Here is a 922,746-nt window from a genome sequence, read left to right as displayed (position 1 = left end):
GTCGGTCAACGCGTACGGGACGGAGGAGCAGAAGCGGCACTGGCTGCCCCTGCTCACCTCCGGCGAGGCGCTCGCCTGCTTCGCCCTCACCGAGCCGGGCACCGGCTCGGACGCCGCCAACCTGACCACCCGGGCGGTGCGGGACGGCGACGACTGGCTGATCACCGGCGCCAAGATGTTCATCACCAACGGGACCTGGGCCCAGGTCGCCCTGGTCTTCGCCCGCACGGGAGAGGCCGGGCACAAGGGTGTGACCGCCTTCCTCGTCCCCACCGACCTGCCGGGCTTCGAGCGCCGCGAGATCCACGGCAAGCTCGGCCTGCGCGGCCAGGCGACGGCGGAGCTCGTCCTGGACGGCGTACGGGTGCCGGACAGCGCCCGGCTCGGCGCCGAGGGCAAGGGCTTCACGGTGGCGATGGCCGCGCTGGCCAAGGGCCGGATGTCGGTCGCGGCCGGCTGTGTCGGCATCGCCCGCGCCTGCCTGGAGGCGGCCGTCGGGTACGCCAAGGAGCGCGAGCAGTTCGGAAAGCCGATCGCCTCGTACCAGCTGGTGCAGGAGCTGATCTCGGACATCTCGGTCGACGTCGAGGCGGCCCGCCTGCTGACCTGGCGGGTGGCCGACCACATCGAGCGCGGGCTGCCGTTCGCCACCGAGTCGTCGGTGGCGAAGCTGTTCGCGAGCGAGGCGGCCGTGCGCGCCGCCAACAACGCGCTGCAGGTCTTCGGCGGGTACGGCTTCATCGACGAGTACCCCGTCGGCAAGTACCTGCGCGACGCCCGGGTGATGACCCTGTACGAGGGCACCAGCCAGATCCACAAGCTGCTGATCGGGCGATCCCTGACCGGCATCAACGCATTCTGAGACCCAGAAACGCTCTCCGAGCATCCGAGTAGAGGAGCCCAACGAAGTGCGTCCCGTCTACTTCGCCGCCGCCCGCCGCACCCCGATCGGGCGGCTGCGCGGCGCGCTGTCCACCGTACGGCCCGACGATCTGTCGGCAGCCGTACTGCGAGGCCTGCTCGACGACGTGCCCGGGCTGGACCCGGCCCGGATCGACGACGTCTACTGGGGCGCCGCCAACCAGGCGGGCGAGGACAACCGCAATGCCGCCCGGATGGCCGTCCTGCTCGCCGGACTGCCGGAGAGCGTCCCGGGGGCCACCGTCAACCGGCTCTGCGCCTCCGGCATGGAGGCCGTCACCACGGCCGCGCGGGCGATCGGCTCCGGCGAGGCCGAGATCGTGGTCGCCGGCGGCTGCGAGTCGATGACCCGGGCGCCGTTCGTCCTCCCCAGGCCCGACGAGGCGCTGCCGCACAAGATCGAGACCTATGACACCCGGCTCGGCTGGCGGCTGACCAACCCCCGCATGAAGGACCTGCACGGCGTGCTCAGCATGGGCGAGACCGCCGAGGAGGTGGCGGCCCGGTACGGGATCACCCGCGAGCAGCAGGACGAGTTCGCCCTGCGCAGCCACCAGCGGGCCGCGGCGGCCCGCAAGGACGGGCACTTCGACGCGGAGCTGCTGCCGGTGGTCCGGCCGGACGGCGTGACGGTCGGCCGGGACGAGTCGATCCGCGAGGACACCACGCTGGAGCGCCTCGCCCGGCTCAAGCCGGTCTTCCGGGCCGGCGGCACGGTGACGGCCGGCAACGCCTCGCCCATGAACGACGGCGCTGCGGCCCTGCTGCTGGTGAGCGAGGAGGCGCTGCGCGACCTGGAGCTGGAGCCGTTCGGCCGCTACGCCGCCGGGGCCTCGGCCGGGGTGCACCCGGACGTGATGGGCATCGGCCCGGTGCCCGCCACCCGCAAGGTGCTCGACCGGCTCGGCTGGCGCGTGGAGGACATCGAGGAGGCCGAGTTCAACGAGGCCTTCGCCGCTCAGGCCCTCGCCTGTGTGGGTGAGCTCGGCTTCGACCCGGACCTGGTCAACCCGTCCGGCGGCGCCATCGCCCTGGGCCACCCCCTGGGCGGCTCGGGTGCCCGGATCCTGACCACCCTGCTGCACCGGATGCGCCGGACCGGCGCGCGGCGCGGCCTGGCCACCATGTGCGTGGGTGTCGGCCAGGGCACCGCCGTACTCGTCGAAAACGTCTGACAGTCCGAAGGTTTCGAGGGTTCGCATGTTCGAAGGTTCGAGGGAGACAGCTGTGACTCGTTTTTCAGGCAAGGTCGCCGTCGTCACCGGCGCCGCACAGGGCATCGGGGCGGCAACCGCGCTGCGGCTCGCGGAGGAGGGCGCGACCGTCGCCGTGGTCGACCTCACCGCCGAGCGGGCGCAGGCCACCGTCGACGCGATCACCGCCAAGGGCGGCACGGCGAAGGCGTACGGCTGCGACGTGGCCGACTACGACGCCGTGGACGCGGTCTTCGCGGCGGTGGTCGCGGAGCTCGGTGCGCTGCACATCCTGGTGAACAACGCCGGGATCACCCGGGACAACCTCTTCTTCAAGATGCCGAAGGCCGACTGGGACACCGTCCTGACCGTCAACCTGACCAGCGCCTACAACTGCAGCCATGTGGCGCAGAAGTACATGGTGAAGCAGAAGTACGGCAAGATCGTCTCGCTCAGCTCGCGCTCGGCACTAGGCAACCGGGGCCAGGCCAACTACGCCGCCGCCAAGGCCGGCATCCAGGGGCTGACCGCCACCCTGGCGATCGAGCTCGGGCCGTACAACATCAACGTCAACGCCGTCGCCCCCGGCTACATCGCCACCTCGATGACCGCCGCGACCGCCGAGCGGGTCGGCGCCACGCCCGAGGACCACCAGGCCCAGGTGGCCGAGCGCACCCCGCTGCGCCGGGTCGGGCAGCCGGAGGAGATCGCCTCGGTGGTGGCCTTCCTGGCCAGCGAGGACTCCAGCTACGTGAGCGGCCAGACGCTGTACGTCAACGGCGGGGCGCGCTGACATCTGATGACACGTCAGTAGGCTGACCCGGGACCGGACTTACCAAATCCCGGGTCGGCCTTTACCTGTTCCGGTGGCCGGTAGGGGCCATGCCAACAGCCTCCGATCTGACTATGGAACGATCACGCTCGGGCCGATGGGATTACGGGGCCGACCGCCATGGTCGGCTCCTCCATTCCGAAGGAGTTCCATGGGCACCAATCCCGCCACCGCGGGTCCCCGACGCTCCACGGCCGCACGGACGCTGGCACTGCTCGCCGTCGGGGCCACCGCCCTGACCGGCGCCACCGTCACCGTCCAGACGACGACCCTGGCCGGTCACCGGGCCGGTGTGCCGACCGTGCACGTGCGTCCGGCCTCCAGCGGGCACATCGACGCCACCGGGCGAGTGGCCCCGATATCGACCTCCGACTGCGTCTCGCAGATCGGCATCCACTGCTACTCGCCGCTGCAGTACCGCACCGCGTACAACCTCGGCCCCCTCTACAAGGAGGGCGTCACGGGCAAGGGCCGCACGATCGTGATCGTCGACTCCTTCGGCTCGCCGACCATCCAGCACGACCTGGAGGTCTTCGACAAGCAGTGGGGCATCCCGGACACCCAGGTCGAGGTGGTCAAGTGGGGCAACGTCCCGCCCTTCGACCCCACCAACGAGGACCACACCGGCTGGGCCGGTGAGACCACCCTGGACGTCGAGTACGCCCACGCGATCGCCCCGGACGCGCACATCGTCCTGGTCGAGACCGGCGTCGCCGAGACCGAGGGCGTCACCGGCCTGCCCGAGATGATGGACGCCGAGAAGGCCCTCATCAAGTCGGGCCGGGCGGACGTGATCTCGCAGAGCTTCGGCGCCACCGAGAACACCTTCCCGGGCTTCGACAAGGGCGACTTCAAGTCCATCAAGGACCTGCGGTACGCCTTCCAGTTCGCGGCGGCCCACAACGTCACCGTGCTCGCCGCCTCCGGCGACAACGGCGCGACGGACGCCATGGAGAACGGCAGCGACCTGTACCCGTACAAGGTCAACTCCTGGCCGTCCTCCGACCCGCTGGTCACCTCCATCGGCGGCACCCAGATGACGCTGGACAACGACGGCAAGCGCACCGCCGCCGACAAGGTCTGGCACGACGACTACGGCGCGGCGGGCGGTGGCGTCTCCGGCGTCTTCGAGCGCCCGTGGTACCAGGCGTCCGTCGCCAACGTCACCGGCAACCACCGTGGCACGCCCGACATCAGCATGAGCGCGGCGGTCGACGGCGCGGCCTGGACGTACGAGTCGTACGACCCCACCCGCGTCGGCTGGCACCTGACCGGCGGCACCAGCGAGGCCACCCCGATCTTCTCGGGTGTCGTCGCACTCGCCGACCAGCTGGCCGGGTACCGGCTCGGGCAGCTCAACTGGCGCCTCTACGGCCTGGGCCTGCTGCCCTCGCAGTGGAGCGGCATCACCGATGTGACCACCGGCGACAACTCCTGGAACGCCGTCACCGGCTACCAGGCCGCGAAGGGGTACGACCTGGCGTCGGGCCTCGGCACGATCGACGCGGCGCGGTTCGTGCACGCGATCGCCGGGCGGTAAGCGGGGTCGTTCTCTCGGGTGCCCGGTCCCGTGGGTGGGGCCGGGCACCTCATTTTCAGCTCTCGGGCTGGGGGGTGGCCGCGAGCTGCTTGAGGTAGCGCTCGGCAGCGCGGAGCTTTCGGCCCTCCGGGCCCGGGAGGTAGGCGCGGAGTTCGATGATCTCCGGTGCGACGCGAATCGCCTCGACCCGGTCCGGGATCGCGCGCCAGCAGGCCTCGGCGTTGGTCGCGGCCTGCTGGGTCTCCGGGTGGTCGGGGCCCTGCGAGCGGAGCAGGGTGAGCGCGACCTCACGGTAGATCTCGGCCGCGAGCGGCAGCAGGCCGGCGAGCCGGGAGACGTGGGCGCGGACCTGACGTACCTGCAGGACCGCCGGGGCCACCGGGCCGTGTGCGGCCACCGCCTGCCGCTCGAGCTCGAGGGCGAGTTCGGCGGCGGTGGCGTGCTCGCCCGCGTCGGCGCTGCGGACGATCCGGCCGATCGCCTCCCGGTAGTCGGCTGCGGGCGTCTCGGGTGCTGCGGCCGCCTTCGCGAGCCTCACCGGGGCGGTCACCGGGGGGCTCGCCGGGGCCGGGTCCTGGACGGGCTCCGGTCTCGGCTCCGGCTCGGGCTGCGGCTGCGGCTGCGGCTTCGTGAGGGTCACCGGGCCGGCGATCGGCTCCGCGAGCATGGGCGCCGGCTCCGGCAGGTCGCTCACCTTCAGCAGCGACACCGGCCGTGGCGGGCGCGGCGGCGTCGGGGGCACGCCCGCCTTGAGCAGCGTCACCCCACGGCGGGGTGGCGCAACCGGGGCCGGGGTTGGGGCCGGGGCCGGGGCCTTGGCGAGGATCACCGGGTTCGCCGAGGCCGGGCGCGGCTGTGCCGCCCGTCCCTGCGGCTTCGGCAGAACGGCGGAGGGCCGCGGGCCCTCGTACGGACGGTTCTCCGCCGGGCCCTCGCCCAGTCGGCGGGCGGTGTTGCGGAAGATCGGCCGGTCGGCGGGGTGCGAGGACAGGATGATCACGTCGGGGCGCAGCACCGAGTGCACCTGCTGCCGCAGCTGTTCGGGTGCGAGGACGGCCTCCGCTCCCGGGCGGCCGCCGTGCAGGGCCTCGATCAGGGCGCGCGTGAAGGTGCCGATCTGCTCCGGGTCCGGGCTGACCACCGCCCACAGCGGGAGGCCGTCCGCGAGCGGGGTGATGGCGCTCTGCAGCTGCGGCCAGGCGGCCTGGTCCGCACTGAGGTCGGCGATCACCAGGGTGTCCCACTCCGCCGGGCGGTGCCGCAGCTCCGCGGCGATGGCCTGCCAGGGGAGGCCGTCCTGACGTACCGTACCGGCCTTGGAGTCACGCAGCGTCAGGTACAGGTGCCCACCGCGCCGGTCGGCGACCAGGTGCCCGCCAAGGTGGACGAGCAGCGGCCCGGGGTGCCTGGCGGCCGCCCGCAGATGGGCCAGGACGCTCTGCGGATCGGCGGCGCCGGGCAGGTGGACGGCGTCCACCGAGTCCACGGCGAGCAGGATCTGCGGCGAGACCGCGGCGAGCATCGCCGACAGTACGGGCGCCTGGGCCGATCCGTTGCGCCCCCAGTGGCGTCGGCCTGATGCGCCGTAACCGCCCTCGACCACGAGGATCCGGCCGCGTGGGCCGGCACCGACGCCCAGCGGCGCCGGGGTCGCTGCCGGAACCGGAGCCGGGGCCGGAGCCTGGGGCGCAGCCGGGGCCGGATTGGCGGCGGGCGCCACGGCGGCCTGCTGCGGTCTGATCACCGGAATGGTCGCGGTCCAGCCGGTCGACGGCACCGTCTCCTCGAAGTCGGTGATCGGCGGCAGCACGGCGGTGCGCTCGCTCGGCGGCACCGCATCGCTCAACGTGACAGTGACGTCGAACGGGGGCAGCTCGGTCGTCTCCTCGGTGACGGAGGGCCACCCGTCACTCCCGGAGGTCGATGTCACGTCAGCCACCGCCGGTCACCGCCCCGCCCCGCCGCCTGAGCGACGCCTGTCCAGTGGTGCCCGCCACCACGCCCGATCTCGCCACCATACGGTGTGATCCCTCGGCCGATCCAGGCCGGGGGCACGATCATGCCGGCCACCGACCTGCGAAGCCCCGGGCGGCGGGCGGAGCGATTGACGGCCGCTCAGCCGATGGCGTGCGAACGGGCCCGGGGCGGTGCGGTGACCGCCGGTCAGTATGTGACGGTGATCCGGCGCGCCGGGCCGTCGACGCGGATCCGGCCGCCGTACGGGATCACCAGCTGCGGGTCGGTGTGGCCCAGGTCGACGTCGAAGACCGCGACGGTCGCGGGGGCGTACTCGCCGAGCGCCCGCAGGACGGCGGCCCGCTGGTCTGCGCGGTGGCGACTGCGCTCCTCCGGGCCGAGGGGCCGCTCGAACGACCAGGCCCTGGCCCGCCCCATCAGGAGCGCCGGGAACTGCTGCAGCAGGCCGCGCTCCCCCATGCCCCGCAGGATCCGGTAGACGTCCCCCGCCGACGGGAGTTCCTCGGAGGTCTCCAGAAAGAGCACCCCGCCCGCGTACTCCTGCGCGGGCCGGATCTCCCGGTCGGCCATCAGCATCCCGGCCAGAACCTCCACGCAGCCGCCCCAGCTCGGGCCCTCGACGACGCGGTCCGGGTTGTGCCAGGTCCAGCCCTCGGCCGGCTCCATCACGGGTTCCGAGTCGAAGGTGCGCGGGTCCTCCCAGCGCCGCTCCACGTCGTTGGTGTCCGGCGAGGGCGTCAGCTCGTACTCACCGGAGGTGAACAGCGCTGCTCGGACGGAGTCGGCCGTCAGCGGGTGCATGGCGCCGGCCCGGCCGAACTGGATCATCACGCTTGCGCCGTGGTAGCCGACGATGCCGAGGTTGCGCAGGAACACCAGCAGGTTGGTGTTGTCGCTGAAGCCGAAGAAGGGCTTGGGGTTCGCCCGGATCAACTCCTTGTCCAGGTAGGGCAGGACGGTGATCTGGTCATCGCCGCCGATGCTGGCGATCACCGCCTTGATCTCAGGGTCGGCGAAGGCCGCGTGGATGTCCGCCGCCCTCGCCTGCGGGCTCGCACCGAGCTGACGGGTGGTCGGGTACTCCACCGGCTTCAGCCCGAACTCCTCCACCAGCCTGCGCAGTCCGAGTTCATGCGGGAGCGGCAACACGGCGGGCAGACCGGAAGCAGGCGAGAGGATGGCAACCCGGTCACCCGGGCGGGGCTTGGCGGGGTAACTGAGCTCTGTCATGTCCGGATCGTAGACTCGGCCGGGCCCTGAGCTGGAGTGATTTTCGGCTGGGATCAGTCACGGCGGCGAGCCGTACAGACCACGTACCCCTTCGGATCGCGCCAGGGGCCGGAGTTCCGCGCGAACCAGGCACGGACCGCCTGCTCGATACCTGCGGCCACCGCCTCCTGCTCGGGTGAGTCGTCACCCACGCCGTAGAAGTTCATCAACGCCTGCCCGAACGCGACGACCGGTTCCGGCGTATCGAAGACGAGGCTGTTGTCGTGCGCGACCACGTCCACAGGACCGAATACCTCGGCCATCTGCGCGGGCAGGGAGGCGGAGTTCACCTCCGCATTGGGAGAGACCGACGGTGTCGCGCCGTGACGGGCCGCCTGCTCCCGCACCACGGACGCGATCCGCGGAGTCACGTCGGCATGGTTCACGACGGCGACGAACCGTCCCCCGGCACGGAGCACGCGGCTGGTTTCGCGCAGCGCTGCCGGCACGTCGGAGACGTGGTACAGCATGTGCCGCGCGGTCACGGCATCGAACTCGGCATTCGGGAAAGGTAGTTGCACCGCATCCCCGACCACGGCCCGGACTCCCCGGATCTCCGCGCAGGCCAGGGAAGCTGCAGGTGAGGAGTCGAGACCACTCAGCGGACCGCTGTGGCCCGAGTCACGCAGCCGTGCGAGGAACGATCCCGTGCCGCACCCGACGTCCAGCAGTGACTCCCGGGGCTGAAGCCACAGTTGGGCCATCACGGCGGCCTCGACGTCGTCGACGTGCTCGCTGTACCGCCGGTGGGTCTTGATGCGGGTCTGCAGCGGGCCCAGCCTCAGGTACTCACCGGAGTGGACGGGCACGGTCAGTTCCCGTTCCACTCGGTGGCGAGCAGGCCGAGGACGACCTCGTCGGCGAAGGCGCCGGTGACCCAGGCCGCGCGGCGGAGGGTGCCCTCGTGGGTGAAGCCGGCACGGGTGGCGGCTCGGATCATGGCGGTGTTGTCGGCGAGCGTCTCCAGTTGGAGCCGGTTCAGGCCGCGGACCGTGAAGCCGTAGTGACAGAGGACGCGGACGACATCGGCGCCCAACCCTCGGCCTCGAAAGGCCGGGCGCAGCGACATGCCCAGGTGGGCCGTCCTGTTGTGCACGTCGATGCCCCACAGCAGGGCCTCGCCCGCCAGTTCGCCGTCGGCGAGATCCACGACCGAGAAGAAGGCCGCGTCGTCGGCGGGATCGCGGATCCCGTACGGCGCTGCGGCGGAGCCGGGCGAGACGGGCCGCCACGGGCGGGAGTCGGCCCGCGACCGGGTGGCGACGTCGTCGTAGAGCTCGGCGTGCAGGATCGGACCGTCCACCTCGTGCCGGGCCCGGAGCCCGATCTTCTCGCCACGCAGCATGTAACGCGTTCTATCCGACACGCCACCTCACGGGCAAGCGGATTACGAGCGGGTGCTAGGCGCCGACGCGCAGAAGGAGCTTGCCGGTGCTGGTGCGGCTGCCGATCAGGCGGTGTGCCTCTGCTGCGTCTGCGAGGGGGAACTCTGCCGTGACGGGGAGTTCGGCCGTACCGTCGGCGACCTTGCGGAAAGCGCGCTCGGCGAGCTCGCGCAGTGAGCCGGGCGCCGTCTGGGCCAGGGAGAGGATGGAGAACCCGGAGACCGAGCGGCCCGTCGGGTACAGCTCGGGCTGACCCACCTGCCAGGGCTCCGCAGAGCTCGCGTTGCCGAAGGAGACGAGGCGGCCGAAGACGGCGAGCGCGTCCAGGCTGCGGCGGAGCGTGTCGCCGCCGACCGGATCCAGGGCGAGGTCGACGCCTCGTCCGCCGGTGGCACGCTGCACGTCGTCGACGAAGCCCGGGCCGACGAAGACCTCGTCGTAGCCGTACTTGAGTGCGTGTTCGGCCTTCGCAGCCTCGGACACGACGCCGTACACGGCGCCCGCACCCGCCGCCTTCGCCAACTGGCCTGCGACCGTGCCGACAGCGCCCGCCGCGCCCTGCACGAGCACGGTCTCGCCCGCCCGCAGACGGCCCACCTCGTGCAGCAGGGCGTGCGCGGTCGGCAGCACCGTCGGCAGCGTGGCTCCGGTGCGCAGGCTCACGGCCTCCGGGAGTGCGAAGACGGTCGCCGCGGCGGTGACGACGACCTCCGCGTACCCGCCGCCTCCCGTGAGCGCGGCGACCTCCTGCCCCGGCCGGATCCCCTCGACACCCGCGCCGACCGCGCGAACACGTCCGGAGACCTCCAGGCCCGGACGGAAGGGCAGCGACGGGACCCGGTAGCCCTCGGCGCGCGCCTTGAGGTCGGCGAAGTTCACGCCGGCGTACGCGACGTCGATGCTCACCTCGCCGGGGCCCGGTTCGGGGGCCTCGGCCTGCACCACCTTGAGGACCTCCGGACCGCCGTACTCCTGGAACTCGATCGCACGCATGGCAGCAGGCACCCTTCGACAAGTGTTCAAAGAAAAGCGAACACTCGGAGCGTATGATTCAGATCGAACACTCGGCAAGGGGATCGAGACGTGGGAGACATGGCAGACCGCAGCAGCCACCGCGCCGCGCCGGTGCACACCCACCCCGCGGACGTCCCCCTACTCACCGCGCTCGCCGCCCTCGCCGACCCCGTACGGCTGCAGCTCGTCCGCGAGTTGGCGGGAGCCGCCGAGTGGTCGCGCGGCTGCGGCAGCTTCGACGTACCCGTCGGCAAGGCAGCCCTCAGCCACCACTTCGCGGTGCTGCGCGCCGCAGGCCTGGTCGAGCAACGTGATCAGGGCCCCAAGCGCCTCAACCGGCTCAGGCGCGAGGAGTTCGACGCCTGCTTCCCGGGCCTGCTCGACCTGGTCCTGCGCGAGGAGCACTAGCAGCCCGGCACATGGCCTGCCGGACCGCGGACTGCGGTGGCGCCCCATTCTCCGGACTCAACGTGTCCGGGTCGACGGCTGACCAGCCGTGTACCTGACTGAGCACGTTCGGGTGTATGCCGACGCGCGGACATTGCGGTCGGCCGCAGGGTGCGGATGATTGACCTCATGGCGGTTCAGGTCAACGTCGAGCGCGGCTGCGTCACCGGCCCGGCCGAGTTGCCGACCGCCTGCCTGTCACAGTCACCGAATGCCCCGACAGGCCCGAGGTGAGCAGGAGGAGCTCGACATGCCCGTAGCCAGCGCCAGGACGGACGTATTGATCGTCGGTGGCGGGCCGGTCGGGCTCACCGCCCGGGCGCTACTGGAACGCTGGGGCGTGAGGGTATTGCTGGTCGAGAAACACGGCGAGCTGTCACCGTTTCCACGGTCCCGGCTGGTCAACGTGCGCTCGATGGAGATCTATCGTCAGCTCGGGCTTGCTGCCGAGATCACGGCCGGCGCGTTCGCACCGGAGTACGGCCGCATCCGCTTCCGCGACACCCTGTACGACCGCGACTTCGCCACAGCGGCGATGGTCGGGGTCAACGCGCCGGTACCCGAGAGTCCCGTGATCGGCGCGGTCACCTCGCAGGATCGGCTGGAACCCATCCTGCTCGCCGGAGCAGACACACAAGTGCGGTTCGGGGTTGAGCTCATCGACCTGGCCGAAGAAACCGACAGCGTCGTGGCCTTGCTCGTCGACCACCAACGCGGTGACGAGATCCGCGTCCATGCCCGTTATGTACTCGCTGCCGACGGCGCGAACTCCACCGTCCGGCAACTGCTGGGGGTCGACTCCACCGGCCCCGGGGTGATGGGGGGCTTCACCACTGTCGTGTTCGACGCCGACCTCAACCGCTGGTGCGCCCAACAGCCTGCCGGGGTCTACCTCACCGCGCACGGATCATTCGCCCCGCTCTACCCCGAAGGAGGCTGGGCCTGGTTCGGTCCCACACCCGAAGACGCTGCGCGGGCCGACTGGCCCGGCCTCGTCTCGCGCGCCCTCGGTCCCAGCGCCGACGTGCAGGCCGACGTGTTGCGGGTTCAGCACTGGGCCATGAACGCGTTCGTCGCCGAACGCTTCCTCCACGGCCGGATCGTGCTGGCCGGCGATGCCGCGCACGCGGTCCCCATCATCGGGGGCCTGGGCATGAACGCCGGCGTCGCCGATGTGCACAACCTGTGCTGGAAACTGGCGGGCGTTCTCCAAGGGTGGGCCGAACCAAGCCTGTTGGAAACCTACGAGACGGAACGGCGACCCGTCGCCCACCAGACACTCCGCCAAGCGGTGGCCAACACCCAGCTCATGCTCCAAGTCCAGAACCGGCGCCGAGACCAGCTCCAAACCGGCGAGAAAACGGCGGCCCAGATCGAACTGCCGTGGTCGGAACGGTATTTCGCCCAGCTCGGTCTCGTGCTCGGCGTCACCTACGACTCTGACGCCGTCCTTACCGACAACGGCACCCCACCCGAACTGGGCGAAAGGGGCACGGACTACGTCCCCACCCCCGAGCCAGGCCATCGCATGCCACATCTCTGGCTCGGGTACAACCGCTCCACGCTCGACGCCTTCGGTGAATGGTTCACCCTGCTCACCCCGGACCCCACCCGCTGGGAGCAACACACCGCAGCACCATGGCCACTGCGCATCGAGACTCTTCCCAACGAGCACACCGACCTCTGCGGCCTCCGCCCGCACGGTGCGCTGCTCATCCGACCTGACGGCCACATCGGCGCCCGCTGGCGCGACCGCCCACCGAGCGACGCCACCCTCCACCGCGCCCTCACCGCAATCACCGGGTCGGCAACCCCCTGACAGCCCAGCACCCGATGACGCTGACCATTGCCGATTTGGTGACACCGTCGTTCTGCCGCGTTCTGCTACTGAACGTAACCAGTGCTCATGATCCACCGACATTGCTCACCGAATCGCGGTTCCTACGACAGTCGTTCCTGCTCAGGCTCCGGAGAGGAGGTCGCGGAGGAGGGCGACGGTGTCGGGGTCGAGGTCGCGGCCGGTTCGGCGGCTGAGGGCGTCCAGGCGGTTGACGGCGCGGACGAGTTGGTCGCGGGCTCCGGCGGAGGCGTAGGCGTAGAACAGGTCGCGGTGGAGGAGTTCGACGTCCGGGGCGACGGCGAGGCCGCGGAAGATGGCGGCCTCGGCGCTGCGGTGGTCGCCGTACTGGAGGCGGCGGGCGGCGAGTTCGTGGGCGGTGTCGACGATGGCGGCTAGCATGTCCTGGCGTTCGGGCTCGGCCCAGCCGTACGCGGCTGCCGGGGCCTCGGCGAACGGCGCGCCGCGGACCAGGGCGAGAGCGTGGGCGAGGGCGGCGTCGGCAGTGCTGCTGGTGCTGCGCATGCCGCGCCGGTAGAGGCTGCGGAACTCGTCCCAGTCGCAGGTGACGGTGGGGGCGAAGGAGTAGCCGTCCGCGGCATCGGTGTGCAGGAAGGCGCGGCCGTCGGCGGAGTTGCCGAACCAGGTGGCCAGTTCGGCGAGTTTGGCCGGCAGCGGTGGCACGGGGTGGTCGGTGGTCGGGTACGGCTCGAGGTGGGCGGCCCCGGGGTGAAGGGCGTGGTCGAGGGCGGAGTGTTCGACGCCGGGCCGCAGGGCCAGGAAGGCCGCGAGCTCGGTGAGCCGGGGCAGGGCCTCCGGGTCTGCGGCGCCTGCGGCGCCCAGGACGTCGACCGGGCCGAGCAGGCGGATCCGGGGCGCGGTTCGGGCGGCGTGGGCCTCCGGTGAGCGCAGGATGGCGAGCAGGTCGTCGCTGTCGCTGCGGGGCGAGGCGGTGGTGCCGGAGGCCGCGCGGGTGTGGGCAGCGGCGTCGGGTGCGGGCGCCGGGTCGTGGGTCGGGACCGGCTCAGGGGCAGGGGCCGGCGCGGGGGGAGGAGTGGGGGCAGCGGGAGCGACCGGCTGGACGCCCGGCGGCGGCGGCACGGGTGAAGGGGCCTCGGGAACGCTCCCGGGGTCCGGGACTCCGGCGTGCAGGCCGAGGCCGTTGGCACTGTGGCGGGCAGGCCGAGGCGCCGGGGTCGCCGCCGGGCTGATGCCCGCGAAGGGGCTGGCGCCGGTGCCGATCACGCGGGCGATCAGCTGCGGGCCGGCCGAGTCCGAGGCCTTCTCGAAGGAGACCGCAGGCGCCCCGACAGCGGCCAGGACCGGTGCGAGGGAGGGGAGTTCGGTGGGATCGAGGTCGGTCCCGGGGCCGTCCAGGGTCCAGTCCGGCGCGGGGTACTGAGTGCTGTCGACGGAGGTGCGCAGCAGCTCGCCGACGTGGCCGTACTGCTCCTCCGAGAGTCGCTGGAGCTGGACGTTGAGGTGCAGGCCGGGGATGGTGGCGGTGCCGGTGCTGGGGAGGGTCCACCGGGCCACCGGGCCGCTGCCGCGCTCGGGCGCCCGGGTGATCACGGCCAGGCAGGTGCGCGGGGTGCCGTCGAGCAGCCGTCCGAGCTCGGCGGGCAGGTTGCCGCTCGGCGGTTCGGCCGACAGGACGATCTCCGGCACCCAGGACTCGTCAGCGTGCCCACGGCTGCGGGCGTCCCGGGGGCTGTTCGCCTCGGCCGCCACCAGGGTGGCCCTGGCCTTGGCGGTGCGCGGGCCGAGGGCGGCCAGGGCGGCGCCCAGCGACTCGTGCCGGTGCACACGGTCGACGGCCGGTCCGGCGATGGGCAGATCCCCGGCGAGCCCGACCAGATGAAGGTTGAGGCGGTCCGCGAGCGGGCTGTGCGCCAACTCGACGGCCAGCGTGCGCAGGACGTCATGCGCGTCGTCCGGGTGCCCGGAGAGGTGCATCAGCCGTACGGTCTCGAGGTCGGCGAGCACCACCGAGCCGTCGGGCGCACTGCCCAAGGTGACCAGTGCCGGGTACGGGGCCGAACTCTTGGCCGCCTGGGAGACGGAGAGCAGTTCGGACGAGTCCTCCGGGCACCACCACACGTTGGGCGCGTGCGCGGCGCGGAACGGCGCGATCGGGGCGGCGGGCGCGGACAGGTGGAGTTCGACGGTACGGCCGGGGGTGACCCGGACCGCGACCAGGGCGGGCAGCCGCTTGCCGGTACGGATGGTGTTGCGCGCCAGCGTACGCAGGGAACGGTCCAGGAGGTCAAGCCCCGCAGTGTTCTGACGGACCTTCAGTTCGGCCTCGAAGGCGGCGGCGGGCGGCGCGGGGAGCGCGATGCGGTGCCGGGGGCGGCGGGCACGCTGCTGGTCCCCCCGGCGGTGGGCCACCGTGCCGATCATCATGGCCGCCAGCAGCACGCCGACCGTGGAGGCGGCGAGGGCGACGGTGTAGTCGTCGCTCGGCGCGGTCGCCTTGGCGGGAGTCGAGGCCTTGACGGGGGTCTGCTTCGGAGCGGGGGCGGTGGGCGCCTTGGTGGAGGGCGCCTTGGTGGTGGGCGGCGCAACGGGGCCCTGGCTCGGGGCTGGCGTGGAAGGAGCGGGTGTGGAAGGAGCCGGCGTCGTAGGGGCAGGGGCCGTAGGGGCGGGGGTCGTCGGAGCAGGGGTCACGGGAGCGGGAGCCGGGGCGGGAGCCGGGGCGGGAGCGGCCGGCGCGCCGGGGACGGCCAGGACCATCCCCGGGATCACCACGTCGGGGTCCGTCAGCCGCTCGCCGTCCGGCGCCTGGACGCCCTTGTTGGCCTCGAACAGCTCCGGCCAGTCCTCCGCGCTCCCCAACTCCCGCTGCGCGATGGCGGACAAGGTGTCCCCCGAGCGTACGGTGACCGTCGCGTGCCGACCGGTCGAAGGGCTCTCGGCCGCAGGCCGCTCGGCGGGCGTGGCGGCCTGCGGCTGGGCCTGGGCCTCGTCCGGCTTGGCGTCGGACGGCATCAGCAGCTTCCAGCCCGGCTGGATGGGCCGGTCGGCGTCGAAGCGCAGGCCAGAATCCTCCATCACCCGGCCGTCGTTGAGCTTGGCGATCTCCACCCACCGCTCCCCCGCACCGAGTTGGCGATCGGCGATGGACCAGAGGCTGTCGGCCGGCCGTGAGTCGCGCACGGTGTAGCTCGGGCGCTGGTCGGCGGCCGGCGCCAGGGCGGGGGCGGCCTGGGCGGCGGGCAGCGCGGCGTACTGCGGGCTCGCGGTCAACTGGGCCGGTGCCACAGCGGCCTGGGCCTTCTCCGGTACGGCTGCGAAGGCAGAACCCGCTACCGGCAGCAGGGCGATGACCGACCCGACCAGCCCGGCGGCGAGCCGTTGGCTCCAGCCGAAGGCGGGGATGCGGCGCGCGATGCGGCCCCGCAGCTGGGCGGGGATCTCCAGCAGTACGGAGAGCGCGAAGCAGCCCCAGGCCACCCAGCCGACCGCGACCAACGCCCAGAGGAACAGCCGCCCGTCGTCCGGGCTGGTGAGCAGCTCGACCAGGCCGCCACTGGTGGTGTCGTCCATCCCGGCGACGGCGGCGGTCCCGTAGAGCAACAGGGCCGGGAGGCCGACCAGCAGTCCGGCCAGCGCGATCAGGGCGGCCAGCGCGGTGGCGAGCGAACCGGCGGTGTGCCGGCGGCGCTGCGGCCTCATGGGGACGGGTCGGCGACCGGCCGGGGCGGGCGAGCCCGTCCGGCGGGTGCGGGCATGGTCCTTGGCTCGTGGCGCGGCCATCAGCCGTTCTCCGCTTCCGTGACTCCGTGCACCAGGGTGGCCGTGCCTTGCCCGTGCACCTCGAGGGTGGTGAGGTTGACCACGCTCAGCAGCGCGGTGTCGTAGGTGGTCCTGATGTCCACGACGACGGTGTGGTCGTCCTTGAAGGAGACCTCGCCGTGCAGCTTGTACCGGTCCAGGTAGGCGTTGGCGGCCTGCGAGGCGAGCACCGGATCCGGCCGGACGACGTACCCGTCGCCGCGCAGCACCGCCGCCTCGTCGAGTTGCTGGCCGACCACCCTGGCGGCTTCCTGGGCGCGGGCGTCGGTGTTCTCGATGGCCCGCAGGCGGCCGCCGCAGTCGAGCACGATCCCGACGACGATGACCAGGCCCGCGGCGGAGACCGCGACGAAGGTCGAGACGGCACCGGCGTCCGGCGCCGCCCGCATGACGCCTCGGCGTAGCTGTAGCATCAGTTCCCCTCCCCCACCAGGTGGTTCACCCGGTCCCCCGGTAGCGGTCGACCACCGAGGTGAACGTGCTGGTCATGGTCTTCGTGCCCGGCGTCCCGGCCACCAGCAGGTAGTCCAGCGACACCGTGCAGCTCACCTTGACCGTGACCGTCCGGAGTGGCCCGGTCGGTGTCTCCAGCGTGCCGAACTCCACCGGCGAAGCCGCGGCGTCCGCGCACCGTACGCCCCGGTCCTTGAACACCTCCTGCACCGCCTCGGCGGCCGCCTGCTGAGCACCGTCCGCGCTGCGCGCCAACGAGGCGGCGCGGGCGCCGGAACGCGCTGCCGCATCAACTACCCCGCCGGTGGTCTGGATACGCCCCGCCACCACAGCGATCAGTACGAAGGTCAGCAGGACCGGGGCCAGGATGGCCGCCTCGATCGCGACGCTTCCGGAGTCCGGCCCCCGCTTCACGGCTTGCCTCCCTGCGGGACGAACTTCTCGCGGGGGGCGCTGACGTGCTGGGTCACCGTCAGGTTCTCCAGGCCCGGCACCACACTCTGCGGCCTGACGGTGATCGTCATACGGAAGGTGGTGTCGTCCGTGTCCCCCGAATTCACCTCGACCGGCTCGGCGAGGCTGCCGAGCCGGCGCAGGAAGTCGGTCGCCCGCCGGTCCCCCGCCTCCCGTGTCCCGCCCTGGATCCGCCCCGCGTCGGCGCCCTCGCGGGCCGCGGTGAGGGCCGCCTGGTTGGCGTACCACCACAGGGAGGCCTGCACCACGAGCATCACCATGAACAGCACGACCGGGAAGATGATGGCCAGGCTGAGGGTCATCGAGCCCCGGTCACGGCACCGGCGCAGGACGGAGCCGGGTGGCACGGAGTCGCGTGGGGCGCTGAGGGGGCGAGGGAGTCGGATCACTGGGCGGCGGTCGGGACGTCCGGGATCTTCTGCTCGACATTGCTGGCCAAGGTCGAGAGCAGCGCGAGGATCGTGCCCGCGATTCCGACCAACACGATGATGGCCAGGGCGAGTTCGATGCTGATGGCGCCCCGGTCGCCGGACGCGCGGGCGGCTCGGACCCGGCCCATCCGGTGGTGGAGGGCGAGCACGCCGAGCTGGACCGGCAGCAGCAGGGGCAGGAGCAAGGCCGCGAACAGGTTCCGCGATCGGGTCATGGTGTGGTCTCCAGACGAAGGTGGCGGGGGCTAGGTGGCATGCAACATCTGGTACAGCGCGGGGAAGACGATCAGCACCGTCATCAGGAGGGTGAGCGCCGATCCGGGCGCGACCATCCGCTCGCTGTCGGTGTTGGCCCGGGCGAGCTCCTCCGCGAGGAGCTCGCCGCGCAGGCTCTTGGCCCTCGCCCGCAGGGTGTCGTACACGGCCGCGCCGTCGGTGCCGGAGATCCGCATGATGTCGGCGACGTCCTGAAGGGCCGTCAGGCCGAGCTCGGCGGAGAGCGCGTCGAGACCGTCCCAGGGTGGCAGGCGGTCGGTCGCGGCCCGCTCCAGGGCGTCGCGGATCCGCCGGAAGACGGTGCCCCGGCCGACGGCCGCCGCGCGGCGCAGTGCCTCGGCGGGGCCGCAGTCGGCGGCCCGTTCCAGGGCGACCAGTTCGAGGTACGCGGCCACGCCGTGCAGGTACTCCGTCCTGGCCTCCTTGGCCTCGCCGCTGACGATCGCGTCGGGGACCAGCCAGCCGAGCGCAGCCAGGGCCGGCCCCGCCAGCAGCGGTACGGCCACCGGCAGGTCGAAGCCGCCGAGCACGGCCATCGCCGAGAGGTAGCCCGGCAGCAGCAGGCCGACCAGTGCGAAGAGCAGTTTGTGCGCCATGAAGCGGGCCGGGGTGCGGCCGATCAACGCCAGCTGCTGGTGCGGGATCCGGGCGCCGGGCAGGCTCAGCGAGCCTGCGCCGAGCCGGTCGTACCAGGGCAGCCGGGACTCGCCGTCCTCGGGCCGGTCCGCCGGGTTGCGGTGCAGGCGGTCGAGCGCCTGGCCCAGGTCGGGTGGGGAGGGCCGGAGTTCGGCGGCGAGCATGGCCAGGCCGCCGGCCGCGACGGCACCGGCCAGCACGGCCCACGGGGAGATCATCGAGGCTCCTTGACCAACGGGTCGCCCACCGGGGGCTCGCCCTTCACCGACGGGTCGGCCTCGGCCGGCCGCGCGTTCGGCAGCGGCCCGGCCTTGCTCCGGCGGTCGGGCTCCAGGAGGCGCGGCAGCGGCGTGTGGCTCGCCAGCGAGCGCATCCAGGCGATCACCAGGACGAAGGCCGCGGCCAGCACGCCGAGCACCACCTGGCCCACGAAGGTGCCGTACGGCGCGGTGTAGCGCGAGTTGAACGAACCCGCCACGATCACGAACAGGATGATGCCGACCAGCCAGCGGATGGTCGTCCGGTGCTTCGCCCGGTCGGCCTCGATGGCGCGGCGCTGGCGGACCTCCTCGCGCACCGACTCGGCGAGGTCCGCGAGTGCCCTGGCCAGACCGGGGCCGCTGTCACCGGCCCGCAGCAGCAGGGCGGCCAGTACCTTGTCGGCGGTCGCGTCGGCGAGCCCGTCGGCGAAGGCGCGGAGCGCGTCCTCGGGCCGCCAGCGTGACTGCAACCTGGCTGCGAGCTCGGCGACTTCGCTCTCCAGAGCGGGCGGCGCGGTGCGCCTGCTGGTCAGGATCGCCTGGTTGAGACCGACGCCGAGCAGCAGGACGTCGGCGAGCCGCTGCGTCCACTCGGCGAGCGCCTCCAGCCGCTCGATCCGGCGGGTGTCGGAGCGGGTGCTGTCGAAGAGCCAGGGCAGGCCGAACACGGCGAGCGGGACGAGGGCGGCGACCAGCGGCACCCCGGTGAACAGCCAGCCGAGCGGGGCACCGATGAGCGCCAACGCGGTCTGGACCCGCCGTAGTCGGGCGATCTGCGGGGACGCGGTGCCGGGCGCGCCGTACCAGAAGGTGTGGGCGCGGCCTGCCAGCGGGTTGCGCTCGGTCTCGGCCGGGCGGCCTCCGATCAGCCCGACCACCAGCGCGACGGCGCCGCCCGCCACCAGCAGGCCGCACAGGACGAAGAGGAGCATCAGCGGCCACCGCCGATCCGCAGCGCCAGCGGCGCGCCCCAACTCCCGTACGGGGACTGGAGCAGCCCGGCATCGAAGCCGGCCCGGCGCAGGTCGTCGAGGCAGTGCGGCGGGGTGTGCGGGACGGCCCGGGGCTCGCCCTGATCGGGCCGCGGGCCGAAGACGGTGTTCATGGCGGGCCGGCCGCTCTCGCCGAGGCCGGTGACCTCCAGGACGTGGGAGACGAAGCGGTGACGGCGGCCGCCGACCTGTGTCTCGTCGACCATGGCGACGTGCACGATGAGGTCGACGGCGTTGGCGGTGAGCCGGTACGCGAGGCTGTCGGTCATATGGGCGCCGTACTCGAGGCAGAGTTCGGCGATGCGGTCGACCACCATGTGCGGCGCCCGGGCGTGCAGGGTGCACATCGAGCCGCCCTCGCCGTTGGTCATCACCCGCAGCATCGGGACGACCTCGCTGGAGCGGACCTCGCCGACGATGATCCGGGAGAGGGTCATCCGCAGCGCGGCCGGGATGAGCTCGCCGATCGTCAACTCGCCTGCCACCCTGCCGTCGACGCGCTCGCCGTTGCCCTCGCGGGCCTCCATCGGGACGACCTGCTTCAGATGGCCGAGGGTGTGCAGCCAGAGCTCGAACTCGGACTCCAGGGTGCCGATCCGCTCGTTCGGCGGGATCTCGGCGGCCATCGCGCGCAGCAGGCTGGTCTTGCCGACGCCCTGGGTCCCGGTGATCATCACGTTCTTCCTGGCCCGGATCGCCGAGGCCAGGAAGGCGGCCAGGGTCGAGTCCACCGTGCCGAGCGCGACCAGGTCCGAGAGCGTCGCCGAAGCGACCCGGTGGCGGCGGATCGCCACGTACGGGCGGGGGGTGACCTCGGTGAGCGCCTGAAGGCGCATGCCACCCTCCAGGCGCAGCGCGAGCGTCGGGCTGGCGGTGGAGAGGCTGCGCTCGCCGCCGCCGTGCTGGCGGGCCAGGTCCTGCAGCAGCTCGACGAGTTCCTCGTCGCTGTCGGCCACCGGCGGTACCTGGCGCAGCGGTTGGTTGACGCGGGAGATCCAGACGTCGTCACAGCCGTTGATCAGGATGTTCTCGGTCTCCGGGTCGTCCAGGTAGGGCTGCAGGCGGCCGGCCCGGAACAGCAGGTCGTAGACGGCCTCGGCGAGCGCGCGGTCCTGCTCGCGGGTGGGCGGGATGCCGTGGGTCTGGGCGTACGCGTCGGACCAGCGGGCCACGGCCTCCTCGATCAGCGCGCGGCCGCGCTGGCGGCGGGTCGCGCGGTCGGCCTCCAGGCCGGAGCCGTCGGCCAACCGGGAGAGCTGCTGGTGGAGTTCGGCCGCCACCTGGCGCTTGAGCTCCCGGGCGACCTGCTGGTCGATGACCGGCTTGAGGGCGACCGGCTGCAGTGCGGGCACCGCGTGGACCGGCCCGGGGGTGAACTGGCCGTTCGCCATCGGTGGAGGGACGGGCTGAGCGGTGGGCCAGGGCAGTGCCGCCGGGTCGGCCATCGGGCCCGGGCCCTGGTGCAGGGGGCTACCGCGCACGGAGCACCTCCCCGTAGGCGACCTGCTGCTGCGGCGGGGCCGGGAACGGCGCGGGCGCGGGCGGCTGGGGGACGTACGGCTGCGGCACGGGTCCCGGCTGCGGCTGGGGCGGCGCGTACGGCTGCGTCGAGGGGTCCTGCGGGTAGTGGGGGTGCTGGGGGTGCTGGGGGTACTGCGGGTAGGCCAGCGGGTGCGACTGCGGGGTCACCGGGCCGAGTTGCTGCACAGGTATCGGGGCCGGCGGCGGGACGGCCGGGGCCAGGCGCTGGCGGCGGCGCCGGATCAGCAGCTGGATCTGGTCCGCCGCCGTCCGTGTGGTGCGCATCAGCTCCGAGCGGATGAACCGGCGGTCCGTGGTGTCCCCACCGTCCGAGAGCACCCGCGCCGTGCGCGGTGCGTACGGGAGCAGGCCGAGCGGCGGGACCCCGAACTGCTGGGACACCTCCGTCGCCGGGTACGGTCCCTCGGCGATCAGCAGCAGCCCCAGCGCGTCCGAGCCGGTGCCCGCCGTGTCCAGGTCCTCGCGCAGCGCGGCCAGCCGGGGCCGGGCGGCGCTCAGTCCGCGCAGGGTGCTGCGCAGCGCGACCGCGACCACGTCGGCCCGCCGGGCCAGCACGGCGCCGGCGCCGGTGGCTCCGGAGCGGCCGAGGTCGAGGATCACGTCGTAGCCCTGCGGTTCGAGGGCGTGCAGGGTCTCCATCAGCGGCTCCCAGGTGTACGCGAGCCCGGGCGCCTGGGTCGGGTCGGTCAGGCCGGGCAGCAGCAGCCGCTCGCCGTCGCCGGCCGGGGAGAGGTCGATCAGCTGCTCCCAGAGGGTCTGGGCGAGCAGCCCCCGTCGGTCGGCGACGGCCAGGTTGCGCAGCCCGTACACCGCCTCGACGCGGCCTTCGAGCGCGCCGGCCAGGACGGCCCCGCCGTCCGGGTCGCACTCGACCAGCAGGATCTTGCGGCCCGGCTGCAGCGGCCAGGCCAGCAGCAGGGCGAGGGCCGTGGTGGTGGCGCCGGGGGCGCCGGGGCCGCCGACGACGGCGATGACCGCCATCAGGCGCCACCCCCGGCCGAGGCGCTCGGCGAGGCGGCCGCCTCGGGGCGCGGCGCCAGGATGACCTGGAACTTCCCGGTGGCGACCCAGGCGGCCAGCCGTGGACCGTCGGCGGCCGGGACGGCGACGTCGACCACCTGGCTGCCGTCGGTGTCGACCTTGCCCACCGTGACGACGGTGGCGGCCAGCGTCTCGGGCGTACGGACGGTGCCGGCGGCCTGGCCGGACGGTGCCTCGGGCGTGGAGACCACCAGCACCCGCAGCCCCTGCTGCAGCCGGGCGGCGGGGAGTTGGGAGCGCTTGGCGGCGACGCCGACGACCTGCTGGCCGGGCTGGAGGGCCGGGTCGGCGGTCACGTCGGCCTTGAGCAGCAGTGCCCCGCGGCGCAGGTCGGTGGTGGCGCGCAGGCCGATGGTGCGGGCCCGGTCCTTGGCGTCCAGCGGGCGCAGCGCCGGGTCCCCCGCGATCCGCGCCACGACCAGGTCGTCGGCGGTCAGCGTCTGCCCCATCGGTACGTCACGGGCCAGGGCCAGCACGGCGATCCGCTGCCCGGTGCTGTTGTAGAGCACGGCGCCGCCGAGCCCGCCGGCCGCGATCAGCGCCACCGCCATCGCCAGTACGGCGGGCCTTCGACGGCGGGCGCGCAGCGTCCGCGGCGGCGTGCGCGGCGCCACTCGGGCCTGCTCGGGGACGAGGGTGGCGGTGCCGGGGCTCGGCGACGGGAAGGTTCGGTTCTCCACCGGGCTTCGGCCTTTCGTTCTGCTCGGTCTGCGGTTGCGGGGGGGCTGACGGTCAGTTGAGGACCTGGACCTCGCCGACCCTCAGCGGCAGCGTGTCACTGGCCACCTGGTAGTCGAAGCCGAGCACCTGGGCACCGGTGTCGCTCCGTACGGCCGTGACCCGCCAGGTGAGCGTCGCCGTCAGGAAGAACTGGCCGTCCTTCTGCTGGGCCGAGCTGGTGTCGTAGACGTAGCCGCAGTCCGGCGAGCGGCTGCTGCCCGCCTCGGGCCGGTACGCGGTCCCGGGGGTCGTGCAGTCCACGCCGGCGCCCACGCCGGTGTCCCAGTGCACGTTCACCAGCGTCGCGGTGGCCGTGACACTGAGCGTCCGCCCCGGTGCGGTGGCGCTCAGCGGGCCGACCGTGGCAGGCGTGCGGTCGTACCAGAGCCAGACCGGGAGGCCGACCACGGCGGTGCCGGTCGGCGCGGTGCGCAGCTGCGGCGCGGCAAGCTGGATCTTCCGGATGGCTCGCCAGCCGAGGTCGACCGGCCGGTCCGGCGGGGGCGCGCCGCCGGGCGGCTGGGCGAAGAACATCGGCGGCTTCGGGGTCAACTGACCGCCGACACCACGGCAGTTGACCTCGTACACGGCGCCGGACGACGGGTCGTGACCGTCCCAGGCGGGGTCGTCGGCCGGGGGCTGCGGCTCGGAGCGGTGGTAGTAGCAGCCGTCCGAGGCGTTGAACCAGCCGAGGCTGTCGTCCCAGCAGGGCCACTGCTGGCCGTTCCAGCTGCACATCTGGACGCCACCGTCATCACCGCCGGATCCCCCGGGGTTGGTGCTCCCGGGGCTGGGGGTGCCACCGGGCTCGGTGACAATGACGCAAATGTAGAGGTTCTTGCACGGCGTGACTCCGCCGCCCGGCCCACCGCTCGGGTCGGCAACCGCCGACGGATTCAGGGCAACTGTCAGACCGAGGAGCATGACTGCGGCAATCAGCAAGCGCCAGACGGACTTCAGCATGTCTGCCCCACCTCACGAGTGACTTCCACAATGATCCAGCCGACACCGGCTTTTCGGAGTCTGGTCGTCGACAGATAGCGAGACAGCCGCTGCGGCGGATCCTTGACAACCTGCGTGACAGCATCGGCCTGATGCCATTCGGACACGTCCAGGCAGTCCTCGATCTCTGCCGTCTGCGGATTTGCTTTCAGATCAAGTTTCTTCACCACAGCAGAAGTTCGCGGCGTTCCGACCATCACCAGTTTGGCCTCGTGCAGCTGATGAAGGCTCGCCAGGGAGTCACTGAGCGCCTGACCGCTGGAGTACGCACTCAGCTGACTTCCATCGGAGTCCGCGTCGGCGAAGGCCTTGATCTTCGCATCCCACCAGCTCTGATACGCCCTCAGTGCCACCCGGCCGACGGCCCCTTCCGGGCCCTCCGTCGGGGCGATCGCACCCGTACCCGAACCACCCGAAGGAGTTACCGGAGCCACACTGGCAACACCAGGCTCAGGCGTCGCAAGACGATCGGTGGAACCGGCCGAACCACCGCCGCTGCACGCGGTCATCAGCACCAGCAGAACCAACCCACCAGCCCCAACCGCCCCAGGGCGCAACACAATTCCGCGCTGCCGCATCGCCCCACCTCGTCGCGACCGACCCCGTCCGTGGCCGTGGTCGCAGAAGAAATCCGCCGTCCCGCAGTGCTGCTCCGGGGCATCGATTCTTCGCCAACCCGCCCCATCCCGGCAACACCTCGGGCCCCCTGACCTTACGCGGAAGGTGGATCCGTTGGGGCACTTTCGCGCCACAGAACAGCCAACAGTTCTTCAGAAAGCGACAATCCGGCCAATGCACCCCGCACCGAGGCCCGATTCCGCATCAGCAACCGTCCGTTCTCCCCCGGGACGAGCAGCCGGGCCCCGCCCGCACCCGAGGCGAGCTCACCCCACGTCAGCTCCGCCTCCACGGCCGGCTGCAGCTCCAGCGGTCCGACGGCGGCGGGCGCCCCCGGCACCCCGTGCTCCAGCACCCGCCCCAGCGCCCAGCTGAACGAGCCCTCACCGCCCGGCAGGACGGCGTCCCGCCCCCGTCTGCCGCTCGCGTACCGGCCCACCCGGCCCCACAGCGGCACCCGCGAGTGCGCCAGCAGCTCCCCCACCCCGTCCTCACCACCCCGCTCCAGGGCCGCCCACCCGTCCCGGTCGGCCACTGCGTCCACCACCAGAAGCGTCTCCTCCTGGTCCCCGTGCACCATCGTGCTGACCACCCAGTCCCAGGCCAGCCCGCGCCGGTACGCGTTGTCGGGGGTGCTCCCGCCCGTCACGAGCGCCAGCCGGCGGCCGCGAGGGTCGACCGCGAGCTGGCCGAGCAGGCAGACCACCAGCCAGCGGGCCGGCCGCTGGGCCGCTGCGCGCAGCGCGGTGAGCATGGCGTTGGCGTCCGCGTCCGGCGGCACGAGGGTGACCCGGCAGCCCTGGGTGCCCGCGTCGAAGCACCGGCCCGGCAGCGTCTCGGCGAGCAACCGTGCGCCGTCCGCCGCCCGGGCGGACCCGGCGTGGCTGCGCTCGGGCCCGCCGTCCGCACCGATCACCACCAGCTCGATGCCGCCGCTCATCCGCACCGCCCCCTCCCTAGCCGTCACAGGGTCGGTGTGCCCCGTACGCCGGACAAGCTACCGCTGCCGTGCGGCGCCGCGGATCCGCCCAGCTCAGGGACCATGGGCCCTGTTGACGTCCGGCCCGGCGCGGCAGCATCGGAGGCATGGACCGTGACGAGCGCATGGACCCTGAGGACCGGGTGGAGACCCTGAGCGAGGCCCAGTGCCTGAGCCTGCTCGGCTCCGTGCCCGTCGGCCGCGTGGTGTACGTCGAGCACGCCCTGCCGGCCGTGCTGCCGGTGGCCTTCGAGGTCGCGTCCGACGGACGGCTGGTGCTGGCCCTGCGCGCAAGGAGCGACGGGAGCGGCGTGACCCGGGCCCTGGACGGCACGGTGGCCGCCTTCCAGGCGGACGAGCTCGACCCGGCCACCCGGACCGGCTGGAGCGTCCTGGTGCACGGCCGGGCCGAGGTGGTCCGCGACCCCGACCTGCACGAGCGGCTGCTGCGCACCGGGCCGCGCCCGTGGGTGTCCGACCGGGAACAGCTCTTCGTGCTGATCACCCCTGAGCTCGTCACCGGCCGACGGCTGCTGCCCACCCGCCTGCCCAACGCCAGGACGGCCCAGGCACCCTGACCGGGCACCCCGCTGACATGTGACCGCCCGGTAGGCATACTCTCCCGGAGTCCAGTCAGGAGCACCCCCACAGGAGCACGTTGTGACGACCTTCGCCTCGCTCGCCGACCTGACCGCCGCCGTCGGCACGGAGCTCGGCACCAGCGAGTGGCACACCATCGACCAGCAGCGGGTGAACCTGTTCGCCGAGGCCACCGGCGACCACCAGTGGATCCACGTGGACCCGGAGCGCGCCAAGGACAGCCCCTTCGGCACCACCATCGCGCACGGCTACCTCACGCTCTCGCTGATTCCCGTCCTGGCGAAGGAGTGCTACAGCGTGGAGGGCATCCGGATGGCCCTCAACTACGGCTCCGAGAAGGTCCGCTTCCCGGCGCCGGTGCCGGTCGGCACGGCCGTTCGCGCGACCGCCGAGCTGGTCTCGGTGGGCGAGGTCCCGGGCGGCGTGCAGGCCCTGGTCCGGTACACGATCAGCAGCGAGACCAGCGCCAAGCCGCACTGTGTCGCGGAGACCATCACCCGCTTCTACGCCGCCTGACGGGGCGACCGCCCCACGGACGGCCCCACCAACCGCCTGACACGCCCTCACTCGGCCCCCGGCACCGTGTAGGCCGAACGGCGCGCCGTGCCCCGTTCCACCGGGTCCGGGCGCCCCCGGAACGGTAGGGTCCGTTCAGATGGTTGTCGTACCGCAGCGGGCACCTGACGCGGCCGTACGAGTCGTTGTGTACCCGTGTCTCCGGGTACCGGTGTTCACACACCGCGCTCGCTGGGCAGGAGTGGCCCGTCGGACGCGGCGACCGCCGCCGTACGGACAGTCTCGACCATGGAGGTGCCGTGCCCAGCCCCGTCCCCTGGATCTCCCGGGTCGCCACTCTCACCAGCCAGTTCAGCACCGGTGCGGGCCCGATCCGCGACCTGCGGCGCAGCACGTGGCACCGGGTCCGCACGGACGCCTTCGGCGCCGAGCCCAAGGGCGAGCGGCTGGCCCGCATCCTGAGCTCGCCGAACTTCGCGGACGGCGCGTTCCAGAACCCCGTCCCGACCCGCAGGCTGGTCTACGAGCGTTCCCCGCTGGAGATCACCCGGACCCAGCTGACCGCCAACCGTCAGCGCCGGCTCCCCACCGCCGCCGTCCCGCTGCACCGGACGGCGGCGGTGGAGCTGGCCGAGCCGCCCGCGTCCGGGCTGCGACTCACCTGGCTGGGCCATGCCACGGTGCTCGCCGAGCTGGACGGGCGCCGGGTGCTTTTCGACCCGGTCTGGGGCGAGCGCTGCTCACCGTTCGGCTGGACCGGGCCCAAGCGGCTGCACCCGGTGCCGATCCCCCTCGCCGACGTGGGCCCGGTGGACGTGGTGGTCATCTCGCACGACCACTACGACCACCTGGACATGGGCACCGTGCGGGCGCTGACCGGTTCGGGTGCGGTGTTCGCCGTGCCACTGGGCGTCGGTGCCCACCTCGAGCACTGGGGAGTGCCGGTCGAGCGGATCGTCGAGCTGGACTGGTGGGAGTCGGCCGAGGTCGCCGGGCTCACCCTGACCGCCACGCCCGCCCGCCACTACTGCAGCCGGGGCCCGCGCACCAGCACGCACTTCCTTTGGGCCTCCTGGGTGGTGGCCGGCGCCGAGCACCGGGTCTTCCACAGCGGGGACACCGGCTACTTCCCCGGCTTCGCCGAGATCGGACGGCGGCTGGGGCCCTTCGACGCGACGATGATGCAGATCGGTGCCTACAGCGACTTCTGGCCCGAGGTCCACATGACGCCCGAGGAAGGGGTCCGCGCCCACCTCGACCTCGGCGGACAGCTGCTGCTGCCCATCCACTGGTGCACCTTCAACCTCGCCCCGCACCCCTGGGAGGAGCCCGCCGAGCGGACGGTCGCGGCCACCCAGGCGCTCGGCGCCGAGCTGGCCGTACCGCAGCCCGGCAAGCCCTTCGAGCCCGCCGATCCGCCCGCGCTCCAGCTGTGGTGGCGGGCGGTCGCGGCGATGCCCAAGGGCGCCGAACTTCTCGTACCCGACGGCCTCGCCGTCCCCACGGACGAGCGCCGCGTGGAGGACGACGGCGTGACGGTCTGAACCCGGCAGGCGCTGAGCCCCTCACGTGGGGGAGCTCAACGCCGGCCGAGGACGAGGCGCCATGCGCCCTGCTGCACCAGCAGGGTCAGGACGCCCGCGAGGACGATGCCGGCCAGGTTGAGCGCCAGCTGGACCGCCGAGCCCCAGGCCTGGTGGAAGTCGCCGTAGCCGAGGGCCACCGCCGCGTTGGCGGCGGCCGGCACGGTGGTCACCGAGATCGCCACGCCCACGAGCGCGCCCGCCTTGGACGAGGTGAGCGAGAGCAGACCGGCGATTCCGGCCAGGAAGGCCACCACGAAGGACATCGCGTCGGGCTGCCAGATGAACGCGGTGTTCGGGCGCGCGGAGTCGAACTTGAACTGGCTGAACAGGCCCAGCGCGTCCATCAGCAGCGAGAACCCGACGGTGAGCAGCATCGCCACCGCGAATCCCGCCACCAGCGCGTTCAGCGACCGCAGGGCGGGCCTGGCCCTGCGCTGCACGACGGCCACGCAGAGCCCCGCGAGCGGCCCGAACTCCGGCCCGACCGCCATCGCGCCGACGATCAGGATCGCGCTGTCCAGGACGGCGCCGCAGGCCGCCAGCATGGTGGCGACGGTGAGGAAGGCCAGGTAGACGGCGGTGAGGGTGGACTCCTCGTGGGTGATCTCGGAGACCGCCTCCCAGACCAGGGCGTCGGCGCCCTCGCCGGGCGCCAGCCGCTCGGCCTCGTCGGCGGCCTTCGAGATGGTCAGCTCGACCTCCTCGACCCCGATCGCGCCCCGTTCGGCCAGGCCGAGCCCCCGGAGTACCCCGAGCACCTCGTCGGCCGCCTCCCGTGCCACGTCGCAGAGCACCACGTCGCCGGCGGGCCGGACGGCCGAATCCGGCAGCAGGATCACATGGGTGACTCCCACACAGTCGTCGAGGCAGTTCATCACCGTGTCGCGGAGGTCGGTGGGGACGATCAGACGCAGGTGCAGCACGGGGGCTCCGGGCGGGGAGTGCGGGCACGGGACCCGCCCACCCTAAGACCCCCCGGCACCGCCCCCCTCACGCGCCCGCCAGGACCTCCCGCAGGGCCTTGGCCTCCTTGACCAGCCGGCTCGCCGTGCCGCGCCCGGCCACCTCCGCCACCTCGGCGATCGCGCCCCGGGCCGAGCTGCGCCGCGCGCAGTCCGCGGCCACCGCCAGCAGGTCGGCGCCGCCGCGCACCGGCTCGCCGGTCAGCAGCCCTGGCAGGGCGCCCGCCAGCACCGACCAGACCGTGCCGTACGCGCCCGTGTCGGCGGCCGCCCGACGCTGAAGAAGCGCGGGTTGGCGACCGCCCCGGACGGGGTGGCGCCGCCGGAGGTCTCCAGGGCGAGGCTGCGGCCGGCGGTGCTCTCGTGCACGGCCGACGAGCGGAGATAGGCGTACGTCTGCACGGCTTGCGTCATGGCGAGGACGCTAGGGGGCCGCACTGACAGCTCGGATTACTGAAACTTGTTCCACCCGAAAAGGAACGGTGAGAGTAACCCAGCTCACACCGTTGATCGCGCACCATCTGTCACTATGTGCACGTGAACAGACAGGAAGCACCGGGCGAAGCGATCGTCGGCTCGTTCATCGACCTGCTCCGGATCGAGGAGCTGGACGAGAACCTGTTCCGTGGCCGGTGCCACGCCGGGGCGCCGATGCGCGCGTTCGGCGGACAGGTCGCCGCGCAGGCACTCACCGCGGCCGGGCGGACCCTGGCCCCGGGCCGCCTGGTGCACTCGCTGCACGGGTACTTCCTCCGTCCGGGTGATCCGCAGCGCCCGATCACGTACGAGGTGGACCGCGTCCGCGACGGCGCGTCCTACGCCACCCGGCGGGTGACGGCGGTTCAGCGGGACGAGGCCATCTTCACGCTCTCCGCCTCGTTCAAGCGGCCCGAGGAGTCCAGCGCGCGCCAGCGCACCATGCCGCCGGTGCCCGGACCGGAGGAACTGCCGGACCCGTTCCCCGTCTGGGAGCAGAGCGACCCGGAGGACTACGAGCGCGCGGCCGGTTTCCGCACCCTCGACATGCGCTTCATACCGGCCGACTCCCCCGGCATGCCACCGGAACTCCCCGGCGTCCCCCAGCAGTTCGTCTGGCTGCGGACCGGCACCCCGCTGCCCCAGGACGACCCGCTGCTGCAGGTCTGCGCGCTGACGTACCTCTCCGACCTGACGCTGGCCTCGACCACCGCGCTGCACCTGCAGCCGCACCGGATCCAGCGCACCGAACCGCCCCGGATCATCCTGGCCTCGCTCGACCACGCCATGTGGTTCCACCGGCCGTTCCGCGCCGACGAGTGGCTGCTCTTCGCGCAGCGGAGCCCGTCCGCCGCCGACGGGCGAGGGCTGGCACTCGGTGAGTTCTACAACCAGGAAGGCGAGTTGGTCGCCTCGGCGGTGCAGGAGACCCTGGTCAGGGAACGGCGGCGGACGGAGCGCGGGTAGGCTCGTGCCGTGACGCAGACGGCAGTTCCAGGCTGGTACCAGGACCCCTACGGTGCACCCGTCCTGCGCTGGTGGGACGGCGCGCGCTGGACGGAGCACTCGCAGCCGGCGCCCGTGCCGGCGCCCCAGGCCGCCGTTCCGGTGCCGCAGGCGCCCGTGCCCGCGCCCGTGCCGGCTCAGCCCCAGTACCAGCACGCGCAGCAGCCGCAGTACCCCCAGGGTCAGCAGGCCCAGCAGCCGCAGTACCCCCAGGGTCAGCAGGCCCAGCAGCCGCAGTACCCCCAGCCGGTCGGCTGCGGCCCCGAGGCGCTGCTGTCCGCCCAGGCACTTGCGGTCGACCAGAACTTCAAGTGGGTGGACATCTCCACCACCTACGACATCCTCGACCGCAACGGCGTCACCGTCGGCACCGTCGCGGAGACCGGGCAGAACGGCGCCCGCAAGGCGCTGCGGTTCATGAGCCAGATGGACAAGTTCCTGTCCCGCCAGTTCGAGATCCGGGACGCCGCCGGGGTGCCCTTCCTGGTGCTCAGCCGAGGGACGAAGGTGGTCAAGGCCAAGGTCACGGTGGCCCGGCCGGACGGGACGCCGGTCGGCGAGATCATCCAGCAGCAGGTGATCGGCCACATCAGCTTCGACCTGGTCGCGGGCGGCTACCCGGTCGGCCATCTCACGGCCGAGGGCTGGTACGCCTTCACCTTCAAGATCACCGACCACACGGGCGCCGAAGTTGGCCGGATCGCCCGCGACGGGCTGGGGCTGACGCTCAGTGTGCTCGGCGGCAGCGACCACTACTACGTGGAGTTCTTCCGCCCGCTGCCCGAACCGCTCCGCTCGCTGGCGGTGTCCGCCGCGCTGACCGCCAACACCCTGCTCAACCCGGACTCCCACGGGGACCAGTAGCCACGGGCCCCCTGCTCAGGCACCGTTCGCTCGCGGGTGGCCGCCACGTATCATGGTGCGGGTGACGACCAGGGTTGATTTGTCACCAAGGCCGGTCGAGGCGATGTCGCCCCGTCAGCTCGAACGCCGCGGGAACCTGATCGCGGCCGCCCTCGCGCTGGTGAACGAAATCGGTGTCGAGAGACTGCAGATGAGACAGGTCTGCGAGCGCTCGGGGGTCGCACTCGGGACGGCGTACCGGTACTTCTCCTCCAAGGACCACCTGCTGGCCGCGGCGATCGCCGACTGGCACCGGCTGCTGCTCGCCGACCTGGTGGCGGAGTTGCGCAGTCCGCGGGCCGGGATGCTCCCGACGGACCGGGTGGTCCGGTTCGTGCGGCACGGGATGCGGGCCTACCAGCGGCAGCCGCAGCTGGCCAGGCTGCGGGTGGCGGTCGCGGCGTCCACCGACCCTTTCGCCAGCGAAGCCCTGCAGGGCATGGCCCGGGCCGACAGCGCTGCGCTGAACGCCGTGATGGCGCAGGTCCCGCCCGCCGCCGGTGACCTGGTGCGGCACATCGTCGGCCACGCCTGGCAGGGCGAGTTGACGGCCTGGGTCACCGGCCGCACGACGCTGGACGACGCCCGGCGGCGCCTGGAGGACGTGGTGCGGCTGGTGCTGACGCCGTACGAGGCCGCGTAGGGCTCCGCCATTAGGCAATCGGGTCACCTCAGGGGGTGCGGGGAACTGCGCGAGATCGGAAGGCAACGGCCCCCAGCCTCCCGCTTCGCGCAGTTCCCCGCGCCCCTGTTGTGACCCGCTGCGTCCAGTGCCCGGAGGCCTCGCCATCCCCCGTCCGGGTGAAACCGGCCAGGTGCCGACTGACCGTTCGGACACGACGACTGCCCTTGCACGGCCTGGCCGAAGCGCCCCTGCTGCACCTCGGCCCGGCGACGTCACCGAACGCAACCATGCATTACAGACAGTCAGATCAGTGGCATGCTGGCGGACGCACCACCCGTCTGACCAGTCGAGAAGGCCCGCACCGATGTCCTTACGAGCGTCCTGCCCGCTGCGCTCAGCGCGTCCGTGGTGCCCGACGACCGCCGTCGAGTACGCCGCCGACGCCACGGACCGGACGGTCAGGGCGCACCTGGCCGTGGCCACCCTGCTGGTGTGCGCACTCGGCTGTGCGCTGCCCGGCCCCGGAGCGCTGGTACGGCACTGCCACCCGGTGCCCGGGGTGACCCCGCCGATGCTGATGCTGCTCGCGGCGATGTTCATCGGCGGCTTCGAGGTCCGCGCGGCGGACGTGGCCCGGGCCCTGCTGCGACCCGGACTGCTGCTGGCCGGGCTCGCGGTGGCACTGGTGCTGCGGATGGTCGTGCTGCTCGGCGCCGAGCGGGCGGCCGGCTGCTGGCCGGACCAGCGGGAGGCGCTCTGGCTGGTGGTCGGTCTCTCGCTGACCGCCACCATGCCGGTGGCCGGGGCCGCCCAGACCTGGGGCGCAAAGGCCCACGCGGACGCACCGCTCGGCCTCGGGCTGGTGCTCGCCACGACGCTGCTCAGCCCGCTGACCGTACCGCTGGGCCTGGTACTGGCCGAGGAGCCCGAGAGCGGCGGACCGCGCGAGGTGCTCGACGGACTCGCCCGGGCCGACGCCACCAGTGGCTTCATGGCGTTCTGGGTGGCGGCGCCCCTGCTCGCCGGGCTGGGCGCCCGCCGCCTCACCCGGCGGCTCGCGGGCGGCCGGGCGCGCGCCGCCGTCCTGCCCTGGCTACGGCTGCTCGGCCTGCTCAACGCGCTCGGGCTGACCTACCTCAACGCCGCCGGGGTCTTCGGCGAGATCGCCCAGCGGCCCGAACCCCGGCTGGTCGGGCTCGCCCTGACGGCCGGCGCAGCGGTCTGCGCGGCACCGTTCGCGGCCGGCTGGCTGACGGCCCGCCAGGCCCGTACCGGGCAGAGCGAGACGGCCACCCTGACGCTGGCCACCGGTATGAACAACACCAGTGCGGCGGCAGCCCTGGCGGGGAGCCAGTTCAGCGGGCACCCGGCCGTGTTGCTGCCGATCTTCTTCTACGGCATGGCGCAGCAGCTGCTCGCGGCCTGCGTCCCCCGCCTGCTCCGGCCGCGTGCGCCTGCCACCACCTGCGCAGATGTCCCGATGCCGAGCCCCCGCCCAGACTTCACCCACGCGTAGTCACCGTTTAACACCACCCTGGAATGCTCTCTGACATGAACGCTCAACCGACCCCGGCCGCGCAGGCCCCGCTCCCGAACCGCTTCCCGCTCCCCCAGCGGCACCGCCGCTACCTCGCCTGCGCCGCCGTCGCCGCCTCCGTCGCTCTCGGCAGCCTGGGGGTCGCCGCCACGGTCGAGACCGTCCGGCAGGACACCGTCGCGGCGAGCGCGGCCTCTCACTGAGCCGCCGAAGCCCCGCCGGTCAGGCCATCAGCTCCGTCCGGGAGCGGCCCGGCGCCGGGATCAGCGGGGCCGGGCGCGAGTGGCGCCCGGAGCCGGGGGCGGGGTGCAGCTCGGCCCGCGGGGCGTACCGCGCGGCCGGGGCCCGCAGCAGCCAGGCGCGGCCGGCCGGGGCTATCAGATCCATCCGGTGGAGCAGGTCCAGTGCATCCCGGCGGAAGGCCGTCAGGTCGGCCAGGTAGTCCCGGCTCCAGCCCGCCTTGAGCCCGTACTCGTCGGTGATGTCGCCCAGCGCACCGTCTATCAGGGCGTCAGGCACCAGCACCGCCGGGGGCGCCGCCTCCTCGGGAAGCGGGCGCAGCTCCTCGACCAGCCGTTCGACCAGCAGCAAGGCCGCCTGCGGGAGCGTTCCGGCGCCGGGCAGGGCCAGGTCGGTGAGTTCGTCGGCGGGGTCGAGCAGGGCGATGCCCTCGGCCCTGATCTCGGCCTCCAGGCCCAGGAAGTCCGCGAAGAGTTCGGCCTCGGCCTGCCGGTGGTCGAGCAGTCGGCTGCGCTCGGGGGCGGTGAGCTCGTCCAGCAGGACCACCGGCGTCTCGGCGAGGCGCCGCCGGACGGACAGTTCCGGGGTGGCGGCGGGCGGCGCGGCGAGCGGGCCGAGCGCCCGGGCCAGCTCGCGATCCACCGTCAGCCGGCCCTGCTCACCTGGCACCAGCACCTGCCAGTCCTGCAGCACCTGCCGGACGCCCGGCTCGTCGAGCTCCGCCTCCCGGCCGTCGGCCAGCGCCGCCAGGGCGAGCACCAGGGACGCGTACCCGGCCGGGCCGAAACCCGGCAGCCCACGGCCGGGCAGGCCTGCCTTGTGCAGCCTGGCGTACGAGTCGCCGATGGTGAGGGGGTAGCCGAGCACCGTCAGGAAACGTTCCGCCAGCCAGTCGGCGTGACGGCGGATCAGCGGGAAGCCTGCGCCGTGCGGCCCGGCGGCGGTGACCAGCGGGTGGGCGACCAGCAGCCGGGCGGCCGTACGGCGCTCGACGGCGATCTCGTGCGGGGTGCTGCCCGGCGAGCGTTCGGGCTTGCGGTGCCTGCCCCGAGTGCCCGCGGCCGAGCCCGGCCCGAGGCCGACGGCGGTACGGCGGGCCCGGCGCAGCCCGCGGACGGGCCGGCCCTCGCGCGAGCGCAGCAGGGCGGGCAGGTCCACGGTCGGCCCGTGCCACCAGCTCGTCCCGGCGGAGACCGTGCCGCCTGCGTCGACCGTCCCGCCGAAGTGGCGGGCACCGTACAGGCCGAAAGCGGCCGTGAAGAGGTCATGGGCGGCGGCCGGATCGGCCTCGGCGAGCCGCTGCGCCAGGGCCTGCAGCTCGGAGTCGGCGCCGTGCACGCCGACACACGCGTAGGCGGTGAGCTGCCCCGCCCCCGCCCCGCGCCCGCCTGTCACGCCGACCGGCACCTCCCCGGGGCCGGTCGCGTACTCGTGCTGCTCCATGTCGCCCACCAGACTAGACGGTGGGTGAGCCGGGCCGTGGCACCATCCGGGTCCCCGGCCATTTCACCCCGCGCCGCCGGGAGAATGCCTACGCGTCGGTAACAACCTCTTCCGCAGCCCGCCCGGGGTCCCCTATCGTCCTGGGCATGCCGAACCTGCCCAACGTGGTGCTGTGGTCGATACCGGCCTTTGTGCTGCTCACCGTCCTCGAGATCGTCTCGTACCGGTTCCATCCGGACGAGGAGGAGCAGGGCTACACCGCCAAGGACACCGCGACCAGCCTCACCATGGGCCTCGGCAGCCTGCTGTTCGATGCCGGGTGGAAGATCCCGATCCTGGCGATCTACTCGTTCCTGTACGAGCTGACGCCGCTCCGGGTGCCGGTGCTGTGGTGGACGGTCCCGCTGATGCTGCTGGCACAGGACTTCTTCTACTACTGGTCACACCGGGGCCACCACGTGATCCGCATCCTGTGGGCCTGCCACGTGGTGCACCACTCCAGCCGCAACTACAACCTCTCGACGGCCCTGCGCCAGCCGTGGACCAGCGCCACCTCCTGGGTCTTCTACGTTCCGATGATCCTGGCGGGCGTGCACCCGGCCGCGCTGGCCTTCTGCTCCTCGGCCAACCTGGTCTACCAGTTCTGGATCCACACCGAGCGGATCGACCGGCTGCCCCGGCCCGTCGAGTACGTCTTCAACACCCCGTCCCACCACCGGGTGCACCACGCCTCCCAGGGCGGCTACCTGGACCGCAACTTCGGTGGCATCCTGATCGTCTTCGACCGCCTCTTCGGCTCCTTCACCCCGGAGACCACCCGGCCGGTGTACGGGCTGACGAAGAATCTGGCCACCTTCAACCCGCTGCGGGTGGCCACCCACGAGTACGCCTCGATCGCCCGGGACGTGGCCGCGGCCGGCAGCTGGCGCGACCGCGTCCGCCACCTCACCAAGGGCCCGGGCTGGCAGCCGGGCACCACCGACCGCCCGGAGGGCAACGCCGCATGACCATCTCCCGACGCCTGCGCGCCGCCCGCGGCCTGCTCTCCACCTTCGCCGCGACCTCGGCCGCCCACCTCGGGGCGATCGTCACGGGTACGACGGCCCTGCAGCACGCCACCAAGCCGGCGCTGATGCCGCTGCTGGCCGCGCACAGCCTGGCCACCGCCGAGCGGGCCCCCAAACTGCTGACCCCCGCGCTGCTGCTCAGCGCAGGCGGCGACCTGCTGCTGCAGATCGGCGGCGACACCGCCTTCCTGGCCGGCATGGGCTCCTTCGCCGCGGCGCACGTCTGCTACGTGACGATGTTCGTCAAGCGCGGCGCGCTCGAGGACCGGCGGCGCAGCGCCGTGGTGGCCGCGGCCTACGCGGCGGCCTGGGCGGCGATGGTGAGTCAGCTCTGGCCGGGCCTCGGCGACCTGAAGATCCCGGTCGCGGTCTACAGCCTGCTGCTCGCCTCGACGGCCGTGACGTCGGCGGGCCTCGGCCGACGGACCGGCCTGGGCGGGGCTCTGTTCCTGCTCTCGGACACCCTGATCGCCACTCAGCTGGCCGGCTGGCGCGAGCTGCCCGGCCACGAGTTCTGGATCATGTCGACGTACATCGTGGCCCAGTACCTGCTGGCCAGCGGCACCCTGAAGGCCCACCAGACCCAGGAGGAGGACAGCGTCGCGGACGAGCCCGTGACGCGACTCAGCGCCCCGGTGCAACCCACGGGGCGCTGAGCGGAACGCGAGGCGTTCAGAGCTGCGCTTCGTCGCCTCCGGTGCGGCGGCGCAGCAGCCAGAAGCCGCCGATGCCGGCCACCACCAGGGCGCCGCCGGTGACGAGCTCGCGCGTGCCGGTGCCGACCGAGCCGCCGAGGCCGGTCTTCATACTGCCGTGCGGCGTCTGGGCGGCCTGGCCGGTCTTTCCGGCCTCAGCCGTGTGCCCGCTCTGGCCGGCTTGGCCGCTCTGGCCGACCAGCAGGACGGCCACGGCCCCGGTGAAGGTGTCGCCGTTGGGGCAGCTGCCGTCGATGCCCCAGCTGGAGTCCTTGGCGGCCTTCGTGGGCCCCTTGGCGGTGAACTCCTCCTTCGAGGCGAGCCGGGCCGGGCCGCTGTACTTGCCGTCCGGGCCGACCGTGAGGGTGGCCGAGCCGGTGGAGAAGGCCTGCGAGTTGGCAGTGATGGTCCTGACCGAGCTGGTGTCGCAGGTGACGCTGACGGTCACGGTCCTACCCGGCGCCGCCTCGGCGGGGCTGACCCAGGCCGGTTCGACATCCTTGGCCAGCGCGGCCGGCGCGGTGACCCCGAGCAGGGTGGTCGCGCCCAGCAGAGCGGTGGCGGCCGTACGCATGGAGCGCATGCCGTACCTCCAGGTTCTCGGGCGCAGCCGCGGGCTCCATCGCCCGTACGATTCGAACAACTACACCCTGTTACCCACGACGCTAGGCAGCGCCACGCCGAGCGGCCACCCCACTGGCCCAATCGAGGGTCACGCCGTCACACTGCGTGACCGCTCACAGCTCGAGATCCACCACCACGGGCGCGTGGTCCGAGGTGCCCTTGCCCTTCCGGGCCTCACGGTCGACGTAACTGTCCGTGACGGCGTCGGCGAAGGGCTTGTTGCCGAAGGTGAGGTCGATCCGCATGCCCCGGTTCTTCGGGAAGGCCAGCTGCCGGTAGTCCCAGTAGGTGTAGGGGTGGTCGTACTTCAGCGGGCGCGGGACGACGTCCTGCAGACCGGACTCCTGCAGGGCGGCGAGGGCGGCGCGCTCGACCGGGGTGACGTGCGTCATCCCGACGAAGGCGGCGGGGTCGAAGACGTCGTCGTCCGTGGGGGCGATGTTGAAGTCACCGAGGACGGCGAAGGGGCGGGCACCCGCCGCGTCCTCCAGCACGGCCTGGCGCAGGGTCTCGAGCCACTCCAGCTTGTACCGGTAGTGCGCGTGGTCGACCTCGCGGCCGTTGGGCACGTAGACCGACCAGACCCTGACCGGGCCGCAGGTCGCCCCGATGGCGCGGGGCTCGACGTCGGGGAGCATGGCGTCGTCGGCCAGGTAGCCGGGCTGCTCGGGGAGGCCGCGGACGACGTCGTCCAGGCCCAGCTTGGAGAGGATGGCGACGCCGTTCCACCGGCCGGTGCCGTGGGCCGCCGTCTCGTAGCCGAGCTCCCTGACCTCCTCGTACGGGAAGTTGTCCGCGGCGCACTTGAGCTCCTGCAGGCAGAGCACGTCGGGCTTGGCGCTCTCCAGCCACTCCAGGAGCTTGGGCAGCCGGGCGGTGACGGAGTTGATGTTCCAGGTGGCGATGCGGACGGTCACGGCAGGCGGCCTTCCCGGGTGGTGCGGACGAGGGGTGCGTGCGAGGGGTGGGGGCCCCGAGGAGCCTGCCCACCCCGAACATACCGCCCTGCACCGACAGGCCCTCGCTCAGCGCGAGGGGTGGACGACCGCCGCCGATCCGCCGCCGCGCCGGACGGGCTCGGCCGCGGCGACCCACCGGCCGTCCGGCAGCCGCTCGACGCCGGTGGCCGCACCGATCTCGGGGTTCGCCGCGAAGGCCTGTCCGAGCGCCTCCAGCCTCGCCCGCTCCGGCAGCGCGAGGAAGCCGGGCTCGGCGGCGGTGGTGGCGGCGTTGCGCTGGCTGGCCCGGGGGGCGGCGATGGCCTGCTCCAGGGTCAGGCCGCGGTCGATCCGGCCGAGCAGCACCTGCAGCACGGTGGTGATGATGGTCGCGCCGCCGGGCGAGCCGGCCGCGATGAAGGGCTTGCCGTCGTGCAGCACGATGGTCGGCGAGATCGAGGAGCGCGGCCGCTTCCCGGGCCCCGGCAGGTTGGGGTCGGGCACGCCGGGCGTGTTGGGGGTGAACGAGAAGTCGGTCAGCTCGTTGTTGAGCAGGAAGCCGCGCCCGGGGACGGTGATGCCGCTGCCGCCGGTCTGCTCGATGGTGAGGGTGTACGCGACCACGTTGCCCCAGCGGTCGGCGACGGTCAGGTGCGTGGTGCTGGGGCCCTCGTACGTCTCGGTTACGGCCGGCCCGCTGCTCGCGCACGGAGCCGGATGGTACGGGTCGCCGGGGGCGAGCGGGCTGGTCAGGGCGTGCTCGGGGCTGATCAGGCAGGCCCGGGAGGCGGCGTACTCGGGCGAGAGCAGCTGCCGGGTGGGGACGGTCGAGAAGCGCGGGTCGCCCACCCATCGGTTGCGGTCGGCGAAGGCGATCCGGCTCGCCTCCAGGAAGCGGTGGTAGTACTGCGTGCTGTCCAGGGCTCCCAGGTCGCTGTGGCCGAGGATGCCGAGGGCCTCGCCGACGGTGGTACCGCCGGAGGAGGACGGCGCGATGCCGTAGACGTCGTAGCCCCGGTAGTCGACGTGGGTCGGCTGCTGGTGGCGGACCTGGTACGCCGCCAGGTCGGCGGTGTCCACCTTTCCGGGGCGGGCCACCCGGCCTGACGCCGGGTCGACGGGCGGCTGCTGGACGGTACGGGCGACGTCTGCGCCGAGTGCGCCGCCGTAGAGGGTCTGCACACCCTTGCGGCCGAGCTCGCGGTAGGTGGCCGCGAGGTCCCGGTTGCGCAGGGTGCTGCCGACGACCGGCAGTTGGCCGCCGGGCAGGAAGAGCTCGCGGGTGGCCGGGAAGTCCTTGAAGCGGGCCTGGTTGAGCGCGGTCTGGTCCCGAAAGGTCTGGTCGACGGTGAAGCCGTGGTCCGCGATCCGCTCGGCGGGCTTGAGCACCTCGGCGAGCGAGCGGCTGCCCCAGAGCTGCAGCGCCTTGTCCCAGGTGGCTGCGGTGCCGGGGACGCCGACCGAGAGGCCGCTGGTGACGGCGTCCGCGAAGGGCAGCGGCTTGCCGTTCTCCAGGAAGAGCGTCTCGTCTGCCGTGCGGGAGGCCGTCTCCCGGCCGTCCAGGGTGGAGACCCGGCCGGTGCGGGCGTCGTAGTGGACGAAGTAACCGCCGCCGCCGATGCCGGCCGAGTACGGCTCGGTGACGCCGAGGGCGGCCGCCGTGGCCACCGCCGCGTCCACCGCGTTGCCGCCGCGGCGCAGCACCTCGATCCCGGCGGCCGTGGCGTCGGCGTCCACGCTGGCCACCGCACCTCCGTAGCCGACCGCCTCGGGTGCCTTCGGTGGCGCGCCGCCTGCCTGGGCGGGGGTGACGACGGCACAGACGAGGGCGGTGGCGAGCGCGAGCGAGGGGGCGAGGCGGGCCAGTGGTCTCATCGGATTCTTCCTGAGGCGGCGTCAACTCCCTGTTCTTTCACAGGTGCAGCTGACGCCACAACAGCGCCTCAGGGCGGCTTCACGCCACTACTCGCGAGTAATTCTGTTATCGCTCCGCAACCTGCCGACGAGTTACTGACACAGCGTCCAACAAGCTACCGTCCAGTAGACCGAGCTCGGATCTGCTCCCCCACCCCGCAGAGCCGCCCCCAGGAGTTCCCCCATGCCCGCACGCACTCGCGCCGCCGCCTTGGCGCTGGCCACCACGCTGCTCGTCGTCACGCCCCTGTCGGTCGCGCACGCCGCCACGACCGCTCAAGCCGCCGCCTCCACCCTGCGGTTCACCGACATCCCCGGCTCCGACGGCGTCGTCCTGAAGGGCAACGTGCACGAGCCCGGCGACGGCGCCGCCCGCCACCCGCTGGTCGTCCTGCCGAGCAGTTGGGGTCTCAACGATCTCGAGTACCTCGCCCAGGCCAGGCAGTTCGCCGACGCCGGCTACGTGGTGGTCAGCTACACCCCGCGCGGCTTCTGGGGCTCCGGCGGGCGGATCGAGGTGGCCGGGCCCCCCGACATCGCCGACCTCTCCCGGGTGATCGACTGGGCCCTCGCCCACACCACCGCCGACCCGGGCCGGATCGGCGCGGCCGGCATCTCCTACGGCGCCGGGATCAGCCTGCTCGGCGCCGCCTTCGACCCCCGGATCACGACCGTCGCCGCCCTGAGCGGCTGGGCGGACCTGGCCGACTCGCTGTTCAGCGACGAGACCCAGCACCTCCAGTCGGCCGGGCTGCTCGCCCTCGCCGGGTACCTGACCGGCCGTCCGGGCTCGGAACTCCAGGCCGAGCTCACCGACTTCTTCGGCAGCGACTACGAGAACGAGGCCAAGCTGCGCGCCTGGGCGGCGAAGCGCTCGGTCGCCACCTACGTCGACCGGGTGAACGCCAACGGCACGGCCGTGATGCTCGCCAACGCGTGGGGCGACAGCATCTTCCCGCCCAACCAGCTCACCGACTTCTACGAGAAGCTGACCGGCCCCAGGCGCCTCGAACTGCGCCCGGGCGACCACGCCACCGCCGAGGCCACCGGCCTGGCCGGGCTGCCCAACGACGTCTGGACGGACACCCGCGCCTGGCTGGACCACTACCTCAAGGGCGTCGACAACGGCATCGACCGCGCTCTGCCCGTCCACCTCAAGCCCCAGCTCCAGGACGGCTACGAGGACTACCCGAGCTGGCGGGCCGTCACCTCCTCGACCAGCCGCCTGGGCCTCGGCGAGCGCAACTGGCTGGGCACCGGCTCACTCCGGCCCGGCACCGACACCGGCTGGCGCACCACCATCGCCACCGGCCTCGACTCCGGAGCGGACGGCGGCGTGATCTTCCTCAGCAACCTGGCCGAGCAGTTCCTCAAGGTGCCACCGATCGTCTCCGTCCCGCTGCTCCCCCGCCCGGTCGCGGCGGTCTGGCAGTCCGGGTCGTACGGCACGGCGCAGCGCGTACGGGGAGCCGTCCGGATCCACCTCGGGGTGACGCCGTCGGCCTCGCAGGGCAGCCTGATCGCCTACCTGTACGACGTGGACGCGCTGGGCCTCGGCAAGCTGGTCAGCCACGCGCCGTACACCTTCCTGAACCGCACCCCCGGGCAGTCCTTCACCGCCGACTTCCCCCTCCAGGCCACGGCCTATGACGTCCCGGCGGGCCACCGGCTGGCCCTGGTCGTGGACAGCGTCGACCCGCTGTACATCACCCACAACCCGGCCTGGTCCACCCTCGGCTTCGGCTCTCCCTCGGCCGATCCGTCCTGGATCTCCGTCCCGCTGAAGTAGCGGCCGCTGCGGCCTGGGCCCCCTCCGGAGGGGAGGGGCCCAGGCCGGAAGCAGTCGGTCGATCGGGGCGGGAGTCCCGCAGGGCACCTCGACGGTGCAGCGGCGTATTCGGGCCAGCGCGAGCCGGGTGCCGGCGGGGGCGCCGTACGGCGACCGCCAGCGCGACCGTGCCGCTCACCAGCCACCACGGCCCACGGGGTCTCCTGGGCTCGGTCACACCGGGACTCCAACCGCCCTTCCGTCCATGCCGACCCTCCGCCCGTCAGCCGAGATCGACTCCATCACGCATTGCGTTCACCGGACCACTCCTGGTAGTTATTAGTTGGCATGACCCGGACGAGAGGCTGACATGATGATCAGAAGACTCTGGGAACGACTCCGACGAACAGCGGCACGACAGCCGACCGGCCAAGGCCACGTACCCGACATGTGGCGGCCGGTGCGGTAGACCGGGATGACAGGGCGCCCGGCCGGGCTGTCGGTCAGGCCGGGACGACCCGCTCCACCCGGTGCCGCTTGATGGTCCTGAACCTGCGGGCCACCTGGCGGGCCAGATCCGCAGCACCCACCAGGCCGGCCTCGTTGCCGAGCGCCGCGTGCACGATCGGCGCCTCGGGGCGGAAGCCGCGGCCGGTGAGGGTCCGCTTGAAGGCCTCCTGGGCCGGGCCGATCAGCAGGTCCCCCGCCTCGGAGACGCCGCCCCCGATGACGAAGCGTCCGGGGTCCAGGGCTGCGGCCAGATTGGCGATGCCGACGCCCAGCCAGGTGCCCACCTCGTAGAGCAGCTCGGTGGCGACCGGATCCCCGGCCCGGGCCGCCTCGGTGACCAGCGGCCCGGTGATCCCCTCGGCCGTCCCGCCCGCGAGCGCCAGCAGCGGCTGCACCACCGGCGACTCCTCCTCGATCAGCTCGCGGGCGTCCCGGACGAGGGCGTTGCCGGAGGAGTACTGCTCCCAGCAGCCCCGGTTCCCGCACGGGCAGCGGTGGCCTCCGGGGACGACCTGCATATGGCCGAACTCGCCCGCCAGGCCGTACTTGCCCCGGTCCACGTACCCGTCACGGACGACGGCGCCGCCGATGCCGGTGCCGAGGGTGAGCATCACCATGTGGTCCTCGCCGCGCCCGGCGCCGAAGCGCCACTCGGCCCAGGCGGCGGCGTTGGCGTCGTTCTCCACGATCACCGGGAAGCGCAGCCGCGTGCTCAGTGCCTCCTGCAGCGGCTCGTTGCGCCAGTTCAGGTGCGGGGCGAACAGGACGCGCGAGCGGTCGGCGTCCACCCAGCCCGCGGCGCCGATGCCGACGGCGTGCACGTCGTACCTGTCGGCGAGCTGCAGCACCAGGTCCACGATGATGTCCTCGATGACCTGCGGGCTCTTGCTCTTGTGCGGGGTGTCGGTCCGGAGCTTCTCCAGGACCTTCCCCTCGCCGTCCACCACGCCGGCGACCACCTTGGTGCCGCCGATGTCGATCCCGATCGTGGGCAGCCGCAGGATGCTCGCGGGCAGCGCGCGCCGACGGCGTTCCGCGCGAGGGCCGATGCCCAGCAGGGTGGGCAGGACCGCGGGCCTGGAGGTACCGGTGGGGCTGGTCACTGGCTCGGACGCTCCTTCGGGTCGGTGCGGGCCGGCTCGTGGGAGAGCTCGGCCAGGTCCGAGCCGCCCGCCCTCTCGGTGGTGAGCTTCTCGAGAGTGATCTCGCTGCGCGGGTGGCTCCCTGCCATCCTCCCTCGTTCGAGCGGGGTGAAGGGGTCTCCGACCAGGTACGCGTGGTGCGGGTTGCGGGTGATCGGCACCACGCCGGGCCCGGCGGCCCGGTGAGGAGCAGAAGCGCGGCCAGGAGGACCATGACCGTACACGGACAGCGGGCTGACACTCCGACAGTCTGCCCACGGGGGGAGCCGATCGAGTCGGCGGACTCGCCTGGAAGATCCCTGGACCCGTTCGACGCAAGCCCCCAGGCGGGTGGCAGACTGGACCAGGCCGTTCAGCCGTTTCTCACGGAAACGTGATGTTCCTCTCAGGTTCCATCCAGATTCGAGAGCAACTGATCCCCCGTTCGAGATCGTCTGATCCCATCGAAGCGCGTACCGGGCAAGCGGGGCCCGGACGGCGGGCGACCCGGATACGAGAACTTGATGCAACTGACAGGCACCCCATTCCTCATCTGCACGGTGATCTTCGTGCCGGTCTCCATCGCGGTGGCGCTGCTGCTGTGGGGACGGGTCCGAGGGCCGAAACCCATGCAGTTCCTGGCCAGACTCGTCATGCTTCTCTTCTGCCAGGTCACGGCCGTGACGATGGTCTTCGTCCTGGTCAACAACGCCAACCTGATCTACGGCAACTGGGACGACCTGCTGGGCACCGGCGACCACGTCCGGGCCGTACCGCAGGTGCCGTCCGAGAACCCCTCCGGCGGCCCCGGCAACGACGCCAAGGGCGAGCCGAAGGTCATCCAGTCGTTCAAGAGCGTGGACGACCCGCTGGTGCCCAAGGACGTCCAGCGGACCGACCTCAAGGGCCGGCTCTCCGGGGTCGACGGCGAGGTGCTGGTCTGGCTGCCGCCGCAGTACAACGACCCGGCGTACAAGGACAAGAAGTTCCCGGTGGTCGAGCTGCTCCCGGGCTGGCCGGGCTCGTCCAGCACCTGGTACGGCACCCTGAAGGTGTCCGAGAAGCTCAAGCCGCTGATGCAGAACGGGCAGGTCACGCCGTTCATCCTGATCTCGCCGCGCACCCTGCTGCTCGGCAACACCGTGGACACCGGCTGCGCGGACGTCCCGGGCAAGGTCAACGCGGACACCTGGCTGTCGCGGGACGTGCCGCAGATGATGTTCGACAACTTCCGGGTCGACAGCTCCCCCGACCGCTGGGCGGTGGCCGGCTACTCGGCCGGCGGCCACTGCGCGGCCAAGCTCGCCGTCGAGCACCCGAACCGGTACCGCGCCGGGATCAGCCTCTCCGGCTACAACGACCCCGCGCAGGAGCCCGCCTCGCTGACCGCGAAGGACCCGCACCTCAGGGACATCTCCAACCCGCTGAACATCCTGAAGAGCGCCGCGCAGCCGCCGAAGGTCGCGCTCTTCATGAGCGGTAACAAGGGCGACGGCTACGAGGGCGCGCTCGCCATGAAGGCCGCCGCCAAGCTGCCGACCACGGTCACCGTCCAGGAGACGGTGGGGGCCCACGACAAGACTGTCTGGGGCCCGATGGTCCCGGAGATCTTCAAGTGGCTGAGCACCGTCATTCCGGTCCAGCACTGACTCCAGCAGTACGCGAGAGGGCCCCGCCGTTGTCGGCGGGGCCCTCTCGCGCGTGTCACGCCCGGCGGTGCACCCGGGTCGGCCTGACCACGCGCGGCCAGGGGAAGAGCCGGGGGCGGCGTTTGGCGGCGACGTCCTCCATCCACCCGAAGAGCAGCACCACCAGCGCGATCAGCGGCAGCGACAGCCCGAGGGCCAGCCAGCGGCTGTTGAGCAGCCAGGGCATGTTGTCGCCCAGCCAGTCGATCCGCCAGCCCTGCTCGCGCAGTGCGATCGCCGCGATCAGGGCCGGGATGTGCCAGAGGTAGACCGTCACGGCGCGCGCGTTGAGCAGCGAGATCAGGCCGTTCCAGCGCTCCAGCTTCGGCGGCCAGGAGGTCCAGGACGGGCTGAGCTGCAGCAGCATCAGCACGAAGCCGAACGACCAGACCGCCTGCGCGAACGGGATGCTGTCCAGGTCGTACCCGTCCTCGGTCGGGTGGCTGGTCGCCCACCAGAAGCCGAAGCCCAGGATGAACGGCGCGATGGACGGCGCGAGGTAGCCCGGCAGCCGCTTCAGCACGCCCTCGTTGTGCGCGAAGCCGAGCAGCCAGCAGGCGGCGAAGGTGGTGAAGTCCCGCAGCGCCTCCCCGGCCCGGCCCTCCAGGTACGGCACCAGCCCGGAGGAGAGGAACCAGGAGACGGCCAGCGGGGCCAGCACGGTCGGCCAGGGGAAGCGCCGGACGGCCCGCAGCAGCAGCGGCGAGGCCAGCACGAACCACAGGTAGGCGCGCAGGTACCAGAGTGGCACGGCCATCTGCATGGCCCAGGTGGTGTCCAGCAGGCCGGGGATCTCCGGCATGTCGGCCGCGTACGGCGGCTCGCTGAACGGGACGATCCAGAACAGCATCCGCAGCCACCAGCGGGCCGGGTTCCCGTCCGCCGAGGGCGACCAGCCCTGCGACACCATGCCGGCGATCAGCAGGACGCCGAACAGCCACATCGGCGGCAGCAGACGCCGCAGGCGGCCCCGGATCACCTGGAGGGCCGGCCGGCTGAGCGAGCGCGCCATCAGCGAGCCGGCCAGCGCGAACATGACCCCCATCGAGGGGAACAGGAAGGGCAGCCAGGCCCAGCCGAACAGGTGGTAGGTGATCACTCGGCCGAGCGCCAGGGCGCGCAGCATGTCCAGGTACCGGTCCCGGCCGGGCCGGGCGGCCGGGACGGAGGCCGGCGGCTCGACCGGGAGGACCGGTTCCACCGGTCCGGCCGGTGCGGCTGCCGAGGGGGCGAACGCCTCCCAGGCGGGAGCGGGCGAGGCCATCTCGGGGCCCTTCCAGGAGAGCTGGCTCATGACGTCACCGGTGCCTCTACCTCGCCGGTGCGGCGGAGCTTCTGCCAGCGCAGCCGTCCGCCGGTGAGCGCGGTGATCCAGGACTGCAGCAGGACGAGGTACATCAGCTGGCGGTAGACGACCTGCTGCAGCGGCAGCGAGATCAGGTGCGAGAGCTTCTCCTTGTCCAGCCAGAAGGCGTAGGCGGCGAACGCCACCTGGATCACCAGCGCACCCAGCGCGGCCGTCAGAGTCTTCGGGGCGTCCACGAAGAGCACCCCGTAGACGAGGAAGACGTCGAAGAGCGGGGCCAGCAACGGGGCGATCACCATGAACATCGCCACCAGCGGCAGGCCGATCCGGCCGAAGCGGCCGGCGGGCCCCGAGGCGAAGACCGCCCGGCGGTGCTTCCACATCGCCTGCATGGTGCCGTAGCTCCAGCGGTAGCGCTGCGACCAGAGCTGGCTCATGCTGCCGGGTGCCTCGGTCCAGGCGCGGGCGTTCTCGGCGTAGACGACCTTCCAGCCCTCGATGTGCAGGGCCATGGTCAGGTCGGTGTCCTCGGCGAGGGTGTCCTCGCTCATGCCGCCGGCCTGGTCCAGGGCCTCCCGGCGGTACGCGCCGACCGCGCCCGGGATGGTGGGCATGCAGCCGAGCTCGTCGTACATCCGGCGGTCGAGGTTGAAGCCCATCACGTACTCGATGTGCTGCCAGGCGCCGATCAGGCTGTCCCGGTTGCCGACCTTGGCGTTGCCCGCGACCGCGCCCACCCGGGGGTCGGCGAAGGGCTGGACCAGCTCGCGGACGGTGGAGGGCTCGAAGACGGTGTCGCCGTCCATCATCACGATCAGGTCGTGGGTGGCGTGCGCGATGCCGGTGTTGAGGGCGGTGGCCTTGCCGGAGTTGGGCTGGCTGATCACCCGGACGCCGGGCAGGGCCAGCTCCTCGACGATCTTGACGGTGTCGTCGCTGGAGCCGTCGTCGATCACGATCACCTCGATCGGGTGATCGCTCTCGGCGAGCGAGCGCACGGTGTTGGCGATGCACTCCTGCTCGTTGTAGGCCGGGACGAGGACGGTGGCGGGCTCGGTGACCGGCGGGCCCCAGGTGAAGTCCGCCCGGCGGGTGCGCCTGGTGTGCTTGATCGACAGGAAGAGCATCAGCGCGAAGCGGCCGAAGACCAGGGCGCCGACCACCGCGAGCAGCGCGACCAGGCCGGGCAGGGCGAGCACCGACCACTGGGCGAAGGTGATGAAGGCCTTGCCCTCCCACAGCTGGAAGCCGGTGACCCTGGCCATCGAGCTCTCGGCGCCGAGCGACTGGCTGACGGTGGTGAAGCGGTAGCCCTCGCCCTGCAGCTTGGGCATCAGGATCTGCAGCGCCGCGATGGTCTGCGAGCGCTCACCGCCGGCGTCGTGCATCAGCTCGATCTGGCCCTCGCCGGGGTGCTTGGGCAGGCAGGCCCGGACGATGGCGTCCACCCCGGGGCGCTTCCAGTCCTCCGCGTCCACGTCGATGAAGGCGGTGAGGTAGCCGCGGGCACCGAGCTTCTTGACGACGGGCCAGGTCAGGTCGTCCAGCGCGGTGACGTCCGAGGAGTACGGCGGGCGGAACAGCGAGCTGTGCACGCCTGCGACACCGGCGAGGGCGAGCTGCGTCTGGGCCATCTCCCAGGTGAGCCGGCGGTCGGACTGGAAGGTCAGGTCGGGGTGGGTGAAGGTGTGCAGCCCGATCTCGTGGCCCTCGGCGATGATCCGGCGGATCAGCGCGGGATTGCGGGCCACCATGGAGCCGGTCACGAAGAAGGTCGCGTGTGCGTGGTACTCGGCGAGGATGTCGAGCACCTTGGGCGTCCACACCGGGTCGGGGCCGTCGTCGAAGGTCAGGGCCATGGTGTGGTCCTGGGCGCGGTAGCTGACGGGCTTTCCCTTGCCCCGGGCGTCGATGACCGGGCCGCCGGTCAGCAGCGCCGGCGGCACGGTGTCCTTGTCGACGGAGATGTTGATCCGCTCGTCGTGGAACACCTCGTTGGTCACCAGCCCCCGGAGGACCAGGGTGGCGAGCAGGGTGACCAGCAGCAGGGAGGGGAGCAGGAACCGCAGCGGTGGAACGGCGCGGCGGCGCGGGCGGGTGGCCGCTCGCCTGCCTCGGGGGCGGGGCATGGGCAGGGTGGTCCTCTGGAGCAGGGGTCTAGCGGGGCTTTGCGGCGGTGCCGCCGTGGGTGCTGCCGTGGGTGCTTCCGGGGGTGGCGGCCCGCCCGGCGGGGGTGCTCGCCCGGCCGGTGGGAGTGCCGGCTCGGCCGGTGGGCGTCGTGGTGGCCGCCTTGCCCCGGGTCGCGGAGGCGGAGGGGCTCGCTGTGGGCGTCACCGTCGGCGGCGGTGTCGACGGCGGGGCGGAGGCCGAGGCGCTCGGCGCGGCCGAGACCGAGGACGCGGGCTGGTCGGGGATCACGAGGTCGGGGGCCTGTGCGTTGGCCCCGGCGACGGTGGTCACGGCGGTCGCGGCGAAGCCGCCGACCAGCACCCCGGCCAGCCAGCCGAAGCGGCGCAGGGCCCGCCCGCGGCGGCCGCTCTGGTCCACGAAGACCGCGATGCTGGCCTGGTCGGGCTGCGCGGTGACGCGCTCCACCACCGGCGCGGGCGGTGCGGCCTGACGGGAGGTCCGGGCATCGGGGACGCCCGCCCACGGTGACCGCAGCTGCACGGTGTCCTCGTGGCGGGCGTCGTACCCGTGGGCCTCGCGGCCGGATGTCTCGTACACGGACGGGCGCTGCTCCGGTATGGGGGGTCGCAGACTCGGCATACCGTGCAGCCGCCTTTCGGTATCCGTGCGCAGGGCCGACCGCAGAGCCGCACGCACGCATGACAGGAGAGCCACCCCCGGGGCTGCTCAGCCCCCCGGTGGAGGTGGGAGGCGAGCCACCTCTCTGTGGTGAGGGGGTGTGGCTACCGATCCGCGTGCGAAAGCTATCGCACGGATCCGACAGAGAACCGGCTGAATGTGCGATATGTCAGATACGGAGTTCTTTTGTCACCAAGACGTGATCGAGCCGGGGAACTCTTCACCTGTCCCTGTCAAGAGCTTGCCGGTCGGCCTTATGCCAGTTCAAGCGCCAGATAGAAGTCCACCCGGTCCTCCAGCCGGGAGAGGTCACGACCGGTCAGCTCCTCGATCCGCCCGATCCGGTAGCGCAGGGTGTTCACATGGACGTGCAGCTGGGCGGCGCAGCGCGTCCAGGAGCCGTCCGAGCGCAGGAAGGCCTCCAGCGTCCGGACCAGGTCGGCCTGGTGCTCGATGTCGTACGCGATCACCCGGTCGAGCAGGCGGCTGCGGAAGGCCCGGCGGACCTCGTCCGGGACGGCGGCCAGCAGCAGGACGTGCGAGGCCAGCTCCTCCGGGCCCGCGACGCAGACCCGGCCGACCCGGGCGGCGGCGATCCGGCGGGCGTGCCGGGCCTCCTCCAGGGCGCCGCGCAGGCCGCCGGCCTCCAGGGCGGGGGCGGAGACGCCGAGGGTGATCCGGCCCTCGGAGCCGAGGCCGGCCTCCAGCGGGGCGAGCAGGTCGCGCAGCGCGTCGGCGGGGACGGCGGTGTCCGGTGCGGGCAGCACCACCACCGCGCCCGTCCCGGCGTCGGCGACCAGGGCGCGGTCGGAGGCGTCGGTGAGAGCTTCCTCCAGGATCGAACGCACCGCCCCTTCGGGCAGCCCCGTCCCTTCGGCACTGAGCACCAGCCAGGAGCCGTCCTTCACCTGCGGCTTGGGCTCGGTGCCCTCGTAGCGGGCGGCCATCGCCGAGGAGGCGTACAGGGTGCGGCTGATCTCGGCGGGGTCGGCGTCGCGCTGAAGCAGCGTCAGGACCTCGTCGGCGAGCCGGCGGCGCAGCCGGCGGCCCTCGTCCCGGCGGGTGCGCTCGGCGGCGACCAGGCGGGCGAGGTTCTCGGCGAGCTGCTGGCGCTTGGTGGTCCACTCGGTGACGTCACCGGCCACCGCGAGCACCCAGTCGGCCAGCGAGGCCTCGGCCTCGGTCGAGGCGGGGGCGGGCAGCAGCGAGTACGAGCCGGAGACCAGCCGGGCCCGGTGCGGGGGCCTGCGGCGCTGGCGCTGGGCGGCGAGGTGGGCGCGGACCAGCTGGTCGCGGTCCTCCGCCGAGAGCCGGTCGGCGGGGCCCGCGATCACCCGGCCGGTCGGGGTGAGGACCCAGCAGTCCAGGTCGAGGTCGCCGCCGAGCAGGTCCAACACGGCGTCAAGCCCGCCGCCGCCCGCGGCGGAGACCAGCAGCCGGTGCCGGTCCACCAGGGCGGCCAGGTCGGCGGCCCGGTCGGCGGAGATCTGACGGCCGATGAACTCGGTGAGGGTGCTGAAGGCGATGTCGTCGGGTACCGCCAACAGGGGCATCCGATGGCGTCGACAGGCGTCGACGAGGTCGTCGGGCACCGGCCCGACCTCGGCCTCGCCCGCCGCCAGTGCGACGGCCCCGCCGGCCACGATGGTCCGGACGAAGCGCTCGGAGTCCTCCGGCCCGGTCCGCCAGAGCATGCCGGTGAGCACCAGCTCACCGCCGTGCAGGTAGCGGCCGGGGTCGTGCAGGTCCGTGGTCATGACACCGCTGACCTGCCGGTCGAGCTCGTCCTCGGCGGCGAGCAGCCGCAACCGCGGAGCTCCGGGGGCGAGCAGGTCACGGACGCGCATCCGCAGACTCCTTCGTCTTGTCGGGTGGTTTGGGGGGTCACAGTGTGCACGAGATGTGCAGCTCGGTGTTACGTATCAACAGGCTCCCGGGTCACGGGCCCATAGCTTCGGAATCACGGCCGGATTACGGTCGTAGGTAGCGGCTCAGTAACCGCTGTACAGGGCAATTGTCCGCCTTAGAGGAACGTACAGGATGCCGGGCGGGACCACGGTAAGGGCTTCATGCCATCGGTGACTGCCAGTGGGCCGGGTCACAGAGGTTCACTGGCCACACGCCGCCGGACACACCCCGGTGACCAGGACTCAACGGCCAGGCAAAGAAGTGGCAGCAGAGTCCGATACACCGAGGTTTGGAATCTAGCGCTGACGCTCCCCGTGGGCGGGCCCCGCAGGTTCCGGGCGACAAACGACGACTTGAGGAGACACCCGCATGGAGTTCCTTCGGCCCGCTACGTGGGACGAGGCACTCGCGGCGAAGGCTGAGTACCCGACCGCGCTGCCCATCTCGGGCGGCACGGACGTCATGGTCGAGATGAACTTCGACGTGCACCGGCCATCCGCGATTCTCGACCTGAACCGCATCACTGAGCTGACCGAGTGGTCGATCGCCGACGACATCGTCCAGCTCGGTGCCTCGGTGCCGTACACCCGGATCATCAACGAGCTCTCCGGACCGCTCCCCGGCCTCGCGCTGGCGGCCCACACCGTCGGCTCCCCGCAGATCCGCAACCGCGGCGGCGTGGGCGGCAACCTCGGCGGGGCCTCCCCCGCCGGTGACGCGCACCCGGCGCTGCTGGCGGCCGGCCGTGACGTGTTCGTCGAGGTCGCCTCGCAGGCCCGCGGCACCCGGATGATCGCGATCGACGACTTCTACGTCGGCGTGAAGCGGAACTCCATGGAGCAGGACGAGCTGATCCGCCGGGTCCACATCCCCGTGGCGGACGGCCCGCAGCAGTTCTCGAAGATCGGCACCCGCAACGCGATGGTCATCGCGGTCTGCGCCTTCGGCTTCGCGCTGCACCCGAAGAACGGCACCGTCGGCACGGGCATCGGTTCGGCCGCCCCCACGCCGCGCCGGGCCGTCGAGGCGGAGGAGTACCTGCAGGGCGTCCTCGCCGAGCGCGGCCTGTGGGAGTCCGGCGACCTGCTGGGCACCGAGGTGATCCAGAAGTTCGGCGAGCTGGTGAAGGCCGCGGCCTCCCCGATCGACGACGTCCGCGGCACCGCCGACTACCGCCGGCACTCGCTGGCCGTGATGGCCCGCCGCACGCTCACCTGGACCTGGAACGACTACAGCAAGCAGATCAGGAGCGCGGCATGAGGGTCACATTCACCGCCAACGGCAAGCCGGTGGAGGCGGACGACGTCTGGGAGGGCGAGAGCCTCCTCTACGTGCTGCGCGAGCGCGTTGGCCTGCCGGGCTCCAAGAACGCCTGCGAGCAGGGCGAGTGCGGTTCCTGCACCGTCTACCTCGACGGCACCCCGGTCTGTAGCTGTCTGGTCGCGGCCGGCCAGGTGCAGGGCCGCGAGGTCCGCACCGTCGAGGGCCTGACCGACGAGAACGGCGAGCTCGGCCTGGTCCAGCAGGCGTTCATCGACGCCGGCGCCGTGCAGTGCGGTTTCTGCACCCCGGGCCTGCTGGTGCAGACCGATGCCCTCCTTGAGCAGGAGGCCCAGCCGAGCGACAACGACATCCGCGAGGCGCTGTCGGGCAACCTGTGCCGCTGCACCGGCTACGAGAAGATCATGGACGCGGTGCGGCTGGCTTCCGCCCGCAAGTGCGCGAAGGGTTCTGGAGAATGAGCACTCGCACCATCCAGGGTCAGAAGAACCTGCAGGACATCCGGCAGAGCAGCCCGGACGGCATCGGCGGCTCGCCGCTGCGCCCGGACGGCAACCTGAAGGTCAAGGGCGAGTTCGCGTACTCGTCCGACATGTGGCACGAGGACATGCTCTGGGGCATGGCGCTGCGCTCGCCGCACCCCCGCGCCAACATCCTCTCGGTCGACATCTCCGAGGCCCTCAAGGTGCCCGGCGTGTACGCCGTCCTCACCCACGACGACATCCCCGGCTCGAAGTTCTACGGCCTGGAGATCCAGGACCAGCCGGCCCTGGCCATCGACAAGGTCCGGTACCACGGTGAGGCGATCGCGCTGGTCGCGGCCGACCACCCGGAGACGGCCCGCCGCGCGGTGAAGAAGATCAAGGTCGAGTACGAGGTGCTCACCCCGATCGTCACCGAGGAGCAGTGCCTCAACCCCGAGGTGCACGGCTACGTCCACGAGCCGCACGAGTACAAGTCCCACGGGTACGGCAACATCTGCCACGAGCAGAAGCTGGTCTCCGGCCTCGGCGTCACCGACGAGGTCCGGGCGATGGCGGACGTCATCGTCAGCGGCACCTACGAGGTCGGCATGCAGGACCAGGCCTTCCTCGGCCCCGAGTCCGGCCTGGCCGTGCCCGCCGAGGACGGCGGCATCGACCTCTACATCGCCACCCAGTGGCTGCACGTGGACCGCCAGCAGATGGCCCCCGTGCTGGCCCTGCCGGAGGAGAAGGTCCGCCTCACCCTGGCGGGCGTCGGCGGCGCCTTCGGCGGCCGCGAGGACCTGTCGATGCAGATCCACGCCTGCCTGCTGGCGCAGCGCACCGGCAAGCCCGTCAAGATCGTCTACGCCCGCGACGAGTCCTTCTTCGGCCACGTGCACCGCCACCCGGCCAAGATGTTCTACGAGCACGGCGCCACCCGCGACGGCAAGCTGGTCTTCGCCGACTGCCGGATCGTCCTTGACGGCGGCGCCTACGCCTCCGCTTCTCCGGCGGTCGTCGGCAACGCGGCCTCGCTCGGCCACGGCCCGTACGTGATCCCGAACGTGAAGATGCACGCCATCGCGCTCTACAGCAACAACCCGAGCTGCGGCGCCATGCGCGGCTTCGGCGCGGTGCAGGCCGCCTTCGGCTACGAGTCGCAGATGGACAAGCTGGCCGCCGAGCTGGGCATGGACCCGGTCGAGCTCCGTCAGCTGAACGCGATGTCCGAGGGCGACTACATGCCCACCGGCCAGCAGATCGACTCGCCGGCCCCGGTCGCCGAGCTGCTCCAGCGGGTCAAGGACATGCCGCTCCCCCCGCCGCTGGACCTGGACAACCTGGACATCCGTACCGTCCCGGGCGCGCTGTCCAACACCTCGCACGGCGAGGGCATCGTCCGCGGCATCGGCTACTCGGTCGGCATCAAGAACGTCGGCTTCTCCGAGGGCTTCGACGACTACTCGACCGCCCGGGTCCGCCTCGAGGTCATCGGCGGCGAGCCGGTCGCCATGGTGCACACCGCGATGGCCGAGGTCGGCCAGGGCGGCGTCACCGTGCACGCCCAGATCGCCCGCACCGAGCTCGGCGTCGAGCAGGTCACCATCCACCCGGCGAACACCGAGGTCGGCTCGGCCGGCTCCACCTCCGCCTCGCGTCAGACCTACATGACCGGTGGCGCGGTGAAGCTCGCCGCCGAGGCGGTCAAGCAGGCGCTGATCGAGAAGGGCCGCCGCCGCTACGGCTGGACCGAGAAGGACATCACGCTGGTCGGCGGCAAGGTCGTCTCCGAGTCCGCCGGTGTGCTGGTCCCGATGGTCGACCTGCTGGGCGACGAGGCCATCGACCTCACCCGTGAGCACCACCACCGCCCGACCGTCCCGTTCGACAAGGAGACCGGGCAGGGCTTCGGCCACGTCCAGTACACCTTCTGCGCCAACCGCGCGGTCGTCGACGTGGACATCGAGCTCGGCCTGGTCAAGGTGGTCGAGCTGACCGCCGCCCAGGACGTCGGCAAGGCGCTGAACCCGCTCTCGGTCGTCGGCCAGATCCAGGGCGGCTGCACCCAGGCCCTCGGCCTGGCCGTGATGGAGGAGATCATCGTCAAGGACGGGAAGGTGCGCAACGCGTCCTTCACCGACTACCTGATCCCCACCATCCTGGACACCCCGCCGATCCCGGTGGACGTCCTCGAGCTGCCCGACCCGAACGCCCCGTACGGGCTTCGCGGGGTCGGCGAGGCCCCCACCGTCTCCGCCACCCCGTCCATCGTGGCCGCCATCCGGCAGGCCACCGGGATCGCGCTCAACCGCATTCCCGTCCGGCCGGAGCACCTCACCGGGACGCTCTAGCCACCGAAAGACCTCCCCGGGGCGGCGACAGTCTTCCCCGCCGCCCCGGGGTAGCACCAAAGAGAACAAATGGAACAAGTGCACCGACCCGCTGCCTCTCCCACGCCGGGGCAATGCAGCGGTGCGCACCACCCCGCACCGCAGGCACCGCTTGAGTGCACCTCGTGAGTCGAACAGTCCCCCTGTGCCGCTCCCTCAGTTGGCAATCAGGTCGGCTCGCCCACCCCAACCCCCTTTGAACCTTGGGAGTGGACATGACCCGGATCTCCACGGAGCCCGGCACCACTGAAGAAAGACCCGCCACGGACGGCGCCCTCACGCCGGACGCGGCCACACCGCCGAAGAACGCGCTGGACGCCTACTTCAAGATCTCCGCCCGAGGCTCCACCTTCGGCAACGAGCTCCGCGGTGGCCTCACCACCTTCATGGCCATGGCCTACATCATGCTGCTCAACCCGATCCTGCTGGGCGGTGCCGACAAGAACGGCCTCCACCTGGATCACGCGCAGCTGACCACCGCGACCGCTCTGGCTGCGGCCGTCACCACGATCCTGCTCGGCGTCGTCGGCAACGTGCCGCTCGCCGCCGCAGCCGGTCTGTCCGTCTCGGGCGCGATCTCCGCGATCGTCGTCCCGCACACGACCTGGCCTCAGGCCATGGGTCTCTGTGTGATCTACGGCCTTCTGATCGTGCTCCTGGTCGTCTCCGGCCTCCGCGAGAAGATCATGAACGGCATCCCACTGCCGATCAAGCACGCGATCACCATCGGCATCGGCCTCTTCATCGCCCTGATCGGCCTCGCGAAGGCCGGCTTCGTCACCCAGGGCAAGGGCCCGCTGCTGCAGCTCGGCCCCACCGGCGAACTGGCCGGCTGGCCGGTCCTGATCTTCGCGGTCACGCTGCTCACGATCTTCGTCCTGCTGACCCGTAACACCCGCGGCGCGATCCTGATCGGCCTCGGGGCCGGCACGGCACTCGCCTTCATCGTCAACGCGGCGGTCGGGCTGGACGACAAGGTCTGGGGTCTCCAGGTGCCCAAGTGGCCCGGCAGCCCCGTGGACGCGCCCAACTTCGGGCTCTTCGGTGACGTCGACGTGTTCGGCGCCTTCGGCGGCCAGGGCATGGGCGCGATCAGCGCCTCGGTCGCGGTCTTCACCCTGGTGCTGGCCGGCTTCTTCGACGCGATGGCCACCATCATCGGTGTCGGCACCGAGGCCGGACTGGCCGACAAGCAGGGCCGGATGCCCGGTCTGAGCAAGGCCCTCTTCGTGGACGGCGCCGGCGGTGCCATCGGCGGTCTCTCGGGTGCCTCGGGCCAGACCGTCTTCGTGGAGTCCGCCACCGGCGTCGGCGAGGGTTCCCGTACCGGCCTCGCCTCGGTGGTCACCGGCGGCCTCTTCGCCCTGATGCTCTTCTTCACGCCGCTGGCCAGCATCGTGCCGGTGCAGGTGGCCTCCGCCGCCCTCGTCGTCATCGGCTCGATGATGATGAGCCAGGCCCGGCACATCGACTGGTCGGACCGTGAGGTGGCCATCCCGGCCTTCCTGACCTGCGTCCTGATGCCGTTCACCTACAGCATCACCGCGGGTGTCGCGGCCGGTGTCCTGACCTACTGCGTGATCAAGGCAGGCCGCGGCAAGTGGCGCGAGCCCGGCCCGCTGATGTGGGTCCTGAGCGGGGTCTTCCTGATCTACTTCGCTCTCACTCCCGTGAAGGCCTGGCTGGGCGTTCACTAGTACCAACGCCGCTGTGCGGGGGCCCCGGCCCCTGCACAGCGGCTCCCCCCGTCGACCCTCTGCACTCTGTAAGGAGCCCCCCGACATGCAGGACATCGCCGAGCAGCTGCAGGCCTGGCACGCGTCCGGGCGCTCCTTCGCCGTGGCCACGGTCGTCGGGGTCTCGGGCAGCGCGCCTCGCGACCCGGGGGCCGCACTCGCCGTGGACTCCGCCGGCGAGGCCATCGGCTCAGTGTCGGGCGGCTGTGTCGAGGGAGCCGTGTACGAGCTGTGCCAGGAGGCCATCGCCACCGGCGAGCCGGTGCTGGAGCGGTTCGGATACAGCGACGAGGACGCCTTCGCGGTGGGTCTGACCTGCGGCGGCATCCTCGACGTGTTCATCCAGCCGATCACCCCGGGCGCCGATGCCGCCCTGGACGCCGGCATCACCTACATCGCCTCCGGTACGCCCGTCGCCCTCGCCCGGGTCATCGAGGGCCCGACCGGACTGCTGGGCGCCACCGTCGCCGTCACCGCCGACAGCCACCACGGCTCGCTCTCCCCCGCCCCCTCCACGACCGGCGCCCTCGAGCGCGCCGCCGTCGCCGAGGCCCGGGCCATGCTGGACGCCGGCCGCACCGGCAAGGTCGTCCTCGGCCTGGACGGCCGCCCCTGCACTCCGTCTGATTCAGAAGAGGGCTCGGACCAGGCCACCATCACCTTCTTCGTCGAGTCGTACGTCCCCGCGCCCCGGATGCTGGTCTTCGGCGCGATCGACTTCGCGGCCGCCGTGGTCAAGATCGGCAAGTTCCTCGGCTACCGCGTGACCGTCTGCGACGCCCGCCCGGTCTTCGCCACCGAGCGCCGCTTCCCGGACGCCGACGAGGTCGTGGTCGACTGGCCGCACCGCTACCTCGACTCGCAGCTGGACTCCCTGGACGGCCGCAGCGTGCTCTGCGTCCTCACCCACGACGCCAAGTTCGACATCCCGCTGCTCGAGCGCGCACTGCGCCTGCCGGTCGGTTACGTCGGAGCGATGGGCTCGCGCAAGACCCACCTCGACCGCAACGCACGCCTGCGCGAGGTCGGCCTGACCGACGCCGAGATCGCCCGGCTGCGCTCCCCTATCGGCCTGGACCTCGGTGCCCGTACGCCGGAGGAGACCGCCGTCTCGGTCGCCGCCGAGATCGTCGCCAACCGCCGCGGCGGCAGCTGCCTGCCCCTCTCGGCCGGCCAGGGCCCGATCCACCACGACCTGGCCCGCGCGGACGAGCCGGCGGAGGCGAAGCCGCACGCGGCGTGAACCCCAGGGGCGCGGGGAACTGCGCGAGGCGGGAGGCGACAGGCCGTTGCCTTCCGGTTTCGCGCAGTTCCCCGCGCCCCTTGTGGTTGGCCCGACGCCTCACCCAGGGGTCGGCGTCATGACCTTCAGTCGGAGACCGCGAGCTTCAGTCCGAAGCCGACGATCACCGCACCGGTCACCCGGTCGAGCATCCGCCGTGCGGTCGGCCGCTGCAGCCAGCCGCGCACCGTGCGGGCGAACCCGACCAGGACGGCCGACCAGAGCAAGCCCTCCACCACGTGAACGCAGGTCAGCAGCACTCCCGTGGCGAGGTGCGGTGCGCCCGCCGGGATGAACTGCGGCAGCACGGCCACGTAGAAGACGCCCACCTTGGGGTTGAGCAGGTTGGTCAGAGCGCCACGACGCCAGCCCGCGAGCAGTCCGCCCGAGGCTGGCAGGCCGTCCGCCTCGGGGGCCGCGTCGCCGCTCCTGCGCAGCATCTGCCAGCCCATCCAGAGCAGGTACACCACCCCGGCCCAGCGCAGCGTCTCGTACGCCAGGCGGGAGGCTGTGAGCAGCGCGCTCACGCCCAGGGAGCTGAGGGTGCCCCAGATCAGCGTGCCGGTCTGGATTCCCAGCACGACTCCCCATGCCCGCCGCCGCTCACCGAGCGCGGCAGTCCGCAGGATCAGGGCGGTGTCGAGGCCGGGAGTCAGCGTGAGCAGCCCCACGACCAGGGCGAAGGACCAGAGTGCCGTCGATATCTCCATGGGCCTGCATCCTATTCGCGCCTCTACAGCCTCCGCACGTGCTCGGCGACGGGCCGGTCCTCCTGGACGGTGGGGTCGTACTCAACCTTCTCGCCCTCCTGCAGCTCGCGGTCGGCCGCGCCGACGATGGAGTCGAAGTAGACCTTGAGCTCCGGCCCGCCGTCGTCGGGCGTGATCACGCCGTAGCCGTGGTGAATGTTGAACATCTTCACGGTGCCGGTGGCCATGGGATTCTCCTTCGAGCGCGGGGCTGCTTCACAGGAGTACCAAACCACCGGCCTTCCGGCGGGCCGTGACACGCGCTCACCCCACGTCGAGGCGGGCGGCGCGGCGGAGCAGTCCCGGGGAGAGGCGGCCCAGCAGGCGGGCCGCCTTCGCTTCGAAGGTGACCGGGACGACCGCCTTGCCGGTGCGGACGGCACGGACGATCTCGGCGGCCACCTTCTCGGGCGGGAAGCCCCGGCGGGCGTACATCTTGGAGACCTTCTCCTGCTTCGCGGCCTGCTGGTCGGCGGTGAGGCCGGAGAAGGTGGAGGTCCGGGTGATGTTGGTGTTGACGATGCCCGGGCAGATGGCCGAGACGCCGATGCCGGCGGGCGCCAGCTCGGCCCGCAGACAGTCGGAGAGCATCAGGACGGCGGCCTTGCTGGTCGCGTACGCGGCGAGCACCTTGGACGGCAGATAGGCGGCCGCCGAGGCGAGATTGACGATGTGTCCGCCCTCGCCGCGCTCCGTCATCAGGGTGCCGAAGGCGCGGCAGCCGTGGATGACGCCCCAGAGGTTGACGTCCAGGACGCGCTGCCACTCCTTCTCGGTGGTCTGCAGGAACGTCCCGGAGTGGCCGATGCCGGCGTTGTTGACCAGGACGTCCGGCACACCGTGCTCGGCGGCGACCTGCTGGGCGAAGGCGTCCATCGCGGCGCCGTCACTGACGTCGAGCGGGTAGGCGTGGCCCCGGCCGCCCACCAGGGCGCACAGGTGGGCCGTCCGTTCGGCGGAGGCGAGGTCGAGGTCGCCGACCACGACCCGGGATCCCTGCTCGGCGAAGGCGAGTGCGGTGGCCCGGCCGATGCCGCTGCCGCCGCCGGTGATGACCACCAGCTGCCCGGACTCCGGCGGGGCGTGGTCCTGCCCGGCCTCGACGCGGGCGGTGAAGTCCCGTACCAGATCGGCCACCACGGGCCCCTTCTCGAGCAGTGCGGACCAGTGGGTGGCGTTGACGGTACGCCGGGTGAGGCGGGGCACCCAGCGCTCCAGGCCCTCCGAGAGGAACTCGCTGACGTAGTGGTCCCGGGCCAGTGTGACCAACTGGACGGGCACCTCGGTGGGCCGCTCGCGCGGGCGGCGCAGCGTCGGCCGCATGTTGGCCCGGTACAGCTCGATACCGCGCACCGCGTCCTGACGGAGCGTCGGCTGCGGGTGGCCCGGGCGCGGGGTGACGGCCTCCAGGTCGCGCAGCACCCTGGGCCAGGCGCGCGCCAGCCAGAGCCGCCAGGTGGCGGGCGCCAGGAAGGGCAGGTGGAAGGCGGTGATGTACCAGGAGTGCACCCCCTGGACCAGCAGCTGGCGCAGGTGGCGCGGGGTCGGGCGGCGGAAGCGCTCGCGCATCCAGAAACCCAGGTGGTCGAGGGAGGGGCCGGACATGGTGGTGTACGAGGCGATGCGCCGCTCGGCGGCGGGCGCCGTGACGGCCTCCCAGGACTGCACCGAGCCCCAGTCGTGGGCCACCACGTGCACCGGCCGGTCCGGGCTCACGGCGTCCGCGACGGCGAACAGGTCGGCGCCCAGCAGCTCCAGCCGGTAGCCGCTGCGGTCGGCCGGCACCCCTGATTCACCGGCTCCCCGGACGTCGTAGCGCACCACATGGTGGTCGACGGCCAGGTCGGCGGCGATGTCGTCCCAGACCACATGGGTGTCCGGGTAGCCGTGCACGAGCAGGACGGTCTGGTTGGCCGGGTCACCCTCCTCGAACACGGCCAGCGGCAGGCCGCCCGAGTGGACGGTGCGGCGACGGATCGTCATGCGGTCGTCTCCTTCTGCTGGGTCCAGCGGCGTACGTGCGGCAGGTCGTCGTCGAGCCAGTAGGCGTCGTCCTCGGTGACCACCAGCAGCTCCTCGAACTTGATGCCCACGTCCCGGAACCCGATGTGCGGCTCCACCGCCCACAGGCCGGGCGTGGGCGCGTGACGCGAGGACCGGCCGTCCGCCCAGAGCGGCGAGCGGCCGTGCAGCCGTTCACTGATCAGCTCCCGGCCGAGGGTCTGCAGCGTACGTACCCCGAAGCCGAAGAGGTTCACCCCTGCCGGGCCGCGGGCGGTCATCCTGGTCACCTGGTGGCCGATCACCCGGCCCGGGTAGACCTTGTGCCGGTTGTCGTAGCCGTGCGCGGCGATCTGGGCGTCCACCGCGGCGTACACCTCGTTCAGCGGCTTGCGGGCGCGCACCTCGCGGAGGATCAGCTCACGGTAGACCTGGAGGTCGGCGGCGAGGCGGTCCCAGGCGGGGTTGTCGCCGACCTTGCCGCCGTAGCCGATGTCGGCCGTGTAGCCGTCGACGACGGGCGCGCAGTCCAGGACGTACGGCATGCCCTCCTGGAGCTTGCGGCCGCCGGCGAAGAACTGCAGCGGGGTGTGGAAGTGCCGGAAGGCGGTCCGGTCGCCGAACCAGGCGAAGGGGACGTGGAAGAAGTCCTGAACGCCCGCCGCGACCAGGCAGCGGCGCAGCTCCGCGGTGGCCTGACGCTCCGTCACGCCAGGCTCGATCCACGCGGCCACCTGCTCGGCGCAGTGGTAGGCGAGCTGCTGGGTCTCCCGGAAGCGGTCGAGGTCGTGCTCGGTGAAGGGGAAGGCGGGGAGGGTCTTTGCGGTGGCCATGGCGGTGCTCCTCACAGGTCCAGGACGAGCGTCTCGCCCTCGGCGGCCCGCGAGACGCAGGGCAGCAGGGCTCCGGCGGCGCGTTCCTCCTCGGTGAGGCGGCGGTCGCGGTGTTCGGGGGTGCCGGAGCGCAGCTGCACCCGGCAGGTGCCACAGAAGCCCTGGTGGCAGGAGTACGGCAGTTCGGGGCGCAGCTCGCGCAGCACGTCCAGCGCGGAGCGGTCGGCGGGGACGGCGAGCTCGGGCCCGTCCTTGCCGAGCCGGACTGTGAAGGGCTTGCCGTCCAGGATCGGTGCGGCGCCGAAGCGCTCGAAGTGCAGGGCGCCGCTCGTGCGGGCCGCCTGTACGGCGGCGAGCATCGGCGCCGGGCCGCAGCAGTACACGGCCGCACCCTTGGAGGCCCGGGCAAGGAGTTCGGCGCCGGTGGGGATGCCGTGCTTCTCGTCCGTCAGGAAGGTGACCCGCTCGGGGTCCAAGGCGCGCAGCTCGTCCGCGAAGGGCATGGTGTCGGCGCTGCGGCCGGTGTGGACGAGCCGCCAGTCGAGACCGCGGCGCTGCGCCTCGCGCGCCATCGGGAGCAGCGGGGTGACGCCGATGCCGCCGGCCAGCAGGAGCACGGCGGGCTCGCCGCAGAAGGCGAAGCCGTTGCGCGGGCGGCGGGCCGTCAGCCGGGCGCCGACGTGCAGCTCGTCGTGGATCTCCACCGAGCCGCCTCCGCCGCCTTCGATCCGCCGTACCGCGATCCGGTACGAGCCGAGGTCGGCCGGGTCGCCGCAGAGCGAGTAGTGGCGCTCCAGGCCGGAGGGGAGGGTGAGCAGCAGTCGGGCGCCGGGCTGCCAGGCGGGCAGCCGGTCTCCCGACGGGTCGGCGAGGCGCAGCTCCACGACGTCGGTGGCGATCTTCTCGTGGCCGGTGACGGCGAGTTGGAGCGGCGGGGTGGGGCGGGGCGCCGGGCGGCGCGGGCTGCGGCGCAGCAGGGGGCGGCCCATGGCGGGGGTGTACCACTCGCTGAACGCGGTGATCCGCTGCATGAAGCGGTCGGGCCTCGGGCGGCCGTACAGGTCGGGGGGCGGGGCGGCGAGATCCATCCGTACGGGCTCCTGTCCCTGGATAGTGCAACTGGGAGGCTTCGTCAGTGGGTGGGCTACCGATCGGGATCGGGTTACCGCAGGGGCGCGTGGGGGCACCTCCCGGCCGAAGGCTGGGGGAGAACTGCGCGAGGGGGCAGGGCACAGGTCGTCGCCTTCCTATCTCGCGCAGTTCCCCGCGCCCCTGGTCGTGCGTGGCTGGGCGATGTGCCTAACTGGCCGCGGCGCGGGCCGCCGGGGAGGTGGCGAGGTAGCTGAGGGCCTGGCTGGACGAGCCCTCCTGGGTGGGGTGGTAGCCGGGCCGGAAGTAGCGCAGGGCGGAGCGGGCCATCCGGCCGGGCTGCGGGAGCAGGCCGCGGCGGCCGTTCACCTGGGCCTCGCGCCAGGTGGGCTTGATCCTGCCCTCCAGGGTGGGGTCGGCGGCGAGCAGGAAGCGGGCTCCGCGTGCCCAGAGGTGGACCAGCAGCGGCCCCGAGATCAGCATGCCGCGGACCCTGCGCAGGTAGCCCGGGTCGAGGTGGACCATCAGGTCGAACGCGACGCTGCGGTGCTCGACCTCCTCGGCGCCGTGCCAGCGCAGCAGGTCGAGCATGGTCGGGTCGGCCTTCGCGCGGTCCAGGCCCGGCGAGTTGAGGGCCCAGTTGCCCAGGAAGGCGGTGAAGTGCTCGATGGCGGCGACGAAGGCCACCCGTTCGATGATGTTCTCGCGGCGCTGAGCGGGTGTCAGGCCGGGCTTGTCCCCGAGGATCCGCCGGAAGAGCCAGGTGACCTGGCGGACGTACGGGCGCGGGTCGAGCCCCTGGCCGAGCAGGTGGTCGAGGACCTCCTGGTGCGCCTCGGCGTGGATGGCCTCCTGGCCGATGAAGCCGAGCACCTCCTCGCGCAGTTGGTCGTCCCTGATCATCGGCAGGGCGTCCTTGAAGACCTTGACGAACCACCGCTCCCCCTCAGGCAGCAGCAGGTGGAGCACGTTGATGGTGTGGGTGGCCATCGGCTCGTCCGGGATCCAGTGCAACGGCAGCTGCGACCAGTCGAAGCGGACGTCCCGGGGCTCCAGGACGAGGCTGTCGTGAACCGTGGTCGGTGCGGTGGGGCGGGGCATGGGGGGCCTCCTGACCTGCGGGTGGCGGCTCGACTCTGGGCAACTTACTCGCGGGTAGAGCGGCCCACAAGGGTTTCGACCGCTCTTATCGACATTGAGTCTAATAAGAATCCCCTGCCGGTGGACAGGCACCCCATCAGCCACGGACAGGGGCGCGGGGTACTGCGCGAGATCGGAAGGCGTCGGCCTGCAGCCTCCCGATTCGCGCAGTTCCCCGCGCCCCTGAGATACCCCTACCTGCCGGCGAGGTCAGCCCGCGTGCGCGGCGGCGACCAGGTCGGGCAGCAGCTTCGCCGCGTTGGGCGTGCCGAGCCCGGTGACCGGGTCCCATCCGGTCGTGGCGGGGTAGCCGGGCACGGCGGGATCGGCGGTGTTGTTCCCGGTCGTCACGTCGTAGAAGTCCGCCGCGTACTTCACCGGGTCGGCGCCGATCCGGTACAGCGCCGGGTTGATCAGCCCGAGACCGCCGCCGTTCAGCTGGTCGGCGATCGCGACCATGCCCGCCCACTCCGGGCAGGCAAGCGACGTGCCGCCGATGTCGTACCAGCCCGTGCTGCAGGGGGCGTCCCCGCAGCTGAGGCCGCCCTGACCGTCCGGCGGCAGCGAGAGGTAGACCAGCGCGCCCGTACCGGCGCTGGCCTGCAGCGCCACGTCGGGGACGCCGCGCTTGCCGGCGACCGCGGTGCTGCCGGCCGACAGGGTCGACTGGTAGTCCGGCCGGTCGAAGATGTGGCTGTAGCCGCCACCGGAGAAGGTCCAGCCCACCTCGGCCACACCCGGGTTGGAGCGGCACTTGGCGGGTTGGTCGCTGCTGTCGGCCACCCGGCCGGTGGTGGCCGCCGGGTCGGTGCCCAGGTACGTGCCACCGACGCCGGTCACCAGCGGGTCCGAGGCGGGCCAGCCGGCCTCCGGGGTGGGAAGCGTGGTGCCTCCCTGCTTGACCGGAGTCTTCTTGCTGCCCGAACTGCCGTCGTCACCGGAGGAGGCGAGCACCGTGGCACCGTTCTGGGCCGCACGTCGCGGCGGAGGCCGCCACCCGGAGCGGCGCGCGCACCGGAGGCGACGAGCGCGAGGCTGCTGACACCGGCGAGTAGCCAGCGACGAGCAGCAGAAGCAGTGGAAACCGTCAAGAGAGTCCTCCTCAGGGGTCGTAAGGGGACTTGCGACGCCCGGCACCGGTATCTCGCCGGCCCGGGCGGTACAGCCTTCGGGCACGACACGGCCCAGGTCGGGGCGCGCGTCGGACCACGACCGCAGACCACGGAACGGCTGCGGGCGGGGCGAGTCCGGGTGCGGTCGTCCGGTCGATCAACGGTCGGCACCGGATTGGGTCCGACCGCCCAGGTGACCCCGGACGGGGGTACGAGATGGCTCAGACGGCGATCGCCAGCATCAGCGGCGCCGCCCGCTCCGCCAGGAGTTCGGCCGCGGCGCGGAGGCGGTGGATGTTGTCGACCGGCATCGAGGTGGCGAGGCAGCCGACGGTACTGCCTGCGGTGACCGGGACGGCGGCGCAGACGGTGCCGAGGGCGTACTCCTGGATGTCCAGGACCGGGACGGTGGCGGGCTGGCGCTCCAGACGGTGCATCAGCTGCTCGGCGTCGGTGATGGTCCGGGAGGTGAGGCGGGCGATCGGGTGGCGGGCGAGGTGGTCCCGGCGGCCGTCGTGGTCGAGCTGGCTCAGCAGGCACTTGCCGATGGCGCTGGCGTGCGCCGTGGCCTTGAAGTCGACCCACTCCTCCACGGCCGGGGCGTACTCCGCCGCCGCGACCGCCTCCACCGTCAGCTCGCCGTCGTGGTAGCGGCTGAAGTAGACGGCGGCGCCGAGCTCGTCGCGGAGTTCGGCGAGCTTGTGGTCGAGCCGGGTCCGGACCAACTGCTCGCGGTTGGACTGGCCGAGCAGTGCGAAGGTGCCGCCGAGCACCCAGCCGCCCTCCTGGCAGATCAGGTACCCCTCGATCTCCAGGACCTCGGCCAGCTCCTGGACCGCGGGCACCGGGAGCGACAGCTCACGGGCGAGCACCGCGAGCGGGGCGCCGTTGGGGTGACGGTCCACCGCCTCCAGCAGCCGGAGCGCGCGCTGCAGTGTGCCGAACGGGCCCGGGCCGCCCTCGGCGAGGATGGCCTGGCGGCCTCGGCTCTGTGCCGACATGGCGACCCCTTCCGTTCGTCCCGGCGCGCGGAAGGACCGCGGCATCTCCAGCCTATCCACAGGACGTTCCCAGGCACGTCGAAGTGGTGAAGACAGCTCAGTTGGCATATGCCAGCGGAGAGTTGGAGCGCTGCGGGAAAGAGAACGGGCCCCTCCCCCACTGCCCAGGGGGGAGAGGCCCGCGTTCGGTCACCCGACCCAGCTCACTGAGAGCGTGGGCCCGGGTGGCCCGGGAGGGTTGGTCGGGTTCAGCTCTCGTCGCCCGCGCGGAGCTTGGCGACGGCGGCCTCCAGGCGGGCGCCGTACTCCTCGTCGGCCGCGTGGAAGTGGGCGAGGTTCTTCTCGACGATGTCGTCGCGGGTGACCTGCGCGAGGAAGCCCGCGATGTTGTTGATCAGGCGGGTCTTCTCACCGGCCGACATCAGGCGGTAGAGCTCACCGGCCTGGAAGAAGTCGTCGTCCTTGGTGTGGGCCGGCGTGGTGTAGGTGCCGGTGTAGCCGTTGAGGGCCACCGGCGCCGCCAGCGCGCTGTCCGTCTGGGCCGGGCCGTCGTACGAGTTGGGCTCGTAGTTCTTGCCGCGGCCGGACTTGTTGATCGCCGACAGGCCGTCACGGCCGTAGTTGTTCGCCTCGGTCGCCTTGGGGGCGTTGACGGCGAGCAGGGTGTGGTTGACACCGAGGCGGTAGCGCTGGGCGTCCGCGTAGGCGAAGAGGCGGCCCTGGAGCATCTTGTCCGGGGACGGGCCGATGCCGGGAACGAAGTTGTTCGGCGAGAAGGCGGACTGCTCCACCTCGGCGAAGACGTTCTCGGGGTTCTTGTTCAGAACCAGGCGGCCGACCTTCTGCAGCGGGTAGTCCGCGTGCGGCCACACCTTGGTGAGGTCGAAGGGGTTGAAGCGGTAGTCCGCCGCCTCGGCGACCGGCATCAGCTGGACGTACAGGGTCCAGGACGGGAACACGCCGCGCTCGATGGCCTGGTGCAGGTCACGCTGGTGGCTGTCGGCGTCGGCGCCGAGCACCTCGGCGGACTGGTCGCCGTCCAGCGAGCGGATGCCCTGGTTGGTCTTGAAGTGGTACTTCACCCAGAACGCGTCGCCCGACTCGTTGACCCACTGGTAGGTGTGGGAGCCGTAGCCGTTCATGTGGCGGTACGAGGCCGGGATGCCGCGGTCACCGAAGAGCCAGGTGATCTGGTGGGTCGAGGCCGGCGAGTGCGCCCAGAAGTCCCAGACGTTGTCGGCTTCCTGCACGCCGGTGAACGGGTCGCGCTTCTGCGAGTGGATGAAGTCGGGGAACTTGATCGGGTCCTTGATGAAGAACACCGGGGTGTTGTTCCCGACGAGGTCGTAGTTGCCCTCCTCGGTGTAGAACTTCAGCGCGAAGCCGCGGGGGTCACGCACCGCGTCGCTGGAGCCCAGGTTGCCCGCGACGGTCGAGAAGCGCAGGAAGACCTCGGTCCGCTTGCCGACCTCGGAGAGGAAGTTCGCCCGGGTGAACTGCGAGACCTCGTCGGTCACCTCGAAGTAGCCGTACGCGCCGGAGCCACGGGCGTGCACCACGCGCTCCGGGATGCGCTCACGGTTGAAGCGGGCGAGCTTCTCGAGCAGCTGCTGGTCCTGGATGAGCAGCGGGCCGTACTCGCCGGCCGAGGCCGAGTTCTGGTTGTCGGCGATCGGGGCGCCGGACTCCGTGGTCAAGATCTTGGACATGGAGGGTCCTTCTGAGGTGAGGCGGTGCGTGGAGAAAGGTTCGGACTCAGACGCCGAGAAGGCGCCAGATCGCCGAGCGGCGGCGGGAGGACTGCTCGCCGTCGGGGCCGTCGGTCGGCTGCAGGGCAGCGACGGCGGCGGTGGTCGCGGCGGCGTCCGCGAGCGGGCGGGCGGCGGTCAGCGCGGTGGCTTCCTCCGCGTTCAGGCCGGCCTCGGTGAGCGCGGCCTCGGCCTCGGCGACCGGCAGGGCGTTGAACCAGCGGAGCGCGAGGGCGGCGCGGCCGGCCTCGGTGAGCTTGCCGGTCAGCCGCAGGCGGGCCAGGCCGCCGTCCGGGTAGACGTTGATCCGGACGTGGGTGACCGGGCGGCCGACGTTGAGGCGGAACTTGTGCCGGGTGTCGGGCTGCAGCCGCGTACGGGGCAGGATCTCGAACCAGCCGTCCGCGTCGTCCGAGGGGTTGCCGCCGTTCGAGGCGTCGTAGCCGACCAGGTCGGCCCAGCCGGGGGCGTTGGCGACGAAGTGGGTGGTGTCCACCTCGGCGGCAAGGACCTCGCCGCCCCCGGCCAGGGCGATCTGTACCCAGTCGTTGGCCTTGTCGCGCCGACGCCGGGTCTCCCAGCCCTCGCCCATGACGGAGGCTCGGCCGGGAGCGTTCAGGTTGTGCGGGGAGGAGAAGTAGCGGTCCGAGGCGGCCTCGGCGACGCCGCCGAACTCCTGCGCGGCGAGGTCGAAGGTCAGGCCGTCCAGCTCACGCGGGTCGGGCAGCACCTCGCCGTGCACGCGGAGGCGGGCCACGCCGCCGTCCGGCCAGATGTTGAGGCGCACGTGGGTGTAGCGGGTCTCGTCCGCAACCTCGAACTCGTGGGCGGTGTCGCCCTGGAGCGCCGTGCGGGGTACCAGGTCGACCCACTCGGCCTGCTCCAGCTCCTCGACCGAGGGAATGCCCGGGATCGAGGCGCCCTGGACGGAGCCGGACTCCGGGTAGTTGCCGGTGAAGTGGGCGGTGTCCACGATCACGCCGCGGATCACGCCGCCGACGCCCAGGCGGACGATCGTCCAGTCGTGGTCCTCGTCGGTCGGGTGCGGCTGCTCGGCGGAGACGCCGCGGCGGCGCTTGCTCTCCCAGCCGTCCATGATCTGGCCCTTGTGGCCGAAGGTGTGGGCGCGGAACTCGGCGGGCTTGGCGACCAGCAGGTTCTCCGCGTCGGCGAAGGTGTCCTCGTTGGTGGCGACCACGCCGGCGCCCAGCAGGCGGGAGGCCAGGTTGACCAGCTCGGTGAACGGAGCGCTCGGGGTGTTGACGGTGCTCATCTGAGTCTCCTAGTGACGAGTGATCTGGCGGCCGAACGGCTCGGCGTCCACGTCCACGACCCGACCGCGAAGCCAGGTCGTCCGGACGGAGCCGGTCAGCGTCTTGCCCGCATACGGGGTGACGGGGTTGCGGTGGTGCAGCTCTTCGGCATTGACGGCGAACTCGCCGTCGGGGTCGAAGGCGACCAGGTCGGCGTCGTGGCCGACGGCGATGGCGCCCTTGGTACCGGTCAGACCGACCAGCGAGGCCGGGCCGGCGGACATCCATCGGATGACGTCGCTCAGTGTGTGGCCCCGGCGGCGGGCCTCGGTCCAGATGGCCGGAAGGCCCAGCTGCAGGGAGGCGATGCCGCCCCAGGCGGCGGCGAAGTCGCCGCTGCCGCCGTACTTCTGCAGCAGCTTCAGATCCGGCGTGGACGGCGAGTGGTCCGAGACGACGGCGATGAACTCGCCGTTCGCCAGTGCGGCCCAGAGCTGGTCGCGGTTGGACTCGTCGCGGATCGGCGGGCAGCACTTGAAGGCGGTGTCGCCGTCCGGCACCTCCTCGGCTGCGAGGGTGAGGTAGTGCGGACAGGTCTCGGCGGTCACCTGGACGCCGTCCTCGCGGGCCTGGCGGAGCAGGGGCAGGACGGCCGCGGAGGAGACGTGCAGGATGTGGACGCGGGCGCCGGTGCGACGGGCGGTGTCCAGCAGACGGGCGACCGCGGCGGCCTCGGCGTCATCGGGGCGCGAGGCGAGGAAGTCGCGGTAGTGCACGCCGGGCTGCTGCGGGGCGGCCTCCAGGACGGCCGGGTCCTCGGCGTGGATGATCGCCAGCGCGCCGATCCGGGCCTGCTCGGCGAGGGCGGTCTCCAGGTCGGCCTGCTCGACGTGCGGGAACTCGTCCACGCCGGAGGGGGCCAGGAAGCTCTTGAAGCCGAACACGCCCGCGTTGTGGAGCGGCTCGAGGTCGGCGGCGTTGCCCGGGATCGCGCCGCCCCAGAAGCCCAGGTCGACCCAGGCCTGGCCCTCGGCGATCTTCCGCTTGGCCTCCAGGCCGTCCACCGTCGTGGTGGGCGGGATGGAGTTGAGCGGCATGTCGATGATGGTGGTGACCCCACCGGCGGCGGCGGCACAGGTCGCGGTGGCGAAGCCCTCCCACTCCGTGCGGCCGGGCTCGTTCACGTGCACGTGGGTGTCGACCAGGCCCGGCAGCAGGGCGACGTCGCCGAGATCGGTGAGGTGCTGGTCGCCGGCCAGGAGGGAGCCGTGGGCGGCGATCTGCTCGATCTTCCCGTCCCGGATCAGTACGTCAGCGGGACGCTCGCCGTCCGGCAGGACCACACGGCGGGAGCGGATCACCACGGTGGTGGGTGGCGTCTCGCTGAGGGACATCTGGACCTCCGGACTGGGGATGGTACGAGTGGGGGTCGCTGAAGGCGGGTGGGCAGCGCCATGGGGGCAGTTGAGGTCTTTTCATCAGACTGACAGCTGCGATGGCTCGGAGCCTAGGGCCGCCTTCAACAAAACGTCAATGTAGGAAAGTACGAGGGCTCAGCGGACCAGGAGCTCGGCCGCGAGTCGCTCCCCCGCGACCTCTGCCAGCTCCGCCGCCTTGGTCATGCTGTCCCCGGGCTGCTCGGCCAGATCGGTGAGCGCGTACGCGGCCACGAAGCCCGCCGCCCGCCACTCGTCCTCCGACAACTCGAGCCGCCCTGCCACAGCGGCCACCCGAACCCCCGCCCGAGTGGCCGCCGCGGCAACGCCGGCGGGTGCCTTGCCATGGAGCGTCTGCGCGTCCAGGCAACCCTCGCCGGTCACGACGAGGCGTGCCCCACGCACGGCCTCGTCGAAGCCCAGCAGCTCGAGCAGAAGCTCGATGCCGGGCCGCATGGTGGCGCCGAGCAGAGCGAGGGCGGCGAAGCCCACCCCGCCTGCGGCCCCGGCGCCGGGGGCGTCGCGGAAGTCCTGGCCGGTCGCGTCGCGGACGGTGTCCGCCCAGCGGGTCAGGCCTTCCTCGAGGATCTGGAGGTCGTCGAAGTCGGCGCCCTTCTGCGGGCCGTACACGGCGGTGGCGCCGCGCGGCCCGAGCAGCGGGTTGTCGACGTCGCAGGCCACGACGATCTCGACACCGGTGAGCATGTCCGCGATGGACCCCGGGTCGAGACGGGCCAGCTTGCGGAGCGCCGCGCCACCGGGCGGGAGCTCCGTACCGTCGGAGTCGAAGAGGCCCACGCCGAGTGCCTGGACCATGCCCGCACCGCCGTCGGTGCAGGCGCTGCCGCCGAGGCCGAGCACGATGCGCTTGGCGCCCAGGCTGACGGCGCGTCCGATCAGCTGGCCCACGCCGTACGAGCCTGCGGCGAGCGGGGCGGTACGGCCGCCGGGGAGCCGGGCGAGTCCGGAGGACTGGGCCAGCTCGACCACGGCAGTGTCGCCCTTGACGGCGATCGCGGCGTCCACCGGGAGGCCGGTCGGGCCGGCCACCTTGGCGGGGATGCGGGTGAAGCCTGCGGCCAGGGCGGCGGCCAGGGTGCCCTCGCCGCCGTCGGCGACGGGGAGCTCGCGGATCTCGGTGCCGGGTGCGGCGCGGCGGATGCCGGCGGCGATCCGGGCGGCGACCTCGGCGCCCTCCAGCGTGCCCTTGAACTTGTCGGGGGCTACGACGACATGGCCCTGAGTGGGGGTGGCGGGCATGGCGTGGGCCTCACTTCCGGAACGGGCTGACTACTGAGTTGGGCTGACCACTGGGGGCGCGCGGCGAACTGCGTGCGCAACCGTGCACCTTCGTAGGGGGCTGGTCGCGCAGTTCCCCGCGCCCCTGTAGGTAAACCCGATTCTGTACAGAGTTGGGGGGTGCGACCCCCTCCCCGCCGTTCCTCTCGTCCCGCTTCCGACGTACGAGAGGCTCCCCTCGGCGAAGGAGGGGGCCGGGCGGGGCGCGCAGGCACGACCGAAGTGCCCCCGGGAGGGTGACGCGCGCCGCCGGCTTGGACCGATCGGCAGGAGGGCGGTGAGCACCGAGCCCGCCTGCCGACCGAATCTGGCCTCCTGGTGACGCGGGCACGACCGGACAGGTACACGCCACCAGGAGGAGCTATGGGGTTACTTGACCTCGCGGCCGGAGAGGCGCTCGACGCCACGCAGCAGCGCGGAGTGGTCGAGCGAGCCGTCACCGTTGGCGCGGGCCGAGGCGACCAGCTGGGCGACGACCGCGCCCACCGGGAGGGCGGCACCGACGGCGCGGGCGGCGTCGGTGACGATGCCCATGTCCTTGTGGTGCAGGTCGATCCGGAAGCCCGGGGCGAACTGGCGGTCGATCATGTTGGCCTTCTTGCGGTTCAGCACGGTCGAACCGGCCAGACCGCCGCCGAGCACGTCGAGCGCGGCACCGAGGTCGACGCCCGCGTTCTCCAGGAAGACCACGGCCTCGGCCAGGACCTGGATGTTGACGGCGACGATCAGCTGGTTGGCGGCCTTCACGGTCTGGCCGGCACCGGCCGGGCCGACGTGGATGACCGTGGTGCCCAGCGCGTCGAAGAGCGGCTTGGCCTCGGCGAAGTCCTCGGCGGCACCGCCGACCATGATGGAGAGCACGGCCTCGATGGCGCCGGCCTCGCCGCCGGAGACCGGGGCGTCCAGGGTGCGGACGCCCTTCTCCTTGGCGGCGGCCTCGACCTTGATCGAGGTCTGCGGGGTGATCGAGGACATGTCGATCACGAGCGTGCCGGCCTTGACGTTCTCCAGCACACCGCCCTCACCGAGGATGACCTGCTCGACGTGCGGGTCGGCGGGGACCATCGTGATGACGACCTCGGCGTCCTTGACCGCCTCGGCGATGCTGGTGGCACCGTGGCCGCCGGCCGCCACCAGGGCGTCGATCGGGGGCTGGGTCAGGTTGAAGCCGGTGACGGTGTGGCCGGCCTTGACGAGGTTCTGGGCCATCGGGCTGCCCATGATGCCGAGGCCGATGAAAGCGATCTTGCGGCTCATCGCGTCGTTCCTTTGTACGTGGTGAGGTGGTTTGGGTGACTACTTGGCGGCACGGTGCTCGCGCGGGAGCCACTCGAAGCTGTCGGCGCTGACGCCGGTCGACGGCCTGTACTCCAGGCCGATGCGGCCCGTGTAACCGGCGGCGGTCAGGCGGGCGAGGAGGTCCTCGTAGTCGATCTCGCCGGTGCCGGGCTCGTTGCGGCCCGGGTTGTCGGCGATCTGCACGTGGCCGAACCTGTCGGCGTAGTTGTCGATGACCGCGACCAGGTCCTCGCCGTTGCGGGCCAGGTGGTAGAAGTCGCAGAGGAACTTGGCGTTGCCGAGGCCGGTGGCCTCGTTCACCTTGTCCACGACCTCGACGGCGGCAGCGGCCGAGACCAGCGGGTAGGCGGGAGCCTCGGGCTTGTTGAGGGCCTCGATCAGGAGGATCGCGCCGATCTCGTGCGCGGCCTTGGCGGCGAGCACGAGGTTCTCGAGCGCGAGCTCGTCCTGCTCGGCCGGGTCCACGCCCTCGATGCGGTTGCCGTAGAGGGCGTTGAGCGCCTTGGTGCCGAGGGAGTCGGCGAGGCCCGCCGCGACCGGGATGTTCGCACGGAAGCGCTCGCTGTCGGCCGGCACCGAGAGGGTGCCCTTGGCGACGCCGGTGGAGATGTCGTCAAGGAAGTTGAGACCGGTCAGCTGGACGCCCGCGTCGGTGAAAGCCTTGCGGAGCTCGTCCTGCTCGGCCTGCGACGGCGTGGCGTCGAGGCCGAAGGGCCACCACAGCTCGGCGGCGGTGAAGCCGGCGGCCGCGGCGGCGGCGGGACGCTCAAGGAGCGGAAGCTCGCTGAACAGGATCGACAGGTTGACCGTGTAGCTGTGCTTGGAAGCGGCAGTCACGTCAATCACCTTCACTCTCTTCCTCATCCGCAACTTCCACGATCCGGAAGAGCGATTCTGCTTGGTGGAAGCATGTCCGGGAATCCGAGGGAGTGTCAAGACCGCCACAACATTTTGTTGAAGCGCCCGAAACCCTGCGGTCACGTCGGTGCTCGACTGTTTGATCGACCAGCCCCTCCCATCCGCAGAGCCGCTCGCTACAGTGAGCAGGTGCGATTGATGGTGGAGTTCACGACAGAACCGTTCGAGCTGGACACGTTCCCCGAGCACGCGGTGGCCGCCCGGCGCGTGGTCGACGAGGCCGGCCTGGCCGTGGCCGTCGGCCCGTTCGGCACCGGCGCGGAAGGCGAGGCCGATCAGGTCCTGGCCGCCGTGTCCAGGCTGCTGCGCGAGACCCTGGACGCCGGCGCGACCCGGATCTCGGTCCAGGTCAGCGTCCTGGATGAGGACAAGAGCCCGGAAGGAGTGGGTACGCAGTGAGCAACGCCCTGGAACACCCGCTCGCCGCAGCGATAAAGCCGCTGCTGGAAGCGGTCGGCGCCACTCAGGTGGCGGTGACCGAAGCCCGCCCCGACGACGTCCTGCTGGAGTGGGAGGGCGTCCCGGCGGTCGCCGTACGTCTCCCGCACCTCAGCAGTGCCCTGGATCGCCTGCTGGCGGAGATGACCCGCCAGTTCGACGGCCGCCCGCTCGCCGAGCTCGACCGCTGGGAGAAGCAGCGCGTCGTGGCCCTGCTGGAGGAGCGCGGCGCCTTCACCGTCCGCCACGGAGTGGAGACGGTGGCTTCGGCGCTCGGTGTCAGCCGGTTCACGGTGTACAACTATCTGAACCGGCAGGACGGCTCCAAGACGGGCTGACCCCCGGCTGACCTGCAAGCCCCGCCGGTTTGCCCAGTCTGTCCCACTCGACACACCGGGCACACTTGGCGAATCGCACACGAAACGGGCCGGTTACCGGCCCCGTCTCAAAACGTAACCACCAACCGTTCAACAAAGTGTTGACGCCCGGGGGTGGTGGATCTAGCTTTTGCGGGTGGCACCACTCTTCAGGAGGTCCACCCGTGACCAACCACCCCCGTACGTCCCCTGACGCGGCCGGCGCACTCAAGGCGCTGGAGGCGGCTCCCGCCGCCGAGCTGACGGAGACCCTGCTGGAGATCTGCTCCAGCCCCAGCTGGGCCGAGGCCGTCGCGGCCGCCCGACCCTGGGCCGACCGCGACGCGCTGCTGGCCGCCAACGCGGCCGCCATGGCGGCGCTCACGGTCGACGACCTGAACGACGCGATGGCCGGCCACGCCCGGATTGGCAAGCCCAAGACGGGCGACGCCACCTCCGAGCGCGAGCAGGCCGGCATCCAGGGAGTGGACTCCGCTCTCCTCGATGAACTGCACGAGGCCAACGCCGCCTACGAGGCGAAGTTCGGCCATGTGTTCCTGATCTGCGCGACCGGCCGCACCGCGGCCACCATGCTCGCCTCCCTCCGCGAGCGCTTCCCCAACGATGCCGCCACCGAGGCGGAGATCGTCCGGGGCGAGCTGCGCAAGATCAACGACATCCGTATCAACCGCCTGCTCGACGAGTCCTGACGACTCCGACGCGGCGCCCACCCGTCGCCCGCCGCCACCCTTCCAAGGACGCGCTGCGCGCGGCACCCGATATCTGCCATCAGTAAGGTCACTTCACCCATGACTGGCATCTCCACGCACGTGCTCGACACCAGCCTCGGCCGCCCGGCCGAGGGTGTCCCGGTCGAGCTCGCACTGAACACCGAGGGTGGCTGGAAGGTGCTCGGCACCTCCGCCACGGACTCCGACGGCCGGGCCAAGGACCTGCCGGCCGTGGAGGCGGGCTCGGTCGTCCGGCTGCTCTTCGACACCGCGGCTTACTACGCCAAGAAGTCGGACGAGACGCCGTTCTTCCCCGAGGTCTCGATCGTCTTCACGGTCGCGCCTGCGCAGCACCACTACCACGTGCCCCTGCTGCTCAACCCGTTCGGCTACTCGGTCTACCGCGGAAGCTAGACCGCTCGATTGTTTTAGGAGCCAGCCATGGCCCACGTGCTCGGTCAGAACCAGTACGGCAAGGCGGAGAACCGCATTGTGCGTGTCTACCGTGACTCCACCCGCCACGAGATCAAGGACCTGAACGTCTCGGTCTCGCTCCAGGGTGACTTCGAGGACGTTCACCTCACCGGCTCGAACGCCAACTGCCTGCCCACGGACACGACGAAGAACACCGTCTACGCCTTCGCGAAGGAGTACGGCATCGAGTCGGCGGAGGCCTTCGGCATCACGCTGGCCCGTCACTTCGTCGACAACACCGAGCGGGGCGTCGTGCGCAGCGCTCGGATCCGGATCGAGGAGTACGTCTGGGACCGGATCAAGACCCCGGACAACTCGGCCCGCTTCATCGGCGCGGACGAGGTCGGCCACTCCTTCGTCCGCAACGGCCAGGAGACCCGGACCACCGAGGTCGTCTACGACGGTGAGACCGTCCAGGTGATCTCCGGTCTCAAGGACCTGATCGTCATGAACTCCACCAACTCGGAGTTCTGGGGCTACATCAAGGACCGCTACACCACCCTGCAGGAGGCGTACGACCGCATCCTGGCCACCCAGGTGACGGCCCGTTGGAAGTACGGCTTCAGCGGCAAGGACGGCGAGGCCCAGCCGAACTGGAACCGCTCGTACCAGCACGTGCGCCGCCACATGCTGGAGGCGTTCGCGGAGACCTACTCCTACTCGCTGCAGCAGACCCTGCACGCGATGGGCACCCGCGTCCTCAACAACCGCGCCGAGGTGGACGAGGTCCGCCTGGAGCTGCCCAACAAGCACCACTTCCTCGTCGACCTGGAGCCCTTCGGCCTCAAGAACGAGAACGAGGTGTACTACGCGGCCGACCGCATGTACGGCCTGATCGAGGGCACCGTGCACCGCGAGGGCGTCGTCCCGGTCATCCCGGTCGCCTGAGCAGGACCCATGAACGTCGTCCCGTACCGCAGCACCCTCCGGCCCTCGCGGGCCGGCCGGTCCGGGACGTCATGCACCACCGCTTTCTCCACCCCCAACATCCGGAGATCGTGCCCGCCTCACGGCGGCCGGCCCGGGGAGCTGGAGAAGCATCCCGAGGGACCCTTGCACCGCCGTCCCGCCCTCGGGACGTCTCCAGCGCCACGGGCGCGCCGAGAGCCATGGGCACAAGAGGGGCTCGACATGGCACTCCGCTCCACCCGTACCACCGACGGCGGTTCCACCCCTGACGGGCCATCACGGCCGGTCGAGGTGTCGACCGACACCCTGGCCGGCCGTGAGGTCCACCCCGTGGACGAGCTGCTGCCCCCGGTGAAGCTGATCACCACCGGTCTGCAGCACGTGGCCGCGATGTACGCGGGCGTCGTGGCGCCCCCGCTCATCGTCGGCGCCGGCGTGGGACTCTCCCCCGCCGAGCTCGCCCTGCTGATCTCGGCCAGCCTGTTCACCGCGGGACTGGCCACCCTGCTCCAGACGCTCGGAGTCTGGCGCATCGGCGCACGGCTGCCGTTCGTGAACGGCGTCTCGTTCGCCGGCGTCGCGCCCATGATCGCGATCGCCAAGGAGCACGGCCCGAAGGACGCCCTTCCGGTGATCTTCGGTGCGGTGATCGTCGCGGGGGTCCTGTGCTTCCTCGCGGCACCCTACTTCTGCAAGCTCATCCGGTTCTTCCCAGCGGTCGTCCAGGGCACCGTGATCACCCTCATCGGGGTGTCCCTGCTTCCGGTGGCGGTCAACTGGGCGCGCGGCGGCTCACCGGCCGCGCCCGGTTACGGCTCCATGCGGGCCATCGGGCTCGCCGCGTTCACCCTTGCCGCGGTGGTCCTCTGCAACAAGCTGCTCCGAGGCTTCTGGCAGCAGCTCTCGCTGCTCATCGGACTGGCGATCGGCACCCTGCTCGCCTTCCCGCTGGGCCTCGCCGACTTCGGCGCGGTCCAGGACGCGAAGGTCTTCGCGCTCCCCTCCCCGTTCCACTTCGGCGCGCCGATGTTCGACGCCGCCGCGATCGTCTCGCTCTGCATCGTCATGGTGGTCTCGATGACCGAGTCCACCGCCGACATGCTGGCGCTCGGTCAGATCGTGGACCGGCAGGCCGACGAGAAGACCCTGGCCGCCGGCCTCCGGGCGGACGGCCTGGCCACCGCGATCAGCCCGGTCTTCAACGGATTCGCGGCCAGCGCCTTCGCCCAGAACATCGGGCTGGTGGCGCTGACCAAGATCCGCAGCCGCTTCGTGGTCGCGGCCGGCGGAGGCATCCTGATCCTGCTGGGCCTCTTCCCGGTCCTCGGGTCGCTGGTCTCGCTGGTGCCGCAGCCCGTCCTCGGCGGAGCCGGGATCGTGCTCTTCGGCACGGTGGCGGCAAGCGGCATCCGCACCCTCGCGGAGGCGGGCATGGAGTCCAGCGCCAACACCATCCTGGTGTCCGTGTCCCTCGGGGTAGGCATCATCCCGATCGCCGCCCCCACGTTCTATGACGCCTTCCCGGAGGCCGTCCGCACGCTGATGCACTCCGGAATCTCGGCCGGCTGTGTGATGGCCGTCCTGCTCAACCTGCTCTTCCACCACGTCGGCGTCGGCCGCCGGTCCCCAACCGGCGAGACGCCCGGCGCGGCGGTGTCAACGGCGACACCGTCCTGACCGGCTGGGGGGCGTGCACCGCTCAAGCACGCCCCCTGCCCTCCCCCCATAGGAGTCACACCATGGCAGTCCAGCCCCCGCCCGCCGACCAGCGGATCGTGATCGAGAACGTCGCCATCGCGACGGTCGACGCCAACGACACCGAGTACGCCCGCGGCCACGTCGTAGTCCTCGGCAACAAGATCGAGTCGGTCGGCAACGGCCCCGCCCCTCAGTGGCTGGACAACGTGGTGCGCCGTATCAACGGCGAGGGCCACCTGGTCACGCCGGGCCTGGTCAACACCCACCACCACTTCTACCAGTGGATCACCCGCGGCCTCGCCCAGGACAACATCCTCTTCGACTGGCTGGTCGCGCTCTACCCGACCTGGGCCCGCATCGACGACAAGCTCGTCCACGCCGCCGCCCAGGGCTCGACGGCCGCGCTGCTCAAGTCCGGTTGTACGACCGCGAGCGACCACCACTACGTCTTCCCGAAGGACGGCGGCGACATCCTCGGCGCCGAGATCGAGGCCGTCCAGGAGCTCGGCATGCGCTTCACCGCGCTGCGCGGCTCGATGGACCGCAGCAAGAAGGACGGCGGCCTGCCGCCGGACCACGCGGTCGAGAAGACCGAGGACATCCTGATCGCGTCCGAGGCCGCCGTGGACAAGTACCACGACGCCTCCTTCGACTCGATGCTGCAGATCGCCATCGCGCCGTGCTCGCCCTTCTCGGTCTCCACCGAGCTGATGCGCGAGGCCGCCGTCCTGGCCCGCCGCAAGGGCGTCCGCCTGCACACCCACGGCTCGGAGACGGCCGAGGAGGAGCAGTTCTGCAAGGAGCTGTTCGGCATGGGCCCGACCGACTACTTCGAGTCGACCGGCTGGCTGGGCGAGGACGTCTGGATGGCGCACTGCGTCCACATGAACGACTCGGACATCGCCAAGTTCGCCGAGACCGGCACCGGTGTCGCGCACTGCCCGTCCTCCAACGCCCGCCTCGCGGCCGGCATCGCCCGCGTCCCGGACATGCTCCGCGCGGGCGTCCCGGTCGGCCTCGGCGTGGACGGCACCGCCTCCAACGAGTCGGGTGAGCTCGGCACCGAGCTGCGCAACGCGCTGCTGATCAACCGTCTGCACGGCCGCCCGGACGCGCTGACCGCCCGCAGCTCGCTGCGCCTGGGCACCATGGGCGGCGCCCGGGTGCTCGGCCGTCAGAACGAGATCGGCTCGATCGAGGTCGGCAAGCTCGCCGACCTGGCGCTCTGGAAGATCGACGGCATCATGCACTCCTCGATCGCCGACCCGGTCGCCGCCCTCACCCTGGGCGCCCTGCCGCCGCTGGCCCTGCTGCTCGTCAACGGCAACGCCGTCGTCGAGAAGGGCAACCTGACCACGGTCAACGAGGACAAGATCGCCCAGGCATGCGCCCGTGCGGCCAAGGAGCTCGCCTCCCGCGAGGTCTGATTCCCACATACTCCGGGCCGCGCCAGGGACGGCGCGTCACCCGGACTCCACCCCCTCGCGGGGAACGGAGAGCAGCCCCGGACCCACGGCGAGGGTCCGGGGCTGTCACCTTTTCTCCATATATTCGGAAAACGCGCGAGTAACCCTCAGGTAATGCTCAAATATAGCGGGAGAAATTCCGTTTGGGGTTACGTAAATCCGAATTCCAGGGTTACCGTCCCCCAATGAGTACGGACACCAAGCCCACGACCGCCCACGAAGCGGCCACCGGCGGACACCTGCAGGCCGGTCTGAAGAACCGCCATCTCTCCATGATCGCCATCGGCGGCGTTATCGGCGCCGGCCTTTTCGTCGGATCGGGCGCCGGAATCGCTTCGACCGGCCCCGGAATTCTGCTCTCGTACACCCTGGCCGGCGTGCTGGTAGTGATGGTGATGCGGATGCTCGGCGAGATGGCCGCGGCGGACCCGCAGAGCGGATCGTTCTCCGCGTACGCGGACCGCGCGCTCGGCCGGTGGGCGGGCTTCACCATCGGCTGGCTGTACTGGTTCTTCTGGGTGGTGGTGCTCGCCGTCGAGGCTACCGCCGGTGCGAAGATCCTCAACCACTGGGTGCCGGGCGTGCCGCAGTGGGCGTTCGCGCTGCTGGTGATGGCCGTGCTGACCGCGACCAACCTCTTCTCCGTCTCCTCCTACGGGGAGTTCGAGTTCTGGTTCGCCGGCATCAAGGTGGTGGCGATCGCCGCCTTCATCGTGATCGGTGTCCTGGCGGTGCTCGGGCTGCTGCCGGGCACCCACGCGGTCGGGGCGGAGAACCTGACCGGCCACGGCGGCTTCCTCCCGCACGGCGTCGGCGCGGTGTTCACCGGCATGCTGACCGTGGTCTTCGCCTTCATGGGCAGCGAGATCGTGACCCTCGCCGCCGGCGAGTCGGCCGACCCCGAGAAGGCCGTCAGCAAGGCCACCAACAGCGTGATCTGGCGGATCGGCGTCTTCTACCTGGGCTCGATCGCCATCGTGGTGACCCTGCTCCCCTGGGACTCCGCTTCAGTGAAGGGCAGCCCGTACGTCGCCGTGCTGGAGCACGTCGGCATCCCCGGCGCGGCCGGTGTCATGGACGTGATCGTACTGACGGCCGTGCTGTCCTGTCTGAACTCGGGTCTCTACACGGCCTCGCGGATGGCGTTCTCGCTCGGGCAGCGCGGCGACGCACCGCGCGCCTTCGCGCAGGTGAGCGGGCGCGGCGTGCCGCGCACGGCGATCCTGTCGTCCGTGGTGTTCGGCTTCGTCGCGGTCTTCTTCAACTACACCTCGCCCGACACCGTGTTCCAGTTCCTGCTCAACTCCTCGGGTGCGGTGGCGCTCTTCGTCTGGCTGGTGATCTGCTTCTCGCAGCTGCGCATGCGCAAGATCATCGAGCGGGAGGCCCCGGAGCGGCTGACCGTACGGATGTGGCTCTACCCGTACCTCACCTGGGCGACCATCGGCCTGATCGGCTTCGTCGTCGCCTATATGTTCACCGACCACGACGGACGCATCCAGATGATCCTGTCCCTGGTGGCGGCGGCCGTCGTGCTCACGGCGGCGGCCGTCGTGGACCGCAGGCGCAAGGCGGCCGCGGCCCTGCAGTGACCGTCGGCGGATGACGGCAAGCGGCCCGTGCCGTGCCTCGGCCCGCTCCCCCTGCCGGGGAGCGGGCCGAGTGCGTTTCAGGAGGTGCGGCCCAGGGTCGCGAGGTAGGCGCGCCAGCCGCCGAACTCGGTGATCTCCTTGTGGACCCCGCGCTCGAGCTCGCCGCGCGCGAGGACCATGGAGAGGCACGGCGTGCCGTCCTCCAGCGTGATGACGCCGAGTTCGAGCTCGCGCGGCTCGCCGGGGAGGATCACGTCGCGCAGGTGCTCCAGCGGGACGTCGTACAGCTCGCCCTCGATGGCGGTGTCCACCGAGGGGTCGGGGAGCAGGCCCGGGCAGACGTCGTCGATGGAGAAGAAGCGGTGGCCGGGCGCGGTGCGGACCGGGCCGATCAGCGCGTCGGCGACCGAGGCGTGGAAGGGGCCGCCGACCATGGCCTGGCCGTTGAAGAAGATGCGTGCCACGGGGGGCCTCCGGGTGTGACGGTTCCGTACGGCCGCCGGGGACGGATGATGGGCGGCCGTACGGAACGGAGAAATCGGTGCCGCGGATTCGCCAGCCTGGCAGGAGGACGGACCCGTGGCGGATGGATAGATTCGGTTCAGCCGAGCAGGGCGTAGCCGGGCAGCGTGAGGAAGTCGACGAACTCCTCTGCCAGGGCGACCTGTTCGAAGAGCTTGGCGGCCTCGGCCCAGCGCCCACCGGCGTAGGCCTCGTCGCCCAACTCGGTACGAAGTTCGGCGAGCTCCGCGGCCACGAGCCGACGGACCAGCTCGGCGGTGGCCTTCTCACCGGTGTCCGCGAGCACGACGCCGTTGTGGATCCACTGCCAGATCTGCGAGCGCGAGATCTCGGCGGTCGCGGCGTCCTCCATCATGTTGAAGATGCCGACGGCACCGAGACCGCGAAGCCATGCCTCGATGTAACGGACGCCGACCTGAACGGCGTTGTGGAGGCCGGCCTCGGTGCAGCTGCCACCGGCGCCGGCGATGTCGAGCAGCTGGGCGGCCGTCACGACCTCGTCTGAGCCGGGGTTGTCCTTCTGGTTCGGACGGTCGCCCAGCACGGCGTCGAAGGAGGCACGGGCGACGGGGACCAGGTCGGGGTGTGCGACCCAGGAGCCGTCGAAGCCGTTGCCCGCCTCGCGGTCCTTGTCGGCCTTGACCTTCTCGAGCGCGGCGGCGTTGACCTCGGGGTCGCGGCGGGACGGGATGAAGGCGGCCATGCCGCCGATCGCGTGGGCGCCGCGCTTGTGGCAGGTCTGCACCAGCAGGCGGGTGTACGCGGCCATGAACGGCGAGGTCATGCCGACGCTGTTGCGGTCCGGCAGGATGTAGTGCTCGCCCGCGTCACGGAAGTTCTTGACGATCGAGAAGAGGTAGTCCCAGCGGCCCGCGTTGAGCCCGGCGGCGTGGTCGCGCAGCTCGTAGAGGATCTCGTCCATCTCGAAGGCGGCGGTGATGGTCTCGATCAGCACCGTGGCGCGGATGGTGCCGTACGGGATGCCGAGGGCTTCCTGGGCGTGCGTGAAGACGTCGTTCCAGAGCCGGGCCTCGAGGTGGCTCTCGGTCTTCGGAAGGTAGAAGTACGGGCCCGAGTTCGGGTCCTCGGCGCCACGCGCGAGCAGCCGGGCGGCGTTGTGGAAGAAGTAGAGGCCGAAGTCGAGGAAGGCGCCGGCGATCGGGGCGCCGTCGACCAGCACATGGCTCTCGTCGAGGTGCCAGCCACGCGGGCGGACCACGACGGTGGCAAGCTCCGGGGCCGGCTTGAGGGTGTACGCCTTGCCGGTGGAGGAGGTGAAGTCGATCCGGCCCTCGAAGGCGTCGATCAGGTTGACCTGACCGCTGACCACGTTCTCCCAGGTGGGGGCGGTGGCGTCCTCGAAGTCGGCGAGCCAGATCCTCGCACCCGAGTTCAGCGCGTTGATGACCATCTTGCGGTCGGTGGGGCCGGTGATCTCGACCCGGCGGTCCTGCAGTGCGCGGGGGGCCTCGGCGACCTTCCAGTCACCCTCGCGGACGGCGGCCGTTTCGGGGAGGAAGTCGAGCGTGCCCGCCTTGGCGATCTCGGCGCGGCGCGTCTTTCGTCGGGTCAGGAGCTCCTGCCGGCGACCTTCGAAGGCGCGGTGGAGGCCGACGACGAAGGCGACCGCCTCCGGGGTGAGCACCTCCTCGGCGCGGGGGACGCGCGGACCGGCGACAGTGACGACCGGAGCGGCGGGAGAAGCGCCGACGGGTCCCTGATCTGCAGCCATGGGCAGGACACTCCTTGGACGGTTGAGCCTTCAAAGGGAGCTCCGGTGGGAACTTCCTTGATCTGAACCCGCCTACTGACGGGTTCGGTTCTGTAAGGTGGAGACTAGTTTCCGCGATACAGAATTTCAACGCTTTGTTGAGGTAGATCGCTGGGACTCTACTCCTCCTCCGACAGCGAAGGGAACGCCGGTGTCCAGCACCCCCGCCGCAGCACCCACAGGGACCGAGCGCGCCACCGGCGGCGTACAGTCCGTCGAGCGCGCCTTTCAGCTGCTGGAGGCCTTGGCCGACTCGGGCGGCGTGGCCACCCTGAGCGAGCTGTCGACCACCTCCGGCCTGCCGATGCCCACCATCCACCGCCTGATTCGTACCCTCGTCCAGCAGGGGTATGTGCGGCAGGACACAGCCCGGCGCTACACCCTGGGCCCCCGGCTGATCCGGCTCGGCGAGACCTCGGGCCGGCTGCTCGGCAGCTGGGCCCGGCCGTACCTGGCCGAGCTGATGGAGGCCACCGGCGAGACCGCCAACCTGGCCGTCCTGGAGGGCGGCGAGGTGGTCTACGTCGGCCAGGTCCAGTCGCGGCGCTCGATGCGGATGTTCACCGAGGTGGGGCGGCGGGTCCAGCCGCACTGCACCGGTGTCGGCAAGGCGCTGCTCGCCCAGCTGCCCGAGGACGAGGCGCGTGCCGTGCTCGGCAACCAGCCGCTCCAGGCCCACACGCCGTACACCGTGACCGACACGCAGCAGCTCTTCGCCCAGCTGGCCCGCGCCCGCGAGTCCGGGTACGTGGTCGACGACCAGGAGCAGGAGATCGGCGTACGCTGCATCGCCGTGGCCGTGCCGGGCGCGCCGACGCCGACCGCCCTGTCGGTGTCCGGTCCGGAGGCCCGTATCCGGGCACTGGAGGCGCAGGCGGGCAGTGCCGGTCTGGTGCCGGTGATGCGTCATATCGCGGCGCGGCTCGGCCAGGTCCTCGCACCCTGAGCGGCAGGCTCCGCCACAGGTAGGCACCGCAGCCAGTTGCACTGTCCAGGGGCGCGGGGAACTGCGCGAATCGGGAGGGTTCAGGCCGTCACCTTCCGATCTCGCACAGTTCTCCCCCAGCCTTCGGCCGGGACGTGCCCCCACGCGCCCCTGCTGTGGTTACTCAGGTGCCCACCGTTCAGCTCCCTGCCTGCCGGTGGAGCCTCTCAGTCCAGGGCCAGCGAGCCGATCTGGGACGCCGTCACCTGAAAGACCGTCAGCTCCGGCTCGGCGCCCACGTCGGCGAAGAGCCGGGGCGCTGCGGCCAGCTTCGGATTCGACCGGACGGCCTCCAGGGCGGCCCGGTCACGCCACAGACTCTGCACCCGCCAGCGGTGGCCCGGGCCGCGCAGCAGCTCGGTGCGGATCAGCCCGTCCGGCAGCGGGCCCGCCACCAGTTCCCGATAGGACGTGACCAGCTCGGCCTCCCGCTCGGGGGCCACCAGCGCACTGACCTCGCTCAACACCTGTCCCGACATCGTCCTCACCTCCGGAGATCCAGGCTACCTCGCTACAGTGGGTAGCCAGATGATGACCACACGTGGACAGGTGAGGACCTTGACCCGAGGCTCGACCCGGCTCGCCGCCGCCACGGCGGCACTGGTGGCATGCGTCACGGTGACGGCGATGGCGGCGCCGTCCGACTCCGACCTGCGGGTGGTCCGACTGGACCCGGACCCGGCCGCACCCGGCGGCACCACCACCGTGCACGGCTTCGTCGCCAACGGCGGCCCCGACCGGACCGCCTCGCCGTTCACCGTGCTGATCGACCTCCCGCCGGGGTTCACCGCCGAGGGCCCGTACTTCCCCACCTCCTGCGCCGCGTCCATCGGCGGGCACGTGCTGAGCTGTGCCTTCCCGGCCGGACTGCCCTCACTGCGGACGGCCACCGTGCTGGCCCCGGTCCGGGTGGGACGCGACGTGCCCCCCGGCACGGTGGCCGAGGGGCACGTCAGGGTGGTCGGCGTCGACGACCGTCATCCGGCGGACAACGGCACGGCGTTCACGATCACCGTCCGGTGAGGGTCAGCGGTAGACCCGCACGTAGTCGGCGGCGAAGCTGAGCGGGGCGGTGCCGGAGGGCGCGGGGTGGTACTGGCCGGCACCCACCGACAGGTTGAGGATCAGGTACGCCGACCAGTCGGCGCCCACGCCGGTGCCGTCCGAGAACACCTTGGTGCCGTTGACGTACCAGTCGACCGAGGTGGCGCCGTAGTACGTGCCGATGGTCACCCACTGGTCCTTGGCGACGGCGTTGGCGTCGGTGTAGTACTTCGAGCCGGACTTGACGTGGTTGGTCAGCTCCAGCAGGTTCGGGTTGTCGGGGTGGTACTCGAAGGAGTCGATCTCCCCGTTGCCGTTCTTCCAGGTCCACAGCGCGGGCCAGGCGCCCGAGCCGGTGGGCAGCTTCACCCGGGTCTCGGCGTAGTCGCCGGTCTTGACCTGGAAGCCCTGGGAGGAGCCCTCGGTGGTGAGCAGCCCGGTGTCCCAGGCCTGCTTGCCGTTCTCCAGGGTGTGGCTGGACGGCTTGGCGGTGAAGGTGGCGACACCGTCGGCGACGCTCACGCCGCTGGTGGTCAGCCAGTCCAGCTTGTTGTCGTCCGGGTTGTGGTTGCCGTAGCGGTAGGCGGTGCTCTTGTCGCCGACCCAGGTGGAGCCCCAGGCGATGCTGCTGTTGAACTCGTCGGACCAGGTCAGCGACTTGCCGGGGACCGGCGAGGCGGTGCCCGTGGTCGGCGGGGCCGGAGCGGGAGTCGGCGTGGGAGCCGGGGCCGGAGCGGGGGCCGGAGCCGGGGCAGGGGCCGGGGCAGGGGCCGGGGCCGGGGCAGGGGCCGGGGCCGGGGCAGGGGCCGGGGCCGGAGCGGAGGCCGTACCGGAGACCGTCAGCGTCTTCTTGGCGAGGTTGTGCCAGCCGCCGTTGTAGTCCTGCCAGGCGCCGAACTCGGTGTAGGAGCCGGCCGGCAGGGTGCGGCTGCCGGTGGTGATCGAGACACCGCTCGGGCAGATCCGGATGTCGTGTGCCGAGCCGGGGAAGTCCAGGTTGTGGCCGGCCGCGTCACGGACGGCGACGCCGAGCGTCTTGGCCGTGAAGCAGGTGGTGGAGTGGACCGTGAGCCCGGCCCGGGCGGCCGTACCGGCGGCCATCGAGGTGGGTGTGAGGCGGTCCTGGGTGACGCCGGTGGCGGCGCTCGCCTGGCCGACCAGCGGCACGGTGACCAGCGCGGCGGCGCCGGCTATCGCGCCGAGGCGCGCAGGGGTGGCAGAAATGCGCATGTCGGGAGTCCTCTGCGACGCCTGCGAGGTGAGCTGTCGGGTTCGGGCCCTGAGGAAGCCCGGCCGCCCGCAGGACGGCTTCACCCCGAGCCGCATCCCCACGCCTGGACAGGCGCGGGGGCACGGCAGACTGACCTGGTTCCCCCGCTCCTGTCCGTGTTCGGTGCTCGAGTGCCCGCCGTCGGGTGGACAGGACTCGGCGTCCCGACGGGCAGGGTCCGCGCAAAGCGGACATCCCGTGCAGGCTAGGCAGATCGACCGTACTCGGACAATGAGACGTCCCTCACAGGCCGTGGGCGCGAACTCTTTACGCCGGATTTACGGACTAGTACCCTCCTGAAACATCTTGCAGATCCTTGCGCAAGACAGAGCGTCAGCTCTGGCCGCCCTGCCCGTCGGAAATCCCGGCAAACCGGGGCGTGGCAAGCCTCATGGAGCACGCCCGACGGCCGTATGCGCCGCAGGATCTGCAAGTGGTTGCAGTGACTTGTGCTGCCGTCGGGACCTCGCTCCTCACCCCCACCCGACAGGCCGCTCCCCCGCGCGGCCCGCTCCGAGGAGTCCCCCCGTGGACCACGCACCACGTCGCAGGGCCCGGCACAGGCGCCGCCACCCGCTGCTGGCGGTGCTGACCGCCGTGGCCGGGCTGGTGGCCACCCTGCTGCACACCGTCGCCGCGCACGCGGCCACCAGCGCGACCGTCTACTACAAGCCCGCCACGAGCTGGACCACCGTCGACATCCACTACGCGCCCACCGGCGGCAGCTGGACCACCGCCCCCGGCGTGGCGATGGAGGCGGCCTGTACGGGCTGGTACAAGAAGACGATCGACCTGGGTACGGCCACCTCGCTCGCCGTCACCTTCAACAACGGCTCCGGCACCTGGGACAACAACGGCGGCGCCAACTACCAGCTCGGCAGCGGCATCAGCGCCGTCTCGGGCGGCGTCGTGAGCACGACCGACCCCTGCGCGGCGGCCACCCCCGCCTCGGCCACCGTCTTCTACTGGACGGCGACCGGGAACTGGCCGGCGTACTACCTGCACTGGGCTCCCACCGGCGGCAGTTGGACCACCGCGCCCGGCACCCTGATGACCGCAGCCTGCACCAACTGGGTCAAGCTGACCGTCAGTCTCGGCACCGCCACGAGCTGGCAGGCCACCTTCAACAACGGCTCCGGCACCTGGGACAACAACAGCGGTGCCAACTACCAGCTCGGCACCGACCTGATCAGCGTCAAGGACGGGGTGGTCGCCCACAGCGACCCGTGCGGTACCACCACTCCGCCGACCGGCACCGCCGCCACCGTCTGGTACTCCACCGCCACCGTCGGCTGGTCCACCGTCAATCTCCACTGGGCTCCCACCGGCGGCAGTTGGACCACCGCGCCCGGTGTCGGGATGGACGCCGCCTGCACCGGCTGGGTGAGGAGGACCGTCGACCTGGGCACCGCCACCACCTGGCAGGCCACCTTCAACAACGGCAACGGCGTCTGGGACAACAACAACAGCGCCAACTACCGGCTCGGCAGCGGCAACAACACCGTCAAGGACAAGGTGGTCACGGCGAACGCCACCGACCCCTGTGCAGCCGTCGTCCCCGACACCACCGCGCCGACCGCCCCCACCGCCGTCGCCGCGAGCGCCACCAACACCTCCGTGGTGCTGACCTGGAACGCCGCCACCGACAACGTCGGCGTGACCGGCTACCAGATCACCCGCACCGGCGGCACCAAGGGCACCTCGGTGGTCAACACCGCCTCCACCGTCCACTCGGAGAGCGGCCTGGAGGCGACCACCTTCTACTGCTACACCGTCAAGGCCCTGGACGCGGCGGGCAACCTCTCCGCGGCGAGCGCAGCGGGCTGCGCCACCACCGGGACGGCTCCCCCGGCCGCCCCGGGCGGCACACCGCTGGGCGGCGACCCGCGCAAGGACCCGATCTACTTCGTCCTCACCGCCCGCTTCAACGACGGTGACAGCAGCAACAACCGCGGCGGCAGCCAGGACGTCAAGTCCGGCAACGCGGCCAACAACGACCCGATGTTCCGCGGCGACTTCAAGGGCCTGGTCCAGAAGCTGGACTACGTCAAGGGCCTCGGTTTCTCCGCCATCTGGATCACCCCGGTCGTCCTCAACCGCTCGGACTACGACTACCACGGTTACCACGGCTACGACTTCTACCGGGTGGACCCGCGGCTGGAGTCGGCCGGCGCCTCGTACCAGGACCTGATCAACGCGGCCCACGCCAAGGGCATCAAGATCTACCAGGACGTGGTCTACAACCACAGCTCCCGCTGGGGTGCCAAGGGCCTCTTCACACCCACCGTGTACGGCGTCCGCGACGCGCAGTGGAGCTGGTACTACGACGCGCCGAACGCCGGCTTCGAGTACGACGGCCTGACCGTCGACCCGGTCTCCGGCAAGTCCTACTACAACGGTGACCTCTGGTCGACGGCCGAGCCGGCCGGGAACACCTGCGTCAACTGGGGTGTGCCGACCGGCGGCAAGAGCGCCGAGGGCTACACCGTCTACAACTGCCAGTGGCCCAACCCGACCTCGGGAATGTTCCCGAAGGCGCTCTACCACCAGTGCTGGATCGGCAACTGGGAGGGCGAGGACGCGCGGAGCTGCTGGATCCACGAGGACCTGGCGGACTTCAACACCGAGAACCCGGTCGTCCAGAACTACCTGATCGGCGCCTACAACAAGTACATCGACATGGGCGTGGACGGCTTCCGGATCGACACTGCCGTGCACATCCCCCGGGTCACCTGGAACCGGCACTTCCTGCCGGCCATCTACAGCGAGGTCAGCGCGAAGTTCGGCGCGGCGAAGGCGGCGGACTTCTTCGTCTTCGGCGAGGTCGGCGCCTTCGTCAACGACAAGTGGAACCGCGGCTCGGCCAACCAGTCCGCCCAGTACTACACCTGGAAGGAGCGGTTCACGTACAGCACGGACGACGCCACCGCCGCCGTCCAGCAGTACACCACCGACAACGACCCCGGCACCCAGCCGACGTCCACCAACGCCTTCCTGAACGGGAACCTCTACCACGCCCCCGACCACAGCATGTACTCCGGCATGAGCGTCATTGACATGCGGATGCACATGAACTTCGGGGACGCCTCCAACGCGTACAACAACGGCAAGGACTCGGACGACAGCTACAACGACGCCACCTACAACGTGGTGTACGTCGACAGCCATGACTTCGGCCCCGGCAAGTCGAGCACCCGGTACGCCGGCGGCACCGACGCCTGGGCCGAGAACATGGCGCTGATGTGGACCTTCCGCGGCATCCCGACGCTGTACTACGGCTCGGAGATCGAGTTCCAGGCCGGGAAGCAGATCGACTGCGGCCCGACCTGCCCGCTCGCCAGCACCGGCCGGGCGTACTACGGCGACAAGGTCGCCGGCGAGGTGACGGCCGGTGACTTCTCGGTGGTCTCCGGTGCCTCGGGTGCGGTGGCGACCACGCTGGCCCAGCCGCTGGTCAAGCAGCTGCAGCGGCTGAACCAGATCCGCCGGGCCGTCCCCGCCCTGCAGATGGGGCAGTACTCGACGGAGGGCGTCTCCGGGAACATGGCCTTCAAGCGCCGCTACACCGACACCGCGAGCGGCGTGGACAGCTTCGCACTGGTCGCGGTGACCGGCGGGGCGACGTACGGCGGGATCCCCAACGGCACCTACAAGGACGTCGTCACGGGCGACGTGAAGACGGTCTCCGGCGGCAGCCTGACGGTGGCCGCGCCCGGCAAGGGCAACCTGCGGGTGTACGTGCTCGACCTGGGCGGCGCCAACGCCGCACCGGGCAAGATCGGCACGGATGGCCCCTACCTGAAGTAACCGGTGAAGCGTCACCTGGTCGGATAGGTTGGTGGGTACGGCCGGAGGCCTCCGGCCGTACCCACCGTTCTCCCAGACGAGGAACGCCCGAAGATGACCGCGCCCCTGCCAGGCTTCGCCGGACACACGTACCTGTTCCAGGTCGACAACGGCGCGGCCTTCCGAAACGCCTACTCCGCCGACGGGACGCGGCTGCGCTGGGAGGGCCTCGGCGAGTCGGCCGGCCAGTGGGAGGACGTCACCCTGCACGTCGCCCAGGTCGGCCCGGAGCTCTACTTCGTGAGCTGGACGGAGGCGAGCGGCATCACCGTCAGCCATGTGATGGACCTGGCCAAGCTGACCGTCCGGGCCTTCTGGACGTACGAGGGAGAGGGCGGCCGGGTCGGCGAACTCCACACCGGCACCCTGGAGCAGGTCGCCTGAGTTCCATCCCGGACAACAGTTCGGCTAGCCTCTTGACGGATAATCAGCCGGAGTACGGGGAGTGGCTGCGGACTCCGAGAACATGGGGGAGAGCCGTATGGGTGGCGACAGGTTCGGTGTGTCATTGGCGGAGCTGGCCAGGATCCAGAAGGACTGGCAGTCCATCAACGAGCGCATGACGGAGATGACCAAGAAGGTCGGCCGGATCAAGGAGGCCGTCGCCAAGGCGGCCGCCACCGATCTGATGGCGAGCCAGCTGGCGGGTGTCGTCGGCTTCGGCGTGGTGGCGGTCCAGGTGGCGAGGGACGTCGAGGACATCCTGAAGCGGACCGAGCACCTCCAGCAGACCAAGGAGCGCCTCACCAAGGAGATCGGTGAGGACGCGCAGAAGATCAAGCAGGTCATCAAGGAGTACCAGGAGATCGAGCGCAGGATCCAGGAGGAGCTGCACAAGAAGGAGAAGCAGCACCAGCCGCCGAAGTCGCCCGGGGGCGGCGACCGCACCGGGATCGACAGCACCGGCCCCGGACACCACAAGGACCACGGCGGCGGCGGGCACCACCAGCCGCCCAAGTCACCGAACGAGCACGGTGGCGACGGCGGTGGCGACGGGCACCACTCGGCACCTTCCTCGGAAGGCAAGATCAGCATCTCGCAGGTGAACTACGGCGGCGCCGGTTCCTGGAAGAGCGGCAAGGAAGCCTGCACCGACTACATCAACAAGGTGCTGGACATGAAGGGCATCACCGATCCCAAGGCGCGCGCCAACTGGATGCGCGGGATGCTCACCATCGCCGAGCGCGAGTCCTCGTTCAACTCCTCGCGGTGGCTGGTCAACAAGAACGACAGCAACGCCTGGGGGCCCGTCCAGTCGGACGGCGCGCCGCTGCACTCCTCGCGTGGGCCGTGGCAGTGCATCCCGGACACCTTCGCGAGCTACCACGAGAAGGGGACGTCGACCGACATCTACGACCCGGTGGCGAGCTGCGCGGCCTCGATGAACTACCTGATGGGCCACTACCACGTGTCGCCCGACGGCTCGAACCTCGCCGCCAAGGTCCCGCAGGCCAACCCCGCCAGCGGACCGCACGGCTACTGAGCAGGTCCGTCCGGACAGATCACTCGTACTCGTCAACCAAGGAAGAGCCACCATCTTGTCCCGCGCCACCACGCTGATCGCGGCGACCGCCGCCGTGCTCGTCTCGCTCGGCTCGCTGACCGCCTGTGAGCCCGACGACGCCTCCACGGCCGCTGCCCCGCCGAGCACCGCGTCCACACCGGCCTCGGCTCCGGCCCAGGACTCGGCCTCGCCGAGCGGTCAGGCGCCCACGGCCACCTCGTCCGCCGGCGGCCAGGGGGTCAAGGGCCTGCCGAACCCGGTGTGGATCTCGGCGAACAACATCCCGCTGTACTCGGCCTACCACTGGGCGTCCCCGGCCGAGGCGGCGAAGACCGCCAAGGACCCGAAGTTCGAGTTCGAGTCGCTGTGCAGGTCCAAGCGCTCGACCGACCTCGACGGGGTCACCTCGCGGGCGACGGCCGGTCAGGCTCTGCTCGGATCGGGCGGCGGCCAGGACTGGCAGGCGAAGGAGACCATCGTCAACTGGCCCGGGAAGAGCAGCGGCGCGGTCCAGACCGCCGCTGCGCTCTTCCGCGGACTGGTGGACGAGCTCAAGGCGTGCGGCACCTCCGCCCCCGGCGCGACGGTGAAGGTGACCACCGAGGACTCCACGTACCTGGTCGCGACCATCACCGTCCCTCAGGCGGGCGGCGCCACGGCCACCCTGCACCAGTACCTGTCCAACACCTCCGCCACGGTCTCCGAGCTCGCCCTCTGGTCCGCCCCGCCCGCCGGGGGCCGGCCCAAGGTCGCCTGGTCCGCGCCGTCGGACGCCGGTGTGCTCAAGACCCTCGAAGGCCCGCTCTGCTCGACCTTCCAGGACTGCTGACACAACTGCTGACACACACCAGGGGGCCGTATCCGAGACTTCGGATACGGCCCCCTGGTGTGTGTCCGCTCAGGGCCTAGGCTCCGGCGGCCGGCACCTTGAGGTGCTGGGAGAGCCACTCCAGGGAGGGCGGCAGCAGCCGGCTCCAGGTCTGGAAGTTGTGGCCGCCGGTCTGCACCACGGCCGTGGAGACGGTCATCGGGCTCTTGACGGCCGCCTGGAAGGCATCGCTCTCGCGCTTGTAGTTGCCGTCGCCCTCCTCGCTGCCGGCGAGCATCACCGCGACCGGGGGCTGCGGCAGGTTCTTCAGCCGCCACATCAGGTCGGCCTCGTCGCGCCGCTGCTGACTGCCCTTGAAGAGGTCACCGGTGGTGGCGTCCTCGGCGGCCTTGTAGTAGCCGGCCATCGAGACGGCGCTCGGGAAGACCTCGGGGTGACGCATCGCCAGTTTCAGCGCGCAGTAGCCGCCGGTCGAGTTGCCCGCCACGCCCCAGGCGTGCGGGTCGGCGGAGACCCGGTAGGAGGCCTCGACCACCTGGGGGACGTCCTTGGTGAAGTAGGTCTCGGACTGCGCTCCGCCGGGGATGTCCTCGCACTCCGTGTCGGCCGGCATCGCCGGGGAGGGGCGCATCAGGATCAGTACGGTCGGCTGCATCTTCCCGGCGTGCATCAGCTGCAGGGCGGCTCCCGGGTAGTTCAGCCTGGTCAGCAGGTTCTTGGCGTCGCCGGGGAAGCCGGTCATCACGACGACGGCCGGGAACTTCCGGTTCGCGTACTCCGGCTGGAAGTACTGCGGCGGCAGGTAGACGTAGCCGTCCGTGCTCAGCCCGGTGGCCGGGCCGCCGATCCGTACCGCCTGGATCTCGCCCGCCTGCCTGGGCTCGCGGCCGACAGCGCCGCCGCCCTGGACGGCCTCCCTGCCCAGGGTCTGCACGGTGACCGGGGCCTTCTGGCCGCCTGTCGCGGTCTGCGCCCCCGGCTTGCTCTGCACCGTCACCGCACCGGCGTCCCCGGTGCCCAGCAGGTCGTCCCAACTGCTGTAGAAGGCGAAGTAGTTGTTGGCCACCAGCCCCAGCGCCGCGAGCATTGCCAGCTGGGTCGCCAGCAGGGTGCCGATCCGGCCGAGCACCGCCCGCCAGCTCTTCCGCGCCAGCCGCGGCCACACCCAGACCGCGGCCGCCATCGCCAGCACAGCGGCGGTCACCGCCAACGCCAGCACCTTGTGGCTTGTCAGCCCCATCTGCCCCGTTACTCCTACGTTCCGCCGGGCCGCGGGCCCGTCCCTCCGACCGGTGGGACTCCCTCTTGGCCGCTCTCACTGTGAACGAACGCCGAGAACGGCCCCTCCGGTTGCACCGGAGCCCGGACAACTGTTCAGCAAGCTCCCAGCACATTCCCACCGCTGGTCAAGTATGCCTTCCCGGATCACCCTCGCCGTGCCGGGCACTCACGGCTGCGAGACCTCGGCGCGCGCGGCCGGCGCCGCACGTTCCTGGCGGCGCCGCAGGGCGTTGCCCGCCCGCACCAGCGCCGCCGCCACCAGGACGAAGGCCACCGTCATCAGCGTGCAGGCACCCGCGATCCGGCCGTAGCCGCCGGAGCGGGCGGGGTCGAGGAAGGGGTACGCGTACCAGTGCACGATCGGGCCGCGGATCAGGCTGTACGCCAGGTAGAGGAACGGGAAGGCCAGCCAGGTCAGCGCCGTGCGGTAGGCGATCCGACGGCGCGGCGGGGCGGCCAGCCAGTCGACCAGGTAGACCAGCGGCATGATCTTGTGCACCACGGTGTTGACCCAGATGATCTCCAGCGGCAGGTGGTAGCCGGAGAGCAGCACGGCGTACACCAGCCCGGTGATGGTCATGTAGAGCACGACGGCACCCCGGACCCCGTCCGGTACGCCGGGCCGCCCGAGCAGCCCCAGCACTCCGCCGGTGAGCAGGACCACGACCCCGGCCATGTTGCTGAGGATGGTGAAGTAGCTGAAGAAGTTGGACATCGACGCGCCCTGGGTGGACACGTGGTAGCCCTGGATCCCCAGTGCGACCGCCGCGAGCAGGCCGAAGACGAGCCTCAGGACGTTCACCGCGCGCTCCTGCATGGGCCGAGCCTCCGTACCGTCGGATGACCATTCGCCGTGGTCATCATCCGGCGGCCCGCCGTCCGAGCCCCGCGGGCCGCCGCGGTGGCAGCGGAGCGCTACCCGTTCGGCCCAGACGCTCAGACCGGTACGACCGCCACCGGGCAGTGGGCGTGGTGCAGCACGGCGTGCACCGCCGTACCGAGGCGCAGCCCGAAGTGCGCGGCGGGCTGGTGGCGGGCGATCACCAGCAGGGCGGCCCGCTGGGAGGCCTCGACCAGGGTCGCGGCCGTGGCGCCGCTGAGCTCGCGGGCGTCCACCTCGACCTCCGGGTACTCCTCGCGGACCGGGTCGACGGTACGGCTCAGCAGCTGCTCGTGCAGCTTGGCCTCCTCCCCCAGTTCGTCCATCATCGGCGCCATGTGCCCGACGTCGGCGACCACCGGGGACCAGATGTGCAGGGCCCGTACCGGCAGGCCGAAGCCGATCGCCTCGCGGATCGCGAAGCGCAGGGTCTTGGAGTCCCGCTCGTCGCGGATGGCGACCAGGACGTGCTCGCCGGCCTGCTGGGTCACCCGGACCACGACGGTCGGGCACGTGGCGTGGGCGGTGACCCGCAGGCTGACCGAGCCGAGCAGCAGCGAGGCGAAGCCGCCGTGCCCGCGCGTCCCGACCACCGCGAGTTCGGCGTGCTCGGCCGCGGTGAGGATCGCTGCGGCGGCGTCCCGGGGGACGACGTCACCGGTCAGGCGCAGGTCCGGGTGGGCGGCCTGCAGCTTGCCGAGCGCCTCGTCCAGCACGGCTTGCGCGTTCTGCAGGACCAGGTCGGTGACGGCGGCTCCGGCCCGTGGCGAGAGGGTGATGGTGCCGGTGTTGACCGCGTGGACCAGATGCAGCGCGCAGTCACGGCGTTCCGCCTCCTGGGCGGCCCACTCGGCGGCGGCCGCAGCGTGCGACGAACCGTCCACCCCGGCCACCACGCCTGCGGGGGATCTGCTGTTCATGGTCGGCTCCCGGAGCGCTCCACGCCTTCCGCCCGGCCCGGTCCGAGCCGTCACGCAAGGCCCTGGTACCAGGATGCCCCCGCCGCCGCGCCTTGGGGACGTCGGGCGGGTCAGCCCTGGCCCAGGGCGGTCAGCTCGGGGTGGGAGAGGTGGAGCACCTCGTAGCGGGTCTCGTCGTCGGGAGCTCCGTGCTCCCACAGAGCGAAGCGCAGCAGCTCCCAGCGGCGCGGGTCGAGGGCGACGGCGGCCGAGTGCAGTCCGGGCCCGTCGGGCAGCTCGGCCAGAGCGCGGGAGACGGCCTGCGCCGGGTCGGCGTCCGCGGGGAGGGGCTCGGTCCGGCGGGTCGCCGTACGGGGTGTCAGGTCCCGGGCCGGGCCCGGGCGGAAGCCGACGCCCAGCCAGTGCTGGACGGGCGGGCGGCCGAAGTCTGCCGCCAGGCCGGCGAAGCCGGGGCTCCGGAGGAAGGCGGCCATCCCCTCGGCGGTGCGCCAGAGGTAGAACGGCGCGTACTGGTTGACGGGCGAGGCGTGCACGCCGCGCTCGCGGATCAGGAAGGCCTTGAGCCCGAGGCCGGGGAAGTCGTCCATCAGGTGGCCCTTGGTGGCGACCCGCTGCCGGATGATCTGCATGTCGTAGTCGGCGGGCAGGCTGATCTCGTACTGCATCGCTTGCACTGTGGGTACCCCTACCGGTTGCGGAGCAGCGCGAGGGCGCCGCGGACGGCCTGGTGGAACGGTTCGGGCGAGTCGGCCGCACGGGCCAGCACATAGCCGCCCTGCAGGACGGCCACGACGGCCGCCGCGATGTCGGCCGGGTCCGGGCCGGTGGCGAACTCGCCGTCCGCCTGGCCCTCGGCGACGATCTCGGCGATCCGGCCGCACAGCCAGTCGAAGGTCTCCTCGACGGGCCGCCGCAGCTCGGCTTCGGCGATGACGTCGGGGTCCTGGGCCATCCGCCCGATCCGGCACCCGCGCAGGACCTCGCGGTCGCGCAGCAGGTACGCCGCGATGCGCTCGTACGCCGTGCCGGGGCCGGCCAGCTGCTGCTCGGCCTGGGCACGGAGTTGCTGGGCGCTGCGGCTCAGGGCCGCGGCGGCCAGATCGGACTTGCCGGTGAAGTGGTGGTACATGCTGCCCTGCCCGACACCGGCGCGCTGCTGGATCGCCTTGGGGCTGGTGCCGACGTACCCGCGCTCCCAGAGGAGCTCCTGGGTGGTCTCGATCAGACGGTCCTGGGTGGCCATGGCCTCACTGTACATACCAGTAGGTACAGAATGCCACGGAGAAGGGCCGTCCGAATCCGGACGGCCCCTTCCGGCCTCTGACGGTCAGACCGGGATGCGCTCGGGCTCCGCCGGGGCCTTCACCGGCTCCGTGCCGTGCTCGACCTTGAGCTCGGGCAGGAGTCGGTCCAGCCAGGCCGGCAGCCACCAGTTCGCCCGGCCGAGCAGGGTCATGGTGGCCGGGACGAGCACCAGGCGGACGACCGTGGCGTCGACCAGGACGGCCGCCGCCATGCCGACGCCCATCATCTTGACGGTGATGTCCGGATCGATCGCGAAGCCGGTGAAGACCGCCACCATGATCGCGGCCGCGCTGGTGATGACCCGCCCGGTGGCGGACAGACCACGCACCACGCTGCCTCGCGCGTCGCGGGTGACCAGCCAGTCCTCGCGGACCCGGGCGAGCAGGAAGACCTCGTAGTCCATGGAGAGGCCGAAGAGCACGGTGAACATCAGGATCGGCACCCAGCTGGAGACCGGCACCGAGTGCGGCAGGCCGAGCAGCCTGGCGCCCGTCTCGGACTGGAACACCGCCGTGGTCACGCCGTAGGCGGCCGCCACCGAGAGCAGGTTCATCGCGGCGGCCTTCAGTGCGAGCACGGGGGCCCGGAAGAGCAGGGTCAGCAGGACCAGCGAGAGCGCGACGACGAACGGGACCACCACCCAGAGGCGGGCGGAGAGGCGGTCGGAGATGTCGGAGAAGACCGCGACCACACCGGTCACCTCGGCACCCGCCGGGAGCAGGTCGGCCCGCATGCGCTGCAGCAGCTGGGCGGTGTGCCGGTCCTGCGGGCCGGTCCTCGGCTGGACGGAGACCACGGCCGCGTCCCCGGCCTGGTTGAGGATCGGCGGAGCGACGGCAGCGACCCCCTGGTCCGCCCTCAACCTGTCGGCGATGGCGGGCAGTTCGGCGGCCTGGACCTTGTGCAGGTCGACGGCGACCAGCAGCGGGCCGTTGGCGCCCGGGCCGTACGCGTCGGCCACCAGGTCGTACGCCTTGCGGGTGGTGCTGGTGGCGGACTGGCTGCCCGCGTCCTGCGGCCAGGTACGCATGCCGAGCATCGGCGCGGCCAGTGCGAGCAGCACCACCAGCGAGGCGAGTGCGCCGGCGAGCGGGCGCCGCCCGATCAGGCGGGCCCAGCGCTCCGTCCGGGTCGGGCCCTCGGCCTCGGCGCGGGCGGGGTTGCTGCGCTCGGCGCGGCGCAGCAGGCGCGGCCCGGCCAGCGAGCAGAGGGCGGGCACCAGGGTGAGCGAGGCGAGCATCACCGCGCCGACCACGGCGAAGGTGGCGTAGCCGAAGGAGGAGTAGGTGGAGAGCCCGGCCAGCCGCAGTCCGAAGAGCGACACCAGCACGGTGGAGCCCGCCACCACGACCGAGGAGCCAGCCGTGGCGGTCGCCTCGGCGGCGGCCTGCTCCTTGGTCAACCCCTTGCGCAGGCCCTCGACATGGCGGCTCACCAGCAGCAGCGCGTAGTCGATGCCCACGCCCAGGCCGACCATGGTCGCGACGGTGGGGGCGGTGGCGCTGATGTCGGTGACGGCGGCCAGCAGGGTGGTCAGCGCGGTGCCGAGGCCGAGCCCCGCGATTGCCACCAGCAGCGGGAGACCGGCCGAGACCACGGTGCCCAGGGCCACCACCAGGATCACCAGCGCGGCGACCACGCCGATGATCTCGGCGGTGCCGTCCGGGGCGGAGAAGTTCTCCGGCACCTGTCCGCCGAACTCCACCTGCAGCCCCGCCTGCCGGGCCGGACCGGCGGCGTCACGCAGTGCGTCCAGGCCCTCCGAGCCCTTGAACTCGGTGACGGGTATCCGGTAGCTGACGGCGAGCAGGGCGGTGTCGCCCTGGGCCGAGAGGGCCGGCGGCGCCACGGTGGCGGCACCGCGGACCTGGGTGAGGCGGGTGCGCAGCTCGTCCAGGACGCCCGCGGGCAGGCGCTCGCCGTGCAGGTCGTGGACGATCACCCGGGCGCTCGCGCCCGACATCTCGGGGAAGCGCTCGGCGAGGAGGTCACTGCCGGCGGTCGAACGGGTGCCGGGCACACGGTAGTTGTCGTGCGGCTCACCGCCGAACGCGGCCGACAGGCCGAAGACGGCGGCCAGCAGCAGGAGCCAACCGAGCAGGGTCCGCCAGGGTCTGGCGGCTGCGGCGCCGCCGAGGCGGCCGAGGAGGGAGGACATGACGGGCCTTTCGGCGGTCCGGTGACAGTGTCCCGCTCAGCGTGGCCGGTCCTGCTTGGAACCGACTTGGCATCCACCAGTAGCCGGGCAACTCCAAGGGCGACCCGAAGGACTTGGAGCGACCGCCAGTAGCCGGGGCAACCCCAGGGGCGCGAGGAACTGCGCGCAGCGGCAGGGCACAGGCCGATGCCTTCCGATCTCGCGCAGTTCCCCGCGCCCCTGAAAAGCCTGGCCTACTCTGCAGAAGAAAAGTGGGCCCGCCCTGCGGAGAGCCTGGCGGAGCCGCTCAGCGGTCGGCGGGGGTGAGCTCCGCGAGGGAGCGGAGGGCATCGGCCTCCCAATGGGGGGCCTCCCAGCCGCGGGCCACCTCGGCGGCGTGCCGGAAGTGCTGCGCGGCCTCCTCGTACCGGCCCAGGTGGCGGGCCAGCTCGCCGAGGGCCTGGGCGACCGGCCGCAGCGCGATCGAGGTACTCGCCGTGCCCGCGATCATGTCCCGCAGCGGCAGCAGCTCCACCAGCAGGTCCGCCGCCTCCTCCCGCTCGTCCAGCGCGATCACCGCCATCGCCCGCAGGACCAGGAAGAAGGACCGGTAGTAGTCCGGCGGGATGGTGCGCCGCGCCGCCCTGGCCGCCCGGGCCTCCTCGACCCGGCCGTTCCCGAGCAGAGCCAGCGCGAGCAGGTCGTCGGCCAGCGGCCCGTACTCCGCTCCGATCGCCTGAATGAGCGTCAGTTCATCGGCGATCCGGCCCTGTTGGAGCGCCAGGGTGAGCCGGTAGAGCGCGCTGAAGCCCGCGGCGTGCAGGGAGTTGCGGGCTCGCAGCCCGTCGATGGCCCGGCCGTAGAGGCGCTCGGCCTCCTGGGTGCGGTCGGCGATCAGGGCGACCATGCCCTGCTGGCAGAGGCCGACGTCGACCAGCTCGGGCAGCCCGTAGCTCTCGGCGATCTGCATCGCGGCCCGCATGTGCGCCCGCAGGGCGGGCAGGTCCCCCCGGACGGCGGCCGCGGTGCAGAACAGGTGCTCGGCGTGCCAGCGATAGGCGGGGAGATCGTGCTCGACGGCCAGCGCGGCGAGTTCGGCGGCGATCTCGGTGCGCAGGCTGGTCTCCAACTCGTAGTCGTGGACCCGGGCCTGGGCCGCCAGGGCGAGCGCGAGCAGGCGCGGGTCACGTTCGGCGCGGGCGATCGCCACCGCCTCGGCGGCGGCCGTCCAACCGGCCTCGTCGCCGGAGCAGTCGAGCTCGTAGGTCAGCGCGTCGAGCAGTCGGCAGCGGGTGGCCGGCGGCAGGTCCGTGCGGCGCAGCAGGGCGGTGAGGGCGTCTACGGCGGCCCGGTCGATGGTCCCGTACGGGTGCGCCACCCACGGGGTCGGCTCCGTCCAGGCCGTCCACGCCTCGATCAGCAGGTCCTCGCGCCCGCTCTCGCGGGCCAGCGCCACGGCTGCCACCCGGGTGTCCAGGGCCGCCGCGACGGCCCCGCTTCGGACCTGGGCGCGCAGCAGGGCCCCGAGCAGGGCGATCCGCCGGGCCGGGCGGTCGTCGCCGTCCTGGACCAGCGCGAGGTTGTCCAGCGCCTGCCGCAGCAGGGCCGCACAGGTCTCGTGGGCGTACCGCCGCTCGGCGGCCTCGGCCGCCCGGACGCAGAAGTCCACGGCGAGGTCGGCGGTACCGGCGGCGGCAGCCTGGGTGAAGTGGTGGGCCAGCGCGGAGAGTTGGTCGGGGTGCAGGACCCTGAGGGCCTCGGCCACCCGCCCGTGCAGGCGGGCCCGCCGCAGCCGGCTGAGGTCGGCGTACAGGGTGTCGCGGACGAGGGCATGCGCGAAGCGGACCACCCCGGGCCCGGGCTCGGTGAGCAGACCGCCGGCCAGCGCGGCCTCCAGGGCGTCGAGCAGCCGGTCCTCCCCGCTGCCGGACGCCCGGAGCAGCAGCTCCACCTCGGCCTCACGCCCGACCACGGCGGCGAGCCGCAGCGCCTCGACGGTGGCGGAGGGCAGCCGGGTGAAGCGGCGCCGCAGCACGTCCCTCACTCCCTGCGGGACCTCCTGAACGGCCACCAAGGCGCCCTCACTGGCCAGCAGTTGGGCACTCTCGACCAGGTAGAACGGGTTGCCGCCGGTGCGTTCGGCAAGCGCCCGGACGGTCGGCATGTCGACGGCGGCGGCGCAGACTGACTCGATCAGCTGTCCGGCCTCGGCCTCGTCGAGCCCCTGGAGCGGCAGCCGGTACGGCGAGCGGCGGGCCAGCACGGCCAGGGTGTCGGTGAGCTCGCCCTCGCCCGGCCGGTGGGCCGGTACCAGCAGCAGGCCGGGGGTGGCCGGGCCGCCCGCCAGCTCGGCGAGCAGCGCGAGGGTCTCCCGGTCGGCCGCGTGCAGGTCGTCGAGCACCATGGCGACCGGTTGCGCGGCGGCGGCTCTCCTGAGCCAGTCGCCGACGGCGCGGTGCAGCCGGAAGCGTCCGGCCAGTGCATCGCTGTCGTGACGATCCGTCAGCTCCTGGTGCTCGCCGTCCAACAGGGGGGCCAGCGCTGCGGCCGACTCCGGAGCGGGGCGAGCATGCTCGGCGAGCTCCCGGAGGGCCTCCGTCCAGGCCCAGGCCGGCGGTGCACCCTCGGTCTCCGGGCAGCGGCCGGACGCGACCAGCCAGCCGCTGCGCCGCAGTTCGTCGCGCAGCCAGCCCAGCAGGGTGGACTTGCCCGCCCCGGCCTCGCCGCTGACCAGGACCACCGCGTGCCCGCCGGCGGCAACCTCGGCGGCGGCCTCGCGCAGGGTGCGCAGCTCGTCGGCACGTCCGACGAACACCGCCTCGGGCGGCCGGGTGCCACGCGCGGCCGGGGCCGGGGCCGAGGCCGGAACGCGTACCGGGACGGCGGCGGCCACGGGCGGGAGGAGCTCGGTGCGCTGCTGGAGGATCGCCGACTCCAGCTCGGTCAGGGCCGGGCCTGGATCGAGCCCGAGCTCCTCCGCCAGGACGTGCCGGGCGCGGCGCAGCGCGTCCAGCGCCTCGGCCTGGCGCCCGTCGGCCCAGAGCGCGAGCGCCAGCAGCCGCCAGCCCTCCTCACGCAGCGGGTGCTCCTCGGCCAGTGCGCGGGCGTCCGGTACGGCCTCGCCCGGCCGGCCTTCCCCGAGTGTCAGGGTGACGGCCAACTCCCGTGCGGAGAGCCGGAGTTCGGTCAGCCGCGCGATCTCGGCGGCGGCCCACGGCTCGTCGGCGAACTCCGCGTACGCATCCCCCGCCCAGAGCGCCAGCGCGTCCCGGACCAGCCCGGAGGCCTGGCCGTCCCCCGCGGCGGGGCCCGCGGCGGCGCGAGCGCACCGGAGCAGCCGCTCGAAGTCCCAGGCGTCCACCGACCCCGCCGCAGGCAGGCGCAGCCCGTACCCCGGAGCCTCGCTCACCAGCAGGCGGGCGGGCTCACGCGGGCCGCGCTCGGGTTCGAGCAGCCGGCGCAGGTTGGACACGTACGCCTGCAGCGAGGCCGCGGCCTTGGCGGGGGGCCGGCCGCGCCAGAGGTCGTCGATCAGCCGGTCGGCCGGGACGACCTCGCCTCGGGCCACCAGCAGCTGGGCGAGCACTCCGCGCTGACGCGGCCCGCCGAGGCCCACCGGGCGCCCGGCGACCACCGCCGAGAGCGAGCCGAGGACCTTGATACCGACCGGTGCGGGGTCGGCGACGCCGGAGGACACCTGGTTCGCTGCTGCTCCGCCCTGCCGCACCTGCCCTCCCCCGCCTGCCGTCCGCCCTGGTCCGGCCGAGCCTATGCGATGGGCGGGCAGCCGTTCCAAGCGGACTCCAAGTGCGTCCTCGGCCCGGCAGCCGGAATCCCGCGACGGCGTCCTGCGAGCGCCGTCCGGCTCAACTGCGGAGCAGGACGGCGGCGAGTGGCACGAAGCCCCCGGCCCCGCCGTCCGTGGCCTCCCCGGAGGTCCGGCGCAGCATCGCGAGCGCGATCCGCTCGCCCTGGGCCTTGGCCCGGTCGGCCACCGGCCCGCGGTGCAGGCCGTCCACGGTGGCCGTCCAGAGCTGGACCCAGCGGCCGAAGTGCTCGGCGGTCATCGGCTCCCGTTCGTGCAGCGCGGTGTGGGGCGCGAAGGCGTTGCGGCGGTAGTCGGCGCTCCGCAGCAGCGCGCTCTCCCAGAAGTCCGTGATGTGCGGCAGATGGGCCTCGAGGTCGAGGCCGGCGATCTCGGTGAAGTACGGGCCGATCAGCGGATCGGCGAAGGCCGCCCCGTAGAAGCGGCGCAGCAACCGTTCGAGGTCCGCCCGGTCGGCGATGTCGGGGTGCGGCTGCATCGGGCGGCTCCTCACGTACGGCTCGTCGCCAGCGTACGCGGCGCGTGGCCGGAACCGGCAGGGCCAATGGTCCCTGACCTGGGGCCGGAGCTGGCAGGATGCAGGGCATGACGTACCTCGCCGCCGATGACCGCTACTCCTCGATGACCTACCGCCGCGCCGGCCGCAGCGGCGTGCTGCTGCCCGCCGTCTCGCTCGGCCTGTGGCACAACTTCGGTGACACCCAGCCGCTCGAGGTGCAGCGTGCGGTGCTGCGCCGCGCCTTCGACCGCGGGATCACCCACTTCGACCTGGCCAACAACTACGGCCCGCCGTACGGCAGCGCGGAGAAGAACTTCGGCACCCTGTTCGCGCAGGACTTCCGCCCGTACCGGGACGAGCTGTTCATCGCCTCCAAGGCCGGGTACGACATGTGGCCGGGCCCGTACGGCGACGGCGGCAGCCGAAAGTACCTGCTGGCCAGCCTGGACCAGTCCCTGGGCCGGATGGGCCTCGACTACGTCGACGTCTTCTACTCGCACCGCTTCGACCCGGAGACCCCGCTCGAGGAGACCATGGGCGCCCTGGACGCGGCCGTCCGGGCCGGCAAGGCGCTCTACGCGGGCATCTCCAACTACCCGGCGGAGCAGCACCGGGAGGCCGTGGCCATCCTGCGCGAGCTGGGCACACCGGTCCTGATGAACCAGGCTCGGTACTCGATCCTGGACCGGGGCGTCGAGGAGGGCGTGCTGGACGCCGTCGGCGACACCCAGACCAGCCTGATCGCCTATTCGCCGCTCGCCCAGGGCCTGCTGACGGACCGTTATCTCAGCGGTGAGGTCCCGGCGGGCTCGCGGATGTCGGTGGGTCACTTCCTGCGGGAGGAGGCGCTCAGCGCGGCCAAGCTCGACCAGCTGCGCGCGCTGAACAAGGTCGCCGAGCAGCGCGGCCAGACCCTCGCGCAGCTCGCGCTCTCCTGGGTGCTGCGCGACCCGCGGGTGGTCTCGGTGATCATCGGTGCCAGCAGCGTCGCCCAGCTCGACCAGAACATCGACGCGCTGAACGGCGCGCCGCTGAACGCCGCGGAGCTGGCGGAGATCGACCGCCTCAGCCGCTGACCCTCGGACGAGGCCCAGGTGCACCGATCAGGATTGGGCATCCCAGCGGCGCGGGGAACTGCGCGAAGCGGAAGGCTGCGGGGCCGGCACCTTCCCATCTCGCGCAGTTCCCCGCGCCGCTGTGGTTACCCCTCTGCCTCAGCTGCCACCGCAGCCGCTAGGCCACCGGCGTGTACTTGTAGCCCACCCGACGGACCGTCACGATGCTGTCCCGGTAGGCCGCGCCCAGCTTGCGGCGCAGCCGGGCGACGTGCACGTCCACCGTGCGGCCGTCGCCGACGTGGCCGTAGCCCCAGACCGCGGAGACCAGGTGGTCGCGGGTGTGCACCCGCTGCGGGTGCTCGGTGAGGTGGGCGAGCAGCTCGAACTCCAGGTAGGTGAGGTCGAGCGGCTTGCCGTCCACATGGGCGCTGCGCCGCTCCAGGTCGACGCTGATGCCGCGGGCGGCGGGCTGCTGCTGTGCCGGGCGGGGTGCCGGGACGGAGGCCGGAGCGGGAGCCGCCGACTCGGCCGGCACCAGCACCAGGTAGCCGACCAGCGGGTGGCCGGACCCGGCCGTCGCGCCGAGCTGGGCGCCGTACTGCGCCAACAGGCTCTGCGGGAGCGCCGATTGCGGCAACGCCGCGACGACGGTGGCACCCTCGGGGAGGGCGGTGAGCAGTGCCTGCGCGGGCTGCGGGGCGGGAAGGTGGTGGCCGGCAGCCGGGTGCTGGGCGGAGGCGGGGTGCCATCGCTCGGCGGTCGAAGGGACGGACCGGACCGCGCGCAGGTGCGGGGTCGCGGACGGGAAGGGAAGGGTGGCCGTGGAGGAGGAAGACATGGTGCCGCTCTTTCGCGCGTGACGGGTGAAGGGAGTCGTCTGCGCGTCGACCGGGCCGTGCTGCCCTGGCTGACCTCGGGTCAGCGGGCGGAGAGCCGGGACGCGCGAAGCGAGCCCGGACACGTCTGGTCGAAGAGGTGCGGCTGCCGGGACGGCCAGAAAGGCTCAAGGTCGAAACGACCTTCAGCGCTGTCCTCGACACGGTTCATGCGGCTATTCAACCAGATGAACGGCGTGCTGCATCCCATCGCGCGATGTGACGTTCGATGGCGGCTCACTTCGCCCGCTCCGGAAGGGTGTCGACGTTCAGCAGGTGCGCCCGGACGTCGACCGGGCCGTCGGTGAGCCGCTGCTCGGCGAAGAGCCGGGCGACCTGCTCGAGCCGTACGGCGTCGGCGTCGGTGATCGGCTGCACCGGCGCGGCCCCCTTGCCGAAGTCGACCAGCAGTCCGCGCTGGTCGGCCGCCACGGCCTGCGGGCCGCTGTCGGTGAAGACGTTGAGGTACGCGGCCGGCTCGCCCTGGGCCTTGGTGCTGGCCTCGTGCAGGTACCCGTAGAGGGCCTTGACCACCTCGGGGTGCTGCTCGGCGAAGGCGCTCCGGACGGCCCAGATCCGGTAGTTGTCGGAGCTCACCCCGCGCCCGCTGGCGACGAAGTGCGCGTTGGCGTGGGTGAGCGCCGGGGCCACGGGTGGCCCGTACACGGCCCAGCCGTCCACCTCACCGGACTTGAAGGCCAGGGAGGCGTGCTCCGCGTCCAGGTACACCCGCTCGACCGCGCCCACGGGGACAGCGTTCTTGGCCAGCGCCTTCAGCAGCAGGTACTCGCCCGTGCCGCCGTGGTCGACGGCGACCTTCCGGCCGGCCAGGTCCTTGACCGTCCTGAGCCTGGAGTTGTTCTTGACCAGCACTCCCTCGCCCATCAGGTCGGGCTGCGAGACCCCGAACAGGGTGAAGCCCGGCCGCTTGCCGAGCGCACCGAGGCCGTCGGCGATGGTGCCCTGCGCCACGTCCAACTGCCCCGAGTCGATGGCCTGGGCGGAGTCGGCGAAGGCCACCGGGACGTTTGTCCAGGCCACCTGGGCGTGGACGGCGGCGAGCGCCCGGTCCAGCGAGCCGTCCTTCTTGGCGACGGCGAGCACCCCGGAGTTCCCCGGGTCGGGGAGGCGCACCTGGACCGTCTCGGCAGGCTTTGCGGCGCCCGCCGAGGCGGTGGGGCCGATGGTGGTGCCGCATGCCGTCGCGGCGAGCAGGGCCGGAGCGGTCAGGGCGAGACGGGTGAGCTTCACGAGAGGTTCTCCGCAGAACGTGGGCAGGCACGGCTGCGCACCGGCGCACTGGGGCCGGGACGCGGAAGATGACGGAACGTCAGAACGGAAGGCGGGCAGGCAGCCGGGCAGGAAGAGCCGGCCGAGCCGAAGGGATGTCTACCGACAACAGGCGCTGCAGATCAGCGCGAGGTCGATGTACCGGCGGATCGTCAACGCCGGGGTGGCCGGGGCACAGGGGCAGGCGATACGGGACCGGCGTACGGTCATGGCACTACCCTCCCCCCGGACGGTGCGGGCACGGAGCCCGATGGTCTGTCGCGGGAAGCCTTCCACGGCCGGGACGCCGGAGGCAACCGGAACCGGCCCGTAGTCCCGCTATCCGGACGCCCGTCCCGTCAGGTGGACGGGAATCCCGCGATCCGGACGATTCGCCGTCAGACGGCCGCCCGGCGGCCGGCCGCGTGCTCGACCAGCCGGATCAGCAGCTCCTTGCCGTCCTCCCGGCGCCGCGCGTCGCAGAGCAGCACGGGCACGCCCGCGTCCAGGTCGAGTGCGGCCCGGACGTCCTCGGGGGCGAACACCTCGGTGCCCTCGAAGCAGTTGACCGCCACCACGAACGGGATCCCGCGCTGCTCGAAGAAGTCCACCGAGGGGAAGCAGTCGGCCAGCCGCCGGGTGTCGGCCAGCACCACGGCGCCCAGCGAGCCCTGCGCCAGCTCGTCCCAGACGAACCAGAAGCGGTCCTGCCCCGGCGTGCCGAAGAGGTAGAGCGCCAGGCCCGGGCGCAGGTCGATCCGGCCGAAGTCCATCGCCACCGTGGTGGTCCGCTTCGCCTCGACCCCCGCGGTGTCGTCCAGGGGGCGGCCGAGCTCGCTCAGCTGCTCCTCGGTGCGCAGCGGGCGGATCTCGCTGACGGCGCCGACCAGCGTGGTCTTGCCCGCGCCGAAGCCGCCGGCCACCAGGATCTTGAGGGCGACGGCACTCCACGGGGAGGGTGGGGCGTCAGAGTGCACGGAGGCCATTGATCACGTCTCGCAGCAGGCGCTCGTCGGGGAGTTGGGCGAGCGGAACGGGTCGGGTGACGCTGATCAGCTCGGCGTCGTGAAGGTCTCCGAGGAGCACCCGGACCACACTGACCGGCAGGTCGGTGTAAGAGCCGAGCTCGGCGACGCTCAGCGGCGCGTCGCCGCAGAGCGCCAGGATCGCGTGGTGCTCCGGGTCCAGGGCGGGCTCCGGCGCGTCCTGTTCGCTCCGATCGACCGCCGTGACCAGCGAGATCAGGTCGAACAGGCCCTCGTCGGCGGGCCTGGTACGGCCGCGGGTCATCGAGAACAGCCGCACCACCGGGCCCGCGTCGTCGTCGAACCAGCGGTCGTCCACGGGCGTACGCGGGACGAACAGGTCGACCTCGGGCGGCTCGACGACGGGGTCGGGCGCGGCGTCCTCGATGCTCATCGGCTCACTCATCTCCCCGGCGGCGGAGCGGGCTCGGTACGGGGCTCGGCGGACAGGTGCTCACCGACCCGCTTGACCAACAGCGCCATCTCGTACGCGATCTGGCCGACATCCGACTCGGCCTCGCTCAGGACGGCGAGGCAGCTGCCGTCGCCGGCGGCCGTGATGAAGAGGAAGGCCTCGTCCAGCTCGACCATGGTCTGCCGGACGCCGCCGACCTGGAAGTGCCGCCCCGCGCCCTTGGCCAGGCTGTGGAAGCCGGCCGCGACCGCCGCCAGGTGCTCGGCGTCCTCCCGGCCGAGGCCGCCCGAGGCACCGGTGGCCAGTCCGTCACTGGAGAGGATCACCGCATGCCTCAGGGCCGCGACCCGTCCCACGAGGTCGTCCAGGAGCCAGTTGAGGTCTCCTGACGGCTGTGCCGTTGCGGTCATGATTCGGTTCCTTCCGCTGGTGCAGGCTGAGCTTGTGGTGCGGGTGTTGCGGGTCCACCGGGTCGACCGGGTCCACCAGGTGCCGGCCGAACGGGCGCTGCGGGCAACGCCGGTGGTACGGGTACGGAGGGGAGCGCGGCACGGGGCCGGAGCACCACGGGTGCGGGCGACGCCGGTGCGGGCGGCGCGGGCGGGTCCGGGACCACGGTCAGGGAGGCGGGCTGGAGTCGGTCGCCGCGGCCGCGCTTGTAGCCGCGCTGGAAGGACGCGAAGGTCGACCTGGCCTCCTCGGGCGACCGCTCCCGAGCGGCGTCCGCCGCCGCGTCCGGTGCGGCCTCCGCGGCTGCCGCGGCCTTGAGCTGGGGGGCGAGGCTCGCCTGGCGCACCCGCCGGGGCAGCAGCCCGCCGGCCGGGGCCGGCGCCACGTGCGCGGGGGGCGGCGTCGGGGCCGGTGCGGCGGCCGCCTCCTCGGCGGGGCTGTCCGCCCGGCGGTGGCGCCCGGTGCCGGCCGCGTCGGCGGGCACCAGGGCGGGCCCACCGGTGGCGGCCCGTCGGCGGGGCAGGCCGCCGGGCGTCCGGGCGGGTTCGGCCGCCGAGGGGCGCGGCCCGCCGGTCGGGCGGGGGACGGAGCGTACGGGCTCGTCGCCGGCGACGGGCGCGCCCTCGCTGCGCCGGTGCCCGCCGTCCTCGGCGAGCGCGGGGACGGCGACCAGTTCGCGCTGGCCGCGTCGTCCGGCCGGCGGTGTCGCGGGCGGGGCGGCCACCGGCGGGGCGGGCTCGCCCGCCTGGTCGGGTGCCTCGGCGAGGAGTTCGCGGGGGATCAGGACGACGGCCGCCGTACCGCCGTACGGGGAGGGCCTCAGGTGCACCCGGATGCCGTGCCGGCGGGCCAGCCGGCTGACCACGAAGAGGCCGAGCCGGTCGGTGTCCGCGAGGTCGAACTCCTGCTCCACGGCGAGCCGCTGGTTGATCTCGGCGAGCGCCTGCTCGCTCAGCCCGAGGCCGCGGTCGTCGATCTCCAGACAGAACCCGTGGGCGACCACCTCGCCCTGCACGGTGACCTGGGTCTGCGGCGGGGAGTAGACGGCGGCGTTCTCGACCAGCTCGGCGATCAGGTGGGTCACGTCGGCCACCGCGCTGCCGAGCAGCCCGGTGCCGGGGAACGGCCGGACGATGACCCGGGCGTAGTCCTCGACCTCGCCGACGGCGGCCCGGACCACGTCGACCATCCGGACCGGCTTGCGCCAGGCCCGGCCCGGCGAACCGCCGGAGAGGATGATCAGACCCTCGGCGTGCCGGCGCATACGGGTCGTCAGGTGGTCGAGCTTGAAGAGGTCCTCCAGCTCGGCCGGGTCCTCGGTGCGCCGCTCCATGGTGTCCAGCAGGGTCAGCTGGCGGTGCAGCAGCACCTGGCTGCGGCGGGCCAGGTTGACGAAGACCGCCGAGACGCCGCGGCGCAGCTCCGCCTGCTCGACGGCCGCCTCGACGGCGACCCGCTGCACCTCGTTGAAGGCCCGGCCGACCTGGCCGATCTCGGCGGGGCCGAAGTCCAGGGCGGGTGCCTCGGCCGCGATGTCCACCAACTCACCCCGGCGCAGCCGGAGCATCATCGACGGCAGCCGGGTGCCGGAGAGCTCCAGCGCCGCGTTGCGCAGCCCGATCAGCTCCCGGGCGAGCCCGCGGCCGATCCGGTACGAGATCACGATGGAGAGCACCACCGCGACCAGGCCGATCAGGCCGGCGATGCCGCCGCGCACCAGCTGGTTGACGGCGTAGGACTTGGCGCGGGCGCCGATGGTCTCGGCCAGCCGGGTGTTCAGGTCGGCGAGGTCGTTCAGGGCCCGGTCGGCGGCGTCGCGCCAGGTGTTCTCGGAGATGTTCTTGACGGCCTGGACCCGGTCGGGCGAGTCCTCGAAGAAGGCCTCGGCGCTGACCAGCGCCATCCAGTTGTTGCCGGTCCGCAGGTTCCGGTAGTCGGTCTGGTCCTGGGGGCCCAGCTCGGAGACGTAGACGTTGAACAGCGCCCGCTGGTTGTGGAGGCCGTCGAGCGCCGCCTGGAGCATCGCGCTGTCGGGCTTCGGCGTCAGCCGGAGGCCCTCCATCGCGGCGTCCTCCTGGGAGAGGTACTCGCGGGCGCGGGCCAGCTCGATCAGGATAGTGCCCTGCCTGGGCAGCTGTCCGCTCTGCTTGCTGACGAAGGCGGAGCGGAAGGCGAAGACCGGCTGGACCAGGTCGCTGTACTGGTCGAGCACGTACGCCCAGCTGTTGGCCTCGCGGTTGACCTGGCCCCGGATCGCGGCCAGCTGGTCGGCGGAGGTGAGCACATCCTGGAACTTGACCCGCTGGTCGGCGTCGAGCTTGCCCGCGTCCGAGCCGTCCGCCTTGTAGCGCAGCAGCTGCAGGTCCCGGTCGGTGACGGTCTGGGCCTGCTGGTACGCCTCCTTGGCCGCCTTGGAGTCGGAGTCGGCCAGCCGCAGGACGGCGGCACGGCGCTCGGCCTGGACGTCCTGCGCGTACTGGTCGGTCGGGCTGCCGAACGCGCGGTAGCCGGCGCTGACGTCCAACTGGTCCCAGACGTCGCCCGTGGTCACCAGGGTCGCGTAGACCCACAGGCTGGTGAGCGCGACGATGGGCACCATGAGCAGCGCGATGATCTTCGCGCGGATCGAGCTGCTGCGCAGACGCATGGAGTCCTCGGTCGGGAAGGGCCAGGCGCGGACGGGTGTGGGGTCGTAGGGCTGCAGGTCGGGCGGGGTGCTGCCGAGGGCAGCCGGAACCGGCCCGGCGACTCGGCCGGGCCGTTCGATCTGCGCGAGCTTACTACTCCCTGACCACTCGTTCGAAGGGTCGAAATCATTGTTCGGGGCAAGCTGTCGCGATCATCCCGATTTGCCGCGAAAACGAGGTCTGTCCGCCACCCGGCGGAGGCGTCGATGCGCTTGGCACGTGCCGATCTCGCGCAGGCGGGCGCCAGCCCTGGGCAGCGCTCCGACGATCCGGTAGCTTCGCAGCCATCCGTCCGACCGGCTCGTCTCCGGCCGGCCGACAGCTCGGGAACCACGGGATCGGGGGCAGCGTGCGCGAGTTCAGCAGCCCCGCCGCGCCCGTTCCGGCGGTGGGCGGGCTGGCCGACTCGGTGTACGACGCCGCCGAACGCACCCCGGGCCTGGTGCAGCTCTCCCGACGGCACGGCGAGCGCTGGCAGGACGTGACCGCGCTTCAGTTCCGGGACGAGGTGATGGCCCTCGCCAAGGGCCTGCTGATCCGCGGCGTGCGGTACGGCGACCGGGTCGCGGTGATGTCCTCCACCTGTTACGAGTGGACGCTGTTCGACTACGCCCTCTGGTCCATCGGCGCCATCTCCGTCCCGGTCTACCCGACCTCGGCCGCGGAGCAGGTGCGCTGGATCCTGGCCGAGACCCAGGCGGTGGCCTGCGTGGTGGAGCACGAGGACCATGCGATGACCGTCGGCGCGGTCTGCGACGCGCTCCCGGAACTGACCGGCATCTGGCAGCTCGACCGGGACTGCGTCACCGCGCTGGTCGAGGACGGGCAGGGCGTGCCCGACAGCCTGGTGCACCGCCAGCGGCTCGGCGTCACGCCGGACTCCGTGGCGACGGTCATCTACACCTCCGGCACCACCGGGCGCCCCAAGGGCTGTCTGCTGACCCACGGCAACTTCGCCGCCGAGGCGGACGCGCTGCTGGACGGCTGGGGCGAGGTCTTCCGGGACACCGGCGGCGCGGCACCCGCCACCCTGCTCTTCCTGCCGCTGGCCCATGTCTACGGGCGGGTCGTCCAGGTCGCCGCGGTGCGCGGCGGCATCCGGATCGGCCACCACGGGCAGCTGACCACCGACTCCCTGCTGCCCGCTCTGGCCTCCTACCGGCCCACCTTCCTGCACGCCGTGCCGTACATCTTCGAGAAGATCTACCAGCGGGCCAGGGAGGCCGCCGAGGAGGCCGGGCGGGGCGAACTCTTCGCACAGGCGGCCGAGGTGGCCGTGGAGTGGGCCGCCGCGCGCGAGCAGCGCGCCTTCGGGCGCGGCTCCGGGCCGAGCCCGGCGCTCCGGCTGCGCCACGCCGCGTACGACCGGATGGTGTACCAGCGGCTGCGGGGCGTGCTCGGCGGCCGGGTGCGCAACGTCATGTGCGGCGGCTCCACGCTCAGCCGGGAGCTCGGCCTGTTCTTCGCCGGCGCGGGCATGACGGTGTACGAGGGCTACGGCCTCACCGAGACCACCGCCGCGGTCACCGCCAATCCGCCCGGGAAGGCCAGGTTCGGCACCGTCGGCCGGCCCATTCCCGGGGCCTCGGTGGCGATCGGCGAGGACGGTGAGGTCTGGGTGCGCGGCGGTACCGTCTTCAGCGGCTACCTCAACCACCCGCGCTGCACCGAAGAGGCCCTGTACGACGGCTGGTTGGCCACCGGGGACCTGGGCTCGCTGGACGAGGACGGCTACCTCACCATCACCGGCCGCAAGAAGGAACTGATCGTCACCAGCAGCGGCAAGAACCTCGCACCGGCCGCGCTGGAGGAAAGGGTCCGGGCCCACCCGCTGGTCGGCCAGTGCGTGGTGGTCGGGGACGACCGGCCGTACGTCGCCGCGCTGATCACGCTGGACGCCGAGGCGCTCGCCCACTGGCTCAAGATCCGGGGGCGGGAACAGCTGGACGCCTGGGCCGCACTGGCGGACGAGGAGCTGCACGCCGAGATCCAACGGGCGGTGGCGGCGGCCAACACCGCGGTCTCGCGGGCCGAGTCGATCCGTGCCTTCCGGCTGCTGCCACGGGAGTTCAGCGCGGAACAGGGTCTGCTGACGCCCTCCCTCAAGCTGCGCCGGCAGGCCATCGTCCAGCTCTACGCGGACGACATCGAGGAGCTCTACTCGGCCTAGAGGCTCCGCCGGTACGCAATCGGGTCACCACAAGGGGCGCGGGGAACTGCGCGAGATCGGAAGGCACCGGCCTGTAGCCTCCCGCTGCGCGCGGTTCCCCGCGCCCCTGTGGTGACCCATTGCCTCCGCGATCGCCTTCGGCCCGGGCCTCTTGACGGGGCGTGTGGTCCAGTCCATTGTGTGGCACGGCCTGTGTGCGGCATGCCGCCCCCTCCCCTCCCTCGGGGAGCACTCCGCCGTTCCCCCACACAGGAGTTGCTTTCGTGCCAACGCCTCTCCGCCGCCTTGTCGTGTGCGCCGCAAGCGCGGCTCTCACGCTCCTCGGCGTCGCCGCGCCAGCCGGCGCGGCCGAGCCCGTGGCCAACCTGGCCACCAACCCCGGCTTCGAGATCCCCACGCTGCCGCTGGCCGACTGGGGATCCGTCCCCGGCTGGAACTGCGGCACGGGCGAGGCCGTGCTCAGCAGCTCGGCGCACAGCGGGAGTTCGGCACTGTCGGTGACCCCGGCCGGCGCCGACAGCACGGGCGAGTGCGGCCAGACCGTCTCGGTGCGCCCGTCCACCAGCTACACCGTCTCGGCCTGGGTCCGCGGCTCGTACGTCTTCCTCGGCGCCACCGGCACCGGGCACGACGTCGCACCGTCCTGGACCGCGGGCACCGGCGACGGCTGGCAGCTGCTCACCACCGGCTTCACCACCGGGGCGCAGAACGACTCCGTCCGTCTCTACCTGCACGGCTGGTACGGGCAGGGGGCGTTCTCCGTGGACGACGTCCGGCTGAACGGCCCGGCGCCGGCGCCCGCACGCGCCACCTGGAACGTACCGACCGGCGAGAAGCTCGTCTTCCTCACCATCGACGACGGCTGGCAGCGCACCCCGGAGGCGGCGCAGTTCATCGCCGACCACCGGCTGCCGATCACGGCCTTCCCGCTGCCGATGCCCTCGGGCTTCGAGCCGGACTACTTCCGGCGCGTCACCGCCGTGCCCGGGTCCTCCGTCCAGGACCACAGCGTCTCCCACCGCGACCTGACCACCCTCTCGCCCACCGAGCAGCAGGCCGAGATCTGCAGCGCCAGGGACACCGACCTGAAGCTGTACGGCACCGCCCCGACCGTCTTCCGCCCGCCGTACCTGGCCTGGAACGCCGACACCCTGCAGGCCGCCGCCAACTGCGGCATCCGGACCGTCCTGACCGCCACCGCGGACTTCAGCTGGGGGCAGTCGACCATCTACCACGGCGGCGCCCTGCAGCCGGGCGACGTCGTGCTCCTCCACTTCACCGACACCCTGGCGAGCGACCTGCAGCGGGCCCTTACGGCCGCCGAGGAGGCCGGCCTCGAGCCGGCCGGGCTGGTCGACCACCTGAAGCCCTAGAGGAACGGCGCCATCCGCCCTGCGCACCCCCACTCGCACGGGGCGGCTCCTCCCCCACTCCCCAGGAGGTTCCACCATGGAACGTGCCCGGATCCACCCGCCCACCCACCGAAGGCGCCGCCTGCGCGGCCGCGCGCCGGCCGCCGTCCTGCTCGGCCTCGGTCTGCTGGCCGGCGGTGTCGGCGCTCTGACGGCCGGTGCGTCGGCCGCCACCACCACCGCGCTCGGCAGCAACTGGTACGCCAGCGCCCCGTACCTGATGCCCGAGGACAACAGCCCGCCGGACGCCGCCGCGGTGATGGACGCGACCGGCCAGAAGGCCTTCCAGCTCGCCTTCATCCTGGACGGCGGCAGCTGCCGCCCGGCCTGGGGCGGCACCTCGTCCATCGACACCGACACCACCATGCCCGCCGTGATCAAGAAGATCCGGGACAAGGGCGGCGACGTCTCGGTCTCGATCGGCGGGTACGGCGGCACCAAGCTCGGCCAGACCTGCGGCAGCCCGGAGGCCACGGCCGCCGGGTACCAGAAGGTCGTCGACAAGTACCAGCTCAAGGCACTCGACTTCGACCTCGAGGAGCCCGAGTACGAGAACGCCGCCGCCATCCACAACGAGATCGGCGCGGCGCGGATCCTCCAGCAGAACAACCCCGGGATCTACATCTCGATCACCACGGCCGGCACCGGCGACGGCACCGGCTGGTTCGGCAAGCAGCTGCTGAACGAGGCCAAGTCGCAGGGCTTCACGCCCAACAACTACTCGATCATGCCGTTCGACGGCGGCTTCAACGGGGCGGCGGCGCAGACCGACGCTCTGGTGAAGTTCAACGCCCTGCTGCAGTCCACCTTCGGATGGAGCGAGGCCACCGCCTACGCCCACGAGGGCGTCTCGCTGATGAACGGGCGGACCGACGCCGCCGAGTACTTCCGGCAGGCGGACTTCCAGACGGTGCTGGACTTCGCCACCGCGCACAAGCTGGCCAGGTACACCTACTGGTCGGTCAACCGGGACCGGCAGTGCGCGGGCACGGTGGACCCGGGGCTCTCCGGCTCCTGCTCCAGCGTGGTGCAGAACGACTGGGACTTCACCAAGTACACCGTCCGCTTCGCCGGCGCCACCCCGCCCACCACCACGCCGCCCACCTCGTCCTCGCCCTCGCCGTCCTCGCCCGGCTCCTGCACCGCGCCGGCCTGGGACAGCACCAAGGTCTACACGGCGGGCAACGTGGTCTCGTACGGCGGGCACAAGTGGCACGCCAAGTGGTGGACCCAGAACGAGAACCCGAGCGTCAGCGGCCAGTGGGGCCCCTGGGCCGACGACGGCCCCTGCTGACGGCCGACCCTGCTGACGACGCGTCGGCCGCACCCCTTCGAAACGGGGTGCGGCCGACCGGTGGTACGTCAGACCCCTGCGGTGAAGGCGGGCAGGTAGCCGCCCGACTGGCCGGAGGCCTTGGGGTGGTAGCTCTCGTCGACCGGCAAGGTGGTGCTGTTCAGCCACACCGTGCCACTTGCGCAGATCTCGTGTCCTGTGAACAGGCCTCTGACGTCCTCGTAGGTGAAGCCCGCGTTTGCTGCTCTCTTGGCGATGACGTCGTCGAGGACGTCCGCCGCGCTGTTGATGGCGCTGCGCTTGGTGTCACCGATGCCGAAGATGCAGCTGCCGCCGATCTTGTACAGGTGCGGGTAGCCGAGCACCACGACGTGCGCGTTGGGTGCCTTGCCGTGGATGGCCGAGTACACCTGGTCGAGCTGGCCGGGCAGGGTGTTGGTGGCGTAGGCCTTGGCGTTCGCCACGGCGGTGAGGCAGGCGCTCTCGCTGTTCAGCACGCAGGTCTGCATGGTGCTCGCGAAGCCCGCGTCGTTGCCGCCGATCGTGATGCTCACCAGCGTGGTGCCGGAGTTGAGCACCGAGAGCTGGTTGTTGAGCACGTCCCCGGTCCGCGCGCCCGAACAGGCGGCGAAGGCGAAGGCCGACGGGCCGTGGGCGTTCTTCCAGAGGTAGGGGTAGGCGTTGGTGCTGCGCTTGCAGCTACCGCTCTCGCTGGTGTAGCTGCCGGCTCCGACGCCGGCGGAGTACGAGTCCCCCAGTGCGGCGTAGTTGACGGTGGCGGCGTTCGCGGTGGTGGCGGCGGCGAGGGTGGTCAGGGAGAGAAGGATCGCCAGGCTGGCGACGGACACGGCACGGGCAGGGCGCATGAGCACCTCCACGGGAGTGACGCGGGTCACACTTTTGATACCAGGCAGTAGCTTGGCCGGATAGTGCCCATGCCAAAGTTGTTGAGAAGAAGACGAGTTGGGGCACTGCGCGCCAGACGGAGTGTCAGCTGACGTGGCGCCGGATCACCGGGGGAAGACCGACCCGCCGGGCGGGAGCTCCTCGATCGTCTCGTTGGCCGCAGCCGGGACGCCGAGCCTGACCACGGCGGTCGTGACGGCGGCACGGGCCTGCCGCAGGCCGGGCGCGCCCCAGCCGAGCAGCTCGACCGCCAGGCCGGGGGCCACCAGGAGGCGCCGGTAGTGACGGCCGGAGGCCGGGTCGGGCGCGGTCGGCCCGACGGCGTGCAGGGCGGCCGCCATCCGGACTCGGGCGCACTCGTGACCGCCGTTGGCCGAGCCGACCCGGTCGTAGAGGTAGCCGAGGTAGTAGGGCGGGCCGATCACCGCCTGGGCCTCCTCGCCCGCCTCGCGGGCCAGGGCCGCCCCCGGGTCGCCCTCGTCCTCCGGCTCCAGCGAGCCGCCGGGCAGGCTGACCACGCCGTCCTTGGGGTTGACCAGGGTCAGCACCCGCCCGTCCGGCACGAAGAGCCAGCCCCAGGACTGCTTGACCGGCAGCCCCTCGGGCACCGGCTCACCCGGCCGCCAGGGCCAGCCGGCGGTGGGGCGGCGCCGCACGCGGCCGAGCAGCTCGGCGATCTCCGCGCTGTACTCGATGCGGCTCATTCGTCCCCCTCCGGCGTCGGGCCCCTAGGGCGTGCGGTACGTGGTCTGTCCTGGTCGGCCGTGCGGGCGGCGCCCGCACCGCGCTCCGACTGTTGATCTTCCCCGAACATGCGGTCGATGAACAGTCCTGGCCGCCGCTCGGGGCATGGCGTGCCGGTACGGCCCGGGGCGAGGGCGAGGCCTCGCCCCGGGGCGCGAATCCAGGTGGGGCGGTCAGCGGCCGGCCTCACCCACCCCTCCTGCCTGCGGGGACGGCCCCTCGGCCGACCCGGCCTGCGCGGAGCCCTCCCACGGCGCGGGGGCCTGGATCGGCAGGGGGAACCCGGGGCACGGCGCGACCGCCTCGGCCGGGCCGTCGGCCGCCCCGTCGCCGGTCGCGGCGGCCAGCACCGCCGCGACCTCCACCGCCGACATCGGACGCAGCCACCCGTCCACCAGCGCCCAGCCGTACACCTTGCGACCACCGCCCGCGCCGGCCGGGCCGTGCAGCAGGAGCTCCCCCGCCCCGTACCCGGCCACCGCCGCCGCCAGCGTGACGCAGAAGGCCTCCACCCCGCGCCCGGCGGCGGACAGCTCGCCGGCCTCGACGCGGAGCTCCCCCGAGGCGGCGAGCTCGTCCCCGTCGACCAGACCCACCGAGCGCAGCGTCAGCCGGTGGCAGCCCTCGCCGGCACCGGCCGCGAGCGCCAGGTAGACCTCGGAGACGTACTGCAGCACGGCGGCCAGCCGCTCCTCCGGCTCCTCGTCCCAGCCGATCGCGGTGAGCAGTGCCGCGCAGCCGATGGAGATCCGGACCCTGGCCAGGTGGTCCTCCAGCAGGGCGGGGATCAGCCCGGCCAGCCGCTCGCCGGTGTAGAGGAAGGGCTCCCCGGCGAGCTCCGGGTCGGCCGCGTAGGCGACCCGGGCGACCGGGTCCTGCGGGTCGAGGAGGTGCTCCTCGCAGAAGTCCTCGAAGTCGGCCGGCTCGAGGACCCGCAGGTGCACGTCCACCCCCTGGCCGCGCAGGGCGCGGAGCTGCACCTCGGTGCGCCGCAGGTAGGAGGCGTAGTCGGCCTCGCCGAACATCCCGTGGCGGCGCAGGCAGTCGTAGTCGGCCGGATCGGCGGCCACGGCGAGCGCCACCGGCTGACGCAGCGGCGCGCCCCGGGAGCGGCCTCGCCGGCCGGGCCGGTACGGACGGGTGGAGTGGTCGGCGTGCTGGTTCCTGGGGGTGTGCTTCTTCGACATGGACCCTCCCTCGGGGAACGACCGTCGGAGTGCCCGCTGCAGTCGGGCCACCGACGCCGGAAACATACACAGCGTCACTGACAAGTCACTCCGGGCGATCGTCCGGGCGCCGGTGTGAGAGCGGAACGGTCACGCGTTGTCAGTGGCTCCCGTTAGGGTCGTGCACCATGCGACTGCTGCATACCTCCGACTGGCATCTGGGCCGCTCCTTCCACCGGGAGAGCCTGCACGATGCCCAACGCGCCTTCCTCGACCACCTGGTGGCGGTGGTCGAGGAGCAGCGCGTCGAAGCCGTGCTGGTCGCCGGGGACGTCTACGACCGGGCACTGCCCGGGCTGGAGGCGGTCGCACTCTTCGACGAGGTGCTGCACCGGCTCGCCGCCCTCGGCGTGCCCACGGTCTTCATCAGCGGGAACCACGACTCGGCCCGCCGGCTCGGCGTCGGCGCCGGCCTGATCGACCGGGCCGGCATCCACCTGCGGACGGACCCGGGCGGCTGCGCCGTCCCCGTCATGCTCGCCGACGAGCACGGCCCGGTCGCCGTCTACGGCCTGCCCTACCTGGAGCCCGCGCTCACCCGCGAGCGCTTCGGCCTCGACAAGGGCGGCCACGACCGGGTGCTCGGCGCCGCGATGGAGCAGGTCCGGGAGGATCTGGCGTCCCGTCCGCCCGGCACCAGGGCGGTGGTGCTGGCACACGCCTTCGTGACCGGCGGCGAGGAGAGCGACAGCGAGCGGGACATCACGGTCGGTGGCGTGGCGAGCGTCCCGGCCGCGGTGTTCGACGGGGTGCACTACGCCGCCCTCGGCCATCTGCACGGCTGCCAGACGCTCGCCCCGCACCTGCGCTACAGCGGCTCCCCGCTCGCCTACTCCTTCTCCGAGGTGCACCAGCGCAAGACGATGTGGCTGGTCGACCTCGCCGCCGACGGCTCGGTGTCCGCCGAGCGCCTCGACTGCCCGGTGCCCCGCCCGCTGGCCCGCCTGCGCGGGCGGCTCGCCGAGCTGCTGGCCGCCCCGGAGCTCGCGGCCCACGAGGATTCCTGGGTGCAGGTCACCCTCACCGACGCGGCGCGGCCCGCCAACCCGATGGACGAGCTGCGCAGGCGCTTCCCGCACACCCTCCAGCTGCTGTTCGAGCCCGAGCACGCACCGGGCGAGGAGCATCCCTCGTACGCGGCCCGGGTCAGCGGCCGGCCCGACCTGGAGGTCGCCGAGGGCTTCGTCCGGCACGTCCGCCCCGGCAGCGAGATCGACGAGCTGGAGCGCGGCTGGCTCCGCGAGGCCTTCGAGAGCGTCCGGCAGAGCACCGACCGCGCGCAGGAGCTGCCCCGATGAGACTGCACCAGCTGACGCTCACGGCCTTCGGCCCCTTCGCCGGCACCGAGCAGGTCGACTTCGACCTGCTCTCCTCCGCCGGCCTCTTCCTGCTGCGCGGCGCCACCGGGGCCGGCAAGAGCAGCGTGCTGGACGCGGTCTGCTTCGCGCTCTACGGCGAGGTGCCGGGCGCCCGTAAGGGCAACCCGCTGCGCAGCGACCACGCCGACCCGCTGGTGCTCACCGAGGTCCGTCTGGAGCTCACCCTCGGCGGGCGCCGGCTGGAGATCACCCGCAGCCCCGAGCAGCAGCGCCCCAAGCGCCGGGGCTCGGGCATGACGACGGAGAAGCCGCAGACCCTGCTGCGCGAGTGGTGCGCCGGCCTCGGTGACGGCACGTCCGGCTGGCGGCCCCTCAGCCGCTCCCACCAGGAGGCCGGCGAGGAGATCCGCCGGCTGATCGGGATGAGCCGCGAGCAGTTCTGCCAGGTCGTCCTGCTCCCCCAGGGCGACTTCGCCCGCTTCCTGCGGGCCGACGCGAACGACCGGGCCGCACTGCTGCGCCAGCTCTTCGACACCGGCCGCTTCGAGCTGGTCGAGCGGTGGCTGGGCGAGCAGCGGCGCAGGCACGAGGCCGCCGTCCAGGACGGGCGGCTGCGGCTGCGCGACCTCGCGGGCCGGGCGGAGGAGGCGGCCGGCCCGGCGGCGGAGCCCTCGGAGGCCTGGGTGCCCGCCGAGGACGGCTCCGCGAGCAGCTCGGCGAGCGGACAGGCTGCCGGGGTGCTGGCATGGGCCGCGATCCTGCGCGGCGGGGCGGCCGAGCAGCTCGCGGCGGCCCGCTCTGCGGTCGACCTGGCCGAGACCACGTACGCGGCGGCCCAGCAGCGCCAGGAGCGCGCCCACGAACTGTCGGACCGCCAGCGCCGTCACCGGGCGGCCGTTCTGGAGGCGGCCAGGCTGGCCGAGTCCGCCGAAGAACGGGCCGATGACCAGCGACGGCTGACGCAGGCTCAGGCCGCGGCCGTGGTCGAGTCGGTGCTGCGCCTGCGGGACGGCGCGGCCGGCGCGCACCTGGCCGCCGAGCGGTCGGAGCAGGCCCGCCGGGCCGGGGTCACCGAGCCCTCGCTGGCCCGGGCGGACGCCGAGGCGCTCGCCGAGGCCGAGCGGCAGCTGCGGGCGGAGCTCGGCAGGCTGGAGGCCGCCCGGGCCGACGAACGACGCCATGCCGCGCTCGGCCGCGAGCAGGAGCAGGCGGCCGCCGAGCGCGGCCGGGCCGAGGAGCTCGCCGAGGACGCCCAGGACTGGCTGGTCGACTTCGACGCCCGGCTGGAGGCCGTGCAGGAGGAGCAGACGGCCGCTCGCGCCGCCGAGGCCAAGGTCGAGCAGCTCGACGCCCAGCGGGCCGAGCTGAGCGGCCGGCTCACCGCTGCCCGGCACCGGGACGAGCTGCGCGGCCGGATCACCGACGCCGAGCGCGAGCTGCTCACCCTGCGCGGCCGGGCACAGGACGCCCGTGGTCACAGCCTGGATCTGCGCGAGCGGCGGCTCACCGGCATGGCCGCCGAGCTGGCCGGGCAACTGCACGGCGGCGAGCCCTGCCGGGTCTGCGGCTCCGCCGTCCACCCCTCCCCCGCACAGCCCGCCGACACCCAGGTACGCGCCGAGGACGAGGAGCTGGCCCGTACCGCCCAGATCCGGGCCGAGCAGGCGCTGGCCGGGGCCGAGGCCGCCCTGACGGCCCTGCGGGTCGACGAGGCCTCGGCGGCGGGCGCGGCCGGCGCACAGAGCGTCGCGGAGCTCGGCCAGGCCCTCGACGCGGCCGAGCAGAGCCGACGCGAGGCCCTGCTGGCGGCCGACGGTCTGGGGCTGATCAGCCAGCGGATCGCCCAGCTGACGCAGGAGCAGAGCAAGCAGCAGTCCCAGCTCCGCCAGGCCGCGGCGGACAGTGCGGCCCTGAGCGCCAAGCTGCAGACCCTCGCGGCCGAGCAGCAGGAGCTCGGCCGGCGGGTCTCGGCCGCGCGCGGTGACGCTCCGTCGGTCGCCGCCCGGGCGGCGTCGCTCGGCGCGCTCGCCGACGCGGTGGCCGCGGCGCTGGCCGCTGTACGGAGCCGCTCCGAGGCGGCGGCCCGGCTCGGGGCGGCGGAGCAGGAGCTGGCCCAGGTCAGCGTGGCGGCGGGCTTCGCCGACCCGGAGGCGGCGCGCGCCGCACTGCTGCCCGCCGCCGAGCGTTCGGCCCTGCAGGAGCGTCTGGAGCGCATCCGCGCCGAGCGGGATGCCGCCGAGGCCCGGCTGGCCGAGCCGGAGCTGGTCGCCGCGGCAGCGCTTCCCGCCGTGGACCTGACGGCCGTGCAGGAGGAGCTGAGGGACGCGACGGCCCGGCTGCGCGCCGCCTCGGCCGAGGAGACGGCGGCGCGGGAGCGCTGTGCCGCCCTTGCCAGGATCGGCCGGCAGCTCGCCGAGCTGGCCGCCGGGCTGGCGCCGGCCCTGGAGCGCTACGGCCGGATCAGCCGCCTGGCCGGGCTCGCCGCAGGCACCTCCACCGAGAACGTGCTGCGGATGCGCCTGGAGTCGTACGTCCTGGCGGCCCGCCTCGAACAGGTCGCGGCCGCCGCCAGCGACCGCCTGGTACGGATGTCCGGCGGCCGCTACACCCTGGTCCACAGCGACGACCGGGTGGCCGGGAACAGGCGGTCCGGCCTCGCGCTGCGGGTGGTCGACGCCTGGACGGGCATCGACCGGGACACGGCGACGCTCTCCGGCGGCGAGAGCTTCTTCGCCTCCCTCGCGCTGGCGCTCGGCCTGGCCGACGTGGTCACGGACGAGGCCGGCGGCATGCCACTGGACACGCTCTTCATCGACGAAGGCTTCGGCAGCCTGGACGAGCAGGCCCTGGAAGAGGTGATGGACGTCCTGGACGGCCTGCGCGAGCGGGACCGCGCCGTCGGCATCGTCAGCCATGTCGCCGACCTGCGCTCGCGCATCCCCGCCCAGCTCCTGGTCAGGAAGAGCCGCCACGGCTCGACCCTGCGCCTGGCCGCCCGCGAGGACGGCTGACCCCGGCTGCTCGGGCGGCGGGTCAGCCCGAGCAGGCGATCCGCTGGGCCTGCTGCCAGGTGCAGAGCGGGCAGAGGGTGAGGCCCGGGTGGTCGGCGGGCAGCTCGGTGGGCTCACCGCACTGGACGCAGTCGGCCCGCGGCCCGGTGAGCCCGGGGTCGGCTGTCAGCGCCAGCACGGCGTCGGTGGCCGGTGCCAGGGCACAGTGCCGGGTGTCATCCGTCATGCGGCCTTCCTACCCCGACGGTCCGGCGGCCCGCAAGCAGCGCCCGGCCCTCGGGCACGCGGTCAGCCGTTCACGACCTCAGGAGCGCTGAGCCTCCTAGTGCGCGTATCGAGTCGTGATCATCGGGTGGTCCTGGTGAGGTCTTTGATCCAGATCATCGAGGCGTGCAGGCGGAGACTGGCGAGGTAGCTGTCGGGAGTCTTGTCGTATCGGGTGTCTCACCGTCCCAGTTCCGGCCTCCTGGTACATCACGCTCTGGGGCGGGTGAGGCACGTGGAGCCGACGTGAGCCGACCGGTGCACCTGATGTCCGGGCGGGGACTCATGGGACATGGCCCGGCACCCGGCTCAGGTTCCGGGGAGGACACGGCGCGTTTCGTAGGCCCACATCGCGATCTCGACCCGGTTACGGGCACCGAGTTTGGCCATCAGGCTGGCCAGATGCGTCTTCACCGTGCTGAGGCTGATGTGCAGTGCATCGGCGATCTCGGTGTTGGTCAGCCCGCGAGCGACGGCGAGGAGCACCTGCTCCTCGCGGGCGGTGACGGGTGAGACCGGCTGGGCCGCGGGCCGGCCGGCGGGCAGGTCCGCGAATGCCTGGAGCAGACGGACGGTGACGCTGGGCGCGATGAGCGCCTCCCCGTCGGACGCCGACCGCACGGCCTGGGCCAGAAGGTCTGGTCCCGTGTCCTTGAGGAGGAATCCGCGGGCGCCGGCACGCAGCGAGCCGTAGACGTACTCGTCGAGGTCGAACGTGGTGATGACGACCACGGCCAGCGGGTCGGCGACGCCCGGGCCGGCGACCAGACGGGTGGCCTCGAGCCCGTCGAGTACGGGCATGCGGATGTCGAACAGGCAGACGTCGGGGCGCAGTTCGCGGGCCAGACGTACCGCTTCCCGTCCGTCGGCGGCCTCGCCGACCACCTCGATGCCGGGCTGGGCGTTCAGCATGATCCGCAGCCCGGTGCGGATGATCGTCTGGTCGTCAGCGACGAGGACGCGTATGGACACCGCTCTCGCTCCTCGCTCTCGGCAGCTCGGCTTCGACATGCCAGCCCCGGTCGGTGCCCGGGCCGGCTCGTAGTGTGCCGCCGATCAGGGTCGCGCGCTCGCGCAGTCCGGTAAGTCCGTATCCGTCGCGACCCCGGCCGGTGCGCCGGCCGTTGTCCCGCACGCTCACCCGTACCGTGTGCCGTTCCGCGGCGACCCGGACGACGACCTCGGTCGCGTCGACCGCGTGGCGCAGCGCGTTGGTCACCGACTCCTGCACGATCCGGTAGACGGCGGCGTCCACGGCCGGGGGCAGCGTGTCCAGCTCGCCGTCGAGCCCCAGGTCGACCCTGATGCGACCGCCGGGGGTGCGCACCAGGCGCTCCAGATCCGCGACGCCGGCAGGGGGCGCCAGCTCGGCGCCGACCCCGCGGTCGCGCAGCGCGGCGACCATGGCGCGCATTTCCTCCAGCGTGCGCGCCCCTTCCTCCTCGATCCCCTCCAGCGCCTCGACCGCGGCGGACGGGTCGGTGCCCGCAAGCACCCGGCCCGCCTGGGCGATGATCACCATGGCCGACACGTGGTGGGCCACCGTGTCGTGCAGTTCCCGGGCGAGCTGCTCGCGCTCGCGGGAGCGCACCTGCTCCAACTGCCGCTCGCGAGCGGTCACCCGGAACCGCACCGCAGCCCCGACCACGCCGGGCAGCAGCCCGAAGAGGAAGCCCACGACCTTTTCGACGACCGGGGTCTCGTCCGTGAAGGCACACAGCGCGCACGCCGCGACGATCATCGCGCCGCCCAGCACGATCTCCCGTCCCGATCCCCACCGGGGCAGCGCGTACACCAGCACGAGCACGACCGCGCCGGTGTACAGGCCGACGGGCTCGCGCGGTGCGGCGACGAGCGAGGCCACCTGAAGCAGGATCACCGAGCCGAACCCCAGCGTGGCCATCGCCAGCGGGCGGGTCCGGCGCCACAGGGGCAGCAGGCACAGCCATACGGCGAACACCACCGCCACCGGACGCCACACGACGTTCTCGCGCAGAGTGGCCTCCAGCGCCACACCGGCAAGGCCTGCGGCGAGCAGCGCCCAATCCTGCCGCAGCCGGGCGGGCGCGTCGGGCGGCCGGGGTTCGGTCCACAGGGTTCGCAGGTCGTCTCGGAGCACGGTTCTCAGCCTAGGGACCGCGGCGTGCCGCGCATCGGCCGAAAGGACGGGTCGTCACTCCGCCCCGGGGCCGACGGATCCGCGGCCCGCGGGCCGATGCCGCGGAGCGCCGTGGCGACGAGCCTCGGCATCGGCGGCCGTACAAGGACGGCCGACGAGGTGGTTGGAGGACCCGATGCTCTCGAAAGCCCTGTTGCGCCTGGGCGCAAGCGCCGCCCGCCATCCCTGGCGGGTGATCGCGGCATGGCTGGTCGCCGCCACGCTCGTGGTCCTCGCCGCCGTCGCCTTCGGCGGGCGGAATGCGGATTCGATGACCGCTCCGGGACTGGACTCCCAGCGGGCCGCGGAACTGATCGAGCGGGCCGGCACCGGCCAGGAGGGGATGACCGCCCAAGTGGTCGTCACCCCCCTCGACGGCGCTGCGACGTTCTTCGACCACGACAGTGCGCGCACCGCTCTCACGCGGCTGCAGACCGAGGTGCAGCGGCTGCCGCACGTGCTCGGCACGAGCGACCCGGCGGGGGCACTCGATGCAGGCGGGGACACCGCCGTGCGCGGCGGCCTCGTCTCGGTCGACGGGCGGATCGCGGTCGTCCGGGTGCAGTACCCCGACCAGAGCCGGCTGTCGGCCGAAGACCTCGACGCCCTCGTCGATCTCGGCGACCGGCTGCGCGCCGAACTGCCCCTGCGTATCGAGATGGGCGGGAGCCTCTTCTACGCCTTCTCCGACCCCGACGGCGGCGCGAGCGAGTTGATCGGCCTCCTCGCCGCGGCCGCGATCCTGTTCCTGGCGTTCGGTTCGCTCGTCGCCGCCGCGCTCCCGATCGGCATGGCGGTCTTCGGACTGACCGTCGGGGTCGCCACGATGACAGTACTGGCGGGGGTGACGGACGTCCCCACCTTCGCACCGGTCCTGGGCAGCATGGTCGGGCTCGGAGTGGGCATCGACTACGCGCTGTTCGTGCTCGCCAGGCACCGGGAGTACCTCGCGCGCGGGCTTGATCCCCGCGAGGCGGCGGGGCGAGCGGTGGCCACGGCGGGGAGGCCCGTGGTCTTCGCCGGCGGCACCGTCGTCGTATCGATCCTCGGCCTGGCTGTCGCGAACGTACCGTTCATGACGGTGGGCGGGCTCGCCGTCTCGATCGTCGTTCTGACCATGGTGGTCGCGTCGGTGACGCTGCTGCCGGCCTTCCTCGGCGCCGCCGGCCCACGCCTGGCCCGGGCCGGCCGGATCGGCCGGGCTCTGCAGACCAGGAAGCCGGGCCGACTCGCACGGCGGCGGACCCCGGCGGCAGGCGCCGCCCACGCCGCCGGGTGGCGTCGCTGGATCGGGCACGTCAGCCGGCACCCGGTGCCGTACGCGGTCGGCGCGGCGGGGCTGCTGCTGACTGCGACGCTGCCCGTGCTCGGCCTGCGCGTCGGCCTGCCCGACGACGGCTCACTGCCCCCCAGCCGTACCGAGCGCCGGGCCTACGACCTCGTCGCCGAGGGGTTCGGCCCGGGCACCAACGGTCCCCTCGTCATCGCCGCGGACCCCACCGGTGATCCGGGAGTGCTGGACCGACTCGTCGCAACGGTCGCGGCGGATCCGGGCATCGCATCCGTCTCGCCGACGCACATCGATCGGGCCACCGGCATCGCGACCCTCGTGGTGTTCCCGACCACCAGCCCTCAGGACAAGGCCACGGCCGACACCATCGCCCGGCTGCGCACCGACGTGCTGCCCACGGCGATCGGGCACGGCCCGGCCAGGGCCCACGTCGGCGGCGCCGCCGCGAGCCTGTCCGATGTGGGCCAACGCACCAGCCAACGCCTGCCGGTGCTCGTCGCCGCCGTGCTGGCGATGTCGTTCCTGCTGCTGATGCTGGTCTTCCGCTCGGTACTCGTACCGCTCAAGGCGGTACTGCTGAATCTGCTGAGCATCGGCGCGGCCTACGGCATCATGGTCGCGGTCTTCCAGTGGGGCTGGGGAGGCGCACTCATCGGGCTGGAAGCGACGGTTCCGATCGTGTCGTTCATCCCGATGTTCCTCTTCGCCATCCTGTTCGGCCTGTCGATGGACTACGAGGTGTTCCTCCTCTCCCGCGTACGCGAGGAGTACCTGCGCACCGGCGACAACGGCACGGCGATCGTTGAGGGCGTCTCGCGCACCGCCCGGATCATCACCTCGGCCGCCCTCATCATGGTGGCGGTCTTCCTGTCCTTCGCCGTCGCCGAGGACCCCTCCACCAAAATGTTCGGGCTCGGCCTGGCCACCGCGATCTTCATCGACGCCACGGTCGTACGCATGGTGCTGGTACCGGCGACCATGACACTCCTCGGCCGGACCAACTGGTGGCTGCCGAAGTGGCTGGACCGGGTGCTTCCCCGCGGCCCGGTCGGCACCGACGACACCGACGCGGAATCCACGGGTGAGGCCCCGCGTCCACGGCTGGTTGACCGTTGACTCAACTCCTGCCCGCCCTTGGCGTCCGGCACCTCAGCGCGTCACCCAGGGGCATATCGAGTCGTGATCAGCAGGTGGTCCTGGTGAGGTCCTTGATCCAGATCATCGAGGCGCGCAGGTGGAGACCGGCGAGGTAGCTGCCGGGAGTCTTGTCGTATCGGGTGGCGATGCCTCGCCATGCTTTGAGCTTGTTGATCAGGCGTTCGACGGTGTTCCGCGCCTTGTAGAGATCGGCGTCGTGGCTGACGGGTCGGCCACCTCTGGAGCCCTTCTTCTTCCGGTTGGCGGCCTGGTCCTTCTTCTCCGGGATGACCACCTTGATACGGCGTTTGCGCAGGTGGGCGCGGTTTCCGCGGGACGAGTACGCCTTGTCCCCGGCGACCGCGTCCGGCCGGATGCGGGGTCGGCCGACGGGCCCGCGTACCCGTACCTTCTTCAGGACGGGGATGAACTGCGGGCTGTCCGCTGCCTGGCCTGTGGTCAGGATGAACGCCAGCGGGCGGCACTTGCGGTCGGCGGCGAGGTGGACCTTGCTGGTCTGCCCGCCTCTGGAACGTCCGAGGAGGGCGGCCTTCAGCCGGAGTTTCCGCCGACGCCGGATGCGTCGTCGTTCTTCCAGCGCGGGATCACTTTCGGTCTCTTGCCCGTTTTGCTCTTCGAGGCCGCCCCCTTTGACCGGGCCTTCTTCCTCCCCGGCCGCGGCTTTCTCCAGGGCGGTGACGACGTCCTCGTCGAGGTGCATCCCGGCCACGTCGTGGTGGGCTCGGGCGATGGTGGAGTCGATGCTGACCAGGGACAGGTCCACCTCACCCCGCTTCGCGGCTTCCGTGATCAGGCCCTCCAGCAGGGCCTCGAAGACGCCGGCGTCACGCCACTGCCGGAAGCGGTTGTGGACGGTCGACCAGGCGCCGAACTCCGTCGGCATCTCCCGCCACTGCCCGCCCGTCTTGAACCGCCAGATCACGCCCTCGAACTGCTGCCGCAGTCGCTCGGGGTACGGGCCGTACTCGCCGATCGGCAGGTACCTCTCGATGAACTCCCAATCCGGATCGGTCAGTTGCACTCGCGTCACGTAAGACCGTCTATCGGACCGGACCGTACCACGAAGGCACATCCCGCAAATTGATCACGACTCGATACGCGCCCTAGCCGAGGAAGGTGAGCCGCACCGTCCGCCGCGGGTTGTCACCGTTGGTGTCCACCAGGACCACCGACTGCCAGACGCCCAGCGCCAGCTGTCCGCCGATCACCGGCAGGGTGGCGTGCGGGGCGACCAGTCCCGGGAGGACGTGGTCGCGGCCGTGCCCGGGGCTGCCGTGCCGGTGCCGCCAGCGGTTGTCGGCCGGCAGCAGCTCGCGCAGGATGGCCAGCAGGTCGTCGTCGCTGCCGGCGCCGGTCTCGATCACGGCGATCCCTGCCGTGGCGTGCGGGACGAAGACGTTGAGCAGGCCGTCCCGCCCGGCGGCCGCCGTGTTCAGGAAGGCCGTGCAGCGGTCGGTGATGTCGAGGGCGACCTCGGCCGTGCCGGTGGTGAGGTCGAAGGTGATGGAGTGAAACGTGTCCGCCATGGTGCCATCCTGGCCCACCGTCGACCGGACAGTGCCGCCCAGCACGCCGGACGGACTGAGGAAAACAGCTCGCCGGGAACGCCAGAGACCCGATGGACCGTCGAGTCCATCGGGTCGCCTCGCCGGGCGCGGGGCCGGAATTCCTAGCCGCGCCCGCCGAACAGGCTCCGCCGCAGCCGACGCAGGGGCGCCAGCAGCGACACCCGCGCGGTACGGCGCGGGGCGGCCGGAGTGCTGACGCCGCGTGGCGTCAGCTCTCTTATCAGGCCGAGCGCCTCGGCGGTGTCCACCGTCGAGAGCGCCGGTGCACCGAGCACCGACAGATGACGGTCGATCCGACGGCCGGTCGCGCCGACACCGCACTGGATCGCCGGCACCCGGGGCCGACTCCGCACTTGCATGTGTTCCATCAGTTTTTCCCACCCCTACGAGGCGCCAGGGCCGTGAGGCGAAGACTATCCGTGTGAGACGGCCTTCGCGCAACCGTCCTGGTGTTCTGCCACCGTATCGTGCGAAGCGAACTGACGCTTCACCAGATGGCCGTGGTATCGGTCACGACTGCGCATCAACGGTGGTGAGATGGTGGTGAACTGCGCCCGGCCATGCGTGCTGATCAGGCGGTACGCGCCCGTCGCACGACCGGCGGCTCGGGTGCTCCCGGAGCTCCGGGCACCTCCGGCGGGTCCAGTAGTACGGACACCCCGACACCCGACAGTCCGAGCCCGGTGAAGGTGAGCAGCACCAGCACCACAGCCCAGGCTCCGGGCGAGCTCCAGCTCACCTCGTCCGCGAACCGGACCAGGCCGGCCAGCCCGAGGACGCCCGTACCGACCAGGGCCGCCATGCCGTTCCGTACCCGGCGCAGCTCGGCCTCGCGCCAACTGAGCAGCAGGGCCGCCCCGAAGGCCAGGCACCAGGCGCCGATCACTCGAACGTCCAGGGCGCTCACCTCCCACGGCCAGTGCCGTACGGCCGGCCCGGGCAGCGCGTACAGGACCAGGCCGACCGCCGTGACGACCGATCCGTTGCCGATGACCGGGGCCGCGACCCACCAGGGCAGGCGCGGCGGCCGAGGCGGCTCCCCTCCCTTCACCCGCCACTGCGCGGCGAGCGCCACGAGCCCGATGAGCGGTGCCGCGGCGTGCACGGCCAGCCAGACCCAGGCCGCCAGCACGGCGAATGCCGCACCCCCGGTCAGCTGCAGCGTGCCGCGCCCGAGCAGGCAGGCGCCGAGCATCAGCAGCATGAAGAGCGAGCTCGCCGTGACGGCCACCCGCACCCTGACCCACTGCCGCGCGCGTACGGCCAGGGCGAGCATCGCGCAGCTGCCGCCGTACGCGGCGCCGACGAGGGCCGCGGTCACGGGCGACATCCGCCAGGCGAAGAAGCTCGCGGTGCTGTCACTGAGGAAGGTGAGAGTGAGGAAGACGTAACCGGCGGCCAGTGCGAGCGGCACCAGCATCAGCGCCTTGAGGGCCGGGCTGACCTGGCGCGGGAGGTTCGGCTGCCGGCTCACTGGCGCTCCTGAGGGAAGGACGGCGATCCTTATGAGACTGCATGTCAATATAGGAGCCTCCAGCCGCCTCGGCAATGACCTGGACGCGACTTCAGGAATTGAACACATCCGGGGGATTGACGCGGCCGAAACCTACAAGCAATATCTGTATCGACACGGAAGCCCGGGCCACCCACCGGGTTCACTCGGTCGAATGATTTCGACAGATGAAAAGAACTTCCGACACCAGCAGTGAGTCACTGCCCGGCCGTCTCGACGCTGCGTCGGCCCGACTCCTCATGGTGTACGGATCGGCGGCCGACCGTTGAGGGTCGGTCCGGCCGCCACCGGACTGCCGGTGCCGCCGCTCGCACGGCGCGGCACCGGCGGTCGCATTTTCCGCCGCCTCCAGGCCACCTGCGCGCCACTTCGACTCCACCGCGAGCGAACCCCCGGGTCACCCCCGCTCGGTACAGTGTCGGTACCGGGCGGCATGCCGACAGCCAAGCACCCATCGCGGAGTGAACGAGCGTGAGTCCCCTCCTCAGCATTGTGCTGCCAGTCCATGGGGTGGAGCGCTTCCTGCCGCGCTGCCTCGACTCACTCGGGCTCGGCGCCACCCCGCTCGACTCCAGCGCCGCCGTGGAGATCATCGCGGTGGACGACCGCTCCCCCGACGGCTGCGGCGCCGTCCTGGACGAGTACGCGGCCCTCGACCCCCGCCTGCACGTCCTGCACCTCACCGAGAACCAGGGCCTCGGCGGCGCCCGCACGGTCGGCCTGGCCGAGGCGAGCGGCAGCTACGTCTGGTTCGTCGACAGCGACGACTGGATCCCCGAGGCCACCCTGCCGGCCCTGCTCGCCGAGCTGGAACGCGAGCAGGCGGCCGACACCCCGTCGGACGTCCTGCTGACGGACTTCACCCACGTCTACCCCGACGGCAGCACCGAGCCCAACCCCTGGCGCCACCTGCTGCGCGGCTCGCCGCTGGTCGAGGGCTGCACGGCGCGCGAGCACCCGGCCCTGCTGCAGACCGTGATGGCGGTCTGGAACAAGATCTTCCGCCGCGAGTTCCTGCTCGGCCTCGGCGTCTCCTTCGGGCGCGGCTACTACGAGGACATTTCGGTCACCTACCCGGCACTGCTCGCCGCCCGCCGCCTGCGCTACCTCGACCGCCCCTGCTACAACTACCGCCGGGGCCGCCCCGGGGCGATCACCAACACCGCCTCGCCGAAGCACGCGGACGCCTTCGCGCAGTACGACGCCATCTTCACCTTCCTGAACGAGCACACCGCCTTCGCGGACGAGCACGGCCCCGACCAGCACCTGCGCAGCCTGGTCTTCGACCGCACCGTCAAGCAGGCCCTCACCGTCTACGACACGCCCGGTCTCGTCCCGACCGAGCTGCGGGCGGAGTTCTTCCGGCGGATCGCCGACCACTTCGCCCGCCACCGCCCGCCCGGCTACCACTTCCCCTCCGGGCTGCGCGGCTTCCAGTACCGCCTGGCGGCCCGGGGCGCCCAGCGTGCGTACGGCGAGCTGCGGCGCACCGGCCGCCTACCGCGCGGCCTGCGGCGCCGGGCGAGGGCCGTCGCCCCGGCCGTCCGGCGGGGCGTGCGGGGCGGGGCCCGCTTCACCGCGTACAACGCCTTCCGGCGGCTGCCGCTGGACGAGCACCTCGCCGTCTACGCGGCCTACTGGCACCGGGGTTACGGCTGCAACCCGGCCGCGATCTACGAGAAGGCCCGCGAACTGGCGCCGCAGGTGCGCGGCGTCTGGGTACTGGAGACCCGGGAACAGGCGGCGACGCTGCCGGCCGGCGTGCCGTACGTGATCGTCAACAGCCCGGCGTACCTGCGCGCGATGGCCACCGCCAAGTACTTCGTCAACAACGTCAACTTCCCGCACACCATGGCCAAACGGCCGGGCACCGTGCACGTCCAGACGCAGCACGGCACCCCGCTCAAGGCCATGGGCATGGACCTGATGGACCATCCGGTGGCCGCCGACGGGATGGACTTCGACCGGCTGCGCGAGGCCGTCTCCCGCTGGGACTACCTGGTCTCCCCCAACCCGCACACCAGCGAGCACTTCAGCCGGGCCTACCCCGGCCGCTACGAGCTGCTGGAGACCGGCTACCCGCGCAACGACCGGCTCGCCGTCGCCACCCCGGCCGAGGTCGCGGCCATGCGCGAGCGCTTCGGCCTGGCCGAGGGGCAGCGGGCGGTGCTGTACGCCCCCACCCACCGCGAGGGCCAGGGCGGGTACGTACCGCTGCTGGACCTCCGCGAGCTGGCCGAGCGGCTCGGCCCCGGGTACACCCTGCTGGTGCGCACCCACTACTTCGACAGCGGCGGGCCCGGGGAGCTGACGACCGGTGAGCAGGCTGCCGCCGTACTGGACGTCTCCGGGCATCCCACGGTCGAGGACCTCTACCTGGCGGCCGACGTGCTGGTCACGGACTACTCCTCGATGATGTTCGACTACGCCGTGCTGGACCGGCCCGTGGTCGTCTTCGCCCCGGACTGGGCGGAGTACCGCCGGGTGCGCGGCGTCTACTTCGACCTGATGGCCGAGCCCCCCGGCGCGCTGGCCACCGACGCCGCGCAGCTGGCCGAGGCACTGCTCGCGGGCGACCCGGCGCCGGAGGCGCGGGCGGCCTTCCGCAAGCGCTTCTGCCCGTGGGACGACGGCGGGGCCGCCGAGCGCGTGGTCCGCCGGGTCTTCCCGGTCGGCGGGCCGCGCAGCCCCCTCACGGGGACGGCGGAGCTGACGGCCTGAGGACGGCCTGAGGGCCGAGGCGTCAGAACTCCCCCAGGCCCGCTTCCTCGAGGTCCAGCGCGCGCTGGAGAGTGCCGCGGACCGGGTCGCTCACCTTGTGCTCGGCGTACAGGCGCTGGAGCGTGGCGCTCTCGACCGCGATCAGGTCGCGGCGCAGCCGGCGGTAGGCCGTGAGGGTCTCGGTGTCGGCCTCGGCCTCCTGGTCGGACAGGGCCAGCTGCGCCTGGTCGATCCTGGCCTGCAGATCCCGGCGCATCCGGTCGGCGACCACGGGTGACACCGCGTCGGCCTCGGTCATCTCCTCCAGCCGGTCCAGTGCGGCGACCAGGATGCGGTTGACGGCCTGGGCCTCCTCCCGCGCGGTGTCCTCGGGCTCCAGCGCGATGCCGGAGGCCCGTACCACCGGGGCCAGCGTGAAGCCCTGCACGACCAGGGTGAAGGCGACCACCGAGGTGGTGAGCACCAGCACCAGCTCCCGGCCCGGCAGCGGCGCGCCGTCGTCCGCGGTCAACGGGATGGTGAGCGCGGCGGCCAGCGGCATCACCCCCCGGGTGCCGGCCCAGGTCATCACCGCCGGCACCCGCCAGCTGAGCTTGGCGGGCACTCCGACGGCCTGCGTCCGGTGCCGCTGCATGAACCAGGCGGTCGGCCCGATCCAGAGCACCCGGATCACGATCAGCGCCAGCGCGATGAGCAGCGCCTGCCAGGCCCACGACCACTCCTCGCCCTCCAGGTCGCGGATCCTGCCGGGTAGTTCGAGGCCGATGATCGCGAAGACCACGCTCTCCAGCATGAACACGACCGTCCGGTAGACCGCGTGCACCTGGAGCCGGATGTGGGCGTTGGTCAGCCGGTGGCTCTGCGCGCCCAGCGCGACCCCGGCCACCACGACGGCCGTGACACCCGAGGTGTGCAGGTCCTCGCCCAGCACGTACGCCGCGTACGGGGTGACCAGGGAGGTGACCGTCTCCAGCACCGGGTCCTCGGTCCGGCTGCGGATGAACGCCACCACGACCGCCACCGCGCCGCCGACCAGCGCACCGCCCCCGGCCAGCAGGAAGAAGTCCCCGACGGCGGACGCGGCCGAGACCGAGCCCGCCATGACGGCCATCGAGACCGCGACCTTGAACAGCACCAGGCTGGTGGCGTCGTTGAAGAGGCTCTCGGCCTGCACCAGGGTCTGGATCCGCGGCGGCAGGGCAAGCCGGCGGCCCAGGGCGGTGACCGCGACCGGATCGGTGCTGGCCAGCACGGCGCCCAGGACGAAGGCCATCGACGGGGAGAGCGGAGTGATGGCGCTCGCGATCGCCCCGACGCTGAAGGCCGAGGCCAGGACCAGGCCGAGCGCCAGCACGGTGACGGGCCGCCAGACCGCGCGCAGCTCCCGCCAGGAGATCTCCTCCGCCGAGGCGTAGAGCAGCGGCGGCAGGACCGCCACGCTGATCACCTCGGGCGGCACCTCGATGCCGGGCACGAACGGCAGCGCCCCGACCAGCACACCCGCCACCACGAGCAGCGACGGGGCGGGAACGCTCCACCGCCGCGCGCCGGTGGCGACCAGGGTCGCCAGCACCACCAGCAGCAGGACGGTCGTGACACCAGTCACCGCGACACGCCTCCATTCGGGTCCACGGGTGCCGATGCGGCGTCACCCGGTTGATCGATTTCGCGCACAACCATACGCAGGGCGTGACGAGGATCGCAGCCGTCCACGGACCGGTTCGGTGGACGGACGGCGGGGGGCATGTCGTACTCTGCGGACTGACCTCGGCCCCGTCGTGAGCCGGGGACGTCAGCCGGCCAGGGAGGGTCCATGATCAACCTCATCACGAAGCTCGTGCTCAAGCCGGTGGCGAAGGCGGTCTACCGCCCCGTCATCGAGGGCCTGGAGAACGTGCCGCGTGATGGTGGGGTGATCCTCGCCAGCAACCACCTCTCGTTCATCGACAGCGTGGTGATCCCGCTGACGGCGCCGCGTCAGGTGTTCTTCCTGGCCAAGGCCGAGTACTTCACCGGTACCGGGGTCAAGGGCGCGCTCTCCCGCGCGTTCTTCGGCGCGATCAACGCGGTGCCGGTCGAGCGCGGTACGTACCGCTCCGCGCAGGCCTCGCTGGAGTCGGCCCTGGAGATCCTGCGCGACGGCAAGGCCTTCGGCATCTACCCGGAGGGCACCCGCTCGCTCGACGGGCGCCTGTACCGGGGCAAGACCGGCGTGGCGTGGCTGGCGCTGACCGCAGGGGTGCCCGTGGTGCCGGTGGCCCTGGAGGGGCCGGAGCAGATCCTGCCGGTCGGCAAGCGCATCCCCCGCCTGCGCAAGGTGACGGTCCGTTTCGGCGAGCCGCTGCACTTCTCCGAACTGCACGGCCAGGCGCGCACGGCCAAGGCCCGCCGCCAGGTGACCGACGAGGTCATGGCCGCCATCCAGGCCCTCTCCGGCCAGGAAACGGCCGAGGTCTACAACGAGCGCCCCATGGCCGCCTGACGGGACAACTCACCCAGGGGCACGGCCAACCTTCGCTCAGGGGCATGCCCGAGGGGCGGGGGGAACCTTCGCTCAGGGGCATGCCCAAAAGGGGCGCGGGGAACTGCGCGACCAGGCCCCCACGTCGCCGCACGCACGCTCACACCTGCGCCATGCACCACCCAGGGGCGCGGGGCTCTGTTTGATCAACTGCGTGCGCGATCAGGGCCCTACGGAGGTGCCTGGCTGGCAGCGCAGTTCCCCGCGCCCCTCCTTGGTTGCCCCGACGCGTTGCAGCTCCCCGCTGCCAGGATGTCCCTACACGATCGCGAACTCCGCCGCGCCCGAAGGCAGCTCCCGCCGCAGCAGCGCCGCATAGCGGCCCCCCAGCGCGAGCAACTCCTCGTGCGTACCCAGTTCGGCCACCTCCCCCGCATCGAGCACAGCGATCTGGTCCGCGCCCCGGACCGTGGAGAGCCGGTGGGCGATGGTGATGGTGGTACGGCCGACGGCCAGCGCGTCGATCGCCTGCTGGACGGCTCGCTCGGTCTGGTTGTCCAGGGCGCTGGTGGCCTCGTCCAGGATCAGGACGGGCGGGTTGCGCAGGATCGTCCGGGCGATGGCCAGCCGCTGCTTCTCGCCACCGGAGAAGCGGTAGCCCCGCTCGCCGACCACGGTGTCGTAGCCGTCCGGCAGCCCCGCGATCATCTGGTGGATCTGCGCCGCCTCGGCCGCGGCGACCAGTTCGGCGTCGGTGGCGTCCGGCTTGGCGAAGCGCAGGTTGTCGGCTACCGAGGCGTGGAAGAGGTACGTCTCCTGGGAGACCACGCCGACCGCGTCGGCCAGGGTCTCGAAGGAGAGTTCCCGCACGTCCGTCCCGTCGATGGCGACCCGGCCGCCGGTGACGTCGTACAGCCTCGGGACGAGGTAGCTGAGCGTGGTCTTGCCCGAGCCGGTCTCGCCGACCACGGCGAGGGAGGTGCCCGCGGGCACCCTGAGGTCGACGCCGGCCAGGGTGGGGCGCGGCTGGTCGGGGTTGTAGCGGAACTCGACGCCCTCGAAGGTGACGTCCCCTCGGACCTGCTCGAGGCGGACCGGCCTGGCCGGCTCGGCGATCTCGACGGGCAGGTCGAGGTACTCGAAGATCCGCTGGAACAGCGCCAGCGAGGTCTGCACCTGGACGCCGGTGGAGAGCAGGCTGACGGTGGGCCGGAACAGGCCCTGCTGGAGCGAGACGAAGGCGACCAGGGTGCCGATGGAGACGATCGGCGCACCGCCGGCCGCGGCCAGCCCGGCCGCCCAGTAGATGGCGGCGGGCATCGCGGCCATCACGATCCCGATGGTCGACATCCGCCAGCGCCCGGCCATGCTGGACCGGACCTCCAGGTCAGCCAGCTCGTCCGACTGCTCGGTGAACTCCTTCGACAGCGAGTCCGAGCGGCCCATGGTGCGGCCGAGCAGGACACCGCTGACCGAGAGCGACTCCTGGACGGCCGAGCTCATCGCGGCGAGCTGCTTCTGCCGCTCGCCGGTGATCTTCTTACGCTCGCTGCCGACCCGCCGGCTGATCCAGACGAAGACCGGGAGCAGCAGCAGCGAGACGACGGTGAGCCGCCAGTCCAGGGCGAGCATCGCGACCACCGAGGCGATCACGCTGGTTACGTTGGAGACCAGCGAGGTCGCGGTGGAGGTGACGGTGGACTGCATGCCGCCGATGTCGTTGGCGATCCGGGACTGCACCTCGCCGGTGCGGGTGCGGGTGAAGAAGGCCAGCGACATCCGCTGCAGGTGCGTGTAGACCGCGGTGCGCAGGTCGTGCATCACGCGCTGGCCGACGGTGGTGGAGATCAGCGTCTGCAGCACGTTGAAGATGCTGTTGACCACCGCCGCCGCGATCATGCCGAGCGCGAGCAGGCTGAGCAGCCCGGTACGGCCCTGCGGGATTGCGGTGTCGAGCACGGCGCGCAGAAGGAACGGCGTGGCCACCGAGACGACCGCCGAGGCGGCCACGAGCAGCCCGACCACGGCGAGCCGGCCCGCGTACGGGCGGAACAGCGCCAGGATCCGCCGCAGCTGCGCAGGCGGCTTCGGCTCGCCCTCCGCGCGGGCGGGCGGGGTCCAGTTGATGCCGTCGGGCCTCAAGGGCGACCTCCTGGGGGTACGGGTGCCGGCAGGCTGCCAGCATACAGAGAATAGCTCATAGTTAGCCAAGCTAATAATGAGGTACCGTCTATTCCTGCCAGCCTGCCACGGCCGCCCCTCAGTCGGTGCGGTAGGTCAGTCGGTGCGGTAGGTGCGCGCCGCCTTGGAGGAGACCCCGCCGAGCTTGCCGGAGGGCAGCAGCCGGCTGACCGCCACGATCGCCTTGTAGCGCTTGCCCGGGACGGACAGCGAGCGGCCGCGCGCCAGGTCGCGCAGTGCCTCGTCCACCACGCGCTCGGCCGAGAGCCAGCTCCAGGCCGGGATGTTGGAGGTGCCCATGCCCGCGCGCTGGTGGAACTCGGTGCGGGTGAAGCCCGGGCAGAGGGCGAGCAGGCGCACCCCGCTGCCGCCGACGTCCCGGGCGATGCCCTGGGTGAAGCTGACCACCCAGGCCTTGGTCGCCCCATAGGTACCGCGCGGCAGGAAGGCCGCGACGGAAGCGACGTTGATGATGCCGCCCCTGCCCCGCTCCTGCATGCCCGGCAGAGCGGCGGTGGTGGTCCGCAGGACGGCCTCGACATGCACCTTGAGCATGTCCAGCTCGGCCTCCAGCGGGACGGTCAGGAAGGCGCCCTTGTTTCCGAAGCCGGCGTTGTTGATCAGGATGTCGACCGGGCGCCCGGCGTCCCGCAGGCGCTCCTCGACTGCGGTGATCCCGGTGTCGGTGGCCAGGTCGGCGGCGAGGGTCTCCACCTCGACGCCGTACGTCTTGCTCAGCTCGGCGGCCGAGGCCGCCAGCCGCCCGGTGTCACGCGCGACCAGGACGAGGTTGCGGCCGTCCTTGGCGAGGCGGCGTGCGAAGGCGGCGCCGATTCCGGCGGTTGCGCCGGTGATGAGGGCAGTGGTCATGAACCGACCGTACTGGGTGGTAATCCCGATGCGCACCACGGCACCCGCGCGCCGCCCGCACGTTCCACCGGTGCGGGCGGCGCGTTCATCGGCGCCGGGTCAGGCGCGGTACGCGGCCCAGGAGTTGGTCATCCTGGCGACCTGGCCCGCGGTGAACTGGGTCATGCAGGAGTCGTAGGTGTAGTCCATGAAGTTCTTGATCGGGTCGACACCCGGCTTGCTCGCGCACGAGTCGCGGCCCACCGGGCACTGGAAGGCGGCGCTCTTCTCGGCCGGGGTGTCGGAGACGTAGTCGCCGTTGCCGTTACAGCCGCCCTGGAAGGTGTGGTAGAGCCCGAGCCAGTGGCCGATCTCGTGGGTGGCCGTGTCGCCCTCGTTGTAGTTGGCCGCCGAGCCGCCCGGCAGCGAGCTGTCGAGGATCACGACTCCGTCGTCGCTCGGGTTCGACTTGTAGGAGCTCGGGAAGGTCGCCCAGCCGAGCAGGTCCTGGCCGAGCTTGGCCGTGTAGACGTTGAGCGTGCCCGCGCCGCCCTTGCGCAGGGTGCTCTTCATCTGCTTCTCGGCGGTCGAGCCGGGCGAGATTCCGTTGTACCAGGAGGAGTTGTCGGTGTAGTCGGTGGCGACCAGCTGGAACTGGAACGGGCTGGCGGTGTTGCCGGAACCCTGGCCGCCGTATGCCGCGTTGAGGACGGATATCTGCTTGGCGATGTCGGTCGAGGTGAGCTTTCCGGTGGTGCCGTCGTGGACCACGTGGACGTAGACGGGGATCGTGGTGGCGGCGAGCGCGCCGGAGAGGAGCCTGCCGCCCTCGGGCGACTTGCGGAGGTGGTCGACCTTGGCCTGGAGGTCGGCGTCCATCGCCTTGGCCTGGGCGTCGGTGACGGCGTTCGGCTCGTGCGAGGTGCTCCCGGCCGCGCGGCGCGCGGACGCGTCCTGCTCGCCGCCGTCCACGCACTGGGCGGCCGCACCGGGTGCCGCCGACACCGAGAAGGCGGTCGGGGCCGCGAATTGGGCGAGGCTGAGGGTGCCGGCGAGGACGGCGACGCTGAGAAGTCTGCTGGGGACGCGGACAGATCGACGCATCTGCTCTCCTGGGGGAGTGTGGGGGTGGCGGCCGACGGCCGCCGAGCAGAGGCTACGCATCGGCCACGTGTACGCGTCAGATGCGATCCGGTCGTGAATTCCTTGCGACAAATCGCCCCAAATACCGGATGTTTACCGGGACTTGGCCGCTTGAGGTGGAGTCTTTACGGCCGGGTGACATTGCCCGGCCGTCCGAAACCGGCCCCTGAGCGTCACCCGCCGGGCAGGGGCACCCCACGAGGGGTGCGTGGGGGCACCTCCCGGCCGAAGGCTGGGGGAGAACTGCGCGAGAACGGAAGGTGACACCATTCACCCTCCGCCTCGCGCAGTTCCTCACGCCCTGGGGTCGCCGTACGGTCCGGCCTCAGTCGACCTGTGAGCCCTGGGCCGCCGAGTCCGCCTCGCCGCCCGCGCCGACGGGACGCAGCCGACTGGCCGCGGTGGCCTTCAACTCCGGTGCCAGCCGGGCCACATCGCGCGAGCCGACGGCGGCGATCAGCCCGGGGAGCAGCCAGCGGACCGGCTGCATGCCCCGCAGCCAGGCCTGGGCATAGACGTGCGGCGAGCGCCGGGCGATGCCCGCGACCAGCCGGTCGACCGCCGGGCCGAGCGGGTAGGTCTTGTTGGCCGGCCAGGGCAGCCGGGCTCGCATCTGCCGCAGCACGGTGTCCTGGTCGGCGCCGCGCACCATGTCGGTGTCGGTCCAACTCAGGTACCCCACAGCGACCTTGACGCCCTGGTAGGCGACCTCCGCACGCAGCGCGTGGGCGAAGGACTCGACCCCCGCCTTGCTGGCGCAGTACGCGGCCATCAGCGGCGCCGGGGTGATCGCGGCCAGCGAGGCGATCTGCAGCAGGTAGCCGCCGCTCTCCACCAGGGCGGGCAGGAAGGCCCTGGCGGTGGCCACACTGCCGAGCAGGTTGACCTCGATCACCCGGCTGAAGGCGCGGTGGTCGCTGTCGAGCAGCGGCCCGCCGATCGCGATCCCGGCGTTGGCGACCACGGTGTCGATCCGCCCGTAACGGTCCTTGATCGCCCGCGCCGTAGCGCTCAGCGCCTCGATGTCGGTGACGTCCGCCTCCCAGTACGAGGCCTCGGGCCCGCACTGCGCGGCGACCTCCTTGAGCTCCTCGGGCTCCAGGCCGACCAGGGCGACCTTGGCGCCGCGCTGGGCGAGCTTACGCGCCGTCAGGGCGCCGACGCCGCGGGCGGCTCCGGTGACGACCACGACCTGGGCGGAGAGCGGCGGGGTCCCACTCATTCGATCACGCTCTTCTCGCTGAGGGCACCGGAGTTGACGAAGCGCCGGATCTCGGCGGCCACCTCGGCCGGCCGCTCGACGGGGGACATGTGGCCGACGCCGGGGAGTTCCAGTACGCCCTGCGGGTCGGGCAGCGCGCCGACCATCCGGCTGACGTGCACGGGCGGGGTCAGCTTGTCGTGGGTACCGACGATCACGCCGGTGGGCGCGGCCAGTTTGGCGAGCTGCGAGTGGAGGTCGAGCTCGCCGAGCACCTTGGACCAGCGGTGGCGGACGACGGTCGGGCAGGCGTGCACGACACGCGCCGCCGCCTCGACCCGTCCGGCGGGCGTGTCAGGCCCCATCGTGGCGTACTTCAGCAGGGCCCTGCTGACGCTGTTGACCGGGCCGAGCGGCAGCCGGGACTCCAGGATCAGCCGGTGCAGCAGGCGCCGCAGCCCCGTGCCGCGCACGGCGGGCGGGACCACCTTGAGCTCGGCGACCAGGTCGCCGGGCCCGGTGCTGATCAGCACGGCGGCCGCCGTACGCGCCGCCACCTCGCCGCGGTCGGCGGCGGCCATGATGGTCATGCCGCCCATGCTGTGGCCCGCGAGCACGGCCCGCTCCCCCGCCGGGACGAGCTCGGTGAGGACCGCCTCGAGGTCGTCCGCCAGCTTGGCGGTGGAGTAACCGGCGGCGGTCGGCGGGATGTCGCTGCGGCCGTGGCCGCGCTGGTCGTAGGCCAGCACCCGGTGGTCGGCGGCGAGTTGGTTGATCACCGGCGCCCAGAAGGCGGTCGAGCAGGTCCAGCCGTGGGCCAGCACCACGATCGGTGCCCCGGCCGGGCCGTACGCCTCGGCGTGGATCCAGTGGCCGTCGGCCGAGCGGATGCGGAACTCCTCGGCGGGGGCGGGCAGTACACAGTCGAGAGGTATCACGCGGGGATCTCCTCGGCCACGGGGGCGGTGCGCTTGATGAGTTCGTACTCGCCGAGGTCCACCTTGCGGGTGGCGCGGCGGAAGCTGCTGGTGGAGCCCGGCCAGAGCACGGTGTTCTTGCCCTCGGCGTCCAGGTACCAGCTCGTGCAGCCACCGGTGTTCCAGACGGTCCTGGTCATCTTGTGCTGGAGCTCGAGGTTCCAGTGCCGCTGGGCCTGGGCGGTGGGCTGCATCGCGGTGGCGCCGACCGCCGAGAGGGTGGTCAACGCGTCGATCAGGTAGTTCAGTTGGGACTCGATCATCAGGATCATCGAGCTGTTGCCGAGACCGGTGTTGGGGCCGATCACGAAGAACAGGTTGGGGAAGCCCCGTACGGTCGAGCCGCGCAGCGCCTCCATACCGCCCTTCCACTCCTCGGCCAGGCTCCGGCCCTCGACGCCGAACACCCGCTCGGCGATGGGCATGTCGGTGACGTGGAAGCCGGTACCGAAGACGATCGCGTCCACCTCGTGCTCGCTGCCGTCGGCGGCGACCAGCGTCGAGCCGCGCACCTCGGCGAGGCCGGAGGAGACCACGTCGGCGTTGGGGGCGGCCAGCGCCGGGTAGTAGGTGTTGCTGAGCAGGATGCGCTTGCAGCCGATCCGGTAGTCCGGGGTGAGCTTGGCCCGCAGCGCCGGGTCCCCGACGCCGCGTTCGATGTTGCGCACCGCTATCTGCTGGACCAGCCTGAGCGCTCCGGGGCGGCGGACGAAGGCGTCCACCTGCAGCTCGCGCAGCGCGAACAGAGTGGCGCGGCGCAGCTTCCCGGTCGGCGGGAGCTTGCTGTGCAGCCACTTCTCAGCGGCGGAGATCTCCCGGTCGGCACGCGGCATGACCCAGGCCGGCGTCCGCTGGAAGACCGTCAGCCTGCCGACCAGGGGCTGGATCGAGGGGATGATCTGGGCCGCCGAGGCGCCGGTGCCGACCATGGCGACGCGCTTGCCCGCGAGGTCGTAGTCGTGGTCCCAGCGCGAGGAGTGGAAGACCTTGCCGGGGAACTCCGCCAGGCCCGGGATGTCGGGGATCTGCGGGTCGGCGAGCGGCCCGGCGGCGGAGACCACGGCGTCGGCCGTCCAGGTCCCGACCGTGGTGGTGACCCGCCAGCGGGTCTGCTCCTGCTCCCAGCGCAGCTCGGTGACCTCGGCGTTGAACCGCAGGTGCGGGCGTAGGCCGAAGGTGTCGGTGACGCGCTCCAGGTAGGCGCGGATGTCCGGCTGGTGGGAGAAGCTTCGCGGCCACTCCGGGTTGGGGGCGAAGGAGAAGGAGTACAGGTGCGAGGGGACGTCGCAGGCGCAGCCCGGGTAGCTGTTGTCGCGCCAGGTGCCGCCGACCGAGGCGGCGCGCTCCAGGATCACGAAGTCGGTGATCCCGGCACGGCGCAGCCGGACGCCGGCCCCGAGGCCGCCGAAGCCCGAGCCGACGACCGCCACGCGAACGTGCGGGGTCGCCGGGGGCGACTGTTTGGTGCGCTTGGGGCTGGGTGGCATGCGGCGGCCTCCTGGGGGGTGGGGGCGAGGGTGTCCACGTCAATTAAAACCGCGCCAGCAATCACTGGCACGATTGGCAGGGTAGCTCTTGCTGACAGTTCGCGGAAGAAGCCCGACAGCATCGGTTTCCCGGGGCCTCGGGCCGGACCCTCCGTCGCTTGGGGGGCGGGTGAAGGAGCGGCGTTGGGGTGCGCGCATCGCAAGGCGGAGGAGGGAGGAGCAGCGGAGCAGCGGCGACCGACGACAACGCGGCGGTGGGCCCCTCCTGCCCGTTGGCGGGCAAGGAGGGAGCGTGCCCCGGCGTCGCGACGCCGCCCCCGCAAGCGACGGAGGGTCCTATGCTGGCCGCGTGGCGGAGATCAAGAAGACGGCGGGCGAGCCGCGCGAGTACCGGGTCGAGGAGCTCGCGCAGGCTGCCAGTATCACCACGCGTACGCTGCGCTTCTACCGCGAGCGCAAGCTGCTCCAGCCGCCGCGCAAGGAGGGCCGGATCGCCTGGTACGGCGAGGAGCACCTGGCCCGGCTGCGGGTGATCGCCGAGCTGCTCGACCGGGGACACACCCTCGGCGGCATCGCCGAGCTGATCGGCGCCGGCGAGAGCGGACGGGACGTCGCCGAGCTGATCGGCCTGCAGGCCGCGATCACCGCCCCCTGGTCGGACGAGACGCCCGTACGCCTGAGCTGGGCCGAGCTCACCGAGGCGTTCGGCGAGCAGCTGACGGAGGCCAACACCGCCGAGTCGATCGACCAGGGCTACATCACCGTCCACGAGGACGGCATCACCCACATCAGCCGCCGCCTGATGGACGCCACCGTCTCACTGGTCTCCGAGGGCGTTCCGCTGTCGGCCGTGCTGGCCGCCAGCCGTAAGGCCCAGGAGTACGCGGATGCCGTCGCGGAGGTCTTCACCACCCTGATCCGCGATCAGCTCCTCGGCGCCCTCACCCACGTCGAGACCCTCACCCCCGGCGAGGCCGCCCGGCTGACCGAGCAGATCCGCCGCCTCCGCCCGCTGGCCCGCACCGTCGCGGACGCCCAGTTCGCCCTCGCCATGGACCGCCGCGTCCACGCGGAGTACGAGGCCCTGCCGCACCACCGCGAGGAGCACTAGCTGGCCGCGATCTGGTCTCTCCTCCAAAGCCCGGCCCCCGCCCGAGGACCGCGAACTGGGTGATCCCACCCTTCCGCCCGCGCCGTCCGCGCCCGTACGGTCGAGGCTCACCCGCAGGCCGATCACCTGTCAGGGCCGGCGAACGGGAGGCGGGCGCCCCGAGCCGGTCCGTGTGGGGGCACGCCTGTATGGCCGTGATCACGACGTTCCGGACGGCCGTACGCCTGACGGGGGGTCGGGTGCTGCTCTGGTCGCTGCTGGGGCGGCTGCCGAACGCGATGTGCCCGATCGGGACGCTGCTCCTGGTCACCCACAACTCAGGGAGCGTGTGGCGCGGTTCGGCGGTGGCCGGTGCGCTCGCGGTGAGTCAGGCCCTGGGCGGGCCACTGGTCGGACGGCTCGCCGACCGGCGCGGGCAGCGCCCGGTCGGGCTGGCTGCCGCCGCCGTCAACGCCCTGGCCATCGTCGCCCTGGTGCTCGCCTCCGAGAACCGGCTGCCCCTGACACCGCAGATCGTGGCGGCCGCCCTGATCGGCCTCTCGATGCCGCTGATCGGACCGCTCTCCCGCAGCCGCTGGGTCCGACTGGCCGGGGGCGACCCGGAGTTGACCTCGGCCACGCTGTCGCTCGACGGCACCGTGGACGAGGTCAGCTTCACCGCGGGCCCGGCCGTGATCGGCCTGCTCGCCACCCTGCTGGACCCGGCCGCGGGCCTCCTGCTGGCCGCCGGACTGGTCGGCGTCTGCGGGACGCTGTTCGCCCTGCATCCCACCGCTCCGCCCGGAGCCGTAACCGAACGCCGCACCGGCGGACGGCTGTTGAGCACCCCGTACGCACTACTGCTGGCCGGTATGGCGCTGCTCGGGGCCTGCTTCGGCTCCATCCAGGTCGGGGTGACCGCCACCACCGAGCACCTCGGCCACCCGGGCGCGGCCGGGCTGATCTACGGATTCCTGGGCGGCACCAGCGCGTTCGCCGGTGTGGCCACCGCCGCCCTGCCGAGCCGCTGGGACCTGCCGGTCCGGCTGCGGGTGGCGACGGCGCTGCTGCTCGGCGCGTCACTCCCACTGCTGGCCGTGCAGAGCGTGACCGGGCTCGCGCTGGCGATCGGCTGCCTGGGAGTGGCCATCGCCCCTCAGATGATCACCATGTTCGGCCTGGTCGAGCGCACCGTCCCGGCGGCCCGGCTGGGCGAGGCCATGGCCGCCCTGGTCAGCAGCATCACTCTCGCGCAGTCGGCCGGGACCCTGGCCGCCGGCTGGGTCGCGGACCGGTACGGCCCGACCTCCCCCTTCCGCGTCACCTGCGCCGCCGCGGCGGCCGCCCTGCTGCTCGCCGCCCTGACGGCGACCTCTCGCCGCTACCGGCGGCCGGTGTCCAGTGAAGAGCGCGCTCCGGCGGCCGAGTTGATGGCCCGCTGAGCCGACGAGGCTGGTCAACGAGGGTGGCCGGAATCGTCCGTGGTGAGGGACTGGGTGTTGAACTTGATCTGCCACACGACGACGCGGCCGTCCGCGCGCTCGCACATCACCGCGCCGTCCTGCCAGATGCCGTCGGTCGCATACCACTGGCTGCCGAGCGGGTCACCCTGGTTCAGGTGGACGTCGTGGACTCCGAGGCCGGTCGTGAAGCGCTGCCCGAAGACGTAGATCCTGGTGGACGCCTGGAGGTACGGGACCAGGACGTCGAGCGCGTTGTCGCCGTTGCTGGAGACCCAGGGGAAGAAGCGCAGGTGGGGGTGGAGTCCGCCGAACCACCTGTCGCCCTCGATCTTCCTGCGCAGTTGCAGCAACCGCTCGGCCAGGCTGTCGGCCAGGTCCGGCCCGTAGGACGGGCTGCCCGGGGGCGGCTTGCTGACCGTCCGGTACACCGTCCCGGTGAGCGAGGAGAGCCACTCGAACCACAGGCGGTTGCGCAGCAGCGGACTGCGCACGTAGTCGAGGGCCCCGGAGGACAGCACGGAGGCGAGCGGGTGGAACCCGTTGGCTAGGGCGCGGACGGTGGCAATGTCCGCCACCCGCAGGTCGTCCACCAGGCGGTAGCTGACGCCGACGCTGGCGGGCGCGTCCACGTCGAGGGCCGCCTGGTAGACGCCCTCGGGCGTGTCCAGGGACAGATGGCCGTGGTACCAGTGGCCGAAGTCGTGGGTGGGGTCGCGGGAGAAGTCGTGGAAGGTGCCGATCGCGACGCCGTAATGGGCAAGCGGCATGGTGCTCCCCTCGGAACGGGCCCACGCACAGGCCACCACCAGGTCGTCTCCACTCTCCGCTCGCCCTGAGAGACAGGCAACAGGACCGCAGCGGGCCGACCACAGGGGGCGCGGGGAACTGCGCGAAATCGGAAGGCAACGGCGCCGCACCTTCCGCCTCGCGCAGTTCCCCGCGCCCCCGGTGTGCTCACACCTACTGGCGGACGCCCTCCGGTGCGGCGAGGAGTTGACCGACGAGGAGGGCCAGCCGCTGGTCCCGGTGGTCCTCGCGCAGTCTGCCGCCCCTGGTCAGCGTGACCAGCCCGTGCAGGGCGCTCCAGCCGACCTCGGTGAGGGTCTCCGCGTCCCGGCCGTCGGCCAGCGGAGCGAACACGCCGAGCAGCTCGCCGAAGGCCGCCTTCAGGGCGTCGGGCGCATCGGGGCCGCCGAACCGGAGGTCGCTGGCGAGGGTGAACATGGCGTCGTACAGCGCCGGGTTGGCCTGGGCGAAGTCGGCGTAGGCGCCGGCGACGGCCTCGAGCGCCTCGGCGGGACCGGCGGCCGCCGAGCGGGCCCGGTGCAGCGCACCGGCCAGCTCCTCGAAGCCCTCCAGCGCGACCGCGCCGACGATGGCGTCCTTGCCGGCGAAGTGGCTGTAGAGGACGGGCTGGCTGTACTCGATCCGCTCGGCCAGGCGCCGCGTGGTGACCGCGTCCCAGCCCTCGGACTCGGCCAGCTCACGGGCGACCTTGACGATCAGTTGGTGGCGGTGGGCTCGCTCGCGCTCTCGACGCTGCTGGATGGACATGCCTTGATTCTAGCAGTGCTAGAAATCCGGACAGCGGCATGCTACGTTCGCTACGTCATCTAGCAGTGCTAGAGATCCGAGCGTGGGAGAGAGAACATGTCCAGGAACCGACTGCTCGACGGCCTGGCCGCACTCGGCGGCATCGGCATCATCCTCATCGGGACGAGGTTCCTCCTCGACCCGGACGGCGCCGCCTCGGGCTTCGGCATCCCGTCCTGGCCGCACGGCGAGGCCGCCGGCTACCTCGACGTGAAGGGCCTCCGTGACATCGTGTCAGGCCTGGTGATCCTCGCACTCCTGGCGACGGGTCAACGCCGCGCACTGGGCTGGGCACTGATCATCGAAGCCGTCACCCCGACCGGCGACATGCTCATCGTGCTGAGCCACGGCGGAACGGCCGCGGCGGCCTTCGGCATCCACGGCGCAACCGCCGCCGCGGTGGCAACGCTCGGAGTCCTCACCCTTCGCGGCACCCGGGAAGCCCACACCCACGCGGTGGCGGCGGCCAACCCCTAGGCCTCCAGCCGGCGCACCCGCTCGGCGTCGCCGGTGCGCGGGCAGGTGAGGCAGGTGTCCGCCGGGCGGATCGCGTAGTACAGGCAGCAGCCGAGCCGGGTGCGGGTGAGGTGGGTGCGGCCGTCGGTACCGGGCAGGCGGCGGAAGTCCGCGGCGCCGAGGAAGGGCGGGGTGTCGCCGGGCAGGACCGCCGCGGCGACCTCGGCTGCACGTTCCTCCTCATCGAGCATCCGGCCCAGGTACCAGATGCCGGAGACCAGATCGTCCGTCACCATCCCCCAGAGGGCGCGCGGCCCGCGCTTCACGTACGGCTGGAATGCGTCCAGCGCCGGCTCGACATACCCCGCGACGGCCTCGCGCAGCTCGCGCTCACCGCCGGGCTCGGCCACACCCGGGCGGACCGCGAGGTCGCCGGTGGAGACCTCGATCGCGAGGTCCTCGGGCCGCAGCCGGGGCACCTGCCCGGTCAGGTACCAGGGCCCGCTCAGGAGGAGGCAGGCGGACCAGAGGTAGTGGTGCAGCAGCCGGGAGGCCGCGACGTGCATACGAGGCGCGCACCCGTGCTCGGCCTCGATACGGGCGGCCTCCGCGGCGATCAGGGCGTCGACTCCCCCGGCCAGCGCGGAGGCCCGGACCCAGCCGTCCTCACGCTTCGGAAAAGGCTGACCCGATGTCATCAGGTCGACGCGGAGCCCCCCGCCGATCCCGGCCAGTTGCCGATAGGTTTCGGCCAATCGATCGGCGGCATGCGGTGGCACGGCCGTCATCTGGAGCATCATGACTCCCGAGATCAACTAAGGTGAGCCTCACCTTATAGGCATCTGACGCCATATCGCGACAGTGCCGCTCGGACTTGACGAAGTTAGGTATGCCTAACCTAATCTGGTCTCGTGCTTACCACCGATCTGCCGGCGTCCACAGCCTCGGCTCAACGGTCCCGGACGGTACGGCGGCCCCTGCTGCTGGCCCTCGGGATCGGCGTGCTCGTGCTGTGCTCCGCCTTGAGCCTCGCCCTGGGATCGCGACCGATCCCGCTCGCCACCGTTCTTGACGCACTGTCGGGATCGGGCCACGGGAGCGACGCGGACGTGGTCACCGGCCTGCGCGTTCCGCGCACCGTGATCGGTCTGGTGATCGGTGCGGCTCTCGGCGCGGCCGGTGCGGTGGCCCAGGGCGTGACGCGCAACCCGCTCGCCTCGCCGACCACGCTCGGCATCAACGCGGGTGCCGGCCTGGCCGTGGTCACGGCGATCTTCGCGCTGCACCTCACCCAGCCCCTGCAGTACGTCTGGTTCGCCGTCCTCGGGGCAGCCGCTGCCGCCGTCCTCGCCTATGCGATGGCCCGCCGTTCGGGAGACCTCGACCCCGTACGGCTCGCGCTCGGCGGCACCGTCCTCACCGCCGTGCTCACCTCCTGGACCTCCGCGTTGATGCTCGCGAGCCGCCGCACCCTCGACGAGGCCCGCTTCTGGCTGGCCGGCTCACTGAGCGGGCGCAGCCTGGAAGTCCTCACCCCCGTCCTGCCGTTGATCGCGGTCGGTGTGGTGCTGGCGCTCCTGGTCTCCCCCGCGCTCAACGCGCTGGCGCTCGGCGACGAGGCGGCCCAGTCACTGGGCGTGCCCGTGGTCCGGATCCGGCTGCTCGGCGGGCTGGCGGTCGTCCTGCTCGCCGCGAGCGCGGTGGCCGTCGCCGGGCCGATCGCCTTCATCGGGCTGGCCGCGCCGCACCTGGTCCGACCGCTGCTCGGCAACGACCACCGCTGGCTGGTACCCGGCTGCCTGGTCGCCGGCCCGATCCTGCTGCTCGCCGCCGATGTGCTCGGACGGCTGGTGACCCGGCCGTCCGAGATCGAGGTCGGCATCGTGACCGCCTTCCTGGGCGCGCCGCTGCTCGCCGTACTCGCCCGGAAGGTGGCCCGGTGAACGCCGTCCACACCCGGCGCCGCCGTACGCTGCTGCTCTGCGCCGCGCTCGCGGCCGGCCTGGTGCTGCTCACCGGCCTCGCGCTGAGCACCGGTCAGGTGGAGATGCCGTTCACGGACGCGCTGCGCGCCCTGGTCGGCCTCGGCGACGCCGGGGACGTGCTGGTGGTGCAGGAGTTCCGGGCGCCCCGGGTGATCTCGGCGCTGATCGCGGGCGCCGGCCTGGCCGTCGCCGGCTCCGTGCTGCAGCGGCTGTTCCGCAACCCGCTCGCCTCGCCGGACGTCATCGGCGTAACCGGCGGCGCCTCGTTCGGTGCGGTGGTACTGCTGGCCACCGGCGCCAGTCAGGCTCTGATCCCGCTCGCCGCGCTCGGCGGCGGGGTGCTGGCCGCGGCGCTGCTGGGCGGCTTCGCCTGGCGCTCCCGGATGGCCGTCAGCCGGCTGGTGCTGGTCGGTCTCGCGGTGCAGGCCGGGCTTGCGGCTGCGGTCAATCTGATGATCGTGCGGTTCCCGGCCGAGCTGGCCACCTCCGCCCTGCAGTGGACCACCGGATCGCTGTACGGGCGGACCTGGACCGAGGTCCGGGTCGGTGGGACGGCGATCGCCCTCACCGTCGCGGCCGTGTTCCTGCTGCACCGTCAGGTCTCGGTGCTGGACCTGGGCGACGACTCGGCGGGCGGACTCGGGCTCGACCCGAACCGCGCCCGGCTGGGTCTGCTGCTGCTCGCCGTCGTGCTGGCCTCGCTGGCCGCCGGACTCACCGGCCCGGTCGCCTTCGTGGCGCTGGCCGTGCCGCACCTGGTGCGCTTCCTGGCCGGGCCGCCGACCCCGGCGACGCTGGCGCTCACCGCGCTGACCGGAGCGGTGCTGCTGCTCGGCGCCGACCACGTCGTCCTGCACCTGCTGCCCGTCCACGGCCTGCCGGTCGGCGCCGTCACCGCGACGCTCGGCGCGCCCTGGCTGCTCGTCCTGATGATCCGCCGGAGCGGGCTGCCCCAGAGGAGAGAATCGTGACCGTCAATCAGCTGGCCACTCAGGGGCTCGACCTGCGCTACGGCAACCGGGTCATCGTGCAGGGCCTCGATCTCACCCTCCCCGGCGGCGCGGTGACCGCAATCGTCGGGCCGAACGCCTGCGGCAAGTCCACCCTGCTGCGGGGCCTGGTCCGCCTGCTCGGCCCGGCCGCCGGCACGGTCACCCTGGACGGCTCCGACATCCACCGGATGCCCGCCCGGGCGCTCGCCAAGCGGATGGGCCTGCTGCCACAGCAGCCGGTCACCCCCGAGGCGATCACCGTCGAGTCGCTGGTACGGCTCGGCCGTTACCCGCACCAGCGGATGCTCAGCCCCTGGTCGGCGGCCGACCAGGCGGCGGTCGAGGACGCGCTGGCCCGTACCGGCACCGCCGAGCTCCGCGACCAGCCGGTGGACCGGCTCTCCGGCGGGCAGCGCCAGCGCGCCTGGATCGCGCTCGCCCTGGCCCAGGACACCGAACTGCTGCTGCTGGACGAGCCGACCACCTTCCTCGACCTGCGCCACCAGCTCGACGTGCTCGACCTGGTCGCCGACCTGCACGCCGAGTCGGGCCGCACCGTGGTCATGGTGCTGCACGACCTGGGCCAGGCCGCCCGGTACGCGGACCACCTGGTCGTCCTCGAGGGCGGAAAGCTTGCCGCCGCCGGGCCGCCCGCCGAGGTGCTGACGGCCGAGTTGGTCGAGACCGTCTTCCAGGTCCCGTGTCAGGTCATCCCCGACCCGGAGACCGGTACCCCGCTGGTCGTCCCCCGATCCAGGACGCACCGCCCCGCGGCCGTCTGACTCCCTCTCGAACCCTCGAATCTCCGGCACCGCCGCCGGTCCCTGCACCCTGCCCGAAAACACCCCAGCAAGGAATGATCATGAATCAGCGCAGACTGCCCGCCGCCGTGCTCGCCGTCGCCCTCTCCACCACCCTGCTGGCCGCCTGCGGCAGCAGCGGCTCCTCCGGCGAGGCGAAGTCCGCCGGTCAGAGCCAGAACGCGGACGCGACGTTCCCGCGCAGCGTCCAGCACGCCATGGGTACCGCCGAGATCAAGGCCCAGCCCAAGCGAGTGGTCGTGCTCGACAGCGGTGAGCTGGACGACGTCACACTGCTCGGCATCACCCCGGTCGGCGCGGTGGCCCCGCACCTCAAGACCGAGGGCGGCTTCCCGGCCTACCTCAAGGGCAAGATCGACGGCACCAAGGACGTCGGCCCGATGGCCGAGCCCAACCTGGAGCTGATCGCCTCGCTCAAGCCCGACCTGATCCTCTCCTCGAAGGTCCGGCACCAGAAGGTCTACGACAAGCTCAACGCGATCGCGCCGACCGTGCTCGCCGAGACCACGGGCTTCCCGTGGAAGGACAACCTGGCGCTGTACGCGAAGGCGCTCGGCAAGGAGGCCGAGGCCAGGAAGGCCCTGGAGGACTACCAGGCGCGGGCCGCCAAGCTCGGCCAGGCGATCAAGGAGAAGAACGGCGGCAAGGCTCCCACCGCCTCCGTGGTCCGCTTCGTGGCCGGCCCCACCCGGCTGTACCAGAAGGCCTCGTTCAGCGGCACCGTGCTCAGCGACGTGGGCCTCGGCCGCCCGGCCTCCCAGGACGTCGACAAGTCGATGCTGGAGGTCAGTCCCGAGCAGATCAACCAGGCCGACGCCGACCTGGTCTTCGTCACCGTCTCCGACGACCCGACCAAGACCAAGCAGAGCGAGGTCCAGGGGACGGCGGTCTGGAAGGGCCTGAACGCCGTCAGGAACAGCAAGGTCTTCAACGTGCCGGACGAGACCTGGATGTCGGGTATCGGCGTCCAGGCCGCCGACGCCATGCTCGCCGACATCGCCAAGGCCGCCGGCGTCGACGCCCCCAAGTAGCCCCTCAGGGGCGGGCCGTGAAGGCCCGCCCTTCCGCTCCCCACAGCCCAGAGAGGACTCACCGTGCGGCTGTACCTGCTCGCCCTCAACCCCACCGACTCCGTCACCCAGGGCTTCCTGCCCGCCGCGGCGAGACTCGGGCTGGCGGTCACCGTCCTCACCGACTCCGTCGACGCCCACCGACACGCCTACGCCGGGCTGGACTTCGCGCCCGAGGTCCTGGAGTGCGAGGTCCGCGACCACCGCGAGGTGATCGGGCTGATCTCCCGGCACCACTCCCCCGACGCGGTGTTCAGCAACAGCGACCACCTCCAGAGCCAGACCGCCCTGGCCGCCGAGTACTTCGGCCTCCCCGCCAAGGACTGGAAGGCCGCACTGCGGGCCAAGAACAAGGCCGAGTTCCGCCGGCACCTCACCGCCGCGGGTCTGGACGCCGTCTGGTCGGCCGAGCTCGCCCCCGAGCAGGACGCCGCCGTACTCGACGCGCCCTTCCCGTGCGTGGTCAAGCCCCGCGAGGGCGTGGCCAGCGAGGACGTCGCCCTGGTCTCGGACGCGGCCGAACTCGCGCTGCGCTGCAAGGAGATCCAGCACCGCCGCCCCGACGCGGCACTGGTGGTCGAGGAGTTCCTCGCGGGCGAGCTGTACACCCTGGAGACGCTCGGGGACGGCCGGATCCGGCATGTGCTCGGGGGCTTCCACACCCGGCTCTCACCGCCGCCGCACTTCATCGAGGAGGTGCTGGAGTTCGTCCCGGCCCACCCGGAGCCCGTCGTCGACCAGGTGCTCGCGCAGCTGGACGCGATCGGCGTCGGCCTCGGCGCCTGCCACACCGAGTTCGTCGTCCAGCCCGACGGCCGGGCCAGGATCATCGAGGTCAACTACCGTGCCATCGGCGACCAGTGCGACCTGATGCTGGCCGAGATCCTGGAGATCCCGTACTTCGAGCACGTCCTCCGTGCCCACCTCGGGCAGCCACTGCCCGCCGACCTCGGCGCGCGCAGCGACCTGCGAGCCCGCAACGAGGCGGTCTGCGCCGACCGGGCCGGCATCCTCACGGCGGCTCCCGGCCCGTACGACCAGGACGCCGACGGCGTACGGCTGGCGTACCGGCCGGTGCGGGCGATCGGCGAGCGGCACGAGCTGTACCGCACCAACCGCGACTACCTCGGCGTGATCTGGGCGGTCGGCCAGGACCAGCAGGCCGTGGACCGGGCCGTGGCGGAGTTCATCGCGTCCAACACCTGGGAGATCACACCGTGAACGTGGCAGAGGAGTTGACCCTCCGGGTGCTGGGCGCGCTGCTGCGCGAGGACGTGCTCGGACTGCGCACCACGAGCGTGCCCGCGCAGCGCTCGGACGGCACCTGGCTGCGCACCGGGACTCTGGCCGTGCCGGTGACCGCGGACGGCTTCCAGAGCGAGTACACCGCCCGGTTGCCCCTGCTGGAGGTGGAGGGCACCCAGGTCACCGAACTCTCCGAGATCCTGGGCAGGTTGGGAGAGCTTGCCGACCCCGAGGACCGCGCCGGGTACGCCGCGTTCGCCGAGGAGTGCCACCAGACCCTGACCACCATGAGGCTGCACGCCGCCGCACAGGACGAGGTGCACAGCGCGCTCGCCAAGTGCTACGGCGACGACCCGGCCGACTGGACCGGCCTCGGCGGCAGCCTCGCCTTCGACGCGCTCGCGGCCTACCTGGACCACCCCGTGTACCCGACGGCGCGCGGCCGGTCCGGGCTCGACGACGGGCAGCTGCGGGCGTACGCACCGGAGTTCCACCCCTCCTTCGAGCTCCGCTGGCTCGCCGTACCGGAGGATGCGCTCACCGTTCACGGCATCGCGCCGCTGCCCACCTGGTGGCCGACGGTGGACCAGCTCGGGCTCGGCGGGCTGAAGGGGCCGCGTCTCACCATCCCGGTGCACCCGCTGACGGCCCGGGCGGCGCTGGACGCACTGCCGGGCGCGGTCCTGGCCGAGCGGCCGTACCTGGAGGTGGTGCCGACGCTGTCGATGCGTACCGTCGCCGTCGTCCAGGACCCGTCCTGCCACCTGAAACTGCCGCTGGCCACCGCCACGCTCGGCCTGCGCAACCGCCGCACCATCAAGCCCGGCACACTCGTGGACGGCGCCGCCGGCCAGCGTCTGCTGGAGGCCGTGATCGCCCGCGAACCGCGCTTCGCCGAGCGCGTGCTGCTCGCCGACGAGCAGTGCTACGCCCATGCCGGCCACGAGCTGCTGGCCGTCCTGGCCCGCCGCTACCCCGCCGGTCTCCAGGACGCCGTGACGGTACCGCTGGCCGCCCTGCCGGCCACCGCACCCGGCGGGCGCCTGGTGATCGACCACCTCGCGGACCGCTTCTACGACGGCTCCCCCGTGCGGCTGTACGAGGAGCTCCTCGACCTGCTGCTCGACTGGCAGACCACGCTCTTCGGGTACGGGATCGCGCTGGAGTCGCACCAGCAGAACACCTCGCTGGTGCTGGACCGGGTCGCGGGCCGGACCAGGCTGCGCCTGCTGTACAAGGACAACGACGGGCCCCGGATCAACCCCGCCCGGCTCAAGGAACTCTCGTGTTTCCAGGGCGAGTTCGACGACCCGCGGACGTTCGGGGAGGGCGACCGCGCCCTCACCGACCTCTTCACGACCATCACCGGCCATCTCTGCACGGCCTCGCTCGCCTTCGCCCTGGCCGCGCACGGCCGCGCGCCGCTGGCCGAGACCCTGGGGCTGCTGCGTACCAGGCTCGGCACGGCCATCGACCGGCTCGGCCCGGACGGCGACCCGCTGCGCAGAGCGCTGCTGGACGCCGACCGACTCCCCGTGAAGGCCATGGTCACCGCCGGGTCCCTGCTCAGCAAGGAGCGCTCCGGCGCCGCCGACATCAACAAGCACTACACCACCGGACCGAACTATCTACGGCAGCCCGGGGTGCCGCGGTGAGCGCCGAGGCCCCGGAGCGGCCGCTGACTGCCCCCGCACCGGGCGGGCTCGCCCGGCGCCAGGTGCACGCCGTCGCCGCCTGCTACTTCGTGGCCTCGTTCGCTGCCCTGGGGCTCCCGCCCTATCTGACCGCGATCCTGCCCGGCCTGGGCGACGCGAACGGGGACTGGGCCGGGGTGCTCTACATCGTGCCCACCGTGTTCAGCGCACTCGGCGCACCGCTGTGGGGCCGGCTCGCCGACCGCTTCGGCCGTAAACGGCTGCTGCTGCGAGCCCAACTCGGCCTGACCGTCTCCTTCCTGCTCGCCGGGGCGGCCGAGAGCCTGGCCGCCTTCACCGTCGCACTGATGCTGCAGGGCTTCCTCGGCGGCACCTTCGCCGCCACCAACGGCTACCTTGCGGCCGCCCTGGAAGGCCCGCAGCTGTCGAAGGCGCTCACCCTGATGCAGGGCGGCGCCCGCGCCTCGCTGGTCGCCGCGCCGATCCTGGTCGGCTCGCTGTCCCCGTGGATCCCGCCGCACCGGCAGTACCTGCTGATGGCCGTCCTGCCGCTGGCCGCCGCCGGCCTGCTGGCCCTGCTGCCCGAGCCCGACCGTCCACCGGTCCGCGCCCCCGAGAGTGCCGATAGCGCACCCGCACCCGGCTCGCTCCGGCTGCTCTACGCCTTCGAGTTCGCGTTCGTCTTCTCCACCATCATCTCCTTCCCCTATCTGATCGCCCTGGTCGAGCAGCGACTGCCGGGCATCTCCGGCACCGCCTCGGGCGTGCTCTTCGCCCTCCCCCACCTGTGCTACCTGCTGTTCGCCGGCCGCGTGCACACCGTCTTCCTGGCCAGGCCCAGGACGGGCATCGCACTCGGCTTCGGCTTCGTCGCTCTCGGCCTCGCCGGGCACGGTCTCGCCCACTCCCTGGCCGCCTTCACGCTGGCCCGGCTGCTGCTCGGCGCCGGCCTCACCCTCGGCCTGGTCTGCCTCTCCGTGCTGGCCGCCGAGGCCGCCCGCGGCCGGGCCCCCGGCCGGATGTTCGGCGCTCTCGAATTCGTCTCCAAGAGCGGTGCCGTCGCCGCCGGAGCGGTGGCCGCGCTGGTGAACAGTGCCTTCGGCCCCACCGCTCCCGTGCTCACCGGCACCGTCACCGCGCTGGCCGCAGCCGCGCTCGTACTCCTCTCCCGTTGGAGCAACTGATGCCCTCTCGTCTCGACGCCCGCCATCCGATGAGCTCCGCGCCCACCGAGCTCCCCACCGCCGACCACGCCGTCGCCCACACCCTGCTCAACTGCCTGCTGCGCGAGGTCTCCGGCCCCGAGCACCAGACCGCCGTCGCGGACGGCAGGCTGCACCTGCGTCTGCCCAGGCGCGGCGTCGTCCTGCGGATCGCCCTGCGCCGCACCTCGCTGACCGGAGCGCACCGCTTCACCGGCCCGGTCTTCGAGGAACGGGCCACCGGATGGGAGGAGTTGAGCTGGCGCGAGCTGGCCGAGCACGTCCAGGCCGAGCTGACCCTGCGCAGCGGTCTGGGCAACGAGGAGTTCCTGACCCAGCTGGCGTCCAGTCACGACGGCGTCGCGGCCGCTCTCGCCGACCGCCCGGAGGCCGGCCGGGACCGGTACCTGGAGTCGGAGCAGGCCCTGCTCTTCGGCCACCGCTTCCATCCGGCCCCCAAGGCCCGTTCGGCCGGCCGGGACGCGTGGACGGCGTACGCGCCGGAGGCCCGCGCGGCGTTCCGGCTGCGCCACCTCGCCGTACGCAGCGAACTGATCGCCGAGGACACCACCGATCCGGCCGCCCTCGCCCTCCTCGACGGGCTCGCCGCCGTGCCGGACGGGTACCGGTTGCTGCCCGCTCACCCCTGGCAGTACGAACTGCTACGTGACAACCCGCTGTTGCAGGCCGCGCTGGAGCGTGGGGACGTGCTGGACCTGGGGCTCGGCGGCGTCCCGTTCACGCCGACCGCCTCCGTGCGCACGCTGTACGGCGCCGGCGCGTTCCTGAAGTTCAGCCTGAACGTCCGGATCACCAACTGCCTGCGCAAGAACGCCGCGTACGAGCTGACCGGGGCCGTCACACTGACCCGCCTGCTGGCCGAACCGCTGGCCGAGCTGGCCGGACGCTTCCCCGACGCGGCGATGCTGCGCGAGCCGGCCTTCCGCACGCTGGCGCTGCCCGGAGCCGACGGCCTTCCGGACACGTCTCTCTTCGAGGGCTTCGGCCTGATCGTCCGCGAGGGGCTGGACGGGGTGCTGAAGCCCGGGGTGACCCCGCTGCTGGCGGCGGCGGTCGCCGACGAGTACCCGACCAGCTCCGCGCACATCTCCGCACTGCTGGACGGTGCGGGTCCGCAGGAGGCCCGCGCGTGGTGGGCGGCGTACCTGCGGCTGCTGGTGCCACCGGTGCTGGCCGCCTACTTCGACCACGGGGTGGTGCTGGAGCCGCACCTGCAGAACGTGGTGCTCGCGGTGGACTCCGCCGGCCGGCCCGCACAGGTGCTCTTCCGCGACCTGGAGGGCACCAAGCTCCTCCCCGAGCGGAACGCCGCGCTGCTGGACCGCCTGCCGCCCGAGGTGGCCGCCCCGATGGCCTACGACGCGCAGCGCGGCTGGGACCGGGTGGTCTACTGCCTGCTGGTCAACCACGTCTCGGAGCTGCTGGCGGCGCTGGCCGACCAGCACCCCTCGCTGGAGGCCGCGCTGTGGGAGGAGGTGCGGTCGGTGCTGGAGGAGCACGCGGACGCGTACGGCCGGGCACCGCGACTGAACGCCCTGCTGGCCGGAGTCCCGCTGCCCGCCAAGGCCAACCTGCTCACCCGGTGGGAGCGCAAGGCCGACCGCGCGGCCGGCTACGTCCGGCTGCCGTCCCCGCTCGCCGCGGACGTCCTGGCCGAGGCCGGGCGCAGCTGGGGTGCCCGATGAGCCTCTCCCGTCACGTCGAATCGCTGACGTCCGATCATCTGCCGTCCTACATCTACGATCTCGCCGCCCTGCGGGAACACGTGGCGGCCGTCCGGGCCGCGCTGCCCGAGCGGGTCGAGCTGTACTACGCGGCGAAGGCCAACCCGGAGTCACGGATCCTGGCTGCGCTTCGCGGCTCCGTGGACGGCTACGAGGTGTCCTCCGGTGGCGAGTTGGCGCATGTCCGGGCAGGCGTCCCAGATGCCCCGCTGGCGTTCGGCGGGCCGGGCAAGACGCCCGCCGAGATCGCCGACGCGCTCCGCCTCGGTGTCCACCGCTGGCATGTCGAGAGCGAGCACGAGCTTCGGATGCTCGCGGAACTGGCCAATGGACCGGTGGACGTGCTGCTCCGGGCCAACCTGCCGGTCGCCTCCGGCTCCCTGGACTCCGTCGCGCTGGCGATGGGCGGGCGGCCGACCCCGTTCGGCCTCGACCCCGCCAGGGTGGCGGACTGCCTGCGGCTGCTCGCCGAGCCCGGGTACGAGCGGCTGCGGCTGCGCGGCATCCACGCCCATCTGGCCAGCGGGCTGGCCGCGAGCGCTCAGCTGGCGGTGGCCGAGCAGGTGGTCGAGTGGTCGATGGAGCTGGCCGCCGCGCACGGCGTCGAGTTCACCGAGGTCAACGTGGGCGGCGGGATGGCCGTCGACTACCGGGACCCGGACGCCCGCTTCGACTGGACGGCCTTCGGCACCGGCCTCCGGGCGCTGCTGGACCGCCACCCCGGCCTCACCCTGCGGATCGAGCCGGGGCGTGCCCTGACCGCGTACTGCGGCTGGTACGCGACCGAAGTGCTGGACGTGAAGCAGAGCCACGGTGAGGACTTCGCCGTGCTCCGCGGCGGCACCCACCATCTGCGCACACCGGCCACCCGGGGACACGACCAGCCCTTCGCCGTCACCCCCGTCGCCGACTGGCCGCACCCCTGGCCGCGGCCTGCCGTCACCACCGGCCGGGTGACGCTGTCCGGGCAGCTGTGCACCCCGAAGGACGTGCTCGCGCACCAGGCCCCGGTGGACCGGCTGCGGGCCGCGGACCGGGTGGTCTTCGCGATGGCGGGGGCCTACGCGTGGAACATCTCGCACCACGAGTTCCTGATGCATCCTCGTCCTGCCTTCCACTTCCTGGACGCGGACGAGGGCTGAGCGCCGGGCCCGCCGCAGGTCGCGACCGCACCGGCGTGCGAGAGTGGTACCAGCGAAGGGAGCGCGCACGTGCTGATGGAGAAGGTGGCGGAGATCCTCGCCGAGGCCTCGGCCGAGGTGGTCGAGCCGCGCTTCCGGGCACTGGCCGCCGGTGAGGTGATGGAGAAGGCGCCCGGCGAGGTGGTCACCATCGCCGACCGGGAGGCCGAGGTGATCATCACCCGCCGGCTGCGCGAGCTGCTCCCCGTGCCCGTGGTGGGCGAGGAGGCGGTGGCCGCCGACCCGGCCCTCGCCCTGGCCCTGCACTCCGAACCGGCCTGCTGGCTGGTCGACCCGGTGGACGGCACCTCGAACTTCATCGCGGGCCGTCCCGACTTCGCCGTGATGGCCTCACTGGTCCGCGCCGGGCAGACCGTCGCCGCGTGGATCTGGCAGCCGGTCACCGGGACGGCGTACGCGGCCGAGCTGGGCTCCGGCGCCTGGCGCGACGGGCGCCGACTGCTCCGGACGCCCGCCGACGACGCGCCGGAGAAGTGGCGCGGCTCCCTGAAGAGCCGCTTCCTCGACCCGGCCGAGCACCACCGCCTGCAGACCAATGCGCGGGCCTTCGGCCACCTCACCGAAGGCCTGCGCTCGGCCGGCATGGAGTACCCGCAGATCGCCGACGGCGACCAGGAGTTCATCTTCTACTGGCGCACCCTGCCGTGGGACCACGCCCCGGGCTCTCTCCTGATCACCGAGTCCGGCGGCGTCTCCGCCCGTCTCGACGGCTCCGCCTACCGACCCGACCCGCCGGGCTGTGAGGACGGCCTGCTGGTCGCCTGCGACCCGGAGACCTGGGAACGGACCAGGGACATCCTGGCCGGACGGCTCCACCAGTAGGTGCACCGATCAGGATTGGGTATCCCAGGGGGCTGGCCGGCTGCCTGGCCTACCGGCGGAGCCTCCAAGCGGGCACCGGGACCAGTTGCACTGCCCAGGGGGCGCGAGGAACTGCGCGAAGCGGGAGGCTGCGGGCCCGTTGCCTTCCGATCCCGCGCAGTTCCCCGCGCCCCTGTTGTGGCTGATCAGCCGGCTACCAGATGACCGGCAGGCGCTCCGGGAGGCGCTTGATGAAGCCGGGGCGCCAGGCCAGCTGCTCGACCGGCAGGGCGAGCCGCAGGGCGGGGAGCCGCTCGACGAGAGCCTGGAGGGCGATCTCGGCGTGGGTGCGGCCGAGCGCGGAGGCCGGGCAGAAGTGCTGGCCCGCGCCGAAGGCGAGGTGCGGGTTGGACGTCCGGTCGAAGTCGATCTTCTCGGGGTGCGGGAAGACCTCCGGGTCGTAGTTGGCCCCTTCGATCAGCACCAGCACCAGCTCGCCTTCCTTGACCAGCACCTCGCCGACCTGGACGTCGGCCAGGGCCAGCCGGGGCAGCGCGTCGCCGATCGAGAGGTTGACCCGCAGCAGCTCGTCCACGGCCCGGCCGATGATCGCGGGCTCCTGCCGCAGCCGCTCGCCCAGCTCGGGCTGCTGGACCAGCGCGATGATCGCGTGCAGCAGGAAGGCCGAGGTGGAGACGGCGCCCGCACCGAAGAGCGAGAGCGCGACGGTGGCCAGCAGGTCGTCGCTGACCTGGTCGGAGACGTCCGGCGAGCGGCGCAGTTCGGCGAAGCGGCCGAGCAGGCCCTCGGTGGGCTCCGGGTCGGAGTTGAGCTTCTCCACCATGTAGGCGAGGTCCTTGTACCAGTTCGGCGCGGACCCCTCGAAGGTCGCCGGGCTGGTGATGAAGGCGATGTCGATGCCGGACATCAGCCGCCGCCAGTCGTCGGTGGGGATGCCGAGCAGCTTGCAGTGCAGTGCGGCCGAGTACGGCTCGGTGAAGCCGTCCCGCAGCTCGCCGGGCGCGCCCTGCTCGACCAGTCCGTCGATCAGCCGGTGCGCCTCGGCCTCCAGCCAGCCGCCCAACTCCTTGTCCGCGCGCGGCGACAGGGTCTTCATCACGGCGTTGCGCAGCCCGGCGCTGTTGATGTTCCCCATGTTGTTGACCACCTCCGGCGGGATGGTCAGCGCGTACTGGCGCGGCACCCCGGGGTTGGCGGTGTCCTTGAGGCTGAAGCGCTCGTCCTCCAGCACCTGCTTGGCCAGCTCGTAGCTGCTGACCAGCCAGGCGTCGTCGCCCGTCAGGGTGCGGACCTTCGCCACCGGCTGCTTCTCCCGCAGCAGGTTGGCCTCCTCCGGCAGCACGTCACCGCGCCGGGAGAGCGGGAAGGTGAACTCGCGCTGTGCACTCGTGGTCATCTGGCTGGTGCTCCTCTTGGTGGTTGATACGGGGTCAGGCTGCGGTGGCCTGCGGCACCGGCAGCGGACGCACCACGGCGTACGCCTGCCCGGGGACCGCGCGCAGGCCCTCGTCACGCCCGAACAGGACGGGGGTGAGCGGGAGTTGGATGTGGTAGCAGGAGACCGAGGTGGGCACACCGAGCAGGCTCGGGGTGTCCAGGAAGAACGGCAGCTCGGCCGCGATGTATGCGACCCCGGCGGCCAGCTGCGCCGGTGAGGCGGACCTGCCCTCGGTCAGGCGGGCCGCCAGGAAGGCGCGGGCCATGCCCTCGGTCGCGTCCCGGAACACGGGATCGGTGTCCAGCGCGTCCAGCACGGCCCGGTGCAGGCGCTGGTACGCCGGGTCGGGCAGGAAGTCCGAGAGCGCTCGGACGCGTACACCGCTGCGGCCGGACTCCTCCACCCCGCGCTGGATGCGCCGGTGGGTGGCCTTGATCTCCTTGGTGGCGCGCCGCTGCGCGTGCTCGGGCGTGTAGCCGAAGGAGGCGAACTGGGTGTCCACGTGCATATCCGCGTAGACGATGTCCACCGAGTCGAAGAACTGCGTTCCCCAGCGGACGAGTTCGGATATCCGCTGATGGCTGAAGTAGCTGTTGCCGGGGCTGACCCCGATCAGCAGATGGTCGCCTCGTTCCCATATCTCGTGGCAACGGCCGGAGAACGGCAGGGCTTCGAAGAGTGGCAGTGCATCAAGGGTACGGGTGGGTGTGGTGCTCAGGAGCGTCTCGCTCATACCGCTGCCTCCGCGTAGCAGGACCGGGTGCACTGAAGTGGGTTGGTACGCAAGTGATGTGGTGCAGGGCGCAGCCGACCGCAGCGGGTCACCCGGGATGGGAGTGGATTCCGCGCAGGCGGCGGTGCAGGGCGCGCCGGGGCAGGGTGCCGCGCCGGACGGGCCCGGTGGAACGGGGTGAACTAGCTGCGAGGTTGCGAGCGGACCGGTGAATCGGGTGCGACCGACCCAGGCGTCTCGAGACGACATGCCGCAGTAACCGCGAGATCGCGGTCGCGCATGGCGGATCCCCCTCGCGCCGCAAGTCCCGAGGAGCCGTGTGCTCCTGGTGTGGCGGCGGCTACTAGAAGTTACCGCTGATCTTCGGGCGGTCCGCAAGCCCGCACCGGGGGTTGGCGAAATGCAATCCGTCTACGGCTGAAACCAGCTGGACAGAGCGAGGGAAAGTATGTCTACGGAGGCTTTTCGCAGCAGCCCGAACCGGGGCTTTTCTCATCCGGCGACATTCCCGGCCAGTGTACATTCCTCCAATCCCGGAGGCCGGAAATCGCCGATAGTTTGTCAGCTCACGTGCCGTCAGAAAGAGACCGCGCGGCACGCACCACGGCGGCCGGCACGGCGGCCACCTCGGCCGCCGTGGCATGCGGGTTGAGCAGGGTCAGCTTGAGCCGGACCCGCCCCGGGCCCTCACCGGGAAGCTCGGTACGCCCCACCACCGCACGGCCCTCGCGCAGCAGCACCCGGCGCAGCTCCGCGTTGATCCGGTCCGCCTCGGCGGGATCACCGGAGGCGGGCAGGTAGCGGAAGACCACCGTGGTGAGGATCGGCTCGCAGTGCAGTTCCAGGGCCGGGTCGGCGCGGACCACCTCGGCTGCGCCGAGGGCGAGTTCATGGCAGGAGTCGACCAGTCGGCCGAGCCCGGCACGGCCGAGAGTCCGCAGGGTCACCGCGATCTTGAAGGCGTCGGCGCGGCGGGTGGTACGAAGCGACAGTCCGAGCAGGCTCGGGTAGCCGGCCTGCTCGTCGTCGGCCGGGTTGAGGTACACGGCCCGGCGGGCGAGCGAGGCGTACGTCTGCGCCTGGCGGACCAGGAAGACCCCGGCGGCGACCGGTTGCCAGCCCAGCTTGTGCCAGTCCAGCGAGACGGAGTCGGCCCGGCCGATGCCGTCGAGGAGCGGGGCGAGCCGGTCCGAGAGCAGGGCCCCGCCACCGTAGGCGGCGTCCACGTGCAGCCAGGCGCCGTACCGCGCGGCCAGCTCGGCCGCCTCGTGCAGCGGGTCGACGGCGCCGGTGTCGGTCGTGCCTGCGGTGGCCACCACGGCGATCGGCGTTTCCCCTGCGCGCACCGCCTCGGCCAGGGCGGCGGCGAGCTGCCCGGCATCCATGCGGAGTTCGCGGTCGACGGGGACGGCCCGCACCGCGTTCTCGCCGAGGCCGAGCAGGGCGGCGGCGCGCTGGACGGAGAAGTGTGCGGCCCGGGAGGCGAAGATCCGGGGTCGCCGGCCGGCGGGCAGGCCGTCCAACTCGACGGTGCCCCCCAGGATCTGGTCGCGGGCCAGCATCAGGCCCATCAGGTTGGACTCCGTCCCGCCCGAGGTCAGCACCCCGGCGGCCCGGCCGCGCTGGAAGCCCACCAGCTCGGCGAGTTCGGCCAGCAGCGCGGTCTCCAGGGCGGTGGCGGCGGGCGCCTGGTCCCAGGAGTCCTGGGAGGGGTTGAGGGCACTCACGGCGAGGTCGGCGGCGACCGCCACCGCCAGTGGCGGGCAGTGCAGATGCGCGGCGCAGGCCGGGTCGGCAGGGTCGGCGCTCCCGTAGGCGAGGAACTCGGTGAGGCGCAGCAGGGCGTCCTCGTCCTCGGTGATGCCCAGGGCGGCCGCGGTCTGCTCGGCGATCAGCGCCGGGGAACCGGCCGGGATCGGGCCGCCGCGGCGCTCGGCGCCGGCCCGTAGGCCGGCCAGTACCAGCTCGAGCAGCGGCCGCAGGGCGTCCGGTCCTGCCGTACCGCCCGAGAGCTCGGTGCTCACTCCGCGCTCGCCGCCTCGATGGCGTCGGCGAGGCGGTCCAGTACGGCGTCTGCCTGCTCGTCGGTGATGGTGAGCGGGGGCAGGAGCCTGAGCACGGCGTCGTGACGGCCGCCGAGTTCGACAATCAGCCCGCGCTGGAGGCAGGCGGCCCGGACGCGTACCGCGAGCCGCGGGTCGGCGGGGTGGGCACTGCAGCCGTCGGGCTCGCCGCCGGGGTCGACCAGCTCGACACCGAGCATCAGACCGCGGCCCCGGACGTCGCCGATCACCGGCAGCCTGCCCTTGAGCGCGGTCAGCCGGGCGGCCATCCGGGCACCGGCCTGCGCAGCCCGCTCGACCAGTCCGTTGGCGGCGACGAAGCGCAGCGTCGCGGCGCCGGCCGCCATGGCGAGGGTGTTGCCCCGGAAGGTGCCGGTGTGGGCGCCGGGCTGCCAGCTGTCGTACTCCTCGCGGTAGACGACCACGGCGAGGGGCAGACTGCCGCCGATCGCCTTGGAGAGCACCATCGCGTCCGGGACGATGCCGCTGTGCTCGACGGCCCACATGGCGCCGGTACGGCCCACGCCCGTCTGCACCTCGTCCACAATCAGCGGGATGCCCCGCTCGGCGGTGATCCGGCGCATCTCGCGCAGCCAGTCGTCCGGCGCGGGGACGACGCCGCCTTCGCCCTGCACGGCCTCCAGGATCATCGCCGCGGGCGGCACCACGCCCCCTGACGGGTCGTCGAGGAGCCGCTCGACGTACGTCGCCGACAGCGCGGCGCCCTCGGCGCCCACCCCGAACGGGCAGCGGTAGGCGTACGGGTACGGGAGCCTGGTCACCTCTCCCCCGCCGGGCAGCGGGGACTTGACGCCCACGTTGCCGGTGACCGCGAGGGCGCCGGCCGTCATACCGTGGTACGCGCCGGTGAAGGCGAGTGCGCCCCGCCGCCCGGTCGCCGTCTGCATCAGCTTGAGCGCGGCCTCGACGGCGTCCGTCCCGGCCGGGCCGCAGAAGTGCACCCTCGACCGCTCGGCGAACTCGCGCGGGAGACTGGCGAAGAGGGTGCTGGTGAAGTCGTCCTTCTCCGCGGTGGCGAGGTCGAGCAGGTGCAGCGGGGCGCCGCTGTCGAGGGTGCGGCGGATCGCCTCCAGGACGACGGGGTGGTTGTGGCCCAGCGCCAGGGTGCCCGCGCCGGACAGGCAGTCGAGGTAGCGGCGCCCGTCCGCGCCCTCCACGGTCATCCCGTGGGCGCGCACCGGCACGATGGGGAAGGAGCGGGCGTAGGTACGGGCGGCCGACTCGCGGATGCGCTGACGGCGCAGGATCGCGTCGCCCGCTGCGGGGGCGGCGGCGGTGTCGACGGTGAGGGTCAAGGCTGGGCTCCCTTAATTTAGGTAAGCCTAACTTAACTCGCCGGGGCCGCTCGGTCGGCCAGGCGCCCCGGAAGTCCACCCGACCGAGTGACGCCGCCTCACCCTTCCAACGACCACCCCACTCCGAGGTCACGTACGCTGCCCGCATGTCCTACGAAGCAGAGCCGGCCCGCACCCGGGAGTTCTTCGCCGCCCGCGCGGCCGACTGGGACACCCGCTTCCCGGACGACGGCCCGCGCTACGCCGCCGCCATCGCCGAACTCGGTCTCCGGCCGGGTCAGTTCGTGCTGGATGCGGGCTGCGGGACGGGGCGTGCGCTGCCCCTCCTGCGGGCCGCCGTCGGGCCGGACGGGACGGTGCTCGGGCTGGACCTGACCCCGGAGATGCTCCGGCAGGCCGCCGCCCACCACTCCGAGGCCCACCTGGTGACCGCCGACGTCGGCCGGCTCCCGCTGCGCGACGGCGTCCTGGACGCGGTCTTCGGCGCCGGCCTGATCTCCCACCTCCCCGACCCGCCGGCCAACCTCCGCGAACTCGCCCGTGCCACCCGCCCCGGCGGCCTGCTCGCGCTCTTCCACCCCATCGGCCGAGCCGCCCTGGCCGCCCGCCACGGGCGCGAGATCACCCCGGACGACCTGCGGGCCGAGCCCAACCTCCGGCCGCTGCTCACGGCAGGTGGATGGGAGCTCACCAGCTACGTCGACACCGACGACCGCTTCCTGGCGCTGGCCACCCGCCGGGCGTGACCGGGTGAAGCTCCGCGCCCGGTTGGCGTGTCGGGAGGCGCGCGGCGGAGAACACCGGCAAGGCTTCGTGGGACGGACTGCGAAGGGAGGACACGGTGTCCATCGAGGACAACAAGAAGCTGGTGCGCCGCTTCTACCAGGAGATCGACGCGGGCAACCTGGATGCCATGGACGAGCTGGTGGCCGAGGACTATGTCGACCACAACCCGCCGCCGTCGTTCCCGCTCCCGCCCGGACGCGAGGGGCTCAAACAGGCCTTCCGCATGTTCTGGGACGCGACGCCCGGCACCCATGACATCGAGGACCAGATCGCCGAGGGCGACAAGGTGGTGACCAGGCTGACCGCCCGCGGCACCCACCGCGGCGACCTGCCGGGCATCCCCGCCACGGGGAACGCGCTGACCATGACCGCGACGGTGATCCACCGCATCGAGAACGGCAGACTCGCCGAGAAGTGGTCCGACAAGGACGTCCTCGGGTTCCTCCAACAGGTCGGGGTCATTCCCCCGCTCAACGAGGTTTCGGACTAGGCCCTGTCTGACAATTCGCGTCGGATCAGCGCGCGGCGTTGGGCGCCCGGCTGGGCGTGCCGGCGGACCGGCCTCGTACTGGGTCGTACTTGGCCGATCCGCCGGTGCGCCCAGGCGGGATGCCCAGCGTCGGGCGCCCGGCGGGAATTGTCAGACAGGGCCTGGCTCAGCGGGAGCTTGCGACGCGCCAGCGGTAGCAGAGCTCGGGCCGGCCGACCTGGCCGTACTGCGGCTCGCGGACGGCCAGGCCGGTGTCGACCAGGTGCTCCAGGTAGCGGCGGGCCGTGATCCTGGAGACGCCCGCCGCGGCACCGGCCGCCGCCGAGGAGAGCCCCTCGGAGGCTTCCCGGAGCACGGTGGCGACCGCCTCCAGGGTGGGCGCGCTGAGGCCCTTGGGGAGCGCGGAGCGATCGGGGGTGCGCAGGACGGCGAAGGCCTGGTCGACCTCGTCCTGGCCGGTGGCCTCGCCGGTACGGGCCAGCGTGTCGCGGTAGCGGGCGTAGCGCTCCAGGCGGTCGTTCAGCGCGGCACTGCTGAACGGCTTGAGCAGGTACTGGACCACGCCCGCCGACACCGCCTGCCGGACCATCGCCAGATCCCGCGCCGAGGTGACCGCGATGATGTCGGTGCCGTGGCCGGCCGCGCGCAGGGTGCGGCAGAGGCTCAGCCCGTGCCCGTCCGGGAGGTAGAGGTCCAGCAGGGCCAGGTCGACCGGGGTGCCGGCCGCCCGGGCGCGGTCCAGCAGCCGCAGCGCGTCGGCGCAGGTGTGCACCGTGCCGGCCACCCGGAAGCCGGGGACCCGCTGCACGTACAGGGTGTGGGCGGCGGCCGCGACCGGGTCGTCCTCGACCACCAGGACGTCGATCATGCGGTGACCTCCCGCTGCAGCGGCAGCCGTACGGTCAGCACCGCGCCGCGATCACGGCCGACCTCGACCGTGCCGCCGTTGCGGCGGGCGGTCTGGGCGACCAGTGCGAGGCCGAGGCCCCGGCCGCTGCTCTTGGTCGTCCAGCCCCGGACGAAGACCTCGTCGGCGGCCTGGGGGTCGATACCGGGCCCGGTGTCGGCGACCCGGAGCAGTAGTTCGCCGCCGTCGACCCGGGCGGTGACGGTGACCTCGGGCGGGCCCGGGTGGGTGGCGGCGCCCTCGATGGCGGCGTCGACGGCGTTGTCGACCAGGTTGCCCAGCACGGTCACCAGGTCCCGCGCGGTGAGGCCGGGCGGCAGCACGCCGTCGTCGATCCGGCTGTCCTCGGTGAGGGTCAGGTCGACGCCGCGTTCGGCCGCCTGGGCGGCCTTGCCGAGCAGCAGCGCGGCGAGCACCGGCTCGCTGACGGCCGCGACGACGCGGTCGGTGAGCTGCTGGGCCAGCGCGAGTTCGGCGGTGGCGAACTCCACCGCCTCACGGTGGCGGTCGAGTTCGATCAGCGAGACCACCGCGTGCAGCCGGTTGGCGGCCTCGTGCGCCTGGGCGCCGAGCGCGTCGGCGAAGCCGCGTACGGAGTCCAACTCACCGGTCAGTGCCTGGAGTTCGGTGTGGTCGCGGAGGGTCACCACGGTGCCGAGGCCGGGGCCGACGGCCGAGGTGTTGAGCACCACCACTCGCTCGGCCGTCAGGTGAACCTCGTCGCGGACCGGAGACGAGGAGAGCATGGCCCGGGTGAGCGACTCCGGCAGACCGAGCTCGGCGACCGGGAGCCCGTCCAACTCACCGGACAGGCCCAGCAGTTCGCGTGCCGCGTCGTTGCAGAGCACCACCCGCTGCGCGCGGTCGAGGAGCACCAGCCCCTCGCGTACCGAGTGCAGTGTCGCCTGGTGGTAGTCGTACAGGTGGCTCAGCTCGGCGGCGCCCATCCCGTGGGTGTGCCGCCGCAGCCGGGCGCCCACCAGGTACGTGCCGAGCCCGCCGAGCACCAGCGCGCCGAGCGCCACGCCGGCCAGTGCGAGCAGCGGCCGGCGCAGCTGGGCACTGATCGAGTCCACCGTGATGCCCGCGCTGACCAGTGCAACCACGTGCTGCTGCCCGTCCAGCACGGGCGTGACCACCCGGACGGAGGGGCCGAGGGTGCCGGTGTAGGTCTCGGGGAAGGTCTCACCGGCGAGGGCCCGGTCGATGTGCCCCAGGAAGGGCTTGCCGATCTGCGCCGGGTCGCGGTGGGTCCAGCGGATGCCGTGGGTGTCCATCACGGTCACGAAGTCCACGCCGGTGTGCTGCCGGACCTGCTCCGCGTACGGCTGCAGCACCGCCGAGGGATCGGGCCGGACGGCCGCCTCCCGCACGGTCGGCGAGTCGGCGACGGAGCGGGCGACCGCCGTGACCTGGCGGCGGGCCGCGTCCTCGGTACGGTCGGCGGTGAACAGGTACGCGAGCACGGCCCCGCCCGCCACCACGGCCGCCACGATCACGATCTGGACCGCGAACAGCTGCCCCGCCAGACTGCGCAGGCGGCGGCGCGGCGGGAGATGCGGGCGCGGGGTCATGTCAGACAGTGTGCCTTGCCGCCCGCGGTTCGTGGTCCGGCCCGGCACGTGAACTCTATGAACGTAAACGTGACCGCCGTCACTCCGAGAGCCCATAGTCGGATCCCGGCCCACCACCCGGGGCCGCCAGGGACTGCAGGGCGAAGGAGCCGCACGATGACGATCACAGGAGCAGACCGGAAGAGACCGGGCGACCGCACCCACTACCTCTATCTCGCCGTCATCGTGGCGGTCGTCGCGGGCATCACGCTCGGCCTGGCCGCGCCGGACGTGGCCGTCGAGCTGAAGCCGGTCGGGACGGGCTTCGTCAACCTGATCAAGATGATGATCAGCCCGGTGATCTTCTGCACGATCGTGCTGGGCATCGGTTCGGTGACCAAGGCGGCGAAGGTCGGCCGGGTCGGCGGCCTGGCGCTCGGCTACTTCCTGGTGATGTCCACCGTCGCGCTGGGCATCGGCCTTGTCGTCGGCAACCTGCTCGACCCCGGTTCCGGCCTGCACCTCACCCAGGCGCTCGCCAAGTCCGGCCACGCCCAGGCGACCGCCGGCCACGCCCAGGGCACGGCGGACTTCCTGCTCGGCATCATCCCGACCACCATGGTCTCGGCCCTCACCGAGGGCAAGGTGCTGCAGACCCTGCTGGTCGCGCTGCTCGCAGGCTTCGCGCTGCAGGCGATGGGCCCGGCCGGGGCGCCCGTGCTTCGCGGTGTCGAGCATCTGCAGCGGCTGGTCTTCCGGATCATGTCGATGATCATGTGGGCCGCACCGATCGGCGCCTTCGGCGCCATGGCGGCGGTGGTCGGGGCGACCGGGACGGCCGCGCTCAAGAGCCTGGCCGTCATCATGGTCGGCTTCTACCTGACCTGCGGGCTGTTCGTGATCGTCGTGCTCGGGCTGCTGCTGCGCCTCGTCGCCGGCGTGAACGTGTTCTCCCTGCTGCGCTACCTCGGCCGCGAGTTCCTGCTGATCCTGTCGACCTCGTCCTCGGAGAGCGCGCTGCCGCGGCTGATCGCCAAGATGGAGCACCTGGGCGTCAGCCGCCCGGTGGTCGGCATCACCGTCCCGACCGGCTACAGCTTCAACCTCGACGGCACCGCGATCTACCTCACGATGGCCTCGATCTTCATCTCCGAGGCGATGGACAAGCCGATGTCGCTCGGGCAGCAGCTCTCGCTGCTCGTCTTCATGGTGATCGCCAGCAAGGGCGCGGCCGGGGTCACCGGCGCGGGCCTGGCCACGCTGGCCGGCGGGCTGCAGTCGCACAAGCCCGAGCTGGTGGACGGGGTCGGCCTGATCGTCGGCATCGACCGCTTCATGTCGGAGGCCCGCGCGCTGACCAACTTCGCGGGCAACGCGGTGGCCACCGTCCTGATCGGCCACTGGACCAAGGAGCTGGACCACGACCGGCTCCACCAGGTGCTGGCCGGCCGGGCGCCCTTCGACGAGACCACCCTGGTGGATGCCGGGCACAGCGAGACCGTTCCGGCTCAGCCGGACGCTCCCAGCCTGGAGAAGACCCCCGCCTGACCTCCCCCGAACTCCCCGCCGGACGCCCCCAACCCCCGGAACGGCGTCCGGCCGGGGCCTACTGGTAGGCCGACCACAGGGGCGCGGGGAACTGCGCGACATCGGAAGGTACGGACCGTTGCCTCCCCGCCTCGCGCAGTTCCCCGCGTCCCTGTGGTCGGCCCTCAACCGCCAAATGCCGGATACCCCTACTCGTACGCACCCCCGCTGACCACCCAGGCCAGCCCCGTCGCCGGATCCTCCAGCGCGAGGTGCAGGTAGCGGAGCTCGTCCGCCGGATCGCACCAGGTGAAGCAGCGCAGCCGGGAGACCAGGGCGTTCACCTCGCGCAGCGAGAGCCGCGGCTCCCCCGTCATCGCCACCAGCACCCGCCAGACCGCGAGCCGCCCCTGCGCCGTGCCGTACGCGGCACCGTCCGAGGCCGCCTGGACCAGCGCGGGGTAGCTCGCCCCGAAGGGCAGGAACCCGCCCGTCACCTGGCGGCCCGAGGCCAGCTGGGCCGCGGCGTCCGGGGCGGTGCCGCGTACGCAGCCGGCCTCGGCCCACGGCGCCAGCCCCGCCAGCAGCCGGGTCGCCGCCAGACCGGGCACCTGGTCCCCGGCCGCGGGCAGCTCCACAGGCCCGAGCCCCTCCCGCCCGGCCGGAAGGGCCAGCAGGGCACGCCGGGCGCCGCCGGTCCGCAGGTACTCGCGGATCCGGCTGCGCTCGTCCCAGCCCGCCATCTCCCACGGCTCCAGCACGGGCGGCACACCCTCCTCGTCGGGCTCCGCGCCGTACCCGAGGTCCTCACCGAGCAGCACCCGGGTGTGCGCGACCAGCCGCCGGACCGGTGCCGGGCCCAGCAGCGGGGCGAGCCGGCGCCAGGAGTGACGCGTGGCCAGCACCTCCCACAGCGGCCCGGCATCGTGGTCGGCCGTACCGGCGGTAGAGCCGGGGCCGCCGTCCGGGTCGAACAGCCGGGCGGCGACCTCGGGCGGCGCGCCGAACGCGATGAGGTGGCCGAGTGGTGCGGCCTCGGCGGCCGCCTGCTCCTCTCCGCGCAGGGCCGCCCCGGCCGCCCGGGTCTGCCGGTAGGCGGCGAGCAGCTCCGGCCAGCGCTCCTCCTCGGCCAGGGTGCGCAGCCTGCGGTCCTCGTGGGTGATCACATTTTCAGCGTACGACTTCTGATCCCCCGTCAGCCGACGCCACGTCCGTCACGCCCGCGAGCGGGCGGGCGGGCGGGCGGCTACTGCGGCGGACGGCCGCCGGTCAGCGCCCAGCGGACGTCCACGAAGCCGCTCTGCTGACCCGTCAGCCGGCCGCCCTTGACCTGCTGGAAGGTCACCCAGGTGTTGACCAGCCGTGGTGACTCGGCGCTGGGCAGCATGTCGGTCATTCCCCAGTTGAGCGGGGGTGTGACGCCGCCGGTGTCGAGCGAGTCCCCGCTGTCCAGCTGCCCGCGCAGGTTCCTGGCGGTGAGCGGCCGCCCGGCCGAGCCGAGCCGGTCGGCGGCCTGGAGGAGCACCTGGTAGGCGACCCAGGTGGTCTGCACCGCGAGGTCCGAGGTGGCGATCCTGCTGTCGCCGGCCGCCGCGGCGCGCAGCCCGTCCCATACCCCCGAGGACTCGGGCGGGTACCAGCCGGTCGCGTACGCGCCGTCCAGCGGGCCGTTCTCGCCGCCGGTGGAGTCGACGACCGACTGCTGGATGCTGCCGATCACCGAGGCCAGCACGGTACGCCGGGGGCTCAGCTGCTTGTAGGAGTCGAGCAGCTTCAGGGTCTGCTCGGGGCCGAGCGCGTCGATCACGCAGTTGCCCTGCCGGTCGTCGCCGACCGCCTTCTGTGCCGCCGTGGCGTAGTCGGCGGACTTCTCCACGACCCGGACGTCGGCCAGCTTGACCCCGGCGGGGTTCAGCGCTCCGGAGAGATATCTGGTGAGGGTGTCCCCGGCCCTGGTGTCCGGGCGGACCACGGCGACCGTCCGGCAGCCGGCCGCCACCAGCTGGCGGCCGCTGCCCGCGATCAGCGTGGGCGTACCGCCCGCCACGGGATAGGAGAGCGGGCTGCTGAACTCGGGCCCCGAGAGGCCGTAGCCGCCGATGTACGGGATGCCGGCGGACTCCAGGGCCGGCATGAAGCTGTCGCCGTACTGGCTGTAGGAGCCGATCACCGCGATCACCTTGGCGTCCACCGCCTGCCGTACGCAGGCGGTGGCCCCCTCCACGGAGTTGTGCTCGTTGCAGGTGAGCACCCGCAGCTTCCGGCCGTTCAGCCCGCCCTTGGCGTTCACGTCGCGGCCGATCGCCTCGGCGAGCGCCGTCACGCCGGGCCGGTCGGCGCTGCCGGTGCCGGACGGGGACCAGGTCATGACCGCGTAGTCGCCGTCACCGCCTGCGGCGTCCGCCGAGCCGCCGCAGGCGGAGGCCGCGAGCAGCGCCGGGAGCAGGGCGAACGCCATGGCCACCGCCCCGGCCCGACGGCTCGGCACCCGTCTCCGGGACAGTCCGGCGCGCCTGTTCATGCTGAATGCCCTCCAAGTTGGTCACGCAACTTGCGCGGCGCTCAGCAAATCGGCCCCAGGGCAAGGACAGAGGGACGACATGCGAACGGCAGGAGGACGTCGGGGTAACACCGGATGGGCAGGCCAAGTGGTCTGACGAAGCGTCAGCTCTTGACCTCGGCCAGCAGTCGGGCCGCGTGCACCCGCCCGGCGTGCTCGACCAGGGTGATCAGGACCTCCTTGCCCGAGGTGCGCTGCCGGGCGTCGCAGATCACCACCGGGGTGTCCCCGTCCAGGTCGAGGGCGCGGGAGACCTCCTCGGGCCGGAAGTCCCTGGTCCCCGCAAAGCGGTTGACGGCCACCACGAAGGGGATGCCCCGGTGCTCGAAGAAGTCCACCGCCGGGAAGCAGTCGGTCAGCCGCCGGGTGTCGGCCAGCACCACGGCTCCCAGCGCGCCCTGGGCCAGCTCGTCCCAGAGGAACCAGAAGCGGTCCTGGCCCGGTGTGCCGAACAGGTAGACCGAGAGGCCGTCGCGGATGGTGATCCGGCCGAAGTCCATGGCGACGGTGGTCGTGGTCTTCTGCTCGACCCCGCCGGTGTCGTCGACCCCCCGGCTCGCCACCGTGAGCTGCTCCTCGGTGCGCAGCGGGCGGATCTCGCTGACCGAGCCGACCAGCGTGGTCTTGCCCACGCCGAAGCCGCCGGCCACCAGGATCTTCAGGGCGAGCACGGGCGTGTCAGAGAGCGCGGAGTCCATCGATGACCTCACGGAGGATGTGCTCGTCGGGGAGCATGGCGGGCGGTACGGGCCGGCTGACCCGGATGTACTCGGCGTCCAGCAGATCGCCGAGCAGCACACGCACCACACCGAGCGGCAGGTCCGTCTCGGCGGCGATCTCGGCGACGGAGAGCGCGTTGTTCTGGCAGAGGTCGAGGATCAGGCCCTGCTCGGGCCCCACGGCCAGATCGGCGGTGTCCGGGGGGACGTTGCTGACCACCAGGGCGATCAGGTCGAACTCCCGCCCGGTGGGCCTGGTGCGGCCCTTGGTCATCGCGTACGGCCTGACCATCGGCCCGGCCGCGTCGTCGTACCAGCGGGTGTGCTGCGGGGGTTCGGACGGGTAGCCGAACGGTGAGTCGGCGACGTACCGGCGCGGCGGGTACGACATCGCCGTCACCCACCGACCGCGCTGCGCGGCGGTGTGTACAGGTGCTCGCCGACGCGGCGGACCAGGCGGGCCATCTCGTAGGCGATCAGACCGAGATCGGCCTCGGCGGTGGAGAAGACGGCCAGGCAGGTGCCCTCCCCGGCGGCGGCGACGAAGAGGAAGCCGTGCTCCAGCTCGACCATGGTCTGCCGGACCTCGCCCGCGTCGAAGTGGCGGCCGGCGCCCTTGGCCAGACTGTGGAAGCCGGAGGCGACTGCGGCCAGATGCTCGCCGTCCTCCCGCCCGAGCCCGGCCGAGGTGCCCATGGCCAGGCCGTCGGCGGAGAGCATCACGGCGAACCTGACCTGGGCGACCCGGGAGACCAGCTCGTCGAGCAGCCAGTTGAGCTCTCCGGCGTGGTGCGTGGTGCCGATCATCGAACCTCTCCTTCGGTGGTGGTGGGACGCTGGGCCTTTCCGCGCGCCCACCCCTGCTGGTAGGCGGACATCGCGGCCCTGGCCTCCTCGGGGTTGCGGCCGGTCCGGACCGGGCCGTCCGGCCTGGGCTTCGGCTGCGGCCGGGGCGGTGCCTCGCGCAGCTGCGGGGCGAGGCTGGCCTGCCGGACGCGGCGCGGGAGTTCGGCCTCGTCGACCGGCTCGACCGGCGAGGCCGGCGCAACCGGTGCGGCGACCGGGCGGACCGCCGTCCGGCGGGTGGGCTCGACCTGCGCGGGCAGCCGGGGAGGACGGGCGCCGTTGGAGCCGAAGGGCGTCGGCCGCAGCACACCCGGGTTGCTGCCCCGGACGCCGAACGGCTGGACCGGACCGGGCGGCACCCTCGGCGGGACGGACGGGGCAGGTGGAACGGGTGGCGCTTCCGCCGGAAGGAAATCGGCGATGTCCAGTTCGGGCGCGACCCCGCGCCTGGGCTGCTGCACGCCCGCCATCTCCAGTGCGGGCGGCTCGCTCTCCTGCCGGGCCTCCAGCAGCGTGGTGGGCAGCAGCACCACGGCGGTGGTCCCGCCGTACGCCGACGGCCGCAGCGAGACCTTGACGTCCTGGCGCTTCGCCAGCCGGCTGACCACGAAGAGCCCGAGCCGGTCGCTGTCGAAGAGGTCGACCTGCTGCGCGGCCTCGATCCGCCGGTTGGCGTCGGCCAGCGCCTCGGCTCCCATGCCCAGACCCCGGTCCTCGATCTCCAGCGCGTACCCGTTGCCGACCTGCTCGCCCCGGATGTGCACCTTGGTGTGCGGCGGCGAGAACCCGGTGGCGTTCTCGACCAGTTCGGCCACCAGGTGGGTCAGGTCGGCGACGGCCGGGCCGATGACGGCGGCGTAGGGGAGGCGGTGCACCTCCACCCGGGCGTACTCCTCGACCTCGGCGACGGCCGCCCGGACCACGTCCATCAGCGGTACGGGCTTGCGCCAGGCACGGCCGGGAGCGGCGCCGGAGAGGATGATCAGGCCCTCGGCGTGCCGACGCATACGGGTCGTCAGGTGGTCGAGGCGGAACAGGTCCTCCAGCTCGGACGGGTCCTCGGTGCGCCGCTCCATGGCGTCCAGCAGGGTGAGCTGGCGGTGCACCAGGACCTGGCTGCGCCTGGCCAGGTTGACGAAGACGCCCGAGACCCCGGAGAGCACCTCGGCACGCTCGACGGCCGCCGTGACGGCCGCCCGCTGCACGCTGCCGAGAGCACCGTGCACCTGGCCGATCTCGTCGTCGCCGTGGGCCGTGAGCGGCACCTCGGCATCCACGTCGATCTCCTCCCCGGCCCGCAACCGCCGCATGGTGGCGGGGAGTTTGCGCCCGGCGAGCTCCAGGGCCGAGTTGCGCAGCCCGATCAGCTCGGTGACCAGGCCGCGCCCGATCTGCACCGAGATCAGCAGCGAGGCGATCACCGCGGCCAGGCCGAGCACCACCGCGGCCCCCGAGGTGGTGAACAGGCCGAGCGCGTAGGGGTCGGCCTGTGCGGCGGCCGCGGCACCCGCGTTGACCTCGACGGTGCGCAGCGAGCGGCTCACGTTGTCGGCGGCGACCGCCCACTGGTCCTGGCCGACGGAGCCGGCGGCGGAGCGCCCGTCGCCGGCGAAGCCGACGGCGTCCTCGTAGCGGGTGAGGTCGCGGTAGTCGGCGCCGCCGGTGACGGCGAGCAGGGCGGAGCGGTCGGCCGGCCGCAGGTCGCGGGCGGCGGTCTGGGCGAAGAGGCGGCGGGCGAAGACGGCGGCGCCGAAGTCCCGCAGCTGCTGGTCGGTCAGGCTGCCGGAGCTCTGGCCGGTGCGCAGCAGGGCGTCCTCCCGGGCGAGGAGCTCCCGGGAGCGGGCGAACTCCAGCAGCACCCGGGCGTCGGAGGCCACCCGGTGGTCCTGGAACTGGGTGACGGCGCCGGTGATGTCGAAGGCCCGGTCGATGGCCGCGGTGTAGCCCGCGTACGCGTCGGCCCAGCTGACGGTCCGGGCGAGGACCCGTGAGCGCAGCTCGGGCAGCGCTCCGACGGCCTGGCCGAGGGCGTCGACCCGGGCGGCCGTCTCGGGCCCGAGGCCCTGGGCGTCGGCCCGGTTGTACCGGTCGCCGAGGCTGAGCGGGGCGACGGCCCGGTCGGTGGTGGCGGCGGCGTCGCGCAGCGCACTCTCCCGGGTGGCGCCGGAGGCGGCCAGCAGCTGTCCGGCGGCGGCCCGTTCGGCCTGCAGCCCGACGACGGTGGCGTCGACGGGGCCCAGCAGCGTGCGGTTGACCTCCTGGAGGCGGAGCAGATCCCAGACGTTCTGCGCGGTGGTGACGGTGGCGAAGGACCACAGGGCCAGCACGGAGACCACCGGCACCATAAGCAGTGCGACGATCTTGGCGCGTACGGTGCGCGGGCGCAGCCGCGCCCAGGCCGAGCGGGCGGTGCGGGGTGCGGTCGGCATGGCCGGCAGGGCCGCCTCTCTGGCGGGTGGGCCCGCGTGGGCGCCTCGGCGCTGCCCGGTCGCGCCCGGCCGGACGGGGCCGCGCGCGGCGCTCGGGGTCGCCGCCGGTGCGCTGCGGGTGGAGCCGCGGCGTACTCGCATGGGATGAGGGCCTTTCAGTACTCGGAGGCTGCGGGGGTCGTTGTTTCGGGGGTGCGGAGGCGCGGGCGCGCGGTCAGGCCGCGCGGTCGAGCTCGGTCGGGCGGAGCTCCTCGACGGCGAGCTCGCCGGCCTCGCGGTACGCGGCACGTTCCTGCGCGGTCGGGGAGAGCGCGACGAACGCGGAGGTGAGGAAGAGGAAGGACCCGAGGCCGACGGCCAGCGGGAAGATGAACTGCATCGGGGTGGCGCCGCCCAGGTCGGTGCGCGCCGGGTGCATGTGGACGTGCACGGCCGCCATCCCGGTGTAGTGCATACAGCTCACCGCGATGCCCATGACCAGCGAGGCCGCGCCCGCCGCGAAGACGTTCCGGATGGTGACGGCGGCCCAGAGCGCGGCGGTGGCGGCACCGACCGCGATCACCACCGAGAGGCCGACGGTGCCGGGGTCGTAGGCGATGGCTCCGTGGATGCGGACGGCGGCCATGCCGAGGTAGTGCATCGCGGCGACGCCCACACCGGTGGTGAGGCCGCCGAGCAGCAACGCCCGGCCCCGGTGCCGGCCGTATCCGACCACGAAGACGCCCAGCCCGACCACCAGCATGGCCACCAGCAGACTGAGGATGGTGAGCGGGACGTTGTAGCGGAGCTCGGTGCCGTCCACGGTGAAGCCGAACATCGCGATGAAGTGCATGGTCCAGATGCCGGATCCGATCGCGGCCGCCGCGGTGAGCAGCCAGTTGCGCCGGGAGGAGCCGGTGGCGGCCAGTGCGCGGAGGGTGCAGCGCAGGCCGAGGGCGGCGCCGACGCAGGCCATCACGTACGAGATGGCCGGGGTCAGCCAGCCGAAGCTGAAGTGGTTCAGGGTTCCCATCGGGCCTCCGAGCGACTCGGTCATATGCCAGCCGCATGTGCGATTTCGATCTCGGATGCGGTGGACGCTACCCAGCGTCCGCGCCCGGTCACCCGAAGATGTGAAAAGCTGCCCACCGGGACGGCGGAGTGTGCTCCAATGGGCCCCTCGTATGCGCCCCGCATCATCTGACGCTTCGTCATGTCCACTTGCGGCCAGGCCTGTCCGATCCCTTCTCCGGCGCGGACCACCGTCCTGGGGCCACTCCCACCACCGCCCGCAGCGCGCCCCACCCGGCAGCGCGGAGCCACCGACCACTACAGGGCGTGCTCTGGGTGGCCTTCGACAAGGGCAGCGCGACGGCCGGGAGCACCACCCGGACCATCTACGTCGGGGTGGCCGACAAGGACAACAACGTCTACAGGTCGACCGACGGCCGGCGGCAAGGACACCGGCACGTACGGGCTGTGGCACTCGACCGACTCGGGCGCCTCCCTCGGCAAGCTGGCGGCGGTCGACAAGGCCGACACCATCGGCTTCGGCAAGTCCGCACCGGGCGCCACCTACCCCGCGCTCTACTCCAGCGCGCAGATCGGCGGCGTTCGCGGCATCTTCCGCTCGGACGACGCGGGCGGCAGCTGGGTCCGCATCAACGACGACTCCCACCAGTGGGGTTGGAGGGGCGCGGCGATCACGGGTGACCCGCGAGTGTACGGGCGGGTGTACACGTACGCGGTGAGCGGCCAGTGGAGCGGGTGGCTTCGGCGCCTCGGTCACCGTCAAGAACACCGGCAGCACGGCGCTCACCGCCTGGACCCTCAGGTGGGCGTTCGCCAACGGCCAGCAGATCACCTCGCTCTGGAACGGCGGCTACACCCAGAGCGGAGCCAACGTCACCGTCACCAACCTGAGTTACAACGGCAGCCTGGCGGCAGGGGGCGGCAGCACATCCTTCGGCTTCAACGGCAGCTGGAGCGGCAGCAACACCAACCCGGCCGCCTTCACGCTCAACGGAGCGTCCTGCACCGTCAAGTGAAGTGAAGTGAAGTGAGGTGAGGTGAGGTGAGACGACGGGGGCGTACCGGACGCCCGGCACGCCCCACCGGGCCCCGCTAGCGGGCCGTCAGCCGGATCCGGGCCGGGCCGTCCGCGTGCAGGGTGAGCGCCTGGCCGACCGGCACCTCGGTGTCGACGGCCTCGACCTCGAAGGCGCGCAGCAGTGCGGCCAGTGCCAGCACCGACTCCAGCATGGAGAAGTGCTGCCCGATGCACGCGCGCGGCCCGCCGCCGAACGGGTACCAGGCGTACCGGTGCCGGGCCGCCTCGCGCTCCGGGGTGAAGCGGTCGGGGTCGAAGCGGTCCGGGTCCTCCCAGTGGTCCGGGTGCCGGTGGGTGACCCACGGCGAGAGGACCACCTCCGCCCCGGCGGGGATGAGCCGGCCACCGATCTCGCACTCCGCGACCGCCCGCCGCCCGATCACCCCGGCCGCCGGGTAGAGCCGCATCGCCTCCTTCAGCACCCGGGTGAGGTACGGCAGTCGCTCCAGGTCTCCCGCCTCCGGCCGGCGGTCGCCGAGCACCTCCTCGATCTCCTCCCTGGCCCGCTTCTGCTCCTCGGGGTGCCTGCCGAGGAGGTGGAGGGCGAAGGTGAGCGAGGTGGCGGTGGTCTCGTGTCCTGCCAGCAGGAAGACCAGGACCTGATCGCGGAGTTCGGCCGCGTCCAGCCGCTCGCCGTCCTCGCCGCGCGCCGCCGCGAGGAGCCCGAGCAGATCGTCGGGCTCCGCCCCGCCGCGTTCGGCGGCGCCGGCCCGTCTCTCGATGATGGCGTCGCAGACCCCGTAGAGCTCCTCCTGCGCCGCAAGTGCCCTGCGGTTCCCGGGCGTCGGCCACTGGCGCGGGACCCGGACGGGGGCGAAGCCGCGTTCCAGGATGTACGCCCCGAGCACCGGGAAGCTGCTCCGCACCGCCCCGATCGCGGCCTCGACGTCGGTGCCGAAGAGGATCCGGGCCACGGCCCGCAGGGCGAAGCGGGACATCTCGCCGACCGCGTCCACCACCCCGTCCGGCACCGCGGCCCAGCGTTCGACCAGCGCCTCCGCCTCGACGCCGATCGCGTCGGCGTAGCCGTCCACCCGGCGGCGGGTGAACAGCGGTTGGATCAGGCGTCGTTGGCGCTGGTAGTCGGCGTCCTGCGCGGTGAGCAGGCCGTTGCCGATGCTGGTTCTGACCTCCTCGTACAGCACGTTCTCCTTGCGGAAGTTGGCCGCCTGGCCGCCCAGCACCTGCTGGGCCCCCTCCGGGGAGAAGACCATGTAGAACTCGACCCGCAGCCCCGGCGGCCCCGCGCTGAAGCGCACCACGTCCCCGTAGTCGCGGCGCGCGTCCAGGTAGGTCCGCAGCGGGTTGCGGGTGAGGTCGAGCAGCGAACCGATGAACGGCAGTCCGGGCGGTCCGGGTATTCGGGTGGCCGGCATGGCATCCCTCCTGAGCTGGAACGGATGTACGTGTTCGACACGCTAACTGACGAATCATCAGCCCAAAAGGGGCTCATCGGGGCGTTTATTCGAATACGACCGGACGCCCCGGCCCATGGGGGTGGCGCGGCGCCACGGGCTGCGAATCGGCCAAGGTCGCCGCCCAGTTGGGCCCGCCGGGACGGACGGCCCCCCGGGGCGCTCAGCGGGTTCCACAGGCGGCGGAGCGTGTCGAAGATGGCTGAAACTGGTCGCCTCGACCTCGAATATGCCTATGGGATTTTCGTCGTACATCAACCGCCAGTAGCCTTCCGTGTCGGAAGCGCCACCCGAAGTAGCGGCCTCTGCGGCAGCCTGCGTGCCCGCGGTCTGCCGCCATGCCCCCGAAGGAGCCCGCGTGCCGGGTATCGATGACTGCCTGTCCGAGGCGATGACGATCGTCGGCGCACGCGGCGTGAGCCTCATCGACTGGAGCAGCGGACTCGCCCTCGGCACCGCAGGCGACAGCCCGACCGGGGACCACGAGACCGCCGCCGCGGAGGCAACTGACCTGGTGCGGGCGGCTGCTGACAGTCCCACCTTCACCGACGCCGAGGACCTGCACAGGCCCCTGCAGGACATCATCATCACCGCCGGCCGGAGTTACCACCTGCTCTGCTTCGTCGACACCGTCTTCGACAGCAGGCTCGCGCTGCATCTCTGGCTCGACCGGTCCGAGGGAAACCTCGCCTCCGCGCGGTTCCGGCTGCAGGCGCTGGCCGAGGAGCTGGTCCTGGGATGACAGCCGCCGCACAGGGCGCCGGACACATAACCTTTCAGCCACCTGGCGAGGCCGTCGAGCGCCTGGCCGAGGCCCGCGCGACCGGCGCCCTGCACAGCGAGGCCGGAGCGGTCTACTTCGTGGACGGCATGGTCACCCACGCCGAGAGCGGACGGGCGCCCGGGCCGGCCTCCCTCCTGACCGCATCCGGCCGGGTCTCGCCCGAAGCCTGGCACGAGACCGTACGCCGGTTCGGCCCGGAATGCCGGGTCGGCCGGATGCTCGTCGAACAGGGGCTGCTGACCCAGGGCGAGTTGGAGCTCTGCCACCTGGGGGCGCTCTACGACGCGGCCTTCTTCGCGCTGAGCGCTCGGCCCGCGGCGACCTTCTTCGAACCCGGCGTTCGGCACTGGTTCGGCCCGGTGAGCCCGGTGAGCGCACGGCGGCTGCGGCACGAGACGGTACGCCGCCGGGACCTGCTGGAACGGATCTGGCCCTGGCCACAGGTCGACTCCGCCCCCGTCGTACCCATCGCACGGGCACTGCGCGGACCCGCGGCCGGCCCTCGCCGGAGCGAAGTGCTGCACCACGCCGACGGCCGGAGAACCCCGGCGGAGCTCGCCCGCGTACTGGGCCGCTCCGCCTTCGCCACCATGGCCGACGTACGGCGGCTGGCGGCGGCCGGACTGGTCGCGACCCCGCCGGACGACCGTGCCCCGCCGGACGGCGCCCCCGAGGACGACGCCCGCGGCGCCCCCGCGGGTGGGACGGCCCGCACCTCGGTCGGCCTCCATCGCCGAACGCCCGGTGCGACCCTCCCCGCCGGACACCCGGCCACGGGCACCGGCAGATCCACCGGGGTGCCCGCGCCCCGCCGTCCATGGCTCGCAGCGGACCACCCGCTGTCCGTACTCGACCCGGACGTCGCCCTGCTGACCCGGGTCCTCACCGCACTGGAGGCCCGACTTTGACTTCCTTTCCGCCCGCGGCCCCGCCCTCGTGTCCATGAGGCGGGCTCTGAAGCAGCGCGCCGGAAGGAGACATCTGACCGCGTTGGAAACCGACCTCCTGGCCGAACTCCGTGCGCTGAAACACCGGGTACCGCATCTGGCGGGCGGCCTGGTGGCGAGTGTGGACGGCCTGTTGATGGCTCACGACACGCACGACACCGAGCCCTCCGGCCTGGCCGCCCTGACGGCCGCGGCCCTCGGCGTGGCCCAGCGCCTCGCCGACGTCACCGGGCAGGGCGAGTTCAGGGAGTCCCTGGTGCGGGGGGAGCACGGCTATGTCGCGACGTACGCGGCGGGCACCGTCTGCGTCCTCACCGTGCTCGCCCATCCGGACGTCAACGTCGGGCGCATGCACCTGGAGGGACGACGGTCCGCCGAGCGCGTCGGCACCCTCCTCCACGAGGCCATCGGCCCCAAGGAGGTGGGGTGACGGCGAACACGACCAGAATCCGGCGATGAGTCCCTGCACACCACCAACGACAGCGAAGGAACGAAGACCGACATGGCAGATGTAGACAGCGCACTCCGGCACGCGATGACCACGGTGGACGGGGCCATCGGGGCCGCGCTCGTGGACTACAACAGCGGCATGGCCCTCGGCACCGTGGACGGCGGCCACGGGCTGGACCTGAGTGTCGCCTCGGCCGGCAACACCGACGTGGTGCGCGCCAAGATGCGGACGATGGAGCTGCTCGGCCTCAAGGACGGGATCGAGGACATCCTCATCAGCCTCACCAGCCAGTACCACCTGATCAGGCCGCTGACGAGCCGGACCGGGAAGGGCCTCTTCCTGTACCTGGCGCTCGACAAGGGCCGGGCCAACCTGGCCATGGCGAGGCACCAACTCGCCCGTCTCGAGGCCGATCTGGAGGTCTGAGACCCCCGGGGGGTGTTCCGCTGCTGCGGGGCAGCGGAACACCCCCCGGCCGCTCACTCGTACTCGGTGCCGCCCTTGCGGGTCAGGTACGCACCGCCGACCACCTTGGCGATCGCCCGGCCGCCCAGCACCGTGCTGTACCGCTCGGCCACCGGCCGGACCACGACGCCCTCCCGGATGTGCAGGGCCCGCCCGGAGACCGTCTCCCGGCCCTCGGCCAGCTCGAGCACGGCCTGCGGGTCGAACGGCCCGCTCCACAGCTGCGGCGCCAACGGCAGCTCACCCGCGAGCAGTTCGGCCGCGTCCAGCCAGCGCAGCTGACCGTCGATCACCGCCGATACGTCGAAGGCGGCGTACCCGGGCAGCTCGGTCCGGCCGGACTCCCCGTACGTCAGGTCCTGGACGCCTGCGCCGAAGACCTCGCCGAAGATGCCGACCCGGCTCGCGCCGAGGCGCTCGGCCAGCCGGGCGGCGACCGCCGGGATGCCGTGCGCACGTACCGCGCGCCAGTACAGGTTCTTCTCGTCCTCCTTGAGCGCCAGGCCCTGCGCGCCGATCCCCTTGGAGGAGACCTGCACGGCCCCGGAGTCGGCGTGGAAGGTGACCAGGCAGCAACTGCCGTGCAACTTCTCGGTGACCACCACCGGCTCGCCGGGCTCGAAGATGTCCGGGAAGCGCTTGAGGTTCTCGATGTCCACCCAGGGCAGCAGATCGGGCGCGGACTCGACTTCGCCGTTCATGGCGGTCGGGATCGGCGGGGCCCACTTGGTGATGCCGAGGGCCTCGGCGAAGTCCTCACCGGCCGCCGCGGCCTCGGCCAGGTCCGTACCGGCCAGCGCGCGGGGGCGGCAGACGATGCCCTGGGAGAGCTCGCCGCGCAGCCGTACCGCCTTGACCCTGTCCGCGTTGCTCCCCGCGAGCCGCCCGGTCAGGCCCAGCTCCTCGATCAGCCCGGCCGGCAGCACGGCCTGCTCCGGGATGTAGACGGCCAGCTCACCGGTCCGGTACGCGCCCTTGGCCACCACCGCCCGGTAGAGGCCGATCTGGGCGAGCTCCAGGGCATCGGCGTTCGGGTGCTCCAGGATGGTCAGCCTCTCGGCGGTGACCCGCAATGTCGACATGGGTACTTCCCCTCCCCGTGGTTCTCAACGGGGACAACTCTGGTCGGTGATCACCATCGGCTGCGACAGGTTTTCGACCTTCGGGCCGGTTTGACGCTTCGCACATGCGGGCATCACGCTGCCCAGATCATGGCCTGTGCAATGCGACAGAGGATTTTCAGGCCGCAACTGCGGCACTATGATCGCTATCACCACCGCAGCCCCCGTGCCTACCCGGCACGGCAGGAGGGGAACCACCTCATGATCACCACCACCCGCCGCACCGCCGTCGCAGCCGCCGCCGTCATCGCTCTGGCCGGCGGGCTCACCGCCTGCAGCAGCGACGGTTCCAAGCCGGCGGCCGGCGACAGCTCGGCCTCCTCGACTGCCGCCGCCCCCAAGCTCTCCGGCACGGTCACGGTCTTCGCGGCCGCCTCGCTCAAGGAGAGCTTCACCGCCCTGGGCAAGAAGTTCGAGGCGGCCCACCCGGGCGTCACGGTCAAGTTCAACTTCGGCGGCAGCTCCGCGCTGGCCCAGAGCATCGTCTCCGGCGCCCCTGCGGACGTCTTCGCCGCCGCCAGTACCAAGACCATGAAGACCGTCACCGACGCCAAGGCCGCCGGCGCCGACCCCAAGGTATTCGTCCGCAACACCCTCGAGATCGCCGTGCCCAAGGGCAACCCCAAGCACATCGCCGCGCTCAAGGACCTGGCCGGCTCCGGCCTGAAGGTCGCCCTGTGCGCGAAGGAGGTGCCGTGCGGCGCCGCCGCCGTGGAAGCCCTCAAGGCGGGCGGGGTCAACCTCACCCCCGTCACCCTGGAGCAGGACGTCAAGGGCGCACTCACCAAGGTCGAGCTCGGCGAGGTCGACGCCTCCCTGGTGTACCGGACCGATGTGAAGGCCGATGCTGCGAAGATCGACGGTGTGGACTTCCCCGAGGCCGCCAAGGCCGTGAACGACTACCCGATCGCCGCACTCACCAAGGCGCCCAACGCCACCGCGGCAGCCGCCTTCGTGGAGTACATCCAGTCGGCCGAGGCCCAGCAGGTGCTCACCGCGGCGGGCTTCCAGGCACCGTGAGCAAGCTCCTGCCGACCGCCGCGCGCGAGCCTGCGGACCCTTCGCTGGCTCGCGCGCGGCGGCGGCGCGCACACCGTGTGCCGTACGCGCTGCTGCTGCCGGCCCTGCTCGGGCTCACGTTCCTCGTCCTGCCGCTGGCCGGACTGCTGATCCGGGCTCCGTGGAGCGCGCTGCCCGAGCAGCTCACCAGCACCGAGGTCTGGGACGCCCTGCGGCTCTCGCTGATCTGCGCAACGGCGGCCACGGGGGTGTCGCTGGTGCTGGGCGTGCCGCTGGCCTGGCTGCTGGCCCGGACGGAGTTCCCGGGGCGCCGGATCATCCGGGCCCTGGTCACCCTGCCGCTGGTACTGCCGCCGGTGGTCGGCGGGGTGGCGCTGCTGCTCGTGCTCGGGCGCAACGGCATCGTCGGGCGCTGGCTGGACTCGGCCTTCGGGATCACGCTGCCGTTCCACACCTCGGGGGTGGTGCTCGCGGAGGCCTTCGTCGCGATGCCGTTCCTGGTGATCAGCGTCGAGGGCGCGCTGCGTGCCGCCGATCCCCGCTACGAGGAGGCGGCCGCGACCCTCGGCGCCTCCCGGCTCACCGCCTTCCGGCGGGTCACGCTGCCGCTGATCGCCCCGGGCATCGGGGCGGGCGCGGTGCTGGCCTGGGCCCGGGCACTCGGCGAGTTCGGCGCCACCATCACCTTCGCCGGCAACTTCCCGGGCCAGACCCAGACCATGCCGCTCGCGGTCTACCTCGCCATGGAGTCCGACCCGGAGGCGGCGATCGCACTCAGCCTGGTGCTGCTCGCCGTCTCGATCGCGGTCCTGGCCGGGCTGCGCGACCGATGGATGTCAGCCCCATGAGGCACTATCAAGTGGGCAGGAGAGCCGCAGGGGAGTTCTCCTGCCCGCACCCCTCTTTTTGTGGCTCGGCTCGCCTCCGGGCGCTCGTACCCGGCGCCGACGCTCCTCCTTCCGGCGCTCCCTCGTCGCTTGTCAGTCGTCCCCGCGGCGGAGCCGCTGATCTGCACAGTCGGCACCGGCGCGCCCTTCGGCTCGCTCGCCCACCCCACCGGCCGGAAAGCACTTCATGAACGCGCTCGACGCCCACCTGCGGGTCGAACGGTCGGCTTTCCGGCTCGACCTGACCCTGTCCGCCGCACCCGGCGAGGTCATCGCCCTGCTCGGACCCAACGGAGCGGGCAAGTCCACCGCGCTGCGCGCCCTCGCCGGGCTGCTCCCGCTCACCGCGGGACACCTCCGTCTCGACGGCGCCCTCGTGGAGGACCCGGCCACCGGCCTGCACACCCCCGCCGAGGCCCGGCCCGTCGGTGTGGTCTTCCAGGACTACCTGCTCTTCCCGCACCTCAGCGCCCTCGACAACATCGCCTTCGGCCTGCGCTGCCAGGGCCTGAACAGGAAGGCCTCCCGGGCCGCGGCACTGCCCTGGCTGAAGCGGATGGGCCTCGCCGAGCATGCCGACGCCAAGCCCGGCGCCCTCTCCGGCGGCCAGGCCCAGCGGGTGGCCCTGGCTCGCGCCCTGGCCGTCCGCCCCCGCCTGCTGCTGCTCGACGAGCCGCTGGCCGCCCTGGACGCGCGCACCCGGCTGGACGTACGGGCGCAGCTGCGCCGCCACCTCGCCGAGTTCGAGGCGGTGGCCGTCCTGGTCACGCACGACCCGCTGGACGCCATGGTGCTGGCCGACCGCCTGGTGGTGATCGAGGACGGGCGCGAGGTCCAGTCCGGTACGCCGTCCGAGATCGCCCGCCACCCGCGCACCGACTACATCGCCCGCCTGGTCGGCCTGAACCTCTACCAGGGCACCGCGGACGGACACACCGTCAAGCTCCCCGCCGGGCCCCGGCTCGCCACCACCGAGGACCTGACCGGGCCCGCCTTCGTGGCCTTCCCGCCCTCCGCCGTCGTACTCCACCGAAGCCGCCCGGACTCCAGCGCCCGCAACGTCTGGCAGCTGGAGGTGGCCGGCCTCGACCTGCACGGCGACCAGGTCCGCGTCGACCTCACCGGCGAGCTCCCCCTGGCCGCCGACCTCACCCCCGCCGCCGCCGCCGAACTCGACCTCGCCCCGGGCGCCACCGTCTGGGCCTCCGTCAAAGCCGCCCAGACCCACGCCTACCCGGCGTAGACGGGCCGCCTAGCCCGGCTCGACGAACCCCGACTCGTAGGCAGCGATGACCGCCTGGGTGCGGTCGCGGGCGCCGAGCTTCGCCAGGACGCTGCTGACGTGCGTCTTGACCGTCTGCACGCCGAGGTGGAGTTGCTCGGCGATCTCGCCGTTCGAGAGCCCGCGCGCCATCAGGCGCAGCACCTCGGACTCCCGCTCGGTCAGTGCTGCCCGGGCCATCGAGTCCCGGGCGGGCTGGTTGCCGTGGCCGGCCGCGAGGCGTCGGATCGCCGCCGGGAAGAGCAGCGACTCCCCCGCGGCGACCAGCCGGACGGCGTGCGCGATCTCGGCCGGGCGGGCGCGCTTGAGCAGGAAGCCGTCGGCGCCGGCCCGTAGCGCCTCGTAGACGTAGTCGTCGTTCTCGAAGGTGGTGATGACCAGGATCTTCGGCGGCTCGGCCGAGGCCTTGAGGATGGCCCGGGTGGCCGCCAGCCCGTCCACCTCGGGCATCCGGACGTCCATCAGCACCACGTCCGGCCGCAACGAGCGGGCCAGCGACAGCGCCTGTGCCCCGTCGCCGGCCTCGCCGACCACCCGCAGGTCGCCCTGCGCCTCCAGGACGGCCCGCAACCCGGCCCGGACCAGCTCCTCGTCGTCCACCAGCAGGATGTCGATCATCACGCGCCCAAGCGTAGGGGCAGCCGCACGGCGAGCACCCACTCGCCGTCCCGCCCGCCGGCCTCTGCCTCGCCGCCGAGCAGGACGGCCCGCTCGCGCACACCGCGCAGGCCCTTGCCGCCGCCCCGGCGGGTACTGCCGTTGCCGGTAAGGGCGTTGACGCAGCGCAGTTCCAACTGACCGTCCCTGACCGCGATGCGGACGGCGATCGGCTCGCCGGGCGAGTGCCGCAGGGCGTTGGTCACCGCCTCCTGGACGATCCGGTAGGACTCCCGGGAGAGCACCCCGGGCAGCCGGCCCGTCGGTACGTCGATCCACGCCTCGACCGGGCTCCCCGCCGCCCGGGCGGTCTCGAACAGCCTTGGCAGCTGGTCGATCCCGGGCCGTTCCACCGCGGCGCCCTCGGGGGTCTCGCGGAGCAGGACGAGGGTCCGTTCGAGGTCGTCCATCGCCTGCCGCCCGGTCTCCTCGATCACCTCCAGCGCCTTGGCCACGAAGGCGGGGTCCGCCACCTCCCGCGCGGCTCCGGCCTGAAGGACCGTCACCGTCAGGGCATGGCCGATCGAGTCGTGCAGCTCGCGAGCCAGACGGTTGCGCTCCAGCAGTCGCTCGGCGCGCAGTTCGGCCTCGGCCAGTCGTTCGGCGGGCGAGGGACCCAGCAGCCTTACCGCGAGCGCGAGTTGAAGCCGACCCGCGAACACCACCAACCAGAGCAGCGCGAACAGCAGCACCGGTACCAGCAACGGGACTGCGCTCCGGTACGCGTCCGGCGCCACCACCAGCCGCACCGCCCCGTCGAGCGCGCGGAGGGTCGCGTACCCGACCAGCACCCCCAGCCCGACCCTGGCGATCAGCCAACCCGCCGTACGCCGCCGGTCCCCCCAACTCCGCGAGGGCGCCGCGCCGATGTCCTGCTCCCGCTCGGGCATCAGCAGCAGCCGCGCCTGCACCCCCTCCGCCCGCCGCATGGCCGGCACCAGCGCGGCGGCGGAGAGCAGCACGGTGTCCAGCACGGCACTGACCGCCAACATCCGCGTGGTCGACGGGCCTTCGGTGCCCGGGTAGACCAGCAGCACCACCCCCGCGAACACCAACCCGATCAGCAGGTGCAGCCACCTCGCATAGGTGGACGCCTGGAACAGCGGGGCGAAGATCTTGGACACCCCGCCATCGTGCCAGCTCAGACCCGTTCACCGCCTCCCTCCGGAGAGGGAGGCACGCCCCTCCCCGGCGGGATCCGCCCACCCGGTCCGCCCCGGTCGAATGGGTGACGTCAACAACGAGTCAGGGAGGCAGAGATGATCGAAGTACAGGGCCTCAGCAAGTCGTACGGGGAGACCCTCGCCGTAGACGGCCTCGAGTTCGAGGTCCGGCCGGGAGTGGTGACGGGCTTCCTCGGGCCCAACGGGGCGGGCAAGACCACCACGATGCGGATGATCCTCGGCCTGGACCGCCCCACCGCCGGCCGCGCCCTGGTCGCCGGGCGCCCGTACGCGGAGCTGGCCGACCCCCTGCGGCAGGTCGGCGCGCTGCTGGACGCGCACGCCGTCCACGGCGGCCGGACGGCCCGGGGCCACCTGCGCTGGCTGGCGCACAGCAACGACCTCCCGGAGTCCCGGGTGGAGGCGGTACTCGCCCAGGTGGGCCTGGCGGACGTCGGCCGCAAACGGATCAAGGGATTCTCCCTGGGCATGCGTCAGCGCCTGGGCGTCGCGGCCGCCCTGCTCGGCGACCCGCCGGTGCTGATGCTCGACGAGCCGGTCAACGGCCTCGACCCGGAGGGCATCCGCTGGATCCGTACCCTGCTGCGCGGCCTCGCGGCCGAGGGCCGGGCGGTGCTGGTCTCCTCGCACCTGATGTCGGAGATGGCGCTGACGGCTGACCACCTGGTGGTGATCGGACGGGGCCGGCTGCTCGCCGACTCCACCACGCCCGACTTCATCGACCGCCACGGCCGTAGCCGGGTGCGGGTCCGGGCGGTGGACGCCGAGAAGCTGGCCGCCCTGCTGAGCGGCTCGCGCCTGGCCGCCGAGCCGGTCGACGGCGGCGCCTGGGAGGTCACCGGCGCCGAGCCCGAATCCATCGCCTCGCTGGCGGCGGCCAACGGCGTGGTGCTGTACGAGATCACGGTCCAACAGGACTCTCTGGAGGAGGCATTCATGCGGATGACCGCGGACAGCGTCGAGTACCGGGCGGTGGCGGCATGACCACCACGACCGTCCTGCGCTCCGAGTGGACCAAGCTCACCACCCTGCGCTCCCAGTGGGTGACCCCGCTGCTCGCCCTGGTCCTCACCGTCGGCCTCACCGCCACCGTCCAGATCGCGTACGGCGACATCGACACCTCGATCACCGACGACCCGAGCGTCGGCATCTACTACGGCCTCAACTTCGGCCAGGTCGCCCTGGTCTGCTTCGGGGTACTGCTGATCGGCCAGGAGTACGGCTCCGGCACGATCCGCAGCTCGCTGACGGCGGTGCCCCGGCGCGGCCTGCTCTACGGGAGCAAGCTCGCCCTGGGGGCGGGCGTCGGGGCCGCCGTCGGCCTCGCCGCCACGGCCGGCTGCTTCCTGGCCAGCGACGCCACCGTGGGCGTGGACCCGAACGCCCCGGGGATGGTGCGCAGCGCCGTGGCGGGCGTGCTCTACCAACCGCTGCTGGTCGTGCTCTGCCTCGGTGCCACCGCGATGCTGCGCAACCTCACGGCAGCGATGGGCCTGCTCACCCCGACCATCTTCCTGGCCACGCCTCTGCTCAGCGCCGTCCCCGGCGTCCGGGAGGTGGTCCAGTTCCTCCCCGACCGGGCCGGCCAGTACGCCCTGCGCAACCTCGACGACCCACAGATCCACTACGGCCACTGGACCGGGCTGCTCGTCATGGCCGTCTGGTCCGCCGCAGCGGCCTACGGCGGCCACCGCTCCCTCCAGCGTCACGACGCCTGACCGGGGCGCCGGTTACCGCAGCGCCGGGTGGTCCGCGACGACGGTGCAGCTGCCGGGGGCGATCTCGGTGAAGCCCGCGTCCCGGACCAGCGGGAGGTCAGCGGTCGTCAGTTCGGCCCAGGCGGCGGGCGTTGCCGTCCGGACGGCGAGCGGGAAGCCGGCCTCGGCCCACTCCTTGCGCCGGGTGTCGTCGAGGCGCCACCAGGCGAGCTGGGCGGCGTGGCCGGTCTGGGCCATGGTCTTGCCGGCGCTCATCTCGAGTTCGGGGTTGAGCCAGAGGACGGGGATGCCGGGGGCGGGGGCGGCGGGCTCCGCCGGGTCGTCCAGGTCGGTGCCGGAGACCTGGAGCTTGGCGAGCTCCTTCGGCCAGCCGTCCAGCGGGACGGGCGGGAAGACCCGGACCTCGGCGCTCTCCCCGGTCACGGTGATGCCGGGCAGCTCGCCTGCCTTGCGCCACTCCCCGCCCCTGGCCCGGCGGACCACCTTGCGGATCCGGGCGTCCTCCCAGGCGGTGACCCGCTCCGCCCACTCGCCGTCCGGGTCGGTGACCCGGGGGTCGGCGAGCAGAGTCAGCACCGCGCGGGCCGAGGTCTCCAGTGCGTCGGTACGGGCCGGCGGCGTGTCCCGCTCCAGGCGGACCACGAGCGGGAGCACGTACTGCGGGTTGGCGTCGCGGTCGTCGGTCGCGGCCGGGCTGCTGGGAGCGTCGAACGGTGAGGTCACCCCACCAGCATGCCAGGGGCGCCGTGCCGCCTCGTCAGCGGCGGTAGCCGCGGCCCGGGTCGCGTTCCTCGGCGTCCTCGTAGGTGAGGAACCAGCCCTCGGGGTGGGTGGCGGCGAGCAGCTGGTCGGTGCGCTCGACGGCGTCCAGCTCCGGGTCGGCGTCGTCGGGGCCGTAGACGCCGAAGAGCTCGTCCGCGCAGCCGTCCCAGTCGTAGTCGTACAGGTCGACGGGCAGGTCGCCCATCATGTCGGCGACGGCCTGCGGCTGGGAGCCGAGGAGTTCGCGGGCGTCGGCGAGGGCCAGCCGCAGGGCCACCTCCTCGGCGAGGCAGCGGGGCAGCGGCCACTCGCCGAGCCCGAGGTCGTCGGCGAGGTCGTCGAAGGAGCGGGCCACCGAGCGGCGCCAGCTGCGGTGCATGCCCCAGGTCCGGCGCGGGAGGCGGGCCAGCACGGCCCAGTCCTGCTCCTCCTCGTCGGTGATCGGGTCGCCCTCGTGCTCCTCCAGGTCGTCGTACGCGGCGTCGGCCAGCGTGATCAGCTGGGTGTGCAGGAGACACGCGGTGCGCGGGGTGAGCGTCCAGTCGCCGACGGCGCCGCCGTCCTCACCGTCCAGGTCGAGCGGGAAGAGCTCGGCGAAGTCGGGCGCGAAGTCGTCGGTGACGCTGATCTCCAGGGTGCCGCCGAGCGCCTCGATGCCGGGGATGGCGGCGACCAGCCGGTCCGGGTGGAGGAGTGCGCCGAGGGCCGCGTTCGGGTCCTCGGAGACCTCGCGCAGCAGCGCCTCCCGCTGACCGGCCGGGTCGATCCCGGCGAAGTCCAGTTCCTCGACGGCCGCCCGCGCGGCCGCGCGCAGCGCGGGCCAGTCGGTGATGCGGATGCCGAGCACCACCGTCGCCTCGATCTCCTGCGCCTCGGAGTCCTCCGCCGCGCCCGGCCCCTGCGGATGATCGCTTCGCTCGCCCATGCGCCTACGGTACGGCTTTCCCGCCGCCGGATCACCGGTGCGTGCCACCTTCTTGGACCCGTCTTGGGCATGTCCACCGGGCGACACGCCGAACGGCCGCACAGGATAGGGGAATGAGCAACCTTGACGAGTACGGCGGCGGGCAGGGCCCGAGCCCGGATGTGCTGGTGGTCACGACCAACGATGTGCCCGGCCACCGGGTCGACCGGGTGATCGGCGAGGTCTTCGGTCTGACGGTGCGCAGCCGTCACATCGGTACCCAGATCGGCGCCTCGCTGAAGTCGATGCTGGGCGGTGAGCTGCGCGGTCTGACGAAGACGCTGGTGGAGAGCCGCAACCAGGCGATGGAGCGGCTCGTCGAGCAGACCAAGGCACGGGGTGGCAATGCCGTGCTGATGATGCGGTTCGACGTCACGGAGGCCGCTGATCTCGGAACGGAGATCTGCGCGTACGGCACGGCCGTGGTGATCGCTCCCGCGGGCTGAGCCCCGGGAACAGGTTTCGAGCGCGCTATGTTTCATGGGCGTGACTGTTTACGCCGCAACAAATGTGGATGTCGTGGTGATAGGCGCCGGGCAGGCGGGCTTGTCCGCCGCCTATCACCTGCGCCGGCGCGGCTTCGCTCCCTACGAGGGCTTCGTGGTGCTGGACGCGGACGAGGCGCCCGGCGGCGCCTGGGCGCACCGCTCCCCCTCGCTGCGGATGGCCACGGTGCACGGTTTCCACGACCTCCCCGACTTCGAACTCCCGCCACCGGACCCGACGGCCCCCGCCCGCGAGGTGGTGCCGGGTTACTTCGCGGCGTTCGAGGCCAAGCACGCGCTGCCGGTGGTCCGCCCGGTGCGCGTACGGGCGGTGCGCTCGCTCCCGGACGGGCGGCTGGTGGTCGAGACCGACGCGGGCGACTGGTCGGCACGGGCGCTGATCAACGCGACGGGGACGTGGACGCGGCCGTTCCTCCCCCACTACCCCGGGCGTTTCGGCGGGCGGCAGCTGCACTACGCGGACTACCGGGGGCCCGCGGAGTTCGCCGGGAAGCGCGTGGTGGTGGTCGGCGGGGGCGCCTCGGCGATCCACGTGCTGTCGGAGGTGGCGGCGGTGGCCGAGACGGTCTGGGTGACCCGGACCGAGCCGGTGTACCGGGACGGACCGTTCACCCCGGAGTTCGGGCGGGCGGCGGTCGCGATGGTCGAGGAACGGGTGCGGCAGGGGCTGCCGGTACGCAGCGTCGTGAGCGTCACGGGCCTGGGCCCCTCGGTCGCGTACCGGCGCGCGGAGGAGTTGGGCGCGCTGCACCGCCGCCCGATGTTCGACCGGCTGACGGAGCACGGGATCGCCTGGGGCGACCAGGAGTTGACGGTGGATGTGATCGTCTGGGCGACGGGCTTCCGCCCCGAGGTCGGCCACCTCGCCCCGCTGGGCCTGCGCGGGCCCGGCGGCGGCATCAGGATGGACGGCACCCGGGCCGCCACCGACCCACGCATTCACCTGGTGGGTTACGGACCGTCGGCCAGCACCATCGGCGCCAACCGCGCGGGGCGGGCGGCGGTCAACGGGATCGTGAGGCTCCTGGGCGAGCCGGCGTTCGCCAGGACGTGAGGCAGCTGGGGATAACTGCAGGGGCGCGGGGAACTGCGCGAGAGCGGAAGGCAACGACGTGTGCCCTACCGCTTCGCGCAGTTCCCCGCGCCCCTGGGATGCCCGATGCTCACGGGTTGCCGACCTACTGGTGGATGCCCTTGCGGCGGCGGACGATTTGTCCCCGATGGACTGATCAAGAACTGAGGTGACCCTGCGCAAAATCTTCACCCAGGGCAACTCAAATGATCACATAAGCAAGAGGGGGCAGCGAAGCACGCGATCAACGGCGAAGTGCCGGGCCGCTCAACGGTCGTAGTCGACGGTGACGCGGTCGGAGACGGGGCGGGCCTGACAGGTCAGCACGTAGCCGGCCGCCAGTTCCTTCTCCTCCAGGGCGAAGTTGCGCCGCATGTCGACCTCGCCGTCGCAGACCAGCGCCCGGCAGGTGCCGCAGACGCCGCCCTTGCAGGCGAACGGCAGGTCGGGGCGGGCCCGTTGGGCGCCGTCCAGGATCGAGCGGTCCCGGGGCAGCGACAGCGTGCTCGAGCGGCCGTCGAGCACCACGGTGACCTCGCTCAACTCGCCGTCCACAACGGCCTCTTCGCGCTCCGCGACGGGCTCGTCCTCGGCGTGGAAGAGCTCCTGGTGGACGCGCTCGGCGGGCACCCCGAGGTCGGCGAGCAGCGACTTGGCGCCGGACACCATGCCGTACGGGCCGCAGAGCCACCAGTGGTCGACGTTCGGGGTGTCGACCAGGGCGGCCAGCAGGGCCTTCACCCGCTCCGGGTCGAGCCGGCCGCTGAGCAGCTCGGCGTCGCGGGTCTCCCGGGAGAGCACGTGCAGCAGCTGGAAGCGGCCGAGGTAACGGTCCTTCAGGTCGGCGAGCTCGTCGGCGAACATCACGGTGTCGCTGCGCCGGTTCCCGTAGAGCAGCGTGACCTGGGACCTTTCGTCGGCGGCCAGGACGGAGCCCGCGATCGAGAGCATCGGGGTGATGCCGGAACCGGCGGCCAGCAGGACGTGCTCGGCCGGGGTGCCCAGCTCCGGGCTGAACAGGCCCGAGGGCGGCAGGACCTCGATGGCGTCCCCCGCACCGGCCTCGCGGACCAGCCATCGGGAGAACAGCCCGCCGGGCACCTCGCGCACGGCGATCCGCAGCGGACCGCCGACCGCGGAGCAGATCGAGTACGAGCGGCGCTCGTCCGCGCCGTCGACGATCCGGCGCAGGGTGAGGGTCTGGCCGGGCCGGAAGGCGTAGTCGCCTTCGAGGTCCAGGGGCACCTCGAAGGTGACCGCGACCGCGTCCTCGCAGAGCGGCTCCACCACCGCGATCGGCAGCTCGTGGAACGTCGGTCGGCGGACGGCCATGGCGCTCACTCAGATCTCCTTGATCCGTTCGAAGGGTTCCCGGCAGCTGCGGCAGCGCCAGAGCGCCTTGCAGGAGGTGGAGCCGAAGCGGGAGAGCTCCTCGGTGTCCCGGCTGCCGCACTGGGGGCAACCGACCACGTGCCGGGTGGGGCCGAGCTGCAGCACGCCGTGCACGGGAGGGGCGATCCCCGCTTCGGCCAGCTTGCGGCGGCCCTCCTCGGTGATGCTGTCGGTGCTCCACGGCGGGTCCAGGCGCAGCCGTACCCGGACGTCGGTGAAGCCGGCCGCCCGCAGGCGGGCGTCGACGTCGGCGGCCATCTCGGCGACGGCCGGGCAGCCGGAGTAGGTCGGGGTCAGCCAGGCGGTGACGGCGTCGCCGTCCTCCTCGACGCCGGCCAGCACACCGAGGTCGGCGAGGGTCAGCATCGGGAGTTCGGGGTCGGGGACGGCTGCCGCGACCTCCCAGGCGGTCAGGGTGGTCACCATGTCGCCCCCGGGTGTGCGCGGGCCACCACCTGGAGCTCCGCCAGCAGCGGGCCGAGCGCCTCGGTGTGCACGCCGTCGCGGCCGGCCCGGCCGCCGACCCGCGCCATCGGGAGGGCCTGCGGGACGGTGAGCCCGGCCTTCTCGATCACCTCGGTCAGGGCCTGCAGCACGGGCTCGCGGAGGACGGACGGGTCGGTGCCGAGCCGGACCTCCACCAGGTGCGGGGTGAAGAGCTCGTCCAGCAGCGGCCAGACCGCGTCCAGCCCGGCCTGCATCCGCGCGGTGGAGTAGGGCGTGCCGTCGCCGAGGCGGAGCGTCCACGCGGTCGCGTACTCCTGGTGGTAGGCCAGTTCCTTGACGCCTCGTGCTGCGACGGCGGCGAGCACCGGGTCGGCGTGGGTGCTGAGCCGCTGGTAGAGCGCGTGCCGGGCGGTGGAGAAGAGCAGCAGGCGGGCGATCGAGTACGCGAAGTCGCCGTTCGGGGTCTCGACCAGGCGGACGTTGCGGAACTCGTGCTCCTCGCGCCAGTACGCCAGCTCGTCCTCGCTGCGGCCGGTGCCGTCGGCCTGTCCTGCCCGGGTGAGCAGCTGGCGGGCCTGGCCGAGCAGGTCGAGGCCGAGGTTGGCGAGGGCGACCTCCTCCTCCAGCTCGGGGGCGCGGGTGCACCACTCGATCAGGCGCTGGGCGAGGATCAGGGCGTCGTCGCCGAGCATCAGGCAGTACGCGGCCAGGTCGGCGCCGTCGATGCCGGGCGGGAGCGCGGTGTCGACGCCGAGCAGCGGGTCGGCGAAGCCGGTGCCGTACGCCCAGCGGGCCTCGCCCTCGGGCTCCGCGGAGGCCTCGGAGAGGTGCAGGTAGACGTGGTCGTCGGTCATGGTCTCAGGCTCCCGTCAGATGTGCGGAACATCCTCGGGGATGTCGTAGAAGGTCGGGTGGCGGTAGACCTTGTCGCCGCTGGGGGCGAAGAACGGGTCCTGCTCGTCGGGTGCGGAGGCGGTGATCGCGTCGGAGCGGACCACCCAGAGGCTGACACCCTCGTTGCGACGGGTGTAGAGGTCGCGGGCGTTCAGCAGCGCCATCCGGTCGTCCGGGGCGTGCAGGGAGCCGACGTGGACGTGGTTCAGCCCGCGCCTGGGGCGGACGAACACCTCGTACAGCGGCCAGCCGGCCTTGGTCTCGCTCATCTCTCCGTACCTCGCTGCTTCTCCGCGTAGGCCAGGGCGGCTTCGCGCACCCAGGCGCCGTCTTCGTGGGCCTCCCGGCGGCGGTCGACGCGCTGGGTGTTGCACGGGCCCTGGCCCTTGATCACCTGCTTCAGCTCCGCCCAGTCGGGCTCGCCGAAGTCCCAGCTGCCGCGCTCCTCGTTCCAGTTCAGGGCCGGGTCGGGGAGGGTGACGCCGAGGTGCTCGGCCTGCGGGACCGTCATGTCGACAAATCGCTGTCGCAGTTCGTCGTTGGTGTGCCGCTTGATCCGCCAGGCCATCGACTGCGCGGTGTTCGGCGAGTCGCCGTCCGGCGGGCCGAACATCATCAGCGACGGCCACCACCAGCGGTCCACGGCGTCCTGCACCATCCGGCGCTGGGCGTCCGTGCCGCGCATCAGCGTCATCAGCAGCTCGTAGCCCTGGCGCTGGTGGAAGGACTCCTCCTTGCAGATCCGCACCATCGCGCGGGCGTACGGCCCGTAGGAGCAGCGGCAGAGCGGGACCTGGTTGCAGATCGCCGCGCCGTCCACCAGCCAGCCGATCACGCCGACGTCGGCGAAGGTCAGGGTGGGGTAGTTGAAGATCGAGGAGTACTTCTGGCGGCCGGTGATCAGCTTCTCGGTGAGCTCGGCGCGGTCGACGCCCAGGGTCTCGGCGGCGGCGTAGAGGTACAGCCCGTGGCCGGCCTCGTCCTGGGCCTTGGCCAGCAGGATCGCCTTGCGGCGCAGCGAGGGGGCCCGGGTGAGCCAGTTGCCCTCCGGCTGCATGCCGATGATCTCCGAGTGGGCGTGCTGTGCGATCTGCCGGATGAGCGTCGCCCGGTAGGCGTCCGGCATCCAGTCACGCGGCTCGATCCGCTGCTCGGCAGCCACCACCGCGTCGAAGTGCCCCTCCAGGGACTGCTCGGCCATCTGCGTTGCCGACACTTCACCCACCTCCCGACTGACCGTTCGGTCGGTTCCATTGTGTGGGGCGTGGCCCGGAATGACAAGGGAATCGTCCAGGGCGGATCTTGATGTCGGTCTCTGTACCGGTTTGGGAGGCCGGTCTCGGCTCTGCGGCGGTCCTGACACCGACGTCACGGCCTGCCCGGGCGGGGGTCCGCCTCGGGCCGGCCGGGTGCGACGCTGCGGGTTCGCCGCTACGGGCGCTCGCGCAGGCGGGGCAGGGGGACGGCGAGCAGGGCGGCCAGGAGGGCGATCCTGGGTGCCAGCTGGTCGACCTCGATGTGCTCGCCGCGGGCGTGCGAACCGGCACCGACCGCGCCGAGGCCGTCCAGGGTCGGCAGGCCCCGGGCGCCGGCGAGGTTGGTGTCGCCCGCGCCGCCGGCCGGTGCGCCGTCCACGTGCTGGCCGAGCACCGCCGCGAGCGAGCGGACGTGCCGCAGCAGCGGGTTGCCCGAGCGCTCGGGCCAGGCCGGACGGCTGGAGAGCACCTCGGTCCGCACCCGGGCGCCGGGCCGCAGCGCGGTGAGGTGGGCGAGGGTGTCGAGCGTGCGGCGCTGGGCTTCGGCGGTGGCGAACCGCAGGCCCAGCTCCGCCTCGGCCCGGCCCGCCACCACGTTGGCCCGGGTGCCGCCGGTGATCCGGCCGGTGTTGAGTTCGGTCCCCGGCTGGCCGGCCAGCCCTCGTACCGCGACCAGTTGGTCGACCAGTTCGTCGACGGCCGAGGTGCCCTGGGCGGCGTCGTTCCCGGCGTGCGCCTCGCGTCCGGTGACGGTCAGCCGGACCCGGGTGCTGCCCCGCCGGGCGGTCTTCAGCCGACCGTCCGGATGCGGCGGCTCCAGGCCCAGTACGGCGGCGGCGCCCGGGAGTTGACGCTCCACGAGGCGCCGCCCGTCGGGGCTGCCGACCTCCTCGTCCGCGACCACCACGAGCCGCACCGGGCGGTGCGGGCGCTGGCCCAGGTCGGCGAGCAGCGCGAAGGCTCCCTCGATCAGCGCCAGGCCGGCCTTCATGTCGAGGACACCCGGGCCGGTGAGCATCCCCTCGCGCTCCTCCACCGGCCAGTCGGCCAGGGTGCCGACCGGCCAGACGGTGTCGTGATGGCCGACCATCAGGAGGTGGGCCAGGTTCTCCTCGCAGCCGGCCCACTGCAGGACCAGGTGGTCGCCCGCCGGTCCGCGCTCGCGGCGGACCTCGGCGCCCGTCGCACGGAAGCCCGCGGCGAGCTCCTCGGCCAGGGCGTCCAGGCGGGGCGCGTCCCCGGTCGGCGACTCCATCCGCGCCAGGTCGGCGCAGCGGCGGCGTACGGCGCCGGCCAGCGTACGGGCGCGGGAACTCAGCGCCTGGGGCAGGCCGGGAAGCGCGGCGGTACTGCCCGGATCATCGCCCTCCGCGGTGCTGTCGGCCGCGGCCTGGTCGCCCGGCTTCCGGAGGGGGGTCGGCGGCGTGGCTGCCGACGCTGCGGCGGCGTGGGGACTCATCGGACGCCTCCCCGGCCGCCGCCGGTATTCAGCGAGTCACCGAGGTACGCGCCGGGGATTCCGTCGTGCGCGCCCGGGGCCCGGCGGTGTGTGCCGGCGGGTGAGGCGGTGCGAGCTGGTGGACATGACGCCTGCGGTACGACGCGACGGCTTGGCGCTCCGTCGGGCAACGGCAGGTGGTGCGACCTCGGGCTGGGCAACACTGCGTCCTCCTCGCTCGGTCCGGTGACCCCGGCTCGGCCCGGGGCCCATGGACGGCGGCCCCGGTACGTCGGTGCGGTCGGGCACCGGTGCAGGGAGGCCGCGAAGTGAGCCTAGAAGATTCGTTCGTTTCCCTGCGAGGCGGCCCGAATACTGCGTCGCGTCGGCGGCCGGCCGGAGGCGGGGGCCCGCCGGGGCTGTCCCGGGGCGGGTACGGCGCTTGGACCTGGAACGGCGCGCGAGCGCGGTCGCCGGATCGCGCCTGGTTCCACGATGTACCTCCGGCGGGACTTCGGCAGCGCGAACCGCCAAGGTGCGGTCGATCCACGCCTGATGGGTGATGGCGGATCAGCCTTTGATACCAGTCCGGTGATCGGCCGACGGGCGCGGCACGGGGCGGGGCGGCGGATGGCGCTCGATGATGGTCGGCGACAGGCACGGATGATTTGCCCTGCTTCGGGTGTACTTGGGCGGAGACGAGGAGTCGACATGGCGACGAGGGTGACGGTCGAGGACGTCGAGGCGGAGAGCCGCTTCGAGGCGCGGGTCGACGGCAGACCGGCGGGCTTCGCGGAGTACCTGCGCAGCGAGACGTTGGTGGTCTACCCGCACACGGTGGTGAATCCGGCCTTCGAAGGCCAGGGGGTGGGTGGTGCGCTGGCGCGGGCTGCGCTCGACGACGCCCGCGGGCGCGGGCTGGCGGTACTGGCGACCTGCCAGTTCATCAAGGGATGGATGCTGCGGCACCCCGAGTACGCGGATCTGGCGTACGAGGACCGGAGTCAGGTGACCGACTGAGCGGGGCGGCCGCCTGGGCTCGGGAGAACAGAATCGCAATGTCGGATGACAGATATTGAAATCTGTCATCCGACATGCCATAGTTGACATACGTCAGCACGACGCGCCCGCCCAATCCACGGGGAGCACCCATGCCCACCACGCCCGCCCGCACCACCCTCGGCAGCGCCGGCCCCACCACCTCCGCCCTCGGCCTCGGCTGCATGGGCATGTCGGACCTCTATGGCCCCGCCGACGAGGCCGAGAGCATCGCCACCGTCCACGCCGCACTCGACGCGGGCATCACCCTGCTCGACACCGGCGACTTCTACGGCATGGGCCACAACGAGCTGCTGATCCACGACGCCCTGCGCGGCCGCAACCGCGAGAACGTCCAGATCAGCGTCAAGTTCGGTGCCCAGCGCGGCCCGGACCGCACCTGGCTCGGCTACGACGCAAGCCCCGCCGCCACCAAGACGGCGCTCGCGTACACCCTGCGCCGCCTGCGCACCGACCACATCGACGTCTACCGCCCGGCCCGCCTCGACCCGAACGTCCCGATCGAGGAGACCGTCGGCGCCATTGCCGACCTGGTCCAGGCCGGCTACGTGCGCCACATCGGCCTCTCCGAGGTCGGCGCCGACACCCTCCGCCGCGCCGCCGCCGTCCACCCGATCAGCGACCTGCAGATCGAGTACTCGCTGATCTCCCGCGGTCTGGAGGCCGAGATCCTGCCCACCGCCCGCGAGCTGGGCATCGGCATCACCGCGTACGGGGTCCTCTCCCGCGGCCTGCTCAGCGGCCACTGGAGCAACGACCGGGAGATCGCCGCGACGGACTTCCGTGGCCACAGCCCGCGCTTCCAGGGCGACAACCTCGCCCACAACCTCAGCCTGGTGGAGGCCCTGCGGAAGACCGCCGAGGCCAAGGGCGCGAGCGTCGCGCAGGTCGCGATCGCCTGGGTCGCCTCGCGCGGCGAGGACATCGTGCCGCTGGTCGGCGCCCGCCGCCGGGACCGTCTCGCAGAGGCCCTGGGGGCGCTGGACGTCACCCTCACCCCGGCCGATCTCGCCGCCATCGAGGCGGCCGTCCCCGCAGGCTCCGCCGCCGGTGACCGGTACGCTGCCGCACAGATGGCTCACCTCGACAGCGAGACCAGCGACCGCTGACCAGCTCCCCGGTCGCAGCACTCCCGCCGCAGCACAGTGAAGGACGTACCTCCCCGTGACCACGGACAGCACACTCACCCCCGAGCAGATCCTGAGCGCGGCGGAGGACGTCCTGCGGCGGTTCGGGCCGGCCAAAGCCACCGTCGTGGACATCGCTCGCGCACTCGGCGTCAGCCACGGCAGCGTCTACCGACACTTCCCCAGCAAGGCCGCGCTGCGCGAGGCCGTGACCCAGCGCTGGCTCGACCAGGCGCACCACGCCCTCGCCGCGATCACCATGGAGCGCGGCCCCGCGCCGGAGCGGCTGCACCGCTGGCTGGCGACGCTGTTCGCCGCCAAGCGCAAGAAGGCGCTGGACGACCCGGAGCTGTTCGCCACCTACATGAGCCTGGTGAACGAGATCAGCACCACCGTCGAGGCGCACATCGAGACCCTCACCGCCCAGATCGGCACGATCATCCAGGACGGCATCCACCAGGGCGAGTTCCGTCCGACGCACGTGGGCACCGCGGCGCGCGCGGTCTTCCAGGCCACCGCGCACTTCCACGACCCCGCCCACGCGGCCGAGTGGAACGCGCCGCGGGCCGAGACCGACTTCGAGGCCGTCTGGGCACTGCTTCTGAACGGCCTGCGCGCCGCCTGAGACCGCGAGGCCACCGAGGCGCGGGTCATCACCTTCAACTCCTCTACCCGTATTGGCAATTCATTGACAAGGACAGGCAAAGCCTGACCGGCCTCCCTTGTCGCCCGCCCGAACCCGCCAGTAGCGTCATGGCCGCACCCCTCCGGTATCGCCGGACCGGTGCGGCCATTGGTCTGTCATGGCCCTGCCATCACGCTTGCCCAAGGTTCAGCGCGGCACCACCACCTCCTGCACAGCGCAGCTCCGACACCGGCGCGCGGCCACGAACCGCGCCCACCCGCACGTGCCGAGATCCGCCAGCACCGGGCCTGCGCCCGCCCCGGCACGACCCCACACCGGGCGGTTGCAACCCCACCCCCACGGAGGATTCACCCTTGCGCACCCACGCCCCCAGCGGCGCACGCCTGCCCAGGCTGCGCCGACTGCTCGCCGCAGTACCCGCCCTGGCCATGGCCGCCACGGGCCTGCTGGCCACAACCACCGTCAGCGCACACGCAGCTGACGGAGCATCAGCAGGCTCCTCCGGCCAGGTGGCCACCAAGCGGCTCTGCGCCGCACCGAGCCACCCGGGCGAGATGGCCTGTCTCGCCCTGGCCCGCACCGACATCGTCCAGCCGCAGTCCCTCGCGCCCAACGCGACGCCCTCCGGCTACGGCCCCAGCGACCTGGCCTCGGCGTACAAGCTCTCCGCCTCCGGCGGCTCCGGTGCGACCGTCGCCATCATCGACGCCAACGACGACCCCAACGCCGAGTCCGACCTCGCGGCCTACCGGTCCCAGTACGGCCTGCCGGCCTGCACCACCGCCAACGGCTGCTTCAAGAAGGTCGACCAGCGCGGCGGCACCAGCTACCCCTCCGCCGACAGCGGCTGGGCCGGCGAGATCTCGCTCGACGTCGACATGGTGAGCGCCGTCTGCCCCAACTGCCACATCCTGCTGGTCGAGGCCGACAGCGCGACCATGGAGAACCTCGGCACGGCCGTCAACACCGCCGTCAGCCTCGGCGCCAAGTACGTCTCCAACAGCTACGGCGGCGGCGAGTCCTCCTCCGACACCGGCTACGACACCTCGTACTTCAACCACCCCGGCGTGGCCATCACCGTCTCCTCCGGTGACTCCGGCTACGGCGTCGAGTACCCGGCCGCCTCCAAGTACGTCACCGCGGTCGGCGGCACCACCCTCAGCCGCAACTCCAGCACCCGTGGCTGGACCGAGAGCGTGTGGGGCTCCAGCTCGGGCGGGAACGGCGCCGGCTCCGGCTGCTCGGCCTACGACGCCAAGCCCACCTGGCAGAAGGACACCGGCTGCAGCAAGCGCACCGTCGCCGACGTCTCCGCGGTCGCCGACCCGGCCACCGGCCTCGCGGTCTACCAGACCTACGGCGGCAGCGGCTGGGCGGTCTACGGCGGCACCAGCGCCTCCGCGCCGATCATCGCGGCCGTGTACGCCCTGGCCGGCACCCCCGCCTCCGGCAGCAACCCGGCCTCGTACCCGTACTCCCACACCGGCTCGCTCTTCGACGTGACCAGCGGCGCCAACGGCAGCTGCTCGCCCGCCTACCTGTGCCAGGCCGCCGCCGGCTACGACGGCCCGACCGGTCTCGGCACCCCGAACGGCACCGCCGCCTTCACCTCCGGCAGCACCGGTAGCACGGTGACGGTCACCAACCCGGGCAACCAGTCGACGGCGCAGGGCAGTTCGGTGAGCCTGCAGATCACCGCGACCGACTCCGACTCCGGCCAGAGCCTCACCTACAGCGCCACCGGCCTGCCGGCCGGCCTCTCGATCAACTCCTCCACCGGTCTGATCACCGGCACCGCGAGCACGGCGGGAACGTACAACGTGACGGTCACCGCCAGGGACACCATCAACGCGAGCGGCTCGGCGACCTTCAGCTGGACGGTCGGCGGCTCCGGCGGCTGCACCTCCGCGCAACTCCTCGGCAACGCGGGCTTCGAGACCGGCGCCGCCTCCCCGTGGACGGCCACGGCCGGTGTGATCGACAACTCCTCGAGCGAGGCCGCCCACTCCGGCAGCTGGAAGGCCTGGCTGGACGGCTACGGCTCCTCGCACACGGACTCGCTCAGCCAGTCCGTGACCATCCCGGCCGGGTGCAAGGCCACCCTCAGCTTCTACCTGCACATCGACACCGGCGAGAGCGGCAGCACGGCCTACGACAAGCTCACCGTCCAGGCCAACTCCACCACCCTGGCGAGCTTCTCCAACGTGAACGCCGCATCCGGCTACACCCTGCGCAGCTACGACCTCTCGTCGTTCGCCGGGCAGACCGTGACCGTCAAGTTCACCGGCACCGAGGACTCCTCGCTGCAGACCAGCTTCGTCGTGGACGACACCGCCCTCAACGTCTCCTGACCTCCACCTGGCACACCGAGGGGGCCGCAGCTCTGCTGCGGCCCCCTCGGCAGGCTCAGTACGTGGGGCGGGCCCACCCGTCCGGTCAGTTACGGGAGTTGCCGAAGACGATCCGGTACGCGATGAGCAGCACCAGAGCACCGGCGATCGCCGAGACCCAGGTCGCGAGGTCGAAGAAGCTCGTGGCGACCGGACGGTCGAGGACGGCCGAGGAGAGCCAGCCGCCGACGAACGAGCCGGCGATGCCGATCAGAGTGGTGACGATCAGGCCGCCCGGGTCACGCCCGGGGAGCAGGAACTTGGCGACGGCCCCGGCGATGAGGCCGAGGATGATCCAGCTGACGATGCCCATACCGTTCTCCTGCCCTCCACCGCGCCGCCCAACCGCGGCCGTTCTTCCCCTCAGGACGCAGTCCGGGGCCACCCCGGTTGCACCGGCTCGAACAGAGCTCCCACCCACCGATTCTGATCACCCGTCCACCGCGCCCAGGATCGACCGCATAGGCTGTCCGGCGACGTGTCGACAGTGCCGAGCGGAGGTCCCAGTGGAGCAGTCCAGCAGAACGTCCGCCACCGACCTGCGCCCCGATGTGCCGCACCCGGCCCGGATGTACGACTACTACCTGGGCGGCAAGGACAACTTCCCGGCCGACCGTGAGGCGGCGGAGCGGGCGCTGGCGGCCAACCCGGAGTTCCGGTCGACGGCCCGGGCCAACCGGGGCTTCCTGCAGCGCGCGGTGCGCTTCGTCACCGGGCAGGGCATCGACCAGTTCCTCGACATCGGCACCGGCATCCCGACCGTCGGCAACACCCACGAGATCGCCCAGCAGGTCGATCCGCAGGCACGGGTGGTGTACGTCGACAACGACCCGATCGTGCTGACACACGCCCGCGCGCTGATGGCGGGGATGGGTCTCGGCCGTACCGACGTGCTGCAGGCCGACCTCCGGGGCCCGGCGGGCATCCTGTCCGCCGCCGAGGTCAAGGGGCTGCTGGACCTCGACCGGCCGGTGGCCCTGGTGCTGGCCGCGGTGCTGCACTTCCTGCCGGACGAGACCGAGCCGTACAAGATCGTCGAGACGCTGGTGGACGCGCTCGCGCCCGGCAGCTACCTGATCCTGTCGCACGGCACCGCCGACTTCATCCCGCCGGAGGTCAGGGACCGGGTGACGGGCGTCTACAGCAAGGCCACGGCGCCGCTGGTCGGCCGCTCGCGCGAGGAGGTGCGGCGGTTCTTCGACGGCCTGGAGCTGCTGGAGCCCGGGGTGGTCACCGTACCGCTGTGGCGCCCCGAGGAGGAGCCGGCCGAGGGCGCGGACCGGGTGAGCATGTACGGCGCGGTGGCCCGCAAGCTCTGACCCTGCCTCCCGCCAGGACCGGCCACCGTGAGAGGGTCGGGCCCGCGCAGAGCAGGCGGAGGAGGACGGCATGACCACGGGAACCACGGGTCGGGTGCTGGTCGCGGACGACGACGCCGCGATCCGCCGCTCGCTGGAGCGGGGGCTGCGGCTGAGCGGCTTCACCGTGCTCCTGGCCGAGGACGGCCCCGGCGCGCTGGCACTGCTCGGCGGGGCGGCGCCGGACGTCCTGGTGCTGGACGTGTCGATGCCCGGCCTGACCGGCATCGAGGTCTGCCGCGCCCTGCGTGCCCGGGGCGACGAGACACCGGTCCTGATGCTCTCGGCGCTGGACGAGGTGGCCGACCGGGTCGCCGGTCTGCAGGCCGGGGCGGACGACTACCTGGTGAAGCCGTTCGCGCTGGAGGAGCTGGTCCTCCGGCTGCAGGCGCTGCTGCGCCGCCGGCCCGCCCCGCCACCCGCCGACGTGCTCCGCGCCGGGCCGCTGGTGATCGACCAGGCCACCCGGCAGGTGCACCGGGACGGCGTGGAACTCCGGCTCACCAGACGGGAGTTCGAGCTGCTGGTGCAGCTGGCCAGGAACGCCGGGATCGTGCTCAGCCGGGACCAGCTCCTCGACCGGGTCTGGGGCTACGACTTCGAGGTGCGCACCGACGCCGTGGACACCTTCGTCAGCTATCTGCGCCGCAAGCTGGAGGAGGGCGGGCGGCCCCGGCTGATCCACACCGTCCGCGGGGTCGGCTTCGTCCTGCGGCTGCCCGAGGGCGGGAGCGGCTCGTGAAGCTCTCCACGCGGATCGCGCTCTCGGTCACGCTCCTGGTGCCGGTGCTGGTGCTCGCTGCCGGGCTGCTGGTGCTCGGCCTGGTCAACCGCGACCTGCGCCACCAGCAGGACACCCGGCTGCAGGACCGGGCGTCGGCCGTCCTGCCCGACGTCCGGACGCTGCTCACCGCCGATCGCAAGGGCCGATCCCGGGTCGAGCAGACCCAGCAGCGCAAGGTGCTCGGCGACGCGCTGGACGCCGGTGTCCGGCTCGAGGCCTCGGACGGCGCTCTCGTACTGACCGGCGGTCCGCAGCCCGCCGACACGGTCGCACTCCCCGAGGAGACCCCGGGCGGCCCGGTCACCGTACGGGCCAAGGGCCACGCCTGGCGGGTGCTGACCGTACGGGTGGACGGCGCGGCGCCCGGCACGCTGTGGCTGTTCGCCCCGGCCTCGGCCACCGACCCGCAGCTCACCGCCGTGCGCCGCCGGGTCGTGCTGGTGGCGCTCCTGGCCGCACCGGTCTCGGGGCTGCTCGCGTACGCCCTGGCCGACCGGACCACCGTCTCGCTGCGCCGGCTCAGCCGCCGGGCGGCCCGGCTCGACCCGCGGGCGGGGGCCGCGGGCTTCGCCGCCGAGCGGACGCACATCGCCGAGGTGGACGAACTCACCACAGCCATCGCCCAGTTGCTGGCCCGTTACGAGGAGCAGGCAGGTCGGACGGCGCAGGCGCTGGACACCGCCCGGTCGTTCTCCTCGGCGGCCTCGCACGAGCTCCGCACTCCGCTGATGAGCATGCGGACCAACCTGGACGTGCTCGCCGCCCACCCCGATCTGCCGGCCGGGGAACGTGCGGAGGTGGTCCGGGACCTGCAGGAGGAGCACGCCCGGCTGCTGGAGCTGCTGACGGCGCTGCGGATGCTCGCCCAGGGGGACCTGGTGGAGCTGTCCGCCTTCGGCCCGCTCGACCTGGCCGAACTGGTCGACGCGGTGCTCGGCGAGACCGGGCGGCGTCGGCCCGAGGTTCGGACGTCCGCCGAACTGCCGTCCGAGCTCCGGGTCTTCGGCTGGGAGGCGGGCCTGCGGATCCTGCTGGCCAACTTGCTGGGCAACGCCGTGGTGCACGGCCGGCTGCCGGACGAGCCGGCCCGGATCACCGTGGGGCTGCGGGCGGAGGGCGGCTTCGCGGTGCTCACCGTGGACGACGCAGGCCCGGGCATCCCGGCGGCCGAGCGGGGTGCCGTCTTCGGCCGGTTCCACCGCCGCCCGGGCAGCCCCGGGTCCGGGCTCGGCCTGACCCTGGTCGCCCAGCAGGCGGCGCTGCACCGCGGCACCGTCACCATCGGGACGCCGCCCGGCGGCACGGGCTGCCGGTTCGAGGTACGGCTGCCGCTGCCGGCGGACACGCCGACGCTGCAGCTTCCGCTCCGGCGGGACTGGATCTCGCGCGACTGAGGATCCCGGGACGCCGCCAGGTCTTCCCGCCGTCCGGGTCTTCCCACAAGGAATCCACAAGAACGCCCGCTACCGTCCTGCTCGGTTGGACCGCCCATGCGTCGAACCCTCGTGGCACTGGAGGAGAAACAGCCCATGCTTCCGAACCGCAAGGCCGCCGCCCTCGGCGCACTCACCCTGGCGGGCGCCCTGCTCGCCGTCACCCCCGCCCAGGCGGAGACCAAGCCCACCCCGAAGGGCGACGGCGCCAAGGCGATCTGCAAGCGCCTGCCGAAGACCGAGAAGCGGATCACCGCCGCGATCACCCGGCTGAACGGTGACGCGACGGTGCCCGGCTCGGTCGCCCGGCTGGAGCAGCGGGTGGCGAACGCCAAGGCCGCCGGCCACACCGAGATCTACACCTACCTGAACGACCGGCTCACCTTCCGCAAGAGCCTGCTGCCCACCCTGCAGACGCGGCAGACGGACCTCAAGGCCGTGGCGACGTGGTGCGCCGCGCAGGGCGCCACCCCGGAGCCGAGCAAGTGAGCCGGCACGTGAGCCGGGGGCGCGCGACCGCCGCCGTCGCCGCCCTCGCCGCCGCGGCCGCCCTGCTGCTGACCGGCTGCGGGCCGACCGCCGCCACCCCGGACCGGGCGGCGCAGTCCGCGCCCGGCGGCGGGGACTCCCAGCTCAAGGACATGCAGCAGAAGGTGGACGCCGCCGACAGTGCGGCCGCCGAGGCGGACTCGGACGCCACGCAGAACAACTGACGCACCACCCGCGGCCTGCCCCGTACTCCCGGGGCAGGCCGTTCAGCATGCCCCGGAGGTACGGGGCAGGCCCGCCCCGTATGCCCCGGATTGACGCGCCGTCACACCCGCCCCGTTGGGCCACCCGGGCGATGACGTCCCTCTCATCACGTGGTCCACGCTTGACGTGCCCGTCTTCCTCCGGAACGATCGGCGCATGAACACCGGCACCACTCTGGTCTGCCGCCTGCACGTCGATCTGCGACGCCAGGCGAGCGACATGTGTGCCCGCTGACGGTCTGTCCCGCCCTGTGACGCCTTCCAGGGTCTGAGCCGCGCTCTCCTCCCCCTTTCTTCACCCCTCCGTGCTGCCGTTCGCGCCGTACCCGCGCGAGGCAGCCTCCTCCGGCCTATCCGAGGACGACCCATGAGCCTTGACCTAGCTCCCGACCGCATCGGCATCCTGCCGACCCCGCAGCCCACACCGGCACCCGCGCCGCTCTCGCCGAACGCCCTGCGCAAGATCGTCCGCGAGCTGGCCGAGCAGCCCGACCAGTGGCTCCACCGGGTACGCCTGGCCTCGGACCGTTGGTACGAACGGCTGGCGCTGACCGATGACCACGAGGTGTGGCTGATCAGCTGGCTGCCGGGCCAGTCCACCGGGTTCCACGACCACGGCGGCTCGCGCGGCGCCTTCGCGGTGGCACTCGGCGAGGTCGAGGAGCTGTCCCTGGGCGGGGCCGAGCAGGGGCTGCTGATCCGCCGGGTCCCGGCCGGTTCGGCGCGGGCCTTCGGCCCCGAGTACCTGCACGACGTACGGAACACGGCCCCCGGGCCTGCGGTGACCATCCACGCGTACTCGCCGCCGCTGAGCGAGATCTCGCGCTACGAACTGCGGGCCGGTGGCCTGGTCCGCACCGCCCAGGAAGGACCGGAGCAGTGGTGACCACGATCGACGAGTTGGTGGAGCGGTCGAGGGCCGGGGTTCACCGGCCGGGGCCGCAGGAGGCGTACGAGGCGGCCGCGGCGGGCGCGCTGTTGGTCGACATCCGTCCGGCCGCGCAGCGGGCACGCGAGGGCGCGATCCCGGATGCGCTGGTCATCGAGCGCAATGTGCTGGAGTGGCGGCTCGATCCGACGGGCAGTCACCGGATTCCCGAGGCGACCGGCCACGAGTTGCAGGTGATCGTGGTGTGCTCGGAGGGCTATGCGTCCAGCCTCGCTGCCGCGAGCCTGCGCGAGCTGGGCCTGCACCGGGCCACCGACCTGGACGGCGGCTTCGTCGCCTGGGCGGCGGCCGGTCTGCCCACGAAGGACGGCGGCGAAGGTTTGCTCTGATCCCGGATGGGGAAGGCACAAGCGGTTCCAAGATCCGTTCGACTCGAGAGTCGATTCGACAACCGACCGGCGCCGAGGCGCCGCAGCTAGGACCCTTCCGTGATCAGATTCGACGGCGCCGCCAAGCGCCACCCCGACGGCACCATCGCCGTCGAGGGCCTCGACCTCGACGTGCCGGCCGGCCGAATAACCGTCCTGGTCGGCCCGTCCGGCTGTGGCAAGACCACCATCCTGCGGATGGTCAACCGCATGGTCGAGCCGACCGCGGGCCGCGTACTGCTGGACGGCACGGACGTCGCCCGGCTGGAGGCCGCCAAGCTCCGCAGGGGCATCGGCTACGTGATCCAGCAGGCGGGCCTCTTCCCGCACCGCCGGGTGATCGACAACATCGCCACCGTCCCGTACCTGCTCGGATGGGACCGCAAGAAGGCCCGCGCGCGGGCCGCCGAGCTGCTCGAACTGGTCGGCCTGGCACCGGAGACCGCCAAGCGCTACCCCTTCCAGCTCTCGGGCGGCCAGCAACAGCGGGTCGGCGTCGCCCGGGCGCTCGCGGCCGACCCTCCGGTCCTGCTGATGGACGAGCCGTTCAGCGCGGTCGACCCGGTGGTCCGGGCCGGACTGCAGGAGGAACTGCTCCGGCTGCAGGGTGAGTTGAACAAGACCGTCCTGTTCGTCACGCACGACATCGAGGAGGCCGTGCGGCTCGGCGACCAGGTCGTGGTGCTCCGCGAGCACGGCCGGATCGCCCAACTCGCCGACCCGCACACGCTGCTGACCGCCCCGGCCGACGAGAGTGTGGCCGCCTTCCTGGGCCGGGACCGCGGGCTGCGCGGCCTCGGCCTCCGCCCGGCCGCCGACGTCGCCGTCCGGCCGATCGACGACGGTACCCGGCACGGGAGTTGGGAGCTGGCCCTGGACGACGGCGGCCGGCCGACCGGCTGGCTCGACCACGACCGGCCGACCGAGGTGCACCCCGCACCGGCCTTCCACCCCGGTACCGACACCCTGCGCACCGCGCTGGACGCCACCGTGCTCTCCCCCGCCGGCATCGCCGTCGCCGTCGACGCCGAAGGACGCGCCACCGGCACCGTGAGCCGGGAGGCCGTCCTCGCGGCACTCTCCGAGGAGCGACCGGTGAGCGCCCGTGGACGGTGAACCTCTCGTCCGCTGGCACTGGCTCGGCACCCATGTGGCGTACCTGCGCGATCTCACGCTCGACCACGCGGTGATCGCCCTCGTCCCGGTGCTGATCGCCCTCCTGATCGCGGTGCCGCTCGGCCTGGCCTGCGCCCGCTACCCCAGGCTCTACCAACCGCTGTCCGCCGTCTTCAACGTGGTGTACGCGCTGCCGGCACTCGCCGTCTTCGTCGTGCTGATCCCGTACACCGGGCTGGCCACCAACGCCACCGTGATGATCCCGCTGACCTGCTACGCACTCGCGGTGCTGCTGCCGACCACGGTGGACGGGCTGCGCTCGGTGCCGGAGGCGGTACGGCAGGCCGCGACCGCGATGGGCTACGGCCCCTGGCACCGGCTGGCGGCGGTGGAACTCCCGGCCGCCGTGCCGTACCTGGTGGCCGGCCTGCGGGTCGCGGCGGTGTCCAGCATCTCGCTGGCCGCCGTCGGCGCGCTGATCGGCAAGGGCGGCCTCGGCTACCTCTTCATCGACGGCTTCCAGCGGACCTTCCCGACGCCGATCCTGGCGGGCATCGTCCTGGTCGCCGTGCTGGCCCTGGTGACCGATCTGGTCCTGGTGCTGGCCCGGCGTCTGCTCGCGCCCTGGGCCGTCCGGGAGAAGGGAGCAGCCTCGTGAACTGGCTCGACTGGCTCCACACCTTCTTCACCTCGCCCGCCCGGCGGAGCGGTCCCGACTCGATCGTCCACCGCATCGCGGAGCATCTCGCCTTCTCCGGCGAGGCCCTGCTCTACTCGGCGCTCCTGGCCATCCCGCTCGGCCTGCTGATCGGCTACACGGGGCGGGGCGCCGTCGCCGTCACCGCGCTGACCGGCGTCACCCGCGCGCTTCCCACGATGGGGCTGGTCACGCTGGCCGTCCTGCTGGCCGGCGTCGGCAAGACGGCCGTGCTGGTACCGCTGCTCGCGCTCGCCGCACCGCCGCTGCTGGTGGCGGCCGTCGAGGGCATCCGGGGCACCGACCCGGACGTCCGGGACGCCGCCCGGGGCATCGGGCTGACGCACCGCCAGGTGCTCTGGCAGGTCTGTCTGCCCTCCGCCCTGCCGACCCTGCTGGCCGGCCTGCGCACGGCGGCCGTCCAGGTGATCGCGACCGCCACGGTGGCCGCTTACGTCGGTCTCGGCGGCCTCGGCCGGTACGTCATCGACGGGCTGGCCACCCGGGACTTCCCCGCGACGGTGGGCGGGGCGCTGCTCGTGGTCCTGCTGGCCGTCGCGACCCAACTGCTGTTCGCCGTACTGATCCGGTACGCGCTGCCGCCCGGCATCCGCGTCCGGAGCGCACCGAAGGAAAACTGACAAAGTCCTGTCACAGGCCGGTCAAAACCACAGGCGCAGCCCGGCCCGTCACGAGATCATGGACCAAGTCCGGGCCGCGCCAGTGAAATCCGGCCGGTCGGGGTTCCCACGCCCCTCCGGCCTCGCACTCATCCCGTCTCGATCCAGAAGGAAACCCATGACCACCCGTCTGCTCAGAACCGCCACCGCCGTCACCCTCCTGCTCGGCGCTGCGGCCTGCAGCTCCTCCGGTGGCAGCGACCCGCTCGCGTCCTCCTCGTCCCCCGCGACCTCGGGCAAGACCGTGGTGGTCGGCTCGGCCAACTTCCCCGAGAACGTCCTGCTCGCCTCGATCTACTCGCAGGCGCTCAAGGCCAAGGGCGTCAAGGTCGAGGAGAAGTTCAACATCGGCAGCCGCGAGGTGCTCTACGGGCAGCTGCAGAACGGCAGCCTGACGGTGCTGCCCGAGTACAACGGTGCGCTGCTCGGCTACCTGGACGCCAAGAACACCGCGGCCGGCACCGAGGCGGTCAACGCCGCCCTGCAGAAGGCGCTGCCCGCCACGCTGGCGATACTCGACTCCTCGTCCGCCGAGGACAAGGACTCGCTGACGGTGAGCCAGGAGACCGCGGACAAGTTCCAGCTCAAGAGCATCGCCGACCTGGCCGCCAAGGCCAAGGAGTTCTCCATCGGCGGCCCGCCGGAGTTCAAGGCGCGCAGCGAGCCGCTGCTCAAGGACAACTACGGCCTGACCTTCAAGGAGTGGAAGCCGACGGGTGAGACCACGGCCAACGCGCTGAAGGACGGCTCGATCCAGGTCGGCAACGTGTTCACCACCGACCCGAAGATCGTGCAGCTGAAGCTGGTCGTGCTGGCCGACCCGAAGAACGTGTTCAGCACGCAGAACGTCACCCCGCTGGTGAACAAGGCGGGTGTGGACGCGACCGCGACCGCGGCCCTGAACGCCATCTCCGCCAAGCTGGACACGGCCGGGCTGACCGCGCTGATGAAGCGCGTCGCCGTGGACAAGGAGGACCCGTCGGCGGTGGCCAAGGACTGGCTGAAGACCAACGGCCTGAGCTGACCCGTGGCACGCCGACGCCCTGCACCTCCGGGAGGTGCAGGGCGTCGGCGTGTCAGGTCCGGTCGGTACCCGATGGTCCGATCAGTACCAGTGGTGGGTCTGCCAGAAGGACCAGGCGGCGTTCGGGCTGCCGTAGCGGTCGTTCATGTAGCTCAGGGCCCACTTGATCTGGGTGGCCGGGTTGGTGCGCCAGTCGGAGCCGGCCGAGGCCATCTTGGAGCCCGGCAGGGCCTGGGCCAGGCCGTAGGCACCGGAGGAGGCGTTGACCGCCTTGATGTTCCAGGTGCTCTCGTGGGTGATGATGTTGTTGAACGCGGCCCACTGACCGGCCGGGACCATGCTCTTGGCCAGGGCCTTGACGCCGGCCGGGCTGGTGTCGGTGGTCGACAGCGCGGCGCGCTGCTCGGAGCGGGAGGCGGCCTGGGGCTCGGCGGCCTTCGGCTGCGCGGCCTGGGGCTGAGCGGCGGGGGCCTGCGGCTGGGCGGCCTCGGTGCTCGGCGCGGCGGGCGCGGCGGGCGCGGCGGGCGCGGCGGGCGCGGCGGGCGCGGCGGGCGCGGCCGGGGCTGCGGCCTCGGTGGTGGGAGCTGCGGCGGGCGCGGAGGCGGCTGCCACGACCGCGGCGGAAGCGTTGTCCTCGGGGAGTGCCACCGCCACGATGGAGGCGGCACAGGCAGTCGCCAGGCCGGCGGAGGCCACCACGAGGGTGGAGCGTCGGCGCATGGCGGCAATGAGGGAACTACGCATGGTGTGTGTGGCCTTCCTGGACCGAGTGAGCCTCGATCGGTTGGACCGGCCCCGGGCGCGTGGCAGTACGGCGGCGTGGAGCCGCTCGCTGCGTTGCTGCGCCGGTGGCCGTGGCACCCCTGGTGTCGGGTCGGTGCCGAACGGTTGCGCTCCTCTGGACCGGCCCGGCGCTCGATGCGGCCGGTGCGACAGGGCGGAGCGCCTTGCGACTCCACCAGTCTTAGCGAGGCCACCAGCGGGGTTCAAACACGCCTGCTACGACGCTGCGTCGTAGGCGATGGGGTCGCCTTAGGTTCTTGAAGGCGCTCGCGTTACCCCGCCACAGGCGCCCTAAACAGGCAGATTTCGATCCTTTCCAAGGCCATGGACCCGCCCTGCGAGGCCCTCGCGGTGCTACCCGCCCGCCTTCCGGCGCGGACCCCTGCCCGGCGCCCGCCGGGCCCGTCCCACCCGCCGGCCGGCATCTACGATCGAGCATCGTTGGTTGGAAACCCTTGTGGTGGGCATCACCGGCCACCCCCGCAACCAGCCCCCCGACATCACGTAGCGCAACCACGCGTACACCGGACCGGTACCGTCCGCGACATCGCCAGGACCCGCTCTCGCCGGACAGCGGCACGGCCCTGAAATCGGACAACCGGACGAAGTGTTCTAGGATCGCCGGTTATGAGCGGGGAGCCACAGGGCGCACACGGGTGGGGACAGCCGAGCGGGCAGCAGGCCGGGTTCGCTGGTGAGCCGGACTGGGCGGCACTCGCCGACCAGCACGAGAGCGAGGCCCGCCGCCGCAAGCAACGGCGGGTGATCGGAGCGGTGGTGGGCGCGACGCTGGTCGTCGGCGGGATCACCGCGACGGCCGTCAGCGTCGCCGGGCCCGGCAAGGGCGACACCCCGGCCAAGGTCGCGCTCAACGGTGCCTCGACGGCTCCCGCCGACCCCTCGGCGCCTGCGACCTTGTTGGCCTCGCCTGCTGACAGCCCGTCGGGCTCGGCCTCGGCCGGCGCCTCGGCCGGCGCCTCCGCGACCGGCAGCGCGCCCGCCAAAGCCACGTCGAAGCCCGGCTCGCAGCCGCCCGCCGCCACCGCCTCCGGGCCACGCGACCCGCTGACGGTCATCTCCTCGGCGAGCACCGACACCGCCCCGCTGGACCCGGCGACGCTGTTCGCCGCGACGAGCCTCTCCATCGACGGCCGGACCTGGACCCGGGTCACCGTCGCCGCCACCTCCCCCTGCTGGAAGGCCACCACCGGCGGTCTCGGCGACGTGATCACCCCCCAGGGCTGCCAGACCATGCTCCGGGCGACCTACGCCTCCGGCAACAGCGCCGTCACCATCGGCGTCGCGGTCTTCGACAGCAGAGCGAAGGCGGACGCCGCGCAGCAGGCCCACAAGGGGCAGGTCCAGGGCCTGGTGACCTCCGGGTCGACCTCGTACTGCGTGACCGCCGGCTGCACCAACACCCATGCGGCAGTGGGCCGGTACGGGTACTACACGGTGTCCGGCACGCTCAAGCCCGGCGGCAACACGGCGGACGCCGCAGCGACCGCGGCCGGCCCGGACTTCGCCGGGTACGCGCGCGGACAGCTGCTGGCCCGCGGCCGCTGACCCGACGGCCCGTCACCAGGACCGCCCGGACCATCTGAGCCTCCGGCAGTAGATGGGCAGCGGGCCGACCTCAGGGGCGCGTGGGGGCACCTCCCGGCCGAAGGCTGGGGGAGACCTTCGAGAGGCGGGAGGGTACGGGCCGTTGCCTTCCGATCTCGCGCAGTTCCCCGCACCCCTGGGATGACCAAACCTGATCCGGGCTACGTCGGCTTCGCCCACGGGCGGCACAGGGTCGCGAAGGCGGCCAGCGCGAGCGCGGCGCAGCTGAGCACCACCACGCCGAGCAGTACCGCCGAGGGCCGGCCGCCCGCGCTGCTGAGCGGGGCGACCACCGCGCCGCACAGGAAGGTGCCCGTCCCGATCAGCGCGGAGGCCGATCCGGCCGCGTGCGGTGCCATGGTGAGCGCCTGTGCCGAGGAGTTGGGCAGGATGACGCCCATGCTGGCCATCAGCAGGAACAGGGCCGGCCAGACGCCCGCCAGGCCGAGGTCCCAGACCGCCGTGAAGAGGATGAGCGCGGTGCCGGCCAGGGCAGCGGCGCCCAGCCCGAGGAGCGTCAGCACGGACGGGGAGAGCCGGTTCACCAGCACTCTCCCGTTGAGCTGGCTGAAGCCCACCACGGCAACGGAGTTGACGGCGAAGAGCAGGCTGAAGGTCTGCGGCGAGATGCCGTACACCGTCTGCAGCACCACCGAGGAGCCGCCGACGTACGCGAACAGGGCGCCGAAGGCGAAGGTGCTGGTGAGAAGGAAGCCGAGAAAGCGGGAGTCGCGCAGCAGGCCGCCGATCGCCCGGAAGGTGGTGCTCAGGCCCTGCCCGTGCCGTCGCTCCGGCGGAAGTGACTCGCGCAGCGAGAGCGCCGCGAGGAGGGTGAGCAGTCCGCCGAGCACGACCAGCGCGAGGAAGGTGCCGCGCCAGGAGGTGAGGCGCAGCAGCTGGGCGCCGACCACGGGTGCGAAGATCGGCGCGAGGCCGGATATCACGCCGAGCGAGGCCATGAAGCGGATCATCCCGACGCCCTCGTAACGGTCCCGGGCGATGGCCCTGGCGATCACCAGTCCGGCCGCCCCCGCGGCGCCCTGGAGGGCCCGTCCGGCCACCAGTACGGGGACCGAGTCGGCCACCGCGCAGACCACGGTGGCGAGTGTGTAGAGCGTCATGCCGGCGAGCAGCGGGCGGCGGCGCCCGAGGCGGTCGCTGAGCGGGCCGAACAGCAGCTGTCCGATGGCCAGTCCGAACAGGGATGCCGTGAGCGTGAGTTGGACGGCCGGGGCGGTGGAGCCGAGGTCCTCCGTGAGGGCCGGGAGGGCGGGCAGGTAGAGGTCGGTGGTGAGCGGGCCCAGGGCGACCAGGCCGCCGAGCACGGCCACGGTGGCCCGGCTCGGCGGCGCGGCGGAGGCTGCGCCCTCCTCGACCGGCGTGGGTGGAACTGTCGACTTGTCGCCGGTGGCGTCCACGGACGGGCCTGGGCCTGGCATATGGCTCCTCAACTGGGTGGTTGCTCTCCCCGTCCTATCGCAGCGGCACCGGTGGGCAACACCGCCCCCGCTACTCTTCCGGCAGTCGGGGCGGCCAGGCACGCCGGCCGGAGGCCTCGACCAGCGCCAGCTCCTCTGGGCCGGTGGGGCGCCACAGCGTGGTGGTGGTCGTCATGACCCGGTTCTCCTTCCGACCGGCTCACCGTACGACGGGCGCAGCGGCTCCACCAGCCGATTTCCGCCCCCGGCCGGTGGAGCCGATGGAGCCCGTGGAGCTGCCACGGACGGCGGACCCGGGGTCAGCGGTAGGCCGACTCCCCGGTGATGGCCTCGCCGAGGACGAGCGTGTGGATCTCGGAGGTGCCCTCGTAGGTCAGCACCGACTCCAGGTTGTTGGCGTGGCGGAGCACCGGATACTCGGTGGTGATGCCGTTGGCGCCGAGGATGGTCCGCGCGCTGCGGGCGATCTCGATCGCCGCACGGACGTTGTTGAGCTTGCCGAAGCTGATGTGGGCCGGGCGGCACTGGCCGGCGTCCTTCAGGCGGCCGATCCTGACGGCGACCAGGTAGGCCTTCTCCACCTCCAGCATCATCTCGACCAGCTTCTGCTGGGTTAGCTGGAAGCCCGCGATGGGGCGCTCGAACTGGATCCGGCTCTTGGCGTAGTCGAGCGCGGTGGTGTAGCAGTCACGGGCGGCGCCGACGGTGCCCCAGAGGATGCCGTACCGGGCCTCGCCCAGCGAGGACAGCGGGCCCCGCAGGCCGGTCACCCCCGGCAGTACGGCGTCGGCGGGCAGCACCACCTCGTCGAACACCAGCTCGCTGGTCACCGAGGCGCGCAGCGAGAGCTTCCCGTGCACGTCGTTGGCCGAGAAGCCGGGCGTGCCGCTGGGCACCAGGAAGCCCCGGACGCCTTCCTCGGTCTGCGCCCAGACCACCGCGACGTCCGAGATGCTGCCGTTGGTGATCCACATCTTGGTGCCCGAGAGCACCCAGTCGGCGCCCTTGCGGCGGGCCCTGGTCCGCATGTTGGCCGGGTCGGAGCCGAAGTCCGGCTCGGTCAGTCCGAAGCACCCGATAGCCCGGCCGGCCGCCATGTCCGGGAGCCAGCGCTGCTTCTGCTCCTCGGAGCCGAAGGCGTGGATGGACCGCATCGCGAGCGAGCCCTGGACGGAGACGAAGCTGCGCAGCCCCGAGTCGGCCGCCTCCAGCTCCATACAGGCGACGCCGTACGCGACCGCCGAGGATCCGGTGCAGCCGTAGCCGTCCAGGTGCATGCCCAGCACCCCGAGCTTGCCCAGCTCGGGCGCGAGCTCGCGGGCCGGGAAGACACCCCGCTCGAACCAGTCGCCGACGTGGGGCCGGATCCGCTCGTCGGCGAACTGCCGCACGGTGTCGCGGATCAGCCGCTCCTCGTCGGTCAGCAGGTCGCCGACGGCGAGCAGGTCGGCCGGGTCGAGGCGGGCAGAGGTGGTTGCCATGGTCGGACTCCTCGGAGCGGTGGGCGCGCGGCAGGGTGGGCCGCGGCGACGAGTATCGCGCACCGGGGCGGCGGCGGGGTACGAGACGCTGCCCACAGCGGCCCGTTCGCGGCCGCGTTCCTCCGCAAGTCGCCGCGCTGCCACGACTGCTGACATCGCTGCGGTCCTGCTGATGCTCTTGACGTGGACGCGAAGGCCTGGTTCTCTTTCGCATGCCGTTAGGAAACTTTCCTAACGTTCTGCGGAACCTCGCCCCGTCCCCACTCCCCCACGGACCGGTGATCCCATGACCCCGCGCAGCCTTCTCCGCCCCCTGCTCACCCTGGCCACCACCACCGCTCTCGCGGCCGGCACACTCGCCCTGGCCCCAGCGGGGCAGGCCGTCACCGCCGACCCCGTCGGCCTCAACTCCCCCTACGAGTACCTGGGTTGGGGCAGTCCTCAGAAGCCGACCGACGTGATGGCGGCGACCGGCGTCAAGCAGTTCACCCTCGCCTTCATGCTCAGCGACGGCGGCTGCAACCCCAAGTGGGACGGCAGCCGTGCGCTCACCGGCGGCAGCGACCAGGCCGCGATCAACAGCATCAGGGCGGCGGGCGGCGACGTGGTGGTCTCCTTCGGCGGCTGGAGCGGTGCCAAGCTCGGCGAGAAGTGCGGTTCGGCGAGCGCGCTGGCCGGCGCCTACCAGAAGGTGATCAACGCCTACAAGCTCAAGGCCATCGACATCGACATCGAGAACACCGAGGTCGCCAGCGCCACCGTGCGCCAGCGGGTCATCAGCGCCCTGAAGACCGTCAAGAACAACAACCCCGGCATCAAGGAGTACGTCACCTTCGGCACCACCACCAGCGGCCCGGACTCCGCCGGGATCGACCTGATCAAGAAGGGCGCGGCGGCCGGTCTCGCCCTCGACGGCTGGACCATCATGCCCTTCGACTTCGGCGGGCACAGCGGCTCGATGGGCGCGGTGACCACGGCAGCGGCCGACGGCCTCAAGAAGGCCGTGGCGAGCGCGTACGGCTACGACTCCGCCACCGCGTACCGCCACATCGGGATCTCCTCGATGAACGGCGCCACGGACGAGGCCGACGAGAAGGTCTCCACCGCCGACTTCACCACGATCTACAACTACGCCACGACCCACCACCTGGCCCGCTTCACCTTCTGGGCCGTCAACCGCGACCGCTCCTGCCCGTCCGGCACCCCGGCCGGGGACTCGTGCAGCGGGATCAGCCAGTCGCCGTACGCCTTCACCAAGATCGTCGCCAAGTACCACGGCTGACGCCCTGTCGGCGACCGTGCGGGTCACCCTGGCGCCCTGGTCGCCTGCCCCCGGCCGCCCTGGCCGCCCTGGTTGCCCTGGTCACCCTGGCTGCCCTGGCCGCTCAGCGGTCGGCGGCCAGGGCGGCCTCGGCGAAGTTCTCCCAGTGGCCGGCCGAGCCGTCCGGGATGCAGACCCAGTCCTTCATCGGCCGGCCGCCCATCGGGTCGAAGAGGTGGGCGCCCGGCAGACGCAGCGCCTCCTCCAGGGCGGGGGTGTCGCGGCCGAGGCGGCAGACCAGCTGCCCCTCGTGCAGACCGGCGAACGCCTTGCCGTTGACGTCCTTCAGGCACGGCATGCCGAACATCGTGGAGCGCTTGACCCCCTGCGGCGCCAGGTCGGTGGCGATCTCCTCGTAACGGGTCGCGGGATCGGTGATGTCAGTCATGCGCCCATGCTGCCCCTCGCAGGCCTGGTCCGCCTCCCACCACGCCCCGCCTGCCGCAAACGATCTCGCGTCGGATCTTGAGTTTGCACGCGAGGATGCGTAAGGATTGGCTCCCGTGACCATCCCTATACACCCGCTGCCGGCCTCCGCACTGACCGTCGCCGTCGCGCAGGCCACGCTCGCCCCGCTCGACATCGCCTCGAACGTCGCCACGGCTGCTGCTCTCGTCCGCCGCGCGGCGGACGAGGGAGCAGAACTCCTGCTGCTCTCCGAGCTCTTCCTCACCGGCTACGAGCTCCACGGCATCGTCGCGGACCCCGACCGGCTCACCGTCGCCCCGGACGATCCCCGCCTCGTACCGCTCGCCAGGGCCTGCGCGGACACGGGCACAGCCGTGGTCGTGGGCGCACCGGTACGTGACGCCGACACCGGTTCGCTGCACATCGCGGCCCTGGTCCTGGACGGCACCGGCCGCCTCGCCGCCGTGTACCGCAAGCAGTTCGCCACCCCCGGCGAGCGAGCGGCCGGGTTCTCCGCCGGCTCAGCCGGCTGCACCGTGCAGCTCGGCGACTGGCGCCTGGGCCTCGGCATCTGCTGGGACTCCGGCTTCCCCGAACACGCCCGCGCCGCGGCCCTCGACGGCGCCCACGCCTACCTCGTCGGCGCACTCTTCGGCACCGGCTCCGGCGCTCACCAGCGCCGTACGCTCTTCCCGGCCCGCGCCCTGGACAACACCGTGTACACGCTGCTGGCCAACCACGTCGGCCCCTCAGGCCCTTACGTCGGCTGTGGCCGCAGCGCCGTCTGGGCTCCGGACGGCAGCCTGCTCGCCGAGGCGGACGAGGCCGAGCCCGGTCTGGTCACCGTGCGACTGGACCCGGTCGAACTCGCCCGCCTCCGGGCGGCGGAGCCGGTGCTGATCCAGCCCGGGCTCTCCTCCGCCGCCACCCCGCGCACCGACACGCGACTCGGCCGGCCGCGGCTCGGAGCTGCTGTCAGGACTCCTTGACCACCACAGTCTTGGCGGCCTTGTCGTGCAGGCACTGCTGGTACGGCTTGTCCCACAGGTGCCAGAGGATGTTGACGAGGCTGAAGAGGGACCCGATGCAGTAGACGGCCTGCGGTCCGGCATAGACACCGGCCCGGGCCCAGATCTCGGCGTCGGTCGGTCGGCCGCCGTGGGCCAGCGAGACGACCCGGATCTTCATGACCCTCTTGCCCAGCGTCTGGCCGCCCTGCGTGAGCAGCATCGCGGCCTCGTAGCCGAGGACCACGGCGGCGGTGGCCACGTAGTAGAGGATCGAGCTGACCGGAGCAACGATCGCGTAGAGCAGGATGAACGGCACCAGCAGCACGGCGGCGTCGATCAGCCGGGCCAGGAAGCGGTCGCCGGCGGTGGCCAGCGTCCGAGCCCCCGGGGCGGTCGCGCCGCCGTACGCGTTCGGTCCGGACAGCCACTGCGGGTACTGCCCGTGCGCCCCCTGCGGCTGGCCGTAAGGGGCCTGCGGCGGCGGCCCGTACCCGGCGGGGCCGGCCTGTCCGTACGGCCCGGCCTGCCCGTACGGGTCGGCCGGCGGCTGCGGCGGCCCGTAGGTGTTCTTGTCGTACGGGTTCCGCTGAGGGTCTGTGGGATGTCCGTGGCCCGACGGTTCGTTTGTACTCATGCCCCCGACTCACCTCTCGTTCGGGCGGTCACTCGTGATCGCGTGACCCACCCTCACGAGTTCTACAGACAGGGCACCCCGTACGGAAGACGGCCGCAGCAATCGTTACTCAACAACCGTCGACCATCGGTGGCCCGGCGGTCGGCGGTCAGTGCGGGATGGCGTCGATCAGGTCCCGTGCGCCCTGGCGGAGCAGCGCGACCGCGACGGAGGTGCCGAGGGTCGCGGGGTCGAGCGGGCCGGCCCACTCGTGCGCATCCAGGACCGTCTTTCCGTCCGGGGAGAACACCCTCGCGCGCAGCGACAGCCGTCCGTCGCGCTCGGCCCTGGCGTACCCGGCGATCGGGCTGTTGCAGTGCCCCTGGAGCACGTGCAGGAACATCCGCTCCGCGGTGGTCTCCCGCCAGGCGTCCGAGTCCCCGAGCCCGGAGACGACCTCGATGGTGGCGGAGTCCTCCTCACGGCACTGCAGCGCGAGTACGCCCGCACCGATCGGCGGGCACATCGCCTCCACCGAGAGGATCTCCGTGATCCGCTCCGTCTGCCCGATCCGTTCCAGCCCCGACACCGCGAGCAGCAGCGCGTCCGCCTCGCCCGCCTCCAGCTTCTCCAGCCGCCGGTTGGCGTTTCCCCGCATCGGTACGCACTCCAGCTGCGGGTGCGAGACGGCGAGTTGGGCGACTCGTCGGACCGACGAGGTGCCGATCCGGCCCCCCGCCGGGAGCTGGTCCAGCGTGAGTCCGGCGGGGTGGACGACGGCGTCGCGGACGTCGTCACGCTTCAGGAAGGCGGCGAAGACCGTGCCGGCGGGCAGCGGCCGGTCGGCGGGTACGTCCTTGACGCAGTGCACCGCGAGGTCGGCGTCGCCGGCCAGCAGTGCCGCGTCGACCTCCTTGGTGAACGCTCCCTTGCCGCCGAGCTTGGACAGGTCGCCCATCCACCGGTCACCGGAGGTCGTGACGGGCACCACCTCGGTCCGGACGCCGGGGTGCAGGACGGCCAGCTCGGCGCGGACCCGCTCGACCTGGGCGAGCGCCATCGGGGAGGAACGGGAGACGATACGGATCAGTTCAGCGGAGGGCATGAGAAAACGATAGACCGTCAGTTCCTGTGCTCCGTACCGCTCATGAGTCTCACCGGACGGGTGGGCCAGGTTGATTGAGCCGATCGGGCGTATGTGCGAGAACGGGAGCCGGCCGCCGCCCCGCCGGGCAGCGCTCCGGTAGCGGTTTGCTCTCGGCGGGCGCACGGGCTTGAGTCTCCCCCAGGGGGAGGCGGGAGGCTGAGGGCATGGACAGCGACACGCGCTACTCGATCGGTGATCTGGCCCGGCGGACCGGGCTGACGGTCAAGGCCATCCGGTTCTACTCCGACCGAGGGATCGTGCCGCCGACCGACCGCAGCCCGGCCGGCTACCGCCTCTACGACATCGACGCCGTCACACGCCTGGACCTCGTACGGACGCTGCGCGACCTGGGACTGGACCTCCCCACGATCCGGAAGGTCGTGGACCGGGAGATCTCGCTTTCCGAGGTCGCCGCAGCGCACGCCGAAGCACTGACGGTGCAGATCCGGACGCTGCGTTTGCGGCGCGCGGTGCTGACGGCGGTGGCCAAGCGCGGGTCCACCCCTGAGGAGACGGATCTCATGCACAAGCTCGCCAAGCTCTCCGAGGACGAACGTCGGCGTCTGATCGACGACTTCCTCGACGCCGCCTTCTGCGGCCTGGACGCCCACCCCGAATTCGCGGCGGTCATGAGGTCGATGACCCCCGAGCTGCCCGACAACCCGGAGGCCGAACAGGTCGAGGCCTGGGTGGAGTTGGCCGAACTGTCCCAGGACCCGGACCTTCGCGCCGGCGTGCGGCGCACGGCCGAGCACCATGCTGCCGACCGTGCCGAGGGAGCCACCGCGGGCCTGCGCCGCGACCAGGCCGCGATGGTCCGTGACCAGGCCGGCCCAGCCCTGGCAGCCGGCATCGACCCGGCCTCGCCCGAGGCGGATCCGGTCGTCGCGGCCGTCGCGGCCCAGTACGCGCACGCCTTGGGCCGCCCCGACGACGTCGATCTCCGGCACCGGATGTTGACCCGGCTGGAGAGTGCGAACGACCCTCGCCGGGAGCGGTACTTCCAGCTGCTCGCAGTGATCAACGGCTGGCCGGCCCCGGAACGCCTGGAGCCGGTGCTCGACTGGTTCATCCGAGCCCTGCGCCCCCGGATGCCGGATGGCTGTCGCGAAGCGGACTCCGCAAGGCCTCGGATCACCGCCACGGGCGGGTGAATCGCACATCTGCGCGCTACGATGCATCTGTATCGGGGGCTCCAACTCCTGCTGCCTGAGCGCGAGGTGACAATGAGGCGAAGCCGTCGGCCCGTCGAGCTCAACGGCCCCCGCACATCGGCTCTCTCCCTCCTCGTCACCGCCCCCGAAGCCCTGTGGGACGTGGTGTCCGACCTTGTGTACTCCCCGCGGCCCTCGACCGTCGACCGTCCGACGGGCATCGACCCGAAGGCAGGCGAACGGTGATCCCCAGAGCGCTGCACGTCGTCAACGAGGGCTTGGCCTTCCTGCTGGAGCTCGGTGCGCTGTTCGCGCTCGGCCGGTGGGGGTTCCACACCGGTAGTGGTGTCGTGGTCCACGTCCTGCTGGGGCTCGGGGCTCCGCTGCTCGCGGCCGTGGCCTGGGGGCTGTTCGCCGCGCCCAAGGCGCGGGTGGTCGTGCCGCTCGCCGGAGTGCTGATCGTCAAGTTCCTGGTGTTCGGCGCCGCCACCGCCGGTCTCTACGCCGTCGGCCGGCACGGGATCGCCATCGCCTTCGGAGCGGTGGCGGCCGTCAACATGGTCATCGCCACGCTCGACCGCCGCGCCCTGATGCACCAGCGCTGGACCACGACCACGCCGTAGGCCGGCCGCGGGGCCAGGCGTCTCCTTTTCTTGGTCCGGAGCGGCCGTGGCACCGTGATGCAGGTCACACGGTGGTTTATGGTCATATCGGTGGATCTCCCGAGCACGGCTGGTGTCCGGGTGCACCGAGCAGCGCCTCGGCGCCCGGCTCCGGGCGGACCGGGCGCCTCCCCGGAGGTGATCGGGATGCGGACCCGAATGGATGTCAGAGGCATTCTGCTGGCGATGGTGCTCGCGCTGCCCGCAGCGGCCGGCGGAGGCTACGGCATTGCGTCGGCGGAGCCGGCCGGCGTACCGAAGGCGGCCCCGCAGGCGGCAGGTGATCCGCCCGCGACCCGCCCGCTGATCGTGCGGGGCAACACCTGGTACATGCGCGATTCGCTGTCCAGCGGCATCGCCACCACGACCTTCAACTACGGCGACGCCGGAGACCTGCCGATGGCCGGTGACTGGGACGGCAACGGCACCTCCACCCCGGGCGTGGTGCGAGGCGCCACCTGGTACCTGCGCAACAGCAACACCAGCGGCGTCGCCGACATCGCGTTCTCCTACGGCAATCCCGGTGACGTACCGGTCGTCGGCGACTGGGACGGCAACGGCACGTACACCCCGGGCGTGGTGCGAGGCGCCACCTGGTACCTGCGCAACAGCAACACCAGCGGCGTCGCCGACATCACCCTCTCCTACGGCAATCCCGGCGACGTACCGGTCGTCGGCGACTGGGACGGCAGCGGCACCAGCACCCCCGGCGTGGTCCGGGGCACCACCTGGTACCTGCGCAACAGCAACACCAGCGGCGTGGCGAACGTATCGCTGGACTACGGCAACCCGGGTGACCGCCCCGTAGTGGGTGACTGGGACGGCAACGGCACCTTCACTCCGGGCGTGCTGCGGGGCAACACCTGGTTCCTCCGCAACAGCAACACAAGCGGCGTGGCGAACGTGTCGTTCAATTTCGGCAGTGCCTGCGACATCGGCCTGTCGACCGCGTCGACGCTGCTTCGCGACCGTGGCGGCCGTCCCCTTCCCTCGTCCTTCGCGGGAAGGCACGTGACCACACTGCCGACCGGTGCCAACGTGGTCGCGCTGACCTTCGACGCCGGCGCCAACGCGGCCGGCCTGCCCAAGATCCTCAGCGCCCTGCAGAACTCCTGCGTACCGGCGACCTTCTTCCTGACCGGGGCGTGGGCCAACAACTTCCCGCAGGACGCCCGGGTGATCGGGCTGCGCTACCCGACCGGTAACCACAGCTTCTCCCACCCCGACCTGACCACCCTCAGCGACGCCGCCGTACGCGACCAGATCCTGCGCGCCCAGTCCGCCATCCAGGCCGGTGCCACCTACGATGCCCGGCCGATGTTCCGCTTCCCCTTCGGAGCCAGCGATGCCCGGACGCTCGGCATCGTCAACAGCCTCGGGTACGCATCGATCAACTGGACCGTCGACACCCTCGGCTGGCAGGGCACCTCCGGTGGGCAGAGCGTGTCCACCGTCGTCTCCCGAGTGCTGGCCAACCTGCGGCCCGGCGAGATCGTACTCATGCACGTCGGCTCCAACCCGGACGACGGCAGCACGCTGGACGCCGACGCACTTCCCACGGTGATCTCCGAGCTGACCGCCCGCGGCTACTCCTTCGTCACGGTGGCGCAGTTCACGTGAACGCACCTGCGCCACCGCCTCGGCCAAGTGGGCGTCAGCTCGGCCCGCACCAGCCCGGGCGGAAATACCTGGGGCCCGTTCGCGGCTCTGGTGATCAGGAGGTGTCGCGCGATGGGTGACCAGCAGGAGTACCGGGTCGAGCACGACTCGATGGGTGAGGTGCGGGTGCCCGCATCCGCGAAGTGGCAGGCGCAGACGCAGCGGGCGGTGGAGAACTTCCCGGTGTCCGGCCAGCGGCTGGAGCGGGCGCACGTCGAGGCCCTGGCGCGGATCAAGGCGGCGGCCGCCAAGGTCAACGCCGAGCTGGGGGTGCTGGACGCGGAGACGGCGTCGGCGATCCAGGAGGCGGCCGCCGAGGTGGCGGCGGGGCGCTGGGACGACCAGTTCCCGGTGGACGTGTTCCAGACCGGCTCGGGCACCTCCTCCAACATGAACGCCAACGAGGTGATCGCCACGCTGGCCGCCGAGCGTCTGGGCCGCGCCGTCCACCCGAACGACCAGGTCAACGCCAGCCAGTCCTCCAACGACGTCTTCCCGTCCTCGATCCACATCGCGGCCACGGCCGCCGTGACGGGCGAGCTGATCCCCGCGCTGGAGCACCTGGCGGCGTCGCTGGAGCGCAAGGCGAAGGAGTTCGCCGAGGTGGTCAAGTCCGGGCGGACGCACCTGATGGACGCCACTCCCGTCACCCTCGGCCAGGAGTTCGGCGGGTACGCGGCCCAGGTGCGGTACGGGGTCGAGCGGCTGCGGGCCGCACTCCCCCGGGTCGCCGAGCTGCCGCTGGGCGGTACGGCCGTCGGCACGGGCATCAACACCCCGCCGGGCTTCGCCGCGGCCGTGATCGCCGAGGTGGCATACGCGACCGGCCTGCCGCTGACCGAGGCCCGCAACCACTTCGAGGCCCAGGGCGCGCGGGACGGTCTGGTCGAGCTGAGCGGCCAGCTGCGCACCATCGCCGTCGGCTTCACGAAGATCGCCAACGATCTGCGCTGGATGGGCTCGGGCCCGCGCACCGGCCTCGCCGAGATCAATCTGCCGGATCTCCAGCCCGGCTCCTCGATCATGCCCGGCAAGGTCAACCCGGTGTTGCCCGAGGTGGTGCTGATGGTCGCCGCGCAGGTGACGGGCAACGACACGACCGTCACGGTCGCCGGCGCGAGCGGGAACTTCGAGCTCAACGTGATGCTGCCGGTGATCGCGCGAAACGTCCTCGAGTCCGTCCGGCTGCTGGCGGCCGGTGCCCGGCTGCTGGCGGACCGTACGGTGGACGGCATCACGGCCAACGTCGAGCGGGCCAGGGAGTACGCGGAGTCCTCACCTTCCGTGGTGACCCCGCTCAACCGCTACATCGGCTACGAGGAGGCCGCCAAGGTGGCCAAGCAGGCGCTGGCCGAGCGGAAGACGATCCGTCAGGTGGTGCTCGAGCGCGGCTACCTGGAGGCGGGGAAGCTGACGGAGGCCCAGCTGGACGAGGCCCTGGACGTCCTGCGGATGACCCGTCCGTGAGGCTCGGCCGGTAGGCACCGGGACGGCGCGCCCCTCGGTTGCCTGGCCTCCTGCCGGACATAGGTCGGGCGCAGACCCGCGCTGGTTCGCCCGCCGGTCTGCGCCCTGTTCGGAGGGGCGCGCCACGCCCCGCGTGTCCGTCATCCGCCGCGCTTTCCGAGGCGCATGCCAGGCCCCGCCAGCACCATGGCGACCGCCGCCAGGCCGAGGCAGGTCATCAGGCCACCGGTGATGCAGTTGGTGAGGATCGTACGACGAATGGCCTCGTCGCCAACCGTGGCCCATGGGGCAATGATCATCCAGACGCCGATCAGGCTTGCGGCCCAGGCCCGGGCGTGAGTGCGTTCGAATGCGGAGCCGAAGCCTCCCATCAGCACCGTGAATGCCAGGCCGAGCACCAGGTTGTTGACGGTCAGTGCAGAGAAACCGGTAAACCCGACGACCCACGGGGAGATCGCGCAGAACAGACCCGCGAGCACCGCCAGCGTCTCGACGCCCTGTGCCAACGGGGTTGCCGTAACCCGCTCCGCGTGTTCGCGCAGCTCCAGGATGTCCGGATGGTGCTCCATGCTCATCGGAAGCTGGGTCGACACCAGGACCACCTCCTCTGTTGGGACATGCCAGGCGCATGCTCCTTACCCATTTTGTGCCATAAATAACAGTTTGTCCTGCTTTGTCACACAGACGACTTGGATGGCCCGGTCGGCCCCGACGACACCACTTGCAGCGTGAGCTTCTCCCCCAGGAAGCGGCCGATGTCGGCGGCCTCCGCCTCCAGGCCCGGCCGGGCGGCCGCGGGCAGGCGGGCGAACCGCTCCACCACCAGCGTGTCGCCGTCCTTCCGCCAGGTGCCGAGCACCCGCCCGTCCACCACCAGGGCGGGCTTGATCACGCCTCCCCCGGCGTTGATCCGCTTGGCGTGCGCGCGGTCCAGCATCGGCTCGCGGTCGCGGTAGCCGAGCAGGTAGGTGTCGTACGCGCCGAGCAGCCGCACCAACGGCGGGCCGGGCGGCGGCGCGGCGCTGTCCGGTGCGACGTAGAGGCCCGGGGCCGCCTCCATCAGCTCGGCCAGGGCGAAGGCCCGGCGTCCGAGGGCCTGGGTGAGCCCGGCCCAGGCGGCGAAGTCCGCGGGGCCGGCCGGGCCGAAGGCGGCGGCGTAACGGCGGGCCAGCTCGGCGAGCGCGCGGTCGGCGTCGACGGGCGGGGGCGGCGGCAGCAGCCGGTAGCCGGGCTCGCGCGGCGCTACGTCGGCGCCGCGGCAGATCAGCCCGTGCGCCGCCGCGTACCCCGTCAGGTGAGCCGGCGCCTGGCCCTTCGGGTCGACCTGCACCCCGCGGGCGATCAGGGCCGCGATCAGGTCGGCCCGGCCGAGCGGCTCCCCCAGCACCTCGGGGATCGCGGCCAGGGCCTGTCGGCAGACCTCCTCGGTGAGCCCCAACTCCCGGCGCCGGCGGGCGGTCGCCGCCAGGTTCCGCTGCCCGAGGAGGGCGAGCAGCGGGGCCAGATCCTCGGCCGGTACGAGGTGCAGGGTGCCACGCATCAGCCAGCTGCACACCACCTCCCCGGCGGCGTACGCGCGGGCGACGGCCCCCTGGTCGCGCAAACCGCGCGCCCGCAGGGCCAGCCGGGCGGCCGGTGCGTCCTGCGCCTGGATGCCGCCGGCCCGACGGGCGATGCCCGCCACGTCGTCGGTCCGTGGCAGGAACTGGGCGTGCATCCTCCGGCGCAGCAGCTCGGCATCATCGGTCACGACAGCCATTCTGGCGTGAGCTGCGTCTCAACCGGGCGAGGCGTCATTGCCTATGCAACTCGTTGCATAGCAGGATGCGGGCATGGCCCTAGAGCACGCGATCCTCGTCTCCCTGCTGGAGCAGCCCGGTTCCGGGTACGAGCTGGCGCGGCGCTTCGACCGCTCGATCGGCCGCTTCTGGACCGCCACCCACCAGCAGATCTACCGGGTGCTGCGGCGGATGGAGGCGGACGGCTGGATCGCCGCCGAGGAGGTCGCCCAGGAGGGCCGGCCGGACAAGAAGGTCTACTCGGCCGCCGGGGCGGGCCGCGACGCCCTGTCGGCCTGGCTGCGCGAGCCCGTCGAGCCGGAGACCGTCCGGCACGAACTCGCCGTCAAGATCCGCGCCGCCGCCTTCGACGTCCCCGCCGCGCTGGTCTCGCTGACCGCCGAGGTCGAGCGGCACCGGGAGAGCCACGCCGCCCTGCTGGCCCGCTACCTCACCGGCGAGCGGCGCGACTTCCCGGACCCGTCCGCGCTCACCGCCCAGCAGGAGCTGCAGCACGTGGTCCTGCGCGGCGGCATCGAGTACGAGCGGATGACCCTCGCCTGGCTGGACGACGTGCTCGCCACGCTCCACCGCCTCGCCAACTGACCCTCACTTCACAGGAGTTCTCATGCTCTTCAACCCGCGCACCTATGACCCGGTGCAGTTCGACGACACCACCCGCCGGCTGCTGCGCGCCACCGTCGACTGGTTCGAGTCGCGGGGCAAGAAGGCGCTGATCGACACCTACATCGACCGCTCCTGGTACGGGGACTTCCTGGAGTTCGCGGCGAAGGAGGGCCTCTTCGCGGAGTTCCTGACGCCGAGCTCGGCCGACGGCTCGAAGCGCTGGGACACGGCCAGGATCGCGGAGCTCAACGAGATCCTCGGCTTCTACGGCCTGGGCTACTGGTACACCTGGCAGGTCACCATCCTGGGCCTCGGCCCGGTCTGGCAGAGCGAGAACGAGGCCGTCCGGGCCCGGGCTGCCCGGCTTCTGACGGAGGGTCACGTGATGGCCTTCGGTCTCTCCGAGCGGACCCACGGCGCCGACATCTACTCGACCGACATGATCCTCACCCCGGACGGCGAGGGCGGCTTCACGGCCAGCGGCTCCAAGTACTACATCGGCAACGGCAACGTGGCCGGCCTGGTCTCGGTCTTCGGCCGCCGCTCCGACGTCGAGGGCCCGGAGGGCTACGTCTTCTTCGCCGCCGACAGCCGGCACGAGGCGTACCACCTGGTGAAGAACGTGGTGAACTCGCAGATGTACGTCAGCGAGTTCCGCCTCGACGAGTACCCGGTCCGGGCCGAGGACGTGCTGCACACCGGCAAGGCCGCCTTCGACGCCGCGCTGAACACCGTCAACGTCGGCAAGTTCAACCTCTGCACGGCGTCCATCGGCATCTGCGAGCACGCGATGTACGAGGCCGTCACACACGCCCACAACCGGGTGCTGTACGGCAAGAAGGTGACCGACTTCCCGCACGTGCGGCGCGAGTTGACCGACGCGTACGCCCGCCTCACGGCGATGAAGCTGTTCAGCGACCGCGCCGTCGACTACTTCCGCTCGGCCTCCGCCGAGGACCGCCGCTACCTGCTCTTCAACCCGATGACCAAGATGAAGGTCACCACCGAGGGCGAGAAGGTCATCGACCTGATGTGGGACGTCATCGCGGCCAAGGGCTTCGAGGCGGACACCTACTTCGACAAGGCGGCGCGCGACATCCGCGGCCTGCCGAAGCTCGAGGGCACGGTCCACGTGAACCTCGCGCTGATCCTGAAGTTCATGGCCAACTACCTGTTCAACCCGGCCGAGTACGCGCCGGTGCCGAGCCGTCTCGACCCGGCCGACGACGCCTTCCTGTTCCAGCAGGGCCCGGCCCGGGGCCTGGGCGCGATCCGGTTCCACGACTGGCGCACGGCGTACGACGCGCACGCGCACCTGCCCAACGTGGCCCGCTTCCGCGAGCAGGCCGACGGGCTGTGCACGCTGCTCGCGACGCACGCACCGGACGCCGAGCAGCAGCAGGACCTGGACTTCCTGCTGGAGATCGGCCAGCTCTTCGCCCTCGTGGTCTACGGCCACCTGGTGCTGGAGCAGGCCGAGTTGACCGGTGTCGACGCCGACCTGCTGGACGGGATCTTCGACGTCCTGGTGCGCGACTTCTCCGCCCACGCCACCGAGCTGCACGGCAAGAGCTCGACCAGCGAGGCGCAGGCCGCCTGGGCGCTGGCCCACGTCCGCCGGCCGGTCGCGGACGCCGAGCGCGCGGCCCGGGTCTGGGCCCAGGTCGAGGCGCTGTCCGGCGCCTACGAGATGCAGCCGTAGCCGAACGGGGGTGCCACACCTGTGGGCGTGGCACCCCCTCCGGCGCCTCAGAAGGTGAGCTTCCAGCTGTCGATGTGGCCGGTGTCCTGCGCAGCGACGTCCTGGACGCGCAACTTCCAGGTGCCGTTGGCGACTTCGCTCGAGGCGTTGACCGTGTAGGTGGCGATCACGTTGTCGGCCGAGTCGTTGCCGCTGGAGTTCTTCAGCCGGTACGTGCTGCCGTCCGGGGCCACCAGGTCCACGACCAGGTCGCCGCGCCAGGTGTGCTTGATGTCCACGCCCACCTTGAGGGTCGACGGCGCGTTGCCCGTCCGGCCGGTCACGGCGATCGGGGACTCCACGGCCGCGCCCGCATCGGGGATCGAGACGTCGGCGGTGTTCTCGAAACTGGTGCCGGGCGGGGGTGCGGTCTCGGTGCCGAGCGTCCAGATCGCGTACGCGATGGCGTCGCTGTTGCGGTCCAGGGCGGTGTCGTCGAGGTTGGCCGAGGTGTCGCAGGACGAGTGGTAACAGGCATCGAAGGCCTTGCCCGAGGTACCGCCCCACTTGCTCGCCTGAGCGCTCGTCTTGATGTAGTCGGCGCCGCTGAACAGGCCGCCGACCGGGATGCCGGCATTCTTGAACGGGGCGTGGTCGGAGCGGCCGTCACCCTCGGTCTCCGGCTCGGTGGCGATGCCGACGCCGGTGAAGTAGTCCTTGAGGAGCGAGTCCAGCTTGGCGTCGTCGTCATAGACGAAGTACCCGGGGTTGGGCGAGCCGATCATGTCGAAGTTGAGGTAGGCGTCGATCTTCGAACGCTCGCTGCTCGGCAGGCTGTTGACGTAGTTCTTGGAGCCGACCATGCCGTACTCCTCGGCACCCCACCACCCGAACCGCAGGTGCTTCGTGGGCTGCAGCCCGGCCCGCGAGACGGCCAGGGCGACCTCCAGGATGCCCGCGGAGCCGGAGCCGTTGTCGTTGATGCCGGGGCCGCCGGTGACGGAGTCGAGGTGGGATCCGGCCATCACCACGTGCGTGGTGTCGCCGCCCGGCCAGTCGGCTATCAGGTTCCAGCCGGTCGAACCGTTGTAACTGAAGGACTGCAGCGTGGTGGTGAAGCCGGCTGCGTCCAACTTGCCCTTCACATAGTCGATCGAGGCCTTGTACCCGGCCCGTCCGTGGGCGCGGTTGCCGCCGTTGGCGGTGGCGATCGACTGGAGTTGGGCGAGGTGCGCCTTGACGTTGGCAACCGGGATGTCCGGTGCAGCCGGCGTGGTCAGACGTGGTGCCGCCTCGGCGGCGACGGGTGCGAGCAGGGCGGTGGCCAGGGTTACGGCCACCCCGGTCGCAAGGGCGGACCGGCGTAAGCGGGATGACCGCAGGGCATGGTGAGACAACCGGGGCTCCGGATTCTGGTGGGGCAGAACAGGAACTTGCGCGCAATGCGCGTCCATTGATTGACGCGCTCATGATGATTGGCGGAAGTAAAGCTCCAGTCAAGAGGGCGGCCGGCCCGGCCGGGCGGCGCGACCGTCGTCGGCGACACGTACAGTGATGTCTCATCAACTTTGTGTGACATGCCGATCGGCAGGTCATCAGCACGGAGCGAGAGGCATTGAGGATGATCCGACGCACGTCCCTGTGGGCCGTCCTGGCGCTGGCCGCGGCCGTGCTGCCGACAGCCGGTCCGGCCGCCGCCGAGGTGCAGATCTGCCGGCACCGGCCGTGCGTCTCGTACGGCGCGGCAGAGCCGCTGGGCAACGGCACCGTGCGCACGTACGCGGAGCTCGACCACGTGCGCCCGGTCGCGGTCGGCGTCGTGCTCACCCGGACGGCCCTGGACGGGCTGCCGACGGCGATGACGGACCGCCACCACTGCTACGACAAGAACGGCAACGGGCAGATCGAGGAGATGACCGAGTGCGCGGGCGGCCACGAGCACGTCCTCGGCCTGCCCGCGCTGCGCCTGCTCCCCGGGATGCCGCTGGAGTGGACGCTGCTCAACTGGGAGCCGATGGGCCACGGCCCGGCGCACATCTACGACAAGCCCCACTTCGACGTCCACTTCTACCTCAGGCCCAAGGCCGAGCGGGACGCCATCCGGCCCGGCCCCTGCGGCCTCGTGATCAACTGCGAGGACTTCGCCACCGCCACCAAGCCGGTGCCGGCCGCCTATCTGCCGGCCGACCACGGGAACAGGAACCTGGCGGAGGTGGCGATGGGCAACCACCTGCCCGACCTCACCTCGGGCGAGCTGCACGGCGCGCCCTTCACCCGGACCTTCGTCTACGGCGCCTACGACGCCCGGCTCACCTTCCTGGAGCCGATGGTCACCCTCGCCGCGATGCGGCAGACCGAGGAGGGGACGGCCGGCGAAGAGTGCGCCGCCGTCAAGCAGCCGCAGGCCTGGGAGCAGCCCGGCTGGTACCCGCAGCGGTACTGCGTGCGGTACCTGCCCGACCGCGAGGAGTTCACGGTCTCCCTCGAGGACTTCGCCGACCACGGCTGACCGACCGTCAGAACACCGTCATGGTCACGGCCGGGTGGTCCTCCGTGCCCGGAGCCTGCGAGGGGCGGCCGGCGCGGCGTGCAGGGTCAGGCAGAGCAGTTCGGCGCCGAGCGGGCCGGCCTGCAGGCGCAGCTCGTGGCCGCGCGGTACGAGCAGCAGGTCCCCGTCGGCGGCCAGGTGCTGCGCCGGCTCGGGCCACTGTTCGGCGACCACCGGCCCTCGCAGGACGTACCAGGCGGACTCCGCGTCAGGCCGGCCCTGGCGCCCGTGGTGGGCGCCCGGACTGAGCCGTACGTGCTCGAAGGCCTCGCAGGGGCTGCGCAGCAGGTCACGGCGGGCGAGGCAGAGCACGCGGGTGCGTTCGCTGCCGGGGCCGAGGACGACCATGGCGGACGCGGAGGCGGTGGTGACGATCATCGCGGGGCCTCTTCGGGTACGGCCAGGACGGCGTGGAAGTACTCCATGCCGCGCTCGCCGGCGGTGAGGGTGGTCTCCTCGCCGAGCGGCAGGGTGACGGCGGTGCCCTCGGCGAGCGGGACGACGGCTCCGGCGGTGCTCGCCGAGCCGGCGCCCGCGGTGACGTAGAGGGCGTGCTCGACGCCGTCGGCGCTCAGGTGGACGCCGGCGCCCGGTTCGAGCCACGACAGCCCGACGCCGCACAGCGGACCTGTGAGCGCCCGGCCGGGGTCGACGGCGCGACCCCGGTGGAGGGCGGTGATGGCGGTGCTGCTCATGGCTGGGGCTCCTTGGCGGCTGGTGCTTCCCGGTCAGCGGTCGGCCGGGGCGAGGACGAGTGCGGGGCGGCTGCGCGGGGCCGCGGCGGGACGGCAGGCCTCGAGGCCGGCCCGCAGGGCGTCCTCGTCCACCCGGGTCAGCAGGTCGCCGCCCACGCAGTGCGGCCGGCCGAGCGCCCTGAGAAGGACCAGGCCCGGCTCCCCGCTGCGGGCGGTGGCGAGGCGGACGGCGGACGGGAGCGCGTCGAGATCCACGCTCCGGGGCAGGGTGACGGGTGATCCGTTGCGCAGCAGCAGCTCCCGGTGGGCCCGCTCGTCCGCCGCGTCGAGCAGGCCGAGGTGGACGGCGGTACGGGCTGACGCGAGCATCCCGAGGCCGTCCGCACAGCCCGGGCGCAGCGCGGTGAGCAGCCCGATGCCCCGGCCGAGGGTGCGGCCGTACTCCAGGACCCGGGCAGGACCGCGTTCGAGCGGGTCGTAAGCGGTGACGGCGGCCCGCGCGTCGGCGCAGACCGCGATGAAGGAGGCCAGGTCGCGCAGCCCGTACCGGGCGTCGGGGTGCAGGATGGCGGCGACCCGGTCGTAGTGGGCCGGGCAGACCGCCAGTACGTTCCTGATCAGCTCGGCGAGATCGGAGCGCAGCTCGTCGACCGGCCTGGCCCGCAGCAGGTCCAGCTGGTTCCACACCAGTTCGGGGGCGTGGTGGGTGCCGAGCACGCCCGAGGGCAGGAGGTGCCGCAGCGAGAGTGCCGAGCCGCACATCGCCGCCAGCGTGGTCGGCAGGTGGACCAGCCGCAGCCCCTGGAACAGCAGTCCGGCAAGGAGACCGGCGACGCCGCCGGCCTGCTCGCCCCCGACGGCGAGAAGGACGGTCCGCCGGGTGGCTCCGGCCTGGAGCAACTGCTCCGCGAGCAGCTCGACGGTCTGCAGGGTGCAGGCCCCGGGGATCCGGAGCACCTGCGCCGGTACCCGGGCGAGCAGCTCCGGCGGGACGCCTCCGTCGGCGAGGACGACGAACCGGTCGGCGTCCAGCGCGGCCAGCTCCCGGGCCAGTTCGTCCCAGGCGTGGTCGCCGCTGCGCACCCGCAGGCGGTAGTGGGCGCCGCCGGACTGCAGCACGCGGTCCAGGTCGGTGGAGTGAGCCATCTCGGGCCTCCTCTGGCGCTGACCGGTGCCCTTGGTGAGGAAGACGGTGTGCTCGACACCGTCGGTTCCCAGAAGCGTTGCCCCTGCCCGGAGATCTCCTCCCGGTCCCGGCCGGGTCCCGGACGTACCGTGGAGCTGACGCGATAGCGCACCGCGTAGGGAAGGACAAGACCCCTCGCCCCGGCTGTGCAATCTGTGCAGTCCCAGGGGCCTGCGCCTGCTCACCTTGTACACATTGAACAGGCGATCATCCACCTGTTGCCCAACCAGGTCCACAGGAGCAAGCTCAGCGCTCAACCGCACTCACCACCCCCTTGAGCTGCGGAAGCCTCAACGTGGAGGAAGCACCGATGACCGCCAACGCCGTTGAACTCACCCCCGAGGAGCTGGAGGCCGGCCTCGACGCCGAGCAGCTGCGCCGCCTGGTGGGCCTGGTCGAGCACGACGCGGCTGCCGACCCCTTCCCGGTCATCGCCCAGGACGCGGTCGTCTTCGTCGTCGGCAACGCCACCCAGACGGCGCACTTCTACCAGGCCGTCTTCGGCATGGAGCTGGTCGCCTACTCCGGCCCCGAGACCGGCCGCCGCGACCGCAAGGCGTTCGTCCTGCGCTCCGGCTCCTGCCGCTTCGTCATCAAGGGCGGGGTCGCCCCGGACAGCCCGCTGCTGGACCACCACCGCCGCCACGGCGACGGCGTGGTCGACCTGGCGCTCGAGGTGCCGGACGTCGACAAGTGCATCGAGCACGCCCGCGCGACCGGGGCGACCGTGCTGGAGGAGCCGAACGACGTCTCGGACGAGCACGGCACCGTCCGCCGCGCCGCGATCGCCACGTACGGCGAGACCCGCCACACGCTGATCGACCGCTCCCGCTACCACGGCCCGTACCTGCCCGGCTTCGTCGCCGCCGCGACCCGCGTGCAGCGCCCCGAGGGCCACCCCAAGCGGCTGTTCCAGGCCCTGGACCACGCGGTGGGCAACGTCGAGCTCGGCAAGATGGACGAGTGGGTCGCCTTCTACAACCGCGTCATGGGCTTCGAGAACATGGCCGAGTTCGTCGGCGACGACATCGCCACCGAGTACTCCGCCCTGATGAGCAAGGTCGTCGCCAGCGGCAACCACCGGGTGAAGTTCCCGCTCAACGAGCCGGCCATCGCCAAGAAGAAGTCGCAGATCGACGAGTACCTGGAGTTCTACGGCGGCCCGGGCTGCCAGCACCTGGCGCTCGCCACCAACGACATCCTCACCACCGTGGACATCCTGCGGGCCAACGGCGTGGAGTTCCTCTCCACCCCGGACTCGTACTACGACGACCCCGAGCTGCGCGCCCGGATCGGCAAGGTGCGGGTGGAGGTCGAGGAGCTCAAGAAGCGCGGCATTCTGGTCGACCGTGATGAGGACGGCTACCTGCTGCAGATCTTCACCAAGCCGCAGGGCGACCGGCCGACGGTGTTCTTCGAGTTCATCGAGCGGCATGGTTCGCTGGGCTTCGGCAAGGGCAACTTCAAGGCGCTCTTCGAGTCGCTGGAGCGCGAGCAGGACCGGCGCGGCAACCTCTGAGAACGGCTCGGGAGGACTAGGACCATGGCGCACTACCGGCAGCTGGGCAACATCCCGCCCAAGCGGCACACCCAGCACCGCACCCCCGAAGGCGGGCTGTACTACGAGGAGTTGATGGGCGAGGAGGGGTTCTTCTCGGACTCCTCCCTGCTCTACCACCGGGGCATCCCCTCGGCGATCGTGGACGCCCGGCCGTGGGAGCTGCCGGACCAGGCCACCACGCCGAACCTGCCGCTGATCCCCCGCCACCTCAAGCTCCACGAGCTCTTCCAGGGCGAGGAGTGGAAGGACACCGACGTCGTCGCCGGACGGCGGCTGGTGCTCGGCAACGGGGACGTGCGGATCAGCTACGTGGTCGCCGGTGCGCCGAGCGAGCTGTACCGCAACGGGCTCGGCGACGAGTGCGTGTACGTGGAGTCGGGCTCGGCCGTCCTGGAGACGGTGTTCGGCACGCTGGAGGTCGGCCAGGGGGACTATGTGATCATCCCCCGGGCCACCACCCACCGCTGGGTGCCGGGCGCGGACGAGCCGCTGCGCGCGTACTGCATCGAGGCGAACAGCCACATCACGCCGCCCAAGCGCTACCTCTCGCGCTTCGGGCAGCTGCTGGAGCACGCGCCGTACTGCGAACGCGACCTGCGCGGTCCGGTCGGGCCGCTGCTGGTCGACGAGACGGACGTCGACGTGCTGGTCAAGCACCGGGGGTCGAGCGGGGTGGTCGGCACCCGGTACACGGTGCCGCACCACCCGTTCGACGTGGTCGGCTGGGACGGCTGCCTCTACCCGTACGCCTTCAACATCAGCGACTTCGAGCCGATCACCGGGCGGATCCACCAGCCGCCGCCGGCCCACCAGGTCTTCGAGGGCAACAACTTCGTGATCTGCAACTTCGTACCGCGCAAGGTGGACTACCACCCGCTGTCGATCCCGGTGCCGTACTACCACTCCAACGTGGACAGCGACGAGGTCATGTTCTACTGCGGCGGCAACTACGAGGCCCGCAAGGGCTCCGGCATCGGCCAGGGCTCGATCTCGCTGCACCCCGGCGGCCACACCCACGGGCCGCAGCCGGGTGCGTACGAGCGCAGCATCGGTGCCGAGTTCTTCGACGAGCTGGCGGTGATGGTGGACACCTTCCGTCCGCTGGAGCTCGGCGAGGGCGCGACCGCGAGCGAGGACCCGGGCTACGCGTGGACGTGGTCGGGCGGACGGGGGCCCCGGTGAGCGAGCGATGGGGGTACCCCCGGCCGGAGGCTGGGGGAAAGCGAACCAATGGACTGGCCGCCCGTCGCGAAGCGACCGCCGAGCGAAGCGAGGCGGGTGCATGAGCGTTCCGCCCTTGTTCCGTGGGCTGTTCGACGATGCGGCGATCTTCCCGCCGGGGGATCTGCCGCTGCCCGAGGCCGTGCCCGCGCACCTGGCCCACCGGGCCGCCTGGTACGCCGAGGCGGTCGGCCCGTTCCTCTGCGGGCCGGGCCGGCTGGGCGAGTTGGCCTCGCTGGCCGGTCCCGGCCTGCGGGTGGGGCTGGTGCTGCCGGGGGGCAGCACCGAGCTCGTCCCGGCGCTGAAGGCGGCCGCCGGGCTGTCGGTCGTCTCGGTCGAGGTGGCCGCGTCGGACGTGCGCGCGACCGTCGCCGCCCTCGACGGGAACCTTCCGTCGGGCGTCACCGCCGCCGTCGAACTCCCGCGCGGCGCCCGCCTGGAGGAGTCCCTCGACGCGCTGACCGATACGCCGTACCGGGCCAAGTTCCGTACCGGCGGACTGACCGCCGCGGCCTTCCCGTCGGTCGGGGAGCTGGCCGCGTTCGTGGCCGGCTGCGCCGAGCGTGCCCTGCCGTACAAGTGCACGGCCGGGCTGCACCACGCCGTCCGGCACACCGACCCGGTCACCGGGTTCGAGCACCACGGCTTCCTGAACGTCCTGCTGGCCGCGCAGGCGCCCGACCGGGCCGCAGAGGTCCTGGCCGAGCGGTCAGGTGCGGTACTGGCCACCGCCGCACGATATCTGACGGATGATCAGATCGCCCAGCTCAGAAGCTCCTTCACCGCCTTCGGCACCTGCAGCATCGCCGAGCCGCTCGACGACCTGGCCGCGCTCGGCCTACTGACCCGGGAGAACCGTTGACCACCTGGATCGCCTCCGCGCAGGACTCGCCGTTCGGCCTGCACAACCTCCCGTACGGCGTCTTCACCGCCCCCGACCAGCCCGGGCGCCGCCGGATCGGCGTCGCCGTCGGGGACTTCGTCCTGGACGCGGGCGCCGCCGCCCGCGCCGTGGGCGAGCCCTCGGTGCTCCTCGACGCGGACTCGCTCAACCCGCTGCTGGCGGCAGGCCGTCCGACCTGGACGGCCGTGCGCGCCTCGCTCACGGCCTGGCTGAGCGACGAGGCCCACCGGCCCGCGATCAGCCCGTGCCTGCTCGAGCGCGGGGACGTCGAGCTGCACCTCCCCTTCGAGGTCGCCGACTACGTCGACTTCTACGCCTCCGAGCACCACGCGACCAACCTGGGCAAGATCTTCCGGCCCGGCTCGGAGCCGCTGACGCCCAACTGGAAGCACCTGCCCATCGGTTACCACGGCCGCGCGGGCACGGTGGTGGTCTCCGGCACCCCGATCGTCCGCCCGCACGGGCAGCGCAAGGCGCCCACCGACCCGCTGCCGTCCTTCGGCCCCTCGCGCCGGCTCGACATCGAGGCCGAGGTCGGCTTCGTGGTCGGCGCGCCGACCGAGCTCGGCACCCCGGTGCCGCTGGCGGACTTCCGCGACCACGTCTTCGGCGTCTGCCTGCTCAACGACTGGTCGGCGCGGGACATCCAGGCCTGGGAGTACGTGCCGCTGGGCCCCTTCCTCGGCAAGTCCTTCGCCACCTCCGTCTCCCCCTGGGTGGTGCCGCTGGACGCCCTGGAGCACGCCCGGGTCACCCCGCCGGCGCGCGACGTCGAGCCGCTCCCCTACCTCGACGACCGGGCGGGCGAGCCCTGGGGACTGGACATCGCCCTCGAGGTACGGCTCAACGGGCACCTCGTCTCGCGGCCCCCGTTCGCCGAGATGTACTGGACGGCAGCCCAGCAGCTGGCCCACCTCACGGTCAACGGCGCCAGCCTGCGCGCGGGCGACCTGTACGCCTCCGGCACGGTCAGCGGCCCGGAGGCCGACACCCGCGGCGCACTGATCGAGCTCACCTGGAACGGCGAGAACCCCGTCAAGCTCCCCGACGGCACCACCCGCACCTTCCTGGAGACCGGCGACGAGGTCACCATCACCGCCACTGCCCCCGGCCCGGACGGCACCCGCCTGTCCTTCGGCGAGGTCACCGGCCGCATCGTCCCCTGAGCCGTCGTCCCGTAAGGGAATCCGGCACACCGTCGGCCGGGGCACCGAGGTCCACTCGGTGAAGCGCCGTATCGTCCCGTCCGTGAGAAAGATCGTGCTGATGATGTCGGTGTCCCTCGACGGGTTCTTCGAGGGACCGGACCGCGAGATCGACTGGCACCTGGTCGACGACGAGCTGCACAGCTACTTCAACGAACAGCTCAGGGCGTTGGGCGCGTTCCTGAGCGGACGGGTCACCCATGAGCTGATGGCCGGGTTCTGGCCGACCGCCGACAGTGACCCCTCGAGTACCGGGCCCATGGTGGAGTTCGCCCGCATCTGGCGGGAGAAGCCCAAGATCGTGTACTCCCGGACCCTGGAGCGCGCCGACTGGAACACCACCATCGTGCGGGAGGTCGACGTCGAGGAGATCCGGGCGCTCAAGGCGCAGCCCGGCGGAGATCTGGCCCTCAGTGGTGCCGACCTCGCCGCGGCCTTCCGGCAGCACGACCTGATCGACGAGTACCACCTCTGCGTCCACCCGGTCCTCATCGGACGGGGCAAGCCCCTGTTCCGGCCCTCGGACGCCAGGACCGATCTCCGGTTGGCCGAGACCCGGGCCTTCGGCAACGGGGTCGTCCTCCTCCGCTACCAGCGTGCCGAGGCCTCCTCGCCGGGGTGATCTCCACCCGCCGTCCACCGGGCCGGTACCGTGTCGGGAGATCTTGAAGCGATGCCCAGGGGACGGAGCGGCCCGATGACGACCGATGTACTGCTGCACACGGACGGCAGGGCGGGCCGTATCGTCCTCAACCGGCCCCGGGCGCTCAACGCACTCACCCACGAGATGCTGCTCACCGTCCGGCAGGCCCTGGAGACCTGGGCCGCGGACGACGCGGTCGCCACCGTCGTCCTGACCGGTGCGGGCGAGCGCGGGCTGTGCGCGGGGGCGGACATCCGGGCGCTCCACGACGACGCCAAGGCCGGCGGAGCGGGCGCGCGGTCGTTCTTCCGGGACGAGTACCTGCTCAACCACCGGATCTCGCAGTACCCCAAGCCGTACGTGGCCGTCATGGACGGCATCACCATGGGCGGCGGGGTCGGCCTCTCCGCCCACGGCGGCGTACGGGTCGTCACCGAGCGCTCCACCGTGGCCATGCCGGAGACCCGGATCGGCCTGGTGCCCGATGTCGGCGGCAGCCTGCTGCTCGCCGAGGCACCGGGTGAGCTCGGCACCCACCTCGCCCTGACCGCCGCCTCGATGGGACCGGGGGACGCGCTGCTGTGCGGCTTCGCGGACCACTTCGTGCCCACCTCCCGGCTCGCGGAGTTCACCGGGTCCCTGGCCCGGCTGGACCCGGCCGAGGCCGTCCGGACGTTCGCGGCCGACGCACCGCCGTCCGAACTGGCCGCCCAGCGCGAGTGGATCGACGCCTGCTACGGCGCCGACACCGTGGAGGAGATCCTGGACCGCCTGCTGAGCAGCGGCGTCCCGGAGGCCAAGGAGGCCGCCGAGCAGATCAGGGCCAAGTCACCGACCTCCCTGAAGGTCACCCTGGCCGCCCTGCGGCGCGCTCGCGCCCTCGGCTCCCTGGCACAGGTCCTGGACCAGGAGTACCGCGTCTCCTGTGCTGCCCTCGAGGCGCCCGACCTGGTCGAGGGCATCCGCGCCCAGGTGGTCGACAAGGACCGGGATCCCCGCTGGTCCCCGGCCGGCCTCGCCGAGGTCGGCGAGGCCGAGGTGGCCCGCTTCTTCGCCCCGCGCGGCGGCGACGAGCTGGGCCTCGGGTGACCATCGTCTCGCCTGTCGAGACTGGCGCACCGGCCGGTCCGTCCGAGATCGTAGGCACCGTCAGGGCGCGCTGAGTGCCGCAGAGCAGGAATTGGGGAGTCAAGGACGATGACCGATTACGAGACGATCCTGGTCGAGCGCAAGGGCCGGGTCGGGCTGATCACGCTCAACCGGCCGAAGGCGCTCAATGCGCTGAACAACCAGCTCATGAACGAGGTGGTGGAGGCCGCCACCGCGTTCGACCGGGACCCGGAGATCGGCTGTCTGGTGATCACCGGTTCCGAGAAGGCCTTCGCGGCCGGCGCGGACATCAAGGAGATGCAGGACAACCGCTTCCCCGACGTCTACCTGGACGACTGGCTCGGCCCCTGGGACCAGCTGGGCCGGCTGCGCAAGCCGGTCGTCGCGGCGGTGGCGGGCTTCGCGCTGGGCGGGGGCTGCGAGTTGGCGATGCTCTGCGACATCCTGCTGGCGGCGGACACCGCCAAGTTCGGCCAGCCCGAGATCAAGCTGGGCGTCATCCCCGGCATCGGCGGCTCGCAGCGGCTCACCCGGGCGATCGGCAAGGCCAAGGCGATGGAGCTGTGCCTGACCGGCCGGATGATGGGCGCCGAGGAGGCCGAGCGGGCCGGTCTGGTGTCCCGGGTCGTGCCGGCCGCCGAGCTGCTCGCGGAGGCGCTGGCCACTGCGGAGACCGTCGCGGCGATGTCGATGCCGGCCGCCGTGATGATGAAGGAGAGCGTCAACCGGGCCTTCGAGACCACCCTCGCCGAGGGCGTCCGGTTCGAGCGCCGGCTCTTCCACGCGGCCTTCGCCACGGCCGACCAGAAGGAGGGCATGACCGCCTTCGCCGAGAAGCGCGCGCCGTCCTTCGAGAACCGCTAGGGCAACCAGCAGGGGCGCGGGAACTGCGCGAAACCGGAAGGGCACAGGCCGCTGCCTTCCGAACTCGCGCAGTTCCCGCGCCCCTCGTGTGGTCACCCGATCCCTAGGACGGTGTGCTGAGCCGCGCCAGCCCGCTGCGGGTGGCCGCCACGACGATGCGGTCGCCCGGCACCAGCCGCCGGGCCCGGTCGGCGTAGTTCCACTGGTGGTCCTCGGGCCGCCGCGCCAGCCGTACGGCGATCACCCGTACCCCGCCCGGTTCCTCGATGTCGTGCAGGTTCAGCCCGGCCAGCCCCGACCGCTCGTCGGCGGCGAGTTCGGCGATCAGCAGCACGTGCCGGTAGACGGAGAGCGTACCGAGCACCTCACGTCCCATCAGCGCGGCGGCGAAGGCGGGTGCCGAGAGGTAGGAGACCGAGCGCGAGGCGACATTGCCCAGGGTCGCGTACACGTGATGGGCGAAGTCGTCGTCGAAGAGCCGTACGACGATGCGCACTTCGGGCCGGACGGCACGCGCCTCCAGACCCGCCTCCAGGTTGGCCGCGTCGTCGTCGGTGACGGCGACCAAGGCCCGGCTGTACTGGATCCTGGCCCGCCGCAGCTGGCTCTCCAGCGGCGCGTCGCCGACCAGGACCGGCAGGCCGAGCGCCCGGACCGCCGCGATGCCGCGGGCCTGCGGGTCACGCTCGATACAGACCACCGGGACGCCCGCCTCGTGCACCAGGGCCGCCACCCGGACGCCGACGTTGCCGAGGCCGACCACCACCACGTGGTCGCGGGTCCCGGCGCCGGGGGCCTTCGGCAGCCCGCGGCGGCCGGTGGCCAGCACCTCCACCATGATCGCGGTGGCCACCGGCACGAAGGTGATGCCGCAGAAGGTGATGACCACCTGGGCCACACGCTGCCAGGTGCCGCCGGGCACCTGCTCGCCCGGCTGGTCGGGGGTGGCCGCGCCCGCCATGTCGAGCAGGGTGACGTAGAGCGTCCAGCCGAGATGCCCGTTGAAGTACCAGATCACGCCCGCGCCCAGCAGGACGGCGAGCAGGGCGGTGATCAGCACCAGCCGGAGCCGGGCGCTGGTGAAGAACCGCAGGGTGTCCAGCAGCCACCAGCGCGTCCTGGTCCACCACGGGATGGGGAGCGGAGGCTCGCTGGTCAGTGCCTGCAGGGCGGCCACGCCCCCGCCCGCCCCGGCGGCGGGCGGGTCGGCGTCGGGGAGGCCGGCGGTCGAACCGTCCGCGCCCAACCGCCGTGCCAGTGCGATGAATTCGGCCGCCCGCCCGGCGGTCTCGGGCAGCAGGCGCAGTCTGCTGAGATCCTGCCGGTCGATCCGGTCGGCGACCACGCAGATCTGGTTGGAGTGGATGTCGTCGTCGTACGCGACGTACAGGTAACGGTCGCCGACCCGTACCGAGTTGGGGCGGCCGAGGGCGCCGTTGGCGAAGGCGGGGGCGGCCGTGGCGGAGCCGGAGAGGGCCGCACCGTTCTGCAGCAGCCGCTCGATGTGCTCGCCGAGCCGCTGGTTGAACATCCGCAGCACGATCCGGATGCCCGGGTTCCGGCCCTGGGCGTTCAGCGCGGCATGGATGTTGTCCTGGTCCGAGCCGTCGACCAGCGCGATGCCGCGGGCGGTTTCGGCGTGGACGGCGCCGAGCGCCTCGTCCGTGACGGTGGCGTACTCGTGGACGGCCGCGACACCCGGGAGCTGCAGGATCTGCGGGCCGTGGTCGCGGGACACGTCCGGCACCAGGGCCACCACCGGGACTTCGTACTGCTCGATCAGCTCCCGGATGAGCCGGTGGGCCAGGGCGTTGCCGCCGCAGACGATGTAGTGGTTGGTGATCGGCTCGACCTGAGGGGTCCCCCACCCTTCTTGAGTCACAGCATCGGATACTACCCATCCGATAGGACATCCGGGTGACCGCCGGATGACTGAAGGATCATCAGACCGTCATGGGCGCGTCAGCCGAACGGTGGCGTCCGCAGGCGGCCCGCCGGGCAGGCGGCGAGAGTGGGAGTGTCCAGCCGTCTGCCCGTCAGGAGGCCGCCATGGCCACGCCCCAGGTCCCGACCCCGCTGTTGGAGGGTCCGCTGCAACGGCTGGCCCACGCCGCCTGGCAGGCCCTGCTCGCGGCGGGGCTCGCCTCGCTGATCCTCGGGGTGATCGTCTTCGCCTGGCCGGAGCAGACCCTGCGGGTGGTCGGTGTGCTGTTCGGCCTGTATCTGGTGATCATCGGGGTGGTGCAGCTGGTGGCGGCCTTCGGCACCCATGCGGCGACCGCGCTGCGGGTGCTCGCCTTCATCAGCGGGGCCCTGTGCGTGCTGCTCGGGCTGCTCTGTTTCCGCAGCGCCGCGCAGTCGCTGCTGCTGCTCGCCCTGTGGATCGGGATCGGCTGGCTCTTCCGGGGCATCACCCAGATCGCCGCCGCGGCCTCCGATCCGGACATGCCCGCGCGAGGCTGGCAGGCCACGGCCGGCGCGTTCAACGCGGTGGCCGGCGTGATCCTGATGGTGTGGCCGGCCCCCTCGATCACCGCGCTGACCATTCTGACCGGCTGCTGCCTGGTGATTCTCGGCCTGCTGGAGATCGCGACGGCCGTCCGGATCCACCACAACGCCAAGCATCTGCCGGCCGGCGTCTAGAGGCTCCACCCGCAGCGGGGCAACCACAGGGGCACGAGGAGCTGCGCGAAACGGCAGGCTACAGGAGGTTGCGTTCCGATCTCGCGCAGTTGCTCGCGCCCCTTGTCGTTGCCCCGCTGCGCGAGTGTCCGGGGACGTCAGCCGTTCTCGCCGGGCGCGGCGGACTCGGACCTGGGTACGGGCTCGACCGGGCGGAAGTGGGCGACCCTCGGCGGGTGTTCCAGGTAGCCGAGCTCGCCCTCGGCCCAGACCGGCCGGATGCGCCACATCGGCCCGGCGTACCCGCGCACCGCCTCCTCGTCCCGCCAGCGGGTCACCACCAGGACGCGGTGGTCGTCCTCGTTCACGGAGCGCAGCAGTTCGACGCCCTCGAAGCCGTCCGTGTCCCCGAACTCCGTCAGCACCTGCCCGGTCAGCACGGCGCAGAACTCGTCCAGCTTTCTGGGCACGACCGGCGCCGACCAGATGCGGATGATCATGGCTACCTCCCTGCTACCGCCCTGCGAGGAGAGCTCCTCCCATTATCCGTTCGGCCGCGCGCAGATTGCCGACCTCACAGGGCCGTCCGAGACTCGGAATCGCCCGGCCGAGACGGCCGGGCGACACCCGAGGAACGGAAAGGGGCGCATCCCCATGGCGGTCTGTGCGGTCTGCGGCAACGACTACTGGCTGGCTTTCGAGGTCAAGACGGTCACCGGCGACAGCTACATGTTCGACAGCTTCGAGTGCGCGATGGAGAAACTGGCGCCCCGCTGCGAGTACTGCCAGGTGCGGATCGTCGGCCACGGCGTGGAGGTCTCGGGCAAGTTCTTCTGCTGCGCGAACTGCGCCCGCCGGGACGGCGGCCTGGGCGAGCAGATCCGCGACGCGGTGGGCTCCCACCCGGCTCGCCCGGCCTGACCGTCACACCCGGGCGTGCGAGGTGATGTCGGCGGTGAACTCCTCGATCAGCGCGGGGGTCACCGTCGGCCTGCACTGGGCGATCGCGGCGAGGTAGTCGTCCGTGGTCGCCCCCGCCGTGTCGGAGGCGCCGTCCCCCAGGTCCCGTTCGAAGGCGGCCTGGGCGGCGATCCGGGCGGCGTGCTCGATGTCCGCCGGCGTGAACAGCTCGCTCGCCCCGACCAGCACCGACAGGTCCACGTCCGAGCGAGTGGCAGCGTAGCGGGACCAGATAGCGGTGCGGGCGGCGGCGTCCGGGGTGCCGATCGGGATCAGGTAGTCGAAACGGCCCGGGCGCAGGAAGGCCGAGTCGAGCGAACGGATGGAGTTGGTCGCGCAGACCAGCAGCCGCTCCTCCCCCTCGCGGAAGCCGGGTATGAGCTTGAGCAGCTCGTTGGTGACCCCGTGCATCCCGGACGGCGCCCCCTCGCCGCGCATCGGCGCGATCTCCTCGACCTCGTCGATGAAGACCAGCACCCGCTCCAGCTCGGAGATCCGGGCGAAGGCCGTGCGCAGGGCGGCGGCGAGGTTGCCCTCGTCCGCGAGCCGGGAGGGCAGCAGCTCCACGAACGGCCAGCCGAGCCGGGAGGCGACGGCCCGGGCGAAGGTGGTCTTGCCCGTGCCGGGCGGGCCGAACAGGGCGATCGCGCGCGGCGGCCGTACGCCGTGCCGGGCGGCCCGCTCGGGCTCGGCCAGCGGCAGCACCACCCGGCGCTCGATGAGGTTCTTCTCGGCCTCCATGCCCGCCACCTTGTCCCACAGGTCGCCGGACAGCAGACGGCCGCCGAGCTCCTCGAGCAGGTTGGCGGCCGGGCCGGTCGGCGGCTCGGCCTTCTCGAAGTACGCGACCGCCGGACGTCGCGTGTACCCGGCGTTGCGCAGCCCCTCGCCGAGGAGCTCCTCCTCGGGCAGCACGTACGCGATCCGGCGCACCCGCTGCGCCAGCAGGCGGCGCTCCAGCTCGCGCAGCAGGGCACTCGCCAGGCCGCGTCCGCGCCAGCCGGGTGCGATCGCGATCCGCATCACCCAGGCGCGGTCCCCCGCGACATGGGCGAGCGCGGCGCCGATCGGGGCGCCCTGGCTGACGGCGACCACGGCGGGCTGACGGGAAGTCAGGGCGGTGATGCACTCCGCGAGGGAGAAGACCGACTCCTGGCCCAGCTCGGCCGTGGTGTCGATCAGGTGGACGACTGCTGCGAGGTCGTCCTCGCGATAGTCGTGGATCAGCCATGCGTTCATGACCTGCTGCACCGGGACCGCCTCTCGAATGACGTGGTGGTCCCGGAACGCTAAGGGGCGGCGGCTCGCAGCGGCCCGCGCCGGAACGGACAAGCCGGGCGGGCAAACCTGACGAATCGCCGGTGGATCAGGGTGCCGTGAACGTGAACGGCAGTGACCTGACCCGGTTGTCGAAGTTGGACGGGATCAGCTCGGGCTCGCCGGCCGAGCGGACGTCCGGCAGCCGGGTGAGCAGCTCACGGAAGAGCACCTTCATCTCCTGGCGGGCCAGGTACGCGCCGAGGCAGAAGTGCGGGCCGCCGCCGCCGAAGCCGAGGTGCGGGTTGGGCGAGCGGGTGATGTCGAAGGCGTCGGGGTCGGTGAAGACCGCCTCGTCGCGGTTGGCGGAGCCGAAGAACAGTACGACCTTGTCGCCCTTGGCGAGGTGCGTCCCGTTCAGCTCGTGGTCCACCGCCAGGGTGCGGCGGAACTGGATGATCGGCGTCGACCAGCGGACGATCTCCTCCACCGCGCCGCCGAGGTGGGTGTCGAGGTCGGAGAGCAGCAGGGCGCGCTGCTCGGGGTGCTCGGTGAGCAGGTGGAGGCCGTGGGCGAGGGCGTTCCTGGTGGTCTCGACGCCGGCCACTAGGAGGAGGGAGAAGAAGGCTCCCAGCTCGCGCGAGTTGAGGTGCTTGCCGTCGACGTCTGCGGTGACCAGCGCGGAGATCAGGTCGTCGGCCGGACGGCGCCGCCGCTCCCGGCCGATTGCGGCGATCACGCCCTGCATCCGGGCGAGGGCACGCAGGCCGCGCCCGGGGACGCGCAGTCGGCTGCGGGCGACCCCGGTGTTCTCGGAGGCGTGGTTGATCTGCTGCAGGATCTCGCGGCGCTGCTGGTCGGGGATGCCCATCATGTTGCAGATGACCTGGTAGGGCAGCTCGGCGGCGACGGCCGGCACGAAGTCGTCCGGGTTCCGCTCGATGACCTCGTCCACGATCCGGGTGGCGACCCGGCGGATGTCCTCCTCGACCTTGGCGATCAGGCGGGGCGTGAAGGCCCGGGAGACGATCCGGCGCAGGTCGGCGTGGCGCGGGTCGTCCAGGTTGACCATGGAGTCGCCGAACAGCGCCCGGACCCAGCGGGCCGGCTCGGGGGTGGTGACGCCGGGGGCGCTGATGAAGACGTCCGGGGTGCGGCTGGCCTCGACCACGTCGGCGTGGCGGACGAGGGCGTGGAACCCCTTGCCGGTGCGGGGGTCGGTGAAGCGGACCGGGCTCTCGAGTGCGCGGAGCCTGGCGAAGGCGGCGGCCCGGTCCGGGGCGGGGAGCTGCCAGAAGTCCGGGTCCGCGAGATCGACCCCGGCCGACTGTACGGTGATGCCCGCCGATGCACTCATGACGGCAGTTATCGTGCAGATATCGACGGAATGTCAAATTTCACCGAAATCTATTACTTAATTACTTTCGGAGGAAGTCGGGAGTGTCTTCCGTCTCCTCGTCCTCCTCCACCGGCGCGAGGTCGCGGGCCAGCAGCGTCGCGCCCGCCACCGCGCCGGGCATCGCCAGTACGGTGATCAGCGGGACCAGGAACAGCAGTACCAGCGGCGCCCCGAAGCCGAGCGCCAGGCCGAGCCTGCTTCGCAGCAGCCGCAGCCGCTCGCGTTGCGGGAAGCCCCGGCGCTGCAGCGCCACGGCGGTCAGCTCGGCGGCCAGGAAGTAGCCGGACACGCAGACACCGATGGCCGGAACGACGGTCTGCCCGACCACCGGGATGAATCCGCAGGCGAACAGCAGCACGCCGATCGCGACCACCCGGAGCAGCACGCGGATGCTGTCCTTCGCCGAGGTCACCAGCTCGCGCCAGAGCGGCACGTCGGGCGCCGCCGGGGCGCCGCCCTCGGTCTCGTCCACCTTCTCGGCGAGCGACTCGTAGAACGGCTGGCCGACCAGCAGCGTGACCGCCGTGAAGGTGACCACCGCCAGCAGCGCCCCGCCGCCGACCACGGCCACCGCGAACACCCCGCGCACCAGACTCCGCCACGGCGAGCTCCAGTCGTCGGCGAAGGGCGTCGCCCAGTCGACCAGCTCACCCGACCACACGACCAGCGCGGCCATCGCCGCCACGTACCCGACCAGGGTGATCAGCGCCGGGATCATCCCGAACCCCCACCACCGGCCGTGCCGGGCCACCCACTTCTGCCCCTTGATCAGATAACCCAGCCCCGTGGCAAAATCTCGCATGTCCAGAAGCCTAGACGGCGCCACCCGGCGACCGGGCGGCCGGGAGCCCCTCGGGCCGGAGGCTCCGCCAGTGGACGGGCAGCTGAGCAACCACGACGGGGGCGCGGTCCCGGCCGCCTTCGACCGGGACCGAGTCCGCCCGGCGGTGTACGGATTACGTCGAATCGTGGACGAATGTTCGACGCGGATGATCCTATGGTGCAGGCGTGGGCAGCCGTGCCCGCCGGAGCTGAGCTGAGGGGAGATCACCAGCCGTGCAGGACAGCAGGTTAGGACGACGGGGGTTCCTTCGGACGGCCGCCGCGGGGGCCGCGCTCCCGGTGGTCGGTTCGGTGGCGATGCCCGCGGAGGCGGCCGGGACCGGCCGGGAGGACGGCGCCGCAGCCGGGACCGGGACGGTGTTCCGGTGGCTGGGCAACGCCGGCTGGCGGATGGACGCCGAGGAGCGGACGGTGCTCTTCGATCCGTACATCACCCGCTTCGACACGGGCCTGGCGAAGGGTGTCTTCAACCCGCGTACCGAGCTGACGACCAGGGGCGATCTGGTGGACCAGCACGCCGGCGCCGCGGACCTCGTCCTGGTCAGCCACAGCCACTGGGACCACTTCAACGACGTCCCGTACATCGCCAAGGCCACCAAGGCGCCCGTCGTCGGCACCCAGACCACCTGTCACCTCCTCACGGCGCTGGGCGTCGACCCGGCGCAGCTCGTCGTGGTCAAGGGAGGCGAGGTGCTGGACTTCGGCTTCTGCGTGGTCGAGGTCGTGTCGAGCCTGCACAGCCGCAACCCGAAGCACCGCTATTTCGCACCGGGCACCCTCACCGCCCCGCCCGCGGTCGCACCGGCCACCATCTCCGACCTGCCGGAGGGCGACACGCTCGCCTTCCAGGTGCGGTTCGGCGGCGGCCCGGCGGCCTTCCTGATGGGTGCCAGCGACTTCGTCGAGCGCAATGTGGCAGGTCTGCGGCCGGACGTGGCGATGATCGCCGTCCAGAACAGCAAGGCGACGCACCGCTACCTGCCCCGGCTGCTCAAGGCGCTGGACCTCCCGAGGACCGTCGTCCCGGTGCACTGGGACAACTTCGAGACGCCGCTGACCGATCCGGCCGTCAAGGATCCGGCCGCCGACCTGGCCGGATTCCTGACCGAGGCCCGGCAGGCGGCGCCACGTTCCCGGGTGGTGGTGCCCGAGCACCTGACGCCGCTGCGCTTCTGACACTCCGATGCGCTCGGGCGAGGCGGCGGGACAGAACGGGGTGAACCGGATAATTTGTGGGTCGACGCGGTGGTTGTCATCCCGGGAGACCCATGTCATCGAATCAGGCTGCGCCCGGCGTCACCGCGTGGCAGGTACTGAGGACCCCCAAGATCTGGGTGGTCCCGGTGATCGTCATCGGCCTGGTGACGCTGCTGCTCTCGCTGATCTACATGGGCGGCATCCTCGATCCGCGCGGCGACCTGCACCGGATGCCCATCGGTCTGGTGAATGCCGACCAGGGCGCCACCGTGGCCGGCCAACCGACGAATCTGGGCGCACAGATCACCACCGCCATCGCCGGTTCACCCGACCCGCACGGCCAGGTCTCCTGGCGGCTGCTGGACGAGGCCGAGGCCAAGGAGGGCCTGGCCTCGGCCAAGCTGTACGGGGTTCTGGAGGTGCCCGAGGGCTTCACCGCGTCCGTGGCGGCGCTGGGGGCCACCGGGCAGCAGACGCCCCCGCGGCCGACCATGACGGTGCTCACCAATCCGGGCGCGGGCAGCCTGGCCTCCTCGCTGGCCAACTCCATCGCCCAGCAGGCGGCGCACACCGCCTCGCTGCAGCTCGGCGCCACGCTCACGAGTGGCCGGCAGGCCCAGGGAGCGACAGCGACCAACGCTGAGCAGCTCCTCCTGGCGGACCCCATCACGGTCAATGTTGTGGTCGGCCATCCGCTCGGCACCCGCAGCGGCCTGGGGCTGACCGCGTTCTACTACACGCTGCTGCTGGTCCTGGCCGGATTCCTGGGCGCCAACGTGATCAGCAACAGCGTCGACGTCGCCCTCGGGTACACGGCCAATGAGCTCGGCCCGCTGCGCACCCAGCTGCCCACGGTGCCGATCAGCCGGACCCAGACGCTCGCGATCACCTCCACGATGTCGGTCGTACTCTCCGTGCTGACGTCCAGCCTGGTGATGCTCGCCAGTGTCGGATTTCTGGACATGGACGCCTCGCACCTCCCGCTGCTGTGGATCTTCTCGGTCTGCGCGACGGCCGCGGTGGGGCTCGGCGTCCAGGCTCTGCTCGCCGCGTTCGGCGGGATCGGCCAGCTGGTCGCCATGTTCGTGTTCATCGCGCTCGCGCTGCCCTCCTCGGGCGCCACCATCCCGCTGCAGGCCCTGCCGGACTTCTACCGGGTGCTGTCCGAGTTCGAACCCATGCGCCAGCTCGCCGACGGCGTCCGCGCGATCCTCTACTTCGACGCCCAGGGCGACGCGGGCCTCACCCGAGCCTGGATCATGATCTCCGTCGCCGTGGTGGCGGCCCTCGTCTTCGGCTTCGGCATGACCACCTACTACGACCGCAAGGGCCTGCACCGCATCGTCCCCGAACATGCGGAGCCGCCCGTCGCGGCCACGGGGAAACCGTAGGTTAACTGCTCGGCAATGCGCCGGGGCACAACGGGCGCAGGACGTACGGAACGTACGCACCCATGCGCCCGGATACGTACGGCCCGTACGTTGGCGCCGGTGCGTGCGGGGCCGAGATTTAGGGCATGACGACAGCCCCCACGCGCGGGGACGACGGTACCTCCGTCAGTGACCCCGCAGACCTGAACGCCGACATCACCGCCTACGGTTCCCACGTCCTCGCCGTTGAGCCGACCGGCGCCGAGCCGATCCCCGAAGAGGCCCGGCACGGCAGTCCGTTGGGGCTGCTGTGGACGTGGCTCTCGCCGAACATGGAGTTCGCGACCATCTACATCGGCGTGATCTCGGTGCTCTTCTTCGGCCTCGGCTTCTGGACGGCCAGTGCCGCTCTGCTGCTCGGCACGGCCGTCGGCTCGGTCACGCACGGGTGGCTCAGCGCGTACGGGCCGCGGTTCGGCGTGCCGCAGATGGTGGCCGGCCGGGTGGCGTTCGGGCGGTGGGGCAATGCGCTGCCGGCCGGGCTCAACGCGGTCGGCGCGGGCCTGGGTTGGTTCGCCGTCAACAGCGTCTCCGGGGCCTTCGCTCTCAGCACGCTGTCCGGGATGCCGACGCTGTTCTGCCTGGTCCTGGTGGTGATCGCGCAGATCGCGGTGGCGTATCTGGGGCACAACTTCGTGCACGGCTTCGAGAAGTACGCGCTTCCGCTGCTCACCGTCGTCTTCCTGGCGGCATCGGCGGTCACCCTCGGCAAGGCGCACCTGGGCGGTGCGGCCGGCACGGCGGGCGGCTTCGGCGGCTTCATGCTGGCGTTCAGCACGGCCTTCGGGTACGCCGCCGGGTGGAACCCCTTCGCCGCCGACTACACCCGCTACCTCCCCTCGACCGCACCGCGCTGGAAGGTCATCACCTACCCCGCGGTGGGCGTCTTCGTCGGTGTCTCCGTCCTCGCGGTGGTCGGCGCGGCCTCGGCGACCATCGTGAGCGGCGAGAAGAACCCGACCGCCGCCTTCACCGGCCATCTCCCGGGCTGGCTCGGCAACTTGACGCTGCTCGCCATCATGCTGGGCGCCATCTCGGCGAACGCCATCAACATCTACTCGGCCGGCATGTCCTTCGTGTCGCTCGGCCTGCGCCGTCTGCCGCGCGGTCCGGTGGCCCTGGTGATCGGTCTGCTCGGCTTCCTGGTCGCGTGGAGCGGGCTGAGCGACGCCGGGCACTCGTACGAGGCGTTCCTGCTGGTGATCGCGTACTGGGTGGCGCCCTGGCTGGCCGTCGTCTTCGTCGACCAGTGGCTGCGGCACCGGGCCGGGGGCACGGACGAGGCGGCGGGCGAGCGGATGGCGGACGCCTCGTACGAGGTATGGGCCGGACCGGTGTCGATGCTGGCCGGGACGCTGGTCTCCGTCCTGCTGTTCAGCAACCAGGAGCAGTTCACCGGCTACGTCGCCAAGGCGGCGCCCTCGATCGGGGATCTGACCTGCGTGGTCGGCTTCGTGCTGACGGCCCTGCTGTACGCGGGGCTGCGGCGGGTACCGGGGTTGGCACCCTCGCGCTGACCGGCGCGCAGCAGGCGGTGGGCGCAGGTGGCGAGCAGCAACTCGCCCTGCAGGTCCGGGTCGTCGACCTCGGTGCCGAGCAGCAGTTCGATCCGCTCGAGGCGTTGGTAGAGCGACTGCCGTCCTATGTGCAGCAGGGCGGCGGTACGGGTCGGCGAGCAGCCGTTGCGCAGGTGGACCTCCAGCGTGCGGACCAGGTCGCTCGGGTGGCGGGCCTCCCAGGCCAGCAGCGGGCCCAGCGCGTCGTCGGCGAGGCGGGCCCAGCGTTCGGGGCCGCCACTGCGGGTGAGCTCGCGTTCCAGGGTGAGCGCCCGTGCGGAGGTCACGAACGCCTCGCCGGAGCGGGCGGCGGAACCCGGCTCGGCGGGCGGGACGGTGACGGCGAGTTCGAGGGTGGTCCTGGCCTCCCGGAGGGTCTCGCCGTACCTGTCCCAGCCCGCCTCGGCCGGCACGGCCGGGCCCAGACCGACGACCGCCCCGGCGGGCGCCGCCTCCAGCAGGGCGGTCCGCACGGCGCGGACGGCGTCCGGGCCCGGCGGGACGCCGATCAGGGCCAGCAGGGCACCGGGCAGCTCGGCGAGGAGCACCGGGCCCTGGGCCGCCTGGCGCAGTGCCGGTTCCGGCAGCTCGCGGGCGGCGAGTCCGATCAGGCGGGTGCCCGGCGCGGCGCGGAACCCGGCCAGCTCGGCCCGGGCCGCCGCCTCCGCGCGGCCGACCGGGACGGCGTCGGCCAGGTCGGCGAGGAGCGCCGCCGCATGGGCGGCCCGGTCGGCGCCCGGGGCGGTGTGCGCGGTGTCGCGGTAGCGGCGGGTGGTCCGCTCGGCCAGCGAGAGCGAGACGATCGCGGTGTTCACCGCCTCGGCGATCCGGACGAACGGTACGACGCGGCGCAGCGCCACCAGCGGCAGGCCCACCCGTTCGCTCTCGGCGACCACGGCCTCCGGCATGGTCGGCAGGGCACGGCCGACCTCGATGAACACGGCGGCCACACCTCTGGCGGCCAGCTCGCGGACGTACGTCCGCTGCTGCTCGGCGGAGGTGTGCGCCAGCCCGTAGCCGTTGGTGAGCAGCAACTCGCCGCCGTAGAGGAAGGCGTAACCCTCGTACACCTCGCTGGAGTGGACCCAGCGGACCGGCCGGTCCAGTGCCGCCCGCCCGGCCAGCAGGACGGGCGAGGCCGGGCCGAGCACGTCGAAGGCGAGGATCTCGCGGAGGGTGAGTGCGGTCATCGCGGGCTCCCGGCGGGCATGGCGGGCTCATTGGTGGGCGCCTGGGAGGGTACGTTCCGGACATTGCGGTGATGTTTCCGTCGAGGAGAGTCGACGAGAGAGGCCGAGGTGAGGCAGTGGATCCCCAACAGATGCTGGCCGTGGCGGTCGAGGAGGCCCGGGCCGGGCTGGCGGAGGGCGGCATCCCGATCGGTGCCGCGCTCTTCGGTCCGGACGGCGAGGTGCTGGGGCGCGGGCACAACCGCCGGGTGCAGGACGGCGATCCGTCGATGCACGCGGAGACGGCGGCCTTCCGCGCGGCGGGCCGGCTGCGCGGGTACGGACGGACGACGATGGTGACCACGCTGTCGCCCTGCTGGTACTGCTCGGGCCTGGTACGGCAGTTCGGGATCGGACGGGTGGTGGTCGGCGAGGCGCGGACCTTCACCGGTGGCCACGACTGGCTGACGGCCAACGGCGTGGCGGTCACGGTGCTGGACGACCCCACGTGCGTCCGGCTGATGGAGGACTTCATCACGGCTCGACCCGAGCTGTGGTTCGAGGACATCGGCGAGTAGCCGAGGCGGTCTCAGGAGGCAGTGTTGAGCGAGGTTCGGATCCCCACCATCGACCTGGGCACATGGACGACAGGTGACGCGGCCGCGCGTGAGCGGATCGCCCGCAGCGTCGACGAGGCGCTCGGCCGGGCGGGGTTCCTGCTGATCACCGGGCACGGGGTGACGGAGCAGGAGCGCGAGGAGGTGCGGGCGGCAGCACGGGAGTTCTTCGCCCTGCCGCTCGAGGTCAAGCAGAAGTTCGCAGTGGCGGTCGGCGGCCGGGGCTGGCTGGGCCAGGGCGCGGAGGCCAACGGCTACTCGGAGGGGACCGAGACACCGCCGGACCTCAAGGAGTCCTGGACGGTGGGCGCGGAAGCCGGCACCGGGGACGCGGAGTTGGACGCGTTCTGGTTCCAGCGGAACGTCTGGCCGAGCACGGAGGCACCGCGGCTCCAGGCGGTGGTCGAGGGGTACATGGACCGGATGCGGGCGGTCGCGGACGAGACGCTGCGGCTGCTCGCGGCGGCGCTCGGTCAGGCGGAGGACTTCTTCACCCGGCACACCGCCGCGCCCACCTACACGTGCAACATCAACTGGTACCCCGGCGTCGGCGTGGTCGGCGAGCCGCTGCCGGACCAGTACCGGATCGGCCCGCACACCGACTTCGGCACGGTGACGCTGCTCGACCGGCAGCAGGGCAAGGGCGGACTGCAGGTCTGGACGGAGCAGCAGGGCTGGGCCGACGCCCCGTACGACCCGGCGGCGCTGACGGTCAACATCGGGGACCTGATGGCCCGTTGGACGGGTGACCGGTGGCGGTCGGGCCGGCACCGGGTGCTGCCGCCGTCGCCGCACGCACCGGAGGAGGAGCTGATGTCGCTGGTGTACTTCTACGAGTGCGACCCCCACACCAGGGTGGCGCCGCTGCCCGCGCCGGTCGGGCGGGTCGCGTACGAGACGGTCGACTCGACGGAGTACCTGAAGGCCAAGCTCGACGCGATCACCGTGGCGTGAACACGGACGCGCCCGCGGGTCGCCCTCCTGGGAGGGGACCGGCGGGCGCGCCCGGTGGTGGCGGTGCGGTCAGGAACGGGCCTCGGAGACGGCGGCGCCGAGCGCATCCTTGATCCGGGGACCGAGGCGGGCGAAGCCCAGCTCCTTCATGGTGGCGCGCAGCAGTTCGTCGTCGGTGCGCTCGACGAAGTCGCTGTCGATCCACCGGACGAGCGCGGTCAGCTCCTCCGGGGTGTACGCGGTGATCGGGCGGCCGGGGGTGAGCTCCGGCTTCTTCGGACGGCGCACGCGCTTGGGGCGCTCGGCCTCGGCCTCGGCTTCGGCAGCCGGCTCGGCCTCCGCGACCGGTGCGGGCTCCACGACCTCGGCGGCCTCGGGGACCTCGGCAACCTCGGCAACCTCGACGGTCTCGGGGACCTCGACGGTCTCCGGGATCTCCGCGACCTCGGGGGTCACAGCGGGCTCGGCGACCGCCTCGGGCTCGGGCTCGGATTCGACGACCAGGGGCTCCTCGACGGCGACGGGCTCCTCAGCGACGACCTCCGCCGTCACCGTCGGCTCCACCTCGGCCTCGACCTCAACGGCCTCGACCTCGACCTCAGCCTCGACGGCCTCAGCGACCTCGACCTCGGCAACCTCAGCCTCAACCTCGACGGCCTCGACCTCAGCCTCGACCGCCTCAGCGACCTCGACCTCGATCTCAACCTCAGCCCGCGGCCCCGCCGCCAGCGCCTGGCGCGCGGCCTCCACGCCACCGTCGGCGGCCTCGGCACCCACGTGCCGGTCGTACGCGGCGGTCGCCGCCTCGCGGTCGGCCTGGCGTTCGGTCAGCTCGGCCAGCAGGTCCTCCAGGCCCTGCTCGGCGAGCCCGGCGCGCAGCGAGCGCAGCGTGGGGAGCCGGTAGAGCGTCCCCTCGTCGGCGGCCAGCCGGTCGACCAGTTCCGCGAGCTCGCCCAGCGGCAGCGACTCCAGGTCGCGGCCCGGCAGCAGCCGCCCGAGCGCCCGCACGGCCTGACCGAGCGCGTCGACGGCCTGCGCCGCCTCGGCCAGCTTCGTGGCATCGCCCGCGACCGTCGGCCGTGCGCCGTCGGTGGACGCCGTCAGCGCGGCCCAGTCCGCACGCTCCGCTGCCGCCGCGGCCAGGGCCTCGTGCAGGTCGACCCGGCGGGTGCGCGAGCCGAGGGCGAGGGTCTTCGCCTGGGCGCGCAGCGCGCGGCGCCGGCTCCAGGAGAGCTTCACGCCCTGCTGCTTGCGCCACCGTGCGCCGGCCGTGGCGGCGGTCAGCGCGTCCAGGTCCGCGTCGTAGGCCTCGGCGCGCAGCCGGGCGGAGGTGCCCTGCACACGCTGGAGGACGCCGACGACCAGGCTCAGCCCGGTCAGGGTGTCCGGTTCGTCCAGATCGCCCTCGGGCGTCAGCCCGCTGACGGCGGCACGGGTCGCCAGCACGTCGCCGCTGCGCAGCTCGGCGAGGACGGTGGAGGCGGCCCGGGCGTCCTCGGGGCTGCCGATGGCGTCGGCGGCCGCGTACCAGGGGTGGGTGTCGGCGGCAAGCGTGAAGCCGCCCAGGTCGGCGTACCGGCCAAGTTCCTCACGGGGGCCCGGCAGGGCCTCGCCGTCGGGCGTGGCCGCTGGGTCAACCGGCGCGGCGTCGGCGTCGTTCAGGTAGCGCACAGTCATGGTGAAGTCCGGTTCGTGGCAGGGCAGGCAGGGGACGGGACACGGGAGTCCGGCGGAGCGGGCGGGAGGAGCAGGGAGCCCCGCGCGGACGCCCAGGATACGGGTGGCCGTTCGAGGCGTGCACGTACCCGGTCCGGTACGGCCCACCGTGGCGCGGTCAGGGCGGTTTCCCAGGTGGCTTGACGGGCGGCCGCGCCGGGTGGTGTGCCACCAGGTAGGCCAGGTCGCGCAGCGTCACCGGGGGCAGGAACTCGCGTACCAGGCGCCGTTCCCACCAGGCACCGGTCGTACGCAGCGCACGCCACGTGGTGAACCGGTAGTGGTAGAGCAGCGCGCGGACATGGGCAGGTGGTTCGTCCGGGAAGGGGTTCCGGTGCAGCAGCTTGAGCGTGACCGGATCGTTGACCAGCAGTCTCGCCATGAAGGGGGCGAACCAGGATCGTGCGTACACCGGGGAGATGCCGGCGAACCACATCAGCCAGTCCAGCCGCAGGTGGTACGGCGCCACCTGACGCGGCATCCGCCTCGGCTCGGTGGGCTTGCCCTTGAAGCCGTACTCCTGCCAGACCGTCCCGGCGCCGAGCACCGGCTCCGCCGTGCCCTCGACCACCACCTCCAGGCGCAGCCGGTTGACGGAGCCGAACGCGCCGTACGCGTTGACCAGGTGGAGCCGGTTGAACGAACGGTTCATCAGCTGGCGGCGCGAGACCAGATTGCGGGCCGGCCAGTAGCTGAGCACCACGACCAGGACGGTCAGCGCGAGCACGAGTACCTCGAACCAGAGCGGCTCCGCGTGGAAGGCGGGCGGGTCCGGCAGCGGGAACAGTGCCGAGGCGGACGGTGCGTCCACGACCGAGAGGGCCAGGGCGATGGTCAGCCAGTTGAGCCAGGCGAAGTTTCCGGAGGTGATGAGCCAGAGCTGGGTCGTCACGACCAGGGCGGCGGCCACGCTCGCCACCGGCTGCGGCAGGAAGAGGGCGACCGGCACCACCAGTTGGACGAAGTGGTTCGCCGCCGCCTCGACCCGGTGGAGCGGGCTGGGAAGGTGGTGGAAGAACCAGCTCAGCGGGCCCGGCATCGGCTGGGTCTCGTGGTGGTAGCGCAGGCAGGTCAGGTCGCGCCAGCAGCTGTCGCCCCGCAGCTTGATCAGGCCCGCCCCGAACTCGACCCGGAACAGCAGCCAGCGCAGCAGCCACATCACCAGCACGGGCGGTGCGACCCGTTCGTTGCCGAGGAAGGCCGCCAGGAAGCCGGCTTCCAGCAGCAGGGACTCCCAGCCGAAGGCGTACCAGGTCTGGCCGACGTTGACGATCGACAGGTAGAGCACCCACAGCACGGCCCAGAAGGCCATCGCCACGCCGAGCGGGACATGGTCCCCCGCCCCCGCGAGCACGGCGGCGGCGAGCGCGGTACCCGCCCAGGACACGGCGGCGAAGGTGCGGTCCGAGTAGTGGAGATGGAAGAGGCTGGGCGAGGCGCGCATCGGCACCTGGGCCACGAAGCGCGGGACGGGCAGCATGCCGTGCTCGCCGATCAGTGCGCGGAACTGGTTGGCCGCGGTCAGAAACCCGATCAGGTAGAGGGCGGCGATCAGCCGTTGGAAGACCGCTCGGGCCAGCCAGTACTCAGGTGCCGCGAACCACTCCACGACGGCTGCTCCTCCCACGCACCGTCCATGCGTACCACCTGCCCGCGCGGCGCCGGGACGCGCCGGGCGGTGGGCGGGTCCGGTTCAGCCACTCGGCCGACCGTGGGCGGGGCGCGCCGCGTCCGGATCCGGTCGCGGCCACAGGCGGCCCGACGAGGGATCTCGCGCTTTGCGGCGCGATGTGGTGCCATACGCCGTACAGCACCAATTCCGGGAGAAGCACATGACAGCGGCGTCACGGCAGTCCGCCTCCGACCCCTCCTGCCCCACCGACCTCTCCGTCTCCGGACCCACCGACCTGGCCCCCGCCCGGGTACGGACCTCCGGCACCGTCTGGGCCGCCCTCGGCATCGTCTACGTGGTCTGGGGCTCCACCTACCTCGCCATCCGCGTCGCGGTCGAGACCATGCCGCCCTTCCTCTCGGCCACCGCCCGCTTCATCACGGCCGGTCTGGCACTGGCCGCGCTGGTCGCCTGGAGGCAGGGCCCGTCGGCGCTCCGGGTGAACCGGCGTCAGCTGGCTTCGGCCGCCGGCGTGGGCCTGATGCTGCTGCTCGGCGGCAACGGGCTGGTCGTCCTGGCCGAGCAGGACGTGCCGTCCGGGCTGGCGGCGCTGCTGGTGGCCGCGGTACCGCTCTGGGTCGTCCTGCTACGCCGGGCGGCAGGGCAGCGCACCCCGGTCATGACGATCGGCGGGGTGCTGCTGGGTCTGGTCGGGCTCGCGGTGCTGACGGCGCCCGGGCTGAGCGGCGAGGTGCGGCTGGCCGGGGTGCTCTCGGTGATCGGGGCGACGCTGATGTGGTCCGGGGGCTCCTTCCTGGCGTCCCGGCTCGAGATGCCCGCCAACCCGTTCGCCGCCGGCGTGTACGAGATGATCGCGGGCGGGCTCGGCTGCCTGGTGGTGGCCGCTCTCCGGGGCGAGCCGCAGGGGCTGGACCTGGCCACGATCTCGACCCGGTCCTGGGTCGCGCTCGCCTACCTGGTGGTCTTCGGCTCGCTGGTGGCCTTCACCGCGTACGCCTGGCTGCTGCAGTCGGCCCCGCTGCCCCTGGTGTCGACGTACGCGTACGTCAATCCGGTCGTGGCCGTCTTCCTGGGCTGGCTGGTCCTGGCCGAGCCGCTGACCTGGCCGATCCTGCTGGGCGGTGCCATCGTGGTCGCCGGGGTCTGTCTGGTCGTCCGTACCGAACGCTGACCGCCGAGGCCGGCCCGGGGAGGAGTCACCCGATGGCGTACACACCGTTCGGCAGCTGGACGGTGGAGGAGGCACTCACCGTCGACGCGCCGGACGGCTCGACCGTCCGGCCGCTGGCCGCCCTCGCCGGGCTCGGCAGTCTTGCTCGGTTCGAACTGGCGCCGGGGGCGGTCTCCCGCGCCGTCTCGCACGCCACCGTCCAGGAGATCTGGTACGTCACCCAGGGCACCGGCTTGATCTGGCGCCGCCAGAACGGCCTGGCGGAGGTGACCTCCCTGCGCCCGGGCACGGCCGTGACCATCCCGCTCGGCACGGCCTTCCAGTTCCGCGCGGACCAGGGCGGCTCGCCGCTGCAGATCGTCGCGGTGACCATGCCGCCCTGGCCGGGCACCGACACCGAGGCCCGCCGTGAGCAGGGCCCCTGGGATCCCGTCAGCCCGTGACGCCGGGCAGGGGCCGGCCGCGTTGAAGAGTTGTCGCTGCCACACATCCAGCGCCGGAGACCGAGCAGCTCGGTGCTCCATAAGGTAACGACTTGGCGCACGACGCCCGACCTGATGGTTTAATTCTTGACGCCAAGTCGGCGCGGCAGCTTGACTCCCTCCTCAGCCGCAACGTTGCGGCGAAGTCAGGGAGGCACCACCCACCATGAACGCAATGACGCGTCGCACCATCGTCGGCATGGCCGCTGTGTCGATGGCGCTCACGCTGGCCGCCTGCGGCCAGGACGGCGGCGCAGCGAAGTCGGGCTCCGCCAGCAGCAAGATCGTCGGTCTGCTGCTGCCCGAGAAGTCCTCTTCCACCCGGTACGAGTCCTTCGACCGGCCGCTGATCGAGTCCTCGATCGCAGGCCTGTGCACCAAGTGCACCGTCGACTACGCCAACGCGGACGGCGACGAGGCCACCCAGAAGCAGCAGTTCGACAACCTGCTCGCCAAGGGCGTCAAGGTCATCCTGCTCGACCCGGTCAACGCGAAGAGCACCGCCTCCTGGGTCGACGCCGCCGCCCGCAAGGGCACCAAGGTGATCGCGTACGACCGGCTGGCCGCCGGCAACGTGGCCGCGTACGTCTCCTTCGACAACCAGCGGACCGGCGAGCTCCAGGGGCAGGCCCTGCTCGACGCCCTCGGGTCGAAGGCCGGCAACGCCGACATCGTCATGATCAACGGTTCCGAGGCCGACCCGAACGCCGCGATGTTCAAGGCCGGCGCGCACAAGGCCCTGGACGGCAAGGTCAAGAAGATCGTCTACGAGCAGTCCGGCGAGTGGAAGCCCGCCGTCGCCGCCCAGAAGACGAACGAGGCCATCCACAGCCTCGGCAAGGACGGCTTCCAGGCGGTCTACTCCGCCAACGACGGCATGGCCGCCTCCGTCATCGAGACGCTCAAGAGCGCCGGCATGAAGAACATCCCGGTCGGCGGCCAGGACGCCTCGATCGACGCCGTCCGCCGGATTCTCGCCGGCGAGCAGGCATACACCATCTACAAGCCGTACAAGCCGGAGGCCGACGCGGCCGCCAACATCGCCGTCTACCTGCTGAAGGGCCTGGACATCACCTCGGTGGCCAGCTCGATCTCCGACAGCGAGGGCGGGGCCAAGATTCCGTCCATGCTGCTCTCCCCGATCGTCGTGACCAAGCAGAAGGTGGCCGCCACGGTGATAGCCGGCGGTCTCTACAAGGCGGCGGACATCTGCAACGAGCAGTACGCGGACGCCTGCAACGCGGCCGGGATCAAGTAGTCCCGGCCGGTTGCCGGCACACCGTCAGCCCCGGGTGCGCTGGGTGACGGCGATGCAGCCCAGCACCGCGAGCGCCGTCACAGGCGCCGCGGTGGACGGCTGCTCGCCCAGCACCAGCGCCGCCCAGACCAGGGTGAGCAGGGGCTGCGCGAGCTGGAGCTGACTGGCCTTCGGGACGCCGATCACGGCCATGCCCCGGTACCAGAGCACGAAGCCGCCGAACTGGGAGACCACCGCCAGGTACGCCAGACCCGAGAGGGCCTGCGCGGTGAGGTGGACCGGCTCGGCGGGGAGGGCGAGCAGCGTGGTCAGTACCGTCACCGGCAGCGCGGCCAGCACGCCCCAGGCGATCACCTGCCAGCCCGGCAGCTCGCGCGCGAGACGTCCGCCCTCCGCGTAGCCGGCCGCGCAGACGAGCAGCGCGCCGAAGAGGTACAGGTCGGCGAGGGACGGGCCGCCGTGGCTCTGCTGCACCGTGAAGCCGAGCACGGCGACGGCGCCGACCAGCGCGGCGCACCAGAAGGTGCGGGACGGGCGGGCACCGGAACGGACGGCCGAGAACACGGCGGTGGCCAGCGGGAGGATGCCGATGACGACGGCCGAGTGTGCCGTCGACGAGGTCCGCAGGGCCAGCGTGGTGAGCAGGGGGAAGCCCACCACGCAGCCGCCGGCCACCGCCAGCAGACCCGGCCAGTGCCGCCGCGCGGGCACCGGGACCCGACGCGCGGTCAGGCAGACGGCGGCGACCGCTGCGGCCAGCACACCGCGCAGACCGGTCGCCGTCCACGGGCCGAAGCCGTCCAGCGCCCAGACCGTGGCGGGGAAGCTGAAGGAGAAGGAGAGCACGGCGAGTGCCGAGAGGGCGGTGCCGCCCACCGCTATCGTGCTCGGCCGAATAGCGCTATCTTGTGCTGTCATGCACGAGCGTAGCAGTGTGGCCGAACTGGCGGACATCCTCCGTAGGGAGCTCGACCGCTACTCGGTCGGTGAGAAGCTGCCGTCGAGCCGAGCCCTGACCGAGCGACACCAGGTGAGCCCGGTGACCGTCTCCCGGGCGATCGCCGCCCTGGTGACCGAGGGACTGGTGGTCTCCCGGCCCGGTGCCGGTGTCTTCCGGGCCGAGCCGCGCGGCGCCGCCCCCGCGCCCAGGGACGTCTCCTGGCAGGAGGTGGCGCTCAGCGCCGAGGCCGGCCGGGTGCCGGCCCGGAGCACCGACGCCTCCGGGGTCCTCGGCGCGCTGGCCGTGCCGCCGCCCGACATCGTCGACCTGAACAGCGGGTACCTGCACCCGTCCCTCCAGCCCGAACGTGCCCTGGCCGCCGCGCTGGCCAGGGCCGGCAGGCGGCCGGGAGCCTGGGGCCGACCGCCCGTCGAGGGCCTGACCGAGCTGCGCGCCTGGTTCGCCCGGGACATCGGAGGGGACCTCGGCGCCTCGGACGTCCTGGTCACGGCGGGTGGGCAGAGCGCGCTCACCACGGCCATGCGCTCGCTGGTCGCTCCCGGCGCACCCATCCTGGTCGAGTCCCCCACCTACCCCGGCACGCTGGCCGTCGCCAGGGCCGCCGGACTCCGGCCCGTCCCGGTCCCCGTCGACGGCGAGGGCGTCCGTACCGACCTGCTGGCGGACGCCTTCGCCGCCACTCACGCCCGGGCCTTCGTCTGCCAGCCGCTGTTCCAGAACCCGACCGGCGCCGTGCTCTCCGCCACCCGCCGGCGCGAGGTGCTGCGGATCGCGCGGGCGGCCGGAGCCTTCGTGATCGAGGACGACTTCGCCCGCCGGCTGGTCCACGCCGACGCCCCCGCACTCGCTCCGCCGCTCGCGGCCGAGGACCCTGACGGCGTGGTGGTCCACGTCCGCTCGCTCACCAAGGCCGCCTCGGCGAGCCTGCGGGTCGGCGCCGTCACCGCGCACGGTCCGGCGCTGGAGCGGATGCGGGCCGTCCAGGCGGTGGACAGCTTCTTCGTCCCGCGCCCGCTCCAGGAGACCGCCCTGGAGCTGGTCGGCTCGCCCGCCTGGGCCCGGCACCTGCGCGAACTCGCGACGGCGCTCGAGGAGCGGCGCCGGGCCGCCGTCGGCGCCCTGCGCCGTACGCTCCCCGAGCTGCTCGGGCCGCAGGTCCCGTACGGCGGCTACCACCTCTGGCTGCGGCTGCCGGACGGCACGGACGACGGCGCGCTGGCCGCCGCCGCGCTCAGGGCCGGGGTGGCGGTGACCGCGGGCCGCCCGTACTTCGCCGCCGAGGCACCGGCCCCGCACCTGCGGCTGAGCTACGCCTGCACCCGGAGCCCGGCGCAGGTCATCGACGGCGTCGAGCGGCTGCACCGGGCGTACGAGGGAGAGCGGTGACCATCCGTCGGTGTCAGGCGCCGCCGGTACGGGAGCGGTGGGCGGCGATCAGTTCGGCGTAGCGGCGGCCGCTGGTCTTGATGGTACGGCGCTGGGTCGGGTAGTCGACGTGGACCAGGCCGAAGCGCTTGTCGTAGCCGTACGCCCACTCGAAGTTGTCCATCAGCGACCAGGCGAAGTACCCGGCCAGCGGGGCGCCCTGCTTGACGGCGCGGGCGCAGGCGGCGAGGTGCTCCTCCAGGTAGGCGGTGCGCTCGGGGTCGTGCACCCGGCCGTCCGGGGCGACGGTGTCGTGGTAGGCCGAGCCGTTCTCGGTGACGTGGATCCGCCGGGCGCCGTAGTCGTCGGTGAGACGCAGCAGCAGCTGCTCCAGGCCGTCGCCGTGCACCTCCCAGTCCATCGCGGTACGGCGCGGGCCTGGCCCGGGGACCTGGCGGATGTACGGGGCGGCGCCGGACGGGTCGTCGGCGACCACGAAGCGGAAGTAGTAGTTGAGGCCGAGCCAGTCCAGCGGGGTGGCGATGGTCGCCAGGTCGCCGCCCCGGACCGGCAGGTCGACCCCGTACAGCTGGGTCATGTCCTCGGGGTAGCCGCGCCCGTGGATCGGGTCCAGCCACCAGCGGTTGGTGTGGCCGTCGGCGCGCCGGGCGGCGGCGCGGTCGGCCTCGCTGTCGGTGGCCGGCTCGCACGGGCTGAGGTTGTTGACGATGCCCACCCTGACCCTCGGGTTGGCGGCCCGCAGGGCCTGGACGGCGAGGCCGTGGCCGAGGTGCAGGTGGTAGGAGGCGCGGACAGCGGCGGTCAGATCGGTCAGGCCGGGCGCCATCCTCCCTTCCAGGTGGCCGATCCAGGCGGAGCAGAGCGGCTCGTTGAGGGTGGTCCAGTCGGTGATCCGGTCGGCGAGGCGGTCGGCGACCACGGCCGCGTACTCGCCGAAGCGCTCGGCGGTCGCGCGCTCGGGCCAGCCGCCGCGGTCCTGCTGGGCCTGTGGGAGGTCCCAGTGGTAGAGGGTGGCGAAGGGGGTGATCCCGGCCTCGAGGAGGGCGTCGGTGAGCCGGTCGTAGAAGGCCAGCCCCGCCGGGTTGACCCGGCCGTCGGCCTCGGGGACCACGCGCGGCCAGGCGATCGAGAACCGGTAGGCGCCCAGGCCGAGTTGCCGCATCAGCGCAATGTCCTCGGGCCAGCGGTGGTAGTGGTCGCAGGCCTCGTCGCCGGTGTCGCCGTTGTCGACCGCCCCCGGGGTGTGGGAGAAGGTGTCCCAGATGGAGGGCGCTCGGCCGCCTTCGCCCACCGCGCCCTCGATCTGGTACGCGGCGGTGGCCGCGCCCCAGACGAAGTCGTCGGGGAGAGCGCTGAGGTCGTCCACGGCATGCCTTTCGACGGGGGTCACTCGGGTCACTTGACGGCTCCTGCGGTCAGTCCGGCGACCAGGTAGCGCTGCAGCAGGAGGAAGCCGGCCACCACCGGCACGCTGACGACCAGTGAGGCGGCCATCACCTGGTTCCAGTACACGTCGGTCTGGGTGGAGTACCCCTGCAGGCCGACGGCCAGGGTGCGGGTGGTGTCGTTGGTCATCACCGAGGCGAAGAGCACCTCGCCCCAGGCGGTCATGAAGGAGTACACGCTGACAGCGACGATCCCGGGCACGGCGGCCGGGACGACGATCCGCAGCAGCGTGCCGACCGGGCTGCAACCGTCCACCAGCGCGGCCTCGTCGAGATCGCGCGGGATGGAGTCGAAGTAGCCGACCAGCATCCAGATGGAGAAGGGCAGCGAGAAGGTCAGGTAGGTGAGGATCAGCCCGCCCCGGCTGCCGTAGAGGGCCACGCCGGTGGAGTTGCCGATGTTGACGAAGATGAGGAACAGCGGGAGCAGGAAGAGGATGCCGGGGAACATCTGGGTGGAGAGCACGGTGACGGTGAACAGCCGCCGGCCCCGGAAGCGGTAACGGCTGACCGCGTACGCCGCGAGGATCGCGATCAGCACCGAGCAGACCGTCGAACTCACCGACACGATGAGCGAGTTGACGAAGTACTTGGCGAGCGGGACGGTCTTCCAGATGTCCAGGTAGGGGCGCAGGGTGATCCCGCTGGGGATCCAGCGGAACGGGCCCTGGACGTCCTGCAGCGGCTTCAGCGAGGAACTGAGCATCACGAACACCGGCGTGAGCGTGAAGACCGACAGCAGCGTGAGCAGGATCCGCCTGGTCCACCGGAAGGAAGGAGGGGGCCTAAGCATCGGCGTCCCTCCGGCGCGAGGTGAGGAAGAGGTAGACCGCCGTCACCAGCAGCAGGAACAGCAGGAGCAGGACCGACATGGCCGAGCCGGCGCCGAAGTTCCAGGTGACGAAGGAGGATTGGTAGATGTGGATGGAGATGAGGTCGGCCGCCTCGGGCGCGGACTTCCCGAACAGGACGTACGGGGTGTTGAAGTCGTTGAACGTCCAGAGGAACAGGACCAGCACCAGCACCTGGTTCACCGGCCGCAGCGCGGGCAGGGTGATCCGGCGGATCTGCTGCCAGATGCCGGCCCCGTCCATCGCCGCGGCCTCGTAGAGCTCGCGCGGGATGTTCTGCAGCCCGGCCGTCAGGGTCAGGAAGGCGAACGGCCAGGAGCGCCAGACCGAGACGGTCACGAGTGCCGTGAAGCTGTTGTCGCCGAGCAGCCAGAACGGGCGGTCGGAGGTGAGGTGGAGCTGGTCGTGCAGCACGTGGTTGACCAGGCCGGTGTCCCGCTGGAACATGAACGACCAGGTGATGACGGCCGCGTAGACCGGCAGGGCGTAGGGCAGCAGGAAGGCTGCGCGGAGCAGCCCCCTGCCGCGGAAGGTGTCCTGCATCAGGATAGCGGCCGTGGTGCCGAGCAGGCAGGAGAGCCCGACGGCCAGCAGGGTGAACGCGCAGGTCACCCAGAACGAGTTCAGCAGCGACCGGCCGACCGGGGCGTTGATGTCCACCGACATGCGGTAGTTCCCCAGGCCGGTCCAGGGTGCGGCCGACCAGTCCCGGATGAAGAACTGGGTGAGCTGTTTGAAGCTCATCACGATGCCGACCACCATGGGCACCAGGTGGATCAGCAGCTCCAGCGCGAGGGCGGGGAGCAGGAGCAGGTAGGGCAGCCCGATGCGGGCCAGTCGCTTCCCCACCTCAGGACGCCGGCATCTGCTGCTGGGCCTTGGTGAGTTCGGCCTTGACGGTGTCGTCGGTGACCGCCTTGCCGGCTGCCGCGGCGGCGAGGAGGCTCTTGACCGCGGTGCCGACCAGGGTCTCGAACTGGCTCTCGTTGGCGACCTGCGGGAGCGCCGCGGCGCTGGAGCCGAGGACGTTGGAGAGCACCTTGAGCTCCGGGGTGGAGAAGGCCGCGTCGCTCTGGGCGTCCTTGACCGGCGGGAGCGAGCCGTAGGTGCCGTTGAGGATCTTCTGCTCCTCGGTGCTGGTCATGAACTTCACGAACTGCAGCGAGCCGTCGAGGTTCTTGGTGTTCCTGAAGACCGAGAGATTGATGCCGGCGACCATCGAGGTGACGGCCTTCCCGCCGGTGGCACCGGCCGGGAGCGGGACGGGGGCGACGCCGTAGTCCTCGGGGTTCATGCCGTGAGCCTTGAGCGAGGTGCCGGCGGCCTGCCACATCAGCATCGCGGCCTTGCCACCGGCGAAGTCGGTGACCGACTGGTTGGCGGAGTACTCGGCGTTGCCGGGCGCGGCGATCCTGTCCTTGGCGATGAGGTCGACGTACTGCTTCACCGCCGCGACGGCCTCCGGGCTGTCGAACCTCGGCTTGCCGGCGGCGTCGAAGAAGTCGGCGCCGTGCTGCTTGCCGAGGACGAAGGCGTGGTGGACGTTCTCCGAGACGTTGCCGCCCTCGACGGCCAGGCCGTACTTGCCGTCCTTGGTCAGCTTCTTGCCGTCGGCGACCAGCTCGTCCCAGGTGGCCGGCGGGGTTGCGATGCCGGGCTGCTGGAAGAGCTTCTTGTTGTAGTACAGGCCGTACGCGAGCGAGTAGAGCGGCACGGCGGCCGGGTCCTTGCCCGCGGCGCCGGCCGAGGCGATGGTGGACGGCAGGAAGCGGTCCTTGCCGCCGATCTTGGCGAACGTCGCCTCGTCGAAGGGCAGCAGCGCGCCGGTGGCCTGCAGTGAGGCGGACCAGGTGTTGCCGATGTTGAGCACGTCCGGGCCCTGGCCGGAGGCGGTGGCGGCGAGGATCCGGTTGAGCAGGTCGGACCAGGGGACGACCTCCAGCCTGACCTTGATGCCGGTCTGCTGTTCGAACTTTCTCAGCTCGGGCTCCAGCACCTGCTTGTCGTTGTCCAGGCTGGTGCCCTGGTTGCTGGCCCAGTACGTGAGCGTCCTGGGGCTGCTGTTGTCGCCGGAGCCGGAGCTGCTGGAGCCGCCTCCGCAGGCGGTGGCGGTGAGAGTGAGCGCGGCGACCAGGGCGGTGGCGGCGGCAATCCGGTTGGTGCGCATGACCGGTCCCCTCTCAGGGGTCTGGGTGGATGTCGAAGTTCTCAGCCCACAGGCTTACTTCAGGCCGTGATTTAACGTGTGAGAAAAGCTGGCGTCAAGACTTCGCGCAGCGATAGATTCGGACCCAGGAGGGAGCCCCCATGGCAGAGCGAGGCAAGCAGACCGTCCGTGACCTGCGGCGAGGCAGCCGGTCGGTACTGCTGCGCAAGCTGTATTTCGAAGGTCCGCTCAGCAGACAGGAGCTCGGGCAGAGCACCGGTCTGAGCGCAGGGTCCATCAGCAACGTGGTCGGCGAGCTGATCGCGGACGGGCTGGTCGAGGAGGCCGGCTCGGTCGAGTCGGACGGCGGGCGGCCCCGCATCCTGCTCCGGGTGGCGGCCGGGCACGGCCACCTGGTCGGGGTGGACGTCGGCGAGACCCAGGTCCGGGTCGCGCTCTTCGACCTGACGCTGACCGAACTCGCCGCCAGTGACCACCCGTTGTCCGACAGCGGGCACGACGTCGACCACGTGGTGGAGTCGATCCTGACCGGACTGACCGAGGTGCTGGCGGCGACCGGCATCGACCGCGGCAGTGTGCTGGGCGTCGGGGTCGGCGTCCCGGGCATCGTGGAGCAGGGCGATCCGGCCGAGAACGGTTACGGCATCGTCGTCCACGGCCAGACCATCGGCTGGGACGCCGTCCCGCTCGGCCGCCTGCTGCGGGCCGGCACCGATCTGCCGCTCTACGTCGACAACGGCGCCAAGACGCTGGGCCGGGCCGAGATGTGGTTCGGGGCTGGGCAGGGCGTCGACAACGCCGTGGTCGCCCTGATCGGCTCCGGTGTCGGCGCCTGCGTGATCGCCGACGGCGCACCGTTCCGGGGCGCCACCAGCAGCGCCGGCGAGTGGGGCCACACCAAGCTGCAGATCGGCGGCCGGCTCTGCCGCTGCGGGGCCCGCGGCTGCCTGGAGGCGTATGTCGGGGCGGAGGCCCTGCTGGAGCGCTGGGGCGGCGCACCGCCCGGGAGCAGCGAGAAGGCCGGGATCGCGGCCCTGCTCTCGGCCGCGGACGAGGACCCGGCGGCGGCCGAACTGCTCCGGGAGACCGCCGAGTACCTCGGGGCGGGGATCGCCGACCTGATCAACCTGTTCAACCCCGAGCGGATCGTGATCGGCGGCTGGGCCGGCCTGCTGATCGGCCCCCGGCTGCTGCCGGCGGTCCGGGAGGCCGCGGCCGCGTACGCACTGCGTTTCCCGTGTGCCCAGACCTCGATCGAGCTGGGCCGGCTGGGCCCGGACGCCGTCACGGTCGGCGCGGCCACCCTCCCGCTGGCGCGCTTCCTCGACTCGGGCGGCGAGGCGCCGGAGCGCGCACCGGAGGCCCGGGCCATTCGTTGACGAAACCCTGGCCCCGAGCTGCGGTGATGCACCGTCGAACGGAGCCGATGGGGACTCAACCCCACTGTCGACGGGTCGAGTTGAGCCGACGAGGAACTCCCGGTCAAGGGCTTGACACCCGCGAAGAACGGCCCCGAGACTCCCTGGGGGAGCGCTCTCCCGACCACCGGCGCCGAGCCGCCGGAATCCCTACCCGGCCCTGCCATGCCCCGGTGCGCCTGCGCCGCGCACCGGTCCGGCCGATGACCCCGCCTGCACCGGAGTCCCGAGTCCGCGCCCCACCGCAGTACTCCACCCACCCCACCCGCAGGAGAAGCCCGTGAGGCTCACCTCAACACGCTCCGGCCCCGGAAGCATGCGGCGCGGCCCGGCCGCACTCTGCGCCGCGGCCCTGCTCGCCGGTCTCGTCCTGGCCGGCCCGCCGACCTCCGCGCACGCCGCCGACACCCTGCTCTCACAGGGCAGGCAGGTCACCGCCTCCTCCACCGAGAACGGCGGCACGCCCGCCGCGTACGCCGTGGACGGCAACACCGGCACCCGCTGGTCCAGCGCCGCCACCGACGCCCAGTGGCTCCAGGTCGACCTCGGCGCCAGTGCCGCGATCAGCAAGGTGGTGCTCAACTGGGAGGCCGCGTACGCCGATGCGTACCAGATCCAGACCTCCGAGGACGGCGCCACCTGGACCACGATCTACTCCACCAGCACCGGTACCGGCGGCACCGAGACGCTGAACGTCTCCGGCACCGGCCGCTACGTCCGCTTCAACGGCGTGCACCGCCACACGGTCTACGGCTACTCCCTCTGGGAGTTCCAGGTCTTCGGCACCCTCGGCGGTACGGCCTGCGGCAGTGCCGACGCCGCGCAGGGCAGGCCCGCCACCGCCTCCTCCACCGAGAACGGCGGCACGCCCGCCGCGTACGCCGTGGACGGCAACACCGGCACCCGCTGGTCCAGCGCCGCGAGCGACCCGCAGTGGCTCCAGGTCGACCTCGGCTCCGTCCAGTCCGTCTGCCAGGTCGTGCTCACCTGGGAGACGGCGTACGGCAAGGCGTACCAGATCCAGCTCTCCGACGACGGGGCCAACTGGACCACCGCCTACTCCACCACGACCGGTACCGGCGGCACCGAGACCGTCAACCTCACCGGCTCCGGGCGCTACGTCCGGATCAACGGCACGGCCCGGGGCACCGCTTGGGGCTACTCGCTCTGGGAGTTCCAGGTCCACACCGGAGGTACCGGTGTCCCGCCGGTCACCGGCGGCGGCGACCTCGGCCCGAACGTGCTCGTCTTCGACCCGTCCACGCCCGGCATCCAGGCCAAGCTGGACCAGGTCTTCCAGCAGCAGGAGGCGGCGCAGTTCGGCAGCGGCCGTTACGCGCTGCTGTTCAAGCCCGGCACCTACAACAACATCAACGCCAACATCGGCTTCTACACCTCGATCGCGGGCCTCGGACTGTCGCCCGACGACACCACCTTCAACGGCGATGTCACCGTGGACGCCGGCTGGTTCAACGGCAACGCCACCCAGAACTTCTGGCGTTCGGCCGAGAACCTGGCGCTGAACCCGGTCAGCGGTACCGACCGCTGGGCCGTCGCCCAGGCCGCGCCGTTCCGCCGGATGCACGTCAAGGGCGGTCTCAACCTGGCGCCCTCCGGCTACGGTTGGGCCAGCGGCGGCTACATCGCCGACAGCCGGATCGACGGCACCGTCGGCCCGTACTCGCAGCAGCAGTGGTACACCCGCGACAGCTCGGTCGGCGGCTGGACCAACGGCGTGTGGAACATGGTCTTCTCGGGTGTCCAGGGCGCCCCCGCCCAGAGCTTCCCGAACCCGCCGTACACCACGCTGGACACCACCCCGGTCTCCCGCGAGAAGCCCTTCCTCTACCTGGACGGCAGCGACTACAAGGTCTTCGCCCCCGCAAAGCGGACCAACGCGAGCGGCCCCAGCTGGGGCAACGGAGCGCCGCAGGGCAGCTCGATCCCGCTCAGCCAGTTCTACGTGGTGAAGCCCGGGGCCACTTCGGCGGCCATCAACGCGGCGCTGGCGCAGGGGCTCAACCTGCTCTTCACGCCCGGCGTCTACCACGTCGACCAGACGATCAACGTCACCCGTCCCGACACCGTCGTGCTGGGACTGGGCCTGGCCACGATCGTCCCGGACAACGGTGTGACGGCGATGACGGTCGCCGACGTGGACGGCGTGCGGCTGGCCGGCTTCCTGATCGACGCCGGCGCGGTCAACTCCCCCGTGCTGCTTCAGGTCGGCCCGGACAACGCCGCTGCGGACCACTCGGCGGACCCGACCACCGTCCAGGACGTCTTCGTGCGGATCGGCGGCGCCGGCCCCGGTTCCGCCACCACCGCCGTGGTGGTCAACAGCGATGACACCGTCGTCGACCACACCTGGATCTGGCGCGCCGACCACGGCGACGGCGTGGGCTGGAACGTGAACCCGTCCGACTACGGGTTCGTCGTCCACGGCGACGACGTGCTGGCGACCGGCCTGTTCGTCGAGCACTTCAAGAAGTACGACGTCGAGTGGTCGGGCGAGCGCGGCAGGACCGTCTTCTTCCAGAACGAGAAGTCGTACGACGCGCCGAACCAGGCCGCCGTGCAGAACGGCAGCACCAAGGGCTTCGCCGCCTACAAGGTCGACGACTCGGTGACCACCCACGAGGGCTGGGGCCTGGGCAGCTACTGCTACTACAACGTCGACCCGACCATCAGGATGGACCACGGCTTCGAGGCACCGAACCGGCCGGGGGTGAAGTTCCACGACCTGCTGGTGGTCTCGCTGGGCGGCAACGGCCAGTTCGACCACGTGATCAACAACGTGGGCCCGCCCACCTCGGGCACGTCGACCACTCCGTCGACGGTGGTCTCGTACCCGTAGGAAGCACCCTTGCCAGGGCCGCAGGTGGAGCGCTCTCCGACGTGCTATAAAAGCCGTCATGACCCGCCTGCCTGCGGCCCACCGGCCCGCCACCCTGGAGGACGTCGCCAGGGTGGCCGGAGTGTCCCGCTCCACGGTCTCCCGGGTCGTCAACGGCGTCCGCAACGTCGACCCCGCCATCCAGGAGACCGTACGGCAGGCCGTCGCCGCGACCGGCTACGTCCCGAACAGCGCCGCCCGCTCGCTGGTCACCCGGCGAGCGGGCGCCGTCACCCTGGTGGTCTCGGGGGCGTGCGGGGACGGGCCCGAGCTGTTCACCGACCCCTTCTTCGGACGGGTGGTCAGCGGCGTCCTCACCACGCTCCGGCCGCTCGGCGTGCACCCCGTCCTGATGCTCGCCGACGACGACGGCGCCCGGGACCAGGTGGTGGCCTACCTGCGCCAGGGCAACGCCGACGGGGCGCTGCTCGTCTCCACCCACGCCGAGGACCCGCTGCCCGCCCTGCTCCTCCAGGCCGGGCTGCCCGCCGTGCTCTTCGGCCGCCCGGCCCGTCCCCTGCCCCTCGGTTACGTCGACCTCGCCAACCAGGACGGCGCGCGGCTGGCCGCGGACCACCTGGCCGCCCGGGGCCGCCGCCGGGTGGTGACGATCGCCGGACCGTCCACCCTGCCGGCCGGCCAGGACCGGCTGGCCGGGTTCCGCGAGGCCATGGCCCGCCACGGGCACCCCTATGTCCCGTGCGCCGAGGGCGACTTCACGCGCGTAGGCGGAGAGCAGGCGATGCAGCGGCTGCTCACCGAGCACCCGGAGCTGGACGGTGTCTTCGCCGCCAACGATCTGATGGCCCAGGGCGCGCTGGGCGCGCTGCAGGACCACGGCCGCCGGGTGCCGGAGGATGTCGCGGTGGTCGGCTTCGACGACAGCAGTGCGGCCACCGCGGGCCGGCCCCGGCTGACCACCGTCCGCCAGCCGGTCGAGGCGATGGCCGCCGAGATGACCCGGATCCTGCTCGACCACGTCTCGGACCCGGACCGCCGCCCGGCCTCGGTCATCTTCGAGCCCGAGCTGGTCGTCCGGGAGTCCGCCTGACGCTCCCTCCAGGTGGCCGACGCGGCGCCGACGCTGCGAGACTGGCGGTGTGCCGGAGCTGCCCGAGGTCCAAGCCCTGGCCGAGCGCATGACCGCAGACTGCGCCGGCCGCACCATCGACCACGTCGACGTGCTCTCCATCCAGGTCCTCAAGACCTTCGACCCGCCGGTGAGCGCCCTCCACGGCCAAGCCGTCGAGGGCGTCGGCCGGTACGGGAAGTTCCTCGACCTGCGGACCGTCGACGGCCTCCACCTGGTGGTGCACCTGGCCCGGGCGGGGTGGATCCGGCACCGCGCCTCCTTCACGGTCCGCAAGCCCAGCGCGGGGCGGGGGCCGCTGGCCCTGCGGATCGTCCTCGACGACGGCACCGGCTTCGACGTCACCGAGCAGGGCACCACCAAGCGGCTGGCCGCGTACGTGGTCCGCGACCCGCAGCTGATCCCGGGCGTCGCCCGGCTGGGTACGGACCCGCTGTCCGACGCCTTCACCCCGGAGGTGCTCGCCGAACTGGCCTCCACGGCCCGCCGGCGGCTGAAGACCTTCCTCACCGACCAGGCCGTCCTGGCCGGGATCGGCAACGCCTACTCGGACGAGATCCTGCACGCGGCCAGGCTCTCGCCGTACGCGATGGCCTCGGCCCTCACCGAGGGACAGGGCGCCCGGCTGTTCACCGCCGTCCGGGAGACGCTCGGCTCCGCGCTGGAGCATGCCAGGACCGCTACGGCCGACGCGCTCAAGGCCGAGAAGAAGGCGGGCCTCGCCGTGCACGGCCGGGCCGGCGAGGCCTGCCCGCGCTGCGGGGACACCGTCCGGTCCGTCGTCTTCGCGGACAAGTCGCTCCAGTACTGCCCGACCTGCCAGACCGGCGGCCGTGTGCTGGCCGACCGCAGGCTGTCACGCCTGCTGAAGTGACGGCTTTTTCAAGCTACTTGAGCACGCCCTCGGCTCCGCCGAGCCAGCCGAGCGCGGCGACCTGGATGCCCGCCTGGAAGCGGCTGCGGGCGTCCATCCGGACCATCAGGTCGGCCATCATGCGGCGCACGGTGCGCAGCGAGACCCCGAGCCGCTGCCCGGCGCGCTCGTCGGTCAGCCCTTCGGCGAGCAGGCGCAGCAGCTGGCGTTCCTGGGCGGTGAGACCGTGCGGGTTTCGCTGGACGGTCTCACCGAGGGGTCTGGCCTGATCCCAGACCTGGTCGAAGAGGGCACGCAGGGCGGCGATCACGCCCGGACTGTGCAGCAGGACGGCGCCCTTGCGCGGGTCCTCGGGGTCGATCGGGACGATCGCGGTGGCGTTGTCGACCAGGATCATCCGCAGCGGGAGGGTGGGTACCGTCCGGACGCTGCCGCCGAGGCCGTGCAGCCAGCGGGCGTACTGGACGGTGGCAGGGTCGTTGCGGACGCTGTCCTGGTAGACCGTACGCATCCGCACGCCGCGTTCGAGGGACTCCTGGTCCAGGGCGCGGCTGGCCTCCATCACCTGGGCCGGCTGCGGGCCGCCCGGTGCGAAGGAGAGCACCTCGGCGGCGGCCTCGGTGGCAAGCTCGGTGAGCCGGTCGCGCACCTGGTCCAGGCTGCCGAGCAACTCGATGCCGGGCTGGTTGGCCGGGGCGTGGGCGCTGGCGTACTCGGCGATCAGGCCGGCCATCGCGGCGCGGCTGCGCTCGATCTCCTGCTGGCGGCGGGCGGCTTCCGCCTCCTGGAGGGCCAGCAGTGCCGCCAGGCCCTGCTCCGGGTTGACGGCCCGCCAGCGGTCGGCGCTGCCGGTCGGCCGGGTCAGTGCGAGGTCCGCCAGACGGTCCAGCGCCGAGCGCACCTCGGCCTCGGTGCTGGCCAGTTGGTCCGCTATGGCGCGGGTGTCGTAGTCCGGGTGCAGGAGCATGGTGCGGTAGACCGCTTCACCGAATGCGTCCAGGCCGACAGGTCGCGCTCCGGTCACCGTCCGCCCCTCCGAGATTCCGCTCCGCCCGGTGCCGGTAACTGCATCCAGCGGGGACAGCTCACCTGGGATGTTGTCCACATCACGCCCTCCCGCGACCGGGCACCGGTGCATCTGACAGAGTGTCACTGTAGCGACACTCAAGCACGTATAGAACACTTTTGCGTGCCGGGCTGTCGCAAAATGGATGAACTGTGAAGGCTCCCAGGTGGGTTGCCGGACGGGGCCTGGCATCTTCCTGCCGTGCGCAGATGTGACACCACCTGCGCCCGCACGCTCCCGCCCGGATGCGCCACGCTGATGGGATGTATGCGATTCGGGTCCGGCTGGAGTGGCGCGGCGGTCCGCCGTCGGCCGATCCGGTCGCGCCCGCGCTGCTGGCGGGCCTGGGAAGGTCGCTCCAACCGCAGGCCAGGCTCGGTCACGCCCGGATCCGCGAGCGGGACGAGGTCGTGGAAGCCGTGGTGTTCGTGGTGGCCGCCGGCCTGTTCGCGGCCGAGCGACGGCTCGCTCTCGCCATGGACCAACTGACCGCGCAGGGCGCGGAGCTGGCGGGCTGGCGGGTCGGGCACTGCGAGGCGGACTCGTGGATCGCGCTGGGCCTGCACGAGGAGCACGTCCAGCCCTGAGCCCCTGACTGCCCTGCAGCTCAGGCCGGTTGTGGTGGTTCAGACCGAGCTGGCCTCAGAGTGTCACGGCACTGTGGTGCCAGCTCCAGGTGCTGACAGGCGACCGGCCCCCGCGCCACTCTCATGGTGTCGGCAGAACGGCGGACCCGAGAAACCGCGGAAGCAGCCCCCGAGGGGCCGCGGTACGGATCACACCCCGCTCTCCCGCCGGCCGCCAGCGCGCCCCGACCGCAGCCCGGGGCTCAGCCGAACACGAGAGGATCGGGCATCTCCATGCTGAAGAAGGTCCGTTTCATCACGATTGTCGCTCTCGCCTGTGGCATCCTCGGCACCGCCGCCACCACGGCCGCCGAGCTCGACCTCTCTGCCGGCTCCGCCGGGCGAGCGGTCACCGTCCTGGCCGACGAGTCCGGCGTCACCGGTCCTGCGCCCGTCCCCGGCCCCGCGAACACCCCCACCCCGACCCCCTCGCCCACCACCCACCAGGACACCTGGGGCTGGGGCTGACAGCGCCGACGCGCAAGCGATCTCGACCAGTTGACCGCCCGCCCAGCCCCGAGGTGAACGGATGACCACCGCCCTGGACCGCCCGCTCCGCCCCGCGCCGCCGATCACCACAGCCCGCCCCGCGCCGCCGATCACCACAGCCCGCCCCGCACCCACCCGGATCCTGCTGGCCGACGGGCATCAGCTGTTCCGCTCCGGCCTGGGCGCTCTGCTCGACCGGGAGAACGATCTCGCCGTGGTCGCGGAGACCGGCAGCGGGGAGGAGGCCGCCGCCGAGGCGGCGAGCACCAGGCCCGCCGTCGCCGTGGTCGACCTGGACGTGCCCGGGCCCGGCGGCCTGGCCACCGCACGGCTGATCCGGGACGGGTCGCCGGACACCGCCGTGCTGCTGCTGACCGGACTCCCGAGGACCACGGACCTCCAGCGGGCGCTGGCGGACGGCGTGGCGGGCGTCCTGCTCAAGACCGTGGCGCCCGGGCCGCTGATCTCCGCGGTGCGCGAACTCGCCCGCGGCGGAAGGGTCTACGACCCCAGCCTGGTGGTGGACGTGGTGCGCACCGGTGGTACGACGCTGACCCCGAGGGAGCTGACCGTGCTGGGGCACATCGCCGAGGGCAGCACCATCGGCGAGGTCGCCGCCACCCTCTCGCTCTCCCAGGGCACGGTCCGCAACTACGTCTCCGCCGTGATCGCCAAGACCCGGGCCCGCAACCGCTGCGACGCGATCCGGATCGCCCGAGAGCGCGGCTGGCTCTGACCAAGAGCGTCCGCCAGGAGGTAGGCAGCGCAGCCAGTTGCACTGTCCAGGGGCGCGGGGAACTGCGCGAGATCGGAAGGCGACGACCTGCGCCCTTCCGCTTCGCGCAGTTCCCCGCGCCCCTGTGGCTACCCCGCTGCCGAAGCAGCCGGACGGGCCGGTGACGTGACCGGAGGGCTCAGCGCGACACCCCCCGCAGTTCGCCCACCACATCGGCGAAGCCGGTGGCCACGGTCGGCACGTCCGCCGGGCGGCTGCCGATCAGGAACTCGCCCACCGAGGACTCGGTCGTCCAGTCCAGCCCGAGCGCCCTGGCCGCCGCGTCGGTGTCGCCCGAGCCCAGGCCGCACGGCGCCAGCCCCATCGCGGTGGCCACCAGGTACAGCGTCTGGTACAGCACACCCACGTGCTTGAGCGTCAGCGCGTACGCGATCTGGCTGTACTTCCACGACAGCCGTCCGAACCGTGAGGTCACCGTGATCAGCACCTGCGGGTCGACGGTGCAGGCCGTCGCCCGCCAGGCCGCGGTGAGCAGTTCGCGGAACGCCGCCTCGTCCGCCGGGCCGCTCCAGGCGCGCGGCCGCAGCCGGTGGGCGCCCGCGTCGTAGCGGTAGACCCCGGGCACCAGGCCGGTGCACTTCACCACCGAGAGGTACACCTCCAGTTCGCCGGTGGCGCCGCCGGCCGGGTAGGGGCGGTCCACGATGTCGTACGCGGTCGGCGAGTCCGGATCGCCCGGGATCACCCGGCGGACACGCGCGGCGCGGTAGAGCAGCTCCCCCAGCTGCTCCAGCGTCACCGGCGCGGCGGCGTAACTGCGGACCGAGCGGCGGCCCTCCAGCACCTCGCTGAGCGCCGGGTCCCGCCCCACCACCTCGTCCCAGTCGGGCACCGGCAGGTCGATGCCGGGCCCTTCCTCGCGCGCGCCCGTTCCCGGCACGGCGGGGAGTTGGGGCAGCTGCTGGTGGGCGAAGAGGCCGCCGCTCGGGTAGTCGTGGCGGCCGGCCCGGCTGCGGGCGTGGAAGAGCAGGTCGTGGAAGTCCCAGAGCGGCGGGTCCAGCGCGACGCCGCCGTCCGGCTCCTCCGACTCCAACAGGCCCGTACCGGCCAGCAGTCCGGCCAGCGCCTCGCCCTCCGCCGCACCGAGCCCGGCCGCGGCCGCCGCCTCGGCGACCGGCCTGGGCGCGGTGACGGCCGCGACGAAGGCGCCGGCCGAGGGCTGGTGCAGCGTCAGCCGGAACGGCGCCATCGGCGACTCCAGCACGCAGGCGCCCGCGTGGTCCTCGGGCAGCCGGCGCAGGTAGGCGAAGCGGGAGAGCACGACCCGGGAGCCGGGAAGGGCAAGGCCCGGCAGCGTCGCCGAGCGGGCGATCGGGACGGCCGTCGCCAGCGGCAGCCCGATCGGGTCGGCCAGGGTGGTGGTGACCAGGTACGGGAAGCGCTCCAGCAGCCGCAGCACCCGGCCGTCCCCGGCGGCCACCTCGTCGATGTCGACGTCCTCCCCGGCCAGGCGGAGCAGCCGCCCGACGGCGGCGGCGCCGAGGGCGTGCACCCGCTGGCGGCCCCAAGGGTGGGCGAGTTCCAGGTCCTCGCCCTGGGCGGTGAGGACGACCTCGGGCCGCAGCCGGAGCAGCCGCCGGAGGGGGCCGCCCCCGGCCGTGAAGGTCGGGGGCAGCTGTTCGGTCACGGTCATGGCGCACCTCTCCGGTTCGCGTGATGGTGCAGATCAGGCATGGTGACGCTCCATCGGATCGTTTGGCTCGTCAGATGAAGATCGGGATCGGGTTGAGGTCCTCCTCGGGTGTACGGGCGTCCAGCCAGCCGAGCTCCAGCGGGACGTCGTACAGGCGGCCGGGCGCGAAGCGGGCCCAGAAGTGGCGCATGCCCGGGACGATCACCTTGGCGACCGGGAGGCCGACGTCCGGTCGGGTCTGGTCGAGGACGAGCAGCTCCATGCCGCGCTCCTCGACCAGCCGTTGGACCAGCGTCAGGTCGGCACCGAGGTCGTCACCGGCCAGCGGACTCCAGCGGCCGGGCCCCACGGGGGCGGTCCGGTCGGGCAGCAGGTAGGGCTGGTTGGCGACGGTGGCCGTGGTCCACCAGGCCTTCTGCTCGGGGTCGGCGCCGGCGTAGTTCACCGTGCCGTCGGGGCCGCCCGCCACCGGGCCGAGGAACTGGTTCATCTCGGTCAGCGCCCGGGTCAGCGCGATGTGCGGGTCCAGGTGGGCACCGAAGGCGATCAGCACGTCCTCGGCCGGCTTGTCGAGCCGCCGGGAGAACGCCCCGACCACCGGGATGCCGAAGTCCGTGGTGAGGTCGAGCGCCCACACCTCCCGGCGCAGCCCCCGGTAGACCTCGCGCAGCCGGTCGATGTACGGGTCGCCGAAGGCGTCCAGGTCGACGGCCGGTCGCTGCACCCGGTTGTACCACCAGAGCGCGACGGCGTCCCGCTCGACCAGTTCCAGGAAGCCCTGCAGGGCGGCGTCCTCCAGCGAGGTTCCCGCTGCGCAGCCGTTGGAGTCGCCCGCCGCGAAGAAGCCGTTGCGGTGCCGGTAGCCGTAGTAGAGGGACATGGTGGGGAGCCAGCGGGTGGCCTGCGCCGTCAGCGACCAGGCGGGCGACCACTCGATCCGCTCGTCCTCCCGGAAGCGCTCGGGCACGGTGTTGAACATCGAGCGACGGGCGTTCCAGCGTTCCCGTTCCTCGTACTGGCGGTCGCTGTAGAGCAGGGAGCGGGCGGGGTGGACCGCCTGCTCGCCGAGCTCGCGGTAGCTCGCGGTGCGGCGGGCCTCGTCACCCTGGAAGACGCCGGAGTAGCGCTCCATCGCCTCGCCGAGTGCGCTGGCCCTGGCCTGGGTGTCGGTGCGTCCCTTGCCGCAGCTGACGCTGCGCAGGCCGGTGCGCAGCTGGCGCAGGTCGCCGTTCTGGCGGGAGAGGTTCTGGCCGGAGACGTACACCCGCAGGCCGTCCGGGGTACGCGCGGCGGGGACGAGGGAGGTGACGACGCCGGTGACGGGGCTGAGCTGCGGGCGGTACTTCTCCAGCATGTCCTCCGGGGAGGCGGAGCGGTGACCGCCGTCGGCCGTGAAGACCTTGGGCCGGGCCTCGAAGCGGACCGGCGCGAGCTGACGTTCCGCCATCAGCCCTGCGTCACCGCAGGTCGGGCACTGCGGCCGGCGGACCAGGCGGTGGCGTTCGGCCTCCAGCAGGACGGTGTCGAAGGTCAGCACGACGGGTTCGGCCGGGCGGGCGCCGGCGATCCACTTGGCGGCTTCGAGCGCCGCGAGCTGGGCGCCGGCGGCCAGGGTCGGGGGCAGGTGGGCACCCGCGGTGGAGAGCGGTTCGTCCTGGCCCAGGCGATGCTGGAGGTAGGTCAGGGACTGGCGGTTGGCGGAGAGCCGGTGGGCCAGGCACTCCCAGCAGCCGGTCGCCTCCTCGCTCTCGCCGGGGACGAAGACCGGCCCCACCCAGACGATCGAGCCGACCGGCCGGGCGATCAGCCAGGGCTTCCCGTCCTGCTGCGCGGCGGCGTTGCGGGCGGCCAGACCTGGGTGCAGGTAGTCCTCGGTCAGGGCGACGGTGAAGTCGGCGTCCTCCTCGACCACCGCGGCGCCGACGGACCGCAGGGCCTCGAGGAACGGCTCGGGGTCGAGCCGTCCGTACACCTCGACGCGTACCCGTGCGGTGCGAAGCGCGGCGACGGCCGCGTCGCCGTCCAGGCCGGCCATCTCGAAGAAGGCGGCCCCCGGCCGGTCGGTGGCAGGGTCGGCCGGGGCCACCCAGCCGCCCGAGACCAGCTGGGCGACCGCGCCGCCGACCCGGTCGGCGGGTACGGAGCCGTCGAGTGCGGCCCCGATCTGCTCGACCGTCCGGGTGCCGTCGAGCAGCGGCGCCAGGGACTGGGCCAGCTTGCCGTCGACCACGGAGACGCCGCGCTCGGAGACCAGGTAGACGGCCTCGCCGTCGACGACGTACGGGGTGTAGTGGCGCTTGAAGCCGATGGCGGGCATCGGGCGGGGCTCGGTCACGGTGCTCCTCCTGAGTGAGGGTTGACGGGGTGTCAGCGCAGGGTGGCCAGCGGGGCGGCGGCCGGGTCGAGCAGGCGCAGCAGGAGCAGGCCGATCGCCGAGACACCGTCCAGCGCACCGAGGTTGACCCGGTCGTCGGCGGCCCGGTCCGGGTACCAGCGGCCGGCGGCCGCGTGGCGGCGCAGCAGCTCGCCGGCCAGCAGTCCGGCGGCCTCGCGCCCGTCGAAGAACGGACCGGGGACCAGCGCCGGGACGCCCTCCGGCAGGGTGTGCAGCAGGCCCGCCTCGGCGGCGGTCAGCGCCTCCCCTGCGGTGGCGACCAGCGCGCGGGTGGAGAGGCCGAGGATCTGCGACTCGCCCACGGGCGGGGCGAGTTCGCCCAGGTCGGCGGGGTTGACCGCACCGGCGCCGAGCGAGACCGCGCTGTCCAGGCAGGCCAGCCGGCCGCTGCGGGTACCGGTGGTGAAGCGGTGGCCGTACAGCAGGTCGCGGGCGGCGGCCGCATCGGCGAGCAGTCCGGGCGCCTCGGCGACGGTACGGGCGAGCGCGGCGGCGATCCCGTCCCGCCCGGCGGGGACGAGGTCGAGGAAGGACTCGCCTGTGGGTTCCCCGTCCACGGAGAGGTGCTCGAGCGCTGCCGCCGCCAGACTGCGGACGCCCTCGTCCGTGGCCGGGTCGCCCGGGCCGGCCACGCGGCGCAGCCGGAGCAGGTTGAGCAGCAGGCCGGCGGTGCCGAGCGGGGTGTCGGGCTGCGGCTGCCTGGCCGGGCGGCCGGGGCGGCTCTGGGCGGGCCCTGCGACCGCGATCGCGCCGGGCACCAGCGCCTGGGCCTGGGCGACGAAGGCGGGCTCGCCGAGCAGCAGGCCGCCCCGGGCCAGTGCGTGGATCAGTGCGCCCGGCCCGGCGAAGCCGCCGGGGACGGGTGTGCCCGAGGCGAGCCGGCTGTCGGAGGCGAAGGCGAAGGCGCGCGGGGCGGTCGGGTCGATCAGGGCGGCGGCCGCGCTGAGGGCCTGGCGGGCGGCCTGCCGGAAGCGCGGTTCGCCGGTGGCGGCCCAGAGTTCGGCGAGCAGCAGGGCGATGCCCGGGGTGCCGGAGACCAGGTCGAGGCCGAGCACCTCGACCTGTCGCAGCCCGGTGCCCGGGTACCAGCTCTGGCCCAGCCAGCCGCCGCCCGAGGAGCTGCGGCGCCGGTCGGCCAGGATGCGGTCGCCGATCGCCACGGCGTGGTCGAGCAGTTCGCCGGGCTGCGGCGCGAGCGCGCGGCGCGAGCGCGGCGCAGCGGGGGCGGGCTGTTCGCTTCCTGCCCTGGCGGCGTCGATGCAGCCGGTGAGGACGGCGACCTGGGCGTCCAGGTCGAAGTCGGCCAGCTCGGCGACCCGGGCCTGGAGCCGCTGCCAGCCGCTGCTCTGGAAGTGCCCGGGGATCTCCCGGCCGTCGAAGGCGAACACCGAGGAGGAGGTGGTGAGCGAGCGGAAGAACGGGATGTCGAGGGTGCGGTAGGAGTCGAGTTCGGCGAGCACCACCTCCAGCAGGTCGCCCCGGCTCGGGTCCCCGGCGCGGGCTGTGACGGCGCCGAGCAGCGCTCCGGCGATCACGGTCTCGCGGGTGGCGCCGTCGTCCAGGGCGAGCGGGCTGGTGGAGGCCCTGATGATCTTGTACCCGTCCCAGGTGTGCCGCCAGATGTACCGCACCCAGATACCCCGAAAGGCGGCCAACGGCCCGTCAGGGGAGGCGAGTTCCTCGCGCAGCCCGTACAGCACGGCCTGCATCTCGCGGTACCCGGCGACCACCTCGGCGGTGTACTCCCAGGGGTCGGCCGGCTGCCCGTCGTGGACGGGGCGGTACGGGGGCAGCGGCAGGGCGGGGACGCCGGGGGCGACCTCCAGGCTCCCGACCCGGGAGAGGCAGCCGATGTCCAAGGCGGCCTGGTCCTTGGCCGGGGTCCAGGCCTGGAAGGCCATGGCCGTCCGGACCACCGTCGCCTCCAGGTCGTCCAGCAGCCGGTGCTGGCCGGCCGACAGGACGGGCGGCGCCTGGACGCGCGGGTAGAGCAGGCACTCCAGGTCGGTGAGCACCGGGTACTCGCCGTCGGCCAGCAGGTTGTCGGCCCACAGGTCGCGGCCCTCCAGCAGCTGGACCAGCCGGATCGTCATGCCGAGCCGCCGGTAGAAGCGCGCGAAGCCACCCCGGTCGGCGGCCGGCGTGTGCGGGACGAGCTCCTCCCAGCCGTACTCGGTCTCGCAGTCGGTGGCCAGCGAGGCGGCATGGCCGTCGTCGCCCCGGTCGCTGCGCACCAGGACGGTGCGGACGGGCAGGTCGAGCGGCAGGCCGGCCGCGTTGAGGCGGCGGACGAGGTCCATGTACGCCGTGCCGTGGCGCATGTCCTTGGGCTTGTAGACCACGCCCTGACCGCCCTCGAAGCGCAGCAGCGCGACCGAGCGGCCGCCCGCGTGCCGGTCCCCCGCGTCCCCGTGCACCTCGGCCAGCGCGCCCGGGTCGGCGCCGCCCCACATCCGTTCGACCAGCAGGGCCCGGTCGGCGGCCAGGCGGGCGAACAGTTCGGTGGTGATGCGCTGCCACTGCAGGGCCGCGATGCCGACCAGGTACGCGAGTGCGGGCAGCCGCTCCAGCCGGGCCAGCCAGCCCTCCTGGGAGGCGTCCAGGCCGCCCTGGGCGTCCCAGTCGTTGGCGCGCGGGCGGCCGGTGGTGGCCTGGAGCTCGTGGCAGAACGACAGGTTGCAGGCCTCGGTCAGCCGCGCCGTCAGGGTCCGCGCCAGGTCCGCCCGGGCGCCGTCCGTCACCGGGACTCCCAGGATGCCGCCCGGACCGCTCGGCAGCAGGGCGGCGACGGCCCGGCGGAAGGAGCCGGTCAGCGCGCCGGGGGCGAGGGTCTCCGGGCCCGCGGTGGCTGGCAGGGTGCGCAGGAAGGCGGCCAGGGCCTGCGCCCAGGCGGGCAGCCGGGCCGGGTGGCGCAGGGACACCCGGCGCAGCCCGTCCCCCAGCGGGCGGCCGGTCTCGGCCAGGTGGTCGAGGAGCACTCCGGCGCCGGCCTGGTCCCCGGCGGCGCGGCGCAGCCAGGTGTCGACGGTGGCGCTGAGGGTGCGCCGGTCCTCGCCGGGATCGGGGGCGAACAGCGCGCCCTCGTCATCGGACCGCGCAGCCGCCCGGTCGGTGAACGGGGCCGCAGCGGCCACCACCGCACGCAGCCGCTCGTCGCCCCGGGGCACGCCGGGCAGCAGCGTCTGTGCGCCGTCGGCGGCGCCGTCCACCCCGGCTTCGGCGCCGGGCAGACCGTCGAGGGGGCGGAGCCAGGTCTGCAGGTCGAGCGACATCTCACATCTCCTGGGGTCGGGCGAGGCGGGTGAACAGCGGGTCGGTGCCGAGCAGTTGGTGGTAGGTGCCCTCGGCCGCCACCCGGCCGCCGTCCATGACGTAGATCCGGTCCGCGTCACGGATGGTGCTGAGGCGGTGGGCGATGACGATGCGGGTGCGGTCCAGGCCGGAGATGGCCTCGGCGACGTGCCGCTGGGTGGCGTTGTCGAGGGCGGAGGTGGCCTCGTCCAGCAGCAGGACGGCGGGGCGCCGCACCAACGCCCGGGCGAGCAGCATCCGTTGGACCTGGCCGCCGGAGAAGCCCTGGGCGTCCTCGCCGATCCGGGTGCCGAGTCCGAGCGGCAGCCGGCGCAGCTCCTCGGCGATCCCGGCGAGTTCCGCGGCGTGCCAGATGTCGTCCTCGGTCACGTCCGGGTCGGTGCCGGCCAGGTTCTCCAGCAGCGAGCCGCGCAGCATCCGGCCGTTCTGCAGGACGGCGCCGAGTTGCCGGCGCACCAGGCGCGGGTCCAACTCGGCCAGGTCCCGGCCGTCGTAGCGGACGGCGCCGGACTCGGGACGGTCGAAGCCGAGCAGCAGCCGGACCAGGGTGGACTTCCCCGCGCCGGACGGGCCGACCACCGCCACGAACTCGCCCGGTTCGGCGTGCAGCGAGACGGCGTCCAGCGCGGGGGCCGCCGTGCCGGGGTACCGGAAGGTCGCTCCGTCCAGTCGGACGGCTCCGCGCAGCGGTCCAGGGTCCTGGGCAGTCAGGGTTGTCGACGCCTCGACCGGTTCGGCGAGGACAGGGCGCAGCCGCTCCAGGACGGGGGCGATGCCGTACGCACTCGCGGCGGCGTGGGTGACCTGGCCGAGGGCGAGGGCGACCTGGCCGGCCGCGATACCGGCGGCCATCAGGTGGCCCGGCTGGGTACCGCCACCGAGTGTGGCACCCGCCAACAGGGCGGCCAGCAGCAGGGGTTGGAGTGCGGCAGTGAGCGCGGCCGCGGCGGCGTCGGCCCGCATGGCGGCGGCGTCGGCCCGCTTCTGCTCGGCGAACGGGCCGGCCCAGCGGGCGAAGGCCTGGATCTCCCGGCCGGCCGTCTGGATTTTGTCGATGCCGAGCAGCAGCCCGTACAGCGTGCCGTGCAGCCGCCCGTGCAGCTCGTACACCCGGGACTCGTGCCGCTGACGCAGCCGGCCGAGCGCCAGCAGTGCGGCGGTGGCGACGAGTACGGCGGCCAGCAGCAGGCCGCCGAGCCGGACGTCGACGAGCATCAGGACGGACAGGCCGGAGACGGAGAACACCGCCCCCAGCACCGCGCCCACCAGCACCTCGGACAGCGCCTGGCGGGCCTGCGCGACGGCGTTGGCCCGGTGCACCAGGTCACCGGTGGTGTAGTCGCGGAAGAACCGGGCGTCATGGGCCAGCAGCCGGTCCCAGACGGCCGGTTCGAGCACGCTCTGGACACGTCCGGTGAGCCGGATCGCGGCGGTGTTGCGGACCAGGGCCAGCAGCCAGGACGCGATCACCCCCGAGGCAAGCAGCAGAGCCAGCCAGCGCAGCGGGTGCCGGTCGGCGGCGATCAGGCCGGGGAGCAGCACCCCGGTGCTGAGCGGGACGAGCAGACCGAGCAAGGCGCTGAGCAGGCCCGCCGCCGTCAGCACCGCGAGGTCCCGGCGGGTGCCGGGTGCGGCCAGGGCGAAGCGCAGCAGCTTGCCGGGCGTCGGTGCGCCGGGCGGCAGCGGGGCGTAGAGCAGCAGCGCCCGGCGGGAGAGCGGGCCCTTGTCGAGCCGACGGTGGCCCGAGCCTCGCGGGACCAGGGCGATCGGGCGGCCGTCGGCCTCGGCGTGGGCCACCATCGGCCCGGCCGTGCCGGACGGGTCGCCGTGGCCGTCCGGGCCGGCCGGCAGGGTGACGGGCCGCCAGCGCACCCCGAGCAGCCGCAGCAGGGCGGCGAGCGGGTCGCGGGCGTCCCGGACGGCGGTCGGCAGGGTCTCCGGCGGGGTGACCCCCAGGGCGGGGGCGAGGGCCCGCAGGACGGCGAGCGCCCGGTCGGCCGGGTGGGCGGGGCCGGCCTCGGCGGGCCGCGGCGCGCCCGGGTGCAGCGCGGCGGTGGCGGCGGCCAGCGCCGCGCGGTTGGCGGCTGCGGTGGCGGCCGCGGTGGCGTCGAGTCCCCGGTGTTCCTGGACGGTTGTCATGATGCTTCCCTCCGCCGGGACGGGACGGTCTGGCCGGCTCGCCGCGCCCGCCTCGGCCGGCCGACGGGAGCGCTCTGGGCGGTGCGCCGCGCGGGCTCGGCGGCTTCCTCCAGCAGCGTCCGGTACGCGCCGGGTACGGCGGCCAGTTCGGCCGGGGCGCCCTGCTGGACGATCCGGCCCCCGGCCAGGACGATCACCCGGTCCGCGGACTGGATGGTGCTCAGGCGGTGCGCCAGCACCAGGCAGGCGGTGCCGCGCCGCCGCAGATGGGCGTTGACGGCCGCCTCGGTGTGCGCGTCGAGGGCGGAGGTCGCCTCGTCCAGCACCAGCAGCACCGGGTCGAGGGCGAGGGCGCGGGCCAGTTCGAGCCGCTGGCGCTCGCCGCCGGAGAGGTTGCGGGCGTCCTCCTCGATCCGCCCGCCGTCCAGGCCCCCGCGCCGGCGGACCAGCTCGGCCGCCTCGGCGTCGGCGAGCGCCCGGTGCAGGGCGTCCTCGTCGGCCGCCGGGTTCCAGAGCGTCAGGTTCTCGCGGACGGTGCCCTCGAAGAGCCGCAATTGCTGTTCCACGTACGCGACCTGGCTGCTGACCACCGCCCGGTGCCACTCCTCGCGCGGTCGGCCGTCCAGCAGCACCTGGCCGCTCCACGGTCGTAGCACACCCGCCGCCAGCCGGGCCAGCGTGGACTTCCCGCTCCCGCTGGAGCCGACCACCGCGACCCACTCGCCGGGCCGGACGGCCAGCGAGATGCCGTCCAGGGCGGGCGGCCGGTTGGGGTCGTAGCCGAAGGACACGTCCAGCAGCTCCAGTTCGCCGCGCAGCGCGGCGCCCTCGGCGGGAGCGTCGAGGACGGGCGTCAGGTAGGGGTCGGGCTCGGAGGTCTCGACGTCCTCCAGGAGCGCGTTCTGCGCCCTGGCCATGGTCAACTCGGAGGCGATCCCGACGAGTTGCGAGACCGGGAGGAGGAATCCGTTGAGCAGCAGCAGAAAGGCCAGCAGGGTGCCGACCGGCAGCGAGCCCGCGAGCAGCAGCGAGGTGCCGGCGACCACGACGACCGCCGTGGCGGCGGTGTTGAGTGCGCCCGGCAGGGAGAGCGGCACGAGCACGGCCGTGGCCACGCTCTGACCGGTGTGCATCGCGCGGGCCTGCCAGCCGGCCCAGGAGCGGAAGAAGGAGTCCTCCGCGCCCTCGGCCTTGAGGGTCTCGATCGCCGACACCCCGGCGAAGGCCACACCGTCGCGCTTGTACTGCTCGGCGTGCAGACGGTGCACCATCCCGCCTCGCCTGCGGTCGGCGATCCGCAGCGCGGCCACGTCCAGCAGCGCGACGGCGACCGGTGCGGCGGCCAGGCGCGGCTCCAGCCAGCAGAGTGCCGTCAGGTGGACGGCCGCCGCGGCGGCCGATGCGGCCGCCCCCGCGGCCCGGTGGGAGAGCAGCGAGGCGAGGCCGTCGTTCATCTGCACCCGGGTGACCAGACCGCCGAGCTGCCTGCGGTGGAAGAACGCCCCCGGAAGCCGGAGCATCCGCCACAGGAAGGCGGCCGACGAGCGGGCGGCCATCATCTCCAACACCCTGTTCACCACGGTCTGTTGGAGCCAGGTGCCGAGCAGCACGGTCGCCGCGACCCCGCCGGCGGCCAGGGTCAGCGGCGCGGCCCAGTGCACGGCGCCGCCCACCACGACGGAGGTCAGGTACGCCCGCAGCAGGAAGGCCGCGGCAACCCCGGGAAGGGTCAGCAGGAGCGCGGCCACCACGGCGGCCAGCAGCGCCGGGGCGTACGGGCGCAGGCGGCCGGCGAAGGCGCGCAGCAGCGGCAGCCGTACGCCGCCCCGCTCGAAGTCGGGCCCGGGTTCGAAGCCGACCGCGATGCCGGCGAAGGACTCCCAGAACTCCTCCGGCGAGGCCGAGTAGGAGCCCAGCGAAGGGTCGTTGAGCCGGACCCGGCCGCGCCGGACGCCCTCGAAGACGGCGAAGTGCGGTCCGGTGACCAGCACCATCGCGGGCACCGGCACCTCGGCGAGCCCGAGCAGCCGGTCCTCGCCGCGGACCACCCGGCGGCCCCTCGCGATCAGCCCGTACCGGCCGGCCGCGCGGGCCACGGCTGCGGCGCTCACGCCGTCCCGGCTGACGCCGCAGGCGCGGGACGCCTCCTGGAGGGTGACGCGGTGTCCGAAGGCACCGAGGACGACCGCGAGGCAGGCGGCGCCGCAGTCCTGCTCCTCCATCTGGGGCACCACGGGTGTGCGCAGGTAGCGCCTGGGCTTGCTCACCGCTGCTCCCCCGTCCCGAAGACCGCCTGGTACGGGTGGCGGGCACCGAGGTCGACGGCCACCCGCACGGGGACCGGGCCACCGGCGACGGGGGTCGGCAGCTGCGCGTACGCCGCCCACACCGGCGCGTCGCCGCCCGGCAGGCCGGGCAGCGGCACCGGCAATGTGCCGTCGAGCGAGCGGGCGCGGACGGGCAGCGGATCGACGGCCGTGATCACGGCGCGGACGACCCCGCCTCCCGGCAGCGGCACCAGGACCTCGCGGCCCGGCCGCAGGCGCGCCGCCTCACGCTCGGAGGCGGCGTAGAGCCGCACGGTGGCCGGTGCTGCGGCGGAGTCGAGGGTGACGACCGGCCCGCCTGCGGCCACCGCGCTCCCGGGCGGGGCCAGCACGGCGGTGACGGTGCCCGCGACGGGGGCCCGCAGCTCGGTCCGCTCACCGGTCGGCGTGCGCAGGACGGCGAGTACCTGACCCTCCGTCACCCGCTCCCCCGGCTGGGCCCGTACGTCGAGCACGGAGCCCGCCACGTCGGCGCGGGCGACCGCCGGGGCGGGGCCGTGGGCGATCACGGCGTCCAGGGTGACGGTGTGCGGCAGCGAGCCGAGCGTGGCCCACGCGGTGCCCGCGCCCACGGCCAGCAGCAGGGCTGCGGCGGCGGCCCAGAGCCGGGCGCCGATCAGGCCCACGGGCCGGTCGAGGCCGGGTTCGAGGACGGCGGCCGCCTGGGCCGCGGCGAGCGCGGTGCGCTGCTTCGTGGCGGTGGTGGTGGTCACGGCTGCCCCACCCCCGCCGGGACGAGGCTTTCGCGCGGCGGGCAGTGCACCGGCAGTTCACGCAGGCCGCCGAAGACGAACTGGGTGCTCCACGGCGCCGTGTGCTCGGTGAGCGGCGTGCTGAGCTCGCGCTCGGCTCCCGCCGCCGCCAGGCCGCGCAGCACCGCCGCCCCGGCCATCAGGGAGAGCGGAGCACCGAGACAGTGGTGCGGACCGTGGCCGAAGGCGAGGTGCCGCCGTTCGGCCCGGTCCGGGTCGAAGCGGTCCGGGTCCGGGAAGCGGCGCGGATCGCGGTTGGCCGCCGCGTACAGCAGCAGCGCCACCCGGCCGGCCGGGATCACGGTGTCACCGACGGCGACCTCGTGGGTCAGCGCGCGGGCACTGGCCCGGACGGGGCTGCCGAGGCGCTGGGCCTCGTCGAACACGGCCTCGGCGTCGGCGGGTTCGGCCCGCAGCCGCTCGGCCAGGCCGGGCGTTCTGAGCAGGTGCCAGACCGCGACCGCCAGGCCGGAGGTGAGCGTCTCGAGGCCGTTGGCGAACAACATCACCACGAAGGCGAGCAGGTCCTCGGTGTCCAGCCGGCCCTCGGTCCGGGCCACGGTGAGCCTGCTGATCAGGTCGTCCCCGGGGTCGGCGGCCCGCGCGGCGCACAACTCCTCGACGTACGCCTGGAATTCGGCGAACTCGACGTCCAGGGCGGCGGTCTGCTCGGCGTCGGTGAACGGGTCGAGCAGGGAGCGCGCGACCAGGCCGGCCCAGCCGGTCACCCGGCCCTGGTCGGACTCGGGCACGTCGAGGAGCGCGCAGGAGACGGCGACCGGCAGCGGGACGGCGAGGTCGGCCACCAGGTCGAAGGAGCCGGCCGCGACCAGCGGGGCCAGCAGCCGGTCGGCGGTCGACTCGATCCGCCCGCGGATCTGCTCCAGCCGCCGCGCACTGAAGGCGGTGGTGGCCAGCCGCTTGAGCCGGGTGTGGTCGGCGCCGTCGCGCATCGGCAGCATCCGGGCGACGATCTCGGCGAGCGCCGAGGAGCCCGCCCGGGGCAGGCCGATCGTCGACGGGTCGACGGTGGTGCCGGGGTGCATCAGGACGCTGACGATCTCCTGGTAGCCGGAGACGACGTGCACCCGGCCGAGGTCGAGCACCGGCGCCTCGGTCAGCAGCCGCCGGTAGAGGCCGGGCGGGTCGTGCTGGGCGGCCGGATGCCGGATGAACCGCGTGAGCTCGTGCCGGAGGCTCTCCATCGCCCGGCCCTCCTTGTCATCGATTCGGTGGTGGCCATGCGGGTGCCGCGGTGGGCCCGTCGGACGGGCCCACCGCGGCACTGGTTCCCTTACTCGGCAGCCGAGTTGGAGACGGAGCTGAAGGACGAGACCGGGCAGGCGGCGCAGGCGAGCGAGCTGACGCTGACGCCACCGTTGACGGTGTCCAGCTCCTCGACCTCGATGTCGAACTGCTCGGCGGTCTCGGTCTCGACGATGTCCTTGTTCTCAGCCATGGTGGTTTCCCTCCGGTTCGTGGCGCCGGCCCCGACGGGGCTGGTCGCCGATCGGCGTCGGAATGCTTTCCGGCCCTTTTTCTCCGGCTCGCTTCCGGCGATGAGAGAAATATGCACCCGGGCCTCTGGGCGCCGACAGTACGGGATGTCAGGAAAGCCGTATGGAAAATGCCATACCCTCGACCGTGACCTTTTGAATACCCTCCCACCTGCACAAATGTCCATCCTCCAGCTGCACTTGCACGCACCGCGCCATCGCCTGCACTCTGTTTTCCATGACAACAGAAATGCCTCACGGGAATTCCCGTTCGCCGGCCGTTGAAGTCATCGACCTGCATCGGAGTCACGGCGGCTTCGAAGCCGTCCGCGGCGTCTCCTTCACCGTCGAGCGCGGTGAACTGTTCGCCCTGCTGGGCACCAACGGCGCGGGCAAGACCAGCACGCTGGAGGTCCTGGAGGGCTACCGCCCGCCGTCCTCGGGCACCGTCCGGGTGCTCGGCCTGGACCCGTTCGCGCAGGGGACGGCGGTGCGCCGGCGTACCGGCGTCATGCTCCAGGAGGGCGGCTTCTTCAAGGAGTTGACGGTCCGCGAGACCGTCGACTCCTGGCGCACCTTCCTCACCCGTCCGCGCGGGACGGCCGAGGTGCTGGCCCAGGCCGGCCTGACCGAGAAGGCCGGCACCCGAGTCGGCCGGCTCTCCGGCGGAGAGCGCCGCCGGCTCGACCTGGCGCTCGCCGTGCTGAACGGCCCCGAGCTGCTCTTCCTCGACGAACCCACCACCGGCATGGACCCCGAGGCGCGACGCAACACCTGGCAGCTCGTCAGGGAACTCCAACACGGCGGCACCACCGTGGTGTTGACCACGCACTACCTGGAGGAGGCGCAGCAGCTGGCCGACCGGGTCGCCATCATGGACCACGGCCGGCTCGCCGCCACCGGCAGCGTCGGCGAGGTGCTCTCGGGCCACGGCACCCGGATCAGCTTCCCGCTCCCGGCCGGTCTGCCCGCCACCGCGCTGCCCGAACTTCCCGGGGCTCACGTGGCCGTCGAGGGGCAGCTGGTCGCGTACACCGTCCCGCGCACCGCGCCCGCCCTGGCCGCGCTGCACGCCTGGGCTGCCGCCCGCGAGGTCGAGCTGGACGGTATCGAGGTGCGCGCCGCGTCACTCGAGGACGTGTTCCTGGAGCTCTCCCACCGGAAGGCGGTCGCACGATGACCTGGTTCTCCTACGCCCGAGGCCAGTTCCTGCTCTCCTGGAAGGTGTTCTGGCGCAACCGGCGCTCGACCTTCATCGGCTTCCTGCTCCCCGTCCTGCTCAACCTGGTGGTCGCCGCGCCGCTGCGCGGCAAGGAGATCGGCGGGGTGAACGCCGCGGGCTACACCACCGTCGGCTTCATCGGCCTCGCCCTGGCCACCTCCTTCGTCAACCTGCTGACCGGCATCGTCGCGCGCCGGGACGAGCTGGTCCTCAAACGCCTGCGCGGCACCGAGGTGCCCCCGACCGCGATCTTCGCGGGTCAACTGGGCTCCGGTGCCGCCGTGGTGCTGCTCCAGGTGCTGGTGCTTGGCGGGGTGTCGGTGGGCTGGTTCGGTACGCCGCTGCCCGCCGACCCGCTCCTGCTGCTGCTCGCGCTGGCCGGCGGCTACCTGGTCTTCGCCGTGCTGGCCGTCGCCCTGTCGGGTCTCACGCCGAGCTCCGAGACGGCGCCGCTGGTCGCCACGCCCGTCCTGCTGCTGTGCATGTTCGGCAGCGGTGTCTTCACCCCGCTGGCGTCACTGCCCGAGTGGCTGCGCCTCCCCGCCCACACCCTGCCGCTGGCGCCCGTGGTCCAGACGCTGCGGACGGCCTGGTTCGGCCGCGAGTTCGGCCATGAGAGCTGGGACGGCGGGCCGCTGGCCTCGATCGACCTGCTGCACGGGTGGCAGACGGCCGCACCCCAGCTGCTGGTCCTGGCCGCCTGGGCGGCCGCCGCGGTCGTCCTCACCCGCCGCCTCTTCCGCTGGGAGCCCCGCCACGGCTGAGCAGTCTCAACTCTCCGTCAGGTACTGGACCGTGACCGGGCCGGCCAGCAGATCCGCGACCCTGCGCCGGTACGCGCCGGCGGCGTGCCGCTCGAAGGCGGGCCGACAGGTCCACTCCTCGACCACCGCCATCCGGCCCGGCCGGTTGGGGTCGACGTACAGCTCGTACGCGAGGCAGCCGGGCTCGTCCACGGACGGTTCGATCATGGCCTCCAGCTCGGTCCGCAGCCGGTCCTCCTGGCCCGGCCCGGCCTCGAACCTGGCGACGACGGTCAGCGGCATGCCGCACCTCCTTGCGGGGGCTGCCGTCCAGCAGCCCCCGCACGCGGGTCAGTTGGCGAAGGTGGCGGTGTCGATGACGAAGCGGTACCGGACGTCGCTGGCGAGCACCCGCGCGTACGCCTCGTTGATCTGCTCCACCCCGATCGTCTCGATGTCGGAGCCGATGCCGTGCGAGGCGCAGAAGTCGAGCATCTCCTGGGTCTCCCGGATGCCGCCGATCATCGAGCCGGCCAGGCTCTTGCGGCCGATGATCAGCGAGAACATGTGGACGGCGCTGGGCTCGGCCGGTGCGCCGACGTTGACCAGGGTGCCGTCCACCCTGAGCAGGCCGAGGTAGGCGTTGAAGTCCAGGTTGGCGGAGACCGTGCTGATGATCAGGTCGAAGGAGCCGGCCAGCTCGGTGAAGGTCGCCGGGTCGGCGGTCACGTGGAAGTGGTCCGCGCCGAGCCGGAGGGCGTCCTCCTGCTTGCGCAGGGTCTGGCTCAGCACGGTGACCTCGGCGCCCAGGGCGTGGGCGATCTTGACGCCCATGTGGCCGAGGCCGCCCAGGCCGACGATGGCCACCTTCTTGCCCGGGCCCGCCTGCCAGCGGCTGAGCGGCGAGTAGAGGGTGATCCCGGCGCAGAGCAGCGGGGCGGCCTCGGCGAGGCCGATGCCCTCGGGGATGCGCAGCGCGTAGTTCTCGTCGACGACGATGTGGGTGCTGTAGCCGCCGTAGGTCGGCTGCCCGTCGGGGCCGGCCGGGTAGGTGGCGGTCATGCCCTTCTCGCAGAACTGCTCGTTGCCGGCGAGGCAGTTGGCGCAGGTGCGGCAGGAGTCCACGAAGCAGCCGACGCCGACCCGGTCGCCCACCGCGTACCGGGTCACGCCCGGACCGACCTCGGCGACGATGCCGGCGATCTCGTGGCCGGGCACCATCGGGAAGAGCGCCTGGCCCCAGTCCTCGTTGACCTGGTGGATGTCGGAGTGGCAGATGCCGGCGTACTTGATCTCGATCAGGATGTCGTGCTCCCCGACCGGGCGGCGCGGGATGGTGATGCGCTCCAGTGGGGCCTTGGGCGCGGGGGCGGCGTAGGCGGGGACGGTGGTGACGGTCATGCGAGAGCCTCCGGAAGCGTTGCGATGCGGTGTCACCAAAGATCCTGCCGCCTGCGGAATCCTTCACCCAGGGCCATGGTTCTCCTGGGAACCGCCCAACCTGGGCCTGCCAGAACCACCCTTAGGATCGATGCATGGGTAGCAACAAAGGGGAACTGGGCACCTTCCTGAGGTCTCGCCGAGCGCGGCTGAAGCCCGAGGAGGCGGGCCTGCAGCACTACGGCGAGCGCCGCCGCGTCCCCGGCCTGCGCCGGGAGGAGCTGGCGCAGCTGGCCGGTGTCAGTGTGGACTACTACGTGCGCTTCGAGCAGGGCCGCGCCGAGAACGTCTCCGACTCGGTGGTCGACGCCGTCGCCACCGCGCTGCGGCTGGGGCCGGACGAGCGGGCGCACCTGTACCGCCTGGTCCGGCCGAACATGGGGAGCTGCGCGAGCCCGCTGCCGCCGCAGGAGGTGCGGCCGGGCCTGCGCCGGCTGCTGGACTCGATGCCGGACACACCCGCCGTCATCGTGGGCCGGCACACCGACATCCTCGCCTGGAACGACCTGTTCGCGGCCCTGACCGTCGACCTCTCCGCCCTGCCGCCGGGGCAGCGCAACCTGACCTGGCTGATCTTCTGCCACGAGGAGGCCCGCAGCCGGTACGTGGACTGGGAGACCAAGGCCCGCGAGCTCGTCGCCCACCTGCGGGTGGACCACGGGCGGCACCTGTGCGACGCCGACTTCGCCGAGCGGGTGGCCCGGCTCTCGGAGGAGAGCGCGGACTTCCGCCGTCTCTGGGCCGATCAGGAGGTCCGCGAGAAGACCCACGGCACCTTCCACCTGCGCCACCCGGCGGTCGGCGAGCTCACCCTCGCGTACGAGACCCTGCGCCTGGCCGACGACCCGGACCAGGCCCTGATCGTCCACACCGCGGAGGCCGGCTCACCGTCGGAGGCCGCCCTGCGCATCATCGGGCGCCGGATGCACCACTACGCGCGGGCGTCGACGGAGTGACGGCACCGGGGCGGGCGCGGAGGGCGCCCGCCCCGGCCGGACACCGTCAGGCGATGCCGCAGTACTGCTGCTGCTTGCCGATCGCCCGGTACATGCAGTCGGCGTTCTCCACCAGCCGCAGCACCGCCTCGCGGTTGCGGCTGGTCTCGCGCCCGATCACCTCGTCGGGCGGGTAGAAGCCGCCGCCGCTGCCGCTCTCCCCCGGGTACATCTCGAAGGTGTACGCGAAGATCCTGTGCGCGCCCCACAGCCAGTCGTCGATGGTCCCGTCGGTGATGTACAGGTCGCTCGACTGCTCGGGGGTGTAGCCGTTGGTGCCCGCCATGGTCCGGCCGAAGGTGGCGAAGGTGTTCGCCTCGTCGGCCGTCATGCCGGTGGCGGTGTCCGAGGTGGTCCAGCCGAACGGCCAGAGCACCAGCTCGCTGTAGGTGTGGAAGTCGATGGCCGCGGTGATCTGCTGCTTGCCGCCCACCACCCGGCCGCGGACGAAGTCCGAGACCACCTTGGTCTCCTTGGCGGACTCGGGGGCGCTCCCCCGGTAGGTCTCGCTGGACCTGGAGCCGGAGGAGCCGCCGCAGCAGCCCCACTTGTAGTCCCAGTTGCGGTTGAGGTCGGTGCCGACGTACTTACTGCCCGAGTTGGGCTGCCGGTCCTTGCGCCAACTGCGGTAGCTGCCGGTGGCGATGTCGTACTCGCCGCCGTCCGGGTTGAGGTCCGGGATGATCCAGATCTCCCGGCTGTTCACCGCGCCCGCGACCCGGGAGTCGGTGGCGTACTTGTCGCCGAACTCGTGCAGCAGGTAGAGGGCCATCTCGACGGTGAGGTGCTCCCGGGCGTGCTGGTGGAAGGTGAACAGCACCTCGGGTTCGGCCTCGTCGGTGCCGACGTTGTCGCTGATCTTGACCGCGACGATGTCCCGGCCCTCGTACGACTTGCCGATCACCTGCTTGCTCATGATCGACGGGTGGGCCGCGACCACCGCGTTGATGTCGGCGGTGGCCTCGGCGTAGTTGTGGTACCCGGAGTCGCCCGAGGGGAAGTCGCCCACGGCGCCCGGTGATTGGGCGAGGGCCTGCGGGCCGGGCAGGGCGGTGAGCCGCCAGCCCAGCGCGCGCAGCCGGCCGGCTTCGGCGGCGCTCGCGGTGACCACGACCGAGTCGGTGCGGACGGCGTCGATCGAGACTCCGGTGGCGGCGATCGCGGTGCGCTCGGAGACGGTGCGCGGGCCGTCGACCGTGTACTGCTGGACCGCCTCCTCGGCCGCCGCCGACGTCTCCGGCGCGAGGGGCGGGACGGGCTGCGCGGAGGCCTGGGTGGCCAGCGGGGAGGTGAGGGCGAGGGCGAGCAGAGCGGCAAGAGCCGCAGCGGGTTTGACGCGACGGGGCAGTCGCATGACTGTCCTCCTGTGGGGGTCCGTTGGGACGGAGGGAGGAACGAAGTACGGCGCGCGCCACGACGATGGTGACGGCACTGTCATGGAATCGTCAAGAGAGCGCCGACTTCTGACGAGTGCTCAACAGAGTTTCTTGTCATGTCACCTCGAATCCGCTCGGATGGCCGATGCTGACTCAGGCAGCCCCCGGCACCCCACGAGGAGACTCCGTTGTCCGTACGCCGCACCATCGCCGCCGCCGCACTGCTCGCCGCAGCAGCCGTCACCGTCCCCGCCCAGCAGGCCACCGCCACCGGTACCGCCGACCTCCCCTTCGGCTCCACCACCGCCGTGGGAATCCACAACACCTACGATCCGGCGGCCTTCTCCTACCTCGCGCAGGCGCTGGACACCGGCACCGGCATGATCGAGCTCGACGCCTGGACGGACACCATCACCAAGGAGTGGAAGGTCAGCCACTCCAACCCCCTTGGCAACAGCAACAACTGCGTCAACGCGAGCACCGCCGCCCAGCTCTACAGCGGCGGCGCCAACAAGAACCTGGAGAGCTGCTTCGACGACATCCGGGTCTGGCTCGGCGCCCACCCGCAGGCCGGCCCGCTGGTGGTGAAGCTGGAGCTCAAGGGCGGGTTCGCGGCCAACCGCGGCATGGGCCCGGCCCAGCTGGACGCGCTGATCGGCGCCCACCTCGGCAGCGCCGTGTTCCGGCCCGCCGATCTGCTCGGCAAGGCCGGCGGCGGCTCGTACGCCACCCTGGACGAGGCCGCCAGGGCCGGCAACTGGCCCTCCCGCGCCGCGCTCGCCGGGCGCGTTCTGGTGGACGTCATACCGGGCACCGTGGAGGAGCAGAACCCGTTCGACACCCTGCACACCGACGTCGAGTACTCCCGCTACCTGCGTGACCTCGCCGCCGCCGGCCGGGCCGGCCAGGCCCAGGTCTTCCCCGTGGTGCACGGCGCCACCTCCGGCGACCCGCGGTCCGCGTACGGCGACAGCACCATCAGGCCCTGGTTCGTGGTCTTCGACGGCGACGCGTCCGCGTACGTGGGCCGCATCGACACCGCCTGGTACGACAGCCGCCACTACCTCCTGGTGATGACGGACGCTCAGAACGTGGCGCCCGCGATCAGCGCCACCGACCCGACCGCCGAGCAGGCCCGCTCGCGGACCGTCCAGCTCGCCGCCGCCCACGCGAGCATCGTCTCCAGCGACTGGCGCCACCTGCCCGAGGTGCAGTCGCTGGTGCTCCCCCGCGGCTGAGCCTAGGCTGACCGCCGTCGCACAGGATCGAAGGAACCGGGGGGACGATGGCACGCTGGGCCGTGGTCGTCGAGGAGAACATGGCCAACGGGATCTGGTCCCCGAGGGTGCTCGCCGAGATCGAGGGCACCCGTGAGGACGCGGTCGCCGAGCTGAAGCGCATCGTGCCCGACTTCACGCCGACGCACCCGATGACGGCCAAGCAGCGCACGCTGTACCGGGACGGCGACCGCTACCTTCTCGTCTCCCGGGGCGCGATGCACACGTACCACTGCGTCTTCCGGGTCTGGGAGATGCTGTGGGACAGCAAGCGGCCCGAGGTCCAGGCGGGCCGGCTCGGCGAGGACGCGTAGAGCCGGACGCGTAGAGCCGGACGCGTAGAGCCGGCGCTCCCTCCGGTGGTACCGGAGGGAGCGCCGTCCGCGATCGGGGGATCAGAACTCGGTGGTGACCGCCACCGAGGCGAAGCCCTGCTTGGCGTACAGGCTGATGAAGACCGTGCCCGCCGGCGGGTTGGTGACGGTGAGGGTCTCGGCGTTGCCGGCCTTCACCGAGCGCTGGGTGTAACTGGTCGTGGTGGCCCAGCCCTTGGCGCTGTAGTACAGGTCGGCGTTGCCCGTCCCGCCCGCCGAGGTGATCTTCAGCCGACTGGTCCCGGCCGGGACGACCAGGTACAGGTAGCTGTAGTTCCCGGTGGTCGCCGCGAGGTTGCTGCGCCGGCACTTCTTGCCCAGCTCGCGGTTGTCGGCCGCCGAGCACTCGGGGAGGCCGGCCACGGTGACGGCCTGGGCGGCCGTCGCGGTGGCGCCCTTGTCGTCCGTCACGGTCAGCTTGACGGTGTAAGTGCCGGCCTTGGCATAGGTCTTGGACGGGTTGGCGGCCGTGGAGCCGGTGCCGTCGCCGAAGGACCACTTGCGCGAGACGATCGTGCCGTCAGCGTCCGTCGAACGGTCGGTGAAGGACACCTTCAGACCGCTCACCACCGCCGCGAACCCGGCCGAGGGCGGCTGGTTCACCGGCGTGACGGAGCCGCAGTTCCCGGCCGCGCAGGCTGCCAGCCAGGCGGACCAGTCGGCGTCGTAGCGGGTGCCGATGGTGCTGGTCAGCAGCGTCCGCGCGGCACTCCAGTCACCGGTCCGGTAGTACCCGAGCAGCGTGTCGACGTCCGCCCGGTGCGACTGCAGCATGTAACGGACCGCCAGGTAGCCCCAGTTGTAGATCCGGGTGGTGTCGTTGTCGTACGTGGTGTCGAACAGCGTGCTCAGCTTGTACGTGCCCTTGGCCGCCTGGGCGATCGCGGCGTCGTAGCTGACGTTGCGGTAGGAGTACGAGACGTACTCGGCGAAGCCCTCGATCCACCAGATGGTCGGCGTGGAGACACCGGCGTCGAAGTCGCCGTACATGTCGAACCGGCCGTCGAGGTAGTGGGTGTACTCGTGGTTGAGGTTCCAGATCTGGAAGGCGGGACGCAGCCACTCCGCCTCGTAGGCGACGAAGCGCGGCTGGTTCCCGGCCGCCGCCGGGTCGCCCTCCAGGTACATCCCGCCGTTGTTCGTGCTGATGCCGAAGATCTCCCCGGCGTAGGTCTGGTAGTCGGCGCTGGAGTCGAAGACGACCACCTCGATGGTGGCGTTGTTGTCGTTCGCGACCGGGCCCTTGTCCTTCACGATCCCGTGGACGTAGGCGTCCTGGTTGCGCAGGCTGGTGCAGGTGGAGTCCAGCTCGGCCGGGGTCATCTGCTGGGCGACGATCCGGATGCTCGGGCTGCAGGTGAAGGTGGTGGTCAGCACGGCGCTGCGCAGCCGGGCCGGGAGGTCGCAGGTGTCGTAGTAGGCGCAGTTGGCCTTGTCGAAGGAGTCGGTCATCTCGGCGAGGCCGACCCAGAGCGGGGCCGTCCGGCCGGTGATGGCGCTCTGGCCGAGCAGGTCCTTGACCAGCGGGCGGACCTTGCCCTGAAGGGCGGTGTGCTGGAGGAAGCGGCCCAGTTCGCGGCCGGCGTTGGCGGTCAGGTAGGCCTGGCCGGTGCCGAGCAGCGCGTTGTTCGCGGTGGCGAAGTCGTACAGCGCGTCGGTCACGCTCGGGTCGGCCTGCACGGCCGCGACGAAGTCCGGCGACTGGTGGCCCCGCCAGAGCACGGTGTAGACGTTGTTGACGGCGGCGAGCATCCAGTAGGAGCTGTTGTACGCGGTGGTGTAGCCCGCCAGCAGCCGCTTGACGACGTCCAGGTAGCGGGCGTTCTCCTCGGCGCTGTCGATCAGCGTCACGGCCTCGGCGAGGCTCTGGCCGTTGGCGTCGGTGACGTCGCGCGAGTGGGCGTTCCCGAAGAAGGCGTCGAGCCCGGCCCGGATGGCGGTCTGCAGCGCGGGGCCGTAGGTGCCGACCGTCGAGGCGTTGTACCAGTGGACGAAGTAGCCCGCCCGCAGGAAGAGCACCAGCTGCGCGGCGGAGGTGCTGTTGTCACCCGGGTAGGTGGCCGAGACGTCCCGCAGGCCGTACGCGACGCTGGTCATCTGCGCCTCGCGGAAGGCCGCGTAGGCGTCGTTGCCGGTGAGGCCGAAGAGTGTGTTGACGCAGTCGGTGCTCGACGCCTTGATCTGCTGGACGAGCGCGTCGCCGGTCCTGCCGGTGAAGTCGGCGACGTTGCAGGCGGCGGCGGTCAGGTGCGGCGACGCGGCGCCGTGCTCGCGCGCCTCGGCGACCGGACGCAGCGGCGGCCGGTGGGCCGCGTCCACCGGCTTGTCCTCCGAATCCATCTTCTGGGAAGCGGAGTCGGCGGACGCCGGCTGGGGTGGCGGCACGGACGGAGTGGTACGGCCCGCGGCGGGGGCCGACGCGCGGGCGTGGCCGGCGGGTGCGAGCAGGGTGATGCCCAGACAGCACACCAGCGCTGCTATCAGCAGTCGCACAAGGTCTTTCCGTGCGGGGGCGGTTCTCATGTGGGGGCCTCCCGGGCCGGTCTGCGGCCACGCATAGGGGTACGCGGCCTGAGGGTGCCGACCGTGGCAGCAACGGGAGTTGGGGCATGTCCCGTTCTGTTGTGCACACGGCGAGGAGTGTGACATGTACCATTGCACACATCACATGGTTTCGGAAGTGGCGGCACGCCTGCCAATTTCCTTCCGTCCCGGCCCCGTTGGCTCTCGGGTGTTACGTTCCACATGACCGACCGTCACTCAGCCGGGGGTACGCATGCGGACAGAGCTTCGAAGTGCCGACCTCGAGGTCGCGCAGCAGACCTTGGACGATGCCCGCGCCCTGGTCGCGCCCGCACTGCGGCGGGCGGTCGACGGCCTGCCGGAGTCCGTACGCCATGTGGTCGGCCACCACTTCGGGTGGTGGGACGCGCAGGGTTCACCGCTGCCCGCCGCCGAGGCCGGCAAGGGCTTCCGCTCGGCGCTGGCCCTGGCGGCTTGCGAGGCGGTCGGCGGGGACCGCACCCGCGCGCTGCCGGCGGCGGTCGCCGTCGACCTGGTGCACAACGCCTCGCTGCTGCACGACGACATCATCGACCAGGACGCCCTACGCCGGCACCGGCCCGCCGTCTGGTCGGTCTTCGGCATGCCGGCCGCGATCCTGGCCGGGGACGCCCTGTTCTTCCTCACCACCCAGGTCCTCATCGAGGCGTCCGCACCGCTCGCCGACGCCGGGCTGGCCCACCTCAGCACCGCCATCCAGCAGTTGGTGGGCGGCGAGTTCGACGACATCCTGTTCGAGCGGCAGCGGGAGGTCTCGCCGGCCGAGTGCCTGGCCATGGCCACCGCCAAGACCGGTTCGCTGCTGGCGGCCTCCTGCGCGCTCGGGGCGATCGCCGCGGGCGCGGAGGCCGGCCGGGTGGAGCATCTCAGGGCGTTCGGCGAGCAGCTGGGCACGGCGCTGCAGCTCGTCGACGACGTCCTGGGCATCTGGGGCTCGGAGGAACGGACCGGGAAGCCCCGGCTGTCGGACCTTCGGTCCCGCAAGAAGTCCCTGCCCGTGGTGGCCGCCCTGGCCGGCGGAGGAGCCGCGTCACGGCGGCTGGCCCGCCTGTACGGCAGCGACGGCCCGCTGACCGAACAGGAGTTGGAGCTCGTGGCCGACCTGGTGGAGGACGCCGGCGGCCGCGCCTGGGCGGTGAACGAGGCCGAACGCGCCCGCCGGGACGCTCTGGAGCACCTCGCCGCCGCCCACCCGCAGCCCGGCCCGGCCGGCGCCCTCACCGCCATCGCCCGCCTGGTGACCGCCCGGGACCACTGAACGGCTCCGCCAGCAGGTGCACCGATCAGAACTGGGCACCCCAAGGGGCGCGAGGAACTGCGCGAGACGGAAGGAACCGGCCTGCAGCCTCCCGCTTGGCGCAGTTCCCCGCGCCCCTCTGGCTGGCCCGCTGCCTCAGCCCAGGTCCCGTCGGCGCAGGCCGGCCAAGCCTGCGACCGCCAGCAGGGCCGCGGCCGCCCCGATCCAGAGCAGCGGCCGGGCCTCGACCGCCCCACCCGGCAGGCGCGGGAGGTGGGTGAACGGCGACAGGTCCAGGACCAGGCGGTCGAACTGCAGCGCGGGGCCGAGCCACCCGATCACCAGGAACACCGCCAGCACCCCCCAGCCGGCCGAGGTCCACCTGGGCAGCAGCCCGAAGATCGCCAACATCGCGGCCGCGGCCAGCCAGACCGCGGGCAACTGCACCAGCGCGCCGCCCAGCAGGTCCTGGACCCGGCCCCCGAGCTCGCCCAGCTCCGCGCCGGCGGCCAGACCCGCCGCCAGCCCTCCGGTGGCGAGCAGCACGGCCGAGCCCAGCAGCGGGAAGAGCAGATGTCCGCCTGCCCAGCCGAGCCGGGAGACCGCGGTGGCCAGCACCGGCTCCGCCCGGCCCCCGGTCTCCTCGCCGCGCAGCCGCTGCACGGCCTGGACGGCGTAGACCGCCGCGATCATGCCGAGCAGCCCCATGATGCTGGACAAGTACGCATCCAGGACGGCCTGTTGGCCTCCCAACCGACGCAGCACGTCCTTCAGTGCGGCGTTGTCGCCGACCAGCTCGACCACTCCCTTGGCGACCCCGCCGAAGACCGCTCCGGCCACGGCGAAGCCGGCGCACCAGCCGTAGAGGGTGCCGCGCTGCAGCCGCCAGGCCAGCGCGGCATGGGTACGGAGCGTGGGCACGCCGGCTGCGGGGCCGGGCCGCTGGGGCAGCAGCCCCGCGCCCAGGTCGCGGCGGGCGACCAGCGCGTACGCCGCACCGGCGAGCGCGGCGGCGCAGCCCAGGGCGAGACCGAGGACCCACCAGCGGTCCCCCGCGAACGGCCGCAGTTGCTCGGCCCAGCCGATCGGGGAGAGCCAACTCAGCCACTGCGGGCCGGAGTCGGTGGAGGACGCGTCGCCGGCCGCCCGCAGGACGAAGGCCAGTCCGAGCACCGCGCTCGCGGCGCCGTTGGCGGCCCGCCCGGTCTCGGCCAGCTGGGCGGTGACGGCCGCCAGCCCGGCGAAGACCAGGCCGCAGGCCGCGAGGGCGAGCCCGAGGGCGAGCGCCCCGGCGGCGGCGTGCCCGAGGGCGGTCAGGGCCGCCGTGACCAGCGCGGCGAGCAGCAGGTTGGCGGTGAGCGCGGTCAGCAGTGCGGCGGTGAGCGGTGCGCGGCGGCCGACCGCGCCGGCGCCGACCAGCTCCAGGCGGCCGTCCTCCTCCTCGGCACGGGTGTGGCGGACCACCAGCAGAATGCTCATCAGTCCGGCCAGCGCCGCGCCGAAGGCCGTCATCCGCCATGCCGTCAGCCCGCCGATGCTCGATCCGAAGACCGGGCCGTACAGTGCGCGGAGCGAGCTGTTGGAGGCCATGCCCGCGGCGAACCGCTCCCGCGCTGCGCCGGAGTCGTACAGGTTCCCGAAGGTGTAGGCGGTGGAGGCCACCGAGGCGGTGAGGACGTAGACCCAGGCCGGGAGCATGATCCGGTCGCGCCGCAGGGCGAGGCGGAGCAGGGTGCCGGTACCGGCGAGGCCGTTCACGACCGCACCGGCTCTGCGCCGGGCTGGTAGTGGCGCAGGAAGAGCTCCTCCAGCGTCGGCGGCCGGCTGACCAGCGAGCGCACCCCGAGGGCGGTGAACTCCCGGAGCAGGCCGTCCAGTCGGTCGGTGTCGACCTGGCACCGGACCCGGTGGTCCTGGACGACGAGGTCGTGCACGCCGGGGAGGCCCGACAGACCCTCGGGGGCGGCGGCCAGTTCGGCCTCGACCGAGGTGCGGGTGAGGTGGCGCAGCTCGGCCAGCGTGCCGGTCTCGACCGTACGGCCGGCCCGGATGATGCTCACCCGGTCACAGAGCGCCTCGACCTCGGAGAGGATGTGGCTGGAGAGGAGGACCGTGCGGCCGCGGTCGCGCTCCTCGGCGATGCAGGCGCGGAACACCTCCTCCATCAGCGGGTCCAGACCGGAGCTCGGCTCGTCCAGGATGAGCAGTTCCACGTCGGAGGCGAGCGCCGCGACGAGGGCGACCTTCTGCCGGTTGCCCTTGGAGTAGGTGCGGCCCTTCTTGGTCGGGTCGAGTTCGAAGCGCTCCAGCAGTTCGGCCCGGCGGGCGCCGTCCAGGCCGCCGCGCAGCCGTCCGAGCAGGTCGATGGTCTCGCCGCCCGAGAGGTTGCGCCACAGCGTCACGTCGCCGGGCACGTACGCGAGCCTGCGGTGGAGGCCGACCGCGTCGCGCCAGGGGTCGCCGCCGAGCAGCCGGGCGGTACCGGAGTCGGCCCTCAGCAGGCCGAGCAGGACCCGGATGGTCGTGGACTTCCCGGCCCCGTTGGGTCCGAGGAAGCCATGCACCTCCCCCTCGGAGACCGTGAGGTCCAGTCCGTCCAGGGCGCGCGTCCGGCCGAAGGTCTTGACCAGGCCGGACACCGATACAGCCGTTGTCATGCCAGTCACGGTACTCTTGTTTCACAAAACCGTGAAGTTCATGAATCATATGGATTTTCGCGAAGCCCCGACGCCTGGGAGATGATGCGGCGGTGATCGCAGAGTCGGCAGGAGACGCCATGGAGACCCGGGACGAACAGGCCGTCGGCACCTTCATCGAGCGTTTCGCCAGCGTGCTGACCGACGCCGGCTTCGCCCGGATGCCGGCCCGCATCTTCACCGCCCTGCTGGCCACCGACTCGGGGCGGCTGACGGCCGCCGAACTGGCGGAGGTCCTGCAGGTCAGCCCGGCGGCGGTCTCCGGCGCGGTCCGCTACCTGGTGCAGCTCAACCTGGTCAGCCGCGAGCGCGAGCCGGGCTCGCGACGGGACAGGTACCGGGTGCACGACGACGTCTGGTACGAGGCCGCGGTGCGCCGGGACCAGATGCTGATCCGCTGGGAGAGCAGCCTGCGCGAGGGGGTGACCGCGCTCGGCGCGGACAGCCCGGCCGGCGCGCGGATGGCGGAGTCGCTGGCCTTCTTCGAGTTCATGCGCGAGGAGCTGCCGTCCCTGCTGACCCGCTGGCACACCCGCCGCGCCGAGCTCCGTTCGGGCGGCGCCGCCCCGCAGGGCCAGAGCTGATTATTCCTCGTCGACGTACCGTCACCGACCGTCCGGCCGCACCACCTCGTCCCCGGCCCCGTGCGGACGGTCCCATCTGGCCCTACCGGGCGGCCGTTGTGGCAACTTCGTCATGATCCAACGGCCCCCGCCCGCGGCAGGCCCTTGTCAGGGTTAGGCTGAATGAGGTATATGACCGTTATGCACGGATAGCTGTCGGTCACCCGAACCGGGAGGGCCTGCCTCATGTACCTCCAACTGTCATCGCGCCGGGTGGACGGATGGTCGGTCGTGCACGCGGCGGGGGAGCTCGACATCGCCACCGCCGACACGCTGCGCGACCGCGTCACCGCACTGCTGGTCCGCGACGGCCCGCGAGCCCGGGTGATCGTGGACCTGTCGGCCCTGGTCTTCTGCGACGCGAGCGGGGTCGGAGCACTCGTCGAGGCACGCAACATCGCCCGGACACACCTGGGAGAGCTGCGGCTGGCGGGCCCCCGAGGGCGGGTCCTGCGCCTGCTACGACTGACCGAGCTGGACCGCCTGATGCCCATCTTCCCGACCGTACGCGACGCAATCGCCGCGACGACCGCCCCTGCGGCAGGCACCAGGACCGCTCAGCCCGCATAGCCGGACCATCACACGGAAGGCGGATGAGATGATCACCGAACTGGCCGTGGAACGAGTCGAGTTCACCTGCGGACACTGCTGGCACGGGTGGAGCGCCGAGTACGACGTCCTGCGCCACCGGGACGAGGACGGCACCGAGCACGAGCAGTTCTCCCGCGACGGCATCCCCGTCGCCTCCCCCTACTCGGCGGACGGCGCACCGGCCTGCCCCAGCTGCCACCGCCACTGGGTGGGGCACCTCGCCGACCGCCGGGTGGTCCCGATCCCCGAAGGCGCGGCAGCCGCCGAGCCACCCGCCGGCCACCGCCGGGCCGACGGAAGCTCCCCGGCCGGCGGGCTGCTGAGCGCACCGAGCCTCGGCGCACACACGTCCTGAGCGTCTGAACATCCGTTCCGGCCCGGTGACGGACGCCGTCTCCGGACGGCGTCCGTCACCAGGCAGTCCTGCCAATCTCTCCACCGAATCGCTTCCGAACCCGAATTCACCTCATCGAGCGAGGGAGTTCGGCAATTCGGCGCCATCCGCAATCGGCGGCCTAATCTGACGACGGCTCACCACATCACCCAGGGAAAGGCCCGGCTCGGATGGCACAGCCCTTCAAGCTTCCAGAGTTCTACATGCCGTACCCGGCCCGGTTGAATCCCCATCTCGAGGACGCCCGGGAGCATTCGAAAGCCTGGGCGCGCACGATGAGAATGCTGGAGGGATCGGGTATCTGGGACGAACCCACCTTCGACGCCCATGACTACGCCCTGCTCTGCGCCTACACGCACCCGGACGCCTCGCGGGCGGAACTCGCCCTGGTGACCGACTGGTACGTCTGGGTCTTCTTCTTCGACGACCACTTCCTGGACACCTTCAAGCGCAGCCGCGACATGGCCGGGGCGAAGGCGTACCTGGACCGGCTGCCCGCGTTCATGCCCGTGCACCCCGCCGACACCTCTCCCGAGCCGGCCAACCCGGTGGAGGAGGGCCTCGCCGACCTGTGGGCCCGGACGGTTCCGACGATGTCGGAGAGCTGGCGCGCCCGCTTCGCGGAGGCCACCCAGCACCTGCTCGAGGAGTCCCTCTGGGAGCTCTCCAACATCAGTGAGAGCAGGGTCTCCAACCCGGTCGAGTACATCGAGATGCGACGGAAGGTCGGCGGCGCCCCCTGGTCGGCCGGCCTGGTGGAGCACGCGGTGGGCGCCGAGGTCCCCGCCGCGATCGCGGCCAGCCGGCCCATGCGGGTGCTCAAGGACACCTTCTCCGACGGGGTGCACCTGCGCAACGACCTGTTCTCCTACCAGCGGGAGACCGAGGAGGAGGGCGAACTCGCCAACGGCGTCCTGGTCCTGGAGCGCTTCCTGGGCTGCAGCACCCAGCAGGCCGCCGATGCCGTCAACGAGCTGCTCACCTCGCGGCTGCAGCAGTTCGAGCACACCGCTCTCACCGAACTCAACCCCCTGTTCCAGGAGTTCGGCCTGGACCCGCAGTCCTGCCGGGACGTCCTCGCCTACGTCAAGGGCCTCCAGGACTGGCAGTCCGGCGGCCACGAGTGGCATCTGCGCTCCAGCCGCTACATGAACGGCGAGCCGGGATCCTCGGCTGCCGCACAGCTCCTGGGCCGCCCGCTGGGCCTGGGCACCTCGGCCGCCCGGGTGGCGTCCTCGCTCGCCGCCTCCCTGCCCGGCAGGCTCAGGAGCTACACCCACGTCCCGTACGAGACCGTCGGCCCGCTGCAACTCCCCGACTTCCACATGCCGTTCGCCGTCCGGCTGAGTCCCCACCTGGACGCCTCACGGGAGCACATCGTGGACTGGGCCGGCCGGATGGGCATGCTGGACTCGCTGCCCGGCATCCCCGGGTCCGGCCTCTGGGACGAACGCAGGCTGCGCGGCTTCGACTTCGCCCTGTGCTCCGCCGGGATCCACCCGGACGCCACGCCGGCCGACCTCGACCTCACGACCGGCTGGCTCACCTGGGGGACGTACGGGGACGACTACTTCCCGGTCGTCTTCGGCCGCACCCTGGACATGGCCGGCGCGAAGGCCTGCAACGAACGGCTCTCGGCGCTCATGCCGCTGGACGTCTCCACCGGCCCGGCGCCGCTGAACGCGCTGGAACGCGGTCTGGCCGACCTGTGGACCCGGACGGCCGGCCCGATGACCCCGGACGCGCGCCGCAGGTTCCGGGACTCCATCGAGGACATGACCGGCAGTTGGCTGTGGGAGCTCGCCAACCGGATCCAGAACCGCATCCCCGACCCGGTCGACTACATCGAGATGCGCCGCAAGACCTTCGGCTCGGACCTGACGATGAGTCTCTCCCGGCTGGCCCACGGGCAGACGGTGCCGCCCGAGATCTACCGCACCCGGCCGATCAGGGCGATGGAGAACTCGGCCGCCGACTACGCCTGCCTGCTCAACGACGTCTTCTCCTACCAGAAGGAGATCCAGTTCGAGGGGGAGATCCACAACGCGGTCCTGGTCGTCCAGAACTTCCTCAACTGCGGCCGCTCCGAGGCGCTCGCCACCGTCAGCGACCTGATGACGTCCAGGATGCGGCAGTTCGAGCACATCGTCTCCACCGAACTCCCCGCCCTGTACGAGGAGTTCGACCTGACCCCGAGCGCCCGGCAGGTCCTCGACGGCTACGCCGAGGAGCTCCGGAACTGGCTGGCCGGCATCCTGCTCTGGCACCAGGAGTGCCGCCGGTACGTCGAGTCGGAGCTCCTTCGCCACGCGGCACCCGCGGCCGCGGCGCTGCCGGGAGGCCCGGTCGGTCTGGGCACCTCGGCCGCCCGTCTCTCACCCCGCCCGGACCTCGCCGGGGCGGTCGCCGTGCGGTAGCCGGGAGCCAGGCGACCGCCGTGCGGTGGCCGGAAGCCCGGTCAGGTGGCAGGCGGCGTTTCGGCGCCGCCGGCCGACGGCCGGACCGTGAGGTCCTTGCTGGCCCGGATGAGCGACTCGGCCTGGTCGGCGCCCATCGGCCGGGCGAACAGGTACCCCTGCCCGAGCGGGCAGCCCATCACGGCCAGCAGGTCGCGCTGCCGAGCGCTCTCGATGCCTTCGGCGATCACCCTCACCCCGAGCGTCTCGGCGATCCGGGTGATCCCCTCCACCAGGGCGTACTGCTGTGAGGACTTGCCGAGCCCGTCGATGAAGGACTTGTCGATCTTGAGGATGGTGATCGGGAACTCACGGAGGTAGCTGAGGGACGAGTAGCCCGTCCCGAAGTCGTCGATGGCCAGCCGGACGCCGAGATCGCTCAGCGTCATCATGTCGGTGCGGACCCGCTCGTCCCGGCGCATCAGGACGCTCTCGGTCAGTTCGAGGATCAGCGAGCTGGGCTCCATGGAGTGCCCGTCGAGGGTCTGGCGGACCACGTCGACGAACCCGGGGTCGCGGAACTGCCGGGCCGACACGTTGACGCTCACATAGAGCTGCTTGCGCGGGCCCGCACCGCCGTCGAGGCCGTCGTGGCCGTCCAGGCACTCCGACGCGGTCTGCTGCCACCGGGACGCCTCCGCCGCCGCGTGGCCGAGCACCCAGGCGCCGAGCGGCACGATCTGACCGCTCTCCTCGGCGAGGGTGATGAACTGCTCCGGCGGCACCAGGCCGCGGGTGTGGTGCGGCCAGCGGACCAGCGCCTCGAAGCCCTCCAGGGCCCCGCTCGCGATCTCCACGATCGGCTGGTAGAGGACCTGGAAGGAGGACTCGGCGACGGCACTGTCCAGGCTCGCCTGCAACTCGTGCCGCTCGATCATGCCGGCCTGCAGGACGGGGTGGAAGCGCCGCCACTGACGCTTCCCCGCCCCCTTCGCCGCGTAGAGCGCCAGGTCGGCGTGGGTGAGCAGCTCGGCGGAGTCCACGCTGTCCTCGGTGGTGGCGATCCCGACGCTCACGGACACGTTGATCGGCCCGGCGCTGAGGCGGAAGGGGTCGGCGAATGCCTTGATGACGTGGTCCGCGAAGGCCTCGGCGTCGGCCGGTGCCATCGAGTCCTCGATCAGGACCGCGAACTCGTCACCGCCAAGCCGTGCCGCGGTGTCGGAGGCCCGGGCCATCGTCGACAGCCGCAGCGAGACGGCGACCAGCAGCTCGTCGCCCACGCTGTGGCCCATGGTGTCGTTGACGACCTTGAAGTCGTCGATGTCGATCAGCAGGACCCCGGCCGCCAGTCCGCCACGCATACCGCGGCTGAAGGCGTGGTTGACCCGGTCCTGGAACAGCACGCGGTTGGCCAGGCCGGTGAGCGAGTCGTGGAAGGCCCGGTGGCTGAGCTCGCGTTCCAGCTGGCGCTGCTCGGTGACGTCACGCAGGGTGAGCACGAGCCCGGAGACCGTGGGGTCGGTCCGCAGGTCGCTGTGCCGGACCTCGACCTCGATGGACACCCGGTCGTACCGCACCATCCGCCAGTGCTCGCGCTTCTCCCGCTGGTCACGGCCGCGCATCTGGGCGAGTGCGGCGACGGCCGAGGCGCTCTCCTCGGGCGGGACCAGCTGCGCGATCGGCACACCGATCAGCGAGGGGTAGCCCAGCACCCGGTCGGCGGAGGAGCTCGCGTACCGGACCAGGTCGTCGTCGTCCAGGATCAGGATGACGTCCGAGGCGTTCTGCACCAGCGTCCGGAAGTACGCCTCGCTCTTGCGGCGGGTCACCTCCTGGCTCAGCGTGATGCGCTCCAGCGCCAGTGCCGCCTGTGAGGCGAGCGCCTCCGCCGTAGCGGTCAGGGCGGCCAGCTCCTCCTCGCCACCGCCGACGATCAGCACGCCGATCAGCGGGTCGCCCGATGGCCGGTCCTGGAGGGCCATCGGGCAGAGCAGGGCGTGGCCGGAGCCGGGCAGGGCCGCGGCGAGATCCTCGCCGAGTGCGGCCGTCGGGCGCTCATGGGTCCGGCGGCTGACGATCAGGTCGTGGACGGCCCCCGGCACCCGGTGGGAGGCCAGCCCGGCGGGAACTCCGCCGGCCGGGCGCAGGTTCAGGCCGCCGGCCTCGTCGCTCAGCCCGAGCACCACCTGGCGCTCCGGGTTCGGCGGCGGCAGCTCCGACCCGGCGGTCCGGATCGCCGCGGTGACCTCCTCCACGCTGGTGGCAGCGGCCAGGGAGCTGATGGCGACGCGCAGGACCCGCTCCCGGGCGACGGTCTGACGATGGGCCGTGACCACACCGGAGAGCCGCCAGAGGACCAGCAGGAACAGCAGGGCGGAGAACGCGCCGACCACCCCGGCGTTGCTGGTGTCCCCGCGGATGGCGTCCAGCAGCAGCACGGTGGGCGCGATCAGCGAGGCAAAGGTGAGCAGGCCGATCCGCCCGCGCGCGACATCGGTCCGCGGTGAGGGCACCGGCTTGGTCATCGTCACCATGGACGGGTGCAGGGCGGCCACACCCCAGGCGGTGTAGTAGGCGGCCCAGCCCAGGTCGACGGGGGTGCCGATCCGCCAGCTCCCGTGCAGCTGGATCAGCCCGAATGCGACGTCGGAGATCAGCATGCCGAGTGTGCCGACCGTGAGCAGCCGCAGCGACCAGCTCTTGCGGCCGTGGGGGGCGAGCAGGCGCAGCAGCATCGCCAGGACGAGGATGTCGCCGAGCGGATAGGCGATGGCGAAGGCCTTCTGAACCCACGTCAGTTCCACGATGTGGGCATACGGCAGGACGATGTAGATCCAGGAGAGCAGGGCCAGGCCCGCGGTGAAGGTCAGCGCGTCGATCAGGCTGCCCCGGTCGCGGCCGGCGCTGCGGCGCCGGATGAAGAGGAGCAGCCCGATCGCGTACAGCGGGTAGGTCGTGAGGTAGAAGACGTCGGCGATCGACGGGAACGGGTTCTCCTGGTGCAGGAGTTGGGTGAGGACGACCTCGGAGACCTCACCCGCGGTGAAGCTCAGGTTCGCCGCGGCGAGCAGGAACCAGGGCAGCGGGTAGGACGGGCGGTTACGGAACGTCCCGACCAGGATGGCTGCGACGCCGCTGAGCCCGATCCCGGTCCACCAGACGATCCGCTGACTGGGGTGCACGTAGTACATGGCCGTGAGCAGGGCCATCCACCCGAGGAAACCGAGCGTTACGTACTGCCACCGCCAGTTGGTCATCGCTTTCTCCATGCGGCGCTCCGTCGAGGTACGCGCAAGAGATTCGAATTGATTTCCACCCAAGCATACCTGACGCCGTGAAACCCGTAATTTCCATCATTACCCAGGCATATGCCAGCAGCAACTGCCAACCAGGTGCCCGGCTTGCCGAGATGCGGATCCGATGGCAGGGGTATATTCGAAGAAAAGGGGCGCGGGGGCCTACACACCGGGAGGGTCAGGGTGGTGAACCACGACTCCTTCTCGACGCGGTCCGACGAATTGCAGGTCGTGGTCATCAATACCAGGGGGCAGTATTCGGTATGGCCGGCTGCTCTCGGGATTCCGGCGGGCTGGCGCCGGTTCGGCGAGCCCGCTGCCAGGGACCGCTGTCTCGCCGTGGTCGAGGCCACCTGGACGGACATGCGTCCGGCCGGGCCGGGACCACGGGCGGGCAGGACCGTCCCCGAGCTGTTCCGGCTTCAGGCGGCCCGCGCGCCCGATCACCTCGCGGTGGTGTCGGAGCACGGGTCGCTCAGTTATGCGCAGCTGGAGGGCCGGGCGAACCTCCTCGCCCGGCGGTTACGGCGGCTCGGCACCGGCCTCGACTCGATCGTCACGGTCTGCCTCGAGCGCAGCCCCGACATGGTGGTCGGGCTGCTCGCGGTCCTGAAGTCCGGCGGTGCGTTCCTCCCGCTCGACCCCGGCCTGCCCGAGCGCCGGCTGGCCCAGTTCGTCGAGGACTCCCGCTCCACGGTCGTCCTGACCGACGCCGCCCACGCCGGGATCGCCGGGCCGGCCGAGCTCGTCCTGCCGGAGGAGTTCCGGGCGGACTCCGCCTCACCCTCGGCCGAATCGCTGCCGGACGGCCCGGCGCCCGACGACCTCGCCTACATGATCTACACCTCCGGTTCGACCGGGGCCCCCAAGGGCGTGATGATCGACCACCGGTCGCTGGCCTGCGTCCTGTCGCACCTGGTCCACGCCTACGCCCTGCACCCCGACGACCGGGTGCTCCAGCTCGGCGCGCTGGGCTTCGACACCTCGCTGGAGCAGATCTTCACCACGCTGCTCAGCGGCGGCACCCTGGTGCTGGCCGCCGACCGGGGCTGGGCCCCCACCGAGCTGATGTCCCGGCTCCGCGAGCACGGCATCACGGTCGCCGACCTGACCCCTGCGTACTGGCACCAGTTCGTGAGCGCGACCGAGGACGACGGAGCTCCGTCCTCCTCGCTGAGGCTCGTGATCGTGGGCGGGGACGTCGTCCACGCCGACGACTGCCGCTCATGGTTCCGCCGGATGCCCGGCGTGGACCTGCTCAATGCGTACGGGCTCACCGAGACGACCATCACCTCGACCCTCTGCGTCCTCGACGAGGGCCTCCTCGCCGCCCGGAGCGGGAGCAGGGTGCCGGTCGGCAGCCCGCTCCCCGACACGTACGTGCACCTGCTCGACGAGCGGCTGCAGCCCGTCCCGGCGGGGCAGGACGGGGAGATTTTCATCGGCGGCCGCGGCGTCGCCCGCGGCTTCTGGCGGCAGCCCGGCAGGACCGCGGAGAGCTTCCTCCCAGACCCGTACTCCCCGGAGCCGGGGGGTCGCATGTACCGGACGGGGGACTCCGGGCGTCTGCGCCCCGACGGCAGGCTGGAGTTCCTCGGGAGGATCGACGACCAGCTGAAGATCCGGGGATTCCGGGTCGAGCCGGCCGAGATCGAGGCCGCCCTCACCGCCCACCCGGACGTGGACCGTGCGGCCGTGGTCGCGGACGGCCGCGCCGGGGAGGAGAAGACCCTGGTCGCCTTCTACACCAGGGCCGGGCCCGCCGGGCAGCAGGCCCGCGAGCCGGTGTCGGAGGCCGGGCTCCGCTCGTTCCTGGCCCAGACCCTGGCCGGCTACATGCTCCCGGCGAGACTGACCGCCGTCGACCGCCTGCCGCTCAAGCGCAGCGGCAAGGTGGACCGGCGGAGCCTCTCCCTCGGCAGGGCCGCGAAGGAGAGCGCCACGGCCTCTGCGGCCGGTACGCCGGTGTCGGCCGGCATCTCCGAACTCTGGTCCCAACTCCTGCACCTCGAACAGGTCGGCGAGGAGGACGACTTCTTCCGGATGGGCGGCAACTCGCTGCTCGCCATGGAGATGCTCGCCAGGGTCCGGATCATGTTCGGCATCGGCGTCAGCCAGACCCGGGCGCTGACCAGGGCCCTGCTGGAGGACCCGACCCTGGACGCCTTCGCCCGCAGCACCATGGCCGCCCGCGCCGGGACCTTGTCCGCCGCCGGATCGGGGCGGGTCGACTTCGAGGCCGAGTCGAGGCTCCTGGTACCGATCCGCCGGAACACGGGCCCGCCGCCCCGCTGGGAGCAGCCTTCGGACATCCTGCTCACCGGGGCCACCGGCTTCTGCGGGACTCACCTGCTCGACATCCTGGTCCGTACGACGAATGCCCGTATCCACTGCCTGACCAGGGCGAACGACACCCGGCACGCACTGGAGCGGATCCGGGCCGTCCACCGCCACTACCTGGTGCGCGACCCGCTGCACGACCTCCCGCAGGACCGGGTCGTCCCGGTCGTCGGCGACCTCGGGGAGCCGTACCTGGGGCTGTCTCCGGACCGCTTCGAGGCGCTGGCCGACACCGTGGACCTCGTGTACCACTGCGCGGGGCACGTCAACTTCATCTACCCGTACCACGAGCTCAGCCCGACCAACGTCGCCGGCACCAGGGAGCTCATCCGGCTGGCCGGCCACTCCCGTTCGGTGCCCGTGCACTACCTCTCCAGCATGGCCGTGCTGGCCGGGTACGGTACGGCGGGGGTGCGCCGGGTCACGGAGGAGACTCCGCTGAGCCATGCCGACCGCCTCTCGGTCGGCTACGTGGAGGCGAAGTGGGTCGCCGAGGCGCTCCTCCAGAAGGCGGCCGCCGAGGGACTGCCCGTCGCGATCTACCGGCTGAACGACATCACCGGCGACCAGCGGACCGGCATGATGAACACCGGCACCGAGATGTGCGCCCTGATCAAGTTCATCGCCGACGCCGGGTGCAGTCCCGACGTGGACCTGCCGCTGGACTTCGTCCCCGCCGACTGCTTCGCCCGGGCGGTGACCCACATCTCCACCCGGCGCCGCGCCACCGGGGACGTGTACCACCTGACCAATCCGCAGTACGTGTTCGTCGGTGCGCTGGCCGAACGGCTCCGGGCCTTCGGCTACCGGGTCGAGGAGCTTCCCTACCCGGAGTGGGTCCGCCGATTCGCGAGCTACGCCGCGCTGCACCCGAACCACCCGATGACCTCGTTCCTGCCGCTGTTCGTCGACCGCTCCTCGGGCGCCGACCTGACGGTGAGCGAGATGTACTTCCGCCACACCTTCCCGCTGTTCAGCCGGGACAACACGGACGCCGCGCTGGCCGGGAGCGGCATCGAGATCCCCCCGGTCGACGCCGACCTGCTGGACCGCTACATCGCGAACCTGCTCTCGTCCGGCTATCTGGCTCAGCCCGCGGCGGAGTGACGGGACCTGGGAGTCTGGGAGCCGCCGTGTGATCCGTAGACACCGGAACTGGGCGTCACTCGACCTCTCACGGGCGCCGGCGGACGGTCCGGTCGCGTTCTGCGGCGACCTCGGGCCGGAGAACCTGCTCGCGGGGTACCGGGCCGGGGTGTACCCGTTCCCGGCCGCCGAGCCTCCGCTGCGGGACCTCAACGAGGCGCTCTTCGAGGAGCTGGTCGCGGACGGGCAGGTCGCCATCGTCGGCGACGACAACCGCGACCCCTACTCGGTGGCCTGGTGGTCACCGGACCCGAGACCGGTGATCCCCGTGGACGCCGGCCGCCTCGGGCACAGTCTCGCCAAGCACCTGCGCAACCGGCTCTCCTGGTCGACCAGCCTCAACCGGGCCTTCGGCCGCGTCGTCGAGGAGTGCCGGGCCGGCCGTGAACCACGCTGGCTCACGGCCGAGTTGGTCGACAGCCTGAACCGACTGAACGAGCACGGCTGGGCGCTCAGCGCCGAGGTATGGGAGGACGGCGAGCTGATCGGCGGCGTCTTCGGCGTCCGGACCGGCCCGGTCCTGAGCCTGGACTCCATGTTCCACCGGCGCTCCGACGCGGCCAAGGTGGCGATCGCCGATCTTGCCGCCCGCTTCCGCCAGGTCGGCGGCCGGCTGCTGGACGCCCAGTGGGACAGCCCGCAGACGCGTCTCCTCGGTGCCACCCCGGTGCCCCGCGCCCGGTACCTCGCCCTCCTGCAGGCCTCCCCCGACCTGCCGCCCCCCGCCGACCTCACCCTCCCTGCCCGCCGCCTGGCAGCGGCCGGCACAGGCTGACGAGGGGCCACGCGCCGCGGTTCAGCCCGAAGAGGGCGGACTCCTGCAGGGTCCTGGCGTCCTCCTTCCGGATGGCTGAGACGCTGGACCCGGCAGGCCGCCCGGACATGAGGCGTTCTCCCCACGTCCGCCTCGGAACTTCCGCCCGGAAGCGGGTCCGTCAGTAGATCAGATAGGCGGGCCGGTGACCCTCGTCCTCGATCTCACCGGAGGCCTGCGCCCGAAGCTTGCGGGAGAGCTCCTCCAGCGCACGCGAGGCCGCCATCTCCTCCCCGATCCTGGCCAACGGCCGGTCCTCGGCGCTTCGCACCGCCTCCCCGTGAGCGCTCAGACCGGGCGCTCTCGTACCGACCAGCCTGGCGTCGCACGCCGTGTGAATGCCGTCTTCCTCGAAGCTCAGCTCTACATCCCACTGGTTGTGCATCACGTACCTCCTGGCACCGGAGCCGTGGCGTCCGCTCCCCTCAGCGTGCGCCCGGGCCCGGCCCGGCGGCAAGTCTGCCGCCGGGCCGGGCCCGAACCGGCTGCCGGGCTCAGCCCATCTTCACGAGCAGGTTGGGCCGGTGCACCCGCTTGCGGCTGAAGGGCTTGAGAGCGAGGTAGGCGAGGAGTTCGATCAGCCAGAACGCGATCAGCCAGCCGAGGACCACCAGTCCGGGCACGAGCACGAACAGCAGCGAGGGCAGCGCGACCAGCAGCCACACCGCGATCTGCCCGACTCCCGCCCCGGACAGGTGCGAGCCGAGCCGCACGGCGGCCCACATCATCCAGCGCCGGGTGAACGGCACGCCGAGCTCGTACATGGACCGGCGGAACAGGCCGTCGGCGTCCGAGCGTTCGACGCCCGTGCAGCACAGGTAGTCGTGCAGGATGGCCGACTTGGTGTAGAGCCCGTAGCGCGGAAGCAGCCAGACCAGCGGCCGGGGCACCGACGCCAAGTCGGTCTCGAACCCGACCGGCACGGTGAAGGTCTCCTGGTTGCCCTGGTAGGTCAGGGGTTCGGCGAGCTGCCAGCTCTTCACACCGACCTGCCTGACCACGACATCGCCGTCGACGAATGGCATGCCGCTGCCCCCTCTCCCACGACCGGGTGACGACATGACTACTGTACGTGATACCAGGCCTCTGAGCACCTCACTTTCAGCGGAGCACGGTGTCGAGGAAGGGGTTGCCGAAGACCCGGTGCGGGTCGTGGCGGTCGAGCACGGCGACGGCCTCGTCCCAGCCCGGACCGCCGCCCGCGCGGAGGCTGTCGGGGATGACGCGGCCGAGGATGTCCGGGTCCGCCCAGGCGGCCTCGTCCGTGTAGGCCCAGCCCTTGGACCACTCGACGCGCAGGCCGGCCCGGGTGCCGTCGAAGGTCCGCAGCAGGAACTGCTCGAGCTCGCGGCAGAACCGGTGCAGGCCGGGGGTACCGGGGAAGCTCAGGATGTCCAGCCAGACGGCGGTGTCCCACTCGGGCCGGTCCGCGCGGGGACGCAGCGCGGAGAGCAGCGGCGGGCGGGCGCCGGGCACGCCGGAGGCGGCCGGGTCGTCCAGGCCGGTGACCCGGATCTCGACGGCACCGTTCATCGGGAACTCCCCGCGCCCCTGGTACTCCGTCAGCAACTGCTGGTAGTAGGCGGTGAAGCGGCTCACCACCCACTGCAGGTCGGCCCGCCGGGTGAGCACCGCGTATCCGTTGGCGGTCACCCGCAGGGTGGTCGGCCTGACGTACTGCAGGAGGTTGCGGGAGGAGCCCCACAGGTCGGAGCGGAGGCCGTCGGCCAGCAGGTGGGTGAGGGTGTCGCCGGACAGCAGGTCGCGCAGCAGCCCGCCGGAGAGCAGCACGTCGGTGAGGTCGCCGGTGAGGCCCACCTTGGCGACCAGGTACTGGAGTTGGCCGAACACCGGCGCCAGGCCCCAGGAACCGCCGATCAGTTGGCCGGCCAGCAGGGCCACCGGCTCCGGGATGTTGTCGGAGAACGGGTAGTTGTACGGCTCGGTCACCCTGCGCGCGACGAACGGCTTGTCCGGGGTGATCCGCCAGGTCTTCAGCCAGGGGTGGGAGGTGTAGGCGAACCAGATCGCCTCGGCCCGGCCGTCCCGCGCGACGAAGTCGGCGAGTGTCCGGCCGCCCGAGCTGCCGGGCGGGGCGAAGAGTTCGGTGGCCGGGATGTCGAGCCGGCTGACGCAGCGGAGGTTCTGGTCCGCGCCGACGCGGAGCTCCACCTCGGTGAGGAAGGCGCGGCCCAGGTGGACCAGGAAGGCGGCGCTGTCGGCCTCGGAGCGGTCGAAGGTGCGCAGCACGTACCGGCCGGTGGTCCCGTCCGCCACGACGGCGGTGAGCGAGGTGACCTGGTTGCTCAACGAGCCCTGGCCGTGGCCGGGTTGCAGCGTCTCCCCGACCGCAGGGACGGCGGTGCCATGGCCGCCGATGGCGAGCACCCCGCCCACGGTGAGATCCCCGGGCGCGGGGCAGGCGGCGACGCCGAGGCCGTGGCCGGCCAGGAAGGCGAGCAGGGTCTCCATGGAGGCGCCGGTCTGCACCCGTACCGTCGACGCGTCCACCAGGGAGATCCCGGTGAGGTGGCGGGTGGTGTCGACCAGCAGGACGCGGGCCGAGGCGGGTGTGCCGTCGGCGACGGTGAGCGGCGCCCAGCCGTGCCGGTGGCCCTGCGCGCGCAGCCGCCAGCCTGCGGCGCGGGCCCAGTCGGCGAGGCCGGCGACCTCCTGAGGGGTGCTCGGCGCGCAGGTCCAGAGCTGGTCGGTACGGATCTCGCCCGCCCAGTTCTCGTACACCTGCTGGTAGGGCTCGATCCCGCCGGGCAGCCCGGGCGGCGGCGCCCCGACGGCCTGCGCGCTGTCCGGCCCGACCGTGCCGCGCAGCAGCCAGGCCACCCCGCCCAGGGCGGCCGAGGCCGCGATCACCTCACGCCTGGTCAGTCCGTGCCGCTCGTTCGCCATGGCTCCGCCCCCGTTGCCGTCATACCGTCAAGTCCGGGCCCGACGCTATGGACCCGCTCCCGTAGTCGTAACTCGAACACGCCGACGATCACCCGATCGAGTGACGCTCGATCGACGAGGCCCGTCCGGCTCCCTGAGTGATCATCAAGTTACCATCGGGTAGGTTCAGGGGGTCGACCAGGTGAATGAACCCGGTCAACGATCCCTGTGCCCGCACGCCCCGAAGGAACGCTCTTGCTCCGTCACCGGCCCCGTCGCCTCGGCCGTCTCACGCGATCCGCGCTGGCGATCACCGCCGTCCTCGCCGCCGTACCCGCGGCCCCCGCCCTCGCCGCGCCCGCGCCCGGCACACCGGCCACCGCCGGCCGGGGCACGCCCCACCTGGACGCCATCGAGCAGACGCTGCGTCAGGTCTCGCCCGGCCTCGAAGGGTCCGTCTGGCAGCGCACCGACGGCAACAGCCTCGACGCACCCGCCGGCGCTCCGGGCGACTGGCTGCTGCAGACCCCCGGCTGCTGGGGCGACGCGACCTGCACCGACCGGGCAGGGGCCCGCCGACTGCTCGACCGGATGGCCGAGAACGTCTCCCGGGCGACCCGCACCGTCGACATCTCCACCCTCGCGCCCTTCCCGAACGGGGAGTTCGAGGACGCGCTCGTCAAGGGGCTCAAGGCCTCCGCGGCAGCCGGCAGCAGGCTCCAGGTACGCATCCTGGTCGGAGCCGCGCCGCTCTACAACATCAATGTGCTGCCGTCCTCCTACCGCGACGACCTGGTCGCCAGGCTCGGCCCGGCGGCCCGCAACATCACCCTGAACGTCGCGTCGATGACCACCTCCAGGACGGCCTTCTCCTGGAACCACTCGAAGCTCCTGGTGGTCGACGGGAAGAGCGTGATCGCCGGTGGCATCAACGGCTGGAAGGACGACTACCTCGACACCTCGCACCCCGTGTCGGACGTCGACCTCGCACTGAGCGGCCCGGCCGCCGCCTCGGCCGGCCGCTACCTCGACACCCTCTGGGGCTGGACCTGCCGGAACGCAGGGCCGCTCTCGGCCGCCTGGTTCGCCTCCTCCAACGGCGCCGCCTGCCTGCCGACGCTGGAGCGGGACGCGAACCCCGCCCCGGTCGCCGCCACCGGAGACGTACCGGTGATCGCCGTCGGCGGCCTCGGGGTCGGCATCAGGAGCTCCGACCCGGCCTCGGCGTACCGGCCCGTGCTGCCCGCCGCGTCCGAGGCCAAGTGCGGTCCCGTCGGCCTGCACGACAACACCAACGGCGACCGCGACTACGAGACGGTCAACCCCGAGGAGAACGCCCTGCGGTCGCTGATCGCCGGTGCCGAGAGCCACATCGAGATCTCCCAGCAGGACATGAACGGCACCTGCCCGCCGCTCCCCCGCTACGACCTCCGCCTCTACGACCTCCTCGCGGCCAAGCTCGCCGCCGGGGTGAAGGTCCGCATCGTGGTCAGCGACCCGGCCAACCGGGGTGCCGTCGGCAGCGGCGGCTACTCGCAGATCAAGTCGCTCTCGGAGATCAGCGACACGCTCCGGGCCCGGCTCGCCGCGAGCACCGGGGACGCGCAGCAGGCGAAGGCCACCATGTGCCGGAACCTGCAGCTCGCCTCCTTCCGCGCCGCCCCGAGCGCCACCTGGGCGGACGGCCACCCCTACGCGCTGCACCACAAGCTGGTCGCGGTCGACGGTGCGGCGTTCTACATCGGTTCCAAGAACCTGTACCCGGCCTGGCTGCAGGACTTCGGCTACGTGGTGGAGAGCCCGGTAGCGGCCGCCCAGCTCGACGCCGGCCTGCTCGCCCCCGAGTGGCAGTACTCCCAGGCGGCCGCGACGGTCGACTACACCCGCGGCCTCTGCCCGGCCTGACCGATCATGGGCGGGCATCCCAGGGGGCGCGGGGAACTGCGCGAGATCGGAAGGCACCGGCCTGTAGCCTCCCGCATCGCGCCGTTCCCCGCGCCCCTGGACAGTGCAACTTGCTCAGCTGCCCAACGTGCCCGACACCCTGGGAGCAGGCCGGATCGCACGGATCGGGCCCCGGGGTTGCGATACTGCGCAGCGTGCGCATCCTCATCGCGACCGCCGGCTCCCAGGGGGATGTAGCTCCCTACATCGGCCTCGGCCGACGTCTCGCGCAGGCGGGCCACGAGGTGTCGCTGGCGACCCACACGACCTTCGAGACCGCCGCGCGGCATGCCGGGCTGGGCTTCCGCGCGCTTCCCGTGGACCCACGGTCGGAGCTCGCCTCCGACCGTGGCCAGCGCCTGCTGCGCGCGGGTGCCGGGCCGCTGGCCGTGGCCGAACTGCTGCGGATGGGGCGCCGGTTCATGCCGGCGCTGGGCCGGGGCATTCTCGAGGCCGTCCGGCACGGCACCGACCTCCTGCTGCTCGCCGCCACGACCGCGCCGCTGGGGCAGGCGGTCGCTGAGGCTCACGACCTGCCGAGCGCCGGGGTGTTCCTCCAACCGCTGTACCCCACGGGCGAGTTCCTCCCCGTGGTCGCCGGGACGTCCGCGTCGCTGGGGCGGCGGGGCAACCTGCTGGCGGGCCACACCGCCCAGCTCGCCGTCGACCGTCTCTTCGCTCCGGCGGTACGCGACCTGCGCCGACAGCTCGGCCTCCCCGCCCGGACCGCGGCCGGCCTGCGCCGCCGCCATGCCCGGCAGGCCTGGCCCGTCCTGCACGGCTTCTCGCCCTCGGTGGTGCCACGGCCCGCCGACTGGGCGCCGTCCGCCCGGGTGTCCGGCTACTGGTGGCCGCACACCCCGGCCGACTGGCAGCCCCCGGCACAGCTTGCCGACTTTCTCCGGGCGGGCCCGCCGCCGGTCTACGTGGGGTTCGGCAGCCTCGTCGTGGCCGACCCCGGCCGCCTGGGCGAAGTCATCACGGCCGCCCTGCGCACCGCCCGCCTGCGGGCCGTGGTCCAGCGGGGATGGTCCGGCCTGTCCGTCGAGAGCCGGGACGTCCTGGTGGTCGACGAGGTACCCCACGCGTGGCTGTTCCCTCGGATGGCGGCCGTGGTGCACCACGCGGGCGCGGGCACCACGGCCGCCGGGCTCCGTGCGGGCGTACCGGCGGTGCCCGTCCCGGCGCAGCTGGACGCCACGTTCTGGGCCACCCGGCTGACGGCCCTGGGAGTGAGCCCGGGGCCCGTACCGCTGCGCCGGCTGTCCGCCGAGCGGCTGGCCGTAGGGCTGCGGCGGGCCGTGGACGAGCCGGCATATCGGGTACGGGCACGGGAAGTGGCCGACCGGATCGGAGCCGAGGACGGAGCAGCCGACGTCCTCGAGCTCGCGGCACGGATCTCGGCGGGCTGACACCTCGTCATTCACCGGCCGAGGCACCTGCCGGGACGTACCGTAGGCATCCCGACCCTCTGGAGGAAACCGTGGTGACCGCAAGGCTCGTGGTGGCGCGGCAGGCACTGCACGCTGTGGCCGAACTGCTCCTGGCCGGACCGCAGTACCGGGCGAGCGGCACGATCAGGCTCCGGGTACAGCCGGGAGGCTTCGCCACCGTCGCCGAACCGGCCCTGCGGGTCGAGGGGGCCGAACTCGTCGCCGGTGACCGGCGCCTGGCGTTGCAGGGCGCCACCTGCACGTCCCTGGGGGACGCCCTCGGCATCGAGGCCGGGGCGCCCGCCGGGCTGTACGCCGAGGGTTCCGGCGCCGACCCGACGAAGGTGCTCAGCTTCGACCCGGCCGCCGCAGGCCTGCTGCTGGGCCGCTTCGCCGAGGGAGACACCGCCCTGCGGCTCTTCGCCCCCGACCAGCAACCCGTGCTCTGGCCCGAACACTTCGACCTCGGCATCACCGTGGACGAAGTGAACTACGGGGTCTCGCCCGGCGACGCGTACTCGCGGGAGCCGTACGCCTACGTCGGCCCGTGGACCAGGCGCGACGGCGACTTCTGGAACGCCCCGTTCGGCGCGACCCGCCCGATGAGCGAGCTCGCCGGGGCCGATGCGATCGCGGCCTTCTTCGCCATCGGACGGGACCGCGCCCGCATCGACCCGCCGGCCAAGGAGGCGTGAGCTCCGCTCACGAGGTCGCGGGCACCTGCTGGGTGATGCAGTGGACCCCGCCGCCACCCCATGCGAGCGTGGTCGCGGGCGCTCCGACGATCTCCCTCCCGGGGAACAGCCCCTGGATCACGGCGAGGGCGGCGTTGTCGGAGGAGGGGATGTTCGTGGTGGGGACGACGATGCCGGCGGCGGTCGGGTAGAAGTTGGTGTAGCTGAAGGTGATCACCTCGTCGGTGCCCACGGTGAACTTGGGAAGGTACGGCATCTCCGTCAGCTGGAAGGGGCGGCCGAGAGCATCGGTCGAGGCCTGCAGGACGGCCTTGTTGGCGTTCAGCCGGTCGTGGTTGGGGTCGCCCGGGTCGGGCTGGGTGTTGATGAGCAGCCGGGCCGGGCCGACGTAGGCCGCCACCAGGTCGACGTGCCCGTTGGTGATGTCGTCCCCGTACAGGCCGTAGGGGAGGCAGATCATCTTGGTCGCCCCGAAGGCGTCCAGCAGCGCCGCCTCGATCTGGGCCTGCGTCATACCGGGGTTGCGGTTGGGATTGAGCAGACACTCCGTGGTCGCGATGAGCGTGCCCTGTCCGTCCTGGAGGACCGAGCCGCCCTCGAGCACCATGCCGACCGGCAGCCGGGGGACGGCCAGGTAGTCGCAGACGCCGACCGGCAGGAAGTCGTCCTTGTCGTACGGGTACTTGTTGCCCCAGCCGTTGAACCCGAAGTCGAGCCCGAGGAGCTTCTTGCCCGGCTGGTCCAGGCCGAAGATGGCTGCGGTGTCCCTGGTCCAGCAGTCGTTGATGGGGTATTCGACCACGGTGACCGTCGGGCCGACCTGCTGCTGGACGAAGTTGGCCGTGCCGGGCTTGGCGAACATGGTCACGGGTTCGAAGCGGGCGATGCTGCGGGCAATGTTCGCGACCTCGTCCTGGACCAGGTGCAGCTTCTGGCCCCAGCCGTCGCCGGCGTCCCAGGGGAAGGCCATGATGCAGCGCGCGTGCGGGGCCCACTCGCCCGGCACTGTGTACTTCTTGCCGTTGTAGGTGGCAGCGGCTGCGCGGCCCGCTCCGGCGCCGACCACGGTGGCCGTGGTGGCCGTGGTGGCCGTGGTGGCCGCAGCGGCGACGGCGGCGGAGGCGGTCAGGAAGCGCCGTCTGCTGACGGGCCGGCCGGCGATGGGGGAAACAGTCATCGGAGACTCCTCGGAAACCGAAACTAACTTTGTTAGTTCGGCGACCGTAGTGGCCGTCGGGCCCGCTGTGAAGCCCCTGCGCCTCGGTAACCTTCCAGAGCCCCCGATCAGCCTGCGGTCACCCCCGCCCACCGCTTCTCGTTGACGCACCGCAGCACGGGCGGCGACACCAGCGCCGACAGGTCGAGCTCCCGCCCCGTCGCCACGTGGAAGGTGGCGCTCTCCCCCGGCAGCAGGGTGACCAGCATGTCGTCCACCGAGGCGGCCGGGTCGAGCCTGTCGGGGAAGAGCGCCAGGTCGCGCAGCACCGTACGGGCGGTCACGGTCACCCGGTAGCCGCCGTCGGCCGGGTCGGCATGTGCCTCGTAACGCGCCGGGGGGAAGTCCACCGCGACGTCCTCGGCGAAGAAGGCGACGGTGCGCAGCCCGTCGAGGGAGACCACGAGCAGCTCGGCGGACGGCTCGGACGGCACGGCCACCGTGGCGGGCACCGGCACCCGGAGCACACTGCGGGCGGCGACGGCGACCTCGACGGCTTCCTTGGCCAGCGGCTCACCGTCGAGGCGGTGCCGGACGACCGACAGCTCGCCGGACCAGGGCCGGTCGCTGTCGTTGACCACCGCGACCACGCCGTCCCGCACGGTGAGGAGCCGGTCGGCGTACACCCGCCGCAGGGCATACCAGAGCGGCTTGCGGCGGCCGTCACCGTCGATCGCGGCCCAGGAGGTCACCGGCCAGCAGTCGTTGAGCTGCCAGACGACGGTGCCACGGCAGTACGGGGCCAGGGCCCGAAAGTGCTCGATGCCGAAGGCGACGGCGCGGGCCTGGTTGAGCTGGGTGAGGTAGTGCCAGTCCTCGTAGCCCTCGGGCTGCGGCAGATGACCGCGGAGGCCGCGGAGCAGCTTGCCGGCGCCGCCTTCGGCCTTCTGATGGTGCATCACCAGCGGTGCATCAAGGGTGAGTTCGCCACTCACCGCGCGGCGCAGGGTGGCGTGCGCGGGCGGCCCCTGGAAGCCGAACTCGGCGACGAAGCGGGGCGTGTAGGCGGCGTAGCGGGTGTAGTCCTCGCGGTTCCACACGTCCCAGATGTGGATGGTGCCGTGCGCCGGGTCGTTCGGCGGCAGGGCCGGACTGCCCGAGTAGGGGCTGCCGGGCCAGTACGGGCGCGTCGGGTCGAGCTCGGCCACCAGGCGGGGCAGCAGGTCGTAGTAGTACCCGGCACCCCAGCTCCGGCCGGCGAGCTCGGCCTGCCAGCCCCAGTCGGCGTGGGCCTCGATGTTCTCGTTGTTTCCGCACCACAGGACCAGGGCCGGATGGCGGGCGAGCCGGGCGATGTTCTCGCGGGCCTCGGCCTCGACCTCGGAGCGGAACGGCTCCTCCTCCGGGTAGGCGGCGCAGGCGAAGGGGAAGTCCTGCCAGACCATCAGGCCCGCCGAGTCGGCGAGGTCGTAGAAGTCCTCGCTCTCGTACAGGCCGCCGCCCCACACCCGCAGGAGGTTGACGTTCGCCGCCGCGGCCTGCTGGAGCCGTTCGGCCAGCCGCGAGCGCGTGACACGGGCCGGGAAGCAGTCGTCGGGGATCCAGTTGGCGCCGCGGACCTGCACCGGTGTGCCGTTGACGGCCAGGGTGAAGGTCTCCCGGTCGAGGGTGACGCTGCGGAACCCCACCGTCCTGGACCAGGTCTCGCCGCCGAGTCCGACGTTCAGCTCGTACCGGGCCTGGGCGCCCAGGCCGCGCGGCCACCACAGGGCGGGGGCGGGCACCCGCAGCACGAGCCGGGCAGTCCGCTCGCCGGGTGCCGGCCGCGCCACGGCGCGGACTCCGGCGATCTCCGCGGTCACCGTGCGCGGACGCTCGTCGGTGCGGTCGATCCGCACCTCGACCTCGACCCGCCCGTCGTGGTTCTCGTCCACGGTGAGCACGGGCCGGACCTCGGCGAGGCGGGCACCGCTCCAGCTCTCCAGGCCGATGGGCCGCCAGATCCCGGCGGTGACCAGGGTCGGCCCCCAGTCCCAGCCGAAGTTGCAGGCCATCTTGCGGATGAACTGGTACGGCTCGGTGTAGGCGCCCGGCCGGTCGCCCAGGGCGGCCCGCTGCGCCTCGGCGTAGGCGTACGCGGAGGCGAAGCGGATGTGGAGGGTGTTCTCGCCCGCCCGGAGCAGGTGCCGTACCGGGAAGCGGTACGAGCGGTGCTGGTTGGCAGTGCTGCCGATACGCACGCCGTTGAGGGTGAGCGTGGCAACGGTGTCCAGACCCTCGCAGACCAGGTCGGTGCGCTCGTGCGCGTCGCCGCTCCAGGTGAACGCCGTCCGGTACTCCCACGCCGTGCGGCCGATCCACGACAGCCGGCTCTCGTTGTCGTCGAGGTAGGGGTCGTCGATGAGCCCGGCGGCCAGCAGGTCGGTGTGCACACACCCCGGCACGGTGGCGGGCACCCCGGCGATCCGGGTGTCGTGGGAGACGGCGGTCAGGGTCCAACCCTCGTGCAGGGCACGGAAGGTGCTCAAGTGGGTTCTCCTCGGTAGGGGCCTGGCCTCAGCCTTTGACCGCTCCCTCTTCCACACCCTTGAAGAAGAAGCGCTGAAGCACGCCGAACACGATCACGATGGGCAGGAAGGCGATCATCGTGCCGGCCGCGATCAGGCGCGGGTTGGCGCTGAACGTGCCGTTCAGGTACTGCAGGCCGACGGTGAGCGTGTACTTGTCCGGGTCCGTGAGCACGATCAGCGGCCACAGGAAGTCGTCCCAGGCACCGATGAACGCGAAGATGACGACGACGCTGAGCATCCCGCGGACGTTCGGCAGGCCGATGTGGACCAGCCGCTGCCAGACGGTGGCTCCGTCGACGATGGCGGCCGCGTCCAGGTCGGGCGGGACGGCCAGGAAGGCGGTACGCATCAGCAGCACGTTGAGCATGCCGATGGCTCCGGGCAGCGCCACACCCACGAGTGTGTCGGCGAGACCGAGGCTGCGGACCGTCACGTACTGGGACACGATGGTGACCTCACCCGGGAGGACCAGCGTGGCGAGGAAGAGCCCGAGGGCGATCCTCGCGCCACGGAAGCGCAGCCGGGCCAGCGCGAAGCCTGCGGCGGTGGCCCCGAGGGTGTTGCCCAGGACGGTGATCGCCGCCACGACCAGGGAGTTGGCCGCGTAGTCCCACACCGGGACGGTCCGGGCGACCTTGGCGTAGTTGTCCAGCGTGGGGCCGGCCGGCAGCAGGCTCGGGTGCTGGGTGTAGATGTCCTCGGCCGGCCCCTTGAGCGAGGTGGACAGCTGCCAGAGGAAGGGCCCGATGGTCAGCAGCAGCACCACGGCCAGCAGCAGGTAGCGGAGCGCCTTCTCGGCCGGCGGGGTGGTGCTGAAGCCGCGAGCGCGTCGGGCCATCGTCAGGCCGCCTTCCGGTTGAGCCGCAGCAGCAGGAGCATCGGGCCGATCGTCACGGCGAACAGCAGCAGGCTGAGCGCGGACGCGTAGCCGAGATGGCCGGTGAAGCCGCGGCTGTACATCTGGATGAGCATCACCACCGACATGTCGCGGCCGCCGGGACCGCCCGTGCCGTCGGAGAGGATGTACAGCTCGGAGAAGACCCGCAGGGCCGAGACCGAGATGAGCACGGAGACCAGCAGCATGGTGCTGCGCACGCCGGGCAGGGTCACGTGGTAGAACCGGCGCACCGCTCCGGCGCCGTCGACGGCTGCGGCCTCGTGGAGTTCGCGGCCGACGTTCCCGAGGGCGGACAGGTAGATCACCATGTAGTACCCGAGGCCCTTCCACACGGTCAGGCCGATGGCACTGAACAGCAGCAGCCAGCGGTCGGTGAGGAAGGGCAACGGACCGCCTGCCAGGCCTAGTTGCTGGGTGACGCCGTTGACCAGACCGCGGTCGTCGAGCACCCAGCCCCAGATCAGCGCGACCACGACCGCTGAGGCGATGACCGGGGTGTAGAAGGCGGTGCGGAAGAAGGTGATGCCGGGCAGCTTCTTCTCCACCAGCACCGCCATCAGCAGCGGCAGCAGAGTCAGCAACGGCAGGCAGACCAGCATGTAGACGATGCTGTTGAGCAGGGCATCGACCAACTGGTCGTCGGTCAGCGCCCGGTGGAAGTTGTCGAGGCCGACGAAGTGCCCGCCGCCCAGCGGCTTGGCGTTGGTGAAGGACAGGATCACCGTGTTGACGGACGGCCAGATGTTGAAGACCGCCAGCCAGACCAGCGCGGGCGCCACCAGCAGCCACGGGGTGAACCAGCGTCGGTGGGTCATCGGGGTTTGCCTCCCTGGTGGTGCGGGGGCCGCTCCCGGAGGGGCCCCCGCACGCCGGCGCGACGTCAGTTCTGCAGCAGCTGGTTGCACTTGGCGACGGCGTCGTCCAAGGCCTTCCGCGAGGTGGTGCCGCCGCTGACGGCGAGGGCGATCTGCTGGTTGACGATGTCGCTCATGGCGCCGTCGACCTGCACCGGCTGGAGCATGGCCGCCTTGGCCAGCGAGGTGAAGGCGATGACCTTGGCGTCACCCGCGTTGGTCCCGTCGCTCCGGCTGAAGAACGGATCGCCCGCCGAGGCCTTCGTGCTGGGGAAGATACTGGTGAGGTGCGCGAAGGCGGCCTGGTTCTCGGCGTTGGTGACCCAGCGGGCGAGGGCGATCGCGGCGGGCAGGTTCTTGCTCCTCTGCGAGACCGACAGGCCCTGCACGTACAGCGGTGGCGTGCCCATCGCGGGCGAGGGTACGACCTTCGGCGCCAGCGAGGGGTTGTCGGTGGCGAGGCCGGTGATGTAGTTGCCGCCGCCGGTGGTCCATGCGACGGCTCCGGCGTTGAACAGCTTGGCGTTGCCCGCGTACTTGTCGGTCAGCACGTCCTGCGGCAGCAGGCCCTGCTTGTACGCGTCCCGGTACTTGTCGAGCAGGGCGGCGGCCTCCGGGGTGTTGAAGGTGAAGCTCCTGCCGTCCTCCGACATGATCCTCACCCCGGCGTTGGCCAGGTCGCCGAGGCCGGGCTTACGGCTCATCAGGTACGCCTTGCCGCCGGACTTCTCCTTCACCGTCCTGGCCTGGGCGATCAGTTCGTCCAGGGAGGTCGGCAGCTTCTTGGGGTCGAGACCGTACTTGGTGAGGAGCTCGGAGTTCCAGTAGTTGACGTCGGTGTTGAGGTACCACGGGTAGCCGTACGCGCCGGTGCGGCCGGCGAAGCGGTAGGCGTCGACGCCGCCGGCCACGTAGTCCTCGGCCAGCTTGGGGTCGGCCTTCGCCACGTCGAGCAGTAAGCCCTGCTTGACCAGCGGGAGCGCGAAGTCCGGCGGCAGGTTGGTCACGTCCGGGAGGCCGCCGCCCGCGGCCTGGCTGAGCACCTTGTCGGAGTAGCCGTCGCCGGGCTGGTCGAGCCAGTCGACCTGGACGCCCGGGTACTTCTTCTCGAACGCGTCGATGACGCTCTGCAGGTAGTCGGTGAACTTGGGTTTCAGGGCCCAGGTCTGCAGGGAGACCTTGCCCTTCACCTCGCCGGTGACCTGGCCGCCGGCGTCCTCGGACGCGCCCGTGCTGCCGAGGCCGCACCCCGCGAGCGTCATCGCCGCGATCACGGCCACGGCCGGCTGTGCCCAGTGTCTGCGCATGATTCTCCCGCTGTGCTGAGTGATTCGGATGTGCAGGCCGACCGCCTGGACCGTCCCGCTTCCGACTGAGGGATCGGGGGAACTAAACCGCTCTAGCGATTCGGGACTATCCTCTTCGCTAGACTGCGCCGTCAAGAGGTGGGAGCCACATCCATGGGCAGACCGACGATCGCCGACATCGCCCGGCGGGCCGGAGTCTCCAAGGGCGCCGTGTCCTTCGCGCTCAACGGCCGCCCGGGCGTCAGCGAGGAGACCCGGGCCCGGATTCTGCGGATCGCGGAGGAGATGAGCTGGCGGCCGCACAGCGCCGCCCGGGCCCTCGGCGGCGCCCGGGCGGGGGCGGTCGGGCTGGTGATCGCCCGGCCGGCCCGCACCATCGGGGTGGAACCGTTCTTCGCCCAGCTGCTGTCCGGGCTCCAGGCCGGCCTGTCGGCCCGGGCGGTGGCCCTGCAGCTGCTGGTGGTCGAGGACACCGCGGCCGAGATCGAGGTGTACCGGCGGTGGGCGTCGGAGCACCGGGTGGACGGCTTCATCCTGGTCGACCTGCAGGTCCAGGACCCGCGCATCGAGGTCCTGGAGGAGCTCGGCGTACCGTCCGTCGTGCTGGGCGGCCCCGGCCGGCACGGCAGTCTGCCCAGCGTCTGGGCCGACGACCGGGAGGCGATGCTGTCGATCATCGACTACCTCGCCGCACTCGGCCACACCCGGATCGCCCACCTGGCCGGGCTCCCGGCCTTCCAGCACACCCAGCGGCGCATCCGAGCGCTGCGCGACTCCGCACGGCGCCTCGGCCTGGCCGAGGCCGTCTCGGTGCCCACGGACTTCAGCGACGCGGAGGGCGCCGCCGCGACCCGTAGGCTGCTGTCACGACCCCAGCGGCCGACCGCGATCGTCTACGACAGCGACGTGATGGCCGTGGCCGGTCTCGGCGTGGCCGCCGAGATGGGTGTGGCGGTGCCCGGCGAGCTGTCGATCGTGTCCTTCGACGACTCGGTGCTCGCCAGGATCGTCCACCCCGCACTGACCGCCCTCTCCCGGGACACCTTCACCCTCGGCGAGCAGGTCGCCGCCGTCCTGCTGACCGCCGTCGCCGACCCCGGCGAGGTACGCGACCTGCAGACTCCCACCCCGCGGCTGACCGTCCGCGAGAGCACCGCACCGCCCGCCCTTGGCAGAGCCCCTAAATCGGTTTAGGCTGCGACCCGGTTCCACAGCACCAGTCGAGACTCACTCCTGCGCTGGATTGGACACCCGGATGAGACCACGACCCGCCTTACTGCTCTGCGCGGCCCTGATGACCACCGCGCTCGGCTCCGTGCCCGCAACTGCCGCTCCACCTGAGGCTCTGAGTTCCACCGGCAGTCAGCCGTACGCCTCCTACTGGTACCCCGACACCATCCTGACCTGGGACCCGGCCACCGATCCGGACGCCAGGTTCAACCGCTCCCGCGTCCCCCTGCAGCCCCGCAGCTCGGACCCCGCTCTGAAGGCCAACGCCAACTCCCGTACCGGGGAAGGGAAGATCGCCTCCCTGGTGTCCTTCGGGCCGACCTCCAACAACCCGTCGCAGGGCTCCCAGGACCCCAACTACTACGCCTTCGGCTACTGGCAGTACGTGGACAAGCTCGTCTTCTGGGGCGGCTCGGCCGGCGAGGGGCTGATCCTGGCGCCCAACTCCACGGTGATCGACGCCGCCCACCGCAACGGCGTCAAGGTGTACGGCACCGTCTTCCTCCCGCCCACCGCGTACGGCGGCCAACTCCAGTGGGTCCGCGACTTCGTGCAGAAGTCCGGCAGCCGCTACCCAGTCGCCGACAAGATGGCGCAGGCCGCGCAGTACTACGGCTTCGACGGCTGGTTCATCAACCAGGAGACCGACGGCGGCGACGCCGCGCTGGCGACCGAGCTGCGCAACCTGATGCAGTACACGCGGACCCAGAGCGCGACCGAGTTCATGTGGTACGACGCCATGACCGAGTCCGGCTCGGTCAACTGGCAGAACGCGCTGACCTCGGCCAACGACGCCTTCCTGCAGGACGGCGGCAACCGGGTGGCCGACTCGATGTTCCTCAACTTCGGCTGGTCGGCCTCCGGCCTCAACTCCTCGCGCGACCGGGCGAGATCGCTGGGCCGCAGCGAGTACGAGCTCTACTCCGGCATCGACACCGAGGCCAACGGGTACAACACCGGCGTGTCCTGGGACGCACTCTTCCCGCCCAACCAGCCGCACGTCACCTCACTGGGCCTCTACCGTCCGGAGTGGACCTGGAAGTCCTCCACCGACCGCGCCGACTTCTACGCCAAGGACTCGCGCTACTGGGTGGGCGCCAACGGCGACCCCTCCGACACCGCGACCACGTCCTCCTGGAAGGGCCTGGCGACCTACGTCGCCGAGTCCACACCGATCACCGCCAAGCCGTTCGTGACCTCCTTCAACACCGGCCACGGCGACTTCTACAACTCCGGCGGCGCTCGCGCCGCCACCGGCGGCTGGAACAACCTCTCCCTGCAGGACGTCCCGCCCACCTACCGCTGGCTGGTCTCCTCCACCGGCACCAGGCTGACCCCGTCGATCGACTTCACCGACGCGTACGAGGGCGGCTCCTCGCTGCGGCTCTCCGGCCGGCTCGATGCCGCCAACACCGTCCGGCTGTACCAGACCCGGCTGCCGGTGGCCGCCGACAGCAAGCTCTCCGTGGTCGTGAAGACCCCGACCGCGGGCGCGACCAACCTCAAGGCGGCGGTCTCGTTCACCGACGCGCCGACCGCCTTCACCACGCTCGACCTCGGCTCCACGAGCGGCGGCGGCTGGGAGCGGAAGACTCTGGACCTCTCCGCGTACGCCGGCCGGGCCGTCGCCCAGATCGGGCTGCAGGCCTCCGCGCCGACGACGGTCGCCTCCTACGACGTGAAGATCGGTCAGATCTCCCTCTACGACGGCGCGGTGGACGCTTCGGCCGCTCCCACCGCCCTGACCGTGCTCGGCGCCACCGACGTCTCGGCCACCCGTAAGTCGCTGCGCCTGGCGTGGACCGCCTCGGCCGGCGGTGCCCCCGTGGACCACTACGAGCTGTACCGCCGCAACCCCGACGGGACCAGGACCTTCCTCGGCGCCACCCCCGACGACGCGTACTTCGTGCCCCAGCTCGACCGGGCCGGCAGCGAGAGCGCCACCACCGTCGAGGTCGAGGCCGTCTCCACCGAGTACGGCCGCTCGACGGCGGCGACCACCTCGGTGAGCTGGACCGGCACTCCGGCGGAGAGCAACCTCGCCCTGAACCGCCCCGCCACCGCCTCCGGCCGGTGCAACGCCAACGAAGGCCCGGCCAAGGCCGTCAACGGCAGTGTCTCCGGCGGCAACAGTGACAAATGGTGCACACTGACCAGTAGTAAGTGGTTGGAGGTCGATCTCGGCGCAGCGCATCCGCTCTCCCACTTCACGGTGAAGCACGCCGCCGCCGGGGGCGAGAGCTCCTCCTGGAACACCCGCGACTTCACCATCCAGGTCCGCTCGTCCAGCGCCGACGCCTGGACCACCGTCGCCACCGTCACGGGCAACACCGCGGCGACCACCACCCACCCGGTGAACACCACCGCCCGGTACGTGCGGCTGGTGATCACCAGACCCACGCAGACCACCGACCCAGCCGCCCGGATCTACGAGTTCGAGGCCTGGGGCGCCTAGCACGCCCCCTCCTCCCTCCCTTCCGACAGAGAGGACCCACTCCCGTGCCGGTCACCATCACCGACGTCGCCAGCACCGATCTGTTCGTCGGTACCGAGGACTCACCACGCCAGGTGCTGCGCGTGACGCTCGACGGGCCGCCCGGCCTCGTCACCGTCACCGGGCCGGGCGTGCGCGGCGAGGCCACCGGCACGGGCGTGGTCGAGGTACCGCTCGACATCACCGACGGATCGCCCGGCACGGAGCTTCCCGTCGTCGTCACGGCGGGCGAGGCGCGGGCCGAGGCCACCGTCATGGTCGCCGAGCCCGGCTGGACGATGTACCTCGTCTCGCACTTCCACTACGACCCGGTCTGGTGGAACACCCAGGCGGCGTACACCTCGCCCTGGGAGCTGCTGTCCGGCGACGCCACCACCCGACCGCTCTGGGAGCGCAACGGCTTCGCCCTGGTCGACGCCCACCTGGACCTCGCCCTGCGGGACCCGGTCTACCGCTTCGTGCTGGCCGAGATCGACTACCTCAAGCCGTACTTCGACGTGCACCCCGAGCGCCGCGCCGACCTGCGGCGGCTGCTGGAGCTCGGCCAGGTGGAGCTGATCGGCGGCACCTACAACGAGCCGAACACCAACCTGACGGCCGCCGAGACGACCATCCGCAACCTCGTCTACGGCATCGGGTACCAGCGCGACATCCTCGGCGGCGACCCGCAGACCGCCTGGCAGCTCGACGTGTTCGGCCACGACCCGCAGTTCCCCGGATACCTGGACGCGGCCGGGCTCACCGGCAGCGCCTGGGCGCGCGGCCCGTTCCACCAGTGGGGCCCGATCCAGAAGAACTTCCGCGAGGCCAAGGACGACGCGACCGTCATGCAGTTCCCGAGCGAGTTCGAGTGGATCTCGCCCTCCGGCCGCGGCGTGCTCACCCACTTCATGCCGCACCACTACTCGGCCGGCTGGTGGATGGACTCCTCGCCCGACCTGGCCACCGCCGAACAGGCCGTGTACGAGCTGTACCGCAAGCTCAAGCCGGTCGGCGCGACCAGGAACCTGCTGCTGCCGGTCGGCACCGACTACACCCCGCCGAACAAGTGGGTCACCGAGATCCACCGCTCCTGGGCCGCCAAGTACGTCTGGCCGAAGTTCGTCTGCGGCACCCCGCGCGACTTCCTGACCTCCGTCCGCGCCGAACTGGCGGCCGCCGGGCGCCGGCCGAGCCCGCAGACCCGGGACATGAACCCGGTCTACACCGGCAAGGACGTCTCCTACATCGACACCAAGCAGGCGCAGCGGGCTGGCGAGGTCGCCGCGGTCGACGCCGAGAAGCTCGCCACGCTGGCCGCGCTGGAGGGGCTGGGCAGCTACCCGGCGACCGCGCTGGACAAGGTCTGGCGTCAACTCGCCTTCGGCGCCCATCATGACGCGATCACCGGCTCCGAGTCCGACCAGGTCTACCTCGACCTGCTGTCCGGCTGGCGCGAGGCGCACGACCTGGCCTCGACCGTCCGGGACACCGCGCTCGACGCCCTCGTCGGGCGGATCGACACCACCGGCGACGGCACACCGCTGGTGGTGGCCAACACGCTGTCGTTCGACCGCTCCGGGCTGGTCGCGGTCCGGCTCCCGGAGGGCTTCGACGGCGGCCGGGTGCTCGACGACACCGGAGCCGAGCTGGCCTGCGTCGTGGACCGCGGCACGCTGCTCTTCCTCGCGGAGGACGTACCGGCGCTGGGCTGGCGCACCTGGCGGCTGCTGCCCGGGCTCTCCACCGTGGAGCCGGCCTGGACACCGCACACCGGCACCACGATCGAGAACACCCGGTACCGCGTCACCGCCGACCCGGCCCGGGGCGGCGGGCTGACCGACGTGTACGACAAGGCGCACCACCGCGAGCTGATCAGGCAGGGCCAGGTCGGCAACGAGCTGCGGGTGTACGAGGAGTACCCGCAGCACCCCGACTTCGGCGAGGGGCCGTGGCACCTGCTGCCGAAGGGCCCGGTCAAGGGCGCCTCGGAGTCGGCGGCATCGGTGCGGGCCGAGACCGGTCCCCTGGGCGAGCGGCTGGTCGTCACGGGCACGGTCGACGGCATCCGCTACGAGCAGACCGTGACCCTGTGGCACGGCGTCGCCCGGCTGGACTGCCGTACCCGGGTGGTGGACCACTCGGGCGCGGACCGGCTGCTGCGGCTGCGGTTCCCGGTGCAGCTGCCGGGCGCGCTGCCGGTCAGCGAGGTCGCGGACGCCGTCGTCGGGCGCGGCTTCGCGCTGCCGGACGTCGACGTGGCCGAGGCTCCGTGGACGCTCGACAACCCCGCCAACACCTGGTTCGGACTCGGCTCCACCGCCCGGGTCTCGCTCACCGGCCCGGACGGCACGGCGATCGGCGAGCGCGCACTCGGCGTCGCCGAGGTGGTGGTGCCCGCCCTGGACGCGGCCGCCGACGCCCGTGAGCTGGTCATCGCCCTCGCCCGCGTCGGCGTCACCGCGACCACCGCGAGCGCCGACTGGTCCCGCTACGGCTGGCTCGACGTCGACTCGAACCTGCCCGACTTCCGGATCGTGCTGGGCGGCCCGGAGACGAACGACGCGGCCCGCGAGCTGCTGGAGCGGGCCGGCGCGGAGTACGCCGCCGTGCTCGGCTCGCGCGGACGGGTCTGGGTGCCCGCCGAGAAGCCGCTGCACGAGGTCTGGCAGCCGGGCGCCGACCTGCGTGACCTGCGGGCCCTGCCCGCGCTCGTGGTCACGGACCTCGGGGCGCTGGTCGACGACCTCGCCGACGCCCGGGTGTCCGCCGTCTGCGCGGGCGACCTGCCCGCCACCGAGCTGCTCACCGACCACACCGTCGCCCTGCTGACCTACGGCCTCCCGGGGTTCGCCGTCGACCCGACCGGCGCTCTCCACCTCTCGCTGATGCGGTCCTGCACCGGCTGGCCGTCCGGGGTCTGGATCGACCCGCCGCGGCGCACCCTGCCGGATGGCGCCTCGTTCCAACTCCAGCACTGGACCCATGAGTTCGCGTACGCCCTCGTCTCCGGCGACGGTGACTGGCGTGCCCTCACGCTGCCCGCGCAGGGGCAGGAGTTCAACCACCCGCTCCACCCCCGGCTCGCCGAGGTGCACAAGGGCCCCCTCCCGGCGACCCGTTCCTACCTGCGGGTGGAGCCGGCCCGCGAGGTGCTGCTGGGCACGCTGAAGGCCGCTGGCAACCCGATCGCGCACGGCTCGGCCGGGGTGCCGGACCCGGCCGCCGGGGTGACGCTGCGCCTGGTGGAGTCGACCGGTCTCGGCCGGTCGGCGCGGCTGGAAGGCGCCCTGCAGTTCACCGAGTTGCGCAGCGCCGACCTGCTGGAGCGCACCACCGGCGATCCGCTGACCGGGCTGGTGCTGGACGGCTCCGAGGTGGCGACCGTCGTCGGCGTACCCGCGTCGGCGCGCAGCGGCGGCGAACCGCTCGGGCCGGTGACGGAGACGGCGCAGCCCGTCCACGCGCGGTACTGGCTGCACAACCGGGGCCCGGCGCCGATGGGCTACCTGCCGGTCTCGGTCGCCGTCTCGCCGGGCCTGCTGCGGACGGAGGGCGAGCCGGTCGAGGTGTCGGTGGTCCTCGCCTCGCAGCTTCGGGACGAAACCGTCGAGGGCACGGCGACCGTGCTCGCGCCGGAGGGCTGGGCGGTGAGCACGGGCCGTCGGCCGTACCGGCTCTCGCCCGGCGGGCATGTGCGGTTCCCGGTGACCGTCACTCCCCCGGCCGGTGCGCAGCCGGGGCTGTACTTCGTCGCCGCCCGGGTCGATTACGGCGGCCAGAGCGTCGAGGATGTCGCCACGGTCGCCGTCGGCGAGCTGCCCGCCGTGCTGCCGGTGCCCGGCGACGTGCCGGAGGACTGGGCCGCGGCGCAGGGCAGCAAGGAGGCCACCGGCCGGGACACCGGTCTGTCGGTGGATGCGGTCGAGACCTCGCTGCGGGTCTCCCCCGGCGGCCGGGCCGGGCTGGGCCTGGTGCTGGCCAATCGCACGCGGGGCGAGATCCGCGGGGAGCTGCAGCTCGTCTCGCCGTGGGGGACCTGGGAGGCGATCGCCGAGCCGGTGCGCGGGTTCACCCTGGCCGCCGGTGCCACCGAGTCGGTCGAGTTCGAGGTGGCCGTGCCGCGCGACGCCGACCCGGGGGCGTACTGGGCGCTGGCCAAGGTGATGTGGTTCGGCCGCTGCCAGTACGCGCCGACCGTCGCGCTGGAGGTGGCCCCGTGAGTCACGACGATGCGGTGCTGGGTCTGCTCGACGGGCGGGCTCTGCCGCGTACCGAGCTCGACCGCCGGCTCGCCGCCCTGCGCCGGGGGCCCCGATCCTCGGCGCTGCCGGTCGTGGGGAGCGCCGAGGACCGCCAGCTGACCCGCTGGGTCGCGCAGGTGGTGCTCACCGAGGAGCTGTGCGCGGCCGAGGCCACCGTGCGCGGCCTGGACGTCGGCGCCGCGCCGCCGGTCCGGCTGGACCAGCGGGCCGCCGTCGAGCTCGGCTCGATCACCGCCGCCGCGTTCGAGGGCAGCGCGGCCGTACGCGCGGTCCACGAGGCCGTCACCGCCGACGTCACGGTCACTCCGGAGGCGGTCGCCGCCTACCGGGCGGCGACGGATCGCGGTGCCGTCGGCCCGGTCTGGCGGCTCCGCACCCCGGACGGCGAGTTCGAGGCCGACCCCGACACCTTGCCGGTCGCACTCGCGGCGGCGCTTCGGTCGGCCGAGGCGGGTGCGACGGTGAGCGCGGGTGGCTGGACGGCGACGCTCGTCGAGCGGCGCGAGGCCGGCGGGCCGGCCGCCGACCCCACCCCGCAGCTCCTGGCCGCAGCCCGGCGCACCGCCTTCGTCCGCTGGCTCGACAACGCCCGGGCTCACCGGCTGCGGCTCGTACCAGGTCTGGAACACCCCGGCGACCCGGCCCAACCACCACCGGCACTGAGGGACGTCGCGGGCGGTGTCGTCGCGGGCGGTGGTGTCAGACCTGCTCGGTGGGGCGGATCAGGAGCTCACTGACGGCGATGTGCCTGGGGCGGGTCACGATGTAGGAGACCGCGTCCGCGACGTCCGCGCCCTGCAGGCGTTCGATCCCGGAGAAGCGGGCGCCGAGCTGCTCCTGGACCTCGGGGCGGTTGTGGGTCCGCAGCTCGGTGTCCACGCTGCCGGGCTCGACGACGGACACCCGCACGTGCCGGGTGGCGACTTCCTGGCGCAGGGCCTCGCTGTACGCGCCCACCCCGAACTTGGTGGCGCAGTACACCGCCGAGGCGCCGAAGGCGAAGCGTCCGGCCAGGGAGCCGATGTTCACCAGGTCGGCGACGCGCCGGGGTTGCTGCTCCGCCGCGTGCACGAGGTGGGGCAGCGCGGCGTGCGAGGTGTTGAACAGCCCCACCAGGTTGATGTCGACCATCCGCCGCCACTCGGTCGGTTCGGCGAGCGCAACGGGACCGAGCAGCATCAGGCCGGCGTTGTTGACGAGCGTGTCGAGGCGGCCGAGCTCGCTCACGGTGCGGTCGACGGCCGCCCTGGCCTGCTCCTCCGAGCTGATGTCGGCCTCCAGGACCAGCGCCGTGCCGCCCGCGTCTCGCACCTTGTCCGCGAGCGCTTCCAGACGCTCCACGCGCCGGGCCGCCAGGGCGAGCGCGGCTCCCTGCTCGGCCAGGGTCAGCGCACAGGCCTCGCCGATGCCGCTGGACGCACCGGTGATCAGCGCGACGGTTCCCTCCAGAACTCCGGCCATCACGGGACCTCCTCCTCACGGTCGGCGACCACCCCCGTCTCCGATGATCCGCCGGACCCGCCGTCCCTGCTTCCCAGGGGCGATCCGCTCAGCGAGGGGCACCTTCCAGGGGCGCGTGGGGGCACCTCCCGGCCGAAGGCTGGGGGAGAACTGCGCGAGATCGGAAGGCAACGGCCTGTACCCTTCCGCCTCGCGCAGTTCCTCGCCCCTGTGGTTGGCCCACTGCCTTACCGACGGGCGGAGCCACACGCGGCGGTGAAGGCGAGGGCGCGGCGGGTGATCTCGGCCCAGTCGGCGTCGGCCACGGCGGTGGGGGGCACCACGTCGGTGCCGGCGCAGACCGCCAGTGCACCCTGGGCGAGGAACTCGGCTGCGTTGGCCTCGTTGACGCCGCCGGAGGCGACCAGCGGGACATCGGGGTAGGGGCCGCGCAGGTCCTTGAAGTAGCCGGGGCCGAAGGCCTTGGCCGGGAAGATCTTCACGGCGGCCGCTCCCAGGTCGACCGCCTCCGCGACCTCGGTGGGCGTGAGGGCGCCGAGGACGACCGGCACGCCCGCCGCGCGGGCGACGGCCGCCACCTCGGGGCGGCAGCCCGGGGTCACCAGGAAGGACGCGCCGGCCGCGATGCCCTGCTCGGCCTGCTCGGCCGTCAGCACGGTGCCGACGCCGACCCGGTGTCCGGCGGAGGCGGCCCGGCGCAGATGGGTCACCACATCCGGTGTGGTGAAGGTGAGTTCGACCCAGTGGATGCCGCCCGCCGCGAGGGCCTCGCACAGGGCGGCGGCGTCCGGTATGCGGGGGGCCCGGACGACCGCGATCACCGGGTCGGCGGCCAGCGCTCGGAGAGCCGTGGGGGTGGTCAACTGGCTCTCGTTCCCCGGTCGGTACGGCGCAGGGCCCGGCCGGGCAGGGCGCCGGTGGTCCGGCCTTCCCGGATCACCGCGGTGCCGTTGACGTAGACGTACGCGATGCCGGCGGCGGGGCGCCTGGGGTGGTCGAAGGTGGCGGTGTCCCGGACCGTCCCGGGGTCCAGGAGCACCAGGTCGGCGTGGTGGCCGGGGCGGATCAGGCCCCGGCGGTCGAGCCGGAGCCGGCGGGCCGGTCGGCCGGTCATCCGGGCGATCGCCTCCTCCAGTGTGAGGACGCCCAACTCCCGGCTGTAGTAGCCCAGATAGCGAGCGAAGGTGCCCCAGGCACGCGGGTGGGGGCGGGCTCCGACGAGCAGGCCGTCGCTGCCGACGGTGTGCGCGGGGTGGCGCATGACGGCCCGGACGTTCTCCTCGTCGCCGACGTGCTGGAGGATCGTGGTGGCCAGCCGGTCCTCGTGCAGCAGGTCGAGGAAGACCTCGGTACCGCTGCGTCCCTGCACCTTCGCCAGCTCGGCGACGGTGGCGCCCACCGACCTCGCCAGCTCCTGACTGCCGACGCCGGAGATCTGGACGGTGGCCCAGTCGGTGACCACGCCGTGGCAGCCGTCGCTGCCCTTCTCCTCGACGTCCATCCTGATCCGCTCCCGGACGGCGGGGTCGCCGAGCCGGGCCAGCGTGGCGTCCGGGCCGCCCTCGGTGGCCCAACCGGGCAGCAGGGCCGCGAGGGTGGTGGAGCCCGGCAGGTACGGGTAGCTGTCGAGGGTGAGGTCGCAGCCCTCGGCGATGGCCTGGTCGACGAGTGCGAGCAGCTCGCCTGCCCGGCCCCGGTTGACCTCGAAGTTCATGGTGGCGTGGGTCAGGTGGAGCGGGCAGCCGGAGCGCCGGGCGATCTCCACCATCTCGGCGTACCCCTCCAACGCTCCTTTGCCGTACGAGCGTTGGTGCGGCGCGTGGTAGCCGCCATACTCGGCGACCACCTCGCAGAGGGCGGTCAGCTCGGCGGTGTCGGCGTACATCCCGGGGGTGTAGCTGAGCCCGCTGGACATGCCCACCGCGCCCTCGCGCAGGCCCTGGGCGAGCAGTTGGCGCATCCGGTCGAGCTCGGCCGGGGTGGGCGGCCGGTTGTCCCAGCCCATCGCGAGCATCCGGACCGAGCCGTGCGGCACCAGGTAGCAGGCGTTGGTGCCGATCCCCCGGTCGAGGCGGTCCAGGTACTGGCCGACGGTGCGCCAGTTCCAGTCGAGGTCCTCGGGATCGCCGTTCCAGCCGACGAGTTGGCGGCGCAGCGCGGCGAGCGTGGTGTCCGTCACCGGCGCGTAGGAGAGACCGTCCTGGCCGAGCACCTCGCAGGTGACGCCCTGGGTGACCCGGGAGGGGTGCTCGGGCTCGACGATCAGCTGCAGGTCCGAGTGGGCGTGCATGTCGATGAACCCGGGTGCGAGCACCAGCCCGTCGGCGTCGATCACCCGGGTGGCGGTCAGGCCGCCGCCGATCGCCTCGATCAGGCCGTCGGTCACCGTGACGTCGGCGCGGTAGCGGTCGGCGCCGGAGCCGTCCACCACGGTGGCGCCCCGGAACAGCAGATCAGGCATCAGAAGAAGGTCCTGACCAGGTCGACCACCCTCGGGTCCGGGCCGTCGGCGTCGTCCAGGACGGGAATCAGCGTCCACTTGTCGAAGGCCGTACAGGGGTGGGAGAGCCCGAGACGGAGTACGGCACCGACCGGGGCGAGGTCGCCTGCGTCGCGCAGGAAGGCGTGCTGGTCGTTCAGGGCCGTCACCCGGGCTCCGGAGAGGTCACCCGGACCGGCGGAGCTGCGTTGGGGCTCGGGCATGCCCTCGTCGTAGGGCAGGTCGCGCTTGCCGGCGTCGAGCAGCGAGAGCTGCGGTTCGGGGCGGGAGACGACGCGGGCCCAGCCGTGCATGGCGGAACGGAACGGGGTGCCGGCACCACGGGCGAGCGGGGAGATGCCCCGGTAGAAGCCGTCGTCGTGCACCAGGTACGCACCGGAGCGCAGGACCAGCCGGGTGGCCGGGTCGGAAGGGCTCAACTCCTCGACCACGGTGTCGAAGTAGGCGCTGCCGCCCGCCGAGACCACCACCTCCTCCCCGTCGTACAGGTCGCCCATCCGCCGGTGCAGCTCGGCGAGCGACCGCAGGTAGGCGCGGACCGTGCCGAGCCCGGTCTCGGTGGCGTCGTGCGCCAGCGCGCCCTCGTAGCCGCCGACGCCTGCCAGCCGCAGGGTGGGCGCCGCCCGGACGGCGCGGGCGACCTCCAGGGCGGTGTCGAGATCCCGGACGCCGGTACGCCCACCCGGGCCGCCGAGTTCGACCAGCACCTCGACCTGCCGCCCTGCGCCGGCCGCGCGCAGCGCCTCGTCCATCAGCCGGACGCTCTCGGCCGAGTCCACCCAGGAGGTGAATGCGAAGCCGGGGTCGCCGTCCAACTCCCGTGCCAGCCAGGCCAGTCCGGCCGGGTCGAGCAGGGTGTTGGCGAGCAGGACGCGGTCGACGCCGAAGGCGCGGGCGACGCGCAGCTGCGGGAGGTTGGCGAGGGTGATGCCGTGGCTGCCCGCGTCGATCTGGGCCTGCCACAGGGCGGGCGCCATGGTGGTCTTGCCGTGCGGGGCGAGGCCGACGCCGGCCTCGGCGCACCAGGCGGCCATCGTGCGCAGGTTGTGGTCGAGGGCGCTCGCGTCCAGGGTCAGCAGCGGAGTGCCGAAGTCGGCGAGGGTGGGCTTCTCGGCGAGGAACTCGCGCACGGTGAGGCCCCAGGCGCTCGGGGGCAGGGCCTTGAAGCGCCAGTCCAGGGGCTCGTCGGCCAGGGCCGCGACCTTGGCGCGGTCCATCCCGTCCCGGCCGCTGCTGCTTGCGTACGTCTGGTGGTCCACCGTGCCTGGTCCTTTCGACCGACGTCCTCGATTCCGAGGAGGTTGCAACATGTGCAACGTGGATTGCATATGTTGGCACTACGGTTCTAGCATCGAGCGCGAACAGAGGTCAACGGTCCGACAGAAGCGAGGGGGCGCACCCCATGGCACGCCAGGACGCGCGAGCAACCGCCCTTCTGCCGCAGGCGGTGTGCCTGGGCGAGTCGATGGCCGCCCTGCTGCCCGACCGGCCCGGCCCGCCGGAGACGGTCGGCGCGTTCCGGCCCTCGGTCGGCGGCGCCGAGTCCAACGTGGCCGGGGGCCTGGCCGCGCTGGGCGTGCCCAGTGCCTGGATCAGCCGGGTCGGTGACGACGGCTTCGGCCGCCGGCTGGTCGCGGAGGTCGCCGCGCGCGGTGTCGACACCTCGGCCGTCGCGGTCGACCCGCACCGGCCGACCGGCGTCTACCTCAAGGAGGTCGGCGGCGCCGTCGGCCACCCGTACGACCTCGGCCCGGGCCGCAGCCGACTGCACTACCACCGCGCAGGCTCCGCCGCCTCGGCCCTCTCACCCGAGCTGCTGGCCGACCCGGCGGCGGCCCGGCTGCTGGCCGACGCGCGGCTGCTCCACCTCTCCGGGATCACACCGGCGCTCTCCGACGGCTGCCTCGCCCTGGTCCGCCGACTACTGGCCGAGCGGCGCCCCGGCCGGCTGGTCAGCTTCGACCTCAACTGGCGTCCTGCCCTCTGGCACGGCCGGGATCCGGGCGTCCTGCCCGCCCTGCTGGACGCCGCCGACCTGCTCCTGCTCGGTGCGGACGAGGCCGAGGCGGCCTTCGGCACCGGTGACCCGGCAGAGCTGCGGCGGATGTTCCCTTCCCCCGCCACCGTGGTGGTCAAGGACGCAGGCCACCTGGTCACGGCTCTCGACCGGGACGGCACCACCGTCACCGAGCCCGCGCTCGCGGTCGACGTGGTGGAGCCGACCGGCGCCGGGGACGCCTTCGCCGCCGGCTATCTGGCCGGCACCCTGCGCGGCCTCGACCAGCGACGGCGGCTGCGGCTCGGCCACCTCAGCGCCGCGTCCGCGCTGACCGCCCACGGCGACCAGGGCGAGATACCGCTCCCCGAGGTGCTCGGGGCCCTGCTCGACGCCGAGGCCGGGCAGTGGGCCGCGACCCGGGTCTCGGCGGATGGCATCGTGTCCCCGGCGCTACCGCGACCGGCCGCGTCCCCCGCCCCGGGCGGGGAGCCGGAGGGCGCGCCGGTGTCGGCAGTGCCGGTCAGCGGCTCCGCCGCGGGGCCGAGCGACGAGCGACGCAGGAGCGCCGGAGCGAGAAGCGTCGACACCGGACCAGGAGCGCCCGGCGGCGAGCCGCCCCCGAGACTTGGAGCCCCATGAGCCAGACCGTCACCCGCGCCCTGCGCCTGCTCGCCGAACTCGGCGAGGGCGAGCGCTCCCTCGACCAGCTGGCCGAGGTGATCGGCGTGCACAAGACCACCGTGCTGCGCCTGCTGCAGAGCCTGGAGGAGGAGCGGTTCGTCTACCGCGACGCGGCCTACCGCTACCACCTGGGCGCCGGGCTGTTCGCCCTCGCCGGGCTCGCGCTCGAGCAGCGCGGCGTACGCCGGACGGCCGCACCGCACCTCGCCGCGCTGAACGCGGCCACCGGGCAGACCGTCCACCTGGCGGCGTACGAGGGCGGCGAGGTGGTCTACATCGACAAGTACGACTCCAGGCACCCGGTGCGGATGTACTCCCGGATCGGCCTGCGGGCGGCGCTGCACTGCGCGGCCGTCTCCAAGGTGCTGCTCGCCGACCTGCCGGAGCCGGAGCGGCGGCGGGTGGTCGCGAACGTCGAGTTCACGCCGTTCACGGCGAACACCCTCACCGGCCCGGAGGCGCTGCTCACCGAGCTGGAGACCGTCGCGGCCCAGGGCTGGGCGCAGGACCACGCCGAGCACGAAGCCTTCATCAACTGCATCGCCGCCCCGGTCCGGGACGCCACCGGGCGGGTGGTCGCCGCCGCCTCGGTGTCGGTCCCGGACATCGTGCTCCCGTACGAGCAGGTGCTGGAGCTGCTGCCGCAGCTGCTGGCCACCGCCCGGGCGATCTCCGCCGACTGCGGCCTGCCGACCGGCACGGCCTGACCCTCCCTCAGCACCCACCAGGAAAGATCGAGATGACCGAGCAGCCACAATTCGGCGAGAAGACAGAGATCCGCACCGACGGCGCCCCCGCCCCCGCCTGGATGTTCTCGCAGGGCGTCCGCAAGGGCCCGATCCTCCAGGTGTCCGGCCAGGGCCCGCAGGACCCGGTGACCGCCGAGTACCTCCACCCCGGCGACGTCGGGGCGCAGACCCGGCGCACCCTGGAGAACGTCAAGGCGATCGTCGAGGCCGGCGGCGGGACGATCGAGGACGTGGTGATGTTCCGCGTCTACCTGACCAAGCGGTCGGACTTCCCGCTGATGAACGAGGTCTACGCGCAGTTCATCGAGGAGAACATCAAGCCGGGCGGGGTGAAGCCCTGCCGCACCACGATCTTCGTCGAGCTGCCGCAGGAGCCGATGCTGGTCGAGATCGACGCCCAGGCCGTCCTCGGCTGAGCGCCCTCGGAGTAGCTTTGTCATGGATCAGTCGATCACCGAAGATGGGATCGGCCGGTAACCGAGGTGGTCCCGCCATGATGAGAATCCTCGAACAGGCACTCGGGCGGTGGAGATCCGCTCCGCTCAGGACACGAGTTCTCGCGCTCGTCGCCGCCGGGCTCGCCGTGGCGATCGCGGTGGTGCTGGCGATACCCGGAGGACACTCCCGGGCTCCGGTGGCCAGCGCCCCGGCGCCGTCGCCATCACCGTCACCCACCGGCCCGTCGCCCTCGCCGTCACCCACCGAGACGGTCTCGCCCCTGACGGGGCTGCCCGGTGAGGCGGGCCGGATCCTTGCCGTGAAGATCGACAACATCGTCAATGCCCGGCCGCAGACCGGCGTGAACTCCGCCGACGTGGTCTACGCGATCGAGGTCGAGGGCGGACTCTCCAGATTCCTGGCGATCTACGATGCGAACCATCTGCCCCAGGGTGACGCCATCGGGCCGGTCCGGAGTGCGCGCGAGAGCGATCTGCCGATCCTCGAGCAGTACGGGAAGGTGGATTTCGTGTATTCCGGCGCACTCACGAAGTTCCTGCCGGTCCTTGCCGGGGCCAATGTGTTCAACTGCACGCCGCAGCAGGACGGCTCCTCCTTCTTCCGCACCCGGTCCAACATCGCGCCGTTCAACCAGTACGTCAGGCCCTCGGGCACCCTGCGCCACTTCCCGGACTCGGCACCGGCCAAGGACATCGGGTTCCGCTTCGGCGCCGCACCGGACGGCGGTGTGCCGACGGGCTCCCTCACGGCGAAGATGCCCGCCGCGTCCTTCACCTTCACCTGGGACGCCGCACAGGGCAAGTACCTGGTGACGATGGACGGCAAGCCCGCCGCGACCAGGGACGCCGGGCAGATGGGCGCACCGACCATCGTGGTGCAGAAGGTGGCCGAGACCACCTCGCCGCGCGGGTTCATGGACTCCCCCGGCGTGCTCTCCCCGTACGCGCCGACCGTGGGCAGCGGCGATGCCGTGGTCCTGCGTGACGGCAAGGCCTACCAGGGCACCTGGTCGCGGGCGAGCGCCGACGCCGGCACGACGTTCACGTACGCGGGGCAGCCGATGAACTTCCACCCGGGCCAGGTCTGGGTGGTGCTGGAACCGGCCTGAACCCCGCGCACCTGGTCCGGCGTCAGCCCTCGTCCGCCGGCGGTGCAGCCGGCGGTGCGGAGCTCGGCGCGGGCCGGTTCACCGCCGTGGTCGACTGCTTCAGGCTGTCGAGGATCGCCAGCCCCTGACCCACGATCCCCGCGGCCATCTGGTTGACGCCCTCGGTCCCGTTGAGGATGGTCAGGTTCGAGCCGGCGATGCCCCTGGCCGCCGCATCGACGAGAGCGGGCAGGTTGTCGATGACCCGGTTGGCCGCGATGAGCTCCTGGTTCCCGTCCTTCAGCGACTCGGCCCGGGCACTGTTGGCCGCCGACTGCGCCTCGGCGGTGGTCCGCTCGGCGTACGCCGTGCCGTCCGCCTGGACCCGGATCGCCTGCGCCTCCGCGGTCGCGAGCGTTGTCCTGCGGTAGGCCTCGCCCTCGGCCTCGAACTTCGCCCGGTCCCGCTGGGCCTCGGCGAGGGTACGCTGCCGGTACGCCTCCGCGTCGGCGGGCCGACGGACCTCCGCCTCCAGCCGCTGGGCGGCCAGTTCGGCCTGACGTTGGGCCAGGGCGGTCTGCTCCTGGACGACTTCATGGGACGCGCGCGCCTCGGCGAGCGGTCCCGCCAGTGCGGCCCTGGCATTGGCCTGCTCGGTCTCGGCCACGAAACCCGCCCGCTTGATGGCGGTGTCCCGCTCGTACTGGGCCTTCAGGGCGGCGGCCTCCTGCTCGCGCTCCGTCGCCTCCTGGTCGGCCCTCGCCTGCGCGATCCGGGCCTGGCTGGCCACGGCGGCGGCGTGCGGGGCGGCGAGGTTGGTGATGTAGCCGGTGGTGTCCTCGATCTCCTGGATCTGGAGGGCGTCCACCACGATGCCCAGCTTCTCCATCTCGGTGTGGCTGCCCTCCTTCACCTCCTGGGCCACCCGGTCCCGCTCGCGGATGATCTGCTCGACCGTGAGCCCGCCGACGATGGACCGCAGGTGGCCCGCGAAGATCCGGCCCACCAGTTCCTCCATCCGGTCCTGCTCGGCCAGGAAGCGGCGGGCCGCGTTGGCGATGGAGACGAAGTCGTCGCCGACCTTGAACACCGTGACGGCCCGGACGTTGAGGCGGATGCCCTGCTGGGTGACGCAGTCCTCGGTGATCTCCGCCTCCCGCAGGGCCAGGGACAGGATCCGGGCCTTCTGCTTGATCGGGAGGACGAAGCTCCCGTGGCCGGTGACGATCCTGAACTGCGTCTCCTGGGCCTGCCGCTTCGAACCTGAGATCAGCAACGCCTCGTTCGGAGCGGGAACGTGCCAGAACAACATGACGTGACTCCTGGGGTGTCGGGCTACGGGGAGGAGAACGGAACGACGATGACCGACCGCGCCGAGGTGCGCTCCACCACCATCACGAGGGTGTGCCTCGCGATCGGCTCGTCCGCCCAGGCAGCAAAAGCCTCGGTCCCCCCACGCACCGGCAGGAGCACCTCACCCGGTCCGTCCCGCGGAATCGACACCGTCACCCGTCCGACTGCTCCGACCGGGCTCTGCACCGCGTCGTCCGACACGTCCATCCAGCTCGCCCGCCCTCTCGCGCAGCAGAACCCCTGGCCTTCCAATGTAACGAGCGCGGCCCCGAAAGGGCCCGGCCACCAGCGGCGCGAAGATTCCCCTAGCACAGCCCTTGACGTGGGGCAAATAGGGAGGAAACTGGTCATTACACCAGACAACCGGAGAGAGCCGCACCGCCGCCGGAGACGTTCGACGGCCGACCGAGTGACTCCCTTGTCTATGGCCCTGGCTAGGCCCCCGGTAGATCCTCGCGGTATCGGAACCCCTCAGCGACGGTTGAGAGGCTCACGATATCGACGAAGGACACCGGGGACTGTCATGTCTGCACCCACGGGCCCCTGCCTTCAGTCCGCCGTCGCCGCGTCAGTCCGCCGTCGCCGAGGCGGCGTCGCGCTGCTTGGGCAGCGGGGCCTCGACCCCCTTCGGCGCGTCGCGCTGGTCGGCGAGGGCCTCCTCCGCCGAGTCGTAGACCTCGAAGAGCCGCTCGATACCGAACGCGGACAGCACCTTGCGGGTGTGCACCTCGGGTCCGGGCAGGGCCAGGCGCAGCCGGCCGCCACGGGCGACGAGGAGCCGACGGGTCGCCACCAGCACGGCGAACCCGGTGGAGTCGCAGAAGGCGAGCCTGCTGATGTCCACCACGATCTGGTCGCAGCCCTCCGCGATGAGTCGCTGCAGCCTCTCCCGGAGGGCGGAGACCCCGCTGATGTCCACCTCTCCGGTGACCTGGACAACCGTCCAGCCGTACCGCTCGCCGTAGCTGAGGTTCACTGCCACGTTTATGCCTTCCTGCTGTGCCCCATCCTGTACGGGGGGGGTGATGCTCCGCGCTGTGGTCTCGTCGTAAGCGAAAGGTGCCGACAATGGCACCTGCGAGACGACCTTATGCCTGCGCAGGCGGCGGATTTCCCAGGAACCTTTCGTCCAGGAAGGAGCGCCCGGTTCCGCGCCCCGCGGACTCGAGCAGCCCCTCCCCCGGGGCCCGGCGGGTGAATCCTCCCGCTCGTGATGGTCCGGCGGAAGCTACGCGGGAATTCGGTGAATTTGATCACCGGATTCCCCCGTACACCGCAGAACGGGCGCGATGATCCGATTAACGAGGTACCGCGCCTTCGGCAAACCTTCGCAATATCCACCTCAACGCCTCCACGACCGAGTCACGGGTGCGCGCGAACGTCACCCACGAGGGCTGCGGCCAGCCGCGGAGGAACTCCAGCACCGCCGGCACCCGGCGGTGGGTCTCCTCGGCCGGCGGCAGGTCCAGCTTCATCAGGATGTTGCCGATGTGCTTGCCCACCGCCGCCTCCGACACCACCAGCTCCCGGCGGATCGCAGGCGGCATCCGGACGTCCGTGGCGCTGCGCCACCGCCCGGTGACGGCGGCGGCGCGGTGACGGGCTCCCCGTCCAAATCATTCGTACAGGTGTTCGCATTGGGCGTACGCTGGACCCATGGCCTTCCAACTGCAGGGTTCTCTCTTCGACGAGGTCGACCGCGTCGGCCTGGCGCGGCTGGACCACCTGCGGCGTACGGAGCTGGGCGACGGCGCCTGGATCGACGTCCAGCCGGGTTGGCTGACCGGCGCCGACACGCTGTTCGAGCGGCTGGCCACGGGGGTCCCTTGGCAGGCCGAGCAGCGGATGATGTACGAACGGGTGGTCGCCGTGCCGAGGCTGCTCGCCTTCTACGGCGAGAGCGACGAGCTGCCCGACCCGGTGCTCACCCGGGCCCGTTCCGAGCTGAGCGAGCACTACGTCGGCGAACTGGGCGAACCGTTCACCACCGCGGGGCTCTGCTACTACCGCGACGGGCACGACAGCGTCGCCTGGCACGGGGACCGCATCGGCCGGGGGCGGCTGGAGAACACGATGGTGGCGATCGTGTCCGTCGGTGAGCCGCGTCCGCTGCTCCTGCGGCCGCGCTACGGCGGAGGCCCTACGGTGCGGCAGGTCCTGGGCCATGGCGACCTGCTCGTCATGGGCGGCTCCTGCCAGCGGACCTGGGAGCACGCAATCCCCAAGACCAGCAGGCCGGTCGGCCCCCGCATCAGCATCCAGTTCCGCCCGCGGGGCGTCCGCTGACCGTCCGAGCAGCGCCGGTCCTCAGCCGGTCGAACTCGTACGGGTCGTGGGCGCAGAACAGCTCGACCTCCGCCGCGTGCTCGGCTCGCAGCCCGCGCAGCCGCTCCTGGTTGTGCAGGCGCGCCCGGTTGTCGGTGGCGACCAGTCGCTGGAAGGCGGTGAGACCGGGCGGGCGGTGCGGCCCCGCGGGGTCGACCTCCGTATGCGAGAAGTAGGCGTCGCCACAGTCCAGCAGCCATCCGTCACCCCGGCGGACGGCCACGCCGACGTGTCCGCGCGTGTGCCCCGCCAGCGGGATCAGCAGGATCTCGGGGTCGGAGCCGGTCACGGGCCGTACGGCCTCGAAGCCGAACCAGGACTCCCCGCCCGTGCCGTGCTCGGCCCACCGCGGGCCGTGGGCCCACTGCGCGGGGCGGTAGCGGTCGCGCTCTCCCCGGGTCGCGCGGGCCCTGGCGGCCCGGAGCTCCTCGGCGAAGACGTGGACCTGCGCCTGCGGGAAGTCGGCGAGCCCGCCGGCGTGGTCCAGGTCGAGGTGGGTGAGCACGATGTGGCGGACGTCCTCAGGGCGGTACCCGAGCGCCCGTACCTGGTGCAGAGCCGTCCGGGCCGGGGAGAGCCTGGGCCGCATCATGGCGAGGAACGGCCGGCCCAGCCGGTGCGGATCGGCCACGTCTGCCGTCCCGAACCCGGTGTCGACCAGCGTCAGACCGTCCGAGCTCTCGACCAGGAGGCAGTGAGCCACCATCCGGCCGGTCAGCAGCCCGCCGCTGCCGAGCAGCAGACGGCCTCCGACCGGGCACATGCTCGCGCAGTCCAGATGATGGATGGTCATGGCCGCCTCCGGCGGGTGTGGGTGGCGCCGCCGGACGACGACGGGTGCCCCAATCTGCCCTGCGACCCTGCCCACCGTCCAGAGGCAGCAACACACCAGGGGACGCGCGAGCGCGGCTCAGGCGATCCAGCCGCCGGTGAAGGCCTGCACTGCGGATCCGTCCAGGTCGGCGAGCTTGGCGCCGACGAAGCCGCGCGCCGCGTCCGAGGTCTGCAGACGGAAGGCGGGCCGCTCTGCGGTCAGGGCCGCAAGGACGGTGTCGGCGGCCTCGTCGGAGCTCTGTGCCGCGGAGGCGAACATCGCCCTGGTCCGGCCGAGGTAGGCCTCCAGCGCGGGCGCGTACGCTCCGGCCGAGGCGATCGCCTCGGCGAGGTCCACACCGACGTTGGCGACGAACTCACTGGCGACGGCGCCCGGTTCCACCACACTGACCGACACCCCGACGGAGGCGGCCACCGGCGCCAGGCTCTCCATGAAACCCTCGACGGCGAACTTGGCCGCGCAGTAGGCCTCGTTGAACGGCTGCCCGACGACGCCGCCCACACTGGTCACCGTCACCAGACGGCCGCCGGACGCCCGCAGGTGCGGCAGGGCGGCCTTGGAGACCTGGACGACGCCGAAGAAGTTGACCTCCATCACCTGGCGTACGTCGTCCACGCTCTCGTTCTCCAAGGTCCCGACGTGCCCCGCGCCCGCGTTGTTGACCACGGCGTCCAGGCGGCCGTGGTCGGCGACCACCCCGGCGATGCACTCGGCGACCGAGGCGGCGTCGGTGACGTCCAGACGGCGGATGTCGAGTTGCACGCCGGCCTCCTCGGCCGCCTTGCGCAGGGCGTCCGCGCGCTGCGGGTCACGGAGGGTGGCGACGGTGGTGAATCCCGCGCGGGCCGCGGCGACCGCCGCGGAGAGGCCGATGCCGGACGACGTACCGGTGATCAGAACGACCTTGGACATGAGTACTCCCGAGATGGTTATGGATGAGAGTAGTTATCAGTCATAACTACATGCTTCGATAACTATGGGGTGGAATGTTTGCCGCTGTCAAGCATCTCGCTAGAGTGGACGCATGTCCTACCCCTCAGACGAGGTCTCGGCCCGTGTGGTCAGCCTGTTCGCGGCCATCAACCGCCGCTACGCCCGCGAGTCCGAGGCCGCCGCGGCCGCCCACGACCTGACGCCGCTCCAGGCCAAGGCGCTGCTGGCAGCCGCCGACCCGGTCCCGATGCGCGCCGTCGCGGAGCGGCTGCACGCCGAGCCCTCCAACGTCACCGCGATGGTCGACCGCCTGGAGGAACGCGGCCTCGTCGAGCGCCGGCCCTCGCCCGCCGACCGTCGGGTCAAGCTCGTCGTGGCCACGGCCGCCGGGCTGGCGGCCATCGGCGAGCTGCGCGCGGCGATGCCCTTCGCCACCGACCCGCTCGCGCCCCTCGACGCCGAGCAGCGGGAGGCCCTGTGCCGGCTCCTGGAGCTCATGGCAGGACCGGACCCGCAGCCCTGAGGACCCGGCCCACGCGCCACCTCGGTGGCCTGCGGCTGATCGGGCCAGGCCGTCGGCTCAGGACGGGCGCTGGTCCGGCGGTACGGTGACGACGATCGTGGCCCGCTTGTCGGCGGGCGTGGCGCCCTGGCGGGCGGCCCAGGCCTTGTCGGAGCGCATCCACGCCGGGAGCCCCGGCGGCAGGTCGGCCTCCGGGATGGCCGCCAGGTCGGCCGCGGTGAGCTCGCTGCCGTAGTGGACCAGCGGGCGGGGGCTGTCGGGGTGGGTGATCACCCCGTGCAGGGCGTCCAGGCCGTCGTTCCAGTCGCCGAGCAGCCTGGCCATCGCCTTCACCGGGTCGGCCCCGGTCGCCGCGGCGCTGTCGGGGTAGGTGGGATGGAGCAGGTGCCGGTACGCGCCCGCGTACCCGGTGCCGGCCGGGGTGGCACGCCAGGCGTGCCAGGCCAGGTCGGCCAGGCTGCCGAGGGCGATGACCGCCTCGACCTGGTTGTCGGTGGTGAGCGCGTCCAGCCAGGCGTGCCGGTAGGCGGCGATCACGGGGTCGTGCGAGTGGGCGACGCCACCGTGCTGCCCGTACACGCTGTAGAGGTAGGTGTTGACCATGACGTAGCTGCGGTCGATGCCGAGCTTGGCCAGGAAGCCCTGGAAGCGGCGGCCCGCGGCGCCGACCAGGATGCGCCGCGCGACGGCCTCGTGGGCGGCCGGATCCTGGCCGATCACCAGGACCCGGGCGGTGCCGTCGAGCCTGCCGCGGTGGAAGACCGGGCCCCACTCGGTGCGGAAGTCCTCGGCCGGGTACGTCTCGGCGCCCGGGTAGGAGCGCACCAGGCCGGCGTACGGCTCGCGGCCGTAGCCGGGGTCGAAGTCGTGCATACGCTCTCCCGCCTGGCAGTTGACTGATCAACAGTGCGCGGCGGCAGCTCCCGCGCGATGATGGGCGTGGAAGGGAGGTACCTCCGATGCCTCCTCCGATCGCTCCCGAAGCTCCTCGGCGGTACGCGTTACGCGGCCGCCTCGTCACGATGGACCCGCGGAACACGGTCCTCCCGGACGGCGTCCTCTACGTCCACGACGGGCTGATCGAGGACCTGCGGCCGGCGTCCGACCCGCCGCCGCCAGGCTACGAGGGCCTCGCACGCACCGCCAGCGGGGGCAGCGTGTACCCGGGGCTGATCGAGCTTCACAACCATCTGCCCTACGACGTCCTGCAGTTGTGGCAGGTCCCGAAGCGGTTCACCAACCGGTCGCAGTGGGGCGGCACCGAGGCCTACCGGCGGCTGGTCACCGGGCCGATGACGGTGCTCGGGCACGATCCGCTGCTGATGCCCGCAGTGGTGCGCTACGTCGAGGCAAAGGCCCTGGTGAACGGCACCACCACCAGCCAGGGCATCGCCCTGTTCAGCAACGCCGGCGCCCGCCGGATGTACCGGGGCGTCGTCCGCAACGTCGAACAGCCGCAGGATCCGGCCCTGCCCGCCGCCGCCTCGCGCATCGCGGACGTCGACGCGGCCGACGCCCGGCGCTTCCTGGACCGGATCAGCCGCTCGCAGCGCGTGCTGCTGCATCTGGCCGAAGGCGTCAGCACCGACACCGCCGCCCGTGCGCACTTCCTGGCGCTGCAGTACGAGCCCGGGACACCCGGGAAGTGGGCCATCACGGAGAACCTGATCGGCATCCACTGCACCGCACTGACCGCCGCCGACTTCGACATCCTGGCCGACCACGGCGGCTCCATGGTGTGGTCCCCGCTGTCCAACCTGCTGCTGTACGGGCAGACCGCCGACATCGCCGCCGCCAAACGGGCGGGGGTGCGCAGCGGACTCGGCTCGGACTGGTCGGTCTCGGGCAGCAAGGGCCTGCTCGGCGAGCTCAAGGCCGCCCGGCTGGCCTCCGCGGCTGCGGGCGACGTCCACTCCGACCGCGAACTGGTCGCCATGGCGACCAGCGACGCGGCCGCGATGCTGCGCTGGGGCGGCTCGCTGGGCACGCTCCAGCCCGGGAAGCGCGCCGACCTGCTCGCCGTCTCGGGGACGGGCGGTGACCCCTACGCCGGGCTGATCGACGCCGGGGACGACGACATCAGGCTCGTCGTCATCGACGGCACCGCCCGCTACGGCACCACCGGGCTGATGCACGCGCTGGCCCCCGGCGCCCTTCTGGAGAAGGCCCTCCCCGGCCGGCTGGTCAACCTCGACGACGAGCAGAGCGACCCGCTGGTGGCGGGCCTGACCCTGGCCGAGGCCACCGCCCGCCTTACCGCCGCCCTCGGCGAGCTGCCCGCGCGGGCCGCGCCGGGTGCACCGCTGCACGCGCTGGCCCTGCCCGAGGAGGAGCCGACCTGGCACCTCGCGCTGGACGAGATCCAGCCGACCGGCGCCGAGCTGCGCCCGCGGCTGCCCGTGCGCGGCGCGGCCGGGGCCTTCGCCGGCGGACCCGTCATCAGAAGCCGGTCCGCGGCGCCCGCAGCGCTCACCGCGCTGACCCTGGACGCCCTGACCGCCGGTCAGGACGCAGGATTCCTCACCACCCTCGCGGCCGAGGCCAACCTCCCCGAGATGCTGGGTACCCGCCTCGCCGAGCTGCTGGCCGGCGGGTCACGACCCGGCCCCGCGCGGCGCGTGGGGACCTGACGTCGGGTCGCACCGGGGCGCCGTCACAATGGAGCCATGTCCCGACGACGCCCTGTGCCACGCCCGCAACCGGCCCGCGCCACCCCGAAGGCCTGCCCCTGCGGGCTGCCCGCGGACTACGACGACTGCTGCGGCCGCCTGCACCGCGGCGAGGCGCAGGCGTCCACCGCCGAGCAGCTGATGCGTTCGCGCTTCAGCGCCTTCGCCGTGCAGGACGAGGCGTACCTGATCCGCAGCTGGCACCCCACCACCAGGCCGCCGCGGATCGACTTCGACCCCGCGATGCGCTGGGTGCGCCTGGACATCCTCGGCAGCACCGACGGCGGTCCGTTCCACACCGAGGGCACGGTCGAGTTCCGTGCCCACTACACCGAACGCGGCCGGGCGGGCGAGCTCCACGAGAGCAGCCGCTTCGTACGCCACGACAGCGCCTGGACCTACCTCGACGGCATCGTCAGCGGCTGAGAGGCCGATCAGGATCGGGCACTCCAGGGGCGCGAGGAACTGCGCGAGGCGGGAGGCTACAAGCCGTTACCTTCCGATCTCGCGCAGTTCCCCGCGCCCCTGTGGTTGGCCCGCCCCCTCAGCCGGGTGCCAAGGCCTCGGCCTTCCTGGCGGTCCGCTCGCGCGCGGCGATGTGCTTCGCGACGATCTCGGCGTCCCGCCCGGCGCCGCCGATCAGCATGGAGCTGAACGCCCGCTGGAACGCCAGCCCGGAGAAGTACAGCCCCGGGGAGGCCGCGACGACGCCGCGCTTCTCCTCCGGCCAGCCGTCGGCCCCGATGCCCGGGGCGTCGATCCAGTCGAAGTCCTGCCGGAAGCCGGTGCACCAGACCACGTTCGCCACCTCGAGGACGCGGCCGTCGTCGAGCAGCGGCATGCCCTCGCGCACGCCCGACATGCGGGCGGTGACCCGCTCCACACCGACGGCGGCCAGGTCGGCGGCCCTCACCCGGAGCAGCGGTCCGCCGTGGGTGCGGATGTCCGGCCCGAGCTTGCGCCCGATCGGCGTACCGGTCGTGAGCACGTGGTCGGCGATCTGCCAGAGGACGGGAAAGAGCAGGTGCATCCCCCGGGATTCGAGCCGGAACGGAATCTGCCCGGTGTCCCGGCCGCAGAGCACGGTGCGGTGACCCGGCCCGGACTCGTACGCGATGTCCGCCCCGGAGTGCGAGGCACCGACGACCAGCACGGGCCCCTCGTGGAGCTGGGCCTGGTTCCGGTACCGGCACGAGTGCAGCTGAACGGTCCGGGGGTCCAGCTGCGCAGCGAAGCCGGGGATGTACGGGGTGCGCCCGAAGGTCCCGGTCGCCACCACCACGTTGTCGGCGTACAGCCGGCTGTCACCGGCGTCGACGACGTACCCGGCCCCGTTCCGGGAGAGCCGGTCGACCCTCACCCCGGTGCGGACCGGGAGCCGGAAGCGCTCCGCGTACGCCGCGAGGTAGTCGCCCACCTGGTCCTTGCCGGGGAACGACCAGCGGGGCGCGGGGAAGCGCATGCCGGGGAGGCCGTCGTAGCGGGCCGGGCTGTAGAGGCGCAGCGAGTCCCACTGCTGCCGCCAGTTGTCGCCGATCCGCCGGTTGCCGTCGAGGATCACGAACTCCCGGCCCCGCTTGGCCAGGTGGTAGCCGACGCAGAGGCCGGCCTGGCCGCCGCCGATGATCACTGTCTCGAAGCGTTCCGCGTTCATGACTCCTCCTGGGTGCGGTGAACGAGCGAGAGCACCCGCAGGTACAGCTCCTCCGCCTCTGCGAGGCGGCCACGGGCGGCGCAGGCGTCGCCGAGCGCCCGCAGGGGTGGCGCGAGGCGAGGGTCGTCGGGGCCGTACGCGGTCTCGTAGGCCTGTACCGCGTTGCGCAGCAGGGGCTCGGCCTCGGCGTACTCGCCGAGCGCGTCCAGCACCGTCCCGAGGGCGGTCGCCAGGCCCGCTGCCCGCAGCTCATGACTCCTCATCACGGACTCCCCGGCTCGACTCCTCCACCTCCCACGCTAGGGGCGGCCCGTGCCGCCCGCGTCCGGCGAAGTGCCCAAACGGGGGCCCGGAGGGGTGGGTAATTCTGTCCAGGCAGGGCCTACGGCCGGGTGAGGCCGTGCTCGAAGGCGTACGCCGCGGCGGCGGTCCGGGAGCCCACGTCGAGCTTGGTCAGGATGTTGCTGATGTGCCGGGCGACGGTCTTCTCGCTCAGGAACAGCTCCTGCGCGATCTCGTGGTTGGTCCCGCCGGCGGCGACCAGCTTCAGCACCTCGATCTCGCGCGGGGTCAGCCCGGACGTCGTGTCCCCGGCCGGCCGCCCCGCGGCGAGCGACTCGGCCAGGGTCCGGTCCGGTCCGGCGCCGAGGCGGCCGAAGGCTTCCAGCGCGGCGGCGAACTCCACGACGGCGGTGTCCTCGTCGCCCAGGGCTCGGCAGGCCAGCGCCACCAGGACCCGGGCCCTGGCGCCCTGGTACGGCACGTCCAGGTCCCGCCACAGCCGCCAGGCGCGCCGCGCGGCGGTGAGGGCCTCGGCGGCGTCGCCCTCGGCGAGGTGGGTGGCGGCCCGGGCGTACCCCGTGTGGGCGTGCAGGGCCGGCCGGTCGTAGTCCTGCGCGATCCCGGCCAGCTCGGCCGTACCCTCGCGGGCCGCGTCGAGCTCGCCGGCCGCCAGCACGATCTCGACGTACGCCGGGAGCAGCTGCGCCCGGGCCAACCGGTCGGCGGCCTCGCCGAGCGCCCGGCGGATCCCGCTGGCGGCGAGGTCCGGCCTGCCCTGGGCCAGGCGGAGCAGCGCGAGGCCGGGCTGCGGCTCGCAGCCGTACTGGCCGGCCTGCCGGTAGGCCTGCTCCGCGAGGGCCGGCTCGCCGCGCAGCCGGTGGATCTCGCCGAGCTGGTAGAACGCCATTCCGGCCAGCATCTCGCCGTAGCCCTGGGTGAGCCGCTCGCAGGCGTCCTCCGCCTGGCGGACGGCATCGGGCCAGTCGCCCAGCTGCTGCAGCAGCTGGGACCGGTGGACCAGGCAGAGCCCGGAGTACCCGCCCGTGAACTGGGGGCGGGCATCGAGCCAGCTGCTCAGCGCCCGGGTCCACTCCCTGGCCCGCCGCAGCTCCTGCAGCTCGCCGCAGGCGGCGATCACGCTGCAGTAGACCCACCCGGAGACCCGGGGCGAGGTCTCGCCCGCCGTGACGGCCACCATCGCCTCGTCCAGCAGCGCGAGCCCCTCCTCGACCCGCTCCTGCTTGATCCTCGCCCGCCCCTGGATGTGGGCGGCGGCGGTGGCCAGGTCGCGGTCCCCGCACTCCTGTGCCAGTTCCACGGCCCGGGCCGCGGTCGCGTACGCCGCTGCGTGGTCGCCCTGCTCGGTCTGCCGTTCGGCCTCCGGCAGCAGCAGGTAGCCCGCCTCGGCGCAGCGCGGGCCGGCCTCGGCCAGGCGCGCGGCCCGGGCCAGCCAGCCGCCCGCGTGCGCGAACTCGCCCTTCATCGAGAGCGCCTCGTGCAGCCAGAAGGCGCACTTGATCGCACCGCCCACCTCACCGGCCTCGGCCCGCTGTCCGTACGCGCGCTGCAGCAGCCGGACCGCCTCGTCGCCACGGCCCAGGATGTGCGCGGCCTCCGCGTACTCCTCGAGGTCGTCGATCTCCAGCGGGGCGAGCCGGTCGGCCGCGGCGAAGGCCTCGCAGGCATCGCGCCACGCCTGGGTGCGGTGCGACCTCCGAGCGGTGGTCAGTGCCTCGGCCACGTCCATAGCGCCTCCGGCCTGCGGGGAGCCTGCCCACCACCATTACACCGCGTGCCGGGTGCGCAGTCGGTCAGGGCAGTCCCTCAGGGCAGTCGGTCAGGGCAGCTCGTCCGCCAGCGCGTCGACGAAGGCCGTGAGCTCGGCCCGGGCGCGCGGATCGGCCACCGCGTCGGGCAGCGTGGCCCTGGCCAGCTCGATGTGCTCCCTGATCCGCTCCTCGAGCCACGCACGGCCGCCGCACTCCTCGATCAGCTCGGCGATGCGGGCCAACTGGTCGAGACCCGGCTCGCCCGTGCCGTCGTAGAAGGCGGCCAGCTCGTCCCGGGCCGGGCCGTGGGACTGGAGGGCGACGGCGACGAAGGCCCTCGCCTTCCGCCGGCGCAGATCCGCCAGCGGATCCTCCAGCGACTCGCGGGTGGTGCCCCAGACGCCCTCCCAGTCGTCGAAGAAGGCCATCGCCATCCCGGCGTGGTAGCCGAACCTCTCCGCCGAAGCCACCGCGTCCTCGCCCGCTCCCCGCACCAGGGCCGCGACCATGGCGACACCTGCGGTGGGGAACGCGATGGTGTTCTCCAGCAGGTCCAGCGACTCCTGGAGACCCGCCCGCGAGGTGCCCTCGGACTGCAGGTCGCGGATCTGGCCCGAGCAGCACTCCCGGATGGCGAAGGCCGCACGGCGGGTCAGCTCGACGGCCGCCCGAGGCACCTCCTCCTGGGCGAGCAGCTCGAAGGCCAGACAGTGCATGGCGACCCCGACCTGGACGGCGGCGGGGACGCCGAAGGCGTTCCACAGCGTCGGACGCCCCTTGCGGAGCATCTCCCGGTCCTGCAGGTCGTCGTGCACGGTGCCCGCGGCGGACATCAGCGTGGCGGCGACGGCCGCGTTGCGCACCCCGTCCCAGGCCTCCCTGTCGCTGCCGGCGCAGAGCAGGGCCATCAGCGCGGGCCGCCGCCGGAACCCGATCGGTGTGGAGGGCCGCCCGTCGGCGTCGACCCAGCCGAAGTGGTACTCCGACATCTGCCGGACGGGCTGGCTGAGCATGGCCACCGCGCCACGCAGCGCGGGCTCCATGTAGGCGATCACCTCCTCGGTGATCTGCTCTGACGTACGTTCGGTCTCCAAGGCGACCTCCGACTGTTCGGGCCCGGGCATGAGGCGGGACGACTCACACTCCGTTCCCCGATAGAGGCCCGTTCCACTCCCCCATTCACCCGGAGGAGCGGCGCCCGGCAGGCGGAGGGGCGGTGCGGCCGGCCCCCGCCTGCCGGGCTCCGGTCACCGCTTGCGTGCGCGCAGGAGGGCACCGTCCAGGGGTAGCTCGGACCAGGTGGTCAGATCGAACCCGGCCGCGGCGAGGAGCCGGCGGTAGTGGTCGGCGGTCCGTTCGCGGCCCCCGACGTTGCACATCATGTGGACGTCCCAGGCCACCGCGAGGGAGGGCGAGTCGTCCTCGGGGAGGAGGCGTTCCACGATCAGCAGCTCGGCACCCGCGGGCATCGCCTCCGCGCACCGCTCAAGGATCGCCAGGCACTGCCGGTCGTCCCAGTCGTGCAGGACCCGTGACAGGAGGTAGACGTCACCGCCCTCCGGTACCGCGCTGGTGAAGTCGCCGACCACGAAGCGGCAGCGGTCGGCGAGGCCCGCCTTCGCCATCGTGCCCCGGGCGGCCGCGATGACGTGCGAGCGCTCGAGCAGGACGCCTCGCAGATGCGGCGAAGCCCGGAGGATCCGGCTGAGGAGCTCGCCGTTGCCGCCGGCGACGTCCACCACAACGCGGGCCCCGGAGAAGTCGACCCCCTCCACGACCGGGCCGAACATCGCCGCACTGGAGGCCATGGCCCGGTCGAACAGCTCGGCCAGCTCGGGGTGTTCGGCGAAGTGGTCGAAGTGGTTCTTCCCGAAGAGGTGCTCGAACGCCTCCCGGCCGGTGCGGACGGCATGGATCAGCTGTCCGAACGACTCGTAGAACGAGCCGCCGTAGAGGCGGGCCAGCGGGTGCATCGAGTGCTCCACGTCGGTCCGCAGCAGCTGCCCGATCTCGGTCAGCCGGTAGGAGTCCCCGTACGGCGTCACCACGCCGAGACCGGCCAGGTAGCGGAGCAGTCGCAGCAGACTGCCGTGATCGGCACCGGTCCGGTCCGCCAGCTGCTCGGTGCTCACCCCGGCCGGGGCGGCCAGCTGGTCGGCGAGCCCCAACTCGGCGGCCACCGCGATCGCCTGGGTCACCCAGGCGCCCGTCATCAGCTGGAGCAGCTGCTTGCCCGGCTGCTCCGGCTCGCGGTGCTGAGCCGCCAGGCTCTCGGTGTGGCGGCCCTGGGCGTGCAGCTCAAGGCGCCGGTACGGGCGGACGGGACCGCCGTCGGCGAGGTCGTCGGTGCTCGCGAAGTACAGCACCGTGCCGTCCTCGTGGGCGTTGTAGCCGCCGCCGTCGACCACCATCCGCCCTCGGTCGACGAGCATCGACCGCAGCCCGGCGAGGACCACGCCGTCCGGGGCGCCGACCGCGAAGGCGAGGTGCGCCTCGTGGTTCTCCGCCCGCTCTCCCCGGACGATGTCCTCGAGGCCGGACCCCGGGGGCACCACCAGCGCGAAGATCTCGAGCTCGCACGGCCGGCCGTCGCCGGCCCGCACCGGTGCGCGCAGAATGCCGACCTCGAGGGATCCGCCGGGCCTCCCGTACCGGCGGCTGAGCCGGTCCCGGACCACCACGCTGGCCGTCGTCTCACCGACCGCAAGGCCCAAGTCCCGCAGGTCCTCGCGCAGTTCGGCCAGCGTCTCGGGGAAGACGAGCACCGCGGCGTGCGTGAACCGGCAGTGGGCGGCAACCGTCGCCCGGTCCTCGGCGCCGAGCCCGGGGATCAGCTCGGCGAGGACCGTCCCGGTGTCGTTGGCCCGGATGAAGCCGACCGCCTCCTCGATGCGCTTCAGATCCTCCGGATCCATCCGCAGCGTCCCTGCCCGACCCGATTCCATATGTCACTCATCCCGTTGAGGTCGGCGTTCCGATCCCGGTGCGGGATCAGATCCCGACGTAGTTCTCGGCGAAGTGGTCCTGGTGCCTGCGCGAGTTCCGCAGGCTCTCCAGGCGGGCGCGTTGCAGAGCCCGCAGGAAGACGGCCTCGTCGTCGTTCCCGGCGGGGCCGTGCAGGAGGTTGATCATCCAGTGGGAGAACTCCTGGGCCCGCCAGATACGCGGCAGGCAGTCCTCGGAGTAGCGGGCCAGTGGCCGCTCGTCGTCGTCCCGCAGATCGGCGATCAGGGCCTTGGCCAGGATCTCCGCCTCCATGACCGCCAGGTTGGCGCCCTTGGCCGCCGACGGACTGATCAGACTGGCCGCGTCACCGACCAGGAAGAGACGGCCGTACTGGATGGGATCCATGACGTGGGACGCCATGTCCACGACCCGGCGCTCCAGGATCGGGCCCTGGTGCAGGGGCCCGTACCGGTCGGCCTGCATGCGCAGCTGAAGCTCGTCCCAGATCCGCCGGTCCGACCAGCCCTGCGGGTCCTCGCCCCGCGCGCACTGCAGGTAGTAACGGGTGACGGATGCGCTCCGGGCCATATGGCCGGCGAAGCCCTCGTCGTGGATGGCATAGGCGACGGCCGCCATGCTCTGCGGCGCCTCGGCCAGCAGCGCCAGCCACGAGATGCCGTGGTCCCGCCGGTACTGGCGGACCGCGCCCACCGGAACCGCCTGCCGTGAGACGCCGTGCCGGCCGTCGCAGCCGGCCACGTACCGGCCGTTCCACCGCTGGAGTTCGCCGTCCGCGTTCCGGCAGACGATCCACGGCCGGTCCGACCCGATGTCGTTCACCTCGGCCACGGCCGTCTCGAAGCGCAGCTCACCCCCGCGGTCGAGGAACTCGGCGATGAGGTCCCGGACCAGATCCTGCTGGGGGTAGACGGTGTGGACCTCCCCACGGCCCAGACCGCTGTACTTGAGCTCGAACTCGGCGTGCTCGCTGCGGAACAGGCAGGTGTCGTGCTGCCGTCCGTCGCGGAGCAGGCCTGCGGCGAGGCCGTTCTCCTCGAGGATCCGTACCGTGTTCGCCGCCAGGAAGCCCGCGCGCGCCCGGCGTTCGACGTAGGCGCGGCTCTGCCGTTCCAGGATCAGGCAGTCGACTCCCGCGGCCTTCAGCAGGTTTCCCAGGACCAGACCCGCGGGTCCGGCGCCGACGATCAGTACGGTCGTACTGTCAACGGACGAGTGGTCCGGCACGTCTCCCCCTTCATGGCGCGAGGGGAACATGGGCAGACCTCCGTACCGGCCCCCGCGGTCGTCGCCGACTTCTTATCAGGTTTGGGCGAACTGCGGGTAATTGAGTCCTCAGCCGGAACCGGCGCCCCCGGTCCGTACTCCCGAGCGGTCATCGACGGGTGACCGCTTACGGCGGAACGCGCCGCCTGCCGCCACGCTCGGCACAGCGACAGGCAGTGCGTTCCGCCTACGAGCTCATCGCCGCGTCCACCGCACCCTCCCAGCCGACCACGCTGTACGCGAACGCCGCGGAGACCATGGTCATGTGATGGTGCCAACCCGGGTAGGAGCGTCCTTCGAAGTCACGCAGCCCGAATTCCGACGCGAGCGTCTGCATCTCCGCCCGGCTGCGCTGAGCTAATCGCGTCAATGACATCACCTCGTCGAGTCGGTGGTGCGTCAGGTTGGTGATCCAGTACCTGGCGAATCCCTCCTTCTGGCTCAGTTCCCCGATAATCCTCACAACCTTGGGCGAGGGATTTCCGTCGCCCCGAAGAGGCGGTATTCGAGCGAGCGAGGAGACCAGGCCGGCCCGCCGCGAACCGGTGCCGGTGAGCGTCCTCATCGAGTCCTTCGGCAGCTGCTTCCCGAGGCCGCCCAGATGCCTCTGAATGGTGACCACGGCCTGCGGGTCGCTGAGCTGGGGAGCAGCGTCGTGATTCGGCAGGGAGGTGAGATAGTCGGTCCCCATCACGGGGAAGGAACCGTCCACCTGGACGGAGAATCCCACCCCCCTGTTCGCCATGCGGGTCAGCAGCCGGGTGACGTCGGAGAAATGCCGGACGTCACCCACGACGGGCACCGGGGACAGCTTCCACCGGAGGGCCATCTCCTCCACCATCTCGGCCACCTCCACCCATTCCGGCTTGCCCGCCACCGGCTCCGGGATGTAGGTCGCCCCCCGGAGCTCCGGGTCCTTCCCCCACCTCCCGGACAGCGAGATCCGCCAGTTGACCGGCACGCTCGCCGACTCCGAGGCGAGCGCGATGCCCAGGGCGAGCTGGCTGTTGACGGTGCGCCCCACCTCCGGCACGAAGCGCCGCTGCACACCGACCGAGCGCTCGCCGCGCTTGGGGATGACGACCCGCTCGATGACCCAGGCCCGGGGGTGCTTCGCATGCTCGATGCGCTGCGCGATCAGGGCCCGCACGGGCTCCCAGTCCCAGGGGCTCTGGTTGATGAACTGCTGCAGCGACTGGTTCGCGTGGAAGATCGGCACGCTCTCCGCTATACGACGGACGGACTTCTTGCCGTCGGCCAGCAGCAGGCCACGAAGATAGACCTCGGCCCACCGCCGCTGATCGGCGCGCGACATTGATCTGAAGACTTCGGCAGCGAATGCGGATACATTGTCGTAGGCGGGAAGAGATACAACCACATCTGATTCCACGGACACCTTTACCCCCGATGCACGTCAGTAACTTCGTAACCGATGTTCCCATGGTTACCTACCGGGGCAGGTGCCGGGCAATACACACTTAACGTAGTCGCTCGGCCAAATAGAGCGTATACATACATTGAATTGAAGAAAATGCCGCCCAGCATTCGAGCCGACTTGCCCGAATGCGTGCGCGGTCACGATTTTCGAGAAATCCAGGCAGGGTGCACGGGCCGCCGCCGCGGCGCCCGACGGGCGGTGAGGCCCGCCGGGCGTCCGTCAGATCCCTGCCATGGCATGCCGACCGCCGCCCGGGCGGCGGCGCCGTCTGAGCGGTCCGGGTCTCAGGCCTGCGCAGGACGTCCGAGCAGGAAGGTCCCCCAGGCGTGGGGCGACGGGGTTCAACCTGGCCACCGGCCTATCCTCCCCTGGATCAGGCGCAATGATGCACTCGAGTACTCCTCAGTAGACAAGCACCCGCCGGTCGGCCCGCGCCCTACCCCGAGAGCTTTGACCAGGCTTTACCGGACCGCCTCGGCCAGCAGGCGCCCGATGGCGCCCAGCGGAATCCAGGCCCAGGCCGGCCTGTGACGCGTTTCATAGCGCAGCTCGTACACCGCCTTGTCCAGCTGGTAGGCCGTCAGGAGTGCTCCGTCGCAGCGCGGATCGCGCCCGGTGACCGCGGCATAACCCGAGCAGAATGCGGCCTGGCTACGTGCCGTCCACTGCGCGGCGCGAGCCGCCGGATTGTCGATAGCCCTGCCGACGGCGATCTGGTTGAGCTGGTGGTACGCCGCATACTCGAAGGAACGGAGCATGCCGGCGACATCCCTGGCGGGCGAATACCTGGCCAGGCGTTCGGACAGCGCTGCGCCCGGTTCTCCTTCGAAGTCGATAATCAGCCAGCGAGCTGTGGTTCGCAGGGCCTGGCCCAGGTGCAGATCACCATGGATTCGCTGCGCCGCCCCCACCATTTCCAGCGGGAGATCCGCCACGGCGGCAAAGGCGGCGCGTAATTCCCTTTCATGCTCCGCCAGTTCCGGAACGGCGTCGAGCGCCGAGTCCAGCCGGGTGGTCATACTGCCCGCGATCCGCGCGAGATCCGCGCGGCGCAACGGTACGGTCCCTCCGGTCGCGGCCAGTTCACCGTGCACCGCCGCCACGGTCTCGCCGAGGCTCGCGGCCTCGGCGGCGAAGTCGGCGGCCCGATCAGGGCGGGCTTCGCCGCCGAGCAGCTCGCGCACGCTGTCCAGTGCCAGCTGCCAGCCCTCGGAGGCGGCCGGGGCGTACTCCTGCAGGACGGCCAGCGTCGCCGGGGCCCCGTCGAGTCGACCTTCGACGGCTCCCAGGAGCCTCGGGACATGCGGGGACTTGGCGCCCCTGAGCATGCGCTGCAGCTCCAGGTCGGGATTGGTTCCCGGGACGAGCTTTCGGATGATCTTCAGCACGTACCGCTCGTCGACCACCACCGAGCTGTTGCTCTGCTCCACCGCGAGCCGGCGCACCTTCAGGGCATGCCATGGCGGCTGGAATCCGGGCGGCTCGGCCTCGAACCGCAGCCCCGGTCCGTCCTCGTCGGCCGCGATCCGGCGGACCAGCCGGCCGACCAGCCCGGGGTCCGCCAGCGCGTCGTGGACCACTCCTCCGGGCAGTTTCGCGATGACCGACGAACCCGGGACGGCGGGCGTCACCATGCCTACCCCTAGCGGGAGTTGGTAGTCGGCCGCCGGGCGGCCGTCGGCGAACTCCACGCGCACCACGGCGATCACACCGGCCGGCTCGTCCGCCCCGACCGGGTCGCTGAAGGGGAGGACCTGGCGGACCGAGACCCGCTCCAGCGGCCGCCCCTTGTCCGCGAACCATCGCTGCCCGGGCAGCCAGGCCTCCAGGGCGCTGTCGAGCCCCGAGAGTCGCCCGATCGTGTCCAACGCGGTCATGACGTCTCCTCAGCGGTCCGGATTGACAACCACAGGAACCCGTGGCCGCCCAGGGCCAGTTGGTAGGGCTCCTCGGTGACGGCGGGAAAGGGCACCCCGCCGGTGAGCTCCACGGGCACCGCGCCGGCCTCCCCGGCCAGGTCGAGGCCGGCCGGCTGGGGGAAGCGCGAGAGGTTGTTGACGCACACCACGAGGTCCCCCGTCCCGTCCGGACGGGACAGGCGCCTGGCGTACGCGAGCACGGTCGGGTTGCCGGTGTCGAGTTCCTCGAAGGTCCCCAGCCCGAAGGCGGGGTGCTGCCGCCGGACCGCGAGCATCCTGCGGGTCCAGTGCAGCAGGGAGGACTCGACGGCGGTCTGGGCCTCGACGTTGACCGCTGCGTGGCCGAAGGTGGGGTCCATGACCACGGGCAGATCCAGTCGGCCCGGGTTGGCGGCGGAGAAACCGGCGTTGCGGTCGGGCGTCCACTGCATGGGTGTACGGACGCCGTCGCGGTCGGCCAGCCAGATGTTGTCCCCCATGCCGATCTCGTCCCCGTAGTACAGGACCGGCGAGCCCGGCAGGGAGAGCAGGAGCGCGGTGAGCAGCTCGATCTGGTTGCGGTCGTTGTCCAGCAGCGGGGCCAGCCGGCGCCGGATGCCCAGGTTGGCGCGCATCCGCGGGTCCTTGGCGTACTGCGCGTACATGTACGCGCGCTCCTCCTCGGTCACCATCTCGAGCGTCAGCTCGTCGTGGTTGCGCAGGAAGATGCCCCACTGGCTGCCGGCCGGGATCGGGGGTGTACGGGCGAGGACCTCGGAGACGGGCCGCCGGTCCTCCTGGCGCAGCGCCATGAAGATCCGGGGCATCAGCGGGAAGTGGAAGGCCATATGGGCCTCGTCACCGCCGCCGTCCGGGTCGCCGAAGTACTCCACCGCGTCGGCGGGCCACTGGTTCGCCTCGGCCAGCAGCACCCGGCCGGGGTACTCGTCGTCGACGACCTTGCGTACCAGCTTCAGGAAGGCGTGGGTACGGGGGAGGTTCTCGCCGTTGGTGCCCTCCTCGACGAACAGGTACGGCACGGCGTCCAGCCGGAAGCCGTCGATGCCGAGGTCGAGCCAGAACCGCAGCACGTCCAGCATCGCGTCCTGGACCCGCGGATTGTCGTAGTTGAGATCCGGCTGGTGGCTGAAGAAACGGTGCCAGAAGTACTGTCCGCGTACCGGGTCGTGGGTCCAGTTCGAGCTCTCGGTGTCGACGAAGATGATCCGGGCGTCGGGGTAGCCCCGGTCGTCGTCCGCCCACACGTAGAAGTCGCCGTAGGGGCCCTGCGGGTGGCGCCGGGACTCCTGGAACCAGGGGTGCTGGTCGGAGGTGTGGTTCATCACCAGGTCGGTGACCACCCGGATGCCTCGGGCGTGGGCGGCGTCCAGGAGCTCCACGAAGTCGTCGATGGTGCCGAACTCGGGGAGCACCGCCCGGTAGTCGCTGATGTCGTACCCACCGTCGCGCAGCGGTGAGGCGTAGAACGGCGGCAGCCAGAGGCAGTCGACGCCGAGCCACTGCAGGTAGTCGAGCTTGGCGGTGAGCCCCTTGAGGTCGCCGGTGCCGTCGGCGTTGCTGTCGTAGAAGGACCGGACGAGCACCTCGTAGAAGACCGCCCGCTTGAACCAGTCCGGCTCGACCGGCATGACCCGCGCACTGTCGTAGTCCTCGGACCGGGGCTCGACGATGAAGCCGCCGGCGGTGGGCTCACTCATGGCCGTTCCAGGTGAAGATCCTGGCTACGGACTCGGCCGGGTCGATCTTGAGGGTGCTGTCTCCCAGGGTCACGGGCTCACCGCTCAGCGCGTCATGGGCACTCACGGTGCCGTCCGGCTCCAGGCCCGGCAGCGGCGGTTCCAGGGTCAGTACGCCCTCCTCGACCTGCTCGGGATCGAGGGTGACCACACACAGCACGGTGTCGCCGGTCGCGGGGTCGTGCTTGGAGAAGGCGATCAGCGCGTCGTTGTCGACGGTGTGGAACCGCAGCCCGCGTAACCGGCGCAGCGCGGGGTGTTCGCGCCGCAGCCCGTTCAGCCGGGTGATCCAGGGCTGGAGACTGCGCCCCTCGGCCGACGCACGCGCCCAGTCGCGCGGGCGCAGCTCGTACTTCTCGGAGTCCAGGTACTCCTCGCTGCCCTGGTGCAGCGCCCGGTGCTCGTAGAGCTCGTACCCGGAGTAGAGGCCCCAGGCCGGGGAGAGCAGGGCCGCGAGCGCCGCCCGCAGGGCGAAGGCCGCCGGGCTGCCCTGCTGCAGGTGCTCGGGCAGGATGTCCGGGGTGGTGACGAAGAAGTTGGGATGCAGGAAGTCGACGGTGCCCACCAACTCGGTGAGGTAGTCGGTCAGTTCCTGCTTGGCGGTGCGCCAGGTGAAGTAGGTGTAGGACTGGGTGAAGCCCGCCTTCGCCAGGCCCTGGAGGACGGCGGGGCGGGTGAAGGCCTCGGCCAGGAACAGCACGTCGGGGTGGCGTTCCTTGACCTGCCCGATCAGCCAGTGCCAGAAGTCCACCGGCTTGGTGTGCGGGTTGTCGACCCGGAAGACCGTGACCCCGTGCCCGACCCAGAACAGCACCACCCGCAGGAGCTCCGCGTACAGGCCGGCCGGGTCGTTGTCGAAGTTCAGCGGGTAGATGTCCTGGTACGCCTTGGGCGGGTTCTCCGCGAAGGCGATGGTGCCGTCCGGCCGGGTGGTGAACCACTCGGGGTGCTCGCGGACCCAGGGGTGGTCCGGGGAGCACTGGAAGGCGAGGTCGAGCGCGACCTCCAGGCCCAGGGACCGTGCCCTGGCGACGAAGGCGTCGAAGTCCTCGATGGTGCCGAGGTCCGGGTGCACCGCGTCATGGCCCCCTTCCTCGGAGCCGATGGCCCAAGGGGAGCCGACGTCCCCGACGCCGGCCGTCAGGGCGTTGTTGGGGCCCTTGCGATGGGTCCTGCCGATGGGGTGGATCGGTGGCAGGTAGACCACGTCGAAGCCCATGTCCGCGATCCGGGGCAGGTCCGCGGCCGCCGTGGCGAACGTCCCGTGGACGGGGTTCCCCGCAGCGTTCCGGCCGCCGGTCGACCGGGGGAACAGTTCGTACCATGCACCCGCGAGGGCCAGTGGGCGGTCCACCCAGATCTGGTGGGGAACCCCCCGGGTGAGCAGGTCTCGTAACGGACTCCGGGCCACGATCTCGGCGGTCTCCTCGTGCAGAGCGTCCGAGACGCGCTGCGCCAGCGGGGCCCGGTCGTCGCGCAGCCGGCCGGCGGCCCGCAGCAGGCGCGGCCGGTGGCCGGGGTCGGCCCGTCGTGCGTACCGCTCCAGCAGCCGGGCGCCGGTCTCCAGGTCGTTGGCGAGTGCCTCGGCCCCCTGGCCGTCGTCCAGCTTGGCGCTGACGGCTCGTCGCCAGCTCGCCCAGGGGTCGCTCCAGGCGTCGACCCGGTAGGTCCACAGGCCCGGGCCGTCGGGGATCACCGTCGCCTTCCAGCGGTCCAGGCCGGCGTCCGCGAGGGACATCGGCAGGGCGGCTCCGGGAGCTTCCTCGTCCGCGCGACGCCAGATCACCGAGGCTGCCAGGGCGTCGTGCCCCTCGCGCCAGACCGTGGCTTCAATCGGTATGTGTTCTCCCACGACAGCCCGGGCCGGGTATCGGCCACCGCTCACCGCGGGGGACACATCATCAATGACCAACCGACCAATCATGGTCCGTCACCTCTTCTCCAGTGGTATCGCCATCATGTGGAGCGGGTGACGGGGAGGGAAGTTCCTACCGGAACTGTCGGCGCACTGTGGAGACTCCGTGAAGTCGCAAGCGCGGTGCGAGGCCGGGGAATTAGTCGCAACCGGGCCAGCCGCTCCCTCGGCAATTCAGTCAACTTCCACAAGTGGCACCTGCGTTCCGCTCATCCCTTGCTGCCCTACCGGGCCCACGGGTTGACTCGGTCCTGCTCGGCCGGCGAATTCACCCGTCGGCCATCGGAAGACATCCGAGAGAGCGGAAATCGCACCGCAGACAGCCCTGGAGGTATCGGTGTCGAAACGAATCCTGGTGGTACTTTCCGAATTCGGTTACTGGGGAGAGGAGCTGGTCGGCCCGGTCGACGCACTCGACGCCCAGGGTTACCGCATCACCTTCGCCACCCCCACCGGTAAGCGCGCCCGCGCTCTGCCGCCGAGCCTGGACGCGGACTACATCGACCCGCCGCTGGGCCGGTCCGTGACCACGCGGGACATGGCCCGCAGGGCCCGCGAGCTGGACGAGTCGAGCCGGCTGGACAACCCGCTCAGCCTGCAGGACCTCATCCCCGAGCGCCCGTACTACAGCTCGCTCAACCACCTGCGCGAGCTCGAGGACTACCACCGCCGGCTCGCCTCCGGGGTGGGCGACCTGATCGCCGGGTTCGACGCGCTGGTCATCGTCGGCGGCAGCGGCCCCATCGTGGACCTGGCGAACAACGAGCGGCTGCACGAGGTCGTGCTCGCCTTCGCCGCCGCCGACAAGCCCATCCTGGCCGAGTGCTACGGCGTGGCCGTCCTCGCCTTCGCCCGTGACCTCGAGACCCGCGCAAGCCTGCTGTGGGGCAAGCACGTCACCGGCCACCCGAAGGAGTACGACTACAAGGACGGCACGGGATTCATCGGCGTGAACTTCAACATGGGTCCGCCGCCGTACCCGCTGGAGTACATCCTGCGCGACGCCACCGGCCCGGACGGGGCCTTCCACGGCAACGTCGGCAAGGAGACCTCGGTGATCGTCGACTTCCCGTATCTCACCGCCAGGTCCACACCGGACTCCGTTCCGGCCGGCGAGCTGCTGGTACAGGTCCTGGAGAACGGGCTGCGCCGCTACGGCTGGTAACGCTCCGTCAGATTCGTTGAAGACCGGAAAGGAGAGCTGAGATGCGAGCGAGGCCAGGGAAGACCGCAATCTACGAGCAGTTCGCGGCCGACGGCATCGGCTATATGTTCGGCAATCCGGGCACCGTCGAGCAGGGTTTCCTGGATGAGGGCGGCCGCTCCGGCCTGTCCTATCTGCTGGCCCTGCACGAAGGCGTCGCGGTGGGCATGGCGGACGGCTACGCACGGGCTGCTCAGCGGCCCGCCCTGGTCCAGCTCCACAGCGGGGTCGGCCTGGGCAACGGGATCGGCATGCTCTACCAGGCCAAGCGCGGCGGATCGCCGCTGGTCGTGCTGGTGGGCGAGGCCGGGGTCCGCTACGACTCGATGGACGCGCAGATGGCCGCCGACCTGGTCTCGATGGCCAGGCCGGTGACCAAGTACGCCACCCGGGTGCTCGATCCGGCGTCGACCCTGCGCGTGCTGCGCCGCGCCGTCAAGATCGCCATGACGCCGCCGCGCGGCCCCGTCGTGGTCGTCCTGCCGGCCGACGTGCTCGACCAGATCACCACGGAGCCGGCGCTGCCCACCACGATCCCGGACACCCGGGTGGCGCCGGCGGCCGGTCTGGTGGAGCAGGCCGCCGAGGCGCTGCGGGCCGGCGAGCGACCGCTGATCCTGATGGGTGACGGGGTCGCCGCCTCCGGTGCGCAGAGTGAACTCACCCGGGTCGCCGAGCAGTTGAGGGCGCCGGTGTGGGGGGTGAACTCCTCGGAGTTCAACTTCGACACCACCCATCCGCTCTACGGCGGCCAGCTGGGCCACATGTTCGGGGCCGACAGCGCCCGGGTGGTCCGGGAGGCGGACGCCGTGCTGATACTCGGCACGTACGTCTTCCCCGAGGTGTTCCCGTCACTGGCGAGCCCGTTCCGGGAGGGTGCGCGGATCGTGCACATCGACCTGGACGCCTACGAGATCGCCAAGAACTTCCCGGTGGAACTCGGCCTGGTCGCGGACCCCAAGCTCACCCTGGCGGCACTGGCCGACGAGTTGGACCGCCGCCGGCCGCCGCACGCGGCCGAGCCGCTGCCACCGGCCGGCCGGGCGTTGCCGTCCGCATCGGACGACGGCTCGGTGCTGGAGCGGTTCGTCCGGGTGCTCGCCGAACGCGCTCCGGCCGATCTCGCCGTGTTCGACGAGGCGCTCACCGCCTCGGGCGCGCTGGCGAAGTTCCTGCCGCCACGGGCACCGGGCCGGTTCTTCCAGACCAGGGGCGGCTCGCTCGGCGTCGGGATTCCCGGAGCCCTGGGCGTCAAGCTGGCGCGTCCCGACCTGCCGGTGGTCGGCTTCACGGGCGACGGCGGCAGCATGTACACCTTCCAGGCCCTCTGGACGGCGGCCCGCTACGGGATCGACGCCAAGTTCGTCGTCTGCAACAACCGCCGCTACCGACTGCTCGACCTCAACATCGATCAGTACTGGAACGAGCTCGGCATCGCCCCCCACGCCCGGCCGGCCGCCTTCGACCTGTCCCGTCCCGAGATCGGTTTCACCGGGCTGGCGGCGTCCCTGGGCGTGGCCGGCCGGCGGGTGGACAAGCCCTCGCAGGTCGAGGATGCCGTCGAGGCGATGCTCGGCCACGACGGCCCCTACCTGATCGACCTGGCGACCGACTGACCCGCCCCGGCCCACCGCTCATCGGAGGAAGGCACCCCCATGACCTCAGCCCGCGCCCGGTCCGTACTCACGGTCCACAGCGTCCGCCGGCTTGTCGACCACTGGAGCACGGCGCTCGCCCGCCAGGCGCCCATGGACGAGCTGCTGCCCCACCTGGCCAACGGCCTGCTCCTGGAGCTGCCCGACCGAACCCTGCGCGGTGTCGGGGAGTTCCAGACCTGGTACCGCGAGTCCGGCGCCCGGAGCCTGGCCGATGCGCGGCCGGTCGGCGGTGACGTCCGGATCCGCCTGGCCTCCCCGATCCACGCCCAGGTGACCATCACGGACGCCCCGGCGCCCCCCGGCCTCGGCTCCGCCCACCAGGCCTGGTGGGTGGTGCTGCAGGCCGGGGCGCCCCGGATCCGCAGCGTGGTGGTACGGCAGCCCGCGCCGGCCGGGGTGCTCAGCAGCGTCTGACCGACACGATTCGAGGACACCGCAATGACCCAGCACACGCCGCTCCGGCCGGAGCGCCTCACCGGCAGGCGCATCGGCATTCTGATGGAGAGCGATTTCGTCGAGGACGAGATCTCCTACTACCGACGCCGGTTCACCGAGGAGGGCGCCGAGGTCGTCCTGCTGACCCGCCTGTGGGGTCAGCCGTCACTGACCTTCACCGGCCACGAGCACCGGGCCCCCGTCACCGTCAGCGCCGACTTCGAGACCCTCGACTACGGCGAACTCTCACGCCTCTCCGCCCTGGTGGTGCCCTCGGGCATGGTCGCCGACCGGCTCCGCTACAGCGAGGACGTGGACCAGCCGGCCCCGGCCGTGGAGCTCATGCGACGCGCGTTCCGGCTGCCGCGCCTGGTCAAGGCCTTCTCCTGCCACGGGCTGCTGCTGATGTCGGCGGCCCCCGAGCTCGTCCGCGACCGCCCGGTGACCTGCCACAACAACCTGGTCGGCGACGTCCGGAACATGGGCGCCGTCTACACCAACCAGGACGTGGTCGTCGACAACGACCTGGTGACGGCGCGGACGGTGGACCACTGCCACCTGCTGGCCCGCTCGGTGATCGAGCTGCTCGACGCCGGGAAGGAGCCCGGCGATGGCCGCTGAGATCGGCTTCTCCTTCTCCGACAGCACCGCCGGCTACGTCGAGCACCGCCAGGGGACGCGGGTCGGGCTGCGCACCCTGGACGGCCGCAGCGTCACCGTCCACCTCACCGACGTCACGTACGCGCAGCTGCTGCGCAACCTCGGACAGCCCTACCAGGACGCCACCGGCCGCCTGGACGAACTCCTGCGCCCGGGCGCCTTCGTGTTCAGTTACGGCCCGGTCTACCCGCGCGAGGGCGGTCTGCACTTCCAGGCCACCCAGCTCATCATCGTGAGCGAACCGGACCACCGCCCCCCGTACGAGGGGGCGGGGTGGTGGACGGACCAGCTGCGCCAGCTGGCCGGCTTCTACCGCAGGTCCCAGTTCGGCACCTCCCGGATCGACTTCGCCGACTACCGGACCGAGATCCGAAGCAGTGGTGAGAAGACCCTGGGCCATGTGCAGGAGACCGACACCATCTCGCGGATGGTGTACGGCATGGCCACCGCCTTCATGCTCACCGGCGAGGAGGACTTCCTCGACGTGGCCGAGCACGGGTCCCGGTACCTGCACGACCACATGCGCTTCGTCGACCCCGTCGAGGACGTCGTGTACTGGTACCACGGGATCGACGTCGAGGGGCCGCGCGAACACAAGCTCTTCGCCTCGGAGTTCGGTGACGACTACCGCGCCGTCCCCGCGTACGAACAGATCTACGCCCTGGTCGGGCTCGTCCAGACCTACCGGCTCACCGGAGATCCGGCCATCCGCGCCGACATCGAGGGCACCGTCCGCCTCTTCGAACGCTTCTTCGCCGACCGCAAGTTGGGCGGCTACTACTCGCACATCGACCCGGTGACGCTCAGCCCGCACCATGACTCGCTCGGGCCGAACCGCTCACGCAAGAACTGGAACTCGGTGGGCGACCACGCCCCCGCGTACCTGTTCAACCTGTTCCTGGCCACGGGCGACGACCACTACCGCCGGATGCTGGAACACACCTTCGACATGATCGTCACCCACCTGCCGGACCGCTCGGACGAGCGGAGCCCCTTCGTCAACGAGCGCTTCCACGCGGACTGGACCCCGGACCGCAGCTGGGGCTGGCAGCAGGACCGCGCGGTCGTCGGACACAATCTGAAGATCGCCTGGAACCTGATGCGGATGCACGCCACCCTGCCGAAGTCCGAATACCGCGCCCTGGCCCAGCAGATCGGCCGCTCGATGCCGGAGGTCGGCCGCGATCCGCAGCGCGGCGGCTGGTACGACATGGTCCAGCGCATCCCGGAGGAGGGCCGGCACGCCTTCGTCTGGCACGACCGCAAGGCCTGGTGGCAGCAGGAGCAGGCCATCCTGGCCTACCTCGCCCTGGCAGGTCACACGGGGGACGCGGACTTCCTCCGGCACGCCGGTGAGTCCTCCGCCTTCTACAACGCCTTCTTCCTCGACCACGACGAGGGAGCCGTGCACTTCACCGTGCTCGCCGAGGGCCTGCCGTACCACGTCGGCAACGAACGGCTCAAGGGCAGCCATGCGATGAGCATGTACCACAAGGCCGAGCTCTGCTACCTCGCCGAGGTGTACACCCGGCTCCTGGTCCACCGCGAGCCGCTGGACCTCTGGTTCCGGCCCCGGAGCGACGCCGAGTACCCCCAGGGGCTGCTCCGGGTCGCCCCCGACGTACTGCCTCCCGGGCGCGTCGTGCTGGACTCGGTGCGCGTCGACGGCGCGCCGTACAGCAACTTCGACCCGGAGAGCATGACCGTGCAGCTGCCCAGGAGCGACTCCCGGCAGCTCGTCCAGGTGCGCCTGCGCCCGGCCCAGGACCGGCGATGACGGTCGCCACCGAGCCCGGCCGGCTCGCGCAGTCGTACCGGACACGCCCCGGGCAGGCGCTCCCGCTCGGCGCGACACCGGTACCGGGCGGGGTCAACTTCTCGGTGAGCTCCCGCACGGCCCGGGGCATGTGGCTGGTCCTCATGGACGCCGGCACCGGTGCCACCCTCGCGGAACTCCCGTTCCCCGACGGCTACCGGGTCGGGTCGGTCTTCACCATGACCGTCCTCGGGGTGGACCCGGCGCTGGTCTCCTACGGCTTCCGGGTCGCCGGAGCGGACGGGGCGCTCTCCCCCGTACTCCTCGACCCGTACGCCAACGGGCTGGCCGGCAGCGGGCCCTGGGGCGATCGTCCCCGGTACCGCTCCCAGATCGTGGTCGAGGACTTCGACTGGGGAGACGACGCCCGCCCGGACCTCGCACCCGAGGATCTCGTCATCTACGAGGCCCACGTACGCGGATTCACCCGGCACCCCAGCGCCCGGGTGAGCAGTCCGGGGACGTACCGGGGCCTGCAGGAGAAGATCCCGTACCTGCGCGAGCTCGGGATCACCTGCGTGGAGCTGCTGCCCGTCGCCGAGTTCGACGAGACCGACAACACCTACACCTCGCCGGAGAGCGGAGCCCCGCTGCGGAACTACTGGGGCTACAACACCGTCGGGTTCTTCGCGCCCAAGGCCGCCTACGCCACGGACCACACCCCGGCAGGCGCGAGCACCGAACTCAAGGAGCTCGTCAGGGCGTTGCACCGGGCCGGTATCAAGGTCGTCCTCGATGTCGTCCTCAACCACACGGCGGAGGGCGACCACCGGGGACCCACCCTGTCCTTCCGCGCGCTCGACGAGTCCGCCTACTACCTGCTGACACCCGAGGGCGAGTACCGCAACCTGACGGCCACCGGCAACACCGTCAACGCCAACCACCCCACGACCAGGGCCATGATCCTTGACTGCCTGCGCAGTTGGGTCACCCGGTACCACGTCGACGGCTTCCGCTTCGACATGGCGTCCATCCTCGCCCGGGGCACCGACGGCCGGCTGCTGCGCAACCCTCCGCTGCTCGAAGCCATCGCCCACGACCCGGTGCTGGCCGACTGCCTGCTCATCGCCGAGGCCACCGACGCCACCGGCGTCGACCAGGTCGGGACCTTCCCCGCCTACGACCGGTGGAGCGAGTGGAACGGCCGCTACCGCGACGGCATCCGGCGCTTCCTGCTCGGACGCCCGGGCAGTGCAGGCGAGTTCGCCACCCGGCTGGTCGGCTCCCCCGACCTGTACCGGGGCCGCGGCACCGCCGCCTCGGTCAACTACATCACCTGCCACGACGGCCTCACCCTCGCCGACTGGGTCTCCTACGACCGCCGGCACAACGAGGCCAACGGGGAGGGCGGCCTCGACGGCATCCCCGACGAGGACAGCTGGAACTGCGGGGAGGAGGGGCCGACCGACGACCCCGGCGTTCAACGGCTGCGGCAGCGCCAGCAGCGGAACGCCCTGCTGCTCCTGCTGATGAGCCAGGGCATCCCCATGCTGCTGGCAGGCGACGAGATCGCCCGCACGCAGCAGGGCAACAACAACGCGTACAGCCAGGACTCACCACTGAGTTGGGTCGACTGGTCGCACACCGACACGCACTCGGACCTGCTGCGCTTCGTCCGGCACTGTACGGCCTTCCGGCGCGCCCACCCGGTGCTGCGCCGACCACGCCACCCGGGCGGCGAACTGCCCGCGGGCTGGAGCCACCCACCGGTGAGCTGGCACGGCGAGACGGCCCATCGGCCGGACTGGAGCTCCTCCTCCACCCTGCTGGCGGTACTGCTGCACCAGCAGGACGAGCAGGGGCGGTCCGACACGGTGTTCCTCGCGGCGAACAGCGGCGACGGACCGCGCAGCATGCACCCGCCGGCACCGCCGCCGGGCACCCGGTGGCACCTGTGCATGGACACCGGTGCCACCCCCGGCTCCGACAGCCACCCGCCGGGGCGCCAACCGGCCCTGGACGGAGGCACCCTGCGGCTGGCCGACCACTCCGTGGCCGTGCTGGCCGCCCTACCCGACGACAGGACATGACCATGGCTTTCGAGGCATATCTCGGCTTCTCCGGCACCACCGCGGCCCTCCACCTCGCCGGCGATCTGGAGGAGCGCGACGTCGCGCGCCTGCGGTCGCTGGTCGACCAGGCCGTGCAGCGGCCGGTACGGCGGTTCGTACTCCACGCCGGGGAGCTCACCTCCCTTGCGGCGGCCGGGGTTCGCTGCCTGGCACTCGCCCAGCAGCAGCTCCGCCCCGGGACGGAGGTCATCATCGACGGTGCGGGCGAGCAGGTGCGGCACGCCCTGCGGCTCAGCGGGCTGGACCGGTCGATGACGGTGGTTTCGAGCAGGTAGGGGCAACTTTTCAGGGGCGCGGGGAACTGCGCGACCAACCTTCTGCGGATGGGGGTTGGTCGCGCACGCATTTGATCAACAGAGCCCCGCGCCCCTGTTGGTGCGCCCTCAGCCCGTTGTCGTCGCCAGCCGTTCGAGGCCCTGGGCGTCCTCGGGTGAGGCCGGGAGGAAGACCACGAGATGCTGGTGGGGGGCCTCGGCGACGGCGAGTTTGGTGTAGTTGAGGTCGACCCGGCCCGCCCGCGGATGGCGGAACTGCTTCATCGCGGGCGCGAACGCCTGGATGGGGTGCTCCGACCACATGGCCACGAACGTGGGGCTGGTGGCCGTGAGCGCGTCGATCAGCGCATTGGTCCGAGGATCATCGGGGTGCTGCCCGACGGAGGCGCGGAACTGCCCCAGGATCTCCCGGGCTTCACGCTGCCAGTCGACCAGCAGCGTACGCATCGAGGGCCGGGTGAACAGCAGCCAGATGCTGTTGCGCTCCTCCTCCGGCAGGGCGTCCAGGCCCCCGACGAGCCGCGCGTAGGCACGGTTGTACGCGAGCAGGTCCCAGCACGAGTTGATCACGTGCGCGGGGTTGGGATCGAGGGTGTCGACCAGGGCCCTGAGGGTGGGGTTGACGCTGATGCGCCGGGGCGCTTCGGTGGGCAGTGCGGTGCCGGCCAGCGTGAACAGGTGACGTCGCTCGGCGGCGGTCAGCCGTAAGGCGTGCGCCAGACTGTCCAGCACCTGGCGGCTGACGGTGATGTCGCGGCTCTGTTCCAGCCACGTGTACCAGGTGACACTGACTCCGGACAGTTGGGCGACCTCTTCCCGCCGTAGGCCCGGCGTGCGCCGCCGCGGCCCCGGGTCCAGCCCGACGTCCTGAGGGCTCAGTGCCTCGCGGCGGGACCTGAGGAAGCTTGCGAGGTGTTGACGTTGCGTCATGCCTGCCATGAAACCGCCCTCTTCAACTCCTGTCCTGGTGCCATTTATACCAGCATAAACGGCCCTCTGTACCAGCTTAACGATCCGTTCCATGCTTGGAGTGTGACCACTCAGCAGACGACACCGAATGACAGCCGAGCAAGCGGAACCCCGCACTCGGACACCACGAACTCCACCTGGGGCCGCCCGGTAGCGGTTCTCGCGCTCGGTTCATTTGCGATGGGTACCGACTCGTTCGTGCTCGCCGGCATCCTGCCGCAGATCGCACACGGACTCAAGGAATCCACCAGCGCCGCCGGTCAGGTCATCACCGCATTCGCGCTGACCTACGCCCTGGCCGCGCCCTTCCTGGCAGCCTTCACCAGCAAGCTCCCACGCAAACCCCTCATGGCCTTCGCGCTGGCCCTCTTCGTCGTGGCGAACCTCGCCTCGGCCGCCGCGCCGACGCTGCCCTTACTCCTCGCGGCCCGCGTCGCGGCGGGCTTCGGAGCCGCCCTCTACACACCCAACGCCTCCGCCGCCGCCGCGGCGCTGGCCGGCCCGGCCCGCCGGGGGCAGGCGCTGGCGGTGATCCTCGGCGGTCTGACCGTCGGTACGGTCTTCGGTGTGCCCGCCGGCACGGCGATCGGCCAGCACGTCTCCTGGCAGGCGAGCCTGGTCTTCGTCGCCGCCGTCGGTCTGGTCGCGCTCCTCGGGCTGCTGGCGACCCTGCCGAACCTGCCCATCCCGCCGGCCGTACCGATGTCGGCCCGGCTCGGTGTGCTGGCCCGGGGCCGGGTGCTCGCCATGGTCGGCTTCATGCTGCTGGCCAGCGCGTCCAGCATCATGGTCTACACGTACATCGCCAAGGTGCTGGGCGAGACCGCCCACACCACCGGGACCTCGCTGGCGGTGACGCTGCTCGTCTGGGGCATCGGCGGCACGGTCGGGTCCTTCGGCAGCGGCTGGCTGACCGACCGCTGGGGGGCCCACCGGACCCTGCTGCTCGCCGTCGGCCTGCTGGCCGTCACCCTCGCCGCGCTCACCGTCGCGACCTCGATCGTCCCGGTCATGATCGTCATGGCGCTCAACGGCGCCGCCGGCTGGGCCGTGGCCACTCCCAACAACCACCGCCTCACCGCACTCGTCCCCGAGCTGCCGAGCGTCGTCATCTCCTTCAACTCCTCCGGCATCTACCTCGGGCAGGCGGTCGGCGCCGGGCTCGGCGGGATCCTGCTCGGCCATGGCATGGCGGTACGTCCGTTCTGCATCGCCGGAGCCGTCATCGCGGTCGTGGCCATCGCACTTCACCTGCTCATCTCGCGGTCCGCGAAAGAGGTCCGGACCGCCTGACGGCGAATATCCGGACGGACTTAACGAAGGCGCACCGGGATATCGGTGTGAACCGAATTCCGGCCCGGCCCAGCGTTAGCTTTTTCAGCAGCAGGAATGCCGATCGAACCTGCTGCCGGAATTCCCCAGATGTGTGACAGGAGTGCACGCATGACCATTCAGTCCGATCAGGCCGTCGCCGATCGCCAGCTCTTCATAGACGGCAAGTTCCGCCCCTCCGAGAGCGGCGCGAGCCGCGAGGTCGTCAACCCCGCCACGGAGGAGGTGATCTGCCGGGTCGCCTGGGGAACGGTGGCCGACGTGGAGCAGGCCGTCGATGCCGCGCAGCGGGCCTTCGAGGGAGGCGAGTGGCCCAAGCTGACGCTCAAGCAGCGCGGCCGGCTGCTGCAGCGGATCGCCGACGCGATCGAGGAGCACGCCGAGGAGCTGGCCCTGCTCGAGTCGCTGGACGTGGGCAAGCCGATCGCCTTCACCCGCGGCTTCGACGTGCCCGCCGCCGCCGACCTGTTCCGCTACTACGGCGGTCTGGTCGAGCAGTTGGAGGGCTCCGCCCGGCCCGCGGGTTCGCGCTCGCTCGCCTACACCCGCCGGGAGCCGCTCGGTGTGGTCGCGGCCATCACCCCGTTCAACTTCCCGCTCAACCTGCTGGTCAACAAGCTCGCCCCGGCGCTCGCCGCGGGCAACACCTTCGTCCACAAGCCGGCCGAGCAGACCCCGCTGTCCACGCTGCGGCTCGCCGAGATCCTGTCCGAGGCCGGCCTGCCCGCCGGTGTCTTCAACGTGGTAACGGGTGACGGCGCCACGGTCGGCGCCAGGCTCGCCGAGCACCCCGGCGTCCACAAGCTCGCCTTCACCGGCTCCACCGAGACCGGCAAGCGGCTGATCGCCACCGCCGCCGGGACCCTGAAGAAGGTCACCGCCGAGCTGGGCGGCAAGGGCGCCAACATCGTCTTCGCCGACGCGGATCTCGATGCCGTCACCCAGTGGGCCTTCCAGGCGGCCTTCTTCAACACCGGGCAGTTCTGCATGAGCGGCTCGCGGCTGCTGGTGCAGCGCCCCGTGTACCAGGAGATGGTCGACCGGATGGCGGCCGCGGCCGGCGCCGTCACCGTCGGCGACCCGCTGGACCCGCAGACCGTTCTCGGGCCGCTGGCCCACCGCGCACAGCTGGACCGGGTCGTGGAGTACGTGGCCATCGCCAGGGCGGAGGGCGCGGTGCTGCGCGCCGGCGGCACCGCCGGCACGACCGGTGGCGGCGACGGCCGCGGCTTCTACCACCTGCCGACGGTCTTCTCCGACGTCACCCCGCAGATGCGCATCGCCCAGGAGGAGGTCTTCGGGCCGGTGCTGACCATCACCCCCTTCGACACCGAGGACGAGGCCGTGACGATCGCCAACGGCACGCCCTTCGGGCTGGCCGCCGGCCTGCACACCTCGGACGTGTCGCGGGCGCACCAGGTCGCAGCCCGGCTGGAGGCGGGCATCGTCTGGGTGAACGCCTGGGCAATGTTCGAGAACAGCACTCCCTTCGGCGGCTACAAGCAGTCCGGCTACGGCCGCGAGCTCGGTCCTGAGGGCATCGAGGAGTACCTGCAGCTGAAGACCGTGGTCATCAACGCCGAATGAGCGACACCCGATCCGGCGCGGCGGCCTGCCGTGCCGGATCGGCGAACGGCACGGGGGTGAGGGCCGAGTCCGGCCCTCACCCCCGGGCGTTTCCGAACACACACCCACCCGCCAACGGAGGTTGGACATGACGTCCCTCGCCGACCAGACCATTCTCATCACCGGTGCCACCGACGGGCTCGGCCGAGCCCTGGCACACCAACTCGCCGTACGCGGCGCGAGCTTGATCCTGCACGGCCGTAGCGGCGAGAAGGGCCGCGAACTGCTGACCGAGCTGCGCTCGTCCACCGGCAACGAGCGGCTCAGCTTCGTACGGGCCGACTTCGCCTCACTCGACGAGATCCAGGCCCTGGCCGAGCGCCTCCTGGACGTCGGGCGCCTCGACGTGCTGGTCAACAACGCCGGCATCGGCGTCGAGCGGGCCCGCCAGGAGAGCGAGGACGGGCTGGAACTCACCTTCCAGGTCGACTACCTGGCGACGTACGTGCTCAGCTGCCGGCTCGCACCGCTGCTGGTCCGCTCGGCGCCGGCCCGGATCGTGAACGTGTCCTCGGCCGGGCAGGCCCCGATCGACTTCAGCAATGTCATGCTGCGGCACGGCTGGGACGGCACGCAGGCCTACTGCCAGGCCAAGCTCGCGCAGATCATGCTCACCATAGACCTGGCCGAGGAGCTGGCCGGGACCGGCGTGACGGTCAACGCCCTGCACCCGGCCTCCTACATGCCCACGAAGATCGTGACGCATCTCTTCACCCCGCAGAGCACCATCGAGGAGGGCGTGGCGAACACCCTGCGACTCGTGGTGGAGCCCGAGTTCGCCGAGACCACGGGTCAGTACTTCAACCGCTCCCAGACGGCCAGGGCGGCCGCCCAGGCGTACGACGTGACGGCCCGGGCGCGGCTCAGGGAGATCAGCGAGAAGCTGACCGGCACGCCCTTCCCCTCCCTGCACGACAAGGACGCCGGACGGTAGGCCGTAGCGGGAACAGCACTGGGGGGCGCGGATCGGATCCGCGCCCCCCAGTGCTGTTCCCGCTACGCGATCCGGGCCAGCTCGTCCTCCGACTGGTCGACGTACCCCTGGCTGACCTCGATCACGACGCCGTCCGGGTCGGTCACCCACACGGTCTTCCAGCCGGGGATGAACGCGTCGAACTCCAGCGGGCCGAGGGAGACCGGCAGGGCGCCCCGGGCCTGCGCCAGGAACGCGTCCACGTCGTCCACCTGGAACGCCAGGTGCCGGGCCGCCCCGGGGTTCGCCGGGCCGTCGTCCTTGGTCTCGAAGAGCGGATCCGCGCTCGTCGCGAACAGCTCCAGGTAAACGTCGCCGCTGCGGAGGAAGACGACCCGGACGCCGTCCTCCTCGACCACCCGGGCTCGGCGGAACCCGAACCAGCGGGAGTAGAACTCCTCGGTGCGCTTCTGGTCACGGCAGTTGAGCCCGACATGGGACCAACGGGCCTCGATCATTGTCGTCATGACGGCCTCTCAGCTGGTGAGGATGGGGGCGAACGGCACGCTGTCGTGCACGTTCGTCATGTAGGTGATCTCTCCGTCGCTGATCCGGAAGTAGTTGCAGACATCGGCCTCGATCGTCGCGCCGGAGACGGTGCGGGCCGAGATGTGCGAGACGACGGCGGCCTGCTCGCCGTCCACCACGATGTGGACGGGCCTGTTGGCGAACGCCGCGTACGTCGTGGGGAACCCCTTCATCATCTCGCGCAGGGTCTCGCGGCCCTCGATGCGGCCGGCGAGCTGCTCGTCCATGGTCTGGTCGGGGGCGAAGAGGTCGCACCAGGCGTCCCACTCCCCCGCGTTGGCGAGCTCGTAGTAGCGCTTCACCACGTCCTGAGTGTTCATGGTCTCCTTCTCTCGGTGTCGGTACTTCACTGCGGGAGGGGAACGCCTATCTGGGCCATCAGCCCTGCGGTGTCGGCCTGCACCCAGCGCTCCACGACCCGGTCGTTCTCGAGCCGGTAGACCTCGAGGCTGGTCCAGGTGACCTCCTTGCCGGTCGGCTCGATGCCGAAGAACGGCGCGACGTGCCGGCCGGTGAAGGTGATGTGCATGACGACCCGGTCCTCGCCGGCGGCGTAGAGCGCGTCGAGATGGGCGGTGAAGTCGAGCGCCTCGTGGGCGGCGATGATGATGCCCTTCAGCTGGTCCAGGCTCTCCACGCTCCAGGCCGGGTTCCGGTCGACGAAGGAGGTGGCGAAGAGGTCGTCGAGGGCGTCGTACTGCCGTGCGTTGACGGCCTCGCTGACCCGGCGGACCAGCTTGACGTTGTCCGACTCCGACGACAGCTGCTCGCGCAGGCCGAGCAGGTCGTCCGTCGCCCAGCGCTCGGCGAACCGGCCGTCCGCCACCCGCCAGATCTCGGTGGTCTCCCACTCCACCTCCCGGCCGGTCGGGGCGATACCCAGGACCGTCCCGACGTGCTTGCCGGTCAGCCGCACCCGGGTGACGACCTTGTCGCCGACCTCCAGGATCTCCTCGAGCTCACCGTGGATCTGCAGGGACTCGTGGGCGTTGCGCAGCGCCGCCCGGTAGGAGTCGAGGCCGCTGATGTCGAAACCCTGGTGGTGGTCCTCGAAGGCGGGGGCGATCACCTCGTCGATCTCCCGGTAGTCGCTCGCGTTGAACGCGTCGAGGAACCGTCGGTAGAGCTTGCTGTTGGGCTGCTGAGCTGTCGTCACTGTTCGCCTCCAGGAATGGTGGTGCGATGGCTGTTCAGGATGAGATCGGCTGCCTTCTCGCCGATCATCACGCAGGCTGCATTGGTGTTTCCGGCCACGATCTCCGGCATGATCGAGGCGTCCGCGACCCGGAGCCCTTCGATGCCGTGGACCTTGAGCTCGGCGTCCACGACGGCGTTCGCGTCCTCGCCCATCCGGCAGGTGCCGACCGGGTGCCAGAGTGTCGAGGCGTTGGCCCTGATGTACTCGCGCAGGTCGGCGTCCTCGGTGATCTGCTCGCCGGGTGCGAGCTCCTCGCCCCGGAGACCGTCGAAGGCGCCGGTGCGGGCGAGTTCGCGGGCCAGCTTCAGCCCGTGGACGAGGACCTCGAGGTCCGCCTCGCTCTCCAGGTAGTTCGCCCTGACCTCGGCGGTCGCCGACGGGTCGTCGCTGCGCAGCCGCACCTCGCCCCGGCTCTCCGGGAGCAGCGCGATGGGGGCGAAGGTGAAGCCCGGCCCCTCCCACTGGTCCGGCGAGGCGGTGGGAGGCAGGAACTTGACCGGCCCGAAGGTGAACTGGAGGTCCGGCGACGGGAACTGTCCCGAGTCTCCGGCGAGCGGGCAAGTAGGGTTGCCGCCGGTGTGGGTGAACAGGCCCGCCTCCGAGAGCAGGGCGCCGGCGGGGTGCTCCTGCCTCGACCCGTAGCAGACCGGGACGAACACGTGGTCCTGCAGGTTCTTTCCCACCCCGGGCAGGTCCTGCACGGCGGCGATACCGTGCTCCTTGAGATGCTGCGCGGGGCCGATGCCCGACAGCATCAGCAGCTTCGGGCCCTCGAACGCGCCCGCGCTGACGATGACTTCACGGCCGGCCTCCACCAAGTGGAGCTCGCCGTCCTGCAGGTACTCGATGCCCACCACCCGTCGGCCGGCCGTGACCAGCCGGGTGGCCTGGGCCCGGACCTCGACCCGGAGGTTGGGGCGGTCCAGTACCGGGTTCAGGTACGCGGTGGCGGTGCTGCTGCGCCGGTTCTCCCCGGTGCGCGTGGTCTGGTAGAAGAAGCCGTTGCCATGCTGCCGGGGCCCGTTGTAGTCGAACGGCTCGGCCGAGCCGTAGCCGAGTTCGCCGGCGGCCCGGACGAAGGCCCTGGCGACGGGGCTGGGCTCGTCGAGAGCCCGTACGTGGACCGGCCCGCCGCCACCGCGGAGCGGGGACTCCGCCCCCGGTCCGGCGTAGCTCTCCGCCCGCTTGAAGTACGGCAGGACGTCCTCGAACGCCCAACCGGCGTTGCCCTGGTGGCTCCAGCGGTCGTAGTCGGCGGGGTTTCCCCGTACCCACATCAGCGCGTTCACGGAGCTGCTGCCGCCGACCACCTTGCCCCGGGCAACCGGGACGGTGCGGCCGCCCAGCTGCTGCTCGGGCTCGGTCGCGTACCCCCAGTCGAGCTGCGGGCTCCACTCGGAGGTCAGCAGGGCCAGCACCGAGCCGGCGTCGACCCGGTGGATCTCCGGCCGCTCGTCCCAGTCGCCCGCTTCGAGCAGGAGCACGGTGCGATCCGGGTCGGCGCTGAGGCGGTTGGCTATGACCGAGCCCGAGGAGCCGGCGCCGACCACGACGTAGTCGACCGAGGCTGCTGAGGCCATCACGGCCGCCCGTCGACGGGCACCCGATCCAGCGTGCCCACCCGGTACTTGACGATGCGCAACCGCTGCCCCGGCTCCTTGCGCAGCTGCCAGCTCTGGTTCACGCGGAACGCGGACCGGGTGCCGTCGGCGGTCTGCGTGGCGCTCCAGACCACGGTGACGGCGACGTCCACGAGGTCACCGCGGTGGTCGGCCCGCAGCTTCTCGACCGTGTGGCTCTGGTCGGCGAAGGCCTTGCCGACCGCCTCGTACCAGTCCGCGAAGTCGGCGTGACTGTAGAGGGTGCGCTCCGGGAATGCCATTTCCAGATCGGTTTCGGCAATGCGGGCCAGGAGGCGTTCGACCGGCTCGTGATGACTGAGTTCATCGAACCACTCCTGTGCGAAATTCGCCACGGACTCGTCTTCCATGGACGTTCCTCCATTCGTCGTCGATCGAGTTGTCCGAATCTCCGTCGGCGCCGAAAACGTACGATTGCGCGGAACGGCGTGTCAACGCCGAGAGCCCGGGCGCGGGGCGGCCAACGGGCCTGTGGTGGAGGTGAATCGGCGGCGGCCGGACAGGCCTTTCCCGTCTCTGAACTGGCACTTCCGCACGCACCGGGGATCCGTCCGGCGGGCATGAAGGCGGCGCCCACCCGGCAGGCGCGGCCATGAGCCGGGTGCTACTTTTTGAAGTCGCATTCACACCGGAACCACGGACGCGGCGCAGCGGGCGAACGTCGGGAATGCGAGGCGAATTCCGGGCTCAGGAGTAGCGCAACTGCTCGTCCAAGTCGGATCCGCGCCCTTCCGGGGTGAGGTCGAACATGTTCCACCCACCGGCTCCGGCCATCACGCCGGAACACGGCGAGCATGGGCATCGATGTGCCCTCCCCCGTCTCGGCGAGGCCCGTCACGGCAGCCGGAGCCGCCGCCGGGAGCGGACCGAACCATGGCATGCCCCTTTCAAAAGCGGCGGTTTGCTGCCACGCTGTCCTCCTGGCCTCAGGGGTGGGGAGCGCCTCTCTGCGGCCGCCCGTACGGGTGGTGTCGAGACAACGCGCCTTTCTGCACGGCCGTCTGACCTCTCATCACCCAGCGGGCCAAGCGGCGCCCCTGTCTAACGAGAGGTCCGATGAGAAGCAGACTCCTCCCCTTCGTCACCGGCGCCGCGCTCCTCGCGGCCGCCGGCGCGGCGACCCTCGCCACCCCCAACGTGGCGAGTGCCGCCGACTGCACGCCGGCCCAGGTGGTGGCCAACAGCGGTTTCGAGTCCGGAAGTTCGCCCTGGTCCGCGTCGAGCGGGGTGATCACCAGCGGCGGCGGCCAGAGCGCCCACTCCGGCAGTTCCTTCGCCTGGCTCGACGGGTACGGCTCCTCCCACACCGACACCCTCTCCCAGACCGTCACCCTGCCGGCCGGGTGCAGCACGGCCACCCTGACGCTCTGGCTGCACGTCGACACCGCCGAGACGACCACCTCGACGGCGTACGACAAGCTGACCGCCAAGATCGGCGGCACCACGCTGGCGACGTACTCCAACCTGGACGCCAAGTCCGGGTACCTGCAGAAGTCCTTCGACGTGTCCTCCTTCGCCGGCCAGAGCGTCGCGCTCTCCTTCACCGGCGTGGAGGACTCGGGCCTGCAGACCAGCTTCGTCCTCGACGACCTCGCGCTCGACGTGTCCGGAGGCGGCACCACGCCGCCGCCCACCGGCGACTCGACGCGTACGCCGGCCTCGCCCGGCTACACCGTCAACCTCACCAGCGACGCCTCGGGCAGCACGTGGAACGGGCACGAGAGCGTGAGCTTCACCAACGCCTCGGCCACCCCGCTCAACGAGGTGTACCTGCGGCTGTGGGACAACGCGCACGGCAGCTGCCCCACCACACCGATCACGGTGACCAACGTGACCGGCGGCACCGCGGCCGCCCTGTCGGTCAACTGCACCGCCCTCAAGGTCACCCTGCCCGCACCGCTCGGCCAGGGGCAGAGCGGCACAGTCGGCTTCGACCTCGGCATCAGCGTGCCGAGCGGCGCCGACCGGTTCGGCCACGACGGGGCGTTCAACTTCATCGGCAACGCCCTGCCGGTGCTGGCGGTCAGGGACGCCTCGGGCTGGCACCTGGACCCGTACACCAACAACGGCGAGTCCTTCTACTCGCTGGCCTCGGACTTCAGCGTCACCCTCGACCACCCGTCGAGCCTGCTGGTGCCCGCCACCGGCACCTCGGTGGACACCCCGGGATCCGCCGGACGTACGGTCACCAAGGCGACGGCGAGCAAGGTCCGCGACTTCGCCTGGGCCGCAGGGCCGTTCACCAAGATCTCCGGCACCTCGCCGGGCGGGGTGAAGGTCAACGTCTACTCGGTGACCGGGATCAGCTCCTCGGACTCCCAGTCGATGCTGAGCACCGCCACCTCGGCGCTCGACTCGCACGCACAGCGCTTCGGCGCCTACCCGTACACCGAGGCGGACGTCGTCCTGGACAACAACTTCTGGTTCGGCGGCATGGAGTACCCGGGGTTCGTCCTCGACCTGGTCAGCACCACGGCGCTGACCCACGAGCTCGGCCACCAGTGGTTCTACGGCATCGTGGGTGACGACGAGTACAACAGCCCCTGGCTGGACGAGTCGTTCACCGACTACGCCACCGACCTCGCCCTCGGCAAGACCGGCTCCGGCTGCTGGAGCAGCGTCTCCTGGGCCTCCTCGGCCGAGAAGATCACCAACTCGATGGCGTACTGGGACGCCCACTCCTCGCGGTACTCGACCGTCGTCTACGGCTACGGCAAGTGCGCCCTGCACGACCTCCGGCGCCAGATAGGCGACACCGCGATGACCAAGCTGCTCCACGACTACGCGCAGGCCCACTGGTACGGCGTCTCGACCACGGCCGAGTTCAAGGCCGCGGCCCAGGCCGCCACCACCACCGACCTGACCTCCTTCTGGACCCAGCACCGCATCGAGGGCTGACCCCCGACGAGACCCCGCCCGGGCGCGCGGTGCGCCCGGGCGGGGTCTGTCGTGCCCGGACACCGGTCCGGGCTAGTGCCGTCGCAACGCACCATGGATGAAGGCCGCCTGGCCGGCGTGCTGCAGGTCGTCGGAGATGACGCTCACCAGTCGTACGCCCAGCGTCACGGGCGGGGTCCAGTTGTCGTCCACGATCCGGTCGAGGTCGGCGTCACTGAGCCCGCGCACGAAGTCGACGGTGTACTCGTGCACGGCGTCGTAGTAGTCGGTGAGCAGCTTGGCGGAGTCCACACGTACGGCGGCGACCTCCTTGCTCGTGTGACCGAATCCGGTCGACCTGACGGGGAAGGGGAGGTCGAAGCGGTCGGCCCATCCCTGTGCGGTCCAGATCTGCTCGGTGCCCGCGACGTCGGCGATGTGGTCGTCCTGAATACGCGTCAGATGCCAGACCAGCCAGGCGATCGTGTTGGCCCCCTCGTCGAGACGTTCGGTCAGTTCCTCGGGAGTGAGACGTCGGACGGCGTCGTGGACGGTCTCCCGGACCCGGCCGAAGGCATCGGCCAAAAGATCCGCGCTGTTCATACGGGACTCCTTGCTGGGGCGCTGTGGCAGCGGCGTCCGATGGTGATCACAACCTTCCGATTGTGCGCGTCCACCGGCTCATGGGGCACGACGACCCGCGGGGAAGCCGCTGAGCTTCGCGCTACCGCGCCGATACTCCCGGGATATGGGGATCGATGAGTATGACCGGCAGGTGCGGTAACCGTCCGGGGAGGCGCAGTGACAGAGCCGATCGGCGTTCGCCGGGGCGTTCGCCGCCCGGCGCGCCGGCCCTCGTGCCCTGACCCGTCCCTCGTTCACCCGTCCCCGCTCGGCGACGGGAAGCTCAGACCCGGCGCTGCCCGGTCTGCGTCGAGAGCCCGTGTCGGCTGTACCGGCGTTCCCCGGCCGACGCGCACTCCCGTCCGTTGACCTGTCCGGTCCGCTGAGGACGCCCGCCCGGCGGCGCTCATGCCCGGAAACCACTGCCCGGCGCTGATAGCGCCGGGACCGCGAGCTGCAGCCGCGGGTAGAGGCACGCCCGCCACAGGTGCCGTCCGGAACTTCCTGATCACATCACTATCCGAGGAACCGCCTTGTCCGAATACACCGATATTGCCGGATTGGGCCTGCTGGTCCGTACGTATCCGGCGGAAGTGGTCGACACGGCGATCGCGTCGTGCGGTCGGACCGAGCAGCGACGGCGCCTGCTGTCGGCCCGGTTGATGGTCTACTTCGTCCTGGCGATGGCGCTGTTCTCCCCGGCCCCCTACCTGGACGTGATGCGCCGCCTCACCTCGGGCCTGCGCTGGGGAGGGCTCTGGGGCGAGGAGCAGATGCCCAGCAAGGCGAGCATCTTCCAGGCCCGCGAGCGGCTGGGCAGCGGCCCGCTGAACGCGCTCTTCCGGGCCACCATGCGCCCGCTGGCCACCGCGGAGGACCGGGACTCGCACTGGCGGGGGCGGCGCCTGCTGCTCGTCGAGGAGCATCTCCTCGCCCTGGCCGAGGGGGTCGGCCAGACCCCGCGACTGCACGTCAGCGGGCTGGTGGAGAGCGGCACCGGCGCGGTCCTGGACGCCGTCTGGGCCGCCTCCGAATCGGCCCGTACGCTGCTGCGCTCCACCGAACCCGGCACCGTACTGCTCGCCGACGGACTACCGCTGGACGCCGACCTGGCCTCCGCCGCGGCGGCGAGCGGCGTCGACCTCGTCTGGCGGCTGCAGGCCGTCCGGCTCCCCTTCCAGCCCCAGCGGCCGCTGCCCGACGGATCGTTCCTCTTCGGTTGGCGCGGACTGCCCCTGCGGGTGATCGCCCCCGACGTCGTCACCACCCTGCTGGACCCCTTCGCGGCACCGGCCGCCGAGCTGCTCGAGCTCCACGCTCGGGCCGCCGGCAGCCGCGGCTCGCTGCGCGACGCGCTGCTCGGCGCGGAGCCCGGCACCGGCCCGCTGGCCAGCAGGACCACCGACGGGATCCACCAGGAGATCTACGGGCGACTGCTGGTCCACTACGCGATGCGCCAGTCCATGCAGTACGCACACTCCACCCCGATCCGACACGAACAATCCCGCATGCCCGAATTCGCACGATAGCGCCCGGCCGGAGCCGTTAATCAAACGGCATTGCTGCTCGGATAAGCGGCGGATAATGTTCTGAGAGCGGAGAGATGACGAACAGTCAATTTCCGGCACGGACATCCAGCACTACGACGAAGGATGAATTGATGCGCATCAAGGCTGCTCTCGCCGTCGGTATCGCCGGTGCCGCTCTCGCCACGCTCGGCGCCGCCGGCACGGCCTCGGCCGGCAACTCGCTGACGCTGTACTACAACTCGAACTACGCGGGCAACTGGGCGAACTTCACGTCCAACGTCTCGAACTTCGCCGGCTACTACTTCATCGACGGCCAGCCGGTGAAGAACAACGCGGCCTCGGCGTGGAACTTCGGCTCCAGCACCGCGACCATCTACTTCAACTCCAACTACGCCGGCGCCTCCGACCGCCTGGCCCCGGGCACCGGCCAGGCCCGCCTCGCGAACACCTACAACGAGAACGCCTCGCTGCGCTTCTCCTGAGCCCCGCCGGCCGGCCCCACTCCGGTCAAAGGAAAAGCTCCGCGCCAACGACGAAGGATGAATCCATGCGCATGAAGTCCGTTCTCGCCCTCGGTATCGCGGGTGCCGCTCTCGCCACGCTCGGTGCCGCCGGCACCGCCTCGGCGGACAACCACGTCGGCCTGTTCTACAACTCGAACTACGCGGGCGACCAGGCCCACTTCTACTCCAACATCCCGGACTTCGCGGGCTACGTCTTCATCCACGGCCAGCCCATCAAGAACAACGCGGCCTCGGCCTTCAACTACGGCACCAGCACCGCGACGATCTACTTCAACTCCAACTACGCGGGCACCTACGACCGGCTCGCCCCGGGCACCGGCGAGACCCGCCTGGTGCACACCTACAACGAGAACGCCTCGCTGCGCTTCTCCTAGGCCGCACCGGCCGGCCGGGCCCAGCCCCGGCCGGCCACGCCCTGGTTTCCAGCACGGTTCAACGAGGAGTCCCAGGCATGCCCGGTCGTTCCCGCCTCCTGTCCTCCCTGGCGGCCGCTCTCTGCGCCGCGGCAGTCCTGGCCTCGGCGTCGGGCTGCTCCGGCTCCGCCGACGCCGCGACGCCCGCGCCGGCCCCCACCCCCACGGTGCTGGACAGCACCGGCCTGCGGCTGCCGGTCGCGGCCTACCTGTTGAGCCCGGACACCCAGCTCCAGCTCGACAAGGCGTCCCAGGTGCTGGTCAAGCAGTGCATGCAGCGCTACGGCCTCACCTTCACGGACCAGCAGGCGGCTCCGAAGAGTGCGCCCGCCACCGTCACCGAGATGCGCTACGGAGTGACCAACCCCGAGCAGGCCAGGACCACCGGCTACCACTTCGGACCGGCCAATCCCGGATACCTGCCACCGAGCAACGAGACCGCGCCGCCGGAGAACACCGATCCCGGGTACCAGCTCGTACTCAACGGGAACGGAACCCCGGGGAAGTCCGCCGGTACGCCGACGCCCTACGGTTCGCAGACGGTCCAGCCGGGCGGCTGCATGGGCGAGATGGGTGCCAGGCTCTCGGCCGGGGCCACCTTCCTCGGCGAGGCCTCGCTGATCCATCAGATCGACGGCCAGAGCTTCTCCGAGTCCCTGAAGGCTCCCGCCGTGCAGACCGTCTTCCAGGCCTGGTCCGCGTGCATGCTCGCCAAGGGCTACCACTACGCGACCCCGATGGACGCCGTGAACGATCCGGCTTTCAGCAAGTCCGCCCTCGGCAAGGACGAACAGCAGACCGCCCAGGCGGACGTGGCCTGCAAGCAGCAGGGCAACGTCGTCGGCGTCTGGTTCACGGCCGAGGTGGACCGGCAGAACGCCCTGATGGCCCAGCACAAGGACGAGCTGCGGACCATCAACATCCAGATGCAGAAGCAGGCGGCCGTCTTCGCCGACGTCCTGCGCAGCGCGGGCTGACCCCTCCCGCGGCAGACACCGACAGATCGCCGGAGGCCGGTCGGGCCGCAACCCGACCGGCCTCCGGCGTACCCGCCTCCGCCCTATCCGCGGAGGCATCCGGATGAGTGGATTCCATGGAGGCGATGCCCCGGCGCAGCAGAGAGTGACCAATATCTCCACATCCCGACCGGGCCGTGAAGGAACTCCTGGGTCGTGCTCGTAGTTTCCTCGAACGATCTGTCGACCCATCAGCTGACGGAGCCTTCCCGAGCCACGGGGAGAGCCCGGGTGGAGACCAAGGAGACTCATTGGCCCGCAAACCACGACCCGTCAATCCGGCCGACGGTCCGATACAGGCCTTCGCGTACGACCTCCGGGCGGTCCGCGAGGAGGCGGGGAATCCGACCTACCGCGCGCTCGCCGCGCTGGCCGGATTCAGCGCCACGACCCTGAGCGATGCCGCCGGCGGCGTGCGGCAGCCGAGCCTGGAGGTGACGCTGGCGTACGTCGGAGCGTGCGGCGGCGACGTCGAGCGGTGGAAGCGACGATGGTACGAACTCGACCGCTTGACCGCCTGCGAGAGCGCTGCCACCGAGCCGGAGCGGGAGGATCCCGCCGTCGCCGACCACGAGCCGGATCTGGCGGTGTCCGTCCTCCCGTCGGCCGAGGACGGCGACACCTCCGGCCCCCCGGCCCCCCGCCATCGCTCGCCCCTGCGGTCCACCGGCGGTGTCGCGCTCGCCATCGCCCTGGCCCTCGCCGTCGTGCTCGGCCTGCTCGCCCTGCGGCTGACCGCGCAGACGGGGGCGGCGCACCAGGCGGCGGCGCCGAGTACCGACGCGTCGGCCTCGCCGTCCTCATCGACGAGCTGTCCGCCGCCCGCTCAGGCGCCGCGGGCCTTCTCCGGCAAGACGTACAACGTCAACACGCTCATCCGGAGCGGCGCCAGCCTGAGTGCGGCCGTGGTGCTCCAGGCACCGGCGGGATGCGCATTGGACTTCACCGGCTACTGCCTCGGCGACATTGTCACCGACACCACCTCGGGGTCGGCCGACATGCGCTGGTTCATGGTCAGCCAGGGCGGGGTGGTCTCCTCGGCGGTCGTCCACGGCAATCCCCCCAGCACCCTGCAGCCGAGCCCGTGCCCGGACAGCGTCCCGCCGCCCTCGGCCGTCTCGCTGTCGATGGTCCCGCAGGGAGCCGGCCCGGACACCGTCGAGCTGCGGGCCACCGGGACGCACGTGGCGATCGTGGGGTTCGCCGCGTACTACGCCGCGGGCGGCCAGACCTCACAGCCCGTGCAGTGGCACCAGGTCGGGCTCTCCCACGAGGCGGCGGCCGGCTTTGCGGTGCCGTGGCGGCTCGGGCCGCTGCGCACCGCTACGTCGAACGACGGGCCGATCCCCGTGGTGGCGGTCGCCTGCCTCGGCGGGGACGGACCGACCACGGTCGTCGACGCCCGGCAGATCCGGCTCGACGACCCGAGCACCTGGCAACCCGCCACCCTGGCGCAGGCCGACCTCACCAAGGCCGAGCGGGCCGCCTGCCGTTACCCCGACCGGGGCTGACCTCCCGCTATCTCGGTGGCGCACGGCGCTCGTGGATCACGGAGAACTCCGCCCTCCGTGATCCGCGGGCACGCCCGGAGTCCCCCGTACCGCGACGCGACCGGGACGATACGGCGCCTGCGGAGAATACGGACGGCGACGTTTCCGCCGTATCGGCGTCCGTGGCGTTCGGCCACGAAGTACACCCCGAACCCACGAAAACACCGTCGCCGCATCCGTGTTCCCCGCTCCGGGAGGAGAGCCTTGAAGCTCACCCATGTCCTGCGCCGAATAGCCGGCGCAGCAGCAGCGGCCGTCGCCTTGGGCCTGCTGACCTTCACCACCGCACCGAGCGCCTCGGCCGCCACGGGCACGAGCGCGGCCACCCTGGCCGCCGCCAACGTGGGCAAGACCGCCGGCACCTGTGCCAACACTCCGACGTACAACAGCCTCGGCGGCTCCCAGTTCGAGCACAGCTGCGCGGGCGGCTACTCGGGTGGTCCCGAGTACTGGTGCGCGGACTTCGTGCAGTGGGTCTGGGGGAACTCCGGCTTCTACACGGGCGGTCTGACCGCCGCTGCCGCCAGCTTCCAGACCTACGGCCAGAACAACGGCACCCTGCACACCTCGGCCTCGTACAGCCCGCAGCCGGGTGACGCGGTGGTGTACGGCAGCGTCCACGACACCGAGATCCACCATGTCGGCATCGTGACCGCGGTGAACTCCGACGGTTCCATCACGACCGCCAACGGGGACTGGAACGGCACCCCCGGCGCCGGCTCGATGGCCGAGTACGCGGTGAGCTCCAAGGTCGTCTCGGTCACCATCTCGGCGAGCGAGAAGGCCGTGGGCAAGCAGCCGAGCAACGTCGACCCCGCCGACGGCTACTACATCGTCGGCTACACCACGCCCACCACGAGCGGCTCGGGTGACAACCCGCTGCCCGGGAACCCGTACGGCCCGCGAGCCGTGTGCGGCACCGGCTTCGGCGTGATCGACTCGCACGACCTCGGTGGCGCCACCGTCTTCCTGCTCTACAACGCCTCCTCCGGCTCCAACTGTGTCGTGACGCTGGCGGCGAACCCGGCCGGCGCGGTCGCGATGAACGCCACGCTCAGCGTTCAGGGCGGCGCGTCCCTCGGCAACCCGGGCAGCTTCACCTACTACGCCGGCCCGGTCACCCTGCCCGCCGCCGGCGCGTGCGTGAAGTGGGGCGGCTCGTTCAAGAGCACCTCGTGGACCAGTGCCTGGAGCCACTGCGGCTGACACCCGGCCCCTCCTCCCCACCTGCCCCGTCCGACCGTCCACGGCCTGCGTTGTACGGAATTGATTGACCGGCGCCTGCCAAAGGCCCCGGACAACCCCACCCGGGATAGAACGGTGGCGATGATCGGCAGCGCCGGGCCGTGGGCCCGGCCGTCGCAGCGCGACACTAGAGGTCTGGGGGGCACGGCGGATGGAGTTCGGGATTCTGGGGCCACTGCTGGTACGGGATGGCGCGGAGGTCCGCGTCATCCCGGCGGCCAAACAGCGCATCCTGCTGGCGGCGCTCCTGGTACGGCGGGGCCAGTTGGTGCCCGCGGAGCAGCTGGTGGAGACCGTGTGGGACGACCGTCCGCCCCGGAGCGCCGCCACCACCCTGCGCAACTACGTCATGCGGCTCCGCAAGGGCCTGGGGAACGCCGGGGAGCGCATCGAGACCCGGGCCGGCGGCTACCTGATCACCGTCGAGCCGGGCGAATTCGACGCCGACCGCCTGGTGGCGCTGCGCGACCTGGGCGCCGACGCGCTGCGGCAGGGCGCGTTCGAGCGCGCCACCACGCTGCTCGACGAGGCCCTCGGCCTCTGGCGCGGCCCGGCGCTGGTGGACGTTCCCTCGGACTCGGTACGGCGGTTGGAGGCCGACCGGCTCGCCGAGGCCCGGCTGGACATCCTCGAGTCGAAGCTGGACGCCGAACTCCACCTGGGCCACCACGCGGCGCTGTTCGCCGAGTTGCGCACGCTCACGGCGACCCACCCCGAGCGGGAGCGCTTCTGGGTCCAGCTGATGACCGCGCTGTACCGGAGCGGCCGCCAGTCGGAGGCACTGGCCGTCTACCAGCAGGTGCGGCAGATCCTGACGAAGGAGATCGGCGTCGAGCCCGGCACGGAGCTGAGGGCGGTGCACCAGCGCATCCTCAGCGCCGACCCGAGCCTGGACGACCCGGCTCCCGCCCAGGACACCGAGGAGCACGGGATCGGCCGGCCGGTCTCCCCGACGCCCTTCCAACTCCCTCCCGATCTGACGGACTTCACCGGACGTACCGCGGAGGTGCTCGATCTGACGGCCAGGCTCACCACGGCGTCCCGGCGGTCGGCCGTGATCGCGGTGGTGTCGGGCCAGCCGGGCGTGGGAAAGAGCGCGCTGGCCGGCCATGTCGCCCATGCCGCCCGCTTCTCCCATCCGGACGGCACCCTGTACGCCGACCTGAGGGGGACTCAGCGTGAGCCCGCCTCGGCTCACGCCGTGCTCGGGAGCTTCCTGCTCGCCCTGGGCCTCCCCGCCCACACGATCCCGGCCGACCTCGACGAACGGACGGCGCTCTACCGGTCCGTGCTCGCCGGACGGCAGCTCCTGGTCGTCCTCGACAACGCGCGGGACAGCGCCCAGGTCCGTCCGCTGCTGCCGGGTGACCCCGCGAACGCCGCCCTGATCACCAGCCGCGCACGGCTCTCCGACCTGGCCGGGGCGCATCCGGTCGAACTGGACGTCATGACCGAGGCGGAGGCGCTGCTGTTCCTCGAACGCGTCCTCGGCCCGGCCCGCCCGGCCGCCGATCCCCGGGCGACGGCCGAACTGGCGGCCGCCTGCGGGGGGCTGCCGCTGGCCCTGCGCATCTGCGCGGCGCGCCTGTCCGCCCGGCCGTCCTGGACCGTCCGGCACCTGGCCGACCGGCTGACCGGCGAGCGGCAGTTGTTCGACGAGCTCAGCCTGGGCAGTCTCGACGTCCGGGCCAGCTTCGCCGCCAGCTACGAGGCACTGGATCCGGCCGCCGCCCGGGCCTTCCGCCTGCTGTCCCTCCCGGGCTCGGCCACGGTCCGGATCGAGACCGCGGCCCGGCTCCTGGACCAGCCCGTGTCCCACACCGAGCGCATCCTCGAGCGCCTCGTCGACGCCCACCTGCTGCGCGCCGAGGAGCCGGGCAGCTACCGGTACGACGGCCTGCTGCACGCCTTCGCACGCGAGCAGAGCGTCCTGCGGGGCCTCGAGCCCGAACGGTGGCACGCGCCGCCCCGCCGTACGGCCCGCCACCGTGAACCCGACGGCGTCCTGGTCTGCTGAGCTCAGGCACGCTCATTCCGGTCGCGAGGACCGGCCGAGGACCTCGGCGATGAGCAGGGCGACGTCGTCGTGGTCATCCGGGTGGCGCAGGGCGGTCAGCAGCCGGTCGCAGGTGTCCTCCAGCGGGAGCCGGGGGTCCGTGAGCAGGCTGAGGAGGAGATCGAGGCGGGTGTCGATGGCCTGGCCACGGGTCTCGACGAGACCGTCGGTGTAGAGCACCAGCCGGTCCCCGGCGTTCAGGTCGACGGTGGTGGCCTCGAAGGGGACTCCCCCGACCCCCAGTGGCGCTCCGGCGGGCAGATCCAGCAGCACGGGGGGATGCCCGGGCCGGACGAGGACGGGAGGCAGGTGGCCCGCGAGGGCGATACGGCACTGCCCGTGATGCGGGTCGAAGACGGCGTAGACGCAGGTGGCGATGGTCTCGTCCATACCACCGGCGATCCGGTCCAAGTGGTGCAGGACCTCGGCGGGGTCGAGGTCGAGGCCGGCCAGGGTGCGGGTGGCGGTGCGCAGTTGCCCCATGGTGGCGGCGGCGTTGATGCCGTGCCCCATGACGTCACCGACGACCAGGGCGGTCTTGTCCCCGGCCGGACTGACGGCGTCGAACCAGTCGCCGCCGGCCTCGTGGGCGGCCGCGGCGGGCTGGTACCGGTAGGCGACCTCCAGGCCCACGGGCTGCGGCGGCCGGTGCGGGAGGAGGTGACGTTGGAGGGTGAGGGAGGCGTTGCGCTGGCTCTGGTACCAGCGGGCGTTGTCGATGCAGACGGCCGCGCGGGCGGCGAGCTCGCCGGCCAGGATGACGTCGTCCTCGTCGAAGGGCCGCGGGTTACGGGTGCGCTTGAGGTCGAGCGCGCCGAGGACCTCGCCGCGGGCGATCAGCGGGACGGCCAGGTACGAGTGCAGCCCGGCCCGGGCCAGCAGGGCGGCGGCCCGCTCGTCCCGGGCGATGCGCGGCAGGTCCTGCTCCCCCACGTGGGCCACGAGGACCGGCTGAGCAGTGGTCACGCTCCGGGTGACCAGGCGGTCCGCGTCGTACCTGGCGATCTCGCCGGGCGGGTCGGCGGCCTGGACGGCGTCGCCGGAGTCGGCCGCGGCCACGGCCAGCGCCCGGAAGACCGCGGGCCCGGCGACCGGCGCCGTGGTGATGCGAGGTTCCAGGACCGAGTCGAGGACGTCCACCGCGGCGATGTCGGCCAGGTCGGGCACGACGACGTCGGCCAGCTCCCGGGCGGTCTGGTCGAGGTCGAGGGTGGTGCCGATGCGCACGGAGGCGTGAGCGATGACGGCCAGCCGTCGCCGGGCCTCCGCGGCCCCGATGGCCGCGTTGTGCCGCTCGGTGACGTCCACCACGGAGGCGGCCAGGCCGATCACCCGCCCGGCGAGATCCTCCAGCCGGAAGAACGATACCAGCCAGGCATGGTCGGTCTCCAGGTCGGCGGGCGTACGGCCGACCGTGAAGTGGTCCAGCAGCGGCGTACCGGTGCCCAGCACCTGGCGCATCGCGGCCTCGATGGCCGGGGCGTCCAGGAACGGCAGTGCCTCGGGGACGGTGCGGCCGATGTGCTTCTCGGCGGGCATGCCGTTGATGCGCTCCAGCGAGGGATTGACCAGGACGTACCGAAGGTCGGTGTCGAACACCGCCAGCCCGATCGGGGACTGCGCCACCAGCCGCACCGACAGCGCCAGGTCCCGCTCCACTCCGCGCAGCGTGACCTCGTCGGTGGCGATCCCGAGGGCGTAGATGCCGCCGCTTTCGTCCAGCAGCCGCATGTTGCGGAACTCGACCAGCCGTGTGCTGCCGTCCTTGTGCCGTACGGGGAAGACTCCCGCCCAGGCGCCGCCGCCGGCCATCACCCGGGCGAACAGCTCCAGGACCAGGTCGTAGTGCTCCTCCGCGACCAGCAGCTTCGCCGCGAGCCGGCCCAGCGCCTCCTCCGCGCTCCAGCCGAACAGGTCCTCCGCCTGCGGGCTCCACAGCACGATCCGCCCGTCCGCGTTCAGCACCACCGCGGCCACGCCCAGCACGTCCAGCAGCCCACCGGGCTCGGACGGGACGACCGAGGCCTGGCTCAGCCCGGCGCGGAACGCATCGGACGTGCTCACTCGAGGCCCTCCTTCCGCCTACCGCAGGTGGCGGCCTCACCCGCTGCCGGTCCGGCCCGTAGCTCTCCTCACCTCGGTCGGCTCCGGGGGCTCTGACCCGGCGCCCCCGACCTCGAAGCCGGGGGCTCCATCGTCTCTCGGCAGGCACTCCCCGGCAGCCCCGTCTCGGCAGGCAACGCCGTCCTGCGCCGTCAGGGAGCGCCGGGAGACCGGCGCGGAACGGTCTCCCACCCGGTGTCCGTCCGCCGTCGGATCAGGGTGACCAGAAACTCGCCGCCGGCCTCCTTCTCCAGCAGGTCGGCGTGCTCGCGGGCGCGCTCGTCGGCGCCGGCGTCCGCACCGATCCACTCCGCCCGCAGGACGCCGTCGGGCGCCGAGAACTCGTACGTGCCGGGGGTGCCGATACGCGGGTCGTCGGTCATGGCGTTCTCCCTGCTCCGAGGACGTGGTTCCTGGGCCATCGTCCCCGTCTCCTCCGCAGGCCGCGCGCCGACAGACCGGTGCGGGTGACGGCGGCCCCGAGCCTGGGCCCGGGGCCGCCGTCACCCTGGCCGACCTCAGGGGCCGGGAGTCACACCTTGTCGGCGGCGATCATCAGATAGTGGAAGCTGCCCTCCTTGTAGGCGGTGAGGAACGCCTGCTCGATGCCGGTCGCCACGGAGGACTCGGCACGCAGTTCCCAGTAGGGAATGGTCGCCGCGGTCAGGTCGACGACGCTGATGGGAACCAGGTTGTTCGCCGACATCGCGGCGAAGTAGTCGCTGCGCGGGTGGATGTCGCAGATGTAGTGGGCGTCGATCTGGCTGACGGCCCTGGACGGCTGCCGGCCGTGGACGTCGTTGTAGCAGCCGGTGATGGTGACGTACCGGCCACCGGGCTTCAGGACCCGGGCATGCTCCTCGAAGAGCTTGAACAGGTCCACGTACATGGTGCTCTCGTTGTTCCAGGCGGCGCGCACCGTGGCGGCGGGGAAGCCGTTGTCGAGCATGTTCCGGAAGTGGAAGTCCACCTTGTCGGCCACGCCCCGCTGCCGGGCCTGGTCGTTGGCGAACCTCACCTGTTTCTCGGAGATGGAGATGCCGTCCACATGGCAGCCGAAGCGAAGGTTGGCCAGGAAGCTGGTGCCGCCCCGGCCGGAACCCGCGTCGAGAATCCGGTCCTCGGGGCCGATGTCGCCGAGCTGGTCCAGCAGGAAGTCCGCCTGGGCGGTCTCGAGCCGGTGCATCTCCCTGATGATCCGCTCGTCACGGGTGTCCTCCGGCCCTTCGAACACCGACGGGTCCACGTCCCCGATGCCGTAGTGGTGGTGGAAGGTGCCGGTGACCTCACCGAGACGTAGGTTGACCGGGTCCTTCTCCTTGTTCCAGTAGTCGGCCACGGCCTGCTGGTACCGGGTGGAGAGGACCTCGGTACGGGTGTCGAGCACGGTCATTGCGCGTGTTCCCTAACTCTGGTTGTAACGGGGGCTGCTGGCGTGCCACTCCTTGTTGCCGCCGAGCCAGGCCCACAGGGCTCCCAGGTAGCGGGTCAGCACCGGGTCGCCGGTGAGCGCGAGCTCGGCCGCCGCGGCCTCGAAGGAGTGCACGAGTTCGTTGTGGATGTCGGCGGAACGCCGGATCGCGTCGTCGAGGGAGCAGTTGTCCTCCGCCGCGATGACGGTCGGCAGGTTGTACTCGACGCCTTGGGCGCCGCCTTCCTTGTGCATCGAGTAGACGTCGTTGAGCAGGACGGACGCCAGAGCGGCCTGCAGCGTCGCCCGGCGGACGTCGGGGCGCCCGTAGACGTTGGCGGGAAGCTCGTATCCGCCCACGGCGTCGACCAGGGCCATGCACGGCAGGAAGCTGTTCATCTGACGGTTCGCCAGGTACTCCCAGACGGGCGGCAGACTGCCCCCGATGCGCCACCCCGCCTCGGCGTCCATCCCGAGGAACAGGCCGGCGATCTCCTGCCTGAGCCGGTTGATCTGGGAACCGCTGGCGTACTCGGCCAGGTCGTCCACCGAGCGCCGGAGCGCGTTCCAGACCGGCTGCCCGCGCAGCGCTCGCTCGTAGGACTCGCGGGCACCGAGAGGCAGTTGGGCCGGGTCGATCGCCGACTGGGCCAGCATCAGCTGGGGCCCGAGGCGCTCGGGGTGGTCGCCGGCGGAGGCTTCCTCGCAGAAGTAGTCGTCGACGGCGAACTCCGCCGCCATGCACCGGGCCGCGGCCAGCAGCCGGTCGGGATCGTCGGTGTCGGGATGGGTCAGCATGAGCAGACGCCCGTAGTTGGCCTTCCGGAACTTCTCCATCTGGCCGGCGTAGATGCCGACCTGCTCGGCCCAGCGGAAGAGGCGCTCGTTGACCTCCTCACCGAGCGCGGGATCGTCGCGCAGATGAGGCGGGCAGTAGAGGTCGGGGAGCGGGCTGCGGCGCGTCCCGGCACCGGCTGCCGGGCTTCCCTTCGACCGCAGATCGGTGATCCGGGCCGCCGAAGTGCCGAGTCCCGTCGGGCCGGTGGGGATCGTCGGCCGGGCAGAGCGGGCGGTGTCCTGCAGGGGTGCCATCGGTCCTCCTGGAGCGCCTGGTCAGGACCGCGGAGCGGCGACGTGGACGTTCTCCAGGATGCCGACGGCGTCCTGGACGAGGATCGCCACCGAGTAGTAGGCGGTCACCAGGTACCGGATGATCGCCTGGTCGTCGATGCCCATGAAGCGGACGTTCAGGCTGGGGTCGTACTCGTCCGGGATGCCGGTCTGGTGCAGGCCGATCACGCCCTGGTCCTGCTCGCCGGTGCGCATCGCGACGATGGAGGTCATCTGCCCGCCGGTGACCGGGATCTTGCCGCAGGGAAAGATCGGCACGCCCCGCCAGGCGGGGATGCGGTGGCCGCCGATGTCGGTGCTGTCGGGGTAGATGCCGCGCTTGCTGCACTCGCGGAAGAACGCCGCGATCGCCCTCGGGTGGGCGAGGAAGAGGTCGGTGCCCCGGCGCATCGACAGCAGGTCGTCCATGTCGTCCGGAGTCGGCGGCCCCGACCAGGTGTTGATCCGCTGGTCGTAGTCGGCATTGTGGAGCAGGCCGAACTCCCGGTTGTTCAGCAGCTCCCACTCCTGGCGTTCCCTGATCTCCTCCACCGTCAGCCGGAGTTGGTGCTCGATCTGGTTCATCGGGTCGTTGTAGAGGTCGGCGACGCGGGAGTGGACCCTGAGGACCGTCTGGGTCAGCGAGAGCTCGTACTCGCGGGGCGCGAGATCGTAGTCCACGAAGGAGCCGGGAATCTCGGCCTCGCCCTCGTGTCCTGCGGCGACGGCGATTTCCACCTCGCCCTTGGAATTGACCTTCCGGGAGGAATGTGCGAGGAATCCGGTGATGTGCTCGCGCAGCTCCTCGGAGCGGTTGAACAACTCGAGGAAGGATTCCCAGCGAAGGGTCAGGAGGGTTCCTGCGGTGGCGGCCTTGACCGTGGCGGTCCAGAGCGGGTCGCTCTGCAGAAGGGCCTCGTCCCCCAGGTGGTCGCCGTCGGCCAGCACGCCGAGGGTTTCCTGGCCGCCGTACTTGCCGGTGGCGATCCGTTCCATTCGGCCGTGCGCGACAATGAAGACCTCCTCGATGGGGTGGCCTTCCTCGACGATGACCTCACCGCTGCGGAATTCCCGGAGGGTGAACCGGCCGGCCAGCTCCGCGAGGAGGCCGTCGTCGCCGAAACCGCGCAGAACGGGAATCTCCCGAAGGGTCTCGGGGATGATGCGTACGTCGTCCGCGCCGGCCTGGACAAAGCTGACCCGCCCCCGGCCGACGGCCAGCGAGAGCCTCCGGTTGACCCGATAGGTACCGCCGGAAACCTGCACCCAGGGAAGCCGTCGAATCAGCCAGCGCGAACTGATTCCGCGCATCTGCGGAGCAGACTTGGTGGTGGTCGCCAAGTTCCGCGCGGCGGCGGTACTGAGGCTGAGTTGCTCGCGTTCTCGGGCGTAGTCCCTATCCGCTTCTATCGTCATCCGAGCTCTCCCATGAACGGACCGGAATTGAGGTGTCCGCATCCATTGATACAGGGGGATGACAGAACTCCCGGACCACTTCGGAGAAAGCTGAACGACCGTGCGAACCGAATCCGCCAGGGCATGCGCGGCTGGATCAGGCGACCTGGACCATTGCTCCGATGGTCGTACCTTTGCTCGGCATCCGAGCGAGATCCACGGCCACTTTTGGATCATGCGTATCCGAAGTAACGCCGAGCCGGCGGGCACGCGGGTCTCGGTTGGGCGAGAACAGGACACCGACCCCGGCCGGCCGTCCCCGTCCGGGGCGAGGCGAAGGCGATCACGATGGCGGGAAACGGTGGGCCGCCACTCCCCCGCCGGACGCCTCGCCACCCGCGCCGGGATCACCGGGGCCTACGCTGACGGTGGGGGCCCACGACGGTCAGGGTCGCGAGCAGCGGGAGCGGCGATGCACGGCGATGGCCAGGAGCTGGGCGAGGTCCAGCGCGAGCACTGGGAGCAGACCTACGGCGCCCACCCCCGGATGTACGGTGACCGGCCCTCCGACCCGGCGGTCCACGCCGCCGAGTCGTTCCGGGCCGCCGGAGCGCGTGACGTGCTGGAACTGGGTGCCGGCCACGGCCGCGACGCGCTGTTCTTCGCCCGCTCCGGGTTCACCGTGCTCGCCACAGACTTCAGCCTGGTGGGCCTGAGCCGGCTGCGTGAAGCGGCGACGGCCGAGGGCCTGGCCGAGAAGGTCACCACTGCCGTGCACGACGTCCGCGACCCGCTGCCCCTCGCCGACGCCTCGGTGGACGCCGTCTTCGCCCACATGCTGCTCTGCATGGCCCTGTCCACCGAGGAGATCCATGCCCTGGTGGCCGAGGTGCGCCGGGTCCTACGGCCCGGCGGCACCTTCGTCTACACCGTCCGCCACACCGGCGACGCCCACTACACGGCCGGCACCGGGCACGGCGACGACATCTGGGAGCACGGCGGATTCGCCGTCCACTTCTTCCCGCGCCACCTGGTCGACGCCCTCGCCGAGGGCTGGGAGTCGGCCGAGGTCCACCCATTCGAGGAGGGTGAGCTGCCCCGCCGCCTGTGGCGGGTCACCCAGACGCTGCGTCGATGACGTTCCGGCCCCGGTGCCAGGGCGTCAGGTCAGCTCCAGGACCAGCTTGCCGATGTTCTCGCCGCGGAAGAGCATCTGCAGAGTCTCCGGGAACTCGTCCAGGGCGCCCTTGACCACGTGCTCCTTGACCTTGATCCGGCCGGTGGCGATCCAGCCGGCGAGCTCGCGGGCGGCCTCCGCGAAGCGCGGTGCGTAGTCGAACACCACGAAGCCCTCCATGCGGGCGCGGCGGACGAGCAGCGTCAGGTAGTTCGAGGGGCCCTGGACGGCCGTCTCGTTGTTGTACTGGCTGATGGCGCCGCAGATCACCACCCGGGCGTGCATCGCCAGACGGGTGAGCGCCGCGTCGAGGATGTCGCCGCCGACGTTGTCGAAGTAGACGTCGATGCCGTCCGGCGCGTGCGTGCGCAGCGCCTTCCTGACGTCCTCGGCGCGGTAGTCGATCGCCGCGTCGAAGCCGAGTTCCTCGGTCAGCAGGGCGCACTTGTCCGCACCGCCAGCGATGCCGATGACGCGGCAGCCCTTCACCTTGGCGATCTGGCCGACCATGGTGCCGACGGCGCCCGCAGCCCCGGAGACCACAACCGTCTCACCCTCCTTGAGGGCCCCGACGTCCAGCAGTCCGAAGTAGGCCGTCATTCCGGGCATGCCCAGCGCGCCCAGGTAGGTCGAGAGCGGGGCCAGCGACGGGTCGACCTTCAGCGCGCCCTTGCCGTCCGAGACCACGTACTCCTGGACACCGAAGGTGCCGACGACGTGATCGCCGGGCCGGTAGCCGGGGTGGTTGGACTCGGTGACCTCGATCACCGACCCGGCGCGCATGACCTCGCCGAGGCCGACGGGCGGCAGGTACGAGGGGCGGTCGTCGAGCCAGCCGCGCATCGCCGGGTCCAGCGAGATGAAGCGGGTCCGCCCGGCGAACCGGCCCTCACCGGGCGCCTCGGCCGGCTCGGTGACGTGCTCCCAGTCCTGGGGCTTGACGTCGCCCGCCGGGCGGGCCGCGAGGCGGATCTGACGGTTCGTTCCAGACATGACGTCTCCTGTCGCTGGCGATGACCCGGCCGGCGTGCCGGCCGGCCGGTATGCCCGGTCCGGCTCCGGTCACGCACCGCAGCGGTCGAACGGGTGGTCCCCGGCTTGCGAGGAGAGTCTAAGCAAGCGCTTAGTCATCTGGCTAGGCCCGACCCTCCTGACCGGGTCCAAAAGCACGGTGCCCGAGAACCGTGTGGCGGTTCTCGGGCACCGTGATCAGGCCTGCTCGGCCTGGGCCGATCGTCAGGCGAGGGTCGCGAGGGCCTCGTTGAGGATCGTCGACGGACGCATGACGGCCGACGCCTTGGCGACGACGGGCTGGTAGTAGCCGCCGATGTCGACCGGCGAGCCCTGGACAGCGATCAGCTCGTCCACGATGGCCTGCTCCTGCTCGGAGAGCGTCTTGGCGAGACCCGCGAAGGCCTCGGCCAGCTGCGCGTCGGCGGTCTGCGTGGCCAGCTCCTGCGCCCAGTACAGCGCCAGGTAGAAGTGGCTGCCGCGGTTGTCGATGCCGCCCAGCTTGCGGCTCGGCGACTTGTCCTCGTTGAGGAAGGTGCCGGTCGCCCGGTCGAGGGTGTCGGCGAGGACCTGGGCGCGCGCGTTGCCCGTGGTCTGCGCCAGGTGCTCGAAGCTGGCCGCGAGCGCGAAGAACTCGCCCAGGCTGTCCCAGCGCAGGTAGTTCTCCTTGAGCAGCTGCTGGACGTGCTTGGGGGCGGAGCCGCCGGCGCCCGTCTCGAACAGGCCGCCGCCGTTGATCAGCGGGACGACGGAGAGCATCTTGGCGCTCGTACCGAGCTCCAGGATCGGGAACAGGTCGGTCAGGTAGTCGCGCAGCACGTTGCCGGTGACCGAGATGGTGTCCTCGCCGCGGCGGATGCGCTCCAGCGAGAACGCGGTCGCCTGCTCCGGCGACATGATCTCGATCTGCAGCCCGTCGGTGTCGTGCTCCGGCAGGTACGCCTTGACCTTCGCGATCAGGTTGGCGTCGTGCGCGCGGCCCTCGTCCAGCCAGAAGACCGTCGGGTTGCCGGTGGCCCGGGCGCGGTTGACCGCGAGCTTGACCCAGTCGCGGATCGGCAGGTCCTTGGTCTGGCACATGCGGAACACGTCGCCGGCGCCCACCGGCTGCTCCAGCACGACCTCGCCGGAGCCGTCGACCACGCGGACGGTGCCGTCGGCCGGGATCTCGAAGGTCTTGTCGTGGCTGCCGTACTCCTCGGCCGCCTGCGCCATGAGGCCGACGTTGGGCACCGAGCCCATGGTCGCCGGGTCGAAGGCGCCGTTCGCGCGGCAGTCGTCGATGACGACCTGGTAGACGCCGGCGTAGCTGCTGTCGGGGATGACGGCGAGGGTGTCGGCCTCCTTGCCGTCCGGGCCCCACATGTGGCCGGAGGTGCGGATCATGGCCGGCATCGACGCGTCGACGATGACGTCGCTCGGGACGTGCAGGTTGGTGATGCCGCGGTCGGAGTCGACCATCGCGAGCGCCGGGCCCTCGGCCAGCTCGGCGTCGAAGGACGCCTTGATCTCCGCGCCCTCGGGCAGCGAGTCCAGGCCGTGGAGGATGGCGCCGAGGCCGTTGTTCGGGTTCAGACCGGCGGCGGCCAGGGTCTCGCCGTACCGGGCGAAGGTCTTCGGGAAGAAGGCCCGCACGACGTGGCCGAAGATGATCGGGTCGGAGACCTTCATCATGGTGGCCTTGAGGTGCACCGAGAACAGCACGCCCTCGGACTTGGCACGGGCGATCTGGGCCGCGAAGAACTCGCGCAGCGCGGCGACGTGCATGACGGACGCGTCCACGACCTCACCGGCGAGCACCGGCACCGACTCGCGCAGGACCGTGGTGCTGCCGTCGGCGCCCGCGAGCTCGATGCGCAGAGCGCCGGCCTCGGCGATGACCGCGGACTTCTCGGTGGAGCGGAAGTCGTCGGCGGTCATGTGCGCGACGTTCGTCTTCGACTCCGGGGTCCACACGCCCATGCGGTGCGGGTGGGTCTTCGCGTAGTTCTTCACCGAGGCGGGGGCGCGGCGGTCGGAGTTGCCCTCGCGCAGCACCGGGTTGACGGCGCTGCCCTTGACCTTGTCGTAGCGCGCGCGGACGTCGCGGTCCTCGTCGGTCTTCGGGTCGTCCGGGTAGTCCGGCAGCGCGTAGCCCTGCTGCTGCAGCTCCTTGATCGCCGCCTTGAGCTGCGGGATGGAGGCCGAGATGTTCGGCAGCTTGATGATGTTGGCCCCGGGGGTCTTGGCGAGCTCACCGAGCTCGGCGAGGGCGTCGTGGATGCGCTGGCCCTCCTCGAGACGCTCCGGGAAGCTCGCGATGATGCGCCCGGCCAGGGAGATGTCGCGAGTCTCCACACGGACGCCCGCCGTCGAGGCGTACGCCTGCACCACCGGCAGGAACGAATACGTCGCCAGGGCCGGGGCCTCGTCGGTGTGCGTATAGATGATGGTCGAGTCAGTCACCGGTGCTCCGCTTCACGTCTACAACGCCTACAACGTCTTGATATCAAGATATCTCGTGATCGGCCATCCCCGACACCGACCCCCGGGTCGAGCCGCCGGGTCGAGCCGCCGGGTCGAAGCGTAGGGCCGTCACCTCCCGGTACGGCACCGGCCGCGCCGGATCGCGTCACGACGGTACGCAGGTCGGTGACCCGGTAGCCGCGGGCCTGGACGGCCTCGATGATCCGGGGCAGGGCCTGGGCGTCGAGGCCCGGGCCGCCCTCGGCACCGGCGCCGACGTGCATCTGCACGATCGCCCCCGGCGTGAGGGCCTTCAGGACGCGCTCGACGGCCCTGTCGACGGTCATGCCGCCGGCGGCGCCCAGGTAGCCGTTGGTGTCGGCGGTGAACTCGATGTCCGCGAAACCGAGGGCGTTGACGTCCGCGATGGCCTGCGGGGTGGTCTCGCCGTACGGGAACCGGTAGAAGGGCAGCGGCACCGCTCCGGTGGCCCGGCGGATCGCCCGGTCCGCCTTCAGGACCTCCTCCCGCAGGCCCTGGGGGGGAGGTCGGCGAGCTGGGGGTGGCTGTAGGAGTGGTTGCCGATCCCGTGCTCGGCGGCCATCGCCCGCGCCGCCGCCGGGCGGGTCTCGGCGAACCGTCCGGTCGGGAAGAACGTGGCCGGCGCGTTCCGCCGGCGCAGCTCGCCGAGGACGGTGTCGAGGCCGTTCTCGTCCCAGGCCGCGTTGAAGGTCAGGGCCACCACGTGCTCCTCGGTGGGCATCCGCCGGATCTCGTCGCCCAGGAGTTCTTCGGGCAGTTCGCCGCCGGTGGTTGCCGAAGCCCGGCCTGTCGCTGCCGTCGCTGCGGCCGGGACCGCCGCCACCACGCCGCCACCGCCGCACAGCACGGCCGTCGCACCCGCCGTGAGCAACAGCCGCCGCGGAAAACCTTCTGATGGTCGGTCACCGCCGCAGTATCGGCCGTCCCCACCCACCGGGCGCTCCGACGCGCTCGCCCGAGCAGGGCCACTCACCGGAACGAGCGCACTCGGACGGCCTGGCCCCGGCGCAGCCGTACCACCCGGAGCAGCACGCCGCCCGCCGCCCGCCGCCGAGGTTTCCAGGATCACGGCGCCGGGCGGGCGTCCTGCGGACAGCAGCCCGCGTCGCCGGCCCGGGCTGCGGGCACCTGGGGGGCATCGCCGGCGGAGAGCTCCGACGGGATGTCGAACTCGGTGCTCTGGCCGTGCGTCACGCGGCGGACCTCGGCGTTGAGCAGGATGCGTCCGACCCGGTCGAGGACCCGGCGGGCCAGGACGTGGTGTTCCTCGACCGCGTTCACGCTCTCCTCGGCATGGGCGGCCCCGGCCACCACCTTTTCCCAACGGCCGGCGGGCACCTCCATCCAGTCGGCGACCTGGGAGCCGACCATGCGCCGCACCACGGCCGGGACCGCGCCGCGGACCCCCGGCGGGGCGATCTGGTGGTAGAGGTCCAGCAGACCGCCGGTGAGCGCGATGCCCTCGGCGGACGGGCCGAGGTGTCGCGGCTCCATCTCCTTCCAGAGCTGCTCGGCCTCGGCCAGCGACTCGGGCACGGCGTCCGCCCGGAGTCCGAGCATCACCCCGACGACCCGCCAGGTGTAGTAGTAGTCCTCGGCCTCCTGCGGGGTGCAGTGGACACCCATCCTGGCCATGCCCTGCAGGACGGTGACCGAGAAGATCAGGGTGGCGCCGAGCAGGTCCTCCTGGCAGATCGGGACGCCGTGCTCGGCGACGTCCCAGTGCCCGTCGCGGAGCAGGAGCTGACGGACCGCCGCATGGATGAGCCGGACCTTCTGGATCGCGGGTACCAGGTCCCCGTGCCGGCCGAGCGGGTCCTCGGCCATCATGTGCAGGAGGAACTGGGTGGTCTCGGACAGCCGGCGGTGCGGGTGGTCGAGGCGATGGGTCGTGTGCAGCAGTTTCGCGCCCATCGGTGCCGCGTAGCAGCCCACCATCGCGCCGAGCGACAACGCCGAGGCCACGTGGATCCCGTCGTGCCGGAAGAACGCGTGCACGCGCGCGATGCGCTCGCTGTCCACCCAGGCCGGGACCGGCCTGGTCTCCATCAGGTAGTCGCGCAGTACCGCCGGAAGGTCCTCCGGGACCAGCTGGTCGTTGTGCCGCAGCCCGTGCAGTACCTGGTTGGCATGGGCGATCTCGCCCGAGTCCAGCAGCTCGATGACCATCCGGTCGGCCGGCGGGTCGCCTTCGGTACGCAGGTCACCGGGTGACGGCGCGAGGTGCTCCACGGGACAAGCTCCACTCTCTCGGCGCAGCCAGACCCTTCGGCCGGCCCGGCTCACGCGGCCAGAGTGCCCAGGCCGCGGCCGGTTCGCGCGCGAGATCGGCCGACACCATCCGATCGAGTGGATCTTTCGGGCGTCCCGACCAGCCCGTTGATCATGCGGTCGAGGAGGCGGTCGAAAAGGTCTTGGCCGGCATCACTCCTGCCCGGGGCGGCGAGAGCTCGAGCAAGCCTGGGATACCTGCCACGGCGGCTTCGGTAGCGCGTTCCCGGTCGACTTCGTACGAGACATGGCCGGCCACGAAGCCGGTGAGCAGGCTGAAGAGAGGGGTCAGCCGGCCTCGTCCTTCTCCGGCAGGGCGGTGCCGACGGCCTTCCGGGTGGTGTCCAGCTTCTTGAGGACATGGGCGACGTGCTGTTCGACGGTCCGGGGAGACAGGAAGAGGGCCTCGGCGATGTCCTGGTTGGTCGCGCCGCGGGCGAGCAGTTCGGCGACCTGCCGCTCGCGGGGCGAGAGCCGGTCCCCGTACCCGCGCCGTCCGCGCACCGGGGGCCGTACCAGGCCGAGGTCGAGCAGGAGGTGCCGGCACCGGGCGGCGTCGGCGGTGGCGCCGAGGCGGGTGAAGGTGTCGACGGCCTCGGTGAGATGGCCGACCGCGACCTCCGGATGCGACCGGAGGGCCCGCCCGTGGCACTCGGCGGCGCGGGCGGCTTCGTACGGGCGTCCGATCTCCTGCCAGCTGCGCTGGGCGTGCGCGAAGTGCTCGGCCGCGAGGGCGGGTTCGCCGTCATCGAGGAGCAGGCCCCGGGCGAGCCGGAGTTCGGCGACGGCGCCGGGTGCGTCCCGTCCGCTCAGGCCGCGCTCGGCGTCGTCGGCGAGCTGTTCGGCGGCCCGGCGGTGGCCGCAGCTCAGCGCCGCCTCGACGGCGACCGGCACCAGGCCGGTCGCCCTCGCCCATGCGCCGGCCCGGCGCAGCACGGCCGTGGCAGGTCCGGCGATGGCCCAGGCGTCCTCGGGCGCGCTCTGGGCGAGCCGGACGGCGACCAGCCCGGCGGCGGCCCGCAACGCGCCGGTCACCTGGGACTCCCGCTCCCCGTACTCGGCCGCGGCGGTGAACTGTTCGAGCGCTCGGGCGCGCTGTCCACGGGCGGCGGCCAGGAGTCCGAAGAGCAGTGCCTGCTCGACACCGGCCATCGCGACGTCGGGGTACTCGCTGCCCAGTGCCGCGAAGCGCTCCTCGAGGTCACTCCACCGCCCGGCCAGCCCGTCCAGGCGCAGCAGGGCGATCCGGCTGTAGCACTCCAGGTGGGGGATGCCCGCGCGCTGGGCCAGCTGCCGGCTCTCCGCCAGCAGGGCGGCCGCCGAGCGGTCGTGGCCCAGTTCGATGGCGATCTCACCGACGTTGTACAGGGCTCGGGTGGTCTGCCTGAGGATCTCGGTGTCCTCGGCCCGGCGCGGCAGTTCTTCCAGGAGCTGCCAGACGGCGGGGTCCCCGTCCCGGGCCAGGAGGGAGAGGCGGGTGGCGCGGACGGACGCCCGGATCGCCTCGTCGGGGCTGTCCCGGATGGTGTCCTCGGCCCGGTTCATCCAGGCCCAGGCCTGGTCGGAGGCGCCGTCCCGCTCGTTCATGGCCAGGGCGATCATCGCTCGGGCCGCCCGGGCCGGGCGGGTGGCCAGGTCCTCGATGCACCGCTCGAGTTCGCGGTAGCCCGCCCGGTCACCGGCCTGGTTGACCATGAGCAGGGCCAGGGCCAGCCGGATCTCACCGCGGGTCGCCTCCGGAAGCTGGGGGTCGGCGAGAATGCGCCGCAGCAGGGTGGCGTTGGCGGTGTAGTCCGCGCCGTTGACGGCGATCCGCGCGAGCGCGAGAGCGGCTCGCGACCGCAGGTCGTCCCCCAGGCGCGGCTGTTCGAGGATCTGGTGCAGCAGCGCCGCGCCGGTGCCGGTGTCGCCGAGGGTGATGGCCTGGTCCGCGGCCGCTTCCGCCCTGCGGAACCATGCCTCGCGGTCGCCGAGGGCGAGCGTGTGGTGGGCGATCTGCACCAGGGGGGCGGGCGAGCGGCTCTCCAGTTCCTTGATGGCCTGCCGGTGGAGGCGGACGCGCCGGGGGCCGGGGATGTGGCCGTACGCGACCTGCTGGGCCAGGACGTGGCGGAAGACGTACTGGCCCGACCCGGTCTCGCGGAGCACCGAGAACCGCAGCGCCTCGGTGAGGGCCTGTGCTCCCTGCTCGGGGTCCAGCCCGGCGACGTCGGCGAGCAGCGACTCCGCGGCGGGGACGGCGAGGACGGCCGCGGCCTCGACGATCGCCGCGCCGCCCGGCGACAGCGCCTCCAACCGCTCGGTGACGGCCTCGTGCAGCCCCCTGGGCACCTCGGCGCGCTCCAGCTCGGCGGCGGCGGAAGCCGGTTGCCTGCCGTGCTCGCAGAGGGTGATCAGGTCCTCCTCGGCGACCAGCGGCAGGCCCTCGCTGCGGTGGTAGAGGACGGCGGCGAGCTCCGGCGTGGCGTACGGGCCGAGCGCGGCGGCGGCCAGTTCCTGGACGTCCTGCTCGGCGAGCGGGGCGAGACGGATCGCCGTACCGCTGGCCCCGGGCGGGCGCCGGTAGGCGGAGCCGAGTACCGGGGTCTTGGGTGGCAGGTCCTCCGCCCGGTAGGTCAGCACCAGGCTGAGCTGCTCGGGCAGGTCGCGGGCGAGGAGCAGGAGCAGCTCGCGGGTGGCCTCGTCGACCCAGTGCAGGTCCTCCACCACCAGGACGGCCGGACCGATCGCCCCCAGGAACGAGTGGACGGCCTGGACCAGCTGGTGTCGCTCGGCGTGCGGGTCCTCGGGGCGGGGCGGCGGGGGCGGCAGCCTTTCGGCCAGGTCGGGCAGCAGCGGTGCCAGCGCGCCCGCCGTCGGCGGGATGCCACTGGTGGGCAGCCAGCCGCCCGCCTTCCGCAGTGCGTCCACCACCGGGCCGTAGGGGAACGGCTCGCGCAGCGGCTGGCAGTACCCCACCAGTACCCGCCGGTTCTCACCCACGAGCGTCTCGGCGGCCTCCCGGACCAGGCGGGACTTGCCGATCCCGGCCTCGCCCTCGACCAGCACCACCGCCGGAGGGTGCCGGACCGCAGCCAGGAGCAGGCCGAGTTCCCGGCGGCGGCCGACGAACGTGAAGCTCCCGCCGGAGGATGCCGCGCTGCGGTCGAGCACCCGCGCCACACGATCACCTTCCCTGCCCTGGACACGCTAGATCGGCCCAGGGCTCCCGGCAAACGGCTGCGCGATCGGTCCGGTGGACCGGAAGGTGCTCAGCGCCGATGCTCCGCGACGGGCACCGGCTGCGGATCGGGCAGGAGCAGCTCCGCCACCACCCGGGTGCCGCCGGCCGTGCGCCACAGGGCGAAGCCGGCCGCGTACGCCTCGACCAGCTGCAGGCCGCGACCGCCGCAGGCCTCGGCCTCGGCGGCCGGACCGGGCGGGTTCGGGCGGGCCCGCCACGTCCCGGCGTCCTTGACCTGGACGGTCACCGTCACGCCGTCGACGGCGAGCAGCAGCGCAACGTCCGCGCTGCCGCTGTGCCGCACCGCATTGGCGGCCAGCTCGGTCACGATGAGTGCCAGCGCCTCGTCGACGCTGTCGGGGAGCGCCCACCGCCGTGCGGCACCACGCGCGAAGCGCCGTAGGGCCGGCACCGAGTCGGCCACCGCCGGCATGGCACATGCGGCGGACCTGCCGGCGGTACGGCCGGTACCGGCGGTACGGCCGGGCCGAGGGCCGGGGCGGGCCGGGTGGCGGGTGTCAGCGGCAGCGATCATGCGAGGCTCCTGAGGTCTGTGGGGTGGCCTCCTGCCCACCACACTCACCGCCGAGCACGCACGGAACAATCCGGGGCCGCAAAACTACGGGTACGCAAACAAAGGCACCCGGAACCTCTCAGCCGAGCGGGATGTCCTTCTCACGCAGCGCGGCCAGGACCGGAGCGTACATGCGGGTCTTGATCGTGCCGACGGTGGGCCCGGCCTTGGCCGCGTGGGCCTGGGCGATCTCGACGGCGGCCTGAAGGACCGCGTCCTCGTCCGCCGTGCGGTCGACGATCGCGGCGGCGAGGGCGTCGTGGCCGCCGTAGCGGCGTGCGGTGACCATGGCCTCGTGCGCCGTCTGCGGGGTCAGCCGGGACTGGATGAGCGCGGACATGCCTGCGGTGAAGGGAATGTTGATCTCGGCCTCGGGCAGGCACCAGTAGCCCCGGTCGCCGCGCATCACGCGGAAGTCGTGGGTCAGGGAGAGCATGGCGCCGGCCGCGAAGGTGTGCCCCTGCAGGGCCGCCACGGTGACCACCGGCAGGGTCAGTACCCGCGCCAGGAGCTCCTGGACGCCGGCGACGTACTCGCCTGCCTGGTCGGCGTGCGCGAACAGCCAGTCCAGGTCCAGGCCGTTGGAGAAGAACTTGCCGGTCGCGGCGGTCACCAGGGCCCGCGGGCCCTCCGTCTTCTCCACCTCGTCCAGCAGGGCGTTGACGGAGGCGATCCAGTCCGGGTGGAAGCGGTTCTCGGTGTCTCCGATGCCGAGGACGAACACGTCGTCCTGACGGTCGAGCGTGGGCATGGCTGCTCCTTCACACGGTCGAGCCTGCACAAAGTTACTGACAGGTAACTACGATGTACGGCACAGTACATGGACCGCAGCCCGGTTGTCCGCCCGGCCGGAGATTTTTCCGACGATCCTCAGACGTCGCGGAGCCCGAGCGACAGCCCGCCGGTGAGGAGTGCCGCGAGGCTCCATGCGGCGAGGACGCCGAGACCTGCCCATGGGCCGATGGGCAGGCTGTGCAGCCCGGTGGTGGACTGGACGGCCAGTCCGGCGGTCATCGGCGCGATCTGCTGCAGTCGCTCCTGCCACTGCGGGTCGGTGACCACGTGGGTGAGGATCGGGAACAGGTAGAGCAGGCCGAGCACGGTGCCGATGGCCGCCGCCGCGTCCCGAACGGCGGTCGCGACGCCGAGGCCGAGCAGGGCGATCAGGACGAGGTAGAGAACCGATCGCCGGTGACCATGACGGCCGTTTAGGCCGATCCCTGCGTGAGGTTCGCCTTCACGATGAGCCCCGCCTTCGCCCACGGCGCGACACCGGCCGGACTCTCCTGCGGCCCGGACGCGGTCACGCCGGTCAGCGAGGACACGGGGACGGTGATGCTGCCGTCGCCCTCCAACTCCCTGTGCACGAAGAAGAAACTGTCGTTCACGGCCTCGCCGCCCGGCCCCTTAGGAACCGACGGCGCGGCACCGTGACCGGCCCCGCCACCACCCGCCGTGCCGAGCAGCCCGACCACCACCATCGCCAAGGCCGCGGCGGCCGTCCCCAGCACCCAGCCGCGCACCGTCCTGAACTTGGTCCACTCGGCCCGCAGCACGTGCCGGAAACCGGTCGTCGGCCCCGGCCGGTCAAGCGTGATCGTGGAGGTCATCGGGCCACCTCCCCGGCGCTGCGGTACTCCACCACGTCCCGGGTGAGCTCCAGATAGGCCTCCTCCAAGGACGCGCGATGCGCCGACACCTCCGAGAACGGCACCACATGCCCGCCGAGGACCTCCACGACCCTCTCGGTGGTCAGCCCGGAGACGCTGAGCGTGCCGGGCCCGGTGACGGTCACGGCGGCCCCCGCCGCCGTCAACACCGCCGTCGCCCGGGTCTTCTCGGACGTACGCAGAGTCACCCGGCCGCGAGCCGTACCCGCCAGCAGCTCCCGCACCGTGGTGTCCGCGATGACCCTGCCGCGCCCCACCACCAGGTGGTCCGCGTTGTCCTGCCACAAGGACCTGACCGTGCACGGGGTCGGCGAGGACGACGGTGCGTGGGTGCAGGGAAGCGAGCCGCTCCTGTCCCGCCTGGTCGGCAACCTGATCGACAATGCGATCGGCCACAACCACCGGGGAGGCTGGATCCGCGTCGCCACCGAGGCCGACGGCTCAACGGCGCAGCTCGTCGTCGAGACCGGCGGCCGGCTCCTCGACCGGCAGCAAGTCGCCCAGCTCGCCCAGCCGTTCCGCCGGCTCGGCGCGGACCGGACCAGCACCGGCGGCGGGTCGGGGCTCGGGCTGTCGATCGTCGCAGCCATCGCCGCGGCGCACGGCGGCAGCCTCGACCTCTACGCCCGCGCCGAAGGCGGCCTGCGGGTCGGCGTCTCGCTGCCCTTGGCGGCCCGCACCGCGGGAGTCCCGGCGTGAGAGTCCTGGTGGTCGAGGACGTGCGGTCCCTCGCCGAGGTCCTGGTCGAGGGCCTGCGTGACCAGGGCATGGCCGTGGACGCCGCCCACGACGGGCTGGAGGCGGTGGCCAAGCTCGACACCAACGCGTACGACGTCGTCGTCCTCGACCGCGACCTGCCGGGAATCCACGGCGACACCCTCTGTCAGATGATCACCGACCGCGACGGCCCGGCCATGGTCCTGATGCTGACCGCAGCCGGTGCGCCGAGTGACCGCGTCAGCGGCCTGACCCTGGGCGCCGACGACTACCTCGCCAAGCCGTTCCACTTCCCCGAACTGAAAACCGGTCCGTGATTCGGTGTTATCCCGTCGGTCGGCCGTACGTCTCCTGGTCACACGGACAGAACCCGAGAAGGAGCGAATCGGTGGGTCAGGACGACAGGCACGGGACGATCAGCCGCCGGAGGATGCTGAAGGTCGGCGGCGGGCTGGCGGCGGGGGTCGGCGCTGCGGCGTTGGCCGGAGGCACTGCGGCGGCCGCCGGGGAGGCGTTGGTGCACCCGGGGATGCTGCACACGCAGGCCGATCTCGACCGGATGGCGGCGAAGGTGAGCGCGGGCGCCCAGCCGTGGAAGGCGGGTTGGGACAAGCTGGCGGCCAACTCGCATGCGCAGAGCGGTTGGCGGCCGAACCCGCAGGCCACCGTCTACCGGGGCTCGGGGACCCCGGAGAACTACGGCACGCTGTTCAACGACGTCCACGCCGCCTACCAGAACGCCCTCCGTTGGCGGATCACCGGGGACCGGGCGCACGGCGACGCCGCCCGCGACATCCTCAACACCTGGTCCGGCACCCTCAGGACGGTCGCCGGGAACGCGGACAGGTTCCTCTGCGCGGGCATCCAGGGCTACCAGTTCGCCAACGCCGCCGAACTGATGCGCGGCTACCCCGGATTCGACCTCGACCGGTTCAAGGCGATGATGCTGACCGTCTTCTACCCGCTGAACAACGACTTCCTGGCCAACCACAACGGCGCGTTCATCACCAACTACTGGAGCAGCTGGGACCTGCTGAGCGTCGCCTCCGTCCTCGCGATCGGCATCCTGTGCGACGACCGTGCCAAGGTCGACCAGGCCGTCGACTACTTCAAGAACGGCGCGGGGAACGGCTCGGTCAGGAACGCCATCCCGGTCCTCCACCCCGGCGGGCTGGGGCAGTGGACGGAAGCCGGCCGCGACCAGGGCCATGCCACGTTGGCGGTCGGCCTGATGGCGGCCGTCTGCGAGATGGCCTGGAACCAGGGCATCGACCTGTACGGGTACGACGACAGCCGCTTCCTCAAGGGCGCCGAGTACGTCGCCAGGTGGAACCTGGGCCAGGACGTCCCGTACGCCCCCTACACCTGGAGGAAGGGCGCGCCCGGCAAGTGGTCCGGCGAGGAGACCTTCACCGCGGCCTCCCCCGCCGCCCGCGGCAACGTGCGGCCCATCTGGGAGATGATCCAGAATCACTACACCAAGCGCCGGGGCCTCGATGCGCCCTACGTCACGGCCCTCGCCGCCCGCGTCCGCCCCGAGGGGGGCGGCGGGAACTACGGGCCCAACAGCGGCGGGTTCGACCAACTCGGCTTCGGCACGCTGGCCTTCACCCGGGACGCGGGCGTCGTGACCGCCCCGTCCCCCACACCCGGCCGAACCACCGGCAGCACCGGCACCGCCCACCCCGCCGACTCCACCCCGAGTACCCCGACCGGGGGCGGACAGACCTCGGGCGGCCCGTCCAAGGGACTGGCCTCCACCGGCGCGGGCGAGGCCGTCACCTACAGCGCCGTCGGCGGAGTGCTCGCCATCGCCGCAGGCAGCGTCCTGGCGCTGCGAGGACGACGGCGGAAGGCGACGCGCGGCGACTGACCCACCGGTGCGGTGGCACAGAGCAGGGCCGTCATACGGGTGCGTCTCATGCCCCGCCGTGTCGGCAGCCCGGGATCGCCGCCCTGGGGTCTCACGCCCCGACCCGCACGGGGATCACCCTTTCGGACGCGCGAACCGCTCGTTCGCCGCGGTCCGCCTACCGGCAGGGGGCCCGGGCCGACGATAGAATTGCACCCGGGTTTGATGGTCTCAGCCGGACAAGCAGCGCAGCCGAGTGCCGCGAGTCGCGGAGTGGGTGTGACGGATGCACGACTCCATGTTCAACTCCGCCCTCGGTGATCTCGTCGAGCCCTGGGACGCCGCCTACGCCACCATCGACGCGCACGGTGTGCTGACGAGCTGGAGTCCGGGTGCGCAGCGCCTGCTCGGCTACACCGCGGACGAGGTCCGCGGGCGTCGCGGGGCCGACCTGCTCCACACCCCCGCGGACACCGCCCGGTACGTGGGGCGCTGCCGGACGGCGGAGACGACCGCCCTCGGGACGGCGGTCGTGCGCCACCGGGACGGGAGCCGGGTGGAGGTCGGGCTGTGGGTCCATCCCCTGGTCTCCACCGCCGGCGAGCCGCACTGGCTCATCCAGGCGGAGGACACCGAGGCCATCCGTCAGCAGGACCTCGGCCGCGCGCTCCTGAGGGGCCTGTTCACCGAATCACCGTTCCACATCGATGTGTTCGACACCCAGCTGCGCTTCGTCGCACAGAACGCACGGCGCTTGCGGGGGTTTGCGAGCAAGGTCCTCGGGCTCACCATGCGGGAGGTGGCTCCGGACGGTCTGTTGGACCTGACGGCGTTCGAGGCCCGGCAGCGGCAGGTCCTGGCCACCGGTGAGGCACTGGTGGCCACGGAGGTGCCGTCCGGCCATCCCGACGACCCGGATCACGACAAGGCCTGGTCGGAGACCATCGTGCCGCTGCGCAGCGGGTCCGGGGAGGTGATCGGGCTCGCCCACGCGGTGTTCGACGTGACCGAGAAGGTCCGGGCCCGGGAGCGGTTGGCTCTGGTCAACGACGCGAGCTCGAGGATCGGCAGCACACTCGATGTCCTGCGGACCGCGCAGGAGCTGACCGAGTTCGCCGTCCCGGTCTTCGCCGACCACGCGTACGTGAACCTGCTGGAGCCCGTCCTCGGCGGTGAGGAGCCGGTGGCCGGACCGGTCGCCGAAGCCGTGCCGCTGCGCCGTGCGGCGAGTTCGTCCGTGCCCGGGGGTCCGGGGGGTGCAGCGGTCGTCACGGGCGATGTCGACCCCCTCACCTCCGGCGCGGGCTCCTTGTTCGCCCGGGCGCTGGCGAGTCGCGAGCTCGTGCTTCTGACGGGTGAGGAGCTGCTCGCCGAGCTCACCGCGGCCTGGCCCGACCGGGCCGCGTTGGCCCGCGAACACGGGGTCCGGTCGTGGCTGTTGGTGCCGATGGCCGCGCGAGGCGCCGTGCTGGGTGCGGTGGTCTTCGTACGCTTCGGGGGCAGGCGGGCGTTCGAGGCGGACGACGAGTTGCTGGCCGAGGAGTTCGTGGCCCGTGCCGCCGTGTGCATCGACAACGCGAGCCGCTACACCCGGGAGCGGACCACCGCGCTGGCGCTGCAACGCAGCCTGCTGCCGCAGCACCTTCCGGTGCTCGGGGCCGTGGAGGCGGCGTGGCGCTACCTGCCGGCGAGTGGTCACACGGTGCTGGGGGGCGACTGGTTCGACGTGATCCCGCTCTCCGGTGCGCGGGTCGCGCTGGTGGTGGGCGACGTGACGGGCCACGGCCTGCACTCGGCGGTGACCATGGGGCGGCTGCGTACCGCGGTGCGGACACTCGCGGACCTCGACCTGTCCCCCGAGGAGTTGCTCACTCGTCTGGACGAGCAGGTCCATCGGCTCCAGGACGGCCGGCGCGAGGGACTCACCGGTGGCGCGGCCGGAACCACCTGCGTGTACGCGCTCTTCGACCCGATCACGCGCCGCTGCGTTCTCGCCCGGGCGGGTCATCCACCGCCCGTACGGGTGTCCGCGGACGGGAAGGTCGAGCTCCTCGATCTGCCCTGCGGACCGCCCCTGGGCCTGGGCGGAGCCCCGTTCGAGAGCAGCGAGGTGACCTTGACCGACGGGGATCTGCTCGTGCTGTACACCGACGGCCTGGTGGAGTCCCGGGACCAGAGCATCGACGTGGGCACCGAACGGCTCCGCGAAGCGCTGTCGGACCCTCAGGTCCCCTCGTTCCCGAGGCCCGGCGACATCTGCGCCGCGGTGACGCGCCAGCTGCTGCCGGAGCACCCGCAGGAGGACGCGGCACTGCTGGTGGCGCGGGTGCACGCGCTGGGTCCGGACCGCCACGTCACCTGGGAGCTGGCCTCCGAGCCGGAGGTGGTGGGCCGGGCCCGTACGCTCGCGGCCCGGAAGCTGGCCGAATGGGGCCTGGAGGAGCTGGAGTTCACCACGGAACTGGTCGTCAGCGAGCTCGTCACCAATGCCATTCGCTACGGCAACCCGCCGATCACGCTGCGGCTGATCCGCGACCGCAGCCTGATCTGCGAGGTCTCCGACGGCAGCAGCACCTCCCCGCACGTCCGGCGCGCGCTCGACACCGACGAAGGAGGGCGCGGGCTGTACATGGTCGCGCAGCTCGTGCAGCTCTGGGGCACGCGCTACCACGCCCGTGGCAAGACCATCTGGGCGGAGCAGCCACTCCCTGCCGCGGAACCGCAGGGCACCGGGGCCGAGGCCCGTCCGTCACTAGGATGAGACGCATCCCGGCACCACCCGGCCGGCCGTACTGGAGGGAGACGGGCCATGGCCCAGGACAGGGACGACGCCACCGACCCGCCCCATGCACGACGGCGCGGCCAGGGCGAACTCGAGGCCCAGGTCCTCTCCGCGCTCAAGGCCGCACCCGGGCCCGCCACCGCCGGCTGGGTGCAGCAACACCTGGGCGGGGACCTCGCCTACACCACGGTCATGACCATCCTGTCCCGCCTCCGGGCCAAGCAGGCCGTCTCGCGCAGCCGCACCGGCCGCGCCTACACCTGGAGCGCGGCCTCCGGGCCGGCCGACCTCACCGCGCTGAAGATGCGGCGCATCCTGGACAACGAGAACGACCGCGATGCGGCGCTCGCCAGCTTCGTCAGCACCCTGCTCCCCCATGACGAGGAACTCCTCCGCGCCCTGCTCCGCGCCTCCGACGAGCAGCAGGGCTGAGCGGGTATGGGCGTCTTCGTCTTCCTCCCGCTCATCCTGCCGCTGACCTCCGTGCCGATCGCGCGGCTGGCCGAGCAGCACCTCCACCCGCGCGCCGCCACCCGCCTGATGACCACGATCAGCGTCGCCATGGCCCTGTGCAGCGCGCTGTGCCTCGGTCTGCTCGGCGTGGTCGGCACCGCCCAGATCGCCGGCAACCCGCTGCCCGACGACTGGTCCCACCCCGGGGTACGCGACGCCGTCCCCTTCCACGAGGCCGTCGGCACCGGATCGCTCATCGCCCTCGCCCTCGTCGTCACCGCCTGCGCGGTGACGGCCCTGCGGCATCTGCGGGTCAGGGCCCGTGCCCGCTCGGTGCTCAGGTCGGTGCCGTACGGGGACGGTCCCGCCGTGGCGCACGACGACAGGCCGTACGCCTACGCCCTGCCGGGAGCGCCCGGGCGGATCGTGGTGTCCACCGGCATGCTCGAGAGCCTGGACGAGGACGAGCAGCGCGCCCTCATCGCCCATGAGCAGGCGCACCTCGCGGGCCGCCACCATCGCGTCCGGCTGGCCACCCAACTCGCCAGCGCCGTCAATCCGTTCCTGCGCCCGCTGCAGAAGGCCGTCGCCTACAGCACCGAGCGCTGGGCCGACGAGGACGCCGCCCGGGCCGTCGGCAGCCGCCGGCTCACCGCCCGCGCCGTCGCCCGCGCCGCCCTCGTCTCCCACCACGCGGCCCCCGGCCTGCCGGCGTTCGCCGCACCCGGCCCGGTGCCGCGCCGGGTCGCGGCCCTGCTCGGACCGGCGCCGGCGGACCACACCTGGCCGCCGGCGCACAGCCCGGCGGGGCTCGCCGCCATGGTCGCCGCGGCCGGCACCGCGGCCTCCGCGGTGTCCGCGCTCAACGCCGCGATCGCGCTGCTGCTCGTGGTGAAGGCCGCCACCCCGCTGTAGCAGGCGGCCGCCGTCAGCCGATGAAGTCGAGTGCGCCCAGCGCCCCGATGCCGCCCAGAACCATGAAGACGGGTGTGAGGACCTTCAGTTCGACCCAGCTGCCCGCCCGGAACCGCATCACCTTGGGCGGGCCGACCGGGTACCAGCGCTTGCGGCCGATCGGGATGGGCCAGAAGATCGGGCACCCGGACACGGTCAGTGCGTCGCCGATGCAGTGCACGAGCGCGCCGAGCACGATCGGCAGACCGATCCACAGGTACTCCTGACCGGGCTGCGTGAAGAGCCAGCCCGCACCGTTGCCCGGCTTGTCGAGGATGTCCGCGAGCATCCACGCGCTCGACACTCCGAGCAGCCAGACGAGTACGTCGCTGGAGACCCGGGCGTGCCGCCACAGCAGACCCTCGATGGCCAGCACCATGTGCACGAAGAGCACCGCCAGAACGCCCCAACGGCCGCCGAGAACACAGACCGCCGCCGCCCCGGCCCCGCACATCACCGCCCACAGCCAGGTGTGCGTCAGCGTCCGGTGCCCACCCGAACGGCGCGGATCGCCCGGCTTGCGGGTCGACTTGTAGGCGGCGTACGAGAGCTTGTCGATGATCTCGCACAGGTTGCGCGACACCGGGCCGAAGGCCCGCGATATGGTCGCCGCCTTGTGGTCGAGGTCGGGTGCGAGTGCCGCGCCGGCACAGATCAGAGCCCCTACGAGGAGCACGGGCCACGGCATCGGGCGGTCCATCGCCGACGCGGCCGCTCCCACCCCCAGCCAGGCCGCTGCGCCGGAGAGCGCGTGCGCCGGTCCCATCATGGCGAAAACCGTCCCTCGGTCAGTCCCAGGCGCACCGCGCGCCTGACGGTGCCGCAGCATATCGCCACGTGATCTTCGCCATCGAACGGGCTGTGCGCCGAGCCGGCGGAGGCGTACGGACGAACTCCCCGTCACCCGGCCTGGTCCCGGATGCCCCTGTCGTGATCCCATGACAGTCCCCCGGGACGGGTGCCCGCCCGACGCCGCCGTGACCCACCTCGCAGCCACCCTTCGGAGGAGTTCCGGCCGGCCCGTGCAAGGCTGAGCGGTCTGGTTCTGGCGGAGAGCGGTGGCGGAGGCGGTGGCGGTGACTGGCGGTACGAGCAGGTCGGGGGCGGCGAAGGTGGGGATCATCGGGCACGACGAGCCGGGAGCGGTCTTCCGGCCGCGCGGGCTGGTGGATCTGCGTACCCGGACGGCCGCCGGTCTCCTGCTGTCCTACCCGGCGGACGCCGTGGTCGTGGTCTCCGGTCTGCCCGGCAGTGGCAAGAGCACCCTGCTGCGCCGCTGGTCCAGCGCTGTGCCCGCCGTCGACCCGCGGGACGTCCATGTCGCGTGCGAGTCCGTGATGCCCGCGTGGCTGCCCTATGCGGTGTACCGGCCCTGGGCGCGGTTGGAGCACTTCCGGTGGCTGCGGGCGGCGGTACGCGGCGGCGGCCCCCTGCTGGTGCACGACTGCGGCAGCCGGCCGTGGCTGCGCCGGTGGCTGGCCCGCGCTGCCGGCCGCCAGGGACGCGAACTGCACCTGGTGCTGCTGGACGTCGGAGCGACTGCGGCCCTCGCGGGCCAGCAGGCACGCGGCCGTTGGGCGGCGCCACGTGTGTTCGCCCGGCACCGGCGCGGGCTGGACCGGCTGCTGGGAGCGCTGTCGGAGCACACGGCCGCGGGCCCGGAGGCGGGATCCGTCCCCGGCGCGGTGGCGGAGGCGACGTCCGTGGTCCTGCTCGACCGGGCGTCACGGCAGTACGTGACGGCCGAGTTCGGCCCGCAGCAGCGCCGCCCCTCCCCGGCCGGCGAGTAGCGGGGCCGGGCCTCGGATGCCCTGCCCCGCCCTCGGCCGCTGTCAGCGGCGGGAGTTGCCGAAGAGCAGCCGGTAGAGGACCAGCAGGACGAACGAGCCCGCGATGGCCGCTCCCCAGGTCGCGAGGTCGAAGAAGCTCTTGGCGACCGGACGGTGCAGGAAGGTGGCGGAGAGCCACCCGCCGACGAAGGAGCCCGCCACACCGATGAGGGTGGTGACGAACAGGCCGCCCGGGTCGCGGCCGGGCAGCAGGAACTTGGCGATCCCACCGGCTATCAGGCCGAGTACGATCCAACTGACGATGCCCACGGTATCGGTGCTCCTCTGGTTGCTGTGCCGTGCGAACGGACTCGCCCGCACGAGGCCGGTGCCCGCTGGTGCGGCACCCCGGTCGAACGGGTCTCAGCGGCGGGTGCCGCAGCCCGGGCAGAAGGCGGCGCCGTCCGGCAGGGCCGCCTGGCACTGCGTGCACTGGCTGGGCTGAGCAAGGTGGAAGCCGCAGCCGGGGCAGAACGGGGTGCCGTGGGTCTCGGCCCGGCACTGCGGGCACACGAGCTGACGAGGGGTCCGGACGTCGTAGCCCTCGCCGGTCTGCTGACCGTAGGCGTAGGCCTGCTGGGACACCATGTCGTTGAGCCCGCGGCGCTGGGCGGCCAGCGACTCGGCGGCGGTGTCCGGCGCGCAGGTGTGGCACAGGCCCTGGGGGCCGTCCCAGCAGCGACCGCAGACATAGCTGGTGCAGCGGCCGCACCGGTTGAAGTGGTGCTGGGCGTTGGCGATCGCGCGCTGGAAGGCCGCGTCGCGCGAGCTGCCCCAGTTGGCACCCGCAAGCCCGTCGGCGGCGTTGCTGATGCCGCTGCTCGCGCTGCCACCGATCAGGCTCCACGCCGCGCTGACGCCCTTGTTGACCCAGCTCGCCACCTGACCGGTGGTGAAGGCCTCGAACGGGGAGCGCCAGGTGTCGTGGCAACGGGAACAGGAGAACTCGAACTGGAAGCCCGCTCCGGTGCCGTGCTGCTCCGACAGGTCACGGTAGTTGTTGCTGAAGTAGATCTCGGTGCTCATATGGTCCCCCGGGTAGGAGTGCTCGGCGTACCCGGCCGTGTGTCGCTGATGCGGCCGCGAGCGGCTCCGGGGCGGAGGACAGAATGGCAGATACCGTCACAAGCTGGGAAGCTCCGCAGATGAAGATCTGGTGACGCCCCGGGGGAACTCTACAGGCGCGTAGAGGAAGGAGGCTACGGCCGTACGGCGCCCATGTACGGCATGACGTCCAGACCGACGATCTCGACGTTCTTGCCCGTGCGCGGCGCGTGCAGCAGCTGGCCGTTGCCTATGTAGATGCCGACGTGGTGCAGGTCGCTGTAGTAGAAGACCAGGTCGCCGGGCTGCAGATCACTCTTGGCCACGTGCCGGCCGGCGTTCCACTGGTCCTGGGAGACGCGCGGCAGCGCGACACCGCCCGCGCGCCAGGCCCCCTGGGTGAGCCCGGAGCAGTCGAAGGAGTTCGGGCCGGTGGCTCCCCACTCGTAGGGCTTGCCCAACTGGGCGTACGCGAAGTCGAGTACCGCCTTCACCTGGCCGGTGGCCGGCCCGGTGTAGGTCTGGCCGCGGCTCGAGCTGCGGGAGGCCTTGCCCGTTCCGTCGTCGTTCACCTGGGCGCGCTCGGCGGCCGTGAGGCTGCCGAGGAGCTTCTGGACCTTGGCCAGCTTCTCCTTGACCTCGGCCTTGCGCTGCCGCGCGTCGACGGTGGCCCGCTCCAGCTCGGCGAGCTTCCGGCCGGCCTCGGCCCTGTCCTGGTCGAGCTTTCGCTGTTCCGCCATCAGCGCCCGCAGCGTGCCGACCTGCCGGTTGGTGGCCTGGTCGGCCATCGACGCCTGCTGGAGGTACCGGTCGGGGGCGCTGGAGAGCATCAGCTTCACCGAGGGGTCGATGCCCCCGCTGCGGTACTGCTCCGCCGCCACACCGCCGAGGACGGTCTGCATCTCGCTGATCCTGGCCTGCTGGCGGGCGATACGGTCCTGGATCGTGTTCGCGTCCTGCTGGAGCTGCTTCTGCTGCTCCTCGGCCTTGTTGAACTTCTCGGTGGACGACTCGGCATCCTCGTGCAGCTGGTCGACCTCGCGCTTGACCTGCTCGATGGACGGCTTCGGCTCCGCGTGGGCCGAGGCCAGCGGGAGCAGCGAGGCCGCACCGGCCAAGCCGGCCACCGCGGTGATGCGGGCACGACTCGGAGACTTCGGCCGACGGTGGTTACCCATGGAACGAGGACTCCTCCCAAGGCCCGGGCAGGCCTGTTGACGGCAGACAGGCGTTCGCCGGCCGCTACTACGAATGAACCTAGTAGTTCATGGCTTCGTTTCGCAAGCCGCGCCCACTCCGCCCGGCACCTCGCCAGCGGACACGAGGTCGGTCCGGAAAACCCCGTGCCCCGCCCACGCCGGGTTCCCTAGACTCGCCAGGAACCGCGCGCTGCCACCGCATCGCAGCGCGCACCGTGACGAGTGAGGGGAGACCGGCCGTGCGCTACCGCACCGCTGTCGTCGTTGCCCCGTCACGGTACGAGGTGATCCTGGTGTCTTCGTGTGCCCGGTGCCGGCTGCGCGGCCTGCACCGGACGTCCGTGACGAACTGACCCCTTCCTGCCCGGCGTTGAGCCGGGTGGGTCACTGTTTCGTCCGGACAATCGCGCCGCCCCGCATCTGATCACCCTGAAAGGCCATGGGCCGTGCGTACCGAACTGCACCGTCGTCTCACCAGTCCGCTGACCGGCGTCCGAAATCTGGGCATCCTCGCCCACGTCGACGCGGGCAAGACCACCGTCACCGAACGGATCCTGTACGTCACCGGCACAACCTACAAGCGGGGCGAGGTCCATGACGGGACGACCGTCACCGACTTCGACTCCCAGGAGCGCGATCGCGGGATCACCATCTTCGCCGCGGCGGTGAGTTGCGCCTGGGACGGCCACCGGATCAATCTGATCGACACACCGGGCCACGTCGACTTCTCCGACGAGGTGGAGCGCTCGCTCCGGGTGCTCGACGGCGCGATCGCGGTGTTCGACGCCGTCGCGGGCGTCGAACCGCAGAGCGAGTCGGTGTGGCGGCAGGCCGATCGGCACGGGGTGCCGCGGATCGCCTTCGTCAACAAGCTGGACCGCGCCGGTGCCGACCTCGACACGGCGGTCGAGTCGATCCGCGAGCGGCTGCACACCGTCCCGCTGGTGGTCCAGTTGCCGGTCGGCAGCGAGGACGGGTTCACCGGTGTGGTGGACCTGCTGAACATGCGGTCGCTGGTCTGGGCCGACGGCCGCGACACCTTCGAGGAGGGCCCGGTGCCGGACGCCCTGCGGGAGGAGGCGCAGCGGCGCCGCCGGCTGCTCGAGGAGGCGGTGGCGGAACTCCACCCGCTCGCGCTCGAGGAGTTCTGTGCGGAGTCCACGGTCTCCGCACGGACCCTGGCCGACGCACTGCGCGACCTGACCCATACCGGTGAGGGCGTGGTGGTGCTGTGCGGCTCGGCCTACCGCAACCGCGGGATCGAGCCGCTGCTGGAGGCCGTCGTCGCCTATCTGCCCTCGCCGTTGGACGTGCCGGCGGTACGCGGAACGCTGGACGGCACCGTGCAGGAGCGGGTCGCCGACCCGGCGGCGCCGTTCGCCGCGCTGGTGTTCAAGGTGAACTCGACCGCCACCGGGCGGCTGACCTACCTGCGGGTGTACTCGGGAACGGTCCGGAAGGGAGAGGCGGTGCTGGACGTGGGCGCAGGGCGCACCGAGCGCATCAGCCGGATCCTGCGGGTGCAGGCCGACCGGTACGCGGAGGTGGACCAGGCGGTGGCCGGGGACATCGTCGCGGTGGTCGGGCCGAAGGCTGCCCGCGCCGGGGCCACCCTGTGCGTACCCGCGGCGCCGCTGGTCCTCGAACCGCCCACCGTGGCCGATCCCGTGGTCTCGGTGGCGGTCGAGGCCCGGAGGGGCGCCGACACCGACCGACTGGTGTCGGCCTTGGCGCGGTTGGTCGAGGAGGATCCTTCGCTGGCGGTCCGGACCGATCCCGAGACCGGTCAGACGGTGCTGTCGGGCATGGGCGAGCTGCATCTGGAGGTCGCGGTGGAGAAGATCCGTCGCGCCCACGGGCTGGAAGTCGGCGTCGGCCGGCCGCAGGTGGCCTACCGGGAGACGGTCGCCCGCGGGGTGTCCGGGTCGGTGTACCGGCACGTCAAACAGGACGGCGGCGCCGGCCAGTTCGCCCACGTCGTCCTCGACGTGGAGCCGCTGGAGGCTGCCGGCGACGGCGCGCCGGACTTCGTGTTCCGGTCGACCGTCGTCGGCGGACGGGTGCCGCAGGAGTACGTCCGGGCGGTGGAGGCCGGCTGCCGGGACGCCCTGGCCGAGGGCCCCCTCGGCGGACACCCGGTGACCGGACTGCGGGTCACCCTGACCGACGGAGCCACCCATCCCAAGGACTCCTCGGAGATGGCGTTCCGGACGGCCGGCCGGCTCGCGCTCCGGGAGGCTCTGCGGGCCTGCGAGACGGTGCTGCTGGAACCGGTGGTCGAGGTCACGGCCACCGTGCCCGACGACGCCGTGGGCGGGGTGCTCGGCGACCTGGCGGCGCGGCGCGGCCGGGTCTCGGGCTCGACCGCACGGGCCGGTACGGCGGTGATCACCGCGACCGTGCCGCTGGCCGAGTTGTTCGGCTACGCGACCCGGCTGCGCAGCCGGACCCAGGGCCGGGGCACCTTCACCACCCGGGCCACCGGCTACGCCCCGGCGCCGAGCGCGGCGGCCGGCGGGACGACGTCCCGGTAGCCCCGACGATGGCCTCGCCCGTACGCGGGCGGGGCCATCCCAACTTCCGCACCTACCATGCCATCGCGCCCCGGTCTGCCGATCCGCCGAGGTTCACTGGCGGGTGTGCGCCAACGCCAGGATTCGCCATGTGAAGGTCTGGTGACGGCAAGTCATGTTAGGGCAGTCTCTTCGGTCATCCGGATATGGCTTTTTTCGACCAGGGATGCCGATGTCTCATCAGATACGTTCCCAAAGGCGGCTCGCCCGCGCGACCTTGGCTGCGAGCCTCGTCGCCGCGCTGGGCGCCGGTGGCCTGACCTCGGCCTTCGCGGCCGACTCCACCACACCACCCGCCCCCGGCGGGGTGAAGACGGGGATCAGCGACAAGCTGACCGCACACGACGCGGACCTGCTCGCCCAGGCCAAGGCCGACGGCACCGCGAGCGTCACGCTCATGCTCGCCGTGAAGCCCGGGACCACCGCCGCCACCGCCGAGCAGTTGACCGCAGCGGGCGCCAGTGTCGGCAAGACCATCGACATGATCGGCTACGTCCGCGCGACCGTCCCCACGGACAAGGCCGACGCCCTGATCGGCCGGGCCTCCAAGCTCTCCGAGGTCCAGGCCATCGACCTCAACGAGTCGGTCCCGCTGCCGAATCCGTACGCGGACACCGACGCCGCGCCCACCGGCGCCAAGACTCCCAAGGCCGACGGAGGCGTGGGCAGCGGCAGCACCGGCTCCCCCGCGGAGGTCCCGACCCCGACCATCGGCGCCCCGTACTTCCGTGACGAGGCCAACCCGGCGCCTCAGAAGCACCGGCCGAAGCCGGCACCCAAGCCGGAGCCCGGCAAGTACCCCGCGCCGGACGCCAACACGCCTGCGGTCAACTCGTACCAGCCCGCCAACGACATCGGCTCGATCGACTTCGTGAAGCGCCACCCGGGCGCGGACGGGCGCGGCGTCACCATCGGCATTCTCGACTCGGGCGTCGACCTGGGCCACCCGGCCCTGCAGAAGACCACCACCGGCGAGCGCAAGATCGTCGACTGGGTGACGGCCACCGACCCGCTGATCGACGGCGACGGCACCTGGCTGCCGATGCTCACCGATGTGTCCGGTCCGAGCTTCACCTACAAGGGCCGCAACTACACCGCCCCGGCCGGCAGTTACAAGGTCGCACTGTTCAAGGAGAGCGTCACGCTCGGCGGCGACGCGGCGGGCGACGTCAACCGCAACGGCACCACCACCGACTCCTGGGCCGTCCTGTACGACCCGGCGACCGGCAAGGTCCGGGTCGACCTCGACAACAACGCCGACTTCACCGACGACGAGGCGATGTCGGCGTACAAGGACGGCTTCCAGATCGGCCACTTCGGCACCGACGACCCGAAGACCCCGATCGCCGAGTCCATCCCCTTCACGATCGAAACCCGCAAGGACGTCGACCTCTCCCCGGTCGGCGGCCCGTGGGTCGGCAAGCACGCCGACTTCGTGAACATCGGGCTGGTCGCCAGCGAGCACGGCACCCACGTGGCGGGCATCACCTCCGCCAACGGCCTGTTCGGCGGCAAGATGACCGGCGCCGCGCCCGGCGCGAAGATCGTCTCGTCCCGTGCCTGCGTCTTCGGCCCCGGCTGCACCGCCACCGCACTGATGGAGGGCATGGCCGACCTCGCCATCAACCACGGCGTGGACGTCATCAACATGTCGATCGGCGGCCTGCCGCAGCTCAACGACGGCAACAGTGCCCGTTCCCACCTCTACACCCAGATCATCGACAAGACCGGCGTCCAGCTGGTCATCTCGGCGGGCAACGAGGGCCCCGGCCTCAACACCATCGGTGACCCGGGCCTCGCCTCCAAGGTCATCAGCGTCGGCGCGGCCGTCAGCCGGGACACCTGGGCGTCCAACTACGGTGCCAAGGCCTCCGAGGACTACGGACTGTTCACCTTCTCCTCCCGCGGCCCCCGTGAGGACGGCGGATTCACGCCGACCCTGGTGGCCCCGGGGTCCTCGGTGAACACCATCCCGACCTGGGAGCCCGGCGCGTCCTTCCCGCCGGCCGGCTACGAGCTGCCCCCGGGCTACGGCATGCTGCAGGGCACCTCGATGGCGTCCCCTCAGGCCGCCGGCGCCACCGCGCTGCTGATCTCGGCCGCCAAGGAGGACAACCGCTACGCCGAGGGCGACGACGACCGCGTCAACGCCTCTCCGCTCGCGCTGCGTACCGCGCTCACCAGCACCACCCGCTGGCTGAAGGGCTACCAGGCCGCCGAGCAGGGTGCCGGTCTGATCGACGTGAACGCCGCCTGGCGCTACCTCGAGCACGGCACCGGCGACGCCCACGAGTACACCGTGAAGGCCCCGGCCACCAGCGTCCTGTCCCCGTACCTGGCCACCCCGGGCTTCGGCGACGGCGTCTACGACCGCGCCCCGGCCGCAGCCGGCGGCCCCGCGGTCGGCAAGCGCTCGGTGTACGACGTGACCATCACCCGCACCACCGGCGAGCCGAGCGCGCTCTTCCACCGCCTGAGCATCGCCGGCGACGACGGCACCTGGTCGGTCGCGGGCCAGGAAATCGTCGCGCTGCCGCTGAACAAGCCCGTCACCGTCAAGGTCGCGGCCAAGCCGAAGTCCCTCGGCCTGCACAGCGCGATCCTGCGCGTCGACGACGTGTTCACCCTCGGAATCGACCACCAGATCATGCTGACCTCGATCGTCGGCCAGACCCTGGCGGCCCCGGACTACCACTACGGCTTCTCCGGCACCCTGCCGCGCAGCCGGGTGGAGCGGCACTACGTGACCGTGCCCGAGGGCGCCAAGACCTTCGCGGTCAACCTGGACGGCGTCGCGGCCGACAGCCAGCTCCGCTTCCTCGCGATCCGTCCGGACGGCATTCCCGCCGACCCGACCGCGAGCAACGAGTGCTGGACCAACTACCCCACCCCCGGCCCCAAGTGCGGCAGCCCCACCAGCCGGAGCTACCGCTCGCCGCAGGCCGGCGTGTGGGAGATCGTGACCGAGGTGCGCCGGACCACCACCCCGGACGCCAACCCGTACTCGATCGACGCCAAGATCCTCGGTGTCGCCTTCGACCCCCAGGTCCAGACGGTGGACTCGGTCACCCCGGGCACGCCGGCCTCGGTCAACTGGACCCTGAAGAACGCCTACGGCCCCTTCCAGGGCACGCTCAAGGGCGGTGAGCTGGGCTCCTCCGCGGTGACCCGGCCGACCATCGCCGACCACGCGGCGCAGAGCACCACGGTGGTCGTCCCGGCGGGCGTCTCCCGCTTCGACGTCGCCATCGGCAACGCGAGCGACGGCAAGGCCGACCTCGACCTGTCCGTCTACCTGAACGGCAAGTTGGTCGCGTCGTCCGGTGGAAGCACCTCGGAGGAGTCGGTGAGCCTGCTCAACCCGGCGGCCGGCACCTACACCGTCACGGTGGACGGCTACAGCGTCCCGAGCGGCTCGACCGCGTACGACTACCGGGACGTGTACTTCTCCCCCCAGCTCGGCACCGTGACCGCGGACGCCGGAGCGGTCACCCTGGCCGCGGGCGGCACCGCCACGGTCCAGGCTCAGGTCGTCGCGGCGGGCCCGGCCCCGGCGGGCCGGCAGCTGTTCGGCGAGGTCAACCTGGTTGACGCGCACGGCGCGCCGGCCGGCAGCGGCAGCGTCCTGATCACCAAGGTCAACGCGGGCTGACGCACCGCAGGACCTCGTGCTCATGCCCGTGCCCCTGGAGCAGCATCTGCTCCAGGGGCACGGGGCGTTTCAGAGGGAGGCGGTCGACGGCTGAGAGTCGTCGGGGTCCGGGCCGACGGGGTCCGGGCCGACGGTGGACGTGGCCTGGTGGGGCAGGGCGGTCCTCGACCTCGGTGCCGTGAGGTGGTTGAACACCAGGTTGAGCCCGAAGGCCAGGATGACGGTGAGCGTGATCGGGCTGCCGAAGATGATCTGGGTCCAGTCCGGGAAGTTCTTGAAGAAGACCTCGTTGCCGAACTGGTCCGTGGCCACGGCCGGCAGCATCCCGACACCGAGGGAGACGGCGACGACCAGGAAGTTGTGGTTACCGGTGAAGTCGACCTTCTTCAGGGTCTGGATCCCCACCGCGGTCACCATGGCGAACATGACCAACGCGGCACCGCCGACCACCGGTTCGGGCACGGCCGCGACGAACGCCCCGACCTTCGGCACCAGCCCCATCACCAGGAGGAAGCAGCCGGCGACCGCGACCACCCAGCGGCTGCGGACCCCGGTCATCTGCACCAGACCGACGTTCTCGGCGTAGGCGGTGTCCGGGAAGGAGTTCATGGTTCCGCCGAGCACGGCGGACAGACCGTCGGTGGCCAGGCCCCTGGCGATGTCGCCGTCGGTGAGTTCCTTGCCGGTCATCTCGGCCACCGCGAGCATGTCGGCGGTGGACTCGGTGTACGTGACCAGCATGACGATGCACATCGAGATGATCGCTGCGGCGTCGAAGCGCGGCGCACCGAAGTGGAACGGCGAGGCGATCCCGATCCAGTCGGCGGACTTGACCCCGTCGAGGTGGAGGAGGTGCATCGGGATCGAGACCAGGGTGCCGACGACAAGGGCGAGCAGCGGCGCGATCTGGCCGAGGAACCCGCGAAGTACCTTGCTGAAGACCACGATCAGCGCGATGACGCCGAAGCCGAGCGCGATGTGCGAGACCTGGCCGTAGTCGGCGGCGCCGGTGTTGTGACCCGCGATCATCCCGGCCCCCGGGCCGATCAGCGACAGGCCGATGACGGCGATCACGGTGCCGGCGACCAAGGGCGGGAAGAACTTGATCATCTTGCTGAACGGCTTCGCGATGAGGAGCCCGAAGACGCCCGAACAGAGCATCGCACCGTAGACGGTCGGCAGGCCGTGCTTGGCCGCGATGGTGATCATCGGGCTCACCACGGTGAAGGTCGCTCCCGCGACCACCGGCAGGCGCACACCGAAGATCTTCGAGATGCCGACCGCCTGGATGATCGTCGCGATGCCCGCGACCAGCAGGTCGGCGTTGACCAGCAGGGCGATCGTCCGCATGTCCAGCTTGAGCGCGCTGCCCACGATGAAGGGGACGGCGACCGCACCGGCATACATGATGAAGACGTGCTGCAGACCGAGGATCGCCAGCCGGGGCGCCGGCAGTACCTCGTCGACGGGGTGGACCTCGGCCGGGCTCGACCTCTCGCTCTGGGATGACTGCATCGTTGACCTCCGTGGGGGCAGCGGGAATCGTCGTACCTGGCACGACGGCGAGGCGTGCCTGACGGACGTACGGGGTGATGGCGGCCGGTCGCGGCTCCGGGCGAGCGTCATCTGCCGGTCGACCGGGCAGCGCGCAGCGTTGGACGGCATGCGCAGCGCTCGACAGCAGGTGACGCGGCCGGGTACGGGCCGGTGAAGAGGGTTGATCCGGTGGTGGGAGCGGGGAGTTGGCTGGCTGAACATCCGGGCGGGACGCCAGAGCGAAGTCGGGCGCTGCCAGGAGTCGGACGGTTATCCGGGGGGCGTTCCCATCGCGAGCGAGGGTGCCGACATCCGGTTTCGTTGATGTGGTGCCGGTGGTGCCGCAGGAAGTCGCGCCCCCTCGTGGTGAGGTCACGGCTCCATGCGTGGTGCTGGGGCAATTAGAGCGGCACGCCGCGCCACCAACCACTGGACGAAGCTCCATCGCGCAGGCCATGCCTGCGGTCCGACCTCGAAGATCCGTACAGTTCCGCGCTCAGTTCGTGCTCGCTGCTGTCCGCGCACTGATGCTCCACCAGACGTCAGGTGTTCACCGACTCGGGCTCCGCGGGCTCGGGCTCCGCGGGCTCGTTGAGGCGCTTGCCCAGCAGGACGAACAGCAGGATGAGCCCGACCGTGAGGATGATGTGCCCCAGGCCGGCGATCCACGACACCGCCTCGGGGACATGGTTACCGAGCACGGTCTGGGTGCCGCGGACGAGCATCATGAGGACGGTGATCGCGATGCCCGCGTTGTAGAACCAGAAGAAGTACGGGAACAGTCTCGTCCCGGAGAGCTGGAACTGCTTGTCGAGGGCGAGGACGATGAGGAAGCCCAGCATGCCCAGGGCGAGCAAGTGGGTGTGCACGACCGACAGTTGAGTGTCGCCCTCGAAGTGGTGGCTCTTGGTGATCTCCCGGTAGTACAGCCCGGAGATCACTCCGAGGATCATGTAGACGTGTGCCGCATAGTAGGACTTCCGCATCGCCGCGCTCACTTCCTTCTGATCAAGTACCTTGCGGGCCGGGGAAATTGAACCACTCCGGGCAGAGTTCTTCACGGGCTTCGGGAAGGTCGGCCCATGGGCGTACCGACCGGCGGACAGGTGGCGACCGGTAGCCTGCATCGGTCAACACCGAGTTGACGTTCGTCCGTGCAGTCGACCCCGGGGATCTCAGTCATGTCCGCACCGCCGCCGCCCTATCAGAACCAGCCGCCGCAGCAGCCGTACGGATACTCGCCGCCGCCACCACCGATGCCGTACGGGCAGCAAGCTCCGTACGGGCAGCAGCCCCCGTACGGACAGCAACTTCCGTACGGGGGCCGGCAGCAGCCCGCACCCCAGCCGCCGGGCGGGCCACAGCGGCCACAGCAGCGGAGCCCGTTGCAGGCACTGCTCCCGATCGCCATCGTCGTGGCGATCTTCGGCGGCGGGGCCTGGTACGTGTGGGACTACAACACCAGCCCCACCAGCGGCAAAGCCAAGGCAGCGGCTTCGCAGTCCGCGCGGGCCGAGGAGAACAAGAAGTACGACCCCAAGGTCGGCGACTGCGTCAAGATCCAGGACCCCCAGGGCCAGCCGCTGCCGGTGATCGTCGACTGTACCTCCGCCGAGGCCGAGTACAGGATGGCCGACAAGCTCTTCGGCTCCGACCGGAGTTGCGGGTCGAAGTTCGACTACGGCATCAAGTACTCGAGGAGCCGGAGCGCCGACTACACCTTGTGCTTCACCAAGGTCTGACCCTCGGCCCGCCTTCCGGCCGCCGCCCGCAGGAGCGGGTGGCGGCCGAGTCTCGACCGGTGATCAGCCTGCAAGGTCCGTCGCGTCCGGTGAGGGCTTCACAATCCTGCCGGGTTCAGGCCCGATCCATCCGCAGGTGCCGACACAGGCCTCGTTGCCCTCGGGGTCGGCCAGCACCCAGTGCGAGGGCGCATTGTCGTCGTTCACCAGGCGGCCTCCGGCGGCGATCGCCGCCGCGATCCGCGCCTCGGCCCGGTCGTACGGCACCCAGACGTCGACGTGCACCCGGTTGCGCTGCGGGCGCGGCGCGTCCATCTGCTGGAAGTAGAACGGTGCCCCGCGGCGGTGCGGGTCGATCAGGTCCTCGGCGCTGCCGGCGCGCTCCTGGTAGCCGAGCAGGGCGCGCCAGAACGGCGTCACCTCGGGACCGGCGAGAGCGTCGACGGTGACCTGGACGGTCTGCACGGCGGACGGGTCGGCGGGGACGCCCAGCTCTCGCGCCACCGCCGAGATCTGCCGGGCCAGTTCGACGTCCCGCTCGGTCATCCCGTAAACGTCCTCCGTGATCGTGATCAGCCGGACGGTCACGCCCTCGGACCGCAGGTCGACGTCGGGCTGGTGGTCCTCGAGGCCGACCCGCCGGCTGATCTCGTGCACGAGCCGCGCGCCGGCCGCGAACGAGCCGGTACGGAAGTACGTGCAGGCTCCTTCTCCCAGGACACGCCAATCCTCGACACCGGCGGCCTCATGGAACTGCCGCGGCCTGATCCTCTCGGTCTTGCGCTCAGTATTCGTCATGCCCCCAACGTAGCGAGCAGGCCGGACAGTTCTGCACCCACGGTGTCGGGGGGCGCAGGCGCGGGCTCAGCCGGTGGCGAGGAAGCGGGGGTCGTGCACGGCCCGGCCGCCGACGAGGGTGAGATCGGGCCGCAGGGCCTCCAGTTCCTTGGCCGAGCAGGTGAACGGATCGGCGGGCCACAGCGTCACGTCGGCGAGCAGCCCCGGGGCCAGACTGCCCCGCTCGCCCGTCTCGCCCAGCAGGCGGGCGGCGTTGGTGGTGTGCAGGGCGACGGCCTCGGCCCGGGTGATGGCGTGCTGCGGGCCCTGCGCGCCGGTGGAGGTCTGACGGGTCGTCATGCCCCAGACCGAGGTCATCGCACCGTACGGGCCGACCGGGAAGTCCGAGCCGGCGGCGAGCAGTGCGCCCTCGTCGACCCACTCCCGCAGGGGGAAGATGTCGCTGACCCGTTCGGGGCCCCACGCACGGATCTGCGGTGCGGCGACGTCGTGCAGCAGCGGGTGCTGGACGGTCACCGGAATCCCGAGCGAGATGGCCCGGGCGCGCTGCTCGGGGCGGGCCAGCCCGCCGTGCTCGATCACCAGCGTGCCCTGGGGCAGGCCGGCGTGGGCCTGCAGGACGCGCTCGTAGACGTCCAGCAGGACACGCAGCCCGCGGTCGCCCCAGGCGTGGACACCGACGCGCCAGCCGCGTCGCACCACCCGGTCGACGGCCTCGAAAAGTGCGTCGGGCTCCCAGAGAAGGGTGCCGCAGTAGCAGGGGCGGTCGGCGTAGGGCTCTTCCAGCGCTCCGGCCTCGATCCCGCCGTCGATGCCGAACTTCACGCCCCACACCCTCAGCCAGGGGTCGTCGGTGCCACGCCATCCCTCCATCCGGTCCAGCAGCTCGTCCACCTCGGCAGCGGAGCGGGCACTGAAGCCCGAGACCAGCGCCCGGATCCGCACGCCGAGCGCTCCGGCGTCCCGGACGGCGCGGAGCACCTCCAGATCCTCGACGGGGACCATGCAGTCGCGGACGGCGCCGATACCGTTGGCGGCGTAGTCGTACGACGCCACCCGCAGCCCGTCGATCCGGTCGGCGAGGTCCGGACGCGGGAGCAGCCGTTCGGCGAGGTCCATCGCGTGGTCCACCAGGCGGCCCGTGAGCCGCCCCTGGTGGTCGCGTTCGATCAGACCGCCGTTCGGCTGGGAGGTGTCGGCGGTGATGCCGGCCAGCCGGAGGGCGTGGGAGTTCAGGACGTCATTGTGGCTGCCGCGCTTGACCAGGACCGGGTGCTCGGTGGTCGCCTGGTCCAACTCGGCTGCGGTGGGCAGCCGTTGCTCGGCCAGGTTGAGCTCCTGCCAGTTGGTGGTGGTACGGATCCACTGGCCCGGCGGGGTGGCCGCGGCGCGCTCGCGGATCAGCCCGAGGAACTCCGGGATGGTGCGGGCGCGGTGGACCGGCACGTCGTGGACGCTGTACCCGGCGAGGATCAGGTGCGTGTGGGTGTCGTCGAAGGCGGGCAGCACGGTGGCGTCCGGCTCGTCGACAACCACGGTGGCAGGGCCGATCAGGTGATCCAGGCCGCCCGGTTCGGGGGAGAGAGCCGTGATGCGCTCCCCCGTCACGGCGACGGCCCGCTGCGTGTCCTGCCCCGGTACCAGCGTGTGGACCGCGCCTGCTCGGATCACCAGATCGGCGGGTGGTTTCGGCATTTCTGCTCCTCGCTCCATTGCGAATCGACGGCCGGACGGCCAGCGAACCGGCTCGGGTGGGCACCGCGCAAGAGCGCCGACCGGTGGTAACACGTGTAAACTCGTGGTTGCCTGTGCAGCACCCGCAACAGGGGCTGCACCGGCCTTCGGCGGACTGGAATGATGCAAGCGATATGCCACCCGAACAGCGCCCCACCCCCCACATCACCAGCGCCGATGTCGCGCGCGCCGCCGGCGTCTCCCGCACGACCGTCTCCTTCGTCCTGAACCGGACGCCGTCGGCGCGGATCAGCGAGACGACCAGAGCCAAGGTGCTGGCCGCTGCCGAGCAGCTGGGGTACGTGCCGCACGCGGCGGCGCGGTCACTGCGCGCCGGCCGCAGCGATCTCGTGGTGCTGCCCGCCTCGGTGTCGGCCATGGGACGCCTGTTCAGCGACTGGGTCGACGAGCTCGAGACCGCCCTGGGCAGCCGCGGCTACACGGTCGTCCTGCACGGCGACCGCTCGACCGACCCCGTGACGGCCGCGCGCGCCTGGGCGCAGCTGCGCCCCGCCGCGGTGATGGCGATGGGCGGTGCCAGGCTGACGCCCGAGGCCGTGCAGGTACTGGCCCAGGCCGGGACGAAGGCGGTGGTCACCGTCTCCGCCGAGCCCGTGGAAGGAGTGTTCACGCTCATCGGGGACCAGGCCGACATCGGGATCGCGGCGACCGAGCACCTGATCGCGCGGGGACGCAGCCGGATCGGCGTGGTGATGCCGATGGAGCGGGGCCTGTCGGCGTTCGCCGAGCCCCGGCTGGCGGGCGCCAGGCGGGTGGCCGCCGATCGCAGGGCCGAGATCACCCCGCTGCCGATGCGCTACAGCGACGAGGCGGCAGCGGCCCTCGCCGTGCTCTGCCGGGAGCTGGGCCTGGACGCGGTGTTCGGCTACAACGACGAGTACGCCGCGCTGCTGTCCGCCGCGCTCGCGGACTGCGGGGTCGCCGTCCCCGAGCAGATCGCCGTCGTCGGCGCGGACGACCTGCTGCTCGCCCGCGTCGTTCGGCCCCGGCTGACCTCCGTGCGGTACCACCTGCCGGGCGCCGACCTCATGGCCGAGGCCGTCGACCGCCTGATCACGGGCGGGAGCCCGGCCCCGCTCCCCCGTATCCGGTTCGAGGTGCTCCCCCGCCAGTCCTCCTGACCAACGCGCATTCCGCCCGCCGTTCAGTGCGAGAGGCCGGTCACCTTCTCGACGTGCCGCAGGCTCGGCTCGGCGAGCAGGGCGTGGAGCTCCACGAAGACGCGCCTGGCCTCGACGGCGTTCCAGTCGGCCGGCAGCAGTTCGGTGGGCAGGCCGGGGTCGAGGTAGGGCAGCCGGCGCCACTGGGTGAGCATCGGCACGTAGTCGCGGAACGCCTCGACCGGGTCGATCTGCGGCTCCTCCCGCAGCTCGTCGGCGACCGGCCCCCAGGCGTCGGTGAATTCGGCGTACTGGGCCTCGATGGCCGCGAAGTCCCACCACGACGTCACGGCGGTGGGCAGGTCGGCGAAGGCCGCGTGGTGGGAGGTGAAGAGGTGGACGTACTCACTCAGGCCGGTCCGCTCCAGCATGCCCCGCGCGTCGGGCAGCAGCCGGGCGGGTGCCAGCCACACGCCCGGCGAGACGTTGCCGAAGCCGAGCCAGGACAGGCGTGAGCGCAGCTGGTGGCGGTGGGCGCGCTCGGACTCCGGGACCGAGAACACCGCCATCACCCAGCCGTCCTCGAGGCGGGCGGGTTCGAGGTGGCCGAAGATGCGGCGGTCACCCTCGTCGAAGACCGGGCCCATGGCGTCACCGAGGTGGTACCCGACGCCGGTGCGTCGCTCCTGGACGAGTGTCCCGCCCTTCTTCAGGCGGGAGATCGCGGAGCGCACGGCCTGGCTGTCGACGTCCAGTTCGGCCATCAGCCCGATCAGGTCTGCGATGGAGATCCAGCCCCCGAGTCGGCGGACGAATTCGCCGTAGATCGTGTTGATCAGGGAGCTGGGCCGGATCGCGGTCTCCGCCATGGTCGCCCTTCCTCTGGTACCGCGGCGATCATACCGAGCGCGGCTCCCGGGCCCGGCCGGGGCCGACGGCGTGGAGCCGGGGTGCCCGCCCGGGGCTCACGCGGGCACCTCATCCGGACGCCGCCGAACAGGCCGTCAACTCCGAGGCACCTCAGCCGGAGCCGGTACTCCGGCCTGTCCGGGAACGGCGGGATCAGGGACCGCCCGCGCCCAGCGGCGCAGCTCCGCCCGGTGGATCTTGCCGCTGGAGTTGCGGGGCAGCGCCGGGACGAACTCCACCGCACGCGGGTACTTGTAGGGCGCGATGGTCCGCTTGACGAAGTCCTGGAGCTCCTTGACGGTGCCCGGCCCGGCCGGCACGCCGTCGCGGAGCACCACGTACGCCTTGACGATCATTCCGCGCCGCTCGTCCGGAGCTCCCGCGACCGCGCAGTCCAGGACGTCAGGGTGCCCGATGAGGGCCTGCTCGACCTCCGGGCCGGCGATGTTGTGACCGGAGGAGACGATCATGTCGTCGCTGCGTGCCTGGTACCAGAAGTAGCCGTCCCGGTCGCGGATGTAGGTGTCGCCGGTGACGTTCCAGCCGTCGCGGACATAGCCGGCCTGCCGCTCGTCGTCCAGGTAGCGGCAGCCGGTCGGCCCCTTGACCGCGAGCAGGCCGGGCTGCCCGTCGGGCACGGGGCTGCCCTGCTCGTCCAGCACGGCGGCCCGGTAGCCGGGGACGGGCCTGCCGGTGGCGCCGGGGCGGATGTCGCCGTCGGCGGCGGAGATGAAGATGTGGAGCAGCTCGGTCGCCCCGATGCCGTCGACCAGGCGCAGCCCGGTGGCCTCGTGGAACGCCTCCCACAGGGCAGCGGGCAGGGATTCGCCGGCGGACACGCAACGGCGCACGGCGGAAAGGCGGTCGGCGAGTCCGGCGGCCAGGATCGCCCGGTAGGCGGTGGGGGCGGTGAACAGGACGGTGACCCCGTGCTCCGCCACCTGCTCCGCGAGCTGCTGAGGGGTCGCCTGCTCCAGCAGCAGGGATGCCGCGCCGGCCCGCAGGGGGAAGACCACCAGCCCGCCGAGGCCGAAGGTGAACGCCAGCGGAGGTGTACCGGCGAACAGGTCCTCCGGTTCGGGCTCGAGGATGTGGCGGGAGAAGGTGTCGGCATTGGCCAGCACGTCGCGGTGGAAGTGCATGGTGGCCTTGGGCCGGCCGGTGGTGCCGGAGGTGAAGGCGATCAGCGCCACATCGTCCGCGGCCGTGTCGACGGCGGTGAAGACCCCGGTCTTGGCGCCACAGAGCGCCGTCAGGTCGTCCGAGCCGGCGCCGCCGTAGGTGAGGATCGTCAGACCGGGCGTCTCGGCTGCGGCGAGATCGTCGTGGAAGCGGTGATCGCACAGGGCGATGACGGGTGCGCCGATCTCGTGCACGGTCTCCAGTTCGTGCGCCCGCAGCAGGGGCATGGTGGTGACGGCGACCGCGCCGGCCTTCAGCACGCCGAGCCAACAGGCCACCAGCCAGGGGTTGTTGGGGCCACGCAGCAGCACGCGGTTGCCGGGCACCAGTCCGAGGTCCTCGGTGAGCACCTGCGCGACCTGGCCGGACCGGCGTTGAAGCTCGCCGTACGTCCACTGCTCGGTCGGCGTGAGCAGGCACCGGCGGTCCGGTCCCAGCCGCTCGACGGTGTCGTCGAGCAGCGCCGTCGCGCAGTTCAGCCGGTCGGGGTAGGCCAACTCCGGTAGGTCGAAGAGAAGTTCGGGCCACTGCTCGAAGGGCGGGAGTCGGTCGCGACAGAACGTGTCCACATGGGCAGAAGGGGAGAGCTCCATGGCGGCACCTCATTCGGTTCGGCGAGGAGTGAGGCAAGTATGCCGCTGTCATGACGACAGTCAATAGACCGGTATCTTTTGGTGCGGAAAATCCTCGCCCCATCGGTCCGGGACGGACTGCATGGCGAACCGGCCTGAAGGACACACGGGTTGGCCGCAGAGTCCGCACGGTCATGGCGCCCCCGTCAGGCGACGGCCGGGACCCGCACCCGAATGGTCTTCCCCAGACCCAGCGGCAGGACGCACATGTCGCCGTCCGCATCTGCGACGGCCCGCCCGATGATGAACAGCCCACGGCCGCTCTCGGCATCCTCGCCGGCCTCCACCAGGACCTGCGGCCGGAACGGGTGGTCGTCGCTCACCTCGAGCCGCACCCGCACGCCGTCGAGACCGACCGCCACCCGCACCCGCCGCGTCACCGGCGCCGCATGCGTGACCGCATTGGAGACCAGCTCGCTGACCGCCAGCAGCAGCGTGTCGATGACGTCCGGGCCGACCCGCCAGACGCGCAGCACGTCGCGCAGCAGATGCCTGACCTCGGGGACGGCAGCGGCGGCCGGCGGGAACACCCAGCGGACGAGCCGATGGCCGGGCGCACACACCGGGCGCTCCTCCCGGACCTGGGCGGCGGGCGGCACGCGGACGGGCTGCTCAGAGATGGTGTGCATGATCGGAACTCCCGGTGGGGCGGGGAGGCGAGAAGGATGGTGACACGTGTTACCTTGCCATCTCGACCGAGATCCACTCAAGACCGTGACGCGAAAAATGTCCGATTCAGGGCAGAATTCTCGCCAGGCGAGACACCGTCACACCTGCGCGCTCACCCAAGGCCGGGGCCGCAGGCCACGACGAAGGGGAGGACCGTCGCGGCCAGGGTCAGCGCGGCCGTCGACCACCAGGCCGCGGGGTGGGGTCCGCGTCGGGGGTGGAGCAGGCGCCGTACTCTCAGCAGCACCGCCGAGCCACCCAGCCCGAAGGCGAAGCCGGGCGTCCGGGCGGCTGCGACCTCGCACATCGCCCCGACGAGCGCACTCGGCGAATGGGATCGCGCCGCCCGGTCGTCGGCGACCATCTCCAGCAGGACGGCCGTCTCCGCGCGGGCCAGCCGCCCCAGCGGAAGCCCGGGGAAGGCGTGCGCGAACGCCTCGGTCGCAGCGGTGATCAGATGATGCCGGCCCACCAGGTGTGCCTGCTCGTGCGCCAGGACCGCGCGCAGCTGCTGCGGCGACAGCACGTCCAGCGCGCCCCGCGTCAGCACCACCCGCCGCAGACGCCCCGGGAGGCAGTACACCGCCGGTACGGCGTGTTCCACCAGGACGGCCGACAGCTCCGGTGCGGGCCGGGCCAGGATGTCCAGCTGGGCGGCGTGGTGGCGGCGGCTGCGATAGGCCCGCGCGACGGTGAGCACGTACCAGCCGAGAGGCCACACCCCTGCCGCGAGCGGCAGGAGAGCCTGAGCGGCCTCGCCCGCGACCGCAGCGCCCACGCCGTCGGCGGTCGCCGCACCGCACACATGCAGGAGCCCGAGCACCCCTCCGTGGACATGGCGGTCTGGCACCACCACGTGATGCGCGAGGAGCACGAGGGACGAGACGAAGGAGACCAGCAGTCCCTGCCAGACCAGCACGGCCAGGCCGGGGGCCCGCTGCGTCCAGCGGGCCCGCACCAGCGCGTGCGGCAGCGCCAGGCCGACCAGCAGCGCGTACGCCAGCAGCACCGCTATCCCGATCACGCGTCGTCGCTCCGGGCGATCGAGCGCAGCGCCGCCCGCAGGGCCGCCACCTCGTCCGCGGACATCTGGTTGACGAAGTGGGAGAGCGCCGCCGGACGGTCCTTGCTGAGGCCGAGCACGTCCTGCATCACGGCCGCCGTGTACTCCTCCCTGCTGCGCACGGGCTCGTACAGCCAGGCGCGGCCCTCCTTGGTGCGGCGCAGCAGGCCCTTGCCGTGGAGGATGTCGGCGACGGTCATCACCGTCGTGTAGGCGACCGGCCGATGCCTGTTGATGTCGTCGACCACGTCCCGGACGGTGGCGGGACGGCCCCAGCTCCACAGGCGGTCCATGATCTCCGCTTCGAGTTCCCCCAGCCCGCGAACCACCGTGGCGCCCTCTCGTTCAACCGTTCCTCGCTGCGCTCATGGTAGACGGGCCGGGAGTCGGCGCCTCCCGGCCGTCGGCCGACAGGGCTCAGAGGCCGCTCGGCCAGGTGTACGTGCCGGGGACGGCCACCGTCGCGTTCTCGGCGACCGTGCCGTAGACCAGGGCGATCTCGTCGTGGGCTCCCAGAATGATCGCGGCGGGGTTGCCGGCGACCGGTTTGCCGTTGACGTACGCGGTCAGCGTGTGGGTGGCGTCGGTCTTCAGGCCGCCGAGGTGGTCGGCGGAGGCGGAGACCTGCCACTGCGTCAGGAACTGGCCGAGGCTGAAGTCGGCCTTCACCGGCGATTCGACGTGGATGATGCCGGTGGTGTCGTGGCTGTGCAACGGGCTGATCTGCTGCTTGGCCTCGTCGATACCGATCAGTGCCGGCACCGTCACCGCCTTGCCGTTCGCGAAGACGTCGAGGTGCGCGTGGATGTGCTCGACCGTGCCCTCCGAGCCGAGCATCGGCAGTCCGGCGGCCTTCACGGCGGCGGCCGGGTCGGCCGGCGCGTCCCAGGGCGGCAGTGTGGTGCGGCCCTCGGCCGTGAGGCGCGGCTGCGCGGGCACCGCGACGGACGACCCCGTACCGCCGGAGTCGTAGTTCAGGGCGACGGCGGTCGCGATGCCGCCCACCACCGCGAGGACGGCGAGGCCGATCGCGCCGCGGGTGAGCAGGCGCTTGCGCTTCTCCCGGCGGGCCTCCTCGGCCCGGAGCGCGGCTGCACGGGCCCGACGGTCGCCGGACTGCGGTTTCTGGGCGGACATGGCGCGAGCCTCCTCCGTGAGCCGGTCTGCGGACGAAAAAGCAGGCCCCTCACCACCAACGGTCCCCCAAGATGCCCCCGGCCGCCGCCCAGCGGCCCGGTGGCCCCAGGCCCTGTCTGACAATTCCTGCCGGGCGCACGACGCCAGGCATCCCGCCTGGACGCACCGCCGGATCGGCCAAGTACGACCCCGTACGAGACCGACCCGCCGGCACGCCCAGCCGGGCGCGAAATGGGGCCCCTCCCGGCCGGAGGCTGGGGGAGCCGCGCGCTGATCCGACGCGAATTGTCAGACCGGGCCTCGGCGCGCGTGATGCTCGCGTGATGCCCGAGCGTGTCCGGTGGTCGGTTGCCGTACTGCGGGGGAAAGCTTCAGGGATGACGCACGCGATCTTGCACGCACTGTCGATTGCCGGCTCGATGACCTGGGAGATCACCTGGGCCCTGATCCTGGGCTTCGCCCTCTCGGCGGTGGTGCAGGCGATCGCACGGAAGTCGACCGTCGTCTCCCTGCTCGGCGACGACCGACCCCGCTCGCTCGCGATCGCCGCCGGGCTCGGCGCCGCGTCCTCGTCCTGCTCCTACGCAGCGGTGGCGCTGGCGCGGTCCCTGTTCCGCAAGGGCGCGAACTTCACCGCCGCGATGGCCTTCGAGATCGCCTCCACCAACCTGGTCGTCGAACTCGGCATCATTCTGGCGCTGCTGATGGGCTGGCAGTTCACGGCGGCCGAGTTCTTCGGCGGGCCGATCATGATCCTCGTACTGGCCGTACTGTTCCGGCTGTTCCTGCGGTCTAGGCTGCTGCGCGAGGCACGCGAGCAGGCCGAACGCGGGCTGGCGGGTTCGATGGAGGGCCACGCGGCGATGGACATGTCCGTCCACCGCGAAGGCCCCTTCGCCCGGCGGCTGCTGTCCGGCGAGGGCTTCACCGCCACCTCGCACGTCTTCGTCATGGAGTGGGCCGCGATCCTGCGTGACCTGGTGCTCGGGCTGCTCATCGCCGGCGCCATCGCGGCCTGGGTCCCCGACAGCTTCTGGCAGACCTTCTTCTTCGAGGGCCACCCGTTGGCCGCCAAGCTCTGGGGGCCGATCATCGGCCCGCTGGTGGCCATCGCCTCGTTCGTGTGCTCCATCGGCAACGTGCCGCTCGCCGTGGTGCTGTGGAAGGGCGGCATCAGCTTCGGCGGCGTGATCTCCTTCATCTTCGCCGACCTGCTGATCCTGCCGATCCTCAACATCTACCGGAAGTACTACGGCCCACGGACGGCAGCGTTCCTGCTCGTCACCTTCTACCTGTCCATGGTCACCGCCGGTTACGTCGTCGAGTTCACCTTCGGCGGTCTCGGCCTCATCCCCGACCCCGAGGACGCCACCATCCCCATGGAGGGCGTCTCCTGGAACTACACCACCTACCTCAACATCGCCTTCCTCCTCCTCGCCGCCGCTCTCCTGGTGCGCTTCCTCAGAACCGGCGGGCCCGCCATGCTCCGCATGATGAGCGGCAGACCCGGCACCGACGGACATGGCCATGACCATGCCGCCCACTGAGCAGGTGCGCGGGCGAGCCTCGCAGCTGCCGGCCCACGACTTGCGGATGATCCCCGAGTCGCTCAGGCTCGCCTTGACCCCGGCCGGCGCCCTTCGAAGGATGCGCGACGACATCGCACACCGGCCGGAGGCCGCCCCGTCCCTGGCTCGCCCGGACCGCGCGAGAACGTACGGAGGTCATGATGGAGTTCGAGGTGATCATCGAGATCCCCCAGGGGTCGCGGAACAAGTACGAGATGGACCATGCGCTCGGGCGGATCCGCCTGGACCGGACCCTGTTCACCGCCACCCGCTACCCCGCCGACTACGGCTACATCGACGGCACCCTCGGCCGGGACGGCGACCCGCTGGACGCGCTCGTCCTGGTCGGCGAACCGACCTTCCCCGGCTGCTCCATCGTCTGCCGGGCCCTGGGCATGTTCGTGATGACGGACGAGGCGGGCCCGGACGAGAAGGTGCTGTGCGTGCCCGCGCACGACCCGCGCAGGGCCGATCTCCAGGACATCGGCGACGTACGTGCGTTCGACCTGCTCGAGATCGCCCACTTCTTCGAGGTCTACAAGGACCTGGAGCCGGGCAAGTCCGTCGAGGGTTCCCACTGGGCGAACCGCGACCTGGCCCACGCGGAGATCGAGGCGGCCCGCGCCCGAGCCGCCGGCGGACCCGCCCATCGGCCGGTCTGAGAGCCGACGTCCGGCCTGGCCGTGCGAAGGACTGGGGTGAGGCCCCCGAGGGAGGCCCGCTCCTCGCGCACGCAGGCGGGCGGGGGCATGATGGCCACCAGGAGGACCAAGGAGGGTTCCGGGCCATGGACATCTCGTTGACCACCGATCGGCTCATCATCCGGGACTGGTCCGTCGACGACGCCGAGGAGGCACTGGCGATCTACGGTTCGCCGGACGTCGCACACTGGCTCACTCCTGCGATGGACCGCGTCCGCGACCTGGCGGCGATGCGCTCGGTGCTGCAGGCGTGGCAGGAGGCGCAGCCGAACCTGCCGCCGCCTCGGGGACGGTGGGCCGTGCAGCGCAGGGACGACAGGACGGTCGTCGGTGGCCTCGGCATCCGGCTGCTGCCGCCGTACGAGGACGACCTCGAGATGAGCTGGCAGCTGGCCCCCGGGGCGTGGGGGCAGGGCTATGCCACCGAGGCCGGCCGCGCGCTGATCGCCTGGGCGTTCACCCAGGACGCCGAAGAACTCTTCGCAGTGGCGCGGCCGAACAACGTCCGCGCCATCGCCATGGCCAAGCGGCTCGGCATGCAGTGGGTCGGCGAGACCTCCAAGTACTACGGCCTCAACCTGCAGGTCTACCGCGTCCGCCCCAGCGACCTGCCCAGCGATCTTCCCAGCTGATCACTTCCCGCCGGAATCCGCCATGAGCAACACCGAAACCCGGCCCGTCGAGATGCTGTGCGGCGAGCCGATCCCCGAGTCCGACGATTCGGCCCGACCCGCCGTCGAGGTACTCACCGCGCGGGACGTGCCCCTGGGCGGCGTACGCGCCATGCGGGTACGCCGCACACTCCCCCAGCGGGCCCGATCCCTGATCGGCGCGTGGTGTTTCGCCGACCACTACGGCCCCGAGGACGTCAGCGGTACCGACGGCATGTTCATCCCGCCGCACCCGCACGCCGGGCTGCAGACCGTGAGCTGGCTGTTCAGCGGCGAGCTCGAGCACCGGGACAGCCTCGGCACCCACGCGCTGGTACGGCCCGGCGAGCTGAACATCATGACCGGCGGCCACGGCATCTGCCACTCCGAGGTCTCCACGCCGGAGGTACGGACGCTGCACGGCGTTCAGCTGTGGGTCGGCCTGCCCCACGCGCACCGCGAGGCTCCCCGCGACTTCCAGCACTACGCACCGCCGACGACCGAGCTCGGCGGTGCGACCGCGCGGGTGTTCCTCGGCGAGCTCGCCGGCGCCCGCTCCCCCGTCCGGACGTTCACGCCGCTGCTCGGCGCGGAAATCGGCGTGGAACCGCACGCGCAGGTCACCCTGGACGTCGACCCCCGCTTCGAGCACGGCGTGCTCGTCGACACCGGTGCGGTGACCATGGCCGGCACCGGGCTGGCCCGCACCGATCTCGGCTACCTCGGCGTCGGTGCGGCGGAGTTGACGCTGGCCAACCCCACCGACGAGTCCGCTCGCCTGATCCTGCTCGGCGGGCCGCCGTTCGGCGAGCAGATCGTCATGTGGTGGAACTTCGTCGCCCGCAGCCACGAGGAGATCGTCGCCTTCCGGGACGCCTGGCAGCACGAGACCGATCGGTTCGGCAGCATCGACGGCTTCGAAGGCACCCCGCGCCGCCTGCCCGCCCCCGCCCTCCCGAACTCCCGCCTGAAGCCCCGCGCCGCGCCCCCGCCGCCCAGGTGAGGCGGATGCATGACGCCGGTGGATGCCTGGCCAGGGCAGGAGGGTGTGCGCAGCTGTCGCTCACCCGTACACTGCTGAGCTGCTCGCGTCATTACCGGTCGGTAGGGGTTGGGGAGTGCGCATGGCGTACAAGCGGGTTCACGCGTTCGGTGACGATGCGCTGGGTGAGCACGACGCGGTGGCCTTGGCGGCGCTGGTGCGCGCCGGCGACGTGAGCCCCGCGGAGTTGGCCGCTGCCGCGGCGGCGCGTGCCGGGCGGATCGACTCCGAACTGGCTCCCGTTGCCTTTCCGGCGTACGGGGAGCCGCGAGTTGCTCAGGATGGCGACGGCGGTGCACTGTTCGGGGTCCCCACGTACCTGAAGGACAACGTGGACCTGCGGGGCCTGCCGACCGGGCAGGGCAGCGCGGCGTTCCGAGCCCGGCCTGCGCGGCGGAACTCGGGCTTCACCGATCAGTTCCTGAGCACCGGCCTGACGGTTCTGGGCAAGACGAGGATGCCGGAGTTCGGACTCAACGCCTCGACCGAGTTCGCGACGGCGGAGCCGGTGCGCAACCCGTGGAACCCGTCGCACTCGCCCGGGGCGTCCTCCGGTGGGGCTGCCGCTCTCGTGGCGGCGGGGGTGGTGCCCATCGCGCATGCCAACGACGGTGGTGGTTCGATCCGGATACCGGCGGCATGCTGCGGACTGGTCGGCCTGAAGCCGACTCGCGGGCGGCTGGTGGCCAACCCGCAGGGCCGGCAGTTGCCGATCGACATCATCACGGACGGGGTGGTCACGCGCTCGGTCCGGGATACCGCCGCCTTCTTCGCGGCGGCGGAGCGCCATCACCGCAATCCCGCGCTCCCACCGCTGGGGCTGGTGGAAGGGCCCGGAGAACGGCGGTTGAGAATCGGGCTGGTCGTGGACTCGCCGTTGGCGGTCACCGATGAGGAGACTCGTCGCGCGGTCGAGCAGACGGCTTCGCGGTTGGAGGGGATGGGGCACCGGGTCGTACCGGCGACGCTGCCGTTCGGGGCGGAGTTCTCGCAGGACTTCACGCTGTACTGGGGCTACATCGCCTTTCTGATCGCGGTCACGGGCCGGCTGTCGGTGGATCGGAGCTTCCAGGCGCGGAAGCTGGACGGTCTGACGAAGGGGCTGCGGCGCAGTTACCAGCGCGGATTCCTGCGGACGCCCGGGGTGCTGCGCCGACTGGCGCGGGCAAAGGAGGCGTATGCCGGACTGTTCCGCGAGCACGACGTGATCCTGTCGCCGGTGCTGGCACACGTGGCCCCACCGATCGGGCATCTGAGTCCGAATGTGGCTTTCGAGGAGCTGCTGGACCGTCTGAACCGCTATGTCGCCTTCACCCCGGTGAACAATGTGGCGGGTGGCCCGGGGATCTCGCTGCCCGCGGGTGCAGCGGCGAACGACCTGCCGATCGGCGTGCATCTCTCGGCCGCTCACGGGCAGGAGCGGATGCTGCTGGAGCTGGCGTTCGCGCTGGAGGCGGACCGGCCCTGGCGGCGGATTCAGGACTGAGGACTGTACCGGCGACAGCCTGGCAGCGACACGCCGGCGGCCAGGGCCAGCGCGGCCCGGTACCGGTGTCGTCGGCGGGGGCGGGATCGGGTGAGGTGCATGGGTCTCCCTTGAACGAGTGGGTAAGGGGGTAATCCATGGCGCGCTGATGGTGCGTCACCCCCGATACAGGGGTGGCGGCTTCCGTACGCCCGCTTCGTACGGCGTGCGCTCGGGCCGATTGTTATCGTTAACAATCGGTGCGTCAATGACCCGCGCACGACCTCGCTGCTCCTCGTCGCGAAAGCCGACGGAGCTGATACCGGAGGCCGTCCGGAGCCGACCCTCTACATCCCCCTCGCCGCACCCCTGGCCTGCCGACGGAGCAGGCCGGGGGATTGCAGCGTGCCGCGCGCGGACTCAGCGCGGGTGGGTGACCTGCCCGTGGGCTTCGGTGAAGGTCCGTACGTGGGCGAGGAGTTGGTGCGGGGTCTCGAGCTGGGGGAGGTGGCCGGCGGCCGGGATCAGGTGGAACTCGGCGCCGGGGATGGCCTCGGCGTAGGCACGGCCGTAGGCAGGGCGCACGATTCCGTCGCTCTCGCCCCACAGGACGAGGGTCGGCGTGGTGACGTCGGCAAGGCGAGCGCGCAGGTGCGGGTCGCCCATGGACGGACTTCCGCCGTAGACCGCCAGGGTGCGCCGGTTGGCGGCCAGCGCGGCCGACTGCTGCTCGCTGAGCGAGGCGGGGTCGACGTGAAAGGGGGCCGGGTCGTGGTAGGCGAGTTGGGACAGTTCGGCCGGCGACAGGCCGAAGATGTCGGTGATCGGGGACTCGTCGACGGCGATGCCGACGGCGTTGACCAGGACGACGGCGCTGACCCGGGGGCTGTGCAGCAGCGCGAGTTCGGCGGCGATCCAGCCGCCGATGGAGTTGCCGACCAGGGTGACGTCCTCGAGGTCGAGTCGGTCGAGCAGGTCGCGGTAGAGCGCGGCGAGGCCGCCGATGCCGTCGAGGCCGTCCGGGCGCGGCGTGCCGGCGAACCCGGGGTGAGTCGGGGTGATCACCTGGCCGGGCCCGTGGCCGGCCAGGAGTTCGGCGAAGGCGGCGACCGAGTGGGGCCCGGCGCCGCCGTGCAGCAGGAGGTACGGGCGGCCCTCGCCGCGCCGGTCGAAGGTGAGGTCAGGTTCCATATCAACAACGTTAGATCAGGATATTGATATAAACAAGCTTAGATTGAGCGCTAGGATCGTCCCGTGAGTACATCCCTCCAGGAACTCGGGCAGGCCGTGAAGCGGCTGCAGAACCGCCACCACCACGCGCTGAACTCCGCCCTCCAGCAGATCGGGGTCAGCCTGGTGCAGTGGGATGCCCTACGACACCTCGACCAGCGCCCCGAAGCCTCCCTGCACGACTTGGCGCAGCTGACCTTCCAGACCGACCAGGCCTTCGGCACCCTGGCCGGCCGGATGGTCGAGCGAGGGCTGATCGAGCGGACTCCGGGGCCCGGACGCGCCGTACGGCACCGGCTCACCGAGCGCGGCCGCCAGGTCCGGCAGGAGGGCGCCGAGATCGTGGAACGCGTCCTCGCCGAGTCCTTCGCCCCGCTCACCGCCGACCAGCGCGACACTCTCGGCGGCCTGCTGAACCGCCTGCTCACGGGCGGCGAGGAACGGCACGACGGGCAGGCCCAGCCGCCGGAACTCCCCGCCGGCGGGGAGGGCAGTTCCCGCTGACGCCGCTCCCCACTCGGCCGCCTCAGCCGGTCGAGGCCGGGCGCAGCTCCGCCGTCTGCGCAGGACCGGTCACTCGGGTGGCGCCATACTGGGGGCATGGCGAAGAACAATCCTCCGCCGCAGCGCCAGTCGAGCCTCACGGTCAAGGGGCGCGAGATGCGGCTGCGGACGATCGGAGTCGGCGCCCTCGCGGTCCTGGCCGTCTGGTTCATCGCGGCCAACACCCGATCGGTCTCCATCACGCTGTGGGTCACCACCGTCACCATGCCCCTATGGGTGGTCCTGACCGTGACCCTGCTGACCGGCATGGTGATCGGCTTCTTCGTGGCGCGGCGCCGGGCGAGACGCTGACCGGTACACGGGTGGATGACCCCTGCATCCGTCCCGATCCTCACCAACTCCCGGTCCCGCACGACTCGCTGGCCGTCGGGTTGCCGGGGCCGGTGGCGCAACCTCCCCCCGCCGGCGAGCCCCGGTCCGCGGCGTAGCCGGGTCGATCCGTCAGCCCACAGGGGGCCTGTGGTCACGGCCCAGGGACGCGTTCAACGGCGAACGGCCAAGGAACCGGGGGAATTTCCCCGAGCGGCGGCAACCTCCGGTGCGGCGGCGGCAACTGAAGGGCTGACAGTCTCCCCCTCACCGAAGGACCGACATCACGTGTCTGCCCCCTCGCACCGCCGCTCCCCCGCCCGGCGGCGGCTCGCTCTGGTCGGCGCCGCCGCCCTGACGACCGCCGGTCTCGCCGCCGTACCGCTCACCATGAGTGCAGGCGCCGCCGCCGTCGACCTCGCGCACACGCCCCTGCCCGCCAAGGACGGCTGGGCCGCCGACGGTTCGGGCACCACCGGCGGCCAAGCCGCCGACGCCGCCCACACCTTCACCGTCTCCACCCGGGCGGAGCTGGCGAAAGCCCTGAAGGCCGGCCCCACCGGCGCACCACGGATCATCCAGATCAAGGGCTCCATCGACGCCAACACCGACGACTCCGGCAAGCCCCTGGGCTGTGCGGACTACGCGGCCGGCACCGGCTACTCGCTCAGCGCCTATCTGAAGGCCTACGACCCGGCCACCTGGGGCCGCGCCAAGCTTCCGACGGGCGCCCAGGAGTCGGCCCGCAGCGCGGCGCAGGCCCGGCAGGCCGCGCGCGTGGTCCTGAGCGTGCCGTCCAGGACGACGATCGTGGGAGTACCCGGCTCGGGCGCGGCGATCGTCGGCGGCAGCCTCCAGGTGAGTCATGCGGACAACGTCATCATCCGCAACCTCACCCTCACCGACACCCGCGACTGCTTCCCCCAGTGGGACCCGACCGACGGCTCGTCGGGGAACTGGAACTCCCAGTACGACGCGGTCACGCTACGCGGCGCCACGCACGTCTGGGCCGACCACAACACCTTCGGCGACAGCCCGCACGACGACAGCGCCAACCCGTCCTACTTCGGGCGCGAGTACCAGGTCCACGACGGCGCACTCGACATCACCAACGCCTCCGACCTGGTCACCGTCGAGTACAACCGGTTCACCAACCACGACAAGACCATGCTCATCGGCAGCAGCGACAAGGACTCGAAGCTGCGGGTGACGCTCCATCACAACGTCTTCCAGGGCATCGTGCAGCGCGCCCCGCTGGCCCGGGTCGGCCAGATCCACCTCTACGACAACTACTACGACACGGCGACGCTCAACGGCTACACCCACAGCTACAGCATCAACTCCCGGGCCAACGCCCAGGTCGTCGCGCAGAACAACTACTGGGCGCTGTCGAGCGACCGGAAGGTCTCGCAGCTGCTCAGCGGGGACGGCACCGGCGCGGTCGCCGGCAGCGGCAACCTGGTCAACGGCACGGTGGCCGACCTCGTCGCCGCGTACAACGCCGAGCACTCCGGCAAGAAGATCAAGACGGCCGTGAACTGGACGCCGAAGCTGACCGCGGGCCTGGAGTCCGCCGCCGGTCTGCCCGCCAAGCTCGCCAAGTCGGCCGGCGCGGGCGTCCTCACGAGTCGGAACCGGGTCGGCTGATGGCTCCCACCGCGGACCGGCCATGGGCTCGGCGGTTGCTATGCTGCCGTCTCCCGCGATTATGTTAACGCTCACATCCTGACCGGAGAGGTCTCCCCCACGGACATGCTCCTCGAAGACGCAGCCGCGGAGTTCCACGACTTCTTCGAGCGCCACCACGCCGAACTGGCCCGCCTCGCCCATCTCCTGACGGGCGAGTCGGACGCCGCCGACGACCTCGCCGCAGACGCGCTCGTCGCACTCTGGCACCGCTGGGACCGGGTACGGCGAGCGGACCATCCGCTCGCCTACGCCCGGGGCGTGGTCGCCAACATGGCGCGCAGTCGCATCCGCAGCGCGGTCCGCGAACGCCGCCGCGTCGCACTGTTCTGGGCCCGGCACACCGACCGGGTGGACGACCCGGACATCGCCGGCGTGGTGGACGTACGGGCCGCGCTGGGCCGGCTGCCCTTCCGCAAACGCTCGTGCGTCGTGCTGCGCCACGCCTTCGACCTGTCGGAGAAGGACACCGCCCTCGCCCTCGGCATATCGGTCGGTACGGTCAAGAGCCAGACCTCCAAAGGCATGGCGGAACTGAGACGCACACTCGGCACGCACGCCGCCGAGGAACTTGTGGGGAGGAGGAACTGATGGACGATCTGCACCGGCGGCTCCGGGAGGCCGCCGCCGCCCACCAGCCGGACCGGGCCCGCATCCTCGCCCGCCTGGAGCGCGGCATGACCACGTCCCCCGCCGCCCGTTCCACCGGCACCCGCAAGGCCCGGCACCGCATCCGGCTCGGCCTGTCCTGGCCGAGGCTCGCGCTCGCCGCACTCGCCACCGGTGCGGCCCTGGCGGCCGGCGGCCTCGCCGTGGGCGCCGTGGTCCAGAACAGCGAACCCCGGCAGGAGGCGGCCGCCGGCTCCGAGAGCTCCGCCGCCGGTTCCTCGCCGTCCCCCTCACCCCGCTCCCCCGGGTCAGGACAGCCGGGCGACACGCCGTCACCGTCCGGCACCGGTCGGCCATCCGCACCCGCCACCACGCCGCAGCCCGGCCACACGTCCGCAGCCCCACCCGGCGGCACACACACCGAGGACGGGCCCCTGTGGGCCGACGGATCCGTCGATCCCCACAGCAACAGCTTCTGGGCCCAGAGCAACGTCACCCTCAGGACCCGCAAGCCCCTGACCGCGCTGACCGTGGAACTGCGCATCGCCCAGACGGGCGGCGTCCGGAACACGGGAAGCTGGCAGACCCTGCCAGGTGACGACTTCACCATCTCCGTACGGGAGGACAACGGCGTGCTCGTCTACCGCTGGACGCTCAAGTCCGGCAGGACCGTCCCGGTGGGACAGCACGTCTTCGCCGGCCAGTACAACCACACGGCGGGCGGCCGGGACGCCCACGGCGACACCTACCGGGCGGACGCGAGCACGGCGGACACGAAACCCTCGGTCTGGGGCGACTTCGCACCCGGCACCTGAGCGACGGCGCGCAAAACCTGCGGCAACCTTTTCGCCTGCGGCGGTGACTGGCTGATGCAACACCCACCAACCCTCCCAAGGCAGATGAGGCAATGGACACCACTCAGCACAAGGCACGGCACCGCAGGCGCAAGCTCGGCCTGATCGTCGGCATCCCGGTGGCGGCGGCCGCTGCGGTCGGTCTGTCGTACGGCGCGGGCTTCGGAGCATTCGGCGAGGACGTGCAGCCGAAGGCGGCGGCGGCCACCGTCGTCCCCGCGTGGGCCCGTGACGCCGCAGACGGCTTCGCCTCCGTCCATGCGCTGGGACAGAACGGTACTTACGGCGGGCGGGACGGCGCGATCGTCACCGTGAAGACCCTGGCCGACCTGGAGAAGTACGCGACCGCCTCGCAGCCGTACGTCATCGTCGTGGCGGGGGCGATCACCATGGACCCCAAAGGCAAGGAGATCAAGGTCGCCTCGGACAAGACGATCGTGGGCTCGGGCACTTCGGGCCAGATCGTCGGCGGAGGGTTCTTCCTCGGGCAGGGCGTGCACAACGTGATCATCAGGAACCTGACGATCCGTCACTCGTACGCCGGCACATGGAACGACAAGGAGCACGACTGGGACGCCATCCAGATGGACGGCGCCCACCATGTGTGGATCGACCACAAAGATCTGCGCCACATGGCCGACGGGCTGATCGACAGCCGCAAGGACACCACCTACCTGACGGTGTCCTGGAACCGGCTGCAGAACGACAACAAGGCCTTCGGCATCGGCTGGACCGACCACGTCACCGCCGACATCACCATCCACCACAACTGGTTCCACGAGACCGAACAGCGCAACCCGTCCACCGACAACGTGGCGCACGCACACTTGTACAACAACTACCTGCAGGACGACCCGGGCACGTCCATCACCTCGGCGTACGGCAACTACGCGCGCGGCGCGACGAAGATGGTCCTGGAGAACAGCTACTTCGAAGGGCTCAACAACCCGGTCACCAAGGACAGCACGGCCGCCCTCGTGCAGCGCGGCAACGTCTTCGTGAACACCACCGGGCGTAACGAGAGCGGCGGGACGGCTTTCGACCCCACGTCCTATTACAGCTACACCCTCGACCCGGCCGCCGACGTCCCCTCGAAGGTGAGGTCCGGCGCCGGCCCCCGCTCCGCCATCGGCACGGCGACCACCGCCACCCCGGCCGCGACCACCCTGACCGTGGCCGGGGACGGCTCCGGCCAGTACAGGACCGTGCAGGCCGCCGTCGACGCCGTACCGGCGAACAACACCTCACGGGTCGTCATCTCCGTCAAGCCCGGCACCTACCGCGAGACGGTCAAGATCCCGTCGAACAAGCCGCACATCACCCTTCAGGGCAGCGGCGGCAGCCGCCAGGACACCGTCATCGTCCACAACAACGCCGCGGGCACCCCCAAGCCGGACGGCTCCGGCACCTACGGCACCCCCGGCAGCGCCACCGTCGCAGTCGAGGCCGACGACTTCCAGGCCCGCAACCTCACCGTCTCCAACGACTTCGACGAGAAGGCCAACCCGAGCATCAGCGCCCAGGCGGTGGCGCTGCGCACCGGCGCCGACATGGTCCTTCTCGACAGCGTGATCGTCACCGGAGACCAGGACACCCTCGAACTGGACACCGCCGCCTGCGAGAAGCTCGGCCGGGTCTACGTCACGAACTCCTACATCGTGGGGAATGTCGACTTCATCTTCGGCCGGGCCAGCGCCGTGATCGACCACTCGGTGATCACCCTCAAGAAGCGCTCGGACGGCAGCTCGGCAGGCTTCGTCACCGCGCCCAGCACCCCCGCCGACCGCAAGGGCTTCCTGATCACCGGCAGCACGATCAACGGCGACGTGTCCGACGGGAGCTTCTACCTCGGCCGCAACTGGCACGCAGGCGGCGACGCGACCCTCGACCCGCAGACCACGGTGCGCAACTCCACGCTCAGCAAGGCCGTCAGGTCCACCCCGTGGTCCGACATGGGCGGCTTCTCCTGGAAGGACGACCGCTTCGCGGAGTACCGGAACACCGGCCCCGGCGCGGGCACCGCGAGCACCAACCGCCCTCAGCTGACCGACGCCCAGGCCTCCGGCCAGGAGATCGCCGACTGGCTGGGCAACTGGACGCCCACCGCCTCGCAGTAGCGACGCCGTGTACCAAGTCGCCTGAGACAGACACACAGTTCAGTGGACACACTCCGTCCCGTCACCCCGTCCGGCCGTGAGAAGCCCATGCCCAGCTCGGCCCCATTTTTCGTCGGCCGTGGCTGGAGAACCGTTCAAGCCCGCCGAAGCGTCGGATAGCTTGACGTCAAGCGAACATCTGTCCACTGACGGCCGAGGGGGAGCCTGTGGCGATCGAGTTGCCTGGCGAGGTGGTTTCACTGCTGTCGTTCATCGGCATCAACTGGCCGACGGTCAACGAGGACGCGGTGCGTGAGTTCGCCTCGCACGTGCGGGAGTTCGCGGAGAACGTGGACTCCGCCCACGCGGATTCGACAGCGACGGTCCAGCGGCTCGGCGAGGCCTACGAGGGCGCCTCGTACCAGGCCCTGCTCGCCAAGTGGGCGCAGCTGTCGGACTCTCACATGAACGAGCTGGTGCAAGCGTGTCATGTGGTAGCGACAGCGCTCGACGTGTCAGCCGATGTGATCGTGGCGATGAAGGTCGAGACGATCGCCGAGCTGGTGGTGCTGGCAGCGGCCTTCGTGGCCGACCAGGCGGCGGCAGTCGCGACGTTCGGGTTGGCCGAGGCCGCGGTTATCGCAATCGAAGAGGCAGCAAAGCGCCTCATCAACTACCTCGAGCAGCAGTTGGAGCAGTACATCATCGGCCAGGTGATCGAGGCAGCCATCGACCCGCTCATCGAGGTGGTCGCAGGAGCGGTGAGCGGGCTGGTGTTCCAGGCCGCGGAGTCGGCACTCGGGGTGTCCGGCGGCGGGGGCGGTGGCACCGGGTTCCGGATCGACCCCGACGCGTTGGAGGGACACGCGCGGACGATGCACGACCACGCCGAGACGGTGGCCGGCCACGCACAGGCGTTCCAGTCCAAGATCGCGGGGGTGAGCTTCGAATGAGCAACCAGATCGTCAAAGCGCTGGAGCACGGGGCACAGAAGCTGGGCAAGACGCTGGCCGACGACGCCGGCAAGGCGCTCAAGAACTTCTACCGCAAGGCCGGCGACAACCTGAAGAAGGTCGCCCACAACACCCGCGAAGCCGACGCCAAACACGCGGCCGACCTCAAGAAGATCCTCGACGGCGGCAAGAAGGACATGCCTCACGGTCCCAAGGGACCCGGCGGTGGCCGGCGCGGGAAGGGCGAGCGGCCGCTGGGCCGGGGCGGTAAGCGTGGGCAGGCGGCGGACGGCAATATCGGCTGCCGGACCGCCGGCGACCCGGTGGATGTGGTCTCGGGTCAGGTGATCACCTCGGAGACGGACCTCGCCCTTCCCGGCCTGCTTCCGCTGGTCCTTCGCCGCGCGTACGCCTCCGACTACATCGGCGGGCGGCTGCACGGCCCGGGCTGGTCCTCCACCCTGGACCAGCGCATCGAGATCGACGCGGACGGCATCCACTACGCCGGTGACGACGCCCAGATCCTGCACTACCCGCTGCCCGCCCAACCGGGCCAGCCGGTCCATCCGCTGGCCGGCGCCCGTTGGCCGCTCACCTGGGACCCCGCAGCGGACACCATCCGGATCGAGGACCCGGACCGGGGCTGGACGCGTCACTTCACCGGCTCGGGCACCAACTCCTACCGGATCGGCGACATCCGCCCGATCACGGCCCTCTCGGACCGCAACGACCACCGAATAGCCTTCCTCCGCGACGAGTCCGGCCATCCCATCGAGGTCCGACACACCGGCGGGTACCGGGTCGCGGTCGACATCACCCACACCGAAGCGGGGCCACGGGTGGAGGGACTGCGGCTGCTGGACGGCACGGCCCACGGACAGGGCACCACCGTCGTCGGCTACCAGTACTACCCCGCGGGGCAGTTGGCCGGGATCGTCAACTCCTCGGGCCTGCCGTACATCTACGAGTACGACGACGCGGACCGTATGACCGCCTGGATCGACCGCAACGGCCAGAGCTACGAGTACGTCTACGACGACGCCGGCCGAGTGGTGCGCGGCATCGGCGATGGCGGGCATCTGTCGGCCACCTTCTACTACGACACCGCCCGCCGGGTGACCACGTCCACCGACAGTCTCGGACACCCCACCGAGTACCACTACGACGAGCAGCATCGCGTCACTACGACGGTGAACCCGCTGGGACATACGACGCTCACCGAGTACGACGAACTCGGCCGAGTCATTGCCCGCACCGACGAGGTCAACCGGACCACCCGGTTCGACCTGGATGATCACGGCGATCCGGTCCTGATCACCGCCCCGGACGGAAGTGCGATCGCACTCGGCTACAACGCGCTTCGTCAGGTGGCGTCCGTGACACGGGCCGACGTCCTGCTTGCTGCGTTCGACTACGACCCCCGTGGCAACCTGCTCGCCAGCACGGATGCGGCCGGAGCCCGGACCGTGCGCACCTACGACGAGCGCGGCAACCTGGTGTCGGTGACCGATCCGCTCGGCCACACGCGCACCCTCGCCGCCAACCCGGCCGGCCTTACCACCGCCGTGACCGACGCGCTCGGCCACACCGCGCACGCAGACTTCGATGCGTTCGGCCGCATGTCCGCCCTGACCGACCCGATGGGCGGCACAACCCGCTTCACCCGCCGACTCGAGGGGGAGATACTCGAGCGCATCCACCCCGACGGCACGCGCGAGACGTGGGGTTACGACGCCGAAGGCAATGTCACCGAGCATCGAGACCCGGTCGGCGCGGTCACCACGTTCGCCACAGGCCACTTCGGCCGCCTTGCGACGCGCATCCTTCCCGACGGCGAGCGACAGCAGTTCGGCTATGACACGGAACTTCAACTGGTCTCGGTCAGCACGGACGGCGCAACCTGGCGCTACCAGTACGACGCAGCAGGGCATCTGATCGGGGAGAGCGACTTCAACGGCCGTAGCCTCACCTACCGCCACGATGGCGCCAACCAGCTGCTGGAGACGATCGACTCCGCCGGGCGTAGCACCACCTTCGCGTACAACCTGCTCGGTGACCTCGTCGAACGGGTGGGCCACGATGGCTCGGCGACCACCCTCTTCTACGACGATCATGGGTTCCTCACTCGGATCAACGGTCGAGACAGCGCCCTGGAGTACGAGCGCGACGTCGCCGGCCGGGTGCTTACCGAGAGCGTCGACGGGCGGGCCACCGCGTATGCGTACGACCTCATCGGCCGGCGAATCCGCCGCACCACACCGACGGGCGTCATTTCCACCTGGACCTATGACGCGAACAGCCAGCCGCTCAGCCTTAGCGGGGCGCTCGGCGCCCTGTCCTTCGGCTACGACGCCAGCGGCCGGGAGACCACCCGCTACCTCGGCGGCGGCGCGGCGCTCACCCAGACCTGGGATGCCTGCAACCGGTTGAGCGCCCAGTCCATCTGGGCACTTGACGGAACGCCGGGCTCCGGGGCTGGCACCGCGTCCGGGGCCTACGCCAATGTTCAGGAACGCACTTACGGCTACCGCGCCGACGGCCTCCCGGCCTTCGCGACGGATCGCCTACGCGGTCGGCGTGACTTCGACCTCACACCGTCGGGACGGGTCACCCGGGTCAGCGCCGATACCTGGAGCGAGAGCTACGTCTACGACCGGCTCGGCAACATCACCCGGGCCGAGGATTCGCGCAACCCCAACGGCGCGACGCAGGGCGAACGCGCGTACACGGGCTCCCTGCTGCGGACGGCGGGACGCACCACGTACGAGTACGACGACCAGGGCCGCCTTGTCCGTAGGCTGGTTCGTACCTTGTCGGGGCAGCGTCGTGAATGGCACTACACCTGGAACGCGGAGGACCAGCTGGTCCGGGTCGATACGCCGGAGCACGGTTCGTGGACATACCGGTACGACCCGATCGGACGCCGCACTGCCAAACAGCAGGTCGGCGGGGTGGGCAGCGAAGGCGCCGGGGAGGTCCTGTTCTCCTGGGACGGCACGCAACTGATCGAGGAATGCGGCGCGCTGGCCGACGGCACCGTCCGTACCCGTACCTGGGACTGGGAGCCGGGCAGTTGGCAGCCCGCAGCGCAGACCGAGCGCAGCTGGCACCCGCAGGCGGGCCAGGCGGACCAATCCACCGTCGATGAGCGGTTCTTCGCCATCGTCACCGACCTGGTCGGCACCCCCAGTGAGTTGGTCGCCACCGACGGCCGGGTCGTCTGGTCCGCCGTCACCGACCTGTGGGGCCATCGCCCTCGGCCAAGCGGCGGCGACGAACCCTCGTGCCCTCTGAGCATGCCCGGCCAGTACCACGACGACGAGTCCGGCCTCGACTACAACTACTTCCGGTACTACGACTCGGCCACCGGCCGTTACCTGAGCACCGACCCCCTCGGGCTGGCCGCAGGTCCCAACCCCCATGCGTACGTGCCCAATCCGCTGGCCTGGATCGACCCGCTGGGGTTGGCCGCCAAGAAGCAGCCCTCAGGTATGGGCGGCTGGTACTACAAGCTGAAGCCGGCCAACTGGACCGACGGCAGCAACACCCAACGCTATGAGATCAACCACGTGCCGGCGCAGGCCACCTACAAGAAGCTGGGGCTGGCCACCGACCTGAACCCCGGCTACGGGCCCTCGATCCGAATGGAGTACGACGACCACCGCAAGTTCATCAGCACCGGCTCCGGCCCAGGCCCCGATGCTTGGCGCGCGGCCCAGACAAGCCTCATCCAGCAGGGCAAGTTCGACGAGGCGATGAAGAAGGACATCGACGAGATCCGGCGCGTCCACGGCACGAAGTACGACGCCGCGATCAAGGAGATGGCCGACTCGCTCCCGCACAACGCGGAGTTCCAGAAGTACCTCAAGGACAACAACTGGAAGATCAGGAGCTGCCTCCTAAAATGACGGCCATGGACATTGAACTCGACCCGCCGCACGGGATCACCGGCTTCCCCCTGGGTATGCCGGCGGCAGCCGTCAAGGAAGCGGCCGCGGCGCTCGGCACCGTCCAAGTGCAGGACGACGGTTCCGCCGACCAGTTCCACTACATGAAGGTGCTCGTGTTGCACCCGCAGTTCGAGATCGTCTTCCACCTGGAGGACGGCAGAACCCTCAGCTCTGCTGAGGTGTGGACTCCGCAGCCTGGCGCCGAGGAGATCAGGGTCCTTTTCCGCGACATCGACGTCTTCCGCACCCCCGCTCTGCAACTGCTCGACCAGCTCGAAGCAACCGGCCTGACCGTCCTGCGCGAAACGGACTATGCGTACGTGCCCGGGGTGTCCCTCGGCTTCACCCGAACCGCCGGGCACGACGTTCCCCTGGCCAGCGACGGTGAGCCGCTTTACTTCCAGGCAGTCCTCACCGGTCCAGCCCACTACTACGACTACAAGCTCACAAAAGACTGAGCGGGCAACCGCCGGCCGGCGGTAGACCGGGTCGGCGCTGCGGTGCGTGCCCTCAGATGTCAACGCTGGGGTGCAGATGCCTCGGCATCCACCCTCCCAGGGTCCTGCGACCTCGGCCATGGCCCCTGCGACGGGCGCCAGGAGGTGAGGCGGGCCGCCGCCCGGTCAGCTCCCGGCAGGGCGGTTGCGCCGGCGCCACCACCAGGCGCCGCCTGCGGCCAGGGCGACGACGGCGGCCGCACCGACGGCGATCGGGACGGCCGGAGAGGAGTCGCTGCTGCCTGCGGCGGGGGCCGGCGTGGCCGAGGCGGTGATGCTCGGGGCGGCGGAGGGGCTGGCCGGAGCCGAGGATGCAGCGGACGAGGACGGGGCCACGGTGGACGGGCTGACCGTGGTGGCTCCGGGAGCCGCGGCTGCGAGCTTGAGAATCGGCGCGGGGTGCTCGGGCTCGGCACCGCCCTGCGGGAGTTCGATCCAGCGGTCGATCCGGCCGTCGCCGTAGGTCTCCAGGGTCTTGAAGACCAGCTCCTTCGCGTTGGGGAGCTGACGGATGGTGATCCTGTAGACCGCGTCCTTGCCCGTGGCGAGCGCGGGGCCGCCGACGGTGTACCCGTCGGCGGTGGCCGCGAAGGTCCAGCCCTGGGGCGCGTCGGCCACCTTGACGTCACCGGGGGCGATGCCCTCGGGCAGGACGACCTGGAACTTGGCGAGACCCGCCGTTTCCGACTCCGCCTCTGCCGTGAAGGTGACGGTGACGTTGGTGGCCAGGGCCTGGGCGGTGTCGGACTCTACCTCGACATGGGCGAAGGCGGGCACGGCCAGCGCGAGAGCTCCGGCCGCCACGGCCGTGACGGTGGCAGCGCGGCCGAGAAGGCGGGTGGGGTTCATCAGACCGTGCTCCGGTGGCAGGACGGCCGCGGCCACGTCGGGCCGACGCCGGTCGGGTAGCTGGCGGCCTCCATGATGCACGACGCGCGGGGCAGCCTCGACAAGGGTCGGACAGTCCGTGAGCGTGGGAACCGAGGCCGTCTCCGGGACGACTTCCTGGGAGCGCGGACAGCGGGTGTCATTGGGCGTGGTGTTTCTCACGGCGGCCGGCGCCGGAGGCTCGGCGGGGCCGCTCGTCGGGCCCGCCCACCGGTCCCCCCGAACGGTTCCGCAGCCTGTGCGGCCCGGAGCATGGAGCTGACCCGTACGAATCGTCGGCCGGCGCCGGCCTCCGGTTCCACCCGCCTGCTGTGGTGTGCGGCACACAGCAACAAGACCTGACGTTGTACGCCGATTTGGCCGACCCGGCCCTGTGGCCGCCCCACGGCGGATGCGACGATGAGCCGGCGATGGATATGGGACGGGGAATGCGTACGGGACGGGCCGCGGTGTTCGCGGCCGTCTGTGTGCTGCTCGCCTCCCTCGGCCACGTGCTGATGTCCGGCACGACCGTCCCGGGCTGGTCCCTGGCCGCCGCGTTCGGCGCCGTAGGCGTCACCGCCTGGTGGCTCGCCGACCGGGAGCGCGGGCCGATGCTGGTGACCTCGCTGACGGTCGGTACCCAGGCCGTGCTCCACGCCCTGTTCTCGCTGGGCCAGGCTGCCACCGGTTCTCGGCCTCCGGACGGCAGCGGCCTCGCCGCTCAGTGGGCTGAGCTTCTGCTGTGCGGCCCGCACCCTGCTTCGCCGGCCGAGGCGGCACAGTTGATGGCGGCAGCCGGTCTCGGCCAAAGCCCGCCCGGCGACGGCCTGACGGTCCAGATGACCGACATGCCGGGTATGGGCACGGGTATGGGCACGGGTATGGACATGGGCGCGGGGATGGAGATGGGTACCCACGCCCACCACGCCGCAGCCGCACTGGCCATGCCGTCGCATCACGGCGGCGGGACGGTCGGCATGCTGGCGGCCCACCTGCTCGCCGCGCTCCTGCTGGGCGCGTGGCTGTCGGCCGGCGAGCGGGCGGTGTTCCGGCTGGGTCGCACGGCCACCGCCCGACTGTTCGCTCCCCTCCTCCTGCTGCTCCGTCTGGCGTGCCCGCCGCTCCGGCCGCGCCTGCGGCTCGTACGCGCCGACTCCGCGCGCCGCCTACGGCAGCTGCTGCTCGTCCACACCATCACTTCTCGGGGTCCGCCCGCCGGGGCCGCTGCCGTCTGACGGCTATCCCCCCGGGGTCTCGTTTCCGTCGACACCGCGCCCGTACGGCTGCGGTGGCGCTTTCGCGAGCCCTGGCACGGTCCCGCGGCCGAGTGCCGCTTTCACCTTCCCGAGAAGGACTCATGGCGATGACTCCTGCCCTGCCACGCCCGCGTTCCGCACGATGTCGGTCACCTCACGACGACGCGACGGTGACCGCGTGGGCGCTAGCCGCACGTGACGGCGATCCGGCCGCCGTGGAGACGTTCGTACGTGCCACGCGCAACGACGTGTGGCGGTACGTGGCGCACCTGAGCGCGGACCCGCAGTCCGCCGACGACCTGACCCAGGACACCTACCTGCGGGCACTGCGCAGCCTGCCCCGGTTCGAGGGCCGTTCGTCCGCTCGCACCTGGCTGCTGTCGATCGCGCGCCGTACGGTCGCGGACCGTTTCCGCTTCGCCGCAGCCCGGCCCCGGCTGTTGGACACGGACGACTGGCAGGCGGTGGTCGAAGGGGCCCAGCCCTGCGGCCTGCCCGGCTTCGAGGAGGGCGTGGCACTGGCCGAGCTGCTCGAAGTGCTTCCCGCCGAGAGGCGCCAGGCGTTCGTACTGACGACCGTGCTGGGGCTGCCGTACGAGGAGGCCGCAGAGGTGGCGGGTTGTCCGATCGGCACGGTGCGGTCCCGGGTGTCCCGGGCGCGCACGGCCCTGATCGGGCTGCTCGCGGACGCCGAGCAGCCGACCTCCCTGGTGGCTTGCGCGGCCTGAACTTGGCTTTAAACCCCACCAAGATCATGTCTTGGTGGGGTTCGTCGTTCGCCTGACAGCTGGGCGGCCCTTGGGTGATCGTGTCTTCTCGCTGAAGTCGACAGTCGATCAACCCAAAGGCCGTGATGGACAGTCTGCAAGACGGCGCCGCGCGCGTCGAGGCCCTGGCCGGGTTGTCCCGGTTTCGCCGTGAGCTGTACGAGTGTTTGACGTTGCGGGCGGATGCCCTGTTCGAGCTCGTGGATGCGGTTCTGTGCGCCACCGGGCCGGTGACGTCCCTGCCGGAACTCTCGCTGGCGGGGGTGCACCGGCGTGGGCACGGAGCGATGTACGACGCACTGGCCCAGGGGCACATCGACGTGTCCCGCCTGCGGATCGCGCTGGCCGGACTGCGACTGCCGCGCGGGGCGGACGGGCAGCTGTCCATCGCCCTGGACGTCACCCCGTGGCCGCGTCCGGACGCTGAGTGTTCACCGGAGCGGTTGCACTGCCACCGACCGTGCCGGTGTGACGGCAGGCGCCAGACCGTTCCGGGCTGGCCCTACCAGGTCGCGGCGGCCCTGGGTGGTGGACGCTCCTCGTGGACCGGGCCGCTGGACGCGGTGCGGCTGGGGCCCGGGGACGATCCCACCGAGGTCACCGCCACCCAGATCCGCGACCTCATCGCCCGCCTGGAGCAGGCCGGGCAGTGGCGCCCGGGCGATCCGCCGGTCTTGTTCGTCCTGGACTCGGGCTACGACATCGTGCGCCTGACCTGGATGCTGCGCGAGGAGCCGGTGCGGCTGCTGGGACGCATCCGCGCCGACCGGGTGATGCACGCCCCGGCCGGCAAGCGCCACGGCTCATGGCCTGGGCGTCAGCCCCGGCACGGAGCGGAGTTCCGTCTGGCACAGGCCGCGACTCACCCGGCACCGGCCCAGGAGTCGACCGGCGTCCACGACCGCTTCGGCCAGGTCACCGCCCGCTGCTGGGGACACCTGCACCCGAAGCTGGAGCGACGCGGCTCCTGGGCCGACCACGAGGGTGAACTCCCCATCGTCGAGGGAACATTGCTCCACCTCGCGGTCGAATACCTGCCCGGCAACCGCGACCCCAAGCCGCTATGGCTGTGGCACAGCGACCCCGACGCCACCGCACACGACGTCGACCGCCTCTGGCGGATCTTCCTTCGAAGATTCGACATCGAGCACACCTTCCGCTTCCTCAAGCAGACGCTCGGGCTGACCCGCCCCCGCCTTCGCACACCCGAACAGGCCGATCGATGGGTGTGGCTGATCCTCGCCGCCTACACGCAACTCCGGCTCGCCCGACCCCTGGCCGAGGACCTGCGGCGCCCCTGGGAGAAGCCCCTGGCACCGGATCAGCTCACCCCCGGCCGGGTCCGGCGCGGCTATCCCCGCATCCGGCGGGCCGTGGGCACTCCAGCCCGCGCGCCGAAAGCATCCCGTCCCGGCCCGGGCCGCCCTAAGGGACGCACATCCGCCCCAGCACCTCGCCACCCGGTCGGGGTGAAACAGCGCAAAGCGGACATGCCTAGACGCGGCGGGGCCGAGTAGCAGCCTTAAAGATCAAGCTGAAACCGCGCGGAGAACCACTCGACGGTGGCACGCGGACCGCGTGCCCCCGTGGCCGCGCGATCGTTTGCGCTGTCGTTGTCGCTTCATCAACCGGCCGTGCCCGAGCGGGCACGGCCTACGCCCTGTCCCTGCACCACCAGGAGGTACCCGTATGTCCACCACCGCCGTCTTCACTGTCGAAGGCATGAGCTGCGGCCACTGCGAGAAAACGGTCAGCGCGGAGCTGTCGGCCATCCCCGGCGTCGTCGAGGTCACGGCCCACGCCCCGACCGGCCGGGTCACCGTCTCCTCCGAACAGGCACTCGACGGGGAGAGCGTCCGCAGCGCGGTCGACGAGGCCGGCTTCACCCTGGTCGGGCGAATCTGAGACGCGTCGGGAACTCACCGGCACCCGGCTCCGACTGCTGAGATGTGGAAGCAACGGAGCCGGGCACCCGGCCGTACCTCGTCCTGACGGGCTTCGCCCTGCTGCTCGTCCTCGTGTTCGGCGGGGCGTTCGCCGCGGGTCGCGCCGCCGGGCCGGTCTCGCCGGGGCTGGTCCCCGGCACGAGCGGGACGGGGCATTCCGGTGACGACATGCCGGGGATGACCGGTCACGACATGGGGGCGGCCCGGTGACTACGGCCACGGAAACCGCCGTCACCGACCTGTCGGTGGGCGGGATGACCTGTGCGGCGTGCGTGTCACGGGTCGAGAAGCGGCTGGCGCGGATCGAGGGCGTGACGGCCGCCGTCAACCTCGCGACGGGCCGCGCCCGGGTGGTGCACCCGGCGGACGTGACGGTGTCGGACCTGGTGGCCACCGTCGAACGGGCCGGGTACACGGCCGAACCGGTCAGCGAGGAGCAGGCCGCGGGCGCTCTCCTTGAGGGCCCCGACGAGCTGCTGCGGCTGATCGTGACGGCTGCCCTGGCGGTGCCGGTCCTCGTGCTGTCGATGGTTCCCTCGCTGCAGTTCGCCGCCTGGCAGTGGCTGTGCTTCGCGCTCGCCGTGCCCGTGGTGACCTGGGGCGCGTACGGCTTCCATCGGCGGGCCTGGCAAGGGCTTCGGCACGCGACCGCCACCATGGACACGCTCGTGAGCGTCGGTGTGGTGGCCTCGTCGGGCTGGTCGGCGTATGCGCTGTTCCTGGGCGGCGCCGGGGAGTTGGGCATGCGGATGCCGTTCTCGCTGACGGCGGACGGCACCGGCGCGGCCCATGTCTACCTGGAGGCGGCGGTCGGCGTGCCGCTGTTTGTGCTGTGCGGTCGGCTGCTGGAGAGCAGAGCCCGTCGACGCGGCGGGTCAGCGCTACGGGCGCTGGCCGAGCTGGGAGCGAAGGACGTCTGCGTACGGGAGGGCGGTGCCGAACGGCGCATCCCGATCGGGCAGTTGCTGCCGGGGCAGGAGTTCGTGGTGCGCCCGGGCGAGAAGGTGGCCACCGACGGGGTGGTGGTCGAGGGCCGCTCGGCGCTGGATCTGAGCCTGCTGACCGGGGAGAGCGTGCCGGTCGAGGTCGGCCCGGGCGAGAAGGTGGCGGGGGCGACCGTGAACGTCGGCGGTTCGCTCGTCGTCCGGGCGACGGCGGTCGGGGCGGACACCCAACTGGCCCGGATCACCGCAATGGTGGCCGATGCGCAGGCCGGCAAGGCCAAGGCTCAGCGTGTCGCGGACGCGATCGCCGGGGTGTTCGTGCCGTGCGTCATGGCGGTGGCGGCGTGCGTCCTGGGCTTCTGGCTGGGGGCGGGCGCCGATCCGCAGGCGGCGGTCACGGCTGCCGTGGCGGTGCTGGTGGTGGCGTGCCCGTGCGCGCTCGGACTGGCCACACCGACCGCTCTGCTGGCCGCGACGGGCCGGGGCGCGGAGCTGGGCGTCCTGGTGCGCGGGCCCGAGGTGCTGGAGAGCCTGCGCCGGATCGACACCGTCGTCCTGGACAAGACCGGCACGCTGACCACCGGCCGGATGGAGCTGGCCGAGGCCGTCGCCGCGCCGGGCGAGGCGGTCGAGGAGGTGCTGCGGCTGGCCGGGGCGGTGGAGCACCGCTCCGAGCACCCGATCGGGCGGGCGATCACGGCCGCAGCACGGCAGCGTTGCGGCTCGGAGCTGCCGGAGGTCTCCGGTTTCGCGGCGACCGCGGGCGTCGGCGTGCTGGGGACGGTCGAGGGCAGGCAGGTACGGGTGGGCCGACCTGATGATGCGTCAGACCTTGCTCAGGATCTACGCGACGCGCTGGCGCACGCCGAGTCCGAAGGCCGTACCGCCGTGGTGGTGGAGCTGGACGGCCGCGCGGCAGCTGTCCTGGTGGTCGGTGACACCGTGCGGCCGGGCAGCTGGCGAGCGGTACGCCGACTGCGCGGGATGGGCCTGGAACCCGTGCTGTTGACCGGCGACCGGCCGGGAGCGGCGAGCGCTGTGGCCGCGCAGCTCGGCATCCGAAAGGTGCACGCCGCAGCCTCCCCCGAGCGCAAGGCCGAGCTGATCGCCGAGCTGCGGGCGGCGGGCCGCACGACGGCGATGGTCGGCGACGGCGTCAACGACGCCGTCGCTCTGGCCTCGGCGGACCTGGGAATCGCCCTCGGCTCCGGCACGGACGCCGCGATCGGCGCGGCCGGGCTGACCCTGGTACGCGGGGACATCGAGTCCCTGGTGGTCGCGGTACGCCTGGCCCGGCGCACGCTCGCCACGATCCGCGTCAACCTGGTCTGGGCGTTCGGCTACAACGCGGTGCTCATCCCGCCGGCGGCCGTCGGCCTGCTCAACCCGATGCTCGCCGCCGTCGCGATGTCGGCGAGCTCACTGCTGGTGGTCGCCAACAGCCTTCGGCTGCGCACCTGGCAGCCGGCTCGGGTGACGAGGTGAACCGCGCCGCCCTTGCGCCGCTGACCGCCGCCGCGACGGCGCTCGCCCTGCTCTGCGGCTGGACGGCCGTCGGCGGCGCGGGCCGGGCGCGGCCGGTGGAGGCCGACCGGGGATGGCTCCTGGTACCGACCGCAGGATCGGCGACGACGGCCGCCTTCTTCACCGTACGGAATCCCGGCGACGTGCCCGACGAACTGACCGGCGCGACCGCGGAGTTACCCGGGCAGGTGTCGCTGAAGCGGCATCGCCACCAGGGAGGGGCCGGGAGCTGGGCCCCGGTGGCGGCGCTGACCGTCCCGGCCCGGGGCGAGCTGCGGATGTCACCCGAGGGCGCGGACCTGCTGATCACCCGGATGGCCGGCCTGCGCGTCGGGCAGTGGGTGGAGTTCACCCTGCACTTCCGGCGCAGCCCCGACCTGCGGGTGCGGGCTCAGGCCGTACCGCCCGGGGGCCTTCCCAAGGATTCGGGGATCTCCGGGAACTCGTCGGCGCCACGCTCCGACTAACGTCCCGTGGAGCAGAGCAAGGAGCAGCCGGTCGCCCTCGCGGCCCGGCAGGGGGAGACCACGGCCGGTCTGGACGTGCGGCTACGCGGCGTGGTGTGCCGGCACGGCCGCCTGGAGGCCGTCCAGGGCGTCGACCTCGACGTGGCGCCCGGTGATCGGATCGCGTTGACCGGCACCAACGGCTCGGGCAAGACGACGCTGCTGCGCGCGGTGCTCGGCCTGCACCGCCAGGTCGGCGGCGAGCTGCTGGTGGGCGGGCGCGGCACCCGTACGGCGGCCGAGTGGGCCTGGCGCCGCCGGGCCTGCGCGTGGATCCCGCAGCGGCCGGCCGCCGGACGCTTCCCGCTGCTGGCCCGGGAGTTGCTCGCCAGCAGCGGCGCTCCCGCCGAGGCGGGTGACGCCGCCGAGCGGCTCGGTGTGGGCGCTCTGGCCGACCGCCCGCTGAGTGCGCTGTCGGGTGGCCAGCTGCAGCGGATGCACCTGGCCCGGGCGGTCGGCTGTGTGGCGGCGGGCGCGGGCGTCCTGCTCGCCGACGAGCCCACCGCCGCACTGGACTTCGCCGGGCAGGAGGAGGCCGCCGAGCTGCTCACCGGCCTGCCGGTCACCCTGCTGGTGGTCACGCACGACCGGGCGCTGGCCTCGCGCTGCGACCGCGTCCTGGAGATGGCGGCGGGCCGACTGAGGGAGATCGCATGAGCGCCTTCGAACAGGTCTTCACCCTGCTGCAGTTGGTGCCAGTGCAGCGTGCGGGGGCGGGTCTGCTGCTCGCGTCCCTGGGGCTGCCGCTGGTGGGCGTGGTGATCGTCGGCCTGGACATCATGCCGGTGCGGTTCGCGATGATGCATGTCGCACTGCTGGGCATCGCGGTGGGCATCATCCTGGGCCTGGACCCCGCGCTGTGCGCGATCGTCGCGTGTGCACTGGCCGGTGCGGGTGTGGCTCCGCTGGCCCGTACGCCTGACGGTCTGTCAGGTGCAATGGGCCTGCTGATGAGTCTGGCGATCGCCGCCGCGCTGCTGGTGCTGTCGGTGTCCGGTGTCAACGCGAACGGTGCGTTCGCCCTCCTCTGGGGGTCGATCCTGGCGGTGCGTCCGGCCGACCTCGCGGTGCTGGGTGTGCTGGCGGTGGCCGTGCCCGCGCTGCTGCTCCGGCGGCGCCGCGACCTGGCACTGCTGTTGCACGACCGGGAGTTGGCGATCTGCTCCGGCGTCCGGGTGCAGTGGATGACCGTGGTGCTGCTGGTCCTGGTGGCGGTCGCCGTCGGCGCGGCCATCCGGCTGACCGGTGCGCTGCTGGTCGATGCCCTCACCCTGCTGCCCGCCCTGGCCGCCCGCCGGCTCGGCCGCTCACTGGGTTCGATCGCCGGCTGGGCGGTCTGCATCGGTGTGCTGGTGAACCTGACCGGCTTCCTGATCTCACTCGCCTGGGACCTCCCCCCTGGTCCCGTACTCGTCCTCGCCGCCGGGGCGGTCGCCCTGGCTGCGCATCTGATACCCGAACGGAGAACCACCTCATGGCGCGCAACCGCGTCCTCGTCCGTCCCCTCGTCGCACTGAGCGCGGGCCTGCTCCTGCTCACCGCGTGTGGCAGCTCCAAGAGCGGAACCACCGCCGACGCCGCCGCGACGGCTCAGGCCAAGGGGCCCGTGGTCGTGGCGACCACCACCTGGGAGGCGGCCCTCGCCAAGGCCGCCGGCGCCAAGGACGTCAAGGTCCTCGTCCCCGCGACCGTGAAGCACGCCCCCGACTACGAGCTGAAGCCCTCCGACCTGACCGCCGTCGCGGGTGCGGACTTCGTGCTCTACGCCTCGTTCGAGCCGTTCGCGGGCCGGATCAAGGAGGCCGCCGGGTCCAAGGCCAAGCCGGTCGAGGTCAACCTGGACGACCACCGCGACGCCACCACGGCCGAGGTCACCAAGCTGGGCAAGGCCTTCGGCACCGAGCAGGCCGCTGCTCAGTGGAACACCGCCTTCACCACCGAGTACGACAAGCTCGCGCAGCAGGTGAAGGCCAAGTGGCCCGCCGGAAAGGCCCCCGTCGTGGTCACCCAGATGTTCACCGCCTGGGCGGCCGACCTCGCCGGCGTGAAGGCGGCCGGAACGTACGGGCCCGAGGCGGTCACCCCGGCGCAGCTGTCCGAACTGTCCGCGAGGAAACCGCAGTTCGTCCTCGAGAACGAGGCCATGTCGACCGGCACGGTGCTGCCCGACTCCGGCGCCAAGCAGGTGAACATCGTCAACTACCCGGGCCAGGAGCTGGACATGCTCACGGTCTACCGCAACGCCGCCGACCAGCTGGAGAAGGCCTTCTCCGGTTCCTGACCTGATGCACGCTGAAGGGGCTGCCCGGTGCCGGGCAGCCCCTTCAGCGCACTGTCATCCGGCTTCGGCGGCCAGCTGCCGCAGGGCCGCCCGGTCCGGCTTGCCCGCCGGGGTCAGCGGCAGTGCCTCCACCAGCAGCAGCCGCTCGGGGTGCTTGCGCCGTTCGAGGCCACGCGCATCCAGATGCGCGCACAGCTCTTCGAGAGCGGGTGTGCGGCCGGCCCTCGGCACCACGCAGGCGGCGAGCCGCTCGCCCATCAGCGGGTCGGGAACGCCGGTGCACAGCACGTCCCGGACGTCCGGGTGCGACGACAGCTCGCCCTCGACCTCGGCGGGGCTGATGTTCGCGCCGCCCCGGATGACGATGTCCTTGAGGCGTCCGACCACGCACAGCCCGCCGTCGGCGTCGAACACCCCGAGGTCGCCGGTGCGCACCCAGCCGTCGGCGGTGCGGTACCGCTGGTTCAGTTCGGGTGCCCCGACGTAGCAGAGCGGCGTCATCGGGCCGCGCGCCACGATCTCGCCGATCTCACCGGGAGTCGTGCCGAACTCGCCGCCCGGCGTGGCGATGCGGATGTCGGTGACTGCGGGATCGGGCCGGCCGACGGCGATCCCGGGGCCGTCGGCCGGGGTCGGCTCGGCCTCGAGCCCGGTGTGGCAGTTGACGCCGTCCGCCGAGCCGTAGAGGTTCACCACCGGGCAGCCGAAGACGCGTTCGGCCTCCTCCCGGGTCGACGGGTCGAGCGGCGAGCCTCCGAGGACCAGGGCCGTCAGCTCGGGCAGGGGCTCCGCCGGCTGGTCGAGCATCATGCGCACCATGGTCGGCACGCCCAGGACGTGCGTCGGCCGGTGGCGGCGGATCGCCTCCAGGGCGTCGGCGGGAGCGAACCGGTCGAGCAGGACGAGCGTGCCGCCGTGGCGGGCGAGCGTGACGGCGGTGCCGCTGCTGCCGAAGGCGGAGGCCAGCGGCACCAGGAAGAGGCAGCGCAGTTCCGTGTCCGAAGGCAGCAGCGAGGCAAGGAAGTTGCCTCGCCCACCGGCGAGTGCGTTGTGCGAGTACGCCACCATCTTGGGCTCCGCCTCGGTGCCGGAGGAGACCAGGATCCGGGCGGCGGAGTCGGGGGCGGGGCGGTCCGGGGTGAAGTCGGTGGCGTCCGTGCGCAGCAGCTCGGCCAGGGAGAGGCAGCCGTCCGGCACCTCTCCGGGCCCTGCCGCGACCACCGCCCGCAGACCCGGCAACTCGCCCCGCATAACGGCCAGTTCCCGAGCGTGCTCGATGCCTCGGTGCTCGGTGGCGGCAATCACCGCGCGGGCTCCGGAGCGGCCGAGCAGCGAGAGCGCCTCCCGGCTGCCGCGCCCGACCGGGAAGGGCAGGGCTATCGCGCCGAGGGCGGCCAGAGCCAGGTCGGCGATCACCGCGTCGCGGCTGCTGGGGAGCTGGACGCCCACCACGTCTCCCGCGCACACCCCGGCCGCACGCAGACCGGCGGCCAGACTTCGTGCCTTGCGGTCGAGTTGGGTGTAGCAGAGCTTGCCCTTGGTATCGATGACGGCGGTGCGGTGCGGGTCGGCCATGCGGCGTGCCCGGAACAGCGCGTACAGGTCGAGGTCCGGGTAGCTGCCGTCGGCCGCCCAGGCCCGTCGCAGGGCGGCCGGGACGAGGTCGTGGAGCTGGGGTGTCACGAGAACCTCCAGGGCATGGGAACGGCGAGGGCGCCGTGGCCGTCGCGGGTCAGGGCGCCGCGCAGGCGCGGGTCGGCGGGCAGGTCCCGCAGGTCGGTGGTGACGGCGGTGGCGGCCAGGCCCTGCTCGCGCAGGAGGGCCACCGCGTCCGTGGTGCTCAGCTGCCGCAGGCGTTCGGCGTGGGCCCGGGCCTGGCCGGCCGAGCCGTCGGCCGCCGCGACCCAGCCGTCGGCGGTGGGCAGCGGACGGCGGAATCCTGCGGGACGGCACGGGTCCGCACCTCCGGCCGCCTGCCGCAGAGCGGGGGCGGTGAGTGTCTCGGCGGCGCCGAGCAGCGAGGACTCCGTCCGCACGCCACGGCCGGTGCGCTCCCGCAGAAGCAGCGCCGCGAGCACGGCCTCGGCGCCGTGGAGGCCGCCGAGCACGTCGAGCAGGGTCATCGGCGAAGGCGCGGCCGGCTCACCCGCCGGACGTACGGCCTCGCCCACCCCGGTGCGGGCCTGCACCATGAAGTCGGTGCCCATCGGGGCGCCGGGCAGCCGTCCGGCCCAGCCGCCGGTGTAGGCGTACACCAGGCCGGGGTTGGCGAGTGAGAGAGCGCCGGCGTCCAGGCCGAGCTCCTCGGCCTTGCCCGGGGCCCAGTTGTGGAGGAACACGTCGGCGTCGGCGGCCAGTTCGCGGAGCTCGCGCCGGCCGGCGGGGGACTTGATGTCGATCCGGACGGCACGCTTGCCCCGGTTGAGTGCGAGCCACCGCGCCGAGATGTCGTCGCAGCACGGCGGCATGCCGCGCAGCGGATCGCCGCCCGGCGGCTCGATGCGGATCACGTCCGCGCCGAGCAGGCCCAACAGGTGGGCGGCGAGCGGCGCCTGGATCCGCCGCCCCGCCTCCAGCACCGTCAGCCCGGCGAGCGGAAGTGCGCCAACGCCCATAACAGAACGGGGAGTTCCGGCCTCGCAGCCCAACCGGAAGGACCAGGGATCGCCCGCGGCCGGGTCTTCGGCCCGCTCAGCGAGGGAGTGGAGTCGGCAGACGTCGGCGCGGGCGGCGGCCGCGGCCTGCTCGATCGCGGCCCAGGAGGCGGCGCGGGTGGCCGTGTGCAGGGCCTCGGGCAGCGCGGCGCAGGCCGTGGCGTAGCGGAACTGGAAGGGGCGCCAGCCTCCCCGGACCGCGTCCGCCGGCGCTCCGAGGGCTCGCCAGAACCCGGCCCACACACCGGGATCGAGTGCCTCCAGCTCGAAGCGGGTGCCGTCCGCGGCGGTGAACGGCGGGCCGCCCGGGCCGAGCGGAACCGCCTCCTCCTCGTCCGCGCCCGCCGCCGCCAGGTACTGGGAGATCGTCAGCAGCGCAGCCCGGTCCGCGCCGGTGGAGACGTGCGTGGCGCTCCCACCACGGGCCTGGCCGATCATCGCGGCGAGCAGGCCCTGCACGGTGAGCACGGAGGCGCAGGTCGCGGCGTAGTCGACCGCGAGGCCGCGCGGTTCGCCGTCCCGTCGGCCGTGGACGTGCGTGATCCCGGTCACGGCCTGGACGGTAGCCTCGTCCGCGGCGTCCGCCGCCGGGCAGAGGTCCGCCCAGGCGAGCTCGGCGCTCACCCCGCCAAGTGCCTCGAACCGGGCCGGGCCGTCAGCGCTCCCCTCCTCCAGCGGCCTTGCACCGAGTGCCCGCAGGTGTGCCACGGCGGGGCCGGTGAGTGCGGGCGGCCCGGAGACGCGCAGCTCGACGGCGTCGAGCGGCTGGGCCGCCAGGGCGGGGGCAAGCGGGGCCATGGCTCTCCTCTCCGGGCGGCCGTGGGGCGGCTGCACGGGTCACTTGGACGGTGAGGGAACTCGGCGGCGTCCGTAGCCGACCAGTTCCACAGCCAGCTAGTCGGATTGTCATCTCATCGGGTTCCCGATGAATCCGGAGGAACCCTCATGAACGACCACAAAGCGCCCTTCGCCGGGAGCGGGCTGCCCGACTGTCCGCCCGAGGTGGCCGAACTGCGCGGCAGCGTGGCCGAGTTCGTCAGGGAGCGGGTGATCCCGTGCGAACCCGTCCTCGACGCCGGCGGCCCCGATGCCCGCGAAGCGCTGGCGCGGCTCCAGGGCGAGGCCAAGGACGCCGGGCTGTGGGCGCTGCCCCTGCCCGTCGAACTGGGAGGCCAGGGCCTGCCGCTGTCCCGGTACGCACACCTCGCCGAGGCCGAGGGGGCCGGCGACCACGGCCCTTCGGCCCTCGGCTCCGCGCCGATCCTGGACGTACGAATGCTCGCCCGCCACGGCTCGGCCGCCGTCCGGGACCGCTACCTCAAGCGGATCACGGCCGGTGAGCTGCGCACCTGCTACGCGATGACCGACCCCGACACGCCCGGCACCGACCCCGCGATGACCTCCACCCGCGCCCACTCCGACTCCAGTGGCCGGTGGACTCTGCACGGCCGCAAGTGGTTCACGACCGGAGCCGGAGAAGCCGACCTGGTCACCGTCATGGCCCGCACCGATGGGGACGCACCGCACTCCGAGGGACTGTCACTCCTGCTGGTGCCCACCTCCGCACCCGGCTTCCGGGTGGTACGCGAGCTTCCGATCCTCGGCGCCGGCGGGCAGTGGGAGATCGAACTCGACGGCGTCACCGTCCCCGCCGACCACCTGGTGGGCGAACGGGGCCAGGCCCTGCGGATCGCCGGCGAGCGGCTGCGGCTCGGCCGGGTGCTGCGCTGCCTGCGCTGGCTCGGCCAGGCGGGCCGCGCCTACGAGTTGATGTGCGAGCGGGCCCGCTCCCGCACCCAGGCATCGGGCCCGCTCGCCGACCGCCAGCTCGTCCAGCAGCTGGTCTTCGACTCCCTGCTCGCGATCCGCACCACGCGGCCGCTTGTGTACGAGGCGGTGGCCCGCCTGGAGGCCGGACAGGACGCGCGGGTGGAGACCGGACTGGCCAAGGTCGCGGCGGCCCGCATGCTCCAGCAGGTCACCGACGCCGCCATCCAGGTCCACGGCGCCGCCGGGCTCGGCCCCGACACCCCGCTGCCCGCGCTGTTCCGCGCCGGGCGCGCGGCCAGGCTGCTGGACGGCCCGGACGAGCTGCACATCTCGGCGGTCGCCCGACAGGTGCTGCGGCCTGCGCGCTGAAGCACGCTCGCGGCCTGGCCCGGGACCGGGACCGGGACCGGGCTCAGGCCGCGAAGGGTCCGACCAGGCCCGTGAGCATCGCCAGTCCGACGGCCAGGAAGAAGTCGCCCCACACCAGTTCATGGCGGACCGCCAGATCACGTTCTGCGTCGTAGCAGCCGTCCAACAGCATCCCGGCCGGTCGCGGACCGCCCGACGCCGACAGGTGGCGGGTGCAGAGCCGGTGCAGCACCAGCTCCGCCCGCGCCGAGAGCCCATCCGTCTCACCCGCGAGAGCCGCCAGCTTCAACGCGGCCACCGCCTCGATCGCGGCCGCCGAGGTGTCGAGCGGCCCGCCCGGCTCACCGGCCGGCGGCACCGGCGCAGCGGGCTCGACAAGCCGCAGACGGGTCAACCTCCCCGCCGCCTCGCGGAGTTCGCCGGACCGGCCGATCTCCGGGACGGCCATCCCGTCCGCCACGCCGAGCAGCAGCCAGGCCGCCGTCCGGCTCCATCCCGGCGTCGGCTCGTCGCAGCCCTTCCACCCGCCACCGGGCACGGCCGCCCAGGCCGGGCGGGGCGGCTCCTCGCCGAGGCACAGCTCCAGATGCCGCGTCAGGTGCGAGCAGGCCGCCGCCACACCTGCGTCCCCCGCCCGCGCGAGCAGCGGCACCAGGCCCGGTACGCCGTCGGCCCGGGCCAGCAGCCGTGGCCCGCCGAACGCACTCCCCCACGGCACCACACCCAGCCCGGGATCGAACGCGGCCAGGCAGGCATGTGCGGCCCGCTCGCGCAGCTCGTCCGCCGCTTCGTCGGCGAGCGCGGTGCCGTACCAGAGGATCATTCCCCGGGTGGCGGTGTCCTGGTCGACCCAGTCGGACAGGCGGCGGGTGCACTCCCGGGCGGCGGTACGGTCGGTGCGGTCGCCCGACGCCAAGGCGCGCAGCCACAGCAGCCCCGCCCAGAACCCGCCGGTCCACGACCCACGCGCGGTCGTCGTCCACCGCCCGGTGTCCGGGTCCGCGTACAGGGGGAAGCGCGGCCCGACCTCCTCGGCGGTGGTCCCGACCCGTTCCAGCACGGCAGCCAGGGCATGCTCGGCCCACGTCGCGCGGGTCACGCCCGGCGCGTTCACGCGGTCACCGGCCGGGCCCGGCGTACCGCCGACGATGCCGTGACCGCTGCCGCGCCCGCGAACTCGCAGGCCACCAGCAGCCAGCCCGGCCCGTACCCGGCCGCCGACACCGCGAGCCCGAACAGCGGCGGGCCGACAGCGAATCCGGCGAAGAAGCCCGCCGAGACGAGCGCCGAGTCCTGCCCCGCCCGGCCCGGCGCGGAGCGGCGCATCACCAGGACCATCGACACGGCGTTCGCCGACACCGCGAACACCCCCACCGCCACCGCCGCCGGCCAGACCAGCGGATGCAGCAGGGCAGCGGCGGCCAGCAGCAGCGCTGCGCCGACGGCACCGAGCGCGAGCAGGGAGGGCAGCGCCTCGGCCCGGCCGTCCCCGTTCGCCGCGCGCGACCAGCCGACCCGGCCGGCGATGCCTGCCAGACCGAGGACGGCCACCGGAACCGCCGCCACCGTCGCCGACAGGCCGAGCCGCTGGGTGCCGAACAGCGCGAGATAGGTGTTGACCGACGCCACCCCGCAGCCCAGCAGGAACGAGAACACCGCCAGCCTCCCCACGGCCCCGCTCGCCGCTGCGCCGGCACTGCCACCACGGGCGGCAGACGTGCCGTCGGCCGGCAGGGCCCGGGCCGCCCACACCGCAGCAGCGGCAGCAGCACCGGCCGCCGCCCACACCGCACCCCGCCAGCCGACGGCCGCCGCCAGCAGCGACAGCGGCACCCCGGCCACGAACGCGCCGAACTGCACGCCCGACTGCTTCCACCCGGTGACCGCACCGCGGCGCTCCGCCGGAAAGGCCGCCAGAATCACCTTGTTGGTGGCGGGGTTGGCCAGCGCCTGCGGCAGACCGCCCAACGCGACCGCACCCAGCAGCCCGGCGGCACCCGGAGCGGCGCCGATCAGGGCGAGCGAGCCGGCGGCGAGCGACAGCAGCGCCACCACGCACCGCCGCGGCCCCACCCGGTCCACCAGCCTCCCGGCCACCGGCGAGAGCAGCGCCGCGACACCGAAGCCCGCCGTGGTGGTCAGCCCGAGCTCCGTACGGGAGACGCCCAACTCCCCCACCAGCCGGGGCCCGAGCGCTCCGACGAGGAACAGCTGCATCATCGAGAACGCCATCGCGCAGGTCAGCAGCACCGCCACCGGCGTACCCGCGGCAGCCGTCCCGGCCGCAACCTCGCGCGCTCCTGTCCGAGAAGCCTCGCCACCACTCATCATCTGTACGGCTGCCCTTTCGGATGCGACGTCTGCCATGACTCCGGTCAGACAGTCGTACCGGCCGCCCGCCGAGTTCCCGGGGGACGGCCGCTCTGGGCAGCGTGGGGACGACATCCCGCACGAGGGCGCCGGTCCGGGCGTCCTGGGCCAGGAAGGTGTCAGCTCTCCGGCTGCTGCTCGGCGTCGATTTCGGCGATCAGACCCTCGATCAGACCCTTGATCTCGTCCCGGATCGGCCGGACGGCCTCGACGCCCTGGCCCGCCGGGTCGTCCAGCTTCCAGTCCAGGTACGTCTTGCCGGGGAAGTACGGGCAGGCATCGCCGCAGCCCATGGTGATGACGTAGTCGGACGCCTGAACGGCCTCGGTGGTGAGGATCTTCGGCTGCTGGTCCGAGATGTCGATGCCCAGCTCGGCCATCGCGGCGACGGCGGAGGGGTTGACCTGATCGCCCGGGACGGAGCCGGCGGAGCGGACCTCGACGCGGTCCCCGGCGAGGTGGCGCAGGAAGCCTGCGGCCATCTGGGAGCGGCCGGCGTTGTGGATGCAGACGAAGAGGACGGAGGCGGCGGGAGCGGACATCGATCGGGTTCCTTCGGTTGTGGGTCGCCACGCGGCCCGAACGGCGGGTAACGTATCACTCCATGGTGACGTCAGTCGACAGTGATGTATTGAAGGTCTTGGCCGACCCCCTCCGGATGCAGATCATCCGGCTCCTCGCCCACGAGGCGCTGTGCACGACGCACCTGGTGGAGGAGACCGGGGCCAGACAGACGAACCTGTCCAACCACCTGAAGATCCTTCGGGACGCCGGCCTCGTGGACACCGAGCCGTGCGGACGCTTCACCTACTACTCCCTCCGCCCCGAGGCCCTCGAGGTCCTGGCGGCGGAGTTCGCCGGGCTGGCCGCCACCGCCCGCGAAGCCGCTGCGGCCCACCGCAAGCGGTCCTGCTGAACCACGCCGACCCCCGCCCCCTGTACGAGGAGTACCCGTTGAGCACTGTGGACATGGCGAGACCTGCCGCCACCGCGGCCGATCCGCTGGCTATCGAGCCTCCCGCCGTCCCCCTGCTGAACCGGGTGGCTGCCGAGCTGGTCGGCACCGCCGCACTCGTCGCGGTAGTCGTCGGATCCGGCATCCAGGCCACCGAGCTCAGCCAGGACGTCGGCCTGCAGCTGCTCGCCAACTCCCTGGGCACCGTCTTCGGCCTGGGCGTCCTCATCCTGCTGCTCGGCCCGGTATCCGGCGCGCACTTCAACCCGGTCGTCACCCTCGCCGAGTGGTGGACCGGCCGAAAGGACCCCAAGGGCCTCGGCCCGCGGGAGGTCGCCGCGTACATCCCGGCGCAGATCGCGGGTGCGATCGGCGGCGCGATGCTGGCGGACGCGATGTTCGGCGAGGCGCTGGTGAAGTGGTCGACGCACGACCGCTCGGCCGGACACCTGCTGCTCGGCGAGGTGGTCGCCACCGCGGGCCTGGTACTGCTGATCTTCGGCCTGGCGAAGACCGACCAGCTGCGCTTCGCCCCGGTCGCGGTCGCCTCCTACATCGGCGCCGCGTACTGGTTCACCTCCTCCACCTCCTTCGCCAACCCGGCCGTCTCCATCGGCCGCACGTTCACCGACACCTTCGCCGGCATCGCCCCCGGCTCGCTGCCCGGCTTCATCGGCATGCAGCTCATCGGTGGAATCGTCGGCCTCGCCCTGGTCGCGCTCATCTTCAACCACCGCCGCCGGACGGAGACATAACCCCCTGGGCAGCTGGGGTTGATCGACTTCCGGTCAGCTGACGATCGGGCTGCGGCGTTCGACCAGTACGACGTCGCGCCAGACGCCGTGGTGGCGGCCGATACGTTCGCGGGTACCGACGACGCGGAAGCCCGCCCGCCGGTGCAGGGCGAGGCTGGCGGTGTTCTCCGGGAAGATCCCGGACTGGATCGTCCAGATGCCGGCGGCCTGCGTGGAGTCGATCAGGGCCTCCAGCAGAGCGCGGGCGACACCGCGTCCGCGGGCGTCGGGGTGGACGTAGACGGAGTGCTCGACCACGCCGGCGTACGCGCACCGGTCGGAGACCCTGCTCGCGGCCACCCAGCCCAGCACCCGCTCGTCCCGGTCGAAGGCGACAAACCTGTGCTCGGCCGGCCTGGCGGCGTCGAACGCCTCCCACGTCGGCACGGCCGTTTCGAACGTGGCGTTGCCCTCGTCGATCCCGGCCCGGTAGATCGCCAGTACCTGCTCGGCGTGGCCGGCCGCCATCCGCGTCATCCCGAAGTCACTGCGCACAGCTCGGTCCTCCGTCCACCGCCTGCTGGTCTTCAGCGGCCCGCGGCGAGGAGGCCCGCCATCGTGGCGAGCACCTCGGGGTCGACCCGGTAGTACACCCAGGTGCCGCGCCGCTCGCTGGTCAGCAGTCCGGCCTCGCGGAGCTTCTTCAGGTGGTGGCTGACCGTGGGCTGCGAGACCCCGACGTCCTGGATGTCGCACACGCACGCCTCCCCACCCTCGTGCGAGGCGACCCGCGAGAAGAGCCGCAGTCGCACCGGGTCGGCCAGCGCCTTGAACATCGCCGCCATCTTCACCGAGTCCGCCTCGGACAGCGCCGCCGAGGTGACCGGCGGGCAGCACGGCACGATCTCCGGCTCGACGACCGGCAACTCCCGCAGCTCCAGATTCGACATGTGTCTATGTTGACGTCTGTCGATCCAGGAGGCAAGCTCTCTTGTATCGACAGATGTCGAAGCAGCAGCGGCGGGTGCCGCCCGGACGACTGCGACCAGTGCGCCCTTCACCGAGGAGAATGCCGTGAGTACCCCTGATACCTCGCCCGCCCCAGCCGAGCAGAGCACGCCCACCACCTGTTGCACTTCCGCTCCCACCGAGGAGAGCGCGCCGCAGGCACCGTGCTGCGGTACCGCGGACGGCGTGTGCTGCGGTACCGCGGACGGCGCGGCGGACGTGCAGTTCTGCTGCGAGCCCGCTGCCAACGCCGAGTACGTGGCCGCCGGGGACGGCTGCTGCTGACCCCGGTCTGACCAGCACCCGCTGAAGGCCGACCTGAGACACGGAGTAACCCGAGGGCGACAGCGGTGGCGGGTGCTGCTCGGTCCCGGCCGTGCCTCAGGTCCTCAGCATCGGCCTCGGCAGTCCGACCACAGCACCGTCCGGCGGCTGCTGACCAGGATCGTGACCTGGCCGGCGGCGAAGGCGCGGCTCGAAGGACAGTGCCAGGATGGGCTCGCAGGCACGTGCGGACTGAACGCCGAACGAGGACGGGCACCGGCTCCCGAGCCGGTGATCCCGGTGCATCGGAAGCGAGGTGCGATGGTGGACGTGCGCATCTGGTTCAACAGGATCTGGCCCGCGCGAGTGCACCTGATCCCGATGCTGCGGGAGAACCCGGACCACGCCCGTGTCCGTGTCTACGGCACCCATCCCGACCGGGCGGCGCCGGCGCTCACGGCCTGCGACGAGGTCGAGCTCGAGCCGGTCGAGGACGAGGCCTTCTTCGATTTCGCGATCGACTTCTGCCGACGGCACGGCATCGACGTGGTCATGCCGTCCTCGCGCCTGGTGGCGTTCGCCGACCACGCGGAGGCGTTCGCGGCGATCGGAACGAAGGTCATGTGCGCACCCGCCGACACGCTCCGCACGGTGACCGACAAGAGCCGTATGTACGCGGCGGTCGAGCGCACTCGAGTGCCGCTCGCCCCGTGGCGGGTGGTCTCCGATGCCGACGGTCTTCGCAAGGCGGTCGAGGAGTTTGCGGAGACGGGCAGCGCTCTGTGCGTCAAACCCGCGGGCGAGTACTCCGCCTACGGCTTCCGACGCCTGGACGACTCCCCGCTGGAGGTCTCGGACTTCGAGCGCCTGCCGCAGCCGACGGCGTCGGTCGCCGCGGTCGCCGACGCGCTTCAGCGTGCCCTGGACAGGGGCGATCCCGTTCCCGAACTGATCGTGATGCCGTACCTGGATTCGCCGGAGATCAGTGTCGACTGCCTGTCCGAGGCGACGGGCACCCTGGTGAGCGCGATTGCCAGGGCGAAGGCCGGGAGAGTCCGGACGCTGCTGGACGACCCCGAGGTGACGGAGTTCGCGCGGCAGATCACCGGCCACTTCCGGCTCGCGTACCTGTCCAACGTCCAGTTTCGGCACTGGCAGGGGCGACCGGTGCTCCTGGAGGTCAACGCCAGGCCGGCGGCGGGCATCTATCAGACGCGCATGACCGGGGTGAATCTGGCGTGGGCCGCCGTGCGGATGCTGCTGTACGGAGACCCCGGCGACCTGCCGAAGCCGAGCCTCGGGGGCCGGCTCGCGGTGGTCGAGCACGCGATCGCGCTCTCCGAACCAGTACAAGCTCAGGTCGGCCACGACCGAGGGGACTGCCCCTGAGGCCGTAGTTTCGCTAGGCTCCGCGACCATGAACGTCCCCCTCGGCGTACAGGTCGGCGTGAGCCTCGCCTGGCTTCTCGCGTACCTGGTGCTCTCGATCCGCTACGACCGTGTCTGGGACGCGCGTATGCGGGCCGCCCTCTCCCGCCGCCTGGGTGTCGACGTGCAGTGGGGCTCGATCGACGGCGGTGGTGACCCGTTCAGCGACTCCGGCGGGCCGCCCACCCCGGCCTGGGTGGCCGACGGGCGGGGCACCCTTGTCCAGCAGCTCAAGCAGACCGTGGCGCTCCGGTCCGCGCAGGTCGCAGTGATGGTGCTGCTCGGCTGCGTACCCCCGGTGGGTTTGCTGGGCCTGCAGATCCTGCTGACGTTCCACGGCCTGGTGGTGGGGGCTACGGCATTCGCGGTGATCGCGATCTTCAGTCTTTACTGGGTCGGCACCTACCGTCGCCGCTGACGGACCCCGTACCGGCCGGTCGGTGAGAACCTGATGGAGGAACTGCTTCAGCCCGGCCACAGGGACCACTTCTCCAGCTGACGCGGAGCACGAGATGCCGACGAGGATCCTGCTCGAGGGGCGGCCCGGCGTGGGCAAGACGACCGCCGTCCGCCGGCTGGCCGCACTGCTACGCCCCCGCGCACTCGCCGGCTTCACCACCGAGGAGATCCGGCAGGGCGGAACGCGCGTCGGCTTCGCGCTCGAGACCCTGGCGGGCCAACGTGCCGTTCTCGCCCATCTCGACTTCCCCGGGCCGCCGCGGGTCGGGCGGTACGGCGTCGACCTGGGTGTCATGGAACGGCTGGCCGTGCCGTCGCTGAAGCAGGCGCCACCGGGGCCGGTTCCCCGGCAGCTCACGCTCATCGACGAGCTCGGGCGGATGGAACTGGCCTGCACCGCGTTCCGGGACACCGTCCGGTCCTTGTTCGAGGCGGACGTCGACATCGTCGCCACCGTCCACGCGCACCACGACCCGTTCACCGATGCCCTCAAGCAACGTGCCGACATCGAACTCATCCAGCTGACCCGGGCGAATCGGGATGCCCTCCCGGAGGAACTCGCGGCACGCCTGGACATCCCGTGAGAGCCACACCGCTCTGACACGGAGTCCGTGCGGCAAGGGGTCCACGGAGCACCAGCGCCATGCGCCCTCTGGCGCCTCGACACTCCTTGGATACCGTTGAGGTACGTACAACTGACGAGGTTTCGGCGGGGCTGCCGGGTGATTCATTCCCGGCGGCTCCCCTGACGACGGGGGACGTCTCGTGGCACTACATGCCGGAAGCAGCAGTGTGGGGGTCGGTCGGGGCGTCGAAGTCGCCCGGGTCGGTGGTGTGTGGCGGGTGACCAGGCCTTGGCATCCTGGGCTACGCCCGTTCATACGCAGCTACGCCGGCTATCGGGAGGCAGTGGCCTCGCCCTATCAGGTGCTGGTGGTCCCGACGGGCCGTGCCGTCGTGGTGATCAACCTGGCGGAACCGTTCACGCAGGTCCGCCGGTTGGGGGCACCGGGCTCGGGCAGCGGGAGGATCGGTTCGCTGGTCGTGGGTCTGGAGGACAGGCCCGCGCTGTGTGAGCATCCCGGTGGGCAGGAGGCGATCCGCCTGGAGTTCACACCGTTGGGCGCCTACCGCCTGTTCGCCGTGCCGATGCGCGAGTTGACCAATCATGTGGTCGAACTCCGCGACGTCCTGGGGCCCGAGGCCGGGGTGCTGGTGGAGCGGCTGGCAGCCGCCGGCGACTGGGCTGCCAGGTTCGATCTGCTGGACGCCGCGTTGCTGGCCCGGCTCGGGCGCGGCCCGGAGCCGGCGCCGGAGGTCGGCCACGCCTGGCGACTGCTCTCCAGCACGGCCGGGGCCATCCCGGTCGCCCGGATTGCCGCCGAAGTGGGATGGAGCCAGGGGCACTTGGTCCGCCGGTTCACCGAACAGGTCGGCCTGACGCCCAAGGCGTCCGCCCGCGTGCTGCGCTTCCACCGCGCCATGGGGATGCTCAGTCGCGGGGATGTGAATCTCGCCGAGATCTCTGCGGCCTGCGGCTTCTACGACCAGGCCCATCTCAGCCGCGAGTTCCGCGCCCTGGCCGACACCACACCCGGCCGGATGACGGCCGCCCGCCGGGTGGAGGGGGCCCTCGCCCTGTAGCGCGAGGTCAAATTTGTCCAAGCCATGCCCAACCCACGCCGATAACGTCTCGCTCGTGCGCCCGATCGCCACCCGAATCGGGACCAGCCTCACGCCCGCGTCAACCACCGCGGTGTCCTGAACATCTGCACGTCGAGGAGTCCGATGAAGTCCCTGCGCCTGACCACCGTCGGAGCGGCGATAGGCCTTGCCGCCCTGACCGCTGTGGGCCCGGCGAACGCAGCAGCCACGGCCCCGGCGGATATCCTGCAGGCCGGGGCCAAGCAGGGGGTCTCGGACGGGTACCCGGGCGTGGTCGGCCTGGTGCGCCAAGGCGACACCACCCGGTACGTGCACGCGGGAGTCGGCGACCTCGACTCCGGCAAAGCCGCAGTGAGCGCCTACTGCGCGCTCTAGCCTGCGCGCTTCAGAGGCGGTTTCTGGAACGTCGTTCCACCTGTGCGCTCGACTACACAACAGCTTTGGGGGAAGCATGGCACTGGAGCTACCACCGGGACTCGACACCGTACTCAACATCCTCGGGGTGGACTGGCCGCAGGCGAACGAGGACGAGGTCGTCAGGCTTGCGGACGAGCTCAGGAAGCTGGCCTCGACGATCGACTCCGTCCAGATGGCCGCCGACAAGGCTCTCACCACGCTGAGGGAGGCCTATCACGGCGATTCCGCCGACAAACTGGCCGAGTTGTGGGGCACCATCTCGAAGTACTCTCGCATGGTGGTCGATGCCTGCGGGGCCACCGCGACCGCGCTCAACGCGGCGGCGCTGGTCATCGAGGGCTGCAAGGGCGCCACGCTGACCCAACTGGTGCTGACTCAAGGCGAGTTGGCAGCCGCCTCGGCAACCGGCCCATGGAGCACCGCGGCCATCATCGCGGCCGGCAAACAGATCGTCTCCAGCATTCTGGAGGAGGCGGTGTCCGCGCTCGGGCAGGCGCTGGCCCAGCCGGTGGGCGATCTGGTGGAGACCGTGGTCAAGGACCTGACCGCCGGAGTGTCGGGGCCCTCGAACAGCCCCGGTTTCGGGGTGGACCTGGAGAAGTTGGCGTCCTGCGCTGTCGAACTCCGGCGTCACGCCGACGACATCGACTCCCACGGCAACTCGTTCCGGCAGATCGTCGAAGGCCTGGACGTGGGCCGACCCGGAGACATGTTCGGCAAGCTGGTGATCGCCGCCGCCGAACAGATCGCCACCAGCATCGGTATGGAGGTGCTCAAGCGGCTGCTCGGCTCGTTCCGGGGCACCGCCGACCGGATGGACCAGGTGGCCCGCAACCTCACCGAGAACGAGGACTCGCACACCAAGCAGCTGCACGGCATCCTGACCGAGAAGAAGTCCCTGTCCTCGCTCAGCCCGCTCAAGCTCGCGGGTGGGGTGAGCAACGTGACCGCAGGCAACCCGCGACACTCCTCCCCGGCCGCGGACGACGGACCCCGCCCCGGGTTCGACCGCGCCGGCATCGGCGCCGCGACGGGCGGCGCACACCTCCCCAACGCAGCCGGCTCCCCGGCCTCGCGCGGCGCGAGGACGAGCCGGGCCCCTGGTCTGCTCGCGCCGGACCAGCCCTCGGCAGAAGCCCGTCCCACCGGCACCTCGCCCCAGCAGCCACGGGCCCAGCAGGCGGGCCCACATCCCTTCTCCACTCACCACGGGAGCACCCAGCCCGCGCCGAGGAGCACTCCCGGATTCGTCGCCGGCCACCAGGGAACGGAACCGACCGGCCTCGGTCGGCCGGCGATGGCCCAGACGCCGGGAGGGCCCGATCCGGCCCCGTACGGCCAGGCCCCGTACGGCCAGGCGGCCGGTGACGGGCAGCAGGGTCAGGGAACCACCGGACAGTCTGCACAGCAGCGCAACACTCTCCGCCCCCGTGAGGAGGCCCCCTCCGAAGACCCCGTCGAGCTCCGTGCCGCACCCTCTCGCGACGACGTCACCCCGGACACCTGACCCGCGGGCGGACAGGTCGTTCCCGGCAAGGGTGCCCACCAGTACCGCCATGCCCAGGACCACGACGAGTTCGAGACCGAGCACCGTATACCTTCTGGACGGTAAGGCCTGACGGCCTGGTGGTGTTCCGCTTACCTCGTGCGGTATTCCTCGTCGGTGACGTGGTCGCCCCACTCGGACTCGGGGCCGCCTCCTTCGCCGGGGCCCTCCCACATGGCGAGGTGGGTCATGAAGTGGTCGGGTGCTGCACCGTGCCAGTGCCACTCGCCCGGCGGGGTGTGGACGGTGTCGCCCGGTCGCATCACGATCACCTCGCCACCGCGGGACTGGACCAGCCCGAAGCCCTCGGTGACCTGCAGGGTCTGCCCGACCGCGTGGCAGTGCCAGGCGGTGCGGGCACCGGGCGAGAAGCGCACCACGTTCACCCGTATCCGTCGGCGGTGGAGAGGAGAAGCCGAGCGAGGTCGAAGACCCCGGTGCCCGCCTCATCCCATGGGCATCGACCGACAACGGAGAGTTCCTCTACTGGTTGGCGCGGCCTGAACAGGACCCCGGCGGCTGGACCGTCATGATCAACGAAGCCCGCGGCGAACGGTGGGAACACCTCGACATGAGCTTCGGACAATTTCTGCTGTCCGGCCTCACCGGGGCCGTCCGCTCCGAGATCCTCTCCGACGAGTTCCCGACCTCGCCCCACGACTTCTGCCCCTTCGGCGAGTCCGTCCAGACCGGCCCCGTACGCAGACCTGGCACCGGCGCCCCTTCTCACCGGTTCGGCGCACGGGATAACGGATTTCGTACACCTGAAGCCTGTGGCACGATGCCGCAATGATCTCCAACTCGCCCATAGCTCCAGTCGTCCCCGCAGGCCGGATGGCCCGGAACCCACAGCCGGTGCTCGACCTTCCCGGCGGCCTGGAGCTGCGTCCCTGGCAGCTCAGCGACGCGGACGTCCTGGTGGCCGCCGGCCAGGATCCGGCAATTCGCCTATGGAACCTCCTGGTTGTGGAGTCACCGGAGGACGCTCGCGGGAGGATCGAGCGCATGCACGAGCGCTGGCAGGCCGAACAGAGCGCAATCTGGGCCATCGCACGACCGGGCGGCGGCGAGGCCATGGGTCTCATCGGGTGGGGCGACATCGACCTCAAGGACGGCAGCGCCGAGATCGTCTACTGGATCCTGCCCGCAGCACGCGGCGGTGGCGTCGTGGTCGAGGCCCTGAAGCGCGTCAGCCGGTGGGCCCTGGAGGATCTCGGCCTGCACCGCCTGCGGCTGTGCCACTCGGTGGCCAACCCGGCATCCTGCCGAGTAGCAGCCAAGGCCGGATACTCCCTCGAGGGCACCATGCGCAGCGCACTGCTGCACGCAGACGGATGGCACGACCAGCACCTGCACGCCCTCATCCAGGGCGATCTTTAGCGCGTCAGCGCGACAACCGGAAAGCCTCGCTGGGTTGGGCGGTCAGACTGTGCGATGACATGGTCTGCCGCCCCACCGGATGCCCCTCTCGCCATGCGATTGTGGCCGGCACGGCATCTGCCGAGGCGATGTACCCGTCGGGCGGCTCAGCGCCGCGGGTGGGGTTTCGGCAAGCGCAGGGTCAGCGGGTGGCGGTGGGACGGCAACCAGAAGCCCATCGGGATCGATTGCCGCCCCACCACCGCCTCACCCGCCAGGACGCAGGATCGGACCGTCCGCCGAGATCAGACCGCCGGGGCCGGGTAGGTCGGGTACTCCACGCCGGAGACGTGCTGGACGACGCGGATGACCTGGCAGGAGTAGCCGAACTCGTTGTCGTACCACAGGTAGAGGATCGCGTTGTCGCCCTCGACCTTGGTCGCACCGGCATCGACGATCGAGGCGTGGCGCGAGCCGATGAAGTCGCTCGAGACCGCGTCGGGAGCGCTGATGAAGTCGATCTGGCGCTTGAGCGGCGAGGTCAGCGACACGTTGCGGAGGTAGTCGAGGACCTCCTCGCGGGTGGTCTCACGCTCGAGCTGCAGGTTGAGGATCGCGATCGAGACATCCGGCACCGGGACGCGGATCGAGCTGCCGGTGATCTTCGCCTTGAGGTCGGGCAGCGCCTTGGCGACGGCCGAGGCGGCACCGGTCTCGGTGATGACCATGTTCAGCGCCGCCGAGCGGCCGCGACGGTCGGAGCTGTGGTAGTTGTCCAGCAGGTTCTGGTCGTTGGTGAACGAGTGGACGGTCTCCACGTGGCCGCGCAGGACGCCGTACTCGTCCGCCATCGCCTTCAGCGGCGGGACGATCGCGTTGGTGGTGCAGGACGCGCAGGACAGGATCTGCTCGTCCGGCTTGATCATGTCGTGGTTGACGCCGTGGACGATGTTGGGGACGTCGCCCTTGCCCGGCGCGGTCAGGACCACCTTGGCGATACCGGGGCGGAGGTGCTTCGACAGGCCCTCGCGGTCGCGCCACCTGCCGGTGTTGTCGATGAGGATGGCGTCGTTGATGCCGTACGCCGTGTAGTCCACCGACGTCGGGTCATCCGAGTAGATCACCTTGATCTCGCTGCCATTGGCGATGATCTTGTTGTTCGCCTCGTCGACGGTGATCGTGCCCTGGAACTGGCCGTGGATCGAGTCACGGCGCAGCAGCGAGGCGCGCCTGACGAGGTCCTCGCTGCCGCTGTTGCGGACGACGATGGCGCGCAGCCGCAGACCGTTGCCGGATCCCGCCTTCTCGATGAGCAGGCGGGCGATGAGGCGGCCGATGCGGCCGAACCCGTACAGGACGACATCGCGCGGCTCGCGGCGGTCCAGCTTGTTGGCGCCCGTGGCGCCGATGACCGCCTCCGCGGTGAATTCCTCCACCGAGAGGCCGCGGGCGTCGGTCTTGTACGTGGCCGCGAGCATGCCGATGTCGATCTGGGAAGGGCCGAGATCGAGCACGGTGAGAGCCTGCAGGAACGGCAGCGTCTCGGTGACCGACAGCTCCTCGCCGTCGATCTGGCGGGCGAACCGGTGCGTCTTGAGGATGCTGACCACCGACTTGTTGACCAAGGAGCGGCTGTGCAGCAGGACCGTGACGTCCCTCTCCCGATGCAGTCTCCCGATGATCGGGATCATCGACTCCGCGATCTCCTCGCGGGTCTTCCAGTTCGTGAACACGTCCTCGTTGACAGTCACAGGTCCATCTTTCGAGCTAGGCGATGTTCACATGTTAGCTTTCGGCCATTTTGGCCACTCACGCGGACCCGCCTGAGCGCCGAGGTTTCCCGCCGCATCGGCACACCCCGGTCAAGCAGGCGCTCGGCGCCCACCCGGCGGCCGGGGCGGGCATCGCTCCGGTCAAGGCCATGGGCACCGATGCGGTCGCGTCCGGCGAGTCAGGCTCCATGCCCCGTCGGCTGCGCTCTCCTGGCAGCCGAGAGGGGCCGACGACAGTGACGTCGTCGGCCCCTCCCCCAGGGGTCTGTCCGGTCTAGTTGAAGGTGAACCAGTTGAGGTTGACGAAGTCGGCCGGCTGTCCGCTGGTGAAGGTGAGGTAGACATCGTGGGTGCCGGTGACCTTGCTGATGTCCGCGGGGACGGTGCGCCAGTTCTGCCAGCCGCCCGTGGATGCGATGGCGAAGCTGCCGAGTGGCGTGGCCGTGGGGCTTCCGAGTCGGACCTCCACCAGGCCGCTGATCCCCGCGGCGGCGCCGGAGGCGACTCGTGCGCTGAAGCGGGTGGCTCCGGCGTTGCCGAAGGCGACCGCTGAGTACTTCAGCCAGTCCCCGTTGGCCAGCCATCCCACGTCCTGGCCGCCGCCGGTGTCGGAGCAGGACTCCACCGCGGTTCCCGACTGGGCGCTGAACGACTCGGCCTGGATGGTGGTGAAGGCGCTCCCTCCGCCCGTCGCCGTCGGGGTGGGTGTGGGGTTGCCGCCCCCGCCGCCCCCGCCACCGGCCGAGCCGCCGACGGTGATGGTGAACCGGCTGGGGGTTCCCGACTGCACCTTGCCCTCGAAGTCGACCCCCGCCGGGTGGACGTCGTCGTAGGGGAAGGCGTAGCCGAGGCCGTCGGGGGTGGTGGTGTGGAGGATGCGGGCGTAGTGGTTGGTGCGGGGAGCGGTGTAGAAGGCGGCAGGGTTCTCGCCGTCGGGCTGGTTCGGGTTGTCCAGCAAGGTGGTGCGGTTGAGGGCGGCGGCCAGCCGGGCGCTGAGGTTGCCCATCTCGTCGTTGCCGGTGGTGAACGGCGCGTCGCTGCAGGAGAAGACCGCGAGGGTGGACGGCTTGGCGAAGCTGCCCACGCCGGGGAAGTACAGCTGGTCGCCGGAGACCCGGCCGGTGGCGGTGCCCCAGGTGAACTGGGTGTCGATGCGCAGGTCGGTGGAGCGGTACTTGTCCCAGACCTTGTTGACGTAGTCGTCGAAGTAGCCGGCGAAGAGGGAACTGTTGCCGCGGATGGCCAGATTGGGACTGACCACCCGCAGGTCGGAGCCACCGCTGCTGACGATCAGCCGGTTCCAGTCGCTGCCGTCCGCCGCCGACTGGGCGCGCAGCGCAGCGGCGACCCGGTTCAGGCCGTCGGAGGGCAGGCCGCGAACGGTCTGGGTGCCCTGTGAGGTCTCCAGCCGGAAGGAGATGGGCAGGCACACCATGTCGACGAAGGTGATGTTGGCGTAGAGCTGGTCGCTGTTGTAGGTGAATTCGCAGAAGTCGTGGCGGACGTTGATGTTGGGGTCGGAGGGGTTGCTCACCGACGGCAGGGCCAGGCCGCCGCCGCGGTTGATCAGGAAGGTGAGCTTGGCACCGACCGAGAAGTAGATCCGGCCGCTGTCCAGATGCGGCATGGTGACCGTACGGGCACCCGCGCCGGAGGCGTTGAGGGCGATGGCGCAGTCCACGCCCAGCGGGGTCTGGTCGTTCGCGGGGGACGGCGGGTGGTACAGGGTGGAGCCGTCGCCCTGGATGAAGGCCCAGTTGCCGCCCGCCGCCGGATCGCGGCCCAGCACATAGGCGTACACGGTGTCGCTGCCGGTGGTGTTGACCAGGTCCAGGGGGAGCGTTGCCGAGGTGGAGGCGTTGGCACTGGACTGCAGCCACCAGGCCGCCGCCGGCACGGCGAAGGCCACACCCGCGGAGGCGGCGAGAAGCTTGCGGCGGGTGATGGGGCGCTGATGACGCGGCGTCATGAGGTGTGCTCCTTCTTCCGAAAGGGGTCGCGGTCACAGGGAGCGGGCGCGGGCCGCAGGCACGGGAGATCGGGCCGGGTCAGCCGAGGGTCCACTTCTGGTTGGCGCCGCCGCTGCAGGTCCAGGTCTGCAGCCGGGTGCCGTCCGCGGAGGAGTTGCCCGTGGCGTCCAGGCACTTGTTCGCACCGGTGTTGGTCAGGTCGTGGGCAGCTGTGTACGTCCACTGCTGGGCCTTGGTGCCGTTGCAGGTGTACAGCTGCACCGCTGCCCCGTCGGCGGTCGAACCGCCCGCAACGTCCAGGCACTTGCCAAGCGCGCGCACCGTGCCGTCACCGCCGAGCGTCCACTGCTGGGCGGGGTTGCCGGTGCAGTTGTGCAGCTGGACCGGGGTCCGGTCGGCGTTGGAGCCGCCGGCCACATCCACGCACATCCCGCCGATCCCCTTGATCGCGCCGGTCGTGCCCGTTCCCGGGCCGGGGGCGTCGTTCCAGGCCGAGGCGCGCACGTAGTCCACGGTCATGCTCTGCGGGAAGGAGGTGGAGCCGTCCGGGGTGCCGGGCCAGTCGCCGCCGACCGCCAGGTTGAGGATGAGGAAGAAGGGGTGGTCGAAGACCCACTTGTTGCCGCCCGCATCCGCCGGGGTGCGGGTCTCGTACGCCGTACCGTCCACGGACCAGGCGATCGAGTTCGGGCTCCAGTCGACGGCGAAGACGTGGAAGGCGTCCGCGAAGGCCGCACCGCCGGGCAGGGTGTATCCGGCGCCGAGGCCGCCGGCGCCGGAGTACCCGGGGCCGTGGATCGTGCCGTGGATGGTCCCCGGCTCCTTGCCGATGTTCTCCATGACGTCGATCTCGCCGCTGTTCGGCCAGCCCACACTGCCGATGTCCGAGCCGAGCATCCAGAACGCCGGCCAGACGCCCTGACCGCGCGGAATCTTGATCCGGGCCTCGAAGTGGCCGTAGGCCTGGGTGAAGGACCGGGCCGTGTTCAACCGCGCCGAGGTGTAACGGCACGGTCCGTACCAGCAGTTCAGGCCCGGGTCGGTGTTCTTTCGCGCGGTGACCACCAGATGCCCCTGGCCGTCCAGCGCGGCATTGGCGGTGCTGTCGGTGTAGTACTCCAACTCGTGGTTGCCGTACCCGGAACCGCCGGTCTCCAGCGTCCACCTCCCGCGATCCGGCCCGGACCCGGCCGCGCCGTCGAACTCGTCCGACCAGGTCTGCGCGCCGACCGCGGCACTGGCGCGCGAGACACCGGAGCCGCTCGCCGACACCACAATCGCGGTGGCCAGAGCGGCCGAGAGCAGAAGGACGAGTCCGCCGAGAGACCATCGACGGGCACGATGAGCAGCCATGGCATGCACCTTGTTTCGTGGGGGACTTCGGGCGGGGCGCGTCTGAGAGGCAGCGCCAGAGAGCGCTCTCAGACCAACGGTGAGCGCGAGCATACGGAAACACCGGCAGCCCGGCAATGACGACCGGAAGCAGGAAAAGCGGTGCTGAGCTGGGATTATGTTCCGCAGACTCATTACCTAAGGAACTCTTAAGGCTCAGCTAACCCAACGAGCCCTGTGCGCTGCTGGAAAGTCGCGGCCGGCCGAGCGGCGTACCGATGTCCGGATGGCGCGCGGGAGGGGCCCGCCGCAGCCGCCGTGCCTGCACGCCGACGCGCCGCCCCGGGCACCTCAGGGTGCTCGGGACGGCGCGGGAGACGGGTGGCCGAGGGGTCAGTAGGTGAGGATGCCCGGGTCGGAGACGCCCGGGGCGCCGGTCTCGACGTGGCCTGCGAGGCGGCGGACGAAGTCGGCCGAGGTGCTGGAGGTGACCGTCACGTCGTACCAGTTGCGACAGGCGCTCAGGTCGACCGAGTACGTGACCGTCGCGCCCTTGCGGACCGTGAGGGTCCGCGGGGTGCCGCCGTAGGCGTTGGTGACGGTGAGGAGGGCGTCGGCGGTGGCCGCGTTGGTGAACGTCAGGTCGAGGTTGCCGGTGGCCGCGTTGTGGTGCGCGGTGACCTCGGGCCCCGCGGTCTTCCCGGGATTGCGGAAGCGGCGCAGGAACCCGTTCGGGCCGAAGACGGACAGGTCCGTGACGCCCTTCGAGTACTTCGTGTTCCAGCCGTCCGTGATCGTCCTGCCCGCCTCGGCGGTGTACGTCCATGGGCCGTCCGTGCGGTTGGCCGAGGTCACCAGGAACTGGGCGCCGGCCGACGGCCCTCCGCTGAAGGTGAGGCTGAACCTGCCCGCGCTGGTGTCGGCCGCGCCGTCCACCAGCGGCGCGTACTTCAGCGGGCGGGTCGGCTTGGCACCCGGCTCCTGCTGGGGCATGGTGCCGGTGGCGGGCACGGTCGGCACATAGTCCGGGTGCCGGTTGTGGTCCGGCGGCAGGTAGGCGGCCGTCGAAGGCAGCGCCGCCGGCGTCGAGTTCGACGTGGTGAAGTCGAAGGCCGAGGTCAGGTCACCGCAGATGGCGCGCCGCCAGGGCGAGATGTTGGGCTCCTGCACGCCGAAGCGGCGCTCCATGAACCGGATGATCGAGGTGTGGTCGAAGGTCTCGGAGCAGGTGTAGCCGCCGGTGCTCCACGGCGAGACGACCAGCATCGGCACCCGCTGGCCGAGGCCGTAGGGACCGGCCTGGTAGCCGGAGTTGCCGGTGAAGTAGTCGGCCGTCGTCGACACGGTCGACAGGCCCTGCGAGGCGGAGGACGGCACGAACGGCGGCACGATGTGGTCGAAGAACCCGTCGTTCTCGTCGTACGTGATGAACAGCGCCGTCTTCGCCCACACGTCGGGGTTGGCGGTCAGCGCGTCCAGCACCTGCGAGACGTACCAGGCACCGTAGTTCGCCGGCCAGTTGGGGTGCTCCGTGAAGGCCTCGGGCGCTGCTATCCAGGATATCTGCGGCAGCGTGCCGGCCTGGACGTCACGCTTGAGGACGTCGAAGAGCCCGTCACCGTTCTTGGCGTCGGTGCCGGTACGCGCCTTCTCGTACAGCGGGTCGCCGGGGTTGGCGTTGCGGTAACTGTTGAAGTACAGGAGCGAGTTGTCGCCGTAGTTACCCCGGTACGCGTCGCTGATCCACCCCCATGAACCGGCCGCGTCGAGCCCGTCGCCGATGTCCTGGTACATCTTCCAGGAGATCCCGGCCTTCTCGAGCCGCTCGGGGTACGTCGTCCAGCTGTAGCCTGCCTCCTGGTTACCGAGGACCGGGCCGCCGCCTGTGCCGCCGTTGCCGGTGTACCCGGTCCACATGTAGTAGCGGTTCGGGTCGGTGGAGCCGATGAACGAGCAGTGGTAGGCGTCGCAGATGGTGAAGGCGTCGGCGAGCGCGTAGTGGAACGGGATGTCGTCGCGGGTCAGGTACGCCATCGTGGTGGCCGTCTTGGCGGGGATCCACTGGTCGTACTTACCGTTGTTGAATGCCTTGTGGCCGCCGGCCCAGTCATGGTTGAGGTCCTGGAGGAACTGCAGGCCCAGGTCGCTGACCTGGGGACGGAACGGCAGCACTTCCTTCCTGCCGCTGTCCGTCTGGTGCCACACCGACTTGCCGCTCGGCAGCGTCACGGGACGCGGGTCGCCGAAGCCTCGTACACCCTTCATCGACCCGAAGTAGTGGTCGAAGGAACGGTTCTCCTGCATCAGCACGACAATGTGCTCGACGTCCTGGATCGTGCCGGTGCTGCCCTGGGGGGCGATCGACGCGGCTCGCGCGATGCTCTGCGACAGCGCGGAGAACGCGGCTGTCGCGCCGGCCAGTTGCAGGAAGCGGCGGCGGTTGAGTTCTGCCATCGGTGGGTGACCTCCACATGTCGCGGGGTGGCGGGCGGTTCCCCCAAGGACAGCGCTTTCGGGACATCGCCCGGCGGACGACTCATGACTGCCCGCTGTACGGCAGGCGAACGCCCCTCACCGGCGTTCGTGCCGCCCGACCGGGCGGCGTCAGCCCTGACCTGGCATGCTTCCGGGGTGCACCCCGTCAAGCCCCATCAGCTGCTCGAGCGGGTCGGCCGGATCGGGCCGTACTTCTCCGTCCGCACCAGCGCCCAGGACGCGCCGCCGCCGGTCGGCTTCCGGCCGCTCCGCGAGCTGTACGCGACCGGCCCGGACGCGCCGCTCGCGCAGAAGATCGCCTCCGCCGCCGGGCAGTTGAACACGCCGGAGGCGCGGGTCGCGGCCTCGGTCGTCCACCTCGGCCTCGCCGCCCGGCTGTGGTCGGTGGCGCTCGCCACCTCCGCACTCGGCGCGACCGTGCCCGACCTGGATCCCGACCGGGCCCACTTCCTTCTCCCCGTCGGCGGACCACTGGACCTGTGGCTGCCCCACCCCGCCGTCGCCCACTCCGACGCACCGCTCCTGGACCGTCTCCACCACACGGTCGTCACCTCCAACCTCGGCCCGCTCGCCACCGCCGTACGCACCGTCGCCCCGGTCGCACCGCGCCTCCTGGACGGCAACGCCGCCTCGGCCCTCGCCGGCACGGTGCGAGTCCTGAGCGCGGATCCGGAACTCCGGCGCACCGGGGCGGCCCAGGCTGCCGCATCACTCGCCCGCGCCCTGCTCGACCGTCCGCCGCTCTTCGGGACCGGGGCCTTCACCTCCGCCGGCCCGCTCCGGTTCCGACGGAACTCCTGCTGCCTGTACTACCGCGTGCCCGGCGGAGGTGTCTGCGGCGACTGCGTCTTCGACCACCCGCCCCGCGCCCGCCGTTGACCGGTCGCGCTCTCCGCCCGGGCGAAACCCCACCGGAGACCTGCGCGGCTACGCGACGCCCGTCGGAACTCCTCACCACGATGGTCACCCTGCTGGTCATCCAGCCGATCCTGGCCAGGCTGGAAGAGGACCGGGTCCGCGAACACCTCCGCCTGGACTACCCCTCCTTCTGCGAGAAGGTGGCTCAGGCCGGCGACATCGTGTGCGTGCTCGACACCTTCTCCTACCTGTTCTCCGGGCACACCGCCGAGCGCTTTGCCGACGCGGCCCGGAGCGCGATCGGCCGCGGGGCCACCCTCCGCATCATGCTGCTCGATCCGGACTCACTGGCGGCTCAGCAGCGCTCCCACGAACTCAGCGCCGACGTGCGCCGCGAGATCATGCGGAACCTGCGCGACCTGAGGCGCCTGGAGGCGCAACTGCCGCGCGAGCGCAGGCAGCAGCTGGAGGTCCGTGTCTATGCGGCGGCGCCGTCCATCCAGCTGTACCGCTGTGGCGAACGCATGATGGTGAGTTTCTTCCCCGTGGACCGCCTCTCCGGCGAGGGACAGCAGCTGGAGGTGCGCATCACCACACCGCTGGGTTCCTTCGTCTCCGAACGCTTCGCGGAGCTGTGGAGCAGCGGACGCTCCATCAACGAGCTGCTGACGACGCACGTGCAACTCCTCGAGGAGGAGAGCGGAGAGAACGCCGGGGCGCCCATGCGGTTGGAGTACGTCCGGTACGACGGCAGCATGTACGTCTGCGACCAGCGGGTGGTGGTGGAGCTCGCCAGACGGCGCGACCGCCCTCTGCGGGTCCGACTGGACGGCCGAGCGGACCAGGTGTTCGAACTGGAGATGATCGGCGCTGCCGAGGAACGCCTGCTCCAGCGGATCTCGACGGCATACTCGGAGAAGTACGGCACCGACGCCAACGCGTTCGTCCGTCTCAGGCCTTTACGCCATGGCATCATTGACACGGCGTCAAGCGACCTGCCGCTGCCCCGTGGCGGCGCGGAGGTCGGTGAGGGCAGAGGACAGTGAGTGACAGCGGAGAACGGTGATCGACGGCCGGTCTTCCGCGCCCTCACCCTGCCCCACCTCGATGCGCTGCTGTCGCGCGCCGGCCTCGACAGGCACGACCGCCTGCGGGCACGGGCGGTCGCCGAGGTCCTGCCCTTCCGGACCAACTCCTACGTCGTCGATGAACTGATCGACTGGGACAGGGCACCTGACGACCCGATCTACCGGCTGGTCTTTCCGCAGCCCGACATGCTGCCGAAGGCCGATGTCGACCGGATCGCCGCGCTGCTGGCGCAGGGCGCCCCGCCCGCGCGCCTGCTCGAGGAGGCGCGTGAGGTCCGGATGCGGCTGAACCCCCACCCCGGCGGGCAACGGGTTTTCAACACGCCCCTGATGGACGGCCTGCCCATCGAGGGCATGCAGCACAAGTACCCGGAGACCGTGCTGTTCTTCCCGCGTCAGGGGCAGACCTGCCACGCATACTGCACCTACTGCTTCCGGTGGCCGCAGTTCGTCGGCGAGCCGGACCTCCGGATGGCCAGCGGGGACGCAACGGCGCTGCGCGAGTACGTGTTGGCGCATCCCGAGGTCACCAGCGTGCTCATCACCGGTGGGGATCCGCTGATCATGAGCAGCACGGTGTTGGCCCGGTACGTCGAGCCACTGCTCGACGTACCGCACCTGGAATCGGTGCGGATCGGCACCAAGGCACTGTCCTACTGGCCGCACCGGGTGCTCACCGACCCGGACAGCGACGACCTGCTGCGCCTGTTCGAGCGCGTGGTGCGCAGCGGACGCAACCTCGCACTGATGGGCCACTACTCGCATCCGCGGGAGCTGGGTACCGGGGCAGCGGAACGCGCGCTGCGGCGCGTACGGGAGACCGGAGCGGTCGTGCGCTGCCAGGCGCCGCTGATCCGGGGTGTCAACGACCGGGCGGAGGACTGGGCCGACCTCTGGCGGAAGCTGGTCGCCCTCGGTGCCGTCCCGTACTACATGTTCGTCGAACGGGACACCGGACCCCAGGACTACTTCGCGGTGCCACTGGCACGCGCGTACGAGATCTTCCGCGAGGCGTACGCGCAGGTCTCCGGCCTGGCCCGGACAGTGCGCGGGCCGATCATGTCGGCCACCCCCGGCAAGGTCCAGGTGGACGGGGTGACCGAGGTCAACGGCCAGCGCGCGTTCGTCCTGCACTACGTCCAGGCGCGCGACCCGGAGTTGGTCGGCCGACCGTTCTTCGCGGCGTACGATCCCGACGCGCGCTGGCTGACCGACCTCAAGCCGCTGGCAGGGGACGGCGCGCTGCCGGGCGTCGACTGAGGGTCGGCGCGCCGTCCTCACGGCCGTCACCGCATGATCGGAACCATCACTCTCCGGGCTCGTGGTGAACGTTGAGGCACAGTGCCCAGACATCGGAGTAGCTGTTCGGCGAGGGCGTTCCGCCGGTGTGCGTTGCGGCCGTCCAGTACGCCGGCCTGGCGGTCCCGTCAGCAACCGGGTTGCCGGCGGAGTCGCTGGGGAAGCTCCCGTTGAGGTGGGGGCCGCCGGAGACCGTCTTCGTGAAATCGGTCGTCGTCACATTGCCGCCGCTGATGGCCGCACCCCCGCTGACCAGCTTCCCGTCCCTGCTGGGGCTGGGGCATCCGACCGTCACGGTCCCACCCGTGGACGCCGTGCTCGGGCCGCTCACCTCGCGGAAGTGGACCTTCGTTGTGACGCCGCTGACGTCGATGTTGTCCCCGCTGCAGATCGCGTACGCGTAGGTCATGTTGTCGTCGCCGCGTCCGCCGCCGATCCCCCCGACGGCCGTCCAGGAGTCGGACGTGGCACGGCGGTTGTTCGAAAGCCGCTCCGCCCACGAGATGAACCGATTTCGACCATGCCGACACGACGTTCAAGGCGCCGAGCGCTGCCACTCCGGGCCCTTTCGGGTGACCGAGGTGGGACGGAGTGATCCGCGGGCGGGCCGTGCCCGGTGCCGTGCCCGTCCGCGGATCCGGTATCCCGCTGCCTCAGACGCCGTGCGCGGACACAGTGGGCGGTCCCAACACGCCCGCGCACGGCCGCCCGAGAGTCTCGCGGATACGTCGGTTCACGCGACAGAAGGCCTCTCACATGCGTGCCGCAGGAGCCCCGATGCGGTGCTCGGCGATGGCCCGCCAGACCTTGTCCCGGAGGAACGGGGCCTCGGTGAAGCGGATGCCGGTGGCGTCGCGGAGGGCGTTGGCGAAGGCGGGTGCGACGGGGTTGAAGGGGCTCTCGCTCATGGACTTGGCTCCGAGTGGTCCGATGGCGTCGGAGGTCTCCATGAAGTGGACCTCGGTGCGCGGCACGTCGGCATAGGCCGGCAGGCGGTAGCGGCGGAACGCTGCGGTGGTGACCTGGCCGGCGTCGTCGATGAGGACCTGTTCGAAGAGGGTGGCGCCGAGTGCCTGGGCGACGCCGCCCTCGACCTGGCCGCGGCACTGCACGGGGTTCATGACCTTGCCCGCGTCGGCCCCGTGGACGCTGCGCAGAATCCTGATCTCCCCGGTGTCGGGGTCGACGGCGAGGCGGAACCACTGGGAGTTGAAGGCCACCGAGCGGGGAGAGCCGCCCCAGTGGCCGACGCCCTCGAGCTCGACCCCCTTTGCGCGAGCGGCCTCGAAGAGTTCCTTGAGCGACATCAGCCGTCCGTCGCACTCCACCGAGTCCTCCGTCAGCCGGAGCAGGCTCCTGGGTGTCCTGGCGTACTCCGCGGCGAAGGACAGGATCTTCTCGGCGAGCGCGTTGGCGGCCTTCATCACGGCCTTGCCCGCCACCACCGTGCCCGCCGAGCCGAAGGCGCCGGTGTCGTGCTTGACGACGTCGGTGTCGGACTGCCGGATGGCGATGCGGTCCACCGTGGTGCCCAGAGCGCCCGCGGTGATCTGCTTGTGCACGGTGGTGGTGCCGTTGCCGAACTCGGCGGTGCCGACCGCGATGTCGTACGTGCCGTCCTCCAGCAACTTCACCGTGGCGTCGGCGAAGTGGCCGCCGGGCGGGCCGGTGGCGATCATCGACATGGCGAAGCCCTGCCCGACCAGCCAGCCCTCCGGCGCGTCCTCGGCGCTGCGGTCCTCCGCGAGGGCCTTGCGGACCACCTGGAGGCACTGGTCGAGGCCGTAGCTGGCGATGTGCAGGTCCTCCTCCTCACCACCCGGGCTGATCATGTGCTCGCCGGGACCGATGATGTTCTTCTCCCGGAACCCCAGCGGATCGATGCCGAGGCGCCGGGCCATCTCGTCCATCGCCGACTCCACGGCGAAGGTCACCTGCCCCAGCCCGTAGCCGCGGAACGCCCCGGCCGGAACGCAGTTGGTGTAGACGGAGTACGCGTCCACCTTCTTGTTCGGCACCCGGTACACGCCCATCGACTCGCCCACACTGTGGAACATCACCGCCGGGCCGTGGTTCCCGTACGCCCCGGTGTTGGACACCACCCGGAACTGAAGTGCCGTCAGCGTGCCGTCCCGCTTGGACCCCGCCTTGACGGTGATCTTGAACGGGTGCCTGGTGGTGGCGCCGTAGAACTGCTCGGGCCGGGTGAACTCCAGCTTCACCGGCCGGTGCAGCTTCATCGCCGCGAGGACGGCGATGTCCTCGGTGAGCATCTCCTGCTTACCGCCGAACCCGCCGCCGACCCGGCCCGCGACCACCCGGACATAGTCGTGCGGCAGGTCGTACAGCGCGCACAGGGCGCGCCGGGTGAGGAACGGGACCTGGGTGCTGGAGCGGACCACGATCCGTTCCTCGCCGGTATCCTCGTTCACCTCGAAGTAGGCGACGCAACCGTGCGTCTCCAGGCTTGCGTGCTGCACGCGCTGGGTCTGGAAGGTCTCCTCGTAGACCAGGTCCGCCTCGGCGAAGCCCTGCTCGACGCTGCCGATCTCGCCGTGCACCTCGCCACAGACGTTGTTGTCCGGCCGGGCGATCCGAGACTCCGGGCCCTTGGGGTGGATCACCGGCGCGCCGGGCACCATCGCCAGCTCCGGGTCGATGACGAACGGCAGCACCTCGTACTCCACGACGATCCGGCGGCAGCCCTCCTCCGCCGCCGCCTCGCTGTCGGCGACCACCGCCGCCACCCGCTGCCCGGCGAAGCGGACCACGTCGTCCATTACCCGGGTGTCGTCCGGGTCCTCGGTGGGGTGCTCGTGCCGGGCCGAGGAGAACAGCCGCTCGGGGGCGTCGTGGTGGGTCAGTACGAGGTGCACGCCGGGCACGCGCAGAGCGGCCGAGGTGTCGATGGAGACGATCCGGGCGTGCGGGTGCGGGGAGCGCAGCAGCTTCATGTGCAGCAGCCCTTCGACCTCGATGTCGAAGGTGTAGCGGGCGGTGCCGGTGACCACCTGCGGCCCGGCCGGCGCGCCCGGGCTGCGGCCGACCGCCTTTCCGGCGCAAGGCTCTTCGGTGTGCTTGACCCCACGGATCGCGTCCTCGATCGCCCGGTAGCCGGTGCAGCGGCACAGGTTGCCCTTCAACGACCGGGGCAGATCGGTCAGTTGCTCCTCGTTCAGGGCTGAGGTGGTCATCAGGAAGCCGGCGGTGCAGAAGCCGCACTGGAAGCCCTGCGCGTCCAGGAACTTCTGTTGCATCGGGTGGAGTTGACCGTCCTTGGCCAGCCCTTCCACGGTGGTGACCGAACGGCCCTCGGCCCGGACGGCCGGGTAGAGACAGCTGTGCACGGGCTCGCCGTCGACCTGGACGGTGCAGGCACCGCAGTCCCCGGCGTCGCAGCCCTTCTTCACCCCGAACCAACCACGGTCGCGCAGGTAGGTGCGCAGACACTGCCCGGGGCGGGGCTCGGCGTCGAAGTCCTCGTTGTTGACGCGGATCGCGAAGCTCATCGTCCGGCCTCCTCGGTCAGTTCGCGGCGGATCTCCTCGGCGAAGCGAAACGTCATGTGCCGTCGCCAGGCCGGGAGTCCGTGGATGTCGTCGAAGTACTCCCCCGGCTCGACCGCGTACTCGACCGCCTCGCGCAAGGCTTCCGCGTTCGGCGGCAACGCGAACCGCAGCTGGATCGGCCGCACGGTCGAGGCCGTGATGGTGAGGGTCAACTCCCCGTCGATCGGATCAACCGCACCGATCACCAGCGCGCCCGACCGGCCCAGCCCGTACAGCGACGCCTGCCGGAACGCCGTACGGCCGGCCAGCGCCCGGGCGGGCAGAGTGACCGAACGGAGCAGCTCACCCTCGTGCAGGACCTTGCGTCCGGCGCCGATGACGAAGTCGGCGACCGGGACCTCGCGCACGGAGCCGGTCCGGGACAGCAGCCGGCAGACGCCATCGAGGGCGGCGGTCAGGGAGATCATCGGCCCGGCGGGCAGCGCGTTGCACAGGTTTCCGCCGACGGTGGCCATGTTCCAGATCTTCCAGGAGGCCAGGAAGGCCCGGCAGCACTGTTCGAAGAGCGGAGCCGCCGCCCACTCCGCGGGCTTGGGGAAGCGGGAGAGCTGGGCGATCGTGCAGGTGGCGGCGATCTCCAGGTCTCCTTCGGCGGTCAGCTGAAGTGGTTCCCAGCCGGTCCGACTGAGGTCGATCAGGCGGCGGATGTGGGGCTGCGGCTCGGAGAACAGGTACGTGCCGCCGCCCAGCCAGGCGTCGCCCGGCCGCCACGTGTCGCGACGACGGGCGTCGCGCACCTCCGTCACCGTGTTCAGATCCACGTTCTTCCACCGTCCTCGACAGCTCGATACGGCGATTGAAGCAACGTACGAACGGTGTGGACGAGTGGTGCCGCACACCAGTGATCCGCTGTCGGACTGGACGATCAACCAGCAGAACGGACGCTGCATGTCTTGCATTTGCAAGTGAATGCTGATCAACCCGGACGCGGACAGCCCGGTCGTACGATTCCTTCCGGCCTACGGGGGCGGTGCAGAGCTCGGTCGCGGCCGGTGGTCTGAAGCTGGTGCCGTGGTCCTGCCTGCTGCTGGGCGCCGGCTGGGCTGTGGGCATGGCGGCGCTGGGCATGACCGCCTTCGCGGTCCGTACCCGCACCCACCACCCGCGCATGGCGAAGACAGCCCCGGAGGGGTCAGGCATCGAGCAGACCGCGCCGGTGCCGTGACTGTCCCTGTCCGGGCATCGTTTCAAGGATGAACGCCGTGCACTGCGGCAGGACGAGCAGGTGAGGGCGGGGGCTTTCAGGATGTCGGATCAGAACGCCGCAGCTTCGACTGCTCCACAGGTCGTATCAGCCCCTGCCCGCCTTCCGCGCTCAGCCGCGGGGGACGCGGTGCCTCGGGGGGAGGCGCGCTGGGCGTGGCTGATCAGCGACGGCTTCGAGCCCAGGAACTGGATGCTGCTCCTGGCTCCGCTGCTCGGCTGGCACGCCGATGCATGGCCGGGCGCCGGCTGGGGTCTGCTCGCGGCGGCGTTCACCGCCGTGCTGCCCACGCTGATCCTGGGAGTCGGTGAGCGCCGCCGGTACTGGGGTGACCGGCATGTGCGGCGGCGGCAGGACCGCCTCGTGGCCGCTCCCGGCGTCATGGCCTCGGTCATCACCGGCACGGCGCTGCTGTACGGGCTCGACGCGCCGATCGAGGTGACGGCCCTGGTGGCGGCGATGCTCGCCGTCCTGCTCGTCCTGCTCGTGATCACCTTCTTCTGGAAGGTGTCGGTCCACTCCGCGGTCGCCGCCGGCGCCCTCGCCATTCTCGCCTCGGTGTTCGGGACCTGGCTCCTCGTGCTCAGCCCGCTGGTGGCGCTGATCGGCTGGTCCCGCATCCGGTTGCGCTGCCACACCATCGGCCAGGTAGCCGTCGGGGCGCTCGTCGGTGCAGGAGTCGGCGCACCTCTCTTCGACCTTCTCGGGTGACAGATTTGACCCGGTTTCCGGACCCCGGTCCCGCCGACCTCGTCATGCTCGAGGCCGAAATGCTCGCGCAGCACCCGGATGCCAACGCGACCGTCGGGGTCGTGCTGCACCTGACCGGTACCGTGCCCGATCTGACCGGCCTTCGAGCACACGTCGCCACCCGCCTTGCCGGCCTCCCTTGCCTCACGCACCTCCTGACCGTCGATGGACCGACGGCACGGTGGTCGCCTGCCAGACCGGATATGACCCAGCACATTCGCGCTCAGCGCGTCGGTGGCCAGCCTGCGGCTCTGGACACCGCGGTACGGGCTTTCCTGCACGAACCCTGGCCGGACACCGCTCCGGCCTGGCGCATGGTCCTGCTGCACGGTCACGTCCCCGACGGGTTCGCCCTGCTGTACCTCACCCAACACACGGTCCAGGACGGCGCCAACGTCGTCACGGTTCTCGAAGCCCTGTTCGGGCCGCCGCTGTTGCCGGGGCAGTCCTCGTTGCTGGCTCGGGGCCTCACCCCCACCGCCAGGCCCCCTCTACGCCAGGTCCTGCGGAGCACCGCGACGTTGCTACGCCACATGCGCCGGCACCACCTGTGGCAATCTCCCGCCCATCCGCCGACCGACCAGCGCCACACGGTGTGGACTCAGGCTCCCACGGCGTGGCTGCGCGCAGCGGCCCGAGCCGGCGGCGCCAGCACCAACGACGTCTTCCTCACAGCCCTGGCCGACGCCATCGCCGAGTGGGCCGGCACGGCCTGGCCCGGCGCCGCCGGCGTGGCGATCCCCGTCATGGTCCCCGTCAGCCTGCGCACGCCCGAGGAGGTGGGAGTTCCGGGAAACCGGCTGTTCCTGACCCGGATCGACCTGCCCGGCGGCACCATGCCTCCGGGTGAACGGCTGGAGCGCACGCGGGTTGTCACCGCCGCCCTGAAGTCCTCCGACCACAAGGCAGTACTCCGCGCGGCCCTCACCCGCCTCCCCCGGAGCCTGTTCCAGCGACTCGTGGCCCTCAGCACCGCACCAGGCCGGCTCACCGTCTGCGCGTCATATCTCGTAGTGCGTCACCGTCTGCACTACGGCGACGCGGCGGTACACCGCATCGACCCCATCATCTGCTGCCCGCCCGGCGTCCCCATGGCCGTCGCCGTGATGAGCTACGAGGACGTTGCCAGCGCGTGCTTCCGCATCGACAAGGCCCTCCCCCACGCCGAAACCCTCCCCGCACGCTGGCACCAGGCGCTCGCGGACCTGAGGGCCACAACTCCCCCGGCCACAGACGTGGGACCCGCACGCACCGAACCCGCCACGGCCGCAGACGCCACCAGCCTCGTACGCACACTGGTCACATCGCTCGTTCAACGCTCCACAACGGCAGCCGCTCGAAGAAAATGACCGCCTCATCACGCCATCGTGGCCGCCAGCCGGCGGCCACCAGGCAGGCCTGTTCCGCATAGCGCCGCATGTCCGCCCGCATCCTGTCCGCCACACCGCGGCGTTCGCCGATCTCGCGGACCGCGGCGATGGTCTCCGGTGTGCAGGCCGGGTCACCGAGCGCGGCTTCCACCACGGCACGCTCGGCGTCACCGACGGCGGACAGCAGGGCGCTGACGGTGTAACTCTGCTTCCCGTCGCGGATGTCGGTGCCGGTCGGCTTGCCCATGGTGGCCGCGTCCCCGAACAGGTCCAGGTAGTCATCTCGCATCTGTCCGCAGATCCCGACCAGCCGCGCGTAACGGCGCAGTTCCTGGTCGAAGAGTGCCGGCTGCCCACCTGCGGCCAGGAGGCCCAGCTGCAGGGGCGCGACAAGCGAGTAGCGGGCGGATTTGTAGTCGGCCACGCAGTGCAGGAGCTCCTCGTCCGGAGCGGTGGGGGTGAAGTCGCGTTCCAGGTCGATGATCTGGCCCACGAATGTGTCGGCTGCTGCGCGTGTCTGGACCTCGACCATGGCCTGACGCAGCACGCCAGGAACCTTCGCATCCAGGAGCACCTGCAGGGACAGGGCCAGGGCGAGATCACCGGCGAGCACGGTGAGACCGAGCGCCGCCTGCGGGTGGTGGGGGAACTGCTTGCGGTAGGCGTAGTAGGTGGAAGGGCCGCCCCGGCGGGTGGGGCTGTCGTCGATGAGGTCGTCGTGCACCAGGCCGTGGGTCTGCAGCAGTTCGATGCTCAGCGCCGCGGCGTCCAGCCCGTCGACCGGCTCGGCAGTCACCAGCCGAGCCGCCTCGTGAAGCAGGACGACCCGCATCCGCTTGCCGCCGCGCAAGGACAGCTGCCGCAGCAACTCCAGGCAGTCCGGGGTGAAACGGCTGAACGACGGCACATCGAGCCTGGTGCTCAGTGTGTCGAAGTACTCCTCGAAGAGCGCGTTGAACCGGCGCTCGTATCCGGCAGCACGGTCCAGTACCTGCTCATCGAGGCCGACGGCTTCGGTCATGACAAGGTCCTCCTGGTCAGGAATGGATGACACGCTAGTGGACGCCGAGCGCGGTGGTGGCCGGTGCCACGGGCAGCGTGCGCGCGGTGGTGTCAGGAGGTGTACTGCGTGGCGGTGATCGCAAGATCGCGCAGGGCAACGTCCGCGGCTTGCGGGAAGGCGGCGTCGTCCAGAACGCGCAACACCTGCTCGTAGCGGGAGGTGATCAGCCGCTCGGTGTCCTCTCGGGCCCCGCTCGTCTCCAGGATGTCCCTCACCTCTGCCGCCTCGCGCTCCCGCAGATCGGCCCGGCCCACCAGGTGGCGAAGCCGCTCCCGCTGGACCTGGTCGGCCCGCTGCAGACCCAGAGCCAGGAGAACGGTCCGCTTGCCTTCTCGTAGATCGCTCAGGCCCGGCCGACATGCGCCGTCCGGGCTGCCGAAAACGTCGAGGAGATCGTCCCTGATCTGGAACGCCTCCCCCAGTGGCAGGCCCAGCTGCGTAAAGACGTCCATGGTGGTCGCACCGGCCCCGGCGACGGCAGCTCCCAACTGCAGCGGCCGCTCGATGGTCGCGGAGGCGGTCTTGAAGCGGATGATCTGCAGTGCCGCCTCGAGGTCGTCAGGACCCCGGTCGGTGCCCATCACATCCAGGTACTGGCCGTACATCACCTCCTCCAGCATCGCGTCGTACAACCCATGAACCACCGGGTACCGCCCGGCGTCCAGCCGGGCGGTGTGCAGCAGTTCCTGAGCCCACATCAAGGCGAGGTTCCCCACCAGCAAGGCGCCGCCCGCACCAAGGCGTTCGGCCCGCTCGTCCCCGCCGAGCTGGGCGCGCATGGCGCGGTGGACGGCAGGGCGGCCACGGCGGCTGGCCGAGTCGTCCATGATGTCGTCGTGGATGAGGGCGAATGCGACGAACAACTCCAAAGAGGCCGCCACTCGCAGAACCGACGTCACGTCACCGTGTCCGCCCGCGGCATGCCAGCCCACCACGCACACCATGGCCCGGATCCGTTTGCCGCCGGCTGCCAGGAAGTCCCGCACCGTCCGCACCACCTCCGGCGGGTGCCCACGCCCGGCCGCCGCCCGGGCCTTACCGGCCAGGAAGTCCTCCAGCACCGCATCGACCTGCCCCCGCACCGCACTCAGATCGATCCCGTACGCAGCAACCACACCCGAAGTCATCGGTTCACCGCCCCCGAACCGGGCAAGGCCGAGCCCTGCCGGACCCGAGAACTGTGATCTCTGCGGCGACTCGGCCCTGCTTGAGGTGGTCGGCCGCACAGCGTGCGGCCGACCACCTCGTCGCCCATTTGGTCTGCATGCCTCATCAACGACCGAGACCACCGCAGAGCACGCACCGACCAGTCCGGTCAGACGCCCGGAGACCTCGCCAGGCTGGCGAGGGCGCCGAGCTGCCGAACCGACGGACCAACCGCGCAGTGCCCGCAGGATCTACACCTGGCGCTCGGTCGGCCCGGTCCCCCGCGCGGCCCTCAAGATGTGTCGGCGCCAGAGCCCGTAGACCACGGGACGCGAACCGCTCCGCCCTCGGCCTGGCCATCGCCCGACCACACCGCCCAGACCCACAACCGGACGACGGTCAGCACGGTGCTGCCGATCATGCGCCCCGGGGACAAGGGTTGCTCGTGTGGGTGGGATCCACCTCGACCCGCGGTGGACATCCGCCCTTCCTGGCACCCTACTTCGCGGCCAAAGCCGCGATGGATGCTCTCGCCGAGAGCTACGCCGCTGAGCTGATCAAGTTCGGCATCGAGACCACCCTCGTCGTCCCCGGCGCCCATCCGAGCGGCACCAACCACTTCGCTCACGCCGGCGCACCGGCTGACAGCGCCCGTGCCGCAGAGTACGACGAGCCCTACGAGCGGCTGAGGGACACGATGACCGAGGCCCTGAGCCGCATCTTCCCGCCGGCACGTGAGGCCCGGGAAGTGGCCGACGAAATCGTCCGTGTCGTCGGACTGCCCCATGGGGAACGACCGGTCCGCACCCATGTCGATCCCAGCCGCGACGGCAGCGAAGTGGTCTCCACGATGGACGACCGGATTCGCGCGGAGTTCTTCCACCGCGTCGGCATCGGCGAATTGCTCACTCCCCGCGCCAGCCTCTGACCACGCCGACACCAGCCGAGGGACGGTCATCGGCCATCCACCCTCGGACAGAGACTTCCGATCCCACGAAAGAATTCCACTCGAAGGAGAAAGATCCATGCCTTTCGCCAACTTCAAGGTTCCCGCGGGCACCATCACCGCCGAGGACAAGAAGAAGATCGTCGAGCGCACCACCGACCTGTACGCGGAGATCTACGGTGAGCGGGCCCGTCCCACCACTGTCGTGCTCATCGACGAGGTCGTCGACGGCGGCTGGGGCGTCGCCGGCAACGTCCTGACCGCCGCCATGCTCAACGGCGACTCCTGACGCCGACCACCTGCGTGGGGCCCGGCCCAGCGCGCCGGGCCCCACGCGGCCTGCACCAGGCCCTCGCCCGCGTCGAGGACGGAGCCGGCCTCTCCACCGCCCTCCGAGTCCTGGAGCGTGCTTCGCTGATGATCCGTTCGAACTCGACCGGCGGCAGGCCGCCGGCCGCAGAGTGCCTGCGGCGTGTGTTGTAGAAGCCGGTGATCCAGGTGGCGATCTTCAGGCGGGCGTCGGCACGGGTGGCGAACCGGTGCCGGTGGATGGGAGCCTCTCGGTGGTCGACGGCGCGTCGACGTCGTGCGCTGACGTTCAGGTCACCAAGGCACCTCGCCTGCGTCGTCGAAGAAGTTGCCGGTCGGGCCGTCGTCGGGCAGGGTCGCGAGCCGGATCGCGATCGCCGCGCCCTGTTCCGGGGTGCGGACGCCGCGGAAGCCGTTGAGGTCGGTCGCGCAGTAGCCGGGGCAGGCAGCGTTGATCAGGATGTTCGTGTCGCGCAGCTCCTTGGCGTACTGAACGGTGACGGCGTTGAGGAACGTCTTCGACGGCGTATAGGCGACGGCAATCGGGCCTATTTCGACGCCGGGAGTGGTCTGCAGGGTGAGGGAGCCGACGCTGCTGGACATGTTCACGATGCGCGGCGACGCCGAGCGGCGCAGCAACGGCAGCATCGCGTTGGTGACGCGGATGACACCGATCACATTGGTCTCCACGGCCGCCAGCACCGTCGCGGGGTCGACCGTGGTGGGCATCTGTGGCGCGCTGCCAGTGATCCCGGCATTGTTGACGAGCACGTCGAGGCGTCCGGCGCGGTCCTCGATCAGCCCGGCGGCGGCAGCCACGCTCGCGTCGTCGGTCACGTCGAGTTGTACGCCGAACGCGTCGACGCCCGCCGCCCGCAGCTTCTCCACGGCGGCCTCGCGCCGCTCCTCGTCCCGGGCACCGACCCCGACCCTCCAGCCGAGGGCACCCAGACCAGCCGCGATCTCGTACCCGATCCCCTTGTTCGCGCCGGTCACCAGCGCGGTCGTCTGTTCGTTCATACGGCTGATCCTCTCCGGTCTCAGTGGGATGCGGCCAACACCGATTGGGTGGGCAGCGATACCGCACGGGTATCGATCCCGGTTCGGGCTTGGGTAGCATTGCGCCGTGGAGACACGGGAGTTGCGGTACTTCGTCGCCGTCGCCGAGGAGCTGCATTTCGGCAGGGCCGCGCAGCGGCTCGGGATCGCGCAGCCCCCGCTGTCCCGAGCGATCCACCAGCTCGAACGCCGCCTCGGGGCGGGGCTGCTGGAACGCACCAGCCGCACGGTCACCCTGACTGAGGCCGGGTCGGTGCTCCTGCGGGAAGCCCGGGCGGCACTGGACGCGGTCGAGGCCGCCGAGCGTCGCACTCGCCGCGCCGCCCTCGCCACGACCGGCCACGCCGGCGTGGTCCTTGCCACGAAGGCCGGCGCGTCCAGCGAACTTCTGGCCAGACTGCTCGACGCCTACGCCGCCGAACCCAATGCGGTCACCGTGGATCTGGTCCTGTGCGGAATCGGCGAGCAGGAACGAATGCTGCGCGACGGCCGGGCCGACGTGGCACTGCTGCACCTGCCGTTCGACACCACGGCCGGCTTCGACACGGAGGAGCTCTGCACGGAGAGACAGGTCGTGGTTCTGCCGGCAGGTCATCCCCTCACCGGGCGGGCCCATGTGCGGATGGCCGAAGTCACCGAGCTGCCGTCCCTACCGATGCCGCGCTGGCCCGGCCGCGACGGTACGTACCCGGACGGCCCAGGTCCGCAGGCTCGGGACCATACGCAGTTACTCCAGCTGATCGCGCTCGGCCGCGCTTGCTGGATCGCGCCGGAGTCGTGCCGAGCCCAGCTGCGCGACGATCTCGCCGCCGTGCCGGTTCTGGACGCGCCGACGGTCACAACGGTCATCGCATGGCCGCCGCACAGCCGGTCCCGAGCCGTCGCCGGCCTCGTCCAGACCGCGAAGCGTCTCTGAGAGCCCGTAACCATCACGGGTGAGGTCGCCCATCTCGCGCTGTGCGGGAAGGAAGATCGACGGGCGCCCCGACGGGAATCGGACCGCGGCCTCCGTGACGATTACCCCCTACGACCTCCGCCCCCTCCGCCCGCGCTTCCGACCACCATGGTCCGGGAGTACGTCGGCGCCAGCCAGGCCGGCCGCATGACACGCGTCCTCGCCGTGCGGCAGGCAGAGCCCGGGCTTGAACAGGTAGTCGAGGATCCGGCTGCGGTACGGCTCCGGGTAGTCGATCAGCAGTCGGCTGTTGCCGCCGCTGCTGATCGCGCCGACACCATCGAAGGTACGCCCGCGGCGGCTACCCCACCGCCGAAGCAGCCCGCGTGGATTTGCGCCGGATGATCGAGGGCCAGGCCGCCGGCTTCAGCGCCGACCCCAACCAGACCCTCACCGACTACCTCACGACCTGGGTCACGGGCAAGCAGCTCGTCCTCAAGCCCACCACCTACGTCCGCTACCGCGACTACGTAACCCGTGACCTCATCCCCGCCCTCGGCACGATCAGGCTCGATGACCTGGGTCACTCGCACATCGCCGCCTTCACCCACACGCAACTCGCCGCCAGACGCGGCAAGGTCACCGTCCACCGCTGCCTCGCTACGCTCTCCAGCGCCCTCGGCGATGCGGTCCGCCACCACCGGCTCCCCTACAACCCGGCCCGCCCCACGGTCATCCCGCGACCCGCGGCGGCAGAACGGCAGATCTGGACCGTGCAGGACGCGATCCGGTTCCTGCACTCCTGCCGAGCCACCGACCCGGCGTTCGCCGACCTCATCGAGATCCTCATCGGCACCGGCATCCGCAAAGGCGAAGCCCTCACCCTGTACTGGGACGACGTCCACCTCCCCGAACGCGTCCTCTACATCCGCTACACGCTCTCCGCCATCGACAACAACACCAGGCCGAAGGCCGCCGTCAGCCACGGACCCCTGCCAGACGCTGCGGATCGGGTTCCTCACTCCTCGCGCGTGGGGAGGCGCCCGGCGGCCGCCAGCCGGGACAGCCGGCGGTGCTCCCGGTCGGCCCACCGCCGCACGCGGTCGGGGTCCAGCGGGGTGCCGTGGCCGACGTGCAGCGTGGTGGGGTTGAGGGCGAGCATCTCGCGCAGGCTGGCGAGGTTCTGCCGGGGGTCGTCGTGAAAGGGCGGGTTGGCGGGCCTGCCGGGGATGAGACCCATGAAGGAGTTGGCGATCAGGTCCCCGGCGACCAGATCGCCTTCGTCGGTGAGGACGGACACCGATCCGGCAGTGTGCCCGGGGGTGGGCATGATGCGCGCCGCGATCCCGAAGTCGTCGAGGCTCGTCTCCCCTCGGATCAGCACGGCCGGCTCGAACGGATCGGCCCGGCCGTGAAGCTTCTCGTTGCGGTTCATGAGCCTGCCCATCGGGCCGGTGGGCAGGTACGGTTCGCGGACCCGGCCGGAGCGGAACGGCCCGAGGTCGGCGACGTGGCCGGCGACGGGCGCACCGGTGAGCCGGTGCAGCTCGGCGGCAGACCCGAAGTGGTCGATGTGGCCATGGGTGATGACGATCAGCGAGACGTCGGTGGGGTCCACGCCGTGCTCGGCGATCTGCTCGTAGATCCTCCGGCCGCTTCCGGGTGTTCCGGCGTCGACGACGACGGGCCGTCGGCCGAGCAGCAGATAGGCGTTGACGGTGTGCCGTCCCATGACCGGGATCGGAACAACTTTCGTACGGGACACGGACTTCCTCCAGAGGGGTGATCGTGGCCGCCCTGTGTGCGGGCACTGCGAAGCTCCGCCGAGGGCGGTTGCGGTGGGTGGCGGAGCGAGGGGTTACGCCGGTCAGAAGCGGCGGCGGTACTCGGCCGGCGTGGTGCCCAGCCGTCGTCGGAAGGTCCGGTGCAGCGTCTCCACGGAGCCCAGGCCGCTGGCGGCGGCGACGTCCGGCAGGCTCCGGTCGCTGTCCTCCAGCAGCCGCCGGGCGGCCTCCAGTCTCGTTGCCTCCACGTAGGCAGCAGGTGTCGTGGAGGTGCGCCGGCGGAACAGCCGGGAGAAGTGGCGCACGCTCAGGTGCAGCCGGGCCGCGAGGGCTTCGAGCGACAGGTCCTCGGTGAGGTGTTCGGCGATCCACAGGCGCAGCTCGTCGATCCGGTCGTCCGAGGGGCTCTGTATGGACAGCGGCACGCTGAACTGGCTCTGCCCCCCGGACCGTTTGACGTACATCACCATCATCCGGGCGGTCGTGAGCGCAAGCTCCTGGCCTCGGTCCTCGGCGACCATGGCGAGCGCCATGTCCATCCCCGAGGTGACGCCGGCGCAGGTCCACACCTGCCCGGACCGGATGAAGATCGGATCGGGGTCGACCCGGACCCGGGGGTGCTCGGCGGCCAGCCGAGCTGCGGTGAGCCAGTGGGTCGTGGCGGGCCGGCCGTCCAGCAGCCCGGCAGCGGCCAGCAGGTGCGCTCCCGCGCAGATTGATCCGATCCGGCGGGCCCGGGGCGCCGCACGGCGCAGCCAGTCGGTGACCTCGCGGTCGATCACCGGCTCAACGCCGTCCTCGACCAGCTCGATCGCCCCCGACACGAGCAGGGTGTCCACCGGGCCGTTCACGTCGTCGAGGGCCAGGTCGGCCATCAGCCTCACACCGCTGGAGGTGACCGCCGGGCGGCCATCGGCCGTCGCGATCTGTACGCGATAGCCGGGCCGGTCGGCTCCGGCGACCCGGGAGGCGACGGAGAACACCTCGGCCGGGCCAGTGACGTCCAGCAGCTCAATGCCTGGGAAGGCGACGATCACGACGCGGTGCGGCTCGGGCATGCCCCGATCATTCCGCCCGGCCGGCGATGGCCGCAACGACGAGGTTCTGTCAGATCAGGCCATCGCCACGGCAGGAGGACCGGGCGACGGGATCCCGGTGAGCCGGGGCCAGTCCTGACGGCGCCCGAGCGCGGCAAAACACAGGCTCGCCACCGACCGCCGACGGCTCGGGCGCCTCTCCGTGCCGGCGAAGGCCGGGCCGGCCCCTGCCCGAAGAGCCGGCCACCGGATCGCGCAGCCCCGGCAGCGGCCAGTTTGGTCAGGTCCGCGTCCTACCGGATCAGCGCATCGACGGCCGCCGCGACCGTGGCGTGCGTCCGGCCCTCGAACTCTCCCCCGCGCAAAAGGGGTAGGGGCCCGTCGGCCTACCGGGGCCCGTGCCCTCTACGTCCGGGTGGAGGAGTGTCGAAGGCAGGAGGCCGAAACGACGGTTCCGGGGGCCGGTCGGCCGCGAGCCGCCGAGGGGTGACCGCGATGACGTACCGGCACAACGGCGGTATCGGCGGCTGGGGCTGGTTCGGGATGAGCCTCGGGATGCTGCTGTTCACCGCACTGCTCGTCGCCGGCGGCGTCCTGCTCTTCCGGGCGCTGGACCGCCCGCAGCGCCCCGCCGGCTTCGCCGACCGCTCCCGGCCGATCGACGTGCGTGAGCGGACTCTGAGCGACGAAGCCGGGCAGACCCGGGCCCGGATCGGGGAACTGACCGCGCACCTGCACGAACTCGACGAAGAGACCGACAAGATGCGGATCACCCGCAATACCCTCCTTGGGTTGCCGACGGACCGCCCATCACCGAAGCAGCCCCGCATCCCGTCACACCGGACCATCCGGTCTGCCATCAGATCCTGGCCGTCTTCTCCGATACCGGCCGGTCAATGCGGGCCCGGGGCCTGTGCGAGGCGGTGAACCGCCGATGCGCGGCCCGCATGTCCGGTGGTGTGCGATGAGGCCCGGATGGCCCGGCCCTCCGACCCGATTGCGTCGGTGGTGCGGGCCGCTACTTCAGCTCGAACAGCAGCGCGCGGACCTCGGTGCTTCCGGTGTTGTGCGTGGAGTGGTCCACGGCCGGGAACCACATCGTCTCGCCGGCCACGAGCGATACCTCGATGGTTTCACCGGACTCGTCGGTGAAGGTCACCGCCCCATCCGTGAGGTTGTAGACGAGGTTGTCGCGATGGTGGTGCATGGCTGTCGCGGCACCAGGCCGAAGCCGGGCCTCGATCAGCCGTACCCGCTCGTTCTCGAAGAGGATCTTGTATACATCGGGTGCCACCTGCACAGCGTCAGCTGCCATGGGAACCTCCTGAGTTGACAGGGGAAGCGTCGTTGACCTGCTGTCGACGGTAGCTCCGGGCACGCGACCGTGCACCGCGGGACAGCCAGGCCAGTGACCCCTCCAGTGCCCGGCGCGAAGCTGCCCCACCGTGAGCGACCGGGACAGCGGCACGGGCACGGCTGACGGGGGTTCGCGAATCCCCCGGACCGCTCTCGGTTTCCGCACTTGGTTGGGTGCGCATCGAACACCGGAGTCGCCCGTATCTGGACGGTTCGGTTCGGCGAATCGGCCACCATTCTTCTGCGCCCTCAGCAGGGTGCGACGACCCGCCAGAGGAACCCGACAAGCGCACCAGTCGAGCGAGGCAAGCTGTCGCTATCCAGGACAGCGGTAGTGAAGGACTCGCCGGCGAGAGTGGGGGTGGCGCCAACCACAAGGACTGCCGGTCCGAGAGGGCCCGACGGTAGTCCCCGGGTCGCGATGGAGGGATGGCCGGAGCCGGGCCGCCAGCCGAGCAGCACGGGTTCCGCAGCACCCTCGTCCAGGTCGTCCGCGCACGCCATAGGGCCTCCGGACCCGTACACCGGCAGGCGCCCGGTCGGCGGATATGGGTCTCAGGCGTTCGGTCGAGCAGCGCGCGACGGGCTACAGCCCGTTGCTTGACGTGACTTCCAGTCACGTTGTGCACATCCGCATGAGGGAGAACCAGGAATGAGATGGTCGATCGGCCGCGCGCTGGTGGCGCCGGCTCTGATGTGCGCGTCGACGCTCGGCTTCGCGCAGGCGGCTGAGGCATCGTCAGGGTGTGACCGTTCGAGGTGCGACGGCGCCGTCTACGGCTGGCACGTCGGGGACGACTTCCTGAACCAGTTCGGGGCACCCGAGGGCGACCAGGCGATGGCGTCGAACGGCGACGTGGTGACCGTCGAGGGCACCGGCGCGTTCAGCCTGCACCCGCGAGCGGCCAGCGGCGGGGGAACGTTCAAGCACAAGATGGCCGCGACCGGTGAATCGCGACCGGGACCTTCCAGGTCCGCGAGGTGAAGAGCTTCGAGTCCTACGGGAACGGCACGCCGCAGGGCGCGCCGGAGAACTTCTTCGGCGGGTGGCTGAAGCTGCTGGTCGACCTCACCCCGGCCGCCTCCCGCCCGCCCGCTCCAACGCCGGACAGATCGAGCTGGCGGACGCGCCGTCGGTCAGCCAGCGCATCCCGTCGCCCCCTCGGCCCGCACGACGCCCATGTCCAGCTCGCCCCGTCTTGCGTCGGAGCGACGGGGGAACCGTTCAGACCTGCCGAGGCGTCGGATAATTTGACGTCAAGCGAACGTATGTCCACTGACGGCTGAGGGGGAGCCTGTGGCGATCGAACTGCCTGGCGAGGTGGTGTCGCTGCTGTCGTTCATCGGCATCAACTGGCCGACGGTGAACGAGGACAAGGTCCGCGAGTTCGCCTCGCACGTCCGGGAGTTCGCCGAGAACGTGGAGTCCGCACATCAGGATTCGACAGCGACGGTCCAGCGGCTCGGCGAGGCGTACGAGGGGGCCTCGTACGAGGCGCTGCTCGCCAAGTGGGCCGCCCTGTCGGACAGTCACATGAACGAGCTGGTGCAAGCGTGTCATGTGGTAGCGACGGCGCTGGACATCGCGGCGGACGTGATCGTGGCGATGAAGGTCGAGACGATCGCCGAGCTGGTGGTGCTGGCAGCGGCCTTCGTGGCCGACCAGGCGGCGGCAGTCGCGACGTTCGGGTTGGCAGAGGCCGCGGTCATCGCGATCGAAGAGGCAGCGAAACGCCTCATCAACTACCTCGAGCAGCAGCTTGAGCAGTACATCATCGGCCAGGTGATCGAGGCCGCGATCGACCCGCTGATCGAGGTGGTCGCGGGGGCGGTGGCCGGGTTGGTCTTCGAGGCGGCGGAGTCGGCGCTCGGGGTGTCCGGCGGCGGGGGCGGAGGCACCGGCTTCCGGATCGACCCGGATGCGCTGGAAGCCCACGCGCGGACGATGCACGACCACGCCGAGACCGTCGCCGGCCACGCGCAGGCGTTCCAGTCAAAGATCGCGGGGGTGAGCTTCGAATGAGCAACCAGATCGTCAAAGCCCTGGAACACGGCGCCCAGAAGCTCGGCAAGACCCTCGCCGACGACGCCGGCAAGGCCCTCAAGAACTTCTACCGCAAGGCCGGCGACAACCTGAAGAAGGTCGCCCACAACACCCGCGAAGCCGACGCCAAACACGCGGCCGACCTCAAGAAGATCCTAGGGGGCGGCAAGGACGGTGCGCGTTCGCCACACGCGGGCGGCGGCGGTGACAGGGGCGGCAAGCCGCGGAGCGGACACCACGGTGGTAGTGAACCGCGGTCGCCGCGGCTGCGGGACGGGGCGTCGGATCCGCGCAAGACGGGTGTGCGGTTGAACTCGCGGAACACCTGCAGCGACCCGGTGGATGTCGCCTCGGGTGAAGTGGTCCTCGCCGAGACGGACGCGAGCCTGCTCGCCACGCTTCCCCTGGTGATCCAGCGCACCCATGTCTCTTCCTACCGGGCCGGGCGGTGGTTCGGCCCGTCCTGGGCGTCCACCCTCGACCAGCGCCTGGAGATCGACGACGAAGGCGTGGTCTTCGCCACCGAGGACGGGATGCTGCTCGTCTACCCGGTACCGGAGGCCGGGGCTGCTGTCCTTCCGGTGGAGGGCCCGCGCTGGCCGCTCACGTGGGACGGCAGTGCCGGTGGAACGATGACGGTCACCGACCCGTACCTCGGCCAGGCCTGGCACTTCTCGCCGCTGCCGGACGGGCTGTCAGCAGTGTCCGGCACGATGCAGCTCTGCCTGCAGGCGATCACTGACCGCAATGGCAACCGCATCGACTTCCTGTACGGGGCTTCCGGCCCGATGGAGGTCCGTCACTCCTGCGGCTACCGGATCGGCATCCGTACCCAGGGGTCGCGGATCACCGGCCTGGATCTGCTGTCGGGCGGCGTGGGGTCCGGAGAGGGATCGGAGGCCGCGCAGGCCCTGGCGCTAGTCGGCTTCGGCTATGACGGGAACGGCAACCTCGCCCAGGTCCTCAACTCATCAGGAATCCCGCAGGAGTTCACCTACGACAACCAGGGCCGGATCACGACGTGGACGGACCGCAACCGTCGACGCTACCGGTACCTGTACGACCGGGCCGGGCTCTGTGTCCAGACCCGTGGTGACGGCGGGTTCCTGGACGCGGTCTTCGCCTACGACACCGAACAGCGCACCACGGCCGTGACCAACGCGGTCGGCAGCACCACCCTGTACCACCTCAACGAACGCGGCCAGACCGTCGAGGAGGTCGACCCGCTGGGGGCCCGGAGCACGTTCAGCTGGGACCGCTACGACCGTCTGCTGGCCAGCACCGACCCGCTCGGCCGGACCACCGAACTGTTCTACGACGCCGACGGCAACCTCTCCCACACCCGGCGGCCGGACGGATCGACCAGCACAGCCGCGTACAACGACTTCCACCAGGTCGTCGAAGCGCAGCTCCCCGACGGCACGACGTGGGGCTACCGGTACGACGAGCGGGGCAACCTGACCGAGCTCATCGACCCCGACGGCATCACCCTGCACTATGCGCGCAACGCCCTCGGCCACGTCATCGCCACCACCGACAGCTCCGGCCAGACCTCCCGCATCGAGCCGGACGCGGCAGGCCTGCCGGCCGCCATCACCGACCCCACCGGCGCCACCACCCACTGCACACGGGACGGCTTCGGCAGGCCCCTCACCATCACCGACAGCCTCGGCCGGACCACCACCTACACATGGACCGTCGAAGGGCAGACCACCGCCCGCACCGGCCCCGACGGCAGCGTCGAACGCTGGCGCCACGACGCCGAGGGGAACATCCTCGAACACACCGACGCCCTCGGCGCCACGACGCGCTTCGAGTACACCTACTTCGACCTCGTCAGCGCCCGCACCGACCCAGGCGGCGCACGGTATGAGTTCACCTACAACGCCGAGCTGCAGCTCGCCCGGGTCCTCAACCCGCAGGGCCTGGCGTGGACCTATGACTTCGACGCGGCCGGCCGCCTGCGGACGGAGAGCGACTTCAACGGACGCACCCTGACCTACGGCTACGACGCAGCCGGCCAGCTCACAACGCGGACCAACGGCGCCGGCCAGCAGCTGACCTACACCTACGACCTGCTGGGCCGACCCATCGAGCAGGAAGTGGACGGCGCGACCACCACGTTCGCCTACGACCCCGCCGGACGGCTGCTCACCGCCGCCAACCCCACATCACGCCTGCAGCTCGCCTACGACCGCACCGGGCGGCTCCTGACCGAGACGTGCAACGGACGCACCCTCAGCAACACCTACGATCAGCTCGGACGCCGCGTCAGCCGCCGCACCCCCAGCGGTGCGAGCACCACCTGGACCTACAACCCGCTCGGCGACCCGACCTCCCTGCAAACTGCCGGACGATCCCTGCACTTCACCTACGACCATGCCGGGCGCGAGATCCACCGCGATCTGGGCGCCCTGCGAATATCCCACGGCTGGGACGCCGCCGACCGCGTCATCTCGCAGACCCTGACCCGCCGCACAGCAACAGTCGGCGCTCCCAACACGACGACCGCCGAGCCCCTCCAACACAAGGCGTACACCCTCCGGCCGGACGGGACACCGACCGCCGTCACCGGCTCCGGCCAGGGCGACCGGTCGATGACCCTGGACACGACCGGGCGGATCACCGCCCTCACCGGCCGCACCTGGAGCGAGTCCTACGCGTACGACCCCGCCGGAAACCTCCTGGGCGCCAGCTGGGGCGCACCTGACGGGCACCCGGGAGCCGAGGCACAGGGCGAACGCGAGTCGGTCGGAACACTGCTGCGCCGGGCCGGACGCACCTTCTATGACTACGACGGCCAAGGTCGCGTCACCCGCCAGACCCGCAGGCTCCTGTCCGGCAAGGCCCTGTCCTGGCACTACACCTGGGACGCCGAGGACCGCCTCACCCACCTCACGACACCGGACGGCGCCAGATGGCGCTACCTCTACGACCCGCTGGGACGGCGCATCGCCAAACAGCGGCTGTCCGAGGACCTCACTACGGTCCTGGAGGAGACCACGTTCACGTGGGACGGCGCCGCCCTGGCGGAACAGACCCACACCACGGCCACCTCGAAGACCGCGCACACCACCACCTGGGAATGGGACCCGGAAACCTTCCGCCCGCTGACCCAGAGCGAACGTGTCACACAGCTGCGCGACGCGCCCCAGGACGACATCGACGCGCGCTTCTACGCGATCGTCACCGACCTCGTCGGCACACCCACCGAACTCGTGGACGAGTCCGGGACCATCGCCTGGCAGCCCCGCACCACCCTGTGGGGAGTCCCGCTCCCCTCCCCCGCCGACCAGGCTGACTGCCCCCTCGCCTTCCCCGGCCAGTACCGAGACCAAGAGTCCGGACTGCACTACAACCTGTTCCGCTACTACGAGCCGCTGACCGGCCGCTATCTCAGCCCCGACCCGCTCGGGCTGGACCCTGCCCCGGACCCGTACGCCTATGTCCACAATCCCCAGACCTGGGCGGATCCCCTCGGCCTGGCGCCCTGCATGCAGGGACTGGAGAACATAGCCAGCGAGATCGCGAAGATGCTGCCCTCGCGCGCCCAGGAGGGACAGACCGTCGCCGCCATCCACGTCCACACCCCCCACGGCCCGAAGATCTTCATCGCCGGTACGAGCAAGAGCAAGCTCACGCCGGCCCAGCGCAAGCGCGCGGAGGAGCTGGGCGCCATCCCGCTGCCCAACGACCAGTACATCAAGGTGAAACCGGGCGAGAAGGGCGGCCACGCAGAACAGAACCTCCTGCTCTTCTTCAACCGCATGCAGGTCAGCAACAAGGGCACCAGCTGGAACCCGACCCACGGAGGCGCGTCCCGCAGCGTGTGCGCCGAATTCTGCGCGCCCTTCATCCGGCAGGCCGGTGGACGGATCCACGGACCCGTCCACCAGAAGGAAGGAGGTACGAAGCAGCGCCAGTTCTACTGGCCGGGCATGATCTGAGGCCACCTCATGCCCCACGCCGTCTCGACTAGCATTCACTGGTGACCACGGCAGGAGGCCCGGGTGTACATCCGGGACAGCTCGAGTAGGGAAACATGGCGACCGTGAAGCGCACAGCACGACTCATCTCCCAGACCGCGTGTGAAGGCATCGAGGAAGCGCTCGGCTGGACCGACGCCTGGCAGGTGCGCCACGGCGCCAACTGGCTCGTCACCCGGGACGGGGACAACATCGCTGTCCTGCGCCTCGGCGACGCCGGCACCCCCCAAGGCAGTGCTCCCGTGCTGTTCCCGGACCCCACCGGAGACCTGCGCGGCTACGCGACGCCCGCACTCGACGCCGACTATGTCGTCGTCTGCGGCGACCGCGACCTCGCCGCCATCGACGCCGACGGCACTCGCCGCTGGACTTACAGCCACGAACCCTGGTCCGCGGACGATGGCTCCGGCCGCGGCGCGTGCGCCTTCACCGCCGACGGAAAGCACGTCATCGCCGTCGTCCCCGGCCCCCTCGACGAGTCCGGCTCCTATGCCGGCGACCTGTGCGTCGCCCTCGACAGCTCAACCGGCTCCACAGTCGCCCAGCAGGCTCTGACCGCCAGCTCGGCCATCTACGAGATCCGGCAGCCGCTCAGCGGCCCCGACGTCCTCCTGCTCTCCGCGGGCCAGGGCCAGGACGACGCGATGTCCTACGCCGTCTCACTCTCCAACGCCATCCTGCAGATCCTGCCCGCCGGCGCGGAGGACGAACCGGTCACCGGCGTGGACGCCTCCGGGCGCAGCGTCCTCAAGACGGAGAGGGGAGGAGCCTGGACCACTCTGTACAGCGTCACCGAGTCCCTCGAATTCTCAGCCCGGGGCCGCGTTCACGTCCAGGAGCTCGCGGGCGAGGACAGCGAGGAGCGCATCGTCGGCAGGCCCGGCTTCATCGATGATCAGACCGTCATCGTCGCCGTCGCCGAGGAGGAATGGGCGGAGGAGGCACGCCACTTCGTGGTCGATGCCCGCTCCCTGCAGATCTCGGCTGAACTCGAGTACCCCTTCCCGGTGGGCTCCGACCCCATCGCCCTCGGCGACGGCACCTGGATCACCGCCTCGGGCGACGAAGTCCGCCGATGGTCCATCGACACCCCGAACCGCTGACCGTCCCCGGCGACAAGGCCAATCCGAAGGACGACGTCGGGCGCGGCACGCCTATCGCGGCAACCACGTTGCTTCCCGCTCGGCGTCCAAGCCCGGCGCACCTCACCCTGCAACTCGGAGAGGAGCTCGATCATGTCCTGAGGCAGGACGGCGCCGGACGAGTCGAGCCGCAGGTCGCCCAGCGCGACTCGATGCTTGTTCAACTGATCCAGCGCACACGGAGGGTGTGTGCTTCAGGCAGGTGATTCCGGATCAGGCGATGGGGTGCGGGCATGCCCGAGGAAATCATGTGGGAGCGGACGCTGCACCAGCGGATCTCCCCTCGCACGTTGGCCGTGGCCGACGATTGCATCGTCACCCATGCGCGCCGGAGCCGCCTCGTCTGCCTCGGCCGGTGGGACGGCGCGGTCCGCTGGGATGTCCCGTTCGGCCTCTGGCCCCGATCGGTCGTCGTAGCAGGTGACCGCTGCCTCGGCATCGCGCAGAACATCGACATGCTCATCTGCTGGGACCTTCGCACGGGAGCCGTGCTCTGGAACGCCGACCTCCCTCGCTTCACCGGGCACATCGTGGCCACCGGTGACACGGTGCTCGCCGGCGGCTGGCGCGGCTACACGGCACTGATGGCCTTCGACCTTGCCACAGGACAGCCTCGCTGGAACACCGACGGAGCCCAGAACACCGTCCTCCCCCAGCCTGGCGGCGACACCGTACTGATCGGCGAGAATCAGGGCAGGGACGTCAGCCTGGCCAGCCTGCACGACGGGAAGGAACTGGCCTGCTGGAAGCTCCCGGAGCCGCTGACCACGACCGACTGCGGAGCGATCTTCGCCCAGGCGGACGCCGACCGCCTCTTCGTACGCTGCGGCCGGCGCACCGTTGCCGAGATCCGTCTCGACACCGGGAACATCCGCGTCCTCCGGCACCATGACACCGACCTGGCGCCCACCGCAGCCCAGTACAGCGGCGGACTGCTGTGGCTACGGGAAGCAAGGGGATACGCTGCAGTCGACCCCACCGACGGGTCGCTGCGGTGGCGAGTCGACATCCGACAGCGACTGGCCGAAAACGTCGTCTCGACGAGATCGGGATTCCTGATCGGCGGTGACCAGGGCACACTGCTCGCAATGAGGATCCAAGCCGGTAGGACCAGCGAGGGGTATGCCGCATGACCTTGGACCGCAGGCCACCGCTCGACGCTCTCGACACCGTCCCCTGGGCGGAGTTGAAGCACAACTACGGCTCGGCAGCAGACGTTCCCGCCCTGCTCAGGACGATCGCCGGCCCCAACGCCGGGGAGGCGCTGGAGGCATGCGACGACCTGGGCAACCTGCTCCACCACCAGGGTGGTTGGGTCTGCTCGGCGGCGACCGCCGCGCTGCCGTTCCTCCTCGCCCTAGCCGCAGACCCCACCGTGTCCCAGCGCGTAGGCCTCGTGGAACTGGCGACCTGGCTGGCTGAGACAGCGACGACCGCTCAACCGCGCTTCGTGGACGACGGCTGGCCCGCAGCGTGGGAGCAGCGCCGTCCCGTCGTGCTGTCACTGCTCGCGGACAGCGACCCGGCGATGCGCCGGGCGGCGATCGATCTCCTCGCGCGCGGCGGTGGCCCCATCCGCGCGAACCTGTCCTGCCTGCTGGAGCGCTGGCAACACGAAGAGGACCGCCCCACGCGCCTGGAACTGCTTCTCGCCCTAGGCGCCGTGGCCGGACAATCCAAGCCCGACGCCCAGGACGTGCAGACTCTCCTGGACGACCTGCTCACCGACGCGCAGCCATCATTTCGGCCGGCAGCGGTCCACGCCTGGGGCAGCCTCGATCCGACGGCGCCCGCTCGGAATCTCGACCTGATGCTGGACGTCCTCACCAGCCCCAGCGCCCCGGCCGAGCTGGAGTCGGCCTGGGCCGGCCACAACGTCGGGCAGGTCATCGCCCGCACGTACAAGCTGCTCGCGCACGATCCGGCGTCGGCAACCGAGTTCGTGTCCCGGCTGGCAGCTCCCCCAGCCGATGCGGACGTGCGTCGCGCTGCCCTGGCGCAGGCCGGATCGCTGCTGTCGCAGTGGCGTTCACCGACACCCTCGCTGCTGCCCCTGCTCGCCCAGAGCTTGGAGGACCCGCATCCGGAGGTCCGCCTGGAAGCCGCGCATCTTCTCGCGGCCCTCGGCCGTGACGCCGCGCCGAATGCCGACGAGCTCGCCGCGCGCCTCAACGACACCGGCACGGGCACCCGGCGCAGCGGGACCACGGTCGGCGACAACGCCCTGTGGGGGCTCACCCGACTCCACGACCCCCGCTGCCTTCCGGGACTGGTCGAGCGCCTGTACGCGACCCAGAAGGTCTTCGCCACCCATGGCTCCGGCTATCCGCGTGACTCGTTCTACTACCCGACCCTGCCCGGCATCCACGAGGTGCTGATCCCGCTGCGCGAATACGCCGACGTCCTGCTCCCGAGCATCCGTGAGCTGATGAAGCACGCCGTCGCGGTGGACGACTGGGAGGCGAACCGTGCGTTCGCCCAGGTTCTGGAGGCGTGGGGAGAGGCCGCGCTGCCGGCGCTGCCCGACCTCATCCCCTTGCTCGCTGACCAACGGATCTGGCAGGCGGCAGCGACCGCCCTCGCGGCCATCGGCCCCGGCGCCGCTGATGCGACCTCAGCCCTCCAACGCTGCACCGAACATGCGACGCCCAATGAGCAGCAGACCGTAGCCTGGGCCGCCTGGCGCATCGGCGGAGACCCCCAGCCCGCACTGGAACTACTCGGCGGCGCCATGACCGACGATACGGTCTTCCACGACACGATCCGCCGCCTCGGCGAGCTCGGTCCGCTCGCCGCCCCCTACGCCGACCGCCTCCGCCACCTGGTAGCGAACTCCTCGTCCTGGACACAGGCCGAGGCAGCTATCGCACTGTGGTCCGTCACCGGCGACACGGAGACGACCGTGCCCGCGCTCGAGGGGATCCTTCGACCGCTGGCTGACGGCCGCTACCTCACGGTCATGCTCCGCGCGGTTCGCCACCTGACCCGCATCGGCAAGCTCACCACGACAGCTGAGGCTGCTCTTCGCCAAGCACTCGTATTCGACGGTCGGTTGGCTTCCTCAGGAAGCTGGCGCACCTTCGCCGAGGACAAGGACATCCGCGAAGCCATCCGCGAGCTGCTGGCTACCGCGCGGACGAATACAGCTCGCCCGTGAAGGAGCAGGCCCGCCGTCGTCGCGGAATCGCCCGGCTGCTGCCCGTGCATGACGACTGGGCCGTTCCCGCCCGCACTTCTGCTCCGCATCCGGTCATGATGCTCAGCAGTGCGCCGGTGTGGTCCACAACCTCGCTGTCGGCATCAGGCTCGGCGACGGTCGCCCCGGAGCGCTACAAGCCCTCGACCATGTCCCGCTACGAGCCCATCACCCGGGTTTACATCACTCCGGCGCTTGGCAAGAAGCCGCTCAACCGGCTGACGCCGGCCGACATCCGGCGCTTCCTCGCAGACTTCCGAGCGGGCTGCCTGTGCTGCCTGCGCCGTGTCGACCACAACCGGCTGCAGGAGAAGCGCGAGTGCTGCGCAGTCGGGAAGTGCTGCGCGCGTCGGCCGTCCGCCCGGACCGTCCAGTACGCGCATGCCGTGCTCCGGTCCTCGTTGCAGAACGCGGTGCGCGAGGAGCTGTTGGCCCGCAACGTGGCACGCCTGGTCGAGCGCCCGACTGTGCCCCACAAGCAGGTTCAGCCCATGACCGCCAGACGAGGTCCGTACGCTGCTGCGCGCCGCGCAGGGACACCGCCTCTACCCCCTGTGGCTGCTGCTCTCTCAACCGCCCTCCGCAGGGGCGAGGTGCTCGGGTTGACGTGGGCCGACATCGACCTGGCCGCCAGGCAGCTCCGTGTGCGCCGGAACCTCCAACGCGTGAAGGGCCACCTCGTCTTCGGTACGCCGAAGACCGCCCGCTCGCTGCGGACGATCGCCCTGCCCGCTTCCTGTGTCGCCCGGCTGCGAGAGCGCCAGGAACAGCAGGTGCAGGAGCGGGCGGAAGCGGGCATGGACTGGCAGCCGCTCGACATCCAGCCTGACGGCCTCGTCTTCACCACGCTGACCGGGACTGCGCTCGACCCCCGCAACCTGAACCGCAGCCTCGCGGCGCTGCGCGCGAAGGCAAAGCTCCGCCCGGTGCGGGTGCACGACCTGCGACACACCTGCGCGTCGCTGATGCTCGCCGAGGGTGTGGCTGTCCGAACCATCATGGAGACGCTCGGGCACAGCACGATCAGCATGACCCTGGACACCTACGCGCACGTCATGCAGACGACGCTACGGGAGGCCGCAGACCGGATGGACGACGCGTTGGGCATGGCCGAGAACGAGACAAAGGACGGCGGGGACGACGACGGTCCGGCCGCTGCGGGGGTTCTCGCCAAGCGCTGAACAAGCGCGTTGATGTCAGCCGTGGATGTCAAAAGGGCCGGAGACTAATGTCTCCGGCCCTCCGACCACTGTCGGGACGACAGGATTTGAACCTGCGACCCCTTGACCCCCAGTCGCGTGTCAATCCGTCAGAAGTCTCCACTATCAAGGTATCTCAAAGCCATCTTCGTGTATAGAGGCTCCATACAGGGACTTTGAGAGACGTACAGCGACTCCCACCGGCCCCCTCGCCACAGCCGCACGATCCGCGCACTTGGCCCGTCCTCGAACGCCGTTGGGCACCCCAGGGCGCCGGACAGCGGCCGCTGCACTCGATGCGCAGTTTCGGCGTAACGCCGACCCAACCCGCGCTCGGCACGATCGGACTCTTACGGCGAGATCCACGCACCGCCCCACCCCCTCGGTCGACCCTCGGGAGCGCGCCAGGCCCCCATGTCCAAATCGCCCCACTTTACTCAGATTGGCGACTGTGGGAACCGTTCGGGCCTACCAGGCTGTCGGATAAATTGACGTCCAGCGAACATATGTCCATGAACGGCTGAGGGGGACCCTGTGGCGATCGAGCTGCCTGGCGAGGTGGTGTCGTTCCTACAGTTCATCGGCATCAACTGGCCGAGTGTGAACGAGGACAAGGTTCGTGAGTTCGCATCGCACGTGCGGGAGTTCGCGCAGAACGTGGAGTCCGCTCACCAGGACTCCACCAACACGATCCAGCGCCTCGGCCAGGCCTATGAGGGCGCGTCGTACGAGGCGTTGCTCGCCAAGTGGGCGTCGGTGTCCGACCAGCACTTCAACGAGCTGGTCCAGGCCTGCCATGTCGTGGCGGACGCCCTGGACATCGCAGCGGATGTGATCGTCGGCATGAAGGTCGAGACCATCGGCGAACTGATCGCGCTGGCGGCCGCGTTCGTCGCCGACCAGGCCGCCGCCGTCGCCACCTTCGGCGCGGCCGAGGCCGCGGTCATCCTTATCGAGGAGGCCGCCAAGCGCCTGATCAACTACCTCGAGCAGCAGCTGGAGCAGTACATCATCGGCCAGGTGATCGAGGCGGCGATCGGCCCGCTGATCGATACCGTCGCCAACGCCGTCTCCGGGATGGTGTTCCAGGCCGCCGAGTCCGCCCTCGGCGTCTCCGGCGGCGGCGGAGGTGGCTCCGGCTTCCGCATCGAGCCCGACGCACTCGATGAGCACGCACGGATGATGCACGACCACGCCGAGACTGTCGCGGGTCACGCGCAGCTGTTCCAGTCCAAGATCGCGGGGGTGAGCTTCGAATGAGCAACCAGATCGTCAAGGCCCTTGAGCACGGGGCCGAGAAGCTCGGCAAGACCCTCGCCGAGGACGCTTCCAAAGCGGTGAGGAACTTCTACCACAAGGCCGGCGACAACCTGAAGCAGGTCGCGAAGAACACCCGCGAGATCGAGGCCAAGCACGCCAAGGACCTGGAGAAGCTCCTCCACTCGGGCAAGAACGACATGCCGCGCAGCCCGCACGGCAGCGGCGGGCACGGCCGTGGCAGCGGCCCCCACAACGGCGGTCAGGGCCGCCGGCACGTCGAGGACCCGCACGGGCCGGGCCGGCCGCCGGAGTCGCGCTGCCAGGGCGGCGAGCCGGTCGACATGGCCACCGGCCTGATGTTCATCGAGCAGCAGGACCTCTCGCTGCCGGGCGCCCTGCCGCTGCTGTTCAAGCGGTCCTTCGAGTCGAACTACCAGGCCGGCTGGTGGATGGGCCCGAAGTGGGCCTGCACCTTCGACGAGCGGCTGGAGATCGACGCCGAGGGCGTGGTCCACCTCACCGCCGACCGGATTGCCCAGGCCTACCCGCATCCGACCCCCGACGAACCGTCTCAGGCGAGCGCCGGTGCGCGGCTGGACCTCGCGGTCGACGCCGCCGGCGACTACACGCTGACCGACCACGCCAGCGGCCTGGTCCGGGAGTTCACGCTGCGGCCGGCGGGCGACGTCGCCCTGCTGACGGCGATCCGGGACCGGATCGGCCACCGCGTCGACTTCGACTACGACGCCGACGGTGTCCCGCTGAGTATGACCCACTCCGGTGGCTACCGGGTGCTGGTCACCGTCGACAGCGGCCGGATCACCGCGCTTCGCCTGGCGGGTGCGGGCGAGGAGGGCCGCGACCAGCTGCTGACCCGGTACGGCTACACCGACGGCCACCTGACCTCGGTCTACAACACCTCTGGCAAGCCGCTGCGTTTCGCCAACGACTCCCAGGGCCGCATCGTGGCCTGGACCGACCGCAACGGCACCCAGTACCGCTACACCTACGACCCCCGCGACCGGGTCGTCGACGAGGGCGCCGCCGACGGCACCCTCCGGTTCCACTTCGAATACGGCGACCCCGACCCGGTCACCGGCATCCGGGTGAACTCCGAGACCAACGCCCTCGGCCACACCACCCGCTACCACGTCAACGAGCGCCTCCAGATCGTCGCCCAGGTCGACCCGCTCGGAAACACCACACTGTTCGAGCGCGACGAGTACGACCGCCTGCTGTCGCGGACGGATCCGCTCGGCCGGGTCACCCGCTTCGCGTACGACGGCGTCGGCGACGTGGTCGCCGTCACCCGCCCGGACGGCGAGCAGTCCACCGCGGCGTACTTCGGCGACACCAGCCTGCCGACCGCGATCACGCGGCCGGGCGGTCTGACCTGGCTGCAGACCTACGACGAGTCCGGCCTGCGGACCTCGGTCACCGAGCCGACCGGCGGCACCACGCACTACCGGTACGACGAGGCCGGGCACCTGACCGCCGTCACCGACCCGCTCGGCCACTCCACCCTGGTCCGCTGCAACGCGGCCGGCCTCCCGGTCGAGGTCATCGACCGGAACGGCGCCACCAGCCGGTACGAGCGGGACGCCTTCGGCCGGGTCACCGCCGTCACCGACCAGCTGGGCGGCGTCACCCGGCTCGCCTGGACCGCCGAGGGCAAGCTGAGCTCGTACGCGGCAGCCGACGGGGCCACCGAGACCTGGGCGTACGACGACGAGGGCAACCTCCTCACCCACACCGACCGGCTCGGCCAGGTCACCTCGTACGAGTACACCCCGTTCGAGACGATCGCCGCCCGGACGGACCCCGACGGGACCCGGCTGGTCTTCGGCTACGACGCCGACATGAACCTGGTGTCCGTCACCAACCCGCTGGGTCAGAGCTGGACCTACCGGTACGACGCCGCCGGCCGATTGGTCGGCGAGAGCGACTTCCACGGACGGACCGTCAGCTACCGGCTGGATGCCGCCGGACAACTGCTCTCCCGCACCAGCCCGACGGGCGGAGAGGTCCACTACTCGTACGACGCCCTGGGCCGGCTCCTCACCAAGGACGTCGACGACGCGACCACCACATACGCCTACGACCCGGCCGGCCATCTGCTCAGGGCCACCAGCCCGGACGCGGACGTGCTGCGCACCGTCGACGCGCTCGGCAACCTGCTCTCCGAGACGGTCAACGGACGTACCCTCAGCCACACCCGCGACCTGCTCGGCCGCAGTGTCCACCGCACCACCCCGACCGGCCACTCCAGCGCCTGGTCCTACGACCCGGAGGGCCGTCGGACATCGCTGGCCACGCCCGACGGTGCGCTGGAGTTCTCCTACGACGCGGCGGGCCGTGAGCACGAGCGCACCATCGGCGAGCGGCTGACCCTGGCCAGCAGCTGGGACTCCGAGCACCGCCTGACCAGCCAGATCCTCCGCTCCGAGCAGGACGTCCTCCAGCGCCGCGACTACACGTACCGCGCCGACGGTGTGCTGACCGGCGTCGACGACCAGCTCAACGGGCTGCGGGTGTTCGAGCACGACGCCACCGGTCGGGTCACCGCGGTGCGGGCCGGCGACTGGACCGAAACGTACGCCTACGACGCGGTCGGCAACCTCACCGACGCGAACTGGCCCGCGACCGGTGCCACCAAGGCCGCCGTCGGCGCCCGTTCCTACAGCGGCACCCAGCTCACCACGGCGGGCCGGGTCCGCTACGAGTACGACGCCGCCGGACGGACGGTCCTCCGCCAGGTCACCCGGCTGTCCAAGAAGCCCGACACTTGGCGCTACACCTGGGACACCGAGGACCGCCTCACCGAGGTGGTCACCCCGGACGGCACCCGCTGGCGCTACCTCTACGATCCGTTCGGCCGCCGCATCGCCAAGCACCGGCTGTCCCTGGACGGCGCCGGCGTCGAGGAGCGCACCGAGTTCACCTGGGACGGCTCCGTCCTCGCGGAGCAGACCACCGAGGCCCCCTACCTCCCGGGCCCGCACACCCTCAGCTGGGACCACAAGGGCCTGCAGCCGCTCGCCCAGACCGAGACCCTCGCCGACCAGGACCAGGTCAACAGCCGGTTCTTCGCCATCGTCACCGACCTGGTCGGCACCCCCACCGAACTGGTCGACCCCGCCACCGAGGCGATCGCCTGGCGGGCCACCCCGACGGTGTGGGGCCACACCACCTGGCCCAGCGACAGCACCACCTACACCCCGCTGCGCTTCCCCGGCCAGTACTTCGACCCCGAGACCCGGCTCCACTACAACCTCAACCGCTACTACGACCCCGAGACGGCCCGTTACACCAGCCCCGACCCGCTCGGCCTCAGCCCCGCGCCCAACCCCGACGGCTACGTCCACAACCCGCACACCTGGTGCGACCCGCTCGGTCTGACGCCGGAGGAGATCCCCGACGTCAAGAAGCACCTGATGGACCTGGGCAAGCAGCGCGTCAAGGACGTGGCAGCGGGCCTCGGCGAGGACGAGAAGCCCCCGGGCGCCTACACGGTCGGTCGCGACCGCACCACCGGTAAGATCTACTACGGCGACAGCGGCCCGGAGACCGGCCACCACAAGAAGGTGAACGAGGCGTTGCCTTCCGAGTCGCAGCGGGAGGACAAACGGCCGCCTGGTGTGTGCGGCGAGCCGCGGATGTTCACCAACGCGATCAAGGACGGCGCGGACCCGAAGAACGTCGATCTGGTGACAGTCAACCCCAAGGGTAAGAAGTTCAAGATGTGCGAGAACTGCGGAAGCTGGGTTCCCGGCTTCGGAGGCGAGGTCCTGACAGGATGACCGACACCCACGAGCGCGAGGGCGTCCCGGCCCTCCGGGCGGCTCTTGCCGGCGCGGCACGGATCGAGGTCCACCCGCTCGACGTGGAGGACGCCTGCCGGCAGTACGCCGAGGACGACTACGAGGTCACCGACCGGCTCCGGGAGTTCCTCGCGGCCTGGGGCGAGCTCACCGTGACCTGGCAATTCCGGGAGCGCGACGTGGTCCTCACCACCGCGGTCGAGCCGACCCTGGAGTCCGCCCACGCGACGCCGAGGAACCTGGGCATCTTCGCCAGGCGCCTGGGCCAGGAGGTCGCAATCGTCGGCACCGCCTTCGTCACCGAGGAAGCCGTCCTCCTGGCGGAGAACGGCGACATCCTGCTCGTCGGCGACGTCGGGTTCCAGCGCGTCGCCAACGGCTTCGACGAGGCGATCCGGCGCCTCGTTGCCGCCGACTACGACAGGACATTCTTCTGGCCAGACCCGCCGAAGGCCCCCGACAGGCCCTCGACTGCCGACGGCCCGGGTGACACCCCACGCCAAGAGTGAGGCCGCTCCTGCCCGTACGGCGGGTACACCCGCATCAGCCTTCTTCTGACCCGACACGCAGAAGGCCGCCGGCAGGCTTCGACTGCCGGCGGCCCGGTAACTCCCCTGCCAAGGGTGGTCTCAGCCGCGCGTGGCCATCGCGCGGAGGAAGAAGGTCCGGTGGGCCAGGAGATCGGCGAGGCGGCGCATGAAGTAGCCGTACCGCTCCTGCCCGTACCTGTAGTCGAACGCGGCGGTGTCGCCATGGGCGGACGCGGTGATCCACCTGCTGGTCGCCCTCGAACTGCGCCAGGAGGCCGACCTCTCCCATAGGGCGTCTCCTATGGCGATCATCTGAGCCGAGGACCGCGAGGTGTCGCGGTTCACAAGCCGTTGCCGCCCACTGTCGCCGGCGCCCGGCGCACTTGTGGCCTCGACAAGGGGTCCTCGCAGGTCAGGACGCTGAATCACCGCTGGTGGTCGCACAGTGAGCGCAGACTTAAGAGCGCCACCAAGGCCAACCACCACTTCGGGATGCGATTACCATGCGCTCCTCCGCCCGAACCGGCAGCGTCTACCGCCGATGCGGCTGCCGCGACCAGCAGCACAAGCAGTTCGGCGCCCACTGCCCCCGCCTCGCCACCGACCCCGACCACGGCACCTGGACCTTCGCCGTCGACCTCCCCTCCCCCGGCCGGCGCCGCACCCTGCGCCGCGGAGGCTTCGCCACCGCGGACGCCGCCCGTGCGGCCCTCCGCCGGGTCCTCGATGCCCAGGACGGAGGTTACAGCGCCGACCCCAACCAGACCGTCGCCGACTACCTCACCGCCTGGCTCCAGACCAAAGCCCTCACCCTCAAGCCCACCACCCTCGTCCGCTACCGCGACTACGTCACAGGCGACCTCATCCCAAGCCTCGGCCGCCTCAAGCTCGACGACCTCACCCGCCGGCACATCGCCGACTTCGCCCGCGCCCAGCTCGCCCGCAGCCGCGGCCTGTTCACCCTGCACCGCTGCCTCGCCACCCTCTCCAGCGCCCTCGGCGACGCCGTCCGCCATGACCGACTCGCCCATAACCCCGCCCGCCCCAGCGTCCTACAGCGCCCCGCCTCCCCCGAACGCCGGATCTGGACCGCCGACGAGGCCGCCAAGTTCCTCCGCTACTGCCACCGAGCCGACCCGTTCCTGGCCGACCTGTTCGAGGTCCTCATCGGCACCGGCATGCGAAGAGGCGAAGCCCTCGCACTGCACTGGGCGGACGTCCACCTCGACCAGCAGGTCCTCTACGTCCGCTACACGCTCTCTTCGATCAACAACGCCCGCACCGTCCTGACCGCGCCCAAGACCCGCAGCAGCAAGAACTGGATCGCCATCTCACCCCGCGTCGCCACCGCACTCCGGCACCGCGCTGCCACCCAGGGCCCCGTCCAGCCCGACGGCCTGGTGTTCTGCAAGCCGGACGGCCAACCGCTCCGCCCGCAGCGCGTCCTGGACCGCCTCCACCAGCTCTCGGCCGAGGCTCACGTCCCCCGCGTTGGCGTCCACGACCTGCGGCACCTCGCCGCCACCCTGCCGATCGCGGCCGGCGTACCGCTGGTCACGGTCTCCAAGACGCTTCGGCACTCGACGCTCTCGACCACCGCGAACATCTACGACCACCTCACCCGGCAAGCCGCCGCCGATGCGGTCGACACCATCGCCGCCATCCTGGCTCAGGCCGATCGAGAGGCCGCCCGCTTGCGGTGGCCCCGCTGGCTGCGACCACACCGCGACCACACAAGCGGAAACCAGGAGCACCCGGGGAGGCCCAACCTCCCTGTGTTCGCCGCTGCTTGAATCTCGGCCCACGCTGTCCAGGGAGTGAACGCGGCCATGTGCGACCACAATGCGACCACGAGCCGACGGGACGTCAAAAAGGCCGTCCCCGCATCACTGCGGAAACGGCCTACGACCTGCGAAAACGCCGGTCGGGACGACAGGATTTGAACCTGCGACCCCTTGACCCCCAGCGCCGGCAAGGTGGCCGGAGGAACAGTGACGCTGAGATATCGGAAGCCGACGGCCATGACACGCGTGGCCTCAGCAGGCTCGGTTGCTACCTCGGATGGCGGCAGATCTGGGGGAGTCGCGCTGACTTCAGAAGTCTTTCGAGCGACGGGACCACGTCATCGTAGAGGGCAGGCCCTGATGCGCCTGGCATGAGTCGGCGCAGGGCACGGGTTGCGATGTCGGCGAGTGTAGCTCCGATGTCGCCGCCTATATCGATAGGCAACGTGCTGATGAGGTTAACCTTGCAATCGCCCAACTCATCGATGTGTTCCGTGAGGAAGTCCACTACCACGGACTGCCGACGGGCAAGAAGTAGCAGCTCGCAGGCGTGCACAGCATCGCGGAGATCGAAGCGGAATCGGGCTGTGATTCGCGAGGATCCGGGCCCGGGCTCCTGGCAGGTGATGACAAGCTCGTCAGCGTCGTGGCTCTTGACCGTGATGCTCAGCTGCATGCTGCCATGGACGAGCAGCTCCTGCGCTGCCAATCGTTCGTGTTCGTCGTGAAGGGCGATCGACCACCAAGGAAGAGGTCCCCAAGTGCCGTGTGTTGTTATGTGATCAGGGAAGAGGGAGAAGATCTGGTACTGCTTCAGGAGATGCTGCTCGAACGTGGCGAGGCAGCCATCTTGAAAGTGTTCGTCCCGGCTGCGCTCGCGTAGCAGCTCGTACTCGATGGCGCTCATGCCCTCCACAGCCAGGCCGATGTGTTCCAACTGCTCCTGGATGATCTTTTCGGCCCGTTCGAGAACCCCGCGGAACTCATCGCCAGGAGGAGCCTGATCGAGGAGACGGCTGAGGGCGCTCCGCGCGGCCTGGCAGCGGACGAGATCTCCACCGAGGCTAACCAAGTGGCGAGCCTTGAGAGTGCTCCAGGGGCGGGTGGACATCCACCGCTCCCAGGCACGGTCGCCGCCACCACGCTTGGTGAGCACCAAGGCGCCGACGTTGCCGACACGGAAGTCCGGCTCGCCCTTCAGCATCTCCCACAGGTCGGGGTACGCCTCCAGTGGGAAGGCTGGCAGCGAGGAGTGCGCTGCGAGGACACGCGAGTCCGCAGTGTCCCACAGCTCGTGAAGTTCACGTTCCACACGTGTACGAGGCACCGTACGACCTCGCTGGGCAGCCCAGTATTCGACCAGCAGCATGTACGTGCTCTCCGGACTCCAGGGGAGCAGTCCCAGGCCGTCAAGGACCCCAACCGCACTGGCCAGCCCGTCGCGCTCGAACCTGAACTGGACTGCGGCGATGAGCTCGGTGAGCTCATCAATATCGGGGCCGGGCGCGGTGAAAACTGGGCTGGAGACGAGCATGTCCCGGATGTTGGCCGTGCTCTCGCCCTGGGCGAGCTGGACAGCGATCCGCGCGATCAGCAGGGAGCCGATGAGCCCGAGCTCGCCAAAGTCGTTGCGGAGTCGGCCCTTGCCAAGCGCCGGGACATCCCTTACGTGCCAAAGCAGCTCTACTTGGATCTCGTGGAACCACTCTTCACGCAGTGCTGCGAGCGTCGGATTCTGGCTACGCGGCTTCCACTTGTTACGGAACAGCGCGATGGCGTGCCCCTGATCACCGGCCCGTTGCTGGGGTACCGGCATGCCCCGTGATTCCAGCCGGCGGCGGATGTACCGGTAGAGGGAGTTCATGTCGAGTGGGTCGGGCGCCTCTGGAACGCCATCGGTAATGGCTGTCACGAGCTCACCGGTGAACGCGGTGAGGTGCGCACCCACAGGAGCCCTAGCGGCCTGCGTCGCGGCTGAGGCAGTCATGACGTAGGTGCCCTCGATGGCGGTCTGGTCCGCGAACTCGTCCAGAGCGCCCATGTTCCCCTCCAGCGCGGCGCCACTGTAGCAACAGTCGAGGATCACGACCTTTCTGGGCGCCACGCTTTCTAGGACTTCGGTGCGGAGGTAGTTGAACGCCACCGACTCGTATAGCTTCCGGCCTTGCTCGGAATGCCCCAATGCGAGATAGAGAGAGCCATCGGGCGACCGCATACCGTGGCCGGCGAAGTACACCACAAGCGTGTCCGTCGCCTCACTCGCTGCCTGATGGACGGCGTCGAGCACTTCCTTGACGTCGGCAGGATTACGTACCGTCACGCAATGTTCGGCAGGTAGACCCCCGATATGCGGGGATCTGAAGAGCTCTGCAAGCCTGCCGATGTTGTGGTACACCGCTGGTAAGTCCGGGAAGTTCCGATATTCGTCCGCGCCGATCAACACCACACGGGTTCCGCCGGGGCCAGCCAGCCCCATCACCGATTTCCTGACACCGACGGCGTCGACGACTGCCCCACGCCAGTGGCCCCTGGGGCTCCGCCGTGGGGCTCGGAAGCCAACAGCTCTGCGACTCGGCACAGGGTTTCATCCAACCCGTCGTGCACGGTTACTGTCATACCGTCACGTTCGAAGGTCACGACCCCAGGCGGAGAAGGACGAGCTGCTCGCCAGGCGACCACGATGTTCACCAACAAGCTCGCGGCGGCAATACCATTGCTGACGAACATGTTGATGATCTCGCCCGCATTCATGCGGTCAGAAACGTCAGGGGCTTGTGCCAATTCGACCTCCGCGTAACGCCGGAGTTCGCGATCCTGCCGGAGCCAGTAGTACAGATCGTGTGCCGCTGCGTCGTCGCCCTGCGCATCGACCGTGATCTGCATCTCCACGATGTCTCCCCCTAGCACCTCTGCCGCCCAGCGCTCGTAGCAAGGAGCGGATACGAGCGCGTCCCTCCCGTCACAGCCCTCAACCTAGACAGAAGAATACGCCCCAACTCGCCAGCAGTGGGCCACGTTGGCCCGTACTCCACTCTCGCCAACGGGTGAAGATTCAGCCGTTGCCGACACGACGAGCACGGTGCGCCAGGGCATGCAGCGCACCGCGGTTGGGCGGCGACGGACCCGGCGTTGCAGGTGGGGCGCGCGGAGCGTGTCTGCTCGTGGTCTTGCCCCTGCCGCGCCGCCGACCGGTCGCCTGCGGAGGGATAGGCTCTGTGCCATGTCGTACCCGGGAGCCGGTCGCCTCCTGGCGGCCGAGGAGCAGGTGGCCGGGAGGCTTCTTCAGCGCGGGCTCCAGGGGAACCTGCCCGCGCTGGGCCGGGCCGTCGCTGCCTGGGCGAAGCTCGCTGCAGAGCTGCAGCCCGGAAATCCACGGCGCGCGGCGGCGGTGATCAGCTACTGCTGCGCTTTGGTGCGTTCCTTCGAGGTCCGGGGCGGTGAGGAGTCGCTCGATGAGGCGATCTCGCTGCTGCGTGCAGAGCTGCGGGTGCTCGAGCCTGAGCGACGTCGGGAGAAGGCGCGACTGCTGGGAACGCTCGGCTGGGCCCTGTTGCGTAAGGCCGAGCACCGCGGCGATCGGGCACTGGCCGATGAAGGGGTGGCAGCCCGCCGTGGCGCATGCTCGTGCACGGACCGACGGGATGCCGAGTACGCGCAGCATCTGACCGATCTCGGGGGTGCTCTGGCTTCCCGGGCCACGCTGACGGGGAGCGTCGCGGACTTGCGGGAAGCAGTCGACGTACACGAGGGCGCCGTGCGGCGCTCGGGGGATGCTGACGAGGAGTGGGCGACACGCTGGGCCGGATTGGGAACCGCGAGCGTGAGCCTGTACGAGTGGACTGGGGAAGCGGCAGCACTGGAAGCCGGAGTGGCCTACCACCGCAAGGCCTTGGCCGAGGCGCGCTCCAGTGAGCCGCTGTCCGTCTTCCGTTCGAACTTGGGCGTCTCCCTGGGCGTCTGCTACGACCGCACCGGAGACGTCACCGTCCTCGAGGAGGCCATCGCCTGCCACCGCGCGGCGTTGGAAGCAGCTCCGCCGGGGCATTTCGACCGTCCGCGTTGCCTGATGAGCCTGGCCACGGCCCTGCAGACGCGTTTCGAGGCGACCGGAGAGCTGGCGTGGTTGAACGAGGCCATCGACGTCTTCCGGCAGGCTATCGCGACCGTCGACGGCGCGGCGGACCATCCCCAATATGCGCGGAGCCTGTGCGGGCTGGCAGGGGCATTGGTGCTGCGGTACCAGCGCATCGGGGACTCCGACAGCCTGCACGAGGCGCTGTGGAGGTTCAACGAAGGCCTCGCCGCCACCCCGGTCGGGCACCCTAACCGGCCGACCAGGCTCTCCTCCCAATCCGTCGCCCGTCACCATGCCTTCCAGGACAAGCCGTCCATGTACGGGCAGATCACCGCCCCGGTACGCGAAGCGATTGCACTGGTCCCCGCCACCCACGCCCAGCGCGGCTTCTACCTGTCGAACCTCGGGGCCTACCTCAATACCCACTACGAGCGCAGCGGCGACGACACCGCACTGACCGAAGCGCTCATGCTGCACGAGGAAGCCGTCGCAATCACCCCCGCTGGTCATGTAGAGCGCGGCAAGCGGATCGCCAACTGGGCGCTCAGCCTCACTCTCCGGGCCCACCAGAGCAAGGACGTGGGCGACGCCGATCGCGCGGTCACCGTGTGTACCGAGGCTCTGGAAGCCATGCCCTCCCCGAATCCCCAGCGAGCCCAGTGCCTTCAAGTCCTCTCCGAGGCATTGACCCTGCGCGCAGATCTCACCGGCAACCCAGGTGACCGTGCAAGGGCCCTGGCCGCCTACCAGGATGCAGCCGACGACGACCAAGCCCCCACACTGATGCGCATCCGGGCCGCGGAGCAACTCGGCCGCACCACAGCTGAGTCTGGGGACACCACCGCTGCGCTGAGAGCCTTCTCCCAGGCGGTCTCGCTCATCGGCCAGGCAGCGTGGAGCGGGCTGGACCACGAAGCCCAAGCCGAGATCCTCCAGCGCCTGGCTCACCTCCCACAGGACGCGGCTGCGCTGGCGATCGAGTCCGGCGACCTGGAGCGCGCGGTGGAACTCCTTGAAGAAGGCCGAGGAATCCTGCTCGCCCAGACCCTCGACGACGACAGCTCCTACCAGCGCATCCACGCCCGCGCGCCCGAGCACGCCGAACGTCTGAAGGAGATCAGCACCGCACTCGGCCACCTGCCCCAGCCGGTCTCAAGCCAGCCCGACGAACGGGACTACGCGCTGCCGCGCCACCAGTCGCCCATGGATACCCGCACCACCCTTGCCGCGCAGCGCGACGCGCTGGTCGCCCAGCTCAGGCAGATCCCCGGCCTGGAGGACGCCTTCCGCCCTCCACGTTTCGCCGACCTGCAGGACGCAGGCGCACTCGGCCCAGTGGTCATCGTCAACATCAGCTCCTACCGGTGCGACGCGATCGCCATCACCCCACGCGGCGTCGATCTGATCCCCCTGCCCGGACTAACCCGCGACGACGTCGACGGATACGCCAAGACCCTTCAGGAAGCCGTTAGAACCGCGCAAGCCGCAGCCCAGGCACGCGGCCCGGCGCACGCCACCATCACCAAGACCTTCACCCGGATCTGGGAGACCGTCACTGCCCCGATCCTCCGGGCCCTCGCGATCACGGCGCTGGCCGACCCCAAAGCTAGCGCTCCGCGCTTGTGGTGGTGCCCGACCGGCTCCGCGGCAGCCCTCCCCCTCCATGCAGCCGGCCATCCGCCGAACGCGGACCACCACGACGGCGCCCTCGACCGCGTCACCTCCTCCTACACCCCGACCCTGCGGGCGCTGCAACACCAGCGCAGCCGCCCCGGAATCGGCGTACTGCCCGATCCGCGCCCGCTGATCGTCGCGATGCCCAGTACCCCCGACCAGCGAGACCTGCCGGGCGCCCAAGCGGAGACCGACGACCTCACCCGCCGATGCCTCGAGCACCACCTGCTCGCCGAACAGGCCGCCACTATCGACGCCGTCACCGCCGCTATGCAAGACCATGCCTGGACCCACTTCTCCTGCCACGGCGAACGCGCACCGCACACCCACGACGGGGGGCGCCTCCTACTCCACGACGGCCCGTTGACCGCCCGCCAGATCGCCTCTGCGGACGTCCCAGACGGCGCACTCGCGTTCGTTTCCGCCTGCGCCACCTACAGCTCCACGGGCGACGGCTTCGACGAGTGCCTCAGCGTCGGATCCGCCCTGCAACTCGCCGGCTACCGGCACGTCATCGCCACGCTGTGGCCCGTGTACGACACCAGCACCGTCGACCTGACCCGCGCTGTCTATGACGATCTGCTCGACACCCAGGGCCCCGGCGGCCTCCGGCTGAAGGACTCGGCCGCAGCCTTGCGCAGCGCTGCACTCGAGGCGCGTCGCAGAACCCCTGACGATCCGACCCGCTGGGCTCCGTACCTTCATCTGGGCCCAGAGTAGGAACAACCGCCGTGGCCTCGCAGCAGCCCCTCAGCGGTTAATGCTCACCAGCGCCCCGACCGGTGACGATAGCATTTGCGGTCATCAGCACCGCCACCCTCCACGACCAGGCCAAACGCCTGACCCTGGATTTTCGCCACCCCAGGCACCTGACGCCGCGCCAGGAGCGGCCGCACATCGTGTCGCGAGACGACGTCAGCTGCGGCCGCCTCATCATCGCCCGACTTATCCGGCACTTAGGCAGCCTCTGGACCTATCGGCGCGCACTTGATCGATGACGGAAGCGTCAAGTGCGAACCCCTCAGCCAAAATATGCGATCACGGCGAGCAACCATCGAACCCATAGCAGTGATCGATAGATCGGACATACAGGCAGGAACGGAGCAAATAGTCACCATCCCCCGGCGCCAAGTAGCCTCCACCCGTGGAGTCGAACCGTAAAACCGTGAGACGGATGTGAGAGGCAGCCCTAGCGCACGCCAAAGGCCGCTTCCTCGCGAACGAGAAAACGGCCTCTGACCTGCGACAATGGGGCGAACCCCAGTCGGGACGACAGGATTTGAACCTGCGACCCCTTGACCCCCAGCCGCGTGTCAATCCGTCAGAAGAATCCACTATCAAGGTAGCTCAAAGCCCTCCTCGTGCATAGACGTTCCATAGAGGGATTTTGAGAGACGTACAGCGACTCCTCCCTCCTCCAGCGCAGTAGCCGCGTTGTCGGCGCGCGTGGTCCACCGTCGAACGCTGCTGGACGCCCCAGGGCGCCCGAACGGATCCCGGTACCCGATAAGAAGTTTCGGCAAAGCGCCGACCGACAGCCCTGTCCGGTATCCAGGCTCGGAGGACGACCGACGCCGGCTCCTGCCCACCGCCGCGGGGAGGCGAGGCTGAGGGGGGACTGCTCAACGAGCATCACGCGCCACCGTTCAGATCACTCATGAGCCGTGGGAAACGTCCAGTTCAGCAGTCCGATTGGAATCTTGGTGTCACAGGCCACAATCGCTTCGGCGCGGCTGCGCCGAGAAGCATCGGCGTCCGGGTCGAAGTCCAGGCTCGCTGGCGCGTCCGGCTCCTGAGGTCGCGTCAGCCTAGGGCGCCGGCGCGTCCGTGCAGGTCCGCTCGGTCAGCCGCCTCGGTGCCGTGGGCCCAGCCCTCACGGTCGCGCGCGTGCACCGAACTGTGCCGGTACGACAGCTCCCCGAACAGCTCGTCCACTCGCTCCTCCACTGACTCCGCCCAGGAGGCCAGCACAGGCAGCAGTGAGGTCCCGCGGCCCCCTTCGCTCGCCGCCTCGGTAGCCTGCTCGGTGACCCGTTTGAGCCGCTCGTCGATTCGGGTCGCGTAGGCGACCAGGAACGACTGCCGGAAGGAGCGCGTGCGTGACACCCCGTCGCCGCGTGTCCGCGCCCCGGCCGCCTGCAGCGCCGACTGCGCCTGCACCATCAGGGACGTGTACAAGAGCTCCACCGCCTCGACATCGGAGGCGAAGCCGACCACGGTGGAGAAGCCCATCTGTTTCGACCACACCACGCGGCATCGGTTCGCTTCCGCCACCGCCTGCAGCAGGATCGCCTTGGGCTCCTGGTAGGGGGCATCCACTGTGATCCGCACCCTGCCGGGCACCTCCCGGTCCCCCCGCCCGGCGGCCAACAGCGCCACGTCGATGCTGTGCTGGGCCATCAGCTGCTGCGCCTTGCCCGTGAGCGCCCGCCACCGTCCGACGGGCGCTGCGTGCAGCCGGTCTCGGCCCCGCACCGCGCCGCCAGCCAGCGCGCGGCGAGTGGGCGGCCTTCCTCAAAGCCCAGACCAGCGGCCTTCTCGCCACCGACCTGTTCCACATCGACACCGTGACACTGCAACGGCTCTACGCGCTGTTCGTCATGGAGGTACGCACCCGCACCGTGCACATCCTGGGCGTCACCGCCCACCCCACCGCCGCCTGGGCCACCCAGCAGGCCCGGCAGCTCCTATGGCAACTCGGCGACCGCACTGCTGAGTTCACCCGCCTCATCCGCGATCGGGACGCGAAGTTCACCGCCGCCTTCGACGCCGTGTTCGCCAGCCAGGGCATCACCGTGTTCAAGATCCCTCCGCGCAGCCCCAACTGCAACCCCCACGCGGAACGATTCATACGCTCAGCACGACAGGAGCGCACCGACCGGATCCTGCTGTTCGACCGCGGCCACGCCGAGAAGATCCTCCAGGATTACGCCGACCACTTCAACAGTCACCGTCCCCATCAAGGACGCAACCAGCTCGCGCCCCACGACGACGCGAACGTCATCCCCCTGCCCGCAGCCCGAACCGAAGCCGACAAGCCGTCGCCGGCCTCATCAATGAGTACCATCGAGCCAGCTGACCATCGGACGAAGTCCCAGCTCACAGCCGGTGAAGCCATTTTGAAGCGCTACGGGACATCCTCGCGGCGCACTCCGGTCAACGCGCCCCAGCGCAACCCCATACGCCACGATGATGAACCGATCCCGGGCGTTCGGGCACGCCGGCAGCAGCCCCAGGATCTCCTCCGGCGAAGCCGCGTCCACGAGCGACTCGGCCTCACGCAGCCGGCGTGACGGGCCCGAGACCGCCACCGGGCCTGCCCCTCCCCGCGCAACTCCAGCGGCAGGTCCCAGTCCGCGACCACGTCGTAGAGCGGCTCCAAAGCCACCGGGTCCGCCAGCCCCGTCGAGACCGCGAACCGGATGAACTCCCGTACCGCGGACAGGACACAGTTCACCCGCCGGGCACCGCGCACCGAACGGTCCAGCACCACCATTCTCGCCACCGCCCACATCGTGCTGCAACCAGTGCACGAACCGGCCCAGCCGAACCGTCGCCTGCGGCCAGCCCACCCCGATCCGCGCGCACCACCGCAGGTACAGCGCGATCGACGTCGCATACGCACGCGTCGTGGACTCCGCCAGATCCCGACCCAACCGAGCATTGATCAGAACTCGTCAGCCGCAGCCACCGGCCGCAGCCCCGCATCAAGCACCGTCCAATAGCCGACCCCCGACGGCAGCCTCACCAAGAACGACCTGAACTCCTCCATCACGCCTCCCAGCCGGCACTACCAACCCCAGGGAGACGCCATGAAAGACATACCCGACAAACCTACAGAAGCAGTTGCACACACGGACGAAGCATGCTCCGTGCGACAGTGCACGCCCCCAGACCCACACCGAGGAAAGCTCTTCAAGCTGACCGGGATCGGCGCGCACCTGCTGCGCCATCACCGGGACGCGGAGCTGCTGCGCGACGTCCTCGCCTACCTGGTCCGGCTGACCGACCCACTGCCGAACGGTCTTCCCGGCTGGTGGACCCATCTCGCCCCGGCCGGGTACCGCTCACCGGAGTACCTGGGAGGGCACGGGAACCTCGGGCTGGCCCACGGCATCAGCGGCCCCCTGGCCCTGCTGTCGCTCGCCACCCGCCAGGGCGTCACCGTGCTCGGCCAGCCAGTGGCCATACGCCGGGCCCTGGCGTGGCTCGACGCCTGGCGCCAGGACGGACCCAACGGGCCGTGGTGGCCAGAGGTCGTCACCCGACCCGATGAAGCTTCCCGCCGCACCCGCCAACGCGAACCGCTGCGCCCGTCATGGTGCTACGGCACCCTCGGGCTCGCCAGGGCGCAGCAGCTGGCCGCCCTCGTGCTCGCCGACACCGCCCGCAAGCAGCTGGCCGAGGCGGCGGTGCTCGGTTGCCTCTCCGATCCGGTCCAGCTCGGCCGGGTCACCGACGGCGGGCTGTGCCACGGCACGGCCGGGCTCTACCAGAGCATGTGGCGCATCGCCCAGGACAGCACCGGCCCGGCCTTCGCCGGGCACCGGAGCCGTTGGCGGCGCAGCTGCCGGCGCCGGGCGAGGAGCTGGTGGGCCTGCTCGACGGGACCACCGGCACCAGCTTGGCCCGCAACACCGCCAGCACCGACGCGGCGCTGTCCGGCTGGGACTCCTGCCTGCTCCTCAACTGACCGAAGGGGAAAGTGCCGTGACGACAACTTCCAGAACGGGCTCAAGCACCTGCCGATCCGCTGGCGCCGGGACGGCTGAGTCCACACGCGGTAGGGTGGCCGGCAGTTCGGTGGTCACGTCGGGAGGGGACAACAGTGGCCGGGGCGGTGACGGTCGAGACGATCGACCTGGGGGACGGAACCAGCGTGCGGGCCGAGGTCATCGGTGAGGTGAGCTTCCAACCCGCGGGGGACGAGGACGAGTTCGGCGATGTCGGGGTGCGGGACCGCGCCGCCCGGCTCGGGTCAGCGGTGGCGCTGACGCTGGATCAGGTCAGGGACACGGTCCAGGGCATCGGCCGCTGGGCGGCCGAGTCGATCGCGCAGGGCGCGGCGGCCGGTTCGCCGGACTCCTTCGAGGTCGAGTTCGGGCTCAAACTGGCGGTCAAGTCCGGCCAGTTGATGGGGATCATCGCGGAGGCCGGCAGTGAGGCGGGGCTGACCGTCAAGCTGTCCTGGGACCTCGCGGCGCGCCGCGAGCGGGCCGGGGCCGGGGCTGCGGCAGGTGTCGAGGGTAGGGTGCCCGCCTCCGTCGCTGCCGCGGAGTGACCGGCTCGCTCCTGGGCCGCGCCCGATCCGACGCCCTGCACCGCTGCGCGGTCCGGATCGAGGTGGCGGGCGCCTTCCGGGGCAGCGGCTTCCTGATCGCCCCCGGCCTGGCCGTCACCTGCGCCCACGTGGTCCTCGACGCCGAACGGGACGCGGTGACGGATGCGGTGAGCATCCGGCACGAGTCCGGCACGTACCCGGTCGCGCCGGAGGGCGTCCGGGCGGAGCCCGCCGCCGCCGGTGGCGCCCGCTTCCACCCGTACCCCGACCTCGCGCTGCTGACCGTCCCGGCGTGGGCCGGCCACCCGGTCGCCCCGCTTGCGGACGCCGAGGCCGAGCCCGGGGCGCGGCTGACCGCGCTCGGCTTCTCCACCTTCACCCCCTCGGGCGGGGTGGCGCCCGACACGCTCACGCTCGAGGTGGCTGGCCGCTCGGGGGACTTCCTCCGAGTCCGCGGAGCCGTGCAGGAGGGCTTCAGCGGCAGCATGCTGGTGGGCCCCGACGGGCTGGTCCACGGCGTGCTCAAGGGCAGCCGCTCGTACAAGCAGGACCTCGGCGGCTGGTACGTCCCGCTGGCGGCCGTGACCGCGCTGCTCGGGCCCGCCGTACCGGCGGCGCCGCCCGCGGCGCCCGTACCGCCGCCGAGTGACGCCGAGTTGGTCGAGGCCCTGATGGCCTTCCCGGTCACCGCACGCGCCGACGGCCGGTTCGACCTGCTGGACCGGATGGGGGAGCATCTCGGCCTGCCGCACTCCTTCGAGGCCGAGGAGCGCGCGGAGCGGCGCGACCACCTCGCCCGCATCGTGCGCCGCAGCCGGCACCACCGCGACGCACCCGCCGTACTGCGGGCCGTGTACACGGCGATGGAGGAACTCGCCCCGTACGACGCCGCGCTGGAGAACCTCAGGTCCGTCGTCGGGCGGGCGACCGGCGGATGGGGAGAACACACCGGACGATGAACGCAAGGGGGTACGACGAGGAGTGGTCCGCCGAGGAGCGGCGGGGGCGCCCGGGGGGCTGGCCGGAGGAGGCCGACCGGCTGCTGTGCGAGATCCTGCTCGACTTCGAGAACATGCCCCGGCTGCACTTCCGGCTGGAAGTCCTGGCGGAGATGGGCCGATCTCCGCACTCCCTCCGCATCAACCAGTACGTCGACGAACTCACCGAACCCCGCGCCCACGTCCGGAAGATACTGCGGGCCATCGGGAGCTGGCGCGACCCGCTGGCCGCGCTCGGCTCGCTCTGCGCGGCGCTCGACATCGAGGCGGGGTACGACGGCGCAATGCCGTGGCTGGAGCTGACCGAACGAGCCCTGAGCGTCGACACCGGACTGCCCGCCGGCATCCTGCTGCGCGTCATCCGGCTGCTGCGGGAGCTGACCCCGCCGCCCGGCCCCGAACAGCTCCGACGCCACCTGCCCGACGGCGTCAGCGGCCTCGCCCTCCTCCCGCCCCGGGCCTCGCTGCCGGAGATCCTGCGGCGGCTGCTGGACCGGCGCGGGCCCGCCGACCCCGCCCCGGTGCTGCACTTCCTGCACGGGCTGAGCACCGATCCCGCGCTCGCCGAGCAGCCGGTGGTCCCCGCCCTCCAGGCCCTGTTGGGGAGGGTCGGCGCCGGCCGGGCCACCGCGGGCGAGGCGCTGGCCAGCCGGCTGATCGTGCAGATCCGGCTGGACCCGGAGACACCCGAACACCTCGACCGGACCCGCTACCTGCTGCGCGCCTCCTACTACCGGCAGCCCCTGACCGGAGGACCGTTCCGGCGCGTCGACACGCTCGCCGACACCGAGCCGCTCGCCAAGGACGAGCTCGTCACGGAGGGCAGCGCCCGACTCGCGGGCTGGACCGGGCTGGCCCGCGCGATGCAGGCCGGCGGGGGTGGGCCGGTACGGATCGAGTTCCTGCTGCCGACCTCGCTGCTCGGCCACCGCGCCGAGCTGTGGGCCCCGAGCCGGTACGGGCAGCGCCTCGGCCACCACCACCCCGTGGTGGTCCGCTCGCTGGAACGGTACGCCGATCCGTGGGTCAACCGTGAACCGTGGCGCGAGCGGTGGCGGCACATGCTCGCCGAGTCCATGGAGTGCGACGCCGTCGACCGGATCGAATGGCCCCCGCTGACCCCGGAGCAGGCCGCCGGACTGTCCGGCTGGCTCGCCGGCCGGCCGACCCTGGCCTGTATGGCGCTCGACCGGCCGTACGACGAACTCGCTCCCCGGGTACGCGCCGCCGTGTTCGACGCGATCATGTTCGGCGGGATCCCCGCCATCCTCTGGCGCCGGGGCGCCGGCGACCCGGCGGAGCTGGTCAAGGCCCTGCGCGAGCACAGCCCGAGCTCACTCGTCCACCTGCCCGAGGCCGTCCACCAGCACCGCAGGCTCAACCGGGCCGAGGAGGAGCGGGACGGCATCGCCCTGCTCTGGGACGACCCGGACTGCGTGGACCCCGACCAGGACGCCCCCTTCGCGGGGATGGCGTGAAGACTCTTCCGATCGACGACGAGGCGGTAAGCATGCCCGAGAACTGGTGGATCTACCGGGGCACCGGCGTGCCCCACCCAGGCATCGCCGCCCTGCCGCCGGCCCCGGCCTGGCGCACCTTCGGCGACTGGGTCGAGGACGCGGAGCGACTCCCGCTGCCGCCTGCCGAGCACACCACCGGAGCGACCGCCCGCCGCCTCGGACGCGTCCGGCAGGCGACCGCCTACCAGGCCGACGAACGCGAGATCCACCTCGTCAACCTGGCCCTCCACCTGCGCCGGCCGCTGCTGATCACCGGCAAGCCCGGGGTCGGCAAGTCCACCCTCGCGTACGCCGTCGCGCACGAGTTGGGGCTCGGACCGGTCCTGCGCTGGCCGATCAGCAGCCGCGCCACCCTGCACGACGGCCTCTACACGTACGACGCCATCGGCCGGCTCCACGAGGCCGGGATCCGGGCCCCGCGCGACCACGAGCAGGACGACCGCCGGCCCCCGGCGATCGGCCAGTTCCTGCGGCTGGGGCCGCTCGGCACCGCGCTGCTGCCCTGGCGCACGCCCCGGGTCGTCCTCATCGACGAGATAGACAAGAGCGACATCGACCTGCCGAACGACCTGCTCAACGTCTTCGAGGAGGGCGAGTTCGAGATCCCCGAACTGCAGCGCCTCGGTCCCGGTGCCCAGCAGGTGTCCACCGCCGACCCGGGCGGCACGACGACCGTCCACGACGGCCAGGTGCGGTGCGCCCAGTTCCCGCTGGTCGTCCTCACCAGCAACGGCGAACGGGAGTTCCCCACCGCCCTGTTGCGCCGCTGCGTCCGCCTGGAGATCCAGCCGCCCACCGAGGAACGCCTCGCCGCGATGGTCGCCGCCCACCTCGGCGAGGACGACCCCGTTACCGGCGGCCGGCGGACCGAACTCATCGCCGAGTTCCTGCGCCGCCAGCGCGAGGACGGCGCCGAACTGGCCAACGACCAACTGCTGAACGCCCTGCTCATGGCCGAGCGCGGGCTGTGGGACGCCGACCCCGGGCGCGGAGTCATCCACGACGTCCTGCTGCGCCCGCTCAACGAGGCCTGAGGCGACGGCCGGTGACCGAGCACGATCCGTCGAGGACCGACCGGGCAGTGGGGCAGGCCGCGCTCCGGGCAGCCCTGGCGACCCTGCTCGCTTCCGCCGGCGGCGACCCGCGCCCGGAGGACCTGGCGGACGTCCTGTGGATCTCCCGGCTTACCGGCGTAACACCGCTGCCCGGCTCCGAACCGGCCACCACGCCGACGGCCCCGCCCGCCGCTCCGCCCCCGCCCGGCCGGACCCCGGAGCCGCCCGCGGCAGGCCGGCCACCGGCCGAGGGCGAACCGCCCGGGCGCCCCGCACCGGAGGCCGCTCCGGAAGCTGCAGCGGAGGCCGAACCGAAGGTCGAACTGCACTCCCACCACACCCCGGAGCCGGTCGGGCCCGCCGCCGCCCGCAGCGGCCAGGTGGTCCAGGTCACCCGCCCCACCGCGCTCCCCGGAGCCCTGGACCTCGCCCGGGCGCTGCGCCCGCTGCGCCGTCCGCTGAACAACGCCGTGGGCGGCCCCGACCTGGCCGGCCTCGACGAGGAGGCCACGGCCGAGACGACCGCCGAAGTCGGGGTGCTGGTGCCGGTCTGGCACCAGGAGCGGCAGCCCCGGTTCTCCGTCGACCTGCTGGTGGACACCGGCGCCACCATGGCGGTCTGGACCGGGCTGGCCGGCGAGCTCGCCACCCTGCTGGAGCGGCACGGCGCCTTCGCGGACGTCCGCAGCTGGGCGCTGGACACCGACGGGCCGGTCCCGCGGCTGGCGGCCTTCCGGCGCCGCCGCCACGCCGCGCGGGCCGGCGCCCGGCCCACTGTCGAGCACCCGCACTGGACCGGTCCGCTCGCCGACCCGCTCGGCCGCCGCATCCTGCTGGTCCTCACCGACGGCGTCGGCCCGGCCTGGTACGGCGAGGAGCTGCCGGCGTTCCTCGCCCGGGCCGTCACCGGCCGCCCGGTGGCCGCCCTCCAGGTGCTGCCCCGACGGCTCTGGCACCGCACCGCGCTGCGGCCCGCCCCGGTCGAGGGCCGGGCCGCCACCGACGGACGGACCGCCCCCGTGTTCCGCCCGGGCGCGGCGTTCCCCGGCGTGCCGCTCGGCGCCGCCGGGTCCGACGCCCGGGCCGCTATGCGGTGGCTCCCCATCCTGGAGATCGACGCCGACTGGCTCACCCCGTGGGCCGGACTCGCCGCCGGCCGCACCACCGGCTGGACCCCGATGCTCGCCGCACCGCTGAGGGGAGTGCCACGTCCGAGCCGCCCCGCACGCGATACCGACACACGGCCACCCGCCGCCGACCGGGTCGCCGCCTTCCGGGCCGGCAGCTCCCCGAACGCGTACCGGCTGGCCTGCCACCTGGCCGCGGCGCCGCTCAGCCTGCCGGTGATGCGGCTGGTCCAGCGGGCCACCGTGCCCGACTCCGGACAGACGGATCTCGCCGAACTCTTCCTCTCCGGGCTGCTGGAGATCCGCACGGAGGCCGCCGACCCCGACGAGGTGGTGTACGACTTCGGCGACGGCGTACGGGAGGAACTGCTCGCCGAGCTGACCAGGAGCGAGTCCGTCCGCGTGCTGGAGCACGTCCTCGCCAAGGTCTCGGGCCGGGTCGCCGCGACCTTCGGCGGCACGCTCGACTTCCGCGCCCTCGCGGCCTCCGCCGAGGCCGACGGGCGGCCACTGCCGGCCAAGAGCCGGCCGTTCGCCGAGGTCGCGGTCGCCGTCCTGGCCGGCGCGGGCGGGCAACACGCCACGGTCTCACGGAGGTTGAGAGCAGCGGTCGACGGGGCGGCCGGCGCCGGCAGTCGTGTGGACGGTCCCGGGCCCACCCTTTCGGGGATTCGCCGGGAACTGCTCAACCCGGTGCCACCGATTGTCAGCCCGCCGGACCCGCCGCGGATGATCGGGCGCAGGGACGAACTCGGCATCCTCACCCGGGCATGCGTCGCCGAACCGACCATCACCTACGCCGGCTTCCGCAGGCCCGCGATGGTGGTCGTCAGGGCCGCCAACGGCCTGGGCAGGCGGCGGCTGGTCCAGGAGTACGTCCAGCGCCACGGCGCCCGCCACTCCGTCGTCCACTGGATCGACGGGCGCGGGCCCTCCGCCCTGCGGGCCGGCCTGGAACAGCTGCGGTCGGCCCTGACACCGGCCGCCGGGGGCCCGGAGAGCCCGGTGCCCCTGGCGGAGCTGGTCGCCGACCATCCGGGCTGGCTGATCGTCATCGACCACTTCCGGCCGCCTGTCGACCCGGGCCGCTCCGGCGTCGACCCGCGTGACTTCTTCGGCCTGGCCGACGGGGGACCTGGCTGCCTGCTCCTCACCACCGCCGCGCCCGTGACCGGGGAGTTCCCGGACAACGCCGAGGTCATCAACCTCGGCCCGCTCAGTGACGGCGACCTGCTCGAGGAGATCCGTCTTCGGAGCGGCGCCGCCTATCCGCGCATCGAACGGACGGCGCAGCTCGGGTCGTTGCTGGCCCGGATGCCGAGACACCCGGAGGCACTTGGAGGGTGGGACCTCGATGCGGAGCTCGCCGCGCTGATCGCCCGCGTCGACAGCGCCGAGCCCAGCGAGGAGCCGAGCGGCGCCCTGTCGGCCGTCCGGAGTTTCCCGCTCCCCTCGCCCGCCGTGGCGGTGGCTGCGATTCCGGGCTCGTTCGGCAAGGGCCGGATCGCCGTGTGCGGCGCGGACGGCCTGGTCCGCTTCCTGGACGCCGCGGATGGGCGGCAGGCCGCCGATCCGATCGCGCTCGACACGGCCGACGTCGCGGCCATGGCCGCCATCGAGGACAGCGAGGGCCGGGGCTTCGTTGCCACCGCCTCTTCCGGCGGGCAGATCAACTTCTGGAACGCGGCGAACGGGGCTCTCTATCTCATCAACGGTCGTGACCCGGGCCTCGCCGCGATGGCGGGATACACCGACGTGAACGGGCGGAGGTACCTGTGGACGTCGGACCGCACCGGCCGCATGCGTCTTTGGGACCCGGACAATGGAGAATCAGTCGCGAGCCTGGGAGGCACCGCCGCCCACCGGGCGACCGTGGTGCCCCACTCCGCCGGAGCCTCGGCGGTACTCGACCTCGGCCCGGACGGGCAGGTCCGCCACTGGCGGCCCGGCAGACCCGACGGGCTCGACCTCCGCACGATCGGGACCATCGACCCTGTAAGGGCCCGGCAGATCGCGGGTATTGCGAGTGACGAGGACCGCTGCGTCATCGCGTCGATCGGTGACTTGGACGACCGTGTGCACATCTGGGAGTTGTACGGCAGCGCGTACGTGCCCGATGCCGAGACGGAGGAGCCGGATGAGGACACCACCCGCGTGGTCGGAGGCCGGTACCGCCTGCTCCAGCCGATCGCCCAGGGCGGCGAGGGAGAGCTGTGGCACGCGGAGGCGCTGCCCGATCGCTCGCGCGTCGTCGTCAAGCTGATCCCACGGCGTGACGGCGGGGTGGATCAGACGACGGACTTCGGTCGCCGGGCCACCGCGCTCGCGCGGCTGCGCCACCCCGGCATCGTCGCCCTGCACGACGCGGGAATTCTGCCCGATGCGTACTACCTGGTGATGGAACACGTCGAGGGCGGGGACCTGCGAAGCCTGCTGGACGCCGGCCCGGTGGGCGTCGCGCACATTCTGGCGATCGGTCGCCAAGTGGCGGACGCCCTGGAGTACTTGCACGGCCACGGAATCGTCCACTACGACGTCAAGCCCGCCAACATCCTGGTCCGCACCGGTGGTGAGGCCGTGCTCTGCGACTTCGGGTTCGGCTGGCTGGCCGCGGAGGACCAGCCCGGCGACGTCGTCACGAGCCGGGCCTCGGGGAGGGGGCGGGTGCCCATGACGCCTCGCTACATGGCTCCGGAGCAGGCGAGCGGGGGGTGGCCGGGGCCGCGTACCGACCTCTACTCGTTGGGCTGCGTGCTCTACGAACTGGCCACCGGACAGCCGCCGTTCACTGAGACGTCGACGTCCGCGCTGATGCAGCACCACACGCACACGGTGCCCGAGCCCCCGGACCGGAGCCGCCCGGACCTGCCGGGCGACCTGACCGAGCTCATCCAGGAGCTGCTGGAGAAGGACCCCGAACAGCGACCGGTCGACGCGGCCGAGGTCAGCCGGCGGCTCGGCCTCCTGGAGTCCGTGCGGCCCCAGGCCCCGGGCTCCGACCTGAGACTGACCTACTCGGTGCTGGGCGGGCTACAGGTGCTCCGCGGACGCAATCGCGTCCGGCTGGGCTCTGCCGAGCAGTCCGCGCTGCTGGCGACACTGATCGGCTACCACGGCGCCCCGCTCACCCTGCGGGACCTGGTGGATTCGCTGTGGGACCGTGCGGACGCACCTCGGCTCGCCCTGGACACGGTTCAAGAACAGCTTCGGATTCTCGGCGAACTCCTGAACCGGCCGTCGCCCCGGAACGTGCTGGTCCGGAGCGCCGACGGCAGCTACGCCCTGGAGTTCGACGCCGCGGACGTCGACGCTGAGCGCTTCGAGGACAGGATCGCACTGGCCGAGGCCGCCCTCACGGGTGGCGATCTGCGCAAGGTCCTCGAGTACACGTCCGCCGCGCTCGCCATGTGGCAGGGGACGCCGCTGGCGGACGTGCAGGGGCCGTACGCCCTGCGGGAGCGAGCCCGCCTGCAGGGGCTGTACGAACGCGCGCGGGGGCTCCGCTTCGAGGCCGAGGTGGGCCTCGGCAACGCGGCAGCCGTCCTGCCCGAGCTGAGGCAGTTCGCCGTCGACAACCCGCCGAACACGCAGGCCCAGCGCGCCCTGATGCTGGCCCTCCATCGCACCGGCCGGACCGACGAAGCGCTGGCCCACTACGGGTCCGTCCGCCGCTACTACGAGCAGGAACTCGGCAGTCGGCCGGAGCCGAGACTGACCGAGCTGCGCGACCGAATCATCCGCGAGGACCCTGAGCTCCTGCTGCTGCCGACCCCGCCCGAGGACGTCGAGCGGACGACCCACTCCGGCGCCGAGGAGCTGAACCTGCGCTTCACGCTGCTTGGCCCGCTGCGGGCCTGGCGCGACGGCAGGCAGCTGCGCCTCGGCCCACCCCAGCAGCAGGCGGTGCTGGCCGCCCTGCTGCTGAACGCCGGTCAGCCGATGTCGATGCAGACCCTGGTCGACGCCGTCTGGGGTGACCAGCCGCCGGGCCAGCCGGAAAGGGCGGTAAGCACGTACGTGTCCCACCTTCGGTCGGTCATCGAGGACGGCGCGGTGTCTCAGCGCCAGTCACGCGTCGTGCAGACGGTGGACGGCGGCTACCTGGCGCGGATCCCCGCCGGGTCGGACGACCTCTCCGTCTTCAACTCGAACCTCGCCAAAGCGGCGTCGATGCGGGCCACCGGCGAGCCCCACGGTGCCCACCTCGTCCTGCACACCGCGCTGCTGCTCTGGCAGGGCGAGCCGCTGGCCGGCATCCCCGGCCCGTACGCCGCGCAGCAGCGCGCCCTGCTGGCGGGGCGTCGGCTCGACGCGTCCGAGGAGATGTACGCCGTCGCGCTCGAGGTCGGGCAGCATGAGGAGGTCGTGACGAAGCTCGGCGCGCTCGCCGCCGAGGAGCCCGAGCGCTGGCGGCTGCACGCCCTCCTCATGCTCGCGCTGACCCGGTGCGGGCGCAGGTGGGAAGCCATCGCGGCCTTCGAGAGTGTCCGGGAGCGGTTGACCAAGGAGTTCGGCCGCGCGCCGAGCTCCGCCCTGACGGCGCTGCACGAGCGGATCCTGGCCGCCGACCCCGAGCTCATGGCACCGGGCAACGTGGACGAACTCCTCGACCGGATCGCCGGGCAGTCGTGAGAACCGAGCGGCTCCGGCAGGCGGGGGTGTCGTCTGCCGGAGCCTGTGGGTGCCGACAACTCTGTCACCTACGCTGAGCTCCAGCTTCAGGGTCACGATGTGATCACGTCGAGAGTGTGCGCGAGTCCGGCACCGCACGCTTGGGGATCGTGACGTTCCGTCTGGTCTACCGATTCGGCTGTCTCCTGCTCGGCTGGCTGCATCTGCTGGCGCGGCCCTCCGCAGCCAAGGACGTCGAGATACTGGTGCTCCGACACCAGCTGGCCATCCTGCAGCGCAGCAGCCCCAAGCCCGTGTTCACCCGCGGAGACCGCGCTGTGATCGCCGCTCTACTCCGGCTCCTGAGCAAGCGTCACCGCAGCGGCTTGAAGCTGATCACTCCGCGAACCGTGCTGCGCTGGCACGCGAAGCTGGTCGCACGGAAGTGGACCTACCCGCCCGCCGTCCGGGCCGCCCGGCCAAGCCCGAGGCACTTCGCGCCCTGGTGCTGCGCCTGGCCCGCGAGAACGACGGATGGGGGTATCGCCGGATCCATGGCGAACTGCGCACCCTGGGCTGGAAGGTCGCCGCCTCTACCGTCTGGGAGATCTTGAAGCAGGACGGGGTCGACCCGGCGCCCCAGCGCGCCGACCGCTCCTGGGCGAAGTTCCTCGCCGCCCAGGCCCAAGGGATCATCGCCGTTGACGTCCTCCACGTGAACACCGTGTTCCTGAGACGCGTGTTCGTCCTGTTCTTCATCGAGCACGGCACCCGGCGGGTGCACATCGCCAGCGTCACCCGTAACGTCACCGCCGAGTGGGTAACCCAGCAGGCCCGCAACGTCCTGATGAGCCTGGACGACGCGCGCACCGCCGGCATCCGGTACCTGATCCGCGACAACGCCGGCTACTCCACCGAGGGCTTCGACACGGTCTTCACCGCCCTCGGCGCCCGCGTGGTGCCCATCCTGCCCGGCGCGCCCCGCATGAACGCAATCGCCGAGCGCTGGGTCGGATCCTGCAGACGCGAAGCCACCGACCGCGTCCTGATCACCGGAGAGCGCCACCTGCGCCTCGTCATCGACGAGTACGCCGACCACCACAACCAACACCGGCCGCACCGATCACTCGGACAACGCTGCCCTGACGGTGTAAGCACGCCCGAACCGCACGCCGCCGCTGACCAATCGCACGTCATCCGGCGCGATCGCCTCGGCGGCCTCATCCACGAATGCGCGCAGGTCGCATAGGTGACAGGGCTTTCGGCACGCACACGCTTCGTCAGCGGCCTACTGCGCCGTGAGGGTGGCCGCCCGGTGCTCGACCCGCTCGCCGTCCCGGCGGACGGGCTGGTCATCCCCGACCTGGCGGCGGGCGACGCCGCGAGCGCCCCTGCGCCCACCGCACCGCGCACCACGGATCCGATTACCCTCGCCCTCGAATCGAGCCTCTCCGCCCTTGCCGACCTCGCCCACACCGGCCTGCGCGGCCTCGGCCGCTCCGAGCACGACCGCCTCGCCGGAGCAGCCTCGGACCTTCGCCGCACCGGGTTGGACGCGGGTGCGGCGCTGGTGCAGGCGGTCGCCACGACCCTGGCCAACGAGAGCGCGGACGCGTCGGTGGCGCCATGGGCGGACGCGGCGATCCATCTACTGGTCGCCCTCGAACTGCACCAGGAGGCCGACCTCTCCCATGGGGCGTCTCCTGTGGCGATCACCTGAGCCGTTGATAGGACCGTGCGGCGTAGCGGTTCACAAGCCATTGCCGCCACAGCCGCGCCGGCGCCCGGCGCCGCGCACTTGTGGCCTTGACAAGGGGTCCTCGCAGGCCAGGGCGCTGAGGCAGCACTTGCGGTCGCACGGTGAGCGCAGACTGCAGTGATCGACAGAACCGATCAGCCCCGGAAGTGATCACCATGCCTTCCTCCGCTCGAAGCGGACGCGTCTACCGCCGATGCGGCTGCCGCGACCAGCACAACAAGCAGCTCGGCGCCCGCTGCCCCCGCCTCACCGCCGACCCCGACCACGGCACCTGGACCTTCGCCGTCGACCTCCCCTCCCCCGGCCGGCGCCGCACCCTGCGCCGCGGAGGCTTCGCCACCGCGGACGCCGCCCGTGCGGCCCTCCGCCGGGTTCTCGACGCCCAGGGCGGCGGTTACAACGCCGACCCCAACCAGACCGTGGCTGACTACCTCACCACCTGGCTGCAGACCAAGGCCCTCACTCTCAAGCCCACCACGCTGGTCCGCTACCGCGACTACGTCACAGGCGACCTGATCCCTAACCTCGGGCGGCTCAAGCTCGACGAGCTCAGCCGTCGGCACATCGCCGACTTCGCGCGGGACCAGATCGCCCGCGGCCGCGGGCTGTTCACTTTGCACCGCTGCCTCGCCACCCTCTCCAGCGCCCTCGGCGACGCCGTCCGCCATGACCGGCTTTCCCGGAACCCCGCGCACCCCAGCGTCCTACAGCGCCCGGCGTCCCCCGAGCGCCGGATCTGGACCGCCGACGAGGCCGCCAAGTTCCTCCGCTACTGCCACCGGGCCGATCCGTTCCTGGCCGATCTGTTCGAGGTCCTGGTCGGCACCGGCATGCGTAGAGGCGAAGCCCTCGCACTCCACTGGAGGGACATCCACCTCGACCAGCACGTCCTCTACGTCCGCTACACGCTCTCCGCGATCAACAACGCCCGCACCGTCCTCACCGCACCAAAGACCCGCAGCAGCAAGAACTGGATCGCCATCTCACCCCGAGTCGCCTCCGCCTTCCGCCACCGCGCCGCGACCCAGGGCCCCGTCCTGCCCGACGGCCTGGTGTTCTGCAAGCCGGACGGGCAACCACTCCGCCCGCAGCGCGTCCTGGACCGCCTCCACCAGCTCTCGGCCGAGGCTGACGTTCCCCGCGTTGGCGTCCACGACCTGCGGCACCTCGCCGCCACCCTGCCGATCGCAGCCGGTGTACCGCTGGTCACGGTCTCCAAGACACTCCGGCACTCGACGCTCTCGACCACCGCGAACATCTACGACCACCTCACCCGGCAAGCCGCCGCCGATGCGGTCGACACCATCGCCGCCATCCTGACCCGGGCCGATCGAGAGGCCGCCCGCTTGCGGTGGCCCCGCTGGCTACGACCACACCGCGACCACACAAGCGGAAACCAGGAGCACCTGGGGACGCCCAACCTCCGTGCGTTCGCCTCGGCTTGAACCTCGGCCCGGGCTGTCCAAGAAGTGAACGCGACCATGTGCGACCACAATGCGACCACGAGCCGACGGAACGTCAAAAAGGCCGTCCCCGCATCACTGCGGAAACGGCCTACGACCTGCGAAAACGCCGGTCGGGACGACAGGATTTGAACCTGCGACCCCTTGACCCCCAGTCAAGTGCGCTACCAAGCTGCGCCACGTCCCGTGGTCTTGTGACCTCCGGTCAGCTTCCTTCGGTTGCTGATCTTCGGCTTCTCGACCCGCCCCCGGTCTCCCGGCGACGTGGAAAACAATACAGCACTTCGGGGGGTGCTCGCTGCCAGGTTTCCGGTGGCGCGGCGGCGGCGTTCGGGGCGGGCCTGTGCAGGTCAGCCGGGCGGGCGGGGGCGGGGCGAGGTTGTGGGTCAGGGGGTGGGGTGGCGGGCGTCGTAGCGGAGGAAGGCGGGGCGGCGTGCGGCGAGGAGGACGATGGCCGCTACGCAGGCGAGGCCGCCGGTGACCACGGAGACGGCGGGTGAGGTGAGGGCGGCGACCGTGCCGGACTCGAAGTCGCCGAGGCGAGGGCCGCCGGCGACGACCACGATGAAGATGCCCTGGAGGCGGCCGCGCATCTCGTCGGGGGCCGCGACCTGCATCATCGTGTTGCGGAAGATCATGCTGATGGTGTCCGCACACCCCGCCGCCGCCAGCAGCAAGAGCCCCAGCCAAAGCTCGCGGACCAGCCCGAAGGCGGCGATGGAGAGGCCCCAGGCGCTCACGGCGGCCAGCACCGCGACACCCTGACGGCGCACCCGGGCGACCCACCCCGAGAAGAGCGCCCCGGCGAGCGCGCCCACGGCCGGCGCCGCGACCAGCAGACCGACCGTGCCGGGCCCGCCGCCGTAGAAGCCGACGGCGATGGCGGGGAATAGTGCCCGGGGCAGCCCGAAGATCATCGCGGCCAGGTCCGCCAGGAAGCTGGTGCGGAGGTTGGGCTGCTCCCGCAGGAAGCGCAACCCGTCCAGGACGGATGCCCGCCCCTTCCCCGCGGCATCACCCCCCGGCCGCATGGAGGGCCGCATGGACGGCCGCATGGACGGCAGCCGCCACATCGCGTACAGCGTGGCACTGAAGGCCACGGTGTCGACCAGGTACGCGGCCTGCGCCCCGTACGCACCGATGAGGACGCCGCCGAGCATGGGGCCGATGGTCAGACCGAGGTTCATGCTGACCGTGTTGAGGGCGTTCGCGGCCGGGAGCTGATGGCTCGGCACCAGCCTGGGGATCATCGACGACCGGGCCGGGGAGCTGAGGGCGAAGAAGCCGGACTGGACGGCGACCGCGGCGTACAGCAGGGCCACCGCTCCGGAGCCGAGCAGCGCCTGCGCCGCCAGTACGGCCGAGACCAGCGCGAGGCCCGCCGAGCCGATCAGGCCGAGCAGGCGGCGGTCGACGCTGTCGGCGATCGCGCCGCCGTACAGGCCGAAGGCGATCAGCGGGAACAGCGAGAAGAGGCCGACCAGGCCGGTGGCGAAGCTGGACCCGGTCAGGTCGTAGACCTGTACGGACACCGCCACCGCCGTCATCTGCTGGCCGACGGAGGAGACGGACTGGCCGAACCAGACGCGCCGGTAGTCCGGGATCTCGCGCAGCGGGCTGAGGTCGGCGAACGCGCCCCGGGCCGCACGCCGCCATCGCCCGGCAGGGCCGCGCCCGTCAAGCGGGGCGGGCGAGGCGGTGACGTCAGGGCCGGCCGGCGAAGGACCCACAGCAGGAGCACAAGGCCCGTCGGTCTGGGGTGAGGGTTGATTGGTCGACACGGAGACCATGCTCGGCCAGGCCCTCACCCGCCCTCACACCGGGCTACCCCGAGAGCACCTGCTTCTCCCCCGCCTCCACCGCCACCGTCAGCCGGTTCCCCGGTGGCGGGAACGGGCAGACGAAGTGGTCCGCGAAGGCGCACGGCGGCAGGTAGGCCCGGTTGAGGTCCAGTACCGTTCGGCCGTCCGCGTCCGGGGCGGGCAGGGTGATGAAGCGGAAGCGGTACGTCTCGTGCCCGCTCGTCGCGTCGGCGATCACGCCGCTCAGCCGGCCGCCGGCACGGCTCACGGTCAGTGTGTGCGGCTCGCCGGCCAGGGTGAAGGCGATCTGGCCGGTTACCTCCAGCGGGCGCTCCCGCCCGTCGGCGTTGGGCACGACCACCGCCCGGTCGCTCTCGAACGGCGTGAAGACCGCCGGCACGGCCCACTCGGGCGAGTACGGGTAGACGGCGATCCCGGCGAAGGCTGCGCGGCTCGGTGCGTCGGGATCGAAGACCCGCAGTGCCAGCTCACCCTCCCGCTCGATCGGGACCAGCAGCACCTCCCCCAGCATCGCCAGATCCGCACCGGGCGCGGTGTCGGGACGTAGCGCGACCTCGCCGTCCACCGCCTGGTCGCTGCCCTTGATCCGGATCCCGTCGCCGCTCGCGGCGCTCACCCTCACCACACCGTCCGCGGCCCACCAGCGGCCGGGGAGGCCGGGCAGCTCGGCCGGTTCGGGCTCCAGCCAGTACGTCCCGGTGAGCGCGAGCGGGCCGTGCGGTGCGCTCACCGAAGCTGTGCGGCCGTCCGTCCAGTGCTTCCATTCCTCGGTGGCGGTCATTGCGCTCCCTCCCGGGCTTCGTATGCCGTCGATGTCTCTCGTGTGCGGTCGATGTCTGTCGTGGGCCGTCAATGTCTGTCGATGTCTGGCGATGTCTGTCGATGTCTGGCGAGCTGCGAAATTGGCGGCGCCCGTCGCCGGTCATCTCGCCGAGAGGGGCCGGAAGAGTCCCTCCTGCATGACGGAGACGACCAACTGGCCGCTCCGGTCGTAGATCTGTCCCCGGGCCAGACCCCGTGCGGCGTGCGCGATGTGCGACTCCTGCTGGTAGAGCAGCCAGTCGTCGGCCCGGAACGGGCGGTGGAACCACATCGCGTGGTCGAGCGAGGCCATGTCGAAGTTCCGCTCCCCCCACAGCGGCTCGACGGGCGCGCGTACGGAGTCCAGCAGGGTCATGTCGCTCGCGTAGGTGAGCGCGCAGACGTGGATCAACGGGTCGTCAGGGAGCGACCCGTTGGTGCGCAGCCACACTCCGCTGCGCGGCTCGACACCGACCAGCTCCTCCTTGGTCCAGCGGAGCCGGTCCACGTACCGGATGTCGAAGGGCTGGCGGCGGCTGATGAACGGCGGCAGCTCGCCCAGCTTCGATCCGACCTCCTCCAGCGCGCTGGGGAGGTCCTCGGGCCCGGGTACGTCGGGCATCGGGTCCTGGTGCTCGATGCCACCCTGCTCGGGCAGATGGAAGTCGGCCGTGAGCGCGAAGATGCTGCGGCCCTGCTGGATACCGAGCACCCGTCGGGTGGTGAAGGAGCGTCCGTCCCTGATCCGGTCGACCTGGTAGACGATCGGTACGCCGGGCACTCCGGGGCGGAGGAAGTACGCGTGCAGCGAGTGCACCGGGCGGCCTCCGTCGACCGTACGCCCCGCCGCCACCAGCGCCTGCCCTGCCACCTGTCCGCCGAAGGTCCGCTGCAACGCCTCCTCGGGGCTGCGGCCGCGGAAGATGTTGAGCTCGATCTGCTCCAGATCCAGCAGATCGACGAGCTGGTCGACGGGGGTACCCATAGCTGCATGTCCTCTCTTGGGCGGCTCGCGGGGCATGGCTCGCCCGGCTGCCGCCTTCGTCTACCCAGAAGTCTGCTCGGCCCGGCGGAATTCCCGCCGTCCGACGCGGGCGTACGGGGGTACGAGGGTACGGGCCAGGAACCCCATGACACGCGGCCTCACCCGAAGCCGGACTCCCGCACGGTGATGTTCAACCGCCCCTCCAGCCCCAGGGCCGGGTCTGCCGTGCCCGGCAGGGTGCGCATCACCCCGTGGTACGCGAACCTGGCCGGGCCGCCGAAGACCAGCAGATCGCCGCTGCGGAGCTCCAGGTCCGTCCATGGGCGGGTTCGGGTCTCGGTGTTGCCGAGCCGGAAGACGCAGGTGTCACCGAGGGAGAGGGAGACCACCGGCGCGTCGATCCGCTCGTCCCGGTCGCGGTGCATGCCCATCTTGGTGCCGTGGGCGTAGTGGTTCACCACCGCGACGTCCGGCGCGTACCCGGGTGCGCCGGTGATCTCCTGCAGCCCGGAGCCGTACGCATCCGCGACGGCGCGCTGCGCGAGCTCGCCCAGCTCGGGAGGGAAGGGCTTGACCGGTGCGCCGTCCCCGTCGACCGCCGTCCGTGCGTAGCCGTAGGGGTACCAGTACCAGCCGAGGCATACCATCCGTACGGACATGACCCCGCCGCGGGGCAGCGTCACGGTGCGCATCCCGGCCGGCGGGCGGGACCACTCGCGGCACGCCTCCACCAGGGCACGCTGCTCCGCCGGGCTGAGCCAGTCGGGAAGGTGCACCGCCCCGGGCACCGGGTCGGCCCGCTCGCGAGGGAGAGGGAAGAGTCCGCCGTCCACGTTCCCCATCCTCGCAGCCCCGCCCTCGCAGCCCCACCCTCACCGCCCCGCCCTCGCAGCCGCCGATCCGGGCGACTGAACCGTTCGGCGCATGACACGCCCGGCTGCGGGTGCAGCGGAGCGCAGCGCGGCCGAGGCTGAGCTGGGAGTACTCCACGCTAGGAGCCAGCATGAAGACCCTCGCCTTCGAGATCGTCGACTTCCCCGACGCTTCGCTGAACAAGACCGCCGTCCTGGTCACCGGCCCCCACGAGGCCCTGCTGGTCGACGCGGGCTTCACCCTCTCCGACGGCCGGCGGCTCGTGCAGGGGGTCAAGAACTCCGGGAAGCGGCTGACCACGGTCTTCATCAGCCATGGCGACCCGGATTTCTACTTCGGCGCGGAGGTGGTCCAGGACGCCTTCCCCGATGCCCGGTTCCTCGCCCCGCCGCTGGTCGTCGACCACATCAGGGACACCTACCCGGCCAAGCGGGAGGCCTGGGGGCAGCTCGGCGACGAGCTCTCGACCCGCCTCGTCCTTCCGGAGCCGCTCGACGGCGACCTGATCGACTTCGAGGGCCACCGGTTCGAGCTGCGCGGCGCCGACTTCCACCTGCCGGACCGTCACTACCTCTGGGAGCACCGGCACCGGGCCGTCCTCGGCGGCGTCCTGCTCTTCCAGGGCCTGCACGTCTGGACGGCCGACACGCCCACCGCCGCGCAGCGCGGTGCCTGGATCGACCTCCTGGACGGCATGGAGGCGCTGGATCCGCTCTTCGTGGCTGCCGGGCACCGGACCGCGGACGCGCCGAGCGACGGCACGGCGATCGCCTACACCCGCGAGTATCTGAAGTACTTCGAGACCGAGATCGGCAAGGCCCCCGATGCGGCGGGGGCGCAGGCCGAGCTGGAGCGGCTCTACCCGGACGCCGGGCTCCGGCTGGCCGTCGAGCTCGGCACCAAGGTCGCCAAGGGGGAGCTGGAGTGGCGCTGACCACACCCGCCAGGACAGCTACAGGTCAGGGCTCCAGCAGGCCCGTCAGTCGGGCGCAGTACGCCCAGGCCTCCCACCCCTGCTGCCGCCGGATCTCCTCGGCGACGGTGATCTGCTGCCGGCGAGTCGCCCGGTCCGGCCGGTCGGCGAAGCGCAGGCCGCCGACCTCGTACCAGGTGGGCGGCCAGATCTGCAGGCCGCCGAAGTAGCCGTTGCCGGTGTCGGCATGCCAGTCGCCACCGCTCTCGCAGTCGGCGAGGCGCTCCCAGGTCTCGTCGGACGCGGGCGGCGGCGCCGGTGCGAACGCGAGAGCCCCGAGCACGGCGAGCGGCAGTAGCGGTAGCAGCAGTAACGGTCGCATGGTCACAGCGTCGAGCCGCAGGGGCCGCCACGCCGCCCCGCATCAGCCGTACGGGTACGGATGCGCAAACACCGCCGGCCGCCCCCACGAGTGGGGACGGCCGGCGGTGTCGGGTACGCGATGCGTACGTTGCGCGCGGGGCGCTACGCGATGCGTCAGACCGAGAGGACCTGGCCCGGGAAGATCAGGTCCGGGTTGCCGCCGACGACGCCGGCGTTGTTGTGGTACAGGGTCTTCCAGTCGAGGCCCTTGGCGGCGGCGATGTCGCTCAGGGTGTCGCCGCTCTTGACGGTGTAGGTGCCACCGTTGGTCTTCTTGGCCGGGGCCGCGGGGGCCTTGGTGGCCTTCGGTGCGGCGGCCTTCGGAGCGGCGGCGGCCTTCGGGGCGGCGGCGGCCTTGGGGGCCTCGGTCTTCGGCGCGGCGGCCTGCGGGGCGGCCTTGGGGGCAGCGGCGCGGGTCTCGGAGCGCGAGGCCGCGGCGGAGCCGGTGTCGACCTGGGCGGCGGCGCCGCCCTTGGTCAGGCCCGCCTTGACGGAGCAGACCGGCCAGGCGCCGGGGCCCTGGTCGGCGAGGACCTTCTCGGCGATGGTGATCTGCTGGGCCTTGGTGGCCTGGTTGGCCTGCGGCGCGTACTGGGTGCCGCCGTACGCGGCCCAGGTGCTGGAGGTGAACTGCAGGCCGCCGTAGAAGCCGTTGCCGGTGTTGATGCTCCAGTTGCCGGTGCTCTCGCACTGGGCGACGGCGTCCCAGGTGGACACCGAGGCGGCGGAGGCCGAAGTGGCCGTGACGAGGCCGGCCACCGGAAGGGCGACCAGAGCGCCGCCCATCAGGGCCATCCGCACGCGGTTGCGCTTGGGGGCGGAGGTCGTGGTGGCAGCGGCGGTCTCGTTACGGAAGGTCATGTGATTCCTCTCGACATCCCCGGGCGGGCATGCGGAACCAAGCCCTGTGGGCGTGATTCGCTTGCCTCGTCCGCAAGACGGCCGTCACGTTTCCGACGTGCGTGCCGCCCCGGCAACCCTCCATGCACCTGCGCCGCTCTCTGAGCTGTCGCGTCGGTGGGCACCTGCGCCGCCGGGCGAACCGGCGGGCCGTGCGTCGGGGGTGAACCCGGGTAGTGCTCGTTGCACTGGTTACGAAGCTACGAGCCGCCCAGGCGGGCGCCAAACGTTTTCGGGTATTCGCAGCTCAGCAGGCCGTTACCGACGGTAAAGATCAAGTAAACAGAGGCCTTATGTCCGATTTGCGCCCTAATTCCATGATCAAACCATGTGTCTGTATGGTCCCCGTCACAGCTTGACCCCTGTGAGCTCGGGCACAGCATCGACAGATTGCGACCACTCGTCCACACATCGCAGTCAGATTTGCGGCAAATCCCGTCGCTGTCGAGCTCACCCGTGACCCGAGCCACAACGGTCCGTTGGTAAAGGCGGCCGGGCGCGCCCGCGCCACCCCCCTGACGAACCGAGGAGTCCCCGTGCCGCGCATGCTCGATGTCAGCGACGAGGTCCGAGCGGAGATCGGCGACGACGAGGCAGATCGCCTGCTCGCCGGTGCCCACGCGCCCGACACCTATGACTGCACCTCCTGTCGAACCCCTGGCAACTCCACCCAGGAGGCCACCAGCACGGTGCTGTTCGTCGGTGACGAGACGGCCGTACTGGCCTTCGCCCACACCCGCTGCATCCCCTCCCAGGTGGTGCCCGTCTCCGAGGAGCAGTTGCTCGGCGCGGTACGCAGCATCAGCCAGACCCAGGGCAGTGCCCCGGCACCGGCCCCCGCCGACGGCCTCCTGCTCACCAGCGCTCCCCCGAACGGCGGCTCGCCGAACAACGGGCTGCTCAACGGCGGCTCGCCGAACAACGCCGCCGCCGTCGCCGCCCCCGGCAGCGGTCAGCCCGCCGTGCTCGGCATCACGTGCGGCCTGGTGCTGTGCGGCGACACCGGCCACGCCGCCGTGGTGGTCGAGCCGACCGGCCCGGTCGGACGCCCGGGCAACGTCTCCGGTGAGGACGAGTTCCTGTCCCTGCTGGCCGAGAACGGCTTCCAGCCCGTCCTGGACGTCGACAAGGCCCCGGCTCAGCTGCCCGGGTGGTCGGTGCTGATGGCCATGGGCCAGCTGCACGCGATCCTGCAGCCGTCCGCCACCGGCGGCACCTCCGCCTGGTGGCAGGCCCACCAGCCGCTCCAGGTCACCGACGCCTGGCGGATCGCGGCGGGGCGGCAGTCCGAGGTGACGATGTACGCGGCCCCGGCCGGCACCATCGGCCGTCAGCCCCGGGAGGACCTGCTCCGGATGGCCCTCGAGCGGGCCGCAAACCAGGGTCTGCTGGTCGCGGCCGCCCTGCCGCTCGCGGGTACCTGACCGCCCCCGGTGCGGGCCCGGGGCCGGGACTGGCATAGGCCGCCGTGCTCCGGGCCCGCATCCCCGGGCCGTCTCGCTCGTTGGCTCCTACGTGTACAGCTACGACGTCGCCGCGACCCACCGTCAGCCCACCACCAGCCGTTCGATCCCGGGCATGCGCCCGTCGTACGACGCGGAGCACCCCTCGTCCGCGACCCCGATCTATGACGCGCTGTACTCGGAGTACCGGAGACTCTTCCGGGCCCTGCCGGGCGACCGCAGCGGCGAGGAGGATCTGCGCTTCGCCGGGTTCGCCGTCCGGGACAGCTACGCTTCCCGCGCCGAGTCGGTCGGGTACCCGCAGCAGCAGGCGTTCCACACCTACCCCGGGCACGCCCAGGGCACCCCGCAGTTCATGCCCGCCCAGCAGTCCGCCGGTGGGCTGGGCTCCGGTGGGCTGGGCTCCGGTGGCCAGAGCTCGGGCGGGCAGTTCTCCAGCGGGCAGGGCTGGGTGGCGAGCGGCTACCTGTCCCCCACCTCATCGGCCACCTCCGGGGTCGGCGGGCGGCACCGCAGCATGCTGTCGCTGCCGCCGGGCCGGGTCCCCGGCGAGAGCTGATCCAACCCCTGCCCCGGGCCGAACGGACGGAGGCCGGGCACCCCTTGATCGGGTGCCCGGCCTCCGTCCGTTCGACGAGTGCTTCCTACTTCCTACGGCGCTTCTCGCGCACCCGCACGGAGATCGAGATCGGCGTACCGACGAAGCCGAACTCCTCGCGCAGACGGCGCTCCACGAAGCGGCGGTAGCCCGCCTCCAGGAAGCCCGAGGCGAACAGCACGAACCGCGGCGGACGGGTGCCCGCCTGGGTGCCGAACAGGATGCGCGGCTGCTTGCCGCCCCGGATCGGGTGCGGGTGGGAGGCCACCAGCTCGCCGAGGAAGGCGTTCAGGCGTGCGGTCGGGATACGGGTCTCCCAGCCCGCCAGCGCGGTCTCGATCGCCGGGACGAGCTTCTCCATGTGGCGACCGGTCAGCGCCGAGACGTTGACCCGGGGCGCCCACTGGACCTGGACGAGATCCTGCTCGATCTCGCGCTCCAGGTAGTAGCGGCGCTCCTCGTCCATCTGGTCCCACTTGTTGTAGGCGATGACGACGGCACGCCCGGCCTCGACGGCCATCGTGATGATCCGGGTGTCCTGCTCGGCCAGCGTCTCGCTGGCGTCGATCAGGACGACCGCGACCTCGGCCTTCTCCAGCGCCGAGGCGGTGCGCAGCGAGGCGTAGAAGTCGGCGCCCGCGGTGAGGTGGACCCGGCGGCGGATACCGGCCGTGTCGACGAACTTCCAGGTCTTCCCGCCCAGCTCGATCAGCTCGTCGACCGGGTCGCGGGTGGTGCCGGCGAGCTCGTTGACGACCACCCGGTCCTCGCCCGCGACCTTGTTGAGCAGGCTGGACTTGCCCACGTTGGGCCGGCCGATCAGGGCGACGCGGCGCGGACCGCCGAGGGCGGTGCCGAAGGTCTGCGGCGGGGCCTCGGGGAGAGCAGCCATCACGGCGTCCAGCAGGTCGCCGGAGCCGCGGCCGTGCAGCGCGGAGACGGGGTACGGCTCGCCGAGGCCGAGCGACCAGAGGTACGCGGCCTCCGCCTCGGTGGACTGGCCGTCGACCTTGTTGGCGCAGAGCACGGTGGGCTTGCCGGCCCGGCGGATGATCTTGATCAGCGCCTCGTCGGTGTCGGTCGCACCGACGGTGGCGTCCACCACGAAGAGCACCGCGTCGGCGGTCTCGATGCCGAGCTCGGCCTGCGCGGCCACCATGGCGTCGAGGCCGAGGACGTCCAGCTCCCAGCCGCCGGTGTCGACCAGCTTGAAGCGGCGGCCGTTCCAGGTGGCCTCGTACGTGACGCGGTCACGGGTCACGCCGGGGCGGTCCTCGACGACGGCCTCACGGCGGCCGATGATGCGGTTCACCAGGGTCGACTTGCCGACGTTCGGGCGTCCCACGACGGCCAGGATCGGCAGTGGGCTGTGGTCGGCGTCGCCGAGCCCGTCGATGTCCTCGGCGTCGAAGCCCTCCTCGGCGGCGAGCGCCATGAACTCCGCGTACTCGGACGCGTCCAGCTCGCCGTGCGAGCCGGTCGCGGTCTCGTTGCTCATTTTCCGTATGTCCATTTCCCGGCACGGCCCTTCCCAGGGACGTGCCGTGCGTACCTGCCCTGACGGGCAGCGCGGTGCGGCCTGCCCTCGTAGCGGGCAGCGCAAGTATGTAGGTCGTTCCCGGGGGGGTCGTTCCCGGGCAGCAGTCGTCAGACTGCGGAGAGCCCGGCCCGCTCCTCCACCAGGGAGGCGATCCGGTCGATCACCTGGTCCAGGGTGAGCTCGCTGGTGTCGACCAGCACGGCGTCGGGCGCCTGGGTGAGCGGCGCCGTCTCCCGGGAGGAGTCGGCGGCGTCGCGGCGGGCGAGGTCGGCGGCCATCGCGGTGATGGTCGCCTCGTCCACGCCCTTGGCGCGCAGCTCGGCGGCCCGGCGCTCGGCGCGGGCGGTCTCGGAGGCGGTGAGGAAGATCTTCACTGTCGCGTCCGGGAACACCACGCTGCCCATGTCCCGGCCCTCGGCGGCGATACCCCGCTCGGCGACCTCGGCGCAGCCGCGCTGCAGCTCGACCAGCCGGGTCCGCACCTGCGGGACGGCGGCCACGGCGCTGACGTGCGCGGTCACCTCCGGGCCGCGGATCGGGCCGGAGACGTCCTGGCCGTCGACCGTGATGGTCGGGCCGTCCGCGTCCGTACCGGAGACGATCACCGGCTTGCCGCAGGCGATGGCGACGGCCTCGGGGTCGTTGACGTCGACGTCGTTGGCCAGCATCCACCAGGTCATCGCGCGGTACATCGCGCCGGTGTCCAGGAAGCTCAGCCCGAGCCGGGCGGCGACCGCCCGCGAGACGGTCGACTTTCCGGAGCCGGAGGGTCCGTCGATGGCGACGACGACCGGGGCGTGCGCTCGGTCGGCAGTGTCCACGGGGCGAACCTCTCTCTGTGCCTGAGCTGAATGACTACAACAAGGTTAGTCGACCGGCGCAGACGCTCCGACCGCCGTGGCACCAGGGCCCGGCCGAGCACTCGGCACACCCCTGCCGCCTGCCGGAGGCGGAGACGCCGGGGACGGCCGGAGGCGGCGATGGTCGATGGGAGGCAGCGGGAGTAAGAGGCAGCGCGCGGAGGTGTCCCGCACGGCCAGGACGGAGCCGGCCGCCGCTACGGCTCTGTCGAACGGGGCTGGGTCGTCGGGATCCGCTGGGTGAAGAACATCGCGAGGAGAGCGGTGAGGGCGAGGACGGCGAGCGCCGCGCGCAGGCCGTCGAGCCTCGCTGCCGCGTTCGCGTCGAGCGCGGCCTGCGTCACCTCCGCGCTCACGCCCGCTTCGTCGAGGGCGGCCGTGAGCTGGGCGTCCGACAGAAAGGGCACGCCGCCCTCGAGCTCGACCGTCGCCTGGCTGGTGACCTCGGCCGGGATCGCCTGATTCTGCTCGATGCTGGTCAGGAACGACGTCGTGAGCGCCGCGATCATGATCGAACCGGCGAGTGCCGTACCGATCGAGGCGCCGAGGTTGGTGACGGCGTTCTGGACGCCGCCGACCTCCGCGCTCTGCTCGTCCGGCACCGCGGAGACGGTGACCGACCCGAGCTGGGAGGCCAGCGCGCCCATGCCGAGCCCGATCAGCAGGAGGGGGACGGTGACGATCTCCGCCCCCGCGTCCGCGTCGAGCGCGGCCAGCAGGACCACCGCACCCACGAGCAACGAGAAGATCCCGATCCGCACCACGCGCCGCGGCGAGACGTCGGGAAGAAAGCGCGGGATCAGGATCGCCGCAGCCAGCAGTGTCAGGGAGAGCGGCAGGATGCGTACGCCGGTCTTGAGCGCGGACAGGCCGAGCGCCACCGACAGGTAGAGCGGTACGACGAAGAAGACCCCCATCTGCACGAGGTACTGGAAGAAGAAGATCGTCAGGCCGCCGGAGAGCTGCCGGTTCCGCAGCAGGGCCGGGTCCACGAGTGGCTCCCCGCCCTGCTCCACCACCCGGGCCTCCCAGCGGAGGAAGAGCCAGATCAGGAGCACTCCCGCCAGCATCAGCCACACGACCAGCGAGATCCCGAGCCAGGCGGGTGCGTCGGGCTTCGGGAGGAACCAGCCCCACTCGTCCGAGCGGAGTACGCCGAAGACGAAGATCCCGAGCCCGAGGGCGGAGAGCACGGCCCCGACCAGATCGATGTGCGGGCGCGTGGTGGCCGGCGCTTCCTCGATGCGGCGGCCGAGCACCAGGATGCCGAGCACGATCGCGACCTCACCGGCGAAGACCCAGCGCCAGGAGAAGTACGTCGTCGCGATGCCCCCGATGAGCGGCCCGACCGCGATCGCCACGGCCCCGGCAGCCATGACGAGTCCGTAGGCGGCCGGCCGGCGTTCGGCCACGAAGTTGCCGGCGACGAGCGCCACGATCGCGGGCAGGATGAGTGCCGCCCCGACCCCCTCGAGGAACGACCAGCCGAGCAGGAGCACGGGCAGGTTCGGGGCGATCGCCGTCGTCAGGGACCCGCAGCCGTAGATGACACAGCCGATCATGAACGCACGCTTGCGGCCCATGAGGGCGCCGACCTTGCCGCCCGGGATCATGAACATCGCCATCACGAGCGTGTAGGCGGTGATCGCGCCCTGGATCCCGGTCACGGTGGTGCCCACGTCATCGGCCACCGTCGCGATCGACACGTTCATGACAGAGCTGTCCAGCAGCATCAGGAACTGCCCGGCTGCGAGTGTCAGCAGGACCAGTCGCGCCGTCGCCGAACTCTTGGGAGTGCCTGCCCCTGGTGCCATTGGCGTATCGTCCCAGCGACCGTGGAGAGCGGCTCGTCGACTCGCCACGGAGACCGGCCGGTTGCCACTGGTGGGCGATCCCTGACCGAGCCCCCGGTGTCGCTCTGCCGGGCTAGTCCCGCACGCTCCACCCGTGTTCCCGGAGCGCGACGGTGAGCCGCTTGACGGCGGCCGGGGCGACGGAGAGCTGGACGAAGCCGACCTGCTGGCCGGAGGAGTGCTCGATCGCCACGTCCTCGATGTTGACGCCGAGGGCGCCGACCTCGCCGAAGAGGCGGCCGAGTTCTCCGGGCTGGTCGCCGAGGACGACGGCGACGGTCTCGTAGCGGGTGGGCGGCGCGCCGTGCTTGCCGGGGATGCGGGCCTGGCCGGCGTTGCCCCGGCGCATCACGGCCTCGATCCCGGCCGCCCCGGACCGGCGCTCGCCCTCGTCGGCGGTCTGCAGGGCGCGCAGCGCCGTGACGGTGTCGCCGAGGTCCGCGGCGAGCTCCTCCAGGATGTCGGCGACCACCCCGGCGTTGGCGGAGAGGATGTCGACCCACATCGCGGGGTTGGAGGCGGCGATCCGGGTGACGTCGCGCACGCCCTGGCCGGAGAGCCGCACGGCGGTCTCGTCCGCGTGCTCCAGCCGGGCCGCGACCAGCGAGGAGAAGAGCTGCGGGGCGTGCGAGACCAGCGCGACGGCCCGGTCGTGCGCGGCGGCGTCCATCACGATCGGCATGGCGCCGCAGAGGGCGACCAGTTCGAGCGCGGCGTTGAGGGTCTCGGTGTCGGTGTCCGGGGTCGGGGTGAGCACCCAGGGCCGGCCCTCGAAGAGGTCGGCGCGGGCGGCCAGCGGGCCGGAGCGCTCGCGCCCGGCCATCGGGTGGCTGCCGATGTAGTGGACGGTGTCGCAGCCGAGCGCGGTGACCTCGGCCCGGGGGCCCGACTTCACGCTCGCGACGTCGGTGTACCAGCGGGCCAGTCCGCGGCGCTGGCAGTCGGCGAGCACCTTGCCGACCAGCGCGGGCGGCACCGCGATGATCGCCAGGTCGACCGGCCCGTCCGGCGTCTCCGTGGTGCCCGCGCCGAGCGAGGCGGCCGTACGGGCGGCGTCCGGGTCGGCGTCCTCGAGATGGACGTGCAGCCCGCGCCGGGTGAGGGCGAGCGCGGCGGAGGTGCCGATCAGTCCGGTGCCGACGACGGCGACAGTGCGCATGGCGGGGTACGTCTCCTGAAACCTGAGAACGGGCCTGAACCTGATGACGGGCCCGGTGGTCACCCATCCTCTCGCACCGGTACGGCCCGCGCGGCCCCGGGCGCCTCAGTCCGTGTACCTCCGGCAAGAACCGGCGGCGAGGCCACCGCCGTCCCCCTCCATGGCATTGCACGGCCATTGCACGGCACGCGGCGCAAATCCACTGCCACCCGGGTACCCCGGGGGCAGACTGGGCGCCCGGGGTGGCATCGACGAAGGGCTACAGGGGTGGCGGCGGAGACGGCACGGAACTGGGAGTCGGTACTGGATTCGGTGGTGGTCTACGCGTCCGGCGCGCTCTGCCGGCGGCGGGCGCGCGGATTGGTGCCGCCGGACGGCCGGGTACGGCTGACGGGTCTGCCCCGCGCCCTCGACGGCGGCTCGCTGCGGGCGCGGGTGCTCGGCGACGGCGCCCGGGTCACCGAGGCCCGGCTGGAGGTGGCGGCCGAGCTGCGCGAGGCCGGCGAACTGCCCGAACTGCTCCGCGCCGTCGAGCAGGCCCGGGAGGACGTGGACGCCGCCCGCGAGCGCCACTCGCTCCAGCTGAGCCGGATCGAGGAGATCACCGCGCTGCGCGCCGTCCCCCCGCCGCGCAGGCGCGAGGAGCCGCACCGCCGTACGCCCGCCGACGCCTGGCTGGAGCTCGCCGACTTCGTGGACGGCCGCCTGGCCGCCCTGCACGGCCGCGCCGAGCAGCTCACCGACGAGCTCCGCCTCACCGAACACGCCCTCGACGTGGCCCGGGAGCGGCTCTCCCGGGCCTCCACCGCCGAGCCCGCCGGCCCGGTGGGGACCAGCGCCACCGCCGTCCTCACCCTCGTGGGAGCCGGCGAGGGCGAGCTGGAGATCGAGCTCGAGTACGGCGTCCCGGGCGCGGTCTGGGTGCCGTCGTACCGGCTGAGCCACCGTCAGGGTGAGAGCAGCGGGACGCTGGTGCTGCGCGCCTCGGTGGCGCAGCGCACCGGCGAGGACTGGACGGGCGTACGGCTCGGTCTCTCCACCGCCGACCTGCTGCGCCGCACCGAGCTGCCGAAGCTGCGCTCGATCCGGATCGGGCGGCGGCAGCCGGCCCCCGCGCCGTCCGGCTGGCGCGAGCCACCGGGCGGACTGGCCGAGCTCTTCGCGGGGTACGACGCGGCGGGCCCGCGCCCGGAGCCGCGCCGACCGCAGATGGTGGCCGTGGCGGGCCCGGCGGGCGGCGGGATGCTCGGCGTCCCGGAGTACCCGCCGGCCGTGGGCGGCATGGTTCCCGCCGCGTACGGCATGGCCCCACCCCCGGCGCCGGCCCCACCCGCACCGCAGGCCCCGGCCGCTCCCGGGCACGCCGGGTTCGCAGGCGCACCACCCGCACCGGGCGGAGCCCCCCTCGCGATGGCCCCGCGCATGCGGATGGCCGCCCCCGCGGCCCAAGCGGCACCCGCTGCCCTCGCAGCCGCGGCACCGCCGCCGCCCGAGCCTGCCGGCCCGCCCCACCCCGACCCGATGTGGCTCGACTACGCCGAGCTGGCGCTCCACGGCCCCGACCAGCGCCCGGACCGCCGAGGGCGTCTGCTCCCGGCCGGCACCTCCGACCTGGCCACCACCGAGTACCGCCACCGCGCCGAGGCCGTGGCGGCCCTGCCGCTCCCCCGGCACGCCGTCCGCCCCCGCGAGTCGGCCGGCTCGTTCGACCATCGCTACGACGCCGCCGCCCCGGTCGACATCCCCTCCGACGGCAGCTGGCACACCGTCACGGTCGGGGAGATCCCGGTCGCACTGCAGCACGAGTACGTCTGCGTGCCGTCGGTCGAGGAGACCGTCTACGGCACGCTGGTGCTCGGCAACGCGACCGACCGGGCTCTGCTCGCCGGGCCGGTCGAGGTCACGGTGGACGGCGAGTTCCTGCTCACCGCCGCCCTGCCGACCCTCGCCCCCGGCGGCACCCGGCGGGTGGGCCTGGGGGTGGCGGAGAGCATCCAGGTGGCCCGCCGCACCGAGCTGCGCGAGTCCACCGCGGGTCTGCGCAACAACATCACCGTGCTCGACCACCGCGTCCACGTGGAGCTGGCCAACCGCCTCGGCCACCCGGTCACGGTGGAGGTCCGCGAACGCGTCCCGGTCACCTCCGACGCCGACATCCGGATCGAGGAACGAGCCGGCTGGACGGCACCTGACCAACCCTCGGAGACCTGCCCGCCGAGCACCCGCCTGTGGCGGGTCGACCTGCCCGCCCACGGCACTGCCGAGCTGGACGGCGGCTACGAGATCCGCATCCCGGCCGGCAAGGCCCTCCTCGGCGGAAACCGGAGGAACTGAACCATGACCGCCCTTCCCGTCACTTCCGTCACCTGCCTGGAGGACCGCGCCCTGGTCGAGCGCACCACCGTCCTCGACCTGACCGTCGGCGTCCAGCGTCTGCGCCTCGGCCCGATCAGCGCGCTCGCCGTCGACCGCTCGCTCCGTACGGAGCTGGCGGACCACCCGGACGCCAAGGTCCTCGACACCCGGATCGTCCGCTCCTGGACCCCGCGCGCCCCGCTCCCGCCCGGCACCGAGGACTCCGAACTACGCCACCGCATCCACGCCCTGGAGCAGGAGCAGCTCGCCGCGACCGGCCGTCGGCAGCGGCTGGAGGCCCGGCTCGCGCTGCTCGCCCAGCTCGCCGCCGACCTGCTGCGCGAGGTCGGCGAGGGGGCCGGCCACGGTGAGATCGAGCGCGCCCGCTGGACCAGGGAACTGGACCGGGTGGACGCCGAGCGGGAGTCCTACGGCGAGCAGCTGCGCACCGTGCGGGCCCGCCTGCGCGCCGTCGAGGAGGAGGTGAGCCAGGCCCAAGAGGCCCTGGAGCTGGCCGAGGAGGAGCCCGCCGAGCTGGTCGCGCACGTCGAGCTGACCATCGAGGCCGCCACCGCGGGCAAGGCGGTGCTGAGCCTCGTCCACCTCACCCCGTGCGCCCTGTGGCGCCCGGCCTACCGCGTGACCCTGGCCGACGGCACCCTCCGGGTGGAGACCGAGGCGGTGGTCTGGCAGCGCACCGGCGAGGACTGGTCGGACGTACGGCTGACGCTCTCGACCGCCAGGTCCGCCCTGGCCGGGGAGCCGCCGCGGCTGGCGGAGGACGTGCTGACGCTGCGTGAGCGCACCGCGGAGGAGCGCCGGACGGTCGAGGTCGAGCTGCGCGAGGAGGAGATCAGCACCACCGGCCCCGCGGCGGCCGGCGGCCTGCCGGGCGTGGACGACGGCGGCGAGGTGCGCGTGCTGAGGGCGGCCCACCCGGCGTCGGTCCCCGGTGACGGCCGCGCCCACCGCGTGCCGCTCAGCGTCTTCACGGCACCGGCGAGCAGCGAGTACGCCTGCGCCCCCGAGCTCTCCCCCCTGGTCACCCGGGTGGTCCGGTTCCGGAACGAGTCCGGCCATGCGCTGCTCGCCGGCCCGGCGGACCTGATCCTCGGCAGCGGCTTCACCGGCCGCGGCGAGCTGCCGTTCACCGCCCCGGGCGCCCCCGTCGAGCTGTCCTTCGGCAGCTCGGACGGCTACCGGGTGGTGCGCGAGGCCGAGGAGACCAGGGGCAGCACCGGCCTGAGCCAGCGCACCGTGGTCACCCGGACGGTGCGCCTGCACCTCTCCCGCTTCTCAGGCCCCCAGGAGCACGACGACCAGCTGGTCACCGTCCGCGAACGGGTCCCGGTCTCCGAGGTCTCCTCGGTGGAGGTCCGCCTGCGCAAGGAGTCCTGCTCCCCCGCACCGGACGAGCTCGACGCCGAGGGCATCGTCCGCTGGGACGTCACGCTGCCGCCGGGCGGCCGACGGACCGTCACCCTGGTGTACGAGGTCTCGGCGGCGGCCAAGGTCGCCGGGATCTGACCGTCGACTCCACGACCCCCTCAATCCGGTACAAAGGGAGACATGATCTACCACCTCGCACCCCTGGACGACTGGCTTCGCGACCCCGGACGGCCGTACACCGCCGCCTCCCTGCTGACCGACGGGTTCATCCACTGCTCGGCTGACGAGCAGACAGCCCTGGCCGTGGCCAACGCCTTCTACCAGGACGCGCCGGGCCCGCTGATGGCCCTGCTGATCGAGGAGAACCTGGTCGAGCCGATGGTGAAGTGGGAGGCACCCACCGGCGCCCCGCCGCCCGGCTCCACCCCCGGCGTGCTGTTCCCGCACATCTACGGCCGGCTCAACCGGACGGCCGTGGTCGGGCTGGAGAAGCTCGAACGCGGCCCGGACGGCCGGTGGAGCACCCTGGTGCCCTGGAGCTGACCCCGCCGGGCCCCGGTCCGGGCTCTCAGAGCCAGCCGCGCTCGCGGGCCGCCATCCCCGCCTGGAAGCGGGTCGTGGCGCCGAGCTGCCGCATCAGGGTCTGCAACCGCCGCTGGGTGGTGCGGGCGCTCCAGCCGAGCGAGCGCGCGATGGACTCGTCCGTCAGTCCCGCCGCGAGCAGGCCGAGCAGCTTGCGGTGGTCCGCCTCCGGCTCCAGCTCGCCGTCCCCGTCGCCGATCGCCGCCTGCAGCGGCACCGCCCGGTCCCACTCGGCCTCGAACAGCCCGTCCAGCGCCTGCAGCAGCGCGGACGGATGGATCACGTACGCGGCGTCCAGGACGGCGTCACCGACGCTGATCGGGATGATCGCCATCCGGTCGTCCGCCATCATCATCTTCATCGGCAGAACGGGACGCACCCGGGCCTCCTCGCCGTCCGCGACGCCGACCAGGATCTCCTTCTCGAGCCGGCCGGGCCAGGCCACGGCCTCCTTGTCGAAGATCGTCCGGAACCGCACGCCCGCCTTGAGCCGCTGACGCTGCCGGGGCAGGTAGGCCACCGGTTCCTGGACGTACGGCGGGCAGTCGAAGCCGCGCATCTGGTACTCGGCGCTCTCCACCAGGTGCTCCACGCGCTGCGCGATCGCCTCGGCGCCGCTGAGCACCTCGACCGAGTGGGCCGGATCGGTGAAGCGCGAGGCCTCGCGGAAGGCGTCCATCAGCCGGTGCATCTCGGCACGGGCACTGCGCAGCTGGGCCTCGCGGTGGCCGATCAGGGTGCCGATGGCGACGTCGGGGGCGACGGCGAGGTAGCGCTCACGGTCGACCGGGGCGCGGGTGGCCATGCCCTGTTCGGCCAACCTGTCCAGGGCGGCGCGGGCCTGTTGGAGCGTCAGCCCGCACTGCTCGGCGAGCTCCTCGGCCGTGGACTGCGGCGCCATCACCAGCGCCGCGTACACCTGTCCGTCCGGCCGCCCCAGGCCGAGCACTCCGAATGCGTCGAGCACAACGCTCCTTCCCCCAGTGGCCACATCCCGGGTGGCGCAGTCCCGCCACGCGGCGGGCCGTCGTTTGCTGGCCATCTTCTGCCAGGAGTCCCTGAGCTGACAAGCCGGTGCGTCCAGGCTCACACCACATCCCCCCAGCACGCATGAGGGCCTCCCCGCCGATCGGCGGGGAGGCCCTCATGACCTGGGACTACAGACCGACCTCACGCATGAGCTGGCCGACCTCGGGGTTGGTCAGGCGGCGCAGCCAGCCCGACTTCTGGTCGCCCAGGGCGATCGGGCCGAAGTGGGTACGGACCAGCTTCTCGACCGGGAAGCCCGCCTCGGCGAGCATCCGGCGGACGATGTGCTTGCGGCCCTCGTGCAGGGTGACCTCGACCAGGTAGTTCTTGCCGACGTTCGAGACCACCTTGAAGCTGTCGGCGCGGGCGAAGCCGTCCTCCAGCTCGATCCCCTTGGCCAGGGTCTTGCCCAGGTCACGCGGGATCGGGCCCTGGATGGCGGCCAGGTAGGTCTTGGTCACGCCGTACCGGGGGTGGGTGAGACGGTGGGCCAGCTCGCCGTGGTTGGTGAGCAGGATGATGCCCTCGGTCTCCGTGTCCAGGCGGCCGACGTGGAACAGCCGGGTCTCCCGGTTGGTCACGTAGTCGCCGAGGCACTGGCGGCCGTCCGGGTCCTCCATGGTGGAGACGACGCCGGCCGGCTTGTTGAGCGCGAAGAACAGGTACGACTGCGTGGCGACGGTCAGGCCGTCCACCTTGATCTCGTCGTTCTCGGGGTCGACCCGCTTGCCCTGCTCGGTGACCTGCTTGCCGTTGACCTGCACCCGGCCCTGCTCGATCAGCTCCTCACAGGCCCGGCGGCTGCCCATGCCGGCCCGCGCGAGCACCTTCTGCAGGCGCTCGCCCTCGGGCTCGCCGAAGGTCTTGGGAAGCTTCACGGCCGGCTTGTCGTGCCGGGCCAGCACCGCGTCCTCGATCTTGGCCTGCAGCTCACGCGAGCGCTGCGGCTGACGGCGCGGGTCGCCCGGGGCACCCTGGCCCTCACGGCGCGGCCGCGGGGCGGGCGACGGACGGCGCGCGGCGAAGCCGCCACGGCTCGGGGTGGCGTTGGGGCCGCCGCCGAACTCGGGGCGGTCGTAGCGGCGCTCCTCGGGGCGGAGCGGACGGTCGGGGTACTGCCGCCGGTCGTCGCGCCGGTCATCCCGGCGGTCGTCGCGCCGGTCGTCACGACGGGCACCGCCGCCGTACGAGCCGCCGCCACCGCGGTTGTCCCGGCCGTCACGGCTGTCGCGGCCGAAGGAGCCGCCGCCACCGCCGTACGAGCCGCCACCGCGGTTGTCCCGGCCGTCACGGCTGTCGCGGCTGTCGCGGCCGAAGGAGCCGCCACCGCCGCTGCGCGGGGCCGAGCCGCCGCGGCCGGCGCCGCCGCCCTGACCGCCACCACGGCCGCCGCCGAAGGACGAGCCGCCGCCCTGGCCGCCACGGCCCTGGCTCCCGCCACCGCCGCTGCCGCCGTACGACGAGCCCCCGCGGGAGCCGCCGCCACCGTACGAGCCGCCGCCGCTCCGGCCCCCGCCCTGTCCGCCACGGCCCTGGCTCCCGCCACCGCCGCTGCTGTTCCTGCCGTTGCCACTGCTACGCATCAAAGAAGTCCGTACGTCGTTTCCGTCTGGGGAGTGCAAGTCGTGCCGGTCGACCTCACCGCTCCCTTAGCAATCAGACACAGCCCGATCGCCCTCATCGCCGCCGCCCGCCGCACGTGCGGCGGCGACCGCCTCTGCGATCATCGTGCCCTCGAGGGACTCCGCTTCCACGTCGTCGACCTCGGGCAGGAAGGGCGCCAGCTCTGGGAGTTCCTCCAGGCCGCGCAGCCCCATCCGTTCCAGGAAGTAGTTCGTCGTCCGATACAGGATCGCACCTGTTTCGGGCTCGGAGCCGGTCTCTTCCACCAGCCCTCGCTGTACCAGGGTACGCATCACGCCGTCACAGTTCACACCACGTACGGCGGAGACCCTGCTCCGCGACACCGGTTGCCGGTATGCGACGACCGCCAGAGTCTCCAGTGCGGCCTGGGTGAGCCGGGCCTGCTGGCCGTCCAGAACGAAGCGGTCCACGACCGGGGCGCAGTCGGCCCGGGTGTAGAACCGCCACCCGCCGGCCACCAGCCGCAGGTCGAAGCCCCGGCCCTGAGCGGTGTACTCGGCGGCCAGCTCGCGCAGCGCCGCGGCCACCTCGGCGCGCGGGCACTCCAGCACTGCGGCGAGGTGCGCCTCCGTGGCGGGCTCGTCGACCACCATCAGAATGGCCTCCAGCGCGGCCCGCAGCGGCACCCCGGGCTCGGCCGGCTCCGCCACCGGCTCCACCGGGACGGCGGGCTCCGGCTCCACCGGGACGGCGGGCTCCGGCTCCTGCCACTCGTGCGCGGCCTCCAGGGGCTCGTACGCGGGCTCCTGCCACTCCTGGGCCCGGGACTGCCCGGGGACTCCCAGGGAGCGCCTGGACGGCCTCGGCTGCTCCGTCATGACGGGCCACCCTTCTCCACGTCGTTCTCGACCGGCGGGCGGTCGAACTCGTCCGTCACCTCGATCTGCCGGTCCGCCTCCGCGACCCAGCGCACCAGCAGCTCGCCGAGCGCCTCGGGCTGCTCGAAGGCGAGCGCCTTCTCCCGGTACAGCTCCAGCAGCGCCAGGAAGCGGGCGACCACCACCAGGGTGTCCCCGGCATCGGCCACCAGCTGCCCGAAGGTGGCCTCGCCGAGCGCGGTCAGCAGTTCCACCACCAGGCCCGCCTGCTCGCGCACGCTGACCGGCGGGGTGTGGATGTGGTCGACGTAGACCACCGGCTTCGGCTTCGGGGTCATCGCCTTCGCCGCGAGCTGCGCGAAGCGCTCGAGGCCGATGCTGATCACGACCTCGGGCAGCAGCTCGGCGTGCCGGGGCTCCAGGCCGACGGTCCGGGGCCGCTGGAGCAGCTCGGCCGCCCAGCGCTCGCCGAGGACGGCCGCCGCCTGCTTGTACGCGCGGTACTGCAGCAGGCGGGCGAAGAGCAGGTCGCGGGCCTCCAGCAGCGCGAGGTCCTCCTCGTCCTCGACCTCGGCGGCCGGGAGCAGCCTGGCGGCCTTGAGGTCGAGCAGGGTGGCCGCGACCACCAGGAACTCGGTGGCGGCATCGAGGTCCCAGTCGGGCCCCATCGCCCGGATGTGGGCGACGAACTCGTCCGTGACCCGGGCCATCGCCACCTCGGTCACGTCCAGCTTGTGCTTGGCGATCAGGCTGAGCAGCAGGTCGAACGGGCCCTCGAAGTTGTCCAGCCGCACGTTGAAGCCACCACGCTGCTCGGCGGTGGTCTCAACGGATTCGGATGCGCTGGCCATGACGCCCCATCTTCGCGCACCCGACGCACCGCATCAGCAAGGCGCCACCCGGGGGCGCGAGGCTCTGTTCAGTCAACCGCGTGCGCGACCAGCCGTCGACGCGGCCTCTAGCGCCCGCGCAGCCGCCGCACCAGGATGCTGGCCTCGCCGCGCTGCTCCAGGTCCGCCAGCACGACGGCGATGGCCTCCCGGACGACCCTGCCCCGGTCCACGGCCAGCCCGTGCTCGCCGCGCAGCACAAGGCGGGCGTGCTCCAGGTCCATCAGTTCCTCGGCGGAGACGTACACGGTGATCTTCTCGTCGTGCCGCTCGCGCCCGCTCGGCCGGCGCGGCGCGCGGCCCCGGGGGCGGGCCCGCCGGGCGGCCTCGCCCTGCTGCTCCTCGGCCGCATTGCTGTGCTGCCGTCCACCCGTCGACCCGTCGGCGGGGCCGGCGTGCTGCTCGGGACAGGCCTGCGGCACGTCGGCCGCTGCCGCACCCGCGTCGCGGGCGGTCTCCGTTCTGGGCGCCTCGGCCGGCCGGCCGAGGGAGGGCGACAGGGCCATCCCGCCGGTGGTCCGGAACAGCTCGTCGGCACCCGGGAGACTCACTCGGCGGGGCGGCACCGGTCGAGCACCTCCCTGGCGAGCTGACGGTAGGCGGCGGCACCGACCGAGTTGGTCGCGTACGTGGTGATCGGCTCGCCGGCGACCGTGGTCTCCGGGAAGCGGACCGTACGGCCGATGACCGTGTGGAACACGTGGTCCCCGAAGGCCTCGACCACGCGGGCCAGCACCTCGCGGCTGTGCACCGTGCGCGAGTCGTACATGGTGGCCAGGATGCCGTCCAGGCGCAGGTCGGGGTTGAGCCGCTCGCAGACCTTCTCGATGGTCTCGGTGAGCAGCGCGACCCCGCGCAGCGCGAAGAACTCGCACTCCAGCGGGACGATGACGCTGTGAGCCGCCGTCAGGGCATTGACCGTCAGAAGGCCCAGCGAGGGCTGGCAGTCGATGATGACGTAGTCGTAGTCGGGCAGCAGCGGCTTCAACGCCCGTGCCAGGGCTGACTCGCGGGCGACCTCGCTGACCAGCTGCACCTCGGCGGCGGAGAGGTCGATGTTGGAGGGCAGCAGGTCCATGCCGGGGACGGCGGTCTTGAGCAGCACCTCATCGGCCGTCAGCCCCCGCTCCATGAGCAGGTTGTAGACCGTGACGTCCAGTTCCATCGGGTTGACGCCCAGGCCGACCGACAGCGCCCCCTGCGGGTCGAAGTCGACCAGGAGCACCCGGCGACCGTACTCGGCGAGCGCGGCGCCCAAGTTGATGGTCGACGTGGTCTTGCCGACGCCGCCCTTCTGGTTGCACATCGCGATGATCTGCGCGGGGCCGTGCTCGGCGAGCGGCGCGGGGATCGGGAAGTAGGGCAGCGGACGGCCGGTCGGGCCGACCCGCTCGCGGCGCTGACGGGCTGCGTCAGGGGCAAGGGTCGCGGCGTACTCCGGATCTGGTTCGTACTCGGCGTCCGGGTCGTCGTAGGAGCCGTAGGCGAAATCGCCGTAGGCCAGGCCGTGTGACGGCAGGTCGGCTTCGTAGTCGGTTACGGCGGGGCCGGTGCTCTGGCGCGCCTCGAAGGTGCGGACCGCGACCGAGCCGACCTCTACCGAGCCCACCGTGGCCTGCCGGGCCGCGTGCTCCTCGTTCGGCTGTCCGGCGGCGTGCTCCGCCAGTCCTGGCTGACCACCCCCGGGAGCAAATGTCGACTCATTCACAAGTCGTCTTACCTCCTTGGGCATCCAGGACTCTATGTCGATTCGTCAGCGTGGCAGCATGCCGACGGTTTGCGACTCTAGGCCGTTCAAGGCGTCCGCAGCAACACAATCCACGGTAGTGGGCAGGATGTGTCGGCTGTCCAGCCGCTCCGTGTCAAGGGATGGGCAGCCCCTTGACCCTAACGTTTCTGCGGAGGCCGACCCTCCCGCGAGGGTGACCAGCGACGGTCGGCCCACGAGGGCGGGTGACGTGATGCACATAAATTGACATCTCGAAGCAACCCACCGGCCACCAGCGCGTTTCGGGCATGCCGAAGCCCCCGGCCCGAGGGGAGCGGGCCGGGGGCAGGAGACCTCACGGTCTCAGCTGATCAGCGGTCAGGCGAGCACGCTGTCAAGGGAGATGGCGGGCAGGCCGAAGGCCTCGGCGACCGCGCCGTAGGTGATCTGGCCCTCGTGGACGTTCAGGCCCTTGGCGAGGGCGGCGTCGCGGCGCAGCGCCTCCTTCCAGCCACGGTTGGCCAGCTCCACGATGTAGGGCAGCGTGGCGTTGGTCAGCGCGTAGGTGGAGGTGTTCGGGACGGCGCCCGGCATGTTGGCCACGCAGTAGAAGACCGAGTTGTGGACCTGGAAGGTCGGCTCGGCGTGCGTGGTCGGACGGGAGTCCTCGAAGCAGCCGCCCTGGTCGATCGCGATGTCGACGAGCACGGAGCCCGGCTTCATACGGGAGACCAGCTCGTTGGTGACGAGCTTCGGGGCCTTGGCGCCCGGGATCAGCACCGCGCCGATGACCAGGTCGGCCTCGAGCACGGCCGCCTCGAGCTCGTACGCGTTGGAGGCGATCGCCTTGATCTTCGTGCCGAAGATCTTGTCGGCCTCGCGCAGCTTGTTGATGTCGCGGTCCAGCAGGGTCACCTCGTAGCCCATGCCGATCGCGATGGTGGCCGCGTGCCAGCCGGAGACGCCGCCGCCGATGACGACGCACTTCGCCGGGTGGGTGCCGGGCACGCCACCGGGGAGGGTGCCACGGCCGCCGGCCGGACGCATCAGGTGGTACGAGCCGACCTGCGGGGCGAGACGGCCCGCGACCTCGGACATCGGGGCGAGCAGCGGCAGGGCGCCGTTGGCGAGCTGCACGGTCTCGTACGCGATGGCGGTGGTGCCGGACGCGACGAGCGCGTCGGTGCCGGCACGGTCGGCCGCCAGGTGGAGGTAGGTGAAGAGGGTCTGGCCCTTGCGCAGACGGTGGTACTCCTCAGCGATGGGCTCCTTGACCTTCAGCAGCAGGTCAGCGGTGGCCCACACCTCGTCGGCGGTGGGGAGGATGGTGGCACCGGCGGCCACGTACTCCTCGTTGGGGATCGAGGAGCCGACACCGGCGTTGTCCTCGATGAAGACCTCGTGTCCGTTGCGGACCAGCTCATGCACGCCGGCAGGCGTGATGGCCACGCGGTACTCGTGGTTCTTGACCTCGCGGGGGATGCCGACCTTCACGGCTAAACACGTCCCTCTTGCCTGGGGGTCCCGGCCGGGGAAGACCGGCGGGCGGCGCGCACGGGGAAGCCTCCGGAGACACCGGGGCACAGTTCGCTGCGCGACTAAGGTCGAGTGTAATGAAGCCCAGTAGATCCGTCAGCCTTCCAAACTGAATAAATCAGCTGGCCTCATTGGCAGGTTCGTAGGCTTGCGCGGAACCAACCCTGCCAAACTCCCCGAGAAACGACATTACGGACATCACTCCGAAGTCAGTCGCTCCCGCTCACCCTCGACCTGCTCCCGCAGGCGTTCCAGAGCCGCCGCGAGGGCCGCCCGGCCGCGCTCGTCGCCCAGCCGCCGGAGCACGGCCTGGGCGGCGCGGTACTCGCGGTCGGCCTCCTCGAAACGGCGCTGCGCGGTGTGCGCCTCGGCGGTCCGGGCGAGCAGCCGGGCCTCGGCGGCGTGATCCCCCAGGCTCTGCCGCAGCGCGAGCGCCCTGCCGTACCAGTCGGCGGCGCGTACCGGGTCCCCGAGCGCCCGGCTGCACTCGGCCACGCCCTCCAGGGCGCGGGCACAGGCGGGTTCGTCCGCCGAGTCACGGGCGTGGTCCAGCGCCGCGCGGTACCGGTCGGCCGCCTGCTCCCAGTGGCCGACGGCGGACTGCAGATCCCCCAGGTTGAGCAGCGCGGCGGCCGCCCGGCGCGGGGCACCACCGCGCTCGGCCACCTTGAGCACCATTTCGTGCAGCCGGTACAGGTCGGCCGGCGCGGCGGTGCCGGTGAGCGGCAGCGCCCGCAGCAGGGCGGTGACCAGCCGCCCGGCCGAACCGTCCAGATCCGCCTGGCCGATCGCGTCCGCCACCGCACCGAGCAGCAGATCGCGCTCACCGACCAGCCATCCGGAGGCCTGGGCAGCCGTACGCAGCCTGAGCGGCCCCGGCAGCGGGTCGGTGACCGGGCCGGCGGACGGGTCGAGCAGCATCCGGGCCGAGTCGACCAGGCGGACCAGCCGCTCCAGCAGCCGCGCCCGGGCCAGCTGCACCTCGGCCGGGCGGTCGGCGCTCTCCCGCAGCTGGACGAGCCGCGCGTACAACCGGCCGGGCACCCGGTAGCGAAGGGTGCCGTCGTGGGCGGGCAGCTCCTGGTCGAGCAGCTCGCGCTCGGCCAGCTTCTGCAGGGCGGCGGCGGCCTCCGGCGCCGGGCAGCCGACCAGGGCGGAGGCCGTCCGCAGGTCGGCGAGCTGGGCAGGGGCAAGGGTGAGCATCCGCAGCATCCGGGCCTGCGCGGCGGGCAGGGAACGGTAGAGCAGAGTGAACGCACCGCTCAGCGGATCGGTGTCGGGTACGGGCACCGGCCCGGCGACCGGTTCGTCGGGCGCAGCCTTGGTCTCCGCCGTGGGCCCGGACTTCGAACGACGCCCGTCGGCCTTGCCTCCCCCGCGCTTCGCATCCGCGGCATCCGACGCACCCGCCGCCCCGGGCGGGGCCGGAGCCGGCGCGGCGAGCTCGCGGGCCGCGTCGGTGACCGCCGCCTTGGGGCTGTCCCGCAGCCAGCCGGCCATCAGCCGCAGCGCGGCCGGCCGGGCGGCGCAGGCCTCGGCCAGCTCGGCGGCCCCGACGGGGTCACAGCTGATCCTGGTCCCGCCGACCAGGCCGCTGAGCAGTTCGGCCGCCGCGGGCTGGTCGAGCCCGCCGAGGATGACCGGGTCGATGTCCTCGATCCCGGTCAGCGGGCCCGCCGTGGTGGTGACGACCAGGCAGCCGGGCTCATCGCCCAGCAGGGGGGACAGCTGTCCGGAGTCACGTACGTCGTCGAGGAGCAGCAGCACCCGCTTGCCCGCCAGGGCCTCGCGCAGCGCGACACACGCCGGTTCGTCCTCGCCCTCGGCGCCGAGCGGCAGCAGAGCCGCTCCGGGTACGGCCCCCAGCTGCTCCAGCAGCCGCCGGGCCGCCTGCCCGGGCGGGACCCGCCCGCCGTCGGGGGCGGAGAGCCGGGCGAACAGCACCCCGTCCGGGTAATCGGCGGCCAGCGAGCGGACGAAGCGGACGGCGAGCGAGGTCCGGCCCGAGCCGGGCCGCCCGGCGATCACCAGCACCTGGCAGCGTCCCTGGGCCGGCCGCACGGCCGCTGCCCTGAGCGCGGCGAGCTCGGCCCGGCGCCCCGTCCACAGCGCGGGCCCGGCGGGCAGCGGGTCAGGAGCCCCGGGCTCGGCGGGCCGTGGGTCCATCGTCGCCGTCTTCCTCGCCACCTGCGCCACTCCTGACCAGTCGCTCAGCGGAGCGGACCCGTGGTGGGCCCCGTCCGCGAAGCGTAGTTCGACCGGCCGACACGGCAAGGGGTGACACCGGTACTACCAACCGGCAAATCACCCCTAAGGATCAAGCGCCGACCGCCGGTCGTCAGTCGGACTGGAAGGGCCGGGCCGGCCAGGGCGACTCGGCGGGACGCAGCGCGTCCAGGCCGGGCCCGGTCAGAGCGGCCTGCAGCGCGAGGGCGCCGGTGATCAGCGTCGGGTTGTGCAGCTTGCCCGCGAGGATCAGCCGGACCAGCTCCGCCAGCGGCACCCGGGCGGTCTCGATCTCCAGCTCCTCGCCGTGCGCGGCGTAGCGGTCGCCCTCGGCCTCGGCGAGGTCGGTGGCCAGGAAGAGCCGCAGCGCCTCGTCGGTGCCGCCGGGCGAGGTGTAGAAGTCGACCAGCACCCGCCACTCCCCCGCCTTGCAGTGCGCCTCCTCGTAGAGCTCGCGCTGAGCGGCGTGCAGCGGGTTCTCCCCCGGTACGTCGAGCAGGCCGGCCGGCAGCTCCCACAGCCGCTGGCGCACCGGGTGCCGGTACTGGCGCACCAGCAGCACCCGCTGCTGGTCGTCGAGTGCGAGGACGGACACCGAGCCGGGGTGGGTCTGGTAGTCGCGCCGGGCGTAGCCGCCGTCCGGCATCAGCACCTCGTCGGTACGGACCCCGGTGACCCGGCCCTGGAAGGGGGTCTCGCTGGCGCGGACCGGCCACTCCTCCGCCACGTCCCGGATCTGCTGCGATACGACGTCCGACATCTCACTCCCCTTGGTCTGTGCGCCCAACCTATGCCAGACGGCGGCCGCGCGAGGATTCGCGCGACCGCCGTCCGTGACGAGCTCTTACTGCTCGGCCGTGTTCTTACTGGTCGGTCTTGATCTTGATGGCGGCAGCCACCAGGCCCGCGAACAGCGGGTGCGGACGGGTCGGCCGGGACTTCAGCTCCGGGTGCGCCTGGGTGGCGACCAGGTAGGGGTGCACCTCGCGCGGGTACTCGACGTACTCGACCAGGTCACCCTTCGGGGACAGGCCCGAGAACTGCAGGCCGGTCTTCTCCAGGTCCGCGCGGTACGCGTTGTTGACCTCGTAGCGGTGGCGGTGGCGCTCCTCGACGTACTGCTCGCCGCCGTAGACCTCGCGGACGATCGAGCCCTCGGCCAGCTTGGCCGGGTAGAGGCCCAGGCGCATGGTGCCGCCCAGGTCGCCCTTGCCGTCCACGATCGCCAGCTGCTCGGCCATGGTGGAGATCACCGGGTACTTGGCGGCCGCGTCGAACTCGGTCGAGTTGGCCTCGGGCAGGTCGGCCAGGTTGCGAGCCGCCTCGATGACCACGCACTGCAGACCCAGACACAGGCCCAGCAGCGGGATCCTGTTCTCGCGGCCGTAGGTGATGGCCGCGACCTTGCCGTCCACACCGCGGTCGCCGAAGCCGCCGGGGATGCAGATCGCGTCCACATCGCCGAGCTGCTCCTGCGCGCCCTCGGGCGTCAGGCAGTCGTCACTGGTGACCCACTTGATCTCGACCCGCGCGTTGTTGGCGAAGCCGCCCGCGCGCAGCGCCTCGGTCACCGACAGGTAGGCGTCCGGCAGGTCGATGTACTTGCCGACCAGGGCGACCTTGACGATGTGCTGCGGCTCGTGGACGCGGCGCAGCAGGTCGTCCCAGGTGGTCCAGTCGACGTCGCGGAACGGCAGGTCCAGGCGGCGCACGACGTACGCGTCCAGGCCCTCGCCGTGCAGCACCTTGGGGATGTCGTAGATCGACTTGGCGTCGATGGCCGCGACCACGGCCTCCTCGTCCACGTCGCACATCAGCGAGATCTTGCGCTTGATGGCCTGCGGGACCTCGCGGTCGGCACGCAGCACGATGGCGTCCGGCTGGATGCCGATGTTGCGCAGCGCGGCCACCGAGTGCTGGGTCGGCTTGGTCTTCAGCTCGCCCGAGGGGCCGATGTACGGCAGCAGGGAGACGTGCACGAAGAAGACGTTGTCCCGGCCGACCTCGTGGCGGACCTGGCGGACGGCCTCCAGGAACGGCAGCGACTCGATGTCGCCGACGGTGCCGCCGACCTCGGTGATGACGACGTCGACGTCCTCGGTCGCCATCCGGCGGATCCGGGACTTGATCTCGTTGGTGATGTGCGGGATGACCTGGACGGTGTCGCCCAGGTACTCGCCGCGGCGCTCCTTGGCGATGACCGTCGAGTACACCTGGCCGGTGGTGACGTTCGCCGAGCCGTGCAGGTTGGTGTCGAGGAAGCGCTCGTAGTGGCCGACGTCCAGGTCGGTCTCGGCGCCGTCGTCGGTGACGAAGACCTCACCGTGCTGGAACGGGTTCATGGTGCCCGGGTCCACGTTGAGGTACGGGTCGAGCTTCTGCATCGTCACGCGCAGACCACGGGCCTTGAGCAGGGCGCCGAGGCTGGAGGCGGTGAGGCCCTTGCCGAGCGAAGAGGCGACACCCCCGGTGACGAAGAGGTGCTTGGTCGTCACGGCGCGGCCGATCGCTGCCTTGCCGGAATGGGGCTGTGCCAAGAGGGGGCTCCCGTGGGTCGCGTGTCGAAAGTGACGTCGGTGGAGGGGCCTGAGGCGCTCCTGAGCCCACCAGTCCACGGGATACCAGGGTATCAGTGAGCTGCACCGGACGCGTTCCGACCCGGCGCGCCGCGCCCGTCCGAGTGACACCCGGGGGCCCGGAAGGATCACTTCCGGATGGTTCGGACGGATGATCCGGGATGCTCCACTCGGACCACTTTGGATTCATTTGGTGTGACTGCGGCCAGAAGGGGCGCTCTCCACGTGCTCCACCCCATTCGACCGACGTATCCTGCACGGACGCATCGCCGACAGCAGAGCACGCGGAGGGCGAGGGGGTCAGGGCGACACCCCTCGGTCCCCGATGCGCGACCGGACACCTCCCGTACCAGTTGACCCCGTTCAGGCCAGGGGCCCACCAGAGCCCCGCCAGGCTCCCCACGAGCCCCCGCAGACACCGGCGGACCTCGGGAGCAGCCCCCTGGACACTCCGGCCCGCAGACCGCGTACTCCCAGCCGTCGGACGTCGCCGAGCACATATTTCGAACTGGAGACCCACGTGGCCGGCCGTATCGAGGACTACGCACTCATCGGGGACATGCAGACCGCTGCCCTGGTCAGCAGGGACGGGGCGGTCGACTGGCTGTGCCTGCCCCGATTCGACTCGCCGGCCGTCTTCGCCGGGCTGCTGGGGACCGATGAACACGGATTCTGGCGGATCGGCCCCGCCGAACCGGTCTCCGTCGCGCCCGAGAGCCCGGAACCCCTGCCGCGCTCCGTATTCACCGATCCGAGTGAGCTTCGGGTGATCCCGCCGACCGCCTCCGCCCCCGCCGTGCCCGCCGACCGGCGGCGCTACCGGGGTGACTCGCTGATCCTGGAGCAGGAGTGGGACGCGCAGGGCGGCACCGTCCGGGTAATCGACTTCATGCCGCCCCGCCCGCTCACCGGGGTGGATTCCGTGCCCCAGATGATCCGGATCGTAGAGGGTGTCGAAGGCTCCGTCCGGATGCGCTCCGCGCTGCGGATGCGGTTCAGCTACGGCCGGATCGTGCCCTGGGTGCACCGCGTCGAGCAGCCCGACGGCACCCACCGCACCGCCGCCGTCGCCGGGCCCGACTCGGTCTGGCTGGACGGCGAGGCCGAGACGTACGGGCACCACCTCACCACGTACGCCGACTTCACGGTCAACGCCGGCGACCGGATCGCCTTCGCGCTCACCTGGCAGGCCTCCCACCTGCCCGCGCCCAGTGCGCCGGACGCCGAGGCCATGCTGGAGGGCACCGAGCAGTTCTGGCTCGACTGGGTCGCCCAGTGCACCTACCAGGGCCCGTACCGCGAGCCCGTGGTCCGCTCGCTGATCACCCTCAAGGGCCTCACCTACGCGCCGACCGGCGGAATCGTCGCCGCGCCCACCACCTCGCTGCCCGAGGACATCGGCGGCGAGCGCAACTGGGACTACCGCTACACCTGGCTCCGCGACGCCGCGATCACCCTGTCCTCCCTGCTGCGCACCGGCTACCGGGACGAGGCCCGCGCCTGGCGCGAGTGGCTGCTGCGGGCGGTCGCCGGGGACCCGGAGAACCTGCAGATCATGTACGGCATCGCGGGCGAGCGCGAGCTCACCGAGTCGGCGCTGGACTGGCTGCCCGGGTACGAGGGCTCGCAGCCCGTCCGTATCGGCAACGGCGCCGCCGGGCAGCTCCAGCTCGACGTCTACGGCGAGGTGGTCGAGGCCCTGCACCTGGCCCACATGACCGGCCTGGTCCGCAACGACCACGCCCACCACCTCCAGCTCAAGCTGATCAGCTACCTGGAGGAGCACTGGACCGCCCCCGACGAGGGCATCTGGGAGGTGCGCGGGCCGCGCCGGCACTTCGTGCACTCCAAGGTGATGGCCTGGGTCGCCGTCGACCGCACCATCAAGCTGATCGAGCAGTCCCCGGCCGAGGGCCCGCTGGAGCGCTGGAAGGACCTGCGGGACAGGATCCACGCCGACGTCTGCGAGAAGGGCTACGACGCCGACCGCAACACCTTCACCCAGTACTACGGCAGCAAGGAGCTGGACGCCTCGCTGCTCCTGATCCCGCAGGTCGGCTTCCTGCCGCCGGACGACAAGCGGGTCATCGGCACGATCGAGGCGATCCAGCGTGAGCTCTCCACCGAGGACGGCTTCGTGCTGCGGTACCCGACCCACGACCAGCAGGGCGAGAACGTGGACGGGCTGAGCGGGCACGAAGGGGCGTTCCTCGCCTGCTCGTTCTGGCTCGCGGACGACCTGGCGATGATCGGACGGGTGCAGGAGGCGCGCGAGCTCTTCGAGAAGCTGCTGGCACTGCGCAACGACGTCGGCCTGCTCGCGGAGGAGTGGGACCCGCGCGCCAAGCGCCAGGTCGGCAACTTCCCGCAGGCCTTCAGCCACGTGCCGCTGATCGACACCGCCCTCCGCCTGACCGCCTGTGGCGGGGCCTACCTCTCCGCCCAGCCCGCGGGCCCGGCAGCCGAACGCGCCGAGCAAGCCATGATGTGACCCCGATCCCTGGCTTCGGGCCAACCAACCAGGGGCGCGGGGAACTGCGCGAGACCGGAAGTGACGGCGCCGCAGCTTCCGCCCCGCGCAGTTCCCCGCGCCCCTGAAAAGCGCTCGGGCTCGCGCCCCCCGAAGAGACGTCCTGGCTCGCGCCCCCGACCGGAGGTCAGCCCCGCTGGACCAGCTCGTCGTACGTGCTGAGCACCTGCGCCACGGTCGCCGCCTCGTCCGGCCAGGTCTGTGCCTGCAGCCGGCCGGCCTCGGCCAACTCCGCACGGCGCCCCGGATCGGCGAGCAGCCCCCGCACGGCCGCCGCCAGAGCACGCGCGTCGCCGTACGGCACCAGCACCGCGGCCTCGCCCACCAGCTCCGGCACGCCGCCGACGGCCGTGGAGACCACCGGCACGCCCACCCGCATCGCCTCCTGGACGACCAGCGACCGCGCCTCCCACCGGCTGCTGACCACCACCACGTCGGCTGCGGCGAGCAGCTCGGGCACATCGGTGCGGTAGCCGAGCAGCTCGACGGGCAGCTTCTCGGCGGCGATCCGCTCGCGCAGGTCCTGTTCCTCCGGGCCCTCGCCGGCGATCAGGACCAGCGGGTCCCGGTCCCCGAAGTCCCGGGCCGCGTCGAGCAGCAGGCCGAAGGACTTCTGCTGGACGAGCCGCCCGATGGCCAGGACCACGGGCCGGTCCCGGTGGTCACCGAGCAGCTCGGCGCGGGCAGCCTCCCGGTCGAGACCGCCGGGCGGCATCGGCGGAGCGGCCACCGGGCCCAGCCGGGCGTCGGTGGCTCCCAGCTCGCGGGCCCGGGCGACCAGGTCCGAGGAGGCGCCGAGCACCAGGTCGGCGGCGCGGGCCACCCGGCGCTCCATCAGCCGCTGCAGCCGGCGCTCCATGCCGGTGGCCAGCATCGCGTGATGGAAGGTCACCACCAGCGGGGTCTCGGGCCGCAGCCCGGGAAAGCGGCCGGCGGTGCGCAGCGCCAGGTCGGAGAGCAGCCCGGCCCGCAGGCCGTGCGCATGGACCACGTCCGCGCCGGTGAAGGCGCGGCGCAGCTCGCCGATGGCCGCCGCGTCGCTGCGGGCGCCGGCCGTCGGAGTGATGTCGACCAGGTGGAACCTGGCGCCGGTACCGGAGAAGCCGAACAGGGAGTCCGTCCCGGCGGGCGCGCAGACCGTCACACCGACGCCGTGCGCCACCAGGCCCTGGGCGAGGGAACGCACATGCGCACCGATGCCGCCGGTGCTGGCGGCCAGGACGAGCGCCACGTGCAGCTGACCCCGTTCGGGGGCTGCCGCAGTGGCCCGGGTGGCGAAATGGTCCACGTCGTCTCGCTCCGACTCGATCACGAACTCACACCGTCGCGTTGGGCCCCTCCTGCCGGGTCGGCAGGCAAGGAGCGCGGCCCGCGAGCGGCACTCGGGACTGGTATGCCAGTGTCCAGCCGCCACCATGCCAGGTCGGGCGGGGTCTTGGACAGTCGGCGCCACGGGCGGGCGCGTCGCGGCGCCCGTCCCGGGTGAGGATCGCAGGTCGGTCCCGGGCCGGTTGCACGGGGCCCCCGGCCCGGATCACCTGCGGACGGCGGGTCAGCGGGCGCGCGGTGCGCGGGCCGCGGCGAGGAGCTCCTCGGCGTGGGCGCGGCCCAGCTCGGAGTCCTCGAGGCCCGCCAGCATCCGGGAGAGCTCGCGGACCCGCTCCTCGTCGGTCAGCACCTTGACGCCGCTTCGGGTCACCGTGCCGTCGTGGGTCTTCTCGACCACCAGGTGCCGGTCGGCGAAGGCCGCGACCTGCGGGAGGTGGGTCACCACCACCACCTGCGCGGTCTCGGCCAGTTTGGCGAGGCGGCGGCCGATCTCGACCGCGGCCTTGCCGCCGACGCCGGCGTCCACCTCGTCGAAGAGGTACGTCGGCACGGGGTCGGCACCGGCGAAGACCACCTCGACGGCGAGCATCACCCGGGAGAGCTCACCACCCGAGGCGCCCTTGGCGATCGGGCGCGGCGCGGCACCGGGGTGCGGGGCGAGCAGTACCTCGACCTCGTCCACGCCGTGCGCGCCGTAGGAGACGGTCCGGCCGTCGATCTCGATGCCGGCCAGATCGTCGAGCCAGGTGATGTCGAAGCTCACCCGGGCGTGCGGCATGGCGAGTTCGGCGAGTTCGGCGGAGACGGCCTCGGCGAAGCGGCCGGCCGCGGCCCGCCGGGCGACCGAGACCTCGGCGGCCAGCTCGGCCAACTCGGTGCGCAGAGCCGTCTCCTGGGCGCCGAGCTCGTCGATCCGCTCGTCGTCGCCGTCGAGTTCGGCAAGTCTGCTCGCACTCGTCTCGGCCCACTGCAGGACCTCGGCGAGCGTGTTCTCCGCGCCGCCGTACTTGCGCAGCAGCTGGGCGAGGACCGCCCGCCGGTCCTCGACGGCCGCCAGGCGTACGGGGTCCGCGTCCAGGTCGTCGGCGTAACCCGCCAGGTCCCCGGCGACGTCGGCGAGCAGGTAGCCGACCTCGTTGAGGCGGTCGGCCAGGGCGGCCAGCCGCTCGTCGTGGTGGCGGACGCCGTCCAGGGCGCGGCGGGCCTGGGCGAGCAGGGTGCCGGCGTCCAGGGAGTCGGGGTCGGCCGGGTCTCCGGCCAGTGCGCCGTGGGCCAGGGTGGCGGCGGAGGAGAGGGCGTCGGCGTGGCCGAGGCGCTCGGCCTCGGCGGCGAGTTCGACGTCCTCGCCGGCCACCGGCTCGGCGGCGGCGACCTCGTCCAGGCCGAAGCGGAGCAGGTCCGCCTCCTGGGCGCGCTCGCGGGCCCGGGTGGTGAGCTCCTCGAGCGTCGCGGAGACCTCGCGCAGACGGCGGTAGACCTCGCGGTAGCGGGCCAGCGGCCCGGCGACGGCCTCGCCCGCGTAGCGGTCCAGGGCGCCGCGCTGGCGGGAGGGTCGCAGCAGGCGCTGCTGGTCGGTCTGGCCGTGCACGGCGATCAGGTCCTCGCCGAGCTCGGCGAGCAGGCCCACCGGGACGGCGCGTCCGCCGACGTGGGCTCGGGAGCGGCCCTCGGCGGAGACCGTCCGGCTGATCAGCAGCGCGCCGTCGTCCAGTTCGGCGCCGGCCTCCAGGGCGCGCGCCGCCGCAGGCGAGCCGGCGGGCAGGCCGAGGCGGCCCTCGACGACGGCCCGGCCGGCTCCCCTGCGCACCAGCCCGGGGTCGGCGCGGCCGCCGAGCAACAGGCCGAGGCTGGTCACCACCATGGTCTTGCCCGCGCCGGTCTCGCCGGTGACGGCTGTGAAGCCCGGCGCCAGTTCGACCACCGCGTCGTCGATGACGCCCAGATCCCGTATCCGCATCTCGTCCAACACGGAGACGACCTTACGAGGTTCCACCCCCAACGCGCGACGAGCCCAGGCCTCGGGTGCCCAAGTTCATCCCTTCCGGGACTCCTGTGCGGATCCGGCCACCGGCTGCGGGACGGGCTGCAGCACGCTCTGGGGCACGGTGCACCAGCGGAGGAAGAACTGTGCCAGCGGGCCGATGGCGAGCGCGTAGGCGACGGTACCGACCCCCGCGGTGCCGCCGAGCAGGATGCCGAGCAGCAGCACGGTGACCTCAATACCGGTACGGATCAGGCGCAGCGAGCGGCCGGTGCGCCGGTGCAGGCCGGTCATCAGCCCGTCGCGCGGGCCGGGGCCGAGCCGGGCGCCGATGTAGAGCCCGGTGGCGAGGCCGTTGAGCACGATGCCGGCGGCCAGCAGCGCGATCCTGGCGGCCCAGCCGTCCGGGGTGGCCACCATGCCGAGGGTGAGGTCCATGGCCGCGCCGAGGATCAGCACGTTGCCGAGCGTGCCGATGCCGGGGCGCTGCCGCAGCGGGATCCAGAGCAGCAGGACGCAGGCGCCGGTGATGGTGACCCAGGCGCCCATACTCAGGCCGAGGTGGCGCTGCAGGCCCTGGTGGAGCACGTCCCACGGGTTGACGCCGAGGGCGGCGCGCATCATCAGCGCCATGCTGGAGCCGTACAGGACGAGGCCGAGCAGCAGTTGCGGGAGGCGGCGGCCGAGCCGGTCACCCAACCGGGGGGCTCGCGGCGAGGCGGTGGTCGCGGTGGCGGCGGTGCCGGCGGCCTCGGTCGAGGCGGTGGTCGGCGAGGTCGAGGCGGCGGCCATCGGGGCTCCTTGCGGTGGGTGTGGCGGCCCCGGCGGCCGCGCTGCCATGATGGGCGGTCCAACCGGACCGGATCCAGGTCCAATCCACGCCAAGTGGACTGATCGCGTGAGGGTGGCAGCCGTGACCGAGTGGCAGAGCACCGTGACCCCGCCCGCGCTGGCCCGCCTGCTGACCAGCGCGCGGCTCCCCGAGCCGGCCCGGCACCGGCCCGCGTACCGGACCCTGGCAAGCCAGGTCAGGCTGCTGGTCTCCGAGGGCCGGCTGCCGGTCGGCGCCCGGCTGCCCGCCGAACGGGAGCTCGCCCAGGCGCTGTCCCTGAGCCGGACGACGGTCGCCACCGCGTACGAGACCCTGCGCACCGAGGGCTACCTGCGCAGCCGCCGCGGCTCCGGCAGCTGGACCGCCCTGCCCGAGGGCAGCCGCCCGCCCAGCGACGCCCTGCACCCCGTCCCGCCCGACGAGAGCGAGTCCATGCTCGACCTGGGCGTGGCCGCACTGCCCGCGCCGCAGCCCCACCTCGGCCAGGCGGCCGCCCGGGCCGTCGAGCAGCTGCCCGCGTACGCCGCCGGGCACGGCCACTTCCCCACCGGCGTACCGGTGCTGCGGGAGGCGATCGCCCAGCGGTACACCGAGCGCGGGCTGCCGACGACGCCCGACCAGATCCTGGTCACCACCGGCGCCATGGGCGCGCTGCACCTGGCCCGGCGGGCCCTGCTCGGGCGCGGCGACCGGGTTGCGGTGGAGGCGCCCAGCTACGCGCACACGCTGCAGTCGCTGCGCCGCGGCGGCGCCCGCCTGGTCCCCGTCCCGCACGCCTGGCCCGGCGGGCCCACCGCGCTGCCGCGCTGGGACGTCGCCGAGTGGCAGCGCGTCCTGCGCGGCGCCGCCCCGAGACTCGCCTTCGTGATCCCGGACTTCCAGAACCCGACCGGCGCGCTCATCGACGAGGAGCAGCGCCGCGAGCTGCTCGCCGCCGCCCGCGCCGCCGGGACGACCGTCCTGGTGGACGAGACGCCCGCCGAACTCGGCTGGGGCGTACGGCCCGAGGAACTCCCCCGCCCGACCGCCGCGCTGGACCGCGCCGCCCAGGTGATCACCATCGGCTCGGCCAGCAAGATCCTCTGGGGCGGCCTGCGGATCGGCTGGCTGCGCGGGACCCCGGGCCTGGTACGGCAGTTGGCCACCGACCGGATCTACACCGATGTCGGCACGCCCGTCCTCGACCAGCTGATCGCCGCCACCCTGCTCACCGAACACTTCGCCGAGGTCCGCGCCCAGCAGCAGGAACGGCTGCGAGCCAGCGCCGAGGCGCTGGCGGCGGCGCTCCGCGAGCAGCTCCCCCGCTGGCAATTCGCCTACCCCTCGGGCGGCCTGGCCTTCTGGGTCGCCACGGACGGGATCTCCGGCGCCGCCCTGGCCCAGGCCGGCGAACGGCTCGGCGTACGGATCGCGGCCGGCTCGCGCTTCGGCGTGGACGGCGCCTTCGAGCACCACATCCGGATCCCGCTGACCGTCCCGGCGCCCGGCGCCCCGGCAGCCGTCGCCCGGCTGGCCGCAGCCGCCGAGCCGGCCGCCACCAGGCGCTGGACGGCGGCCGACGGGACTCCACCCCTGGCGGTCTGACGCCGCCGGCCGCCCACGTACCCCGCCAGGGACCTCAGACGCGCTCCAGCGCCTCGAACGGGCCCTCCGGAAGCTCCACCGCGATCCCGTCCCCGGGCCGCACCTCGCCGCCCTCCAGAACGATGCCCATGATCCCCGCCTTGCGGACCACGTTGCCCTGCTCGTCCCGCCCGACCACCTGCTTCAGCAGGCCGTCCCGGAAGCCGTCGATCTGCAGGCAGGGGTTGCGCAGCCCGGTCACCTCGACCACCGCCCGCTCGCCGAGGTGCAGCCGCGTACCGCGCGGCAGGGCGAGCAGGTCGACGCCCCGCGTGGTGATGTTCTCGCCCAACTCGCCGGGCTCGACCGGGTACCCGGCCATGGCCAGCTCCTCGTGCAGCTCCGCATGGATCAGGTGCACCTGACGCAGGTTCGGCTGTGTCGGGTCCTGCGCCACCCGCGAGCGGTGCTGGACGGTCACCCCCAGGTGCGCGTCCCCCTCCACCCCCAGGCCCGCCAGCAGCCGCACACTCGGCTCGTTCGGCTTGCTGAAGTCGTGCTCACCGCTCCGGCTGACCGCCGTGACCGTCCCGCCCATCCGTTCCCCTCCTGTTGCAGCAGGCCCCGAAGTTTCGGCAGGACCCCTGGCTCAGCATCCGCCCGAGCGCCCGCGCCAACCGGTCACCGGCAGAGCGAACTTGGCGACCAGCCGGTCCGTGAACGGCGCCCGGTGCAGCCGCGCCAGCCGAACCGGGGTCTTCCCCCGACGGACCTCCACCCGTGCCCCGGCCGGGAGTTCGACCGATCGCCGCCCGTCGCACCACAGGATGCCGTGCGGCGTCTTCGGCTGAACCTCCACCGCCAGTACGGAGTTGGGCGAGGTCACCAACGGCCGGGCGAACAGCGCGTGAGCACTGATCGGCACCATCAGCAGCGCCTCCACCTCCGGCCACACCACCGGACCGCCCCCCGAGAACGCGTACGCGGTCGAACCGGTCGGTGTCGCACAGACCACGCCGTCGCAGCCGAAGTTGGAGACCGGACGGCCGTCCACCTCGGTCACGACCTCCAGCATCCGCTCCCGCGAGGCCTTCTCGATCGACGCCTCGTTCAGCGCCCAGTCCTCGTGCACCACATCGCCGTTGGTCCGCACCAGCACATCGAGGGTCATCCGCTCCTCGACCTCGTAGTCGGCCTCGACCACGCGTTCCACCACCACCGCGAGATCGTCCCGCTCGGCCTCGGCGAGGAACCCGACCCGACCGAGGTTGATGCCGAGCATCGGCAGCCCGTGGTCCCTGGCCAGCTCCGCACCGCGCAGCAGCGTCCCGTCCCCGCCCGCGACCAGGATCAGCTCGCAACCGTCCGCGGCGCCCTCACCGCCGGCCACCCGCTCGACCCCGTCCGGCAGGTCGAGGTCGACCGCCTCGGCGGCGAGCAGCCGAATCCTGATCCCTGCCTTCAGCAGGCCCTGCACCAACCCCTCCACGCTTCGCAGCGCGGCCTCGCGACCGGTGTGTGCGACCAGGAAGACCGTACGTTCCTCGCTCATGCTGCCCTCTCCCTACGCCTGCCGGGCCGGCCCCTTGTGAGGGCAGACCCGGTCCGGCCGCCGCTCAGCCCGACGGTCGGACGTCTGCCAAGCACCTTATCGGGGGCCCTCGGCGACAGCTCGGTCCGCCTCGGCCGGGTCGAGCTGCGGGGCGTCCCGGCGCAGCCAGAGGAAGTACTCGACGTTGCCGGACGGCCCCGGCAGCGGGCTGGCGGTGACCGCCCGTACGCCCAGGCCGAGCGCCCACGCCTGACCGGCCACCTGCCGGACCATCTCGGCCCGCAGCTGCGGGCTGCGCACCACCCCGCCGCTGCCCAGCCGCTCCTTGCCGATCTCGAACTGCGGCTTGACCATCATCACCAGGTCCGCGTCCTCGGCGCAGCAGCCCGCGAGAGCCGGCAGCACCAGGCCCAGCGAGATGAACGACAGGTCCCCCACCACCAGGTCGACGGGCGCCCCGCCGATCAGCTCCAGGGTGAGCTCCCGGACGTTGGTCCGGTCCATCACGGTGACCCGGTCGTCGCTCTGCAGCGACCATGCGAGCTGGCCGTAGCCGACGTCCACCGCCAGCACGTGCGCGGCGCCCGCGCGCAGCAGTACGTCCGTGAAGCCGCCGGTGGACGCGCCCGCGTCCAGCGCCCGCCGCCCCTCGACGACCAGCCCCTGCGGCACGAAGGCCGCGAACGCACCGGCCAGCTTGTGGCCGCCGCGGGAGACGTAATCCGGGTCGTTCTCGTCCTTGGCCACCACCACGGCGGCCGCGGTCTCCACCTGGGTCGCGGGCTTGGTCGCGGTGGTGCCGCCGACGGTCACCCGGCCGGCCGCGATCAGCTCGCTCGCGTGCTCACGCGAACGGGCCAGCTTGCGGCGGACCAGCTCCGCGTCGAGTCGGCGTCGTGCCACTGCCACTGGTGCTTCAGCTCCTACTGCTACAGCTACTGATCAGCTACTGATCGTCGAGGGCGGCGAGGGTGTCCGCGAGCCGCTGGTGTACATCTTCGTACACGGCGACGTGCACACCGGTCTCCGCCCCGTCCAGCTCCTCGAGCCGGGCCAGGGCGGCGTCCACGGCCGGGTGGCCGGTGGGGGTCGGCTCAGTCATCGCTGCCCTTCCGGGGAGCGGACTTCCTGCCTGCCGCCGCCTTCTTGGCCGGAGCCGCCTTCTTGGCGGTGGCCTTCTTCGCGGCTGTCTTCACTGTCGTCTTCTTCGCCGCGGCCTTCGTCGGGGCCGTCTTCTTCGTCGTCGCCTTCCTGGCCGCCGGCTTCTCCGTGGTGCTCTTCTTCGCGGTGGCCTTCTTCGCCGTGGCCTTCTTCGCCGGGGCGGGTTCCTCCACCTCGACCTCGACCCGCTCGGACACCACCGACCTGCCGGCGCGGTCCCCGTCCTCCCAGCCGGCGTCGAAGAGGCCGTCCGCCCGCGGCTCCGGGCGCGCGGCGGGCTCCTCGACCTCCCGCAGCTTGCTCTCCAGATAGCCGAGCACCACGCCGACCTTCACCACCTGGTCGCCGACCCGCTCGAAGACCGCCTCGACCTCACTGCGCATCACCCCGACCGCCAGGTCCAGCCCGGCCCGGCCCGCCGTCACCGCCTCCTCCGCCAGCGTCTGCAGCGACTTGGCCGAGGGCGGGAACTGCTGCCCCACCGTCCGCTCGATCGCCGCCACATCGACCCCGCTGCGCTCCAGCAGACCGGTCGCCGCGCCCACGACCCGCTTGCCGGTCTCCTCCGCGAGCTCGGCGGCAACCACCGCAACGCCCCGCACCGCATCCCGTAGCATCCGCGTGCCTCCTCCGTGCCTCGACGTCTCCGCGCCCCGCACCGTCACCGGGCCGTCCTCGGGCGCGCCCGGACATATCGGGCCCGCCCGGTCACGACGCTACCCTCTACCGCCCTTGCGGCGCTGCCGTTGCCGTCCGTCCGGCTGTGACGGACGGCTGCGATAGCGTGGGCGGGAAAAGCACCGGACGGGAGACCAGCAGCCATGGCCAGCACCGAGAACTGCCGCGAAGCACTCGAGCAGCTCAGCCGGAACCTGGCCGGTTCCAACGGCGACGTCCGCAAGGCCGCCGCCCTCGACCGCTCGCTCACCTGCTGGATCACCGACCTCGATCTGACCTTCTCCGGCCGACTGCGCGACGGCCGGATCACCGACGTCGTCGAGACACCGGGCCCGCCGCCCGCCAAGGCCGAGATCCGCCTCGCCATGGCCAGCGACGACCTGGTCTCACTGGTGGGCGGTCAGCTCAACTTCGCCTCCGCCTGGGCCGCGGGCCGGGTCAAGCTGGAGGCCGGCTTCCGCGACCTCCTCCGCCTGCGCACCCTGCTCTGAGCCCGGCCCGGCAGCCCCGGCCCGGCCTCGGCCGTTACAGCCCCAGCTCGGCGAGCGCCTTCCGTCCGTCCGGCACGACGCCGTCGGCGTCTACCGCGGTCCACGCCGCCGCACACAGCGCGCGCAGCCCGTCGTACGGGTCCTCCCCGGCCCCGTCCAGCCGCAGCACGCCGCCGTCCAGCCCAGCCTCGAACCCGCCGCAGCCGTACCGGCCGCCACCCAGCGTCTCAACGACCGGCTGACCGACCAGCAGCCCGCGCAGGTCCGCCGCCAGGTACGTCGGCCGGTGCTCCGCCGGCGCCGCCAGCAGCTGGGCGGGAGTGGTGACGCCGGTGAAGACCAGGAGGCTGTCCACACCGCCGTTGTAGGCACCTTCGATGTCCGTGTCCAGGCGGTCGCCGACCACCAGCGGCCGCTTCGCCCCCGTACGGATGACCGTCTCCCGGTGCATCGGAGGCAGCGGCTTGCCCGCGACCTCGGGCTCGGCCCCGGTCGCCGTCCGGACGGCCGCCACCAGCGTCCCGTTGCCGGGCGCGATGCCGCGCGCGGTGGGCACCGTCAGATCCGTGTTCGAGGCCACCCACGGCAGCCCGCGCGCGACCGCATACGAGGCCTCGGCGAGATGCTGCCAGCCGACCGTCGGGTCGTAGCCCTGGACGACCGCGACAGGCTCCTCGTCCAGTGAGCGCACCGCCACCAGACCACGCTCGGCCAGCGCCTCCACCAGCCCGGCCCCGCCCACCACCAGCACCTTCGACCCGGCCGGCACCTTCTCCGCGACCAGCCGGGCCGCCGCCTGGGCGGAGTTGATCACGTCGGCCGCCTCGGCGGGCACGCCCAGCTCGGTCAGGTGCTCCGCCACCATCCGGGGCGGGCGCGAGGCGTTGTTGGTGACGTACGCCAGCCGCATCCCCGCCTCGCGCGCGGAAGCCAGCGACTCCACGGCGTGCACGATCGCGTGCGGCCCGGCGTACACCACCCCGTCGAGGTCGAGCAGCGCCGTGTCGTACGCCTCGGTCAGCGGGCGGTCGGAGCCCCCGGGTGCGGTCCGTGCCTGGCCGACTGCCGTGTCCGTCATGCGTGCTCTACCTCGTCCTGCTCGTCGGTCGGTGCCGGCTCCACCGGAGGCCGGCGCTACTGGGTGGCGGCCCTACCGGGTCTCGTCCTGACCCGTCGGCGGCGCCGAATAGCCCGGCGCACCGGGCAGCAGCGGCCCGAACGCCCCGGCCCGGGCCGCCAGCGTCGCCCTGGTCTGGCGCAGCGCGGCCCGGTAGTGCTCGGACTCCGGCCGCATGGCGACGGCCAGCGCCAGGTGCTCCGCCGATGTCTCGAAGTCGCCCAGCCGCGCCGCCGCGACGCCCCACCCGAACTGAGCGTAGTCGTCCGCCGGATCGGCCAGCGCCACCGCCCGGAAGTTCTCCAGCGCCGCCGCATAGAGCCCCGCGTCGAACTGGGCTCTCGCCAGCGTCTCCCGGATGCTCCGCGAGTGCGGCTCCGCCTCGGCGGCCCGGGCCAGCAACTGCTCGGCCGCCGCCGGGTGCCCCTGCTCCAGCAGCTTGCTGCCCCGCCGGAACCAGTCGTAGACGCCACCCTCAGGCGCACCCGACCCGTTCTGCGCAGGAACGACCCCGCCGCCCTCACCACCGACGCCGCCGCCGTTCACGCGCTCCTGCCCGTCACTCATCCCGAACCTCGCTCCCCGCACCACGGCCCGATCCGGCCCCGGGACCGAGCGCTGTGATCACTGAACAACGCACACCCGATTACCATGCCCAGAATGAGCACACCCAGTGCAGAAAGCGGACCGGAGTCTCCGGCAGGCGGCCCCGGAGACCCCGGGCATGTCGCCACCGCAGGGCTGTCCCTGTCCCCGTTCCGCGGCCTGCGATACGTCCCCGACCGGGTCGGCACCCTGGCAGCGGTCACCTCGCCCCCGTACGACGTGGTCGACCCGAACCGGCGCCTAGACCTGGAGACGGCCGACCCGTACAACATCGTGCGCCTGATCCTCCCGAGACCCGAGCCCGACGACAGCGGCGACCGGCCCGACCGTGACACCCGGTACCGGCACGCCGCCCGGCTGCTGGCCGACTGGCAGCGTCAGGGTGTCCTCGCCGCCGATCCCGAGCCTGCGCTGTACGTGTACGAGCAGCGCGTCCACGAGGACGGGCCGGAGGGCGAGCTGCTGCAGCGCGGCCTGATCGGTGCCCTGGCGGTCAGCGGCCGGGAGGCCGGTGTGGTGCTGCCGCACGAGGACGTGATGCCGCGCCCGGTGGCCGACCGGGTCGGCCTGATGCGCACCACCAGGGCCAATCTGGAGCCGCTGCTTCTCACCTACCGGGGCAACGGCGGCGCGGCCGGGGTGATCGAGCGCGCAGTGCAGGGCGAGCCGCTGCTCACCACGACCACCAGCGACGGCACCGACCACCGGCTGTGGGCCGTCACCGACCCCGCCGAGCTGGCCGAGGTCACGCGCGACCTGGCCACCTGCCGGGCCCTGATCGCCGACGGGCACCACCGCTGGGAGATGTACCTGCGCCTCCAGCGCGAACACCGCCACCTGCCGCGCAGCCCCTGGGACCGCGGTCTGGTGCTGCTGGTCGACACGGCCCGCTACCCGCTGCGGGTGAGGGCCATTCACCGGGTGCTGTACCGCCTCCCGGTCGCCGAGGCGCTGGCCGAGCTCGGCGACCAGTGGCGGGTCAAGGAGGTGCCGGGCCCGCTGGAGACCGCCCTGCAGGCCCTCGCCGAGGCGAAGCGACACGTGGGCAACGCGTTCCTGCTGACCGGCGGCGAGGGCGTCTTCTGGCTGCTCAGCGAGCCGGACGAGGCCCTGCTGGCGGCCACCGTGCCGAGCGGCAGGCCCGAGGAGTGGCGCCACCTGGACGCCACCGTCCTGCACGCCACCCTGCTCGATCACACCTGGCGCGTCCCGGACAGCCCGGACGACATCGGCTACCTGCACGCCGCCGGGGCCGCCGAGCGCGAGGCCGCGCGGAGCGGCGGCACGGCGGTGCTGCTGCACCCGGTCAGGGAGAGCGTGGTGCGGCGGCTCGCGGAGCAGGGCGTCACCATGCCCCGGAAGTCCACGTCCTTCGGCCCCAAGCCGGCCACCGGGCTGGTGCTGCGCAGCCTCGAACTGGGCTGAGAAACGACGGAGGCCCTGCCGGTACGTGGATCACGTACCGGCAGGGCCTCCGTCTCAGCTGACGCGCGCAGGGCTTACGTCAGCGCTGGTCGTTCTCCGGACGCTTGTCGGCGTCCTCGTACTCCTCGTCGATCTCGAGGTCGTCCTCGTCGTAGTACTCCTCGACGTCTTCCTCGTCCTCGTAGATCACGCGGTCGTCGCCGGCGTCGTCGACCGCGACCTTGCCGGACCGGGCCTTGACGGGCGCCGCGTCCTGCTCGTCCTGCTCGTCCTCGTCCAGCTCCGGGTCGAGGGCGTCCACGAACTCCAGGCCGTCGATCTCGGCCAGCCGCTCGGAGGCGTTGGTCGCACCATCGGTGTCGGCCTCGGCCGCCTTCGCGAACCAGTCACGGGCTTCGTCGGCCCGCCCGGCCGCGATGAGCGCCTCGGCGTACGCGTAGCGCAGGCGCGCCGTCCACGGGTGGATCGCGCTGGACCCGAGCTCCGGGCTCTGCAGCGTGACGACAGCCGCGTCGAACTGCTCCATGTCGCTGCGGGCACCCGCCGCGACCAGGCGCATCTCGACCTGGCCGGCCTTGTCCAGCTGCTTCACCTCGGGCTCGCCGGCCATCGCCAGGGCCCGCTCCGGACGGCCGAGACCGCGCTCGCAGTCGGCCATCACCGGCCAGAGGTCGGCGCGGCCGGTCATCCGGCGGGATGCGCGGAACTCGGTCAGCGCCTCCGAGTAACGGCCCGTCACGTACGAGGCGAAGCCGGCCGCCTCACGGACGGAGGCCACCCGGGACGCCAGTCGCAGGGCGACGCGGGAGTAGTTGTACGCCTCCTCCGGCTCGGTGTCGAGCAGCCGGGCGACCATCACCAGGTTGCGCGCCACGTCGTCGGCAAGGGTCTTGGGCAGGCTCTTCAGGTCCTGGCGGACATCGGCGTCCAGCTCGAAGCCGGTGACGTCCTCCGGGATCGGGAGACGGTGAACGGGCTCGTAGTTGCCGCGGCGGTCGTCGTAGTCCCGACGGTCATCGCGCCGGTCGTCCCGGCGGTCGTCGCGACGCCCCTCGAAGCGCCCACCGCGGCCACCACCCTCGTACGGCCGGCCGGCACCCCGGTCGTCACGTCGGAAGCCACCGCCGGAGGGGCGGTCGTCGCGGCGGTAGCCGCCACGGTCGTCACGGGTGCCGTAGCCACCGCCGCCGGAGGGGCGGTCGTCACGGCGGAAGCCGCCGCCGCCCGAGGGGCGGTCGTCGCGACGGTAGCCGCCACGGTCGTCACGGAAACCGCCGGAGGGGCGGTCGTCGCGGCGCGGACGGTCGTCACGGGAGCCGTAGCCACCACCACCGGAGGGACGGTCGTCGCGCCGCGGACGGTCGTCACGGAAGCCGCCGGAGGGGCGGTCGTCGCGGCGGAAGCCACCGCCGCCGGAGGGACGGTCATCACGGCGCGGACGGTCGTCACGGGAGCCGTAGCCACCGCCACCGGACGGCCGGTCGTCACGGCGGAAGCCACCGCCCGAAGGACGGTCATCGCGACGGAAGCCGCCCGAGGGGCGGTCGTCGCGGCGGAAGCCACCGCCGCCGGAGGGGCGGTCATCACGGCGCGGACGGTCGTCACGGGAGCCGTAGGCACCGCCACCGGACGGCCGGTCGTCGCGGCGGAAGCCACCGCCGGAAGGGCGGTCATCGCGACGGAAGCCGCCACGGTCGTCACGGGTGAATCCGCCCGACGGACGGTCGTCACGGCGCGGACGGTCGTCACGGGAACCGTAGCCACCGCCAGAGGGGCGGTCATCGCGGCGGAAGCCACCACGGTCGTCGCGGAAGCCGCCGGAGGGACGGTCGTCACGGCGGAAGCCACCGCCGCCCGAGGGGCGGTCATCACGGCGCGGACGGTCATCGCGGTTGCCGTAGCCACCGCCACCGGACGGCCGGTCGTCACGGGAGCCGTAGCCACCGCCGCCGGAGGGGCGGTCGTCGCGGCGCGGACGGTCGTCACGGGAGCCGTAGCCACCACCGCCGGAGGGACGGTCATCGCGGCGGAAGCCACCGCCCGACGGCCGATCATCGCGACGGTAGCCGCCGCGGTCGTCACGGTTGCCGTAGCCACCGCCGGTGCCGCCGCCCGAGGGGCGGTCGTCACGGCGCGGACGGTCGTCGCGGTTGCCATAGCCGCCGCCACCGGACGGGCGGTCGTCACGGCGGTAGCCGCCACGGTCGGAACGGTCGTCCCGACGCGGACCACGGTCGTTCGACCAACCCCCACGCGACCGGGGCTCGTTGCCGCGGCCGTCGTCCGATCGGCGCTCGGGACGGTCCTGGGGAGGGTTCGACATCGTGGTGGCTCCTTCTGCTGCTTCATCTCTACCGCTCGTCCGGGGCGACACCATCGCCCGGCGCGGTGGGTGCTGGCCCGCGTGGCCACACACCATCTCCATTGTCCGGCATCGGACCTCGTACCGCGTCGGGGCGGAGAGGTCGTGGCCGGCTGTCTGCTCAAGTCCGGGAAAACAAAAAGGCCGTGGCCCCAGCGAATCGCTGGGGCCACGGCCTTGAATAATTGTTCGGCGGCGTCCTACTCTCCCACAGGGTCCCCCCTGCAGTACCATCGGCGCTACGAGGCTTAGCTTCCGGGTTCGGAATGTAACCGGGCGTTTCCCTCGTGCTATGACCACCGAAACCCTATCGGGTATTCAGCGAAACACACTTTTTAGTTGATAAGTGTTTCTTCGATTCGCCGGCGATAGCTGTTCGCTACCCGGGAACCACACAGTGAACGCGAGCGTCTGAGGACAAGCCCTCGGCCTATTAGTACCGGTCAGCTCCACCCCTTACAGGGCTTCCACATCCGGCCTATCAACCCAGTCGTCTACTGGGAGCCTTACCCTCTCAAGGAGGTGGGAGTGCTCATCTCGAAGCAGGCTTCCCGCTTAGATGCTTTCAGCGGTTATCCCTCCCGAACGTAGCCAACCAGCCATGCCCTTGGCAGGACAACTGGCACACCAGAGGTTCGTCCGTCCCGGTCCTCTCGTACTAGGGACAGCCCTTCTCAACACTCCTACGCGCACAGCGGATAGGGACCGAACTGTCTCACGACGTTCTAAACCCAGCTCGCGTACCGCTTTAATGGGCGAACAGCCCAACCCTTGGGACCTACTCCAGCCCCAGGATGCGACGAGCCGACATCGAGGTGCCAAACCATCCCGTCGATATGGACTCTTGGGGAAGATCAGCCTGTTATCCCCGGGGTACCTTTTATCCGTTGAGCGACGGCGCTTCCACAAGCCACCGCCGGATCACTAGTCCCTGCTTTCGCACCTGCTCGACCCGTCGGTCTCACAGTCAAGCTCCCTTGTGCACTTACACTCAACACCTGATTGCCAACCAGGCTGAGGGAACCTTTGGGCGCCTCCGTTACTCTTTAGGAGGCAACCGCCCCAGTTAAACTACCCACCAGACACTGTCCCTGATCCGGATCACGGACCCAGGTTAGACATCCAGCACGACCAGAGTGGTATTTCAACGACGACTCCACCCAAACTGGCGTTTGGGTTTCAAAGTCTCCCACCTATCCTACACAAGCCGAACCGAACACCAATATCAAGCTATAGTAAAGGTCCCGGGGTCTTTCCGTCCTGCTGCGCGAAACGAGCATCTTTACTCGTAATGCAATTTCACCGGGCCTATGGTTGAGACAGTCGAGAAGTCGTTACGCCATTCGTGCAGGTCGGAACTTACCCGACAAGGAATTTCGCTACCTTAGGATGGTTATAGTTACCACCGCCGTTTACTGGCGCTTAAGTTCTCAGCTTCGCCCGACCGAAATCGGACTAACCGGTCCCCTTAACGTTCCAGCACCGGGCAGGCGTCAGTCCGTATACATCGCCTTACGGCTTCGCACGGACCTGTGTTTTTAGTAAACAGTCGCTTCTCGCTGGTCTCTGCGGCCGGCCCCAGCTCAGGAAGCAAGTTCCCTCACCAGATCCGGCCCCCCTTCTCCCGAAGTTACGGGGGCATTTTGCCGAGTTCCTTAACCATAGTTCACCCGAACGCCTCGGTATTCTCTACCTGACCACCTGAGTCGGTTTGGGGTACGGGCCGCCATGAAACTCGCTAGAGGCTTTTCTCGACAGCATAGGATCATCCACTTCACCACAATCGGCTCGGCATCAGGTCTCAGCCTCAATGAGTGACGGATTTGCCTATCACTCGGCCTACACCCTTACCCCGGGACAACCACCGCCCGGGCTGGACTACCTTCCTGCGTCACCCCATCGCTCACCTACTGCAGACTTGGTCCGGCGGCTCCACCACGTCCCTTTGTCCGAAGACTCCGGGCCGGCTTCGCGGCCTTAGCATCACCTGGTTCAGCGTTGGCGCTTCAAAGCGGGTACGGGAATATCAACCCGTTGTCCATCGACTACGCCTGTCGGCCTCGCCTTAGGTCCCGACTTACCCTGGGCAGATCAGCTTGACCCAGGAACCCTTGGTCAATCGGCGCAAGAGTTTCCCACTCTTGTATCGCTACTCATGCCTGCATTCTCACTCGTGTACCGTCCACAACTGGTTTCCACCGCTGCTTCACCCGGCACACGACGCTCCCCTACCCATCACAGCAGGCGTTGGCCCTATTGCTGCAATGACACGACTTCGGTGATGTGCTTGAGCCCCGCTACATTGTCGGCGCGGAATCACTTGACCAGTGAGCTATTACGCACTCTTTCAAGGGTGGCTGCTTCTAAGCCAACCTCCTGGTTGTCTCTGCGACTCCACATCCTTTCCCACTTAGCACACGCTTAGGGACCTTAGTCGGTGTTCTGGGCTGTTTCCCTCTCGACCATGGAGCTTATCCCCCACAGTCTCACTGCCACGCTCTCACTTACCGGCATTCGGAGTTTGGCTAAGGTCAGTAACCCGGTGAGGCCCATCGCCTATCCAGTGCTCTACCTCCGGCAAGAAACACGTGACGCTGCACCTAAATGCATTTCGGGGAGAACCAGCTATCACGGAGTTTGATTGGCCTTTCACCCCTAACCACAGGTCATCCCCCAGGTTTTCAACCCTGGTGGGTTCGGTCCTCCACACGGTCTTACCCGCGCTTCAACCTGCCCATGGCTAGATCACTCCGCTTCGGGTCTTGGGCATGCAACTCAGACGCCCTATTCGGACTCGCTTTCGCTACGGCTACCCCACACGGGTTAACCTCGCTACACACCGCAAACTCGCAGGCTCATTCTTCAAAAGGCACGCAGTCACGAGACACACAGTAAACTGCATGTCCGACGCTCCCACGGCTTGTAGGCACACGGTTTCAGGTACTATTTCACTCCGCTCCCGCGGTACTTTTCACCATTCCCTCACGGTACTATCCGCTATCGGTCACCAGGGAATATTTAGGCTTAGCGGGTGGTCCCGCCAGATTCACACGGGATTTCTCGGGCCCCGTGCTACTTGGGAAATGAGCAAGCAAGCCGCTGATGTTTCGTCTACGGGGGTCTTACCCTCTACGCCGGACCTTTCGCATGTCCTTCGACTACACCAACGGTTTCTGACTCGCCGACCGGCCGGCAGACCGATCAAGCTCACTCCCACGACCCCGAAACGGCAACCCCTGCCGGGTCTCACACCATCTCGGTTTAGCCTCATCCGGTTTCGCTCGCCACTACTCCCGGAATCACGGTTGTTTTCTCTTCCTGCGGGTACTGAGATGTTTCACTTCCCCGCGTTCCCTCCACATACCCTATGTGTTCAGGTATGGGTGACAGCCCATGACGACTGCCGGGTTTCCCCATTCGGAAACCCCCGGATCAAAGCCTGGTTGACGGCTCCCCGGGGACTATCGTGGCCTCCCACGTCCTTCATCGGTTCCTGGTGCCAAGGCATCCACCGTGCGCCCTTAAAAACTTGGCCACAGATGCTCGCGTCCACTGTGCAGTTCTCAAACAACGACCAGTCACCCACCATCAACACGCACACGCGCATCTCAAGTAGGACCGGCATCTCTGAAGCAACGACCATACGGCCGTTCCCTCAGGACCCAACAACGTGCCCGACACGCCTGACTGATGATGTGCTTTCCACGCCGAAGCAGTACTCACACTCACAACCAAGCGTGCCGAATAGTCAACGTTCCACCCATGAGCAACCGTGCGAGACATTCGCTCGCAACCGGCTATTGCTCCTTAGAAAGGAGGTGATCCAGCCGCACCTTCCGGTACGGCTACCTTGTTACGACTTCGTCCCAATCGCTGGTCCCACCTTCGACGGCTCCTCCCCTTACGGGTTAGGCCACCGGCTTCGGGTGTTACCGACTTTCGTGACGTGACGGGCGGTGTGTACAAGGCCCGGGAACGTATTCACCGCAGCATGCTGATCTGCGATTACTAGCAACTCCAACTTCATGGGGTCGAGTTGCAGACCCCAATCCGAACTGAGGCCGGCTTTTTGGGATTCGCTCCGCCTCGCGGCATCGCAGCCCTTTGTACCGACCATTGTAGCACGTGTGCAGCCCAAGACATAAGGGGCATGATGATTTGACGTCGTCCCCACCTTCCTCCGAGTTGACCCCGGCAGTCTCCTGTGAGTCCCCATCACCCCGAAAGGCATGCTGGCAACACAGAACAAGGGTTGCGCTCGTTGCGGGACTTAACCCAACATCTCACGACACGAGCTGACGACAACCATGCACCACCTGTATACCGACCACAAGGGGGCGACTATCTCTAGCCGTTTCCGGTATATGTCAAGCCTTGGTAAGGTTCTTCGCGTTGCGTCGAATTAAGCCACATGCTCCGCTGCTTGTGCGGGCCCCCGTCAATTCCTTTGAGTTTTAGCCTTGCGGCCGTACTCCCCAGGCGGGGAACTTAATGCGTTAGCTGCGGCACCGACGACGTGGAATGTCGCCAACACCTAGTTCCCAACGTTTACGGCGTGGACTACCAGGGTATCTAATCCTGTTCGCTCCCCACGCTTTCGCTCCTCAGCGTCAGTAATGGCCCAGAGATCCGCCTTCGCCACCGGTGTTCCTCCTGATATCTGCGCATTTCACCGCTACACCAGGAATTCCGATCTCCCCTACCACACTCCAGCCTGCCCGTATCGAATGCAGACCCGGGGTTAAGCCCCGGGCTTTCACATCCGACGCGACAGGCCGCCTACGAGCTCTTTACGCCCAATAATTCCGGACAACGCTCGCACCCTACGTATTACCGCGGCTGCTGGCACGTAGTTAGCCGGTGCTTCTTCTGCAGGTACCGTCACTTGCGCTTCTTCCCTGCTGAAAGAGGTTTACAACCCGAAGGCCGTCATCCCTCACGCGGCGTCGCTGCATCAGGCTTTCGCCCATTGTGCAATATTCCCCACTGCTGCCTCCCGTAGGAGTCTGGGCCGTGTCTCAGTCCCAGTGTGGCCGGTCGCCCTCTCAGGCCGGCTACCCGTCGTCGCCTTGGTGGGCCGTTACCCCACCAACAAGCTGATAGGCCGCGGGATCATCCTGCACCGCCGGAGCTTTCCACCCACCCCCATGCGGAGGCAGGTCATATCCGGTATTAGACCTCGTTTCCAAGGCTTGTCCCAGAGTGCAGGGCAGATTTCCCACGTGTTACTCACCCGTTCGCCACTAATCCACTCCGAAGAGCTTCATCGTTCGACTTGCATGTGTTAAGCACGCCGCCAGCGTTCGTCCTGAGCCAGGATCAAACTCTCCGTGAATGTTTACCCGCAATCGGGTGAGACACTCGCGTTGAGCGGCACGGCAACCACCGGAATAGGGTGATCCCGCGCACTGCGTCCTCGCTGTGTTTTTACTTCAAAAGGAATCTCCAACCCGGACCGAACGGTCCAGGCCGGGGATGTCAACATATCTGGCGTTGACTTTTGGCACGCTGTTGAGTTCTCAAGGAACGGACACTTCCTTCAAAACACTCTCGTGTCTCTCCGGGCGCTTCGTTCTTTCGTGTTTCAAGCTTATCAGACGATTTCCGCTCCGTTTTCCGGAGTTTCACTCACCAGACTTGCTCCTGCCTTTCGGCGCTCCCGAACTCTAACAGAGTTATTCCGACCGCTTTTCCCTCTCGACGTGAATCGAAAGAGCGCGCGACGAATCGCTCATCAAGGTTTGGGGGTGGTCACCCGCGATCTCGGTCGGTCCAGGTCGGCCGAGCGGCCTTCCCGTCTGCCCGTCCGAATCAGGCGACTCGGACTACGTTAGGGCACCTACGGACGCCAGTCAAACGCAGAGGGGCCGGATCTGACCAGATCCGGCCCCTCTTACCCGAAGTCGCAGCTCAAACCGGTTGCGGTTTCAGCCAACTGACGTCAGTTCGACACGAGCTCAACGGCTGCGAGGTTGCGCTTGCCGCGCCGCAGCACCAGCCAACGGCCGTGCAGCAGATCGGAGTCGGCCGGCACGGCCTCCTCGTCGGCGACCTTCGCGTTGTTGAGGTACGCGCCGCCCTCCTTGACCGTCCGGCGGGCTGCCGAGCGGCTCGGGGCCAGGCCGACCTCGACCAGGAGGTCGACCACCGGGAGCAGCTCGGTGACCGTCGCCTTGGGCACCTCGGCGAGAGCCGCGGCAAGCGTCGCGGGCTCCAGCTCCGCCAGGTCGCCCTGGCCGAAGAGCGCCTTGGAGGCGGCGACAGCGCGCTCGTACTGCTCCGCGCCGTGGAGCAGAGTGGTGAGCTCCTCGGCCAGCGCGCGCTGCGCGAGGCGTGCGGCCGGGCGCTCGGAGGTCTCGCGCTCCAGCTCCTCGATCTCCTCCCGCGAGCGGAAGCTGAAGATCCGCAGGAAGTTGGAGACGTCCCGGTCGTCCACGTTCAGCCAGAACTGGTAGAACGCGTACGGCGTGGTGAGCTCCGGATCCAGCCAGACCGTGCCCGATTCGGTCTTGCCGAACTTGGTGCCGTCGGCCTTCACGATCAGCGGCGTGGCGATCAGGTGGACGGACTTGCCCTCGGCCTTGCGGATCAGGTCGCTGCCCGCGGTGAGGTTGCCCCACTGGTCGCTGCCACCGGTCTGCAGGGTGCAGTTGTAGCGGCGGTGAAGCTCCAGGTAGTCCATGCCCTGGAGGATCTGGTAGCTGAACTCGGTGTAGCTGATGCCGGCGTCGGAGTTCAGCCGTCGGGCGACGGCCTCCTTGGCGATCATGTTGTTGACGCGGAAGTACTTGCCCACGTCGCGCAGCAGGCTGATCGCCGACATGCCGGACGTCCAGTCCAGGTTGTTGACCATGCGCGCCGCGTACTCGCCCTCGAAGTCCAGGAACTTCGAGATCTGACCGCGCAGGCGGTCGACCCAGCCGGCCACCACCTCGGGGTCGTTCAGGACGCGCTCCGCCGTCGGCTTGGGGTCGCCGATCAGGCCGGTCGCTCCGCCGACCAGGCCCAGCGGCAGGTTCCCGGCCTGCTGGAGGCGGCGCATGGTGAGGATCTGCACCAGGTTGCCGAGGTGCAGGCTCGGGGCCGTCGGGTCGAAGCCGCAATAGAACGTGACCGGGCCGTCCGCGAACGCCTTGCGCAGTGCGTCCTCGTCGGTGGACAGGGCGATCAGCCCTCGCCACCGCAGCTCGTCGACGATGTCCGTCACGGTCACGCTTCTCCTTCGATCGGGCGCCGGGCGACTACGACGGCCCGGTCCATCGGGCCGCACGCCTGGACGACTCCAGCGTTCTAGAGAGTACGCGGTCCGGGCCAGCGAGTTTCCAAGCAGCCCGCTCACGCCACGGAAATTCCGTTGTTCGCGAGGCGGGTGCGCGGTCAGAGTGGACCCACCGCCGTGCGGCGGCAAGGACGGGACGGTCGTGCCGTCGGGCACGGTCCTCAGGGAGGTGGCGGGGATGCGCAACACGCTGGTACTGAACGCGAGCTACGAGCCTCTGACGACGGTGTCGCTCAAGCGCGCCGTGGTCCTCGTACTGCAGGACAAGGCCGTGGTCGAGCACGCCCATCCGTTGGGGATGGTGCGCGGTACCGGCATCGCCGTACCGGTGCCCCGGGTGATCAGGCTTCAACGGTACGTCAGAGTGCCGTTCCGACAACGGGCCCCGTGGTCGCGGCGCGGGGTCCTCGTACGTGACCAGCACCTGTGCGCCTACTGCGGGCGGCGGGCCACGACCGTGGACCACCTGCAGCCGAGGTCGCGCGGCGGTGCCGACAGCTGGCTGAACACCGTGGCGGCCTGCGCGGAGGACAACCAGCGCAAGGCCGACCGGACGCCGGAGCAGGCCGGTATGAAGCTGCTCCGCAGGCCGTTCGAGCCGACGCCGGAGGCCACGCTGATGCTGGCGCTCGGCCTGCGCGGCAGCGAGATGCGCGAGCTCGCGCCCTGGCTGCCCGCCGTGGCGTAGCCGCGGAATGAACTTGGTGGGCCGACCCGGTCGGGGGACAGGTCGGCCCACCAAACAAGAGTCGGCCCACCAAACAAGAGTCGGCCCACCGGACAGGCGGGAGACCGGCTAGCCCTTGGCCTGGAAGGCCGTCGCGGTGCCGAAGTTCGTCGAGTGCTCCGGGAGGACGACGACCTTGCCGCCGCCGGTCAGCACCCGCCCGGCGGTGAGCAGCGAGCCGGTGCCCTGCGGATAGGCGCCACCCGCGGTCTCCTGGCCGCCCGTGGCGGCGAAGCGGCTGAGGTGGGCGGGCTGGTCGAGGCGCTCGTCGACGGCGAGCAGCAGCGCGCCGTTCTCGAACCCGACGGCTCGGGCCTTGCCCTTCTCGCTCGCCCGGGTCTTCCAGAGCGCCTTGCCGGTGGCCAGGTCGTACGCGGTGACCGTGGACGGGCCTTCCTCGGCGGGGGTCACCGTGGTGACCATGGTGTGGTCCTGGAAGAACACGCTCGGCGTGGCGTCGAAGGTGCCGTGGCCGACGTCCAGCCGGCCGCCCTCCACCGAGACGGGGATCTCGGCGGCCGGGTCGCCGGTCGCGCCCCAGCCGAAGACCCGGTCGTCGGCCGGTTTGTCGCCGGTGGTGAGGACCACGGCGGGTTCGGCGGAGAGCACGGTGACGGTCTTCGGCTGGTTGTTCAGGCCGCGCCACCACTTGACCTTGCCGTCGGTGGCGTTGAGCGCGACGGCCTGGTCGACCGGCGTGCTGTCCGCGCAGCTGCTGTGCAGCAGGACGGTGCCACCGCTCGCGTTGCCCGAGAGGGTGCAGAACTTGCCCTGGCCGCCGTACTGCCAGAGGTCCTTCCCGTCCGCGGCCGCCCAGGCGACGGCCTTGTCGTCGCCGACCGCGATGACCTTGTCCGCGGTGACCGCGACGTGTGCGGCGTAGGCGTCCTTGGTGTCGGAGAGCGTCTTCGTCCAGGCCGTCTTGCCGGTCTTGGTGTCGACCGCGGCCAGCAGGGTGCACGGGCTCTTCGGGTCTGCCTGGGGCCGGAACAGGACGGCGCCGAGGCCGGTGGCGTTCACGGTGGGCGAGAGCCCGCAGGCGGTGGCGCCGTCGGCGGGCGGGGCGACCGCCCAGGTGGGCTTGCCGTCTGCCAGGGCGTAGGCGTGCACACCGGTGCTGTCGGCGCGGACGACGGCCTCGCCCAGCAGCCAGCTGCCGACCAGGGTGTCGTCGGCGCCCGAGGGCGCGGCGGAGGCGGGCTGTGCGGCCCAGGCCTTGGCGTGGGCGACGGTGAAGCCGGGTGCTGCGGCGGTGTCGCCGGAGTCGCTGCCGCTTTCGTCGTCCCCGGTGGCGAGCACGCCCGCGGTGATCAGGACGGCCAGGGCCGCGGCGCCCGCGCCGGCGCGGAGCGCCAGGGCGCGCCTGCTCGGTGCGTGGTCGGCGGAGATCACCGCGTCCGCGGCGGCCTTGGCGCGCTCGACGAGCGAGGTACGGGTGGTCCCGTCGCCGGGAGCGTCGTCGGCGAGGGGCTCCTCGGCCGGAGCTTCGTAGGTGGCCGCAGCCTCATCGCCGTAGGTGACCGCGGCTCCATCGCCGGATTGCGTGTCGGCGGGCGCCTGGAGTGACGACTGGTCAGCTCCGTAGGCGTTGTAGTAGCCGTCGACCCCGGGCGGCGCGTACAGCTGCTGCTCGGCGGCCGGGTACTGGCCGTAGGAGGGGTCTGCGGCCGGCTGCTGGTACGCGGTGGCGTAGTAGCCCTCGCCCTCCTGCTGCTGCGGGAGGCCGGTCTGCCACTGCTCTGCCCCGGGTGTGCCCCAGCCCTGCTGCTCACCGCCCGGGTACGACTGCTGGTACCCGCCCCACTGGTCGCCCGCCGCCTCCTGCTGCTGCGGGTACCAGGGCTGCTGGTAGTCGTACCCGACGGGCTCCTGCCCGGCGGTGCCGGAGTGGTCCTGAGCCATGCGTTCCGTCCGTCCCGACTGCGTGCTGCAAGCTGCCAGCATCTCATGGCGGACGGAGCGGCCGGCCGGAACCGGGGGTACGGAGCGCTGACCGGCCCTCAGCTCTCGGCGCGCAGGGCCTCGTCGATGCGGGCCGCGAGGGTGAGATCGAGGCTGGTCAGGCCGCCTGCGCTGTGGGTGAAGAGGACGAAGCGCAGGGTGCGCCAGCGGATGTCGATGTCGGGGTGGTGGTCGAGTTGCTCGGCCGTCTCGGCGACGGCGTCCACGACCCTGATCGCGGCGGGGAAGCTCGCGGCCTCGGCGGTACGGGTGATGGAGTCGCCCTCGCGCGTCCAGTCCGGGAGGGCGGCCAGGCCCGTGGTGATCTCGTCCTCGGTCAGCCGTGCTCTGCTCATGGGCGGGTCGCTCTCCTCAGCCGGTGGTCCGGCGCGTCAGCCGGTCGTCCGGCGTGGCCGGGCCACCAGCTCACCGCCGCAGTTGGGGCAGGTGGCCGTCATGGCCGAGGTGCAGTCCGGACAGAAGGTGCACTCGTAGGAGCATATGAAGGCGGGGGCCTCGGGCGTCAGCGACACCTCGCAGCGCTCGCAGATCTCACGCATTTCCAGGGCCATGGCAGTCTCCGTAACATCCGTGCCGGCTGTAAAAGCCGTAACAGGTGATCAGCTGATGAGCATTCTGGTGACGGCGATCAGGCCGACCACCACGATGACGCCGCGCAGTGCGACCGGCGGCAGGCGCCGTCCGACCTTGGCGCCGAGCTGGCCGCCGACCACCGAGCCGGCGGCGATGAGCAGCACGGCCGTCCAGTCGATGTGCGAGGCGAACAGGAAGAAGACCGCGGCGGCGCCGTTGACGATGAGTGCCAGCACGTTCTTGGCCGCGTTGATGCGCTGCATGCCGTCCTGCAGCAGCATGCCCATCAGAGCGATCAGCAGGACGCCTTGGGCGGCGCCGAAGTAGCCGCCGTAGATGCCGGCCAGGAAGACGCCGATGAGCAGCAGCGGGCCGAGCTCCGACCCGGCCTCGCCGTCCCGGCGGCGGGCGGCCATCGCGCGGGCGACCCGGGGCTGGATCACGACCAGTACGAGCGCCAGCAGGATCAGGACCGGAACGATCGTGTCGAAGGCCTTGCTCGGCAGCTTGACCAGCAGGTACGCACCGAGCAGGCCGCCGAGGAGCGAGGCGGTGCCCAGGCGGCGCAGTCGGTGGCCCTGGCCGGCCAGTTCGCGGCGGTAGCCGATGGCGCCGCTGAGCGAGCCGGGGACGAGGCCGAGGGTGTTGGAGACGTTGGCGGTGACCGGCGGCAGGCCGAAGGCGAGCAGGATCGGGAAGGTGATGAGGGTGCCCGAGCCGACGACCGTGTTGATCGTCCCCGCGCCGACGCCGGCGATCAGGACGGCCAGCCCCTCCCAGAACGTCATGTGCCATTCCCTCCCTGACTGCTGTCGATAAGGATCATGCAGCAGGGCGGGGCTCCGGGGCCAGGGCTTTCCAGCATCCGGAACGCCGTCGGGCCCGCTCCGGTGGTGCGGAGCGGGCCCGACGGGCGTCGATCACTCGGGGTCGGTCACTCGGGGTCGATCTTCGGGTACTCGCGGGTCGGCTCGACGCGCGGGCGCGCGGCGCCCTTGGTGTCGGTGTCCAGCGGACGGGGACCGGCGGGCGGGGGGACGGACTGCCGGCCGGCGCCGTCCAGCGGGACCTGAGTGGCCGTCGGGGCGGCGGCCGCGGCGCCGTTCGCACCGCCGGTCAGGCCGGTGAAGGCACCGCCGAGGCCCTTCAGGGCGTCGCCGACCTCGCTCGGGATGATCCAGAGCTTGTTGGAGTCGCCCTTGGCGAGCTCGGGCAGGGTCTGCAGGTACTGGTACGCGAGCAGCTTCTGGTCGGCGTCGCCGTCGTGGATCGCCTCGAAGACCGTACGGATGGCCGCGGCCTCACCGTCGGCACGCAGCACCGCGGCCTGGGCCTCACCCTCGGCCTTGAGCACCTCCGCCTGCTTCTCACCCTCGGCGCGCAGGATCGCGGCCTGGCGGGCACCCTCGGCGGTGAGGATCGCGGCGCGCTTGTCACGGTCGGCGCGCATCTGCTTCTCCATCGAGTCCTGGATGGAGGTCGGCGGCTCGATCGCCTTGAGCTCGACGCGGTTGACCCGGATGCCCCACTTGCCGGTGGCCTCGTCCAGGACGCCGCGCAGACCGGCGTTGATCACCTCACGGGAGGTCAGGGTCGACTCGAGGTCCATCGAGCCGATGATGTTGCGCAGGGTGGTGACGGTGAGCTGCTCGATGGCCTGGATGTAGCTGGCGACCTCGTACGTGGCGGCCCGGGGGTCGGTGACCTGGTAGTAGATGACGGTGTCGATGTTCACCACCAGGTTGTCCTGGGTGATCACCGGCTGCGGCGGGAAGGGCACGACCTGCTCGCGCAGGTCGATCCGGTTGCGCACGTTGTCGATGAACGGCACCACGATGTTCAGGCCCGCGCTGAGCGTCCGGGTGTAGCGGCCGAAGCGCTCGACGATCGCGGCGCTGGCCTGCGGGATCACCTGGATCGTCTTGATCAGTGCGATGAAGGCCACCACGACCAGGACGACCAGCACGATAAGAACGGGTTCCACGGACTCTCCCCTAGACGACCAGGGCGGTTGCGCCCTGGATTTCGACGACGTCGACCTGCTGCCCCGGCTCGTAGACACTGCCGGGATTGAGCGCGCGGGCCGACCAGATCTCGCCATTCAGCTTGATCCGCCCGCCCTCCCCGTCGACCTGTTCCTGAACGATTGCGCTGGCGCCCTTGAGCGCCTCGATGCCCATCCTGACCTGCGGGCCCTTCTGCAACTGGCGGTACGCGATGGGCCGGACGAACACCAGCAGCGCGACGGAGACGCCCACGAAAAGCAGGAACTGCGTCACCACCCCCGCGCCCAGCCCGGCGGCGAGGGCGGCTGCGCCGGCCCCGACCGCGAACATGGCGAACTCCGGCATGGCCGTGAGCACCAGCGGTATTCCGAGTCCGACGGCGGCCAGGAGCCACCAGATCCAGCTGTCCACAGAGCCATCCTAGGGAGGGGAACCTACTCGCCGCGGTAAGTTCCCGCAGGTGGACGGGCGGAAACCGGCCGTCCGTACGAGCGGTTCCAGTTCAGTGGAGTTCCGGACGGTTCAGCCCAGCGGGAGACCCTGCGCGGACCAGCGGTCGCCGTGGCGCTCCAGGGTCAGCGGCAGCCCGAAGCAGAGCGAGAGGTTGCGCGCCGTCAGCGCGGTGTCGATCGGGCCCGCGGTCAGCACCTTGCCCTGGCGGATCATCAGGACATGGGTGAAGCCCGGGGCGATCTCCTCGACGTGGTGGGTCACCATCGCCATCGCCGGGGCGTACTCGTCCTGGGCCAGCGCGCCCAGGCGGCGGACCAGGTCCTCGCGGCCGCCCAGGTCCAGACCCGCGGCCGGCTCGTCGAGGAGCAGCAGCTCGGGGTCGGTCATCAGGGCGCGGGCGATCAGGGTGCGCTTGCGCTCGCCCTCGGAGAGGGTGCCGAACTTGCGGGCGGTGAAGTCGGCCATGCCGAGGCGGTCCAGCAGGGCGAGCGCGCGGGACTCGTCGGTGGTCTCGTACTGCTCGCGCCAGCCGGCCGTCATGCCGTACGCGGCGGTGAGCACCGTCTGCAGCACGGTCTGCTCGCCCGGCAGCTTGTCGATCATGGACGCGCCGGCCAGGCCGATCCGCTGGCGCAGGTCGAAGACGTCGACCGAGCCGAGCTTCTCGCCCAGGATCGCGGCGGTGCCGGTGCTCGGGAAGAGGTAGGTGGAGGCGACCTGCAGCAGGGTCGTCTTGCCGGCACCGTTGGGGCCGAGGATCACCCAGCGCTCACCCTCGGAGATCGACCAGGACACCTGGTCGACAAGCGCGCGCCCCTCCCGGACCACGGATACGTCCACCAGCTCCAGCACGTCGCTCATGCCTACGCCTTCCCCAATGCAGAATTCGGCCGTCCGAGGGTCCTGCGCGCGGGTCCTCGGGGTGCGGTCCACTCGTGTCGACAGTCGGTGCGGGCGGGCAGCCTACCCCCGGCTGCCGGATGGGGCTCGGAGGGGGTGCGCCGCTCGCAGCACAGCCCAAACCTACGCCACGCGGATGGCGGACTTTTCCGTAGGCTGGCCGGATGCTCGTTACTCCCGCTGACAATCCTTTCGAAGAGCCGCGCTCGGGGCGGCTGACCGCATGGGGCAACGCCCTGCTGGGCGGTTTCGTGCCGCCGGACAATGCCGCGGCGGCCGTCCTCGGCGAGGACGAGACGCACCGGGTGACCGGGCTGCCCGGGGACGAGCCGGGCGAGCTGCACGGGCTGACCTGGGCGCTCGGGCGGCTGCGCGTGCTCGGGGTGACCGGGCTGCGGCTCGCGCTGCCCAGCGCCGGGCACCCGCTCGGGCTGACCGGTCCGGCCGCGTTCAACACCCGGGCATTGGCCGCCGGGGAGGCCGTCCTCGCGGTCGGGGTGCCGCTCGGGCTGGTGCCCGAGGTCGAGGTGTTCGGTCCGGCCGGGGATCAGTCGGCGACGGTGCTCTGGCGCTGCTCGACGGTCAACGAGGCCCCGCCGGCCGACGTCCCCTCGCTGCACGAGGCGGAGCGGGAGCTCGCGGACGGGCTGCGCGAGACCACGCTGCTGCTGACCAAGCTGGACGTGGCGGGTGCGGGGCCGGAGGCGCTGCGGGCGCTGGAGCAGTACCGCCGGCGTGGGCACGCGGAGCTGCTCGCTCCCGGATATCCGCCGCGCGCGGTACGGGTCCTGGAGTCGGCCCGGCAGATCTCGGCGCTGCTGTCGATCGCGCTGAGCGGGCACGGCGCGGCGGTCAGCGCCTCGGAGATGACGGCCCGTCGGGAGGTGCTGGCGCCCCTGCGGCGAACGGCCCGCCGGGCTCAGGTCGCCGCGTACAACGCGTTGGTGGACGAGCGAGCCTGACGGCGCAGGGTATCCCGGCGGGAAGGGGCATCCCAGGGGCGCGGGCCGAGCTTGATTAACTGCGTGCGCGACCAACCCTCTACGGAGGTGCATGGCCGGCAGCGCAGTTCCCCGCGCCCCTGAGGAGCTACCCCGACGTCCTAGGCTTCGCCGTTGCGGACGGCCCAGAGGGCGGCCTGGGTGCGGTCGGCGAGGTCCAGCTTCATCAGGATGTTGGAGACGTGCGTCTTCACCGTCTTCTCGGAGAGGTGGAGGCTGCGGGCGATCTCCCGGTTGGAGCGGCCGTCCGCGATGTGGCCGAGGACTTCGCGCTCACGCTCCGTCAGGGTGCCGCCCCGGCCCTGCGGGGCGCGGGGGCCGTCGTCGGAGAGCAGTGCCTCGGCGAGTTCGGGCTGGAGCAGGACGTGCCCGGCGTGGACGGAGCGGATCGCCCCGGCGAGGGCCTCCGGGTCGACGTCCTTGTACACGTAGCCGGCCGCGCCGGCCCGCAGGGCGGGGACCATGGTGCGGTGCTCGGTGAAGCTGGTGACGATCAGGATCCGGGCCTTGCTGCCCTCCTCCTTGAGCAGCTTGAGCGCCTCGATGCCGTCGACCCCGGGCATCTTCAGGTCCATCAGGACCACGTCGGGGAGCAGCTCCTGGGCCTTGGCGACGCCCTCGGCACCGTCGGCGGCCTCGCCGACCACCTCGATGTCGTCCTGCACCTCCAGGAAGGTCCGCAGGCCGCGCCGGACCACCTGGTGGTCGTCCACCAGGAGGACGCGGATCGGTGGTGATGTGTCAGGCACCGGGAACCTCCAGCTCGATGACCGTCCCCTTGCCGGGGGCCGATTCCAGGGACAGTCTGCCGCCGACGGTCGCGACCCGGTCGCGCATCGACACCAGGCCGAGGTGGCGCCCCGCCCGCCGGACGGCCGCCGGGTCGAAGCCCCGGCCGTCGTCGGCGACCCGCAGCACGGCCCCGCGCGCGGGCGTGCCGGCCAGCGTGACCTCGACGCTGGCGGCCTCGGAGTGCCGGAGGGCGTTGTGCAGCGCCTCCTGGGCGACCCGCAGGACGGCCGCCTCCTGGGCCGGCGGCAGCGTCCGGACACCCTGGGAGCTGAACCGCACGGCGGCGGTGTGCGCGCGGTCGAGCACCTGGACCTGGGAGGCGAGGGTGGCGACCAGTCCGTCCTCGTCCAGTGCGGCCGGGCGTAGCTCGACCACCACGGCGCGCAGCTCGTCCGCTGCCTCGGCGGCGAGGCGGGCGACCTCGGCGAGTTCGGCGCGGGCGCGGACCGGGTCGCGGTCGACCAGGGTGGCGGCGGCCTTGGCGGTGAGGCGCAGCGAGAAGAGCTTCTGCGAGACGGCGTCGTGGAGGTCGTGGGCGATCCTGGCCCGTTCGCCGGCCAGGGTGAGTTCGCGGCTGCGTTCGTAGAGGCGGGCGTTGCCGAGGGCGAGGGCGGCGTGCGCGGCGAGGATGCGGAGCAGTTCCTCGTCGTGCTCGGTGAATCCGCCCTTCTTGTTGGCGAGGAAGACCGCGCCGAGGATCTCGGTGCCGTCGATGATCGGCATCCCGAGGAAGTCCTTCATGTCGGGGTGCGCGGCGGGCCATCCCTCGAAGGCGGGGGCCTGGCGGACGTCGGTGAGCCGAGTGGGCGTCAGCTGGTGCAGCATGGTGGCCAGTACGCCGTGCTGGCGGGGCAGCGGGCCGATGGCCTTCCACTGTTCGTCGGTGACGCCGTCGACGACGAACTGGGCGAAGCCGCCGTGGTCGTCGGGCACCCCGAGCGCGGCGTACTCGGCGCCGAGGAGGCTGCGGGCGGAGGCGGTGATCCGCCGCAGCACCTCGCGGACCTCCAGGTGCCGGCTCATCGCGAGCACCGCCGTGCTGACGGCCTCGATCCCGCCCAGGCAGGGGTCGCAGGCGGCGGTGGGCTCTTCGGTCGACATGTCCCCCACGCTACCGCCGGGCGGGTGGGCGGGTCATGGGGCGGCAGGAGTAGGACCGGCGGAGTACGCCGACGGGCGGCACCCCGGCGTGGGGGTACCGCCCGTCTCGTGGGGCCAGGGGGTCAGCCCTTCTGCATGACGTCCGGCTCGTGGCGGCGCTGGAGGCGCTGGACCAGGAACGCCAGGGCGACGGAGAGGACCACCAGGGCGAGGCAGTTGACGATCCAGTGGCCGACGGAGTGCTCCCAGAGGGCGTCCAGCTCGGGCTTGGCCGGCGGCTTGGTGATCACGACCGGGGAGATGTGCGCCAGGTCGAGGGTGTTGCCCGCGGCGGCGACTCCCCAGCGGGCGGGCATCAGCCAGGCGAGCTGCTCGAGTCCGGGCTTGTTGAAGAGCTGGAAGATCGCGCCGGTGAAGACCATCTGGACGATGGCGAACATCACCAGCAGCGGCATGGTCTTCTCGGCGGTCTTCACCAGGGCCGAGATCACCAGGCCGAACATCATCGAGGTGAAGCTGAGCAGGATGATGCCCACCGCCATCTCGACGGCCGGGGAGTGCTTGAAGACCAGGCCCTCGGCCGGCAGCGTACGCACCTTGAAGCCGATGGCCGAGATGAGTGCGCCCTGGACGAAGCTGACCGCTCCGAGCACGATGATCTTCGACATCAGGTACGCAGACCGGGAGAGCCCGGTGGCGCGTTCCCGTTCGTAGATCGCGCGTTCCTTGATCAACTCACGGACGGAGTTGGCCGAGCCGGAGAGGCAGGCGCCGAAGGCCAGTACCAGCAGGATCATGCGGGCGACGTCGTTGCGGCCCGAGCCGTCGCAGGCGGCCAGGCCGCACTTGTCCGGGATCACCGTGGAGACCCCGCCCAGGACCAGTGGCAGCAGCAGCGACAGCGCGATGAAGCCGCGGTCGGAGGCGATCACCGAGAGGTAGCGGCGGACCAGCGTCCACAGCTGGGAGCCCCAGCTCTGCGGCTTCGGCGGCCGGATCTGCTCGCGGACGATCGACGCCGACTGGGCGGCCACCGAGTCCACGTCGGCCGAGTACTGCTGGTAGTGCACCGAGCCGCGGTAGCGGCCGGCCCAGTCGTGCTCGGGGTAGTTCTCGAAGGCCTGGAAGACGTCGGCCCAGGTCTCGTAGCCGAAGAAGTGCAGCGCCTCGTCCGGCGGGCCGAAGTACGCCACCGAGCCGCCCGGGGCCATCACCAGCAGCCGGTCGCAGAGGGCGAGTTCGGCAACGGAGTGGGTGACCACGAGGACCGTGCGGCCGTCGTCGGCGAGGCCGCGCAGGGTCTGCATGACCTCGCGGTCCATGCCCGGGTCGAGGCCGGAGGTGGGCTCGTCCAGGAAGATCAGCGAGGGCTTGGTGAGCAGCTCCAGGGCGACCGAGACGCGCTTCTGCTGGCCGCCGGACAGGGCGGTGATCCGGTTGTCGGCGCGCTTGTCCAGGCGGAGCTCGAACAGCACCTCGTCGATCCGGCGCTCGCGCTCGGCGGCCTCGGTGTCGCCGGGGAAGCGCAGCCGGGCGGCGTACTTGAGCCCACTGCGGACGGTCAGCTCCTTGTGCAGGATCTCCGACTGGGGCACCAGGCCGATCCGCGAGCGCAGCTCGGCGAACTGCTTGTAGAGGTTGCGGCCGTCGTAGAGCACGTCGCCGCGGTCGGCCGGGCGGTAGCCGGTGAGAGCGCGGAGCAGCGTGGACTTTCCGGAGCCGGAGGGGCCGATGACGGCGACCAGCGACTTCTCCGGGACGGAGAAGCTGACGTCGTTGAGCAGGATCTTCTTGGCGCCCTTGTGCTCGACCTCGACGGTCAGGTGGCGGGCGGAGAAGGTGACGGCGCCGGTGTCCGCGAACTCGTGCAGCTGGTCGCCGACCAGCTGGAAGGTCGAGTGGCCGACGGTCAGGCGGTCCTGCGGGCCCATCAGCTGACGCTGTACCGGCTGGCCGTTGAGGAAGATGCCGTTGTGGCTGCCGAGGTCGACGATCTCGTACCGGCCGTCGGGCAACTGGCGCAGCTCGGCGTGGTGGCGGGAGACCTGGAGGTCGGAGACGACGATGTCGTTGTCCAGGGCGCGGCCGATCCGGATGACGCGCATGCCCGCGGTGAGGCTGCGGACCATCGTCGGGTTGGCCCGGCCGGCCGCGGGGGCCGGCGGCTGCTGGGCCGGGATACCGGGCTGCGCGGGCACGCCCTGCTGCGGGACCTGATGCTGCGGGCTCTGCTGCTGCGGGAAGCCGGGCGGCGGGGTGGGTGCGCCCCACTGCTGCTGGACCGGCGGCTGCGGCGGCCAGGCCTGCTGCACGGGCGGCTGCGCCGGCGGCTGGTGGACCGGCGGCTGGACCGGCGGCTGGTGCGCCATCGGACCGCCGCTGCGGCTGGTGGCGGCGTCGTGCCAGGCGGGCGTCGGCGGGGCCTGCGGCGCGGGCGCCGGAGCGGCGGCCGGGGCGGAGAAGGCCAGCCGGGGGCCGTTCTCGGCGTTGCCCAGGTTCACCACGGCCCCCGGGAACAGCTGGGCGTGCAGCGTCCGGCCGCCCCCGGCGTACGTGCCGTTGGTGCTGCCGTGGTCCTCCAGCTGCCAACCGGTGCCGTTGAAGGAGACGGTGGCGTGGTGCCAGGAGACCCGGGCGTCGTCGAACGTGAAGTCCGAGTTCGGGTCGCGTCCGATGGTGTAGGACCGCCCGGGTTCCAGCACCCGCTGCTGCCCGTTGATGTCTACTACGAGTTGCGGCACTGTTCGCCCGCCCCGCTCTCCGGTCCCCCGGGTGATCCGATCCTGCTATCTGACGGGGGGAATCATTCCAGCCCCGCGCTGCTACGTGAAAGTCAGGCCCGCCGACTGTGACCGGGCGGCAACGTTCCGCGGCCAGGTCGGTGACACAGGCGTGAAGACCGCGTCCACGGTGCGGACGGGTGCGGTGGCGGGGTATCCGCGCCCGGTAGCGTGGGAGGCACCATGAACGCTATGCCTCCGGCCGCTGAGCCTCTCCCCGCCCCGCTGCCCCGGACCTTTGACGACGAGCGCACCCTGCTGGTCAAGGTGTTCGGCAAGGACCGCCCTGGCATCACCGCGGGCCTGTTCGCCACGCTCGGCGACTTCGGTGTGGACGTGATCGACATCGAGCAGATGGTCACCCGTGGCCGGATAACGCTGTGCGCGCTGGTCACTCCCCCGGCCGGCGGTGGACCCGGCGCCGAGGGCGAGCTGCGGGTCACCGTGCACCGCTGGGCCGAGGAGCAGAAGCTCCAGGCCGAGATCATCTCCGGTACGGGCGACAACGCCCCGCGCCGTGAGGGCCGCTCGCACGTCACCGTGCTCGGCCACCCGCTCGCCGCCTCGGCGGTCGCCGCGCTGACCGCCCGGATCACCGAGTCGGGCGGCAACATCGACCGGGTGTTCAGGCTCGCCAAGTACCCGGTGACCGCCGTCGAACTGGCCGTCTCCGGCGTGGCCACCGAGCAGCTGCGGGCCGAGCTGGCCGTCGAGGCGGCCGCTCAGCGGGTCGACATCGCCGTCGTCCGGGCGGGGCTGCACCGCCGGGCGAAGCGCCTGGTGGTGATGGACGTGGACTCCACGCTGATCCAGGACGAGGTGATCGAGCTCTTCGCGGCGCACGCGGGCTGCGAGGAGAAGGTCGCCGAGGTGACGGCGGCCGCGATGCGCGGCGAGCTGGACTTCGCGGAGTCGCTGCGGGCCCGGGTCGCGCTGCTGGCGGGCCTGGACGCGGCGGTGACGGAGAAGGTCCGTACCGAGGTCCGGTTCACTCCCGGGGCGCGCACCCTGATCCGTACCCTGCAGCGGCTCGGCTACCAGGTGGCCATCGTCTCCGGCGGGTTCACCCAGGTCACCGACCATCTGGTGGAGCAGCTGGGCCTCGACTTCGCGGCCGCGAACACCCTGGAGGTGGAGGACGGGAAGTTCACCGGCCGGGTGACGGGCGAGATCGTCGACCGCGCGGGCAAGGCGCGCTGGCTGGCCCGGTTCGCCGAGCAGGCCAAGGTGCCGCTGGAGCAGACGGTGGCGATCGGCGACGGCGCCAACGACCTGGACATGCTGAACGCGGCCGGGCTCGGGGTGGCCTTCAACGCCAAGCCGGTGGTCCGGGAGGCCGCCGACACGGCCGTGAACGTGCCCTTCCTGGACACCGTCCTCTACCTGCTGGGGATCACCCGCGAAGAGGTCGAGGCGGCCGACGCGCTGGACGGCACGCCGACCGAATGAGCGACGGCCGGTAGGCCACCGGGGCGGGTACTCCGACGAGGGAGTGCCCGCCCCTGGCCGTCACTCCTGCGGCGTGTGGAAGGCCTCCAGTTTGGCCACCCCGGGCTCGACGCTCTTCCACGGACCGGTGAAGCCCAGCACCGCGATGGCCGCCGTCGGGAAGCCGCCGAGGCGCAGCCGGTTGAGCGCGTCCGCGTCGCCCTCGTCACCGGCCAGCACCTGGGTCAGGCCCAGGACGCCCGGGTTGTGGCCGACCAGCAGGAGGTCGGTGTACTCGTCCGGGGTCTCCTGCAGCACCGTGATGATCTCGCCGGGGCTGGCGTCGTAGACCCGGCCCTCGTAGACCGTCTTCCGGGCCCGCTTGGGCAGCTCGTGCGCGGCGAGCTTCCAGGTCTCCCTGGTCCGCTGCGAGGTGGAGCAGAGCACGTAGTCGGGATGGATGCCGGAGTCGGCGAGCCAGCGGCCGGCGTCGGGCGCCTGGTGCCGCCCGCGGTCGGCCAGCGGCCGCTCGTGGTCGTCCACGTGGTTCGGCCAGTCGGCCTTGGCGTGGCGGAGAACGATGATCCTTCGAGGAGTGTCGGCGCTCATATCCAAGAGCTTTCCAGAAAACCGGCCGTCGGGCGCGGTGCTCCGGGTCGCCGTCGCCCGCAGGAGTGCAGGCCGCCCGGGTGGACCCTGCCCGGCGCTCCGTCAGCCCATGTTCCTGGCGATGACCGCGACCACGGCCACCAGGATCACGATGCCGGCGATCACGCCCATCAGCTGCAGCAGCTTCTTCTGGCCGTCCGGGGGATTGGGTTCGAGTACTGGCATGAGGCCGAGTCTCGCATCCCTGAGATGCCGGACAGAAACCGGGGTCTACGCCTTGACCTGGGCTTGAACGACCTCGTCCTCGATGTGCCGGGACAGCGCCGCGCGCAGGCCGAAGACCATCTGCGGGACGAGCAGCAGGGCCAGGAAGCCGAGCGGCAGGTACCAGCCGCCGGTGGACTGGTAGAGGCTGCCGATCAGGATCGGGCCGGGGATGGAGATCAGGTAGCCGAGGCTCTGGGCGAAGGCCGAGAGCTGGGCCACCCCGCCCGGCGTCCGGGCCCGCAGGCCGATCATGGTCAGGGCGAGCGGGAAGGCGCACATCGACAGGCCCACCAGGCAGGCCCACAGCCAGGAGGCGGTGCCCGCGGCGAGCGCCAGGCCGGTGTAGCCGGCGATGCCGCACAGGCCCAGCACGACCACGAAGATCCGCTGGTCACCACGGCGGGCGGCCAGGTTGGGCAGGATGAAGGAGACCGGGACGCTGATCGCCATCACCAGCGCCAGGAGCACGCCGGAGGCACCGGCCGAGACGCCGGCGTCCTGGTAGATCTTGGGCAGCCAGCCCATCGTGGCGTACGCGCTGGTCGCCTGCAGGCCCAGGAAGACGGCCAGTGCCCAGGCGGTACGGCTGCGCAGGATCGGCAGCTTGGCGGTGGCCCGGGCCACGGAGCCCTCGGAGCGCTCGCGGCGCAGGAACAGCGTCACCAGCCAGAGCACCAGGGTGGCCGCCGCCAGCAGACCCCAGACGCCCAGACCCTCGCGCCAGCTGCCGCCGAGCGCGGTGGTCAGCGGGACGGTGGCGGCCGCGGCGAGCGCGGTGCCGGCGGACAGCGCCATCGAGTAGAGGCCGATCATCGGGCCGACCCGGTCGGGGAAGTAGCGCTTGATCACCACCGGGATCAGTACGTTGGACACCGCGACACCGGCCAGCGCGACAGCGGTCAGCAGCAGGAAGACCGCGGTGCCGCCCGCGAAGGAGCGGGCCAGCACGCCGAGGGTGATGGCGCCGAGGCCGGCCGTGACCACCGCGATCGGGCCGACCCTCCGGGCCAGGGCCGGGGCGGCGAGGCCGAAGACCGCGAAGCAGAGCGAGGGCACGGCGGTGAGCAGCCCGGCGACGGTGGCGCTCATCCCGAGGTCGGCGCGGACCTGGTCGAGCATCGGGCCGAGGCTGGTGACCACCGGGCGGAGGTTGAAGGCCGCGGCCGCGATGGCGACGGCGAGCAGCCAGGCCAGGTACTTGCCGCGGTTGGCGGCGGGCTGTGGGGCTGCCGGTCGGGCCTCGGTGCGGTGGGTGGCGGTGTCTGCTGCGGTGGACATAGCGGCCATCATAGAATGATGGGATGAATATTGGCACCCCGGTATTCTGTAGCCCGTCAACTCAGGAGTAGGGAGTCCCATGGCGCTGTCGACCACCAGGCGCACCCCGCTGTCCGATCAGGTGATCGCACAGCTGCGGGCCCAGATCACCTCGGGCGAATGGCCGGTCGGCTCGCGGATCCCCACCGAGTCGGAGCTCGTCGAACAGCTCGGGGTGGCCCGCAACACCGTGCGCGAGGCCGTCCGGGCGCTCGCGCACAACGGCCTGCTGGACATCCGCCAGGGCTCGGGCACGTACGTCCTGGCCACCAGCGAGCTGGCCGGGGTGATGCACCGCCGCTTCGCGGACGCCGACCAGGAGCAGGTCGCCGAGCTGCGGTCGATGCTGGAGACCTCGGCCGCCGGCCTCGCCGCGACCCGGCGGACCGAGCGGGACCTCGAGCTGCTGGCGACCGCGCTGGCCAGGCGGGAGGCGGCCTGGTCCGCGGGCGACCCGGAGGACTTCGTCCAAGCGGACGCGGCGTTCCACCAGGCCGTGGTGGCGGCGGCGCACAACGACGTCATCGCGGCGGTGTACGCGGACCTGGGGGAGGTGCTGCGGGCGCACCTGCGGCACGACGTCGGCTCCGAGCTGATCGCCGAGCGGTACGTGGGGCACGACGGCATCCTGGACGCGGTCCGGGCGGGGGACGCGGCGCGGGCCTCGGTGGAGGCGGGGCGCGCGATCGGCGCGTGCTGAGCGATTTTTACGGGTCGGGGCAACACCAAAGGGGCGCGAGGAACTGCGCGAGACGGGAGACAGCTCGGGTCAGCTTCTTCCGAATCGCGCAGTTCCCCGCGCCCCTGGCTGGCCGGCCGATTGCGTCGGGTGAACCCAGGGGCCGGCCGACTGCGTCGGGCAAACCCAAAGGGGCGCGAGGAACTGCGCGAGACGGGAGACAGCTCGGGTCAGCTTCTTCCGAATCGCGCAGTTCCCCGCGCCCCTGTCCGGCCGGCCGATTGCGCTGGGTAAACCCGTCGGCCGGCCGGTTGCGTCAGGCGCCGATGGCGTGGAGGCCGCCGTCGACGTGGATGATCTCGCCGGTGGTCTTCGGGAACCAGTCGGAGAGCAGCGCGACCACGCCACGGCCGGCCGGCTCCGGGTCGGAGAGGTCCCACTTCAGCGGGGAACGGGCGTCCCAGGTGGCCGCCAGGTCGCCGAAGCCCGGGATGGACTTCGCGGCCATCGAGCCGATCGGACCGGCCGAGATCAGGTTGCAGCGGATGTTCCGCTCGCCCAGGTCACGGGCCAGGTAGCGGGAGGTGGCCTCCAGCGCGGCCTTGGCCGGGCCCATCCAGTCGTACTTCGGCCAGGCGAACTGCGCGTCGAAGGTCAGGCCGACCACCGAGCCGCCGTCCTGCATCAGCGGGAGCAGCGCCATGGTCAGCGACTTCAGCGAGAACGCGGAGACCTGCATGGCGGTGGCCACGGACTCCCACGGGGTGTTCAGGAAGTTGCCGCCCAGGGCGTCCTGCGGCGCGAAGCCGATGGAGTGGACGATGCCGTCCAGGGTCGGCAGGTGCTCGCGCACCTGGTCCGCGATGCCCGCCAGCTGCTCCTCGCTGGACACGTCCAGCTCCAGCACCTTCACCGGCTTGGGGAGCTTCTTGGCGATGCGCTCGGTCAGGCTGGGGCGCGGGAAGGCGGTGAGGATGATCTCCGCGCCCTGCTCCTGGGCCAGCTTCGCGGTGTGGAAGGCGATGGAGGACTCCATCAGCACACCGGTGATCAGGATCCGCTTGCCCTCGAGGATTCCACTCATGTTCAGTGACCCATGCCCAATCCGCCGTCGACGGGAATGACGGCTCCGGTGATGTATGCGGCCTCGTCCGAGGAGAGGAAGCGAACGGCCGAGGCGATCTCGGCGGGTGCGGCGTAGCGGCCGAGCGGCACGCCGGCGACGATCTCCTTGCGGCGCTCCTCGGTGAGCACCGCCGTCATGTCGGTGTCGACGAAGCCGGGGGCGACCACGTTGACGGTGATGTTGCGCGAGCCGAGCTCACGGGCCAGCGAGCGGGCGAAGCCGACCAGGCCGGCCTTGGACGCCGCGTAGTTCGCCTGCCCGGGCGAGCCCAGCAGGCCGACGACCGAGGAGATGAGCACGATCCGGCCCTTGCGGGCCCGCAGCATCTTGGCGGACGCCCGCTTGACCACCCGGAAGGTGCCGGTGAGGTTGGTGTCCACGACGGAGGTGAAGTCCTGCTCCGACATGCGCAGCAGCAGGGTGTCCTTGGTGATGCCGGCGTTGCAGACCAGCACCTCGACCGCGCCCTGCTTGGCCTCGATCTCGGTGAAGGCCGCGTCGACCTGCTCGGAGTCGTTGATGTCGCAGCGGACGGCGGTCACCTCGTACTTCGCCAGCTCGGCGGGGACCTCCCCCAAACGGCTGGTGATGGCTACCTTGTCCCCCGCCTCGGCGAAGGCCAGGGCGATCGCGAGGCCGATGCCCCGGTTACCTCCGGTGACGAGAACCGAGCGGCTCAACGATCCACCTCTCTCCGTGATTGACCGGCGGCCGCGAGGGCGGCACGTGGTGTGCCGTTCGGCCGCATCCATACGCGATGCGCGCGTACGCAGTGTGACGCTATCGGGCTGAGTGAGACTTGAGCGCATCGACCTCCCACAGGTCCGTCCGGCGCGAACTGTCGCATCCCGACAATCCGGGCTTCCGACGGGTGCCCGCCGAACGGTGGCCCGGATCGGGAACAACCAGCCACGTCAGGCCCGTTGCCCTGTCGGCTCCCGGACCGTCCGGGTGGTCGCCCTGGGCGACCCACGCCCCACCCCCGGTCACGACGAAAGCGAAGAGGCGGATGAGCGAGGCACACCAGAGCACCGGCAGCCCGAAGAGACTGCTGGCACTGACCGCCCTGGCCGCGGCGGCCGGCACCGTCGCCTGGTCGCTGCGCGACCTCCCCGCCGCCTTCGGCCGGCGGCCGGACGGGACCGACCCGCGTATCCGCAACTCCCCGCAGTACCGCGACGGCGTCTTCCACAACGCCCCGTCCGCCCTGGCCCAGGAGCCGCAGAACCCGCCGCAGGTGGACCGGTCGACCGTCCGGAAGATGCTCTTCGAGCGCGAGGGCCGTACGCCCGTCCGGCCGGTGCCGGTGGTCCGGCCCGAGGGCGGCCCGCAGCGGCCGGCCGCCGAGGGCATCGAGATCGTCTGGTACGGGCACGCCTCGGCGCTGGTCGAGATCGAGGGCAGCCGGGTGCTGATCGACCCGATCTGGAGCGACCGCTGCTCCCCCGTGGCGCACGTCGGCCCGAAGCGGCTGCACCCGGCTCCGGTCGAGCTGGAGGAGCTGCCGCAGGTCGACGTGGTGCTGATCTCGCACGACCACTACGACCACCTGGACATGGCCACCGTGAAGCGGCTGGTGACCACCCAGTCCGCGCCGTTCGCGGTGCCGCTGGGCATCGGCGGCCACCTGAGCCGCTGGGGCGTCCCCGAGCACCGGATCATCGAGCTCGACTGGGACGAGACCTGCACCCTCGGCGAGCTGACCCTGACGCTGACCTCCGCGCACCACTTCTCCGGCCGCTCGACCACCCGCAACACCACGCTCTGGGGCTCCTGGGTGATCGCCGGGCCGAACCGGAAGATCTACTACACCGGCGACTCGGGCTACTTCGAGGGCTACGCCGCGATCGGCGAGAAGCACGGCCCGTTCGACGCCGCGCTGGTCCAGATCGGTGCCTACAACGAGGCCTGGGCCGACATCCACATGACCCCCGAGGACGCCGTCCGCGCCCACCTCGACCTGCGGGCCGAGCTGCTGGTGCCCGTCCACTGGTGCACCTTCAACCTGGCCCTGCACCCGTGGGCCGAGCCGATCGAGCGGCTGCTGGCCGAGGCCAAGGCGCAGGCCGTGCCACTGGCCGTGCCGCGCCCGGGCCAGCGCGTGGACGTGGACAACCCGCCGGAGCTGGACGGCTGGTGGGAGGACGTGGCCTGACCCACCGTCGGGGCCGGACCGGCCGGCAACGCTCGGCCGGGAGTTAATTGCTGGCCGAAAGGCAGTCGGCAGGCAATGATGCGATGCGGGCACCTCTGTGCAGGTGGCCGCCTCGCTCTTGCAACCCTCGATCCAGGGAGCCCGATGCCGCCGACATCCAGCGCTGGCACACCCCGCGGCCGCGCCGTCGATCCGCAGTTCCTCGCGTACCCGCTGCACGCCCTCGCCGAGGCCGCACTCGGCCGGGCGAAGCAGCTCGGCGCCGCCCACGCGGACTTCCGGCTGGAGCGCGTCCGCAGCGCCTCCTGGCGGCTGCGCGACGGCCGCCCGTCCGGCTCCTCCGACAGCGTGCAGCTGGGCTTCGCCGTCCGGGTGCTGCTGGACGGCGCCTGGGGCTTCGCGGCCGGGGTGGACCTGACCGCCGACGCGGCGGCCCGGGTCGCCGAGCAGGCGGTGGCGGTGGCCCGGCTCTCCGGCGGGATCAGCCGGGCGGCCGGCTCGGCGGACGTGGTCGAACTGGCCGAGGAGCCGGTCCACGCCGACGCGACCTGGGTCTCCTCGTACGAGGTCAACCCCTTCGACGTACCGGACGCCGAGAAGACCGCGCTGCTCGCCGACTGGAGCAACCGCCTGCTGGCCGCCGACGGTGTGTCACACGTGTCGGCCAACCTGCTGACGGTGCAGGAGAACAAGTTCTACGCCGACACCTCCGGCACCGTCACCACCCAGCAGCGCGTCCGGCTGCACCCGCACCTGGAAGCCACCTCGGTCGACGAGCGGACGGGCGCCTTCGACTCGATGCGCACCATCGCCCCGCCGGTCGGCCGCGGCTGGGAGTACCTGCTCGGGACCGGCTGGAACTGGGACGCCGAACTCGCCGAGCTCCCCGAGCTGCTGGCCGAGAAGATGAAGGCCCCGAGCGTCGAGGCGGGCCGGTACGACCTGGTCATCGACCCGTCCAACCTCTGGCTCACGATCCACGAGTCGATCGGCCACGCCACCGAGCTGGACCGCGCGCTCGGCTACGAGGCCGCCTACGCGGGCACCTCCTTCGCCACCTTCGACAAGCTGGGCTCGCTCAGGTACGGCTCCGAGCTGATGCACGTCACCGGCGACCGCACCGCCGAGCACGGCCTCTCCACCATCGGGTACGACGACGAGGGCGTGGCCACCCAGTCCTGGGACCTCGTCAAGGACGGTGTCCTGGTCGGCTACCAGCTGGACCGCGCGATGGCGAAGCAGAAGGGCTTCGGCCGCTCCAACGGCTGCGCCTTCGCCGACTCCCCCGCCCACGTCCCGGTGCAGCGGATGGCCAACGTCTCGCTCCAGCCGGTGGCCGGCGGCCCGGACACCGAGGGCCTGTTCGAGGGCGTGGAGAAGGGCCTGTACATCGTCGGGGACCGCTCCTGGTCGATCGACATGCAGCGCTACAACTTCCAGTTCACGGGCCAGCGCGCCTACGCGATCAGGAACGGCCGCCTGGCCGGGCAGGTCAAGGACTTCGCCTACCAGGCCACCACCACCGACTTCTGGGGCTCGATGAGCGCCGTCGGCGGCCCGCAGACGTACGTGCTCGGCGGTGCGTTCAACTGCGGCAAGGCCCAGCCGGGCCAGGTCGCGGCGGTCAGCCACGGCTGCCCGTCCGCGCTGTTCCGCAACGTCAACGTCCTCAACACGCAGCAGGAGGCCGGTCACTGATGACTGCGATTCATCCGAACGTGATTCAGCCCCACGAGCTGGTCGAGCGCGCCCTCGAACTCTCCCGCGCCGACGGCTGCGTGGTGATCGCCGACGAGGAGTCGACGGCCAACCTGCGCTGGGCCGGCAACGCGCTCACCACCAACGGCGTCACCCGGGGCCGCCGGCTCACCGTGATCGCCACCGTCGACGGCGCCCAGGGCACCGCCTCCGGCGTGGTCGCCCGCGAGGCCGTCACCCTGGACGAGGTGGAGAGCCTGGTCCGCGCCGCCGAGGAGGCCGCGCGCGGCGCCGAGCCCGCGGAGGACGCCCAGCCGCTGGTCGAGGCCCGGCCCTCGTCCCCCGACTTCACCTCGGCTCCCTCCGAGACCTCGATCGAGGTCTTCGCCGAGTTCGCCCCGGCCCTCGGCGAGGCCTTCGCCCGGGCCCGCGCGGCCGGCCAGCTGCTGTACGGCTTCGCCCGGCACGAGGTGACGAGCAGTTACCTCGGCACCTCCACCGGTCTGCGGCTGCGCCACGACCAGCCGACCGGCTCGGTCGAGATCAACGCCAAGACCGCCGACCTCTCCGGCTCGGCCTGGGCGGGCGCCGCCACCCGGGACTTCCAGGACGTGGACGTCGCCGCCCTGCACACCCAGCTGACCCAGCGCCTGGCCTGGGGACAGAAGCGGATCGACCTGCCCGCCGGCCGGTACGAGACGCTGCTGCCGCCCACCGCCGTCGCCGACCTGCTGATCTACCTCAGCTGGTCCTCAGGCGGCCGGGACGCCGCCGAGGGCAAGACGGTCTTCAGCAAGCCGGGCGGAGGGACCAGGGTCGGCGAGAAGCTCAGCCCACTGCCGCTGACCCTGCGCTCCGACCCGGCCGAGGCGGGCCTGCAGGCCGCGCCCTTCGTGCTCACGCACTCCTCCGGCGAGGACAGCTCGGTCTTCGACAACGGACTGCCGCTCACCGCCACCGACTGGATCCGCGACGGCGAGCTGGCCAACCTGCTCACCACCCGTCACTCGGCGGGCCTGACCGGCCTCCCGCTCACCCCGCCGGTGGACAACCTGGTGCTGGAGACAGCCGACCAGGCCGCCGCCCCGACGCTGGACGAGATGATCGCCCGCACCGAGCGCGGGCTGCTGCTCACCTGCCTCTGGTACATCCGCGAGGTCGACCCGGCGACGCTGCTGCTCACCGGGCTCACCCGGGACGGCGTCTACCTGGTGGAGAACGGCGAGGTGGTCGGTGCGGTGAACAACTTCCGGTTCAACGAGTCCCCGGTGGACCTGCTGGGCCGGATCACCGAGGTCGGCCGCACCGAGCAGTGCCTGCCGCGCGAGTGGGGCGACTGGTTCACCCGTACCGCGATGCCTCCGGTCCGGGTGGCGGACTTCAACATGAGCTCGGTCAGCCAAGCCTCCTGACCTGATTGGTACAGCCACATCGGGCCTTCGGCCGGGCCACCGACCGAAGGCCCAATGTGGTTTCCCGCACGCAAATCGGTGGCTGCCGGCGGGGCCCGGTTGGGAGCATGGAGCCGTGGACGAGAAACGTACCGTCAAGACCTCCAAGACCCTCTCCCGCATCCTGCGGCACGACCCCGGCTCGGCCGGCATCACCCTCGACGAGGCCGGCTGGGTACGGGTCGACACCCTGCTCGCGGCCCTTGCCCGGCGCGGCACCCGGCTGAGCCGGGCCGAGCTGGACCACGTCGTGGAGACGAACAACAAGCGCCGCTTCGCCTACTCCGAGGACGGGCTCTCCATCCGGGCGAGCCAGGGCCACTCGGTGGCGGTCGACCTCGGGCTGGCCGCCACCGAGCCGCCGCCGGTGCTGTACCACGGCACCACGGGGCGGGCGCTGGACGCGATCCTCCAGGAGGGCCTGCGGCCGATGTCCCGGCAGGACGTCCATCTCTCCGCGGACACCGAGACCGCCGTGCGGGTCGGCTCCCGGCACGGCCGGCCGGTCGTCCTGGTGGTCGACGCCGCCGCGATGTCGGCGGCCGGCCATGTCTTCCGGGTCAGCGCCAACGGCGTGTGGCTGACCGACACCGTCGCGCCGGAATATCTGACCCTGCAGGCCTCCTAGGCCCACTCGCGGGCGATTCGGCTCCCCCGCTCTCCTCCGTCGGCCCTGTGCGGCGTACCGTGAGATGGCCGTGTCCGGCGAGGGTACGGGTGCTGACGAGGGCGGTAGAACATGGGCAAGAGCGGGCAGGTGTTCCGGATCACCGGAGCACGCAGCAGCCTCTCGGAGGATGTCCGGGGGCGCCAGCGGCGCTACGTGATCTCGATGCTGGTCCGTACGGCGTGCGTGGTCCTCGCCGTCGTCATGTGGGACATCCAGCGCTACGTGGCGTACGTGGCCCTCGTCGGCGGGGTCCTGCTGCCGTACTTCGCCGTCCTGCTCGCCAACGCCGGGCGGGAGAAGGCGCCCGGTCTGCCGAGCACCTTCGCGGTGCCCGCGCAGACGCCGCTGATGCTCGGGCCGGGCGGCACCGGCGGGGGTGGAGCCCCGGCCGAGGAGTGACAAAGCCTCAGGAAAAGCTGTCCGGTTTGGCATTCTCTGCTGTCATTTGACCGGTAGAAAGCTCAGAGCAAGCTCAGATTAATCATGAAAGAGCTAGCCATTCGGGGGTCCGGCCGTGACATACTGCGTACGCGCTCCGCATCCCCCGTCGGAGCGACAGACCGACGCCGGGCGGCTCCCCCCGTGGCTGCCCGGCGTCGTCATGCCCGCATCCAGGCGCCCGTCCCGGCCGGCCCGTCGGGAGTGCGAGACTGGCGGTGCACACTCCCGCCCAAGCGCTCAGGACGGCCCACCATGGACTCCCCCACCCTCGGCCTCTTCGGTGGCCCGGAAGGCCCCGAGGGCCCGCCGGTCTGCTCCGGAAAGGGCTGCCGCAAGCCCGCCGAGTGGGTGCTGGTGTGGAACAACCCCAAGCTGCACACGCCGGACCGCAGGAAGACCTGGCTCGCCTGCGAGGAGCACCGCGAGCACCTGTCCCAGTTCCTGGGCGTCCGGGGCTTCCTGAAGGAGGTCGTGGCCTTCGCCGACTGGCAGGGCTGAGCCCCCGTCAAACCCCGTCCAACTCCGCCGAACCCCATCAGCCGCCGATGGCGGACATCGGGCGCTCGGGCTGGAGGAAGTCCGGGTTGTCGATCCCCGCGCCCGCCTTCTTGCCCCACATCGCGGCCCGCCACAGCTCGCCGATCTCGGCGTCGCTGCCGCCGGACCTCAGGGCGGTCCGAAGGTCGGTCTCGCCGGTGGCGAAGAGGCAGTTGCGGACCTGGCCGTCGGCGGTGAGCCGGGTACGGTCGCAGGCCCGGCAGAACGGCCGGGTCACCGAGGCGATCACACCCACGCTCGCCGGACCGCCCTCGACCAGCCAGCGCTCGGCAGGGGCCGCGCCACGGACGCTGGACGGCTCCGGGGTGAGGGAGAAACGATCCTGCAGGCGGCCCAGGATCTCCTCGGCGGTGACCATCGAGGAGCGGTCCCAGCCGTGCTGGGCGTCCAGCGGCATCTGCTCGATGAAGCGCAGCTCGTACCCGTGCTGCAGGCACCAGTCGAGCAGGTCGGCGGCCTCGTGGTCGTTGACGCCGCGCATCAGGACGGCGTTGAGCTTGACCGGGGTGAGGCCGGCGGCCTCGGCGGCGGCCAGGCCGTCCAGGACGTCCTGGTGGCGCTTGCGGCGGGTCAGGGTGAAGAAGGTGTCGGCGTCCAGGGTGTCGAGCGAGACGTTGACCCGGTCCAGGCCGGCCTGCCGGAGGGCGGTGGCGGTACGGGCCAGGCCGATGCCGTTGGTGGTCAGGGAGAGCTCGGGGCGGGGCTCCAGCTCGGCGCAGGCGGCGACGATGCCGACCAGTCCGGGGCGCAGCAGCGGCTCGCCGCCGGTGAAACGGACCTCCCGGACGCCCAGGTCGCGGACCGCGACGGTGACCAGCCGGACGATCTCCTCGTCGGTCAGCAGGTCGGGCTTGGCCAGCCACTGCAGGCCCTCTTCGGGCATGCAGTAGGTGCAGCGCAGGTTGCACCGGTCGGTGAGGGAGACCCGCAGGTCGACGGCCTGTCGGCCAAAGGTGTCGAGGAGCACGACGGACCCCTTTCCGGAGTGCAACTGGCCCGGCCGCCGCTACGGGCGGGCCGGGCCAGCTTATCCGGGTGATCGGACACCACGCGGGTGCCGTCCGTCAGGCAGGATCAGTGCGCGCCCAGTCCGGTGAGCGAGCGGACCTCCAGTTCAGCGTACTTCGCGGGGTCGGCGGTCTCCTTCGAGAGCAGGGTGCCGATCCAGCCGGCCAGGAAGCCGACCGGGATGGAGACCAGGCCGGGGTTCTCCAGCGGGAACCAGTGGAAGTCGCTGTGCGGGAAGAGCGAGTTCTTGCCCCCGGAGACCACGGTGGAGAAGAACACCAGGGTGACCGAGGTGATCAGACCGGCGTAGACCGAGCTGACCGCGCCGACGGTGGTGAAGCGCTTCCAGAAGAGCGAGTACAGCAGCGTCGGCAGGTTCGCCGAGGCGGCCACCGCGAAGGCCAGGGCGACCAGGGCGGCGGTGTTGAGCTTGTCCGCGAACAGCGCCAGCACGATCGCCACCGCGCCGATCGCCACGGCGGCCAGCTTGGCCGAGCGGACCTCCTCCTTCTCGCTCGCGCGCCCGCGCCGGATGACGTTGGCGTACAGGTCATGGGCGAAGGAGGCGGACGAGGCCAGGGTGAGCCCGGCGACCACGGCCAGGATGGTGGCGAAGGCGACGGCGGAGATCACCGCGAGCAGGACGGCTCCGCCGGTGGAGCCCGCGCCCCCGCCGAGCTTCTCGGCGAGCAGCGGGGCGGCGGTGTTGCCGGCCGCGTTGGAGGCCTTGATCACCTTGGGGCCGACCAGGGCGGCGGCGCCGAAGCCGAGCGCCAGGGTCATCAGGTAGAAGCCGCCGATGATGCCGATCGCCCAGAGCACCGACTTCCGGGCGGCCTTGGCGGTGGGCACGGTGTAGAAGCGCACCAGGATGTGCGGGAGCCCGGCGGTGCCGAGGACCAGGGCGATGCCGAGGCTGATGAAGTCCAGCTTGGTGGTGCCGGTGGTGCCGTACTTGAGGCCGGGTTCCAGGAACGCGGAGCCCTTGCCGCTGGCGTCGGCGGCGGCGCCGAGCAGGCTGGAGATGTTGAAGTGGTACTTGGCGAGCACCAGGACGGTCATCAGCGCGGTGCCGGCGATCAGCAGGACGGCCTTGACGATCTGCACCCAGGTGGTGCCCTTCATCCCGCCGATGGCGACGTAGATGACCATCAGGGCGCCCACGGCGACGATGGTCCAGCGCTTGGCGCCGTCTCCGCTGACGCCGAGCAGCAGGGCGACCAGCGAGCCCGCGCCGACCATCTGGGCCAGCAGGTAGAAGATCGACACCACGATGGTCGAGATGCCCGCGGCGGTACGGACCGGGCGCTGGCGCATCCGGAAGGCGAGCACGTCGGCCATGGTGTAGCGGCCGGAGTTGCGCAGCGGCTCGGCGACCAGCAGCAGCGCGACCAGCCAGGCGACCAGGAAGCCGATCGAGTAGAGGAACCCGTCGTAGCCGAAGAGCGCGATGGCGCCGGCGATGCCGAGGAAGGAGGCCGCCGACATGTAGTCGCCGGAGATGGCCAGGCCGTTCTGGAAGCCGGTGAAGCCGCGGCCGCCGGCGTAGAAGTCGGCGGCGTCCCTGGTCTGGCGTCCGGCCCAGATCGTGATGCCGAGGGTGGCGAGCACGAAGACGCCGAACAGGGTCATGGTCAGGCCGCGGTGCTCGGTGGCGGCGGTGGCGAGGGCGGTCATTCGGCTGCCTCCCTGACGGCGCGGTCGCGGATGGCGCGGTCGCGGATGGCGGCGGCCGGCGGGTCGAGCCGGCGGTCCGCGTAACGGGCGTACCAGGCGGCGATGGCGAAGGTGCTGGCGAACTGCAGCAGGCCGAGCAGGAGCGCGACGTTGATGTGGCCGAACACCTTGGTGGCCATGAACGCGGGCGCGTAGCTGGAGAGCAGCACATACAGCAGGTACCAGAGGATGAATCCTGCGGTCACGGGGAAGGCGAAGCCTCGGAAGGAGCCGCGCAGCGAGCGGAACTCCTCGGTCTCCTCGATGCCTCGGACTTCTGTGGGGACCGTCTCGGCGGGCGGCGGGGTGTCCACTCGGTGTCTCCTGACGTCTACGGGTGCACAGGTGGAACGATCGGACGTGAGGGGCGTCACAGTCGCAGGTGCCGCTGCATGCTAGAGGGGCCCGGCAGCCCCGAACAGTACTTGGCCACGGCATGTGCACGATCTGACCGAAAACCGATCAGGAGACAGCAGAAGACCGGCACCAAGGGTGGCGCCGGTCTTCCTGAGCAGCCGTCAGAAGGTGATACGGACCTTCAGCGCCGAGCGGTCGTCCATCGCCCGATAGCCGTCCGGCACGCCGTCCAGGTTGACGGTGCGGTCGAAGACCAGGCCCGGGTCGATCCGGCCGGCCAGCACGTCGGGGAGCAGCTCGGGGATGTACGCGCGGGCGGGGGCCACACCGCCGCCGAGGGTGAGGTTGCGGCCGAACATCTGGGCGATGTCGACGCCCGCGCTGCCGCCGTGCGGCACGCCGACGTAGCCGACCGCGCCGCCGTCGCGGGCGATCGAGATCGCGGTGCGCATCGACTCCTCGGTGCCGACGGCCTCCAGGACGGCGTGGGCGCCCTGACCGCCGGTCAGCTCCTTGACCGCCTCGATCGCGGCCTCCCCGCGCTCGGCGACCACGTCGGTGGCGCCGAACTTGCGGGCGATGTCGGTACGGACCTGGTGGCGGCCCAGCGCGATGATCCGGGCGGCGCCGAGCCGGTGCGCGGCGAGCACGCCGCACAGGCCGACGGCGCCGTCACCGACGACGGCGACGGTCGCACCCGGGCGGACGCCGGCCGAGACGGCCGCGTGGTGACCGGTGCTCATGACGTCGGAGAGCGCCAGCAGCCCGGGCAGCAGCTTCTCGTCGCCGGCGGCCTCCTTGGGCAGCTGGACGAGCGTGCCGTCGGCGTACGGGACTCGCACGGCCTCGCCCTGACCGCCGTCGGAGCCGACCTCGCCCCAGAAACCGCCGTGCGGGCAGGAGGTCTGCAGACCCTCGCGGCAGAACTCGCAGACCCCGTCGGACCAGACGAACGGCGCGACCACGAAGTCACCGGGCTTGAAGCCGGACACCTCGGAGCCGACCTCCTCGACGATGCCGAGGAACTCGTGACCGATCCGCTGACCGGCCACCCGGGCGGCCACACCCCGGTACGCCCAGAGGTCGCTGCCGCAGATACAGGCGTTGACCACGCGGACCACCGCGTCGGTGGGCCGCTGGATCTGCGGGTCGGGCACCTCCTCGATCCGGATGTCGTTCGGGCCGTGGATCACGGTGGCACGCATGAGGGGTCTTCCTTAGTGCGGGGTCTGCCGCCGGAGGGGTACCGGCGACCTGGGAGAAACGTTCGGCTGGGTGTACGACCATCCCCTCGCCCACTCTATTCCGGGGTCCGGCGCACGCCCTGTCGAAATGTCGCGTACGCCACTGCGGCAGGCCGGCTCGACCATTGCTGTGGGCGGGCGCCCTTAAGCTGTTTGACCATGCACGCGATCCAGTCACCGAGGGACGACTCCGCATGGGCAGTGCCGTTCCCGGCGCAGCGCACCGCCGAGCACAGCCAGGGCTTCGCCGTGGTCGACGTCGAGACCACCGGGCTCGGCCGTTCGGACCGGGTCATCTCGGCCGGTGTGTACCAGCTGGACGGGCACGGCGAGGTCACCGACCACTGGTACACGCTGGTGAACCCGGAGCGGGACCCGGGGCCGACCTGGATCCACGGCCTGACCAGCGAGGCACTGGAGGGGGCACCGACCTTCCCGGAGATCGCGGCCGAGCTCGGCGAGCGGCTGCGCGGGCGGGTGATGGTGGCGCACAACGCGCTCTTCGACTGGAACATGATCTCGCGCGAGTACTCACGCGCCGGGTTGCGCGCCCCGGTCGAGCACCGGCTCTGCACCATGGTGCTCTCGCGCGACCTCGGGCTGCCGCTGCCCAACGGCAAGCTGGCCTCGCTGGCCGCCTACTTCGGCGTGCAGCAGCGGCACGCGCACAACGCGCTGGACGACGCCCGGGTGCTGGCCGAGGCCTTCCGGCCCAGCCTGCACCTGGCCAGGCAGGGGGGCATCCCGCTGCCGCTGACCACCTGTGTGGCCGTCACCGACCTGGGCGAGGACGGCCCGGCCGCCCCGAGCCGCGGCTCGTACAGCTCCTCGTACCGGGCCGCCAAGAAGCGGCCGCCCTGCCCGTACCCGAACCCGGGGCGCTGGGAGGACGGCAGGCCGCTGATGCAGGGCATGCGGGTGGCGATCACCGGGGACACCGCGACCGACCGCGAGCTGCTGGAGGACCGTGCGGTGGAGGCGGGGCTGCACATCGCGACCTCGGTGAGCCGGCTGACCAGCCTGCTGGTCACCAACGAGCCGGACAGCTGGAGCGGCAAGGCACGGAAGGCGCGCGAGTACGGCACGCCGGTGGTCGGCGAGGACGCCTTCCTGCACCTGCTCCGCGAGGTCGCGCCGCACCCCGGTGTCTGACCGGCGAGGGGTGTGGGCGTAGCGTGCCGTTGTGTACCGATTTCTGCTCTCCCGGCGCTGGGCGATCATCACGCTGATCGCCCTGCTGCTGATCCCCACCATGATCCGGCTGGGTTTCTGGCAGCTGCACCGTCACGAGGCCCGGGTGGCGCGCAACGAGCTCATTGCGCGGAACCTGACCGACCGGCCCGTCGCCTTCGACAGCCTCTCCTCGCCCGGCTACACCGTGCCGACCGGCCTGACCTGGCGGGCCGTGACGGCGGTCGGGGAGTACGACGTGGCGCACGAGTTCGTCATCCGGAGCCGGACGGAGCCCGGCGGGAGCAGCATCGGGTACTTCGTGGTCACCCCGCTCAGACTGGCCGACGGCAAGGGCGAGGTCCTGGTGAACCGGGGCTGGGTGGACTCCCCCGGCGACGCCACCAGCTATCCGTCCGTCCCGGCGCCGCCGAGCGGCCAGGTCACGGTGACGGGCCGGCTGCGGGCCGACGAGACCAGCGCCGGCAGCGGGATCCGGGACCGGGGCGGGCTGCCGGACCGGCAGTTCAAGCTGATCAACAGCACCCAGCAGGCCAAGGCGACCGGGGCCGCCCTGCTCGGCGGCTACCTGGAGCTGGTCGGCTCCACCCCGCCGGCGGGCACGTCCCCCGAGCTGCTGCCCGAGCCCAACCACTCCGACATCGGCCCGCACCTCGCGTACGCCGTCCAGTGGTGGCTCTTCGCCGCCCTGGTGCCGGTGGGTCTGTGGGTCCTGGCGCGCCGCGAGGCCAAGGAGCAGTCGGCCCCCGAGGCCGAGGAGCTGCTGCCGGCTTAGGCCCCGGGGGCTCGGTGCAAGGGCGGGCCAACCCCAGGGGCGCGGGGAACTGCGCGAGGCGGGAGGCTACAGGCCGGTACCTTCCGATCTCGCGCAGTTCCCCGCGCCCCTGGGATGCCCAAACCTGATCGGTGCGCAGCTGGTCAGTGCTGGGTGTTGTAGAAGCCGATCAGGACGGATCCCCACCAGCCGGCCTGCGAGACCAGTGCGGAGACCGCGCCGCGCACCAGCAGGCGCTGCGACGGGGGGTTCGCGCCGTTCTCCTCCAGGCTGCGGTGCAGCACGGTGGCGTGCACGCCGTTCAGGGCTATCAGCAGGACGAGCAGCAGCTTCAGCCAGGTGAGTCCCGAGTCGAGGCTCGGCTCCAGCAGGATGCCGCTCATCGTCAGCCCGGCCAGACCGCCCCAGACCGGGACGTGCAGCGGGGAGGTGAAGTCGACCACCTGACGCAGTGTCCGCTGCCCGAGCAGCCAGAGCAGCCCGTAGTAGTCGATGGCCAGCACCGCGCCGAGCCCGAGCACCAGCGAGGCCAGGTGGATGAAGAGTGCCGCCATGTGCAGCGAGGGGTCGGCGTGCAGATGCGAGGCCACCCAGGCGCTCGCCGCCCAGAGCACACAGATCCCGACGGACACCGCGGCGCACCGGACCGTGCGCCCCTGCATCGGGGCGAACTGGTCGAATTCAGACATGTGAGACTCCGGGCGAGGGTGGCCGAACCGAGGGAAGGACGGGCAAAGCAAGGTTAGGTTTCCCTAACTGTTGCTCTCCGTCAACTGTCGATCCGTCAGTGAGACGGACTCCACTCAGGGCTGCCGGACCAGGCAATATGTCCCCATGGATCTCGGACTGCAGTACAAGGTGTACGTAGTGACCGGCGCCACCCGTGGGCTCGGGCTTGCCTCCGCACGCGAACTGGTCGCGGACGGCGCCCGGGTGGTGCTCAGCGGCCGCTCCAAGGAGTCGGTCGACGCGGCCGTCGCCGAGCTCGGCGGCCCGGAGCACGCGCACGGCGTGGTGGCCGACAACGCCGACCCGGCGGCCGCGGGCCGGCTGGTCGAGGCGGCCCGGCAGACCTTCGGACGGCTCGACGGGGTGCTGATCAGCGTCGGCGGCCCGGCCGCGGGGCCGGTGGTGCTGGCCGAGGACGAGGCCTGGCGCAGCGCGTTCGAGTCGGTCTTCCTGGGTGCGCTCCGGCTCGCCCGGACGGCGGCCGGCGTCCTCGGCGAGGGCGGCGTGATCGCCTTCGTGCTCTCCAGCTCGGTGCGCCAGCCGATCCCCGGCCTCGGGATCTCCAACGGCCTGCGGCCGGGCCTGGCGATGGCCGCCAAGTCCCTCGCGGACGAGCTGGGCCCGCGCGGCATCCGGGTGCTGGGCCTGCTGCCCGGCCGGATCGCCACCGACCGGCTGCGCGAGCTGGACGGCCTGAGCGGAGACGCCGAGGCCGCCAGGGCGCGTGCCAACGCGACGATCCCGCTCGGCCGCTACGGCACGCCGGAGGAGTTCGGCAGGGTCGCGGCCTTCCTGCTGTCACCGGCGGCCTCGTACCTGACCGGCGTGATGGTGCCGGTGGACGGCGGGGCACTGCGCGCGCTCTGAGCAGGGGTCACAGCACCCGGGGGTGCCTCGGGGTGGCGCGGCGCCTGCCCGCCACCCCGAGGCGCAGCTCGGCGGGCAGCTCCGGCAGGCCCAGACTGTCCCTGGCGTGCGCCAGCGGTCCAGTGTGGAACCGCTCCACCAGCCCGGCCGGCCCGCCGCCCGCCTCCAGCCGGACCGCCGCCCGCACCAGCGGCCTCCTCGACCCCCCGGTCAGCTTCACCCGGACCCGCGCCACCTCGGGCAGGGCGATGGTCTCGGTCTCGAGCGCGTCCTCCAGCGCACTGGTGCGCAGGCGCAGCACCAGGCCGGCGCCCGGGGCCGGCAGTGTGACCGTGCTGGGTCCGCTGCGGTGCAGCTGGGCGAAGAGCCACCAGAGCGCTCCGGCGACGGCGAGCACGAGCACCGTGATCACGGTCGGCCACCACCAGGCCTTGTCCGTCCACCGGGTACGGGAGGCGTAGCTGACCACCGGCTGGTCCGGCGAGGTGAGCGGCCACCCCTGGGGCATGTCCAGGTGAAGCCGCCCGTACAGATCCAGGCCCCCGGCCAGCACCAGCACCCCGGCGACCAGCAGTACCAGGCCGGCGACGGCCAGCATCGACCTGTTGACGGCGGATCGGCTCATCAGTGGTGCCTCCCCGGCCGGTGGGCGCGGACGTCGAGCTGGTTCGGGCCGGCCAGCGGGATGCGGGCCAGCTCGGCCCGGAGCGCGCGCTGGACGCCCGCGGGGTCGGCGGCACCGGTGACGGTGACCCGGGTACGGTTCTGCCGGACCCGGACAGCGACGGAATCCACGCCCGGGAGCTCCTCGGCACGGGCGGTGATCAGGGCGGCCACCCCCGAGCGGTCGATCACGGCGCCCTCCTGCCGCAGCGGCAGCCAGCGGCGCATCCCGGGGGTGAAGGCCAGCACGCACAGCCAGACGCCGAGCAGGACGGCGATGCCCGCACCGGTCAGCACCCAGGGATCGTCCAGGTGACGGGTCGCCAGCTCGTGCGCGAGCTTGGCCCGCCAGGGGCGGGCCTGGTGTCCGGTCCGTACCGCGATCACGTCGTAGAGCAGCGCGCCGCCGATCACCAGCACGGCGGTCGCGACCACGGCCGCCGCGGCCGTCCGGGCCGACCTCGGCCCCTGGACGGGAACGGGCTCGGGAATCTCCTCGAACCCGGGAACCTCTTCGGGCTGGGGCAGGCCGGCCGTCACCTCGCGGCCCCCGCCGGGACCAGCCGCTCGACCAGCACCGCGACACCGGTGACCCGCGTACCGGTCAGCTCCGTCACCTGCTCCGTCACCGCCGCCTGGACCGCCAGCGCCAGCTCGGACAGATCCGCCGGGAAGGGCAGCTCCACACCGAGGGTGAGCCTGGCCGCCCCACCGGACACCGTGACCGAGACCTTGGGCGTGCGGCCCCGCTCGGCGCGCCCGGCCCAGGCGGCGGCCAGTACGTCCTGGGCCGCCCGGCCGGCGATCTTGGTGAACACCCGGTCGGCGATCTGCAGGGTGCCCCGCTGGGCGACGACCGTGCCCGTTGCCGCCATCAACGCCGCCGGTCGCGGCCGCGCAACAGGTCACCCAGCTCGCCGAGTTCGATGTCCCCCTCCAGCAGCCGGCCGACCACGAAGCCGACCGCACCGAGCACGCCGACCAGGAGGAAGGCGGCGAATCCGCCGAAGTAGCCCGCGAAGCCCAGGGCCATCCCGACCACCAGGCCGATCAGGGCAAGATTCATCCGCTGCTCCTCTTCCGCTGGTCCTACTGCAGCCTGCGGCGCTGGCCGGGGCCGGTGGTCTCTTCCTCTTCCTCTTCGACGTCCGGCTCGTCCGGCAGGTGGACGTCGTTGACGGCGATGTTGACCTCGACCACCTCGAGGCCGGTCATCCGCTCCACCGCCGCGATGATGTTCTCCCGCACCGCGGCGGCCAGCTTCGGGATGACCACGCCGTACTCGACGACCAGGGCGATGTCGATGGCCGTCTGCTTCTCGCCGACCTCGGCCTTGATACCGCGCCCGATGCTCGACTTGCTGCCCGGCACCCGGTCGCGCATCGCCCCGAAGGTGCGGGTGAGCCCGGAGCCCAGGGCGTGGATGCCGGAGATCTCGCGCGCGGCCATGCCGGCGATCTTCTCGACGACACCGACCGCGAGCACGGTGCGGCCCCGCTCCGGCGAGGGTTTGGGGGTGGTGGCGGCGGTGGCGGTGGCGCCCGGCTGCGCGGCGGTCTTGTGTTCGACGTTCTTCTGCAGATCGGCGGGGGTCGGGGTGTCGGGCACGGTGGGCTCCTGTGGTTTCCCGTCCAGCTATATCGCAAATCAGCCCAACTCTGACATTCCGCCACGAAACCCGCGCGCCGAAAAAGGGGGCAGGAACGCGCAAGGGCCCGACCCTCCCGGGTCGGGCCCTGCCTGCCGCGTCTTCCGATCAGTCGCCGAGGCCGGCGAGGTCACGCATCCGGCGGGCCTGCGCCGCCCGTTCGGCGGACCGCTGCTCGTCGTAGGAGCGTCCGCCCGCGCCCTGCAGCAGCGCCTTGGTCTCGATCACCGCGTTGCGCGGGGCCGCCAGCAGCGCGGCGGCCAGATCGCGTACGGCGGCGTCCAGCTCGGCAGCCGGGACGGCGAGGTTCGCCAGACCGGTGGCGACAGCCTCCTCGGCGCCCACCCAGCGGCCGGTCGCACAGATCTCCAGAGCTCGCGCGTAGCCGACCAGCTCGATCAGCGGCTTCGTACCGGCCAGATCGGGGACGAGGCCCAGCGAGGTCTCCTTCATGGAGAACTGGACGTCCTCGGCGACCACCCGCAGGTCACAGCCGAGCGCGAGCTGGAAGCCCGCGCCCACCGCGTGCCCCTGGACGGCCGCGATGCTGATCAGATCCGGGCGGCGCCACCAGGTGAAGGCCTCCTGGAAGCCGGCAATGGTCTCGTCGACGTCCTTGTCCTCGGCCGCGGCGAGCTGCAGGAAGTTCCGCTCGCCGGGGATTCCCTCCGGGGTGAACATCGCCCGGTCGAGCCCGGCCGAGAACGAGACTCCCTCGGCCCGCAGCACCACGACGCGCACGGTGCCGGGCAGGGAGCGGCCCACGGCGGCCAGCGCCCTCCACATGGCCGGGGACTGGGCATTGCGCCGCTTGGGCTGACAGAGTGTCACCACGGCGGTCTCGCCGTCGAGTTCGAGCCGGACTCCGGCCTGCTCCCACAGCTGCGGGTCGGGCTCGAGGGCAGGGGCGGTCATGACGTACCTCCAGCAGAGGGGCAGTAGAGCTACTGGAGAGTAACAAAACTGGCCCCGACTGGACAGGGCTCCCCGTCGGAACGGCGAGTCGGCGGGAAACGACGCTCGGCGGCCCGGATGTCCCCGGCCGCCGAGTCGTCTCAAGCTGTTGGCTGCTGCTGCTCTGCTACTACTGCACAGCCTCACCTGCTGTGCACTCTCACGCGTGGTGGGGGTCCCACGTGTCGTGGGGGATTCGGCGCTTCGCCGGGTCACTCAGCAACCGGCATGGCGACCTCGACCGGACAGGGTCTGCTCTGAGGTCGGACCGCCCGCCGGCATGATGGTCAGTCAGGAACCCGCTACTGCAGCGGTCTTGCTCTTGCCCCGCGTGGCACCGCCGCGGCCCCGGAGGATCACTCCGGACTCGCTCAGCATGCGGTGCACGAAGCCGTAGGAACGACCGGTCTCCTCCGCCAGCGCGCGAATGCTCGCCCCGGAGTCGTATTTCTTCTTGAGATCGGCCGCCAGCTTCTCACGCGCGGCACCGGTCACCCGGCTGCCCTTTTTCAGAGTCTCGGCCACCCGTGCCTCCTCGTAGCTGTGCTCGGTCAGATTCCCATGATCACCCATAGCCAGGCTCCTGGCCACCCATTCGACAAGGTCGATACCGGGAAAGCGCAGTCTGCCGGTGGTGCTCACAGTGCACAAGGGCGCTCACGCTGGGTGCACGCGCCCCCGGCCGAGGGCGGCGGGCGGGACGAAATAGCTGATCAGCACGGGCGGCCCGACCGCCGAACGGCGGCCGGCCGAGGGTGAACCCACTCAAACGGAATCCCGGAGTCTCCCATTCCCGGCGTCCGCCAAGGATGAGATTTTCTACGCCGGACAGCTGATTCCGCGTCTACTGCGGGGTCACGCCAGGGAGACCAGGTCCGCGTAAGCCGGGCTCCAGAGGTCCTCGACGCCGTCCGGCAGCAGGATGATCCGCTCGGGCTGGAGTGCGTCGACCGCGCCCTCGTCGTGGGTGACCAGGACCACCGCGCCGCTGAACGAGCGCAGCGCGCCGAGGATCTCCTCACGGCTGGCCGGGTCGAGGTTGTTGGTGGGCTCGTCGAGCAGCAGCACGTTGGCGCTGGAGACCACCAGCGAGGCCAGGGCCAGCCGGGTCTTCTCGCCACCGGAGAGGACCCCGGCCGGCTTGTCGACGTCGTCGCCGGAGAAGAGGAAGGAGCCGAGGATCTTGCGGATCTGCACCAGGTCGGTGTCCGGTGCGGCGGAACGCATGTTCTCCAGGACGGTGCGCTCGGGGTCGAGCGTCTCGTGCTCCTGGGCGTAGTAGCCGATCTTGAGGCCGTGGCCCGGGATCACCTCTCCGGTGTCCGGCTGCTCCACACCCGCCAGCATCCGCAGCAGGGTGGTCTTGCCCGCGCCGTTGAGGCCGAGGATGACGACCCGGGAGCCGCGGTCGATCGCCAGGCCCACATCGGTGAAGATCTCCAGCGAGCCGTACGACTTGGAGAGGCCTGCGGCCGTCAGCGGGGTCTTCCCGCACGGGGCCGGGTCCGGGAAGCGCAGCTTGGCGACCTTGTCGGACACCCGCACCTGGTCGAGGCCGGCGAGCAGCTTCTCGGCGCGGCGGGCCATGTTCTGCGCCGCGACCGTCTTGGTCGCCTTGGCACGCATCTTGTCGGCCTGCGAGTTGAGGGTGGCCGCCTTCTTCTCGGCGTTGGCCCGCTCGCGCTTGCGGCGCTTCTCGTCGTCCTCGCGCTGCTGCTGGTACTGCTTCCAGCCCATGTTGTAGACGTCGATGGCGGCGCGGTTGGCGTCCAGGTAGAAGACCTTGTTGACGACCGTGTCGACCAGCTCGACGTCGTGGGAGATGACGATGAAGCCACCCTTGTACGTCTTGAGGAAGTCGCGCAGCCAGGCGATCGAGTCGGCGTCGAGGTGGTTGGTGGGCTCGTCGAGCAGCAGGATGTCGGCGTCCGAGAAGAGGATCCGGGCCAGCTCGACGCGGCGGCGCTGACCACCGGAGAGGGTGTGCAGCGGCTGGGCCAGGATGCGGTCCGGCAGGCCGAGGGCGGCGGCGATGGTGGCGGCCTCGGCCTCGGCGGCGTACCCGCCCTTGGTGAGGAACTCGGTCTCCAGCGTGGAGTACTTCTTCATCGCCTTGTCGCGGGTGGCACCCTTGCCGTTGGCCATCCGCTCCTCGTTCTCGCGCATCTTGCGCAGGACGGTGTCCAGGCCGCGGGCGGAGAGGATGCGGTCGCGGGCCAGCACGTCCAGGTCGCCGGTACGGGGGTCCTGCGGGAGGTAGCCGACCTCGCCGGACTTGGTGACCGTGCCGCCGGCCGGCAGGCCCTCACCGGCCAGCACCTTGGTGAGGGTGGTCTTGCCGGCGCCGTTGCGGCCGACCAGACCGATCCGGTCGCCCGGGGCGATCCGGAAGCTGGCGGACTCGATCAGGATGCGGGCACCGGCGCGCAGCTCAAGGGCATTGGCGGAAATCATGGCTGTGGAAGCTCCTGGGACGTAAGCGGGCACCTGGACGAGTCACAGGGCCGGGACAGCGGGGAAGGGGCAGCGCTCGGAGTCCGGCGGGCCTCGAAGGGCCTCGCCGCCTGCCCGCTAATGCCCGGAGAGAACAGCCATACGGGTCAGTCTACCGGGACCGGCGAGGCGGCCCGGCCGATTAAGTAGGCAGCGGGGTAATGACAGGGGCGCGGTGAACTGCGCGAAGCGGTAGGGCACGGGTCGGTGCCTTCCGGTCTCGCGCAGTTCCCCGCGCCCCTGTGGTGCCCGATCCTGTCCTAGCTCGTGGGCGTAGGGCACACGCTGTGCGGCTTCACGGCCGCGAAGGGGGCCGCCGGACCGCCGCAGACGGTCTCGGGGGCGCCCTGGCGGGTGTCGAAGACCCGGCTGCCGACGATCGGGCCGTCGTCGATGGCGACCCGGTACGCGTCCACGCGCTGCAGGACCACGGCGGGCCCCGCGTTGAGCTGCCAACCGTGGGCGTTGAGCCGGAAGCCGGTGATGCCACCGGGCAGCGGGTGGCCCGAGCTGTTCGTCCCCGTGCAGCTGCGCGGCACCAGCACGGCGTTGTCGGTGTGCACGGCGCGCAGGGGGTCGTAGGAGCAGCCGGCGAGCGGGCGGGAGTTGAACCGCAGGTCGCCGTCCCGGTCCCGGAAGCCCATGGTCAGCGCCGGGGTCACCACGGCAACCCAGGGCTCGTCCTCGATCACGGGCTGCAGCGCCGCGGCGGCCCGCTGCAGCGCGATCTCGCGGCGCTCGGTCTCGGTACGGGTGGCCGCGCCGCTCTCGCCCTCGCCGTGCAGCCAGTCGCTCAGGCCCGGGACGGCGCGGTGCCAGCGGACCTCGTGGTCGCTCGGCCGGACGGAGGTGACCAGGCCGTCGTCCCAGACCACGACGGCGCTCTCGCCGGCCATGGCCAGGTGCAGCGCGGTGGCGCCCTCGCGGCGGTAGGACCAGCTGTGCTGGCCGGTGGTCCGGTCGTACGCCTCCAGGCCGGGCCCGACCTTGAGCTCCAGGTAGCCGGTGTCCAGCGACTGTGCGCTCACCGGGCTCGCGTCCGCGCCGCCGGGCTCGGCCACCCGGTCGCCGAACGGCACCGGGCGGTTGGCGTGCGCGGCAGCCCCGGCTCCGAGCACCAGCAGCACGGCCAGGGCAGGGAGTACCGATCGGGGGCTGAGGGCTCGCAGCGGCTTCCAGGACACGGGCGGAGCGTACCGTCCGTCCGCTCGTCCGTCAGCTCAACGCGGCCGACCACCCGGACGCCTGACGGCGCCGTCCGCGCCCCGCCGTACGCCTGCCGACCTGCGGTTCTCGACGGGCACCGGCCGGCCGGGGCCGCTGCCGGGCCGCTGTGGTCACTGGACGGACTGTTACAGAGGTGGTACAGGATGCCGTTCGCCCGTACGACCTGCCACTTTAGAGTGACATGAGGCTTTTCTGACGGCTCGTGGCCTTACGGTCGTGGCTGCGGGCACCCTCTCGGGCCCGCCGATGCGACGCCCCGAGGAGAGACCCATGCGATTGGCCCGCCTCACGCTGGCCGCCGCCGCCCTACTGCTGGTGACCACCGCGGGCGTCCCCGCCGGTACACCGCTGAGCCAGACCGAGCGGCACGCCGCCCTCTCCTCGGACGCCATCCAGCCGCGCGGCGCCGCGCCCCGGCCCTCCGTCCAGCGGGCCCGGCACGAGGCGCCGTTCGGCGCGTTCGTCGGGTCCTGGGACAACTACATCCCGCAGATCCGCAAGATGGCCCAGTGGCTGGGCGGCGCCAACATGCAGGTCGGCCACACCTATCTGGCCGGAAACGGCTGGGGTGACATCGAGGGCGACCCGGTGGTGCTGGGCCTCTGGTCGCAGTGGCGGCTCGCCGACCCCTCCCGCAAGCTCGTCCTCGGCGTGCCGATGCTGGTGCCCAACGAGGCCAACGTCCCCGACGCCGAGGTGGTGAAACTGCTGGCCAGGGGGAACCGGGGCGAGTTCGACCAGCACTTCCTCAGGCTGGCCAGGAAGCTGGTCGCGCTGGGCGGCGGGGACACCGTCCTCACCCTCGGCTGGGAGATGAACGGCATCACCTACACCCACCGCTGCAAGCCCGACCCGACGGCCTGGAAGGCGTACTGGCGGCGGATCGTGACCGTGATGCGCTCGGTGCCCGGCCAGCACTTCCGCTTCGACTTCACGCCCAACCGCGGGCTGGACGCCATCCCGTGGACGCGCTGTTACCCCGGTGACGACGTGGTCGACATCATCGGGATGGACAGCTACGACCAGCCGGCCGGTGGCAGCTTCGACCAGTACGTCTCCGAACCGTACGGGCTGCAGGACCAGGTCGAGTTCGCCGCCAAGCGCGGGAAGCCGGTGTCGTACCCCGAGTGGGGGCTGTTCCGCAACGGCGACAACCCGGAGTTCGTCCGGCGGATGGTGGAGTGGATGCGCACCCACGACACCGCCTACCAGACCGTCACCGACTACTGCCCGCACGGCTTCTGGCAGTGCGACCGCAACCCCCGCTCCAGCGCGGTGTTCAAGCAGCTGATGTCGGGGTCGAAGGGCGGCGCGAGCACGTACGCCTCAGCTGCGGCGGCGGGCCACTAGCGCCTCCTTGAGGCGGGGCAGACGCGTGCGCAGCACGTGCACCACGGCCTGCCTGGTCCTGACCCGGACGGCGCGGGCGGCGGCGAAGGGCGCGAACCGGCCGGGGCCGAGCACCAGCCGCTGGTTGTGCAGCTGGTCGGGGCGCCAGCGCTGCTTGTACGGCTCCTGGCCGCGCAGCAGGCTCAGGACGGGGATCTCGGCGCTGCGCACCTCGTCCAGGGAGACGCCGAACAGCAGCCCGGCGATGTCCAGCCGTTCGCGCAGGGCGGGGTGCGCCCCGTACATGTAGAGACCGCCGAAGGACGGGCAGAGCAGCAGCAGGTTGACGGCGACGGGCTCGCCGTCCAGCCAGTAGCGGTGCAGGGCGGCCCGCCTGGTCGCCACCAGGCCCGTGGTCGACTCGACGAGGTGGGCGGCGAAGCGCTCGGTGCGGTGTTCGGCGGTCACCCCGCGCTCCTGCCACTGCAGGAAGTGCAGGCGGAGCAGTTCCTCGACCACCTCGGGCACCTCTTCCGGCGTCGCCGACCGGACCTCGACGTCGGCCTCGGCGATCTTGCGCTGCTTGACCCGGCTGCGCTGGGCGGTCTTGCCGGGAAGCCGCTTGAGGAGTTCCTCCATCGGCACCGCCGGGAGGTACTGGCAGAGCGAGTCGTCGAACCGGTGGCGGCGGCCGCGCCAGTGCCGGAACACTCGCTGGGCGGCGGCCTCCGGGTGCACCTCGCGCAGCTCCAGGCTGTGCCACGGGCGGTGCAGCGGCAGGGCGCCGGCCAGCTCGGCGGCGGCGCGGTCGGCGCAGGAGTCGTCGAGCAGGACGTCGGTGAAGTCGACCAGGCCGCCGCCGAGGTTGGTCAGGCCGCCGAACGGGCCGCGCCGCTGCAGCGCGGCTGCGGCCACCAGCCGGCCGTCGCAGCGGACCAGGACGACCACCAGGGCCCCCGGACGGCCGTAGTGGCGCCACCAGGAGCGCACCCAGGCGCCCGCCTGGAAGGAGGTGGCGGTGGGGCAGCGGGACGCCAGGTCGTCCCACTCCGCGGCGAGGGCGTCGAGGGCGTCGTTCTCGCGGCGCACCTCGGTCTGCCAGCGCGGGGCGGCGCTCTGGGCGGGCACGCCGACGGCGGAGGTCTCGGTGGTCATCGCCCGCTCCCGGCGTCCTGGGGCTCCTTCGCGGCCTTGGACTGCCTGTGCTGCCGGGGCTGCCTGGCCGGGGCGGGTTCCTTGGGCTCCCCGGACTCCTCGGACGCCGCCTCCGTGCGTGGGCGGGGGGTGGCCGGTTCCGGAGCGGTGTCGGGGGCCGCCCCGGGCATGACCTCGGCCTCGGACTCCGTACGGCCGCCCCGGCGGGTCATCATCACCAGCGCGCCGACCAGCAGACCGGCCGCCGCACCCACCGCCGTGTCCAGCTGGGCGGACGGGGAGGTGGGGCCGTCCGGTTCGGCGGCGGGAGCCAGCGGGACCAGCTTGACGCCGGTCGCGGTGCTGCTGGTGTTCGCAAAGGCCACCAGGGACTTGGCGACGGCGTCGGCGGCCTGCACGGCCTCCTGCGGGCGGGCGCCGGTACCGGTGATCTCGATCACGGGCGCGTCCGGCGATGTGGTGCCGCGGACCAGCTCGGCCAGCGCGGCCGTGGTCCGGCCGGTCTCCGCGGCGGCGGCGGCCAGCACCTGTGGCTGTCCGGCCAGCCGGCCGTACGCCTGCGCGAAGTTGACGGCGGTGGCGCCCTCCCCCGGCCCCTGCGGGACGACCACCACATAGGAGCTGGCGGCGTAGGTGGGGTGCGCGACGGCGGCGTAGCCGGCCCCGGCCACGGCGCCGAGCGGGACGGCGAGCGCCACCGGCCACCACCGGCGGGTCAGGGTACGCGTACTGCGGCGCAGTTCGGACATCGGGAACTCCTTCGGTTGGCGCAGCTGCTGGTGGGTCGGCTCGCTGCGGACGGTCGGTGGTCGGTCAGAGCCGGGCGGCGACGGGCGGGCGGCCGGCGGACGCGGTCCCGGCCGGGCCCAGGCGGTCGTAGAGCTGCCCCAGCTCGTCGGCGATCCGGGCGATGTCGTAGTGCGCGACGGCGGGCGGCTGCGGCAGCGCACCGCTGCGCCGGCCCCACAGTTCGCGGAGCGCGGCGGTGTACGAGGTGGCGTCGGACGGGATCCGCTCGGCCTCGGGGGCGGCGCCCGGGCCGAGCTCGTCCAGGGCCGGGCAGGCGCTGTGCCGTACGGGCAGGCCGGCAGCCAGCCCCTCCAGCACGGTCAGGCCGAAGGTCTCCTCGGCCGAGGGCGCGGCCAACACGTCCATCGAGGTGAGGAGTTCGGGCACGTCGTCACGTTCCCCGGTGCACAGCAGACGGCCCGCCAGGCCGAGCCGCTCGGCCCGGCGGACCAGGGCGGCGTGCTCGGGGCCCGCGCCGACCAGCAGCAGCCAGGGCTCGCGCAGGGCGGGGTACTGCCCGGCCAGGTCGGCCAGCCCGGCGACTGCGTCGACCAGCACCTCGAAACGCTTGCCGGGGACGAGCCGACCCACTCCCCCGACCACCCAGGCCTGTTGGGGCAGCCCGAGCTCGGCCCGGACGGTCTGCCGGAGGGCGGCCCGGGAGGCGGTGGGCAGCATGTACCGGGCCGCTTCGATGCCGTTCGGGAGCAGGTGCACCCGGCGGTCCGGGACTCCCCAGGCGTCGAGGGTGCCCGCCACCTGGCGGGAGACCGCGACGGTGGTGGTGCCCAGGCGTTCGGCGGCCAGGTAGAGCGCCTTGACGCCCGCCGTGGCGGGACGGCCCTCGATCACCCCGGCGTGCAGCGAGTGCTCGGTGGACAGCACCGTCCGGACGCCGGCCAGGCGGGCGGCCAACCGCCCGTACAGGCCCGCCCGGTAGAGGTGGGTGTGCACCAGGTCGTAGCCGCCCGCCCGGATCAGGCGGGTGAGCCGGGGCAGCACGGCGAGGTCCCGGTTGCCGCGCATCGCCAGGTCGTGGACGGTGACGCCCTCGGCCCGCAGCGCGGCGGCGACGGTGCCCGGGTTGGTGAGGGTGGCCACCTCGCAGTGGTGGTGCTCGGGCAGGTGGCGCAGCATCAGCAGGAGCTGGCGTTCGGCGCCACCGGAGGCCAGCCCGGTGATGACGTGGAGCACCCTCACCGGCCGGCCCTCCGTTCGGGGATCAGGCCGGCCCGGCGCAGCCCGGTCACCGCGTCGCGCAGGTGGTGCCGGCCCAGCTTGGCGAGCAGCCGCAGGGCGCCGTCCCGGTCGCCGACGTAGCAGCGGGGCAGGGCGAAACGGCCGGTGAGCTCGCTGTGGGCGATGGCGCAGGCGTAGTCGTACCCGGCGTCGCGGACGGCCTCGGTGGCGGGCAGGTCCACCGCGCCGTACGGGTAGCAGAAGCCGGTCACCGGGCCGCCGACCAGCTCCTCCAGGGCGCGACGGCTCTCCTTGGTCTGCTCGGCGAGCACGTCGGCGGGCAGGCCCGGCAGGGCCTGGTGAGCCAGGCCGTGGGAACCGATCTCCCAGCCGGCGACGGCGAGTTCGGAAACCTGATCCACCGTCAGCAGCTTCTTGCGGGGGCCCTCGACGTCCCAGCCGTTCTCGGTACCGAGGAGATCGGGCACCACGTACGCGGTCGCGGTGAAGCCGTGCTCGTGGAGGACCGGGACGGCATGGCCGGCGAAGTCCGCGTAGCCGTCGTCGAAGGTCAGGCCGACCAGCCGGTCCGCCGTGCCGGCGGCCTCGGCGCGGAGCAGCTCGCGGATGCTGACACCACGTCGTCCGGTGCGATGCAGCCAGTGCATCTGAGCGGCGAACCGCTCCGGGCTGACGGTGAGTTGGTACGGGTCCTCCTCCTCGTCGGCCACCGAGTGGTACATCAGGATCCAGGGGGCGCGCCTGGTTGCCGTCGCCTGCGCCGGGAGGCGCAGGTCCTGGGCGGGTTCAGCGTCCATGGGGCAGCTTCCCTTCAGCGGCCGGGGGAGGCGGGTTCAAGGCCCGGACAAGGGCGAGTACGGGGCCGCGCACCTCGGCGGCGCCGAACACGGCACCGAGCACGGCGAAGACGAGGACCACACAGACGCCGCCCAGCAGGGTGGCGAGCAGCGGGTCGGTGGTGAGCTCCCCCGCCAGTGTGCCGACCGAGGCCGCACCGACGGCGGCGGCCAGCAGGCGGGCCTGGCCGCCGAGCACTCGGGGCAGCCGCAGGGCGATGCCGCGCAGCAGCAGCCCGCGCATCAGCAGCGCGGCGGTGGTGGTGATGCCGGCGGCGTTGCCCGCGGCGAGCCCGAGGGCGCCGAAGCGGGGCGTGGCACCCAGGCCGACGACGACGGTGACCAGCAGACCGACCGCCATGGAGGCGACGGGATACCAGTCGAGAAGGCGCCGTCCACCGTCGTCCGTCTGCGGGTCGTCCGCCCGCCGGACGACGGGGCGGACGGAGAAGTACGGGCGGACCATCACGCCGATCAGGGCCTGGGCGGGCAGGCCGAAGCTGTACACCCGGATCACCGCCGCGGTGGCGGCGGTGTCGTGCGGGCTGAACGCGCCGCGCTCGAAGAGCAGTGCGACGACGGACGGCGCGCAGGCCATCAGAAAGGCGGTACCCATCAGGACCACCGCCGCGGCCTGCCCGAGGTCCTTCTCGACCCGGTCCCGGGCGGCCGAGAGGTCGCCCGCGGCGAGTGCGCGGGCGACCAGCGGGAAGGTCACCGTACAGATCAGGATGGCCGCCGTCATGGCGAGTTGGGAGACCTTGGCGGCGTAGTTCAGGTGCGAGATGGTGCCGGCCGGGAGCCCGGACCCGAGATAGCGCTCGATGAAGACCTGTGCCTGGCGGGTGAGCGTGAAGGCCGCGACCGGCAATATGGCCAGCGGGATCAGTACCAGGCCCGCCGGCCCTCGGTGGGAGCGGCGCCGCCGGCCCCGGCGCAACCTTCGCAGGAACGGGCCGACCAGCAGGCCGGCCATCAACAGGCTGCCGAAGGCCACCCCGACGGCGGCGGACCGGACGCCCAGGGCCGCGTGGCAGGTCAGCAGGATGCCGAGGATCCCCAGGTTGTACGCCACGTAGATGCCGGCCGGCGCGGGGAAGCAATGGTGCGCGCGGAGGGCGGACCCGAGGTAACCGGCCACCCCGAAGGGGAGGATGGTGAGCGCGGTGATCCGGGTACAGGTGACCGCCAGCTGCGGGTCGGCGAGGCCGGGCGCGAGCAGGTCGACCAGCTGCGGGGCGCCGAGCGCGGTGGCCGCCGTGAGCGCACAGAGGGCGAGCAGCAGCCAGGGCAGCGTGGCACGGGCCAACTGCCGCACCGGGTCGGGACCTTGGGGGCGTTCCTCACGGAGCACCAGCGCCAGGCTGAAGGCCGGGACCATCAGAAAGGCCATCGCGTCCTCGATCAGCAGCGGCGCCGCCGTCTCGGGGACCGTCCAGGCGACCAGGAAGGCGTCGGTGCCCTGGTTGGCGCCGAAGTATCGGGCCAGCAGCAGGTCCCGCAGCAGCCCGAGAGCCGAACCTGCCGCGCTGAGCAGCGCGGTGACCCCGAAGGCCTTGGCCAGGAAGTCGCGCCGGCCCGGCGGGTCCGCCGCGGGCACCGGGTCGGTCTCGGCCGTGCGGGCCGCCGGGAGCGCCGCCGCGAGGGCGCTCGGCTGTTCCGTCGTCATGCCGGTCGCACTCCGGGGAGGTTCGGCCCCGGCAGCGCGGACCGGGCCGCGAGACCCAGGACCACGGAGGTGAGCACCGTGGTGGTCCCGCCGATGTCCGCGTAGAGGAAGTCGACCAGCACCCAGCTGAGCAGCGCGAGCGCCGCAAGCCCGGGACCGCGGAGCGAGCGAGCCGAAGGGCGCGCCGGTGCCGAAAGCGACGAGCGACGAGCGACCGACGAAGGAGGGAGTGCAGGAGGGTGGGCCCCTCCTGCCCGTTGGCGGGCAAGGAGGGCGAGCGTCGGCGCCGGGTCGAGAGCGCCCGGAGGCGAGCCGAGCCCATAGGAGCTGCGCAGGCAGCCGATGAGGAGGGTGAGGAAGAGCGCGGCGTACGCGATCATGCCGATCAGGCCCTGCTCGCTGAGGACCAGGAAGTACATGTTGTGCGGGGAGAGCAGCGGTTCGCGTTGGAAGCCGATGGTGGCATCGGCGGCATCGCTGCCGGAGGAGAGCCGCAGCGGTGCGTGGCTGTCGCGCAGTTGCTGGAAGGCCTTGGGGCCGGCGCCGGTGACCGGGTGGTCCTGCCAGATCCGGCCGGCCGTGGACCAGAGGTCGTAGCGGTCGCTGACCGACTGGTCGGGGGCGGCCGAGACGGAGCCGATGCTGCTGAGCCGCTCGGTGACGCCGGAGGAGCCCAGGCCCAGCCCGCCGACCAGCACCACGGCGGCGGCCAGCGCGAGCACCGTGCTGCGCACGGCGAGCCGGGCGTCGGCGCGGAGCAGCAGCACGGCGACGGCGGCTCCGCAGGCGATCCAGCTGCCCCGGCTGAACGAGACGGCCAGCGGGAAGGCCAGGAAGGCGGCCGCCGCGTACATCGCCCACCGCAGGCGGCGGCTGCCGCCGGAGCCGCGTTCGCCGAGCGCGAGGGCGAGGGCGGAGAGCAGGCCGAAGCTGACCACGGTCGACATCGCCATGATGTCGAGCGCGCCGAAGGTGCCGACCGCCCGGATCGGCTGTCCGGTGTAGGAGGCGCCCGTCCGGGTCAGGTACTGGTTCGCGCCGACCACACCCTGGATCAGCGCGGCCACGACGAACGAGCCGAGGATCAGCCGCTGGTCGAGGCGGTCACGCAGGGAACAGAGCACCGAGGCGGGGACCAGCACGAAGACCTGGACCAGCCGGACGAAGCCGGTGAGGCTGGTGGCCGGGTCGATCGAGCAGATCGTCGCGGCGGCGGCCGCGCAGACCACCGCGCCGAACAGCACGCAGGCGGTGCGGCTCAGCGCGGGGGTACGGCCTCGCAGCAGTTCTAGGGCGGTCAGCGCGACCAGGGCGAGCGAGGCCAGGTCGGCGGCGGTGATGTGGACGGCTGCGGTGACGTCCTTCTCGCCGCTGGGCACGCAGACCAGCAGGACGGTGGCGGCAGCCAGCAGGCTGGGCCGGGCCGCCAGGCCGGTGCTGACCTTGCGTAAGACCAGTGGCCGGGAAGAGGCCCCGGATGACTGCTGGGGAGGAGCGAGTGCCAACGAGCTCAGCTCCCGTCCGGGTGCAGCATCAGGGCGGCGGTGCGCAGCAGCAGTTTGACGTCCTGCCACAGGCTCCAGCTCTCGATGTAGCGGTTGTCGAAACGGGCCCGGTCCTCGATCGAGGTGTCCCCGCGCAGGCCGTTGACCTGGGCGAGGCCGGTCAGGCCGACCGGGACGCGGTGGCGGTCGGCGTACTCGGGGTAGGCCTGGCCGAAGCGCATCACGAAGTACGGGCGCTCGGGGCGCGGGCCGACCAGGCTCATGTCGCCGCGCAGCACGTTCCACAGCTGCGGGAGCTCGTCCAGCGAGCTGCGGCGGAGCAGGCGGCCGACGGCTCCCATCCGGTGGTCCTGCGAGATGTTCCAGCGGGTGGCGGACTCGTGCTCGTTACTGGGCCGCAGGGTACGGAACTTGAGCACCGTGAACACCCGCCCGTCCAGCCCGGTGCGCTGCTGGCGGAAGAGCACGCCGGGGCCGGTGTCGAAGCGGACGGCCACGGCGCATGCGGCCAGGACGGGGGCCAGTGCGATCAGGCCGAGCCCGGCGGCGGAGATGTCCAGGGCTCGCTTGGCCGCCCAGCCGTGCCGTCGCATGGCGGGGCGGCCGAGCTGGAGGCAGGGGAAGCCCCAGAGGTGGTCGCGGGCGGGCCCGGCCACCGAGCCGTACTCGCGCAGGGCGGGCACCAGCCAGATCTGGCAGCCGAGCCGGGCGGCCTCGCGCAGGGCGGCGGCGGTCTCGGCCTCGTCGGCGGCGCCCTCGGTGGCGACGATGTGGTGGACCCGGTGCCGCCGGATCTCGCGTTCGAGCACCTCCCGGCCGCCGAGGACGGGCAGCTTGGCGTCCGCCGCGAGCAGGACGGGATCGGGGTCAAGGTAGCCGACGGGCCGCAGGCCGTACTCCCGGCGCTCGGTCAGGGCGGCGGCGACCCGCTGGCCGAGGTGGCCCGCGCCGAGGACCAGGGCCGGGCTCGGTCGTCGGCGCCGGGCCTGGCGCAGCAGGTGGTAGGCGTACGACCGGCCGCAGGCGGACAGCAGCAGGAAGGCGGCGAGCAGGGTGAGCAGGCGCAGCGGCGTCGCGGGGCCGCAGTCCGGCCAGCCGTGCAGGCAGCCGGACAGGGTGACGGCGAAGGCGGTGGCGACGACGGCCCGGCCGGCGAGTGCGGGGAACTCGTCGAGGGCGGAGAGGGTGAGCCGGTTGCGGTAGAGGCCGCCGGTCAGGTTGAGCGGGAGCAGCACGGGCAGGAGGGCGGCGGCGCCGAGCAGTGGGTGGGAGCGGTCGGCGGTAGTGACGGCCGTAACGGTGGTCGCAAGGCAGACCGCGAGGGTGTCGACGGCCAGCAGACCGGCGGGCAGGGCGACCCGGGAGTGGAAGGGCCTGCGATGCCGTCCGACCGCCGGGGCCGAGCGGGTCTGCGCCGACGAGGTGGGCCGGTCGAGGAGCTCGGTGGCAAGCCGCCGGGAGGGCGGCAGGGGTCGGCCCGGCCGTGGCACACTCTCGTGGTCGATGGTCATCAGCGTGCGAACTCCCCTGCTGTGTACCCACCGTGGCAGAACAGCCGGAGCCGTACTCGTACCGGCCCGGCAGTCCCGGCCCGGCGGATGCGGTCCAGGTAGCACCTGCTGCCGTGAACGGCATTCGGCCATTTCACAGAGTGCCCGCGAAGGCCGGCAGCCAGAAATAGCAACGAAGCAGGCAAAATTAGACAATACCGAACGCTGGCTTGTTTTCAGGAAGTTGACTTGCCATTTCATTCCACCCGCCCATTAATAAGACTTTCGGATTTACATCCTCGGTCATCTGGTCGAGGTGCGAATACGGCAGCACCTTCGCGGCGAGCATTCACGGTCTAAGAAACGATCAGAGGCGCCCAGGGACACGGGCGATGCGGCCGACCCGTCGCGGGCCGCCGAGCACCGGTCGCAGAATTGTTCGATAGAGGGCGTTTACCTGCTCCACCACACCGCTCACGTCATGCCGCTCGACCACATGTTCGCGGGCAACGGCACCCAGTCGGTCGCATTCGATCGAATCGGCCAGCGCATCCGCCATCAGCCGGGCGAGTTCCGCCGGATTCTCCGGTGGGACCAGTGCTCCCTCCCGCCGGCCGGGCGGCAGGCACTCCCTGGCACCGGGCACGTCCGAGAGCAGGACGGGCCGGCCCATCGCCATCGCCTCCAGCGGCGCCAGCGCCATGCCCTCCCAGCGGGACGGCAGCACCACCAGGTCGGCGGCCGCCAGCCAGGGCCGGGGGTCCGTCACGTCCCCGGCCAGCCGGACCCTGGCGGGATCCGGCAACTCGCGTACCCGGGCGGCCAGATCGGTCGCGTCCGGACCGCCGCCGACCAGTGCGAGCCGGGCGGCGGGCAGCCGCTCGGCCACCGCGGGCCAGGCGGCCAGCAGCACGTCCTGCCCCTTCTGCCGGCAGAGCCGCCCGACGCAGACCGCGAGCGGCACGTCCAGCTCCAGGCCCAGGGACATCCGGGCGGCCCGCCGGGCGGCCGCATCGACGGGTGCGTAGTGGCGGACGTCCACGCCGTTGGGGATCACCCGCCAGTCGGCCGCGATCCCGGCCGCCTCGCCGTCGGCCCGTTCCTGCTCACTGACGCAGAGCACGGTACGGGCCCAGCGCGCGGCGAACCGCTCCCAGCGCAGGGTGGCCGCGGCCAGCGGGCCCTCGACGGCGGCGAAGGACCAGGCATGCGGCTGGAAGACGGTCGGCACCGCGCCCCGGACGGCCAGCCGCCCGGCCAGCCCGGCCTTGGCGCTGTGCAGGTGCAGCACGTCGGGCGCGGCGGCGCGGACGATCCGGCGCAGCCGCCACACCTCGGCCGGGGTGGCCGGTCCCGGCGAGCGGCCGGCCGGCCAGTCCAGCACCAGCGCCCCGGCGGCGGCCGCCTCGGCGGCCAGCCTGCCGCCCTGCGGGCAGGCGACCAGCACCCGGCAGCCGGCCTCGCGCTGGCCCCGGGCCAGGTCCACCACGACGCGGGCGACGCCACCGTCGACGGGCTGGGAGATGTGAAGGATCGTCATACGCACGGCCGCGAGCCTAGGTCGGCCGAAGCCCGGCACCGGGCGACTTCACCCGCCCTGGGGAACACAACCACCCGTACGGCACGCGGGCCGTACGGGTGTCGCAATACCTACGGATGCGCGTGCGGGGCCGGCATCCGCTCAGATTTGGTTATCCCAGGGGCGCGAGGAACTGCGCGAGATCGGAAGGCAACGGCCTGTGCCCTACCGCTGCGCGCAGTTCCCCGCGCCCCTGGATAGTGCAACTGGCTCAGCTGCCTGGCCTACCGGCGGAGACCCCAAACGCCTCAGGCGACCTCGTCCGCAAGCCGGGCGAGGATCGCGTCGTGGATGCGGTTGAGGCCCTTGGGCGCGAAGGTCCGCTCGAAGAAGCCGCCGATGCCGCCGGCGCCCTGCCAGGTCGCCTCCACGACCACCTTGGCCTGGTTCTCGCCGGCCGAGGAGACCGTCCAGGTGATCACCATGGAGGAGTTGGCATCCGTCTCGACCAGCTTCTCGGGGCTCGGCTCGGTCACGGTGAACAGGCAGTCACGCACCCGCTTCTCGGTGGCCTGCAGCTTCCAGTGCACCTGGGTGCCCGCACCGGTGCCGCCCGCCCTGACCTCGTACTCGCTGTACTGCGCGGGCAGCAGCTTCGGCCGGGTCACGGTGTAGTCGGCCAGCGCCTCGTAGACCCGCTTCGGTGCGGCCTGGTAGACCCGCTCGGTGCTGGCGTGGACCTGTCCCATGACTTGTACTCTCCTCGACTGGGCTGCTGACTCTGCGGGCCAAGCCAACCACCGCCTTACGCCGGGGCCAAACCCGGGGCCGCGGGAGATGCCGCGCGATATTCGGTCGCGGTCGGTACGGGTCTGCGGGTTATCGTGGCCGGTGTGCTGACCGAGGTGACTGCGCTGCGCTATCTGGAGCCACTGCGGGCGGGTGGCTCCGTGCCCGGGATCGTCGAGACCGACGACCTCGGGACGTACGTGGTCAAGTTCTCGGGCGCCGCGCAGGGCCACAAGGCTCTGGTCGCCGAGGTGATCGTGGGCGAGCTGGCGCGGCGGCTGGGCCTGCGGGTGCCAGAGCTGGTGCTGGTGGACTTCGACCCGGCGGTGGCGGCTCATGAGCCCGACCCCGAGATCCAGGACATCCTCAGGGCCAGCGCCGGTCTCAACCTGGGCATGGACTACCTGCCGAAGGCCCGCGACTTCAAGCCGGGCTTGGTGGACGTGGACCCGGTCGAGGCCGGCCGGGTGGTCTGGCTGGACGCGCTGACCGGGAACGTCGACCGCAGCTGCCGCAACCCGAACCTGGTGGTCTGGCACGGCGCGCTCTGGCTGATCGACAACGGCGCCGGGCTGATCTTCCACCACCGCTGGTCGGGGGCACACGCCTCGCTGCTCAAGCGGTACGACCTCAGCGACCACGCGCTCGGCGCCTTCGGCCCGGACGTCCAGGCCGCCGACGCCGCGCTCGCACCGCTGGTCACCGCGGAGCTGCTGCGCGAGGTGGTGGCCCTGGTACCGGACGCGTGGCTGGCCGACGAGCCGGGCTTCGGCTCGGTGGCCGAGCTGCGCGAGGCCTACGTACGTCATCTGGCCGCCCGGGCGGCGGCCTCCGCGGCCTGGCTGCCGGACGGCTTCGCCTCGCCGGAGCAGCTCCGCGCGACCGCCGCCGAACGGGCCGCGGCCACCCGCGCGGGCCGGCCTGCCTGGCTGCAGCAGGTACCGGACCTGCACGGGAAGCCGGCCGTCCAGGCCGACTGGAGCGGGCACATCGGCTGACGTGCCGCCAGAGGCTCCGCCACCGATCAGGTAGGGGCATCCCAGGGGCGCGAGCAACTGCGCGAAGCGGAAGGTACGGCGTCGTCACTTCCGAAATCGCGCAGTTCCCCGCGCCCCTGTGGTTACCCCTCTGCCTTACCTACTGGCCGACGCCCTCACAGGCGCCACCAGTCCACGGCCTTGGCCGCGTTCACGATGCCGGCGCCGTAGAAGCCGTTGCTCTCCACGCCGCCCTGGCAGACGGCCTTCCAGGCACCGTCACCGCTCGGGTCGAAGGAGGCCGGGCAGGCGTGCTCGTCGGCCTGGCTGAGCAGCAGGTGGCGCAGCTCGTCCGGGCCGGCCCACGGGTGGCTGCTCGCGAGCAGCGCGACGACCCCGGTGGTGTGCGGGGAGGCCATCGAAGTGCCCTGCTTGTAGCCGTACTTGCCGCCGAGGATGGTGGAGAGCACCCGGCCGTTCTTGTCGGGGGTGTCCGGCAGCTGGTAGCGCGAGTCGCCGCCGGGGGCGGCCACGGTGGCCTTGCCGAGGCCGTAGCTGGAGTAGAACGACTTCTCGCCCTTGACGCCCACCGAGGTGGTGATCACCACGCCGGGCAGCTCGGTCGGCAGCGAGAGGCAGTTGTCGTCGACCGGGCGGGGCACCGGGGTGGTGTCGTCCGGGCTGCTGGTGTCGGTGGTCTTGTGGGCCAGGTCGATGTTCTCGTTGCCCGCCGCGGCCACGTTGAGCACGCCGTTCCGCTGCGAGAAGGCCACGGCGCGCCGGACACCGGTGAGCACGGCGGCCTGGTCCGGGTCGTTCTTGCAGTTGAAGAGCCACGGGTCGATGTAGTAGCTGTTGTTGGTCACCTGGAAGTGGTGCTCACCCGCCCAGACGAAGCCGCAGATCGCGTACTCCGGGTAGATGAAGCCGCCGTCGTCCACGACCTTGACCGCGGCCAGCCGGACGTTCGGGGCGATGCCCACGATGCCCTTGCCGTTCTTGGCGGCCGCGATGGTGCCGGCGACGTGGGTGCCGTGGTCGCTGGTGGTCGGCTGCCAGGCCTTCCAGTCGGTGTTCGGCTTTCCGCTGTCGAGGCAGGAGACCGACTGCGAGGCGTCCACGTTGGGCGCGAGGTCCTCGTGGGTGGCGTCGATACCGGAGTCCAGCACGCCGACCACCACGCGGCGGCTGCCCAGGGTGGTCGCGTGGGCCTTGTCCGCGCCGATCTGGCGCAGGTCCCACTGGTTGGCCTCGAGCGGCTCCGAGCCGTCGGCGGGAGCGGCGGCCGGGACTGCGGCCTCCACGGTGGTCTCGACGTCGCTCTGCACGATGCCCTTGGTGCGGCTCGCACCGACCGAGTCGATGGTCTTCGAGCTACGGAGCTTGGCGGCGAACCCGGCGTCGTCGGAACGGGCGATGATCACGCCGATCTGCTCGTACGAGTAGACGACGGTGCCCCCGAGCGCCGTGATCTCACGTTCGGCCTTCTTCACCTGCCCGTGGTTGGCCTTGGTGTTGACCACGTAGTTGAGCAGCGGCCCGGGTTCCGAAGCAGCCGAGTCGGCCGCGACGGCGGTGCCGGCCGGTAGCGCGAGTGCGCCGGCGGTGGCCAGGGCGAGCCCGGCCGCCGCGTACTGCAGCCGGCGTATCCGAGGAACTCTCATAGGGGTTGGCCCTTCCCGAGTCTTCGTATGCAGCTGCTGGTTGGCAGGTGCATCGGAATGATCGGACGCTAGTGAACGGGTGTGCCATCCGCAAGAGGTCGTCACGGAATCCCCATCCGGCCGACACGTACGGGGGCGCACGGTCCGGTGACCGCACGCCCCCGCAGACATGGCCCTTCCGTCAGGCGTTGAAGAGATCCCCGTAGGTCGCCATCGCGGTGGCGATGTCGGCCTGGGCCCAGAACCGGTGGTAGGTGAAGACCGGAGCCGCGCCGCCGTCCAGGTAGGTCTGGACCTTGGCGAAGGACGGGTCGTTCTTGTACCAGGACCGGATTGAGAGGAAGGTGGACGCCGAGTTGACCGGGTCACCGTTCGGCATGGTGCCCGTCCAGCCGGACGGCACCGAGACGGAGTCCTTGAACCGGCTGTAGTCCGTCCGGGTCTCCGGGACGGCGATGCCCAGCGAGTCCTGGTTGTTGGTCCACATGCCGTCCAGCAGCTTCTGCGCCGCCGTCTTCGCTGCCGCGTTGCCGGACTTCGCCGCGTAGTAGGAGAGCAGCTTGGCGTACGAGCCGGCCACACCGACGTCCTTGGTGTAGTCCACCACGCTGACGTGCAGGCCCGCGTTGGCGCCCGGCGAGCCGGCGTTCCAGGTGTCCGGCTTGCCGCTCCAGGCGAGCGTGGACGGGATCTGGTAGCTGCCGTCCGCGTTGAAGGTGGTCTTGGACAGTGCCCAGGTCACCCACTTGTCCAGCACGGCCTTGGCCTTGGCGTCACCGCTCGCGTAGTAGTACTCCGCGACCCGCTCCAGCCCCCAGGCCTGGAAGCCGAACCACTGGTTGCTCGGCGGGTCGTGGTAGACCGGCGCCTCGTCGTAGAACATGCCGTAGAAGGTCGGTGTGCCGGCCGGCGGGGTTGCGTAGCTGCCCTCCCAACTGTTGGTCGCCCCACCGGCGATGGCGCCCTCGTTGGACTGCAGCCACTGGATGAACTCGACCTGCCGGCTCAGGCTGGTGGTCCAGTCCGCCTTCCCGGTGGCCGACTTGGGAGCCATCGCGGCGTCGTTGACCAGGGCGTACGCGGCCATCGGGTTCTGGTAGCCGCCGTGCGCCGCGCTGTCGCCGATCCGCCAGGCCCACCCTGCGCTGGAGTCGGTGGCGCCGCCCCAGGCGTAGTACCAGGAGAGCAGGTAGTGCGAGGCGTCCTTGCCGGTGCCGGCCGCACAGGTGGTGGCGCCGACGCAGTTGCCGATCTTCTTGAAGTACTTGTCGTACATCGAGTAGCGGAGGTAGTCACCCATCTTGCCCGCCTTCGCGACGGTGGCCGACACGCTCGCCCCGTTGCCCTGCGCCTTGGCCCAGGTGTCCGCCCAGTAGGCGGCCTGGACGGCACGGGCGTCCGCGTCCGGGGCGTCGGTGTACTTCCACTGCTTGGCGTACGAGGAGTCCTTGACGAAGAGGTCCAGGTAGCCGTTCTTGCCACCGTAGGCGAACTTGTCGCAGGTCGGCTGCGGGATCGTCTCCCAGACCGACTCCTGGGCGCCGCGCTGGTAGGTGTTGATGTAGGAGGGGCCGGTGTCGCTCGGCCCGGCCTCGCACTTGCCGGGCGCGTTGCCGTAGCCGTACACGTTGTCGACGTCCTGGAGCCAGTGCATGCCGTAGACGTCGCTGGTGCCGTACGCGCCCTGCAGCTCGGCCGCGATCGGGTCGGTGCCGGGCGTGACCGAAGTGTCCAGCTGGGACGGGTAGTCGCTGGGCAGCGGGTGCTCGGGGGCGTAGGTGGCGGGCTTGGACGCGTTGTAGAAGCTGTTGGTCGGCTGGTCGGCGTGGGTGGGGATCATGTACGTCTCCATGAGCGTCCACGCCGCGTTGAACTTGGACCAGTCCTTGGTGACCCTGCCGTACTGGGCCTCCAGCCAGAGCAGGTAGCTGTACGCCTCGGAGGTCGTCTCGTGGCCCTGGTCCGGGGCCTCCACCAGCAGCGTCTCCACCGAGTGGTACGGGATGCCCTCGGGCGAGAAGTAGCCGTTCGCCGGGGCCTTGATCTTGTTGTAGAGCTGCAGGAAGCGGTCGTTGTACACACCGCTGCCGGCCGCGAGTTCGGTCACCGTGACGGTCGAGGCGGTGTAGCCGGTGGCCGAGGAGGTGAAGGTCGCCGCGCCGGTGCTCGCGGCGTCGGCGGTCAGGGTGACGGTCTGCGCCGTCGACCAGTTGGACGGGGTGAAGGTGAGGCTCGCGCCGCCGGTCACGGAGAGACCCGTGTTGCCGGAGGTGCGGGTGGTGGCGACGGTGACGTTGGCGCTGGGCTGTGCGGAGAGCTTCAGAGCGAAGGTGCCGGTCTTGCCCTGGGTCACCGAGACGCTGGTCGGCGCGGCCGAGACGGACGGGCCGGCGGCGACGGTGATGCCCGCCGGCGTGGACTCGCCGGCGGCGCCTGTGCTGTCGTACGCCTTGGCGTAGACCGAGTGGCTGCCGGAGGCCGCGCCCGTCCAGCTGAAGCTGTACGGCGCGGTGGTGTCGGTGGCCAGCAGGGTGGTGTTGTCGTAGAACTCGACCTTGCTGATGGTCGCGCCGTCGGAGGCCGTCGCGGTGGCGGCGAGCGGGACGGCCGCGCCGGCGGCGTAACTCGCGCCTGCCGCCGGGCTGGTGAGCGTGGTGACCGGCGGCTGGTGGGCGCCGGTGCAGGTGGTGCCGTTGACGGCGAAGGCGGTGGGCGCCGCATTGGTGCCGCTGTAGGCGAAGTTGGCGCCCGCACTGACCGATCCGCCGGGCACGATGGTGGCGTTCCAGTCGAGATTGGTGACGCTGATGTTCTTGCCGGACTGGCTCCAGGTGCCACTCCAGCCGCTGCCGGAGAGGGTCTGGTTGCCGGTGTACGCGTAGGTCAGCGTCCAGCCGCTGATCGCGGCGGTGCCCTTGTTGTTGACGGCGACGTTGGCGGTGAAGCCGCTGCCCCAGTCGTTGGTCGTGTAGTCGACCGAGCACTGGAGCGAGGCGGCGGCGGCCGGACCGGCGACGGCGGTGCTCAGGCCGGCTGCGAGCAGGGCGAGCGCGGCGCCGAGCGCGGGCAGCTTGGGGGGTGACATGGCGGCTCCTGCGGGTGGGGGGAGAGTTGCCGGACGCGAGGCATGGCACTCGCAAATGTGGGAGCGCTCCCAAGAATCGACACGCCCTCATGAAGTGTCAAGAGATTGTGCAGCAAGAGAGGTTGGCAAGCTTTCGGCGTCTGGCTATCTTCAACTCGGGCATGTGGGAGCGCGCCCATGAAGCACTCTCAGAAGGAGCCGGACATGTCCGTCCGCGCCACCACCCTGGCCCTGGGATCCGCCCTGGCCGTGGCCGCCGCCGCGACCCTCTCGATGACCGGCGGCAGCGCCTCCGCCGCGACCACCGCCTGCACGGTCGACTACAGCACCAACGACTGGGGCACCGGATTCACCGCCAACGTGAAGATCAACAACCTGGGCACGGCCGCGCTCAACGGCTGGACGCTCACGTACGGCTACACCGGTAACCAGACCCTCTCCGGCAGTGGCTGGAACGGCACCTGGAGCCAGTCGGGCAAAAACGTCACCGTCACCAGTCTCAGCTGGAACGCCACCATCGCGGCCGGCGGATCGGTCACCGCGGGCGCCAACTTCAGCTACAGCGGCGCCAATTCGGCACCGACATCGTTCGCCGTCAACGGCGCGGCCTGCACGGGCGCGACACCTACGCCCACGCCGACTCCGACTCCGACGCCGACGCCGACCGCCACCGCGACGGGCGGCACCGGCACCGCACCCGAGCTGCACGTCTCGGGCAACTCCCTGGTGAACGCCGCCGGTTCGGCGGTGACGCTGCACGGCGTCAACCGCTCCGGCACCGAGTTCATGTGTGTCCAGGGCTACGGGTTCTACGACGGCCCGGTGGACAGCAGCGCGATCGCCGCCATCAAGAGCTGGAAGGTCAACGCCGTCCGCGTCCCGCTCAACGAGGACTGCTGGCTCGGCCAGTCCAACGTCAACCCGGCCTACGCAGGCACCAACTACCGTACGGCGATCACGACCTGGGTGGACGCCCTGCGCGCCAACGGCATCACCCCGATCGTCGAGATGCACTGGAGCCGGGGCCAGTACACCGGCAACTCCGCCGGCTGCTCCGACGTCAACGCGACCTGCCAGAAGCCGATGCCTGGCGCCAACGCGGTACCGTTCTGGACCTCCGTCGCCGACACCTTCAAGGGCAGCACCTCGGTCGTCTTCGACCTGTTCAACGAGCCCTACCCCGACCGCTCCGAGTCCTCCGCCACCCAGGCCTGGCTCTGCTGGCGGGACGGCGGCAGCGCCTGCCCCGGTATCGCCTACACCGTCAGCGGGATGCAGACCCTGGTCAACACCGTCCGGGCGACCGGCGCCAAGAACGTCATCCTGCTCGGCGGCATCGCCTACTCCAACGACCTGAGCCAGTGGCTCACCTACAAGCCCACCGACCCGACCGGCAACCTCGGCGCCGCCTGGCACGTCTACAACTTCAACACCTGTGCCAACGCCTCCTGCTGGAACTCCACCATCGCTCCCGTCGCCGCCCAGGTGCCGCTGATGGCCGGTGAGATCGGCGAGAACACCTGCAGCCACGGCTTCGTCGACCAGGTGATGTCCTGGCTGGACGGCAAGAGGATCTCCTACCTCGGCTGGACCTGGAACACCTGGGACTGCAGCTCCGGGCCGTCCCTGATCACCAACTACGACGGCACCCCGACCGCCTACGGCATCGGCGTGCGCGACCACCTGAAGGCCATCGGCTGATCCCACGCGGTCCGAGTCGGTAGCAGGTCAGAGCCGGTAGCAGGTCACAGCCCGTAGCAGGTCACAGCCGGTACAGGCGCCGGGCGTTGTCCGCCGAGACCAGGCGGGTCAGACGCTCGGCGTCCGCCGCCGAACAGGCGCCGTCCGCCTGCCAGGCCCCCAGCAGCCGGTCCAGGCTGTGCCGGTACTGGGCGGCGCCGACCAGGAAGAGCTCGGGAAGGCCGTACGCGTCGGTGGAGAACAGCAGCTTGCCGAACGGCGCCAGCTCCAGCACCTCGCCGAGCACCGCCGTCGCCCGCGTACCCGTGTACGACACCGCCAGGCCGATGTCCGCGTACACCTGCGGGAAGGCCTGCGCCAGCCAGGCGGCCTGGCGGTGGTACGGGTAGCCGTGCAGCAGCACCAGCGGCACGCCGCTGGGCTCGGCCGCGCGGATGAAGTCGACCAGCAGCGAGGGATCGGCCTGGTGCAGCCGCAGATCCGGGTCGCCGAAGCCGGTGTGGAGTTGCAGCGGCAGGCCCGACTCGAGGGCCGTCCACAGCAGATGGTGCAGCAGCACCGGGTCGGTCAGCCTCTCCCGGGGCCCGCTCAGCCAACGGCCCGCCGCCTTGACCACCTCGGTCCGGGCGGGTCGCTCCGCCGGGACGGCCAGTCCGTGCCGGTAGGCGAGGACGGACTTCACCGCGACGGCGCCGGCCACCGCGCAGGCCGTGTCCAGGGCCTCGCGGACGGCGTCGGGCCAGCCGTGGGCATCCGAGTCCACCCCGGTGGCGACACTCTCCAGCCGTACCACCTCCCGGACCTGGGCTCCCGTGGCGGCGGCGAACTCGGGCAGCGGAAGCAGCGGCCGGCCGATCGCCGTGGTCAGCCCGGTGTCCACCAGGCAGTGCGCCAGACCGGCCTCCGCGAGCAGCCGACGGGTGGCCTCCACCGGGCCGAGCTCCGCACGGCGGGCCAGGTACTCCTCGGGTCCGGTGTGCTCGGGCAGGTCGAGGGCAGGCGGGCACCAGCGGCGCACGGCGAGGCCCAGTGCGCTGTCGAAGGGCGAGGTGCCGGGCGCGGGCAGGCGGTCCGACTCGGTGAGCAGGGAGGCGAAGGCGTCCATGCCCAGGTCGGCGACGACCACGCTGTGGCAGTGCTGGTCGGTGAGCAGCATGGTCAGTACCGCCACCTGGTCGCGGCGATGATCTCCTCGGCGCTGCGCCCCTCGAAGAGCTCGGCCTCCGCGCGCCGCACCGCGAGCACCGCCGCGTACAGCTGAGCGCCGAGCGCCTCGCGCAGCATCACGGACTTCTCGTACGCGTCGAGGGCCTCCGGCAGGGCGGTGGGCAGCCGCTCGACCGTGCCGAGGGCCGCAGGGTCGCCGTGCACCTCGGCCGGCAGGCCGTGACCGGCGTCGAGGCCGGCCAGTCCGGCCGCGAGCACCCCGCCGACCGCCAGGTACGGGTTGGCCGCGCCGTCGAAGCACTTGATCTCGGCGTTGGCCTGCGCGCCGGTCGAACCGGTGATCAGCCGCAGCGCGGCCTCCCGGTTCTCCAGGCCCCAGCAGCGGTAGGCGCCCGCCCAGCGCGAGGGCACCAGGCGCAGGTAGCTGGCCACGCTCGGTGCGCCGAGCGCGAGCAGCGCGGGCAGCTGGGCGAGTACGCCCGCGAGGAAGCTCTCGGCCTCCGACCGGAGGCCGTACGGTCCTGAGCCGCCCTCGCCCAGGTTCTGGCCGTCGCGCCAGAGGCTGAGGTGCAGGTGGGCGCCGCTGCCGACGCCGTCCGCCGAGATCGCCGGCGCGAACGAGGCGCGCAGGCCGTGGCGAACCGAGACCGCCCGTACGGTGTGCCGGACGAGCACCGCCGTGTCGGCGGCCTCGACCGGCCCTTCGGCGGCGAGGGACACCTCGAACTGCCCCGGGGCGTACTCGGGGTGGATCTGAAGGACGGTCAACTCCTGCTCGGTGAGCGCCCGCAGTACGTCGCGCAGATAGTCCGAGAGATCGGTGACGCGGTGCATCCCGTACGCCGGGCCGTCGGTGGGCGGTGCGCCGGCCGCGTCGGTGACGACCCACTCGACCTCGATCCCGGCCCGCACCGCGAGGCCGCGCCGCTCCAGCGCCTCGGCCATCCGGCGGGCGAAGCGGCGCTGGCAGCCTGGGTGCGGCGTACCGTCCTGGGCGTACCGGTCGACCGGCGCCCACGCCCAGCCGGGCTGCGCGGCCAGCCGGGACAGCCGGGACAGGTCGGGGACGAGGCGGAGGTCGCCGTCGGGGCCGTGGCTGAACGGGCTGCTGGTCATCGAATCGTCGACCAGGAAGACGTCGAAGCAGGGCGAGGCGCCGACACCCCACTCGGCCGCGTGCTCCAGCTGCCGCACGGGAACGGCCTTCGCCCGGGTGATCCCGGCGTTGTCCACCCAGCCGAGCACCACCCCGTCGACGCCCTCGGCGCCCAACCGGGCGGCCGCGAGCCGGGCCTGCGAGGCGCGCTCCGCGCGGGGTTGCGTGGTGCTCATGCCCTCATGCTGCCCGGTCGCCCAGCGTGAGAACCGTCTGCCACACCGTGAGGGACATCCGGTGGATCTGCCGGTGTGGCGCAGGTCACAAACCTTTCCGAAATATCCGGGGATCGGCTCCCCGTTTACCCCTGTGTTCGCAGATCCGGGGAGACAGTCCCCGGAACACACCCCGAAGGGAGCCCGACCCATGACCGTTGCCGCGATGACCGACGCCAAGCCGGCCGCGCCCCGGCTCAGGGCCGACGCCTCCCGTAACCGGGCGCGGATCATCACCGCCGCCCGCGAGGCCTTCGTCGAGCACGGCGCGGACGTGCCGCTCGACGAGATCGCCCGCCGCGCCGGGGTGGGCAACGCGACGCTGTACCGGAACTTCGCGGACCGCCGCGAGCTGATCCACCACGTGACGCTCTCGGTGATGACCCGCGTGCTCGACCACGCCGCAGTCGCCGTGGCCGAGGAGCCCGACCCGTTCGAGGCCGTCAGCCGCTTCGCGCACGCCGCGGCCGACGAGCGGATCGGCGCGCTCTGTCCGCTGCTCTCCGACCACATCGACAGGACGGACCCCACGCTGGAGGAGACCCGCGTCGAGCTGGAGCGGACGGTCACCGAGCTGATCGTCCGTGCCCAGCAGGCCGGCCGGCTCCGTACCGATGTCGGTCCCGGTGACTTCATGGTCGCCGTCACCCAGCTGACCCGCCCGCTTCCCGGCACCGACTGCCTGGACCTCGAGCAGTTCGTCCACCGCCACCTGCAGCTGTTCCTGGACGGCCTGCAGGCGCCGGCCCGATCTCCGCTGCCCGGTCGCGCCGCGGCCATGGAGGACCTCAAGCGTCACCACTGACCCGTAACCCCCCCGGACCTCGCACCCCTGCACCGCTCTCGTACGTAAGTGGGTACCCCCATGTCTGAAACCGCCCTGCAGCCGGATCCCCGGCGCTGGAAAGCCCTGATCTTCATCGGCCTCGCACAGCTGATGGTCGTGCTCGACGCGACCGTCGTGAACATCGCCCTCCCCTCCGCCCAGGCCGATCTCGGCATCTCCGACGCCAACCGCCAGTGGGTGATCACCGCCTACGCGCTCGCCTTCGGCGGCCTGCTGCTCTTCGGCGGCCGGATCGCGGACCTCTGGGGACGCCGGCGCACCTTCATCGTCGGCCTGGTCGGCTTCGCCGCCGCCTCGGCGCTCGGCGGCGCCGCCGCGAACACCGCGATGCTGCTCGGCTCGCGGGCCCTGCAGGGCGTGTTCGGCGCACTGCTCGCCCCGGCGGCGCTCTCGCTGCTCGCGGTGATGTTCACCGAGGCCAAGGAGCGCGCCAAGGCGTTCGGCATCTACGGCGCGATCGCCGGCGGTGGCGGTGCCATCGGTCTGATCCTGGGCGGCCTGCTCACCGAGTACCTGAACTGGCGCTGGACCTTCTTCGTCAACATCCCGTTCGCCGTGGTCGCCGCCCTCGGTGCGGTGCTGGTGATCCGCGAGCCCGCCGAGGGCCGCAACCGCAACCGCCTCGACATCCCCGGCGTTCTGCTGGTCACCACCGGCCTGGTCTCCCTGGTGTACGGCTTCACCCGCGCCGAGACGGACGGCTGGACGTCCGGCATCACCCTCGGCCTGTTCGTCGCCTCGGCGGTGCTGCTGGCCGCGTTCGTCCTGGTCGAGAGCAAGGTCAAGGCCCCGCTGCTGCCGCTGCGGGTGATCCTGGACCGCAACCGGGGCGGCGCCTACCTGTCGCTGGGTATGGCCGTGATCGGGATGTTCGGGCTCTTCCTCTTCCTGACGTACTACCTGCAGAAGGTGCTCGACTACAGCCCGGTGCTCACCGGCGTGGCGTTCCTGCCGATGGTCGCGGGCATGATCACGGGCTCGACCCAGATCGGCGCCCGGCTGATGACCCGGGTCGCCCCGCGCTACCTGATGGCGCCCGGCTTCCTGGTCGCCTCGGCCGGCCTGCTGATCCTCACCCAGATCAAGGTCGACAGCTCGTACCCCGCGCTGATCCTGCCCGGCCTGATCCTGATGGGCCTGGGCATGGGCACCGCGTTCATGCCGGCCATGAGCCTGGCCACGCACGGCGTCCAGCCGCGCGACGCCGGTGTCGCCTCCGCGATGGTGAACACCTCGCAGCAGGTCGGCGGCGCGATCGGCACGGCCCTGCTGGCCACCATCGCCAACAGCGCCGCCACGGCGTACGCGAAGGCGCACCAGGTCGGACCGACGTCCCCGAAGCTGGCGCAGGCGCAGACCATGGTGCACAGCTTCTCCACCGCGATCTGGTGGTCCTTCGGGATCCTGGTGCTGGCCTCCGCCATCGCCGGCATCCTGATCAACACCGGCCACCAGGGCGGCCACACCGTGGCCGAGGGCGCCACCGAGGACAACGCCGTCCCGGTGCTGGTGCACTGACCCGAGCGGTACCGAAGCCCCCGCTTCCCGGGAAGCGGGGGCTTCGTCATGTCCGCACCCTTCCTACTTGGCGGTAACTTCGCTACAGTGACCGCACGCACCACCGCTGGGCTTCGGGAGCCGCACCAGCGGGGCCGCCGCACGACCGTGCCATCGCACGTCTCCGCGGCAGGGCAGGGTGTTTGCTCTCCTCTTCTCATCGCAGCGTGTCAGCGTCGCTTCACTTCACTCAGAGCGCCTGAGCACCACGGCACACCCGCAGCACGGCCGGAGCGGACCGGCCCGCCGCGCGGTGCCGCAACCGTCATCACTTCTCCCCCGCGCCGCCGTACCCTCCTCCCGCGTACCGACGTACCGCCCCTCGACGACGAGCCGGCCGGTCGGCACGGGAGCGCGGCGCGGGGCCCATGACAAGGAGTCAGGACAATGGAGCGTCCCTTCCCCACCGTCGCCGTGGTCGGCCTCGGCACCATGGGTGCCGGTATCGCCGTCGCCATCGCGCAGAGCGGCCGCCGGGTGATCGGCATCGAGGCCGACGCCGACACCGCCGCCCGGGCCCTGGCCCGGATCGAGGAGGCCACCGCGCACGCCGTGCAGCGCGAGCGGATCACCGCCGAGGAGCGCACCGCGCTGCTGGGCCTGATCTCGGTCGGCGACCAGCTGGACGCCGCCGCGACCGCCGAGCTGGTGATCGAGGAGGTCCCCGAGCAGCTGGAGCTCAAGCGCGAGATCTTCGCCGAGCTGGACCGGATCTGCCCGCCGGAGACGGTGCTGGCGACCGGTACCACCGCGCTCTCGGTGACCCGGATCGCCGCCGCCACCTCCCGCCCCGAGCGGGTGCTGGGCCTGCACTTCTTCAACCCGGTGCACACCATGAAGCTGGTCGAGGTGGTCCGCACGGTGCTGACTGCCCCTCAGGTGGCCGAGGACGCCGCCGCCTTCGCCCGCGACCTGGGCAAGGAGCCGGTCGCGGCCGGCGACCGGGCCGGCTTCGTGGTCAACGGCCTGCTGTTCGCGTACCTCAACCAGGCCGCGGCGATGTTCGAGTCCAAGTACGCGACCCGCGAGGACATCGACGCCGCGATGCGGCTCGGCTGCGGCCTGCCGATGGGCCCGCTGGCCCTGCTCGACCTGATCGGCGTCGACACCGCGCGCACCGTGCTGGAGGCGATGTACGAGCAGTCCAAGGACCGCCTGCACGCCCCCGCCCCGATCCTCGGCCAGCTGGTCGCCGCCGGCCTGCTGGGCCGTAAGTCCGGGCGCGGTTTCTACACGTACGAGGCCCCGGGCTCGTCCAAGGTGGTCGCCGAGGCGGCCGGCACGGCGGCGGCCCGCGTGCCGGGCCGTGAGATCCGCAGCATCGGCGTCTGCGGCTCGGGCACCATGGCCACCGGCATCGCCGAGGTCTTCGCCAAGGCGGGGTACCAGGTGCTGCTCACCGCCCGCAGCCAGGACAAGGCCGACCGCGCCAGGACGCAGCTCGCCAAGTCGCTGGCGCGCTCGGTCGAGAAGGGCCGGCTCACCCAGGAGCAGAGCGACACGGCGCTGGCCCTGGTCACCCCGACCGGCCGGTACACCGACCTGGCCGAGGCCGACCTGGTGGTCGAGGCGGTGGCCGAGGACCTCGCGGTCAAGCGCGAGCTGTTCGCGACCCTGGACAAGATCTGCAAGCCCGGTGCGGTGCTCGCCACCACCACCTCCAGCCTGCCGGTGATCAGCTGCGCGACCGCGACCTCGCGGCCGCAGGACGTGATCGGCATGCACTTCTTCAACCCGGCCCCGGCGATGAAGCTGGTCGAGGTCGTCTCGACCGTGCTGACCTCCACGGACGTCACCTCGACCGCGCTGGAGCTGTGCGGCAAGGTCAAGAAGCACGCCGTGGAGTGCGGCGACCGGGCGGGCTTCATCGTGAACGCGCTGCTCTTCCCGTACCTCAACGACGCCGTGCGGATGCTCCAGGAGCACTACGCCACGGTGGACGACATCGACACCGCGATGAAGCTCGGCTGCGGCTACCCGATGGGCCCGTTCGAGCTGCTCGACGTGGTCGGCCTGGACGTGTCGCTGACCATCGAGCAGGTGCTGCACCAGGAGTTCCGAGAGCCCGGTCTGGCGGCCGCGCCGCTGCTGGAGCACCTGGTGGCGGCGGGTTGCCTGGGCCGCAAGACGGGCCGTGGCTTCCGAGACCACGCACGCCGATGACCAGCCTGCCGATGGGCGGCCCTCCCCTGGGCGACCCGAGAAGCGGGCCGGGAACCGGCGCCCGGGGCGGCCCTCTGCGGCCGGCCTGGACCCCTCCGGCGGTCTCGTCCCGCTGGCCCCGGCCGACGCCGGCCGGCCCGGTGGCACCCGTGCGCAGGCCAAAGGCGGCAACCGTGGCACCCGGTGCGAGTAGGGTTCCGGGCATGGATCGGGATCAGTCATCCGCGGAGCAGCAGGACGCCGTACGGCCGGCCACCGAGGCGGGCGCGGGCAACCGGCGGGCGGCCGCCCAGCGGCAGCAGATGCGCCAGGACCTCGCCAAGGCCGCCATGGAGCTGTTCGCCACCCAGGGGTACGAGGAGACGACGGTCGATCAGATCGCCGCCGAGGCCGGGGTGGCCCGGCGGACCTTCTTCCGGTACTTCCGGTCGAAGGAGGAGGCGATCTTCCCCGACCACGACGACACCCTGGTCCGGGTCGCCGACCTGCTGGCGAGCGCCGAGTCCGACGAGCACCCGCTGGACGTGGTCTGCCGGGGCATCAAGGAGGTGCTCCGGATGTACGCCTCCACGCCCGGGGTCTCGGTGGCCAGGTACCAGCTGATCCGCCAGGTGCCCGCGCTGCGCGAGCGCGAGATCGCGGTGGTGTCCCGGTACGAGCGGCTGTTCACCCGGTACCTGCTGGGCCGCTTCGACGCGGCCGAGGAGATCCCGCCGGGCTGGCAGCGCGGCGGGGACGACGACTCGATGCTGGCCGAGGTCTCGGCGGCGGCGGTCGTCGCGGCGCACAACCACGTGCTGCGGCGCTGGCTGCGGGCCGGCGGCCTCGGCGACGTGGAGGCTCAGCTGGACCACTCCTTCGAGGTGATCCGCGGGACGTTCTGGGCGACCGCTCCGAGCGGTGTGCGGCGACGCGGTGCGCTTGTGGCACCCGGTGCCAGTGGTGACACCGTGTCGTCGTTCGAGGCGGCTGCCGTGAGCGCACTCAGTGCCAGCCCGGGGGGTGAGGTACTCATCACAGTGGCCCGTACCGACGCCCCGCTGGACCTCGTGGTGGACCGGATCCGGGCCGCCCTGACGGAGGCAAAAGCAAGCTAGACCGGCCTGTTTCAGCAGGTCAGAGCAGCGATGAAGGCCCGTCCCGCAGTCGCGGGGCGGGCCTTTCACATGCCGCTCGACGAGCGGTCGAACAGTAGTCGGGTTCACACTAATTGATGACACCCGGTGTCTTTACGAGTGGCACAGGGTGCCACTAGCTTGTTACCCACCAGTCGCGGCGCCGCGGCTCCCCACCTCGGCGCGCCGTGTCGGGCGCGACACCACCACCCGTCGCAGCACCACCCGTCGCAGTACCGAATCCCACCCACAGACCGACAGCGAAGCCGGTGTCCGCTCCCGGCTCCCCCAGACGCCCTGTGCCCCTCACACAGGTACGCCTTCGGAGGCAGCCATGAAGGAAATCCTCGACGCGATCCTCAGCTCCGACAGCACCGCGGCGGATTTCGCCGCGCTCAAGCTGCCGGAGTCCTACCGGGCGGTGACGCTCCACAAGGACGAGGAGCAGATGTTCGCCGGCCTCGACAGCCGCGACAAGGACCCTCGCAAGTCCCTTCACCTCGACGATGTCGCGCTCCCCGAGCTCGGCCCGGGCGAGGCACTGGTCGCCGTCATGGCCAGCGCAGTGAACTACAACACCGTGTGGAGCTCGATCTTCGAGCCGGTCTCGACCTTCGGCTTCCTGGAGCGGTACGGCCGCCTGTCGCCGCTCACCAAGCGCCACGACCTGCCGTACCACGTCGTCGGCTCCGACCTGGCGGGCGTGGTGCTGAGGACGGGCGCCGGCGTCAACGCCTGGAAGCCGGGCGACGAGGTCGTCGCGCACTGCCTCTCCGTCGAGCTGGAGAGCTCCGACGGCCACAACGACACGATGATGGACCCCGAGCAGCGCATCTGGGGCTTCGAGACCAACTTCGGCGGCCTCGCCCAGCTTGCTCTCGTCAAGACCAACCAGCTGATGCCCAAGCCGGCCCACCTCACCTGGGAGGAGGCCGCCTCCCCCGGTCTGGTCAACTCCACCGCGTACCGCCAGCTGGTCTCGCGCAACGGCGCGGGCATGAAGCAGGGCGACAACGTGCTGATCTGGGGCGCCAGCGGCGGGCTCGGCTCGTACGCCACCCAGTACGCGCTGGCCGGCGGCGCCACCCCGATCTGCGTGGTCTCCAACGACCAGAAGGCCGAGATCTGCCGGGCGATGGGCGCCGAGGCGATCATCGACCGCAGCGCCGAGGGCTACAAGTTCTGGAAGGACGAGAACACCCAGGACCCGCGCGAGTGGAAGCGCCTCGGCGGCCGCATCCGCGAGCTGACCGGCGGCGAGGACGTGGACATCGTCTTCGAGCACCCGGGCCGTGAGACCTTCGGCGCCTCGGTGTACGTGACCCGCAAGGGCGGCACCATCGTCACCTGTGCCTCGACCTCGGGCTACATGCACCAGTACGACAACCGCTACCTGTGGATGTCGCTGAAGAAGATCGTCGGCTCGCACTTCGCCAACTACCGCGAGGCGTGGGAGGCCAACCGCCTGGTCTCCAAGGGCAAGATCCACCCGACCCTGTCGAAGGTCTACTCCCTCGACCAGACCGGCCAGGCCGCGCTCGACGTGCACCACAACAAGCACCAGGGCAAGGTCGGCGTGCTCTGTCTGGCCCCGTCCGAGGGCCTGGGCGTGCGCGATGCCGAGCTGCGAGAGAAGCACCTGCCGGCGATCAACCGCTTCCGGGACATCTAATGAGTGATCAGAAGCGTGACCGTCCCTGGCTGATGCGTACCTATGCAGGCCACTCGACCGCCAGCGACTCCAACGCGCTGTACCGGAAGAACCTCGCCAAGGGCCAGACCGGGCTCTCGGTGGCCTTCGACCTGCCGACCCAGACGGGTTACGACTCCGACCACATCCTCGCCCGCGGCGAGGTCGGCCGGGTCGGCGTCCCGGTGGGTCACGTCGGGGACATGCGCACCCTGTTCGACGGCATCCCGCTCGAGCAGACCAACACCTCGATGACGATCAACGCCACCGCGATGTGGCTGCTGGCGCTCTACCAGGTGGTCGCCGAGGAGCAGGGCGCGGACATCGCCAAGCTCACCGGCACCACCCAGAACGACATCGTCAAGGAGTACCTGTCGCGCGGGACGCACGTCTTCCCGCCCGGCCCCTCGGTGCGCCTGATCACCGACATGATCGCCTACACGGTCGGCAACATCCCCAAGTGGAACCCGATCAACATCTGCAGCTACCACCTGCAGGAGGCCGGGGCCACCCCGGTCCAGGAGATCGCGTACGCGATGTGCACCGCGATCTCCGTCCTCGACGCCGTCCGCGACTCCGGCCAGGTGCCGGCCGAGCGGATGGGCGAGGTGGTCGCCCGGATCTCCTTCTTCGTGAACGCGGGCGTCCGGTTCGTCGAGGAGATGTGCAAGATGCGCGCCTTCGCCCAGCTCTGGGAGAAGGTCACCCTGGAGCGGTACGGCATCCAGGACGCCAAGCAGCGCCGCTTCCGCTACGGCGTCCAGGTCAACTCGCTCGGCCTCACCGAGGCGCAGCCGGAGAACAACGTCCAGCGGATCGTGCTGGAGATGCTCGCCGTCACGCTCTCCAAGGACGCCCGCGCGCGTGCCGTCCAGCTCCCCGCGTGGAACGAGGCGCTCGGCCTGCCCCGCCCGTGGGACCAGCAGTGGTCGCTGCGGATCCAGCAGGTGCTGGCCTACGAGTCCGACCTGCTGGAGTACGGCGACATCTTCAACGGCTCCGAGGTGATCGAGGCCAAGACCGCCGAGCTGCTCGCCGGTGCCGAGGCGGAGATCGCCAAGGTGCTGGAGATGGGCGGGGTCATCCCGGCCGTCGAGTCCGGCTACCTCAAGTCCAATCTGGTGTCGTCCCACGCGGCCCGCCGCGCGCGGATCGAGTCCGGCGAGGACAAGATCGTCGGGGTGAACTGCTTCGACACCACCGAGGAGAGCCCGCTCACCGCCGACCTCGACACCGCCATCATGGTGGTCGACCCGGCCTCCGAGCAGTCCGTGCTGAGCGCCCTCCACACGTGGCGCGAGGGGCGTGACGAGGCGGCCGTCCAGGTGGCCCTCGAGCAGCTCAAGGCGACCGCTCTCACCACCGACAACCTGATGCCGGCCACGCTCGCCTGCGCCCGTGCCGGCGTCACCACCGGGGAGTGGTCCTTCGCCCTGCGCGACGTCTTCGGCGAGTACCGCGCCCCCACCGGCGTCGGTGGCGCCCCGGTCGCGGTGGCGGCCGAGCCGGGCGGCGAGCTCGCCGCCGTCCGTGAGGCGGTGGCCGCCACGGCCGCCGAGCTCGGGGCCGGCAAGCTGCGCCTGCTGGTCGGCAAGCCCGGCCTGGACGGGCACTCCAACGGCGCCGAGCAGATCGCCGTCCGGGCCCGCGACGCCGGGTTCGAGGTGGTCTACCAGGGCATCCGCCTGACGCCCGAACAGATCGTCTCCGCCGCCGTGGCGGAGGACGTGCACTGTGTGGGCCTGTCGATCCTCTCGGGCGCCCATCCCGAGCTGGTGCCGGACGTCCTGCACCGCCTGAGGCGAGCAGGGGTGGAGGATGTGCCAGTGATCGTTGGTGGCATCATCCCGGCAGCGGACGGCGAGGCCCTCAAGGCCGCCGGAGTCGCCGCCGTCTTCACCCCGAAGGACTTCGGCATCACCACCATCATCGGCCGGATCGTGGACGAGATCCGGCTCGCCAACAGGCTCCAGCCTTGGGCCGCGGCCCCCACCACCGCGACCAGCTGACCCGGAAGGAACGAACCACCTCATGACCTCCGTCAACCGGCTCCGCCCCCGCCGTTCCTGCCTGGCCGTACCCGGCAGCAACCCGCGATTCCTGGAGAAGGCGCAGGGCCTGCCCGCCGACCAGGTCTTCCTCGACCTGGAGGACGCCTGCGCCCCCCTGGTCAAGGAGAGCGCCCGCCACAACATCGTGGACGCCCTGAACAACGGCGACTGGGGCAAGAAGACCAAGGTCGTCCGGGTCAACGACTGGACCACCCACTGGACGTACCGCGACGTGATCACGGTCGTCGAGGGCGCCGGCCCGAACCTGGACTGCATCATGCTGCCCAAGGTCCAGGACGCCACCCAGGTCAAGGCGCTCGACCTGCTGCTGACCCAGATCGAGAAGACCATGGGCTTCGAGGTCGGCAAGATCGGCATCGAGGCGCAGATCGAGAACGCCAAGGGCCTGGTGAACGTCGACGAGATCGCCGCCGCCTCGCCGCGCCTGGAGACCATCATCTTCGGCCCGGCCGACTTCATGGCCTCGATCAACATGAAGACCCTGGTGGTCGGCCAGCAGCCCCCCGGCTACCCGGCGGACGCCTACCACTACATCCTGATGCGCATCCTGATGGCCGCCCGCATGCACGACCTGCAGGCCATCGACGGCCCCTACCTGCAGATCCGCAACCAGGAGGGCTACCGCGAGGTGGCCGGCCGCGCCGCCGCCCTGGGCTTCGACGGCAAGTGGGTCCTCCACCCGGACCAGGTCGCCGCCGCGAACGAGATCTTCTCGCCCTCGCAGGAGGACTACGACCACGCCGAGCTGATCCTGGACGCCTACGACTGGTGCACCTCGGAGGCCGGTGGCAAGAAGGGCTCCGCGATGCTCGGCGACGAGATGATCGACGAGGCCAGCCGCAAGATGGCACTGGTCATCGCGGGCAAGGGCCGCGCCGCGGGCATGGAGCGCACCACCAAGTTCGAGATCCCGGAGGCGTGATCCAGATGCAGTTCGGACGCACCTATGAAGAGTTCGAGGTCGGCGCGGTCTACAAGCACTGGCCCGGGAAGACGGTCACCGAGTACGACGACCACCTCTTCTGTCTGCTCACCATGAACCACCACCCGCTCCACATGGACATCAACTATGCGGAGAACACCACCGACTTCGGTAAGAACGTCGTGGTGGGCAACTACATCTACTCGCTTCTGCTCGGCATGTCCGTCCCGGACGTCTCCGGCAAGGCGATCGCCAACCTGGAGATCGAGTCGCTGCGGCACATCGCGCCGACCTTCCACGGCGACACCATCTACGGCGAGACGCTGGTGCTCGACAAGTGGCCGTCCAAGTCCAAGGACGACCGCGGCATCGTCTACGTCGAGACCAAGGGCTACAAGCAGGACGGCACGGTCGTCTGCATCTTCCGCCGCAAGGTGATGGTGCCGACCGAGACGTACATCAAGGAGCGCGGCGGCGAGCAGCCCGGCCGTCCCACTCCTCTCTCCTGAGCCCTCCCCCGAAAGACCCCGGCCGAGGGGCCGCCGTCATCGGCTCCTCCTCCGGTCACGGGGGCTCCACGGATGTCACGCTTCGTGGAGCCCCCGCCATCCCCCACCCTCTTTGCTTGATTTGGAGCCGCACGATGGGACGCCTCGCACAGACCGACGGCCTCACCGAGATCCAGCGGGACATCCTCGCCACCGTGCGGGACTTTGTCGACAAGGAGATCATCCCGGTCGCGACCGAGCTGGAGCACAAGGACGAGTACCCGACCGCCATCGTGGAGGGGATGAAGCAGCTGGGCCTCTTCGGCCTCACCATCCCCGAGGAGTTCGGCGGCCTCGGCGAGTCCCTGCTGACGTACGCGCTGGTGGTCGAGGAGATCGCCCGCGGCTGGATGTCGGTCTCCGGCATCGTCAACACGCACTTCATCGTCGCCCACATGATCAACGCGCACGGCACCCAGGAGCAGAAGGAGTACTTCCTGCCCCGGATGGCGGCCGGCGAGATCCGCGGCGCCTTCTCGATGTCCGAGCCGGGCCTCGGCTCCGACGTCGCGGCGATCTCCACCAAGGGCGTCAAGGACGGCGACTTCTACGTCCTCAACGGCCAGAAGATGTGGCTGACCAACGGCGGCACCTCCACCCTCGTCGCGGTCCTCTGCAAGACGGACGAGGGCGGCAACACGCCGTACCGCAACATGACCACCTTCCTGATCGAGAAGACGCCCGGCTTCGGGCCGAACCCGACCGTGCCCGGTCTGACCGTGCCCGGGAAGATCGAGAAGATGGGGTACAAGGGCGTCGACACCACCGAACTGGTGCTCCAGGACGTGCGTATCCCTGCGAACCGCATCCTCGGTGGCGTCCCCGGTAAGGGCTTCTACCAGATGATGGACGGCGTCGAGGTCGGCCGGGTCAACGTGGCCGCCCGCGGCTGCGGTGTCGCCCGCCGCGCCTTCGAGCTGGGCATCTCCTACGCCCAGCAGCGCTCCACCTTCGGCAAGAAGATCGCCGAGCACCAGGCGATCCAGTTCAAGCTGGCCGAGATGGCCACCAAGGTCGAGGCCGCGCACCAGATGATGGTGATGGCCGCCCGCAAGAAGGACAGCGGCGAGCGCAACGACCTCGAGGCCGGCATGGCCAAGTACCTGGCATCCGAGTACTGCAAGGAGGTCGTGGAGGACTCGTTCCGCATCCACGGCGGCTACGGCTTCTCCAAGGAGTACGAGATCGAGCGCCTCTACCGCGAGGCACCGATGCTGCTGATCGGTGAAGGTACGGCGGAGATTCAGAAGATGATCGTGGGGCGCCGGCTCCTCGAGGAGTACCGACTCGCCGAGTAGTAGGGCCGAGTAACAGAGCCACTTGAAGGCCGAGGGGCCGGGCGTGCGGGTCGGGTCCCTCGGCTGCCGCTGAGCCGTGTCAGTCCCAGGCTTGGTCAGCCGAACGGGGCGGCACAGCGGCCTCGGGGAAGGCCGTAGGGCGCGCATCACCTGGTGCGCGCCCTACGGCTACATCCACACGCCCCGGTTTGACTCGCCGTCAGCCGCGTTCGTATTGAGACATGGGTCACGCGGGCCGTCCGACCCCTTGGGAACCGGATGGCACCGCGCTACGGTCGTATACATAGCAGGCACAGATCGGCACCGCACAGGACACCTGAACCAGCAGGCGGCTTGCCCACCTACCGCCTGGTCCCGATAGCATCCACCGGGACAGCAGCCGTCCCCATTTCACTCGATCCCCGCGGTGGCCCCCGTCCAGCGGCCATGATCCCCCGCGACTAAGGTCTTCGATGCCCATCAGCCCGTCCCCTCACACCTCCGTTCCGGATGGCGACGCATTCGCCGCCCCGGCGGCCGGTTCGCGCCCCCGCGTGACCATCGCGCGCGGAGCCACCCCCTGGTTCGTCCCCACCCTGGCCACCGCCGCCCTCACCACCGCCCTCACCAGGCGGAGCGGCAAGTGGGCCATCGCGGCGGTACCGGCCTGTGCGCTGAGCGCCGGCATGCTGTGGTTCTTCCGCGACCCCGAGCGTGAGATCGGCACCGGCAGGGTCATCTCGCCCGCCGACGGTGTGGTGCAGAGCATCGACGCCTGGCCGGACGGCCGGACCCGGGTGGCGATCTTCATGAGCCCGCTCAACGTCCACGTCAACCGCGCGCCGCTGCCCGGTACCGTGACGTCCGTCGAGCACATCGCCGGTGGCTACGTCCCGGCGTTCAACAAGGACAGCGACCGCAACGAGCGCGTCGTGTGGCACTTCGACACCGAGATCGGTGACATCGAGATGGTGCAGATCGCGGGGGCCGTGGCCCGCCGCATCGTGCCGTACGTGGATGCCGGCACCAAGGTCGAGCAGGGCGAGCGGATCGGGCTGATCCGCTTCGGTTCCCGGGTCGACACCTACCTGCCGGCCGGCGTCGAGGTCGGCGTCGAGGTCGGCCAGAAGACCACTGCCGGGGTGACGCGCCTTGACCGTGACTGATCCTGAAACGCTTGTCGGCCTGGACGACGACGAGGAGACGGACCTGCGCCGCCGCCGCTGGGCGCGCGACCGCGAGCTCCGTGCTCCCCGCTCGCCGCAGCACCTCTCCACCGCCGACTTCCTGACCCTGGGCAACGCCGTCTGCGGCTTCCTGGCGATCTACTCGATCACCACCGGGGTCCTGATGCCGCACATCACCGGGGAGTCCAGCGCCCCGGACAAGCACAGTGCGGCGACCGCCGTGACGCTGCTGCTGATCGGCTCGATGTGCGACCTGTTCGACGGCCTGGTGGCCCGCAAGCTGCGGTCCTCCGCGCTGGGCGCCGAGCTCGACAACCTGGCCGACCTGATCAGCTTCGGTATCGCGCCGGCCTACTTCGTCGCGGTCTGGGGCATCGTCTCACCGGACAGCAACCAGCAGCTCTCGGCGTTCATCGCGCTGACCGTCCTGCTCGCGGTGGTGCTCCGACTCGCGAGATTCTCGGCCGTGAAGATGCGACCGGGGATCTTCCAGGGCATGCCGTGCCCGATGGGCGCGATGACGGTGATCGCCATCGTGCTGCTGGACCCGCCGCTGGTGCCCGGCCTGCTGATGATCCTCGGCGTGGCGTACCTGATGGTCAGCCGGATCGAGTACCCGAAGCCACAGGGCCTGCTGGCCACGGCGACGCTCTGCTGGATCGTGGTCAGCATCGGCTGCCTGGCGGCCTGGGCCGCCGGCCTGCCGGGCGGTGACACCCTGATGCACATCGGGGCGATCGCCCAGATCACGCTGGCTGCGATGGCGCCGCTGCTGGTCATCCGCCGCAAGGTGGGGCAGAAGGTCGGCGACGTCCGTGCCCGCCGCGCGGAGTCCCGCGGCTGCTGAACCACCTCCGAGGGGGCCCGGATCCACCAGGATCCGGGCCCCCTCGGCATGCGGGTACCTTGCCAGGTCGGCCCGGCCACCAGGGCGGGTAACCAACGAGGCCGGGGCAACCACCAGGGGCGCGGGGAACTGCGCGAAACGGCAGGGCAGCCACGGTCGGCCGGGCTCGACGGCGTGGCAGCCCGTCGCGACCCTGCCGGGCAGGGCGGTGCAACGGGTTCTCGGACGGTTCGGTGCGGCTCCGGAGTCTTCCGGTTTCGCGCAGTTCCCCGCGCCCCTGAAAGGGCTCGCCCTGAGCCCTACGCGCCGCCGCGGTGGACGCTGAAGGCGGAGCGGCGGGCCGCCCTGGCCACCGCCGGGTCCGGGTGCACGCCGGCGACGGCGGTGAGCACCGAGGCCGCCCGCGGATGCCCGGACTGCCGCGCCCGGTTGAACAGCCGCACCGGCTCCCCCGCCGACGCCCCCTCGACATGCCCGACCAGCAGCTCGGTCTCCCCGTGGTCCAGCACGGCCGCAGCGGTGTCCACCCACAGCCACGCCGCGTCCTCAGCGGTCAGCACGTCCGCCGGGGCGACGCCGACCTCGTCCGACTGCTCGGCCAGCCACAGCAGCGCGTACGGGCGCAGCACGGCCTCGTCCACGGCCGCCCGGACGGCCTGCTCGGCGGTGCCCCCGGCGACTCTCAGCGCTTCGAAGGCGAGGCCCCGCAGCAGGGCGTCCTCGCCCCGGGCGGCGTCGAGCAGCTCGGCGACGGCCCGGTCGACCGGGCGGGCGGCGACCCAGGCCCGGTACTCGGCGCGGGCGGGGCCCGGCGAGTAGTTGGCGCAGGCGTCCAGCAGCTCCAGGGCGCTCTGCTCGATGTGCCCGGCCGCGGTCTGGGCGACGGTGCAGATCTCCTCGAGCTTGGCGCGCACGGCCCAGTGCCCGAGCGGGGAGAGCTCGGCGGCCTCGTCCTTGCGGATGACGGCGCCGACGGCGGTCAGCCCGTCCAGCATCCAGTCCAGGACGGCGGCGACGTCGGAGGGCGCGTGCGGGGTGTCGATCTGCGGCTCGCGGCAGGTGCCGCGGACGGCGGAGACCGCGGAGGCGGCGTGCGGCACGGGCGAGAGCGAGACGGTCCCGGTACCCACCCCGTGGCGGCGCTCGTCGAGGCCGCGGCGGAGGAGTTCCAGCAGTTCGCTGTCGGCGACCGGGCCGTCCACCAGGTGGAGGAAGGACAGCAGCTGCGGGGCCTGGTCGACGGCCTGCCCGGCCAGCACGGCGAAGATCCCGCGCATCGCGGCGGGCGGGACGGGGGCGACCAGCGTCCAGGCGTCGAAGAGCGCGGACCAGCCGCGGACGACGGCCTCGTCGTCGTGCTCCCAGGCGTGCAGCCGCCAGCCGGGCGCGGCGCCGCCCTCGCGGGCCTCCACCAGGCCGACGAGCAGCGCCTGGCCCCAGGCCTTGGCGGCGGCGCCGACGGTCATCGCAAGGGCGCGGCCGGCGGCGCGGGCGTCCTCGGGGAGCAGCTCGCCGCGCTTGTCGACCTGCTCCAGCTCGCCGGCCCAGCGGGCGATGCGGACGGCGTCGGCGAGCATCCGGCGGGCCAGCGGGGCGAGCTCGGCGGGCGCGGGGAAGCCGTCGGGCACGGGCACGCGCCCGCGGCCGGGCTTGGGTGCCGGGGTACGGCGGCGGGGTGCGGCGGGGTTGCCCGGGAGCGCGCCGTCGGCGCGGCGGGCCGCACCGGGCAGACGGGTCACCGTCGCACCGGTACCGATCGTCGGCGGGAGCGGGGCATCACGGTCGCGCGGGTTCCGAGACGTCACGCCGTGCAGTCTTCCCCGTGCACGGGCCTTCTGTCACATCGGCTTCGGCGCGTCTTTCGGCGCCCGGTGCCCGGGGTGGGCAGAGATCGGGCAACAGCCCGCAAACCGGGCCTGCGAAGGCCCCCAATCTATGACGCGTACGCGACAAGATAGCCAGGCGAACCATCGGCCCGGCGGCGCTCCTGGCGCGGTCCGCCTCAGAGCAGCGGGGTCAGCCAGCGCCGCAGGGTCTCCGCATAGCCGTCCGGGTCGGCGTTCCACAGCGCGGCGTGCTCGGCGTCCGGCACGGGGTGCAGGCTCACCAGGTCGTACCGGAGGTCCGCGAGGCGTTCGGCCGCCTTCCACGGCGCGATGCCGTCGGTCGGGCTGTGCAGCAGCAGCGCCGGTACGTGGAGGTCCGTGCCCCGGGCGAGGCGGGCGAAGCCGGCCAGGTCGACCTTGGTGCGGCCCTGGGCCGCCAGTGCACCGAGTTCGGCCAGCGGGGCCGGGACACCCGCCCTGACGCTCTCCCGCCGCACCGTGGCGGGCCAGTCGAGCACCGGGGAGTCCAGCACCAGCCCGCTGACCGACTCGCGCCAGGAGGATCGGGCGGCCGCCTGCAGCCCCATGGTGGCGCCGAGCGACCAGCCGTACAGGATCACCTGGCCGGCGCCGTTCTCGAGGGCGAACCGGACGGCCGCCTCGACGTCCCGCCACTCCGTCTCGCCGAAGTGACCGAGGCCGTCCGGCGACTCCGGCGCTCCGCGGTCGCCCCGGTAGGTGATGGTGAGGCTGTGGAGCCGCAGCGAGTGCAGCAGGGGAAGTACCGGCAGCGCCTGCGTCCGGTCGGCGCCGGGGCCGTGGACGAGGATGACCCAGGTGCCGCGCACACCGGGCACGTACCAGGCCGGGAGCGGGCCGAGCTCGCCGTTGACCACCGCTTCGCCGTACTCCAGGCCCAGGGCGGACCCGGGGTCTCCCCGGTACACCCACGGGGTCACCTTCACCTCGGTGGCGAGGTCCAGCGTGCCGCCGTCCACCCGCTCCAGGCGGCGGGTGACGGTCTGGACGTCGGTGCGCAGGACCTCGCCGACCACCGCATGCCCTCCGCCCCGCCACTCCAGCGCGTACCGGCCGGGGCGGACGGTCTCCGGGGCCCGGGTGAGCGCGACCCGGCCGGGGCTCAGATCGTGCACCCTCAGGGTCGCGGCCCCCGGTCCGGTGACGCTCGGGCGAACCACCCGGTCGGACACCTTGCGGCCGAGCAGCAGCGCCGCCGCTCCGGCCCCTACGGCGGCGGCCGCCACTGCGGCGGCGGTTCCCCAACGCATGAGCGCTCCCCGGTGTGCTGGTGGCAGGCGGATCGGTGTGCGCTCCCAGTCCACTCTCCGCACGGGCACCCTGCCACCGGGGGAGGTCCGTCCGGGGCGGCGGACCTCCTGCCGACCTCAGACCGGAATGTCGGTGTGGTGCTGGGCCAGCAGCTCCCAGAACCGCTGGGCGAGCGGCTTGCTGGGCTGCTGCTCGGCCGGGCTCGGGGAGGAACCCCAGTGCATCGGCACCAGGTACTCGTTCTGCAGCTCCGTGAGAGCCGCCGAGAGCACGTCGCGGGGGACGGGCACCAGACGGGAGATCGCCTTCAGCTGGGCCTGCCAGCGCCCGTCGACGCACTGCCGCAGCCGCTGGTCCAGGTCGTCCTGACGGTGGGTCACGTAGAGCAGCGCCCGCAGGCTCAGGCCCAGCACGTGCGCCAGCGCGTAGCTCTGCTCCTCGTCGCCGGTCCACTTGCCGCTGAGCTCGGCCTTCTCGTACGCCTGCTGGGTGACCCCGATCCGCCGGGCCGCCTGCTCCTGGGTGAGTTCCCGGGCCACCCGGAAGTCCCGCAGCGTGGTCGGACGGGCGCCCATCAGCTGGGCGGGCGGGCACCACAGGGCGCGCGCGAGGGCGATGAACTCCTCCTCGGACGGCCTGATCTCGCCGGTCTCCCAGCCGATGACGTGGCCGGGCAGCAGGCGGACGCCGTGCGCAGCCATGCCCTCGGCCACCTGTTCCGGAGTCAGGCCGAGCCCGGCACGGTGCGCCCGGGCGGCCATCGGGGAGAACGGCACGGGGGCGGGGGACGGCGGTCTTCGTCGCATGGGACATGACCGTACGGGTGTACCTATTTCGCCCACACCCGCCGATTGCACGAAGCGCAGCAGGCACCCCCGACTGTTAATCGGAGGATCGTACGAGCCCGGCTACCTGAATCAGCCATCTACTCGGAGGTAATGACGGAGCTTGGGCCGGCCGGTTAGCTACGCGGGTAGTATCCGCGCCCGCCTGGGGTTCTGTCGATGTGTCAGTGGCGTGGAGGAGGCGTAGCGGACCGGCCGGGGACCGCGCCCGCTTGGGCGGGTGGCGGCACGTGTGACCAACCCCTCCGCCTGCTTTGTTGACTCCCGGTCGAGCCCCGTGATGGGATCCATCAGCCAAACGGAGGCATGCAGAGGAAGCCGGTGCGAATCCGGCGCGGTCCCGCCACTGTCACCGGGGAGCACGCTCGAACACATGGTCACGGCGGTCCGGTCGAACGGCTGCTGGAAGGCCCGAGGGTGTGTCGGACCCGGAAGCCAGGAGACTCTCGCCTCCGGTACGTCGATCCAGGGCGCGGACCCTGAGTGAGGACACGCACGCCATGCAGGCTGCCCCGGCCGCGATGCGGCCGCCGATCCGAGCTGCCGCCATCCCTGTGCCCGTGCCGTGCCTCGACTGAACCGCAGCGCCGCCTTCGCCCTCGGCACCGTCGCCGGATACCTCGCCGACGCCCGCTTCGCCGACCCCCGGCGCGGCCACCCGGTCGCCGCCTTCGGTACCGCCGCCGGCCGGCTGGAGCGGCTGCTCTGGCGTGACCGGCGCGCGGCGGGTGTCCTCTTCACCGCCGCCTGCGTGGGTACCGTCGCGGCGGGAACGGTGCTGGCCGACCGCGCGCTGGGACGATCGGCGGTGGGCCGCGCCGCGCTGGCTGCCACCGCCACCTGGACCGTCCTCGGCGGCACCTCGCTGACCCGGGAGGCCCGGACCATCGGCCGCTCGCTGCAGGCCGCCGACCTGGACGCCGCCCGCGAGCGGCTGCCGCACCTGTGCGGGCGCGACCCGAGCACGCTGGACGAGCAGCAGATCGCCCGGGCGGTGGTCGAGTCCGTGGCCGAGAACACCGCCGACGCGGTCGTGAACGCCCTGTGCTGGGGCGCCCTGGCCGGCGCGCCCGGTCTGCTCGCGTTCCGGGCCGTCAACACCCTCGACGCGATGGTCGGCCACCGCTCACCCCGCCACCACCGCTTCGGCTGGGCCTCGGCCCGGCTGGACGACGTCGCCGGCTGGCCCGGCGCCCGGCTGACGGCGCTGCTGACGGTCGCCGCCGCGCCCCACCCGCGTACCGCCTGGCGGGTCTGGCGGCGGGACGGCTCCGCGCACCCGAGCCCCAACGCGGGCCAGGCCGAGGCCGCCTTCGCGGGCGCGCTCGGCGTCCGGCTCGGCGGGACCCTCACCTACGGCGAGCGGGTCGAGCACCGGCCCGTACTCGGCGCGGAACTGCGGCCGGTGACGGTCGAGGACATCGAACGGGCCTGCGTCCTCTCCCGCCGGGTCGGCGCCCTCGCCCTCGCGGTGACGGTCGGTTCACGGGCACTGGCGGGTCTCCTGAGCGGCGCGCCGAACTGCGCGACATCGGAAGCAACGGCGCCGCACCTACCGCCCGGCGCCAACGACGTAACGAAGCGGGGCCGGTCATGAGCGGGCATCCCCTCAGGGGCGCGGGGAACTGCGCGGCATCGGAAGTAACGGCGCCGCACCTTCCGCCCCGCGAAGCTCCTCGCGCCCTTGGGTGGCTGGCCGCAAGCGTGATGCAGAGGAACGTGCCGGCGCCGCACCTTCCGCCCCGCGAAGTTCCTCGCGCCGCCGGGTTGGCCGTTTGCGCACGCAGTGCCACAGGTGAGAGGAACGGGCATGAGTAATGCGTTGCTGGTCGCCGGGACGACCTCGGATGCGGGCAAGAGCGTGGTCACGGCGGGGATCTGCCGCTGGCTGGCCCGACAGGGTGTCAGCGTTGCGCCGTTCAAGGCGCAGAACATGTCGCTCAACTCCTTCGTGACCGCCGACGGCGCCGAGATCGGCCGTGCCCAGGCCATGCAGGCGGCCGCAGCCCGGGTCGAGCCCGAGGCGGCGATGAACCCGGTGCTGCTCAAGCCGGGCGCGGACGGCCGCAGCCAGGTGGTGCTGCTCGGCCGGGCCGTCGCCGAGGTCGGCGCGCTGGACTACCGCGAGCGCAAGCCCGTCCTGCTGGAGCGCGCCCTGGAGTGCCTGGCCGACCTGCGGCAGCGCTACGACGTGGTGATCTGCGAAGGCGCCGGCTCCCCCGCCGAGATCAACCTGCGGGACCGCGACATCGCCAACATGGGCCTGGCCACGGCGGCCAGGCTGCCGGTCGTGGTGGTCGGCGACATCGACCGCGGCGGGGTCTTCGCCGCGATGTACGGGACGCTGGCGCTGCTCTCCGCCGAGGACCAGCGGCATGTGGCCGGCTGGTTCGTCAACAAGTTCCGGGGCGACGCCCGGCTGCTGGCGCCCGGCCTGGACATGCTGCACGAGCTTACCGGCCGTCCGGTGCTCGGCACCCTGCCGATGCTGCCGGGGCTCTGGCTGGACGCTGAGGACTCGCTCGACCTCTCGACCGTGGTCGACCGCGGCGACGTCCGGGGGCCGCTCGGGGCGGACGTCCTGCGGGTGGCCGTGGTGCGCTTCCCGCGGCTGTCCAACTTCACCGATCTGGACGCGCTGGCGCAGGAGCCCGGCGTCCTGGTCCGCTGGGCGACCAGGCCCGAGGAACTGGCCGACGCCGACCTGGTGGTGCTGCCCGGCACCCGGGCCACGGTGGCCGACCTGGCCTGGCTGCGGGAGCGCGGGCTGGAGAGTGCCCTGAAGAAGCGCGCGGCGGCCGGGCTGCCGCTGCTCGGCGCCTGCGGCGGGTACCAGATGCTGGGCCGGGAGATCGTGGACGAGGTCGAGTCCAAGGCCGGTACGGTCGCCGGTCTCGGCCTGCTGCCGACCCGGGTGGTGTTCGGCCGGGAGAAGGTGCTGGCCCGTCCGGTCGGCGAGGCTTACGGCGAGCGCGTCGAGGGGTACGAGATCCACCACGGGGTGGTCGCGGTCGAGGGAGGCGAGCCGTTCCTGGACGGCTGCCGGGTGGACTCCGTGTGGGGCACCACCTGGCACGGAGCCCTGGAGAACGACGGCTTCCGCCGGGCGCTGCTGCGCGAGGTGGCGGGGCTCGCCGGGCGGGACTTCGTACCGGCGCCCGACACCTCGTTCGCCGCGGCCCGCGAGGAACGGCTGGACCGGCTAGGGGATCTGATCGAGGAGCATGCGGACACGGACGCACTGTGGAAGCTGATCGAGGGCGGGGTACCCGGCAACGGGCTGCCGTTCGTACCGCCAGGAGCGCCGTAACTTTGGAGAGTGGCAGGCAGATGAGTGACGTCCGATACCCGTTCACCGCGATCGTCGGCATGGCCGACCTGCGGCTCGGGCTGCTGCTCAACGCGGTGTCCCCGGCGGTCGGCGGGGTGCTGGTGCGCGGCGAGAAGGGGACGGCCAAGTCGACCATGGTGCGTGCGCTGGCCGGCCTGCTGCCGTCCATCGCGACCGTGCCCGGCTGCCGGTTCGCCTGCGACCCGGCCTCGGCCGACCCGCAGTGCCCGGACGGGCCGCACGCCCTCGCGGCCGCCGAGGAGCGTCCGGCACACCTGGTCGAGCTGCCGGTCGGCGTCTCCGAGGACCGGATCGTCGGTTCCCTCGACCTGGAGCGGGCGCTCGCCGAGGGCGTGAAGGCGTACGAGCCGGGCCTCCTCGCCAAGGCGCACCGCGGCGTGCTCTACATCGACGAGGTCAACCTGCTGCAGGACCACGTGGTGGACCTGCTGCTGGACGCCGCCGCGATGGGCCGCTCGTACGTCGAGCGCGAGGGCGTTTCGGTCCGGCATGCGGCACGTTTCCTGCTGGTCGGGACGATGAACCCGGAGGAGGGTGAGCTGCGGCCGCAGCTGCTCGACCGGTTCGGCCTGACCGTCGAGATCGCCGCCACCCGCGACCCGGGCGAGCGGGCCGAGGTGGTGCGGCGGCGGCTCGCGTACGACGCGGACCCGGACGGTTTCGCGGCCCGCTACGCCGAGGACGAGCGGGAGCTCGCCGAACGGATCACCGCAGCACGGGAGTTGCTCCCGCAGGTGGAGCTCACCGATGTGGCGCTGCGTCAGATCACCGCCGTCTGCGCCGCGTTCGAGGTGGACGGGCTGCGCGCGGACATCGTGATGGCCCGGACGGCGGTCGCGCTGGCGGCCTGGGACGGGCGGACGGAGGTCCTGGAGGAGGACGTCCGCAAGGCCGCGCAGCTGGCTCTGCCGCACCGGCGGCGCCGCAACCCCTTCGACGCTCCCGGGCTCGACGAGGAGCAGCTGGACCGGACACTGGACGAGCACTCCGAGGGACCTGACGACGAGGGACCCGACAACGAGGGGCCCGACGACGAGGGCCCGGGCGGAGGTCCCGACGGCGGAGGCGCACCGGAGCCCGTGGGCGACGCTCCCGACGGCAGCGCGGCCTCCGACGAGCCGAGCGAGACCGTCCCGCCACAGGGTGCTCCCGCCAAGGCGAACGCGCCGGTGGCCGCCGCCGGGGAGCCGTACCGGACCAGGCTGTTCAAGGTGCCCGGCACCGGGAAGGGCGCCCAGGGCCGCCGCTCCCCCGCCGAGACGGACGGCGGCCACACCATCAGGTCCCGCCGCCCGCAGGGGCACCTCAGCCGGCTGCACCTCAGCGCCACCCTGCAGGCCGCCGCTCCGCACCAGGTGGCGCGGGGCCGCGACTCGCGCGCGCTGGTGCTGCACCGCGACGACTTCCGCGAGCAGGTCCGCCAGGGCCGGGAGTCCAACCTGGTGCTGTTCGTGGTGGACGCCTCCGGGTCGATGGCGGCCCGGCAGCGGATGACGGCGGTCAAGGGCGCGGTCATGTCGCTGCTGATGGACGCCTACCAGCGCCGCGACAAGATCGGCATGATCACCTTCCGGGGTGCGTCCGCCGAGCTGGCGCTGCCGCCCACCTCGTCGGTGGAGGTCGGCGCCGCCCGCCTGGAGCAGCTGCCCACCGGCGGGCGCACTCCGCTCGCGGCCGGTCTGCTGCGTGCGCACGAGGTGCTCCGGGTGGAGCGGATGCGCGACCCGCACCGCCGTCCGCTGCTGGTGGTGGTCACCGACGGCCGCGCGACCGGCGGGCGCGACGCGCTGGCGCAGGCCGGGCAGGCCGCCGGTCTGCTGGCCGGACAGGGGCTGGCGAGCGTGGTGCTGGACTGCGAGGCCGGCCCGGTGCGGCTGGGCCTGGCCCGTACATTGGCCGCGCAACTCGGCGGCCCCGCAGTGACTCTGGACGAGCTGCGCGCCGAGGGCGTCGCCGCTCTGGTGCACGCACACCGCCCCGTCAACCACGACCGAAAGGCAGCCTGAGCCATGCCGAAGGGTATCCCCGAGACCGTCCCCGACGACGGCCTGACGACCCGTCAGCGCCGTACGCTGCCGATCACCGCCGTGCACACCGGGCCCGGGAAGGGCAAGTCCACCGCCGCCTTCGGGATGGCGCTGCGGGCCTGGAACCAGGGCTGGCCGATCGGGGTGTTCCAGTTCGTGAAGTCCGCCAAGTGGAAGGTCGGCGAGGAGAACGCGCTGCGCGTGCTCGGCGCCTCCGGCGAGGGCGGCACGGTGGACTGGCACAAGATGGGCGAGGGCTGGTCCTGGGTGCAGCGGGACATCGAGTCCAGCGAGGAGGCGGCCAAGGAGGGCTGGGAGCAGGTCAAGCGCGACCTGGCCGCCGAGAGCTACCGCTTCTACGTGCTGGACGAGTTCACCTACCCGATGCACTGGGGCTGGATCGACGTGGACGAGGTGCTGGCGGTGCTGAAGGACCGTCCCGGCAGCCAGCACGTGGTCATCACCGGCCGCTACGCCCCCGAGGCGCTGACCGAATTCGCCGACCTGGTCACCGAGATGACCAAGGTCAAGCACCCCATGGACGCGGGCCGCAAGGGCCAGCGCGGTATCGAGTGGTAGGCCCTTGAACATCCCCCGTCTCGTCATCGCCGCGCCGTCCTCCGGCGCGGGCAAGACCACTGTCGCCACCGGCCTGATGGCGGCGCTCGCCGCCAGGGGCCTGACGGTCTCCCCGCACAAGGTCGGGCCGGACTACATCGACCCCGGCTACCACGGACTGGCCGCCGGGCGTCCCGGGCGCAACCTGGACGCCTTCATGTGCGGCCCGGAGCGGGTGGCACCGCTGTTCCTGCACGGCGCCGCCAGGGCCGACGTGGCGGTGGTCGAAGGCGTGATGGGGCTGTTCGACGGGGCGGCCGGGCGGGGCGAGTTGGCGTCCACGGCCCATGTGGCGAAGCTGCTGCGGGCGCCGGTGGTGCTGGTGGTGGACGCCTCCTCGCAGTCCCGGTCGGTGGCCGCGCTGGTGCACGGCTTCGCCTCCTGGGACCCGGAGGTACGGCTGGCCGGGGTGATCCTCAACCGGGTGGCCTCGGACCGGCACGAGGAGCTGCTGCGGGAGGCCCTGGAGGAGGGGTCGGGCGTGCCCGTCCTCGGCTCGGTGCGCCGGACCGCCGCCGTGGCGACGCCGTCCCGGCACCTCGGGCTGATCCCGGCCGTGGAGCGGTCGGCGGACGCGCTGCGGGCCGTCCGCGACATGGGCGAACTGATCGGCCGCTCGGTCGACCTGGACGCGCTGCTGGCGCTGGCGCGAAGCGCTCCGCCGCTGACGGCGGCGCCCTGGTCGGCGGCCGAGGAGGTCACCCCGGTGGCCGGGCGGCCCCGGATCGCGCTGGCCTCGGGGGCTGCGTTCTCGTTCTCGTACGCGGAGAACGCCGAACTGCTCGCGGCGGCGGGCGCGGAGGTCGTCCCGTTCGACCCGCTGCACGACGCCACGCTGCCGGACGGCGCCTCGGGCCTGGTGATCGGCGGCGGCTTCCCCGAGATGTACGTGTCCGAGCTGAGCGCCAACGCCCAGCTACGCTCCTCGATCGCCGCCCTCGCCGCCTCCGGTGCGCCCATCAGCGCCGAGTGCGCCGGACTCCTGTACCTGGGCAGGGAGTTGGACGGCGCACCGATGTGCGGCGTGCTCGACGCCACCGCCCGGATGACGGAGAGGCTCACCCTCGGCTACCGCGAGGCCGTCGCCCTCACCGACAGCACCCTCGCCCCGGCGGGCACGCGGGTCCGGGGCCACGAGTTCCACCGTACGGTCTGCGAGCCCGGTGCCGGCCCCTCCCCCGCCTGGGGCTGGCACGGGCCGACCGGGCCGCGTACCGAGGGCTTCGCCAGCGGCTCGGTGCACGCCTCGTACCTCCACCTGCACTGGGCGGGCGCACCGCAGTTGGCGGAGCGCCTGGTCGGCGCGGCGGCCAGGCACGGGCGAGGGCCGGCCGGTTCGTAGACTGGGCCCATGACGACCTCTCCGGAGCTCCACACGTACACCGCCCAGGTCACCTGGACGGGCAACACCGGTAGCGGGACGAGCGGTTACCGGGCCTACGAGCGCTCCCACGAGGTGTCGGCGGCCGGCAGGCCGCCCATCCCCGGCAGCTCGGACCCGGCGTTCCGGGGCGACCCCGCACGCTGGAACCCCGAGCAGCTGCTGCTCGCCTCGATCTCGCAGTGCCACCTGCTCTGGTACCTGCACTTCTGTGCGGTCAACGGCGTCGTGGTCACCGCGTACGTCGACGACCCGGTGGGCACCATGGCCGAGACCGCCGAGGGCGGCCACTTCACCGAGGCCGTCCTGCGCCCCCGGATCGAGGTGGCCGAGGCGTCGATGGCCGAGCAGGCCCTCGCGCTGCACGAGGACGCCCACCGGGCCTGCTTCATCGCCAACTCGGTCAACTTCCCGGTCCGGCACGAGCCGACGGTCTCCGTGAGGGAGCCCGGTGTGACGACCGGTCAGTGACCGCCGGCCTCGACCACCTCGACGCCCAGGATGTTGCGCTCGATCTCCGCGACGGGCAGTGCCACCGCGAGCGCCCAGTAGTAGATCACCAGGGCGAACACCACGACCACCCCGATGTCCCACCAGAGCGGCAGGTTGCCGGCGGCGCCCTCGCCGAAGGTGCCCTGCCAGGAGATCACGCCCATCCCGATCAGGTACACCGGCAGCCACTGCCCCGCCTTGAAGTCCATCCGCGGCGCGTTCGGCAGGCCCTTGACCGTGGCGTAGGCGGCGTACGAGCCCAGCAGCAGATAGCCGATCACGATCGCCGCGCCGAGCCGCCACAGGGTGCCCCAGCCGGCCCAGTAGATGACCAGGCTGGCGACGGCGAAGGCCAGCGGGGAGATGACCGCGCCCCCGGGCAGGTGGTACGACCGCTCGAGGGCCGGAAGCCGCTTGCGCATCACCCCGAAGGCCAGCGGGGCGCCCGCATACATCAGCACGACCGCCGAGGTGATGAAGCTGACCAGCCGCTGCCAGCTCGGGAACGGCAGGAAGCAGAGCACACCGGCCACGAAGGCGACGATCAGTCCGACCCACGGCACGGCGCGCCGGTCCGTGTGCTGGATCGTCTGCGGCGCATAGCCGTTACGGCTCAGACCGTACGAGATCCGCGAGCTGGAGGTGACGTAGATCAGGCCGGTGCCACCCGGGGAGATGATCGCGTCGACGTAGAGGATGCTCGCCAGCCAGCCCAGTCCGATCAGGGTCGCCAGGCCGGCGAAGGGGCCGGTGATGCCGGGGAAGTCGAGGTGCGCCCAGCCCGCGGCGAAGGTGTCGGGCGGCAGCGAACCGATGAAGACGACCTGGAGCAGTACGTAGATCACCGTGCCGATCAGCACCGAACCGAGGACGGCCCGCGGGATGTCCCGCTTGGGGTGCATGCTCTCCCCGGCCCACTGGATCGCCTGCTCGAAGCCGAGCAGCGCGAAGATCACCCCGCTGGTGCTGATGGCCGTCAGAACGCCCTTCGCTCCGAACGGAGCGAACTGCTGCGACGTGAAGTTGTCGCCGTGGAACTCCTTGACCGCGAACACCAGGATGGTGAGCAGCGGGACGGCCACCTTCCACCAGGTGGCCGCGTTGTTGGTGAACGCGAGGATCTTGACGCCGAGGAAGTTGATCCCCACGAAGAGCGCCAGCAGGGCGGCCGCCACGATGAAACCCTGGGTGGTCAGGGTCCCGTTCGGGTGCAGGAATCCGTCGGCCCAGGACCAGTGCCCGGCGTAGTTGATCATCGCCTGGACCTCGATCGGCGCGATCGTCGCGGCCTGCAGCCAGGAGTACCAGCCGAAGGACATCCCGGCGAAGCCCCCGAACGCGTAGTGCGGGTACCGCGCCGTGCCACCCGCCACCGGGAACAGGCCGCCCAGCTCGGCGTGCACCAGCGCCAGCAGCACGATGGCCACGGAGCCGATCACCCAGGAGAGCACCGACGCCGGCCCGGCCGCCACCACGGCGGTCTTCGCACCGAACAGCCAGCCGGAACCGATGATCGCGCCGACCGAGGCCCACAGCAGCCCGATCAGTCCCACCTCACGGCGCAACTTGCTGCCGGGCGGGCTGGCTGGCGGGGTCACCAGGTCGGTCGATGACATGGTTCGGCCTCTCGGAGAGCGACAACTCGGCCCGACACTGCCGCAGCTCGCCCCTCGCATCGGTGGTACGCGCCCCCTACACGCCGGGACGGCCACTCGTTCGGCCGAATCGTCATGCTTCGACCGCTCGCCTGACGCAGCGTCAGGTCAGGAACCCGACGTGCACGTGGTCGTGGTGGGTGTCGTCCGTGAAGAACTGCTGGGAGGTGGCACCCCCGGAGAGTTGGCGCGGGCCGCCGACGTTGTACGAACCGGCGGCTGCGGCGGCCCGCATGAAGCCGTCGACCAGGTCGTGCGGGGTCTGCGGGTCGACCACCGCGTGCCCGTCGATCTGCCACACGTCGAAGGCCCTGCCGACCGGGTGGTCGCTGGGCCGGTTGGTACCGAAGACGTCCAGGGGGTGCCCGGAGCGGACCACGCTGACGTACATCCGGTAGGTCCCGGAGAGCGTCAGCATGGCCCGCAGCACGGTGTCGTGGACGGCGCCGCTGCGGATGTCCGCCTGCGAGGCCGGGGGGAGCTGGATGCGGGGCTCGGCCAGGACCTGGCGGGCGGCGTCGCTGAGGGTGGCGGCGGGCGCGCCGGGCTCGGCGGGATGCAGGGCCGTCACCGTCCAGCGGGGTTGGGCTGCATCGAGGCGTACGTCCACCGTGGTGCCGCCGGGCGTGACCGGGCCGTCGGCGGATGCGGTCCACTGGTCGCAGACCACCAGCACGCTGGCCGAGTCGGTGAGGATGCCGCCGTACTGGGCGTCGACCACCTGGAGGGCGGCCCGGTCCGCCGCCGGGAGCAGCGGTCCGGCCTGGTCGGCCAGGGCGGGGTCGAGGCCGAGCGCGCTGACCCTGGCCCGGGCCGCCGCGATGCCCTGGCCGCCGGGAGGCCAGGCGCCCAGGGCCTCCACCAGCTGGACGGCCCGCAGCTTGACGTCCGGCTGCACCTCACCCGGCCCTGGCGTCCAGGGGGTCGTGGCGGGGAGGGTGGCAGCCGCAGAGGGCGTGGCCGAGCCGGGTGAGGGCGAGGCGGGTGAGGGCGAGGCGGGAGTCTGCCCGGGTGCGGTCGTGGACGCGCTGGAGCAGCCCGCGCCGGCCAGCAGGCCGCCGGCCGCACCGAGCAGCACCACCCGCCGGGGGATCGCCGACGCTCGGCCGGGGACGGAGCTGTGCATGGCCCACTATGTCCACCGTTGCCCGGCCGACGGCGGCACGCCGCGCCGTCGGTCTGCCGCCGCGGCCGGGGCCGTTCAGCCGAGGTAGGCCGGGGCGACGGCGGCGGAAACGAGCCGGCGGGGGCTGCCGCTGCCGTCGGCCGGGGTGGTCCAGAGATCGGCGCCGAAGTCGCCGGGGAGGGCGTAGACCAGGGTGGAGTCGTCGGCCCAGAGGGCCTGGTCGTCGATGTTGCGCTGCTCGGCGGTGGCGGTCTCGGTCATGGTGCGCAGGTCGAGTACGTACAGCCGCCAGGGTGCGTCGGCGGGCGCGCCGGGGGCGCGCTTCTTGTAGGCGACCCGGGTGCCGTCGGGCGACAGGGACGGGCACTCGACGTTCTGGTGCAGCGTGGTGAGGGTGCGCGCGGTGACGTCGCCCTGGACGAGGTAGGTGTGGCCGCCGGTGGCCAGGGTCGCGTAGAAGCGGGTGTCGTCGGCGAAGGTGACGCCCCAGATGTTGGTGTCGTGGGACTGGAACGGGTGGCCGTCCTTGGTGATGGCGTACGTCTCCAGGTTGTCCTGAAGGGCCCAGGTACGGGTGTCCACGATGGCGGTGCGGGTGGAGAAGTCGGTCCCCGCGTACGAGTCGCCGCTGACGAAGACCGTCCAGGCGGCGAGGTACCCGGAGGGCGAGACGCGGGCGCGGGTCGGGATGCCGGCGGCCGGGAAGGTGTGCAGCTCGTGCAGCTTGGCGTCCAGGATGACGGTCCGGTAGGTGTCCTCCAGCGCGCCGTGCACGGCCTGCAGGCAGATCCCGGTACCGGCCGCGGCGTGGAAACGCAGGCACTTGACGCCGGAGGCGGTGCGCTCGCCGTCCGGGTGATCGGCCGGGACGGTAGCGAGCTCGTCCCGGTGCGGGCCCCAGGCCATGCTGCGGAAGACCAGCTGCTGCCCGGCGGGCTGCAGCGAGACGCTCCCGGCCCGGACGGCGGGCCCGCCCTGCTGCTCCTCGTCGCGCTTGCCGGACCGGTCGGCGGCGTACAGCACCGCGCCCGTGCCGATGCCGCCGAGCAGCAGGACGGCGATCAGCAGGGTCAACAGGCGGGCGATGGGGGCACCCCCGGCCGGAGGTTGGGGGAGCGTCATTCGGTGACCTCGTCGGGGGAACGGAGCAGCAAGTAGGCGGCAACTGCGCTGACTGCCAGGGCGGTTGCGGTGGCGGCGAGGGCGGTGTGGCCTCCCCAGGCGCTCCAGGCGGCGCCGAAGGCGAGCGAGCAGGCGAACCGGGCCAGCGCCTGGCCGGTGCCGACCAGCGCGAGTCCGGCGCCCTGCTGGTCGGCCGGGGTGGCGTTGGCCGTGGCGGCGGCGAGCACGCCGTCGGTGGCCGCGTAGAACATGCCGTGCAGGAGCAGCACGCCCACCGCCACCGCGCCGCCCGGGATCCGGGCCAGCACCAGGACGTACGCGAGCAGCAGCGCCCCGTGCCCGGCGAGGAAGAGCGTGCGCCGGCCGATCCGGTCGGCGAGGGCGCCCAGCGGGACGGCGAGCAGCAGGAAGGCGGCGGCGGTGCCGAGCGGCAGCAGCGGGAACAGGTGGGTGGAGAGGCCGAGTTGGCGCTGAAGCAGCAGGTAGAGGAAGGAGTCGCTGACGGTGGTCAGGCCGAGCAGCACGGCGCAGAGGCCGAGCCGGCGCAGGGCCGGGAGCCGGAGCAGGGTCAGTGAGTCGCGCAGCGAAGACCTCGGCGGTGCGTCGGCCGTGCGGGCGGGGGTGGGGACGAAGAGCAGGAGCACCAGGACGCCGAGCGCGGCGATGCACCCGCTGACCGCGAACACCGCGTCGTAGCCGTCGACCGTCGCCCGCAGCACGGCGAACGCGACCAGCGGGCCGAGCAGTGCGCCGGTGGTGTCCATCGCGCGGTGCACCCCGAAGGCCCGGCCCCGGTGTTCGGGCTCGGTGGCGAGCGAGATCATCGCGTCCCTGGGTGCGGTGCGCAGGCCCTTTCCGGTGCGGTCCACCGCGAGCACGGCGCCGATCAGCGGCACGGTGTGCGCGAGCAGCAGCAGCGGCTTGCAGACCGCGGACAGCCCGTAGCCGACGGCCGCGACGGTCTTGTGGCCTCGGCCGCCGCGGTCGGCGAGGTGGCCGCCGACCAGCCGGACCAGGGCGCCGACGCCGTTGTTGATGCCGTCCAGCAGGCCGAAGCCGAGCGGGGAGAGGCCGAGCCCGGCCACGACGTACAGCGGGAGCACGGCGGTGACCATCTCGGAGGAGATGTCGGTGATCAGGCTGACCGCCCCGAGGGCGAGAACGGTGCCGGGGACGGCGGCCCCGCGCCGCCCCGGGCGGGTGCCCGGGGCGACGGGAGCCTTGGTGCTGCGGGAGTCCGCGAGGTACACGGGCGTCAGTTCCAGATGCCGGTGATGTCGGAGGCGGAGCCGGCGTTGCCCGCGTGGGTGGTCAGACCCGCGAGGTCCTCCAGGGTGCGCAGCACGTTGTAGTGGTTGTACGTGGTGCCGGTGCTGCTGCCGGGCGTGACGTGCTGGCCGTAGAACACGGTCGGGATCTTGTTGCCGGAGAGCCGGTTGTCCTCGTCGAAGGTGACGACGAGGATGCTGTTGTGGGTCTGGGCCCAGGTCGCGTACGCGCCGAGCTTGTTCTGGATCCAGGTGTCGCCGGTGGAGACCGAGCAGTCGTGCATGTCGTTGCACAGGTCCGGGACGACGAAGGAGACCTTCGGCAGCGTGGTGTAGTCGGTCGGGAACTGCGTCATGGTGTACGCGGTGTTGGTCGGCACGTTGCTGAAGCCGAACCACGGGTTGTGCTTCTGCGCGTACTTGCCGCTGCTGCAGACCGTCGAACCCTGGCTCGGCAGGCCCTCGTTGTAGCTGCCCCAGGTCTTGCCGGCGGCGATCAGCTCGGAGCCGAGGTTGGCGGCGGAGATGGAGCCGACGCTCACACAGCTGTCGTCCGTGCGGCCCTGGTTGCTGCCGGAGAACAGCATGTAGTAGTTGGGCTCGCTGGGGTGGGTGAGGCCGAAGGACTGGGTGAGGTTGGCGCCGCCGGCCTTGAGGGTGTTGTTGATGTACGGCGCGCTGGAGCTGCCGATGATCTGGGAGTAGGAGTGGTTCTCCATCACCACGACGACCACGTGGTCCGGGGTGGGGAGACCGGTGACGGCCTGGGCGCTGCCGGTGGCGGCCCACAGGCCGAGCGAGGCGGAGGCCAGGCCCAGCGAGGCGGCCAGGGCGATGAGCTTGCGGCGGGGGCGCTTGTGAGTCTTCGTCATGACGGGTGTCCTCCGTGCGGGATGGCGAAGGTGCTGGGGTGGAGCGCCGGTAACACTAGGAGCGCGACGGTGGACTCGGCCGCGCAACTCCGGTGAAGAACAGGCGAACGGTGCCTGCCGACTCGGCAGTGTTCTGCGAGATCCGGGGGCCGTCCAGGACTGCGGCTCTGCCAGCTCGCTCAGGCAGGGTCCGGGTGCCGAGGTACAGCTCACAGGCGGCGTGATTGACCTGCTCACCGGCCCCGTGGTGGGATTTCGGGGGCCGAGAGCAGAGTCGAGGGGGTGCCCCGTGCGGGTCGTGATCGGGGTCGGCGCGAGCCGTGGCGTCCCGTACGGCGAGGTGCTCGGGCTGGTCGACACGGCCCTGGCGGAGGCCGGGCTGGCCCGGCAGGACGTGGCCCGGCTGGCCACCCTCGACGGCAAGACCTCGGAGCCGGGCCTGCTCGCGGCCGCCGAGGAGCTCGGGGTCGCGCTGGTCGGCCACCCCGCCGAGGCGCTGGCGGCCGTGGCCGTGCCTTCTCCGTCCGCCTCGGCGCTCGCCGCCGTCGGCACACCGAGCGTGGCCGAGGCGGCCGCCCTGCTCGAAGCGCACGGGGGCCCGCTGCTCGTCCCCAAGCGCAGGTCCACTGCGGCCACCGTCGCGATCGCCCGCCTCAACCCCCAGGGAGCCCCGAAGTGACGACCGAGCCCGACCTCCGCCACCACGGCGACGCCGAGGTCCGCACCGCCGGCCTGGTCGACCTCGCCGTCAACGTCCGCACGGGCACCCCGCCGGACTGGCTGCGCGAGCACCTGGCCGCGACCCTGGGCACCCTCGCCGCCTACCCCGACCAGCGCTCCGCCCACGCCGCGGTCGCCGCCCGGCACGGCCGCCCCGAGGAGGAGCTGCTGCTGACCTCGGGCGCCGCCGAGGCCTTCGTCCTGCTCGCGCGCGTGCTGAAGCCCCGCCACGCGGTGGTCGTGCACCCGCAGTTCACCGAGCCCGAGGCCGCCCTTCGCGGCACCGGGCACGCCGTCCACCGCGTCCTCCTCTCCCCCGAGGACGGCTTCCGCCTCACGCCCGGGGCCGTGCCGGCCGAGGCCGACCTGGTGGTGATCGGCAACCCCACCAACCCCACCTCCGTGCTGCACCCCGCCGCCGGCCTCGCCGCCCTCGCCCGGCCGGGGCGGACGCTGGTGATCGACGAGGCCTTCATGGACACCGTCCCCGGCGAGACCGAGTCGCTGGCCTCGGTCCGCGATCTGCCCGGACGGGTGGTCGTGCTGCGCAGCCTGACCAAGACCTGGGGCCTGGCCGGCCTGCGGATCGGCTACGTCCTCGGGCCCGCCGAGCTGATCGCCGAACTGTCCGCCGCCCAGCCCCTCTGGCCGGTCTCCACCCCGGCGCTCGCCGCCGCCGAGGTGTGCAGCTCCCCCGCCGCGCTCGCCGAGGCGGAGCAGGCCGCCCGTACCACCGCCGAGCAACGGGCCCACCTGCTCAAGGGCCTGGCCGCCTTCCCCGACGTCCGGGTGTACGGCGAGCCGGCCGCCTCCTTCGTCCTGGTCGAACTGCCCGGTGCGACGGCGGTCCGCGAGCGGCTGCGGGCGGCGGGCTTCGCGGTACGGCGCGGCGACACCTTCCCCGGGCTCGGCCCCGACTGGCTGCGGATCGCCGTCCGGGACGCCGGCACGACGGACCGCTTCCTGGCCGCGCTGGCCTCCGCGGCCGAGGTCATGCCGGCCTGACCACGTCCCCCGCCCTGACCCGGCCCGGGTGCACCACCTGCGCGTACGCGCCCGCGCAGGGCAGCAGGCCGAGACCGGGCAGCGGCTCCACCCGGTTGTGCCGCGCGAGCACGCGGAGCGCGTCGGCGTCCCGGGGGAGCTCGCCGTGGGCGAGCGTCGGCACCGCGCAGCGCGGCGTCGGGACAAGCACCTTGAGGTGGAGGCCGTCGCCGACCAGCAGCTCGCGGCCCGCCCAGTCGTTCTCCGCGAACGGCGGACCGTCCGTGCGGATGACGAGGTTCGGGCGGTAGCGCGCGGCCTCCGCCGACCCACGCGGGCTCAGCTCGGCGATCCGGTCCAGGGTGGCGGTGCTCAGCAGGTGCAGCGGCGCGAAGTCGAAGAACGTCCCGACGGGTGCCGCCCTTCCCAACTCCGAGACGGTGTGGCCGACTTCGGCCTCCACCCCACTGCGCAGCACCTCCTCGGGGACGGACCGCTGCAACGTCGCCCGGGGCGGCGGGGTGTCTCTCAGCGAGACGCGGCGACCGAGGAGACCCGAGAGGAGACCGTCCGCGGCGGGGTCGGTGCTCAGGAACCCCTTGCCGGCGGGCCCGGTGATCCGTACCCCCTCATCCGTGGCACGCGCCGTGAAGGTGAGCAACTGCCGCCACAGCCGCGGATTCTTGGCACTGGCGACCTGCCCCGTGGCCACGTCGAGCAGAGCCAGCCCACGATCACCGTCCACCCCGCGCCCGCCCACCTCGGCCTCCGCCAGCTCCTCCCCCAGCATCGACTTCACCGGATACCGCCACAGCCCCTCCACCCTGCCCACGATCACGCCTCCACCGCCTCCGCCCAAGCGGCGAGGGTCGCGAAGTCCGCCGGCTGAAGCCCGACCCTGTGATCGATGCAGAGGGTGAGCGCCGGGGCGGGGTGGTTGGCGGCGATCCACTCGGTGTCCTGCGGCTCCAGCTCGTCGTCGACCCACGCGAACGGGCGCCCGGCGGCCCAGCTGGTGAGGTACCGGGTCTTCCAGTGCAGGCCGTCCGGATCACCATGGTGCATCTTCGGCCAGTCCACGTACGGGAGTCGGGGCAGCCCGAGGAGCGGGGAGATCCAGGTGTTCGCCTCCTCCTTCCACGTGGTGCACCAGACCAGCTCGTACGGCAGCGCGAGCAGTTCGGGCCCGTGAGCGGGGTTCAGCCAGAGCCGTAGCGGCCGGACGTGCGCGGCGGGCTTCTCCGGGTGCCGGGCGATCCACGAGTCCGGCTTCACCCGGTGGGTCTGGTAGCCCTCGGGGCGGCGGTGGGGCTTGGCCGCGTACGGGTTGAGCGGGCCGTCGACGTCGAGGAGCAGGAGCGGTTTGGCTGGTTGCTGCATGGTGGTCCCCCCTTGGCTGATGCGCGGATTCTCCGCGATCGGGCGGAACGGCGCCAACCCGATATCCGCTGCGGCCTGCCCGGCCGAGCCTGGGCATGCGGTCAGCCATGCACCAGGAGCGCGCGAGATCGGCAGGCACCGGCTTGTGCCCTACCGCTGCGCGCAGTTCTCCCCCAGCCTTCGGCCGGGAGGTGCCCCCACGCGCCCCTGTGGTTACCCCGGTGCCTCGTGGCCCCTGAGGCATTGCATGGTTGGCGTCCGCGGGAGGTCCGCCGAACGGGGCTAGCCCGCGGGTTGCCAGGTGCGGGCGGCGGCGATGCGGTGGGTGGCGCTGGGGTGGGTGGCGAAGAGGAGTTCCAGGAGGCGGGGCGGGTCGACGTCGGAGACGTTGGCGACGGCCAGTCTGCGCTGCATGGCGATGAACTGCTCTGGGTCCGAGGTGAGTTCGAGGGCGTGGCGGTCGGCCCTGGCCTCGATCCGGCGGCTCGCGGCGCACTGGAGAGGGCCCGCCGCCGTGCCCAGGAGAGCGGCGCAGGCGGCCAGCAGTGGCAGGGAGCGCGGATCGGCCGCGTCCGTGGCCCCGGCGGCCGAGAGCAGCGGCTGCCAGTCGGCCGCCAGACCCAGCAGGCAGACGGCGACGGCTGCCCCCAGCGCACCGATCAGCGTCCCCGTGAGGACGTCGCGATGCTTGACGTGGCCCAGCTCGTGGGCCACCACCAGTTCCACCTCACGCGGCTCGGCGGTCTGCAACAGGGTGTCGTACGCGACGATCCGCCGGGTGGCGCCGAGGCCGGAGACGTACGCGTTGAGTGCGGTGGTCCGCCGCGAGGCGTCCGCGACCAGCACCTGCTTGACCCGGATCGCGTCGCGCTCGGCCAGGTCCAGCAGGGCGCTGCGGAGTGCGCCGGGCGGCATCGGGGTGAAGCGGTTGAACACCGGCTCCACGAGGAGCGGGAAGAGGAAGGACAGTACCGGAACGAGCAGCGCCGCCAGCCCGGCCGCCGGCACCCACCAGTGCTGCGGCGAGCGCTCGGTGAGCGCGTACAGGCCGTAGACCCCCGGCAGCACGAGCAGCAGGGAGAGAGCGAGGCCGCGCAGGACGTCCAGGGCCCAGCCGCCCCAGCCCTGGGTGACCAGGCCGTACCCGCTGCGGATGGTGCGGACCCTGGCGGTGAACGGGAGTTGGACCGCCTCGGCCAGCAGGATCAGCACGACCGCGCCGGCCAGCACCTCGGCCGTCCGGGAGCCGCCGAAGAGTCCGCCCGCCGCCGTCACCAGGTCGGCCCCGGCGGGGGTGAAGCCGAGGGCCAGGGTCAGCGCCAGCCCGGCCAGCCGCCCGCCCAGCGCCCACGGGACCTGGGCCCGCCGCAGTGCCCGGCCCCTGGCGATCTGCTCCGGGGTGAAGTCGTCCATGCCTACGTTCCGCCTCCCGCTCGCGGTGCACCTGCCGGGACCAGGATCGCGCATCGGCGGGCCGCCGGAGCCGGCACGGCGAACGCCCGTGGTCCCCTCCCTGACGAGGGGGCCACGGGCGTTCGGCTCAAGCGGGGCGGATCAGACCTGGCCGGCCTTCTCCAGGGCGGAGCAGCAGGTGTTGACCAGCAGGCGGGTCACCACGTACGGGTCGACGTTCGCGTTCGGGCGACGGTCCTCGATGTAGCCCTTCTGCTCGACCTCGACCTGCCACGGGATACGGACCGAGGCGCCACGGTCGGAGACACCGTAGGAGTAGACGTTCCACGGGGCGGTCTCGTGCAGACCGGTCAGGCGGGACTCGATGCCGAAGCCGTACTGCTTGACGTGCTCCAGGACCTTCTCCTGGGAGGCGCCGAGCGACTCGCAGGCGGTGATGATGGCGTCGTAGCCCTCACGCATGGCCTTGGTGGAGAAGTTGGTGTGCGCACCCGCGCCGTTCCAGTCGCCGCGGACCGGCTTGGCGTCCAGGGTCGCGTCGATGCCGAACTCCTCGGCGGTGCGGTAGAGCAGGTAGCGGGCGACCCACAGGTGGTCGGAGACGGTCAGCGCGTCGACCGGGCCGATCTGGAACTCCCACTGGCCGGGCATGACCTCGGCGTTGATGCCGCAGATCGCGAGGCCGGCGGCGATGCAGCGGTCGAGGTGCAGCTCGACGATCTCGCGACCGAAGACCTCCTCGGCGCCGACGCCGCAGTAGTAGCCGCCCTGCGGGGCCGGGAAGCCGCCCTCGGGGAAGCCGAGCGGGCGGGAGCCCTTGAAGAAGGTGTACTCCTGCTCGATGCCGAAGATCGCCTCCTGGCCGGCGAACTGCTCGGCGATGGGCCGGAGCAGGGCGCGGGTGTTGGAGACGTGCGGGGTACCGTCGGTCTCGTTGACCTCGCACAGGACGAGGATGTTGTCGCCGCCGCGGATCGGGTCCGGGAAGGAGGCGACGGGCTCAAGAACGCGGTCCGAGGCGTGGCCCTCGGCCTGGTTGGTGGAGGAACCGTCGAAGCCCCAGGTCGGGAGCTTGTCCGCGTTGGCCAGGATCCGGGTCTTGGAACGGAGCTTGGCGGTCGGCTGCGTGCCGTCGATCCAGATGTACTCGGCCTTGATTGCCACGGCGGAACCTCGCAACTTGAGTGGTGGGTGCCCGCGTAGCGTTGCAAGTCGCCGTTTCCCGGTTGTTCCTCCTATGTGACGCCCATGTAAACCAACGGTCCGCAGTGGCACGCTCACGGTGTGAGAGTGCCACTTACGGGGCGTACATGTCACCGGGCGTACGGATCAGTGCCGCCGGGCGTGGGTGCGGCGGCGCCGGGTCATCCGCAGGGCGACGGCACCGACGGCGAGCAAGGTCCCCGCGGCGGCCAGCACGGTGCCCGTACCGCTGCTGCCGGTGGATGCGAGGGCCTCGGTGTCGCCGGCGGTGACCGCGCGGGCCGCCGTGGTCGCGGCGGAGGGGGAGGCCGGGGGCGTGGCGGCGGGGACGGGCTTCTCGCAGCTCACCGAGGCGACGGTGATCGTGCCGGTGACCTTGGCGACGTTGAGCTTGAGGGGGTTGACGTCCACCTGCACCTCCAGGGCCGAGGCGGCGGCCGTGGTCGAGGTGGTGGTCCGCTTGGAGAACTGGATGTCGACACTGCCGACGGCCGGGACCTCCACATGGGTCGGCCCGTTCAACCCCAGCGCGACCGACTTGCCGAGCACGGTGATCCTGGCGGGCGAGGTGACCTTGGCGGTGGGCTGCCCGTCGACCGGGCAGGTGACCTCGGCGCTCAGCGCCTCGAGGCCCAGCAGGGTGGTGAGCGGCATGCCGGGCGCGTGCACGTCGGCGCCCACCAGCTGGACGGAGGCGGCGGTGCCGTGCCCGTCGGCCCTGGTGGTGGACTTGCCGACGTCCGCCTTGACCAGGGTGACCGGGCGCCCCTGGTCGACGCCGTCCACCTTGGCGGTCAGCATCGCGTCGGCGCGATGGGCCGGGCTCTCCACCTTGTTCAGCGCGATGTCGACCGGGACGTCGAGGGTCTTGTTCAACAGACTCACGTCCAGGGCGACCTCGGCGGTGACCGCGCGGGCGCGCCCCGGCGACGGGGCGGGGCCGGCGGCGTGGGCGACGGAGACGGGCAGGGTGACCGCGAGGGCCGTGGCCGCGAGGCCGGCGGCGGCGGTGGAACGCAGAACGGACATGGATGGACCCCCACACATGACGGGTTGGCAGAGCGTGCCGCCGGTGTCACCCCGCGCGCAGGCTGCTGCCGCGTCGAAACGGGGGAAGGGGCTTGTGCTCTCGACTGCCGCCAGTCTCTTCGAACAGTCCGTCACATGAGCAACACAGAACGTCAGTTCACCCGTTTGAGTGAGGTTGACGCCTGGTGCTGACGTTACGGGAGTCGCCAGTCCACCGGCTGCGCGCCCTGCCGGACCAGCAGGTCGTTGGCCCGGCTGAACGGACGGGAGCCGAAGAAGCCCCGGTCCGCCGACATCGGACTGGGGTGCGCGGACTCCACGGAGGGCACCTGCCCCAACAGGGGGCGCAGATTACGGGCGTCACGCCCCCAGAGGATCGCCACCAGCGGCCCGCCACGCGCGACCAGCGAGCGGATGGCCTGCTCGGTGACCTCCTCCCAGCCCTTGCCGCGGTGGGCGGCGGGCTTGCCCGGCGCGGTGGTCAGCGCCCGGTTGAGCAGCAGCACACCCTGCTGCGTCCACGGGGTCAGGTCGCCGTTGGCAGGCGGCGGAAAGCCCAGGTCTCGGCCGTACTCCTGGAAGATGTTGACCAGACTGCCGGGGATCGGCCGCACCTGCGGCGCGACGGAGAAGCTCAGCCCGACGGCGTGCCCGGGGGTGGGGTACGGGTCCTGACCGACGATCAGCACCCGTACGGAGTCGAAGGGTTGCTGGAACGCGCGCAGCACGTTCGGCCCGGCCGGGAGGTACGTACGGCCTGCGGCCAGCTCGCCGCGCAGGAAGTCGCCCATGGCGGCGACCCGCCCGGCCACCGGCTCCAGGGCCTTGGCCCAGCCGGGCTCGACGATCTCGTTCAGTGGACGCGGTGCCATACCGGCCACCCTATCCATCGAGGGCGACCAGCCAGCCACCCAGGGGCGCGGGGAACGGCGCGATCAGCCCGCTACGGAGTTGCTTGGTTCTTCGCGCAGTTCCCCGCGCCCCAAAGAAAATGCCCCTACGCCACGATCCGGCCCCGGAGGACGATCACCTGCGGGTCGGCCAGGACCCGGACGTCGGCGCGCGGGTCCTCCGCGTACACCACCAGGTCGGCGGAGGCCCCCTCGGTCAGCCCCTCACGGCCGAGCCATGCCCGCGCGCCCCAACTCGCCGCCGAGAGCGCGGCGCTGGCGGGCAGACCGGCCTTGACCAGCTCGGCGACCTCGTCCGCGACCAGCCCGTGCGCGAGCGAGCCGCCCGCGTCGGTGCCGACGAACACCGGGATGCCGGCGTCGTACGCCGCGCCCACGGTGTCGTAGCGGCGCTCGTGCAGCCGGCGCATGTGCGCGGACCAGGCCGGGAACTTCTCCTCGCCGCCCGCCGCCAGCTTGGGGAAGGTCGCGATGTTGACCAGCGTCGGGACGATCGCGATGCCGCGCTCGGCGAACTGCGGGATCAGCTCCTCGGTGAGACCCGTCGCGTGCTCCACGCAGTCGATCCCGGCGGCGAGCAGGTCCGGCAGCGACTCGGCGGCGAAGCAGTGCGCCGTCACCCGCGCCCCCTCGGCGTGCGCGGCGGCGATCGCCTCGCGCAGCGCGTCGCCCGGCCAGCAGGCGGAGAGGTCGCCCGTGCCCCGGTCGATCCAGTCGCCGACCAGCTTCACCCAGCCGTCGCCCCGCCGAGCCTCCCGGACGACGTAGGCGGCGAGGTCGCCGGGCTCGATCTCGTGCGCGTAGTTGCGGATGTAGCGGCGGGTGCGGGCGATGTGGCGGCCGGCCCGGATGATCCGGGGCAGGTCCTCGCGGTCGTCCACCCAGCGGGTGTCGGCCGCGGAGCCCGCGTCGCGGATCAGCAGGGTGCCCGCGTCGCGGTCGGTGAGCGCCTGCTTCTCGCTGGTCGCCTCGTCCACCGCACCGTGCGCGTCCAGGCCGACGTGGCAGTGCGCGTCCACCAGCCCGGGCAGCGCCCAGCCGGTAACCGTACGGACGTCCGTCGCCCGGGTCGGCCGGTCGAAGGTGACCCGGCCGTCGACCACCCACAGCTCGTCCCGGACGTCCTCGGGACCGACCAGCACCCGGCCCCTGATGTGCAGCACCGCAGCATCGCTCATGCCCTGCACTCTACCGACGGCCCGACCGGGGCGGACGGGCCGATGATCTCCGTACCGCCGCCGCGGCCGGGATGCTGCGGGCCAACCACTACGGCCGGGCCGCGTCGCTCCCGGTGGTCCTCGCCACACTGACCGCACTGGGCGCCGACGGAGCGGCCACCGAGGCCGCCGAGCGCGCCTGGGGGACGGCGCTCGTGGGCTGACCACGCAGCACCAGCGCCACGGCCGCACTCACCGCGTAGCAGGCGAGGACCGCGCCGAAGAGCAGTTGCGGGTCGTGGTCGTAGAGCAGCGCCGCCAGATAACCGGACGGGATCGCGACGAGCGCGGTGGCGCTCTGGATGGCGGAGGAGAGCTCGGCCCGGTCCACGGGCGGGATGCTGCTGACCACCAGGGCGTCGCGGTACGACTCCAGCAGGAACGGGCCGGCGGCCGTGAGGACGGTGCTCACCAGCAGGACGCCGAGTCCGCCCGCCGGGACGGCGAGGAAGGCCAGCCAGCCGAGACTGCTCACGGTGAGCCCGATCAGCACGCTGCGGGCCATCGGCCGGTCACGCCAGCGGGGCATCAGGCCGAGGTAGCAGGCGAACGCCGTGACCGCCGCGACGGCGGGCAGCGCGGCGATCGACGCGGTGCCGTAGTGCAGGTCGTCGGCGAGGTTGACCACCTGGAAGAGGTTGATCTGCACCGCCAGGTTGGTCAGCAGGCAGATCGCCACCACCGGCCACAACTGCCGGGTGCGGCAGGCCCGTCCGAGCATCCCCAGACCCTTGGCGAGGCCGGTGAGGATGCCCGTCGAGGCGTGGGCGGCCGTCGCCTGGTGCCCGGCGGCGGTTTCGACGGTGAGGTGATTGCGGATCAGGAAGAGCGCCGTCATGCTCACCCCGCCCAGCAGGTAGACCCCGCGCAGCGTGGGCAGCGTGCCGAAGCTCGCCATGGCGACACCCGCCAGTGGGGTGAGCAGCCCGGCTGCCATCACCACGAGTTTGATCGCCGCGAAGATCCGGGGGCGCTGCTCCTCGGTGGCGTCCTCGGTGACCAGGAGGAAGAAGGAGAGGTTCACCACCCGGCTCAGCGCGCTGCACAGCCCGGCGAGCAGGAAGAGCCAGAAGCTGTCGGCGAAGGACCAGATGAACATCGGGACGGACCAGGACAGCAGGTCGAAGATCAGTGTGGTCCGCCTGCGGCCGAGCCGGTTGGTGATGCCGCCGGCCACCAGCTGGGCGCAGAAGGCGAGATAGAGGCCGGCCGAGGCGATCAGGCCGATCTGCAGGGTGTCGAGCCCGGCGGCCTTCTGGTAGAGCGTGGCGTAGTAGATCGAGATGGTGCCGGGAACGGCCCAGAGCGGCTCCCAGAGGATGGAGTTCCGGGCGTTCGGGGGCAGGTCGGCGAGCAGCTTGAAGCGCATCGGGTCTCCGGCGGGTCAGGGGTTGCTCGTAGGGTGGCGCGGTCCCCTGCAGCGAGCAGGACCGCGCCACCATGGACTCACCGGTGCTTGAACCAACTCATCGCACTGGTCGGCTTGTTGCTGTAGTCGAACAGGGCCTGGTTCTCCCAGGCGTCGCCCGATCCCGCGTCGGCCGGGTCCCAGCCGTTGCCGGCCACCGCCGTCCAGGTCGGCTCCCAGTAGAAGGCGCCGAGCCCCTTGCCGTTGGGCACGGCCTCCACGACGTTGAGCACGTCACGGAAGTTGGCCGCCTGCCCGGCCTGGGTGGCGTCGTAGCCGGAGACCAGCTGGGAGGAGGTGGCGATGTTGTTCTCCAGCGAGTCGTTGTTCGCCAGCGTGAACGGGTACGCCGTCTCGGCGACGAAGACCTGCTTGCCGTAGCGGGAGGCCAGGTCGTCCAGCGTGGTCTGGAGGTCGCTCAACGGCCCGTGCCAGTAGCCGTAGTACGAGAGCCCGATCACGTCGAACGGGACGCTGTGCGAGACGGCGTTGTCGAAGAAGGTCCGGGCGCCGGCGTCGTCCCCGCCCTTGGCGAGGTGCAGCACCACCTTGGTGGAACTGCTCACCGCCTTGGCCGCGTTGGCGCCCTGGGTGAGGAAGCCCGCCAGGTTGGACCAGTTGGCGGTGGAGCCCTCGGACCAGAGCATGCCGCCGTTGATCTCGTTGCCGATCTGCACCATGTCGGCCGTGGTGCCCTGGGCCTTCAGGGCGTTCAGCACGTCGTAGGTGTGGTTGTAGACGGCCGAGTTGAGCTGGGAGAGGGAGTACGAGGACCAGGCGGAGGGCTTGGTCTGGCTCCCCGGGTCGGCCCAGATGTCGGAGTAGTGGAAGTCGATCAGCACGCCCATGCCGAGCGCCTTGGCGCGCTTGGCCATGGCGAGCACCTGGGTCTTGGTGTTGTAGCCGTCGGCGGGGTTGACCCACACCTTCAGCCGGACGTAGTTCATCCCGGCCGAGTTGAGGATGGCGAGCGCGTCCCCGGTGGTGCCGTTGGAGTACTTGTAGACGCCGCCCTTGTCCTCGCTCTTCTTGAGCGTGGAGACGTCCGCGCCGCGGGCCGTCAGCCCGGTCGAGCCCGAGGTGAACGAGAGGTCGTCCACGTTGAGCCAGTTACCGGCGTTGGCATCGGAGTTGATGCTGATGGTGCACTGGTTGTTGGTGACGGCGATGGAGGTGACCAGCCGTATCCAGGCGCCGTTGGGGGTCGGCGGCAGGTCGGTGCGCTGCTCGGCACTGCCGCAGTTCTTCAGCGCGAGGTACGCGGAGTTCTGGCCGCCGCCGGAGCGGACCCAGGCGGTCAGCGTGTAGTTCCCGTTGGTGAGGCCGGAGAGGTACTGGTAGGTCTCGACCTTGTACGCGCTCGCCGACCAGTGGGTCAGCCGGTACGAGCCGCTGTGGCCGCCGGCTTCGCTGTACGAGGCGCTGTTCTGACCGGCGGCGGAGTAGGTGCTCCAGCCGGTGGGGGTGGCGGTGGCCTTGCCGTCCGTCTCGAAGCCGGCGTTGGCCAAGGTGGTTGCGGCCTGCGCTCCCGCGACGGGGAGCGCGACCACGGCGGCGGAGGAGAGCAGGAGTGTGGCTGCGCCGCTGATGAGCAGGCGCTTGGTTCCCTTGTGCATCGTCGTCCTTGGCGATGAGGTGGGGTGGGGGAGGTGGTGCCACGAGGGAACGGTGGGGCGGCCGGGGAGGTTGGGGGCAGCGGCCGCCCCACCGGGACCAGCACCTGCCGGGGTCGACCCTCAGCGACCCCGGCAGGGGTCAGAGGCGGACGACCCGGGTGGTGTCGGCCGGGACGTCCAGGGCGCCGGAGACCGGAGCGCCGGTGAGCAGCTCGGTGCCGGGGCCGGGCAGCGGGACCGCGGCATCGGTGCCGCTGTGGTTGATCGCGAAGAGGTACCGGCCGTGCTCCCCGACCCGCTCCACCACCTCGACGTCGCGCGGGAGTTCGCGCTCCGGGAGCCCGGCGTCGGCGCAGGCGCGGGCCAGCACGGCGTCCAGGTCCGGGCCGCCGATCCGGCTGGAGACGTACCAGGCGGAGCCCTCGCCGAACGCGTTGCGCGTCACGGCGGGGTGCCTGGCGGCGGGCCCGTCGGCGTACGACCAGACCGTCTCGGCGCCGCGCGGGACGACGAACTCGGACCACACGTCACCGGTCAGGGCCGGTCCGTCGCCCACGAGCCGGACCGTCCGGTGCTCGCGAAGCGGCGCGAACTCCTCGACGGTGAGCCCGAGTACGTCGCGCAGCGCGCCCGGGTGCGGGCCGGGCTGCACGGTGTCGTGCTCGTCGACGATGCCGGAGAAGTACGAGACCGCGAGGGTGCCGCCGCCTGCCACGTACTCCTGGAGGTTCAGGTTCGAGGCCTCGGTCATCAGGTACAGCGCCGGGACGAGCACCAGCGGGTAGCCGCTGAGATCCGACTCGGGGTGGGCGAAGTCGACGGTGAGGTGGCGGTCGTACGCGGCGGCGTACCAGGCGTCGGCGCGCTCGCGGGCGTCGAGCTCTTCGCTGGGGCGCCATTCGAGCTTCTGGGCCCACCAGGACTGCCAGTCCCAGAGGATCGCGGCGTCCGCCACGACCCGGCTGCCGCGTACGGACCTCAGCGAGGTGAGGTCGGCGCCGAGGGCGACCACCTCGCGCCAGATCCGGCTGTCGGTACCGGCGTGCGGCAGCATCGCGGAGTGGAACTTCTCGGCGCCGTAGCGGGAGGCCCGCCACTGGAAGAACATCGCGCCGTCGGAGCCGCGGGCCACGTGGGCGAGGCTGTTGCGGGCGAGCTCGCCGGGCTGCTTGATCAGGTTGCGGGGCTGCCAGTTGACGGCGCCGGTGGAGTGTTCCAGCAGCAGCCAGGGCTTGTTGCCGGCCACCGACCGGGTGATGTCGGCGGACATGGCGAGGTTGATGTGGTTCCGCTCGGCCTCGGCGACCAGGTAGTGGTCGTTGCTCACCACGTCCACCTCCCGCCCCCAGGCCCAGTAGTCGAGCGACTCGCACTGGGAGAGGGCGGTCATGAAGTTGGTGGTGACCGGGACACCGGGTGAGAGGCGGTGCAGCAGGTCGCGCTCGCGCTTGAAGTTCTCCAGGATGGCGTCGCTGGTGAAGCGCGCCCAGTCGAGCTGCTGGGCGGGATTGCAGGCGGTGGGGGTGAGCCGGGGCGGCTGGACGTCCTCCCAGCGGTTGTAGCGCTGGCCCCAGAAGGCCGTTCCCCAGGCCTCGTTGAGCTCCTTGACGGTGGTGTACCGGTCGGCGAGCCAGCGGCGGAAGTGAGCGGCGGACTCGGCGCAGTAGCAGGCACTGACCGGGACGCCGTACTCGTTGTGCACGTGCCAGAGGGCGACGGCCGGGTGGTTGCCGTACCGCAGACCGAGCTGCTCGGTGATGCTCGCGGCCGCCTCGCGGTAGGCGGGCGAGCTGTGGCAGATCGCGCCGCGCCCGCCGAACTCGTACCTGACCCCCTCGCGGGTGACCGGCAGGGCCTCGGGGTGCTCGCGGTAGAACCAGGCGGGCGGGACGACGGTGGGGGTGCCGAGGTCGACCCGGATGCCGTTCTCGTGCAGCAGGTCCAGCAGCCGGTCGAGCCAGCCGAACTCGTACACACCGCGCTCGGTCTCCAGCAGGGCCCAGGAGAAGATCCCGACGCTGACCATGGTGACGCCGGCCTCGCGCATCAGCCGGACGTCCTCGTGCCAGACCTCCTCCGGCCACTGCTCCGGGTTGTAGTCCCCGCCGAAGGCGAGCGCATCCAGCCCGACGGGCCAGGTCAGCGGGTGTTCCATTGATGCTCCATCACGAAGTTCTGTGAACGTGCACAGCCATCGATGCGCCGTGTCTCGCCTAGATAACCGTATGCCTGCAGGCATTGACAAGTGTCCAGCGGGTTTCCGTACTGTGAACGTGCACAGCGATGGTCGAGGGGACCGACCAGTGCACCCCCCACAGCTCGCACACCCTGCCTGAAGTGATCCTCGGGAGGATCCATGAACCGCCGCCTCGCCGTCGCAGCCGCCACCGGCCTGACCGCAGCCCTCGCCCTGACCGCCTGCTCCAGCTCCGCCGGCACCGGTGACCAGGCCAAGCCCGCCGCCGGCCCGGTCAAGCTGACCTTCTGGTCCTGGACGCCGAACATGGACAAGGTCGCGGCGATCTGGAACCAGGCCCACCCCGACATCCAGGTGAGCGTCCAGAAGCAGGCCTCCGGCGACGACCTGGTCACCAAGACCATCACGGCCGCCAAGGCGGGCAACGCCCCCGACCTCGTCCAGGCCGAGTACCAGGCGCTGCCGACGCTGGTCAGCAACGACGTGCTCGCCGACATCGCCAAGCAGGCGGGCCCGGCGAAGGGCCAGTTCGCCACCGGCGTCTGGCAGCAGGTCTCGCTCGGCTCGGACGCGGTGTACGCGATCCCCGAGGACACCGCGCCGCTGGCCCTCTACTACCGCCAGGACCTCTTCCAGCAGTACGGCCTCAAGGTGCCCACCACCTGGGCCGAGTTCGCGGACGCTGCCCGGCAGCTCAAGCAGAAGGAGCCGAGCAAGGCACTCACCACCTTCTCCAGCAACGACTCCGGCCTCTTCGCCGGTCTCGCCCAGCAGGCCGGTGCCAAGTGGTGGACCACCTCCGGTGACACCTGGAAGGTCGGCATCAACGACGCCGCCACCAAGAAGGTCGCCGACTTCTGGGGCGGACTGGTCAAGGAGGGGGCGATCGACAACCAGCCGATGTACACCCCCGCCTGGAGCAAGGCGCTGAACGACGGCTCGCAGATCGCCTGGGTCAGCGCGGTCTGGGCACCCGGCGTCTTCACCAGCTCGGCCCCCGACACCAAGGGCAAGTGGGCGATGGCCGCCCTGCCGCAGTGGACCACCGGCGAGACCGTCACCGGCAGCTGGGGCGGCTCCGCCACCGGCGTGACCACCGGTGCTCAGAAGGCCGGCCACGCCGACGCCGCCGCCCAGTTCGCCACCTGGCTGAACACCGACCCGGCCGCCGTCGCCGCCCTGGTCAAGGAGGCAGGCATCTACCCGGCCGCCACCTCCGCGCAGACCGGCGGCGCGCTCGCCACCGCGCCCGAGTTCTTCTCGAACCAGGCCGACTTCTACACCAAGGCCGCCGAGATCGCGAAGGGCACCGCCCCCGCCGCCTGGGGTCCCAACGTCAACGTCGCGTACTCCACCTTCAAGGACGCATTCGGAAAGGCGGCGCAGGCCAAGAGCGACTTCTCGGCCGCACTGACCGCCATGCAGGACGCCACCGTCGCGGACCTGAAGAAGAACGGCTTCAAGACCGAGGGCTGAGCCTCGTAACGGCCTGAAACCGTCCGGTCCGGGGCTGTGCAAGAGCCCCGGACCGGACGGCTCCCTCCCATCGTCCCAGCTACTCGAATCGAGGACCGCCATGGCCGCACCGGCGTCCCCCTCAACCAGGCAGGCCCGCCGCCTCGCGCCGTACGGCTTCCTGGCCCCCGCGACCATCCTCTTCGCCCTCTTCTTCGCCCTGCCGATCGGCTACGCGATCTACCTGAGCTTCCGCGCCGTGCACGTCAAGGGCCTCGGCCTGGGGTCGCACGCCCGCACCGAGGTCTGGGCCGGGTTCTCCAACTACACCTCCGCGCTGACCGACCCCGAGCTGCTCGGCGGCGCGGGCCGCACGCTGATCTACGGCGGGCTGCTGGTGCCCGCCATGCTCGGCGCGGCGCTCTTCTTCGCGCTGCTGCTGGACACCCCGCGCATCCGCCTCGGCGCCTTCTCCCGGCTGGCGATCTTCCTGCCGTACGCCGTCCCCGGCATCGTCGCCTCGCTGCTCTGGGGCTTCCTGTACCTGCCGACGGTCAGCCCCGGCTACTTCCTGCTCACCAAGGCGGGCATGTCCGGCCCCGACCTGCTGCACGGCAACGGGCTCTACGTTGCCCTGGCCAACATCGCGGTCTGGGGCGGCACCGGCTTCAACATGATCGTCATCTACACATCGCTGCGGGCCATCCCCGCCGAGCTGTACGAGGCCGCCCGGCTGGACGGCTGCTCGGAGCTGCAGATCGCGCTGCGGATCAAGATCCCGATGGTGGCGCCCTCGCTGGTACTCACCTTCTTCTTCTCGATGATCGCCACCCTGCAGGTGTTCAGCGAGCCGATGACCCTCAAGCCGATGACCAACTCGCTGAGCTCGACCTGGAGTCCGCTGATGAAGGTCTACCGTGACGCCTTCATCCAGGGGGACATCTACTCGGCCGCCGCGACCTCGGTCGTCATCGCCGCCGCGACCCTCGTCCTGTCCTTCGGCTTCCTCAAGCTGGTCAACAAGCGCACCGCCGGAGGCGAATCGTGACCACCCTGACCGCCCCCGCCGTCCGTACCGCCCTTGCGTCCCCGCCCGCACGCAAGCCCGGTACGCGCTGGGTCCCGACCCTGGTCCTGCTGCTCGGCGCGGTCTACTGCCTGATCCCGATCCTCTGGGTGGTGATGGCCTCCACCAAGAGCAGCAGGGAGCTGTTCAGCACCTTCACCTTCTCCCCCGGCACCGGCTTCCTCGACAACCTCTCCGAGCTCTCCGCGTACCGCGACGGCGTCTACTGGCAGTGGCTCGCCAACTCCGCGCTCTACGCGGGCCTCGGCGCCCTGCTCTCCGCCGCGCTCTCCGGCGTGACGGGGTACGCGCTCGCCAAGTACCGCTTCCGGGGCCGGAACGCGCTGTTCAACATCCTGCTGGCGGGCGTGCTGATGCCGCCGATCACGCTGGCCGTGCCGCAGTACCTGCTGATGGCCAAGGCCGGTCTCGCCGACAGCTACTGGTCCGTACTGCTGCCCAGCATCGTCAGCCCGTACGGCATCTACCTGGCCCGGATCTACGCGGCCGCCGCCATCCCGGACGAGGTCGTCGAGGCCGCGCGGGTGGACGGGGCCCGGGAGTTCCGGCTGTTCCGCAGCGTCGCGCTGCCGATGATGGTGCCCGGGCTGGTCACCGTCTTCCTGTTCCAGTTCGTGGCGATCTGGAACAACTTCCTGCTGCCGTACATCATGCTCGGCGACGACAGGAAGTTCCCCGTCACGGTGGGTCTGTACTCGCTGCTGCAGCAGGGCGCCAACGCGCCGGCCCTCTACACGCTGGTGATCACCGGGGCGCTGCTCTCGATCATTCCGCTGATCGCGCTGTTCCTGGGACTCCAGCGGTATTGGCGCATCGATCTGCTCTCCGGAGCCGTAAAGTCCTGACCGTCCGCCACCAAGATCTGACGAGGAACCACCCCATGACGGAACCCGCGCCCCGAGGCCGGTCGGCCGGCAGGCCCAAGCGGCCGCCGACCATCATCGACGTCGCCGCCGAGGCGGGCGTGTCGCGCGGCACCGTCTCCCGCGTCCTCCAGGGCGGACACAACGTCAGCCCGGCCGCCCTGGAGGCCGTGAACGCCGCGATAAAGAAGCTCGGGTACGTGGTCAACCTGGCCGCCCGCAGCCTGGTCACCCAGCGCTCAGGCTCGGTCGCCTTCCTGCTCACCGAACCGCAGGAGCGTTTCTTCGAGGACCCCAACTTCACCACCCTGCTGCGCGGCTGCACCGCGGCCCTCGCCGAGCACGACATCCCGCTGATGCTGATGACGGCGGGCAACGAACCCGAGCGGCGCCGGGTCATCCGGTACCTCGCCGCCGGACACGTGGACGGCGTGCTGCTGGTCTCCTCCCACACCGGCAACCCGATGCTGGAGCAGCTGCGCCAGGCCGAACTCCCGGTCGTCTCCTGCGGCAAGCCGCTCGGACACCGCGGCCGGCTCGCGTACGTCGCGGCGGACGACAAGGAGGGCGCCAAGGAGATGGTCCGCCACCTGATCGACACCGGCCACCGCCGGGTCGCCACCATCACCGGACCGCAGGACACCCCCGGCGGCGTCGAGCGGCTGTACGGCTACCGCGAGGTGCTGGCCGAGTACGGCATCCCGTACGACGAGCAGCTGGTCGCCGTCGGCGACTACAGCCGCGCCGGCGGCGAGGCCGCCATAGAGCGCCTGCTGGGCCAGGCGCCCGACCTGGACGCGGTCTTCGTCGCCTCCGACCTGATGGCCGACGGCGCCCTCACCGCCCTGGAACGGGCCGGCCGCAGCGTCCCCGGTGACGTCGCGGTGGGCGGCTTCGACGACTCCTCGGTGGCCGCGACGGCGCGCATCCCGCTGACGACGATAAGGCAGCCCTGGGACCGCATCAGCGAGGAGATGGTCCGCCTCCTGCTCGCCCAGATCGCGGGCGAGGAACCGGCCACCGTCATCCTCCCGACCGAACTGGTGATCCGCGACTCGGCCTGACCGAGGTGCGGCAATTCAGCAGAGTTGGCTGCACAACTTCCCTAGTTCGGTCGAAACGACAGCACTGTTGGGCAGCCCTTCACCGGCCCGACACCCGCACTCCTCCCCGGTTCGGCAGAGTCAAAGGTCAGGCAAAGTTGTCTGTACAACCTTGCGTCCGTCGAGGAGGATTCACCATGCCGCTTTCCGCGTACTGGCTGCGCGACAACTGCCCGTGCACCGAGTGCCGCGACCCGCGCAACGGGCAGAAGCTGTTCCAGATCACCGACCTGCCCGAGGACCTGGCGATCGGCGAGTCCGTGGAGACCGACGGCCGGCTGGAGGTGACCTGGTCGGACGGGCACCGCTCGCGCTACCCGCTGACCTGGCTCGCGGCGCCGCAGCACGGCGACGGCCGGACGGCGGAGGGCAAGCGGCTCTGGGTGGCGGCCGACTTCGCGCGCGGGATCCCCGAGGCGGAGTGGGGCGCGTACCTGGCCGAACCCGAGGAGCAGGCGGCGGTGTTGAGCGCCGTGCAGCGCTTCGGCTTCGCGGTGCTGCGCGGGGTGCCGGTGGTCGAGGGGCAGGTGCTGAAGGTCGCCGAGAGCTTCGGGTACGTCCGCGAGACCAACTACGGCCGGCTGTTCGACGTACGGGTCGAGGCCGACCCCAACAACCTGGCGTTCACCAGCGCCGCGATCGCCCCGCACACCGACAACCCCTACCGCGACCCGGTGCCGACTCTTCAGCTGCTGCACTGCCTGCGGAACGAGGCCGAGGGCGGTGACTCGGGGCTGGTCGACGGCTTCCGGGCAGCGGCGGTCCTGCGGGAGGAGTCACCCGAGGACTTCGCGCTGCTGGCCCGCACGCCCGTCCCGTTCGGCTTCCGCGACCGGGGGACCGAGCTGCGCGCGGACCGGCCGCTGATCGACCTCGACCCGCTCGGCCGGATCCGCGAGGTGCGGTTCAACAACCGCTCGATCGGGACCCTTCGGATGGGTGCCGCCGAGCTGGACGCCTTCTACGCGGCGTACCGGCGCTTCGCGGCCGTCACCCTCCGACGTGAGCTGCAGCTGGAGTTCCGGCTCGGGCCGGGCGACTGCCTGATCTTCGACAACGTCCGGCTGCTGCACGCCCGCACCGCCTTCGAGCAGGGCGGCAGCCGCCACCTGCAGGGCTGCTACGCCGATCTGGACGGGCTGGCGAGCACGCTCGCCGTGCTGCACCGCCGCGCCGAGGCGCTGGACACCATCGCCGAGCTCTTCGCGGGCGAGGGCGCCGGCGAGTACCTGGGCGAGGACGTCACCATCGCCGAGCACATGCTGCAGGCCGGGGCACTGGCCGAGGCCGCCGGGGCACCCGACCACCTGGTGGCGGCGGCCCTGCTGCACGACGTCGGCCACTTCAACGGCACCGGGCTGGAGTTGATGGAGGGCCGCGACAACCGGCACAGCGACACCGGCGCCGACTGGCTGGCGCACTGGTTCGGCCCCGAGGTCACCGAGCCGGTGCGGCTGCACGTCGCCGCCAAGCGCTACCTCTGCGCGGTCGAACCCGGCTACCGGGAGCGGCTCTCCGAGGCCTCCGAGTACACCCTGAAGGTCCAGGGCGGCCCGATGGACGAGGCCCGGGCTGCGGCCTTCGCCGCACACCCCGGCGCAGCCGACGCGGTCGCCGTCCGCCGATGGGACGACCAGGCCAAGGACGCGGCGCTCCAGGCCCCGCCGTTCGACCACTTCCGCCCCTTGCTCGCCCGCACCATGCGGTAGGCCTGCGGCCGGCCATACGCAACCGGTCAACCCATGGGGGCGCGGGGAACTGCGCGACCGCGGAAGAGTCGACGCCGCACCCTCCCGCTTCGCGCAGTTCCTTGCGCCCCTGGGTGGTGCATGGCCGGCCGCGTACCTGCTAGTCGCCCTCGCGGGCGTGGCGGGAGAGGGCGGAGGACGCCAGGGAGTTGTGGATGCTGAAGGCCACGGTGCCCGGGAGGTAGCGGTCCTGGGACCACTCGACCGGGGTGCCGGTCGGGTCCGTGGTGCGGCGGCGTTCGCGTAGCAGGGGGCTGCCACGGCGGCAGCCCAGCAGCCGGGCGTCGTCGGCGTTTGCGGCGACCACGTCGATGGTGTGGTCGGCGTCGGTGAAGAGGATGCCGTGCTCGCGCAGCGGCTCGGTGTGCGAGACCACGTCGGGCGGCAGCTGGGCCACCAACTCGCCCACCCGGGGCGGGTAGACGGTGCGCTCGACCATCACGGGGGTGCCCGAGAGGGTGCGCAGCCGGAGCGTCACGTACACCTCGGTGCCGGGCTCCAGCCGGAGCTGCTCGCGCTCGGCGGCGTCCGCCGGGCGGCGTACCAGGGACTCCAGTATGCCGCCCGGCTCCTCCCCCATCGAGCGGGCCCAGTGCGTGAAGCTGAGCAGCTCGGAGAAGCTCTGCACCCGTGCGTTGCCGAGCACCACGCGCCGGGTGCCGCGCCGCGAGGTGACCAGGCCGTCGGCGCGCAGCACCGCGAGTGCCTGGCGGACGGTGCCGCGGGACACCCCGTACTGCTCGGCCAGCGCGCCCTCGGCGGGCAGGCGGCCGGACTCGCCGTACGACCCCGAGGTGATCGCCTCGCGCAGGTCGGCCGCCACCTGGCGGTAGAGCGCGCCGGCGGATCGGTCGGGGTCCTGTGCCACGTCAGTCAATGTCCCTCCTGGGGCGGGGTCCTGCGCAACGGTGCCAATTTGTTCTGGGCGCGGACGCTACCGACTGTATCCGCTGCTGATCATCGTTCGAGGTCCGGACTCGACCGTTCCCGTAGCCGCCCCCTGTTCCGGGCCGTCCGTTCACCTTCCCGTCACCGGGCTCCGGCGTACTTAGGCCCGTCAGCGAAGTTGCCTAGCCAACTTGGCCCTCAGGCGCCTGACACCCCCTCATTGCGAATCCAGGCTCTGCACCTCCCTCGATCAGGAGATCCTCCCGTGACCGTGCACCGTGCCCGTGCCGCCGCCTTCGCGGCCGTGCTGACCGCCGCCGCGCTCTCCCTCACCGCCTGCGGCTCCGCGGGCTCGACCTCCGCGAAGTCCGGTGACTCCGCCGCCAAGGCCGGCGCCAAGGAGGCCAAGGACGCGACCTCCGCCGCCGACCTGGGCGGCATGGACGCCCTGGTCGCGGCCGCCAAGAAGGAGGGCAAGCTGCACGTCATCACGCTGCCCAAGGACTGGGCGAACTACGGCAAGATCATGGACTCGTTCAAGGCCAAGTACGGCATCGAGATCGAGGACGAGAACCCGGACGGCTCCAGCCAGGACGAGATCAACGCGATCACCTCCCGCAAGGGCCAGGACCGCGCCCCCGACGTGGTGGACCTGGGCAGCGCCTTCGCCCTGTCCGCGGCCAAGGACGGCCTGCTGGCCCCGTACAAGGTCGCGGCCTTCGACAAGATCGCCGACACCATGAAGGACCCGAACGGCCTGCGGGTCAACGACTACGGCGGCTACATCTCGATCGGCTGCGACGCCAAGAAGATCGCCGTCTGCCCGAAGACCTTCGCCGACCTGCTCAAGCCGGAGTACAAGGGCAAGGTCGCGCTGAACGGCAACCCGACCAAGTCCGGCTCGGCCTTCGGCGGCGTGTACGCGGCGGCGCTGGCCAACGGCGGTTCGCTCGACAACATCCAGCCCGGTATCGACTTCTTCGGCAAGCTGAAGCAGTCCGGCAACTTCAACCCGGTCGAGTCCACCCCGGCGACCATCGAGAAGGGCGAGACCCCGATCAGCATCGACTGGTCGTACCTCAACGCCGGCTACACCGACGAGTTCAAGGCCAAGAACGTCGACTGGCAGGTGGCCGTGCCGGTCGACGGCAGCTACGCCCAGTTCTACAACCAGGGCATCAACAAGTACGCCCCGCACCCGGCGGCCGCCCGCCTGTGGCAGGAGTACCTGTTCAGCGCCGAGGGCCAGAACCTCTTCCTGGGCGGCTACGCCACCCCGGCCCTGTTCGACGCCCTGAAGAAGGACGGCACCCTCGACACCGCCGCCGCTGCCAAGCTGCCGGCCGTCGAGAAGCCCTTCACCACCTTCCCGACCCAGGACCAGATCACGGCGGCCAAGAAGGTCGTGACCGAGAACTGGACCAAGGCGATCGCGGGCTGATCACAGACATGACCACGGCTCCCACCCCGGTGCCGACCCCCGCCGCCACTGAACTCAGTGGCGGCGCGGGGGCGTCCGGCACCGCTACCCCCGTCCCCCGCAGGCGTACGGTCAAGCTGCGCGGCGGCTCCTGGCTGGCCACCGTTCCGCTGTTCGCCTTCTTCGCGATCAGCTTCGGCCTGCCCGCCATCGCCATCGCCATCGGCGCCTTCACCCTGTCGAGCGACGCCGAGACCGGCGCCGGCACGTTCACCACGCAGAACGTGACCGACTCCGTCCAGGGCGCCTACTGGACGTCCCTGCTCAGCAGCGTCAAGCTCTCCGCGCTCACCGCGCTGATCGGTACCGTGCTCGGCCTGCCGATCGCCCAGGCCGTGGTGACCTCCCGGTTCCGGGCCGTCCGTGAGGCCGTGCTCTCCGCCTCCGGCGTGCTGGCCAACTTCGGCGGGCTGCCGCTCGCCTTCGCCTTCGTGGCGACGCTCGGCAACGCCGGTGAGATCACCAAGCTGTTCCACCTCACCGACCACGGCTGGTCGCTGTACTCCTTCACCGGGCTGACCATCGTCTACCTGTACTTCCTCGTCCCGCTGATGGTGCTCAGCATCACCCCGGCGCTGGACGGCCTGCGGGTGCAGTGGCGCGAGGCCGCGCACAACAACCGGGCCACCACGCTGCAGTACTGGCGGCACGTCGCGCTGCCGATCCTCTTCCCCTCGCTGCTCGGCGGGTACGTGCTGCTCTTCGGCAGCGCCTTCGCCGCGTACGCCACGGCCGCGGCCATGGTCGGCGCCACGGTGCCGCTGATCAGCCGGTCGATCGCCGACGCGCTCTCCGGCAACGTGCTGGTCGGCCAGGGCAACCTGGCGCTGGCGCTGAGCCTCGACATGATCGTGGTCGCCGTGGTCGTGATGGCCGTCTACCTGCCCCTCCAGCGACGGAGTGCCCGATGGCTCAGCTGATCTCTCGCGTCCGTGTCTGGCGCGGCGTCGTCCTGCTGCTGGCCGGGGCCTACTTCCTGCTGCCCATGGGCGCCTCGGTGTACTTCAGCATCGACGACCCCAAGGGCTTCACCTTCGAGGCCTACACCGGCCTGCTCGGCGCCCCCGGCTTCACGGACAGCCTGACCCTGACGCTGGAACTCGCCGCCGTCACCGTGGTGGTGCTCCTGCTGCTGCTCGTCCCCGCGCTGATCGCGGTACGGCTCGGCGCGCCCCGGCTCCGCCCGGTGCTCGAGGTGGTCTGCACCCTGCCGCTGGTCGTCCCGCCGGTCGCGCTGACCGCCGGGCTGATCGGCGTGCTGCGCTGGGGGCCCGACTACCTGATGGACACGCCGTTCTTCCAGACCATCGTGTTCATCCAGGACCCGAAGTTCCCGATCGTGCTGGTCCTCGCGTACGTGCTGATGTCGCTGCCGCTCGCGTACCGGGCGCTGGATGCCGGGTTGCGCGCGGTGGACGTCCGTACGCTGGTCGAGGCCGCCCGCAACTGCGGGGCGAGCTGGCCGCGCGCGGTGATCACGGTCGTGCTGCCCAACCTGCGCGGCGCGCTGCTCAACGCCTCCTTCCTCACCCTGGCGCTGGTGCTCGGCGAGTTCACCGCCGCCTCGATCCTCGGCTACCAGCCCTTCGCGGTGTGGATCTACTCGGTCGGCAACAGCCAGGCCCAGATGTCCGTCGCGGTGTCGGTGCTCAGCCTGCTGATCACCTGGGTCCTGCTCCTCCTGCTGGCCGCCGCCGGCCGCGAGCGCCGTTACAAGACCGCCCACTCCTGAGCCACTCCCGTGGAGACAACCCCCATGAGCACCGCCACTCTTGAGAAGACCGCCGTCGGCGCGACCGTCGAGTTCCGTTCGCTGCGCCGCTCGTTCGGCGCCACCACCGCGCTGGACGGCCTGGACCTGACCGTCCGCCCGGGCGAGTTGCTCGCCCTGCTCGGCCCCTCCGGCTGCGGCAAGACCACCGCTCTGCGGATCCTGGCCGGCTTCGAGACTCATGACTCCGGCCAGGTCCTGGTCGACGGCGAGGACATCACCCGGATCCCGGCCCACCGCCGGGACGCGGGCATGGTCTTCCAGTCGTACAGCCTCTTCCCGCACCTGACGGCCGCCGACAACGTCGCCTTCGGCCTGCGGATGCGCGGCACCGGCAAGGCCGAACGCCGCAGGCGCGCCCAGGAGTTGCTGGAGCTGGTCGGCCTGCCGCAGCACGCCGACCGGTACCCGCACCAGCTGTCCGGCGGCCAGCAGCAGCGCATCGCGCTGGCCCGCGCACTGGCCCTGCAGCCGCGCGTCCTGCTCCTCGACGAGCCGCTCTCCGCGCTGGACGCCAAGGTCCGGCTCACCCTGCGTGAGGAGATCCGCCGTCTGCAGCAGGAACTCGGCATCACCACCCTGTTCGTGACCCACGACCAGGAGGAGGCACTGTCGATGGCCGACCGGGTCGCCGTGCTGCGCGCGGGCACCCTGGAGCAGTGCGCCACGCCGTCCGAGCTGTACGCGCGCCCCGCGACCGCCTTCGTCGCCGAGTTCGTCGGCACCATGAGCCGGATCCCCTGTGTGCGTTCGGGTGAGGGCGTCGAGGTGCTCGGCCGCCGCCACCCGGTGGACGGTGCGATCCCCGCCGAGGGCGAACTCCAGGTCCTGGTACGGCCCGAGAACGTCGGCCTGACCCCGGCCGAGCACGGCCCCGCCCTGGTGGTCGCCGCCTCCTTCCTGGGCAGCGTCACCCGGCTCACCGTACGGTTGGCCGACGGTACCGAGGTCAAGGCCGACCTGCCGACCGAGGCCGCCGCCGCCCTGCCGCTCGGCAGCAGCGCCGAACTCACGCTGCCGGACCGCCCGGTGCTGGTCGACCGCCGCACCGCCTGATCTCCCTGACGCGAAGGTACCGCCATGCCTGACTCTCCCGCCGCCGTCCTGTTCGACATGGACGGCACCCTGGTCGACACCGAGCACCTCTGGTGGCAGGCCGCCGCCGAGCTCGCTGCCGACCTGCACCTCACGCTCACCGAGGACGACCTGCCGGAGGTGCTCGGCCGCGCGGTCGAGCACACCGCCGCCCACCTGCACCGCGCCAGCCGCACCGATCGGGCGGAGGCCGAACTGGTCGAGCTGCTCAACGAGTCGTTCAGCAGCAAGGTCGCCGCCGAGGTCGTGCCGAGGCCCGGCGCGCTCGCGCTGCTGGCCGAGCTCCAGGCGGCCGCCGTACCGACCGCCCTGGTCTCGGCCTCGCCGCGCCGGGTGGTCGACCTGGTCCTCGACAGCCTCGGCAGCCAGTGGTTCACCATCACCCTGGCCGCCGAGGACACCGATCGCACCAAGCCCGACCCGGCCCCCTACCTGGCCGCCGCCGACCTGCTCGGCCTGGACCCGGCCGCCTGCGTGGCCGTCGAGGACACCCCGACCGGCGTCGCGTCCGCTCACGCGGCCGGCTGCGCCGTGCTGGCCGTGCCGTCCACCGTGCCGATCGAGGCCAGGCCCCGGGTCACGCTGCTGGCCAGCCTGGAGCAGGCCGACCTCGCGCTGCTCGGGAAGCTCGGCGCCGCCCGGGCGGTCTGACGCGGCATGCCCTACGTCCTGCTCGCGCTCGCGATCGTCAGCGAGGTCTGCGCCACCAGCTGCCTCAAACTCACCGACGGCTTCAGCAGGTTGTGGCCGAGCATCGGGGTGGGGGCCGGCTATCTGCTCTCCTTCCTGCTACTCGGCCAGGCCCTGAAGCAGATCCCGGTCTCGGTGGCGTACGCGGTCTGGTCCGGCGCGGGCACGGCGGCGGTCGCCGCCATCGGCGTGGTCGCCTTCGGGGAGCAGCTGGGCCGGGCGCAGTGGCTGGGGATCGCCCTGGTCATCGTCGGTGTCGTGGTCCTCAACCTGCGGGGCAGTCACTGATTTCCTGTGACCTCCGATGACTGGTCATGCTCTGTTCACGCGAAGTCCGCCGCACTTAGAGTCAATGGGGTCAGTTGTACAGCCAACTCGACCCAGTCGTACCACAGTTGGTGCGGCGGACAGGATCTCCGTGGCGACCGGCAGCACCCTCGTACTCAGTACGCCGACCAGCCCGACCGAAGGTGACAAGCTCACCTTCCACTGGACCACCAACGCTCCCGACACGAAGAACTGGGTCGGGATCTACGACGGCACCCGGCTGCCCGGCAACGGCGCCTCGCTGCTGTGGAAGTACACCCCCGGCGGCTCCGGCGACGTCCTGCTCGACACCTCGGCGCTGACCGGCGGCCCGTACACCGCGTACCTGCTGGCCAAGGACGGGTACGGCATCCTGGCGCAGACCGCCCCGTTCAGCTTCAAGCCCAAGCCCGCGCCCGTCCGCCCGCACTACGCGGTGGACGCCCTCACGGCGACGCCCGTCGCGCCGGGCGCGGCGGTGAACGTCAAGCTGAGCGGGCTCTGGATGCGCGCGTCCGGAGCGGTGACCTACCGGCGGACGGGCGGCGACTCCTGGCTCTCCGTCAGCTCGACCGGCACGGTCACGGGGACGGCTCCGAGCAGCGCACCCGCCCACCCCGCCATCGTGACCGTCGAAGCCAAGGACGCCTCGGGCGCCACGGACACCCTCACGGTGCAGGTGCCGGTCAAGGACCCCGCCGGGCCGCTGCGTCTCAAGGTCGCGGCCTGGAACCTCTGGGACGCCGGGACGCACATCACCGACGGGCCGGAGAAGCAGCTGCGGGTGATCCTCACCCAGGGCCTGGACGTCGTCGCCCTCCAGGAGACCGCCGGGACGGCCGCCCAGACCCTGGCCAACTCCCTCGGCTGGTACGCCTACCAGAGCGCGGGCAGCGTCGGCGTCCTCAGCCGCTACCCGCTCACGGCCGTCACCGGCACCACCGCCTCGCTGCCCGCCGCCGGGGTCACCCTCCAGCTGCCGGGAGCCCGGACCGTCCGGCTGTGGGCGGCCCATCTGGACGAGGCCAACTACGGCCCGTACGCGATCCAGGACGGCCAGAGCGCCGCTCAGGTGGAGGCCGCCGAGGCGGCGTCCAGCCGTGGCCAGCAGGCCAAGGCGCTGGCCACCGCCGTGAAGGCGGACATCGCGGGCGGCACGCCGGTGATCCTGGCCGCCGGCCTCGTCTCCCCCTCCCACCTGGACTGGACGGCGGCCACCGGCCGGCCGCTCAACTGGCCGGTCACCGTGGCCCTACAGGACGCCGGGCTGACCGACGCCTACCGCAGCGCCCACCCCGACCCGGTGACGTCGCCGGGCAACACCTGGTCGCCGACCCGGAAGGTGCGGGGCACCAAGCCGGAGCCGCAGGACCGGATCGACCAGGTCCAGTACGCCGGCCCGCTGACCCTCGTCGAGGCGCACACCCTGGCCACCGGCTGGCCGCAGCCCGACCCGTCCACCGCCGCCAACGAGTGGCCGTCGGACACCGCCGCGGCCGTCGCCACCTTCACGCTCTGAGAGGCCAGCACCCATGACTGAGCTCAGCCGCCGCACCTTCGTCGGGGCCACCGCCGCAGCCGGTGCGGCCGCCGTCGTCGGCCTCCCGTCCGTCGCCCGGGCCGCCACCGCCTCCGGCAGCGTCTCGGACGTCAAGCACGTGGTGATCCTGATGCAGGAGAACCGCAGCTTCGACCACTACTTCGGCACCCTGAACGGCGTCCGCGGCTTCGGGGACAAGCAGGCGCTGCAGTTCCCCGACGGGGGCAACGTCTTCCGCCAGCCCGACGCCGCCCGCAGCGACGGCGGTGTGATGCTGCCGTACCGGATGGACACCACCAAGTACAACGCCCAGAACGCCGGCGGCCTCGCGCACGACTGGGCGACGGGCCACCAGGCGATCAACAACGGCGCGATGAACAAGTGGATCCCCGCCAAGGGCGAGCGCGCCATGGGGTACTTCACCCGGGCCGACATCCCGTACCAGTACGCCCTGGCGGACGCGTTCACACTCTGCGACGCGTACTTCTGCTCGCTGGCGGGCCCCACCGACCCGAACCGGCTCTACCTCTGGACGGGCACGGCCGGCCCGGGCCGGGACGGCACCACCGGCCCCTGGATCGACAACACCCCGGTGACCGACAACCCGGTCGCCGACTGGACGACCTACGCCGAGCGGCTGCAGAGCGCCGGGGTGAGCTGGCGCGTCTACCACAACCCCAGCAAGGACGACCGGACCGGCGACTACGACGACAACGCGCTCTCGTACTTCAAGCAGTTCCACAACTTCCCTACCACCGACCCGCGTTACATCAACGCGATGACCAAGTTCGACCCCACCGCCTTCGACCAGCACTGCAAGGACGGCAGCCTGCCGACGGTCTCGTGGCTGGTCGCGCCATACCTGTTCAGCGAACACCCCAGCGCCAGCCCGGACTACGGCGCGCACTGGGTCAACACGGCGCTCCAGTCGCTGATGTCCAACCCGGCCGTCTGGCAGCACACCGTCTTCCTGGTGATGTACGACGAGAACGACGGCTACTTCGACCACGTCGTCCCGCCCACCCCCGAGCCGGGCACCCCGGAGGAGTACACCCAGGGCCGGGCGATCGGCCTGGGCAACCGGGTGCCGCTCTGGGTCGCCTCGCCCTGGTCGCGCGGCGGATACGTCAACTCGCAGGTGTTCGACCACACGTCGGTGCTCCGCTTCCTGGAGGTGGTGACGGGCGTCCAGGAGCCGAACATCTCGGCCTGGCGCCGGGCCGTCTGCGGCGACCTGACCAGCTGCTTCGACTTCACCGCGCCCGACTACTCGGTCCCCGCGCTCCCCGACACCGTCGCACTGATGGCCAAGGCGGACGCCGGGGCCGGCCTGCCCGCCGTGGCCCTGCCCGCGACGGGCACTCAGGCGATGCCCGTCCAGGAGCAGGGCGCGCGGCCGCACCGCAGACTGCCGTACCGGCCGTGGGCCGAGGTGGCGGTGGACCGCGGCACCGGCGCGGTGACCTGCACCATGGCCAACTCCGGTGCGGTGGCGTTCCCGTACACGGTCTACCCGAACATCGTGTACGCCTTCGCGGGCACCCCGTACACCGTCGCCCCCGGCGCCACCAAGGCCTACACCTGGGACGCCTCGGCCACCGACGGCCGGTACGACTTCACCGTGCACGGCCCGGACGGCTTCGTCCGGCGCTTCGCCGGCAGCGTGGTCCGGGCGGGCCAGGACGACGTCGCGGTGCCCTCCGTGGCGGCCGCCCTGAGCGGCAGCACCGTGACGCTGACCCTGGCCAACGACGGCGGGACGGAGGTCTCCTTCACGGCGGCCCCGAACGACTTCGCCAGCACCGCGCAGACCGTCTGGGTCGGCCCGGGCCAGCAGGTCGTCCTCAACTGGCCGCTGGACCAGGGACGTTACGACGTCACGGTGACCGCCGCCACCGGCACCCGGTTCACCCGGCGCTACGCGGGGACGGTGCACTGAGGCTGAGGGGTGCCCTCAGCCTCAGGCCCTGTCTGACAATTCCCGCCAGTGCGCCAGGCTGACCCGGAGCGCCTGCAGCAAGGGGTCGTCGGGCGCAAGCGCCGCCGCCATGTCGCCCTCCAGCGGTTCCATCAGCTGGAGGGCGGCCTCGCGTCCGTGGGCGGTACCGGCCATCGACGCGTGGGCATGGCGCAGTTGCAGGGTCTCCCGGTCATACCGGCCGAGCGCCCGGCCCGCGTCCTCGGCGACCCCGGCCAGCAGCGCGGCCGCCTGGGCCGGCCGCCAGGGCTGCTTGACGTGCCTGACCTCGGCGACCTGGTAGGCGAAGGCGGCCCGCGCCCGGAGCCCGGCCGGGGTCAGGGCGGTGCCGTGCGCGGGGTTGCGGGCCAGGGCCAGCTCGCCGCTCGAATCCACCGTCCGCTGCACGGGGTTGGGCGGCCTGGACCCGACGGGTGCGCGGCCGAGCGTGACCGAGAGCCGCCGGTGCAGCTGCGCCAGATCGAGGTGCTCCGGCCCGTCCGGCACACCGTCCCGGAACAGCCGGAGCAGCTCGCCCGTGAAGCCGGTGGCCTTGGCGTTGTCCGGGATCAGCGCCTTCCTGGTGCGGTCGGCGGCGGCGAGCAGGTGCACGTTCGCCGCCGCCGGGGCGTCCAGTGCGAGCCCGGCGAAGCAGCAGTCGAGCAGCGCGACCCGGTGCGCGGCCGGCCCGCCCATGGCGGCGAACACGGACTCGGCCGAGAGCGAGGTGCGCGGCACCTGCGCGGGGTCGCCCTCGGTGCCCGGCAGCGCGAAGTACAGCCGTCCGTCGCCGCCGGTCACCCCGTGGCCGACGTAGTAGAAGCAGAGCATCCCCTCCGCCGAGGCCGCCGCTCCCGCCAGCGCCGCCAGGACCTCGCCGGGCGACTGCGGGTCGACCAGGCGGACCGTCCGCGCCGGAGACAGGGTGCCGTCGGGGCCGGTGAGCCGGTCCGCCAGCAGCTCCATCGACGCCTCGGCCTCGGGCAGATCCGGCAGACCGGCGTCCGCGTACGAGGTGACGGCGACCAGGACCGCCCAGGAGGTCCGGCGGTCGGGCACCAGGGCGGGCCAGGGCGCGTACCTCACTCGGCCAGGAAGTTCTGCACCTGCGCGAGCAGTTCGGCGGTGTCGTTCACGTCGTCCGCCGAGACCTTGAGCTCGGTGCCGTCCGGGCGCCGCAGCTCCAGGGCCACCTTGCCCTTGCGCAGCCGGGCGGCCAGCCAGATGCAGAGCGGCTCGACGACCAGCGGCCCGAGGGTGGCCGCGTACTCGACGGCGTCGGCGATGCCGCCCTGCTCACCCGGCCCGGGCGGGCGGATCCGGTTGCGGACCTGGCCGCGCAGCTCGTCGTCCTGGTTGAGGAAGCCCTGCAGGGCGCGGGCGTCCTCGTCGGTGGTCTCCTGGGCTCCGTCGAACTCGATGGTGATCTGTGACATCGGGGATCGGCCTGTCTGGTCGGGGTCGGAAGGGGTCAGTAGCGGGGGCGGCCTGGGTCGGCGGTCTCCCGGCCGCCGGCCGGCGCCGGCTCGGCCACGGGCTCGGCGACGTACGGCGGTTGGAGGAAGAGCTCGGGGCGCCCTCCGATCTCGTACGGGAGGCGGAACGCCGCCGTCGCCTCGTGGCGGTCGGCGAGGCCGGCCAGCTCCTGCTCGATCTCGGTCCAGCTCGCCGGGTCCACGTGCTGGCGGTAGGTCTCGGGCAGCGGAGCAAGGCCGAGGCCGGTCAGGTTCTGCCAGGCGGTGGCGCGCTCGGCGTCCGCCGGGGTGAGTACCGCCGTACCGCCGAGCTGGTCCGCGAGAAGCTCGGCCAGGCCGGGTGGGAGGGCGCCGGCGGCGGCCAGGGTCACCCTGATCCGGTAACTCGGGCCCAGGTAGCGCCGGACGGCGTCGTCGAAGAAGTCCCGGCCGGCCTCGGCGGCAGGGTCGCCCCGCCGGGCGCCCGCCCACAGCGGGCTGCCGCCACTGGGCATGGCCAGCTGCGCGTACGCCTCGGCGAACTGCCGCAGCACCAGGTCGGTGCCCGGGGGCAGCTGCGTCGGCTGCAGGCAGACGGACAGGGTGGTGGCGGACGGCTGCCGGGCCAGCGCCGTCCAGAAGGGCTCCCACGACCTGTCCGTCGGCGCTCCGAAGGGCGCGGCCGTGACGGAGTGCCGACGGGCCGGGTTCGGCCGGGCGATCGGCCAGCCGACGAGCAGCTTCCGGATCTCCCGCAGGTCCACCACGGCCGGCGGACTGCCGTCCGGGGTCAGGGCGTTCAGCTCGACCCGCAGCTCACCCGGGTCGCCGATCGGCTCACTTCGGACATGGGCAGGGAGCCGCGCGAGCAGCTCCAGGAGCAGCTGCACCGTCTCCGCAGCGGCGCCGGGCGTGGCGGCATCCGCCCGGGCGAGCAGGACGCAGCGCAGCAGCCCGCCGTCGCTGGTGCACCTCAGCTCGAAGCGGGTGGCGGTGCCCGGTCGGCACTGCGCCGTCAGCCAGGCCAGCTCGGCGGCCGCGGCCTCGGCCCGGCGCTGCTCCTCCGGCAGGGTGGCGTACCCGCGGTGGTCCCGCAGGCGCCGAGCCGGGGCGAGCCGGAGCCCGGCCCAGGCCACCGCGCCGTGCCCGGTCTCCTCGACCAGGACCCCGGGCTCCGTCACCGCTGCTCGGGGGCCGGCCACTGCGACGGGGCGGCGGGCGGAGCAGCGGGCGGCGCCGGCGGAGCGGCCGGGGGCGCGGGAATCCGCACCTGGGCGGGCGGCGCGGGCGGGGTCGCCGGCAGGGTCTTATCGAACTCGACCTGCGGCAGCCGCCCGTCCGGGAAGCCGGCCGAGAGCGGCACCTGCTCCCGCTCGATGGCCACGATCAGCCCCTCGCGGCAGGCCGCGTGCACGGCCTCGCGCATCGCCCGGATCTTGGCGGTGCGCTGCATCGCCCACTGCAGCCCGGACTTGCCGGTCACACTGCCCACGATGTCGGAGAGGTACTGCCAGATCAGGCGGGCACCGCTGCGGGTCCGCCACATCTGCCAGCCGAGGTAGAGGCTGGTGCCGTAGCGGAAGACCGAGATGTGCGCGGTGCAGTCGTCCTGGCTGAGCACCAGCCGCATGGCGACGTCCCGGTCGGCCGGACCGGAGGCCGTCCAGCTGTCGCTCCAGCCGACCGGGAAGCGGCGCTGCGCCACCACCTCGCGGATCTTGGAGTACGCGGAGGCGGTGTCGTCCCGGTCGTGCAGCAGGACCCGCCACTCGGCGATCGGCTCGGTGAGCTTGGAGAGGAGCAGCACGATCACGAAGACCAGGAAGCCCGCCCACGGCGCGGACAGCAGGAAGAAGGCCGCACCGCCACCGCCCGCACCGCTGCTCGAGCTGTCGAACGGATTGTCGCTGAGCAGCGAGATCACGCCGGGGATGACGAACACCACGAAGGTGATGAAGGAGAGGACCGCCGCCCGCGCCCAGAGCTGGAACACCGTGCGTCCGCTCACCCGGTCGTCGAGCACCGTCTCGACCGGCTCGTGCCGCAGCGTCTTGTCCAGGTAGGCGCTGTTGCCGTCACCGCCGTCCCACCCGGGAATGGGCAGTGCATTGCCGTTGATCACGCGTCCCCCATGCTGATGTACCGTCAGGTGCGGGGGACATGTTCGCACAAGGTGCGCGCCGTGTCAGGCAAACGGCGGCCCGGCCCGCCGTGCACGTACGACGGGCCGGGCCGGTCGGGCGTCAGCCGTCCAGCAGCGCGGGCAGCTCGGCGACCGAGGCGAGGACGTGGGTGGCGCCGTCCGCGCGCAGACGCTCCTCGCGGTGGGCGCCGGTCAGCACGCCGGCGACCACGGAGGCACCGGCCCGGGTGCCGGTGAGCATGTCGTAGCCGGTGTCCCCGGCCACCGCGATCCGGCGCACCGAGTCGGTCTGCGTGCGCAGCAGCGCGGTGAGCACCATGTCCGGGTACGGGCGGCCGCGGCCCGCCTCGGCCGGGCAGAGGGTGAGGTCGGCGATCTCCTCCCAGCCGAGGGCCTTCAGGATCCGGTCCTGGGTGGCGCGGGAGAAGCCGGTGGTGAGCACCACCTTCCGGCCCGCCGAGCGCAGCTGCTCGATCGCCTCGGCGGCGCCCGGCAGCGCACTGCAGTGCCCGGCGTCGACGAGGTCGTGGTACGCGGACTCGAAGGCCAGGTTGGCCCGTTGGGCGCGGTCCTCCGCACCGAAGAGGTGGCGGAAGACGGAGATCTTGGACTCGCCCATGGTGGCGCGGACGTGCTCCAGCATGCGCTGGTGCTCGGCGTCGCCGGCCTCGACGCCGAGCTCGTCGGCGGCAGCCCGGAAGGCCCGCTCGACCAGGCCGTCGTCGGCGACGGTGGTACCGGCCATGTCGAGCACGACCAGGCGGATGTCGGTCGTCATCTTTCAATCACCCTTACAGGTTGACGAGTTGAGCGGTGGTCTCGGCGATCGCCGGGGAGCAGGTCATACCGCGCCCGCCGGGCCCGGTGACCAGCCAGACGCCGTCGCGGACCTGCTCGCGGTGGACGACGCGGGTGGTGTCGGTGCACTGGGCGTACACCCCGGCCCAGCGGCGGCGGATCCGCGGCAGCGGCCGGCCGAGCAACTCCCCGGCCACGGCGGCGAGATGCTCGTACGGCTCCTCGACCACGTCGAAGCCGAAGGGCTGGTCGTACTCGTGGGTGTCGCCGATGGTCAGCCCGCCGTCCTGGCGCTGGACCATCAGCAGCTGCATCCGGTGCTCGGCGGCGACGGCGCCCTGCGGCTGGACGGCCTTCAGCTCGTCCAGGGCCTTGCCCGCGAAGGCGGGGTAGTAGCGGAAGCTGTCGCCGTCGGCGACGGAGGTGGTGAGCGGCTCGTCCAGCGGGTCGGTCTGCATCATCTGCAGCCGCACCCGGCGGACGGGCAGCTCGGGCGTCAACTCCCGTACCAGGCCGCCGAGCCAGGCGCCGGTGCAGAGGATGACCAGATCGCCGGTGTGCACCTGCCCGTGGTCGTCACGGACGGCGGCCGAGCCGACCACGTCGCGGACCTCGCGCCCGGGCAGGTAGGTGTAGCGGCCGCTCGCCTCCAGTGCGGCGCGCAGCGCGGGCTGGGCGATCCGCGGCTCGACGGCGGCGTCCCGCTCGCACCACAGGGCGCCGAGGTAACCGCCGCGCAGGGCGGGGTTGACGGCCCGGGTCTCGGCCGCGTCCAGCAGGCGGTAGCCGCGTCCGGCCGCGTCCGGCAGGGTCAACGCCTCTTCGGCGACGGCGAGTTCGGCCTCGGTGCGGACCACGGTGAGCGAGCCGTTGCCCCGGAAGCGCAGGCCCGGCACCCGTTCGCCGATCCGCTCCCAGAGCTCCCGGGCGCGCAGCGCCGTCTCCAACTCCTCACCGGCCGCCCGGCCGCTGACCCAGACCAGGCCGAAGTTGCGCACCGAGGCGCCGCGCGCCTCGGTCTCGCGCTCCAGGTGGACGACCTCATGGCCGCGCTCGACGGCCTGCCAGGCGTGCATGGTGCCGAGCACGCCCGCTCCTACGACGATGACTCTCATGCGGCCAGGCTGGGGCGCCCAGGTGTCCTCAGGGCATCCGGACGGCAGCGCGGAGATTAACCGCCTCGCAAGAGTTGTACATACAACCTGAGGGCCGTTACCTGAGCACCCGCGCCCGCAGGTAGTTCCGCCGGCCGAAGTGCGGCTCGTCCACCGCCGTCAGCTCCTCCACCTGGAACCGGTACAGCGCCGCCGCACCGCCGCCGGTGAGGAACTGCTCGCGCACCTGCGGATCCTGGGCGAAGCTCGGGTACCGGCCCTGGTACGCGGCGAAGGCCGCCTCCGCCTGCACGCCCCAGGCCTCGCCGGCACTGCCCGTCAGCTGCACCCCGCGCAGCTGCTCGCCGAACACCGGCGGCGGCAGGAAGACCGTCGCCGCGGCTCTCGCCTCCTCGGTGAGGTGCAGGCTGTGCCGGGTGGAGCGCTCGCTGACGAAGTACAGGACCAGGTCGCCGTCGTAGGCGAAGAAGGCGAGGTTGGCGTGCGGCCCGCGCTCGGGTCCGGCGGTGGCGAGGGTGAGCACCATGCTCTCGGCCAGGATGCCCTCGACCCCCTTCCCGAACTCCTCCGCGGGCCAGTCACCCTGGGTGATCTCGAGTCGGTACGGCATGTGGCAATCCCTCCGCGATGGAGCGAGTACAGCAGAGCCGGGCGAGGGAACTCCCTCGCCCGGCTCACATGCTCTCCCCGCGCGGCAGGCCGCACAAGGGGACGATCAGCGGCTCTGCATCCCGATGGCGGCAGCCGGTCCGGCGCCCAGGAACGGCGCCAACGAGCCGCTGCGCGCCCGCTCGACCAGGGGCGCCGCGCGGGCGGCCAGGAGGGCGAGCGGGATCGACACCAGGATGCCGACCAGCGCACCGACCGCCACGTCGTGCGGGTAGTGCACACCGACCCACACCCGCGAGGCGGCCATCAGCACGGCCGCGATCCCGGCGATCCGTCCGAGCGTGCGATTGGCGAACCAGAGTGCGGTCGCCGCGGCGAAGGCGATCACCGCGTGGTTGCTCGGGAAGGACCAGTCGCCGGTGGCCGGACAGGCCTCCAGCGTGATCCTGCCGGGCAGCTGCTGACACGGCCGGTTCTCCGACACCAGGCCCTTCAGGGCGGAGTTCATCACATAGGCGGCGACCACGATCAGCGGCGAGGCCAGCACCCGGGCCATCACCACCGAGTCGGCCCCGCGCGCCTTCCACCAGCCGTACAGCATGAAGACCGCGAAGAGCCCGAGCCCGAGGGCCGACCAGACCTTGATCAGCTGGTCCAGCCAGTGCGGGGCGGCATCGGCCCAGCCGACGACCCGGGTGTACAGGCCGCCGTCGATGGCGCTGCCGTCGTACGCGAGAGGCACAGGGGTCACCTGGCATCACCGCCGGCACGGCGGGCCCGGAACAATTCGAGAGCAATGGGGATCACAGAGACAACTACTACCAGACCAATGATCGGAAGGAGATAACGGTCGATGTTGGGCACGGACGAGCCGAGCCCGTATCCGGCCAGCACCACGCCGATCGTCCAGACCGCGCCGCCGATCACCTGCCAGAGGGCGAAGGTCCTGGCCGGCACGTCCAGCACCCCGCAGAGCGGGTTGAGCACCGTGCGCACCACCGGGATGAAGCGGGCCAGCACGATCGCCCTGCCGTACCCGTACCTGGCGAGCAGTTCCTCGGCCCGCTCAGCGCCCTGGTGCAGGCCCTTGTTCCGGGTACGCCGCAGCAGGGCGCGCCCGCCCCGCCGGCCGATGAGATACCCGGCCTGGGCGCCGAGCACCGCGCCGGCCAGTGCGGCCGGGAGGACCTGGGCGAGGTGCAGGTGCGGGCCGGAGGTGGCGCCGGGCACACACAGCAGTCCTGCCGTGAACAGCAGCGAGTCGCCGGGCAGGAAGAATCCCACCAGCAGGCCGGTCTCGGCGAAGAGGACGACGGCGATGCCGAGGGCGCCGAAGGCGGCGAGCAGCGACGAGGCGTCGAGCACATTCACCGCGAGCAGGGCGGATGACTGGGGCAAGGTTGGCGGACCTCCCGTACTTTGGAGGCGGCCCTGCGGGGCACACCTCGACCGTCTACAGTGACGTAGACGGTCTACGCGACTGTAGACGACAACGGGAGGGCGCGTCGACATGCCGGAGCTACCGCAGGCCCGCCGCCACGCCGGGGAACTGGAGGCCCAGGTGCTCGCCGCGCTCTGGGCCGCGGGCGAGCCGCTGACCCCGCAGGACGTCCAGGCGGCCCTCGGCGGCGGTCTGGCCCGGACGACGATCGCGACGATCCTGGCCCGCCTGCACGACAAGGGCACGGTCGAGCGCACCAAGGCCGGCCGGGCCTTCGCCTACACCCCGACCGTCGAGGACCAGGCCGGGCTGGCCGCCCGCCGGATGCGCAGCGAGCTGGAACGCGGGCAGGACCGCTCGACCGTGCTCGCCCGCTTCGTCTCCGACCTCTCCGCCGAGGACGAGCGGGTGCTGCGCGAACTGCTCGGGGAGGCCACATGACCATCGCCGTCTGGGTCCCGCTGCTGCTCCCCTTCCTCGCCGTCCCGCTCGCCCGGCGGCTCGCCGAGGCGCTCTCCCCGCGGACCGCCGCCTGGATACTGGCCGGCACCGCCGCCACCCTGGCCGGGGCGACCGCGGTCTCGCTCGCCCTGCTCACCCTCACCGGCCTGCTGCGGATCCCGGCCGTGGCCGCCCTCGGCCGGCTCTCCCCGCACTGGCTGCCCGCCGACGCCCTCGTCGCCTCGCCGGCCCTGCTCGCCGCGACCGTGCCGGCCCTGCTCACCGCCGCCGTGCTGGTGCTGCGCGCCGGCCACCGCCAGCTCACCGACCTGCGACGGGCCCACGCGGCGGTGGACACCGCCCACCCCGGGCCGCTCACCGTCCTGGACGACGACCGCGCCGACGCCTTCGCCCTGCCGGGCCTCCCCGGCCGCCCCGGCCGGATCGTCGCCACCGCCGGAATGCTGCGCGCCCTGACCGGCCCCGAACGCACCGCACTGCTCGCCCACGAGCGGGCCCACCTCACCGGCCGCCACCACCTCTTCCTGGCCGCCGCCGAGTACGCCACCGTGCTGCACCCCGCACTGCGCCCGCTGCGCGCCCCGCTCGGCTACCACCTGGAACGCTGGGCCGACGAGACCGCCGCCCGGGCCACCGGCGACCGCGCCCTGACCGCCCGCGCGGTCGGCCGCGCCGCGCTCGCCGCCGCCCGGACGCCCCGGCCCGACCGCCCCCTGCTCGCCCCCGCCGCCCACACCGGCCCCGTTCCCCGCCGGGTCGCCGCCCTGCTGGCGCCGCGGCCCCGCCGCCGCACCGCAGGCCGTACGGCTGCGGCCCTGGCCCTCTCCGCCTGCCTGGCCCTGACCGCCTCGGCCACCCTGGACGCCGCCACCGACCTGCACCGCACCGTGGAGGCCGCGCAGGCCCGCTGACGCCCATGCGCGGGGGCGCGGGGAACCGTACGCAACTGGGTTCCTCCGGGGGCGCGGGGCCCTGCTTGATCAACTGCATGCGCGACCAGGGCACGACGGAGGTGCACGGTTGCGCGCGCAGGTCCCCGCGCCCCTGCGGTGGTTACCGTTAGCTGCCAAACCGAGGGAGACCGAGACAGTGCCCCGTCAGCCGATCACCGTCCTCGGCGAGTGCGTCGCCGACGCGTTCGTCCAGCCACAGCGGAGCTCCCCCGGCGAGCTGACGCTCAAGGTGCACGCGGGCGGCGGTCCCGCCAACACCGCTGTAGGCCTCGCCAGGCTCGGCACCCCGACCCGCTTCCTCGGCCGGCTCTCCGAGGACACCTTCGGCCGGCTGTTCCGTACCCACCTCACGGCCTCCGGCGTCGATCTCGCCCACAGCGTCAACGCCCCCGAGCCCAGCACCCTGGCCGTCGCCGAGCTCTCGCCGGACGGCCACGCCGCCTACTCCTTCCACGCCGAGGGCACCGCCGACTGGCAGTGGCACCCCGCCGAACTCGCCGCCGTACCGCTGAGCGGCACCGCGTGCGTGCACACCGGCTCGCTCGCCCTGGTCCGCGAGCCCGGCGGCCCGGCTGTCGAGGAGTTCCTCGCCCGCGCGGCCGGCAACGCCACCGTCTCGATCGACCCCAACGTCCGCCCGTTGCTGGTCGATCCCGCCCGCTACCGCGAGCGGCTGGCCCGCTGGTGCGAGCTTGCCGACCTGCTCCGGCTCTCCGCCGACGACCTGGCCCTGCTGCTCCCCGGCGTCTCCCCCGAGGCGGCCTGCGACCGCTGGCACCGGGCCGGCGTCCGGCTGGTGGTGGTCACCCTCGGCGAGCACGGTGCGCTGGCCTCACTCGACGGCACCCGGATCACCGTGCCCGCCGTACCCGTCGAGGTCGTCGACACCGTCGGCGCCGGCGACGCCTTCACCGCCGGACTGCTGCACCACCTCGGCGAACGCGGCCTGCTCGGCGGCCGGCTGGACTCCCTCACCGCACCGGACGTCTCAGCGGCCTGCGCGTACGCGGCCCGCGTCGCCGCGCTCACCTGCGCCGCCAAGGGCGCGAACCCGCCCTGGGCCCGGCAGCTGACGGTGTGACAGCACTCTTGCGGGTCGAACCGCATGACCGTCCAAACCGGCCGGTACGAAACTTCTGCAACTCCGTCATGCCCGAAGTCGTCCGCCGTACCCTGTGTGCGGACAACAGCAGTCAACGGCGCACAGCCATGACAGCTCGTACGGGGGGAGAGCGGAGTGCTGGAGAGCCATCGGCCGGTCCACCGCCGGAGACCCGTTGCGGTCGAACTGGCCAGGGCGCACGAGCACACGATGGCAGGCGACACCCCCGCCGAGGCGCCCCGGCCCGAGATCGGCGACTCCTGGGAGCGGCTGCGACGGCTCGGGCTCGACCCCGAACGCGGCCGCACCGCCGCCCGGTTGAGCCTCGCCGAGGTCGAGCACCGCCGCCGGGAGACCCACCTCGCCGAGGTCCTCCCGATCCTGCGGTCGACCCTGCTGCTCCCCACCACCGGCACCCCCCTGATCCTCGCGGTCGCCGACGCCGAGGGCCATGTGCTCTGGCAGGAGGGCGAGCGGAAGCTGCGCCGGATCGCCGACGGGATCGGCTTCGACACCGGCGCCCGCTGGATCGAGGACGAGGTCGGCACCAACGGCATCGGCATGACGCTGCGCACCGGCCGCCCGATGCAGGTGCACTCCGCCGAGCACTACCTGCGCAGCCACCACGCCTGGACCTGCGTCGCGGCGCCCGTGCACGACCCGCGCACCGGACGGCTGACCGGCGTTGTCGACCTCAGCGGCCCGGCCCGGAGCATGGCCCCGTACCTGCTCCAGCTCGCCGCCACCGCCGCCCGGCTCGCGGAGGCCGAACTGCGGGCCCGTCAGCTGGAGACCCTGCACCTGCTGCGCACCGTGGCGGCACCGCTGCTGGCACGGGTCGACGAGCCCGCGATGGTGGTGGACGACGCCGGCTGGACGGCCGCCACCATCGGGCTGCCGCCCGTCCCCCGGCTTCGGCTGCCCGCCGAGGGCTGGGGCTCGGCCACCGTCCACTGGCTGCCCACCCTCGGCGAGTGTGCCGTCGAACCGCTCGCCGGGGGCTGGCTGGTGCGCCCCCTCAGCGGCTCGGCGGATGCCGTCGCCGAACAGACCGGGAACGCCGGGATCCGGCTCGACCTCAGCCGGCCGGACCGTCCCGAGCTGCTGGTCTCGGGAGCGGCGGGCAGCTGGTCGCACACCCTCAGCCCGCGCCATGCCGAGCTCCTGCTGCTGCTCGCCGTCCACCGCGAGGGCCTGAGCGCCGCCCAGCTCGCCGAGGCCCTCTTCGGCGACCAGGCCAGGACCGTCACGGTCCGCGCCGAGGTCTCCCGGCTACGGCGCTACCTGGGCGGACTGCTGGACCACCGGCCGTACCGGATCACCCGCTCGGCCCAGGTCTCGGTGACCGGCCCCGCCGACCCCTACGACCTGCTGCCGACCTCCTCGGCCCCCGCCGTACGGGAGTTGCGGGCCGGCCTCCTCGACGGAACCGCCCGCCTCCCGGCGGCCTAGCACGTAGTCGGCCATGTGCCCACGAACCGGCCCTTAGGCCAGCAGTGCGGCGAGCTGGTCGTCGGTGGGGCCGGCCGCTGCCTCCTCGGCCTCGGAGACGACCACGTAGGTGCGGTCCAGCCAGGCCCTCACCCTCGGCCTGGAGACCTCCAACAGCGCGCTGCCGTGCGGGGATTCGAGCGCGAGGTGCAGGGTCGAGCCGTGACAGGGACAGTACGCGGGCCAGAGCTTGACGTCCCCCTGCCCGCTCAGCGCCTCGAGCCCGTCCCGCAGCAGGTCCCGTGAGAAGACCCAGTCCGCCTCGTCCGACCGGCCGAGGTGGAAGGTGAGCAGGACCTCGTAAGGCCGCTCGGGGTCGTACCGGAAGCGGGTACGCACCTCTCCCACCAGGTCCTGGTCGAGCGCGATCCGCATCGTCATGACCTCCTCCACCGGCGCCGGTACGGCGATGGCGGGGTGGCCCAGCTCGTCGCCCGTGGGGGTGGCGGCGAACGGGTCGGAGGGGACTGACAACGGGTCGCGCGGCATGAACGATCTCTCCGAGGCGGCTGGGGTTCCGCCCAGCCTGATGTACCGCCGGGTGGCGGGCAAGGGTTGCAAGGGGTTGCAGCCTACGGCCGTCCACGGGCCCGCACACAACCGGATGACTCGTCAATTATCGGACGCCGCACGGCACTCCATGTCACCGATCCGTTTCGTACCGGGACTTCGGAGGCTCGGCCCGCCGCTGGTAGTCTCGTTGCCCTGCCCAGCGAAGGCTGATGCATACCCAGGACCGGGAGGGGGTCGGGTGGTTCTCCGCGAGGACAGGGTGACGGCGCGAGCGGGCGTCGGGTACGGGCGGCACAGTCGGCCGAAGCCGGTCGGCGCACGGTTCAGGCTCCCCGGTTTCCGGTTCTCCGGCGCGGCGATGGCGATGTCCACCGTGGTCGGGATCAGCGTCGCCACCACCTGGCTGGTCAGCGAGCAGCAGAGCGTCGGGCGGCAGCCGGGGGTGTCCAACGTGGGCGCCAGCCCGCCGCTGCCCAGCCCGGACGGCTCCGCCCACCCCATGCCCGTGGCGGCCGCTTCGGCCACCGCGGCGCCGACGATCGGCCCCCGGGCGCTGAGCACACCCGTGACCCCGGTCCGGCACACCTCCTCGGCCCCGCCCGTACCGGCCGGCCCGGCACCGTCCTCACCGACGGCGTCTGCGTCGGGATCACCCGCGCCGTCACCGTCGACCCCGAGCGGCGCCCCCAGCGGCTCGGCCGGCTCCACACCGGAGCCGTTCGGCCCGACCGGCGGGCCCACCGGGCGGCCGACCGAGGCGGTGCCGACCGAGGCCCTGGCCGGCGAGGGCAGCCGCGAGCTGCTCGGCCCCTCCGGCACCAGGCACACCCTCGCGCTGGTCCTCGGCGAGCCGCTCACCGCGCTGCAGGTCGAGCTGCGACTGGCCCGCCCCGAGGCGCTGCCGGGCACCACCCCCTGGAGCACCCTCCCCGGAGCGGTCGTGACGGTCACCCAGGAGCACGGCACGCTGGTCTACCGCTTCACGGCGCCCGCCGGGCTGGACGTCCAGCCCGGCGAGTACGTCTTCGGGGTGCGCGGCGCCCGCTGCCCGGCCCCGGGCAGGGAGCGGGCGGCCCAGGAGACCTGGGCCGCCTCGGCCTTCGGGATCCGCCGGCCGCGGGCGCTGGCCGTTCGCGGCATCTTCGGCTGACGGCTCCCTCGGCCGACTGCCGCCCGGCCGTCAGCCCCGGATGCGGACCGCGCGGCGCAGGTCGTCCAGCCGGTCGGCCAGCACCCGGCGCAGCGCGGGCGTCAGTTCCTCTCCCGCCAGGCAGGTCTCGGCCAGGCCGACGGCCTCCGGCGTCGACCACCCGGCCGGGAACAGCGCCGACCCGAGCGCCCTGGCGACGATGTCGCTGCGCCGCCCGGCGGCGGGCAGCTCGGCGAAGTACCGCTCCAGGTACTCCTGCTGCAGCTCCTCCGAGCCCGACTGCCAGAAGCCCTGCGAGGTCGCCGTCAGCAGGTGGTTGGAGAGCACGCCGCTGAACAGCTCCTGCCAGGCCTGCTCCTTGGCCGCCCGCTCGGGCCGCGCGGCCCGGGCCAGTGCGGCCCCCTCGTGGGCGCTGCTGCTCGGGTCGGCGGCCAGCTCGGCGGCGATCCTCTCCTCACCGATGACGCCCCCGGCGGCGAGCCTGCCGAGTGCGGCCCAGCGGAGCTGCGAGCTGAGTGCCACGCCCGGGCCGCCGTGCTCCAACCAGTCCTGCAGCTCGGCGAGTTCCTCGCCCTGCGCGTTCTCGACAGCCCCGCGCAGGGCGGCCAGCCGCAGGCCCTCCCCCGCTCCCGGGCGTGCCAGCAGCGTCCGGCAGACGCTGCCCAGCAGGGCGTGCGCGGCCGGGCGGTCCGCCGGGGCGAGGTAGCTGCCGATCACCCGCTGCCGGGCGAAGGTCAGCACGGCCTCGACGATCGAGTCCACCGGCTCGTCCGGCAGCTGCGCGGCCACCAGGTCCAGGTACCGGCCCGGCGAGAGCTCGGCGTCCTGCACCAGGTCGCGGGCGTTCTCCCAGAGCACGGCGCGGACCAGCGGGTCCTCGATCTCCGCCAGCGACTCCGTGACGGTCTGCCAGGAGTCGGCGTCCAGCCGGATCTTCGCCCAGGTCAGGTCGCCGTGGTTGGGGAGCACCAGCGCGGCCCGGGGCGCCCCGGCCAGCTGCGGCAGCGGCGTACGACGGCCGGGCTCCACCTCGGCCTCGAACCTGTCCCGGAGCACCAGCGCAGGTGCTTGGCCGTCGAAGACCCCGATCCCGACCCGGTGCGGGCGCGTCCCGCCGGGCACCAGCTCGGCGGAGACCACCTTGTCGCCCTCGTACGCCAGCTCCAGCCGGAGCGTGTCCACCCCGCTGGTCCGCAGCCAGCGCTCGGCCCAGCCCTGGACGTCCCGGCCGCTCGTGGTGGCGAGGGCGTCCAGGAAGTCGGCCAGGTCGGCGTTGCCGAAGCGGTGCCGGGCGAAGTGCTCGTTGATGCCCGCGAAGAAGGCCTCGTCACCCAGCCAGGCGACCAGCTGGCGCAGCGCGGAGGCGCCCTTGGCGTAGGCGATGCCGTCGAAGTTGACCAGCGCGTCGGCCACGCTGTCCATGCTGCGCATCGCGATCGGGTGGGTGGTGGAGCGCTGGTCGGCGTCGTAGCCCCAGCCCTTGCGCTTGACGGCGAAGCTGGTCCAGGCACCGGTGAAGCGGGTGTTCTCGGCGGCGATCCGGTAGCCCAGGTACTCGGCGAAGGACTCGTTCAGCCAGAGGTCGTCCCACCAGCGCATGGTGACCAGGTCGCCGAACCACATGTGCGCCATCTCGTGCGCCACCACCATGGCCCGCGACTCGCGTTCGGCCTCGGTGGGGGCCGAGTGGAACAGCAGTTCCTCGCGGAACACCACGCAGCCCGGGTTCTCCATCGCGCCCCAGTTGAACTCGGGCACGAAGGCCTGGTCGTAGCGGCCGAAGGGGTAGCGCTCGTCGAAGAGCTCGTGCAGCCGGTCGAAGGAGGCCCGGGTGACCTCGAACAGCTCGGCGGCCTCACGGTCCAGGTCGGCGGCGAGCGAGCGGCGGGAGTGCAGGCCGAGCGGGATGCCGTCGTGCTCGGAGTACACCGAGTGCAGCGGGCCGGCCACCAGGGTCACCAGATAGGTGCTGATCGGCAGGGTGGGCGCGAACTCCCAGCGCCCTTCGGCCGTCCGCCCGCCGGAGCCGTTGGCGATCACGCTCCAGTCGGCCGGCGCGGTGGCCGCCAGGGTGAACGGGGCCTTGAGGTCCGGCTGGTCGAAACAGGGGAAGACCTGCGGAGCCATGTCGGGACCGCAGGAGGCGTACAGATAGACGGCGCCGTCGGCCGGGTCGGTGAAGCGGTGCAGGCCCTCGCCGGTCCGGGAGTAACGCATCTCGGCCTCGACCAGCAGCTCGTTCTCGGCGGCCAGGCCGCTGAGGACGAGCCGGTTGCCGTCCAGGTCCGCCGGGTCGAGCGGCCGGCCGTTGAGCACCACTCGGTGCAGGGCGGCGGGTTGCAGGTCCAGGAAGGTGTCGGAGCCCGGCTCCGTGCAACCGAACCGGATCACGGTGGTGCTGCCGAACACCTCCTCGCCTCGGGTGAGGTCCAGGTCGACGGTGTAGCCGTGGACCTGGAGCTGTCGGGCACGGGTGAGCGCCTCGGAACGTTGAAGAGCTGGCATCTCTGCATGCTTCCCCAGCAGACATCGCCCGACAAGAGCATTTTCCGACCGCCCGCACTGATGCCCCGCCAAGTCACGGCCCGCCGAGCGGGCCCGTTGGCTAGGGTTGGCGCAGCACGGGCGTCCCGCCACCCGAGCACCCCAGGAGGAGCACTGTGACGACGGTCCTGACCCAGGGCGGCAACGCGCCGCTCACCACTGCCCGGGTGACGGTCGAGGTGACGGCGCCGAAGGCCCTGGACGTCTCCGGGCTGCTGCTGACGGAGGCGGGGAAGGTCAGGTCCGACGCCGACTTCGTCTTCTTCAACGCCCCGAACGGCCCCGGCGTCACCCACCGCCCCGCCGCCGGTTCCACACCGGACGCCATCACGGTCGACACCGGCTCGCTGCCCTCGGAGATCAGCAAGGTCGTGGTGACGGCCAGCCTGGACGACGCGGGCGCGACCTTCGCCGGGACGGAGCCCACCGCGACGGTCCGGGACGCCGACAGCGGCGCGGTCCTGGTCACGTTCACCCCGCCTCGGCTGACCAGGGAGACGGCGCTGGTGGTGGTCGAGGTGTACCGGCGCGGCGACAGCTGGAAGGTCCGCGCGGTCGGGCAGGGCTACGACAACGGGCTGGCCGGCATCGCGACCGACTTCGGCGTCTCCGTGGAGGAGCCCGCCGCCCCGGCCCCGGCTGCGGCCGCCCAGGCAGCCCCGACAGCGCCGCCCAAGCCGGTCACGCCGCCCGCCGTACCCGCCTCACTCACCAAGGTCACCCTGGACAAGGGCCGGGTCAGCCTGACCAAGGGCGGCTCGGTCTCGCTGGAGAAGAACGGCAAGCCCTTCCTCTCCTCCGTCCGGATGGGCCTCGGCTGGGAGCCGGCCGGCCGCGGCCGCAACATCGACCTGGACGCCTCCTGCCTCGCCTTCGACGCCCAGCGCAACAAGCTGGAGACCGCCTGGTTCATGAAGCTGAGCATCTTCAACGGCGCGATCGCCCACTCCGGCGACAACCTCACCGGCGAGGGCGCGGGCGACGACGAGGCGATCACCGTCCACCTGGACGGGCTGCCGCCGGAGGTCTGCGGCCTGGTCTTCGTGGTGAACTCCTTCTCCGGCCAGAAGTTCACCGACGTCAAGAACGCCTACTGCCGCCTCCTCGACGCGGGCACCGGCCAGGAGCTGGTCCGCTTCGACCTCACCCAGTCCGAGCCCCACACCGGCGTGGTGATGTGCAAGCTCGTCCGCCAGTTCTCCGGCGAGTGGGTGATGACGGCCATCGGCGAGTACGTCAACGCCAAGACCGCCCGCGCCATGGCCAAGCCCGCGGCGGCGATGCTCTGAGCGAGCGGCTCTGAGCAACCACAGCAGGGGCGCAGCGAACAGCTCTGAGCAACCACAGCAGGGGCGCGGGGCTCTGTTTGATGAACTGCGTGCGCGCGCAACCGTGCACCAACGTCGTGCCCTGGTCGCGCGCGCAGTTGATTAGACAGAGCCCCGCGCCCCTGTGGGTAGCCAATCCCGCCGGGTTACCCCTCAGCCGCGGGTGGCCATGGCGCGGAGGAAGAACACCAGGTTGGCCGGGCGCTCCGCGAGGCGGCGCATGAAGTAGCCGTACCACTCCTCGCCGTACGGCAGGTACACCCGCATGGTGTTGCCCGCCTCGGCCAGGCGCAGCTGCTCCTCCGGGCGGATGCCGAAGAGCATCTGGTACTCGAAGCTGTCGCTGCCGCGGCCGTGCCACTCGGCGAGCTGGCCGGCGATCTTGATCATGTTCGGGTCGTGCGAGGCGATCATCGGGTAGCCCTCGCCGCCCATCAGGACCTTGAGCGCCCGGACGTACGCCAGGTCGACGTCCTTCTTGCCCTGGAAGGCGACCGACTCGGGCTCCTTGTACGCGCCCTTGCAGAGCCGCACGCGCGAGCCGGCACCGGCGAAGTCCGCGCAGTCGGCCTCGGTGCGGCGCAGGTACGCCTGCAGCACGACGCCCAGCCAGGGGAAGTCGGTGCGCAGCTCGCGGGCGATCGAGAGGGTGGAGTCGGTGGTGGTGTGGTCCTCCATGTCCAGGGTGACCGTGGTGCCCGCGTCCGCCGCCGCCTCGCAGATCCGCCGGGCGTTCTCCAGCGCGATCTTCTCGCCGTCCACCGGCAGGAACTGACCGACCGCCGAGAGCTTGACCGACACCTCGGCGTTCGCGGCCAGGCCGGTCTCCTTGAGAGCGGCCAGCAGGTGCTCGTACGCCTCGGCGGTGCCGGCGGCCTGGGCGGCGTCCTTGGTGTCCTCGCCGAGGTGGTCCAGGGTGACCTTGCGGCCGGTGACCACCAGCTCGTCGGTGGCGGCGATCGCCTGGTCGAGCCGCTCGCCGGCGACGAAGCGCTCGACTATCGCGTGGGTCGGCGGGAACTTCTCCACGACGGTGCGCACCTGCGGGGAGCGGGAGGCGGCGAGGAGGGCGGAACGGAGCATCGTTACTCCTGGAGATGGTTCAACAGGGGGAGAGGGGTGGGGCGGCGGCTGAGGGTGGGCCGCCGCCCCGTGAGCACAGGGCTTGGTCAGCCCATGTGCGGGTAGCGGTAGTCCGTCGGCGGGACGAACGTCTCCTTGATGGACCGGGTCGAGGTCCACCGCATCAGGTTCTGCTTGGCGCCGGCCTTGTCGTTGGTGCCGGAGGCCCGGCCGCCGCCGAAGGGCTGCTGGCCGACGACGGCGCCGGTCGGCTTGTCGTTGATGTAGAAGTTGCCCGCGGCGTTGCGCAGCACGTGCATCGCGTGCTGGACGGCCTCGCGGTCCTGGGCGATGATCGCGCCGGTCAGGCCGTAGCTGGACACCGACTCCATCTGCGCGAGCATCTCGTCGTACTTCTCGTCCTCGTAGACGAAGACCGAGAGGATCGGGCCGAAGTACTCGTCACGGAAGTACTCGCTCGCCGGGTCCTCGCAGACCAGCACGGTCGGACGGACGAAGTAGCCGACCGAGTCGTCGTACGTGCCGCCGGCCAGGATCTCGACCTTCGGGTCGGCCTTGGCCCGGTCGATCGCGGCCTTGTTCTTGGCGAACGAACGCTCGTCGATGACGGCGCTCATGAAGTTCGACAGGTCGTTGACGTCACCCATGGTGAGCCACTCGACCTCGTCGCGGAAGTCGTCCTTGATGCCGGCCCAGAGGGACGCCGGGACGTACGCCCGCGAGAGCGCCGAGCACTTCTGGCCCTGGAACTCGAAGGCACCGCGGGTCATCGCGGTCTTCAGCACGGCCGGGTCGGCGGACGGGTGGGCGACCAGGAAGTCCTTGCCGCCGGTCTCGCCGACGATCCGCGGGTACGAGCGGTAGCCCGCGATGTTGTTGCCGACCTCGCGCCACAGGTGCTGGAAGGTCGCGGTGGAGCCGGTGAAGTGGATGCCCGCCAGCTCGGGGTGCTTGAGGGCGACCTCGGAGACGGCCAGGCCGTCACCGGTGACCATGTTGATGACGCCCTTGGGCAGGCCGGCCGCCTCGAGCAGCTGCATCAGCAGGTGAGCGGAGAACTGCTGGGTCGGGGACGGCTTCCACAGCACCACGTTGCCCATCAGGGCGGGGGCGGTGGGCAGGTTGCCCGCGATGGCGGTGAAGTTGAAAGGCGTGATCGCGTAGACGAAGCCCTCCAGCGCGCGGTGGTCGCTGCGGTTCCAGACGCCCTCGGAGGAGATCGGCTGCTCGGCGATGATCTGCCGGGCGAAGTGCACGTTGAAGCGCAGGAAGTCGACCAGCTCGCAGGGGGTGTCGATCTCGGCCTGCTGCGCGGTCTTGGACTGGCCGAGCATGGTGGCTGCGGCGAGGGTCTCGCGCCACGGGCCGGCCAGCAGGTCGGCGGCCTTGAGGAAGATGGCCGCGCGGGAGTCGAAGGAGAGCGCCTGCCAGGCCGGAGCAGCAGCCAGGGCAGCGTCAATGGCGTCCCGCGCATCGTCCTGGGTGGCGTTGCGCAGGGTGCCGAGCTTGGCAGCGTGGTTGTGCGGCTGCACGACGTCGATCTCGGTGCCGCCGCCCATCCGGCGCTCACCGTTGATCGTCATGGTCAGCTGGATCGGCTCCTGGCCGCCCAGCTCCTTCAGCTTGGCCTCCAGGCGAGCCCGTTCGGGGCTGCCGGGGGCGTAGCTGCGGACCGGCTCGTTCACCGGCGCGGGGACCTGGGTCACAGCATCCATGAGCGCGCGCTCTCTTTCGTGTCATGGGGAATGCCGACGTGGGTCGCACGCCGGCCATGAAGAAACGCTATGCCCGAGAGCCGGGGCCTTTGATTGGCCGGGCGGCTAAAGTCATCCGTACGGAGTTGTCCGTCGCTACGAAGAGCAGACGAAGGAGGCTTCGGGAGTGACCGCGCCAGGAGCAAGCGGCGGCCTCCCGCTGCGCCAGCTGCTGATGTCCCTGGGCGAGCCGCTGGTGGAGCTGCAGGCCGCACCCGCCGGACTGGACGTACCCGTCCGGGACGTGGCGATCCTCGACCCGGAGGACCCGGCCACCGCCTCGCCCGGCGAGCTGGTGCTGGCCATCGGCGCCCGGGGCCGCGCCGCCCTCCCCGCCCTGCGCGCCGCCGGACGGGCCCGTGCCGCCGCCGTCGCGGTGAAGCTGGACGCCCCCGGCCAGGCCGACGCACTGCGCGAGGCCGCCACCGAGGCCGGCGTGGCACTGCTGTCCGTACGCCGCGAGACCCGCTGGGAGCACCTCGACTCGCTCGCCCGGGCGATCATCGCGGGCCCGGACACCCCCGACACCGCCGAGCACAACGCCGGCGACCTCTTCTCGCTCGCCCAGACCGTCGCCGTCCTCACCAACGGCATCGTCTCCATCGAGGACACTTCCAGCCGCGTGCTGGCCTACTCCCGGTCCTCGGACTCCGACGAGGTGGACGACCTGCGGCGGCTCTCCATCCTCGGCTGGCAGGGCCCGGAGCCGTACCTCTCCAAGCTCCGCGAGTGGGGCATCTTCCAGCACCTGCGCAGCTCGGACAGCGTGATCGCGATCGACCCGCACCCCGAGCTGGGCATCAGACGCCGGATCGCCATCGGTATCAGGGCGGGCGCGCAGCCGCTCGGCACCATCTGGGTCCAGGAGGGCGCCCAGCCGCTCGCCCCACTGGCCGAGCAGGCCCTGGTCGGCGCGGCCCGGGTGGCGGCGGCCCAGCTGGTCCGCCGCAGGCGCGAGCTCTCCGCGGACGTACGGCTGACGCAGACCCTGCTCACCGGCCTGCTTGAGGGCTCGACCGGCGCCCAGTCACTGGCCACCCACCTCGGGCTCGACCTGCGCCGCCCGGCCACCGTGCTGGCGTACGCGGCGGGCTCGCCCTCCGAGGGCTCGGACCTCGAACTGACCCGCGCCGAGGTGACCAGCCTGATCTCGGTGCACACCGCCGCCCGGCACCGCAGTGCGCTGCTCGCCCCGATCGAGTCGCGGGTGTACGTGCTGCTGCCCGAGCTTCCCCCCGGCCTGCCGATGGCAACGGTGCGGGGCTGGGCGCAGGAGGTGGTGGAGGCCGCCCGCGATCACCTCGGTGTCCCGCTGCGGGCGGCGATCGGCTCCACGGTGGGCGGGCTGGCGGCGGTGCCCGAGTCGCGGGCGCAGGCGGACCGGATCCTGGACGCGATGGGGCGCGGCGGGGTCGAGCTGCAGGTGGCCGCGCTGATCGACGTTCAGGCCGAGGTGCTGGTCAGCGAGATGCTCGCACTGCTCCAGGAACGCGGCGGCCTCCGCGACCCCCGGCTGACCGCCCTGGCCGCCTACGACCGCCGCCACGGCACCCGCCTCGCCGAGTCCGTCCTGGCCTGGCTGGACGCCCTCGGCGAGGTCCGCGTCGCGGCGGACGCCCTGCACATCCACCCCAATACCCTCCGCTACCGGGTCCGCCGCGCCGAACAGCTCACCGGCATCGACCTGGCGCAGCCGCAGCAACGCCTGATGGCCATGCTGCAGCTCCGCCTACCCCCGGAGGACTGAGGGGCATCCCTGACAGGTAGGGGCACCACCAGGGGCGCGGGGCTCTGTTTGATCAACTGCGTGCGCGACCAGCCACCTACGGAGGTGCATGGCCGGCAGCGCAGTTCCCCGCGCCCCTAGGAGCTACCCCGCAGCGTCAGGAGTCGTAGCCGTGGCCGCCGCGGTGGTTCAGGCGCCACCACGGCCCGGTGATGGCGAGCATGATGCCCGGCTCCTGGATGTTGGCGAACAGCGTGTGGCCGTCCTCCGAGAAGGTCACACCGGTGAACTCACTGAACTCCGGCTTCTCGGCGGTGCCGATGTTGAGGTCGTTTCGGGCGATCGGGAAGGTGCGGCCGTCGTCGGTGGTACCGAAGAGGTGCTGCACGCCCTCGCCGTCCTCGGCGATCACCAGGCCGCCGTACGGCGAGACGGTGATGTTGTCCGGGCCGTCGAAGTTGCCGTGGTCGCCGTTGACATCGGTGTTGACGCCGAGCAGGACCTTGAGGGTGATGGTGCGGCGGGCCGGGTTGTAGAACCAGACCTGGCCGTCGTGCTGCACCGGGCTCTCGGCGCGGGCGAAGCTGGCGACGAAGTAGAAGCCGCCGTCACCCCACCACATGCCCTCCAGCTTGCGGGAGCGGGTGACCTCGCCGTCCTTGAACTGCTTGCGGACGGAGACCGTCTTGGCGTCGCGGTCCGGGACGTTGACCCAGTCGACGCCGTACGTGGTGCCGATCTTGACGGCGCGGGAGAGGTCGTCGATGAAGGTGCCGTGCGAGTCGAAGACCTTGAAGGCCTCCAGCTTGCCCGCGTCGTCGGCGAGGGTGCGCAGCTTGCCCTTGCCGTGCTTGAAGCCGGCCGGCGGGGTCCAGCGGTAGAGCAGGCCGTTCGGGCCGGCGGCGTCCTCGGTGAGGTAGGCGTGGCCGCGCTGCGGGTCGATCACCACGGCCTCGTGCGGGTAGCGGCCGAAGGCCTTGACCGGCTTCGGGTCGCGGTTGGCGTCCTGGTCGTGCGGGTCGACCTCGAAGATGTAGCCGTGGTCCTTGGTGAAGCCGTTCTTGCCGGCCTTGTCCTCGGTCTCCTCGCCGCTCAGCCAGGTGCCCCAAGGGGTGGCGCCACCGGCGCAGTTGGTGGAGGTGCCGGCGATGCCGACCCACTCGCGGACCTGCTTGCCGCCCTTGCGGACCTCGACCACCGTGCAGCCGCCGGCCGCGCCCGGGTCGTAGACGTGGCCCTCCAGCAGCGGCACCGGGTGCGGCCAGTCGGCGCGCGCGCCGCGCAGCTCGTGGTTGTTCACCAGCACGGTGCCGCCGTGCTTGCCCTGGAAGGCGGCGGTGCCGTCGTGGTTGCTGGGGGTGCTCTCACCGGTGACCAGGGTGGTCTTCCCGGTGTACGTGATGATCTGGTAGCGGAAGCCGCGGGGCAGCGCCAGGATGCCGTCCGGGTCCGGGAGGAGCTCGCCGTAACCGGTGGCGCAGCGCGCGGCCTCGACGGTCTCGGGGGCGGGAGCCTCGCCGCCCGCCGGGGCGGCGATCGCGCCCGGGGCGGTGGCCAGCACCTCGGCGCTGCCGGCAATGAGCACGCCGGCCCCGATGGCGGTGGAACGGTTGACGAAGTCCCGGCGGGACAGCGACATGGCAGTCACTCCTGAGGGGTGGGGCCGCCACCCGGGTACCCGGTCTGCGGCTTGCTGGGTGCCGACGACGGACGTCGACGCCCAGCAGACTCCGCGCCCCGGGTGAACCCCGGGTGAATCCGACACCGCGTCAGAGTGGTGTTTTGCCAACCGTATCCGAACGCATGACCGCCGCTTTGCCTCGACCGGCACGCGTCGGCGCGCGTCGGCGCACTCGTCAGTACTCGGTGCGCTCCACCCGCCACTGCTCCCACGCCGTCAGCCAGGCCTCCTCCGTACCCGAGGCCGACCTCGGCGTACCGCCGGACCAGAGCCGCTCCCACGCCCGCTGCGCCGGCAGACTGGGCACCTCGCTGGCGAAGGCCGTGTACCGGATGACCTCCTCCAGTGCGGCGCTCCCCTCCGGGGTCCCGACCGCCCAGTCGGTGTTCTGCGCGAGCCGGGTGAGGTGGTTGACCATGGTGGTGACCGACTCCCCGGCCTCCTCCCTGGTCTCCGAGGCGAGCTTCATCTGCTGCCGGACGGCGGCCTCCCAGCGCACCGCGCCCGCCTCCCCGCGCAGCCGCCGCGGCAGCCTGGGGGTACGCCGGGCCCGGACCTGCGCCTCGATCGCCACCGCTTCGCCGACCGCGTGCTCCACCACCGCGCGGTGCGCCTCCAGGCCGATCACCGGCGGGAGTTCACGCTCCTCCAGTGCCACCCGCTGGGCCTGGCGCGCCGCGAGCTTGCGCATCAGGTCGGTGCGGCCGAGGATGTAGCGCTCGAAGTCCTCGATCCGCTTCAGCTCGATGCCGCCCGGCGGCACGCCGCGGCCGGTGATGGTGACGGTGATGCCGTCCACCCGTAGCCGGCCCGCCCAGACCGGGGCCTGGCCCGACGGCGCGGGCTCGGCCGCACCGCCCTCGGCCCGCCGGTCCTCGTGGATCTGGACGGCCCTCGGCTCGCCCTCGACGGTGATCCACTCCCGCAGCGCCCGTACGCTGCCGGGGCCGTCGCCCTCGTCGATGTCCAGCTGTTCGTAAACCCGGTCGCGCTCGTCCTCGACCACGTCCTCGAGGTCGGGCAGCGGCTGCGTCCGCTCGGCGCCTGGGCGGTAGGTACGGACGGTCACGTACGGGCCCTCGACGGAGCTCCAGTCACCGGAGCGGACCTCGACCCAGCCGAGCCTGCCGTTGCTGAGCTCGTACTCGGCCAGCGCATCGACCTCGGCGCCACCGGTCGGGGCTTCGTTCGGGGCTTCGTTCGGGGCTTCGTTTGGGGGCGCGTCACCCTCGCCGTGCGCCGGGCCGACGCGGTGCACGCCCATACCCCGACTGCCCCGGCCCTGGTCGACCCGGTCCACCCCGTACACCGGGAAGTCCGCGTCCGCGAGCACCTGCCGGCTGTACTCCTCGTGGTCGGCGTAGAAGTCCTCCGGATCCTGGGGCCTGCTCGCGCTCTGCCTCTTCATCCTCTGCCGCACCCCCGCGTGCTCGCCTAGCCGTCGGTCTCGGCCGCTGCGCCGGGCTTGCCCTGCCCGGACCCGCGCCGCGTCCGCCCCACGATACGTTGGAAGGACCTGCTGAGCCATCAGCTTCCCTCGTACGGTTGTCATATGGCGCGCCCGGCCCCGCCCGGGCCGGAATGTCAGTAGCCTGGAATGTCAGTAGCCTTGCCTACGCTGGGTCTCATGACAGCAACCAATGCCTTCCCCGCCCGTATCAGCATCGTCACGCTCGGCGTCTCCGACCTGGGGCGCAGCACCGAGTTCTACGAGGCGCTCGGCTGGCAGCGCTCGACGGCGTCCAGCCCCGAGATCGTCTGGTTCCGCACCGCCGACTCGGCGCTCGGCCTCTTCCCGTACGAGGCCCTGGCCGCCGACGCCGGTGTCCCGGCCACCGGCGAGCCGTCCTTCCGCGGTGTCACCCTCGCGGTCAACCTGGAGTCCCCCGAGCAGGTCGACGCCGCCCTGAAGACGGCGGTCGAGGCGGGCGCCACGGTGGTCAAGCCCCCGGCCGCCACCGACTGGGGCGGGTACTCGGGCTACTTCGAGGACCCGGACGGCCACCTCTGGGAGCTGGCCCACAACCCCTTCTTCCCGTTCACCGAGGCCGGCCAGCTCGACCTCCCGTAGGGCGGGCCCCGGTGGATCCCAACCGCTACCACCTCACCTCCACCTGGCAGCTGCCCGCCGGCCCCGAGCGGGTCTACCGGGTGCTGCAGGACGTCGCCGGCTACCCGGCCTGGTGGCCGCAGATCCGCTCGGTGCGCCGCATCGACGATCGGACGGGCGAGCTGCGGGTGCGCTCCTTCCTCCCGTACGAGCTGCTCTTCACCGTCCACGAGCAGCGGCAGGACGCCGGGGCCCGGCTGCTGCAGGCCGAGCTCCGCGGCGACCTGCAGGGCTGGTCACGCTGGCAGGTCAGCGCCGCCGGGCCCGGCAGCGTGGTGGTGTTCGAGGAGGAGGTACGCCCGGGCAAGCCGCTGATGCGGCGGCTCGCCCCGCTGGCCCGGCCGCTCTTCCTCGCCAACCACGCGGTCATGATGCGCAGCGGCGAACGCGGCCTGCGGGCCCTCCTCTCCGCTCCCCCTGCTACTTCTTCTGCGAGCGGGCCTTGAAGGCCGCCTTGCGGGCCTCCTTCGCCACCGTCCGGTCCAGATGCAGCTCGCCGACGGCCTCCAGCACCTCGGCCGTGTACGTGTGGTCGACCCGCCACAGCTCGCCGAAGTAGCTCGCCGGGTTGTCCGTCACCGGCAGGCTGCTGATCAGCTCCTGCAGCACCTCGGCCTCACCCTCGCTGGTGAGCAGCTGCGCGGCGAAGGTGTCGATCGTCGTCCAGAGCACCATCGACCGCTCCGGTGCGGGCAGCTCCACGCCCTGGACACGCAGCCAGCCCCGCACCGCGCCGCCGAGCTCCGGGTCGTCCACCACGTCCTGCGCGGCGGGCTGCGCGTCCGCGCCCAGCTCCTCCAGCGCCTGCACACAGAGCAGCCGGCGGACGGGGCTCTGCTGGTCCGTGCCGCGCGCGGCCTCCAGCAGCTCGCGGGCCGCCGCCAGCGGCTCCCGGCCGCTCAGCCAGACCTGCAGCTCACGCTCGGGCAGAACGTTGGCGGTCTCCGAGATGCCGCGCAGCAGCGCCTCCGCGTCCCCCTGGGCCAGATCGCCGATCAGCGGCGCGTCGTACCCGTCCTCCAGCAGCCACTGCCGTACGCCGTACTGGCCGAGCGGGGTCAGCCGGACCAGCCCGAAGCGCGCCGACTCCGCCTCGTCCAGCGGCTCGCCGCTCTCGGCTGCACCCTCCTCTTCCTCCTCCTCGAAGAGCTCGGGGTCGATCGGGCGGTGCTCCAGCAGCCCCAGCTCGGCGAGGTCGGCCAGCATCGGGTCCAGCGTCACCATCAGGTCGGTGATGTCGCCGAGCAGCTCCTCGTCCGGCTCCTCGCCCTCGGGGACGACCAGCAGCGCCGCCAGGACGCCCAGCGGCACGGTCTCCTGCCCGGGGTCGGCGAAGGCCGTGGTCTCGTACAGCACCTGCAGGGCCTCGTCGAGCAGCTCGGAGGCCTCCTGCCGGGACTCCTCCACCTCGCCCAGGCGGGCCTCGGCGGCGGCCTCGTCCTCCTCCTCCTCCTCGGCCTCCAGGGCCAGCGAGTCGGCCTCGGCGGCCAGCTCCCGGACGATGCCGGCGGCGGTCAGCCAGAGCTCCAGGACGGTCTCGGGGTCACCCTCCTCGGCGGGCTCCAGGTCCGGGCCCGGGATGGCGACGTGTTCGCCCTTGGCGGTGGTGCCGATCTCGACCAGGTCCAGGTCGCAGGCGAGCGACCAGGCGCGCATCGCCTCGACGACGGCGTCCTCGGTCACCTCGCCCTCGGCCGGGGCGAGCCCGAGCAGCCGGGCGGCGGGCTCACGGTCGGCCTCGACGAGGTCGCCCAGCTCGTCGACCGGGCGGTGCGGGGCCGTCCAGCGGGCCAGCTTCAGGGCGTGGTCGATCAGCGGCACCGCCAGTGCGGCCGCGGCCAGCTCGGTCTCCGGCGGCAGCTGGATCGGGGGGACCAGCACCGCGGCGTCGTCCATGTCCTCCTCGTCGCGGCCGTGCGCGGCGAACGCCCCGTACAGGTCCGCGAGCTCGTAGTCGGCCGGCAGCAGGCTCTCGGCAGGCAGCTCGCCGGGCCCGGTCGCCGACGGGTTGTCAGGGGTGTTGCGGCGTCGTCCGGCCATCGTTGCGCGATCTCCCGTTGTGGCGGTGGTCACTGCCAGAAGGGCCGGGTGGGTGCCGGTCCATCAACTCAGAGTATCCGTCCCGCGCCCCACCTGCTGAGGTGCGCGCCGCCGGACCCGTACGACCACGTATCCTTCGGTAGGCGCGGTGCACACCCCGTACCGGCCACCGGGCAACGAAGCCCGCCTTTTCTGAGTACATCTGCTCCACCAGGGTTCCGCAGTCAGGCCACCACCCCGGGCCGGGTCGGTCCAGGGTGGTGCCTTGCCACAGGAGACCCCTGCCATGGCGGACCTCTCCCCCGCCGGCTCCGGACTGTCCACAGCACAGTTCGACGGACGCCGGCTCTCGGAGGCCCTGCTCCCCCTGGAGCTCGCACCACGCACGCAGCTCCAGCTCGCCGCGATCAGCCGCTGGAACGCCCTGCGCGGCATCCGCGTCGGCCTCGTCGCCGCCGCCCTGCTCCTCCTCCTGGTCGGCGCCAATCTGGCGACCCCGATCTACCCGGTGCTGCAGCAGCGTCTCGGGCTCACCGCCCTCGACACCACGATCCTCTTCACGGTGTACGTCTTCGCCCTCGTCCCCGTGCTGGCCGCCGCCGGTCACTGGTCGGACCACCTCGGGCGACGCGCCATGATCCTCCCCGCCGTGGCGCTGGCCGCCTGCGGGGACGCGCTCTTCGCGATGGCCGGCAGCTTCTGGCAGCTGGCCGCCGGGCGCGCCGTCCAGGGCATCGCGGTCGGCCTCTCCACCGGCGCCGCCGGGGCCGCGCTGGGCGACCTGCTGCCCGACCGCCCGACGCTGGCCGCCAAGCTCACCCTGGCCTGCTCGGCGGGCGGGGTGGCCTTCGGCCCGATCATCGGGGCCGCGCTCTCCAGCGGCGAGCACCCGCTGCTGACGCCCTTCCTGGTGCACGCCCTCGCCCTGCTGGCGCTCTGCGTCCCGCTCGCCGTGGTGCACCCCAGGATGCCCGGCCGCCCGCGACCGCCGGCCGCCCCGCCGCGCATCACCACCCCGGCGCACCTGCGCCCGCAGCGCCTGCGGCTGCCGCGCGGCGGCCGCCGGGAGTTCCTGCTCGCCTCCGGGGCCGGCTTCGTCTCGTACGCGATCTTCGGGGTCTACCTCAGCCTGGCGCCCGCGTTCTCGGCCAGGCTGCTGCACAGCAGCTCGCACATGACGGGCGCGGTCGTCGCGGCCCTGCTGCTCGGCTCCTCCGCCGCGGCCCAGCTGCTCGTCCCGCCCACGGCGGACCGTCTGGTGATCGCACTGGGCATGACCGGTCTGGCGGCCGGGCTGGGCCTGGTGGTCACGGCGCAGTACACCGAGACGCCGGCCCTGCTGTTCATCGGCAGCGTCCTCGGCGGCGCCTGCCAGGGTGTGGCGTTCCGCTCGCTCTTCACCAGCGCGGTGGCCGCGATGAACCCCGAACGACGCGGTAGCGAGCTCTCCACCCTCTGGGTGATCGTCTACCTCGGCAGCTCCCTGCCGATCGTCGCCGTCGGTGCCCTGACCCAGCGCTACGGCCTGCTCCCCGCGGTCAGCGGCTTCGCCGGCCTGGCCGCCCTGGCCTGCCTGGGGCTCGCCGCAGCGGTGGTGCGGCGCACGCGCTGACAGGGCTTCCCCAGGGGCGCGGGGGCCGGGAGGTGCGGCGCCGCAGTCTTCCGATCTCGCGCAGTTCCTCGCGCCCCTGGGATGCCCGATCCTGATCGGTGAGCCTGCGGGCGGAGCCCCTCGGAAAGCACGAAGGCCCGGACTTCCAGTCAGGAAGTCCGGGCCTTCAGCGCAAGCTCAGACGTTGAAGCCGAGGGCGCGCAGCTGCTCGCGGCCGTCGTCGGTGATCTTGTCCGGGCCCCACGGCGGCATCCAGACCCAGTTGATCCGCAGGTCCTGGACGAGGCCGTCGGTGGCGGTCTTGGCCTGGTCCTCGATGACGTCGGTCAGCGGGCAGGCCGCCGAGGTGAGCGTCATGTCGATGGTGGCCACATCGGACTCGTCGATGTGGATGCCGTAGATCAGGCCCAGGTTGACCACGTCGATGCCCAGCTCGGGGTCGACGACGTCCATCAGGGCCTCGGTGAGGTCCTCGACGGAGACGGTGCCCGCGGTGGTGCCGACGATCACGGTCGGGCCCTCGGCTGCGGCCTCGGCCGGGGTGCCGGCCTCGGTGTCGCTCATGAGTGTTTCCTTCAGTCGTTGACGACGGGGTGTTCGGCGAGCGCCTTGGCGGTGGCGTCCTTCCAGGCCATCCAGCTCAGCAGCGCGCACTTCACGCGGGCGGGGAACTTGGAGACGCCGGCGAACGCGACCGCGTCCTCCAGCACGTCCTCGTCCCCCTCGGCCTGGCCCTTGCTCTGCATGAGCTCCAGGAAGGCCTCCTGGATCGCCTGAGCCTCGCCGACGGTCTTCCCGACCACCAGGTCGTTCAGCACCGAGGCACTGGCCTGGCTGATCGAGCAGCCCTGGGACTCGTACGACACGTCCGCCACCACCGGGCCGTCGAGCCGCACCCGGAGGGTGATCTCGTCGCCGCAGGTCGGGTTGACGTGGTGCACCTCGGCGTCGCCGTCGCGCAGCCCCTTGCCGTGGGGGTTCTTGTAGTGCTCCAGGATGATCTCCTGGTACATGGAGTCGAGCTTCATGCCGCGGCCACCCCTCAGCCGAAGAAGTTGCGGACGTGGTGCAGGCCGTCGATCAGAGCGTCGACCTCACCCGGCGTCGAGTACAGATAGAACGACGCCCGCGTGGTCGCAGGAATTCCGTAGCGGAGGCAGACCGGCCGCGCGCAGTGGTGGCCGACGCGCACGGCGATGCCCTGCTCGTCCAGCACCTGGCCCACGTCGTGCGGGTGGATGTCGCCGAGCACGAAGGAGATCGCGGCGCCGCGGTCCACGGCCGTACGCGGGCCGATGATCCGCAGGTCCGGGACCTCGAGGAGGCGCTCGACCGCGTACTCGGTGATCGCGTGCTCGTGGGCCGCGATCTTCTCCATGCCGATGTTCGACAGGTAGTCGATGGCCGCACCGAGACCGACCGCCTGGGCGATCGGCGGGGTGCCCGCCTCGAACTTGTGCGGCGCCGGGGCGTAGGTGGACGAGCCCATCGTGACGGTCTCGATCATCTCGCCGCCGCCGAGGAACGGCGGGAGGTCCTCCAGCAGCTCCTGGCGGCCCCAGAGCACGCCGATGCCGGTCGGGGCCAGCATCTTGTGACCGGTGAAGGCGACGAAGTCGGCCTCCAGCGCCTGGACGTCCAGCACCATGTGCGGGGCGGCCTGCGAGGCGTCGATCAGCACCAGGGCGCCGACGTCCTGCGCGCGCCGGACGATCGCCTCGACCGGGTTGATCGTGCCCATCAGGTTCGAGACCAGCGTGAAGGAGACGATCTTCGTCTTCTCGGTGATCAGCTCGTTGATGTTCGAGAGATCCAGCCGGCCGTCGTCGGTCAGGCCGAACCACTTCAGCTTCGCGCCGGTGCGCTGCGAGAGCAGCTGCCACGGGACGATGTTGGAGTGGTGCTCCATCTCGGTGATGACGATCTCCGCGTCCGCGTCCACGCGGTACGGCTCGTCGGCCCAGCCGAGCATGTTGGCGACCAGGTTGAGCGACTCCGAGGCGTTCTTGGTGAAGATCACCTCGTCCCGGCTCGGCGCGTTGATGAACGCCGCGACCTTGTCGCGGGCGCCCTCGTACAGCGCCGTGGCCTCCTCGGCCAGCACGTGCACACCGCGGTGCACGTTGGCGTTGTGCCGCTCGTAGTACGCGTTCAGGGCGTCGAGCACCTGACGGGGCTTCTGCGAGGTCGCCGCGTTGTCCAGGTAGATCAGGGGCTTGCCGTCGTGCAGCACGCGCTGCAGGACGGGGAAGTCCTTACGGATCGCGTCGGTGTCGAGGAGCCCGGCGAGCGCCGAGCCGGGATGCAGTGTCACTCGGAAGCGCCGCCCTTCACGTAAGACGCGTAGCCCTCGTTCTCCAGCTTGTCGGCGAGCTCGGCGCCGCCGGACTCGACGATGCGACCGGCCGAGAAGACGTGGACGTAGTCAGGCTTGATGTACTTCAGGATGCGGGTGTAGTGGGTGACCAGCAGGGTGCCCACCTCACCGGTCGAGGCGACCCGGTTGATGCCCTCGGAGACCTGACGCAGGGCGTCGACGTCCAGGCCGGAGTCGGTCTCGTCGAGGATCGCGATCTTCGGCTTGAGCAGCTCCAGCTGGAGGATCTCGTGGCGCTTCTTCTCGCCGCCGGAGAAGCCCTCGTTGACGTTGCGCTCGGCGAAGGCCGGGTCCATGTGGAGAGCCGCCATGGCCTCCTTGACCTCCTTGACCCACAGCCGCAGCTTGGGGGCCTCGCCACGCACGGCGGTGGCCGCGGTGCGCAGGAAGTTGGAGACCGAGACACCGGGGACCTCGACCGGGTACTGCATGGCGAGGAAGACACCGGCGCGGGCGCGCTCGTCGACGGACAGGGCCAGCACGTCCTCGCCGTCCAGCAGCACGGAGCCGCTGGTGACGGTGTACTTCGGGTGACCGGCCAGCGAGTAGGCCAGGGTGGACTTGCCGGAGCCGTTCGGGCCCATGATGGCGTGGGTCTCGCCCTGCTTCACGGTCAGGTCGACGCCGCGGAGGATCTCGCGGGGGCCGCTCTCGGTCTCGACGGAGACGTGCAGGTCGCGGATTTCAAGGGTTGCCATGCTCAGGACTCCTGGTTGACGGAGACGAGCACATCGTCCCCTTCGATCTTTACGGGGTAAACGGGGACCGGCTTGGTGGCGGGCAGTCCCGAGGGCTTTCCGGAGCGCAGGTCGAAACTGGAGCCGTGCAGCCAGCACTCGATCATGCAGTCCTCGACCTCGCCCTCGGAGAGGGAGACGTTCGCGTGCGAGCAGATGTCGTTGATCGCGTACACCTCGCCCTCGGTGCGGACGAGCGCCACCGGCACGCCGTTGAGCTCCACGCGCTTGGGGACGTCCTCCGCCAAGTCGCTCAGGGCGCAGGCACGCAAGAAGCTCATCAGACGTTCGCTTCCAGCTCGGCCTCGATCTTCTCCATGAGGTGATCGTGGATCTCCGGGACGCCGATCTGCTGGACCAGCTCGGCGAAGAAGCCGCGCACCACCAGGCGGCGGGCGTCCTCCTCCGGGATTCCACGGGACTGCAGGTAGAAGAGCTGCTCGTCGTCGAAGCGGCCGGTCGCCGAGGCGTGGCCGGCGCCGACGATCTCGCCGGTCTCGATCTCCAGGTTCGGGATCGAGTCGACCCGGGCGCCGTCGGTGAGCACCAGGTTGCGGTTGTGCTCGTAGGTGTCGGTTCCCTCGGCGGCCGCGCGGATCAGCACGTCGCCGACCCAGACCGCGTGCGCGTCCTGGCCCTGCAGCGCGCCCTTGTAGACCACGTTGGAGCGGCAGTGCGGGGTGTCGTGGTCGATCTGGAGGCGGTGCTCCAGGTGCTGGCCGGCGTCCGCGAAGTACAGGCCGTAGAGCACGGCCTCGCCGCCCGTGGCGGCGTAGGTGACCCGCGGGTGGATGCGGACCAGGTCGCCGCCGAAGGTGACGACCACGGACTTGAAGCTGGCGTCGCGGCCGACCAGGGCGGTCTGCTGCGCGGTGTGCACCGCGTCGCGGTCCCAGTCCTGGACGGAGACGAAGGTGAGCTTCGCGCCGTCGCCGACCAGCAGCTCGACGTTGCTGGCGCGGGTGCCGGCACCGGTGTGGTTGATCACCACGACGGCCTCGGCGAACGGCTTGACGTCGATCACCACGTGCGCGAAGCGGACGCCGCCCTCGCCGTGCACGTCGATCTTCACCGGCTCGGTGAGCACCGTCTCCTTGGGGACGGTGACGACCAGCGCCTGCTCGAAGGAGCTGAACGCCTGCGCGGCGACCCGGTCGACCGGCTTGCCGGCCTTGCCGAGGCGCGCGTCGTCACGGCCCACGGTCTCGGCGGTGACGCCGTCGGGAAGGCCGAGCTCGAGCTTGTCCTCGCCCGAGGCGACGGCGGTGCCGTCGTGCAGACCGTTGAGGCGATGCAGCGGGGTGAACCGCCAGTCCTCCTCGCGGCCGGTGGGCACCGGGAAGTCGTTCACGTCGTACGAGGGCTTGGTCGCGACGCGGGCATCGATCGGCTGCTGCACGGTGGCGCGGCCCGTACCGGGGCCGGCCAGCTGCGCGCCGGCACCGGCGGTACCGACCTCGATCGAACCGGCGGTCGTGGAGCCGGTGGGGGTGTTGACGTCAGCCATGGCTGTCGTAGTGCTCTCTTCCTAAGATTGCGGACTGGACTTCGTACGGCTGACGTCAGCCGACGGAGCCCTCCATCTGCAGCTCGATCAGCCGGTTCAGCTCCAGCGCGTACTCCATCGGGAGCTCGCGGGCGATCGGCTCGACGAAGCCACGGACGATCATCGCCATCGCCTCGAACTCGGTCATGCCACGGCTCATCAGGTAGAAGAGCTGGTCCTCGCTGACCTTGGAGACGGTGGCCTCGTGGCCCATCGACACGTCGTCCTCGCGGACGTCCACGTACGGGTAGGTGTCCGAGCGGGAGATGGTGTCCACCAGCAGGGCGTCGCAGAGCACGTTGGACTTGGCGCCCTTGGAGCCCTCGCCGATCTCGATCAGACCGCGGTAGGAGGTACGGCCGCCGCCACGCGCCACCGACTTGGAGACGATGTTGGAGGAGGTGTTCGGCGCCATGTGCACCATCTTGGCGCCGGCGTCCTGGTGCTGGCCCTCGCCCGCGAAGGCGATCGACAGGGTCTCGCCCTTGGCGTGCTCGCCCATCAGGTAGACGGCCGGGTACTTCATGGTGACCTTGGAACCGATGTTGCCGTCGATCCACTCCATGGTCGCGCCCTCGTACGCCACGGCGCGCTTGGTGACCAGGTTGTAGACGTTGTTCGACCAGTTCTGGATCGTCGTGTAGCGGCAGCGGCCGCCCTTCTTGACGATGATCTCGACCACGGCGCTGTGCAGCGAGTCCGAGGAGTAGATCGGGGCGGTGCAGCCCTCGACGTAGTGGACGTAGGCGTCCTCGTCGACGATGATCAGCGTCCGCTCGAACTGGCCCATGTTCTCGGTGTTGATCCGGAAGTAGGCCTGCAGCGGGATGTCGACGTGGACACCCTTCGGCACGTAGATGAACGAGCCGCCGGACCACACGGCCGTGTTCAGCGCGGCGAACTTGTTGTCGCCGGCCGGGATCACGGTGCCGAAGTACTCCTTGAAGATCTCCGGGTGCTGCTTGAGCGCAGTGTCCGTGTCGAGGAAGATCACGCCCTGCTCCTCCAGGTCCTCACGGATCTGGTGGTAGACGACCTCGGACTCGTACTGCGCGGCGACACCGGCGACCAGGCGCTGCTTCTCCGCCTCCGGGATGCCCAGCTTGTCGTACGTCGCCTTGATGTCGGCGGGCAGGTCCTCCCAGGACTCGGCCTGCTTCTCCGTCGAGCGCACGAAGTACTTGATGTTGTCGAAGTCGATGCCGGACAGGTCGGAGCCCCAGGTCGGCATGGGCTTCTTACCGAAGAGCTTCAGGCCCTTGAGACGCAGGTTCAGCATCCACTCGGACTCGTTCTTCTTCGACGAGATGTCGCGGACGACGTCCTCGCTGAGGCCACGCTTGGCCACCGAACCGGCGGCGTCGGGGTCGGACCAGCCGTACTCGTAGGTGCCCAGGCCCTCGAGCTCCGGGTGCGAAACGGTGTCAGTCATGCGAGGTTCCTCCGCGCGGACGCAGGTTCTGATGGGGTTGACGTACCGGCAGTCGGCACGGCATCGGGCGCCCGGCGACCGCCGGACGACGATGCGGCACCGGGTGCCGGCACATAGGTCGTGCAGACCCCGTCGCCGTGGGCGATGGTGGCCAGCCGTTGCACATGGGTGCCCAGGAGCTGGGAGAAGACCTCGGTCTCCGCCTCGCAGAGCTGCGGGAACTGCTCGGCGATGTGCGCTACCGGGCAGTGGTGCTGGCAGAGCTGGGCGCCGGCCGGGGCCTTGGAGGCCGCGGCGGACGGTACCCGCCGCACAGTGGCAGCGTACCCGTCGGCGCTCAGGGCCTGAGCGAGTGCCTCGGTGCGCTGGTCGGCCTCGGCCTGGTCCAGCACGGGGAGGTACTTGCGGCCCTGCTTGGCGAAGCGGGCCCTGGCGAAGGCGGCAACCGCCTCCTCGCCCGCCTTTCCGCCACCCACCGCGTCGGAGATCCAGCGCAGCGCGTCGGCGGCGAGCTGGTCGTACTCCTGGTAGAAGGCGTCCCGGCCCGACTCGGTCAGTGCGAAGACCTTGGCCGGGCGGCCCCGGCCCCGGCTGCCGTAGACCCGCTGCTCACGGGACTCGACCAGACCGGTGGCGGCCAGACCGTCGAGGTGACGGCGGACAGCCGCGGCGGTCAGGCCGAGGCGGCTCGCCAGGTCGGCGGCGGAGGACGGGCCGTGGTCGAGGATCGAACGGGCGACCCGGTCACGGGTGGCCTTGTGCCCCTCCAGCAGGACCTCTGTCGCCGTCGCGGGCACGGCACAGTCGGGGGCCGACTCGGCCTCCGGCTGCTCTGAGTGCTCGCGAATGTTTTTCACAACACCAGTGTTGCGTAATTACTCGCGATGCGACAACCCGTGATCCACGCCTCAGCGGTGGCGTCAGTCACGCAGGTAAGCCTTACCTGGGCTGGGAAAACGATCAATCGAGCCGGTGTCAAGGGCCCGGGCAGCGGGCTTTTAGACTCCCCGTATGCACACAGAACCCGCGGTCGAAGTGGCCGGGCTGGTGAAGCGGTACGGCTCCAAGATCGCGGTGGACGGTCTCGACCTCACCATCGCGCGCGGCGCGATCACCGCCGTCCTCGGCCCGAACGGCGCCGGGAAGACCACCACCATCGAGACCTGCGAGGGCTACCGCCGCCCCGACGCCGGCACGGTCCGCGTCCTCGGGCTCGACCCGGTCGCCGACCCCCGGCAGCTCAGGCCCCGGGTCGGCGTGATGCTGCAGTCCGGCGGCGTCTACGCGGGCGCGCGCGCCGTCGAGATGCTCAAGCACACCGCCAAGCTGCACGCCGACCCGCTGGACGTCGACGCGCTGGTCGAGCGGCTCGGCCTCGGCTCCTGCGGCCGGACCACCTACCGCCGCCTCTCCGGCGGCCAGCAGCAGCGCCTCGCCCTGGCGATGGCCGTGGTCGGCCGCCCCGAACTGGTCTTCCTGGACGAACCCACCGCCGGCCTCGACCCGCAGGCCCGCCGCGCCACCTGGGACCTGGTCCGCGACCTGAGGCGCGACGGCGTCACCGTCGTGGTGACCACCCACCACATGGACGAGGCCGAACAGCTCGCCGACCAGGTGGCCGTCGTCGACCGGGGCAGGGTCATCGCCACCGGCAGCCCCGAGGAGCTCTGCCGGGGCGGCGCCGAGAGCAGCCTGCACTTCGACGGCCCGGCCGGACTCGACCTCGGCTCGCTGCGCAAGGTCCTCCCGGACGGAGCCGCGGTCACCGAACCCGCCCCCGGCTCCTACCGCGTCGAGGCACCGCTCGACCCCAGGCTGCTCGCCACCGTCACCGCCTGGTGCGCGGAGGCCGGGGTCATGCCGGAGAAGCTGACGGTCCAGCGCCGCAGCCTCGAAGACGTCTTCCTCGAACTGACCGGACGGGAGCTCCGCTCATGACTTCGTACGCCCCTGCTCCGGGCGCGGCGCCGGTCGGCCGGATGCTGCTCGCGCAGACCGCCTTCGAGACCAGGATGCTGCTGCGCAACGGCGAGCAGCTGCTGCTGACGGTGGTCATCCCGACCGTCCTGCTGGTCCTCTTCAGCGCGGTCGACATCGTCACGGTCGACGGCCCCGGCAAACGGGTCGACTTCCTGGCCCCCGGCCTGCTGGCGCTGGCCGTGATGTCCACCGCCTTCACCGGGCAGGCGATCGCCACCGGCTTCGAGCGGCGCTACGGCGTGCTCAAGCGCCTCGGTGCGAGCCCGCTGCCGCGCTGGGCGCTGCTCACCGCGAAGACCGGGTGCGTCCTGGTCACCGAGGTGCTGCAGGTGGCCCTGCTGTCGGTGATCGCGCTGGCGCTCGGCTGGTCACCGCAGGGCAACCCGCTTTCCGTGGCCGCGCTGTTGGTGCTCGGCACCGCCGCCTTCTCGGGCCTGGGCCTGCTGATGGCCGGCACGCTGCGGGCGGAGGCCACGCTGGCCGCGGCCAACCTGGTCTTCATCCTGCTGCTGCTGGCCGGCGGTGTGGTCGTCCCGCTGTCCAAGTTCCCGTCGGGCGTACGGACGGTGCTGGAACTGCTGCCGATCAGTGCGCTCTCGGACGGGCTGCGGTCGGTGCTCCAGTACGGCGCCGGGGTGCCCTGGTCGGACCTGGGCATTCTGGGCGTGTGGGCGGTACTGGGGTTGGGCGCGGCGGCGCGCTTCTTCCGCTGGGAGTGACCGGGGGCTCGTGTGTGCAGGGGGCCGACCACAGGGGCGCGGGGAACTGCGCGAGGCGGAAGAGTGCGAGTAGTGCCCTTCCGCTGCGCGCAGTTCCCCGCGCCCCTGTTGGGTACCCCGCTCCTAGTGGCGGCGGGACTGCCGACGGCGGGTCAGGAGGACGAGTCCGCCGCCGAGGGCGATCACGCCCACCCCGATCCCGGCGATGACCGGGGTGTTGCTGCCGCCGCCGGTCGAGGCGAGCTCCGGGCCGGTGTGGCTGGGCGACGGCACGGGCTTGCTGGTCGTCGGCTTCACCGTGGGCTTGCTGGACGAAGGGGACGGGCTGGGGCTCGGGGAGTGGGTCTGCGGGCATGGGGCGATGGTCGCGGTCTTGGTGACCGTCCAGCCCTGGTCGCCCTTCGGGTCCTGGTCGGTGACGACGGTCAGGACGGCCTTGAGGTCCTTGGTGTGCGGCTTCACGACGAAGTCCTGGCTGAAGGCCTCGCCGAACTTCTGGTGGTCCAGCAGCTTCTCGCCGTCCAGGGTGAGGCTGACCGAGTTCTGGAACTTCGGGTCGTAGCTGGTCAGCTTGACGCTGATCTTCTCGCAGGTCACGGTCCAGGACGGCACGTGCGCGGAGGCACCACCCGCCAGCACCAGGGGTGCCAGCACCCCGAGCCCGGCTGCCGCGGCCACCAACCCACCGGAAATCCGTCGCGCCATCTCGACCTTCCCTCCCGAACTGCCGTGCCGTGAACGGCTGAATGTGTACCCCAGCAGCCCACCACAGTCCCCAAGGTCATGCACCCCTCATGACAGAAATGCCCCACGGCCGATAGAAACTGATCCGCCGTGGGGCATTCTCGTCATCGAAAGGTGCGTCAGGCCTTCTTGGCCGTCCGACGACGGGTGGCCACCACGATCGCGCCGCCGACGCCGAGCACGGCCACGCCGCCGATCGCCAGCGGGATCACGCCGTTCGCACCGGTGAGGGCGAGGTCGCCGCCTCCGGTGGTGGTACCGGTGGCCAGCGGCGGGGTGGTGCTCTGCTTGGGGGTCGGGGTCTTCGTCGGCGTCCCGGTCGGCGTGCCGGTCGGGGTGCCGGTCGGCAGGGTCGCCGCGGCCGGGATGCAGGCGGTGAACGGGGTGTTGTAGATCTTCCCGCCGCCGACGGTCAGCGACTTGGCGATCACCGAACCGTAGATCCCGCCCTTACCCAGGTCGACGGCCGCGTTCGGGGCGAGGACACTGCCCTGCCAGCCGAGCTGGGAGTTCTTGACCACCTTGGTGGCCGTCGGGAAGTTCCAGAGCGTCCCCTTCATGGGTCTGACGCTGATCGAGACTGCGGCCAGCTCAGAGCTGCCGCCGAGCACGTTGACCACGTTCGCCGAGCCTTCCGGCGCGTTGATCGCGATCGCCCCGGCGGTCTTCAGCTGCTCCGCCGTCATCGTGAAGATGTTGAGGCTCTTGTCCGTACCGTTCAGCGTGAGCATCTTCAGGTCGCCGCTGTAGGTGGTCCAGATGCTCTTCGCGGTGGGCTTCCTGGCCGCCAGCTCGGTGGAGACGGCACGCAGGTTGGCGAACTCCGCGGCGAAGTCGACCGGCGGGGCTCCCTGCACGACCTTCCCGTGGCTGGTTTCCAGAAGCCCGCTGCCGAGCTTGCTGCCGCCGTGGACGACGTTGCCGTACGACACGCGGGTATCACGCGTGCCGACATTGATGTTCCCTGCGACCACCAGGGCGTTGCCGCCGGGCAGTGCGTCGATCTGCCGCGTCGGCGGGAACTCGTCGTCGCCGGCGATCCGGATGCCGCCGCCGAAGTCGGCGTTGCCGCCGATGGCGGCTGCTCCGTTCACGGCGGTCCGGTCGGCCGCGTGGGTGTCATCGCCCTCGGTGAACTCGCCGTAGCGGATGCCAACACCGAAGCTCTGGCACTGCCCCCCGGTCGGCGTCGCGTGGGCCGCCGGCGCGACGAACGCACCGAGGGCAAGTGAACCGCCGAGCGCGAGGGCGGCGGCGGGTACGGATATGCGCATGTGGAGGAACTCCGCTGTGGGTGCGGGACGGGCACGGACGAACCCGCACTCTTTCGGCCACGACGATCACCGGTCAACACCGATGACCGGTCTGCGGAGAACAGTCCCTTTTGCCGTGGCGGCCACCCCACCCCAAGATCGGCTGTAAGCCGACCTAGGATGAGCGGGTGCGTACCCCCTCCTCCCTCCTCGCCGACCGCTGGCAGCCGTCCGGCGTGATCGTCCGGCGGGCCGCGCTCGCCGCATTGGTGATGAGCGTGGTCATCGTGGTCACCGGCGGCGCCGTCCGGCTCACCGCCTCCGGCCTCGGCTGCACCACCTGGCCCCGCTGCACGGGCGAGAGCGTCACGCCCACGCCCGAGATGGGCATCCACGGCGTCATCGAGTTCACCAACCGGATGCTCGCCTACGTGCTGAGCGCGGCGATCGGCTGGGCCATCCTCGCCGCCCGCTGCCACGTCCCGTGGCGGCGGAGCCTCACCAAGCTCGGCTGGGCGCAGTTCTGGCTGGTGATGAGCAACGCCGTCCTCGGCGGCATCACGGTGCTCACCGGTCTCAACCCGTACACCGTGGCGGCGCACCTGATCGCCGCGATGGGCCTGGTCTGGGTCGCGCTGCTGATGTGGGAGCGCTCGAAGGAGGGTGACGGCGCGCCGCAGCTCGCGGTAAGCCGGCCGATCGTCCAGCTCTCGTACGTCCTGGTGACGGTGATCGGCCTGCTGGTGGCCGCCGGGACGCTGGTGACCGGTGCCGGCCACCACCCGGGCGCGCCGGGCAAGGACGGGAAGCCGGTGCCCCGGATCCCGCTCGACTACGACCGTCTCGCCCAGGTCCACGCCGACCTGGCGTTCCTGTCGGTCGGCCTGGTGATCGCGGTGATCTTCGTCTTCGCCGCCGTCAAGGCCCCGCCGGCCGCGCGGGCGCGGGTCCGCGAGCTGTTCGTCCTCCTGCTGGCGCAGGGGGTGCTCGGCTTCGTCCAGTACTTCACCCAGGTCCCGGAGCTGCTGGTCGGCATCCACATGCTCGGCGCCACCCTGGTCTGGGCCGCCGCCCTGCGCATCCCGCTCGCCCTGCGCGTCCGGCTCGACGAGCCGGCGCCGGCTGTGCCGGCCCAGGCGCTGCAGACCGCCTGAGGACGACCACCCGAGTACGACGAAGGCCCTGGCGGGTTCGCCAGGGCCTTCGTCGTAGGGACGGTCAGCCGCCGAGCTGAATGCCGGCCATCCGCTTCCACTCGTACGCACCGGTCTTGACCCTCAGCGCGAGCTCGCCCTCGAAGGAGGCGTGCAGCTTCATGCCGGCCAGCTCGGCGGCCCGCTGCCCGACGGCGTAGGTCGGGGCGACCTGGTCGCCCCAGGCGCCGTCCGCGCCGACCATGACGATGCGGGTGGCGGTACGGCCGACGTACTCGACGACGCCCTCGGCAGTGCCGCCGTGCTGCTTGGCGAAGCTGCTGATGTTCTTGGCGATGCGCTTGGCGCGACGCTCGGCACGGGCGTCCGTCGCGGCGGGGGTGGCGGTCTCTGCGCTGCTCATGCCCGCATGCTACCGAGCGGTAGCCGAGCTGGCGACGGGAGAGCGATGTGCGGCGGACCACACCGCACATCACTAGGCTGGGGCCGTGACCTTCCAAGGCTGGCCGGCGGAGGCGCTCGAGTTCTACGAGCACCTGGAGGCCGACAACTCGAAGTCGTTCTGGACCGACCACAAGGCCGTGTACGAGCAGGTGGTGCGCGAGCCGATGGCGGAGCTGTTGGAGAAACTGGAGCCGGAGTTCGGGCCGGGCAAGATCTTCCGGCCCAACCGGGACGTCCGGTTCAGCGCCGACAAGTCCCCGTACAAGACGCACATCGGCGCGTTCCTGGAGGCGGGCGGCTACATCCAGCTGTCCGCGGACGGGCTGGCCTGCGGCAACGGCATGTACCACCTCGCGACGGACCAGCTGGAGCGGTTCCGCTCCGCGGTCGCGGAGGACGTCACCGGGGCCGAGCTGGAGCGGGTGATCGCGAAGGTGCGCAAGGCCGGGCCCGAGGTGGTCGGCCGGGACGCGCTGAAGACCGCGCCGCGCGGCTACCCGAAGGACCACCCGAGGATCGAGCTGCTGCGCTACAAGGGCCTGATCGCCTGGCAGGAGTGGGAGCCCGCCGAGTGGCTGGGCACTCCGAAGGCGTACCAGCGGATCACCGGGTTCCTGCGCGCCTCGCAGCCGCTGAAGGAGTGGCTGGACGCCCGGGTCGGCCCGAGCGAACTGCCCGAACGTTGAAAAACGCCCCCACCGGAGTGGGGGCGTTTCGACGGAGCGGGCCGTCTACTTCACGAACGGGTCCACCGCGATGACCACGAAGAGCAGCGTCAGGTAGGTGATGGACCAGTGGAACAGGCGCATCTCCTTGAGCTTGGCGCCCACCACGCCGGCCTTGGCGCGGGCGTGCAGCCCGTGCGCCTCCTTGAGCCAGAACGCGCCGAGCACCAGCGCCGAGACGGGGTAGAGCCAGCTGGTGTGCGCCAGCGGCCAGAGGGCCAGCGAGACGGCCACCATCACCCAGGAGTAGGCGACGATCTGACGGGCCACCGCGAGGTTGCCCTTGATCACCGGGAGCATCGGGACGCCGGCCTTGGCGTAGTCCTCGCGGACCTTCATCGAGAGCGGCCAGTAGTGCGGCGGCGTCCAGAAGAAGATGACGAGGAAGAGCACCAGCGCCGACCAGGAGACCGAGTTGGTCACCGCGGCCCAGCCGACGAAGACCGGCATGCAGCCGGCGATGCCGCCCCAGACGATGTTCTGCGCGGTGCGCCGCTTCAGGCCCAGGGTGTAGACGAAGACGTAGAAGAGGAGTGCGGTCAGCGCCAGTGCCGAGGCGAGCGCGTTGACCAGGGCCCAGAGCCAGACCGTCGAGCCGATCGCCAGCGAGATGCCGAAGACCAGTGCCTCGCGGGGCGACACCATGCCGGTCACCAGCGGGCGCCGCTCGGTGCGCGACATCACCGCGTCGATGTCGCGGTCGATGTACATGTTGAGCGCGTTGGCGCCGCCGGCCGACAGGTAGCCGCCGATGACGACATAGAGGACCAGCAGCGGATCGGGTACCCCGCGCTGCGCCAGGAACATCACCGGGACGGTGGTGATCAGCAGCAGCTCGATGATCCGAGGCTTGGTCAGTGCGACGAATGCCCCGACACGGGCCCCGAACGGCCGGCGCGCGGGGGTCGCCCCGACCACCCCGGCAGGGCGGGATTCGACGGCGGTCACGAACACCCCAACTCACGATGAAGATTCACAGGCGTCCCCGGGACCACTTGGTGCCGTCACGTCCGCGCTGCGCGTACCACGCCACCTTAGACGCTCCATATCTCCCGACCGGCCGCGGGGTCCCCCGGCGAGGCGGAACCGCACACCGCCGGGTGAATCCGCCCAAACCACCCCGTCCCCCGTCTTGCTCCTCGGACGGGCAGACCCGATCGATCCGGGTGAGGGTAGGACAAGTCATGTGTCACGGCCTTGGGGAATCGTGACTGGAAAGTCCCGGTTGTCCCAGCACGCAGGGTGAAGGCCCGCTCGGACGGTAGGCTCGCACAGAGAAGCGGGATCAACCCTCCGTGACCGGCACCAACAAAATGTCTGGTCCACAGCGTCGTGGCCGACCCGGTCCCTCACGGGGTCACTCTTCAATACGGAAGGAGCCCTGAGACAGGGTGAGCACCACGCCGACGAACGCATTCGAGTGGACCGAGCTGGATCAGCGGACCGTCGACACAGCCCGGGTTCTGGCCATGGACGCAGTCCAGAAGGTCGGCAACGGGCACCCCGGGACGGCCATGTCGCTGGCCCCCGCGGCGTACCTGATCTTCCAGCACTTCCTGCGCCACGACCCCACCGACCCCGCCTGGACCGGCCGCGACCGCTTCGTGCTCTCCCCCGGGCACACCTCGCTGACGCTCTACACGCAGCTCTACTTCTCGGGCTACGGGCTGTCGCTGGACGACCTGAAGGCCTTCCGCGTCGCGGGAAGCCGCACCCCGGGCCACCCGGAGCACGGCCACACGGCCGGCGTCGAGACCACCACGGGCCCGCTGGGCCAGGGCATCGCCAACGCGGTGGGCATGGCGATGGCCGCCCGCTACGAGCGCGGCCTGTTCGACCCGGAGGCCGCCGAGGGCGCCTCCCCCTTCGACCACACCATCTGGGCCATCGTCTCCGACGGCGACCTGGAGGAGGGTGTCTCCGCCGAGGCCTCCTCGCTGGCGGGGCATCAGAAGCTGGGCAACCTGGTCGCGCTGTACGACGACAACCACATCTCGATCGAGGGCGACACCGAGACCGCCTTCTCCGAGGACGTCCTGGCCCGGTACGAGGCGTACGGCTGGCACGTCCAGCGGGTGACGCCGAAGCCGGACGGCGACATCGACGTCCACGCCCTGGCGGTGGCCCTGGACGCGGCGAAGGCCGAGACCTCGCGCCCGTCGATCATCGCGATGCGGACGATCATCGCCTGGCCGGCGCCGGACGCGCAGAACACCGCCAAGGCGCACGGCTCCGCGCTCGGCGAGGCCGAGATCGCCGCGACCAAGAAGCTCCTCGGCTTCGACCCGCAGAAGACCTTCGAGGTCACCGACGAGGTCATCAACCACGCGCGCAAGGTCGTGCAGCGCGGCAAGGCCGCCCGCCACGAGTGGGAGAAGGGGTACCACGCCTGGCGCGAGGGCAACCCGGAGCGCGCCGCCGAGTTCGACCGCATCACCGCGGGCGAGCTGCCGGACGGCTGGGAGAAGCACATCCCGTCCTTCCCGGCCGGCAAGGACGTCGCGACCCGCAAGGCGTCCGGTGACACCCTCAAGGCGATCGGCGCGGTGATCCCGGAGCTGTGGGGCGGCTCGGCCGACCTCGCGGAGTCCAACCTCACCACCATCGACGAGCACAGCTCGTTCCTGCCCGCGGACAACCCGCTGAAGTCGGCCGGCCCCTACGGCCGGACCATCCACTTCGGCATCCGCGAGCACGCCATGGGCTCGACCATGAACGGCATCGCGCTGCACGGCAACACCCGCATCTACGGCGGCACCTTCCTGGTCTTCGCCGACTACATGCGCCCCGCCGTGCGTCTCGCCGCCCTGATGAAGCTGCCGGTCACCTACGTGTGGACGCACGACTCCATCGGTCTCGGCGAGGACGGCCCGACCCACCAGCCGGTCGAGCACCTGGCCTCGCTGCGTGCCATCCCGGGCCTGGCGATGGTCCGCCCGGCCGACGCCAACGAGACGGCCGTCGCCTGGCACACCATCATCGAGCGGCACTCCAGCCACCCCGGCCCGGTCGGTCTGGCGCTCACCCGGCAGAACGTGCCCACCTTCGACCGCGAGGTCTTCGGTCCCGCCGAGGGCACCGCCAAGGGCGGCTACGTGCTCGCCGAGGCCTCGGACAGCGCGCCGAAGGTGATCCTGATCGGCACCGGCTCCGAGGTGCAGCTCGCGGTCAAGGCGCGCGAGGAGCTGGAGGCCGACGGCATCCCCACCCGCGTGGTGTCCATGCCGTCCATCGAGTGGTTCAACGAGCAGGACCAGGCGTACCGCGACAGCGTGCTGCCGCCGAACGTCCGGGCCCGTGTCTCGGTCGAGGCGGGCATCGCCCAGGGCTGGCGCGAGCTGGTCGGCGACGCCGGCCGCATCATCAGCCTGGAGCACTTCGGTGCCTCCGCCGACTACAAGGTGCTCTTCCGGGAGTTCGGCCTGACCGCCGACGCCGTGGCCAACGCCGCGCGCGCGTCGCTGCGTACGGTCGAGGCCATCTCCCGCTGACACCGCCGGGGGCTGCGTACCTGACCGCATATCAGGTGCGCAGCCCCGTCTGACGACCCCACAGACAGACGAAGAAGACGAAGAAGAGGATGAAGCACCATGACTGACGCACTGAAGCGCCTCAGCGACGAAGGCGTGGCGATCTGGCTGGACGACCTCAGCCGTGAGCGGCTGAACACCGGCAACCTGGCCGAGCTGGTGCAGGAGAAGCACGTGGTCGGCGTGACCACCAACCCCACCATCTTCCAGAAGGCCATCGGCGGCAACGGCGCCTACGCCGGCCAGATCGAGGACCTCGCCGTCCGCAAGGTCACCGTGGACGAGGCCGTCCGCATGATCACCACCTCGGACGTGCGCGACGCCGCCGATGTGCTGCGCCCGGTCTACGACGCCTCCAACGGCCGTGACGGCCGGGTCTCCATCGAGGTCGACCCCCGTCTCGCCCACAAGACCGCGCCGACGGTCGCCGAGGCCAAGCAGCTGTGGTGGCTGGTGGACCGCCCCAACGTCTTCATCAAGATCCCCGCCACCAAGGCCGGCCTGCCCGCCATCACCGAGGTGCTCGCCAAGGGCATCAGCGTCAACGTCACGCTGATCTTCTCCCTCGAGCGCTACCGCGCCGTCATGGACGCCTTCCTGACCGGCCTGGAGAAGGCCAAGGCCACCGGCCTCGACCTCTCCCAGATCGAGTCCGTCGCCTCCTTCTTCGTGTCCCGCGTGGACACCGAGATCGACAAGCGCCTGGACAAGATCGGCGGCGACGCCAAGCAGCTGCGCTCCAAGGCCGCCGTCGCCAACGCGCGTCTCGCCTACCAGGCGTACGAAGAGGTCTTCAGCAGCGACCGCTGGAAGGCCCTGGAGGCCGCCGGCGCCAAGCCGCAGCGCCCGCTGTGGGCCTCGACCGGCGTCAAGGACCCGGCCCTGCCGGACACTCTGTACGTGACCGAGCTGGTCGCGCCCGGCACCGTCAACACCATGCCCGAGGCCACCCTGGACGCCACCGGCGACCACGGCGTGATCACCGGCGACACCATCACCCCCAACTACGCCGACGCCAAGGCCGTGATGGACGCCATCGCCGCCGCGGGCGTCGACTACGACGACGTCGTCCAGGTGCTGGAGGACGAGGGCGTCGAGAAGTTCGAGGCCTCCTGGAACGAACTGCTCGACACCGTCGCCGCCTCCCTCGCCGCTCACGCCACCGAGAACTGACCTTCCTGCTCACAGCACCCACGGAAAGCGGAGCCCATCAAGTGAGCAACGAATACCCCGAGGTCGAGCAGGGCGATCCCCCGCTCCCGCCCTCGAATCCGCTGCGTGACCCTGCAGACCGACGGCTCCCGCGCATCGCGGGGCCGTCGGGCCTGGTCATCTTCGGAGTCACCGGTGACCTCTCGCGCAAGAAGCTGATGCCGGCCATCTACGACCTGGCCAACCGCGGCCTGCTGCCGCCGGGCTTCTCGCTCGTCGGCTTCGCGCGGCGCGAGTGGGAGGACGAGGACTTCGCCCGCGAGGTCCACGACGCCGTCAAGGAGCACGCCCGGACCCCCTTCCGCGAGGAGGTCTGGCAGCAGCTGGCCAAGGGCATGCGGTTCATCCAGGGCACCTTCGACGACGACGAGGCCTTCGAGAAGCTGCGCGAGACGATCGAGGACCTCGACAAGGCGCAGGGCACCGGCGGCAACTTCGCCTTCTACCTCTCCGTCCCGCCGAAGTTCTTCCCCACCGTCGTCCAGCAGCTCAAGAAGCACGGCCTGGCCGAGCCGCCGAAGGGCTCCTGGCGCCGCGCGGTGATCGAGAAGCCGTTCGGCCACAACCTGGAGTCCGCCCAGGAGTTGAACCGGATCGTCCACGAGGTCTTCCCCCGTGACGAGGTCTTCCGGATCGACCACTACCTGGGCAAGGAGACGGTCCAGAACATCCTGGCGCTGCGCTTCGCCAACACCATGTTCGAGCCGCTCTGGAACCGGTCGTACGTCGACCACGTGCAGATCACCATGGCGGAGGACATCGGTATCGGCGGGCGCGCCGGGTACTACGACGGCATCGGCGCGGCCCGCGACGTCATCCAGAACCACCTGCTCCAGCTGATGGCCCTCACCGCCATCGAGGAGCCCGCCTCCTTCCACCCCAAGGCTCTCGTCGCCGAGAAGCTGAAGGTGCTGAGCGCGGTCAAGCTCCCCGCCGACCTGGGCAAGCACACCGTGCGCGGCCAGTACGCGGCCGGCTGGCAGGGCGGCGAGGAGGTCGTCGGGTACCTGGACGAGGACGGCATCGACCCCCAGTCCAAGACCGACACCTACGCCGCCATCAAGCTGGAGATCAACAACCGCCGCTGGGCGGGCGTCCCGTTCTACCTGCGCACCGGCAAGCGTCTCGGCCGGCGGGTGACCGAGATCGCGGTGGTCTTCCAGCGCGCGCCGTACCTGCCCTTCGACTCGTACGCCACGGAGGAGCTCGGGCAGAACGCCCTGGTCATCCGGGTGCAGCCGGACGAGGGCGTGACGGTGCGGTTCGGCTCCAAGGTGCCGGGCACCTCCTTCGAGGTCCGCGACGTGACGATGGACTTCGCGTACGGCGAGTCCTTCACCGAGTCCAGCCCGGAGGCGTACGAGCGGCTCATCCTGGACGTGCTGCTCGGCGACGCCAACCTGTTCCCGCGGCACCAGGAGGTCGAACTCTCCTGGGAGATCCTCGACCCGATCGAGAAGTACTGGGACACCCACGGCAAGCCCGCCCAGTACCCCTCGGGGACCTGGGGCCCCGTGGAGGCGGACGAGATGCTCGCACGAGACGGCAGGAGCTGGCGCCGGCCATGAAGATCGACCTGACGAACACCACGTCCAGCAAGATCAACGCTGCACTGATGGACGCGCGGCGGGCCAGCGGCTCCACCGCCGCCGGCATGGTGCTCACCGTCGTCATCGTCACCGACGAGGGCAGCGCCTACGACGCCCTCAAGGCCGCCGCCGACGCCTCCCGCGAGCACCCCTCGCGCACCCTGGCGGTCATCAAGCGCGCCGGGCGTTCGCCCCGGGCCCGCGCCGAGACCCGCCTGGACGCCGAGGTCCTGGTCGGCGCCGAAGCCGGCTCGGGCGAGACGGTCATCCTGCGGATGCACGGCGAGCTCGCCGCGCACGCCCAGTCGGTGGTGCTTCCGCTGCTGCTGCCCGACGCCCCCGTGGTCGTCTGGTGGCCGGAGAACGCGCCGCAGCACCCCGCGAAGGACCCGCTCGGTGCCCTCGCCCAGCGCCGGATCACCGACGCCGTCACGGCGGAGTCCCCGGTCGGGCAGCTCGCCCAGCGGGCCGAGAGCTACACGCCCGGCGACACCGACCTCGCCTGGACCAGGATCACCGGCTGGCGCTCCATGCTGGCCGCCGCCCTGGACCAGCGCCCGGTGAAGGTCACCGCCGCCGTGGTCGAGGGCGAGTCGTACAACCCGAGCGTCGAGCTCCTCGGGCTCTGGCTGCTGACCCGCCTGCGCGTCCCCGTCGAACGGGTGGTCACCGGCGGCCCCGGCATCACCGCCGTCACACTCCGCACCAAGGACGGCGACATCACCCTCGACCGCCCCGACGGCCGGATGGGCACTCTCCGCATGCCGGGCGCGCCGGACCGGCAGGTGGCGCTGAAGCGCCGGGAGACCTCGGAGCTGATCGCCGAGGAGCTGCGCCGGCTGGACCCGGACGACATCTACGCGGCGGCGGTGCGTACTCCGGTGGAGCGGCTGCGCGAGCCGGCCGACGCCGAGCACACCGCCGCGGTGGTCGAGGCGGCGGTGGCCGCCCCGGCGCGGGTGACGGCCAAGGTCCCGGCGGCGACGCAGGCGGTTGCCGGGACGGCCGCCGTGAAGAAGACGGTCGCGAAGAAGGCCGTGGCCAAGAAGGCCGTCACGAAGAAGGCCGCGCCCCGGAAGCGGAGCGGATCGTGACCGCCGCCGTCCCGCAGCTGGTCGTGCACCGCGACAAGGAGCTGATGGCCCAGGCGGCAGCCGCGCGTCTGATCACCAAGATCGTCGACGCTCAGTCCGCCCGTGGCACCGCCTCGGTGGTGCTCACGGGCGGGCGCAACGGCAACGCCCTGCTCGCCGCGATCGCCGCCTCCCCGGCGCGCGACGCGGTGGACTGGTCGCGCCTGGATCTCTGGTGGGGTGACGAGCGTTTCGTCCCCTCCGACGACCCCGAGCGCAACGCCGTCCAGGCCCGGGACGAACTGCTGGACGCCGTCCCCGTCAATCCGGCGCGGGTGCACGAGATGCCCGCCTCGGACGGCGTGGACGGCTCCGACGTGGAGGCGGCCGCCGCGCGGTACGCGGAGGAGCTGGCGAAGGCGGCCGGTCCCGGTGACCGGACCGGGGTCCCCGCCTTCGACGTGCTGCTGCTCGGCGTCGGCCCGGACACCCACGTCGCCTCGCTCTTCCCGGAGCACCCCGGTGTCCGGGAGACCGAGCGGACGGTGGTCGGCGTACGCGGGGCCCCGAAGCCCCCGCCGACCCGGATCTCGCTGACCCTCCCGGCCATCCGGGCGGCACGCGAGGTCTGGCTGCTGGCAGCGGGCGAGGACAAGGCCGACGCGGTCGCCCTGGCCCTCTCCGGCCCCGGCGAGCTCCTGGCCCCGGCCTCCGGCGTGTACGGGCGCAGCCGGACCCTGTGGCTGCTCGACCGGCCGGCCGCGGCGAAGATCCCGCCGCAGCTGTACCCGCCCGCCTCGGCCTGACCGAGCACCAAACGCGATGGGCGCCCCCGGATCTCCGGGGGCGCCCATTGACGTCTGTTCAGATCTCGCCGCGCAGCTTGGCCAGCGCCTCGGCGAGGATCGCCTCGCCGTCGGCGTCCGTACGGCGCTCGCGGACGTAGGCGAGGTGGGTCTTGTACGGCTCGTTGCGCGAGGGCGCGGGCGGGTTGTGCTCGTCCTGGCCGGCCGGGAATCCGCAGCGCGGACAGTCCCAGGTGTCCGGGATGACGGCCTCGGCGGCGAAGCTGGGGCGCGTCTCGTGCTTGTTGGCACACCAGAAGGAGATCCGGTTGCGGGGGGCGGACTCGCCGCGCTCCGCCTCGCCCATCGGGCCGGCGCCGACTCTGCTGCCACGGATGGCGTTGCCACTTGCCACGGTCTGACTCCCTGCGTGCTGGTGCGATGCGATCTCGGCCGATGCCCGGTGGCTGGCTGCCCTGCCCGGTGAGTGGCAGGGGCGGCGGCCGCTATCCATTGCCGCCCGGCCGCGGCCTGCGGACGGTGGCGAAGTTGTCCTAGTGTAAGCAGCGGTTAAGGATCTGTCCCCACCGCCTCCGACACTTCGTCCACCCCAGGATAGGCGGGCGGACGACACACCGTCAGATCTGCGGCAAACCCGCGTCAGACCTTGTACTTGAGCAGCAGGCCGAGCACCACGATGCATGCGAACCAGCCGAGGCCGACGATGATGGTGATGCGGTCGAGGTTTCGCTCGGCGACGGCCGAGCCGCCACCGGTGGACATCGCGCCACCGCCGAACATGTCGGACAGACCGCCGCCCTTCCCCTTGTGCAGGAGCACCAGGAGGATCATCAGCAGGCTGAAGATGATCAGGGCAATCGAGAACCCGAGAACCACGGCGGGACCAACTCTCTCGTTCAATCGGCGAAGGGGCCGGGCCGCGCGAAGCGGTCCGGCCCCAAAGCCTACGTTGCTGCGGCGGCGTTAGCCTACTGCCTGCTCGCGGTAGCGCACGATCTTGACGAACTCCTCGGCCTCCAGCGAGGCGCCGCCGATCAGCCCGCCGTCGATGTCCGGCTTGGCCATCAGGCCGGGGGCGCTGGAGGCCTTCATCGAACCGCCGTACAGGATGCGGACCTTGTCGGCCAGCTCACCGTCGTACAGCTCGGCCAGGCGGGCGCGGATCGCCGCGCAGACCTCCTGGGCGTCCTCGGGGGTCGCCACCTCGCCGGTACCGATCGCCCAGACCGGCTCGTACGCCACGACGATGGTCTCGGCGTCCGAGGCCGGGACGCCCTCGAGGCCGCCGTCCAGCTGGGCCAGGGTGTACTCGACGTGGGTGCCGGCCATGCGGATGTCCAGCGGCTCGCCGATGCACAGGATCGGCACCAGGCCGTTCCGGAACGCGGCCATGACCTTGGCGTTGACGATCTCCTCGTTCTCGCCGTGGTACTGGCGGCGCTCCGAGTGGCCGATGGCCACGTAGGTGCACTTCAGCTTGGCGAGCATCGGGCCGGAGACCTCGCCGGTGTAGGCACCGGAGTCGTGCGCCGAGAGGTCCTGGGCGCCGTACTTGATCTTCAGCTTGTCGCCGTCGACCAGGGTCTGGACCGAGCGCAGGTCGGTGAACGGCGGCAGGACCGCCACCTCGACCGCCTCGTAGTCCTTGTCGGCCAGCGCGAAGGCCAGCTTCTGGGTGTGGGCGATGGCCTCGAGGTGGTTGAGGTTCATCTTCCAGTTGCCCGCCATCAGCGGGAGACGCTCAGTCATGCGATCAGCCTTCCAGGGCGGCGAGACCGGGGAGGGTCTTGCCCTCCAGGTACTCGAGGCTCGCGCCACCGCCGGTCGAGATGTGCCCGAACTTCGTCTCGTCGAAGCCCAGGATGCGGACGGCCGCGGCGGAGTCGCCGCCGCCGACCACGGTGAACGCGTTGCTCTCCAGCAGGGCCGCCGCGACGGCCTTGGTGCCCTCGGCAAAGGTGGGGTGCTCGAAGACACCGACCGGGCCGTTCCAGAACACCGTGGCGGCGTCGGCCAGCTTGGAGGCGAACAGCTCCCGCGTCCTGGGGCCGATGTCCAGGCCCTCCTTGTCGGCGGGGATCTTGTCGGCGTCGACCACCTCGAAGTCCTCGACCGGCTTGTGGGTCTTGGTGTCGGGGAAGCTCGCCGAGACCGAGACGTCGACCGGCAGCACGAACTCGACGCCGTTGGCCTTCGCCCGCTCCAGGTACTCCAGAACCGTGGGGATCTGGTCCTTCTGCAGCAGCGAGATGCCGACCTCGTGGCCCAGGGCCGCGAGGAAGGTGTACGCCATACCGCCGCCGATGAGGATGCGGTCGGCCTTGCCCAGCAGGTTGTCGATCACGCCGACCTTGTCGGAGACCTTCGAACCGCCGAGGACCACGACGTACGGGCGCTCGACCTCCTCGGTGAGCCGCTTGAGCACGGCCACCTCGGTGGCGATCAGGTCACCGACGGCGTGCGGCAGGCGGGCCGGCAGGTCGTACACCGAGGCGTGCTTGCGGTGCACGGCGCCGAAGCCGTCGCCGACGTACGCGTCGGCCAGGGCCGCCAGCTGGTCGGCGAAGGCGCCGCGCTCGGCGTCGTCCTTCGCGGTCTCGCCGGCGTTGAAGCGCAGGTTCTCGAGCAGCGTGACCTCGCCGTCGGCCAGGGCGGCGACGGTGGCCTTCGCGCTCTCGCCCACGGTGTCGGTCGCGAAGGACACGGACGTGCCGAGGATCTCGCCGAGGCGGAGGGCGACCGGGGCGAGGGAGAACTGCGGGTCGGGCTCGCCCTTGGGGCGGCCCAGGTGGGAGGCGACGATCACCTTGGCGCCGGCCTGCAGCAGCTTGGTGATGGTCGGGGCGACGGCGCGGATCCGGCCGTCGTCGGTGATCCTGCCGTCGGACAGCGGCACGTTGAGGTCGGCGCGGACGAACACGCGCTTACCGGCGACGTCGAGGTCTTCGATGGTCTTCACGGTCTTCGGTCTCCTGGGGAGAAGGTGGCGCGAGGCAGCGGCACAGCGGCGGGCCGCCGGAGAGACAAGGGTGAGGGTGCTGCTAGCCCCCCAATGCGAGCCGACCGGCAGAGGGAGGGCCCGGACGGCTTGTTGCGCCTTCCGGGCCCTCCCCCTTACATCACGTCAGCTCCCGCTGTGTCAGAGCTGGCCACCGACGAGGGTGGTCAGGTTGACGAGGCGGTTGGAGTAGCCCCACTCGTTGTCGTACCAGCCGAAGACCTTGACCTGGTTGCCCTGGACCATGGTCATCAGGGAGTCGAAGATCGTGGAGAACGGCGAGTTCACGATGTCGGAGGAGACGATCGGGTCCTCGGTGTACTGCAGGATGCCCTTGAGGCTGCCCTCGGAGGCCTTCTGGAAGGCCGCGTTGACCTCCTCGACGGTGACCTCGCGCTCCAGGGTGACGACCAGGTCGGTGATGGAGCCGGTCGGGACCGGGACGCGCAGCGAGGTGCCGTCCAGCTTGCCCTTGAGCTCCGGCAGGACCAGGGCGGTGGCCTTGGCGGCGCCGGTCGAGGTCGGGATGATGTTCAGCGACGCGGCACGGGCACGACGCAGGTCCTTGTGCGGGAAGTCCAGGGTGACCTGGTCGTTCGTGAACGCGTGGACCGTGGTCATCAGACCCTTGACGATGCCGAAGTTCTCGTTCAGCACCTTGGCCAGCGGCGCCACGCAGTTGGTGGTGCAGGAGGCGTTGGAGATGACCGTGTGGTTCGCCGGGTCGTACTTCTCGTCGTTGACGCCCATGACGATGGTGACGTCCTCGTCGGTGGCGGGCGCCGAGATGATGACCTTCTTGGCGCCGGCAGCGACGTGCTTCTTGGCCTGGTCGGCCTTGGTGAAGATGCCGGTGGACTCGATGACGATGTCCACGCCCAGCTCGCCCCAGGGGAGGTTGGCCGGGTCGCGCTCGGCGATGACCTTGAAGGTCTTGCCGTCGGCGGTGATGCTGTCAGCGGTGTGGCTGACCTCGCCCGGGAAGGTGCCCAGGATCGAGTCGTACTTGAGCAGGTGTGCCAGGGTCTTGGTGTCGGTCAGGTCGTTGACACCGACGATCTCGATGTCCGCGCCCTGGGCCTGAACCGCACGGAAGAAGTTGCGGCCGATGCGGCCGAATCCGTTGATGCCTACCCGGATCGTCACGAACCGATCTCCTCGTTAGGTACGCCGGAACTATGCCGACGGGGTGGAAATGGGATGTCCCCGACCACCCATGACCCTACCTCCCTGGCGGTCGGCTGGGCACATCGCCTCTCCGGCAGGGTGTCTTTCATGGGCACGGGCAACTGCGCGCAACGGAAGGCTTCCTGCTGCCCTCCCGCCGCACGCAGTTCCCCGCGCCCCAAGGGTTCTCCCGGCGTACCTAGTTGAGCGCCATCTCGTCCGTCAGGTTGGCCTCGGTGCTGGGCAGGCCCAGCTCGGAGGCGCGCTTGTCGGCCATCGCCAGCAGCCGGCGGATCCGCCCGGCCACCGCGTCCTTGGTCAGCGGCGGGTCGGCGAGGGCGCCGAGCTCCTCGAGCGAGGCCTGCTTGTGCTGCATCCGCAGCTGGCCGGCGGCCGCGAGGTGCTCGGGCACCTCGTCGCCGAGGATCTCCAGCGCGCGCTGGACCCGGGCCCCGGCGGCGACGGCCGCCCGGGCCGAACGGCGCAGGTTGGCGTCGTCGAAGTTGGCCAGCCGGTTGGCCGTGGCCCGGACCTCGCGCCGCATCCGGCGCTCCTCCCAGGCCAGCACCGACTCGTGCGCACCCAGCCTGGTCAGCAGCGCGCCGATCGCGTCACCGTCCCGGATCACCACCCGGTCCACCCCGCGCACCTCGCGGGCCTTGGCCGGGATGCCCAGCCGCCGCGCGGCACCGACCAGGGCGAGCGCCGCCTCAGAACCCGGGCAGGTGATCTCCAGGGAGGAGGACCTGCCGGGCTCGGTCAGCGAACCATGGGCCAGGAACGCCCCTCGCCAGGCCGCCTCCGCGTCACAGGTCGCACCCGAGACCACCGCCGGGGGCAGGCCCCGGATGGGCCGTCCCCTGCCGTCCACCAGCCCGGTCTGCCGGGCGAGCAGTTCGCCGTCCTTGACCACCCGCACCACGTACCGGCTGCCGCGTCGCAGACCGCCGGGGGCCATCACCACCAGGTCCGAGGAGTGCCCGAAGATCTCCAGCAGGTCCTTGCGCAGCCGCCGGGCCGCAATGCCGGTGTCCAGCTCCGCCTCGATCACGATCCGGCCGCTCACAATGTGCAGACCGCCCGCGAACCGCAGGATCGCCGAGACCTCCGCCTTGCGGCAGCAGGCCCGGGTGACGGGGAGCCGGCTGATTTCGTCCTTCACCGCTGCCGTCATCGCCATGGGCCGATCCTTCCATGTGTCCGGAAAATCCGGTCGTACGCAGCCGCCAGAAGCTCTGGGTCGTGTCGCGGTGTGCCGTCGTCGGCCGCGACCCGGTCGAGCACCAGTTCGGCGCCCATCCGCTCGGCGGCCTTCTCCAGACCGGCCAGGTCGGCCACGCCGAAGGCACCACCGGTGACCGCGCGCTCGTCCACCAGGATGGCATCGACGGCGAGGTCGGGGGCGTGGTCGGCGACCACCTCCAGGTGGCGCTGGGGCGTGAAGCCCTCCGTCTCGCCCGGCTGCGGGGCGAGGTTGAGGGTGAGCAGGCGGCGGGCCCGGGTCTCGGTGAGCGCCTTGGCGAGCGAGGGGACCAGCAGGTGCGGCAGCACGCTGGTGAACCAGGAGCCGGGCCCGAGCACCACCCAGTCCGCCTCCAGGACGGCCTCGACGGCCTCCGGGACGGCGGGCGGCTCCTCGGGGAGCAGCCGGATGGACTGGACGGTACCGGGGGTGACGGCGACGTTCGCCTGGCCGCGGACGGCGGAGAGCTCACCGGGCCTGGCCGGGTCGTGGCCGCGTACCTGGGCCTCGATGTCCAGCGGGACGGCCGACATCGGCAGCACCCGGCCCTGGACGTTGAGCAGGCGGCCGACCCAGTTCAGGGCCTCCACCGGGTCGCCGAGCTTCTCCCAGAGGGCGACGATCAGCAGGTTCCCGACGGCGTGGCCGCCGAGCTCCCCGGTGCCGCTGAAGCGCTGCTGGATCACCTCGGACCAGGTACGGCCCCACTCGTCGTCCCCGCACAGGGCGGCCAGCGCCTTGCGCAGGTCGCCGGGCGGGAGCACGCCGAGCTCGGTGCGGAGCCGGCCGCTGGAGCCGCCGTCGTCGGCCACGGTGACCACGGCGGTCAGCTCGGTGGTGAGCCGGCGCAGGGCGGAGAGCGAGGCCGAGAGGCCCTGCCCACCGCCCAGCGCGGTGATTCTGGGCGCGCCTGGGCGGGGCTTCGGTGCGGCAGCCGGCGCGTAGCCGGCGACCAGGGCCCGGTCGGCAGTCTTGTGCTGGAGCTGCCGCGCTGGCGAGTAACCCGTCACACCGACCCCACGTTCCTGTCTCATGCCCTTTGAGCGGTCGGCGGGGCGCTGCTGTCACACCCTGCCGGTCACTCCCTGCCCATGTCGCGGTGGACCAGCACCGTCTCCACGCCGTCCGCGATCAGACGCTTCGTCAGCCGCTCCGACATGGCGACGCTCCGATGCTTGCCACCGGTGCAGCCTACGGCAAGGGTCATGTACCGCTTTCCCTCCCGGCGATACCCTTCGGTCACGATCCGTAGCAGCTCGGCGTACCCGTTGAGGAACTCGTTGGCGCCCGGCTGCTGGAAGACGTAGTCGGCCACATCGCTGTCGGTGCCGGTACGGGCGCGCAGCTCGGGGACCCAGTGCGGGTTGGGCAGGAAGCGGCAGTCGACCACGAGGTCCGCGTCGACCGGGAGGCCGTACTTGAAGCCGAAGGACATCACGGTCGCGCGCAGCTCGGGCTCGTCGTGGTCGGCGAACTGGGCGTCCAGCTTGGCGCGGAGCTGGTGGACGTTGAGGTTGGAGGTGTCGATCACCAGGTCGGCCTCGCCGCGCAGCTCGCGCAGCAGGTCGCGCTCGCGCTCGATGCCGTCGACGATCCGGCCGTCGGCCTGCAGCGGGTGCGGGCGCCGGACGCTCTCGAAGCGGCGCACCAGGGCGTCGTCCGAGGACTCCAGGAAGACCACCCGGAGCCGGACGCCGCGCTTCTCCAGCTCGTCCAGGGAGGTCAGCAGGTCGTCGAAGAACTTGCGGCCGCGGACGTCCACCACCACGCCGATCCGCGGCACCGCGCCCTGGGAGCGCGCGCCGAGGTCGACCATGGTCGGGATCAGGGCCGGCGGCAGGTTGTCCACGACGAACCAGCCCAAGTCCTCCAGGCACTTGGCCGCAGTGCTGCGGCCGGCTCCGGACATGCCGGAGATGATCACCAGCTCCGGGGCGTTCTCCCCCACTTCGGACACTGTCACTTCGATTCCCCGCTCTCGGTGGTTCTGCTGGGGAGAACGCGCATGGCGTCGCCCGGCTTCCCCCGATCACCCGGGAGGGTGAGGCGGGAGCACGGGGACTGACGGGCGGCGTCGGCCGTCATGGCGTCTCCGGGTCGTGCGTCGGCTCGGCGCTGGCCTGCTCCGCACCGTCATCAATGATCTCGCCGGTCGCGGTGTTCACAGCGAATGCGGCGGGTGTACGGGAGGCCAACGCTGCGGCAACAGTCTCCGCGGTGCGGCGGCCGATGCCGGGGACCTCGCAGAGCTCGTCCACGGTGGCCACCCGCAGCTTCTTGAGCGAGCCGAAGTGCTTGAGCAGCGCCTGGCGGCGAGTCTCGCCGAGGCCGGGGACGGAGTCCAGCTCCCCCGCCGTGAAGCGCTTGGCGCGCTTGGTGCGCTGGTACGTGATGGCGAAGCGGTGCGCCTCGTCGCGGACTCGCTGCAGCAGGTAGAGGCCCTCGCTGGAACGCGGCAGCACGACCGGGTCGTCCTCGCCGGGCAGCCAGACCTCCTCCAGCCGCTTGGCCAGGCCGCAGAGGGCGACGTCGTCGATACCCAGCTCGTCCATCGCCCGGCGGGCCGCGGCGACCTGGGGCTGCCCGCCGTCGACCACCAGCAGCTGGGGCGGGTAGGCGAAGCGGCGCGGGCGGCCGGTCTCCGGGTCGACCGGGCCGTTGGGGCTTCCGTCGGGGGTGGTGCCGTCGTCCTCCTCGGGGACGGCCCACTCGCCGGTCTGCTCGCGCTCCTGGAGGTAGCGACGGAAGCGCCGGGAGATCACCTCGTGCATCGAGCGGACGTCGTCCTGGCCGCTGAAGCCCTTGATCTGGAAGCGCCGGTACTCGCTCTTGCGGGCCAGCCCGTCCTCGAAGACCACCATCGAGGCGACCACGTCCTCGCCCTGGAGGTGAGAGATGTCGAAGCACTCGATCCGCAGCGGGACGGAGTCCAGCTCCAGCGCGTCGGCGATCTCCTGCAGGGCCCGGCTACGGGTCGTCAGGTCGGAGGCGCGCTTGGTCTTGTGCAGCGCGAGCGCCTGCTGGGCGTTGCGCTGGACGGTGGCCATCAGGTCCTTCTTGTCGCCGCGCTGCGGCACCCGCAGGTCCACCTGCGCACCCCGAAGACCCGTCAGCCACTCCTGGACGGGCGCGAGCGGCTCGGGCAGCGCGGGGACCAGCACCTCGCGCGGGACGGGCTCGGTGCCGCCGCCGTAGAGCTGCTGCAGGGCGTGCTCGACCAGGGCCGCGGTGTCGATGTCCTCGACCTTGTCGGTGACCCAGCCGCGCTGGCCGCGCACCCGGCCGCCGCGCACGTGGAAGATCTGGACGGCGGCCTCCAACTCGTCCTCGGCGAGGGCGAACAGGTCGGCGTCGGTGCCGTCTCCGAGGACGACGGCGTTCTTCTCCATGGCGCGCTTGAGCGCGCCTATGTCGTCGCGCAGGCGGGCTGCCCGCTCGTACTCCATGGCGGCCGCGGCCTCCTGCATCTGCTGCTCCAGGCGGCGCAGGTAGCCGCCGGTGCGGCCCGCCATGAAGTCGCAGAACTCCTCGGCCAGCGCGACGTGTTCGGCCTGCGAGATCTTGCCGACGCAGGGCGCGGCACACTTGCCGATGTACCCGAGCAGGCAGGGCCGGCCGACCTGCTGGGCACGCTTGAAGACGCCGTTGGAGCAGGTGCGGACGGGGAAGACCCGCAGCATCAGGTCGACGGTCTCGCGGATCGCCCAGGCGTGCCCGTACGGCCCGAAGTAGCGCACGCCCTTCTTGTGCGCGCCGCGCATCACCTGGACGCGCGGGAACTCCTCGTTGAGCGTGACGGCGAGCTCCGGGTAGCTCTTGTCGTCGCGGTACTTGACGTTGAAGCGGGGGTCGAACTCCTTGATCCAGGAGTACTCCAGCTGGAGCGCCTCGACCTCGGTGGCGACCACCGTCCACTCCACCGAGGCGGCCGTGGTGACCATCGTCGCGGTGCGCGGGTGGAGACCGGCGATGTCCTGGAAGTAGGAGGAGAGGCGCGAGCGCAGGCTCTTGGCCTTGCCGACGTAGATGACCCGCCCGTGGGCGTCGCGGAACTTGTAGACGCCGGGCGAGGTCGGGATCGCCCCGGGCGCGGGACGGTACGTGGAGGGGTCGGCCATGGCTCTACCGTACCGATTCGTGCTGACAGTCCGGGGGCTGTTCCACCTGCCGGTGATCAGGTCGGCGTCCCGGTGATCAGGTCGGCGTCCCGGAGGACGGTGGCGTGCTCGCTGACTCGCTTTCCGCCGACCGGCGTTCGGCCGCCCTCGATTGCGGTGAGGGCGGCTGGGTGTCGGCCACGACCTGCCGAACGTTCACGCCGTGCCCGCTCCCGACGGCTCGGGGCGGGCGCGGCGCGCCGTCGTCACCCGCCTCAGGAGGTGGTGACCTGCAGCTTGCCGTCCTGCACGGCGACCTTGTACGCGGGCAGCGGGCTCGGCGCCGGGCCGTCCTGGACGGCGCCGTCGGCGATCGCGAAGCGGCTGCCGTGGCAGGGGCACTGGATCTGGGCGTTCTTGACCTGGTCCACGATGCAGCCGGCGTGGGTGCACTTGGCGCTGAAGGCCTTGTACTCACCCGCCGTCGGCTGCGTCACCACGATCTTCTGGTCGCGGTAGACCTTGCCGCCGCCAACCGGGACGTCGGAGGCCGGGCCGACCTCGACCGGGGTGGCCGGCTTGGCGGACGAGGAGGAGGCATCGGACGAGGAGGAGCAGCCGGCCACCGCGACGGTGCCGCCGGCGGCCAGGACGGCGGCCGCGCCGCAGAGCAGCGTCCGGCGGGTGGTGACGGGGCTCGCGGTGCTCTCGGTGGCGGGGCGCTGGGTGGCCTCGGACATCGGTGGCAGCTCCTGGGGATGCGGGGTACGGGCAGGACCGGCGGCAGTCTATGCCTGCTCCGTGAGAAGGCCGCCCCGGCCGGGCGATGCCGGTCCGGGGCGGCCCGATGCCGCGTCAGTACGTCCTGAAGTCGTCGCCTCTCGGCGTCACTTCTTGGCGGCGGCCCGCTTGCGGGTGGCCGGCTTGGCGGGGGCGTCCGAGATCCGGTCGGTCAGGATGTCGCGCAGGAACTTCCCGGTGTGGCTCGCCGTGACGGCCGCGACCTCCTCGGGAGTGCCCTCGGCGACCACCATGCCGCCGCCGTTGCCGCCCTCGGGGCCCATGTCGACGATCCAGTCGGCGGTCTTGATCACATCGAGGTTGTGCTCGATGACGATGACCGTGTTGCCCTTCTCCACCAGGCCGTCGAGCACCTTGATCAGCTTGCTGATGTCCTCGAAGTGCAGGCCGGTGGTGGGCTCGTCCAGCACGTAGACCGTCCGCCCGGTGGAACGCTTCTGCAGCTCGGAGGCCAGCTTGACGCGCTGCGCCTCACCACCGGAGAGCGTCGGCGCGGACTGGCCGAGCCGGACGTAGCCGAGGCCGACGTCGTTGAGCGTGCGCAGGTGCCGGGCGATGGCCGGGACGGCCTCGAAGAAGTGCATGGCCTCCTCGATCGGCATGTCCAGCACCTCGGCGATGGACTTGCCCTTGTAGTGAACCTCCAGCGTCTCCCGGTTGTACCGGGCGCCGTGGCACACCTCGCACGGGACGTAGACGTCGGGCAGGAAGTTCATCTCGATCTTGATGGTGCCGTCGCCCGAGCAGTTCTCGCAGCGGCCGCCCTTGACGTTGAACGAGAAGCGGCCGGGCAGGTAGCCCCGGACCTTCGCCTCCTGGGTCTCCGCGAAGAGCCGCCGGACATGGTCGAACACACCGGTGTACGTCGCCGGGTTGGAGCGCGGCGTGCGGCCAATCGGCGACTGGTCGACGTGCACCACCTTGTCCACCAGGTCGGTGCCGGTGATCCGGGTGTGCCGGCCCGGCACACTGCGCGCGCCGTTCAGCTCGCGGGCGAGGTGGGTGTAGAGGATGTCGTTGACCAGCGTGGACTTGCCCGAGCCCGAGACACCGGTGATCGCGGTGAAGGTGCCGAGCGGGAAGCCGACGGTGACGTCCTTCAGGTTGTGCTCGCGGGCGCCGTGCACCGTGAGGTGCCGCTTCTGGTCGCGCGGGCGGCGCATCGCGGGGATCGGGATGGAGCGCTTGCCGGACAGGTACTGCCCGGTCATCGACTCCTTGTTCGCCAGCAGCTCCTTGAGCGAGCCGGAGTGCACCACCTTGCCGCCGTGCTCACCGGCGCCGGGGCCGATGTCGACCACCCAGTCGGCCATCTTGATGGTGTCCTCGTCGTGCTCCACGACGATCAGGGTGTTGCCGATGTCGCGCAGCCGGACCAGCGTCTCGATCAGGCGGTGGTTGTCCCGCTGGTGCAGGCCGATGGACGGCTCGTCCAGCACGTACAGCACGCCGACCAGGCCGGAGCCGATCTGCGTCGCCAGCCGGATGCGCTGGGCCTCGCCGCCCGAGAGGGTGCCGGCCGCGCGGTTGAGCGAGAGGTAGTCCAGCCCGACGTCGACCAGGAAGCGCAGCCGCTCGTTGACCTCCTTGAGCACCCGCTCGGCGATCTGCTTGTCCCGGGCGGTCAGCTTCATCCCGCCCAGGAACTCGGCACAGTCGGCGATCGACATCGCGGAGACGTCGGCGATCGACCTGTCCTGGATGGTGACGGAGAGGATCACCGGCTTGAGCCGGGTGCCCTGGCAGGCCGGGCAGGGGACCTCGCGCATGTACCCCTCGAAGCGCTCGCGACTGCTGTCGCTCTCCGCCTCGGAGTGCCGACGCGTGACGAACGGGATCGCGCCCTCGAAGGAGGTGGTGTACGAGCGCTCGCGCCCGTACCGGTTGTTGTAGCGCACCTCGACCTGGGTCTTGTGCCCGTACAGCAGGGCCTTCCTGGCCCGCGCGGGCAGCCCGGCCCAGGGGATGTCGGTACGGAAGCCCAGCTCGCCGGCGAGCGCGTCGACCAGGCGCTGGAAGTACTCCTTGGTGTGGCCCTGCGACCACGGGTGGATCGCGCCCTCGTCGAGCGACTTCTCCTCGTCCGGGATCACCAGCTCCGGGTCGACCTCCATCCGGTTGCCGAGGCCGGAGCAGTCCGGGCAGGCGCCGAAGGGGGAGTTGAAGGAGAAGGAGCGCGGCTCCAGCTCCTCGAAGGAGACGTCGTCGTACGGGCAGTAGAGGTGCTCGGAGTACATCCGCTCGCGCTCGGGGTCGTCCTCCGGGAGGTCGACGAAGTCGAGCACCACCATGCCGCCGGACAGCTTGAGCGCCGTCTCCACCGAGTCGGTGAGCCGCCGCTTGGCGCTCTCCTTGACCGTGAGGCGGTCGATGACCACCTCGATGGTGTGCTTCTCCTGCTTCTTCAGGGTGGGCGGCTCGGTGAGCTGGATGGTCGCGCCGTCCACCCTGGCCCGGGCGTAGCCCTTGGACTGCAGGTCGGCGAAGAGGTCGACGAACTCACCCTTGCGCTCGCGGACCACCGGGCTCAGCACCTGGAAGCGGGTGCCCTCCTTGAGCTCCAGCACGCGGTCGACGATCGCCTGCGGGGACTGCTTGGCGATCGGCCGGGCGCAGTGCGGGCAGTGCGGCTTGCCGATCCGCGCGAAGAGCAGGCGGAGGTAGTCGTACACCTCGGTGATGGTGCCGACGGTGGACCGCGGGTTCCGGTTGGTGGACTTCTGGTCGATCGAGACGGCCGGGGAGAGGCCCTCGATGAAGTCGACGTCGGGCTTGTCCATCTGGCCCAGGAACTGCCGGGCGTACGAGGACAGCGACTCGACGTAGCGGCGCTGGCCCTCGGCGAAGATCGTGTCGAAGGCCAGGGAGGACTTGCCGGACCCGGAGAGGCCCGTGAAGACGATCAGGGAATCCCGGGGCAGGTCGAGCGAGACGTTCTTGAGGTTGTGCTCGCGAGCACCGCGGACGATGAGGCGGTCTGCCACTGCTTCTGGCGCCTTTCTCCGGGGAGGTGGCTGTGGAGGGCTCCGTGCTCCCCTGTGAGGGACCAACGAACGCAATCGGGTGAATTCTTCCAGTGTGCGCCCGCCAGCCTATAGCTCAGGCGTTCGAATATCGAGCCTGTCCAGCCGAGTCCACCCGAACGAGTGAAGACCCACTTCGGCGATCCACTCCGGTCTCGGGAAAACCCCTGCTCAGCGCCGCTCCCGCCGGTAGCGTCACTGATGTCAACGAGCGCCCGCCCATCCGGGCAACGCCGACATCTCGCCAATCGGAGGCCGCACCATGACCGACGCCGAGGCCGCAGCCGCGACGCTGCGGACTGTCGCCGAGTCCACCGAGCACCTGCTGCGCAGCGTCGCCGAGCTGGAGGCCGAGGAGCTCTCCCGGCCGTCCGCCCTGCCCGGCTGGACCCGCGGCCACGTCCTGGCCCACCTCGCCCGGAACGCAGACTCCCTGGTCAACCTGCTCGACAGCGCCCGCACCGGCCGGGACATCCCGCAGTACGCCAGCTCCGAGGCCCGCGAGCAGGGCATCCAGGACGGCGCCGGCCGCCCCCTGGCCGAGCAGCTCGAGGACCTGCGGGCCAGCCACGCCCGCTTCACCGAGGCCGCCGCCAAGCTGCCCGACGAAGCCTGGAGTGCCCAGCTCCGCCACCGCACGGGCTACCTCTTCCCCGCGTACGAGCTCCCCTGGAAGCGCCTGATGGAGCTCGAGTACCACCATGTCGACCTCGATGCCGGCTACACCCCCGCACACTGGCCCGAGGCCTTCGCCGCCGACGAACTGGTGCGCCTCGCCGAGCAGTTCGCCTCGGTGGACGGGCTCCCGCCGGTCCTGCTGACCGCCGACGACCGCGACCTCCGGGTGCACCTCGGCCCGGCCGGCGCGGAGCCCGAGCTGACCGTCGAGGGCCCGGTGCGCGCCCTGACCGGCTGGCTCTCGGGGCGCTCCGACGGCGACGGGCTGCAGGTCCACAAGGGTGGCGAGCAGCTCGCAGACCCCCGGACCGCCCTGCCGAAGCTTCCTCCGCTGGGCTGAGCGCGCGATGATGCAGCTGAGGACCATTCAGGACTACCGAGGAGCGGCGGCGCGATGACGTACCACGGAGCGGTGAAGGTCGGCGGCCCGCCGGACGTGCGGGAGCTCGCCCACCTGATCATCACCAAGGTCGCGGTCGGCCCGTACGACAACAACGCGTACCTGCTGCGCTGCCGCGCCTCCGACCAGCAGTTGCTGATCGACGCGGCCGCCGAGGCACCCGTACTGCTGGAGACGGTCGGCGAACAGCTGGCGATGGTGGTCACCACCCACCGGCACCACGACCACTGGGCAGCGCTGGCCGAGGTGGTGGCCGCCACCGGAGCCCGCACGGCGGCCGGGCGGATCGACGCCGAGGGCATCGATGTCCCCACCGACCTGCTGCTGGACGACGGCGACGTGCTCCGGGTCGGCCAGGTGGAGCTGACGGTGCGCCACCTGGTGGGCCACACCCCCGGGGCGATCGTGCTGATCTACGACGACCCGCAGGGCCACCCGCACGTCTTCACGGGCGACTGCCTCTTCCCGGGCGGGGTCGGCAACACCTGGAAGGACCCGAAGGCCTTCGCCAGCCTCTTCCGGGACGTCAGGGAGAAGATCTTCGACGCACTGCCCGACGAGGCCTGGGTCTACCCCGGTCACGGCAACGACACCACCCTGGGCGCCGAGCGCCCCCACCTGGAGGAGTGGCGCGAACGCGGCTGGTGAACCGCCCCGGCGGGGCCGCCCGGCGAACGGCGGCCCCGAGCCGGCCGGCACCGAAGCCCGCCAAGGAAGGCACCCGCATACGAGCGGGACCAGTTCGTGTGATCCACAATCGAACTGAGAGGACCCACCGCCATGACCGAGCACCAGGACACCGAATCCGGGGCCGACGCCGTCACCAGCCTCCACCACTGCGGCAATCCCGACATCGACCACCTCATCGACGAGATCCAGCACCCGGAGACCGAGCAGGCGCTGTACGAGATGCCGGCGAGACCGGCCCGGCCCGAGGACTGATCCGCCCCGCCCAAGGCCACCCCGCCGAGCAGCCGGCCCCTGAGAGACGCCGGTGGGCCGCGACCGGTGCTCCGGTCGCGGCCCACCGCGGTGCGTCAGGCGTCGATCTTCTCCGGCTCCTCGGCGGCGTGCTCCTGCTTGCGCGAGGCGAGCAGGCTGGTGACCGTGGTGACGGCCAGCACGACCACGATGAAGCCCAGCGAGAACGGGATGCCGATCTCCGGCACGTGCACGCCGCTTTCGTGCAGCGCGTGCAGCACCAGCTTCACACCGATGAAGCCGAGGATCACCGACAGCCCGTACGAGAGGTGGACCAGCTTCTTCAGCAGGCCGCCGATGAGGAAGTACAGCTGCCGCAGGCCCATCAGCGCGAAGGCGTTGGCGGTGAAGACGATGTACGGATCCTGGGTGAGGCCGAAGATCGCGGGGATCGAGTCCAGCGCGAACAGCACGTCGGTGGTGCCGATCGCCAGCATGACGATCAGCATCGGCGTCATCAGCCGCCGGCCGTTCTCACGGATGAAGAGCTTGGTGCCGTGGTACTTGTCGGTCGACGGGAAGCGCCGCTCGATGCTCTTGAGCAGGCGGTTCTCCTCGAACTCCTCCTCCTCTTCCTCGGCGCGGGCGTCCTTGACGAGCTTCCAGGCCGTCCAGACCAGGAACGCACCGAAGATGTAGAAGACCCAGGAGAACGTCGTCACCAGGGCGGCACCACCGGCGATGAAGACCGCGCGCAGCACCAGCGCGATGATCACACCGACCATCAGCACGCGCTGCTGGTAGATCCGCGGCACCGCGAACTTGCCCATGATCAGGATGAAGACGAAGAGGTTGTCGACGCTCAGCGACTTCTCGGTGATGTACCCGGCGAAGAACTCACCCGACGGCTGCGAGCCGGAGTGCCACCAGAGGAAGCCGCCGAAGATCGCGGCAAGGGCGACCCACACGGCCGTCCAGATGCCGGCTTCCTTGATCGAGACCTCGTGCGGCTTTCGGCCGCCGATGAAGAAATCGGCCACGATCAGGCCTACCAGAACCCCGATCGTGCCGACCCAAAGGCTTACGGAAACGTCCACTTGCTGCTCCTCCGGCAGGTCGGCGGGACATACGTCGTCTGCCGGAGGTCTCTTCCGCCCGCGCGTTCAACTCGACGGAACGCGCGGACCAGCGGCCCGGGTCGCCGCGAACGGCAGCCGTGATGACGGGAACGCTGCGATGGGAGTACTCCCCTCCGCGTTCGCCAACCGTACCAAAGAATGCCAAGAGAAGGTAAAGACTTGGCTCGGTAGGGTAAAAGGTCCTCTGTTCGAATGCTCAAGGGCTCCCTAGAGGAAGGGCTCGATCGCGGGCAGCATGTCCTGGAAGGTCCGCGCCTTGGCCGGTGAGCCGATCGCCTGCATGCCCCAGCCGCCCGCGCCGTCGCGGAAGACCTTTGCCATGATCTGCCCCGTGTGCGGCCCGCCGCCGGCCAGCTCGTAGCGGGCCAGCTCCTGGCCGGTGGTCTCGTCGACCAGGCGGCAGTGCGCGTTCTGCACCTCGGCGAAGGTCTGCCCGGTGTAGGAGCTCACCGTGAAGATGACCTGGGTGATCTGTGCCGGGACGTGGGCGAGGTCCACGATGATCGACTCGTCGTCGTCGCCGGCGCCCGCGCCACCGACCAGGTTGTCCCCGGTGTGCCGCACCGAGCCGTCGTTGCTCACCAGGTGCTGGAAGAAGACCACGTCGGAGGGGGTCTTCTCGGCGTACAGCAGGGCCGATGCGTCCAGGTCGATCTGCCTGGTCCGGGTGCCGAACAGGCCGCGCTTGGGCGCCGCCTTCCAGCCGAGGCCCATCCGGACGACCGTCAGCGCCTCGCCCGAGCTCTTCTGCAGACTTACCTGTTGGCCCTTGGCCAGATTCACCGACACGGTGTTGTCCTCTCTCGTCAGCCCTGCGGGTCGGTCTCCCGCTCGGGCTCCACGGCGGAACACCCCGTAGCCGTCCCCCGGCTGAGGCCCCCCTTTTGGTGCGTACCTCCCGGCCCGCGCACGAGAAGTACTCGCAGGCCAGCCTAGGGCCTGCGAGGCCGCACTCGTGGCAGGAGTACCCGTTGCGGCGCTCGCGAGACCCCGGCGGGCCGTCCGGGTCAGGCCATTCCGGCCTCACGCATCTGCCGCAGCTCCTTCTTCAGCTCGCCGATCTCGTCACGCAGCCGGGCCGCCAGCTCGAACTGCAGCTCGGTCGCGGCGGCGTGCATCCGGTCCGTCAGCTGCTGGATCAGGTCGGCCAGCTCGGCGGCCGGGAGGCTCTTGGCCGGCTTGCGGCCCGCACCGAGCGCCGGCACCGCCGTCTTGCCCTTGCCACTGCCCCGGTACCCGGTGGCGAGCAGCTCCTCGGTGTCGAGGTCCTCCCGGGCCAGGGTGTCCAGGATGTCGCCGATCTTCTTGCGCAGCGGCTGGGGGTCGATGCCGTTGGCCAGGTTGTAGGCCTGCTGGACCTCGCGGCGGCGGTTGGTCTCCTCGATGGCCAGCTCCATCGACGGCGTGATCCGGTCGGCGTACATGTGCACCTGGCCGGAGACGTTACGGGCGGCGCGGCCGATGGTCTGGATCAGCGAGGTGCCGGAGCGCAGGAAGCCCTCCTTGTCGGCGTCCAGGATCGCCACCAGCGAGACCTCGGGCAGGTCGAGACCCTCACGGAGCAGGTTGATGCCGACCAGCACGTCGAACTTGCCCGCGCGCAGCTCGCGCAGCAGCTCGACCCGGCGCAGGGTGTCGACGTCGCTGTGCAGGTACCGGACCCGGATGTCGAGGCCGAGCATGTAGTCGGTCAGGTCCTCCGCCATCTTCTTGGTGAGGGTGGTGACCAGGACCCGCTCGTCCTTCTCGACCCGCGTGCGCACCTCGTGCACCAGGTCGTCGATCTGACCCTCCGTCGGCTTGACGATCACCTCGGGGTCGATCAGACCGGTCGGGCGGATGATCTGCTGGACGGTGCCGTCGCCGCGCGAGAGCTCGTACTTGCCGGGTGTGGCCGAGAGGTAGACCGTCTGACCGATCCGCTCCAGGAACTCCTCCCACTTCAGCGGGCGGTTGTCCATCGCGGAGGGCAGTCGGAAGCCGTGCTCCACCAGGGTGCGCTTACGGGAGGCGTCGCCCTCGTACATCGCGCCGATCTGCGGGACCGTGACATGGGACTCGTCGATGACCAGGAGGAAGTCCTCCGGGAAGTAGTCGATCAGCGTGTTGGGGGCGGTGCCGGGCGCACGGCCGTCGAAGTGCATCGAGTAGTTCTCGATACCGGAGCACGTCCCGATCTGGCGGAGCATCTCGATGTCGTACGTGGTGCGCATCCGCAGCCGCTGGGCCTCGAGCAGCTTGCCCTGCTTCTCCAGGGTGGCGAGGCGCTCCCCCAGCTCCTTCTCGATGTCGTTGATCGCCCGCTCCATCCGCTCCGGGCCGGCCACGTAGTGGGAGGCGGGGAAGACGTAGATGGACTCGTCCTGGCTGATGATCTCGCCGGTGAGCGGGTGCAGGGTGTAGAGCGCCTCGATCTCGTCGCCGAACATCTCGATCCGGACGGCGAGCTCCTCGTAGACCGGGAAGATCTCGATGGTGTCGCCGCGGACCCGGAAGGTGCCGCGGCTGAAGGCGACGTCGTTACGGGTGTACTGGATGTCGACGAAGCGGCGCAGCAGCTTGTCCCGGTCGATCTCCTCGCCGACCTTGAGCGGGACCATCCGGTCCACGTACTCCTGCGGCGTACCGAGTCCGTAGATGCAGGAGACGGAGGCGACCACGATCACGTCGCGGCGGGTGAGGAGGGAGTTGGTCGCCGAGTGGCGGAGCCGCTCGACCTCCTCGTTGATCGAGGAGTCCTTCTCGATGTAGGTGTCCGTCTGCGGGACGTACGCCTCGGGCTGGTAGTAGTCGTAGTACGAGACGAAGTACTCGACCGCGTTGTTGGGGAGCAGCTCGCGGAACTCGTTGGCCAGCTGGGCGGCCAGGGTCTTGTTCGGCGCCATCACCAGGGTGGGGCGCTGGAGCTTCTCGATCATCCACGCGGTCGTGGCCGACTTGCCGGTGCCGGTGGCGCCGAGCAGGACGACGTCCTTCTCGCCCGCGCGGATGCGGCGCTCCAGCTCGGCGATGGCCGCCGGCTGGTCGCCGTTGGGCTGGTAGGGGCTGACGACCTCGAAGGGCGCCACTGTCCGCTCGATACTCGTGATGGGTCGCACGAGACCACCGTACGACCCACCACCGACAACCGGGGAAACTCTGCGGGCAACCCGTACTCGAAGCGGCAACCCGTACGCAGAGGGGTAACCACAGCAGGGGCGCGGGGAACTGCGCGATCAACCGTGCACCTTCGTCGGGCCCCGGTCGCGCAGTTCCCCGCGCCCCTGTGGGGACCCGCTCGCGTGGGTCAGGTCAGCTTCGAGCTGTCGCGCGCCAGCGCGACGAGGCGGGAGACCGCCCGGAGGTACTTCTTGCGGTAGCCGCCGCGCAGCATCTCCTCGGAGAAGACCTGGTCGAACGGGACACCGGAGGCGACGACCGGCAGCTCGCGGTCGTACATCCGGTCCGCGAGGACCACCAGCCGCAGCGCGGTGGACTGGTCCTCGACCTGCCGGACGCCGCTGAGGCAGACCGCGTGGACGTCGTCCAGCATGGCGCCGTACCGGCTCGGGTGGACGGCGGAGAGGTGCCCGAGCAGGGTGCCGAAGTCGTCGAGGGAGGCCCCGGGGATCCGGGCGGCGGCGGCCTCGACCGACTCGTCGGAGTACGGCGGCGGCGCCTCGGGCAGGCCGCGGTGCCGGTAGTCCTGACCGTCGATCCGCAGCGGCCGGAAGTGCGCGGAGAGGCCCTGGATCTCGCGCAGGAAGTCGGCGGCGGCGAACCGGCCCTCGCCGAGCTTCTCGGGCAGGGTGTTGGAGGTGGCGCAGAGCTTGACCCCGTTGTCGACCAGGCGGCCGAGCAGGGTGGAGACCAGGACGGTGTCGCCCGGGTCGTCCAGCTCGAACTCGTCGATGCAGAGCAGCTTGTGACCGGAGAGGGTCTGCACGGCCTGCTGGAAGCCGAGCGCGCCGACCAGGTTGGTCAGCTCGACGAAGGTGCCGAAGGCCTTGGGGCCCGGGGTGGCGTGCCAGAGCGAGGCGAGCAGGTGGGTCTTGCCGACGCCGTACCCGCCGTCCAGGTAGACCCCGGCCGGGCCGCTGGGCGCCGGGGCCGAGCGGCGGAACCAGCTGCGCTTGGGCGCCCCGCCGCTGCCGTTGTTCAGCGCCGCGGCGAACTCCTCCAGCACCTGCACGGCCTCGTACTGGCTGGGCTGGGAGCTGTCCGGCAGGTAGGTGCCGAAGCTGACGCCGGAGAAACGCGGCGGCGGGACCATCTCGGCGACCAGCCGCTCGGCGGGCACCACCGGACGGCGGTCGGTGAGCGCGAGCGGGGTCGCGGTTATGGCTTCGGGGCGGGAGGCAGCGGGCACGTTAGTAGAGGGTACCGGCCGTGGAAGACTCGATCTCATGCAGCAGCTGATCAGCCCGTTCGGCACACCTCAGGACGACGTCGAGTCGCTGGAGGCGCTCGCCGCCGTGTACGCGTACCCCGAGCAGGTGGAGCACGGCCGTGGCTGGCTCCGGGCCAACATGGTGTCGGGGCTGGACGGGGCGGCCCGGTTGGCGGGGCTGTCCGAGGGACTGTCCGGGGACGCCGACAAGCGGATCTTCGGTGTCCTGCGGGCGCTCGCGGACGTGGTGCTGGTGGGTGCGGAGACGGTACGGGCCGAGGGGTACCGGCCGGCTCGGGCGCGGGCGGATTTCGCGGCGGCCCGGGCCGCGGCCGGGCAGGCGCCGGCTCCGGCCATCGCGATCGTCAGCCGCAGTCTCACCCTCGACCTGGCGGCACCGCTGTTCACCGAACCGCTGGTGCGGACGGTGGTGATCACGACCGAGGACTCCCCCGCCGAGGCCCGCAAGGCGGTGGCCGAGCTGGCCGACGTGGTCGTGGCGGGCGAGGGGTCGGTGGACCTGCCGGCGGCGGTCGCCGCGCTCGCCGACCGGGGCTGGACCCGGCAGCTCACCGAGGGCGGTCCGCGGCTGCTCGCGCAGCTGGCGGCGGACGGCCTGCTGGACGAGCTGTGCCTGTCGCTGGCGCCGCTGCTCAGCGGGGGCGACGCGCCGCGGATCCTCCAGGGGCCGCAGATGCCCGCGGCGCAGCGGATGCGGCTGGTGTCACTGATCGAGCAGAAAGGATTCCTCTTCACTCGTTACCTGCGTCAGGCCGGTTCCGCGCCCGATTCCCCGTGATTTGGCCCCTACGTGGCCCATGTGGCGCGTGTGCAGCGTGGGGAAAGCTTCCTCCGGGCAGTATGGGAAGGGACACCGGACCCGGGGGCCTGCAACTGCGAAGGGACTCACGTGTTCAAGACCGTACTGATGATCGAAAAGGCGCTCTCCGACGCCGATGTGGAGCTGGTCACCACGCTCCACGGCGACGAGAAGGTCTCCTTCGTCGTCCTGATGCAACCGCGCGGCAAGCAGGACGAACTGCTCCGCGCACTCGACGACGTGGCCCTGGGCCATCTCGACAAGGTGGTTCACGAGCACGACGAGACCGAGCACGCGCCCACGCTGGCGAGCGAGTCGCTGGAGCACAGCCTGCGCCACCTGCGTGCCAAAGGTGCCGAGGCGACCGGTGAGGTGGTCGAGGAGAGCCCGCTGGACAGACTGCGTGAGGTGGTCGAGGAGACCAGTGCCGACGAGGTACTGGTCCTGACCTCGCCGCACTTCGTCGAGGAGTTCTTCCACCGCGACTGGGCCTCCCAGGCCAGACACAAGGTGGGCGTCCCGGTGCTCAAGCTCTTCGCCAGCGACTCCTGATCCCTCCCTCCTCGCCCGCCAACGGGCAGGAGGGGCCCATCGTCCGGTAGTGCAGAATCGTCCTTGCGGAACGCCCGCGAGGACGATTCGCCCTTCTCCCCTCCCCGTCTGTACGGAGCACTCTCTTGAACGACGCCGCCCACGACCTGCACGCCCCGCACTTCATCGGCATCGGCGGGGCGGGCATGTCCGGCCTGGCGAAGATCCTCGCGGTCCGCGGAGCCAAGGTCTCCGGCAGCGACGCCAAGGAGTCCGAGACCGTCCTCGCCCTGCGGGCGCTGGGCGCGGACGTGTACGTCGGGCACGCCGCCGAGAACGTCCCGGCCGGGACCAGCAGCATCGTCGTCTCCAGCGCGATCCGCGCCGACAACCCCGAGCTGGTCGCCGCCCGTGAGCGCGGCATCCCGGTGGTGCACCGTTCCGACGCGCTGGCCGCGCTGATGGGCGGCCGCCGGGCGCTGGCCGTGGCCGGTACGCACGGCAAGACCACCACCACCAGCATGCTCGCCGTCAGCCTCGCCGAGCTGGGCCTCGACCCCTCGTACGCGATCGGCGGCGACCTGGACGTGCCGGGCTCCAACGCCCACCACGGCGTCGGCGACATCTTCGTGGCCGAGGCTGACGAGAGCGACCGCAGCTTCCACAAGTACGCCCCCGAGGTCGCGATCGTCCTCAACGTGGAGCTGGACCACCACGCCAACTACGCCTCGATGGACGAGATCTACGAGTCCTTCGAGACCTTCGTCGGCCGGATCGTCCCCGGCGGCACCCTGGTGGTCTCCGCCGACCACGCCGGCGCCCGCGAGCTGACGGCCCGGGTGACCGGCCGGGAGGGCCTGAACGTGGTCACCGTCGGCGCCGCCGAGGACGCGGACGTCCGGGTGCTGTCGGTGGTCGCGCGCGGGATGACCAGCGAGGTCACCGTCCTGCTGGACGGCGCCGAGCTGGCCTTCACGGTCTCCGTCCCCGGCCGTCACTACGCCCACAACGCCGTCGCCGCGCTGGCGGCGGGTGTGGCGCTGGGCATCCCGGCCGCCGACCTGGCCAAGGCCATCGGCAGCTACACCGGTGTGCGCCGCCGTCTGCAGCTCAAGGGCGAGGCCGCGGGCGTCCAGGTGATCGACTCCTACGCCCACCACCCGACCGAGATGGCCGCCGACCTGGAGGCGATCCGCGAGGCGGCCGACGGGCGGGTGCTGGTGGTCTTCCAGCCGCACCTGTTCAGCCGGACCCAGCAGCTCGCCGAGGAGATGGGGCAGGCCCTCGCCATGGCCGACGCCTCGGTGGTGCTCGACATCTACCCGGCGCGCGAGGACCCGATCCCCGGCGTCACCAGCGAGCTGATCATCGACGCGGCGCTCCGGGCCGGCGCCGACGTCCGGGCCGAGCACGTCTTCGCGGCCGCCCCCGCGCTGCTGGCAGGCCTGGCGAAGCCCGGCGACCTGGTGCTGACCATGGGCGCCGGGGACGTCACCAACCTGGGCCCGGAAATCCTGACCCAGCTCGCGAGCGTTGCAACCAAGGCCTGACACCGTCCCGAGGGAGCACGCCGTGAGCTACGAGATCGAGAAGACCGACGCCGAGTGGCGCGCCGAGCTCAGCCCCGAGGAGTACCACGTGCTCCGCGAGGCCGGCACCGAGCGGCCCTTCGTCGGCGAGTACACCGACACCAAGACGGTGGGCGTGTACAGCTGCCGGGCCTGCGGTTACGAGCTGTTCAGCAGCGAGACCAAGTTCGACAGCCACTGCGGCTGGCCGTCGTACTACGCGCCGCTGGCCGAGGACCGGGTCGAGTACATCGAGGACACCACGCTCGGCATGCGCCGGGTCGAGGTCCGCTGCGCGCGCTGCGGCGGGCACCTCGGGCACGTCTTCGAGGGCGAGGGCTACGGCACGCCGACGGACCAGCGGTACTGCATCAACAGCATCTCGCTGACCCTCAAGCCCGCGGAGTAGCCGCCGGACGGCTGTCGCCGTGGTCCCGGTTCGTGCCAGACTGATCATCCGTCAGTCTGGCAAGAGAGGACCACGGTGGCACGGCGTCGCAGCTCCGGAGTACTGGGAATCCTGGCGGAGGCGCAGCGTCAGCAGCAACGCCAACAGGAGGCGCAGCGACGGGCCGCCGTCGCCGCGCAGCGCCAGTACGAGCGGGCCCAGCGCGACGCGCAGCGGGCGGCCGCCCAGGGCGAGAAGGAGGCCCTGCGGGCCTACCAGCAGGGGCGGGAGGCCGATGCCGCCCGGCGGACGGCCGAACTGGACGACCGGGTCGCCGAGTTGCAGGGCATCCTGGCCACCGGGCTGCGCGGGCGGCCGTTCAGCCTCGCGGACCTGCAGGAGCCCGTCCGCCTGGCGCCCTTCGACCCCGGCCCCCTCGGCACACCCGTCCCGATGCCGGACCCGGCCTGGTACCGGATACCGCCCCTGACCGGGGCGCAGGCGCTCAACCCCATGGCCCGCCGCCAGTACGACGAGCAGGCGGCCCACGCCCAGGCGCGGTTCGAGTACGACTGGCGCGCGGCCCAGGCCGCCGACCAGCAGCGCCTGCAGCGGCTCGGCGAGTACCGGGCGCAGTACGACTCCTGGGCCGCGGAGCAGCAGCGCCTCGCCGGTGAGTACACCGGCCAGGCCGCCAGGCTCGCGGCGGGCGGGGTCACCGAGTTCTTCGAGACGGCGCTGTTCTGGCGTACGGACTGGCCGGAGGAGTTCCCGAAGGACGGGACACTGGCCTGGGACGAGGGAGCCCGCCAGCTCGTCGTCGACTGGCAGTTGCCCGACTTCGAGGTGGTGCCGCCGCTCTCCCGGATCCGGTACGTGAAGACCGACGACCGCGACGTGGACGTCGCCCGCCCGGCCACCAAGAGCCGGGAGCTGTACCGCGAGGTGCTCGCCCAGTGCGCGCTCCGGGTGCTCGCCGAGCTGTTCCGCGCGGACGCCGAGCAGCGTCTCGACTCGGTGGCCCTCAACGGCTATGCGGCGGCGGTCAACCCGGCCACCGGGCGGGAGGAGCAGCGCTACCTCGTCTCGGTCATGGTCGAGCGAGCCGACTTCCTCGCGGTCGACCTGGAGCGGGTGGAGGCCGTCAGCTGCCTGGTGGACGGCCTGGGCGGGCGGCTCTCCGCCCGGCCCGACAAGTCCGAAGCGGTGCGGACCGAGCGGCTCGCGGACGAGGTCGGGGCCCACCGCGAGGATGCCTCGGAGGACGAGCCCGACCTGTTCGAGATGGACCCGATCGCCTTCGAGGAGCTCATCGCCGAGCTGTTCCGAGCGCGCGGGCTGCGGACCAGGACCACCGCCCGCAGCGGGGACGAAGGCGTGGACGTCCTGGCCGAGGACCCCGATCCGGTCACCGGCGGCCAGATCGTCATCCAGGCCAAGCGCTACCGGCACACCGTGCCGCCCACGGCGGTCCGCGACCTCGATGCCACGATGGTCCGCCAGGGTGCCAAGTTGGGCATCCTGGTGACCACCTCGGGCTTCGGGCCGGGCTCGCGCCGCTGGGTCGAGGGCAAGCCGCTGACCCTGATCGACGGCCCGACGCTGGTCGGCCTGCTCAAGGAGCACGGGCTGCGCGGACGGCTCGGCGGGCCCGCCGTACCGTCCCCCCAGGCGCCGGCGGTGTCGCTGTCACCCGGCGAGAACGCGGTCATCCCCGCCGCCGACCTCACCGAGGTGTCCGTCCGCTTCAGCTCCACCGGGGCGGAGGCCGACCTCACCCTGCTGCTGCTCACCGCCGACGGTGTGGTCCGCAGCGACGAGGACTTCGTCTTCTACCACCAGCCGAGTGCGGCGAACGGCAGCGTGACGCTGCATCCGAAGGAGAGCACCGCGGGCCGCTCCTCGGAGCGGGCGACGCTACGCGTCCCGGCGCTCCCGGCGGCCGTGGACCGCATCGCCGTCTCGGTCAACATGGACTCCGACTCGGGGGCCAGCTGCGCCGACCTGCGCGAGGCCGGCCTGGAGGTACGCGGAGCCGCCGGCTCGGCCTGGGCCTTCAGCCCGCCGGCCGATCCGGCGATCTCGGCCATGCTGGTCGCCGAGCTCTACCGGCACCGCGAGGTCTGGAAGCTGCGCGCCGTCGGCCAGGGCTGGGCCGACGGCCTGGCGGGCCTGGCCCGCGCCCACGGGGTGGACGTCGCCTGACCTGTCCAGCGGCCCGCCGCGCCCGTAGGTGAGGGCGGCGGGCCAACCACAGGGGCTGCCCAATCCTGATCGGATGCCCGCCTGGCGGAGCCCCCTAAGGTGCTGGAGTGTTGCCGTCCGCGGACAGGTCGCGGATGAACTTCCACTCGCTCGCGCAGCGCCGGTAGCCGAGCCAGTCGTTGATGGCCAGCATCGGGGCGTTGGTGGCGTCGTTGTTGGTGTAGGCGTCGGTGAGACCCGCGGCGAGGGCGCGGTGGAGGGAGTGGGTCTTGGCCAGCTTGGCCAGGCCGCGCCCCCGGTACTCCGCCCGGGTGGTGGTGAAGGCGGACCAGTAGCGGGAGCCACCGTCGGTCTGGACGGCGCTGAAGGCGACCGGCCGGCCGTCGGCCACCGCGACGACGGTGAGCTCGCGGTCGAGGTCGGGACGGTTCCAGATCTCGGCCAGCCAGGCCTCGTACTCCTGCTCCGACGCGTCGACGTCACCGGGCTCGTCCAGGGCGCCCGCGACGTCGACCTCGTACAGCGGGTACGGGTCGTCCAGGTACTCGGTGGCCTGGCGCAGTTCGATGCCCGAGGGCAGCGGCGGCACCGGCCGGAGTCCTGCCGTGAGGTCGAGGTGGGCGAAGTGGCAGATCCGGCCGCGCCGGTAGCCGCGCCTCGCGGCGAAGTCCTGGGCGGCGGGCTCGTCGTCGGCCCAGGCGTGGACCTGCGTCACCCCGTACGCCGCCAGGTGCTTCTCCGCCGCCTGCAGCAGCGCCCCGCCGGCCCCCTGGCGGCGGTGCTCGGGGAGCACGCTCACGTTGGCGAAGCCCTGCCCCGGCGTGCTGCTGTCGGCATGCACGCCGCAGCGGACGGTGCCGACCACCCGGCCGTCGAGTTCGGCGACCAGCAGCCGGTAGTGCATCTTGGGGGAGACATGGGCGGTCAGGTAGCCGACCGTCTCGGGGGTCATCAGCAGGTGCGGGCGGCCCGCGCTGTACGCGGCTGCGGCGGCCTCGGCATCGGCGGGGCGGAAGTCACGGATCATCAGAGTCATATGGGAGTCACCGTAGGCACCGGGGGACACCTGAGCCACTGAATTTTCGAGCGAGCGACGGGAAGCGACGGAAAGCTCAAGTTCAGCTCTGAGAATGCCCGTAGCGGGTTGGCGAGGGCGCTGTGGGGACACACCCTCAGCAGCGGGGGCTCCTCCCCCGAGCAAGCGTGACCACGCCGATCGGCGGTCCCTCCGAAGGAGGTGGATTCTCATGGCTTCCGTAACCCGGTCTCTCGGTGTCGGCGTCGGCTGGCGGGCGGAGATCGACACCGTGGTGGAGCGGCTGCCCGGCCTGGACTGGGTCGAGGTGGTCGCCGAGAACCTGTGCGTCGACAGCCTGCGTGCCGGGCGGCTGCCCGAGTCGCTGCGCATCCTGCGGGACCGCGGCGTCACCGCCGTCCCGCACGGGGTCGCGCTGGGCCTGGGCGGGGCGGAACTCCCTGACCGGGCCCGGCTGTCGAGGCTCGCCACGGCGGCCGAGGCGCTCGGCTCACCGCTGGTCACCGAACACCTGGCGTTCGTCCGGGCAGGCGGCCTCGAAGCGGGGCACCTGCTGCCCGTTCCACGCTCGCGGGAGTCGCTGCGGGTGATCGCGGAGAACGTCCGGATCGCCCAGCAGGAGCTGCCGGTACCGCTCGCGCTGGAGAACATCGCCGCCCATCTCGCCTGGCCGGAGGACGAGTTGACCGAGGGCGAGTTCCTGGCGGAACTGGTCGAGCGGACCGGGGTGCGGCTGCTGATCGACGTGGCCAACCTGCACACCAACCGGGTCAACCTGGGCCTGGACGTGGCCGCCGAGCTCGACCGGCTGCCGCTGGAGGCGATCGCGTACGTGCATGTGGCAGGCGGGATCGAGACCGACGGGGTGTGGCACGACACCCACGCGCATCCGGTGAGCGAGCCGGTGCTGGAGGTACTGGCCGCGCTCTGCGCGCGGGCGGTGCCACCGGGCGTCCTGCTGGAACGGGACGACAACTTCCCGCCGCCGCTCGAGCTGGCGGGCGAACTGGACGCGATCCGGCGGGTGTTGAAGGGGGAGCTGCAGCATGTCTGAGCATTTCGAGTACCTGGTGAGGGCCGGCGATCCGGAGCTGGTGCTGGCCCGTGCGGGGCTGGCCCGGCGGCAGGCCGAACTGCTGGCCGCGCTGGTGGCGGACGGGCCGGTGCCGGGCGGTTTCGACCGCAGACAGGTACACGTCCAGGCCCGCGGCCTGGCCGCCAAACGCCGGGACACCGTGGCGCGCGTCGCACCGGAGGTGCAGCGCATCCTGGGCACCGAGTTCGGCCCGCTCTTCCTTCGGTACGCGCGGCGGGGCCCGGTCGGCGGTGGTTACCGGGCCGATGCGCGGGCGTTCGCGGAGTGGGCCGCCGCCGAGGAGCCGTCGGCGGCCTGGCGGCCGGAGCTGGAGCGGTGGCTACGGCCGGTGGCCGTGGCCACGCGGCGCCGGCCGCGGCCGAGGAGCTAGTCCAACTCACTTTCGGGGGAAAGCCGATGTGGTACACCGAGTTCATCATCGCCGCCGCCCTGGTGGTCCTCGCCGGACTGGGCGCATCCACCGCACTGCAGCGGATGCGCCGGGTGCCGTACCCGCAGGGGCTGCCGGGCCGCGGACTGCCGCTGCTGGACGCGGCCTTCCTGGCCGGCGGGCCCGAGCGGGTCGCGGACACCGTGATCATCCGGATGCAGCAGGAGGGCCGGCTGATCGTCTCGCGCGAGCGGCTGGTGACCCTGACCGACGGGCGGGTGCAGGACGAGGTCGAGTCCGCGCTGATAGCGGCTGCCGGGCCGGCCGGGCAGCGGCACCTGGACCAGCTCCGCCGGGCGGTGATGCGCAGCGAATCCGTCCAGCGGATCGGCGACCGGCTGGCCGACCGCGGTCTGATGCGCCGGCCGGACCTTCACCGCAGGGTCGTCCGGGCGCGGCGGCTGCTCTGGCTCGCCCTGCTGGCCACGGTGGCGCTCGGGGTCCTCGCGACGGTCTCCTGGGCGAGCCGGCCCTGGCAGGAGCGGGACACCAGCATGCCGCCGGTCTTCGCCTTCTTCGGGCTGCTGCTGTTCGGGATCCTCTGGCTGGCCGCCACCAAGCCGGGCAAGGCGCGGATCACCCCGGCCGGGGTGCGGCAGCTGGCCCTGATGCGGAGCGCTTCCAACCCGTGGCGCCCGCGCACCGGTGTCGGGGCGGGCAGCGCGCTGGTGCTCGGTGCGGTGGCGCTGGAGGGCGTCCAGGCGTTGGACGACGAGGAGCTCCGGGCCGCGCTGCTGGCGCGGGTGGCCTCGCTCAACGGGCCGTCGAACAGCACGGTCTTCTCGTGCAGCGGCGATTCGGGACCGACGCCGACCTGGTGCGGGGCACCCTCGGACGGCGGCTCGGGCGGCTCGGGCGGGTCGAGCTGCGGTTCGTCCAGCTGTGGGTCGTCCTCGGGCGGTGGCTGCGCCTCGTCGAGCAGCAGCTGCGGGTCCTCCAGCAGCAGTTGCGGCTCGTCCTCCAGCAGCTGCGGGTCCTCGAGCAGCTGCGGTGGCGGCTCCAGCTGCGGGTCGTGAGCCGTCGGCCGGTCACAGTTCGGTATCGCGGACGGGCGTTCCGGTCCGCAACTGCCCGGCCTCGGTCTACAACAAGCCCATGTGGTTGCTCCTCCTGATACCCGCCTGCCTCGCGGCCGTGCTCTCCTGTCTCCGGCTGGTGCGGGTGGCAGCCACCGCCGACTCACTCGCCGGCGCCGAACAGCTCTACCCCAACGAGGCGGTGGGGATCGGGCTGTACGAGACCGCGTACCTGGCCGGCGGTCCGGCCAGAGTGGTCGACCTGGTCCTCGTCCTGATGAGCGCGCGCGGCCGGCTGCACCTCGCCCACACCGGCTGGACCACGGTGGTCGACCCGCAGGGCCGCACCCGGCTCGAGCGGGCTCTGATCGCCGCCATCGGCCCGGAGGGGCAGTGCCGGACGGCGCCGCTGCGCGAGGAGCTGGCGGCGCACCCGACCGTGCTGGAGATCGGCGGCCGGCTGATGCTGGCCGGGCTGGCCACCCCGGCGGCGGTGCGGGAGAGCACCCTGCGGGCGGTGCGGCAGGTCCGGCAGTCGCTGCTGCTCTGCCTGGTGCTGCTCGGAGCCTCGCTGGCGATGTCAGCGCCGGGCACCGGGGACGCGGGCACGGCCGTCGCCTGGTTCTCGCTGCCGCTGATCCTGACCAGCGGCACCCTGCTGATGGCGCGGGTCGACGTGCATCCGTACACCCGGTGGGCGGCGCCCGCCGGGCAGGACGTGCTGCGCAGCGTACGGCTCCCGCGGCCCTTCGGCCCGGCGGAGGACTCCGAGCAGGAGCTGCTGACGGCCGTGGCGATGGTCGGCCCGGCGGCCCTGCCGGACGCCCGGCTGCGGGCAGCACTCCGCAACTGAGCCTACGACGGCAGGCGCTGCCCCACGCAGGTGGCAAACCACCAGGGGCGCGTGGGGGCACCTCCCGGCCGAAGGCTGGGGGAGAACTGCGCGAAACCGGAAGGCTCAGGCCGTCACCTTCCGAACTCGCGCAGTTCCCCGCGCCCCTGTGGTGGCCCCTCAAGGGGGCCTTAGACCAGGCCGTTGAGCAGCTCGGCAACGGGCTTGCGGCGGCCCGTGTAGAACGGGACCTCCTCGCGGACGTGCAGCCGCGCGCGGGAGGGCCGCAGGTCCCGCATCAGGTCGACGATCCGGTGCAGCTCGTCCGCCTCGAAGGCGAGCAGCCACTCGTAGTCGCCGAGCGCGAAGGAGGCCACCGTGTTGGCCCGGACGTCCGGGTAGCCCCGGGCCATCTGGCCGTGCTCGGCGAGCATCGCGCGGCGCTCCTCGTCGGGGAGCAGGTACCACTCGTAGGAGCGCACGAACGGGTACACGCAGACGTAGTCGCGCGGGCGCTCGTCGGCGAGGAACGCCGGGATGTGCGACTTGTTGAACTCCGCCGGGCGGTGCAGCGCCATGTTCGACCAGACCGGCTCGAGGACGCGGCCGACGGCCGTACGGCGGAAGCGGTTGTACGCCTCCTGGAGGTCGTCCGAGTCCTCCGCGTGCCACCAGATCATCACATCGGCGTCGGCGCGCAGGCCGGACACGTCGTAGGTGCCGCGCACCGTGACGTCCTTGGCGGCCAGCTGCTCGAACAGCTCCTCGATCTCGGCCGCGAGGGCGGCGCGGTCCTCGGGCAGCTCACCCTTGAGCTTGAACACCGACCACATGGTGTAGCGGATGACCTGGTTGAGGTCGCGGGCCTTCTTCTTCGCAGGCTGCTGTTCAGTGGACTCAGTCATGCGCCCATTGTCCCTTCCGTGGCTCGTGTACCGGCGCCCGGGGTCAACACCTCGTTGACGGCCCGGCGCGCGCTCGCGATGCAGGCGGGGATGCCCACCCCGTCGTACGCGGCCCCGCAGACGGCGAGCCCGCCGAGCCCTGCCACCTGGGCGCGGATCCTGGCCACCCGGTCGAGGTGGCCGACGGGGTACTGCGGCAGACCGCTCGGCCAGCGGGTGACGGCCGTGTCGTACGGCTTCGCACGCAGCCCGACCGCCTCGCCGAGGTCGGCGAGCGAGCGGGCGACCAGCTCCTCGTCCGGCAGGTCGAGGACGGCCTCCTCCCGGTGGCGGCCGAGCGAGGTGCGCAGCAGAAAGGCCTCGGGGGCGGCGCGGTCCAGCCAGCCCCACTTGTTGGAGGAGAAGGTGGACGCCTTGATCTGCCGGCCGTCCACGGGGGGCACCAGGAAGCCGCTGCCGGCCGGCGGCTCGGGGAGGTCTGCGCGGCGGAAGGCCAGGGTGACCAGGGCCATGCCCGCGTACTCGACGGCGCGCAGCTCGGCGGCGGCACCCGGGGCGTCCGTGGCGAGCAGCCGGGCGGCCTGCGGTGCGGGGACGGCGAGCACGACCGCGTCGGCGTGCAGCACCTCGCCGTTGCTGACCACCTGCCAGCCCTCGGGGGTACGGCGCAGCTCGTCCACCGGGCTGTCGGTGCGCAGGTCGGCGCCGGCCTTGCGGCAGGCGTCCGCCACGGCCTCGGGGAGGGTGCCGATACCGCCGCGGATGCCCTGGAACACCGGGCCGCCGCTGCTCTGCGCCCGGCCGACCAGCTCGTGCACCCCGGCGACCAGCGGGCCGCCGCTCTGCGCGATCGGCAGCAGGGCGGGCACGGCGGCGCGGAGCGAGATCTCGGCGGTCTGGCCGGCGTAGACGCCGCCGAGCAGCGGCTCGACCAGCCGGTCCACGACCTCCCGTCCGAGCCGGGCCGCGACGTAGTCGCCGATCGCGATGTCCGCACCGACCGCGGGCGTCCGCTCCTCGTGGCGCGCCCGTTTCAGGCCCTCCTCGGACAGCACCCCGGACGCGGCCAGCGCGTCGAGGTCGCCGGGGACGCCCATCAGCTGGCCGCCGGGCAGCGGGCGCAGCGCGTCGCGGGTCCAGATCGCGGCCTTGGCGGTGCTGGGCGGCTCCAGCTCCTCGCCCAGGCCGACGTCCCGGGCCAGCTCCACGGCCTCCGGCCGCCGGGCCAGCATCGACTCCGCCCCGAGGTCCACCCGTACGCCGCCGACCTCGCCGGCCAACAGCTTCCCGCCGAACCGCCCGGAGGCCTCCAACAGCGTGACGCGGGCGGCGCCACTGCTCAGGTAGGCCGCGGTGAGCCCCGCGATGCCACCGCCGATCACCACGACATGAGGTTCTGCCATGTCTCGCAGTCTTGCAGAGCCGTCCGGAAAGCCCTCAATCCAGGTGTCGCACGCCAGTCGGTCAGCTCATCGGGCGGGTCGGTTGCCGACTCGGACGCGAACGTCCGCGCGTACGCCCGCCTCGCCCTACGATCGGGCGCATGACCGACCACCTGACGGTGCTCACCACCACCGACAGCCCCGACTCAGCCGCCGCTCTCGCCCGCTCGGCCGTCACCGCCCGCCTCGCCGCGTGCGCCCAGGTGGACGGCCCGATCACCTCCACCTACTGGTGGCGGGGCTCGGTCGAGACGGCCCAGGAGTGGCGCATCCTGCTCAAGACCACCGCAGCCCGCTACCCGGCCCTGGAGGCCCACCTCAAGGCCGAACACTCCTACGACACACCGGAGGTGATCGCCACTCCGATCCTCACCGGCAGCCCGGAGTACCTCGCCTGGCTCACCGCCGAGGTCGCCCGCGGGCACTGAGAAACGCAAGGTGCCCGGCCGGAGAGGCCGGGCACCCGCGATCCGATTCAGCGTCCGGCTACAGCATCGAGCACTGGCCGTTCCGGGGCCCGCTCACCGTGTTCGGGTTGCCGCCGTTCGTCGGAGGCGGAGTGTTGCCAGTGCAGTGCAGGGCGCCGCCGATGGTGTTGCCCTCGATCTCCGCGCGGGAGTCCTCGGGGAACGGACCGGTTCCCGTGGTACCGACCACGATCACCGACCCGCCGACCTGGTTGCCGACGATCTCCGCGCCGCCGCGGTTGTTGCGCAGCTCCACCGAGCCGTCGACCCGATTGGCCGCGCAGCCGTCGTCACCGGGGTCGCCGACGACCACGAAGCCGCTCGCCCCGCTGGACTTCACAGAGCCGGTGACGTGGGTCCCGCACACCGCGAGCAGTGTGCCGTTCCTGGTCTCGATGCTTCCGTTGACCGTCGAGTTGCCGACGAACAGGCCGGCACCGGGCCGGGCCACCACCGAGCCGTTGACCGTCGCGTCGACGATGCAGGTGCTCGGTCCGGTGGCGATGACGTCGCCCACCGTGCCGGTGATCGTCCGTGCGCAGGCCACGGTCTGCGAGAGGCTCTCAAGGTCTCCGGGCAGGTAGTTGCCGTCGCCGGAGTACGAGGCCGTGATGGTGTGGGTTCCGGGCAGCAGGTTCGACCAGGTGATCTGGGTCTGGGCGCAGTTCGTGCCACCGCCGGGCGCGAGGGTGCCGGTTCCCAGCGTGGTGGTGCCGTCCTTGAAGAGAACCGTGCCCGTGGGTGGTGACGTCGGGCTGGTGCTGGGCGGTGCCGGGCAGACCACGTCCGTGAAGGTCACCGGCTGGCCGTACGACGAGGGGTTCGCCGACGGGGTCGGCGTGGTGGCCACGGGCGCCCGGTTCACCACCTGTGTCAGGCTCGGTGCGGTGGCCGCCTTGAAGTTGGCGTTGCCGCTGTAGCTCGCGTCCACGGTGTGCGTGCCGGGAGTCAGTGTGGCGATGGAGCTGGAGGTCGCCTGACCGGTCGTGGTGTCGACCGCCACTGCACTCCCGAGCGCGTTGCCGTCGACCGTGAAGCTCACCGTGCCGCCGTCCGGGACCGGGTTGACGGTGGCGGTGAAGGTCACCGGCTGGCCGTACACCGACGGGTTGGCCGAGGAGGCCAGGGTGGCAGTCGTGGCCTGCGGCACGCTGAAGAACATCGCGTCGATCACCGGCGTCGTGGTCGGGTTCGCACCGCCGGTGGCCCCGGGGAAGGCGCCGTAGAAGGTGGTGCCGACCGCCTTGAGCTGCTGGTAGTCGCCGAGGACGCGCTGCCGGGCGCACGTGGTGTCCGTACCCGTACAGCCGGTCTTGTTCTTGGCCGGCGACTGGAAGGACTGCAGGACGGTGTCGCTGAACGTCGCGCCGTGGTCGGTGCTCCGGGCGAGGTGCGCCGAGAAGGTCGGGAAGCCGGCCGCGTTGTCTCCGTCGAAGGTGTCGTAGAGGACGCCGATCGTGCCGTCGGACAGTACGGCGACCGAGGGAAGCGCCGAGTTGGTCGAGCTCGACACGTTGGAGGCCGCGCCGATCGCGAGCCCGCCCGAGCCGTTGTCGGCGAGTCGACGGATCTTCAGCTGGTTGGTGCCTGAGACGTCCTGACCGTAGACCACGTACACGTCGCCGTTGGTCGGGTCGACGGCCGCATGGTCGATGCCGCCGAGCAGCGCGTTCACTCCGCCGAACTTGTAGCTCCAGGAATTGGCGTTGCCCTGGTCGCTGTTGACGGTGTCCACGGTGAGGCCGTCGGAACTGCCGTTCAGGGTCCAGGTCGTGCCGCCGTCGGTGGACCGGTTGAGCTTGTAGGTGGTGCTCACCGGCTGGCTGGTCCCCGAGGTCTGCTGGTAGAGGGAGTAGACCGCGCCAACGCCGCCCGCCGAGTTGGGGCGCGGGTCGACGGCGAGACGGTGCCCGCCGTTGGTGACCAGCGGGCTCATCGTCCCCGACTTGTTGTCCCGGGTGATGTTCACCGGGGTGGCGCCCAAGGAGACGGCGACGCGGGCGTCCGGGCTGCCGCCGAAGTCCTGGTACCCGACGTAGACGTTGTCCTGGCTCGCCGTGGTCGGATCACGGTTGATCAGGAGCCAGGGCTGGTCGGCGTTGGTACGGGTGCCGCTGGTGAGCTGGGCGGGGTTGCCGTTCCAGCTCCACGAGGCGGAATTGGTGGGGTCGGTCGTCGAGCCGGTGACCACCCGGGTCTTGTCACACCCGCCGGAGGCGTTGCGCTTGCAGGTGAGGAAGGTGCCGTAGAGCGTGCCGTTGCGGCCGTAGTCGATCGTCTGGTCGGCCGGGCCTCCGCCTGTGTCGTCGAGTCCGGGAGGTGGCGGGATGGTGCTCCGCTCGGTCCAGGTGATCCCGCCGTCCGCGGAGTAGAGGAGGTCTGTGTTGCCGCCGCCGCTCCAGGAGCCGCTGAACCGGGTGATCGCGATCTGGTTGGGGTTGGCGGGGTTGACCGCGATGCTCGGCTCGTTGCCGCCGCCGCTGCTGGCGGCCGCGGTGGCATCGATGACGAACACCCCGGCCGCGCTGAGTCGCGGCTCCGCCGCCCTGGGAGCCCGCACCCCGCCGTAGACGGTCCGGTCCGGCGGGCTGCTCTTGAGCCCCTGTCGGTCGGCCGACGGCGCGGACGGCGTGTCGTCCGCGTGCGCGTGGGCCGCTCCGACCAGCGGAACAGCTGCCACAGCCACCGAGACGGCGGCGGAGAGTGCCCGGCCGAGCACCGACCGTGTCCCGCTACGGCCGGCAAGTCTTCGTCTGTGCGACATTCATGTCCCCTCATCACGTACGGAACGTTGGTACGAGGGTGCGCAGCGGCCGGCGGCGAACGGTCCACGGACACTCGGGAGACACTCGTTTGCCGGGAACTCCACCCCGCCGGCCGATCAGCAGGCGTTGGGGATGGACAGCACCAGAGGAGTGACCACCCGACTCCGGACCTCGACCTTCCGGCTGACACCGCAGATGCCTTCGGTGATCCGATAGGCGCCGGGAGCCAGGACGAGCTCGAAGGAACCCCCGATGGCCGTCACAGCCGTCGCCACGACCTGTGCCCGGTCGTCGGAGGCTTCGATGTAGTCACCGTTCACCGGCACTGCGGTTCCGCTCCCGCCGACGTTCCCGCTGCGCGGGTCGCCTCCGGGCGGCCGTACGACCTGCCCGCGCACCACGCCGGGAGGAGCGCTCGGCGTACCGGACGGTGCCGGGCCGCCATGACCGGCCGGCCCGCCGCAGGCCGCGAGCACGAGGCTGCAGATGACGGCCGAGGCGCCACACACACCACGGTGAACCGGCGACATGACGGAACGCGCTCCTGGGGGAGGTGCCGTTTCCTGCTCAGCGTAGCCCCGGCGCTACCGTGAGCCCGTGGACAAGGTGCAGGAGTTCGAGACGCAGCGGCCTCGGCTGTTCTCGCTCGCATACCGGATGCTGGGGTCGGCCGCGGAGGCCGAGGACGCGGTGCAGGACGCGTACCTGCGCTGGCACGGCGCCGACCGGGCGCAGGTCGTCGCCCCCGGGCCCTGGCTCGCCAAGGTGCTCACCAACCTGTGCCTGAACCGGCTGACCTCGGCTCGGGTGCAGCGGGAGGAGTACGTCGGGCCCTGGCTGCCCGAACCGGTCCGTACCGACGGCGGGGAGCTCGGCCCGCTGGAGACCGCCGAGCAGCGCGACGCGGTGTCGATGGCGATGCTGGTGATGATGGAGCGCCTGACCCCGCCCGAGCGGGCCGTGGTGGTGCTGCGCGACGCGTTCGAGTACAGCTACCGCGATGTCGCCGGGGTGCTCGACTGCTCGGAGGCGAACGCCCGGCAGATCTACCGCCGCGCCAAGCAGCACCTGACCGACGGGCGGCCGAGGTTCGCCGCGTCCGCGGAGGTCCGCTCCGACCTGCTGTCCCGCTTCCTGCAGGCCGCGGCGGAGGGGGCACTGGAGCAGTTGGAGGCCCTGCTCGCCGACCAGGTGACCGTGTGGGCCGACGGCGGCGGGAAGGTCAGTGCGGCCCGGCGCCCGGTCAGCGGCCGCAACAAGGTCGCGCGCCTGCTCATCGGCCTGTTCGCGCGCTGGTCGGCGGGGGTGGAGATCGCGATCGCCGAGGCGAACGGCGAGCCGGTGGTCCTCTCATGGGAGGACGGGGAGCTGACCGCGGCCGGCTTCGTCGAGGTGGGGGAGGGCGGAGTCGTCGGGGTCCGGATCGTCCGCAACCCGGAGAAACTGAGATTTCTCGCGGATCAATCGCGGGGACTGTCACAGAACGCGTAGCCCGCCGGTTCCTCCTCAGTGAGAGCACAACAACGACGGAGGGCCGTGCGATGGAGAACGTGATCATGGTGACCGGGGCGACCGGTGTCCTCGGACGAGAGGTCCTGGAGCGCGTGCGGCGTACGGGGCTGCCGGTGCGGGCCCTGACCCGCCGCACCGAGCTTCCGGCCGAGCCGGGTGTGGCCTGGTTCACCGGGAACCTGGCGACCGGCGACGGCCTCGACGAGGCGTTCGCGGGTGTCCGTACGATCATCCACTGCGCGAGCGACGCCCGCCGGCCCAAGAACGACATCCCCGCCTTCCACCGCCTGCTCGACGCCGCGAAGCGAGCGGGTGTCGAGCACATCGTCAACATCTCGATCGTCGGCGTGGACCGCAACCCGTTCCCGTACTACCGGATCAAGCTGGAGGGCGAGCGGCTGCTGGCGGAGTCGGGGATCGGCTGGACCAATCTGCGGGCCACCCAGTTCCCCGAGCTGCTCAACATGGCCCTCAAGGCCGTCTCGAAGCTCCCGGTCGTAATCGTGCCGGCCAGGACGGAGCTCCAGCCCGTGGACCAGGGCGAAGTGGCCGACCGACTGGTCGAGTTGGCCCAGGGGGAGCCCGCAGGGCAGGTCCCGGATCTGGCCGGGCCCAAGGTCTACCCGGCCACCCGGCTGGCCAAGGACTGGCTCCGGGCGGCGGGCAGGCGACGGCTGGTGCTGCCGGTGTTCATCCCCGGGCGAATCGGCCGGGCGTTCCGCTCAGGCGCCCAGACCGCGCCCGACCGCGCGGTGGGAGTCCGCACCTGGGAGCAGTACCTGGCGGCCGAGGTGTCCCGCTGAGCGGACACCCTGGCCACAATGCGACCTTTCCGTAACCGAGTTGCGATCACCGCGACGGATCCCGTCCGGCCCGGGTGCCGTCAAATGACCTGACACGCCCGGCGCGGGCGTGCGCACCCCTCGCGAGCCAATGGGCACCGGGCCAAGAGCGCCCGGCGGCGAGCGAGGAATGGCGGACGAGGGTGGGAGGCACGGGAATGGCGCATGTGAGACGCAGGCCGGCGCTGGCCGTGGTGGGGCTCATCGCGGCGGCGACGGTCCTGGTGGGCGGGTGCAGCGAGTCGTCCAGGAGCTCGTCGGGGGCGGATGCCGCTGCGGCGCAGGCGCCGAGGACGGTGGGCGACGAGAAGGCCGCCGCGGCCCCGGCGGCCCCGGGGGCCGGTGCGGCCAAGCCGGGGGTGGGCGGGCCCTCGGCACCGCCCACCGCCCAGGCGCGGCTGATCGCGTACAGCGCCCAACTGGCCCTGCAGAGCAAGGATGTGGCCAGGACGCTGACCGAGGCGCGGGGGCTGGCCGGGGCAGGTGGCGGCTATGTGGCCGGGGAGTCGGTGTTCGGCGAGAAGGAGGGGACGGGCGGCCCGGTGAGCGGGCGGCTCACCCTGAAGGTGCCCTCGGCGTCCTTCCAGCAGACGCTCGACCAGCTGGCCGGGCTCGGCTCGGTGCTGTCGCGCAGCAGCCAGGCCGACGACCTGACCCAGCAGGTGGTGGACGTGCAGAGCCGGCTGAAGAGCCAGCAGGCCAGCGTCGACCGGGTGCGGGCGCTGATGGCGGACGCCAAGTCGCTCTCGGAGATCGTCTCGCTGGAGAGCGAACTCAGCCGCCGCGAGGCCGATCTGGAGTCCCTCCAGCGGCAGCAGCAGGAGCTCTCGGCGCGGACCTCGCTCTCGACCATCACGCTGGAGGTCCGGGGCGAGGCTGTGCCTCCGACACAGCCGACGAAGGAGCACCGCGGCTTCTGGGGTTCGATCGGGGGCGCACTCTCGGGCGGCTGGCACGTGTTGGGCGCGATCGTCCGGGCCCTGCTGGTCGCCCTCGCGGCGGTCGCGCCGTTCGTGCTGGTGCTCGGGCCGCTCGGCTGGCTGGCGTGGCGCCTGCGCCGGCTCCGGTCCGGCCGTCGGCTCGGGGAGACCGCCGAGCCGATCGTGCCCGCCACCCCGGGCGTGCCGGCGCCGCGGCAGGCCGAGACCGAGTAGGGCCGGCGCCGCCCGGCCGACTCTCCGCAGGCGGGCTACCAGGGCCGCTGGTCGGGCTAGGAGGCCGGGCGGGCGCGCAGGCGGCGCAGCATGCGTGGGTCCTCGAAGCCGACCGAACGGGCGGCGGCCTCGACCGTTGCACCGTGGCTGATGAAGTGCTCGGCGCGTTCGAGGCGGAGGGTCTGCTGGTAGCGCAGTGGGGTGAGGCCGCCGGTGGCGCGGGTGAAGAGGCGGGTGAGGGTGCGTTCGCTGACGCCGACGGCTGCGGCCAGCGAAGGCAGGGGCAGTGGCTCGGCGAAGCGGGCATCGATGAGGTCCTGGGCGCGGTGCACGGTGTCGTCGAGGTGGGACCGGTGCCGGAACATCGCGCTGGCCTGCGGCTCATGGCCGTTGCGCCGGGCGTAGACGACCATGTTCCGCGCCACCTTGGCGCCGACGGCGGGGCCGTGCCGGGTCGCGATCAGATGCAGGGCCAGATCGATGCCGCTCGCGATGCCGGCCGAGGTGACCACCCGGTCGTCGGCGGTGAAGAGGACGTCGCGGACGACCGTCGCCCCGGGGTGGCGCAGGGCCAGCTCCTCCTGCACGTCGTGGTGGGTGGTGCAGCGGCGGCCGTCGAGCAGACCGGCCTGGCCGAGCGCCTCGGCTCCGGCGCAGACGCTGGCGACGGTTCCACCCCTGGCGTGGTGGTTCTTCAGGGCCTGGAGCGAGGCCGTGCCGATGGCCGGGCTGTCGGCCAGGGTGGGTGCCCGCCAGCCGGGCACCACGATCAGGTCCTCGGGGCCGAGTTCGGGCCAGTCGAGCCGGGCCAGTAGCGGCAGCCCCTGGGCACTCGGGACCTGGGGCTGCTCGGCGACGTAGCCGAGGGTGTACGGGTGCCCGAAGTCCGCGGCGGCGAAGAAGACCTGCGCCGGGCCGGCCAGGTCCAGCAGATGGACTCCGGGCACCAGGAAGAAGACGATGTGGCTCACGATCCGGTCATCATGCCCGAAGTCCGGCCGCGGCCTCCAGCTGGTCGACCGTGGCGATGGTGGCGAAGCGCCCGGCGAGGGCGTACTCGGTACGCCGGATGACCTCCTCGGCGCTCAGGGTGCGGGGGTCGGCCAGCAGTTCGGCGACGCTCCGGCCGGCCGGGGCGTCGCGGTGCGGGATGGGGTGCGTCGCGGTGGCGTCGGTGACGAAGGTGACCTGGTAGCCGAGGTCGCTCGCGACGCGCGTGGTGGTCTCGACGCACTGCTCGGTGCGGATGCCGCAGACGGTGAGCTCGCGGATGCCGCGCTCGGTGAGGAGTTGCTGCAGGTTGGTGGTGGTGAAGGCGTTGTGGGAGGTCTTGTGGATCAGCGGCTCCTCGTCCCGGCGCTCCAGCTCCGCCATCAGTCGGACGTGGCCGAGTGCGGGGTCGAAGACGTCGCCGCTGCCCGGCTCGGAGTGCAGTACCCACACCACCAGGTCCCCGGCCCGGCGGGCGAGCCGGACCAGACGGTTCACCTGCTCGGCGACCTTCGGGTCCGACGTGGTCTCCCACAGCGGGCGGGCACGGAAGGATTCCTGGACATCGATGACGATCAGTGCTCGGGTCATGCCCCAACTCTGGCCGACCCGGGCGGGCCTGCGACAGGTCGCATCGGGTCCGGCTGCGGACCGATCCGGTCAGGGCCCCCTGCCCTGACCGGACGGCGCACCACTACCGCGCGCTGGCCTCGTGCACGAACGCGACGAGCCTGGTCAGCGCGTCCGGGTCCATGCTCGGCATCACGCCGTGGCCGAGGTTGAAGATGTGGCCGCTGTCGCCGAGCGCCTGGGCGGCGTGCAGCACCTCGCGGGCCTTGGTCTCGACCGCCTGGGTGGGGGCGAAGAGCACGGCCGGGTCGAGGTTGCCCTGCAGCGCCTTGCCGGGGCCGACCCGCTCGGCGGCGACGTTCAGCGGCACCCGCCAGTCGACGCCGACCACGTCCGCGCCCGCCTGGCCCATCAGGCCGAGCAGCTCGCCGGTGCCGACGCCGAAGTGGATCCGCGGCACGCCGTACGGGGCGACGGCGTCGAAGACCTTGGTGCTGGCGGGCATCACCGAGCGGCGGTAGTCGTCGGGGGCGAGGGCGCCGACCCAGGAGTCGAAGAGCTGGATCGCCGAGGCGCCCGCCTCGATCTGGATCTTCAGGAAGCCCGCGGTGATGTCGGCGAGCCGGTCGACCAGCGCGGCCCACAGCTCGGGCTCGCCGTACATCATGGCCTTGGTCTTCTCGTGGCTCTTGGACGGGCCGCCCTCGACCAGGTAGCTGGCCAGCGTGAAGGGGGCACCGGCGAAGCCGATCAGCGGGGTCGAGCCCAGCTCGTCCACCAGCAGGCCGACGGCCTCCGTGATGTACGGCATGTCGTCCGGCTCCAGCGGGCGCAGCCGCTGCAGGTCCTCGAAGGAGCGGATCGGGTCGGCGATCACCGGGCCGACGCCGGGCTTGATGTCGACGTCGATGCCGACCGCCTTCAGCGGCACCACGATGTCGCTGAAGAAGATCGCCGCGTCCACCTTGTGCCGGCGGACCGGCTGCAGGGTGATCTCCTTGACGAGTTCCGGCCGCATGCAGGACTCGAGCATCGGGATGCCCTCGCGCACCTTGAGGTACTCGGGCAGCGAGCGGCCGGCCTGGCGCATGAACCACACGGGGGTGTGCGGCACGGGCTCACGGCGCGCGGCGCGCAGGAAGGCGGAGTCGTACGCAGCGCCCTGGCGCACAGCGGCATGACTGGGTTGCTGACCGGACTGGGCTGCGGCGGTCGCCGCGGATGTCTCACTCACGGTCCAAATCTTCGCACGCGCCCCAGGCCTGGCCCGCAACGGCAAGTCGTGGCTTCCTCCAAGATCTTGGCCGGAATGGTCCGTCGGCACGCCGCGCAGGCGGAAGTTACTCGGAATGCGGCGCTCGCCGACCTAGGCTTCCGGTCATGGCAGCGGTCGGCGGGCACCCCGCACAAGGTGGCGGAACGGGCAAGGAGTCGGCGCCGATCGAGTTCCGCAATGCGGTCGAGGCGCTGGCCGGGGCGAGACTGCGCCCCGAGCTTCAGCTGTCCCCTGCCCCCGCGCCGCGCCGGCTGGCCCCGTTCTCGTACGCGGTGACCGCCTCGGTCGAGGTGGACGGCGAGGAGCTGGCGGACGGCCGCCTGGTCCTGCTGCACGACCCGGCCGGGCAGGAGGCCTGGCACGGCGAGTTCCGGATCGTCACCATGACCCGGGCCGAGCTGGAGCCCGAGATGGCCGGCGACCCCATGCTCTCCGAGGTCGGCTGGGCCTGGCTGACGGACGCCCTTCAGGCACACGGCGCCGGGTATGCCGAGCCGAGCGGCACGGTGACCTTCTGCGCCTCCCAGTACTTCGGCGGGCTGGCCGAGCGGGCCCCGTCCACGGAGATCGAGGTACGGGCGTCCTGGACGCCGGCCGACGCCAGGTTCGACCGGCACCTGGCCGCCTGGGGCGACCTGCTCTGCATCTGCGCCGGGCTCCCGCCGACCTCCCCCGCGCCCCTGCCGCTGCCCGACGCGCCGTCACTCGGCGGAGTGGTCCCGATGCCCGCCCGGCGACGCCCGCGCTCCCACTGAGGGGTGTGTTCGACACCGTCAGGGGCGTTCGGCACCGGAGCGGACGCAAAGCCACCCGCAGGGCTGACGACGTGTGGCTTCGACCGTGCTCTGTGTCAATTCCCCGACCAGGCCTGACCATCAACTGTCGATACTGATCGATTTTGTGCGATTTCAGGGCATGTCGTATCAGTCATCTGCGCGATTTGTCCGTATTGTTACTCACTAGATCGTGATCATTCGCTAAAGCCGGGCACTGATGATGCCGAAGGTGTCTGTGACCCTTTCCAAACGCGGAACACTCCGACCGCCCCATCGGGGTTCCGTCCGCCACTCCCCACAGGAGGCCTGGTGTCGGTCCTTCTCGAGCACCCCGCAAACGTGGTCGCGTACCGTCCGACGAAGCCCACCGCCATGGTGGTCATCGCCGACCCGCGCGTCCGAAACACCGTCACCCGGCATCTGTGGGCGCTCGGCGTCCGCGACGTCATCGAGGTCTCCTCGATCGCCGAAGCCCGCCCCCGGGTCTCCACCCCGCGCGACATCTGCGTCGCCGACGTCCACCTCCCGGACGGCTCCGGGCTGACCATCCTGGCCGAGACCCGAGCGGCGGGCTGGCCCAACGGCCTGGCGCTCTCGGCCGCCGACGACATCGGCGCGGTGCGCAGCGCCCTGGCAGGCGGCGTCAAGGGTTACGTGGTCACCGGTACCCGTACCAATGTGGCGATGCCGGGCCGACCCGGCCTGCCGATCGGTGCCGCCGGGCTGGCCGGGCGGATGCGCCGCCCCGGCATGCCGGGCATGCCCGGTGCGGTCGGCGCGGCGGGCGCGCCGGGGGCTCCCGGTGCGCCGGGTGTCCAGCCGACGGCGTACCGGGAACTGTCCGGTCGCGAGGTCGAGGTCCTGCGACTGGTTGCGGAGGGCCAGTCCAACAAGGCGATCGGCGTCGCGATGGGCCTGTCCGCCCTGACCGTGAAGAGCCACCTGGCCCGGATCGCCCGCAAGCTGGGTACCGGTGACCGGGCCGGCATGGTCGCGGTCGCCCTGCGGACCGGCATCATCCACTGAGGCCGGCGCCGCGTCACGGACGCCCACAGACCTCGGCGGCGGCCCGGAGGAACGTTTCCTCCGGGCCGCCGCGCGTCAGTGTCCGCACCCTCGCCTCCGCCCTTCGCCTCGGGGTTCACCTTCTACCCGCAGCTACCACGCGCCCCCGGCATATGTCCGAACACAGTCTGACCAGTCCGACAACACTCCCGGGCGCGGGTGCCGTCGTACCCTTGGTGGGTGACCGACGCCGTAGCAGCCATCCCAGAAGAGACAGCCCCGGTCCCGCTCCTTGAACCAAGGGAGGGGCTTCCGCCCGTCGTGGCGGACGAGGCAGGGCTCGCCGAGACCATCGCCGCCTTCGCCGCAGGCACCGGCCCGGTCGCCGTCGACGCCGAGCGGGCCTCCGGTTACCGCTACGGGCAGCGCGCGTACCTGATCCAGCTGCGGCGGGCCGGCGCCGGCACCGCGCTGATCGACCCGATCGCCTGCCCCGACCTCACCGCGCTCGGCGAGGCACTCGCGGACGCCGAGTGGGTCGTGCACGCCGCGACCCAGGACCTGCCCTGCCTGGCCGAGGTCGGGATGCGGCCGCGGGTGCTGTTCGACACCGAGCTGGCCGGGCGGATCGCCGGCTTCCCGCGGGTCGGGCTCGGGCCGATGACCGAGAACGTGCTCGGCCTCACGCTGGCCAAGGAGCACTCGGCGGTGGACTGGTCCACCCGCCCGCTGCCCGAGCCCTGGCTGCGCTACGCGGCTCTGGACGTCGAGGTGCTGGTCGAGCTGCGCGACGCACTCGAACAGGAGCTGGACGCCCAGGGCAAGCTCGACTGGGCGCTCGAGGAGTTCGCGGCGATCGCCAACGCACCGAAGCCCGCGCCCCGGGTCGACCCCTGGCGCCGTACCTCGCAGCTGCACAAGGTGCGGCGGCGCCGGCAGTTGGCGGCCGTGCGCGAGATGTGGCAGACCCGCGACCGGATCGCCCGCGACCGCGACGTCTCGCCGGGCCGAGTCCTGCCGGACACCGCGATCGTGAACGCCGCTCTCGCCATGCCGCTCAGTGCGGCCGCGCTGCAGGCCGTCCAGGGCTTCGGGCCCCGCGTCCACCGGCGGCAGCTGGAGCAGTGGATGGCCGCGCTGCAGCGGGCCAGGGAGATCCCCGAGGCTCAGCTGCCGCCTGCGACCGCGCCGCACGAGGGTCCGCCGCCGCCGCGGGCCTGGGCCGAGAAGGACCCGGTCGCGGCCGCCCGTCTGTCCGGGGCCCGCGCCGCGGTGACCGAGCTGGCCGAGGCACACAACCTCCCGGCGGAGAACCTGATCACGCCGGACCTGGTGCGCCGGGTCTCGTGGGAGCCGCCGGCGGAGGCGAGTGAAGAGTCGGTGGCGGAGGCCCTGCGGGGGCTCGGCGCCCGCCAGTGGCAGGTCAACCTGGTCGCACCGGCGATCGCGGCCGCGTTCGTCGCTTCGCTCCGACCCGACCCCGACCCCTCCGAGTAGGGCTCACCCGACAGGGGCGCGTGGGGGCACCTCCCGGCCGAAGGCTGGGGGAGAACTGCGCGAAATCGGAAGGTACGGCGCCGCAGCGGCCCACCGAGGTGCCCCGCACCCACCCGGGCCGAAGTGCAGGTCCGAGTCTCCCGTTTCGCGCGGTTCCCCGCGCCCCTGTTCGGTTGGCCCGCCCCGCAGGGTGCCGCAGGGTGGCCGAGGGGACGTGTCGCGGGACACACCGGCTGATCCCCCCGTCGCCCCTGGGCAAGTTAGTTACCGACGGGTAGCATGGCCGTGAGGCAGCGCTGCTCCACCCATGGACAGCGGTCTGCGCATAACGTCCTGTTGGTCCCTGGGAGGAGAGCCCCCGTGCCTCGTACCGCGAGGGACGTCGTCTTTGTCGATGGCGTCCGCACCCCGTTCGGCAAGGCCGGCCCGAAGGGCATCTACCACGAGACCCGCGCCGACGACCTGGTCGTCAAGTGCATCCGGGAGCTCGTGCGCCGCAACCCGAGCCTGCCCGTCGAGCGCATCGACGAGGTCGCCATCGCGGCCACCACGCAGATCGGCGACCAGGGCCTGACGATCGGCCGTACCGCTGCTCTGCTGTCCGGTCTGCCGAAGTCCGTCCCGGGCTACTCGATCGACCGTATGTGTGCCGGCGCCCTGACCGCCGTCACCGCGACCGCGGGCGGCATCGCCTTCGGCGCGTACGACATCGTCGTCGCCGGTGGCGTCGAGCACATGGGCCGCCACCCCATGGGCGAGGGCGTCGACCCGAACCCGCGCTTCGTCTCGGAGAAGCTGGTCGACGAGTCCGCCCTCTTCATGGGGATGACCGCGGAGAACCTGCACGACCGGTTCCCGCACATCACCAAGGAGCGCTGCGACGCCTACGCCGTGCGCTCCCAGGAGAAGGCCGCCAAGGCGTACGCCAACGGCGACATCCAGCCGGACCTGGTGCCGGTCTCGATCCGCAACACCAACCCCGAGGTCGGCGAGACCGGCTGGGGCCTGGCCACCACGGACGAGCCGATGCGCCCGGGCACCACGATGGAGTCCCTGGCCAACCTGAAGACCCCGTTCCGCCCGCACGGCAACATCACCGCGGGCAACTCGGCGGGTCTGAACGACGGCGCCACCGCCTCCCTCCTCGCTGCCGAGGACGTGGCGGAGGAGCTCGGTCTCCCCGTCAAGATGCGCCTGGTGAGCTACGCCTTCGCCGGCGTCGAGCCCGAGGTCATGGGCATCGGCCCGGTGCCGGCGACCGAGAAGGCGCTGGCCAAGGCCGGTCTGACGATCGATGACATCCAGGCCTTCGAGGTCAACGAGGCGTTCGCCGTCCAGGTGCTCGCCTTCCTGGACCACTACGGCATCGCGGACGACGACGAGCGGGTCAACCCGTTCGGCGGCGCGATCGCCTTCGGCCACCCGCTGGCCTCCTCGGGCGTGCGCCTGATGAACCAGCTGGCCCGGCGCTTCGAGCAGCGCCCCGACGTCCAGTACGGCCTGACCACCATGTGCATCGGTTTCGGCATGGGCGGGACGATCATCTGGGAGAACCCGCACTTCGAGGGGACCAAGTGACCACCACCGAACTTCTGAAGCGCGCCGCCGAGCTGTTCCCGGGCGAGGTCGTCACCACCGCGCACGTACGGCACCTGGACCTGCCCCTGCAGGCCGGCAAGCTGGCGCTGATCACCCTGGACAACGGCTTCGACCACACCAAGCCGACCACCTTCGGCCCGGGTTCGCTGGCCAAGCTGTCCGAGGCGCTGGACCAGGTCGGGGCCGAGGCGGCCGAGGGCAAGATCGTCGCCGTCGCCATCACCGGCAAGCCGTTCATCTTCGCGGTCGGCGCTGACCTCAAGGGTGTCGAGGTGCTCAAGGAGCACAGCGACGCGCTGGCCATCGGCAAGGGCGGCCACGACGTCTTCAAGCGGATCGCCGCACTGCCCGTCCCCAGCTTCGCCTTCTACAACGGCGCGGCGATGGGCGGCGGCGTCGAGGTCGGCCTGCACGCCACCTACCGCACCGTCAGCTCGGGCGTCCCGGCGTTCTCGCTGCCGGAGGTCTTCCTGGGCCTCGTCCCCGGCTGGGGCGGCTGCACGATCCTCCCGAACCTGATCGGCCCGGCCAAGGCCGTCAAGGTCATCATCGAGAACTCGATGAGCCAGAACAAGCAGCTCAAGGGCCAGGAGGTGTTCGAGCTCGGTATCGCTGACGCGATCTTCGAGCCGGCCGACTTCCTGGAGCAGTCGCTGCGCTGGGCCGCGTCCGTCCTCACCGGCGAGACCGTCGTCGAGCGCGAGGAGATCGACCGCGGCAAGGCCTGGGACGACGCCGTCGCCTGGGGCCGCCTGGTCGCCGACGGCAAGGTGCACGGCGCCGCCCCGGCCGCGTACAAGGCGCTGGACATCATCGCCCAGGTGAAGGACCAGGACCTGCAGGCGGGCTTCGACGCCGAGGACGCGGCCCTGGCCGACCTCATCATGAGCGGCGAGCTGCGCTCGGGCATCTACGCCTTCAACCTGGTGCAGCGCCGGGCCAAGCGCCCGTTCGGTGCGCCGGACAAGTCGCTGGCCCGTCCGGTCACCAAGGTCGGCGTCGTCGGCGCGGGCCTGATGGCCTCTCAGCTGGCGCTGCTCTTCGCCCGCCGCCTCCAGGTGCCGGTGGTCCTCACCGACATCGACCAGGAGCGCATCGACAAGGGCGTGGGCTACGTCCACGGCGAGATCGACAAGCTGCTGGCGAAGGGCCGGATCAACCCGGACAACGCCAACCGCCTCAAGGGCCTGGTCACCGGTTCGCTCGACAAGGCCGCGGCCTTCGGCGACGCGGACTTCGTGATCGAGGCCGTGTTCGAGGAGATGGGCGTCAAGCAGACCGTCTTCGCGGACCTGGAGAACGTGGTCTCCCCGACCTGCGTCCTCGCCACCAACACCTCCTCCCTCTCGGTCACCGAGATGGCGTCGAAGCTGAAGCACCCCGAGCGGGTCGTCGGCTTCCACTTCTTCAACCCGGTCGCGATCCTCCCGCTGCTGGAGATCGTCCGCGGCGAGCAGACCGACGAGGCCTCGCTGGCCACCGCCTTCGGTGTCGCGCGGAAGCTGAAGAAGACCGCCGTCCTGGTCAAGGACGCCCCCGCGTTCGTGGTGAACCGGATCCTGACCCGCTTCATGGGCGAGATCCAGAGCATCATCGACGAGGGCACCCCGATCGCGACCGTCGAGAAGGGCGTCGAGCCGCTCGGCCTGCCGATGTCCCCGATCGTGCTGCTGGAGCTGGTCGGCCCGGCCATCGCGCAGCACGTGTCGGAGACCCTGCACCGTGCCTTCCCGGAGCGCTTCAGCGTCTCCGAGAACCTCGGCAAGGTGGTCAAGGCCGGCAAGCGCGGCTTCTACATCTGGCAGGACGGGCAGCAGATCCTCGACCCCGAGGTGCTGGAGCTGCTGACCTTCGGCGACACCGTGCTGACCGAGGAGCAGGTCCTGGCCCGCGCGCTCGACGCGGTGGCTCAGGAGATCGGCCTGATGCTGGACGAGGGCGTCGTCGGCGAGGCACAGGACATCGACCTGTGCATGATCACCGGCGCCGGCTGGCCCTTCCACCTGGGCGGGATCACCCCGTACCTGGACCGTGAGGGCGTCTCCGAGCGGGTGAACGGCAAGAGGTTCCTCGCCCCGGGCGTGGCCTCCATCCCTGCCTGACCACGCACGATCTGACGAAGCGCCGGGGCCGACATGGCTCCGGCGCTTCGTTGGCGTGCTCAGGGGACGCCGGGGAGACATGGCCGAATCCCGGCTGACGGCGGCGGCCGCGCCGACTAACCTGTATGGGTGATGACCAACGCCACGTTGACGATTCAGCGGAGGAGAGGTTGAATCCTCTGCGAACAGTCCGCAAAGATTCAGCAAATTCTCGATCGTGCACCATCACGCAGGTAACGGTCAGCCGACAAGCATGGACGGCCCAGGGCCTCCACGGAAGAGCAGGATTCAGTTGGCCCCGCGGTTGAGTATCGTCGTGCCGTTCCAGGACGTCGAGATGTACCTGGAAGCCTGCCTCAAGTCGCTGGCACTGCAGACCTTCGCCGACTTCGAGGTCATCCTCGTCGACGACGGGTCCACCGACGACAGCACGACGATCGCGTACACCTTCGCCGCCCAGGACGACCGCTTCCGGGTGATCACCCAGCAGTCCTACGGCCCGGGCCACGCCCGCAACACCGGCCTCGCCGCCATGCACCCCCAGGGCGAGTTCCTGGCCTTCGCGGACGGCGACGACATCGTCCCTCCGCATGCCTACGAACTGCTCATCAGCACCCTCGAGAAGTCCGGCTCGGACTTCGTCAGCGGCAACGTGCAGATGATGAACTCCACGACCACGTGGCAGTCGCCGCTGCACCGGGCGCCGATGAAGAAGGCGAAGACCCGCACCCACATCACCAAGCACCGCGACCTGCTGTACGACCGCACCTCCTGGAACAAGGTGTTCCGCCGCTCCTTCTGGGACCACGAGCAGATCACCTTCCCCGAGGGCGTGCTCTACGAGGACTCCTGGGTCAACCTGGTCGCCCACTTCCGCGCCAAGAGCGTCGACGTGGTCAACGAGTGCGTCTACTACTGGCGCAGACGCGACGCGGGCGCCGGCCCGTCCATCACCCAGCGGCACACCGAGATCCCCTGCCTGATCGACCGGGTGTCCGCCGTCGAGTCGGTGAGCCACTTCCTCGGCCGCCACCGGGCCGCGGCCTACCAGACCTACAAGCGCTGGTACGACGAGTCCGCTCTCAAGTCCGACCTGATGATCCATCTCAACGTACTGCCGGACGCCGACGAGGAGTTCCGCGAGGTCTTCCTGCAGCGGACCAACGACTTCCTGGACACCGTGGACCAGGACCTCATCGAGACCCTGCCCACCGTCGACCGGCTCAAGTGGACCCTCGTCCGCAAGCGGCTGATGCCCGAGCTGCTGGCCGTCCTGGAGCACCAGCGCAAGCGCGCCCCGCTGCCCGTGGTCCGCCGCGTGCACCGCTACGCCGCGCTGCCCGGCTACAAGGACCGCGACGTCCCGGTGCCGCGCAAGACCTACCGGCTCAGCTCCGAACTCGCCCTCAGCACCGGTCTGGACGAGGTGATCTGGGAGGACGACGGGCATCTGCGCGTCGCCGGGCACGCCTACATACGCAACCTCAACGTGCACAAGCGCCGGATGTCCCTCAAGGCCGTGGCGCTGCGCGAGCGGCGCACCGGCCGCTGGGTGATCCGGCCTGCCCGGACCACCCACCACCCCCAGGCCACCGAGAACTCCGGCCAGGGGCGCTACTGCTACGACTGGTCCGGCTACGAGTTCAACCTCGACCCGGAGGCCCTCAAGAAGAACGGCAAGTGGGTCGAGGGCACCTGGGACATCGCCATCGGCACCTTCAGCCGCGGGCTGTTCCGCAAGCGCTCGATCGTCGGCGGTCCGAGCGGCACCGCCTCGCACCCGCCGGCCCGCTACGTGGCCAAGAACACCCGGGTGCTCCCGATCATCATCGACGGCGCGCTGAAGCTGCGCGTCGAGGTGGTCCGCGCCCGGATCACCGGGCACGACCTGGTCGGCCCGAACATCGTCCTCAAGGGCGTGCTGCTGGCCGCGCTGCCCGAGAAGCCGGGCCGGATGAAGATCCGCAGCATGCGGACCGGCGGCGAGCACCTGTACCGGGTGGTCTTCTTCGACGCCGGCGGTGCCCAGGACGGCTGGTGCGCCTTCCGGGTCTCCGTACCGCTGAGCGACCTGGTCCCGTCCGACGTGGGCCACGTCGTGGACGACTCCCTGGCCAACCAGCTCATGGGGAACAACGGCTGGAAGGTCAGCCTGCACATACCCGGCCGGAAGCGGCCGCTCTACCCGGTCGTCCAGGAGGACGTCCCGGACGGCCGCTACCCGATGCCCGGTCACCTTAGCGGCGACAACGAGACCCGCGAGGCGGTCGTCCACCGCAACGGCAACGGCTACCTGGTCTTCTTCGAACGCGCCGTGCTCCCGGTCGTCACCGGCCACTCCTGGGAGCCGGACGGCGCCCTGACCCTGCGGGGTGAGTACCCGTCGGGCGGCGAGGTGCAGAACGCCGAGCTGGTGGTGCGTTACCGCAAGCACCAGGACGAGCGCTCCTTCCCCGCCATGGTCGCGCACGGCACCTTCTACTCCGTGATCCACCCGCACGCTCCGCAGAGCCTGGCCGGCCAGGTGCCGCTGGCCTCGGGGACCTGGGACCTCTTCCTCCGCTTCGGCGGCCCGGACGGCGAGCGGCTGCCGGTCAAGGCCGACCGCCCGGTCGTCCTGGGCCTGCCGGCTCCGACGGAGATCCAGGGTCGCAAGTACGTCCTGGAGAACCACAGCTACGACCGGCTCACCCTGAAGGTGCACTCGGCCATGCCCGAGGACGCCCGAGGGCCCTACCGGCAGCGGCTGCTGCGCACCCGGACGTACCCGGCCGCGCGCAAGCAGCCGGTCCGCGACGCCGTGCTCTTCGACAGCTTCAAGGGCACCCAGTTCTCGGACAGCCCCCGCGCCGTGTACCAGGAGGTGCTCCGCCGGCGCCTCGGGATGGAACTGCTCTGGGTGGTCCGGGACGACCAGGTCGAGCTGCCGCCGGGGGTCACGCCCGTCCGGCTCTGGTCCGCCGACTGGTACGAGGCCCTCGGCCGGGCCAAGTGGATCATCGCCAACAATCACCTGCCCGACTGGTTCGAGCGGCGCGACGGCCAGACCGTGGTGCAGACCTGGCACGGCACCCCGCTCAAGCGGATCGGCCACGACATCGAGACCATCCACTTCGCCGACCAGCAGTACATGGACCGGCTGGCGAAGGAGGTCCCGCAGTGGAGCATGCTGGTCTCCCCCAACAGCTTCAGCACGCCGATCCTGAAGCGAGCCTTCGGTTTCGAGAACGAGATGCTCGAGATCGGCTACCCCCGCAACGACCTGCTGTACTCCCGGGACGCCGGTGCGATCGCCGAGGGCGTCCGGCGGCGGATCGGCCTGCCGCCGGGCAAGCGGGTGGTGCTCTACGCGCCGACCTGGCGTGACGACCAGTTCTACGCGGCCGGCCGCTACCGGCTCGACCTGCGCATCGATCTGGAGCGCGCCCGCGCCGAACTCGGCCAGGACCACGTCCTGCTGATCCGGCGCCATCCGAGCGTGGTGGACACCGTGCCGGGCGCCGGCGACGGCTTCGTCTGGGACGTCTCCGAGTACCCGGACTTCGCCGAGCTGCAACTGATCACCGACGTGCTGATCACCGACTACTCGTCCCTGATGTTCGACTTCGCCAACACCGGCCGGCCGATCCTCTTCTTCACGTACGACCTGGAGCACTACCGGGACAAGCTGCGCGGCTTCTACTTCGACTTCGAGGCCCACGCCCCCGGCCCGCTGATCTCCGACTCGGACCAGCTGATCGCCGCCGTCCGGGACGCGGACGAGATACGCACCTGGTACCAGGAGCGCTACACCCGCTTCCGGCAGGCCTTCTGCACCTGGGACGACGGCCACGCCTCCGCGCGCCTGGTCGACCGCCTCCTCGGCATCGAGCCCCAGCAGCACCAGGCCCTGCCCCCGCAGCAGCAGCAGCGGCCCGCCCGGACCGCTCCGCTCCCGCCGCACCGGGTCCTGGAGTACTCGGAGCAGTACCAGGGGTCGGGCTTCAGCGCTTGAGGCGGTAGATCACCGTGTCGGCGTTGACCCCGACCACCTCGTAGCGGGTCTCCAGCAGGCTCTCCATGCGCGGGATCAGCACCGGCTGGTACGGCGCCCGGCCGGAGTCGTCGACCACCACCTCGGGCAGCCCCTTGGCCAGCTCCTGGTCGAAGGTCTGCCAGGCGTCGCTGACGCTGTACTGCTCGCCGACCTGCTGGCCGTCCTTGCCGCCGCTGAAGTTGGTCAGGAAGCCGGCCGTCAGATAGCGCGAGGCCGGGCGGCGGTCGGCCAGCCAGTACAGCTCGGGGTGCATGCCCCAGACCAGCACGGTGTCCTTGGGCGTGGTCTGCTCGGCGACCGTGGTGGCGACCTCGGTGGTGTGGGTCAGCTTCTGGCCGGGCCAGAACATCGCCAGGCCCCAGAAGGCCGTCGCGGCGACCGTGCTGTAGACCAGCACCGGCCGCCAGCGGATCGCCGAGGTGCTGACCGCGCCCACACCGAGCAGCACCAGGACCGGCATCAGCTGCAGGTAGTAGTGGCCGAAGAAGTGGAAGCCGGTGCTCACCGCTATCACCGAGGAGAGCAGCCAGACCCACAGGTCGGTGGTCGAGCCGCGCTCCTCGTGGGCCTCCGCCGGGTCGGCGGCGAAGGAGATGATCGGCCACCGGCGGCCGGTGGCCGCGGGCGGGGGCAGCAGCGGGCGGCTGCGGTACTTGAGCCAGAGCCGGCGGCCCAGCGGGGCCAGGAAGCCGAGACCGGCGGCCAGCAGGATCGCCGAGTTGCCGAGCGCCCGGCCGGTCATCTGCAGCCAGGCGCCGCCCAGCGAGGCGTAGTCGCCGCTGCCGGTGACGACCCAGAAGAGGAAGCCCTTGGGCTTGGTGAGGATCACCGCGACCAGCGCTATCGGCAGCGCGAAACCGAAGCCGATCTTGAACAGTGCGGGCCGCCAGGCCACCCCGCGTCGGCGGGTGTCCTGGAGCAGCATCCAGAGCACCGGCAGCAGCACGGCCCCGCCGGTCTGCTTGGTGAGCGAGCAGAGCGCCACCGCGATGCCGGCGGCCAGCCAGCGCCGCCGCTCGGCGTACCGGAAGGCGGCCACCATGGCGGGGAGCATGAAGACCTCGAAGGTCGCCGCCTGGGTGTCCTCCGGGGAGAGCCCGATCGAGACCAGCAGGTACAGCGCCCCGGCAGCCGCGCCGGCCCGGTTCCCCCAGCGCCCGCGGGCGATCGAGGCCAGCAGGACGGCCGTCGCCAGGTGCGCGACGATCGCGAGGGTCCGCAGCGGCCAGAGCGAGGTCGAGCCGAACAGGGCGAAACAGGCCTCGTACAGCCAGGGCAGCAGTGGGGGCTTGCGGTCGACGACGGTGTCGTAGAGCACGCCGCCGTCCGCGAGCATCCGGGCCTGGGTGGCGAGGTAGCCCTCGTCCGGGCTCCACACCGGCCGCATGAAGGACGGGATGTGGGTGACCACCGCGAGCACGGCCAGCACCGGGACCACTCTGGTCCAGTAGCCAGTCCGGACGCGCGCGGGGAGGCGTTCGGTCAGGGCGGCGAGGCGGCGGGCGGAGTCGGTGGGCACGACTGACAACCTACCGGGCGGGACCGGCACCGGCTGAGCCGGTCCCGCTTTCGGTACGATCATCGGACAGTCACGTGACGGACTGTTACAGGACCGGTGGTCACCGGACGCCGGCCGCGGCCGGTGTCACGCCTGGACCTCGGCCTTCTCCAGCCTGGCCACCAGCTCGGTGACCTGGCGGGCGATGTCCGGGGCGGTCAGGCCGATCTCGGCCAGGATCTCCTCGCGCTTGGCGTGGTCGAGGAACTCCTGCGGGATGCCGAAGTCGCGCAGCGGGAGGTCCACGTCCGCGTCGCGCAGGGCCTGGGCGATCGCCGAGCCGACGCCGCCCGCCCGGCCGTTGTCCTCGACCGTGACGACGACCCGGTGCTCGGCGGCCAGGCCGGGCAGGGCCGCGTCCACCGGCTTGACCCAGCGCGGGTCGACCACGGTGCTGGTGATGCCCTGGGCGGCGAGCAGCTCGGCCGCCTCCAGGCAGGTGGTGGCCATCGCACCGACCGAGACGATCAGGACGTCCGCGCGCCTGTCGCCCACGGACTCGCCGCTCTCGCGCAGCACGTCCATGCCACCGATCCGGCCGAGCGACGGGACGGCCGGGCCGACCGTGCCCTTGGAGTAGCGGACCACCGTCGGTGCGTCGGCGACCTCGACCGCCTCGCGCAGCTGGGCGCGGACCTGGTCGGCGTCGCGCGGGGCGGCGAGCCGCAGGCCGGGGACGACCTGCAGGATCGACATGTCCCACATGCCGTTGTGCGAGGCGCCGTCGGTGCCGGTGACGCCGGCGCGGTCCAGGACGAAGGTGACGCCCAGCTTGTGCAGGGCGACGTCCATCAGGACCTGGTCGAAGGCCCGGTTGAGGAAGGTCGCGTAGACCGCGACGACCGGGTGCAGGCCGTTGGTGGCAAGTCCCGCCGCGGAGACCGCGGCGTGCTGCTCGGCGATGCCGACGTCGAAGATGCGCTCCGGGAAGGCCTTGGCGAACGGCGCCAGGCCGACCGGGTGGAGCATCGCGGCGGTGATCGCCACGATGTCCTTGCGCTCGCGGCCCAGCGCCACCATCTCCTCGCCGAAGACGGAGGTCCAGTCCTTGCCCGAGCTCTTGATCGGCAGACCGGTCTCGGGGTGGATGACGCCGACCGCGTGGAAGCGGTCCTCCTCGTTGTTCTCGGCGGCGTGGTAGCCGCGGCCCTTCTCGGTGAGGCAGTGCACGATCACCGGGCCGCCGAAGCCGCGCGCCTTGGTCAGCGCGGACTCCAGGGCCTGCAGGTCGTGGCCGTCGATCGGGCCGATGTACTTCAGGCCGAGGTCCTCGAACATGCCCTGCGGGGCGATGAAGTCCTTGAGGCCCTTCTTGGCGCCGTGCAGGGTGTCGAAGAGCGGCTGGCCGACCACGGGGGTGCGCTGCAGCGCCTCCTTGCCCCAGGTCAGGAAGCGCTCGTAGTTCTGAGTGGTGCGCAGGGTCGCCAGGTGGTTGGCGAGGCCGCCGATGGTCGGGGAGTACGAGCGCTCGTTGTCGTTGACGACGATGACGACCGGCAGGTCCTTGGCGTCGGCGATGTTGTTGAGCGCCTCCCAGGCCATGCCGCCGGTGAGCGCGCCGTCACCGATCACGGCGACCACCGGGCGGTCCTTGTGGCCCTGGATCTTGTTCGCCTTGGCCAGGCCGTCGGCGTAGCCGAGCACCGTGGAGGCGTGCGAGTTCTCGATCACGTCGTGCTCGGACTCGGCGCGCGAGGGGTAACCGGAGAGGCCGCCCTTCATCTTCAGCCGGGAGAAGTCCTGGCGGCCGGTCAGCAGCTTGTGGACGTAGCTCTGGTGGCCGGTGTCGAAGAGGATGCGGTCGCGCGGGGAGGCGAAGACCCGGTGCAGCGCGATCGTGAGCTCGACCACGCCCAGGTTCGGCCCCAGGTGGCCGCCCGTCTTGGAGACCTCTTCGACCAGGAAGGTGCGGATCTCCTCGGCCAGTGCGGCCAGCTGCGCCGGGGTGAGCCGGTCGAGATCGCGCGGTCCCCGAATGCGGGTCAGCAGGGCCACCCGTTCCTCCTCGTTCACAGTTCTCAGACCACGGTCCGGCCTGGCGGGTCACCCCGACTGGTTGAGTCTAATGTCCAGCTGCCGGACGCCATGCAGCGGCGTGTAACCATGCAGCACCAAGGGGCGCGAGGAACTGCGCGCAGCGGAAGGTGACAGGCCTGTGCCTTCCGCCGCGCGCAGTTCCTCGCGCCCCTCTTGGTTGCCCCTGCGGGCTGCTGTCAGCCCCGGCCGGAGGACTTCTGGGTCCGGCGGGAGACCGAGTCCAGCACGACGGCACCGAGCAGGACCGCACCGGTGATCATGTACTGGATGGCCTGGTTGACGTGGACCAGGTCCAGGCCGGTGATGATCGACTGGATGACCAGGATGCCGAGCAGCGCCGACCAGGTCTTGCCACGGCCGCCGAAGAGGCTGGTGCCGCCGATGACGGCCGCCGCGATGGAGTTCATCAGGACGTTGCCGCTGCCGAGCAGCTTGTCCGCCGAGCCCTGCTGGGAGGCGATGAACAGACCGCCGAGGGCCGCCATGCCGGCCGAGATCATGAACACCGAGATCCGGACCCAGGCCACGTTGATGCCGGCCCGGCGGGCCGCCTCGATGCCACCGCCGACCGCGAAGATCTGGCGGCCGTACGAGGTGCGGCGGAGCACGAAGTCGGTGATGACGACGATGCCGAGGAAGATCACCAGCGGCAGCGGCAGGCCGCGGTCCTGGTTCAGCATGTACGCCGAGACCAGCGCGATCACCGCGATGACGCCGGTGCGCAGGCCGATCTCGCTCATCGGGCGGGCCGAGAGGCCGGCGGCGCTGCGGCGCTTGCTGTCGAGCAGCTGGCCGGCTCCGAAGAGCACGATGCCGAGGATGGCGAACGCCCAGGTGAAGGCGATGTCGCCGTCGCCCAGGAAGTAGGTGTCCAGGTTGGCGATGACGCCGTCGTTGATGACGTTGACGGTGCCCTTGTCGCCGAGCACGTACATCTGCAGGCCGCTCCAGGCCAGCAGACCGGCCAGCGTGACCACGAAGGCCGGGACGCCGATCTTGGCGAAGAAGAAGCCGTGCAGCGCGCCGATTGCCAGGGCGGCGCCGATCGCGATCAGGATGGCCAGCCACTCGTTGAGGCCGGAGCGCACCGAGAGGACGGAGGCGATGGCGGCCGAGACACCGGCCACCGAGCCGAGCGAGAGGTCGATCTCACCGAGCAGCAGGACGAAGACGATGCCCACCGCGATCAGGCCGGGGCCCGCGACCCACTTGGTGATGTTGGTGAGGTTGTCGGCGTTCAGGAAGTCGCCGGTGAGGCTCTGGAAGATGGCGCCGATCAGGATCAGGCCGAGCACGACCGGCACGGAGCCGAGGTCGCCGCTCTTGATCTTGCGCTTGAACTCGCCGACGTAACCGGCGAAGCCGGCCTCGCGGACCAGCAGGCGGGGGTCGACCGCCGGGGCGGGAGCCTCGGTGGTGGTGGGGTTGGTGCTCACTTCGCTTCCTCCGCGATGCGTGCCTGACGCCGGGTCACGGCGTTCTCGGTGGCGCCGGTGATGGCGGAGATGATCTCCTCGTGCGAGGTGGAGGCCACCTCGAAGACGCCGTTGTTGCGGCCCAGGCGCAGCACCGCGACGGTGTCCGCGACTGCCTTGACGTCCGCCATGTTGTGGCTGATCAGGATCACGCCGAGGCCCCGGTCGCGCAGCCGCTCGACCAGGTCGAGCACCTGGGCGGTCTGCTCGACGCCGAGGGCGGCGGTGGGCTCGTCCAGGATGACGATCTTCGGGTCGCCGACCAGGGCGCGCGCGATGGCGACGACCTGGCGCTGACCGCCGGAGAGGGCCGCGATCGGGATGCGGACGCTGGGGATGCGGATCGACAGGGTGTCGAGCAGCTCCTTGGCGCGCTTCTCCATGGCGACCTCGTCGAGCGTGCCGAAGCGGCGCAGCTCGCGTCCGAGGAAGAGGTTGCCGACCACGTCGAGGTTGTCGCAGAGAGCGAGGTCCTGGTAGACGGTGGCCACGCCGAGCGCCTGGGCGTCGTGCGGCCGGTTGATGCCGACCTGGGTGCCGTCCCACTCGATCGAACCCTCGTCGATCGGGTGGACGCCGGCGATGGTCTTCACCAGCGTCGACTTTCCTGCGCCGTTGTCGCCGACCAGGGCGACCACCTCACCGGCGTGGACCTCCAGGTGGACATCGGTGAGCGCCTGGACGGCACCGAAGCGCTTGGAGACTCCGCGCAACGCCAGTACGGGTGCGCCTGTCACGTGAACCATCTCCTTCATTCCGTGTCACCGCCTCGTGGTGACGGTGACACGGCCTGCCGCGCGCCGACCCGGGCGCGAAGGGGTAGTGCGAGAACGATTGAGGGGAGCGCGGCAGAGCGAGGCACGCCGCGCGAGGGGCGATGCTCCCCGGGGATGGGGGGAGCATCGCCCTGGCAGGACTACTTCAGGCCGGCGGCCGCGCAGCCGGCGGCGAAGTCGGCGGTGCAGATGTCGGCGGCCTTGTACAGGCCGTCGGCGATCACGGTGTCCTTGATGTTGGCCTTGGTGACGACCTTCGGGTCCAGCAGCTTGGCCGGGATGCCCTTGTCGGTGTCGCTGTCGATGCTCGCGGAGGCGACGGACTTGATGTCCTTGCCCTGCAGCAGGTCGACGGCCAGCTCGGCGGCGCTGTCGGCCAGCGGCTTGTACGCCTTGTAGATGGTGTAGGCCTGGTCGCCCGAGACGATGCGCTGGATGGCGTCGAGGCCCGCGTCCTGGCCGCCGACCGGGACGTTGATGCCCGCGGCCTTCAGCTGGGTGATGATCGCGGCGGCCATGCCGTCGTTGGCCGAGTAGACGGCCTGGAAGCCGTCCTTGCCCAGCTGGGTGATGGCGGCGCCGATCTTCTGGCCGGCCACGGTGGGCTTCCACTCACCGGACTGCTCGTAGACGACCTTCTTGACCTTGCCGTCGAGCACCTTGTGCGCACCGGACTTGAACTTGCCGGCATTCGGGTCGGCGTCGTCACCGTTGATCATGACGATGTTGGACTCGGCCGCCTTGGCGCCCAGGGCGTCGACCAGGGCCTGGCCCTGCAGCTCGCCGACCTTCTCGTTGTCGAACGAGACGTACGCGGAGACCGGGCCGGTGGCCAGACGGTCGTACGCGATGACCTTGACGCCCTTGTCGGCCGCCTCCTTGACCCAGGCCTGGGTCGACTTGGCGTCGAAGGCGTCCAGGATGATGACCTTCACGCCCTGGGCGATCAGGGTGTCGAACTGCTGCTTCTGCTTCGACGCGGAGCCCTCGGCGTTGCTGTACTTGACGTTGCAGTCGGGGCAGAGGGCCTTGACCTTGGCCTCGATGAACGGCTTGTCGAAGGACTCGTACCGGGTGGAGGACGCGTTCTCCGGGAGCAGCAGACCGATCGACTTGGTGTCACCAGAGTCGGCGCTGTTCTTCTTGTCGCTCCCGGCCTTGCCACAGGCGGCCATGGAGAGAGCCATCGAAACCGCAGCAGTGGCGATGACAGCGCGACGCATCATTGCGTTCATGGTGGGGGTTGCCTCCCTGACAGAGCCGCAACGTTGCGGCGAGGTGGAAGGGAGTCAACCCGGCCTGCCCGCTTGTCGTCAATAAGTAAAACCGGAAGACCGCAGATTCGAACCCTTTCGTTATCTTCCTGAAGGCGAAGCCGAGACCAGCGGTCTCGGCTTCACTCTTTCAGCAGGTCAGGCGTGCGTCGCCACGGACTGCGCGGGCTGCCGGATAGCACCCGATTCGCCCATCTCGCTCATCACCAGCGCCAGGGCCCCGAGCACCTCCGCCCGGCCCCCGAGCGTGCCCGGAACGATCGACAGCTGACGGGCCGCACTGGGGATCGCATAGCGCGCCACGGAGTCCCGGATCGGGGAAAGCACCAGCTCACCGGCCTCGGCGAGGTCGCCGCCGAGGATCACCCGGCGCGGGTTGAGCAGGTTGCAGAGGGTGGCCACCCCGCTGCCGATCTGCCGCCCGGCGTCGGCGATCACCCGGCGGCAGCCCAGGTCACCCTGCTGGGCGAGCTGCACCACCTTGGTCAGGGTCAGCTCACCGGGATGGTTAGCGTTCAAGAGGTTGAGCAGGTAGCGGGACCCGACGAAGGTCTCCAGGCACCCCCGGTTGCCGCAGCGGCAGACCGGCCCGGCCTCGTCCAGCGTGATGTGCCCGATCTCGCCCGCCGTACCGCCCGGGCCCCGGTAGATCTGCCCGTTTATCACCAGGCCGGAGCCGACGCCGCTGGCCACCTTGATGTACGCCAGGTCGCTGAGCCCGCGTCCGGCCCCCCAGACCAGCTCGCCCAGCGCGCCGAGGTTGGCGTCGTTGTCGACGTACACCTCCATGCCCAGGCGCTGCGACAGCTCCCGGCCGGGGGCGATGCCCGTCCAGCCGGGCAGGATCGCGGTGGAGCCGAGCGCCCCGGTCTCCACGTCGATCGGGCCCGGCACGCCCAGGCCGACGCCGATCACCTTGTCCGGGTGGAAACCGGCCTGCTGGAGCAGCCGGCCGACCAGGGCCTCGGCCCGGTCGAAGCCCTGCTGGGCCGAGACGTCGACGTCGAGCGGCTCGCTCTCCTCGGCGAGCACCCGGTGGGCCAGGTTGCCCACCGCGACCCGCAGGTGGGTGTGGCCGAAGTCGACGCCGACCACGATCCCGGCGTCACCGCTGAGCGAGACGCTTCGGGCCCGGCGGCCGCCGGAGGAGGTGTCGGCGACCACCACGGTGCCGCTCTCCCGGAGCTCCCGGACGATGTTGGACACCGTGGCCGCCGACAGCCCCGTGCTGCGTGCGATCTCTGCCTGGGTCAGCGAGCCGGCCATCCGGACGGCACGCAGCACTCGCTCCAGGTTCGCCCGGTGCAGTGAGGACTGCGATCCCGGTGTGTCCAGCGACATGATTAACCCTCCCAGGGCACGGGGACCCGACCGTCCCCGCCCCTGCCGCGCCGTTGCGGCGGAGCGGTGTTGTTGGCCCGGGCCGTCACCCTGCGGTGCTGACCCCTCAACCAGGTGTTCACTTTCAACTTCTGAACTCTAAGCTCGCCAACCGTCCGACGCCCCGTCAAGGCCGAACACAGATCGTTGTGAAACCTGTGCTCACGGGCAGCGGGGCGGTGCGCCGAATTACCTCCCTTCCAGGATGCGACGACGTGGGAGGATGCCAGGCATCCATGCCTGACGAAGGAGTCCTGCGAGTGCCTGGCACCAACTTGACCCGTGAGGAGGCCCGTACCCGGGCCGCGCTCCTGCACGTGGACGCGTACGACATCGAGCTCGACCTGAGCTCGGCCCGCGAGGGCGGCACCTTCCGGTCCACCACCGTGGTCCGGTTCACTGCCACCACCCCCGGCGCCGCCACTTTCATCGACCTCGTTGCTCCGAGCGTGGCCGAGATCGTGCTCAACGGTGAGACTCTGCCGCTCGCCAACTTCGACGACAGCCGCATCGCGCTGCCCGGTCTCAAGGCCGAGAACGAGCTGCGGGTCGTCGCCGACTGCGCCTACACCAACACCGGCGAGGGTCTGCACCGCTTCGTCGACCCGGTCGACGGCGAGACCTACCTCTACACCCAGTTCGAGGTGCCGGACGCCCGCCGCGTCTTCGCCACCTTCGAGCAGCCCGACCTGAAGGCCGCGTTCAAGTTCACCGTGACCGCGCCCAAGGGCTGGGTCGTGGTCTCCAACTCCCCCACCCCGACGCCGGCCGGTGAGGGCGAGACCCAGGTCTGGCACTTCGAGCCGACCGGCCGGATCTCCTCCTACATCACCGCCCTGATCGCCGGCCCGTACGTCGGGGTCTTCGACGCGTACGAGAACGGCGCGCAGCGCGTCCCGCTGGGCGTGTACTGCCGGCCCTCGCTGCGCGAGTTCCTGGACGCCGAGGCGATCTTCGAGGTCACCAAGCAGGGCTTCGACTACTTCCAGGAGAAGTTCGACTTCGCCTACCCCTTCCCCAAGTACGACCAGCTCTTCGTCCCGGAGTTCAACGCCGGGGCGATGGAGAACGCGGGCGCCGTCACCCTGCGCGACCAGTACGTCTTCCGGTCCAAGGTGACCGACGCAGCGTACGAGTCGCGGGCCGCGACGATCCTGCACGAGCTGGCCCACATGTGGTTCGGCGACCTGGTCACCATGGAGTGGTGGAACGACCTCTGGCTGAACGAGTCCTTCGCGACATTCGCCGAGGCGGTCTGCCAGGCGGAGGCCCCCGGCTCCAAGTGGCCGAACTCCTGGACCACCTTCGCCAACCAGATGAAGACCTGGGCGTACCGGCAGGACCAGCTGCCGTCCACCCACCCGATCATGGCGGAGATCAACGACCTGGAGGACGTCCAGGTCAACTTCGACGGCATCACCTACGCCAAGGGCGCCTCGGTGCTCAAGCAGCTGGTGGCCTACGTCGGCCAGGACGCCTTCTTCCAGGGTGTGCAGGCCTACTTCAAGCGCCACGCCTGGGGCAACACCCGGCTCACCGACCTGCTCGGTGCGCTGGAGGAGGCCAGCGGCCGTGACCTGAAGACCTGGTCGAAGGCCTGGCTGGAGACGGCCGGCATCAACGTGCTGCGGCCGGAGATCTCGCTGGCGGCCGACGGCACCGTCGAGTCCTTCACCGTGATCCAGGAGGCCCCCGCGCTGCCCGCCGGCGCCAAGGGCGAGGCGGTCCTGCGCCCGCACCGGATCGCCATCGGCGCGTACGAGCTGAAGGACGGCAAGCTGGTCCGCACGGACCGCATCGAGCTGGACGTGGACGGCGAGCGCACCGCCGTCCCGCAGCTGGTGGGGCGTCAGAAGCCCGCCGTGCTGCTGCTCAACGACGACGACCTGTCGTACGCCAAGGTCCGCCTGGACGAGTCCTCGCTGGCCCTCGTCACCGAGCACCTCGGCGACTTCACCGACTCGCTGCCGCGCGCGCTGTGCTGGGCCTCCGCCTGGGACATGACCCGCGACGGCGAGCTGGCCACCCGCGACTACCTCGCGCTGGCCCTCTCCGGGCTGGCCCGGGAGTCCGACATCGGCGTCGTCCAGTCGGTGCACCGCCAGGTCAAGCTGGCCCTGGACGTCTACGCCGACCCGGCCTGGCGCGAGCAGGGCCTGGCCCGCTGGGCCGCCGCCGCGGAGGAGCAGCTGCGCGCTGCCGCCCCCGGCAGCGACCACCAGCTCGCCTGGGCCCGCGCCCTGGCCTCGGTCGCCCGGACGGACGGGCAGCTCGCGCTGCTCGCCGGCCTGCTGGACGGCACCACCGAGCTGGCCGGCCTGGCCGTCGACACCGAGCTGCGCTGGACGCTGCTGGCCCGCCTGGCCGCCACCGGCCGCGAGGACGACAAGGCGATCGCGGCCGAGCTGGACCGTGACGCGACCGCCGCGGGCCAGGAGCACGCCGCCAGCTGCCGGGCCGCCCGCCCGACCGCCGAGGCCAAGGCCGAGGCCTGGGCCTCCGTGGTGGAGTCGGACAAGCTCACCAACTACGTCCAGGACGCGGTGATCGGCGGCTTCGTCCAGTCCGACCAGCGCGAGCTGCTCGCCCCGTACACCGCGAAGTACTTCGCGGCGGCCAAGGGCATCTGGGAGACCCGCAGCCACGAGATCTCGCAGCAGATCATCGTCGGCCTGTTCCCGTCGCTCCAGGTCGAGCAGGCCACCCTGGACGCGACCGACGCCTGGCTGGCCTCGGCCGAGCCGGCCCCGGCCCTGCGCCGGATGGTCGTCGAGGCCCGCGCCGGTGTCGAGCGCGCGCTGAAGGCCCAGACGGCCGACCGCGCGGCCGGCGCCCGGGCGCTGGGTCACTGACGCATCGGCACCCCGCTACACCGAGCCCGGTCGGCCGCTCGGGGCACTTTTGCTCCGGGCAGCCGACCGGGCTCGCCTGCACCCCGCCCCTCGCAGATGAGAAGAAGCTGAGATTCCGGATCTCCTCCGAGAGTCGTCAAAACTGCTCTGACCTGCGAAAACGTTCCACCCTCAGCTGCCGCGACCGCTCCTGGACGGGTCGCGGCAGGCCCGCGTTCTGAGGCAACTGTGATCCTCCGGTGCCAGGGTGTCCGCCACGGCGGTACCCGTACGGCAAGGAGGACAGCCCATGACCGCGCTCACCCATACCCGCGCCCCACGCCGCGCGGTGGCGCCCCGCAGGCTCCCGGCGGAGACGGTGCCGTGGACGGTGATCGCGCTGATCGCGGCCGGAGCCGTCGGCGTCCTCGTCACCTGGTGGCAGAACACCTCGAGCGTCAGCGGCGCCGCCGAGTGGCTCACCGGCGCCGGGCGGATCACCGGCCTGCTGGCCGGGTACACCGCCCCCGTACTGCTGCTCCTGATGGCGCGGATACCGCTGCTGGAGCGCGAGCTCGGCGCGGACCGGCTGGCCCGCTGGCACGCGATGGGCGGGCGGTACCTGGTCGGCCTGGTCGCCGCGCACGTCCTGACCGTCGTCTGGGGCTATGCGCTGACGGACGGTCGCGGGCTGGTCGGGGAGGGCATCGAGATCGTCTTCCAATTCCCGGAGATGATCAAGGCGGCGCTGGCCACCCTCATCATGCTCGGCACCGGCGCCGTCTCCGCCCGGGCCGCCCGGCGGCGGATGAGCTACGAGGTCTGGTACTACCTCCACCTGGCCACCTACCTGGCGGTCGCGCTCGGTTTCGGCCACCAGCTGGCCACCGGCGCGGACCTCGGCGACGGCCCGGCGCGCGCCGCCTGGTACGCGCTCTACCTGGGCACCGCAGCGCTGCTGGGCTGGTACCGGCTGGCCGTCCCGTTCCTGCGGGACCGCCGGCACCGGCTGCGGGTCGCCGAGGTGCGGCCCGAGGGCCCGGGCGTGGTCTCCCTGTTCGTCACCGGGCAGCGGCTGGACGAGCTCCACGCCGAGGCCGGGCAGTTCTTCCGCCTCCAGTTCCAGACCCCCGGCCTGCGCTGGACGGCCAACCCCTACTCGCTCTCCGCACCCCCGCACCCGCAGTTCCTGCGCTTCACCGTCAAGGACCTCGGCGGCCACAGCGCGGCGGTCGCCCGGCTGCAGCCCGGGACCAAGGTCCGCGCCGAGGGCCCGTACGGCGCCTTCACCGGACGGCAGCGGCGCGGGCGCAAGGTGCTGCTGCTCGGCGCCGGCGTCGGGATCACCCCGCTGCGCGCGCTGTTCGAGACGCTGCCCGGCGAGCTGACGCTCGTCCAGCGGGCGCGGCGGCCCGAGGACGTGCTGTTCCGGGGCGAGCTCGCGGCCGTCGCCGCCGCCCGGGGCGCCCGCCTGCACGAGCTGCTCGGCTCGCGGGCCGAGGTCGGCGATCTCGGCGCGGCACTGGCCCGGCTGGTGCCCGACCTGGCGCGTCACGAGGTCTACCTGTGCGGCCCCGAGGCGCTCGCCGAGGACGCCGTACGGGCGCTGCGAGCCGCCGGCGTCCGGCGCTCCCGCATCCACCACGAGTCGTTCGCCCTTTAACCAGTTCGCCCTCCGAACCAGAAGGAGTCTCCCGTGCGCAGAGCCGTCGTCACCGGCACCGCCACCGTCGCAGGGGTGATCCTGCTGCTCTCCCTCAAGCCGCACGACACCGGTACGGCCGCGAGCAGCAAGGTCATCAGCTCCGGCGGGTCCACCGAGACAACATCCCCGTCCGCCTCCGCCTCCGCTTCGAGCAGCACCCGCTCGATCACCGGCAGCGCGATCGACACCCGCTACGGCGCGGTGCAGGTCAAGGTCACCCTCGACGGTACGAAGATCACCAAGATCGACGTGGTCCAGTACCCCTCCCAGGACCACCGCGACCAGGAGATCAACAGCTACGCCCTGCCGCTGCTCAACCAGGAGGCCATCGCCGCCCAGAGCGCCGGCATCGACGTGATCTCCGGCGCCACGTACACCAGCGACGGCTACACCCGCTCCCTGCAGAGCGCCTTGGACCAGGCGGGGCTCTGATGCTGCGCCACGCCGAGCACGTCATGGGCACGGTCTTCTCGTTCACCGTGCGCGACCCGGGGCCGGCCACCGCCGAGGCCCTGCGCCGGATCGTCGCCCGGTTGCACCGGATCGACGAGGTCTTCTCGACCTACCGGCCGAACAGCGACATCAGCCGGCTCGGGCGCGGCGAGCTGACGCCGGCTCAGTGCGACCCCGCCGTGGCCGAGGTGCTGGAGCGCTGCCGCGAGGTCGCCGCCGAGACGGACGGCTGGTTCACCGAACGTCCCGGAGGCCGCCTCGACCCGAGTGGCTGGGTGAAGGGGTGGGCGGTCGAGGAGGCGTCCCGCGCCCTGCACGCGGCGGGCTCCCGGCAGCACAGCGTGAGCGGCGGCGGCGACGTCCAGACCTGCGGCGGCCCCTGGCGGATCGGCATCGCCCACCCGCTCCGGCCGGACGCCCTGGCCGCCGTCGTCACCGGCCGCGACCTCGCCGTCGCCACCTCGGGCACCACCGAACGCGGTCTCCACATCCTGGACCCGCACACCGGCCGCCCGGCCGCCGCCCTGGCCTCCCTCACCCTGGTCGGCGACCGCCTGGCCCGCACCGACGCCCGGACCACCGCCGCCTTCGCGATGGGCCCGGACCGCGCTCTCGCCTGGGTCGAGGAACGCCCGGGGATCGAGGCGCTGGCCGTCCTCCCCGACGGCAGCAAGCGCTGGACCACCGGTCTCCCCCGCCACCTGGCCGCCCTGCGCCCGACCCACTGGACCTTGCCCGGTACGCACTGAGCGCCGCCCGGGCGTGGGCCCCGGCGGCGCTCGGTGAGGTGCAGCTGTGGTTACTTCTTCTTGCCCTTACCGAGCGACGGCAGCATGACCAGCCCGGCGATGATCAGGAACAGGGCAATCGGGAGCAGCACGTACAGGCCGAGGGTCTGAGCCACGCTCAGACCGGAGCCCGGGTCGTCGCCGTCGTCCCGGGTCAGGGCCATGGCGGGCGACGTCATCAGCATCATCAGCGTGGCCGCTGCGGAGACCGCACCAGCGCGCAAAGCGTTCCTCTTGTCCACGTTTCCCAAGGTACCGGCCGCTCATGAGCCCCCGCGCGCCGGGGTGCGCCTTCCGAGCGCGGCGGTGAGAGCGGCGGTGAGCCCGGCGGTCCCGGCGGCCCGGGCCAGCTGCTCCAGGGTCACGGGGTTCCCGGCGCGGTCGGCGACGGGCAGGCGCCAGTTCGGGTACTGGTCCCAGGTGCCGGGGAGGTTCTGCGGGCGCGGGTCGGCCACGGTGTCGGGCAGCCAGACGCCCACCAGCTCGGCGGGGGTGGCGAGCAGGAAGGCGTACAGCGCCTCGGGCGTCAGCTCGGCGCCCTCGGCGAGCAGCCCGGCCCGGGTCAGCTCGGTGCGCCAGTCGGCCAGCTCGGCGGCCGCCTCCGCCTGCTCCTCGCCGAGCGGGCGGGCCAGCAGCCCCAGGCGGTGGCGCAGCTCGACGTGCTCGCCGGAGAGCCGGGCCGCGGTGCTCGGCAGGTCGTGGGTGGTGAGGGTGGCCAGGCAGGCGGCCCGCCAGCGCTCGGGGGGCAGCACGGCGCCCTTGTCCTGCCAGTCCCGTTCGAACCAGAGCACCGAGGTGCCGAGGACCCCACGTGCCGTCAGCTCCTCGCGCACGCCGGGCTCCACCGTCCCGAGGTCCTCGCCGATCACGTGGGCACTCGCGCGGTGCGCCTCCAGGGCGAGCACCCCGAGCATCGCCTCCGCGTCGTAGCGGACGTACGCGCCCTGGGTGGGCGGGGCACCGGCCGGTACCCACCAGAGCCGGAAGAGGCCCATCACATGGTCGATCCGGATCGCCCCGGCGTGCCGGGCGGCCGCCCGCAGCAGCTCCGCGTAGGGGGCGTACCCGGCGGCGGCGAGGGCGTCCGGGCGCCAGGGCGGCAGGCCCCAGTCCTGGCCGTGCGCGTTGAAGGCGTCCGGTGGCGCGCCGACCGAGATGCCCTCGGCGAGCACGTCCTGGTGCACCCAGGCGTCGGCGCCGTCCGGGTGGGCGCCGACGGCGAGGTCGTGGATCAGGCCGACCGGCATCCCGGACTCCTCGGCGGCCCGCTGGGCGGCGCCGAGCTGCTCGTCCACCAGCCAGGCGAGCCAGCGGTGGAACTCGACCCGCGCCCGGAGGTCCTGCCTGGCCTTGGTCACATGCGGACTGTCCGGGCGGCGCAGGCCCTTCGGCCAGCTGTGCCAGTTGCCGCCGTGCTCCTCGGCCAGGGCGCACCAGGTCGCGTACTGCTCCAGCCAGTCGCCCTCGCGCTCGACGAAGGCCCGGTAGGCGGCCTCCCGGCCGACGCCGCGCGGGACGCCGTGCAGGATCTCCAGCGCCTCGCGCTTGACCGCCCAGACCGCGTCCCGGTCGATCAGCCCGTCGTGGCGGAGCACCTCGGCGCGCAGCCTTCCCGCGCGCTCGGGCAGGTCGCCGAGCTCGGCGTAGGCGTACTCGGGGACGGCCTCGACCCGCAGGTGCACGGGGTCCGCGAAGCGGCGGGAGGACGGGCGGTACGGGGACGGGTCCGAGGGTGCGCCGGGCACGGCCGCGTGCAGCGGGTTGATCTGGACGAAGCCCGCGCCCAGGGCGTTGCCGGACCACGACGCCAGCTCCGCGAGGTCGCCGAGGTCCCCCATGCCCCAGGAGCGCTCCGACAGCACGGAGTACAGCTGCGCGAGGAAGCCCCAGCTGCGCTGCTCGATCTCCCCGAGCCGCTGCGGCGCCACGACCAGCACGGCGGACTCCTCCCGCCCGGCCACCCGCGCCGTGAGCCGGTGCCGGCCGAGCGGCAGGTCGGCGGGCAGCCAGTGCGAGCGCCCGGCGGGCAGCGTCCAGGTGCCGCCGTCCTCCAGCTCCACGCTCAGCCGCGCCTCGGCCGGCACGTCCAGCGCCGTCCGCCGCCCGGACCTGACGACCACACAGGGCGGCAGCAACCGCCCCGCCACCTCGGCCCGGTGACGCTCCAGCGCCTCCCGTACGGCCTCCGGCGTGCTCGCGTCCACCCCGAGCGCGGCCAGCACCGCGACCAGGGTGTGCGCGGCCACCGGCACCGGCCCGCTGCCGGGGTCGTAGGTACTGTCCACCCCGTGCGCGTGCGCCAGCGCCACCAACTCGGGCGGGGGTGGCGGGGCGTCCTGGGCTGGGGCCTGGCGGCTGCCTTCGTCGGCATGCTCCGCGTCACGGTCGAGGTATGCGGCCAATCTTGGGCTCCTGCGGTCTAGGAGGCCGTACGGGACTCCCCAGTCCTACCCGCGCCCGGCCCGGCCGACCCCGACCGACACGGCCCGCCGCTCACCGCTACGGGTGAACTTGGTGCAGCCCCTCTGACGGCCGAAACAGCTGCGCTGAGTCCGCCGCCACCCCGGGCAAGCAGGATGAGGCTCCACATATCGGGCATACCAGCCAGCGGCGTTGACACCGGACCAAGCAGCTGGTGGGCTGTCCCGACGAGGTGGGTCGAGGGTGGCGGGGCTGGTCGGCGGGTGGCGGATGCCGGGCCGGTGAGCTGGGCATTCGGTGCGAGGAGGCTCCTGTGCAGGCGCGTGTGTCCGTCGTCGCGGGGCGACGGCTGAGGCAGCAGATCGAGCACAGTCCGGCCCTGCGGGAGGTCCTGCAGCACCCGGCGGCACTGGCCGCCCGGCGGGCCACCGCGCGCACGGTGCGGCAGCTGGCGCCGAAGACCGCGGACCGGCTCATCGCCGATCTCAAGGGGACGGAGCCGCTGCTCGCCTCGGTGCGGGCGGAACGGCAGACGGCCGGCAGCACCGGCCGCCGCCGGACGACCCTGCAGATCGCGGCCACCCTCTCGGCGGCGGCCGTGGTCGGCGGGCTGCTGGTGAGCACGCCCGGGTACGCCGCGCCGAACCAGGAACGCACCGTCAGCAGCGCGCCGCAGACCCCGCTCGGGACGATGTCCGACCCCCAGGTCTACCCGCGCCCGCAGGAGCTGAAGACCGCCGGACGCCCCGTCAGCGTGCCGAGGAGCGTGAGCCTGGTCGCCGCCGGCCACGCGGACGGCCCGGCCCTGGACGCCGTCCGGGAGATCCTCTCCGCCGCCGGGGCCACCGAGATCACCACGGCTCCGCAGGCCCCCGCCGCCGGCTCCCTGGTGGTGTACGTCGGCGGTCCGTCGGAGGACGCCGACGGGGCGGCCGACCGCGCGCTGCGCGACCTCGCCACGGCGGCGGGCGGCAAGGACACCGCCGCACCCTCCTTCGCGGGCCTGCCGGACGGCGGATACCTGCTCGCCGCCGGCCAGCTGCCGGCCCCGAACGGGGGCACGTACGGCGCCGTCGTGCTCGCCGGGGTGGACCGGACCGGCACCTTCTACGCCGCGCAGAGCCTGCGCCAGCTGCTCGCCCCCGTCCAGCCCGGCCAGGGCCAGGGCGAGGGCGCCAAGGGCTTCCCCGGTGTGAGCATCCGCGACTGGCCCAGCGGCGCGACGGTACGCGGCACCGCCGAGTCCTTCTACGGCACCCCGTGGACCACCGGGCAGCGGCTCGACCAGCTCGACTTCCTGGGCCGCAGCAAGCAGAACTTCTTCCTGTACGCCCCCGGCGGCGACCCCTACCGCCTGGCCCGCTGGCGCGAGGCGTACCCCGAGGCGCAGGCCGCCGAGCTGGGCAGGCTCGCCGAGCGCGCCCGCATGAACCACGTCACGCTGGGCTACTCGATCGACCCCGGCCAGTCCTTCTGCTACAGCTCCTCCAAGGACCTGGACGCGCTCGTCGACAAGCTGGAGTCGCTGCGCCGGCTCGGCTTCGGCGCCTTCCAGCTGCAGTTCCTGGACGTCAGCTACAACGAGTGGCACTGCTCCGGCGACCGCAGGGCGTACGGCACGGGCCCGGCCGCCGCCGCCAGGGCGCAGGCGGCGCTGGTCGGCAAGGTGCAGGACCGGCTGACGGCCCGGCACCCGGACCTCGCTCCGCTCTCCGTCGTCCCCACCGAGTACCAGCACGCGGGGGCGAGCCCCTACCGGACGGCGCTGGCGGCCGCCATGCCGCACGGGGTGCAGGTCGCCTGGAGCGGCGGCTCGGTGATTCCGGCCAAGGTCTCGGGCGCTCAGCTGGCGGAGGAGGCGAAGCTGTTCGGCCGTCCGCTGATGACGCTGGACAACTACCCCGTCAACGACTCCACCCCCGACCGGCTCTACCTCGGCGCCTACGCGGGCCGCGACCCCGAGGTGGCGAGCCGGTCCGAGGTGCTGCTGACGGCCGCGATGCGCCAGCCCGTCACCTCGCGCATCCCGCTGGCGACCGCCGCCGACTTCGCCTGGAACCCGGCCGGGTACCGCCCCGCCGACTCCTGGCGGGCCGCGCTGCGCCCGCTGGCCGGCTCGGACGCCGGCCTGGCCGCGCTCACCGCACTGGCCGGCAACAGCTCCTCCTCCCCGTTGGCCAAGCCCGAGTCGGGCTACCTCACACCGCTGCTCGAGCGGTTCTGGGCCGCCCTGGAGCCCACCGGCGGGAACACTCCGGACCTCGCCAGGCTCCGGGAGGCCGCGGCCCCCGTCCGGGACGCCTTCACCACCATGGCCGGCGCCCAGCAGGCGCTCGCCGCGGACCAGGTCGGTGCCGAGGCCGCGCCCTGGCTCGCCCAGCTGAGCGCGTACGGCAGGGCCGGGCAGGCCGCCGTCGACATGCTGCTGGCCCAGCACGGCGGGGACGGCACGGCCGCCTGGCAGGCCCGGGTCGAGCTGCGGCGACTGCGCGAGCAGCTGACCCAGGGCGCGGCGACGGTCGGCAGCGGCGTGCTCGGGCCCTTCCTGGAGCGGGCGCTGAAGTCGGCCGACAGCTGGTCGGGGGTCAGTGCGGGCACCCTGGCGCCCACCACCACCGTGGGCACCTCGCACGACCACGCGCCCGCCCTGATGACCGACGGCGACGTCGGCTCCTTCTACTGGAGCGCCGTCCCGCCGCAGGCCGGCGACGCCGTCGGCCTGGACCTCGGTGTCGGACGGCCGCTGGGCACCGTCACCGTGCTGATGGGCTCCTGGGGTGACGACCCGGACTCCCGGAGCGCGGCCGACGACTACCTGCGCGACGGCGTGCTGGAGTACTCCACCGGCGAGGGCGGCTGGAAGCAGCTGGCCAAGGTGCACAACCAGAAGAGCCTCACCGCCACGGCCCCGGCCGGCACGGTCGCCAAGGCCGTCCGGCTGCGCGCCACCGCCGGGCAGAAGACGGCGGTCGCGGTCCGGGAGTTCAGCGTGACCGCGCCCGGCGACACCGCGGCGGCTGTCACCGGCGGCCCGGCCGCCGCCCCCGGCTCCTCCCCCGCCGCCGTGCTCGACGGCAACCCCGACACCGCGTACCGGGCTGCGACCGCGCCGGCGGCCGGCGACGCCCCGCTCACCGTGGAGCTCGGCGCCGCCCGCCCGATGGACCGGGTGACGGTGCTGACCGACCCGACGGTACGGGCCACCGCGACCGTCGAGCTGCGGCGGGCGGACGGGACCTGGGCGCCGATCGGCACCGCACAGCCCGGGTACAACGAGCTGCCCGGCGGCGGACAGCCGGCCGACGCGATCCGTCTGGTCTGGGCGCCCGGCGGCGAGGCGCCCGTGGTGAACCAGATCATCCCCTGGTTCACCGACACCCCGGCGGCCCGGCTGAGCCTCTCGGCCACCGTGCTGGACGTGATCGCCGGCCAGAGCGCCCCAGCACAGACCCGGGCCGTGATCGAGTCGGGCCGCGCGGAGGGGACCACCGGTGAGCTGAGGACCGAGGTCCCGGCCGTCGCCAAGGGCCTCACGATCGCTCCGACGGCCGCGCTGGCCGTGCCGCGCGGCGGCCGGGTCGCCGCACCGCTGCAGATCACGGCGGCGGCCGGGACGCCCTCCGGGACGTACGAGGTGCCGGTGACCTTCACGGCGGGCGGGCTGACCGTCCGGCAGGTGCTGCAGGTGCACGTGGTGCCGCCGACCGGCGGACCGGATCTCGCACCGACCGCCACGGCGAGCTCCTCGGCCGACGCGAGCGCCTCCGTCCCGGCCTCGGCGGTGAACGACGGCGACCCGAAGACCCGCTGGTCCTCGCCCCCGGCGGACGACGCCTGGGTGCAGCTGCGCCTGCCGCAGGCCGCGCGGCTGGGCTCGGCGGTGCTGCACTGGGGCGACGCGTACGCCTCCGCCTACCGGCTGCAGACCTCGGCCGACGGCGTCACCTGGACCACGGTGGCCACCGTGGAGGGCAGCTGGGGCGGCACCGAGACGGTCCGCTTCGACGCCCCCGGGGTGCAGTACCTGCGGGTGCAGGGCGTCACCCGGGCGACCAGGTACGGCTACTCGCTCACCGGCATCGAGACCTACGCGGTCACACCCGCGCCACCGGTCACGACCCCGTGACGTCGGCGGGCCGCCGGCGCTCCCACTGGGGGTGCGGCGGCGGCCCATGAGGCGTACCGAAGGATGACGGGCAGGCCCTTGTCTGTCAGGCGGAGAGCGGTTCCGAGTGCTCACCGAGGTGGATGGGGCGCGACCGGCCGAGCGGGGCCGGCAGGGCGCCCCCGTGGTCGGTATGGTCGTGGTGCTCGTACTCGCGGAACTGTTCGGTCGCGCCGTACGGCTCCAGGTAGGGCCGCCAGCGCGGATCCTTGATCCCGGTGCCGATGATGCGCCAGGCCAGGCCGCTGGGCGGGGCCGGGGGACGCTTCATCCGCCACCCCAGTTCGGTGAGGTGACGGTCGGCTTTCGTGTGGTTGCAGCGGCGGCAGGCCGCCACCACGTTGTCCCACCGGTGCTGGCCGCCCCGGCTGCGCGGAATGACATGGTCGACGCTGGTCGCGGCGGCCCCGCAGTAGACGCAGCGCCCGTGATCGCGGGCGAACAGGGCGCGGCGGGTGAGCGGGACGGGCCCGCAGAACGGGACCCGCACGAAGCGGGTCAGTCTGACGACGGACGGCGCCGTGATGGCGCTGGTGGCGCTGTGCAGAGTGAATTCCGAGTCCTCCAGGCTGACCGCCTTGTGGTTGAGGACGAGGATGAGTGCGCGGCGCATCGATACGACGCCGAGTGGCTCGTAGGACGCGTTGAGGACCAGGACATGCGGCACGGATGCCTCCTTGGACGCCTGCGGCGCGTGGCTCGCGCCGGGACGAGCGGGTGATCGCGCCCGTTTCAGCAACGCGATCTCCACCAGTGTCGCCTCACGCCGTTGTAGGGCGCCACCACTCCCGTGTAACGGACCTGCTGTGGGTTCCGTCATACCCGATATGCCCAGGCGGTGGCCACGATGCACCACGGGCGCCGGGTTTCCGGCCCCTTCGGCCCATTCGGTACCGACTGACGGGACCTCCGACCGGGTGGCCGACGGCCGATAGGCTGGCCCGGAGGTCCGCAGGTCCCCGGGCGACCACCGTGCCGGATGCCGGCGGGCCGAGCCCACCGACCCCTGCAGGAAAGGCCCCGCAAGTGTTCCGGTCCGGTGCCACCGGCCTCCTCGCCGCCGCGTCCGACGGGTCGGGCGAATCGCCCCCGCCCGACTCGCTGCCCCAGCTCGACCTCAGGCTCCCGACCAGCACGGACGAGGTGTCGAACACCACCAAGCAGGCGGCGACCTGGTTGGACGCCAACTGGCAGAGCTGGGTCGCGGGCGGGCTGCGGATCATCTTCATCGTGGTGCTCGCGCTGGTCCTGCGGATGGTCGTGCGCAAGCTGATCACGCAGTTGATAGAGCGGATGACCAAGCCCTCGGAGAACGAGGCCGACCTGGGCCGGCTCGGAGAGCTGCTGGCCAACAGCGGCGTGGTCAACACCGAGCGCCGACAGCAGCGCTCGCAGGCGATCGGCTCGGTCCTGCGCAGCGTGGCCTCGTTCACCATCCTGGGTACGGCGGCGCTGATGGTGCTGTCCGCGCTGGGGGTGAATCTCGCTCCGCTGCTGGCCAGCGCCGGTGTGGCCGGTGTGGCGATCGGTTTCGGCGCACGCAACCTGGTGACCGACTTCCTCTCCGGGGTCTTCATGATCATGGAGGACCAGTACGGCGTCGGGGACGAGATCGACACCGGGGTGGCCACCGGAACGGTGCTGGAGGTCGGCCTGCGGGTGACCAAGCTGCGCGGGACCAACGGCGAGATCTGGTACATCCGCAACGGCGAGGTGAAGCGGATCGCCAACATGAGCCAGGGCTGGTCGACGGCGTCCGTGGACGTCCAGGTCGGCTACAAGGAGGACCTGGCGCAGGTCGAGGAGCTGATCCACCGGATCGCCGAGCAGCTGGGCAAGGAGACCCCGTACGACGAGCTGATCTGGGGCCGGGCCAAGGTGCTGGGCGTCGAGTCGGTGGCCGCCGACTCGGTGGTGCTGCGGGTCGAGGCCAGGACCACGCCCGGCAAGGCGACGCTTGTCAGCCGGACGCTGCGGCAGCGGCTCAAGACGGCCTTCGACGAGGCCGGGGTCAAGCTGAAGGAGGAGCCCGCTCCCGCGGTGGCCGTCCCCGCCGTGGACGCGGCGGCGCCGTCCGCGCTGGCGGACCCGGGCTCGCCGCGCTCGGAGGCGGCCAAGCCGATCCCGGCACAGCAGGCCGAATAGAAGCAGGCCGACCGGCAGTCCCGCGAAGACCCCGCCCCAGCTCAGGGGCGGGGTCTTTTTTCATGTCACTGCGTATGTCCGGTAACGCTTCGGCATCCAGCGTCGTGCAGGTCATTGACACTCTCCGGGACGGGGATCTACCGTCCTTCTCAGTGATTGGAAAGTTTCCTAACAGTTGAACGCAGGAGCACCCCGCGCAGCGGGACCACGCCGGGACAGAGGAGGATCGGGCACGTGACCGAGAACACCCGAACCCCTCTCGCCGGCACCCCCAGCCTGCTCCGCGCGATCAACGACCGGGCCGCCCTGGAGCTGCTGCTGGCCAACGGCCCGCTCTCCCGCACCCAGATCGGCACCCTGACCGGCCTCTCCAAGCCCACCGCCTCCCAGCTGCTGGCCCGGCTGGAGTCGGCCGGCCTGGTCCTGCCGGTCGGCACCACGGCCGGCGGCCCCGGCCCGAACGCGCAGCTGTACCAGGTCAACCCCGCCGCCGGGTACGTCGCCGGGCTGGACGTCACCACCAGCCACGTCCGGGTCGCGGTGGCCGACATCACCGGCGCAACCCTCGCCGAGCACCTGGCCCCGACCAAGGGCTGGCCCGCCGCCGCCACGGTCGAGCGGACGGCCGAGGCCGTCGCCGAGGCGGTACGCAAGGCCGGGCTGGCCCCCGACGCCCTGCGCGAGATCGTGATCGGGGTGCCGGGTGCGCTCGACCCGGTCAGCGGCAAGCTGCGCTACGCCTCCCACCTGCCCGGCTGGCACTCCCCCCGGCTGCTGGCCGAGCTGGAGGCGGCCCTCGGTGCGCCGGTGAGCATCGAGAACGACGTCAACCTGGCCGCGATCGCCGAGCAGTCCTTCGGCGCCGCGCAGGGCTGCGAGGACTTCGTCCTGCTCTGGGCCGAGGAGGGCATCGGCGCCGCGATCGTCATCGCGGGCCGGCTGCACCGCGGCTTCACCGGCGGCGCGGGCGAGGTCGGCTACATGCCGGTGCCCGGCGCGCCCGTGATCCACAACGTCCGCCGGAAGAACTCCGGCGGCTTCCAGGAACTGGCCGGGGCGGACGCCGTACTCGCCCTCGCCCGGGAGCACGGCCTGGCCGCGCCGACGGCCGAGGAGGCGATCGCCCTCGCGCTGACCACCCCCGACGAGGGGGACCGGTTCCTGGAGACCCTGGCCGAACGGCTGGCCGTCGGCCTCGCCGTGATCGTCTCGGTGGTCGACCCCGAGCTGGTGGTGATCTCCGGCGGCATCCCGACAGCCGGCGGCGACCGGCTGCGCGGGCTCGTCCAGGAGGCCCTGGCCGGCATCTCCATCCCCCGCCCGGAGGTGCGCAGCAGCACCGTGCCCGGCTCCCCCGTCCTGCACGGCGCGCTGCAACGCGCCCTCGCCACCGCCCGGGAAGCGGCCTTCAGCACTCACTGACCGTCCCTTGAACCGCAAGAACCCATCCCCCATGCACGGGCCGAAGGGCGATGACGCCTGCCCCCGTACCCCCAGGAGGACTCTCCAGTGCACACTCCCCGCAGATCCCGCCGCACGGTCGCCGCCCTCACCGGCAGCGCCGTCCTGGCCCTCCTCGCGACCGCCTGCACCGGCACGAACTCGGGCGGCGGGCAGGACGACTCGGCCTCCGGCAAGGATGTGACCATCACCTTCTGGCACGGCTGGAGCCAGGACAACGAGACGAAGGCGATCAACGACAACGTCGCCGCCTTCGAGAAGCTGCACCCGAACATCCATGTCAAGGTCGTCGCCAACATCGCGGACGACAAGAGCGAGCAGGCGCTGCGGGCCGGCGGCTCGGACGCGCCCGACGTGGTGTCCTCCTTCACCACCGACAACGTCGGCAAGTTCTGCTCCTCCAAGGTCTGGACGGACCTCACGCCGTTCCTGAAGAAGGACGGCGTCGACCCGGCGAAGACCTTCCCGGCCGCGATGCTCAAGTACAGCCAGTTCCAGGGCAACCAGTGCTCGCTGCCGCTGCTCGGCGACGCCTACGGGCTCTACTACAACAAGACCGCCTTCGCGGCGGCCGGGATCACGGCGCCGCCGAAGACCTTCAGCGAGTTCGAGGCGGACGCGGTCAAGCTGACGATCGCAGACGGCGAAGGCTACAAGCAGCTCGGCTTCATGCCGACGTACCACGGCTACGAGTCCGTCCCCGCGCACTTCCTCGGCCAGTACGGCGCCACGTACTTCGGCGAGGACGGCAGGTCGAACATCGCCTCCGACCCCAGGGTCGCCGCGATGTACACCTGGCAGAAGGGGCTGGTCGCCAAGCTCGGCGGCTTCGAGAAGCTGGAGAAGTACCGCACCGGCTTCGGCGACGAGTTCAGCTCCAAGAACCCGTTCCACACCGGCCAGGTGGCGATGTCCATCGACGGCGAGTGGCGGACGGCCTCCCTGGCCGAGGAGAAGCCCGCCTTCGAGTGGGCCACCGCGCCCTTCCCGGTGCCGGACGACCAGGCGGCCACGTACGGCCGCGGCTACCAGACCGGCACCATCATCGGCATCGCCCGGACCAGCCAGAAGCAGGCGGCGGCCTGGGAGTTGGTCAAGTACCTGACCACCAACACCGACGCGGTGGTCAGCTTCGCCAACGCGATCCACAACGTACCCAGCACCATCGAGGCCCTGGGCTCCCCCAAGCTGGACGCCGACCCGAACTTCAAGACCTTCCTGGACATCGCCAGGAACCCCGACTCCAGCACCACCCCGGCCAGCATCAACGGCGGCGCGTACCAGGTGAGCATGCAGAACCTGGGCTACGAGTTCGAGTCCGGCAAGCAGACCGACCTGCAGGCCGGGCTGGCGAACACGGCCAAGGAGATCGACGCGGCCGTCAATCAGGCCAAGTGACATGGCTCTCCACAGTTCGGTCCTCCTGCGGAGGAAGCACCGCCGGGAGACGGCCCGCACGCTGGCCTTCCTCTCCCCCTGGCTGATCGGCTTCGGCGTCTTCTTCGCCTACCCCCTGGTCTCCACCGTCTACTTCTCCTTCATGAAGTACGACGGCTTCACGGCCCCGGTCTTCACCGGTCTGAAGAACTGGGATTACGTCTTCAACCACTACCCCTTCTTCTGGCAGGGGCTGCGGAACACCCTCTGGCTGGTGGTCGTGATGGTGGCCCTGCGGGTCGTCTTCGGCCTCGGCATCGGGCTGCTGATCACCAAGCTGAGGACCGGCACCGGCTTCTTCCGCACCGCCTTCTACCTGCCGTACCTGGCCCCGCCGGTGGCCGCCACGATGGCCTTCGCCTTCCTGCTCAACCCGGGCACCGGGCCCGTCAACCACCTGCTCGGCGACCTCGGCCTGCCGCAGCCCGGCTGGTTCACCGACCCGAGCTGGTCGAAGCCCGCGCTGACCATGCTGGCCATGTGGGGCGTCGGCGACCTGATGGTGATCTTCATGGCCGCACTGCTCGACGTGCCCAAGGAGCAGTACGAGGCCGCCGAGCTGGACGGTGCGGGCCCGTGGCAGCGGTTCCGGTACGTCACCTTCCCCAACATCTCGCCGATCGTGATGTTCGCGGTGGTCACCGGGGTGATCCAGACCATGCAGTACTACACCCAGGCGATCGTCGCCGGGAAGGTCGCAAGCGGCGTGATCGGCGGCTCGGGCCAGCAGTTCGAGCCCGGCTATCCGCACGGCTCCACCTGGACGCTGCCGCAGATGGTCTACAGCCTCGGCTTCCAGCGCTTCGACACCGGCTCGGCCTGCGTGGTCGCCCTGGTGCTGTTCGCGATCTCGATGGCCTTCACCTCCCTGCTGCTGCGCCGGGGCGCCGGATTCGTCTCGAACGAGGACTGAGCGAATGACCCTGACGATCTCCCTGCCGCTCACCGCGAGGACCGCCGCCGCCCGGGTGGCCCGCCGGCGGGCCGTCCTGCACTGGGTGGCCGTGCACTCGCTCGCCGTCGCGGCCGCGCTGTTCTTCCTGCTGCCCTTCGTGTTCGTCTTCCTCACCTCGGTGATGACGGACCGCCAGGCCCTCACCTCCGAGCTCTGGCCCACCCAGTGGCAGTGGGGCAACTACCTGAAGGTGTGGCAGACGCCGGGCTTCCTCGGCTGGTGGCGCAACACCCTGGTGTACGCCGGCCTCGGCACCCTGCTGACCGTCGTCTCCAGCGTCCCGGTCGCGTACGCGCTGGCCAAGTTCCGCTTCCGGGGCCGGAACCTGGCGCTGATGGCGGTGATCTCGATGATGATGCTGCCGCCACAGGTGACGGTCGTCCCGATGTACCTGTTCTGGGCCAAGCAGCTCCATCTCACCGGCACGCTCTGGCCGTTGATCATCCCGATGGCCTTCGGCGACGCGTTCTCGATCTTCCTGCTGCGGCAGTTCCTGCTGACCATCCCCAAGGAGTACATCGAGGCGGCCCGGATCGACGGCTGCGGGGACCTCCGCACGCTGCTGCGGGTGGTCCTGCCGATGGCCAGGCCGGCCATCGCGGCGGTGGCGCTGTTCCAGTTCTTCTACTGCTGGAACGACTACTTCGGGCCGCAGATCTACGCCAGCGAGAACGAGGGCGCCTGGACGCTCTCGTACGGGCTGGAGTCCTTCAAGGGCGCCCACCACACCAACTGGAATCTCACCATGGCCGCGACGCTGCTCGTGATGGCTCCGGTGATCGTGCTGTTCTTCTTCGCGCAGAAGGCCTTCATCGAAGGCGTGACTTTGACAGGGGTCAAGGGCTGATGTCACTCAAGTTGGCAATCGTCGGCGGCGGTTCGACCTACACGCCGGAGCTGATCGACGGTTTCGCCCGGCTCCGCGACACGCTCCCGATCGGCGAGCTGGTCCTGATCGACCCGGCCGCCGAGCGGCTGGAGCTGATCGGCGGGCTGGCCCGGCGGATCTTCGCCAGGCAGAGCCACGACGCGGTGGTGACCACCACCTCGGACGTGGCGGCTGGGGTCGCCGGCGCGGACGCCGTACTGCTGCAGCTGCGGGTCGGCGGGCAGGCGGCGCGCAACGAGGACGAGACCTGGCCGCTGGAGTGCGGCTGCGTCGGCCAGGAGACCACCGGCGCCGGCGGACTGGCCAAGGCGCTACGGACGGTGCCGGTGGTGCTCGACATCGCCGAACAGGTCCGCCGGGCCAGCCCGGACGCCTGGATCGTCGACTTCACCAACCCGGTCGGCATCGTCACCCGGGCCCTGCAGACCGCCGGCCACAAGGCCGTCGGCCTGTGCAACGTGGCGATCGGCTTCCAGCGCAGATTCGCCGCGCACCTGGGCGTGGCACCCGAGCTGATCCGGCTGGACCACGTCGGCCTCAACCACCTCACCTGGGAGCGCGGCGTCACCCTGCTGGACGCGCCGGGCTCCGACAGCGGGCGCGAGGTGCTGCCGGAGCTGCTCACCTCGTACGGCCCGCAGATCGCCGACGACCTGCTGCTGCCGCTCCCGGTGATCCGGCGGCTCGGCGTCGTCCCCTCGTACTACCTGCGGTACTTCTACCAGCACGACCTGGTGGTGGAGGAGCTCAAGGTCAAGGGCTCACGCGCGGCGGCGGTGGCGGCCATCGAGCAGGAGCTGCTGACGATGTACGCCGACCCGACGCTGGACACCAAGCCCGCGCTGCTCGGCAAGCGCGGCGGCGCGTTCTACTCCGAGGCCGCCGTCCAGCTGATCGCCTCGCTGCTGGGCACCGACGGCGGCACCAGTGTCCAGGTGGTCAACACCCGCAACGACGGCATCCTGCCCTTCCTGCCGGACGACGCCGTGATCGAGGTTCCGGCCGCCGTCGACGCGGACGGCGTACGACCGCTGGCGCAGCGGCCGGTCGAGCCGCTGTACGCGGGCCTGATCGCCGCCGTCACGGCGTACGAGCAGCTCGCCCTGGACGCGGCGCTCAGGGGCGGCCGCGACCGGGTGTTCGACGCCCTGCTCGCCCACCCCCTGGTGGGCCAGCTGGAGCTCGCCGACCGGCTGACGGACCGCCTGCTGGCGCACAACCGCGAGCACCTCGGCTGGGCTTGAGCGGCATCCTCCCCGGCCGGGGCGGCCGGGGCACGTACAAGGCGGGGACCTGATGGACCACCAGCACACTGAGCAACTCCCCGGCGTCCTCGCCATCGACGCCGGGAACAGCAAGACCGACGTCGCCCTGGTCGGCGCCGACGGCACGGTGCTCGGCACCGCCCGCGGCGGCGGCTTCCAGCCCCAGCTCGACGGCGCCGAGGAGGCGATCGCGGGCCTGGCGCCGCTGGTCGAGGCGGCGGCCGCCGAGGCCGGGCTGAACCTCGACGGCGTCCTGACCACCCATGTCAGCGCCTGCCTGGCCAACGCCGACCTGCCGGTCGAGGAGGAGCTGCTGCAGGCCGCGATCGCGGCCAGACCGTGGGGCAGATCGAGTGCCGTCGCCAACGACACCTTCGGCCTGCTGCGGGCCGGCACCGACGGGCCGCGCGGTGTCGCCGTGGTCTGCGGCGCCGGGATCAACTGCGTCGGCCTGCTGCCGGACGGCCGTACCGCCCGCTTCCCCGCCCTCGGCCAACTGACCGGGGACTGGGGCGGCGGCGGCGGGCTGGCCTCGGAGTCCATGTGGCACGCGGCCCGTGCGGAGGACGGCCGGGGCGCGCCGACCGCGCTCGCCGCCGCGATCGCCGCGCACTTCGGGCTGCCCAGCACCAACGCCGTCGCGGAGGCGATGCACCTGGGCCGGCTCGACCGGGGGCGGCTGCACGAGATCGTCCGGGTCCTGTTCGCGGCGGCCACGGCCGGGGACGCCACCGCGCTGGACCTGATCGACCGCCAGGCGGACGAGATCGCCAGACTCGCGGTGGTCGCCCTGACCAGGCTGGAGCTGCTGGCCGAGCCGACCCCGGTGGTGCTCGGCGGTGGTGTGCTGGCCTCCCGCGAACCGCTGCTGCTCGACAACGTGACCGCCCGGCTGGCCGCCGTCGCACCGCTCGCCGAGCCGCGCATCGTCATCGCGCCCCCGGTGCTAGGTGCCGCCCTGCTCGGGCTCGACCACCTGGCCGCCGGCGGCCTCGGCGGCGGGCCCGCCGCCCAGCAACGCCTGCGCGCCTCGTACGCGACGCCGCAGCCCCTGGCCGCCTGACGATCCATCAGACGGGGTGGTGCGCGGGCCCGCACGCCCGCGCACCACCCCTCGGTGATCTTCTACGACCTCCGTCATGAGCCTGCGCACAGCCGAGATCCCCGACCGCCTGCGGCAGTCCGAGGAGAGGACGCTCCGGCGGCTGCCCAGGCTGCTGACCTTCGCCGCGCTGCTGCTGATCCCGTGGATCGGCGTGCTGGTCCTCCAGATCGACGGCCGGGTCGGCGCGCGGGACTTCGCCAACTCCTGGATCGGCCTGGACCTCTTCGAGGTGATCGCCCTGCTGTCGCTCGCCGCGCTGGTCCGCCGCCGGCACCGGGGCAGCAGCCCGCTGGCCGCCGCGACCTCTGTGCTCTTCGCCCTGGACGCCTACTTCGACGTGATGTCCGCCGCGCCCTCGCTCGACTACTTGTTCGCCTCACTGCTCGCCTACGTCGCCGAACTGCCCATCGCGCTGCTGCTGGCCCGGCTCTCCTGGTACACGCTGCGCTGGGCCGCTCAGCCCTGACGGAAGGCCCTGCGGTACTCGCGCGGGGCGACCCCGACCCGGCGGACGAAGGCCGGGCGCAGCGAGACCGCCGAGCCGAAGCCGCAGCGGACGGCGATCTCGTCCACCGGCAGGTCCGTCTCCTCCAGCAGCCGCTGGGCCGTCAGGACCCGCTGCTCCAGCAGCCAGCGCAGCGGGGGCGTCCCGGTCGCCTCGGTGAAGCGGCGCGCGAAGGACCGTTCGGACATCAGCGCCAGCGCGGCCAACTGCTTGATGGTCCATGGGGTTTCGAGGGAGCCGAGGACGGCGGCGCGGACCGCTGCCAGCGAGTCGTCCCGGCCGCTGTCCTCGGGCACCGGTGACGGGATGAACTGGGCCTGGCCGCCGGCCCGGAACGGCGCGGTGACCATGGCCCGGGCGATCGCGGCGGCGGCCCGCTGGCCATGGGCCGAGCGGACCAGGTGCAGGCAGAGGTCGATCCCCGCCGCGACTCCGGCCGAGGTCCAGACCTCGCCGTCCCCGGCGAAGAGCACCTCGGGATCGACCTCCACGGCCGGGTGGCGGCGGGCCAGTTCGGCGGCCAGCCACCAGTGGGTGGTGGCGCGGCGGCCGTCCAGCAGCCCGGCGTCGGCCAGGAGGAACGCGCCGGCGCAGAGCGAGGCGACCGGGACGCCGCGCTCGTGGACGGCCCGGAGCGCGTCCAGGATCTCCGGAGCGGTCGGCGCGAGCGGATCCTCGATACCGGGCACGATCACCAGATCGCAGCCGGGCAGCGCCTCCAGGCCGTGGTCGGGGAGCCGTTCCAGCCCGCCGCCGAGCCGCACCCGGGTGCCCTCGGGCCCGCAGACCCGCAGTTCGAAGGGCGGCAGCCCGGGCCTGGTGGCCCGGTTGGCGAAGACCTCGCCGATCACCGCGTAGTCGAAAGCGCGTACCCCGTCGAGGATCAGGCAGCCCACCGTTCGCATGGCAGGAATCTATCGATCACCGGCGGCAGAGCCTCTCACCGGCTCCCCGTGCCCGGCGAGAGCATGGAGCCATGACGAACACCAGCGCATTCAACGCCCCGCTCGAGATCGCCGACGACGCCGTCCTGCTCGTGATCGACGTCCAGCAGGGTTTCGAGGACGAGGACTTCTGGGGCCCGCGGGACAACCCCGAGGCCGAGCAGCGGATCGGCGAGGTCCTGAGGGCCTGGCAGGACACCGGTCGGCCGGTGGTGATGGTCCAGCACCAGTCCGCGCGCGGCCCGCTGGTGCCCGGCACCCCCGGGTACGAGCTCAAGCCGGTGGTGGCCGGAGCCAAGTGGGACCTGCACATCACCAAGACCGTGAACAGCGCCTTCTACGGCACCCCCGACCTGCACGCCTGGCTCCAGGAGCGCGGCGCCACCCAGCTGGTGGTCATCGGCATCATGACCAACGTCTGCAACGAGACCACGGCCCGGATGGGCGGCAACCTCGGCTACGACGTGGTCTTCCCGATCGACGCGATGCACACCTTCGACATGGCCGGCCCGGACGGCGAGGCCGTGCCCGCCGCCCAACTCGCCCGCGGTACGGCCGCGGTGCTGCACGCCATGCGCTTCGCCAAGGTGGTCACCACCCAGGCGGTGCTGGAGGCGGCAGCCCGGACCCAGGGACGCCGGTGAGCTCGGCGGTCCCTGGGCACGTGGGGCGTGGCTGATCAGGCGGCGAACACGTTCGTGCCCCACCCGATCGGGATATTGGCGCTTGCCGTGTCGTTGTCGGCCAACGGCATCCGGCAGACCGAGGCGTGCGACTCCTTGTCCTCCGGGGCGACCGGGACGGCGCCGCTCGCGGAGTCCACGGTGACCTGCTGGATCCGCCAGCCGTTCGGGCCGTTGAACGCCACTCTGAGCTTCGCCTTGCCGTGGTCGCAGAAGAAGTAGTTGTAGACGTCGCCGATCTTGCCGCTGTGCGGTCCGTTCATGAAAATCACGGTGCACTTGCTCGGGTCGGTGACGTTGCCGACCGTGTCGGCCCCGTAGCCGGTCGGGATCTGTCCTGATGCCATGTCAGCCTCCATGAGTCTGGGAGCGGCCGGCGGAGCGGGCCGGCCGGCGGCCTCCTGCTGGCCTCCGTCGTTCTGCGGAGGGATCGGGTCTCCGTGGCGCCATGAGGCGACCGCGGCGGCTCCACGCGGGTCGCTCGGGTCCGCGGTCGGCGGGCACACCCCGTCGGGGAAGTGAGGAGCGAAGTATCCGACGATCTTCGCCGCCCTGCGCGGCGAGTTGTGGGAGAAGACGCCGTTGCCCTGCCCGTTGTCGACCGCTCCGGACTGGAGCGAGTTGCCACCCTTGGTGATCACGTTGTTCTGGTCGAAGCCGATGACCAGCTCGGTGTGGCCGCCGTTGCTGAAATTGACCCAGGCGCCGATCGAGGGGAATTCCGACCATTGACCGTGCTTCTGCGCCCAGGTACTGAAGGTACCCACGTTGTCGGTTTTCGGGACGATGTCGGCGAGCCCTGCGTCCGAGTACATGCACCAGTCGAATATCGCGCACCAGGCCACACCGTTCTCGCCGAACTGTCGGCCGAACCGGGTGTCGTTGTCCCATCCCCCGTTGTTCTGGAACGTCTCGTAGACCTTCTCGGGAACCGCAAGGACGCCGTCGAGAAGAGTCTTCCACTGCGGCATCGGTCAGTATCCTCTCGGTTCTCGATTCGGGTCCGCCTGCTGAATACCGAAGCCGTTCGCGCTGCCGTGTCCCCGGCCGAGGGATTTCGTCAGCAGATCACCGCCGTCGCGACGGATTCCGTACGAGGTGATGATGTACTGGATCCCGGCGGCGATCGACGCGACCAGGTTGTAGATGTCCAGGGACGTCCCGGCCACATGATTCGCGGCGAATGTCTGCGGGATGCACTGCACCGCCCCTCTGGAGCACTGCCCCGGGTGACCGTCGGGGGCCGGGCCTCCGCCGAACAGACCGGGTACGTTCTTGGCATTCAGGTCATTGGTGTTGATCTGCCACTTAGGAGCATTGAATGCGCTCTCCCGTCCGGCGATCGTCACCATGCCGGGAACCCAGTGGGTCTCCGGGACCCCGAGAATCCGGCACGCCTCGCGGGCGGCGGCCCGGCACGCATCCTCGCCGGACGGCCCCTTGCCCTTCTCGTTGAACTGAATCTGACTCGTGGAGATCTTGCCCGGGGCGTTCGTGGCAGCCCCGAGGGAGGGCGGAGGAGTGGGGACGAGGGCCTCATCGAGCAGGCGGGTCACAGTGACCACCTTCTTCGGAGAGTCTTCGGAGAGTCGAGAGATCGCCGCAGGGCGGGACACGGGGGGTTGTCCAGCTCGAAGCTGCGCCCGCATCGGCGCGACATTCTCAGTGTACGTCCGTTCCGGCGGCGCGCATCTGGCCGAGCCGGGCGGGGAGTTGGGTGTCACGGACCGCGATCGGCGGCCGCCTGATGTTGAATCAGAAAGCATCGGGCCGCCGAGGATCCCAGATGAACTTTTGGTCACGTACCGAGATGCCCCGTTTTGGCCGTTGAGCCGACTGTTCGATTACCGCTACTCTCCCGGGTTCCACCGCACCGTAACGGTGCCGATCCGCAGGGAGCACACGCCAGATGGCGATCCGCAAGTCCACCATGCAGGAGCAGGTCGCCGCGGCGATCGCCGCGATCGAGCCGAGCGACCGGCCCGTCGTCACCTTCCACACCGTCACCGGGCCGAGCCCGTGGCTGATGAGCCAGCTCGGCCTGATCGGCCAGCTGTTCGTCAAGTACTACTTCGTCACCCTCACCGAGCGGGTCGTGGTCGTGCACCACGCCTCGCGGATGAGCAACCGCCCCAAGGAGCTCGCCTTCGTGATCCCGCTGGAGCAGGCCCGCGGGCTGGTCACCCAGGTGGACCGCGGCACCCTGTGGAGCTCGCTGCGCTTCCAGTTCCCGGGCGAGGAGAAGCCGACCCGCCTGAACATCGGCCGCTACTGGCGCACCGAGCTCGACCAGTTCGTCCCGGCCCTGACCGGCGTGAGCATCACCGCCTGACCGGCCGACCGGCAGGTCCGTGCGGCCGGGGGCTCAGAGCCCCTGGCCGCGCACCCACTCCGCGAGGATTTTGGCGCAGCCGTCCACCGACTCGCGCCAGGTACGGTCCGCGCCCTCGCCCGCCTCGTCGCTCACGTGCTTGACCAGCCGGACCGGCACACCGGCCCGCCGGGCCACGGTGGCGATCGCGTAGCCCTCCATGTCGACCAGGTCCGCGCTCTGCGCCAGGCGGTCGCGGGCCGCGGGGTCGGAGACGAAGAGGTCACCGGTGGCCAGCGTCGGCCCGGCCGCGTCACTCAGCGTGATCGCTGCGCCGTACGTCTTGCCGGTGAGCGCCTTCAGCACCGGGGTGTCGATGTCGTGCTGCAGCACCTGCGCGATCTCGTGGGTACCGGACCAGCCCGGGCGCAGCGCGCCCGCGGTGCCGAGGTTGACGATCTCCGAGGGGCGTTCGCCCTGCGCCAGGACGGTGGCCAGCGAGGCGGCCGCGTTGATCTTCCCCATGCCGGTGAGCAGCACGGGGAGGCCGTCGCCGAGGTACCCGGCCTCCTCCTGGACGGCCAGGACGAGCAGCGGGCGGTCGGGGGTGATCGTTCCGAGGAGGCGCATGGGCTCCATGGTAGGCGGCGCCACCCCGGTGATCCCAGGGGGCGGGAACCGCATAGGGTCGTCCCGCGTCGCCCTGACCGAACGCCCCGCGACAGAGCACGGGCCGAAGCTCAAGATCCGCGCAACTCACGTGTGACCGTCGGAGCAGGCGGCCATACTGCAGGCATCGGGCCCGGCCCCGCGTACGGGGCGGTCCACAGGGGAGGGTGGGGCAGGTGGCAACACCGGTGAAGACGGGGGAACAGGCGCCGAGACCGGCGCCGTCCGCACAGCGCGCTCTGGCGCAGCTGCGGCGGACGGTCGACACGGCGCCGGGCCGGTTGCGGATGGCGAGTGCGGTCCTCGCCGTCCTGGTGGTGGCCTTCGGCGCACTGACGGCCTGGCAGGTCAGCGGCCGGGCACACGCGGCGGACCAGGTGGTCTCGCACAGCCAGCCGCTCAGCCAGGACGCCGCCGAGATCTACCGCTCACTCGCCGACGCCGACACCACGGCGGCCTCCGGCTTCCTGCTCGCCGGCGACGCGCCCCAGGCCCTGCGCGACCGGTACGAGAACGACCTCGCGACGGCCGCCCGGCTGCTCGCCCAGGCCGCGGCCCGCACCGATGCGGCCTCCGACGCCCAGCAGTGGGTGGCCGCGCTCAACCAGCAACTTCCGCAGTACGCGGGCCTGGTGGAGACCGCCCGGGTCAACAACCGGCAGGGCCTGCCGCTCGGCGGCGCGTACCTGCGCTACGCCTCCCATCAGATGCAGGACACCATGCTCCCGGCCGCGCAGCGCCTGGTCGACGCGGAGGCCCGGCAGCTGGACGGCGACTACGCGGAGGCGAGGTCCTTCCCGTGGGCGGCGATCGGGCTCGGGGTGCTGGCGCTGGCCGCGCTGCTCTGGTGCCAGGTGCAGCTGCTGCGCCGCACCAACCGGGTGTTCAACGCGGGCCTGGTCGGCGCGACGGCGGCGGTGCTGGCGGCGGTGCTCTGGCTGCTGGCGAGCAGCCTCTCCGCCCGCGTCGACCTGGCGGACAGCCGCTTGCACGGCGCCGGCCCGCTGCGGTCCCTGAACGCGGCCCGGATCGAGGCACTGCAGTCCCGTGCCGCCGAGAACCTCGACCTGGTCGCCCGGGGCGCCACGGACGGCTACAGCAAGCGCTGGACGGCGGTCACCGAGATGCTGTCCGGCCCGCCGGCGGCGAACGGCCGGTCCTGGGCCCGGGGCAGCACGCTCGCCCAGGCCAGGCAGGACGCGCCCCGCGACGCCGACTCGGCGCTGGCCCAGGCTCAGACGCTCTTCACCGCCTGGGACTCCCGGCACCGGGCCGCCGCAACGAGCAACGACGGCGGCGACTACGAAGCCGCGCTGAAGACCGTCATCGGCACCTCCGGCGGTAGCGGCACGGACACCTCGGATCAGGCGTTCAACGCGATGGACCAGCAACTCGCCCGGGCGGCGGTCATCGAGCAGGCTGCGTTCAAGGCATCGGCGCAGGGCGTGGGCGGCTCGCTGGACACCCTGGCGGCCGGAGCGGGCCTGCTGGCCGTGCTCGCGGCGGTCGGAGTGGTCGTGGGCCTCGGCCGGCGCCTGGCCGAGTACCGGTAGGGGGAGATGACCATGCGTACGGTTCGGACTCGGGTTCTGCTGCTCGCGGCCGTGGTGGCCGCCGGATTGCTCGGCGCGGGAACCTCCCACGGAGCGCCGGGAGTTGCCGCACACGTGCCGGAGAGGGCGCCGGAGCAGGCCGCGGCCGGGCCGGCCGACGACTGCAGCGGGCAGACCCTGCCGCCGAGTTCGGCCGAGAGCGGGCCGAAGGTCCAGGAGATCAAGCACCGCGGCACGCTGATCGTCGGCGTGGACCAGAACAGCTACCACTGGGGCTTCCGGAACCCGCAGACCGGCCGGATCGAGGGCTTCGACATCGACCTGGCAAGGGCGGTGGCCAAGGCCGTCCTCGGCGACCCGGAGAAGGTGACCTTCAAGACCGTCCCGACGGCGAAGCGTATTGAAGCCATCAGGACCGGTCAGGTCGATCTGATCACGCGTACGATGACGATCACTTGCGACCGGTGGAAGGAGATCTCCTTCTCGGCGCCGTACTTCGCCTCCGGCCAGCGGCTGGTGGTGCCCAAGGCGGCGAAGGTCACCACGATGGCGCAGGGGCTGAACGGCAAGCGGGCCTGCGTGGCCGACCAGTCCTCCTCGCAGGCGGAGCTCAAGCGGGACTCGCGCGGCGCCTCGGAGGTCAAGGTGCAGGAGAACCAGCTGGACTGCCTGGTGCTGATGCAGCTCGGCAAGGTCGACGCGACCCTGACGGACGTCGCACTGGCGGCCGCGCAGGCCGCGCAGGACCCGACGGTCGAGGTGGCCGGCGAGACCATCGCGCCCGCCCACATGGGCATCGCGATGAAGAAGGAGGACACCGACCTGGTGGCACGGGTGAACCAGGTGCTGGTGGACTACCGGGCCGACGGCGGCTGGCAGGCCTCCTACGACCGCTGGCTGGCGTCGAGCATGGGCGCCTCCTCGGCGGAGTACCAGAAGTAGTCTGAGGGGCTTTCAACGGACGAGACATCACGACGGAGGAGAGGAAGGACGTGGCGTTGGCAGGATCTGCTGGCCCGGTGATGAGCCGGGAGGAGGTGGACCGCGCACTGGCGCGGCTGGGCGCGGAGCGCGATGCCGTGGAGGCCGCGCTGCTGGCTCTGCAGGACCACCCCGGCCGCCGCCTGCTGGAGGGCGCCGCGCTGAGCGGACGTACCCGGGAGCGCTGGTCCGTCGCCGAGCAGGGCCTGACGCTGCTCTGGGCGCTCTTCGACCGCTACTCGGAGGCGCTGGCCTCGGCCCGGGCGGTCCGCTCGCGGCGCAACCGGCCGGGCAGCCCGGAGCTGGCCGAGCTGAGCGAGCTGCTCGGCGGCGCCGCCGTCACCGTCTCGGGCGGCCAACTGCCCGACGTGGCCGGCCCGGTGCCGGCCCGGCTGGTGGAGCAGGTCAGCCTGGCCGAGCTGATGGACCGGATGAACGCCTGGTACGCCACCGTGCTGGAGGTGGTGAACGCCGCCGACGCCGTGTGGTCCGCGCTGCCCGCCAGGATCGACCTGCTGCTGGCCGAGCTCGGACGGGTCCGGATGCTCTCCGTCTCGGTCGGCGTGCGGCCGGGTGTGCACCCGCTGGCCGACGATCTGGCCGGGCTGGCGACCGAGTTGACGGCGCTGCGGGCCGAGGTGCTGGCCGACCCGCTGGCGCTGTGGCGCCCCGGCCGGGTACCCGCGCAGGGCGGCGGCGTCACCATCACGGCCTCGTACGCCGCGATGTCCGGAGTGGTGGACACCGAGCGCTTCGACCGGGCGGGCCGGGCGCTGGACGGTGTCCGGGTTGAGCTGGAGGGGCTGCTGCGCCTGCGGGACGAGGCCCAGGAGCGGCTGCAGCAAGTCGGCGATCTGCTGCAGCGCGCCGATGCCACGCTCGCCGAGGCCCGGCGGGCCAGGGGCGAGGTGCTGGCGAAGATCGCCGCGACCGAGGTGCCCGCCGTGCCGGGCCCGGCCTCGGCGCTGCGCGAGCGGATCGTCCAGGCCTCGGAGCTGCAGCAGAGCGGTCAGTGGCACCGGCTCGCGCCGCTGCTGGACGCCCTGGAGGACGCCGCGGCCAAGGAGTTGACGCGGGCCAGGCACTCGCTGACCGAGGTGGCCCAGCCGCTCGCGGTCCGCGCCGAGCTGCGCGGCCGGCTGGAGGCGTACAAGGCGATGGCCGCACGCCTGGGCGTCGCCGAGGACCCGGAGGTGATCGAGCGCTTCGAGAAGGCCCGCTGGCTGCTCTGGAGCGCTCCCTGCGACCTGCGGGCGGCGGCCGACGCCGTGGGCCGCTTCCAGCAGGCGCTACGGCCGCCGGCCAGGCCGGCGGCGGGGGCACCGGCGGCTGCGCCGGTGGACAGGTACCAGGACGGGCAGGGGGCTTGAGGGTGATGGGCGAGGCATGTGCGCGGCCGGAGTGCTCCGGCGACGGCGTCATCGACGAGGACGGGTACTGCACCGAGTGCGGGCTGGCCCCGCTGCCGGTGGCCGTCCCCGCAGGCAGCGGGGCCGGGTGCACCCGTGACTGTCCCGGCACCATCGACGCGGACGGCTACTGCGACGAGTGCGGCCTGGCCGCCGAGCCCGACGGGCGGACCGAGCCGTATGTGCCCTCGGCGCGCGTCTCCCCCGACTCCTCACGTACGGGCTCCGCGCGCGCGATGTCCGGGCGCTCCCGCTCGCACCGCTCCTCCCGTACCGGCAGCGGCCGTTCGGTCTCGGTGCGCAGCAGCAAGGGCAGCACCGGCACCGCGCGGCGCGGCAGTCTGGGCGCCGGCCTGGTGACGGTGCCCAGCGTGCCGAGCCCGGACCCGGCGGCGGCCGTGCTGGCCGACCCCGAGGTGCCCGAGCGCAAGCGGTTCTGCAGCAAGTGCGAGACCCCGGTCGGCCGGGAGAAGAACGGCCGGCCGGGCCGGCCGGACGGCTTCTGCACCAAGTGCGGCACGCCGTACTCGTTCACGCCCAAGCTGGTCCGCGGCGATCTGGTGGGCGGTCAGTACGAGGTGCTGGGCTGCCTGGCGCACGGCGGCCTGGGCTGGATCTACCTCGCGGTGGACCGCCGGGTGAGCGACCGCTGGGTGGTGCTCAAGGGCCTGCTGGACACCGGGGACGAGGACGCCCTCGCGGTGGCCATCGCCGAGCGCCGCTTCCTGGCCGAGGTGGACCACCCGAACATCGTCCGCATCATCAACTTCGTCGAGCACCCGGACCTGCGGACCGGCTCCACCGACGGCTACATCGTCATGGAGTACGTCGGCGGCAAGTCGCTCAAGGACATCGCCAACGACCGCCGCACGCCGGACGGCCGCCGCGACCCGCTGCCGGTCGAGCAGGCCATCGCGTACGCGCTGGAGGCGCTGCCCGCGCTGGGCTACCTGCACGGCCGCGGGCTGGTGTACTGCGACTTCAAGATCGACAACGTGATACAGAGCGAGGACTCGCTCAAGATCATCGACATGGGCGCCGTCCGCCGCTTCGACGACGACGGCCCGATCTACGGCACCGTCGGCTACCAGGCGCCCGAGATCGCCACCGACGGCCCGTCACCCGCCTCCGATCTCTACACCGTGGCCCGCACCCTGGCCGTGCTGACCTTCGACTTCCAGGGCTACAGCACCACCTACCGCTTCGAGCTGCCCGGCCCCGAACAGGTGCCGCTCTTCGCGCAGTACGAGTCGTACTACCGGTTCCTGGTCCGCGCCACCGACCCCGACCCGGCCCGCCGGTTCTCCTCCGCCGAGGAGATGGCCGACCAGCTGACCGGTGTGCTGCGCGAGGTGCTGAGCCTGCAGGACGGCCGGCCGCGCCCGGCGCTCTCCACCCTCTTCGGCCCGGAACTACGGGTCGTGGACACCGAGCTGGCCACCGAGCCGATCGACCCGGCGGCCGCCGCACTGGCCCTGCCGGTCCCCCGGGTCGACCCATCCGACCCGAACGCCGGCTTCCTGGCGACCCTCGTCGCCGGTGCACCCGCCGAGGCGCTGGCCGCCCTGAGCAGCGCTCCGGCGCCCTCCGTCGAGCTGGCCCTGCGCGAGCTGCGGGCCCACCTGGAGCTCCGCGACGCGACCGCCGTCGCCGACGCGCTGGCCGGGCTGGAGGCGGACCACCCCGACGACTGGCGGGTGGTCTGGTACCGCGGCCTCGCGGCGCTGGTGACATCCGGGCCCGCCGAGGCGGCCGAGGCCTTCGACGCGGTGTACGACGCGTTCCCCGGCGAGGCCGCACCCAAGCTGGGCCTGGCCGTCTGCGCCGAACTGCTGGGCAACGGCGAGGACGCCGCCGAGTTCTACCGGCTGGTGGGCAGCACCGACCGGGCGTACGTCAGCGCCGCCTTCGGGCTCGCCCGCGTCCGGCTCGCCGCCGACGACCGGCCCGGGGCGGTACGCGCCCTGGAGGCCGTACCCGAGGCCTCCGTGCACTTCACGGCCGCCAGGATCGGCGCCGTCCGGGCCCGGCTGCGCGGCCGCTCCCCCGACGAGGCGATCGGCCCCGAACTGGCCCGGTGCTCCGAGCAGCTGACCGCGCTCGCACTGGACGCCCGGCGCCGCGAGGAGCTCTCCGTCGAGGTGCTGGACACCGCCCTCGGCTGGGTGCTGGCCGGCCGACCCGCCGGCCCCGCGACGCCGCAGGCCGGCGAGCTCAGCCTGCTCGGACATCCCGCCAATGAGCGGGAACTGCGCTTCGCCCTGGAACACTCCTATCGAGTGTTGGCGCGGTTGTCCGACCGGGCCGAGACCAGGATCGAAATGGTGGAGCGGGCGAACCGGGCCCGCCCCCGGACGTGGGTGTGAACCAATGCCGCAGCAGACCGTGTGCCCGACCTGTGCAGAGCCGCTGGACCCGGAGGACGTCTTCTGCGGGTCCTGCGGTCTGAGCCTGGCCGATCCCCCGATCCGGACCGATCCCCCACAGGCCTCTGCCGACCCGGCCCGTCCGGGCTGCGTCCACTGCGGCGCGGCCGAGGTCGCCGCGGACGGCTACTGCGAGGCCTGCGGGGGCGTCCAGCCCCGCCCGCGTGACCACCAGGAGCGCTCGCTGGCGGGCGTCGCCGGGGTCACCGACCGTGGGCTGCGCCACCACCGCAACGAGGACGCCTTCACCGTCGCCGCCACCTCGCTGCCCGGCGGCGAGCCGGCCGTGGTCGCGGTGGTCTGCGACGGCGTCTCCTCCTCCGCGCGTCCTGACGAGGCGTCGGCCACCGCCGTGGACGCCGCCTCCGAGTCCCTGCTGACCGCCCTGGAACAGGGGCAGCGCCCCGACACCGCGATGCGCGGCGCGATCGCCGAGGCCGCACGCGCGGTCGCCGAGCTCGCGAACGACGGCACCACCACGCCCGGCGGCAGCCTCAACGCGCCCGCGTGCACCTACGTCAGTGCGGTCTCCGCCGCCGGGCTGGTCACCATCGGCTGGGTCGGCGACACCCGCGCGTACTGGATCCCGGACGACCGGGTGGGCGCCGAGCCGTACCGGCTGACCGAGGACGACTCCTGGGCGGCCCGGATGGTCGCCGCCGGGCTGATGGGCGAGGCGGAGGCGTACGCCGACCCGCGCGCGCACGCCATCACCGGCTGGCTGGGCGCGGACGCCGAGGAGATCGACCCGCACACCGTCAGCTTCACCCCGCACGTCCCCGGCGTGCTGCTGATCTGCACCGACGGCCTGTGGAACTACGCCGAGGCCGCCACCGACCTGGCCGAGGTCGTCCGGGCCGACGCCCGGACGGACCCGCTGGCCGCCGCCCGGACCCTGGTGAGGTTCGCGGTGGAGGCCGGCGGCCACGACAACATCACCGTCGCCGTGCTGCCGATCACCCCGGCGGCCGACGAGCACGCCCCGACCCTGGTGGACCTGCGGGCCGTGCCGCCGCAGCCGACGTACGCGCCGACCGTCGCCACCGTCACCGTCTGACCATCACTCATCCGACCGCTCGACAGGAGCAGCAGCGATGGCAATTCTGTCCAAGTCGCACCCGCGATTCAGCGTCGACATCTTCCAGAACGAGTACCTCGCGGAGGGGGCTCGGGAGGTCAACGCGATCGTCACCGTCACCGCGACCGGCGGTGGCACCTCGGGTGGGCTGCCGACGGCACCCGTGGACGGCGCGGGCGCGGCCGTGGTCATCATGGTCGACTGCTCGGGTTCCATGGACTACCCCTCCGCCAAGATGCGCAACGCCCGGGAGGCCACCGCGGCCGCCATCGACACCCTGCGCGACGGCGTCGCCTTCGCCGTGGTGGCCGGCACCCACGAGGCCGTCGAGGTCTACCCGGCCAACCGGGGCCTCGCCATCGCCGACGACGCCACCCGGGGCCAGGCCAAGCAGGCCCTGCGCAAGCTCACCCCGGCCGGCGGCACCGCGATCGGCACCTGGCTGACCAAGGCCCACCAGCTGTTCGAGAGCCGCGCCGACATAGCCATCCGGCACGGCATCCTGCTCACCGACGGCCGCAACGAGCACGAGAAGCCGGCCGACCTGCAGCGCGTCCTGGACAAGGTCACCGGCCGCTTCACCGTCGACTGCCGGGGCGTCGGCACCGACTGGGAGGTCGCCGAGCTGCGCAAGATCTCCTCCACCCTGCTGGGCACCGTCGACATCGTCGCGGAGCCCTCCGGCCTGGCCGAGGACTTCCGCAGCATGATGGAGAAGGCGATGGGCAAGCAGGTCGCCGACGTCGCGCTGCGGGTCTGGACGCCCGCCAACGCGGTGGTGAAGTACGTCAAGCAGGTCGCCCCCGACATGGCGGACCTGACCGACCGCCGGGCCGAGGCGGGGCCCCGGGCGGGCGACTACCCGACCGGCTCGTGGGGCGACGAGAGCCGCGACTACCACGTGTGCGTCGAGGTGCCGGCCGCCGCCGTCGGCAACGAGATGCTCGCCGCCCGGATCAGCCTCGTCCTGCCGCAGCCCGACGGCGGCTCCGAGGTGCTCTCGCAGGGCCTCGTCAAGGCCGTCTGGACGGATGACCTGGCCTCCTCCACCCGGATCAGCCCGCAGGTCGCCCACTACACCGGCCAGGCCGAGCTCGCGTCCTCCATCCAGGAGGGCCTGGAGGCCCACCGCGCCGGGGACGTCGACCGCGCGACGGCCAAGCTGGGCGCGGCCGTACGACTCGCCCACGAGACCGGCAACGACGGCACGTTCAAGCTGCTGCAGAAGGTGGTCGACGTTGTCGATCCGAAGGAGGGTACGGTTCGGTTCCGTAAGAACGTGACCGAGGCCGACTCGATGACTCTCGAGACCCGGTCGACCAAGACCGTACGGGTGAAGAAGTGACCGGTTCAGCTGACCGAAGCAGGCCTGCTGGAATGTGGGGGAATTGATGGCGATCTGCCCTAGGGGCCATGAGTCGCAGGCCGAGGACTGGTGCGACTTCTGCGGCTTCCCGATGACGCCGCCGCCCGGCCTGGCCGTGCCGGGCTCGGCGCCGTTCGGCGCTCCTGCGGGCGCACCCCCCGCGCCGCCCGGCCCGCCGCCCGGCGCACCCCGGCCGCCGGCCCCGCCGGTGGGCCCGCCTACGGCGCAGCCGATGGGGCAGCCCGACGTCACGGCCGGCCTGGTCACCTGCCCGATCTGCCGGTCGCCGCAGACCGGGCGGTACTGCGAGGAGTGCGGGTACGACTACGACCTCTCCTCGCCGTCCCGCCGGCAGAGCCCGCCCGCCGCGGCCGCACCGGCCGGGTACGGCTACCCGCCGCCCGCGCCCTCCCCCTCCCCGTACCAGCCGCCGACCCCGGCGCCTGCGCCCACGCCCGCTCCGTACCAGCCGCCGGTGCCGCCGCCACCGCCCGCGGAGCCTTCGCCGTTCCGGCCCCCGACGCCCGCTCCCGGGCCGTTCGAGCCCTCCTCCTCGTTCGAGGGTGGCTCGCCGTTCGAGAAGGCCCGGCCCTACGAGAACGCGGCCCCGTTCGAGAAGGCCCGCCCGTTCGAGCAGGCGCCGGCGTTCCCCGAGCCCGACGGCTACGAGCGGACCGGCCCGGTGTATGCGCAGCCCGGCCCGAACGCCCCGGGTGACGAGTTCGGGACGTCGTTCCGGCTGGCGCCCCCCGCGGGTGCCCCGGCCGGGCCCCCGGCGCCGCCCGCCCGCGCCACCTGGATGGCCGTGGTCAGCGCCGACCGCGACTACTTCACCGACATGATGGCGCGCAGCGGCCCCGAGGCCGCCGGGCTGTTCTTCCCGCCGTACTGCCCGGAGCGTCGTATCCCGCTGACCGGCCGCGGCCAGCTGCGGATCGGCCGGCGCAGCCAGCACCGCGGCACCGTGCCGGAGATCGACCTCTCGGTGCCGCCGGAGGACCCGGGAGCCTCGCACCAGCACGCCATGCTGGCCGAACAGGCCGACGGCAGCTGGGTGCTGGTCGACCAGGACTCCACCAACGGCACCACCGTCAACGGCGGCGCCGACCCGGTGCCCCCGCACACGGCGATCCCGCTGAACGACGGCGACCGGATCCACATCGGCGCCTGGACCACCATCACCCTGCACCGCTCCTGACGGACCGTCGGCCGGGCCCTCGCGGCCCGGCCTCCACGGCCCGTCCGGCAATCCTCAAGATTCGCACAGAGACTCGCACGGGACCCTCACCAAGCCCTAGTGTCTGTGGGCATGACTGCAGCAATAACCGCTGACGTGATCCGGAAGCGGTACGGGGATGTCCAGGCCGTCGACGGGGTGTCACTCACCGTCGAGACTGGCGAGTTCTACGGAATTCTTGGGCCCAACGGGGCCGGTAAGACCACCACTCTGGAGATCCTGGAGGGGATCCGCGAGCCCGACGAGGGCCGCGTCGAGCTGCTGGGGATGGCCCCCTGGCCGCGCAACACCAAGCTGCTGCCGCGCATCGGCGTGCAGTTCCAGGCCTCGGCCTTCTTCGTGAAGCTGACGGCCCGTGAGACCATCCGCACCTTCGCCTCCTTCTACGGCGTCGGCCCCAAGCGCGCCGATGCGATGCTGGAGCGGGTCGGCCTGGCCGACTCCGCGTCCGTGCTGACCGACCAGATGTCCGGCGGCCAGGCGCAGCGGCTCTCCATCGCCTGCGCCCTGGCCCACGACCCGGAGCTGGTCTTCCTGGACGAGCCGACCACCGGCCTCGACCCGCAGGCCCGCCGCAACCTCTGGGACCTGCTCCGGGACATCAACTCCGAAGGCCGTACGGTCGTGCTGACCACCCACTACCTCGACGAGGCCGAGGTGCTCTGCGACCGGGTCTCGGTGATGGACCACGGCAAGGTGCTGCGGACGGGCGCCCCGGCGGCGCTGGTCCGCGAGATCGACGACACCGTGCGGGTGAGCGTCGAGTCAGGCCTGCTGACCGCGGACTCGGCCCGCGCGCTGTTCACCGCCGCCGGCGCCGAGATCACCAACCTGGAGGACGACGGGGTCTCACTCGCCGTCTCGACCCGCGCCCCGGCCCCGGTGCTCTCCGTACTGGCGGAGCAGGGCGCCCTGCGCGGACTCGAGGTGCGCGGAGCCACCCTGGAGGACGTCTTCCTCCAGCTGACCGGACGGGAGTACCGCGCATGAGCACTCCTCCCCCTGCTGACCGGACCGAGAAGGAGCGGGTCAGCGCGTTCGCCAGCCTCTCCCGGGTGATGCTGGTCGGCTTCCTGCGGGACAAGGCCGCGCTGTTCTTCGTGCTGGCCATGCCGCTGATGTTCCTGCTGCTCTTCGGCGTGCTGTTCAAGAGCGCCGGCGCCTCGCACGTGAAGGTCGCCCAGGTCGGCCAGGTGCAGGTGCTGGACTCGGTGCAGGGCGACGGCCGGGCGGAGCTGGAGAAGGTCCTCACCATCACCAAGGTCGACGACGAGAGCGCCGCCCTCCAGAAGGTGAAGAAGGGCGAGCTGGACGGGCTGATCGAGCAGGGCCCGGGCGGCCAGGTGGTGCTGCGCTTCAGCGCGGCCGACCAGGTCAAGGGCGGCAGCGTACGGGCCATCATCGACTCCGTGGTGCGGCAGGCCAACCAGGCGGCCTCCGGCCGGGAGCCGGCCTTCACGCTGGTACCGAGCCAGGTCGAGGACAACTCGCTGAAGCCGATCCAGTACCTGACACCCGGCCTGCTGGGCTGGGCGATCGCGACCGGCGCGGTGTTCGGCGCCTCGTTCACCCTGGTCAACTGGCGCAAGAAGCGGGTGCTCCGCCGGCTCCGGCTGGCACCGGTCAGCGCCGGCGCCGTGGTCGGCGCGCGGGTGGGCGTGAGCGTGGCGGTCGCGCTGGCCCAGACCGCGATCTTCCTGGTGGTGGCCACCATGCCGTTCTTCGGCCTGAAGCTCACCGGCGACTGGTGGCTGATCGTGCCGCTGGTGGTCTGCTCCACGATCGCCTTCATGTCGATCGGCCTGGTCACGGGCGCGGTCGCCAAGACCGAGGAGGCGGCGAACGGGATCAACCAGATCATCGTGCTGCCGATGTCGTTCCTCGGCGGTGCGTTCTTCCCGCTGGACGGAGCGCCCGACTGGCTGCAGACCTTCTCCCGCTTCCTGCCGCTGCGCTACCTGGTCACCTCCGCCCAGTCGGTGCTGACCCGGGGCGGCGGCCTGATGGACGCCCTGCCCGCCATGGGCGGACTGCTGGCCTTCGCCGCCGTGATGACGGCGATCGCCTGGCGCTTCTTCAGCTGGGACGACGCGTAGGACCGACCGACGCCGGTCTACGGATCGGGTGAGCAGGGGGTCGTACGCCGAAAGACCTGGTGTACGGCCCCTGCGGCCGTCTGCGACCATGGACGGGTGAATGACATCCGGCGTGGCACGCTCAGCGAGGAGACCTTCTTCGACACGGTCGGCGGTGAGCCGACCTTCCGGCGGCTGGTGCACCTGTTCTACCAGGGCGTCGCCGAGGACGAGTTGCTGCGGCCGATGTACCCGGAGGGGGACCTCGGCCCGGCCGAGGAGCGGCTGGCCCTGTTCCTGATGCAGTACTGGGGCGGCCCGCGCACGTACAGCGAGGAGCGCGGCCACCCCCGGCTGCGGATGCGGCACGTTCCGTTCAGGGTGGACCGCGCCGCCCACGACGCCTGGCTCAAGCACATGCGCACGGCCGTGGACGGGCTGGACCTGCCGGCCGAGGCCGAGCAGCAGCTCTGGGACTACCTGACGTACGCCGCCGCCTCGATGATCAACACGGCGGGCTGATCACCACGGCCGGCTGATCACCGCAGGGGGCTGAGCCCCAGGCCGGCGCCCGGAGCGGCCACGCCGCGCACGGCGATCGAACCGGTCGGCGCGCTCAACCGCAGCCAGGCCCCGGCCCTGTGGACGGTGAGCGGCACGGCGGGCTTGAGGAAGCCCATCACGTACGCGGCGTGGGCGGCCCGCAGCGGGAGTTCCGGCACGGTGGCGAGCGGGCGGGACCAGATCTCGTCCGCGAGGGCGTCCAGGACGCTGCGGGTCCGGTGGTGCTCGGGCACCGCCTCGCTGCGCTCCCTGAACTCCCGGACGGCCGCCATCACCTCCGGGAACACCTCGAACGCCGGCGGTTCGGCGAGCAGCTGCCAGCCGGTACGCGGCGGCAGCAGGCCCGCCCAGGCGGGGCCGGTGACGGGAGCCGGCAGGGCGACCGTGTTGGCGTCGTCGTCCACGGCGTCCAGCAGCCGGCCCGCCGACACCGTGAGGTCCTCGGGGCCGCCGAACTCGGCCAGCCGCGCCGTGCGTACCGCCAGCGCCCCCGAGCCGCCCAGCGGCAGCCGCCCGAAGACGGCCAGCACCCCCTCGCCCTCGACCACCGAGGCGACGGCCTGAAGCCGGACCGAGGCCGCCCGGTCGAAGCGCAGCAGGCGGACCAGGAAGCCGGACAGGTCGGCGGCCTCCCCGGCGTCGGCGAGCAGGAGATGGGCGGTGGTGGTCAAAGGATCAGCTCACTCGGGGTGGGGGCGGTGCGGTTCAGACTGCGGCGACGGCCGGGACCTCGGCCATGCTGCGCTCATCCATGAAGCGGATGAGGAACGCCTTCTCCACGGGGCTGATCCGGCGCGGCCGGCCCTCGCCCAGGTCGTAGGGGACGACCACGGTGGAGGCCCGGACGTAGACCGTCTCGGTGCCGTCCTCGGCGGTGTCCTTGATCTCGTAGGAGACCGTCAGCGAGGCGCCGCCGATCTTGGTGACCCAGGTCTCGATGGTCACCGGCTCGGGCCGGTGGACCAGCGGGCGCTTGTAGTCGATCTCGTGGCGCGCGACCACCGAGCCGCCCGCGAACTCCCCGGCGCCGGCCTCGGCGGCCTGGGTGAACATGAAGTCGATCCGGGCCTCCTCCAGGTAGCGCAGGAAGACCACGTTGTTGACGTGCCCGAAGGCGTCCATGTCGGACCACCGCAGGGGGCAGGCGTAGATGTGGCGTGCCACGGGCGTTCTCCTCAACTTCTGAATAACTCCGCCGGTAACTTACGGGCGGCGGCCCGGCAGACCGCCCTGGGGGAAGCCTGCCGGGCCGTTGTTGCGCCGGTGTTGCGTGCACCTGTCGGTCGCACGCAGCTCAGCCGTCACAGCTGTCGCAGCCGTCAGCCGCGGGTCAGCTTCTTGTAGGTGGCGCGGTGCGGACGGGTGGCGTCGGCACCGAGTCGCTCGACCTTGTTCTTCTCGTACGACTCGAAGTTGCCCTCGAACCAGAACCACTTGCTCTCGCCCTCGTAGGCGAGGATGTGGGTGGCCACCCGGTCCAGGAACCAGCGGTCGTGGGAGATGACCACGGCGCAGCCCGGGAACTCGAGCAGGGCGTTCTCCAGCGAGGAGAGCGTCTCGACGTCGAGGTCGTTGGTCGGCTCGTCGAGGAGCAGCAGGTTGCCGCCCTGCTTGAGGGTGAGCGCGAGGTTGAGGCGGTTGCGCTCACCGCCGGAGAGGATGCCGGCCGGCTTCTGCTGGTCCGGGCCCTTGAAGCCGAACGCCGAGACGTAGGCGCGGGACGGCATCTCGACCTGGCCGACGTTGATCCAGTCGAGCTCGTCGGAGACGACGGCCCACAGGGTCTTCTTCGGGTCGATGTTGGCGCGGCCCTGGTCGACGTAGCTGGTCTTGACGGTCTCGCCGACCTTGATGCTGCCGCCGTCCGGGGTCTCCTCGCCGAGCAGCATCTTGAACAGCGTGGTCTTGCCAGCACCGTTCGGGCCGATGATGCCGACGATGCCGTTGCGCGGCAGGGTGAAGCTCAGGTCGTCGATCAGGACCTTCTCGCCGAAGGCCTTGGAGAGGTTGTTGACCTCGATGACGATGTTGCCCAGGCGCGGGCCCGGCGGGATCTGGATCTCCTCGAAGTCCAGCTTCCGCATCTTGTCGGCCTCGGCCGCCATCTCCTCGTAGCGGGCGAGGCGGGCCTTGGACTTGGCCTGGCGGCCCTTGGCGTTGGAGCGGACCCACTCCAGCTCTTCCCTGAGCCGCTTGGCGCGCTTGGCGTCCTTCTGGCCCTCGACCTTGAGACGGGACTGCTTGGTCTCGAGGTAGGTGGAGTAGTTGCCCTCGTACGGGTAGGCGCGGCCGCGGTCGAGCTCGAGGATCCACTCGGCGACGTTGTCCAGGAAGTACCGGTCGTGGGTCACGGCGACGACGGTGCCGGCGTACTTCTCGAGGTGCTGCTCCAGCCAGTTCACCGACTCGGCGTCGAGGTGGTTGGTGGGCTCGTCGAGGAGCAGGAGGTCGGGGGCCTCGAGCAGCAGCTTGCAGAGCGCCACCCGGCGCTTCTCGCCACCGGATAGCTTGGTGACCGGCCAGTCGCCGGGCGGGCAGCCCAGGGCGTCCATGGCCTGCTCCAGCTGGGCGTCGAGGTCCCAGGCGTTGGCGTGGTCCAGGTCCTCCTGGAGCTTGCCCATCTCGTCCAGCAGCGCGTCCGAGTAGTCGGTCGCCATCAGCTCGGCGATCTCGTTGAAGCGGTTGAGCTTCCCCTTGATCTCCTTGACGCCGTCCTCGACGTTCTCCAGGACCGTCTTGGTCTCGTCGAGCGGGGGCTCCTGGAGGAGCATGCCGACGGTGTAGCCGGGCGAGATGTAGGCCTCGCCGTTGGAGGGCTGCTCCAGACCGGCCATCATCTTCAGCACGGTGGACTTACCGGCGCCGTTGGGGCCGACGACGCCGATCTTCGCCCCGGGGAGGAAGTTGAGCGTCACGTCGTCAAGGATGACCTTGTCGCCGTGTGCCTTGCGCACCTTGCGCATGGTGTAGATGAATTCCGCCACGTGAGATCGCTCCGGCGTCGTCGTGAGTATTCGGGCTGCAACCTTTCCATTGTGCCGCACTGCGCCCGGGCTCCCGAACGGCCGTCGCCGTACCGGGCGCCGTACGACGCGAGCCGGCCCCGTCCTTCGCGGGTGCGAGGGACGGGGCCGGCTCGGTCGGTCGGACGGTCAGCCCGAGGTCAGACCATCAGAGCGAGGTCGGACCGTCAGCCGGGTCAGGCCGAGGTGCGGCTGTGGCGGCCGCGGCGGCGCAGGGCGAAGACCGCCGCTCCACCGGCGATCACCAGCGCACCGGCGATACCGGCCAGCACCGGGGTCTCGCTGCCGCCACCGGTGGTGGCCAGGCCGCCGCCGGTCGTGGTGCCGGGGGTACCGGTGGTCGGGGTGGGCGTGGTGGTGGTGCTGTCGGTCTTGCAGTTCAGGACGCCCTTGAACTGCTGCTTGAAGCCGTTGGGGCCGGTGACGGTGATGTCGTACGGCTGGTCCTCGCCGACCTTGACCGGGACGCTCTGGGTGGCGCCCGGCTTCACGGTCACGGACTTGCCGGCCAGGGTGAAGGTGTAGTCCTGGTCGCCATTGTTGGTCGCGGTGACCACCACGGCGCCCTGGACGCAGTCGACCTTGGCGGTCACGGCCGGGATCGGGCCGGTGGGCGCCCAGTTGACGGTGACGCCCGCGGTGGCCGGGACCGGCTCGGAGCCCGCGAGGATCAGGGTCTGGCTGTGCTTGCCCTCGGCGTTCACACCGGTGAAGGCGCGGCCGATCGCCACCTCGGCGGAGGTGGTGGCCTTGATGGTGGCGGAACCGGGGTTCGCGCCCGCCGGGGCCTTGGCGTAGATCTGGTCACCGGACTTGGCGGACTTGACCGCCTTGCCCGCCTTGTCGGTGATGGCCAGGCCGGCCTTCGTCCCGGCCTCGTCCAGCGCCAGGGCCACCGAGGAACCGTTGGTGGTCACGGTGATCGGGCCGAGCAGAGCGCCGCTCTTGCCCGAGACCGCCGCGGGGTTGAGGGTGAGGGTCGGCTTCGGCTCCTCCAGCTTGATCGCGTGCCCGATCAGGTAGTCGGTGAGCTGACGCGCCTCCGCGTCCTCCGGGACGGCGTTCGCACCGTCGGAGAAGTGCCAGATGGCGGCCTGGGTGCCGGCGGCCGCGTCCTCCTTCGACAGGCCCTCGATCTTGGTGTCCTTGGCCAGCTGCTCGGCGCTCACCTTGGGGAAGGAGTGCTGCAGGATCCAGAGGATCTTGCCGGCCTGCTCGGGCTTGCCCGCCAGGGAGCTCGACTCCCAGCCGGTCTCCTGGTAGACCGCGCTCGGCTTGGTGCCGTTGAACAGGTCGATGCAGTAGGTGTCGAGAAGCTTGTCGCCGTCGGTCTTGAGCTGGATGATGCCGCCCTGGACCGTCTTGTCGCCGATCTTGATCGTCTCGCTGTAGCGGACACCGGGCACCAGCACCCCGGTCGCGCCCGTAGCACTCGGGCTCGCGGCAGCCGCCGCACCCGCGGTTGCGAGACCGCCGACCACGACCATGCCCGACGCGAGCATGACAGTGGCTATGCGGGAGAGAGCCCGCCCCTGCTTGTGGAACATGAATGATCCCTCCGGGCTGGGCCGTGCCGATGGCAGCCCGCCTGCAAAGCGGCACCCCCTGTGGCGCCGCTGCACTTGTGTGAACCAGACGCATCTTATTGACCGGCAGGCCCCCGCAAACCTCCATGCCAAACCAGGACAGTTCCGTATCTATATCGTTATCAAACAGGTGATCATTGGATCTAGTTGACGGATCACCAGATTCTCACGGGCAATCATGAGGCTTTGGCCGCCCTGCACTCCCGGCGACCGGAAGTGCCGCGGGAAGGCGCCTCGCTCACTCAAGCGGCGCCGACACGGTCCGTACGCGCAATGTCCTCACGATCTGCTCCCACCGTCTGCGCAACGCAGGCCACTTCGGACACCTCGGCCACCTCGGGTGCGGTTGCTCCGGCCGCCTCCGGCGCGCGCCTCGCTTCGACCGCCGCGACGATCCAGTCGGGCACCGCCTGCTCCACGGCGGGCAGCACCCGCTCCACCGAGGACCCGGCAGGCAGCGCCGGCACCTCCTCCCGCCCCGAACGCCCCGCCACGAGCTCGGGTTTGGCCTGTACCGCCCAGCGGAAGGCCGAGGTACCGCGCGCAAGATCGTGACCGACGGCCCGCGCGTCGATCTCCACCGTGCAGCGCCGCCGGTCCTCGTCGCCCCACTCTCTGATACGCAGTCGGCCGCTGACGACCACCGGGTCGCCCTTGTTCACCGAACTCACCACGTTGGTCGCCAACCAGCGCCAGGCCACCACCGTCACCCAGTTCGTGTCGCCGTCCACCCAGTCGCCTTTACCCCGGTCGTAACGGCGCTCCGTCGCCGCCATCCGGAAGTTCGCCACGGGCACTCCGGCGGGCGTTTGCGCATAGCTCACCGCCGAAGCGACATTGCCGACCATCGTCACCAGGGTCTCGTTCACGGAACACCCTCCGTCCATCAGGAATCACCGAGCGAAATCGCCGCGGTGAGGAGAGAGTGCCGGTGAAGGAAAATATCCGCCAGGCCATTCGGTAATCCTGTGGACAACTCGCGGCTGTGGATAACTCGCATCACTCACCGGAGTGAATCCTGGGTGGATTTCGTTACCCCAGAACCAGAGAATCTCCGAGGTCATGACAACTTTCGGGCCCCCGAGCCCCTGCGTCCGAGCCCCGTACGGGTGGCCGGCGAGCACATCCGGCCATGTCATCCGACCGAACGAACCCATATCCGCCCCCACCCGCCCGGGCGGCGGGCGATTCTCCGCACCGAATCCATAACGGGTGGGGCGACAGCCCCGTAACGACTGCACAACGTCCGGCGCCAGAAGCCGCCAGACCGCTGCAGGCCCGGCCGCCACCTGCGATTATCGGACCGCTCCACCGAGGCCGACACACCCGGCAAGACGGCTGAAGGCCCGGCGGAGTATCGGGTCACCCTTATCCTGTCCCGGAACATCCTGCCGCGGACAGGCCGAGGGGAACACCAACCCCATCCGTACCCAACGGGGCCAGGCTCCGGTCGCCACCGTGCGCCCGCAGGCAGGCCCCGCCGGCAGACCCCTCAGGCCGGCCGACGCCCTCCCGGGCCGATGCCCGTCATGCCCCCATAGCTCAGCGGATAGAGCACCCGCCTTCTAAGCGGTAGGTCGCAGGTTCGAATCCTGCTGGGGGCACCACCACAGTCCGGGCGCACGTCGGCGCCGCCGTTCACAGCGCGGCGAGATACCCGTCCAGCAGCTCGGCCTGCCGAGCCGCGGGGAACTCCCCGGGCGCGAAGAGCGCCTGCACCACCAGGCCGAGCACGAAGCCCTGCACGGCGGCCGCCACCTCCTCGGCGGGCTTCTCCAGGGACAGCTCCCCCAGCCGCTGGGCGTCGGCGACGTGCCCGGCGATCCGCTCGCGCGAGCGGCGGTACCGCTCGGCATGCTCGGCCGCCAGCTCCGGATCGGCCAGTGCCACGTCCCATGACCCGACCCAGATCCGGTTGCTCGCCGCGTTCTCGGGCGTGAGCGGCAGGGCGTCCAGCAGCACGGCCCGCAGCATCGCCAACCCCGCGACGGCGCCGTCACCTGGCGTTCCGCCGGCCAGCACGCTCTCGGCGGCGGGGCGCGGGCGGTCCGCCGTTCGCCGCTCCAGGACGTCCAGCGCGTACGCCAGCAGCGCCCGCTTGTTCGGGAAGTAGTGCGTGAGCAACCCGGTGGTCGCGCTCATCTCGGCGGCCACCGCGCGCAGGGTCAGCCCGCCGAAGCCGCGCTCGGCCAGCACCCGCCACACCGCCTCCGAGACCTCGATCCGGCGTGCGTCATGGTCTCCACGGGCAGGCGTCATGGGCGCTATGGTACCTACCAAACGTTTGTTATGTATCTACCCCGATCCGCCGACGGAGGCCCCGTGTACGCGATACCGCTCGCCGAGGACGCCGAGCTGCGCCCGCTCGAACCCTGGCAGGCTGCCGAGTTCCTGGCCCACATCGACCGCGCACGCCCCAACACCGACCCCTGGATCCCGTGGGCCTCCCGCTCCACCGACCTCGAGTCGGCCCGCGCCACGCTGCAGCTCTTCGCCGACAAGCAAGCGTCCGACACCGGCCGGATCTTCGGCATCTGGCACGCCGGCGCGCTGGTCGGCGGCGTGATGTTCGTGCACTTCGACACGGCGTCGGGCAATTGTGAGATCGGCGTCTGGACGGAGCCGGCCGGCGAGGGCCGCGGCCTGGTCAGCGCCGCCGTCCGCCATCTGATCGACTACGCACTGATCGAACGCGGAATGCACCGCGTCGAGTGGTTCAACAGCACCCTCAACGCCCGCAGCCGGGCCGTCGCCGAGCGCATGGGCATGCAGCTGGACGGCGTGCTGCGCGAGTACTTCCCCCACAACGGAATCCGGCACGACAAGGAGGTCTGGTCGATGCTGGCCGAGGAGTGGCGCAAAACCAGGTGACACCGGGGGCCCTGGTGTGGAGGATCGGCAGCTGACGACCCGTCGAAGGAGCGCAGATGGCCCAGCATCGCACCGTACCCGCACTGTTCCCGCCGCCGGGCTACGCCCACACCGCGGTGGTGGAGCCGGGTGAGCGGCTGGCCTTCCTGGCCGGGGCGGTGCCGCTGGACGCCGACGGCAAGCTGGTCGGGCCGGGCGACTTCGCCGCCCAGGCCCGCCAGGTGCTGGCCAACCTGGAGACGGCGCTGGACTCCGTCGGCAGCAGCCTGCCGCTCGTGGTCGCGAGCACGGTCTACGTCGTCGCCGACGCACCGGGCCCGCTCTCCGAGGTCTGGGACGTGGTGAACGCCTCCGGCCTGGCCGCCGGGCCGCACACCTCCACCCTGCTCGGTGTCGCCTGCCTCGGCTACACCGGGCAGTTGGTGGAGATCACAGTCACCGCCGTGGTCCCGGGGGCGGCCGCTGTGGAAGGGTGAGGCCCGACCCCGAGCTTCCCGGAGGCACCCCTTGCCCCAGCATGTCGACACCGGTGTGGCCGGCCTGCGCGCGTTCGTCGAGGACGGCGGTGTCGCCACCCTCGTCCTGGACCGCCCCGAGCGCCGCAACGCCGTCACCCTCGCGATGTGGCAGGGCCTCCCCCGGGTACTGGACCGCCTCGCGGTGCTCCCGTCCGTCCGGGCCCTGCTGGTGACCGGCGCCGGCCGGACCTTCAGCGCGGGCGCCGACATCGGCGAACTCGCCGAGGTGTACGCCGATCCGCAGCGGGCCGACGCCTACCACGCGGACAACGTCGCGGCGGAGGAGGCGCTGGCCGCCTTTCCGCACCCCACCATCGCGGTGGTGCACGGCTTCTGCGTGGGCGGCGGCTGCCAACTGGCCGTCGCCTGCGACCTGCGCTTCGTCTCCGAGGGCGCCCGGATGGGCATCACCCCGGCCAAGCTCGGCGTGGTCTACCCGGCGGTCCCCACCGTGCGGCTGGCCCGCCTGGTCGGTCCGGCCCGCGCCAAGTACCTGCTCTTCTCCGGCGAGTTGGTGACCGGCCGCCAGGCCGAGGTGTTCGGCCTGGCGGACGAGGTGCTGGTGAACACCGAACTCGACGCCCGGGCCATGGAGTTCGCCCGCCTGCTGGCCCGGCGCTCCCCGCAGACCATCGGCGCGGTCAAGGCCGCGCTGGCCGGTCCGTTGGAGGACGCGCAGGCGGCACTGGCCCCCTGGGAGCGCAAGTCCCGCCTGGCGCCCGACGTCCGGGAGGGCCTGGCGGCCTTCCTGGAACAGCGCGAGCCCCGCTTCTGAGCGGGCCGGACAGGGCCTACCGGATCGGCATCCCCGAGATGGTGCGGGCGATGACCAGCCGCTGGATCTCGCTGGTGCCCTCGAAGATGGTGTAGATGGCGCTGTCCCGGTGCATCCGCTCCACCGGGTACTCCCGGGTGTAGCCGTTGCCGCCGAGGATCTGCATCGCCTGCGCCGTCACCCACTTCGCCGTCTCGCCCGCGTACAGCTTGGACATCGAGCCCTCGGCCGAGGTGAACGGCTGGTTGTTGGCGGCCATCCAGGAGGCGCGCCAGACCAGCAGCCGGGAGGCGTCGATCCGGGTCTTCATGTCGGCGAGCGTGAAGGCCACGCCCTGGTTGTCGATGATCGGACGGCCGAACTGCACCCGGGTCTTGGCGTAGTCGAGGGCGACCTCGTACGCGGCACGGGCGATGCCGATCGCCTGGGCGCCGACAGCCGGACGGGAGGCCTCGAAGGTGGCCATCGCGGCGTTCTTGCCCGAGGTTCCGCGCGTTCCCTCGCGCGCCCGGGCGAGCCGCTCGTCCAGCTTCTCCTTGCCGCCGAGCAGACAGTGCCCGGGCACCCGGACGTTGTCCAGCACCACCTCGGCGGTGTGCGAGGCACGGATGCCGTGCTTCTTGAACTTCTGCCCCTGCGACAGGCCGGCCGTGCCCGGCGGCACCACGAAGGAGGCCTGGCCGCGCGCGCCGAGCGCGGGGTCGACGGTGGCCACCACCACGTGCACCGAGGCGATTCCGCCGTTGGTCGCCCAGGTCTTGGTGCCATTGAGGACCCACTCGTCCTTGGCCTCGTCGTAGACGGCCCGGGTGCGCAGCGCCGAGACGTCCGAGCCCGCGTCCGGCTCCGAGGAGCAGAAGGCGGCGACCTTGATGTCGTCCGGGGTGCCGAACATCTGCGGCGCCCAGGTGCCGATCTGCTCGTCCGTCCCGTTGGCCAGGACGGCGACGGCCGCCAGCGTCGTGCCGACGATGGCGAGGCCGATGCCGGCGTCGCCCCAGAACAGCTCCTCCATGGCGATCGGGATGCCGACGCCCGAGGGGTCGAAGTACTGCTGGGCGTAGAAGTCCAGCGAGTAGATGCCGATCTTGGCCGCCTCCTGGATGATCGGCCAGGGGGTCTCCTCGCGCTCGTCCCACTCGGCGGCGGCCGGGCGCATCACATCGGCCGCGAAGCCGTGCAGCCAGTCGCGGACGGCGAGCTGGTCCGCGCCCGGGTCAAGGGAGAAGGTGCTCATTGGTGCGTGCCTCCGGTCAGGGGGTGCGGGCAGCCGCCCACGCCACAGGGGTGTTACCTTCGGTAACACCCCTGAGTCTGCTACTCATTGGTAACGCATGTCAACGCCCGCAGCGAGGAGTACCACCGTGTCCGGCCCTGCCACCCCAGCCTCCGGCGAACCCCGCCGCGAGCAGCTGCTCAACGCCGCCGACCGGGTCATCCAGCGCGAGGGCCCCGGCGCGAGCATGAACGCGATCGCCGCCGAGGCGGGCATCACCAAGCCCATCCTCTACCGGCACTTCGGCGACCGGAACGGCCTGATCCGCGCCCTGACGGAGCGCCACACCAGCGGCCTGCTGGCCGCCGTACGGGCCGCGCTCAACGAACCGCTGGAGCGCCGCGACCGGGTCGAGCACGTACTGGACACCTACCTCGCGGCCATCGAGGCCCGCCCGCAGGTGTACCGCCTGCTGACCCACCCCGAGCCGGGCGACCCGACCGGCGCGGGCAACGCACTGGCGCCCGCGCTCAAGCAGATCGCCGAGGAGCTCACCAAGGCCGTCCGGGCCGAGGTCGACCTGGGGGCGGACGGCCGGCTGCTCTCCGAGACCTGGGGGCGGGCCATCACCGGGATGGTGCTGGCGGCCGGCGACTGGTGGCTGGACCAACAGCCCTGCCCCCGGGCCCGGATGGTGCAGGCGCTGGCGGACCTGCTCTGGGGGCGCCTGGCGGCGGCGGCCGCACTGCCCCGGTCGGTCGCGCCGTCGGCCACCGATTGAACATGAGCTTGGCTCACCTCTTGTGCGGCGTATGACGGTGCGGCAGGATCGGCGCTCACCACCCTCCTCCGGCCTTCTCCGAGGTGCATCGTGCGTGTCCGCCGTACCGCTGCCGCCCTGTTCCTGGCCACCGCAGCCGCCGTCAGCGGCACCGCCGTACCGGCCGGGGCGGCCGACCATCAGGCCGAGAGCCGGCACCGGCAGCCGCTCTTCCCGGCCGGCGCCACGACCACTGCGGACGGGCGCACCGTCCTCACCGACACCGCCGGCCGGGCGCTGCACCTGCGCGGCTTCAACGTCGACAAGTACGGCGAGACCACCGAGGCGGACCTCAGGTCCATCGCCGCCCACGGCTTCACCCTGATCCGGGTGGCGGTCTCCTGGACCCGCCTTGAACCCGCCCGGGGCCACTACGACCAGGCCGAGCTGGCCAAGCTGCACCACGTGCTCGACTGGGCGGAGCGGTACGGGCTGCTGGCCGTCGTCGACTTCCACCAGGACGTGTACGGGCCGAAGTTCGGCGGCGGCGACCGCGGGATCCCGGTCTGGGCGACGCGGGACGACGACCTGCCCTTCGTCCCCGACCCGGACGACTGGTTCGCCGGCTACTTCCAACCCGCCGTCCAGGCCGCCTTCCGGCACCTCTACGACGACCCGGACCTGCGGCGGTGGCAGACCGACTTCTACACCCGGATCGCCCGCGAACTCCGCGGCCACCGCTCACTGCTGGGCTACGACCTGTTCAACGAGCCGTTCGGACCGGTCGACGGCGACCCGAGCGACCCGGCCGTCCTGGTGCGCGCCTCCGCCGAGTTGGAGAGCGGCCGCCTCGCCGCGATGTACCGGCGGCTGATCGCGGCGGTGCGCGAGGCCGACAGCCGCTCCTGGCTGTTCGTCGAACCCACCGTGCTCGTGGGCCAGGGAGTGCCGACCCGGCTGCCCGCCTTCACCGACCCCCGGCCCGGCGCCGCCCGCTTGGGCTACGCGCCGCACTTCTACGACACCTCGGTCGAGGCAGGACGGGACTGGGACCCCTCGAACGGCTTCGTCGAGAACTACACGGCCGCCGTCACCGCCTACCCGCAGGCCAACCGGCTGCCGGTGCTGGTCGGCGAGTGGGGCCCGCCGAACTCGCGTACGCCGGGCAACACCGAGCTGGTGAAGCGGCAGGTCGCCGCGATGTCGGGCTTCGCCGGCGGGTGGACGATGTGGTACTGGTGCCAGGGCAGTGGCGGCTACTGCGTGCTGGGCCCGGACGGCAGGCCGGCGCCCGGCGAGGAGCCCGCCTTCGGGCCGTACGCCGCCGCGGTCGCGGGCCTGCCCGTCACGGAGTCGGACCACGCCGGTGCCTACACGCTCACCTTCACCGCGAGCGGCACCGGCGGCTGGACCGAGCTGGTGCTGCCGGGCACCGCCTACCCGAACGGCGCGAGGGTGAGCGTCAGCGGGGCCAGGGCCTCGGTGGTGCAGATCGAGCAACCGCACGGCGACCGGGCCGGTCTGGCCCGGGTACTGCTGCCGATCGTCCGCCCGGGGGCACGGATCACGCTGACGCTCACCCACCGATAGGTAGTTGCACTGTCCAGGGGCGCGGGGAACTGCGCGAAACGGTGGGGCACAGGCCGGTGCCTCCCGCCACGCCCATTTTCCCCGCGCCCCTGAGACCGGCGGAGCCTAGAGCAGGCCCCGGCGGGCGAGCAGCGGCTCGATCTCCGGGTCGCGGCCGACCACGGCCCGGAAGCACTCGAGCGCGTCGACGCTGCCGCCCCGGGAGAGCAGCCCGGCCCGGAAGGTCTCGCCGCTCTCCCGCACCGTACGGCCGTTGCTGCCGAACCACTCGACGGTGTCGGCGTCCAGCACCTCGGACCAGATGTAGGCGTAGTACCCGGCGCTGTAGTCGTTCGAGAAGATGTGGCTGAAGTACGTGGTGCGGTAGCGCGGCGGGATAGCCGGCACGGCCAGCCCGGCCTCGGCGAGCGCGGCGGCCTCGAACTCCTGGGCGTCGGCGATCTCCTGTCCGGCGGGCACGCTGTGCCAGGCCCAGTCGAGCAGCGCGGCCGCCAGGTACTCGACGGTGCGGAAGCCCTGGCCGAAGTTCTCGGCGGCCCCCATCCGCGCGACCAGCTCGGCCGGCAGCGGCTCACCGGTCAGGTGGTGCTTGGCGTAGTTGGCCAGGACCTCGGGCCGGACCATCCACATCTCGTTGACCTGGGACGGGAACTCCACGAAGTCGCGGGGCACCTCCGTACCGGAGAACAGCGGGTAGCGGACGTCGGAGAAGAGCCCGTGCAGGGCGTGGCCGAACTCGTGGAACAGCGTGCGCACCTCGTCCCAGGTCAGCAGGACGGGCTCGCCGGGCGCCGGGCTGGCGATGTTGAGGTTGTTGACCACCACCGGGCGCTTGCCCAGCAGCTCCGACTGCTGCACCAGTTCGTTCATCCAGGCCCCGCCGCCCTTGGAGTCGCGGGCGTGGAAGTCGCCGAGGAAGAGGCCGAGCGAGCTGCCGTCCGCCTCGAACACCTCGAAGACCCGGGCGTCGGGGTGGTACCCCGTCAGGTCGGGCCGCTCGGTGAAGGTCAGGCCGTAGGCCAGCCCGGCGGCGAAGAACACACCGTCGTGCAGCACCCGTTCGAGCTCGAAGTAGGGGCGCAGCACCGAGGCATCCAGGTCGTAGGAGGCCTGGCGGACGCGCTCCGAGTAGTAGGCCCAGTCGTGTGCCGCGAGCTCGCCGACGCCGTCGGCGGCAGCGGCCTCGGCAAGCTCGGCGGCCTCGCGCCCGGCGTTCTCGACCGCGGCCGGGACCAGGCGGGCCAGCATGGCGGAGACCGCCTCGACGCTGCCGGCGGTCTCGTCGGCGACCACGTACGCGGCGTGGCTCGGGTAGCCGAGCAGGGCGGCGCGCTCGGCGCGCAGTGCGGCCAGCCGGATCGCCAGCGGGCCGTTGGTCGCCACCGCGCGGCCGAGCGAGGCCTCCAGCAGACGGGCCCGCACGGCGCGGTCGGTGAGCTGGGCGAGCTGGGACTGGTTGGAGAAGTTCTTCAGGCTCAGGACGTACTTGTCGTCGTGGCCGAGCACCCGGCCGTTCTCGGCGGCGGCGGCGATCGCGTCGGGCGACAGCCCGTCGAGCTCCTCGGGGCTGTCCAGCACGAGGGCGCGGGCCCGGGTGTCCGCGAGCACGTTCTGCCGGAAGGCGGTCGCGTCCGAGGCCAGTTGGGCGTTGATCTCGCGCAGGCGCTGCTGGTCGGCGGCGGACAGCCGGGCACCGGCCCGGACGAACCGGGTGTGGTAGCGCTCCAGCAGGCGGAGGGCCTGGGCGTCGAGACCGAGCGAGTCGCGGGCCTCGTACAGGGCCCGGACCCGCGCGTAGAGCTCGGGGTCGAGGTGGATCGCGTCGGCGTGCGCGGCAAGCCTGGGGCTCAGCTCCGCGTCCAGCTCCTGGACGGCGGGCGTGGTGTCGGAGGAGTTCTGGTTGTCGAAGACCAGCTGGACCCGGCGGAGCAGCGCGCCCGAACGCTCCAGTGCGACCACGGTGTTGTCGAAGGTCGGCGCCTGGGGATCGGCCGTGATGGCGGCGATCTCGGCGAGCTGGTCCGCCATGCCGCGCTCGAAGGCGGGCAGGTAGTGCTCTTCCCGGATCTCGGCGAAGGGCGGCAGTTCGTGGACCAGGGTGCTGGGCGCGAAGAAGGGATTGTCGCTCATTTTTCCGACCATAGACCCTTCGTCAATCGGTGGTGGCCAGGTCCCGAGTGGTGCACCGTGCCCGACCTGCCTCCGCCCGGTTGTCGGTGGAACCCGATACGGTCGAACACACCAACGTCTGGAAGGAGGCGGCATCGATGGCCCCGAGAATCGCCCTGGCCCCCGACCAGCACGGCCCCGGCGGCCGCCTCCAGCCGCTGGCCGACGACGGCACCCCGCTCGGCCCGCCCGTCCGGGCGCCGGACCTCGCGGCCGCCGTGGCCGAGCGCGAGGCCGCCGAGCAGCCTCGCTGGGTCTGGGCCGCCGCCGACAGCGCGTACGCACCGCTGCTCCCGCTCCGGCTGGCCCGCTGCCACGATCTGCGGCTGGTCGAGGCCCTGTTGCTCGCCCACGCGGGCGCCTGGGGCGCGCCGCGCTCGCTCGGGGCCGCCTGGGCCCGGCTGCGGCACCTGCCCGTCCCGGCCGACCTTCCCGACAGCGGGAGCTCCGAGGACCAGGACAGCCTCTTCGCGCCCGACCGCCTGCAACTGCCGCCCGGCACCGACGCACTGGAGGCGGTGGTCGCCGTCCACGCCGACCAGCAGCGCCGGATCCAGGCCATCGACGACCCGGCCGCCCGCTCCCGCTTCCGGCTGCTGGTCGCCGCCGAGTCGGCAGGCGCCCTGCTCGCCACCGAGATGGCGTACGACGGCCTGCCCTGGCGCACCGACATCCACGACCAGCTGCTCACCGACCTGCTCGGCCCGCGCCCGCACATCGCCGGCACGCAGCCGAAGCTGCTCGCCGAGCTCGCCGTCGAGCTGCAACAGGCGCTCGGCTCGCGCCCGTTCAATCCCGACTCGCACACCCAGGTGCTCCGCGCCTTCGCCGACCAGGGCATCCAGCTCGCCTCCACCCGCTCCTGGGAGCTGCAGAAGGTCGATCACCCGGCCGCCCGGCTGATGGTCCGTTACAAGGAGCTCTCCCGGATCCACGCCGCCCACGGCTGGGCCTGGCAGGACACCTGGGCCCGCGGCGGCCGCTTCCGCCCCGAGTACGTGGTCGGCGGCGTGGTCTCCGGCCGCTGGGCCAGCCGCGGCGGCGGCGCGCTGCAGATCCCCCGCATCCTGCGCCGGGCCGTGGTGGCCGACCCGGGGTGGGCCCTGGTGGTCGCGGACGCCGCCCAGCTCGAACCGCGCGTCCTCGCCGCACTCTCCCAGGACGCCGGCCTGGCCCGCACCGCCGCCGAGGGCGACCTCTACGAGGCGCTCGCGGCCAACGCGTTCCAGGGCGACCGCGAGAAGGCGAAGCTCGGCCTGCTGGGCGCGATGTACGGCCAGACCAGCGGCGACATCGGCCCGCTGCTGGCCACCCTGCGCCGCCGTTACCCGGCTGCGATGGGCTACGTCGAGGCGGCCGCCCGCACCGGGGAGGACGGCGGCATCGTCCGCTCCCGGCTCGGCCGGGCCTGCCCGCCGCCGTCCGCCGACTGGCTGGACCTGACCGAGGCCCCGGAGACCGCCGGCGAGGCCGGCGGCCGCTCCGCCCGGGCGCGCGGGCGCTTCACCCGCAACTACGTCATCCAGGCCAGCGGGGCGGAGTGGGCGCTGGCCCTGCTGGCCGCGCTGCGCCGCCGGCTGACCGCCCTGGAGTCCGGCGCGGACCGGCCGCACCTGGTCTTCTTCCAGCACGACGAGGTGGTCGTGCACACCCCCGCCAACCTGGCCGACCAGGTGGCGGCCGCCGTCGCCGCAGTCGGCGAGGAGGCCCGCACCCTGGTCTTCGGGGACACCCCCGTCCGCTTCCCGCTCAGCACCGCCGTGGTGCAGTGCTACGCGGACGCCAAGTGACGGTGCGTCACTCGCCCTCGGGCAGCACCCGGGTGCCCTCGGCCCGGACCGAGGCCAGCGCACGCGGGTCCAGGCCCAGGAACTTCAGGATGCTCGGCGCGACCTGGGCGGTGCTCACCCGGGTGTCCACCCGCTCTCCCTCTCCACCGGGCCCGGCGACCAGCAGTGCGACATGGGTGTCGTCGGCCGTGAAGCCGCCGTGCTCGGCGACCTTGGTGGCGGACGGCTTGGTGTACACCGTGCCGGGCTTCGGCAGCACCACCACGTCCGGGGTCCGCGCATCGGTCGCCGGGTTACCGAACTGCCGCGCCAGCGCCGGGCCGACCAGCAGCTGGTCGAGGTTCAGCTCGGCCGCGTGCGCCCGCAGCGCAGCAGCCACCGCCTCGGCCTGACCGCCGTCCGTCAGCCACAGCAGCGCCACGTCGTCGGCGGTGGCCTGGGCCAGCAGGCCGGGCCGGACGCCGTTCACCACCGCGGCGAGCAGCTTCTTGTCGACGATCCTCAGCTGAGACCGGTCGACGGGCGACTGGCCGTGCTTGGCGCTCAGCACGATCTCGGTACGGCGGTCCAGGCCCCGGGCGTGCAGCTCGGCGGTCAGGCTGCCGATCGCCGCGTCCGTCTGCGCCAGCGCATCGGCGATCTGCGGGGAGAAGGCCCCCTTCGGCGCGTAGCCGGCGGTCTTCTGCGCGACGCTCACGGCCTGGAAGTTGAGCCCGAAGACGGCCGGCACCGGCTGCGCCCTGGTGCCGGTGTGGTCGCGGCCGTCGATCTGGTTGCGCACCGCGGCAACCTTCAGCGCGTCGTAGGCGATCGTCCCGGCGACGGTGCCGTCGGTGGCGGCGATCTCCGGGTTGTAGGCGTCCTGCACGCCCGTCCCCGAGGGCCCGTTCAGCAGGTCGTACGCCGGGTGCTTGTCCGCCCAGGCGGTGGTCAGACCGGCCGAACGCGCCACCTCGAAGACGGTGTTGGTGCGCAGGAAGGAGTGCGGATAGACCGGCGTGCAGCCCTTGGCCGGGTCCAGCGGGAGCTTGGCCGGGTCGATGCCCCCGCCCGCGTCGAGCGCGGCCGGGTCACGGTCCACCGCCTCGTCGAAGACCACCTCGGTGCCGACCGTACGGCAGTCCGAACCGGCCGGGGAGAGCGTGCGGTCGTACGAGTCGTCGTAGTACACCCCGGTGCTCCTCGGGGTACCGCCGGTGGTCAGGGCGAGGATCCCCGGGAAGGAGTCGGAGGGCTGCGAGCTGCGGGCGTCGGTGTACGTGGTACCCCGCCGGGCCAGCCGGGCCAGCGCCGAGCCCGGGTGCTGGGCGACCCAGGCACTGAGGTCGTCGGCGTGCAGCCCGTCGATGCTGATCATCAGGACGTGGCGGTCACGGTGGGCATGCTGGCCCAGGTCCGCCGCACCGGCCGGCGCGGCCGCGGCGGCCAGCAGTGCCACGGCGGCGGTGAACAGGACGGACTTGGGCTTCGAGCGGATCGTCACGATGGGCTCCCGGTGCTCGTTTCCCGTCGCCCGGGGCGACGGTGATGGCGTCTGCGGTGCCGGATGACCACACCAGCGGCGGGTGAACACCACCTCGGCAGAGCGTGTCGAGCCCGTGTACGGGAGCCGCCCTGCGCGATTTTTGCCCTGTCGTGACTCTCGCTTGACCCGCGCCCGGGTCAGAACTTCCGGAAGTCCCGGGCCTCTTCGGCCGCCCCCACCACCTCGGCCAGCGCCGCCCCGGCCGAGGCGGTGACGACGGCCGCCACCGCGCCCTCGACGAACGGCGCGTCCACCAGCACCACATCGGCGCGCGGGTCATCCTCCAGGGCGGCCCGCGCCGTCAGCACCGAGCTGCCGAGGTCGGGGACGACCACCACCCCCGCGCCGGCGTCCGCCTCCGCGACCGCCCGCACGATCAGCTCGTAGCTGGTGCCGAGCCCGCCGTCCTCGGTACCCGCGGCGAGCACCACGGGGACGGCGCCGGAGCCGAGTTCGGCGAGGAGTTCACGGAGCCCGGCCGCCATGGCCGCGCTGTGCGACACGAGAACGATTCCCACGTGGTTGCTCATCCTCCGACCCTAGACCGCCCCACCGCCCGGCACTCGCCGAGCAGTTCACGGCGACGTGGCGGCGAGGCGGCGTGTCGTACCGCATGCCGAGCCTGCCCTGCTGGCGTAACGTCGGCCGCACGATCTGCCAGAGGGAGAGCCGCCTTGAAGAAGCTGATCAACACCCCGGAGAGCGTCCTCGCCGACGCGCTGGCCGGATTCGGCGCCGCCCACCCGGAGTTGACGGTCGACCTCGTCGACCGGGTGATCAGCAGAGCCGCCCGTCCCGCCACCCCCAAGGTCGCCCTGGTCTCCGGCGGAGGCTCCGGCCACGAACCGTTGCACGGCGGCTTCGTCGGCCTCGGGATGCTCGACGCGACCTGCCCCGGCGAGGTGTTCACCTCCCCGGTGCCGGACCAGATGCTCGCCGCCGCCCAGGCCGTCCACAGCGGGGCGGGCGTGGTCTTCGTGGTCAAGAACTACACCGGTGACGTGATGAACTTCCAGCTCGCCGCCGAGCTCGCCGCCGAGGAGGGCATCGAGGTCCGTACCGTCCTGGTCAACGACGACGTGGCGGTGGAGGACTCCACCTGGACGGCGGGCCGCCGGGGCACCGGCGCGACCGTGATGGTGGAGAAGATCGCGGGCGCCCTGGCGGAACGCGGCGCGCCCCTGGACCAGGTGGCCGCCCTCGGAGACCGGGTCAACGCCGCCTCCCGCTCCTTTGCGATCGCGCTCACCGCAGCGACCACGCCGGCGGCCGGCAAACCCGGCTTCGACCTGCCGGAGGACCAGATCGAGGCCGGCGTGGGCATCCACGGCGAACCGGGCCGCCGCCGCGAGACGCTCCGGCCCGCCCGGGAACTCGCGGCCGAGGTGGTCGACACCATCCTCGCCGACCACGACCTGGCCGCAGGCGACGAGGTGATCGCCCTGGTCAACGGCCTCGGCGGGACGCCGCTGCTGGAGCTTTACGTGGTCTTCGGCGAGGTGCACGCCCGGCTCGCCGAGCGGGGCATCAGGATCGCCCGGAACCTGGTGGGCAACTACGTCACCAGCCTGGACATGGCCGGCTTCTCGCTGACCCTCACCAAGGCCGACCCCGACCTGCTGGAGCTCTGGGACGCCCCCGTGGCGACCCCGGCCCTGAGCTGGTCCTGACCTGACCTCGGAGGAGCCCGAAGTGGACACCACCCTCGCGCTGGCTTGGGTCCGGGAGATCGCCTCCGCCGTCGAGGAGCACGAGGCACAGCTGACCGAGTTGGACTCCGCTATCGGCGACGGCGACCACGGCAGCAACCTGCGCCGCGGCTTCACCGCCGCGCTGGCCGCCCTGGACGGCCTGGACCCGGCCTCGGTCGGCGCCGCCCTGAGCAGGACCGGCACCACGCTGATCTCCAAGGTGGGCGGCGCCTCCGGCCCGCTGTACGGCAGCGCGTTCCGGGCGATGGGGACGGCGCTGCCCGGGGAGCGCGCCGACGCCGCCGAGTTCGGCGCCGCGCTGGCGGCGGGGCTGGCGGCGATCCGCAGGCTGGGCGCGGCCGAGCCCGGCGACAAGACCATCGTCGACGCCTGGACACCCGCCCTGGCCGCCTTCGAACTGGCCGCGCCGACCGGCTTCGCCGCCGCCGCGGAGGCGGCCGCCGGGGCTGCCGAGCAGGGGATGCGCGACACCGTCCCGCTGCAGGCCAGGAAGGGACGCGCCTCCTACCTCGGCCCGCGCAGCATCGGCCACCAGGACCCGGGGGCCACCTCGACGGCCCTGCTCTTCCGCGCTCTCGCCCGGGTGGCCGAGAAGGCCGGCTAGGCAGTCGGGTCACCACAAGGGGGCGCGGGGAACTGCGCGAGATCGGGAGGCACAGGCGGTCCCCTTCCGATCTCGCGCAGTTCCCCGCGCCCCTGGGATACCCAATCCTGCATCGATGCCTCTGCGTCAGGCGATCCCCGGCCCGTCCCCGTCGGTCCGGCTGATCAGCAGCAGCAGGGCGTCGTCGCCGAGCTCACCGCCGGTGTGCGCCAGCAGATCGGCGTAGAGCCGCCCGACCGCGGTCTCCAACTCCGTCGGCGAGCGGGCCGCGCCCCCTACCAGCGGGCCGGCCCGCTCGGCCAGCGGGTAGAACTCGCCCGAGCGGTGGTGCCTGGCCTCCACCACACCGTCGGTGCAGAGCACCAGCACGTCGTCGGCGCCGAACGGCAGCTCCAGGCTCTTCGGCTGGCCGCTGGCCAGGCTGCCGAGTCCGAGCGGTACCCAGGGGTCGGGCGCCTCCAGCACCCGCACCGTCCCGTCCCCGGTGACCTGGATCGGCGGCACGTGCCCGTAGTGCAGCAGCTTGACGGCGCCGGGCTGTCGGAACTCCGCGAACAGCGCGGTGGTGAACTCCCCGTCCGGCACATGTCGCTCGACGCTGGCCTCGATCCGGGCCGCCACGGCGCGCAGCCCGTT

The 922,746-nt window shown here is 71.8% G+C and carries 785 protein-coding genes, 2 tRNA genes, 3 rRNA genes, 10 pseudogenes and 2 riboswitches (2 of these 802 cut by a window edge); of the genes and pseudogenes, 382 read left to right on the top strand and 418 right to left on the bottom strand.

Annotated elements, in window-relative coordinates; all coding sequences use genetic code 11:
- The 4 genes from FB465_RS29030 to FB465_RS29015 form a co-directional block, all read left to right on the top strand.
- Positions 1-862 carry the 3' portion of an acyl-CoA dehydrogenase family protein gene (locus tag FB465_RS29030; RefSeq protein ID WP_145795259.1) on the top strand. The gene continues 287 nt to the left of window position 1, outside the view, so the window shows 862 of its 1,149 coding nt (coding positions 288-1,149); its start codon lies beyond the left edge, outside the window; it ends in the stop codon at positions 860-862.
- A gap of 46 nt (positions 863-908) precedes the next feature.
- A complete protein-coding gene (locus tag FB465_RS29025; protein WP_145795257.1) occupies positions 909-2,096 on the top strand; it encodes a thiolase family protein in 1,188 nt (395 codons plus the stop codon).
- A gap of 52 nt (positions 2,097-2,148) precedes the next feature.
- Positions 2,149-2,907 carry a 3-oxoacyl-ACP reductase FabG gene (gene fabG / locus FB465_RS29020; protein ID WP_145795255.1) on the top strand — a complete coding sequence of 253 codons (759 nt, stop codon included), beginning with the start codon at positions 2,149-2,151 and terminating at the stop codon, positions 2,905-2,907.
- Positions 2,908-3,097: 190 nt separating this feature from the next.
- Positions 3,098-4,486, top strand: a complete 1,389-nt coding sequence (locus tag FB465_RS29015) for a S53 family peptidase (RefSeq protein WP_145795253.1) — start codon at positions 3,098-3,100, stop codon at positions 4,484-4,486.
- A 55-nt stretch (positions 4,487-4,541) separates the two neighbouring features.
- Here FB465_RS29015 and FB465_RS29010 read toward each other — a convergent pair whose 3' ends face one another.
- From FB465_RS29010 to FB465_RS28990, 5 genes are all read right to left on the bottom strand, one after another.
- A complete protein-coding gene (locus FB465_RS29010) occupies positions 4,542-6,416 on the bottom strand; it encodes a hypothetical protein (protein WP_145795251.1) in 1,875 nt (624 codons plus the stop codon).
- A 233-nt stretch (positions 6,417-6,649) separates the two neighbouring features.
- Positions 6,650-7,693, bottom strand: coding sequence for a S66 family peptidase (locus FB465_RS29005; RefSeq protein ID WP_145795249.1), 1,044 nt, complete (start codon positions 7,691-7,693; stop codon positions 6,650-6,652).
- 53 nt (positions 7,694-7,746) lie between these two features.
- Positions 7,747-8,541, bottom strand: coding sequence for a class I SAM-dependent methyltransferase (locus FB465_RS29000; RefSeq protein ID WP_170290711.1), 795 nt, complete (start codon positions 8,539-8,541; stop codon positions 7,747-7,749).
- A gap of 2 nt (positions 8,542-8,543) precedes the next feature.
- The gene (locus FB465_RS28995) at positions 8,544-9,077 is read right to left on the bottom strand and encodes a GNAT family N-acetyltransferase (RefSeq protein ID WP_145795246.1); all 534 of its coding nucleotides are present in this window, start codon (positions 9,075-9,077) and stop codon (positions 8,544-8,546) included.
- Positions 9,078-9,132: 55 nt separating this feature from the next.
- A complete protein-coding gene (locus FB465_RS28990; RefSeq protein WP_145795244.1) occupies positions 9,133-10,110 on the bottom strand; it encodes a quinone oxidoreductase family protein in 978 nt (325 codons plus the stop codon).
- Between the two features lie 99 nt (positions 10,111-10,209).
- Between FB465_RS28990 and FB465_RS28985 the strand changes: the two genes are divergently transcribed.
- Together FB465_RS28985 and FB465_RS28980 are read left to right on the top strand one after the other, a co-directional pair.
- Complete coding sequence (locus FB465_RS28985) at positions 10,210-10,539, top strand: ArsR/SmtB family transcription factor (protein WP_145797662.1); 330 nt, start codon at positions 10,210-10,212, stop codon at positions 10,537-10,539.
- Between the two features lie 289 nt (positions 10,540-10,828).
- Positions 10,829-12,397 (top strand): FAD-dependent monooxygenase, encoded by a 1,569-nt coding sequence (locus tag FB465_RS28980; protein ID WP_145795242.1) that lies wholly within the window; start codon positions 10,829-10,831, stop codon positions 12,395-12,397.
- A 141-nt stretch (positions 12,398-12,538) separates the two neighbouring features.
- Here FB465_RS28980 and FB465_RS28975 read toward each other — a convergent pair whose 3' ends face one another.
- The 13 genes from FB465_RS28975 to FB465_RS36025 all read right to left on the bottom strand — a co-directional run bounded on the left by FB465_RS28975 (position 12,539) and on the right by FB465_RS36025 (position 25,598).
- Complete coding sequence (locus tag FB465_RS28975; RefSeq protein ID WP_145795240.1) at positions 12,539-16,174, bottom strand: LysM peptidoglycan-binding domain-containing protein; 3,636 nt, start codon at positions 16,172-16,174, stop codon at positions 12,539-12,541.
- Positions 16,174-16,626, bottom strand: a complete 453-nt coding sequence (locus FB465_RS28970; RefSeq protein WP_145795239.1) for a hypothetical protein — start codon at positions 16,624-16,626, stop codon at positions 16,174-16,176. The genes FB465_RS28975 and FB465_RS28970 overlap by 1 nt, the downstream gene beginning before the upstream one ends.
- 25 nt (positions 16,627-16,651) lie before the next feature.
- Positions 16,652-17,080, bottom strand: coding sequence for a TadE family protein (locus FB465_RS28965; protein WP_145795237.1), 429 nt, complete (start codon positions 17,078-17,080; stop codon positions 16,652-16,654).
- Positions 17,077-17,442, bottom strand: coding sequence for a TadE/TadG family type IV pilus assembly protein (locus FB465_RS28960; protein WP_145795235.1), 366 nt, complete (start codon positions 17,440-17,442; stop codon positions 17,077-17,079). Before FB465_RS28960 ends, FB465_RS28965 begins: the two co-directional genes overlap by 4 nt.
- 83 nt (positions 17,443-17,525) lie before the next feature.
- A complete protein-coding gene (locus tag FB465_RS28955) occupies positions 17,526-17,786 on the bottom strand; it encodes a hypothetical protein (protein WP_145795233.1) in 261 nt (86 codons plus the stop codon).
- 30 nt (positions 17,787-17,816) lie between these two features.
- Positions 17,817-18,701 carry a hypothetical protein gene (locus FB465_RS28950; protein ID WP_145795232.1) on the bottom strand — a complete coding sequence of 295 codons (885 nt, stop codon included), beginning with the start codon at positions 18,699-18,701 and terminating at the stop codon, positions 17,817-17,819.
- A complete protein-coding gene (locus FB465_RS28945) occupies positions 18,698-19,675 on the bottom strand; it encodes a type II secretion system F family protein (RefSeq protein WP_145795230.1) in 978 nt (325 codons plus the stop codon). The genes FB465_RS28950 and FB465_RS28945 overlap by 4 nt, the downstream gene beginning before the upstream one ends.
- Complete coding sequence (locus FB465_RS28940) at positions 19,675-21,216, bottom strand: TadA family conjugal transfer-associated ATPase (protein WP_246192894.1); 1,542 nt, start codon at positions 21,214-21,216, stop codon at positions 19,675-19,677. Before FB465_RS28940 ends, FB465_RS28945 begins: the two co-directional genes overlap by 1 nt.
- Positions 21,206-22,258: a CpaE-like family protein gene (locus FB465_RS37595; RefSeq protein WP_211785881.1), complete on the bottom strand. Its 1,053-nt coding sequence runs from the start codon at positions 22,256-22,258 to the stop codon at positions 21,206-21,208. Before FB465_RS37595 ends, FB465_RS28940 begins: the two co-directional genes overlap by 11 nt.
- Entirely contained in the window at positions 22,258-22,998 is a 741-nt protein-coding gene (locus tag FB465_RS28930) for an SAF domain-containing protein (protein WP_246192892.1), read from the bottom strand. The genes FB465_RS37595 and FB465_RS28930 overlap by 1 nt, the downstream gene beginning before the upstream one ends.
- 52 nt (positions 22,999-23,050) lie before the next feature.
- Positions 23,051-24,001 carry a hypothetical protein gene (locus FB465_RS28925; protein WP_145795228.1) on the bottom strand — a complete coding sequence of 317 codons (951 nt, stop codon included), beginning with the start codon at positions 23,999-24,001 and terminating at the stop codon, positions 23,051-23,053.
- Positions 23,995-24,618, bottom strand: coding sequence for a hypothetical protein (locus FB465_RS28920; RefSeq protein ID WP_145795226.1), 624 nt, complete (start codon positions 24,616-24,618; stop codon positions 23,995-23,997). Before FB465_RS28920 ends, FB465_RS28925 begins: the two co-directional genes overlap by 7 nt.
- A 134-nt stretch (positions 24,619-24,752) precedes the next feature.
- The gene (locus FB465_RS36025) at positions 24,753-25,598 is read right to left on the bottom strand and encodes a hypothetical protein (protein ID WP_170290710.1); all 846 of its coding nucleotides are present in this window, start codon (positions 25,596-25,598) and stop codon (positions 24,753-24,755) included.
- 146 nt (positions 25,599-25,744) lie between these two features.
- Here FB465_RS36025 and FB465_RS28910 point away from each other — a divergent pair, with 146 nt between their 5' ends.
- The 3 genes from FB465_RS28910 (at position 25,745) to FB465_RS28900 (ending at position 28,297) form a co-directional block, all read left to right on the top strand.
- The gene (locus tag FB465_RS28910) at positions 25,745-26,215 is read left to right on the top strand and encodes a pyridoxamine 5'-phosphate oxidase family protein (protein WP_246192891.1); all 471 of its coding nucleotides are present in this window, start codon (positions 25,745-25,747) and stop codon (positions 26,213-26,215) included.
- Between the two features lie 82 nt (positions 26,216-26,297).
- Positions 26,298-26,753 carry a MaoC family dehydratase gene (locus FB465_RS28905; RefSeq protein WP_145795225.1) on the top strand — a complete coding sequence of 152 codons (456 nt, stop codon included), beginning with the start codon at positions 26,298-26,300 and terminating at the stop codon, positions 26,751-26,753.
- A 371-nt stretch (positions 26,754-27,124) separates the two neighbouring features.
- Positions 27,125-28,297 (top strand): MBL fold metallo-hydrolase, encoded by a 1,173-nt coding sequence (locus tag FB465_RS28900; protein WP_211786023.1) that lies wholly within the window; start codon positions 27,125-27,127, stop codon positions 28,295-28,297.
- 35 nt (positions 28,298-28,332) lie between these two features.
- Here the strand turns inward: FB465_RS28900 and FB465_RS28895 are convergent, their stop codons facing one another.
- The 3 genes from FB465_RS28895 to FB465_RS28885 all read right to left on the bottom strand — a co-directional run bounded on the left by FB465_RS28895 (position 28,333) and on the right by FB465_RS28885 (position 29,715).
- Complete coding sequence (locus FB465_RS28895; RefSeq protein ID WP_145795223.1) at positions 28,333-29,262, bottom strand: DUF389 domain-containing protein; 930 nt, start codon at positions 29,260-29,262, stop codon at positions 28,333-28,335.
- Positions 29,263-29,329: 67 nt separating this feature from the next.
- Positions 29,330-29,533, bottom strand: coding sequence for a hypothetical protein (locus tag FB465_RS28890; protein WP_145795221.1), 204 nt, complete (start codon positions 29,531-29,533; stop codon positions 29,330-29,332).
- The gene (locus tag FB465_RS28885; RefSeq protein WP_145795220.1) at positions 29,503-29,715 is read right to left on the bottom strand and encodes a hypothetical protein; all 213 of its coding nucleotides are present in this window, start codon (positions 29,713-29,715) and stop codon (positions 29,503-29,505) included. The genes FB465_RS28890 and FB465_RS28885 overlap by 31 nt, the downstream gene beginning before the upstream one ends.
- A gap of 123 nt (positions 29,716-29,838) precedes the next feature.
- Between FB465_RS28885 and FB465_RS28880 the strand changes: the two genes are divergently transcribed.
- The 5 genes from FB465_RS28880 to FB465_RS28860 all read left to right on the top strand — a co-directional run bounded on the left by FB465_RS28880 (position 29,839) and on the right by FB465_RS28860 (position 34,051).
- Positions 29,839-30,744 (top strand): acyl-CoA thioesterase, encoded by a 906-nt coding sequence (locus FB465_RS28880; protein ID WP_246192889.1) that lies wholly within the window; start codon positions 29,839-29,841, stop codon positions 30,742-30,744.
- Positions 30,745-30,753: 9 nt separating this feature from the next.
- Positions 30,754-31,647, top strand: a complete 894-nt coding sequence (locus tag FB465_RS28875; RefSeq protein WP_145795217.1) for a phospholipid scramblase-related protein — start codon at positions 30,754-30,756, stop codon at positions 31,645-31,647.
- Positions 31,648-31,708: 61 nt separating this feature from the next.
- Positions 31,709-32,329, top strand: a complete 621-nt coding sequence (locus FB465_RS28870) for a TetR family transcriptional regulator (RefSeq protein ID WP_211785880.1) — start codon at positions 31,709-31,711, stop codon at positions 32,327-32,329.
- A 346-nt stretch (positions 32,330-32,675) separates the two neighbouring features.
- Positions 32,676-33,827: a hypothetical protein gene (locus FB465_RS28865; protein WP_145795214.1), complete on the top strand. Its 1,152-nt coding sequence runs from the start codon at positions 32,676-32,678 to the stop codon at positions 33,825-33,827.
- Positions 33,828-33,862: 35 nt separating this feature from the next.
- Positions 33,863-34,051 carry a hypothetical protein gene (locus FB465_RS28860; RefSeq protein WP_145795212.1) on the top strand — a complete coding sequence of 63 codons (189 nt, stop codon included), beginning with the start codon at positions 33,863-33,865 and terminating at the stop codon, positions 34,049-34,051.
- A gap of 19 nt (positions 34,052-34,070) precedes the next feature.
- Here FB465_RS28860 and FB465_RS28855 read toward each other — a convergent pair whose 3' ends face one another.
- A complete protein-coding gene (locus tag FB465_RS28855) occupies positions 34,071-35,531 on the bottom strand; it encodes a DUF2398 family protein (RefSeq protein ID WP_145795210.1) in 1,461 nt (486 codons plus the stop codon).
- 146 nt (positions 35,532-35,677) lie between these two features.
- Here FB465_RS28855 and FB465_RS28850 point away from each other — a divergent pair, with 146 nt between their 5' ends.
- Together FB465_RS28850 and FB465_RS28845 are read left to right on the top strand one after the other, a co-directional pair.
- On the top strand, positions 35,678-36,538 hold the full coding sequence (locus FB465_RS28850; RefSeq protein ID WP_145795209.1) for a sterol desaturase family protein: 861 nt from the start codon (positions 35,678-35,680) through the stop codon (positions 36,536-36,538).
- Positions 36,535-37,254: a lysoplasmalogenase gene (locus tag FB465_RS28845; RefSeq protein WP_145795207.1), complete on the top strand. Its 720-nt coding sequence runs from the start codon at positions 36,535-36,537 to the stop codon at positions 37,252-37,254. The genes FB465_RS28850 and FB465_RS28845 overlap by 4 nt, the downstream gene beginning before the upstream one ends.
- A gap of 16 nt (positions 37,255-37,270) precedes the next feature.
- Here the strand turns inward: FB465_RS28845 and FB465_RS28840 are convergent, their stop codons facing one another.
- From FB465_RS28840 to ggt, 3 genes are all read right to left on the bottom strand, one after another.
- Positions 37,271-37,876: a hypothetical protein gene (locus FB465_RS28840; RefSeq protein WP_145795205.1), complete on the bottom strand. Its 606-nt coding sequence runs from the start codon at positions 37,874-37,876 to the stop codon at positions 37,271-37,273.
- A gap of 154 nt (positions 37,877-38,030) precedes the next feature.
- On the bottom strand, positions 38,031-38,834 hold the full coding sequence (locus FB465_RS28835; protein ID WP_145795203.1) for an exodeoxyribonuclease III: 804 nt from the start codon (positions 38,832-38,834) through the stop codon (positions 38,031-38,033).
- A 108-nt stretch (positions 38,835-38,942) separates the two neighbouring features.
- Entirely contained in the window at positions 38,943-40,730 is a 1,788-nt protein-coding gene (gene ggt / locus FB465_RS28830; RefSeq protein WP_145795202.1) for a gamma-glutamyltransferase, read from the bottom strand.
- Between the two features lie 223 nt (positions 40,731-40,953).
- Between ggt and FB465_RS28825 the strand changes: the two genes are divergently transcribed.
- A complete protein-coding gene (locus FB465_RS28825) occupies positions 40,954-42,558 on the top strand; it encodes a CocE/NonD family hydrolase (RefSeq protein ID WP_145795200.1) in 1,605 nt (534 codons plus the stop codon).
- 482 nt (positions 42,559-43,040) lie between these two features.
- Here FB465_RS28825 and FB465_RS28820 read toward each other — a convergent pair whose 3' ends face one another.
- Together FB465_RS28820 and FB465_RS28815 are read right to left on the bottom strand one after the other, a co-directional pair.
- Positions 43,041-44,150 (bottom strand): ROK family glucokinase, encoded by a 1,110-nt coding sequence (locus tag FB465_RS28820; RefSeq protein ID WP_145795198.1) that lies wholly within the window; start codon positions 44,148-44,150, stop codon positions 43,041-43,043.
- A pseudogene (locus FB465_RS28815) lies at positions 44,147-44,380 on the bottom strand (ATP-binding cassette domain-containing protein); the annotation flags it as partial. The gene FB465_RS28820 and the pseudogene FB465_RS28815, both read right to left, overlap by 4 nt.
- 312 nt (positions 44,381-44,692) lie before the next feature.
- On the opposite strand from FB465_RS28815, the gene FB465_RS28810 reads away from it, so the two are divergent.
- A complete protein-coding gene (locus FB465_RS28810; RefSeq protein ID WP_145795195.1) occupies positions 44,693-45,817 on the top strand; it encodes an alpha/beta hydrolase in 1,125 nt (374 codons plus the stop codon).
- Between the two features lie 55 nt (positions 45,818-45,872).
- Here the strand turns inward: FB465_RS28810 and FB465_RS28805 are convergent, their stop codons facing one another.
- The 4 genes from FB465_RS28805 to FB465_RS28790 form a co-directional block, all read right to left on the bottom strand.
- The gene (locus FB465_RS28805; protein ID WP_246192887.1) at positions 45,873-47,150 is read right to left on the bottom strand and encodes an acyltransferase family protein; all 1,278 of its coding nucleotides are present in this window, start codon (positions 47,148-47,150) and stop codon (positions 45,873-45,875) included.
- On the bottom strand, positions 47,147-49,291 hold the full coding sequence (locus tag FB465_RS28800; RefSeq protein WP_145795193.1) for a bifunctional polysaccharide deacetylase/glycosyltransferase family 2 protein: 2,145 nt from the start codon (positions 49,289-49,291) through the stop codon (positions 47,147-47,149). Before FB465_RS28800 ends, FB465_RS28805 begins: the two co-directional genes overlap by 4 nt.
- A gap of 28 nt (positions 49,292-49,319) precedes the next feature.
- Positions 49,320-49,889 (bottom strand): hypothetical protein, encoded by a 570-nt coding sequence (locus FB465_RS28795; RefSeq protein ID WP_145795191.1) that lies wholly within the window; start codon positions 49,887-49,889, stop codon positions 49,320-49,322.
- Between the two features lie 335 nt (positions 49,890-50,224).
- Positions 50,225-51,817: a PucR family transcriptional regulator gene (locus FB465_RS28790; RefSeq protein ID WP_145795189.1), complete on the bottom strand. Its 1,593-nt coding sequence runs from the start codon at positions 51,815-51,817 to the stop codon at positions 50,225-50,227.
- Positions 51,818-52,247: 430 nt separating this feature from the next.
- On the opposite strand from FB465_RS28790, the gene FB465_RS28785 reads away from it, so the two are divergent.
- The 5 genes from FB465_RS28785 (at position 52,248) to FB465_RS28765 (ending at position 58,995) form a co-directional block, all read left to right on the top strand.
- The gene (locus tag FB465_RS28785; protein ID WP_145795188.1) at positions 52,248-53,138 is read left to right on the top strand and encodes an FAD binding domain-containing protein; all 891 of its coding nucleotides are present in this window, start codon (positions 52,248-52,250) and stop codon (positions 53,136-53,138) included.
- On the top strand, positions 53,135-53,620 hold the full coding sequence (locus FB465_RS28780) for a (2Fe-2S)-binding protein (protein ID WP_145795186.1): 486 nt from the start codon (positions 53,135-53,137) through the stop codon (positions 53,618-53,620). The genes FB465_RS28785 and FB465_RS28780 overlap by 4 nt, the downstream gene beginning before the upstream one ends.
- Positions 53,617-55,977: a xanthine dehydrogenase subunit D gene (gene pucD / locus FB465_RS28775; protein ID WP_145795184.1), complete on the top strand. Its 2,361-nt coding sequence runs from the start codon at positions 53,617-53,619 to the stop codon at positions 55,975-55,977. Before FB465_RS28780 ends, pucD begins: the two co-directional genes overlap by 4 nt.
- 254 nt (positions 55,978-56,231) lie before the next feature.
- Positions 56,232-57,713 (top strand): NCS2 family permease, encoded by a 1,482-nt coding sequence (locus tag FB465_RS28770; protein ID WP_145795182.1) that lies wholly within the window; start codon positions 56,232-56,234, stop codon positions 57,711-57,713.
- Positions 57,714-57,798: 85 nt separating this feature from the next.
- Positions 57,799-58,995 carry an XdhC family protein gene (locus FB465_RS28765; protein ID WP_145795180.1) on the top strand — a complete coding sequence of 399 codons (1,197 nt, stop codon included), beginning with the start codon at positions 57,799-57,801 and terminating at the stop codon, positions 58,993-58,995.
- Between the two features lie 125 nt (positions 58,996-59,120).
- On the opposite strand, the gene FB465_RS28760 is transcribed toward FB465_RS28765, so the two are convergent.
- From FB465_RS28760 to FB465_RS28695, 14 genes and pseudogenes are all read right to left on the bottom strand, one after another.
- Positions 59,121-59,744 carry a LysE family translocator gene (locus FB465_RS28760; RefSeq protein WP_145795179.1) on the bottom strand — a complete coding sequence of 208 codons (624 nt, stop codon included), beginning with the start codon at positions 59,742-59,744 and terminating at the stop codon, positions 59,121-59,123.
- A gap of 23 nt (positions 59,745-59,767) precedes the next feature.
- Positions 59,768-59,971 (bottom strand): cold-shock protein, encoded by a 204-nt coding sequence (locus FB465_RS28755; protein WP_145795177.1) that lies wholly within the window; start codon positions 59,969-59,971, stop codon positions 59,768-59,770.
- Positions 59,972-60,047: 76 nt separating this feature from the next.
- A complete protein-coding gene (locus FB465_RS28750; RefSeq protein ID WP_145795175.1) occupies positions 60,048-61,766 on the bottom strand; it encodes an SDR family oxidoreductase in 1,719 nt (572 codons plus the stop codon).
- Complete coding sequence (locus tag FB465_RS28745) at positions 61,763-62,617, bottom strand: M24 family metallopeptidase (RefSeq protein WP_145795173.1); 855 nt, start codon at positions 62,615-62,617, stop codon at positions 61,763-61,765. The genes FB465_RS28750 and FB465_RS28745 overlap by 4 nt, the downstream gene beginning before the upstream one ends.
- Positions 62,618-62,628: 11 nt before the next feature.
- Positions 62,629-63,705, bottom strand: coding sequence for a PDR/VanB family oxidoreductase (locus FB465_RS28740; RefSeq protein ID WP_145795171.1), 1,077 nt, complete (start codon positions 63,703-63,705; stop codon positions 62,629-62,631).
- A gap of 211 nt (positions 63,706-63,916) precedes the next feature.
- Positions 63,917-64,807, bottom strand: a complete 891-nt coding sequence (locus FB465_RS28735) for a metal-dependent hydrolase (protein WP_145795169.1) — start codon at positions 64,805-64,807, stop codon at positions 63,917-63,919.
- Between the two features lie 249 nt (positions 64,808-65,056).
- The gene (locus FB465_RS28730; protein WP_145795167.1) at positions 65,057-65,800 is read right to left on the bottom strand and encodes a S8/S53 family peptidase; all 744 of its coding nucleotides are present in this window, start codon (positions 65,798-65,800) and stop codon (positions 65,057-65,059) included.
- A gap of 379 nt (positions 65,801-66,179) precedes the next feature.
- A complete protein-coding gene (locus FB465_RS28725) occupies positions 66,180-66,959 on the bottom strand; it encodes an IclR family transcriptional regulator (RefSeq protein WP_145795165.1) in 780 nt (259 codons plus the stop codon).
- Between the two features lie 248 nt (positions 66,960-67,207).
- Positions 67,208-68,668, bottom strand: a complete 1,461-nt coding sequence (locus tag FB465_RS28720) for a catalase (protein WP_145795163.1) — start codon at positions 68,666-68,668, stop codon at positions 67,208-67,210.
- 46 nt (positions 68,669-68,714) lie between these two features.
- Positions 68,715-69,980 carry an allantoicase gene (gene alc / locus FB465_RS28715; protein ID WP_145795161.1) on the bottom strand — a complete coding sequence of 422 codons (1,266 nt, stop codon included), beginning with the start codon at positions 69,978-69,980 and terminating at the stop codon, positions 68,715-68,717.
- A gap of 9 nt (positions 69,981-69,989) precedes the next feature.
- Entirely contained in the window at positions 69,990-71,354 is a 1,365-nt protein-coding gene (gene allB / locus FB465_RS28710) for an allantoinase AllB (RefSeq protein WP_145795159.1), read from the bottom strand.
- Positions 71,355-71,513: 159 nt separating this feature from the next.
- Complete coding sequence (locus tag FB465_RS28705; protein WP_145795157.1) at positions 71,514-72,656, bottom strand: glycerate kinase; 1,143 nt, start codon at positions 72,654-72,656, stop codon at positions 71,514-71,516.
- Between the two features lie 408 nt (positions 72,657-73,064).
- Positions 73,065-73,961, bottom strand: a pseudogene (locus FB465_RS28700) (2-hydroxy-3-oxopropionate reductase); the annotation flags it as partial.
- Positions 73,962-73,991: 30 nt separating this feature from the next.
- Positions 73,992-74,858, bottom strand: a complete 867-nt coding sequence (locus tag FB465_RS28695) for a TIM barrel protein (protein ID WP_145795154.1) — start codon at positions 74,856-74,858, stop codon at positions 73,992-73,994.
- Positions 74,859-75,050: 192 nt separating this feature from the next.
- Here FB465_RS28695 and FB465_RS28690 point away from each other — a divergent pair, with 192 nt between their 5' ends.
- From FB465_RS28690 to FB465_RS28655, 8 genes are all read left to right on the top strand, one after another.
- Entirely contained in the window at positions 75,051-75,311 is a 261-nt protein-coding gene (locus FB465_RS28690; protein WP_425461265.1) for a thiamine-binding protein, read from the top strand.
- Positions 75,308-75,688: a helix-turn-helix domain-containing protein gene (locus FB465_RS28685; protein ID WP_145795151.1), complete on the top strand. Its 381-nt coding sequence runs from the start codon at positions 75,308-75,310 to the stop codon at positions 75,686-75,688. The genes FB465_RS28690 and FB465_RS28685 overlap by 4 nt, the downstream gene beginning before the upstream one ends.
- Before the next feature lie 203 nt (positions 75,689-75,891).
- Positions 75,892-76,416: a 2-oxo-4-hydroxy-4-carboxy-5-ureidoimidazoline decarboxylase gene (gene uraD, locus FB465_RS28680; RefSeq protein WP_246192885.1), complete on the top strand. Its 525-nt coding sequence runs from the start codon at positions 75,892-75,894 to the stop codon at positions 76,414-76,416.
- A 99-nt stretch (positions 76,417-76,515) separates the two neighbouring features.
- Positions 76,516-76,851 (top strand): hydroxyisourate hydrolase, encoded by a 336-nt coding sequence (gene uraH / locus FB465_RS28675; protein ID WP_145795149.1) that lies wholly within the window; start codon positions 76,516-76,518, stop codon positions 76,849-76,851.
- 27 nt (positions 76,852-76,878) lie between these two features.
- Positions 76,879-77,799: a factor-independent urate hydroxylase gene (gene pucL / locus FB465_RS28670; protein WP_145795148.1), complete on the top strand. Its 921-nt coding sequence runs from the start codon at positions 76,879-76,881 to the stop codon at positions 77,797-77,799.
- Between the two features lie 243 nt (positions 77,800-78,042).
- Positions 78,043-79,497 carry a nucleobase:cation symporter-2 family protein gene (locus tag FB465_RS28665; RefSeq protein ID WP_145795146.1) on the top strand — a complete coding sequence of 485 codons (1,455 nt, stop codon included), beginning with the start codon at positions 78,043-78,045 and terminating at the stop codon, positions 79,495-79,497.
- Between the two features lie 62 nt (positions 79,498-79,559).
- Positions 79,560-80,945, top strand: a complete 1,386-nt coding sequence (locus FB465_RS28660) for an 8-oxoguanine deaminase (protein WP_145795145.1) — start codon at positions 79,560-79,562, stop codon at positions 80,943-80,945.
- Positions 80,946-81,169: 224 nt separating this feature from the next.
- Positions 81,170-82,576: an amino acid permease gene (locus tag FB465_RS28655; RefSeq protein WP_145795143.1), complete on the top strand. Its 1,407-nt coding sequence runs from the start codon at positions 81,170-81,172 to the stop codon at positions 82,574-82,576.
- 77 nt (positions 82,577-82,653) lie between these two features.
- Here FB465_RS28655 and FB465_RS28650 read toward each other — a convergent pair whose 3' ends face one another.
- Together FB465_RS28650 and aceB are read right to left on the bottom strand one after the other, a co-directional pair.
- Positions 82,654-83,040: an allophanate hydrolase-related protein gene (locus tag FB465_RS28650; RefSeq protein WP_145795141.1), complete on the bottom strand. Its 387-nt coding sequence runs from the start codon at positions 83,038-83,040 to the stop codon at positions 82,654-82,656.
- Positions 83,041-83,177: 137 nt separating this feature from the next.
- A complete protein-coding gene (gene aceB / locus FB465_RS28645; RefSeq protein ID WP_145795140.1) occupies positions 83,178-84,830 on the bottom strand; it encodes a malate synthase A in 1,653 nt (550 codons plus the stop codon).
- 190 nt (positions 84,831-85,020) lie between these two features.
- Here aceB and FB465_RS28640 point away from each other — a divergent pair, with 190 nt between their 5' ends.
- Entirely contained in the window at positions 85,021-85,815 is a 795-nt protein-coding gene (locus FB465_RS28640) for an IclR family transcriptional regulator (RefSeq protein WP_145795138.1), read from the top strand.
- Positions 85,816-86,021: 206 nt separating this feature from the next.
- On the opposite strand, the gene FB465_RS28635 is transcribed toward FB465_RS28640, so the two are convergent.
- Complete coding sequence (locus FB465_RS28635; protein WP_145795136.1) at positions 86,022-86,333, bottom strand: antibiotic biosynthesis monooxygenase; 312 nt, start codon at positions 86,331-86,333, stop codon at positions 86,022-86,024.
- Between the two features lie 79 nt (positions 86,334-86,412).
- Between FB465_RS28635 and FB465_RS28630 the strand changes: the two genes are divergently transcribed.
- Positions 86,413-86,877, top strand: a complete 465-nt coding sequence (locus FB465_RS28630) for a hypothetical protein (RefSeq protein ID WP_145795135.1) — start codon at positions 86,413-86,415, stop codon at positions 86,875-86,877.
- A 3-nt stretch (positions 86,878-86,880) separates the two neighbouring features.
- Here the strand turns inward: FB465_RS28630 and FB465_RS36390 are convergent, their stop codons facing one another.
- Positions 86,881-88,128 carry a glycoside hydrolase family 16 protein gene (locus tag FB465_RS36390; RefSeq protein ID WP_246192883.1) on the bottom strand — a complete coding sequence of 416 codons (1,248 nt, stop codon included), beginning with the start codon at positions 88,126-88,128 and terminating at the stop codon, positions 86,881-86,883.
- A 3-nt stretch (positions 88,129-88,131) separates the two neighbouring features.
- A riboswitch (cyclic di-AMP (ydaO/yuaA leader) is annotated at positions 88,132-88,304 on the bottom strand.
- 392 nt (positions 88,305-88,696) lie between these two features.
- On the opposite strand from FB465_RS36390, the gene FB465_RS28615 reads away from it, so the two are divergent.
- From FB465_RS28615 to FB465_RS28600, 4 genes are all read left to right on the top strand, one after another.
- Positions 88,697-91,975 carry a carbohydrate binding domain-containing protein gene (locus tag FB465_RS28615; protein WP_211785879.1) on the top strand — a complete coding sequence of 1,093 codons (3,279 nt, stop codon included), beginning with the start codon at positions 88,697-88,699 and terminating at the stop codon, positions 91,973-91,975.
- 93 nt (positions 91,976-92,068) lie between these two features.
- A complete protein-coding gene (locus FB465_RS28610; protein WP_145795133.1) occupies positions 92,069-92,398 on the top strand; it encodes a phenolic acid decarboxylase in 330 nt (109 codons plus the stop codon).
- A 97-nt stretch (positions 92,399-92,495) separates the two neighbouring features.
- Positions 92,496-93,497, top strand: a complete 1,002-nt coding sequence (locus FB465_RS28605) for a transglycosylase SLT domain-containing protein (RefSeq protein WP_211785878.1) — start codon at positions 92,496-92,498, stop codon at positions 93,495-93,497.
- Between the two features lie 55 nt (positions 93,498-93,552).
- The gene (locus FB465_RS28600) at positions 93,553-94,347 is read left to right on the top strand and encodes a hypothetical protein (RefSeq protein WP_145795132.1); all 795 of its coding nucleotides are present in this window, start codon (positions 93,553-93,555) and stop codon (positions 94,345-94,347) included.
- A gap of 76 nt (positions 94,348-94,423) precedes the next feature.
- Here FB465_RS28600 and FB465_RS28595 read toward each other — a convergent pair whose 3' ends face one another.
- The 8 genes from FB465_RS28595 to FB465_RS28560 form a co-directional block, all read right to left on the bottom strand.
- Positions 94,424-95,587 (bottom strand): alpha/beta hydrolase, encoded by a 1,164-nt coding sequence (locus FB465_RS28595; protein WP_145795130.1) that lies wholly within the window; start codon positions 95,585-95,587, stop codon positions 94,424-94,426.
- A gap of 207 nt (positions 95,588-95,794) precedes the next feature.
- Positions 95,795-96,430: a Pr6Pr family membrane protein gene (locus tag FB465_RS28590; protein ID WP_211785877.1), complete on the bottom strand. Its 636-nt coding sequence runs from the start codon at positions 96,428-96,430 to the stop codon at positions 95,795-95,797.
- Between the two features lie 134 nt (positions 96,431-96,564).
- Positions 96,565-97,428, bottom strand: coding sequence for a universal stress protein (locus FB465_RS28585; RefSeq protein ID WP_246192881.1), 864 nt, complete (start codon positions 97,426-97,428; stop codon positions 96,565-96,567).
- A 110-nt stretch (positions 97,429-97,538) separates the two neighbouring features.
- A complete protein-coding gene (locus tag FB465_RS28580; RefSeq protein ID WP_145795128.1) occupies positions 97,539-98,102 on the bottom strand; it encodes a DUF4865 family protein in 564 nt (187 codons plus the stop codon).
- Between the two features lie 11 nt (positions 98,103-98,113).
- Positions 98,114-98,686 (bottom strand): TetR/AcrR family transcriptional regulator, encoded by a 573-nt coding sequence (locus FB465_RS28575; RefSeq protein ID WP_145795125.1) that lies wholly within the window; start codon positions 98,684-98,686, stop codon positions 98,114-98,116.
- Between the two features lie 69 nt (positions 98,687-98,755).
- Positions 98,756-100,891: an MMPL family transporter gene (locus tag FB465_RS28570; protein WP_145795123.1), complete on the bottom strand. Its 2,136-nt coding sequence runs from the start codon at positions 100,889-100,891 to the stop codon at positions 98,756-98,758.
- 286 nt (positions 100,892-101,177) lie between these two features.
- The gene (locus FB465_RS28565) at positions 101,178-104,597 is read right to left on the bottom strand and encodes an ATP-binding protein (protein WP_246192879.1); all 3,420 of its coding nucleotides are present in this window, start codon (positions 104,595-104,597) and stop codon (positions 101,178-101,180) included.
- 139 nt (positions 104,598-104,736) lie between these two features.
- Positions 104,737-105,174, bottom strand: a complete 438-nt coding sequence (locus FB465_RS28560) for a group III truncated hemoglobin (protein WP_145795121.1) — start codon at positions 105,172-105,174, stop codon at positions 104,737-104,739.
- Positions 105,175-105,281: 107 nt separating this feature from the next.
- On the opposite strand from FB465_RS28560, the gene FB465_RS28555 reads away from it, so the two are divergent.
- Entirely contained in the window at positions 105,282-106,271 is a 990-nt protein-coding gene (locus FB465_RS28555) for an aldo/keto reductase (RefSeq protein WP_145795120.1), read from the top strand.
- Positions 106,272-106,428: 157 nt separating this feature from the next.
- Here the strand turns inward: FB465_RS28555 and FB465_RS28550 are convergent, their stop codons facing one another.
- The 6 genes from FB465_RS28550 to FB465_RS28525 all read right to left on the bottom strand — a co-directional run bounded on the left by FB465_RS28550 (position 106,429) and on the right by FB465_RS28525 (position 112,934).
- The gene (locus FB465_RS28550) at positions 106,429-107,091 is read right to left on the bottom strand and encodes a winged helix-turn-helix domain-containing protein (RefSeq protein WP_145795118.1); all 663 of its coding nucleotides are present in this window, start codon (positions 107,089-107,091) and stop codon (positions 106,429-106,431) included.
- Between the two features lie 274 nt (positions 107,092-107,365).
- Complete coding sequence (locus FB465_RS28545; protein WP_145795116.1) at positions 107,366-108,379, bottom strand: ABC transporter substrate-binding protein; 1,014 nt, start codon at positions 108,377-108,379, stop codon at positions 107,366-107,368.
- A 416-nt stretch (positions 108,380-108,795) separates the two neighbouring features.
- Positions 108,796-109,383 carry a GTP-binding protein gene (locus FB465_RS28540; RefSeq protein WP_145795114.1) on the bottom strand — a complete coding sequence of 196 codons (588 nt, stop codon included), beginning with the start codon at positions 109,381-109,383 and terminating at the stop codon, positions 108,796-108,798.
- Entirely contained in the window at positions 109,364-109,816 is a 453-nt protein-coding gene (locus FB465_RS28535) for a DUF742 domain-containing protein (RefSeq protein ID WP_170290708.1), read from the bottom strand. The genes FB465_RS28540 and FB465_RS28535 overlap by 20 nt, the downstream gene beginning before the upstream one ends.
- 8 nt (positions 109,817-109,824) lie before the next feature.
- Positions 109,825-110,247 carry a roadblock/LC7 domain-containing protein gene (locus FB465_RS28530; RefSeq protein ID WP_145795111.1) on the bottom strand — a complete coding sequence of 141 codons (423 nt, stop codon included), beginning with the start codon at positions 110,245-110,247 and terminating at the stop codon, positions 109,825-109,827.
- Positions 110,244-112,934 (bottom strand): sensor histidine kinase, encoded by a 2,691-nt coding sequence (locus FB465_RS28525; RefSeq protein WP_145795110.1) that lies wholly within the window; start codon positions 112,932-112,934, stop codon positions 110,244-110,246. The genes FB465_RS28530 and FB465_RS28525 overlap by 4 nt, the downstream gene beginning before the upstream one ends.
- 389 nt (positions 112,935-113,323) lie before the next feature.
- Between FB465_RS28525 and FB465_RS28520 the strand changes: the two genes are divergently transcribed.
- The 3 genes from FB465_RS28520 to FB465_RS28510 all read left to right on the top strand — a co-directional run bounded on the left by FB465_RS28520 (position 113,324) and on the right by FB465_RS28510 (position 117,850).
- The gene (locus FB465_RS28520) at positions 113,324-115,144 is read left to right on the top strand and encodes an AMP-dependent synthetase/ligase (RefSeq protein WP_145795108.1); all 1,821 of its coding nucleotides are present in this window, start codon (positions 113,324-113,326) and stop codon (positions 115,142-115,144) included.
- 263 nt (positions 115,145-115,407) lie between these two features.
- Positions 115,408-116,517 (top strand): polysaccharide deacetylase family protein, encoded by a 1,110-nt coding sequence (locus FB465_RS28515; protein WP_170290707.1) that lies wholly within the window; start codon positions 115,408-115,410, stop codon positions 116,515-116,517.
- 76 nt (positions 116,518-116,593) lie between these two features.
- Positions 116,594-117,850: a carbohydrate-binding protein gene (locus FB465_RS28510; protein WP_145795104.1), complete on the top strand. Its 1,257-nt coding sequence runs from the start codon at positions 116,594-116,596 to the stop codon at positions 117,848-117,850.
- Positions 117,851-117,918: 68 nt separating this feature from the next.
- Here the strand turns inward: FB465_RS28510 and FB465_RS28505 are convergent, their stop codons facing one another.
- The 3 genes from FB465_RS28505 to FB465_RS28495 all read right to left on the bottom strand — a co-directional run bounded on the left by FB465_RS28505 (position 117,919) and on the right by FB465_RS28495 (position 120,687).
- Positions 117,919-118,716, bottom strand: a complete 798-nt coding sequence (locus tag FB465_RS28505; RefSeq protein WP_145795103.1) for an SGNH/GDSL hydrolase family protein — start codon at positions 118,714-118,716, stop codon at positions 117,919-117,921.
- A gap of 144 nt (positions 118,717-118,860) precedes the next feature.
- Positions 118,861-119,460, bottom strand: coding sequence for an NUDIX hydrolase (locus FB465_RS28500; RefSeq protein ID WP_211785876.1), 600 nt, complete (start codon positions 119,458-119,460; stop codon positions 118,861-118,863).
- A 213-nt stretch (positions 119,461-119,673) separates the two neighbouring features.
- Entirely contained in the window at positions 119,674-120,687 is a 1,014-nt protein-coding gene (locus tag FB465_RS28495; RefSeq protein ID WP_145795101.1) for a hypothetical protein, read from the bottom strand.
- Positions 120,688-120,854: 167 nt separating this feature from the next.
- Here FB465_RS28495 and FB465_RS28490 point away from each other — a divergent pair, with 167 nt between their 5' ends.
- The gene (locus tag FB465_RS28490; RefSeq protein WP_145795099.1) at positions 120,855-122,024 is read left to right on the top strand and encodes an exonuclease SbcCD subunit D; all 1,170 of its coding nucleotides are present in this window, start codon (positions 120,855-120,857) and stop codon (positions 122,022-122,024) included.
- Positions 122,021-125,056, top strand: coding sequence for an AAA family ATPase (locus tag FB465_RS28485; protein ID WP_145795097.1), 3,036 nt, complete (start codon positions 122,021-122,023; stop codon positions 125,054-125,056). The genes FB465_RS28490 and FB465_RS28485 overlap by 4 nt, the downstream gene beginning before the upstream one ends.
- A 22-nt stretch (positions 125,057-125,078) precedes the next feature.
- Here the strand turns inward: FB465_RS28485 and FB465_RS28480 are convergent, their stop codons facing one another.
- From FB465_RS28480 to FB465_RS28470, 3 genes are all read right to left on the bottom strand, one after another.
- Positions 125,079-125,282, bottom strand: a complete 204-nt coding sequence (locus FB465_RS28480; RefSeq protein ID WP_145795095.1) for a hypothetical protein — start codon at positions 125,280-125,282, stop codon at positions 125,079-125,081.
- 347 nt (positions 125,283-125,629) lie between these two features.
- Positions 125,630-126,292 (bottom strand): response regulator, encoded by a 663-nt coding sequence (locus FB465_RS28475; RefSeq protein WP_145795093.1) that lies wholly within the window; start codon positions 126,290-126,292, stop codon positions 125,630-125,632.
- Positions 126,267-127,439 carry a sensor histidine kinase gene (locus FB465_RS28470; RefSeq protein ID WP_145795092.1) on the bottom strand — a complete coding sequence of 391 codons (1,173 nt, stop codon included), beginning with the start codon at positions 127,437-127,439 and terminating at the stop codon, positions 126,267-126,269. Before FB465_RS28470 ends, FB465_RS28475 begins: the two co-directional genes overlap by 26 nt.
- 175 nt (positions 127,440-127,614) lie before the next feature.
- Here FB465_RS28470 and FB465_RS28465 point away from each other — a divergent pair, with 175 nt between their 5' ends.
- A complete protein-coding gene (locus tag FB465_RS28465; RefSeq protein ID WP_145795090.1) occupies positions 127,615-129,885 on the top strand; it encodes an MMPL family transporter in 2,271 nt (756 codons plus the stop codon).
- 67 nt (positions 129,886-129,952) lie between these two features.
- Here FB465_RS28465 and FB465_RS28460 read toward each other — a convergent pair whose 3' ends face one another.
- The 4 genes from FB465_RS28460 to FB465_RS28445 form a co-directional block, all read right to left on the bottom strand.
- A complete protein-coding gene (locus FB465_RS28460) occupies positions 129,953-130,957 on the bottom strand; it encodes an IS5 family transposase (RefSeq protein WP_145795088.1) in 1,005 nt (334 codons plus the stop codon).
- A gap of 73 nt (positions 130,958-131,030) precedes the next feature.
- Positions 131,031-131,453 carry a YjbQ family protein gene (locus FB465_RS28455; protein ID WP_145795086.1) on the bottom strand — a complete coding sequence of 141 codons (423 nt, stop codon included), beginning with the start codon at positions 131,451-131,453 and terminating at the stop codon, positions 131,031-131,033.
- A 143-nt stretch (positions 131,454-131,596) separates the two neighbouring features.
- Positions 131,597-131,863 (bottom strand): hypothetical protein, encoded by a 267-nt coding sequence (locus FB465_RS28450; RefSeq protein ID WP_145795085.1) that lies wholly within the window; start codon positions 131,861-131,863, stop codon positions 131,597-131,599.
- A gap of 203 nt (positions 131,864-132,066) precedes the next feature.
- The gene (locus FB465_RS28445; protein ID WP_145795083.1) at positions 132,067-132,969 is read right to left on the bottom strand and encodes a hypothetical protein; all 903 of its coding nucleotides are present in this window, start codon (positions 132,967-132,969) and stop codon (positions 132,067-132,069) included.
- Positions 132,970-133,479: 510 nt separating this feature from the next.
- On the opposite strand from FB465_RS28445, the gene FB465_RS28440 reads away from it, so the two are divergent.
- Positions 133,480-135,729, top strand: coding sequence for a bifunctional glycosyltransferase/CDP-glycerol:glycerophosphate glycerophosphotransferase (locus tag FB465_RS28440; protein ID WP_145795081.1), 2,250 nt, complete (start codon positions 133,480-133,482; stop codon positions 135,727-135,729).
- A 22-nt stretch (positions 135,730-135,751) separates the two neighbouring features.
- Here FB465_RS28440 and FB465_RS28435 read toward each other — a convergent pair whose 3' ends face one another.
- Entirely contained in the window at positions 135,752-137,335 is a 1,584-nt protein-coding gene (locus FB465_RS28435) for a Na+/H+ antiporter (protein ID WP_145795080.1), read from the bottom strand.
- A 207-nt stretch (positions 137,336-137,542) separates the two neighbouring features.
- Here FB465_RS28435 and FB465_RS28430 point away from each other — a divergent pair, with 207 nt between their 5' ends.
- Positions 137,543-138,211 (top strand): lysophospholipid acyltransferase family protein, encoded by a 669-nt coding sequence (locus tag FB465_RS28430; RefSeq protein WP_145795078.1) that lies wholly within the window; start codon positions 137,543-137,545, stop codon positions 138,209-138,211.
- Between the two features lie 297 nt (positions 138,212-138,508).
- On the opposite strand, the gene FB465_RS28425 is transcribed toward FB465_RS28430, so the two are convergent.
- The 6 genes from FB465_RS28425 to FB465_RS28400 form a co-directional block, all read right to left on the bottom strand.
- A complete protein-coding gene (locus tag FB465_RS28425) occupies positions 138,509-140,332 on the bottom strand; it encodes an ABC transporter ATP-binding protein (protein WP_145795077.1) in 1,824 nt (607 codons plus the stop codon).
- A gap of 135 nt (positions 140,333-140,467) precedes the next feature.
- Positions 140,468-141,241 carry an SDR family NAD(P)-dependent oxidoreductase gene (locus FB465_RS28420; RefSeq protein WP_145795075.1) on the bottom strand — a complete coding sequence of 258 codons (774 nt, stop codon included), beginning with the start codon at positions 141,239-141,241 and terminating at the stop codon, positions 140,468-140,470.
- A gap of 99 nt (positions 141,242-141,340) precedes the next feature.
- On the bottom strand, positions 141,341-142,324 hold the full coding sequence (locus tag FB465_RS28415) for a zinc metalloprotease (RefSeq protein WP_145795073.1): 984 nt from the start codon (positions 142,322-142,324) through the stop codon (positions 141,341-141,343).
- Positions 142,325-142,688: 364 nt separating this feature from the next.
- Positions 142,689-143,585 (bottom strand): SDR family oxidoreductase, encoded by an 897-nt coding sequence (locus tag FB465_RS28410; RefSeq protein WP_145795072.1) that lies wholly within the window; start codon positions 143,583-143,585, stop codon positions 142,689-142,691.
- Positions 143,582-144,502, bottom strand: a complete 921-nt coding sequence (locus FB465_RS28405) for an alpha/beta fold hydrolase (RefSeq protein WP_145795070.1) — start codon at positions 144,500-144,502, stop codon at positions 143,582-143,584. Before FB465_RS28405 ends, FB465_RS28410 begins: the two co-directional genes overlap by 4 nt.
- The gene (locus FB465_RS28400; protein ID WP_145795068.1) at positions 144,499-146,028 is read right to left on the bottom strand and encodes a flavin-containing monooxygenase; all 1,530 of its coding nucleotides are present in this window, start codon (positions 146,026-146,028) and stop codon (positions 144,499-144,501) included. Before FB465_RS28400 ends, FB465_RS28405 begins: the two co-directional genes overlap by 4 nt.
- A gap of 349 nt (positions 146,029-146,377) precedes the next feature.
- Between FB465_RS28400 and FB465_RS28395 the strand changes: the two genes are divergently transcribed.
- Positions 146,378-147,139: a MerR family transcriptional regulator gene (locus FB465_RS28395; protein ID WP_246192877.1), complete on the top strand. Its 762-nt coding sequence runs from the start codon at positions 146,378-146,380 to the stop codon at positions 147,137-147,139.
- Positions 147,140-147,333: 194 nt separating this feature from the next.
- Complete coding sequence (locus tag FB465_RS28390) at positions 147,334-148,560, top strand: MFS transporter (RefSeq protein WP_170290706.1); 1,227 nt, start codon at positions 147,334-147,336, stop codon at positions 148,558-148,560.
- 14 nt (positions 148,561-148,574) lie between these two features.
- On the opposite strand, the gene FB465_RS28385 is transcribed toward FB465_RS28390, so the two are convergent.
- Positions 148,575-149,348 carry a DUF2278 family protein gene (locus FB465_RS28385; RefSeq protein WP_145795064.1) on the bottom strand — a complete coding sequence of 258 codons (774 nt, stop codon included), beginning with the start codon at positions 149,346-149,348 and terminating at the stop codon, positions 148,575-148,577.
- Positions 149,349-149,541: 193 nt separating this feature from the next.
- Complete coding sequence (locus tag FB465_RS28380; RefSeq protein ID WP_145795063.1) at positions 149,542-150,135, bottom strand: TetR/AcrR family transcriptional regulator; 594 nt, start codon at positions 150,133-150,135, stop codon at positions 149,542-149,544.
- Between the two features lie 96 nt (positions 150,136-150,231).
- Between FB465_RS28380 and FB465_RS28375 the strand changes: the two genes are divergently transcribed.
- Positions 150,232-150,651, top strand: a complete 420-nt coding sequence (locus FB465_RS28375; protein WP_145795061.1) for a DUF4267 domain-containing protein — start codon at positions 150,232-150,234, stop codon at positions 150,649-150,651.
- On the opposite strand, the gene FB465_RS28370 is transcribed toward FB465_RS28375, so the two are convergent.
- Positions 150,648-151,430: a (2Fe-2S)-binding protein gene (locus FB465_RS28370; protein WP_145795059.1), complete on the bottom strand. Its 783-nt coding sequence runs from the start codon at positions 151,428-151,430 to the stop codon at positions 150,648-150,650. The genes FB465_RS28375 and FB465_RS28370 overlap by 4 nt on opposite strands.
- A 177-nt stretch (positions 151,431-151,607) precedes the next feature.
- Here FB465_RS28370 and FB465_RS28365 point away from each other — a divergent pair, with 177 nt between their 5' ends.
- From FB465_RS28365 to FB465_RS28320, 10 genes are all read left to right on the top strand, one after another.
- Positions 151,608-152,573 (top strand): FecCD family ABC transporter permease, encoded by a 966-nt coding sequence (locus FB465_RS28365; protein ID WP_246193355.1) that lies wholly within the window; start codon positions 151,608-151,610, stop codon positions 152,571-152,573.
- Positions 152,570-153,586 (top strand): FecCD family ABC transporter permease, encoded by a 1,017-nt coding sequence (locus FB465_RS28360; protein ID WP_145795057.1) that lies wholly within the window; start codon positions 152,570-152,572, stop codon positions 153,584-153,586. Before FB465_RS28365 ends, FB465_RS28360 begins: the two co-directional genes overlap by 4 nt.
- Positions 153,583-154,389 (top strand): ABC transporter ATP-binding protein, encoded by an 807-nt coding sequence (locus tag FB465_RS28355; RefSeq protein WP_145795056.1) that lies wholly within the window; start codon positions 153,583-153,585, stop codon positions 154,387-154,389. Before FB465_RS28360 ends, FB465_RS28355 begins: the two co-directional genes overlap by 4 nt.
- Before the next feature lie 80 nt (positions 154,390-154,469).
- Positions 154,470-155,459, top strand: a complete 990-nt coding sequence (locus FB465_RS28350) for an ABC transporter substrate-binding protein (RefSeq protein ID WP_145795054.1) — start codon at positions 154,470-154,472, stop codon at positions 155,457-155,459.
- A gap of 63 nt (positions 155,460-155,522) precedes the next feature.
- On the top strand, positions 155,523-156,719 hold the full coding sequence (locus FB465_RS28345) for an ATP-grasp domain-containing protein (protein ID WP_145795053.1): 1,197 nt from the start codon (positions 155,523-155,525) through the stop codon (positions 156,717-156,719).
- The gene (locus FB465_RS28340) at positions 156,716-158,398 is read left to right on the top strand and encodes an IucA/IucC family protein (protein WP_246192875.1); all 1,683 of its coding nucleotides are present in this window, start codon (positions 156,716-156,718) and stop codon (positions 158,396-158,398) included. Before FB465_RS28345 ends, FB465_RS28340 begins: the two co-directional genes overlap by 4 nt.
- A complete protein-coding gene (locus FB465_RS28335) occupies positions 158,395-159,582 on the top strand; it encodes an MFS transporter (RefSeq protein WP_246192874.1) in 1,188 nt (395 codons plus the stop codon). The genes FB465_RS28340 and FB465_RS28335 overlap by 4 nt, the downstream gene beginning before the upstream one ends.
- Positions 159,582-161,306 (top strand): IucA/IucC family protein, encoded by a 1,725-nt coding sequence (locus FB465_RS28330; protein ID WP_145795051.1) that lies wholly within the window; start codon positions 159,582-159,584, stop codon positions 161,304-161,306. The genes FB465_RS28335 and FB465_RS28330 overlap by 1 nt, the downstream gene beginning before the upstream one ends.
- Positions 161,303-162,487 (top strand): type III PLP-dependent enzyme, encoded by a 1,185-nt coding sequence (locus FB465_RS28325; protein WP_145795049.1) that lies wholly within the window; start codon positions 161,303-161,305, stop codon positions 162,485-162,487. The genes FB465_RS28330 and FB465_RS28325 overlap by 4 nt, the downstream gene beginning before the upstream one ends.
- Before the next feature lie 75 nt (positions 162,488-162,562).
- Positions 162,563-163,369 (top strand): inositol monophosphatase family protein, encoded by an 807-nt coding sequence (locus tag FB465_RS28320; RefSeq protein ID WP_170290823.1) that lies wholly within the window; start codon positions 162,563-162,565, stop codon positions 163,367-163,369.
- Positions 163,370-163,562: 193 nt separating this feature from the next.
- Here the strand turns inward: FB465_RS28320 and FB465_RS28315 are convergent, their stop codons facing one another.
- From FB465_RS28315 to FB465_RS28300, 4 genes are all read right to left on the bottom strand, one after another.
- Positions 163,563-164,765: a cytochrome P450 gene (locus tag FB465_RS28315; protein ID WP_145795045.1), complete on the bottom strand. Its 1,203-nt coding sequence runs from the start codon at positions 164,763-164,765 to the stop codon at positions 163,563-163,565.
- Between the two features lie 34 nt (positions 164,766-164,799).
- The gene (locus FB465_RS28310) at positions 164,800-165,540 is read right to left on the bottom strand and encodes a tRNA-dependent cyclodipeptide synthase (RefSeq protein WP_145795043.1); all 741 of its coding nucleotides are present in this window, start codon (positions 165,538-165,540) and stop codon (positions 164,800-164,802) included.
- Positions 165,541-166,106: 566 nt separating this feature from the next.
- A complete protein-coding gene (locus tag FB465_RS28305; RefSeq protein WP_145795041.1) occupies positions 166,107-167,564 on the bottom strand; it encodes a pyridoxal phosphate-dependent decarboxylase family protein in 1,458 nt (485 codons plus the stop codon).
- Complete coding sequence (locus FB465_RS28300) at positions 167,561-168,919, bottom strand: diaminobutyrate--2-oxoglutarate transaminase family protein (protein ID WP_145795039.1); 1,359 nt, start codon at positions 168,917-168,919, stop codon at positions 167,561-167,563. Before FB465_RS28300 ends, FB465_RS28305 begins: the two co-directional genes overlap by 4 nt.
- Positions 168,920-169,065: 146 nt before the next feature.
- Here FB465_RS28300 and FB465_RS28295 point away from each other — a divergent pair, with 146 nt between their 5' ends.
- Entirely contained in the window at positions 169,066-169,665 is a 600-nt protein-coding gene (locus tag FB465_RS28295) for a class I SAM-dependent methyltransferase (protein WP_145795037.1), read from the top strand.
- Positions 169,666-169,760: 95 nt separating this feature from the next.
- Positions 169,761-170,195, top strand: coding sequence for an ester cyclase (locus FB465_RS28290; protein WP_145795035.1), 435 nt, complete (start codon positions 169,761-169,763; stop codon positions 170,193-170,195).
- A gap of 166 nt (positions 170,196-170,361) precedes the next feature.
- Here the strand turns inward: FB465_RS28290 and FB465_RS28285 are convergent, their stop codons facing one another.
- Both FB465_RS28285 and FB465_RS28280 read right to left on the bottom strand, forming a co-directional pair.
- Positions 170,362-171,063: a response regulator gene (locus FB465_RS28285; RefSeq protein WP_145795034.1), complete on the bottom strand. Its 702-nt coding sequence runs from the start codon at positions 171,061-171,063 to the stop codon at positions 170,362-170,364.
- On the bottom strand, positions 171,060-172,676 hold the full coding sequence (locus tag FB465_RS28280) for a sensor histidine kinase (protein ID WP_145795032.1): 1,617 nt from the start codon (positions 172,674-172,676) through the stop codon (positions 171,060-171,062). The genes FB465_RS28285 and FB465_RS28280 overlap by 4 nt, the downstream gene beginning before the upstream one ends.
- A 156-nt stretch (positions 172,677-172,832) precedes the next feature.
- Between FB465_RS28280 and FB465_RS28275 the strand changes: the two genes are divergently transcribed.
- Positions 172,833-174,203: a cation:dicarboxylate symporter family transporter gene (locus FB465_RS28275; RefSeq protein ID WP_145795030.1), complete on the top strand. Its 1,371-nt coding sequence runs from the start codon at positions 172,833-172,835 to the stop codon at positions 174,201-174,203.
- Positions 174,204-174,391: 188 nt separating this feature from the next.
- On the opposite strand, the gene FB465_RS28270 is transcribed toward FB465_RS28275, so the two are convergent.
- From FB465_RS28270 to FB465_RS28240, 7 genes are all read right to left on the bottom strand, one after another.
- Complete coding sequence (locus FB465_RS28270; protein WP_145795028.1) at positions 174,392-175,348, bottom strand: hypothetical protein; 957 nt, start codon at positions 175,346-175,348, stop codon at positions 174,392-174,394.
- An 80-nt stretch (positions 175,349-175,428) separates the two neighbouring features.
- The gene (locus tag FB465_RS28265) at positions 175,429-176,703 is read right to left on the bottom strand and encodes an ABC transporter substrate-binding protein (RefSeq protein WP_246192873.1); all 1,275 of its coding nucleotides are present in this window, start codon (positions 176,701-176,703) and stop codon (positions 175,429-175,431) included.
- A 143-nt stretch (positions 176,704-176,846) separates the two neighbouring features.
- Positions 176,847-177,440: a GTP-binding protein gene (locus FB465_RS28260; RefSeq protein ID WP_145795026.1), complete on the bottom strand. Its 594-nt coding sequence runs from the start codon at positions 177,438-177,440 to the stop codon at positions 176,847-176,849.
- Entirely contained in the window at positions 177,421-177,852 is a 432-nt protein-coding gene (locus FB465_RS28255) for a DUF742 domain-containing protein (RefSeq protein WP_145795024.1), read from the bottom strand. Before FB465_RS28255 ends, FB465_RS28260 begins: the two co-directional genes overlap by 20 nt.
- Positions 177,853-177,857: 5 nt before the next feature.
- Positions 177,858-178,268 (bottom strand): roadblock/LC7 domain-containing protein, encoded by a 411-nt coding sequence (locus tag FB465_RS28250; RefSeq protein WP_145795022.1) that lies wholly within the window; start codon positions 178,266-178,268, stop codon positions 177,858-177,860.
- Positions 178,265-180,877, bottom strand: coding sequence for a sensor histidine kinase (locus FB465_RS28245; protein ID WP_145795020.1), 2,613 nt, complete (start codon positions 180,875-180,877; stop codon positions 178,265-178,267). The genes FB465_RS28250 and FB465_RS28245 overlap by 4 nt, the downstream gene beginning before the upstream one ends.
- A gap of 73 nt (positions 180,878-180,950) precedes the next feature.
- Positions 180,951-181,748: an MHYT domain-containing protein gene (locus FB465_RS28240; protein ID WP_145795018.1), complete on the bottom strand. Its 798-nt coding sequence runs from the start codon at positions 181,746-181,748 to the stop codon at positions 180,951-180,953.
- 414 nt (positions 181,749-182,162) lie between these two features.
- On the opposite strand from FB465_RS28240, the pseudogene FB465_RS28235 reads away from it, so the two are divergent.
- Positions 182,163-182,763, top strand: a pseudogene (locus tag FB465_RS28235) (cellulose-binding domain-containing protein); the annotation flags it as partial.
- 76 nt (positions 182,764-182,839) lie between these two features.
- Here FB465_RS28235 and FB465_RS28230 read toward each other — a convergent pair.
- The gene (locus tag FB465_RS28230) at positions 182,840-184,201 is read right to left on the bottom strand and encodes a cytochrome P450 (RefSeq protein WP_145795016.1); all 1,362 of its coding nucleotides are present in this window, start codon (positions 184,199-184,201) and stop codon (positions 182,840-182,842) included.
- 397 nt (positions 184,202-184,598) lie between these two features.
- On the opposite strand from FB465_RS28230, the gene FB465_RS28225 reads away from it, so the two are divergent.
- The 4 genes from FB465_RS28225 to FB465_RS28210 all read left to right on the top strand — a co-directional run bounded on the left by FB465_RS28225 (position 184,599) and on the right by FB465_RS28210 (position 186,848).
- Positions 184,599-184,982 (top strand): hypothetical protein, encoded by a 384-nt coding sequence (locus tag FB465_RS28225; RefSeq protein WP_145795014.1) that lies wholly within the window; start codon positions 184,599-184,601, stop codon positions 184,980-184,982.
- Positions 184,979-185,932, top strand: coding sequence for a DUF4388 domain-containing protein (locus FB465_RS28220; RefSeq protein WP_145795012.1), 954 nt, complete (start codon positions 184,979-184,981; stop codon positions 185,930-185,932). Before FB465_RS28225 ends, FB465_RS28220 begins: the two co-directional genes overlap by 4 nt.
- Before the next feature lie 82 nt (positions 185,933-186,014).
- Positions 186,015-186,401, top strand: a complete 387-nt coding sequence (locus tag FB465_RS28215; protein WP_246192872.1) for a roadblock/LC7 domain-containing protein — start codon at positions 186,015-186,017, stop codon at positions 186,399-186,401.
- A 72-nt stretch (positions 186,402-186,473) separates the two neighbouring features.
- Positions 186,474-186,848 (top strand): hypothetical protein, encoded by a 375-nt coding sequence (locus FB465_RS28210; protein WP_145795009.1) that lies wholly within the window; start codon positions 186,474-186,476, stop codon positions 186,846-186,848.
- A gap of 53 nt (positions 186,849-186,901) precedes the next feature.
- On the opposite strand, the gene FB465_RS28205 is transcribed toward FB465_RS28210, so the two are convergent.
- The gene (locus FB465_RS28205) at positions 186,902-187,969 is read right to left on the bottom strand and encodes an RNA ligase (ATP) (RefSeq protein WP_145795007.1); all 1,068 of its coding nucleotides are present in this window, start codon (positions 187,967-187,969) and stop codon (positions 186,902-186,904) included.
- A gap of 240 nt (positions 187,970-188,209) precedes the next feature.
- On the opposite strand from FB465_RS28205, the gene modA reads away from it, so the two are divergent.
- The 3 genes from modA to FB465_RS28190 all read left to right on the top strand — a co-directional run bounded on the left by modA (position 188,210) and on the right by FB465_RS28190 (position 191,158).
- The gene (modA, locus tag FB465_RS28200; protein ID WP_145795005.1) at positions 188,210-189,028 is read left to right on the top strand and encodes a molybdate ABC transporter substrate-binding protein; all 819 of its coding nucleotides are present in this window, start codon (positions 188,210-188,212) and stop codon (positions 189,026-189,028) included.
- A complete protein-coding gene (locus FB465_RS28195; RefSeq protein ID WP_145795004.1) occupies positions 189,025-189,876 on the top strand; it encodes an ABC transporter permease in 852 nt (283 codons plus the stop codon). The genes modA and FB465_RS28195 overlap by 4 nt, the downstream gene beginning before the upstream one ends.
- Positions 189,877-190,102: 226 nt before the next feature.
- The gene (locus tag FB465_RS28190) at positions 190,103-191,158 is read left to right on the top strand and encodes an ABC transporter ATP-binding protein (protein WP_145795002.1); all 1,056 of its coding nucleotides are present in this window, start codon (positions 190,103-190,105) and stop codon (positions 191,156-191,158) included.
- A 9-nt stretch (positions 191,159-191,167) separates the two neighbouring features.
- Here FB465_RS28190 and FB465_RS28185 read toward each other — a convergent pair whose 3' ends face one another.
- Both FB465_RS28185 and FB465_RS28180 read right to left on the bottom strand, forming a co-directional pair.
- Positions 191,168-191,815 (bottom strand): response regulator, encoded by a 648-nt coding sequence (locus tag FB465_RS28185; RefSeq protein WP_170290822.1) that lies wholly within the window; start codon positions 191,813-191,815, stop codon positions 191,168-191,170.
- Positions 191,815-192,978, bottom strand: a complete 1,164-nt coding sequence (locus tag FB465_RS28180) for a sensor histidine kinase (protein WP_145794998.1) — start codon at positions 192,976-192,978, stop codon at positions 191,815-191,817. Before FB465_RS28180 ends, FB465_RS28185 begins: the two co-directional genes overlap by 1 nt.
- Before the next feature lie 135 nt (positions 192,979-193,113).
- Here FB465_RS28180 and FB465_RS28175 point away from each other — a divergent pair, with 135 nt between their 5' ends.
- Complete coding sequence (locus FB465_RS28175) at positions 193,114-194,022, top strand: ABC transporter ATP-binding protein (RefSeq protein WP_145794996.1); 909 nt, start codon at positions 193,114-193,116, stop codon at positions 194,020-194,022.
- On the top strand, positions 194,019-194,756 hold the full coding sequence (locus tag FB465_RS28170; protein WP_145794995.1) for an ABC transporter permease: 738 nt from the start codon (positions 194,019-194,021) through the stop codon (positions 194,754-194,756). The genes FB465_RS28175 and FB465_RS28170 overlap by 4 nt, the downstream gene beginning before the upstream one ends.
- Positions 194,757-194,768: 12 nt before the next feature.
- On the opposite strand, the gene FB465_RS28165 is transcribed toward FB465_RS28170, so the two are convergent.
- Complete coding sequence (locus FB465_RS28165) at positions 194,769-195,479, bottom strand: aminoacyl-tRNA hydrolase (protein WP_145794993.1); 711 nt, start codon at positions 195,477-195,479, stop codon at positions 194,769-194,771.
- 34 nt (positions 195,480-195,513) lie between these two features.
- Positions 195,514-196,443, bottom strand: coding sequence for a hypothetical protein (locus FB465_RS28160; protein ID WP_145794992.1), 930 nt, complete (start codon positions 196,441-196,443; stop codon positions 195,514-195,516).
- A 113-nt stretch (positions 196,444-196,556) separates the two neighbouring features.
- On the opposite strand from FB465_RS28160, the gene FB465_RS28155 reads away from it, so the two are divergent.
- Together FB465_RS28155 and FB465_RS28150 are read left to right on the top strand one after the other, a co-directional pair.
- Positions 196,557-196,928 (top strand): YbjQ family protein, encoded by a 372-nt coding sequence (locus FB465_RS28155; protein ID WP_145794990.1) that lies wholly within the window; start codon positions 196,557-196,559, stop codon positions 196,926-196,928.
- Positions 196,929-196,962: 34 nt separating this feature from the next.
- Complete coding sequence (locus FB465_RS28150) at positions 196,963-198,042, top strand: FAD-dependent oxidoreductase (RefSeq protein WP_145794988.1); 1,080 nt, start codon at positions 196,963-196,965, stop codon at positions 198,040-198,042.
- Between the two features lie 285 nt (positions 198,043-198,327).
- On the opposite strand, the gene paaE is transcribed toward FB465_RS28150, so the two are convergent.
- The 6 genes from paaE to FB465_RS28120 all read right to left on the bottom strand — a co-directional run bounded on the left by paaE (position 198,328) and on the right by FB465_RS28120 (position 203,508).
- Positions 198,328-199,392, bottom strand: coding sequence for a 1,2-phenylacetyl-CoA epoxidase subunit PaaE (paaE, locus tag FB465_RS28145; protein WP_145797643.1), 1,065 nt, complete (start codon positions 199,390-199,392; stop codon positions 198,328-198,330).
- A 9-nt stretch (positions 199,393-199,401) separates the two neighbouring features.
- Positions 199,402-199,878, bottom strand: coding sequence for a 1,2-phenylacetyl-CoA epoxidase subunit PaaD (gene paaD, locus FB465_RS28140; RefSeq protein WP_145794986.1), 477 nt, complete (start codon positions 199,876-199,878; stop codon positions 199,402-199,404).
- Positions 199,872-200,753, bottom strand: coding sequence for a 1,2-phenylacetyl-CoA epoxidase subunit PaaC (gene paaC / locus FB465_RS28135; RefSeq protein WP_145794985.1), 882 nt, complete (start codon positions 200,751-200,753; stop codon positions 199,872-199,874). Before paaC ends, paaD begins: the two co-directional genes overlap by 7 nt.
- A 15-nt stretch (positions 200,754-200,768) precedes the next feature.
- The gene (gene paaB, locus FB465_RS28130; RefSeq protein ID WP_145794983.1) at positions 200,769-201,062 is read right to left on the bottom strand and encodes a 1,2-phenylacetyl-CoA epoxidase subunit PaaB; all 294 of its coding nucleotides are present in this window, start codon (positions 201,060-201,062) and stop codon (positions 200,769-200,771) included.
- Entirely contained in the window at positions 201,059-202,018 is a 960-nt protein-coding gene (paaA, locus tag FB465_RS28125) for a 1,2-phenylacetyl-CoA epoxidase subunit PaaA (protein WP_145794981.1), read from the bottom strand. The genes paaB and paaA overlap by 4 nt, the downstream gene beginning before the upstream one ends.
- 206 nt (positions 202,019-202,224) lie before the next feature.
- On the bottom strand, positions 202,225-203,508 hold the full coding sequence (locus FB465_RS28120; protein WP_211785874.1) for a M20/M25/M40 family metallo-hydrolase: 1,284 nt from the start codon (positions 203,506-203,508) through the stop codon (positions 202,225-202,227).
- Between the two features lie 690 nt (positions 203,509-204,198).
- On the opposite strand from FB465_RS28120, the gene FB465_RS28115 reads away from it, so the two are divergent.
- From FB465_RS28115 to FB465_RS28100, 4 genes are all read left to right on the top strand, one after another.
- Positions 204,199-204,507 (top strand): GNAT family N-acetyltransferase, encoded by a 309-nt coding sequence (locus FB465_RS28115; RefSeq protein WP_145794979.1) that lies wholly within the window; start codon positions 204,199-204,201, stop codon positions 204,505-204,507.
- Between the two features lie 131 nt (positions 204,508-204,638).
- Positions 204,639-205,655, top strand: coding sequence for an aldo/keto reductase (locus tag FB465_RS28110; RefSeq protein ID WP_145794978.1), 1,017 nt, complete (start codon positions 204,639-204,641; stop codon positions 205,653-205,655).
- A 55-nt stretch (positions 205,656-205,710) separates the two neighbouring features.
- Positions 205,711-206,298 carry a TetR/AcrR family transcriptional regulator gene (locus FB465_RS28105; protein WP_145794976.1) on the top strand — a complete coding sequence of 196 codons (588 nt, stop codon included), beginning with the start codon at positions 205,711-205,713 and terminating at the stop codon, positions 206,296-206,298.
- A gap of 374 nt (positions 206,299-206,672) precedes the next feature.
- Positions 206,673-208,670, top strand: coding sequence for a putative Ig domain-containing protein (locus FB465_RS28100; protein WP_425461217.1), 1,998 nt, complete (start codon positions 206,673-206,675; stop codon positions 208,668-208,670).
- Between the two features lie 85 nt (positions 208,671-208,755).
- Here FB465_RS28100 and FB465_RS28095 read toward each other — a convergent pair whose 3' ends face one another.
- On the bottom strand, positions 208,756-209,022 hold the full coding sequence (locus FB465_RS28095; RefSeq protein ID WP_145794974.1) for a GlsB/YeaQ/YmgE family stress response membrane protein: 267 nt from the start codon (positions 209,020-209,022) through the stop codon (positions 208,756-208,758).
- 193 nt (positions 209,023-209,215) lie between these two features.
- Here FB465_RS28095 and FB465_RS28090 point away from each other — a divergent pair, with 193 nt between their 5' ends.
- The 11 genes from FB465_RS28090 to FB465_RS28040 all read left to right on the top strand — a co-directional run bounded on the left by FB465_RS28090 (position 209,216) and on the right by FB465_RS28040 (position 217,870).
- Positions 209,216-210,028, top strand: coding sequence for an SAM-dependent methyltransferase (locus FB465_RS28090; RefSeq protein WP_246192871.1), 813 nt, complete (start codon positions 209,216-209,218; stop codon positions 210,026-210,028).
- 70 nt (positions 210,029-210,098) lie between these two features.
- Positions 210,099-210,809 carry a response regulator transcription factor gene (locus FB465_RS28085; protein WP_145794970.1) on the top strand — a complete coding sequence of 237 codons (711 nt, stop codon included), beginning with the start codon at positions 210,099-210,101 and terminating at the stop codon, positions 210,807-210,809.
- Positions 210,806-212,245, top strand: a complete 1,440-nt coding sequence (locus FB465_RS28080) for a sensor histidine kinase (protein WP_145794968.1) — start codon at positions 210,806-210,808, stop codon at positions 212,243-212,245. Before FB465_RS28085 ends, FB465_RS28080 begins: the two co-directional genes overlap by 4 nt.
- 135 nt (positions 212,246-212,380) lie before the next feature.
- Entirely contained in the window at positions 212,381-212,773 is a 393-nt protein-coding gene (locus FB465_RS28075) for a hypothetical protein (RefSeq protein ID WP_145794966.1), read from the top strand.
- Positions 212,774-212,781: 8 nt separating this feature from the next.
- Entirely contained in the window at positions 212,782-212,997 is a 216-nt protein-coding gene (locus FB465_RS28070) for a hypothetical protein (RefSeq protein ID WP_145794964.1), read from the top strand.
- A 406-nt stretch (positions 212,998-213,403) separates the two neighbouring features.
- Positions 213,404-213,922, top strand: a complete 519-nt coding sequence (locus FB465_RS28065; protein WP_145794963.1) for a cysteine dioxygenase — start codon at positions 213,404-213,406, stop codon at positions 213,920-213,922.
- Positions 213,916-214,314, top strand: coding sequence for a rhodanese-like domain-containing protein (locus FB465_RS28060; protein WP_145794962.1), 399 nt, complete (start codon positions 213,916-213,918; stop codon positions 214,312-214,314). The genes FB465_RS28065 and FB465_RS28060 overlap by 7 nt, the downstream gene beginning before the upstream one ends.
- A 99-nt stretch (positions 214,315-214,413) precedes the next feature.
- Positions 214,414-215,469: an ABC transporter ATP-binding protein gene (locus FB465_RS28055; protein WP_145794960.1), complete on the top strand. Its 1,056-nt coding sequence runs from the start codon at positions 214,414-214,416 to the stop codon at positions 215,467-215,469.
- Positions 215,459-216,127, top strand: coding sequence for an ABC transporter permease (locus FB465_RS28050; RefSeq protein WP_145794958.1), 669 nt, complete (start codon positions 215,459-215,461; stop codon positions 216,125-216,127). The genes FB465_RS28055 and FB465_RS28050 overlap by 11 nt, the downstream gene beginning before the upstream one ends.
- Positions 216,124-216,807, top strand: a complete 684-nt coding sequence (locus FB465_RS28045; RefSeq protein WP_145794957.1) for an ABC transporter permease — start codon at positions 216,124-216,126, stop codon at positions 216,805-216,807. The genes FB465_RS28050 and FB465_RS28045 overlap by 4 nt, the downstream gene beginning before the upstream one ends.
- A 157-nt stretch (positions 216,808-216,964) precedes the next feature.
- Positions 216,965-217,870, top strand: a complete 906-nt coding sequence (locus FB465_RS28040; protein WP_145794955.1) for an ABC transporter substrate-binding protein — start codon at positions 216,965-216,967, stop codon at positions 217,868-217,870.
- Positions 217,871-217,951: 81 nt separating this feature from the next.
- Here the strand turns inward: FB465_RS28040 and FB465_RS28035 are convergent, their stop codons facing one another.
- Entirely contained in the window at positions 217,952-218,614 is a 663-nt protein-coding gene (locus FB465_RS28035; protein ID WP_145794953.1) for an aggregation-promoting factor C-terminal-like domain-containing protein, read from the bottom strand.
- Positions 218,615-219,280: 666 nt separating this feature from the next.
- On the opposite strand from FB465_RS28035, the gene FB465_RS28030 reads away from it, so the two are divergent.
- A complete protein-coding gene (locus tag FB465_RS28030) occupies positions 219,281-220,219 on the top strand; it encodes a hypothetical protein (protein WP_145794951.1) in 939 nt (312 codons plus the stop codon).
- A gap of 200 nt (positions 220,220-220,419) precedes the next feature.
- On the opposite strand, the gene FB465_RS28025 is transcribed toward FB465_RS28030, so the two are convergent.
- Positions 220,420-221,697, bottom strand: coding sequence for a multidrug effflux MFS transporter (locus tag FB465_RS28025; RefSeq protein WP_145794949.1), 1,278 nt, complete (start codon positions 221,695-221,697; stop codon positions 220,420-220,422).
- Positions 221,698-221,996: 299 nt separating this feature from the next.
- The gene (locus tag FB465_RS28020; RefSeq protein ID WP_145794948.1) at positions 221,997-223,178 is read right to left on the bottom strand and encodes an acyl-CoA dehydrogenase family protein; all 1,182 of its coding nucleotides are present in this window, start codon (positions 223,176-223,178) and stop codon (positions 221,997-221,999) included.
- A gap of 286 nt (positions 223,179-223,464) precedes the next feature.
- Between FB465_RS28020 and FB465_RS28015 the strand changes: the two genes are divergently transcribed.
- Positions 223,465-224,460: a chitinase gene (locus FB465_RS28015; RefSeq protein WP_145794946.1), complete on the top strand. Its 996-nt coding sequence runs from the start codon at positions 223,465-223,467 to the stop codon at positions 224,458-224,460.
- A 103-nt stretch (positions 224,461-224,563) separates the two neighbouring features.
- On the opposite strand, the gene FB465_RS28010 is transcribed toward FB465_RS28015, so the two are convergent.
- Positions 224,564-224,887, bottom strand: coding sequence for a hypothetical protein (locus FB465_RS28010; RefSeq protein ID WP_145794944.1), 324 nt, complete (start codon positions 224,885-224,887; stop codon positions 224,564-224,566).
- A gap of 115 nt (positions 224,888-225,002) precedes the next feature.
- On the opposite strand from FB465_RS28010, the gene FB465_RS28005 reads away from it, so the two are divergent.
- A complete protein-coding gene (locus FB465_RS28005) occupies positions 225,003-225,896 on the top strand; it encodes a carbon-nitrogen hydrolase family protein (protein WP_170290705.1) in 894 nt (297 codons plus the stop codon).
- Here FB465_RS28005 and FB465_RS28000 read toward each other — a convergent pair.
- Together FB465_RS28000 and hemC are read right to left on the bottom strand one after the other, a co-directional pair.
- Positions 225,883-226,551, bottom strand: a complete 669-nt coding sequence (locus tag FB465_RS28000) for an RDD family protein (RefSeq protein WP_145794941.1) — start codon at positions 226,549-226,551, stop codon at positions 225,883-225,885. The two genes, FB465_RS28005 and FB465_RS28000, sit on opposite strands and share 14 nt — an antisense overlap.
- A 148-nt stretch (positions 226,552-226,699) precedes the next feature.
- Positions 226,700-227,635, bottom strand: coding sequence for a hydroxymethylbilane synthase (hemC, locus tag FB465_RS27995; protein WP_145794939.1), 936 nt, complete (start codon positions 227,633-227,635; stop codon positions 226,700-226,702).
- Positions 227,636-227,841: 206 nt separating this feature from the next.
- On the opposite strand from hemC, the gene FB465_RS27990 reads away from it, so the two are divergent.
- From FB465_RS27990 to FB465_RS27975, 4 genes are all read left to right on the top strand, one after another.
- Entirely contained in the window at positions 227,842-228,831 is a 990-nt protein-coding gene (locus tag FB465_RS27990; RefSeq protein WP_145794937.1) for a MerR family transcriptional regulator, read from the top strand.
- 242 nt (positions 228,832-229,073) lie between these two features.
- Positions 229,074-229,454 (top strand): YrdB family protein, encoded by a 381-nt coding sequence (locus FB465_RS27985; RefSeq protein WP_211785873.1) that lies wholly within the window; start codon positions 229,074-229,076, stop codon positions 229,452-229,454.
- 186 nt (positions 229,455-229,640) lie between these two features.
- Positions 229,641-231,113, top strand: a complete 1,473-nt coding sequence (locus FB465_RS27980; protein WP_211785872.1) for a polysaccharide deacetylase family protein — start codon at positions 229,641-229,643, stop codon at positions 231,111-231,113.
- Positions 231,114-231,224: 111 nt separating this feature from the next.
- Positions 231,225-232,619 (top strand): class II fumarate hydratase, encoded by a 1,395-nt coding sequence (locus FB465_RS27975; RefSeq protein ID WP_145794935.1) that lies wholly within the window; start codon positions 231,225-231,227, stop codon positions 232,617-232,619.
- A gap of 140 nt (positions 232,620-232,759) precedes the next feature.
- On the opposite strand, the gene FB465_RS27970 is transcribed toward FB465_RS27975, so the two are convergent.
- Entirely contained in the window at positions 232,760-233,212 is a 453-nt protein-coding gene (locus FB465_RS27970; RefSeq protein WP_145794933.1) for an SPW repeat protein, read from the bottom strand.
- 83 nt (positions 233,213-233,295) lie between these two features.
- Entirely contained in the window at positions 233,296-234,369 is a 1,074-nt protein-coding gene (locus FB465_RS27965) for a winged helix DNA-binding domain-containing protein (protein WP_170290704.1), read from the bottom strand.
- A gap of 82 nt (positions 234,370-234,451) precedes the next feature.
- Here FB465_RS27965 and FB465_RS27960 point away from each other — a divergent pair, with 82 nt between their 5' ends.
- Together FB465_RS27960 and FB465_RS27955 are read left to right on the top strand one after the other, a co-directional pair.
- Positions 234,452-235,003: a PadR family transcriptional regulator gene (locus FB465_RS27960; protein ID WP_145794929.1), complete on the top strand. Its 552-nt coding sequence runs from the start codon at positions 234,452-234,454 to the stop codon at positions 235,001-235,003.
- A gap of 22 nt (positions 235,004-235,025) precedes the next feature.
- Positions 235,026-236,726, top strand: a complete 1,701-nt coding sequence (locus tag FB465_RS27955) for an acyl-CoA dehydrogenase family protein (protein ID WP_145794928.1) — start codon at positions 235,026-235,028, stop codon at positions 236,724-236,726.
- A gap of 47 nt (positions 236,727-236,773) precedes the next feature.
- Here FB465_RS27955 and FB465_RS27950 read toward each other — a convergent pair whose 3' ends face one another.
- Positions 236,774-238,087: a M28 family metallopeptidase gene (locus tag FB465_RS27950; RefSeq protein WP_170290821.1), complete on the bottom strand. Its 1,314-nt coding sequence runs from the start codon at positions 238,085-238,087 to the stop codon at positions 236,774-236,776.
- Positions 238,088-238,326: 239 nt separating this feature from the next.
- On the opposite strand from FB465_RS27950, the gene FB465_RS27945 reads away from it, so the two are divergent.
- Positions 238,327-239,214 (top strand): hypothetical protein, encoded by an 888-nt coding sequence (locus FB465_RS27945; RefSeq protein WP_145794924.1) that lies wholly within the window; start codon positions 238,327-238,329, stop codon positions 239,212-239,214.
- Positions 239,215-239,238: 24 nt separating this feature from the next.
- On the opposite strand, the gene FB465_RS27940 is transcribed toward FB465_RS27945, so the two are convergent.
- The 3 genes from FB465_RS27940 to FB465_RS27930 are packed head-to-tail and all read right to left on the bottom strand — an operon-like array spanning position 239,239 to position 241,094.
- Positions 239,239-239,631, bottom strand: coding sequence for a hypothetical protein (locus FB465_RS27940; protein ID WP_145794922.1), 393 nt, complete (start codon positions 239,629-239,631; stop codon positions 239,239-239,241).
- Complete coding sequence (locus FB465_RS27935; RefSeq protein ID WP_145794920.1) at positions 239,628-239,948, bottom strand: hypothetical protein; 321 nt, start codon at positions 239,946-239,948, stop codon at positions 239,628-239,630. The genes FB465_RS27940 and FB465_RS27935 overlap by 4 nt, the downstream gene beginning before the upstream one ends.
- A gap of 33 nt (positions 239,949-239,981) precedes the next feature.
- Positions 239,982-241,094 carry a 3-dehydroquinate synthase family protein gene (locus FB465_RS27930; protein WP_145794918.1) on the bottom strand — a complete coding sequence of 371 codons (1,113 nt, stop codon included), beginning with the start codon at positions 241,092-241,094 and terminating at the stop codon, positions 239,982-239,984.
- Between the two features lie 422 nt (positions 241,095-241,516).
- Here FB465_RS27930 and hppD point away from each other — a divergent pair, with 422 nt between their 5' ends.
- The 7 genes from hppD (at position 241,517) to FB465_RS27895 (ending at position 248,642) form a co-directional block, all read left to right on the top strand.
- A complete protein-coding gene (gene hppD, locus FB465_RS27925) occupies positions 241,517-242,653 on the top strand; it encodes a 4-hydroxyphenylpyruvate dioxygenase (protein ID WP_425461264.1) in 1,137 nt (378 codons plus the stop codon).
- A 24-nt stretch (positions 242,654-242,677) separates the two neighbouring features.
- Entirely contained in the window at positions 242,678-243,877 is a 1,200-nt protein-coding gene (locus FB465_RS27920; protein WP_145794914.1) for a homogentisate 1,2-dioxygenase, read from the top strand.
- Between the two features lie 100 nt (positions 243,878-243,977).
- Positions 243,978-244,778: a hypothetical protein gene (locus tag FB465_RS27915; protein ID WP_145794913.1), complete on the top strand. Its 801-nt coding sequence runs from the start codon at positions 243,978-243,980 to the stop codon at positions 244,776-244,778.
- On the top strand, positions 244,775-245,986 hold the full coding sequence (gene fahA, locus FB465_RS27910) for a fumarylacetoacetase (protein WP_145794911.1): 1,212 nt from the start codon (positions 244,775-244,777) through the stop codon (positions 245,984-245,986). Before FB465_RS27915 ends, fahA begins: the two co-directional genes overlap by 4 nt.
- Before the next feature lie 82 nt (positions 245,987-246,068).
- Complete coding sequence (locus tag FB465_RS27905; protein ID WP_145794909.1) at positions 246,069-246,647, top strand: dihydrofolate reductase family protein; 579 nt, start codon at positions 246,069-246,071, stop codon at positions 246,645-246,647.
- Between the two features lie 75 nt (positions 246,648-246,722).
- Complete coding sequence (locus tag FB465_RS27900; protein WP_145794908.1) at positions 246,723-247,757, top strand: enoyl-CoA hydratase/isomerase family protein; 1,035 nt, start codon at positions 246,723-246,725, stop codon at positions 247,755-247,757.
- A gap of 108 nt (positions 247,758-247,865) precedes the next feature.
- Positions 247,866-248,642 carry an enoyl-CoA hydratase gene (locus FB465_RS27895; RefSeq protein WP_145794906.1) on the top strand — a complete coding sequence of 259 codons (777 nt, stop codon included), beginning with the start codon at positions 247,866-247,868 and terminating at the stop codon, positions 248,640-248,642.
- A 103-nt stretch (positions 248,643-248,745) separates the two neighbouring features.
- On the opposite strand, the gene FB465_RS27890 is transcribed toward FB465_RS27895, so the two are convergent.
- Entirely contained in the window at positions 248,746-250,524 is a 1,779-nt protein-coding gene (locus FB465_RS27890) for an NAD-binding protein (protein WP_145794904.1), read from the bottom strand.
- Positions 250,525-250,691: 167 nt separating this feature from the next.
- Between FB465_RS27890 and FB465_RS27885 the strand changes: the two genes are divergently transcribed.
- Positions 250,692-251,285, top strand: a complete 594-nt coding sequence (locus tag FB465_RS27885) for an HdeD family acid-resistance protein (RefSeq protein ID WP_246192870.1) — start codon at positions 250,692-250,694, stop codon at positions 251,283-251,285.
- Positions 251,286-251,422: 137 nt separating this feature from the next.
- Here FB465_RS27885 and FB465_RS27880 read toward each other — a convergent pair whose 3' ends face one another.
- On the bottom strand, positions 251,423-251,764 hold the full coding sequence (locus FB465_RS27880) for an antibiotic biosynthesis monooxygenase family protein (protein WP_145794901.1): 342 nt from the start codon (positions 251,762-251,764) through the stop codon (positions 251,423-251,425).
- Between the two features lie 154 nt (positions 251,765-251,918).
- Between FB465_RS27880 and FB465_RS27875 the strand changes: the two genes are divergently transcribed.
- Positions 251,919-252,185, top strand: a complete 267-nt coding sequence (locus FB465_RS27875) for a Prokaryotic metallothionein (protein WP_145794900.1) — start codon at positions 251,919-251,921, stop codon at positions 252,183-252,185.
- A gap of 3 nt (positions 252,186-252,188) precedes the next feature.
- On the opposite strand, the gene FB465_RS27870 is transcribed toward FB465_RS27875, so the two are convergent.
- From FB465_RS27870 to FB465_RS27860, 3 genes are all read right to left on the bottom strand, one after another.
- Positions 252,189-253,463 (bottom strand): ATP-binding protein, encoded by a 1,275-nt coding sequence (locus FB465_RS27870; RefSeq protein ID WP_145794898.1) that lies wholly within the window; start codon positions 253,461-253,463, stop codon positions 252,189-252,191.
- A 127-nt stretch (positions 253,464-253,590) separates the two neighbouring features.
- Positions 253,591-254,838: a cytochrome P450 gene (locus FB465_RS27865; protein WP_145794896.1), complete on the bottom strand. Its 1,248-nt coding sequence runs from the start codon at positions 254,836-254,838 to the stop codon at positions 253,591-253,593.
- A gap of 61 nt (positions 254,839-254,899) precedes the next feature.
- Positions 254,900-255,682, bottom strand: a complete 783-nt coding sequence (locus FB465_RS27860; protein WP_145794894.1) for an EI24 domain-containing protein — start codon at positions 255,680-255,682, stop codon at positions 254,900-254,902.
- A 338-nt stretch (positions 255,683-256,020) separates the two neighbouring features.
- Between FB465_RS27860 and FB465_RS27855 the strand changes: the two genes are divergently transcribed.
- The 3 genes from FB465_RS27855 to FB465_RS27845 all read left to right on the top strand — a co-directional run bounded on the left by FB465_RS27855 (position 256,021) and on the right by FB465_RS27845 (position 259,867).
- Positions 256,021-256,899: an MBL fold metallo-hydrolase gene (locus FB465_RS27855; protein WP_145797638.1), complete on the top strand. Its 879-nt coding sequence runs from the start codon at positions 256,021-256,023 to the stop codon at positions 256,897-256,899.
- A 92-nt stretch (positions 256,900-256,991) separates the two neighbouring features.
- A complete protein-coding gene (locus FB465_RS27850) occupies positions 256,992-258,311 on the top strand; it encodes a DUF3533 domain-containing protein (protein WP_145794892.1) in 1,320 nt (439 codons plus the stop codon).
- Positions 258,312-258,436: 125 nt separating this feature from the next.
- Entirely contained in the window at positions 258,437-259,867 is a 1,431-nt protein-coding gene (locus FB465_RS27845; RefSeq protein ID WP_145794890.1) for a purine-cytosine permease family protein, read from the top strand.
- On the opposite strand, the gene FB465_RS27840 is transcribed toward FB465_RS27845, so the two are convergent.
- A complete protein-coding gene (locus tag FB465_RS27840) occupies positions 259,750-261,096 on the bottom strand; it encodes a PucR family transcriptional regulator (protein WP_145794888.1) in 1,347 nt (448 codons plus the stop codon). The two genes, FB465_RS27845 and FB465_RS27840, sit on opposite strands and share 118 nt — an antisense overlap.
- A 131-nt stretch (positions 261,097-261,227) precedes the next feature.
- On the opposite strand from FB465_RS27840, the gene FB465_RS27835 reads away from it, so the two are divergent.
- Together FB465_RS27835 and FB465_RS27830 are read left to right on the top strand one after the other, a co-directional pair.
- Complete coding sequence (locus FB465_RS27835; RefSeq protein WP_211786016.1) at positions 261,228-261,653, top strand: nucleoside deaminase; 426 nt, start codon at positions 261,228-261,230, stop codon at positions 261,651-261,653.
- A 24-nt stretch (positions 261,654-261,677) separates the two neighbouring features.
- Positions 261,678-262,646 (top strand): isopenicillin N synthase family dioxygenase, encoded by a 969-nt coding sequence (locus FB465_RS27830; protein ID WP_145794885.1) that lies wholly within the window; start codon positions 261,678-261,680, stop codon positions 262,644-262,646.
- A gap of 69 nt (positions 262,647-262,715) precedes the next feature.
- On the opposite strand, the gene FB465_RS36015 is transcribed toward FB465_RS27830, so the two are convergent.
- Positions 262,716-264,323, bottom strand: coding sequence for a hypothetical protein (locus tag FB465_RS36015; RefSeq protein ID WP_170290702.1), 1,608 nt, complete (start codon positions 264,321-264,323; stop codon positions 262,716-262,718).
- A gap of 157 nt (positions 264,324-264,480) precedes the next feature.
- Positions 264,481-265,971 carry a lipase maturation factor family protein gene (locus FB465_RS27820; protein ID WP_145794883.1) on the bottom strand — a complete coding sequence of 497 codons (1,491 nt, stop codon included), beginning with the start codon at positions 265,969-265,971 and terminating at the stop codon, positions 264,481-264,483.
- A gap of 223 nt (positions 265,972-266,194) precedes the next feature.
- Here FB465_RS27820 and FB465_RS27815 point away from each other — a divergent pair, with 223 nt between their 5' ends.
- The 3 genes from FB465_RS27815 to FB465_RS27805 all read left to right on the top strand — a co-directional run bounded on the left by FB465_RS27815 (position 266,195) and on the right by FB465_RS27805 (position 268,906).
- Positions 266,195-267,166, top strand: coding sequence for an EamA family transporter (locus tag FB465_RS27815; RefSeq protein WP_145794881.1), 972 nt, complete (start codon positions 266,195-266,197; stop codon positions 267,164-267,166).
- A 32-nt stretch (positions 267,167-267,198) separates the two neighbouring features.
- The gene (locus tag FB465_RS27810) at positions 267,199-267,609 is read left to right on the top strand and encodes a cupin domain-containing protein (RefSeq protein WP_145794879.1); all 411 of its coding nucleotides are present in this window, start codon (positions 267,199-267,201) and stop codon (positions 267,607-267,609) included.
- 205 nt (positions 267,610-267,814) lie between these two features.
- Positions 267,815-268,906 (top strand): sugar ABC transporter substrate-binding protein, encoded by a 1,092-nt coding sequence (locus FB465_RS27805; RefSeq protein ID WP_145794878.1) that lies wholly within the window; start codon positions 267,815-267,817, stop codon positions 268,904-268,906.
- Positions 268,907-268,930: 24 nt separating this feature from the next.
- On the opposite strand, the gene FB465_RS27800 is transcribed toward FB465_RS27805, so the two are convergent.
- Positions 268,931-269,824: a DMT family transporter gene (locus FB465_RS27800; protein WP_145794876.1), complete on the bottom strand. Its 894-nt coding sequence runs from the start codon at positions 269,822-269,824 to the stop codon at positions 268,931-268,933.
- On the opposite strand from FB465_RS27800, the gene FB465_RS27795 reads away from it, so the two are divergent.
- Complete coding sequence (locus tag FB465_RS27795) at positions 269,823-271,253, top strand: aminotransferase-like domain-containing protein (RefSeq protein WP_145794874.1); 1,431 nt, start codon at positions 269,823-269,825, stop codon at positions 271,251-271,253. The two genes, FB465_RS27800 and FB465_RS27795, sit on opposite strands and share 2 nt — an antisense overlap.
- Before the next feature lie 13 nt (positions 271,254-271,266).
- Here the strand turns inward: FB465_RS27795 and FB465_RS27790 are convergent, their stop codons facing one another.
- The 4 genes from FB465_RS27790 to FB465_RS27775 are packed head-to-tail and all read right to left on the bottom strand — an operon-like array spanning position 271,267 to position 275,716.
- The gene (locus tag FB465_RS27790; RefSeq protein WP_145797637.1) at positions 271,267-272,619 is read right to left on the bottom strand and encodes a GH1 family beta-glucosidase; all 1,353 of its coding nucleotides are present in this window, start codon (positions 272,617-272,619) and stop codon (positions 271,267-271,269) included.
- 29 nt (positions 272,620-272,648) lie between these two features.
- Positions 272,649-273,491, bottom strand: coding sequence for a carbohydrate ABC transporter permease (locus FB465_RS27785; protein ID WP_145794872.1), 843 nt, complete (start codon positions 273,489-273,491; stop codon positions 272,649-272,651).
- Entirely contained in the window at positions 273,484-274,398 is a 915-nt protein-coding gene (locus FB465_RS27780; protein ID WP_145794870.1) for a carbohydrate ABC transporter permease, read from the bottom strand. Before FB465_RS27780 ends, FB465_RS27785 begins: the two co-directional genes overlap by 8 nt.
- Before the next feature lies 1 nt (position 274,399).
- A complete protein-coding gene (locus FB465_RS27775) occupies positions 274,400-275,716 on the bottom strand; it encodes an ABC transporter substrate-binding protein (protein WP_145794867.1) in 1,317 nt (438 codons plus the stop codon).
- A 140-nt stretch (positions 275,717-275,856) separates the two neighbouring features.
- On the opposite strand from FB465_RS27775, the gene FB465_RS27770 reads away from it, so the two are divergent.
- From FB465_RS27770 to FB465_RS27755, 4 genes are all read left to right on the top strand, one after another.
- Positions 275,857-277,095 (top strand): ROK family transcriptional regulator, encoded by a 1,239-nt coding sequence (locus FB465_RS27770; protein ID WP_145794865.1) that lies wholly within the window; start codon positions 275,857-275,859, stop codon positions 277,093-277,095.
- A gap of 355 nt (positions 277,096-277,450) precedes the next feature.
- Entirely contained in the window at positions 277,451-279,991 is a 2,541-nt protein-coding gene (locus FB465_RS27765) for a discoidin domain-containing protein (RefSeq protein ID WP_145797636.1), read from the top strand.
- A 58-nt stretch (positions 279,992-280,049) separates the two neighbouring features.
- Complete coding sequence (locus tag FB465_RS27760) at positions 280,050-281,081, top strand: LacI family DNA-binding transcriptional regulator (RefSeq protein WP_145794863.1); 1,032 nt, start codon at positions 280,050-280,052, stop codon at positions 281,079-281,081.
- Between the two features lie 49 nt (positions 281,082-281,130).
- A complete protein-coding gene (locus tag FB465_RS27755) occupies positions 281,131-281,994 on the top strand; it encodes an Fpg/Nei family DNA glycosylase (protein ID WP_145794862.1) in 864 nt (287 codons plus the stop codon).
- Between the two features lie 13 nt (positions 281,995-282,007).
- Here the strand turns inward: FB465_RS27755 and FB465_RS27750 are convergent, their stop codons facing one another.
- Positions 282,008-283,018 (bottom strand): LuxR C-terminal-related transcriptional regulator, encoded by a 1,011-nt coding sequence (locus tag FB465_RS27750; protein ID WP_246192869.1) that lies wholly within the window; start codon positions 283,016-283,018, stop codon positions 282,008-282,010.
- 305 nt (positions 283,019-283,323) lie between these two features.
- Between FB465_RS27750 and FB465_RS27745 the strand changes: the two genes are divergently transcribed.
- The 3 genes from FB465_RS27745 to FB465_RS27735 all read left to right on the top strand — a co-directional run bounded on the left by FB465_RS27745 (position 283,324) and on the right by FB465_RS27735 (position 284,911).
- On the top strand, positions 283,324-283,647 hold the full coding sequence (locus FB465_RS27745) for a hypothetical protein (RefSeq protein WP_145794857.1): 324 nt from the start codon (positions 283,324-283,326) through the stop codon (positions 283,645-283,647).
- Between the two features lie 273 nt (positions 283,648-283,920).
- Positions 283,921-284,154 (top strand): hypothetical protein, encoded by a 234-nt coding sequence (locus tag FB465_RS27740; protein ID WP_145794855.1) that lies wholly within the window; start codon positions 283,921-283,923, stop codon positions 284,152-284,154.
- Between the two features lie 61 nt (positions 284,155-284,215).
- A complete protein-coding gene (locus FB465_RS27735; protein ID WP_211785871.1) occupies positions 284,216-284,911 on the top strand; it encodes a response regulator transcription factor in 696 nt (231 codons plus the stop codon).
- A 178-nt stretch (positions 284,912-285,089) separates the two neighbouring features.
- Here the strand turns inward: FB465_RS27735 and FB465_RS27730 are convergent, their stop codons facing one another.
- From FB465_RS27730 to FB465_RS27695, 8 genes are all read right to left on the bottom strand, one after another.
- Positions 285,090-286,604, bottom strand: coding sequence for a SagB/ThcOx family dehydrogenase (locus tag FB465_RS27730; protein ID WP_145794853.1), 1,515 nt, complete (start codon positions 286,602-286,604; stop codon positions 285,090-285,092).
- 70 nt (positions 286,605-286,674) lie between these two features.
- Positions 286,675-288,939 (bottom strand): TOMM precursor leader peptide-binding protein, encoded by a 2,265-nt coding sequence (locus FB465_RS27725; protein ID WP_342791849.1) that lies wholly within the window; start codon positions 288,937-288,939, stop codon positions 286,675-286,677.
- A gap of 32 nt (positions 288,940-288,971) precedes the next feature.
- Entirely contained in the window at positions 288,972-292,271 is a 3,300-nt protein-coding gene (locus FB465_RS27720) for a type 2 lanthipeptide synthetase LanM (protein ID WP_145794851.1), read from the bottom strand.
- Position 292,272: 1 nt separating this feature from the next.
- The gene (locus FB465_RS27715) at positions 292,273-294,450 is read right to left on the bottom strand and encodes an ATP-binding cassette domain-containing protein (RefSeq protein ID WP_145794849.1); all 2,178 of its coding nucleotides are present in this window, start codon (positions 294,448-294,450) and stop codon (positions 292,273-292,275) included.
- Positions 294,447-296,717 (bottom strand): ATP-binding cassette domain-containing protein, encoded by a 2,271-nt coding sequence (locus FB465_RS27710; RefSeq protein WP_145794847.1) that lies wholly within the window; start codon positions 296,715-296,717, stop codon positions 294,447-294,449. Before FB465_RS27710 ends, FB465_RS27715 begins: the two co-directional genes overlap by 4 nt.
- Positions 296,714-297,490 (bottom strand): acyl-CoA carboxylase biotin carboxyl carrier protein subunit, encoded by a 777-nt coding sequence (locus FB465_RS27705; protein WP_170290701.1) that lies wholly within the window; start codon positions 297,488-297,490, stop codon positions 296,714-296,716. Before FB465_RS27705 ends, FB465_RS27710 begins: the two co-directional genes overlap by 4 nt.
- Entirely contained in the window at positions 297,487-298,734 is a 1,248-nt protein-coding gene (locus tag FB465_RS27700) for a cytochrome P450 (RefSeq protein WP_145794843.1), read from the bottom strand. The genes FB465_RS27705 and FB465_RS27700 overlap by 4 nt, the downstream gene beginning before the upstream one ends.
- Positions 298,735-298,823: 89 nt before the next feature.
- Entirely contained in the window at positions 298,824-298,988 is a 165-nt protein-coding gene (locus tag FB465_RS27695) for a thiocillin family RiPP (protein ID WP_145794841.1), read from the bottom strand.
- A gap of 287 nt (positions 298,989-299,275) precedes the next feature.
- Between FB465_RS27695 and FB465_RS27690 the strand changes: the two genes are divergently transcribed.
- Both FB465_RS27690 and FB465_RS27685 read left to right on the top strand, forming a co-directional pair.
- On the top strand, positions 299,276-300,205 hold the full coding sequence (locus tag FB465_RS27690) for an ABC transporter ATP-binding protein (RefSeq protein ID WP_246192868.1): 930 nt from the start codon (positions 299,276-299,278) through the stop codon (positions 300,203-300,205).
- Positions 300,202-301,011, top strand: coding sequence for an ABC transporter permease (locus FB465_RS27685; RefSeq protein ID WP_145794837.1), 810 nt, complete (start codon positions 300,202-300,204; stop codon positions 301,009-301,011). Before FB465_RS27690 ends, FB465_RS27685 begins: the two co-directional genes overlap by 4 nt.
- Positions 301,012-301,017: 6 nt before the next feature.
- Here the strand turns inward: FB465_RS27685 and FB465_RS27680 are convergent, their stop codons facing one another.
- A complete protein-coding gene (locus FB465_RS27680; RefSeq protein WP_145794835.1) occupies positions 301,018-301,293 on the bottom strand; it encodes a putative quinol monooxygenase in 276 nt (91 codons plus the stop codon).
- Between the two features lie 48 nt (positions 301,294-301,341).
- A complete protein-coding gene (locus tag FB465_RS27675; RefSeq protein WP_145794833.1) occupies positions 301,342-302,391 on the bottom strand; it encodes an NAD(P)-dependent alcohol dehydrogenase in 1,050 nt (349 codons plus the stop codon).
- Between the two features lie 134 nt (positions 302,392-302,525).
- Here FB465_RS27675 and FB465_RS27670 point away from each other — a divergent pair, with 134 nt between their 5' ends.
- Positions 302,526-303,386: a helix-turn-helix transcriptional regulator gene (locus FB465_RS27670; RefSeq protein ID WP_145794831.1), complete on the top strand. Its 861-nt coding sequence runs from the start codon at positions 302,526-302,528 to the stop codon at positions 303,384-303,386.
- 46 nt (positions 303,387-303,432) lie between these two features.
- Here the strand turns inward: FB465_RS27670 and FB465_RS27665 are convergent, their stop codons facing one another.
- On the bottom strand, positions 303,433-304,779 hold the full coding sequence (locus tag FB465_RS27665; protein WP_145794829.1) for a M14 family metallopeptidase: 1,347 nt from the start codon (positions 304,777-304,779) through the stop codon (positions 303,433-303,435).
- A gap of 210 nt (positions 304,780-304,989) precedes the next feature.
- Between FB465_RS27665 and FB465_RS27660 the strand changes: the two genes are divergently transcribed.
- Positions 304,990-306,039 carry a phosphatidylinositol-specific phospholipase C domain-containing protein gene (locus tag FB465_RS27660; RefSeq protein ID WP_145794827.1) on the top strand — a complete coding sequence of 350 codons (1,050 nt, stop codon included), beginning with the start codon at positions 304,990-304,992 and terminating at the stop codon, positions 306,037-306,039.
- A 47-nt stretch (positions 306,040-306,086) separates the two neighbouring features.
- Positions 306,087-306,392, top strand: a complete 306-nt coding sequence (locus tag FB465_RS27655; protein WP_145794825.1) for a hypothetical protein — start codon at positions 306,087-306,089, stop codon at positions 306,390-306,392.
- 81 nt (positions 306,393-306,473) lie between these two features.
- Here FB465_RS27655 and FB465_RS27650 read toward each other — a convergent pair whose 3' ends face one another.
- Positions 306,474-308,975, bottom strand: coding sequence for a collagenase (locus tag FB465_RS27650; RefSeq protein ID WP_145794823.1), 2,502 nt, complete (start codon positions 308,973-308,975; stop codon positions 306,474-306,476).
- Between the two features lie 253 nt (positions 308,976-309,228).
- Between FB465_RS27650 and FB465_RS27645 the strand changes: the two genes are divergently transcribed.
- Positions 309,229-310,272, top strand: coding sequence for a polyprenyl synthetase family protein (locus FB465_RS27645; protein WP_145794821.1), 1,044 nt, complete (start codon positions 309,229-309,231; stop codon positions 310,270-310,272).
- 135 nt (positions 310,273-310,407) lie between these two features.
- On the opposite strand, the gene FB465_RS27640 is transcribed toward FB465_RS27645, so the two are convergent.
- Both FB465_RS27640 and FB465_RS27635 read right to left on the bottom strand, forming a co-directional pair.
- Positions 310,408-312,009, bottom strand: coding sequence for an ABC transporter permease (locus tag FB465_RS27640; protein WP_145794819.1), 1,602 nt, complete (start codon positions 312,007-312,009; stop codon positions 310,408-310,410).
- Positions 312,006-312,908, bottom strand: coding sequence for an ABC transporter ATP-binding protein (locus FB465_RS27635; protein WP_145794817.1), 903 nt, complete (start codon positions 312,906-312,908; stop codon positions 312,006-312,008). The genes FB465_RS27640 and FB465_RS27635 overlap by 4 nt, the downstream gene beginning before the upstream one ends.
- A 119-nt stretch (positions 312,909-313,027) precedes the next feature.
- Between FB465_RS27635 and FB465_RS27630 the strand changes: the two genes are divergently transcribed.
- From FB465_RS27630 to FB465_RS27615, 4 genes are all read left to right on the top strand, one after another.
- Positions 313,028-313,531 (top strand): GbsR/MarR family transcriptional regulator, encoded by a 504-nt coding sequence (locus FB465_RS27630; protein WP_145794815.1) that lies wholly within the window; start codon positions 313,028-313,030, stop codon positions 313,529-313,531.
- A 225-nt stretch (positions 313,532-313,756) separates the two neighbouring features.
- Positions 313,757-314,140, top strand: coding sequence for an STAS domain-containing protein (locus tag FB465_RS27625; RefSeq protein WP_145794813.1), 384 nt, complete (start codon positions 313,757-313,759; stop codon positions 314,138-314,140).
- 28 nt (positions 314,141-314,168) lie between these two features.
- Positions 314,169-314,516 carry a hypothetical protein gene (locus tag FB465_RS27620; RefSeq protein WP_145794811.1) on the top strand — a complete coding sequence of 116 codons (348 nt, stop codon included), beginning with the start codon at positions 314,169-314,171 and terminating at the stop codon, positions 314,514-314,516.
- Positions 314,517-314,725: 209 nt separating this feature from the next.
- Positions 314,726-316,972, top strand: a complete 2,247-nt coding sequence (locus FB465_RS27615; protein WP_211785870.1) for a family 2 encapsulin nanocompartment cargo protein terpene cyclase — start codon at positions 314,726-314,728, stop codon at positions 316,970-316,972.
- A 41-nt stretch (positions 316,973-317,013) separates the two neighbouring features.
- Here FB465_RS27615 and FB465_RS37155 read toward each other — a convergent pair whose 3' ends face one another.
- Entirely contained in the window at positions 317,014-320,223 is a 3,210-nt protein-coding gene (locus tag FB465_RS37155; RefSeq protein ID WP_145794809.1) for a putative bifunctional diguanylate cyclase/phosphodiesterase, read from the bottom strand.
- 210 nt (positions 320,224-320,433) lie between these two features.
- Between FB465_RS37155 and FB465_RS27605 the strand changes: the two genes are divergently transcribed.
- Together FB465_RS27605 and FB465_RS27600 are read left to right on the top strand one after the other, a co-directional pair.
- Positions 320,434-323,697: an amino acid adenylation domain-containing protein gene (locus FB465_RS27605; RefSeq protein ID WP_211785869.1), complete on the top strand. Its 3,264-nt coding sequence runs from the start codon at positions 320,434-320,436 to the stop codon at positions 323,695-323,697.
- A 28-nt stretch (positions 323,698-323,725) separates the two neighbouring features.
- Positions 323,726-324,511 (top strand): leucyl/phenylalanyl-tRNA--protein transferase, encoded by a 786-nt coding sequence (locus FB465_RS27600; RefSeq protein ID WP_145794805.1) that lies wholly within the window; start codon positions 323,726-323,728, stop codon positions 324,509-324,511.
- 160 nt (positions 324,512-324,671) lie between these two features.
- On the opposite strand, the gene FB465_RS27595 is transcribed toward FB465_RS27600, so the two are convergent.
- The 3 genes from FB465_RS27595 to FB465_RS27585 all read right to left on the bottom strand — a co-directional run bounded on the left by FB465_RS27595 (position 324,672) and on the right by FB465_RS27585 (position 327,457).
- Positions 324,672-324,935, bottom strand: a complete 264-nt coding sequence (locus tag FB465_RS27595; RefSeq protein ID WP_145794803.1) for a dsRBD fold-containing protein — start codon at positions 324,933-324,935, stop codon at positions 324,672-324,674.
- 109 nt (positions 324,936-325,044) lie between these two features.
- Positions 325,045-325,575, bottom strand: a complete 531-nt coding sequence (locus FB465_RS27590; protein ID WP_145794801.1) for a DUF1353 domain-containing protein — start codon at positions 325,573-325,575, stop codon at positions 325,045-325,047.
- A 76-nt stretch (positions 325,576-325,651) separates the two neighbouring features.
- Positions 325,652-327,457 (bottom strand): cholesterol oxidase substrate-binding domain-containing protein, encoded by a 1,806-nt coding sequence (locus FB465_RS27585; protein ID WP_145794799.1) that lies wholly within the window; start codon positions 327,455-327,457, stop codon positions 325,652-325,654.
- A gap of 234 nt (positions 327,458-327,691) precedes the next feature.
- Between FB465_RS27585 and FB465_RS27580 the strand changes: the two genes are divergently transcribed.
- The 3 genes from FB465_RS27580 to FB465_RS27570 all read left to right on the top strand — a co-directional run bounded on the left by FB465_RS27580 (position 327,692) and on the right by FB465_RS27570 (position 331,508).
- A complete protein-coding gene (locus tag FB465_RS27580) occupies positions 327,692-329,341 on the top strand; it encodes a phospholipase D-like domain-containing protein (RefSeq protein ID WP_145794797.1) in 1,650 nt (549 codons plus the stop codon).
- A 194-nt stretch (positions 329,342-329,535) separates the two neighbouring features.
- Positions 329,536-330,792: a glycosyltransferase gene (locus FB465_RS27575; protein ID WP_145794795.1), complete on the top strand. Its 1,257-nt coding sequence runs from the start codon at positions 329,536-329,538 to the stop codon at positions 330,790-330,792.
- Between the two features lie 74 nt (positions 330,793-330,866).
- A complete protein-coding gene (locus FB465_RS27570) occupies positions 330,867-331,508 on the top strand; it encodes a hypothetical protein (RefSeq protein WP_211785868.1) in 642 nt (213 codons plus the stop codon).
- 7 nt (positions 331,509-331,515) lie between these two features.
- Here the strand turns inward: FB465_RS27570 and FB465_RS27565 are convergent, their stop codons facing one another.
- The 5 genes from FB465_RS27565 to FB465_RS27545 form a co-directional block, all read right to left on the bottom strand.
- The gene (locus FB465_RS27565) at positions 331,516-332,685 is read right to left on the bottom strand and encodes an agmatine deiminase family protein (RefSeq protein ID WP_145794793.1); all 1,170 of its coding nucleotides are present in this window, start codon (positions 332,683-332,685) and stop codon (positions 331,516-331,518) included.
- A gap of 107 nt (positions 332,686-332,792) precedes the next feature.
- Complete coding sequence (locus tag FB465_RS27560) at positions 332,793-335,192, bottom strand: glycoside hydrolase family 2 protein (protein ID WP_145794791.1); 2,400 nt, start codon at positions 335,190-335,192, stop codon at positions 332,793-332,795.
- 28 nt (positions 335,193-335,220) lie between these two features.
- Entirely contained in the window at positions 335,221-336,072 is an 852-nt protein-coding gene (locus FB465_RS27555; RefSeq protein WP_145794789.1) for a carbohydrate ABC transporter permease, read from the bottom strand.
- A 2-nt stretch (positions 336,073-336,074) separates the two neighbouring features.
- A complete protein-coding gene (locus FB465_RS27550; RefSeq protein ID WP_145794787.1) occupies positions 336,075-336,947 on the bottom strand; it encodes a carbohydrate ABC transporter permease in 873 nt (290 codons plus the stop codon).
- A gap of 65 nt (positions 336,948-337,012) precedes the next feature.
- Positions 337,013-338,293 carry an ABC transporter substrate-binding protein gene (locus FB465_RS27545; protein ID WP_145794785.1) on the bottom strand — a complete coding sequence of 427 codons (1,281 nt, stop codon included), beginning with the start codon at positions 338,291-338,293 and terminating at the stop codon, positions 337,013-337,015.
- Between the two features lie 153 nt (positions 338,294-338,446).
- On the opposite strand from FB465_RS27545, the gene FB465_RS27540 reads away from it, so the two are divergent.
- The 4 genes from FB465_RS27540 to FB465_RS27525 all read left to right on the top strand — a co-directional run bounded on the left by FB465_RS27540 (position 338,447) and on the right by FB465_RS27525 (position 346,998).
- Positions 338,447-339,487, top strand: a complete 1,041-nt coding sequence (locus FB465_RS27540) for a LacI family DNA-binding transcriptional regulator (RefSeq protein WP_145794783.1) — start codon at positions 338,447-338,449, stop codon at positions 339,485-339,487.
- Positions 339,488-339,548: 61 nt separating this feature from the next.
- Entirely contained in the window at positions 339,549-341,978 is a 2,430-nt protein-coding gene (locus FB465_RS27535) for an endo-beta-N-acetylglucosaminidase (protein ID WP_145794781.1), read from the top strand.
- A 44-nt stretch (positions 341,979-342,022) separates the two neighbouring features.
- On the top strand, positions 342,023-346,219 hold the full coding sequence (locus FB465_RS27530) for a glycoside hydrolase family 38 N-terminal domain-containing protein (protein ID WP_145794779.1): 4,197 nt from the start codon (positions 342,023-342,025) through the stop codon (positions 346,217-346,219).
- Complete coding sequence (locus FB465_RS27525) at positions 346,216-346,998, top strand: DUF7158 domain-containing protein (RefSeq protein ID WP_211785867.1); 783 nt, start codon at positions 346,216-346,218, stop codon at positions 346,996-346,998. The genes FB465_RS27530 and FB465_RS27525 overlap by 4 nt, the downstream gene beginning before the upstream one ends.
- On the opposite strand, the gene FB465_RS27520 is transcribed toward FB465_RS27525, so the two are convergent.
- The 4 genes from FB465_RS27520 to FB465_RS27505 all read right to left on the bottom strand — a co-directional run bounded on the left by FB465_RS27520 (position 346,961) and on the right by FB465_RS27505 (position 351,439).
- Positions 346,961-347,722, bottom strand: a complete 762-nt coding sequence (locus FB465_RS27520) for an SDR family NAD(P)-dependent oxidoreductase (protein ID WP_145794777.1) — start codon at positions 347,720-347,722, stop codon at positions 346,961-346,963. The genes FB465_RS27525 and FB465_RS27520 overlap by 38 nt on opposite strands.
- Before the next feature lie 227 nt (positions 347,723-347,949).
- A complete protein-coding gene (locus FB465_RS27515) occupies positions 347,950-348,585 on the bottom strand; it encodes a bifunctional 4-hydroxy-2-oxoglutarate aldolase/2-dehydro-3-deoxy-phosphogluconate aldolase (protein ID WP_145794775.1) in 636 nt (211 codons plus the stop codon).
- On the bottom strand, positions 348,582-350,183 hold the full coding sequence (locus FB465_RS27510; RefSeq protein ID WP_145794773.1) for an N-acyl-D-amino-acid deacylase family protein: 1,602 nt from the start codon (positions 350,181-350,183) through the stop codon (positions 348,582-348,584). Before FB465_RS27510 ends, FB465_RS27515 begins: the two co-directional genes overlap by 4 nt.
- Complete coding sequence (locus FB465_RS27505) at positions 350,183-351,439, bottom strand: alanine racemase (RefSeq protein ID WP_145797631.1); 1,257 nt, start codon at positions 351,437-351,439, stop codon at positions 350,183-350,185. Before FB465_RS27505 ends, FB465_RS27510 begins: the two co-directional genes overlap by 1 nt.
- A 185-nt stretch (positions 351,440-351,624) precedes the next feature.
- On the opposite strand from FB465_RS27505, the gene FB465_RS27500 reads away from it, so the two are divergent.
- The 4 genes from FB465_RS27500 to FB465_RS27485 all read left to right on the top strand — a co-directional run bounded on the left by FB465_RS27500 (position 351,625) and on the right by FB465_RS27485 (position 355,218).
- The gene (locus tag FB465_RS27500) at positions 351,625-352,860 is read left to right on the top strand and encodes a sugar kinase (protein WP_211785866.1); all 1,236 of its coding nucleotides are present in this window, start codon (positions 351,625-351,627) and stop codon (positions 352,858-352,860) included.
- Positions 352,857-353,609 carry an IclR family transcriptional regulator gene (locus FB465_RS27495; RefSeq protein WP_145794771.1) on the top strand — a complete coding sequence of 251 codons (753 nt, stop codon included), beginning with the start codon at positions 352,857-352,859 and terminating at the stop codon, positions 353,607-353,609. The genes FB465_RS27500 and FB465_RS27495 overlap by 4 nt, the downstream gene beginning before the upstream one ends.
- A 32-nt stretch (positions 353,610-353,641) precedes the next feature.
- Entirely contained in the window at positions 353,642-354,067 is a 426-nt protein-coding gene (locus FB465_RS27490; protein WP_145794769.1) for a RidA family protein, read from the top strand.
- Positions 354,068-354,144: 77 nt separating this feature from the next.
- On the top strand, positions 354,145-355,218 hold the full coding sequence (locus tag FB465_RS27485) for a DUF3048 domain-containing protein (RefSeq protein ID WP_145794767.1): 1,074 nt from the start codon (positions 354,145-354,147) through the stop codon (positions 355,216-355,218).
- 22 nt (positions 355,219-355,240) lie between these two features.
- On the opposite strand, the gene FB465_RS27480 is transcribed toward FB465_RS27485, so the two are convergent.
- The 4 genes and pseudogenes from FB465_RS27480 to FB465_RS27465 all read right to left on the bottom strand — a co-directional run.
- On the bottom strand, positions 355,241-356,509 hold the full coding sequence (locus FB465_RS27480; RefSeq protein ID WP_145794765.1) for an SPFH domain-containing protein: 1,269 nt from the start codon (positions 356,507-356,509) through the stop codon (positions 355,241-355,243).
- Positions 356,510-356,532: 23 nt separating this feature from the next.
- Complete coding sequence (locus FB465_RS27475; protein ID WP_145794763.1) at positions 356,533-356,757, bottom strand: hypothetical protein; 225 nt, start codon at positions 356,755-356,757, stop codon at positions 356,533-356,535.
- A 361-nt stretch (positions 356,758-357,118) separates the two neighbouring features.
- Positions 357,119-357,532 (bottom strand): STAS domain-containing protein, encoded by a 414-nt coding sequence (locus FB465_RS27470; RefSeq protein ID WP_170290700.1) that lies wholly within the window; start codon positions 357,530-357,532, stop codon positions 357,119-357,121.
- A 421-nt stretch (positions 357,533-357,953) separates the two neighbouring features.
- Positions 357,954-358,088: pseudogene (locus FB465_RS27465) on the bottom strand (DNA-binding response regulator); the annotation flags it as partial.
- A 118-nt stretch (positions 358,089-358,206) separates the two neighbouring features.
- Between FB465_RS27465 and FB465_RS27460 the strand changes: the two are divergent.
- A complete protein-coding gene (locus FB465_RS27460; protein WP_145794759.1) occupies positions 358,207-358,836 on the top strand; it encodes an alpha-ketoglutarate-dependent dioxygenase AlkB in 630 nt (209 codons plus the stop codon).
- Here the strand turns inward: FB465_RS27460 and FB465_RS27455 are convergent.
- Positions 358,802-359,668 (bottom strand): MBL fold metallo-hydrolase, encoded by an 867-nt coding sequence (locus FB465_RS27455; protein ID WP_145794757.1) that lies wholly within the window; start codon positions 359,666-359,668, stop codon positions 358,802-358,804. The two genes, FB465_RS27460 and FB465_RS27455, sit on opposite strands and share 35 nt — an antisense overlap.
- Before the next feature lie 117 nt (positions 359,669-359,785).
- Positions 359,786-360,622 carry an SDR family NAD(P)-dependent oxidoreductase gene (locus tag FB465_RS27450; RefSeq protein WP_145794755.1) on the bottom strand — a complete coding sequence of 279 codons (837 nt, stop codon included), beginning with the start codon at positions 360,620-360,622 and terminating at the stop codon, positions 359,786-359,788.
- 112 nt (positions 360,623-360,734) lie between these two features.
- Here FB465_RS27450 and FB465_RS27445 point away from each other — a divergent pair, with 112 nt between their 5' ends.
- Entirely contained in the window at positions 360,735-361,166 is a 432-nt protein-coding gene (locus FB465_RS27445) for a MarR family winged helix-turn-helix transcriptional regulator (protein WP_145794753.1), read from the top strand.
- A 57-nt stretch (positions 361,167-361,223) separates the two neighbouring features.
- Here FB465_RS27445 and FB465_RS27440 read toward each other — a convergent pair whose 3' ends face one another.
- A complete protein-coding gene (locus FB465_RS27440; protein ID WP_145794751.1) occupies positions 361,224-362,039 on the bottom strand; it encodes a uracil-DNA glycosylase family protein in 816 nt (271 codons plus the stop codon).
- Positions 362,040-362,188: 149 nt separating this feature from the next.
- Here FB465_RS27440 and FB465_RS27435 point away from each other — a divergent pair, with 149 nt between their 5' ends.
- Both FB465_RS27435 and FB465_RS27430 read left to right on the top strand, forming a co-directional pair.
- Positions 362,189-363,796 carry an amidohydrolase family protein gene (locus FB465_RS27435; protein ID WP_246192867.1) on the top strand — a complete coding sequence of 536 codons (1,608 nt, stop codon included), beginning with the start codon at positions 362,189-362,191 and terminating at the stop codon, positions 363,794-363,796.
- 36 nt (positions 363,797-363,832) lie between these two features.
- Complete coding sequence (locus FB465_RS27430; protein WP_145794747.1) at positions 363,833-364,261, top strand: YchJ family protein; 429 nt, start codon at positions 363,833-363,835, stop codon at positions 364,259-364,261.
- A gap of 118 nt (positions 364,262-364,379) precedes the next feature.
- Here FB465_RS27430 and FB465_RS27425 read toward each other — a convergent pair whose 3' ends face one another.
- The 10 genes from FB465_RS27425 to FB465_RS27380 all read right to left on the bottom strand — a co-directional run bounded on the left by FB465_RS27425 (position 364,380) and on the right by FB465_RS27380 (position 378,787).
- Positions 364,380-365,489 carry a flavin-containing monooxygenase gene (locus tag FB465_RS27425; protein WP_145794745.1) on the bottom strand — a complete coding sequence of 370 codons (1,110 nt, stop codon included), beginning with the start codon at positions 365,487-365,489 and terminating at the stop codon, positions 364,380-364,382.
- Positions 365,486-365,752, bottom strand: a complete 267-nt coding sequence (locus FB465_RS27420) for a tetratricopeptide repeat protein (protein ID WP_145794743.1) — start codon at positions 365,750-365,752, stop codon at positions 365,486-365,488. Before FB465_RS27420 ends, FB465_RS27425 begins: the two co-directional genes overlap by 4 nt.
- Positions 365,753-365,871: 119 nt before the next feature.
- Positions 365,872-367,518 carry a response regulator transcription factor gene (locus tag FB465_RS37590; RefSeq protein ID WP_145794741.1) on the bottom strand — a complete coding sequence of 549 codons (1,647 nt, stop codon included), beginning with the start codon at positions 367,516-367,518 and terminating at the stop codon, positions 365,872-365,874.
- A 90-nt stretch (positions 367,519-367,608) separates the two neighbouring features.
- The gene (locus FB465_RS27410; RefSeq protein WP_170290699.1) at positions 367,609-368,634 is read right to left on the bottom strand and encodes a polyprenyl synthetase family protein; all 1,026 of its coding nucleotides are present in this window, start codon (positions 368,632-368,634) and stop codon (positions 367,609-367,611) included.
- A gap of 153 nt (positions 368,635-368,787) precedes the next feature.
- Complete coding sequence (locus FB465_RS27405; protein WP_145794737.1) at positions 368,788-370,455, bottom strand: methyltransferase; 1,668 nt, start codon at positions 370,453-370,455, stop codon at positions 368,788-368,790.
- Positions 370,456-370,531: 76 nt separating this feature from the next.
- Positions 370,532-371,731, bottom strand: a complete 1,200-nt coding sequence (locus FB465_RS27400; RefSeq protein ID WP_246192866.1) for a 4-hydroxybenzoate 3-monooxygenase — start codon at positions 371,729-371,731, stop codon at positions 370,532-370,534.
- Between the two features lie 226 nt (positions 371,732-371,957).
- Positions 371,958-373,148, bottom strand: a complete 1,191-nt coding sequence (locus FB465_RS27395) for an IS701 family transposase (RefSeq protein WP_425461263.1) — start codon at positions 373,146-373,148, stop codon at positions 371,958-371,960.
- A gap of 521 nt (positions 373,149-373,669) precedes the next feature.
- Positions 373,670-375,085: a maltokinase N-terminal cap-like domain-containing protein gene (locus FB465_RS27390; RefSeq protein ID WP_145794731.1), complete on the bottom strand. Its 1,416-nt coding sequence runs from the start codon at positions 375,083-375,085 to the stop codon at positions 373,670-373,672.
- Entirely contained in the window at positions 375,082-376,755 is a 1,674-nt protein-coding gene (treS, locus tag FB465_RS27385) for a maltose alpha-D-glucosyltransferase (RefSeq protein WP_211786013.1), read from the bottom strand. Before treS ends, FB465_RS27390 begins: the two co-directional genes overlap by 4 nt.
- A 61-nt stretch (positions 376,756-376,816) precedes the next feature.
- Positions 376,817-378,787, bottom strand: coding sequence for an alpha-1,4-glucan--maltose-1-phosphate maltosyltransferase (locus FB465_RS27380; RefSeq protein WP_145794727.1), 1,971 nt, complete (start codon positions 378,785-378,787; stop codon positions 376,817-376,819).
- A gap of 328 nt (positions 378,788-379,115) precedes the next feature.
- Here FB465_RS27380 and FB465_RS27375 point away from each other — a divergent pair, with 328 nt between their 5' ends.
- Genes FB465_RS27375 through FB465_RS27345 form a run of 7 tightly spaced genes read left to right on the top strand, consistent with a single transcriptional unit; the run spans position 379,116 to position 386,898 of the window.
- A complete protein-coding gene (locus tag FB465_RS27375; protein WP_145794725.1) occupies positions 379,116-379,943 on the top strand; it encodes a type 1 glutamine amidotransferase domain-containing protein in 828 nt (275 codons plus the stop codon).
- A gap of 41 nt (positions 379,944-379,984) precedes the next feature.
- Positions 379,985-381,598, top strand: a complete 1,614-nt coding sequence (locus FB465_RS27370; RefSeq protein ID WP_145794723.1) for a thiamine pyrophosphate-binding protein — start codon at positions 379,985-379,987, stop codon at positions 381,596-381,598.
- A gap of 39 nt (positions 381,599-381,637) precedes the next feature.
- Complete coding sequence (locus FB465_RS27365) at positions 381,638-382,054, top strand: hypothetical protein (protein WP_145794721.1); 417 nt, start codon at positions 381,638-381,640, stop codon at positions 382,052-382,054.
- A 24-nt stretch (positions 382,055-382,078) separates the two neighbouring features.
- Positions 382,079-382,696: a DJ-1/PfpI family protein gene (locus FB465_RS27360; protein WP_145794720.1), complete on the top strand. Its 618-nt coding sequence runs from the start codon at positions 382,079-382,081 to the stop codon at positions 382,694-382,696.
- Positions 382,686-384,512, top strand: a complete 1,827-nt coding sequence (locus FB465_RS27355) for an AGE family epimerase/isomerase (protein WP_145794718.1) — start codon at positions 382,686-382,688, stop codon at positions 384,510-384,512. Before FB465_RS27360 ends, FB465_RS27355 begins: the two co-directional genes overlap by 11 nt.
- A complete protein-coding gene (locus tag FB465_RS27350) occupies positions 384,509-386,581 on the top strand; it encodes a glycogen debranching protein (protein WP_145794716.1) in 2,073 nt (690 codons plus the stop codon). Before FB465_RS27355 ends, FB465_RS27350 begins: the two co-directional genes overlap by 4 nt.
- A 2-nt stretch (positions 386,582-386,583) precedes the next feature.
- A complete protein-coding gene (locus tag FB465_RS27345; protein WP_145794714.1) occupies positions 386,584-386,898 on the top strand; it encodes an STAS domain-containing protein in 315 nt (104 codons plus the stop codon).
- Between the two features lie 108 nt (positions 386,899-387,006).
- Here FB465_RS27345 and FB465_RS27340 read toward each other — a convergent pair whose 3' ends face one another.
- Positions 387,007-387,828: a helix-turn-helix transcriptional regulator gene (locus tag FB465_RS27340; protein ID WP_246192865.1), complete on the bottom strand. Its 822-nt coding sequence runs from the start codon at positions 387,826-387,828 to the stop codon at positions 387,007-387,009.
- Here FB465_RS27340 and FB465_RS27335 point away from each other — a divergent pair.
- The 3 genes from FB465_RS27335 (at position 387,811) to FB465_RS27325 (ending at position 391,759) form a co-directional block, all read left to right on the top strand.
- Positions 387,811-389,160 carry an MFS transporter gene (locus tag FB465_RS27335; RefSeq protein WP_342791848.1) on the top strand — a complete coding sequence of 450 codons (1,350 nt, stop codon included), beginning with the start codon at positions 387,811-387,813 and terminating at the stop codon, positions 389,158-389,160. The genes FB465_RS27340 and FB465_RS27335 overlap by 18 nt on opposite strands.
- Positions 389,161-389,310: 150 nt before the next feature.
- The gene (locus tag FB465_RS27330; RefSeq protein ID WP_145794709.1) at positions 389,311-390,786 is read left to right on the top strand and encodes an aldehyde dehydrogenase family protein; all 1,476 of its coding nucleotides are present in this window, start codon (positions 389,311-389,313) and stop codon (positions 390,784-390,786) included.
- A gap of 127 nt (positions 390,787-390,913) precedes the next feature.
- On the top strand, positions 390,914-391,759 hold the full coding sequence (locus FB465_RS27325) for an SDR family NAD(P)-dependent oxidoreductase (protein WP_145794707.1): 846 nt from the start codon (positions 390,914-390,916) through the stop codon (positions 391,757-391,759).
- A gap of 62 nt (positions 391,760-391,821) precedes the next feature.
- Here FB465_RS27325 and FB465_RS27320 read toward each other — a convergent pair whose 3' ends face one another.
- The 5 genes from FB465_RS27320 to FB465_RS27300 are packed head-to-tail and all read right to left on the bottom strand — an operon-like array spanning position 391,822 to position 395,514.
- On the bottom strand, positions 391,822-392,265 hold the full coding sequence (locus tag FB465_RS27320; RefSeq protein ID WP_145794705.1) for a VOC family protein: 444 nt from the start codon (positions 392,263-392,265) through the stop codon (positions 391,822-391,824).
- Between the two features lie 9 nt (positions 392,266-392,274).
- Positions 392,275-392,646: a nuclear transport factor 2 family protein gene (locus FB465_RS27315; protein ID WP_145794704.1), complete on the bottom strand. Its 372-nt coding sequence runs from the start codon at positions 392,644-392,646 to the stop codon at positions 392,275-392,277.
- A 26-nt stretch (positions 392,647-392,672) separates the two neighbouring features.
- The gene (locus FB465_RS27310; protein WP_145794702.1) at positions 392,673-393,482 is read right to left on the bottom strand and encodes an ester cyclase; all 810 of its coding nucleotides are present in this window, start codon (positions 393,480-393,482) and stop codon (positions 392,673-392,675) included.
- On the bottom strand, positions 393,479-395,104 hold the full coding sequence (locus tag FB465_RS27305; protein WP_145794700.1) for a GMC family oxidoreductase: 1,626 nt from the start codon (positions 395,102-395,104) through the stop codon (positions 393,479-393,481). The genes FB465_RS27310 and FB465_RS27305 overlap by 4 nt, the downstream gene beginning before the upstream one ends.
- Positions 395,104-395,514, bottom strand: coding sequence for a nuclear transport factor 2-like protein (locus FB465_RS27300; protein WP_145794698.1), 411 nt, complete (start codon positions 395,512-395,514; stop codon positions 395,104-395,106). Before FB465_RS27300 ends, FB465_RS27305 begins: the two co-directional genes overlap by 1 nt.
- Positions 395,515-396,220: 706 nt before the next feature.
- Between FB465_RS27300 and FB465_RS27295 the strand changes: the two genes are divergently transcribed.
- Positions 396,221-398,062, top strand: a complete 1,842-nt coding sequence (locus FB465_RS27295) for a M1 family metallopeptidase (protein WP_145794697.1) — start codon at positions 396,221-396,223, stop codon at positions 398,060-398,062.
- 72 nt (positions 398,063-398,134) lie between these two features.
- Here FB465_RS27295 and FB465_RS27290 read toward each other — a convergent pair whose 3' ends face one another.
- Positions 398,135-398,644 carry a mycothiol transferase gene (locus FB465_RS27290; protein WP_145794695.1) on the bottom strand — a complete coding sequence of 170 codons (510 nt, stop codon included), beginning with the start codon at positions 398,642-398,644 and terminating at the stop codon, positions 398,135-398,137.
- Between the two features lie 554 nt (positions 398,645-399,198).
- On the opposite strand from FB465_RS27290, the gene FB465_RS27285 reads away from it, so the two are divergent.
- From FB465_RS27285 to FB465_RS27255, 7 genes are all read left to right on the top strand, one after another.
- Positions 399,199-400,194 carry a transposase domain-containing protein gene (locus FB465_RS27285; protein WP_145794693.1) on the top strand — a complete coding sequence of 332 codons (996 nt, stop codon included), beginning with the start codon at positions 399,199-399,201 and terminating at the stop codon, positions 400,192-400,194.
- A gap of 131 nt (positions 400,195-400,325) precedes the next feature.
- The gene (locus FB465_RS27280; protein WP_145794691.1) at positions 400,326-400,676 is read left to right on the top strand and encodes a peptidase inhibitor family I36 protein; all 351 of its coding nucleotides are present in this window, start codon (positions 400,326-400,328) and stop codon (positions 400,674-400,676) included.
- A gap of 65 nt (positions 400,677-400,741) precedes the next feature.
- Positions 400,742-401,092, top strand: a complete 351-nt coding sequence (locus FB465_RS27275; protein ID WP_145794689.1) for a peptidase inhibitor family I36 protein — start codon at positions 400,742-400,744, stop codon at positions 401,090-401,092.
- Between the two features lie 77 nt (positions 401,093-401,169).
- Complete coding sequence (locus FB465_RS27270) at positions 401,170-402,108, top strand: hypothetical protein (protein ID WP_145794688.1); 939 nt, start codon at positions 401,170-401,172, stop codon at positions 402,106-402,108.
- 290 nt (positions 402,109-402,398) lie between these two features.
- Positions 402,399-403,658 (top strand): helix-turn-helix domain-containing protein, encoded by a 1,260-nt coding sequence (locus FB465_RS27265; RefSeq protein WP_145794686.1) that lies wholly within the window; start codon positions 402,399-402,401, stop codon positions 403,656-403,658.
- A 243-nt stretch (positions 403,659-403,901) separates the two neighbouring features.
- Positions 403,902-404,903, top strand: a complete 1,002-nt coding sequence (locus tag FB465_RS27260) for a CHAP domain-containing protein (protein WP_170290698.1) — start codon at positions 403,902-403,904, stop codon at positions 404,901-404,903.
- 190 nt (positions 404,904-405,093) lie between these two features.
- Positions 405,094-406,959: an AfsR/SARP family transcriptional regulator gene (locus FB465_RS27255; protein ID WP_145794683.1), complete on the top strand. Its 1,866-nt coding sequence runs from the start codon at positions 405,094-405,096 to the stop codon at positions 406,957-406,959.
- A gap of 12 nt (positions 406,960-406,971) precedes the next feature.
- Here FB465_RS27255 and FB465_RS27250 read toward each other — a convergent pair whose 3' ends face one another.
- The 5 genes from FB465_RS27250 to FB465_RS27230 form a co-directional block, all read right to left on the bottom strand.
- Positions 406,972-409,062 (bottom strand): SpoIIE family protein phosphatase, encoded by a 2,091-nt coding sequence (locus FB465_RS27250; RefSeq protein ID WP_145794682.1) that lies wholly within the window; start codon positions 409,060-409,062, stop codon positions 406,972-406,974.
- 191 nt (positions 409,063-409,253) lie between these two features.
- Positions 409,254-409,484, bottom strand: coding sequence for a hypothetical protein (locus tag FB465_RS27245; RefSeq protein WP_145794680.1), 231 nt, complete (start codon positions 409,482-409,484; stop codon positions 409,254-409,256).
- A gap of 149 nt (positions 409,485-409,633) precedes the next feature.
- Complete coding sequence (locus FB465_RS27240) at positions 409,634-410,494, bottom strand: geranyl diphosphate 2-C-methyltransferase (RefSeq protein WP_145794678.1); 861 nt, start codon at positions 410,492-410,494, stop codon at positions 409,634-409,636.
- A gap of 12 nt (positions 410,495-410,506) precedes the next feature.
- Positions 410,507-411,604 carry a family 2 encapsulin nanocompartment cargo protein terpene cyclase gene (locus tag FB465_RS27235; RefSeq protein ID WP_211785865.1) on the bottom strand — a complete coding sequence of 366 codons (1,098 nt, stop codon included), beginning with the start codon at positions 411,602-411,604 and terminating at the stop codon, positions 410,507-410,509.
- Between the two features lie 21 nt (positions 411,605-411,625).
- Positions 411,626-413,038, bottom strand: coding sequence for a family 2B encapsulin nanocompartment shell protein (locus FB465_RS27230; protein ID WP_145794676.1), 1,413 nt, complete (start codon positions 413,036-413,038; stop codon positions 411,626-411,628).
- A 451-nt stretch (positions 413,039-413,489) separates the two neighbouring features.
- Here FB465_RS27230 and FB465_RS27225 point away from each other — a divergent pair, with 451 nt between their 5' ends.
- Positions 413,490-414,155 carry a class I SAM-dependent methyltransferase gene (locus FB465_RS27225; protein WP_145794674.1) on the top strand — a complete coding sequence of 222 codons (666 nt, stop codon included), beginning with the start codon at positions 413,490-413,492 and terminating at the stop codon, positions 414,153-414,155.
- 24 nt (positions 414,156-414,179) lie between these two features.
- On the opposite strand, the gene FB465_RS27220 is transcribed toward FB465_RS27225, so the two are convergent.
- The 11 genes from FB465_RS27220 to FB465_RS27175 form a co-directional block, all read right to left on the bottom strand.
- Positions 414,180-415,187 carry an NADP-dependent oxidoreductase gene (locus FB465_RS27220; RefSeq protein ID WP_211785864.1) on the bottom strand — a complete coding sequence of 336 codons (1,008 nt, stop codon included), beginning with the start codon at positions 415,185-415,187 and terminating at the stop codon, positions 414,180-414,182.
- A gap of 243 nt (positions 415,188-415,430) precedes the next feature.
- Positions 415,431-417,650, bottom strand: a complete 2,220-nt coding sequence (locus tag FB465_RS27215; RefSeq protein ID WP_145794672.1) for an NADP-dependent isocitrate dehydrogenase — start codon at positions 417,648-417,650, stop codon at positions 415,431-415,433.
- On the bottom strand, positions 417,647-418,129 hold the full coding sequence (locus tag FB465_RS37760; protein WP_342791847.1) for a polysaccharide deacetylase family protein: 483 nt from the start codon (positions 418,127-418,129) through the stop codon (positions 417,647-417,649). The genes FB465_RS27215 and FB465_RS37760 overlap by 4 nt, the downstream gene beginning before the upstream one ends.
- A gap of 35 nt (positions 418,130-418,164) precedes the next feature.
- Complete coding sequence (locus tag FB465_RS37755; RefSeq protein WP_342791846.1) at positions 418,165-418,563, bottom strand: polysaccharide deacetylase family protein; 399 nt, start codon at positions 418,561-418,563, stop codon at positions 418,165-418,167.
- 194 nt (positions 418,564-418,757) lie between these two features.
- The gene (locus tag FB465_RS27205; RefSeq protein WP_145794670.1) at positions 418,758-419,924 is read right to left on the bottom strand and encodes an oxygenase MpaB family protein; all 1,167 of its coding nucleotides are present in this window, start codon (positions 419,922-419,924) and stop codon (positions 418,758-418,760) included.
- Between the two features lie 327 nt (positions 419,925-420,251).
- Positions 420,252-423,125 (bottom strand): ATP-binding protein, encoded by a 2,874-nt coding sequence (locus FB465_RS27200; protein ID WP_246192864.1) that lies wholly within the window; start codon positions 423,123-423,125, stop codon positions 420,252-420,254.
- A gap of 89 nt (positions 423,126-423,214) precedes the next feature.
- Complete coding sequence (locus tag FB465_RS27195; protein ID WP_145794669.1) at positions 423,215-423,721, bottom strand: ATP-binding protein; 507 nt, start codon at positions 423,719-423,721, stop codon at positions 423,215-423,217.
- A gap of 118 nt (positions 423,722-423,839) precedes the next feature.
- Positions 423,840-424,511 (bottom strand): enoyl-CoA hydratase-related protein, encoded by a 672-nt coding sequence (locus FB465_RS27190; protein WP_145794666.1) that lies wholly within the window; start codon positions 424,509-424,511, stop codon positions 423,840-423,842.
- A 119-nt stretch (positions 424,512-424,630) separates the two neighbouring features.
- The gene (locus tag FB465_RS27185) at positions 424,631-424,861 is read right to left on the bottom strand and encodes a hypothetical protein (RefSeq protein WP_211785863.1); all 231 of its coding nucleotides are present in this window, start codon (positions 424,859-424,861) and stop codon (positions 424,631-424,633) included.
- A 107-nt stretch (positions 424,862-424,968) separates the two neighbouring features.
- Positions 424,969-425,370 carry a hypothetical protein gene (locus FB465_RS27180; protein ID WP_145794664.1) on the bottom strand — a complete coding sequence of 134 codons (402 nt, stop codon included), beginning with the start codon at positions 425,368-425,370 and terminating at the stop codon, positions 424,969-424,971.
- Positions 425,367-425,717 carry a hypothetical protein gene (locus tag FB465_RS27175; RefSeq protein ID WP_170290440.1) on the bottom strand — a complete coding sequence of 117 codons (351 nt, stop codon included), beginning with the start codon at positions 425,715-425,717 and terminating at the stop codon, positions 425,367-425,369. Before FB465_RS27175 ends, FB465_RS27180 begins: the two co-directional genes overlap by 4 nt.
- On the opposite strand from FB465_RS27175, the gene FB465_RS27170 reads away from it, so the two are divergent.
- The 6 genes and pseudogenes from FB465_RS27170 to FB465_RS27145 all read left to right on the top strand — a co-directional run bounded on the left by FB465_RS27170 (position 425,704) and on the right by FB465_RS27145 (position 432,149).
- Entirely contained in the window at positions 425,704-426,129 is a 426-nt protein-coding gene (locus FB465_RS27170) for a sensor histidine kinase (protein WP_246192863.1), read from the top strand. The genes FB465_RS27175 and FB465_RS27170 overlap by 14 nt on opposite strands.
- Positions 426,126-426,449, top strand: a pseudogene (locus tag FB465_RS27165) (response regulator transcription factor); the annotation flags it as partial. The gene FB465_RS27170 and the pseudogene FB465_RS27165, both read left to right, overlap by 4 nt.
- Positions 426,450-426,577: 128 nt before the next feature.
- On the top strand, positions 426,578-428,020 hold the full coding sequence (locus FB465_RS27160; protein ID WP_145797626.1) for an alginate lyase family protein: 1,443 nt from the start codon (positions 426,578-426,580) through the stop codon (positions 428,018-428,020).
- Positions 428,021-428,285: 265 nt separating this feature from the next.
- Entirely contained in the window at positions 428,286-430,760 is a 2,475-nt protein-coding gene (locus FB465_RS27155; protein WP_145794659.1) for a SpoIIE family protein phosphatase, read from the top strand.
- 48 nt (positions 430,761-430,808) lie between these two features.
- Positions 430,809-431,213 carry a BlaI/MecI/CopY family transcriptional regulator gene (locus tag FB465_RS27150; protein WP_145794658.1) on the top strand — a complete coding sequence of 135 codons (405 nt, stop codon included), beginning with the start codon at positions 430,809-430,811 and terminating at the stop codon, positions 431,211-431,213.
- A gap of 6 nt (positions 431,214-431,219) precedes the next feature.
- The gene (locus FB465_RS27145) at positions 431,220-432,149 is read left to right on the top strand and encodes a M56 family metallopeptidase (protein ID WP_145794656.1); all 930 of its coding nucleotides are present in this window, start codon (positions 431,220-431,222) and stop codon (positions 432,147-432,149) included.
- Between the two features lie 13 nt (positions 432,150-432,162).
- Here FB465_RS27145 and FB465_RS27140 read toward each other — a convergent pair whose 3' ends face one another.
- Complete coding sequence (locus FB465_RS27140; RefSeq protein ID WP_145794655.1) at positions 432,163-432,957, bottom strand: metal-dependent hydrolase; 795 nt, start codon at positions 432,955-432,957, stop codon at positions 432,163-432,165.
- A gap of 307 nt (positions 432,958-433,264) precedes the next feature.
- Here FB465_RS27140 and FB465_RS27135 point away from each other — a divergent pair, with 307 nt between their 5' ends.
- On the top strand, positions 433,265-433,978 hold the full coding sequence (locus tag FB465_RS27135) for an AAA family ATPase (protein ID WP_342791845.1): 714 nt from the start codon (positions 433,265-433,267) through the stop codon (positions 433,976-433,978).
- 42 nt (positions 433,979-434,020) lie between these two features.
- Here FB465_RS27135 and FB465_RS27130 read toward each other — a convergent pair whose 3' ends face one another.
- The 3 genes from FB465_RS27130 to FB465_RS27120 form a co-directional block, all read right to left on the bottom strand.
- The gene (locus FB465_RS27130; protein ID WP_145794653.1) at positions 434,021-434,287 is read right to left on the bottom strand and encodes a GlsB/YeaQ/YmgE family stress response membrane protein; all 267 of its coding nucleotides are present in this window, start codon (positions 434,285-434,287) and stop codon (positions 434,021-434,023) included.
- A 93-nt stretch (positions 434,288-434,380) separates the two neighbouring features.
- A complete protein-coding gene (locus FB465_RS27125) occupies positions 434,381-435,043 on the bottom strand; it encodes a double zinc ribbon domain-containing protein (protein WP_145794652.1) in 663 nt (220 codons plus the stop codon).
- 173 nt (positions 435,044-435,216) lie between these two features.
- A complete protein-coding gene (locus FB465_RS27120) occupies positions 435,217-436,239 on the bottom strand; it encodes a C40 family peptidase (protein WP_145794650.1) in 1,023 nt (340 codons plus the stop codon).
- A 467-nt stretch (positions 436,240-436,706) separates the two neighbouring features.
- Between FB465_RS27120 and fusA the strand changes: the two genes are divergently transcribed.
- Together fusA and FB465_RS27110 are read left to right on the top strand one after the other, a co-directional pair.
- A complete protein-coding gene (gene fusA / locus FB465_RS27115) occupies positions 436,707-438,794 on the top strand; it encodes an elongation factor G (protein WP_211785862.1) in 2,088 nt (695 codons plus the stop codon).
- Between the two features lie 436 nt (positions 438,795-439,230).
- On the top strand, positions 439,231-442,485 hold the full coding sequence (locus tag FB465_RS27110; protein ID WP_425461262.1) for a S8 family serine peptidase: 3,255 nt from the start codon (positions 439,231-439,233) through the stop codon (positions 442,483-442,485).
- A gap of 69 nt (positions 442,486-442,554) precedes the next feature.
- Here FB465_RS27110 and FB465_RS27105 read toward each other — a convergent pair whose 3' ends face one another.
- Together FB465_RS27105 and FB465_RS27100 are read right to left on the bottom strand one after the other, a co-directional pair.
- Complete coding sequence (locus FB465_RS27105) at positions 442,555-444,000, bottom strand: nucleobase:cation symporter-2 family protein (protein ID WP_145794646.1); 1,446 nt, start codon at positions 443,998-444,000, stop codon at positions 442,555-442,557.
- 563 nt (positions 444,001-444,563) lie between these two features.
- Entirely contained in the window at positions 444,564-445,007 is a 444-nt protein-coding gene (locus FB465_RS27100; RefSeq protein WP_145794645.1) for a DUF2871 domain-containing protein, read from the bottom strand.
- 195 nt (positions 445,008-445,202) lie between these two features.
- Here FB465_RS27100 and FB465_RS27095 point away from each other — a divergent pair, with 195 nt between their 5' ends.
- The gene (locus FB465_RS27095) at positions 445,203-445,763 is read left to right on the top strand and encodes an LppU/SCO3897 family protein (protein ID WP_145794643.1); all 561 of its coding nucleotides are present in this window, start codon (positions 445,203-445,205) and stop codon (positions 445,761-445,763) included.
- Positions 445,764-445,826: 63 nt separating this feature from the next.
- Here FB465_RS27095 and FB465_RS27090 read toward each other — a convergent pair whose 3' ends face one another.
- Positions 445,827-446,561: a VOC family protein gene (locus FB465_RS27090; RefSeq protein WP_145794641.1), complete on the bottom strand. Its 735-nt coding sequence runs from the start codon at positions 446,559-446,561 to the stop codon at positions 445,827-445,829.
- Positions 446,562-446,627: 66 nt separating this feature from the next.
- On the bottom strand, positions 446,628-448,256 hold the full coding sequence (locus FB465_RS27085) for an amidohydrolase (protein WP_145794639.1): 1,629 nt from the start codon (positions 448,254-448,256) through the stop codon (positions 446,628-446,630).
- 173 nt (positions 448,257-448,429) lie between these two features.
- Here FB465_RS27085 and FB465_RS27080 point away from each other — a divergent pair, with 173 nt between their 5' ends.
- Positions 448,430-449,437 (top strand): LacI family DNA-binding transcriptional regulator, encoded by a 1,008-nt coding sequence (locus tag FB465_RS27080; RefSeq protein WP_145794638.1) that lies wholly within the window; start codon positions 448,430-448,432, stop codon positions 449,435-449,437.
- Between the two features lie 23 nt (positions 449,438-449,460).
- Here the strand turns inward: FB465_RS27080 and FB465_RS27075 are convergent, their stop codons facing one another.
- The 6 genes from FB465_RS27075 to FB465_RS27050 form a co-directional block, all read right to left on the bottom strand.
- The gene (locus FB465_RS27075; RefSeq protein WP_145794636.1) at positions 449,461-450,285 is read right to left on the bottom strand and encodes a PaaX family transcriptional regulator; all 825 of its coding nucleotides are present in this window, start codon (positions 450,283-450,285) and stop codon (positions 449,461-449,463) included.
- Between the two features lie 135 nt (positions 450,286-450,420).
- A complete protein-coding gene (locus FB465_RS27070; protein WP_145794634.1) occupies positions 450,421-452,100 on the bottom strand; it encodes an AMP-binding protein in 1,680 nt (559 codons plus the stop codon).
- 185 nt (positions 452,101-452,285) lie between these two features.
- Positions 452,286-452,768: an ATP-binding protein gene (locus FB465_RS27065; protein WP_145794632.1), complete on the bottom strand. Its 483-nt coding sequence runs from the start codon at positions 452,766-452,768 to the stop codon at positions 452,286-452,288.
- Between the two features lie 152 nt (positions 452,769-452,920).
- Positions 452,921-453,832 carry a M56 family metallopeptidase gene (locus FB465_RS27060; RefSeq protein ID WP_145794630.1) on the bottom strand — a complete coding sequence of 304 codons (912 nt, stop codon included), beginning with the start codon at positions 453,830-453,832 and terminating at the stop codon, positions 452,921-452,923.
- Positions 453,829-454,200 (bottom strand): BlaI/MecI/CopY family transcriptional regulator, encoded by a 372-nt coding sequence (locus FB465_RS27055; RefSeq protein ID WP_281292362.1) that lies wholly within the window; start codon positions 454,198-454,200, stop codon positions 453,829-453,831. Before FB465_RS27055 ends, FB465_RS27060 begins: the two co-directional genes overlap by 4 nt.
- Positions 454,201-454,288: 88 nt before the next feature.
- The gene (locus tag FB465_RS27050) at positions 454,289-455,008 is read right to left on the bottom strand and encodes a hypothetical protein (protein ID WP_145794627.1); all 720 of its coding nucleotides are present in this window, start codon (positions 455,006-455,008) and stop codon (positions 454,289-454,291) included.
- Between the two features lie 377 nt (positions 455,009-455,385).
- Between FB465_RS27050 and FB465_RS27045 the strand changes: the two genes are divergently transcribed.
- The 5 genes from FB465_RS27045 (at position 455,386) to FB465_RS27025 (ending at position 460,455) form a co-directional block, all read left to right on the top strand.
- Entirely contained in the window at positions 455,386-456,555 is a 1,170-nt protein-coding gene (locus FB465_RS27045; protein WP_145794625.1) for a permease, read from the top strand.
- 182 nt (positions 456,556-456,737) lie between these two features.
- Positions 456,738-457,238: an inorganic diphosphatase gene (locus tag FB465_RS27040; RefSeq protein WP_145797623.1), complete on the top strand. Its 501-nt coding sequence runs from the start codon at positions 456,738-456,740 to the stop codon at positions 457,236-457,238.
- 125 nt (positions 457,239-457,363) lie between these two features.
- Positions 457,364-457,909: a GNAT family N-acetyltransferase gene (locus FB465_RS27035; protein WP_145794624.1), complete on the top strand. Its 546-nt coding sequence runs from the start codon at positions 457,364-457,366 to the stop codon at positions 457,907-457,909.
- Positions 457,910-457,931: 22 nt separating this feature from the next.
- Complete coding sequence (locus FB465_RS27030) at positions 457,932-458,930, top strand: pirin family protein (protein WP_145794622.1); 999 nt, start codon at positions 457,932-457,934, stop codon at positions 458,928-458,930.
- A 121-nt stretch (positions 458,931-459,051) separates the two neighbouring features.
- The gene (locus FB465_RS27025) at positions 459,052-460,455 is read left to right on the top strand and encodes an amidase (protein WP_145794620.1); all 1,404 of its coding nucleotides are present in this window, start codon (positions 459,052-459,054) and stop codon (positions 460,453-460,455) included.
- Positions 460,456-460,854: 399 nt separating this feature from the next.
- Here FB465_RS27025 and FB465_RS27020 read toward each other — a convergent pair whose 3' ends face one another.
- Positions 460,855-461,625, bottom strand: coding sequence for an alpha/beta fold hydrolase (locus FB465_RS27020; RefSeq protein WP_145794618.1), 771 nt, complete (start codon positions 461,623-461,625; stop codon positions 460,855-460,857).
- Between the two features lie 63 nt (positions 461,626-461,688).
- Here FB465_RS27020 and FB465_RS27015 point away from each other — a divergent pair, with 63 nt between their 5' ends.
- The 9 genes from FB465_RS27015 (at position 461,689) to FB465_RS26975 (ending at position 473,143) form a co-directional block, all read left to right on the top strand.
- On the top strand, positions 461,689-462,168 hold the full coding sequence (locus tag FB465_RS27015; RefSeq protein ID WP_145794617.1) for a MarR family winged helix-turn-helix transcriptional regulator: 480 nt from the start codon (positions 461,689-461,691) through the stop codon (positions 462,166-462,168).
- A gap of 96 nt (positions 462,169-462,264) precedes the next feature.
- Complete coding sequence (locus tag FB465_RS27010) at positions 462,265-462,519, top strand: LapA family protein (protein ID WP_145794615.1); 255 nt, start codon at positions 462,265-462,267, stop codon at positions 462,517-462,519.
- A 306-nt stretch (positions 462,520-462,825) separates the two neighbouring features.
- Entirely contained in the window at positions 462,826-464,184 is a 1,359-nt protein-coding gene (locus FB465_RS27005) for a pectate lyase family protein (RefSeq protein ID WP_246192862.1), read from the top strand.
- A 105-nt stretch (positions 464,185-464,289) separates the two neighbouring features.
- On the top strand, positions 464,290-464,814 hold the full coding sequence (locus tag FB465_RS27000) for a SigE family RNA polymerase sigma factor (protein WP_145794612.1): 525 nt from the start codon (positions 464,290-464,292) through the stop codon (positions 464,812-464,814).
- Entirely contained in the window at positions 464,814-465,647 is an 834-nt protein-coding gene (locus FB465_RS26995; RefSeq protein WP_145794610.1) for a hypothetical protein, read from the top strand. The genes FB465_RS27000 and FB465_RS26995 overlap by 1 nt, the downstream gene beginning before the upstream one ends.
- A 92-nt stretch (positions 465,648-465,739) precedes the next feature.
- A complete protein-coding gene (locus FB465_RS26990) occupies positions 465,740-467,803 on the top strand; it encodes a pectinesterase family protein (protein WP_145794608.1) in 2,064 nt (687 codons plus the stop codon).
- 206 nt (positions 467,804-468,009) lie between these two features.
- Positions 468,010-468,735 (top strand): WXG100 family type VII secretion target, encoded by a 726-nt coding sequence (locus tag FB465_RS26985; protein ID WP_145794606.1) that lies wholly within the window; start codon positions 468,010-468,012, stop codon positions 468,733-468,735.
- Complete coding sequence (locus FB465_RS26980) at positions 468,732-472,643, top strand: DUF6531 domain-containing protein (RefSeq protein ID WP_145794605.1); 3,912 nt, start codon at positions 468,732-468,734, stop codon at positions 472,641-472,643. The genes FB465_RS26985 and FB465_RS26980 overlap by 4 nt, the downstream gene beginning before the upstream one ends.
- Positions 472,640-473,143 carry a hypothetical protein gene (locus FB465_RS26975; RefSeq protein WP_246192861.1) on the top strand — a complete coding sequence of 168 codons (504 nt, stop codon included), beginning with the start codon at positions 472,640-472,642 and terminating at the stop codon, positions 473,141-473,143. The genes FB465_RS26980 and FB465_RS26975 overlap by 4 nt, the downstream gene beginning before the upstream one ends.
- 165 nt (positions 473,144-473,308) lie before the next feature.
- Here the strand turns inward: FB465_RS26975 and FB465_RS26970 are convergent, their stop codons facing one another.
- Positions 473,309-474,031 carry a DUF1775 domain-containing protein gene (locus tag FB465_RS26970; protein ID WP_145794603.1) on the bottom strand — a complete coding sequence of 241 codons (723 nt, stop codon included), beginning with the start codon at positions 474,029-474,031 and terminating at the stop codon, positions 473,309-473,311.
- 467 nt (positions 474,032-474,498) lie between these two features.
- Here FB465_RS26970 and FB465_RS26965 point away from each other — a divergent pair, with 467 nt between their 5' ends.
- The 10 genes from FB465_RS26965 to FB465_RS26920 all read left to right on the top strand — a co-directional run bounded on the left by FB465_RS26965 (position 474,499) and on the right by FB465_RS26920 (position 483,276).
- The gene (locus FB465_RS26965; protein WP_246192860.1) at positions 474,499-475,287 is read left to right on the top strand and encodes a hypothetical protein; all 789 of its coding nucleotides are present in this window, start codon (positions 474,499-474,501) and stop codon (positions 475,285-475,287) included.
- 128 nt (positions 475,288-475,415) lie between these two features.
- A complete protein-coding gene (locus tag FB465_RS26960; RefSeq protein WP_145797621.1) occupies positions 475,416-476,036 on the top strand; it encodes a sigma-70 family RNA polymerase sigma factor in 621 nt (206 codons plus the stop codon).
- Positions 476,037-476,161: 125 nt separating this feature from the next.
- Positions 476,162-477,592, top strand: coding sequence for an NF041680 family putative transposase (locus FB465_RS26955; protein WP_145786718.1), 1,431 nt, complete (start codon positions 476,162-476,164; stop codon positions 477,590-477,592).
- A gap of 172 nt (positions 477,593-477,764) precedes the next feature.
- Positions 477,765-477,980: a heavy-metal-associated domain-containing protein gene (locus FB465_RS26950; RefSeq protein ID WP_145794600.1), complete on the top strand. Its 216-nt coding sequence runs from the start codon at positions 477,765-477,767 to the stop codon at positions 477,978-477,980.
- Between the two features lie 44 nt (positions 477,981-478,024).
- Positions 478,025-478,231 carry a hypothetical protein gene (locus tag FB465_RS26945; protein ID WP_145794598.1) on the top strand — a complete coding sequence of 69 codons (207 nt, stop codon included), beginning with the start codon at positions 478,025-478,027 and terminating at the stop codon, positions 478,229-478,231.
- Positions 478,228-480,450: a heavy metal translocating P-type ATPase gene (locus FB465_RS26940; RefSeq protein WP_342791843.1), complete on the top strand. Its 2,223-nt coding sequence runs from the start codon at positions 478,228-478,230 to the stop codon at positions 480,448-480,450. Before FB465_RS26945 ends, FB465_RS26940 begins: the two co-directional genes overlap by 4 nt.
- Positions 480,447-480,956, top strand: coding sequence for a copper chaperone PCu(A)C (locus FB465_RS26935; RefSeq protein ID WP_170290697.1), 510 nt, complete (start codon positions 480,447-480,449; stop codon positions 480,954-480,956). Before FB465_RS26940 ends, FB465_RS26935 begins: the two co-directional genes overlap by 4 nt.
- A 90-nt stretch (positions 480,957-481,046) precedes the next feature.
- Entirely contained in the window at positions 481,047-481,652 is a 606-nt protein-coding gene (locus FB465_RS26930) for a metal ABC transporter ATP-binding protein (RefSeq protein WP_211786012.1), read from the top strand.
- Positions 481,649-482,512 carry a metal ABC transporter permease gene (locus FB465_RS26925; protein WP_145794593.1) on the top strand — a complete coding sequence of 288 codons (864 nt, stop codon included), beginning with the start codon at positions 481,649-481,651 and terminating at the stop codon, positions 482,510-482,512. Before FB465_RS26930 ends, FB465_RS26925 begins: the two co-directional genes overlap by 4 nt.
- Complete coding sequence (locus FB465_RS26920; protein ID WP_145794591.1) at positions 482,470-483,276, top strand: metal ABC transporter solute-binding protein, Zn/Mn family; 807 nt, start codon at positions 482,470-482,472, stop codon at positions 483,274-483,276. Before FB465_RS26925 ends, FB465_RS26920 begins: the two co-directional genes overlap by 43 nt.
- 54 nt (positions 483,277-483,330) lie before the next feature.
- On the opposite strand, the gene FB465_RS26915 is transcribed toward FB465_RS26920, so the two are convergent.
- Together FB465_RS26915 and FB465_RS26910 are read right to left on the bottom strand one after the other, a co-directional pair.
- Positions 483,331-484,959: a class I adenylate-forming enzyme family protein gene (locus FB465_RS26915; protein WP_145794589.1), complete on the bottom strand. Its 1,629-nt coding sequence runs from the start codon at positions 484,957-484,959 to the stop codon at positions 483,331-483,333.
- On the bottom strand, positions 484,956-486,728 hold the full coding sequence (locus FB465_RS26910; protein WP_145794587.1) for a CoA transferase: 1,773 nt from the start codon (positions 486,726-486,728) through the stop codon (positions 484,956-484,958). The genes FB465_RS26915 and FB465_RS26910 overlap by 4 nt, the downstream gene beginning before the upstream one ends.
- Before the next feature lie 147 nt (positions 486,729-486,875).
- On the opposite strand from FB465_RS26910, the gene FB465_RS26905 reads away from it, so the two are divergent.
- The gene (locus FB465_RS26905; protein ID WP_145794586.1) at positions 486,876-488,069 is read left to right on the top strand and encodes an acyl-CoA dehydrogenase family protein; all 1,194 of its coding nucleotides are present in this window, start codon (positions 486,876-486,878) and stop codon (positions 488,067-488,069) included.
- Positions 488,070-488,112: 43 nt separating this feature from the next.
- Here FB465_RS26905 and FB465_RS26900 read toward each other — a convergent pair whose 3' ends face one another.
- The 3 genes from FB465_RS26900 to FB465_RS26890 form a co-directional block, all read right to left on the bottom strand.
- Positions 488,113-489,168, bottom strand: a complete 1,056-nt coding sequence (locus tag FB465_RS26900) for a sugar ABC transporter permease (RefSeq protein ID WP_170290696.1) — start codon at positions 489,166-489,168, stop codon at positions 488,113-488,115.
- Positions 489,169-489,179: 11 nt separating this feature from the next.
- A complete protein-coding gene (locus FB465_RS26895; RefSeq protein ID WP_246192859.1) occupies positions 489,180-490,436 on the bottom strand; it encodes an MFS transporter in 1,257 nt (418 codons plus the stop codon).
- Between the two features lie 122 nt (positions 490,437-490,558).
- Positions 490,559-490,981, bottom strand: coding sequence for an arsenate reductase ArsC (locus FB465_RS26890; protein WP_145794583.1), 423 nt, complete (start codon positions 490,979-490,981; stop codon positions 490,559-490,561).
- A gap of 62 nt (positions 490,982-491,043) precedes the next feature.
- On the opposite strand from FB465_RS26890, the gene FB465_RS26885 reads away from it, so the two are divergent.
- Positions 491,044-491,355 carry an ArsR/SmtB family transcription factor gene (locus FB465_RS26885; RefSeq protein WP_145794581.1) on the top strand — a complete coding sequence of 104 codons (312 nt, stop codon included), beginning with the start codon at positions 491,044-491,046 and terminating at the stop codon, positions 491,353-491,355.
- 53 nt (positions 491,356-491,408) lie between these two features.
- A complete protein-coding gene (locus FB465_RS26880; RefSeq protein WP_145797618.1) occupies positions 491,409-492,149 on the top strand; it encodes an aquaporin in 741 nt (246 codons plus the stop codon).
- Positions 492,150-492,182: 33 nt separating this feature from the next.
- On the opposite strand, the gene FB465_RS26875 is transcribed toward FB465_RS26880, so the two are convergent.
- Positions 492,183-492,665, bottom strand: a complete 483-nt coding sequence (locus FB465_RS26875) for a GNAT family N-acetyltransferase (protein WP_145797617.1) — start codon at positions 492,663-492,665, stop codon at positions 492,183-492,185.
- Between the two features lie 50 nt (positions 492,666-492,715).
- Positions 492,716-493,078, bottom strand: a complete 363-nt coding sequence (locus FB465_RS26870; protein ID WP_145794580.1) for an ArsR/SmtB family transcription factor — start codon at positions 493,076-493,078, stop codon at positions 492,716-492,718.
- 124 nt (positions 493,079-493,202) lie between these two features.
- Between FB465_RS26870 and FB465_RS26865 the strand changes: the two genes are divergently transcribed.
- From FB465_RS26865 to FB465_RS26835, 7 genes are all read left to right on the top strand, one after another.
- Complete coding sequence (locus tag FB465_RS26865) at positions 493,203-493,421, top strand: hypothetical protein (RefSeq protein ID WP_145794578.1); 219 nt, start codon at positions 493,203-493,205, stop codon at positions 493,419-493,421.
- A 303-nt stretch (positions 493,422-493,724) separates the two neighbouring features.
- Entirely contained in the window at positions 493,725-494,789 is a 1,065-nt protein-coding gene (locus tag FB465_RS26860; RefSeq protein WP_246192858.1) for an ATP-grasp domain-containing protein, read from the top strand.
- A 28-nt stretch (positions 494,790-494,817) separates the two neighbouring features.
- Positions 494,818-495,246: a hypothetical protein gene (locus FB465_RS26855; protein WP_145794574.1), complete on the top strand. Its 429-nt coding sequence runs from the start codon at positions 494,818-494,820 to the stop codon at positions 495,244-495,246.
- Between the two features lie 94 nt (positions 495,247-495,340).
- A complete protein-coding gene (locus FB465_RS26850) occupies positions 495,341-495,871 on the top strand; it encodes a nucleoside-triphosphatase (RefSeq protein WP_145794573.1) in 531 nt (176 codons plus the stop codon).
- A 325-nt stretch (positions 495,872-496,196) separates the two neighbouring features.
- Entirely contained in the window at positions 496,197-496,931 is a 735-nt protein-coding gene (locus tag FB465_RS26845) for a helix-turn-helix transcriptional regulator (RefSeq protein WP_246192857.1), read from the top strand.
- Positions 496,932-497,075: 144 nt separating this feature from the next.
- Positions 497,076-497,327, top strand: coding sequence for a hypothetical protein (locus FB465_RS26840; protein WP_145794571.1), 252 nt, complete (start codon positions 497,076-497,078; stop codon positions 497,325-497,327).
- A gap of 76 nt (positions 497,328-497,403) precedes the next feature.
- Entirely contained in the window at positions 497,404-498,876 is a 1,473-nt protein-coding gene (locus tag FB465_RS26835) for a WXG100-like domain-containing protein (protein WP_145794570.1), read from the top strand.
- A 131-nt stretch (positions 498,877-499,007) separates the two neighbouring features.
- Here FB465_RS26835 and FB465_RS26830 read toward each other — a convergent pair whose 3' ends face one another.
- A complete protein-coding gene (locus FB465_RS26830) occupies positions 499,008-499,301 on the bottom strand; it encodes a cupin domain-containing protein (protein WP_342791842.1) in 294 nt (97 codons plus the stop codon).
- Positions 499,302-499,444: 143 nt separating this feature from the next.
- Between FB465_RS26830 and FB465_RS26825 the strand changes: the two genes are divergently transcribed.
- Both FB465_RS26825 and FB465_RS26820 read left to right on the top strand, forming a co-directional pair.
- Complete coding sequence (locus FB465_RS26825) at positions 499,445-499,708, top strand: hypothetical protein (protein ID WP_145794567.1); 264 nt, start codon at positions 499,445-499,447, stop codon at positions 499,706-499,708.
- Between the two features lie 62 nt (positions 499,709-499,770).
- Positions 499,771-500,295 (top strand): GNAT family N-acetyltransferase, encoded by a 525-nt coding sequence (locus FB465_RS26820; protein ID WP_246192856.1) that lies wholly within the window; start codon positions 499,771-499,773, stop codon positions 500,293-500,295.
- 284 nt (positions 500,296-500,579) lie between these two features.
- Here the strand turns inward: FB465_RS26820 and FB465_RS26815 are convergent, their stop codons facing one another.
- The 4 genes from FB465_RS26815 to FB465_RS26800 form a co-directional block, all read right to left on the bottom strand.
- Complete coding sequence (locus tag FB465_RS26815; RefSeq protein WP_145794564.1) at positions 500,580-502,025, bottom strand: glyceraldehyde-3-phosphate dehydrogenase; 1,446 nt, start codon at positions 502,023-502,025, stop codon at positions 500,580-500,582.
- A gap of 295 nt (positions 502,026-502,320) precedes the next feature.
- On the bottom strand, positions 502,321-504,015 hold the full coding sequence (locus FB465_RS26810) for a glycoside hydrolase family 64 protein (protein WP_246192855.1): 1,695 nt from the start codon (positions 504,013-504,015) through the stop codon (positions 502,321-502,323).
- Between the two features lie 79 nt (positions 504,016-504,094).
- Positions 504,095-505,369 carry a glycoside hydrolase family 16 protein gene (locus tag FB465_RS26805; RefSeq protein ID WP_145794562.1) on the bottom strand — a complete coding sequence of 425 codons (1,275 nt, stop codon included), beginning with the start codon at positions 505,367-505,369 and terminating at the stop codon, positions 504,095-504,097.
- 372 nt (positions 505,370-505,741) lie between these two features.
- A complete protein-coding gene (locus FB465_RS26800; protein WP_145794561.1) occupies positions 505,742-507,802 on the bottom strand; it encodes a phosphocholine-specific phospholipase C in 2,061 nt (686 codons plus the stop codon).
- Between the two features lie 177 nt (positions 507,803-507,979).
- Here FB465_RS26800 and FB465_RS26795 point away from each other — a divergent pair, with 177 nt between their 5' ends.
- The 3 genes from FB465_RS26795 to FB465_RS26785 all read left to right on the top strand — a co-directional run bounded on the left by FB465_RS26795 (position 507,980) and on the right by FB465_RS26785 (position 511,050).
- Positions 507,980-508,723 (top strand): (2Fe-2S)-binding protein, encoded by a 744-nt coding sequence (locus FB465_RS26795; protein ID WP_246192854.1) that lies wholly within the window; start codon positions 507,980-507,982, stop codon positions 508,721-508,723.
- An 80-nt stretch (positions 508,724-508,803) separates the two neighbouring features.
- The gene (locus tag FB465_RS26790; protein WP_145794557.1) at positions 508,804-509,748 is read left to right on the top strand and encodes a hypothetical protein; all 945 of its coding nucleotides are present in this window, start codon (positions 508,804-508,806) and stop codon (positions 509,746-509,748) included.
- A complete protein-coding gene (locus FB465_RS26785; RefSeq protein ID WP_145794555.1) occupies positions 509,749-511,050 on the top strand; it encodes a KamA family radical SAM protein in 1,302 nt (433 codons plus the stop codon).
- Positions 511,051-511,096: 46 nt separating this feature from the next.
- Here FB465_RS26785 and FB465_RS26780 read toward each other — a convergent pair whose 3' ends face one another.
- From FB465_RS26780 to FB465_RS26770, 3 genes are all read right to left on the bottom strand, one after another.
- Entirely contained in the window at positions 511,097-511,498 is a 402-nt protein-coding gene (locus tag FB465_RS26780; protein WP_211785860.1) for a hypothetical protein, read from the bottom strand.
- Positions 511,499-511,841: 343 nt separating this feature from the next.
- Positions 511,842-514,598, bottom strand: coding sequence for a molybdopterin-dependent oxidoreductase (locus tag FB465_RS26775; protein ID WP_145794553.1), 2,757 nt, complete (start codon positions 514,596-514,598; stop codon positions 511,842-511,844).
- Positions 514,595-515,419: an FAD binding domain-containing protein gene (locus tag FB465_RS26770; RefSeq protein ID WP_145794551.1), complete on the bottom strand. Its 825-nt coding sequence runs from the start codon at positions 515,417-515,419 to the stop codon at positions 514,595-514,597. Before FB465_RS26770 ends, FB465_RS26775 begins: the two co-directional genes overlap by 4 nt.
- A gap of 209 nt (positions 515,420-515,628) precedes the next feature.
- Between FB465_RS26770 and FB465_RS26765 the strand changes: the two genes are divergently transcribed.
- The 3 genes from FB465_RS26765 (at position 515,629) to FB465_RS26755 (ending at position 517,961) form a co-directional block, all read left to right on the top strand.
- Positions 515,629-515,823 (top strand): hypothetical protein, encoded by a 195-nt coding sequence (locus FB465_RS26765; protein ID WP_145794548.1) that lies wholly within the window; start codon positions 515,629-515,631, stop codon positions 515,821-515,823.
- A 168-nt stretch (positions 515,824-515,991) separates the two neighbouring features.
- Positions 515,992-516,573 (top strand): phosphatase PAP2 family protein, encoded by a 582-nt coding sequence (locus FB465_RS26760; RefSeq protein ID WP_145794547.1) that lies wholly within the window; start codon positions 515,992-515,994, stop codon positions 516,571-516,573.
- Positions 516,574-516,674: 101 nt separating this feature from the next.
- On the top strand, positions 516,675-517,961 hold the full coding sequence (locus tag FB465_RS26755) for a hypothetical protein (protein ID WP_170290695.1): 1,287 nt from the start codon (positions 516,675-516,677) through the stop codon (positions 517,959-517,961).
- On the opposite strand, the gene FB465_RS26750 is transcribed toward FB465_RS26755, so the two are convergent.
- Together FB465_RS26750 and FB465_RS26745 are read right to left on the bottom strand one after the other, a co-directional pair.
- On the bottom strand, positions 517,912-519,003 hold the full coding sequence (locus FB465_RS26750) for a polyprenyl synthetase family protein (protein WP_145794543.1): 1,092 nt from the start codon (positions 519,001-519,003) through the stop codon (positions 517,912-517,914). The two genes, FB465_RS26755 and FB465_RS26750, sit on opposite strands and share 50 nt — an antisense overlap.
- Before the next feature lie 92 nt (positions 519,004-519,095).
- Positions 519,096-520,172, bottom strand: coding sequence for a polyprenyl synthetase family protein (locus FB465_RS26745; RefSeq protein ID WP_145794541.1), 1,077 nt, complete (start codon positions 520,170-520,172; stop codon positions 519,096-519,098).
- Positions 520,173-520,642: 470 nt separating this feature from the next.
- Here FB465_RS26745 and FB465_RS26740 point away from each other — a divergent pair, with 470 nt between their 5' ends.
- Together FB465_RS26740 and FB465_RS26735 are read left to right on the top strand one after the other, a co-directional pair.
- Complete coding sequence (locus FB465_RS26740) at positions 520,643-521,119, top strand: Rossmann-fold NAD(P)-binding domain-containing protein (RefSeq protein WP_246192853.1); 477 nt, start codon at positions 520,643-520,645, stop codon at positions 521,117-521,119.
- A 97-nt stretch (positions 521,120-521,216) separates the two neighbouring features.
- Entirely contained in the window at positions 521,217-521,426 is a 210-nt protein-coding gene (locus tag FB465_RS26735; RefSeq protein ID WP_145794540.1) for a 4-oxalocrotonate tautomerase family protein, read from the top strand.
- Here FB465_RS26735 and FB465_RS37995 read toward each other — a convergent pair.
- Positions 521,410-521,688 (bottom strand): integrase core domain-containing protein, encoded by a 279-nt coding sequence (locus FB465_RS37995; protein ID WP_425461261.1) that lies wholly within the window; start codon positions 521,686-521,688, stop codon positions 521,410-521,412. The genes FB465_RS26735 and FB465_RS37995 overlap by 17 nt on opposite strands.
- Before the next feature lie 52 nt (positions 521,689-521,740).
- The gene (locus tag FB465_RS26725; protein WP_145794538.1) at positions 521,741-522,466 is read right to left on the bottom strand and encodes an SDR family oxidoreductase; all 726 of its coding nucleotides are present in this window, start codon (positions 522,464-522,466) and stop codon (positions 521,741-521,743) included.
- Between the two features lie 106 nt (positions 522,467-522,572).
- Here FB465_RS26725 and FB465_RS26720 point away from each other — a divergent pair, with 106 nt between their 5' ends.
- Positions 522,573-523,421 (top strand): LysR family transcriptional regulator, encoded by an 849-nt coding sequence (locus FB465_RS26720; protein ID WP_145794536.1) that lies wholly within the window; start codon positions 522,573-522,575, stop codon positions 523,419-523,421.
- A gap of 219 nt (positions 523,422-523,640) precedes the next feature.
- Here FB465_RS26720 and FB465_RS37750 read toward each other — a convergent pair.
- Positions 523,641-523,781, bottom strand: a pseudogene (locus FB465_RS37750) (hypothetical protein); the annotation flags it as partial.
- 20 nt (positions 523,782-523,801) lie between these two features.
- On the opposite strand from FB465_RS37750, the pseudogene FB465_RS37140 reads away from it, so the two are divergent.
- Positions 523,802-523,945 (top strand): annotated as a pseudogene (locus tag FB465_RS37140) (hypothetical protein); the annotation flags it as partial.
- Between the two features lie 473 nt (positions 523,946-524,418).
- On the opposite strand, the gene FB465_RS26705 reads toward FB465_RS37140, so the two are convergent.
- Together FB465_RS26705 and FB465_RS26700 are read right to left on the bottom strand one after the other, a co-directional pair.
- A complete protein-coding gene (locus tag FB465_RS26705) occupies positions 524,419-525,132 on the bottom strand; it encodes an MBL fold metallo-hydrolase (protein ID WP_246192852.1) in 714 nt (237 codons plus the stop codon).
- A gap of 135 nt (positions 525,133-525,267) precedes the next feature.
- Positions 525,268-526,242 carry a GlxA family transcriptional regulator gene (locus FB465_RS26700; RefSeq protein ID WP_145794532.1) on the bottom strand — a complete coding sequence of 325 codons (975 nt, stop codon included), beginning with the start codon at positions 526,240-526,242 and terminating at the stop codon, positions 525,268-525,270.
- Between the two features lie 474 nt (positions 526,243-526,716).
- On the opposite strand from FB465_RS26700, the gene FB465_RS26695 reads away from it, so the two are divergent.
- Positions 526,717-527,148 (top strand): hypothetical protein, encoded by a 432-nt coding sequence (locus FB465_RS26695; RefSeq protein WP_145794530.1) that lies wholly within the window; start codon positions 526,717-526,719, stop codon positions 527,146-527,148.
- 91 nt (positions 527,149-527,239) lie between these two features.
- Here the strand turns inward: FB465_RS26695 and FB465_RS26690 are convergent, their stop codons facing one another.
- The gene (locus tag FB465_RS26690) at positions 527,240-527,536 is read right to left on the bottom strand and encodes a cupin domain-containing protein (RefSeq protein WP_145794528.1); all 297 of its coding nucleotides are present in this window, start codon (positions 527,534-527,536) and stop codon (positions 527,240-527,242) included.
- A 693-nt stretch (positions 527,537-528,229) separates the two neighbouring features.
- Between FB465_RS26690 and FB465_RS26685 the strand changes: the two genes are divergently transcribed.
- The 10 genes from FB465_RS26685 (at position 528,230) to FB465_RS26640 (ending at position 544,734) form a co-directional block, all read left to right on the top strand.
- Entirely contained in the window at positions 528,230-528,562 is a 333-nt protein-coding gene (locus tag FB465_RS26685; RefSeq protein ID WP_145794526.1) for a hypothetical protein, read from the top strand.
- Positions 528,563-528,874: 312 nt separating this feature from the next.
- Entirely contained in the window at positions 528,875-529,600 is a 726-nt protein-coding gene (locus tag FB465_RS26680; protein ID WP_145794523.1) for a WXG100-like domain-containing protein, read from the top strand.
- On the top strand, positions 529,597-533,568 hold the full coding sequence (locus tag FB465_RS26675; protein ID WP_145794521.1) for a DUF6531 domain-containing protein: 3,972 nt from the start codon (positions 529,597-529,599) through the stop codon (positions 533,566-533,568). The genes FB465_RS26680 and FB465_RS26675 overlap by 4 nt, the downstream gene beginning before the upstream one ends.
- Before the next feature lie 104 nt (positions 533,569-533,672).
- Complete coding sequence (locus FB465_RS26670) at positions 533,673-534,710, top strand: PQQ-binding-like beta-propeller repeat protein (protein ID WP_145794519.1); 1,038 nt, start codon at positions 533,673-533,675, stop codon at positions 534,708-534,710.
- Between the two features lie 272 nt (positions 534,711-534,982).
- Positions 534,983-535,882 carry an outer membrane protein assembly factor BamB family protein gene (locus tag FB465_RS26665; protein ID WP_145794517.1) on the top strand — a complete coding sequence of 300 codons (900 nt, stop codon included), beginning with the start codon at positions 534,983-534,985 and terminating at the stop codon, positions 535,880-535,882.
- A gap of 53 nt (positions 535,883-535,935) precedes the next feature.
- Positions 535,936-537,906, top strand: a complete 1,971-nt coding sequence (locus FB465_RS26660; protein ID WP_145794515.1) for a HEAT repeat domain-containing protein — start codon at positions 535,936-535,938, stop codon at positions 537,904-537,906.
- Entirely contained in the window at positions 537,903-539,126 is a 1,224-nt protein-coding gene (locus FB465_RS26655; protein WP_246192851.1) for a tyrosine-type recombinase/integrase, read from the top strand. The genes FB465_RS26660 and FB465_RS26655 overlap by 4 nt, the downstream gene beginning before the upstream one ends.
- A gap of 552 nt (positions 539,127-539,678) precedes the next feature.
- Positions 539,679-540,404 (top strand): WXG100-like domain-containing protein, encoded by a 726-nt coding sequence (locus FB465_RS26650; RefSeq protein WP_145794514.1) that lies wholly within the window; start codon positions 539,679-539,681, stop codon positions 540,402-540,404.
- The gene (locus tag FB465_RS26645) at positions 540,401-544,204 is read left to right on the top strand and encodes an RHS repeat-associated core domain-containing protein (RefSeq protein WP_145794512.1); all 3,804 of its coding nucleotides are present in this window, start codon (positions 540,401-540,403) and stop codon (positions 544,202-544,204) included. The genes FB465_RS26650 and FB465_RS26645 overlap by 4 nt, the downstream gene beginning before the upstream one ends.
- Positions 544,201-544,734, top strand: a complete 534-nt coding sequence (locus FB465_RS26640; RefSeq protein ID WP_145794510.1) for an SUKH-3 domain-containing protein — start codon at positions 544,201-544,203, stop codon at positions 544,732-544,734. The genes FB465_RS26645 and FB465_RS26640 overlap by 4 nt, the downstream gene beginning before the upstream one ends.
- Positions 544,735-544,854: 120 nt before the next feature.
- Here the strand turns inward: FB465_RS26640 and FB465_RS26635 are convergent.
- Positions 544,855-544,950 (bottom strand): annotated as a pseudogene (locus FB465_RS26635) (proline dehydrogenase family protein); the annotation flags it as partial.
- Between the two features lie 308 nt (positions 544,951-545,258).
- Here FB465_RS26635 and FB465_RS26630 point away from each other — a divergent pair.
- Positions 545,259-546,548 (top strand): tyrosine-type recombinase/integrase, encoded by a 1,290-nt coding sequence (locus FB465_RS26630; RefSeq protein WP_145794508.1) that lies wholly within the window; start codon positions 545,259-545,261, stop codon positions 546,546-546,548.
- Positions 546,549-546,807: 259 nt separating this feature from the next.
- On the opposite strand, the gene FB465_RS26625 is transcribed toward FB465_RS26630, so the two are convergent.
- Both FB465_RS26625 and FB465_RS26620 read right to left on the bottom strand, forming a co-directional pair.
- Positions 546,808-549,015: a caspase family protein gene (locus tag FB465_RS26625; RefSeq protein ID WP_145794507.1), complete on the bottom strand. Its 2,208-nt coding sequence runs from the start codon at positions 549,013-549,015 to the stop codon at positions 546,808-546,810.
- Positions 549,015-549,422, bottom strand: a complete 408-nt coding sequence (locus FB465_RS26620; protein ID WP_246193339.1) for an effector-associated constant component EACC1 — start codon at positions 549,420-549,422, stop codon at positions 549,015-549,017. Before FB465_RS26620 ends, FB465_RS26625 begins: the two co-directional genes overlap by 1 nt.
- 337 nt (positions 549,423-549,759) lie before the next feature.
- On the opposite strand from FB465_RS26620, the gene FB465_RS26615 reads away from it, so the two are divergent.
- Entirely contained in the window at positions 549,760-553,008 is a 3,249-nt protein-coding gene (locus FB465_RS26615) for a CHAT domain-containing tetratricopeptide repeat protein (RefSeq protein ID WP_170290694.1), read from the top strand.
- Positions 553,009-554,091: 1,083 nt separating this feature from the next.
- Here FB465_RS26615 and FB465_RS26610 read toward each other — a convergent pair.
- Positions 554,092-554,688: a DUF7168 domain-containing protein gene (locus FB465_RS26610; protein WP_145794501.1), complete on the bottom strand. Its 597-nt coding sequence runs from the start codon at positions 554,686-554,688 to the stop codon at positions 554,092-554,094.
- A 167-nt stretch (positions 554,689-554,855) separates the two neighbouring features.
- On the opposite strand from FB465_RS26610, the gene FB465_RS26605 reads away from it, so the two are divergent.
- The 10 genes from FB465_RS26605 to FB465_RS26560 all read left to right on the top strand — a co-directional run bounded on the left by FB465_RS26605 (position 554,856) and on the right by FB465_RS26560 (position 570,084).
- On the top strand, positions 554,856-555,581 hold the full coding sequence (locus tag FB465_RS26605) for a transposase (RefSeq protein ID WP_246192850.1): 726 nt from the start codon (positions 554,856-554,858) through the stop codon (positions 555,579-555,581).
- A 579-nt stretch (positions 555,582-556,160) separates the two neighbouring features.
- Positions 556,161-557,060 (top strand): lanthionine synthetase C family protein, encoded by a 900-nt coding sequence (locus tag FB465_RS26600; RefSeq protein ID WP_211785859.1) that lies wholly within the window; start codon positions 556,161-556,163, stop codon positions 557,058-557,060.
- 68 nt (positions 557,061-557,128) lie between these two features.
- Positions 557,129-557,569, top strand: coding sequence for a CU044_2847 family protein (locus FB465_RS26595; RefSeq protein WP_145794498.1), 441 nt, complete (start codon positions 557,129-557,131; stop codon positions 557,567-557,569).
- Positions 557,566-558,528 (top strand): trypsin-like peptidase domain-containing protein, encoded by a 963-nt coding sequence (locus tag FB465_RS26590; protein ID WP_145794496.1) that lies wholly within the window; start codon positions 557,566-557,568, stop codon positions 558,526-558,528. The genes FB465_RS26595 and FB465_RS26590 overlap by 4 nt, the downstream gene beginning before the upstream one ends.
- Positions 558,525-560,045, top strand: coding sequence for a VMAP-C domain-containing protein (locus FB465_RS37585; protein WP_145794494.1), 1,521 nt, complete (start codon positions 558,525-558,527; stop codon positions 560,043-560,045). The genes FB465_RS26590 and FB465_RS37585 overlap by 4 nt, the downstream gene beginning before the upstream one ends.
- A gap of 32 nt (positions 560,046-560,077) precedes the next feature.
- Positions 560,078-561,121 carry an AAA family ATPase gene (locus FB465_RS26580; RefSeq protein ID WP_145797614.1) on the top strand — a complete coding sequence of 348 codons (1,044 nt, stop codon included), beginning with the start codon at positions 560,078-560,080 and terminating at the stop codon, positions 561,119-561,121.
- A gap of 11 nt (positions 561,122-561,132) precedes the next feature.
- Positions 561,133-566,901 (top strand): SAV_2336 N-terminal domain-related protein, encoded by a 5,769-nt coding sequence (locus FB465_RS26575; RefSeq protein ID WP_145794492.1) that lies wholly within the window; start codon positions 561,133-561,135, stop codon positions 566,899-566,901.
- A gap of 484 nt (positions 566,902-567,385) precedes the next feature.
- Positions 567,386-568,129: an integrase core domain-containing protein gene (locus FB465_RS26570; RefSeq protein ID WP_246192848.1), complete on the top strand. Its 744-nt coding sequence runs from the start codon at positions 567,386-567,388 to the stop codon at positions 568,127-568,129.
- A 66-nt stretch (positions 568,130-568,195) separates the two neighbouring features.
- Positions 568,196-568,600 (top strand): hypothetical protein, encoded by a 405-nt coding sequence (locus FB465_RS26565; RefSeq protein ID WP_145794491.1) that lies wholly within the window; start codon positions 568,196-568,198, stop codon positions 568,598-568,600.
- Positions 568,601-568,794: 194 nt separating this feature from the next.
- Positions 568,795-570,084, top strand: coding sequence for a tyrosine-type recombinase/integrase (locus tag FB465_RS26560; RefSeq protein WP_145794489.1), 1,290 nt, complete (start codon positions 568,795-568,797; stop codon positions 570,082-570,084).
- A 131-nt stretch (positions 570,085-570,215) separates the two neighbouring features.
- Here FB465_RS26560 and FB465_RS26555 read toward each other — a convergent pair.
- From FB465_RS26555 to FB465_RS26535, 5 genes are all read right to left on the bottom strand, one after another.
- A tRNA-Pro gene (locus FB465_RS26555) sits at positions 570,216-570,289 on the bottom strand.
- Between the two features lie 199 nt (positions 570,290-570,488).
- A complete protein-coding gene (locus FB465_RS26550) occupies positions 570,489-571,892 on the bottom strand; it encodes an MFS transporter (protein WP_145794487.1) in 1,404 nt (467 codons plus the stop codon).
- Positions 571,893-571,926: 34 nt separating this feature from the next.
- A complete protein-coding gene (locus tag FB465_RS26545) occupies positions 571,927-572,706 on the bottom strand; it encodes a DUF1684 domain-containing protein (protein WP_145794485.1) in 780 nt (259 codons plus the stop codon).
- A gap of 141 nt (positions 572,707-572,847) precedes the next feature.
- Positions 572,848-573,711, bottom strand: coding sequence for an acyl-CoA thioesterase (locus FB465_RS26540; RefSeq protein ID WP_145794483.1), 864 nt, complete (start codon positions 573,709-573,711; stop codon positions 572,848-572,850).
- 158 nt (positions 573,712-573,869) lie between these two features.
- Positions 573,870-574,544, bottom strand: a complete 675-nt coding sequence (locus tag FB465_RS26535) for an alpha-ketoglutarate-dependent dioxygenase AlkB family protein (RefSeq protein ID WP_145794482.1) — start codon at positions 574,542-574,544, stop codon at positions 573,870-573,872.
- Positions 574,545-574,714: 170 nt separating this feature from the next.
- Here FB465_RS26535 and FB465_RS26530 point away from each other — a divergent pair, with 170 nt between their 5' ends.
- The gene (locus tag FB465_RS26530; protein WP_145794479.1) at positions 574,715-575,518 is read left to right on the top strand and encodes an MBL fold metallo-hydrolase; all 804 of its coding nucleotides are present in this window, start codon (positions 574,715-574,717) and stop codon (positions 575,516-575,518) included.
- A gap of 25 nt (positions 575,519-575,543) precedes the next feature.
- Here the strand turns inward: FB465_RS26530 and FB465_RS26525 are convergent, their stop codons facing one another.
- Together FB465_RS26525 and FB465_RS26520 are read right to left on the bottom strand one after the other, a co-directional pair.
- Complete coding sequence (locus tag FB465_RS26525; RefSeq protein ID WP_145794477.1) at positions 575,544-575,879, bottom strand: transglycosylase family protein; 336 nt, start codon at positions 575,877-575,879, stop codon at positions 575,544-575,546.
- Positions 575,880-576,034: 155 nt separating this feature from the next.
- A complete protein-coding gene (locus tag FB465_RS26520) occupies positions 576,035-576,781 on the bottom strand; it encodes a LysM peptidoglycan-binding domain-containing protein (protein WP_145794475.1) in 747 nt (248 codons plus the stop codon).
- A 575-nt stretch (positions 576,782-577,356) separates the two neighbouring features.
- Between FB465_RS26520 and FB465_RS26515 the strand changes: the two genes are divergently transcribed.
- Both FB465_RS26515 and FB465_RS26510 read left to right on the top strand, forming a co-directional pair.
- Positions 577,357-578,244, top strand: a complete 888-nt coding sequence (locus FB465_RS26515; protein WP_145794474.1) for a hypothetical protein — start codon at positions 577,357-577,359, stop codon at positions 578,242-578,244.
- Positions 578,245-578,335: 91 nt separating this feature from the next.
- Complete coding sequence (locus tag FB465_RS26510) at positions 578,336-578,842, top strand: hypothetical protein (protein ID WP_145794472.1); 507 nt, start codon at positions 578,336-578,338, stop codon at positions 578,840-578,842.
- A gap of 85 nt (positions 578,843-578,927) precedes the next feature.
- On the opposite strand, the gene der is transcribed toward FB465_RS26510, so the two are convergent.
- The 4 genes from der to FB465_RS26490 form a co-directional block, all read right to left on the bottom strand.
- Positions 578,928-580,379, bottom strand: coding sequence for a ribosome biogenesis GTPase Der (der, locus tag FB465_RS26505; protein WP_145794470.1), 1,452 nt, complete (start codon positions 580,377-580,379; stop codon positions 578,928-578,930).
- Positions 580,380-580,528: 149 nt separating this feature from the next.
- Positions 580,529-581,242 (bottom strand): (d)CMP kinase, encoded by a 714-nt coding sequence (gene cmk / locus FB465_RS26500; protein ID WP_145794469.1) that lies wholly within the window; start codon positions 581,240-581,242, stop codon positions 580,529-580,531.
- Between the two features lie 236 nt (positions 581,243-581,478).
- Positions 581,479-583,095: an MFS transporter gene (locus tag FB465_RS26495; RefSeq protein ID WP_145794467.1), complete on the bottom strand. Its 1,617-nt coding sequence runs from the start codon at positions 583,093-583,095 to the stop codon at positions 581,479-581,481.
- Positions 583,096-583,207: 112 nt separating this feature from the next.
- Positions 583,208-584,293, bottom strand: coding sequence for a prephenate dehydrogenase (locus FB465_RS26490; RefSeq protein ID WP_145794465.1), 1,086 nt, complete (start codon positions 584,291-584,293; stop codon positions 583,208-583,210).
- Between the two features lie 267 nt (positions 584,294-584,560).
- Here FB465_RS26490 and FB465_RS26485 point away from each other — a divergent pair, with 267 nt between their 5' ends.
- Genes FB465_RS26485 through FB465_RS26475 form a run of 3 tightly spaced genes read left to right on the top strand, consistent with a single transcriptional unit; the run spans position 584,561 to position 588,580 of the window.
- Positions 584,561-586,627: a DUF4139 domain-containing protein gene (locus tag FB465_RS26485; RefSeq protein ID WP_246192847.1), complete on the top strand. Its 2,067-nt coding sequence runs from the start codon at positions 584,561-584,563 to the stop codon at positions 586,625-586,627.
- Positions 586,628-586,630: 3 nt separating this feature from the next.
- Complete coding sequence (locus FB465_RS26480; RefSeq protein WP_145794461.1) at positions 586,631-588,175, top strand: mucoidy inhibitor MuiA family protein; 1,545 nt, start codon at positions 586,631-586,633, stop codon at positions 588,173-588,175.
- A 42-nt stretch (positions 588,176-588,217) separates the two neighbouring features.
- A complete protein-coding gene (locus tag FB465_RS26475) occupies positions 588,218-588,580 on the top strand; it encodes a DUF952 domain-containing protein (RefSeq protein ID WP_145794460.1) in 363 nt (120 codons plus the stop codon).
- Positions 588,581-588,605: 25 nt separating this feature from the next.
- Here FB465_RS26475 and FB465_RS26470 read toward each other — a convergent pair whose 3' ends face one another.
- The 10 genes from FB465_RS26470 to FB465_RS26425 form a co-directional block, all read right to left on the bottom strand.
- Positions 588,606-589,586 (bottom strand): helix-turn-helix domain-containing protein, encoded by a 981-nt coding sequence (locus FB465_RS26470; RefSeq protein WP_170290693.1) that lies wholly within the window; start codon positions 589,584-589,586, stop codon positions 588,606-588,608.
- Between the two features lie 190 nt (positions 589,587-589,776).
- Complete coding sequence (locus tag FB465_RS26465; RefSeq protein ID WP_145794456.1) at positions 589,777-591,231, bottom strand: pseudouridine synthase; 1,455 nt, start codon at positions 591,229-591,231, stop codon at positions 589,777-589,779.
- Between the two features lie 66 nt (positions 591,232-591,297).
- Positions 591,298-591,885, bottom strand: a complete 588-nt coding sequence (gene scpB / locus FB465_RS26460) for an SMC-Scp complex subunit ScpB (protein ID WP_246193333.1) — start codon at positions 591,883-591,885, stop codon at positions 591,298-591,300.
- Between the two features lie 221 nt (positions 591,886-592,106).
- Positions 592,107-592,961, bottom strand: coding sequence for a segregation and condensation protein A (locus tag FB465_RS26455; protein ID WP_145794452.1), 855 nt, complete (start codon positions 592,959-592,961; stop codon positions 592,107-592,109).
- Positions 592,962-593,068: 107 nt separating this feature from the next.
- The gene (locus FB465_RS26450) at positions 593,069-593,551 is read right to left on the bottom strand and encodes a hypothetical protein (RefSeq protein ID WP_145794450.1); all 483 of its coding nucleotides are present in this window, start codon (positions 593,549-593,551) and stop codon (positions 593,069-593,071) included.
- Positions 593,548-594,708 carry a ParA family protein gene (locus tag FB465_RS26445; protein ID WP_145794443.1) on the bottom strand — a complete coding sequence of 387 codons (1,161 nt, stop codon included), beginning with the start codon at positions 594,706-594,708 and terminating at the stop codon, positions 593,548-593,550. Before FB465_RS26445 ends, FB465_RS26450 begins: the two co-directional genes overlap by 4 nt.
- 378 nt (positions 594,709-595,086) lie before the next feature.
- On the bottom strand, positions 595,087-596,202 hold the full coding sequence (ald, locus tag FB465_RS26440) for an alanine dehydrogenase (RefSeq protein WP_145794441.1): 1,116 nt from the start codon (positions 596,200-596,202) through the stop codon (positions 595,087-595,089).
- Between the two features lie 240 nt (positions 596,203-596,442).
- Positions 596,443-598,431: a tetratricopeptide repeat protein gene (locus tag FB465_RS26435; protein ID WP_145794439.1), complete on the bottom strand. Its 1,989-nt coding sequence runs from the start codon at positions 598,429-598,431 to the stop codon at positions 596,443-596,445.
- Positions 598,432-598,582: 151 nt separating this feature from the next.
- The gene (locus FB465_RS26430; RefSeq protein WP_145794437.1) at positions 598,583-599,230 is read right to left on the bottom strand and encodes an NUDIX domain-containing protein; all 648 of its coding nucleotides are present in this window, start codon (positions 599,228-599,230) and stop codon (positions 598,583-598,585) included.
- A 103-nt stretch (positions 599,231-599,333) separates the two neighbouring features.
- Positions 599,334-601,007, bottom strand: a complete 1,674-nt coding sequence (locus tag FB465_RS26425) for a CTP synthase (protein ID WP_281292361.1) — start codon at positions 601,005-601,007, stop codon at positions 599,334-599,336.
- 559 nt (positions 601,008-601,566) lie between these two features.
- Here FB465_RS26425 and FB465_RS26420 point away from each other — a divergent pair.
- Positions 601,567-603,537 carry a glycoside hydrolase family 15 protein gene (locus tag FB465_RS26420; RefSeq protein ID WP_145794435.1) on the top strand — a complete coding sequence of 657 codons (1,971 nt, stop codon included), beginning with the start codon at positions 601,567-601,569 and terminating at the stop codon, positions 603,535-603,537.
- A 166-nt stretch (positions 603,538-603,703) separates the two neighbouring features.
- Here the strand turns inward: FB465_RS26420 and FB465_RS26415 are convergent, their stop codons facing one another.
- The 3 genes from FB465_RS26415 to yczE form a co-directional block, all read right to left on the bottom strand.
- Positions 603,704-604,864 carry a glycosyltransferase family 4 protein gene (locus FB465_RS26415; protein ID WP_145797612.1) on the bottom strand — a complete coding sequence of 387 codons (1,161 nt, stop codon included), beginning with the start codon at positions 604,862-604,864 and terminating at the stop codon, positions 603,704-603,706.
- A 264-nt stretch (positions 604,865-605,128) separates the two neighbouring features.
- Positions 605,129-606,862 carry a DNA repair protein RecN gene (recN, locus tag FB465_RS26410; protein ID WP_145797611.1) on the bottom strand — a complete coding sequence of 578 codons (1,734 nt, stop codon included), beginning with the start codon at positions 606,860-606,862 and terminating at the stop codon, positions 605,129-605,131.
- A gap of 75 nt (positions 606,863-606,937) precedes the next feature.
- Entirely contained in the window at positions 606,938-607,678 is a 741-nt protein-coding gene (yczE, locus tag FB465_RS26405; protein ID WP_211785858.1) for a membrane protein YczE, read from the bottom strand.
- 121 nt (positions 607,679-607,799) lie between these two features.
- On the opposite strand from yczE, the gene yczR reads away from it, so the two are divergent.
- A complete protein-coding gene (gene yczR, locus FB465_RS26400) occupies positions 607,800-609,302 on the top strand; it encodes a MocR-like transcription factor YczR (protein ID WP_246192846.1) in 1,503 nt (500 codons plus the stop codon).
- A 34-nt stretch (positions 609,303-609,336) separates the two neighbouring features.
- Here the strand turns inward: yczR and FB465_RS26395 are convergent, their stop codons facing one another.
- The 5 genes from FB465_RS26395 to FB465_RS36380 form a co-directional block, all read right to left on the bottom strand.
- Positions 609,337-609,879, bottom strand: a complete 543-nt coding sequence (locus FB465_RS26395; RefSeq protein ID WP_145794431.1) for an MOSC domain-containing protein — start codon at positions 609,877-609,879, stop codon at positions 609,337-609,339.
- A 51-nt stretch (positions 609,880-609,930) separates the two neighbouring features.
- Positions 609,931-610,833 (bottom strand): NAD kinase, encoded by a 903-nt coding sequence (locus FB465_RS26390; protein ID WP_145794429.1) that lies wholly within the window; start codon positions 610,831-610,833, stop codon positions 609,931-609,933.
- A 96-nt stretch (positions 610,834-610,929) separates the two neighbouring features.
- A complete protein-coding gene (locus FB465_RS26385; RefSeq protein WP_145797610.1) occupies positions 610,930-611,736 on the bottom strand; it encodes a TlyA family RNA methyltransferase in 807 nt (268 codons plus the stop codon).
- 43 nt (positions 611,737-611,779) lie between these two features.
- Positions 611,780-611,935 (bottom strand): hypothetical protein, encoded by a 156-nt coding sequence (locus tag FB465_RS36010; RefSeq protein ID WP_170290692.1) that lies wholly within the window; start codon positions 611,933-611,935, stop codon positions 611,780-611,782.
- A complete protein-coding gene (locus tag FB465_RS36380) occupies positions 611,928-612,611 on the bottom strand; it encodes a hypothetical protein (RefSeq protein ID WP_211785857.1) in 684 nt (227 codons plus the stop codon). The genes FB465_RS36010 and FB465_RS36380 overlap by 8 nt, the downstream gene beginning before the upstream one ends.
- Positions 612,612-612,815: 204 nt before the next feature.
- Here FB465_RS36380 and FB465_RS26375 point away from each other — a divergent pair, with 204 nt between their 5' ends.
- Positions 612,816-613,163, top strand: coding sequence for a sterol-binding protein (locus FB465_RS26375; RefSeq protein WP_145794428.1), 348 nt, complete (start codon positions 612,816-612,818; stop codon positions 613,161-613,163).
- A gap of 34 nt (positions 613,164-613,197) precedes the next feature.
- On the opposite strand, the gene FB465_RS26370 is transcribed toward FB465_RS26375, so the two are convergent.
- Complete coding sequence (locus FB465_RS26370; protein ID WP_145794426.1) at positions 613,198-614,241, bottom strand: HAD-IIA family hydrolase; 1,044 nt, start codon at positions 614,239-614,241, stop codon at positions 613,198-613,200.
- Positions 614,242-614,313: 72 nt separating this feature from the next.
- Complete coding sequence (locus tag FB465_RS26365; RefSeq protein WP_145794424.1) at positions 614,314-614,847, bottom strand: tetratricopeptide repeat protein; 534 nt, start codon at positions 614,845-614,847, stop codon at positions 614,314-614,316.
- A 93-nt stretch (positions 614,848-614,940) separates the two neighbouring features.
- Here FB465_RS26365 and FB465_RS26360 point away from each other — a divergent pair, with 93 nt between their 5' ends.
- Positions 614,941-616,311 carry a DUF1015 family protein gene (locus FB465_RS26360; RefSeq protein ID WP_145794422.1) on the top strand — a complete coding sequence of 457 codons (1,371 nt, stop codon included), beginning with the start codon at positions 614,941-614,943 and terminating at the stop codon, positions 616,309-616,311.
- 79 nt (positions 616,312-616,390) lie between these two features.
- On the opposite strand, the gene FB465_RS26355 is transcribed toward FB465_RS26360, so the two are convergent.
- From FB465_RS26355 to tyrS, 6 genes and pseudogenes are all read right to left on the bottom strand, one after another.
- The gene (locus tag FB465_RS26355; RefSeq protein WP_246193330.1) at positions 616,391-617,167 is read right to left on the bottom strand and encodes a tetratricopeptide repeat protein; all 777 of its coding nucleotides are present in this window, start codon (positions 617,165-617,167) and stop codon (positions 616,391-616,393) included.
- A 618-nt stretch (positions 617,168-617,785) separates the two neighbouring features.
- Positions 617,786-618,424, bottom strand: a pseudogene (locus FB465_RS37990) (tetratricopeptide repeat protein); the annotation flags it as partial.
- Positions 618,425-618,860: 436 nt separating this feature from the next.
- Positions 618,861-618,977: ribosomal RNA gene (gene rrf, locus FB465_RS26350) — 5S ribosomal RNA — on the bottom strand.
- Between the two features lie 109 nt (positions 618,978-619,086).
- Positions 619,087-622,208: ribosomal RNA gene (locus tag FB465_RS26345) — 23S ribosomal RNA — on the bottom strand.
- 276 nt (positions 622,209-622,484) lie between these two features.
- Positions 622,485-624,008: ribosomal RNA gene (locus tag FB465_RS26340) — 16S ribosomal RNA — on the bottom strand.
- The 16S, 23S and 5S rRNA genes sit together here, the layout of an rRNA operon.
- Positions 624,009-624,614: 606 nt before the next feature.
- The gene (tyrS, locus tag FB465_RS26330) at positions 624,615-625,880 is read right to left on the bottom strand and encodes a tyrosine--tRNA ligase (RefSeq protein WP_145797608.1); all 1,266 of its coding nucleotides are present in this window, start codon (positions 625,878-625,880) and stop codon (positions 624,615-624,617) included.
- A gap of 250 nt (positions 625,881-626,130) precedes the next feature.
- Between tyrS and FB465_RS26325 the strand changes: the two genes are divergently transcribed.
- Positions 626,131-626,640, top strand: a complete 510-nt coding sequence (locus FB465_RS26325) for an HNH endonuclease (RefSeq protein ID WP_145794419.1) — start codon at positions 626,131-626,133, stop codon at positions 626,638-626,640.
- Between the two features lie 108 nt (positions 626,641-626,748).
- Here FB465_RS26325 and FB465_RS26320 read toward each other — a convergent pair whose 3' ends face one another.
- From FB465_RS26320 to FB465_RS26290, 7 genes are all read right to left on the bottom strand, one after another.
- Entirely contained in the window at positions 626,749-628,581 is a 1,833-nt protein-coding gene (locus FB465_RS26320) for an outer membrane protein assembly factor BamB family protein (protein ID WP_170290691.1), read from the bottom strand.
- 98 nt (positions 628,582-628,679) lie between these two features.
- The gene (locus FB465_RS26315; RefSeq protein ID WP_145794415.1) at positions 628,680-628,976 is read right to left on the bottom strand and encodes a 4a-hydroxytetrahydrobiopterin dehydratase; all 297 of its coding nucleotides are present in this window, start codon (positions 628,974-628,976) and stop codon (positions 628,680-628,682) included.
- Positions 628,977-629,012: 36 nt separating this feature from the next.
- A complete protein-coding gene (locus FB465_RS26310) occupies positions 629,013-629,192 on the bottom strand; it encodes a DUF1272 domain-containing protein (RefSeq protein WP_145794414.1) in 180 nt (59 codons plus the stop codon).
- 48 nt (positions 629,193-629,240) lie between these two features.
- Positions 629,241-630,002: a sulfite exporter TauE/SafE family protein gene (locus FB465_RS26305; RefSeq protein ID WP_145794412.1), complete on the bottom strand. Its 762-nt coding sequence runs from the start codon at positions 630,000-630,002 to the stop codon at positions 629,241-629,243.
- A gap of 146 nt (positions 630,003-630,148) precedes the next feature.
- Positions 630,149-631,198: an SPFH domain-containing protein gene (locus tag FB465_RS26300; protein ID WP_145794410.1), complete on the bottom strand. Its 1,050-nt coding sequence runs from the start codon at positions 631,196-631,198 to the stop codon at positions 630,149-630,151.
- Between the two features lie 10 nt (positions 631,199-631,208).
- A complete protein-coding gene (locus FB465_RS26295) occupies positions 631,209-631,631 on the bottom strand; it encodes an NfeD family protein (protein ID WP_145794409.1) in 423 nt (140 codons plus the stop codon).
- Between the two features lie 111 nt (positions 631,632-631,742).
- Positions 631,743-632,534: an ABC transporter ATP-binding protein gene (locus tag FB465_RS26290; protein WP_145794407.1), complete on the bottom strand. Its 792-nt coding sequence runs from the start codon at positions 632,532-632,534 to the stop codon at positions 631,743-631,745.
- A gap of 203 nt (positions 632,535-632,737) precedes the next feature.
- Between FB465_RS26290 and FB465_RS26285 the strand changes: the two genes are divergently transcribed.
- On the top strand, positions 632,738-633,535 hold the full coding sequence (locus FB465_RS26285) for a hypothetical protein (protein ID WP_145794405.1): 798 nt from the start codon (positions 632,738-632,740) through the stop codon (positions 633,533-633,535).
- 140 nt (positions 633,536-633,675) lie between these two features.
- On the opposite strand, the gene FB465_RS26280 is transcribed toward FB465_RS26285, so the two are convergent.
- From FB465_RS26280 to FB465_RS26270, 3 genes are all read right to left on the bottom strand, one after another.
- Complete coding sequence (locus FB465_RS26280) at positions 633,676-634,323, bottom strand: response regulator (protein ID WP_145794404.1); 648 nt, start codon at positions 634,321-634,323, stop codon at positions 633,676-633,678.
- Complete coding sequence (locus tag FB465_RS26275; protein WP_145794402.1) at positions 634,316-635,467, bottom strand: GAF domain-containing sensor histidine kinase; 1,152 nt, start codon at positions 635,465-635,467, stop codon at positions 634,316-634,318. Before FB465_RS26275 ends, FB465_RS26280 begins: the two co-directional genes overlap by 8 nt.
- A 122-nt stretch (positions 635,468-635,589) precedes the next feature.
- Positions 635,590-638,208 (bottom strand): ABC transporter ATP-binding protein/permease, encoded by a 2,619-nt coding sequence (locus tag FB465_RS26270; RefSeq protein WP_145794400.1) that lies wholly within the window; start codon positions 638,206-638,208, stop codon positions 635,590-635,592.
- Positions 638,209-638,430: 222 nt separating this feature from the next.
- On the opposite strand from FB465_RS26270, the gene serB reads away from it, so the two are divergent.
- On the top strand, positions 638,431-639,696 hold the full coding sequence (serB, locus tag FB465_RS26265) for a phosphoserine phosphatase SerB (RefSeq protein WP_211785856.1): 1,266 nt from the start codon (positions 638,431-638,433) through the stop codon (positions 639,694-639,696).
- Between the two features lie 60 nt (positions 639,697-639,756).
- Here serB and FB465_RS26260 read toward each other — a convergent pair whose 3' ends face one another.
- The 3 genes from FB465_RS26260 to FB465_RS26255 all read right to left on the bottom strand — a co-directional run bounded on the left by FB465_RS26260 (position 639,757) and on the right by FB465_RS26255 (position 641,829).
- Entirely contained in the window at positions 639,757-640,284 is a 528-nt protein-coding gene (locus FB465_RS26260; RefSeq protein ID WP_145794398.1) for a SixA phosphatase family protein, read from the bottom strand.
- A gap of 102 nt (positions 640,285-640,386) precedes the next feature.
- Positions 640,387-640,509, bottom strand: coding sequence for an SGM_5486 family transporter-associated protein (locus FB465_RS37580; protein ID WP_281292360.1), 123 nt, complete (start codon positions 640,507-640,509; stop codon positions 640,387-640,389).
- A 45-nt stretch (positions 640,510-640,554) separates the two neighbouring features.
- Positions 640,555-641,829 (bottom strand): CynX/NimT family MFS transporter, encoded by a 1,275-nt coding sequence (locus tag FB465_RS26255; RefSeq protein ID WP_145794396.1) that lies wholly within the window; start codon positions 641,827-641,829, stop codon positions 640,555-640,557.
- A gap of 79 nt (positions 641,830-641,908) precedes the next feature.
- On the opposite strand from FB465_RS26255, the gene FB465_RS26250 reads away from it, so the two are divergent.
- A complete protein-coding gene (locus FB465_RS26250) occupies positions 641,909-642,568 on the top strand; it encodes a FadR/GntR family transcriptional regulator (protein ID WP_145794394.1) in 660 nt (219 codons plus the stop codon).
- Between the two features lie 295 nt (positions 642,569-642,863).
- Here FB465_RS26250 and fabI read toward each other — a convergent pair whose 3' ends face one another.
- Both fabI and fabG (FB465_RS26240) read right to left on the bottom strand, forming a co-directional pair.
- On the bottom strand, positions 642,864-643,631 hold the full coding sequence (gene fabI / locus FB465_RS26245) for an enoyl-ACP reductase FabI (protein WP_145794393.1): 768 nt from the start codon (positions 643,629-643,631) through the stop codon (positions 642,864-642,866).
- 2 nt (positions 643,632-643,633) lie between these two features.
- Positions 643,634-644,353 (bottom strand): 3-oxoacyl-[acyl-carrier-protein] reductase, encoded by a 720-nt coding sequence (gene fabG / locus FB465_RS26240; RefSeq protein ID WP_145794391.1) that lies wholly within the window; start codon positions 644,351-644,353, stop codon positions 643,634-643,636.
- A gap of 329 nt (positions 644,354-644,682) precedes the next feature.
- Here fabG (FB465_RS26240) and FB465_RS26235 point away from each other — a divergent pair, with 329 nt between their 5' ends.
- The 6 genes from FB465_RS26235 to FB465_RS26210 all read left to right on the top strand — a co-directional run bounded on the left by FB465_RS26235 (position 644,683) and on the right by FB465_RS26210 (position 650,586).
- Positions 644,683-645,828 carry an MBL fold metallo-hydrolase gene (locus tag FB465_RS26235; protein WP_145794390.1) on the top strand — a complete coding sequence of 382 codons (1,146 nt, stop codon included), beginning with the start codon at positions 644,683-644,685 and terminating at the stop codon, positions 645,826-645,828.
- A gap of 144 nt (positions 645,829-645,972) precedes the next feature.
- Positions 645,973-647,526, top strand: coding sequence for a TldD/PmbA family protein (locus FB465_RS26230; RefSeq protein WP_145794388.1), 1,554 nt, complete (start codon positions 645,973-645,975; stop codon positions 647,524-647,526).
- Positions 647,526-648,938 carry a TldD/PmbA family protein gene (locus FB465_RS26225; RefSeq protein WP_145794387.1) on the top strand — a complete coding sequence of 471 codons (1,413 nt, stop codon included), beginning with the start codon at positions 647,526-647,528 and terminating at the stop codon, positions 648,936-648,938. Before FB465_RS26230 ends, FB465_RS26225 begins: the two co-directional genes overlap by 1 nt.
- 115 nt (positions 648,939-649,053) lie before the next feature.
- Positions 649,054-649,605: an RNA 2'-phosphotransferase gene (locus FB465_RS26220; RefSeq protein ID WP_145794385.1), complete on the top strand. Its 552-nt coding sequence runs from the start codon at positions 649,054-649,056 to the stop codon at positions 649,603-649,605.
- A gap of 111 nt (positions 649,606-649,716) precedes the next feature.
- Complete coding sequence (locus tag FB465_RS26215) at positions 649,717-650,046, top strand: DUF3099 domain-containing protein (protein ID WP_145794384.1); 330 nt, start codon at positions 649,717-649,719, stop codon at positions 650,044-650,046.
- A 294-nt stretch (positions 650,047-650,340) separates the two neighbouring features.
- A complete protein-coding gene (locus tag FB465_RS26210; protein WP_145794382.1) occupies positions 650,341-650,586 on the top strand; it encodes a hypothetical protein in 246 nt (81 codons plus the stop codon).
- A gap of 37 nt (positions 650,587-650,623) precedes the next feature.
- Here FB465_RS26210 and moaA read toward each other — a convergent pair whose 3' ends face one another.
- The 4 genes from moaA to FB465_RS26190 all read right to left on the bottom strand — a co-directional run bounded on the left by moaA (position 650,624) and on the right by FB465_RS26190 (position 654,932).
- Complete coding sequence (gene moaA / locus FB465_RS26205; protein WP_145794380.1) at positions 650,624-651,613, bottom strand: GTP 3',8-cyclase MoaA; 990 nt, start codon at positions 651,611-651,613, stop codon at positions 650,624-650,626.
- Between the two features lie 107 nt (positions 651,614-651,720).
- Positions 651,721-653,331 (bottom strand): solute symporter family protein, encoded by a 1,611-nt coding sequence (locus FB465_RS26200; protein ID WP_145794379.1) that lies wholly within the window; start codon positions 653,329-653,331, stop codon positions 651,721-651,723.
- On the bottom strand, positions 653,328-653,684 hold the full coding sequence (locus tag FB465_RS26195) for a DUF485 domain-containing protein (protein WP_145794377.1): 357 nt from the start codon (positions 653,682-653,684) through the stop codon (positions 653,328-653,330). The genes FB465_RS26200 and FB465_RS26195 overlap by 4 nt, the downstream gene beginning before the upstream one ends.
- A 204-nt stretch (positions 653,685-653,888) precedes the next feature.
- Complete coding sequence (locus tag FB465_RS26190) at positions 653,889-654,932, bottom strand: zinc-dependent alcohol dehydrogenase family protein (RefSeq protein WP_145794375.1); 1,044 nt, start codon at positions 654,930-654,932, stop codon at positions 653,889-653,891.
- Positions 654,933-655,130: 198 nt separating this feature from the next.
- Between FB465_RS26190 and FB465_RS26185 the strand changes: the two genes are divergently transcribed.
- Positions 655,131-656,123, top strand: a complete 993-nt coding sequence (locus FB465_RS26185; protein ID WP_145794373.1) for a DEDDh family exonuclease — start codon at positions 655,131-655,133, stop codon at positions 656,121-656,123.
- A 31-nt stretch (positions 656,124-656,154) separates the two neighbouring features.
- Complete coding sequence (locus FB465_RS26180) at positions 656,155-656,937, top strand: SURF1 family cytochrome oxidase biogenesis protein (protein WP_145794371.1); 783 nt, start codon at positions 656,155-656,157, stop codon at positions 656,935-656,937.
- 143 nt (positions 656,938-657,080) lie between these two features.
- On the opposite strand, the gene FB465_RS26175 is transcribed toward FB465_RS26180, so the two are convergent.
- Complete coding sequence (locus tag FB465_RS26175) at positions 657,081-657,626, bottom strand: hypothetical protein (protein WP_145794370.1); 546 nt, start codon at positions 657,624-657,626, stop codon at positions 657,081-657,083.
- A gap of 145 nt (positions 657,627-657,771) precedes the next feature.
- On the opposite strand from FB465_RS26175, the gene FB465_RS26170 reads away from it, so the two are divergent.
- Positions 657,772-658,533, top strand: a complete 762-nt coding sequence (locus FB465_RS26170) for an SDR family oxidoreductase (RefSeq protein ID WP_145794368.1) — start codon at positions 657,772-657,774, stop codon at positions 658,531-658,533.
- Positions 658,534-658,540: 7 nt separating this feature from the next.
- Here FB465_RS26170 and FB465_RS26165 read toward each other — a convergent pair whose 3' ends face one another.
- The 9 genes from FB465_RS26165 to FB465_RS26125 all read right to left on the bottom strand — a co-directional run bounded on the left by FB465_RS26165 (position 658,541) and on the right by FB465_RS26125 (position 665,475).
- Positions 658,541-659,158, bottom strand: a complete 618-nt coding sequence (locus FB465_RS26165) for an Asp23/Gls24 family envelope stress response protein (RefSeq protein ID WP_145794366.1) — start codon at positions 659,156-659,158, stop codon at positions 658,541-658,543.
- Positions 659,158-659,736 (bottom strand): DUF6286 domain-containing protein, encoded by a 579-nt coding sequence (locus tag FB465_RS26160; protein ID WP_145794364.1) that lies wholly within the window; start codon positions 659,734-659,736, stop codon positions 659,158-659,160. The genes FB465_RS26165 and FB465_RS26160 overlap by 1 nt, the downstream gene beginning before the upstream one ends.
- Positions 659,733-660,071 carry an Asp23/Gls24 family envelope stress response protein gene (locus FB465_RS26155; protein ID WP_145794362.1) on the bottom strand — a complete coding sequence of 113 codons (339 nt, stop codon included), beginning with the start codon at positions 660,069-660,071 and terminating at the stop codon, positions 659,733-659,735. The genes FB465_RS26160 and FB465_RS26155 overlap by 4 nt, the downstream gene beginning before the upstream one ends.
- A complete protein-coding gene (locus FB465_RS26150; protein WP_145794361.1) occupies positions 660,071-660,262 on the bottom strand; it encodes a hypothetical protein in 192 nt (63 codons plus the stop codon). Before FB465_RS26150 ends, FB465_RS26155 begins: the two co-directional genes overlap by 1 nt.
- A 23-nt stretch (positions 660,263-660,285) precedes the next feature.
- Positions 660,286-660,804, bottom strand: coding sequence for an Asp23/Gls24 family envelope stress response protein (locus tag FB465_RS26145; RefSeq protein WP_246192845.1), 519 nt, complete (start codon positions 660,802-660,804; stop codon positions 660,286-660,288).
- A gap of 148 nt (positions 660,805-660,952) precedes the next feature.
- Positions 660,953-661,759 (bottom strand): enoyl-CoA hydratase/isomerase family protein, encoded by an 807-nt coding sequence (locus tag FB465_RS26140; protein ID WP_145794359.1) that lies wholly within the window; start codon positions 661,757-661,759, stop codon positions 660,953-660,955.
- 330 nt (positions 661,760-662,089) lie between these two features.
- On the bottom strand, positions 662,090-662,323 hold the full coding sequence (locus FB465_RS26135; protein ID WP_211786009.1) for a helix-turn-helix domain-containing protein: 234 nt from the start codon (positions 662,321-662,323) through the stop codon (positions 662,090-662,092).
- 330 nt (positions 662,324-662,653) lie between these two features.
- Positions 662,654-664,252: an ABC-F family ATP-binding cassette domain-containing protein gene (locus FB465_RS26130; protein WP_145794357.1), complete on the bottom strand. Its 1,599-nt coding sequence runs from the start codon at positions 664,250-664,252 to the stop codon at positions 662,654-662,656.
- Between the two features lie 299 nt (positions 664,253-664,551).
- Positions 664,552-665,475 (bottom strand): PQQ-binding-like beta-propeller repeat protein, encoded by a 924-nt coding sequence (locus FB465_RS26125; RefSeq protein ID WP_145794356.1) that lies wholly within the window; start codon positions 665,473-665,475, stop codon positions 664,552-664,554.
- Between the two features lie 313 nt (positions 665,476-665,788).
- On the opposite strand from FB465_RS26125, the gene FB465_RS26120 reads away from it, so the two are divergent.
- Positions 665,789-666,868: a glycoside hydrolase family 26 protein gene (locus FB465_RS26120; protein ID WP_145794354.1), complete on the top strand. Its 1,080-nt coding sequence runs from the start codon at positions 665,789-665,791 to the stop codon at positions 666,866-666,868.
- On the opposite strand, the gene FB465_RS26115 is transcribed toward FB465_RS26120, so the two are convergent.
- The 9 genes from FB465_RS26115 to FB465_RS26075 form a co-directional block, all read right to left on the bottom strand.
- Positions 666,845-668,002: a GNAT family N-acetyltransferase gene (locus FB465_RS26115; protein ID WP_145794352.1), complete on the bottom strand. Its 1,158-nt coding sequence runs from the start codon at positions 668,000-668,002 to the stop codon at positions 666,845-666,847. The genes FB465_RS26120 and FB465_RS26115 overlap by 24 nt on opposite strands.
- On the bottom strand, positions 667,999-668,751 hold the full coding sequence (locus FB465_RS26110; protein WP_145794350.1) for a YveK family protein: 753 nt from the start codon (positions 668,749-668,751) through the stop codon (positions 667,999-668,001). Before FB465_RS26110 ends, FB465_RS26115 begins: the two co-directional genes overlap by 4 nt.
- A 64-nt stretch (positions 668,752-668,815) precedes the next feature.
- Complete coding sequence (locus FB465_RS26105) at positions 668,816-669,991, bottom strand: glycosyltransferase (protein ID WP_145794349.1); 1,176 nt, start codon at positions 669,989-669,991, stop codon at positions 668,816-668,818.
- On the bottom strand, positions 669,988-670,788 hold the full coding sequence (locus FB465_RS26100; RefSeq protein WP_246192844.1) for a polysaccharide deacetylase family protein: 801 nt from the start codon (positions 670,786-670,788) through the stop codon (positions 669,988-669,990). The genes FB465_RS26105 and FB465_RS26100 overlap by 4 nt, the downstream gene beginning before the upstream one ends.
- Positions 670,778-672,496, bottom strand: a complete 1,719-nt coding sequence (locus FB465_RS26095; protein WP_145794347.1) for a lipid II flippase MurJ — start codon at positions 672,494-672,496, stop codon at positions 670,778-670,780. The genes FB465_RS26100 and FB465_RS26095 overlap by 11 nt, the downstream gene beginning before the upstream one ends.
- On the bottom strand, positions 672,493-674,001 hold the full coding sequence (locus FB465_RS26090) for an O-antigen ligase family protein (protein ID WP_145794345.1): 1,509 nt from the start codon (positions 673,999-674,001) through the stop codon (positions 672,493-672,495). Before FB465_RS26090 ends, FB465_RS26095 begins: the two co-directional genes overlap by 4 nt.
- Positions 674,002-674,006: 5 nt before the next feature.
- The gene (locus FB465_RS26085; RefSeq protein WP_170290690.1) at positions 674,007-675,512 is read right to left on the bottom strand and encodes a sugar transferase; all 1,506 of its coding nucleotides are present in this window, start codon (positions 675,510-675,512) and stop codon (positions 674,007-674,009) included.
- Positions 675,513-675,858: 346 nt separating this feature from the next.
- Positions 675,859-677,031 carry a glycosyltransferase gene (locus FB465_RS26080; RefSeq protein ID WP_145797603.1) on the bottom strand — a complete coding sequence of 391 codons (1,173 nt, stop codon included), beginning with the start codon at positions 677,029-677,031 and terminating at the stop codon, positions 675,859-675,861.
- Positions 677,032-677,318: 287 nt separating this feature from the next.
- Positions 677,319-677,759, bottom strand: coding sequence for an SRPBCC family protein (locus FB465_RS26075; RefSeq protein WP_145794342.1), 441 nt, complete (start codon positions 677,757-677,759; stop codon positions 677,319-677,321).
- Between the two features lie 144 nt (positions 677,760-677,903).
- Here FB465_RS26075 and FB465_RS26070 point away from each other — a divergent pair, with 144 nt between their 5' ends.
- Complete coding sequence (locus FB465_RS26070) at positions 677,904-678,797, top strand: HipA family kinase (protein ID WP_145794340.1); 894 nt, start codon at positions 677,904-677,906, stop codon at positions 678,795-678,797.
- A 155-nt stretch (positions 678,798-678,952) separates the two neighbouring features.
- On the opposite strand, the gene FB465_RS26065 is transcribed toward FB465_RS26070, so the two are convergent.
- Positions 678,953-680,440 (bottom strand): S8 family peptidase, encoded by a 1,488-nt coding sequence (locus FB465_RS26065; protein WP_145794338.1) that lies wholly within the window; start codon positions 680,438-680,440, stop codon positions 678,953-678,955.
- A gap of 181 nt (positions 680,441-680,621) precedes the next feature.
- Positions 680,622-683,525, bottom strand: a complete 2,904-nt coding sequence (locus tag FB465_RS26060; RefSeq protein ID WP_145794336.1) for a glycoside hydrolase family 48 protein — start codon at positions 683,523-683,525, stop codon at positions 680,622-680,624.
- A 177-nt stretch (positions 683,526-683,702) separates the two neighbouring features.
- Between FB465_RS26060 and FB465_RS26055 the strand changes: the two genes are divergently transcribed.
- On the top strand, positions 683,703-685,226 hold the full coding sequence (locus tag FB465_RS26055; protein WP_425461216.1) for a cellulase family glycosylhydrolase: 1,524 nt from the start codon (positions 683,703-683,705) through the stop codon (positions 685,224-685,226).
- Between the two features lie 61 nt (positions 685,227-685,287).
- On the opposite strand, the gene FB465_RS26050 is transcribed toward FB465_RS26055, so the two are convergent.
- Both FB465_RS26050 and FB465_RS26045 read right to left on the bottom strand, forming a co-directional pair.
- On the bottom strand, positions 685,288-686,397 hold the full coding sequence (locus FB465_RS26050) for an amidohydrolase family protein (protein ID WP_246192843.1): 1,110 nt from the start codon (positions 686,395-686,397) through the stop codon (positions 685,288-685,290).
- Positions 686,385-687,725: a type I glutamate--ammonia ligase gene (locus FB465_RS26045; protein WP_145794333.1), complete on the bottom strand. Its 1,341-nt coding sequence runs from the start codon at positions 687,723-687,725 to the stop codon at positions 686,385-686,387. Before FB465_RS26045 ends, FB465_RS26050 begins: the two co-directional genes overlap by 13 nt.
- A gap of 190 nt (positions 687,726-687,915) precedes the next feature.
- Between FB465_RS26045 and FB465_RS26040 the strand changes: the two genes are divergently transcribed.
- The 11 genes from FB465_RS26040 to FB465_RS25990 all read left to right on the top strand — a co-directional run bounded on the left by FB465_RS26040 (position 687,916) and on the right by FB465_RS25990 (position 701,989).
- On the top strand, positions 687,916-688,569 hold the full coding sequence (locus FB465_RS26040; protein WP_145794332.1) for a TetR/AcrR family transcriptional regulator: 654 nt from the start codon (positions 687,916-687,918) through the stop codon (positions 688,567-688,569).
- A 60-nt stretch (positions 688,570-688,629) separates the two neighbouring features.
- Entirely contained in the window at positions 688,630-690,129 is a 1,500-nt protein-coding gene (locus tag FB465_RS26035) for an MFS transporter (RefSeq protein ID WP_145794330.1), read from the top strand.
- Between the two features lie 426 nt (positions 690,130-690,555).
- On the top strand, positions 690,556-692,331 hold the full coding sequence (locus tag FB465_RS26030) for a 3-hydroxyacyl-CoA dehydrogenase family protein (RefSeq protein ID WP_145794328.1): 1,776 nt from the start codon (positions 690,556-690,558) through the stop codon (positions 692,329-692,331).
- A gap of 203 nt (positions 692,332-692,534) precedes the next feature.
- Complete coding sequence (locus FB465_RS26025) at positions 692,535-693,428, top strand: TetR family transcriptional regulator (protein ID WP_145794327.1); 894 nt, start codon at positions 692,535-692,537, stop codon at positions 693,426-693,428.
- 352 nt (positions 693,429-693,780) lie between these two features.
- Complete coding sequence (gene ccrA, locus FB465_RS26020; RefSeq protein WP_145794325.1) at positions 693,781-695,118, top strand: crotonyl-CoA carboxylase/reductase; 1,338 nt, start codon at positions 693,781-693,783, stop codon at positions 695,116-695,118.
- Complete coding sequence (locus tag FB465_RS26015; protein WP_145794323.1) at positions 695,118-697,145, top strand: protein meaA; 2,028 nt, start codon at positions 695,118-695,120, stop codon at positions 697,143-697,145. The genes ccrA and FB465_RS26015 overlap by 1 nt, the downstream gene beginning before the upstream one ends.
- 22 nt (positions 697,146-697,167) lie before the next feature.
- Positions 697,168-698,130 carry an HpcH/HpaI aldolase/citrate lyase family protein gene (locus FB465_RS26010; RefSeq protein WP_145794321.1) on the top strand — a complete coding sequence of 321 codons (963 nt, stop codon included), beginning with the start codon at positions 697,168-697,170 and terminating at the stop codon, positions 698,128-698,130.
- A gap of 5 nt (positions 698,131-698,135) precedes the next feature.
- Entirely contained in the window at positions 698,136-698,639 is a 504-nt protein-coding gene (locus FB465_RS26005; protein ID WP_145794320.1) for a MaoC family dehydratase, read from the top strand.
- A gap of 134 nt (positions 698,640-698,773) precedes the next feature.
- The gene (locus FB465_RS26000) at positions 698,774-699,976 is read left to right on the top strand and encodes an acyl-CoA dehydrogenase family protein (RefSeq protein ID WP_145794318.1); all 1,203 of its coding nucleotides are present in this window, start codon (positions 698,774-698,776) and stop codon (positions 699,974-699,976) included.
- A gap of 452 nt (positions 699,977-700,428) precedes the next feature.
- Entirely contained in the window at positions 700,429-701,121 is a 693-nt protein-coding gene (locus FB465_RS25995) for a phosphatidylserine decarboxylase (RefSeq protein WP_246192842.1), read from the top strand.
- Positions 701,108-701,989, top strand: a complete 882-nt coding sequence (locus FB465_RS25990) for a CDP-alcohol phosphatidyltransferase family protein (protein WP_425461215.1) — start codon at positions 701,108-701,110, stop codon at positions 701,987-701,989. Before FB465_RS25995 ends, FB465_RS25990 begins: the two co-directional genes overlap by 14 nt.
- A 299-nt stretch (positions 701,990-702,288) precedes the next feature.
- Here FB465_RS25990 and FB465_RS25985 read toward each other — a convergent pair whose 3' ends face one another.
- From FB465_RS25985 to FB465_RS25975, 3 genes are all read right to left on the bottom strand, one after another.
- A complete protein-coding gene (locus FB465_RS25985; RefSeq protein WP_246192841.1) occupies positions 702,289-703,794 on the bottom strand; it encodes a hypothetical protein in 1,506 nt (501 codons plus the stop codon).
- A 197-nt stretch (positions 703,795-703,991) separates the two neighbouring features.
- Entirely contained in the window at positions 703,992-705,104 is a 1,113-nt protein-coding gene (locus FB465_RS25980) for an alpha/beta hydrolase family protein (RefSeq protein ID WP_145794315.1), read from the bottom strand.
- Positions 705,105-705,221: 117 nt separating this feature from the next.
- Positions 705,222-705,911, bottom strand: coding sequence for a helix-turn-helix domain-containing protein (locus tag FB465_RS25975; RefSeq protein WP_145794313.1), 690 nt, complete (start codon positions 705,909-705,911; stop codon positions 705,222-705,224).
- Positions 705,912-706,235: 324 nt separating this feature from the next.
- A riboswitch (cobalamin riboswitch) is annotated at positions 706,236-706,418 on the top strand.
- Positions 706,419-706,524: 106 nt separating this feature from the next.
- On the opposite strand from FB465_RS25975, the gene FB465_RS25970 reads away from it, so the two are divergent.
- The 6 genes from FB465_RS25970 to FB465_RS25945 all read left to right on the top strand — a co-directional run bounded on the left by FB465_RS25970 (position 706,525) and on the right by FB465_RS25945 (position 713,799).
- Positions 706,525-707,547, top strand: a complete 1,023-nt coding sequence (locus FB465_RS25970; protein WP_145797599.1) for a cobalamin biosynthesis protein — start codon at positions 706,525-706,527, stop codon at positions 707,545-707,547.
- Between the two features lie 213 nt (positions 707,548-707,760).
- Positions 707,761-709,260, top strand: a complete 1,500-nt coding sequence (locus FB465_RS25965) for a cobyric acid synthase (RefSeq protein ID WP_145794312.1) — start codon at positions 707,761-707,763, stop codon at positions 709,258-709,260.
- Positions 709,261-709,280: 20 nt separating this feature from the next.
- On the top strand, positions 709,281-711,308 hold the full coding sequence (locus FB465_RS25960) for a putative cobaltochelatase (RefSeq protein ID WP_145794310.1): 2,028 nt from the start codon (positions 709,281-709,283) through the stop codon (positions 711,306-711,308).
- Between the two features lie 3 nt (positions 711,309-711,311).
- Positions 711,312-711,908, top strand: coding sequence for a cob(I)yrinic acid a,c-diamide adenosyltransferase (gene cobO / locus FB465_RS25955; protein WP_145794309.1), 597 nt, complete (start codon positions 711,312-711,314; stop codon positions 711,906-711,908).
- A 4-nt stretch (positions 711,909-711,912) separates the two neighbouring features.
- The gene (locus tag FB465_RS25950; RefSeq protein ID WP_145794307.1) at positions 711,913-713,289 is read left to right on the top strand and encodes a cobyrinic acid a,c-diamide synthase CobB; all 1,377 of its coding nucleotides are present in this window, start codon (positions 711,913-711,915) and stop codon (positions 713,287-713,289) included.
- 9 nt (positions 713,290-713,298) lie between these two features.
- The gene (locus FB465_RS25945) at positions 713,299-713,799 is read left to right on the top strand and encodes an OsmC family protein (protein WP_145794305.1); all 501 of its coding nucleotides are present in this window, start codon (positions 713,299-713,301) and stop codon (positions 713,797-713,799) included.
- Here the strand turns inward: FB465_RS25945 and FB465_RS25940 are convergent.
- The 5 genes from FB465_RS25940 to FB465_RS25920 all read right to left on the bottom strand — a co-directional run bounded on the left by FB465_RS25940 (position 713,793) and on the right by FB465_RS25920 (position 719,863).
- Positions 713,793-715,436 (bottom strand): APC family permease, encoded by a 1,644-nt coding sequence (locus FB465_RS25940; protein WP_145794303.1) that lies wholly within the window; start codon positions 715,434-715,436, stop codon positions 713,793-713,795. The genes FB465_RS25945 and FB465_RS25940 overlap by 7 nt on opposite strands.
- Positions 715,437-715,578: 142 nt before the next feature.
- Entirely contained in the window at positions 715,579-716,601 is a 1,023-nt protein-coding gene (locus tag FB465_RS25935; protein ID WP_246192839.1) for a hypothetical protein, read from the bottom strand.
- 75 nt (positions 716,602-716,676) lie between these two features.
- Positions 716,677-717,723, bottom strand: a complete 1,047-nt coding sequence (locus FB465_RS25930; RefSeq protein ID WP_145794302.1) for a TolB family protein — start codon at positions 717,721-717,723, stop codon at positions 716,677-716,679.
- Positions 717,720-718,973 carry an MFS transporter gene (locus tag FB465_RS25925; RefSeq protein ID WP_145794300.1) on the bottom strand — a complete coding sequence of 418 codons (1,254 nt, stop codon included), beginning with the start codon at positions 718,971-718,973 and terminating at the stop codon, positions 717,720-717,722. The genes FB465_RS25930 and FB465_RS25925 overlap by 4 nt, the downstream gene beginning before the upstream one ends.
- A 5-nt stretch (positions 718,974-718,978) precedes the next feature.
- Complete coding sequence (locus FB465_RS25920; RefSeq protein ID WP_145794299.1) at positions 718,979-719,863, bottom strand: alkaline phosphatase family protein; 885 nt, start codon at positions 719,861-719,863, stop codon at positions 718,979-718,981.
- 289 nt (positions 719,864-720,152) lie between these two features.
- Here FB465_RS25920 and FB465_RS37120 point away from each other — a divergent pair, with 289 nt between their 5' ends.
- Both FB465_RS37120 and cobC read left to right on the top strand, forming a co-directional pair.
- The gene (locus FB465_RS37120) at positions 720,153-720,542 is read left to right on the top strand and encodes a cobalamin biosynthesis protein (protein ID WP_342791839.1); all 390 of its coding nucleotides are present in this window, start codon (positions 720,153-720,155) and stop codon (positions 720,540-720,542) included.
- On the top strand, positions 720,539-721,588 hold the full coding sequence (gene cobC / locus FB465_RS25910; RefSeq protein WP_145794297.1) for an Rv2231c family histidinol phosphate aminotransferase CobC: 1,050 nt from the start codon (positions 720,539-720,541) through the stop codon (positions 721,586-721,588). Before FB465_RS37120 ends, cobC begins: the two co-directional genes overlap by 4 nt.
- Here the strand turns inward: cobC and FB465_RS25905 are convergent.
- The 10 genes from FB465_RS25905 to FB465_RS25860 form a co-directional block, all read right to left on the bottom strand.
- Positions 721,575-722,399, bottom strand: a complete 825-nt coding sequence (locus FB465_RS25905) for an MOSC domain-containing protein (protein WP_246192838.1) — start codon at positions 722,397-722,399, stop codon at positions 721,575-721,577. The genes cobC and FB465_RS25905 overlap by 14 nt on opposite strands.
- Before the next feature lie 2 nt (positions 722,400-722,401).
- The gene (locus FB465_RS25900) at positions 722,402-722,947 is read right to left on the bottom strand and encodes an HAD domain-containing protein (protein WP_145794296.1); all 546 of its coding nucleotides are present in this window, start codon (positions 722,945-722,947) and stop codon (positions 722,402-722,404) included.
- Positions 722,948-723,229: 282 nt separating this feature from the next.
- A complete protein-coding gene (locus FB465_RS25895) occupies positions 723,230-724,360 on the bottom strand; it encodes a M48 family metallopeptidase (protein WP_246192837.1) in 1,131 nt (376 codons plus the stop codon).
- A gap of 141 nt (positions 724,361-724,501) precedes the next feature.
- On the bottom strand, positions 724,502-725,524 hold the full coding sequence (gene glnII, locus FB465_RS25890) for a glutamine synthetase (protein ID WP_145794294.1): 1,023 nt from the start codon (positions 725,522-725,524) through the stop codon (positions 724,502-724,504).
- 165 nt (positions 725,525-725,689) lie between these two features.
- Positions 725,690-726,592: an SCO1860 family LAETG-anchored protein gene (locus FB465_RS25885; protein WP_145794293.1), complete on the bottom strand. Its 903-nt coding sequence runs from the start codon at positions 726,590-726,592 to the stop codon at positions 725,690-725,692.
- Positions 726,593-726,786: 194 nt separating this feature from the next.
- Entirely contained in the window at positions 726,787-727,464 is a 678-nt protein-coding gene (locus FB465_RS25880) for a uracil-DNA glycosylase (RefSeq protein WP_145794292.1), read from the bottom strand.
- Between the two features lie 125 nt (positions 727,465-727,589).
- On the bottom strand, positions 727,590-728,681 hold the full coding sequence (locus tag FB465_RS25875) for an amidohydrolase family protein (protein WP_145794291.1): 1,092 nt from the start codon (positions 728,679-728,681) through the stop codon (positions 727,590-727,592).
- Positions 728,682-728,769: 88 nt separating this feature from the next.
- Complete coding sequence (locus FB465_RS25870) at positions 728,770-730,089, bottom strand: MFS transporter (RefSeq protein WP_145794290.1); 1,320 nt, start codon at positions 730,087-730,089, stop codon at positions 728,770-728,772.
- Between the two features lie 77 nt (positions 730,090-730,166).
- Complete coding sequence (locus FB465_RS25865) at positions 730,167-731,744, bottom strand: glycoside hydrolase family 53 protein (RefSeq protein ID WP_145794289.1); 1,578 nt, start codon at positions 731,742-731,744, stop codon at positions 730,167-730,169.
- A gap of 139 nt (positions 731,745-731,883) precedes the next feature.
- Entirely contained in the window at positions 731,884-733,899 is a 2,016-nt protein-coding gene (locus FB465_RS25860) for a beta-galactosidase (protein WP_145794288.1), read from the bottom strand.
- 201 nt (positions 733,900-734,100) lie between these two features.
- On the opposite strand from FB465_RS25860, the gene FB465_RS25855 reads away from it, so the two are divergent.
- The 5 genes from FB465_RS25855 (at position 734,101) to tmpA (ending at position 740,158) form a co-directional block, all read left to right on the top strand.
- Positions 734,101-735,417, top strand: coding sequence for an extracellular solute-binding protein (locus tag FB465_RS25855; protein ID WP_145794287.1), 1,317 nt, complete (start codon positions 734,101-734,103; stop codon positions 735,415-735,417).
- Between the two features lie 100 nt (positions 735,418-735,517).
- The gene (locus FB465_RS25850; RefSeq protein ID WP_145794286.1) at positions 735,518-736,444 is read left to right on the top strand and encodes a carbohydrate ABC transporter permease; all 927 of its coding nucleotides are present in this window, start codon (positions 735,518-735,520) and stop codon (positions 736,442-736,444) included.
- An 80-nt stretch (positions 736,445-736,524) separates the two neighbouring features.
- A complete protein-coding gene (locus tag FB465_RS25845) occupies positions 736,525-737,328 on the top strand; it encodes a carbohydrate ABC transporter permease (RefSeq protein WP_246193325.1) in 804 nt (267 codons plus the stop codon).
- 35 nt (positions 737,329-737,363) lie between these two features.
- Positions 737,364-738,410, top strand: a complete 1,047-nt coding sequence (locus tag FB465_RS25840; protein WP_145794285.1) for a LacI family DNA-binding transcriptional regulator — start codon at positions 737,364-737,366, stop codon at positions 738,408-738,410.
- Positions 738,411-738,586: 176 nt separating this feature from the next.
- A complete protein-coding gene (tmpA, locus tag FB465_RS25835; RefSeq protein ID WP_145794284.1) occupies positions 738,587-740,158 on the top strand; it encodes a 2-trimethylaminoethylphosphonate dioxygenase in 1,572 nt (523 codons plus the stop codon).
- A gap of 139 nt (positions 740,159-740,297) precedes the next feature.
- On the opposite strand, the gene FB465_RS25830 is transcribed toward tmpA, so the two are convergent.
- On the bottom strand, positions 740,298-741,065 hold the full coding sequence (locus FB465_RS25830) for a GntR family transcriptional regulator (RefSeq protein WP_145797595.1): 768 nt from the start codon (positions 741,063-741,065) through the stop codon (positions 740,298-740,300).
- Between the two features lie 285 nt (positions 741,066-741,350).
- On the opposite strand from FB465_RS25830, the gene FB465_RS25825 reads away from it, so the two are divergent.
- The 8 genes from FB465_RS25825 to FB465_RS25790 all read left to right on the top strand — a co-directional run bounded on the left by FB465_RS25825 (position 741,351) and on the right by FB465_RS25790 (position 749,906).
- Positions 741,351-742,526, top strand: coding sequence for an ABC transporter substrate-binding protein (locus FB465_RS25825; RefSeq protein ID WP_145794283.1), 1,176 nt, complete (start codon positions 741,351-741,353; stop codon positions 742,524-742,526).
- 8 nt (positions 742,527-742,534) lie between these two features.
- Positions 742,535-743,485: an ABC transporter permease gene (locus FB465_RS25820; RefSeq protein ID WP_211785855.1), complete on the top strand. Its 951-nt coding sequence runs from the start codon at positions 742,535-742,537 to the stop codon at positions 743,483-743,485.
- Positions 743,473-744,297: an ABC transporter permease gene (locus FB465_RS25815; RefSeq protein ID WP_211785854.1), complete on the top strand. Its 825-nt coding sequence runs from the start codon at positions 743,473-743,475 to the stop codon at positions 744,295-744,297. Before FB465_RS25820 ends, FB465_RS25815 begins: the two co-directional genes overlap by 13 nt.
- Before the next feature lie 24 nt (positions 744,298-744,321).
- A complete protein-coding gene (locus tag FB465_RS25810) occupies positions 744,322-745,392 on the top strand; it encodes an ABC transporter ATP-binding protein (RefSeq protein ID WP_145794281.1) in 1,071 nt (356 codons plus the stop codon).
- A 24-nt stretch (positions 745,393-745,416) separates the two neighbouring features.
- Positions 745,417-746,082, top strand: a complete 666-nt coding sequence (locus tag FB465_RS25805) for an HAD family hydrolase (protein ID WP_145794279.1) — start codon at positions 745,417-745,419, stop codon at positions 746,080-746,082.
- 6 nt (positions 746,083-746,088) lie between these two features.
- Complete coding sequence (locus tag FB465_RS25800; RefSeq protein WP_145794277.1) at positions 746,089-746,409, top strand: DMT family transporter; 321 nt, start codon at positions 746,089-746,091, stop codon at positions 746,407-746,409.
- Between the two features lie 130 nt (positions 746,410-746,539).
- On the top strand, positions 746,540-747,946 hold the full coding sequence (locus FB465_RS25795; protein WP_145794275.1) for an endonuclease/exonuclease/phosphatase family protein: 1,407 nt from the start codon (positions 746,540-746,542) through the stop codon (positions 747,944-747,946).
- Between the two features lie 13 nt (positions 747,947-747,959).
- The gene (locus FB465_RS25790) at positions 747,960-749,906 is read left to right on the top strand and encodes a phosphocholine-specific phospholipase C (protein ID WP_145794273.1); all 1,947 of its coding nucleotides are present in this window, start codon (positions 747,960-747,962) and stop codon (positions 749,904-749,906) included.
- Positions 749,907-749,927: 21 nt separating this feature from the next.
- On the opposite strand, the gene FB465_RS25785 is transcribed toward FB465_RS25790, so the two are convergent.
- From FB465_RS25785 to FB465_RS25745, 9 genes are all read right to left on the bottom strand, one after another.
- Positions 749,928-751,010 carry a caspase, EACC1-associated type gene (locus FB465_RS25785; RefSeq protein WP_145794271.1) on the bottom strand — a complete coding sequence of 361 codons (1,083 nt, stop codon included), beginning with the start codon at positions 751,008-751,010 and terminating at the stop codon, positions 749,928-749,930.
- Positions 751,007-751,360 carry an effector-associated constant component EACC1 gene (locus tag FB465_RS25780; RefSeq protein WP_145794270.1) on the bottom strand — a complete coding sequence of 118 codons (354 nt, stop codon included), beginning with the start codon at positions 751,358-751,360 and terminating at the stop codon, positions 751,007-751,009. The genes FB465_RS25785 and FB465_RS25780 overlap by 4 nt, the downstream gene beginning before the upstream one ends.
- Before the next feature lie 35 nt (positions 751,361-751,395).
- Positions 751,396-752,559 carry a hypothetical protein gene (locus FB465_RS25775; RefSeq protein ID WP_145794268.1) on the bottom strand — a complete coding sequence of 388 codons (1,164 nt, stop codon included), beginning with the start codon at positions 752,557-752,559 and terminating at the stop codon, positions 751,396-751,398.
- On the bottom strand, positions 752,556-753,500 hold the full coding sequence (locus FB465_RS35995; protein ID WP_170290689.1) for an adhesin: 945 nt from the start codon (positions 753,498-753,500) through the stop codon (positions 752,556-752,558). Before FB465_RS35995 ends, FB465_RS25775 begins: the two co-directional genes overlap by 4 nt.
- Before the next feature lie 121 nt (positions 753,501-753,621).
- Positions 753,622-754,299: a phosphonatase-like hydrolase gene (locus FB465_RS25765; protein ID WP_145794266.1), complete on the bottom strand. Its 678-nt coding sequence runs from the start codon at positions 754,297-754,299 to the stop codon at positions 753,622-753,624.
- Positions 754,300-754,312: 13 nt separating this feature from the next.
- The gene (locus tag FB465_RS25760; protein WP_145794264.1) at positions 754,313-755,434 is read right to left on the bottom strand and encodes a TIGR03364 family FAD-dependent oxidoreductase; all 1,122 of its coding nucleotides are present in this window, start codon (positions 755,432-755,434) and stop codon (positions 754,313-754,315) included.
- Between the two features lie 97 nt (positions 755,435-755,531).
- Positions 755,532-756,044 (bottom strand): pyridoxamine 5'-phosphate oxidase family protein, encoded by a 513-nt coding sequence (locus FB465_RS25755; protein WP_145794262.1) that lies wholly within the window; start codon positions 756,042-756,044, stop codon positions 755,532-755,534.
- A gap of 105 nt (positions 756,045-756,149) precedes the next feature.
- Positions 756,150-756,794 (bottom strand): phosphatase PAP2 family protein, encoded by a 645-nt coding sequence (locus FB465_RS25750; RefSeq protein WP_145794260.1) that lies wholly within the window; start codon positions 756,792-756,794, stop codon positions 756,150-756,152.
- The gene (locus FB465_RS25745) at positions 756,791-757,441 is read right to left on the bottom strand and encodes a DedA family protein (RefSeq protein ID WP_246192836.1); all 651 of its coding nucleotides are present in this window, start codon (positions 757,439-757,441) and stop codon (positions 756,791-756,793) included. Before FB465_RS25745 ends, FB465_RS25750 begins: the two co-directional genes overlap by 4 nt.
- Positions 757,442-757,553: 112 nt before the next feature.
- Here FB465_RS25745 and FB465_RS25740 point away from each other — a divergent pair, with 112 nt between their 5' ends.
- The 4 genes from FB465_RS25740 to FB465_RS25725 all read left to right on the top strand — a co-directional run bounded on the left by FB465_RS25740 (position 757,554) and on the right by FB465_RS25725 (position 761,453).
- Positions 757,554-757,925 carry a BlaI/MecI/CopY family transcriptional regulator gene (locus FB465_RS25740; protein ID WP_145794256.1) on the top strand — a complete coding sequence of 124 codons (372 nt, stop codon included), beginning with the start codon at positions 757,554-757,556 and terminating at the stop codon, positions 757,923-757,925.
- On the top strand, positions 757,922-758,857 hold the full coding sequence (locus tag FB465_RS37575; protein ID WP_145794254.1) for a M48 family metalloprotease: 936 nt from the start codon (positions 757,922-757,924) through the stop codon (positions 758,855-758,857). The genes FB465_RS25740 and FB465_RS37575 overlap by 4 nt, the downstream gene beginning before the upstream one ends.
- Positions 758,858-759,035: 178 nt before the next feature.
- Positions 759,036-759,980 carry a carbohydrate kinase family protein gene (locus FB465_RS25730; RefSeq protein ID WP_145794253.1) on the top strand — a complete coding sequence of 315 codons (945 nt, stop codon included), beginning with the start codon at positions 759,036-759,038 and terminating at the stop codon, positions 759,978-759,980.
- A gap of 156 nt (positions 759,981-760,136) precedes the next feature.
- On the top strand, positions 760,137-761,453 hold the full coding sequence (locus FB465_RS25725; RefSeq protein WP_145794251.1) for a helix-turn-helix domain-containing protein: 1,317 nt from the start codon (positions 760,137-760,139) through the stop codon (positions 761,451-761,453).
- Between the two features lie 33 nt (positions 761,454-761,486).
- On the opposite strand, the gene FB465_RS25720 is transcribed toward FB465_RS25725, so the two are convergent.
- On the bottom strand, positions 761,487-761,981 hold the full coding sequence (locus FB465_RS25720; protein WP_145794249.1) for an SsgA family sporulation/cell division regulator: 495 nt from the start codon (positions 761,979-761,981) through the stop codon (positions 761,487-761,489).
- Between the two features lie 262 nt (positions 761,982-762,243).
- Between FB465_RS25720 and FB465_RS25715 the strand changes: the two genes are divergently transcribed.
- The gene (locus FB465_RS25715; protein WP_145794247.1) at positions 762,244-763,155 is read left to right on the top strand and encodes a hypothetical protein; all 912 of its coding nucleotides are present in this window, start codon (positions 762,244-762,246) and stop codon (positions 763,153-763,155) included.
- A 30-nt stretch (positions 763,156-763,185) separates the two neighbouring features.
- On the opposite strand, the gene pepN (FB465_RS25710) is transcribed toward FB465_RS25715, so the two are convergent.
- Positions 763,186-765,660 carry an aminopeptidase N gene (gene pepN / locus FB465_RS25710; RefSeq protein WP_145794246.1) on the bottom strand — a complete coding sequence of 825 codons (2,475 nt, stop codon included), beginning with the start codon at positions 765,658-765,660 and terminating at the stop codon, positions 763,186-763,188.
- Positions 765,661-765,827: 167 nt separating this feature from the next.
- Here pepN (FB465_RS25710) and FB465_RS25705 point away from each other — a divergent pair, with 167 nt between their 5' ends.
- Entirely contained in the window at positions 765,828-766,988 is a 1,161-nt protein-coding gene (locus FB465_RS25705; protein WP_145797592.1) for a TerD family protein, read from the top strand.
- A 192-nt stretch (positions 766,989-767,180) separates the two neighbouring features.
- Here the strand turns inward: FB465_RS25705 and FB465_RS25700 are convergent, their stop codons facing one another.
- Together FB465_RS25700 and pruA are read right to left on the bottom strand one after the other, a co-directional pair.
- The gene (locus FB465_RS25700; protein WP_145794244.1) at positions 767,181-768,110 is read right to left on the bottom strand and encodes a proline dehydrogenase family protein; all 930 of its coding nucleotides are present in this window, start codon (positions 768,108-768,110) and stop codon (positions 767,181-767,183) included.
- A gap of 86 nt (positions 768,111-768,196) precedes the next feature.
- Positions 768,197-769,825, bottom strand: coding sequence for an L-glutamate gamma-semialdehyde dehydrogenase (gene pruA, locus FB465_RS25695; protein ID WP_145794242.1), 1,629 nt, complete (start codon positions 769,823-769,825; stop codon positions 768,197-768,199).
- 166 nt (positions 769,826-769,991) lie between these two features.
- Between pruA and FB465_RS25690 the strand changes: the two genes are divergently transcribed.
- Entirely contained in the window at positions 769,992-771,611 is a 1,620-nt protein-coding gene (locus FB465_RS25690; RefSeq protein WP_246192835.1) for a PucR family transcriptional regulator, read from the top strand.
- A gap of 136 nt (positions 771,612-771,747) precedes the next feature.
- Here FB465_RS25690 and FB465_RS25685 read toward each other — a convergent pair whose 3' ends face one another.
- Together FB465_RS25685 and FB465_RS25680 are read right to left on the bottom strand one after the other, a co-directional pair.
- Positions 771,748-773,229, bottom strand: a complete 1,482-nt coding sequence (locus FB465_RS25685; protein WP_145794240.1) for an alkaline phosphatase PhoX — start codon at positions 773,227-773,229, stop codon at positions 771,748-771,750.
- 217 nt (positions 773,230-773,446) lie between these two features.
- Entirely contained in the window at positions 773,447-774,679 is a 1,233-nt protein-coding gene (locus tag FB465_RS25680; RefSeq protein ID WP_145794238.1) for a hypothetical protein, read from the bottom strand.
- A gap of 219 nt (positions 774,680-774,898) precedes the next feature.
- Between FB465_RS25680 and FB465_RS35990 the strand changes: the two genes are divergently transcribed.
- Both FB465_RS35990 and FB465_RS35985 read left to right on the top strand, forming a co-directional pair.
- Positions 774,899-775,342, top strand: coding sequence for a VOC family protein (locus FB465_RS35990; RefSeq protein ID WP_170290688.1), 444 nt, complete (start codon positions 774,899-774,901; stop codon positions 775,340-775,342).
- 11 nt (positions 775,343-775,353) lie between these two features.
- Positions 775,354-775,827, top strand: coding sequence for an SRPBCC family protein (locus FB465_RS35985; RefSeq protein ID WP_170290687.1), 474 nt, complete (start codon positions 775,354-775,356; stop codon positions 775,825-775,827).
- Here the strand turns inward: FB465_RS35985 and FB465_RS25670 are convergent.
- Positions 775,802-777,421 (bottom strand): hypothetical protein, encoded by a 1,620-nt coding sequence (locus tag FB465_RS25670; protein ID WP_145794237.1) that lies wholly within the window; start codon positions 777,419-777,421, stop codon positions 775,802-775,804. The genes FB465_RS35985 and FB465_RS25670 overlap by 26 nt on opposite strands.
- A 286-nt stretch (positions 777,422-777,707) precedes the next feature.
- Here FB465_RS25670 and FB465_RS25665 point away from each other — a divergent pair, with 286 nt between their 5' ends.
- On the top strand, positions 777,708-779,033 hold the full coding sequence (locus FB465_RS25665; protein ID WP_145794235.1) for an MFS transporter: 1,326 nt from the start codon (positions 777,708-777,710) through the stop codon (positions 779,031-779,033).
- Between the two features lie 177 nt (positions 779,034-779,210).
- On the opposite strand, the gene FB465_RS25660 is transcribed toward FB465_RS25665, so the two are convergent.
- Genes FB465_RS25660 through FB465_RS25625 form a run of 8 tightly spaced genes read right to left on the bottom strand, consistent with a single transcriptional unit; the run spans position 779,211 to position 785,982 of the window.
- Positions 779,211-779,597, bottom strand: coding sequence for a metal-sulfur cluster assembly factor (locus tag FB465_RS25660; RefSeq protein WP_281292359.1), 387 nt, complete (start codon positions 779,595-779,597; stop codon positions 779,211-779,213).
- Positions 779,598-779,608: 11 nt separating this feature from the next.
- Complete coding sequence (sufU, locus tag FB465_RS25655) at positions 779,609-780,061, bottom strand: Fe-S cluster assembly sulfur transfer protein SufU (protein ID WP_145794233.1); 453 nt, start codon at positions 780,059-780,061, stop codon at positions 779,609-779,611.
- Positions 780,062-780,075: 14 nt separating this feature from the next.
- Entirely contained in the window at positions 780,076-781,341 is a 1,266-nt protein-coding gene (locus FB465_RS25650) for a cysteine desulfurase (protein ID WP_145797588.1), read from the bottom strand.
- Positions 781,342-781,343: 2 nt separating this feature from the next.
- The gene (gene sufC / locus FB465_RS25645) at positions 781,344-782,108 is read right to left on the bottom strand and encodes a Fe-S cluster assembly ATPase SufC (protein WP_145794231.1); all 765 of its coding nucleotides are present in this window, start codon (positions 782,106-782,108) and stop codon (positions 781,344-781,346) included.
- Positions 782,109-782,110: 2 nt separating this feature from the next.
- Positions 782,111-782,428, bottom strand: a complete 318-nt coding sequence (locus FB465_RS25640; RefSeq protein ID WP_145794229.1) for a bifunctional 3-phenylpropionate/cinnamic acid dioxygenase ferredoxin subunit — start codon at positions 782,426-782,428, stop codon at positions 782,111-782,113.
- Positions 782,428-783,654, bottom strand: a complete 1,227-nt coding sequence (gene sufD, locus FB465_RS25635) for a Fe-S cluster assembly protein SufD (RefSeq protein WP_145794227.1) — start codon at positions 783,652-783,654, stop codon at positions 782,428-782,430. Before sufD ends, FB465_RS25640 begins: the two co-directional genes overlap by 1 nt.
- 55 nt (positions 783,655-783,709) lie before the next feature.
- A complete protein-coding gene (sufB, locus tag FB465_RS25630) occupies positions 783,710-785,125 on the bottom strand; it encodes a Fe-S cluster assembly protein SufB (protein ID WP_145794225.1) in 1,416 nt (471 codons plus the stop codon).
- Entirely contained in the window at positions 785,122-785,982 is an 861-nt protein-coding gene (locus tag FB465_RS25625) for a helix-turn-helix transcriptional regulator (RefSeq protein WP_211785853.1), read from the bottom strand. Before FB465_RS25625 ends, sufB begins: the two co-directional genes overlap by 4 nt.
- Positions 785,983-786,136: 154 nt before the next feature.
- On the opposite strand from FB465_RS25625, the gene FB465_RS25620 reads away from it, so the two are divergent.
- Together FB465_RS25620 and FB465_RS25615 are read left to right on the top strand one after the other, a co-directional pair.
- The gene (locus FB465_RS25620) at positions 786,137-787,063 is read left to right on the top strand and encodes an ABC transporter ATP-binding protein (RefSeq protein WP_145794223.1); all 927 of its coding nucleotides are present in this window, start codon (positions 786,137-786,139) and stop codon (positions 787,061-787,063) included.
- Positions 787,060-787,824, top strand: a complete 765-nt coding sequence (locus FB465_RS25615) for an ABC transporter permease (protein ID WP_145794221.1) — start codon at positions 787,060-787,062, stop codon at positions 787,822-787,824. Before FB465_RS25620 ends, FB465_RS25615 begins: the two co-directional genes overlap by 4 nt.
- A gap of 123 nt (positions 787,825-787,947) precedes the next feature.
- Here FB465_RS25615 and FB465_RS25610 read toward each other — a convergent pair whose 3' ends face one another.
- Both FB465_RS25610 and FB465_RS25605 read right to left on the bottom strand, forming a co-directional pair.
- A complete protein-coding gene (locus tag FB465_RS25610; RefSeq protein ID WP_145794220.1) occupies positions 787,948-788,529 on the bottom strand; it encodes an LAETG motif-containing sortase-dependent surface protein in 582 nt (193 codons plus the stop codon).
- Between the two features lie 158 nt (positions 788,530-788,687).
- Positions 788,688-789,842, bottom strand: coding sequence for a choice-of-anchor A family protein (locus FB465_RS25605; protein WP_145794218.1), 1,155 nt, complete (start codon positions 789,840-789,842; stop codon positions 788,688-788,690).
- A 167-nt stretch (positions 789,843-790,009) separates the two neighbouring features.
- Here FB465_RS25605 and FB465_RS25600 point away from each other — a divergent pair, with 167 nt between their 5' ends.
- Positions 790,010-790,975, top strand: a complete 966-nt coding sequence (locus tag FB465_RS25600; protein ID WP_246192834.1) for a COX15/CtaA family protein — start codon at positions 790,010-790,012, stop codon at positions 790,973-790,975.
- A 64-nt stretch (positions 790,976-791,039) separates the two neighbouring features.
- Here FB465_RS25600 and FB465_RS25595 read toward each other — a convergent pair whose 3' ends face one another.
- The gene (locus FB465_RS25595; RefSeq protein WP_145794215.1) at positions 791,040-791,378 is read right to left on the bottom strand and encodes a hypothetical protein; all 339 of its coding nucleotides are present in this window, start codon (positions 791,376-791,378) and stop codon (positions 791,040-791,042) included.
- Between the two features lie 85 nt (positions 791,379-791,463).
- Here FB465_RS25595 and FB465_RS25590 point away from each other — a divergent pair, with 85 nt between their 5' ends.
- Positions 791,464-792,105 (top strand): DUF2461 domain-containing protein, encoded by a 642-nt coding sequence (locus tag FB465_RS25590; RefSeq protein ID WP_145794213.1) that lies wholly within the window; start codon positions 791,464-791,466, stop codon positions 792,103-792,105.
- 45 nt (positions 792,106-792,150) lie between these two features.
- Here the strand turns inward: FB465_RS25590 and FB465_RS25585 are convergent, their stop codons facing one another.
- A complete protein-coding gene (locus FB465_RS25585; RefSeq protein ID WP_145794211.1) occupies positions 792,151-793,092 on the bottom strand; it encodes a heme o synthase in 942 nt (313 codons plus the stop codon).
- 443 nt (positions 793,093-793,535) lie between these two features.
- On the opposite strand from FB465_RS25585, the gene tkt reads away from it, so the two are divergent.
- The 5 genes from tkt (at position 793,536) to pgl (ending at position 800,354) form a co-directional block, all read left to right on the top strand.
- Positions 793,536-795,635 (top strand): transketolase, encoded by a 2,100-nt coding sequence (gene tkt / locus FB465_RS25580; RefSeq protein ID WP_145794209.1) that lies wholly within the window; start codon positions 793,536-793,538, stop codon positions 795,633-795,635.
- 99 nt (positions 795,636-795,734) lie between these two features.
- Positions 795,735-796,847, top strand: coding sequence for a transaldolase (gene tal, locus FB465_RS25575; protein ID WP_145794208.1), 1,113 nt, complete (start codon positions 795,735-795,737; stop codon positions 796,845-796,847).
- A gap of 41 nt (positions 796,848-796,888) precedes the next feature.
- The gene (gene zwf, locus FB465_RS25570; RefSeq protein ID WP_145794207.1) at positions 796,889-798,454 is read left to right on the top strand and encodes a glucose-6-phosphate dehydrogenase; all 1,566 of its coding nucleotides are present in this window, start codon (positions 796,889-796,891) and stop codon (positions 798,452-798,454) included.
- Positions 798,451-799,569: a glucose-6-phosphate dehydrogenase assembly protein OpcA gene (gene opcA, locus FB465_RS25565; RefSeq protein WP_145794205.1), complete on the top strand. Its 1,119-nt coding sequence runs from the start codon at positions 798,451-798,453 to the stop codon at positions 799,567-799,569. Before zwf ends, opcA begins: the two co-directional genes overlap by 4 nt.
- A gap of 44 nt (positions 799,570-799,613) precedes the next feature.
- Positions 799,614-800,354 carry a 6-phosphogluconolactonase gene (gene pgl / locus FB465_RS25560; protein ID WP_145797585.1) on the top strand — a complete coding sequence of 247 codons (741 nt, stop codon included), beginning with the start codon at positions 799,614-799,616 and terminating at the stop codon, positions 800,352-800,354.
- Positions 800,355-800,412: 58 nt separating this feature from the next.
- On the opposite strand, the gene FB465_RS25555 is transcribed toward pgl, so the two are convergent.
- The 11 genes from FB465_RS25555 to uvrA all read right to left on the bottom strand — a co-directional run bounded on the left by FB465_RS25555 (position 800,413) and on the right by uvrA (position 813,644).
- The gene (locus tag FB465_RS25555) at positions 800,413-800,700 is read right to left on the bottom strand and encodes an RNA polymerase-binding protein RbpA (protein ID WP_030308030.1); all 288 of its coding nucleotides are present in this window, start codon (positions 800,698-800,700) and stop codon (positions 800,413-800,415) included.
- 293 nt (positions 800,701-800,993) lie between these two features.
- Entirely contained in the window at positions 800,994-801,230 is a 237-nt protein-coding gene (secG, locus tag FB465_RS25550) for a preprotein translocase subunit SecG (RefSeq protein WP_145794203.1), read from the bottom strand.
- 87 nt (positions 801,231-801,317) lie between these two features.
- Complete coding sequence (gene tpiA, locus FB465_RS25545; RefSeq protein ID WP_145794202.1) at positions 801,318-802,103, bottom strand: triose-phosphate isomerase; 786 nt, start codon at positions 802,101-802,103, stop codon at positions 801,318-801,320.
- Between the two features lie 4 nt (positions 802,104-802,107).
- Entirely contained in the window at positions 802,108-803,313 is a 1,206-nt protein-coding gene (locus FB465_RS25540; protein ID WP_145794200.1) for a phosphoglycerate kinase, read from the bottom strand.
- Between the two features lie 180 nt (positions 803,314-803,493).
- Positions 803,494-804,498 carry a type I glyceraldehyde-3-phosphate dehydrogenase gene (gap, locus tag FB465_RS25535; RefSeq protein WP_145794198.1) on the bottom strand — a complete coding sequence of 335 codons (1,005 nt, stop codon included), beginning with the start codon at positions 804,496-804,498 and terminating at the stop codon, positions 803,494-803,496.
- A 220-nt stretch (positions 804,499-804,718) separates the two neighbouring features.
- Positions 804,719-805,699: a DNA-binding protein WhiA gene (gene whiA / locus FB465_RS25530; protein WP_145794196.1), complete on the bottom strand. Its 981-nt coding sequence runs from the start codon at positions 805,697-805,699 to the stop codon at positions 804,719-804,721.
- Positions 805,690-806,796 carry a gluconeogenesis factor YvcK family protein gene (locus FB465_RS25525; protein WP_246192833.1) on the bottom strand — a complete coding sequence of 369 codons (1,107 nt, stop codon included), beginning with the start codon at positions 806,794-806,796 and terminating at the stop codon, positions 805,690-805,692. Before FB465_RS25525 ends, whiA begins: the two co-directional genes overlap by 10 nt.
- 44 nt (positions 806,797-806,840) lie before the next feature.
- A complete protein-coding gene (gene rapZ, locus FB465_RS25520) occupies positions 806,841-807,731 on the bottom strand; it encodes an RNase adapter RapZ (RefSeq protein WP_281292392.1) in 891 nt (296 codons plus the stop codon).
- Positions 807,732-807,843: 112 nt separating this feature from the next.
- Positions 807,844-809,880 (bottom strand): excinuclease ABC subunit UvrC, encoded by a 2,037-nt coding sequence (uvrC, locus tag FB465_RS25515; RefSeq protein ID WP_145794194.1) that lies wholly within the window; start codon positions 809,878-809,880, stop codon positions 807,844-807,846.
- A gap of 254 nt (positions 809,881-810,134) precedes the next feature.
- Positions 810,135-810,599: a Rieske (2Fe-2S) protein gene (locus tag FB465_RS25510; protein WP_145794192.1), complete on the bottom strand. Its 465-nt coding sequence runs from the start codon at positions 810,597-810,599 to the stop codon at positions 810,135-810,137.
- Positions 810,600-810,746: 147 nt separating this feature from the next.
- The gene (gene uvrA / locus FB465_RS25505; RefSeq protein WP_246192832.1) at positions 810,747-813,644 is read right to left on the bottom strand and encodes an excinuclease ABC subunit UvrA; all 2,898 of its coding nucleotides are present in this window, start codon (positions 813,642-813,644) and stop codon (positions 810,747-810,749) included.
- Positions 813,645-813,945: 301 nt separating this feature from the next.
- Between uvrA and FB465_RS25500 the strand changes: the two genes are divergently transcribed.
- The 3 genes from FB465_RS25500 to FB465_RS35980 all read left to right on the top strand — a co-directional run bounded on the left by FB465_RS25500 (position 813,946) and on the right by FB465_RS35980 (position 815,703).
- Entirely contained in the window at positions 813,946-814,701 is a 756-nt protein-coding gene (locus FB465_RS25500; protein WP_145794191.1) for a maleylpyruvate isomerase family mycothiol-dependent enzyme, read from the top strand.
- A 54-nt stretch (positions 814,702-814,755) separates the two neighbouring features.
- Positions 814,756-815,409, top strand: coding sequence for an MBL fold metallo-hydrolase (locus tag FB465_RS25495; RefSeq protein WP_145794189.1), 654 nt, complete (start codon positions 814,756-814,758; stop codon positions 815,407-815,409).
- A 132-nt stretch (positions 815,410-815,541) separates the two neighbouring features.
- A complete protein-coding gene (locus FB465_RS35980) occupies positions 815,542-815,703 on the top strand; it encodes a hypothetical protein (RefSeq protein ID WP_170290686.1) in 162 nt (53 codons plus the stop codon).
- 95 nt (positions 815,704-815,798) lie between these two features.
- On the opposite strand, the gene FB465_RS25490 is transcribed toward FB465_RS35980, so the two are convergent.
- The 4 genes from FB465_RS25490 to zapE form a co-directional block, all read right to left on the bottom strand.
- Positions 815,799-816,779, bottom strand: a complete 981-nt coding sequence (locus tag FB465_RS25490) for a TerC family protein (protein ID WP_145794187.1) — start codon at positions 816,777-816,779, stop codon at positions 815,799-815,801.
- Between the two features lie 249 nt (positions 816,780-817,028).
- Positions 817,029-817,610, bottom strand: coding sequence for a TerD family protein (locus tag FB465_RS25485; RefSeq protein ID WP_145794185.1), 582 nt, complete (start codon positions 817,608-817,610; stop codon positions 817,029-817,031).
- Between the two features lie 218 nt (positions 817,611-817,828).
- Positions 817,829-819,919: an excinuclease ABC subunit UvrB gene (gene uvrB, locus FB465_RS25480; RefSeq protein WP_145794183.1), complete on the bottom strand. Its 2,091-nt coding sequence runs from the start codon at positions 819,917-819,919 to the stop codon at positions 817,829-817,831.
- A gap of 188 nt (positions 819,920-820,107) precedes the next feature.
- The gene (gene zapE, locus FB465_RS25475) at positions 820,108-821,208 is read right to left on the bottom strand and encodes a cell division protein ZapE (RefSeq protein ID WP_145794181.1); all 1,101 of its coding nucleotides are present in this window, start codon (positions 821,206-821,208) and stop codon (positions 820,108-820,110) included.
- On the opposite strand from zapE, the gene FB465_RS25470 reads away from it, so the two are divergent.
- The 5 genes from FB465_RS25470 to FB465_RS25450 all read left to right on the top strand — a co-directional run bounded on the left by FB465_RS25470 (position 821,207) and on the right by FB465_RS25450 (position 826,702).
- Entirely contained in the window at positions 821,207-821,989 is a 783-nt protein-coding gene (locus tag FB465_RS25470) for a pyrimidine reductase family protein (RefSeq protein ID WP_145794180.1), read from the top strand. The two genes, zapE and FB465_RS25470, sit on opposite strands and share 2 nt — an antisense overlap.
- Before the next feature lie 111 nt (positions 821,990-822,100).
- On the top strand, positions 822,101-822,562 hold the full coding sequence (locus FB465_RS25465) for an indole-3-glycerol phosphate synthase (protein ID WP_145794178.1): 462 nt from the start codon (positions 822,101-822,103) through the stop codon (positions 822,560-822,562).
- A 125-nt stretch (positions 822,563-822,687) separates the two neighbouring features.
- Entirely contained in the window at positions 822,688-824,091 is a 1,404-nt protein-coding gene (gene murC / locus FB465_RS25460; RefSeq protein WP_281292357.1) for a UDP-N-acetylmuramate--L-alanine ligase, read from the top strand.
- Positions 824,092-824,113: 22 nt separating this feature from the next.
- The gene (msrB, locus tag FB465_RS25455; protein ID WP_145794175.1) at positions 824,114-824,518 is read left to right on the top strand and encodes a peptide-methionine (R)-S-oxide reductase MsrB; all 405 of its coding nucleotides are present in this window, start codon (positions 824,114-824,116) and stop codon (positions 824,516-824,518) included.
- Between the two features lie 75 nt (positions 824,519-824,593).
- Positions 824,594-826,702 carry a restriction endonuclease gene (locus tag FB465_RS25450; RefSeq protein WP_145794173.1) on the top strand — a complete coding sequence of 703 codons (2,109 nt, stop codon included), beginning with the start codon at positions 824,594-824,596 and terminating at the stop codon, positions 826,700-826,702.
- 94 nt (positions 826,703-826,796) lie between these two features.
- Here FB465_RS25450 and FB465_RS25445 read toward each other — a convergent pair whose 3' ends face one another.
- Complete coding sequence (locus FB465_RS25445; protein ID WP_145794171.1) at positions 826,797-827,738, bottom strand: GNAT family N-acetyltransferase; 942 nt, start codon at positions 827,736-827,738, stop codon at positions 826,797-826,799.
- A 211-nt stretch (positions 827,739-827,949) separates the two neighbouring features.
- Here FB465_RS25445 and FB465_RS25440 point away from each other — a divergent pair.
- The 3 genes and pseudogenes from FB465_RS25440 (at position 827,950) to FB465_RS25430 (ending at position 831,133) form a co-directional block, all read left to right on the top strand.
- Positions 827,950-829,204, top strand: a pseudogene (locus FB465_RS25440) (MbnB/TglH/ChrH family RiPP precursor modification enzyme).
- A 26-nt stretch (positions 829,205-829,230) separates the two neighbouring features.
- Positions 829,231-830,280, top strand: a complete 1,050-nt coding sequence (locus FB465_RS25435; protein ID WP_145794170.1) for a TIGR04222 domain-containing membrane protein — start codon at positions 829,231-829,233, stop codon at positions 830,278-830,280.
- A 79-nt stretch (positions 830,281-830,359) separates the two neighbouring features.
- Positions 830,360-831,133, top strand: a complete 774-nt coding sequence (locus tag FB465_RS25430) for a TIGR04222 domain-containing membrane protein (protein WP_145794168.1) — start codon at positions 830,360-830,362, stop codon at positions 831,131-831,133.
- Between the two features lie 170 nt (positions 831,134-831,303).
- Here FB465_RS25430 and hemQ read toward each other — a convergent pair whose 3' ends face one another.
- Complete coding sequence (hemQ, locus tag FB465_RS25425) at positions 831,304-832,017, bottom strand: hydrogen peroxide-dependent heme synthase (protein WP_145794166.1); 714 nt, start codon at positions 832,015-832,017, stop codon at positions 831,304-831,306.
- On the bottom strand, positions 832,014-833,420 hold the full coding sequence (hemG, locus tag FB465_RS25420) for a protoporphyrinogen oxidase (protein ID WP_145794164.1): 1,407 nt from the start codon (positions 833,418-833,420) through the stop codon (positions 832,014-832,016). The genes hemQ and hemG overlap by 4 nt, the downstream gene beginning before the upstream one ends.
- 140 nt (positions 833,421-833,560) lie before the next feature.
- Here hemG and cutA point away from each other — a divergent pair, with 140 nt between their 5' ends.
- Positions 833,561-833,887, top strand: coding sequence for a divalent-cation tolerance protein CutA (gene cutA / locus FB465_RS25415; RefSeq protein WP_145794162.1), 327 nt, complete (start codon positions 833,561-833,563; stop codon positions 833,885-833,887).
- A 58-nt stretch (positions 833,888-833,945) separates the two neighbouring features.
- On the opposite strand, the gene FB465_RS25410 is transcribed toward cutA, so the two are convergent.
- Both FB465_RS25410 and FB465_RS25405 read right to left on the bottom strand, forming a co-directional pair.
- Positions 833,946-836,690 (bottom strand): Ig-like domain repeat protein, encoded by a 2,745-nt coding sequence (locus FB465_RS25410; RefSeq protein ID WP_145794160.1) that lies wholly within the window; start codon positions 836,688-836,690, stop codon positions 833,946-833,948.
- 117 nt (positions 836,691-836,807) lie between these two features.
- Positions 836,808-837,221: a hypothetical protein gene (locus FB465_RS25405; protein WP_145794158.1), complete on the bottom strand. Its 414-nt coding sequence runs from the start codon at positions 837,219-837,221 to the stop codon at positions 836,808-836,810.
- Positions 837,222-837,288: 67 nt separating this feature from the next.
- Between FB465_RS25405 and FB465_RS25400 the strand changes: the two genes are divergently transcribed.
- The 3 genes from FB465_RS25400 (at position 837,289) to FB465_RS25390 (ending at position 840,199) form a co-directional block, all read left to right on the top strand.
- The gene (locus FB465_RS25400; RefSeq protein ID WP_145794156.1) at positions 837,289-838,182 is read left to right on the top strand and encodes an RNA polymerase sigma-70 factor; all 894 of its coding nucleotides are present in this window, start codon (positions 837,289-837,291) and stop codon (positions 838,180-838,182) included.
- Between the two features lie 50 nt (positions 838,183-838,232).
- On the top strand, positions 838,233-839,006 hold the full coding sequence (locus FB465_RS25395; RefSeq protein WP_145794155.1) for an SDR family oxidoreductase: 774 nt from the start codon (positions 838,233-838,235) through the stop codon (positions 839,004-839,006).
- Between the two features lie 197 nt (positions 839,007-839,203).
- On the top strand, positions 839,204-840,199 hold the full coding sequence (locus FB465_RS25390; protein ID WP_145794153.1) for a DUF4349 domain-containing protein: 996 nt from the start codon (positions 839,204-839,206) through the stop codon (positions 840,197-840,199).
- Positions 840,200-840,255: 56 nt separating this feature from the next.
- Here FB465_RS25390 and FB465_RS25385 read toward each other — a convergent pair whose 3' ends face one another.
- From FB465_RS25385 to hemE, 3 genes are all read right to left on the bottom strand, one after another.
- Positions 840,256-841,170 carry a GlxA family transcriptional regulator gene (locus tag FB465_RS25385; RefSeq protein WP_145794152.1) on the bottom strand — a complete coding sequence of 305 codons (915 nt, stop codon included), beginning with the start codon at positions 841,168-841,170 and terminating at the stop codon, positions 840,256-840,258.
- A gap of 10 nt (positions 841,171-841,180) precedes the next feature.
- Positions 841,181-841,780 (bottom strand): isochorismatase family protein, encoded by a 600-nt coding sequence (locus tag FB465_RS25380; protein WP_145794150.1) that lies wholly within the window; start codon positions 841,778-841,780, stop codon positions 841,181-841,183.
- A 103-nt stretch (positions 841,781-841,883) separates the two neighbouring features.
- A complete protein-coding gene (gene hemE, locus FB465_RS25375; protein ID WP_246193318.1) occupies positions 841,884-842,930 on the bottom strand; it encodes a uroporphyrinogen decarboxylase in 1,047 nt (348 codons plus the stop codon).
- 209 nt (positions 842,931-843,139) lie between these two features.
- Between hemE and FB465_RS25370 the strand changes: the two genes are divergently transcribed.
- From FB465_RS25370 to FB465_RS25345, 6 genes are all read left to right on the top strand, one after another.
- A complete protein-coding gene (locus tag FB465_RS25370) occupies positions 843,140-843,790 on the top strand; it encodes a DUF3000 domain-containing protein (RefSeq protein WP_145794147.1) in 651 nt (216 codons plus the stop codon).
- A 330-nt stretch (positions 843,791-844,120) separates the two neighbouring features.
- Entirely contained in the window at positions 844,121-844,837 is a 717-nt protein-coding gene (locus FB465_RS25365) for a response regulator transcription factor (protein WP_145794145.1), read from the top strand.
- 219 nt (positions 844,838-845,056) lie between these two features.
- Positions 845,057-846,313, top strand: coding sequence for a ribonuclease D (locus tag FB465_RS25360; RefSeq protein ID WP_145794144.1), 1,257 nt, complete (start codon positions 845,057-845,059; stop codon positions 846,311-846,313).
- A 360-nt stretch (positions 846,314-846,673) separates the two neighbouring features.
- On the top strand, positions 846,674-847,891 hold the full coding sequence (locus FB465_RS25355) for a thiolase family protein (protein WP_145794142.1): 1,218 nt from the start codon (positions 846,674-846,676) through the stop codon (positions 847,889-847,891).
- A complete protein-coding gene (locus tag FB465_RS25350) occupies positions 847,888-850,014 on the top strand; it encodes a 3-hydroxyacyl-CoA dehydrogenase NAD-binding domain-containing protein (RefSeq protein WP_145794140.1) in 2,127 nt (708 codons plus the stop codon). Before FB465_RS25355 ends, FB465_RS25350 begins: the two co-directional genes overlap by 4 nt.
- Before the next feature lie 253 nt (positions 850,015-850,267).
- Complete coding sequence (locus FB465_RS25345) at positions 850,268-854,008, top strand: bifunctional glycosyltransferase/CDP-glycerol:glycerophosphate glycerophosphotransferase (protein WP_145794138.1); 3,741 nt, start codon at positions 850,268-850,270, stop codon at positions 854,006-854,008.
- On the opposite strand, the gene FB465_RS25340 is transcribed toward FB465_RS25345, so the two are convergent.
- The 6 genes from FB465_RS25340 to FB465_RS25315 all read right to left on the bottom strand — a co-directional run bounded on the left by FB465_RS25340 (position 853,998) and on the right by FB465_RS25315 (position 862,505).
- Positions 853,998-855,569: a glycosyltransferase family 39 protein gene (locus FB465_RS25340; RefSeq protein ID WP_246192828.1), complete on the bottom strand. Its 1,572-nt coding sequence runs from the start codon at positions 855,567-855,569 to the stop codon at positions 853,998-854,000. The two genes, FB465_RS25345 and FB465_RS25340, sit on opposite strands and share 11 nt — an antisense overlap.
- A 126-nt stretch (positions 855,570-855,695) precedes the next feature.
- Positions 855,696-857,603, bottom strand: coding sequence for a 1-deoxy-D-xylulose-5-phosphate synthase (gene dxs, locus FB465_RS25335; protein WP_211785851.1), 1,908 nt, complete (start codon positions 857,601-857,603; stop codon positions 855,696-855,698).
- A gap of 218 nt (positions 857,604-857,821) precedes the next feature.
- On the bottom strand, positions 857,822-859,081 hold the full coding sequence (locus FB465_RS25330) for a sugar ABC transporter permease (protein WP_145794133.1): 1,260 nt from the start codon (positions 859,079-859,081) through the stop codon (positions 857,822-857,824).
- A complete protein-coding gene (locus FB465_RS25325; RefSeq protein ID WP_170290685.1) occupies positions 859,078-859,866 on the bottom strand; it encodes an ATP-binding cassette domain-containing protein in 789 nt (262 codons plus the stop codon). The genes FB465_RS25330 and FB465_RS25325 overlap by 4 nt, the downstream gene beginning before the upstream one ends.
- Positions 859,867-860,036: 170 nt before the next feature.
- Positions 860,037-861,131, bottom strand: a complete 1,095-nt coding sequence (locus FB465_RS25320; protein ID WP_145794129.1) for a sugar ABC transporter substrate-binding protein — start codon at positions 861,129-861,131, stop codon at positions 860,037-860,039.
- A gap of 177 nt (positions 861,132-861,308) precedes the next feature.
- A complete protein-coding gene (locus FB465_RS25315) occupies positions 861,309-862,505 on the bottom strand; it encodes an ROK family transcriptional regulator (RefSeq protein ID WP_145797581.1) in 1,197 nt (398 codons plus the stop codon).
- A 305-nt stretch (positions 862,506-862,810) separates the two neighbouring features.
- On the opposite strand from FB465_RS25315, the gene pepN (FB465_RS25310) reads away from it, so the two are divergent.
- The 4 genes from pepN (FB465_RS25310) to FB465_RS25295 all read left to right on the top strand — a co-directional run bounded on the left by pepN (FB465_RS25310) (position 862,811) and on the right by FB465_RS25295 (position 868,288).
- Positions 862,811-865,402: an aminopeptidase N gene (gene pepN, locus FB465_RS25310; protein ID WP_145794127.1), complete on the top strand. Its 2,592-nt coding sequence runs from the start codon at positions 862,811-862,813 to the stop codon at positions 865,400-865,402.
- 289 nt (positions 865,403-865,691) lie between these two features.
- Complete coding sequence (locus tag FB465_RS25305) at positions 865,692-867,044, top strand: ferredoxin reductase family protein (protein WP_145794126.1); 1,353 nt, start codon at positions 865,692-865,694, stop codon at positions 867,042-867,044.
- A gap of 33 nt (positions 867,045-867,077) precedes the next feature.
- Positions 867,078-867,518 carry an FMN-binding protein gene (locus tag FB465_RS25300; RefSeq protein WP_145794124.1) on the top strand — a complete coding sequence of 147 codons (441 nt, stop codon included), beginning with the start codon at positions 867,078-867,080 and terminating at the stop codon, positions 867,516-867,518.
- Complete coding sequence (locus FB465_RS25295; protein ID WP_246192827.1) at positions 867,518-868,288, top strand: FAD:protein FMN transferase; 771 nt, start codon at positions 867,518-867,520, stop codon at positions 868,286-868,288. Before FB465_RS25300 ends, FB465_RS25295 begins: the two co-directional genes overlap by 1 nt.
- Positions 868,289-868,338: 50 nt before the next feature.
- Here FB465_RS25295 and FB465_RS25290 read toward each other — a convergent pair whose 3' ends face one another.
- Both FB465_RS25290 and malQ read right to left on the bottom strand, forming a co-directional pair.
- The gene (locus FB465_RS25290) at positions 868,339-868,569 is read right to left on the bottom strand and encodes a hypothetical protein (RefSeq protein ID WP_145794122.1); all 231 of its coding nucleotides are present in this window, start codon (positions 868,567-868,569) and stop codon (positions 868,339-868,341) included.
- Between the two features lie 21 nt (positions 868,570-868,590).
- Complete coding sequence (gene malQ / locus FB465_RS25285) at positions 868,591-870,729, bottom strand: 4-alpha-glucanotransferase (RefSeq protein ID WP_145794120.1); 2,139 nt, start codon at positions 870,727-870,729, stop codon at positions 868,591-868,593.
- A 332-nt stretch (positions 870,730-871,061) separates the two neighbouring features.
- Between malQ and FB465_RS25280 the strand changes: the two genes are divergently transcribed.
- Positions 871,062-874,874: a glycoside hydrolase family 84 protein gene (locus tag FB465_RS25280; RefSeq protein ID WP_246192826.1), complete on the top strand. Its 3,813-nt coding sequence runs from the start codon at positions 871,062-871,064 to the stop codon at positions 874,872-874,874.
- Between the two features lie 85 nt (positions 874,875-874,959).
- Here the strand turns inward: FB465_RS25280 and FB465_RS25275 are convergent, their stop codons facing one another.
- Positions 874,960-875,580, bottom strand: coding sequence for an HNH endonuclease (locus FB465_RS25275; protein ID WP_145794118.1), 621 nt, complete (start codon positions 875,578-875,580; stop codon positions 874,960-874,962).
- Between the two features lie 359 nt (positions 875,581-875,939).
- Here FB465_RS25275 and FB465_RS25270 point away from each other — a divergent pair, with 359 nt between their 5' ends.
- The 8 genes from FB465_RS25270 to FB465_RS25235 all read left to right on the top strand — a co-directional run bounded on the left by FB465_RS25270 (position 875,940) and on the right by FB465_RS25235 (position 884,636).
- The gene (locus FB465_RS25270; RefSeq protein ID WP_484140826.1) at positions 875,940-877,058 is read left to right on the top strand and encodes a mechanosensitive ion channel family protein; all 1,119 of its coding nucleotides are present in this window, start codon (positions 875,940-875,942) and stop codon (positions 877,056-877,058) included.
- 234 nt (positions 877,059-877,292) lie between these two features.
- Positions 877,293-878,480 carry an ROK family transcriptional regulator gene (locus FB465_RS25265; protein ID WP_145794115.1) on the top strand — a complete coding sequence of 396 codons (1,188 nt, stop codon included), beginning with the start codon at positions 877,293-877,295 and terminating at the stop codon, positions 878,478-878,480.
- Positions 878,481-878,567: 87 nt separating this feature from the next.
- Positions 878,568-879,917 (top strand): ABC transporter substrate-binding protein, encoded by a 1,350-nt coding sequence (locus FB465_RS25260; RefSeq protein ID WP_145794113.1) that lies wholly within the window; start codon positions 878,568-878,570, stop codon positions 879,915-879,917.
- A 1-nt stretch (position 879,918) separates the two neighbouring features.
- The gene (locus tag FB465_RS25255; RefSeq protein ID WP_145794111.1) at positions 879,919-880,869 is read left to right on the top strand and encodes a carbohydrate ABC transporter permease; all 951 of its coding nucleotides are present in this window, start codon (positions 879,919-879,921) and stop codon (positions 880,867-880,869) included.
- 4 nt (positions 880,870-880,873) lie between these two features.
- Entirely contained in the window at positions 880,874-881,758 is an 885-nt protein-coding gene (locus tag FB465_RS25250) for a carbohydrate ABC transporter permease (protein WP_145794109.1), read from the top strand.
- The gene (locus FB465_RS25245; protein ID WP_145794107.1) at positions 881,758-883,044 is read left to right on the top strand and encodes a 6-phospho-beta-glucosidase; all 1,287 of its coding nucleotides are present in this window, start codon (positions 881,758-881,760) and stop codon (positions 883,042-883,044) included. Before FB465_RS25250 ends, FB465_RS25245 begins: the two co-directional genes overlap by 1 nt.
- 52 nt (positions 883,045-883,096) lie before the next feature.
- On the top strand, positions 883,097-884,128 hold the full coding sequence (locus FB465_RS25240) for an N-acetylglucosamine kinase (RefSeq protein WP_145794106.1): 1,032 nt from the start codon (positions 883,097-883,099) through the stop codon (positions 884,126-884,128).
- Between the two features lie 76 nt (positions 884,129-884,204).
- Complete coding sequence (locus FB465_RS25235) at positions 884,205-884,636, top strand: hypothetical protein (RefSeq protein ID WP_145794104.1); 432 nt, start codon at positions 884,205-884,207, stop codon at positions 884,634-884,636.
- Here FB465_RS25235 and FB465_RS25230 read toward each other — a convergent pair.
- Positions 884,627-885,580 (bottom strand): GlxA family transcriptional regulator, encoded by a 954-nt coding sequence (locus tag FB465_RS25230; protein WP_145794102.1) that lies wholly within the window; start codon positions 885,578-885,580, stop codon positions 884,627-884,629. The two genes, FB465_RS25235 and FB465_RS25230, sit on opposite strands and share 10 nt — an antisense overlap.
- Positions 885,581-885,651: 71 nt before the next feature.
- Between FB465_RS25230 and FB465_RS25225 the strand changes: the two genes are divergently transcribed.
- A complete protein-coding gene (locus FB465_RS25225) occupies positions 885,652-886,263 on the top strand; it encodes a cysteine hydrolase family protein (RefSeq protein WP_145794101.1) in 612 nt (203 codons plus the stop codon).
- A gap of 35 nt (positions 886,264-886,298) precedes the next feature.
- On the opposite strand, the gene FB465_RS25220 is transcribed toward FB465_RS25225, so the two are convergent.
- On the bottom strand, positions 886,299-887,273 hold the full coding sequence (locus tag FB465_RS25220; protein ID WP_145794099.1) for a hypothetical protein: 975 nt from the start codon (positions 887,271-887,273) through the stop codon (positions 886,299-886,301).
- 3 nt (positions 887,274-887,276) lie between these two features.
- Positions 887,277-887,858, bottom strand: a complete 582-nt coding sequence (locus FB465_RS25215) for a lysozyme family protein (protein WP_145794097.1) — start codon at positions 887,856-887,858, stop codon at positions 887,277-887,279.
- A gap of 353 nt (positions 887,859-888,211) precedes the next feature.
- Between FB465_RS25215 and FB465_RS25210 the strand changes: the two genes are divergently transcribed.
- Positions 888,212-888,634 (top strand): hypothetical protein, encoded by a 423-nt coding sequence (locus FB465_RS25210; RefSeq protein WP_145794095.1) that lies wholly within the window; start codon positions 888,212-888,214, stop codon positions 888,632-888,634.
- 33 nt (positions 888,635-888,667) lie between these two features.
- Here FB465_RS25210 and FB465_RS25205 read toward each other — a convergent pair whose 3' ends face one another.
- Complete coding sequence (locus tag FB465_RS25205; RefSeq protein WP_246192825.1) at positions 888,668-889,243, bottom strand: nucleosidase; 576 nt, start codon at positions 889,241-889,243, stop codon at positions 888,668-888,670.
- A 227-nt stretch (positions 889,244-889,470) separates the two neighbouring features.
- Here FB465_RS25205 and FB465_RS25200 point away from each other — a divergent pair, with 227 nt between their 5' ends.
- The 10 genes from FB465_RS25200 (at position 889,471) to FB465_RS25155 (ending at position 901,929) form a co-directional block, all read left to right on the top strand.
- Positions 889,471-890,835, top strand: coding sequence for a hypothetical protein (locus FB465_RS25200; RefSeq protein WP_246192824.1), 1,365 nt, complete (start codon positions 889,471-889,473; stop codon positions 890,833-890,835).
- Positions 890,836-890,847: 12 nt separating this feature from the next.
- Positions 890,848-891,777, top strand: coding sequence for a glutamate ABC transporter substrate-binding protein (locus FB465_RS25195; protein ID WP_145794092.1), 930 nt, complete (start codon positions 890,848-890,850; stop codon positions 891,775-891,777).
- A 50-nt stretch (positions 891,778-891,827) separates the two neighbouring features.
- Positions 891,828-893,186: a hypothetical protein gene (locus tag FB465_RS25190; protein WP_425461214.1), complete on the top strand. Its 1,359-nt coding sequence runs from the start codon at positions 891,828-891,830 to the stop codon at positions 893,184-893,186.
- Between the two features lie 5 nt (positions 893,187-893,191).
- Complete coding sequence (locus FB465_RS25185) at positions 893,192-895,591, top strand: serine/threonine-protein kinase (protein ID WP_145794090.1); 2,400 nt, start codon at positions 893,192-893,194, stop codon at positions 895,589-895,591.
- Between the two features lie 4 nt (positions 895,592-895,595).
- Positions 895,596-896,708: a PP2C family protein-serine/threonine phosphatase gene (locus tag FB465_RS25180; protein WP_145794088.1), complete on the top strand. Its 1,113-nt coding sequence runs from the start codon at positions 895,596-895,598 to the stop codon at positions 896,706-896,708.
- Positions 896,709-896,745: 37 nt separating this feature from the next.
- Positions 896,746-898,074, top strand: a complete 1,329-nt coding sequence (locus tag FB465_RS25175) for a vWA domain-containing protein (RefSeq protein WP_145794087.1) — start codon at positions 896,746-896,748, stop codon at positions 898,072-898,074.
- A gap of 46 nt (positions 898,075-898,120) precedes the next feature.
- Positions 898,121-899,293, top strand: a complete 1,173-nt coding sequence (locus FB465_RS25170; RefSeq protein ID WP_145794085.1) for an FHA domain-containing protein — start codon at positions 898,121-898,123, stop codon at positions 899,291-899,293.
- A 111-nt stretch (positions 899,294-899,404) separates the two neighbouring features.
- Positions 899,405-900,322, top strand: a complete 918-nt coding sequence (locus tag FB465_RS25165) for an ABC transporter ATP-binding protein (protein WP_145794083.1) — start codon at positions 899,405-899,407, stop codon at positions 900,320-900,322.
- Entirely contained in the window at positions 900,319-901,428 is a 1,110-nt protein-coding gene (locus FB465_RS25160; RefSeq protein WP_246192823.1) for an ABC transporter permease, read from the top strand. The genes FB465_RS25165 and FB465_RS25160 overlap by 4 nt, the downstream gene beginning before the upstream one ends.
- Positions 901,429-901,524: 96 nt before the next feature.
- Positions 901,525-901,929, top strand: a complete 405-nt coding sequence (locus tag FB465_RS25155; RefSeq protein ID WP_145794082.1) for a globin — start codon at positions 901,525-901,527, stop codon at positions 901,927-901,929.
- A 17-nt stretch (positions 901,930-901,946) separates the two neighbouring features.
- On the opposite strand, the gene FB465_RS25150 is transcribed toward FB465_RS25155, so the two are convergent.
- The 5 genes from FB465_RS25150 to FB465_RS25130 form a co-directional block, all read right to left on the bottom strand.
- The gene (locus FB465_RS25150) at positions 901,947-902,642 is read right to left on the bottom strand and encodes a DUF8185 domain-containing protein (protein ID WP_145794080.1); all 696 of its coding nucleotides are present in this window, start codon (positions 902,640-902,642) and stop codon (positions 901,947-901,949) included.
- A gap of 34 nt (positions 902,643-902,676) precedes the next feature.
- Complete coding sequence (locus FB465_RS25145) at positions 902,677-903,135, bottom strand: acyl-CoA thioesterase (protein WP_145794078.1); 459 nt, start codon at positions 903,133-903,135, stop codon at positions 902,677-902,679.
- Positions 903,136-903,290: 155 nt separating this feature from the next.
- On the bottom strand, positions 903,291-904,955 hold the full coding sequence (gene ettA, locus FB465_RS25140) for an energy-dependent translational throttle protein EttA (RefSeq protein ID WP_145794077.1): 1,665 nt from the start codon (positions 904,953-904,955) through the stop codon (positions 903,291-903,293).
- 215 nt (positions 904,956-905,170) lie between these two features.
- Positions 905,171-906,541 carry a Cys-Gln thioester bond-forming surface protein gene (locus FB465_RS25135; protein ID WP_145794075.1) on the bottom strand — a complete coding sequence of 457 codons (1,371 nt, stop codon included), beginning with the start codon at positions 906,539-906,541 and terminating at the stop codon, positions 905,171-905,173.
- Between the two features lie 281 nt (positions 906,542-906,822).
- Positions 906,823-907,449, bottom strand: coding sequence for a single-stranded DNA-binding protein (locus FB465_RS25130; protein ID WP_145794073.1), 627 nt, complete (start codon positions 907,447-907,449; stop codon positions 906,823-906,825).
- Positions 907,450-908,111: 662 nt separating this feature from the next.
- Here FB465_RS25130 and FB465_RS25125 point away from each other — a divergent pair.
- A tRNA-Arg gene (locus tag FB465_RS25125) sits at positions 908,112-908,187 on the top strand.
- Between the two features lie 31 nt (positions 908,188-908,218).
- Here the strand turns inward: FB465_RS25125 and FB465_RS25120 are convergent.
- Positions 908,219-908,839 carry a TetR/AcrR family transcriptional regulator gene (locus FB465_RS25120; RefSeq protein WP_145794072.1) on the bottom strand — a complete coding sequence of 207 codons (621 nt, stop codon included), beginning with the start codon at positions 908,837-908,839 and terminating at the stop codon, positions 908,219-908,221.
- Positions 908,840-908,902: 63 nt separating this feature from the next.
- Here FB465_RS25120 and FB465_RS25115 point away from each other — a divergent pair, with 63 nt between their 5' ends.
- The 3 genes from FB465_RS25115 to FB465_RS25105 are packed head-to-tail and all read left to right on the top strand — an operon-like array spanning position 908,903 to position 910,744.
- The gene (locus tag FB465_RS25115) at positions 908,903-909,451 is read left to right on the top strand and encodes a GNAT family N-acetyltransferase (RefSeq protein ID WP_145794070.1); all 549 of its coding nucleotides are present in this window, start codon (positions 908,903-908,905) and stop codon (positions 909,449-909,451) included.
- 56 nt (positions 909,452-909,507) lie between these two features.
- A complete protein-coding gene (locus FB465_RS25110) occupies positions 909,508-909,927 on the top strand; it encodes a RidA family protein (protein ID WP_145794069.1) in 420 nt (139 codons plus the stop codon).
- 31 nt (positions 909,928-909,958) lie between these two features.
- A complete protein-coding gene (locus tag FB465_RS25105) occupies positions 909,959-910,744 on the top strand; it encodes an enoyl-CoA hydratase/isomerase family protein (protein ID WP_246192822.1) in 786 nt (261 codons plus the stop codon).
- Between the two features lie 16 nt (positions 910,745-910,760).
- On the opposite strand, the gene FB465_RS25100 is transcribed toward FB465_RS25105, so the two are convergent.
- The gene (locus FB465_RS25100; RefSeq protein WP_145794067.1) at positions 910,761-911,981 is read right to left on the bottom strand and encodes an acyl-CoA dehydrogenase family protein; all 1,221 of its coding nucleotides are present in this window, start codon (positions 911,979-911,981) and stop codon (positions 910,761-910,763) included.
- Between the two features lie 97 nt (positions 911,982-912,078).
- Here FB465_RS25100 and FB465_RS25095 point away from each other — a divergent pair, with 97 nt between their 5' ends.
- Together FB465_RS25095 and FB465_RS25090 are read left to right on the top strand one after the other, a co-directional pair.
- Complete coding sequence (locus FB465_RS25095; protein ID WP_145794065.1) at positions 912,079-912,741, top strand: TetR family transcriptional regulator; 663 nt, start codon at positions 912,079-912,081, stop codon at positions 912,739-912,741.
- A 90-nt stretch (positions 912,742-912,831) separates the two neighbouring features.
- Positions 912,832-914,310, top strand: coding sequence for a cellulase family glycosylhydrolase (locus FB465_RS25090; RefSeq protein ID WP_145794064.1), 1,479 nt, complete (start codon positions 912,832-912,834; stop codon positions 914,308-914,310).
- Between the two features lie 105 nt (positions 914,311-914,415).
- On the opposite strand, the gene FB465_RS25085 is transcribed toward FB465_RS25090, so the two are convergent.
- Positions 914,416-916,440: a M3 family metallopeptidase gene (locus FB465_RS25085; RefSeq protein ID WP_145794062.1), complete on the bottom strand. Its 2,025-nt coding sequence runs from the start codon at positions 916,438-916,440 to the stop codon at positions 914,416-914,418.
- Positions 916,441-916,577: 137 nt separating this feature from the next.
- Here FB465_RS25085 and FB465_RS25080 point away from each other — a divergent pair, with 137 nt between their 5' ends.
- Positions 916,578-918,269 carry a bifunctional 3'-5' exonuclease/DNA polymerase gene (locus FB465_RS25080; protein WP_145794060.1) on the top strand — a complete coding sequence of 564 codons (1,692 nt, stop codon included), beginning with the start codon at positions 916,578-916,580 and terminating at the stop codon, positions 918,267-918,269.
- Positions 918,270-918,276: 7 nt separating this feature from the next.
- Here FB465_RS25080 and FB465_RS25075 read toward each other — a convergent pair whose 3' ends face one another.
- Together FB465_RS25075 and dhaM are read right to left on the bottom strand one after the other, a co-directional pair.
- The gene (locus tag FB465_RS25075; protein WP_246192820.1) at positions 918,277-919,752 is read right to left on the bottom strand and encodes an alkaline phosphatase family protein; all 1,476 of its coding nucleotides are present in this window, start codon (positions 919,750-919,752) and stop codon (positions 918,277-918,279) included.
- A 179-nt stretch (positions 919,753-919,931) separates the two neighbouring features.
- Positions 919,932-920,324, bottom strand: coding sequence for a dihydroxyacetone kinase phosphoryl donor subunit DhaM (dhaM, locus tag FB465_RS25070; RefSeq protein ID WP_145794059.1), 393 nt, complete (start codon positions 920,322-920,324; stop codon positions 919,932-919,934).
- A 144-nt stretch (positions 920,325-920,468) separates the two neighbouring features.
- On the opposite strand from dhaM, the gene dhaK reads away from it, so the two are divergent.
- Both dhaK and dhaL read left to right on the top strand, forming a co-directional pair.
- Entirely contained in the window at positions 920,469-921,464 is a 996-nt protein-coding gene (gene dhaK, locus FB465_RS25065; protein WP_145794057.1) for a dihydroxyacetone kinase subunit DhaK, read from the top strand.
- A gap of 22 nt (positions 921,465-921,486) precedes the next feature.
- Positions 921,487-922,110, top strand: a complete 624-nt coding sequence (gene dhaL, locus FB465_RS25060; protein WP_145794055.1) for a dihydroxyacetone kinase subunit DhaL — start codon at positions 921,487-921,489, stop codon at positions 922,108-922,110.
- Between the two features lie 126 nt (positions 922,111-922,236).
- On the opposite strand, the gene FB465_RS25055 is transcribed toward dhaL, so the two are convergent.
- On the bottom strand, positions 922,237-922,746 hold the 3' portion of the coding sequence (locus FB465_RS25055) for a PP2C family protein-serine/threonine phosphatase (protein ID WP_211785850.1). Its footprint extends 681 nt past the window's final position; the window shows 510 of its 1,191 coding nt (coding positions 682-1,191); its start codon lies beyond the right edge, outside the window; its stop codon occupies positions 922,237-922,239.

The organism is Kitasatospora atroaurantiaca, assembly GCF_007828955.1.
GTDB lineage: Bacteria > Actinomycetota > Actinomycetes > Streptomycetales > Streptomycetaceae > Kitasatospora > Kitasatospora atroaurantiaca.
The sequence above is the reverse complement of the archived record's forward strand: the minus strand, read 5'-3'. Positions and strand labels throughout refer to the sequence as shown.

Excerpts from the sequence above, each read along its gene's own strand:
- FB465_RS27840 (WP_145794888.1), bottom strand. The coding sequence starts at position 261,096 with ATGACCGCACTCACCCTCCGCGAGATCCTCGCCTTCGACGTGCTCGGC.
- FB465_RS26175 (WP_145794370.1), bottom strand. The coding sequence starts at position 657,626 with ATGTCTGAATTCGACCAGTTCGCCCCGATGCAGGGGCGCACGGTCCGG.
- FB465_RS28310 (WP_145795043.1), bottom strand. The coding sequence starts at position 165,540 with ATGAGCGAGACGCTCCTGAGCACCACACCCACCCGTACCCTTGATGCA.
- FB465_RS26200 (WP_145794379.1), bottom strand. The coding sequence starts at position 653,331 with ATGACCGCCCTCGCCACCGCCGCCACCGAGCACCGCGGCCTGACCATG.
- scpB (WP_246193333.1), bottom strand. The coding sequence starts at position 591,885 with ATGGTGGTCGACGAGCCCGCCACGGAGGCGCACCTCGCCGCAGTGCTG.
- FB465_RS27915 (WP_145794913.1), top strand. The coding sequence starts at position 243,978 with ATGAGCGTTCCGCCCTTGTTCCGTGGGCTGTTCGACGATGCGGCGATC.
- FB465_RS26750 (WP_145794543.1), bottom strand. The coding sequence starts at position 519,003 with ATGACCGAAGCCGTCGGCCTCGATGAGCAGGTACTGGACCGTGCTGCC.
- FB465_RS26375 (WP_145794428.1), top strand. The coding sequence starts at position 612,816 with ATGGCCAGCACCGAGAACTGCCGCGAAGCACTCGAGCAGCTCAGCCGG.
- FB465_RS28750 (WP_145795175.1), bottom strand. The coding sequence starts at position 61,766 with ATGACGATCCGTCGCCGCACCGTCCACTCGGGCGGCCTGCCGCTGGCC.
- FB465_RS26925 (WP_145794593.1), top strand. The coding sequence starts at position 481,649 with ATGAGCGCCTTCGAACAGGTCTTCACCCTGCTGCAGTTGGTGCCAGTG.
- treS (WP_211786013.1), bottom strand. The coding sequence starts at position 376,755 with ATGCCGGTCGAGCCGGACTGGTTCAAGCGGGCGGTCTTCTACGAGGTG.
- FB465_RS26895 (WP_246192859.1), bottom strand. The coding sequence starts at position 490,436 with ATGGCAGACGTCGCATCCGAAAGGGCAGCCGTACAGATGATGAGTGGT.
- FB465_RS25800 (WP_145794277.1), top strand. The coding sequence starts at position 746,089 with ATGCCCTACGTCCTGCTCGCGCTCGCGATCGTCAGCGAGGTCTGCGCC.
- FB465_RS26960 (WP_145797621.1), top strand. The coding sequence starts at position 475,416 with ATGACTCCTGCCCTGCCACGCCCGCGTTCCGCACGATGTCGGTCACCT.
- der (WP_145794470.1), bottom strand. The coding sequence starts at position 580,379 with ATGAGCAACGAGACCGCGACCGGCTCGCACGGCGAGCTGGACGCGTCC.
- FB465_RS25805 (WP_145794279.1), top strand. The coding sequence starts at position 745,417 with ATGCCTGACTCTCCCGCCGCCGTCCTGTTCGACATGGACGGCACCCTG.
- FB465_RS26150 (WP_145794361.1), bottom strand. The coding sequence starts at position 660,262 with ATGAATCTTGCCCTGATCGGCCTGGTGGTCGGGATGGCCCTGGGCTTC.
- FB465_RS26990 (WP_145794608.1), top strand. The coding sequence starts at position 465,740 with ATGGACACCACTCAGCACAAGGCACGGCACCGCAGGCGCAAGCTCGGC.
- FB465_RS27295 (WP_145794697.1), top strand. The coding sequence starts at position 396,221 with ATGAGAAGCAGACTCCTCCCCTTCGTCACCGGCGCCGCGCTCCTCGCG.
- FB465_RS28400 (WP_145795068.1), bottom strand. The coding sequence starts at position 146,028 with ATGCCACCCAGCCCCAAGCGCACCAAACAGTCGCCCCCGGCGACCCCG.
- FB465_RS26800 (WP_145794561.1), bottom strand. The coding sequence starts at position 507,802 with ATGGCAGAACTCAACCGCCGCCGCTTCCTGCAACTGGCCGGCGCGACA.
- FB465_RS28240 (WP_145795018.1), bottom strand. The coding sequence starts at position 181,748 with ATGGGAACCCTGAACCACTTCAGCTTCGGCTGGCTGACCCCGGCCATC.
- FB465_RS27120 (WP_145794650.1), bottom strand. The coding sequence starts at position 436,239 with ATGGGTAACCACCGTCGGCCGAAGTCTCCGAGTCGTGCCCGCATCACC.
- FB465_RS27635 (WP_145794817.1), bottom strand. The coding sequence starts at position 312,908 with ATGACAACGGCTGTATCGGTGTCCGGCCTGGTCAAGACCTTCGGCCGG.
- FB465_RS28825 (WP_145795200.1), top strand. The coding sequence starts at position 40,954 with ATGCCCGCACGCACTCGCGCCGCCGCCTTGGCGCTGGCCACCACGCTG.
- FB465_RS27595 (WP_145794803.1), bottom strand. The coding sequence starts at position 324,935 with ATGCACAACCAGTGGGATGTAGAGCTGAGCTTCGAGGAAGACGGCATT.
- FB465_RS28610 (WP_145795133.1), top strand. The coding sequence starts at position 92,069 with ATGACCGCGCCCCTGCCAGGCTTCGCCGGACACACGTACCTGTTCCAG.
- FB465_RS27680 (WP_145794835.1), bottom strand. The coding sequence starts at position 301,293 with ATGCCGCTGACCGTCGTCGCCAGGTTCGAGGCCGGGCCGGGCCAGGAG.
- FB465_RS37580 (WP_281292360.1), bottom strand. The coding sequence starts at position 640,509 with ATGCCAGTACTCGAACCCAATCCCCCGGACGGCCAGAAGAAGCTGCTG.
- sufU (WP_145794233.1), bottom strand. The coding sequence starts at position 780,061 with ATGAAGCTCGACTCCATGTACCAGGAGATCATCCTGGAGCACTACAAG.
- FB465_RS26045 (WP_145794333.1), bottom strand. The coding sequence starts at position 687,725 with ATGAGCACCACGCAACCCCGCGCGGAGCGCGCCTCGCAGGCCCGGCTC.
- FB465_RS28845 (WP_145795207.1), top strand. The coding sequence starts at position 36,535 with ATGACCATCTCCCGACGCCTGCGCGCCGCCCGCGGCCTGCTCTCCACC.
- FB465_RS28415 (WP_145795073.1), bottom strand. The coding sequence starts at position 142,324 with ATGCGTCGATCTGTCCGCGTCCCCAGCAGACTTCTCAGCGTCGCCGTC.
- FB465_RS25255 (WP_145794111.1), top strand. The coding sequence starts at position 879,919 with ATGGCTCTCCACAGTTCGGTCCTCCTGCGGAGGAAGCACCGCCGGGAG.
- FB465_RS25250 (WP_145794109.1), top strand. The coding sequence starts at position 880,874 with ATGACCCTGACGATCTCCCTGCCGCTCACCGCGAGGACCGCCGCCGCC.
- tal (WP_145794208.1), top strand. The coding sequence starts at position 795,735 with ATGACTGACGCACTGAAGCGCCTCAGCGACGAAGGCGTGGCGATCTGG.
- FB465_RS25870 (WP_145794290.1), bottom strand. The coding sequence starts at position 730,089 with ATGCGCTTCAAGCTGCTCGCCGACCTGCCCCCGAACGCCCGGAACTCC.
- FB465_RS25640 (WP_145794229.1), bottom strand. The coding sequence starts at position 782,428 with ATGAGCTTCTTGCGTGCCTGCGCCCTGAGCGACTTGGCGGAGGACGTC.
- FB465_RS26315 (WP_145794415.1), bottom strand. The coding sequence starts at position 628,976 with ATGAGCAGAGCACGGCTGACCGAGGACGAGATCACCACGGGCCTGGCC.
- FB465_RS26235 (WP_145794390.1), top strand. The coding sequence starts at position 644,683 with ATGAGCGAGGCACACCAGAGCACCGGCAGCCCGAAGAGACTGCTGGCA.
- FB465_RS26890 (WP_145794583.1), bottom strand. The coding sequence starts at position 490,981 with ATGTCCGCTCCCGCCGCCTCCGTCCTCTTCGTCTGCATCCACAACGCC.
- FB465_RS28885 (WP_145795220.1), bottom strand. The coding sequence starts at position 29,715 with ATGACGCAAGCCGTGCAGACGTACGCCTATCTCCGCTCGTCGGCCGTG.
- FB465_RS28995 (WP_145795246.1), bottom strand. The coding sequence starts at position 9,077 with ATGCTGCGTGGCGAGAAGATCGGGCTCCGGGCCCGGCACGAGGTGGAC.
- FB465_RS27075 (WP_145794636.1), bottom strand. The coding sequence starts at position 450,285 with ATGGCGGAGACCGCGATCCGGCCCAGCTCCCTGATCAACACGATCTAC.
- FB465_RS28250 (WP_145795022.1), bottom strand. The coding sequence starts at position 178,268 with ATGATCGGCACCACGCACCACGCCGGAGAGCTCAACTGGCTGCTCGAC.
- FB465_RS28000 (WP_145794941.1), bottom strand. The coding sequence starts at position 226,551 with ATGAGTACAAACGAACCGTCGGGCCACGGACATCCCACAGACCCTCAG.
- FB465_RS26965 (WP_246192860.1), top strand. The coding sequence starts at position 474,499 with ATGCGTACGGGACGGGCCGCGGTGTTCGCGGCCGTCTGTGTGCTGCTC.
- FB465_RS27665 (WP_145794829.1), bottom strand. The coding sequence starts at position 304,779 with ATGCGACTGCCCCGTCGCGTCAAACCCGCTGCGGCTCTTGCCGCTCTG.
- FB465_RS25895 (WP_246192837.1), bottom strand. The coding sequence starts at position 724,360 with ATGGACGACTTCACCCCGGAGCAGATCGCCAGGGGCCGGGCACTGCGG.
- FB465_RS25980 (WP_145794315.1), bottom strand. The coding sequence starts at position 705,104 with ATGCGTTGGGGAACCGCCGCCGCAGTGGCGGCCGCCGCCGTAGGGGCC.
- FB465_RS26190 (WP_145794375.1), bottom strand. The coding sequence starts at position 654,932 with ATGCGTGCCACCGTGATCCACGGCCCGAACGACATCCGGATCGAGGAG.
- FB465_RS27655 (WP_145794825.1), top strand. The coding sequence starts at position 306,087 with ATGGCACGCTGGGCCGTGGTCGTCGAGGAGAACATGGCCAACGGGATC.
- FB465_RS26640 (WP_145794510.1), top strand. The coding sequence starts at position 544,201 with ATGACCGACACCCACGAGCGCGAGGGCGTCCCGGCCCTCCGGGCGGCT.
- FB465_RS27345 (WP_145794714.1), top strand. The coding sequence starts at position 386,584 with ATGGCTTTCGAGGCATATCTCGGCTTCTCCGGCACCACCGCGGCCCTC.
- FB465_RS27480 (WP_145794765.1), bottom strand. The coding sequence starts at position 356,509 with ATGTTGTTCTGGCACGTTCCCGCTCCGAACGAGGCGTTGCTGATCTCA.
- FB465_RS26055 (WP_425461216.1), top strand. The coding sequence starts at position 683,703 with ATGAAGCACTCTCAGAAGGAGCCGGACATGTCCGTCCGCGCCACCACC.
- FB465_RS26880 (WP_145797618.1), top strand. The coding sequence starts at position 491,409 with ATGGCGAGACCTGCCGCCACCGCGGCCGATCCGCTGGCTATCGAGCCT.
- FB465_RS27350 (WP_145794716.1), top strand. The coding sequence starts at position 384,509 with ATGACGGTCGCCACCGAGCCCGGCCGGCTCGCGCAGTCGTACCGGACA.
- FB465_RS25405 (WP_145794158.1), bottom strand. The coding sequence starts at position 837,221 with ATGTCGCCGGTTCACCGTGGTGTGTGTGGCGCCTCGGCCGTCATCTGC.
- FB465_RS26615 (WP_170290694.1), top strand. The coding sequence starts at position 549,760 with ATGTCGTACCCGGGAGCCGGTCGCCTCCTGGCGGCCGAGGAGCAGGTG.
- FB465_RS27935 (WP_145794920.1), bottom strand. The coding sequence starts at position 239,948 with ATGAGCAGCACCGCCATCACCGCCCTCCACCGGGGTCGCGCCGTCGAC.
- FB465_RS36380 (WP_211785857.1), bottom strand. The coding sequence starts at position 612,611 with ATGCTACGGGATGCGGTGCGGGGCGTTGCGGTGGTTGCCGCCGAGCTC.
- FB465_RS26540 (WP_145794483.1), bottom strand. The coding sequence starts at position 573,711 with ATGGGTACCCCCGTCGACCAGCTCGTCGATCTGCTGGATCTGGAGCAG.
- FB465_RS26035 (WP_145794330.1), top strand. The coding sequence starts at position 688,630 with ATGTCTGAAACCGCCCTGCAGCCGGATCCCCGGCGCTGGAAAGCCCTG.
- FB465_RS28420 (WP_145795075.1), bottom strand. The coding sequence starts at position 141,241 with ATGACCACTGCCCTCATCACCGGCGCAACCGCCGGAATCGGCGCCGCC.
- FB465_RS28265 (WP_246192873.1), bottom strand. The coding sequence starts at position 176,703 with ATGAACAGGCGCGCCGGACTGTCCCGGAGACGGGTGCCGAGCCGTCGG.
- FB465_RS26320 (WP_170290691.1), bottom strand. The coding sequence starts at position 628,581 with ATGGCTCAGGACCACTCCGGCACCGCCGGGCAGGAGCCCGTCGGGTAC.
- FB465_RS28925 (WP_145795228.1), bottom strand. The coding sequence starts at position 24,001 with ATGCTGAAGTCCGTCTGGCGCTTGCTGATTGCCGCAGTCATGCTCCTC.
- FB465_RS28230 (WP_145795016.1), bottom strand. The coding sequence starts at position 184,201 with ATGCCGGCCACCCGAATACCCGGACCGCCCGGACTGCCGTTCATCGGT.
- FB465_RS26955 (WP_145786718.1), top strand. The coding sequence starts at position 476,162 with ATGGACAGTCTGCAAGACGGCGCCGCGCGCGTCGAGGCCCTGGCCGGG.
- FB465_RS28635 (WP_145795136.1), bottom strand. The coding sequence starts at position 86,333 with ATGTCGGGACAGGTGTTGAGCGAGGTCAGTGCGCTGGTGGCCCCCGAG.
- fabI (WP_145794393.1), bottom strand. The coding sequence starts at position 643,631 with ATGAGTGGAATCCTCGAGGGCAAGCGGATCCTGATCACCGGTGTGCTG.
- FB465_RS28500 (WP_211785876.1), bottom strand. The coding sequence starts at position 119,460 with ATGAGCCGCATCGAGTACAGCGCGGAGATCGCCGAGCTGCTCGGCCGC.
- FB465_RS26025 (WP_145794327.1), top strand. The coding sequence starts at position 692,535 with ATGGATCGGGATCAGTCATCCGCGGAGCAGCAGGACGCCGTACGGCCG.
- FB465_RS25445 (WP_145794171.1), bottom strand. The coding sequence starts at position 827,738 with ATGACTCTGATGATCCGTGACTTCCGCCCCGCCGATGCCGAGGCCGCC.
- FB465_RS26210 (WP_145794382.1), top strand. The coding sequence starts at position 650,341 with ATGGACTCCCCCACCCTCGGCCTCTTCGGTGGCCCGGAAGGCCCCGAG.
- FB465_RS27550 (WP_145794787.1), bottom strand. The coding sequence starts at position 336,947 with ATGACCCACCGACGCTGGTTCACCCCGTGGCTGCTGGTGGCGCCCGCG.
- FB465_RS27320 (WP_145794705.1), bottom strand. The coding sequence starts at position 392,265 with ATGACGACAATGATCGAGGCCCGTTGGTCCCATGTCGGGCTCAACTGC.
- FB465_RS27715 (WP_145794849.1), bottom strand. The coding sequence starts at position 294,450 with ATGACAACCGTCCAGGAACACCGGGGACTCGACGCCACCGCGGCCGCC.
- FB465_RS27485 (WP_145794767.1), top strand. The coding sequence starts at position 354,145 with ATGATGAGAATCCTCGAACAGGCACTCGGGCGGTGGAGATCCGCTCCG.
- FB465_RS26620 (WP_246193339.1), bottom strand. The coding sequence starts at position 549,422 with ATGCAGATCACGGTCGATGCGCAGGGCGACGACGCAGCGGCACACGAT.
- FB465_RS28245 (WP_145795020.1), bottom strand. The coding sequence starts at position 180,877 with ATGCGAGTACGCCGCGGCTCCACCCGCAGCGCACCGGCGGCGACCCCG.
- FB465_RS37595 (WP_211785881.1), bottom strand. The coding sequence starts at position 22,258 with ATGGCGGTCATCGCCGTCGTCGGCGGCCCCGGCGCCCCCGGCGCCACC.
- hemC (WP_145794939.1), bottom strand. The coding sequence starts at position 227,635 with ATGCCCTCCGCTGAACTGATCCGTATCGTCTCCCGTTCCTCCCCGATG.
- FB465_RS26695 (WP_145794530.1), top strand. The coding sequence starts at position 526,717 with ATGACGTACCGGCACAACGGCGGTATCGGCGGCTGGGGCTGGTTCGGG.
- FB465_RS25935 (WP_246192839.1), bottom strand. The coding sequence starts at position 716,601 with ATGCACAGCTCCGTCCCCGGCCGAGCGTCGGCGATCCCCCGGCGGGTG.
- FB465_RS25205 (WP_246192825.1), bottom strand. The coding sequence starts at position 889,243 with ATGCGCCTCCTCGGAACGATCACCCCCGACCGCCCGCTGCTCGTCCTG.
- FB465_RS28695 (WP_145795154.1), bottom strand. The coding sequence starts at position 74,858 with ATGAGGAAGAGAGTGAAGGTGATTGACGTGACTGCCGCTTCCAAGCAC.
- FB465_RS28525 (WP_145795110.1), bottom strand. The coding sequence starts at position 112,934 with ATGCGTCTGCGCAGCAGCTCGATCCGCGCGAAGATCATCGCGCTGCTC.
- FB465_RS27800 (WP_145794876.1), bottom strand. The coding sequence starts at position 269,824 with ATGACAGCACAAGATAGCGCTATTCGGCCGAGCACGATAGCGGTGGGC.
- FB465_RS26970 (WP_145794603.1), bottom strand. The coding sequence starts at position 474,031 with ATGAACCCCACCCGCCTTCTCGGCCGCGCTGCCACCGTCACGGCCGTG.
- FB465_RS25305 (WP_145794126.1), top strand. The coding sequence starts at position 865,692 with ATGACCGCGCTCACCCATACCCGCGCCCCACGCCGCGCGGTGGCGCCC.
- FB465_RS27220 (WP_211785864.1), bottom strand. The coding sequence starts at position 415,187 with ATGTCTGGAACGAACCGTCAGATCCGCCTCGCGGCCCGCCCGGCGGGC.
- FB465_RS28175 (WP_145794996.1), top strand. The coding sequence starts at position 193,114 with ATGATCGAAGTACAGGGCCTCAGCAAGTCGTACGGGGAGACCCTCGCC.
- FB465_RS27475 (WP_145794763.1), bottom strand. The coding sequence starts at position 356,757 with ATGGACGTGTCGGACGACGCGGTGCAGAGCCCGGTCGGAGCAGTCGGA.
- FB465_RS25180 (WP_145794088.1), top strand. The coding sequence starts at position 895,596 with ATGCCGCAGCAGACCGTGTGCCCGACCTGTGCAGAGCCGCTGGACCCG.
- FB465_RS27945 (WP_145794924.1), top strand. The coding sequence starts at position 238,327 with ATGATCCGACGCACGTCCCTGTGGGCCGTCCTGGCGCTGGCCGCGGCC.
- FB465_RS27010 (WP_145794615.1), top strand. The coding sequence starts at position 462,265 with ATGGCGAAGAACAATCCTCCGCCGCAGCGCCAGTCGAGCCTCACGGTC.
- FB465_RS27240 (WP_145794678.1), bottom strand. The coding sequence starts at position 410,494 with ATGACCGTGCTCGACACCCGTACCGAGGTCCTCTCCACCCGGTACCAG.
- FB465_RS27585 (WP_145794799.1), bottom strand. The coding sequence starts at position 327,457 with ATGGCGAACGAGCGGCACGGACTGACCAGGCGTGAGGTGATCGCGGCC.
- FB465_RS26700 (WP_145794532.1), bottom strand. The coding sequence starts at position 526,242 with ATGCCCGAGCCGCACCGCGTCGTGATCGTCGCCTTCCCAGGCATTGAG.
- FB465_RS27695 (WP_145794841.1), bottom strand. The coding sequence starts at position 298,988 with ATGGCTGAGAACAAGGACATCGTCGAGACCGAGACCGCCGAGCAGTTC.
- FB465_RS26855 (WP_145794574.1), top strand. The coding sequence starts at position 494,818 with ATGAACGTCCCCCTCGGCGTACAGGTCGGCGTGAGCCTCGCCTGGCTT.
- FB465_RS28765 (WP_145795180.1), top strand. The coding sequence starts at position 57,799 with ATGCAGGACATCGCCGAGCAGCTGCAGGCCTGGCACGCGTCCGGGCGC.
- FB465_RS28725 (WP_145795165.1), bottom strand. The coding sequence starts at position 66,959 with ATGTCGGCACAGAGCCGAGGCCGCCAGGCCATCCTCGCCGAGGGCGGC.
- pgl (WP_145797585.1), top strand. The coding sequence starts at position 799,614 with ATGGCCCAGGCGGCAGCCGCGCGTCTGATCACCAAGATCGTCGACGCT.
- FB465_RS28550 (WP_145795118.1), bottom strand. The coding sequence starts at position 107,091 with ATGTCTTCCTCCTCCACGGCCACCCTTCCCTTCCCGTCCGCGACCCCG.
- FB465_RS26495 (WP_145794467.1), bottom strand. The coding sequence starts at position 583,095 with ATGGCACCAGGGGCAGGCACTCCCAAGAGTTCGGCGACGGCGCGACTG.
- FB465_RS27190 (WP_145794666.1), bottom strand. The coding sequence starts at position 424,511 with ATGCCCACGCTCGACCGTCAGGACGACGTGTTCGTCCTCGGCATCGGA.
- FB465_RS26075 (WP_145794342.1), bottom strand. The coding sequence starts at position 677,759 with ATGGGACAGGTCCACGCCAGCACCGAGCGGGTCTACCAGGCCGCACCG.
- FB465_RS26995 (WP_145794610.1), top strand. The coding sequence starts at position 464,814 with ATGGACGATCTGCACCGGCGGCTCCGGGAGGCCGCCGCCGCCCACCAG.
- FB465_RS37585 (WP_145794494.1), top strand. The coding sequence starts at position 558,525 with ATGAACGCAAGGGGGTACGACGAGGAGTGGTCCGCCGAGGAGCGGCGG.
- FB465_RS26690 (WP_145794528.1), bottom strand. The coding sequence starts at position 527,536 with ATGGCAGCTGACGCTGTGCAGGTGGCACCCGATGTATACAAGATCCTC.
- FB465_RS28330 (WP_145795051.1), top strand. The coding sequence starts at position 159,582 with ATGCCCTCTCGTCTCGACGCCCGCCATCCGATGAGCTCCGCGCCCACC.
- FB465_RS28855 (WP_145795210.1), bottom strand. The coding sequence starts at position 35,531 with ATGGAGCAGCACGAGTACGCGACCGGCCCCGGGGAGGTGCCGGTCGGC.
- FB465_RS27355 (WP_145794718.1), top strand. The coding sequence starts at position 382,686 with ATGGCCGCTGAGATCGGCTTCTCCTTCTCCGACAGCACCGCCGGCTAC.
- FB465_RS28690 (WP_425461265.1), top strand. The coding sequence starts at position 75,051 with ATGGTGGAGTTCACGACAGAACCGTTCGAGCTGGACACGTTCCCCGAG.
- FB465_RS25595 (WP_145794215.1), bottom strand. The coding sequence starts at position 791,378 with ATGAGCAGCGCAGAGACCGCCACCCCCGCCGCGACGGACGCCCGTGCC.
- FB465_RS27160 (WP_145797626.1), top strand. The coding sequence starts at position 426,578 with ATGCTGAAGGTCGGCGGCGGGCTGGCGGCGGGGGTCGGCGCTGCGGCG.
- FB465_RS27490 (WP_145794769.1), top strand. The coding sequence starts at position 353,642 with ATGACCGAGCAGCCACAATTCGGCGAGAAGACAGAGATCCGCACCGAC.
- FB465_RS25170 (WP_145794085.1), top strand. The coding sequence starts at position 898,121 with ATGGCGATCTGCCCTAGGGGCCATGAGTCGCAGGCCGAGGACTGGTGC.
- FB465_RS26725 (WP_145794538.1), bottom strand. The coding sequence starts at position 522,466 with ATGAACGAACAGACGACCGCGCTGGTGACCGGCGCGAACAAGGGGATC.
- FB465_RS28970 (WP_145795239.1), bottom strand. The coding sequence starts at position 16,626 with ATGCTACAGCTACGCCGAGGCGTCATGCGGGCGGCGCCGGACGCCGGT.
- FB465_RS26550 (WP_145794487.1), bottom strand. The coding sequence starts at position 571,892 with ATGGTCTCCGTGTCGACCAATCAACCCTCACCCCAGACCGACGGGCCT.
- FB465_RS28985 (WP_145797662.1), top strand. The coding sequence starts at position 10,210 with ATGGCAGACCGCAGCAGCCACCGCGCCGCGCCGGTGCACACCCACCCC.
- FB465_RS28040 (WP_145794955.1), top strand. The coding sequence starts at position 216,965 with ATGACCACCCGTCTGCTCAGAACCGCCACCGCCGTCACCCTCCTGCTC.
- FB465_RS26810 (WP_246192855.1), bottom strand. The coding sequence starts at position 504,015 with ATGACGCCGCGTCATCAGCGCCCCATCACCCGCCGCAAGCTTCTCGCC.
- whiA (WP_145794196.1), bottom strand. The coding sequence starts at position 805,699 with ATGGCGATGACGGCAGCGGTGAAGGACGAAATCAGCCGGCTCCCCGTC.
- FB465_RS26850 (WP_145794573.1), top strand. The coding sequence starts at position 495,341 with ATGCCGACGAGGATCCTGCTCGAGGGGCGGCCCGGCGTGGGCAAGACG.
- paaE (WP_145797643.1), bottom strand. The coding sequence starts at position 199,392 with ATGGCCGTCCGCCGACCGACGTTCCACGAGCTGCCGATCGCGGTGGTG.
- FB465_RS25875 (WP_145794291.1), bottom strand. The coding sequence starts at position 728,681 with ATGAGCGATGCTGCGGTGCTGCACATCAGGGGCCGGGTGCTGGTCGGT.
- FB465_RS26370 (WP_145794426.1), bottom strand. The coding sequence starts at position 614,241 with ATGACGGACACGGCAGTCGGCCAGGCACGGACCGCACCCGGGGGCTCC.
- FB465_RS28575 (WP_145795125.1), bottom strand. The coding sequence starts at position 98,686 with ATGTACAGTGAGGCCATGGCCACCCAGGACCGTCTGATCGAGACCACC.
- FB465_RS28450 (WP_145795085.1), bottom strand. The coding sequence starts at position 131,863 with ATGGAACACATGCAAGTGCGGAGTCGGCCCCGGGTGCCGGCGATCCAG.
- FB465_RS29015 (WP_145795253.1), top strand. The coding sequence starts at position 3,098 with ATGGGCACCAATCCCGCCACCGCGGGTCCCCGACGCTCCACGGCCGCA.
- FB465_RS25960 (WP_145794310.1), top strand. The coding sequence starts at position 709,281 with ATGAGTGACGTCCGATACCCGTTCACCGCGATCGTCGGCATGGCCGAC.
- FB465_RS26170 (WP_145794368.1), top strand. The coding sequence starts at position 657,772 with ATGGATCTCGGACTGCAGTACAAGGTGTACGTAGTGACCGGCGCCACC.
- FB465_RS25525 (WP_246192833.1), bottom strand. The coding sequence starts at position 806,796 with ATGAGACAGGAACGTGGGGTCGGTGTGACGGGTTACTCGCCAGCGCGG.
- FB465_RS27870 (WP_145794898.1), bottom strand. The coding sequence starts at position 253,463 with ATGAACGCATGGCTGATCCACGACTATCGCGAGGACGACCTCGCAGCA.
- FB465_RS26520 (WP_145794475.1), bottom strand. The coding sequence starts at position 576,781 with ATGACCTTCCGTAACGAGACCGCCGCTGCCACCACGACCTCCGCCCCC.
- FB465_RS27065 (WP_145794632.1), bottom strand. The coding sequence starts at position 452,768 with ATGCACACCATCTCTGAGCAGCCCGTCCGCGTGCCGCCCGCCGCCCAG.
- FB465_RS27040 (WP_145797623.1), top strand. The coding sequence starts at position 456,738 with ATGGAGTTCGAGGTGATCATCGAGATCCCCCAGGGGTCGCGGAACAAG.
- FB465_RS25900 (WP_145794296.1), bottom strand. The coding sequence starts at position 722,947 with ATGCAGCAACCAGCCAAACCGCTCCTGCTCCTCGACGTCGACGGCCCG.
- zapE (WP_145794181.1), bottom strand. The coding sequence starts at position 821,208 with ATGAGATCGAGTCTTCCACGGCCGGTACCCTCTACTAACGTGCCCGCT.
- FB465_RS25240 (WP_145794106.1), top strand. The coding sequence starts at position 883,097 with ATGGACCACCAGCACACTGAGCAACTCCCCGGCGTCCTCGCCATCGAC.
- aceB (WP_145795140.1), bottom strand. The coding sequence starts at position 84,830 with ATGGCTGCAGATCAGGGACCCGTCGGCGCTTCTCCCGCCGCTCCGGTC.
- FB465_RS25885 (WP_145794293.1), bottom strand. The coding sequence starts at position 726,592 with ATGTCCGTTCTGCGTTCCACCGCCGCCGCCGGCCTCGCGGCCACGGCC.
- FB465_RS26095 (WP_145794347.1), bottom strand. The coding sequence starts at position 672,496 with ATGACGACGGAACAGCCGAGCGCCCTCGCGGCGGCGCTCCCGGCGGCC.
- FB465_RS25820 (WP_211785855.1), top strand. The coding sequence starts at position 742,535 with ATGACCACGGCTCCCACCCCGGTGCCGACCCCCGCCGCCACTGAACTC.
- serB (WP_211785856.1), top strand. The coding sequence starts at position 638,431 with ATGAACGCTATGCCTCCGGCCGCTGAGCCTCTCCCCGCCCCGCTGCCC.
- FB465_RS26835 (WP_145794570.1), top strand. The coding sequence starts at position 497,404 with ATGGCACTGGAGCTACCACCGGGACTCGACACCGTACTCAACATCCTC.
- FB465_RS28095 (WP_145794974.1), bottom strand. The coding sequence starts at position 209,022 with ATGGGCATCGTCAGCTGGATCATCCTCGGCCTCATCGCCGGGGCCGTC.
- FB465_RS26905 (WP_145794586.1), top strand. The coding sequence starts at position 486,876 with ATGAACGACCACAAAGCGCCCTTCGCCGGGAGCGGGCTGCCCGACTGT.
- FB465_RS26325 (WP_145794419.1), top strand. The coding sequence starts at position 626,131 with ATGCGCAACACGCTGGTACTGAACGCGAGCTACGAGCCTCTGACGACG.
- FB465_RS26115 (WP_145794352.1), bottom strand. The coding sequence starts at position 668,002 with ATGACCACCGAGACCTCCGCCGTCGGCGTGCCCGCCCAGAGCGCCGCC.
- FB465_RS25160 (WP_246192823.1), top strand. The coding sequence starts at position 900,319 with ATGAGCACTCCTCCCCCTGCTGACCGGACCGAGAAGGAGCGGGTCAGC.
- FB465_RS25995 (WP_246192842.1), top strand. The coding sequence starts at position 700,429 with ATGCCCATCAGCCCGTCCCCTCACACCTCCGTTCCGGATGGCGACGCA.
- FB465_RS28980 (WP_145795242.1), top strand. The coding sequence starts at position 10,829 with ATGCCCGTAGCCAGCGCCAGGACGGACGTATTGATCGTCGGTGGCGGG.
- FB465_RS27235 (WP_211785865.1), bottom strand. The coding sequence starts at position 411,604 with ATGGCACCCCTGCAGGACACCGCCCGCTCTGCCCGGCCGACGATCCCC.
- uraH (WP_145795149.1), top strand. The coding sequence starts at position 76,516 with ATGACTGGCATCTCCACGCACGTGCTCGACACCAGCCTCGGCCGCCCG.
- FB465_RS28800 (WP_145795193.1), bottom strand. The coding sequence starts at position 49,291 with ATGCCCCGCCCCCGAGGCAGGCGAGCGGCCACCCGCCCGCGCCGCCGC.
- FB465_RS27380 (WP_145794727.1), bottom strand. The coding sequence starts at position 378,787 with ATGATTGGTCGGTTGGTCATTGATGATGTGTCCCCCGCGGTGAGCGGT.
- FB465_RS28860 (WP_145795212.1), top strand. The coding sequence starts at position 33,863 with ATGAACGCTCAACCGACCCCGGCCGCGCAGGCCCCGCTCCCGAACCGC.
- FB465_RS28085 (WP_145794970.1), top strand. The coding sequence starts at position 210,099 with ATGACCACGGGAACCACGGGTCGGGTGCTGGTCGCGGACGACGACGCC.
- FB465_RS26110 (WP_145794350.1), bottom strand. The coding sequence starts at position 668,751 with ATGTCCGAACTGCGCCGCAGTACGCGTACCCTGACCCGCCGGTGGTGG.
- FB465_RS27325 (WP_145794707.1), top strand. The coding sequence starts at position 390,914 with ATGACGTCCCTCGCCGACCAGACCATTCTCATCACCGGTGCCACCGAC.
- FB465_RS25790 (WP_145794273.1), top strand. The coding sequence starts at position 747,960 with ATGACTGAGCTCAGCCGCCGCACCTTCGTCGGGGCCACCGCCGCAGCC.
- FB465_RS28555 (WP_145795120.1), top strand. The coding sequence starts at position 105,282 with ATGACGTACCTCGCCGCCGATGACCGCTACTCCTCGATGACCTACCGC.
- FB465_RS28170 (WP_145794995.1), top strand. The coding sequence starts at position 194,019 with ATGACCACCACGACCGTCCTGCGCTCCGAGTGGACCAAGCTCACCACC.
- FB465_RS25220 (WP_145794099.1), bottom strand. The coding sequence starts at position 887,273 with ATGCCGCAGTGGAAGACTCTTCTCGACGGCGTCCTTGCGGTTCCCGAG.
- FB465_RS26015 (WP_145794323.1), top strand. The coding sequence starts at position 695,118 with ATGAGTGATCAGAAGCGTGACCGTCCCTGGCTGATGCGTACCTATGCA.
- FB465_RS26455 (WP_145794452.1), bottom strand. The coding sequence starts at position 592,961 with ATGGCCAGCGCATCCGAATCCGTTGAGACCACCGCCGAGCAGCGTGGT.
- FB465_RS28285 (WP_145795034.1), bottom strand. The coding sequence starts at position 171,063 with ATGATCGACGTCCTGGTGGTCGAGGACGACCCGGTCGCGGCCGCCGCC.
- FB465_RS27280 (WP_145794691.1), top strand. The coding sequence starts at position 400,326 with ATGCGCATCAAGGCTGCTCTCGCCGTCGGTATCGCCGGTGCCGCTCTC.
- FB465_RS28850 (WP_145795209.1), top strand. The coding sequence starts at position 35,678 with ATGCCGAACCTGCCCAACGTGGTGCTGTGGTCGATACCGGCCTTTGTG.
- FB465_RS26630 (WP_145794508.1), top strand. The coding sequence starts at position 545,259 with ATGCGCTCCTCCGCCCGAACCGGCAGCGTCTACCGCCGATGCGGCTGC.
- FB465_RS28190 (WP_145795002.1), top strand. The coding sequence starts at position 190,103 with ATGAACGCGCTCGACGCCCACCTGCGGGTCGAACGGTCGGCTTTCCGG.
- FB465_RS28160 (WP_145794992.1), bottom strand. The coding sequence starts at position 196,443 with ATGGGCGAGCGAAGCGATCATCCGCAGGGGCCGGGCGCGGCGGAGGAC.
- FB465_RS28585 (WP_246192881.1), bottom strand. The coding sequence starts at position 97,428 with ATGAACAGCAGATCCCCCGCAGGCGTGGTGGCCGGGGTGGACGGTTCG.
- FB465_RS26065 (WP_145794338.1), bottom strand. The coding sequence starts at position 680,440 with ATGAGAGTTCCTCGGATACGCCGGCTGCAGTACGCGGCGGCCGGGCTC.
- ccrA (WP_145794325.1), top strand. The coding sequence starts at position 693,781 with ATGAAGGAAATCCTCGACGCGATCCTCAGCTCCGACAGCACCGCGGCG.
- FB465_RS26255 (WP_145794396.1), bottom strand. The coding sequence starts at position 641,829 with ATGTCCACCGCAGCAGACACCGCCACCCACCGCACCGAGGCCCGACCG.
- FB465_RS27300 (WP_145794698.1), bottom strand. The coding sequence starts at position 395,514 with ATGGAAGACGAGTCCGTGGCGAATTTCGCACAGGAGTGGTTCGATGAA.
- FB465_RS25760 (WP_145794264.1), bottom strand. The coding sequence starts at position 755,434 with ATGAGAGTCATCGTCGTAGGAGCGGGCGTGCTCGGCACCATGCACGCC.
- dhaM (WP_145794059.1), bottom strand. The coding sequence starts at position 920,324 with ATGAGCAACCACGTGGGAATCGTTCTCGTGTCGCACAGCGCGGCCATG.
- FB465_RS25325 (WP_170290685.1), bottom strand. The coding sequence starts at position 859,866 with ATGGTTCACGTGACAGGCGCACCCGTACTGGCGTTGCGCGGAGTCTCC.
- FB465_RS26310 (WP_145794414.1), bottom strand. The coding sequence starts at position 629,192 with ATGGCCCTGGAAATGCGTGAGATCTGCGAGCGCTGCGAGGTGTCGCTG.
- FB465_RS28150 (WP_145794988.1), top strand. The coding sequence starts at position 196,963 with ATGGGCGTGACTGTTTACGCCGCAACAAATGTGGATGTCGTGGTGATA.
- pepN (WP_145794246.1), bottom strand. The coding sequence starts at position 765,660 with ATGCCAGCTCTTCAACGTTCCGAGGCGCTCACCCGTGCCCGACAGCTC.
- FB465_RS26745 (WP_145794541.1), bottom strand. The coding sequence starts at position 520,172 with ATGACTTCGGGTGTGGTTGCTGCGTACGGGATCGATCTGAGTGCGGTG.
- recN (WP_145797611.1), bottom strand. The coding sequence starts at position 606,862 with ATGCGGATACGGGATCTGGGCGTCATCGACGACGCGGTGGTCGAACTG.
- FB465_RS25470 (WP_145794180.1), top strand. The coding sequence starts at position 821,207 with ATGCAGCAGCTGATCAGCCCGTTCGGCACACCTCAGGACGACGTCGAG.
- FB465_RS28490 (WP_145795099.1), top strand. The coding sequence starts at position 120,855 with ATGCGACTGCTGCATACCTCCGACTGGCATCTGGGCCGCTCCTTCCAC.
- FB465_RS25435 (WP_145794170.1), top strand. The coding sequence starts at position 829,231 with ATGTGGTACACCGAGTTCATCATCGCCGCCGCCCTGGTGGTCCTCGCC.
- FB465_RS26430 (WP_145794437.1), bottom strand. The coding sequence starts at position 599,230 with ATGTCGGACGTCGTATCGCAGCAGATCCGGGACGTGGCGGAGGAGTGG.
- FB465_RS27745 (WP_145794857.1), top strand. The coding sequence starts at position 283,324 with ATGTATGCGATTCGGGTCCGGCTGGAGTGGCGCGGCGGTCCGCCGTCG.
- FB465_RS27035 (WP_145794624.1), top strand. The coding sequence starts at position 457,364 with ATGGACATCTCGTTGACCACCGATCGGCTCATCATCCGGGACTGGTCC.
- FB465_RS26230 (WP_145794388.1), top strand. The coding sequence starts at position 645,973 with ATGCCGCCGACATCCAGCGCTGGCACACCCCGCGGCCGCGCCGTCGAT.
- FB465_RS28495 (WP_145795101.1), bottom strand. The coding sequence starts at position 120,687 with ATGTCGAAGAAGCACACCCCCAGGAACCAGCACGCCGACCACTCCACC.
- uvrC (WP_145794194.1), bottom strand. The coding sequence starts at position 809,880 with ATGGCCGACCCCTCCACGTACCGTCCCGCGCCCGGGGCGATCCCGACC.
- FB465_RS25620 (WP_145794223.1), top strand. The coding sequence starts at position 786,137 with ATGCACACAGAACCCGCGGTCGAAGTGGCCGGGCTGGTGAAGCGGTAC.
- FB465_RS27225 (WP_145794674.1), top strand. The coding sequence starts at position 413,490 with ATGCACGGCGATGGCCAGGAGCTGGGCGAGGTCCAGCGCGAGCACTGG.
- FB465_RS27125 (WP_145794652.1), bottom strand. The coding sequence starts at position 435,043 with ATGAGCACCGAGATCTACTTCAGCAACAACTACCGTGACCTGTCGGAG.
- FB465_RS29005 (WP_145795249.1), bottom strand. The coding sequence starts at position 7,693 with ATGACAGAGCTCAGTTACCCCGCCAAGCCCCGCCCGGGTGACCGGGTT.
- FB465_RS28430 (WP_145795078.1), top strand. The coding sequence starts at position 137,543 with ATGATCAACCTCATCACGAAGCTCGTGCTCAAGCCGGTGGCGAAGGCG.
- FB465_RS27155 (WP_145794659.1), top strand. The coding sequence starts at position 428,286 with ATGCACGACTCCATGTTCAACTCCGCCCTCGGTGATCTCGTCGAGCCC.
- FB465_RS27420 (WP_145794743.1), bottom strand. The coding sequence starts at position 365,752 with ATGAGGAGTCATGAGCTGCGGGCAGCGGGCCTGGCGACCGCCCTCGGG.
- FB465_RS27960 (WP_145794929.1), top strand. The coding sequence starts at position 234,452 with ATGGCCCTAGAGCACGCGATCCTCGTCTCCCTGCTGGAGCAGCCCGGT.
- FB465_RS26140 (WP_145794359.1), bottom strand. The coding sequence starts at position 661,759 with ATGACCGCCCCTGCCCTCGAGCCCGACCCGCAGCTGTGGGAGCAGGCC.
- FB465_RS26225 (WP_145794387.1), top strand. The coding sequence starts at position 647,526 with ATGACTGCGATTCATCCGAACGTGATTCAGCCCCACGAGCTGGTCGAG.
- FB465_RS27555 (WP_145794789.1), bottom strand. The coding sequence starts at position 336,072 with ATGGCCCGACGCGCTCGCGGCTTCAGCACCACCCCGCCGGCCGAGAAG.
- FB465_RS25810 (WP_145794281.1), top strand. The coding sequence starts at position 744,322 with ATGAGCACCGCCACTCTTGAGAAGACCGCCGTCGGCGCGACCGTCGAG.
- FB465_RS25555 (WP_030308030.1), bottom strand. The coding sequence starts at position 800,700 with ATGGGCGAGGCGGAGCGCGGCGAGTCCGCCCCCCGCAACCGGATCTCC.
- FB465_RS26980 (WP_145794605.1), top strand. The coding sequence starts at position 468,732 with ATGAGCAACCAGATCGTCAAAGCGCTGGAGCACGGGGCACAGAAGCTG.
- FB465_RS25100 (WP_145794067.1), bottom strand. The coding sequence starts at position 911,981 with ATGAGCACCTTCTCCCTTGACCCGGGCGCGGACCAGCTCGCCGTCCGC.
- FB465_RS26465 (WP_145794456.1), bottom strand. The coding sequence starts at position 591,231 with ATGCGTAGCAGTGGCAACGGCAGGAACAGCAGCGGCGGTGGCGGGAGC.
- FB465_RS28155 (WP_145794990.1), top strand. The coding sequence starts at position 196,557 with ATGAGCAACCTTGACGAGTACGGCGGCGGGCAGGGCCCGAGCCCGGAT.
- FB465_RS26355 (WP_246193330.1), bottom strand. The coding sequence starts at position 617,167 with ATGGTCGCCCGGCTGCTCGACACCGAGCCGGAGGAGGCGTACAACTAC.
- FB465_RS28465 (WP_145795090.1), top strand. The coding sequence starts at position 127,615 with ATGCTCTCGAAAGCCCTGTTGCGCCTGGGCGCAAGCGCCGCCCGCCAT.
- FB465_RS27630 (WP_145794815.1), top strand. The coding sequence starts at position 313,028 with ATGGAGACCCGGGACGAACAGGCCGTCGGCACCTTCATCGAGCGTTTC.
- FB465_RS26735 (WP_145794540.1), top strand. The coding sequence starts at position 521,217 with ATGCCTTTCGCCAACTTCAAGGTTCCCGCGGGCACCATCACCGCCGAG.
- FB465_RS27990 (WP_145794937.1), top strand. The coding sequence starts at position 227,842 with ATGGACAGCGACACGCGCTACTCGATCGGTGATCTGGCCCGGCGGACC.
- FB465_RS25500 (WP_145794191.1), top strand. The coding sequence starts at position 813,946 with ATGACCGACGCCGAGGCCGCAGCCGCGACGCTGCGGACTGTCGCCGAG.
- sufB (WP_145794225.1), bottom strand. The coding sequence starts at position 785,125 with ATGACTGACACCGTTTCGCACCCGGAGCTCGAGGGCCTGGGCACCTAC.
- FB465_RS25295 (WP_246192827.1), top strand. The coding sequence starts at position 867,518 with ATGCTGCGCCACGCCGAGCACGTCATGGGCACGGTCTTCTCGTTCACC.
- FB465_RS28210 (WP_145795009.1), top strand. The coding sequence starts at position 186,474 with ATGGCAGATGTAGACAGCGCACTCCGGCACGCGATGACCACGGTGGAC.
- FB465_RS28660 (WP_145795145.1), top strand. The coding sequence starts at position 79,560 with ATGGCAGTCCAGCCCCCGCCCGCCGACCAGCGGATCGTGATCGAGAAC.
- FB465_RS27615 (WP_211785870.1), top strand. The coding sequence starts at position 314,726 with ATGGCACAGCCCTTCAAGCTTCCAGAGTTCTACATGCCGTACCCGGCC.
- FB465_RS27540 (WP_145794783.1), top strand. The coding sequence starts at position 338,447 with ATGGGCAGACCGACGATCGCCGACATCGCCCGGCGGGCCGGAGTCTCC.
- FB465_RS26920 (WP_145794591.1), top strand. The coding sequence starts at position 482,470 with ATGGCGCGCAACCGCGTCCTCGTCCGTCCCCTCGTCGCACTGAGCGCG.
- FB465_RS28510 (WP_145795104.1), top strand. The coding sequence starts at position 116,594 with ATGGAACGTGCCCGGATCCACCCGCCCACCCACCGAAGGCGCCGCCTG.
- FB465_RS25370 (WP_145794147.1), top strand. The coding sequence starts at position 843,140 with ATGGCAGCGGTCGGCGGGCACCCCGCACAAGGTGGCGGAACGGGCAAG.
- FB465_RS26030 (WP_145794328.1), top strand. The coding sequence starts at position 690,556 with ATGGAGCGTCCCTTCCCCACCGTCGCCGTGGTCGGCCTCGGCACCATG.
- FB465_RS27045 (WP_145794625.1), top strand. The coding sequence starts at position 455,386 with ATGACGCACGCGATCTTGCACGCACTGTCGATTGCCGGCTCGATGACC.
- FB465_RS28375 (WP_145795061.1), top strand. The coding sequence starts at position 150,232 with ATGTCCAGGAACCGACTGCTCGACGGCCTGGCCGCACTCGGCGGCATC.
- ggt (WP_145795202.1), bottom strand. The coding sequence starts at position 40,730 with ATGAGACCACTGGCCCGCCTCGCCCCCTCGCTCGCGCTCGCCACCGCC.
- FB465_RS26085 (WP_170290690.1), bottom strand. The coding sequence starts at position 675,512 with ATGACCATCGACCACGAGAGTGTGCCACGGCCGGGCCGACCCCTGCCG.
- FB465_RS28760 (WP_145795179.1), bottom strand. The coding sequence starts at position 59,744 with ATGGAGATATCGACGGCACTCTGGTCCTTCGCCCTGGTCGTGGGGCTG.
- FB465_RS27545 (WP_145794785.1), bottom strand. The coding sequence starts at position 338,293 with ATGCGCAGACACTGGGCACAGCCGGCCGTGGCCGTGATCGCGGCGATG.
- FB465_RS25210 (WP_145794095.1), top strand. The coding sequence starts at position 888,212 with ATGGCGATCCGCAAGTCCACCATGCAGGAGCAGGTCGCCGCGGCGATC.
- FB465_RS25165 (WP_145794083.1), top strand. The coding sequence starts at position 899,405 with ATGACTGCAGCAATAACCGCTGACGTGATCCGGAAGCGGTACGGGGAT.
- FB465_RS26645 (WP_145794512.1), top strand. The coding sequence starts at position 540,401 with ATGAGCAACCAGATCGTCAAGGCCCTTGAGCACGGGGCCGAGAAGCTC.
- FB465_RS28790 (WP_145795189.1), bottom strand. The coding sequence starts at position 51,817 with ATGCGCGTCCGTGACCTGCTCGCCCCCGGAGCTCCGCGGTTGCGGCTG.
- FB465_RS25225 (WP_145794101.1), top strand. The coding sequence starts at position 885,652 with ATGACGAACACCAGCGCATTCAACGCCCCGCTCGAGATCGCCGACGAC.
- FB465_RS25880 (WP_145794292.1), bottom strand. The coding sequence starts at position 727,464 with ATGGCACCGCGTCCACTGAACGAGATCGTCGAGCCCGGCTGGGCCAAG.
- FB465_RS25395 (WP_145794155.1), top strand. The coding sequence starts at position 838,233 with ATGGAGAACGTGATCATGGTGACCGGGGCGACCGGTGTCCTCGGACGA.
- FB465_RS28540 (WP_145795114.1), bottom strand. The coding sequence starts at position 109,383 with ATGGCCTCCGTGCACTCTGACGCCCCACCCTCCCCGTGGAGTGCCGTC.
- FB465_RS28295 (WP_145795037.1), top strand. The coding sequence starts at position 169,066 with ATGTCCTACGAAGCAGAGCCGGCCCGCACCCGGGAGTTCTTCGCCGCC.
- FB465_RS27430 (WP_145794747.1), top strand. The coding sequence starts at position 363,833 with ATGTCCCGACGACGCCCTGTGCCACGCCCGCAACCGGCCCGCGCCACC.
- FB465_RS27835 (WP_211786016.1), top strand. The coding sequence starts at position 261,228 with ATGCTGGCCGTGGCGGTCGAGGAGGCCCGGGCCGGGCTGGCGGAGGGC.
- FB465_RS28385 (WP_145795064.1), bottom strand. The coding sequence starts at position 149,348 with ATGCCGCTTGCCCATTACGGCGTCGCGATCGGCACCTTCCACGACTTC.
- FB465_RS26775 (WP_145794553.1), bottom strand. The coding sequence starts at position 514,598 with ATGAGCTTCGCGATCCGCGTCAACAACGAGGACTTCGACGCCGAGCCC.
- FB465_RS28505 (WP_145795103.1), bottom strand. The coding sequence starts at position 118,716 with ATGCGCCCTGCCCGTGCCGTGTCCGTCGCCAGCCTGGCGATCCTTCTC.
- FB465_RS25850 (WP_145794286.1), top strand. The coding sequence starts at position 735,518 with ATGGCCGCACCGGCGTCCCCCTCAACCAGGCAGGCCCGCCGCCTCGCG.
- FB465_RS27625 (WP_145794813.1), top strand. The coding sequence starts at position 313,757 with ATGTACCTCCAACTGTCATCGCGCCGGGTGGACGGATGGTCGGTCGTG.
- FB465_RS27195 (WP_145794669.1), bottom strand. The coding sequence starts at position 423,721 with ATGATCGCTGCCGCTGACACCCGCCACCCGGCCCGCCCCGGCCCTCGG.
- FB465_RS27650 (WP_145794823.1), bottom strand. The coding sequence starts at position 308,975 with ATGAGAACCGCCCCCGCACGGAAAGACCTTGTGCGACTGCTGATAGCA.
- FB465_RS27590 (WP_145794801.1), bottom strand. The coding sequence starts at position 325,575 with ATGCCATTCGTCGACGGCGATGTCGTGGTCAGGCAGGTCGGTGTGAAG.
- FB465_RS27505 (WP_145797631.1), bottom strand. The coding sequence starts at position 351,439 with ATGGACCGCGCCAAGGTCGCGGCCCTGGCCGACGAGCCCCTGGACTGG.
- FB465_RS27275 (WP_145794689.1), top strand. The coding sequence starts at position 400,742 with ATGCGCATGAAGTCCGTTCTCGCCCTCGGTATCGCGGGTGCCGCTCTC.
- FB465_RS28410 (WP_145795072.1), bottom strand. The coding sequence starts at position 143,585 with ATGAGTGGGACCCCGCCGCTCTCCGCCCAGGTCGTGGTCGTCACCGGA.
- FB465_RS27070 (WP_145794634.1), bottom strand. The coding sequence starts at position 452,100 with ATGGAGCTCTCCCCTTCTGCCCATGTGGACACGTTCTGTCGCGACCGA.
- FB465_RS28010 (WP_145794944.1), bottom strand. The coding sequence starts at position 224,887 with ATGACTGACATCACCGATCCCGCGACCCGTTACGAGGAGATCGCCACC.
- FB465_RS27085 (WP_145794639.1), bottom strand. The coding sequence starts at position 448,256 with ATGCCGAAACCACCCGCCGATCTGGTGATCCGAGCAGGCGCGGTCCAC.
- FB465_RS26475 (WP_145794460.1), top strand. The coding sequence starts at position 588,218 with ATGATCTACCACCTCGCACCCCTGGACGACTGGCTTCGCGACCCCGGA.
- FB465_RS26275 (WP_145794402.1), bottom strand. The coding sequence starts at position 635,467 with ATGTCGACCGAAGAGCCCACCGCCGCCTGCGACCCCTGCCTGGGCGGG.
- FB465_RS27850 (WP_145794892.1), top strand. The coding sequence starts at position 256,992 with ATGTCATCGAATCAGGCTGCGCCCGGCGTCACCGCGTGGCAGGTACTG.
- FB465_RS27675 (WP_145794833.1), bottom strand. The coding sequence starts at position 302,391 with ATGACCGTCACCACCGTCCCCGCCTACGCCGCCCCCGCGCCCAAGGCC.
- FB465_RS27110 (WP_425461262.1), top strand. The coding sequence starts at position 439,231 with ATGCTCGCCGTGAAGCCCGGGACCACCGCCGCCACCGCCGAGCAGTTG.
- FB465_RS25120 (WP_145794072.1), bottom strand. The coding sequence starts at position 908,839 with ATGACGCCTGCCCGTGGAGACCATGACGCACGCCGGATCGAGGTCTCG.
- FB465_RS27255 (WP_145794683.1), top strand. The coding sequence starts at position 405,094 with ATGGAGTTCGGGATTCTGGGGCCACTGCTGGTACGGGATGGCGCGGAG.
- FB465_RS28530 (WP_145795111.1), bottom strand. The coding sequence starts at position 110,247 with ATGACCGCAACGGCACAGCCGTCAGGAGACCTCAACTGGCTCCTGGAC.
- FB465_RS27360 (WP_145794720.1), top strand. The coding sequence starts at position 382,079 with ATGACCCAGCACACGCCGCTCCGGCCGGAGCGCCTCACCGGCAGGCGC.
- FB465_RS25195 (WP_145794092.1), top strand. The coding sequence starts at position 890,848 with ATGCGTACGGTTCGGACTCGGGTTCTGCTGCTCGCGGCCGTGGTGGCC.
- FB465_RS26675 (WP_145794521.1), top strand. The coding sequence starts at position 529,597 with ATGAGCAACCAGATCGTCAAAGCCCTGGAACACGGCGCCCAGAAGCTC.
- FB465_RS27090 (WP_145794641.1), bottom strand. The coding sequence starts at position 446,561 with ATGACGAATACTGAGCGCAAGACCGAGAGGATCAGGCCGCGGCAGTTC.
- tmpA (WP_145794284.1), top strand. The coding sequence starts at position 738,587 with ATGCCGCTTTCCGCGTACTGGCTGCGCGACAACTGCCCGTGCACCGAG.
- FB465_RS28120 (WP_211785874.1), bottom strand. The coding sequence starts at position 203,508 with ATGAGTCCCCACGCCGCCGCAGCGTCGGCAGCCACGCCGCCGACCCCC.
- FB465_RS27785 (WP_145794872.1), bottom strand. The coding sequence starts at position 273,491 with ATGCTTAGGCCCCCTCCTTCCTTCCGGTGGACCAGGCGGATCCTGCTC.
- FB465_RS26130 (WP_145794357.1), bottom strand. The coding sequence starts at position 664,252 with ATGATTTCCGCCAATGCCCTTGAGCTGCGCGCCGGTGCCCGCATCCTG.
- FB465_RS25680 (WP_145794238.1), bottom strand. The coding sequence starts at position 774,679 with ATGAAGAGGCAGAGCGCGAGCAGGCCCCAGGATCCGGAGGACTTCTAC.
- FB465_RS28720 (WP_145795163.1), bottom strand. The coding sequence starts at position 68,668 with ATGTCCAAGATCTTGACCACGGAGTCCGGCGCCCCGATCGCCGACAAC.
- FB465_RS27765 (WP_145797636.1), top strand. The coding sequence starts at position 277,451 with ATGCGGCGCGGCCCGGCCGCACTCTGCGCCGCGGCCCTGCTCGCCGGT.
- FB465_RS25945 (WP_145794305.1), top strand. The coding sequence starts at position 713,299 with ATGACGACCTCTCCGGAGCTCCACACGTACACCGCCCAGGTCACCTGG.
- FB465_RS26000 (WP_145794318.1), top strand. The coding sequence starts at position 698,774 with ATGGGACGCCTCGCACAGACCGACGGCCTCACCGAGATCCAGCGGGAC.
- FB465_RS27425 (WP_145794745.1), bottom strand. The coding sequence starts at position 365,489 with ATGAACGCGGAACGCTTCGAGACAGTGATCATCGGCGGCGGCCAGGCC.
- FB465_RS37575 (WP_145794254.1), top strand. The coding sequence starts at position 757,922 with ATGACCATCGCCGTCTGGGTCCCGCTGCTGCTCCCCTTCCTCGCCGTC.
- FB465_RS27105 (WP_145794646.1), bottom strand. The coding sequence starts at position 444,000 with ATGCAGTCATCCCAGAGCGAGAGGTCGAGCCCGGCCGAGGTCCACCCC.
- FB465_RS25175 (WP_145794087.1), top strand. The coding sequence starts at position 896,746 with ATGGCAATTCTGTCCAAGTCGCACCCGCGATTCAGCGTCGACATCTTC.
- FB465_RS28025 (WP_145794949.1), bottom strand. The coding sequence starts at position 221,697 with ATGCCAGGCCCAGGCCCGTCCGTGGACGCCACCGGCGACAAGTCGACA.
- FB465_RS27100 (WP_145794645.1), bottom strand. The coding sequence starts at position 445,007 with ATGCGGAAGTCCTACTATGCGGCACACGTCTACATGATCCTCGGAGTG.
- FB465_RS26975 (WP_246192861.1), top strand. The coding sequence starts at position 472,640 with ATGACGGCCATGGACATTGAACTCGACCCGCCGCACGGGATCACCGGC.
- FB465_RS26120 (WP_145794354.1), top strand. The coding sequence starts at position 665,789 with ATGCGATTGGCCCGCCTCACGCTGGCCGCCGCCGCCCTACTGCTGGTG.
- FB465_RS28560 (WP_145795121.1), bottom strand. The coding sequence starts at position 105,174 with ATGCAGCCGCACCCCGACATCGCCGACCGGGCGGACCTCGAACGGTTG.
- FB465_RS27145 (WP_145794656.1), top strand. The coding sequence starts at position 431,220 with ATGGGCGTCTTCGTCTTCCTCCCGCTCATCCTGCCGCTGACCTCCGTG.
- FB465_RS27315 (WP_145794704.1), bottom strand. The coding sequence starts at position 392,646 with ATGAACACTCAGGACGTGGTGAAGCGCTACTACGAGCTCGCCAACGCG.
- FB465_RS28480 (WP_145795095.1), bottom strand. The coding sequence starts at position 125,282 with ATGACGGATGACACCCGGCACTGTGCCCTGGCACCGGCCACCGACGCC.
- FB465_RS25345 (WP_145794138.1), top strand. The coding sequence starts at position 850,268 with ATGGACGGCCCAGGGCCTCCACGGAAGAGCAGGATTCAGTTGGCCCCG.
- FB465_RS26885 (WP_145794581.1), top strand. The coding sequence starts at position 491,044 with ATGGTGACGTCAGTCGACAGTGATGTATTGAAGGTCTTGGCCGACCCC.
- FB465_RS27685 (WP_145794837.1), top strand. The coding sequence starts at position 300,202 with ATGACCTGGTTCTCCTACGCCCGAGGCCAGTTCCTGCTCTCCTGGAAG.
- FB465_RS28485 (WP_145795097.1), top strand. The coding sequence starts at position 122,021 with ATGAGACTGCACCAGCTGACGCTCACGGCCTTCGGCCCCTTCGCCGGC.
- FB465_RS27875 (WP_145794900.1), top strand. The coding sequence starts at position 251,919 with ATGGCGGTCTGTGCGGTCTGCGGCAACGACTACTGGCTGGCTTTCGAG.
- FB465_RS27775 (WP_145794867.1), bottom strand. The coding sequence starts at position 275,716 with ATGCGCACCAACCGGATTGCCGCCGCCACCGCCCTGGTCGCCGCGCTC.
- FB465_RS35980 (WP_170290686.1), top strand. The coding sequence starts at position 815,542 with ATGACCGAGCACCAGGACACCGAATCCGGGGCCGACGCCGTCACCAGC.
- FB465_RS27230 (WP_145794676.1), bottom strand. The coding sequence starts at position 413,038 with ATGACGATAGAAGCGGATAGGGACTACGCCCGAGAACGCGAGCAACTC.
- FB465_RS27620 (WP_145794811.1), top strand. The coding sequence starts at position 314,169 with ATGATCACCGAACTGGCCGTGGAACGAGTCGAGTTCACCTGCGGACAC.
- FB465_RS28325 (WP_145795049.1), top strand. The coding sequence starts at position 161,303 with ATGAGCCTCTCCCGTCACGTCGAATCGCTGACGTCCGATCATCTGCCG.
- FB465_RS27370 (WP_145794723.1), top strand. The coding sequence starts at position 379,985 with ATGCGAGCGAGGCCAGGGAAGACCGCAATCTACGAGCAGTTCGCGGCC.
- FB465_RS27535 (WP_145794781.1), top strand. The coding sequence starts at position 339,549 with ATGAGACCACGACCCGCCTTACTGCTCTGCGCGGCCCTGATGACCACC.
- FB465_RS25245 (WP_145794107.1), top strand. The coding sequence starts at position 881,758 with ATGTCACTCAAGTTGGCAATCGTCGGCGGCGGTTCGACCTACACGCCG.
- FB465_RS26360 (WP_145794422.1), top strand. The coding sequence starts at position 614,941 with ATGAGCACACCCAGTGCAGAAAGCGGACCGGAGTCTCCGGCAGGCGGC.
- FB465_RS25855 (WP_145794287.1), top strand. The coding sequence starts at position 734,101 with ATGAACCGCCGCCTCGCCGTCGCAGCCGCCACCGGCCTGACCGCAGCC.
- FB465_RS26705 (WP_246192852.1), bottom strand. The coding sequence starts at position 525,132 with ATGGGACGGCACACCGTCAACGCCTATCTGCTGCTCGGCCGACGGCCC.
- FB465_RS28595 (WP_145795130.1), bottom strand. The coding sequence starts at position 95,587 with ATGGGGCTGACAAGCCACAAGGTGCTGGCGTTGGCGGTGACCGCCGCT.
- FB465_RS27405 (WP_145794737.1), bottom strand. The coding sequence starts at position 370,455 with ATGGATCCGGAGGATCTGAAGCGCATCGAGGAGGCGGTCGGCTTCATC.
- cobO (WP_145794309.1), top strand. The coding sequence starts at position 711,312 with ATGCCGAAGGGTATCCCCGAGACCGTCCCCGACGACGGCCTGACGACC.
- FB465_RS28255 (WP_145795024.1), bottom strand. The coding sequence starts at position 177,852 with ATGTCGTACCCGCCGCGCCGGTACGTCGCCGACTCACCGTTCGGCTAC.
- FB465_RS27720 (WP_145794851.1), bottom strand. The coding sequence starts at position 292,271 with ATGTCGCTCGACCTGCAGACCTGGCTCCGCCCCCTCGACGGTCTGCCC.
- FB465_RS28735 (WP_145795169.1), bottom strand. The coding sequence starts at position 64,807 with ATGCCCCGCCCCACCGCACCGACCACGGTTCACGACAGCCTCGTCCTG.
- FB465_RS27860 (WP_145794894.1), bottom strand. The coding sequence starts at position 255,682 with ATGCGAGATTTTGCCACGGGGCTGGGTTATCTGATCAAGGGGCAGAAG.
- FB465_RS28260 (WP_145795026.1), bottom strand. The coding sequence starts at position 177,440 with ATGGACTCCGCGCTCTCTGACACGCCCGTGCTCGCCCTGAAGATCCTG.
- FB465_RS28065 (WP_145794963.1), top strand. The coding sequence starts at position 213,404 with ATGAGCCTTGACCTAGCTCCCGACCGCATCGGCATCCTGCCGACCCCG.
- FB465_RS36010 (WP_170290692.1), bottom strand. The coding sequence starts at position 611,935 with ATGACTGAGCCGACCCCCACCGGCCACCCGGCCGTGGACGCCGCCCTG.
- FB465_RS25085 (WP_145794062.1), bottom strand. The coding sequence starts at position 916,440 with ATGAGCGACAATCCCTTCTTCGCGCCCAGCACCCTGGTCCACGAACTG.
- FB465_RS26285 (WP_145794405.1), top strand. The coding sequence starts at position 632,738 with ATGCTCGTTACTCCCGCTGACAATCCTTTCGAAGAGCCGCGCTCGGGG.
- FB465_RS27645 (WP_145794821.1), top strand. The coding sequence starts at position 309,229 with ATGCGGACAGAGCTTCGAAGTGCCGACCTCGAGGTCGCGCAGCAGACC.
- FB465_RS37590 (WP_145794741.1), bottom strand. The coding sequence starts at position 367,518 with ATGGACGTGGCCGAGGCACTGACCACCGCTCGGAGGTCGCACCGCACC.
- FB465_RS28945 (WP_145795230.1), bottom strand. The coding sequence starts at position 19,675 with ATGCTCCTCTTCGTCCTGTGCGGCCTGCTGGTGGCGGGCGGCGCCGTC.
- FB465_RS27865 (WP_145794896.1), bottom strand. The coding sequence starts at position 254,838 with ATGAGTGCATCGGCGGGCATCACCGTACAGTCGGCCGGGGTCGATCTC.
- FB465_RS27730 (WP_145794853.1), bottom strand. The coding sequence starts at position 286,604 with ATGACCGTGACCGAACAGCTGCCCCCGACCTTCACGGCCGGGGGCGGC.
- FB465_RS25615 (WP_145794221.1), top strand. The coding sequence starts at position 787,060 with ATGACTTCGTACGCCCCTGCTCCGGGCGCGGCGCCGGTCGGCCGGATG.
- FB465_RS28740 (WP_145795171.1), bottom strand. The coding sequence starts at position 63,705 with ATGGATCTCGCCGCCCCGCCCCCCGACCTGTACGGCCGCCCGAGGCCC.
- FB465_RS28780 (WP_145795186.1), top strand. The coding sequence starts at position 53,135 with ATGAGGGTCACATTCACCGCCAACGGCAAGCCGGTGGAGGCGGACGAC.
- FB465_RS27565 (WP_145794793.1), bottom strand. The coding sequence starts at position 332,685 with ATGACTGTTTCCCCCATCGCCGGCCGGCCCGTCAGCAGACGGCGCTTC.
- FB465_RS27445 (WP_145794753.1), top strand. The coding sequence starts at position 360,735 with ATGTCCTACCCCTCAGACGAGGTCTCGGCCCGTGTGGTCAGCCTGTTC.
- FB465_RS27020 (WP_145794618.1), bottom strand. The coding sequence starts at position 461,625 with ATGGAACCTGACCTCACCTTCGACCGGCGCGGCGAGGGCCGCCCGTAC.
- FB465_RS25660 (WP_281292359.1), bottom strand. The coding sequence starts at position 779,597 with ATGAGCGACACCGAGGCCGGCACCCCGGCCGAGGCCGCAGCCGAGGGC.
- FB465_RS26080 (WP_145797603.1), bottom strand. The coding sequence starts at position 677,031 with ATGACGATCCTTCACATCTCCCAGCCCGTCGACGGTGGCGTCGCCCGC.
- FB465_RS27900 (WP_145794908.1), top strand. The coding sequence starts at position 246,723 with ATGACGACCGATGTACTGCTGCACACGGACGGCAGGGCGGGCCGTATC.
- paaC (WP_145794985.1), bottom strand. The coding sequence starts at position 200,753 with ATGACCGACGACCACGTCTACCTGCACCTCTCCGAGGCCTCCGCGGAG.
- FB465_RS25095 (WP_145794065.1), top strand. The coding sequence starts at position 912,079 with ATGTCAACGCCCGCAGCGAGGAGTACCACCGTGTCCGGCCCTGCCACC.
- FB465_RS26580 (WP_145797614.1), top strand. The coding sequence starts at position 560,078 with ATGCCCGAGAACTGGTGGATCTACCGGGGCACCGGCGTGCCCCACCCA.
- FB465_RS28030 (WP_145794951.1), top strand. The coding sequence starts at position 219,281 with ATGAGCGGGGAGCCACAGGGCGCACACGGGTGGGGACAGCCGAGCGGG.
- FB465_RS28990 (WP_145795244.1), bottom strand. The coding sequence starts at position 10,110 with ATGCGTGCGATCGAGTTCCAGGAGTACGGCGGTCCGGAGGTCCTCAAG.
- FB465_RS27095 (WP_145794643.1), top strand. The coding sequence starts at position 445,203 with ATGTCCGCACCGCCGCCGCCCTATCAGAACCAGCCGCCGCAGCAGCCG.
- FB465_RS26010 (WP_145794321.1), top strand. The coding sequence starts at position 697,168 with ATGACCTCCGTCAACCGGCTCCGCCCCCGCCGTTCCTGCCTGGCCGTA.
- hemQ (WP_145794166.1), bottom strand. The coding sequence starts at position 832,017 with ATGACTGAGTCCACTGAACAGCAGCCTGCGAAGAAGAAGGCCCGCGAC.
- FB465_RS27305 (WP_145794700.1), bottom strand. The coding sequence starts at position 395,104 with ATGGCCTCAGCAGCCTCGGTCGACTACGTCGTGGTCGGCGCCGGCTCC.
- FB465_RS27080 (WP_145794638.1), top strand. The coding sequence starts at position 448,430 with ATGCCACCCGAACAGCGCCCCACCCCCCACATCACCAGCGCCGATGTC.
- FB465_RS28605 (WP_211785878.1), top strand. The coding sequence starts at position 92,496 with ATGGGTGGCGACAGGTTCGGTGTGTCATTGGCGGAGCTGGCCAGGATC.
- FB465_RS25840 (WP_145794285.1), top strand. The coding sequence starts at position 737,364 with ATGACGGAACCCGCGCCCCGAGGCCGGTCGGCCGGCAGGCCCAAGCGG.
- FB465_RS36015 (WP_170290702.1), bottom strand. The coding sequence starts at position 264,323 with ATGACTGTGCGCTACCTGAACGACGCCGACGCCGCGCCGGTTGACCCA.
- pruA (WP_145794242.1), bottom strand. The coding sequence starts at position 769,825 with ATGGATGCTGTGACCCAGGTCCCCGCGCCGGTGAACGAGCCGGTCCGC.
- FB465_RS26910 (WP_145794587.1), bottom strand. The coding sequence starts at position 486,728 with ATGGCCCCGCTTGCCCCCGCCCTGGCGGCCCAGCCGCTCGACGCCGTC.
- cutA (WP_145794162.1), top strand. The coding sequence starts at position 833,561 with ATGACCGACCACCTGACGGTGCTCACCACCACCGACAGCCCCGACTCA.
- FB465_RS28840 (WP_145795205.1), bottom strand. The coding sequence starts at position 37,876 with ATGCGCTCCATGCGTACGGCCGCCACCGCTCTGCTGGGCGCGACCACC.
- FB465_RS27805 (WP_145794878.1), top strand. The coding sequence starts at position 267,815 with ATGAACGCAATGACGCGTCGCACCATCGTCGGCATGGCCGCTGTGTCG.
- FB465_RS26825 (WP_145794567.1), top strand. The coding sequence starts at position 499,445 with ATGATCAACGAAGCCCGCGGCGAACGGTGGGAACACCTCGACATGAGC.
- FB465_RS28665 (WP_145795146.1), top strand. The coding sequence starts at position 78,043 with ATGGCACTCCGCTCCACCCGTACCACCGACGGCGGTTCCACCCCTGAC.
- FB465_RS28785 (WP_145795188.1), top strand. The coding sequence starts at position 52,248 with ATGGAGTTCCTTCGGCCCGCTACGTGGGACGAGGCACTCGCGGCGAAG.
- FB465_RS25930 (WP_145794302.1), bottom strand. The coding sequence starts at position 717,723 with ATGACGCTCCCCCAACCTCCGGCCGGGGGTGCCCCCATCGCCCGCCTG.
- FB465_RS25110 (WP_145794069.1), top strand. The coding sequence starts at position 909,508 with ATGGCCCAGCATCGCACCGTACCCGCACTGTTCCCGCCGCCGGGCTAC.
- FB465_RS28185 (WP_170290822.1), bottom strand. The coding sequence starts at position 191,815 with ATGATCGACATCCTGCTGGTGGACGACGAGGAGCTGGTCCGGGCCGGG.
- FB465_RS26100 (WP_246192844.1), bottom strand. The coding sequence starts at position 670,788 with ATGGACGCTGAACCCGCCCAGGACCTGCGCCTCCCGGCGCAGGCGACG.
- FB465_RS25390 (WP_145794153.1), top strand. The coding sequence starts at position 839,204 with ATGGCGCATGTGAGACGCAGGCCGGCGCTGGCCGTGGTGGGGCTCATC.
- FB465_RS28755 (WP_145795177.1), bottom strand. The coding sequence starts at position 59,971 with ATGGCCACCGGCACCGTGAAGATGTTCAACATTCACCACGGCTACGGC.
- sufC (WP_145794231.1), bottom strand. The coding sequence starts at position 782,108 with ATGGCAACCCTTGAAATCCGCGACCTGCACGTCTCCGTCGAGACCGAG.
- FB465_RS27930 (WP_145794918.1), bottom strand. The coding sequence starts at position 241,094 with ATGGCTCACTCCACCGACCTGGACCGCGTGCTGCAGTCCGGCGGCGCC.
- FB465_RS27030 (WP_145794622.1), top strand. The coding sequence starts at position 457,932 with ATGAGCAACACCGAAACCCGGCCCGTCGAGATGCTGTGCGGCGAGCCG.
- FB465_RS27290 (WP_145794695.1), bottom strand. The coding sequence starts at position 398,644 with ATGAACAGCGCGGATCTTTTGGCCGATGCCTTCGGCCGGGTCCGGGAG.
- paaD (WP_145794986.1), bottom strand. The coding sequence starts at position 199,878 with ATGGTGACCACCCTGACCGCCTGGGAGGTCGCGGCAGCCGTCCCCGAC.
- FB465_RS26060 (WP_145794336.1), bottom strand. The coding sequence starts at position 683,525 with ATGTCACCCCCCAAGCTGCCCGCGCTCGGCGCCGCGCTCGCCCTGCTC.
- FB465_RS28955 (WP_145795233.1), bottom strand. The coding sequence starts at position 17,786 with ATGACCCGATCGCGGAACCTGTTCGCGGCCTTGCTCCTGCCCCTGCTG.
- FB465_RS28910 (WP_246192891.1), top strand. The coding sequence starts at position 25,745 with ATGGACCGTGACGAGCGCATGGACCCTGAGGACCGGGTGGAGACCCTG.
- FB465_RS27025 (WP_145794620.1), top strand. The coding sequence starts at position 459,052 with ATGGCGTACAAGCGGGTTCACGCGTTCGGTGACGATGCGCTGGGTGAG.
- FB465_RS27975 (WP_145794935.1), top strand. The coding sequence starts at position 231,225 with ATGGGTGACCAGCAGGAGTACCGGGTCGAGCACGACTCGATGGGTGAG.
- FB465_RS27955 (WP_145794928.1), top strand. The coding sequence starts at position 235,026 with ATGCTCTTCAACCCGCGCACCTATGACCCGGTGCAGTTCGACGACACC.
- FB465_RS26685 (WP_145794526.1), top strand. The coding sequence starts at position 528,230 with ATGAGATGGTCGATCGGCCGCGCGCTGGTGGCGCCGGCTCTGATGTGC.
- FB465_RS25135 (WP_145794075.1), bottom strand. The coding sequence starts at position 906,541 with ATGTTCCACAAGCAGGGGCGGGCTCTCTCCCGCATAGCCACTGTCATG.
- FB465_RS27330 (WP_145794709.1), top strand. The coding sequence starts at position 389,311 with ATGACCATTCAGTCCGATCAGGCCGTCGCCGATCGCCAGCTCTTCATA.
- paaB (WP_145794983.1), bottom strand. The coding sequence starts at position 201,062 with ATGAGCGAGACCAAGGCCGGCTGGCCGCTGTACGAGGTGTTCGTCCGC.
- FB465_RS25700 (WP_145794244.1), bottom strand. The coding sequence starts at position 768,110 with ATGCTCCGTTCCGCCCTCCTCGCCGCCTCCCGCTCCCCGCAGGTGCGC.
- FB465_RS26250 (WP_145794394.1), top strand. The coding sequence starts at position 641,909 with ATGGCGCTGTCGACCACCAGGCGCACCCCGCTGTCCGATCAGGTGATC.
- FB465_RS25740 (WP_145794256.1), top strand. The coding sequence starts at position 757,554 with ATGCCGGAGCTACCGCAGGCCCGCCGCCACGCCGGGGAACTGGAGGCC.
- FB465_RS25920 (WP_145794299.1), bottom strand. The coding sequence starts at position 719,863 with ATGACGAAGACTCACAAGCGCCCCCGCCGCAAGCTCATCGCCCTGGCC.
- FB465_RS35990 (WP_170290688.1), top strand. The coding sequence starts at position 774,899 with ATGACAGCAACCAATGCCTTCCCCGCCCGTATCAGCATCGTCACGCTC.
- FB465_RS36025 (WP_170290710.1), bottom strand. The coding sequence starts at position 25,598 with ATGAGCGGCGGCATCGAGCTGGTGGTGATCGGTGCGGACGGCGGGCCC.
- FB465_RS27450 (WP_145794755.1), bottom strand. The coding sequence starts at position 360,622 with ATGTCCAAGGTCGTTCTGATCACCGGTACGTCGTCCGGCATCGGCCTC.
- FB465_RS27460 (WP_145794759.1), top strand. The coding sequence starts at position 358,207 with ATGGCCTTCCAACTGCAGGGTTCTCTCTTCGACGAGGTCGACCGCGTC.
- FB465_RS25780 (WP_145794270.1), bottom strand. The coding sequence starts at position 751,360 with ATGTCACAGATCACCATCGAGTTCGACGGAGCCCAGGAGACCACCGAC.
- FB465_RS27980 (WP_211785872.1), top strand. The coding sequence starts at position 229,641 with ATGCGGACCCGAATGGATGTCAGAGGCATTCTGCTGGCGATGGTGCTC.
- FB465_RS37155 (WP_145794809.1), bottom strand. The coding sequence starts at position 320,223 with ATGGAGAAAGCGATGACCAACTGGCGGTGGCAGTACGTAACGCTCGGT.
- FB465_RS25610 (WP_145794220.1), bottom strand. The coding sequence starts at position 788,529 with ATGGCGCGACGGATTTCCGGTGGGTTGGTGGCCGCGGCAGCCGGGCTC.
- FB465_RS25605 (WP_145794218.1), bottom strand. The coding sequence starts at position 789,842 with ATGCGCATATCCGTACCCGCCGCCGCCCTCGCGCTCGGCGGTTCACTT.
- tpiA (WP_145794202.1), bottom strand. The coding sequence starts at position 802,103 with ATGACTGAGCGTCTCCCGCTGATGGCGGGCAACTGGAAGATGAACCTC.
- FB465_RS27365 (WP_145794721.1), top strand. The coding sequence starts at position 381,638 with ATGACCTCAGCCCGCGCCCGGTCCGTACTCACGGTCCACAGCGTCCGC.
- FB465_RS28535 (WP_170290708.1), bottom strand. The coding sequence starts at position 109,816 with ATGAGCATCGAGGACGCCGCGCCCGACCCCGTCGTCGAGCCGCCCGAG.
- FB465_RS27760 (WP_145794863.1), top strand. The coding sequence starts at position 280,050 with ATGACCCGCCTGCCTGCGGCCCACCGGCCCGCCACCCTGGAGGACGTC.
- FB465_RS25665 (WP_145794235.1), top strand. The coding sequence starts at position 777,708 with ATGGCGGACCTCTCCCCCGCCGGCTCCGGACTGTCCACAGCACAGTTC.
- FB465_RS28275 (WP_145795030.1), top strand. The coding sequence starts at position 172,833 with ATGACGATCACAGGAGCAGACCGGAAGAGACCGGGCGACCGCACCCAC.
- FB465_RS28960 (WP_145795235.1), bottom strand. The coding sequence starts at position 17,442 with ATGACCCTCAGCCTGGCCATCATCTTCCCGGTCGTGCTGTTCATGGTG.
- yczE (WP_211785858.1), bottom strand. The coding sequence starts at position 607,678 with ATGGCCGCCGCCTCGACCTCGCCGACCACCGCCTCGACCGAGGCCGCC.
- FB465_RS28315 (WP_145795045.1), bottom strand. The coding sequence starts at position 164,765 with ATGACCACGAGTGCACAGCGCGAGTTCACCTTCCCGCTCTCCCGGCGC.
- FB465_RS25755 (WP_145794262.1), bottom strand. The coding sequence starts at position 756,044 with ATGCCGTACCGACTCGAGATCACCCAGGGTGACTGGCCCGCGGAGGAG.
- FB465_RS26790 (WP_145794557.1), top strand. The coding sequence starts at position 508,804 with ATGGTCACCCTGCTGGTCATCCAGCCGATCCTGGCCAGGCTGGAAGAG.
- FB465_RS26610 (WP_145794501.1), bottom strand. The coding sequence starts at position 554,688 with ATGGCCCAGCACAGCATCGACGTGGCGCTGTTGGCCGCCGGGCGGGGG.
- FB465_RS26165 (WP_145794366.1), bottom strand. The coding sequence starts at position 659,158 with ATGAGCCGATCCGCCGTCAACAGGTCGATGCTGGCCGTCGCCGGCCTG.
- FB465_RS25975 (WP_145794313.1), bottom strand. The coding sequence starts at position 705,911 with ATGCGACGAAGACCGCCGTCCCCCGCCCCCGTGCCGTTCTCCCCGATG.
- FB465_RS27180 (WP_145794664.1), bottom strand. The coding sequence starts at position 425,370 with ATGACCTCCACGATCACGCTTGACCGGCCGGGGCCGACGACCGGTTTC.
- FB465_RS28110 (WP_145794978.1), top strand. The coding sequence starts at position 204,639 with ATGCCCACCACGCCCGCCCGCACCACCCTCGGCAGCGCCGGCCCCACC.
- FB465_RS26155 (WP_145794362.1), bottom strand. The coding sequence starts at position 660,071 with ATGGCGGCAACGGGCACGGTCGTCGCCCAGCGGGGCACCCTGCAGATC.
- FB465_RS27810 (WP_145794879.1), top strand. The coding sequence starts at position 267,199 with ATGGCGTACACACCGTTCGGCAGCTGGACGGTGGAGGAGGCACTCACC.
- FB465_RS26290 (WP_145794407.1), bottom strand. The coding sequence starts at position 632,534 with ATGAGCGACGTGCTGGAGCTGGTGGACGTATCCGTGGTCCGGGAGGGG.
- FB465_RS25815 (WP_211785854.1), top strand. The coding sequence starts at position 743,473 with ATGGCTCAGCTGATCTCTCGCGTCCGTGTCTGGCGCGGCGTCGTCCTG.
- FB465_RS27815 (WP_145794881.1), top strand. The coding sequence starts at position 266,195 with ATGACAGCGGCGTCACGGCAGTCCGCCTCCGACCCCTCCTGCCCCACC.
- FB465_RS25765 (WP_145794266.1), bottom strand. The coding sequence starts at position 754,299 with ATGACGACCGACATCCGCCTGGTCGTGCTCGACATGGCCGGTACCACC.
- FB465_RS27880 (WP_145794901.1), bottom strand. The coding sequence starts at position 251,764 with ATGATCATCCGCATCTGGTCGGCGCCGGTCGTGCCCAGAAAGCTGGAC.
- FB465_RS25860 (WP_145794288.1), bottom strand. The coding sequence starts at position 733,899 with ATGGAACACCCGCTGACCTGGCCCGTCGGGCTGGATGCGCTCGCCTTC.
- pucL (WP_145795148.1), top strand. The coding sequence starts at position 76,879 with ATGGCCCACGTGCTCGGTCAGAACCAGTACGGCAAGGCGGAGAACCGC.
- FB465_RS28380 (WP_145795063.1), bottom strand. The coding sequence starts at position 150,135 with ATGTCCATCCAGCAGCGTCGAGAGCGCGAGCGAGCCCACCGCCACCAA.
- FB465_RS27855 (WP_145797638.1), top strand. The coding sequence starts at position 256,021 with ATGCCCGCGGAGGCGGCCGGGACCGGCCGGGAGGACGGCGCCGCAGCC.
- FB465_RS28280 (WP_145795032.1), bottom strand. The coding sequence starts at position 172,676 with ATGACCCCGCGCCCGCATCTCCCGCCGCGCCGCCGCCTGCGCAGTCTG.
- FB465_RS25865 (WP_145794289.1), bottom strand. The coding sequence starts at position 731,744 with ATGCACAAGGGAACCAAGCGCCTGCTCATCAGCGGCGCAGCCACACTC.
- FB465_RS27440 (WP_145794751.1), bottom strand. The coding sequence starts at position 362,039 with ATGCACGACTTCGACCCCGGCTACGGCCGCGAGCCGTACGCCGGCCTG.
- FB465_RS26665 (WP_145794517.1), top strand. The coding sequence starts at position 534,983 with ATGCCCGAGGAAATCATGTGGGAGCGGACGCTGCACCAGCGGATCTCC.
- FB465_RS25495 (WP_145794189.1), top strand. The coding sequence starts at position 814,756 with ATGACGTACCACGGAGCGGTGAAGGTCGGCGGCCCGCCGGACGTGCGG.
- FB465_RS28220 (WP_145795012.1), top strand. The coding sequence starts at position 184,979 with ATGACAGCCGCCGCACAGGGCGCCGGACACATAACCTTTCAGCCACCT.
- FB465_RS26525 (WP_145794477.1), bottom strand. The coding sequence starts at position 575,879 with ATGCGACCGTTACTGCTGCTACCGCTACTGCCGCTCGCCGTGCTCGGG.
- FB465_RS28570 (WP_145795123.1), bottom strand. The coding sequence starts at position 100,891 with ATGTCCTCCCTCCTCGGCCGCCTCGGCGGCGCCGCAGCCGCCAGACCC.
- FB465_RS25965 (WP_145794312.1), top strand. The coding sequence starts at position 707,761 with ATGAGTAATGCGTTGCTGGTCGCCGGGACGACCTCGGATGCGGGCAAG.
- FB465_RS26305 (WP_145794412.1), bottom strand. The coding sequence starts at position 630,002 with ATGACGTTCTGGGAGGGGCTGGCCGTCCTGATCGCCGGCGTCGGCGCG.
- allB (WP_145795159.1), bottom strand. The coding sequence starts at position 71,354 with ATGTCCCTCAGCGAGACGCCACCCACCACCGTGGTGATCCGCTCCCGC.
- FB465_RS26390 (WP_145794429.1), bottom strand. The coding sequence starts at position 610,833 with ATGAGCGAGGAACGTACGGTCTTCCTGGTCGCACACACCGGTCGCGAG.
- FB465_RS27940 (WP_145794922.1), bottom strand. The coding sequence starts at position 239,631 with ATGATCGTCACCACCGCCTCCGCGTCCGCCATGGTCGTCCTCGGCCCC.
- FB465_RS27895 (WP_145794906.1), top strand. The coding sequence starts at position 247,866 with ATGACCGATTACGAGACGATCCTGGTCGAGCGCAAGGGCCGGGTCGGG.
- FB465_RS27845 (WP_145794890.1), top strand. The coding sequence starts at position 258,437 with ATGACGACAGCCCCCACGCGCGGGGACGACGGTACCTCCGTCAGTGAC.
- FB465_RS28320 (WP_170290823.1), top strand. The coding sequence starts at position 162,563 with ATGGAGAAGGTGGCGGAGATCCTCGCCGAGGCCTCGGCCGAGGTGGTC.
- FB465_RS27150 (WP_145794658.1), top strand. The coding sequence starts at position 430,809 with ATGGCCCAGGACAGGGACGACGCCACCGACCCGCCCCATGCACGACGG.
- FB465_RS27690 (WP_246192868.1), top strand. The coding sequence starts at position 299,276 with ATGCCTCACGGGAATTCCCGTTCGCCGGCCGTTGAAGTCATCGACCTG.
- FB465_RS25510 (WP_145794192.1), bottom strand. The coding sequence starts at position 810,599 with ATGTCCGAGGCCACCCAGCGCCCCGCCACCGAGAGCACCGCGAGCCCC.
- FB465_RS28805 (WP_246192887.1), bottom strand. The coding sequence starts at position 47,150 with ATGAGCCAGCTCTCCTGGAAGGGCCCCGAGATGGCCTCGCCCGCTCCC.
- FB465_RS27000 (WP_145794612.1), top strand. The coding sequence starts at position 464,290 with ATGCTCCTCGAAGACGCAGCCGCGGAGTTCCACGACTTCTTCGAGCGC.
- FB465_RS27050 (WP_145794627.1), bottom strand. The coding sequence starts at position 455,008 with ATGTCCGCCCAGAAACCGCAGTCCGGCGACCGTCGGGCCCGTGCAGCC.
- FB465_RS27795 (WP_145794874.1), top strand. The coding sequence starts at position 269,823 with ATGCACGAGCGTAGCAGTGTGGCCGAACTGGCGGACATCCTCCGTAGG.
- FB465_RS26950 (WP_145794600.1), top strand. The coding sequence starts at position 477,765 with ATGTCCACCACCGCCGTCTTCACTGTCGAAGGCATGAGCTGCGGCCAC.
- FB465_RS25230 (WP_145794102.1), bottom strand. The coding sequence starts at position 885,580 with ATGCGAACGGTGGGCTGCCTGATCCTCGACGGGGTACGCGCTTTCGAC.
- FB465_RS27270 (WP_145794688.1), top strand. The coding sequence starts at position 401,170 with ATGCCCGGTCGTTCCCGCCTCCTGTCCTCCCTGGCGGCCGCTCTCTGC.
- FB465_RS28015 (WP_145794946.1), top strand. The coding sequence starts at position 223,465 with ATGACCCCGCGCAGCCTTCTCCGCCCCCTGCTCACCCTGGCCACCACC.
- FB465_RS27770 (WP_145794865.1), top strand. The coding sequence starts at position 275,857 with ATGGCAGAGCGAGGCAAGCAGACCGTCCGTGACCTGCGGCGAGGCAGC.
- pucD (WP_145795184.1), top strand. The coding sequence starts at position 53,617 with ATGAGCACTCGCACCATCCAGGGTCAGAAGAACCTGCAGGACATCCGG.
- FB465_RS27670 (WP_145794831.1), top strand. The coding sequence starts at position 302,526 with ATGGGTAGCAACAAAGGGGAACTGGGCACCTTCCTGAGGTCTCGCCGA.
- FB465_RS26185 (WP_145794373.1), top strand. The coding sequence starts at position 655,131 with ATGCACGCGATCCAGTCACCGAGGGACGACTCCGCATGGGCAGTGCCG.
- FB465_RS28350 (WP_145795054.1), top strand. The coding sequence starts at position 154,470 with ATGAATCAGCGCAGACTGCCCGCCGCCGTGCTCGCCGTCGCCCTCTCC.
- FB465_RS26530 (WP_145794479.1), top strand. The coding sequence starts at position 574,715 with ATGAAGACCCTCGCCTTCGAGATCGTCGACTTCCCCGACGCTTCGCTG.
- FB465_RS27885 (WP_246192870.1), top strand. The coding sequence starts at position 250,692 with ATGGCCACGCCCCAGGTCCCGACCCCGCTGTTGGAGGGTCCGCTGCAA.
- FB465_RS26490 (WP_145794465.1), bottom strand. The coding sequence starts at position 584,293 with ATGCGCACTGTCGCCGTCGTCGGCACCGGACTGATCGGCACCTCCGCC.
- FB465_RS28950 (WP_145795232.1), bottom strand. The coding sequence starts at position 18,701 with ATGATCTCCCCGTGGGCCGTGCTGGCCGGTGCCGTCGCGGCCGGCGGC.
- FB465_RS26545 (WP_145794485.1), bottom strand. The coding sequence starts at position 572,706 with ATGACCGCCACCGAGGAATGGAAGCACTGGACGGACGGCCGCACAGCT.
- FB465_RS27390 (WP_145794731.1), bottom strand. The coding sequence starts at position 375,085 with ATGACCGCGTTGGACACGATCGGGCGACTCTCGGGGCTCGACAGCGCC.
- FB465_RS27735 (WP_211785871.1), top strand. The coding sequence starts at position 284,216 with ATGACCACCGCCCTGGACCGCCCGCTCCGCCCCGCGCCGCCGATCACC.
- FB465_RS27340 (WP_246192865.1), bottom strand. The coding sequence starts at position 387,828 with ATGACGCAACGTCAACACCTCGCAAGCTTCCTCAGGTCCCGCCGCGAG.
- FB465_RS28205 (WP_145795007.1), bottom strand. The coding sequence starts at position 187,969 with ATGTCGACATTGCGGGTCACCGCCGAGAGGCTGACCATCCTGGAGCAC.
- FB465_RS25670 (WP_145794237.1), bottom strand. The coding sequence starts at position 777,421 with ATGGCCGGACGACGCCGCAACACCCCTGACAACCCGTCGGCGACCGGG.
- FB465_RS28035 (WP_145794953.1), bottom strand. The coding sequence starts at position 218,614 with ATGCGTAGTTCCCTCATTGCCGCCATGCGCCGACGCTCCACCCTCGTG.
- FB465_RS27510 (WP_145794773.1), bottom strand. The coding sequence starts at position 350,183 with ATGCCTGATCTGCTGTTCCGGGGCGCCACCGTGGTGGACGGCTCCGGC.
- FB465_RS25320 (WP_145794129.1), bottom strand. The coding sequence starts at position 861,131 with ATGAACGCAATGATGCGTCGCGCTGTCATCGCCACTGCTGCGGTTTCG.
- FB465_RS26840 (WP_145794571.1), top strand. The coding sequence starts at position 497,076 with ATGAAGTCCCTGCGCCTGACCACCGTCGGAGCGGCGATAGGCCTTGCC.
- sufD (WP_145794227.1), bottom strand. The coding sequence starts at position 783,654 with ATGGCTGACGTCAACACCCCCACCGGCTCCACGACCGCCGGTTCGATC.
- FB465_RS28370 (WP_145795059.1), bottom strand. The coding sequence starts at position 151,430 with ATGATGCTCCAGATGACGGCCGTGCCACCGCATGCCGCCGATCGATTG.
- FB465_RS28655 (WP_145795143.1), top strand. The coding sequence starts at position 81,170 with ATGAGTACGGACACCAAGCCCACGACCGCCCACGAAGCGGCCACCGGC.
- FB465_RS27495 (WP_145794771.1), top strand. The coding sequence starts at position 352,857 with ATGAGCCAGACCGTCACCCGCGCCCTGCGCCTGCTCGCCGAACTCGGC.
- FB465_RS36390 (WP_246192883.1), bottom strand. The coding sequence starts at position 88,128 with ATGCGCATTTCTGCCACCCCTGCGCGCCTCGGCGCGATAGCCGGCGCC.
- FB465_RS27520 (WP_145794777.1), bottom strand. The coding sequence starts at position 347,722 with ATGGCCGGAGTTCTGGAGGGAACCGTCGCGCTGATCACCGGTGCGTCC.
- FB465_RS27500 (WP_211785866.1), top strand. The coding sequence starts at position 351,625 with ATGGCACGCCAGGACGCGCGAGCAACCGCCCTTCTGCCGCAGGCGGTG.
- FB465_RS26560 (WP_145794489.1), top strand. The coding sequence starts at position 568,795 with ATGCCTTCCTCCGCTCGAAGCGGACGCGTCTACCGCCGATGCGGCTGC.
- FB465_RS27740 (WP_145794855.1), top strand. The coding sequence starts at position 283,921 with ATGCTGAAGAAGGTCCGTTTCATCACGATTGTCGCTCTCGCCTGTGGC.
- FB465_RS25410 (WP_145794160.1), bottom strand. The coding sequence starts at position 836,690 with ATGTCGCACAGACGAAGACTTGCCGGCCGTAGCGGGACACGGTCGGTG.
- FB465_RS28075 (WP_145794966.1), top strand. The coding sequence starts at position 212,381 with ATGCTTCCGAACCGCAAGGCCGCCGCCCTCGGCGCACTCACCCTGGCG.
- FB465_RS28770 (WP_145795182.1), top strand. The coding sequence starts at position 56,232 with ATGACCCGGATCTCCACGGAGCCCGGCACCACTGAAGAAAGACCCGCC.
- FB465_RS28810 (WP_145795195.1), top strand. The coding sequence starts at position 44,693 with ATGCAACTGACAGGCACCCCATTCCTCATCTGCACGGTGATCTTCGTG.
- FB465_RS28705 (WP_145795157.1), bottom strand. The coding sequence starts at position 72,656 with ATGCCCGCCACCCCCACTCAGGGCCATGTCGTCGTAGCCCCCGACAAG.
- FB465_RS26805 (WP_145794562.1), bottom strand. The coding sequence starts at position 505,369 with ATGGCTGCTCATCGTGCCCGTCGATGGTCTCTCGGCGGACTCGTCCTT.
- FB465_RS28920 (WP_145795226.1), bottom strand. The coding sequence starts at position 24,618 with ATGCGGCAGCGCGGAATTGTGTTGCGCCCTGGGGCGGTTGGGGCTGGT.
- FB465_RS26260 (WP_145794398.1), bottom strand. The coding sequence starts at position 640,284 with ATGAGCGCCGACACTCCTCGAAGGATCATCGTTCTCCGCCACGCCAAG.
- FB465_RS27920 (WP_145794914.1), top strand. The coding sequence starts at position 242,678 with ATGGCGCACTACCGGCAGCTGGGCAACATCCCGCCCAAGCGGCACACC.
- FB465_RS26395 (WP_145794431.1), bottom strand. The coding sequence starts at position 609,879 with ATGGGCGGGACGGTCACGGCGGTCAGCCGGAGCGGTGAGCACGACTTC.
- alc (WP_145795161.1), bottom strand. The coding sequence starts at position 69,980 with ATGAGCACCGTCAACACCCCGAGCGCTCCGTTCACCGAGCTGGTCAAC.
- FB465_RS26480 (WP_145794461.1), top strand. The coding sequence starts at position 586,631 with ATGACCGCCCTTCCCGTCACTTCCGTCACCTGCCTGGAGGACCGCGCC.
- FB465_RS26215 (WP_145794384.1), top strand. The coding sequence starts at position 649,717 with ATGGGCAAGAGCGGGCAGGTGTTCCGGATCACCGGAGCACGCAGCAGC.
- FB465_RS25380 (WP_145794150.1), bottom strand. The coding sequence starts at position 841,780 with ATGACCCGAGCACTGATCGTCATCGATGTCCAGGAATCCTTCCGTGCC.
- opcA (WP_145794205.1), top strand. The coding sequence starts at position 798,451 with ATGAAGATCGACCTGACGAACACCACGTCCAGCAAGATCAACGCTGCA.
- FB465_RS26875 (WP_145797617.1), bottom strand. The coding sequence starts at position 492,665 with ATGACGCGGATGGCGGCCGGCCACGCCGAGCAGGTACTGGCGATCTAC.
- FB465_RS25185 (WP_145794090.1), top strand. The coding sequence starts at position 893,192 with ATGGGCGAGGCATGTGCGCGGCCGGAGTGCTCCGGCGACGGCGTCATC.
- FB465_RS25720 (WP_145794249.1), bottom strand. The coding sequence starts at position 761,981 with ATGCCGCGCGACCCGTTGTCAGTCCCCTCCGACCCGTTCGCCGCCACC.
- FB465_RS27455 (WP_145794757.1), bottom strand. The coding sequence starts at position 359,668 with ATGACCATCCATCATCTGGACTGCGCGAGCATGTGCCCGGTCGGAGGC.
- FB465_RS26780 (WP_211785860.1), bottom strand. The coding sequence starts at position 511,498 with ATGACCTACGCGTACGCGATCTGCAGCGGGGACAACATCGACGTCAGC.
- FB465_RS25940 (WP_145794303.1), bottom strand. The coding sequence starts at position 715,436 with ATGTCATCGACCGACCTGGTGACCCCGCCAGCCAGCCCGCCCGGCAGC.
- FB465_RS26365 (WP_145794424.1), bottom strand. The coding sequence starts at position 614,847 with ATGAGTGACGGGCAGGAGCGCGTGAACGGCGGCGGCGTCGGTGGTGAG.
- hemG (WP_145794164.1), bottom strand. The coding sequence starts at position 833,420 with ATGGCAGAACCTCATGTCGTGGTGATCGGCGGTGGCATCGCGGGGCTC.
- FB465_RS25235 (WP_145794104.1), top strand. The coding sequence starts at position 884,205 with ATGAGCCTGCGCACAGCCGAGATCCCCGACCGCCTGCGGCAGTCCGAG.
- FB465_RS26040 (WP_145794332.1), top strand. The coding sequence starts at position 687,916 with ATGACCGTTGCCGCGATGACCGACGCCAAGCCGGCCGCGCCCCGGCTC.
- FB465_RS27435 (WP_246192867.1), top strand. The coding sequence starts at position 362,189 with ATGGACCCGCGGAACACGGTCCTCCCGGACGGCGTCCTCTACGTCCAC.
- FB465_RS27245 (WP_145794680.1), bottom strand. The coding sequence starts at position 409,484 with ATGACCGACGACCCGCGTATCGGCACCCCCGGCACGTACGAGTTCTCG.
- FB465_RS26625 (WP_145794507.1), bottom strand. The coding sequence starts at position 549,015 with ATGGGGCTGGCTGGCCCCGGCGGAACCCGTGTGGTGTTGATCGGCGCG.
- FB465_RS28745 (WP_145795173.1), bottom strand. The coding sequence starts at position 62,617 with ATGGCCACCGCAAAGACCCTCCCCGCCTTCCCCTTCACCGAGCACGAC.
- FB465_RS27700 (WP_145794843.1), bottom strand. The coding sequence starts at position 298,734 with ATGGAGAGCCTCCGGCACGAGCTCACGCGGTTCATCCGGCATCCGGCC.
- FB465_RS28865 (WP_145795214.1), top strand. The coding sequence starts at position 32,676 with ATGTCCTTACGAGCGTCCTGCCCGCTGCGCTCAGCGCGTCCGTGGTGC.
- FB465_RS26870 (WP_145794580.1), bottom strand. The coding sequence starts at position 493,078 with ATGTCGAATCTGGAGCTGCGGGAGTTGCCGGTCGTCGAGCCGGAGATC.
- FB465_RS26005 (WP_145794320.1), top strand. The coding sequence starts at position 698,136 with ATGCAGTTCGGACGCACCTATGAAGAGTTCGAGGTCGGCGCGGTCTAC.
- FB465_RS25080 (WP_145794060.1), top strand. The coding sequence starts at position 916,578 with ATGGCCCCGAGAATCGCCCTGGCCCCCGACCAGCACGGCCCCGGCGGC.
- FB465_RS25430 (WP_145794168.1), top strand. The coding sequence starts at position 830,360 with ATGTGGTTGCTCCTCCTGATACCCGCCTGCCTCGCGGCCGTGCTCTCC.
- FB465_RS28975 (WP_145795240.1), bottom strand. The coding sequence starts at position 16,174 with ATGGCCGCGCCACGAGCCAAGGACCATGCCCGCACCCGCCGGACGGGC.
- FB465_RS27140 (WP_145794655.1), bottom strand. The coding sequence starts at position 432,957 with ATGATGGGACCGGCGCACGCGCTCTCCGGCGCAGCGGCCTGGCTGGGG.
- FB465_RS28020 (WP_145794948.1), bottom strand. The coding sequence starts at position 223,178 with ATGGCAACCACCTCTGCCCGCCTCGACCCGGCCGACCTGCTCGCCGTC.
- FB465_RS28115 (WP_145794979.1), top strand. The coding sequence starts at position 204,199 with ATGGCGACGAGGGTGACGGTCGAGGACGTCGAGGCGGAGAGCCGCTTC.
- FB465_RS25685 (WP_145794240.1), bottom strand. The coding sequence starts at position 773,229 with ATGTCGCTGTCCCGCCGGGACTTCGTCAACCGTTCCACCGCCATCGGG.
- FB465_RS28455 (WP_145795086.1), bottom strand. The coding sequence starts at position 131,453 with ATGGCGGACACGTTTCACTCCATCACCTTCGACCTCACCACCGGCACG.
- modA (WP_145795005.1), top strand. The coding sequence starts at position 188,210 with ATGATCACCACCACCCGCCGCACCGCCGTCGCAGCCGCCGCCGTCATC.